This is a genomic window from Lysinibacillus sp. FSL K6-1151 (assembly GCF_038630755.1).
In the GTDB taxonomy this organism is placed as follows: Bacteria; Bacillota; Bacilli; order Bacillales_A; family Planococcaceae; genus Lysinibacillus; species Lysinibacillus fusiformis_D.
In genome coordinates, this window is record NZ_CP152040.1 from 1273430 (window position 1) to 2196175 (window position 922746).

Here is a 922746-nt window from a genome sequence, read left to right on the forward strand (position 1 = left end):
GCTTAGAAGAAGCCGAAGATTTTCTTATTGAACATTTTGGTGACGGCGAATCATTTGACGTTGGTATTAAACACTTATTTGTCAAGGATTTGCCGGTCCTTTGTGCATATATTAGCGGGCTTGTGGACGGAGAAGCTTTAACACAGTTACTCTCTAGCATGCTTCCAAATGAAGACATTGACATTGATGTGGAGGATGAGAAGGAATATTTTGAGTCCTATTTTAATTTCCATGGGCGTTCAGAGGAAACAGAGCGTAAAGCCTATTTATTAGCCATGTTAAGTGGACAAGTCACCTTTATTACTAAAAGTGGCTATTGCTACGTTGCAGAGCTGAGGAATTATCCAGGACGTTCTCCAGAAGAGCCAGATAATGAAAAGGTAATTCGTGGTTCGCGGGATGGCTTTACAGAAGGAATTTCTCAAAATACGGCTTTAATACGTAGGCGAATTCGCAATAGTAATTTACGTTTCGAGCTACATAAAATATCCAAAATCGGCCAAACCGACGTGGCGATCGCGTTTATGAAGGATATTGCCAATGAAGATATGCTCGAAAATTTACGACAGCGCCTTGGACAAATTAATCACGATGGCTTGACGATGGCCGATAAATCATTAGAAGAATGGCTTTTTAAGCAAAAATTCCATCCAGTGCCATTTGTACGCTATACGGAACGACCTGATATTGCAGCAGCGCATCTGCTTGAAGGGCATATAGCGATATTGGTCGATACCTCACCATCCGTGATTTTAGTACCTGTTACTATATTTCATTTATTACAGCATGCGGAGGAATATCGACAGGCACCAACAGTTGGTACGTTTGTGCGATTTATGAGGTATTTTGGTTCTGTCATGGGTTTACTTTTATTACCATTGTGGTATGTGTTTGCTACAAATGAATCCTTACTGCCGGATGCCTTATCCTTTTTAGGCACCGAAGAGAAATCGCATGTACCATTATTATTGCAAATATTGATTGCAGATATAGGTATTGAATTTTTAAGGATGGCCGCCATTCATACTCCGTCACCATTATCGACTGCGATGGGATTGGTTGCGGGGGTAATCATTGGTCAAATTGCTATTGATGTAGGATTATTTTCTGCGGAGGTAGTTCTTTATACAGCAGTAGCAGCTATTCTTATTTTTATCATTCCATCATATGAACTCAGTATCTCGATCAAAATTTTTAGGTTGCTGTTATTAATTATAACGGGTCTCTGGGGTGTCAATGGCTTATTTATTGGCTTATTTTTATTGTTTACGTATTTATGTTCATTACGACCTATGCAGGCACCTTATTTATGGCCGCTTGTTCCATTCTTCCCAACGGCAATGCTTCGTGTCATCATTCGTTTCCCAATGACTTCGGATGCATTAAGACCTTATGTAGTCGCTTCCAAACAGCGAAAAAGATCATAGGAGCCGTTGCACTCGTTTTTTTCATGTGATAAAGTTCACATATAGTATTTTGTGATTTTTGCAAAAATTATTTTCATTCAAGAAAAAGTAGGGTATATACATTTTTCTTTTAATATTTTTATGGAAATAATTACTTGATGGGATGCCACGAAAGTCCCTACAAAGTGTGAAAATAACAAGATGGAACGATGTGAAAAGGGAGAGATGCACATGCATTTATATGGAACACAAGCGATTTCTGAAGATGGTCATTTAACAATTGGACAGGTAGACACACTAGAGCTAGCAAAAGAGTATGGTACACCACTTTTCGTGTATGATACTGCACTTATTCGTAAGCGTGCACGCAGCTTTATCGATACGTTTAAAAAATTAGGCGTAAAAGCAGAAGTAGCTTATGCTTCAAAAGCATTTGCATGTGTAGCGGTGTATCAATTAGCAGCAGAAGAAAATTTATCCTTGGATGTTGTATCTGGTGGGGAGTTATTTACTGCCTTAAAGGCAGGCTTCCCAGCAGAGCGCATTCATTTCCATGGTAATAATAAAAGCATTGCTGAAATAGAGCTAGCTTTTGACTCCAAGATTGGATGTATGGTTGTAGATAATTTCTATGAAATACAGCTTTTAAAAGAAATTTCGGAGCGCCGTCAGCAAAAAATGCGTATTTTATTACGTGTTACACCAGGTGTGGAAGCACATACGCATGATTTCATCACGACAGGTCAAGCAGATTCAAAATTCGGCTTTGACTTAAACAATGGTCAAGCGGATGAAGCATTCCAACAAACATTTAACCATGAATTCCTAGAGCTACTTGGCTTACATTGTCATATTGGCTCACAAATTTTTGATACTGCTGGCTTTGGCTTAGCTGGAGAAAAATTGATTGACAAAATTTCTGATTGGAACAAGACTCACGAATTTACGTGTACTGTGTTAAACTTAGGTGGGGGCTTTGGTATTCGTTATACTGAAGAAGATGCACCGCTGGAACCACAAGTTTATGTAGAGGATATGATAACAGTTGTGAAAAATAAAGCAACTGTGCTTGGACTGAAGATGCCAGAAATTTGGATTGAACCAGGTCGATCACTTGTAGGTGATGCAGGAACATCTCTTTATACAATCGGTTCACAAAAAACAGTGCCAGATGTGCGCAAATATATTGCGGTTGATGGTGGGATGAGTGATAACATCCGCCCAGCATTATACGATGCTAAGTATGAGGCAGTCATTGCAAGTAAAGCGAATGAGCCGAAAAATGAACTCTATACAGTGGCTGGTAAACTATGTGAATCTGGCGATAAATTAATTATTGATGCGAAACTACAAGATGCTGCTTCAGGCGATGTGTTAGCCATATTCTGTACAGGTGCGTATGGTTATTCGATGGCTAGTAACTATAACCGTGTGCCAAGACCTGCTGTTGTATTTGTAGAAAATGGACAGCATCAACTAGCTATTCGCCGCGAAAGTTATGAAGATATTGTGCAAAACGATCTCCCGCTAACTTTAAAAAAGGGTGAGTAAATTTGAGGAAAAATAAGTGGGTATTACTAGCGTCCATTTCAACTTTTATTTTGTTGTGGGGCGTTGTCTATTGGGTGTTGGCGTCTAAAGGTATTCTCGGACCTGGTTCGTAAGACAGAAATTGGCTTGCGGTAAAAGTACAAATCGTGTAGGATAGTCAAAGATTATGTACAGCTAGAAAAAGAGGGAATAGACAAATATGTTAATTCGATATAAGAAAGCTTTAGAGAAAATAGCAATGGGGCTACTTTCATTTATGCCTAATGAAAAAGACGTAAAAAAGCTTACAGAGACCATCCACTCCTATGAAAATGACGATAATTGGGTTTTATATTTATGGAAAAAGAATGATGAATATGTTGGCATTGTTGGGCTTGTCATTGATGAGCATAATACAGCTACCATCCAGCATGTATCGGTGATCCCTTCCTATAGGGGTGAAGGCGTAGCAACGGAAATGCTTCAAGAAGTGGCAGAACTTGGCCAATATGAAAGTGTACGTGCTACCGATGCAACACGGAGCTTGGTTCAAAAATGTATCCATTGTAAAGATGAAAAAGCAGACGATTAACAGCGTCTGCTTTTTCTTTGTTTGCTTTCTTGCCGCTCTGCAAGAATATGTGAGCGATCTCGTAGCATATGTTTATGAAGAAGATAGTTTGAACTACTAGAAGGCAAGAGCTGTATACGTGCAATCGTTAACTCCAGCAAATTGGGAGAGAGAGGGAGCTGGATAGCTTGAAAGGAATTGCCCGTTTTCAACGAAATAAGGGTCGTTGTTACTTGTGTTAGGAGTTGCTGATAATCGATTTCTTGGAAAAAAATATGGCCTTCATTTTCTTGGAAATTATGAAGTGCCTTTTCTAAAATTCGTATAGCGCCAGTATTGTTACCACGTCGCCAATGATAGAAACCTGTTGCAAGCTGCACATAGCCAACAAGCGGATGCATTTTATCACCAGATGCAATTTCCTTCCAATATTCCTCCAGTACTTCATGGCATTCAAAAAAATCTTGATTGCCATTAAAATAAGCACAGTAATCTATAAATAAAGTATGATGCTGTGGATGCATTTTGGACTCCTTTCCACTATACTAAAAGAACATAGAATCTCAGGGTGGTAAAATAATGTCTTATGAAGTAAAATTAGAAGCCTTTTCAGGGCCTCTTGATTTATTATTGCATTTAATTCACAGATTGGAAATTGATATCTATGATATCCCAATGGCTGAAATTACACAACAATATATCGACCATATACATGCAATGCAAGTACTGGAATTAAATGAAGCAAGTGAATATTTAGTAATGGCAGCAACATTGCTGGCAATTAAAAGCCGCATGCTATTGCCGATTCATGAAGGTGAAATGGAAGACGCAGAATTAGAAGTGGACGGCCCTGACCCTCGTGAAGAACTGGTGCAACGCTTAATTGAATATAAAAAATATAAGGAAGCAGCCAGTAATTTGCAAGAGCTTGAAACGGACCGATCACAAGTATTTACAAGGCCTCCAGCTGATTTAACAGGGTTGGCCTCGGATGAACAAATGGCTTTGTTTGATTTAAATGTGAACATCTATGATATGCTTGGAGCATTTCAAAAATTGATGCGTCGCAAAAAATTAAAGAAACCACTAAAAACGACAGTAGCGAGGCAGGAAAGATCAGTAAAAGATCAAATGCGTTCTGTTGTTGATTCTTTACGTTTAACAGGTGGACGTGCATCATTTTTCGAGCTTTTTCCCTATGAAGATAAGCCGACACTTATTCTGACGTTTGTTTCCCTTCTAGAACTGATGAAACGTCAGGTCGTCGTCGTAGAACAAGATGGTAACTTTGAAGAATTAACGGTTACCTTGCAGAAGGAGGAATGGGAAGATGACGAAAACTTTGATGTTACAGAGTAGAATTGAAGCCTTATTATTCGTTGTTGGAGATGATGGCTTAACGATTAAACAGCTATCGCAACTTTTAGGAGAACAGGAAGAGCTGATTGTTCAGGCGATGAGTGCATTGAGAGAAGCCTTTGACGAAGATGTAGCAAGAGGCATTACTGTGAAGGAAATTGCAGGCGTTTATCAGCTCATTACAAAATCTGAGTTTGCTGATACGATTCAAAGATTAGTAGAGAATCCAACGGCACAATCCCTATCCCAAGCCTCCTTGGAGGTGCTGGCGATAGTGGCTTACAAACAGCCCATTACACGTGTAGCAATAGAAGATTTGCGCGGTGTAAAGTGTGAACGACCAATTCAAACATTAGTGTCACGAGGATTAATTAAAGAGGTAGGGCGTTCAGAAGGAACTGGACGTGCCATACTATATGGAACGACAAAAGAATTTTTACATTATTTTGGCTTAAATACTATTGAAGAAATGCCGCCTCTACCTGAAGAGGATCTTGTTGAAACAGAACAAGAAACAGATTTATTTATGACAAAGTTCCAAGAGACATTTAGCAGTGCAAAATAATGATTAGGTATAATGCGTAGCCTTCAACATAAATATGAATCTATATTTTCCTATCACATTAAATAAGGAGTGGCTCGTTGCTTCGGTTATTTCGTTTAACACTGTTCATGCTCATGATATTAATGGTAATGCTTCCTCAAACTAGCTTTGCCAGAGGGGGAAGTGGCTATGCTGTCTTAGATGGTGCTACAGGCCGCGTTTTAATAGGGTCTAATAGCGATGAACGCTTACCTATTGCTAGCCTAACAAAAATTTGGACAGCACTTGTTGCAATCGAAAATAGTGACCTGCAAGATGAAGTTGTGATATCACCGAATGCCGCTATGGCTGAGGGGAGTTCTATTTATTTACAGGCTGGCGAAACAGTAACAGTCGAAACGTTATTGTACGGTTTAATGCTGCGTTCAGGCAATGATGCTGCGACCGCTTTAGCAGAACACGTAGGGGGTTCTGTGGAGGGCTTTGTCAAATTAATGAATGAAAGAGCTGTGATTGCAGGTCTGACTAACACGGTTTTTATGAACCCTTCTGGTCTTCATCATGATGAGCATTTATCGTCAGCAAGAGATACTGCTGAGATGTTAAGACTTGCTTTGCAAAATAAAACATTTGAGAAAATTGCTTCAACGATTCTTTATCGGGCGAATACGGTAAACGGAATGCTTTGGGAAAATAAACACCGATTATTAAGAGAAGGTTCAGGGATGGCTGCACATATAGATGATGAAACGGAGCAGCCTGTTAGTTCTTTAAAATCAGCGACTGGCACTGCGTTCGCTGGAAAAACCGGCTTTACAAAGGTTGCTGGACGTACACTAGCAACAGCCTTTCAAAAGGACGGGCAAATCTGCATTGTTGTCACTTTAAATGAATCCGATGATTGGAATGTACATCGAGGTTTATCGAATAGAGTATGGCAAGACTATAGCCTTGAAACCGTAGTGAAGAAGGGCAAATACAACGTCAACAAAAAGTTAGCTATTCGATTAGAAGAGCCCGTTCGCCTACAATTAAATAAAGAAGAAAAAGAGCAGGTGCGGCAAGTTTTACATGTATCAAGAAAACGTCAAGAAGCTGTCTTGTCGATCTTTATTGGTGAAGAGCGTATTTATGCAACTCCAGTAAAAGTTGAATCAGCAGATCGTTAAAAACGATTTGCTGATTTTTTTAGTATGGAATCTCTGCGAAATGATGGAGGTATATTGCATAAACAGCCAAGTGATTCAGTGCAATATGCTTTTATTTTGAGCCGTTCTTTCGTGCTCCTATAATCTGCATTACTAGACAACTAACTGCTTGGAAGAAAGGTGAGTAAATCAATATAGAAAAAGCTGACGCAACAATACATGCTAAAATTTTTTTGTGCTACAAGATGTTTTAACAATTGAGCAAACACTAACAAAATGATAGCTTTCTTGTCTGTTAAAATAAAGATTTTTAAGTCGATTCGCTTTTTTGCCAAATGAGTATACTGGTTATGAGGAACGTAAAATGTAGGTGCAAATGATAAGAAATTTGTGAATGAGAAATAATTTGGAATACTCAATTAAAAAATGTGAAATTTGTTTTTCTTTAATAATGCTTAAAAGTATGACATAATTTTCACAGATTAGCGGGAAAGATAACCCTATTCATTAGAGCGAAATCGAATGATGACGAAAGTGTCAATGTGAAAGAAAACTAGAGGTGAAAAAATGGAAAGATTACAAAAGGTCATTGCCTATGCAGGAGTTGCTTCAAGGCGCAAGGCAGAGCAATTGATAGTAGAAGGCAAAGTAAAAGTTAATGGTGTAGTTGTTCGTGAGTTAGGAACGAAGGTTTCTAATTCTGATACAATTGAAGTAGAAGGTGTGAAATTGGAAAAGGAAGATAAGGTATATTATTTACTTTACAAACCACGTGGAACAATTTCGGCTGTGACGGATGATAAAGGACGCAAAACTGTCACAGATTTATTTCACCATATTCCGCAACGTATTTTCCCAGTTGGTCGTCTTGATTATGATACATCTGGATTATTGTTATTGACAAATGATGGGGAATTCTCCTATATGTTGACACATCCGAAGTTTAAAATTGATAAAACCTATATCGCGCGTGTCAAAGGTATTCCAACAATTGAAGGGCTTAAAAAACTTCAAAGAGGGATTAAATTAGAGGATGGGAAAACAGCTCCAGCTAAGGTTAGTATGACATCCTTTGACGAAAAAGCAGGCAAAGCAATTTGTGAAATTACGATTCATGAAGGACGCAATCGCCAAGTTCGTCGTATGTTTGAAGCCATTGGGACACCTGTTGTCAAATTAAAACGTGAACGCTTTGCATTCTTAGATTTATTCGGCCTTACACCAGGAGAATACCGTGAATTATCAAAGCATGAAGTCAAGCAATTACGTGTTTTAGCGGAGACTGGAAAGCTTGATTAAAGAACATTTGCCAAAAGAAAGTAGATACCACAATAGGTATTATTTGGGTGTTTACACTTTCTTTATGGTGAATTCGTTCATAAATCATTCATAATTAATAGCTAAGTGTTTTTGTATCATTTTGCTATAATAGGTGAGAATAGTACACCTAGTAACAGTTTGTTCAAAAGAACTGTTACACATACAATCTGGTATTGTTGACGTCAATTTGAAAGAAGTTTTTACATAATTAAAGACGTATATAAAATGAAAAAGTTCATTGGGTCTGCATTAGGTAAAAGCTTCGCGTTTACAAACTTTACGCTAAGCCGTAATTGATAGGGGGTTTATTAACTTGGAGAAAAAGAAAAAGCGTCTCGTACTGCGAACGGTCATCTTAGCACTGCTAGCGTTGGCAATCGGGTACACAGTATATGGAACAGCGACAAAGGAAAAAGTAGAGTTAGTGGCAGTAGGCTCTGAAGCACCTGACTTCACGTTAGTAGATTTAAACGGTGAAAAACATAAATTGTCGGATTATAAAGGACAAGGGGTATTTTTAAACTTCTGGGGAACTTGGTGTAAGCCTTGTGAGAAGGAAATGCCTGCGATGGACAATCAGTATCAAGAATTTAAAGATCAAGGTGTACAAACTTTAGCGGTCAATATCGCTCAAACTGATTTTGAAGTGCAGAATTTTGTTGATCGGTATGGTTTATCATTCCCAGTAGTGATCGACAAAACGAAAAGTGTTATGACTGCTTATAATGTAGGTCAATTACCTGCTACAGTATTAATTGATCCTGAAGGCAAAGTGACTAAGATTATTACAGGTGAAATGACGGAGGAAAATATCGCTTCGTACATGGAATTAGTGAAGCCGGAATAAGGAGTATATGACGATGGAAAAAATCATTTGTGCTTGCGGTCATAGTAACCCATACGGCACGAAGCTTTGTGAGAAATGTGGTCGTCCTTTAACCGAAGAAGAACAGCAAAATAAAGTAGTTGATATGCGCTACGATGGTATGGCCATTCGCTCTAAAACATATAACAAGTCATTTATTGATAAAATATGGAATTTCTTCTCAAGTGTTAAAGTCGGTATATCCTTAATTATTATCACATTAATTGCTGCTTCAATCGGAACATTACTACCACAAGAGTTTTACGTGAAAGCTTCTGATTTGGAGAAGGGAGCTTATTACGCAGACGTTTATGGTACATTCGGTAAAATTTATTATACGTTAGGCCTTTCAGATTTATATAGCTCGTGGTGGTTCCAAATTTTAGTTGGTATGCTTGCTGTATCCATTATTGTGGCAAGTCTTGACCGGGGAATACCACTTTATAAATCATTGAAGAATCAACGTGTGAAAAGACATGAAAGCTTTATGAAGCGTCAGCGCATTGTTGCAGAAGGACAAGTGACAGCAGGCGCAGAGGAAACGCTTGATAAAGTGGCACAAAAAATGTCTGAGATGAGATATTCTGTTCGTCGAGATGGTAGCGCTCTCTTAGCTGAAAAAGGACGCTTTTCTCGTTACGGTCCGTACATAAACCATGTCGGTCTCATTATCTTTTTAGGTGGGGTCATGCTACGTCTGGTGCCAGGTTTCTATGTTGATGAATCAATCTGGGTACGTGAGGGCGAGACACGTGCGATTACTGGCATGGACGGTTATTTCATTGAAAACAATGATTTTGTTTTAGAGACACATGATAATGAACCACAGGGTGAGCAAGTAAAGCAGGGTGTAAATGTTGTTGCGAAAAATTTCCAAACAGATATTACACTATATAAGCAGCCTAAAGATGCTTTGCCAGGTGACACAGATAATCTAGAAAAAGTAAAAGACTATTCCATTCGTGTAAACCATCCTTTAAAGGAAGATGGCTTTGCGCTTTACCAAATGGATTATCGTTTAAATGAATTAAAGCAAATGAATTTCGAATTAATCAATAAAACGACTGAACAATCACTTGGTAAGGTGGAAATTGATTTAACAAACCCAAAAAAGGAATATGATTTAGGTAATGGTTCTTCCGTTCAAATTCTTGTTTATACACCAGATTTTGATGGATTTGAAAATGGGGAGCCACAAACAAAAACATCCATTCCAAATAACCCAGCATTCTTATTTAAAATGACAACACCAGAAACACCTGAAGGCGAAGTGAGCTTTGTTGAAATTATGCAACCTCCTTTAGAGCCGCTTGGTGAAAATAAATACAGAATGAAATTTGCAGCAGCAGAAATGCGTGATATGTCAGGTATTACAGTACGTAAAGATCGTACAATTCCTATCTTATTTGTTGGGGGCGTCATCTTTATGATTGGTGTTGTTATTGGTTCTTACTGGAATCACAGACGTTTATGGATTCAAGTGGAACCAGATGGCCGTGTGTTAATGGCTGCCCATGTTAACAAAAATATGTTCAGCATGAAAAAGGATTTAGATGCTGTTACAACATTTGCTGCATTGCCTCCGTATCAAGATCAGTTAGAGAAAGATGAGGCTGGCGAAGAGTCCACAAATGGTGGCATTAAAGAAAAGGAAGGTGACAACACCTTATGAGTTTGATTGACTTAAGTGGAAACCTATTATTTGTAGCTTTTATTGCTTATCTAGTTGCGACATTATTATTTGGTGGTTCAATTAAGCAAGCAAATGCTACTGGTAAAAATACTGGCAAATGGGGCAAGCTTGCCATTGTGGTAACCATTATTGGTTTCTTATCACAGCTAGGTTATTTTATTACGCGTTGGATCTATACAGGACATGCACCAGTAAGTAATATGTTTGAATTTACGACTGCCTTTGGTATGTTCATTGTTGGCGCGTTTATTTTAATTTATTTTATTTATCGTTTGACTGCACTAGGGCTAGTTGCATTGCCTGTTGCATTATTAATCATCTCATATGCAGCAATGTTCCCGAAAGAAGTAAGTCCGTTAGTACCATCGTTACAAAGTCATTGGCTAACGATTCACGTTATTACAGCAGCATTAGGACAATCTATTTTAGCCATTAGTGCTGTAGCAGGGCTCATTTATTTATTAAAAGTAGTCGATTTAACAAAGCCTTCTAAACAACGTTTTTGGTTAGAAGCCGTGATGTACTGTCTTGTAGTAGTGGTTGGTTTTGTCGCAGTGACATCTACATTCGGTGCTATGGATTATGAGTCTAGCTATAATTATGTGGATAAAGAAGGAACTACTCGTAAAATTATTTACAATTTACCGCCAATTTTCGGTATGAATGAGTATGAAGCAGTTGAAGAACATGGCATGTCACCGCTAGTAGAAATGCCTGCATTAATTAATGCCAAAAAATTAACAACTGTTTTTTGGTCATTATTGGTAGGGTCAATCTTGTATTTATTAATTCGTTTAATCGCTCGTCGTCGAATTAGTGCCATTTTCCAACCACTTGTTAAACGCGTTAATTTGCAATTATTAGATGAAGTTGGTTATCGTTCGGTGCTGATAGGATTCCCTGTATTTACCCTAGGTGCTTTAATTTTTGCGATGATTTGGGCACAAATTGCTTGGAGTCGTTTCTGGGGTTGGGATCCAAAAGAAGTATGGGCTCTTATTACATGGTTATTCTACGCAGCATTCCTACATTTACGTCTATCAAAAGGCTGGGAAGGTCGAAAATCTGCTTGGTTGGCATTAATTGGTTTCGGAATTATTTTATTTAACCTAATTGCTGTTAACTTAATTCTTGCAGGTTTACACTCTTACGCGTAACTTGTAAAATAACAAGCCTTTTCGCTGTGGCGAAGAGGCTTTCTTTTCTTTTCAATATGTGTCACACCATGTACAATAGAAGTTAGAGAAAGATTGGAAGAGAGGGATCGTGAAAGTGTCAGAAAATATTTCAGTATTAGTAGTAGACGATGAGGATCGTATTCGCCGATTATTAAAAATGTACCTAGAGCGAGAAGGATACCTTGTTGACGAGGCAGAAAATGGTGAACAAGCGATCGAAAAATCTTTAGAAAAAGAGTATCACTGTATTTTACTTGATATTATGATGCCTGAAAAAGACGGGCTAGAAGTGTGTGCGGAAATTCGAGAACGCGCAGCAACGCCGATTATTTTATTAACTGCAAAGGGCGAGGAAGCGAATCGTGTACAAGGCTTTGAGCTTGGCGCAGATGACTATATTGTAAAGCCATTTAGTCCTCGTGAGGTTGTGTTACGTGTGAAGGCTATTTTACGTCGTTCACAGGCTTTCTCACCAACGACAAATGCCTCTTCTTCAAAAGATTTAGTAGTGTTCCAGCATTTAATGATCGATCATGATGCACACCGTGTAACGGCAGAGGGCATTGAGGTTAATTTAACACCGAAAGAGTATGAATTACTATACTTCTTAGCAAAATCGCCAGACAAAGTATTTGACCGTGAACAATTACTAAAAGAGGTTTGGCATTATGACTTCTTTGGTGATTTACGTACAGTTGACACACACGTAAAACGTTTACGTGAAAAGCTCAACCGAGTTTCTGAAAACGCTGCTAAAATGATTGTGACGGTTTGGGGCGTTGGATACAAATTTGAGGTTGTCAATGAATAGAATATGGAATAGTGTTGTCGGGAAGCTATGGGTAACCATATTGCTTCTCGTTTCATTTGTATTATTTGTTTTCACGGTATTGATGCTTGAATTTCTTCAAAACTATCATATGCAGCAAGCCGAAATATCTTTACGGCAAACAGCTGCAACAGTAGCAAGTATAGTGGATGACAATGAAACAGCGGAATCTACTTCGGAATTATTAAAAGATATCTTACCTACAGGAACCAATGCATTAATTGCAATCAATCATGTTGAAGTATCCTTTGCCATGCAGGAGGGTGTCAACAAAAAAGAAATACAAGAGACCATTTTAGCCAATAAATCGTTTCGAGAAGTATTTCAATCAGATGAACCTATTACGAAAGAAATGATGATGCCTTCTTCGACAGATCAAGAAAAAATGGAATCTTATGTCGTGCTAGGTTTCCCATTAAATGTTGAAAATGCAGTACACGGAGCTGTCTTCATCTATCAAAGCCCAGATGCACTACATAAAACGTCTAAGGAAACAACGAAAATTGTTTTTTTGGCGGCTTTCATTGCATTTGTGCTGACGACATTCTTCGCGTTTTTCCTTTCCTCACGTATTACGTCACCACTTAGAAAAATGCGAGAGTTGGCTTTTGAAATTGCGAAGGGTAATTTTGAAGCGAAAATGCCAACAACTCAAAATGATGAAATTGGTCAACTTGCTGTTGCCTTCAATCAAATGGGCCGTCAATTAAAGCATAACTTAGAGGTCATCAATCAAGAAAATGAACAACTTTCAAATATTTTGACATCTATGACAGATGCAGTTATTACATTTAACCGTGACCTTACAATATTATTAAGTAATCCACCAGCTGAACGACTTATGCAAAAATGGTTCGTCAATAAAGGCTCACAAAGTGCTAAACCTATTCCTCCAGAGCTGTATCATATGCTTGATCATGTGCTAATGTTTGAGGATAAACTAGAAGAGGAAATTGAAATGGATGGTAACTACTATACATTTACTATTAGCCCTCTTTATAGTGGTGACATGATACGTGGTGCTGTGGCTGTTATTCGTGATATGACTGAGCAACATCGCTTAGAAAAACTACGATCCGATTTTATCGCCAATGTCTCTCATGAGCTACGAACACCAATTGCCATGCTGCAAGGATATTCTGAAGCATTAATGGATGATGATTTTATTCGGGATCAGGAAGAACGTAATGAGATTACTAAAATCATTTATGATGAATCGAAGCGGATGGGGCGTCTTGTAACAGATTTATTAGATTTAGCACGCATGGAATCGGGACATATGACGCTGTATAAAGATGAATTACCGATTAATTCTACATTTGAACGTATTACTCAAAAATTTGCACAGGTTGCAAAGGAAAAACACGTTCGTCTATTGTTTGAAAGTGAATTTAATGACGATGCCATGATTAATATCGATGAGGATCGTATTGAACAAGTGCTCACAAATCTAGTAGATAATGCACTTAGACATACGGATGAAGGAGCAGTCACTGTAAAAGTTGAGCAGGAACCAACATTCGCTAAAATATCTGTTCAAGATACAGGGCACGGCATTCCTCATGACGACTTACCTTATGTCTTTGAACGTTTTTATAAAGCAGATAAGGCACGTACCCGTTCAAAAGGTGGTACGGGTCTCGGCTTAGCCATTGCGAGAAATATTGTGAAGGCACACTCAGGTAATATTATGGTAGACAGTGTGCTGAAAGAAGGTACGACCTTCACGTTTTATTTACCGTTCGATTAATAACATGTATTGCTATTAATTGGCTGTAACTTTCACGAATGTAAGACGACAAATATTATAGAACGGGGGTGGAGTGCTTTGAATGACTCCGTGTTCCATCGACTATACGATGCATATCACCAAGACGTGTTCCAGTTTTTAATATATTTAGTAAAAAACCGTACATTGGCTGAAGATTTAGCACATGAAGTTTATGTACGAGTATTGCGCTCATATGATCAATTTGCAGGTAATAGTAGTGAGAAAACATGGCTTTTTGCTATTGCCAAAAATGTAGCGATTGATCATTTTAGAAAGCAGGCTGTACGCCAGAAGCATTCACTTGATTTCTTTGACTGGGAAACGGAACAGCTCCATTCAACCACACCATCACCGGAAGATATGCTACAGGCCAGTGATGAATTTATGCAAGTAGCGTCAGCACTGGAAAACTGTACAGGCGACCAAAAAATGGTCATTATTATGCGCTATTTTCAGGATTTATCGATTGCAGAAACTGCTCAAATATTAGATTGGACAGAAGCTAAGGTAAAAACGACCCAGCATCGAGCCATAAAATTTTTAAGGCAACAGCTACAGCCGATTAGAGAACAGGAGGCGAAACGGCAATGACGCATAAGCCATTTGATGATGAGCAGCTTGAACATGTATTGAACAATGCCCCTAAGCTTTCTGACCACCGTTCAAAAGAGGACATATTAAATCGGTTAATGGCAGATGCTCGCTTGCAGGATAACAGTTACCTTCAAGAAGCGATACAACAACCAAAAGAGGATGAACAAAAGCAAAGCAATTCCTCCATCCGAGAAGAACGAACAACACGATCTAAGCTTCGTAAAATGCCAATTTTTATGAGCATTGCAGCAGTTTTTGCGTTAACGATACTTGTAGGCTCAATGGTCATGAATAATGATGTTGGACATAAAGATCAAGCTAGTACTGCCGATACGGCTACCTATTCTACTTTACAGGAAGATCTTTCTCCAAAGGAGGCTGCTACGCAAGACGAAGCACTCCAATCTCCTATCGTAGCAGAGCATGAGCGCATGTTATCTTTACGGTCATCTGTCTATGAGGAAGATGTGAAAGATGCTGTCGTTTTCCGTATTGGCTTAGCAGGGCGAGATGCGGAAAGTGTACCAATGACGTATGTGATACCAAATGAGCGAGTAGCAACGGATTTTGGAACAGAAAAACCTTCTACTTTACAGATGTATGAAAAATACGCGCCTCAAATAGATGAGAAAGCTAAAGGATTTACTGATTACCATCCTTACAAAGGTGAGCTGAAGGAGAAGGACGATAAGCTTGTCCATGTGTTGCCAAAGGACAATAGCTATGATGTTGCTTCTGCTACTGTCAATGAGTACAAAGGAACTTTGGAGGATACATTCTCTGATTCTGAATATACAGAAGTTGAGATTCAAAATGAAGATGGAACACCTTATGAGTTTTCTCAAGAAGGTGAGCCAAGTCCACCTATGTCATTAACGAACGCCAAGCATTATAATTATTATATATATCAAGATGGTACAGGTGCAGAATATTTATCACCAGATTTCCGTCAAACATTTGCAAATGTCACAGAGGCGCTCACACTGATGAAAAATAAAAATGATGATGTCTATGTGTCGGTTGTTCCTGAAAACGTATCATATACGGTCACAGAGGAAGCAGAGGGCGTAGTCGTTACATTTGATCTCCCGCTTGATTTAACATCAATGGAACCGATTCGTGCCACACAACTGATTGAGGCCATGATGTTAACGGCTGCTAGCTTTGACCAACAATTACGCCTAAATAATGTTGTCCAAGAAAGCTGGGAGGGCTTTGATTTAAAAATGTTTTTACCAAAGCCTGTAGGGCCAAATAAGCAATATATGCCTTAGTCAAAGAAAATAACAATAAGAAATGGAGCATTCCTGTTCGGTGAGGATGCTCCATTTTTTTTTACAATGCATACAAGTCTAATAGGTTTTTTGAGCAGAACTATTTACTTTTTGTTGATAATTCTTTATAGTAAAACTGTAGTATAAAATAATAGTGATTCATCTTCGGGGCAGGGTGAAAATCCCGACCGGCGGTAATAGAGTGCTAAACCGTTAATGTTTATTCATTAACTCGAATGGTTTAGGCAAAACTCTTTAGCCCGCGACCTGTGCAAATTTATTTGCATGGCTGACTTGGTGAAATTCCAAGGCCGACAGTTACAGTCTGGATGGGAGAAGATGGAGGTACGATCGTCATTCATTGTTATGAAATGAACTATGACCGAGCGCTTTTTTTGTATGGCTTTTAAAATAGTGCTCAAAAAATAGTTTAGATTGACGCTTATTCGTCATGCCTTTCTCCCTTGTGCTTTTTAATGCATAAGGGTTTTTTCATGCTAACAATTGAAAGATCGTCACCTTTCTTCTTGCGAGATTGAATCAGCAAAGAGGAGAGAGTTTTCTATGAAGAAAAATGTTAAACTTCAATCGTTTATTACGATTGGTATGCTGAGCAGTATTTCGTTTTTATTAATGCTTTTTAATTTCCCAATACCGCCGTTCCCAGCATTTTTGGAAGTGGACTTTAGTGATATGCCTGCATTAATAGCGGCCATCACAATGGGACCTGTAGCTGGTATTTTAGTAGAATTATTTAAAAATGTGTTGGATTGGATTTTCTCGGGTACGCCAACAGGTGTGCCAGTAGGGCATATTGCCAACTTTACAACAGGCATTTTATTTATTTTGCCAGTTAGCTTTATTTTTAATCGTTTTAAAACGACTGCTGGTCTTGTTGGAGGTTTAGCGACAGGAACAGTCGTGATGGCAGTAGGAATGAGCGTTTTGAACTATGTTATATTTTTACCGATGTACACATATTTCCTTGGTATGGAACCTGTTGTAGGTGACTCCCTTTATAAAATGATCGTCGCTGGAATTTTACCATTTAATATTGTAAAAGGTATTTTATTAACAGCTATTATGGCGTTTTTATTTACTACAATGCGCAAATGGATCGACCGCCAGCGCTCTATGTATATAGCAAAATAATGGACCATAAACCTCGAGTAGTTAGCTCGAGGTTTTTTTGTGGGAAGAAGTGATGGGACGAATAAAATTAGAAAAAAGTAGTAGAAAATGCTCGTGCTCTAGTGCTTTATTATTATAATCTAGTCGAAGAACACATTTTCATGTAGAATAGAGGGGAGTTTAGAAAGTTTGAGGAGTTTGAAGAGATGAGTGAAAAAAAGGGACAGTGGTCTAGTAAATTAGGATTTATTTTAGCATCAGCGGGTGCTGCGATTGGACTAGGAGCAATTTGGAAGCTACCGTATGTAACGGGGCAAAGTGGTGGAGGTGCATTCTTCCTAATCTTTGTGTTATTTACGTTATTAATAGGGTTGCCAATGCTATTGTCCGAGTATGTTTTAGGGCGTGGTACACAATCGGAGGCGGTAACCGCGTATAAAAAGGTTGCTCCGACAAAACCAGGATGGGCTTGGATTGGCCGAATGGGTGTGCTAGGTTGTTTTTTATTATTAACATTTTATAGTGTTGTTGGAGGTTGGATTTTTATTTACAGCGGGCTAGGCGTCGCTGGTGCTGTGATAGATCCTGCGATTGATCCAGCTGCACTATTTGGAAAAATTATAGGTACACCTTGGATTACGCTAGTAGGTTTAGCTTTGTTTACATTAGCTAACGTACTCGTTATTTCATTAGGTGTACAAAATGGTATTGAAAAGGCGAATAAATGGATGATGCCGTTACTCTTTGTGATGTTCATTGTTCTGGTTGTGCGTGCTGTCACATTAGATGGCGCAATGGAGGGAGTGAAATTCTTCTTATGGCCTGATTTCTCAAATATTACTGGTAGGGCATTATTAGAAGCGTTAGGACAATCATTCTTTGGATTAGCTGTAGGATTTTCTTGTCTTGTTACATATAGTTCCTATCTAAAAAAAGATGTCAGCCTTCCAAATTCAGCAGGTTCTGTTGTGCTCTTAACCGTGCTTGTATCATTTTTAGCGGGTTTAGCAATCTTCCCTGTTGTGTTTGCCTTTGATTTAGAGCCAGCCGCGGGACCGGGCTTGTTGTTCATGGTGCTGCCGACAGCTTTTAGTCAAATGCCGTTTGGAGAATTATTTTTAGCGATGTTTTTATTGCTATTTTTATTTGCTACATTAACGTCATCATTTAGTTTATATGAGATTATCGTAGCGGCATTTATGGAACATAGTCAGAAATCTCGTCCGATGTGGACGCTTTTACTTGGTGTAGTCGTATTGATTGCGGCTATTCCAGCGGCACTTTCTTCTAGTGTTTTATCAGATGTAACCATTTTTGAGAAAAGTATTTTTGATGCCACTGATTTTTTAGTGTCGAATATAATGCTGCCATTAGGAAATTTATTCATTGCTATTTTTATTGCCCACATAGTGGATAAGGAATTTGTAAGGAAAGAACTGTTAATGGGTAGTCACTTAGGGCAGGGCTATTATGCAACATATCGTATGTTAATGTTAGTCGTTGTACCGATCGTTATTCTAGTTGTGTTCATTAATATGCTATTACAATATTAAAATAAAAAAAGTGTATCCATTGTGGAAATGGATACACTTTTTTATGCATCGAAAATCAAGATAAATATATTCTAAAAAAACTATGTTATAAAACCTCACATATCTATTGCGTGAATTTCAATTTTCATGTATTTTAAGAACAGTTATAAAAACGTATGTTAACTAAATTTACATTGGAGTGGTGAAGAGTGAAACATTACACAAAAGAAGATATTATACGCCGAGTAAAAGAAGAAAATGTGAAATTTATTCGCCTACAATTTACGGATATATTAGGAACAATCAAAAATGTGGAAGTCCCTGTCAGTCAGTTAGAAAAAGCATTAGATAATAAAGTCATGTTTGATGGTTCATCCATTGAAGGTTTTGTGCGTATAGAGGAATCTGATATGTATTTAAAGCCTGACTTTGATACATTCGTGATTTTTCCTTGGACTGCTGAGAAAGGCAAGGTGGCTCGTTTTATTTGTGATATTGCCAGACCAGATGGAACGCCGTTTGAAGGAGATCCGCGCTCCAATTTGAAACGCGTTTTAAAGGAAATGGAGGAGTTAGGCTTTACTTCCTTTAATTTAGGGCCAGAGCCAGAGTTCTTCTTATTCAAACTGGATGATAAGGGGCATCCAACACTAGAGTTAAATGATAGTGGAGGCTACTTCGATTTAGCACCGACAGATTTGGGAGAGAATTGTCGTCGTGATATCGTTTTAGAGTTAGAGGGAATGGGCTTTGAAATTGAAGCCTCCCATCATGAAGTCGCACCTGGTCAGCATGAAATTGATTTTAAGTATGCTAGTGCCATTGAGGCATGTGATAACATACAAACGTTTAAGTTAGTCGTAAAAACCATTGCTGCACAGCATGGTCTCCATGCAACATTTATGCCAAAGCCATTATTCGGTGTAAACGGCTCAGGAATGCATTTTAATCTATCATTATTCGAGGGTGATAAAAATGCCTTCTATGATGAACATGCAGACTTACAATTAAGTGCAACGGCACGTAGTTTTATGGCAGGGATTATAAAGCATGTACACGGCTTTACCGCTATTACGAATCCACTTGTTAATTCCTATAAACGACTAGTGCCTGGCTATGAGGCTCCTTGTTATGTAGCGTGGTCTGCTCAAAACCGTTCACCACTAATTCGTATTCCAGCAGCTCGTGGACTATCTACTCGAATTGAATTGCGTTCAGTTGATCCAGCCGCAAATCCATACTTAGCAATGGCTGTTATTTTAGCATCTGGACTTGATGGCATACGGAAAGATTTAACGCCACCTGCAGCAGTAGATCGTAATATTTATAAAATGACAGCAGGAGAGCGAGAGTTGAACGGAATTGATAGCTTACCTTCCTCATTAGAATATGCGTTGATTGAATTAGAGATGGATACCATTGTTCGTAATGCACTAGGCGATCATATTTATGATAAATTTACAGTCGCCAAAGAAATTGAGTGGAATAAATATCGCACACGCGTCCACAACTGGGAACGTGAGGAGTATTTAACGATGTACTAAAAAGCGTTGGAGCTGTTTTGGCTCCAACACTTTTACATTTCCTTTCTTTTCATCTATTATTAGAGAAAAGGAGTGTGGGCAATGACACAAACGACCCAGGTTGTGACCATTCAAAACAATGATATTGTGCAATTTGAACATGACATTAACCGGGCTTTAGTAGATTTAAGAAGCTTTTTAATACTTGATATCAAATACAATACGCTCTATATTGGCGAACAGACAGTCATCCATTCTGCTTTAATTATTTATCAACAAAACGATTAGCAATATGTACTTGAGATGAGTCATGTCATTAAGACGTGACTTTTTTATTGAAATAAAGATAAAAGAAAGGCACGATCTTCTGGAAAAGTTAATGACAATTGGGCCACTTCATTTTTTGATTGCCAAGCAATGTCATAAATTAATTCGTCAGGATCATGAATCATCATTTGTCCGTCAATCATAACTGTTTCAAAGTAATGAACTTCCACAGCTTCATTCTGCTTACAATAAATTTCTTTTAGAATAGCCACTATATAGCCCGTTTCTTCATAAACCTCTCGAATACAGCAAGCCTTAAAATCTTCCGCTGCTTCTTTACCACCTGATGGAACAGCCCACGTTTTTTCTTCTTCCACCGTTCCTTGTAAAACCATTAATAATTGATTGTTATCGTTCAAACAAATAGCAGCAGCACCTTGCCATTTTCCCAAGAGAAAAACCTCCATTTCATTTCTATTTATACTTAATTTACCTATTAAAGAACGTAGTTGTAAATATGTGTAGGGTGGAGGGTGAAAATAAGTAGGGAGAATCGTCGGGAAAATACTTCCCTTTTAACCTGTCCAAAGTTAGCATAAAAAGACAGGTTATACAGCAATATCTATTTTATGATGGAATCAAGGAGTGAAAGCAATGAGTTGGATTGAGTCGATTCAAAAGGCCATTAATTTTATGGAGGATCATTTATTAGAGGACATTACGATTGAACAGATTGCACAGGAGGTTAATTCATCTGTCTTTCATTTTCAACGCACGTTTGCAATTTTGACGGATATGTCCATTGCTGATTATCTGCGACGAAGAAGATTGACATTAGCTGCACAAGAATTAATAGGCACGGAACAAAAAATAATCGATCTCGCCTACAAATATGGCTATGAAACTCCTGAAGCTTTTACAAAAGCGTTTCGTAAGCAGCACCATATAACGCCTAGTGAAGCAAGAAAGAAACAAGGGCCATTACAATCATACAATTGCCTGGTCATCCAGGTAAGCTTGAAGGGAGCAGAACCAATGAAGTATAAAATCGTAGAAAAAGAAAAGTTTCAAATTGTTGGAGTGAAAAGAACGTACAACTGTCAAGACGGGGAGAACACACGAGAAATTCCTCTATTTTGGCAAGAGGTAAATCAAAGTGGCTTCGACCATCAACTATACCAATTAAATAATGGCAATATCAATGGAGTACTAGGTGTTTGTGTACCAAATACAAACCAAGGACAAAAGGGTTTCATTGATTACTGGATTGCTACAGATCATGTAGGGGAAGTAGGAGAAGATCTATTAACAATGGAAGTACCTGCCTCCAAATGGGTTGTCTTTGAAGTACATGGCCCTATGCCAGATGCGATGCAAAATACGTGGAAGCAAATTTATTCAGAGTGGTTCCCGTCCAATCCATACGAACCAGCAGGAACAGCGGAACTTGAGGTTTATCCTGAAGAGGATGCCTATAGTCCTGACTCCTATTCTGAAATTTGGATTCCAATTAAATAACAAGAAAGCCAAGAATGCATGGATTAAGCATTCTTGGCTTTTATTATTCAAAAGAAAATTTATCCTTTTTTTAGGTGTGTTAAAGATGTAAAATATATGTATGTTTAAAATAAACGATTGAGTTAATCGTGATATATTTTCATGAGGGGGTTAAAGTATGATGAGAGGTACGATTCAAAACAAGCGTGTAGAAATTTCACAAGAGGAAGCACAGCATTTCTTAAAAGTAGGGCAAGTAGCACATGTTGCAACGGTTGATGAGGAAGGTTTTCCATACGTTATTCCGTTTGTTTATGTATATGAGGGAGAAGATAAACTATATTTGCATATTGGTAATATTCGAGAAAGCCATTTTTGGTCAAATATTAAACAAAATTCTAAAATCTGTATCGAAGTGAGTGAGATGGGCGATTTACATCCAGGGAAAAAATATGCCTGTCAATCTGCACTTGTGTATCAAAGCGTGGTGTTGTTTGGACAGGTCGTACGCATTGAGGAGGAGTCGAAGAAAGAATGGTTCTTTGATGCACTGCTTGAGAAGTATGGCAATCCTGCATGGACATTTGAAAAGGAAGGCTATCCGATTCTGCCTAAAATTGAGTTGTTTGAAGTACAAATAGAGAAGTTAACAGGGAAAATTAATCACGGCATGTATCACTAAATGAAGAAGCTAAGAATGGTCGAATTCTATCATTCTTAGCTTTTAAATTTGATTTCGCTAAAGCATATAGTTAGCCAGCAAAGTAAAATTTAATTTTTTCCAGCCTCCAAGATTTTCGTGATGTTGGATGCAAAATATGGCTATCTGCGCATCATTCAGTCCCTTTAACTAAATTTATCTATTATTATAAGAGAATAGAAATAACAGGAGGAGGTAGCATGATGAAAGTTATAGAGGCTCATTACCCGATTATTAAACAAACCATTAAAAGAGCCCCGACATTTGTGTATAGTATACTAGATCAATTAATAGAAGGTACGGTCTATACAGACACAGAGAATTTACAAACATTATTATTTCAAACAAAATCAGGAATCTATTTTGTAGCTGGCGATTCAATTCATACGGTACTTGACGATCAGCTTGTCTGTTGTTTTCAACAGTCTATAGAGCAAAAGAAACGTTTTACCTTATTTTCTTATTCAGAACAGTGGAATATTAAAATTGAACAACTGCTACATGATCAACTTCGAAAATTAGAGCGCTATACCTTTACTTTCGATGAAGGTTTGTATGATTCTAGAGAGGAGCGGGAAGTACCCAATTTTGAGGTTATGCCTATTACTCATCATCATATAAAAAATGCACAGGCGTTTACCTATGCTTACTACGATGAATATTGGGATTCAACAGCTAATTTCCTTGAAAATGGTTTTGGCTATTGCTTAGTGCAGCAAGAGCAAATCGTTAGTGAAGCTGTCTCTATTTTTAAATCAAATGATTTTGCAGAAATTGATATTATGACAGATTCGAATTTTAGGGGGCAAGGATTGGCCGGCAGGATTGCCCACATTTTTATCGATCATTGTCTTGCCAACCAGCTAAAGCCTTGCTGGGATTGTGATGTGTCAAATACCGCATCTATTTATCTAGGCACAAAGCTTGGTTTTACGACTCCGCAAAAATATGCTATTTATACAAAGAAGTAGCCCACGCTGTTTGCAAAAACATCGTGAGCGTCATTGTTAAAAAAATCGATGACGTAATTCGAAAACGCGATAAAACAAACGGGCATCTCTAGCCATTTTATGATTTGCATTCATATGGGGGCGGAGGCATTGTTGAAACAATTCATCACAGAACTTTGTGCTACCATGGCGTGCATAGCATTCATCATGCAATTTACAGCAACTATCCACAGCATTCGTAGGCTCACCTGGTCCTGAGCAACCAGGTCCACAGTATCGATAACCAGGATAACAAAAACCGAGCTTGCGATTTCTATTCATCTGTTAAACCTCTCTTTACGATGTTTTTACTATAAAATATGAAACATTTTTTTGAAGAAGCGGATGAAAAACTATAAGACTATTTTTGATTTGTAAGGTTCCTGTAAGCTTTAAAAAAAATAGCTGTAAGGATGGGGAGTTATGCTAGCTATAGCATAAAAGATAAGGAGTTAATTCAACATGAATCCATCTGTTACACAAAAGGAACGTATCGTTTCCTTAGACATTATTCGAGGATTAGCGTTATTCGGTATTTTATTTATTAATGTAGGTGCCTATGTGGTCCTCATGGAGGGAGGACCTATGCCTGATATGAGTGGTATCAATGGCATCATTGATTCACTTATTGATATTTTCATTGAAAAGAAATTCTTCTCTATCTTTTCATTTCTGTTTGGCGTTGGCTTTTATATTTTTGCTTCACGTGCAGAAGCTCGTGGGGATAAACCAAGAAAGCGTTTTGCTAGACGTTTATTGGCCCTATTATTGATTGGCATTATTCATATTTTTCTATTTTGGGGTTCCATCTTAGCCATTTATGCGGTGATTGGATTTTTATTGCTACCATTTTACTCTGTCAAGATTTCAACTATTAGTAAATGGTTATTTACCATCATTTCACTTCATATTCTTGTTATCCTAGGTCAAATGTATATGCCAAATAATGCTGTTTTATCAGCTATTTATGGCTTATTAGGCAATGATGCCGTAGCGATTTTTATCATGTTTTTAAGTGGTTTTTTAGTTGCAAAAGCTGGTTGGGTTGGCCATATTAGTGAGCATGCTCAAAAAATAAAAAGAGTGCTTTATAGTACATGTCCATTCTTTATTGGATTTTCTCTATGGATTTGGTTCGCATCACAAGCAGATGACCAACAAATCCAATCAATTATTGGCTTAGGAGTTGTGCCAACAACCTATTTTTATTTAAGCTGTTTATTTTTACTATTAGAAAATAAACAAATAGCGAAGCTGCTTCAACCAATTGGACGTGTAGGACAAATGGCGTTTACAAACTATTTGGCACAAAGCTTTATTGGGACGGCTATCATTTCGTTAATGGGCTTACAAGTCGTTTCACCATCAGAAATAGTAATCATCGCGAGCATTACTTTTATCATTCAAATTATTTTTAGTGTGATTTGGTTTAAATTCTTTTCAATTGGACCATTCGAAAAGCTATGGCGATTTATGACTTACGGCAAAAAAACTGTGACAAAGCAATCATAAAACTCTGGAAATCCCAAACATGCATACGGTTTGGGATTTTTTTGTTAAAATTAATTGTATGTTTTTGTAAAAGTGAAACCTATCATGATAGACAATCGTAAACTAGAGAACAGAAATAAAGGAGCGTTTATAATATGGCAAAGCAAATGAAAAAATATATGGCTGTGACAACGGCATCTTTTATGGCTGTCCAATTAGCAGCATGTGGCAATAGCGAAACACAGACAGTAGCTTCTTCTACGTCTACCCTAGTAACGGAAGATCAAGGTCAAGGAAACACAAATGAAGAGATAGCAAGTGTTTATAATAGTGAAATGGCAGATGCCTGTGATGAATGGCAAGAAGGGGACGATGGCTCCTATGAATGCCTTGATGAAAATTCTCCTTACTATGCACAGCATTTCTTTAATGGGCTTATGTATGCAACTGCTGGAGCAATGATTGGAAGTGCTATTTATAAAAGTCGTAATTTAAAAAATGGCACAGATCGAAATGAGCAAAATGGTGGCGGTTCTGCAGTACCGCGATCGACACAAAGTGGTAATGCAAATAATAAATCTACAAATGGTATTACGAACAGTTCACAAAATAAGGCTGATACAACTTCAAATGGTTCAAATACTTATTCGAGTGGACAACGCTCTTATTCAACAGACAGTTCATCAAAAAGCACGAACTCCTACACTAATAGCTCCTCCTCCAGCACAGGAAAATCTGGTTTTGGTTCAGGTGGAGCATCCCGTGGCGGCTCGTCCTCCTCATAAAGTGTGGAAAGGGAGCGAATAACATGATGAATCATACACAACAACGGCAAGCGTTCTATTCAAAATTCCCAGACTTTTTTCCTGACTTTGAGGATTTAGAGTATGCGCTATATGATGTCTTAGAATTGCCAAAGCAGCAGATCGATCAACTTCACTACGCAACACAAATACTTTGGCGCATCTTTTTAAAAGTAGGGAAACAATTTAAGCATTTGTCGATTGATCAACTTTTAGCGTTAGGGATTCGCCCTGAAATGATACCGTATATTCAATTAGACTATTTACAACAGCAATCTGTTTTGGCGCGATTTGACTTTGTTTGTACAGAGGAGGGCCACATTAAATGTCTAGAGTTGAATGGAGAAACACCGTTCCTTGTACAAGAAACCTTCGAGATAAATGAGGCACTTTGTCAGCATCTTGGCTATAACAATCCAAATGATATAATAGCTTTACAAAAAACATTGTCAGGTGCGCTTTTTGCTGCCATGCAATATTTACATAATGTTAAAAAGCCAAAGGTTGTCATCACGGGTAAAGCAGCCAAAGAGGATTATGAGGAGTATTGCCAGGTACAGTTTATTAAGCGCTGTATTCCTTTTGATATTGAGTATGTACCTATCCAGGATCTCATCATATTTACTAGTGATACACCACATATAGTACAAGGTCTTTATACACCTGCAATGGAGAAAATCGATATATTATTTCGACCTGCACATCCTGTAGAGTTTTTAATGGATGATGTAGCATCAGATGGTGATCGCATTGGGCTGCATTTGTTAGAACTTGTCAAAAAACGACAGTTAGCTATCATTAATCCGCCTGCTGCTTATGTATTACAATCGAAAATCTTATTGTGGTTAATATGGGAGCGGAGAAACGATCCTTTACTCTTTACCGCTGAGGAACGGGTAGCTATTCAGCAATATATGCTACCAACCTATCTTTCAGCTGAGCCGTTTATTCGTAATAATCTTCCTTATGTGAAGAAGCCTGTTTATTCTCGGGAAGGAAATACAGTAGAAATTTACGCAGCAAGTGGGCAGAAAATAAATGCCTCCACATCCACACATTATGATGATAATTTATTTATTTTCCAACAGTATGTGGAGATGCCTAGCATGACAATTCAATTAAAAGAAGGATATCAGACTAAAAAATGGCTAATAGGTTCATTTGTTGCTGACAATCGAGCATGTGGTTTAAGCTGTCGTGTCGGTAATCAAATAACAGAATGGGATTCACATTGGCTAGCTGTGGGTTATAGGGACTAACAAATCTAGTTTTGTAGAAGGAGGCTGGGACAAAAGAAAAAATGTTAGACCATTTACAAGTTTGGTCTAACATTTTTTTGCGTTATTAGAACACATATACTTTAATAAATTACAAAAATAACATTCATTTTTTGCTTTTTCTCAATAAAATGAGTTATGTCCTAGCCTCATCGTTTAGTCCTTATTCATTCCAGCCTTTACAGACATCAATCCATTCTTTATAGGGGGCATACGTTTCGAGTTCTGAAATCGTTACCTCAATGGCAGAATTGCTGCTACCACATGCAGGAAAAACAGTGGTAAAACGTTTCAGAGATTCATCTAAATAAATGGCTACACCTTCGTTCACACCAAAAGGGCAAACACCTCCGACATCATGACCAATCATCGTCTCCACATCGTCCTTGGATAGCATCTTTGCCTTTGTACCAAACATTGCTTTATATTTTGCATTATCGATTTTAGCATCCCCTGCAGCAACAATTAATACCGCGCCATCATTCACAAGAAAAGATAATGATTTTGCGATGCGTTCGGGCTCACAGCCAAGGGCCTGCGCTGCTAATTCAACAGTCGCTGAGCTTTCTTCCAGCTCTTGTATTTTGTGCTCAACATGCCATTTTGCTAAATGACTACGTACTTTTTCAATCGCCATATGTACACTCCTCCTACTTTTATCAATGACGCCTCGTCATAATGGTGTCCTGATTCATTCGAGCTTGTTCTTCAAAAGCTCCTCTCCCTTTAAAGAGGGACTTTTCTGTTTTTTTGTAAAAACAAAAGAAGTCGTTAAATCAAGATAAATTTAATTTTAGCATAATTTTCAGAATATATAGTTGTGAATGCTCTATCTTTCAAGTATGCTAACTATAGGGAGTGTAAAATTACACTAAAAGGGGGTTCCAATGTTCAAGTTTATACAAATCGTATCTGTGTTGATTGGTTTATCAGTAGTGACATTAATGGTTGCATTGATTATCACACTGAATGGCAGCATTCATTTGATACAGTTAGTTTGGACAGTACCTGTTTGTTTATTTGTCCTGTTTATTTGTAGTGTATTTAAATGGACCAACACCAAAAGACGAAGAGGATGGTTATTTGGAGTAATGGGAATTGCCTTATTAATAGCTTCCATCAAACCAATCCAACATTATTATAAAATGAGTATTCCTACTGTTGATGCGGAAATTGATGTATCTGCCTATCAGCCATTTATGCTGGGCAATAAAGTGATAAAGCCTGACACAAAAGCATCCTTACAATTGACCGAGTCATTACCAAGATTAGATAGTGCAACAGCCATGTATCCTTTGTATGCGGCTTTTGTAGAGGCTACCTATCCCAAAGGTGACTATCAGCCAGATACTAGTAGAGTTCAAGTAAGCCGAACACCTGAAGCCTATCAAAATTTAATAGCAGGAGATGTGGATCTTATCTTTGCAGCAGCACCGTCCACCTCACAAGAGTGGCAAGCAGAAAAGGAAGGTCTTACATTTGACATGACACCAATAGGACGTGAAGCATTTGTCTTCTTCGTGCATCATAAAAACAGTGTGGATAATGTAACGCTTGAGCAGGTGAAGAAAATATACGCTGGTGAAATAACCAATTGGCATGAGGTCGGTGGGGAGAATGAGCCAATCCGTGCTTTCCAACGCCCAGCAGATAGTGGAAGTCAAACAACATTAGAAAAATTGATGGGCAATACGCCAATTATGGCGGCGCCTTCTGAAGATATTGTGTCGGGAATGGGAGGAATCATTCGTGAAGTGTCGCAATATCGAAATTATAAAAACGCAATGGGCTTTACGTTTAGATATTATTCTACAGAGATGGTAGGTAATCAAAAAATCAAATTACTATCCATTGACGGGGTAGCCCCAACAAAAGAAACGATTCAAAATGATACATATCCTTTAGTTGCTGAATTTTATGCCATCACAGCCGGAACAGAAAATCAAAATACGCAGAACCTTATTGAATGGATACTTTCCGAGGAAGGGCAAGCGATAGTTGAAAGGGTCGGCTATGTACCAGTGGAAAATTATTAAAAGGTTTGCTATACTAAGAGCAACAATCGAATGAAAAGTTTTCTAGGGTTCCGTAGCTTTTGCTAGTCTGGTCCGAGAGAAAACCACAAATTAATTTTGTGACACGGAAGGATAAAAGCCTGGGAGATACTGTTTAATGACAGTTTCTTCAGGCTTTTTTGTTTGGCTAAAATCATGTTATTTGGCGAAAGCTGAGGAAGGTGCTTTATCAATCAGTTAATCGACCGTGTCTCATAAAATGGAGGGATTTAGGATGAATAAACAATGGATCAGTGTCATTATAGCGGCTTGCTTTGAAGTAGGCTGGGTCATTGGTTTAAAGCATGCAACGAGTGTGCTGGAATGGATTGGGACAGTTATTGCTATATTTATTAGTTTTTATTTACTCATAAAAGCGGGGGAGCATTTACCTGTTGGTACGGTATACGCTGTCTTTGTTGGATTAGGGACAGCGGGGACTGTTTGTGCGGATAGCTTGTTGTTTGGGGAGCCGTGGAAATTAGCCAAAATAATATGTATTGTTGTTTTACTTGCAGGAGTTGTGGGCTTAAAGCTTGTAACGGGAGAGCCGAAGGAACAAGAGGTGAATGAATAATGGCATGGATGGCATTAGTTATGGCAGGGTTATGTGAGATGATGGGCGTATATATGATTAGTAAATATAATAAAACAAAGACTATAAAAAATTTAGGGCTGCTGATTTTTGCATTTACCTTAAGTTTTGCGGGTCTTGCTTATGCGATGGAAACATTACCAATGGGTACTGCCTATGCTATTTGGACAGGAATTGGAGCAGCTGGGGGAGCACTACTGGGTATGTTATTTTTTAATGAATCAAAGGACTGGAGACGAATGGTTTGCATTGTACTTGTTTTAGGAGCAGCCATTATGTTGAAGCTATTGTCGTAAGAAAAAATGCACTTCCCCTTGTAAAAGTGGAAGTGCATTTTTTATATTATTTTTTTACGTCTTTTGTCCATTCTGCTACTTTATCTGGATTAGCTTCCACCCATTCTTTTGCAGCCTCTTTTGGATCTTTGCCATCCATTACTTCAAGCATGACACTTTCTAAATCCTCTGCAGTCCAGTGGAAGTTATCAAGCACCGAGTATACATCTGGTAAATCTTCTTTTAAGCCTTTACGAGCGAATGTATTAATTGTTTCTTCGCCACCATATACACCTTTTGGATCTTCTAAGTATTTAAGATCATATTTCGCAAATTTCCAGTGTGGTGACCAACCAGTTACAATGATTTCTTCTTTATTTTTTAACGCTTTTGCCAATGAAGTTGTCATGGCACCAGAAGAAGATGTAATAAAGTTCCAATCTGCTAAATTATCATATTCTCCTAAAGCTTTTTCTGTAGCAGCAGTAATACCAGCTCCAGGCTCGATACCTGTAATAGTATGATCAGCTTCATTTGTTAAATCTTCAATAGAATTTACATTCATATAACTTGGGACAACTAAGCCAATTTTTGCACCAGCAAGGTTTTCGCCAAGCTCATCTAAATTAGCTTTATATTTCTCATATTGTGAGGCGTGTGTATGTGGTAACCATGCCGCTACCATTCCATCAGCCTCTCCTTTCGAAACAGCCTCCCACATAATCGCATTATCCAAAGGAGTTAATGCTACATCATAGCCTAAATCTTCGAGTACTTGACCCACGACATTCGTTGAGGCGATTTCTGTATCCCATTCAACATAGGCTAAGTTGACCTCCTTAGAATCACTGTTTTTACCAGAGCTTGACCCTGTGTCGCCTCCACTACATGCAGCAAGCATGAGGCCTAGACCTAGAGCCATTCCTAACTTAGATAGTGTTTTCAGTTTCATCGAATCTCCCTTTCTATTCATCGTTTTGTATCAAACTGCCGACACCCATCGCTTGATGGCTGCAGGCGAGAAAGATTAACTATATTCTATACAGCTTTCTTTTTATTGAAGCTTTGTGTTAAACGGTCAATGATAATCGCAAAAATAACTAAGCCTAAGCCTGCAACGAAGCCATTCCCAACTTGTGTACGCTGTAAGGCTGTTAATACTTCACGTCCTAGACCTGGAGCTCCAATCATAGAGGCGATAACTACCATAGAAAGTGATAGCATAACGGTTTGGTTAATTCCTGCCATAATCGTTGATTTCGCAAGAGGAATTTCTACTTTAAATAGTTTTTGACTAGCCTTACTACCATAAGAGTCTGCGGCTTCTACTAATTCCTTTGGTACCTGACGAATACCTAGGTTTGTCATACGTACAGTTGGGGGTAAAGCAAAAATAACAGAAGCAAAGACACCAGGCACAATCCCGATACCGAAGAAGGCAACTGCTGGGATTAGGTACACAAAGCCAGGCATTGTTTGCATGAAATCGAGTATTGGTTTAATAATGTTTTCAGCTATTGTTGATTTGGACATTAGAATACCAAGTGGAATACCGATGATGATGGATATAATACTTGAAAAGATTACAAGCGTGGTTGTCTCCATAAGGTGAGTCCATAATCCTTGGTTATAGATAAACAGCAAGCCTATTAATGAAAATGCGGCAAGCCCGAATTTTTTACCAGCTACAAAGAAGGCAAATATCACGACAAGTAATATAAGAATAATGGCTGGGATACTAATTAGTAAATCAGTGACCTGATTCATGAGTAGTTTTCCAAATTGTTGAATCGTGTTAAAGAACGCTGAAAAATTACTCGTCAACCAGTCCATAGCTGATTCAACCCACGTAGCTAGTGGAATTGTTGGAATATTATCTAAAAAATTATTCATGTGCTTCGGCCTCCTCATCGCTCGTTGACAGTGCTTGGATGACAACGCCTCTAATCAGAACACCCAGTAAGCGGTCATCTTTGACAACTGCAATAGGAGTAGGTGAATTATAGATCATTCCTAAAATATCCTGTAAAAGCATATCTGGCGGAACAGTTAACACCTCTGATTGCACAATAGAATGGACTGTTTGTTCATGTTTTTTAGCTGCAGCCAGTGCATCATCAGCTGTAATAAAGCCTTTTAAATGTCTATTTTTATCAACAGCCATTAATAAACTGACAGCCTCTTGACGCATACGTTTAAGCGCTACTTTAGGACCGTCAAGGTCTACATTGACATAAACAGGACGCACCATAACGTTTTCTGCTGTTAATACTTTCGAACGGTCCACATCTTCCACGAATGTTTTGACATAGTCATTGGCTGGATTGGTTAATATTTCTTCTCCTGTACCAATCTGAATGATTGAACCATCCTTCATAATGGCGATGCGATCCCCAATACGTAATGCTTCATTTAAATCATGTGTAATGAATAAAATAGTTTTCTTCAATTTTTGTTGTAGATCAAGTAGCTCATCTTGCATTTCTTTACGGATCAATGGATCCAGTGCAGAAAAAGCTTCATCCATTAATAGTATTTCAGGATCGTTGGCAAGGGCACGTGCTAACCCAACACGCTGCTGCATACCACCTGATAATTGACTTGGGTATTGATCTTTGTATGCGAGTAATCCAGCATTTTCGAGAGCCTGTTCCGCTTTTGCTTGGCGTTCTTGCTTTGAAATACCTCGAACTTCAAGGCCATATTCGGTATTTTGAAGTAATGTGCGATGGGGGAATAAACCGAAGTTTTGAAAAACCATACTCATTTTATTTCTTCTGACAGTCCGTAGACTTTCTTTTCCCATAGTAGAAATATTTTCTCCATCGATATATATATTTCCGCTCGTTGGTTCAATAAGGCGGTTTAAGAGCCGTATAAGTGTTGATTTACCACTTCCTGACAGTCCCATGATCACGAAGATTTCTCCTTCGTTGACCGTAAAGCTTGCATCGTATACACCAACAGTCGCACCTGTTTCTTTTAAGATATCAGTTTTACTTTTTTGCTGTTTAACGAGTTCTAGTGCTTGGGGAATATGTTTACCAAACACTTTTGATACGTGTTCTATTTTAATTTTTTCCATAGAAGCACTCCTTTCGTAGATTATTACTATGTGAGGATAATGATACCCAAAAATAAACAAGTAACAACCTTACTGTAACAAAGAGTTGTTACTTTTGTCAAATCGACTAATAAGAAAAAAACCGTTTAAACGCTGTTATATCAGCGTTTAAACGGTTTTTAATTTGGATATAAAAAGCTTTGAACTCTGGCGAAGCTTTCATCATTTCCGACAAAATAAATAATGTCACCTTCCTCAAATGAGACATAAGGACCAGGGGATAGTAATAATTCATTGCCACGTCGGATACCGACAATGGTGCTTGATGTATTTTGCCAAAAATTTAAGGTTTGTACAGTTTGATGAATGCATGGACTATCAGCTGTCATTTCTAATTGATAAGGAATGAATGGATTGACCGAACGGTAATGCTCAGTGCGGCTAATGAGCTGCTTTGCCTTGTCTTGTAAATTAATTAATTCATGATGCTGCTTTTGAATACTCGTCAATAGTTCATTTTGTATTTCGTGAATGGATTGAACATCATGAAACTGTCTGACGAATTGTGCTGCTTTTTCATACGATTTAATAATTACGCCGCTACCTTTAGAAGCCTCAACAATTTCTAAGTCTTGTAACACGGCAATGGCTCTTCTCGCAGTCTCTGCTGAAACATTGTATTGACTTGCAAGAGAGGATCTTGCGTATATTTTATCGCCAATGCGGTATTTTCTTTCTACGATCTTAGAGGCAAGGTCGATGGCTATTTGTTGATATTTTGGCTGCTTTACTTGAACATTTTTTTCTAAGTTCATTTTAAACTTCCTTTCGTCATTACAGTACCACAGCTTATTATAGACTAGCCTGCACAGAAAAAATAGCACCTCCATAAGCTAGTGGTATATGATGAAAAAGTAATGCTAAAATTTTGGTATCTATCATTTATATTAAAAGAATAATAGCTGTTGTTTGACACTTTTTAGTTATTATTATAAACTAAGTTACGTTATGTAAGTGATGTAAAAATACATGTGCTCAGTTGGCGAATTCAGCCAACTGTTTCTATAGAAGGTTGGAGATTAATATGACAATTACGACTAAAGTTATGGACTTAGTGAAGGATAAAATGACAATCGTGAAGCATACAAATACAGAAAATATTTGTCTAGTTGGCCCAGTAAATTTGCCTGTAAAACAAGGCGATTTTTCTGCATCATTTCAATGGTATAACTGGCTAACAGTTGATGCAAATTTAACGAAAGAGGAAATTATTGATGGTTTAGCAAATGCCAATTTAGCATTTTTGCAACAATCATCTGTGCTGGTGTATGGTGATTTTACCCATTCCGAGGATGCTTTAATCCGAATGCATAGTATTTGTCACACTGGTGACATCTTTGGCAGTCAGCGCTGTGATTGTGGCTACCAGTTGCATGAATCCATGAAAATGATCGCAGAGCACGGCTGTGGCGCTATATTTTATTTAGCCGATCATGAAGGTCGTGGCATAGGGTTATTCTCTAAATCTCTTGCTTATTTATTACAAGAGGAAGGGCTAGATACAGTAGAAGCAAATCATGCACTCGGCTTCCCAGATGATACTCGTTCATATGACGAGGCACTTGCGGTATTAGCTACTCTACGCACAAAACCTGTCACACTTATTACAAATAATCCGAAGAAATTGGCTGCTTTACAGGCTCGCGGTATGGCTGCCGAAGGGCATGTTCCATTATGGGGCGGTTTGACAGAGACAAATCGTTTTTATTTAGAAACAAAAGTTGAAAAATCTGGACATATGCGCGAAAAACAATAGGTGGAGGTTGTGATGATGGCAAATGTTGATGAAAAGTATATGCAATTAGCACTCGATTTAGCAGCGAGTGCCAAAGGAAATACGAACCCTAATCCACTTGTTGGGGCTGTGATCGTGAAGAATGGCGTAATTGTAGGCACGGGCTTACACAGAAAAGCAGGTGAACCACATGCTGAAGTGCATGCTTTTCGTATGGCTGGAGAGCATGCACAAGATGCTACATTATATGTAACGTTAGAGCCTTGTTCGCATTATGGGAAGACACCACCTTGTGCGAAGCTAGTGAAGGAATCTGGTGTAAGTCGAGTTGTGGTAGCCATGCAAGATCCAAACCCAGCTGTAGCAGGGCAAGGCATTCAATTGCTACGGGATGCGGGAATAGTAGTTGAGGTGGGAGTTTTGGAGCAACAAGCTCGCCGTGTTAATGAACGTTTCATCCACAATATGCTGACACAACGCCCATTTGTTATTTCCAAATTTGCTATGACTTTAGATGGGAAAATTGCCACACATACAGGGCATTCTAAATGGGTAACTGGCGAGGCTGCACGTGAGGATGTTCACTATATTCGCCATGAAGTAGATGGAATTTTAGTCGGTGTGGGTACAGTCATTGCTGACAATCCTACTTTAACAACAAGATTAAAAGAAGGATACGGAAAAAATCCAACACGTATTATTATGGATAGTTCTCTACGCACACCCGATTATGCAAATGTGTTAAATACGGAGGAAGCACATACGATTCTTGTATGTAGTGAGGACGTAAGCCAAGAAAAAATGAAGCGATTTACAGACAAAGGTGTGACGGTTTTACCAGTACGTAAAAATGAATATGGACTTCAGCTTGATGATATGCTTGAAAAGCTTTATACACATGGCATTACGGATATTTTGCTCGAAGGAGGAAGTAAAATAAATGCTTCTTTTTTACAGCAAGAAGCGATCGACAAATATGTGGTGTATATAGCGCCTAAAGTTCTCGGTGGGAATCTATCATTAACACCGTTTGCTGGTTATAGTCCTTCTCAAATGAATGAGGCATGGAATGTTGAATGGACTTCATTTGATAAGGTAGGCGAGGATTTGCGTATTATTGCTTATCCAAAGCAAGGTGAAGAAAAGTGAACTATCAAGCAGATGTTTGTATAGTAGGGGCAGGACCAGCTGGCGCACTGTTAGCCTACTTACTAGCCAAAAAAGGGCTAACAGTGATCCTACTTGAGCAAAACGCAGCACTTGGTCAGTCATTTCGAGGCGAGCACTTAAATGAAGAGGGCGAGGCTGTTTTAAAAAATCATCATCTTTTTGAGGCAGTTGAGTCACACGGTATATTACGAATGGAGAAGCTGGAGTATTACGCAGATGGTAACGCCTTTAAAACGATTTTTCCTGATGAAGCAGTAGGTCATTTAGGCATACATGTCCCACAAGCTCATTTATTAAAGGGAATTTTACAAAATACACGGCCGTTTCCCAACTTTACATGCTTGCTACATACAAAGGTAACAAAGCTCATCGTAGACACTTCTGGTCATTATAGAGGAGTTATAGCAATAAAAAATGGAAACACTATTAAAATTGATAGCCAATTAATTATTGGTGCAGATGGTCGCTATTCTACCATTCGTAAGGAAGCACATATTGATGTTCAGAAACAGAAACATGGCTTTGATTTACTATGGGCTAAAATTCCTGCACCCCAAAATTGGGAACCTTCGATAAAAATGGCACTAATCGATGATAAGCAGCTGTCATTGTTTACGCAAGTTGGTGGTTATATTCAAATAGGCTGGAATATCGAACAGGGTAGTTTCCCTCAGCTGCGCAAACAAGCTTTTACTCCTTTTATCCAGCAGCTTACAACACAATTTCCACTATTAGCTAATACAGTACAAGAGCATATTCAATCTTGGAAAGATTTTGTGTTATTAGATGTTTTTAGTAGTCACTGTGACTGTTGGGGTACCCAGGGCATTGTATTGTTAGGTGATGCTGTCCATACGATGACACCAACTGGGGCATTTGGATTAAATAGTGCTCTAAAGGATGCCGATTGTTTGGCATCTTTGCTAAATAAAGACACGTTAGCACAATTTAATGTACAAGATTTTCAACAAATGCGTAAGCAAGCCATTGAGGAAGTATTAGCAAAACAAATTGAAAAAGAGCAAACATTTGCTTCTAACTTTATAAATAAGGCTTCTTGAAAGGGCGAACAACTAGATGAAATTTGGCTTTGATATAGATGACACTTTAATTGATTTACGAGCACACGCTTTTTTACTCTATAATAAAAAACTAGGTAAAAATGTTTCCTTTAAAACCTTTCAAGCCTTACAACGTGTAGAAATACATGAGCCTTTTGGTTTAACAGACGAAGAAGGTTATGCAATGTGGAATAGTACAATGGAGGAGATTTATTTTACGGACTGTCCTTCTTTTGAGGGGGCAATAAAAACGCTCCAAGCTCTAGCGGCGCAAGGGCATGATATTTACTATATTACATCTCGTCCCAAACAATACTGTGCACAAACAAGAGCATGGATGGAGGCGCAAGGTTTTCCAATAACGGACGGTCATTTTTTCTGTGGAATGCAGGATGCAGAAAAAGTCAATATTATAAAAGAGCTTGCGTTAGATGTTTATGTAGATGATAAACCAACAGTGCTGGAAACACTTCATGATGTGACAACAAAGGTGATCTTAAAAAATCAATCCTATAACCAGCATGTGAATCTTCCACGTTTATATGATTGGCAAGAGTTTCAAGTGCTGATACAAAAATAAAAGATTGGTACAACGATTATGCGTTCGTTGTACCAATCTTTATTTTTTTAAAATCGATTCAACTTAAAGGTTGATAAATCCTGTTTACTTTTGCCATCTACAATTAATTCCGCTAGTACTTCCCCTACAGCGCTACTAAATTTAAAGCCATGGCCCGAAAAACCTGCAGCAATAATAATATTTTGATGTTTAGGCAAAAAGTCAATTATAAAATCTTCATCAGGAGTCATCGAATACTTGCATGTTTTGCCGTATTTTATTGCACCATGCTTGGGCATAAACTGATGAATGAAATTTTGTAAATCAACAAGATCTGCATCATCAAATGGGCGCAAAGGAGTATTTGGATTGATCACTTCGCCACCATCATGTCGCCCAAGTTTTAATCCTGCTCCATCAATACTAGGAAAGCCGTAGTAGGTTGAATCTGCAAATTCAAAGCAATAGGCTGGGAAATTTTCATCACGATAAAGCTCCTCATCTGCCTCAAACCATGCAAACGTTTTACGTGTTGGGGTAACTGGGATGGTTACGCCCATCGTTTGTAGTAACTCGGTTGCCCATGCACCAGCCGTCACTATTAAGTGCTTTGCTTTGTAAAGGTTATGTACAGTTTGCACCTGTACAATTTCTCCAGCTTGAATAGCAAGTACTTTTTCATTCGTCTGTAAGCTTGCACCAGCCTCTAACGCCAATTTTTGATATGCTCGAATACATGCTTCTACCCGAAGGACGCCTGCTGTCGGCTCAAAGCAAGCCACTAAATCTTCTGGCAAGAATAGCCCTGGCCATTTGTTCATCGCTTCCGCTGCTGAATAATGTTCGAGTGCTAAATCATAGAGTGCTGAGCTTGCCTTGACATTCTGAATAAAGTCACAGGTTGGTTCTCCAATATTGACTACGCCAGTTTGTAAAAATAAGTTCTCATTGGCTAAAGACTCTAGCTCTTGCCAAAGCTCACCAGCTCTTTTTACAAAAGGTACATAGCTAGCCCCTTCACCATAAGCAAAGCGAATGATTCTTGTATCTCCATGATGACTACCTTCTTCATGCGGGGGAGTAAAGGCATCTAGCATAAGAACTTTGTTACCTTTCTTTGCTAAATAATAACCAGCCGCCATCCCCATGGAGCCAGCACCAACTATTATGACATCATATACCATTCTGAATCCCTACTTTTTTGCTCTAGTATAACAGATTAGCAGGGAAGGAAACAGAAATTTTAGAAAATAAATAGGCACAACACCTGCAATCCAAATGGACTAGAGGTGCTATGCATTGTAGATACTTGCTATTTTGAGCTTGGTAGAATTTTATTAAGGAAAATCGCTACTAGCGCAGCGGTTGCGATAGGCGATCCAAATAAATATTGAACGGTTGTAGGTAGTGAATAAAGGAAATCATCAGGCAATAATGTCAGAGCTAACGTTAAAATGACAGGAATCGCAATGACATACATTTCCTTTTCGCCAATATGTTCATTTTTCATCACCTGTAATCCGCTGATGGCAATAATGCCACAGACGATGACAAATACACCACCAATGACTGCTGAAGGAATGGCTGAAATAAGTGCCGCTAATTTACCAGAGAAGCCGAAGATGATAAACCAAATACCTGCTGCTATAAATACTCGACGGCTCGCAATCCCTGTAATTGAGATAACACCTGCATTTGTAGAGTAACCCGTCACAGGTGTAGAGCCTAGTAATGAAGCAATAAAACAGCCAATGCCTTCACCAATAACGCCTCGATTAATTTGTTGATCTGTTAATGGTTTGTCGATGACATTGCTAATGGCAAACCATGTTCCTGTTGTTTCCGCCATTAAGACAATATAAATAATGACCATTGTGATAATGGCTGAAATATTAAAGCTAAAGCCGAAATCTGCAAATGGAATTTGCGGCATACTAAACCATTTTGCTTGTGATACAGGAGATAAATCTAAAACACCCATCCTATTTGCCGCAATACTGCCGCCGATTAAGGCAATGATGACAGATGCAATACGGAATAGACGCCCTTTTTGGTGGAAGACTGTCCCTAACATGACACAAATGATTAATACAATGGCTGAAATCAAAGCTAAATAGATGTTCTGATTAATGGATGCACCTGCTCCATTAAAAATATTATCACTTAAACCGACAGGCATTAAGGAAAGACCGACAACAAAGATAATCGTACCGCCAACAATCGGTGGAATAAATGTTTGAACAATTTTATTGAAAATGCCTGTATAGCCTAAAATAATGACGCAAATAGCACCGATTAAGCTGGCACCTAGCACAGTGCTCCAGCCTAAATCACCACTGCCACTTGCCGCATAGATTCCAACAATAGCCCCTAGTGGAACATAGGAAGGGCCTTGTGCCATCGGTAATTTCATACAAAAATGGGTTTGTACAATAGTCGCAATTCCTGCCGCAATAAAGGTGGATTGAATTAATGCATCTGCCTGCCCTGTTTGTAGACCAATGAGCATGGCAATTAAAAATGGCACAACGTAAACATCCATGGCCATGACATGCTGTAAACCTAGTAGAGCTGATTGGCTGAACGAGATTTTTTCATCTGGTAATACGGTTAATTGTGTTTTTCTTGTTTCGTTTGTTCGTTTACTATGTTGCGTTTTCACGAAGTTGTACACCTCAAAATGATAGATTTTTAATGAATAAGAGAATGACTAGTCTCTCGCATGAACTTTACTTCCTTGCACCCATACCTCACGGATATTTTCTGGGCGTACAAGATACATTATTTTTTGGAATATATCGAGTAAATCTTCCTTTTGATCAAAAATTGGAAGCTTAGCAGTAGGGATTTTTGTATCTATAATTTGTACATCCCATGTATAGTTTTCTTGTAAACGCCCAATTGGAAGGCTTAAGCTTTCACCACCACCAGCAGTGGCTAGATAGAAGGCTTCATTAATGGTAATACGTGAATTTGGCACACCTCGTTTTTCAGCTGCAAGGGTTGTATCGACACCATCCTCTAACATTCTTGATGACATAACAGCTTGTCTTGCATTATCAAAAAGACTTGGAGAAAATCCCCCTGAAACATCTGAGCCTAATCCAATATCAATGCCCATTGCATGGAAGCGGGCGATTGGAATCACACTGTTAGCAAAATAGGCATTAGAGATTGGACAATGACCAATGGCAGTGCCTGTTTCAGCAAATAATTGAGCATCATCATCACTTAAAAAGTTACAATGAGCCATAACCGATTTATCACCTAATAAACCAAAATCATGTAAGGCTACTGCATCATTGCTATTAAATCTCTCTTTGACATAACCATGCTCCCAGTCACTTTCGCTACAGTGAGATTGAATATGAGTATCATATTTCGCTGCTAAATCACCTAAGCCCATTAAGGCATCATCTGTACAACTTGGAATAAAGCGAGGTGTGACCACGGGGTAAACACCTTGTTTAGTTGTTTTCGCTAATTCTTTTACCGCTAAAATAAACTCTTCTGTATCAGCTAATGCGGTTTGTGTGTTTGCATCTCGATAAAAATCGGGATTTTGCTCAGGATCATCCATGACCACTTTTCCGACAAGGCCACGTTGGCCCTTTTCAGCACAGATTTTAGCTAACAGTATGCTAGCTTCTTTATGAACTGTCGCAAAATATAAGGATGTTGTTGTGCCATTGGCAAGCAGCGTGCTCACTAAATCCTTGTAAACCTCTTGTGCAAACGTTAAATCCGAAAATTTTGATTCGATTGGGAACGTATAGGTGTTTAGCCAGTCATAAAGTGGAATGTCTAAGGCTGTACCCGATTGTGCCCATTGTGGTGCATGAACGTGCAAGTCAACAAATCCTGGTAAGAAATATTGACCTTCAGCTAATGGATGGAAATTAGGTTGATGTTGATATGTAGTTAATAGTTGTTGGTAATCAGTACGTTCTGGACCGACTGCTTTATCAATCATGCCGTCAGCATTTATGAAAAACAAATAATCTTTTAAAATTTGAACTTCAGTAGCAGATTTACTAGTAAAAGCTGTCCCTTTGAAAATATACGTATATTCAGTCATAAAAACCACCTTAATGTTCGTTTATCGATAATAACACGGATTATTATAGGCTATACAAACGATGGAGTCTATAAAAAAACGAATATTAATGAGTTTGTGAAAGAAAAAAAGAAGCTGTCCAACTACATTTTTACAGCTTTGACAAGCATTGATGGATGAGAAGAAGGCACATGTTTTAGCGTGCCTTCTTTTTATAGAATGGATTCATTGATGATATGAAGAAAGTTATGAAAGGAGGGGGAATGGTGCTGTTCATTTTTTCGTGTACAAAGATAGATAGGACGTTGAATATCAATATCCTTAATAAAAACACGGGCAACCTGTTGCTGCTGGATAAAGCTAGAAGCTGCTATGGACGGAGCTAGCATTGTTCCGAAACCTGCTGCAATAGCATGGATCGATTCATTAATTCCATCTAGTTGCAGTCCTACTTTCGGTGGGGGAATTTTATGCACTTTACATAAAGCATTTAAATATTCTTTTGTGGAACTCCCGTCTTCCCTTGTCACAAAGGGCTGTTCCATAAGTTCTGCGAGGGAAACCGTTTGACCTGCTAATGGATGACTGTATGGCACGATAAACCAATAATCTAAATTCATCAGAAATTGATAATTAATATCAGGATGATGGCCATCTTCTTTAACGATAAAGGCTAAGTCAGCTTTATAATGCAATAATTCCTCAATGACTTGCTGTGAATTAGCCGTTTTTAAATGGAGATTTGTTGCTGGATAAATTTGTTTAAAATGAGCCAACCATTTGGGCAGTAAAAAATGGGAAGGCACATGCGTCGAGGCAATTTGTAATTCCTCATTGCCTGTATATTTCAGTTGTTCAATTTTATATTCAATATCGATTTCTAAATCAAATAATCGCTGTGCCTGTTTATATAAAAACGTACCATTTGGTGTTAATGCAATGCCTCTTCCTTTGGATTCTATCAGGGTCAAACCTAGCTCTTTTTCTAAATTTCGTATTTGAATGGTGACAGCAGGCTGACTAATCATAAGCGTTTGTGCCGCTTTGGAAACACTATTGTGCTCAGCCACCTTTGTAAATAGCCGTAAAGCGTGTAAATTCATATGCAAGCACCTTTCATTAATTTTTTTTATGATTTTATATACATTATATATTAGATTTATTAATTTACGCTCTGTATCCTTATAATTACAGTAGGAAAAAGGGGAGGGGGATAAAAATGACTCGACAGCATATGGGGGTTGTCTTTGGAGGAATTTTATTACTAGTTGTCGCAATGGGAATTAGTCGATTTGCATTTACACCGATTTTGCCATTTATGCGTCATGATGTAGGATTTTCGTTAGAGGTGGCTGGATTTTTGGCTTCAAGCAATTATATTGGCTATTTCATTGGCGCATTATGGGCAGGATTTATTCATCGTCGACGTAAAAATATTTTATTGGCAAGTGTCGTTTTCAATGTTCTATCGGTGGGATTAATGGGCTTGCTAGAGGTGTATTCTGTATGGCTAGTTCTACGTTTAATCGCAGGCATTACAGGTGGGCTTATTTTTGTTTTAACGTCTAGCATTATGATGGATTATTTGGCGAGACATTCATTATCGCGATGGTCTGGCTATGTATTTAGTGGCATTGGTTTGGGAATTGCTATTTCTGGCTTATGTGTTCCTGCAATAGAAGCGAAATTTGCTTGGGAGGGAACATGGCTAGGTTTAGGTATGCTATCAGCTATCTTTTTACTCATTACCTTTATTCTGTGGAGAAATTTAGAGGTTCAAGACAGCATAAAAGTGATGAAAACGCTCGATACCAAAATGACAAGAGGCTTTATGCCATGGCTGATTCTATCCTATGGTTTAGAGGGATTAGGCTATATTATTACAGGTACTTTTTTGGTTGATATTATTCATAATATCCCTTCTCTCCAAGCTTACTCCTCTTACAGCTGGGTTATTGTGGGACTTGCAGCTATTCCATCAGCACCTGTTTGGACAGTCTTATTGGAGAAGTTTTCAGCGATAAAAATTTTGTTTGTGGCATACATACTTCAAGTGATTGGCATCCTATTACCCGTATTTTCACAAACTGTATGGAGCGTATTGTTAGCATCATTTTTATTTGGTCTGACCTTTGTAGGAATTGTCACGTTAACTACTTCCTATGCACGACAGCTTTTCCCAACACAGAGCGGTTTTGTTGTATCTTTATTAACAACCTTTTATGCTTTTGGACAAATTATCGGACCGATCGTCGCAGGAAAGCTGGTTGAAGTTTATAGTAGCTATAAAGCAGCACTTGTATTTGCTGGTGTCATCGTGTTTCTTGCATTGCTCGTTATGGTAATTGGTAGATGGCTAACTGTAAAAAAAGAAGCTGTTGCAGAACATACAATTTCTATATAGCGCATAAAGGCCAGAAATCCAAATAGGATTTCTGGCCTTTATCATTTACTTAAAGAAGCCGTGCCTCTATCTACATGATATTAAAAAATATAATAAAAGTCTATATATTTTTTTCTTTATATGGAAAAATAGATAAGTGCACAAAGGACGTAACGTTACGATTCTACATTGAAATGGGGACTTTATATGAACACAGAACAAGCTATTCAACGTTGGAATCAATATGCAGAGCGGTATACAGCTACCTACGGTGAGCAGGGTGACAATCATCGTGTAGTACTGTTAAATCCCACCATCTTTTCTTTACTGGAAGGGCTAGATGGAAAGTATGTATTAGATGCAGGATGTGGAGAAGGATATTTAAGTAGGTTACTAGCGAAGAAAGGGGCAAGCGTAACGGCTGTTGATTTTTCACAAAAAATGCTGGATATTGCTATGGAAAGAACACAACAGCAGGAAGCTATTCAATTTTTACACGGGAACTGTGAAAATTTAGCGTTTCTAGCAGATGAGCAATTTGATGGTATTGTGTCAAATATGGTTCTTCAAGATTTAGAGGACTACAAGGCTGCATTGCATGAAATGTATCGTCTTTTGAAACCTAATAGCATTTTTATTTTTTCAATTCTGCATCCATGTTTTGTGACACCAAATAGTGGATGGATAAGACATGAGCAGCTAGATCAACAGTATTGGAAAATCCAGCGTTATTTTTATGAAGGGGTTTACCAACAACTAGATGCTGACCCCTCAATTGTGCTGTATCACCGTACATTAACAAGCTATGTGCAAGCCATTATTCAAAGTGGCTTTACCATTGAAGCTATTGTAGAGCCAAAGCCATCACAAGACATGCTAGAGAAGTATCCTCAATTTGAGGAAGATTTGCATTGTGCAGATTTTATCGTCTTTAAACTTAGAAAATAAAGGAGAGTGAATCCATGCGTTTATTTCATGTCAGTGAGAACCCTACTATTACGATGTTTCATCCTCGACTACCTGAGCGAGCAGATTTAGATGCAACCAAAGGGCTTGTATGGGCCATCAATGAGAGATGCTTGCCAAATTATTTAACGCCGAGAGATTGTCCTCGTGTTTGCTTTCATGCAGGGGTACAAACAACAGAGCAAGATAGAGGGCATTATTTAGCACAAGCTTCTCATGTAGTGGTCATTGAAAACAAATGGTTTGAAGTATTGAAGAATACGAGACTTTACCTATATGAGTTTGATAGTAATGGATTCTCATTACTGGATGATAATGCAGGTTATTATACAAGTGAATTAATACAAATGCCCATTAATGTCTCTGAGGTTAACGATATAGCTAAAGCATTATTGGAACGGAATGTTGAATTGCGAATAGTGGATCGCTTGTGGGATATCCATGACGAAATCCAGTATACAAGCTTAAATTGGTCGATGTGCAGGATGCGCTTTGCACAGCCAAGACACTAAAGAACAAGCCTCGTCATGCTGCTAGTGCATGGACGAGGCTTGTTTGTCTATTAATTAGATAAAGGTATACAGCTAATTACGAGAAGCAGGGTGATATTCATTGAATCCTACCATCTATTCTTTGGTGGAAGAGCCAGATGGAAAGCATGTATTAGATGCAGGATGTGGAGAAAGATATTTAAAGTACTACTCTAACAAATTTTCAATCTCGTCTTCCAGTACGATCAAAATGAGGTAGTTTTAAAGGGTTTAGGTATATCGTTCAAAGTGGTGTTCACTACTGAATGAAAAAGGAAAAGATACTTTTGCAGAATGGTTGATTGAAGTGGAATCAGCACCACTCCTAGGGGATTTAGCGTCACAGATGAGACACTAGAGCGAACCCAGTGAGTGAAGCCGCTCAACGGACGTCCCCCTGGAAAGGATGCTGGCGGAACGGAAATTAACTCCTCGCCTTGCTAAAAGGTCTTTTTCTGCTAGTAACATGATCCTTTTTCAACACACATTCCCTTTATAACTAGACAGCATGATAACGACCAACAGGAACAATTAAAGGTGTTTTAGAAACAGGGTCTTCAATAACCATGCTATCTAAGTCAAATGTATCTTTAATTAACTCACTTGTCACAATATCTTTTGGCGAACCTTCTGCAAGTAAACGACCATTTTTTAATGCGAATAAGTAGTCCGCATAGCGGGCAGAAAGATTAATGTCATGTAATACCATGACAATGGTTGTACCATATTTTTTATTTAAATCTGTTAGTAAATCTAAAATTTCAACTTGATATGTAATATCTAAAAATGTTGTTGGCTCATCTAAAAATAAAATATCAGTTTGTTGCGCTAATGCCATAGCAATCCACACACGTTGACGCTGACCACCTGAAAGTTCATCGATATTGCGGTCAGCAAACTCTGTAATGTTCATCATTTCAAGAGCTTCTGCAACTGCCTCATAATCTTGTTTGGACCAACCTTTAAATAATGTTTGATGAGGAAATCGACCACGGCCAACTAAATCAGCAACTGTAATTCCTTCAGGAACGATAGGGGACTGAGGTAAAAGTCCTAACACACGAGCTAATTGTTTTGGTGGCATTTGATGAATGGATTTGCCATCTAGCATGGCATGACCACCAGTTGGCTTAATCAGGCGTGCCATTGTTTTTAATAATGTAGATTTTCCGCAACCATTCGCACCAATAATAATGCTAATTTTATTACTTGGAATAGCAATGCTGACATTTTCTAAAATCGTCTTTTGCTCGTAACCAGATGTTATATGTTCAGCCTGAAGCGTATGTGTTGGTTTCATCATATATCTCCCTTTCGATTGATTCGAATTAACAAGTAAATTAAGTAAGGTGCACCAATGATTCCTGTAATAACACCTACTGGATATCTAGCTGTAAATGCGAATTGACCAATTAAATCAGCAGCCAATACTAAAATAACACCAATTAGACCAGCTGGAAGTATATTTGAAAACCCGACACCAACTAATTTTTTGGCAATTGGTCCAGCAAGGAATGCAACAAAGGCAATCGGTCCTGTAGTTGCTGTAGCAAGTGCAATGATTAATACAGAACAAAGCATTAAAATGATTCTTGTTTTGTTTGTGTCTACACCTAGAGAGGTGGATGTTTGTTCACCAAGCTCAAGCATTTCTAAATGCTTCCCGAAAAATAACAGTACAGGTGTAAATACAATGACGATCATCATTAATGGATAGAGTGACTCCATTTTCGCACCATTTAAGCTCCCACTCAACCATCTCATGGCACTTGGAATATCATGTGTATTGCCAATTAGCATTAAATAAGAGATGAATGCATTTAGCATTGCTTGAATACCAATCCCGATTAATATTAATTTGCCAATTGAAAAAGAAGAGCCTCTTGATAAAGCATAAATAATTAGGACAGTAGCTAAACCGCCAATAATTGAAGCGATGGATACAACGATATTACTTGCTTGCAGGACAATAATACAAAATACAGCAGCAGCACTTGAACCAGCTGTAATACCAATAACATTTGGATTTGCTAAAGGATTGCGCAACATAGTTTGGAAAATATAACCTCCAACACCAAATGCAAAGCCAGCAAATGTACCAGCTAGCATGCGTGGTAATCGAATTGTGCCTACAGCGAAAGAGGCACCTTGTACATGTTGGCCAAGGAGAACACGGATAACATCTTCAACAGGGTAAATCGTGTTACCAAGCATTAGCATTGTGCAACACAGTATTATGGAAATAACAGTCAGTACAGAAGTTATTATGACAAAGCGTCTTTTTCTTCGTTGTCTGCCTTTCATTATGGATATCAATGTTTCATTCATCATAACGCACGCATTTTCGCTTTCATCGTAATTAAAATCAAGATAGGGGCACCAATAAAGGCTGTTAAAATACCCACCTCTAGCTCACCAGGACTGCCGAGAAGTCGACCACAAACATCTGAAAACGTTAAAATAATTGCTCCTGTTAAGGCAGACATAGGAAGGATAAAGCGTATATCAGGTCCTATAATAAGGCGGACAACATGAGTTGCTAATAAACCGATAAAACCAATAGGTCCTGCTAGAGCGGTAGCAGCCCCACATAAAAGAACGCCACCTAGTGCTGCAAACATACGTAGTGTACCAGTACGAACACCTAAACCAGTTGCCACTTCATCCCCGAGTGCTAAAGCATTTAGTGCTGGAGCAGTGAAGAGGGCAATCAATAGGCCTACAACTAAAAATGGAATAAATAGCTGAATAGCGTCCCAGCTTCCAGCTCCCACACTTCCAACTTGCCAAAATCGAAATTGATCCATTACATTTGTACGCGGAATCATAACCGCAACGACTAATGAAGATAAAATGGCACTTGTAGCAGCCCCTGCAAGTACAAGCTTTAATGGTGTAGCACCACTTGCACCCATAGAGCCTATTCCAAATACAAAAATAGCAGTGATAATGGCACCCGCTATTGCTAACCATATATATTGATTGGCTGAACTAATGTCTAAAAAGGCGATACCACAAACGACAAAAAGTGATGCCCCTGTGTTTACCCCCAAAATACTTGGATCTGCAATTGGATTACGTGTAACGGCTTGCATTAGTGCCCCAGAAACGCCTAATGCCGCACCACACAGTAAACTAAAAATTGTTCGGACGATTCGTTTTCGGACAACAACGGCTTCATGTGACTGAACATCAGGATGGAACAAGCCATCCATTAGTCCAGTCCAGCCAATTGTACGAGAACCGAATAGTAGCGAAGCAATTACGCATAACGCAAGAAAAATGATAAGAAAAAGCAAAACTTTAGCGAAATTTTTAGGGATAAATAACTGCTTCTGTTCGGTAGCTTGTATCTTATTCATATTACTTTATATTTTTTGCTACGTCTGAGATTAATGATAAATAGTCATCAATTGTATAGGCAATTGATAGTGGGCTAGGGGTACCAGCAGCTGCAAGTGGCGTATTATCACCAATAACAACAACATTCCCATTTTGAATAGCAGGTACTTTCCCTAAAATTGGGTCAGCTTGTAATGCTGGTAAAGTTGTTTCATCTCCGTAAGCAATAAAGATTTCTACATCAGCTAAAGCATCTGCATTTTCAGCGCTTAATTCAATATAGAAGCTGCTATCATCCGAAATTTGTTTTGTAACGCTTTCAGGATATTCCATACCTAATTCCATTAAGAATTCACCGCGTGGATCTGCAGGTGTATAAACATAGAATTTTGATAAATCTGTTGGAGTAAACATAGCGAATGCAGCTTTTTTACCTTTAATAGCAGCATGTTCATTCACTTTATCTTGGATCAATTTTTCAGTGTCTTTGATTAATTGTTGACCTTGTGCTTCCATACCCATACCTTGAGCGTTTAATGTAACTTGGTCACGCCAAGAAGTTACCCAAGGAGTTTCTTTATAGGCTACAACAGGTGCGATTTGACTTAATGTCTCATACTCTTCTTGCGTAATACCAGAGTATGCAGCAAGAATGACATCTGGGTTAGAGTCAGCAATGGCTTCGAAGTCTAAACCGTCAGTATCTTGATAAATATTCGGATTTTCTTCACCAAGCTCTTTTAATTTTTCAGCAGTCCAAGGAAGCATACCACTACCATCTTGTACACCATAGTTAGCTGCAGAGAAACCAACTGGTACTACACCAAGTGATAGTGCAACGTCATGGTTAGACCAAGCAATTGTTGCTACACGCTCAGGTTTTTTATCAATAACAGTTTCACCAAAAGCGTGTTTAATTGTAATCGGATACTGCTGTTCATCAGTAGTTTCTGATGTATTGTCTTTTGTTTGTTCTTCTTTTTTAGCAGTGTCTTTATTAGATGAATCAGAACATGCTGCTAAAGCTAAAACCATTAATGATAAAAGCATTACTATGAACATAGAATTTTTAATTTTTGACATTTTTTTAACCTCACTTTATTTTAAAAAATGATAATGATAATCCTTATCATTCAGAGAAAAATATTACGCTAATTTCAGTAAAAGTCAACAAATATTTTTGCATTTTTGATGTTTTTTTGCTTTATCACGATTATACGATATTCGGTATAAAAACTGAGCTAGAAAAAAGCGGAAATGCCCCGCACTTCTTGGTTGAGAATATTTAAACTATTATCCTTATTTACACATCCTTAAATTGGTCGATGTAACGAATCTTTCCTAGAAGAGACATTTAGAAAGCAAGCCCCGTCCTACACTTATTGCATGGACGAGGCTTCCTTGTCTATTAGACTGTAGATGTTTGTTCGATTGGTGTGGAAGAAATATGAACTAATTGTTTGTCTTGATAAGTGAAGATGTAATCATAATTAGTTGCCTCATTGAGCATTGTTGGTAAATAATGTTTTAAATCTGCAATGCCAACATTTTCAGGGTGGAAAATCCAAGTAAGGTCCTTCCAATCAAGAATACCCTCTGCAACTTTTATAGGTGTTATATATGTAAAAGATTCAGGTAGTTCTGCTATAAAAGCATACATACAGCCATAGTTAACAACACCATCTGTCCATGTGATTTTTCCTTTATAAGTAATTTCTTCAACCGTAATACCTGTTTCTTCTTTAATTTCTCGTATAGCACCTGCTAATGGCGTTTCGTCCTGTTCAATTTTACCACCTACACCATTCCAGGCTCCCATCCATGCTGGGTAATTTCTATTCAATAAAAGAATTTGTTCACCCTTCTTTAGAAAACAAATTGTAAATTCAGCCAAAATTGTTTCTCCTTTTCTATTTAGTCGTTACTAAAAATATTGTATCAAAGAAATCATTCTATCACGTCAAAATTGCATCCTGTATGCGTGTTATAGTTAATAAAGATAGTTGAAGGAGTGAGAATCGCTGTGATATTAATAAGTGCTTGTTTAGCAGGGTTAAATGTTCGTTATAATGGCACCAACAGTTTAGATGAAAAAATACAAAGGCTTATGTTAGAAAATAAAGCGATTACTGTTTGCCCAGAGCTGATGGGCGGTTTTTCAACCCCTCGGGAGCCTGCTGAAATTGTGGGAGGCAATGGAGGGGATGTACTTGATGGCAAAGCAACCGTTATTGAAAGGACTGGGCGTGATGTCACAGAGCTGTATTTAAAAGGAGCCTATGCGACTTTACAAAAAGCACTTGAAGTAGACGCCTCTCTGGTCGTTTTAAAGGAGTATAGTCCATCTTGTGGTAGTGCAATGATTTATAATGGGGCGTTCAATGGTACTAAATTATTGGGTGAAGGGGTAACTACAGCATTACTACGAAGGCATGGGATTGAGGTTCTATCAGAAGAGCAATTTTTATGAAAGGTCGGTTTTAACGAGAGAGTAACCTTTGTCAGTTAGAAACGTCTGAACTGGTGGGAGGTGGCTTATATGCCATTAACATTCGCACATCCAGCCGCAATTTTACCTTTTTCAAGACGAAGTAAGTACATCCATTTTTCAGCACTTGTACTAGGAAGTATGGCACCTGATTTTGAGTATTTTTTTAGAGGTAGACCAATAGGTGAGATAGGTCATAGCTTAACGGGATTTTTCATTTTTAATTTACCTCTTATTATTGTGATTTACATCCTTTATTGTAAGTATGTTCGGCAGCATGTAGTTCATCATTTACCAGTATGTTTACAGGAAACAGCTAACCAAACAACTTCCAGGAGTAAACGACTCAATGTCATTGTCTTTGGTTATTCAGCGTTTTTGGGTATGCTCACACATGTCATTTGGGATTCCTTTACACATAAAAATGGATTTATGGTTTCGCATCTATCTATTTTATCAGAAACAATGCCCATTTTCGGTTTTCAATTCCCCCTTTATAAATACTTACAGCATGGCAGTACTTTAGTAGGCATTACGTTGATTATCGGTTATGTCTATGTTAGAGCAGCCCATCAATCAACGAATGCATTGCTCACTATTCATCCTAAACAAAAATTATTTTTCTGGATACAGGTACTTGGATTAGCAATCTTCTATGTATGTTGCTGGTCTATTATAGATGGGGTATCAGTTAGCAATTATGGTGTATGGGTGGTCCGTATGATTGATTCATTTTTCTGTAGCTTGCTAACCATTTGTTTATTGAAAACATATTGGCAAAAATAAATAATAACGAGCATGACAGGACTTCCTTTAAGTGGGAGTCCTTTTGTTCGTTACCTCCTTTTCAGTTTGGATAAAAAGAAAAATACATAGATAACGAAGCTAGCATAAACTAGTATCCAGATGAACTGCCAATAGAACTTACTAGGGATGGATTTTATTTGATCGCCAACAGTCATTATTTCTAAAGAAAGATGGAGTGGTGGTAGAACCAAAATAAGACCTTTCATTTGCGGGATTGAATCTTTTAACGTTGCGACTACCAAGGTTAATAATAAGACGCTAATGACTCCCCACCAAGTGTTTTGTTTATTTTTGACAAGCTCTCTTGTAAAGATAGCAGAGAGAGCAATCCCCAAAATCGCTAAGCTAACATGAGAGAGAAATCCAAGAAATAGGTGTGTAAAGCTCGGTTCCTCGGCAAAAGCATGGATAGCTGTGGGATAAATAACAGAAACCATACTTAAGCTAAAAGCAATCAAAATGGCAATTATAAACAGGCTGAAATGATAAGGTGTCGCACCATTTGCATGTAATATCGTTATCATTTTTTGCCCTTCATCCTCTGAATGAAATAGTGTGACGGTAAACCAGCCCATCAGGAAAAAGAGGATTATAGAGGTAAATGAAAAGCTATCTAATATAGGATTTGGGACGAATGTGTAGTTAACAACAAGACATAAAATAAAAATAGAAAAAGGTGGAATATACTGATAGGTTCTCAAATAATTTTGTAACTGATATCGGCCTAAACTAATCATGTTGTATGAACTTCTCCTTATCATTGATCGGTATGAGTTGTTTAATAGAAGCGTTTTTATCAAGTAGCTGTTGTAAAAGATGGTCAGTACGCTGTGCTTGGATATGGACAATCACTTCATAAAAACCATTCGCTAATGTTGATTGCTGCTGTATTTCCGTTACATGTAATAGATCTTTTATGTATGTAATATTCGAAATTTCAAAAATTAATTGATTGTAGGTTGTAGGAGTAACAGATAAATCCGTTTGCATCACTTCTTTATGGTGAATCATTAGAATCGTATCAACGACATGCTCCAGTAGCTTTGTTTCGTGACAGGATAAGATAATCGTCATCCCTTGTTGTTTGAGCGTCTTCAGTGTTTCTTCCAAATCATTCTGTGTTTGCAAATCTAGCCCTGATAAAGGTTCATCTAATATTAACAAGTCCGTTTCGTTGAGCATAGCCTGCATAATCATTATTTTTTGTTTCATACCTTTAGAAAAATGGGTCATTCTAGTATCCTGTACATCTTCCAGATGAAATAGTATTAATAAATCATTTATTCTCGATAAAAGTTTTTGTTTAGCCATCCCACGGATTCGCCCCATATGCTGAAGATATTCCTTAGGGGTAAATAGAATAGTGGAAGGGGCAACCTCTGGTACATAGCCAATGTTTAAAGCTTGTTTAGAAGACATAAAGGAACCATTGTCTGGCGTAATAAGCCCAGCAATCATTTTTAAGAGCGTGCTTTTGCCAGATCCGTTTTTTCCAACAATAGCTATTATTTGATTGTCGTAGATGGTAAAGGAGACATTTTCTAAAATGGAAGTACCTCTGTATTGCTTAGTGATGTTTCGTGCGTCGAGCAATATGTTCATCAATCTGCACCTACTTATACTGAAATTCATTCATTTCATTGTAAATGATTTGTAGTAGGTATGGCAAAAGAAACCATTTTTATTGAAAAACAGTAAGGAGCTGTTGATGATGAACAGAACCTTACTGTATTTTTTACAGCGACCGATATTTTTTTAAACTAATGATATTTAAGGTAATAAATACTACAGCGAAACAAGCAAGAATACTGAGATTCATTATAATATCATTGAAGGAATAACCTTTATACATAACCCCATTTAATGCGTCCGCTGCGTAGTAAAGTGGCATGATACGTCCAATATTTTGAAGCCATTCCGCCATACTATCAAGCGGAAAAATGCCTGAAAAGAATACTTGTGGAACAATAACAAGCGGAATAAATTGCATCATTTGGAATTCTGAAGCGGCAAAGCTTGAAAGCAGGGCACCTAAGGATAACGATACAAGGGCAATCATCATATTAATGAGTAAGACAAGCCAAATGGAGCCTACATGGACAATATCAAGCACATAGATACCAAACAGTACGATAATAATTGTTTGTAGGAAGGCAAATAAACCATAACCGACCATATAGCCTGCTACAATTTCTGAGCGTTTGATAGGTGTTGCAAGTAAACGTTCCAATGTCCCAGATGTTCGTTCCTTTAACAAGGCAATCCCTGTAATTAAAAAGACAAAGAAAAATACGAAGAAGCCAATGAGCATGGGACTAAATATATCAAAAATGGCCGTATCCTTATCACCATAAACATAGTCTGTTTCTAAACTACCTATGGAGTCTTGAGAAGTCTGTAAAAGTTGAGCAAGTTGCATTGTTAAAGCTTTTGACTGGGAAGGATCATCATTTAATAAAGTTAACTTTAGTTCGTTTTGCTCTATTGCTAGCCATCCATCATACTCTTTGTCCTGTAGCTGTTTTTTCGAAAAATCATCGTCTTCAATAATTGTAAAATCTGTCTCTTTCAATTTGTCAATCAATGGTGTGGGACCATTAGAGACGACAAGTGTGACAGAAGCCTCATTACTATTGAAAATAAAATACATTAATGACAAGACAAGAAGTGGGGCTAAAAATAATAAAGCAAGTGTCCGCTTATCTCGTTTCATTTGTTGTATGATTCTTGTGACGATAGCACCCATTCTCATTGTACGTCACCTCCAGCCTTTAAAAACACTTCATCAAAATCTTTTGCCTGATAATAGGCTTTTAATGCCTGTGGTGTACCTTGTGCAATAATATGCCCGCTTCTGAGCATAGCTAATTGATCACATCTTTCCGCTTCATCCATCGCATGTGTCGTCACTAAAATCGTTTTATGTTCGTGTTCTTTTAAACGAATAAGTTCTTGCCAAATTTCCTTTTTTAAAACAGGATCAATGCCAACCGTTGGCTCATCTAAAATCAATACCTTAGGATTTTGAATAAGGGCAATGGCAAGGGACAGCCGACGTTTCATACCTCCAGAATAATTCATCACTTTAAGCTGTAAGTCATCGGTCAAACGAACAAGGCTTGCGGCATAGGCTACACGCTCCATTTGCTCCGCCTTCGATAATGAATAAAGCTTGGCAAAAAAATGTAGATTCTCTTCACCAGTTAAATCCGTATAAAGTGCATCTGACTGTGCCATATAGCCGATATCATTCAATAATTGCTTATGTGGAACAGCTAAATCTAATACTTCAATAGTGCCATTATCAGGCTTTAGCATGCCCATAATCATTTTAATTAGCGTTGTTTTTCCACAGCCTGACGGACCAAGTAAGCCCATCAATTGTCCCTTGGGAATATCTAAGGTAAGGGGGGCAATAACTTGCTTATGTTGAAATCTTTTTTCAAGGGTTTTAATAGAGATTGCATGGTTTCCCATATGGATCTCACTCCTTCACTGAACACTATGTTGATTTGATAAAAATTTTACGGTAGCATGTGAACAAATACAATCAACAGTTTGCCTGTAAGTGTTAAGTAACTGGAGGGAAGTTTGTGTCTGTACATGAAAAGATGAATTTTGAAACAAAGCAAGCCATTAAAAAGGTTTTTATCCAGCAAGTAGAGGAGGTCGGCTTTGAACGTGTGACCGTCAAAAATTTAGCATTAGCTGCCCAAATCAATCGTGGAACGTTTTATTTACATTATACGGATAAATATGACGTAATGGAGGATTTGCAACAGGAGCTATTAATGGAATTAGAACGCTATGTCAAACATGTTCAACCAGTGGAAGCATTCCAAACATTAAAAATGGGTCAATTCTATCAACCCTTTATTAAAGTGATAACATGTATAAAAGAGCATGCAACAGCCTTTCGTATGTTATTAGGAGAGCAAGGAAGTCCTGCTTTTACACAAAAGATGAAAACTATCTTTGGCAATCATATTTTGGACAGATTATCAGTGATTCGCGAGGAAGTAAAGGATCCAGAATTTCAGCAATACTTACAAGCCTTTATCGCATCTGCCATTCTGGGTGTAATTCAGGAGTGGCTTGACAAAGGCAATGAAAATTTAACGGTAGAAGAAATGGTCGCCCTCCATTTTCGATTATTACGATTTTTAGGAAATGTAGTAGCCAATAGTTAACGGCACTGTAGCGGTTGGGGATGATAATTGTCAATCTCGTTTAACGAAAAAATGACTAGCTAAACTATCGCAAAGTACACCAATTAGAAAATGACTGCCAAGCATCCACCGGTAAGAGCAATCTAGTTGAATATTATCTGAACCGAACAATGTATAGATTGCCCCCTATTATTAAGTGCTTCAATGTGATAAAAGATATTAAAAATCCCAGCACGATAGGCATAGCAAGTTTTAAAGCCTTACTGCTACAACAAAAATAGACCGAAATTTAGCAGCAATAGCCTTGTTATGTTTAGCTCATGAGAAAACAACATTTCGAAGATTGTCACCAAGGTAGTAATAGTAAGGAGTATAAATGGCTAGCGCATTATGCGCATATAAAAAAGAACATGACGATGAGCCTTTTAGCTAGTCTCACGCATGTTCTGCTGATAACCCTTTGTTCAAATTTATTTGTCATAATAATCGTTCAATGCCACTTCCAAACGTTCTTCTAAATGCTGAGAAATATAGCTTAGCACAAATTGCTCTTTATCCATCTCAATTTGAGCTGACTTGAACATTTTAGTGAAAAAACTTACTTTATGCTTCTCTGAAAAAAGCCGTAATGCTTCCGTTCGCAAAGTAGATACAATCTCATTTTCTATATGACGCTCTCTAATCTTCTGCACAATATCCTTCACACTGTTTTCTTGTAGCTCTGAAATTTGCTGTTGGAGATGTTCATTTTCTTGTTTCAGTTCTACTGTTTCTTTTTGAATTTCCTCTACTTGAAGAGCAGAGTCTGCGGATAATCGCTGAATGTTTTGAGCAAGAAAATCCTGATTGATGTTTACTTGTAATGTTCCTTGCTCTTCATCTGGCAAAATCTGAAAGAGGCCAGTTTGGATCATCTGCTGTAGGACGTTTCCAAGCACATCAATTTTATGTGATAAATCATCAGAATCCATAGTCGTTGCGGTAATTTGATGTTTCAGCAACTGACCATTATCATCAATGCCTAGCAATAATTTTATCCCCCTCACACGATACTCATCCTTCAATAATAAAATCATTCTTAGCCTTACTATAGCAGGCAGGTTTAAACGAATATTACCATTCACATTCGGCGATGCATTGTCAAAAATGTATTGTTCAAATGGTTTTAAATAGTAGCGAAGCATAGCGTCTGTAATATCAAACCAGCCCGCGACTTCTGCTATTGTATAGTGTTTGGATTCATCGATGTCTGTTAAATAGGCATCCTGATAAAGATTCTCCTCTAAAGGCGTATGTTGTAGTGCAACAAACAATGGGTCATCTTGCACAATTCCAAGTACCATTTCTTTTGCATCATTTACTTTAAGCATCCTTTCACACCCCACTTTATTTTTCCCATGACTAATTGTTCTCTATATAGGTTTCTATTCGTTTGGCAGCAATTGTATGCCTATTTTATGTAGGAAATAATCATTAGAACAATGGACCTTTTAATCTTTTATGACTCTTGAGGAAAATATTAGTCATAAATGGAGATACATTAAAATAGAGGGGGAGGGGATACTCATTTAATATGTACCACGTTTTGTACCCTGAAATCCAATAAATCATTTCAGTAAAAGTGATGATGTTCGATATGTAGTTGCTAAAGAAAATACAGTGTTTTAATTACTAAGCTATTAAGGTTAGGACCAAGCAAATTATGGATACAAAAATTCCTCTTCACCATTTAGGAAGCAACCACCGATTATTACTATGGGTAACTTTAAATTCATTTGCATCTAATGAACAGGTATCTAAGTGAAATTGCTAATATTGGAAAGTTTCATCAGTATTTCCTTTTAGTACATTTTCGCTGCTTTTGCATCTAATTCATGCATAAATTTATTGTTTTTATATTGTTCTAATCTTTTATAAGCGAAATCCCATTCAACATTGAATAGCTCTTGAATTAGTTGAATGGCTTTATCCTCGCTTTCCGGTAAGGTAATTTTATTCAACATAAATGTTGGTACACATGCTTGTACCATAAAATTATTAGCTTTCCACTCTTGATACTCAATCCACGAGTAGGGCATCTTTTCCTGACTGCCACTATGAAATAAAACATGACACAGTTCATGACAAAAATCTTGCCACAATTGTTTAGGGGACAGATTTTGATCTAAAAAAATATAAGCCTGATCACCTAAAAATAGGACTTGACTGGGATTATCCCAGAAATATACTAGAATGCCTAACTTGTAGGCTATTTCATTTACATCTAGTTGATGTGGTAACAAAATTTCTAATTTAGTATAAAGATTTTCTATAAAATCTTCGGTGTATGTAGTATATGACATAAAACCATCCCCAAATTCCTTGTAATGAAACGTATGTTCTTATTTGATTTATAATAAAAGCCCACTTCTAGGAAGAAGGGCTAAAAAATATTATTTCTTTTCATGTTTGATAATCTCCCAAATGTCTCGTAAACGGCGAACAGTTTCTTCATCTGACTTAGGAAGTTCTTTATAAAAGACCTGCAATTCTGGATCATTAGCAAATGCTTGGAAAGCAGCCTCATCTTTATCAAAAGGTTGTTTTTCATCTGTTTCACATAATATATACGCTACGCTTACATCGTATTTTTCTGCTAACTTTTGAAGGCTTCCTATGGAAATTTCATTGCGGCCTTGTTCATAATACCCGTATGCACTTTCAGAAATATTTAAGAATTTGGCAACATCTGCTTGTGTTAATTTAGCTTCTTTTCTTAACTCTTTAAGCCTTTGCGGTACGTTAGACATGATTACACCTCACTTAAATATGTAACCTAATTATACAACAATTTGTTGGGTTTGTAGTTAAATAAAAATAAAAAACAACAAAAAATCTAGTTTTGGTTTGACAGACAACTTTTTGTTGGGTAATATAAAACCATAAAAAGTTGGGGGTGTGGTTTTGGAAACAACAAATCGTCGGTTAATACTTATTGATGCTAGAAAACAAAAAAATTGGTTGCAAAAAGATGTAGTGGAAAAACTTGATATTGAACTCGGTATCACTATTAGTGAAAGCTATTATGGAATGATTGAACAGGGAGTACGCACACCGTCCTTAGATGTAGCATTAGCAATTTCTGACCTATTTGAAATGGCACCATCAAAAATTTTTTTGAAAAATAAAACAACATTTTGTTGTGTTTGGTAAGAAACTAATCTGGAGGTTCTTATATGAATCGATTGCAAACTTTTAACTTTCATAATCAAAACGTTCGAATTGTTGAATTAAATAACGAGCCTTGGTTTGTAGCCGCGGATGTTTGTAGAGTATTAGCACTAACTAATCCTACTGTAGCAATTAACCGTTTAGAAAATGATGAACGGTCGAAGTTCAACTTAGGGCGTCAGGGTGAAACAAACATTGTCAATGAATCTGGACTTTATGAACTAATATTCGCAAGTCGTAAACCAACGGCAAGAGCATTTAAAAAATGGGTTAAATCAGAAGTTTTACCCTCAGTTAGAAAGGATGGTGGCTATATCACTACTATCGAAAACGATGATGATGCATCAATTATGGCTAAAGCTTTATTAATTGCCAGTAAAAAAATCAAAAATAACGAGAAAAATATGGTTGAGCAGCGATTGTTGATTGATTCACAAAAAACAAAAGTGTTATTTGCAGATGCAATACAAGCTAGTGAAACAAGCATTCTTATTGGAGAGTTCGCCAAAATCTTAAAGCAAAATGGTATAGATGTTGGACAAAAGCGTCTATTCAAATGGCTAAGAGAAAATGGCTATTTAATCAAGCGTAAAGGATCAGCTTACAATTCACCAACACAAAAATCAATGCAACTGGGTTTGTTCGAAATTAAAGAAACACCTATTCATCATAACAGTGGGGAAATCAGTATTAGTAAAACATCTAAAATCACTAGTAAAGGACAGGCTTACTTTATTAATAAGTTTTTGGGCAAGGTAGTGACAATATGATTAGTACAATAGTGAACGAATCGATGGTGATTCGAAATTTTTTCATCATGACTAAAGAAAGAATAGAAGGCAACTCAAATAACTTTACTAGAGTCACTCTTCATCCCAAAGTACGTTTTGTTGATTTAGCACAATTAAAAACAATTGTCCCCTTCGAACCTGATTTCAAATAACTTTTTAAACGATCCACTAGTTAGACAACATCAGTGTCAACCACATAGTAAAAAGAACACATTAGGGGGAGAGAAAATGGCTAAATACAGACATGTACACACAACTTTTTGGGATGACGGCTTTGTATTAGATCTTACACCAGAGGAGAAATATTTCTATCTGTATTTGATGACAAACAATAATACAACACAATGTGGTATTTACGAATTACCTTACAGAGTAATAGAAATGCATACAGGTTATAACCGTGAAACAGTACAGAAACTATTACAAAGGTTCTTTGAATACGGAAAAATTACTTACAACGAATTAACGAAAGAAATCATGCTAATTAACTGGGCAAAATACAACTTTATAAATTCGCCTAAAGTTAAAAAATGTATCGAAAAAGAGCTGTTTGCAGTAAAACATACCCCATTTGTTAAGAGCTATGTTACCTCATTGGAACAGTTAGGATACAGTCTCGATACCGTATCAATACTGTTAGAAGTACAGGATGAGCAGAAAGAACTTAATCCTAGTAATGACAATGGTTCGATACCGTATCAATACCCTATCGATACACCTTCTAAAGTGTGTGGGGAAGAAAAACAAAAAGAAAAACAAAAAGAAAAACAAAAACAAACAGCAGATAGTGAAATAGTCAGTCAGTCGACAGTCACTGAGGAACAATTAATTTTCTTAACTAAATTCTATGATGAAAACATTCAAAGAGCATCTAGTTATATTTGCGAGTGCATAGAACGCATGGCAAGTGAAAATAATCCAGCACTTGTTTATGAAGCCATGAAAATAACGGCACTACATCAACCAAACATACCAATGCAGTATACAGAACAAATTTTAGCAAACTGGAGAAAGTCTTTTATTAAGAATGTTGAGCAATTAAAGGCCAAGGAAGAAAGGGAGAAAAAAAATAGACAGCAATCTAGCCGATATTCTTATCAAAAGTCTAACAGTCGTACAGAGATAGTGCCAGAGTGGTTCGCCAATCGTAATGATAAAGACGAGTCATCAATTCCATCTGCTGAGTCTAATAACAACACGATAGATTTTGAAGCTGAAAGACAAAAGGTTTTAGAAATGCTTGGTAAATAGGAGTGTATGAGCAATGACTAAAAATGAGATTGCATGATCTTATGTTTTGGTGTTCAAGGATGAAAGAGCATTTAAAAAACAAAACGTATATTGAGGGTGTGCGTTTGACATTTATTTAGCACAATGTAAAAACATTTGTTATAACGGCCAGTGGTGGAATGCTAGAGCAGAGAGAATTGAAAAGATACATAGGAGGGCATAACTATGATAAAAGAGAAAATACAACTAAATCGTTACCAACTAGATAAGGCAATTAAAAAGTACAATGACAATATGTGCAAGTACATGAGAATGAAGGATGAACTAGATTCATTAACAGCTGTAGCATCTACAGCAAAGTATGGCTTTGAGGCAGCAATGCCAAAAGCTATTGGAAGAACAAGCGACCCAGTGCATGCTCATGTTCAAATGAGAGCTTTACGCGAGGAGCGCATGAACAAGATTAAAGATGAGCTACTATTAGTTCAAAATTTAGCTGACAAGGTAACTGGCGACCTTGAACAGGAAGTACTTTTCTGGTTACTAGAAGGCATGCCATTCCGCTGGATTGGTGCAAATCTTAATATGAGTCATACTAGCGTACAACGTGTGCGAGAAAGAGTTTTAGATATGATGCTGAAGTAACCAAAGGGTTACTTCAGACTGTAGACAAACTCGATGAATTTTGAGTTTGCCTACAGTCTTTTTTCTTTTACAATGAAATAAAATAAAGCCGTTGATTTCCACTACGGGCGGACGCTTTCCGCGGGCGGGGTCGAGCTGCTTCCCTCGCTTCGCTCAGTCCAGGATCTCGACTTTCCCGCTTTTCCCGCAGGAGTCGCCGCCCTTCGTTCCAATCAACTTCTACATAAAGAATTCCTTATTCATCTATTGATGAAAAGTAAACTTTTGAGGTGATCAACCATGATGACGAAGAATCAAACCAATGAACGTGAACAATTAGAAATGTTAACGATTGATCAATTAGTTCCCAACGATCATTTAGTGAGAAAACTGGAGGCTGCTATTGATTTTTCATTTATCTATCCTTTAGTAGAACATCTCTATTCACCTAATGGGCGTCCAAGTATTGATCCTGTCGTTCTCTTCAAAATGACGTTTATTCAATATGTTTTTGGCATTCGCTCCATGCGTCAAACGATCAAAGAAATTGAAACGAATATGGCGTATCGCTGGTTTTTAGGATTTGGCTTCCATACAGAAGTCCCGCATTTCTCCCCTTCGGTAAAAATTATGTCCGTCGCTTTCAAGACACCGATATATTTGAACAGATATTCTATCGTATATTAAAAGAAATTATGCATCAGGGACTCCTCCATGCAGACCATCTATTTATTGATTCCACGCATGTGAAAGCGAGTGCGAATAAACGGAAGTATGATAAAAAGGTCGTGCGAAAAGAAACACGAGCTTATGAAGAGAAGCTTCAATTAGAGTTAAATATGGATCGTGAAGAACACGGAAAAAAGCCCTTTCCCCCGGAGAAGTTTGAAAAGGAAGAATGGAAAGAAATAAAGGAAAGCACGACAGATCCTGAAAGTGGGTATTACGTGAAGGATGAACGTACGAAGCAGTTTGCGTATTCTTTTCATGCAGCCACAGATGAAAAGGGCTTTGTCTTAGGTGCCATTGTGACTCCGGGAAATGTGCACGATAGCCATGTATTACAGCCACTTGTTGAAAGGGTCATTCAAAATGTTCAAAAACCATTAGCTGTTGCAGCAGATGCAGCCTATAAAACACCAGCGATTACGAACTTTTTGTTAGAGAATCAAATGTTGCCTGTTCTTCCGTATACACGTCCTAAAACGAAAGATGGATTCTTCCGAAAGCACGAGTATACATATGACGAGCACTATAATTGTTATCTTTGCCCACAAGGGCAGATATTGAAGTATGCGACAACGACGAAGGAAGGATATCGCCAATATAAATCGAATCCTTTTATTTGTTCGAAGTGTCCAAGCCTTTCCCAATGTACAGAAAGTAAGCATCATCAAAAACTCATTCAACGCCATATTTGGGAGTCGTATGTGGAGGAAGCTGAACATTTACGCCATTCCTATGACATCAAACAAATTTATGCAAAGCGCAAAGAAACGATTGAGCGTGTCTTTGCCGATGCAAAAGAAAAGCATGGTATGCGATGGACAACCTTAAGAGGTCTAAAAAAATTGTCCATGCAGGCGATGCTTACTTTTGCTGCCATGAATTTAAAGAAACTGGCTACTTGGACGTGGCAAGTAGCTTAAGAGAGCAACTAAGCTCGAAGAGTATGTTGAATTTGGTAGTATATTACCAAATGTTGAAAATAAAATAGGAAGAAAAATGACAAAAGCCATCGAGAGTGAACTTCTCGATGGGCTTTTGTCTACAGTCTGAAGTAACCAAAGGGTTACTTCTTTTTTGTGAACCTTTAAATATTTTACTAGGGGTTTTATTGGGCTAACAGAAATGAAGAGCTATTATTTTGTTATATACTTTTTTCATTTAGACGACAATATAGTATCAGCTATTTTATTCTAGTATTCATTTAAGAGTGATTGATAATATTTCATTTTACTTGCCAAATGTTCCAAGTGTGACAAAAGTTCCAAACGTTCCAAACATATCATTTTAAGTAATAGATAATGTAAACTTGGAAGTAGGACGACGGGTTAAGGATTTCACCTTTTGGAATTTATAAAACAATAAATGACCAAGGCGACAGACCGTCGACCAATCAATGTCCCATAAACTTGTTTGAGGCATAAAAAGGAGTGGTTTTCAGTTGAAAAATTTGTAGGATAGAACTAAATGGGCAAGAGTAGCAGCTATAGCAATCCCATCACTCCAAGAAGCACAAAACGTATTCCAAGCAACCATTTGAAAAGGAGGCTATGTGGAATGGCTAACGTTCAAGTAAAAGTTAAAACGACGCTTTCCTATTCGGTATAAGGAAGGGCGTTTTTTAGTTGGAGATGAATAAAGGATTGACGGTTCAATGTTAGAACGATTTGATGAGCTGAAAAAACTACTTAATGAACTACCAAAACGTTTGAAAGTGAGTGATTCGATGTATTTAATTCTATATTCATATGTTTACTAACTAACTTGTTGAAGGAGGCTTTTGATGGAAATTTATGATATTCAAAACGCTTTATCTAGTAAGCTCCACGAAGCTTTCGGAGCGGAATATAAAAAATATATTGATGAATTACCGCAGGAGTTTAATACGCCTGCTTTTTTAATTCAATTTTTGAGCTTAGAGCATATCCGACAAATAGGTGGTCGATGGAAAGTAACAGCACATTTTAACGTGAAGTATTTCCCTAAAAATGGCATACCTGAGGCGTCTAATATGACTTTAAAGGTTCAACAAGCAATCAAAGAAATAACATTGTTAAATGGTTCACTACTGCTTGGTACCGGAGCAACTAGCGAAGTTATTGAAGGCATTGGTAATAATTTTATTCATTTTAATTTCTTCTTACAAGAAATTGAAGAGAAAGCTTTTATGGGGTCATTAGATCATAATATTAACAAAGAAGAGGTGGTTTCAGTTGGCGAAAGCAATTCAGAAGAAGGTTGAGTCGATGGAAAGCAAAAACGTTGAAAAGGTAATTAGTTCGAATTTACCGAAATTTACAAAAGAGCAACTTTCAAAAAGTCAAAAATATAAAGATCGCCGTGATGCACTCAATGCATTGTTAGAAAAAGAAAAAACTTATTCATTCGCTCAAGTGGATGAAATACTGAAGAAATTCGATAAGGGAGGTAATTAATATGGCGTTAGGTGGAGGAGTATTTTTATCACAAAACAAAGTATTACCAGGGAAATATCACAATTTTATTAGCGCTACTCGTGCATTTGTAAATCTAAGCAATCGCGGTTACGTTGGTTTGCCAATTGCACTTGACTGGGGCGTAGATGGCGAAGTATTTGCTGTAACACAAGAGGATTTACGAAAGAATTCTCGCAAAATTTTTGGTTATGAATATATGGACTCAAAAATGAAAGGTATCCGTGATGTATTAAAAAATGCTATCACGGTTTATTTTTACAAACTTGCTGTGGATGCAGAAGCGGCTACAAATGATTTTGCAACAGCTAAGTACAAAGGTGCACGAGGGAATGATATTACGATTGTCATTCAGGCAAATGTCGATGAGCCATCGAAATTCGATGTTAAAACATTGCTAGCTAATGTGTTAGTAGACGAACAAATGGCGGTAGCTACTGCTACAGAACTAATCGCTAATGATTTTGTTGTGTTTAAAACGAATGCAACTTTAGCTGTTACAGCTGGTACCGCATTAGCTGGAGGTTCCAATGGCTTAGCTATTACTGGTGGGGCACATCAAGAGGCACTAGATGCTTTAGAAGCATATGGTTTCAATACTCTTGGCTGCTTGTCTTCAGAAAGTTCAATTAAATCGTTATATATTGAGTATACAAAGCGTATTCGTGACCAAATCGGTGGTAAATTCCAACTTGTAGGTCATAAACTTGGCAGTACTAACCATGAAGGGATTATTGACGTACAAAACGATACTAATGGACCAGAAGAAGAAGTGTTTGGTGCAGTATATTGGGTATCTGGTGCTCAGGCTGGAGTAGCTGTCAATAAGTCAAATACTAATAAAAAATACGAAGGTGAATTTACAGTTGATATGTCTGAAACAAAGACACAGTCACAACTCACAACGTTATTAAAGGCTGGCAAATATTTATTACATCGTGTTGGGGATGAAATTCGTGTACTTGAAGATGTGAATACCTTTACATCGTTTTCAGATGAGAAAAACGAGGACTTCAGTTTGAATCAAGTCATTCGTGTGCTTGATCAGCTTGCAATTGATACAGCTCAATTGTTTAACACTCATTATTTAGGTCAGGTGCCAAATGATCAAGATGGTCGAATTTCTTTATGGAATGACATTGGTAGTCTTCGAATGGAAATGCAACGTATTAGAGCTATTCAAAATTACAACAAAGATGAACTAACCGTGGCACAAGGTAATTCAAAGAAAGCTGTTGTCGTAAATGAAGTCGTGATTCCTACGGTTGCGATGTCACAACTTTACATCACGACAACAGTAGCATAAGGGGAGGGCAAACAGATGAAATCAAACAAAACATTAATTCCAATGAATCTACAGTATTTTGCGGATGCTACTATGCATGCTCGCAATGCCATTCATGGCGCTCAAGGCCGAGCATACGTGACGGTTGAAGGCAGTCGTTACTTATTTGCTCAATTAATTAATTTAGAAGCCCGTATGGATAAAACTAAAACGCAAGTTCCTATTATGGGGCGTGTAGCTAAGGGTAACAAAGCTACTGGCGCGGAGTATACAGGCAGCGCTACATTCCACTTTAATACTTCAATATTCCGTAAGTTATTAAAGCGTTACAAAGACACTGGGGAGGATATTTATTTTGATATCCAAGTGACTAACGAAGATGGCTCAGCGTCGGTAGGCCGTCAAACAACCATTCTAATTGATTGTAATATGGATGGAGGGATCATCGCTGCATTAGATGCAGATGCGGAGTACTTAGAAGACTCTATAGATTTCACTTTCGAGGATTGGGATATGCCAGAAGAATTTACAACTTTACAAGAAATGCTATAAGACGAGAGCTCATTATATATGGGCTCTTTTAAATATAAATAAAAAGGATATGGTGATTAATTATGTCAAACTTAACTGCATTTTTTGCACACAATAAAAAGCAAAATGAAAACATTAAGCATGCTATTTCAAAGAAATTCGTGGATGAACATGGCGATCCAATTGAATGGGAGTTCGCGCCAATTTCGCCAGAACGGGACGAGGAATTAAAATCTGAATCTACTAAGCGTTCTATGATCATGCAAGGAAAGCGTAAGGGGCAGTATAATACTGATTTTGATCATTTTAAATACCAACGTTTATTAACTGTAGAATCAATTGTATATCCTAATTTAAACGATAAAGAGCTACAGGATTCTTATGGTGTAATGGGGGCAGATGCTTTACTTGGAAAGATGCTGACAATCGGTGAGATTGCAGATGCCTCAGCGGTAGCACAGGAAGTCAATGGGTATCAAGCTGAGCTAGAGGATATGGTTGAAGAAATAAAAAACTAATAGACGACGGTGATGGTGAGGCTAATATAATGCACTGGTGGGTGCACAAAATGCGTCGCCTTCCGTCTGAATATGTGTCACTATCCTTGGCAGATAAAGCTTGTATTATAGCGTCTCTAAGGATCAAAATCGAAGAAGATAAGAAGCAAGAACGAGAGGCAAAACGAGGGTCTAGAAAAGGTAGAAAGCGTTAGGAAGTAGCTTGTTAACCTAAATGGCTATCGTTAAGCTAGCTGTTTTATATGTTTCTTTAAAAGATATGATATAAAAAAGGGACATTTATTTATTTGAATTCTGTCTGTTTTCAATTAAAAGGGTGGAAAGTTACTTTGGAGTCTTGTGAATTTAACCATGCAGGATAATGTAGTTGGAAACAACAGAAAATATATAAATTTACTAAGAAATAGAGAAAGTTAAAGTACAAATTATTAAACAATAGCCATAAAAAGCATCCTTTGAGTAGGATGCTTTTTTAATAAAGAGGTGAGAGTTCATGGCTACAATCCGTACGGCAATTCAAATTGAAGATCGTTTAAGTAAACCAATTAAAGTCATGCATAAAATGGTTTCCAGGATGGTCAATCAGTTGGAAGCTATGCATGCTGCTTCTAGGCAAATGATAGATACCTCTAGTGTTCAACTAGCTCAGAAAGAATTAGCTAGAGCTGCTGAGCAATTTAATAGAGTTGAAAAGGAAATTCGTAATGCTGATCATGCTCAACAAAGTTTTAGCAACAACATTAGGGATGGTACTACAGCAGTTGGTGGATTATTAACTAAAATCAAGGAGATAGCAGGGAAATATTTAGATTTTCAAGTAGTTGGGAGAGTACTCTTGTCCAATGAAAATAACACCACATCTGGGTTAAATGTAATCAACAATGGTTTACAAACAACCGAGCAACCTTTAACACAAGCAATGGGAAGTGGAAACCTTCAAGGCCAGGATTTAAATAACGTATTTCAGTCTACGTCAAATGGTGTCCAAAATACTACGAATTACCTTAATGCTTTCATTGAGAAATTACGAGAAATAGCAAGTAGTGGTGAAATTTCTATGGCCAAGATAAGGAATGCTGTACTTGGTTTGGCTTTTGAGGGAATATTTGATGGGATTGTAAAAAGCGATCTTTTTAAGGAGCTCGTGCAAAATGCAGCTATTGCTATGGAGAAATTATCTTCAATTGCCTCGAGTACATTGAATTTTTTTATACCCGATGGAAGTTTAAAGGATAGTTGGTCGTTTATAGTTCCTATAATAAGTACTGTTGCAGCGGCAATGTTGGTATACGAGTCCGCTTTACTACTAGTAAAAGCAGCCGAAATAGCGAGTACGATTTGGACTGGTTTAAGAACGCTTGCAATTGGACTATTAACAGCAACTACATGGACGAGTGTGTCTGCAACATCAGCCGCAACGGCCGCAGCATGGGGCTTAAATGCAGCGATAGCAGCCAATCCAATATTTATTTTAGTAATAGCCATTGTAATTATTATTGGTCTTTTCTATTTAGCGGTAGCCGCTTTCAATTATTTTGCTGGGACCTCGGTTAGTGCTACAGGAATAATAGCTGGGGCTTTCATGGTGTTAGGATCATGGATTTATAATAGAGTAGCCTATATGTGGAATTTGTGGGCCTCTTTTGTGGAATTCTTTGTAAATGTATGGAAAAATCCGATGTATTCGGTCAAGAAATTATTTTATAATCTAGCAACCAATATGTTAGATTTAATTATTTCAATGATTAGTGGATGGGATGGATTTGCTACAAGCTTTGTTAATGCTATGGTTGACGCAGTTAACTTTGCGATACGAGCTTGGAATTGGTTTGTGAAGCTATTACCAGAGAATATTTCATCTTCTGTAGGTTTAAAAGTGGGCACAGAGTATAGTCACCGAGAGTCCATTACAAGTGATCTAAAAGGTCTTAGAGGAGTTTTGGATAACTGGATTGGCGAAGCTCCTGATGATTATTGGGAAGCCCCGAAAATGGAATTTAAGGATCTTGGTAAGTCTTGGGATAAAGGCTACAATTGGGGAGCCAATCTATTTAAATCGGGTGAAGAAAAAAACGACAGTAATAAAGAAGATAAGATGAAAAATGACATTAATAATGCGCTAGCGTTAGGTGACAAACTCGATAAAGGTAATGAGCTAGGTAAGAAAACAGCAGACAATACCGAAAAAGCAACTGAAGGTATTAAAATAATGAATGAGGATTTAAAGTATCTCCGTGATATAGCTGAACGTGAAGCGATTAATCGTTATACAACGGCAGAAATCAAAGTAGATATGAAAAATGAAAACCGTATCAACAGTGAATTAGATATTGATGGCATTATTGATAGATTTGGTCAACGTGTTGAAGAAGTTTCAGGAATGCTAGCAGAAGGAGGTTCAATTAAAGATGTATAATTTTTTTCTAGATGGTTTACAGTTTCCTATTGCGCCTTCTGAACTAGCTCTAAAGATTAATGGTAGAAACGAAACTATGGTGTTAATGAATGAAGGAGAAGTAAATGTAATAAAGAGAACAGGGCTAACGGATATAGATATTGAGGTATTACTCCCTAACGTCAACTATCCGTTTGCTGTTTATCCGAATGGTTTTCAACCAGCTACATTTTATCTTGATAAACTAGAAAAATTAAAAATCTCTGACAAACCCTTTCAGTTTATCGTTAATCGTATGATGCCGAACGGGAACTTACTATTTGACACAAATATGACAGTATCACTTGAGGATTATGAGATTAAGGAATCAGCCGATAATGGCTTTGATGTTATTGTACGAATCCAGTTAAAACAATACAGGGAGTACGGCAATAAAAAAATCAACTTGAAGCCAGCTACAAAAGCTAATAATGCAGGAAGTACAGCAAAAACCGAATCGAAAGCTGTAGTAGAGCAGAAGCGGCCAACTACAGGCAAAGAAACCCCAAAAACACATACCGTTAAATCAGGTGAAACATTATGGGCTATTGCTAAGAAGTACTTAGGTGATGGCTCTAAATACACTGAGTTAGCAAAAATCAATAATATTAGTAATCCAAACATGATTAAAGCAGGGCAGGTGATAAAGCTTGGCTAAATCAAAACTATATATCATGAGTAAAGGGCAGCTATACGAATGCGTTGCAGAGGAAGGTATAGTGTGGGAAACAAATCGGAAAGGTACTCCAGGAAAGTTGACATTCAATGTAATTAAGGATAATATGCTCAGCTTCCACGAGGGTGATGCAGTCCGTTTCGAATATGACGGACACAAGGTTTTCTATGGTTTTGTTTTTATCAAAAAACGTTCAAATAACAGAATCATTACGGTTACTTGTTACGATCAGCTCCGCTACTTTAAAAATAAAGATACGTATAGGTATGAGAATAAAACAGCTGCTCAAGTACTTCAAATGATTGCAAAGGACTTTAAATTAAAGACAGGCACTATAGACAATACAAAATACGTTATTCCTTCTATGGTTGAGGATAATCAAGAACTGTTCACTGTCATGGATAATGCCTTGGCTGAAACGACTCTTAATACTCAAAGGCTATTTGTGCTCTATGATGACTTTGGAGCTTTGAATTTACGTGAAGCTAAGACACTTCAAACAGATTTACTGATAGATGAAGAATCAGGTGAATCATTTGAGTACACCTCATCCATTGATGAAAACACGTACAATAAAATCAAGTTAGAACGTGAGAATAAAGAGACTGGTGAACGTGATACTTACATTGTCCAAGACGATAGCAGGATAACTGAGTGGGGTGTACTTCAGTTAACAGATAAGTTCGAGGAAGGTGAAAACGGCAAAGCTAAAGCTGCAAGCATGCTCAAGTTCTATAACCGTAAATCACGAAAATTACACATCAATAAGGTGTTTGGTAATCCAATTGTGCGTGGAGGAAGTCAGGTAGCAGTGCTGTTGTATGTTGGTGACGTATCAGTAGCCAATTTCATGATGGTAGAAAGTGTTAAGCATACCTTCAAGGAATCTAATCATCGTATGGATTTAACGTTGATTGGCGGTGATTTCATTGCGTAGTATGGAGGATATTTTAAAAGAAATTCAGAAACTTGTTCTGGGCGTTCTCAATGCACAGAAGCTTGCTACGGTTATTTACGGCAATGTAATAAGTGTAGGTCCTTTAGAGGTTCAAATCGATCAAAAATTGACTTTAAAAGAAAAACAATTGAAGCTCACCCGTGCTGTTATGGATTATGAAGTAGAGATGAGTGTGAATGGTGGAGCAAAGCAGAAAGCTAAAGTCTTTAACGGCTTAATAACAGGTGACAAAGTGACGATGATTCGCGTGCATGGTGGTCAACAATATTTAATTATAGATAAAGAGGTGATTTGATGATTCCACAGGTCATAAATGACGGACTGGCATTCGATTTTGAGGAAGAAATTGAACCTTCTAATACTTTTAAAATAAATCACGAATTAGATCGCTGTTATGGCACCGTTGATGAACTAGAGGCCTTGAAACAAGCGATTTTTTTAATGCTCAATATTGAGCGATACAATCATTTAATTTACAGCTGGAACACAGGCTTTGAAACTAATGATTTAATTGGGCAACCAACTGTCTATGTTGCTAGTGAAGTAAAACGACGCATCCAAGAGGCTTTATTACAGGATGATCGCATTACGGAAGTAGATACTTTTGAAGTAACAACAAATAAAAATAAAGTGCATATTCAATACACAGCACATACCATATTTGGTGAAATCACAGCAGAGAAAGAGGTGGATTATTGATGGCAGTGGCCTTTGATTTAAATACTCCCTATGAGGATTTATTAGTTCAGAAACTATCCAATGTACCAACACAGGATAAACGAGAGACATCGTTAATTTATCAGGCAACAGCAGCCAATACAGCTGAGACAGCTCAAATACTTTTTACATTGCTGAACTACGAAAACGAAATGTTCGCAGATACGGCCTCACGAGAAAATTTAGTAAGGCGTGCAGCTGAACGAGGGCTTAGTCCAACCCCTGCAACGAAAGCTATTCGAAAAGGAGTATTCAATATTGATGTTCCGTTAGGCGCACGATTTTCACAGGAAGAATACAACTACGTAGCCCTTGAAAAAATTGAAAAAGGTGTTTTTAAGATGGAGTGTGAAACAGAAGGTGAAGTTGGAAATTTCGAGATAGGGCAGCTTATACCGATTGATTACATTGCAGGTCTTGAGACGGCACAGTTAACGGACTTGTTGATTCCAGGAGAGAACGAAGAAGATACAGAGGCTTTTAGGGCACGTTACTTCAATAGCTTTGAAAGTATTTCGTTTGGTGGGAATCGCGCCGATTACAAAGAGCGAGTTGGAAACATACCTGGGGTTGGAGGTGCACGCATCTACCGAGCGAAGTATGGAGGCGGCACTGTTGGTGTTACAATCATCGATTCTACTTTTTCGAAGCCATCCACTGAATTAGTTGAGTTAGTACAACATCTAATGGATCCGTTAGATGCGCAAGGTGATGGAATCGGGCTTGCTCCTATTGATCACATGGTTACTATCTCGGCTGTCAATGAAACGATAGTGAATATAGGTACAACAATAACACTTCAATCGGGATGGTCTTTTGAAGATGTAGAGAATGCTATCCAAGAAGTAATCGATGGATACTTTGAGGAGCTTGCGGAATTTTGGGCATCGGCAGTTACTAAACAAGAAGATGAAACAGGGTTGATTATCCGAATAAGTCAAATTGAAACACGTATTCTTGGTATTAATGGAGTCATCGACATAGCCAACACAACATTAAATGGCAAGGCAAGCAACCTTGAACTTGATAGAGAAGCTATACCGAAAAGGGGGACTATAAGTGGCTAGAAAAGTGGATGTTTTAAGCTATTTTCCCCCTATCCTCCATGAAATCAAGGAACTTCAAAAGATTGCATCACTTGAAAATCCATCACTAGAGCGTATATGGGAACTGACTGAATCATTGTTAGGTAATCAATTTATCTTAACCCTAGATGAACGCGGTGCCGATCGTTACGAGAGAATGCTCGGTTTAGTTACTGGTGAATCCGAAACACTCGAAACACGTCGTTTCCGTATTTTATCAAGATATCAAGAACAAGCGCCCTATAGTTTTCCAGTTCTGAAACAGCTACTTGATAGCTTGCTAGGAGAGGGAAAATACGAGCTTACTCGCAGTACATCTGAAAAGTGGGTACGTGTAAAGCTAGAGTTAACGGTGTCTCGTGAATTTGAAATTGTCGAGGTATTACTTGAGCGAGTAACGCCTCAAAACATGTTGGTCTATGTGGAAATCAGATACATCCAACATAGTGCACTGGCGCGCTTTACACATGCTCAACTGGCTGCCTTTACACATAAACAACTGAGAGAGGAAGTGTTATCGTAATGTCTACTGACACTGCTAATTATGGTTTTACAAAGGATAATGAAGATGATTTTTATAATGTAAATGTGGTTAATGCCAATCTTGATAAGATCGATACAGAAATGAAACGTATTGAAGATGCTATTCAGCCTATTAGCCCAACTGATTCAGTCAAATGGCTTGGAACTGTTGCAGGGACAGCGAATGCATTAACTGTTACACATGCAGCGATAACAAGTTATAGTGATGGTTTGGGTGTATCTTTTGCGGCTAATGCTAACAGTACAGTCGCCACAACCTTGGATATTAATGGTTTGGGTGCAATCCCCATCAAAAAAGCAAACGGTACGGCAGTAACGAATTTAAAAGCTGGTGGTGTCTACACGCTACGTTATAGAGGTTCGGCTTTTATCTTACAGGGTGAAGGGGGTGAGTATGGGAATGCCACAGAGATTGACGTTGCGAAGGGTAAGACATTCGGAACTGACGATGGTCTAAAGACAGGTACGGCGACCATAAGCAAGTTACCGCCATTTATCCCCAACATGCAAAAGATTTACACATCTGGGGAGTTGCGATCATGGAACTGGTTATCAACACCAGTATTCGCTAGAAAGGGATTCTTTGGAATTGCCTCAACCAACTCTCCTGATAACGTATATGGCGTTAAGATATTCAAGTTATGGTATGGCTCGTATCTGTCATTGTTCGATTCTGCTACCCAGCCATTCCTGAATGCGACAGCTTTGAGGGAGGGGTGGCATTATGACGATGTTACTCATTATGTCTACACTGGGTCGTCAACTTGGGTTTCATACTACTCACTAACACAAACAGCGATGACATATATAACAAATTACAACATGCCTAAATTGTGTGGTCCAGGATTATCAGGTGTTATGGATAACGGTTATCTTTACACTATAGAAAGGGCATCCGGTGTGACATATCTACACATGATGATGAGTCCAACACAAGGTGGAGGCATCATCCAGACATTCAGTGTAGCCCTAGATGCCTATAACTCATCATATAATCTACCGTATGTGTGGCGTGTACAATTAATAGACGGATATGTCATATTTACTCGATCTGATTACAAAGAATTGCGTATTTATGATCTTACACTAACACTGATAAAGACGATCACATCGGATATGGGGGCTAGTCAAGATGCGTTGCTAATAGGCGCTAACGTTTATGGATTGTTGTCATCCACTATCGTATACGATAAAACCTTAAACCAATTGGCGCTCAAGAATACGGGGCTAGAGAACTACACTGCCAACGTCCACACATACCCCTACAACTGGATAACATCAAACAACTAGGAGGAAAACAAATGACTATCTATTTACGAGTAACAGGAAACCTAGAAGAGACGGTGGGTAATGCCACTACCTACCTCTATGGTGGGGTCGATATGAGCAAGGCGATCGGCAGTTTCGTCGACGACAAGCAAACATCCAATATTGGGTATGTGATCTACAACGGCACACGCGAGTCCCTAGTGGGCACAGAAACGGTCGAAATCACAAAAGAGGAATACCAAGCAGCATACAATGCATATAGCGCTATCGTCAATGAGGAGCAGTCCCACGGTGGACCACTACAAGAACGCATTGCAGAGCTTGAGCGTCTGAATGCAGACTTGAGAGTATCGCAAGCAGATCAAGATGAATTACTTATGCAATTAATGATAGGGGGTAATTAATTTGAGTGCTGTATACAATTTATTTTTACGCAACTGGTGTAACTGCAGAGCAACAGAAGAACAAATTGATTTAGCTGTTACAAAAAAGTTAATAACCGAAGAAGAGGCTATCAAAATAAAAGCCACTGAACAAGATAACGAAAACAAGTAAACGCAGCATAAGCTAGCGTTATTTTTTATGTTTTAAATGCTATGAGAGCAATCGAGATGGGCAAACGATACATTGTACCGAACCTCGATGCTTCTCATGGCTTTTTTTACACTAAAAAAAGGCAAAGGACGTAGATAAATGGAACAATCAATTAAATTTTTACTTAGCACAGTAGGTGGAGTAGTATCGTGGTTCGCAGGTGGATGGGGTTTATTGATGACAGTATTGTTAATATTGAATGTAATTGATTTTTTATCAGGCATGGCAGCAAATTGGGGAATGATTAACAGTAAGAGGGGTTATCAAGGCATCATCAAAAAAGGCATGATGTGGGTTTGGATCGTGGTGGCCAATCTAATTTATTTAGTGCTACAAGATCAAGGGTTTTCAATTGGACAGATTATTCCTGATGCAGTTGTATTATTGTTCATTTTTAACGAACTTGTTAGCTTAGGAGAAAATTCAGCCAAGCTTGGGGTGGACATGCCTGCACCAGTTAAGAAAGCTTTAGAAATCTTCAATACGAAGGAGGAGAAGACAAAATGAGTACAAGTGTAACAACATGTCGTGATTTAAAGGAATTAACAGCAGCCGCACAAATAGCCTGTCGATTACTCTTTCAGGAGTGTTGTAAAGTAGGTATTGATTTTATATTCGTCACAGAAACATATCGCAGCCAAGCGCGCCAAAATTTTCTATATGAACAAGGAAGAACAAGACCAGGCCAAGTAGTTACCTGGACACGTAATAGTAATCATACATCACGTAGAGCATGGGATATCGCTGTAGCACCGCCACGAAATCTATATGATATTTCTACTCTATCGAAGGTGGGGACAATAGCTAAAAAGCTGGATATCACTTGGGGAGGCTCTTGGCCAGCAGGGCAATACGATGCACCTCATTTTGAAATTTCTACAACATGGCAAATGCCTAATGGCTATAAATTAGAAGGACAAGTAGTAGTGCCAACGAGTAGCGCTGGAAAGGTTCAGTTTATTGTAGAGGATACACAAAAACAAAAGGAGGATGATATAATGCGATTTACAAACGAGACAACTAAAGCCGCAGTACGTGACTACATTAAACAAGCAGTAGATAAAAAGCTTATTGAAAAGTCACATCTAGAAAAATTTGATGCCGGTACATTGACTGACGGTGATTTTGCAGGAATAAAAATCATTATTTCACAACGTAGTAACTAAAGTATAAAAGACCAAGATAGCTTAATTGCTTTCTTGGCCATATAACTATTTTTTATATCTGCTATACTTGTGCGACCCTCTTACTATTAGATATTTCATAGTAGAATTTCTTGTAGTAATCATAGAGTGTTGTTTTCTTCTAAGATAATTGTTTTTTTATCATACGTATCCTAGTATCGTACATAATTTTAATTACACTATTTTTTATATCTCCCTCAAAATTAAAGGAGTTATTTGTAAGTCACCAAAATAAATTTAAAAAGGACTTTTCATTGTATACTTCATATTTGAAAAGCCGATTTTACTTAAAAACACTATGTACTATAGTAATATGAAGCTATCTTTTTCAAGTCAGATGCTTGGAAATTAGCTAAATCAATCTTGTCCATATCCGTCTTTTTAATGACCGTGGTTATTGCAGACCCAGTAGTAGGGTTACCATAATCATCTTTGAAGTGATCTTGCCAATTGATGTGGATATTACCCATATCCTCTACATCCTTTAAAATTTTAAGTAATTTAACTGTATTTTGTTGAGCATCATTTAGCTTTTTCTTTTTTGTTATGGAATCATCAATCATCAGCTTTAAATAATAGGTATCTCCCATGCTTTCAACCCTAATATCTCGATCGCGACCATCAGTTGTAGTAGTTCCAAATAAATCAGTAGCTATCTTGGCAATACGTTCCTCTAGGGGGATACTTGTATCATTTGCAGCTTTCATATCAATAACGATGGTATCATTTTTCTCCTTTAATTCCTTTTCAGAAGTTTTCTGATCGTCACCAATCATTGTAGTTCCAATAGCACCAATTACAATGAATGTGATGATTAAAATAAACCACCATTTTTTATAAAAAGGTTTATTCATAAATGTTATCTCCTTACATAATTAGTTATTCTATTAAATTATATCAATAATGGGAGGTATTGTCAGTGGTCACTCCATATAGCTATTTGTCAAAAATTACTCCTCTCAAAGAATGAGTAATTTTTTATATTAACTTACAAATATTTCATACAAAGATGTAACCATTATGGAATCAACCAAATATTGTAAAACCTTAAGAAAAAGTTAAGAATTCTCCTTGCAATTCTTTAAGAAATGCTCTTTATAGTTAGAACCATCAACAATGTAAGCAAAGCGAGGAGAAAACGACATGCAACTCATTACCTTCCTAACTGAATTTATCAAACATCCGAAAACAATTGGAGCAATATCACCTAGCTCCAAAAAGTTGGCTCATAAAATGGTACAACCCATTTGCTTTGAAACGGCTCAATGCATTGTCGAGCTTGGACCAGGGATGGGTTCCTTTACTACAGAGCTTGTGAAAAGAAAGCAGCCAGCTACATTGCTTATTCTCATTGAACATAATGCGATTTTTTGTGAAAAGCTACGTCATCAATTTGCACATGAAGCCAATGTTGTGGTAGTAAATGGCTCAGCAGAAAACTTAAGGCAGTTTATGGACGAACTCCATATAGAAAAAATTGATTATGTCATTTCTGGGCTGCCATTTACCTCTTTAAAGTCTGATGTATCATGTTGTATTTTAAGCAATGTGAAGGATTGTTTACACAATGGAAAATTTATAACATTCCAATATTCACTTGTGAAAAAAGCATTCTTTCAAACATATTTTGAAGATATTTCTCATGAAAAAGTATGGATGAATATGCCGCCAGCATATGTACTAAGCTGTAAACTTGGTCATACGAGGGCTAGTTAATGGAGCTACAGGATCTTTTAGGATTCATTGAACAATATGGCTATTTTGCTTTGTTTTTTAGTTTATGGTTAGGCATTATAGGGATGCCGCTACCAGATGAGATGATTGTGATGAGTGGTGGATTTTTATCTTCGTTAGAAAAAATGGTTGTATGGAAATCCTTTTTACTGACCTATTTAGGTGTTGTTTCGGGGCTTTCACTAGGGTATTTCCTTGGTAAAATCTTTGGACATCGAGTGCTCGACAAACTTATCAAAAAGAACAAGGCAAAATACCTTGTAAAATCAAAGGAATTACTAAATAAATATGGTCGCTTTGCATTAGTTCTGAGCTATTTTATTCCGATTGTTCGACATATCCTGCCGTACTTGGTGGGGATGAATAATATGCCCTTTAAAACGTATGCCTTGTTTTCCTATACAACAGGCTTTGTTTGGACATTGATGTATTTTACACTTGGTTTATTATTTGGCAGTCAAATGGAAGTTATTTCGATGCTGGCTACTAAATATGGTATTTATTTTGGAATTATCAGCGTAATGATCAGCAGTTTTTATTATTTTTATATACGAAAATTAAAAAAATAGTTAAAATGAGGAAACGTTATAATGGACAAATATTTGATTATTGGTGGGGTTAGATGAGTAAAGAAACCATTTTAATTGTAGATGATGAAAAAGAGATACGAAATCTTATCGCTATTTATTTAAAAAATGAAGGCTATCATGTGCTAGAGGCTTGTGATGGGGATGAAGGCTTGCAGTTATTAAAGAAGCATCAGGTACACTTAATTGTACTGGATTTAATGATGCCTAAAGTGGATGGTACTGAAATGTGTATGAAGGTAAGAGAAATTGCGGAAATGCCTATTATTATGCTGACAGCAAAATCTCAGGATATGGACAAGATTGTTGGCTTAACAATAGGTGCTGATGACTATGTGACAAAGCCCTTTAATCCGTTAGAGTTAATTGCCCGCATTAAATCACAGCTTCGTCGCTATCTGAAAATGAATGGCATGAATAGCAGCAATAATGAAGAGCTGGAAATCGGTGATTTACGTATTAATACTGCGACACATGAGGTTTTTGTCAATAATGAAAAAGTCAAGTTAACACCAAGAGAGTTTGCGATTTTAGAATTGCTTGTCCGTAATCCAGGCATCGTGATGAGTGCAGAGCAAATTTATGAAAGGGTTTGGAAAGAGGAGGCTTTTCAATCAGAAAATACAGTGATGGTCCATATACGTAAAATTCGAGAGCGAATTGAAACAAATCCAAGAAATCCTCAATATATCAAAACAGTATGGGGAGTAGGATATAAAGTTGAAAAAGATCTTTAGGTTTTTATGTAAGCTCATAGGGCTCTTCAAACAAATCGGTACGAAGATAAAAAACAATATTCAGCGTAGCATTCGAATTCAACTATTTACAACGTTTATCCTATGTGCGCTGGGCAGCTTTTTGGTGTCACGTGCAGTCCTTCCATTGTTTGAGAATATCAATGAGACCGTGATGGTGGATTATAGTGCCAGTATGCAGATGATGTATTTTCAGGCACAGGATACAGCAGAATTAGCGATCCAAGAAAATAGTGTTAATGTGTTAAAGCAATGGATTGACCAAGAAAATGACAAGGTGGACAGTGACCAGAATGCTTTACAAATTATTGTGACAGATGAGGGCGGGAAGATTTTATATAAAACCAAGCAGGTCAAAGAGCAAGAAATTGATCTGCATGAAGAAATAAGAAATGTCATGGATTTTGCAATCAATCAACCGTTTAACCATACGTATCCAGGTGCGATAGAAACATCACGAGAGGCATTTACCACGTTAGTGCCGCTAACCCTGCAAGATAAAAATTATTATTTCTTCGTGAGTGGGCTTCCACAAGGTGAAGCGATAACTAGTACAAGTGAAGGGCCCATACCTTTTTTCATTGGGGTTATTTTGTTTATCGTATCTTTTTTCTATAGTACCAAGCGTAAAATGAATCAAATTGAGGCATTGGCAGAGGGGGTTATGGTCATCGCAAAAGGAAATTTAGCTTATCGTATTGAGAAAAAAGGACAAGATGAAATTGCATTACTAACCGATAATATTAACCAAATGGCGGAAGAAATTATGACAAGCATCGAAATGGAGCGAAAAATCGAGCAACAAAAAAATGAGCTTATTACAAATGTTTCACATGACCTGAGAACACCTCTTACGTCTATTATGGGTTATTTACGTTTATTAAGCGAAGAGAAGTATGAGACGAAAGAGCAGTATGACGAATATTTGAAAATAGCTTTTTCTAAATCTGAGCAATTGAAAAATTTAATTGATGATTTATTTGAGTATACCAAGCTAACGAATGATAAAAATACAATAGTACGACAACAGGTTTGTGTGAATGAGCTACTCGATCAACTAATGGAGGAATTAGTGCCCTTAGCAGAGGAAAAACAACGTATTTTTATGAAACACTTTTCTGAAGAAAAAATTTTTGCGGCGCTTGATTCGGAAAAAATTGTTCGTGTGTTTGATAATTTACTCATTAATGCTATTAATTATAGCGCTGATGATGGAAAAATTATGGTTTCTCTTGAAGGGCAAGACGATCATGTGCGTATCTGCGTGGCAAATCAAAGTGATGCCTTTACAACGGAGGAGCTTGATAGTTTATTCGAGAGATTTTATAAAAAGGATCAAGCGAGAACAAATGTTACAGAAGGTTCGGGACTTGGATTAGCGATTGCCAAAAGCATCGTAGAGCTTCATGGAGGAACGATTCACGCTAAATATAAAAACGAGACATTGTACTTTATTATTACATTGCCATTAGCAGCTTCATAAGTTCAATTGCAGTGGAAGAATGTAAATAGCATGTTGTCTGTGTTTATGATGACCTAGCATTTCCTGCATGGTTGCTAGGAGAGCTGTGTCCTTGATGAAGAGTTGAATTTCTGTTTGCTTGTATTGTTTTTGAAAGTCAAAAATATAGTCTGTAATGATTTGTAAGTTATAGTGGTTTTGAATCTCTACCTCGACGAAAAACGGCAGTGTTAACTCTGGCAGTTTTGTGCTCCCTCCACGACGAATCCAGACCGCTTCCTGCACATAGTAGCGGATAGGTAATTGTCGATTACTAGCGATAAAAATATCCATAAAAAGCTCCCTTCAGTATGTAATTACAGCCTAAAGGAAATGTATTCAGTCGTCAAAAGAAAACATAAGCTGCTCAGCCAAGGATTATGTGCTGAACAGCTTTTTAGTAGAAGGTGGATAGTAAAGGATAGCGTTACTAAAGTGGTGGATAGCGTTATCAAAGTGATGGATAGCAATACCAAAGTGATAGAAAGCATTTCAAAACTTTTGGCTAGTATTCTCGCAACGTTGGTAAGCATCAAGAGATTCTAAAAAATACTGTAGTATAGGAGACTGTACATCATCCTTACGATAAATAAACCACGTAGGAATTTGTGCTTGCTTGTTCGTGATCGCATGCAGTGCCAATGCTTGTGTGGCACTATATTTTTCCGCGATGGCACGAGGAAGTAAGGTAAAACCTAATCCCGCAGCAACACAGCCTAAGATTCCATCAAGTGTTCCAAACTCCATTCGATTTTGTGGGCGTACACCATCCTCATGTAACCAATGATCTAAAATAGCCCGATAGGAACAGCCATGACGGAATGTAATTACAGTGCTACTCGCTAAATCTCGCAGCTGCTTAATTGGTTTATGCTTGCTAGATGTGACAATAACAAGCTCCTCGTAGACAAACTCCTTTACCAATAGATTTTCTTTATAAACAGGTCCAGTGACAAATGCACCATCTAATTCATAATTTTCTAACCGGTCAATATTATCCTGTGAAGGGCTTGTCAAAATGGTAATATCCACCTGTTCATGAGCTTGATGAAATATGGTTAATAACGCTGGTAAGTGTAGTGCTGCAGTCGTTTCCATTGATCCAATTCGTAATACACCTTTTGGTTCTCCTGTATCCTGAACAATCTCAAAGGATTTTTCATAGAGGTGAAGCATTTTTAAGACTAGCTCGTAAAATTGTTCTCCTTTCGGTGTAAGCTGTATTCCACGATGTCCGCGATAAAAAAATGTTGTGCTATACAGCGTCTCAAGACTTTGAATTTTCATAGAGATGTTGGATTGCGTGTAATTAAGTGCTGTGGCAGCTTTAGAAAAACTACCTGTTTGGACGACTGTCCGAAAGATCGTTAAATCATTAATATTCATAGATCCTCCAACTATCAGTTTTTTTGATACCTATTATAACGAATTGAGTCTATTTGTGATATCTGGATATTTGTTATAGTAAATTGGAAGGAGTGATTCTATGCACAAGCAAACGATTCAATATGTAATTGGTGGGATTTTTACATTGGTAATCGCCATGGGCATCGCTCGTTTCTCCTATACAGTTATTTTACCGTATATGCAAGAAACATTTGAATTTAGCCTTGCAACAGCAGGATATTTAGCCACAAGCAATTATTTAGGCTATCTAGTAGGAGCATTGGTGGCAGGGCGTTTACCTATAGCAAATAAACGCATTCCTTTTTTACAGCTAGCACTCGTTATTAGCATTTTAACTACTGCCTTCATGGGCATTATGAATGCAATCCTTATATGGTACATACTGCGGTTTATCTCAGGTATAATGAGTGCCTTTATTTTTGTCGTCATTGCGAGCCTTGTCCTTGATCAGTTAGCTAGCAGTCGTAACATGCATCTATCAGGACTTTTCTATAGTGGGGTAGGGACAGGTATTGCTTTAAGTGCCATCATTGTTTCACCAATACATGCCATTTTTCAATGGAATGGAACTTGGATTGCTTTAGCTCTGTTTTGTGTCGTATTGTTTGTGCTGATTATAAGATTCATCAAACCGATCCCACCGTATGAACAACACTTAGTAAGTCAAGCCATTGCGCCTCAGAAAGCTCCACCGAAGACGTGGCTAAAATGGTTAATCATAGCCTATAGCCTTGAGGGGCTTGGCTATATTGTCACAGGTACCTTTATTGTGTCGATTGCACAGGAGTCAACAAGCTTTCATGGAGATGCAGCTTTTGTATGGTTTGTAGTGGGCGTTGCGGCGATTCCTTCATGTATTGTATGGTCGAAGCTAGCACAGCATTATGGCTATGTAAGAACATTACTGATCTCTATGCTATTGCAAGCATTTGGTATCGTGTTACCTGCATTTACAACGAATACGCTTACCCTTTATGCCAGTGCCTTTATTTTTGGTGCAACCTTTATGGGCATTACAACAGTTGGCACAACATTAGCAAGACATATTGTACCGATAAACAGTCATCAAATTATAGGCTATTTAACTGCTGGTTATGCATTTGGCCAAATGATTGGCCCATCCATAGCAGGGACAATTGCGAATGTGACGAATAGCTATCAGTATGCATTGATAGGCGCTGCCGCTGTAGTAGTGCTTGGGGCTCTATGTTTAATTGGTGGAGTAAAATATGATAGGATGGCTGCTCCCATAAGTAAATAAAAAAGTAAGTAAGACCTATCTGCGTCTTACTTACTTTTACATTAATGGATATCTCGTTTCTTAAAGTTCCCACCACGAACTTCAGAAACATCAGAAATGACAACAAAAGCACCTTCATCGATATCCTTTATAATTGAAACTAATTTATTTTCTTCCATACGGTTAATGACACAGTTTAAAATTTCCGTTGGTTCGTTAGAGAAACCACCACGTCCATGTGTATAAGTAACACCACGTCCTAGACGAGCTTGGATCGCGTCCCCAATTTCCTCAGATTTTGCACTAACCACACGAACTTCTTTTGATTTCTCTAAACCAACTTGGATAATATCAATAACATTTTTTGCAATATAATATGTTAAAGCTGAGTATAAAGCACTCTCTAAGCCAAAGATAAAGCTTGCCCCTAAGAAAATAAAGGCGTTGATAAATAAGATAATATCGCCGACTGAAAATGGAATTTTACGTGATAATAGTACAGCTAAAACTTCAGAACCATCTAAAGCACCACCGTTACGTAATACAATCCCGATACCCACACCGAGCAGCATACCACCAGATAAGACAATCAGTAAGGGATCATTTGGGCCTAAAATGGTTTTAACATCATGTAAAAGCACCGTAGAAATGGATAATGCTGCGATACCAGCACTACTCATTAATGCAAAGGTTTTTCCAACTTGCTTATAACCGATATAAATGAACGGAATATTTAAGACAAAGAGCAGTATGCCTAACGGGATTCCGAAGAGGTGAGCCCCCATAATACTTAGACCCGTTACACCGCCGTCAATGACAGCATTTGGAATTAATACAGCTTCTAGTCCATAAGCGGCAATCACTGCTCCAATAATAATCATAATTAATTTTCGTATATTTTCTAGTGACTTTCCTTTTTTCATAAATCTTCTCCATTTCTTTACGTCAATAGTACTTAAGGTTTTGGAATAATATTTATCGCAATTGTTTTAGTCTCAGAACCTTTATTTGAGTCGGCCATATTATAGTATTTAGTGAGTAAATTGTTAAGATCATGTTCGAAGCTTACAAATTGATCAGTAGTTAAGGTTAAATCATGTAAAGAAAAAGTAGCTAAGTCGCTTTCACTTTCTTTTTCTTCAAGTGAGGATAAATAATGTTGATATTTAGACAGTAATGTTAATTGATAATAGGACATATACGTTAATTTTTGCTTCTTCGTTAGTTTTCGCCAATCCTCCTCGCTAAATTTTGCCGCATGTTCATTTAAGGCATAAAATTTTTCTGTAACTGAACGGATTTTTCGCTCTCTAACAATTTTGATGATGTTTTCGTCCATAAGGATTTGAATGTGGCGATATAAAGTAGCTTGTGGCACATCCTTAATGATTGTAATCATCTCTAAAGTACTTAAGCCTTCCTTTTTCATATGCAACAGAGCTTGTAAAATCTTCATTCTCACAGGATGTATTAAGACATCTGCTTTGCTGTGCATCAATTCTCCTCCTTCTAAAAATGAGATGGCTTTAAGGAAAGAAAGTAATATTATCAAAATGAGAACGTTATCAAATATAATATATTTTTTTTAAGATGTACAGTCATATGGCAAGTGAATTTGCCTCTTTTATAGAAGGAACAGGAAATAATTCATTGTATCACTCTTTACTAAGATGGTAGATTAAAAACATAGCAACTATCGTCCCCATCATTAATATCTTCAAAGTCATAGCCTAAATAAATACTTGTAAAAAGGGTGCAAAAGGATGAAGTATAAAGTTTTAACTATTTTACTTTGTGTGATGTTTGTATCTGGTTGTATGCCTAAAGTTTTGACTTTTGTAGGAGAAAATGAAAACTGGGAAGTGCAGTTTGAGGTAACTTCCGACAAAATGAAAAGTGATCAGTGTGGTGCAACGAGTGGCACTATTCGATATATTGGTGATCAACCTCTGCCTAAAGAAGTGAACTATACACTTAAACATGGTATAGAAACTTCTGGTTCAGATTCATTGGATAAAAACGGCGTAATTCTAATGGGAGAAGGCTGTTCCAATGCACTACAAGATACAGAGGTAGAGATAACGATCAAATGAATGGGATGGCCAATCAGAAATGATTCCTTTAACAGTAAAATAAACACTATAAACTGTATTTCTGAATGAACTTTTAGAAAAATGTCAAAAAGAGAGAAATCGATGGTGTTCGATTTCTCTCTTTCTTTTCGCCTAGTTACGTCTACTCTCATTAGGAGAATTCATTTCGAAGTAGTTTTATTTAATTAAATCAAAAACACCGCAACTATCGTCGTCGCAACAAGCCCAATGACCACAGGGATTAAGTTTCGTCTTGCTAGCTCAAATGGGCTCACATTACAAATGGCAGCGGCTGGAATTAATGCCCAAGGAATCAATGTTCCGCCACCAACCCAAATAGCTGTGATTTGTCCTAAAGCAGTTAATGTTGCGGTTCCTTCACCAATGGCATTGCCAAATAGACTGCCGACAGAGCCAGCTAGGGAAATTCCGGAAAAGCCTGAGCCATCTAATCCTGTAATAGCGCCTACCACTGCTAAAGTGACCACGGCAATTTCCTTTGTTAAAGGTACTACCGCAGCAAGACCAACACCAAGATCATTGACAATTCCATGTGAGGTAGCGGGTAAATGGTCACCGAGAATTTGTGTAAAGCCAGCATCTCCAAGATAGAAAAAGGCGGCAATAGGGATGACAGGTCCGAACACTTTAAAGCCGAATTGGAATCCTTGAATCAAATAGCTTGTCGTCTTTTCGAGCCCCTCAGCTTTGTGAGTAACAACACTAAGCAAAAGTAAGATGAAAACAGAGGTTCCTCCGATTAAAGCTGTTGCATCGCCACCTTGCAATTTAAAGACAGCCATTGCAATGACATCTAAGACGAAAGCAATGGGAATGAGTACAGCAAAAAATCGTCTTTGCCCGACAGACAGTAAATTTTCCACAATTTCATGTCTATCTTCACCAGCTTCACCAACATTATTCAAAAGTAAGGTTCCTCGTTTCATATCTCGTCGTAAGAAAATATAAGCAACAATTGTCGTCACAATCCCCATTGTAATGACGAGCGGAATACTAGCTGAAACGACATCACCAACAGGAATTCCAGCAGCATCAGCTGTTAGTTTTGGAGCCCCTTGTATGACAAAATCACTTGATAACGCAATACCATGCCCAAATAAGTTCATCGCCATGGCAACGCCAAGTGCTGGGAGGCCAGCCCGAATCGCAACAGGTAATAGCACCGCCCCTAACAGTGCCACTGCAGGAGATGGCCAGAAAAACCATGAGATAAACATCATTAATAGACCAATCGTCCAATAGGCGAGTGCTGGTGTTTTAATAATCTTCGTGAAAGGTGCAACCATAACCTCATTAATCCCAGAAGTCATCATCACTCGACTCATGGCAACAATAATCGAAATAATAAGAATCGTTGATAGCAGCTCTGTAATAGCATAAATAAAGCTGTTAAACACACCACTTATGGACGAAGTGAAATCGCCAGTCGCAACAATCGCTAGCATAAAGATGCCTACTACACAAATGAGGGTGGTATCGCGACGTTTAACCATAAATCCGATGATGAGTACAATAAAAACAACATAAATCCAATGGAGAGCTGTGAATTCAATCCCCATACGTTTCCCCCTCAATATTCTGATTCTATAGAATATGAAGAGAAAAAAAGATGGTGATGATTTTGAAAAATTTTGACCTAGGTGAAATGCTGTGTGAATTGAAAATAGAAATAATTAACTAATAATGATGGGAAATTAAGTTATTAATGAAGTGCTCAAATTGTAAGGAGAACTTTAAGCAATCTAAACTATAGGATTTTCTAGTGTCTTTATCTGCATCTTTGCCAACTATCTCAATGAAATGCCTCTTATTATAAACAAGTAATCAACTTAACAACCACTTTCTTAGCAAATTAAAGGGCCTCTTAAAAGATGCTTGATGTTATACAATAGTGGCCGAAAACTACACCTCAAACAAGATAATTGAAAGAAATGGATTTTTATATTAAAATACTTTTATAGATTATCGATAATCTATAATCCATAATATATAACACCTATAGCTAATCACCCTATACACTAAACTATGTTAAAATAAAGGATATAAATTTAATGGAGTGGTTTGATGGGGTTTGATGAAAGTTCAATTTCAAAAAAAACAATTTCTGAACAAATAGCTGAACGATTATTATTTCGCATATTTTCTGGTTATTATGAACAAGGTCAGCGCTTAATCGAAGCGGAAATTGCAAAAGAGTTACAAGTAAGTCATGCACCTGTCCGTGAGGCTCTTTATCTTTTACAAAAAGATGGTGTAGTCGAAAAAGTACAACATAAAGGTGTAAGAGTTAAGACTATATCGGATCAGGAATTGAAGGATTATTTGGAAGCGCTTTATTACCTATTGGATTCTGCACTTACAAAGTGTGAACCTAAATGGAATGCCGATTTGCAAAATGAACTATTACTTCGTTTTGAAGCGATGAAACAAAGAAAGTCTGCTGAAAATATTTATGAATATGTTGTTTCGTTTGCGCACTTGTTACAATTGTTTTTTGATGTTACAGGAAATATTGCGATGCTACGATTCTTTAAAGAAACCATATTTGTTACAAATGTAGCTGCACAAACAAAATGGAAAATGGATCTAGTTGAATCCTACCATCTGTCCATCAACACGTTTATCAGGTGTATAGAAGTGTCGGATTTTAATCATGCACGAGTGGCTATTAAAGATGTTATTTTATGGTACCAATTTAAATAATTTTATGGGGGTAACATAAATGAAAGCTGCAGTTTGGCATAATGTGAAAGATATTAGAGTCGAAGAGGTTGAATTACGAGCTTTAAGAGAAGAAGAAGTGAAAGTAAAAGTAGCATGGGCTGGTATTTGTGGAAGTGATTTGCATGAATACGAAGAAGGTCCAGTTTTTGTACCAGTTGATGTAAAAGCTGAATTAACAGGTGAAGTTGCCCCGCTTACAATGGGTCATGAATTTGCTGGGATTATCGAAGAAGTTGGCTCTAAGGTTACAGACTTTAAGGCAGGAGACCGAGTTGTCATCAATCCTACATTAACTTATAGAAACAAACATGAAGATGTCGATCGATATGATGGATTTAACTTCATCGGACTACATGGAAACGGTGGATTTGCGGAATATGTCAATGTCCCTGTAACAAATGTACACCGTTTAGCAGATAACTTAACATTAAAAGATGGTGCACTAGTAGAACCAATGGCTGTTGCTGTACAAGCTGTCAAAGATGCTGGGGTTACATTAGGAGATTCTGTAGCCGTATTTGGGGCTGGACCAATTGGATTGTTAACAGTAATCGCTGCAAAAGCATCTGGTGCAAGTAAAGTTATCGTATTAGATTTATCCGATGATCGATTAGAAAAGGCAAAAGAATTAGGTGCAACCCATGCCATTAACTCTGGTAAAGAAAATCCTGTACAAGCCGTTCGATCGATTGTAGCAGGTGGGGTTGATGTATCCTTTGAAGTTGCGGGAGTAGCTCCTACCTTTAAACAAGCAATTGATGTTACAAAACCACGCGGTAACATGATGATCGTTTCGATTTTTGCAAGACCAATCGAATGGAATCCAATGCAGCTTACAAACACAGGTGTTAATGTACTGTCATCAATTGTTTATACACCGTCAATTTTCCAAAGAACAATTGATGCAATGAGCTCTGGTCAACTAAATCCACAGGGTATCATCACAAGTCAAATTGAATTAGATGACATTGTTGACAAAGGATTCAAAACGTTAACAAACGACAAATCACAATCTAAAATTTTAGTCGCGATAAGTGGAGAAAATTAATAACATGGATAGATTAAAATAAATCTATCCTAACAAAGGGAGTATGGCTTATTATAGTCATGCTCTTTTCTTATAGCCTGTTTGATGATTCAAAACTGTTTTTCAAAGGATTTGCTGAACTTCATTGAGGGGAAGAGGGGCGTTGCAGCTTAAGAAAGCGTTTATACTCGATATTTTTGAAATATAATAAGAGAAGAAAAATGACAAAAAGAATCGAGAATGAATTTCACGATTCTTTTTGTCATATAGTTTAATTTCTTTCTCTTGCCCTCTGTGTGTCTCTAATATTTTTTTGAACTGTTATGGAGGCAAATAAACTAAGGACAAATGACATACCATAGAATCCTTTTTCGCTTAAAACAATACTTCCAGCATTATATAAACCAATACCCATTAATAAAATAGATACAATAAGTGCAATCCAACTAATACCATAATAAATAGTAGTAACTGGTATTCCCTCATCTTTATCTCTTACTGATTTTTGTAAAGATACTGCTGAATAGAGCCCGAATACTAAAACAGCTAAGTAATATCCTTTTTCGTTTAGTTGCATCGTTGCGTTAAATAGGCCTATAAGATAAGCAGTAACACCTACGAACAGTGCTGCCCAGGAAGCACCCTTGAAAGCAGCAGTCGGTTCTCCCTCTTTCCTTTCTACTTTTATTTTCGGATCAGGCTGTTTTCCCTTATCTAATGATGTCTCATTTTGATTAGACAATATCTTTCTCCTCCTTCTATCTCTGTATCAAAACATTCTTATTCTACAGGGATGTGATGAGAACAGAAATTTCTCTAAAACTGGCTTTTCAGTAATAAAGCAACCCCCTTTGAAGGAAGCGGCTTTATACTTGACCGTTATTTTGCTGCACTATAGATAGTCAATGTGGCTTCATCAAATTTAAAGGGACGATTATTGTTCCTTGGTAAATTTGCCCTTTACCCCGAGACAATTTTTTCTGTCCTTTGTTGCAATTCCTTTTTAGGGGCAGGAATCTGTTGTACCGATAAGAACTAGGTGTATAACTTTTTTTCATTTTATTCAAATAGACAGCAGAATATGTTAGGTAGATGTGGCTGCCTATTGTTGCTTTGCCCACTGTTATTGACGAACAATGAACGAAATAATTTAAATGGTTGATAATAGCTAAGGCATAAATAAAGCTGCGTAAAACCTGACTTATGGTTGAAATTAAATTGGTCAGTTGCAACAATTGTATTTAAATGCTAATAAAAGGCTTTTAAAGAAAATTTAAAAGCCTAGGCCCATTTGAAAGTGAGTAGCTGGTTTCAAAAAAGTACCCCTCACGTAGAAAGAGATTGTGCCACTGCAACCAACCTTTTTACTCCTTCCCTTAGCTGTTTTTCATTTGCATAAGAATAGCTTAAACGTATCCAGGATGATAGTTGTTTTAATGGATCACAAATTTGACCCGGTACAAAGGATATAGATTGTTCAATACTTTTAGATAGTAATAATTCAGTTGGAACATTATCTGGGAGCTGCACCCATAAATTCAGACCCCCTTTTGGGCTAGTCCATCGCCAACCTGTTACAGCTAGCTCTTCTTCCATGATTTCCTTTCGAATCTGTAGGGCGATCCTAATTTTCTCCAAATGCTGTTGCAATCTTAGGGATGAAAAGTAATGGAGAAAAATTTTTTGATTGAGAAGTGGTGAGCCATTATCAGCCAATGATTTTTCTATTAGGAGTGAGTTCATTAATGATGATTGACAAATCACAGTCGCAATTCTCAAGCCAGGAGAGATATATTTGCAAAAGCTTCGGATATAAATGACTGTTCCAGCACTATCGTACGTGTAAATGGGTGGTGGTGGGGCTTGATCAAAATAGATGTCGTGATAGGCATCGTCTTCAATTAATAGAAATCGATATTGTTCAGCTAGTTCGACTAATTTTTTGCGCTGCTCGACAGAAACAGTATAACCAGTCGGGTTATGGAATGTGGGGTTGAGATAAAATAGGCGCGGCTTGTATTGTTTAATATAGTATTCAACCTGTTCTAAATCGTAGCCCTCTGGATGGATATCAACCGTTACAATCTGTGCTCCTTGTGCTCTAAAAATATCAATCGCAGCACTGTAGCTTGGACGTTCAAATAAAACGACGTCTCTTGGTTTAATAAAAGCTTGAGCGATTAAGTGAATCGCTTGCTGTGAGCCAGAAGTGATTAACAGATCATCTGCACTCAAATGAGTTTTATACTGGTTGATAAAATAGTGAGTGAGTGTTTCACGCAGCTCTAGATCACCTTGTACAGTTGAGTAGGTGGCAAGTACTTTAGGATAAAGGTCAAACACTTCCTTCACATAATCTGAAAAATAATGATTAGGCAAAAGATTTGGATCAATCAACGCCTGAGAAAAATGATAGGAAACAGAGGGTTGATGGATTTCGGATAAATGATTTTTTTTTACGTATGCAGAAACAATGGGATTGTCCTGATTTAGATATTCAAGATTTTTCGTTACAGTTGATTGGACATAATAGCCTGCTTTATCTTTTACATAAACTTTGTCATGCTGTTTTAGTAATTGATAAGCTTTTAATACCGTTAATCGATGAACATTCATTTCAGATGCTAATTGTCGGACGGAGGGAATCTTGTCATGTTCTTTCCATTCTTTACGTTCTATACGGTGCAGTACATAATCGTAAACTTTGTTAAAAAGATAATCTTCATTTTGATTTGCTTTGCCCATATTGATTCCTCCTATTCAAAACGATTGTACCACGAACCTATCTAATCTGTTCTATCCCTTTTAATCTGTTCTATTGTCTTTCTTTTATGATAGAAAAAGAGGAGGAGGTTTATATGGTACTTATTAATTATTTTTTCATGTGTTTGATTTTTGGAACGACTTTTTTAGCGATTAAAATTGGTGTTGATGCAGGAATGCCTCCGTTTTTATCAGCTGGCCTCCGTTTTTTTATTGCCGGTTTATTGCTATTTAGTTTTATGGTTTGGAGAGAAAGAACGACAATACGGGTGTTATTTCGTAAAGAGATGTTTTTTACAGGAGTGGGCTTAACCTTTGGGACGTTTGCCACATTATATTGGGCAGAACAGTATGTGACATCAGGGATTGCAGCTGTCTTATCTGCTACAGGTCCAATGATGATCATTATTATACAGACATTCCTATTGAAGCAAAAAGGAAATCGAAAATCATTTATTGGTTGTGTTGTCGGAGTCATTGGTGTTACGTTCTTGATCTTACCTAGCCTTTCAATTGAGATTAGTCCCTTCTGGATGGTTGGTTGTTTTGCCATAATACTAGGGGAAGTTTTTTATGCATCTGGAACCATTTATACGAAGCATGTCATCCGAAAATTTGAAACGACATCTCCAATTGCTTTAAATGCAGCGCAAATGATGCATGGTGGGATTTTATTAATCGTTTTGTCACTTTTTACTGAGAACATTCAGCTTCATTATCTTTTAAGCCCAGCTTCAATTGGCTCTCTTCTTTATTTAATTATTTTTGGTTCAATGATCGGCCATAGCATTTATTATTGGCTTGTTTCCCGAACGAATCCTGTTTTTCCTTCTACATGGCTGTATATCTCACCAGTCATTGCCGTTACATTAGGTGTGACCCTCTATCATGAATATATTTCTTGGCTAACAGGCATAGGTACTCTGACGATTATTGCTGGAACGGTTCTAGTCAATTTCGAAACATTGAGGGAGTTGCTTTGGCGCAATAGGACTATGCTTCAGGATGTGAAAAATTAATATAGCTTGAATAAGAGAGGTAAGAAATTCTATTATTCTACATTGATTAAATCAAATTTAAAAGGAGAATGAAGCTATGAAAATTTCTAAGGGAGTAGAGATTCTGGCTCTTGAATTTAATGGGAACATCATTCATCCAACACTTTTATGGGATCAGGAAATGGCTGTTTTAATAGACACTGGATTCCCAGGTCAAATGGAAGATTTGCGCGTAGCAATGGATAAGGTAGGCATGTCGTTCGATAACCTAAAGGTTGTGATTTTGACACATCAGGATATAGATCATATAGGCAGCCTCCCGGAAATAGTGCGAAATTGTGGAAGTAATATAAAAGTCTATGCGCACGAACTAGATAAGCCTTATATCCAGGGGGATTTACCACTTTTGAAAGACGCGCACATAGCGAATCCACCCAAGGGGAAAGTGGATGTGGCCTTGAAAGACGGTCAAGAACTACCGTATTGTGGCGGAATTCGAGTGATCCATACTCCAGGGCACACGCCTGGCCATATCAGCTTATATTTAAAGCAAAATAAAACACTTGTTGCTGGAGATTCGATGTATAGTGTAAACGGTACACTGGGAGGAATTCATGTTCCAACTACTTTGGATATAAAGGTCGCTCGTCAATCTTTGAAGAAATATTTAGACTTAGACATTGAATCTGTAGTTTGTTACCACGGAGGATTATGTAACGTAAATATTAAAGAGCAGATTCAAAAATTTTACAAATAATGATCTCTTTTTTTGAGGAACTATTGCTAAGTGTAAATGGAAGTCTGTTTTATTGTTAGCCAGCTCATGTTATAATGAAGAGCTTAAGATGATTAAGACCTTTTTATAACGGATGCCAAGAAAAGCCTCCGCAAAATGAAAAATATGGAGGTGTAAGAGAATGAATAAGCGTTGGACGATTAGTGAAATTCAAAAGTTTGTTGAGAATAATTCGGAAAGTAAGTTGCTAACGACTGAATATCATGGTTTTTCTCAAAAGTTATTATTTAAATGTGCATGTGGAAGTAACTTTGAAAAAACATTTACGAAATTTAAAAATAAACATCAACGAAAATGTGATGTATGCCAACCGCCAAAAGAGTCACGCTAAATGTATTGCCAATTTTTACTAAAGAGAAATAGACTTTTTCTATGTGACTGATAGAAGAAAATGTTGATTAAAATCACTTTACTCTTATAGGTAAGGTGATTTTTTTGCCTAGGATTACTACTGAAAAAGATGGTAAAGTAACATACTTAAGCAAATACAGAATAAAACATCACCAATTTAACCTTCTGTATTAATGAAATATCATGGATAGAAGCCAAACCCTTGATACATCTGGGTTTGGCTTTTTTAATATTTCCAAAATTTTTCTTTTTTCACTGAAAAACTCGGTTTGTAAACCATTATTGCCGAAAAAAAGATTGTAAAATAACAATCAGTGATTTATATTGGAGATTATGATTTTTTTCAAAATCTCAAAATCATAATCGAAATTTAATTTATATACAAGTTTTAAGAGGGAAGTGAATTAGCAAAATGTATCTTTATCCCCTATTAGTCATTATTGCAGCTAGTAGTTTTGGAATCGTTTCAACTATCATAAAACTGGCAATGCGTAGTGGCTTTTCTGTATCAGAGGCAGTGACAAGTCAGTTTTTTGTCGGCTTCTGTATAGCAGTATGTATCAGCTTAGTTACAAACAGGTCAAAATTTAGCTTTAAAGGTGTTAAAATCCTTCTATTTGCAGGTATCTTAACTGGGTTAACAAATATTTTATATGGTCATTCTTTGAACTTTTTGCCAGCTTCCTTGGCAGTAGTACTACTGTTTCAATTTACATGGATCGGTATGTTGATCTCTTGTATTACAAAACGGCAATTTCCAAGCAGAATTGAATTAATCTCTTTAATTATATTGGTAGCTGGAACCATACCAGCTGCTGGAATAATTGATGTTGATTTATCCCAAATACCTTTGCAGGGATGGTTATGGGGATTAGCAGCTGCTCTTTGTTACTCTTTATTTTTATATGTGAACGGTAAGGCAACTGCAAGTATGACAACCTCTAACCGTTTAGTATTGGTTTCTTTCTTTGCTTTTATGATTACGGCGGCTTTTCAGTCTCCAGAAATTATTTGGAATGGTACTTTGTTTAATGAGGGACTTTGGATTTATGGATTGGCATTAGGGTTATTTGGCATGATTATCCCCGTTTTCTTATTCACTATTGCAGTTCCTAAAGTTGGATTAGGTATGTCCTCTATATTGAGTGCTGTTGAATTGCCAATCGCCGTGATGGTATCTGTTATCCTATTAAGCGAAACGGTTACCATTTTGCAAATAGCAGGTATCGTCACGATCGTTGTCGGTATAAGCTTACCAACATTGCTAGATAAAGATGGATTGTTAAGTAGCGTCAAAACTAAGTACAAAAAATCCAGCAAAGAAGTAGCGAAAGGGTCTTCGATTTGAAGATCCTTTTTTCATGACAATCAAGCAATGTGATAACAATTCGGTTTTCTGATACGAATTTAACGTCCTCCTTAGTAGATTCAATTACACCTTTTATGCAACGCTGTAAATTTTTTTGTTCATACTCCGTTCATATTGTTGTCATAAGCAGTACACCTTCGTTGTATAAGCTATCCTTAACGGTTTATGAAAGTAGCCGGAATCCACATAGAGATAACGAAAGGGAGGTGTGGCACGAGAGCAATGGAGAAAACGGTGATCGCTTACCGTTCTATACTATCGTGCAAACATAATGAAAAAAATGATCATCATTTTAAGTAAATTAATAGCTGTTTTTGCTGTAGCCATCATACTTTTTTTAGCGATTGTTTTCCTAGTGAATATTGTCTGCTCTAAAATAGAGCAAGGAAAAATAGAAACTTATGGGCAGTCTGTAGCAGTGGACGGGAAAACGATGAATGTCTTCATTCAAGGAGAAGGCGAAGAAACCGTTGTGCTTTTACCTGGTTATGGAACAGCGGCACCAGCACTTGATTTTAAATTTCTAGTAGATGAATTATCTCCATTTTACAAAGTGGTTGTCATCGAGCCTTTTGGTTATGGGTTAAGTGATCTAATTGAAAAAGAACGTAGCACAGAGAATATTGTTAGTGAAATACATGAAGCTTTACAGCGTCTTCATATTGAACGTTATATTCTGATGGGACACTCCATTTCAGGCCTTTACGGATTGGATTATGTGAACAAATATCCAGAAGAGGTGAGTGCATTTGTCGGGCTTGATAGCAGTGTTCCAACGATAAGCGAGAAAAAGATTGATTCTTCTATAATAAGAACTATAAAACTACTTAAAAAATCGGGTTTAGCGAGATTGCAAGTAAAGCTAGGGGATGACCCATACGCCGTACTACCATATGATGATAAAACAAAAGAACAATTGAGAATTCTTAAACACAAAAACATGTATAACCCAAGCCAGTTAAATGAAGCTGAAATGATGTATGAAAATTTTAAAGCAGCTGAAAATAGATCCTTCCCAAAAAATCTCCCTGTGATTTTCTTTATACAAGAAAATCATCCAGTAACTGACAGATGGATACCAGAGCATAAAAAACAAATAGAAGATTCTATAAATGGGAAAGTGATGACATTTGAAGGGGATCATTATTTATATCGTACCAAAGCAAAAGAAATCGTTGAAGGCTTCAGAGAATTTATGAAGGAAGTACAGTGAAGGTACTGAGAAAGATCCTTTATTTTATCTTATATTAATGGTCAGTAAGCGCCTATCTCGATTGGGGAAATTAGGGTGAGCCAACTAAGTGCCTCCGATCAAGTGTAATATATTTATTGTAGTTAATTATTTTGTGCGTATGAACAGCCAGTATCTATTTTGAAGCCAATTAAATAAAGTTCTTGAAACGAATAACCAGGCGCTCATATGAGTACCTGGCCTTTTTTATGCAGTATTAGAAGTGTTCAAAAAGGTTCTGAAAGGTGTAACGATAACGCTGAAACCATCATCAGGCGGCTCATGGCAAAAATCATGGGGAACAGCTCTGTAATGACATAAATAGCGCTAACCAACTACTTACTTAATAGAGTATGGGTTTACTTTTATACTGTATCTAGTACAACTTGATTATGTTTAGATCTCTGAACGGAAGTTGTTACCTAGCTTGCTTCCCAGACCAAAATAATGCCGAAAATTATAAATAAGTGGGCTCCATTTATTTGGATCAATATGATTTTCTTCAATAATAATTTCCTCATGAGCATGTACATGTATCGTTTGTGTCTCAACAATTGCAAAAGTAGGAGAATAATCTGGGATACGAATATGTTTTACCTTTGCCTCGATTTGAATGGGACACTCCATAATCCGAGTAGGAATGACCGTTGTAGAATTAATAGGTGTGAATCCACAAATATCAAATTTCTCTTTTCTATATGTAAAACCAATTTGTTTCTTAAAATCTGGAACTGGTTTTTTTCCTGTGTAAGGAGCTAACTGCTCCACATTTTCCCATAGAGAGGGGTCAGGAATATTAATGACACATTCAGGATGTCGTTCTAAATTTTCTATTGCTTTTCCACCAAGCCCAATACCTAAGACAATACAGTCTCCTAATGCCCAAGAAGATGACAAAGGGCTAATATTCACTGTTCCATCCTCATTTAATGTACTCAGTAAAATTACAGGAAATCCATAATATAAAATTTTAGGATTTATCATTTTTGTATTTGGTATTTGCTTTATTATTGTCATTTTAAGTTCCTCCTACTAAATATTTTCGCTGTCATAACTCATTGTAAAATATAAAGATTTCGATAAGCATCGAAGTGTTGATTACAAAATAATTACTTCAACAAAAGAATATGGAGGAAAGGTAAAGTTTAAAGTTCTTCATTTCATCTCCTTGATATTTCTAAATTTTTTATGCCAATTTCCTTGACTTCATAAGAAAAATATGGAAATATATAAATAAACCGTTGGTCGGTTTATTTATAGGAGGTTTATGATGGCAAGGACAAATAAAAACTATGAACATAAAAAAAACGACATTTTAATTCGAATTTGGGAGGTTCTTCTGCAATATGGTTATGAAAAAATGACACTTCCGATAATCATAAAGGAATTGGGCATATCAAGAGGAGCCTTTTATCATTATTTTCAGTCAAAAGAAGAATGTGTAGATGAAGCTGTTAAATTGTTTGTTGAAAATGCGGTAGTGGAAATAAAGACGATGGATAATAAGACATTATCCGCAGATGTAAGACTTAAAATGGCAGTTCAAAATAGTATTTCTCTTTTTCATCAAAATAAAGAGCAAGATCGAATGATGAATCAACCTGAAAATGCTGTATTCCATCAAAAACTGATGATAGGTCTAACTAAATATCTTGCTCCGTATTTTGCAGAAATCATTGAACAGGGAGTGGAGGAAAAAATTTTTTACACAAATTATCCCTTAGAAATAGCTGAAATGTTATTGACACTATCAAATTTTTATTTAGATAAAGATTTATTTCATTGGGATCCAGAAACCATTCCATATAAAATAACAGCCTATGAAGAATTGATCAATAAAGGTTTAGGAACAACTGATAATATTGGCTTTTTTACTAACTAAAAAGGAGATTGGTAAATGGAAGCTGTTTTAAAATTACAAAATATAAGCAAAAAATTTAATGATTTTGATACAGTTTTACAAGAAATTAACCTTTCATTTTTTGCCCATACGTTTAATGTGATACTCGGACAAAGTGGTTGTGGGAAATCAACACTCATCAATATCATGTCAGGACTAATGAAGCCAACAAGAGGAAATGTTTATTATAAAGATTTAGATATTTCTCATGCGGAACAAAAAGAGATGATTCAATTCAGACGCTATAATTTCAGTAATATTTTCCAAGACTATTTACTATTGTCGGAATTAACGGTACGGGAGAATATTGAATTAGGGAAAACAGGGAATGCTCAAGATTTAGAATTCCGTGAACTTATAGCAAGGCTAGGGATCGAAACATTAGCAGATCGATTTCCCAATGAATTATCTGGTGGTCAGCAACAACGAGTTTCTATCGCACGTGCAATGATTAAAAATCCTGAAATTTTGTTTTGTGATGAAGCAACAGGAGCATTGGATGAGCATAACAGCAAACAAGTTGTGGACTATTTAAAGGAATTAAATAAAACCTATGGTACACTCATTATTTTTTCTACACATAACCTCAAAATTTCCACAGTTGCAGACCGTATTATTGTCATGAAGGACGGTCTTATTGAGGACGATTATTTAAATACTTCTCCACGGAGATTCTATAATGAGTAGTGTGTTTAAACAAATTTTCAAGAGTTTACTATGTGAAAAAGCGACTATGTCTGTGTTATTTTTTCTGAGCTGTTTAGGCTCATTTATGTACTTTTTTGTTCAAGTATCTATAGATGGGAATCTAAAACATTTGGCTTACAATAAAGCAAATGGGATATTAATTAATAGCTCGCAAAAAGAGCTATTGATTGCATTGCATTCTAATCAAATTTTAGCAGCTACTTTTTTAATCATTTTTTCTGTAATTGCAGCCTTTGCATTTTATATGTTTTTTTTAAAATATTACCGTAATCATCTGAAAGAAATTGGTTGCTATAAGGCTTTCGGATGTTCAAATAAACAAATAATCGCAGTTATGTTTTTCATTAATAGTAGTCTTTCTTTTATTGCCTTTATAGTAGGCTTCATATTGGGATGGATTTGCTCAGATGTATTATTACAATTATATCGTTCATCTTTTGATATTGAATCACTTCAAAAGGGAATTTTCCCTTCAAATTTAGCAATAGGTTTCCTATTTATTGTTGTATTATCGGGAATCATGGCAATAGTGCCATACTATAAGTTTTTAAAATTTGATATTTCCTCATTATTATGTAATTTCCCTGAAGAACACCAAAATAAATGGATAGTTTTCATTAGCAATAAACTATCCAATGCAGTTCCAATCAAATATCGGCGCTCATTTCGCATAGCTTTACGTAAGCCATTAGCAGTGTCTTTACTATTCCTGTCAGTAGGCTGTTTTACAGTTTTATGGATTATGAGCATGTCACTTCATTTCAGCAGTCAATATATTTATGAAACCCAGACACTTGGTAGGTCCTATAAATATGATATTCAGTTTGAAAATTATCAGCCGTATCATCCACTAGAAGAAGATAGTACTTTCTATTTAAGAAGTAATGTGAAGATTTCATGGAAAGGAAATGAAATTAATCAACAAGCAATAGGATTTCATAAAAAACCAAATTTGTTTCAATTTTATACATTAGATCACAAGGAGCTTTTCTTACCTAAAGAAAAAGAGGTGTATATAAATGAAGCTTTATCTGAACTCTATGGAATACGACAAAATGATTATATTGAAGTAAATATTAAACATAAAATCTATAAACTAAAAGTTGCTGCTATTGTGGGAAATGCAGAGAATAAGACTATTTATCTTTCAGAACCGCAATTAGCAAGTATGTTATCCATAAAAGAGTCAAGCTATAACGGAATACTTTCAAACACTGTTCCTAAACAGTATGAGAATAAATCAATAATAACAGAAAAGGAACGTTTAGCTTATTTACAAAAAAATAATGTTTCAAATAAAATAAGTGCAGTGATAAATCAACTATTAGGATGTATGATTGGCTGTTTGCTTCTTTATCTTGTCATACTGCTAAATTTTCAAGATTGCACAAGAAATATTCTTATTTTAAATATGTTAGGGTATTCTGCAAAGTCCATTAACAAAATGTTAATCAGTATTTATAAACCTCTTTTAAATGTGGCATTTATCATTATGGTTTCATTAAGTGTTATAGTTTGTCAGTTCATACAAAAAAGCCTCTCGATAAAAACGGGTGATTATATACCGTTTCAAACGAATTTGTTTATAATTGGCGGTATATGGTTGTTGCTAAATCTACTTTATCATCTTATCCACTGTAGATTTAATAATAAAATTGAAAAAATTCAAAATGCAGAACAGACTAAAAAATACATCCTTTAACACCAACATAAGTAAAATGATGTGACTATTAAGGAGATAGCAAACGAAGATGTTTTGAATGTAAAGAAATGCACCTCAAGGAACAGTGCATGGTAGTTGAAGATGCTGTTTGTTTTATCTTTCGTACGAGGGAAACTAAGGAATACAACATTAATTTTATGAGCAGGGTAAATCATATTACTATATGAATAACTTCTTCTACTGGTAGAAATCTAAAGAGAATTCAATCACCATTTGATTATGAACGGTGGGGATTATTTAATGCTTATACAGTAAGCGATTTCGAAAGAATGGATGACAGAAATGAGCGAACTAACTGTATCATCTTTGTTTAAATGTGAGCATTCACCATATCCTAAGGGGTGCTTGAAAAGATGTATAAAATAGTGGTTGTAAAGTACAATAAGATGGGATACTCATAAGCTAAATTTCATTACGTGAGTTATCTACTATTTTCTTCATTCAATATAATTCTGTCTCTCTAATTTAGAAGGGTTAAATACGATGTTTAAAAATAAAAGGATTACATTAAAAACGAAAATACTAGGGTTAATTAGTTCCCTTATACTTCTCATTATTACGCTGCTTGCAAGTGTCTTTGCTTATTTACAAGCAGTAGATACTAGAAATCAAGTAGAACAATTAGCATTACAAGCGGCAAAATCGATTTCACTTATGCCTGAATTAAGAGATGCAATTGAACAAGAGGACTTAGAAACTCAATTTCGTCCTATCGCTGAGCAAGTGATAGATCAGGTAAACGCAGCAAATATTATCATTGAAAATCGTGATAAGATCATTTATTCTCATGTAGAAAATGATATTGAGGAAAGTGGTTTAGATGATACCAATGATCTAGCACTGCTATTTGGAGGCTCAAATATTTTTGAAGTTGAGCGAAGCAGTGGCTCCGTTATTATTGGGAAAGTGCCAATAATGGCCGACTATGGTGATTTCCAGCGCATAATTGGAGTCGTTTCGGTAGAGTTTTTGGAAACAGACATTTATCGAAATATTATTAGTAGAATTAAGACCATTGTCATTGCCTCTATTGTGATACTAATGCTCGGTATCATAGGTGGTATTTTTCTAACAAAAAGTATTAGAAAGGATACCTTAGGTTTAGAACCACACGAGATTTCATCGCTATACCTAGAAAGAAGCGCAATTCTTTTGTCTATTAAAGAAGGAATTCTTGCGATTGATCAAAATGGATTGTTAACATTAATCAATCATTCGGCTAAGAAAATGATGAATCTTAATGAAGAAAGATTAATTGGTCAGCATATCAATGACGTTCTAAAGAATTCAAAAATTGAAGAGGTTTTGCAAACAGGAAAAATGATGCACAATGTTGAGATTCTCTTGAATGATATCGTTTTTATCTTTAACGTTATTCCTATTATAAAAAACAATCAAATTATGGGGGCTGTATCTAGTTTCCGTGATAAGACTGAATTAAAGAATTTAATCAATACTATATCAGAGGTTAGGGCTTATTCAGAAGGCTTACGAGCGCAAACCCACGAATACACCAATAAATTATATTTAATATCTGGTTTGCTCCAATTAGAACGATATAAGGATGCTTTTGATTTTATTCAAAAGGAGTCAATCACCTATCAACATAGAAATCAAATATTATTTAATCAAATTCATGATGCTAATGTGCAAGCAATTTTGTTAGGGAAACTAGGGAAAGCTTCTGAAAAGAAAATAACATTAGAAATTGATCCTGATAGTCATGTCGATCCTTTGCCAAGCAATATTGAGGTAACAGATATTATTACAATTATCGGAAATCTCATTGATAATGCCTTTGATGCGGTCGCTAATCAACAAAGTAAGAAGGTATTGTTTTCAATTACTGGCTTTGGTAATGACATCATAATAGAAGTAACAGACAACGGAAAAGGGCTGTCTGAGGAACAAATAGATACCATATTCACTTTGGGCTATTCTTCTAAAGGGGAGAATAGGGGGTATGGCTTATTCAATGTTAAACGAATTGTGGAGTCATTAAGGGGCACAATTGAAGTGCATAATGATAAGAGTGGAGGAGCCATTTTTACAGTATACCTGCCAAAAAGGGCTTTCATATGAGGAGAGAAGTAAAGTGATAAAAGTTGTGATTGCAGAGGATGACTTTCGAATTGCACAAATACAAGAGGGATTTTTGAAGAGAGTATCTGATGTAAGCTTGGTTGGGAAGGCGTTAAATGCTAAAGAAACATTGAACCTGCTTGAGCAAGAAGAAGTTGATTTACTTCTATTAGATATTTATATGCCCGATGAGCTTGGAACTGATTTACTTCAGAAAATAAGGGGAGACTATCCAAATGTAGATATTATTATGGTTACGGCAGCAACTGAAAAAGCTATGCTAGAAAAGGCTATGCGTTTTGGCGTTTTCCACTATCTTTTAAAGCCGGTAACAATGGAAAAGTTTATTGAAATCATCGAGGAATATAAAAGGAAAAAAGAGCTCTTTAATAGTAGGGATGAAATCGATCAGTCAATTATTGATAGTTTCTTTGGCACTTCTGTCCAAACTGTGATGAATCAAAAGGACCTTCCTTCAGGGGTGGATCGTTTAACCTTGCAAAAAGTCAAAGAAATAATGTTTGAGCTTAAAGGTGGCGTTTCAATTGAGGAAATGGGGGAAAAGATGGGGGCATCTAGAACAACGGCAAGAAGATACCTAGAGTATTTGGTTTCAATCAACGTCTGTACAGCTAAACATGATTATGGAATTGTCGGAAGACCTGAAAGGAAGTATTACCTAATATGACAAAACACTGTAAATTTATGATAAAGGTCTAACGAATGAAGAAGAAACAACTCATGTTATTCCTACTGTTCATGATAATTCTCTTTACTTGCTCTACAAATGAATTTAAAATCGAGGAACCAATCACAAAAGAGGTAACGATTATTGCACCTAGCTCAATTGGTGGGGGATGGGATGTAACAGCTAGGGCTATGCAAGATATATTGATAAGTGAAAATTTGATGAATCAGAATATTTCTGTTATTAATAAAGTCGGTGTTGGCGGGGAATTAGGCTGGAAATATACAAAGGATCAAACAGATTCAGTAATAGCCATTAATTCAAGTCTACTTATCACTAATTATTTATTGGGTCAAAGTAAATTAACGTATAAAGACTTTACACCAATTGCCACCTTAGCGACTGAATGGGAAGTTACCATTGTTTCAAAAGGTTCGAAAATATCCAGTGCTAAACAGTTAATGGACGATCTCAAGAAAGATCCGCATGCTTATAAAATCGGTGTTTCCCCAAGGCTTGGAAATGATGATCAACTTTCCTTTGTATTAGCTAGTCAACAGGTTGGGCTGAAAACGGAACAGCTCGACTTTTATGTTTATGAAAATAGTGAACAAGTGGTGGAGGCATTATTAAAAAAACAAATCGATGTTGCCACGATGTCTTTATCAGAGGCGAAAAAATATGCTGAATCAAATCAAATAAAATTACTAGTGATTTCTTCTGAAAAAAGATTAAAGGAGTTACCAGAGGTTCCGACATGGGCTGAGCAAGGAATTGATTTAGTTTTTGAACATTGGCGTGGAGTGATGGGGCCTCCGAACATGTCAAATGCTGAAATTGAATTTTGGGATGCAACAATCGAAAAAATGGTGAAGACTGAGAAATGGAAGAAAACGCTTCAAATGTATATGTGGAATGATTTTTATAAAAATAGAAGAGAAACGATTATTTTTCTAGAAAATCAAAGTAGGATGTATGAACAATTAATGGGTATTCATATGGATTCGTAAATAAAGGGGCCGCTACATCTTAAAAGTAGCGGTCCCTTGTACTTAGTACTAGCTTAATGATAAGCCGATAGGAATACACAGTGGTGTTTGATCAACAGGATTTTCAATAATACAGCAATCAAGTCCAAATGCTTCTCTAATCATGCTTTTGGTAAATACTTTTTCAGGCGGCCCCTCTTGAAAAATTTTTCCTTTAACAATGCTAATAAGGTGGTCAGCATATTGTGCTGCCTGATTTAAATCATGTAAAACCATAACAATTGTTCGACCATGAGTTACGTTTAAATTGCGTAACAATTCTAGTATCTCAATTTGATGAGCCAAATCTAAATAGGTTGTTGGTTCATCTAATAATAAAAGATCTGTGTCTTGTGCTAAAGCCATTGAAATCCAAGCCCTTTGCCTTTGCCCTCCAGATAGCTCATCCAATGTACGATCCACAAAATCGGTCATTTTGGTGGCCATTAACGCGCGGTTTACAATCGCATCATCTTCCAGCGTTTGTCTAGACAATAAACCTTTATGTGGATGTCTACCATAATAACAAAGATCTTTAACAGTTATATCTTCCGGAGCTTCTGGACCTTGAGGTAAAATAGCCAATTTCTTTGCAATTTCTTTAGAAGATTGCTGATGAATGGCTTTTCCATCTAAATAGACTATTCCTTCTTGAGGTGTTAATAATCTAGCTAAGGAGCGCAAAATAGTTGATTTGCCGCAACCATTCGACCCAATAATAACACTAATCTTACCTTCAGGAATGACCAAATTTATATCATCAAGGATTTGAGTTGATCCATAGGACAGTGAAAGATGCTCGGCTGATAATGTTGTCATAAATGTTCACCTTTCTTATGCTTTTTTTCGTTCAGCACGTAATAAATATAAAAAATATGGTGCACCAATCACTGCTGTAATGATACCAGCAGGTATTTCTATTGGAGGAAATAGACCTCTACCTAGGCTATCAGCGACTAAGAGAAGGATAGCACCGAAGAGCGCAGAAGCAGGAAGTAAAACATTAAATTTAGATCCTACAATTCTTCTGGCAATATGAGGAGCGATTAAACCAATAAATCCGATAGAACCTACTGTGGCAACACATACGCCAATTAAAATAACGGAAACGCTTAGTAAAATATATCGCAAAAATTTTGAGCGTTCTCCAAGACCTGTAGCTATATCATCACCAAGGCTCAAAATATCTAATTTAGCAGTTAATCCAAATAGTATTGGGATAAGAATGAGGCATGGCAGCAAAAGATACACTTGGTCCCATCCTCTTGCCCAAAGACTTCCAGTCAACCATAGAAGAGTCATGCTTACATCATCTGGAAACTTAATCATTAAATATTCTATCCCTGCTTGACATATTGCTCCTAAAGCTATTCCCACTAAAGCCAACGTATTTGGCTGAGCACCTTTTTTATAAACAAACAGCATTAGAATGGCAGCAATGATAGCTGCTCCAATAAAAGCTGAAAGGGGAAGAAAAATAATAGGTGACGTTGGGAATAGAACAATGATGATAACGGCTGCTAAACCAGCCCCTTTCGTAACGCCGATTACATCTGGAGAGGCTAATGGATTACGGAGAATTCCTTGCAAAATTGCTCCAGCTGTTGCTAGTCCAGCTCCTACGATGATAGCGATTATAATACGGGGAATACGATAATTGTTTAGTATAAATCTTTGACTTTGTGTTCCTTCCCCAATTAAATTGTGAATGATTTCTGATGGTGTAATGTAAATAGCTCCTAAACCTAGACTTACTATTGATAAAATGAAGATGATGATTAAAAGCACAGGGAGAATAAGCTTAGGATGAAAATATTGTTTTTGCCTAAACTGTTGTCTATTATTCATTGTTTAATATGCCTTCCTTTCCTTGCTAAATAAAGGAAGAATGGTGCCCCAATGATTGCTGTAACAATTCCAACTGGCGATTCAAAAGGGTAAGCGATAAATCGAGCGAGAATATCTGCGTAAACTAAAAGTATAGCCCCAAAAAGTGCAGAGAATGGAATGATTCTTTGATAATCTCCTCCTAGCACTCTCCTAACAATATGAGGAACAATTAATCCTACAAAGCCTATTGGACCTGCGACAGCTACAGAAGAGCCAGCCAAAATAATGACCAGTATGCCTGCTAGAATACGGATGCGATTTACTTGTTGTCCGAGACCTTGGGCAGTGCTTTCTCCTAGGACAAGTATAGAAATAGATCGAGAAAGTAATAAGGCAATGAATAGCCCAGAAATAGACCATGGAAGAATGATCATAACATGTGTCCATGATTTTCCATTAATTGACCCCACTAGCCAATACAGAACATCCTTTGCCTGCTCACTAAAAATAATGATTCCTTGAGTTAAAGAGGACAAAAGAAAATGTACGGCCATTCCAGCTAACGCCAGTTTTACATGAGTCATTCCCCCTCCGGAAGCAAAGGAATAGACTGTTATTCCTCCTATTGCTGCCCCGATAAAAGCAGAGAAAACAAGCGATGGGGAAGAGAGAGAAGGAAAGAGGGCGAAAGCAGTGACAATAAACAATGAAGCACCTGCATTCACACCAAATACTTGTGGGGAAGCTAATGAATTTCGAGTAATCGCCTGCATAAGAGCACCTGCTACGGCTAAATTAGCACCAACTAATGCTCCGATGATAGCTCGGGGCAATCGAAGGGTCTGAATAATTAATTGATCTTTTGATGGATTGGTTTCGAAGAAGGACTTCAAAACCATTAATAGATCGACATCTGCTACCCCTACAGAGACACTAATGATAATTCCTAAAATTAATAAAACGATTGCAGTAATTGCTGTACTATATATTTTTACTTTACCTTTAACTATAGATTCCATTAACTACAACACACTTTCTTACAAAAGATAAGACTTACTAGAAAGAGAAGTAAGTAGAATAGCTTACTTACTCCTCTTTTATTTATTTTATTTTTCATTCAGCTTTGTTAATGTGTCTTTAGCAATTGCTTCTGCTGAAATAATGCCTCGGAATCTTGTCCATAAATCTCTATCAACACTATAAATCTGTTCATTTTTTACTGCTTTTAAGTCTTTCCAAAGTGGATTTTCCTTCCATTCATCAGTAAGCAGTTTGCCTTCATTATTAGCTAAAAGTAGTACATCTGGATTGATTTCTACAAGTTGTTCCAGACTCATTTCAACATAAGGTTGTTCGTTCTGAATGGCCACCTTCAGACCTAATTGTTCAAGCAATTCTCCATCATAAGAAGAAGTAGTATGTGCTTGAAATGATGTATCTCGTACAACCGCAGGTAAAACAGTTAGATTCGAATCATGGCTTAGCTTTGAATTAATTTCGTTTATAATTTGTTTATGTTCATTTAATCTCTTTTCAGCAGCTTCCTTTTGATCTAATGTTTCTGCAATTGTTTTAAAAGAGTCCAAATTATCCTGGTATGTCGATTCACGACTTTTTAAGACAATTGTAGGAGCTATTTGCTGCAAATCTTTGTAAATAGCACTGTGTCGTTCAGCATCTGCAATGATTAAATCTGGCTGTAAAGAGCTAATAACCTCTAAGTTAGGCTGTTCACGAGTCCCTACAGATGTATAATCTATGTCACGACCAACAAGCTTGGCAATCATATCCTTTTTATTATCATCCGCAATTCCTGTAGGCTGGATTCCTAAAGTATTTAAAGAATCAACAAAAGATAGCTCTAGAGTAACTATCTTTTGAGGAGTGTTAGTAATAATAGTTTCTCCCATCTCGTGTTTAATTGTTCTACTATTAGATTCTTTTGCTTCCGTAGAAGTTTGTTCCTTTTTCTCTGTTTCTGTATTTTTTTGAGTAGCATTGCATCCAGTTAAAACCATCATGACTGTTAATAGGAGCAATAGCGTTATACCACTCAATTTCCCTAACTTAGTAAATCCTTGCATTAGTCTAATCATTCCTCTCTGGTAATGTAAATGAAAATGATAATCATTAACAGGGATTATAATAGAATGTTCAATGCGGAGGGTCAATATAAAGAAAGTTATGTGACATAAAATTAATAGGAGTAAAAAGTTCATTTTGAACATTTTGTTCATAGCGGGTGACTAAGTTGAATATTCGCTTCGATAACATCGGGAGAGTGAGGGGAATAAACAGATATTTTATTTTCACCACCTACATACTTCCTTTAAATTCATACGAATAGATACGATTTTTTGGGCATACAAAAATCCCCTTTAAGTCTCAACGTATTGTAGTTTTTTTACGTTCTAATGAAAGGGGATAATATCATGTGCTCAAAAAGGTGAAGGTAATTTTCTTATTTTTTAGCTCCTTCATCCTTTATGAAAACATTTATATTAAATTTTTTAATTGAATTTTCAGTAATGGTGTTTAATTCATCTACAGTCCATGATTGGGGCTTAAAACGATAAGCTTTTTCTGAGAAATTGAAGACATCAGAGTTTATTTCCAGCCCTTTATTAAATGTACTTTGAAACTGTGATAAAATAATATTTTTAATATCATTTTCAATTGTTTCTTTGCCAATATTTTTTGGATTTTCTCTGATAGAAGCTTTTATTTCTAAATTAAGTATATATTTAGGAATCGAATTATCCACAATTTCTATATGATAATCTATAGTATCAATAAACATCGAAACAGACTTATCCTTTATTGATAATTTCATGTTTTTAAAATCCTTATTAAACCAATCTAACCCTGATAGTTCTTCTTCCTTTATCCAGCCATTGAATTTTTGATGTGAAAGAAAATAGGCACCACTTATTTTTAATATATCTTTAGATGTATTATCCTCCATCCAATAATCTTCACTAATCTGTATGGAAGGAACCATTATTGATCCAACTGGTTCATAATATCTTTTAATCATGTCTTGTACAGTACTGGTGGAGATGAACGAATTAAAGAATAATTGTTCATTTGGATCATAAGGAAATGTTAAGATAGGTGGTTTATAAAAGAGACCATGTACATTCATTATCTCTTTAATATCATCATCTTCAAATCCATAGGCTAAAGTATTGTAACGTAAATAGTAATCCCTACTAAAAAAATCAAAAAATTCATCTAAATGTCCATCCAATATATTTTTGGAAATAAAGAAAGTTTGTATATGTCCATAATACAAAGGGTTAACCGAATTCTTTTCTATATCATCGATTGCTCCCTGTATTGTTTCACCTTCTCCATGTCCAACAACAATTGGAGCAGGCTCAGATGAAATGCCAGGATCTGAGCCCGCAACATTCGTAAATCCGAAAGCTTGAAAATATAAATGATACACATCATTAGAATAATCTATACCAAGAGCGGTAATATAAACTTCACTTTGTATTTCCTTCGTGCCTAAACAACCGCCTAGCATAAATAATAAAGGAAAAATGAATGTTATTTTGAATATGCAAGTATAGTAATGGGACAATTATAATCTCCCTTCTGCTGAAAAAGCAGTCAGTCTTTTATTTTAATTCTAAATGGCATTTTTAAAAAACCTTTAATAAGATTGGGTATACTTACTTTGTAAAATGTAGAAAGGTAAGGATGCCCGAAACTTTCTAATGATGAGATATATGTTAAGAAAAATAAGACGCTTAAAACAAAGCCATACATTCCAAAAAAGGAGGCAATTACTAATGTAGCAACTCTTATTAAAAATACATTTCCTAGTATATTTTGATTAATTAATGTATAGCTAGATATAACAGTAAGTGCTCCAATTACTAATGTTGATGGTGATGTAAATCCTGCTCTTATGGCAGCATCACCAACTATTAAGCCTCCTAAAACTGCAACAGTTTGACCTACAGCTTTAGGTAAACGTATGCCCGCTTCTCGAAAGAGGTCAAAAAAAACGAGCATAATAAGAATTTCGAACGAAGAAGAGACGGGTAGTCCAATTTTAGATGCAGATATTGAAACTAGTAAGGGAAAGGGTAACTGGTTAAGTTGATGGACAGTTAATGCAATCCAAAACCCAGGTAAAAATATACTTGTTAATAAAGAGGTAATCCTTAAAATTCGTGAAAAACTCACAAATAAAAAATTAGTTTGATCATCTTCCGGGGCTTTCAAAATAAGTAGTAAATTTGCGGGTCCAATTAAACAGCTTGGACTTCCATCTACCAATATGACAAAACGGCCCTTATTGAGAGAACTTACTACAAAATCGGGTCTTCCTGAATAATCAAGGAGAGGGAAGAGGGTCAACTTATCATAAAGTAATTCTTCAATATGATAACTACTTGCAATATTATCTACTTTTATTTTATTTAGTTTGTTTTGTACATTCTTTAAAGTGGTCTGATCAATATTGTTCTCAATGTAGAGCAATAAAACTTTTGTTTTACTTATATCACCAATTGTAAACTGGTCACTTGATAAATTTTTACTTTTTAATCTCATTCTTATTAAAGAAAAATTGGTATCTATATTTTCAATAAACCCGTCTCTGGGTCCTCTTAATGAGACTTCCATATTTGATTCTTCAATGGATCGTTCAGGTAGTTTAGCTAAATTGGTTGAATATAAGCTGTTTGATGGAACATGAAAAAAATATAAAAAACCTGAGAAAATTTTGCTATTTATTTCATCTGTCTTCGTTCTGAACTCTTTTCTCTCCTGTACTTCTAAATAGCGATTTATAATTTCGACATCGTGTAAATGGCCTTGTTCAGCCAAAAATCTAATATTTGGTAATAATGAATTCAAAAAAAGTACACTATCAATTAAACTATGGCAATAGATAAATATAACTTCATGTTTTTCGTTATTAAACATATAGAATTTACTACTTACCGTTATATCTGATTGGTGACTTAATTCTTTATAAAAAAAATCCCTATTTTCAGTCAAGATTATGAACTCCCTTTTGCTTTTTTTCTAATACGTAGAAAACAGTCATAAATAAGAATAAAAATACAAAAATAGAAAGGAGATAAGTGCTTTTTATAAATGATAAAAAATCAGAAACAGACCAAGGAATTAATAATCCTATTGTTAAACATAGATAACAAATAAATAATATTAATTTTCGGTTTTTAAAAAAGGAAGATACAATATACATAAATAAACATATGCGAATAAAAGCCACTGATAATATTTGGAGAACAGATAAAGAATCCAATCTTGTAAAGTACTTACCAAATGATAAAACCCTCCATTGTTCGTTTAGAGGAAAGAGCATTTTCTGGGTTATATAGATGCCGAATTCAGATATAGCAGTCGCAATGGAAATAAAAACCAATAGGGCAAATATAATAGAAAAAACAAGTATTCCTTTTCTTTTCATTCTCTCTTTTACATAACCATTTAAAACAATTAAAATAAAACCCATTTCTAAAATACCAATACACATGTATAATATTCCCCATAAAATGGACGGAGTATTACTTGTATATACTGGTAATAATAGTTCATATTCATTGTTCATTGAGTTCCCTAAGTTGAGGAGTACAAACAAAAAAATGTAGAGTGAACAAATAATTATGGACTGGATAGCTATGGTTTTGATCCCTTTTAAGGAACCATAAAAGCATAATAATATAAATAAAATAACTGTTATAAAATATGGATAATCAGAGTTAAAACTTTCATCTGCCCAAATAATTGTAAATTTGAGTGAGACGAAAGTGGATGAAATAAAATAAACTATATATGAAGTAATGATGAATAAATAGAGTGGTCTGCTAGTCTGGACAGATGTTAATTCAAGAAATGAAGTATTATTTGTTGTAATTCTAGAAATAAACAAGGCAAAAAAGAATATTGGGATTACACTAGCTAATGCACTTATCCATGCTTCACGTTCGACCACTGTGAAAATTGTGGGAATTAAAACGAAATGTGCTAAAAAACTAACTGATAAGAATAACAAACAATATACATGTATTGGTTGTAAAACTTTGTTCATTTTATCTTAAACCCCCTCCTAACAATACTCCCCATGTTTGTTGTCATCTAATCTAAATAGACTTCTTTTTATTATTAACACACATGAACCCCGTTATAGCTCTAGCTCAAAATTTCACTCTCTTCATGGAAGTTAAAATGAGGCATTGCATAAATAATTAATCTAACAATGATGCTACTAATTATCAAAGCAAGTTAAAAAACTATCAAAAGTAGATTTTGATTTATTTTATATAACTGCTAAGATTTAACTAAATTAAAGCCTTTTTTAACAGTGCGAAACTGAGAAAAGGTTTATAAATTATAAAAAAATTACATAGATTATAAAATTTAATGAATATTTTTATGATTTAAATGAAAAGGGGGACTTTTTCAATTTGCTTAAGAAGAATATGATCATTTTAGAAAACAATCTTTATTTGAAAATGGGTTTAGTGAAAATACTGGAAAGTGATTACAATATTTATTCAGACATTGACTTATCTAAAAATCTTTATGATTTAATGAAACATTACAAGCCAGATATTATTGTCATTAATGATCTAAGTAAAAATAACCTAAAACATGTAAAACGGATTCGATCCGAATATCCTAATACATATGTTGTTATTCTTACTTCAATTATTTTAGAGGACGAAATTCATGAGGCTTTGTTAGCTGGCGTCTCAGGTTATGTTTTATATAATATAAAATCAAAAGAATTAAGAAAGGCAATAGATTTAATTTCCAAAGGTGAATACTACTTTAATAGTTCGACAATGACCATTTTTATAAAAAGTTATTTAAAACTTTTTGATTCGAAGGAAATCATATCTCATCTTTTTACAAAGCGTGAATATGTCATTTTGCTCATGCTTGCAGAAGGTAAAAATATACAAGAGATTAGTCAAACACTCAATATCTCGGAAAAATCGATCAATATAAATATTAATAAAATTTATAATAAATTATCAGTGAAGACTCGTATTCAAGCAATAGATAAAGCAGTTAAAAACAGGTGGATTCCTTATAATTTAGCTATATCTAATTTATATGTAAATTATAATAAAAAACGTACATTACTATAATAAAAGAAATCCGAATATTATTTATATTCGGATAATTTTGTTTTATTGGGGAATACTCCCTTTTAAGCAGCTAGCTCATTTTCTTTTAACTGATTTGTATCTACATAAAGCCTTTGACACCAAAATCGTTAATTGCCATAACGAAATTTCTTATATTACAAATACTTCTTTTTTCTTATATCTAATTATCAAATTATGCTTCATTTGAAACAAATGTTGATTTTGAAGACATGTGAATAGATGTTATGGTATTTGTTAATTAGAGATAAAGAGGTACCTAACATAGGTATTTTTGATTATTTCAAATGAATTTAATAGGGATTCTTTGCTCGATAGGTTTTAAAAAAAGTGCAATAAACCATAATGTAGTTACCAGTTCTATATATGCGTATTTTCGGCGTATTGATAGACAAATTAGTAAGAAATAGAGGTGAGAGTATGTACAATTTTTTAGATCGTTTCACTTTACAAAAGGTGCAATTATTAGATCATATCCATAATGAAAAACGTTTTTTTTCTAGTCAGGAGTTGGCTAAAAAAATGGATTTATCTGAAAGAACCATCTTAAAAATAGTAACAGAACTCTCAGGTGATTTACAAAAATTTGATGAAGCTACTTTTTTAAAAGAAATTAAACATAAGCAATTTAAATTAGATTGTAAAGATTATTTTTCGATTAAAGCAATAGAAAGGTATTACTTACAAAATTCTTTAGCATATAAAATCTTTAATGATATTTTCTACAATAAATTAGTCGATTTTAATATGTTTATTATAGAGAATTTTACAAGTCAAGCTTCTATATATCGCCAAATTAATAAGATTAAACCTTTATTAAAAGAATTTCAATTAAAATATACTTCTCAGGATTTCATTACACTTGAAGGATCTGAAAAACAATTCCGCTATTTCTATTATTTGTTCTATTGGAATTCATGTTGGGGAGAAATTTGGCCTTTCACAGGAATATCTAGAGAAGAAATATTAGAAGTAATTAAGGGGTATAATCGAGAACTTCCAATATCTGTTTTATATTTGCTGGCTATTTGTTTAATAAGAGCTAAAATGGGTTTTGTAATAGAAGAAGACGCAGCATATACAAGATACACAGAACATCATTATCAATATGAAAAGTTTTCACAAACATTTAGTTCTTTATTTAAAAAATTCACAGCCCTTAATGATGAAGCAATAGAAAAAGAGATAAAGTTTTCATTTTCATTTCTAGAATCTCAACATCGTTATGAGAAAAATGAAAGTACAATAAGTTTAATGATGAATTTTGCTCAATACCATAATCAAGAATTATTTGTGCAAGCTACTTTGTATTGGATGGAGAAATTCAGGGAGTTTTTTTCTATTACTTTAGATATAGAGGAATATGGCGTATTGTTTGTAAACTTACTTAACCTTCATTATTATACGGTGAATTTTTCTGGTCCTGCATTTCTATTTAAAGAGGATCTTTATAAAAAGAGATTTGATAGTCATGCCACTATACAAATTGAAATTATGAATCAATTTTATGATTATCTCTTAGAGAATGAAGCATTCTATAAGATTTTTGAACGTAGGGAGCTTTTAATTGGTAGATATCATCGATTACTAAAACAATCAATCGACGTACTTAAAAGAAGCACAATAAAGGTAAAAATATACTCTGTGATAAATGATGTTCCTTATTTATTTGATAAGGTCAAACGCGTTTTTTCGCATGTTGATTATTGCACAAAAGATGAAGAAGCCGAATTGATAATCACTGATCGCCTATACTTAAATATTGCTAAAGATAAAGAAGATATTTTTGTGTGGAATTCTATACCTGAAAGGGAGGATTTTTTCAGACTAGGTAAAAGACTTCAAAAAATTTATTTTACTAAAGAACAACAGCCAGACCAACTACTTTTAAAAACATTATTAAGTCAAGTATAGAGTGGGGGAATTTAATTGATCTTGAGAAAAGGATACTGGGATAAAAATTATTGGATTATTTGGAATATTGAATTTAAAAATGATAGAAGGAGAATATAAAACTAAGTTATACATGATGAAAAATATTATTGATATAAATCTATTATCATTGATTTTAAAATACATACTTTTGTTGGGTTTGATGTTTTCTTGAAAATTACTGAAGGAAAGGATACTAGACTCATAGATGATAAAAAGTTAGACAGAGCAGACTATACATCAGAGGTTAGAATGCTACCGTGCTATATAAAATAGTTTGGATAATAGAGACACGAACCAATGATAAAGTAAGACAAACTTATTACCTATTGTTATTAAATGAATAACCAGTAAAACAAACAAATTTTCGTTTACTACATTTTCAAATCAGAGGGGATAATTATGATGTTACGCAATCTTTCCACAATGAAAAAATTATTAATCTTAATGTTAATATCCATATCTACAGTTGGTATTATTCAAGTGGTTGGGTATAACACGATGAAATCTTTAAAAAATAATATAGAGGATATATTTAAGGACCGCTTAGAACCAGGGATTATATTGACTGATTACAGGCTAAATAATCGTATTATTTTAACAGATATGTATAGATCCTTCCTTTATACTGATGAAAAAACGATTGAATTAATCAATAATGAGGTGAACAAAGCTTTTGAAGATAATGAAATGAATCTTCAATTACTTAATGACACCAACTTGAAGTCAGATGAAGCAGAAATTATAAGTGAACTGGTGGAACAATATCCAATTTTTAAAGAGACTATGGAGCAAGTATTCCAACTGAGTCTTGCTAATAAGAATGAGGAAGCGTTAAACCTCTATTATTCTATAGGTGAGCCTGAGTATAATAGCATTTTATCAAAAGGTTTAAAGTTAACAGAACTGAATAGAGATTATGCAAGCTCTTTATATAAAGATAGTGTAGACCAAGTAGATAAAAATACTAGAAATACAATGATCGTTTCAGTGGTATTAAGCATACTGTATGTTGTAATTGGGTTTATTGGTGTTCGAAAATATATAACTGCTCCAATAGAAAAAATAAAAACTGCTGTTCAACGAGCAGAAGCGGGGGAATTGAATTTTAGTGTAGATTATGATTCTAAGGATGAATTTGGGATATTATCTTCCTCACTTAATCGTATGATTGCTCAATTACGAGATTTAATTGGTCAGGTAAAGCAATCGTCTGAACATATGGTAGCGTTTTCTACAGAACTCACAGCAAGTACAGAACAAACAAATTCAGCTAGCGAGCATATTGCGACTGTTACGTTAGATATTGCAAGCGGATCAGAGCATCAAGTTAGAACGATAATAGAAACAGAAGATATTGTTACACAAATGGTACAAGATGTCCAAACAATTGAAAGTAATTCAACTAGCGTATCAGAGGCAGCTATCCACGCAGAACAAATATCAGTGGATGGGAATGAAATCATTAAAAACGCTGTTCAACAAATGGACAAAATCCAAACTTCTATCGATAATCTAAATAATGTGATCTTTGGTTTAGGTGATCGCTCTTCAGAGATTGGACAAATCGTAGAAGTTATTACAAGTATTGCTGAACAGACTAACTTACTAGCATTAAATGCAGCGATTGAAGCGGCAAGAGCAGGGGAAAATGGTAAAGGTTTTGCTGTTGTTTCAGAAGAAGTTCGAAAATTAGCTGAAGAATCTTCTTTATCCGCACAGAGAATTTCTGTGTTAATTGATGGAATTCAAACGGAAACGAATAGAGCAGTAGAATCAATGCAGTTCACAACAAATGAAGTGGTTATAGGTATGAATAGTGTAAACACCGCAGGAGAAGCCTTCAAAAAAATTCAACATGCTACCAAACAAGTATCTGTTCAAGTTCAGGGGATTTCTACTTCGGTAGAACATATGGCTATAGAAATGAATAATATGACTGATTCGATGAAGCAAATCAATGGAATCGCCCAAAGTTCTGCAGAAGGAACACAAAATATTTCTGCAGCTACAGAGGAACAGCTAGCCTCAATGGAAGAAATTACAGCATCTACTTTTACACTTTCTAAAATGGCAGAAGAATTACAAAATAAAACAAATATGTTCAAAGTATGACGTGTATGATTTATTTGAAATTCTTAGGCAAAGATAAAATGGTTTGATAAACAGACATTATGAACTATAAGCCAATAAATTAGTATTAAATGTTACTATAGTATTTCACACGAAATGTATTTACATTTAACTATTTAACGCTCGACCAGGAACTCATATAACAAGTGAGTTTCTGGTCTTTTTTATGTGGAATCATAAGAATTAGACAGATTCCTCATCAATGATATAAATCCATATGTTTAAGATTTTATATGCATATGAAGATGCAAGCGTACCTCTTACAAAAAATATAACAGCTTTAGCACAAGTGTCTTCTAATATATACGGTTATGATTTTGCATTTGATCGACTATCAATCCATTAGTTGCTACAAGGATTTAAGATGGGGTAAACCTTCCATTGCTATTACTATTTACAACTTCGCGGCTTTCTATATTTGGGGGATACAATGAATCCCTCAATTTTTTACTAATTATTGAGGACGTTAAATTATTTACATAACCAAGGAAGTGTTGAAATAGTATTAAAAGTGTATGCATATATTGAACTTTAATCCTCAAATATAGGAGTGGGGCAAGTGAAGGATATAGAGTTGTTTTTAAAGAAATTACATTACTTTGATAATAAATTTAAGTTATTTATTTATCAAAACAAGGATCATCTACTAGTTGATTATTTAGAGTTGTGTGCGTTAATTGATGAGTATTCTTCTTTTATTATAAATCATGACAATGAAACACAATGGAATAATTTAGGGCGGTCAATTGAAATAGTATCATTAGTTCAAAATCTACGAAAGAACTCTTCTGTTTGTGTCCAAATCATGGAAAAATACCGGGCTTTATTATTAAGTCATGAAGAAAAGGAGATGACGGATTACTTTCGTAATATAGGAGACTGTATTGGCAAGGAATTCGGAGGTTTTCAAGTTACTAGTCAATCGAAGGTACTTTTAATAGGATCTGGGTCTTTTCCTATAACATTATTAATGGTTGCGGAACAAACAGGAGCAGACGTTTTTGGAATTGATATTGATGATGAGGCGATTCAGTTGGGGAAACATGTAGTAAATAAATTAGGAAGTCATTTATCCATTCAGATTGACAAGAAGACAGTAAGGGAGCTCGCAGTTATGGAACAGATTAGTCATATTATATTTAGTTCAACTGTAAGCAGTAAATATGACATATTAGACCAATTATATGATGTAACAAATAAAGATGTACTGATTGCTATGCGTTATGGAAATGGGTTAAAGTCTCTTTTTAATTATCCAATGCAGAAGGTAAATAAAAATAAATGGCATATAATAGAAGAAATTATCCATCCTCAACATGTCTTTGATGTTGTTTTATATCAAAAGGTACAATGAATTTAATAGGTGAGGAGAAGACTATGTCTTATTTTAATAAAGTATTACTGTTAGGAACGGGGCCTACAGTAATTCAATTAGCTGTGAATTTCAAAAATTATTGTAATAGTAAAGTAGCTATTGCAGGTCGAGAATCTTTACGCTCCAACATTTTCTTTGATACGATCGTTCAGCAACAACTTGCACTCAAAGTATTTATTCAAAATACACAACATCAGTCTGTTGCGGGAAAATGTACGATTGATGCGTTTTTTAAGGGTTATCATAAAATATCTGGAAATTGGGATACCGTAGTTCTTTGTGTTACTACAGACTCTTATCTTTCAGTATTAGCACAAATTGATACGAAAGTGTTGAAGCAGGCTAGCTGCTATATATTAATGTCACCTACATTTGGTTCTAGTCATTTAATAGCAAATTTCCTAAAGAATCTAACTCCTCAGGCAGAGATCATTAGTTTTTCAACATATTATGGGGATACTAGATGGATAGATGGAATACCATCAAATGAAGTATTGACAACAGGAGTGAAGAAAACAGTTTATGTAGGTTCAACTTACTCAAAATCACATAGACTAGATAAATTATCTGAATTATTTCATCATTTAGGGATTCATTTAAAAAAATTAGCTTCTCCCCTTGAGGCAGAAACAAGAAATATTTCTTTATACGTACATCCACCCTTATTTATGAATGATTTTTCATTAAAGGCAATATTTGATGAGGATAGTATAACAAAGTATGTGTATAAGCTTTATCCTGAGGGTCCTATTACTTATACAATAATTCGGCATCTATTAAATTATTGGAAAGAAATGATGGAAATTGTGAAACACTTCGATATTCAACCTCTCAATCTATTAAAATTTATGGTAGACGATAATTATCCATTGCAGCCAGCAAGTATAGACGGACAAGAAATAGAGAATTTTAATAAACTCGAATCTATACATCAAGAATATCTGCTCTATATTCGTTATGCATCCTTATTAATTGATCCATTTTCTATACCAAATAAAGAAGGAAGATACTTTGATTTTTCTGCCGTTCCTTTTAGAGGTATTTATAAAAATCTTGATGGAGAATGGGATATTCCTAGAATGCCAAAAGAGGACTATTTCCGTATGAAAATCATTCAAGGGATTGCGCATGCCCTGAAATTGAAAAGCCCGACGCTTGATTATTTTGTACAAACCTATGAAGAAAAACTACAACAAGTTGTGGCTTCATCTAAGCATAAAATCTTTTCTGATGCCTTTCAAATAAAATCTTTTTCACAAGAAATAGAGATGATTTGTAAGGAGTTAATTTTGAGTAAGAAAACAAAAGAAGGAGAAGAAGAATATATAAAATGATAAAAAGCTATTAAGTTTACAATAAGGTTTAACAAAAAAGCCACTATAGCGGTGTGCGAAAACTAAGGGCAATTAGCGGACCTTTCAAAATTCTTTAGACATGGCTCAGTTTCCGAGTTTTTCATGCGTAGTGCAAGCCACCAATTAGTAGATGGGTGGTTCTATTTCAAATTGACAATGATAATCATTATCGATAAGGTGGGGATAGACGAAAGTCATCATGCCCACCTTTTCGCATTTCAGGGGCTAAACATGATCAGTAATTTGGCTGAGATGACTCAACCCGCCGATTGATTATGGAATCCTTAAAATCAGTTCTCGATGCCACTGAAACTTACTTTGAGCAGTAGCTTGTTGAGGGGTCCATGCTATTTGTTGTCAAAAGCCATTACTAGTAAACAATTTTGAAACGAGGTATGCAATTTGAAAATCGATGTGAATCAGTTAGCAGAACATTTAGCACATATTCCTTTCCAAGTAGAAGGAATATATCGATATACGAGTTATTTAGGTGTGCCGTACGCTGATTATACAGATTCCTTTCCTGGATTTATTTTTCCACTTACAGGGAAAATACAATTTCAATTTAATGGCACGCCTTATATCTTTTCACCAGGAAAAGTTGTGCATGGTGGTGCAAAAATGAAACTAGATCAAAAAAATTTTGATAATGCGAACTGGGAATATATTCTTGTTTTATACCGAATATGTAACTCAGAAATACAAGAGTCCAGTTTTTCTCATCAGCATTTTGAATTATCGACTGGACAATCTCCTCGTCTTATTGAATTACTTATGCGTCTTTGGCATGTATATAATCAGCGCGGAGGTATTTCAATGTTTCAGACCGAAATGCTGTTTCGCGATGTACTGAATGAAGCCTTATTATGTGTTGCTAATAGGCAAAATAGCTGTGAATCACATACTTTATTCGAACGGGTATCTTCTTATATTCATGAATACTATCATCAAAGCCTTACAATCCCCTTGCTTGCAGAACAATATAACGTGAATCGAAATCGACTTTCTTATGTATTTAGAAAACATGCAGGTATGGGACCAGCAGAATATTTATTAAAATATCGTATCAACATGGCGCAAAAAATGCTTTTTACAAGTGATGCGCCTGTACAATATATTGCGCAAACTGTTGGAATTGCTGATCCCTTTTATTTTAGTAGAGTGTTTAAGAAACAATTTGGTCTTTCTCCTACTGAATATCGAGAGAAGTTCATCAATAATCCATGCTAATTTCAACAAGCATCCATTCAAATCCGAAAATTCCTTTACTATACTAATAGCGTATCAAAGATAATTTGTTGGAGGAATTTCGGATGCACAAGATCAAAGGACTATTATTCTCAACGCTATTATTAGCAGGCATACTAGCAGGTTGCAATGAAACATCAGTTGAAAAGAAAGGCGTAGCTACAGAAGACACTTCTACCTCTGCGGTTAATGCAGATGCAACTCATTGGCCAAGAACCATTAAGGATGCTTTGGGTAAAGAAATTGTTATCGAGAAAAAACCAGAAAAAATAGTTTCCCTATGGTATTTTTATCCTGAAATACTAGTTGCATTAGGTGAGCCGCCTACAGCTTCTACTGACAAAGAGTATCTATCTTCTTTATCTTATTTAAATGGAAAGCTAGATTCAACTGAAGAATTAGGAGATAAATTGTCTCCTAGTATTGAAAAAATTTTATCGACTGAGCCTGATTATATTTTAGCAACGGAACATCATGAAAAATTATATGAGTCACTAGAAAAAGTTGCGCCAGTCATTACGCTGAAATCTAAGGACATCTATGATGACTGGCAATATGGCCTTCGTACAGTAGCCGAGATTATTGGAAAGGAAGACGAAGCGGAAAAAGTAATTGATAAAATGATGCAAGAAATTACAATTGGTCGTGAAGCATTAAAGTCGATTCAAGGAGAGTCAGTAGCACTTGTGTTGTCTTGGGATGGAAAAACTTTTAATGTTCTAGGTGAAGAAAATCCTGTATATATTCTTGCGTTTGATAAAGAAAAGGGATTGGGGCTTACACCAGATATCACATTTAAAGGAAAAAATAATCAGTTTACTGCATTCGAAGGAATTTCAACAATTCAAGCAGACCATATTTTCCTTATAGGTGACATTACAAAAAAGGAAACATTAATGAGTGAATTACAACAAAGTAATGTATGGAATAATATGAACGCCGTAAAAAAAGGGAATATTCATTTAATGGATACTTCCGCTATTACTGGTGGTCCATTAGCTATTGAATACGCTTTGCAAAATATAACAAATGCCCTGCAAAAACAATAAAACGAAGAATTTAATTCGAGAAACAAACAGTGTTAAGAAGGTCAATAGATGATAAGGAGAGATGGTTATGCCCTACCAAGTTATAAATATAAAAGAAAATTTGTCTCAAATAAATGAGCTCTGGTCTCCGAAAGTTGTAGGTGAAATAAACGACTTTCAATTCAAACTAATTAAGATTGATGGAGATTTTATATGGCACGAGCATCAAGGTGCCGATAAGGTATTTATTGTGCTAGAAGGAGAAATGTTCATTGCTTTTCGTGATGGCCAGGTAAAAATTTCTAAGGGAGAGATGTTTATTGTTCCGGGAGGAGCAGAGCAAAAGCCTTTCGCTGAAAAGGAATGCCATATTATGTTGGTTGAGCCTAAAGTTGCTGTAAACACTGGCGGTATTGAGTCTAAATAAACGGCATCAAATGCTACAGAGGATCTAATGTTTGTCATTAGTCCGAATTCAATATTTGAGAAAATGGTTCACGGCTAACTGAATGGGCAGTAAATGGATTAAATTGCTGTATCGCAAATCGTAGAATTAACCTCTAGATAAATAAGTAGGACAAGAGGCAACATACAATGAAGGAGACCGTTCGTGTTAATTAAACGGTCTCCTTTTGTTTTTCTTATATTTATACTTCACTTCATTACATGTGGTCTATCTTCTGGATTCTGATTACCTACCTTTGCTACAGCATATGCAATAGTAAAATGAGATTGTTTATTTGATTTCTTTCTATTGATTTTAATGAGTAGCTAAAATTGAAAAGATTGAAATTCATTCTAGGTAAAATATATTATTTTCATTTAATGCCATTTTTTTAACCTGATTTTAACCTTTCTACATTAATTTAGTGTAAGAGATACATCATTAAAGGAAGGTGTTTTAAATGGATCCATATGTTGGAGAAATTCGAATGTTTGCAGGTAATTATGCTCCAGATGGCTGGGCATTGTGCAATGGGCAACTCATATCCATTGCAGAAAATGAAGTACTTTATTCCTTAATTGGTACAACTTATGGCGGGAATGGACAAACGACATTCGCGTTACCAAATTTTCAAAGTAGAGTAGTTGTCCATCAAGGACAGAATCAAGCAACTGGTACGAACTATGTGATAGGTCAAATAGGAGGGGTGGAAACTGTCACTTTAAACACTTCACAGCTTCCAGCTCATACGCATCAAGTAAATGCTTTCTCACTTGAAGGTACAACACTGAGTCCTGAAAAAGCTGTTTGGGCAAAAAATATACAATATTCAACACAACCAGCAAATAGCACAATGAATGCAACAGTCGTTTCAAGTGTTGGAGGAAATACTCCTCATGACAATGTAATGCCGTTTCTGACAATTAGTTTTATTATCGCTCTTTACGGTATATACCCATCATTTTGATTAGGAGGAATGAAAAGATGAGTGAGCCATATGTAGGTGAAATCAGATTATTTAGCTTTGGAAGGGTCCCAAGAGGATGGGCATTATGCGATGGTCGAGTTTTGCCAATTAATACAAACCAAGCCCTATATTCCATATTGGGAACAACTTATGGTGGCGATGGCAGAACGACATTTGCATTGCCTGATTTAAGGGGGAGAGTTCCCGTTCATGTAGGTAACGGTGTCTCACTAGGACAAAAGGCGGGAGAAGAGACACATGTATTAACTATAAACGAAATGCCAGCTCATACACATGCAGTCAACGGTAGCTTGGACAGTGCTACGGTGAAAGCGGCTGCGGGTAATGTATGGGGGGCATCCACTAATAATATCTATTCTGATAATCAACTGAATACTTATATGAACACACAAGCATTGTCAACATCAGGAAGTTCACTGCCCCATCAAAATATGCAGCCTTACAGTGTGGCAAATTATTGTATGGCTCTAGTTGGAATTTATCCATCAAGAAATTAAGAAAAAAGGAGATGCAGGAAAATGTCAGAAGCCTATATTGGAGAAATCAGAATATTTGGCGGTAATTTCGCACCAAAAGATTGGGCTTTATGTAATGGTCAGCTCTTATCAATTACTTCCAATACAGCGTTATTTGCCATTTTAGGTGCAAATTATGGAGGAGATGGAAGGACCACCTTTGCTTTACCGAATCTAAATGGTAGGGCAGCGCTTCATCAAGGAACAGGAGCTGGATTAACACCGAGGAGTGTTGGAGCATCAGGGGGTGAAGCTACTGTTACGCTATTAACAACTCAAATGCCTAGTCATCATCATATAGCTGCTTGTAACAATGTTCAAACTTCAAATAATGACCCAACTGGAGCAATATGGACAGAGCAACAGGGAAGAGGCTCTGTCCCTGTCTATGCGACACAAGTAAATACACAAATGAGTTTATTGGCAATAGATGTAGTGGGTGGGAATCAACCACATAATAATATGCAACCATATCTTGGGTTGAACTTTATCATTTGCTTAGCTGGAGAATGGCCTCCAAGGAGTTAAGAATGAATGAAATGAAGGATGTGAAACAATTATAAAGGAGTAGTGTAGAGAATGGGGAAAAAGATAATAGCCATAACCTTGTGTTTTATGTTAGTAGTTTATAGTCAATTGACAGTCATATTGTTTGTTGCCCCTTTAAAAGCAGAGGCGGCTAATTGTGGAACGTCTAATTATCCAACTTGTGTTCAAGATTTAACACAAGCAAATTGGCTAAGTGATACAACGAACGGATTTGAAGTGTCTGGCATTGCAGGGAATGATGGTATTCATTTATTCACGTATAGTAATGATGCACAATTTCCAGCTGGCTATTATTTTAATGCAGATGAATATTCAACACCAAAATCGATTAGAATCTCTGCAGGTGAAAGTTTTTCAGGTGGTGTCTTTGATTTAAAAACGTTAAAGATTAATACTATCAATTCACATGCCGAAAATGATGCCTTGTCTCTGACGATTCAAGGGTATGATGAAGCAGGAAATCCAAAAGGGAATCCAGTTGTTTTTAAGACAATTGCAAGGCATGACCCTATTTATGATATACCTATTAATATTGAGGGTATTAACTCTTTTATCATTACTGCAAGTGTGCAATTTATCAATACTGTACAGGCGGGGTTGTGGGATTTAACGTTTACGGAATTTACGATAGATATACCAAATAATAATCCTCCCAATAACCCACCGACATCTAGTAATGGAATCGTAAATGTAAACGAGGGGCAAATGTATACATTTGATAGTACTTCCTTCATTTTTAATGATGCAGATGCTGGAGATACTTTGAAACAGATTCAAATCTCTACAATTCCTAATAGCGGACAACTCTTTCTCGATAACAATAATAATCAGCAATTTGAGGCAGGGGAAGCTATTGCAAATGGTGAGACAATAAGTAAAGCTGACTTAGATGTGGGTAAATTAAAATATATGACGGAAAATGGCTCTTCTGCATCTTTTACATTTAAGGTAAGTGACGGTATTGACTATAGCACTGTCTATACAATGAATCTAGTCGTTAATGCACGTCCTTCCGTGACCATTCCAACAACTATATCTAGCCCAACAAATAGCAATCCAATTTCTATAACGATTGTTTTCAGTGAGCCAGTGGCTGGTTTAGCGGCTGGAGATATAACTGTTACAAATGGAACTATTCTATCTATCACAGGAAGTGGTGCCACATATACTGCCCAAATATCACCAAATGTGGATGGAGCAGTGAAAATTAAAATTCCTGAAAATGTAGTTGCTAATAGCAGTGGCGCATTGAATAAAGCATCTGCGGAATATCAAATAATCTATGATAGTACACCACCTACGAATATTGAACTCAGTAATACTACTATAGAAGAAAAGAAGCCCATTGGTACAACTGTTGGAACAATGACGGCAACAGACTCAGGAAGTGCACAAACTTTTACGTATTCACTGCAATCGGGGGATATAAGCTTCTTTACAATTGATGGAAATGTATTAAAGACAAATGCCCCGTTTGCCTATGATACGAAAAATAGTTATAAGATTACGATAAGAGTAACAGATGCTGCTGGTAATACGTTTGATAAGGAATTTACAATTCAGATTACTAAAAATCATGCCCCAACAGGCACTATTATGATTAATGGTGGAGCAGGCTATACAAATACTACTAATGTTACTTTAACAATGACTGCAAGTGATTTAGAAGGAGAAGCGATAGAAATGCGCTTGTCAAATGATGGTACTACTTGGTCCGGTTGGGAGCCGCGTTTATCTTCAAGAAATTGGACATTGTCACCTGGTGAAGGTAGTAAAACCGTTTATATGCAACTAAGGGATACTGGTGGCAATATATCGAATACATTATCAAATACAATTGTGTTAGATACGACCCCTCCTACCATAACAGGAGTGACAAATAACGGTGTTTATAATACAGACGTAACAATTAGTTTCAGTGAAGGAACAGCGACATTAAATGGTGCTCTCTTTACAAGTGGAAGCATTGTAAGTACATCTGGAAATTATACTTTGGTAGCAACAGATAACGCAGGTAATACAACAACAGTTTCATTTTTGATTGATAAAACGATGCCACAAGCTGTAGAGGTGACGATTAAGTCGAATAATCATGATCCGACAAAGGCCAAGATAGGGGATACTATTACATTAACAATTAAGACAGATAAAAGTATTCAAGCACCTACAGTTAAGATTGCAGGAAAAGCCGCAACTGTCAATGGAGCTGCAACAAACTGGCAAGCAACATATATGGTAACAAATGGAGATATGGAGGGGACAACACCCTTTACCATAAATTTCAAAGATTTACTAGGCACTCCAGCAACAGAGGTCACTGATGTAACTGATGGAAGCTATGTCATAGTTGATAGTAGGAAGCCAACTGTTCAGCAGGTGACAATGGCATCTAATAATGCCAATCCATTAGTCGCGAAGGTAGATGATATTATCACAATAGATTTTGTGACAAGTGAGGATATTCAATCACCCAATGTAACGATTCTCGGACAAACAGCCATCATAACCGATAAAGGTGATGGAGATGCTAAAACTTGGCAAGCAAGCTATACACTGAAATCTGGGGACACAGAGGGACCAATTAGCTTTGCAATTGATTATCGGGATTTAATGGGGCATGAAGGCATACAAGTAACGGAGGTTTCTTCAGGATCAATTGTGATATTTGATAAAAAATCTCCAGAAGTAACAGCTTATTTCCCAATACATCAAGCAATGGATGTACAGTTTACAGAAAATCTCGTATTAACATTTAATGAAAAGGTTTTACCTGTAACGAATAGAAATATTGTCATTCGTAATAGTTCAGACAATCAAGTTGTTGAAACAATTGAAGTTACGCAAGCAAACGTCTCTATCATTAATGAATCCGTGACAATTAATCCTACATTAGAATTAACCCAAAATACAGCTTACAGTATTCAAATTGATGCAGGTGCCTTTACTGATTTAGCGGGTAATGTGTATGAAGGTATTACTGATAATACTACCTGGAATTTTACAACGGGCGCACTGCCAACATATACAGTTACGTATGACGGTAACGGAGCTGAAGGAGGTAAAGTGCCAATTGATTCGAAGCAGTATATTGCTCACGAATTAATTAAAGTTATAGGCAATACAGGTAATTTAATGAAAGTCGGCTATACATTTATAGGATGGAATACAAGGTCTGATGGAAAAGGTGTTACTTACAAAGAGGGGCAAACCATTCAAATGGGGAAAGTGAATTTGATGTTGTATGCTGTATGGACAAAAAACATTGTACCGGGAGATGGAGGATCGTCCACTCCAAGTCCAGCACCTGAACCAGGTCTGCCAAGTAATCAAGTAAAGGTGAATGTTGTAGATCCGAATAAGCCAAACGAGGTTCTTCTTCAAACAGTGTTAACACGTCTATATATCAACGGTGAGATACAAGATACGGTAGCGTTTTCAATTGCCAATGCACAAGAGTTTCTTCGGAAATTAGTGAAGCTGGAAGAAAAACAATCTCGAATTGTCATACCAAATATGGAACCATCTGCAAGTGAAACAAAGGTGATACTTGCTAAAGAGGCAGCTAAACTATTAGTAGAAGGAAAATCTAGCTTTGGGATAGATATGAGGAATGTTAAAATCGAAATTCCATATAATTCAATGTCAGATTTCAACGAGGATATTTATTTCCGAATTGTACCGATTAAGAGTACAATCTCACAGGAAGATATTGAAGAGCGTGAAAGGGCATTGGGATTAACAAAAGGCACGAAAGTGAAAGTTATCAGCCAACCATTAACAATTGAAACGAACTTGCAAAATCGTCAAGTGTCATTGCTACTACCACTGCCAAAGAACCTGACATCCGTGCAAGAAAGAAATATAAGGGTTTATGTAGAACATAGTAATGGTACATCGGAATTATTGTCTGGAAGATTGGTAGAATTCAATAAAGGGCAGACAGGTATCATTTTTGATGTACAGCATTTCTCTACTTTTTCTTTAGTACATTTAGAACAAAAAGAGCTAGAGAGAACATCCGTCCCTTACATCCAAGGCTATGAAGATGGTACTTTCCGTCCGAATGAAAGTGTTACACGTTCACAAATGGCCGCAATGTTGGCAAGAAGTTTGAGTAATAATAATGTACCAGAAGTAACTGGAACTTTTTATAGAGATACAGCTCATTCATGGGCTAAACATGATATTGAGTATATCCGTACACAAGGAATCATGGAGAGACGACAAGATCATTCTTTTGGCCCCAATGATGAAATAACAAGAGCTCAAATGGCAGTTATTGCTATGCGTTGGCTTAATAAGCAATGCTCAGAGGAGACGACTGCTACTCCTTATTGCAATCTAAAGATAGGTGATAAGAAATACCATGATGTAGCTTCTACGCATTGGGCTGCCCAGGCAATAGAGGCTATTAGTGAGATGGAGATCATGGTAGGTTCTGGAAATGGACAATTTAGCCCAGATGAAAAGCTAACACGTGCCCAAGCAGTAAAGGTATTAAATCGAATTTTTAATCGTCCAATACCAACTTTAGATTCAGAACCAATCTTCAAGGATATACCAAAAGAACATTGGGCCTTTTTTGAAATTCAAGCAGCTACAATGAAATAAAAACATAATGAACTTTTTAACGGATTTGGAATTGCATAACTTCCAAATCCGTTTCTTTATTATTGATTTTTTATAACTGATAAAAGACTCCATATTCGATTCATCTAATTCTAGTAACACTGCACGAATTAAAAGCACATTCCTTAATCGAGCTACAGCAGGAGATGACCCGAAAAAACAAGAGATAATCAATTTTAAAATATGTCAATGGAAGTTTTATTTTGAGACACCACTTTTTTCATAAAAATAGAGATTTTTTTCTTATCAATCTGTTTTCATTGCTTCATAGACTTTTTGATTCTTACTTAACTTTTAAAATTGTTTAGGAAAAATAATCTATTTTGTATTAGTATTGACAAATTAATGTATACATAATATCATTCAATTAGTGATAATGATTATCATTATCATAATTAATATGTCGAACACGCAGAATAATAAAAAGGGATATTTTCTAATATCCCTTTTTATATGCATAGTGTTGATAATGATTATCAATTGAAAGGGGGTTTTACTATCAAAAGGTTAATTTCAGTAATGTTAGTCGCATTTTTAACAATTTTCGTTACACCTAATTTAAATGCTTCTGCTGCGCTTGCAGATGGGAAATATACAATCAATTACCAAGTGAATAAACCAGATTCTTCATCTGCTTCGATGGCAAATGATTACTTTTTGAAGCCTGCAACAATTATTGTTCAGAATGGTACTTCAGTTGTACAAATGAAGATGAAAAAAAGTGCGTGGATAACGAAATTTCAATCAAGTACAGGCGGTAATAAAGTCGTCAGCGAAAATAAGGCAGAGGATACACGTATCGTCCAATTTGCATTACCTGCTTATACATCGAAAACTGCTGTTACGATGAAGGTGGACATTGATGACTTAAATTATCATCATGAATATACAGTAGATTTTGTATGGGATGCGGCATCATTGAAAAACGAAGATGGTAGTGCAGTAGCAGCTACAACAGTACAAAATAACTCTAACACGACTAAAAAAACAGATAATACTGGTAAAACAGATATTTCGTCAGTTAAAGAAAAAGAAGTAAATCCACAAACAAGTGATGCTTTTCCAATAGGTATACTTTTATTGTTCTGTGTCAGTGGATTTATCCTATTTAATTTTAAAAAACGCATGAAGGAAGAAATCCATTGAAATATTTCGGAAGCACCCTCATCTACTTCACTCAGGTAGGAGTAGGGTGCTTTTTAAAAGGAGTGAATGGACATGATAAAAGAAACAAAAGTAAATAGTAGAAAGTTACATATGGTGGTGCTATGTATTATTTTTGTCGTTCTTTCAGCATGTACTAATTCAATTAAGGAAAATGAAAATAAGGTAAAAGAAAAAAAGGATGAAAATAAGACAACTGTTCAAGATGAAAATCGAATTATTCCAACGACAGTTGCAGTTGCTCATATTTTAGATGCACTAAATTTAGATGCCGTCGCTATTCCTACGACGATATATGATTTACCTAAACGATATGAGGGTTTACCCGAGGTTGGTAGTCCGATGTCACCTGATATGGAAATTGTAAAATCCTTGAATCCAACAGAGGTTTTCTCAGTGACTACGTTGGAGGCAGATTTGAAAAAGACATTTGATGAAGTTGGTATTAATGCTTCATATGTGAATTTACAGAGTATTGATAGTATGAAAGCTGCTATTTTAGAAATTGGAGAAAAATATAAACGGACAGAAGAGGCCACGAAGCTAGTGACGGAGCTAGAAGGAAAGATTACAGCCATTTCAATGAAGGCAGAATTAAATGAATCACCAAAGGTGCTGATTTTATTAGGCATTCCAGGTAGCTATTTGGTGGCAACAGAAAATTCATATATTGGAGACTTAGTGAGATTGGCTGGAGGTCAAAATGTGATGAGCGGGCAAGAACCGGAATATTTACCGTCTAATACGGAATTTTTACAACAAAGCAATCCAGATATTATTATTCGTCTGGCACATGGTCTGCCTGAACAAGTTGTGGAAATGTTTAATGAGGAATTTACTACGAATGATATTTGGAAGCATTTTGACGCAGTAAAAAATGGACGTGTTTATGATTTAGATGAACCGTTATTTGGCACAACAGCAACGCTTGCAGTACCTCAAGCGCTAGAAGAATTAATTAACATTATGTATCCATAATGAGAAATGTAGAGGACTGAGATGAATAAAAAAATAAGTAGTTTTTTAGTTGTAAGTCTATTACTTTTAGTCGTTATTATATATTCAGCCATTACTGGCTCTATTAAAATGGATACGATGGAGTTTATTAGGGCTCTTTTTGGGGAAGAAAACTCAAATTACACAGTCATTAAAGATTTACGATTTCCACGGATTATTGTTGCTTTATTTGCAGGAGCATCATTATCCATTTCCGGCGTATTATTGCAGGCAGTTATGCGTAATCCATTAGCCGATGCAGGTGTAATTGGCATCTCAGCGGGAGCATCATTTGTACAATTATTAATCATTACATTATTTCCAATGATGTTTTTCTTTACGCCATTATTAGCTTTTTTTGGAGGAGCCTTTGCTTGCTTTTTAGTATTTATGTTGTCCTGGAAATCAGGATTAAATCCTTTGAAAATAATTTTAGTGGGTATTGCGATTAATGCGATGTTTACGGGTCTAACAGAAGCCTTTGTTACGCTATGTAGCTATATGAATGTGATGGTTGGCGGTGTAGGTGGCTCTAATTTATCGATGCGAACTTGGAGTGATGTACGTTTAATTTCATTTTACGGTTTGATTGGTTTACTAGCTGCTCTTCTAATAGCCTCTTGGTGCAATTTATTGGCTTTACAAGATAAAACGGCCAAGAGTCTAGGCTTTAATGTAACACGTGCACGACTATTTATTGCAGCGATAGCGGTATTACTAGCGGCTATTTCAACTGCTACAGCTGGTGTTATTGCATTTGTCGGTTTATTAGTACCGCATATTTCAAGAAGGTTAGTAGGATCAGATCATAAATGGTTAATACCATTCTCGGCATTAGCTGGTGCCCTGCTAATTTTAACTGCCGATACATTAGGTAGAATATTAGTTGCGCCACTGGAAATACCAGCATCCACAATCATGGCGATAATCGGTGGACCATTTTTAATCTTCTTAATTCGAAAAGATAAATAAAGAGAGGTGAGTGTATTGAACGTTTCTCAAATTAAACTATCTTATGATCAGAAGCAAAATCATTTAGATGGGGTTACGACAACTATTGAAAAGGGAAAAATCACGACGATTATTGGCCCGAATGGTTGTGGAAAAACAACATTATTAAGTGTTATTTCACGTAATAATATGCCGCAACAAGGATCAGTAACGTTAGAACAGAAGGATATAATGACATACAAGGCCAAGGAATTTGCGAAAAAACTAGCCATTGTTTATCAGCAAAATTCAGTGCCGCAAGATATCACGATTGAAAAACTAGTTGCTTATGGACGGGTACCCCATCAACAATTAATGAAAAGAAATGTTGAAGAAGATGAGGCGGCAGTCAATTGGGCACTGTCAGCAACAAATTTAACACAGAAACGTACATGTAAATTGGATGCATTATCGGGTGGTGAACGTCAACGTGTTTGGATTGCCATGGCACTTGCTCAAAAATCATCCATTCTTTGTTTAGATGAGCCAACAACATATTTAGATATTTTTTATCAAATAGAATTAATGGAGTTAGTGAAGAAATTGAACAAAGAACATGCTCTAACAATTGTGATGGTGTTGCATGATATTAATCAAGCAATAAAATATAGCGATCATATTATTTTGATGAAAGACGGTAAAATATTATGCGAAGGTGCACCTATAGAAACCGTAACAGCAGAACGGATGAAAGAAGTGTATGGTGTAGAAGTGATTATTCAAACGCATGAAAGTGTTGGTACATATATGATTCCATTAAGCATTTAGGAAAATTATATGAGACAGATTAGCAGCTTCTTAGAGTTAATGAAGGTAAATTTTTAATCCTTTTAAATTTACAGTAAATATTTCAATGACAGTATGTTATTTAGCATTATTTACACAAAATAAAATAACAAAACATATTTTAACTTTCTTGACAATAATAGTTTGTGAGTTATAATTGGTGAGAATGAGAATCATAATCAATTAAAAAGGTAGATTTACTCACTAACATCCATGTAATTAATAGATGTTTTTCTTTTAATTTTAATTGAGAATGGGAATCATTTGGGTTTGTGGTAGTACTAGTTAAATTGTTTATACAAAAGGAGGTAATAACGCTTAGGATAGGTTGAAATAATTAAAAAACTCAGGAGGTTAGAGTATTGAAGAAATTTTTACAATATGTAGCAATGATAGTGTTGATGTTAGGTGCAGTATTACCTGGCTTGGGAATGGAAGTAAAGGCGGAAGAGAATACCGGATCTAGCTGCGTAGTTGACTATTCGGCAAATATCAAAATGCTCAACGAACAGCAAACAGCAGATTCAATGATGAATAGCTATGTTCAAAAAGAAGCTACTGTTCAACAAAAAGATGGTCAATTTACAGTAGACATTACTGTGCCACAAGCATATACAGCGTGGTACCAGGATTTTAAAGTAGAATCTGGCGGAGAATTAAAAAAAGCTATTGAAAAAACAACAGACACTAATGGTAACGATATTTACACATTCGTAGTCGATCAATATGAGCAAACAATAAAGGCATGGGTTGATGTTTATATTCCAATGCTATCGTATGATCATGACTATATAGTGTATTTAAAAATTGCTGATGTTACGGAAGTTAATCGTGTATGTGATGAAGCAACAGAACAACCAGAAGATAACAAAGATGAAATTATTACAAAAAACGTTCCTTTTACATTTTTAACAAATAATAAAACATATGATACGTATTTTAAAAGTTATATTAATTATGCTGATTTAGCGACAATTGGTGAAGAAAAATATGCCTATATTAAACTAACAGGTCACACATATGCATTTACGACACTAAAAGTAGGCAGTGAAAACGGAGAAGACGTAAAAATCGTAAGCTCTGAAGGAGAAGGCAATTCATTAGTACGTGTTATAAAGGTAAAATTAGATGCTGATTTAAAGGCTACAGTGATTATGTCAGGTGACAAGTATCCAGCAACACCGTTTACGTTTGATTTTGCACCGGTAAAAGAACAAATTGTATATTTACCTGAGCATTTCAACTCGAACAATCAAGTAATTGAGTTTGGACTGACACCTGTTAGCTCTGGTGCACCTGCTCATACAATAATCGCATCCCTTTTAGGACAAGCATATGCTACAAAAACAGCAGACAATAAAATTGCTGTAACAATTAATTTAGTTGTAAATGGTACAACGAAGGGCTTTTCTGTAAAACAAGGAAATAAAATGATTGCAGAATGGACAGCAGGGGACACGAAAAATGTCATTAAATTTACAGTAGATTCATTAGAAAATTTAGCATTCACGTCAACAACTGAGCGAAATGGGAATGCATCCACAATGAGTACGACAGTTGAAAAAGTACTATTAACGGGTGAGATTGCTAAGCAAGAGGAGAATAGTTCGGAAGGAAATACCAACGGCAGTGAATCAGGTTCTGGGGAGAACAATAATAATTCAAATACCGGTGGCAATAACAATTCTAACACTGAAAACAATGAACAATCAACTAATGGAACTAATGGGCTGTATACAGTGAACTTTACGTTCTTAAATGAATCAGGTACGGGTAGCTCTATTATGAACACATATGTTGATAATCAAGCATATGTAGTGAAAAATGGCTCTTCCTATCAAGTTCAATTAACACTAAAAAATAGTTCATGGATTACTGGATTTACAGTGAATGGTGCAACACCTAGTACAATTAGCGATACAAATGATGTACGAGTAGTGCAATTTACAGTATCGAATTTAGCTACTCTTCAAAATGCGTGGGTAAAAGTCGATATTGCGGATCTTAACTATCATCATGACTATAATATTCTATTAAAATTTGAAGAAGCGTCACTTTCAAAGATTAATGATAGTACAACATTCCCAAGTACAGGTGGTTCAACTAATAGTGGTTCAACAAATGGTAGTTCAACTAATAGCGGAACAAATACAAGTACTACAGGGAACTTTAGTCAAGAGGGAGTAGTTAAATTTGAATTTGCAAACAATACAAAAGAGATAGCTGTCTTCCTACAAAAAGCAAAAACAGTATTTGAAAATAACAAATATAAAGTTATGCTTTCATTAAATATTGAAAATAACTTACAAAATTTTATTGTCAAACAAAACGGTAAAGAAATTGCAAAATGGTCGAATAAAGTAGCTTCATTAGTACCGATTGCAACTGCAAAAACAACAACACTTTCATTTGAAATTGCTACACTAGATAATCTTGTTTTTGAAGCAATAACGGCGGATAAGACGATTTCCACAAATGTATCAGCAACGACAACAAAGACAAATGAAAAGAATACTCGTCAGTCCATTACGTATAAAATGGTGGCTGATCCAAACGGTAATATGGCTGATTTTATTACAAACTATTTAGCACCATACTTCACGAAAGCTGAATTAGTAACACTTGACGGCAAACGTTATATTGAAATGACACTAATTGGTAAAGCTTATGGTTTTGAAACACTTGCTTATATTGATGAAAATGGTAAGCAACAAAAAATCGAAGTGATAAGTTCTACAGGCGAAAAAATGGATCAAGTACGTGTTGTACGTTTACCATTAATTCAAGATCGCAATGGCGTAACGAAAATATTTGTAGATTCAGGTAGTTTAGGTTATGGGGCGTACACATTATTCTTTACGTTTGATGTGCCAGCTTTAGAGGAAGAAACAACAAACTCTAATAATACAGAGAAAACGGATAATATTAAAAATCCTTTTACAGATATCGATAATATATTCAGCAAAGATGAAATTTTAGCTTTATACGCTGCTGGAATTTCAACAGGTACAACAGCTACAACATTTAGTCCAAATAAAAATATAACTCGTGCACAATTTGCAGTAATGGTCGCTCGAGCTTTAAATATTCAATCTGCTAAAGCAACCGCGTTTAAAGATGTTAAAGGTCAGTGGTTTGAAAATGAAGTACAAGCACTTGCAGAGGTAGGTATTGTAACAGGTGTAAATGCCACAACATTTAACCCAACAGCAAATATTACACGTCAGCAAGCAGCGGCAATGATTTTACGCATGCTTGAATATAAAGGCTATAAAGTAACGGTTGATAAAAATGCCTTATCCTACAAAGATGCTAATCAAGTAGTTGACTACTCAAAGCAAGCCGTATCGGAATTACAGGCACTAGACATTATGACAGGGTCTAATGGCTATTTAAATCCAGAAAGTAATTTAACACGTGCTCAAATGGCGAAGGTTTTAAAACGATCACTAGAATTAGTCAATTTAATTGATTAATAATTAAAGCAAGATACTATTACTATCCCATAAACTCCTCTAACAGTTGGATGAGGTGACTATATCATGTGCTTCTATGAGGTTTTCAGCTTGAGCTATTGCCGAAGGGGGTCGCCTCATCCAATAAAAAAATGCAATTCAAGTAGAAATTGAATTGCATTTTTTAAACATTTATACATCCGATTTTTTTTGTTTGCCTAAAACAAGCGTTTACTTTTCTAGGCTAATCTTATAGTGAAGACATGCGAATGTTAAGGGAAGCGTTCTAAACATAAAATTTGGCCAATATTAACTGCAAAAGTAGAAATACGGTGATTTATTTTGAAAATAGTTCATAAAAACTGTTGTCTTAGAAGAGGGATCCACAATAAATTATTGTGGAGGTTTTATAAAATAATTTAAAAAACGTTCTTAAACGATGCGAGTTTGAAATGCCAGGCTGTAAACTCGATGAAAAACGTCTAAGAACGTATAGTTATTATTCTTGTATTTTTACTGATATGTGTAATGTTAATCTTACAGATGGAAGAGGGAGCTGGCACATCTTTATCCTTTTAAGAAATCCTTGTACAGAAATTGCTGCTACTTTACTAAAGTTGCAGCAATTTCTGAAATAACAACCCGGTTACCCATTATTGGGGAAGACTCATTGTTTTCTTTGTTACCAATTTCTTCACGACGGTGTAAATTTTTAAAGTCATCTGATTCGCGCCATGCTTTGAATTGCTCGACTGTATCCCAGAACATCATAACGTTCATTTCATCGTGATCTTCTGGTTCAGAGCAAACGTTCACTTCAACTTTATTAAACCCTTCCCAGTTCAATAAATTTTTATCAGATATAAATAATGGTGCCATTTTATGAGCAAAACCTTTTTTTACTAAAAAACGGTTAGTTACTGTAATCATCTATTATATTGACCCCTTTATGACGTTTTTAATTGATATTGATTTTCATTATCAATTAAAACATACATTAATTGGCTATGCAATAAAAAATTTTAAAAAATAACATTAAAAACGTTTGTTGACAATTATTTTTATTTCAAATAGAATCATAAACAACTGTATGAGAATGATTATCAATTTCAATTTGGTTTTTTTAAATAAAGAAAGGGTTGGTAGTTACCATGAAGAAGTTTAAATTTCTATTAGTAGGTGCGTTAGCATTAGTATTAACAGCATGTGGAGAGGAAAGTAAACCAGCAGATGTGGGTGCTTCAACAGATAAAATAGAAATGGAACAACAAGTTGAAACAGGGGGGGCGGTAACATTAATAGATGACCTTGGAAATAAGCATGAATTTGAAGCAATACCGAGTTCAGTTGCTACATTAAATCCAGGAATGATGAATATTTTGCTTGCATTAGGTGCAAACGTTACTGGTCGACCAACGATTACATCCGATATGAAGGCAGAAGTAAAAGCTATTCAAGAGATAGGTAACCCACATGAACCATCATTTGAGCAAATTGCTGCATTGAATGCGGAAATACTTATTGTGCCACTTAGCTTCCAGCAGTTCGCTAAAACGGTAGAAGCTACAGGTACGAAAATTGTGTACTCAAATATGAATTCAGTAGATGATATAAAAAAGACGATTACAAAATATGGAGCATTATTTAATAACACAGCAAAAGCGGAGAAGTTAGTTGGACAAATTGATGAGGAAATTGCAAAAGGCTCAACAAAATCAACGTTAGATGCTCTCATTGTTTACGGTGCACCAGGTACATATTTAGCCGCGCTTGATAATTCACTATACGGAGATATTTTAAATAAGGCAGGTGGTAAAAATATAGCAGCTGATTTACCAGCGACAGATAAGTTTCCAACATACGCAACATTAAGTGTTGAGAAAATTGTTGAACGTAACCCAAAAATAATTATGCTAATTACGCACGCCAATCCAGCAACAGTAAAAGAAGGTTTTGAAAAACAATTGAAAGAAAATGCAGCGTGGAAAAACTTAGATGCAGTAAAGAATAATCAGATTATCTTTTTACCAGCAGAATTGTTTGATAATCCTGGTACACAAGTTGTAGAAGCTATTGACTATATGCGCGGGCTTTTAAAGACAGCTGAAAAAGCAGTTAAATAATTTTATTGTGGGGAAATAACGATGATAGCAGAAGCGGAAAAATATGCACACCCACTTGCTAAAAAACGAAAAATAGCGCTAATTGTGTTACCTATACTATTAATCATTGTGAGTATTGGCAGCCTTATGATAGGACAAGTTTCGTTTTCAGTAAGTGAAGTGTTTAATGGAATTTTGAGTTCAGAAGATACTATGGCACGACGAATTGTTTGGGAAATCCGAATGCCCCGTATACTAACGGGTATGATTATTGGTGTTTGCTTGGCTATTGCGGGTTCGATTTTACAAGGAGTCATGCAAAATCCATTAGCCGATCCAGGAGTTATTGGAATTACTTCTGGCGCTGGAATGATGGCTGTAGCGGTTATGGTTGTATTTCCTGGCTATATTATTTACTTACCTATAGCAGCTTTTTTAGGTGCTTTTGTAGCGGCAATGATTGTGTATTCATTATCGGTGAAAAAAGGTGGCACATCCCCAATGCGAATTATTTTAGTTGGGGTAGCCATCAATGCACTTTGTGGTGCAGGAACAAATGCATTAATGATTCTTTATAGCGATCGTGTACAATCTGTATTGCCGTGGTTGTCAGGCGGTTTAACGGGTGTTGGTTGGATGCAATTAGAGATGATTGTCTACTATGTCCTTGTAGCTATTATATTATCAATTTATGCGATTAAACATATTCGTATAATGCGTCTAGGCGATGAAATGGCAAGTCTTTTAGGACACAATGTTGAACGCAGTCGATTCTTTTTAATTGTATTAAGTACGTTACTAGCAGGAATTGCAGTAAGTGTTGCTGGTTTAATTGGTTTTGTAGGTTTGGTAGTACCACATATTTTACGATTAATTATCGGTGGAGATCATAAGTATTTAATACCTACTTCAGCATTGGCTGGTGGCTTACTTGTTGTTTTCGCAGATACAATTGCGAGAACTGTATTTGATCCTATTGAATTTCCTGTTGGCATTTTACTAGCATTTATCGGAGGGCCATATTTCCTGTATTTAATTCATAGAAAGGGGAATTCCATTGCTACGAACTGAGCATATCAATTACCAACATGAGTTCACCAACTTCCAGTTAGATGATATTTCCTTGACAATCAATGAAGGAGAAGTTGTTAGTTTAATAGGACCAAATGGCTCGGGAAAATCAACTTTATTACGTGTAATTTCACGTCTTTTAAAGCCGAATAGTGGGGCAGTATATTTAGATGAGCGGAATATTCATGAAATGAAGTCTAAAGAAGTGGCTAAAACATTAACGATGCTCCCACAAATGAATAATCATCAATTAGATTTAACGGTGCGTGAGTTAGTTGAATTTGGGCGTCATCCGCATAGTGGAGGGAAAACGTCGCTGTCAAAAGAGGATATAAAAATTGTCGATTGGGCAATTGATGTAACTGGATTGAATCACATGCAAAATCGGGTACTACCTTCGATGTCTGGAGGAGAACGCCAACGTGCTTGGATTGCAATGACTGTAGCACAGCATCCCAAAGTTTTGCTATTAGATGAACCAACAACATATCTAGATATTGCTCATCAATTAGAAGTGATGGAGCTTGTAAAAGAGTTAAATCATAAATACAATATGACCGTTATCATGGTGTTGCATGATATTAACCAAGCCGCGCAAAATAGCCAACGTCTAATTGTATTAAAAAATGGGAAAATTCATTATGATGATTCACCCCATTGTGTAATATGTAAAGAAATGTTTCAATCCATTTTTGAAATTGATGCTGAAATTTATATGCAGCATGGAAATCCTGTCTTTACCCCAGTAAAATTGTGTTCAAGTTCTTGTAAATGAACGTATTTTTTCTATGGTCACAAGATGCTTCTGTTAGAAATAGTAATTTGAAATTTATGAAGCATCTGTAGCACATATAAAATTAACTTATTCCATTGAAGTAAAGGAGTTTATAAAAATGATTGGTATAATTTATTACGCTTATGGCGCACCAAAATCTTTAGACGATGTTACACCTTATTTTTCACATATTATGAATGGTAAAACGCCACCACCTCATGTGATTGAAAATATTACAGCGCAATTTAAAAAATTAGGTGGTGTTGATCCGTTAGCAGCCAATACGAGCCGTATTGCTAAAGGGCTGGAACATGCTTTACAGCAACGCTTAGCCCAGCCTGTAAAAGTATATAATGCTTACAAACATACAGAACCTTACATTCCAGATGTTGTTAACACGATGCTTGAAGATGGTATCTCAACTTTTATTACGCTACCTGTAAATCCGATTATGTCTTCAGGTGCTGCTGCGTTTCATGATGAAGTAAGTGCATTGCTAGCTTCTCATGATGTTACTATTATAAGTGGTCAAAATTGGCATTTAAATACAGAATTACTTGCTGTTTATAAAGATCGTGTTCATCGTGCCTATGAATGGATTTCCACTGAAAAACGAACGCACACTCATGTTTTATATACCGTGCATAGTCAGCCAATTAATCCTGAACGTAATGAACTGTATGTACGCCAATTCTCCGAATTAGCAGAGGCCATCTCAAAAGCTGCTCAAATTGATAACTGGCATATTACCTATCGAAGTGGTCATGGCAAAGGTGACTGGCTTGCTCCAGATGTAAAGGAAAAGATTAAAACATTACATGCAGAAGGTGCTCAAGGTTTTATCACATGTGAACTCCTTTCACTTTCTGCGGATATTGAATCCTATTTTGAAATCGGAAGTGAATGTCAAAAAATTTGTGAAGAACTTCAAGTTGATTTTGCCCAAGCGGAATTTCCAGGTGACAGCTACGATACCATTCAAGCATTAGCTACCATTGTTGAATCATTTATTCTGGCACAATAACAAAGGCTCAATCATATACATCATCGAAGCGCTCCCACGGATGTAGTGGTTTAGCCAAGGCGACAACATACCTTAGTTTAATGGAGTTTCTTGTATTATAACGCTAAATTTTATGACTATGATGTAACTGACGATCAACTAAAAGACGCTTTAAATCCACCGTCTGAAGCAGCAAAATATTAGTGAAGATGAAGTTACTCACTGGAGCAAAATTGCTGGTCGTCAAACTGCTTTAAAGGATGAACATTGTGTAATAGTCGTTCGCCCTGTCATTATAAATAAGAAGATATAGCCATCTGATACCGATATTGAATTGGTGTCAGATGGCTTTATTGTTTTAAAATTAGAAAAGCAGCAGATACAGTTTAAGCACACTTCTATTACTGTTCCTTGCTCCGTTTTTAAATAATATTGCTAAAAAATGCGAGATAGTTAGTTGATGATAGAAAATAGCTTTTAAATATTTTTGTGAATAAAGTTTAGGGGACTGGGGCTAATATTCATTTAATCGATTTAGACAAAATAATTTTAGCAATCAACTAATTATTAACCTAGAATTTAACACTGATAGAGCTTTAATTTGGTTCAGCTATTATATTAAGAAAGTAATAAAACAAATGTAAATGAAAAAGAACTGATTACATATAATCCCTTTAAGTAGGTGAACTTTATGCCTATTCTATCTATTTTTCTATATTATAGAAATTTTCTATGAAAAGATTACCTATATAACCAATCTAGTAGTAAAATTACCTTATTTTTAGCGTTTATTTATTGGTAATCTAGTTATATTATTGTCTTGTAAAGCAAATTACAGTTTGATTGGGATATTTAATCTTGGTAAATTTAGAAGTTTGCTTTCCCTATAATTGGTTGTAATTATTATTTGCGAGAACAATTTATACATATTTTAACAATTGAATAGCGCGATAATATTGTTCTCACAGAATAATATAATTTATTAGAATTCTGGAGGAATATACTATGAAGAAACAAAACAAAGGTCGTAAATTTTTCGCAACTACTGCAACAGCAGCACTTGTAGCATCAGCAATCGTACCAGTAGCATCGGCTGCCGAATTTAATGATGCAGATAGCATTTCATCTTGGGCAAAAGAAGCTGTACAATTTTTAACTGACAAAGGCTACATCCAAGGTGATGAAAAAGGGAACTTCAACCCAGCTGGTACGCTTACTCGTGCAGAAGCTGCTGAAATTTTATCAAAAGCTTTAGATTTAAAAGCTACAGGAACAGAAGATTTTTCAGATGTTGATGAAAATGACTGGTTCTATAATGCAGTACTTGCAACTTCACCAGAATTATTTGATGGTATGGGTAATGGCAGATTTGAACCTAAAGCTCAATTAACAAGAGAACAAGCTGCGAAAGTTATCGTACAAGGCTACCAATTAACAGGTAAAGCAGACCTTAGCCAATTCGCAGATGCTTCGAAAGCTTCTAAATGGGCTGTATCTTACTTAGAAACGGCTGTTGACAACGGCGTAATCAATGGTAAAGGTTCATTATTAGCACCACAAGATAAAATCAGCCGTGAAGAATTCGCTACTATGGTAAAACGTACAATTGATGCAACTGTGAAAGAGGTAACACCAGCTGTAGCATCTGTAAAAGGGTTAAATGCAAAAGAGCTTGAAGTAAAATTCAACACAGCTGTTGATGCAAAAGATGCGGCAATCACAACGAAGTATGCTATTGAAGGCGTAGCTATCACAAGTGCAGTAGTGGCTGAAGACGGCATGTCTGTTACTTTAACGACTGATAAGGAGTTAAAATTAACTAACGGAAAAGTGACTGTAAAACCAGTCAAAACAAAAGCAGATGCTAAAGTTTTAACTGAAGAATTTAACAATTTATTAACTTTTGCAGATACAACACCTGTTAGTGTGAATACTGTAGAAGCAAAAGGTACTACAGCAGTGATCACTTTCGATGAGCTTGTACAAAATGAAGGAACAGTAAGCTTAAATGGTACTGAACTGTCAAAAGATCGCTATACTTTATCTGGTAAAAAATTAACAATTACTGGATTGACAGCTGAGCAAACTTATAAAGTAGATATTGTTGGTGCCACTGATTTCGCGAATAATATCGCGAATCCTATCGCTGTGAACTTCACAGTTGCTAAAGCAGATGTAGATAATTCAAAACCAACTGTTTCAACAGCTGTAAACGGTACAGAAATTACGTTTGATTTCTCAGAAGAATTAATGAAACAAAAATTTGTTGTAGATGCTGATGCTTCAGTTGAAGGGTATGCGAAAGTAACTGTAGGATCAACTGTTTTCTACTTAAAAGATGCTGATTTGAAAGATGTAGCTGATAAAACTGTATTCACGATTGATGCGAAAGCAGTGTTAGGTTCATCAACATTTATTAATACAAATATTAAAGTAGAAGGACAAAAAGATGTAGCTGGAAATGCTGGAGACGCATTTGAGTTCAATGCTATTCTAACTAAAGATACAACGCCTGCTACACTTGTCTCTGCTTCTACAAAAATGTTAGTAGCTGATGATGTGAAGGTAACTACAGATGTAGATGCTTTATACCTTACTTTTAGTGAGCCTGTCAAAGTAGATGGTATTTTAACAATTAAAACTCAGAACGGTATTGCTTACACTGCTGGAAAAGAAATAGCGGTAAAAGACGTTAAAGGTACTGGTTACGATGTAGATGGTAATGGCAAAATTGAGGGTGCAGAGAAAAACACAGTTAAAGTTGACATTGATTTAGATAGCAATTCAACATACACATTTGAATTATCTGCTGGAGCAGTGAAAGATTTATCTAAAAACGTGACTGCAGAGACGATTACATTTAATGTTACAACTGGAACGTTCGAAGCTACACCTGAAACGCCTACAGATTCATTAGTATTTGGAGCTACACCAGTTGTTGTAACAAATAACAATGTATTCACTGTTGAATATGCTACAGATGTGACTGCTACAGCAACAAATGCTGCTAACTACACACTTGGCGGAAAAGAGCTACCTGCTGGAACTCAACTTCAATTTGTAGATGGTACTAAAAAAGTCCGATTCACTTTACCTGAAGGTTCTATTACTGCTAATGGTAATTATGTACTTGAAGCTAAAAATGTAGTTGATACAAAAGGAAATACACTTAAAAATGGGAAAGCTACAACTCAAGTAACACTGAAAGAAAATATTGTCCCTGTAGCTTCTCAAGTAACAGTAGTAGATAATAAAACATTTATCGTAGACTTCTCTGAAAGTATTGTAAATGAAGCTACACCAACAGGTTTAACAGTGAAAATTGCTGGCTCTACTGTGAAAATTACTGCTGCTGTTGTAGAAAACGGTAAACTTAAAGTGACAACTAAAGATCAATATGCTTTAACAGATAGCATTGTAGTAGAATTCAAATCAACTAACTTAGCTGATGTGAATAACAATAAAGTAAAAGACGGTTCTATTTCAAAATAATTCAACCTGTCAATTATAAGAAGCCCTGTAGAGATATCTCTACAGGGTTTTTAGTTTTATGATAATCTATGAATTTTATTTATAAGGGAACTTTTGCGGAATAGGCCCAAAAGCAATCCAATGGTATTTGAAAAATCTGCCCATTAACAGCACAATCATCCATGTAATAAATAGAGCAAAGATAAAGCCGCCAGCACTCCATAGGTGATAGAGGACACTATTGCCGCCAGTACTAATTTGTCTGTAAAGGAAAAGGAAAAATGGATGCAATAGATAGACGCCAAATGATACTACTCCTAAGTTTATGAAACCGTTGACCCATGCATGGTTCCATTTATTATAGATCCAATAAGAAAGCTGTAATAAGACGATACAGGCTGTTAAAGATTGGAGCTGAAAAACTAGTTCAAATATGGTGCTGTTCACTAAATAGGTTTGTGACGAAAAAACATAGTAATATAAATAAACATTATAGATAGTAGATAATAGCCCTACACACCATATAAAAAGGAGGGGGATAGGAAAATTTCCTTTTTTTAATTGAAGCCATCCTTTATATTTTTCAAAATAAATACCTAAAAATGCACCAGCTAAAAAATAGCAAATATAAGAGAAAGAAATACTCCCTCTATAGGGATACTGCCAAAACTCTGCATTTAATAGAATAAAGGCCCATTGAAGAACGAAGCCAATCCAAATTAGATGAGGAGATAGGGCTGGCTTTTTCTTTAAAACATATAAGAATAAAGGGAATATAAGATAGAACTGTACAATGATAAAAATATAATATAAATGGGTGTACGCTTTTCCTATTAATAGTTTTTTGAGAAATTCAACACTAAATAAAGCATGCCATGTGGATACTAAATCATGTGTCACATAAAATTGCATGGCTGTATAATAAAAAATAGAAAAAAAGAGATAAGGGATGAGAATTTGTGTCACTCTTTTTTTATAGAAACGAATGATAAGCTCTTTCGTTAGTTCTTTTTGTATATAGTTGTAAAATAAAACGAATCCGCTTAAGAAAATAAAAACAGGAACAGCGAATTTGGGAAAAATATTGAGAAATACATATAGTGGATAAAATTTTGATTCATTAGATAATGCTGTAACTGATGTACTAGTAGAATGGATGAGGAGTACAGCAAGAATGGCTAATGCACGTGTAATATTTAATTCATTGATATGTGCTCGCTTCATATGATCATCTCCAAAAGTTGATTATAGTTTTCAGTTCCCAAAATGCTGCCTACATACTCTATGGGTATGCTTGTTAATGTTAAATTAGACAAACATTATCGTCTGAATTTGTTTAAAGTGAGCAAGTGGGTCGTTCATGAATTACTATAAATGGCCATTATGTCAGGGAGATGTCAGCCAAAAAAAAGCTACCACGCTTTATATGCGTAGTAGCCTTTGTATCATTGATGATGACTATCAATATTTTCTGGGAAATAAAAAGGGGAATGAGATAGTATATCAAACCTTTTTAAATTTAAATCGAATAGCTTATAAAGTAACAAGGATTCTTCCTCTTGCTTGGCCTCTCAGTAAAAGAGGTAAAACATTTGGAAGTTGCTGTAGTGTGACCTCTTGCTGAATGAAATTGCCAAGGTTTACTGGTTTAAAATCTGTCGCAAGGCGCTGCCAGATGTTTAAGCGAATATCCATTGGACAATAAACAGAATCAATTCCAAGTAAATTTACCCCTCTTAAAATGAAGGGGAAGACACTTGTAGGAAGCTGTGTGCCTGCAGTTAAACCACTAATCGCAACAGCACCTCCGTATTGAATTTGACTTAATAAAGAGGCGAGTGGCTCTCCGCCAACAGAATCAACAGCAGCCGCCCATTTTTGTTTACCTAATGCTCTAATCTTCCCATCATAAACTTCTTCCCGAGTAACGATTGAAGTAGCCCCAAGATTATTTAAAAAGTCCTGTTCAGCTTTTTTTCCTGTGCTTGCTTCTACTTGATAACCAAGTGTTGAAAGAATAGAGACCGCAAAACTACCGACACCACCTGTTGCGCCAGTAACAAGAATTTTTCCCTTTTCAGGGTTAATGCCATTGTCCTCTAATTTTTTGATAGACAATGCAGCCGTAAATCCTGCAGTACCAATTACCATTGCTTCCTTGAGCGAAAGCCCTTTTGGAAGAGGCACAATCCATTTAGCAGGGATACGAGCATATTCACTAAAACCACCAAAATGAGAGACCCCTATTCCATAGCTAGTCGCAATGACCTCATCACCTTCGTTAAAGCGAGGGTCTTCAGAGGAAACAACGACTCCAGCTAAATCAATACCAGGAACAAAAGGATAGGAAGTAACGATTTTACCATCAGGAATAGAAGCAAGACTATCTTTATAATTAATGCTTGAATAATGAATCTTAATTAATACCTCACCTTGTGGTAGGTCTGCTAATGTCAATTCGTTTACTTTAACTGTAAATTCTTCCTCTTGATTGACAACTAACGCTTTAAAACTTCCTATTGTCATAGTAAACATCCCCTTATCATTTAATTCCAATAAACAGTAACAAAATTATTCTGACCGGTCAATATAAAATTGGAGTTTACCTATTCTTCCTGTATAATAGCTTTAACTTGATTCAGTATATGTTTTTGTATTGTTATGTACAGAAATCCCTCTCATTTATAATGGGAGATAGCCGTTGAATCCTCATAAAGCCGCCAGCGGATGTCTCAGTTTTTTGAAATGAGCTTTCGAGCAAAATCAAAAAAATCTGGATGCATTGTTTCTTCGCGTACAAGCGAAGCGTCAGCGGCAATTACACTGAGGCGTAATTGATTAAATCACCGGAGGCATCTATGAAAAAGAAAGAGGAAGAACGTAAAAAACAAATTATGAAAGCAGCCTTTAATGCTGTTTCAAAGTTAGGTTATGATAAAGTTACACTACAAGACATAGCCGATCATGCCAATGTTTCAAAAGGGGTAGTTCACTACTACTTTACAAGTAAACAAAATATATTATTGGCATTACTGGAATCCACTACGAGCAAAATCTATAGTGTTGAAATACAAGAAATAGGCAAATATCAAACAGCTATAGAAAAGCTTCAAGCCTACTTAAACGCTGTTTTTGTGTCACCCCAAGATAATAAAAAGTTTTACAGAGTCTATTTAGATTTTTTAGCCAAGGCAAACGGCAATGAGGATTATAAAAGAATCAACTTAAAATTTTATGAGAATTGCTGGGGAATTGGTCAAGAAATTATTGAATTAGGAAAAAGGGAAGGTGTGTTTAGCCCAAACATTGATTCCTTAGCCTCTGCAAAAATGATGAGAGCAATGATTGATGGTTCGTTAATACAATGGTTAACTTGTGATTTAGAAGAACAACATAAATTTTATAAAGAAACCTGTTTGAATAGTATTGTGAAATTATTAAAATAGGGATAATAAAGCCTAATTACTATTGTAGTAAGGCTTTTTTTATGTAGAAAAAAAGGGGTTAATTTGAATAAATTAGAAATTATTTATCAATATATTATCTTTTTTGCTAAAATTACCATCTTAATTTTCAAAAAAACAATGGAAATAGAATATTTTTAATATTCATTTTGGTAATTTATGTAAAACGATAGCTTAAAATAGGAAAAAATTGTTTTAATATTCACTGAAATAGCGTTTATGCAATCGTTTATACAAGCAAATATCTATGTTTTCAATAATTTAAACTGTATAAAAATTTAAAATAATGTCGAGTTGAGTCAGTATATCATTTTCTTTATACTGTGAAAGTAATTATTGGAGAGGAGAAATGATCATGAATAAAGAAGTGACAATTATTGGGGTACCCATGGATTTAGGCCAAACTAGAAGAGGGGTAGACATGGGACCAAGTGCTATTAGATATGCAGGGGTAACGGAACGACTTGAGGGCCTTGGTTATTCCATACATGACGAAGGGGATTTAACCATTGACATCGAACAGGAAGATAAAGAAATAGAAGGAAAGACAAACTTAAAAAATTTAAAAACGGTCACAGAAAGTAATGAAAAACTAGGTCAGAAAGTAGATCATGAAATTTCCTTAAAACGTTTTCCTTTAGTTTTAGGTGGAGATCATAGTATTGCGATTGGCACATTAGCAGGTGTCTCAAAGAATTATGAGAATTTAGGTGTCATTTGGTATGATGCACACGGTGATCTAAACACAGGTGAGACATCTCCTTCAGGAAATATTCACGGTATGTCTTTAGCTGTAAGTTTAGGTCTTGGCCATCCTGCACTAACGAATATCGGAGGCTATGCGCCAAAAGTTAAGCCTGAAAATGTTGTGATTATTGGTGCTCGTGATTTAGATCCAGGTGAAAAAAAGCTTATTAAAGAAATTGGTATTAAAGTGTATACGATGCATGAAATCGATCGTTTAGGGATGACAACTGTAATGTCACAAACAATTGATTATTTAAAGGAGCGTACCGACGGTGTTCATTTATCTTTGGATTTAGATGGACTTGATCCAAACGATGCGCCAGGTGTAGGAACCCCAGTTGCAGGTGGTATTAGTTACCGTGAGAGCCATTTAGCGATGGAAATGCTATCAGAAGCAAATATCATTACTTCTGCAGAGTTTGTTGAGACAAATCCAGTATTAGATCAATATAATAAAACGGCAATTGCTGCTGTAGCTTTAATCAGCTCTCTATTCGGTGATACATTACTGTAAACAAAGGATAGTGACATCATTTCTCTCGTAAAGGAAGAACTTTTCTTAGACTATAAGGTCGCCACAACCAAATATAAGAAAGTAGCTCTCCCTAAATAAAGTTTACTATAGAAAAAGCAAATGCTCTAGCACATCAATAGCCTTTATTTTGTCAGAAAATTGACAGTTTATAAAATATATTAACTTGAACATCTATCAATTATTTAAATTTCAAATAGTTATCTGTCGTGCACGAAAAAAAGAAAGTGCTTACAAGATAATTAGTGTAAGGAGTTTTTTATGGCAGCAGAACAATATGAATTGAAAAGAAGTATGAAAGCTAGACACTTATTTATGATTTCTCTCGGAGGATGTATTGGAACTGGTTTTTTTCTTGGCTCAGGGTACACCATTAATCAAGCGGGGCCAACCGGTGCCATTCTAGCTTATTTAGTAGGCGGAGCAGTAATGTATTTAACAATGCTATGCTTGGGTGAATTATCTGTTGCTATGCCAGTATCTGGTTCATTCCAAACATATACGACGAAGTTTATCGGTCCTGCCACTGGTTTTGCTGTTGGCTGGCTGTACTGGCTAGGCTGGGCAGTAACTGTTGCACTCGAATTTTTAGGTGCTGGACAACTTATGCAAAGGTGGTTTCCTGATTCTCCAGTATGGATGTGGTGCCTAATATTTGCTGCACTGCTCTTTGTCTTGAATGGTTTATCTGCAAAAGCCTTTGGCGAAGCAGAATTTGTCTTCTCAAGCATTAAAATTTTGGCCATCCTGATGTTCCTTGCGGTTGGGGGAGCAGCTATGTTTGGGCTGATCGATATGAAAAATGGAACAGATGCCCCATTTCTTACTCATTTTTATGAGGGTGGTCTTTTTCCAAATGGTTTAACAGCACTGCTCATTACCATGATTACCGTGAATTTTTCATTTCAAGGTACAGAATTAATCGGTATTGCTGCTGGAGAGAGTGAAAATCCCGAAAAAACAATCCCTAAATCTATTAAACAAACCGTGTGGCGTACGCTGTTCTTCTTTGTGTTATCTGTCTTTGTATTGGCAGCTATGATTCCTATGGATAAAGCGGGTGTTGTTGAAAGTCCATTTGTTGTTGTATTAGATAGTATAGGGATTCCGTATGCAGCAGATATTATGAATTTTGTTATTCTAACAGCTTTATTATCGGTCGCTAACTCGGGTTTATATGCTGCAACACGTATGCTGTTTTCTCTTTCCGTTGAAAAGATGGCAAGTCCATTGTTAGGGAAGGTGAATAGAAGAGGAATTCCAATGAATGCATTATTGATTACCCTTGCTGTTGCTGGTTTGTCATTATTGTCAAGCGTATTTGCCGCTAATACCGTATTTGTGTGGCTTTTATCCCTAGCAGGTTTAGGTGCACAAATTGGGTGGATTGCAATTACTGCTTCTCAAATTGCATTTAGACGCTCCTATTTACGCCAAGGAGGAAAAGTGGAGGATTTAAAATTCAAAGCACCATTCTATCCGGTTATTCCTATTTTAGGATTATTGGCAAACTGCATCGTTATGGCAAGCTTGGCTTTTGATCCCGCTCAACGATTAGCCCTTTACTGTGGTGGAGCTTTCTTCATTGGCTGTTATATTGTTTATTATTTAAAAGTGAAAAAAGTTACAAATTTAGTAATAAACCAACAAGAAGTCCAGTTAAAATTAGATCAAAAAATGTATCTTTAAGTAATAAGAGTAGCTGTATTATGTGGCTACTCTTTTCTTTATTAATAAAGAACAACAAAGACGAAACTACCAAAGAATAGTTCCAAAATAAAACGAAAAAATTTATCGTTTTTCGATAAAAAAATATTGAAATAGGATAATTTATCGTTTATTCTTCATACAAGAATAAATTTAGTTTTGAGCTAATCTGAGGTGGATTCATGTTAAAAAATTTTGTTAAAGATTTAGGAATCTTTACGTATCAACAATCGTTATCCTGTATTTTTCCTGTTGTAATATTTATTACACTTGCATTTTCTAGAGCTGTTCCAATACCAGGTGTAGCAAGATACGATTTCATTCTAGTCATCTGTCTATTGACGCAATACTTGATGTATAGATTTGGATTAGAAACAAAGGATGAAATAAAAGTCATCTGTCTGTTTCATATTATTGGACTTGTGCTAGAACTGTATAAAGTAAATTTTAATTCTTGGTCTTATCCTGAAGAGGCGTGGTCAAAAGTGGGAGGTGTGCCATTATATAGTGGATTTATGTATGCTAGTGTGGCGAGTTATATTTGCCAAGCCTGGCGTAGATTCGATTTGAAAATCGTGAGTTGGCCAAAAAGTTATGTAGCCATTCCACTAGGAGCCATGATTTACTTCAATTTCTTCACCCATCATTTTATTTATGATTTTAGATGGCTGTTAATGGCATTACTTTTTGTGGTGTTTTATCGAACAATGGTCAAATTTAAGGTGCGAAATAAAATCTATCAAATGCCCATCGTTGCGTCTTTCTTTTTGATTGGCTTTTTCATTTGGATTGCTGAAAATATCGCTACTTTCTTTGGGGCATGGTCATATCCTAATCAAGAGGTAGCATGGTCGATTGTGCATTTTGGCAAAATAAGCTCTTGGTTTTTACTTGTAGTCATTAGCATTCTGATTGTTGCACAGCTTAAATTATTTTATCGAGATGCAGGTGAATAAATAAAGTGCATAACTAACTTTCATTTCAATATTTGAAAGTTGTACCCATCCCTTTTCATAAAACTGTCCCTTTTTTAGAGGGCAATCCTGCTGTAGACTCCTCTTTAGTAGAGGATAGGGGGATAAAAAGATGAAAACAGACATTCGAATGTTGCAAAGAGCTTGTACAGATGAAAAACAAATTCAACCATTTTTAAAAGACGCACAAACCGCTTTTCTTGGTTTAGTGGATCAACATACACCATATGTTCTGCCACTAAATTATGTCTTCAAAGATGGGAGTTTTTATTTCCACGGTGCCAATGAAGGCAGGAAAATAGACATCCTAACAGCCAACCCAAATGCATGTATTTCTATATGCGAGAATTATGGAACAATGGTAGATCCCATTCCTGCTAACACGGATACAGCTTATATGAGTGTCATCGCAAATGGTTTGGTGGAAATTGTCACAGATTTAGATGAGGCTACTGAGGCAATGCAGGCAATGCTTGATAAATATGTCCCAGGTTATTATCACGCCCCTTTGTCGAAAACACATATCGAAAAGTATCAATCATCACTCGGGAGTAAGACGCTTGTTCTGAAAGTAAGGCCAACCAATTTAACCGTAAAAGAGCATAAATTAAATGAACAAATGCACTATTATTCAGGCAGAGTGGTAACACAGGATTTGAATCGGAAATCTACTACTGTGGCGACCAATTGAACAAATTAAATATCGAATAACGATAAGGCTTGGGATTCAATATGGAAAGTAGAGTTGGAAAGAGGTTTTTTCCATCTCTACTTTTTTATTGCGCTTTAAATAACCTATTCTTATTAATAGATATAGCTATTCGTAAGTGCTATAATGCCTGTGAAAAATCATTGGAAATTGTGTAAGTAGAAGGAGAGGACAATTCATTTGAATATTTTAGTTGTTGACGATGAAAAAGAAATTGCAGATTTAATTGAGTTATATTTAAAAAATGAAAACTACCATGTATTTAAGTACTATACAGCTCAAGAGGCTCTGGCGTGTATTATGCGGGAAAATGTGGATTTAGCTGTTCTCGATATTATGATGCCAGAGATAGATGGCTTTACCATTTTACAAAAAATCCGAGAAACATTTAATTTTCCAGTGATTATGCTTACGGCAAAGGAAGAAGAGATTGATAAAATAAATGGATTTTCTTTAGGAGCAGATGATTATATAACAAAGCCATTTCGTCCATTGGAATTGGTTGCTCGTGTCAAGGCACAAATAAGAAGATTTACATTGTACAACCAAGGTTCGAAGCAAACAGAAGATATCATTGATTTCGCTGGTTTGATGATCAATCAGAACACACGGCAGGTCTTTTTAAATGAAAGACAGGTATCCCTAACCCCTACGGAATTCGCAATTCTATGGTATTTGTGTACAAATCGAGGGAAGGTCATTAGTTCAGAGCAATTATTTCAAGAAATTTGGGGGGACAAGTATTTTAACAGCAATAATACCGTAATGGTTCATATACGACATTTAAGGGAAAAAATGAAAGATTCTGCGGAAAACCCAAAATTTATTAAAACTGTTTGGGGAGTGGGGTATACCATTGAAAAATGAGTTTGGCGGATTGAAGAGGAAGATGATTTTACAAATCGTTTTTATTCTTATTATAGCAATCATAATAGGTTTTATAATCAACTTTGCATTCATTGATGGTGTTTTACAAGCTCCCTTTGCAGATGCTTTTATAGCCTTTTGCGAAAATGTCTTGCAGCTCGATTACTTTGCTGCACAAAATGCCTACAATGTGTTATTTCAACAAAATAAACCTCTTTGGCTTACTATAGGATTTATCCTATTATTGTTGATCATTTTTTATATTGCCCTCTCTCGTTTTACTCGTTATTTTCATCAAATTAGTAACAGTATCATTATGCTTGCAGATGAGTCAGAGAAGGAAATTCATCTTCCGACAGAGCTCGATTTTTTAGAGAAGAAATTAAATGATGTGAAATATAAATTAGAAAAGCGTGCGAGGGATGCACAAGAAGCAGAACAACGTAAAAATGATCTGGTTGTTTATTTAGCCCATGATATTAAAACACCCTTAACATCTATCATTGGTTACTTAAGCCTTTTAGATGAGGCAAGGGATATGCCTGTTGAGCAAAAAGAAAAATATGTAACGATTACATTAGAGAAATCCTATAGACTAGAACAATTAATCAATGAGTTTTTTGAAATCACAAGATTTAATTTACAATCCATCGTTTTAGAGAAAGACCTTATTCCTCTTAACTATATGTTAATGCAAGTAGCCGATGAGTTTTACCCATTGTTAGCACCAAAGGGTCAAAAAGCCATCGTCAATATAGATGGAGAGATGACTATCTATGCAGACAGAAATAAATTAGCAAGGGTATTTAATAATATTTTAAAAAATGCAATTGCCTATAGTGAACCCAATAGTACAATCGAAATTAGTGCACAAAATGAAAACAATCAAACGTTTATTTCATTTAAGAATACAGGGAAGACCATACCGCCTGAAAAATTAAAGATGATATTCGAAAAGTTTTACCGTTTAGATAGTGCAAGGTCTACACAAACGGGTGGTGCTGGACTTGGTTTAGCCATTTCAAATGAAATTGTGCAAGCCCATGGAGGGACGATTACAGCTACTTCTCATCACAATCAAACCGTGTTCATAGTTATGATTCCAACCAATTCTTAAGAAACCTTAAGAATTCACTAATAGTTAATTAAAAATAAGCTCCTTTTTTTATGGTTCAATAAAAGCATAAAGAGAAGGAGTTGTTTTTATGTTCACAAGAAAAGGTATTGTAAGTATATTGTTCCTGTTCATGATCGTATTTGTTTATTTGATATTGAAAGAAACACCTGTAACATTACGTCAGGAGATGGTTGATTCACCAAAAGTAATATCGACGATGAGTAGCGATATGCTCAATATCGATTTATATAGTTCTAATGCCATTTTAGTGAATTTAGATGAAAATCAAGTACTATTAGATAAAAATAGTGAGGAAGTCATTTATCCTGCATCTTTGACGAAAATGATGACTGTTTTAGTCGCGATTGAGCAAATTCCAAGCTTACAAGATGAAATCGTTTTACCTAAAAACATCTTTAATGATTTATACGAGGAAAATGCTTCAGTGGCAGGTTTTCTTCCGAATGAGAGGTTGACGATAGAGGATTTATTGTATGGTTCCATGCTGCCATCAGGTGCAGAGGCATCCATTGGTTTAGCTGAATATGCTGCTGGTTCAGAACGGAAATTTGTAAAGCTTATGAATGATAAGGCGCAGCAACTGGGAATGAAAAATACTCATTTTATGAATACAACAGGACTGCATCATCCAGATCATTATACAACTGTGAAAGATATGTCACTACTCTTACAATATGCCTTAACAAATGATGAGTTTCGAAATGTTTATACAGCAGAAAGATATTCTATTAAGTCAACGAACCTTCATCCGGAGGGTATTACATTTACTAATCGAATGTTTCAGCATATGACATCAAGTGTATTGCCAGGAGGGAAAATCCTAGGTGGCAAGACGGGTTATACAGAGGATGCAGGATTATGTTTAGCAAGTTTAGCAACTGTTAATGGACAAGAATATGTGTTAGTGACAGTAGGAGCTGAAGGAGGTCCTCGGACGGAGCAATATAACATTACGGATGCATTTTCTGTGTATAGTCAATTGTAAAACTGGTGACTATTTTCTATATGTTTTAATTTTCAATCTTTTTGAAAATGCTATATAGTGAATATATTCATCTTGAAGGAGAGGGTACTATGGGAAGATTAGTTCATTTTGAAATCCATGTAAATGATATGGAGCGGGCAAAGCATTTTTACGGGAAAGTATTTGGCTGGTCATTTCAAGACTGGAGTGACTATGCAGGCATACCGTACTTTGGAGCAGTGACAGGTGAGGAAGATGAACTTGGTATTAATGGTGCGTTAATGCAACGACAAGGCCCACCACCAGAAGTCAATCAAGCGTTGAATGGCTTTGCTTGTACCATGGGTGTCGAAAGTTACGATGGAACAGAAGCCAAAATTCTTGAAAATGGTGGCAAAGTAGCTATATCGAAACATGCTTTACCTGGGATGGCATGGCAAGGCTATTATATCGATACAGAAGGCAATATTTTTGGCATTCACCAACCTGATAAAAATGCAAAGTAGCATTCGCTCCATAGTCGAGGGGTAATGCTCAAAAGTGGGGAAGCCGCTTCAGTTGGAGGTTGCGCTGGGAAAGTGAGGAAGTTGCTTAGAAAAGATTGGTCTCGGCTCATTGGAAGAGCGACCTCCTTATAAACATGAAGAAACCACTCCAAAGCTAGAAGACTGCACCTGATCAAAAATAAACTTTTCTCACAACCATCTACAATAGTAAAGACCTATGTTCATTTTTTCTTGAACATAGGTTTTTTTTGATCTCACTATAGAATGGTGATATTTGTAAATATATGATGTTTTGTTTTGTAAAATTTGGTATGGTTAAATTATGGAAATATTAAATATCTACATATGATCAAGGAGTATTTGTGATGAAAAAGAGAAAGTGTTTATTTAGTTTAATCGCATCCATAGGGTTATTAGCATCTTGTAGTAGTGGTGAGGTTGAGCCTGATACGACGAATGAAAAAATGTATATTTCATCTATTCAAAAAAAGGAAGCCTATGAAATTCAACAGCCTGCAAAAAGTAATATTGCGCGAGGCTTAATGGTTAACAATATGAATAATGCGTTAAATATAAATGAAATAGAGAGGGGACTCATGGATTTATCTGTGAATCATTTTGCAACTGAAAAGTATTATTTGCAGGAAGGTCAATATTTGGATGAGCAAATGATTAAGCAATGGTTAGGGAGAAAAACAGAGGAAGGTATTGGCTTGAACCCAGCCATTGAAACTAGAACTGGTGATGTTTTAGAGGATGAGAAAAAGTATCCGCTAATTCTCTCTCATGTAGTAGAACATAATTTTATTCATAAGGAAAGTAACAAGCTAGAGGGAATGTCGATTGCGATATCGTTAAATGAATTTTATGATATACGTGTATCGGATGACAAAGGGTTAATTTACACAGGACAAGTGAAAGTAGATCAAAATGATGATGATAGCAATGATGTGAAAAATTACGGCAAAAAAATAGCTGGCAAGATCATTCAGGATATAAGAAACAATAAAAAGATACCGGAAGTCCCTATTTATTTAACTTTATATCAGGAATCCAATATAAATGATATTATTCCTGGCTTATTTTTAGCTGAAACCTTTATTGCAAAAGGAGAAAATACTATAGCAAAGTGGTCTGAGATTGATAAAAAGTATTACTCATTTCCATCAGAGGCATTATATAGCTTAGATCAAAATATGTATAATAAATTATTAATTTTTAAAGAAGATATTCAAGCAGGGTTTAAGCATTTAAACCCTAAAATTATAGGGAGACTTCGCTATGAAGAGGGCAAATTAACAGATATTAAAATGGAAGTACACGCGCCGCTAATCAATGATGCAGAATTAGTAGGCTTGTTACAACTGATTAGTACAAAATTAAATACGATTTTATTTGAGTATATCCCTATTACCGTTCGGATCATTGATCAGAAGAAGGATGTGGGAATTGTTCTATGGGAACCGACAGAAAAACAAATTTTCGCAAATCCTATCTAACTATCATGTAAAAAGTCGTCGCAACTCAAATGAGAGACTCATGATTTTCCATGGGGCATAGTAAACGAAAAGTAATAAATAGCAATCAAAATAACAGGTCCTTATTCATTAGGTACCTGTCTTTTTTTGTATGTAAAGGATTTGGTTGCAATATTTAAAAAGTAAGCCTATTATGAAAATGATAATCATTTTCAATTAAAGAGAGGAGAATATAACAATGAGAAGACATCTTATTATTGGCATGCATATAGCTGTACATGGTAATCATGGTAAGAAGGGTGCGTTACTTGATGAACATATTGCATTTGCACAGCGTGCTGAGGAAGCTAAATTAGATTTTTTATTTAAGGCTGATTATTTAGTAGCACATCCAGAATTAATGGCTAAAACAAAAGGAACGGTTGGCTTAGATCCTAGCTTTTTAATGGCAACGGTGGCACGAGAAACTAAGCAGATTGGTTTAGTGACTACCATCTCGACATCCTTTATACCACCATATTTGATTGCACGTCAATTGCAATCGTTGAATTGGATTAGTGAGGGACGAGTAGGCTGGAATATCGTCACTTCCATTGATGGGGCCAATAATTTCAGTAATGAACCTATGGCTTCATCAGAGGAGAGGTATGCTAAAGCCTCAGAATGTATAGAGGTCGTGAAACAGCTATGGCATAGTCATCCCTATGAAGTATTAGAAACAAATGGTGATTTAGAGAAAATAAATGAGCTTGTCAAGCCGATTGAGCATGAGGGTGAGTTTTTCCATATTAATGGCCCTTTAAATCTACCTATGCATCCAGCAGGAGATATACCATTCTTCCAAGCAGGTGCATCGGATGTAGGTCGTCAATTTGCGGCTACTGTTTCCAATGCGATTTTTGCAGCGACACCTGCTATGGAGGTGGGTGTTGAAATGCGTAATGACTTGCGTAAACGCGCGGTTGAGGTTGGTCGTTCAGCCGATGATATTCGGTTATTACCAGGGCTCTATTTCTTTATAGGCGATACATATGAGGAAGCACTCGAAATGTACCGTCAAGCACATGCACATTTAACACTTGAGCGTCGCTATAGTGCTCTAGAATCAGTGATAGGCATGGATATTCGTCATTTGGCACTGCAAGATCAGATAACGGCTGATATGCTGCCGCCAAAAGATCAAAAAGTACGTAGTAAAACACATGCCGATTTGGTGCGTCGTTATATTATCGACAATGAACCAACTGTTGAGGTATTGCTTGCACGTCCAGAAGTAATTGGCTCAGCTCACCTTGTGGCAATCGGCACGCCACAGGACATTGTCAATCAAATCATTACTTTTTATGAGGAGGGTGCATTGGATGGCTTTATTGCTGTACCAGGTGGACCTCCGAAATCTTTAGATTTATTCTTTAGTGATGTGATCCCTATGCTAGTAGAGCGGGGGCTATTCCGTGCTGAATATGAAGGGAGCACATTACGTTCCCATTTAGGTCTAGATGTACTATTACCCAATTAATAGATGAAAAAGGTGATGTCAACGGCAGAAACAGTCATTTTGAAAGGCGAGGGGTTGATTTCTGTTCCGCCAGCGTCCTTTCCAGGGGCGTCCGATAAGCCGCTGCTCCAATCCACCATGTGGTAAAAGGATAGACTCTTATTTTCAATGTGGAGAAGTGATGAGTGACAACACCAGTAGTGAATACCTTCACTTTATTTGAAAAACTTTGCTAACAAGAAATATTTTTATAGAGTGGAAGGCTACTTGACTCCCGTGGGATAGCAAGACAGGCGAGCCTCTAAACGGAGCGGCTCGGCGCTCGCCCACAGGAAAGCAAGTAGCCTGCAACGGAAATCCTTTTTCACCTTTCACAAAAATTCTATGGATCGTTTTGTTTTTCAACACTATGAAAGGGCAAAGATATAAACTTTGCCCTTTCATGTTGCTAGAAACTCATTCGAATATTTATGGGGTAAAGATATGGTGATTCAGGCTGTTCAATTGTTACCCAATCATCAATATGAATAACGGGTAGGCTTGCACCCTCATAAGTTGTTTGACCGATTGTACCGATTACCTCAATCCATGTATCCTCTTTGATAGTTGGAACCTCAGGAAATTCTGTCAAAAAGCCTACGATACTTGCATCAGCAACACAATGGGTAATAAGGAATCTGGAAACCACTAGTTGCTTTTCTGTAAAGCTATCTTCTTTCAAAACAAAGCCTTTTAACTGGATTTGCTTCCCTAAATAGTTTGCTAGATGTTGATGCATGTCCTCGTAATAAATCGTATAATCCTCATCTGTCATTTTCAGCATAGTTTGTTGAGATAGCTGTTGCTTTAATTGTTCATATTGCTTTTTTGTCATTTCCTGCTTTTCTTCCATTAGTTTAGGGTCAGGATCATGCTCGTCATAGATATTTTCATCAATCGTTTCATTTGAAGTGAGGTAATCCTCAATTTTGGATGGTTGACTTTGCTGAGTGAGAAAGAAGGCCCCACCCTTTTTATCAGCGATTGCAGCATCTAAAATTTTGGCAGGCACGAAGAAGCCCGTCAAAATCGGTGTCATAATAATAAGATAGGCTAGCCATTTTTTGCGTGTAAAGACTGAATGACCATGGTCATGATGTGAACAGCAAGCATGTCCACTGTCGTCGCAATGATGAGTCGTCTGGGTAAATGATATGACTCTTGTTAGCTGAACAAGAAACAGTATAAAAAATAAAATGGCAGCTGTTTGGCTAAGGCTTTCATATTTGGGGTTAATGAATTTTGTTAGTTCCCCGGTCCAATGCAGGCTCGCAATCATAGCTGAGAAAGCAAGTAGAATAAGGGCTCTTAGCGCTTGCTGAACGTGAAATTTCATGGTTTTCCCCCTTAGAGATACGGTGAAAGAATCCATATACTAATATAGACAATGATAGCCACTAAGGCGGCTAACCAGAAGACAAATTTGAAGCGAAATACGCTCATTAACATAATGGTATTTTTCAAGTCAATCATGGGACCAAAAACAAGAAATGCAAGAATGGATGGGGTTGAGAAAGTAGCACTAAAGGATGCCCCAATAAAGGCATCTGCCTCCGAGCAAAGTGAAAGAATAAAGGCTAAGCCCATCATGACCAAAATAGAGGAGGATACGCCATCTCCAATTTCTACGAGTGTTTTGGTAGATACATAGGTTTGGACAAAAGCAGCTAAAAATGCCCCAATAATTAAGTATTTGCCCATATCAAAAAATTCATCAATGGCATGTTTGAACATATTGAATAGTTTTGTGACAAAGGATATTGGTTGGTTAGCTGTTGCCAATGAATGAGGTTGTAAGGAGCTTTTAAATTGTGAACCTTTAAAAAACAAGCTAATGAGTAATGCTACGACAATAGCGATAACAAAACCTAGCAGCATTCGTAAGCTGGCTATTTTCAAATCATTTCCAAATGCCATATAGGTAGAGAGAATAACGATTGGATTAATGAGTGGGCCAGTTAACATAAAGCCTATAGCTGCATGAATCGGTACACCTTTGGCAATCAATCTTCTCACAATAGGCACGATTCCACATTCGCAGGCTGGAAATAATGCACCTACAAGACAGCTCATGACAACGGCCATTACCGCATTTTGAGGAATCCACCTTTGAATATGTTCCTCTGTGATAAAAATCTGAATAAAGCCCGCAATGATGATACCAATTAACACAAACGGTAATGCCTCAATTAAAATACTTAAAAAAATAGTATGCAGACTGAGTAAAGAGGAACTTAAATCACTTAATGCTGAGATATTGAATAACAGGAATGGTAGCAAGCTTCCTAATAGCATGAAGATGAACCAAAAATTCAATACATATCTTGATAGATGGAGACGTTCCACATGTACCTCCTTAAAGTGTAATGATTACGTTTTAAAATATGCAAGTGGTACTGCAAGTATGACTTTTACTATGTAAAAAGAAAGTAAAAGCTGGTCACGAACATTCTTTTACTTTCTTTATTATTGATGGACATCCTTATTTCTATATTGCTTAGGGGTGATACCTGTAAATTTCTTGAAAACTTTAATAAAATAGCTTTGATCTGTGAAATTAAGTAATGAACCAATGTCTAAAATGGGGTAGCTTGTATAGGTTAATAGCTTTTTTGCCTCTTCAATCCTTTGTTGCTGAATATATTCACTAAAGGAAATCCCTACTTCCTTTTTAAATAAGGAAGAAAGATAATTGGGGCTTAAGTGGCAAATTGCTGAAAGTTGATTGAGTGTTATTTCACTATATAGTTGATTTTCGATCGAATGGATGCAGGTTGTAATGGGTGCTGAATATTTGTTTTGCTTAGCTTGTGACACACGATGTGTAAAATCATAAATGGCTTCCTCCATTAACGAAAGAATGTCGATTAAGCTGCTTTGATCCTCAAGTTTTTGAATGTAAAAATCACTTAATGTAAAGGCTGTTTCTTCATTTAATCCACCTTCAATAGCAGCACGACAAATTAGTGCAATTCCTGTAATCATCAAATATTGTACACTTCTTAAATGATTGTGCTTTGAAAGCACTCCAAGTTGTGCTTGTCCGACAATGGAATAGTTCAAGACTTCGTTTAATTTCTCCATCCGCCCATTTTTCACATTGTCTAACAATATTTTTTCATAGTAAAGATTTGTATGCACACTATCTTTTCTTCTTGCATAGGAAAGTTCAAGCGCAGTATGTCCCTCATGACGAATAAGGGGCTTTAACGCGTGGTTGTGGTGAATCACAGCTGTTTTAGATATTTTTTTTTGGTAGATTGAATAATAAACAAATAAACTGATGGCTAAGCATTGCTGATAATGGAGAGTAGGAAACAAATCAGGCTCATGATAAATAGTTGATTTTATAGTGTCTTCTATTACTGGTGAAAGGGACGGCCCAACTACAAGCGCCCCTAAATATTGATTGTCTACTGTTAAGTTAATATAAAAATAATTGCATTCAGCTATAGAGAAATAAATAGGATAGCTATTTGAAGCCGTATGATATGGGTATGTTTTTAGCTGTTCCTTTAGAGAAATATAGGATGGATTACTGGTATATTCTGCTGATGAATATTCAAAAACTACTTCTCCCGCTACATTAATATAAGAGACAGGGAGATGATGTATTTCAGAAATTAGTTGACTTATATATTGAAGATCGATAGTGGATATTTTCACATTTCTGCACCCCCGTTCGTAATAATACTATCAAAATGAAAGCAGTTTCAATTTTTATTGTATAGACAATGAGAAAGTACTATTTTGTGTAAAATAATACAATAAAAAAGAGAGAAGTAGCAATAAAATAGACAATGACTTCAAAATGTTAGGGAGGAATAGAAGATGGATCTTTTGAATAAAATTGCAGTTGTAACAGGTGCTGGAAGCGGTATTGGAAGAGCCAGCAGTTTGAAGCTTGCTAGCAATGGTGCAAAAGTGGTAGTCGTTGATTTCAACAAAGCAACAGGGGAAGAGACATTAAGCTTGATTAAAAAGCAAGGTGGAGAAGGTATCTTCGTTCAGGCAGATGTTTCGAGAAACGAAGATGTTCAAAAATATGTAAATGTTGCTGTTGATACTTATGGACGCATTGATATATTTTTCAATAATGCAGGAGTTATTCAAAAAATTTCTCCATTAACAGAGATTGAGGATGTAGAGTATGAACGTATTATGGCTATCAATGTGAAAGGTGTATTCCTTGGCTTAAAATATGTTTTAAAGGTAATGGAAGAACAAGGTAGCGGCTCTATTATTAATACGGCTTCAACAGCTGGAATTCGTAGTGAGCATAGTATGGCTGTTTACTCTGCAAGTAAGCATGCAGTAGTAGGTTTAACAAAAGCAGCTTCTTTAGAGTATGTAAAAAAGGGGATTCGAATCAACGGAATTTGTCCAGGAGGCGTAGAGACAGCATTAACAAACAGTGTAACAACTATGTTTGAAACAGGTGGCTATATTCCAGAAGAAATTCCAAATATGAGAATGGGACGCTATGCAAAACCAGAGGAACTGGCTGAAATGGTTGTTTTCCTAGCATCAGACAAAGCAAGCTATATGACAGGCTCAATCGTGGTAGTTGATGGCGGCTTAACTTTATAATAAAAAGAGGAAATCCAGTGAACATTATTCACTGGATTTCATGTTGTTGAAAAAAGGTAATGTCAACGGCATAATAAGCAATTTTGTAAGGCGAGGGGTTGATTTCCGTTCCACCAGCGTCCTTTCCAGGGGGCGTCCGATGAGCCACTTCACTTACTGCGTTCGTTCCAGGGTCTCCTCTGTGACGCTGGATCCACTCCAATCAACCATTCTGCAAAAGTGTCTTTTCCTGAACAAAATAGCCCATTATTTATATTATAAGAGAGGATAGCCTCTCTTACTTTCAATGTGGAGAAGTGATGTGTGACAACACCCCTCCATAAAAGAGTAGTGAATACCTTCACTTTTTTGCTAAAAAGTGAACATTTTTATTTTATGGATTGGAGTGGAAGGCTACTTGACTCCTGTAGGATAGCGAGACAGGCGTGCCCCTGCACGGTAGCAGAGGAAGCGGCTCGGCGCTCGCCCACAGGAAAGCAAGTAGCCTACAACAGAAATCCTTTTTTACCTTTCACATAAATTCTATGGGTGGTTTTGTTTTTCAACACTAAGAAATCCAGTGAACATTCATTCACTGGATTTTGTTTGGCAAAGATATTATAAGGTGAATTTTTTCAGCTCATGCATCAATGTATCTGTCATACCTTGCAGATCGTCAATTTTAGCGCTAATTTTTTGGAAGGCAAGTAACTGATCCTGTGTCGAAGCTGAAATTTCTTCTGTACCTGCTGCTGTTTCTTCTGTAATAGCTGAAATATTTTCTATCGTACTATTCACTTGCTGGCTCATTTCATTCGTTTGAACCATTTCCTTTGTAAGGCTTTGTAAATCATGATGAATGTCTGCGATATGTGTCGCAATGACAGCAAATGATTGTTCCGTTTCTACCATTGAATGGGACTGTTCATTTGAAAGCTGATATCCTCGCTCAGCCGTAGTAAGAATATGTGAGATGCCATCCTGTATATGTGTGACCATAGAAGTAATTAAATTCGTTGCATTCTCCGTTTCAGAAGAAAGCTTTTTCACTTCCTCTGCGACAATGGCAAACCCCTTACCGGCTTCTCCAGCACGGGCAGCCTCAATGGCAGCGTTTAAAGCTAATAGATTTGTTTGGCTAGCAATAGTGTGGACAGCATTGGCCGCTCCTTCAATTTCTGAAGTGAATTGCGAAAATTGCGTAACAGCCTCTTTAATATCAAGTGATGTCGTCGAAATATCTTTTGCAATGGTTGATTGTTTTTCTAATGAATATTGACCATTTTGAACAGCCTCTAATGCCTGTTTACCATTGTTAGCGGATTGCTCACTTGTTTGCATAACCCCCTTAAATTGGTCGGTCATATTATTCATAAGGATGGCCACAGATTGAATATCTTCTGACATCGTATAGCTACCTTTTGCTAATTCGTCAGTAGATGTGGCGATTTGATTACTGCTTTCATGAATATTTCTCATATGGCTTGTCACATCTTGTGTGAATACGTTAACATCCTTACCGATATGATCGATGGATTGTACAGTACTTTTCAAATTATTCATCATCTGTGAAAAGCTTTCCGATAGTTGATCAATCTCGTATCGACTGTTTGGTTGATAGGAGAGTGTAGAGGTATCTATAGTTAAATCTCCTGTAGCTGCCCCCTGTGCACACTCTACAATCTGATTAATCGGTTTGGTAATTCTTTTTGCTGCCACATAGGAATAAATAATCGTTGCCAAAATTAATAGCACACTGCCGATGATTGTAGTGGTTGTAATAAAACCAATTTTTTGCTTTGTCACTTGTATCATCTCTTGATACCATTCGTTCGTTTCTTTTTTGAGCAAATGCATATCGTTTAAAATACCTTTAATTCGGATAGATTGCTTTTTTATTTCAGAGCGGTTGTTTTCTTGAAAGCCGCTTTCTGTAGCTTTTTCTAGGTCATCAAATTTATCAGAAATTTTGTCGATAATCTGTTGATGGTCAGGTATTCTTGTGAGAGCAGCCAATGCTTCTAAATTGCTTTTTGTTTCTTGTAAAATAGCAAGTGCTTCATTTTTATTCGCTTCACTATCTAAATAGGTATAATTATTTAATGATTGGCTGGCCACAACCAAACTTTGCTCCAGCTCTTTCACTGCAAGCAAAAGTTTCGTGTCATCCTGTGCGGTTGTTTGGATATTAAATGTTTGAATGATAATAAAGCCAATCATAGCCATAGCCAGTACGATTGGGATGAGTGTATTCATAAATAATTTTTTACGTAATGTCACTGGCCATTCCCCTTTTCTGCAGTAACTTTTATCTTGCCCGAGATAATGGCTTCTTGTGCCTTTTCAATGGCAGCCTGTTGCTCTGATGTTAGTTGAATGACACGAATATCAGCTAGTCCCACACCTTGATCTGCTAGCCCTAATGCAAACGATTTTTGGGTAATTTTTCCGTCCTCTACTAATGTTTTAGCAAGTTGATAGACAGCAAGATCCACATTTTTTAGCATGGATGTGACAACCGTCTTTTCGGCAACAAAAAATTGATCGATATCAACACCCGCTGCATAAATCCCCATTTCCTCGGCCTTTTTAATGGCGCCGAAACCAGTAAAGCCAGCTGCATGATAAATAAAATCAACGTTATTTTTTATATATTGATCTGCTATTGCTGCACCAGCCTGCGTGTCATCAAAGGTACCCGCATATTCGCTCATAATGTCAATAGTTGGTTGTACATAACGAGCTCCTTCGATAAAGCCATTTTCAAAGTGATGAATAACAGGGGCATCTGCACCACCAATAAAGCCAATTTTCCCTGTCTTGCTTGTCATAGCAGCAACCATACCAACTAAAAAACTGCCTTCTTGTTCTTTAAAGGTAATCGAAATAATGTTGTCAACATCAGATTGCCCATCAATCAATATGAATTGTTGGTCGGGATATTGTTTCGCAGTTTTCTCTAGTGCTTCCTGTACAGAGAAACCAAGACCAATGATGATATCATATTTTTCTGCTACAAGCTCGTTCAGCTTGTCCTCATAATTACCATCAGGAGCCTCTTTGTAATCAAACAAAATGCCAAGCTCATCTCGAGCCTTTTCGAGCCCTTTAAAAGCTGAATCATTAAATGATTCATCGCCTAGTCCCGCGTCTGATAGTAAAACGCCTATCTTATATCCTTCAGTTGATGTCTCTGTCTGTGCGGATGAACAGCCTGTTAGCAATAGACCCATCAAAAGAAAAGTAATCATCAATTTCTTCAAAATGTTTGTACCTCCTGTTGTTTATAGCCTATATATCGGCAAAATGTGAATTTTTTTAGTCTGATGTCAGACTACAATGAAAATAAATTTTTATGTAGAGCAAAAGAATAAATAGTCATTTCTATATACATAATAAGTTAATATTATAAACCTAGATGACTAATTAAGTAATATATTTATGAAGGTTTCTACAGCAAGCTCTGTATGCCTAATCAATAATAAAGCCTAACGCAGATAGCGTTAGGCTTTCATGTTGTTGAAAAAAGGTAATGTCAACGGCATAATAAGCAATTTTGCAAGGCGAGGGGTTGATTTCCGTTCCGCCAGCGTCCTTTCCAGGGGGCGTCCGATGAGCCGCTTCACTCACTGCGTGAACTGACCCCAAAAATTTGAACTTTTAAGAAACTCTTCGAAACTCAACTGGACTTTTTCCGTTGAGTTTTATTTTTATCCGTTCATGATTGTAGTAGTGGATATAGTCTACTAACGCTTTTTTGAATGCTTCGTAGTTCTTAAACGTTGTTGCGTATAGAAATTCTGATTTCATAATGCCAAAAAAGCTTTCTATCACGGCATTATCTAAACAATTCCCTTTCCGTGACATACTTTGCTTGATTTCATAAGTGGCCAATAACGCTTTAAAACGTGGTATTTGATATAACCATCCTTGATCAGAATGGATGATTAAGCCACTCTTTTCTGATAGCTGTGTATACGTAAACGCCATTTTCAAAGACTGTTGGACTAACTCAAAATTAGGTGATTTTGATACCTCATACCCAACGATTTCTCGATTGAATAAATCTAATACAGCGGATATATAGATTTTTTGACCGTTTATTTTAAACTCCGTTACATCGGTTACCCATTTCTGATTGGGTGCAGTGGCTTCAAAATCACGTTGGATGATATTCTCTGCGACATAGCCGACTGTCCCTTTATACGAACGGTATTTTTTAGGGCGTACCGTCCCTTTTAAGCCCAATTCTTGCATCAATCGTTGGACCGTTTTATGGTTGATGAAAAACCCTTCATTTCGGAGGGCTAAACAAATACGACGATAGCCATAACGCCCCTTATGGTAATGAAAAAGCGTCTGAATTCGTTCTTTGATCGCCTGATATTTATCTGGTTTTACCCATTTTTGGAGATGATAATAATACGTACTTTTCTTAAGTTTCGCGACTTTTAATAGAGCTTGAAGAGGAAAATCCAACCTTAGCTCATAGACAGCTCTTACTTTTTCTTGGATTTGAAGGCATCCTTTTCTTGAACTAAGGCTTTCAACTTTTTTAAATAGGCATTTTCCATCCGTAAATACTCAATTTCGGCTTTTAACTCATCCGTTGTTTTTCCATTTAAATCGGACGAAGGTGGTTGTTTTTTTGGCATTGATTGGCGCTCCTTTTCTACTTGATAGAGCACCTCACCAGCCGTTGACATCCATTGTTTTTTCCATCTCCGAACGGTTTCACGGGAAGGAATATTAAACTTCGCAGCAGTCTGAAGGAGCGAATCGCCCGTCTCTATCAGGTGTTGAATTACTTTTATTTTAAAAGAATCTTCGTAATTCGTGAACCCTTGAGGACGAATAATTCCTTCGATGCCATGATAGCGATATAATTCAATCCATAATCGAATGTACTGTCGATCCCTCTGTAATCGATTGGCAATCTGATACGTACTTTCTTTTTCTTCAAAGTAAGCTAGAACTGCGGCTAATTTTTGTTCATCAGAAATCACTACCTGCACCCCCTATAGTAGATTTTTAAGTCCAATATTTTGGGTGCAGCTCACTAAATCCCCTAGGAGTGACGCTGGTTCCACTCCAATCAACCATTCTGCAAAAGTGTCTTTTCCTGAACAAAATAGCCCATTATTTATATTATAAGAGAGGATAGCCTCTTACTTTCAATTTGGAGAAGTGATGTGTGACAACACCCCTCCACAAAAGAGTAGTGAATACCTTCACTTTTTTATGGATTGGAGTGGAAGGCTACTTGACTCCCATGGGATAGCGAGACAGGCGAGCCTCTAAACGGAGTGGTAGCGGTAGAAGCGGCTCGGCGCTCGCCCACAGGAAAGCAAGTAGCCTGCAACGGAAATCCTTTTTCACCTTTCACATAAATTCTATGGATGGTTTTGTTTTTCAACACTATGAAAGCCTAACGCAGATAGCGTTAGGCTTTACTATATGTTCTAAACAGCTCCGAATAATTTTAATAGATTAATAATAATAATGCCGATAACACCGAAATCTGAATCGCCAAAGGTTGTGCCTTCATAGCCGATGTCGCCCATAAAGATTAGGAGTATGGCTGGAATAAAGCTAATTAATAGACCATTAGCAAAGGCCCCAGACATGGCACCGATTCTGCCGCCTGTAGCATTGCCAAAGACGCCAGCTGCAGCTCCCGTGAAGAAATGGGGAACGAGGCCAGGGACAATCACTTTTAAACCAATGAAGGGGAGGATAAACATAGAGACAAGTCCTGCTAAAAAACTAAAGATGAAACCAATGATGACAGCGTTTGGTGCAAAGGGGAAAATAGTTGGGCAATCTAGTGCTGGTTTTGTGTTTGGGACAAGCTTATCAGCAATGCCTTTAAAGGCTGGAATAATTTCAGCAATTAACATACGGACACCCGCCAAAATAATATAGACACCTGCAGCGAATGTGATCGCTTGCATAATAGCGAAAATAATAAAATTAGAGCCAGCTGATAATTGTGCCTCAATATAGGAGGGGCCTGCGAAAAGGGCAACAATGACAAAGAATACGCTCATTGTTAAAGAAATAGCGACAGAGGTATCTCGTAAAAAGCCTAATGATTTTGGAACCTGTATGTCCTCAGTTGATTTCGTTTTATTACCAAAGAGCTTACCAATCTTTGCAGAAACATAGTAGCCAACACTGCCGAAGTGACCTACAGCAAAATCATCACTACCTGTTATTTGCCGAACAGTGGGTTGTAAAATGGCAGGGAACACTACCATACAAAGACCAAGAATGATAGACCCTACGATAATAAGAGGTGTACCACTCATTCCACCAACTGACAATGAAGCCGCGATTAAACAAGCCATAAATAATGTATGATGCCCAGTTAAAAAGATATACTTTAATGGCGTAAATCGCGCAAATAATAGATTCATTATCATACCAAATACCATTATCAATGCTGTAGCTGTACCAAAATTAGTCTGAGCAGCTGCCACGATGGCCTCGTTGTTGGGAATGACTCCCTGTACTTGAAAGGCATGATCAAACATTTTACTAAAATGGTCTAACGAGCCAATCAAGACAGTGGCACCAGCACCAAGAATGACAAAGCCCATAATTGTTTTGAATGTACCTGAAAGAACAGTGGAGCTAGATTTTTTTTGAATGAGTAAACCAATAAAAGCGAATAGGCCGACTAGTATAGCTGGTGTTCCTAAAATGTCATGCATGATAACATCCAACATATCAACACCTCATCCTATCCAAATTTTCCGTACTTAAAGCAAAGGTTCTAGCTTTTCTTTTATTTCCACAATACTCATCATATTGACGATGCTCACAATGGTTCCATTGTCTTTCGCTAATTCATTCACAATGTCTGCTGCCCCTAAATAAATATCTGCTTTCTCTGCCTTTGCAGATGCTAAGTCTGTATGGGTTACCTCAGCATTTTTACCCAATGCCTCTAATGCCTTGTTTACATTCCATTCTAAAATCAAGCTACTACCTAAACCATTTCCACACACGACTAAAATTTTCATCCTGGTGACTCCTTTGTCGTATATTGTTTGATTTTTTCACAAATCATGTCTGCATGCTGACAGGCAATCAGGCCTTCAATATGGTCAGGGTCTTGTAACACTGCTGCCAAATCAGCTAACGCCTGTAGATGTGACGTATTGTCGATGGCAGCTAGCACAATTAGTAAGTAAACAGGCTGATTAGGGCTAAAAAAAACAGGCTGCTGTAACCGGAGCAAACTCATGGCAAGCTCATAAACACCATCAGATGGCCGTGCATGGGGAATGGCCACTTTTGGTGTAATGACGATGTAGGAGCCATATTGCTCAATAGATTGAATCATGGCTTCGACATAGCGTTGCTCAATTTTATTTTGCTGTACTAATGGTCTTGCAGCTAAATGAATCGCTTCTTGCCACGAATGGACAAAGTTTGCAAGCTGTATACAATCCTTTGTCAGAAGCCTAGTTAGCAAGGACAACCCTCCTTTCTTAAAAATATCCTCCCATTTCATGTTATTACGACTACCTGTGGAATTATGTCATAACAGGGGATATTTTTAATTGCTTTGCTACATCGTAAACCGAAGTTTTGACAAATTCATCAAGGGTATGATCTAAACGCGTTTTCGGATAAATCAACTGAATCTTTCTGTGAAGCGTCACATCATCTAAATCCTTCTTCATCAGTACACCCGATGTTAATTCCTCTTCTATTAAGGCAATAGATAGAAAAGCCACGTTTTTTCCAAAGGTCAGCATTTTTTTATGGTGCTCACAGAATCCAGCTCAATCGTATAAGTAGAAGGCTGGAAAGAGTCCATCCACTTCTCAATGAAGTGATTAGTGGAGCTAGAAGAGGTATGCAATAAAAGCTTATTTTTAAGAATATCTTCTTTGGTGCTGTCCTATTTAGTCGCTAGTTTGTGTGAAGGGCTAAATGCCAAAACAAGTGCATCTTCCCCAATTGTTTAATAATGCAGGAAGGGATTTTCCTGTTGGGTCTCTATGATAAGCCCGAAATCGAATTCTTGAAGTGCTCCTTTTTTTTCAATTTCAGGTGCTGTTTTTACGTCTAATGAAATGCGGATATCTGGTAAGCTGTTGAAACTTGATGAATTAAATCTGGCATAAAAATATGAGCAGGTAAGCCACTTGCCCCAAAACATATCGTGATATACGCCTTCTCCTGCCAACGAAAGGTGTTTTGATTTTATTTGTCCCTTCAGTATGAAGACAGCTATATCGAGAAGAGATCTATTTTTATGTTACTATTTTTGAATAGTGAAGAGTGATTTTATGGTAATTAAGAGGAGGATATAATATGGTGCAAACAGTTATTTTAGAAGGATTTGAAAATCGTCAACTTATTACGACACAATCAAAAGTAGAGCCATATAATATGTATATTATGAGTAGAGATATAAGTGAAAGTTGGAGCTATTTAACTGGTTATTATGAAGGTATTGTTCGCTATAATTATCAACTTAATCAAGTTGATCAATTGCTAATTCCGAATGGATTTCAGTTATCAAGTAATTCTTTTTATAATGAATATTTTTATTGCAGCAGATTGATGTGGGAAGGAAAAACTGCAAATTTAATATTAAACCAAATTGATTGCAAAAACCTAATTTTAAAAGATTCAATAACATTAAAAATAGAGGATAATAGTTCCAATCCTGAGAATTCTTCTTTATCTGAAACAGAGCTGTATGGCTTGGGAGAAAGATATTTAGTTGTATGTGTACCACAGATAGAATCGCAAAAATTTACTAGGCACTCAAATTGTATTCTCGTAGATTTTTTAGAAAATAAGTATTACTCAATACCTGAAAAAATAGGACAGGATGATACCTTTTTAAATGTTAATAACATAAAAGTAATTGATAAAAAAAATAAAAAATTCGTTTATTTTACAACTGGCTCATTATCCTACAGTAATAAAAAAAATGCATGGAATCATAGGGAAAAGGAAAATTCAAATTTTACTGAGAGCATTGTAATCATTGACTATAATTTATTTATAGAACAAATAAAAAATGATTTGCCAATTTCAGAGACTTGTATAGTAGATCAATGTGATAATAGTGAAAGCTTTGTATTGGAAAATAATAAAAACGAATGTGTTTATTGGTATAAACATAATCTTAGAGATGAAACATATATTTTGAAAATGTTTAATCCATTCAGTGAAAATTATCTAGAAAGAATTATTGATGGGAAGTATGATGTCATCTATTTCTTTAATGATGATTTATATGGAGTAAAAGAAAGCGAACATACACAAGTATTATATGATGCCAGTAATAATAAGGAGTTATATACAGTAGGAAATTCATGTTATTTCTATTATGGAAACAAAGAATGGATTGTTTTCTTTGAAACGCCAACTAATAGTTTTAATATGAAATGGATTGTTTATGATTTAATTCATAACAAAGAAGTTGCTTCAATTGAAAGCCCTCATCCAACAGTAGATTATATTAAAGAAAATAATACGATTATATTTATAAAATAATTGCCTCTCCTCTTTTTGCTTGGGGTATGGTAGCAGGGAGTACGAAGGGAGCCTATCATACTTTTGTCTCTTACGATACGGTTGATGCGAGTGCTGCCCAAAAATTGATTCTCGAAAATTCGGCAAAGAAAATTGTAAATTGGCATTCAGAAGCATGGTATAAAAATACGTTAGCTCAGGTAGTAGAATATGGATCTGCTAATGCCATAACTTATAAAGAAGCTTTCTAGGGCAAGAAGCGGATATTGAGGTGTGGCAGTACAAAGGAGACATTATGGTGGAGCTTTCTACAAAAGCAGATAATGCCAACCAAGCGGCTGTTATCGAAAAGCAATGGTATGAGCAGCTATTATCTGCAGGCTACTTAAGTATAGATCAGCGTGGAAAAACCGCATTTGTCATGAATAAATAAGTAAGAACATAATAAATTCGCAGCATTTTGAAACAATGAGAAAGATTTTGTATGCTCATTGATAGAAATGAGGCGAATTTTTCTTTTGTGAATTGAGATATTAAAAAAGTAGGTCTATGTTGTTCTAACTTTGATATTTTGGCTTACACTTACTATAGGACGAACTTTGGATGATATGAGGGGGAATTAACATAGCGAAGAAAATGGGCATTGTTACGCTGCTATTATTCGGTGTTTACGTGCTTTGTATGTACTGGTATATATTCCATAGCGGCGGAGGAAAAATACCTAGTGCTTTACAAGGAACGGTGGCAGATCCAGTAATGTTTATGTCTGGTAAGGAGCTTTTTTTAAGTGGTGAATATTCAAAAATACGGAATTTTTTATTCTTTGTAGCGACTCCTTTGGAATGGCTTATTTACTTTTTGATTTTATTATTGGGCATCTCCCGTTATTTTGAAAAAGTGACGACCTCCCAAACGAAGTGGAAGCTATTGCAAAATGCAGGCTACCTATTCCTGCTATCCCTATTGCTCTATATTGTTTTATTCCCGCTTGATTATTATCGCTATTACCTCAGCAAAAGCTATGGCATCAGTACGCAAGCATTTGCGTCTTGGATGAAAGATGGTGTTATTGATTTTTGGGTGAACTTTGGGATGAGCTTCATCATTGTGACGGTTATTTATTGGCTCATTAAAAAGAGCGAGAAACGGTGGTGGCTTTACGCTTGGCTATTAACCATCCCCTTTACAATCTTTGTGATGTTCATCCAGCCAGTTGTCATTGATCCTTTGTACAATGATTTTTATCCGTTAAAAAATAAAGAGCTGGAAACGAAGATACTCTCAATTGCTGAGCAGGCGAATATACCAGCAGAGCATGTTTATGAGGTCAATATGGCACAAAAGACCAACTCCTTAAATGCTTATGTGACAGGGATTGGTAGCAATTCGAGAATTGTACTGTGGGATACCACATTAAATAGACTGACGGACAATGAAATTTTATTTATCATGGCACATGAGATGGGCCATTATGTAGAAAAGCATATTTATTTTGGCATTGCAGGTTATTTATTGCTTACGTTGGTGGGGTTATGGTTTACAGCGAAGGTTATGCGACGTTTGGTTGGACGCTATGGACAGGTACTGAAAATCAATAAAGTTGGCAGCATTAGCTCATATCCATTATTTTTGCTCATTACCTCTATATTGTTATTTGCCTCTAATCCAGTGTCGAACTTCATCTCAAGATATCAGGAGACAAGAGCAGATCAGTATGCAATTAACCTCATGAATGATCGTGAAGCGGCCGTAACAGCTTTTCAAAAACTAACGATTTCAGGATTAAGTGAGGTCAACCCTCCGCTTCTTGTTAAATGGTTCCGCTATACACATCCGCCGATGCTAGAGCGTATTTATAAGGTGGCCGATACAGGTGATCACAAACAGACTGCCCCTTTAAAGGAAGAACAGAAGAAAAAGTAGGAATATAGGTTTTTCATCAGCAGAAATTGGGTAATCTATGAGAAAGATATATCAAAATTTGGTCGTTGATTGATAGGGGATATCATTATGCGTAATGTGATTATAATTACTCTTTCTTCCATTTTAGTGGCCTTTGCCTATAATTATTTATTAATTCCCCATGAAATCTTGAGTGGTGGATTGAGTGGTATCGCCATCATGCTTGGCATTATTACCCCTTGGAATACAGGGGTATTAAATTTACTGCTTAATTTGCCTTTACTGATTTTAGGTGTGATGAAGCTTGGTAAGCGATTTATCAGCTATACGATTCTTTCTGTAGCCGTTTTGTCCGTGAGTTTATATGTTATTCCAATTCACAAGGCAACACAAGATCCTATCCTTGCATCCCTATTTGGAGGAGTTATTGTAGGCTTTGCGATGGGTATGATTTTTCGTGCAGCAGGCTCCTCTGGGGGCTTTGATATTATTGCCATGCTACTAAGTCGTAAACGAGATTTTCCACTCGGTACATTAATTGCTGCTATGAATGGTGTTGTAGTGGCAGCTTCTGGCTTTGTCTTTAGCTGGGACGCGGCATTATTAACGCTTGTTTCCATTTATGCAACAGGAAAAGTGGTAGATACGATTCATACAAGCCATATTAAATTAACGTTGATGATTATTACGAGTAAAGGGGAAGAAGTCAAGCAGCAGCTGTTGCAAAAACTTCATCGTGGTGTAACGATTATCGATGCGAAGGGAGCCTACTCTGGTGAAGGACGAAAAGTGTTAATCACTGTCATTACGCGTTATCAACTCGCGGATGTAAAAAGTACGATTAAGGAAACCGATCCAAAGTCGTTTGTGAATATCCTACAGACAACAGAGGTTATGGGCATGTTTGATCGAAGTACGAACTAAATAAGGCTAGTCCCTACACACGTTTTAGGTTATACTAACCATAATCGAACGTGTGTTTTATTTTGTGTCGAAAGGGGAAGAAATAGATGGAAAAAGAAATGATTCATGCTCATTGTCTACAACTACAGGGAACGATTTATGACTATAAGGAGGAATGGCAAGCAGACCGCTATCATATTGGTGGGAAAATGTATGCCATGATTGGGGGAAATGCTACAGGTAAGCCTGTATTAACGTTAAAATGCGAACCTGCACGAGCAGAGGAATTACGAGAATCCTTTGTCAGTATTATACCTGGCTACTATATGAATAAAACGCATTGGAACTCCATTTATATGGATGCTGAAGATGTCCCAATGGATTTGGTAGAGAATCTTATTAAGCATTCGTATGAGCTTGTTTTCAGTAAATTAACGAAAAAAGTACAGCAAGAAATTCAGTTGTTAGAAGTGACAAAATAAACAAAGAAAGTTAAACTGTCTCAATCCAACTGAAAATGCTATAGGGTGGAGAAAATAGATGAGAAAATTCTTGTTATTAGCAATAGTCACTTTGAGCGCTTTATTATTGTTAGGAGGCTATCGTTTAACTGCATTAAGCGCTGCAAAAGCCAATTTTTTTATGACACCTGAGTATAAGATTGTTGAAAAGATTCAAGAAGGACACGATATTTTTTATTTGTTTAAGCGTGATAAAAAAGAAATCTATCAAACTGTTTTGGTACAAAAAAACGTATTTCTATATAAAAGGGTTTATGCTACAGGTATCTCCTCCACGAATGATTCCTTAGAGACAATAGGAGGCATGAGCTATCGTTTGAATCATGAAGGAACTTTGTTTGTTGTATTATCTCATGATGAAAATGTTTCCTATATAACAATTAACTCAAAGCAAGGAATTATCAAAAAATCCATTGAACATAGTAAACTAGTTTCGTTTTATATACCTTATGCGCAGCAAATTGATTTATTAGAAGCTGTTGCTTATGATAAGAACGATCGCCCAATCTATTATTATGGCTATGATGATGCTGATAATTTAGGATGGAATCGTGTGGATGAATAAAAAATAGCTGAGGGAACTGTTAAATTTTCATTTGCTTGATCCCACAGCTATCTATTGGATAAATCCTAAGAATTATACCCACGCTCACCATAAGGATTTAGCGTGTCGAGCCATTTTTGCTCTAGCTTTTCAAGCTCTTTTTTGGCATCGAAATAGCCATCTTCTTTTTTCTTTAAATATTCAACGATTTTCACCTCAAAAGCATCTTGACCAAATGAATTGTAGTCCGCTTGAAGCTCCTTATTCGTATGTGTATTCGTTTTGAGCATAAACTGAAAACCATTTAAACGTTTTAAATTATTAAAGCTCCCCACAAACACTTTCCCAGTTTCTGTATTAGTCATCGTAAAAACGCCCGCTTCAATTTTCATGTCCTTATACATCTCTTTTAACTCTTTTTTATGATCCATTTCAAAAACCTGCCTTCTTATTTTTTAACCCAGTAAGCGCTACCGTCAGCTTTGCGGTCCAGAAAACCGTATTCAATTAAGTAGCGACGTATATGAACGTAGTCTTCATACATCGGTTTGATGATTTCATTTAATTCTTTTTCTGTATATTGTTTTTCTTTGTCAAAAAGCATTGTAATGGCACGAAGTACTATAATTTTTTGTTTTTCACGCTTAGGAAAACGAACTAGCTCCTTGCCAACACCATGTGGAAATAATTTCGCCAATAATTGCTGTTCTTCTGAGAGAGTGACATTATAGCGATCGTCAACCATTGTAGCTGTTTTATGAATAGACACAAATGGTTCCTCCTTTCGATCTTGTTCCTTCAATAATTCCATCATTACCAACAATGTTTTGGCTTGGCGTTCCTTTTCCTTTAAAGCAAAACGATGATGGCGAATGGTCGTGGCACTACCAATCTCTAATTCCTCTTTTATTTCCTGATCTGATCTACCTTCATAAAATAAGCGTAAAATATGGCTTTGATGTTCTGTTAAGCCTGTCATTTTTTTATTGAGACCGTTTAAATAATGAAAAACAGATTGATGTGTCATTGTCATATGCTGCTGCATCATTTTTTCGGCTTCATACAATAAGCCTTCATAAGGATAAATGATTCCTTTCTCTACTTTTTCACCGCACAGAAGGCAGGTGAAATGTGTTCCCTCATTGGTATAACCCTTTTTGAGGTCATCGATAGGAGCTTGCCAAAATAGTTCATTTACATCCATAGGGGAATCCTCCATAAATACAAACAATATTTATTTTTGTTTATTAATTTATATTTAAAATAACAAATTGTTTGTTTAAATGCAATAAAAAACACATCGTTTCCTAAACGATGTGTAAATCTGTTAGCTAAAATTTATTTATATTTTCTTTTAAATAACATCATAGATGCTAGCGCAAGTATGACGATTGTACAAACGATAATGATGAGGCTAGTCGAAGTGCTGAGTATTTTTCCATGAAGCTCATAGACAATGCCATAATTGATTTTATAGTCTTCCACATAGGAAGCAGGCACACCTTCAAAAACATCGCCAATAGAGCTATCCATAAATGCATTGCGTAACAGTAATGTTGTATGACTAATGGGGAAATACATGATTAAATTTTGAGCAAAGCCTGGTAGAGCACCAAGAGGTACATAGACACCACATAAAAAGCCGAGTACTGTCCCGACGATTGTGCCGAGTGTTGAAAAAGCATTTTGCGTGGACACAAATAATGACAGAAATAAATTAAAGACACTTGCTAGCAGGACAGATAAAAACAAAATGCCGAGTACATGAACAAAATCCCCAAAGCTTAGGAGCTTACCACCTGTTGCTACAAGAAAGATTTCACAGCCGATGAGTGCGATAAAGGAAAAAATACTACCGATGATAAACGCATTGATGACATAGCTTAGCTGAATCGTTGAACGGGAAAGGGGAGCTGTTAAAAAATCTGCTTGTGCTTTTGACTCCTGATCCTTAACGGCAATGCCATATGCACAGAGTGTAGTAGAAACAGCAATCATGGACAGTAATCCTGCTACAAGCCATTCATTGACCATCGTCATTAATTCTGGTGTTGCTTCTGTTAGTCGTTCAATGGCATCTACCTGCATTTTTTGGAGAAAGACAGCGTACAGCACAATGACAATAATGACTGACAGTAGGGAGAAGAATACCTGCGTTTTATCTCTTCTAAATACTTTATTATTCCGCTGAACTAGACTAATTAATGCTTCCACTACGCGATCTCCTCCTCTGCCATAATATGAAGAAAGACATCATCCATCGATCCTTTAATGACCTCAAAGGAAGCAATGAGTTTCTCTGCTTGTTTTAATAGGGTCAGCGCATGTAGAGTAGAGGATAAACGAATAGTATATATCCCTTGTTTCTCTGTATAAGAGAGCGCATTTTCCTCTAGCCACCTTACACCTTTCAATGGATTGTGAAAAACGAGAGCCATTGAATCATAGGCATATTTTGTTTTCAGCGCATCGGGTGTACCCTGCGCGACAATTGTCCCTTGCTTTAAGACAAGGACTTGATGGGCTACTGCTGCTTCCTCCATATAATGAGTTGTTAAAAAAACGGTCATATTAGTTTCCTGTTGAAGCTGCTTGATAGCCTGCCAAACGAATTGTCGTGTTTGTGGATCTAAACCCGTTGTAGGCTCATCTAGAAATAAAACACTAGGGCGATGAATAAGTGCACGAGCGATATCTGCTCGTCTTTTTTGTCCACCAGATAATGTTCCGTATTTTTGCTTTTCAATATCATCTAAATGCAAATAGGTGGAGACAAATTGATAATTTTCTGTGAGCTGTGTTTTTGATAAACCATATGTTTGACCACGATGCAGGATATTTTCGCGCACAGTTAATCGTTCATCTAATATACTTTGCTGGAAAACGACACCGATGGATTTGCGAATATCTCCATTATCATTGCTTGCGTCAAGAGTGAAACCATTAATGGTTACTTGACCGCTTGATTTTTTTAATAATGTACAAAGTATTTCAATGGTAGTAGATTTACCAGCACCATTTGCCCCTAAAAAAGCAAATAGAGTGCCTTGTTCAACTGTAAAAGAAATGCCTTTGACAGCTTGCTGTTCGCCATAGTGTTTACATAAATTCTCAACTTCTATTGCAATGGTCATCTTTGTTAATCCTTTCTTTTTTGAATTTCTCGATTCATTTTTTCAATATCCCTTATTTGAAAAACATATATAATACACCAAACAATGGAATAAATGATGGCTTCCGATAGCAACACATATTTCACACCTGAATGCTCAAACCAATTCCCGAAGTAGCCTGCCGTTAATACACATGCTGTGACAGCTATTAAATGTAAAAGTAGCTGAATCGTAAAAGGTATTGGCTCGATATCAAAAATGGCGGAAAATAGTCCAATCGCAATACCAAGAAGGGTAGCAATGATAATCTCCTCCAGTAATTCTGCTCCTGACATAACCGCATTGTTTGAAAGGACGCTTAATGTGACTAAGATGTAAGAAGAGCTAAGGGAAATGAGTAGTCCAATAATCATCATGCGTAAATACTTCATGCTATAGATCCCTCCCAATACCTAAATGTCGCTTTAATTCTTTTAAGTATTTTCGACTGACATGAATGGCTACTTCATTTTCGAGTAATAGTTGTGTAGTGCCGATTTTGCCCATTTGAATAGAGGCGATTTTATGGATATTGACAAGTGTAGATTTGCTCACGCGTACAAAATCTTTGGCTAGCTGTGCCTCTAGCTCATATAATTTTCGCTTTGACTCAAACTCTTGCTCATCCGTTTGTAAAAATACTTTGGCACCCTCCGCGTAAATGGAATAAATATCAGAAATTTTTAATAGATGAATTTCTTGTTGGAAATACCCGTCTAGCATCGTCGTTTGGGATGCTTGAAGCTGTTTCATCAATCTTTCAATTTGCTCATTATATTCGTTGGCATGAATATGAACCTCTGTTTCTTCAAGTTCATGATTGATGGTTAAATGAATTTTCATAGGAGGCCTCCTTTTAAAACACTGAATCAGGTATTACTAATGTAGCATAGAAAATTTTAACAAGGATAAAATCTACGATAAGAGGTTTTATTTTATAGATAACGGGTTCTTTTTAAGCGATACAGTTCACAAGTCGGCCCGGTAGAAAAAAAGATGCTTAAACGTCATAATAGGCTTATCGAGTTGAAGGGGTTGCTACCATGTTTGTTTTTGATAAGCATATGTTCATCACATTATGCATTGGTTTAATAGGTGCTATGATTTTTCAATTTTTACATATACCGATGCCTTGGTTGCTAGGTGCGATTACAGCGGTGCTCATCGTGCAGCTGTCAACCAACGTACAATTGAAATGGCATCATTCTTTTCGTAATATTGGTTTAATCGTAGCGGGGTACTCCATTGGTTATGCTTTTACACCAGAGGCTGTTCAGGATATTAAGCTTTTTTTAGGGAGCATGGTCATTTTAAATATATTATTTATTTTGCTATTTTTCGCTGTTAGTTTTCTTGTAGCAAAGCGCACCGATTTGGATTTTGCGACTGCCTTGACGTGCTGTGTCCCTGGTGGCATGTCACAGGTTGTGGCATTTGCTGAAGAACAAGAGGAGATGGATATGGTAGTTATTACGTTCTTTCAAATCCTTCGTGTCCTTTTAATCGTCGGCTTTGTTCCTTTAATGGTAGCAGGCGCTGGTAGTAGCAGTTCTATGATTGATGGAATGTATACATTTAATCTTGTTGGTATACTTGTGGTATGTGGTGTAGCAGGGTGGCTAGCTCAAAAGTTAAAAATTCCAACAGGCTATATGCTTGGACCAGTGTTTTTACTAATGGGTATTAATATGGCAGGGGTAGAGGTACCCAAGCTACCATTATCATTACTGCATATTGCTCAACTCATGCTAGGAATTTATATCGGCTTATTGTTGAAAAAAGAGGATCTCCATTTATCGAAGAAGCATATTTTTTATGCATTTGTCTCAGCAGGTATTTTTATCGGAGCAGCTTATGGTCTAACATTTGTGATGACAGTGTTGTACAGTCTCGACTTTAGGACAGGCTTTTTAAGCATTGTACCTGGGGGACTTGATCAAATGGGAATTATCGCCGCTTCTGTACATGCAAACGTGGCAATCGTGACGGCTTTTCAGCTATTCCGTGTACTAGTGGTCTCGATCTTCCTTGTGCCCGTGGTAAAAATGTTTGTGAAAAAAGTGAAAACATGAGGGGATAGTAGTACACTAAACCCTCATGTTTTTCTTTTATTTAATATTTAAATTGATGAATCAAATCCTGTAATGTTTCAGCGTTTCTCGTTAGCTGTGACGCAGCATCATTAATATCATCCATTGATAATAGATTGGTTTCCGCAATCTGAGTAACGACTTTTGATTGCTCACGAGCATCTATGGCAATTTCGGCCATAATTTGTGTGGAAGCATTGGCTTGTTCAATTCTTGCATATAACTCCTCTGCAATTCCTGAAACCTCTTGAATCTTATTCGTTACAAGCGACACTTTGGTTGTAATTTCTTCAAAGGCTTTACTTGTCGTGTGAACCACCTCGGCACTTGTTGTGGCTTCTTGCTTACTTTGCTGCATGTGAACGCGGGCTTCCTTAGAAAGCTGTTGCATAGTATGGATTGTGTCTGTAATTTCTGCTGCAGAAGTTTTGGATTGTTCCGCAAGTTTACGAACCTCTTCTGCAACGACAGCAAAGCCTTTGCCATGTTCACCAGCGCGTGCTGCTTCAATGGATGCATTGAGTGCTAGTAAATTCGTTTGCTCAGCAATCGCATGAATGACTTCCACAATTTCATCAATTTTATTAGCATGTGTGTCAAGGGCTGCAATGGAATTAGCACTTTCTTGAACAGCCTCTGACATCCTGCGCATTTGAAGCTGCATATCTTGTGCCGCTTCTTCTCCATGTTTAGCTGTATCCCAAGCATCGGATGCATAGGAGGATACTTCACCATTTGTTTCCGTAACGAGCTGAATCCCTCCAGCAATATCTTGCATTGCTTCAGCATTCTCATGAGCACTATGCTTTTGTGTACTCGCACCACTCGCTAATTCTTGCATATTAGCTGTTAATTTTTCTGTCGTTGCCGTAGTTGATCCCGCAGTGGCAGACAATTCCAAAGAGGATGCGGATACCTGATTGGCCGTTTCATCTACTTGTTGCATCATGCTTCGTAAGGTGGTAAGCATGGCATTAAAGGATTTTGCGACTTGGCCAATTTCATCTTGCGAGTTCACCACAATTTGCTGAGTTAAATCGCCTTTCCCAGCTGAAATTGTTTCTAGCTGGTGATTTAATTGTTTCAAAGGTTTGACAATACCTCGTACGAAGAGCATGCCCGCAAGCACAGCAATGATAGCAGAAATCACAGCTATAATGCCCGTTTTTAGCAACATTTTTTGAGCTACTACATCAATGTCAGAAGAAGGTACGCCAGCGAAAATCATGCCAATAATTTCACCATTTTTAGTTTTTATGGGTTTATATTTTGTAAAGTAGGGTTTGCCCACAACTTCAGCTGTACCAGAATATATTTTCCCTGTTGTTAAAACTGTGTCCGCTACTTTTGGATCGACAGTTGTGCCAATAGCACGTTGACCGTCAATGACAATATTTGTGTTAATACGTGTTTCTCCAGAAAAAATCGTAATCGCAGCCTGTGATAATTCTCCTAATGTATCAATAAGTGCTGTTTCCTTTGCGATGTTGACGTTTCCTTTGTACAGTTCCCCGTTTTTTATTTGCCAATCACCTGGGTGTGTTTGATCAAGATTATGTATACTTACATCTAAAATTTGATTGAGCCTTGTTTGGTACTCATTTTCTAAAGTTTTTTTCATTTCGCTTGTATTCATGAGACCGATGGCAATTAGCACAAACCCAATGATAACTACAATTAATAAGCTCATTTTACTTTGCATTCCTAGCTTTTTCATTAAATGTCCCTCCACATTTTTAGCTACATCATAAAACATGCATGAAAAACCATTACCAATAACCTAAATATTGAAATTAATTGGTAAATAATTTCTATTTTATATTAGTATATAACTAGAATGTCTATTTGTATATTTATAAAATTTAATGATTAGTGAATTTTTTCCTTTCCAAATAATCTGACTAATGTTATGATACCTATAACTATTATGAACGGAGGTGAAAAGGAATGAATAAAAACGCTACGAAAACATGTGTAAAAGTGGATACAGCTATGTATTTTGCACGTGTGATTACTTTCGATTTTGCGAACAACGGGATAGGTCTGTCCATTTTTAAGCAAAATCAAATAACAAACGTAGCGAATTAACCATTCTTTTTCACACATTTATATGAGAAGAAGACTGCTTGTTAAGGAGCAGTCTTTTTTGTGTTCTAAAGATGTTTTCGCACGTTTCATTGGAGGAAAAAACGATGCAAATGAAAGCTGAACAACTACAAAAAATTATGGGTGGCAATATAGTATTCGAAAATTTACAGCTAGAGGTAAATAGTGGCGAGCATGTGGCGATTGTCGGTGTGAACGGCAGTGGTAAAACGACTCTCCTACAGCTACTTGCAGGTGTAGAAATACCTGAAAAGGGGCGAATTATTAAAAGTAAGGAAGCGACGATTGGCTATTTACATCAAATTCCCCACTATCCACAACATGCTGTGAAAGAAGTGCTGGAGGAGGCATTTTCGGATATTTATGCAATGAAAGCAAGAATGACAGCACTTGAGCAAGAAATGCAGTCAACGGTAACGGATAAAATATTATTGCAATACGGGCAAGTGCAGGAGCAGTTTATGTTGCTAGGGGGCTATGAAGTAGACACCCAGTTAGCCATGATCGCAAATGGACTAGGTATTACGGATATGCTAGAACAGCCATTTCACAGTTTAAGTGGCGGAGAAAAAACAAAGGTAATGCTTGGGCAAATTTTATTGAAAAAGCCTTCTATTTTGTTATTAGATGAACCAACGAACCATCTTGATATGCAGGCAATTGAGTGGCTTGAAAACTATGTACGAAACTTTGAGGGCATTGTCATTGTCGTCTCTCATGACCGGCATTTTATGAATCAAGTAGCGCAAAAGATTATCGAAATTGAGGATGGAGAGGCTTTTACGTATAACGGCGATTATGATGCTTTTATAGCACAAAAAGAAGCAAAGGTTGAACAACAGTTTGCAAATTATGAGGAGCAACAAAAGAAAATTAAAAAAATGCAAGAAACGATTAAACGTTTAAAGCAGTGGGCGAATGAAGCGAACCCGCCAAATGCGTCTATGCATAGACGTGCTAAGAGTATGGAAAAAGCACTGGCACGTATCGAGCGAGTAAAGAAGCCAATCACCAAAAAGAAAATGAATTTAGCGCTAACAATGGCTGAGCGTAGTGGCAAAGAGGTAGTGCTATTAGAAGGGGTTCATCATGGATATGATAAACCTTTATTGAAGGACAGCAACCTCGCTGTTTATTTTGGGGAAAGGTTGGCGATTGTTGGGAACAACGGTAGTGGAAAGTCAACGTTATTAAAAATGTTGCTAGGGGAAATCATTCCGAAGCGTGGAATCTGTTATGTTGGTAGCAATGTGAAATTTGGCTATCTCTCACAGCAATTTGAACATCAAAATCCTTCTATCCGATTAATTGATGCCTTTCGTGAAAATGTTGCAGTGTCAGAGGCTGAAGCCCGGCATATTCTCGCACGATTTTTATTCTATGGCTATGATGTCTTTAAAAAAGTGAAGGACTTAAGTGGTGGAGAAAAAATGCGTCTACGTTTGGCACAACTAATGCATGAGGATATTAATGTACTAATCCTAGATGAACCGACCAACCATTTAGATATTGAAGCAAGAGAAGTTTTGGAAGAGACACTAGAATCCTTTGAAGGCACAATCATCGGTGTGTCCCATGACCGCTATTTCTTACAGAAAATTTTCGCGAAAACAGCATGGATAGATAATCAAACAATTCAGGTTTTTGAGGGAGATTATGAGTGGGCTAAACAAAAAAGACAGGAATTCACAAAGAAAACGATTGAAAAACAACCAGCAAATAAAACACAGCCACCTAAAAAAGAACTACTGATTGAACAACAAATTGAAAAATTAGAGATAAAACTACAACAACCATCGCTTGCTAAAGAACAACGGCAGAAGCTTGAAATACAATTAGAACATTTATATGAAAGATGGTTAGAGGGGGGCGCAGAGCATGTTTAATTTAGAACGCATTATGCAGCTTGATATAGAGTATGTGAAGAGTTTCAGTGAAGTGGAGGTTTCTAAGGAGGGGCCCTTATTTTACAATCAGGCTATCCCAACCTATTATGATGCAAATCATGCACAGATTTGGAGAAAGATTGAACAGCCAGATGCGTTTTTACAAGCTATCAAAGCGTTTTATCAATCAAAATCTCTGATTCCACGGATTTATTTATATAATCTTGAAGAAAATCAGTTATGTATGAAAGCATTAGAATCACATGGCTTTCAATATGAGCATTTTGTCAACGAAATTCAGTACTGGAACGGTGAATATGCGATACTTCCACCTAATCCTGCCATTCAAATTGAGCGTGTAACGGATGCAAATATGGAGGAAGCATTAGCAGTAGAAATGAGCATTGCTGCATTTGGAGAGCCTTCATTAATAAAAAAGGCATTTGAGCAAACCTATCATTCGTCACATTTTACGTATTATCTATTAAGGCTAGATGGGGTGGCGTGCTGCTCGGCAAATATTTTTGTGTCAGGAAATCAAGGAAGGATCGAAAGTGTTGCAACAACTGAAAACTATCGTGGTCGAGGTTTAATCGGTTATATGCTGCAACATATCCAACAGCAGTCAGTGAAACAGGCATTAGAGGATCTTTGGATATTACCGATTAGTGAACAGGTTGCCAACGTCTATGACAAGGCAAATTTTAAATCGGTGGGCTCCATTGCATCAATTCATGCGTTTACTGAGGGGAAGAGCATTCAAGACATTCGCCAACAGGCTTAAATAGATACACATAAAGATTGCCAAATTCCTGTAGTGCTTACAAGGAATTTGGCATTTTTATTTAGAACTGTACTTGCCAATTTTGATTACAAGTTACTTTGATGAAGGGATGCTTTAAAATATAATCAGCCATTATTTCGGTCATATCAATTTGTATTTCTTTTACAATGGGGCAATTTCTTAAAAAGTCAAAATTCCCTGCTCCTGTAGCACGATAGCTGCTCATTACAACATCAAATTCCGCATCCATTTGGATAGCCTTGTCATTGTACAAAAGTTTCGTCACACGTTCACCAATCGGTTTGGATATGTCAAAGATGTATTCAATACCCTCCCACATATCATAATTATAGGGCTGTGCCTTAGGATAAAGAAATGGCTCTGCCACTTTTAATTGTCCTGCCTCGACCGTAAAATAACTAGCAGATTGTTCAAGTGCGAGTAAGATGTCCTGTCCTGATAGACGAAGTACCTTTAATGTATTGGCATAGATGTAGTTTGTAACAATATCACGCATGGTGACAGCTTGCTTTAAGCCACCTCGTTCATCATGGAAAAGAGCCGTACAAGAAATAGAAGTTCCGGATGTCGCCATTTGAATGCGATTGATAAACTCTATATAAGGATGCTCTTGAATGCGTGCTAGAAACGGATCTTTGATTTGTAAATCTCCTTGGATCACACCAATCGTTTCATCTAACCAGGCTTCGGTTTTTTCAAATGTAGGAGAGATAAGCTGACAAACAGCTGCATTAGGTATTGTACTTTCAGCGCTATAAATAAGAGATGGTGTATGAGAAATCGTTTGGATCGTATGCTGGTCATCCATCTCGATTTCGAGTTGAATGCTACCGAGACAAACTCCTTTAGTACTAGGTTGAACAACGGATTTTCCCATAATAGTTGTGCAAATCTCACGATGTTGATGACCAGAAATAATAATGTCGACTTCATCAATTTCTGCGCACATGCGGTATCCTTGATTTTCACCATCCTCTGCTTCAAGCAATTCTCCCGTTTCAAGATTCCGCTCAAATCCCCCGTGATAGCAAAGAATGAGAACATCAATTTGTTCATTAGCACGAATCCATTTTGCCCAGTAGCTAGCACTCGAAAAGGCATCCTCAAAGTGAAGGCCTTGGATATGGAGCGGTTCTTCCCATTTTGTTACAAAATGCGTGGTCACACCTAAAATAGCCAATCGAACACCATCTACTTCTTTTAGTATATAAGGCTTCGTAAATGGCTTGCCATCCTCTGTCACGATATTTGCTCCTAGCCATGGAAAATTGGATTGGCTCCTAATAGATTGTAACGTCTCTTGACCATAATTAAATTCATGATTGCCGAATACCATGGCATCATATTGAAGCTCATTGGCAACTTGAATCAATGGATTCGGTTCTTGTGCTTGGAATTTCTGGTGATAAAAAGTCATGGGACTTCCCTGAATAAAGTCACCATTATCAATTAAGAGGGTAGGCATTTCAAGCCGTTTTTCCTCGATGATGGTTGCTAGCTTTGCTAAGCCAATTGCTTCATTATGATTGTTTCGGAAAGTAGTTGGCATAATATAGCCGTGGATATCGCTAGTTGCAAGTATTTGTATGGTTTTTATCGTCATAACTGATCCTCCGATTAGTAGTATATCCACAGTATATAAAGTAATAGCCAGGAAAATAGCGTATTTACAATATCAAAATACTATTTTACGAATTAGATACATAGATTTACTCTCTTTTAACACTAGGAAAATATTAACTGTATATACTGAGGAAGCATTTCAAAAATGGGGAGGATAACACTTTGAAGAAATTACTACTTTTGACGTTAATGTGCATGCTTTCTGTGTTCTTGATGGCATGTGGAAATGAAGTTACTAGTACATCAAGTGCTGATAAAACTGTAGAGACGTCTACTGAGGCAAGTGGCAATGAATCAGTAGACAAATTAACGATTGGCTTTGTGCCTTCACGTAATCCAGATGAAATTATTACAGCAACAGAACCTTTAAAGGGGTTGCTGAAGGACGAGCTCGCAAAATTAGGCTTTGATGTAGGTGAGATCGATATTACAGTAGGAACAAATTTTGAAGCAGTGGGTGAAGCCTTATCTGCAGGTACGACCGATATTGGCTTAATTCCTGGGGGAACTTATGTGCTCTATGATGATGGCGCAGAAGTCATTTTAACAGCTACACGTGCAGGCTTAAATAATGACTCTGATCATCCAATTGATTGGAATAAAAACAAGCCAACTGCTCCGACAACAACACAGGCCACTTCTTATAGAGCCATTTTGGTGGCAGGGCCATCTGAAAAAGGGAAAGCATTAGCAGCGAAAGTCAATAACGGTGAAAAATTAACGTTTGAAGATTTAAATGATGCTACTTGGAACGTCATGTCCTCTTCTTCACCAGCGGGCTATATTTACCCAACATTATGGTTACATGAGAATTTTGATAAAACAATTCCTGACTTAACGAAGGTTGTTCAGGCGGATTCTTATGGGAGTGCCTTTGCCCGTTTAGCAGCAGGTCAAACGGATGTTTTGGTCACATATGCAGATGCACGTCGCGATTATGAAGAAAGCTGGCAAGGCGAATTTGCCCGCTCTGCTTCCATTTGGGAGGAGACAGATTTGATTGGTGTTATGCCCGCTATTTATAATGACACGATTAGTGTGAGTAAAAACTCAAAGGTTATGACAGCAGAGTTGAAAGAGGCAGTTCAACAGGCATTCATAAATATTGGCAACACTGAAAAAGGGAAAGAAGTGATTGCTATCTATAGCCATGAAGGCTATCAGGCTGCAAAGGATAGTGACTATGACAATGAGCGTAAAGCACAGAAATTAGTGCAAAATCTAGGTTCGAACTAAAGTCAGTCTTGAAGGTGAAGAATCTGTGGCTTGCGGTTATCCCGCAGAAAGCAGATTCTTCTTTCATTCATTCGGTGAGATTCTTTTTTAGAAATGGAGCGGTACAATGATTGAGTTTAAGGAAGTAGAAAAACGTTATCCAAATGGTTATCTTGCCTTACAGCAAATTAATCTTCAAATTGAGCAAGGTGAATTTGTGGCTATCATCGGTTTATCGGGTGCAGGAAAATCAACACTGTTGCGCTGTATTAATAAAATGCATGATATTACGGGGGGAACATTGCATGTTAATGATGTGAATGTGCATCCACTCAAGGGCAAGGGTATTCGCCATCTACGCCGTAATATTGGCATGATTTTTCAATCTTTTAACCTTGTTACTCGTGTATCAGTTTTGCAAAATGTGTTGGTTTCCTTTGTACCGACTATGCCTGCCTGGCGAAAAATTTTAGGCATTTTTACGAAAGAGGAAAAGCGTAAAGCATTAATGGCACTTGATCAGGTTGGTATTTTAGATAAGGCCTATGTACGTGTCGATCAGTTATCGGGTGGACAGCAACAGCGTGTTGCCTTAGCTCGTACGCTTGCTCAAAATCCTCAAATCATTTTAGCTGACGAGCCTGTTGCATCGTTAGACCCTGTAACAGCAAAGCAAGTTATGGAGGATTTTAAACGGATTAACCAAGAGCTAAGCATGACCATTTTGATTAACATTCATCATGTTGATTTGGCATTAGCTTACGCAACACGTGTTATTGGTGTACGTGGCGGTGAAATTGTCTTTGATGGACAAGCCGATGAAATCAACGAGGAAACGCTTGCGTTCATCTATCACAATACGAATCAGGAAAGAGGCGTAACGAACCATGCAATGGAAGCTGCTATCACCGAAAAAAATAGTATTGCCTAATGGCAAAGAAGTGCTGGAAAAACGGTCGTTCATGCCAATCGTGTGGCTTATTCTATTCGTATTAACTGTGCTTGCCATTCGTATTACAGGCTTTAGCTTAGAAATTTTAGTGAACCGAATTCAACAATTTTTTGTCATCCTACAACAGATGATTCCACCGAATTGGGCCTACTTATCAAAGCTATGGCAGCCGCTCTTCGATACGATTAAAATGTCGTTATTTGGCTCTATTGCGGGGGCTATATGTGCCTTACCAATAGCCGTTCTTTCAGCGACCAATATAACCAAGCATAGAGGAATTGCGCTGGTAAGTAAGTTTATTTTAAGCCTACTTCGAACTTTACCGACACTGATTATTGCACTTATTGCGACATTTATTTTTGGGCTTGGAACGATGGCTGGCACAGTAGCCATTTTCCTATTTACCATTGCATATGTTGGAAAGCTATTATATGAGCAAATAGAAAACGCTAATATGGAAGCCTACGAGGCCATGCAGTCGATGGGGCTAACGACCATTCAAGCCTTTCGTTTTGCCATCCTGCCACAAATCCTTCCTAACTACTTGTCGACATCATTGTTTTGCTTTGAAGGGAATGTTCGTTATGCGTCTATTTTAGGATACGTCGGTGCAGGGGGAATCGGCCTGCTGCTCAATGAAAGTTTGGGCTGGAGAAGCTACGAGAATGTGGGCATGATTCTTTTAATGCTTGTTGGTACTGTTTTTATCATTGAAACAACGAGCGAATATTTCCGTAAAAAATTAATGTAGAGGTGATGTTATGAATGCAATCGGAAAACAATTACAGTTACAACCAAATCGACGCATGTCATACATCATGATAATTGTGATCGTTTGTCTTTTATTTATTTGGTCTATAACAACGATTCATTTTGAGAATATATCAGTAAATGGGATAAAAATCGCTAAAAATATATTTGTAGGATTGCTGAATCCCGATTGGTCATTATTAGTCAATACGACAACAGCAGGTGTACCTTATTTATTAATCGAAACGATGGCCATAGCATTTCTTGGAACCATTGTCGGCGCATTGCTAGCCATCCCTTTAGCCTTTTTGTCGGCTTCTAACATTGTGCCAAAGCCTATTGCTTTTGTTGTCCGTTTACTGTTAATAATCATTCGTACGATTCCTGCCATTGTCTATGGTCTTATGTTCATCAGAGTAACAGGACCTGGTCCATTTGCTGGTGTACTGACGATGTCATTAACTTCTATCGGAATGCTGTCAAAGCTCTATGTTGATGTTATTGAGGACTTAGATAAAAGTATTCTAGAGTCAATGGAGGCAATTGGTTGTACGTTGCTGGAAAAAATACGTTACGGTATTTGGCCACAGCTAACAGCATTATTTTTATCCATTGTGATCTATCGTTTTGATATGAATTTACGAGATGCAACCGTACTCGGCTTAGTTGGAGCAGGTGGAATCGGTGCGCCATTAATTTTTGCGATGAACGCATATAAATGGTCTGAGGTAGGGTCCATTTTATTGGGACTTGTCCTGCTTATTTTACTCGTGGAGTATGTTTCGAATCGCATACGTACGAAGCTTGTCAAAGGGTAAGTATGAATTGATGAAAACTAGTAAAATCCTGAATAGTATCGACTATTCAGGGTTTTTCATTTATTGTTAAAAAGAAGGATTTTCAATTATTAAAAGTTTTTTACTTGAAAAAATGTCGTATTCGATTTATTGTCTTTAGAGATACTTGTTTAATGGACTTGGAGGATATAAAATGCACGGAATTTATATACGCTATAATGTCTCAGAAGAAACCCAAGCAGCACAATGGCCCAAAAAAATGGATGCATTTGCGTATGTTCAACGAGGAAAACCACAACAAGACAATGTTAGCTTGCTGTCAAAAGAAGAGCTGAAAAACCATGCCATTCGCTATATTAAAAGCTTAAAAGACAATGCAAGTGTACATTTAGTAGAGCAACGCAACGGCGAAATTGAACATTTTGATCGACGTTATATGGAATCATTAAAGTTAAAAGAAAGCATCGATTCACAACTTATTAATCTAGAAGAAATTCGTTTATTATTACAATTAATGAATGTCTTGAATTTATCGCATGCATTTGGAGAAAATGCTGGAAAGCTATTGCGTCAAATTACCCCTTATGCAAAAGATGTGGAGCATCCAACATTCCAAACAACACGTGTTGAGCGCCATTTCTATTCGGAATTAATTGAACAAATTGAAATGGTCTATGCCCGAATTATGCGTCAACACAACCCATCAACGACTGAAATGCAGCAATCAGAAAAGCTCTGGACAACAGTCTGTGAGCAAGCAATAGAAAAGGTAGAAGCCCGCATTGAACGTTTATCTTCTATCAAATTAAAGCATGAGAAAAATTTACTAGAGTTTAATCACTTAAAACAGCAAAATATCGAGGCGAAGGAACGCTTAGATCTAGCTGTGAATGAACTGGATGAAATTTTAAATGTCCTAGAATCATAAGAAAAGCATGTCTACCGATTGGAGTGCCAGTCGATAGACATGCTTTTTATGCTGTAGACGGATAGAAACGCCAAAGTGACGGATAGAACCTTTGATATGAAGGATAGAAATGAGAAAATGATGGATTAAGCCATAGAAGTGACGGATAGCACCACTCTTGCTTTACTTTTCCTCATTTTGATCGCGTTTGGTTTGGCGTGAAATACGCAGTAAATCAAGTACAAGCAATACGACAATGATATAGAAAAGAGGGCTAGTAAACGATAAACCGATTTGCGACTGGCCACCAAGCAATGTTAAAACAATCCATAAACCAACTGTATACAGCGTCAAACCAATATAGGCTTTTTTGGACAATTTTTTATATCTACCTTTATCGATAGCTAGCTGTATGATAACTAACACGACTAATAGAAGAAGAATGATTTTTTTAGTTAAGACTGTTGCAATCGTTGTGTCAGGGAAAAAATCATTCACGAATAATAATGTGAAAAATACTAGAATTAAAAAATTTAAGATCGTTGAAAGTTTCATGCCATATCTCCTTAGTTGCCAAAATTCTTTTCTATTGTAACATGGTTCAGTTAGAGAGAAATGAAATTATGATATATTGAAGCGAAAATTATGTATGGGGTAGGAAATATTAATTTTTATTGAAAGAATCATGATATCTTTTTAGCATTGTCGCAAATTGCTCACGTGTTAAGAAATTTTGAGGATGAGTGCCATCTGTAATACCTTTATTTCTTAACCACTCCCACGCAGCATTATGCATGTTTGAGGCTTTTCGAGCAGGGACAATAGCTTGCTTTGTTTTTAAAGCCTCCTCAAGCTCTTTTATTTTACTGAGTAATTCTGTATATTGTGACATTGTTAGTTCTCCTTTATTAGCTAAGATAGTATTTTGGACAACTTTAAGAGCTCTTAAAAAATTGTCCATGCAGGCGATTCTTACTTTTACTGCCCTGAATTTAAAGAAACTGGTGACTTGCTCCATTTTTGTTTGAAAAATGCGAAAAATTTCGAAACTTTTCCAGGGGTATATCCGTATAGTAGGTAATATGATGAAAGGGGTGAGCAACTTGACGCTATTTGGCTATTCACTCGAACAAATCTTTTTGGTTGTTTTGATTTTTGCTGGTCTTGCCACAATACTCGTTATGTTTTTTGGTGATGCTGTCGAAGGTATTGGTGAAGGACTGCCCATTTTTAATCCGAGTGTCATTCTATCTTTCATTACGTTGATGTCAGCAGCAGGATTTATTTTAGAAAAACTAGCCTGGTTCTCTAGCGTTTGGAACATTATTGCTGCATGTATCATCGGCGTTATTTTAAGTACTTTGTTTTATTTATTCGTCCTTGTTCCGCTGCGATCAGCTGATGTTTCATTGGCTTATACGGAGGAATCACTAGGGGGGCAATTGGGAAAAGTCATTGTACCAATTCCTGTAAATGGTTTTGGTGAGGTTGTTATCGAAACGACAAGTGGTATGATTTCGAAACGGGCAACAGGCTATGATAATGAAGCCATTGACTATGATGAGACCGTGCTTGTTGTAGATGTGAAGGATGGTACACTTTTTGTCAGAACGTATGAGAAAAAATTTGTATAAAGGAGAGATCTATCTATGTCAACCGATATTTTAATTGTTTTAGGAATTGTAGCGTTTGTATTAATCGCCCTAGTCGGCTTATATGTGACAAAGTATCGTACGGCGGGTCCTGATGAAGCACTGATTGTGACAGGTAGCTATCTCGGCTCAAAAAATGTACATAAAGATGAGTCGGGGAATCGCATTAAAATAATTCGTGGGGGCGGTACATTTGTATTCCCTATTTTCCAGCAAGCACAGCCATTAAGTTTACTATCTAGTAAACTAGAGGTAACAACGCCTGAAGTTTATACAGAACAAGGTGTACCTGTTATGGCTGATGGTACAGCCATTATTAAAATTGGCGGCTCCATTTCTGAAATTGCAACAGCAGCAGAGCAGTTTTTAGGAAAGCAAAAAACGGAGCGTGAAGCGGAAGCACGCGAGGTTTTAGAAGGCCATTTACGTTCAATTTTAGGCTCCATGACGGTGGAGGAGATTTACAAAAACCGTGATAAATTCTCACAGGAAGTTCAACGTGTTGCTTCTCAGGATTTAGCTAAGATGGGTCTTGTGATCGTATCCTTCACGATCAAAGATGTACGAGATAAAAATGGCTATTTAGATTCACTTGGTAAACCAAGAATTGCACAGGTAAAACGAGATGCAGATATTGCGACGGCAGATGCAGAGAAAGAAACGCGTATCAAACGTGCAGAAGCCTCTAAGGAAGCACAAAAGGCAGAGCTAGAACGTGCGACAGAAATTGCGGAAGCGGAAAAGGAAAATCAATTAAAGGTAGCTGAGTTCCGTCGTGAGCAGGATATTGCAAAAGCCCGTGCTGACCAAGCCTATGAGCTTGAAACAGCTCGTGCTAAGCAGGAAGTTACGGAGCAAGAAATGCAAATTCGCATTATTGAGCGTCAAAAGCAAATTGAATTAGAAGAAAAAGAGATTTTACGTCGTGAGAAGCAATATGACTCTGAAGTGAAGAAAAAGGCTGATGCGGATCGTTATGCAGTGGAACAAAATGCCGCTGCCGAAAAAATGCGAGAGCTTGCGCAGGCTGATGCGGAAAAATATCGGATTGAATCGTTAGCGAAAGCAGAGGCGGAGAAAATTCGTTTGGATGGTCTTGCTAAAGCAGATGCCGAAAGAGCGCAAGGTGAGACAGAAGCAGATATTATTCGACTACGAGGTCTTGCAGAAGCTGAGGCTAAACGTAAAATTGCCGAAGCCTTTGAATACTATGGTCAAGCAGCTGTGCTGGATATGGTAGTGCGTATGATGCCAGAATATGCAAAAGAGCTTGCGAGTCCTCTTGGTAATATCGATAAAATTACAGTGGTCGATACTGGTGGTGGCGAAGGCAGTGGAGCAAATAAGGTTACGTCTTATGCAACTAATTTAATGTCTACACTACAAGAAACATTAAAAGAAACTTCTGGTATCGATGTGAAGGAACTGATCGAAAGCTATGCTGGTAAGCACACTTTGCGTCCAGAATTAGAGCAAATTGCCCTAGGTTTGGAAAAAAAGCAAGCACCTGTTGAAGCAGTAGAAACAAAAGAAACTGTAGAACAATCCTAATAAAAATATATTTACCCAAAGAAAAATGGCATTTCCAATTGTGATAGGTTCCCTATTAGGTAGACAGATTAAAAAATAAAATCTGTTTATCTAATGGGGATTTTTTTATGACAAAATATTCTTTCACTGAAGAAACAGCTAGCCATTATATCATTCTAGCAGGAGGAGCATTACACATTAAATGAAGTAGCAAAAAATTTAGATGTACACCAAGATACAAAAAAGATTGGCAAAATAATGATCTTTATTTTGAAGAAGGGGTCTGAGCAATTAAACCAATAGAAACCTACTCTAAAGAAATAACATTGAGACAAATATTTCGTTTTACAACAATGAATGCTACCAAGAAAATTTAATAGAATTTAAGGATCAACACTCATAAAGAATTTTTTATTTTCACTGTCTACTTGACTGGGAGCACCACACCCACATTTTTATGCAAAAAAGCCCAATCCTTTCAAATTGCGCTAATTACGTTTCATATTTAGTTTTACATAGTTGTCACATTATTTTTTTCTGAGGAAACCCGTAATTTTTTTGCCAGTTCGGGATGATTTTCAGCTTTGCCAACTGCTTTTGTTTCGTTTCGGCACTGGTTTTCAAATAACGTCTTGTGGTGTCAATGCTTTTATGTCCTAAAATATCCGCTAAATCCGACAGTGGATTGCCGCAGTCTAAAAAGCTTCGGGCGAAGTAGTGCCGCAGATTATGGGGGAAAACCATTGCTGGATCAACTCCGCATTGCTCTGCTACTTCTTTCATTGCACGTGCAATATAGGAACGGCTAATAGGGCTGCCTTTACTGCCCGTAAAAACAATACCGCTTTTCACATTTTTTTCCTTGCAATATAAGGATAAATGACCTTGTAAATCCTTATGTATGACAATCGTGCGTACAGTTCCTTTATTGTTAATAAGAACCTTACCGCTCTTGATAGCCTCAACGGTGATAAACTGCAGTTCCCCTATGCGTATTCCTGTGTAGGCAAGCGTTAGCATAATCATCGCAGTTTTCGTCTTTTTATTCGTGAAGGCGCTTTCAATCAACTTGTCAAATTCCTTTTGGGTAAGCTCATGTTGAGCGGTGGTCTGTTCTTGAATTCTCAGAGCCTTTAGGGTGAGATCATCCATCTCCATAAATTTTAAAAATTTGTTGACCGCCGCAATGCTGCGGTTGACGCTTGAAGGTTTCAGCCTTATTTCCATTGATTTTTTATACTCTATTAAATATTCCTTTTGCAGTTTCCCATCTTTTCCCTCTAAAAAATCAATCAATTTCAAAATATCTTTTTGATAGCTTCTGATACTATTTTTTGCGTATTCATTGTATGTTAAATGTTTAATGAATTTAGGCAAACCACCCTTTAGCTTGTTTAATAACATAAAAATAATATACTCCTTTTTGACTTTGACAAGAGTATATCAGCAAGTATTACAATTTACAACATAGTTGCGATAAATATAATTATCGCAACTACTAGTTTTATAATAAACTATAATGGGCATAGTAAACCCTACAATTATTTCATTATTTGAACAAATCGTCAAAAAAACTTCAAAGCTTGCAAAGCTCCTTCTTAGAAGGGTTTTGCAAGCTTTTTAAGTTGCGATAATTATATTTATCGCAACTCAAATAAAAAGATATGTAGGCAAAAGAACTGGTGCGGCTGGGGGGAGAAGCATATTAACACATACTTATGCGATCTTTTTGTTAACAGAATACATCACAAAAGTAATACTAATCCAAATTTAAAGTTGTCCAGAAGGAAGTTAGTAACAAATTGGAGGTAATGAAAAAATGAATTATTTTAAAAGAATAACGGGTACTGTAAAAGGAATAGCCAATAAGCGAATGATTTCACTGCTGTTATTTCTGACAATGTTTTTTTCACTCATGCCACAGTTTATGTTGTCGGCAAATGCGGATAGCGAAGTTACCCTGTTTGTATCACCCAGTACAGTTTCCAACGATACTGCTCCTAGAGCGGATGGCGCAACCTATGCCACGCTGCAGGGAGCGATAAATGCAGCCCAGAACAATGATACGATTGCTGTAACAGAAGATATAACGATGTCAACGACAATTTCAATTATGAAAGATATTACGCTAATAGCTAGTGGAGGAAATTACAAAATTACATTGGGTATTAATGCTAGTTTTTGGGTCCAGAATGGCTTTGATTTGACTTTGGGTGGAGGCTCGGATACTGAAGTACTTACGCTTACGGGTTCTCAGAGAACACTTATATCTGTTGCAAATGGCAATATTGTAGTAAACAACGGAGCAAAGCTTTTAGCAACTGGCACTGGGAATATGGTACTGGATTTATACGATCCGAAGGCGTCCGGAAAAATAACTGGCGGACATTTGGAATCTTCCGGATCAATCGCCATTTCGATGACGAATGGTGCTACACTGGAGGAAATCAGTGGCGGAACTATCATTGGTAAAATGCACTCGTTATATATGTATGACGAAGGTACAAAAGTCAATCTAATTTCGGGTGGCACTTTCAAAAATTTGGCTGCTGCTCCAGATAGGTGGGCAAATGTTCAGGTGGACGGTAAGGCACAAATTGGTGAGATTTCCAACGGTGATTTTTTTGCGGAACATGAGATTTCCGCTCTTCGCCTAATTCGAGGTGGAAAAATTGGGGAAATCAGCGGTGGGAGATTTATTTGTGCGTATACTGGACTTACTACTAATAAAGAAGGAAGAGGAGTTGACATTGTAGCATTGGACTATCCGTCAGGTATCGATGAAATATCAGGCGGAACTTTCGATGGAGAGATAGGTGTTCTGCTGATCGAGGCCGGCGCTTATATTAACACGATAAGCGGAGGAACTTTTTCAGGTGGACAATCTGGCCTCCAAAATGATATTGGCGGTACTATTGGTACCATTAACAATGCCGTTATCACTTCAACGAACATTGGTCTTCTGAATGTTGGCACGATTAATGAAATCGGCAGTGGCACAGAAATTACTGGAGATTCTCTTGCCCTTTGGAACTATGCGTCGAATAATCCAAATGCTATTATCAAGCTCATCAGTGGGGGCAAATTTACCACCGTTAGCGCATCTGGGGAAGCTTTTCTAAACGAAACCACAGTAAACTTGATTTCAGGCGGCATTTTCACTGGTGGGTTCTATGCAATCAATTCAACTACATCAAGCAGCACTTCTCCTGCAAAAATCGGCACTATATCGGGAGGCGTTTTTTACGCCCAAACAACAGGTGGTGCAAGCCTTGTAGCTATCAAACTAGCCAATCCGTTAATTTTGGAGCCTGCTTTAATTACTAATAAGGGGGTAGCGCGTTTTTGGGGAAACGGAGGCAGTATTTTTAATGATGAATCCCTTGTAATCTACCCAGCAGGTTATCATATGAGTACTGCTACTGAAGCGGTAAGCAGTATTGCAGGTGTAGAATTTAAATATTTGACAAAGTCACTTTATACGGTAACCTTTAATTCCAACGGTGGTTCTGTAGTGGCAGAAAAAACGGATATACCCCTAGGAAGCCTTATAACCGAGCCAACGTTACCGACCAAAAGTGGCTATACATTCAGCGGTTGGTATAAAGAAGATTCCCTAACCAATGCATGGGACTTTGCTATAGATACTGTTACCGACAACATTACGTTATACGCAAAATGGATAAGTAAAGGTGGTAGTGGTAGCGGTAATGGCAGTGGCGATGGCAGTGGTACACCTACGGCAACATTACTAGTTCAAGGCATAGACAAGCAAACCGAGGAAATTATTTATAGTAAAAGTTCAAGTATTACAGTTGGCAGCACAGAAACTATAAACGCCCCGGCTATTGAGAGTTATCAATTGGATGCAGGCAGTAAAAGGACGGAAACGATAACGATCAAATCAGGTGAAAACAAGGTTGTATTCTACTATAACAAGAACACAGTCGCTATCCCTGAGCTTGAAACCGGTGAGCATATCAAGTATATCAATGGCTACCCTGACGGCAGTGTAAAGCCAGAAAGCTCAATCACAAGAGCGGAAGCAGCAGTAATATTTTTCAGACTGATAAAAGACGAAAATAAGAATACGGCTGTAAGTGGAAAGTTCAGCGATGTCGGTGGCGGCACATGGTATGAACAGTCGGTCAATTACCTTGCAAGTCAAGGTATACTGAAAGGGTATGGGGATGGCACGTTCAAACCTAGACAGACAATCACAAGAGCGGAATTTGCAGCCATAGCCTCAAGATTTGATAACCTGTTAACAAGCGAAAACACTTCGTTCAATGATGTGCCAATCAATCATTGGGCGGCAGAGTATATTGACAGCGCGTATACTAAGGGTTGGATTAATGGCTATCCTGACGGCAGCTTTAGACCGGCAAGTTCAATCACCCGCGCGGAAGTTGTGAAAATTGTAAACACCATGTTAAACCGCAAAATCGAACTTAACGATATTCCATCGGACGCGCCGCAATACAAGGATTTAAATAAAACACATTGGGCATATTGCCACATCATAGAAGCGTCTACAGAGCATACCTACACACGTAAGGAAAACGGCTATGAGCTGTGGAAATAGTAAAGTAATTATTTTCTATTATTTTACTCTGCATGTTTCGATCTATGTGCCGAAAGAAAAAACAAAACCAGCGGAGGAGACCTTAAATTTGATATAATGATCGTTCTTCCGTTGAATTGTTAAAAGCATAGATAAATAAACTGGTGATAGGTATGCAACAAGAGTTCGATTAGGGGAAATTGATCTGGCTGATTCTCATATTCGAAAGTGAACTGCGCCGAATTGTTAGATCTACTCTAACAATTAGAGGTGCAGTTTTTCTATGGATAAATTTACTGCTGAGGAAAAATTGGGAGCCGTTTTACGCTATTTAAACGGCAAAGAAGGTTATAGAGAAATGGGGGAAATTATCATCTGCTGATAATACCCTTATTAAATCGTTTCTTCTACATTAAAATCTGAAACGTTCTATTTAGACAATTGAAAGCGTACTATGACGGCAATCGTCAAACAAACTGTCAAAGACTATATAAATTTTGATAATGATATCCGAATACAAGCGACACTAAACAACCAGTCGCCGATTTAGTACCGACAACTGATTGGATAATGCTTTTTGATCCCTGTCTTATATTGGGGCAGTCTCAAATTGATTCATCAGGACGCTACTATTATTTTTGTTGCTGCCATTCACTTACAAGCATGCCGTATACAACATGATCCACATAATGGTCATAGAGCCATTCTGCTGAGCGAATCGTACCTTCTTTTATTAGGCCAAGTCGTTCGGGTATTGCACGGCTTTTGTGATTGGTTTCAGCAACACGAATTTCCACTTTATGCAGCTGCAATGTTTCAAAGGCATATTGTAAGAGGGCTTTTACCGTTTTTGTCATAATGCCATGCCCCTGAGCACCTTCACTTAGCCAATAGCCGATCGTACCAATGTTATTATTCGGATTAATGGCATTAAAGCCAGCTATGCCGACGATTTCATGGTTAAAAAGAATAACGAGGGAGAGACTACTTTTTGATTCATGTCCTTTAATACAGCCCTCAATATAAGCTTTCGTGTCTGCCACTTCCTTCGTGTAATCCAACCATGGTAGCCATTCTTTTAGATACTCTCTAGAGGCATCTGTTAAGGTAAAAACCTTTTCTGCATCCTCCAAGGTGATTGTACGTAAAGATAGATCTTGGTCAATGGTTATTTGCATCTTGTGGACCTCCCAATTATTTTAATGCATCGTGCATAAAGCCCTTCATTTCGCGGCTTAGTACAGTCAGCTCTTCAATGATTTCGCTAAAATCCTGTACAAGCTGTGCTTGCTCATTCGTTGCATCATTGATTTGTCCCATATTTTGCTTTAAGTTTTCAAGATTTCTATTAATATTACGTAAGGAAGATTCTATATTTTCGGTAGCACTAGATGTCTCAAAGGATAATTTTCGAACTTCCTGTGCCACAATATTAAAGCCAGCACCATGCTGTCCAGCGCGAGCAGCCTCTATGGATGCATTTAAACCAAGTAAATTGGTTTGGCGGGAAATGCTTTTGATTAAATCCGTTACGGCATTGGTTTTTTCTGAATCTTCTAGGGCATGCTGTGCCTGCTTATTTATTTCCTCACTAGTAGCCGCTAATTCCTCTGAATGGGAAGCGATTGTGTGGACTTTATCTTGTAGGCTATTGACGATATTATCCATAGTACTCATATAATCTTCGAGTTTAAGCTCATTATCTATTGGTAGGCCAAATGCTAAGGCACCTACTACTTGACCATTTTCACGAATGGGGAATGAAAAAGCATTGATTGCTACGCCGTAAACATCCTTTGGTATAACCACATCTGCATTTTGTCCGTTAAAGGCAATGTAAACATTTTGGTCATTAGCATTTACTTTTTGTCCATCATGATAGCCTGAATCTACACGTTTCCCCGCTAAATACTTGATGACTGTTTCACTATCCTTTTCAATAACAGCTACAATGGCTTCTTGCTTTAATGCAAGGTGAATATAAGGTGCTGCAAGGGCTAAAGCTTCAATAATTTTCATAAAAATTCCTCCAAGTCTAGTCAATGAAAAATGGTTGTGTCATCTGTATTCATTGTGACAATGGTTCTAGATGATTACCTTTACTGTAGCATAATATTTGCCAAGTCAAAATAGTAAATTCCTTTTTATAAATAGCTTTTAAAAAGAGAGTTGGCGTGTTTTGAATGTCAATTAAAATTTGCTTTTTCCTGGTGAAAATGGTGATGAATTTGTCTATTATTTGACGGAGGGATCGTGTGTTTTACGAAATATTGTATTAGAATAATAGTAGTATGTTGAAGAGCTGAAGGAGAGAGAGTCATGGAATATATACAAAAAGGCACGAGAGCGTTTCATAAAGCAAACTGGGCCTTATTTTTGGCAGGCTTTATTACTTTTGCAAATCTCTATATAACGCAGCCATTACTACCGACATTTGCAGATGTGTTTCACGTCTCGCCAGCTGTAGCAAGTTTATCTCTTTCTGTCACTACCTTTGCCTTAGCAGTGAGTTTAATTATTGTTAGTTCTTTATCTGAGGCATGGGGAAGAAAATCATTGATGACGATTTCTATTTTTGCAGCCTCTGTATTGACAGTGGCACTAGCGTTTTCACCTAACTTTGAAATAATTTTAGGATTGCGTGTGCTACAAGGCATCGTTTTTGCAGGTTTACCGGCAATTGCCATGGCTTATTTGGGGGAGGAAATGGAACCAGCAAGCTTAGGTGTTGCCATGGGCTTATACATTAGTGGTAATTCTGTGGGAGGGCTTAGTGGACGAGTCATTATCGGGACATTAACGGACCATTATAACTGGCATATAGGGATGATGGTGCTAGGAGGAATTAGCCTTTTTGTCAGTGTGTTGTTTGTCTGGATGCTGCCAAGCTCCAAGCATTTTAGCCCACGTCCTTTACAATTAAAAGCATTAACTAAAACGCTGTTGCAACATCTGAAGGACCCTTCTATGTTGTGTCTATATGGTATAGGATTTGTTCTAATGGGAAGCTTTGTCACACTTTATAACTATATTGGCTTTCAATTAATGGCCCCTCCCTATAATTTGAGCGCGACCATTGTAGGCTGGATATTTGTCATATATCTAGTAGGGACATTTAGTTCAGCATGGTTTGGTAGCCTAGCCGATCGTTACGGACGCCAACAAATGTTATTACTAGCCATTGCCATTATGTTGGCAGGAGCCATAGTAACACTTAATGGGCTCCTTACTTTAAAAATTATCGGCATTACGGTGTTTACCTTTGGCTTTTTTGCAGCTCATTCTATCGCGAGTGGCTGGGTGAGTAGACGGGCAACACATGATAAAGCGCAAGCATCATCCCTTTATTTATTTTTTTATTATGTTGGTTCGAGTGTTGGCGGGACAGTAGGTGGTGTTTTTTGGATGAAGTATGGCTGGGTAGGTGTGATCGCCATGATTGCTCTATTTTTACTAATTGCTTGCGTGTTATCTTTCTTATTGAAGGAATTGATTGCTAAGCAACATGCTATAACCACTCTATAGTACTAAATGATGTGAGGTGTCGTTTTGCAGGAATTACTTTTGTACTTTTTTATTATACTAACAGCTTCCATTTTGCAAACAAGTACGGGGTTTGGTTTTTCTATCATGGCCACCCCTTTTTTACTGTTGCTTTTTTCTCCGCAAGAGGCAATGCAAATAAATATCGTACTGTCCCTTGTTATTTCATGTTCTCTCATTTGGAAGGTGAGGCATGATATTGATATCGCTTTGCTGAAGAAGATAATAATTGGTAGTGTTGTGGGCGCTCCTTTTGGCAGTATTTTATTTGCCTTAGTCGATGTCACGACATTTAAACTTATTATCGCCATCCTCTTAATAGGTCTTACGTTTCTCTTGATGAAAAATCTCTCCATTCAACAAACAAGTGGTAGAGATTATGGCGTTGGTTTAATCTCAGGAATGTTTACAACAAGTATTGGTATGGCAGGGCCGCCATTGTTGCTGTATTTTGCGAGCACCCATCGAAATAAGGAAACCATTAGAGCTATTTCACTAGCCTATTATATTTTTATCTATCTTATTAGTTTACTATCTCAAGTCACTGTTGAGGGCACAAGTAAACTGGTTTGGATTTATAGTTTGTATGCCTTGCCTATTGTTTTCATCGGCCTTATTTTAGGACAAATCTTGTTTACTAGGCTCAATCAAAAGCTATTTAAATCATTAATTTATCTTCTTTTAATAGCAGCAGGTATAATTTTATTGATACAAACTATATGGACGATGCTATAAAAAAGAATGGAAGAGAATATTTATCTTCCATTCTCATAGTGTTGAGAAACAAAACCATCCATAGCATTTTTGTGAAAGGTGAAAAAGGATTTCCGTTGGAGGCTACTTGCTTTCCTGTGGGCGAGCGCCGAGCTGTTTCCTCCGCTACCGCTCCGTTTAGAGGCTTGCCTGTCTCGCTATATAGTTAACCCATAATATTGTAGCCAGCATCGATGTAAATTGTTTCACCAGTTACACCACGTGAAAGGTGAGATAGCATAACAATCGTCATATCGGCTACTTCATCTTGTTGAACATTCCGTTTTAATGGAGCTGTTTCTTCAATTTTGTGTAAAATTGTATTAAAAGAAGGTACACCTTTTGCAGCAAGTGTACGAATAGCTCCAGCTGAAATGGCATTGACACGAATATTATCCTGACCAATATCAGCAGCAAGATAGCGCATGGAAGCCTCTAATGCAGCCTTTGCTACACCCATAACATTATAGCCGTCAAGCACACGTTCAGCCCCTAAATAACTCATCGTGACAATAGAGCCACCTTCTGTCATATACGGATGAGCCGCTTTTGCTGTTGAAATAAGTGAATAAGCACTTGTATCTTGTGCAAATGCATAGCCTTCACGAGTTGTTTCAAGGAAGCGGTTGTGTAAGTCTTCGGCGTGGGCAAAAGCTACTGAATGCACAATACCATGAATAACGCCAACCTTTGAGCCGATTTCATCGAAAGCTGCTTTTGTACTGTCATCACTATTTACATCGCATTGCACGATGAGTGAATCAGAATGGCCAATTGTGTCTAATTGCTTTTGTAATTTCTTTAATGAGCGTTCTTGTCGATAGGTGAAAATAACATTTGCACCTACGTCAAATAAGCGTTTCGCAATGCCCCAAGCAATACTACGATCATTTGCTACACCCATAACTACAATGTTTTTATCTTTTAATTGTAATAAATTATCCATCATTATAAAGAACTCCTTTGCGAGATAATATCTGTTATTAGTACCAACTACTAAAATCTTATCATACATAAAATATCGTTGCAATAACAAGATGAAAAGAGAAGTCGTTTCATAAGCAAAAAAAATTCATCTCTTTCTTATGAGAGACGAATTAAAGGTAGTCCTATTTTATTTGTTACCATGCTGTTCATACAGATATACTGCTCGATTAACAGCACTGCTGACGGTGATTCTAAAGCTATTTTGTGAGCGAATGACTTGAGCTAGTATTTTGATTGCTCTTGTTTGATCTCGGTGGAATGTAGCATTGTCTGTTTGAAAATCATCCTCTAAATGAGCGAGAAAATATGGTTTTAGGTGTTGAGGGAGTAATAAATCAGCTTCAGAGCTTTTTTCAAGCGTATTGTACACCCACAGGTCTATTGCATTTGCTAATTGGAAAGCGACAAAATACTGTAAATCATCATTCTCAAATCCCTTTGTTTTTTGAATTATTTGAATCTTTTTGAGCTCGTCTATTAAAAATGTATTGATGGAATAGTTAATTGCTTTAGAAGGATTGAGAATGAGTTCATCGTTGAACTGAGATTTTAAGAAAACCCAGTTATTTAACACGATGGCCCATGAATCTAGTGTATTCAAACATTTAGCACAAACATCTGGAAAAACTGGTTGCCATTTAGCAGCAAGATTTTTAAATAAATTCATATGGTCTTGATTAATAAGAAATAAACTATGTTCAACTTGTAGCTGCTTAAACATTATCATTCCTCCAATAGATTGGTATGTATAGCAATAGACCATATGATTATCTCTTGATGCAAATATTTAATACACATAAGAAGGCACCCAAAGTAGGATGCCTTTTAGGGTATACATTTACTTGAAGACTATTCGAATTTTAATGAATCGCCATCGAAAGTTTCGTCGGCTACTTTGATGGAGTCTGTTGGACAACCTTCAAAAGCATCTTGCATATCTTCTAATAGATCTTCTGGTACTTCAGCAGTTCCCATGTTATCATCTAAAATAACGAAGGCAATCCCTTCATCATCATAATCATAAATGTCTGGCGCTGCGGCTCCACATGCGCCACAGGCGATGCATGTATCTTTATCAACTATTGTGTATTTAGCCATTTTTTTCTCTCCTTTAACGATGTTCCTACAAAGCTTCATACTCATTTTAAAGATGTTTATCTTACATTTCAACTTAAATACTATTAAATTGGAGGAATTTGCGTCAATGTTTCATCAAATTTTATTGCAAATCTTTCAAAAACTCCATAAGGAGCGGACAATTTCGGCAGCCTATCATGTCCTAAGAGGAAAGCGTTCAGGCCAGACAATTCAAGATATTGGTCTTTTTCAGTTGCATCCATATTTTGGTCTGTTGCCGAAACTACCTCGTGCCACATTTGACGAGGCGGTTACCTTATTTATGCAATATAGTTGGTTAAACGTGCAGGAATCCGGTCATTTTTACATGGAAAAGTTAGGATTGCAGCGTGCACAGCAAACACCGACCTTTTTCTTTGATGGTTGGCATTATCGAGGGAATGAGCATGTTTTTTATGCAAGGCTTTCTCTCCTTGTCCAAAGCTTGTCACATCAAACTGCAACAGTTCGTTCTTTTTCACCAATCAGTAGGGATCCAGTAATTCAAGCATGGGTGCGCTCTTTTTTACAGGAGCATCATTACAAGGAGGGTCATTTGCAGCAACAATTAGTGGTAGAATGTACAAATGTACTCCAAACGATCCCTGTTTCAGATGCCAACAAACAGCTTGTTCTTTACCGCCTCAGTGGTTATCGATTACCAGGCTGGACTTGGCAACAGCTTGCATTTGAACGGAAGGAGAACGTGTTAGATAGTCAATTAGCATTTATAGAAACACTACATATATTATTAAATGAAGTGCAACAAAAATTAAATGATTACCCACTGCTTGGTCGAGTGGCTGAAGGGTTAAAAGTGACAATTTTATTAACTGATTCTGCCCAGCAAACAGCACAGTTATATGAGCAAGGCTATTCAATGGAGGAAATTGTACAAAAGCGAAAATTAAAACAAAGTACAATTGAGGATCATTTTGTAGAATTAGCCATGTATGAACCGAACTTTTCTATTGGACCATTCGTCTCATATGAAGAAGCACAAAAAGTTTGGCAGGTATCCAAGCAATATCAAACAAAAAAATTGAAAATATTACATGAAGCATTAGAGGACATGAGTTATTTTCAATTAAGGCTTGTCCTTGCGAAAGGAGAAGTTTAAATGGAACTTGAACAATTATTGCACAAGCATTTTGGTTATTCATCATTTCGACCAGGGCAGAAAGAAGTCATTGAAGCTTTGCTGCAAGAGCAAGACGTTATTGCCTTATTGCCGACAGGAATGGGGAAATCACTCTGCTACCAGCTTCCAGCCTATATATTAGAAAAGCCTGTCTTAATTGTGTCGCCATTACTTTCATTAATGCAGGATCAGGTAGAAGAGCTGAAGCGTTTTGGAGAAAAGAGAGTGATCGCTTTAAATTCTTTTTTATCCCAAACAGAAAAACGCTATGTACTACATTATCTAGAGCAGTATCGGTTTATCTTTACCTCACCAGAAATGTTATTACAGCAGCAGGTACAAGAGAAATTAGCGCAAATGAAGCTTGGCTTAATCGTAGTGGATGAAGCGCACTGTATATCACAATGGGGCTTTGATTTTCGACCGGATTATTTACGAATTGGTGAATGGTTTTCGAGGGGAAATCGCCCGCCAATATTGGCGCTATCTGCCACAGCAACGGATAAGGTCGTTCAAGATATACGTGAGACCCTATCACTCAAGACGCCATTTGAATTTATGTATAATGTTGACCGTGCAAATATTCATTTAGGTCGTATAGTAGTAGAGGATAAGGCTGATAAAGCTAGGTGGCTCATGCAGCATATTAAAGAAACAGCAGGGCCAGGTATTTTGTATGTATCTTCACGCAAACGTGCGCAGCAATATAGTGAAGCCCTTTTACAAGCAGGTATTCGCACCGCAGCATACCATGCAGGCTATGGAGCAGAAGACCGTCAGTTTATTCAGCAGCAGTTTATAGATGGTGAAATGGATTGGATAGTCGCCACGAATGCTTTTGGTATGGGCATCAATAAACTTAATATACGTCAGGTTATACATGAATCGATGCCTGCCAACATAGCGAATTATATGCAGGAAATAGGTCGTGCAGGGCGTGATGGTCAGTCTGCACTTGCCATTTTGCTGTATAGTGAGGGGGATGAAGAGCTAGCGAAATTTGTTGTGACAGGTGATTTGCCGACACCACACCATGTTGATCGCTATCAGGAGCTGCTTTCCCAGCAAATACAGCCAACACAGATGCTGAAAAATGGTGAGCTGAGCGAGACAGCTTTTCGTGTGCTGGATTATTGGGTGCAACAAGAATCTAGTGAACAAGTGAAGGCTCGATTAAATCATTTAGCCCTAGAGAAATACAGTGCGGTGAACGAAATGCTAAAAATCATTCAGACAAAAGACTGTATTCGTGAACATTTAGTCGGGTATTTTGGGCAAAAATTGCAGAAAAAGCCGCAAAACTGTTGTGAAAATTGTGGAATCCATTATGATGAAATCAAGAAAACACGCTTACAAGAAGATAAGAAAATTGAAATGGTTTCGTGGGAAAGTCGATTGCAGCAACTTTTAATGGGTATTTAGACTAAAACTGACGGTCATTTACTTTTTTCGTAAAATTCGTCATAATAGACATGATAGAAAGCGTAGTAAGGTTGGGGGAAAGGCGAATGAATAAAGAAGATTATCGCGATAAAATAGAAGAACATCGTCAATCATTTGAAGATGAACAAAATGAACAGCAATCCTTATCAAGAGTTTCCAGAATGAATAAAAATGGCAATAAAAATAAAAAGCCAAAAAATACAAGACGGAAAACACCGTTAATGACGATTTTGTTTGTTATTTTTATCCTAATTCCATTAACAATTCTTATTTATTTTTGGAAATTTTATGAGCCAGGAAAAACGATTGAACAAGCTGAAAAAGATACAGCAGAACAGGTCGTCGAATTAGATCCTTCCGAGTCATCTGCATCTGATAAAGAGAAAGATAAAGGTAAGGGACAAGACGATCAAGGAGATAAAAAAGCACAGGAGCAATCTCAAAAAGATGCAGACAAATTAGCAGCTGAACAAAAGGCTGCGGAAGAAGCAAAAAAAGCTGAGGAAGCGAAAAAAGCCGAAGAAGCTAGAATAGCACAACAACAGGCAGAGGCAGCAAGAAAAGCAGAAGAGGCGAAAAAAGCCGAAGAAGCGAAACAAAATGCTAAAGCCACTACACATACTGTCAAAGCGAATGAGAACTTATACCGAATCGCATTGAATCATTATGGCGATGGTAGTGAGGCGACATTAGCTAAAATTCGTGCTTTCAATGGTATGTCTTCAAATACGGTCAGGGTTGGGCAAGTAATTAGGCTACCTTAATAAGATTTTTTAATGGTTATATAGTTTTTCTAGTATAAAATAACAGACAAACGTTCACACCAAAACGTACGTCTGATTTAGCGAAAAGGCGATTCTTCTTAAGAAATGAATCGCCTTTTTGCTGTCGTAAGGAGAAGTGAGGAAATGCTATATATAGGGCTATTTCTTTTAGTTGTCATCGCCTTTCTACTTTATATGTGGAAGGTAGCGCATGAAAATAATGTATTACATCACCAGCTTTCATTACACGGTGAACAGGAACAGGTACGATTATTTTTTATTTCAGATGTACATTTACGTAAAATAAATAAAAAAATGATTGCACAATTAGAGGGACATTTTGATGCTGTGATTATTGGTGGTGACTTTGCAGATAGCCGCACACCTATTGAACGGATTCATGAAAATTTGACTTTATTAAAGTCTATCGCACCAATCTATTTTGTGTGGGGCAATAATGACAGAGAAATTGGAGAAGAAAGGCTAAAGGACATTTTACAGGCCTATCAGGTTCAAATCATTGTCAATGATGCTGTGCTACTTCCTGTAAAAAATCGTTTTTGGTTAAGTGCAATTGAAGATACAACAGTGAAAGAATATAGCTTTGAAAAGGCCTTTGAAAAGGTAGGAGAGCAGGATTTAGTTGTTTTCATTGCACATAACCCAGGTGTTTTTGCCAAAGTTCGAGCAAAGTTCCGAGCAGATTTAATGATGGGGGGACATTTACATGGGGGGCAGATTCGATTCGGTCCTTATGGTGTTCATCCCAACGGTTCCTATCGACAGCGTGATGGTGTCATGACCTTAGTAAGTAATGGCTATGGCACGACATTAGTGCCTTTTCGACTTGGCGCAAAACCTCAATGTCATATTATTGACATTGATATTTCGAGTAAATAACCAACCAATTCTTGTGAGAAGGCGTATAATAAAAAGGTATCGTCTATTCTATAATTATGTGAAAGCATGAAGCAGCAACTAATGCTGTTCAAATTCGATTGGAGTGTCAAGAAATGCAGCAAGCAGATGCAATTATTGTTGGAGGTGGCCCATGTGGCTTAGCAGCAGCAATAGCTTTGCAAAATATTGGATTACAACCTATTGTGATCGAAAAGGGCAATATCGTGAATGCCATCTATCACTATCCTACACATCAAACTTTTTTCAGTACAAGTGAACGTTTAGCTATTGGTGACGTACCTTTTATTATTGAAGGCCGTAAACCAAAACGAAACCAAGCACTTGTTTACTATCGAGAGGTTGTCCGCTTGAAAAATATACAAGTAAATCGCTTTGAAAAAGTGCAAAGTGTTGTGAAAAATAACGATGTGTTCACTGTCACATCTGATAAAGATACGTATGAAACGCCGTATGTAGTAATTGCAACGGGCTATTACGATCACCCGAATTATATAAATATTAAGGGTGAACAGTTACCCAAAGTATTCCATTACTTTAAAGAGGGACATGAATTTTTTGATACGGATGTACTTGTTATTGGTGGCAAAAATTCAGCTATAGATGCTGCGTTGGAATTAAATAAAGCAGGCGCTCGTGTAACAGTTGTCTATCGTGGTAGTGAATATTCTTCAAGCATCAAACCGTGGGTCTTACCTGAATTTGAAGGGGTAGTCAAAACGGGAGAAGTTGACATGCGTTTTAATACGAATGTGCTAGAAATTCGTGAGCATGAAGTGGTTTTAGAAGTAGCTGGGCAAGAGCAAGTAGTAAAAAATGATTTCGTTTTTGCTATGACTGGCTACCATCCAGATCACACTTTTGTCAAAGCGATGGGCGTTGAGATTGATGAAGAAACAGGGCGTCCTTTTGTTACGCCAGAAACGATGGAAACTAATGTCGAGGGCTTATTCATTGCGGGAGTTATTGCAGCAGGGAATAATGCCAATGAAATTTTTATCGAAAATGGGCGTTTCCATGGTGAATGTATTGCTCGAATTATTGAGCAAAGAAAAAAATAATGACCGAGGCTGTATAGGCATCTAGCTTATACAGCCTTTTTAGTAAGGAGGAATCACATTGATTGGGTTGTATTGGGCCCTTAGCTATTTAATGGGAAACTTCATGACAGCTTATTTCGTTGGTAAGGTGTATGGTGTCAATTTGCAGGCAGAGCGTAGTAAAAACTTGGGCGCACGTAATGCAGGAAGTGTTATTGGAAAAGCGGCCTTTGTTTGGACTTTTCTTGGTGATGCACTGAAAGGAGTACTAGTCGTTTGGTTAGGGTATTTGTGGCAATTAGAAGAATGGGTCATGATTGGTGGAGCTGCATGGGTAATAGCCGGACACTTATTTCCTATCTGGTTGAAATTTAATGGCGGAAAAGGTGTGGCTACTTTTATCGGTGTTGGAATCGCCTTATCACCGAGCCTATTTTTATGGATGATTATTGGTACTATGCTTTCGCTTGTCTTTATACGAAGTTTGACACTTAGTATGGTTGGAGGCTTTATTTTCTATATAGGGGCTATTATTCAGGCGGGGAAATTAGAGCCATATGGACTGCTCATTATAGCAATCATGTGCATGCTCATCAAGCATATGTCTAATATTCAGGAATCGTTAAAAAGAAGGAAGTGAAGAGATGTATTGGTGTAAAATTGCCCAAACAAATGCCGAGTTTGAGGCTATCGCTCGATTGAATTATGAAACATTTGTTGAAGAGATTCCACAGCATGAAGCGAATTCGACAAGAATAAAAGTTGATCGATTTCATCAGGAGAATACATATGTCGTTGTGTATAAGGAAACAGAATTAATTGGAATGGTCGCGTTTAGAGATCAACGACCGTTCTCGATTGATGAAAAAATTGGCGAGATTGAGGGATATTTACCTAAAGAAAATTGTGTGAAACCTTGCGAAATTCGATTACTTTCAGTGAAAAAGGGTTATCGAACGGGGCGGGTACTATTGAAACTTACACAAGCTTTAACTACCTTTGCCTACGAAAAAGGCTATACAGCAGCAGTAATTTCAGGGACAACAAGAGAAGAAAAGCTGTATAAGCAGATGGGCTTTAAACAATTTGCACCAGCTGTAGGAGCAAAAGATGCAATATTTTTACCGATGGTGCTAACAAGACATGAATTTGAACAATCATTACAACATAGACTAGCGACGGGACAGTTTACATTTTATCCAGGACCTGTGAAGCAATTGGAGATGAGTAATTATTCAGATTTATCGCACCGATCGTTACCATTTTATGCACTTTATGAACGAGTGCAAAAAAAGCTACTGCATTTATCGAATGCCAATTATATTGGTGTAATCGTTGGTACGGGAACATTGGCAAATGAAGTGATGCTGGCCCAATTAAAGGCGCAACAATTAGGGAAAGGGCTTATTTTAACAAATGGTGAATTTGGCGAACGTTTACGGAAGCAAGCTACTCGCTGGTCATTATCGTTTGATGTAGTGGAGAAAGACTGGGGGACAGCGTTTGATGGAGATGAGGTGGCGTCACTGCTTGAAACGGGGGCTTATCAGTGGATGCTAGCAGTGCATGGTGAGACTTCCACAGGGACTTGTAATGATTTAGAGCATTTGAGTGAGCTAGCTAAGCAATACCATGTAAAGCTATGTATAGATAGTATCAGTACGTTTGGTGCCATGCCATTTTCTTTACAAGACTGTTATTTGGCTACAGCAGTGAGTGGCAAAGCCATCGGTGCGTTAAGCGGGCTAGCATTTGTGTTTTCACAATCCCTTGTACCACCAGCTGCTACATTACCTACTTATCTTGATTTAGCAAATTATCAGCAAGGTGCCATACCATTTACACTACCTGCAATGTTATTGGGTAATGTTGAGGTGGCATTACAAGCCTATCCAGCACGCTATGAGCAGCTGCAGCAACGCTTTCAGGCACTGCTGCAGCTTCCCATCATGCAATATCAATACCGAACAGTCCACTATCCAATGCTTGTAACTGTTCGATTGCCAAGTACTTATTCTAACCTACCCATTGATCTAGCATTAAATGGTCTATTGGTTCATGGTGAAAGTCATTATTTACAACAAAGGGGATTCATTCAATTTTCCGTAATACAACCAGATTTCGACGAAGCCTTAGCTCGTCTTCGTGAAATATTGTACTACTATGAACAAGTGATAGCGGCAGAGCAAAGTACCAGCTAAAAATATATTGCCTTTACAGGAAAAAGTCCTTTAAGTTAATAGGCGTGCCTGTAGTGTTTAGACCTATTAACAATTTTAAGCGTGCCTTTTGGCCATTAATACCTGTGGCGAAAATTGCACCTAAGTCTTCCAGCATTTTCCCTCCACCAATGTAGCCATAAACACCCTCTGCAATCCCATTGAAGCAGCGGGATACGAGCACTACTGGAATGTCTCGCTGTAAGAGGCTTTCAATTCCTTTTACTACAGATGGAGGGACATTCCCTTGACCTAGTCCTTCCAGTACGACGCCATCATATTTGCATGCAAGCACGATATCTAGTAAATCTTCCTCCATTCCAGCATACACTTTTAACATCGCCACGCGCTTGGATAAATTGTTAACATCTACATATTGTCGACGAATGGGTGCATGATGGAATAGGATACGTGATTTTGTAATTAATCCAATCGGCCCATACTGTGGAGATTGGAAAGTATTCACTGAGCTCGTGCTTGTTTTAGTTGTGTTAACAGCAAGATGAACCTCATCATTCATGACAACAAGTACCCCTTTATTACGTGCTTCTTCATCGACGGCTACTCGGACTGCTTCCACTAAATTATAAATGCCATCTGCCCCTAGTTCGTTAGAAGAGCGCATGGCACCTGTCAGTACAATGGGGATGTCTAAGTTCGTTGTTAGTTCTAAGAAATAGGCAGTTTCTTCTAAAGTATCCGTACCATGTGTGATGACAACACCATCGATTGGCTGTGCTGTCATTTGCTCCATAATCACGTTGCGCAATTGTAGCATTTCCTTCGGTGTGATATGTGGAGAAGGAAGGTTAAAAGCTTCTATTTCGATGATGCTTGCAAGTGAAGCTAGTTTATTACTTTCCTTCATAAGGGGATTTTCTTCATTCGGCATGACTGCTCCTTCAGCACTCATAGCCATGGAGATTGTGCCGCCAGTATGAATTAATAAAATTGTTTTTTTCATAAAAAATAAAATCTCCTTTTAAAAAGTTTTTTTGTCATTACATGGTATAATAATAGCAGTCTAATTGTTGAAAGGAGCCGGCATCATGATCATTTTATTATCTGCTGCCATTGCTCCCGGTCTAGCGCTTTTTAGTTATTTCTATTTGCGCAATCAGATGGCTACGGAGCCAAGAAGAACTTTACTACAAACGTTTTTATACGGTGCATTCTTAACGTTCCCAATCATGTTTTTACAGTATGTATTAACAGAGGAAGGGGTTTTTCGATATCTTTATCTTCAAGACGTTCTTTTTTCTAGTGTCATTGAAGAGTTTTTTAAATGGTTTGTGCTATTAATTGCAATCTATAATCATGTAGAATTTGATGACCCATACGATGGTATATTATATGGTGCCAGCATATCACTTGGTTTTGCTACGATTGAAAATGTACTCTATTTACTGTCCTTTGGCTTGGACACGGCATTCATGCGAGCCTTATTACCAGTATCGAGCCATGCATTGTTTGGTGTCGTAATGGGCTATTATTATGGACGGGCTAAGTTTTCAAAGCTTGTTAAGACGAAAGAAATGATTGCTATGGCGCTCTGTGCACCAGTTGTACTTCACATTCTATACAATACAATATTATCATTCAAAGGTCACTGGGTTTATTTAATGATACCTTTTATGTTGTTTTTATGGTGGTTTGGCTTGCGCAAAGTAAAACTTGCTCATTACCATCTGGTACAACATCTCCATATGCAAAAGAAAATTTAAAGCGTAGAAATCGTCAAAGATTTCTACGCTTTATTTCTTTTTAAGCATGTATAAATTACTCCTTTTGTTTCAAGCTATAAAAAAAAGGAGTGATAAAAGTGCGTTTAGTAAGCATACTTTTTGCTTTGATATTAGGAATTAGTATAATTGCGATTCCTCAAAATGATGCCAATGCATTTAGCGATCAGCAAATTACTCGTGGTGCCTATGGAGATGATGTTATTGAATTACAGGCTAGGCTACAATACTTAGGTTTTTATAAGAGTAAAATTGATGGCAAATTTGGCTATAACACATACTGGGCTTTGCGTAATTTCCAAGAGAATTATGGTTTGCCAGTAGACGGAATTGCCGGCACTAAGACAAAAAAAGCATTAGCAGGCAATTCTGATTATGATGAAAAATGGGTTAAGGCACAATTGAATGCAGGAAATCAATTTACTTACTATGGTGGTAAGCCACTTGATCAACAAGTGAAAAAAGGCACTGGCGGTGGTAATAGCAGTGGAAGTAGCAATAAGAATGGTACACAGACACAGGTTCCACCAAAATATACGGAACGAGATTTACAATTAATAGCCAATGCCGTTTATGGAGAAGCTAGGGGAGAACCTTATGAGGGGCAAGTAGCAGTAGCGGCCGTTATTTTGAACCGCTTGGAAAGCCCAGATTTCCCGAATACTATTTCAGGTATTATCTTCCAACCGTTAGCGTTTACAGCAGTAGCAGATGGTCAAATTTGGCTAGAACCAAATGAACGTGCAAAAGAAGCTGTTATTGATGCTATGAACGGCTGGGACCCATCTGAAAATGCATTGTATTATTTCAATCCTAAAACAGCAACAAGTAAATGGATTTGGTCACGCCCACAAATTAAACAAATAGGAGAGCATATTTTCTGTTCATAGGAAGGAGGAACATAGATGAAAACTTGGCTCGTGGTCTTAACAATCGCTGTCATTGGATTAGGAGCATATAGTATTAATTTACATGGAGATAAAGAAGATTTACAACGTACCGTGCTCGCACAGTATACAGATAAGTTAACAGATGCTTCTGAAAAACTGTCCCATCTTCAGCGTTCAGTATCGCAATCCCTCTTGTTTCAAGACGAGCAGGCGATTCACAATGAGCTAGACTCAGTTTGGCGTTTAAGCTCAGAAGTTCGTTCTTCTATTGCAAATATTCCTATTGGACAAGAATTATCGAATCAATGGATGAATTACTTAGGGCGACTTGGCGATGAAGCTAAAAGAACAGCCAAAACAGGTGATTATGATGCTTGGCGTGAAAAGATGCCACAGGTGTCAACCAATTTACAGTCTCTTTCTGATGAATGGACAGCTGCAACCGTTGATTTTTATAAGCATGATGGAAAAATGGATATTTGGCTACAGCAAGTAGATAATAAAAATCCAAATACACAATTTGATACTGTGAAAGATACGTTAAAAGGCTATGGTGAAAAGGATTTCCCATTAACTTTATCTGAATCTGATTGGCAGAAAAAAATTGAGTTAAAGGCATTGCAGGATGCCGTTATTACCGAAAAAGAAGCACTAGAAAAAGTGAAATATTTATTCCCAGTCATTAAAGATGCTACATTCACTGTCACAAAAAGTAGTGATACAGCACCATATCCTTTCTATCATATCCAATTCCACCAAGGGATACGTCTAGGGTATGTTGATTTAACAGAAAAGGGTGGCCATTTATTATCCTATTTAGTAGAACGACCTGTTGATGAAGCTAAGCTATCACAAGAAGAAGTTCTTAAAAAGGCACAAGATTATGTTAAGAAATTAGGCATGAAGGATGTAGCCTATGTGGAATCACGTGAAAACCACCAAGCATGGCATGTGACATTTGCCCGTGTAAATCCAGGCGATAATGCGTTAATTTATGCTGACGGTGTGCAATTAAAATTAGCGAAAGATACAGGTGAGCTATTAGGTGCTAATGCGATGGAATATATTCAAGAAGAGAATATCAAACCGCAAACTGCTAAGCCTATTGATTGGAAAACGTTCTTCCAGGACGATATTCAAGTACAAGAAGTAAAAAATATTTATACAGATAATGGACAATTTGAACAACGTCTTTGCTATGAGGTCATTGCATTACGTGACGGAAATACACAAGAAACATTCCGAATCGTTATTGATGCGGAAAATCACAACGTATTAAAAGTAGAATATCTCACTTAGTAATAAGAAAATACTACCAATTTTTATAGCCAAAATAAACATCTCATGAGATAATTAAACTATAATTTTCGTACGGGGAGATGCTCATGGAAATAAAAATTGGTACACAATTACAACTTGAACCTACTTATACCGAGCGTGTGGAGAAATTCCAATGTAAAGTGGTAGAGCAGCAAGACAATATTCTTTATATCGACTATCCAGTTAATACGGCAACGAAGAAAACGGCGTTTTTAATAGATGGCTCAGAATTTAGAGCGACTTTTCGAACCGAAGATAAACATTCCTTTGCTTTTAAAACAGAGGTCATTGGTCGTAAAGCAGGTAATATACCGATGATTATGTTGCATTGTCCAAAGCCGGAGGAATTTATAAAAATTCAACGACGAGAATATGTCCGAGTGGAAACACCAGTGGATGTAGCGGTCCAATTCAAGGATCACAAATATCAACTTGTGTCAGCAGATATTAGCGCAGGAGGCTTGGCAATCATCTTGAAGGGAACAGTAGCTTTCAAAGATGATGATGAGGTAAAATTAACGATCGCATTGCCGTTTACTAATGGAGAAGTCAAATACGTTATTACAGAAGCTACCGTCGTGCGCATTTTTGAAAAAGAGGGTAAACGCATTGCGACAATCCAGCTAACGGATACAGATGACGTCGACCAACAGCATATTGTGCGTTTTTGCTTTGAGCGTCAATTAGTCAATCGTCGTAAGGAATTGAATCCATTTAATGTTTAATGTTCATGATGAATATTTTTATTTAGCCCTCTCCTAGCAGAGGGCTTTTTTTAGGTTATATGGTACAATAAAAAGCGATAGAAAGTAGGGAAGAATATGAAAAAAAACATTCAAATTGCGATAGACGGACCGGCTGGTGCTGGTAAAAGTACAATCGCGAAAATTGTTGCAGAAGCACTTGGATTTACTTATATTGACACAGGTGCAATGTATCGAGCAGTTACGTATAAAGCGATGCAACAAAACATACATTTAAATGATGAAGCAAAATTAGCAGAGATGCTAGCGGCTAGCACAATCGAATTGAAACCATCCCAACAAGGACAGCTAGTCTTTTTAGATGGTCACGATGTGACAGCGGAAATACGCTCAAATGAAGTCACTTCATCCGTTTCTCAAGTTGCTGCCCATGCGAAAGTTCGTGAGCTATTGGTTGCGCAACAGCAAAAGCTGGCAGCTAATGGTGGAGTGGTCATGGATGGTCGTGATATTGCGACACATGTATTAAAACATGCAGAGCTCAAGATTTTTATGTCTGCAACAGTAGAAGAACGTGCTAGACGTCGATTGATTGATAATCAAAAAAGAGGAATTGACTCCTCTCTTGAAAAGCTTCAAGAAGAAATTGCGCTCCGTGATAAAAAAGATAGTGAGCGTGAAGCATCGCCACTGATTCAAGCGGAAGATGCCCTATTTTTAGATACGACAGCATTATCCATTGATGATGCAGCACAAGCTATTTTAAAATTAGCAGAAGAAAAAATGCTATAAATCCTAAAATTTCAGACATTTTTAGAATTTAAAGGATTTATTTTTGTCTTTGTCTTCAATATCGAATAAAATAGTAAGGGAAGATGCGAAGGAGGGTTACATATGTCTGAAGAAATGAACTATGCAGAACAAACGTTTAACGAAGGTGATATCGTCAAAGGTATTGCAGCGCAAGTTGATGAAAAGGCAGTATCTGTGTCAATTCCAGGTGCACCGTTTGATGGAATTGTACCGATTAGTGAATTATCAAGCTTACACATTGAGAAAGCTTCTGATGTCATCTCTGTAGGGGATGAATTAGAGTTGATGATTACAAAGGTTGAAGAAGAGAACTTTGTCTTATCAAAACGTAAAGTTGATGCTTTAAAAGCATGGGATACACTTGAGCAGCAATTTGCCGCAGAGGAAATTTTCGAAGCGGAAGTAAAGGATATTGTTAAAGGTGGTCTTGTCGTAGATTTAGGTGTACGTGGCTTTGTACCAGCATCCCTTGTAGAAGACTACTTTGTTGATGATTTTGAAGGCTATAAAGGCAAAACATTAAGCTTCAAAATTGTTGAGCTGGATAAGGACAAAAATCGCCTTATCTTATCACACCGTGCAGTAGTAGAAGCGGAAAAAGCTTCTCAAAAGAAAAATGTCATCAATCAAATTAAAGCTGGCGAGGTATTAGATGGTAAAGTACAGCGTTTAGCATCATTTGGCGCATTTATCGACCTTGGCGGTATTGATGGCCTTGTACACATTTCACAAGTGTCACATGAGCATGTGAATGATGTGAGCGAGGTTTTAGCTGAAGGACAAGACGTCAAAGTAAAAGTTCTGTCAGTGGACCCAGAAAATGAACGTATTTCATTATCCATCAAAGAAACGATGCCAGGACCTTGGTCAAGTATCGAAGAACGTGCAGCGAAAGGCACTATTTTAGATGGTCGAGTGAAGCGTCTTACTTCATTTGGTGCATTTGTGGAAGTATTCCCAGGTGTGGAAGGCTTAGTGCATATTTCACAAATCGCACATAAGCATATTAACACGCCACATGAAGCGTTAAAAGAGGGACAAGAAGTACAAGTAAAAGTGCTTGATGTCAATGCTGAAGAAGGCCGCTTAGCGCTAAGCATTAAAGAATTACTGGAAAATCCCGAAGCAGAAGAAGTGATCGACTATGAATTACCTGAAGAAAACACAGGTTTCTCATTTGGCGATGTGATTGGCGATCAACTAAAAAACTTTAAATAATAATGTATGGAGCGAGGATGCATAAAGGTATCCTCGCTTTTTTATGTTGACGATGCAGATAGAATTCTCAAATCGAAGACTAGCATATAAAGTGGTGGATAAAAACTTCAGATAGAAGGATAGAACTTATAAAGAGGTGGATAGAATCTTTAAATGGAAGGATAGAACAGAAAAAGCGGTGGATAGAACCCTCGAATCAAAGGCTAGTACATAAAGTGATGGATAGAATTTTCAAATCGAGGGATAGAATTGAAAAAGCAGTGGATAGAATCCTCAAATCGAAGGCTAACTCATAAAGTGGCGGATAAAAACTTCAAATTGAAGGATAGAACAGAAAAAGTGTTGGATAGAATCTTTAAATGGAAGGATAGAACAGAAAAAGCGGTGGATAGAAACCTCGAATCGAAGGCTAGCACATAAAGTGGTGGATAAAAACTTCAGATAGAAGGATAGAACTTATAAAGAGGTGGATAGAATCTTTAAATGGAAGGATAGAACAGAAAAAGCGATGGATAGAACCCTCGAATCGAGGGCTAGCACATAAAGCGATGGATAGAATCCTTAAATCGAAGGATAGAACAGAAAAAGCGTAGGATAGAACCCTCGAATCGAAGGCTAATGCTTAAAGCGTAGGATAGAATCTTCAAATCGAAGGATAAAACTCAAAAATCAGAGGATAGAATCAAATAAAATTAATCAAACGTCTCGTTATTGCCATACATAGCGTTCTACATTATGGATATGATATGATATAATGGCATTTTTCGTGTATAATAGCGAAAGACAAGAAGTTGGAAGGATGAAGTACAGATGACGAAACCAGTAGTAGCCATCGTAGGTCGTCCGAACGTAGGTAAGTCGACGATTTTTAATCGTATCGTTGGAGAGCGTGTTTCGATTGTGGAGGATATCCCAGGCGTAACGCGTGATCGTATTTATAGTTCGGCAGAGTGGTTAACACACGATTTTAATATTATTGATACAGGTGGGATTGAAATTGGAGACGAGCCGTTTTTAGAGCAAATTCGTCAACAAGCTGAAATCGCCATTGATGAAGCGGACGTTATTATTTTTATGACTAATGGTCGTGAAGGGGTAACGGCAGCAGATGAGCAAGTTGCTAAAATTTTATACAAAACAAAAAAACCAGTCGTATTAGCAGTCAATAAAATTGATAATCCTGATATGCGTGAAATGATTTATGATTTTTATGCACTTGGCTTCGGAGAGCCTTGGCCGATTTCTGGTTCGCATGGCTTAGGTTTAGGGGATTTATTAGACGAATGTGCAAAGCATTTCCCGAAAGAAGATGAAGAACAATATGGAGATGATGTGATTAAATTCTCTTTAATTGGTCGTCCGAATGTTGGGAAATCTTCATTAGTAAATGCTTTCTTAGGGCAAGAACGCGTTATCGTTAGTAATATTGCGGGGACAACACGTGATGCTATTGATACGCCATATGAGTATGACGATCAGGAATATGTCATTATTGATACAGCCGGCATGCGTAAAAAAGGGAAAATCTATGAAACCACTGAGAAATACTCGGTTTTACGTGCGCTACGTGCCATTGAACGCTCAGACGTTGTTTTAGTGGTAATGAATGCAGAAGAGGGTATTCAGGAGCAGGATAAAAAAATTGCTGGCTATGCACATGAAGCTGGAAAAGCTGTTGTGATCGTAGTGAATAAATGGGATGCCATTGAAAAAGACGAAAAAACGATGAATGTCTTTACACAGCAAATTCGTGAGCATTTCCTATTTTTAGATTATGCCCCGATTATTTTTGTATCGGCTAATACAAAGCAGCGTGTGCATCAAATTTTACCGATTATTCAACGTGTAAGTGAAAATCATGCGATGCGTATTCAGTCTTCTATCTTAAATGAAGTGATTGAGGATTCCGTGGCACGTAATCCTGCGCCGACGGATAAAGGTCGTCGTTTACGTATTTACTATGCTACTCAGGTTGCGATTAAGCCACCGACATTTGTTGTGTTCGTGAATGAGCCTGAGCTGATGCATTTTTCATACGAACGTTTCTTAGAAAATCGAATTCGTGAAACATTTGACTTTGAAGGAACACCAATTCGTTTAATTACACGTGCTCGTGCTTAAGGTACTAGCTATACACATACAATACGCCAACCCGACATATTTGTTGGGTGGCGTCTTTTTACAAGAACAGAAATTATTATAGACAACCCAACAAAGGGAGGATTTTTTATGGAAAAAGTTTGTGTGTTAGGGGCAGGCTCATGGGGTACTGCACTGGCGATGGTACTAGCGGAAAATGGACATGATACGCTTGTATGGACACATAGAGCTAATCAGGCAGAAGAAATCAACCATCTGCATACGAATAAAAAATATTTACCAGAGACCGTTCTGCCTGCAAATTTACATGCGACGAGTGATATAGCAATGGCAGCTACGCATGCAGAGACTATTGTTGTGGCTGTTCCTACGAAAGCTATTCGAGAAGTTTGTGAGAAATTAACGGCTAAACTAGCTAGAAAAGTGTTATTTGTCCATGTTTCTAAAGGGATTGAGCCAGATTCATTAAAACGAATTTCTGAAATTTTAGCGGAAAGTTTGCCAGCTGAAAATGTGGAAGAAATTGTCGTTCTTTCCGGACCAAGTCATGCCGAGGAAGTTGTGCTGCACCACCCGACAACGGTTACTGCTGCTTGTGCTAACATAGACGCTGCTGAAAAAGTTCAGGATTTATTTATGAATCAATTTTTCCGTGTTTACACAAACGATGATGTGATCGGTGTAGAAATTGGTGGGGCACTGAAAAATGTCATTGCATTAGCTGCAGGTATTACAGATGGCTTGAATTATGGTGATAACGCGAAAGCAGCACTTATTACACGAGGACTTGCGGAGATTACACGTTTAGGTGTAAAAATGGGCGGTAATCCATTTACCTTCTCAGGGCTTACAGGCATGGGAGATTTAATTGTAACCTGTACAAGCGTTCACTCCCGAAACTGGCGAGCTGGGAATATGCTAGGGCAAGGGATGAAGCTACAAGAAGTGTTAGATCAAATGGGCATGGTTGTAGAAGGTGTACGTACCACAAAGGCAGCCTATCAATTAGCAGAAAAGTATGGTGTGGCTATGCCGATTTCCACAGAGCTTTATAGTGTTCTATTTAATGATGTTGAACCGAAAGTGGCGGTTGACGCATTAATGATGCGTATGAAAAAACGAGAAATAGATGATATGAAGCATTAATATTAATTTTTTGATTAAATCTGTCATAAAACGGACATAAATAAGGTGTCTCAACGAATCTGTTGAGACGCCTTATTGTGTGCTATTAGTTGAATAGTGCAAGCACTGTAAAAGAGTTGTCCATTTCTTGATAGTTATGGGACAACTATTTCTTTTTAGCGAAGGCACATAGTATAATATACTTTGATTGTTTCTTGACATTGAACGAAAGGTGGTTATTTGAAATGGGCCCGTTAGCTCATATGCCTGCACTGGATGTAATGTGGGTGTCGTTTTATTGTATAGGCTTTATGATAATATCAGTCGGCTTAATTTATTTAGCTCGGAATAAGATTTCAAATGTATTTTTACGAACAATCGTAAATTTATGTGCATACATACTGTTTGGACTTGGCACATTTTTAATGGTACTAATAGTTGCCACATGGCCAGCATAAAAAATTAATGAGGTGTTCAGTAACATGAAAAAACTAAGTGCTTTTCTGTTGGTATTTGCAACTGCCATACTGTTAGTAGGGTGTGCGTACCCAGAAGACGAAAAAAGGGCAAAGGTCACGCCTGATGTCGACCAGCTAGCTGCAGTTCAACGTGCCGTGAATGAATACCGCGAAGCAACTGGTGGGCTAGTACCAATTAAAAATAGTGAACTTGATACAGACATTTATATCAAATACTTAATCGACTTTGAAAAGCTTATGCCGAAGTATTTGACGACAATTCCTGGTAATGCCTATGAAAAAGGCGGTATATATCAATATATTATTTGGGATCCTGAAGATCAAGCGACGGTCAAATTAGTAGATTTAAATGCGGCTGAGCGTATACGTGAAATAGGTATTCGTAAACTATCTACACAGTATTTGCCAATCAAAGGTTCAATGTCCGATAATGTTTATCAAATTAATTATAAAGATTTGGGCTATAAAACAGATGTGACAGTGAAAAGTCCTTATTCTGGCGTCGAATTACCGCTCTTTATGACAGGTGACGGTGAATTGCATGTGGATTATTCTGTGGATTTAGGACAACTTTTAAAAGAAGACAAGCCTGATGTCAAACCTGGTGATGATATTCGTCAGTTACTTGTCGACAAATATCCTGTAGTGCCTGCTTATTCTGTTCCCTATACAGTGGATGATAATGGTGAGCCAATTTATGATATGGAAACGTATAGTGTAGATGTCCAAAAGGCGAAAGAACGACAAAAACAAGAGGCAGAAGCCGCTGAGAAAAAAGAAGAATAAGAAACAAAGCTCCTTACATTTGTGAGGGGCTTTTTCATATTTGTCTACAAGCTTGCATATAGTGAAAAAGCGTAGATAAAGGAGGCAGAAACCTTGAGTGAAGCAGTATTTAGAGAAATTGCAGAGCGCACAAATGGCGATGTTTATATTGGTGTTGTCGGTCCAGTACGTGTAGGTAAATCAACATTTGTAAAAAAGGTAATGGAATCAGTCGTGTTACCAAATATTGTGGATGAAACAGAAAGAATGCGAGCACAAGATGAGTTGCCACAAAGTTCTCCGGGGCCTGTCATTATGACTGCTGAGCCGAAGTTTGTGCCTGCTCAAGCAACCCGTATTGTGGTCGGCGAAGATGAGATGCCATTCCAAATTCGTTTAGCAGATTGTGTTGGTTATATTATTGATGGGACAAAGGGCTATGAAGATGAAAATGGTCCTAAATATGTTCATACGCCTTGGCATACAGAGCCAATTCCATTTCAGGAAGCCGCTAAAATTGGCACAGATAAGGTGATTCGTGACCATGCGAATATCGGTATTGTTGTTACGACTGATGGTACCGTTAACGGAATCAGTCGCCGTGCCGCAGAGAAGGCAGAAGAGGAAATTGTTGAACAGTTAAAAGAAATCGGCAAGCCTTTTGTCATCCTTCTGAATTGCCAAATGCCAGCGAGAGAGGAAACGGTTCAGCTTCGCAATGAATTGTTTGAACGTTACAATGTGCCTGTTATTGCCATGGCGATTGACCAAATGAGGGAAACGGATATTCAATATATTTTACAAGAGGCGTTATTTGAGTTTCCTATCCGTACAATTGAAGTGGAAAAACCAGATTGGCTGGACGTTTTAGATGCTACACACCCATTAAATGTTGCCTTGATTGATTCCATGGAGGAAGTACTCTCTTCTGTAATGAAAATTCGGGATGTGCAACAGGCGTCAGATGCCTTTAAAGCCATTGATTTTATCGATCAAAGTGAAGTCGTTCATGTAGATGCTGGTGTGGGAACGGCGGTAATTCGTGTATCCCTACAGGGCGAATTGTACAAATCGGTTTGTAATGAATGGCTAGAAGAGCCGATTGAAACGAAAAAGGATTGGCTGCTCTTTATTAAAGAGGCGGCAGAGGCAAAAGAAGCTCAAAAACGCTTCAAAAGTGCGATTCATGATGCTGATACGTCAGGTTATGGTGTGACATTGCCGATGATGCAAGAATTTGAGCCAACAGCACCAGAGCTCATTAAGCAAAATAATTTCTTTGGTGTACGAATGAAAGCAAAGGCGCCATCTTACCATATTATCCGTGTAGATATGGAATCTGAGTTTGCACCGTTAATCGGTTCGGAATTCCATAGTCAGCAACTGCTAAAAGATTTAAATCATGCTTATTTACATGATCGTGATGCATTATGGAATACACAGCTTTTTGGAACGCCACTACACGAAGTATTAAAAGAAGGAATACGCTACAAAATGGATGCAGTTCCATCTACTGCTAAAAAACGTATGCGTCAAACGATTGAACGTATGGTCAACGAAGGTGATCGAGGTTTAGTGACATTTATTTTATAGTGATAAAAATCAAAAAAAAGTACGAAAAATAGGTGAAGGGCTTTTCGTTTTTATGCGAAAAGTCCTTTTATTTTTGTTTTTTGGGTGAAAAACTGATTTTTTGGTTATAATCATGTATGAATACAGTTGCGTAGCGGTTTTCTATGTGTTACTCTTTTTACAGAATTGGTTCATGACCCTTTGAGAGGAGGTGAATGGTGTGAATAAAACAGAATTAGTAAACTCTGTTGCTGAAGCTGCAGGTCTTTCTAAAAAAGACGCTTCTAAAGCAGTTGAAGCTGTATTTGATACAATTCAAGATGCTCTTGCAAAGGGTGACAAAGTACAATTAATTGGTTTTGGTAACTTTGAAGTACGTGAACGTGCGGCTCGTAAAGGTCGTAACCCACAAACTGGTAAAGAAATCGAAATCGCTGCTAGCAAGGTGCCTGCTTTCAAACCAGGTAAAGCGCTTAAAGACGCGGTAAAATAATACACGTCTAGTAGTTACATAGAGCAGTCTTCATGTTAACGAACATGAAGGCTGCTCTTTTTGTTAACGTTAAAATTCATTTTACATAACATTAATACGGGAATTTGCTGAGCTAGAAATGAATTTCTAATGAATCAGGTAAGTCATTTTGCGCTTCCCTTTTGGATATGCTACGATGCATAGGGAAATGTGTAATGTTTTGATACGCAGGAGGTTTTTTCGAATGTCGAATATAGATTTATTGAAAATAGAAGAAGCAGTAAAAATGATATTAGAAGCAGTAGGTGAAGATGTAAACCGCGAAGGTTTATTGGATACACCAAAACGTGTAGCAAAAATGTATGCTGAGATGTTTAGCGGCTTGCATGAGGATGCAAAAGATTATTTTAAAACGGTGTTTCATGAGGATCATGAAGAATTAGTGCTTGTCAAAGATATTCCTTTTTATTCGATGTGTGAGCATCATCTAGTACCTTTCTATGGCAAAGCACATGTCGCATACATACCAAATGACGGCGTTGTAGCTGGCCTTAGTAAACTTGGACGAGCAGTGGAAACGATTGCCCGCAGACCGCAATTGCAAGAGCGTATTACCTCTTCAGTAGCGGAAACAATTATGGAGATGCTTGCACCAAAAGGCGTTTATGTGGTCATTGAGGCTGAGCATATGTGCATGACAATGCGAGGACTAAAAAAACCGGGTTCCAAAACGGTAACATCTGTTGCTCGTGGTATTTACGAAGAAGATGAAGTGAAACGAAGAGAAGTACTGTCATTTATTCAAATGTCTTAAATTGCATGTCTAATTATGTTATGATGTACTAAGAATTTGTCGGATTTAAGGAGTGTACAAAGATGTCACAAGATTATATTGTTATTCAAGCAGAAGAAGATGGTGTCCATGTCATTGGTTTAACTCGTGGAACAGATACAAAATTCCATCATTCAGAAAAGCTAGATGCCGGCGAAGTAATGATTGCTCAGTTTACAGAACACACATCTGCCATGAAAATACGTGGTAAAGCACAAATTCATACAGCACATGGTGTGATCAATAGCGAAGCAAAAAAATAATAAAGAGTTCTTTCGATAGGTTTTGCCCTGTTTTAAGTATGACAGGCACATAGAAAAACAATCATTGTGAAAAACTGAGTAAGAGGTTTCTGGGCAGTTAGTATTCCCGCATCAAATAATGGGAATGCTTTACTGCCTGTCCTATGAAGAAAGCAAATTTTTTTTATTCCACATCGTTGCATATGCTATAATGACTCAGTAAGCAAGCGTTAAGTCTTAGATAGGACTAGCGTATCTGAAAGTGAAATGGAGTAAGGTCTATGAATGCAACATACATTCAAAATTCAATTGCACAGTTAAAAACAGAGATTTTCATGGATGTTCGTCATAGAACTTTGCAAAAATACACAGGAGTTCCTGTGATAGATGAAAATCAATTGTTTTATTTGTTAATCCCTTTTTTGAATGGTGAAGAGTGGCAACAAGAGCAACAAGAGGCTGCAATTACTGTTGGCATTGTATACGCAGCATTAGCGGCTCACGATCATATAAAAGAAATAGATGCAACATCAAAAGAACAGCAGCTTACCGTTTTAGCTGGAGATTTTTATAGTGGTCGTTATTATGAAATATTAGCGATGTCAGGAAATGTCGCATTGATCCGAAATTTGTCACAAGGTATAGTGGCTCGTTGTGAACACCAGATTAAAGTGTATGAAGCAGAGCAACGAACAATCGAGCAATGGTATGCGTCGTTGTGTAATATTGAAGCGGGATTAATTGCTCAATTTTTCGGTCTTTATTCTTTCAGTGACTATATACCGCTTATAGAAAAAAGCTTATTAATCTTGCGTTTAGAAAGAGAATGGGCGGCTTATCAGCGTGGGCAAATGTCTTTAATGGGTAAGGCACTTGAAGCAAGTGTCAGACAAAATGGCGCAACCTTTAATAGCGTCATCCAGGAAAAAATTGTGCATTTAAAAACAGAGCTATCACAGATCATCAATCATTCAACTTTTTTACAAAGTGATATCAAACAAGCTTTACATGCACACGTAGAGGCATCCATTGCTTCTACTAACGGATAAGAGAGGTTTTTCAAAATGGCTAAAACGAAAGAAGAACACGTTCACGAAGTATTTGAGAGTATTTCGGACAACTACGACAAAATGAATGGTGTAATTAGTTTCCAGATGCATGTTGGCTGGCGTAACGATACGATGAAGCATATGGCTGTAAAACCTGGAACAAAAGCGCTGGATGTATGCTGTGGCACGGCAGACTGGACAATCGCTTTGGCAGAAGCAGTAGGTGAAAGTGGAGAAGTTAAAGGTCTCGACTTTAGTCAAAACATGCTGAAAGTTGGCGAACAAAAGGTGCAGTCATACCCGCAAATAGAACTAATTCATGGAAACGCGATGGAGTTACCTTTTCCAGATGATACGTTTGATTATGTGACGATTGGCTTTGGTCTTCGCAATGTACCTGATTATTTACAAGTCTTGAAGGAAATGCATCGTGTCGTAAAACCAGGTGGTATGGTGGTATGTTTAGAAACATCTCAATCTGAAATTCCTGGTTATCGTCAACTGTTCCGTTTTTATTTTAAATATATAATGCCGATATTTGGTAAAATATTTGCGAAAAGCTATAAGGAATATTCTTGGCTTCAGGAATCTGCGAATGATTTCCCAGGTATGAAGAAGTTAGCGGCATTGTTTGAGCAGGCAGGATTAGAAAAAGTAACGTACAAAGCATACAGTGGCGGGGCTGCGGCAATGCATATGGGCTTTAAAAAGGTACGTTAATGGGGGAAGGTTTTCACACGTGGAAAAGATGAAGTTAAAACTACTCTATTCCGATTTGAAATCAGATATCGATATCATTGAACGAGAGTTAGAAAAAGCGGTGGACTCGTCTTCATATTTGATCAACGATGCTTCTCTCCATTTATTACAAGCTGGTGGCAAACGGATACGACCAATTTTTGTGTTACTAGGTGCAAAATTTGGCGATTATGACATTGAGAAGATGAAGGATGTAGCAGTGCCTTTAGAACTCATTCATATGGCATCACTTGTGCATGATGATGTCATTGATGATTCCAATATGCGAAGAGGACGCCCGACTGTCAAATCACAATGGAATAACAGAGTAGCAATGTACACGGGCGATTTTATTTTTGCACGTGCACTAGAATATATTACAAAGCTGGAAGACCCGCTTGTTCATCAAATTTTAGCCCGTACCATGGTAGAGATTTGTAACGGTGAAGTCATTCAAATTGAAGATAAATTTAGATTAGATCAAGGCTTGAAAGATTATTTTAGAAGAATCAAACGCAAAACAGCATTACTTATTTCCTCAAGCTGTGAGCTAGGGGCTGTAGCGGCAGGTGTTGATGCTAAAACAGTGCGACATTTAAAACGCTTCGGCTACTTTGTAGGCATGAGCTTCCAAATTATCGATGATGTGTTAGATATCATGGCAACAGATAAGGAGCTAGGGAAGCCTGCAGGTAGTGATTTATTGCAGGGCAATATTACATTACCGATTCTATTGCTGAAAGATGAGCCAGAGATGCAGCCATACTTAGTCAAAGTATTTGCAGGCACATTAACAGAAACGGAACGTCAAAATATGTTGCAATATGTGCGTAAATCTCATGCAATTGAGCAAGCTAATCGTATGAGTGATAAATATTTGAAAAAGGCCTTACAGGAAATTGATGCTTTACCAAAACATCCCGTAAAGAAAAAACTGCGTGATGTAGCATTGTTCATGGGTAAGCGCAAATTCTAGCTTTTTGTTGTATAAAGGCTCATTTTTTGTTAATATTTATCGGTAGGTGTAAAACCTGTTAGACGAATTTAAGGAGTGTTTTAAACATGGCAATTGAACAAACTTTTTTAATGGTTAAGCCTGACGGCGTTGAACGTCAAGTAATTGGAGACATCGTTGACCGTTTCGAACGTCGCGGTTTTGTAATGAAAGGTGCTAAATTAATGGTAATTCCTAAAGAATTAGCAGAAAAGCACTATGCTGAGCATGCTGAGCGTCCATTCTTTGGTGAATTAGTTGATTTCATCACTTCTGGTCCTGTATTCGCTATGGTATGGGAAGGCGAGAACGTAATCAAGCTTGCTCGTACAATGATGGGTGCAACTAAACCTGAAGAATCTAACCCAGGTACAATCCGTGGTGACTACGCAACAACTGTTTCTCACAACATCATCCACGGTTCTGACTCTCTTGCTTCTGCAGAGCGCGAAATCGCTTTATTCTTCGGTGAAGATTTAGTTTAATTTCGAATCTAAGAAGCGTAGCGAAAATAACTACGGATAGAACTCAATAAAAAAATCATCTATTTTTCCGATGTAACTTTTACCTTCTAACAAAAAATGTTAGGGGGTTTTTTATTTGTCAAAATCATTCAATAAAGTGAACACAAACATTGATTTAAGCTTATTGACTATCAAAACTGAAAAAGAACCAAAGAAAGAAATGGTGACAAAAATCAATAACTCAATAGTTAAAATGGATACGTTTGATGAATTGGACAACAGAAATATAACCATTAAACATGCCATACAAATTTTAAATCAACAATGGCGACTAAATGGATTAAGACCAAGGACAATTGATAGTTACAACTATAATTTTAAGCGATTTGTTGAAGTTACTAAAGTTGAATACCTCCACGAAATCAACAATGAAAAAATTTATCAATATTTATCAAGTTTTAAAAATGCAAAGGACACATCTCTACATGGTCGTTTAAAGCAAATTAAAGCCGTTTTAAGCAAGTGTCACGATAATGGTTGGTATAACTCAAAGTTTTGGACAAACATCAAAATAAAAGTAAATACAAGCGTTAAGGAAGCTACTACGGAAAGAGAACTGGCACTCTTGTTATCACTTTTGGATAAATCAACGTATTCGGGATTACGTGATAGCATAGCGATTTTACTTTTATACAAAACAGGTATTCGGATTAAAACATTGGGAGCTTTAAGAGAACAGAATATTGATTTTGAAAATATGCTTTTGAAGTTACAAGGAGAGATAATGAAATCGCATAGACCATTGATTCTCCCTTTAGATGATGAAATGTGTACTTTATTAAGAGAGCTAATTTCAATAAATGATGATATTAGGAAAGAACATAGAGAAAAGAATGATTATATTTTCCTTTCAAACATAGGCATACCAATTTCAAATACAGTTTCACCGTCCAATTTAATTGCAAAAAATTTATGGGTGTACAGTAAAAAGTGGAATTTAAAGAACGTTAATCCTCATTCAATTAGAAGATTGTACGCTCAAAATTTGGTGAAGCGTGGTGCAGATATAAACTTAGTATCTCATGCCTTAGCACATTCAGATTTATCGACAACAACGAAGTATTTGGGGTTAGATGCAAATACAGTCGCAAAGAATCTACGCGATTTTTTATAGGGAGATAAGCGGATGAAAAAGGGAATTGTAGAAAATAGTAACAGTATGCGTTGAATATCAGCTTAATACAATCCTGAATTTAAATCAGCATCCTTTGAGGAAAATACGGTGCTACAACATGGTAGGCAATTTAATGTAAGCCGAATGACATTTAGAAAAGAAGATGTATAAGCCATGCTTCAATACTTGGATGAATTAGAGAAGTAAGCAACAAAAAAAGAGAGTAACGATTGCAGTCGCTATTCTCCAACGCTTTTTAGCCATACACCAATACAACTAAATATGAGCATTTAACATGCCTTCATTCTACTTCAAAAAAAGTAGAAATGCAAAGGTCTAGTTTCCTATTGTCTTTTTTAGATAGCATGAGGTCATGTTGGCTCGTTGGTGGAAACCTAGTAACACCAATTACAACTAAACTTGACAGGTTATGACGTTCCCATCGCACACAAACGTCTAGGATACCATTACACGCTTCCTTGTTGGCATGGGTATCTGAATGGTGTTAGCGACCATAACGGCTAGGAGTGGCAGGTCTGATTAGCTAAAGCTATGCAGGATACATCACATGTTGTAATTGTTTTAGAGTTCCTCATAAAACATTAGGGCAGGCACTTGCGCTATATGTAAGGCACGTATAAAGGATTAGAGCAACTATTTGGGGCAGAAGGAAGGTAGTAGGTGTATCGAGAGCAATCTCACATTAACAAGGGCATACATATACGGATACCTCAAATGACGGATTCATGTTGCAATGGCTGTCAGTTTATAGTTTCTGATTTCCTAGTTTCTATAATACAGGCAGTCATTCTGCACCAAGCCGTTTTCCTCTATTCTGGCTTCATGTTGCGGGGGAGGCTAGATACATGTCAAGTTATGTTATGCCTTGGTGTAAAAATTTAATTAGAGTAAATCATCATTTGAAATAATGTTATCGGAGCCGAAAAATTTGCATGATATGAGGGTGAGAATTTTAGTAAGGGATGAGACAGTGTCATTTAGTAGTAACAAATCAATATCTAAATTTGGACATTGGAGAAGAAACAATGATTCCTCTTGAGATTTTACTAACTTAGAAAACAAATGTATTAAGTGTAGTCTGTATATCCATAGGGGGGTACTTTACAGTATTTTCGATTAGCAATTATTTTGTCACCGCAGGAACAGACCTAAGGATTAATGTGCGTAAAAAATATTTTTACGATACGAAGGGAATGTATGTAGCTTAGTATTTGGTAGCTTTGTTCAGCACTGACTAAATGTATGCGAATAAGAAAGTTAATTTACTAGGTAATTAAAGGGAGAGATATGTATTGCCATTATGCAAAGTGTGTAAACAGAGAACCGAAATGTATTACAGTGATTTATGCGTTTCTTGTAGAACTGAAGTTCATTTAGCTGAGTTTAAGCGTGTTACAGCACTAAAGGGAAAGTATTTAACAAAAAAAGGATTTGATGAAGAAAGCTCCATAAACAGCATTGCTATTATTAAATCGGTAAAAAGGGATTGGGGACAGTTGCTGCAAGAATATAATTTGGTTGATGCATTGTATGAATACGCAATTATTGAATACGAACATTTAGCTTGTATGAATGGGAAGGCTTCGAGTACACAATTTACTAAGGAACATCCATATCTTAAACAATATGTATTAGCGACAATTTTAGATATTAAAGAAATAAGAAGAAAACTAGGATTTATTAATGAAAATTATGCAGGTATGTATAATGAAACATTATTAAAAAGGAATTATGAAAAAGTCAAAACAATAATAGGTAAAATTCCAACAATTACAGAATTTAATGGGACCTCTAAGATTTTAGCTTCGATTTACTGTGACTATTATGGCATTATGGGGCAACAATGGGATGAAGTGTTGAAGATAATGGTGGAGGACAAAGGGGAACTGAAAAGCTTTATAGAAGAACGTGATTGTTTATATAAAGAAAAATCGCTTAAAGCATTAATGGCTGGTCGAATGCCACCCATACCAGATGAAGATTTAGAAAGAGAATTCCGACGTGTTTTTGATATGTATATTGATAAATATGGTACTCACCCAACAAAACGAATATTTAATGAAGATTCAATTTATAATGATAACACATATAGAAAAAGATATGGTATGACTTGGCGAAATATTGCAATCATTAAGTATGGATACAAACTTAAGGTGAGAAATGTAATCGAAAGAATTTTTTTAGAATCTGTAAAGCAAGTTTTAAAAGCTGATTACGAAAGCCAAAAAACGTTTAAATGGTTGTTAGGTATTAAAGGAGCGCATTTATTTTGTGACGGCTACTTTGAAAAATTTAATCTTATAGTCGAATTCGATGGAAAGCATCATCGTTTACCAGTCGCAAATTTTGGTGGGAAAGAGCGCTTTTTAAAGGACCAAGAAAACGATAAATTAAAAGAACAGCTAGTTAAAGAGCATGATATAAATTTTTTACGTGTTTCTAGCAAAGAAAGATGGCGTGATTTGGATTATTTGAAAATTAAGCTTGAACAAGTCTTAAACGTGAAGCTTTAGAAAGTCTTTGAGTTGCGTTCATAGATTTGATGCTTATTGTTACAACAGTGGTAGTGAAAAACATTGAAGCAGGAAAATCATTCACACAAGGTTGTCTGATTGGAGCAACAGAAATCATGCTTAAGACTACAGAGGTTTTGAGGTGACATAAGAATAGGACTTGTGTTTATGAAATTCAATCATACACACAAGTCCTATTCTTATTAAACTAAAGCACTCAGTTATCCTTCAGCTCTATCGCCTACATTGTATAGCACTTTCTTTATCAGAAATACCCTTTTGTATAGTAACTTTATTTATTTTAACACCGTTTTCTGGAGTATCAGTCAACGTGATATGGATTCTATCAAAGGGAGCGTCACCATGATGTGCACTATAATTTAACGCACTTGCATGAACAATATGTCTCCTTGTATCGCCATTTATTCTTTCAACTTTATCTATTTTTGGACACATGATAAAATCTGAGTAAGTTTCATCGATATAGGAAAAATATCTAGTATATAAAGTTTCTTCAAGCAACTCATCTTTTGGTGCCCCAACACTTTCATATTTCCAGCCAACTAAGAGTCAATCATAAATTTCTACTGATTTCAATCGAATCTTTTTATTATTACTTGTATATATAACCTCACCATCTACAATCGTGCATGTTTTTACTTGGTTTTTTGATACACAATTATATGCAGGTTCAATAACCGCAACGTCCCCATCTTTCATTTTTATTTTCATTATCGAGACTACGGGAGTTTTATTTAACTCAATTACTCCTTCGGAAGGACTTGCCGTATTTATCCAGTTAACAACCTTATTTATAATCACTTCCTCATATCCATCATTTTCTTTAAATAAACGAGTTTCCCCATTTAAACGGTTTACTTGAATAAATGAAACAGCCTCTTTTTCTAATTTTGGTTGAACGCTCGCCTTTACTAATAGCAATTGCATCGAGAAAAATAATTCAAAAATCATCGTGACTAGTATGACTAATTTTCTCAATAATTATCGCCACCTATATTGTGAATTTAGTAGGTATTTTCTCCGTATATTAAAAATAAATACTTAAAGAACAAAGATGTAAATCAATCAGATTCCATATAAAACGGACCGTCATTCAAAAGCCTTTCGTGTTCTACTAAACTGTACCGTTAGTTGAAAAGGGGCAAAGAAATCTTAGAGAATTTTTTTACAAGGAAGCGGTTTCAGATATGTAGCGCATTTTTAAATGTAAGGTGGTTACGTACCAATTGAATTGTCACTATTTTGAATGGACCTTTAGATAAATTGGCTTAAAAGTATGAAAAAAACTAGTTCATGCCAAAAAGCGATAATTTTTCTCCTGCAAATCACTTTAGTAATTACAGCAACAAAAACATGAATGATTCATTAAGTGATTTTGTGCTGAAGTGATTAAAGGAGAGAAATTATAATGAAAATAACAGAAGAGCATGTAGCACAATTTAACAAATTATTTGTACTAACAAGATGGAAGTATATCTATCAATCGCCAGAAACCAAAGGGTGGTATACATTCGACCATTTTATAAACAATAAGAATCGTAAAATGAATGATTCGATGATTAAAAGACACCTAAAGGGAAATGGTGCATATGGTGTTTTTTCTGCAAAGGATTTCACGAAATTTTTGACATTTGATGTGGATGTTAAAGGGGATTTGCAGAGAGCAAAATGGATTACAATAAAATTGGTTGAATCCTTAAAGCAATTTGGAATTGATGATAAGGATATCCATATTTCAATCTCTGGAAATAAGGGCTATCATGTTGATTTATATTTCAATAAACCAATAGGAAATGATATTGCTTATGAATTTTATAAAATGATGTTGGAGCGTTCGGATTGTACGCCTAAAGAGATAGAATTTAGACCTGATATGTTAAAATACGGTGTAAAACTTCCGTTAGGTATCCATCAAGCAACAGGTAATCGTTGCTGGTATGTTTATTATTACAATTATTTCAAGCCAATTAAATCATTTGACCATATATTAACGATTGAGCAAATGGACGTTGACATTATCTTTGACATTATGAATAGGGAACGAGATATATATTACGAGCAGGAAATTGTTGAAATTGAAGAAACTCGACACTTAATTGAAATCCAAATTACCCCTTTAAACAGCTATAAGCAAAATATAGATGAAAAAGTAACAATTGAAGCAATTGAAAAATTACTTCATGAAGGATTGAAAAGCGTTGGTACAAGGCATAATTCATCATTTAAGATAGCTAAATATTTCAGATATCAAGGATTCGACCAAGAGGAAAGCTTGGACATGTTGAATGAGTGGATTAGGCAGCAAGACGAAGCTAATTATACAACCCCGCTAGACTTATGTTACAAAGACAATGAATCAATTGTCGAGTATATATATGATAAGGAAGTAAGCATGACCTTTGAAGCAAAAAAGATTGAAGTATCGTATGAAGAAATGAAACAAATTTTGAAGTTGAAATCACTTAACCAGAAAAAAATTGCATATTGTTTGTTGATACACTCTAAACGCTTTGCTAATCAGCAGGGCGTTTTTTATATGTCATATAATCAAATGTCTAAAGCTAGTGGGTTATCGGATAAAACAGTCAGAACAATAGTGAATCAAATAGAGGAATTTGGAATTTTGAAGATTGTTGCAAGAAATCAAATAATAAAAGATTCAAATGGCGCATACGTGAGTAAGAAACCTAACAAATATCAAATGAATATGGCAGATATAGTATCTGATTCGCTTTACCAAGTTGATGTTGAAGAATTAAATTATAAGGAGTCATTCATACTTGCTATTAATAGCCTTTATGATATGAGTGAATTGAAGAGGAAGTTACCTAGGCGCCAGTATCAACAGCTACAGCTACAAACAATATAGTTATATTAATTATCTATTATAGGTAAATACGTACATTGAAATTAATGATACCATATAAAGTAAGGATAATGACATATACATGTTTTTAATAATTTTCAAGTTGTTAATTGGTAATACACAGTGCCAAGGTTTGGTAAAGGGAGTAGAAAATTAGCTGTGTTCTTAGAGAGAATAAGGTATTAATGGAACCAATGCTCTAATAAAGGTCTGCACAGATATATAATTATCTATTATAGGTAAATACGTACAGGATAATTTAATAACAGCAAGGTGATAAAGACGGGTTTGGATATACAATGTGTCGAATAAATAAATTCCGATTTCATTAACAACTGTAGTTGCTGAAATCGGAATTTTATTTATCATTTTATATTATGATTTGATAGATTTTTCAAATGTTATTCTTGGATTGCGGTTACAATTCCATTCTCAAAGTAAATATATCTATTTCCATAATAAACCCATTGTTCAGTTATACCGTACGCTGTAGTAGTTTTATTAATATTTTTTGGTTTACCCCACTTTGAATTATTTACTTCTTCCATTGTCATTCCGATTTTTGGGTTAGATTTAATGGTTGCTTTATAGTTGTTTTCACTTATAGCCAACGCTTTAGTTTTAACAGCCTCCTTTTTTAAATATTCCCAAGCATCTGTGCCAACAAGACCAACCCTTATTTGAACAAAATCGTTTATTTCTTTAGCGAAAGTTCCATTATAAGTTGGACTAATTTCAATGAGGTAGTCGTAATATTGACTCAAATCGGCGAATGCCTTACTATTTTTGTATTTATTATAAAATATTCTTGCATAAATATAATTCCTAATTGTATCAATGTTTTCATCATCTATCTTGTTTACTATATCTAAAGCTTCATCATATTCTCTAATTGACAACAAACTTATAGATTCACGAAATTGATTTTTCTTTAGTTCTTGTTCATAATCTTCTTGTTTTTCAAGAACAACTTTATGTAGTTTTTCAATGTCATTTTTAAAATCACCATTGTAATTCTTCGCTTTAATCTCTTCTAAAAGCTTTAATGTACTAGTATAATCACCTTCACTAACCTCTGAGTTTATCTTGGCGTTAATATAATTGCTTAGAATCGTTACATCTTTGAAATCATCTGGAAGTTCATCAAGAGTTTGTTTAGCTTCTTGCCATGTATCTTGCTTTATCATTGTAACGGCACTTTGATAATCTTCCTCAGAATTGCACCCTGCTAGTAGTAGCAAAAAAATCATAGTGAATAAGAGTGTTAGAAGTTTTTTCATAATAATATTTCCTCTTTTCTTGTTCTATATAGATAATTTCATAATTGCAAATTTGTACTATAGTCTACAATCTGATTTTATCATAATTTCAATAAGTTTAAATTATTCCCTACTATATGTAGACTATAGTACGTGGTGATTATCCTTTATGGGGATTGTAATTGATTTAAAAGGAGATTTTTTCTCTTGATTGAAATCGATAATATTACAATTGGCAAGGTGCTAAAAGAGTTGAGGGTAGCTAAAAAGTTGTCACAAGAGGAGATATCTGCAAGAAGCAGTCTTGATAGAACATATATCAGTATGTTGGAACGAAATATAAAACAGCCAACAATTACAACAATATTTCTATTAGCAAGCGCATTAGAAATCAAGCCTTCGGAATTTGTAAAGCAGATTGAAGAGGAGTATGCAGGATACACAATTAAAAGAGACACTGTATGAATGCTAAATAAAGTACTATTATAATTTTCTGAATTTTATAAGTAGGGGAATATGTATTATATTTACCAATAATAAAAGCAGCTATAATTTATTAGCTGCTTTTATGTGTATTCATAAAATGTAAAGCCTATGCATATAAGCATTTATTATAAATAAAATGGTAAATTTCATCACCTTCGTTTGTTTCATAGTAATGAGAAAGAAGGGGGTGGAATTCGGATATATGCTTTTCTGGAATGGTAATTAACCCTTTACCATGCTCAATCAGTAGCTTGTTTGCACAAAATATACTAGTCCTTTTATTCCCATCCCAGAATAATTGATTTCTCATACCGTAGAGCATATACATAATTGCTTTGTGGGTTATTGTAGCATCTAATGATAGAATATTATTTATTTCTATCTGCACTTCTTTTTTTACAGGAATAGATGGTTGAAAATTTACACCGTTTATTCCAACATCTCCATACCTTAATTTTCCCCAATCAAGACTTTCGTTAAATGAAACGAGATTATTTACATTACAAGCGAAGTCTAGGCTCATCTTATCATCAAGATGATTAAGTAAGAAGCTCCAAGCATTACATAGGTTCAAAATAATTTGCAAATCGCCTGAGTCTAACTCTGCTATTGATTTTCCTTCAATTATATTTTCTATTTGAGATGGACTTACAATGACATTCTCAAGCCTAGCACTGTTATAAATGCTATTAGCAAGATTTTTTTTAGCTAATAAAGTCATTTCCTCTCTATTAAAATTAAATTTATCCATTGCCACACCGCCATTCATTATTGATATATAGATTAATTTAATAATACAAAACTTAATCGTTTATATTAATTATCAATTGATTAAAAATTTTCTAATTCTACTCTTTATGTAAATGAAATCGAAATTTTATTTACATTTAAGTTGTTAGAAAAATACTTAATCAATATAATCTTTAAATGAGGTGATTATAATTGGAATATATTGAATTTAATAAAAAGAAACAAAGTGTATTTTTATTTGTATTAATTTTTCTTACTTTATTTACATTTATATTTTTATTTGCATTTATTCTTTGTTTTGGTCTACATATAAAATATCAAGGGGAGTATCTAACTAGTATTTTGTGGGCAGTTTTCTTATTCATTACGCCAGCTGTAATATCACTCATCGTTATTATGATAGTTTACATTTACATATTTCGGAGATTTTATATGCCCAAAAATGTTTTTGTTGATTTAAAAGAAGTAGCAAGTTATCTAAGTGTTTTCACACTAATTATAATAAATTCATTAGTTAAGTTCTATGTTCCCAATGATGATGTAAGTGTGAGTAAATCATTAATTATTAATGAAGTAGAAGAATTATTTAAGGTAACTATCGAAGATATAAATTATACATATACAGTACCAATATTTTTCAGTGTAACAACAATTGTTATGTATGTTTTTGAAAAGTGGAAGCATGCAAGTAGTTCTACATACATAAAAAAAGTAAACAAAGCAAAAAGAGATATAAATATTCCAAATCCGAAAATTGAAAAGTTAGAACAAATTTTAGAGGAGATGAGAAAAAATATAAATGAAGCTAAACAAATACTAAATAATATAGAATGATATGGGAAATTTGATGTCTATAAAACCTTCGTTTAGTAGACAAATAAAAGGCGGAGCATAAATTAACGTTTATGCTCTCTTTTTTTATTGAATTTGTCTATAAACTCGTCTATTATAATGAGTATAAAAAACGTATAAGTTTATAGAAATGAGGGTTTAATTTTGAGTAGAATTATTGGTTATTGTCGTGTGAGTACTGAAGAACAGAATTTAGATATGCAGGAACGAGCAATTCAATATTATGCAGACCAAAAAGGATTAGAGCTTGTTTTATATGTAGAGAAGGTATCGAGTCGTAAGAATGAAAGGATAGAATTAATCAATGCAATGAAAGCAGCAACAAAAGGTGACCTATTCGTCGTGTACAAATTAGACCGTCTAGCACGAAGTACAAAGGAGCTGTATGAACTTACAGACCACTTAAAAGAAAAAGAAGTTGATTTTGTTTCTGTACTTGATTCATTCGACACTTCAACACCTACTGGTAAAGCGATGTTTGGAATGCTTGCTGTTTTTGCTGAATTTGAGCGTGATATTATCCAACAACGAACAAAAGCTGGGTTAGAAGCTGCTCGTAAGCGAGGGAGGGTAGGGGGAAGACCAGCGATTGATGATAAGGTAAAAAAGCATGTAATCGCATTGTTTGAAGCGGGGGAAAGTGCTCAAGATATCGCTAAGGAATATGGTATCGGTAGAGCAACTGTTTATAAAATAGTAAATGAACAAAATAAGGGCGAATTAAATTAATTGAACGTCATTTAAGGATAATTGTTCTTCAAACTAAAATAGTAATGATGTATTGTATTGTAAAGTCTATGTTGTTGCTGTAAAATGTTGGGTTACAATGAAGTGTTGAAAATAGAGAAAGTAGCAAATTTAATAGTGTTAAAATTAAAGTATTAAATTTTTTAGTTAACTGAGATATGTGTACAGTATTATTCGGATATTTTATAAAAATTAATTATTTCTAGGGAAATTTGGTTTGGAGAGTGTAAAGAATGATTACTACCAAATACGGTTCATATAACGGTGATAGCTGGGAAGAGTATTGTCAAGCTTTTTTAAAATTTAAATATATAGATTATGGTTATCAAGAGATGATAGCGAATACTCATGGAGATTTAGGGATAGAAGGTTATACAAGAACGGGACTAGTGTTTCAATGTTATTGTCCAGACGAAGATTATGAATCCAGTAAGCTTTATCAAAGTCAAACTAAAAAAATTAATACGGATTTAAAAAAACTTATAGAAAATAAAGAGGAACTAAAAAAACATCTAGCTGGAGTAAAGATTGAAAAATGGATATTTTTAACTCCTAAAATTTCTAATAAAGAACTAAATAAATATTGTGTAAATAAAGCTAAAAAATATAGAGAATTAGATGAAATGCAGGATTTGCTCTCGGACAATTTTGATATTCTAGTACATGATGAAGAATATTATTTAGATAGTATAGGAATCTTAAAAAAAATAAGTGGACAGAAACTAAATGTTAATGTCGAAGAAGTAAAGAAAGAAAAGATTATAGAATGGAAAAAATGCAATACACCTGCAATCGAAATATTAAAAAGAAAAATTAATCATCTTTTTCCTGGGAAGAGTTTGGAATCAATTGAGGATAAAATTGATAAACTGTTAGATGTTTATATAAAAAAATACATAAAGGGACAAGAGTTAGTTTTGACACTTTGTAACAGCTATCCAACTCTTTTTGAAAGGCAACAGAATATAAAAAACCATATAGAAGAAAATTTAGAAATCGAAGTTTTAACAACAGATTTAAGCCCAAAAGCTCTAATTGATAAAACCAAAAAAGATTATAAAACGCACTTATTAGCAGATTCTATAGGTGAAGCTTTAGACAATATAGTAATCGAAGAAATCTGTGATGAAGCTATTTCTTCATGGCTGATAGAATGTCCTTTAGATTTTGGAGGTTGATTATGGAATTACCATTATACAATGTAGAGAAAATGCAGTTTAAAAGAAAACCCAAAAGTATTCCTCCTACTTTAAGACCACTATATGTTGTGAGTCTCCTAGCAATTGTATTAAAAGTTTCATCTAGAGGTGAGAAAGCTTCAATAGCTAAGCTCCAATTATTTTATTGGGTATTACAAGATATTGAAAATAGAGGAGAAATTCTTACGTCTCCCTATAGTAAAAGGGATATTATTAGATTTAGTCCATTTGTCAATAGAGCATTAATTTACGGAGAGGCTATAGGGATTTTCGAAATAGTCACTGATAAATCTCAGTTTGTATTAACTGAGAAGGGAGACCAATGGGTTAATAAAATAATTAATGAGGATACTATATTTTTAAATGAACTTGCTTTTCTAGCCAAGATACGAAAATCATTTTCAGAAAAGAACGTTGACCAAATTCTAAAAGGAGGATTCGAAAATGAGGTTGACTTTACAGATATTAAAGATATCAATTAAAACAAATAAAGGTGATTTTGGTAAAGAAATTGAATTCGATGAAAATCTAAATATTGTAAGAGCTAAAAATTCAAAAGGGAAGAGTACGATTTTAAATAGTATTTTATACGGGCTAGGTGTAGAAGAAATTCTAGGGTATAAAAATTCTAATTCTATGAAATCGGCACTCAATAATAAATTAGAGTATGAAGGTAATTTATTAGAAGTAGAAAATTCTAAAGTAGAGTTACAACTCAAAAATGAATACAATGAAGTAATTACTACTGAACGTTGGATAGTTTCTAAGGATAAAAAAGAAGAACTTGTAAGAGTTTATAAAGGGGGGAAATTAAGTTCTAAAGAGGAACTAGATTATGAGGATTATTATGTACACTTAAATGGAGCAGCGGTTAATTCAAAAGGTTTTCATAATTATTTAGTTAATTTTATTGGTTGGAACTTACCTATGGTTCCAACATTTAAGAATATTGATAGACCTTTATACATACAAACTATCTTTCCAGTATTTTTCATTGAACAGCTTAAAGGATGGCTGGGTTTTTACCCACCTTTAAAGAGTAATTTCCAAATTAGAGATTTACCAAAAAAAGTATTTGAATTTATTTTAAATTTAGATGTATTAGAAAACAATAAAAAAAGAATTAAGTTGCAAGAGGATTTAGTGAAACTGAATTCTGAGTGGAAAGAACTTAGAAAAGAAGTAAAACAAGAACTTTTAGAGATAAACGTTACTAATATTAATCTTCCAACAAAACCAAAATTGGATTTAAAATTAAATATATCGTTTATAAATTCCGATAAAGTTTCAGAAACAATCCCACAAAGAATTTACAGATTAGAAACGGAATTAAAAGAAATTAGAAATTCAGTAAATGTTTCGATTAGAAAAAAAGATGAAGAATTGGAAAAAAAACTTGAAGATAATAAAAAGAAATTATTAGGGTTAGACCTGAAGGTTAAAACAATAGAACAAAAAATAAAACTTGAAGAAAATAATTTATCAGTTTTAGAAAGTAATTTACTTATTTTGAAGGAAGATTTAGATAAGAATAAAGAAATACGAAAACTATATAAATTAGGCTCAGACTTAGAGTTAGTTGATGAACAACACTTATGTCCTATATGTGAAAATCCAATGCACGATACATTGTTAATTACAGATAAAGAATATAAAGGTCTGGATTTAAATCAAAACATTATATTATTAGAGAATCAAATAAGAACAGTAGAATTTGGCATTAATGAATCAAGAAAAATAATTATTATATTTGAAAATGAATTTAAGCAAATTAATCAATTATCGAGAAAAATCCGAAAAGAAAATAGGCTGTTAAATAATGATTTAGTAGGTGAGCCTAATACTTTATCAGAAGCTTCAATAGAAGAATTGATTGAAAAGAAGCTTAATTTAACTAAATTATTAAGGTTTGAAAAGAAATGGTTGCTAATCAAATCATGGTATGAAGAGTATTGTGAAAAATATAAATTATATGAGGATGAGGTTGCAATGCTCCCGAATGAGTATTTCTCGGAATTAGATTATAAAAAAATCGAAGCTTTCGAAAAATACATTAAATCTTTAATGAAAAAGTTTAAACATCTAGAAGATGCAAATTTAAAAGATTTAACTATATCCTTAGATAAATATATTCCAACTATAGAAGGTGTCGATTTAAGTTTCGATGCTTCTGCAAGTGATAATATCCGTTTAATTTGGTCATATTTTGTGGCTTTATTGAAGACAAGTAATCAATACAATGGGAATCATATTAAATTAATTGTATTTGATGAACCTGGACAACATCAGACTAATATAGAGAGTCAAAAGAATTTGTTTAAAGAATTAAAATCGATGAACAATCAATCAATCATAGGTACTTCTCTTGAAAAAGAGACTATTACTATTATAAATAAAGGTATTAATGCAAAAATTATTGAATTAGGTGACGAATATATTATTCAACCTATTTAATAATATATTCCATATTAAGAAGTAAGAAGAATCTAATATAAAATTCTTCTTTTTCTTTTTGATATTTAATAATGTGCAGAGGGTTCTAAAAGATAAGTTCAAAATTAAATAGTGCTAGTTGAGTCACCGGCAAAAGACTTCATTTTCGTACATGACGCCTGTTTGATTCTTGGTTTCTCCTTTTCCACCAGTGTTTAAACGGAAGTTGAATAACCCCTTCTTTCCCACACCATTATCGCTTTTTTAGATGATAAAATAGTGGAGCCTCGATAGGGGAGGTCGGGGGATTCGAATCCCTCCTGGGACGTTTAAAAACAAGGTTATACACACGCTTTAAGTAAAACAGGAGTCGAGGTTTATTATATATCTTAACCCCTGTTTTATTTCTTTGATTTTTTTAAATAGGCTAGAAATAAAATTAATAATTACTTCAAAGTCCAAAATTTTTTAGGCAATAGCATATTTCTTAAAGAAGTTTCAAATTCTAATTTAAGTGTTTCCATTAATCTTTGTGCTTCAATATATTTTTTATTTAAATCAATATAATGTGAAGAAGCTTCAAATTTTTCTTTGATAGAAATACTTTTATCATCTAGAAATTTTGTAAATCTATTGTTAAATATGATTCCTTCGTATTCCTCAACATCGTAATATCCTTCTAATACCTTTTCGACTGGAATTTCCGACCATCTATTATAATCTGTATCATAGCCCTCGGCGACAACATTACCTTCGTCATCAGTAAAGTTTCTCCAATACTTAGGGTGAATTTTACAGTATAAATAAAAATTATCCATTAATAGCGATTGTTTAAGGTTGTTCCTATAAAAATTATATGTAATCGGAATCTCATGGGTAATAGAACCGTTTTTAACGACTAGAAAACTAGAGACCTCATATTGCTCATTTTCGTATTTTATAGTATCGGGGAAGTGCTTTAATATATTGTTTTGAAAATTTTCTTCAGTGTATTTTTTTCTTTGATTAATCTTTTGAATGATATCTGAAAGGTGAGTAATCTTAGTAAGTGTTTTCTCGTCAAATGCATATTTTAAATAAGTCTGTGATACGCTATTCAATTTCTCGTATTTCATCATAGTATTATCTAACATAGGACTTTTTAAGTTGAATTCCATTTCTTCTATTATAGGTATATATGAATCGTAAGCTATGTTAGCTCTTTTATTATAATTAAGTGATTCGTTAGCAATCCAGATTGAAAATATCCCTACTATAACAGTTATGGCAGTTAGTAAAATTGAAAATAAATCTTTAATTGGTATTATAGTATTAAATAACGAAAGTGTTTCAGTTGCTAACGGTAAATTGAGCAATCCAATTAAACTTAAGATTATTAGGCACAACACTAAAATAATATATATTGAAAATGATTTTTCTATTTTATTCATAATTTACCTCCGTGTTTTAGAAAATAGGTGTGTGGAAATTTAATGATAGTAAGTAATCGTCAAATTTACTGAAAGGTATTTTTTGGTAGTTTGTGCGATTGCCAGCAAATTCAACAAGCGAATTATACTCCTCAAAGCGATTTACTAGACTAGTGAATGGATAAGTTAATAAATTCTCTATTTTTACAAATTCCCCAAAATTAACAGGGTTAGATAAAGCGATGTTTCTGCAAATATCTCCATATCTTTGAGAGCTAGGTGAACTCTTAATAGGTATTGCTAAGTTTACAGCTTGAGGGAAAGAGTTACTGTCATTTTTAATTTTTTTTGAAATATAAGCTACTCCTTCTATTTGGATATGGGTTAAATTTTGCATAATAAGATTTGAAATTATGTATTCAGACTTGAAAACTCTATTGTCTTCTTTAATTCTATACGATGTTGAACAAATTAATGGCCATAGCTCAATCATGTGAAATAATTTCTGCACTTCTGAATCGTTCGGGTCAATTGACTCTAGTTGATTGGAGTGACCATTGATTAATTGTTGTGTTAGAGCCAAATTTAGAATCTTTATATTTGGTATCTCAAAAGCTGAAATATTGAGCTCATTGTCTATTGGTTTATCTAATTCTAGCCAACAAACATATGATGTTGTTCCTAGGTAAAGACAAGGAACACCTGGAATACTAAAACGTTGCGTTGCGATTTTCCCACGTGCATCTAGGGGGATGTGTAAAAAATCATTTAACTGAAACTCTAAGTTTCCTTTTCTAGCTCTATATAGATTAGGGCTCATATTGAAGGGCATAATTCCTTTGAAAGCGTAACTAGCGTTAGCATTAGATACAAAAAAAGAGCTATTTTGATAACTTTGGAGTATAGTATTTATCTTTTGGCTTGCTGCAGTAATATCTGCATTGTAGTAATGTTCGACACTATCAAGGAGTAATTTTATATTATTAAAAGTATTTACAACCACAGAGATGGGGAGATTTTTAATAACAGCTACTTCTGTTAAATAATTTTCAAGAGTATGCTTAAGTGAATTATAATATTGATAATCCTGGTCCAAGATGATAGGTAAATCAAAATTACGAAATGAGATGGTGTCTTTAAATAACATAAGAATATCTCTTTCCCTTATACTGTAAATGTTTTAATACGTTAATTGATATTATACATATTTATTTTAGGGGTTGATAGGCATATATGGACTTATTTAGAGGAGTTAAAGTTTGATATGGATTATTCTAAAGAAACGCCAGTTTTTATTATTACAACTAGAGAAGGGCGAAGTTTAGTAGTAGAAGCTGTAGTTAGTAATAACAGTGATAATGACATACAGGAATATGATTAATATCAGGATACATATAAAGAATTAGTTCATAATTTCTTAAGTGCAATTAACATTATTTGCACTTAAGAAATTATGAACTAATTCTGTAAAGGAGAAGAATATGAGTATTCTTCACTCTATAAACTTGCCTCCGTAAGGTAATTTATTAAACCTTGGTCAAAGATTTTTATTAACAATTAAAAACCCTAATAAGCGAAGCTATTACAGCACTTTAAAAAGACGCGGGTTCGACTCCCGCCGTCTCTATACATAAAGTGGCTGTATATCCAATCATATCAATAATTTAAAAACTAGGGATATTGAATGGGAGTTGAACTCTTGTGGAATATCCCTTTACCTAACCCAAGTATTTACGTGAAAAATTGGCTCGCAGACCCTCTAATTCAAAACTGAATGAAAGTAGTATTGAGTAAATTTTATATCAATAAATGGGTTAAAGAAATTAAAGTTCGTTTTTGGAATATTTAGAGACTATGCCATTAAATTGATGTAGGTGTTGATGAAGTGACTTTAAGAGTAAATATGTAACATTGAGAGTATATTTGGACCATTCTGATTTAAACAAGATAAAATATACATTTTGACTTATATAGTAGTATGAATGTTTTAGCAAAGAGATATTCTTAAATTTGAATGTAGTTTATTTCTATTTATTTTAGTTTGTAATTATATTAATAAATTTATTAATTTCTTCGATGATTATTTCGTCAATTACTTCTCTGTTTTTATCCACTCTTGTTGCTCTTTGCGATTTATTCTCCATTGAAAAAAAGAAATCAAAATCAACATTACATTTTTCAGTTTCAAAATAATGTTGGGTATTAATAGAGGAAATGGGTATAGAGCCATATAAATCCTCAAATAAAACACCTTTTACAGTGAATAATTTTATAACGTCCTTTAACCCACCATCATGAGTTAAGAAAAAAGGAATAAAGAATTTACCCTCTCCTCCAACCCTCATGAAGAACTCCATAATACGTGGAGCAGTAAAATCCCATGAAATATTGTTTATTATGTCTAATAGTTTTGAAGTATCCATTTTTTTTTGGATTTGTCTAAAGATTTTTAAGCTACCTGGTTCTTTAAAATACTTATAAGCTACAATAGTTTCTCTTTCGAAATAAATACCAACTTTTTCATTCATGAAATTGAATAATTCTAATATTTTCTTTTGTGCATTTCTTTTACTAGAAAAGTTAATTATAAGCACGCCAATTAAAAATAAGGTCAGTTGCTTTTGCATGAAAGTGATATCTTTAAGAAAATCTCTTCCTAATTCATTACAAAAAAGCATTTTAATAAGTTCTTCTGCATTATTTTCAGCTTCATTTGGAGTAATCGTATATTTTATTTTTCCTTCTTTTTTGAATAACTCACTATCAATACTTTTAAACAATTCTAAGCTAGCTATATTTTGGTATAAATCATTATGCATTTTTTTAAAGTAGTTAATATCAAAATTTTCATCAAAATTAATACTCTTAGAATTTTCTATTAGATAAAAGTGATAATCGTACTGGAAATTTTCACGCAATAGTATAGCAATTGATGTAAAGACCTCATTATTTAAATTACTCATATCATCATTTACAAATTGATGTATATAACTCGCATAGTTTGTATCAAACATCACAGAATAATCAATTGGAATCTTAATATCCCGAGAAGATGATAACATATTTTTTAGAATTTTATTATCAATAAAGAATAGATTTTTTGTTTGGAAATAAGGATAAAAATCATTATCTTCTGAAAAAACAACATTAATAAATTCTTTTGGAAGAAAATCATTTTCATAGTTTTCAAGAGAAATAATAGCTTTGGAAGTATCCTTTGATTCTCTTATCCCCCATGTTATTACAATATCAGATGGACTCTTTGCTTCTGATAAAAAATACAATAGCTCCTCTAATTTCATATATATCCCCTTTAATTTTTGTAATATATTTATAATCGACATAAAATACAATCTATTAATGATTTAAAAGTTTTCACTGTGAGATAGAAGTTATTTGGGCTGTTTGAATTCAAATTTATTTTCTAAGGTGACTCGTTGTTTACTTATTGAATAAATGTATGTATAGTCCATTAAAGGAAGGAAAGCTTAGAAATAAATTATTTCTAAGCAACAAACCACCCCTCTTTTATAGTTTAATTTTATAAATACTTAGTTTGAGGGAATCTAATTTTCCTTGTAAATCCCATGAATGTAAAAAATAATATATAATTCAATTATATTATATTCGGAGTTCGAAAGGTGGAGATTAAGTGTTAAAAGTAAAATTAGGCGAACATGAAAAAATAGAAAATGAGTTAATAATAGATGGTGTTCCTCTTACAAAGGATTTAGGATATATTTCACAGAATGAAAAAACACACCTTTGGGTTGGGATATATGATTATGGCCTTTCTCAGAAAATAACTGAAACTTTCATTGATGAAATTCCAAAGGAAATTTGGAAGTTGGAATTATATTATCCATTAGACTTTACAGAATTTATTAATGAAATTGAGGTTGGGAGGGACTACCGTAATAGCGAAAACATTGAAGTTAATTTTAAACTATATATGGATATAGAGAGATGGAAAAAACCATTTAGTATTGAAGAGTTTTCAAAGACTATGGAGGAAACTGTATTCAAGTATAATGATAAGAAAATTAAATGGGTACAGGAGGATGAGGAGTTTGCAAGTAATGGATGTCATATTAGCTGTCTCGATTTTAACAAAAATGAAACAATAAAGTCAGTATTGGAGAGAAATCTTCCACTTATTAAGGATATTATTGAAAGAGTGGAAATTTTACTTATTGAGAAAACTAGGGAAGGGTCTGTAGTTAGCTTCTTTGATTTTCCTGAACATGTTAGAGTCCCTTGTGAACAGTATCTTGTATACTTCGTAGAGTTTTTGAAAAATATTGGAATTGATGCAACAACAGAAATAAGTCACAAAACAGGAAAAGTTCTTTTTTCTGTTACTCCTGAATCAAAAGAAACAGCATTGGAACAGATAAGGGAAGCCTTAGATATTTATCTTCAACTACCCAATAATTTTACCAATACTAATTTTATGAGTATACAAATGGAGCCTAAAGAACAACAATTAATAGCTAATATTCAACATCTCAATGGACAACTAATGCTTGCAAATGCTTTAGCACAAACTCAAAATGGAATAATTCAAAGTCAAAGAATTACAATTGAACAACAGCAACGATTTGTCGATTCAACAATACTTCAACAGTCGCTTTTAATAAATACAAAAAATGATGATTCAATAGATAAAGAAGAAATTCTAGGAGGTTCTATATCACTAATTAATATTGAAGGGAAAGGATTTCAAATTAATCTGCCAAGTATTTATCGTTGGTTAAGAGATAAAATTAGAAATGAGTAATTTTTTATGGTACTTCATTAGAAACGGCAAGGAGTTTGCTACTTAATGAAGGGAAAAATGGGGAGAACAGTAGTCGTAAGTCCAAGTGCAAAGAAAGTAGACTTCATGATTTACATAGACGATGGTGAGTATAAATTATAAGAGTAGGTTGAGGAGTTAGGGATAATTGCTATTCTTGCTTCAAAGTTTTATCGAATCGTCTTGGAAGGTGAAGCAGTATGGACTCATTAGATAAATAGAAAAGAAGACGTGAATAATCGCTCTTTTATTATCGTTGAAATACTTGCTGAAATTGTGTATAGTTGGGAATTAAGAAGGTAAAAAACTTAGTTCTAGTTTAGTTTTTTTCGTTTATTTCAGAGAACCCATGATATTTGTGATTTCAGAGACAATAGTTAAAGTCTATTTTCTTGGTAGCTTCCCAGGTACAATCCGTGGTGACTACGCAACAACTGTTTCTCACAACATCATCCACGGTTCTGACTCTCTTGCTTCTGCAGAGCGCGAAATCGGCTTATTCTTCGGTGAAGGTTTAGTTTAATTTCGAATAGATTAGGCAGTCTCAATTTACTTGGGATTGCTTTTTTTATTGCCTAAAAAGTAAGGATAGATAGTATGGCAATAGGGGAATTATCTATTTCTAGATAGATATAGAATTGTTAAAAGCTTTGTCCTCCTGTACAATTAAAGATGTAATATTCTGATAATTAAGTTAGGAATAGATTGATAGGCCTGTCAATAAACTGTGAGGGATGACAAGGAAAAGGGGTTATGGATATGAGAGAAGTGGTAATCGTAGCAGCTGTGCGAACTGCTGTAGGGCGTAGTAAGGGAGCATTAAGTCAAGTTCGAGCGGATGATTTAGCGGCAGATGTGTTACAGGAGGCTGTAAGGCGAGCAGGGATTGGCAAGGAACAAGTGGATGATGTCATATTAGGCTGTGTAACGCAAACAGCTGAACAAGGGGGAAATATTGCACGGACAGCTTTATTGATGGCTGGCTTTCCAGATAGTGTGCCAGGGGTAACCATTGATCGTCAATGTGGCTCTAGCCAACAGGCCGTCCATTTTGCAGCACAGGCCATTCTAGCGGGGGATATGGATATTGTCATTGCTGGTGGCGTGGAAAGTATGTCAAGGGTACAGATGGGGTCAAACATGCAAAATGCACATGCTGGCAAACGCTTACAGGAGAATTATGATATTATCCATCAAGGATTATCAGCGGAGAAAATCGCCTCACAATGGTCTTTATCAAAAGAACAGCTCAATAGCTATGCTTATGAAAGCCATCAACGAGCAATCGCAGCCATTGAAGCAGGTCATTTCAAAGATGAAATACTACCTATTCGAGTTCCACAGGAGGATGGATCAGTGACAACATTTACTGTTGATGAAGGTCCTCGTGCAGAAACAACCGTCGATATTTTAAATGGGCTAAAAACTGTTTTTCAAGAGGATGGCGTTATTACTGCTGGCAATGCAAGTCAGATGAGTGATGGGGCATCAGCGGTAGTGGTGATGTCCTTGGATAAAGCCCAGGAGCTTGGTATTCAGCCACTTGCTAAAATTGTGACAAGAGTGGTCGTAGGCTCTGATCCAACATTAATGTTAACAGGGCCAATCGAAGCTACGAGAAAAGCGCTAGAACGATCAGGTCTCAACATAGAGGATATCGACACATATGAGGTAAATGAAGCCTTTGCACCAGTACCGCTCGCATGGCTACAGGACATGGGTGGAGATCCGAAGAAGCTCAATCCTGATGGGGGAGCGATTGCATTAGGGCATCCATTAGGGGCAACTGGTACAAAATTGTTAACGACTATGTTATATCGCATGGAGCGAGAAAATTATCGTTACGGCTTACTGGCAATCTGTGAGGGAATGGGGATGGCAAATGCCACGATCATCGAAAAAATGTAAGGGGGATATGTTTGATGAAACATCATGAAGTGGTAGCGGTAGTAACGGGTGGTGCTTCAGGTTTAGGGGAGGCAACTGTCCGTCACCTTGTTGAACGAGGTGGCAAAGCGGTTGTTTTTGACGTCAATGATGAACGTGGACAAGCTCTAGTAGAGGAATTAGGGCAAAATGTCATCTATGCACGAGTGGATGTTACGAAGGAGGAGGACGTGGCAACAGGTCTTGAGCAGGCCATTGCAGCATTTGGCAAGATTAATGTAGCGGTGAATTGTGCTGGCATTGCTGATGCGAGTAAAGTGATTTCGAAGCGAGGCGTACATGCCCTTGCTTTATTTGAAAAAGTGATCACTGTTAATTTAATTGGTACATTTAATGTCATCCGTCTAGTCGCGGAGAAAATGCAGCACAATGAGTCGAATGAGGATGGGCAGAGAGGTGTTATTATTAATACTGCGTCTGTGGCTGCATTTGATGGTCAAATTGGACAAGCAGCTTATAGTGCGTCAAAGGGTGGAGTGGCAGCGATGACATTGCCAATTGCACGAGAACTTGCGGAGATCGGTGTACGTGTGATGACCATCGCGCCAGGTTTAATTGAAACACCGATGTTTGCTTCGTTACCTGAGCCTGCAAGAACAGCTCTTGCTCAAATGACACCATTCCCTAAGCGGCTTGGCAAACCTTCGGAGTATGCCCTTTTAGTTGAAAGTATTATCCATAATGGTTTGTTAAATGGTGAGGTCATTCGTCTGGATGGTGCGATCCGTATGCAGCCTAAGTAACAACAACAATATTTAATTTTTGAAGTGGTTTGTCGCAGCTAGTAGTCTTGGTCGTTTCAAAATTTGATGTATGAAGGGACGCGGTATAATGCATATGATGGACACACCTTTATTATTAACAAGTTTTTTGAATCGCGCAGAACGATTTTTTCATTCGAAGAAAATTTATTCTAGAACAAGTGCGACAACTATTCATGAGTTTACGTATAAAGAATATGTCAAACGAACGCGCCGATTAGCGGATGCACTTACCAAGCTTGGAATGGAGCGAGGTATGAAGGTAGGCACATTTGCTTGGAATCACCATCGACATTTGGAAGCCTATTTTGCAGTCCCATGTGCAGGAGCAGTACTGCATATGATTAATATTCGGTTAGCACCTGAGCACATTGCTTATGTCATCAATCATGCAGAGGATGAAATATTACTAATTGATGATAATCTAGTACCACTTATTGCACCAATCTTGTCACAGCTGAAAACGGTAAAACATTTTATCATTATGGGAGATGCTGTTGCAGTCGAATCTATCCCCATCCCAAATGCTCTTTCTTATGAGGCTTTGCTCGCTGAGGCCAATGAACATTTCGTATTCCCAGAAGATTTAGATGAAAATACACCTGCTGGCATGTGCTATACAAGTGCAACGACAGGCATGCCCAAGGGAGTTGTTTATACTCATCGTAGCATCGTTCTGCATAGTTTAACGGCTGGCCTTGCTGATAGTATTGCTATTTGTGAATCGGATGTAGTGTTACCAGTTGTCCCAATGTTCCATGCTAATGCATGGGGATTACCTTTTGCCAGTGTCGCATTTGGTGCTACACAGGTCTTACCAGGTCCGATGTTTACACCACAGCTTTTACTTGAGTTATTTGACGTATATAAAGTAACGTTGACGGCAGGAGTACCTACGATATGGCTAGGGGTTTTACAGGAGCAACGTCAAAATCCGCGTGATTTATCATCGATGCGATTAATTGTTTGTGGGGGATCTGCCTCACCAATTGGCCTAATTCGAGGCTTTGAACAAGAACTCAATATCCCTTACATGACAGGCTATGGTATGACCGAGACATCACCGCTCGTAAGTCTCTCCACCTATTTAACCCATATGCAAGACTACACAGCTGATGAGAAAATGCATGTTCGAATTACGCAAGGTATGACCATGCCTCTAATTGAAACACGGGTAGTCAATGAACATGGTGAAGTGCCATGGGATGGCAAAACGATGGGAGAACTAACGATTCGAGGTCCGTGGATTGCTAATGAGTACTATCATGATGAGCGCACAGATGAAGCCTTTAAAGATGGTTGGCTCTATACAGGCGACATCGCGGTGATGACAGCAGATGGCTATATAAAAATTACCGATCGTACAAAGGATCTAATTAAGAGTGGTGGCGAATGGATTTCTTCTGTAGAGCTTGAAAATGCATTGATGTCCCATCCAAAAGTATTTGAGGCTGCTGTTATTGCTATTCCGCATGAAAAATGGTTGGAGCGACCATTAGCCTGTGTGGTAGCGAAGCCTGAATTTAAAGAATCGATTACCAAGGCAGAGCTACTAGAGAGTTTACAGCAGCAATTCCATAAAACGTGGATTCCTGATGATATCGTCTTCATTGAAGAGGTACCGAAAACGTCAGTAGGTAAATTCCTAAAGGCCAAATTACGAGAAGATTTAAAGGCGTATCGCGTACAAGTTTAATAAAATGGTTAGCATGAAGGTAGTGAAAAACTACCTTCATTTTTTGTGCGAAATTTATTATATATCAGTGCATCTGAACAACTACTGACTAATGCAAAAAATATTGTATTGGAAGAAGATAAATTCCTGAAAAATGAAACTATTTTTTCCATTTTGCCGTATAATCTTAGTAACGAAAGGATGTGGATGGATTGTCAATTGCCATTGTAGCGATTATTGGAGGCGTCATTATTTCATTAGCTGGGATTTTTACAGACGCTCGCACAAGACAACAAAAAATTAAACTGAAGGCTGTTGAGAAAGAAGTAGAGTTAGAAAAGCTTAGATTGGAAACGTATACGATAGAAACAGAAAAAATGCGCCTAGAATTAGAACAGTCGAAAGTGTTACTATTAGAAGAAAAACAAAATGCAAGCAAGTAGATTGGCTTACCCAAGAAAGACTATTTCAGGATTGGGACTTTTCCGCTATAATGGAAATACGACGCTAGAGGGGAAGATGACCATATGTCTGATTATGAACAATTTATAGAAGGTATTAAGCGCAAAACAGGAATAGATTTAGCGTTATATAAAGAAGCGCAAATGAAAAGACGATTAACCTCTCTTTATGAGAAAAAGGGCTATCGTAATTTTGTAGACTTTCTAAAGGCACTTGAACAAGATCGTGATTTAATGAATGAATTTTTAGATCGTATGACGATTAATGTTTCTGAATTTTATCGCAATGGAAAGCGTTGGGAAGTATTACAAAAGAAAATCTTGCCGAAGCTATTACAAACAAATAAGCGTTTAAAAATTTGGAGTGCTGCTTGTTCAACAGGAGAAGAGCCATATTCTTTAGTAATGGTATTATCTCAATTGGTGCCTTTATCTCAAATTCAAATTATTGCTACTGATTTAGATGAGAATGTCATACAAAAAGCGAAATTAGGTGTTTATCCTGAACGTTCTTTAGCAGAGGTGCCAAGTGACATTAAAGCAAAGTATTTTGAACAAGAGGGCTCCTACTATCGAGTGAAGGATGAAATTAAGCGTTGTGTAACCTTTAAGAAACATAATTTACTGAATGATTCCTACGACAGCCATTATGATTTAATTGTTTGTCGCAATGTCATGATCTATTTCACAGAAGATGCAAAAGATCAAATTTATAATAATTTTAGTAAAGCCCTGCGCAAAGATGGTATTTTATTTGTTGGCTCAACAGAGCAAATTTTTAATCCAGCACGTTATGAATTTGATGTAGAGGACACGTTCTTCTATCGGAAAAATAGCTAATAATATGGATGAAAAGCTTTGTACAAATGACCAAAATAGTCTTGTACATATAGTAAGCAAGCATTAAACATAGATATTTCATACGCTTTTCGCTTATCATAAGCAAAGGCGTATTTTTTATAAAATTTAGCACTTCACTTTAGTAGTGCAATGAGTACTTTGTCAAATGCATGTTGTATCGAAGGCGAAACGTCAGCGGCAATTATGCTGTAGCGTAATGGATACAATTCAGCACGCCATATTTCAGTAGTACACCGATTTCCTTTATAGACGTCGTTCAGAATATTCGCATTTAGAACGATGGAAATGGGATGTACTGAAAAGACATTTGTAAAAGGACTGTTTTTTTAAAGAATATATGTTATAGTGAAAAATACATACTTTAGCGAGTTGAAGGGAGAAAGTGTTTATGCGTTACTTAACAGCAGGAGAGTCACACGGACCTCAATTAACGACAATTATTGAGGGTTTACCGTCACTCTTACCCATTACAGCAGAAAAAATTAATCATGATTTAAAACGACGCCAAGGAGGTCATGGACGGGGGCGCCGCATGCAAATCGAAACAGATACAGTAGAGATTGTTGCTGGTGTTCGACATGGTCAAACACTTGGCTCTCCTGTCGCACTAGTTGTAACAAATGATGACTGGAAGCACTGGACTAAAATTATGGGTGCTGAGCCATTAGCAAATGATATTAATCCTGAAGATATTAAGCGTCAAATTTCACGACCTCGTCCAGGTCATGCGGATTTAGTTGGGGGCATGAAATATGGTCACCGTGATTTACGCAATGTATTAGAGCGTTCTTCTGCACGTGAAACAACTGTGCGTGTAGCAGTCGGCTCTGTGGCAAAAGCTTTACTCAATGAATTAGGCATTTCCATTGTTGCACATGTGACTGAAATCGTAGGAATTAAGGCAGATACATCTGTACTAGAAGGAAAAACAACAGAAGAAATTCGTGCTATTGTCGAAGCAGATCCTTGTTACTGTGCTGACCCTGTAGCGTCTGCCAAAATGGTAGAGGCTATTGATGAGGCGAAAAAAGCTGGAGATTCTATCGGTGGTGTTGTAGAAGTCATTGTCGAAGGTATGCCAGCAGGTGTCGGCTCTTATGTGCATTATGATCGTAAGCTTGATGCGAAACTAGCAGCAGCCATGCTATCTATCAATGCATTCAAAGGTGTAGAATTTGGTCTAGGTTTTGAAATGGCACGACGTAAAGGCTCAGAAGTGCATGATGAAATTATTTGGTCTGAAGAAGAGGGCTACACACGAGCAACGAATCGACTCGGTGGCTTAGAGGGCGGTATGTCAACAGGAATGCCGATTGTCGTACGTGGTGTCATGAAACCAATTCCTACATTATACAAACCATTACAAAGTGTGGATATCGAAACAAAAGAGCCATTTAAAGCAAGCGTTGAGCGCTCTGATAGCTGTGCAGTACCCGCAGCATCTGTAGTTGCAGAACATGTTATTGCCTGGGAAATAGCGAATGCTATTTTGGAGCAATTTCATAGTGATCAACTACCTCAATTACAAGCTCAAATTGACGAGCATCGTCAATATACAAAGGGGTTCTGATTTATGCGTGTACCAGTTGCAACAAAATCGCATCAGTATGAAGTTGTTCTCGGTCATCAATTTCTAACTGAAGCTGTTCAAGCATTTGCAGATAAACTTCAAAAAGCAGATAAGCTGATCGTATTTACAGATAGCAATGTTTGGGCTGCACAGGGAGATTATTTCAAGGCAAATTTCCCATATGATTTTGAGGTTTTTATTTTACCTGGTGGTGAAGCCTGTAAAACCTTTGAACAATACAATGCTGCTCAAACATTTTTATTGGAACAAAAATGCTCACGGAAATCATTTGTTTTTGCTTTTGGGGGTGGAGCTGTCGGCGATTTAACAGGCTTCGTTGCGGCAACCTATATGCGTGGAATTCCTTTTATTCAAATTCCAACGACCATTTTAGCCCATGATTCTGCAGTTGGTGGTAAAACAGCTATTAATCATCCGTTAGGAAAGAATATGATTGGTGCATTTTATCAGCCTGAAGGTGTTATTTACGATACGGCTCTTACCGAAAGCTTATCCGAACGTGAAGTGCGTTCAGGAACAGCAGAGTTAATTAAACATGCGATGATTTCTGATTCTATTTGGTTAGAGGAATTAATGACAGCTGATTCAGTGATTCATTTTAATCAAAATGAACTGGCCAAGCAGCTGAAAAAAGGAATTGAAGTGAAAGCTCAAATCGTGGCTGAGGATGAAACAGAGCAGTCCGTTCGGAAATTTTTAAACTTAGGCCATACATATGGACATGCCATTGAGGCAGCAGCTGGTTATGGCAAAGTAGCACATGGAGAAGCCGTAATGATGGGGTTGGTCTATAGCCTATTGTTAAGCGAGCGTTATGGAAAGCTGGAGCGAGCTTTCACCAAGTCATTTTTACAGTTCGCAGTGAAAAATGGCTATCCATTTGAGCCTGTGAATGATTATTCATTTGAACAGTTAACTAGTTATTTAATGAAAGATAAAAAAGTGGAATACGGCATTTTACAGTTCGTTCTTTTGGAGGAAATAGGTAAACCTTTTGTGAGAGCCATTGATTTAGAAGAATGCAAAGAAGTAGATGCCGAATATAGACAGTTATTAGCGGAGGTGCTTGTATGATTCGTGGACTTAGAGGAGCAATAACAATTGAATCGGACAGGCCAGAGCTTGTATGGGATGAGACAGCAAGATTAGTGCGTGAGGTTGTGGCAGCAAATCATGTGGAGATCGATGATATTGCATCAATCCTTATTTCTACAACGCCAGATATTACCTCTGCATTTCCTGCCCGTGCAGTACGCTTGATGGACGGCTGGCAATATGTCCCTGTTATGTGTACACATGAAATGGATGTGCCGAACGCTTTACCTTTATGTATTCGTGTATTAATTCATGCGAACGTAGAGGTAGCCCAAAAAGATGTAAAGCACTTGTATCTCAACGATGCAGTGAAATTAAGACCAGATTTGGCGCAGGCTAAATAAGTAGAGGAGATGTTTTAGATGAAGTGGAAACAACAATTGGACGGTATGCAAGCATATAAGCCAGGGAAACCAATTGAAGAAGTACAACGTGAATACGGCTTAAAGGAAGTCATTAAATTGGCATCGAATGAAAATCCGTTTGGGTGCTCACCTAAGGTAACAGCTTATTTACAAAATAATGCAGTGAATCATGCCCTTTATCCAGATGGCTATGCACAAAATTTACGTACAGCTGTTGCGGATCATCTAGGTGTCAAGGAAACACAGCTTCTTTTTGGCAACGGCTCTGATGACATTATTGCTATTATTACGCGTGCACTGTTGTATCCAGGAGTAAATACGATTATGGCGGATCCTTCCTTCTCTCAATACTGGCACAACGCTGAAATTGAAGGTGCTGAGGTACGAAAAATTCCTTGTGTTGAAGGTGCCCACGATTTAGATAGCATGGCAGCTGCAATTGATGACCAAACATCGATTGTTTGGGTATGTAGTCCAAATAATCCTACAGGAGTTGTCATACCTGATACGGCATTACGTGCTTTTCTTGCAAAAGTACCAAGCGATGTCCTTGTCGTGTTGGATGAAGCTTACATTGAATATGTAACACATCCTGGCCATAAGGATACGTTACCAATCATTGATGAATATCCGAATGTACTTCTATTACGTACATTTTCTAAAGCCTATGGACTAGCTTCATTCCGTGTTGGCTATGCGATTGGGCAAGCTGGCGTTATTGCTAAGCTTGATCCTGTTCGCGCACCATTTAATAATACAATCTTAAGTCAAGCTGTGGCAGCTATTGCACTCAGCGATCAAGCTTACATTGAAGCATGTCGTGAAGCCAATGAAAACGGCAAAAAGCAATATGTAGAATTCTGTGAAAAGCATAATTTAAAATACTTCCCATCTGATACGAACTTTATTTTCTTTGATACTCAAGCTGATAGTGATGTTGTCTTCCAAGAGCTGATGAAAAGAGGCTTTATTGTCCGCAGTGGCAATGCTCTAGGATTACAAGGGTTTATCCGTGTCACAATTGGTACAGAGGCACAAAATGCAGCATTACTTAGCCAGCTTGACGAAGTATTAACACAGCAAGGAGTATTTGCATGACACGCAAAGTACTCGTTATTGGGCTAGGCTTAATCGGCGGTTCGATTGCCCTTGCTTTGCAAAAAGCACCCGAAACAAAAATTATTGGCTATGATATGGATACACAAACACGTGAGCATGCAAAAACATTAAATATTGTGCATGAGATTGTTACAGATCCGCAGGCTGTTGCGGCAGATGTCGATATCATTATCTTTGGTACACCTGTTAATGCAACACTTGTGTGGATGGAGCAATTAAAATCATGGCCATTAAAAAATAAAGTCATTATAACAGATACTGGGAGTACAAAAAAATTAATTATGCAAAAGGCCAGCGAATTACGTGAGCTTGGCATTACATTCATTGGTGGACATCCAATGGCAGGTTCTCATAAAAGTGGTGTGTTGGCTGCAAAGGCGCATCTTTTTGAAAATGCGTATTATATGCTGACGCCGCTTGCTGGAGAAGAAATCGTTCATATGGCTAAGCTTGAAAGTTTGCTAAAATTTACACATGCAAAAGTAGTCAGTGTATCTGCGAGTGAACATGACCATATGACAGCTGTGGTGAGTCATTTTCCACATGTTATCGCAGCCTCATTGGTCCATCAATTAGGTGAGGAAAATGGAGAATACCCGATGACACGCTCGCTTGCAGCAGGCGGTTTTCGTGATGTTACACGAATTGCTTCCTCGAACCCCGTTTTATGGCGAGATATTACGCTACAAAATCGTGAGGAGCTACTTACTCAGTTAGAAGGCTGGGAAAAAGAAATGACTCGCATTAAGGAACTGCTGACGGATGGTTCTTCACAGGCTATTGAAGACTATTTTTCTGTTGCCAAAGAGCTGAGAGATGAATTGCCGATTAGTGCAGGGGCCATGTATACGCCATTTGACTTATATGTTGATGTTCCTGACTATCCAGGCGTTATTTCAGAAGTGACGGGCTTGTTAGCGGATGAAGCGATCAGTATTACGAATCTACGAATCGTTGAATCACGTGAAGATGTTTTCGGTATTCTCGTTATTAGCTTCCAAAGCGAAAATGATCGCGAACGTGCTGCGGCATGTATCCAACAACGAGCAAATTTCGAAACGTATATTTCATAGCATAAGAAAGCGTCGGTATTTCGGCGCTTTCTATCTTCATATTGAAGGGAAGAAAGTTTATGAGTGAAAAAATTTTGCAATACAATAAGCCTTTTTTACAGGGCACTTTAACCATTCCAGGCGATAAATCTGTATCCCATCGTTCTGTCATGTTTGGAGCCATTGCTAGCGGGACAACGACAGTAGAGGGCTTTTTACTAGGGGAAGATTGTTTAAGTACAATCGATTGCTTCCAGAAGCTTGGCGTTCAAATTGAGGTCGAAGGAACTAATGTAACGATTCATAGTCCTGGCATGGATGGCTGGCAGGAGCCAACAGACGTGTTGTATACGGGTAACTCTGGCACAACAACACGCTTAATGTTGGGTATTTTAGCTGGTTCTTCGGTTCATTCCGTGATGACGGGGGATGCATCTATCGGCAAACGACCAATGCGACGTGTGATAGACCCACTGCGTCAAATGGGTGCTCATATTACAGGGCGTGCTGACGGGCAGTACACACCCCTTGCTATACAAGGTACAAAACTACAGGCCATCGATTACAAGATGCCTGTAGCAAGTGCACAAGTGAAATCTGCTATTTTACTAGCAGGCTTGCGTGCTGAAGGAACAACGATTGTTAGAGAAATGGAAGTTTCAAGAGATCACACAGAGCGAATGCTGCGACAATTTGGTGCACAGGTAGAAGTAGACAATGGCGTTGTCTCCATTGAAGGCGGACAGTCTCTCAGCGGGACACATGTTGCTGTTCCAGGGGATATTTCCTCGGCAGCCTTCTTCTTAGTGGCAGGAGCCATTTGTGAGCATAGTCACGTAACATTAAATAATGTTGGTATTAACCCAACGCGTGATGGCATTGTCGAGGTACTTGAAAAAATGGGCGCAACAATGACCGTGACACCGAATGAGGATAATCAAGCTGAACCTACAGCAACCATTCAAATGGCCACATCTACTTTAACAGGTACAACAATTGAGGGGGACATTATTCCTCGTTTAATTGATGAAATTCCGATCCTTGCCTTACTCGCTACGCAAGCACATGGTCAAACAATCATTAAAGATGCTGAGGAGCTAAAAGTGAAGGAAACGGATCGCATCACGGCGGTTGTAACTGAATTGAAAAAGCTAGGTGCACAAATAGAAGCAACAGAAGATGGAATGATCATTAATGGACCAACACCATTAAAAGGTGCAAGTCTTCGCACATACGGCGATCATCGAATTGGGATGATGGGGGCTGTTGCAGCTCTAATTTCGGATGGAGCCGTAACATTAGATGATGCACAATGCATTGCTGTATCCTACCCATCGTTCTTTGAACATATTGAGGCAGTGAAATAACAATTCAAGATAGACTCTCCAGCTTTTGGGGAGTTTTTTCTTGTTTCAATGGTAAATGTTTTGTAGCATAAAGGTATCAATGAAAGAATAGGTGAATGACTGTGAACAATGCGATGACTGAAATGATGCAAGCACTTGAACAAGGGGACTTAGCATTAATAGATCAGCTACTAGAATCATTTTTAACGAAGGAGCTACCTGAGGAGATTTATGCACTCGCTGAGATTTTTATGCAGTATGGGTACATGAAAGAAGCTGACCGTGTGCTGGAGCATTTACAATTTTTATTCCCAGAAGAGGCACAGTTAAAAATAGATCGTGCAAATGTATTAATGGAGCTTGGTGATGAAGATGAAGCATTGGATTTACTATTAGAAATCGAAGAAGCATCACCAGAATATCCGCAAGCCTTATTAGTTCTAGCCGATTATTATCAAATGCAGGGGTTATTTGAGGTTGCAGAAAAACGTATAAATGAAGCATTAGCGATTTTACCTGACGAGCCGTTATTACATTTTGCTAAAGCAGAACTTTTATTTGAAACAGGTCGTTTTTTAGAAGCTGCAAGGTTGTACGAAGACTTATATGAGCAGCAAAATGAATTTGCAGGTATTCAACTTGTTGAACGATTGGCAGAGGTGTATCGTGCAGGGGCTGCCTATGAAACGGCTTTTGATTATTATGTCAAGGCCCTTGAGGATGAGGTAAAGCCAGATATTTTATTTGGAGCGGCTTATTCCGCTTTCCAATCACAAAAGTACGAGATGGCTATTAAACAACTAGAGGAATTGAAAGAATTAGATCCGGATTACTTCTCAGCTTATTTATTGCTTGCGGAAAGCTATGCTATGACAGAGGATAATAAAAAAGCTTATGGGGCCATTCAAGAGGGGCTAAAACGCGATGAATATGATAAATCATTGTATTTATTTGCTGGTAAAATGGCGTTGAAAAATGGTTTGCCAGAAGAAGCGGAGCAACATCTGCGAGAAGCTATAGCGTTGGATCCTGAGTACATGGAGGCGGTATTAGCCCTTATTTCTGTGTTGGGACAACAGGAGCGTCATGAGGATGTTATCGAATTATTTGAAACGCTACAGCAAAATGATTTTGAATGGAGCACATTATATCCATTTGCAGCAGAGGCATATGAAAATTTAGAATTGTACGACCGTGCATACGAATTTTACCGTTTGGCATATAATGATTTTAAGGAAGACGCAACATTTTTAGAAAAATATGTTTACTTCTTATTAGAGGAAGGAAAACGTTCAGAGGCAAAAGAGGTTCTTGGACAATTAATCAACATTCAACCGGGTGAACCAGAGTGGCAAGAGAAGTTAGAAGCCTTAGAATTTGAGTAAAGGAGGGAGTGGGTATGACTGCTTCTGTATCAGTTGTTGATAAAAAAGCATTTGTTCGATGGTTTTTAAAAAATTATCAATTGAAACGTCGTGAGTGTGTATGGATTTTAAATTATTTATTAAGCAATGATGACTTACTAAAAAGAATCCGATTTGTGGAAGAAGCTCACTATTGTCCTAGAGCGATGGTGATGTCGACAGTAGACTCAACAGGTGTACCTTTTCGTTTCTACAAAGGCAATGTGATGACAGCAGATGCTGAGAAGTCTTTCCATGATTTACGCTTACATGAACAAGAAGATATGTATATACAATTGAATTTTCCAAATATACCACCAAGTGCACAATACTTAGCAGTTCTCGAAGAAAACCCTTATATGCCAGAAACACTGCTAGTCAGTGAAAAAGATCGTTTACTGGCAGAAGAGCTGCTTTCCAATAGCTTACTCGTATTCCAAGAAGAAAAATTACTCGCACAAATTGATGAAGCCCTCGACCAGGGAGATGAAGAACGCTTTTATGAATTGTCTAATTTGTTACAAGCATTAAAGGAAACGGCTAATTTACGTTAATCATAGGTAAAAATTGAATGTCCTTTATCCACTTCAATATGGTAACATTACTAGTGAATGAATGATTGTTTTCACTTTTAATTGGGTATCCTATTTTAGAGTGGATAAGGGCATTTTTATTTTGCGATAAAAGGAGGTTTGTTGAATGTATTTTAATGCAAACGATGTGACATCGTTTCTGGCACAGAAGGATTTCATTGATACCGCTATTGTTCCACTTGTATCCATCGATCTCTCTTCTGAAAAAATGAAACAGAGTGGTGCCGAAGTAGATTTTGTTATGTCTTTAACTTCGTTTATAGAGCAACAGTTCAAAGGCCGTTTATTAGTTATGCCACCATTTTCTTATATGACAAATTTAAAAAACGATGAATTTCCACAGCAATTAGAAGCACAATTACATAATGCTGGATTTAAGCATGTGTTCTTCATTACTTGTGACCACTATTGGACAAAGAGTGAAGAGAAAGTCAATATAGTTTGGTTACCAGCTATTCCGTTAGAGAGCATGGATGCAAGTGTGAAAAAATCTATTTTAGAAGATCAATTACGCCAGGTGATTCCAATGCTTTCGACTAAATGGGCACAGATTTAACAATTAGTTTCAATAAATGTTCACATTCTCCAGCTTTCCACAGAATGCTATATTGACCAAGCTATGGACTTGATATATCATATATATGTCCTAGTATTACTATTTGTAAAAGTATGTCCGTTGGACTGACCTTTAAGTTAGAGGGGGGAAAATAATGAGTAATAATCGAGTTTCACGTCGTCAATTTCTAAGTTATACTCTTACTGGTGTAGGTGGATTTATGGCGGCAGGTATGTTAATGCCGATGCTTCGCTTTGCAATTGATCCAGTGTTACAAAAGCATGATGGTGGAGATTTTGTAGAAACAGAGCATAAAATCGCTGACCTCACTGAAGAGCCTGTCAAAGTTGACTTTTCATTCGAGCAAGTGGATGCATGGTACAAATCGAATGTTACAAACGTAGCGTGGGTTTATAAAAATGGCGATCAAATCATTGCTCTATCACCTGTTTGTAAGCATTTAGGATGTATGGTTGATTGGAGTGGAGATTCTGGACACCCAGATCAATTCTTCTGCCCATGTCACGCAGGTCGTTACGAGAAAAACGGGAAAAACGTTGCAGGTACACCGCCTCTAGGTCCGTTGGATGAATTTGAAGTACAAGAAAAAGATGGCTATTTAATGATTGGTCCAGCAAAAGCAAATACTCTAGTTAAATAAGTAAGGGGGTACGACAACAGTGCTAAATAAAATTTATGATTGGGTCGATGAACGCCTAGATATTACACCGATTTGGCGTGATATTGCCGACCACGAAGTGCCAGAGCACGTTAACCCTGCACATCATTTTTCAGCATTCGTTTATTGCTTTGGTGGATTAACATTCTTCATCACAGTAATTCAAATTCTATCTGGTATGTTCCTAACAATGTACTATGTACCAGACGTTGTGAATGCCTGGAAATCAGTTTATTATTTACAAAACGAAGTAGCATTTGGTGAAATCGTACGCGGTATGCACCACTGGGGAGCTTCATTAGTTATCGTAATGATGTTCTTACATACACTTCGTGTATTCTTCACAGGTTCTTATAAAAAACCTCGTGAGTTAAACTGGATGGTTGGTGTAGGTATTTTTGGTGTAATGATGGGTCTTGGCTTTACAGGATACTTATTACCATGGGATATGAAAGCATTATTCGCTACTAAAGTAGGTATCGAAATTGCTGCATCTGTACCGTTTATCGGTGGGATGATTAAAATATTATTAGCGGGTGACACTACGATTCTTGGTGCTCAAACGTTAACTCGATTCTTTGCGATTCATGTATTCTTCTTACCTGCAGTATTGTTTGGGTTACTTGCAGCGCACTTTATCATGATTCGTCGTCAAGGAATTTCAGGACCGTTGTAATTGTCTTGACGGTTCGATGATCTTTAAAAGGAGGGGACACTATGCATCGCGGAAAAGGAATGAAATTTGTCGGCGATTCTCGTATTAAAGCGAATCACAGAATGCCGAATGTTCCAAAGGATTATTCCGAATATCCAGGTAAGACGGAAGCTTTCTGGCCGAACTTCTTACTGAAGGAATGGATGGTAGGTGCTGTATTTTTAATTGGATACTTATTATTAACTGTCGCTCACCCGTCACCACTTGAAGGGCCGGCAGATCCAACTAGAGCATATACACCGCTACCGGACTGGTACTTCTTATTTATGTATCAACTTTTAAAATACTCATTTGCTTCTGGTCCATACAATGTAATCGGAGCTATTGTAATTCCAGGTCTTGCATTTGGAGCGCTATTATTAATGCCATTTTTAGACAAGGGTCCAGAACGTCGTCCATCTAAACGTCCATTACCAACAGCGTTCATGTTATTAACTTTAGCTGCTATGTTCTACCTAACTTGGGAGTCAGTTGTTAACCACGACTGGGAAGCTCAAAAAGCTATGGGTGCGATTGTAGAAACAGTTGAGTTCGATAAAGAATCAGAAGGTTATAAAGTTTACGCTGGTTCAGCATGTATTACATGTCACGGTGAAGGTTTAGAAGGTGGAGCTGGAGCGCCTACTCTAATGAACACAGGTTTAACTGCTGATCAAATTAAGGACATTGCTCATAACGGTACTGAGAGCGGTAAAATGCCACCAGGATTATGGACAGGTTCAGATGAAGATCTTCAAAAACTTGCTGAATTCATCGAAAGTTTAAAAGCAGAGTAATAGTAAAAGAGTCAGGGAACTGGCTCTTTTTTTCTACCTTGTTATACTATTGGGACTGAGAGCCAAGTTAAAAGGTTCCCTGGTATAAGAATTTTTAGCGAAAAATGTCGAAAAATATTATTTTGTCTGGATTCAGCAAGTATTAGTTGTATCGAAAGTGAAGCATCAGCGGCAAAATTAATGGGACAAATAAGCGCATTAAATCAACAAACTAACACATATTGATGGTGAGGAACAATTGAAATGTAGAGGGATTGCTCTAGGATTTCAGAACAATACATAACGAATGTTTTTTAAGAACGGAAGGAGTTGACTTCATGCAACTAACAAGAGCAAATATTTGGTATCTTCTGACCCATAAATCATTCTTAATAGCACTGCTCATTATTAATCTATTAGGGACAATTTACGGCTATTATTGGTACGGTTGGCAGCTGGCTATTACCAAGCCGATTTTTTATATTTTTGTTCCTGATAGCCCGACAGCTAGCCTATTCTTCTGTTTTGTGCTGATAGCATGGATTATAGGAAAAAGCTGGCCACTAATGGAGGTGCTCGCTCTCGTTACATTGGTGAAGTATGGTCTTTGGGCAGATGTTATGAATATTTGGACATTGATTGAAACTGGTACCATTGGCTGGCAGGGCTGGATGTTAGTTGGATCGCATTTTGCTATGGCAGTCCAAGCTATACTTTATTTGAAGAAGTATGTCTTCACTTATTGGCATGTAGCTATAGCAGCAGTGTGGACATTGCATAATGATGTCATTGACTATGTGTTTGGTCAAATGCCTATGTATCGAGATTTAGCTCAATACACAAGCTATATTGGTTACTTTACGTTTTGGTTATCCATTGCGTGTATTTTTCTTGCGATTTTCTCAATTAGGCAGCGCAAATATTTGCCGAATTAAGGTATAAATTATAGAATTATAGTATTGAGGTAGAAAGGGGTTAGAAAATTGTCAACTAGCATGTATATTGTTTATTTTGCCATTATTATGCTGCTCCCACTTTATGCACAGATGAAGGTAAAGGGGACGTATAAGAAGTTTGCAAAACAACGTACAATGAAGGGGCAGACTGGTGCAGAGGTAGCGCGTGCGATTTTAGATGCGAACGGCTTATATGATGTACGAGTTGTGCCAACGCAAGGTGTGTTGTCTGATCATTATAATCCGGCAACAAAAACAGTTGCTTTATCAGAAAGTAACTTTTATGAAGCGAGTGTTGCAGGTGCTGCGGTTGCTGCCCATGAGGTAGGTCACGCCATCCAACATAAAGAAGCTTATTCTATGCTTACATTACGTAGTAAGCTCGTTCCCGTAGCAAATATTTCGTCTAATATGTCTTGGATTTTTGTAATGATTGGTATTTTTGCAAGTAGTACGAATTTCTTGCTGTTAGGTATCATATTATTAGCAGCAGGTGTTGTTTTCCAATTAGTGACACTGCCAGTGGAATTCGATGCTTCAAAGCGTGCCTTAGTTCAAATGAATTCATTAGGTATTGTTACAAATGAAGAAGAACGTCCGGCACGAAAAGTGTTAAGTGCAGCAGCGCTAACATATGTAGCGGCGGCAGCAGTAGCCGTACTTGAGTTATTACGTTTAGTGTTAATTTTTACAAATATGCGTAGCGACGACTAAGAAAAAACTTGTTATAGTGGTACACCACTATAGCAAGTTTTTTATCTTCGTATGCTTAATGCAGTGGCTGCTTTTGATCGTCTAAGGTGAAGCCTTCCCCAGCCACATCTCGTACTTCTATAATGGAAACAAAGGCGTGCGGGTCGACTTCATGCACAATTGATTTTAATCGTACAACTTCATTGCGGCCAATGACACAATAGATCACTTCTTTAGGCTGTTTGGTAAAATGACCATGACCTTCTAAGATCGTTATCCCTCGCTCCATTCGTAGCGCGATCGTTTCAGCAATTGCACCAGACTTTTCAGATATAATAAGAGCACCACGTGCAGCGTAGGCACCTTCTTGGACAAAGTCAATAACACGAGCACCTACAAATACAGCAACTAGTGTATACATCATCGATCGAGCATCTAAGAACGTTAGCCACGAAAGGATGATGACAATGGCATCGAAGACAAACATAGTTTTCCCCATACTCCAGCCAAAATATTTATGACCAAGCCGAGCCAAAATATCGACTCCACCTGTAGTGCCGCCAAAGCGAAAAACAATACCAAGTCCAAGTCCGACGAAGACACCAGCAAAAAGTGCCACAAGTAACATGTCATCCTCTAAATGAATGGTAAATTGGTATTTTTGAAAAATCTTTAGAAAAAGAGAGACAGATAAAGTGCCGACAAGTGTATAGACAAATGATTTCTTTCCAAGCAATCGATAACCTATGATAAACATGGGAATATTTAATAATAGGTTCATTAAGGCGGGGTCCCATCCTAATGTAAAGTACAGTATGAGTGTAATCCCACTTAGCCCACCTTCACCCAGCTGATTTTGGATGTTGAAGTGAACAAAGCCGAAGCTAAAAACGGCGGCTCCGAGCATAATTGCGATAATATTACGAATTTTAATCTGTTTTAGCATTTGACCTCCTGTAGTTCCAAACAAATGAAGTAATGTTATCTATTATCTGACATTTTATTGGTTTTGACAACAATGGTGTAAATTTTATAGGATGGTAAATAGGAGCGTGATGATAATGACAGATCAATTAACAATGCAAGCATTGCAACAGCGTGTTGATGATTATATAGGACAATTTAAAGAAGGCTATTTCCCACCATTTGAGCTACTTGCGCGTTTAACAGAAGAATTAGGTGAACTGTCACGTGAGGTTCAGGATGTATATGGCCAAAAAAAGAAAAAAAGCACAGAGGACACAAATAGCATTGAAGAAGAGCTAGGAGATTTTCTCTTTGTACTAGTATGTTTTGCAAATGCACAAGGTATTAAACTAGATGAAGCACTTTTACGCGTCATACATAAATTTGAAACTAGAGATAAGGATCGTTGGACTAGAAAGGATGAAGAATGATGTCGATTCGTGTAGCCATTGCGGGTGCAAGAGGAAAAATGGGGGCTGAGGCTGTACATACGGTCATGAAACATGACAAAATGGAATTAGTAGCTGTACTAGATTATAAGGAAGTAGGAAAAACATTAGCTGATTTAGACATGTTTCCAGCAAGCTATACGGTACCTATATTTACTGAAATGCATGACCTTGTAGAAGTCACTGCACCAGATGTATTAGTAGATTTAACCAACCCACATGCAGTCTATAAGCATACTAAGGAAGCATTGAATTTAAATGTACGACCTGTAATTGGTACAACAGGATTTACAGATACACAACTAGAAGAATTATCAGCCATGGCCAAAGAAAAAGAGTTGGGTTGCATTATTGCACCAAACTTTGCGATTGGCGCTATCCTAATGATGAAATTTGCAAAAGAAGCGGCCAAATACTTACCAGATGTAGAGGTTATTGAAATGCACCATGATCAAAAGCTCGATGCACCATCTGGGACAGCGTTAAAAACAGCACAGCTAATACAAGAGGCCCGTATGCAAAAGACTCAAGGACACCCAGAGGAACAGGAAACCATTAAAGGTGCAAGAGGTGGAGACTTTGATGGCATGCGCATTCACTCCGTTCGTTTACCTGGTTTAGTGGCACACCAGCAAGTATTATTTGGAGGAGATGGGCAGCTACTGACGATTCGCCATGATTCATTAAACCGAAACTCCTTCATGTCAGGCGTTGCATTTTGCATAGAAGAGGTTATGAAAATGGATCAGCTTGTTTATGGTTTAGAAAACATCATCTAAAGATTGGGATGGAAGCTATATGAAAATCGCATTGATTGCACATGATCGTAAAAAAGACAATTTAGTACAGTTTGCTATTGCTTACAAAGATATTTTACTTGAACATACGCTATATGCTACTGGAACAACGGGACAACGTGTCATTGAAGCTACTGGTTTAGAAGTCACACGTTTTCGTTCGGGGCCGCTTGGTGGCGACCAACAAATTGGTGCTATGATTGCCAATAACGATATGGACATGGTTATTTTTTTCCGTGATCCATTAACAGCACAACCACATGAGCCAGATGTTTCTGCACTTATCCGTCTTTGTGATGTTTACCAAGTGCCACTGGCAACAAATATGGGAACAGCAGAAATATTATTAAAAGGCCTACAAGAGGGCTTTGTGGATTGGAGACTGATACAAGAAAGACGTAACTAATAAAAGACGTGATTTAGAAAGGATGATCATCGAATGAAAAAGCTAAAAATCGGCATTACCTGTTATCCTACAGTTGGTGGCTCTGGTGTCATTGCAACAGAATTAGGCAAAATGCTTGCAGAAAGAGGACATGAAATTCATTTCATCACCTCAAGCGTACCATTTCGATTGAATAAAATTTATCCAACCGTCTTTTTCCATGAAGTCGAAGTTAATAATTATTCAGTGTTTCAATATTCTCCATACGATATTGCATTAGCGAGTAAAATGGCAGACGTCATTAAGGATGAAGAGTTGGATGTGTTGCATGTGCATTATGCCATCCCACATGCGGTATGTGCGGTATTAGCACGTGAAATGAGTGGTCGAGATGTTGGCATCGTCACAACCCTTCATGGCACAGATATATCGGTGCTTGGGCAAGATTCTACGTTGTCACAAGCCATTAAGTATGGAATTGATAAATCTGATATTGTGACAACGGTGTCACATGCATTAAAAGAACAAACCTATGAATTGATTGATACAGTAAAACCAATTGAAACGATTTATAACTTTGTGGATGAGCGTGAGTACTATCCTCGTAATTCAGGAAATTTAAAAGAGCAATTTGGTATTCAAGAAGATGAAAAAGTGCTTATTCATGTGTCAAACTTCCGTAAAATTAAGAATCTTCCGGATATTATAGATGCCTTTATGAAAATTCGGGCTAATATGAAGGCGAAACTCTTATTGGTAGGAGATGGTCCAGAAAAGCATCGTGTCATGGATCAAGTAAAGGAAAGTCTGTATATGAAGGATGTTTTATTTTTAGGGAAACAGGAAAATTTAGCAGAATTATATGCGATTAGCGATATGAAACTACTACTTTCACAGCAGGAATCGTTTGGACTGGTTTTATTAGAAGCAATGGCTTGTGGCGTACCTTGTATTGGGTCAAATGTAGGCGGTATACCAGAAGTTATTGAACATGGTGTAGATGGCTATATTGTGGAATTAGGGGACACAGATGCAGTTGCAGCGTATGCGACCCATTTACTGCAGGATGAAGAGCTATTATTGCGTTTCCGGGAAGCGGCCATCCGTGCAGTAGATAACAAATTCCACTCATCTAAAATTGTTGAACAATATGAAAAAATGTATGAGAAGGTTGCGGAAAGAAATCATGCAAAACAATAAAGAATGGCAGGCAGCCTATTCAGTCATTGAACAACTAGAACAGGCTGGCTATGAGGCAGTTATTGTGGGTGGCGCTGTAAGGGATACTTTACTTAATCGCCCAGCTCATGATGTAGATGTTGCTACAAATGCCTTGCCTGAAGAAGTGAAATCGGTATTTCCACGAACTGTAGATATTGGGATTCAGCATGGGACGGTACTTGTTATCGTACCCGCTGGACCTGTTGAAGTGACTACCTATCGGACAGACGGGGAATACACGGATCACCGTCGTCCAGAAAAAGTACAATTTGTACGTTCACTGCAAGAAGATTTACAACGTCGAGACTTTACGATGAATGCCATTGCAATGCGTCTTGATGGCTCTTATGTGGATTATTACGGTGGTTACCAAGATATTGAAAAGCATATGATTCGAGCAGTAGGAGATGCACAACAACGTTTTTCAGAAGACGCTTTACGCATGCTGCGAGCGGTACGCTTTTCAGCACAGCTTGATTTTGCCATAGCAGCAGATACAATGTCTGCGATTCAAACTAGAGCATCTGATATTGCTTTTATCGCAAGGGAACGGATCAAAGCAGAGCTCGATAAGCTATGGGTAGGACAAGCAGTTTTTGGTGGTATTCAAAAATTAGAGGAAAGTGGTTTGGCTGCCTATTTACCAGGTGACTTTCAGGCTGAGTATTGGCGTGGCTTTCATACAGAGGACAAGCTCTTGGGCTGGGCTTATTTTGCCTTACTGCAAGGGACAGATTGGCGAGAGATAGTGAGAGATTACCGCCTATCTAATAAAGAAATGGCGTTTGTCAAATCGGTTTTGAGCGCATATGAAGCGTTAAAAGAGGGATGGACAAATACCCATTATTTTATGTACACAGCACAAGAGTTAGAGGCTGCCCAATATTTTGCACGGCTTCGCCAATTGGACGCAGCGCTACCACAGCTGTCTATTCGAGAATTACAGGCAATGCTGCCCATTCAGCAAAAGCAAGATTTAGTGGTGAATGGGGCGGATTTATTAAAATGGTCTGGAAAAAAGGGTGGACCATGGCTAAAAGATGCATTGGAGGACATGTTGAGCGCTATTATTCATCATGAACTCCAAAATGATCGACAACAGATTAAAAACTGGCTAGAGCAGCACTATTTCTAGGAAAGCGGGGCTGACTTATGGCTAACACAATATACAACAAGCAGCCGTCTCAGAAACATGGGACGGCTTTTATCTTTGGTGGTCATTTAGACTGATTTACAGTATGATAAAGACAAAATAGGTTACATAAAAAATAGCATAGTTGACTAAAGGATTGATGTGAAGATGACAATTTCCATGAAAGACGAAATTTTAAAAAGAATACTGGCTGCTGATGGTGAAGCAGTTTCAGGTCAGGAATTAGCAGATTCTTTGGGTGTCTCTCGGACGGCTGTCTGGAAGCATATGCAGACATTGCAGGAGGAAGGGTATACATTTGAAACCATCAAGAAAAAGGGGTATGTATTGACGGGTGTACCTAATAGCTTGAATCCAACCCAAATTGAGCTCTTTTTAAAGACAGCGCATTTTGGACGTGAAATCCATTATTATGATGTGGTAGATTCTACACAAACGATTGCGCATAAGCTAGCTCAAGAAGGAGCCCCACACGGTACGATCATTATTGGTGAGGAACAAACAGCGGGGCGTGGCCGTATGGCGCGTCCTTGGGAATCTGCACATGGTACTGGGATTTGGATGACCATTATTGTACGACCTGATGTTACCCCCCAACAGGCATCCTCCTATACACTTGTGGTGGCAGTAGCAGTTACAATGGCTATCAAAACATTATATAAGCATGTAGAACCAGCCATTAAATGGCCCAACGATTTATTAATTAATGGCAAAAAATGTACAGGTATTTTAACGGAGATGCAGGCAGAGGCTGATCTTGTGCAAGCTTTACTTGTTGGGATTGGCATAAATGCGAACCAAGCAGCAGCTGATTTTTCACCTGATATAGCAGATATAGCTACTTCATTACGATTAGAGGCTGGAGAAGAAATCAACCGCGCAGCCCTTGTGGCATCTATCTTGCACTATTTAGAACAATTTACAGAGTTATATGTGAAAGAGGGCTTCGCGAGTATCAAAACGCTATGGCAGCAATTATCCTGTACAATTGGTCAACGTATAGAGGTGAAGACATTACGTGAACGTTTTGAAGGGATTGCTAGTGGAATTACAGATGATGGTGTTCTACAGCTTACTCAGGACAATGGGATAATCCGAACGATTTATGCAGGGGATATCAAAATATTATAGAAAAGAAGCTGCAAGGAATTTTTCTTGCAGCTTCTTGAATTCAGCTTTACTTCAGTGATACATCTAAATCACCATGTGATAAGGAAACATGCAGTTGATGGTCACCATTATTTACTTGCGTCACCTTGCCACTTTGTTCTTCACCATCCATCGTAATATCACCGAAACTAGTTTTTAAGTCATAGCCTAAATCACTTTGTTTGTTTTGTAAGTGAAGTGTCATATCACCAAAGCTAGAAGAAATGGTGGATTGACCATTTAATGTACCATCTATAGTGATGTCACCATGCTCACTTTCAATGCTAATGCCGTTACTAGCATATTGTTGGAGCGTCAAATCACCAAAGGACTGTGTAATCTCTGTTTTGTCACCAGTCGTGTTAGTGAAGGTAATATCTCCGTAATCTTGCATGAGTTGAAGCTCCTCATAATGTAATCCACGAACAGCTGTATCACCAAAATCACTGTCTATTACAACTGACTCTACTTTTGTATCTTTCGGGACATAGAGCTTGATAGAGGGAGAAGAAAAGTTATTAAAGCCAAATTGAAAACCATCCCTTTTCTTCGCCTTTGTTTCAATCGTTAAAACACCATTGTCTATATGATAGGTTACGTCTTGCTGCTCAAAGACCTGTGTCTCTAATCTATAGTCATTATCTCTCGCAATAATTTCAATATCTCCATAGTCATTCACTATATTAATACTTATAAACGTATCTAACTCATGTGATTGACTCACTAGATTTGTATGGCTTGGGACGTGAAGACCGTCGGCATCTTTGAAAATAAGCCAGCGACCGCCCGAAAAATAACCAACCAATGCAAGTAAAATACCTAATGCAATCATTGTCATGGCGATAAGGGTATTTTTGGATGTCATTTAGAAGCCCCCTTTCCGTTTTTTCGTTATTTTGTGGAATAGTCTTCCTAATGCTTCAACAGAAACAAGAACCGTTTTCTTAATAAAACGTGTGACAAAAGGAAAGAGTAGGACACCTAAGCCCGTTACAACCAATCCCGCACCCATAAAGAGCAGTGCAGTAGGCCAATGCTCTGTTAAAATCAAGAAGCCTGAAATAAGGGCTACGATGCCACCAGCAAAAATACTAATGACTGTCGCGATAATAGCCAGGATCAAGCTGACGATGACTGCGCCGAATGAAAAAATAAGTGCAATAGCTGTTGCCAGTAATGGCAGTGAAAGTGGCGCAGACAATATGGCTAGAATAATGAGCCAAATGGCTGACATATTCTTTTTCGTTGATTTGGCTGAGGAGGTTTCCAAATCCTTTAGTGCGAAATCAGCTAATATTTGTGAGGCGACATGAGAAGGGGAGCCAAGTTGCGACATGACCTGTTGCTCATTTTCCTCTCCTGCTTCCGCAAAGTATTCTTCATAATAAGTAAGTGCAGCATCTAACTCATGCGCAGGAAGCCGACGTAATTTTCCTCGTAGCTGTTTCAAATAGCTTGCTCTATCCATCTAAATTCCCTCCTAAAAGTACACAATCAACCTTTTCCTTATACACTTGCCATTCTTTTAATAGCTCTAATAATCGTATACGTCCTTGCTCTGTAATTTGATAATAGCGTCTATTTCTACCTTGATAGGGCTGATCGTATGTTGTTAAGTAATGTGCTTTTTGTAAGCGGCGTAATACTGGGTACAGTGTAGACTCCGAAATCTCCATGACCGATTGTACTTGCTGTGTTAAAGAATAGCCATAGGCGTCCTCTTTATCGACGATAGCCAATACACAAGCATCAAGTAAAGCTGAACCAAGCTGAAATGTCATCTCTCCACCTCACATATAGTACCTATACTTCATTTTATATTATATGACGTATAGTATGTGGATAGTATATGACGTATAGCATTAATTGTCAATTCTAATGAAAGATAAATTTTACCAATGTCGTTAAACGATGATATTGTAAAAAAATAATATTTGAAGATTAGTAGGAGAATCTGTTATAGTATGAGCTGAAGGGCAGTATCCATTGTGAACGGCACCTTCAAAAGCGCAAGATCCCATATTAACCAATATCTGCCTTGATCTTTTTAGACAGGGACGGAAGAAAACGATACGTTCAAATAGCTTTCTTTTTGTAAGCTATTGCCTCTTGATGAGGTTTTTTCCAATGAACGAAACACTACCCTTCTGTCCGTTTTCGGCACAGAGGGGTTTTTCTGTTTTCTTCCCTTAAAAAAGGAGGACTACAACATGAAAACGACGACAGATTTTTTAAAGATGAAAGCAGCAGGCGAAAAAATCGTAATGGTGACGGCCTATGATTATCCGGCTGCTACATTCGCTGAAGACGCTGGTGTCGATATGATACTGGTCGGTGATTCACTTGGAATGGTCGTGCTTGGCTATGATTCTACAATGCCAGTGACTGTAGCGGATATGATTCATCATGCTAAAGCGGTTCGACGTGGAGCAAAGGATACGTTTATGGTCGTGGATATGCCATTCGGTTCTTATCATGGCGATGTCAATGAAACATTAACAACAGCCATTGCGATGATGCAACAAACTGGGGCTGATGCCTTAAAGGTAGAGGGAGCGGGTGAGGTTATTGCTGTCATTCGTAAATTAACATCAGCTGGTATTCCTGTTGTTGCTCATTTAGGTTTATTGCCACAGTCAGCAGGGGTGCTAGGCGGTTATAAAGTACAAGGAAAAACGGCTGAACAGGCTGCCACGTTAATTGAAGAAGCAAAACAATGCGAAGAAGCGGGTGCTTGTGCAGTCGTATTAGAATGTATCCCTCACCAGCTGACTGAGGTTGTCTCCGCTAGTTTAATGATTCCGACCATTGGCATTGGTGCAGGAGTAGAAGCTGATGGACAAGTGCTGGTGTATCATGACATGTTAAGCTACGGCTCACATCATGTGCCGAAGTTTGTTCAACAATTTGCCGATATGGGCAAAGAAGCAAGCGCTGGCATGGTTCGCTATGTTGAAGCTGTGAAAGCAGGTACTTTCCCTGCACCAAAGCATTTCTTTACGATGAAAGAAGAAGCATTAGATAAGTTATATGGGGGCGTCCAAGCATGAGAGTCGTAACTACCATACAAGCATTAGCTGAAGAAATAAACGCAGCCAAGCAGGCTCATCAAACCATTGGACTTGTTCCGACGATGGGCTATTTACATGAAGGTCATTTAACATTGGCACAAACAGCTCGTGCTGAAAATGATGTAGTCGTTATGAGTATATTCGTCAACCCAACACAATTTGGACCAAATGAAGATTTTGAAAGCTATCCTCGTGATTTACCTAGAGATACTGCATTGGCACAGTCTGTTGGTGTTGATATTATGTTTGCACCAAGTGTGGAAGAAATGTATCCCCACGATGGTGGCATCCGTATACAGGCTGGTGAGCAAGCAACCATTCTTTGTGGTGCGAGTCGTCCAGGCCACTTTGATGGCGTGTTACAGATTGTCTCGAAATTATTTCACTTAGCACAACCAACTCGGGCTTATTTTGGACAAAAGGATGCACAGCAAGTTGCCATTATTGCAACGATGGTACGTGATTTTAATTTCCCATTAGAAATACGTGTTGTCCCAATTGTCCGTGAGGAAGACGGTTTAGCGAAATCTTCTCGCAATGTCTATTTAAGTGAGACAGAGCGACAGGAGGCCCCAGCCATCTATGAAGCATTACAATTGGCACGTGATAGCTTTCTAGCGAATGGTGATGCTGTGCGTGCACTGGCTAAAGCAAAAGCTCATATTCATGCACGAACGCATGGTCAGATTGACTATATCCAAATATTAGCTTACCCAGATTTAACACCCGTGACTGCTACGACACAGCAAGCTCTGTTGGCAGCAGCTGTCTATATAGGTAAAACACGCTTAATCGATAATTGTATCTTTACTGTGAAAGAAGGACTGTAAATATGTTACGTATGATGATGAATAGTAAAATCCACCGTGCAACAGTGACACAGGCGGATTTAAATTACGTCGGCTCCATAACAATTGATGAAGATATTTTAGATGCAGTAGGTATGCTAGCAAATGAAAAAGTACATGTCGTGAATAATAATAATGGTGCTCGTTTTGAAACATATATCATTGCTGGTGAACGAGGTTCAGGCGTAATTTGTGTGAATGGTGCAGCAGCGCGACTTGTGCAACGTGGCGATATTGTCATCATTATTTCCTATGTCTATGTGGATAATCATGAAGCCAAAGAGCATAAACCAACAGTGGCCATTATGGGAGAGGGCAATACTATTAAAGAAATGATTGCACATGAGCCAGAAGCAACAGTGATGTAGTGAAGTGAGTAGCATTCATTAAGATGGAAGCAGCAATTTATAATTAGATATTAGATAGGAGGATGGCAAAGTATAGCCAATCCTCCTTTTTTCTGTATTCGTATCCATTACAAAAGTTTTGGAAAAATTTTTCTTTTCTTACTATTAAACTAGTTTTAAGATTATAATTTTGTAAAAAAATTCGAATGTTCTAGTATTTTGTGTCATATTTATGTAGAATTTAGTTGTTAGTACATCATTTTACTAGTGGAGGTATCATTTGTAATGGAAAATAAACGTAACAAATTTTTAACAGCAACTGCCGCAGCATTAGCTGTAACAGCGGTAGCAGTAGCACCAGTATCGGCAGCAAGTCCTTTTTCAGATGTAAAAGAAAGTCATGCAGACTTTGATGGCATCGCTACTCTTTATGCAGCGGGGATTATTAGCGGATACCCAGATGGTACATTTAAACCTGATACAAATGTCACACGTGGACAAGCTGCTAAAATGATTGCAGGTGCCTTAAAGCTGGATACGAAAGATGTTGAGAATCCTAACTTTACGGATATTGGTGCATCCAATCCATATTATGGTTCCATTGCAGCGCTTGTAGAGCTAAAAGTTATTTCAGGCTATGGGGACAAAACATTCCGTCCAAACCAAACAATTACACATGGTGATTTAGCAAAAATCTTGTCGTCTATTCCAACATTACCAGAGCTAGAAAGTGTAAAAAACCATGCGGCTAGCGAAAATGTTACACGTGGACAGTTAGCAACTGTGATTGCAGAAGCCCTAACAAAATCAACGCCAGAAGATGGATTTACTTTATCAATTTTACATGTAAATGATACACACGCTCGTGCAAATGAACTACCTAAATTAGCAACAGCTGTAAAGGAGCAACGTGCAGCAAAGGAGAATGTTCTAACATTACACGCTGGTGATGCATTTAGCGGTACACTATACTTTAACGAATTCCATGGACAAGCAGACTTAGCATTATTAAATGAAATCGGCTTTGACGCCATGGTATTTGGTAACCACGAATTTGATTTAGGTTCATCACCTGAAGGCCATCAAGCACTAGTAGACTTTATTAAAGGTGCTAAATTCCCATTTGTGGATGCCAATACAGATTTCTCAGCAGATGACAAATTCACTGGTTTATTTACAGATTTAATTTCAAGTGAGCCTGAAAACGGTAAAATTTATTCAGGTATCGTGAAAGAAATCAATGGAGAAAAAGTAGGTATTTTCGGCTTAACGACAGAAGAAACGAAAGATATTGCTTCTCCAAACAAAGTGAAATTTACAAACTATATCGAGGAAGCGGAAAAAGCAGTGGCTGCCTTTGAAGGAATGGGCGTCAACAAAATTATCGCTTTAACACATATCGGTTATAATGATAACCCTAATGTGGATAATGATATTTTACTAGCACAAAACGTACCAGGCATTGATGTCATTGTTGGTGGTCATGATCATACAAAATTAGAGGAACCATTTGTAGTTGACACAAACACGGTTGGCGAAGCAAAAGATGCTACATTAATTGTACAAGCAAATGAGTATGTAAAATATTTAGGTACACTCGATGTAACATTTGATGGAGATGGTGTTGTCACAAAGTATAAAGGTGAATTAATTGACCTTGGTAAAGTAGCGGAAGATAAGAAATTAGTGAAGCTGCTTGCACCGTATAAAGCAAAAGTAGATGAAGTGAACAACAAAGAAATTGGTGTAACACTGAAAGAAGCATTAGCCAACCCTCGTTCAAGTGAAACTAGTCTTGAAAGTGTGCGTAGCAATGAAACAGCTCTAGGTAATATTATTACTGATGGTATGTTAGCAAAAGCACAAAAATTTACAGATAAAACAGTTGTAATGGCATTGCAAAACGGAGGAGGTATCCGAGAAGCAATTCCAGCAGGTAATATTACTGTTGGTCAGGTTATTACAGTCTTACCATTTGGTAATACATTAGCATTAATGGACGCAACTGGTGCTGAGCTAAAAGCTGCGTTTGAAGTATCATTGAAAAATGTACCGAATGAAAATGGTGGCTTCCTGCACATCGCTGGGGCAAAATTACAATATGATTCATCGAAAGAAGCAGGCTCACGTGTTGTATCTGTGGAGTACTTCGACAAAGCGACAGGTAAGTACGTTCCGTTGCAGGATGATAAACGGTATACAGTAGCAACGAATGCATACACGGCTAAAGGTGGAGATGGCTTTGATATGTTTGCGAAAGCATATGAAGAAGGTCGTGTTACAGATTTAGGCTTGTCTGACTGGGAAAACCTTCAAGAGCAATTACTATCCCTAAAAGAAGTGAAAACAACAACAGAAGGTCGTATTGTTGACCTAGCTAAAAAACAATAAACTTCTGATTGATTAGGTAAACAGGTAATCGTATTTTCTTTTACGCAACCTTAGGGGCTTCCTCTAAGGTTGCGTTTTTTGTATGGCTGAAGTGGCTCATCAAAGGAGGAGAAAGGATGCCGTAAAGACAAATCTATGATAAAATTCAACTTATCTAATGTGAACTGTGAGTTGAGATGTATGATGGAAAGTCAAAAATATGCAATTGTAGATTTGGAGACAACTGGTCATTCACCAGCAAATGGAGACCGGATGATTCAAATCGCGATTGTTATTATGAAAGATTGGGAAATTGAGCGTACCTATACGAAGTTCATTAATCCAGGAAAAACCATTCCATCTTTCATTCAAGATTTAACGCATATCACGGATGAAGATGTTAAGGATGCCTTACCATTTGAGGCACATGCGGATTACATATATGAACTCTTAACTGATTGTGTGTTTGTCGCACATAATGCAGATTTTGACTTATCCTTTTTACAAGCAGAATTTAAACGTGCCGGACTATTGAAGTGGCAGGGTAAAAAAATGGATACGGTGGAGCTAGCTAAAATTTTGTTTCCGATGTCCCTCAGCTTTAAGCTAGGGGATTTAGCAGCAGATTTAAATATCGAGCTAGCCAATGCACATCGAGCAGACGACGATGCTCTTGCTACGGCAGAGCTATTCAAATATTGCTGGAAGGAGCTGTTAAATCTCCCACAGCTAACGCTAGAGCAGATGCACAAGCGTTCATTTCGCATGAAATCAAATATTGCTCAGCTTTTTTTCGAGGCATTACAAATTAAACGTCAGCATCTGACAGGTCATGAAAATGTGCATTATTACCGCAATTTTGCCATTTGTAATGGTCGTAATCAGCATGAGAATGAATCACAAACGATGGACTATCCGCAAACGGTGGATGAAAAAAAGGCATTCATGGCAAAGGCACTCCCAAATTTTGAGGTAAGACCTGCACAATTTGAGATGATGGACACGATTTGGCAGGCATTACATGAACAAAAAGAGTGTGTGATTGAAGCTTCTACAGGTATTGGCAAAACCGCTGGCTATTTACTTCCTGCGATTTTGTATGCACGAGCTGTCCATAAAAAGATAGCCATTAGCACCTATACTTCTCATCTACAGGAACAGCTTGTAGAGGAAGAGCTACCTAAGATTGAAAAAATTCTTGGGACAAAAGTGAATTTATGTGTGCTAAAGGGAATGCAACATTACATTGATCTGGAACGCTTTGAGCAATGTATGGCCCATGCTGATGAATCCTATGATGATACATTTACTATTTTACAAATACTCGTTTGGCTGACAAAAACAGAGACAGGTGTGTTAAGTGAGCTCAATGTTTCTGGTGGCGGCCAACTGTTTTTAGAGAAAATCCGCAAAATACCGAGTGACAAGCCTTCAAAGGGCTTTGATTTCTATGAACGAGCGTTAAAGAATAGCACTGTTGCGGACTGTATTGTGACGAATCATGCCATGGTATTGAGCGATTTAGTGCGTCAAACACCGCTCTTTACACAAATTGATGGCTGGATTATGGATGAGGCACATCAATTTATTCAGGCAGCAATGCAGCAAGATGAGGTTGTCTTCTCCTATACACAATGGAAGTATATTTTCGGCCAAATTGGCACGATGGAGGACAGTGCTTTATTTCAACAGTTTTGCCAGGCAGCAAAGAAAAAACAGCGAGTAGCTATGCAAAATTTACAGCGACTGGATGCACAATTTATCCGTCTACAACGAACATTTGATGAAACAATTCAGCAAGCGATTCAAAAAATGCAACAGCAAGTTAAAGGGAAGCAAACTGGTAGTAAATGTACCTTGTTTTTAGAGGATGTTTCATTGGCGAAAGAGCCATTTGCACTAGTCAGTAAACTGACACAGCAATGGTTGGATCTAGCTAGTGGAATTACGCAGGCTTTCGAAAATAATATCGAGCAATTAGATAAAAATGACCTTTTTGTATTGTCTGAATGGCAGTATTGGATTCGAGAAGTGAAAATAAAAATTGCAGAATGGGAAGATATTTTTCTCTCCCCGCAGGACGGCAATTCTGTTTGGTTAGAATTTGATGTACGAAGTGTTCCAGGCAGTCTCCATGTCTTTAAAAAGCCCGTCAATGTCACACCAATTATTGAACAAGTGTTAGCACCTCTACGTCAGCAAGCAAGTATTGTTTGGACATCAGGTACATTAACGGTACCTGGCAATGAACGTTTTATTACACGTCAGCTAGGCATCTCAAATGAAGTCAAAGTTATGAAACTACAAGCACCACCAGCCTATTATGCGGGCGCTAAGGCATTTATTGTAACTGATATGCCAGATATTCAGCATGTCAGCCAAGAAGAATACATTGAGGCTGTTGCCCATGCTATTACACGGACAGTTCGTATGACAGAGGGGCGTTGCTTTGTGCTCTTTACGGCACAGGATATGCTACGAAAAACGGTCGAGCTTATTCAAGATAGTGAGCTTTTAGATGACTATATGCTTTTTGCACAAGGTGTGACAGGCGGTAGCCGTATGCGCATTTTAAAATCATTCCAAAAATTTAGCCATGCCGTGCTTTTTGGCACAAATAGCTTTTGGGAGGGTGTGGATGTGCCAGGGGATGCCCTTGCCTCTGTCATTGTCGTACGCCTACCATTTTCTTCACCAGAAGAGCCCGTCTTTAAAGCGAGAGCAAAGCATCTAACAGCTCAAGGCCGTAATTCCTTTACAGAGCTTTCCTTACCAGAGGCCATTATGCGCTTTAAGCAAGGCTTTGGTCGATTAATTCGTTCTTCACAAGATAAAGGTGCGTTCATTGTACTAGATCGTCGTATTACTAGTAAGTCCTATGGAAAAGAGTTTATTAAGGCATTACCGCCCATCGACGTAAGGAAATTACAGCTACCCGAATTGTTAAAAGAACTAAATCATTGGCAAAAATAACAGTAACCCCTTTTAGCATAAGCTAGAAGGGGTTTTACTATTGTATTGAGGGGTTTGATAATATTATTTTGCTATCATAATCACTGTTGCTTATTTTTATTTTACACATAAAAAAAGGTTGGCGTTTCGAACAATCTCAGTAATATAGTTCATGACGATTTCCGTTGCTTGTTGAACATCATAGCCATTATTGGGTTTATTACAGTGGTCATTTGGCAACGTGTAACGAAAGAAAAACGACAAGAGATTGCCTTCCAGCGTAAGCATGCAAAGGAACAGGTGCTTACTTAATGTAGTTTGATTTGAAATAACATGAAAAGACGTCAGGACAAAGCGATTGTTTTGGACGTCTTTTTTGTATGCTCCTATTGCGTCCAACAAGACCATAATAGCAAGATTGAGGACGAAATAAGTGGAGAATTCCTGATAATATGAGGTCAATCAAACAGTATGGAGGCTTTCGCTATGTCAAAAATTCAGGAATTCAATGATTTACATTGTGCACAAGAGCTGTTGTTTTTAGGAAATGCTTGGGATGTATTATCGGCATTAGCATTAGAAAAAGCAGGTTTTCAGGCGATTGGCACAACTAGCTGGGGTATAGCGAATTCATTAGGCTATGCTGACGGTGAATGGATAGACTTTCAACACCATCTAAATATTATTCAAGCTATTGCAGAGCAGGTGAACATCCCCGTATCTGCGGATATTGAAGCGGGGTATGGTCATGATGAACAAAGTATTATCGACAATGTGTTAAGAACAGCAGATGTTGGAGTAGCAGGAATTAACATCGAGGATTCCTTTAAAAAGCAAACTGGATTAAGAAATATAACAAAACACTGTCACCTGCTAGCAAATATGAGGGCAAGGCTAGATAATCATGGCTATAAAGATTTCTTTATTAATGCAAGAACAGATACGTATTTGCTGCTAATGCATCCGTTCGAGGAAACCATGATGAGAGCACAAGCTTATAGCGAGAGCGGAGCAAGTGGGGTCTTTATCCCAGGCTTAATAGATGTCAATGAAATAAGTGCTATCACAAGCAATGTGGATGCACCGATCAATCTTCTTTCTTTACCAGGATTAACAAATTGCCAACTATTAAAAGAATTAGGGGTAAGGCGTTTGAGCTTTGGCAATGCACTTTCAGATAAAATCATTGCCTATTTATCACAGCATGCTGCACAATTAGTAAAAGACCAAGATACTTCTTCTTTATATGTGTAATCTATGAAATCGAGGTGGTTCATTCGTGGACAATCCAATCAATTTATCCTTTGAGGAAAAGTGGGAAAAAATCATAGCATGTGATCAAACCTATGATGGGCTATTTTATACGGCAGTTAAAACCACTAAAATATATTGCCGTCCTTCCTGTAAATCAAGAAAACCGAAAAAGGTGAATGTTGAATTTTATGAAGATATTCAAGAAGTAGAAGCAGCCGGGTATCGTGCATGTAAACGTTGTCAGCCTGAAATAGAACATTCACCACATACCCAATTGATTAAAAATATTACAGCATTTATCATCAATGAGTATAAACAAAAGCTGACATTACAGGATATGGCGGCGCATGTCGGCATCAGTCCATTTCATCTTGAACGATTATTTAAACAAGAAACAGAAGAGACTCCCAGAACATATCTAGAAAAAATAAGAATTGATAAAGCTGCCCACTTATTAAAGCATACAGATGCTACAAATTTAGAAATTTGCTATGAAGTAGGATTTCAAAGTCCATCCAATTTTTATAAAGTTTTTCGACGGTTGAAAAATTGTTCACCTACACAATATCGACACCTTTCATAGAAAGGAGACCTATTATGAATTGGATAAATGCCGATTGTTATGTAGTCATCGAACCACCAAAAGAATTCAATTATATGGAATGTTTGCTGTTCTTAAAGCGCTCCAATCAAGAAAATTTGCATCATATAAAAAAGGACACACTCTGCAAATTATTAAAGATAAATGAACGGCTTATTTTATGTACCGTCACCGAGCAAGACAATAAAATAAAAGTATCCTTTCTGATGAATCAGCCAGCTGTCCATGAACGAGCAATCATCGTACAATATATAACAGAGTGGTTTGATTTAAACAGGAACTTGCAGGACTATTACCAGATGGCTGAACAGGATCCCATCTTATGTTCACTTACGAAAAAATATAGTGGATTACGTTTAATCGGAATTCCTGATTTATTTGAAGCACTGGTGTGGGCTATTATTGGACAACAAATCAATTTAACATTCGCTTATACGTTAAAAAAACGATTTGTAGAACATTTTGGAGAGCATGTTCACTTTAAGGGACAAAGCTACTGGCTCTTTCCGACACCAGAAAAAATAGCAGCCATTCAGGTAGAGGACTTGAGAAGCCTTCAATTTACATTGAGGAAATCAGAGTACATTATTGATATTGCGAAAAGTATAGCAAATGGTCAATTGACAAAAGGTTTATTGCGTCAAAAAGACGGCTACGAGGACATGAAACAAAGTTTAATGGCTATTCGAGGCATTGGTGCATGGACAGCCGACTATGTGTTGATGAAATGTTTACAAGAGCCATCTGCTTTCCCTATTGCAGATGTTGGATTGCATAATGCAATAAAAACACAATTAGCATTAGAGCGAAAACCAACGCTTGAGGAAATTCATCACTATGCGAAACATTGGCAAGGCTGGCAAGCTTATGCCACCTTTTATTTATGGAGGTCACTAATATGAAACGGTATAAATTAGATTACAAATCGCCCATTGGAATTATTGAAATCGAAGGTAGTGAAACAGCTATTGATGGGATTAATTTTGCAGAGCGAGGGGAGATTGTCAATATCCCTCAACAAGATACTCCTCAAGTGCTACTAACATGTGCTAAGCAATTGCATGAGTATTTTATTGGTGAACGTCATGCGTTTTCATTTCCTTACACCTTTAAAGGTACTGATTTTCAGCAAGCAGTTTGGCATGCCTTACCTAGTATAGGTTATGGTGAAACAGCTTCTTATAAAGATATTGCAATGGCCATTAACAATGAAAAAGCTGTAAGAGCTGTCGGTAGCGCCAATGGCAAAAATAATATAAGCATTGTTGTTCCTTGCCATCGAATTATTGGCTCCAATGGAACGTTGACAGGGTATGGTGGCGGGATGTGGCGCAAAGAATGGCTACTTCAGCATGAGCAAACCTATAAAAATCCATCCAAGTAATGTTCGTTCATCGTCGTACCTTTCTTTGTGATAATAGCATCACTGCAATTCCATGCTGTATAAAAAAGTAGTTATTGCAAAAAATAAGACCGTCAAAATGGCGGTTTTAATGACTAGTCTTTGTCATTTTATCGCTTCTTATGACATCTCCCTGCTGAAAATTCAGCTTGGAGTAAAGACGATAAAGGAGGTGTACGCATGAGCGTGCTTTATAGAATTGCCTTAGTATTAGTCATTATAGGTGCAATCAACTGGGGACTCATTGGATTCTTTAGATTTGATTTAGTTGCTTATTTGTTTGGTGGACAAACTGCGGTCTTATCTCGATGGATATATGCCCTTGTTGGGCTTGCGGGTCTAATCACCATACCAATTCTTGTGAAGCGATTTGAAGACGAGGATGATGTAGATACATTCACTCGTATGGACAGAAATCCTAGCTATGGCATGGAGGCTGGGGAGGAAGCGGATTTCACTGAAGTAACAAAGACAGAAGTGAAAAAAGTGGAGAAAAAAGAGAACGACTAATTAATCTGCAAAAACTGGTGACCCAATTTGGTTCGTCAGTTTTTTTAATAGAGCAAAAACATTCGCATGGCTCCTTTAAGAAGCAACACGAATGTTTATTTTAGTGATTAGTCTTGATTACTCGGAAAAGCAAAGGATGAGGTTACATCATTTCCTTGTTCCACCCATCTTTCTGATATGGTTTTCGTTTTTGTGAAGAAACGTACTTGGTCAGGGCCAAACATATGCCCTTCACCGAATCTTGAACGTTTCCAGCCACCGAAATTGTGATAGCCTACTGGAATAGGAATGGGCACGTTGACACCTACCATTCCAACTTCAATTTCAGTGGTAAATTTCCGAGCAGCCGCACCATTGTTTGTAAAGATTGTCACACCATTCCCTAATTCATGGGCATTAATAAGAGCAATTGCCTCATCCAATGTAGCTACTCGAACAATATTCCGTGCAGGTCCAAATACTTCTTGCTCATAAATTTCCATCCCAGGCTTTACGTGATCGAGTAGGGTAGGACCCAAGTAGAAACCATTCGATTGCTTGGCGATATTAGGATTTCTTCCATCACAGACAATTGTAGCACCTTCTTCCACGCTACGATCGATAAAACCAATAATGGCATCCTTGGACTGCTGTGTAATAACTGGTCCAAAATCGACTTCGGAGTCTGTATACGGACCCACTTTTAATTTGGCAATTTTATCAGCAAGAATACTGACTAATTTATTGGCTGTATCCTCACCTACAGGAATAATAGTTGAAATCGCCATACAACGCTGAGAGGCAGCTCCAAAGGCAGCACCTAGAAAGGCATTGGCAACGTGCTCTAAGTCAGCATCTGGCATAACCACCATATTATTTTTACCACCACCTAACGCTGTCACACGTTTCCCATGTTTAGAGGCTGTGGCATAAATAGCTTCTGCGACGGGTGTAGAGCCGACAAAGGAAATTGCTTCAATGGCTGGGTTGCATAACAGCTCATTGACAGCCTCTTTATCGCCATTAATGACAGTCCAGACACCATCTGGTAAACCAGCTTCTTTCCATAGCTCTGATAAAAATAGAGCGGAGCAAGGAACACGCTCTGATGGCTTTAAAATCACACAATTTCCTACGGCTATCGCCATGCTTGTAATGGCTAGTGGAACCATGGCAGGGAAATTAAATGGCGAGATAGCCGCCACTACGCCTAATGGTACTTTCATCGAATAGGCATTGATATGACCACCTACATTAACGGAATATTCACCTTTTAGTAGATGTGGGGCATTAATAGCTAAATCTACTGACTCTAAACCTCGTGTAATTTCGCCTTTTGCATTCTCCATTGTTTTGCCACTTTCAGTACAGATCATATCGATTAACTCATCCATATTTTCTGTTAATAGTTGGCGAAACTTTAGGACGATTTCTGCTCGTTTCCCAATAGATAAAGCACGCCAAGCTGGGAAGGCAGCTTTGGCAGCAGTAATCGCTTCCTGCACCTCCGCTGTTGTTGCTAAAGGAACACGAGCGATGACAGTGCCAGTACTTGGGTTGTAAACATCTGATAACTGGCCACTTTTCCCTAAAATCGTTTGTCCATTGATAAAATGACCTAGCTCTTTTATGTCGGTATTCGTTACCATCTAGCTATTCCTCCTACAGTTTAATAGATTGTAATGCCTGCACAAATTTTTCAATAATAAAATCTTTCTCATCTGAGGAGATAATCAGTGGCGGAGATAATGTCAATACATTATTGAAACCTGCAACGGTTACACCATTTTTCCCAATGATTAATCCGAGTTCCTTACATTGCGCAATCACTTTGTTTACAAGCGTAACATCGAGTGGTGTTTTGCTGTCTTTATCTTGAACAAGCTCAACGCCAATCAATAAGCCTTTCCCACGAATATCCCCAACATATGGATGTTCCTTTAATTGCTCCTGTAAGGTAGCCAGAAGTGTTGCTCCTAGCGAAGCGGACTGGGCAAATAAATCTTCCCGCTCCATTATTTCAATATTTTTTAGTGCTACGGCACATGCCGCTGGTGATCCACCGAATGTGTTGACATGGCGGAAAAAGTCATATTCCTCACTCCCTGCAAAAGCCTCATAAATTTCACGGCGAACAGCTGTAGCTGACAGAGGCATATAAGCACTTGTTAAGCCTTTCGCCATTGTCACAATATCAGGCTGGATGCCGTAATTTTGAAATCCAAAAGCTTTGCCAGTACGTCCAAAACCACAAATTACTTCATCGACAATAAGCAATGCACCATGCTTTTCACAAATAGTTTTGACCCCTTGTAAGTAATGGTCATGGGGCATAAGCACGCCACCACCAGTGATGATCGGCTCCATAATGATAGCTGCAATGGAATCGGACATTTCCCATGTCATAAGATGATCAATCGCTTGAACGGATGGTAATGCACAAGGGTCCTTACTTTTAATATGGTCTTCATTTGCACGATACGTGTCAGGCGGTGTGACATGAAGAAAACCAGGTGCCAGTGGCTCATATTTATATTTTCGCTGAGCTTGTCCAGTAGCTGCCAAAGCACCCATTGAGCTCCCATGATAGGCACGATAACGAGAGATAATTTTCGTTCGATTGGCATGACCTTTTTGTTGATGATATTGTCTAGCGATTTTGAAGGCAGCCTCATTTGCTTCAGAGCCACTATTGGAGAAAAAGACGACATAATCATCTTCTAAAAGCTCACTAATTTTTTCGCTTAATTTAATGGCAGGGATATGCCCTACAGATAATGGTGTATACGTATTTTCAAGCAATTGCTCATAGGCAACTTTGGCAATGTCCTCTCGTCCATAGCCAACATTCACACACCATAAACCAGCCATAGCATCTAAATAGCGTTTTCCTTCAATGTCGGTAATCCATGCTCCTTTAGACGATTGGACAATCATCGTTGCATTCGGATTGTATGGCTTCATAGAGTGCCAAACAAATTGTTCATCTTTCACTTGCCAATTTGGGCTTGTTACATTAGTCACGAAGCTTCACTCCCTCTGTATAGGTGGTTGAATAGCATGCATATGTTTGTATCAGATGTGGACAACGAAAATGCACAGTTGACCCCATTTGTACTTTATATGTATGCCTTAAGTGTTTTAGAAGGGGTATTTATCTTGATTGAACTGAAGATTTCCTCCTACACTGAGGGAGATGAGTGTTTGCAATGGGTGTTCAATCAATCGCTGAAAGAAAAGAACACCGTCAAAAAACACCACGTTCTGTGGCAATGACGGTGTGACCAATATCATGTTGCCTCACAATCTCAGGAGGATGTCGCAAATTTTGTAGCCGAGTTTTTTTGAAAAAATAGCAGAAGTAAAAAGATTGAAAAATCGGATAATTAAGTAATCTACTGATGTGTTAAAACATCCTCAATTAAAAAAGCAATATACAGGTTAGTTTTCGTAAAGGGATTACTTAAGTCCATGTCCAATAGCATTTCGATTTTCTTTATTTTATAAAGAACCGTATTACGATGAATAAATTGACGTTCACTAATCCTACTTGTACTGCCATTTTCCTCAACAAATATGCGTAAAAAAGGAACGTAATCTGTGTTGTGCAATTCATCATAGCGATAAAGCTGTCCTAAAATATCCTGACTGAAAGACTTCATCAAGGGCTGATTTTGCACAGCCATAAGTATTTTATAGGCACCAATTTCTTGATATTTGTATAAGTAACGGTTGTTATGAAGCTGTGCTAAATGAATGACAGTTAATGACTCATCATAGCTTTTACGAGCATTTTCTAGCTCTTTATAATAGTTCCCTTTTCCGATAATAATATCTAAGAAACCGTTTTTTAAGGTGATTTTTTCATAGATTTCTTCCACGACTTTTGAGAAGGGTACATTCGGTGTTATGATTTGAGCTTTATCAATTAGAAAAATGAGGTGATTTTTATGCTTTAATTTTAAGAAGCGTTGATAGCGATTTTGAAAAGCGAATTGCATCATCACCTCATAACGGTCAATAGAGGCTTGGGTGCCAATGGTTGTGCAAGTAATGATCGCTAATTCTCTCCCGTGGGGAAATCCTAGCTGTGCTAGTTGATCTTTCATCGTGTTAGCGTTTTGTTTGTAGTGAAATAGTAGATTGAAAAGTACCTTTTCTTCGATGGAGAGCTCTTGATGATGGTTGGCAATAAATTGAAAAGTAGTTTTTAATAGATCGGCAATACGATAATTCCATGGCATTTGAAAAATAGGGAAATCATGTTGATTAGCGAAAGAGATGACGGCTTCAGGAATATCAGGAATGAAAGGCCCTGTATTAATGATAAAGCCAGCTACTTTTTTGGTGTAGGCTTGTTTGACAAGCTGTTCTAAGGAAGCTGCTTGTGCATCTAAATGAATGCCTGTTGTGACGACTAATTCATTAGGTCTACAAAACATGATTAAATCACTGCTCTCCACAACGTTAATACCAGTAACTCTGCGATACGTACCACTATGTCCAGCGACTAATGTGAGCATTGGGAATTGAACACCCTCTACAATTTTACGAATCGTCCCCATATTTACCCCCCTTAATTATGAACATAACTTACCATATATGATGTGCAGTTGCACATATTTTTTTAGTTTACTATCCATATCTCACAAGTTTTATTTATTTTAGAATGTTTAATAACTACTGTGAAAGAGAGGACTTGCATATGTATAAATGTAATAGTAGACGATTGCAAGAGTTAATTGAACAATTTAGTCAATTTGGAGCCACTGACAATGGTGGTGTCACACGTTTGTCTCTTTCGGATGAGGACGTTTTAGCAAGAAACTATTTTTGTAAGTGTTGTGAGGCGTTAGGTATGAACATTCAGGTAGATGATATGGGGAATATTTATGCCACGCTTCCTGGGAAAAAGAATGTGCCGCCCATCGTTATGGGTTCCCATCTAGATTCTGTTGAAAAAGGTGGGAGATTTGATGGCGTGTTAGGCGTACTAACAGCTATCGAGGCCATTCGAACAATAAAGGAAAATGACATTGAAGTGGATATTCCACTCATGATTGTCAATTTCACGAACGAAGAGGGGGCACGTTTTGATCCAGCCATGATGAGTTCAGGGGTCATCACCTCGAAGTTTGATAAAGAAAAAATGCTGCAATCCACAGATAAAAATGGCATTCGCTTTCAAGAAGCATTACAAGCAAGTGGCTATGAAGGAGAGCAGATCAATCGTCTAAAAGAAGCACTGGCTTATATTGAATTGCATATTGAGCAAGGGCCAGTATTAGAGACAAAACAACGTGAGATTGGTGTTGTTGAAGGTGTACTAGGCATGGTCTGCTACGAAATCACCATTACGGGGCAATCGAATCACGCAGGGACAACGCCAATGTCAATGCGCAAAGATCCGATGATTGTTGCATCGACGATCATGACAGAGCTCCATGAGCAATTAGGCAAGGTGGATGAACAGCTTGTGTTTACCTTTGGTCGTATGCATGTTTCTCCAAATATTCATACAGTCATCCCGAATAAGGTGACATTTACCATTGATTCCCGTCACCAAAAGCCAGAGGTCATGCAATTGGTTGAGGATATTCTCCATGCACTTCCAGAGACAGCAGGCGGATGCCATATTCAGCCTGTCAAGCTATGGGGAAGAGATACCGTGCATTTCGATAGCGCCATTTGCAATGAAGTAGAAAGAGCATGTCAAAGCTTTGGTTACTCAGCTCATCGTATGTTTAGCGGCGCTGGTCATGATGCACAGTATATGGCAAGTATGGTTCCTTCCGCGATGATTTTTGTCCCAAGTATCGAAGGCAAGAGTCATTGTGAAGAAGAGGAAACAACCTTTGAGGATTGTGCAAAGGGAGCAGATATTCTACTAGAAACGGTGTTAACGCTACAAACAAAGTTTAGTCTGGGCGAGACATATACACTGCATTAAACATCAAGGATTCTCTAATTTTGTGATGAAGGGTGAGGGGCACAATGAAAAAAATCATTAAAGGTGGACGAGTTGCAACTGCTGCTGACGTATTTGAGGCAGATATTTTAATTGATAACGGTAAAATTGTTCAGATTGGACAAAATTTAACGGATGCTAATGCTGAAATAATTGATGCAACAGGGAAGTACGTATTACCTGGTGGCATTGATCCCCATACGCATTTAGATATGCCATTCAATAATACGGTGACAGATGATGATTGGAAATCAGGTACAATTGCAGCGGCCTATGGTGGGACAACTACTATTTTAGATTTCTGTTTAACAGCTGGGGAAGAAAAATTGTCTACAGCGGTGGAGAAATGGCATGACAAGGCTAAAGGAAAGTCAGCTATTGATTATGGTTTCCACCTAATGATTGGCGACTTAACACCTGAAACGGAAGCTGAATTACCGAAGCTACTGGAGCAAGAGGGCATTACCTCTGTAAAAGTCTTTATGGCGTATGCAAAAGAATTCCAAGCAACAGATCGTACTTTATTTAAAGCCTTTAAAATCGCTAAAGATCTTGGTGCTGTGGTGATGGTACATTGTGAGAATGGCTCTGTTATTGATGAGCTGGTAGAAGAAGCTCGACGTGCTGGTCATAAGGAACCCATTTATCATGCACTGACTCGTCCAGCCGAATTAGAGGGAGAGGCAACAAAGCGTGCCATCGAATTAGCCCATATTGCTGGAGCAAAGCTCTATGTGGTGCATGTGACATGTAAAGAAGCAGTGGATGAAATTATTGCTGCTCGTGAAAAAGGCTATGACGTCTATGGTGAAACTTGTCCGCCATATTTAACACTCGATCAATCAGCCTTAGCACAGCCAGGCTTTGAGGGAGCCAAATATGTATGGTCGCCACCACTTCGTCCGAAGTATCATCAAGAGCATTTATGGCATGCATTAAAGGCGAAACAGCTTCAGACCATTGGCTCAGATCAATGCTCCTTTAGCTTTAAGGGCAAAAAGCAGCTAGGCTTAAATGATTTCTCGAAAATTCCAAATGGCGGGCCATTCATTGAAGATCGATTCAGTATTTTATATTCGGAGGGCGTAGCAAAGGGGAGAATTTCAATCCATGAATTTGTGGATATGATTTCTACTAGTGCGGCAAAAATATTTGGCTTATTCCCGCAAAAAGGAACGATTGCGATTGGTTCTGATGCGGATATCGTTATTTTTGATCCAGAGGCAAAACGCCAAATTTCGGCTAAAACGCATCATATGAATGTTGACTATAACCCATATGAAGGCTGGGAAGTGACAGGGGAGCCTGTTAGTGTCCTAGTCCGAGGGGAATATGTCATTAAAAATAAAGAATTTGTAGGCATACTTGGCAGTGGACAATACATTAAACGTCCATTAAGAACAGTAGTTGCGGAAGCGTTAAATATTTAGCTTCCTTCAGTAGACGACCGATTGTTTTGACTGGAGAACAAAACAATCGGTTTAGTAATTGATTCACGGAAAAAATGCTCACATGAGGGGGATGTGGAAATGGTTCCGATTCAAGAAAACGCGATGACCATACAGATTAGACGTAATTTCATGGAATTAAAAGGAAAGATGACAAAGAATGAGGCTATTGAGGAAGCCAATCGTTGTCTATATTGCTATGACGCTCCATGTATTAAAGCCTGTCCAACAAGTATTCAAATCCCGAATTTCATAAAAAAAATTGCATCTGGTAATATGAAGGGTTCTGCTACGACTATATTAGAAGCAAATCCTATTGGTGCAAGCTGTGCGAGGGTTTGTCCAACAGAAGAACTATGTGAAGGGGCGTGTGTCTTAAATTCTTCAACAAAGCCAATTAAAATTGGTGAGTTACAGCGTTATGCAACGGATTGGGCAATGGAAACAAATGCCCAGCTATTCCAACCAGGCCAGCATAATGGACAGAAAGTAGCCATTATTGGAGCAGGCCCTGCTGGTTTATCGGCAGCACGTGAACTCAGCCGCTTAGGCTATCATGTAACGATTTATGAGGCGGAGGCAAAGGCTGGAGGTTTAGGTAGCTATGGCATTGTAGCGTTCCGTTTACCAAATGAAGTTGTAGATTGGGAAGTGGACCAAATTGAACAGCTCGGTGTGGACATTCAAACCAATACAGCTGTAGGTGTTGATATTACAGCAGCTGAAATTTTGGCGCAATATGACAGTGTGATATTAGCTGTCGGTATGGGGGCTGTGCCGAATCTGGGCATTAAAGGTGAAGAACTAGAAGGTGTACATGATGCCATTGACTTTGTGCGAAAAACAAAAATGGGACCGCTTACAAATGATATTGTAGGAAAACGAGTAGCTGTGATTGGAGCAGGAAATACAGCCATTGATGGTGCTACAAGTGCAGTGCGCTTAGGTGCTGACAATGTGCAAATTCTGTACAGAAGAACGCAAAAAGAAATGACAGCGTACAAATTTGAATATGAATTTGCTAAGCAGGATGGCGTGGAATTTAAATGGCTAACTGCACCGAAGAAAATTATTGGCAATGAAGCGGGCAAGGTGACAGGCATTGAATGTGTGAAAATGAAGCTTGGTGAGGCTGGTGCTGATGGGAGACAACGACCAGAAGAAGTTGAAGGCTCCAATTTTATCATCGAAGTGGATGCGGTGATTAAAGCCATTGGACAAACGCGTTTTGTATCGTTAATTGAAGCCTTTGGTTTAGCCCATACAAATGGGGTTGTCGATATTGATGAAACGACAATGCAAACGTCTCATGACAAAGTATTTGCTTGTGGAGATGTTGTCTTTGGTAATGGACAGGGGGAAGCGATGGTGGTGACCGCTGTACAACAAGGAAAAGATGCAGCATACAAGATTCATGAACGTTTAAGAAAACCAAGTGAGATTGCATAAAGTGAACCTTCAATCCGTGGAGGTTTTTCATCCTCCACGGATTGTTAGTTTCACCAATCGGGTTTTTACAGGCTGTTGATCCTTCATTTGAATACTTTAGCATTACTTTACATTGGGAAGTAGTGGACTTACAGCCTGTTAATACGGGATAAAGTGAACCTTCAATCCGTGGAGGTTTTTCATCCTCCACGGATTGTTAGTTTCACCAATCGGGTTTTTACAGGCTGTTGATTCAGCATTTGAATATTTGGGCATACCTTTACATTCTGAAGTCGGGGTCTTACAGCTTATACCTGATGCTATGCTTTCGGTACAAAATAGCTTGTTAATAAGGGATAGAGGGGGAACTTATATGGCTGACTTACGCATTAATTTAGCGGGTATCAAATCACCTAATCCATTTTGGCTAGCATCCGCACCACCAACGAATTCAGGTTATCAAGTACAGCGTGCATTTGAAGCAGGCTGGGGTGGTGCTGTTTGGAAAACATTGGGGGAACCAATTTTAAATGTGTCCTCTCGTTTTGCAGCAGTTAGTTTTAATGGTCAACGTGTCGCAGGTTTCAACAATATTGAGTTAATTACAGATCGACCATTAGAAGTAAATTTACAAGAAATATATGAGACGAAAAAGAGATTTCCGAATCATGCGATTATTGCCTCGTTAATGGTAGAGCCAAAGCAGGAAAAGTGGCATGAAATTGTGAAACGCGTAGAAGATGTGGGGGTTGATGGTCTTGAGCTTAACTTTGGTTGTCCACATGGGATGGCAGAACGAGGCATGGGTTCTGCCTCTGGTCAAGTCCCTGAGTTGGTGGAAAAACAAACGTACTGGGTAAAGGAAGCAGCGCGTACACCTGTTATTGTGAAGCTAACACCAAACATTACAGATATTACTGTAACGGCGGAGGCAGCGACAAGAGGTGGAGCAGATGCAGTTAGTATGATTAATACGATTAATAGTTTAGCAGGTGTCGATTTAGATTCGTGGAATACAGTGCCTAATGTAGCTGGCAAAGGGGCACATGGTGGCTATTGTGGTCCAGCAGTTAAACCGATTGCCCTCAATATGGTTGCAGAATGTGCCCGTAATCCATTAGTCAATGTACCGATTTCGGGCATTGGTGGTATCTCGAACTGGCAAGATGCAGCAGAGTTTATTTTAATGGGTGCCACAGGCGTCCAAGTATGTACAGCAGCGATGCATCATGGTTTTAGTATTGTGGAGGATATGATTGATGGACTGAATAATTATTTAGATGATAAAGGCCTAGCTTCGGTCATGGATTTAGTAGGTCGCTCTGTGCAAAGATATTCAAGCTGGGGTGATTTGGATTTAAATTATAAAATTGTTGCAGAAATTAATAATGATGTTTGTATCAATTGTAATAAGTGCCATATTGCGTGCGAGGATACTTCCCATCAATGTATTGATCTCTATACAGAGGGTGATCGTCCAATGCTAAAGGTTCGTGAGGAAGACTGTGTCGGCTGTAACCTATGCTCCATTGTTTGTCCTGTCGACGGTGCCATTACAATGGTAGAACGTCCATCAACGATTCCGCCAATGACATGGAATGAACGTCAAGCCCTTCTGAGCAGTCTGTCAAAATAATGGCCTCTTTAGCTCAATACTGAATATAAGATAACAGATGATTAAAATCGAAATTCCACCTTCCTTCAGCATTTGGTGGAGGAAGGCATAACTTCAAGTAGGTTGTCACGGAAATTAGAGAAAAAGGAGAGAAGTAGGATGGAACGTGAAGGGAATTATTTGAAATCCCCAGATTTACTTCCAGTGACACATCAACAAAGAAATATTGGAACATTTGGTTTTGCAGTGATTTGGATTGGCATGGCGATTGTTCTAGCAGCTTTTGCCATTGGTGGCTCAGCCATTATGAACTTATCACTACCAATGGTTATTGTAGCAACATTGGTAGGCTCTTGTTTAATCGGTGTCTTTATGACGTTAATTGGTGATATAGGAATTGAGCATGGGCTATCATTCCCAGTCTATATGCGTGCACCTTTTGGCACATTCGGTACACATATACCTTCCCTTGTACGTGGTGTCACAGCTGCTTGTTGGTTTGGTCTTAATACGTATTTCGGTGCTTTAGCGATAAATGGTATTTTAAATTTAATGTTTGGCTTTAATAATTGGTTTATCTGTTTCCTTGTATTTGCTGCTCTTCAACTTTTTAATACATCCCTAGGTATTAAATCCATTGAGCGCTTTGCTGATTTAGCAGCACCTGTCATTATTTTAATTTCTTGTTGGATGTACTACACATTAGCAGATAGTGCAACGTCACAAGGAAAAAATATTTGGACGTGGGTGGAAACCCCAACAACAGGCATTGCTGCTTTTACCGCTTTTATGGTAGTCGTGATGGCAAATATGGGCTTTTGGGCAACACTCGCAGCCGATATGCCTTCCCTATCTCGTTTCTTTAAGGCACCTAAAAATGAGCGAAATTGGTTTAAGCGTAATAAAACACAGCTTGTTGGCTCATTAATTGTTATGCCAATTACCAATACATTCATTGTCGCAATTGGAGCAGTTTGTTATATGGCTGTTGCATCGGCTGATCCGATCAACGCCCTACAACAAAGTGCAAGCGGCTTTATTTTAGGTATTTTATTGTTGATGATTGTGTTAGCGCAATGGTCGACTAATACCTCTGCCAATGTTGTGCCAGCTGCGACGATTTTCTCTAATATTGGCGGTCCTAAAGTACCGTTTTGGGTAGGGGTTGTCATTGCAGGAATTATTGGTATTATTGCACAGCCTTGGAGCCTATTTGATGTGATGGTCAATGTCCTATTAATAATTGGCGGTATTTTAACGGCCATTGTAGGTATTTTATTTGCTGATTATTACCTAATTCGTAAACGCCGTGTTCATGTTAAAGAGCTTTATGAGTTAGATGGGCAATTTAAATATTATAAGGGCTTTAATATGGCCGGGTTAATTGCCTGGGTCATTGGGGGAGCGGTCGCGAATATTTTTGCAACTTATTCCTCTTTAGTAGGATTTGTTGTTGGAGCGGCTGTATATTATGTATTAGCGAAGTATTGGTGGTTTAAAAAGTATCCACAGGCGGAGCTAGAAGACCCGAGTGATGCCAAATATTTAGGCATTACAGTCGGGCATAATTTGGATGAACTATTTGGGCAACCAGCATCTGCTCCAACGTCGGCCCTAGAGGAGGAAGAACTTGTGGAGCAACCAGATCCTCTGTTAGAAATGAAGGGCGCCGAGTAAGATAGACTACATCAAGACATTTTTAAAAGAAGGTGAGGTGATGACATGTCTGAATTCCAACAAAGCACAGAGGAAATCCAAAAAGTAGATCATTATTTAGATAGTGGCTTTAAAATCAAATATGTCTACGAAAATTTAAGTGGGATGTTTGTAGAATTTGCTCGTCAGGAAGAAGTGACATTGTTGCAAATTCTGACAGCGGATGCACGTAAATACTTCTCTGCAAAATTACAAGAACAAACATTATTACAATAATGACCTACACTCTATTCCTTTCAATGAGATGGGAATAGAGTTTTTTGTATCTTTTGAAACGATGCGAGGGTTCCAAAGAGCTTCTAGCTATAGACAAGAAAAAACCCCCCTTTCGTACAATGAGGTCTGGTCAATCAACTTCGTACGAAAGGGAATCCAAATGGATTATAAAAGTTTAGCACACAACATGGAATTGTAAGTATTAAATCGTCTTTGCTCCCCAGTATAGAAGACAGATTATTTATGGGCAAATCAAAGCAGATATAGGTAAAGTTTTACGCCAGATGGTAAGCATAAGAAAGCTACTCCTGCTAGAAGCAGTAATACTAAAAGCTTATACATTTCATTACTTATTCCTTTGTTGCTTTAAACATATAGCCGCTATAAGATTTGTAGATAATCATCACAATACCCATTAGCATAAAATTTGATATTAGTGAACTTCCACCATAGCTTAAAAATGGCAGTGTCATACCAGTTACTGGTAGAAGTCCAATGGTCATACCAATATTTTGGGTAATTTGGAAGGCCAATAAGCTAGAAATTCCTGCACCCATCAGTGTCATAAATGGGTCTCTTGCTTGTACTGTAATAACAACAATACGGTAAATAACAAAAAATAAAAGTGCAATTATAAATGATCCTCCAATAAAGCCTAGCTCTTCGGCAATATTCGCAAAAATAAAATCAGTATGTTTCTCCACGACATAAACATTATTGTTCATGTATCCTTTCCCAGTAAACTCACCTGTACCAATTGCTAAAAACCCCTGCCTCGTTTGATAAGAAGAATCTGGATATTCATATGGCTGTAACCAACCATGAATTCGAGAAATTTGATGCCCTGATAATTTATTTAAAATTTTATCTGTAAAAAAATCGTGGGATTTTATATATAAAAGTACCACAACACTAATAATTGATAGAGGGACGGCTGTAAAGATGACAAGCAATTTTCTTTGTATACCTGAAAAGAAAATCATTGGTAAAATCATCGACATATAAAGCATGACCATGCCTGTATCAGGTTGCTTGTAAACGGCGAGCATCGGTGGAAGAGATATAATAGCAATTATGAAGAGAAGCCTCATATCCGTGAAAAAGGTAGGACGTTCGTATTTCTCTCGATGTGCGACGATAACCTTGCTGACAACGATTAAAAAGGCGAACTTTAAAAACTCTGACGGCTGAAATGATCCTAGCAAAGGAATTTGGTACCAGCGCTTCGCCTCGTTTATAGTTCTAGCTATACTTTCAGGTGCAATGAATAAGCTAAATGTTAATAACACCATTATCCAATAAAACGGCCAGCCAATTTTTTTAAGCTGTTCAATATCAAGTATGGCTATCCCATACATAGTTAAAAATCCGATTATGTAATAAATAAACTGCTTTATAATAAATGAGCTTGAATACTGTTCGAACACCGTACTACTGGAATGGACAAAGAGACAACTAATCATACCTAGTAGCATCAAGCTAATTACTAAACTTTTATCCAATTTATTGAAATGTAACATTCAAATATCTCCCCTTTGTTAGAAGCAACTATTAACGATAACGATTGGTAACTATGGAAGGTTGCGACATAACGGGGTAATAAATTTGACTTCAGATTATTTTGCTTAACTATTCATCCAATTTCCACAAAAATAGAACAAGTGATTTCTAGCTATATACTTTAATTATTGGTGATATATGGATAACTGTTTTTTTGATACATATGGGAAAGACAAGCTACTTGTACTATCGAATGGATTATTAGGTATTTTTAATGTTGATAATTTAGGGAAAAGTTATACTAGCCTATTAATCAAATTAAGCGTTAAAAGAAGTCTCTACTAACCTAGTGGAGACTTCTCTTAGTGTGGAAAAACAAAACAGTCAATTGAAAGGGAGAAATGGATTTTCGTTGCAGGCTACTTGCTTTCCTGTGGGCGAGCGCCGAGCCGCTCCCTCCGCTACCGCTCCGTTTAGAGGCTCGCCTGTCTCGCTATCCCACGGGAGTCAAGTAGCCTTTCACTCCAGCCCACAAAAGTGTTACCTTTTTAGCGAAATTTTCAAATAAAGTGAAGGTGTTCACTACTTTTTATGAAGAGGTGTTGTCACGCATCACTTCTCCATATTGAAAATAAGAGCTTATTCCCTCTAAAAATAATGGGCTATTTAATCGCTATATTACTATGAAAAAAGTAAAGGCACTTTGCAGAATGGTTGATTGGAGTGGAGCCAGCGTCACTCCAAGGGGATTTAGCGTCACAGATGAGACCCTGGAGCGAGCGTAAGTGAGTGAAGCGGCTCATCGGACGCCCCCTGGAAAGGGCGCTGACGGAACGGAAATCAACCTCTCACCTTGCAAATTTGCTTTTTCTGCCGTTGACATCATCTTTTTTCAACAACATGAGAAGTCTCTACTAACCTAGTGGAGACTCCTTTGCGTTATTTAGTAAAGTTATAAAATGAAAGAACGGTATGAGCTAAATCTATCAAAATATCATTATTTTTTGTTTTTCCTAAAAATACATTTGTCTTTTTTAGAAAAATTGATTATGATTTTAAAGGTATTCAACGTAGAGAGAACATCAGAAAAGAGGCGTTAACGGGTGGCCAATAAGGAATTAAAACGAGGATTAGAAGCACGTCATATCCAAATGATTGCACTTGGCGGTACGATTGGTGTAGGGCTATTTATGGGCTCGGCCAGTGCAATTCAATGGACGGGACCTTCTGTACTCCTTGCCTATGGTATTGCAGGTATTTTTATTTTTTTCATTATGAGAGCAATGGGTGAGATGCTTTATATGGAGCCGAGTACAGGCTCTTTTGCAACGTTTGGCTATAAGTATATCCATCCTTTAGCGGGGTATTTAACAGCGTGGAGTAACTGGTTCCAATGGGTTATTGTTGGGATGTCTGAAATTATAGCAGTCGGAACGTATATGCAATACTGGTATCCAGAATTACCAGCGTGGATACCAGGTCTTATTGCGATGATTATTTTAGGTTTGGCGAACTTTATTTCTGTCAAATCATTTGGGGAATTTGAATTTTGGTTTGCGATGATTAAAATTGTCACGATCATTTTAATGATTGTAGCAGGTGTAGGGCTGATCTTCTTTGGCTTTGGCAATGATGGTATCGCCATTGGTTTATCTAATTTGTGGAGTCACGGTGGCTTCTTTACAGGTGGCTGGACAGGCTTCTTCTTTGCCTTATCTTTAGTTGTTGCTGCATATCAAGGGGTAGAGCTTATCGGGATTACGGCTGGAGAAGCAAAAAATCCACAAAAAACGATTACTAATGCCATTCAAAGTATCATTTGGCGTATTTTAATTTTCTATATCGGTGCAATCTTTGTCATTGTGACGGTGTATCCTTGGGATGAACTTGGGACAATAGGTAGTCCATTTGTGGCGACATTTGCTAAAGTAGGTATTACAGCTGCCGCAGGTATCATTAATTTTGTTGTAATCACAGCAGCTATGTCAGGCTGTAACAGTGGGATTTATAGCGCTGGACGTATGTTATATACTCTTGCGATGAATGGACAAGCACCAAAATTTTTCGCCAAGCTTTCAAGGAATGGCGTACCTTTATTTGGAACAGCAGGTGTGTTAGTCGGGCTATTCATTGGTGTCATCCTAAGCTATATTGCTCCTGAAAATTTATTTGTTTATATATATAGTGCGAGTGTTTTACCAGGAATGATTCCATGGTTTATTATTTTAATCAGTCAAATTCGCTTTAGAAAAGAGAAGGGTGCGCAACTGACTAAGCATCCTTTCAAAATGCCTTTCGCACCCATTACAAACTATGTAACGATTATCTTTTTAATCATGGTATTAGTTGGTATGTGGATTAATGATGATACACGTATATCATTAATTGTCGGTATTATTTTCCTAATCCTCGTAACAATTAGCTACTATGTGTTTGGGATTGGCAAAAACCGCTACAGTAAAGATTCTATAGAATAAGCTAGAGGGATGTATCTCAACGTGAGATGCATCCTTTTTTCTGTCTATTTTTACTAGCACAATTTTTACATAAATGAACGGATAAAAGCCAAACTACTAAAAAATGAATGACAATGACTGGTATTCATCGGAATTAAAGGGGTTGAAAGAAATGAACGAGATACCGGAACAAATTGTAGCTAAATTGACGCAGGAGATCAACGAAATTGATGATGTAAAACTGAAAATGGTGGCGACAGAAGAGGGAGATGTCACGGTCATTTATTTCTCCTCGCTCATTGAAAAAATGACCTTACAAACCATGGTGACGATTCCGTTGGCTAATAATTTAAAACAAATTCATCAAATCGCTCAATATGTGGACCCAAAGGATGTCCAGGGAGCCGTTAAAAAATTGAATGCTGGGCAAACCCTCCTTTTTTTTCATGAAACGAATGCGTTGTTAAGCGTGGATACGTATAGTGCACCGACAAGGGCCATTACAGATACTGAAACGGAGTCCACAGTAATCGGTCCACAGGATGCATTTACAGAATCATTAGAAACAAATATTTCATTGGTGAGAAGACGCATACAAAGCGCTATGCTTAAAAACGAAAACCGTGTTGTCGGGTCTGAAGCCAATATTAAAATTTCGATTATGTATATGGATAATATTGTGAGTCATAAAAATTTAGAGGATTTAAGAAATCGGATAGATCAAGTAGATTATCCATTATTTACGGATATATCTGTGCTGAAGCAATTAATTGAGGATAATCCTTTATCACCCTTTCCGCAATATTATATGACAGTTCGTCCAGATAGTATTTGCCGTTATCTTCTAGATGGTAGAATCGTCGTTTTTATGGATAATAGTCAGTTAGCAATTGTTTGTCCTACGTCTTTTTTTGAAATGTTTGTGTCGATTGAAGATTATTACAACCGATGGACAACGGCAACTTTACTAAGGATGTTACGCTTTTTTGGTTTTTTCCTAACAATTATGATTACCCCCATGTATATATCAGCTCTAACCTTTCATCCAGAAATATTGCCCTATGAATTATTATTAAATCTTCAAGAGTCGAGGAGTAAAGTACCATTTCCACCGCTGATTGAAGTGCTATTTATCGAGCTGATTATTGAAGTGTTACGAGAAGCGGGTTCTCGAATGCCTGCCAAAGTCGGTCAAACAATTGGTATCGTAGGAGGTATTGTCATTGGGACTGCTGCTGTAGAAGCGGGATTACTCAGTAATATTCTCATCGTGCTAGTTGCGACATCTGCCTTATTATCGTTCCTACCGCCGATTTTCTTAATGAGTAATACTAGTCGGTTTGTGCGCTATATTTTTATTTTATCAGCGGGGCTCTTTGGCTTATTTGGCCAGATGCTCGCCTTTGCCTGGTTAATTCATCATTTATTAAGTTTAAAATCGTTAGGGACGCATTATATGACTCCAGGCATTCCAAGAAAGCCAAGCGATTTATTGGATGGTGTCATCCGATTTCCAACTAAATACCTAAAAAGTAAATCAGGTCTTTCAAAAGCACAGAAAAAATAGAACTAGAGGAATGAGGTGGTCAACTTTGAGTACAACGAAAGACAAAGTGTTAAATCGCTATCATGTCATTTTTTTAGCTCAAAGTGTAATGCTTGGTACGGGTATCCTTTCACTACCTCAAAAATTAAGTTCTATGGGATATTCTCAAACATTTATGCCACTTTTATATGGTCTGATAGCAACTCTTACACTGTTTGCAATGGTATGGCTGTGTTCAAAATTTCCTAATGATGATTTATTTAAGATGAACGAAATACTTTTAGGAAAATATATCGGGAAAACCATCAATTTTTTCATCATTATACAATGTATTGTTTTTAGTGCAGGGATTATAAGTAACTATATGCATTTAATACAAAGTACAGCGTTACAGGAACAAACGATTACATTACCTGTACTTTGCTTTTTACTTTTGCTTATTTACATCGTAAACGGCGGTATAAAATCAATTGCAAGATTTTGTATCATGACATTTTTTATTACGATTTGGATGTTCTATTTTACACGGTGGGCGATTGAAAAAGGGAGTGTAAGTCATCTTCTACCTCTCTTTAATTTTACGACTAAAGAGTTTTATGCAGCATTCAAGCAAGGCTATTTTTCATTTCTTGGATATGAATTAATTGTATTTTATTTTCCTTTTATCATTGATAAAAAGAAGGCTTTTCGTCATTCCTTATTAGGCGTTTGGATTAGTGTTTTTTTATGTTTTATCACAACGCTTATTAGTGTGATGTATTATTCGGAATGGCAATTGAAAAATGTAGAGTTTTCGGTGTTGAATTTATTTAAAGCAGGGGAATTTACCTTTATAGAGCGTATTGATATTATTGGCATTACACTTTGGGTATTTCTGATTTTAACTTCTATGACTGCTTATGTATGGTGTGCGAAACAAGGTGCCCATGCATTATTTCCGTTACCTAAAAAAAAGAAGAATTATTACTTATATATGATTACCTGTCTGATTTTTGTCATTATTAAAATGCCTGTTTCGCGAGAGGTTCAGGATAAATTATTTATGGCAAGTAACTATATAGGGTATATCTTAATTATTTGGCCACTATTTTTAATCATGATCTACTTATTTAGGAAAAAGCAGGTGCAAGTATGAAAACACGTCTATGTATACTCAGTTTGATTGTTTTAATTTTACTTGTGGGCTGTTCTCGAAAAGAACTAAAAGTGCCATTAGAGGATATTGGCATGGTTGATTCGATGGCATTTGATTACATTGATGAAAATGAGATGAGGCTTACAGTGGCTATTCCTCAATACTCTCCAGAGGCAGAGCAGGATACGCAAAATTTTTCCATTACGACAGATCTAGTGTCCAGTGGCATAGTCAAAATAGAAAAACAATCAGATAAAAAGATTGTTTTCAATCAATTACGTGTGGTATTAGTCAATGAGGATTTTGCACGAAAAGGAAATGTCAGAAAGATTATTCAGCATTTATATCGCAATGCAGAGGTGGGAAATAAAGTGCTCATCGCTGTTGTAAAAGATAACGCAGAAGCTATTCTAAAGGGAGATTATCCTGATAAACCTAATATTAACTTTTATTTAAATGATCTATTAGAACCTAGTATTAATACAGCCTTTAATCCAAACACCAATATCCATGATTTTATGTATACAATTACGAATCCAGTAATTGATACCATTTTACCTTATATTGAAAAGCGAGGAGATAAATTAGAGGTGGAAGGTGTTGCAATTTTCAAAGGAAATCATATGCATGAACTGATTAAACCAGAGGAAGCACTGGTGATTCAAGCTTTGAATGGACGGAAAAATCTTGCTCCGTTACACTTGGACTTAAACGCAGGGCATGGGGAAGAGAAACTCATGATTGATTTAATTGAGAGCAGTGTAAAAAAAGAGAGTAATCAAAACGTGAATTCACCAAAATTAACGATTTTCTTAACAATCAAGGGTACATTAAGCGAGTATAAGGGTAAAAGAGAATCTCATTTGTTTACAGTTGAAAGCATTAGTAATTTAGAAAAAGATGTGAATAAACAGCTTGAACAGGATATTGGTGATTTTTTAGAGCGATTAAATAAAGCAGAGGTGGACCCAGCTGGCTTAAGTGAGGAATTTAGAATGTACTATCATGGGAAATGGACGACGAAAAAAACGAGGGCGCTTATTAGTAAATTAGACGTTAAAGTCCATGTAGAAACGTCCATTATTAGTACAGGTACATTAAAATAAATGGAGGCCAATTCGTCAAGAATTGGCCTTTGCAATTAGGATGTTTTCCGCATAATAAAGCTTAAATGTCTTCCTGCCTGTTTGTCCTGACGGTAGGAAAAGCCATTTGGGCTAAGGAACGTACAAGTTTCATCAATTTGAATTTTGTCAGCTGGAATACCAGCAAGCTCACATTGTTTTTTTACTGTTTGCTGATTATCAATATGATATTTATTCGTTTCTGCATTGTAGTACATAAAGTCTTCCGCATAACCAAGGCTGTGAAACTTTTCGTAGACATCTGCGTCCACCTCAAACTTTTGCTGACTCAGCGCCATACCAATTTGGACATGAAAATCCTCTGGTCGACATTGTTCTTCATTCATCAGATGCTCAAACAATTTGGGCGTTATTTCTTTGACAGTTCCTTGCCAACCTGAATGAATAACGCCAACTAGTCCGTTCACAGCATTATAAAAAATAACGGGAACGCAATCAGCCGTAAAACTACATAATAATAAATTCGGCTCTATGGTATAAAGGGCATCGGTATTTTTAACTGCTGTATCGATTTGCTCAGCACCTCGCCCTTTATCAGCTAATGTGACTTTATGAAAGTTCGCACTATGTGTTTGCTCGGTGCAAATAAAATGCTGCAAATCACAGTTCAACGTAGCGGCTAAATGCTGCCGATTGTGGATGATAGCTTGAACATTATCACAAATATGCAAAGCCATATTGTTTTGCTCTAGTTCCATATCATCTTTCAAGCTAGTCCCAGCGATAAATTGTTCATTATCCACATAAATTTTTGTTTTCATTCAATCACCTCGTTTTACTATATAGGATTACTTATGGAATGTATAGGTTGCATCTATTTGATATTTAGCTACCCCTTTACCCTTCTATTAAACTTTTAGACATAATGAATCGTTTTCCTCACATATAGTAGGAGGAATGCTATATAGGGGAGAGAGCGAACATTGACTGAACTAAACCTATTATTAATTTGCCAATTAGGAATGGGTCTGTTTTGGATAATTACATACATACTCGTGATTTATAAAGGGTGGCAAGATAAAAAATATGGAATGCCTATGGCCGCTATTTGTGCCAATATTTCATGGGAGTTTATCTTTGCTTTTATTTACCCACAAAATGATCTCCAACGATACATTACACTCATTTGGCTTGTATTGGATATCTTTATTTTAATGCAGTTTTTACGCTATGCGCCAAGTGAATATCGTAGGATACTTACTAAAAAAATATTGTATGGCTCCTTTTTGGTTACGTTACTTTTCAGCATGTTGATGATTTTTGGCATCGTCTATGAGTTTCGGGATTTTGAAGGGAAGTACACAGCATTTTTCCAAAATCTTATGATGTCAGGGTTATTTATCGCTTTATTGTTGCAAAGAGGGAACTTAGCCGGTCAATCAATGGGAATTGCCGTCTGTAAAATGGTAGGTACATTGTTTGCTGCGGTGGGCTTTTATCTCTACTTCCGTACGCCATTGATTACCATTATTTCCATGGCAACGCTCTTTTATGATGGGCTCTATATTCTACTAATTTATCGATTAAAACGTAAACAATTAGCAAAATAGGCTATTTTGAGTCATTTTAAATAGCTGAATGTATTAGTAATGTATGCCAATTACAAAAAGATTGCAACTTGATGACAAAGCATATGATGAAAAATAGCGTAATAAAGGGTTTTGTTCGTTTGTGTTGTGTCGATGTCATACAATTGTAAAAATCCTTCCAAATATTTTGTGATGATTATGGCTCTGAAACTATTTACGATAATAGTAGAGCAAACAGGAAGGATGATGAACATGTTCAAAAAAATAAAAAAAGCAACACTCTCTTCAGTAATCGCAGCTTCATTATTAGTACCAGCAGCGGCAATGGCAGCCGAATCCTATACAGTGACATCTGGTGACACACTTTGGAAAATAGCGTTGAAAACTGAGACAGGCGTACAAGAATTAATAGATGCCAATCCACAGCTTGCCAATCCGAATCAAATTTCCCCTGGGCAAAAAATCAATATCCCTGTAAAGGAACAGGCCACGGTTGAGCAAGAGGTTGTTAAACTTGTTAATGCAGAACGCGCCAAAGCAGGTCTGCCAGCATTACAGGAAAATTGGGAGCTATCCCGAGTAGCCAAATATAAATCTCAAGATATGCATGATAAACAGTACTTTGACCATACAAGCCCAACATATGGTACACCTTTTACCATGATGAAAAACTTTGGTATTACGTACAAAGCTGCTGGTGAAAATATTGCAAAAGGTCAACGCTCAGCTCAAGAAGTTGTAACAGCTTGGATGAACAGTGCAGGACATCGTGCCAATATTCTCAATAAAAGCTATACCCATATCGGTGTAGGCTATGTGCAGGATGGTCATTATTGGACACAAATGTTTATTCAAAAATAAAATAGGACCCTGTTCTGTACTTGAGCTTTTTTACAAGAGTTAAAAATGATAGAGCATCTACTGGCTCATTTGATAGCTAGTAGATGCTCTTTTTTACGTAAACTTTGAACGTCATTTCTGTTGCTTCGCGAGTAATCCTCTTTCTTCACGGGAATTCATCTTGCTTATAGACAATAAGGCGTGCTAATTAGTAGAAATAACTTTTCATGCGATACGGCTGAAAGTTAGTAATTAAAATTCCGATGATTTCTCTATAAATTAGAATGGACGAAGGTTTTCAGTTAAGATTCTATATTAAAAGTTGCACAACAATATATTAACCCTGTTCTAAAATTAGGACAGGGTTAACATTATTTTATTGTCCTTCACCATATAGGTGTTTCTCATTTACATAAAATAATTTGACGTAAAAAAGACTGTTTTTTAGCAATACATCGGTCAACTATCTCGAATCCAGCTTCTTCAATTAAGTCATCAATCGTATCAATTGTGGCAATAATAATTTTATCTGAAATTCGTCGAGCGTGCTTTAGTATCTCACTTTGTTCTTCCCTTGATGCGTGAGTAAATAAGTTATATGGTAAATCAACAATCGCTACATCATAGTGCTCCGTTACCTCTGAAATCGGTCCTAGTGTAATTTTACCTTCTAGTCCGAAATAAGTGATATTACTTCTGGAACCCTGACATACATGATAATTAATGTCTCGACCTTCAATATCAATTCCCATTGAAAGTCCCTCTATTATGACAGTTCCTATTCCACAACAGGGATCGATAGCACGTACATTTTCTATATGTGGAACTGCAATATTAGTAATAGCACGAGCAACTCTTGTGCTCAATGCGGTTGAATAATTTTGTGGCTTCTGTTTATGTTTAAGCCAAATGGGTTCACTTTTTGTATAGTTGCCAAAATACCAACGACCGTCTAACGTAATAATCCCCAAGATAATTTCTGGATTGTCTAAATCTGGTGCTCCGTTAATCGACAATCCAATTTCTCTTTCAATTTTACGACGCTCTGCATGGTTTATCTTATTAGTAGTATTTATGACCATTTTATTTAAACTAATTACTTTGTAAGTGTTTTCTCCTACATTGAAATGCTTAAGACGATCCTTTAATACGTCTAAATCATTCTCTTCATATAATATCTCAAGTCTCTCTTCAATAAATGGGCTACGGCTTGGATCAATTTTAACATCGCTAATTAAATAGTTTGAGTCAGAATCTTTTCCAAAAAATGAGCGCATCTCCATTCTACATAAATCATATTCATCAATATGATGAATATAAGTGTAGATATACTTATCACGTATTTTTAAATCATTAGTCAATTTATTTTTCTTCCTTTAAATTCCAGATTTTATTTGTGGGAAATGTAGTTATAAGTAGTGTTTTAATATAAAACAAAATTTAGTCATTTATTTTAATCTAAAGAATCATTCTACTAAACTTTAGCCTTATATGCCATTTTATTTCTTTGAGAAGTAATGTTTTTAGGCTGTATAAATGATTCATGCGGAATAATCTTATCTAAATTAAGATAGCGAAGAGAAAATAGCTGCACCAAATAGTACTTATAATCCTCTATCGTCTAAAGGTTTATTCAATCATAAAATTTCACAGGTAATGGTGGCCTTCATATAGTGTGTTTTTGCAGTATTGACAAATAAAAATCATCAAAAAACAACACACTATGAGCAATCTACGAATAAGATGTCTCTGTAGTATGAAGATAGAGGTAGGTGTTCATGGTTGAGAAAGAAGTGGCTGGCTATATGCGGCATTATCTGTACGCTTGGGCTAGTAGGATGTCAGGACAAAGCGGCAAACGATAACAAGCTAGAACAAGAAATTCAACAACATGAAGAAGCTCAGCAGTCTGTTACGTATGAACAAGAGCACCCAATTGAGCCTATTGTAGAGCTTATTGATCCCGTAACAGAGCAGATGGTTCAAACAATCTCTCCTAAGGAATTTGGCTTTGACACAGATCCGCAAGCTTATTACCAGCAGCTAGAACAATTAGCAAAGGAATTGGCGAGAGGAACAGACACAATGACTGGCTATGATCAACGAATGGTGCTCGATCGATTGGGAGAAGAAGGGCAAGTAATCAAAGGAAGACCGCAAACTATTTTAAAAGAAAGCGAATTAGTAGAGCGAATTCTAGAGGCTTCAACGACGGGTGGTCAAGTGGAAATGCCGCTCTATGTAACAGAAAGTGGCTATTATTTAGAGGATCTTCCTTTATTAGAGGATGTCGTTGTTGCATCCTATACGACATATTTCAATAGCACAGATAGTGGAAGAAATAAAAACATCGAGCTGTCGGCTAGGGCAATCAATAATGTCATTGTAGGTAGTGGTGATTATTTTTCTTTTAATACGATTGTGGGTCCGAGGGATGAAGCGAATGGCTATCAACCTGCACCGGAAATTATTAATAAGAAGGTAGTCATGGGGATTGGCGGTGGAATCTGTCAAACGTCTTCAACCCTGTTTAATGCTGTCGATCAAATTCCAATTAACTATGTGGAACGTCATCACCATTCCTTAGATGTGGGGTATGTGCCAAAGGGAAGAGATGCTACTGTTTCCTACGGCAGTTTAGACTTTAGGTTCCAAAACACGAATGATGTACCATTTTTAATAAAGGCTACCTATGGCAATGATTTTCTAACAATTGAAATCAGAACGGCAGCGAAATATGTAGAAAAATTGACAAAGTCATAATGGCATGACAAGACACCACTGGACGTTGGTGTCTTTTTTTAAGTGACATGATATAGTTAAATTGAGATATTTTACAAAAGCTTTGGGAGAAGGGGGAAGACAATGCATCCAAAACTACAGGCAGCGATTGATTCGATTGATTTATACCAAGCAACTTATCCAGAGGATGCTTGTGTCATCGTGGCAGATAGAGAGAAAGTTCTTGCCTATAAACCGGGGAAACGTGTTGATTTAAAAGTAGGGATTGGTGAACCAGTACATAAATATCGAGGGACTGCAACGGAAATAGCCTTAAGCTCAGGCCGCTTTGTGAAAGAAGAGCGCGGGGCGGAAGGGTTTGGCATGGCATACATTGCCTCTGCACAGCCTATTTTTGACGGAGGTCAGGTAATTGGTGTAGTAAGTGCCATTATTTCCAATGAAAAAATGGATAGTATGCGCTTGTTGGCAACTGAGCTTTCAAGTGCTGTTGAAGAAATGACGACTACCAATGAAGGATTAGCTACTTCCAGTATGGATGTGTCCAATCGTTTAGAGGAATTATCGAACTTCTCGGAATCGATGGCAAGTGATATTAAGCAGATTAATGACATTGTGAATTTAGTAAAGGATTTGGCTATGAAATCCAAAATTCTCGGCTTGAATGCATCCATTGAAGCAGCACGTTCAGGTGAGCATGGTCGTGGCTTTGCCGTGGTTGCTTCAGAAATACAAAAAATGTCCCAAAGCAGTACAGAAAGTGCTGATAGCATTACAGTGCAACTAGAAAATATTAAACAATCCATCGATCAAGTCAATGCGTCAGCAAATCAAATTTCTGCGTTTACACAGCAATTTGCTGCGAGTATGCATGAATTAACAGATGCCTATAAAGGGGTTAATAGCACGGCAGAAAAGCTCATGCAGATTAGTGAGACGAAAGGATAATAATATAAAAAAAGGATAATAGACAGGTAACATGCTATTATCCTTCCCCATAATTAAATAATCTCTAAAATTTCCTGTGGTGTAGCGACCTTATATTCAGGATTTTCGTTTTGCACGACCTCTATGGCATCATAGCCCCATTCTACCCATACAATCGGGACACCTGCTTTCTTACAAGCCACGATATCCCTTTGTTCATCCCCAATATATAACACGTCAGCTGAGTTGACATTTGAGTCCTTTAAAAACTTTTTCATCACTTTATCCTTGCCAAAAATTCGATTGGAGCAAAGAACATCTGCTACACAGTGAATACCGTTCATTTTAAGAAATGCTAAAATATTTTCCTTAGAATTAGAGGAAATAATAATGATTTTATAGCCTCTCTTATCAATTTCCATCAGGACTTCCTTCATTCCATCAAAAAGATGAACATCATTTAATGATTGACGATACAATTTATAAAATTGCGGTAAAATCATGGGCAATTTATACATTGGGAAATCAAATAATTTACTGCGTTCAGAAATCGATAATTTTTTCAGTGTATCAATTTCCTTTAATTCGATGCCTTTAAATTTATATTTTTGCGCTAATGTATTCCATGCTGATGCAAACACTGCGGTTGAATCTGCCAGTGTTCCATCAAAATCAAAGATAATATGCTTCATTGCCAATTTTCTCCTTTTCCATCTCGTTGTAATTGACGTTTTATCTTAATTCAGCAAGTGTTTTTTGTACCAAAAGTGAAGCAGTACTTTAGAGAAAGAAAAATACTTGTGTTGTTTTCTCCAATGGGTGTTCAAATGCCCGCTAAAAAAGCTGAACTCAGGCTAAGAACGCCACATCTTGTGCCATATCTGAGTAATCATCATCATGTTAACCTGAAGCCTCGGCGGAAGTCACTGATTTTGAAGTTGACCTGCACGATGCAAGTCAGTTAACTGTCACAAGACGTGATGGTCTGAGGTTAACATTCTACTCATCAGCTCGAAAAAACGGGGCGCAAAGTTGATCTGCGCGAAAATGCAGAATCAGCGGCAATTACGTCAAAGGCGTAATTGATGTTTAAAGATATGACATAGGATGGGCGACCTAGTGTAGTGCATCATGAAACAACAACTATTTTGAGCGTACGTAAACATCTTATGGTAAATATTATCAGAAAATACTGCGATTGCAACGGAAATGACATAACAAAAGGAGGTGCCTTAAAATTCCTTCGAGACACCTCCCTTCTATACTAAAATGATTGAGTTTTTTTCAAAAAGAAAGAGAGTATGACATTGATGATTGCCAGAGCAAAACTGATTGCAAAGACAAATGCAGAGCCTGAAGCCGCCGCCTCTTGAGCATTAGTTGTACTGTCAGTTAAGAATTGCTGTTGCTTAGCTGAGAACAAGGAGACCATTACAGCAATGCCTATGGCACCTGATACTTGTTGAGAGGTTTGTGTAATCGCAATACCATCAGGAAAATATTGTCTTGGCAAAGCATTGAGCGTATTCGTTTGGACAGAGGCTAATACCATACCAACCCCAAGCATCATGATGATATGTGTTAACACTAATGCCCAAGTAGCTGTTTCGGTACCATTTAAAGCATAAAGTCCATAGCCAATCACAACAAGTATGGTTCCGGGGGTAATGATTGCACGTGGTCCGTATTTATCGAAGTATTTACCGATGGTTGGTGCTAATAGGCAGTTTAGTAGACTACCAGGGAGCATCATTAAACCTGTTACAAAGGCCGATACCAAAAGTGCCGTTTGCATATACATCGGGAGCACCACTAGCATAGACAGCATATTGAAGAAGGTAATCATATTCATCAGAAGACCCAATACGAACATTGGATACTGGAAAGCTCTCAAATTTAACATAGGATGGTCCATTTTTGATTGACGCAACACAAATAAACATAAGGCAATTACACCTAGTAAAATGGTGCTAAGTACGTTGATGCTTGTCCAACCCAATTCTCCACCGCTACTTACACCATAGACGATGCCACCAAAGCCAATCGTAGATAAGATAATAGACCATATATCTATAGCAAGCTGCTTTCTTTCATTCACATTGGGAATAAAGATAAAACCAAAAATGATCGAGAATAATAAGAAGGGGACAGTAACCCAAAATATCCAGTGCCAGGATAGCGTATCTAAAATCATCCCTGCTAATGTCGGGCCGAAAGCGGGTCCTGCTAAAATGACGAGACCCATCATCCCCATAGCACTACCACGTTTATTAGCTGGAAAAATCGTGAAAATCACATTTTGCGTTAATGGTAATATAATCGCTAAACCTGCAGCTTGAATAACACGTGCTATAAGTAAGACAGCAAAGATTGGTGCAACAGCGGCAAGTATGGTACCAATTATGGAAAAGAGTAAAGAGATTATAAACATTTGGCGAGTGGTAAATTTTTGCATTAAAATGCCTGTAACAGGTACTAAAATGCCTAATGTGAGAAAATAGCCTGTTGCTAGCCATTGGATAGTTGTGGCATCCACGCTGAAAAGTTGGCTAAGTTCCCCTAGTGCAATATTTAATGCTGTCTCACTAAATAGCCCTACAAAGCCGGCTACTAAGAGAGCAGCCATAATTGGACCTGTTTTTATTTCCTTATTCACTGTAAAAACTCCTTCAAAAATGTTCAACTTTCATAGAATATATATAAACAGAATATTCGGAAAAATAAAGTTGCGATGCTTCTACTATTTCATGTTCTGCATTATAAAAAAGTCTATGAAGATATAATCGTGATGTCGATTATCAGCGATCATGATTCCTTTTAGCTAGTACACCTCCGCGATACTAACTGCTCTGTTTTTTACTATAGCAAAAAAAAATTCTCAAATGTAAGTACTAATTTGAGCGATTACTATACGATTTCATCATTTAGACACATTTTTTTGAGATAGCATTCATTTTTTGAAGGAGAGGAGGAGATTTGTCCAGACCTCTCACAAACGAGTGATAGGTCTGAACTCTTTTATGAGAGCTTTTCGGTTTTTTCACGTGTTCGAATTAAGTAATAGGCATTGACGGAGGAGGCGATCGGAATAATCAGTGCAATACCGATGCCAGCACAAAAAATAGTCGTCATTTCAGCACTAAAAACCTTGGAGTTGACGATTTCACCAATCGAATAGGAGAGATCTTTGAACCATATTAATAAGCTTAAATAGCCACCAAAGAAAGCGAAGAATAACGTATTCGTATCGGTTCCTAAAATATCTCTCCCGATATTTAAGCCAGATGTAAATAATTTCTTTCTACTAATCGAAGGGTTACGATAAAAAATCTCATGCATGGAAGTAGCAATGGAAATAGCGACATCCATAATTGCTCCAATCGTACTCATAATAATGACGGAGGCACCAATCTGCACAAAATCAACACCAATATAAAGGGAAAAGATGCTTATTTCTTCTGTTGATTCTTCACCAAATCCTTGAATCATCAACTTTTTCGTTACAAATGTAATAAAAAGAAGTAAGACAACAATCGTCACCATAGTAGAGATAAATGCTGTAATGGTTTTACTGTTTGTTTTATTGATATAGAAAAGGCTAATACAACTAATAATTGTACAGGCAACGAACGTTAAGATGATGGGGCTATTTTTAGGGTTGGTCATTAAAAAGATCGTCACAAAGAGCACACCGAAATTTAGGAATAAAGAAAGAAACGAACGTACACCTTGCTTCCCGCCAATTGCGACCATCAATAGACATAAAATAAAAGCTAATAACACAATTACATTCATTCTTGAACCCTCTTTCGATTAATGAAAAATAGAGCAGTATACTGACTGATCGGAATCGTGAGGACAACCCCAATACCACCTGCTAAGGCGCGAGCTAATTCTAAAGAAAGATTCAAGGACAGCGTGAGTCCTAAAGTAGAAGAATTTTTCAAATAGAGAATAACCATCGGTATGGAGCCGCAAAGGTAGGCAAAGAACAAAATACTCGTAATGGTGCCCATAATATCTTTCCCGATTTCATGCCCTGAAGATTTAAGTGCCTTCACAGAAATAGTAGGGTCTTGTTCATATAAAGCAAAGATTGAAGAAGCCATCGTAATAGAGACATCCATGACAGCCCCAAGTGAGCCAATAAATAAGCCAGCCATAAAGACTGTACGATAGGGGCGTGTTAAAAATTGCATTTCTTCATAGCGAAGACCGTTTTCACCAGTTAACCACATCACGACAGAGCTAATGATGAGTGCCATAACGGTTCCTAAAAGTGTAGACACAATAGCTGCATACGTTTTCGTGTTCAAGCCGCTAATCAGTAACAACGAAATGATCGTAAATAGAAGAGCGCAAATACCACTGATGACTAACAAGCTCAGGTTACCATGTTTCACATATAAATCTAACGCGAATGATAAAATCAATGCATTAACAATTAAACTAATGATGGAAAACAAGCCTTGTCTTTTTCCTATAAGGAGTAAGACAAAAATAAAAATCCACGCAATCATGAGAAGGGTTTGATCTCGTTTTAAATCGAGAATGGTCCCAGTTAGCCCTGACTGTGATGCGTGATTATCTATGGAGACAAAGATTTCATTGCCCACTCGGTATTCTTGATCGAAAGCTCCAGAGGCGGAATAGTCATTCGTCAAATGGATGGATTGCCCTTTATGTGGTCCATTTTGTATCACGGCTGTAATATGCTGTGTAAATAAATAATCATCATTATCATACATATCTGTCATTGGTTCTGATTCTGCTACATCAGCTTTTATCACCTCAGCAATCGGTCGATCATAAAATGATTCATTATGATGAACGAACACAATCGAAAGCACGCAGCAGAGCATTAATAAGGCATAGAAAATACCTTGCTTCAATGGGATGTTTTTAAAAAATAGCAAGTAAATGACCTCCAAAGTGCTGGACTGAATTGTCACTTGTAAAGGAACGTTTTAGTGAAAGGGAAGTTCCATGCACAGTTTAAATGTTATCAGTTTAATGATTTCGTTTACATTTATCAAGTCATTGTTATATTAAGCTGAAGACTCCCTTGCTGACGAGTGATTAAACACCTGATAACACCATCAAAAAACGCCGCCTCCTGTGGCAATAATATTGCATGTTGCCTCAATGCCTCAGGCGGACGTCACAAACGCGAAAAACCTGGATGCATTGTTGATCTGCTATAATTCTTTTTGAAAAATTTTTAAAAAGAAGGATGGATAATAGAATAAAATAGTGTTATCGTAAGATTAGCTAAATAAAAAATCCTTCAGGGTAGGGTGAAATTCCCGATCGGCGGTGATGAAGTAATTCAAAGTCCGTGAGCGCAAGCTGATTTGGTGCAAATCCAAAACCGACAGTTATAGTCTGGATGGGAGAAGGGTAAAAATGCGAGCTTTTTAAATTGATTGTAATTTAGAAGGTTTATTTTCCTATGCATTTATTACACTACTTCCCACAAGCTTGTTGGGAAGTTTTTTTATTTAGTGCCAATCGAATAGAAGATGTTCTTCGGGGTAGGGTGAAATTCCCAATCGGCGGTGATGAAGTAATTCAAAGTCCGTGAGCGCAAGCTGATTTGGTGCAAATCCAAAACCGACAGTTATAGTCTGGATGGGAGAAGAACAAATGAGATGATAGTCTATGGAAAAAATAGTTTTCAATTAGGCTTATTTGTTGATGTCTTATACTCCCAAACCCCTTTGCTGAAAGGGGTTTTTGTTTTTTATCGATAGCTAGAGCTAGAGAAGGAGGAGACGGATAAAACTAGAGAAGTGACGGATAGACCTTCGAAACTGATGGATAAGACTTCAAAAGTGAAGGATAGAAGCCTAAATCAATGAAAAGTAGGTGATGGAATGTTTACAGGGCTTGTAGAGGATATTGGCATTTTAAAAGCCATGCAAAGCGATAGGGACAGTATGAAAATAACAGTTCAATCAGCCAAGATAGCAGAAGATGTCAAGCTTGGAGACAGTATCGCGGTTAATGGTGTTTGTTTAACGGTGACATATTTTACGGAACAGACGCTTACGATGGATGTGATGCCTGAAACAGTCAACGCAACCAATTTACAGCAGCTCGTGGTAGGGGATTCCGTGAATTTAGAGCGTGCCATGCCTGCTAATGGGCGATTTGGCGGTCATTTTGTTGCTGGGCATGTGGATGGGGTCGGTAAAATTTTGCGCAAACGTCCAGTAGCCAACGCAGTCTATATCGATATCGAATTGTCAGAGGAACTAACCAAATTTTGCATTCCAAAGGGTTCTATTACGATTGATGGCACAAGCTTAACCCTTTTCCATGTTGACACGAACAGTGTCACGATTTCACTAATTCCCCATACGTACAAAGAAACCGTATTAGGCATGAAGAAGGCTGGAGCGATTGTGAATATCGAAACAGATTTAGTTGGTAAATATATTTTACAGCACCTGAAAAAAGGGCAAGCAACACCAACCATTACGAGAGATTACTTAGCGCAACATGGTTTTTAACAACTGAACGAGGAGATGACAAAAGTGCTATATGCAATTGAAGAGGCCATTGAGGATTTAAAGCAAGGCAAAATGATTGTAGTGGTTGATGACGAGGATCGGGAAAATGAAGGAGATCTTCTGGCACTCGCTGAATTCATGACACCAGCAACTATAAACTTTATGGCAACCTATGGTAGAGGATTAATTTGTACACCGATTTCACAGCAGCTTGCACAACAGCTAGATTTACATCCGATGGTTCAGCACAATACGGATAATCACCAAACAGCGTTTACCGTAAGTATCGACCATGAGGATACAACGACAGGAATTAGTGCCTATGAACGAGCATTTACGATACAAAAAATGATTGAAAAGCAAGCAAAGCCGATTGAGTTTCGTCGACCTGGTCATGTTTTTCCGCTCATTGCGAAAGATAATGGTGTTTTAGAGCGAAGAGGGCATACGGAGGCGACTGTCGATTTGGCGAAGCTTTGTCATAGCGTGCCAGTGGGTGTTATTTGCGAGATCATGGGCGATGATGGTCATATGCTACGCTTTGAGGAATTGATAAAGTACGCAGCACAGCATGACTTGAAAATGATATCAATAGAGGCACTTGTAGCTTACCGCAGTCAATTGCTGACAACTGAAAATAAAATTTCTATTTAAAAAGGAGAAAGAACAATGGGTCAAACATTTGAAGCACAATTAATTGGAACGGGTTTAAAAATTGCAGTTGTGGTAGGTCGATTTAATGAATTCATCACAAGCAAATTATTGGACGGTGCAATGGACGGCTTAACACGACATGGTGTTGATGAAGCGTCTATTGATGTTGCTTGGGTTCCAGGAGCTTTTGAAGTTCCTTTTATTGCGAAACAACTAGCAGAAACAAAGAACTATGATGCCATTATTGGTTTAGGTACGGTTATTCGCGGCTCCACAACACACTATGATTATGTTTGTAATGAGTCAGCAAAAGGTATTGCCAATGTATCGTTATCAACCAATGTACCTGTTATTTTCGGTATTGTGACGACGGAAAATATTGAGCAGGCGATTGAACGTGCTGGTACAAAATCTGGTAATAAAGGATACGATGCTGCCATGTCTGCCATTGAGATGGCTAATCTAAAGAAAATGATTGGATAATGACCAAATGTTTCTTTGAATATTTTGCACATCCATGGGAAAAATATGCTTAAGTGTATTTATTGAAGGTAATCGTTTTTCATAAATGTACTAATCTGGAGATGGCTCAGTAGGAGATGAGAAGTATTTCATCAATGGAACAAATGATCAATTTGAAAATGTTGAAATCACTATTTCAACGCTCTGCTGATGTGATTTTTCAACAATATAAATTTCAGCAATATACAGTACATTTGATAACTTGTGATGCAATGATCAACGAACAAATACTTCAGACGGTAGTTGTTCAGCGAGTCCAATCCTTATTAAGTGATGTCGCTGATGACATGTTAGAGGAACAAATCGACCAGCATTTACACATTCCCTATTTACAAAAGGTTTTAACGCAAGAGGATGCCATAACAAGAGTCTATAAAGGGCATGTATTATTGTATTTTGAAGAAAATCAATTACTATTTTCTAGTGATATTTCTAAAAAACCGAATCGAGAGCCCGGAGAAACATCGCTAGAATTAGTGGTCAAAGGGCCAAGAGATGACTTTATAGAAGATGTTTTTATTAATATTGCTTTATTAAGAAAGCGTTTGCCCACTAATTCTTTTAGTGTAGAAACATTAGAAATTGGGAGACGTTCCAAAACCACTGTAGCGGTACTCTATATGGATGACATTGTGAATTTAAATATGCTAGAACAAATCCGTCTACAATTACAAAAGATTGATACGGATATTGTTGTCAATGGTGATTTATTGATGGAAGCAATTGAACAAACAGCCAAAGTACTGCCCAGGCATGATTATACCGGGAGACCGGATTTTGCTATGCAGGCATTAATTAGGGGAAGAATACTAATAATGATTGATGGTGTTTCCTACGCATTGATCACACCTACGAATATAATGTTGCTCTTTAAATCGGGTGAGGATAATGATTTTCCTGTCATTGTCAGTTCAATGGAAAGATTGCTTCGTATTGTTGGGATATTAATTAGTATGCTAACACCAGGCTTTTGGCTTGCGCTGACTACGTATCATCAAGAACAACTTCCTTTTCTTCTTCTAGCAACAGTTGTTGAGTCGAGAACGGGATTGCCATTCCCAACGATTCTTGAAATACTAATGATGCTATTTATGTTTGAATTGTTTCGTGAAGCCAACTTACGTCTTCCGAGTGCAATTAGTGGATCAATTAGTGTTGTGGGAGGTTTAATTATCGGAGATGCAGCGATAAAAGCTGGCGTTACGAGCCCTTCAATGATTGTTGTCATTGCAATTTCGAGTATTGCGGCTTTTACATTGGTTAACCAATCATTTGTAACAGCCATGAGTATTTTTCGACTAATCATTATTATAGCCTCTGCCTTTTTTGGATTATTTGGTTTTTTTATTGCAGTATTTTTCATCATCTTATACGCAGCGAATATGCGTGTGCTAGGTGTACCCTATTTAAATTTTAGTGCACATTTGAAGAAGGAAAATCTAAAAAAATCATTATTAAGACTTTCATCAAAGGGCTACAGTAGACGACCTTCCTTTTTAAAGCCACAGGATCGAACACGTACTTCGAATAAAAAATAAACAAATTTCATTGAAGATCAGGTATTGTAGTAGGTACCTGATCTTTTTTGTGACTTTTGCTTTAGGAAGGTATTACATTAGCCTGTAGGATAGGAAATGAGACATAAAATGTTATTAGTTACCTTTTTAGTTTACTTTCTTGTAAAGGATTATTAAACTATTGGTTACGGTGTGTAATTTTAGTAGAGTTCAAGTAAAATGGATTTTCTGTTTTCATTTCTGTAGGATAATCAAGAAATGTTCACTTTACAAACAAAAAATAGAGTTAATTATTATATAATGATATTCCAGAATATTTATAGGTGAGGAAGTCCCGTTTTATATGAAAAATCGAAAAATAAAACTAATATTAATTCTATCAACGCTTTTATTATGTTTGTTTACAAGTTTAAACATCATTACATCCTATGTGAAAATTAAAAAGACCGTTGAAGAGTCAATTGCCAATCAAAGCTTAGAGGCTGCCAATTCCATTGCTTCTTCTATTGATACAGCTGCTTATCAGCAGTTTTTGAAGAATCCACAGAAGAATGATTATTATTGGGAAGTAAGAAGCTATTTAAATGATGCCAGAGTAAAACTAGGTGCATTGTTTGTTTATACGTTGAAGGTGGATAATCCAGAAGTATCAAGTGCGATGATTATGGGGCTGCCAAATGAACTGAAAAAAGGCTTTGATATAGGAGAGGTTTGTACTGTCCCAGCAAAGCAAGTGGCAAAAGCCTACAAAGGTGAAACCTATGTTACAGAGGTGATTCATGATTCTGTACATGGTTCTTATTTATCGGTTGGTACACCTATCAAAGATGAGAATGGTAAAATTATTGGGTATCTAGGCATTGATATCAGCGCAGACACATTAAATGGCATTAAGGGAAAAGTCATTGAAGACAATTTATTTATTTTTATTTTTAATGGTGTATTTATTTTAATTGTCATTGGTTCTTTTTTATTTTTACAACGATGGTATCAAAAAGAGGTAGCGAAAGAAGTCGGCGCTACAGAGGACACATATCAAGCAGAAATTAAAACTTTGATTACTTCGGTATCATCATTACGTCATGATTTCACTAATCATATTCAAGTGTTACATGGTCTTTTACAATTAGAAAAAACAGAGCAAGCAAAACAATATTTGTCTTCACTATCTAAAGAAGTTCAAGCGATTAAGTCTTTAAAATTAAATATTGACCACCCAGGTCTGTCCATCTTATTACAAACGAAAAAATTAACCGCTCAAAATCATAATATTGATATGGACTTTACCATTTCTCAAAATGACTTTAATAAGATTAAAACGACAGATTTAATCAAGATTCTATCCAATTTAATTGATAATGCCATTGATGCTGCGGTTGAATTACCTGAAGGACAACGTAAAATTATGATTTGCTGTACAGCTGATGAAGTACAGTATGAATTTAAAATTACTAATACAGGGCCAAATATTGTGGATGCTGACCACATATTTAAGCAAGGGTTTTCAACGAAAAGGCATGAGCAGGGTCGCATAAGAGGACAAGGGTTATTTATTGTGAAAGAAATTGTCCATAAATACAATGGTCATATTTCAATCGACTCATCGAAACATTTAGAAACAACTGCTATTGTCCATATTCCCATTAAATAACTGAAAATAGCTTCCTACAAATTGTAGGGAGCTTTTTTCTATTTGTTAGACATACATTACAAAATAGAAAGTGTTATGATGAAGGGGATGAAAAAAATGGAAAAGGATCTCCTGACGTTATTGAGAAAGGGTGGGCTTCATTTATATGCAAGGCATGGAACGGCCACAGTTGGTGTAGATCAGGCATATGGCACGTTTCACAGTTGCCGCTATCAAAGAAACCTATCAGAGCATGGTCGTAGGGAGGCTGTTTACTATGGTCAAATGCTGCGTTATTGGCAAATTCCCATCCTTTCGCCCATTACAGCAAGTCCGTTCTGTCGAACAAAGGAAACGGCTCTACTTGCATTTCCAACTAACGGTGTACAAATTGACCCTTTTTTGTTTGAGATCTTCATGTTAGGTGGCAATCTTACCAGTGCTGAGCAAACTAGCATTTTAACGACACTGACATCCAAGCTGGAAATAAAACCATCACAAGGCATGAATAATGTAATGATTGGTCATAGCTTTCCGAGAGACGTGGGCCTTGGCATCCTTTCGAATATGGGGACGGTTGTCATCAAGCCTAAAGGTCCAGGGCGTGGGTATGATATCGTGAAAAAACTAACCTTAGAAGATTTAGCGACATTAGATTCCATTTGAGAAGAGGGAAAATATGAAGGTCAAAACAGTTGAACAATGCACATTAGAGGAAGTATTGAAAGCATGGAACAAAGGCTTCGAAGGCTATTTTGTGGATATCCATATGACGGCCGAAATGTTTTTACATCGACTGGTTGGGGAGGGGCTGTCTCCTAAACATTCCATTGTCATTTTTGACCAAGATGAACCGATTGCGATTGTTATGAACGGTTTCCGTATCATAAATGGCAAGAAAACAGCTTGGAACGGTGGTACAGGTATTTCCCCAGCCTATCGTGGTAAAGGCATCTCACGTTTATTAATGGAGGAAACCTTAGCTATCTATAAACGAGAACATGTAGAAATCGCTACGCTGGAGGCAATTAAAGAAAATCAGGTAGCTATTGCTTTGTATGAAAAATATGGCTATGAGGTTGCTTCTTCATTATTATTTTTAAGTGGCGAATATGGAGCGAACGTAGAGCCTACAGCCGCCATTCACGTTGCAACCATTCGCCCTGAGCAGCTAGCATATCTCTCTTTTTATCAGGAAGATGTTCCTTGGCAGTGTGGCTGGCAGAGTGTGAAGCAGGGGGAAGCCAAGGTTTTCTATAATGACAACAATGAAGCCCTAGGCTATATGCTATACAAAACCGTGTGGAATGACAGCGGTGAGATGGAGCGTATTCTACTCTATCAATTGGTGATCCTAGCAGAAAGTCATATAGATTTAATACCGCAATTTTTAGCCAGCGTCACAACACATAAAGTTCAGATAACGACAGTGAACTTTTTAGCAAGCAATCCAGCAACAAGCTATTTATTAAAGAATGGGCTTAAGGTGACAACAGAGCAGGTACAGATGACAAGGAGATTCTAGGCATGGTTGCCAACCTCCTAAAAATCCAGTATACTAATGCGATAAAGAATGGAAATAAAGGATGAATGAGATGACTTTTGAAGAAGTATTACCACGCTTAAAAGCAGGAGAAAAAGTAATTCGCAATGGCTGGGGTGGTGCTGAGCTATATGTGAAGCTGGTTGGTCAAAGCCAGCATGATGGTGAGACATTGAATCCTTATTTTTTAATTAACGTTCGTGGTGAGGGCTACACAATGTTCACACCTACAGTATGTGATCTATTAGCGGAAGATTGGATAATCGTAGAATCGTAATGAGTGAAGTCATCTCTTCTAGTGAGATGACTTCTTTCTGTAAGGAGACACAATATGAAGTTTGATGAATATAGAGAAAAGACGGTTTTTATTACGGGGGCCGCTTCAGGCATTGGACATGCTCAAGTTATTGCATTTTTAGAAAATGGAGCAACTGTTTTTGGATTGGATATAGAGGAGCAGGGGTTAATACAGTTACAGCAGCAATATCCTGATCGTTTTGCCTATAAGGTTGGCTCTGTAAGTAGCCAACAAGATGTGGAGCAGTCGTACAAAGAAGCTATTTCACTATTTGGGCAAATTGATATTTTATGTAATACTGCTGGGATTTTAGATGGTTTTGCGAAAACTTTGGATACAGACGAAGCGCTGTGGGATAAAATTATGAACACGAATGTGAAGGGAACGTTTTTTGTGACGAACATGATTTTACCACATATGGTAGAACGTGGCACTGGTACAATCGTCAATATGGCGTCGATTGCTGGACTTGTTGCTGGTGGTGGCGGTGCAGCCTACACAGCTTCTAAGCATGCCATTGTCGGTTATACGAAGCAGCTAGACTTAGATTATTGTCGAGCGGGTATTCGTGCGAATGCGATTGCGCCTGGAGCCATTCAAACACCGATGAATAAGGCTGATTTTGAAGGGGACGGGGAAATGGCTGAATGGGTAGCTGAAGAAACGCCAGCAGGTCGATGGGCACAGCCTTATGAGGTGGCGAATTTGACTTTATTTTTAGCAAGCTCGGCTGCCGATTATATTCATGGGGCAGTGATGCCGATTGATGGTGGTTGGCTGACAAAATAGCATTGTTCAATTCGATATTCTTCTGCTATAATACGCAGGTAAGCAAAAACGGCTTGCACTACGGCACTTCAGATAGGGCGTGAAGCTCTCTTCCTTTGGTCGTAGTTATTACTAAAATAGCAACTAGCTATTTTACAAAGGAGAATAAAATTGAATACATCTATTGTAAAAGATTCTAGCCGTGTTTCTGTAAGTGAACTTACAAAAACGGCACTTGTTGCAGCCCTTTACGTCGCTGTAACGGTTTTGTTGTCAGTCATTAGCTTTGGCGCTGTTCAGCTACGTTTGTCAGAAATGTTTAATTATCTGGCACTGTACAATAAGCGCTATGTGGTAGCGGTGACGATTGGCGTCATACTTGCAAACTTCATGTCACCAACATGGATTTTAGATGTGCCAATCGGTGGAATTGCGACCTTTCTTGTCTTATTACTTTGTAGAAGCGTCACAAAACATATGACAAATGACATTGCAAAAATGGTTGTTACTGCTTTGATTTTTGCTGTCTCCATGTTTACGGTGGCTGGTCAATTAACTATCCTTTACGATCTACCATTTTGGGCGACCTGGTTCACAGTGGGCGTTGGGGAATTATTGTCTATGACTGTTGGTGGACTGACTATTTACTTATTAAATAAAAAAATTGATTTATCTAAATAAATTCGATGAATAAAAAAGACATTATCATCGTAAGGGTGAGAGTATCAAGTTTAGAATAACTCTAACACTTCGGCTGAGTTATCCGTTCAAACTACCGCTTTAGCTACTTAATATAGTATTTTTCACTGAATATCAAAAAAGCCTCTTTGCCCGGATTCTGTCTAGCATTTTTCAGAACAAAATCCGGGCTTTTATTTATTTCCTCACGACCTAGCCAGATAGCAACAAGGCATCCCAAATCGCAAACCAATAGCTAACTCCCCATAAGCCGATTTTAGCTCACTTCCAAGCTACTTATGCCAAACAACATATCCAACTGCTAGAGCACAATTACCTTATTTCTATGATCCTTAAGCGGATATGCGCATTTTACATATTATTAAACTGACTTTCACAACGACTTGATTGCTATCGATGCTTGTCAGACCAATCATTTGTGGGAGGGTCTAGAGACAATGTATTGCGCAGCACACAAAAAGAAAGGACTCCCGATGATCCATAAAGGAGCATTGGGAGTCCCTACTATAAAGAAATTCTTTGTCCTATTGATTAATTGGAGTGTCTTGGGACGGCTCAACATTGATATTATCAGGCTTTGCCAGAAGCTGCACCGAATTAATAGACGAGTTTGATAGTATATAATTTCCATTTACCACAGCTAAAACCTTAGCAACGTATTCTGTGGAGGAAGTGAGTGGGTTACCAAATGCATCCAATTCTATGCTTAGATCTTGACTTACATTGGAGAGCCCATTTTGATAAATTCTAGTACTATTATCATTATTCATTGCATTACTTTCTTTGAAACCATCTGCTGCATCTTTAGGTAACATAAACACTCTATACTCCGTTACGTTTTGTCCGTTTTTGACATCGAAGCTAATTTTAATATCGGAATATTTATTTTTGTCCCCTTGAACACTCAGTTTCACATTCTCCACCGCTACAGGTGCTGAATGATCCACTAAAGTAATAGCAGAAGATGCGAACGATAAGTTATACATTGCCTTGGAATTTCCATTACCTATGGACAATATATACACGCGATATTCTTGGCCATTTGTTATAAGTTTTCCATCCGTATCTTTACTACCAGTTCCCAAACTCATACTATATTGGCCTTTATTTATATCTGTATAATCAGTGACTTTAAGAGCTGCGTTCACATCAAAGCCATTTGCTTTTGATGCGGGTACGACAAGAATACGGTAATTACCTATATTGGATTCATCAGAAGGCTTCGAGAATGATATTTGTAAATCTCGACCATCTCCATAATCCCCAATATCGCTTACATTAATATTACTTACCGCCTGAACAGCTTTACTTTTACTAAGTGTAATCACAGGCGAAGCAGAGGATAGGGCATAAGTATTTGGAGTATTTCCATTGGCTACAGTTAGTACATAGACGCGATAGCTAGTTCCTTCCGTAATAAAATTACCGCGCACATCCCTAACTCCATCCAACGTTCTAGTTGCAGCTATATTCCCACCTTTGCCTTCTGTAATGTAATAATTGCTACTATTGGCTTGTGCAAGATTAAAGCTGCTGTAATAAGCTGTAGGTACGATTAGAATTCGATAATGATTGACATTTGCTTCATTAGAGGGCTTCGTGAACGTTACTTGCACATCACGCCCATCTCCATTATCAGCTATATCCGCCACATTCAGATTGGTTACAGCTTGCACATTAAAATTCTTATTTAGCGTAATCGTAGACGTCGGTGCAGATAGTGCATTGCTTCCTATTCCATTCGCTACAGTTAAAACATAGATACGGTAGCTAGTACCTTCTTTGATCGTATTACCGCGCACATCCCGAGTATTTTCAGCTAACGCCTGCTCATATGTGGACTTTCCAGATTTGTAGACAGTCGTGTAATTGTTGCTGGATACATTATTTGCTTCCGTCAGACTGAAGTTATTGTAATAAGCTGTAGGTACAACTAGAATCCGATAGTGACTAATAATTGACTCATCTACGGCCTTATTGAAAGAAACAAAGAGGTCACGCCCGTTGCCATAATCACTTACATCGCTTGCATTGAGATTCGATACTGCACCCGCATTGCTGCTAAATAGCGTAATCGTATTGGAGGCTGAAGACAACACGTTATTCGCTGAGTTATTTGCTACAGCCATAACGAATACACGATAGCTAACTCCATTCTGAATGGGATAACCATCAGTATCTCTTGCCCCTGAAGAGAGCACCTGCGTAATATTGTAGCCTGTCTTGTTCACTTGTGTGTAATAAGTGTTAGATAAACTGTTCGCCTTCGTCAATGTAAAGTTCGAATAGTTGTTAGCTCTTACAACAAAAATTCGGTAAGCGTTGATATTAGATTCATTGGACACATTATTGAAGCTAACTCTCAGGTCTCGACCATCCCCAAAGTCATTGACATCACTCACTTGTGTAATAATCGGAGTAGACATTGTATTTTGACTAAGTGTTACTGATGATGAGGCAGACGACAGTTTATTGCCTACTGAATTCGTATTACTTACAGACAGAACGACCGCTGTATAAGGTACGTTATTTCTAATGAACTCACCAGAGGTATCACGTGCTGAGGAAGACAAAGTTCCTACCAACGTACTGCCGTTACTTCCCGATTTATTCACTGTTGTATAGTAGCTGCTTGATAAATTATTCGCAGTAGTAAGACTAAAATTGCTAGCATCCTTGGTCTTTACGATAAACACACGATAATTGGAAATATTGTTATCATTCTGCGGACGAGTGAAGCTAACTGAGACATCACGTCCATCACCAAAATCGTTAATATCGTTAATCTTTACATTTGTTACCTCTGTAACAGAAGACAAATTGGTTAAGGTCATCTTCGGAGAAGAAGTCGATAAAACGCTAGAATAAGAACCTTTCCCAACAGCAAGTATACGAACCACATAAGGCTGATCATTTCTAATGTAGTCTCCGTCCACATCTCGTGAATTCTGCGATAAATTGATGGTACGGTTCGAACTTGAAGTAGTTACCACTGTATAATTAGAAGGGGAGACTTTCAAGGCAGATGCTAAATTAAAGCTTTTTGAAGCCTTCACAACCATAATGCGATAATGATCGACGTATGATTCTGTAGACGATCTGGAAAAGCTAACCTCCATGTCACGTCCATCTCCCTGATCATTAACATCGCGAACGGATACATGGCTCGCAGGAGCAATACTGATATTGCCTGGAATGTTTGGATTGCTTGGAGTGTCAGATTGAATCGTTACGGTCTGATTTACTGAGTTCCAGTCAACATCCTGACCAAGCGCTTCACTAACGAAGCGGACTGGTACCATTGTTCTGCCTCTTAAAATTTGTGCTGGTACATCAAGCGTAACTGACTTGCCATTAATAGTAGCTACCTTCGATTTCATCTTGAGCACTACTGTTGTATCTTCTTTATACCCTGTTACCGTTTGATTCTTTGAATCCCAATTTACACTGGCACCTAATGCCTCAAAGATTGCTCTAAGTGGCAGCATAACACGCCCTTGAATCATCGCTGGCGGTTGATCGGTCTTCAATTGAACCCCGTCCACAGTAATTGTGATGGCTTTTGCCGCTTGTGCGGTTGCCGGTTGCAGCAATAGCGGTACAATAAGCATTGCTGCGAAAAATAAAGTCCATATTTTTTTCATAAATTCCACCCTTCTTCATGCCATATGACTGACGCAGCATGACAATTAATTTAACGTATCAAAGGGCTAAAAGTTTCATCCTTTTACCTCGTAAAGAAAATTTAACCATTTTAGGCTATATCGATGCTATTTTCTGATTCACTTACCGTAACAAAGATTGAGAATTTTGAGGGGAGGTGCCCAACTATTCGGTGCAGGAGGATCGGTTAATAACGAGGATTATACTTAGAGTCTTTACGAAACAAAGGAAGCAACTCCTTTGCCCATAGTCGTTTCCACTAAAGGTTGTGGATTCTATCATCAGTTTCATTTTGTCAACTGAATCAGAGGTGTTTGACGTGACTATAGATAAAAGAATTGCCGAGAAATATCATATACTATGGCTTGAACTATAGAAGGGTTTACTTTTTAGTTTTTATTCCACTGTCACTGAAAGTTCCTTGACAAGTAGCGAAGAGGAGCCATAGCCTTTTGGCAGGAAGTAAAGCTCAGAGCTAGCTTCTTTGATATCATTTAAGAACTCGAAAAAATTTCCGGCTATTGTCATTTGCTTAACAGGGGAGGCAATTTTTCCATTTTGAATATGAAACCCTTTTGCAGCGACTGAAAAATCACCCGTAACCGTATTCGTACCAGAGTGAAGCCCAGATAATTCAGTAATAAATACTCCGTTACTAACCGAGTGGATTAACTCATCAAGAGATTTCTCGCCAGTTGAAATATATAAAATTTGGGGCGCAATCGTTAACGTTCCTTTGTAAGAATCTTTATGGGCATGCCCTGTTGTTTCACAGTTATCCTTTTTAGCTGTTTTCCTGTTATGCAAAAGTGTTTGGAGTGTACCCTCTAAAATAATTTCCTGCTCTTTTGTTGCAACACCTTCACCATCAAAGTTTGCTCCAGACAATGCGGCAGGATGGAATGGCGTACTCAGCAATGTAACTGCTTCTGATGCCACTTTTTGTCCGACTTTTCCTTTTAATAGAGATTGATCTTTTTGAGCATTTTCAGCTGATAGTATTGGCATAAAAGTGTCTAATAAAGAGGCTGATGCATCAGAGCGGAAAACGATTGGATATTTTCCACCTGGAATCGATTTTTCACCTAAATTGGCAAGGGCTTCCTCAGCTGCTTCTTTTGCAATATCATCAACATGAAGAGAATGGAAATCACGTGTCATTTTCAAATAACGGCCTGTTTTCATTTCTTCACCCTCCTTTACAACTGTGGAGAGGAAAATCACTAAGCCGTTCTCTTTATGTGATAAGTCAAGATTTTTACTATTTACTAATGAACGTTCAGTTGTATATTCTTGCAGTAAACAATAATCAAGAGCAATGATGCGTGAATCGTATGCACGAATCTTTTCTTCGATGGAACGAAGAAGCTCTATTTTTTCTGGAATTCCGATAGTCTCTAATTCTTCATTGTAATATTCATAAGATGGGTATTCAGAGCTACCATCAAAAATAGCTATGCCCTCATCCTCATCAAGTATGTTTGCATTTGCTTTGGCGCTATTGATTAAAAAGGAAATCGAATCATCGTCTAACTTTTCCGTATAGGAATAGCCCACTTTTCCGTTGTAAAGTCCTCGTAAACTTAGACCTCCGTCTTCAGACGTTTCGTAGCTATCAATCTCGCCCTTGTAGAGCGTGCATCCAATAGATTTATTTTGTTCATAATAAACCTCAGCTTCTATAAAGCCGGCTTCTAGCGCCTTGTCTAATAGTCTTTCTTGAAATTTAGCAATGTTCATCAATTATTCCCCCTTCGTTCCACCAACTGTTATTTCACTTACGCGTATCATTGGCTGACCTACATTGACAGGAAGGCTCCCGCTAAGTGAACCACACATACCTGCTCCATGGGCGAGATTATTACCTACTCGATCAACAAGCTGCAATGTTTTTGCGCCATTGCCTATGAGTGTCGCGCCACGTACAGGGCGTTCAATTTTTCCGTCTTTGATGATATAGGCCTCCATTACCGCAAAATTATAATCGCCAGTAGCAGGGGAAACTTGTCCACCTCCCATATATTTTGCATATATACCATACTCTGTCGATGAGATAATATCGGCTGGTGTCGATGTGCCTGGTGCGATATACGTATTTGTCATACGTGATGTAGGATTAAATCGATAGGATTGTCGACGAGAAGAGCCTGTGGGCTGAGCATTCATGCGTCGAGCATTAAATTTATCGATTAAGTAGCCCTTTAAAATACCATTTTCAATTAAAACATTCTTCCTTGTTTTTTCTCCTTCATCATCAATATTTAGAGAGCCCCACTCGTTCGGTAGTGTGCCATCATCGATATATGTAACAATTTCAGGAGCGACTCTTTCACCGATACGATTGGCGAAGACCGAATTGTTTTTGGCAACAGCAGTTGCTTCTAAGCCATGTCCACAAGCCTCATGGAAAATGACACCACCAAATTCATTATCAATAATGACAGGGAATTTACCGCTTGGACATTCATCTGCGTGAAGCATTGTGACAGCGATACGTGCAGCTTCTCCTGCATAATGGTTAAGGTCTAGCTTTTCAATAAATTCAAAGCCTGCATGTGCACCTGGGCCATAGAATCCTGTTTGTACTTCAGTCCCTTCTGTAGCCGTCGCTTGCATACTAAGTCTACTGTGAACTCGCGTATCCTCTACAAATTTACCCTCTGAATTTGCGATCAGGACGTTTTGTTGCTCATCAAGATATCGAACTTTTACTTGGTGAATCCGAGGATCATAATGTCTTGCAATAGCGTCTGCTTGTCGCATGACCGCTGTTTTTCTTGTGTGCTCCACTGTATGAGGCATGTGGAGAATTTGATGAATAGGCGTGATGATTTCTTTGTGAAGAGGGTGAATGGTACCCGATCCACCACCTTTGATGGCTAGGGCTGCACGTTCTGCTGCTGCTAGTAAACCTTCCTCAGAAAAATCATTGGTGTAAGTATAGATGCTTTGAAGTCCTGAAAAAATACGGATGCCGATTCCAAAATCACGCCCAGAAATACTTTGTTCAATCTTGCCACTTTGTAAGACAAAGTCATTTACATATTTATCTTCAATAAAAATTTCAGAAAAATCCCCACCAGTTGCTAGCGCGGCTTCAAGTACATTTTCAATAATGGATTGTTTAATCATATATCTTCCTCCTTTTCTTGATTGTACCAAATAGTTAAAAAATTCTGTATTATATTATTTTCTCAGATTTGAAGTTATGGTCACATAAAATTATGTATAGTACTTAAAAAATTTTTTTATGACATATTTCTCTAACCATTTCACCACACTAACGGAAAGAAAGAGGAAGGTGAAGAAATGCAACAACCATATAATGTCGGTGATATCGTTTATATTTTTTATCGGAATCCTCATATTCAGGATGTAGCGAATATACAGGAAGCCGCAGTAGTTTATCATCCAGAGCAACCAGAGGAGCTGGCTCTATTTTTATTTGAAACATATTATCCAATTTCAAATGATATGTTAATTTTTTCAAGCGAGATGGCGGCTGAGCAAGCCTATCATCAGTATTTTCATTGAGGGAGGGCTACTATGATCAAACCGTTTATCCCTCAGCTTGTCTATTTTGAGCCTGATGCGCTCCAGTATCCATTAGGTCAGGAGCTAAAAGAAAAATTTGAACAAAAGGGGATTGAAATTCGCTATACGACTTCGCACAATCAAGTAAGAAATCTTCCTGGCGACAATGATTTTCAAAAGTATCGAGTAGCGAAATCGACATTAGTAGTAGGTATTCGAAAAACGTTAAAGTTTGATACATCTAAGCCCTCAGCAGAGTATGCGATTCCGTTTGCAACAGGCTGCATGGGGCATTGTCATTATTGTTATTTACAAACAACAATGGGCAGCAAACCTTATATTCGTACGTATGTGAATGTTGATGAAATTTTAGAGCAAGCAGATCTTTATATGGCAGAACGAGCTCCTGATATCACACGCTTTGAGGCATCCTGTACTTCAGATATTGTAGGGATTGATCATTTAACACATACGTTGAAGCGCGCTATTGAACATTTTGGACAAAGTGAGTTAGGCCAATTACGATTTGTGACGAAGTTCCATCATGTGGATCACCTATTGGATGCCAAACATAATGGTAAAACGAGGTTCCGCTTTAGCGTCAATGCCGATTATGTCATTAAACATTTTGAGCCAGGAACATCACCATTAGTGAAGCGTATAGAGGCTGCGGGGAAAGTGGCAAGGGCTGGATATCCGCTTGGATTTATTGTTGCCCCAATCTATCTTCATGAGGGCTGGCAGGAGGGCTACTATGAGATGTTTGAGCGTTTGGATGCGGAATTGCCAAAGGATGTACGTGACGACATCACATTTGAGTTTATTCAACATCGTTTTACAAAGCCTGCCAAACGCGTAATTGAAAAAAATTATCCCATGACGAAGCTAGAACTTGACGAAACAGTGAGAAGGTATAAATGGGGGAAATATGGGATTGGTAAATATATTTATCAAAAAGAAGAAGAGGAAGATATAAAGGAACACTTGTATGGCTATATGCAAAAATTCTTCCCTCAAGCAAAATTAGAATATTTCACATGACAATAAGAGGGAACAATGTGTTCTCTCTAACTTATTATTTGTGTATGTTAAATCATCTGGTAAATCCAATAATGAAAAAATACCACATTGTCTCTGATTCACGGTAATTAATGACTAAATCATCTGTAGTATTCTTGTAAACTAAACGGCAGTTACAGAGTAAAGTTCATCGCCATTAGATAGTAATCAGGTCCAGAAAAAATTAAGATTAACTGTAAATCTGTGCTGGCTAGTCCTGTTTCTTCTGGTCTCTCTCCTTTGTTAAGCTATCCACTAATTCCATCAAGTCACCTGGAAGCCCCAACCACCATTATATCTCTCTTGCCATAACACTACGTTTTCACTATTTAACATGATGATAACGGAACTAAGTAAAAAAGATTGGTTGATGCCCTCTATATTTATTTAGAAAATCCTTCTTATTTATTGTGTTTGTATAATCTAAATGTCAATGGTAACGCTAACAGAGATTGAATAAGAAGGGGAGAGTACTGGATGGATTCATTTCAAGTAAATTGTTGGTCTGAATATGACGAACTGAAGGTTGTGATGCTTTGTGCACCTTCGATAGTAGATGTAACAGATAGCACAATAGCGGAGCAGGTTGGATGGAGTGATACAGTCAACCATAATAAGGCGATGGACAATTTCCTAGCACTCAAAACTATTTTAGAAAACGCTGGAGTAAAGGTTCTAGATTATGCAAATGAGCTAGCCCATGAGCAGCAATTGTTAAGTGAACAGCTTATAAATCGTTATTTTGTGCGTGATCTCGCCTGTGTCATTGGTAATCGACTTTTACCTGGAAGGGCTGGGAGCTCATTAAGGAGACCAGAATATCCTCTAGCCCATGCCCTTTTAGAGAAATGGTTTCCTCAACAATTTACGGCACAGTCGCAAGCACTTCATTCATTTGAGTGTGGTGATCTGTTGATTTTAAACAAGGATGCTGTGCTCATTAATCTCGGAATGAGAACGACATTAGAGGCCATCGACAAGATAAAAGAAAGCATTTTTCAAGAGGGATTTTCGGAAATTGCCGTTATTGATTTACCGAAAAGTAATGACACACTGCATTTAGATATGAATTGTAATGTTGTGAACGTTAATTTGGTCATCGCTAAAAGCTTTGTGCGCCTTTTTCCTGTACAGGTATTGACAGCACAAAGCAGCCGTTTCGACATGATTGAGCCATTTTTAAAGCGTCATGGTTTTGATGTTTACTGGCGTGACACCTATAAGACAATACCAGATATTAATTTCATCAACCTTAATCCAGAAACACTATTGATTAGCAAGCAGGCGACGAAACAGCAATTCTTGGCGCATCCACTTCTAAAGAAAAAGAACGTGCTTGAAGTCGACGTCACAGAGCTTGAAAAGGGTGGCGGTGGCATTCGTTGTATGACATTGCCATTGGTAAGAACGTAACGAAGGACTGATAAACATGACTTCTACTTCAAATAAAGGAAGGTTGTCTTGGTGGCAACTTTCGCTTCTCGGTATCGGTTGTACACTGGGAACAGGCTTTTTTCTTGGGACAAGTATGGCCATCCATAAAAGTGGAACGGCTGTGCTCATTCCTTTTTTGTTAGCAGCTATATGTACGTATATTGTGTATGAGGCACTTGTCAAAATGTCTGTGGAAAACCCTGATAAAGGCTCCTTCCGTACTTATGCCAAGCAGGCTTTTGGGCGATGGGCAGGATTTAGTAATGGCTGGGTGTACTTAATTTCCGAGCTATTAATCATGGGTAGCCAGCTGATGGCACTCGGTATATTTACGAAGTTTTGGTTCCCAGCGTTGCCACTCTGGGTTGCTGCATCGATTTATGCTGTCCTTGGCTTAGTCGTCATTCTTACTGGCATGAAGGGCTTTGAAAACTTTCAAAATATTTTCGGGGCATTAAAAGCCGCTGCGATTGTCATGTTTATTATCGTAGCGATCATCATCATCATAAGAGCTACACAATCAGCTCCAATCGAATCATTACAGTCAAATTATGAAGGATTTTTCTCACAAGGAATCAAAGGAATTTGGCTTGGCCTGCTCTATGCATTTTATGCCTATGGTGGAATTGAGGTGATGGGTTTAATGGTCATCGATTTAAAAAATCCAAAAGAGGCGCCAAAAGCAGGGAGAATTATGCTCATTGTCATTACTATTATTTTTATCATGGCTATTGCGCTTGCGTTGGCACTTGTTTCCTGGAAAGACTTTTCGATAGATGAAAGTCCTTTTATTACAGCGCTTCAAGGTTATCATATCCCTTTTGTGGCAGATATTTTTAACGGTGTTTTAATCATTGCTGGTTTTTCAACCATGGTTGCTTCGCTTTACGCGGTTATAACCATTCTCACTACACTTGCCGAGGATCATGATGCGCCTGCCATCTTAGCAAAAAAGGGGAAGATGAAAATTCCTTTTCCTGCCTTTTTATTTTTAACAAGTGGCTTAGTAATTACGATTGTCATTGGTTTTTTGATGCCCGAAAAAATCTTTGAATATTTGATAACGGCAGCAGGTTTAATGTTGATCTATAATTGGCTCTTTATTTTAATAACATATAGAAAGCTAATGGAGCTATCGAGGTGGGAGCAAATTAAGAACAGTCTTGGCATGTTGCTTATTGCTGTAACCGTGTCTGGTACTTTAGGCGAAAAAACGAGCAGACTCGGTTTTTGCGTGAGCCTGCTCTTTATTGTCCTAATCGGTGTGGCGACCTGGATCGTTGTGAAAAGGCAAAAAAACATTGCGTAATGTCCTATTTTCCTGTGACATCCGTAAAAAAGGGCATTCGGATGGACTATGATTGTCATCACTTAAAAAATATTGCTTCCATTCATAGCTATCCTCTTGACCATACCATTTTAAATCTGGATGCCCTGGAATCTCGTCATATTCTGCGATGCGCTGGCGGATAAGTTTTTTGATTTTTCGTCCAAATGCAGTAGCGTCGTTTATATCGTCAAATATCCAACGTGGCTGAATAGCCATTAGCAAAGTAGAAAAGTGACGACTCTTCCGCAATTGATGAGCTGGTGTTGCACAAGAAATAAAATAGGGTTCTCCATTAAAGCAAAACTCCCATTCATGATGGTCTGGATTTGTCGGTATTGCCTCAGGCCAATCCAACTCATCCATATTGGTTAAATTGTTTAAAATGGACCAAAATAATTGCTGGTAATCCGCCACCTTATAGCTATCAAGCATATCATGAGGGGTATGAAAGAACACCGTGAGCGTTGTATATTTTCCAAAAGATCTTGCTGTGTTCCCATATTCCTTTAAGCATTCAGCTAACATCTGAATCGATTGCTCCTCCCGTGGATCCCCTATAAAGCTATAGCGTAAATGGTTCGATAAAAACCCCATTCTGGCTGGTACACAAGGAAACGTATTCCCTTCATCGGCAATTGTGGCAGCAAAGTCAGTATAGGCTGACTGTTGCCACAACGGCAATGTCTCCAAATGTTCCTCAATCCACTTCCGATCAAACACGACTACTTCCACTGGAAACTCCTCCTTTTACTCACATTTATTCTATTAAAGAAAAAGCAAATGGGTTACGACTCTGTGCAGTGTGCAAGGATGTTCTTTTTAAGGAGATTTTTAAAGATTTAAGGTAAATCATCAATAATCAATTTTTAGTTAAGGGATTGCTTTGATTAAGGAAATAGCTAAAAAACATCGTTTTTTGCAGAGGTTTGGGCTGTTGCGAGCGCTTCGGGCAAAGGAAAGAACGATTTTGAAGCAAAAGAGAGCACTTCGAGCAAAGATATGAGTGGAATTGAGCCAAAAGAGAGCGCCTCGAGTAAAGGGATGAGCGGTGTTGAGTCCAGGGTGAGCGCTTTGAGTCAAAGAATGGGCAGTATGAGCCAAGAGAGCGCTTAAATCAACGTTAAGAGCGACTCTAACCTCAGAAAGAGTGATTCAAGCCGCTAACACACAATCGAGGCTTAGTCTTTTTGTTGAAAGACCTTTTGCTCAAGGATGGTTAGGGCATGCTGGATGTCCTTTAAATCATCCGATGTGGCATGCTGAATAAGCGCTAAAAAGCGTTCCTCAATACAGGCGAATGCCTCTGCCATCATTTTTTCACCTTCGGGTGACAGGCGTACATATTGCTTTCTTCGATCCTCCGTGTCGCTAAATTTTTCAATTAATTGGCGTTCTTGTAGTTTTCGTAATTCACGGCTTGTATTCGGTAAGGACATGTGCTGACATTCACTGATTTCGGTTGGTGTGACAGGTTGGCTTACTTTAATATATTCAAGAATTTTATAGTGAAGCGGTGTGATATTAGCTGTGGTTACATTTTGTGTGAGATCATGTGTCACTTGATGGATTGTGGCTGTGAATGATACAAACTGATGAAATAAAGTGCTTTTATTCAATGGGATCACCTCTACTGACAAGATAACAAATAACTTGTCCTAAAACAATTATCATTTGACAACTAAAAAGGGATGGTTTATTATTTTGTTATCAAATGATAAGTAATTGGAGGGCACATGATGAAAACGTTAATTATTTATACATATCCAAATCATAAAAGTTTAAATTATGCTTTTTTACAGGAAGTATTAAAGGGTTGTCAAGAGAATCCTGCCATCGAAGAAATACAGATACTAGATTTATATGAAGAGGAATTTGATCCACGTTTAATTTTCCATGAGCATAAACGACGTCGTGATATGTATCAGGATCCGAAATTGGAAAAATATCGACAACAGCTTTCCTGGGCGGATCAGCTTGTATTTGTTTATCCGATTTGGTGGGGAAGACCGCCAGCAATGTTGTTAGGTTATATTGATCAATTGTTTGCAGCTAACTTTGCTTATCGGGATACAAAGGGGTTATTTCCAGAGGGACTTTTAAAAGGGAAGTCGGTTGTCTGTGTGTCGACGATGAAGGGACCAACCAATTATCCGTTTTTATGGTTGAATAATGCGCATAAAATTTTAATGAAGAGAGCATTGTTTAAGTTTGTTGGGATGAAAAAAGTAAAGTTTTTTGAGTTTGGAAATATGGAAAGTAAAAAGGGGAAACAGCAGCAAAAATTGGATAAAGTATATCACTATTTTAGAAAAGTTGCTTACTAGTTAAAAATAACTCGTGCAGACCGCTTTTAGTCGTTTGCACGAGCTGATGTACTATCGATGGGCACTGTAACCAAAAAGCTTGTAAATTCAGCGAGCTTGCTCTCCACAGCAATAGTTCCATGGTGCATATCAATAATTTTTTTGACAATGGCTAATCCTAAGCCACTGCCACCATTAGCCGATGTTCGTGATTGATCAGCCTTATAAAACCTTTCAAAAATATGCATTTGTTGTTCTTCTGTTAGACCAATGCCAGAATCTTGAATAATGACAGTGATCGAATCTAATTGCTTCTTCATAGACAATGTGATGGTCCCTTTAGCAGGTGTAAATTTAATGCTATTCGTTAGCAAATTCATCCAGACTTGATTCATTAAATCCTCATCTGCTGTGATGCTTATATTGTCAAGATGGAGGTCAAAGTCAAGCTGTTTGGCTAGCCAATTCGGTTCAAGAGCTAGGACAACAGTGCGTAATTGTTTATCAAGCCGATAATTTTTAGGTTCAAAGGGATGGTGATGTGATTCTAAGGATGTTAGTTTGAGTAAGTTATCGCTGATTTTTGATAAACGATTACTTTCCAATTCAATAATGTCTAAATAATGCTGACGCTTTTCTTCGGGCAAATTAATATTTTTAAGTGCCTTCGCAAAGCCATTAATAGACGTTAAAGGTGACTGAATTTCATGAGAGACGTTTGAAATGAACTCTTGACGCATTCTTTCAAGTTCACCTAATTCAACGGCCATATGATTGATGCCATGGATTAATTGCCCAAATTGGTCTTTTTCATCTGCTTTCAAGTCTAACTGGACATCAAAATCACCTTTTGCCATGCGACTTAATGCATCAACGATTTTATCCCAGTAGTTACGTTGTCGGTTCAGTCCAATTAAAAAGATAATTGCTGCAGAACAGGCAAAGAGTACAAATACACCAATTACCGTGCCTAATTGTAGCCAGAAACCATGGGGCTCTGTCCCCAATCGAGCATACAGCCAAGTGGTTGCGTGATAGGCAATAAAAGCAAATACAGTATTGGCAATAAGGAACAGGCAAAAGACCATTGCCAATCTTACAAGGAATCTTCGTTTTCTCATGACATTAATTCCAAACGATAGCCAAGACCACGAATAGTGCGAATGACAAAGCCACTCAGCTCTTGTGGGAAACGCTCGCGTATTCTTTTAATATGAACATCGACTGTTCGCTCATCTCCCTCATAGTCATAGCCCCATATTTCTTCAATTAATTGTTCTCTTGAAAAGGTTTTACCAACATAGCTGGCTAGGGTAAATAAAAGCTCGAACTCCTTTAAGCGAAGTAGAATAGTCTGTCCATTCATATCTACTTCATGTGTATGGCGATTGAGTTTGACGTTACCTGCTTCGACAACCTGAGAGAGAGAAATGCGATATCTTTTTAAAATCGATTTTACACGCACGATTAGCTCGGCTGGCTCGAATGGTTTCACGAGATAATCATCTGTCCCTAAATGAAAGCCTTTGACCTTTTGAGAAGTTTCGCCCTTCGCTGTCAGCATCAGGATAGGGAGGTCTGTATCAAATGAACGTATTTCCTCACATAATGCCCAGCCATCCATATTGGGCATCATAATATCCATTATGACCATATCCACTTTTTCAGTGGCTAATTGGGACAGTGCATCCACACCGTCCATAGCCTCAATCACCTCTAAGCCTTCATTTTGTAGAAAGACTTTTACTAATTCTCGAATATGTGCATCATCATCCACCACTAATAGTTTTGTCATCTCAACAAACCCCTTTATTCATCCTCTTTAATACGTAATTGTTGCATCGCAAACTCACGGTACATAGCATGTGTTTCAAAGAGCGTTTCGTGTGTACCACATCCTGTAATATGCCCTTTCTCAATAAATAGTATTTGATCGGCATCTACTACTGTTGATAGACGGTGCGCAATAACCAATGTTGTGCGACCTTCCATTAAGTTGTCTAATGCTTTTTGTACATAAATTTCTGACTTACTATCTAAACTCGATGTTGCTTCATCTAACATTAATATTTGTGGATTACGTAAAAGCGCTCTTGCAATAGAGATACGTTGACGCTGTCCTCCTGAAAGCTTAATGCCTCGTTCTCCAACTTCTGTATCAAACTTATCTGGCAGCTCGTTAATAAATTGATCGGCATAGGCCATTTTGGCTACCTTTTCTAGCTCATCATCTTGCACATCTCGCTCAATACCATAGCAAATATTTTCTCGAATCGTTCCTGATAATAGGGCACTTTCCTGCGCCACATAGCCAATTTGACTGCGCCAAGAATGGAGTGAGAATGTTTCTATTGGTATATCTCCTAGCGTAATACTACCGCTCGTCGGCTGATAATATCTTTCTAACAGTGAAAATGTGGTTGTTTTACCACCACCACTTGGCCCGACGATGGCTGTTACTTTGCCTGGTTCAATCGTGAAGTTTATATCAGATAAAATAGGTTCTTCCCCATAAGAGAAATCGACATTTTTAACATAAATGGGTTGATTTACTTTTTCAACTGTTAAGCCTTCTTCAATATGTTCCTCTTCATGTTCAAGCAATGCACTAATACGTTCTGTTGCACCCATTGCTTTTTGCAGTTGAGTAAAGAACATTGTCAATTGCGTCATTGGCATAATGATTTGGATTAAATATAAAATAAATGCCACCATATCGCCAGCCGTCAGCTCCCCAGAGGAAACACGGACACCGCCATAGCCAATAATAGCTACAAGCACAGACATCAGCACAAATGAAATAAGCGGTGAAATCAATGCATGGATTTTTGCTTCTTTTAAGCCAAATGTAAAGAGATTAGAAATACCTTTTTTTCCACGCGCATATTCAATTTGTTCAGCATTGGAAGCCTTGACTAGACGTGTTTCGGGTAAAACTTGATTCAATACAGACGTAAATTTCGCTGTCTCATCTTGCATACCTTTTGAAATGACAAACATGCGTCGACCAAGCAACATTAAAATGACCATTGCCAGTGGTACAGCAATCAGCATCACTAACGTCATTTTCCAATCTAAAAATAACAGAATGATGATCGAACCAATAATCGAAATAACACCAGATAAACAGTTTGCTAAATGCTCTGTAATCAGCTCTTTCACAACAGCTGTGTCATTTGTAACTCGGCTCAAGGTTTCCCCTGTATCATGTTCATCATAATAGGGGATTGGTAAATGTAGTAGTTTTCTCCATAACTGATCGCGTAATTTTGCTACAACATGGTGACCAACTCGATTTAAATAGTAAATGGATAAGCCACTCGCAACAGCTTGTGCGATAAAGGCAATGCCTAGCACAATGATTTGCCAATAATTAAGTGATTCTAAAGAAAAGCCGTCCACTAATTGTTTTGTAAATAATGGAACAATAAAACCTACACCTGTTGTCGCTAAACTCATCACTAAAGCGATGACGAGTAGCCAAATCGGCGGCTCAGCCCGTTTTATTAATTGTATAAAGCGTCGCCAATCTTTTTGTTTTGTCGTATCTTTTGATGTCTCTTGCAAAGAAATAAGCCTCCTTCATTGTTCGAAAACAATGTTTTTCGTTTCTATGGCTTTACTATAGCATGCGATTATGAACTGAATATGAAATGAATCGTCATTAAAAAAGGTGATGTCACCATCATCTTTTGCTATTAGTCTGCGAATTCATCATGGTAGCAAGACTTCCCAAGCAAGCGATAGGTTCTAAGCTTTAGTTGAATTTGTAAAAGTTCCTCATAGCTTTTTAAATCAGTTTATAAAATTTCTTTGATCTATTCGATACGATAAATCAACATTTCCTTGGCGGTTTTGCTAATATTCATATTTATGTAGATGCAATATGAATTGCAAGGGTACCCATTTAATGAAGGCCAACAAACGATTCAAAAATAAAAAGACGACCTACCTTGCTAGGAAGTCGTCTTTTTCATATGGATATGAGGTTGATTCTGATTGCCAATTTTTAGTTGAATCAGGACCATAGCTAGAACGATGATAATCATGCCAATAATCGCAACTGAAAAATTGCCTGTGAAGTCTCGTACTAGACCAACAAAAAATGGACCCAGGGCAGCGAATACGAAACCAACTGATTGTGTCATGGCTGCCAGGAAGCTTGCCTCGCTCATATCCTTGGCCTCATCGATAGGTAATGTTAATCCTAATGAGAATAGCCCACCTGCACCAATGCCAATCAACATACTACTTAACCAAGGATTATAAGAAAACAGTAGCATCAATAACCCAATTAATTCTAATGATGAACTGCTGATTAGCCATACAGCTCGATGCTGAAAACGATTATTTAAGATAGGCACTAAAAACGTGGCAGGCATTTGGGCGACGGTTAATAGTGTCAGCATCATGCCAGCATCGTGTTTGCTGTAGCCCATATTTTCAGCGATTGGTGGTAACCAAGCCATTATGGTATAAAACATGAAGGCCATTAAACCAAAAAAGCCTGTTAAAAGCCAAGCTTTTTGATTCGTTAGCATGTGCTTCACATTTATACCAGTACTAGATGGTTTAGCAGCGTCTGATTTTTGTTCGCCTGGTTTCCACCAAAAGACTAAAGCAATCAGGGCAAGTATAGCCCATGAAGCGGCAGAAGCTTGCCATGAATGAAAGAGATTGCTCAATGGGATGGAAAGCCCTGAACCAAGTCCAGCACCTACAACAAGTGCTAACGAGTAAAGACCGATTACACGAGACGGATTCGAAAACTTCTCCTTAATATAGCCCGATAATAAAGGACCCGCTATAGCAATACCAATGCCTGATAAAAAAGCCGTAACTAGCATCACCCAGGCAGAATAAGCAAAAAATCTTGCAGCTGTTGCAAGTCCAATAAGAATAAGGGAGTAAGCAATGGCTCTCTCAATGCTCCAACGATTGGCTAGTTGTATCGCAAAAGGAGCAAACAAGCCCATACATAGCACAGCTAAAGATGTTAATAAACTTGCAGTAGCTGCACTCATATGTAAAGATTCGCGGATGGTGCCTAACAAAGGTGAGACCGAAGTAATCACAGGACGTAAATTAAATGAAGCTAAAATAATAGCGATAATGGGTATAATTGTTTGCTTTGCATTCATGTTATTTCAACTCCGATACAATTCATAGTAAGTTCAAATTGAAGTCTATACTAACCAAGATGATTGAACAATACTATTATTACTATTACAATAATAGATAAAAACTATGATTGGGTGTGATCGGTGTGGAAATACGTCATTTACACTATTTTATGGCAGTCTGTGAGGAGTTACATTTTACAAAAGCTGCTGAGAAACTTGGCATTTCTCAGCCAACATTAAGTCAGCAAATACGCGTGCTTGAGGACGAGTTAGGTATGCCATTGTTTGATCGGATTGGAAAAAAGATTGTTGTAACAGAGGCTGGCTCTCTATTATTTAGCTATGCTACGGAAATGCTCACAACATTACAAAATGTTAAAGATGCTATCAATGATTTACAGGAGCTGCAAAGAGGACAAATAAGTGTTGGCATTATGCCATCTGATTTAGATTATCGGATTACACAGCTTGTCATTGACTTTCATCAAAAATTTCCGAAAGTAAAACTGAGGATACTGGCTTCTATTGATATTATGCGGCAGGTTCTTGAAAATGAAGTGGATATTGGCATTGGGACGAATGTGGAGCCAGATGATCGTTTGGTAATCATTCCTTTACGTAGAGAGGAGTATGTGCTGACCGTTTCACAGGAGCACCCATTGGCGAATCAAACCGCTATCACCATTGCTGAATTGAAAGGCCTGCCTATGGTGATGTATCCAGAAGGCTTCTTTGGCAGAGAGATTGTAGAGGAGGCTGTAAAAAAACATGGTTTTCAGCTTCATTCTATTCTTGAAACAAGCTCTGTCACGTCGATTATGAATCTTGTCCGTGCCAATATTGGTGCGACAGTGCAACCATACCATCTAATCCAACAAATAAATGATCCTACTTTGTGTAGTATACGTATTTCAGATGGAGCACCTAGCCGTAGCTTGTCTATCATTTACCGAGTAGATCGCTATGTCAGCCAAGCAACAACAGCATTTATTAAACAAATTAAAGAATATTTCAAGGCTTGAAGCAAACGGTTAAGAAGTTAAATTGCCAAATAAAGTTCCTTTTTTTGGTGAGATTACATATACTATTTATAAACCGACAGTCAGTCTAATTTATGTAGGGCAAGATATGAAGCGTGTAAAGTTTCACTTGTGCCTACACTTTTTTTACACAAATAATGACCGACAGTCGGTCTAATAAATTGAAGAGGTGGTCATTAAATGGAAATAACAATAACAGAAAAGGGCTATTCGAAAGATTTTTTTATAATGGTAGTTGGGCAAATTATTTCTATTTTGGGCTCTGCACTTTTAAGATTTGCTTTGTCACTTTTTGTGTTAGATATGACAGGACGCGCAGATCTTTTCGCTTTGCTTTTTGCTATTTCATGCCTACCTATTTTACTTACGCCATTTGGTGGTGCTATAGCAGATCGATTCAATCGACGTAATTTAATGGTCCTATTTGATTTTATCAGTAGTGCTATTGTCTTTATTTTCTTTTTCGTGTTACTGACAGACAATCATTCCGTGTTATCGATAGGGTTTGTTATGGTGCTGTTATCACTTGTCAGTGCAATGTATACACCAGCCGTAATGGCTAGTATCCCTATATTGGTTAGTGAACAGAAACTAGAACAAGCCAATGGCATTGTCAACGGAGTGCAGGCTTTGGCAGGTGTGACTGCACCTGTACTAGGGGGAATTTTATATGGTGTGCTCGGCCTAAAAATGCTGGTCATTGTAAGTGGTTTTTTATTCTTCTTTACAGCTATTGTAGAAATGTTTATGACGATTCCCTTTATAAAGCGAGACTACGATGGGCATTTGGTGCAAATATTAATGAAGGATATGAAAGAAGGCTTTACCTATGTCGTGAAGCAAACATTTATTTTAAAATGCACGCTACTAGCTGCTTTATTGAATTTATTATTGACACCCCTTTTTGTTGTGGGCGTGCCGATTATCCTTCGCGTCACAATGGAAAGTAGTGATGCATTATATGGAATAGGTATGGGTATCATTGATTTGGCAACCATTTTAGGAGCATTAACGATGGGCTATTTTGCACAAAAGCTTCGTATTCACAACCTCTACATTTGGGTGTTGCTGTCGGCATTATTAGTCATTCCTATGGCGATGGCTGTGTTGCCTCGAATGTTACTAGTAGGCTATTATCCTTCATACGGCATCTTTATTGGGTGTGCCGTTGTGATTGCGATGATGATGACGATCATTTCCATTTACGTGATGACCCTTGTCCAAAAGCAAACACCAAATGATAAATTAGGGAAGGTCATGGCAATTATGATGGCAGTATCACAATGTATGGCTCCACTTGGGCAAATAGGGTATGGTATGTTGTTCGAGGTCTTTCAAGGTAGGATTTATATACCTGTTCTCATGATAGCTGTATGTGTACTATTGTTAGCGTTCATAACGAACAGAGTATGGCGATTTGAGACTAAATGATTTGTTATAACAAAGAAAACCACCTTTTTAATGGTAGTTTTCTTTGTAAAGCTTAAAATCTTCTCGCTCTATGACGCCTCTGCCTGTTAGTAGGAGCCTGCGTAGGCAAGAATGGGAAGAGAAGTGGTGGCCTAAACTGTGCATTATTGCCTACATGGACAGCCAGCGATTCCTTTTCACTCGTAGGAGCCGCACTCTCTTCCTCCTGTGCTATGGCGTTTAATAGCGGTGCTGGAGACTCGTTATGATGTGTAGTACTGGTAGTTTCAGTAGGATTTGTTGTAGCAGTCGCTTCTTGATGTTGTGCTGGATGTTCGATGGCAGCATGTGGCTGCTGGACTGCATGGACGTCTTTCATGACGAGGATTGGCCGCATCATATCATGGTCCTCGTGCTCAAGGAAGTGACAATGCCACATATAATGACCAATATGATCTTTCCAATGCATAATAATTTTCGTTACCTTACCTGCATCAGCTTTCACGGTATCCTTCCAGCCTCGCTCATAGTCACGTGGCTCCTCAGGTGGCCCTGTGAATTCTATAATGCCTTCATTTTGATAAAGTTCCAGATTAAAAGGTCTTCGCTCCAAAATTTTAAATTGAATGAGATGTAAGTGAATAGGGTGAAGAAAAGGTGTAGCATTAATAAAATTCCATATTTCCACACTATCTAAAGATGGTTTTTCTGTTGCTGGGTCATGGTACATACGGTCATTTAATAATAACATAGGGCGTCCAAATTCATCAGTTGTAGCTGTCAAGGGCAGTTGTCTTTCAATATGTGCATGGTGTGTATGGAGATCCATCGTAACGGCTAGCCTTTCAGGAATATCACTTGTATCTTCACATTTTAAAGGTACTGTGACTCTAAACTGCATAATGACATTTGTGTGTTCATTACTGAAATCTGTATCCGCATTGATTAAGGTGATTTCCTGTCCCGCGCAGTTTGAAAAATCGATAATCACATCTGTACGTTCTGCTGGCAACAACTCGACAGATTGGATCAGTTGGGGGGCGGATAAGAAGCCGCCATCTGTACCAATTTGAAACATTGGCTGACCATTTGACAGGCTGATAACATAGCCCCTCCGATTGGAACCATTAAGAAAACGAAATCTATATTTACGTGGCTCTACATCTAAGTAAGGCCATAATTTTCCGTTCACTACGATTGTATTACCAACAAAACCAGGTGTAATGGAGGGGTGAACGGGGACTGGGAATGGTGGTTCATCAGGATAAAACAACGAACCATCCTCATTAAAGGATTTATCTTGTATTAAAACCGGATATTCGTAGTCTCCACATGGTAAATTAGCGCGTTCCTCAAGTGCATCTCTCAGTAAATAAAAGCCTGCTAATCCTGCATAGACATTTAAACGTGTTAAGGCCATTGCATGGTCATGATACCACATGGTAGTGCCAGGCTGATGATTTGTATATTCATGTATTTCCTTATTAAATTTTGGCCCAGTATGCCGATAGTCTCTTGTGTACCATGCTTCTGGATGACCATCACTCTCCCAATCCACATTGGCGCCATGTAAGTGAGTGACGGTTCTTACCTCTTGAGAATCGTTGGCGGCATGAAGTGTAAAATCTACGGGCAAAAAGTGCTGTAAGGGTAGCTGATTTTTATATTTCACATAAATGGTTTTGTCTTTAGTAGCTTCAATGGTCGGTCCTGGATAAAGCCCGTTATAGCCCCAAATGTATGTTTTGGGGAAATGCTTATGAAAACGGTGCTCGCCTTCCATCATGACTAATTCGTAATAATCATTTTTTTGTTGCCCTCTACTATATTTGGGTTTAGCTGTCATTGGTTTTGGAAGTTCATCTACAAATTTTGGAATAGTTGCTGGATCAGAAGGGTTAATTTGCATACTCACAACATCACGTCCTTTTTCAATACTTAAAATGGCTAATTATTTCATCATATGGGTAAAAACAATAGGTAACGGGGACAATGATGGAGAAAAGTGTGTGAAGGCATAAAAATTTAACGACAACTATGAATGGAAAGCGATGATTCATTTTGAAGGTGTAGCGCAAGAAAAAGATGGTTGGACCTAGTAAGAGATTTTGAAATGCAGGAAATAGTTGGTTATCTAATGAAAAGGGCGGACGGAGTGAATAAATATACCTTATAATTGAGAAAGCACAAAGTGTATAGGGCTTGGAGAAGTGGTGAAACGGTGAAATTAACATTAGAAGAGTTAAATAAAACGATTATGGAAATGCGCACGAAGGGGTTTTTAACGGAAGCACTAAAACTAGCGGATCAAGGTCTTTTAGTCGCATTAGAGAGCAAAAATTATGCATATGTATTGGATTTGTACTATCAAAAAATACTAGTTCACCATTCTTTAGGTGACACATTAAGCATGGTCAGTCTTATGCATGATTATGAGGCGATTTGTCAAAAATATGGTTCTAGCAAAGATTTAATGCATTATCATTTAATCATGTCTTTAATCTATGACTTGGTAGGCATACGTGAAAAAACAGTAGAGATGACGAAGAAATCGATCGCCTATGCACAAGAGTTGCAGGACGCCATCATGCTTGTTCGGTGTCATAATAATTTATGTTATTTAGAGGTGGAGAAGGGCTGTACGAAGGAAGCACTTCAAGCAGGGCTTTTAGCTAGAACATATAATCAGTCCTTATCTAAGACAATGCCCGATCTTGCAAAATTACATGATATTCGTATTAATAATAATTTAGCAGATGTTTATATTTTAGAAGGGGATTTTAAAACGGGGAAGGCCTTGCTGGACAATACGTTATCCTCTGACATTATTCATCAGCATAAACGCGAAAAAGTAGCTGCGTTGTTTGGCTATGGCTTTTTATATGAAAAGCAGCAAAAGCTTGAAGAAGCCGTCCCCTATTATAAAAAGGCTGTAGAGCTTGCTAAATCCTACGGGGATAAACCGACAACGAAAAAAGTCATGCGTTTACTGTTAGATGTATTGTATCAATTGAATTGGCGGGATGAAATTTTTGATGTACAGCGTGAATATATTGATCTTACAGAAAAAATGAGTGTTGCGAATTTACTACAGCAAGTCATGAATTTGGAATTTAAGCGTCAAAAGGAGAAGCTTGAGAAAAAAGCCCATTATGATCCATTAACGGGCGTGTTAAATCGTCATTTTTTGGATCATGAGCTACATGAATGGTTAAACATAGCCGAAATGACGCAATCATATGTGTGTATTACGGTACTAGATATTGATCATTTTAAATTGTTTAATGATATGCATGGTCATCTGTTTGGGGATATGGCTTTACAGCTTTTAGCCAAGGGCTTGAAGAACTTTTTACATAAGGAAGATGTGAAAATTATTCGGTATGGCGGAGATGAATTTATCCTTTGTATCAAGCATCAACAAAAGGACTATATCAAAACACTTGTCAACAACACGCATGCTTATTTACTCACTTTAAAGCTAGAACAAGAGCATCAAAGCTATCCGTTAAAGGTGAGTATGGGTGCTTGTGTCAACAATCAGCAAAATTATCAGTATAAAGAGTTATTTGAGCGAGCAGATAGCTGTTTGTACGAAGCGAAAGATAATGGCCGTGCCAGCTATGTTCTGTGCGAACTATCATAAATTTACGCATTCCTATTTACTTGGTTGAATAGGAATTTTTCAATGGAATTAAATTTGCTATACCAATCATTTGAAAACGTTATTCTAGCAACGTACAATATATGAAATTAGGAAACACGACAGTACAAAATTGTTGTATAATGTTGTGGTATGAGGAAAGAAAGCAGGTTGACAAAATGGAAAGCAAAATGAATGGTTATACAGTGATAGACATACACAAGCTTCAGCTATGTGTTATGTCAAAACAGCTCAATAGGAAACATAAGGTGAATAGATGAAAAACTGGTTAATTTTCATTTCTGTCTTTATTGTTTCATTGTCACTTGTCATTAGCATTTTAGTACTCTGGAAAGCCGAGGCTCCGTTCCGTTCAATTGAAGAGAAGGCTGAACAGTTGGCACTCGATGCCAAAGCCCTCGCAATTGTCTCGGAGTCCTACACATATAATGGCAAACATTCGTATGTTACTGTGTTCGGGGTAGACGAATACGGTGATAAAAAAGCTGTCTTTGTTCCAACGAATCTAGATGAGGATTCCATTCAGGAAGTGTTATTAGAAGATGGTATTACGGAAAAGCAAGCATTATCGGTTTTTAAAAATGAAGGAAATGTACAAAAAGTCCTCCACATGAAATTAGGTTATGAGGAACCTGGCGCTGTTTGGGAGATTACCTATCTAAACAACCATGATCAGCTCAACTATGTCTATATCATGTTTAAGGATGGCGACTGGTGGAAGCGCATTACGAATTTATAAGAGGAGTAGATCCCAGATGAAAAATTTATTAGCAACACGTGTAAAAACTTTAACACCATCTTCAACATTAGCTATTACTGCGAAAGCAAAAGCATTGAAAGAGCAAGGTATTGATGTTATTGGTCTTGGGGCTGGTGAACCAGACTTTAACACACCTCAAAATATTTTAAATGCAGCCATTGATTCAATGGAAAAAGGATTAACAAAATATACACCTGCTGGCGGACTTCCAGTTTTGAAAAAAGCTATTATTGATAAGCTTCAACGCGATAATAATCTTGCCTATCAATCAAATGAAGTCATTGTCGGCGTAGGGGCAAAGCATATTTTATATACGCTATTCCAAGTTATTTTAAACGAGGGCGATGAGGTTATCATTCCAATTCCTTATTGGGTGTCTTATCCAGAACAAGTGAAATTAGCTGGTGGCGTACCTGTATATGTTGAAGGTACACGTGAACAAAGCTATAAAATTACAGCGGATCAACTAAGAGCAGCTGTGACAGATAAAACGAAAGCTGTTATTATCAATTCACCTAGCAACCCATCAGGCATGATTTATTCTCGTGAGGAGCTAGCAGAGCTTGCAGCTGTTGCAGAAGAAAAAGATATTTTAATCGTGTCAGATGAAATTTATGAAAAGCTTGTATACAATGGTATTGAGCATTTTTCAATTGCACAACTTTCTGATGCAGTGAAAGCACGTACAATCGTTGTAAATGGTGTGGCAAAATCTCACTCTATGACAGGCTGGCGTATTGGGTATGCTGCAGGTGACGCAGACATTGTTAAAGCAATGACTGACCTTGCATCACATTCAACATCAAATGCGACAACAACAGCACAATATGCAACTGTGGAGGCGTATAATGGCCCTCAGGACGCAGTAGAAGAAATGCGTCAAGCATTTGAATCTCGTCTTGAAAAAATTTATCCACAGTTAAGTGCAATTCCTGGCTTCCATGTCTTAAAACCACAGGGTGCATTCTACTTATTACCAGACGTAGCAGAAGCTATGGCCCACACTGGCTATGATTCAGTAGATACATTCGCTGCGGATATTTTAACAGAAGCAAACGTAGCAGTGATTCCAGGCTCTGGCTTTGGTGCACCAACTACAATGCGATTATCCTATGCTACATCTTTAGAATTATTAGAAGAGGCAGTCCGTCGTATTGATGCATTTGTAAAATCAAAATGGCAAGACTAATCCCTCTAGTCGACTTTGGAGGATTTCTATGAAAAAAATTATGATTAAAGATATGCCACAGCATATCGGTGAAACAGTCAAAATTGGCGTTTGGTTAGCTAACAAACGTTCAAGCGGAAAAATCGCGTTCTTACAGCTACGTGATGGTTCTGGCTTTGTACAGGGCGTTGTCGTGAAAGAAGAAGTAGGCGAAGCAATTTTTGCTACGGCAAAAGGAATGACGCAAGAAACGTCTATGTACGTTACGGGCGAAGTGAAAGCTGACGAACGCTCAAGCTTTGGCTGTGAGCTTGCTGTAACAGGTATTGAGGTACTACATGCAGCAACAGATTTCCCAATTACACCAAAAGAACATGGTCCTGAATTTTTAATGGATAACCGTCATTTATGGCTACGCTCTCGTAAACAGCATGCCATAATGAAAATCCGTAACGAAATTATTCGTGCCACATATGAATTTTTCAACAATAATGGTTTTACAAAAATGGACCCACCAATTTTAACAGGATCTGCACCTGAAGGTACTTCAGAGCTATTCCATACAAAATATTTTGATGAAGATGCTTATCTATCTCAATCTGGTCAGCTTTACATGGAAGCGGCTGCAATGGCGTTAGGAAAAGTATTCTCATTCGGTCCAACTTTCCGTGCTGAAAAATCTAAAACACGTCGTCACCTAATCGAGTTTTGGATGATTGAGCCTGAGATGGCATTTGTAGAATTTGAAGAAAACTTAGAAGTACAAGAGCAATATGTAGCGCACATCGTACAATCCGTACTGGCAAACTGCAAATTAGAATTAGAGCGACTTGGCCGTGATACATCGACACTTGAAAACATCAAAGCGCCATTCCCTCGTATTTCGTATGATGATGCGATCAAACTTTTACATGAACAAGGCTTCGACGATATCGAATGGGGCGATGATTTTGGTGCGCCACATGAAACAGCTATTGCGAATTCATTTGACAAACCAGTATTTATTACTTGTTACCCAGTAGGCATTAAACCATTCTATATGCAACCACATCCAGAGCGTGATGATGTTGTCTTATGTGCTGATTTAATCGCACCAGAGGGTTACGGTGAAATTATTGGTGGTTCTGAGCGTATTCATGACTATGAATTATTAAAATCACGTTTGGAAGAGCATAATCTATCATTAGATGCTTATGCATGGTATTTAGAGCTTCGCAAACATGGTTCTGTCCCACATTCAGGCTTTGGTCTTGGATTAGAGCGAACTGTAGCATGGATTTCTGGCACAGAGCATATCCGTGAAACGATTCCATTCCCACGTTTACTGAACCGCTTATATCCATAAGCTAATCAATTTAAAAGTCGCGTAGTGAAATATCTACGCGGCTTTTCTACTTACTAAAGAAGGAGTCTGGAGAAACATGAACGTAAATAATCATCGACTCCGTACATGGACTGAGCAGAGAATGATTCCCATTCCTCAGCTTTTTTTTCAGTTTTATAAGGAGTTAAATATGGAAGATGAAGAGGCACTCATTGTCATGCACTTATTAGCCTTTCATATGGAAGGGAATGATTTCCCAACACCTAATGATCTCAAAAATCGCCTCACAATGTCTGACCATGACATCACATCACGTTTACAACGCTTAATGCAAAAAGGTTTTCTTGAAATTTCACGCGATGTTGATGCGGGAGGCAAGCTATATGAAAAATATTCCGTGTACCCACTATGGGAGCGCATTGTGCAGATGATGGATATGAAAGAGCAGCAAAAAACGGCAGTGACACTTCGACAAGAAGAAGGCGAGCTATTCCGTCTATTTGAAGAGGAAATGGGGCGTCTTTTATCTCCTTTAGAGCTTGAAAAAATAGGATGTTGGCTTGATGAGGACAAGCATAGTCCAGCGCTCATTAAGGAAGCACTAAAGGAGGCTGTCTTTGCTGGGAAACTGAGTATTCGTTATATTGATCGCATTTTATTAGAGTGGAAAAAGAAAAATATTACGACACCACAAGCCGCACAAAAGCAAAGCGAGCAGTTCCGTGAGAAACAGACATTTAACAGAGCACCAGCGCGGACAGCTCAACAAGAAACAACGCAACCAACGAATAAAGTACCATTTTACAATTGGTTAGAGGAAAGAGAATAGAGGGGGCATCTGGTTTGTTAACAAAAAAACAGTGGGAGCATTGTCTGGGAGAGATGGATCGAATGTTTCCCGATGCACATTGTGAGCTCGTGCATGACAATGCCTTTGAGCTGACGATTGCTACATTATTATCCGCACAATGTACAGATGTACTAGTCAATAAAGTAACGAAAACATTATTTCAAAAATATAAAACGCCAGAAGATTATTTAGCGGTATCCTTAGAGGAGTTACAGCAGGATATTCGTTCTATCGGTCTTTATCGTAATAAGGCAAAGAACATTCAGGCATTATGTCAACGATTGCTCACTGAGTATGGTGGTGAAATACCTGCAACACGTGAAGCACTTGTGACATTACCAGGCGTAGGGCGAAAAACAGCCAATGTCGTGCTTTCCGTTGCCTTTGATATTCCAGCACTTGCAGTAGATACGCATGTGGAGCGAGTTTCAAAACGGCTAGGGCTCTGTCGATGGAAAGATTCGGTGCTTGAAGTAGAAGAAACGATTATGAAAAAAACACCTATGGACAAATGGTCGAAAACACATCACCAGTTAATTTTCTTTGGACGTTATCATTGCAAGGCACAAAATCCTGGGTGTCATGCCTGCCCTTTACTCGCTGATTGTCGTGAAGGTCAAAAACGCTTAAAGAAAGGCTTGGTGAAGGAAGCGTGAACAATGAGGCTATCGCAAAAGATAAAGTAGATGCATGGTTTGCTCAATGGTCAACCTTGCAAGCAGCGATCCATACAGCCCACGATGCGAGAAACGGTACAGCTAAAGGGCTAATGGAACAAGCCATCGAGCTATTTGAACAACTTGTACAGGCAGCAGGCGATGAGGTGCTACCGATCAATGGTGTTGAAAGACTTTCCTTTATTAAAGCCAAGCCAGGCCAATACGCATGCTACCGTCAGCTAGATGAATTATTCAAAGAAACCAAAAAGCGCACAGCTCGATTGCGAATTCAAGCTAGCAAAAGCTAGGAGTCGATAGAGCACCAAGATGCGGATAAAGTGCAAGAAGTGGTGGATAGAAAGTCAAAAGTAGCGGATAGAATGAGCAAAGTGATGGATAGAGCGCCAGAATTGATCGATAGAGCACTAACAAAGTGTTAAGAACGAATTTAAAAAGCCGAGAAGCAAATTGCTGCTTCTCGGCTTTGTGTTTATTCTGAGCTTTGGTCTTCTTCTATTGGGTTGGTTGGTTCGGTAGGAGGGGTTGGCTGTTGATTGCCATCATTATTACCACTGTTGCTACCGTTACCGTTATTACCTTGCCCATTGCCATTATTATTGTTGTTATTGCCATTGTCGTCATTCCCGTTGTCATTGTCTTCTTGACCAGGATCTGTTGGTAAATCGATTTCTGGCTCATCTGGGTCTTCTGTTTCTAAATCTTCCTCAGGCGTACTTGTGATTTGGAAGGTAGTTGTGCCAGGTTCACTGCGTGTGCCATCTACAATGGCTACGACAGAGATTGTGTAATTACCATCTTCAAGCGTGTTGCCAACAGTTAAGCCTTTGCTGTCTGTTGTACCAAGCGTTATTGATTCTCCGCCATCACGTTTGGCAGTTACTTCAAATGAAGTTGGTAATGGTTCATCTGTTTTTGGATCTAGGATCGCATCATGTTCCCAAGAGATATTAATAGACTGTGCTCCTAAATCTAGGCTTGCTGATACATTGTAAGGTGTAGATAATTCTGGAGCCTCGTACACACTCGACACCTCTGTTGGTTCAGTACCACGAACGAATAGTTCTGTTTGACGTAGTTCGCTAGGTGTATAATCACTTGCTAATTTAAGTGGTTTAGAGCCGACTTCAATCGTTGCTTCTACAACGGTATTTGGCTTTTTAAAGCTTGTATTTTCAACATTTGATGAAATATCTTGCATAATTGATTTAAATAAATTTTGTGGTAATCGACGTTCTTCCCACGTTGTAATTGGATCAAAGTGTTTTTCATAACCACTCCAGATAGCAATGGAGTAGTTTGTTGTGTAACCCGCAAACCATGAGTCTGGTACACTTGTATTTGGTAAATTATATTTGCTAAAATCTTCTGCTGAGTAGTTGGTTGTACCTGTTTTACCTGCGATATCTAAGCCAGGTACATTGGCAGCAGTACCAGATGCATCTGGTTTATTGCCAACGACATCACGTAGCATATCTGTCACCATATAAGCTGTGTAATCGCTCATAGCCACTTTAGGCTCAGGTGTGTAATTTTTAGATGTTTTACCGTCACGGTAGACGATTTTTGTAATGGCATGTGGATCTGTATAGACCCCGTTATTGCCGAAAGCAGCATAGGAAGCAGCCATTTGGATAGGGGAGATTGTAATGGCACCTCCACCAATCGCATCTGACTCATATAGATTTTCCGTTTCAATTCCTAAACGCCCTACAAATTCTTTTGCTTTGTCAGTACCAACCTCTTGTAATGCTTTGACAGCTGGTACGTTACGTGATGCATATAACGCTTTACGTGCCGTCATGGCCCCCATATATCTGCCATCCCAGTTCGTGATTGTTTGTTTTGAATTTGTATAGTTCATTGGTTCATCGACAAGTGTTTGACCTGTAGACCATTTTAAATATTCAATTGCTGGACCGTAGTCAACTAATGGTTTCATTGTGGAACCAGGTTGATTTTTTGTTAGGTCATCTGCATAGTTGAAACCACGCTCAGCACCGTAATGACGACCACCACCAACGGCTTGAATGGCACCAGTCTTTGTATCGATGACAGCTACACCTGACTGAATTTCTTCAGTAGGGAAATTACTGTCGTCGTTCATTACGTTTTCTACAACTTGTTGGGCATTCGGATCAAGTGTTGTATAAACTTTAATTCCTTCTGCCATCGCTGTTCCATCACCATTATTTTCCAATTCATTAATCACAATATCGAGGAAGGCATCATATTTCGAACCTGCAAATGATTGACGTGTTGCATCATCCGCTAGACCTGATTGGACTTCCATTTGTTTTGCTTCTTCCATCTCAGCTTTTGTAATTTTTCCATGTTGATGCATTAAGCCTAAAACCGTATTACGACGTTTTTTTGCAAGCTCAGGGTTTTTTAATGGATTATAAGCATTTGGTCGTTGGACTAATCCTGCTAATAATGCTTCTTCATCTAATGTTAAATCTTTTAATTCTTTACCATAGAAATATTGTGCTGCTGTTCCGAACCCGTAAATACGACCCGACATGAGCATTTTATTGAAGTACATTTCAAAAATCTCTTCTTTTGAATACTTACGTTCTAGTTGGAAGGCTAGCCAAGCTTCTTGTGCCTTACGCTTTAGTTTTTTCTCGTTTTGTAAAAATGAGTTTTTGACAACTTGCTGTGTCAGGGTAGACGCACCTTGTGCACCAAAGCCATCACGGAAGTTTGCCAAAATAGCACCGCCTAGACGATAAAAGTCCATGCCGTGGTGCTCAAAAAAGCGCACATCTTCCGTTGCGAGAATCGCATTGACCATATCTTCAGGTATATCTTCATACTTTATATATTTACGGTTTTCAGCACCGATTGTAGCAAATAGTTCACCGTTTTTATCGTAGAACTCTGAAGAAACAGGGTCCTTTAATAATTCTTCATCAAGCTCTGGAGCTGTGCTTGCATAGTAGGCAAACAATCCAGCGCCTCCAATGAAGCCCGCCACACCGATTGCTAAGAGTGTTAAGAAAATACGTTTAAACCACGTCTTAGCAGGTGAAGATGATGTTGTTTTTTTCTTACCTTTTTTATTTTTTTCAGCGAGAGCTTTTTGGTGCTCTCCACGTGTTCGACGACGTTCAGTCATTCTTATTTCTCCTCACTTTCAGACCTGAAGCATGTTGCATCGATCCATTGTTGGATAATGGGTAAGTAATCGATACGTGGATAATAACTTGTAGGAATTTCATATGCCTCTTCTTCAATCGTTGAAAAGGGTATCGATTTACGATCGCCATTCTCCATTGCTTGCCAGGCCTTTTGTAAAACTTCGTAGGGCACAATAAAATATCGTTCAAAGGCAGAAAAGCGAACGATAATAAAAGCCATACCATTTTGTTCCGTCACTTGCTGCATATGGATCATTTGATGCTCATGAATATTTTTTAAGGGGAAGCTCGTTTTGGAAGCCGTTTCCTTTGCATCAAAATCTATATAATGCCCATTCCAAACACCATTGTAGTCGGTTGTAGAGGGTGTTCGAAAATATGCTTCACGAATAACAGCAGCACTTCGTGAAGGGTACTCTACTTTGACGATTTGCACAGGAACAGGTTTCTTATGAATGATAGCAAGTCGCCTTTTTATATAATAGTCGTTTGCTTCATTAATTTCATCTTCTAGAGTCTTGCCACGATTACTAAAAGACAAATCTTTGCTATTCCTTTTTTTTTCTGTTTTCTGTACAGACACATTCGGCGTATACAATTTTCCGTTTGGATAACGAATTGTCATTCAACTCACCCTTTATCATACTGCTTTTCTATACACTAGTTTACCATGTTTTAGCGGCTATTCTCTACCTCCATCAGTCATGTTATTGCTAATAGAATCGTAGAGAACAGATGGGAAGTAGAAACAAATTACGTCGAAAAATCACTAGCTTCTATTTTACTCGAATCGTCAAAATAACTGATTAATTTTAGTCATGAATTGGCTGAAAATATGTCCCTTTCAGATCTTTCATAGAAGACGTTTTTTTTAGGTTGAAGGTTCATTTTTAAAAATTTATCGAAAATCTTCTTCTTTCAGCTAACTTACGCTTATTTTGTCACGCTTGAAGGTAATTCTATACATACGAGGAATACTAAAGTAAAGCAAAGGAGGCGTTATATTGAACAAGTTAGAACAATTAGTTGCGCAGTTAGATCTGGTCAATCAATTACTTTTCACGAGAGTGTCCCTGGAAAACAATGCACATAGTTTGCACTTTTTTATGCAGCTTCAAGCGGTTAGCCAGAAAGTAAGCTTAGCAGAAAAGAACTGGCAAGTAAAGAATGCTTGTTCGCCTATTAGTAGTGAAAAATGATAGACTTTGGTACACTTATCTCATAAGCAATTGAACTAACACAATAGCATTAAAATTGATACATTATTTACCGTGAAATAGCGGTGAATAAAGATCAAGAGCGTGATATTTCCATAGTTGCTTTGTTGGACAAAATATACTCACCATGTATATGCAGTGACTACGAAATATATTTGCTTATGCGTAATTGATGAGAGATGAGGTGCAAAATTGTTAGTGATTCAGCAAACATCCCAATTAATAGATGAATGTGAACAATGTGTTTTACGATTCTGGCAAATGCGTGAGGAAGATCGGACACCTGATTTTTTCCAAGAGGTGAAACCACATGCTGATGAAATTCATCAACTATTGAAGGAATGGCAGCAAGAGGCCAATACATGGATTCAAAAAAATAAACCGAAATATATGCATACACAGCAAATTGCTTCAGTGGTAGAATCGATGGAGCAATTTGTTGTGCAATCTTTTTATAAAGAAACTAGTAAAAAACGTTTTTTAGATGCGACCCATTCTACCTCCTATACTTTAAAAACCTTTGAACGATTACTAAAGGAGGAGGAATCGAATGCTATCGAAGAAACGAACGATTAGGGAGCTTTTACAGGAATGGAGATACGATGAAGAATTAAAAGAGCGTATTTTACATTGGCAAACACTAGAAAGTCGACCAGCCAAATATGCACCTTTCCCAGGAAATTTACACCCATCCCTAGTGAAAGCACTACAGGCAAGGGGTATCGAGCAACTATATACACACCAGCGAGAAGCCTTTGATTTGGCGCAGCATGGTACATCTTTTACAGCGGTTACGCCAACTGCTTCGGGTAAATCCTATTGCTATCATCTACCAGTGCTGCAAAAAATAATAGAAGATAAAAATGCGCGGGCCATTTATTTATTTCCAACAAAGGCATTAGCACAGGATCAAAAAAATGATTTAAATGAACTCATTGAGCAAAGTGGCGAGGAAATTTTAAGTTATACGTATGATGGAGATACGGCGCCAGGCATTCGCCAAAAGGTTCGAAAGGCAGGGCATATCGTTATGACGAACCCCGATATGCTGCATTCCGGAATTTTGCCACATCATACTAAATGGGTCTCACTCTTTGAAAATTTGCAGTATATCGTTATTGATGAATTGCATACATATAAAGGGGTATTTGGTTCGCATGTTGCCCACGTTATTCGAAGACTAAAGCGTATTTGTGAGTTTTATGGTAGTAAGCCGGTGTTTATTTGTACATCAGCTACCATTAAAAACCCGAAAGAACTTGCTGAGCTTCTGACGAATGAATCACATGCACTAATTGCTGATTCAGGCGCACCTGTTGGCAAAAAAACCTTCCTTTTTTATAATCCACCAATTATTCATAAAACATTTGGGGTGCGTAGAAGTGCCGTGTTAGAGGTTAGTGATTTAGCCAAAAGGTTGTACATAGCTGGCATTCAATCCATCATTTTTGCCAAAAGTCGAGTACGAGTCGAGATGATTGTCACGTACTTAAAGGAGCTCACTCGCAATAAGCTACTCGATGAATCTGTGCGTGGCTATCGAGGTGGATACTTGCCCTCTGAGCGACGTGTCATCGAAAAAGGCTTGCGTGAGGGTACGATTCAAACAGTGGTTAGCACCAATGCATTAGAACTAGGTGTTGATATCGGTCAATTACAAGCTTGTATTATGACAGGTTACCCGGGAAATATTGCGAGTGCTTGGCAGCAAGCAGGACGTGCGGGAAGACGTCAGGATGAGGCATTGATTATATATGTTGCACAATCTTCTGCATTGGATCAGTATGTGGTCAATCATCCTTTGTTTTTGCTCGGTAGTACGCCTGAGGAAGCGCGTATCTATCCAGAAAATATGTTGATTTTAATGGATCATTTGAAATGTGCTGCCTTCGAGCTACCCTTTTCAACAGGCGATTCGTATGGAGAATATGACATACAGGAATTGTTGGATTACTTGGCGGAGGAAGGGGTTGTCTTTAAGACGAGTGACAAATGGCATTGGATGAGTGATCGTTTTCCTGCGCATGATATTAGCCTGCGCTCTGCGTCACAGGAAAATGTGGTCATAATTGATCTGTCCGTCCCTGCACAGACAAAGGTGATTGGAGAAATGGATCGTCATAGTGCCATGACCCTTTTACATGAAGAAGCCATTTACCTACACCAAGGTATTCAATTTCAAGTGGAGAAGCTCGATTGGGAAGAAAAGAAAGCCTTTGTCCGTGAAGTAGATGTGGATTACTATACAGATGCCAATCTAGCAGTCGAAATGAAGGTGCTAGAGGAGGATCGTAGCCGTCCCTATGGAGGCGGTACGATTAGCTTTGGCGATGTTGGCTTAGTCGCACAAGCAACGATCTTTAAGAAAATCCGCTTCGGCACACATGACAATATCGGTTCAGGGCCTATCCACCTCCCGCCAGATGAAATGCATACAAGTGCTTCGTGGCTTTCGTTCAATAGGGTGTCTCAATGGTCAGAGGCAGAATTAACGGATGCTATGGTAGGAGCTGCTTATGCGATGAATGCTTTTATCCCGATTTTTATCCAGTGTGATAGTAGTGATGTAGCAGTTGTGCCGCAAGTAAAGGCATCACACAATGAGTTACCAACGTTCTTTGTTTATGATAAGTATCCAGGTGGGATCGGTTTAAGTGAGAGAGTATTTGCACTATGGGAAGAACTGTTAAACAAAACGCTACAACATGTATCGAGCTGTCCTTGTGAATCAGGTTGTCCGTCTTGTATTGGGGCGCAAGATAGTTTAGAGCAAGGGAAGAAAAGAGTGATAGATCTTCTTCGAATATTAAATTAAATAAAAAGGGCTTAGGGAATAAGCAAGTTCGTTCCTCAAGCCCTTTTATATTTTATAAATAGTATCATCTTATTTGTTAAAACGAGGGTTACCTACTATGCTTGTGGGAAGGAGGAAGTCGATTTGCTATTCGACCAAATGACACATTTTCTTTTTCATTTTCTTGATATTAAAATTTTATCAAGCAAGACGAAACGGCATTATCAACAAAGACTTGAGAGCCATTGCTTACTGTTTACCACAAAGGGGACTGCTAATTTGACTTTTGGAAATCACCAACACAGGCTGCTTAAAGATAGTGTCTACCTTTGCCCTGCTCAGAGCGAGCTTATCTTAAAGGTGGATTTAGAGAAGTTAACTACCGTTTACCTTATTACCTTTAATGCTCTCCCACAGATGGAGGCGAAGACTGATAGAGGAGAAGAGATAAATCTTGAACAAACAGAAGAAATCATCCGTCTTTGTAACAGTCTAATGGCATTGGTTGAGAGTCCTATCAAAGAGGACATTTTATTAAGCCAAGCACATTTTTACTTGCTTTTACATACCATCACTCAGCATCGTAAAACCTCTAATAGAGACTTGCAACATATGTTAGAAAAAACAAAACAACATATGGAGTATCATTTTCAAGAAGCCATTCAAGTGAAAGATTTAGCCCAAATGATGAATATAAGTGCAAAATATTATATGGAACTATTTCGAAAACAGTTTGGTATTAGTGCCATCCAGTATTTAATGAATATAAGAATGGAAGCGTCTAAATGGCTTTTAATAAAAGGAGGTAAAACCCTTCGAGAAATTGCAAGTGAGGTTGGGTATAAAGACGAGTTTTACTTCAGTCGTCGATTCAAACAACAAATGGGTATGTCTCCCTCTCTATTTATGAAAAGTCGTAGAAAAAACATCGCTGTTTTAGATAGTTCCTTTTTTGGCTTGCTTGCACCACTACATTATATCCCCATTGCAGCACCGCTCCATCCAACATGGCGATTTCATTACTATAAGACTTTTGGCAATCATGTACCTATTCAGCTAGCTGTGGGCAGAACGCCAGCCGTTTTAAATGAAAATATGGCGTTACTTCTACAAGAAAATCTGCAATATGATTATATATTTTGCTTAGATAATGTGACGGATGAGCAGTTGACGATATTACAAAAGAGAGGCCATGTTTATCGACTTGCGTGGAGCAGTTTATCATGGCGTGAACAGTTGCTAGAGGTTGCAAAAATCCTAGATGCAGAGATGGAAGCAAGGAAATGGCTTATAGAATACGAACAAACTGTACAAGAGGCGGTTGCTAGCTTAGCGTACATTTGCCATGAGCGAAGTATGTTATTTTTGTTAGTGAGAGGGGATGAATGCTATCTGTATCAGGATAGAAGTATTCAAGAAGTTTTGCTGGAGGACCTAGGACTAAATGTGATGATCTCTGACACACAAGAACCTATTACAATTGGGCAATTATCTGAAATGAATCCAGATTTCATCATGGTACTTGTTTATGAAGACGAAGAATCGATGATGAAATGGGACGAGCTTCAATCAGATGAGCTGTGGCTTGAATTGAAATCAGTGCGAAATGATTCCGTCTATACACTTACTCATTTTCCATGGCGCGACTATGCTCCGTTGCCACATTTACTGATTGTAAAAGAAGTCATGCAATTGTTAACCGCAGATAGTTCATTATAAAATCCGCCTTTTCTACATGGACGCCAAAAGAACGCTTGTTTACTATTGATAATAGTTTTCATTCTCAATTGAGATTAGCGTAAAAGGAGGCGTTCTTGATGAAGAAAACTATGGTCATTTTAAGCATCATAGTATTAACTTTAACTTTATCTGCATGTACAAAAGATAAGGAAGAATCAACATCATCTGACTTGCAAAAAAAGGAAAGTGAAGAACAGACAACAAAAATTACTTATTTAAATAATCACTACAGCGTTCCAGTAAAACCAGAGAAAATTCTCTTTTTAAATGCCTTTGAATCCATTGAGGATGCTGTGATTTTGGGCATAGAACCCTATGCAGCAAGTGCAATTGGTAGTGATGAGGAGCCATTCCCCAGTTTTTTTGGCGACGTTACGGCGAATACAATTCCTTTATTAACAACGAGTGGGGACAGTTTGGAGTACGTTTTGCAACTTGCACCAGATTTAATTATCAGTACAGATATGGAAGATCCAAAAGTTTTAGAACAGTTAGAGAAAATCGCACCAGTAATTCCAACTTCTCATTATGGACCAGATTGGCAGGAGAATCTTGAAATGCTAGCTGAGATTACTGGAAAGGCTGAAAAAGCAAAAACACTTATTGATCAATACCATCAGGATAAGCAAAATGCTATCCATTATCTCGACTCATTCCAAGACAAGGATATAGTAGCCATACGTATTCGAGGTGGCGAAATGATGATTTACCCTAAAGACGTATTTCTCAATGATGTACTATACGGTGAATTGAATCTCCCTGTGCCAGAAGCTATTAACAAGGTGAATCAGCAAACCGTTATTACTTTGGAGGGCCTCTATCAAGCCAATCCAGATTATATTTTTATTCAGTATGATCTTTATGAAAATGATATGGATGGAAGTATACTTGAGGAGCTTCAACAAAGCCCAGTTTGGAAAGGATTAAAGGCAGTCGAAAGCAATCAAGTTTTTATTAATGCCGTAGATCCATTGGTAATGGGTGGAGGGACATTGAATGGTCGAATTCGTATTTTAGAAGCAACTATGGAAGCATTAAGTAACTAAAATACGTAAAGGTGATAAGGAGCGATTGTGTGAAATTATCAGAGGAACTTGAGCAACTATTTATGTCAAAATTTGAACAAGGGCTTTTCTCAGGCAATATTTTAGTAGCGAAGGAAGGTAAACCTATTTATATAGGTACTTTTGGCTTATCAAATTACCATAGTGGCAAGAAGCTTTCCGAAAATTCCTTATTTGAGTTAGCTTCAGTAACGAAGCCTATGACAGCCATGGGCATTATGATTCTCGAGGAACAAGGGAAACTTAATTATGATGACACTATCAAGAAATGGATTCCCTCATTTCCATACGAAACCATTACTTTACGACATGCATTAACACATACATCTGGATTGCCAGATTATATGGAATTATTCGAAAGCCACTGGGATCATCATTGTATTGCGACGAATAGAGATGTACTACGTTTACTAACGGAACATAGACCACCGCTCTATTTTGACTCAGGTGAAAAGTATCAATATAGTAATACAGGTTATGTTTGCCTGGCAATGATAATTGAAAAAGTATCAGATATGTCCTATGCCATGTTCATGTTACAGCATATATTTAAACCGTCAGCAATGCAACGAACAAGGGTCATGAATCGCAGGTATCATCCTGAAGATGTTGAGGATTTTGCTTTTGGCTATATCCGTGATGAGAATAGTGCATTAATCTCCTTGCCTGACGACCTTCCAGGTTATGAGTTTGTGAACTATTTAGACGGAATCCAAGGAGATGGAATGATTCATTCAACCATAATGGACTTACTTTCGTTGGATAGAGCACTAAAAAGGGGGGATTTGCTTTGTGCATCATCTCTTGAATTGGCTATGTCCTCAATTGTGACAAAGGATGGTCAAAAGACACCATGTGGCTTTGGTTGGTTCATTGATCAATCACCAAAAACAGGGAAAAAGGTATTCCATAGTGGTGGTTGGCCAGGTTATACCACGATGTTATGCTGTTATATAGAGACTGATTACACCATTATTATCCTTAATAATGTAGAATACCATACAGAAGATAACCTGCATGAAAGCGTATCAGATTGGTTACAGCAAATTGAAACATATATATTTCATTGAATGTGATACAGATAGAAACTCAGTGGGACTTTTTCCATTGAGTTTTTTTATCTTAATTTTGTGGATAGTATGCTATAGGTCGTGATAGTTTTAGGTTAACTTCTGCTCGTCAGTGTGAAAAACTAGACGAAATGACTTTGAATGAGTCTAACAATCATGGTAATCTTGCAAGAGAGTCTTATACTATAAGCAGAAAATGAGTGAAATGCATGTCTTACGAAAATAAAATACTACAAATGAAAAAAATGCTTGGTAAAAAACCAACAGCAGCTCAACAAAAGGTAGAAGAACCAGCTTATCAAAAGCCCGCTAAGCCGAGCTATACCGAGCGCTGGGAAAAGGCGGGGCTTACGGTTGTAGAAAATGATTTTGGGATTGTGTTTAAGCGTCATGTGCAGTATCCGTTTTCTTATCAGCATGGTCATTATCAGCTACAGTCATTCTTTGATGCCTTGAAAAAATGGCAGGGTGCCGAGTTTGACCATCCTTATGCACTTGATTTACAGGAGCCTGTATTATTTTTTGATACGGAAACGACGGGCTTAAAAGGTGTTGGTACGCATATTTTTTTGCTTGGGTTTTTAGAGGTAGACGAAGAATGTTTTAAATTGACTCAATATATTCTTGCAGATCCTGCACATGAGGCAGCTTTCTTGTTTGAATCAAAGCTTTGGCAAAAATCAGCGACTGTGATTACCTACAATGGGAAAAGCTTTGATTGGCCGCAACTTGAAACGAGATGGACGCTCCATCAAAAAACATTACCAAAATTACGAGCGCAGCGACAGATTGATTTGTTGCATAGTTCGAAGCGTTTATGGAAAAATGATATGGAGCGCTTAAAATTAAAATCTGTGGAGGAAGAGAAACTTGGTTTTTCTCGTATAGGAGATATTCCAGGCCATCTTGCACCAATTATTTATTTAGATGCTGTGAAAAGTGGCATACCTGACGCTCTTATGAAGGTGCTGCTTCATAATGAGTGGGATTTACTGTCCCTCATCACACTTTATAGTCATTCAACGCAATTATTGTTTGAAGAGGACCATGAGGAATCAGCAAAAACCTTCACCAATATTGGGAAATGGTATGGCGATTTAAAAGAAAGCACACAAAGCGTAAGGGTTTTAGAAAAGGTGACAATGCAATTTGATGCACTAGAAGCGGGGAATGCTCAATATTATTTAGCGTTACAGCATAAAAAGGGAAAACGTTATAATGAAGCTATTGACTCATTTGTAGCCTCTCTCCATTTTGTTGAACCAAGGACAAAGTTACATGCCCTTGAGCAGTTAGCCATACTTTATGAGCATCAAATGAAAGACTATGACCAGGCCCTTTATTATACGCAAGAAGGCATACGTCTTATTCAAAATCATGAGCAATGGAGAATAGAACAAAAACAAAAATGGGAAATTTCGTGGGAAAAGCGATTACACAGATTAGGAAATAAGAAATAATTTCCTGGGGAAGCGCAAGAAACGACAAGTTTAGCCTTACAATTGGTGTTTTCAGACGATATAATGTGATGAAGTATGCTATAATGTATTCGTGTATGTAGTGTGAGGAAGGGCGATGTGAATGGACATTAAATTAACGTCAAAAATGATCCTTGAAAAGGAATTTAAAAAGAACTTTAAAGGCTACAATGTAGAAGAAGTAGATTCTTTTCTTGATGAAATTATTCAAGATTATGAAACGTTTGAAAAAGCGGTGGCCCAACTACGTGAAGAAAATAGACAGTTAAAAGAAGAAATTGATAGTACCCCAAAGAGACAACCAGTTGCATCAGCAGCTGCTGGTACAACTAATTTTGATATTTTAAAACGTCTTTCTAATTTGGAAAAGCATGTATTTGGCAGCAAGCTATACGAATAATTTTTTATTAATTATATTGTATTTAACATAAAACTCTAGTATAATCTTTCGTATCATCATGAAATTCTGGTAATCGCTGCGGCGCTAGACGTCGTAGAGGAAAGTCCATGCTCACACGGTTCTGAGATGTCCGTAGTGTTCGTGCTTACTGAAAAAATAAGGTAAGGCAGCTGTTCAAGCTGACGGCGGAAGGAAAACCTAAGTCCTAGGATATGGTTGACACTTCCTGAAAGTGCCACAGTGACGAAGCTTGCTTGGAAACATGCAAGGTGGAACGAGGTAAACCCCACGAGTGAGAAACCCAAATTATGGTAGGGGCACTCTCTTGAAGGAATTGAACGGATAGAGGGACAGAGTATGCTCTGTAGATAGATGGTTACCACCTGATCGTACGAGGCGCAAGCTGTTTGAGTACTCAGGAACAAAACATGGCTTATGGAATTTTTTGATGCTTATCTACGAAATATCAAACGCTCTCCAATTCGGTGGAGAGCTTTTATTTTGAGTTCATGAGGAAAAAGTAACCTTGTTAATCAAGTCTTGGTATGCGCGATACGTTTGAAAATGGCGAATATATCGCTACCGCTTCTAAGTCATAACATCTGAAAACGGCTATCGCATCCACGTGATGTATTGCTCTTGATGGCATATTTTATCGGGTGTCTAAACACCCGTTGATCAAGATAAAGCCTCTGGCGAATGGCGCAGATTTTAGTAATTTGCAGAACATGTAAGTTCGAAAATATCTGGACACAATTAGCTGAGGCGGAATGGATTACATACCGGTTAACCTGACATAAATGCCCTTTGAGGGGGAGTATAGAGAGATAGGATGGAGCGGAAACATGAACGGAGTAAACAATTGGGAAAGTATGGATAAACTAAAGCTGATTTCTAAATATCCGACTACCTTAATACTTAAAATCTTCGAAAATGTATCTGAAGGTATCATGATTACAGATGAATTCAAAAAGATAGTAATGGTCAATCCTGCCTTTGAATTTGTTACAGGCTATACACGTGATGAGGTGGTTGGAAAAACGCCAGCCGTATTACAATCAGGTGTACATGAGTTGCCATTCTATTTAGAGATGTGGGAACAGATACGACAAGAAGGCATTTGGCAAGGTGAGATATGGAATCGTCGTAAAACTGGAGACGTATATCCTGAATGGTTAACAATTGTTTGTGTAACCAACGATGAGGGTGAGGTTACAAATTACTGTGGTATTTTCACAGATTTGTCTGAAAGAAAAATAGTAGAAAACGAATTAGAAAAGCGTTTGCTTACGGATTCATTAACAGATGTATCCAATCGTTTTGCCTATATTGAAAGAATGGATAATCTCTTAGAATCGACTTCTGCTATTTCTCATTCAGTGCAGCATGCGATCTATTTCTTAGATTTGGATCGATTTAAGCAAATTAATGATACATTAGGCCATGCTGTTGGAGATTTAATTTTGAAAGAAGTAGCAAATCGTCTAAAACAGCTACTAAAAAACAAAGACATTATTGCTAGATATGGTGGCGATGAATTCGTCATTACTTTAACCAATGTGAAAAATGTGAAAGAGGCTGCAAAATTTGCTGATCAAATTATTAGTTGTATCGAACAACCAATGATGATTAACGGTCAGGAAGTTTTTATGTCGACAAGTGTGGGTATTAGTGTTTATCCAGTAGATGGTAAAAATACAGAACAACTCATCAATTGTGCAGATCGAGCAATGACCTATTCCAAAAAGAATGAATTAAACGGCTATTCCTTTTATTTTGATGAACTACAAACAGACGCACAGCGCGTTTTATTGCTAGATTCAGAGCTAAGAAAAGCTATAGAAAACCGTGAATTTGAGCTGCATTTTCAGCCGAAGATTTCGATGGAAGATGAGCAAATTCAAGGCTTAGAGGCACTGGCTCGCTGGAATAGCGAGAGGTTAGGCTTTGTGTCACCTGCGGAGTTTATTTCCTATGCGGAGGATACGGGTTTAATCATTCCGTTAAGTGAGCTTATTATTGAAAAAGCATGTGAGGCAGTTATTCAAATGCAGCAACAGGGTTGGAAAATACCTGTTGCCATTAATATATCGAGTATACACTTTAAACAGCAGAATTTTTTAGAATCGATACAAGCCATATTAGAGCGCTATAATATGCCAGCTAATAATTTTGAAATAGAAGTGACGGAGCGAACGGTGATGAACAGTGCGAACGAGACGGTTAGTAAATTGGTTCGTTTGAAACAATTAGGCTTTAAAATCTCAATCGACGATTTTGGGACAGGCTATTCATCCCTAAGCTATTTAGTTCGCTTTCCATTAGATTGTTTAAAAATTGATCGAAGCTTTATTCAGCATATTGGCTCACTCGATGAAAAACAGGCAGTTGTAGATGCGATTATTCAAATGTCCCATCGCCTAAAAATGAAAGTTGTTGCTGAGGGTGTAGAACAGGCACAACAAGTGGATATACTACGTAAAATGAACTGTGATATTATCCAGGGCTATTATTACAGCAAACCATTACCATTAAACGATCTCATTGAGTTTATGGAGTTTTGGGAAATTGAGCATCAAGGAAGGAAATAAGTTATGGCAAACTATCAATTAGTAGCTACGTCAGCAATGGGCTTAGAGTCTATTGTGGCCCAAGAAGTAAAAGCTCTTGGCTATGAAACAACTGTTGAAAATGGCAAAGTATATTTTGAGGGCGATGAAACGGCTATCGCACGCACCAATTTATGGTTGCGTGTAGCGGATCGTGTCAAGATAGTCGTTGGACAATTCCCAGCAAAATCTTTTGAGCAATTATTCGAAAGTGTCAAAGCATTACCATGGGAAAAATATTTACCTGTGGATGCGGCTTTTCCGGTTTCAGGGAAATCTGTAAAATCGAAATTATTTAGTGTACCAGATTGCCAAGCAATTACCAAAAAAGCAATCGTTGAACGAATGAAACAGCATTATAAACGACTTGGCTTTTTAGATGAATCGGGTGCGACTTACAAAATTGAGGTTTCGATTTTAAAAGATGTGGCGACACTGACTATTGATACATCTGGCGCAGGCTTACATAAGCGTGGCTATCGTCAGGCACAAGGGGAGGCACCGTTAAAGGAAACGTTAGCGGCGGCACTTGTGCAAATTTCGAAGTGGAATCCAAATCGTCCGTTCGTTGACCCATTCTGTGGCTCTGGTACTATTACACTTGAAGCGGCAATGTTTGGACAAAATATTGCACCAGGGTATAACCGTGAATTTATTTCTGAGGATTGGCCTTGGATGAAAGCGGCCATCTGGGATCAAGTCCGTGATGAAGCGGAAAGTTTAGCCAATTATGATCAGCCATTAGAAATTATTGGTTCTGATATTGACCATCGTATGGTCAGCATTGCACAAGAAAACGCAATAGAAGCGGGCTTTGGTGAGTTAATCACGTTTAAGCAAATGCAAGCACGCGATTTTACAACACAGTTAACGGATGGTGTCATGATTGGGAACCCACCATATGGAGAACGTATTGGTGATGTAGAAGTCGTGGAGCAGGTAATCCGTGATGTCGGGAAAGTCATGAAAAACTATCCATCTTGGTCTGTGTATATGCTATCCTCCATGAAAAATTTTGAAGAATTATATGGACGCCAAGCGACGAAGAAACGAAAATTATTTAATGGTTTTATTGAAACAAATTATTATCAGTTCTGGGGTCAAAAGTCTAAAAGAGATTAACGAATAGTAACGGAAGATAAGATCTTTTCTTATCTTCCGTTTCGTCGCGTATAATAGCACCAGATAGTTAGAGGGGGAACATCAATTGCGTAAATCTTTACCATTTGCATTATCAAAGGACCGTTCATTTTTTGAATCATTAGGTGATTGGATGGGCGATGTCCTTTATGATGAATTACCTGAAAAAGGCTTTGAATGCCGTGATGAGCAAATTTTTATGGCTTATCAAATAGAGCAAGCACTGAAAGAAAAAAATATCCTCTTTGCAGAGGCAGGCGTAGGAACTGGGAAAACAATCGCTTATTTATTACCAGCCATCTCTTATGCACGCTACACAGGGAAGCCTGCGCTAATTGCTTGTGCAGATGAAACATTAATCGACCAACTCGTGAAAGAGGGGGGCGATATTTATAAACTCCAAAAAACGTTAGGGCTCGATATAGATGTTCGTCTTGCAAAATCGAGAGACCAATATTTATGCTTAAAACGCTTTGAGGAAGCAGAAAAAGTGGAGACTGATGAATGGATTGATGATATTGCCTTTTCCATCCCTGATGGTGTCTATGCACAAGGCTCTATGATTGCTTTACAGCCATATGGAGAACGTAGTGACTATCCAACGGTTAGTGATGAGGATTGGCAAAAAGTGAATTACAATGCCATTATGCAATGTTCTGTTTGTGAGCTGCGTAATCGCTGTGGGCAAACGTTGCATCGCTCCCATTATCGTAAATCAACAGATCTTGTCATTTGTTCTCAGGATTTTTTAATGGAGCATTTGGCTACAAAGGAATCTCGTGAGCGTGAAGGTCAGCTTGCTTTACTGCCAGAGGTATCGATGATTGTGTTAGATGAAGGGCATTTATTGGAATATGCTGCGCAAAAGGCAATGACATATAAAGTTCAGGCAACTACCATCGTACAATTATTAGAGCGATTGATGGTAGATGGCGTACGCGAGCGTACACTGTATGCGATGGAAAAATTACAGGATGATCATGAGCTATTTTTTGATCAGCTTCGTGATGATATCGTTGCTTCAAATGAGGATCGTAAACGTATAAACAAATCGAAAGCATTACTTGATTATGGGAAGCAGCTAATAAATGATGTGGAAGTTTTGATGGAAGAATTCGTCTTTGAATCAGAAATGTATATGATTCCTGAATATGAGTTAAATATGGCGGAAGAATACTTAGAACAATATGAGGCTTCCTTACGTATTTTCATAGCACAGGGAGATGCGGTGGATTGGTTAGAGGAAACAGATGGCGAGGAAACGCTTGTCATTATGCCTCGTTTAATCACAGAAGTTTTAGCAGAAAAATTATTCTCTAAAAAGCTTCCAATCGTCTTTTCTTCTGCCACATTATCGGTCAATAAAGACTTTTCTTACATTGCCTACAGTTTAGGTATTCGCGATTACCAATCATTTTCTGTGCCTTCTCCATTCGACTATGAAGAAGTGATGAAAATTTATTTACATGAGCTTACGCAACGTGACAAAACAGCGCGTGTTCAGCAATTGCTGCGTGATGGCGAGCAAACATTGATTTTATTTAAATCAAAGCAAGCCATGCTAAACTTTAAGGCAGAATTGCCGATTATGGAGCGTATGTATGTAGCATTTGAAGGAGATCGAGAGCTATCAGCCATTGTTCGAGATTTCCAGCAGGGGACTATTAAAACATTATGCTCCTATCATTTATGGGAAGGCTTAGATTTACCTGAGGAAGCCTTAACACGTGTGATTATTTATGATTTACCATTTCCTCCACAGGATCCATTATTTGATGCGAAACGTACGTTTGCTGAAAATCCATTTGAAGAAGTGGAACTACCTTTCATGCAACTACGCTTGCAGCAAGGGATGGGTCGCTTAATCCGTACATCTAATGACCATGGAGATATTCATATTTTATTAAATGAAGAAGAACAAAAACAACGTGCAGCCTTTGAAAATATAGTAGCGGTTGTACCAGAAATAAAATAGAAAAAAGCGAGTTTGCCATAAAGGTAAGCTCGCTTTTTTAATATATTAAAATAACATTATGGGTATGGATGTAATGTGGTGGTTTAAAAAACTGTTGAATATTTCTCTTTTAAGCTATATAGTTCTTTGTAATGCAACGAAATTTGGTGAAAGAAAATATTTTTTGTATTGAAAATAATTTCACAAAAGGTTTATAATAATGACAAGAATTTTTAAGAATAGTCAAATTGCTTGCTGACTATTCCTTGATAGGGGGCTTAAACCTGTCGAACATTCAATCATTGTGTAGAAAATATACAAATCTATCGGCAACGGATATTGACAAGTTAATAGAAATTGAAGCTACGCTAACGTATTATGCTGAGTTGACTGATTGTTATATGTTCATAGATTGCCTGCTGGAAAATTTACCGCATGCAATTGTTGTGGCAGAGGCATTCCCGAAAAAGGAAATTGGTTTATATGAAAAATCAGTTATCGGAAAATTCGTATTTGAAAGTTTTGAACCAGCTGTATTTGCTGCATTCAAACATCAAGAAAAATCTTCTATTTCCAGAGCGATTACGCAGGAAGGGATTACGGTAGAGCAAAATGTGATGCCTATTTTTAATGAGCAACAGCAAGTGATTGCTGTGTTGATTCAGGAAAAAATGGTGAAGATGCAAACGACACCGAAAGATGATTTTCAAAATATGCCTTTTGCTTTAATTGAGCATATTGTAGAACCGAATCCGCAACCGATACCCGTAGTTTCTGATTTACTTGTAGAGTCCATAATTCTCACCAATCATGAAAATAAAGTGATTTATAGCAATCCTGCTGGCTATCATTTTATTTCTGAGCTATCGGGATTAGAGAACTTTGACAATGTTGCATTGGATAAAATTTTACCTTTTTTACAGGAAGTCTATGATAAAGGCGATGATGTCTTTTTCTTAGAAATTACAATTGATCGTAAATCCTTTATTGTAAAGAAAATTCCGATTCGCAGTCAAAACGAGAAGGTCACTCTACTCATTATTCATGATCTAACAGAGCTTAAGCTGAAAGAAAATGAGCTAATGATGAAAACCTTTGCGATACGAGAAATTCACCACCGCGTGAAAAATAATCTTCAGACAGTGACAAGCTTATTACGCCTGCAAATGCGCAATGATCGGTCTGCTGCGAATGCAAGTGCTTTTCAAGAGGCATTAAATCGAATATATAGTATTTCATCTGTTTATGAGCTTATTTTAGAAAATGAAGATAACGCTGAAGAAAAAGTAGATGTTATCGCGTTAGCTAAAAAAATTGGTCATAAAATGATTGATACGTCCAATACAGCAACTATTCAACTAGCCTTTCAACATGATAATTTGCAGCTATTCTGTCATTCAAAAAAAGCGGTATCTCTCGCACTCATTATTTGCGAGCTCCTGCAAAATGCATTAAAGTATGCTTTTATCGGTCGTGATGAAGGAACCATTGATATTCAATTCATTCAGGAAGAGTCTACTATTTCACTCCATATTTCTGACAACGGCGTTGGAATGCAAGAGGTGAAGGCATCTTTTGGGATGGAGATTATCACAAGGCTTGTAGAGTATGATTTAGCTGGCTCATTTTCAATTATCCCTAGTGAAGAAGGTACACATACTCAAATTCAGTTTCCTGTAAGTGAGGAGGTATTTATCGTAAATGACTAGGAAAGTTATGATTGTCGAAGATGAATCACTGATTGCGATTGATTTGAAGTTTATGTTAGAAGACAATGGCTACGAAGTAGTAGCACAGGCGAGTAATGGGGAAACAGCCATTGAATTAGCCTTTTTACATAAACCGCAATTAATCTTAATGGACATTAAAATGCCTAAACTTGATGGGTTGAAGGCAAGTAAAATTATTGAACAACAGCTTGGTATACCCGTTCTTTTCATCTCGGCATACAGTGAAAAAGAATTGTTGCTATACATGAAGCAAGACAATATATTAGGCTATGTCATGAAACCGTTTTCTGAGAAAAATGTGTTGCCTGTGTTAGAGGTTGCTTTTCATCAAATTGATAAATTTAACCGACTCAATGGCGAGATCTTACATAAGCAAACACAATTGGAAAAACGAAAAATCATTGAACGAGCAAAGGGTTTGCTCATGCAGGCTGAAAACATTAGTGAGGACGAGGCTTACCGTAAGATTCGCAATGAAAGCATGCAAACACAACAGGAAATGGTACACATTGCACAGCAAATTATAAACACCTTACAAGTCAATAGTTGAAGCAAAGGCGCTTTAAAGAGATTTCTTCTTTAAAGTGCCTTTTTTTATATAAATTTAATAATGAAAAAGGGGTGATGAGTAAGATGGCAATGATAGGAACGATTATCGTTTATATTATTATGATTTGTGCTGTTTTAGGGGCAATCGGGGCTATCCGAGATGCTGAGTATGGGATTGGGAAAGAATTTATGAATGGGATTCATACCGTTGGGCATATTTTTGTCCCAGCAGCAGGGATCATGGCAGCTATACCTTACTTAACATGGTTTATTAGTCATTTTATTAGTCCGATTTTTGAGTTAATTGGTGCAGATCCTGCGATTGCAGCGACGACAATTTTAGCTTCAGACATGGGTGGTTACCAATTAGCCAATGCGTTAAAGGAGTCTTATGAGGGATGGGTAATGGCTCTTGTTGTTGGCTTTATGTCAGGTGCTACCATTGTATTCTCAATTCCAATGGGTCTTGCGATGTTAGATAAGCGTGATCATAAATATATGGCGCTAGGTATTATGGCTGGCGTATTAACAATTCCGATTGGTGCATTTATTTCGTCGATCATGATCGTGCTATTTAACACAGAAGTACGTGAAGTTATTAGTACAACAGAGGCACCTACATATGTGTTTGCCATTTCTGTTTTACAAATATTAATTAATTTACTACCGTTATTCATTTTCGTTATTTTAATCGCACTAGGCTTAAAGCTTATTCCGAACGGTATGATTGCAGGCTTCATGATATTCGGACGCGTGATGGATGCGGGGATTAAATTAGTATTAGTGTTCTCGATTGTAGAGATTTTCACAGGTATTTTTACAAAGATATTTGGTGCGTGGGGCTTCGATCCAATCATGGCTGATGAAATCGACCAATTCCGGGCATTAGAAACAGCTGGTTATATTGGAATTATGCTAGCGGGTGCGTTCCCAATGGTGTATTTAATTCGAAAATATGCTTCCAAACCACTTGAAGCGGCTGGTAAAAAATTAGGTTTATCATCTGTAGGAAGTGCGGGAATTTTAGCAACAATTGCTAATATTTTGGCGATGTTTACACTGATTCGCCATATGCCACCGAAGGATAAAGTAATTAACATCGCGTTTGGTGTATGTTCAGCCTTTTTATTAGGCGATCACTTATCATTCACAGCTAACTTCCAGCCAACCATTATTTTACCTGTAATCGCTGGGAAGTTTTTAGCTGGTGTTATTGCGATTATTTTTGCTTATAAGCTTTCTGTACCAACTGCATTAAGGCTGGAAATTGAGGATCGCAAGGCAGGCATTATTAAAGAAGGCGAATATTTAACAGATCAAAAATCTTAATTGATTAAAAAGTGAGGTGATGACGTGTGAGTGAAGAGAAAAAAAGATTTATTCAGGAGTTTGTGCCGGGTAAACAGCTAACATTGAGTCACCTTATAGCCAATCCTGATCCCGATATGTTTCAAAAGCTGGGTATCCAAGAATCGGGCGCACTGGGCATTATGACGTGTACCCCAAGTGAAACGGTGATTATCGCAGGAGATTTAGCGACAAAGGCTGCCAATGTCAGACTAGGATTTTTAGATCGTTTTACAGGTAGTCTCGTTATTGTTGGTAGTGTATCAGAGGTGGAAATGGCGATGTTAGAAATTAATCGTTTTTTATCTGAGGTATTAGGTTATACACCATCAAAAATAACAAAATCATAGGATGTGTCATATGAAAAATCGAGTAATGATAATAGGCGGTGTGCAGGCAGGAAAGTCAACATTGATGAATACGTTGTTGGGTAAAGAAAGCAGTGCCAATAAAACACAAGCACTCGTTTATGATGACTGGATTGTTGATACACCAGGTGAATATGTTGAAAATCCAATGTATTACAGGAATATTATGGCAACTTCATTGGAAGTAACCCATGTCATTTACTTGCAGGATGCCACCTCTGCAAGAAGTGTGTTCCCTCCGCAATTTAGCTTAGGGATTCCTAAAATACAGATTGGTGTTATTACCAAGATAGATGCCCCTAATGCCAATATGGAAAGGGCTATAGCCTTATTAAAAAATGTGATGACACATGGGCCCATCGTGAAAACCTCTTCCTGGCAAAAGTTAGGCATCGAGTTGATTGAACCATTGATTCAACTTACGACACAGGAAGAAATTCGTCAATTCGTCAAGGATCGCGATAGTCCGTATCTCATGTATTGCTCACAGTAGCGAGAGGGAGGTATAGGGTGAAAACTGAAAAAATATTTAGTGCAGGCATTGATATTGGGACAAGTACTACCAAAATGGTGGTCAGTAGTTTTCTGTTAAAGAATGTGGCTGGTGTGACACATGTGCCAAGGATTGAAATTATTGAGAAAACGGTGTTACATCAAAGTCCAATCATTAAAACACCTTTTATCAATCGAGACATCATCGATATGAAAAAAATTGAAGAATTTATTTTTCAGCAATATCAATTAGCACAAATCGCACCAACTGACATTTCAACAGGTGCCATTATTATTACAGGCGAATCGGCCACGAAGGAAAATGCAAGCGAGGTTGTCCATACCATTGCCGATGGTGCAGGTCATTTTTTAGTTGCTACCGCTGGTCCTGATTTAGAGGCCATCATTGCTGCTAAAGGGGCTGGTACCCTACAGCAATCAAAGAATTCAGCTAAGGTGATTGCCAATATTGATATTGGCGGAGGAACTGCCAATATTGCTGTGATGCAGTTTGGAGAAGTTATTGGTACATGTACCTTACATGTTGGTGGTAGATTGATTGAATTTAAGGATGGGAGGGTTCAATCAATTTCTCCGCCACTCATGCGACTAATGGAACAATGGGCTAATCCGCTAGCTGTCGGTGATGCGGCCGATGATGCTCGTGTTTCACAATGTATTGACGAAATGGTTGGAACACTTGCCATGATTCTTAGTGGACAGTGTACCGATGGAGAGCATCCATTATTACTAGGGCATTTACCGAACTGGCATAAACCAGTGGATGCCATCGTCTTTTCTGGTGGTGTAGCTTCCTGTATTTATGAAAATGAATGTACTCAGCGCCAATATGATGATATAGGCGAAAAATTAGCGAAAATGCTTATACAACATGAGCAACTACAATCGTTTTTATGGCTACGACCAGAAGAAACAGCACGTGCAACAGTCACTGGAGCGGGTACACAAACAACTGAAATTAGCGGGGCAACCATTCAGGTAGATGCCGAGGTGTTACCACTAAAAAATGTACCTGTTTTCAACTGCCATATGGAGTCAGCGAAAGATTTTAATACTACGGTGAAGACAGCCGTAGAGCGAGCAGATGATTTATTTTCCATCCAGGATAATCGTTCGCCTTTCGCACTCTATTTTAGCGAATTGCCGTATTTAAGCTTTCAGGATGTACATGCATTGTGCCAGGCTATTTTGCAACATTTGGCGACAAGATGCTCCAAGGACATACCAATTATCATAGTCATTCAATCAGATTACGCAAAGATTATTGGACAGACCATACAAGCCATTCATGCGACAGTACCAATTATTTGCATCGATCAAATTAAAGTGGAGACGGGCGATTATATCGACATTGGAGAGGCTCTGCCATCTGGCGTTGTTCCTGTTGTGGTGAAGACCCTTGCCTTCCACTCAAAGTAAGGAGGATGAATGTGAATCTATCGGTGATATTTGGTGGAGAAAAATATAATTTTAAATCATTAAAAGATGTAATGGCTAAGGCCAATGAAGAAAAATCAGGCGATCGGCTAGCTGGTATTGCAGCTGAGACGGTTCAACAACGAATTGCAGCTAAAGCTGTATTAAGTGAGCTTTTAGTCAAAGATATCCGAGAAAATCCATTAGTGCCGCAGGAAAATGATGAGGTTTCACGCATTATTGAGGGCGATATTAATGAGCAAATCTATGGAGAAATCAAAAACTGGAGCATCGAGCAGCTGCGTGAATATATTTTATCGAATGACACAGGGGATCGTGAATTAAAGCGATTAAGTAAAGGGATGAATTCAGAAATTATTGCTGCTGTCACAAAGCTCATGTCAAATCTAGATCTTGTTCATGCAGCCAATAAAGTAGAAATACTGTCAACGTGTAATATTACCATTGGGCAAAAAGGGACACTGTCCTCTCGCCTACAGCCAAACCATCCAACAGACAATATTGATGGCATCATCGCCTCACTAAAAGAAGGACTGTCTTATGGTATTGGAGATGCTGTTATCGGTATTAATCCTGTAGATGATTCAGTTGAAAGTGTCAAAAAGGTACTTACGGCTACAAAAGAATTTATCAATGATTGGTCCATCCCTACACAAAACTGTGTCCTAGCTCATATCACAACACAGATGAAAGCAATTAAGCAAGGCGCACCAGCAGATATGATTTTCCAAAGTATTGCTGGGACGGAAATTGCCAACCGTTCGTTCGGTATTTCTGCGGATTTAATAAGAGAAGCAGAGGAGCTCATTAAAAAGCAAGGAACGGGTACTGGCCCAAATTTATTCTACTTTGAAACGGGCCAAGGCTCAGAGCTATCGGCAGAGGCTCATATGGACATTGACCAAGTAACACTCGAATCTCGCAATTATGGATTTGCAAGACATTTTAATCCTTACATTGTGAACACAGTAGTGGGCTTTATCGGTCCAGAGTATTTATACAATAATAAACAGGTTATTCGAGCAGGTCTAGAAGATCATTTCATGGGCAAAATGCACGGTATTCCAATGGGTGTAGATATTTGTTATACCAACCATATTAAGGCGGACCAAAATGATGTTGAAGATTTAAGTGTGCTACTAACAGCAGCTGGCGTTAACTTTATTATTGCTGCGCCGATGGGTGATGATGTTATGCTCAACTATCAATCAATGAGCTTCCATGATGTGGCTACATTACTCCAAACATTTGGTAAAAAACCAGCACCAGAATATTTAGCATGGTTAGAGAAAATGGGCATTTATGAAAATGGTCGACTTTCAGCAAGAGCTGGCGATTTATCCATTTTTGAAAGGTAGGTGAGTCCAGTGAATGATCAATTAGTCTCTATGATTACACAGCTTGTTATGGAAAAGATGGAGAAAAGCACCGAGAGCCAAGTGCCTGAAACGGTAGCTACTCCAACAGAACAACCTCTTATTACGTTTTATGATACAGCAGCACATCAGGCAACAGAAACAACAACATCAAGAGCAACATCGCAGGAGCCATTAATTCAGCTGTATCAGCATGGAGCTCCACAGCAGGCGACGGTAGCTCCTACTGCTACTTTCGAACAACCCATCAATGTAGCTGTGTCGATTAAGCCTTTTCAGTTTGAGGCAGATACGTTAACGGATAGTGTACAAGCCGCTAAAAAACATACACCTGCTCGAATTGGCGTTGGAAGAGCGGGGACAAGACCAAAAACAAAAACTTGGTTAAAATTCCGACTCGATCATGCTGCTGCAGTGGATGCCGTGTATGGTGAAGTGTCCGAGGGTCTTTTACAAAAGCTTGATGTCTTTCAGGTCACAACGAAAGTCACGGATAAAGAGGAATACATTACAAGACCTGACTTAGGTCGTCGTCTATCAGACGAATCAAAAGCGTTAATTCAGCAAAAATGTAAGCCGCAACCAAAAGTACAGATTATTATTTCGAATGGCTTAAGTGCTAGTGCGATTGAGGAAAATGTGCAAGATGTGTACTTAGCCCTTCAGCAAAGTCTTAGCAATTTAAATATTGATATCGGCACAACTTTCTATATTGATAAAGGGCGTGTTGCTTTAATGGATGAAATTGGTGAGCTGCTACAGGCAGAAGTGATTGTTTATCTCATTGGTGAACGTCCAGGGCTTGTATCTGCTGAATCGATGAGTGCGTATCTATGCTACAAGCCAAGAATCGGTACAGTGGAAGCGGAGCGTATGGTGATATCAAATATCCATAAAGGTGGTATCCCACCATTAGAAGCAGGTGCTTATCTAGGAACCATTGTAGAAAAAATCTTGCATTATCAGGCAAGTGGTGTAGAGCTTGTCGCAAAAGAAGGTTAGGGGGCTGAACCATGAATCCTCAAAAAATTATGGCGCAAATTTTAGCGATGCAAACCATTCCAAGAGTGAACAGTGAACTAGCAGAGCAGTTAGATTTGAAGCCATATCAACACAGCATTGGACTTGTCACACTGACAATCGACGATGTGGGTTATGTTGCCTTAGACGAGGCAACAAAAAAGGCAGATGTCGATGTTGTCTATGCGAAGAGTTTTTATGCGGGAGCGGCTCATGCATCTGGCCCATTGTCAGGTGAAGTAATTGGCATCATTGCGGGAAGCTCACCTGATGAAATTCGTAGTGGACTTGATGCCATTCAACAAAAAATTGAATTTGATACGTACTTTGAAGCCATTAATCATAATGACAATCACGCCCTGTTTGCCCATACCGTGGCAAGCTGTGGTACGTATCTTGCCGAGCTTGCAGATGTAAAGGTTGGCACACCACTTGCTTATTTAATCGCACCGCCATTAGAGGCAATGATTGGATTAGATGCAGCATTAAAAGCGGCAGATGTGGAGTTAAAGGTTTTCTTTGGCCCTCCGTCTGAAACCAATTTTGGTGGCGGCTTATTAAGTGGTAGTCAATCGTCATGTGAGGCTGCGGCAAATGCTTTCAGAGAAGCTATTGAAAATGTAGCTAGAAATCCAGTGATCTAGAAAGGAGGCGGCTTTATGGCCACATTAGACAAAGACTTATTAGCGATTCAGGAAATGAGAGATGCTGTAAAACATGCTAATACAGCACAGGCTGCCTACATGCAATTTTCACAGCAACAAGTAGACAACATTGTGAAGGCTGTTGCGGATGCTGCCTTTAAGGAAGCAGACCGTTTAGCAAAAATGGCGGTGCAAGAAACAGGGATGGGTATTCCCAACCATAAAAAGATGAAAAATGAAGTGGCTTCAAGAGATGTCTATGAGGATATCAAAGACTTAAAAACGGTTGGCATTGTGGGCTATGACCGCATGAAAAAAGTAGCCGAAATCGCTAGTCCTTTTGGCGTCATCGCAGGTATAGTGCCAACGACGAATCCAACCTCTACAGCCATCTTTAAAACACTTATTTCTTTAAAAACAAGAAATGGCTTAGTACTTAGTCCACATCCATATGCCGTGAAATGTACGAAAGAGGCTTTAGATATTTGTCGAGTAGCTGCTGAAAAAGCAGGTGCACCAGAAGGTTTACTACAATGTTTAACGATGTCTTCTATGGAGGCAACACAGCAGCTAATGAAGCATCCTGACATTCATTTAATTTTAGCGACTGGTGGCGGTGCATTGGTGAAGGCAGCGTATAGCTCTGGCAAACCTGCTTATGGTGTAGGGCCAGGGAATGTACCAGCTTACATCGAAAAATCGGCTAATCTTCAAAAATCTGTACGTCAATTAGTGCAAAGCAAATCGTTCGATAATGGCACAATCTGTGCAACAGAGCAAGCCATTATTGTGGATAAGGCAATTGCAGAGCAAGTGCAGACAGAATTAAAGAAAAATGGTGCTTATTTATTAAATGCTGAAGAAAAGGCCAAAATGGAGAAATTGATTTCGCCTGTTCCTGGAAAAGTAAATCCACAGATTGTTGGCAAATCAGCTACTTGCTTAGCAGATTCTGTTGGCATTACGGTACCAGACGATACAAAAGTACTCGTTGGATTGGAAACGATGATCGGTAAAAATATTCCGTTTTCTCTTGAAAAATTGTCACCAATCTTTGCCCTTTATGTAGTAGAAAACAGTACAGAAGCAAAGCAAGTCATGATTGACCTGTTAAATATTGGTGGACGCGGACACACATGCTCTATTCACACAGAAAATGCAGCATTAGCAGAGCAATTCTCCGTTGAATTACCAGTATCACGCATTGTGGTCAATACATTATCATCTATCGGTGCAGTAGGTGGCACAACGGGGCTAGCCCCATCCTTTACATTAGGCTGCGGTACATTTGGCGGCAATATTACGTCAGATAATATAACAGCAAGACATCTATTAAATATTAAACGTATGGCGTACGGTATTAAAGATGTTGAAGTGCCAAAACCAGAATTTGAAGTACTGTCCGTTGTCGAGTCGGTTGTAGCACAAGAACCTTCTTTAGATACGACAATGGTTCAGCAAATTGTCGATCAAGTATTAAAACAAATCACATTACAAAATAAATAATTTGGAGGAATGACAAATGAGTACAGCATTAGGAATGGTAGAAACAAAAGGTTTAGTAGGAGCAATTGAAGCAGCGGACGCAATGGTAAAGGCAGCAAGTGTTAATTTAGTAGGCAAAGTACATGTTGGTGGCGGTATCGTGACAGTTCTTGTACGCGGAGATGTGGGTGCGGTGAAAGCAGCAACAGATGCAGGTGCAGCAGCAGCACAACGTGTAGGAGAACTATTATCTGTGCATGTAATCCCACGTCCACACCACGAATTAGAAATGATTTTACCAAAAGCAGAAGCATAATTTATCTTCTTTCAGTAGGAGACGCTTATTGCTATAGATGGTGTGAGATAAATGCCAATATAGCTTCCATTTACAAAACACGTACTGGATAAGAAGCCATTATGCCAAGACGTAATGGATCAGCATGAGAGCTGACCTAACCGTAGGAAAGCTCTTATCTTGTCCAAGTCAAAACAATTTATGAAATATAGAGGTGGCTAACGTGATAACAGCGACAAAAACATTTCCAGTGGCCATTTCGGCTCGTCATATCCATCTTAGTGAAGCGGATTTACAAGCACTTTTTGGTCCAAATGCAACGTTAACAAAGGATTTTGACTTATCACAGCCAGGGCAATTTGCTGCCAAGGAGCGTGTCTCAATCGAAGGGCCAAAGGGCATTATTCATAATGTCCGTGTCCTTGGACCTGTAAGACCAGCAACCCAAGTGGAAGTCAGCCGCACAGATGCGATGAAGCTTGGGGTTACCCCTCCTTTAAGGCAATCAGGAAATATTGAAAACTCGGCAGGCATTAAAATATTTTATCAAGACAAAGTGTTGGAGATACAGCAGGGGGTCATTATTGCACAGGCACACATCCATATGACAGAACAAGATGCCAAAGAATTGGAAGTACACAATAATGAATTGGTTTCAGTGGAAGTCATCAGTGATCGACCTGTCACTTTCCGTGGTGTCGTTGTACGTGTTTCAAATGACTTTAGTTTAGAGATGCACATTGATACAGATGAAGCAAATGCAGGCTTTATCGAACAACAAGCACAAGGTAGATTAGTAAAAGTATCATCGTAAGGAGGAGGCAAGATGCAAGAAAATTTAGTGCAAAAAATTGTGGAAGAAGTTCTGCAACAAGTTTTAAAAAATCAATCTTCCTCTCCACATGACGGTAAAATTCCCGTTGGCGTATCCGCTCGCCATGTCCATCTTGCACAAGCAGAGGTGGAGCAACTTTTTGGTGAGAATTATGAGCTTACACCAAAGTTTGAGCTTTCACAGCCAGGACAATTTGCTGCGGAGGAAACCGTTGTCATCGCTGGTCCCAAAGGATCGATTGAGCGAGTTCGTATTCTGGGCCCAGCTCGCTCCTTGTCTCAAGTGGAAGTAAGCTGGACAGATGCAATGAAAATAGGATTGAAGCCCCCGTTAAGAGTTTCGGGTGATATTCAAGGCTCTAGCCCTGTTACATTGATTGGTCCAAAGGGGAGTGTTGTGTTAAATGAAGGACTCATTGTAGCACAGGCACATATCCATATGTCCCCTGCGGATAGTGCGAGATTCAATGTAGTAGATGGACAGTCTGTACAAATCAAGGTAGGGGGTATTCGCCCCATTATTTTATCGAATGTGATCGTCCGCGTATCAGAGCGTTATCGATTAGAAATGCATATTGATACAGATGAAGCAAATGCAGGGTTCATTCAACAAGGAACGTTTGCTGAAATGGTCCATCATCAAGTAAGCGAGCCAGCTATACCTGAGAAAGAACAGTCTCCAGCTATACAGAAAGTAGCGCAACCATCCGTCTATCATTATGACAAAAAGCTACTTTCACAAATAGAAGTGCTAGATATCGATGCACAAGAAATTGTGGTCCCAAAGAAAACGATTGTGACAGCACTGGCTTATGATAAATTACGAGAGTTAAATAAAACATTAACAATTCGTTCGGAGTAATAAGAAAATCTGTGTCGCATAAAGAGGGTGAAGTTCATGCAAATGGGAAGAGTGATAGGCAGTGTATGGGCAACACGCAAGGAGGAAGGGTTGAATGGTTTAAAGCTACTCATCATTCAACCAATTGACTCCAATCAACAGCCGATTCGCACAGAAATGGTGGCAGCTGATCGTATTGGTGCGGGTATTGGTGATGATGTACTCATTACAAGCGGTGGGTCATCACGCTATATTATGAAAGAAAATCCGTTACCAATCGATGCAGTGGTCATTGGTATTATTGATTCTACTGAAGTGATGAGAGGTGAGGACAATGAGTAGTGCAATTGGTATGATTGAGACCAAAGGATTAGTTGGTTCATATGAAGCGGCTGATGCGATGATTAAAGCGTCAGATGTGACAATCGTTAAACAAGAATTCGTCGATGGTGGTATTGTGACGATAGTCGTAAAGGGCGACGTAGGTTCTGTACAAGCAGCAGTGGAAGCTGGTAAGGCTGCTGCCATGCGTGTTGGTGAATTATTAGGTGCTCACGTCATTCCGAGACCTGATGAAGAAGTATTCCAAATGATTAAAGGACCAGAGGCATCAAAGAAAAAGCCTGCCACTACAACAGCATCAACACGTGCTAAAAAAACAGCAGACACAACATCACCGACAGATAATAGAGGTGACGCATAATGGCATTTCGTAAAAATAAAATTGCTGTGATTGGTGCAGGTCATACAGGTGCTACATTAAGTTTATTTTTAGCACAGAAAGAATTAGGCGATGTGGTGCTAGTAGATATTCCAGAAGCGGAGAACCCGACAAAAGGGAAAGCATTGGATTTACTACAAACAGGCCCTATCGAAAAATTCAATGTGTCGATTAAAGGGACAAGTCATTACGAAGATATTGCTGGTGCTGATATTGTGGTCATTACAGCAGGTATCCCTCGTAAACCAGGGATGAGCCGCGATGATTTAGTCACAACAAATGCAAAAATCATTCAACAAGTGTCAAGACAGATTAAACACTATGCACCCAACAGTATTGTCCTTGTGTTAAGTAATCCGGTTGATGCCATGACCTATGTGTGTCATAAGGAAACAGGCTTTGCCAAAAATCGGATTATCGGTCAGTCTGGTGTATTAGATACAGCCCGTTTCAATACATTTGTTGCACAAGAGCTACAAATTGCTCCAGAGGATGTATCAGGCTTTGTGTTAGGTGGACATGGTGATGAAATGGTGCCATTAATTCGCTATTCCTATGCAGGAGGCATTCCATTAGAAAAGCTAATTCCCCAGGATCGACTACAACAAATCGTTGAACGTACACGTAAGGGCGGCGGTGAGATTGTCGGATTGCTAGGCAATGGTAGTGCCTACTATGCACCAGCAGCAGCGTGTGCACAAATGGTAGAAATTATTATGAAAGATCAACGGAAAATTATCCCCTCTATTGCCCTATTAGAAGGAGAGTATGGCTACAACGATCTGTTTTTAGGTGTACCAACTATTTTAGGTGGCAATGGGATTGAATCTGTGATTGAATTGCACCTAACAACTGAAGAACAAGCAGCTCTCCAGCATTCAGCTGAGGCTGTGAAGCAAGTGATTGCTATTTGCCAAAACATTGAATAGGGTAAACAGACTCTGTTCTTTGATAGAAAGAAAGTATCCCCAACTTTCTTTCTTATTGCTCTTAATTAATGTTTGATTGGAAACCGAACATGACTTGAAAGCTAGTTAAAATCCCCCTAATAATATATAAAGCTCTTATTTGTAAGAGGATAAACTGTAGCAAGCTCAAAAGTTTGCTACAGTTTTTTTATTGCACATTCACAACTTATATCATAAAAACAATGATGCCTTCTACTATAATCAAAGTAGGAGGGATGTGGATGAACAACATCGTACAGGAGATGATTGATTGCATTGAAGGTCATCTCTTAGAAGGGTTTTCGTTAGAGCAATTAGGGAAGGAGATGGGCTATTCTCCTTATTATTGTTCTTTCAAATTTCATCAGATGACGGGGATGACGATTAAAAAATATATGTCATTACGAAAAATCTATCTTGCATCCTTGGTATTAAAAGAGACAGAGGAGAAAATTATTGATATTGCTTTCTGCTATGGTTTTTCATCTCAGGAATCCTTTTCAAGAGCATTTAAAAGGGTCTTTGGCATAAGCCCGTATGATTATAGGAGGTCTCCTCAGCCTATGCAAACATTTGTGAAGTTAAATTTAAATGATGAAAGAGGCTGGTTTATAATGGACATTTCTCAAAAATTGAAAATTAAGGAATTACAAGAAAAGATTTTTGAGCAATTTGATCAAGAGACTTTGAATGTATTAAATGGTCAGATGATGTATGAAGAATTTGCAAAACATCAATTAATGGGAAATAGTGATTATGTACCTTTCAATGAAGCCATGTGTACGAATCCGACTGCTAGCCCGATTTTCAGCGAGGAATTCAATCAAATCCGAGCGGCTGGGCATCAAGTGTCATTACAGGCATACGAGCAAATGACATTGAATCCTTTGAAGCCTCTATGGACAAAAGGCTATCAATGCATTGTGTTATGGTTTGGGGATGATATGTTTTGTCAGATGAATTTATTGACCATGCTTGCTTTTCTCGAACAACAAGGATATCAAGGCAAGGTCTATTTCCATATGGTCAAGGAAACGACCTATGATGTGGAGGAAACAGAGCTGGAGTTAGGAGGCTATCTAGAGGTCTATCAAGAAGTTTTCATGCACCATCGTTTTCCGAAGGCTACACTTTTACCCGTCATGTATCAGGGCATTCAATTATATTTTAACTATTTACAGGAAGAAAATGATATTACGACGTATATAAAAAAGCATCTTGAGCAGCCGCTAGGGGATTTAATGAAGCAATTATTTTCTCTCTTCCCTCACTATGGGTTAGGAGATAGTCAATATTTAAAAATAATAGAGAAAGTAAAAGACGAATATTCTGAATAAAAATACTAAAAAGTCCACAATATACAAAATTTTCGAAAATATGATAAACTTATAATGTAAAAGGAGGATGAATGCATGACAGTTCAACAATTTACAGACTATGTGAAGAAAATGCAGCATTATGAGGAAGCACTCAATGTCGTTTATTGGGATATGCGTACGGGTGCACCGAAAAAAGGTTTAGCACAACGTTCAGAGGTAATCGGTACATTATCTGCTTCTTTATTTGATATGCAAACAAGTGAAGAATTGGGGGAGCTTTTAGTAGCTTTAGAGTCACAAAAAGCTAATCTTGACTATGTAACATTACGTTTAGTGGAAGAAGTAAGAAAGAATTATGATCAAAACAAAAAAATTCCAGCTGACGAGTATAAAAAATACGTCATTCTTCAATCGAAGTCTGAAACTGCTTGGGAAGAAGCGAAGGCAAGTAATAATTTTGCATTATTCCTTCCATATTTAGAGGAAATCATTCAATGGCAGAAAAAATTCATTCACTATTGGGGAATTAAAAATGGATCTCCTTACAATACATTACTCGATTTATATGAACCAGATATGACGACTGATGTTTTAGATCAAGTATTTGGTGACCTACGTACATCCATTGTGGAACTTGTCCAAAAAATTGCCAATTCATCGAATAAACCAGATACAAGCATGTTATTTAAGCATTTCCCACGTGAAGCACAGCGTGAATTATCGTTAGAATTGCTTGCTCAGCTTGGTTATGATTTTGATGCAGGGCGCTTGGATGAAAGTGTGCACCCATTCATGATTGGCTTAAACTATGGAGATGCTCGGATTACCACTAAATATGATGAAAATGACTTCCGTTCTGCTATTTTTGGCACAATTCATGAGTGTGGTCATGCGATGTATGAGCAAAACATTGATGAAAAGCTTGCAGGTCTGCCATTGGCTACTGGTACTTCAATGGGTATTCATGAATCTCAATCATTATTTTATGAAAACTTTGTCGGCAGAAATGAAAAGTTCTGGGAGCATAACTACGAGCGTCTTCAGCATTTCTCACCAGCACAGTTCGGGGATGTGGCATTAGCTGATTTCCTACGTGCCATCAATATGGTAGAGCCATCATTCATTCGTATTGAAGCAGATGAACTAACGTATCCTTTACATATCATGATTCGCTATGAAATTGAACGTGATCTGTTCAATGGTGATTTACAGGCGAAAGATCTGCCACAAGTTTGGAATGATAAATATGAGGAATATTTAGGCATTCGTCCTGAGACAGATGCACAGGGAGTATTACAAGATATGCACTGGTCAGGGGGCATGTTTGGCTATTTCCCATCCTATGCTTTAGGTATGGTTTATGCAGCACAGTGGAAGCATGCGATGGATAAGGATATTCCAAACTTTGATGCGCTACTAGAAAAGGGAGAGCTACTACCAATTCGAGAGTGGCTAACTGAGAAAGTTCATCAATATGGAGCATTGAAAAAGCCATTCGAATTGCTAAAAGAAGCGACAGGGGAAGGCTTAAATGCTAAATACTTAGCAGACTATTTACAAGATAAATATAGGAAGCTCTATCAACTATAATATAAAAAAAGCGATTTCTCGTTTCTGAGAAATCGCTTTTTATGTCTAAATGCTTACCACAATTGATAGCCTTTGGAGCCAGCCGGTGAGTTCGAAATAATATCGATAATTGGCACTGTGTAAGCGAATAAAATTAACGCTACTAAAATAACAAGCCATACTTTGAAGTTTTCTAAAATAGCTGGTGTTGGGCCGCTAAGCTCATGTACATCACCAATAGGGAATTCTTCTTCACCTTTAGGTGCAAACCAAGCTAATTTCACGACGATATACATAATGACTAGAATCGCGATAAAGAGAATCGTTCCGCCTACAGCTTGTGCGATTTGATAAGGAATCCAATCATAGGCCTGTGAAGCACCACCATATTCTGAGTAATCTGAGCGACGAGGTGCACCGATAAGACCAGCAATATGCATCGCAGAAGACATAATCGTCATACCAGTAGCCCATAAGATACCAGCGAAATTACTAAGATTATTTAATGATTTCGTCAATGTACGACCTGTTAAATGTGGAATTAACCAGAAGGCCGCACCGAAGTAAGTTAAAACAACAGCTGTAGCAATTGTTAAATGGAAATGCCCTGTAACCCAAATGGTATTATGGATTAATTGGTTCATTTGATAGGAGGCATTGACAATACCACCTGCACCACCAGGAATAAATGCCACCATACCGATAAATGGAACGAAGAAACGAGCATCTTTCCATGGTAATTTTTTAAACCATCCGAACAGCCCTTTACCACCTAATTCACGACCACGTAACTCGAACATGGCAAACATCGAGAAGGCTGTCATAAGAGATGGGACAATTACAGCGAACGTTAATACAACTTGAATGAACTTCCATGTACCATCAATACCAGGCTCTGTTAACTGATGGTGAATCCCAACAGGAATAGAGAAGAGTAAGAACAGCATGAACGAAAGTCTTGCTAAAGAATCGGAGAAAATTTTTCCGCCAATTACTTTTGGAATAATCACGTACCAAACCATGTAGGCAGGTAATAGCCAGAAGTATACAAGTGCATGCCCGAAATACCAGAAGAGGGTACGGGATAATGCAACATCGACACGTTCAATTAAACCTAATGACCATGGTAACAGTTGAATTAATACAGAAGCTGCTACACCAAGTGTTGCCACGAACCACATTAAATTATTGACAACTACCATAAACGATAATAATGGACTGCGTTGTCCGCTACCTTTATTTTCTTTGCGCCACTGTACATAACGTAAAATTTGACCTGCGCCGCCAACCCAAGAACCAACCACGACTAATGTAAGGCCTAAATAGAAAATCCAGTGTGCCTTTAGGGGTGCATAGAATGTATAAAGTACAGTTGCTTTATTCAATAAAACCATGGTTGCTGAAGCAGCTGTACCAATTGTCATTAACCAAAAACCGATCCAGCCAAGTCTACGTTGACTAGCAGTGAATGTACCAGATGTACGACTTACACTAGCAATTTGGAAGCCGTAAATAAAGAATGTAGTTAAAATAAGACCAAGTAATACACCGTGTACTGTTAAAACTTGATAATAGCCAATGCCTGCTGGTAATGTAAATTGACCAGAACGCACAAATACTTGTAATAAACCTGCAAGACCACCTAATAGCAATGAGATGAATGCCACATAAATATGTGCCATTGCTAGCTTTGCATCGCGACGATCTACTTTTGTCATCGAATTAGTGTGACCCATTTGAATCCACCACCTTTAGCATAGAGTGCATCATCGTATGTCCTGTACCACAATACTCATTACATACGATTAAAAACTCGCCTACTTTGTTAACTTCTGTTACGTATTCCGAAATATAACCAGGCTCAAGCATCATGTTGATATTCGTACCTGCCACCTCAAAACCGTGCATAACATCTTCGCTTGTTGCGATGAATTTCACCTTTGCACCAAGTGGTACCTCAATTTGTGGAGGATTATAATTGAATGCAGAAGCTACTACTACCACTTCATAATCCCAATCTTTTCCCTCGACCTTATGAACTCCTGGATTATCAAAAGGTGCTGTCTCTTTCACTTTCTCGTAATCTAGTGTTTTTTTACCATTGTTCGGATGGGAGCCTTGATGAAATGCCCCGATACCGAGAATGATCAGGAATGCAACTAAAGTAGCAACTCCGAACACAAGCCAATACTTCTCATACTTATGTATGTGCATATGTTTCTGTCCCTTCTTTATATATTAAAATCTTCCAATGAACAAATCGAAGCAGTACACCCAAAGTAAAATGATGATAATACCAACTCCAAAAACTGCATAGAGTGAACCTTTTAAATTTTCATCTGACTTCTTTTTGTTGTTTGCCATTTTTGCCCCTCCTACGCTTTTTATTGTTGTGTTTCTTACTGTCATCATATAAAAATCCATATCATTTTGATGTGAAAAAAATCACACTTCTACACGTATTATGTGAAGAAAGTGTGAAGAATTAAAAAAAGAAAAAAACAAGCCATCTCAAAAGTCATTGAGAGAGCTTGTTATCTTATTATATTTTGCTTAATTTTAATAAAAACAATAGATGGAGAAAGACTTGCACATTCCTTCCCGTTTTTTCTACCTATACATGAAGGCTGTAGGCTTTTGCATACAATGATCCATTCTAGTTTTTTATCCTTCTTCCTCGATGGTTAATAGAACTGTTAATGCACCAATGCTTGGAACCGAAACTGGGAGAACAAATGCTTTTTCAAAGCCGTATAACTTTGTATTGCCCACCATCACGGTTGGAGGAGTGATATCAATTTCTAAGCTTTCTTGCCCAACAGTTGTACATAAATTTCCTGCAATCATGTTACCAAATTCTCCAGTAAAGGATTCTAGCATTTCTCCCTCCAGTGGCATACCGAACATGGTACTCCCAATCCCGCTAAACACATCGGGGGATGAATCAATGATAACGCGACCCTTTACATCTCCAATTAAACCAATTAATACGCCCATTTGCTGCTGTTGAAAGGGTTCAGAAATAATACTAGGCGACTTTACTTCTATATCCATAGGAAGAATGGATTTTAAAGCGTGAATAGTCCCGTTTAAAATAGTTTGAAAGTACTTCGAATTACTCATCATTACCGCATCCTTTTTCCGACTTTTCTACATCTTACCATGTAAAAAGGGTAAGATGAAAGTATGTCTTGACGAATTAACGTGAAATTTATAATATAATAATGAGAATGATTTTCAAATTCAATGAGATGGTCTGAAAGCCTAATAAAAAAATACATAATTTATATGAAAAGGAGCGGTTAGCAATGACATTCGTATTGATTGGAGCAGCTGTAGTGATCTATATTGGTGTTGGGAAATACGTCATGAAACAGGCGACTGCACATTTGAAATAATTACAGCCAAAAGAGTATGGAGCATCAGCGCTTCATACTCTTTTTACTTGCCCAAATGAAGAGAAATATTTATTTTTTCAGAAAATTGTTGTAAAATAAAGCCAATCCTTTAGGGTTATACATAAAGAAATCAGGTGACTAACATGACAAAACTATTAGTAACGGGGTTTGAGCCATTCCTTCATTATAAAATAAATCCAACGATGCAAATTGTCGAAAATTTAGATGGAGAAACAATAGGAGACTATCGCATTGTTGGACGAATTCTTTCTGTAGATTTTCAGCAATCGGCGGAACAATTAAAGCAGTATATAGAGGAAGTAAAGCCACAAATTATTATTTCTTTAGGATTAGCAGGAGGGCGTTTTAAAATAACGCCAGAGCGCATTGCCATTAATGTGAAAGATGGTGAGCCTGATAATAATGGCTACACGCCGGTCGATGAAAGCATTGATAAGGATGGAGCGGATGCTTATTTAACGAATTTACCGATTCGCAATATGGTGAATCGCTTACAGGCAGCGGGGTATCCAGCAGAAATTTCAAATACTGCAGGTACGTACTTATGCAATAATATTATGTATGAAGGACTTGTTTATGCACAGCAACACGAAGGGGTTCGTGCTGGCTTTATTCATATTCCAGCATCATTTGACCTGGCCATCCAACATGGCAAAATTCCTGGCTGGCATATCCGAGATTTAATAGCTGCGGTAAAGCTTTGTATTGAGGAGAGCATACGTGCAACCAATCATTGAATTTCCTCATGCGATGTGGATTAGCCAACATACTATTCGCTTTGCATTCAAGGAGGAAATCTCCCACGCCAACTTTCAGGCAGTCCAAGCATTTAATCGGTTTCTGAAACAGCAGTTACAGCATAATCTCGTCGAAAGTGTTGCAAGCTATCATACTGTTACAGCCTATGTCAAACAGCCTCTAGATGTTGGTTCATTGAGAGGGGATTGGCTAGAGATGCAAACTCTCACAGCAATGGCAGAAGGAACGAAGAAAATTTTAAGAATACCCATTTGCTATGATGAGGAATTTGCCTTAGATAAGCAGCGAGCCATGAACTATACAGGTTTATCATTTGAAGACTTTAAAACATTACACTTATCGAAAAGCTATTATGTTTATGTTATGGGCTTTTTACCAGGTTTTCCTTATTTAGGTGAATTAGATACTAAGTTGTGTGTACCACGCTTAAAGAAGCCACGAGCTACTGTTTCAGCTAGTTCTGTTGGTATAGGCGGTAGGCAAACAGGCATCTACCCTGTTGAGTCACCAGGTGGCTGGAATATTATCGGGAAAACTCCTCTAGATTTATTTAATGTTGATCGCCAAGAGCCATTTTTATTGGCTCTTGGCGATGAAGTTCAATTTTATGAAATAACTAAACAACAGTTTTGGGAAATGAAAAGCAAAGGAGTGTAGCGATTGAAGCCACTTCTGCTCGTCACTAAACAAGGTGTCTATGGTAGCCTACAGGACCAAGGTAGATTTGGCTATCGGGCATTTGGTATTCCGTTATCTGGACCGATGGACAAAGTATCGTTTCAAGCAGCACAGCTAATCTTAGAAAATCCTCATGACCAAACATCCTTTGAAATGTTTGTGGGTGGCTTTGAATTTGAGGCATTGGCAGATGGAGTCTATGTATTAACAGGTGGACATTGTACATGCTTGGTCAATAATACACCGATAGAGATGTGGAAAACATTCCACTTAATGAATGGCGATCAGTTGGTGATTAAACATGTGAATCAAGGCGCGATTGTTTATTTGACACCTCTTGGCGGGTTTACTTCACAAGTTAAGCTTGGTAGTCGCTCAAACCTGTCACTTGGTCAACTAGGAATAAACATCACAAAAGGTAGCATTTTGTATGGGCAAGACTCAGCGCCATTCCGTTATAATCGAGGTCTTTATGCGCCATATCGTCCAACTTTTGATCGTGCTATTTCAGTTAGAGTACTGAAAGGCCCTCATTTTCATTTATTTACGGAAGAGAGTCAACACCATTTTTTACAAAATGCTTTTCAATTTATTGGTGGTAATCGCATGGGCTATTACGTAAAGGAAACTGTTTTACAGCTGCAAGAAATGCAAGATATTTTGTCAGAGGCGACCCAGTTCGGCACCATTCAAGTGCCGCCAAGCGGTCATCCTATCATTTTAATGGCCGATGCCCAAACGGTAGGGGGTTATCCTATTATTGCGACGGTACATGAAGACGATTTACATAAAGTAGCTCAAATGCGTATGTTTAACACGATACAATTTGCACTGGAGGTAAGAGGATGCCAATAGATATTAACTGTGATTTAGCTGAATATGATGATGCTTTTCTAACAGGAAAAGAGGAAGAAATATTGGACTATGTCACATCCATTAATATAGCATGCGGCTATCATGCAGGGCATCATACGTTGATGCATCAAACTGTTCGCAGTGCCATTCGTAAAAATGTTCATATTGGTGCACATCCAGGCTATCCTGATCGAGAGGGCTTTGGTCGTCGAAACATGGCATTTAGCGCAGCAGAAATTTATGATATGATGGTCTATCAGATTGGCGCATTACAAGCCTTCGTTCAAATTGAAAAAGGCATGCTCCATCATATTAAGCCACATGGCGCACTCTATAATCAATGCGTAAATGATCGGGAAAAAGCGTCAGCTGTCGTCGATGCAGTCTATGATCTTAATCCACAGCTTATTTTATATTGTTTATCTGGTAGCCAAATCGTAGAGATTGCAAGAGGCAAGGGGCTTCAAGTATATGAGGAAGTTTTTTCGGATCGACGTTATAACGATGATGGCACTTTAGTGGATAGACAGGAGCCTAATGCCTTAATACAAACAGAGCAAGAAATGCTGATACATGTAAAAGGTATTTTAACGGCCAATGAAGTCTTGTCTGTGCAATCTAAAAAAATAAAAGTCGCTGCTCAAACTCTATGTATTCATGGAGATGGCCCCCGTGCGCTAGACTATGCAAAAAAAATTGCCGCGCTCAGACAGCAACTATAATAGTAAAATGGATGCCCTAAGGAGAGTGTAGGGCATCCATATTATTTAGATAGTTTGCAGCTTCAAACACAATAATTGCAGCGAGGTTTTTTTACGCAATGATGGTTGGGGCATATAAAAGTTCACATCCATTGCGAACTTTTTAAATCTAAAAACCTCTTACTTTGTATATATTTTCTTGCGTAGCAAGGTAGATTCAAAAAGACGACCTAGTAACATAACTATGTAAGTTACCCCTAATCCAATACATGCGCCTGCTAACACATCTAGAAAGTAGTGCACACCGATAAAAATTCTTGAAATGGCCATTAAGCAGGCCAGCAGGATGAGTACAGTGCCCATTTTTCTTCGTTTCCAAAACAAAGCGAATGCCAGGGCAAATGAACCAGCAGCATGATTACTTGGAAATGAAGGGTCCAGATTTGATTTTTCGAGTAATAATGTTACGCTATGATTGACAAATGGGCGAGGTCGAAAATACGCCATTTCTATAATTTTATCTATACCAAGTGTAAGAATAACAATCGTTAATGCATATAATACTATTTTTCTATTTTCCTGCTGATTTTGGGATTTTGAAAACCATAGCCATATAAATACCAGTCCAAATAGAATGGGCCCATATTTTGAAAACAAGAGGACAAGTTGATCTAAAATCGGATATTTTCCTGCAAACTGGTTTAGTAGTTTGAAAAGTTGATAATCTATATTCATATTCTCTCTAAGATGAAACTCCTTCTAATTTAGTCACTTGTACATTGTCCTCTGATGATAAAAACTCTTCTAATGCACTTTTGTTCTTTTCCAAATCAATATCTAGCACTGCGCCTACATTTACATGTTTGTTGTCAAAAGAACTGGCGACAGGAATTCGTAAAGTATCCACACCATTAGATTTCCCATCTATTAAACCTTTCCCAATTGCAAGAATGGTTTTATTGTCAATATTAGTATCAATATATGCCTCAGCAACACCAAGTATTTTGGGTAAATTTATTAAACTTTGAAAGCTAATTTGTTCTTTGACCTTTGTCATAACTTCCTGCTGGCGTTCAACTCGCCCGAAATCACTTAAACGATCGTGGCGGAATCGTACATAAGCTAATAACTGGTCACCGTGTAAAGTTTGTTCTCCAGGAAATAATGTCATACCAATTCCATATGACATTTCATAAGGGATATCAACTTCAATCCCATTTGGTGCTAGAAGATCCACAATTTTGGGGAATCCTTCAAAATCAACGATAGCGTAGTAATTGACATCAATATCAAAATTCTGCTTAATTGATTTCCTTACAAGTTCTGGGCCTCCAAAAGCAAATGCAGCGTTTATTTTATTCATCCCGTAATCTGGGATGTCAACATACGTATCTCTCATAATCGAAACGATTTTTACATTATTCGTAGTTTGATTATAGTGTGCAATCATTAAAGCATCAGATCTACCTTCGTCTCCTCTAGAGTCACTGCCTATCAATAGCACATTAATCTCACCAAATTGCGGGTCTACACCTTTGAATGGCTCAAAAGTCTCTTCATCTTCTTTATTGATATCGTCTTCTGCCATAGCCAATCCACTATTGTACTGATATATCCAATAAACAATCCCTATTGAGATGATCAATGCAAATGCTAAAAACGAATTTCTTAGCCATCTACGGCTCGTTTTACTATGTTTCATAAATTAATTAATCCACCTATCAGTTATTTTTTAACAAACCTTTTGCAGTAAGTTGTACAGCTATCGCATCGTCCAAATAACCAATAGGAAATAGATAATCCGGAATGACATCCACTGGAATAATAAAATACAATAATGTACTTCCAATTATTGTTAATTCAAATAGTGTACCCTTATTTGTTGTAAATTTTTCATATAACTCTTTCAACTTGCTAATAAATGGTCCAACGCTACCTACACTCTGAATCTTTTCGTTAAAACTCTTATGAATTGTATTTTTTCCTTCTTCTGTTTGAGCAAATAATCCATAATCGTCTAATTTTTTTTCAACATCTTGCACTGAAAATTGATTGTCATAAACATTAGAAGCCTTAAGAAAAGTCTGTATTGCATCAACAGAGGTATGAATATCTGATTGAGACTCTTCATATCTCTGTTCGATAGGATACCCTGCAGCTTCAACAAGATTAATGAAAGGAATACCAAGACATTCAGCGAATTTTTCTAAATGTTGAGGTGTTGCCTTTCGTTTATTATTGATAATCCGTGAAATCGTAGCTGTATCGACCCCTGTAAGTTCACTAAACTTCCGCATGGATAATGAGCGTTCTTTTAGTAATTCTTTCAACAATAAACCTAGAGTAGTACTTTCTCTATTTTCTGCCATATTCGATTCTCCCTTCTGTTAGTTCCTTAATGATTGTCTAATGGAAAATTACCGTTGTACAGAAGTGTAATATTGTGTTGACAAAATGTCAACACAATATTAATAAAATGCTGCAAAAGCAAGCAGTAACATCAACAAACCACTAATTACTGTGCCAAATTGCCCTATAGTAAATGAACTAACCTGAACATCAGCGACCTTACTTCCTAATTTGACTCCTGCCCAAATAGTAATAAAGCTCCCGATTGCAGCTGTTAACGAAATGACAACAGGTGAAAGTCCGAGTAGGCCAGCGCCCACACCATTTGTAAGTGCATTTGCTGATAATGCAATACCAAGAAGTATAGATTCTCCCCAGCCGATTTCATCAGACTTATTAAAATCAGCTTCCTCAGGGTTTTTAAAAATACTTTGCCCATTTTTGGGCTGTAACGCCTCTTTTGAAGGTTCATTTTTACGTGGTTTAGCTAAAAGAATGATGCGAATCCCGATGATAAATAACAATAAGGCTCCAAAGATTACAGGAAGCATACCTGGAAGAATAGTCGAGAGCCAAACCCCAAACGTAATGCCTCCCATACTCATAACAAAGCATATAATTGCTATTAATAAATTTTTCCCAAAACTAACATGTATCTTTCGAATCCCGTAAGAGAGCCCTACGCCTAAATTATCTATACTTGATGAAAGCGTAAAAGCTAAAATGATTAACCAAGTCACAGCTTACACCCCTTATTTTTTTATATCATATTATTTATGTTGACAATTGGTGCCTGTTTTCCTAAAATTTTTGACAAAAAAGCAACGGTTATGCCACTTAAAAAAACTCGTCCATTATTGAGCACCATTGTTTTGTTTCATGTACTTACAATGTATTAATTAAGTGTCCTTTGATTTTGGAATAAAAAAAAGACCCAATCTAAGCCTAATTAACAAAGAATCGGAGCTTTCGGTTTTCATTATTTTTTTACTTATTTTAACAGGGGAATCCAAACTACCACCTTGTACAATTTTCCGAACAGTTTTCATTTTTGTTAGAAGTATTGGTTCGAAGTCTATTGCCTGTAAATTTTTTCTTCAAGTGACTTAGATTTCTGTGAATCAATGGACAGAGCAGAAGTACCTGTTACATTAACATGACTATTGATAATGGAAAGTACCACCGATTTACGCCCTTTAGGGTCTTTATTTCATGGTGAAGCCTGTCTGTGCAATCTAAAAAATAAAAGTGGCTGCTTAAACTCTATGTATTCATAGAAATAGGCGTCATGCGCTAGACTATTGTAAGCGTTCAGAGAGCTACTACAATTGTAAAATAGATGCCCTAAGAGAGTTTAGGGCATCTATTTTAGTTAGGTTAGGTAGTTGTGACTAATTCAACTGCTTCAAGCACAATTGGTGTACCAGCAGAAAGTGATGCTGTAACAGTGTTGAATGTAACTTCAGTTGCAGAAACTGTATAAGCATCACCCTCCTGTAGAACGCCATTGATATATAAATTATAGTAGCCGTTTGTAACTACTGGAAATGCAGTTGCCGCTGTACCGCTATCATCTAAAAACGTTGTAGCAGCGACTGTAGTACCATCTGTAATGGCAAGAGGTGCAGCTAAAACGTTAAAAAATCGTGTAGATGTACCTGTGACATTGACATGAATATTAATAATGGAAAGTGCCATATGATTCACCTCCTTTCTTGGATATTAACTTGTCATAAAGCCAAGCGATTCAATGATAATGGGTGTGCCTCTATACAAAGTGGCATTGTAGGGTACGATTGTTAAGGCGGCTGGTGTTATGGTGTAAATGCCACCTTCTTGCATCACCGCATTAATATAAAGATTGACGTAACCGTTTGGCGAGAAGAGGGTAAACTCTGTAATATTGTCAGCATTATCATTCCAGAAGAGAGTCGCTGGCAGCGTGACCCCATTTGTTAGATCAAGATCAGCTGTGACGATATAAAAATAGCGGTGGATAATCGGCAAAATAGTGCCCTCTGGAACGATAGGAGGAGGGACGATGGGCGTGCCGTTTGTTGCTTTGATACGGGGCCAGAAAAATCGATCCTCACAGTGACACGGACAACTTTTTTCTATGATTCGATGAGACTTAGGATTCAGCATGTGCGATCACACTCCATTCTTAAAAAATAACCTTTGCCCCGAATACATTTACTATAAAATATGAAGAAAATAGCAAGAGAACTAGTTGACCATCTATCATTTGAGGAAGATTATTTCGGATCATCAACATTTTATGATGGGACTTATTAGGATAGAAACGTTGGCATACATGCTTTTTACCGTAAATTAGTGTTATACTTTGCTAGTTGAATAAGGTAGAATACTAATTATGAATAATTAACGAAAAAGGGGTAACTGGTTTCATGAAAGATTTTGAACAACAATTGGAGGAGCTATTAAAGCAAGCTTCTTTGCAATACATAATCTATCAGCATAATGGTGATACAGAACGCATGGATAAAACCTCTCTTTTTGCTCGAAAAATTCAGCAAAAAGAGTATGTGATTGGCTTTGCGGGTCATTTCTCTGCTGGGAAGTCGAGTATGATTAATGCGCTGTCTGGTGAAAACTTACTGGCATCTAGTCCAATTCCAACAAGTGCGAATATCGTAAAAGTGCATAAATCAGAGGAAGATTTTGCAATTGTCTATATGCACAATGAAAAGCCTGTGAAATTTGAGGCAGGCTATGATTTTAAAACAGTAAAAGAGCTTAGTAAGAATGGGGATTTAGTGTCACAAATTGAAATTGGGCACAGTGCCTCTACACTACCACTAGGCGTTACTGTCATGGATACGCCAGGAGTAGACTCCACAGATGATGCACACCGTATGTCAACGGAATCGGCGCTCCATATTGCAGATATCGTATTTTATACAATGGATTATAACCATGTGCAGTCGGAACTGAATTTCCAATTTACAAAGCAATTAATGAAATACAATCCAAACGTTTATTTAATTGTCAATATGATTGATAAGCATAAAGATAATGAATTGAGCTTTGAAGACTTTAAAGCAACGGTTCATCAATCCTTTGCCGCATGGGGCGTTGTGCCGAAGGGTGTATTTTTCACATCATTGAGAGAGCCTGAACATCCACATAATGATTTTGAGGTCGTAAAGAACATCGTGATGGACAGTATGAATGATTGGCAGGAGCAGCTTGTACAAACGGCAACGAATACATTGCGTTTACTGCAAAGTGAGCATGACCATTATTTAATGGAAGAAAGACAGGATCGTTTAACTATTGATGAAGAAATTTTAAGTGCGGACGACTGGGCACACCATCAAGATATTTTAGAGCAATACAATAAATTAAATCGTCAAGTTGAATTATTCTCAGTAGAGGCATGGAACGAAACATTTGAGGAGCAACGGAAGGAACTACTAGCCAATGCAGCCATCATGCCAGCTGATGTACGTGATCGCCTCCGCCTTTATTTAGAAAGTGTGCAGGAGGGCTTTAAAGTAGGGGGACTCTTTACAGCGAAGAAAAAAACAGAGGAAGAACGTAACCGTCGTAAAGAGGATGCATATAGTGCCTATCAGAACGTCGTTCATGCACAAATTACTGGGCATTTAAAAGGACTTATGAAAAAAGCATTAAAAGATGTAGGTGCATTAAATGAAGAGCGTGCTTCCGCCATTGATGCCTATGTATTTGACTTACCTTTTTCATTGATTGAGCAGCAAGTTCAAACTGGTGCCCTGTTAACAGGTGATGCTGTGTTAAACTTCGCCAACCGTGTCGCGGAGGCAACGAAGCGCTACTTTATTCAGGAAACAGATAGCTGGAAAAATGCGCAAGCAACAACGCTTGAAGCTGTGGCAACAGAAACGGCTGCACCATCAAAATTAAAAATGGCGGGTATGCAAGACAAAGTGGATGCAATTAAGGCAGTGCTTGAAATCGAAGGCTATCAGCAATATAGTGCAAGCATTATGCATCAAGCGAGCAATGAAATCCGTAAAGTTGCGAATCAGCAGCTAGCCAATTGGGCACAGTCATTTAAGCAAGATTTAGCCGATATTCGTTTGTTTGATGAGTCCATGCTGAAGCCAAAAGAGCAGGTCATCGAACAAGAGGAAACGCAGCAAGCCATCAGTGCAACGACTCTTCCAATCGATGGTGTGATTAATCGCGCACTGCATACAGCCAATGCAGTCAAAGAGGTTCAAGGCTTTGCAGAAGTTGCCCATTACCTTGAAAATAAAGTGGAACGTTTACAGAAAAAAGATTTTACGATTGCTTTGTTTGGCGCATTTAGTGCAGGGAAATCATCCTTCTCCAATGCCTTAATGGGTGCAAAGGTGTTACCTGTATCACCGAACCCAACAACAGCAGCCATCAATAAAATTCGTCCAGTAACACCAGAGCATCCACATGAAACGGCCGATGTACAGCTTAAAACAGCCGAGCAAATGCTAGAGGATATTCAAGGCTCGTATGCGGCAATTGGCTTGTCTGTAGCTTCGTTGGAGGAAGCCTATAATCGTGCTGATGAAGGGCTTGCCGTTCAGTTAACGGATGAACGTTTAAATGTTCATAAGTCATTTATTCGTGCTTATAAGGAAGGCTATCCAACATTTAAATCTGAGCTTGGTACGATCATTCGTGTAGGCCGTGAAGAATTTGAAAAATTTGTGGCGCAAGAAAACAAATCATGCTTTGTTGATAATATTGATTTCTATTACGATAGCCCATTGACACGCATGGGTGTGACACTTGTTGACACACCAGGAGCGGACTCGATTAATGCTCGTCATACAGGTGTAGCCTTTGAATATATTCGCAATGCTGATGCCATCCTATTTATTACGTACTATAACCATGCCTTTGCTAAAGCTGACCGTGAGTTTTTAATTCAGCTTGGTCGTGTCAAGGATGCATTTGAGCTTGATAAAATGTTCTTTATTGTAAATGCCATTGATTTAGCAACAACAGAAGAAGAACAGGAAGACGTAAAAGGCTATGTTCGTTCAGAGTTACAACGTTTTGGCATTCGTTTCCCACGACTGTATGGGGTATCGAGTCTTTTAGCATTAAAAGAAAAAGTAGAAGGTGCCGATTTAACATCTGGCATGCCACCATTCGAAAGCGACTTCCATACATTCTTAAATGATGAATTAAGTGCCTTAGCAGTACAGGCTCTTGCAGAAGAAGTCGATAAAACAGAGCAACGTTTAGCCGATTTAATCGCACAAACGGAGGAAAACTTAAAACGTAAAGATGAGCGTTTAGAGGAATTAACAACACTTGAACAACATATCCAATCGAAGTTCAGCGTGCTCAATACAAGCATGCTAGAGAGTGAAACAAAGCAAGAGCTTGATGAGCTCCTGTATTATGTTCTCCAACGTGTCTATTATCGTTATCCTGAGTTCTTTAAGGAAGGTTATAATCCTTCGACATTTGCTGCGATGCCAGCACAGCAAGCATTGGAGCATGCACTGAAGGAAGTGATGCAAAGCTTGCGTTTTGATTTTACACAAGAAATGCGTGTCACAAACTTCCGTTTATCACAGTTCATAAGCAAGAAAATGCAGCAACGCTTCAAAGATGAGGTGCGTGAGCTGAAAGAGTTGAATAGAAGCTTCTCGTTCCTAAACTTTGAATCTTCAGAGCCAAATTTACTGGATTTTGAAGGGCCATTCACAGATATTTCAAAATATACTAGCGTAAAATCTCACTTCCGCAATCAAAAAGCTTTCTTTGAGAAGAATGAAAAAATAAAGTTGAGCGAGGCGCTGGAAGCTGTAACAAAACCAGATGCACAAGATTATTTAGATGCACAGAAAGTTTTTCTTATGACATGGGCCATTACGTTTATTGCAGAGGAAGCCGAAAAATTACGTTTATATATTTATCATCAAGCGCTTGAACAAATTGAGACAGAAAGACTTGCCTTACAAGAAGAGAGCCGTTTAGCTTCTTGGAAAGCAATTTACGCACAATTACAATACGCATGAGGTGATTTATATGGGAAAAGTATTCAAATCAGTGGATGAAATACAGTTTGATGGCGTCCGTTTTATCGATGCTCGCTTCGATCTTCTGGACAAAGAAGCTGGAAAAAAAGCATTTGAAGAAGGACATGCAACTGGTGCTATTTATATTGATTTAGAACAACAGTTATCCGATATGGACAGTAAGGACGGCCGTCACCCGATGCCGAGCAAAGAAAAGTTGACTTCCGTATTTCAAGAATTAGGTTTACGCTATGAAGATCAAATTGTTGTCTACGACCAGGGAGCAGCCCCGTTCGCTCCGCGCGCCTGGTGGATGCTGACATACGCTGGTTTCCCAAATGTAGTGATTGTCAATGGCGGTGCCCCTGCGCTAGAGGCAAAAATTCCGTTCACCAAGGATATTATAAAATATCCCCCAACGATCATAGAATTTGATTGGAAGGATGAACTATATGCGCCACGCCAAGCGGTAAAGGCAATAGTAGACGGCGAAGTACAAGCAACCTTGCTCGATGCACGTGCAGCTGAACGTTATCGTGGCGAAATGGAACCACTGGATAAGGTAGCAGGCCATATTCCAACCGCAAAAAACTTTGACTGGGAGCAATTAAAGACAGACGGCCAATTAAAAGCGAACGACGCATTACGCCAAAAAGTTACGCCTGATGAGCAGATTGTCGTCTACTGTGGTAGCGGCGTGACAGCCTCACCGTTATATGCAGTGCTAGCAGATGAAGGCTATGAAAACATCCAATTATATGTAGGCAGCTTCAGTGATTGGATTACCGCGTATGATGTGGAAAAAGGCACAAATGAATAATTAAATTGAAACGCTCACTTCGGTGGGCGTTTTTTTAGCGCTTAGAGAAGTGGATAGAATGCATAAATTGATGGATAGAACAGAAAAAGAGGTGGATAGAAAGCTTAAAGTAAAGGATAGGCTCCATCGAGGTGGATAGAATGTGCAAAGTGAAGGATAGAACAGAAAAAGAGGTGGATAGAAAGCTCAAAGTGAAGGATAGGCTCCATCGAAGTGGATAGAAAGCATAAATTGAAGGATAGAACAGAAAAAGAGGTGGATAGAAAGCTCAAAGTGAAGGATAGGCTCCATCGAAGTGGATAGAATGTGCAAAGTGATGGATAGAACAGAAAAAGTAGTGGATAGAAAGCTCAAAGTGAAGGATAGGCTCCATCGAGGTGGATAGAATGTGCAAAGTGATGGATAGAACAGAAAAAGAGGTGGATAGAAAGCTTAAAGTAAAGGATAGGCTCCATCGAGGTGGATAGAATGTGCAAAGTGATGGATAGAACAGAAAAAGAGGTGGATAGAAAGCTTAAAGTGAAGGATAGGCTCCATCGAGGTGGATAGAATGTGCAAAGTGATGGATAGAACAGAAAAAGAGGTGGATAGAATGTACAAAGTAATGGATAGAACAGAAAAAGTAGTGGATAGAACGTGCAAAGTGATGGATAAAACAGAAAAAGAGGTGGATAGACTGCTCGAAGTATCAGATAGCACGATTAAAATAGAAAAACGTACCTAGAGAATTAAAAATGAACACTGTTTACTTTTTAAATTTAAGATGATAAAATATTCTTAAAATTTAGAAAAGGAGTGTGTGTATTGGTGCATGTTGGAGAAAAAACATATAGTTTTCGAGAATTTATTGACAAAAGAGATGCTATGAATGATTTAGATAATCCTTTTTTATTACAAGTTTTGCAACAGTTTTGTCATGAAACATGGGATGAGATGCTGCCGAGACTGGAGCCTTTTGTGGAAAAAGGATCATCGGACTGGCGTGCAATAGCTGCTGAAAGTGCACGTCCGGAAAATCAGCCTAAAATAAGACATTACAATGCATATAATGAGCGCATTGATCGCATTATTCGTTCAAACCAGATGCAACAAATGGAGAAAGACATATTTGGACAGGGTCTATTTTCTAAGGAACAGTTGAAAAATGAAGGGATCATTAAGCGCTTTTTTTTACATGGTAATGGAGAAGCTGGTATTACTTGTCCACTAGCATGTACAGACGGACTGGTTGCTTTAATCGATCATTTCAAGGAGGAGGTTCCTGATGAAGTAAAGCGTATATATGAGCATGTGACAGAAGGCTATGAGGGACATTTTGGCATCGGTGCACAGTATATGTCAGAGATTCAAGGGGGATCAAACATTCCAGCGAATGTACTAATGGCTAAGCCTGAGGGTGATCATTATCGGTTATTTGGCAATAAATTTTTCTGCTCAGCGGTGCATGCCGATTATGCTGTAGTGACTGCGCGCATCGAGCACACTGATGATATTGCGGTGTTTATTGTACCTACTTGGCTTCAAGGGAATAAGGAAAAAGAGAAAAGAAATCATCACGTGATCAATCGTTTGAAATGGAAAATTGGTACTGCAGAGTTACCATCAGCAGAAATCGATTATCAAGGAGCTATTGCTTATCGCGTAGGCCCACAAAATAGAGGTGTTGCTCTTGCTGTTAGTATTGTTTTAACCCGCTCAAGGTTGGATATTGGATTTGCTAGTGGTGCTTTTTTAATGAGAGCAGCACAAGAAGCTAAGCTATACGCAAGCTTTAGATCAGTATTTGATCGGCGCATTGATGAATTTCCAATGGCTGCAGCACAGCTTGAGGATTTAGAATATGCCGCTAAACGTATTGTAGGCTCAGCCTTTCATATTTACCAAGCGTTTCTTCAAACACAACAAGAACCTAATACTCTTGAAGCGTTCGTTGTGCGTGAATTAATTTTATTGCAAAAAATTTATGCTTCTAAAGAAGCTGTAGATAAGCTAAGGTTGGCTATTTCTATTTTTGGTGGACATGGGGCGATTGAAGATTTTTCAGTCATTCCAAGATTGTTTAGAGATAGTCTAGTGAATGAATTATGGGAGGGGCCAAGAAATGTTTTATTATCTCAGATATATAGAGATCTTGTGAAGATGAGACCGCAAATTTCTATTTATGATTTAATTGCTAGTATTCTTGTAGATAGCTCGGAGAAGGAAGTAAAGCGGTTTGCAGAGCAAATCGAACAATTAATGCAGGTGAATTTAACCGCGTTACCAAACTTTGAAAATCGACAAGCAGCAAGGAAATGGGAACAAATCTGGGAAGAGATATTTACCTTATTCCAGGAGCAAACGATAAAGGATATAAAGGATTTACCAATTGCACTAGATTAATATGTGGACAAAAATTGTTTAGGGGTGACAATTATGAACATTAATATTGGTAAGTTATTACAGGATCGTGCAGTTTTAATGGGGGAGAAGGAGGCTTTTATTCACAAAGACAAGCGGTGGACATTTCAACAAATGAATGCGAGGGCCAATGGCTTTGCTCATTTTTTAAAGAAGCAAGGTTTTGCTAAAGGGGATCGTCTAGCGATTTTATCCAAAAACAATGAGGATTTCATTGCAGTGTTAATGGGAGCAGCGAAAATTGGTGTCATCACCGTTGTTTTAAATTGGCGTCTACAAGTGCCGGAGCTTCAATATATTGTGGAGAATAGTAAAGTAAAACTCATTGTTTATGATGTTGATTTTGCGTCAATGATGCAAGCATTACAAGTACAAGGTGTCAATACTGACATTCTATCACATGCAACTGTCCCTTCCTTGCAAGCTATTTTTGAAGAGAACAGTCAAGAACCTGTTTATGATGCAAGTAATGATGACGTAGCGCTTATTATGTATACATCGGGTACAACAGGTAAGCCAAAGGGAGCGATGATTTCCCATAATAATTTATTGGCTGCTGGGATGGGGTTATCGCAAACCATCGATTGGTGGGAGGATGATCGTTTTTTAATGGTGGCACCATTTTTTCACATAGGTGGCATCGCTCCGCTCATCACAAATATTCTGTGTGGTTGTACAATGGTACTCATGGAAGCGTTTGAACCTATGGCAGCTTGGAAAATTGTCGAACAAGAAAAGATTACGACCATGATGACAGTACCAACAATGTTAGCATACTTATTAAAAACGTATGAGGTTGCTAACGCTGACTCATCTTCTATTCGTAACATTACCTGTGGTGCTTCATCTGTGCCTGTGCCACTTATTTTAGGATTTCGTCAACTAGGTATTCCGATTCAGCAGGTATATGGTATTACGGAATACACAGGGGCAGTGACAATGTGGAAGGAGCAGATGAATAAAGATAAGTATGATTCTATGGGCAAATCGATGATGCATGGTGAAATAGCCGTAGTTGATGTGAAATCAGGCGAAGTGTTACCTACAGGTGAGGTAGGAGAAATCCGCTTACGTGGCCCACAAGTGTTTGTTGGCTATTTCGAAAATAGGGAAGCGACAAAGCAAGTATTAAAGAATGGTTGGTACCATACTGGAGATGTTGGTTATATAGATCGTGATGGCTACTTATATGTTGTTGATCGAATAAAAGATATGATTATTAGTGGCGGAGAAAATATTTATTCTGCAGAATTAGAATTAACTCTTGCCAACCATCCAGCTGTTGCTGATGTAGCGGTGATTGGCATGCCGGATGAAAAGTGGGGCGAGATTCCAAAAGCTTATATAGTAGTAAAACCAAACATATCGATAACAGAAGCGGACATAATGGCGTTTTGTAAAGAAAATTTAGCTTCTTATAAAGCAGTGAAAGAAGTAGAGTTTGTTGAACAGCTTCCTCGCAATGCTGTTGGAAAATTACTCAAGCATCAGTTAAAGCAGGTAGTCAAACAACCATAAAAAATAAAAAGGCAGGTATTATTTTTCCTGCCTTTTTATTGTATGGACCAAAAGATTTGTTAGTTGCTTAATATGTTGCAAATTGGAGTCTGATGAACGACCAGGTAAATTTTTATAGGTAATTAATAGGCCATTTAACGATGCGAAAAAAAGTTGAACAGTATGTTTAAGATGGTCATCAGGGAGATGTTGTCTTAAAGCTTCTCTGAAAAGTGAAAATAACTCATCGATTATGTCATGTAGCTCTTGTGAGACATTGCCATGTTGTTCGTTTTCTAGCATGAAATAGGTCATCATATGATATAAATTATCGTGCATATACATGTATTCTATATATTTTGTTGCCAGTAATTCGAGTTGATGATCTTGTCCCTCGACGGTTTGGTGCAATACGTTTAAAAGGCTAGAGCTTTCAATTTTAAATGCCGTCATAAATAAATGTTGTTGGTCATCAAAATATTGATAGATTAGACCTGGAGAAACGTTTGCATGTTTAGCGATAGCCCGCATGCTCACCTCAGCAAATGACTTTGAACTAAATAATTCGATAGCGGCATTAATAATATTTTCTCTATTGATCGTTTTCTTCTGTTGTCGTTTGGATACATGCTGAACCTCTTTTGTCTCCATAAGTATTGCTCCTTTACACTTTATATAAATAAGATTCTATAAAAAACATCAGATATTGACAATCAAATTACGTGATACTCAGTGTAATAAAATTGTATTTTTTAAGATAAATGGATTTCTTGTGTTAACTGGGAGGTAAGCAAGTCCAGTTAACACGCAACTGTAAGAGCGTTAAAAACTTTTCATCATTGTTAGTTAGAAATTTTTACAAATGACTGGCAGGTAGTCATACATTGCTTTTGCTGACTGTCAATATATGTTTATTTCTTTATGTGTTAGCATTTCAGAAAATATGTAAAGAAAAATTCCGTTGTTGTTATCTATTCGCAAAAATGACTCGCCATTCATTATATGCTACACTTTTTTGTACAAGGGGCAAAGGGGGAAGAGGATGTTTACACGTGAGAAAAGTATAGAGATTGAACAGCATCATGATGTACGATGTGCACATGGTAAAGTAGCAGTTCAGGGGATTGGCATGAGTGTGTACAGTTTTTTTGTGGATGGGTTACTGATTGATACAGGCTCCTATTCGCTGTCGCAGGAATTCCAATCCTTTTTTAATGAAATACCAATAGAGCAATTGGCCTTAACGCATTCTCATGAGGATCATGTAGGCAATGCTGCATGGATTCAACACCATCATAAAAATGTACCTATCTATATACACCGAGATTCAGTCAGCATTTGTGCAGTGGATGGAGATTATCCGCTTTATCGTCAGGCACTGTGGGGGGAACGATCGGCGTTTGTTGCCCAAGCAATTGGCGATACTATTCAAACGAAATCAGCTACATGGGATGTCATTGAAACACCTGGGCATACAACAGATCATTTGTCGTTTTACAATCGGGAAACAGGTGCTATGTTTACAGGAGATTTGTTTATCCAGCCAAAGACGAAGGTTGTGCTTGATGAAGAAAACATCGTACATACCTTGGCGTCTTTGAGGAAAATAGTCAACTACGATTTCGATGTCGTCTATTGCTGTCATGCGGGCTTTATAGCAGATGGGCGAACAAAAATACAGGAAAAAATTGCTTATTTAGAAGACATGGAGGGAAAAGTAAAGCAATTGTTTATGCAAGGTTATACGATTGAAGAAATGACCAAAACAATTTTTCCTCGTGATTATCCGATTACGAAAGTATCTGGGGAACAATGGTCTTCCAAGCATATTATCACGGCTTTTATCCATCACTTTACGCAGGAGTCCTTAACATAAGGGCTCTTTTTTTGTTGGTTAGCTGTGACTTACATAAATACTTTGAGATACATAATAAAAAACTTTGTGAAAAAATGTGAATAAATTGTGACAAACTCAATTAAGACAATGGATGCGCTTACATAAGTTTGTGAAAAAATTCTCATTTACATAAGAAAAATACTATGTGAAAAGATGAACAGGTGAAAAGGCTACAGTTGTACATTTTATGCGACGTAATATAGAACATTAATTATCTCAAAATAATTGATTGTGAAATGTTTAATTTGACAGAAAAATATATTTAAAGTCATTAAATACTGTATTTTTGAAGGATAAAATAAATTGACAGAAAATTTATTGACTATGTTTTCACAAAGTATTATGATTCTGAAATATAATGAAAAACAAAGGGAAAAGGATGGGATGGAATGGACGTAATGAAAAAAGCATTAGAAATGCATGCACACTATAGCGGAAAATTAGAGGTTATTTCGAAGGTGCCAGTACAGGATTCTTATGATCTTAGTTTGGCTTATTCACCTGGAGTAGCAGCTCCATGTGTGGAGATTGAGAAAAACCCATCACTTGTCTATGACTATACGATGAAAGGCAATATGGTAGCTGTTGTTTCGGATGGCACGGCAGTTTTAGGCTTAGGGGATATTGGACCTAAAGCGGCATTACCAGTAATGGAAGGGAAGGCGATTTTACTAAAGCGTTTTGCCAATGTTGATGCTTTTCCAATCTGTTTAGATACGAAAAATACGGATGAAATCGTCAGTATTGTGAAGGCGCTTGCCCCGACATTTGGTGCTGTGAACTTAGAGGATATTTCAGCGCCTAGATGCTTTGAAATTGAAGATCGCCTACGTCAGGAATGTGATATTCCAGTATTTCATGACGATCAGCATGGAACAGCGATTGTTGTAGGAGCAGCCATGATTAATGCCAACCGTATTGTGAAGAAGGATGTTGCAACGATGAAGGTTGTGATAAATGGTGCTGGTGCTGCGGGGATTGCGATTTTACGAATTCTTGTACAAATGGGCTACAAAAATATTTATATGTGCGATACAAAAGGCATTATTTATGAGGGACGTACAGAAGGGATGAATCCGATTAAAGAAGCAGTAGCTCATTTAACTAATCCAGAAAAACTGCATGGCACACTGGAAGATGCGCTAACAGGTGCGGATGTCTTTATTGGGGTTTCTGTCGCAAATTTATTAACAGAGGCACACATTGCATCCATGAATGAAAATCCAGTCGTCTTTGCCCTAGCCAATCCAAATCCTGAAATTACCTATGAAAATGCTAAAGCTTGGGGTGTGCGTATTATGGGCACGGGTCGTTCAGATTATCCAAATCAAATTAATAATGTTCTAGCATTCCCTGGTATTTTCCGTGGGGCCTTAGATGTGCGAGCAACGGATATTAATGAGACGATGAAATTAGCGGCAGTTGAAGCCATTGCTTCTCTTGTAAGTGACGCCGAATTAACAGAGGAATATATTGTACCGAAATCTTTAGATGAGCGTGTTGTGGCAATCGTTTCACGAGCTGTAAGTGGCGCTGCTGTTGAATCGGGCGTATCGGAACTATTCCAACAAAGTACAGCTCTATCTGTCTAGTGAATAACCGCTTTCTAAAGATAGATAAAGAAAAGTGATAAACTTTTCTTTATCTATTTTTTTGTGATTTAATGGCGAATATGCTCGAAAAATGTTGTTGTTTGATTTTTTATGTAATAAAATGAATATGAATAATGTAATAATTTACATTTTCTGTTTTAGAGGAATAACTGCTTAATTTTTCAACTTAATTGTGAAAATTAGGTCTAAAGTACATATAAAATGAAAGAGGTGTTGGCCGTATGAAGTCATTATTTCAATTTCGATCCATTAAGGCGAAGCTGATTGCTTTCTCTTTGCTGCTTTTATTGATTCCCCTTATTATTCTTGGCTTTTCAAGTTATCAACAAAGTAAAGCAAATTTAGAGACTGTAGGAAAAGAGAATTTACGAAACAGTGTAGAAATGACCATTGCCATGATTGAGCAATTCAATCAACAGGTAGAGGCAGGCAATCTATCCTTAGAGGAAGCGCAAGAAAAAGTAAAGATTGCGATTTTAGGTGAGAAGGATAGCGAAGGAAAACGACCGATTAATAAAGAGATTAAGCTAGGCGATAACGGCTATATATTCGTCGTAGACCAAAAAGGGAACTCCATCGCACACCCTAATATAGAGGGCTCTAATGTCTGGGATGAGCAGGATGATAGTGGCTTTAAATATATGCAAGAAATCATTGCCGTTGGGAATGATGGTGGTGGCTTTGTAAGCTATGAATGGGCATTACCAAATACAGATCAATTGGAAGAAAAGGGTGTTTATACAGAAACAGACCCTTATTGGGGATGGGTTATTGGTGCGAGTACTTATTTAATGGATTTCAATAAACCAGCAGAAAGTATTTTAAAATTAACAATCATTGTGATTGCTATTGCGGTTATTGTGGGCATATTTGTGATTTGGCAATATGCAAGTAGTATGGCAAAACCGATTAACCGAGTGGCTCAAGCTATGGAACAGTTTGCGCAGGGTGATTTATCTCAAGACAGCATATCTATTCGATCAAAGGATGAAATAGGCAAGCTGGCAAATGCAATGAATCAAATGCAACAGAAATTGAAGGATATGATTCATAATATCGCGCAAGCTTCTGATTTGATTAATACTTCTAGTAAAGAACTGACACAATCAGCAAATGAAGTGAATATGGGAGCGGAGCAAGTGGCGATTACGATGCATGAATTAGCATCAGGTGCAGAAGGACAAGCTCATCATTCGAATGAATTAACATCCTTGATGGAACGCTTCACGGCGGATTTACAGGAAACGAATCAGCATGGTGCTCATATTCATCAATCCTCTGTGGAAGTATTAGCATTAACAAATGAAGGAAGTCAGCTAATGACATCCTCCAATTCTCAAATGGTGAAGATTGATAGCATTGTGCAAAATGCGGTAGAGAAAGTGAAAAATTTAGATGCCCAAGCTCAGGAAATTTCAAAGCTGGTCGTTGTTATTAAAGATATAGCAGATCAAACGAACCTGCTAGCTTTGAATGCTGCCATTGAAGCGGCTAGAGCTGGTGAGCAGGGCAAAGGATTTGCAGTGGTGGCAGATGAAGTACGCAAGCTGGCAGAACAAGTAGCGTTTTCAGTTAACGACATTACATCAATTGTCACGAACATTCAGCAGGATTTTGATGTTGTCACAACCTCTTTAGAGGATGGTTATCAAGAGGTTAAAGAAGGAACGAATCAAATAAAAGCTACTAGCGAAACGTTTAATACAATTAGTTATTCCATCAATGATGTAGTAGAAAGTGTTAAACTAATTTCAACGAATTTATCGAAGGTTACAGAAGACGGTCGTAAAATGAACAACTCGATTCAGGAGATTGCTGCGGTAGCAGAGGAATCTGCTGCAGGTGTTGAGCAGACAACGGCTACAACGGAAGAGACAAGTAGCTCTATGGATGATATGGCAGGGAAATCTGCCCAATTATCAGAGTTAGCCTTACAATTGAAAGCGTTGATTGCCCAATTCAAACTATAGCCAAAAATCTCCCGCTCTCTTCAGAGAGGGGAGATTTTTTTAAATCATACCAACACCGATAATGCCAATGAGAATGATAAAGAAAAGAACAAACAATACAACGAAAAGAATGATTCCTGGAATAAAAATAGTGAAGAAGGCCATCCAGTTAGAGATTTGATGTGCTTCGGCAACAACACCTACTGAAATAACAAAAGACCAGATACTAACAACGATGGTTACTAAAATAGTTGGCCAAAAAATCCACGGCAATGAACCGATAAAGTTTGGGTCTAATAAAGAATCTGGGGAAGTTATTAACCAAATTAAATAAAGTGGGATTAGTACAATAAATGGAATGGCTGTAAGGCTCAATCCTTTAAATAAGTCCGAATAAGTACCAGTGCCTTTGAATAATTTACCAAATAGCCATGAAATGAGGGCGGAAAAAGCCGTACCAATAATCCCAGCGATTGGCGCAAAAATAACACATAATAAGGCTAAAATCCATGGTGAGAGATTAGGGAATAATTCCGAATCAATCAGCCCTGACATAAGAGAGCCGATATAACCAATAGACAAAACCAAAATGGCAAAGCCAATCGATTTTTCATTAATCATATAACGAGCTGCTTGTTTTGGATGCATCCAAACTGCTAAAAACGGATTTAGTTTAGGCCTCTCTTCTTTCGGTGTCTCCGTATAGTTTTCCATTAAACTACCTCCAAAATTATAGAATAATTGCTTATTACAATAGTTAATATACGAGTGGTGGAAGGAAAAGTTTCGTCAAAAATAAAAAAAGAGCCGCAGCCGACTCTTTTTCATAATTGCTTCTATTATTCAGCTAACATCATTTTTTCAAGCTCTAACGGTTCAATATATTCTTCGCCTTTGTAAGCACGCATATTACCGCCAGAAATTTCATCAATTAATAAAATATCATTTGTTTTAGCGTCACGACCGAATTCTAATTTAATGTCATACAGTGTTAAGCCTTTTTTAGCAAGCTCTGCCGCCACAAATTTTGAAATTTCAATTGTACGTTGTTTTAAAATGGCGTATTCTTCGTGAGTTAACAGGTTTAACATCGCTAAAGCATCTTCAGAAATAGGGGGGTCTAAACGATCATCATCTTTAATCGTTACTTCCACAAAAGAGTCCAGCTCCTGTCCTTCCTTTACATAAGCACCATAACGGCGTAGGAATGAACCGACTGCCTTGAAGCGGCAAATGACCTCTAAACCTTTCCCAAAAACAGTTGCTGGTTTCACGGTCATAGTGGCATCCTCAAAGTTTGCGTCAACATAGTGCGTAGGTACACCTTGTTGATTTAATTTCGAATAGAAATAAGAAGTTAAGCGCAAACCAGCTAAGCCCGCACCGTCAATCGTTAAACCAACAGTATTAGCACCTGGGTCAAACACACCATTTTCTCCTGTAACATCATCTTTAAATTTTAATAAATAATGGCCGTCTTCTAATTTGAACACATTTTTTGTTTTACCTGTATACAATAATTCCACAAAAAAACCTCCAATATTTCATAGTACTCCAAAATTATAACACGAATATTTCAAATGTTTAATAACAAAACGTTCGTTTAAAACGTTTATTTATATGTTTTATAACGAAATTTCTAATAAAAAATAAGATGATAACGAATGTTCGTTACCATCTTGCATGAAATTAAGAATATTCCCAATTCAAATGTTAGGAAACTGTTAAAAAAAAATGTTATTAATAGATACCTTCAGTAAGCATGCCATCTGCTACTTTGATAAAGCCAGCGATGTTTGCACCAACTACTAAGTTCCCTGGGAAGCCATATTTTTCAGCTGCTGCTTTACTATCTGTATAAATATTTTTCATAATTTGGTGAAGTTTCGCATCTATTTCTTCAAATGACCAAAATACGCGACTTGAATCTTGTGCCATTTCAAGAGCAGATACAGCAACTCCACCAGCATTCGCCGCTTTTGCAGGACCAAATAAAACCCCTGCATTTAGGAATTCATTGATGGCTTCAAGGTCTGATGGCATATTTGCACCTTCACCAATTGCTTTAACACCATTTGAAATTAATGTACGAGCTGACTCTCCGTTAATTTCATTTTGCGTAGCACATGGTAGGGCAATGTCACAAGGAATTGTCCAAATACCTGTACAACCTTCTGTAAAAGTAGCATTTGGTCGGTAATTAACGTAAGTTGAAATACGGTCACCTTTAACTTCTTTGATTTCTTTAATAGCTTCTAGATCTAAGCCCTCTGGGTCAAAGATATAGCCTGAAGAATCCGAACAAGCAACCACTTTTGCACCATATTGTTGTGCTTTTTCAATCGCATAAGTAGAAACGTTACCAGAACCAGAAACAACTACTGTTTTTCCTTGGAATGAATCGTTCGCATCTTTTAGCATTTCATTAACAAAATAAACCGTGCCGTAACCTGTTGCTTCTTTACGTGCTAAAGAGCCACCATAGCCAGGCGTTTTACCCGTTAATACACCAGATTCATTTGCTTTTGTTAAACGTTTATATTGGCCCCATAAATAACCTACTTCACGAGCACCAACACCAATATCACCAGCAGGAACATCGACATCTGGACCAATATGACGGTATAATTCAGTCATGAATGCTTGACAGAAACGCATAATTTCTGAGTCTGATTTGCCTTTCGGATCGAAGTTTGAACCGCCTTTACCACCACCGATTGGTTGCCCTGTTAAAGCATTTTTAAAGATTTGCTCAAAGCCTAGGAACTTAATGATGGATTCATTCACGGAAGGGTGGAAACGAAGACCGCCTTTGTAAGGTCCCATTACATTGCTGTATTGAACGCGATAACCACGATTTACCTGTACTTGGTTGTGATCATCTTGCCATGCTACACGGAAAGAAATAATGCGATCTGGCTCCACGATACGAGATAAAATATTGGCCTTGATATATTCAGGATGCTGTGTGAATACAGGTACTAATGAGATGAAAATTTCTTCAGCTGCTTGTAAAAATTCCGCTTGATGACTGTTCTGTTGTTTAAGTTGCTCAAATACGCCATCTACGTATTCTTTTGCTAATTGCTCGTTGCTAACAGTTGTCATTGTCATAGTTAAAACCCCCATTTAGTTGATAGGTGTATCGTATATCTATTTTTCAAACTATTCAATAAAATACTTTTTAAGTTTGTGAAAAATTGAGCAAGAGAGGTTGCGAAAATAATATATTAAAATAATTTTATTTAAAGTGATTTATCTAATTATGAGAAAGGAATGATGCTTTATTGTGAAGGTTCTAATTGACGCAGATGCTTGTCCAGTCGTGGATTTGGCGCTATCTATATCATCTGAATTTGAGATTGAAACTATCTTGTTTTGCGATACATCCCATCGGGTGGAACGTGATAATGTAATAACAATTATTGTACCCAAAGGTCCAGATTCAGTTGATTTTACGCTAGTGAACGCGCTTTCAAAACACGATATTGTTATAACACAGGATTACGGATTAGCTGCAATGGTTTTAGCAAGAGGAGGCTATCCAATTGATCAAAATGGACGAGAAATGTCTGATGAAAATATCGAACGTTTGCTCGATATGCGTCATGTTGGTCAAAAAATTAGACGGGCAGGAGGAAGAACAAAGGGACCTAAAAAAAGGACACAAGAAAACAATATTTCTTTTGAAATGAAATTTCGACAAATTTGTGAACGAGCAATTTTAGCTCATAAAATGGAGGAATCTACAGGTGAAAAATGAACGTAAATGCGAACTATTTCAGCAATATCCACAGCTAAAGGAAATAGCAAATAAGGGCACTGTATTGTGGGAAAATACAAATTGGATGAAAAAACCAGAAACAAGACTCTTTACTATGGCCGAAGTCGAGGATGCGGAAAACACACTACAACGATTTTCTTCTTATTTAAAAGTGGCATTTCCTGAGCTCGTAGAAAGTGATGGCCTAATTGAATCCACGATTCAGGAGATTCCAGCGATGAAAAAGGCACTTGAACAAAAATACGGTGTGTCTATACCAGGTCACCTGCTATTAAAATGCGATCATGCGCTACCCATCTCAGGCTCAATCAAAGCACGAGGTGGGATTTATGAAGTATTAAAACATGCAGAAAGGCTAGCGATGGCAAGTGGAAGGCTCAAAGTAGAGGATGATTATGCACTTTTAGCAACAGAGGCATTCCAGTCGTTTTTCCAGCAATACACGATTGCAGTAGGCTCCACAGGTAATTTAGGTTTAAGTATCGGCATTATGGGCAAGAAGCTCGGCTTTAATGTCGTTGTACATATGTCGAGTGATGCTAAGGAATGGAAAAAAGCCTTGCTCCGAGAGAAGGGAGCTACTGTAATTGAATATGAGGCTGATTACAGTGTAGCCGTAGAACAGGGTCGACAAGAAGCTGAGCAAGATCCAATGTGTCATTTTATTGATGATGAAAATTCAAAGGATTTATTTGCAGGCTATGCAGTAGCCGCAAAACGATTAAAAGACCAGTTAGAAAAGACGAATATTACAGTCCATGAAGAGCATCCATTGTTCGTCTATTTACCATGTGGTGTCGGTGGAGGACCAGGGGGGGTGGCCTATGGATTACGGGAAATATTCGGCGAGCATGTGCATATCTTCTTTGCTGAGCCAGTCGCCTCTCCTTGTATGACGATTGGTCTAATGACTGGTTTACATGATGCCATTAGTGTGGAGGATATTGGCCTTGACAATAAAACAGAAGCAGATGGTCTAGCTGTTGGTCGTGCATCTAAGTTTGTTGGCAAAGTGATGGAAACCTATATAAGTGGCTGCTATACAGTGTCAGATCAAGAATTATTTACATCATTAGGGTTAGCTATGGACAGCGAAGCATTGTTTTTAGAACCATCGGCAAATGCCGGAATGTTTGGCGCTATCCGCTTACTCCAAAAAGATTCGTCCTATTTCGAAAAGCACAACCTCGTCAGCCACCTATCGCAAGCCACACATCTTGTGTGGGCAACAGGTGGCAGTATGGTCCCTGCCACAATGCGTGCCGCTTATTTGGCGAAGAGCAGGGAGTTGGATTAAAGGCAGTGCTTTGTTTTGATTGGGGGGATGATGGTAGTAGATTCGCTCCATTTTGATGGAGGAAGTGGGAATGCCTGTAAAATGTACTGGACCCGCTCAAGAGGAGAGTCAAGTGCTCAAGAAGTATACTGAACCGCTCAAAAAGAAGGTCACAATGCTCGCCAAGATGTTACCTCACTCAAAAAAGGAAAAGCCCTCACCAAGTATAACTAGAACACCGCTCACTGCAATTTCAAAATAATGTTGAACCTAACCAAAAAACAGGTGGAGAAATTTTTCTCCACCTGTTGGTTGTTTTAACGTTGCAATGCTTTGTGTTGTGCTGCTAGAAATACTTCGTGTGCAGCAAGGACGCCTGCCCCTGGCTCAAAATCGTAGGAGAAGTCTTGGAGGGCAGCTTCCATTAGGGAAACGGCTTGTAAAATGTCACTTGGGAAGCAGTAGCCCATATGACCGAATCTGAAAATTTTCCCTTGTAGATGACCAAGCCCGCCAGCAAAATCTAGATGATAGTGCTGTTTCAGATGGGCTAAAAATTCGCCAAGATCGATTCCTTGAGGGGCCTTGATTGCTGTAATGGTTGGTGACGCGTATTGGTCCTCTGTTAATAGCTCAATGTGTAAGGCTTTCATAGCGCTACGTACCATATTTTTCATAAGTTCATGACGAGCTGCAGTTTGCGCAAAGCCGCCTTCCTGCTCAATCAGTTGACATACCTCGTGCAATCCATAGATCAGTGTGATGGCTGGGGTATTTGGCGTCATGCCCTTTTCGGCCCAGCTTCGATAGCTTAATAAGTTTAAATAGTAAGCGGGTGTTTGATTGTCCTCGATGACTTTCCAAGCTCTTTCGCTGACGCTGATAAGGGAAAGTCCTGGAGGTAGCATCATAGCCTTTTGAGAGCCTGTCACCAAAATGTCGATGCCCCAAGCATCCATTTCAGCAGGGGCACCACCAATACAGCTTACGCCATCTACAATAACAAGGGCATCTGTTTCGTCGCGGATTACCTGCGCTAAGTCAGCAACGGGGTTTATAATGCCTGTAGATGTTTCATTGTACGTAACAAAAACGGCTTTAACGTTGTGCAATGGCTGTAAAAATGCTCGTAGTTCCTCGGCTGTGCAAGCTTGTCCCCATTCTTTTTCAAGCTTATGTACATGGAAGCCATATTGCTCACAAATGGACACGAAATAGTCACCAAATGCTCCAACGGTAATGACCACAACTTCATCACCCGCAGTGACGGTATTGACTGCCGCAGCCTCCAAGGCAGCTGTTCCACCTGATGGCAAAAGTAAGATGTCCTGTGTCGTACCAAAAACAGGTTTTACTAATTCGATTGTTTCTCGGTATAACGTTACAAATTCTTGACTCCGATGACTAAAAATATCCCGATTCATCGCCAACTGAACCCTTTTTGGTATCGGCGTTGGCCCTGGGTGTCTTAAAATATTTTCATACACATTCATCAATCCCTTTCGTTGTGAATTCTAAATTTTCTAACTATAATAATATCATATTTAGGATGATAGCTAGCTGCTATTTTGAAAAATATTGGAAGATATTAATATTAAGATACAATAAAAAGGGGACTGTACAGATGGAAACAATCATGCACTATCCATATATTTATTTTTTGTACAAACCAAATCAGGTATTGGTATATAAAATTCAAACATTTGAATATATCTCGCTTGCAGATGTGATGGAAAAGGGTGAATGGTCGAGCTATGCACTACAGCCATCTGAATCATTTACAGCTTTTCACCATGAACAACGTCAGCCACAGGAGGGTTGGACCTTTTGGATGGAGCAGGAACAGCTTTATTTTTTGGTAGAAATGATTAATGACTATATTCAGCAGGTCATGATCACAACTACTGCACAAGCGGTACATATTGTTTGCTCTGAAGCTGTAGCTGGCTCTTTACGAGGGGCCCTTGCTCCACCGAAATATGTTATCGGGTTTCCAGAGGATTTGTCGATCGGCCCTCTCTGGAAACTCGATGAAGAAAGAGGACAGGCATTTCGTCATGAATGGTTAAGGGAAAATATAAATGATGGGTTGGACGATTTTGTCAATGACAATCATTTTAAGAATGCGATAAGAGAAATACAGGATATGCCAAGTCATCTACCCATCTATATTTGGTATGGACATAATGCAGAAGAACAATGTGGCCTTCGTTTTTTCCTTTGTTTATTGCGCGATAAAAGCAATGACATCATGCTCATTAACACGGGTGAACAGAATGTGATTAATCGTCAATGGGACATAGCGCTATATGACAACAAGCCATTGACTACTAAAGAACACCTGATGTTTCAACAGCAATGGCAAGATTTGGCCCAAACAAAGGATGTATGCCGTTTATGGCGGCATCAGCGAATACAAGGAGTGTCAGAGAATCACTATGATTCCGTCATTATTTCGATGCTAGGACAACTTCATCATGAACAAGGAAGTATCGATTTTATACAAACAGGCGTATTCCTTTCAGAGCTACTTGTAAGAATGGAAGAACCACCAAATATCTTCTTTTTAGAGTATAGAATTCGAACTTTAGTCTATAGTGGGGAGTTTGAATTAAAGGGGATTCCTAAATCCATGCGACATTATCAGGTGAGATTACGTCAAAAAACCTCTTTAGCCTGAAGGCATAAAGAGGTTTAACAAGTTGTATTAAGCGGCAACGAATGGTTTGTTCATACGCATTAAACCATAAATGGCAAAGAATAATCCGCCCGTAATAACCGTTAAAATTGTGTATAGTACAGCCTTACCTGTTTCGCCACACCAGCGATAGAATAGACGATACATGAAATAAATTGAAAAGCCTACCATACCTAGAGAAGCGAGTATGCCGAGAAATGGAATAAACGAAACGATGAACATGCCCGCATAAATAAGCGTATTTTTTAACGCTGTGGCACGTACCGTTTCCCGATTATCCCCACCAGCAGTCAGTAGGAAAAGACTGTATACATTAATAATAGGAATCCAAGCGATATAGGCTACATCTCCAAAACCATTTGTTTTAGACGTCATAAAATAAATGAGTGCACTAATAATGTAGGCGATTAAACCAAGAACAAGAGCTGCTAAAATAAGTATTATAAACAGACCACCCATAGCTGCATCCCAATCATTAGAGTAATAAGAACTATCGTAATTATACATCAGTGAAACCTCCCTTCATTTGAAAATACCAACTAATCATAACAAGCCTAGCCTGTTTAAGCTACAACGAATTTAATGTAATATTTAGTAGAAATCGCACGAATGTACTAGAATATAATTTATTTTTAAGTCTTTGATGATGATTTTTTGAGTAATAAATACAAAAAAAGCAAAAAATATCCTTGTGAAAATTATTGTGCTAGTTTTGGAGAACCATTTTTAGTGTTTTTCATTTGCTTTATACAAAACATTACTATCCTATGATGATAGAAGGTCAGAACATGCCATTGAATTCTAAAAAAAGCCATCCTACTAAAATATAGGGTGGCATTTTTGCTTGGATTAAATGAATTTAGCGATATGCTCTAGCTCAATACGAGAAGAATTATATGCAGGAGCTGCTGCTTTACCAATCGCAATTAAAATGACGGGTACGATATGGTCTTCTAATGCAAAGTGTTGAGCGAAGGCTTCTTTATTAAATCCGCCCATTGGGACTGTATCATAGCCCATGTCTTTTGCTAAAAGCATAATTTGCATAGAAATTAGACCAGCATCAAATGTAACGATATTCTTTAACACTTCTTGTGGAAGCTGAGAATATAAGTTTATCGAGTTATTGATCATTAAATCTTTGGTTGCTTCATCAATATAACCAAGATCAAAGTTTTTCGTATAAACAGCCTCGGCATTTTCGTACATTTTTGTATCGCCTAAAACGGCAATGATCGCTGAGGATGTTTCGATTTGTTCTTGATTGTTTGCAATGGCACGTAATTCTTTTTTGATTGCCTCGTCTTGAATTACTAAAAAGCGCCAAGGTTGTAGGTTGCTAGATGATGGAGCAGAAGTCGCTTCTACAAGTAATTGTTCTAATTGCTCTTGTGGAATTTTATAGTTTTCGTCGTATTTACGAACAGATTTACGTTCATGCATAATTTTATTTAAAGAACTTTTTGTCACTGTCATAATTTTTTGTCTCCTTCATTATATGATGCGTTTTTTACTATACGATAAACGCATTCATTTTCCAAGTAAATTGCTCGAATTAAAGAGTCTTGAAAACAGGATTTATTATCTGCCTATCATTTAAAAAGTTACAAAAAAAATATATTTTTATAGAGGTAATCCATTTATACTAGAAGGTAAATAGAGCAAAAATAACAGGTATGGAGTGACAGACAGATGAAAAAACTATTGGGAAATTTAAAGCTTATGGCAAAAATAGGGATACTTATTCCTATTATTATTGTTTTTCTAGGTGGTATGTCCTTCCTTAATTATTTGAGTGCATCACATGAACTTGAAAGCTCTATTGAAAATGAAATGTCTTTACTGGCAGATGATGTAACGGGCTCTGTTGAGAGCAAATTACATGCGCATATTCAGTTGATTTATAGTGCAAAGACAACGATAGAATCAGCTGACAGTATGATGACGAGAGAGCAATTTATTCGCTATGTACAGCAGCTATTGCCATACAATAAGGAAACTTATGGTATGGGGTTATGGCTAGAGGAGGATGTGGCAAAGGGGGAAATTTTTGGCCCGTATGCCTATAAAGAAGGAGAAAAAATTGTCTCTACGGATACGTATGAAGATCCTGCCTATCATTTTCATGAGCAGGAATGGTACCGCAACAGCATCCACTCGAATAGCATTGTCCATACAACACCTTATTTTGATGAGGCTTTAGGAGAAATGTTTATTTCATTTGGCACACAAATTGTGAAAGATTCTAAGCCAGTGGGGGTTATTACAGGGGATTATGTGTTAGATTCTATCCAATCCATTGTCTCTGATGTGCAAATTCGACAGAGTGGCTATGCCTTTTTAATAGATGATAGTGGGAATTTTTTAACGCATCCTGATGTAGATAAAGTAAATAAAGAGACGATTCAGCAATTTTTAAATATTCCTGTTGAGCAGCTAGCTGAGCAGAAAAAGCTAATACAGACAACGATTGATGGGAATGACTTTACGCTACAATATCAGCAAATTCAGAACATGCCGTGGAAATTGGTTTTACTTGTTCCTACAGATGAGCTTTACAGTGAGGTACAGGCGATGCTTCAGCAGCAAATCGTGATTAGTGTGGTGCTTATTGCCCTGATCACCATCATTATTTATTTCCTTGCTCGCTATATACGTACGGAAGTGAAAACGATGAATACATATTTAGGCTACCTTGCTACGGGTGATTTAACGAAACAAATGGCCATTCATACAAAGGATGAATTTGGTGAAATGGCACAGTACTATAATGAGTCTGTGGAAGGGTTAGGGTCTATGATACAGCGCATTGTTGCTGAAACGGAGACAGTTGCCTCCACTGCCGAAGAATTAACAGCCAGTGTACAAGAGGTCAATAAAACCGTCACGGAAGTAGCTGTTTCTATGCAAAATGTGGCTGAAAATACGAGTTCACAGCAGCAGGTGAGTAGTCAATTAACAGGTGTCACAACACAATTAGGTGATGACATGAAGACTGCCATGGACGATTTACAAGAGGCAGTGCAACAGTCGGTAACAACCTCTCATCTAGCTACAGGGGGCTCGCAAAAAATACGGGCTTTTGTGGATGACATTGTCCAGCTTCATGCACAGGTAGACAGCAGTGCTAATCTGGTGAGTAGCCTGAAGGTGCAATCCGCTCAAATTGAGCAAATGAGTCAGCTTATTTCTGCTATTACTGACCAAACCAATTTATTATCTCTCAATGCGGCTATAGAGGCGGCACGAGCAGGCGAGGCAGGAAAAGGTTTTGCCGTTGTAGCTGGTGAGGTTAAAGCACTTGCTGAACAGACAAGTAGAGCCTCTTTAGACATTGCGAAGGTCGTGCTGACGATTCAGGACCAAATGAATGAGGCGGTGGACATGATGGAGCAAAGTCGAAAAATTGCTCACCAAGGTATTGGTTCTGTCCAGCAAGCAGGTACTACCTTTGATACGATTGCTAGTGCCATTGAAGGGCTCCAGATGACGATACGAGAAACGAGTAATACAACAGCAGATGCTTTTAAAAACTTGCAGGAAGTGACAGCACAAGTGCAGATGATTAACCAACAGGCGATGGCAACAAATGATTATACATTAAATGTTTCGGCCATCACTGAGGAACAAGCCTCCACCATGAATGAAATGGCTGTAGCCTCTGAGCAGTTAGCACAGCTTGCTCAAAATTTGCAGGAAGAAACAGCTGAATTTACTGTCTAATAGTAGGGCGTACATCGATAGGAAGATGTACGCCTTTTTAGGATCTAAATGAAAAAGCTTCCCACTCCACGCTTTTTGTAGGCAGAGCCGATTTGAATTGTTTAATCATTTTTGGGGGTCCACAAATAAAAACACTTGTTTCAGCAGATAGTGACAGCTGATGGAAGGATAGCTTTTCTTCATGAGCTGTATTAATAAAGGTGACAGTGAAATGATCGTTCATTCGAGCATAGCTCTGTAGAAAATCTTTGTAGATGGCATTGTCTTGACCATGGAAGGAATAATACAAGTCAATTTTCTTATCAGGCTTTGTTTGTAAATAGGCAAGAAAAGGTGTAATGCCCATGCCACCAGCAATCCAAATTTGCTGATTGGCCACTCGATCAAAGTCAAAATGACCATATGGCCCAGCTATGGCAACTGGTGTATTGAATTGAAGATCGTTGTAGAGCTGTTTCGTATAATCTCCAATGGCTTTGATTGTTACCGTGATTTGTTCGCCATTACCACCAGTAATAGAGAAGGGGTGTGGCGCTTTTTCGATACCCTCTTGAAAAATTTTTAAAAAGAGAAATTGTCCTGGTCGATAGTCGAGTTTTTTTATGAGTGTCAGCTCAACTTCAATCACATGGGCGTTCAGCCTTTGAATGGCTGAAACATGACCTGTATATGGAAAGAACATATCTTGATACATTGTCAACATATACAGAGCAGACATAAAACCAATCGTTGTTGTCAGTGCTGTGAAAATGCCTAAAGGAGAAGGTTGTAATAAATCATATTGGCTAGAAAAATAAGCATGATAAATACCGAAAGTATAAGGTACAAGTAGTAAACGATGTAGCCAGCGCCAATGCTCATACTTTAAAAACTTTGCAATGAACGCTAGGACAATCAGGGCAATAAAGCCATATTGGGCAAGCTCACCAAGGTCTTTAGCGAAGTCTTTTAGTGAGGTTTCTTGTATGACTGCCTCATCAGTAATCATTTTTTGCAACTGACCATGCAAGAGGATGAATCCAAGTGAAAGGATTGCGAGTAATTTATGATAAAAATAAACATGCTCAAGACTAGAAAACCAACGCTCTAACAGTTTCATTCTGGTAGCCAATAAGAACACAAGAAATAAACTAGTCATGGCTAAGCCTCCAATGAGATGGCTTAGTATGTTCAATGGATGGATGGGCTCCATAGGTGTAGCGACATACCAAAGAAAAGCACTAGTGCCCATTATGCAAAAGATAAAAAGTAGTCCTTTATAAGCTCTCATATATAACCTCCATCCCTATTTTTATCCATATTCTATATCGCTATACAAATAATGAGTTGAAAAATATTTTCGAGCGTATGTTCGGAATGTACGTTCCCTTTCGGGCGGAATTATGGTACAGTAAGAAGGAAAAAATAGAGAGAGAAGGAGTGGAAGTAATTTATGCAAGGGAACACCCATATTGTTGGGGGCATCACAGCAAGTCTCGCCTTTGCACAGTTTTCAAATGATAACCCACTTGTCTTAGTAGGGGCAGGTGTTATCGGTGCATTACTTCCAGATATATGTCATAGAGGTAGTAAAATCGGTCGAACATTTCCCATCCTAGCGAAGCTGGTTAATACAGTGTTTGGACATCGTTCCTTTACACATAGTTTGCTTTTCCTATTGTTCGTTATGGTGGCGTTACATACTTTAGTTCCTTACAAAGCAATTTCCATTGGGATTATTATAGGGATGGCTAGTCATATCCTGCTTGATATGTGTACAAAAAAGGGCGTTAAACTATTTTTCCCAGCGACTGTATCCATTCGTTTTCCACTTACAACGAAAACGGGTAGCAAGGTGGAAGGGATCGTACTTATGTTGCTTTCGATGCTGTCCATCTATTTGAGCTATGAATTGATTGTCAAATTTATAGATTCGATATAAATTAAGAAGAGCCCCAGTATTGGTTTACTGGGGCTTTTGATGTTAGTCAGCTTGTACCTCTTCCACAGTTTGCTCTACTTCGGCGCGCGTCATTTTTTCTCGACCTTCTTGCATCGCCTTCAACGTTTTGTGGGCTAAGGCAAGTGGTAGGCGGCAAAACAGCAGAATGGTACGTTTATTAATATCTTTCATATAGAGGTCTGCTTTGGCTAAATTTTCTTCAGCATAGACAAACAAATCTTCGCGTGTCCAGCCATCAGGCACGAAGTTGACACCACGTTCATCTAAATCCTCATGCTGATTACGTAAGATGTTGACAGCCTGGAGTCCACGACCATAGCCTATTGCTAGCTCACGATCAGTTTGAACGTTGGCACCCCACGCCCAAAGCTCAGACAGCATCGTCCCTACAAGCCCTGCCACGTAGTATGTATAATCATCCAAATCCTCGCGTGTATGCACCTGCCAATTGGCCTTTGCCCATTTGGCCATACCAAAAGCCATTTCGCTTGTGGAAGCCTGAACAATTTTTCGCGATTCCTCAGGACAAAATGTTAGCCAATCTGCTAATCGAAGGGATACTTCTGGCAGTTGATCGGCATAAGGTGCTAATAATGCTTGATAAGCTTCTTTATTAAATGTGTCCTTTAATAATTCACTTGTTGCGGACAATAAATTAAATTTCACATCATTCGAAAGCTGTTCATGATCTTCAATTTCATCAATGGCACGCATGGCTAAATAGGCAGCAGCCACCGATATCTTTAAATCATTTTTTAAAAAAGTAATAGGTATATAAAACGTGCGGCTTGTATCTTTTAAAACCTGCATCGCTTCTTTGTAAAGTCTTTTTTGTTCGTTCACTTGTATTCCTCCGTTCAAATGGTTCCATATCTATAGTATATCGTATCGTAAAAAAAGGGAAAGATAAAACAGATTGTTCATATTTAGAGAGATATTCTTTGAAAACGATTACTACAAATGATATAGTTTAATAATAAACTATTTAAATCTATACTTTTATGGTGGTCAATAAGAGTGGATTTATACTAGTATAGCTACATCAATTTCAAATGAGAGGAAGTTTAATGAAATGGGACGTTTAAATAATAAAATTGCTATGATTACAGGCGGCGCTTCTGGTATGGGTGCAGCGATGGCTAAACTGTTTGCACAAGAAGGTGCTACAGTAATTGCAGCTGATATTAATGAAGAAAACTTAGCAAAAATTTCTGAGCTAGAAAATGTAGAGGGAATGAAATTAGATGTTTCCTCTGACGAAAACTGGGCAGATGTAACAAAAGCAATTGTTGAAAAATATGGTCGCATTGATATTTTAATTAACAATGCGGGTATTTCATCAGAAAAAGGACCCGATCAAATTACACAGGCAGACTGGTCAATTATGCATAATATCAATGCATTTGGACCATTTCTTGGCATTAAACATGCTGCGCACTATATGAAAGAAGCAGGCAAAGGCTCCATTGTTAATACATCGTCTTACACAGCGATTATTGGGGCAGGCTTTAATGCCTATACAGCCTCTAAAGGTTCTTTACGTGCGATTGCTCGTGCAGCAGCTTCAGAGCTTGGTGCTTTCAATGTCCGTGTGAACACGGTATTCCCTGGTGTCATCGAAACACCAATGACAGCCAAATTATCAGAAGCAAAAGAGGCAATGGATATGTTAGTAAGAGCTACACCAATGGGGCGTCTTGGTCAACCAGAGGAAGTAGCAAATGCTATTTTATTTTTAGCATCAGACGAGGCTTCTTACATTACGGGTGCCGAGCTTGTCATTGATGGTGGCTATTCAGCACGCTAGTTAAATATAGTAATTGAAAAGTGGAAATGCCTGTTCAAGCAGTGCATTTTCACTTTTTTTGTTTTTTTAGTAGAATGATGATAAAGCTTTAGAAATTCGTCAAAAAACAGCTATTGATTAGATAAATTTTGATATTTTTCGTGATTTTTTCAAGAAAGTGTACGAAGTTATTGCACAATCATTTCAACAGCGTTAAAGTTTAGAAAGGGCAAAATGTCATTACACGATTTGGGGGACTGTACTGAGCGTTTAGCTTTTGTACGAACAAAATCAGGAGTCAGGATTTTGGCATACATAACTCCTTGCAAAATCCTGGATACCAAAGAGGGCATGAATTTGATGAATTGCCTGAATCATAGCGTAAACCGTCATCATAGTATGAGAAAATTACGTAATAAAAACAAAGGAGAATTGTATGCCAAAGGCTATAGGTATTGATGCAGGCGGCACATTGACAAAGGTTGCTTATTTAGATCAAGACAATGAACTTGTGTTAACAACCTTTCCGTCGAATGATTTGCAATCTGTCACAAAATGGATTATTGATCATCCAGATATTGAGGATATTGGTGTTACGGGGGGACGTACAGAGCAATTACTTGATGTCATTAAAACAATGAAATCGATTCATTATATAGTAGAATTTGAAGCTACATTAAAGGGTGTCCGATTTTTGCTTAATAAAGAAGGCTACTTTTTTGAGCGCAGTATGATTACCAATATTGGGACAGGTACGTCCATTCATTATATGGAAGGTAATACACATATTCGCGTTGGTGGGACAGGCGTTGGTGGTGGGACACTAATTGGTTTGTCAGCGCTTACAACGGGCATTACAGATTACAATGAAATCCGTGAAATGGCTGCCAATGGCAATCGTGAAGGAATCGATTTATTGGTCAAGGATATTTATCAAGGCATGGATACACCGATTGACGGTCATTTAACGGCTAGTAATTTTGGGAAAGTAGGCATTACAAAGTCGATAAAGCATCCTGCTGAGGATATTATTGCGACCGTTCAAGGACTAGTAGGCGAAGTCATTACAACACTCAGCATTCAATATGCGGAGGAAAAAAATGCACAGCATATCGTTTATATTGGCTCCACATTAAGCAATAATGATCATCTTACCCGAGTGATTGCAAATTATACACGCACGAAAAAGCATACACCTGTCTTTATTAATGACCATGGCTTTTCTGGTGCTGTCGGAGCATTACTTAATATTACAGAATATACAATTGTCTAACGATTTAAGGACATAACATATTGTATGACAACTAGTTATGTCCTTTGTTATTCAACTACAATAAGAAGTTATTTAAACACTTTATCTATTTTGTCTTTATCATAATCTAATATCCAGTCATTGTATGTATAATAAATGTCTCGTATAGATTCAGGTGAGGTAGCAAGTAAATCACAGCCTCTATCATCGTAAACGTGAAAAATGGTTTTCTTTTTGATATTTAAAAAATATATCCTATGAAAAATACTTGGTTGGATTCCTAAATCTTGATTACATACTGCTTTTAATAATGGAATGTACTTCAAATCAGATGTTTTACATGCAAGTGTAAACCTATGTGTTTTATATTTTCCGTCCTCATCATCTTCGGGGAAAATAGAAGACATTTCTGTATGCTTCAATTTATATAAGACTGATTTATCATAGATATATGGAGAAAAAATTCTCGCTTTGTGCTGATAGGTTTTTCTACCTCCAAAATCATTGACATCTACTACCATAAAAATTTCCTCGTCTTGTAAATGTAGTGCTTCAAACAGCGTGACAGCCCTTTTATAAACCTCCTGTATATAAAGACGATCTTCATAATCGCAATCTCTAGCTCGCTCTACCCCTAGTTCGAACCGTATGCCAATTTCCCAGTTATAAAACAAAGGTGGTCTAAGAAGTAAGGAAGGAAAATTTTCATTCATATAGTCATTTAAAAGCATATTTGCACCTCAACTTTATTTTTAAAATTTTACCTTTAACAAACCGCCAGAATAATAGTCAAAGAAGAAAATGACTCTACCCATTAATTTAGAAATTATATTTCCCTTTCGTTACTGCATTGGGGTAGATGATCAATTTGCCAGTTAGCATCTACAAATCCAATATTACTAATATAAGCATTTATCAATTTTGTTTTACCTGAACCTATTCTACCATTTAAAAATTGAGCTAGGAAAGTATTGATAACGCCTCCGTAAGCTACTATTAACAGCTTCCATGCTACTAACGATTTTTACATAATCCATTAAGAACACCATCATTTAATCCAAACGCTTGTAAATACATAACCATGAGAAATCTCACCATTGGGATTTTTAAGATAATCAATTGGTGTCGAAGAATTAATTGGTATTATATACCATTCGTCATAACTCATTCCTGTTGTAGTTTTAAACCTTACTTCTCCTTTTGTTCTCCTGTATTATACATAATATTCCGATTATTCGATATATATTTAACATCAAATTGATCATGTTCATTTTTTTTACAAATAGCGAAGAAACTTACCTACATGAAAACATCTCGAACTGAACAAATTAGGTAGTAGGAGGTGAAGCTACGTGGGAAAGCGTAATAATCGAAACAACAGTAAAACCATGAATATGAGAACACATAATCCTTTTGGCACTTACAAAAGCAAAGACCTCGATCGAAGTAATAGCAATAATAACAACCCAAATGATAACTTGAATGAAGAGTTCGCGGCAGAATTTGATGCAAAGGCTAAAAATAAAAACAATAAAACGAATCATGATAAAAACCAACAGTCGAATAAAACAAAATAGTGGAGGTACAAATCATGGCAAAAAAGAATAAGACAAGCTTTAAAAAGAAAAAGAAGGAAGATACACACAAAAAGAATGATCGTGAGGAATATTCAGCAGAATTTAATCAGGTCATTCATAATAATCCCCAACAGCCAAAGCAATAAACACAAGCTGCTCCAAAGTCTTTTGGAGCTCTTATTTTTTACTGTTTGTGCTGCTTTATACAGTCAAAAAGGGAGTGATTCAAGTGAGAAAATTTTATTTACTTGGGCTTCTTTTTGTTTCTCTAGCTATGTTTATACAAATACCAGTGGTTGCCAATGCACAACAAGAAACACCAGCTTATGCAAAATGGGGACAGCTGGCTATCAAAGAGGTAAAGGCGAAATATCCTACGGCTAAAATTGTGGATTATTTGCATGAGGGCAAGGAAGTACAGGGGGCATCAACCATTGAGAAATTTAAGCTTTGGCTCAAGCAGCCTGACAAGGAATTTGGTGTTCATGTCAGAATCAGCTACCAAACGACAACGCAGGAAGTAGAAAAAATTGAATTTCAAGAAAGTACTTCATAAAACAAGGATGCCCTATTTTAGGCATCCTTGTTCTTTAACCCTCTAGCTTTTGAATAAATGCACGCATTAAGCCTGGTAAATCAGGCCATGCATGCCCACTTATTAAATTACCATCTGTGTGAAGGTTGGCATCAATGTAAGTTGCTCCTGCCACCTGCACCTCAGGCTTGCAGGCAATATAGGCTGTTAGCTCACGCCCTTTTAGCACTTCAGGAATGGTCGCGAAAATTTGCGCTGCATGACAAACGGCTGCAATTGGTTTATTCGTTTCAAAGAAGTGGCTTACTAGTGCTGGGACATGCTCATTCAAACGAATGTATTCAGGTGCACGTCCACCAGGAATAATGAGCCCATCGAATTGTGTTGGATCAATAGCAGCAAAAGCAGCGTGGGCCTCTAATCCATAAGCAGGACGCTCGATATATGTATCGACACCCTCTACAAAGTCGTGTAATACGGTTTGTAATTTCTTAGCGGATGGTGCTGCAATTGTGACATCATACCCTGCTTCAAGACAACGATAATAAGGATAAAAAATCTCTAAAGCCTCTACTGCATCTCCTGCGAGTATTAAAACCTTTTTCCCCATGCTTCCATCTCCTTTACATTGTAAATCTACTAAGTTTTATTCGACACTTGCAAAAAATTTCCTGCTTACAGTAGGGCTACCTTTCCAAATTCCTTGCTTTACAAAGGAAAAAATGAAGCGTATAGTATTTATTTAACTAGGTAAATAAATTCGCAGGAGGTAAACAATATGAATCCAATATTTCATGCTTTATTCCAAAAAAGTCGGTATTTAACGAACTGCTTAAATGAAGTATTAAAGCAACATCATTTATATAGCTCCCAATGGGCCATTTTATATTGCTTACATAAAAACGGGCCAATGACCTTAACACAAATTTGGAAATATTTAAATGTGGAAGCGCCCAGTATTACAAGAGCTATTACACGACTAGAAACATTGGGCTGGGTCCAACGATTAGATGGAGAGGATAAGCGAGAAAAAATTGTGACTCTTTCCGCTCTAGGGGAGGAGCGCTTACCAGCGATCACCGTAACCATATTAGCATTTGAGGAAGAAATGGTGGGCTCTTTAACTGTTGAGGAGCAGCAGCAATTTCTGAAGTTATTGGAAAAAATGAAAGGTTGATGGACATGCAGCAAGAAGAAAATACACAAATATGGACGAAGCGTTTCATTAGCCTCTTTTTAACGAATATCTCTGTATTTTTTGTTTTTTATGGACTTGTAACGACTTTACCACTCTATGCGATTGGTGAACTACATCAGACAGATAAGGAAGCGGGCCTATTATTGTCAGGCTTTTTATTGTCAGCTATTATTGTACGCCCGTTTTCAGGTAAGTTATTAGATGTTTTTGGCAAGAAAAAACTGTTAGTCCTATCTATAGTGGGCTATTTTATCTGTACCGTTTTATATTTATTTATTCATCCGTTTGGACTTTTACTTGGTCTTCGCTTTATTCAAGGGATTTTCTTTAGTATTATCACAACAGCTGCAGGATCTTTAGCGGCTGATATCGTTCCTGCTAAACGAAAAGGGGCAGGGCTAGGCTACTTTACGATGTCTACGAATCTAGCTGTCGTCATTGGACCATTTATCGGCTTATTATTAATTCAATATAGTACCTTTAATGTCTTATTCATAGTCATGAGTATATGTATTCTAGCAGGAGGAATTTTAGCATTAACGGTCAATACAGATGATTTACCGAAGCCAGTGCATGAAGGAAAACTAACTTTTAAATTGAATGATTTATTTGAGCGTAAGGCGCTTCCTGTTGCAGCAATTGCCAGCCTCGTCGCTTTTTCGTATGCCAGTGTGCTATCCTTTTTATCGGTCTATGCACAGCAAAAGGATTTAATGGCTGTAGCTAGTCTCTTTTATGCAGTATTTGCAGCGGCAATGCTCATTACACGTCCATATACAGGAAAACTTTACGATACGAAGGGACCGCAATTTGTCATTATTCCTGGCATTATTTCCTTTGCCATCGGTCTAGTCATGCTAGCATTTGTTGAAGGACCAATGTTATTTTTAAGTGCTGCTATTTTTATAGGCTTTGGCTATGGAGCTGTAACGACTAGCTTGCAAGCATTAGCAGTTCAATCCACTGCCATTCAACGAAGCGGCTATGCAACAGCAACCTATTTTACGATGTTTGACCTGGGTATCGCACTAGGTTCGTATATTTTAGGAATGGTAGCTGTACAGGCAGGCTATGCTTCTGTCTATTTATCGGGGGCAGGCTTACTGGGGGTTGTCTTTATTATTTATCTATTACGCCTTGCAAAGATGAAACCGAAAAAAGTAGTGCATATATAGTCAAACAGTTGGGGTTGTGCCCAACTGTTTTTATAATTGTCCCAGCCTCATCAAAATAAATTTTGTTCATTTATAAGAAAGATACGATTTATAAAAAGTTTTAATGAGCTCTTTTTCAAAATGAGTATTACTTTTGTCCTTTTTAAATCTAACGAAAACTACTTTTTGTTTACTTATCTTTAATAATGTTGACAATTGTCGGAAATTCTAATCGATTTCTTAAAACGCAGTACTGGTATTGGATTCATGATAAAAATTATATAATAGACGATTAAAGGAGAGCCACCCAAGCATGCTCTCCATTTTTATATTCTTATTTCTTTATCCTAGTCCAACATTAAAGCCTGCAGCTTAACTAAATTTTTCATTTCAAGCTTTTGTATTTAGCATAAAGAATGCATAGAGAAAAACACTAAGAAAATCTTAAGAATTGATGTCGGAGTTTGTTAAGATTTAATTAGTATTATATCCTTATACGAATCCTATAGGGGTGATGACATGAACCTAAAGCGGTGGAGGAGTGAATGTAGTTGAACATTTTGATTTGTGATGATGATAAAGAAATTGTTAGGGCGATTAGCATTTATTTAGAAAATGAGGGCTATCATGTATTCAAAGCTTACAATGGTATAGAGGCAATCGATCTTATTCGGGATCACGTTATTCATCTTATTATTATGGATATTATGATGCCAAAAATGGATGGGATTACGGCGACGATGAAGATTAGGCAAGATAATATGATTCCGTTAATAATGCTTTCTGCTAAATCGGAGGATTATGACAAAATACTCGGATTAAATATTGGAGCAGATGATTATATGGCTAAGCCGTTTAATCCATTAGAACTTGTGGCTAGAGTGAAATCACAGCTAAGAAGGTATACGACATTTGGGAGCCTCGAGATGAGCAGTTCTGTATTTCAAACGGGCGGGCTTGTGATTGATGATGAACAAAAAGTCATTACTGTTGATAAACAAGAGGTTCATTTAACACCAGTGCAATATAAAATCTTAAAGCTTCTGACAGCCAATGCTGGTAGGGTGTTCACGATTGAAGAGATTTATGAAAAGGTATGGAATGTCAGGGCTATTAATCCTGAAAATACGGTTTCGGTTCATATTCGAAAGATTCGAGAAAAAATTGAAATTAATCCAAAAGAGCCAAAGTATTTAAAAGTTGTATGGGGAGTTGGGTATAAGGTTGAGAAAGTTGAGAAGTATTAGTCATGCACTTATAACGAAAATAGTTGTGTTTCTAATTGCCATCGCTTGTTTAATTGGTATAGCGAGGGTAATGATCAACATGGAATTTAATGGAATTCATCTTAGTAGTTTAAATCAAGATAATTATTTTGAAAGCCGAGCATTCGCTGATGAAAGTTACAGCATTATGGCTCCTTTAGCGCAATTAATCGGGAAATATAAAAGTGAAGAATATATTTTAAGTGGTAAAACACTAACAGAAGAGGATAATAGAAGAATCGAAGAGGAATTATATTATGATTTTCGTAATTCTTACAGATATAATTCGAATTTGAGTGAAGAGGAAAATAAGCATATCTATCAAGAAAAATATGCAAATGACATTGCTAGAACAAAAGATGAAAGCATAAATGAACAGGTAAGAAATTTTTATCAGTTACGTAGTACGTTAGAAGCTTATGAAGGAATTGTGTTTTATGCGAGTGACGGTGAACATGAATTTTCCAATAGTGATCTCAAGAAGAAAGAGCAATTTAAATCCTTTGATGCATATATGCTATTTGAGGATTACCAACAAAAGCTTTATCCAAATGAAATGAAAGAAAGTCAATACTTGGGTTACATTACACACGAAGTTGACACGTTGAACCCACAGACAGATGTTATGTATGTGGCGTTTAAAGATTCTTTCTTACAACAAAAAATGGCGGAATGGGAAAAAGATAAAGAGAATGCCCAAAGTTTTCTGAATGAATTCATGGTATTTTTAGCAGGGTTTATTTTATCTTTTGTTTATTTAATCATAGTTATTGGAAGAAGGTCATTTAAAGATAAAGAAATTCATTTCCATGTCATAGATAAACTCTATAATGATTTCAATATTGTGCTAGTTGGTTGCTTAACAGCGATGTGGATCACCATGATTGTTGAAGTGTTCCATGATATGTACATGTTCTTCACCGTGCCTATTTTTATCATTGCCTTACTATTGATTTTATCGCTCGTAAAGCATATTAAAAATAGATCGTTATTTCAGCATACACTGCTCTATCAAGTTTTCAAAAAGCTATTTATTTGGGTGAAACATGTTTTTGACAGTGGTAGTACAGGCGTGAAAATTGTGCTACTAGTCATTGGCTATCCATTAGTTGTAGCGGCAACATTTTTTATATTTCCCATTACGATAGGTGTAGCTGCCTGGTTGGCGATGCGAAAGGTGAAGTCATTTAATCGCATTAAAGAGGGCGTAGAGCAAATTAAGAATGGGGATCTTCATCATCGAATTGAAGTCGATGGAAAAGGGGAGTTTAGTCAACTTGCAGAAAATATTAATCGTATTACAGATGGGTTAAAAAAGGCAGTGGATAGTGAAATCAAGAGTGAGCGTTTAAAAACAGAGCTTATTACGAATGTTTCGCATGATATCAGAACGCCTTTAACATCAATTATTACGTATGTCGATTTATTAAAATTAGAAAACGATCCTGAAATGATTGCTGAATATGTAGACGTGTTAGATCAAAAGTCGAAAAGACTCCAGCACTTAACGGATGATTTATTTGAAGCGGCTAAAGCATCAAGTGGTAGTATACCTGTCCAGTTAGAGCGGATTGATATCGTATCATTACTAACACAAGGAATCGGAGAAATGGATGAAAAAATTGAAGCCTCGTCATTAGATTTTAAGTTAGCCCATCCAACAGAAAAGGTGTATGTGAAGGCTGATGGTAAACTTCTATGGCGTTCCATCGAAAACTTATTCTCGAATATTTTTAAATACGCACAGCCTACATCAAGGGTATATATTAGTGTTGAAGATTTAGGGAATGAAATACTTGTGACATTTAAAAATATTTCAGCATACGAATTAAATATCACAGTCGATGAGCTAATGGAACGTTTTAAACGAGGAGATGAATCGAGATCAAGTCAAGGTAGCGGATTAGGGTTATCGATTGCTGAAAGCCTTATTCACATCCAGAACGGCAAGTTCTTAGTTCAAGTAGATGGCGATTTATTTAAGGTCATGATTTATCTACCGAAATTTCCAAATGAATAATGTCCTATTCCTTTATGACTGTAGACAAACTCAACGAATTTTGAGTTTGCTTACAGTCTTTTTTCTTTTACAATGAAATAAAGTAAAGCCGTTGATTTCCACTACGGGCGGGGTCGAGCTGCTTCCCTCGCTTCGTTACTGTCGCTTCGCTTTCGTACAGAAAACATCCGCTCAGTCCATTTTCTATCGTATATTAAAAGAGATTATGCATCAGAGACTCCTCCTGCAGACCATCTATTTATGGATTCTACGCATGTGAAAGCGAGTGCGAATAAACGGAAGTATGATAAAAAGGTTGTGCGAAAAGAAACACAGGCTTATGAAGAGAAGCTTCAATTAGAGTTAAATATGGATCGTGAAGAACACGGAAAAAAGCCCTTTCCCCCAGAGAAGTTTGAAAAGGAAGAATAGAAAGAAATAAAGGAAAGCACGACAGATTCTGAAAGTGGCTATTACGTGAAGGATGAACGAACGAAACACCTCCTTGAAACCGAATAAGAGAGCAACATTTCAAATGATGTTCCTTGATATAATTCTCTATGTAATATAACTATGTTTGAACAAGGAGATGGAAGCATGAGTAAGTTAACAGGCAAAATCGCTTTAGTTACAGGATCAAGTCGAGGAATTGGCCGCAGTATTGCACTGCGTCTGGCACAAGAGGGAGCCTTTGTCGTCGTCCATTACGGGAAAAGACGTAATGAGGCAGAAGCAGTTGTTCACCAGATCAAACAAAGTGGAGGAAATGCTTGCGTGATTGGTGCTGACCTTAGTACCTTAGATGGTATTCAAGATTTATTTACTACTTTGGATGATACTATTCGGGAATATATGGGCGGTGGCGGATTCGATATTCTTGTCAACAATGCTGGAATTGGTCAAATTATTAGTTTAGAAGAGACGACGGAAGAATCATTTGATGAGGTAATGAAGATTAATGTTAAAGCACCACTTTTTGTTACTCAGCAAGCTTTGCCACGTTTAAAAGATGGAGGACGTATTATTAATATTTCATCTTTTGTGACTCGTGCAGCCTCGCCAAGTGTCTTCACGTACAGTATATCCAAAGGTGCTATCGACACATTTACGCGACTTCTAGCCAAACAACTAGGGAGCCGTAATATTACGGTAAATGCCATCCAGCCTGGAATTATTAACACAGAGATGAATGCTGAGACATTGGAAAATCTTGATGGACAAAAATATGCTGCTGGTCTTTCCATTTTCAACAGATGGGGTGAACCCGAGGATGTGGCAGATATTGCCGCCTTTCTTGCTTCCTCAGACAGCCGTTGGGTAACAGGTCAGCTGCTTGATGCAAGTGGAGGATCTCATCTATAACAAATTTATAAGGAACTTCAAATGAAGTGACCCCAAAAAGTTAGACACATATTTTAAACAGTTATTGAGGAATGAACTCTGTATTGGGCAGGTCTCATTCCTTTTTGCGATAAATTTCTCAACACGTATTGTTTCTGTGCTTGCATTGTTATTTACTTTTGCACAAGAAAGTAAATAACAATGCCTCGCCAGCATGTAAGATGGTTTACTTTCATCACTTGGCAAATCGCCTTTGAAGCAATTCGTATTTACTTATATACATGGATAAACGTTTTTTTAAATATTGTAAATTTAATAACTCTGGATAGAAACAACGAGTAAAAGAGTTCAGCTATTGAAGAAGTATATTCAAAAATGCTTATTAGTTATATGAAAGAGGAGCCCTCATTGAAATCTAAGAACATTGTCAATATAACAATTCTTTTTCAACAGCTTAATTACAAAGCTTTCAATATCCCCTTTGATTACGTTACTTATCTTTAATACCACCGAACTTATTATATTTTTTCTAATCAAGATTGTTTAATTTTAAAAATTATGAAAGCATAGTAGTAATTTAAATAATGGGAAGAACCCGCTTCAAAAATCACTATTTGTCGTAACTATTTTGTTATGGCTACTTGATGGTGTTTTGAAGCGGGTTCTTTCATTTTATTAAAATCTTTTTCAGGAATGAGGGGACTAACTAATGACCTTCGAGAGTTTGATAGATCCTCTAAAAATAGTAAAATTAGAGTATACAAGAATCTAATTCATTTGGAGGGAATAAATATGAAACGTGGTACTTTTAGAAAGAGCTCAAACAAATTATTACTTGCGACTTTAGCTCTAGCTGTGGCGACTCCGGTGTACGCTATACCTGCTACATATACTGTTGCAGAAGCGGCAACGAAAACGACATTTAAAGATGTCCCTAAATCGCATTGGGCATATGAGTCAATTAAACAAGTAGCAGAAAAAGGGCTTGTGGCAGGTTACAGTGACGGTACATACAAACCATCTGCACAGGTAACACGAGCAGAGTTTGCAACATTCCTATCACGCGTATACGACGGAAACGACCGTACACCATCTAAATTTTCAGATGTTGGAGCTTCACATTGGGCAAATGACGCTATTCAAGAAGGACTAGCAGTTGGATTCATTAAAGCTAGTGATTTCTCAAATAACAAATTTGAACCAAACAAAGCAATGACTCGCGGTGAAATGTCTCGTTGGTTAGCAAATGGTTTAGCACATGCGAACGCTGATTATGGTAAAGCGATTGAAGAAATGGCAAATTCAAGCCTTACAATTATTCCGATTCCAGAATTTTATGGTGGAGGGGTAAATAAGAAGGATCTACCGTATATCGGGGTAGCACTTGGTACTGGATTGCTGTCAGGTTATGAAGATTTCTCATTCAAACCAAATGGCAATACAACACGTGCCGAGGTAGCAACCATCCTTATCCGCTTCATGGATGCTATGAAGAAAGCTCCATCTGATTTCACAGGGTTAAAAGAACTTCGTGAAGTTGCTAGCACAGGAACGAACATCTTAACTATTTCTAACTTTAAAAAATCAGAATACGGTGGATATGAAGATGTTCTGGGTAAACCACATACGTATTTAAATAACACAGGTGTCGCTACAATTGAACATGCCATTTTTGTGGATACGACAGGCACTAAACCAAAAGGTATTTTTAAAGATATGTTTGTTAATGAAAAAGGTGAAGATAAAATTCTACTGAATAAAGGGATTTATGCAATCTACTATGAATACACATTCAAGCCAAGTAGAGACGTAAGTGTTCAAAGTGTTAAGAATGGCTCTGATATGAACTTTGCTTCAAACTTATTAGTTGATAAAAGTAAAATTGCAAGTTTTCATTTATCCTCTCCGAAAAGTACATCAACTATTGAATTTAAGAAGGGTGAGGAATATCGCTACTGGGCTTTCAATGGGGTGAAGGTTAAACCTGGTGAAAAGTTAAGTGGCAGAACAGATGATGGAAGCATGTTCATTTATGAAGTACCGAAATAGGAGTTGATAATTCAATTGAAACTATTAAAAAAAGGTACGATTGTGATCGTATCTTTCTATTGGCCTTTGCATGGCAGTAGGGAAATATAGGGATTTTAAAAAACTTAAGGAGTTTATAAACAATTTATTTCGAAGCATACATAAGTAAGAAAAATAAAAAGTAGAGCGACAGAAACACGCTCTACTAAAGATTCTTCTGTAAAAATGCCTTGGTGCGGTCGTTTTGTGGGTTTGTAAAAAAGTTGTCTGGATGATTAGATTCAATGATCTGACCATCATCCATAAAGACGACTTTGTTCGCTACCTCACGCGCAAAGCCCATTTCATGTGTGACGACAATCATCGTCATGTGGTCTTCAGCTAAGCTTTTCATGACCTTTAAGACTTCTCCTGTCAGTTCAGGGTCTAGGGCAGAGGTTGGTTCGTCAAATAATAAAATTTGAGGATTCATCATCAAGGCACGGGCAATGGCTACACGCTGCTTTTGACCCCCAGATAGATTGGCAGGATAGGCCTTTGCTTTGTCGGCAAGTCCAATTTTCTGCAGTAAATCCTGACAGCGGCTCGTAATAGCCTCCGCTGATTCTGTTTTTAATAAGCTCGGCGCCATTTCGAGGTTTTGCTGGACTGTTAAGTGGGGAAACAGATTGAAGTGTTGAAAGACCATCCCCATTTTAGCTGTTATCGCTTTGATGTGCTGTGGCTTAGCATATTGACCGTTTTGAACAAGAAAATCGCCATCAATCACTATACTGCCACCTTCAATTTCTTCTAAATGTATTAAGCTGCGAAGCATGGTACTTTTCCCAGATCCAGACGGGCCGATGACAGCAATGACATCGTTTTTCTCCACTGTAAATGTAATTTGTTTCAGCACTTCCACCTGATCAAAAGATTTCTTTAAGTTTGTTACTTGCATCAATGCCATATGTGTCACCTCTATTCAAATGTAAAACGTTTTTCAAGCCATTTAAAGAACATCGTCAAGACAAGCGTCATAACTAAATAAATAGCACCCGCGATAAAGAACGGCGTAATCGTGAAGTCACGATTTACGGCTGTTTGCGCAAAATGGAGTAATTCAGGCACAGCTACTGCATAGAGTAGGGCTGTATCCTTAATAAGTGTAACGGATTCATTTGATAATGCGGGTAATGCGACGCGGAACATTTGTGGCAAAATTACACGCGTCGTCGTTTGCCACTTGGATAAGCCAAGTACCTGAGCTGCCTCATATTGTCCTTTATCAATGGCAAGAAGACCGCCACGGAATATTTCTGCAAAGTAGGCAGCATAATTTAAAATAAAGCCAAGGCAAGCGGCCACAAAACGATCAAGTACTAAGTATTCACCGATTACTGGCAGCATAGGTAAACCAAAGCAAATTAATAATAATTGTAGTAATAGTGGTGTACCACGCATGATATAAATATACGTATGTGCAAGCCAAGAGATTGGTTGAATGCGACTTTTTACTGCGAGTGTTAGTAAAAAGCCTAATGGAATCGAAACCAGAATAGCGATGAAAAACAGTAACACTGTCGTTTTCGCACCTTCTAGCATCGGCCATATCATAGTTTGCCAGTAATCCGCCATAAAGATGTCCCTCCAAAAAGAGTAAGAGTTTCACAAAGGAAACTCTTACAAATGATGTGTCCTGTCATTACTTTAATACTTTGTCTTCACCGAACCATTTGGTAGAAATTTCAGCAGCTGTACCATCTTCGTTCATTTTGTCTAATGCGGCTTGTAATTTTTCCAGTAGGGCTTCATTGCCTGGTTTCACGCCAATTCCATACTGTTCTGGTGCAAGTGATTCCTCTAATAATTTAAATGTATCAGGCTCCTGTGTCATATAATATTCTGCAACAACCGCATCGATAACAACGGCATCAACACGACCTGTTTTTAAGTCGGATAAAGCTAAAACATTATCCGCAAACTCTGTAATTTTTTTCACTTCTTTGTGAATTGGATGCCCGTTTAGTGCATCTGCCGCAGAAGAAAGAGATTGAATACCTACTTCTTGTCCAGCTAAATCACTTAGTTTCGAAATCTTTGAATCTGCTTTTGTCATGACAACTTGAGCGTTTTCAAGATAAGGCTTTGTAAATAGTACTTTTTCTTTACGCTCCTCTGTAATGGTATAACCGTTCCAAATTAAATCAATTCGCCCACTTAGTAATTCTGCCTCTTTTGTTTTCCAATCGATTGGTTGAAATTCTGCTTCGACGCCCATATGCTCAGCTGCCGCACGGGCTAAATCGATATCGAACCCAACGATGTTGTTCTTGTCATCACGGAAGCCCATTGGCGCAAATTTATCGTCAATGCCAATAATCATTTTTTCTACAACAGCAGCTTTGTCATCTTTCTTTGCTGCATTTTCTTTCGATGTACCACACGCTGCTAAAACGATCACAGCTGTCAGCATCATGAATAAAGTCAATACTCGTTTCATTTTGTTTCCCCCTATAATCTATCGCTTTCGTTTGCTAAACTACTAATGTGTTAAAGGATATCATCGTGATCTAACAATGTCAATATCGTTTTGGATTAATCAGAAAATTAGCTGCATTTCCTAGCATTTTTTGAATGAAGCTTATTTTCATAAAAAGTTTGAATAGGGGGAATAGTAAACAACGGAAGAAAAGGGGAAAAGAAAACGAGACTGTACATGACGGACAGTCCCGTGAAATAGGATTAAGTATTTTTACTTTGAATTGCTTTTCGAGCCAAAGCATCGGCAGCTTTATTTTGTGAGTCGGGCACCCATTTAATAAAGAATAAATCAAAGCTAGTGGCTAGCGCTAAAGCTTTTTCAAGATAAGGTTTAAATGCCTCGTTTTTAACATATTCTTTTTCCATAGAAGCGACAACGATTTTAGAATCCGAGCGTACGGATACTAGTGTTGAGCCTAGCTTTTGTGCTTCTTCAAGACCGCGAACTAATGCAGTGAATTCAGCGATATGATTATTTGTTTCGCCAATATACTCACTAATTTGGATATGATGGCCTTCACCTTTAATAAATAGCCCGATCCCACTTGGACCAGGATTTCCTGCACTGGCAGCGTCTATATAAACTTCTAACATACCATCCCTACTTTGCAATGTGACTTCTCTATAATTGTACAACAAGGATCAGAATCATAGTCTGTAAAAAATGGAACAAACAAAATAGTTGCTTGTTCAAATTGAACGCTTCATAATAATAAGAAGTGAATTTTGGACGTGAAAGGAGCGGGGGCTCAACATGGATAAAGTGACGGTTATGAGGGATATTGACGAACTGCATGATACGTATTGTGCGGATTGCTTGGTGATTAAGCAATTACGTAAAGAACGTGGTAAACCAGGAGCTCACCGTTTCTGTATTGAGGCGTGTTCAGTTGGAGAAAAGTTACAGTTTTTGGGAGAAGAGCTTTTGAAAGTGTATAGTAAATAAAATACGAACCTCATGAGAAAAAGCTACATTGATTAGCAATCCGCTGGTCAATGTAGCTTCTTTCATTATTACTTTTATTTTGTTTCAGCATAACTGCTTAGGTCTTGATAATATTTTGTCAGAGACGAAGCAGAAATATCAAAAGTTGCAGCAATTTCCTTTACGGTCATGGATAGGGACTCGAATAGCTCTTTTTCCTGACCATAACGAATCGCACCAGCTGCAATAGCCGCTTCTTTGCGAGCAGTCGGTTGTCCTTCGATTAAATAGTCCTCTAAAAGTTCAAGCATCGGAGCTGATTCACGCTCATTTTGCTCTAAGAAATCTTTTACTTGTGTCAGGACATTGCTTTCGAAGTTTGAAAACTCCTCACCTTTATAGCCATTCGATACTAATAGTTCCCAGAATGTTAGATGCTCTTCTTTTAAGAATGAGCTTACCTTCTTCTCGGATGCCTCATAGTTTTTCTTAAATTCTTCAAATACTTTTGCATGATCCTCAGGGAAGAAAATTAGGGTAGACACAGCTAAATAATGTGTCGATTTCTTCGTTCCATCTGGTAAGATAAAGGCAAATACATGCATACCTTCAGGAATCGGTTTATTATTTTCACGACGAATAGAAAGCTCTTCATTCGTAAGTAAATGATTAGCCTTGAAATATTTTTCCTCAACAACAGACACCGTACCAATAAATAAAGCCGGCTGAGACCAGTCTTCAAGTACCTTGACAGTAGATGGTCTTACTGCCTTTTTCTTCGTTTTCTTTAAATAACTTTTCCAAATAGATGGTTCTTGATGGAAGAAAAAGTCGTCTAAAGCGATTGCTTCAATGAGCTCACGCTGTAGCACACTCTCTAATTTAGGCTGCCATGTGCCGACATGCTCAATATATGCACGAACATCTTTACGTTCGGGATATTCTAAGTAAAAAGTTTGTAGCACACGCTCTAATTCTTCGATTTGTACTGTTTCCACTGTTACTTGCTGTTTGCCTTCACAACATTTTTTATATTTTTTGCCGCTACCGCATGGGCATGGATCATTACGTTTTACCATAATTAGAACACTTCCTTTAATAATTGTTAATCGTATATTGCTAAATAATTTGCGTACTCTTAATAATAACGGTACTTTTGTATGAAGAAAAATGATTGTCTATTTTGAAATATCTAAAAAATGTAGAGGGACGCCCTGATTCTATTATATGTACGTATTTTTCCACTTAGAACTAAAAAAAGAAAACGATCTGCACCTTTAGCATGCAGGACCGTTTTCTTGCTAGATTATTGCTGAACCGCTTCAATTTCCAAAGTTAGGCGTTCAAGCTCATCAATCAAATGACCGATATAGGCAATCGTATCACGAAGCGGTTGGTCTGTTGTAATATCGACACCAGCCATTTGTGCTAACTCTACTGGTGATTTTGTGCCACCAGCCTGTAAGACAGCTAACCATTCTTCAACAGCTGTGTCACCCTCTTTTAAAATACGTTGAGACACTTGTGTAGAGATAGTTAACCCAGCACTATATGTGTATGGGTAAAGACCCATATAATAGTGAGGTTGACGCATCCATGTAAGTTCTGCACCTTCAGAAATGTCGACTGTATCACCCCAGAAATCTTCTAGCACAGAGCGTTTTAATTGATTTAAAATTGTTGCATTAACAGCTTCACCAGCATCAATTAATTCATACACTTTACGTTGATAGGCTGCTTCTAGTAAATGAGTGACAAAGTTATGATAATACGTTTTCGACACAATATTTGAAATCACCCAACGTTTAAACCGTAAATCATCGTTATGTGTTAGTAAATAATTCGCTAACAGCATTTCATTCATTGTTGATGGTGCTTCAATAAAGTATAGAGAAGGTCGGCTATTAAGATAAGATTGATGTTCATGCGTATTCGCAAAATGCCCTGCATGACCAAGCTCATGAATAAGAGTAAAGACTTCATTCATGCGTTCGTTCCATGACATTAAAATATAAGGATGGCTACCATACGGACTTGAGCAAAATGCCCCTGTAGATTTTCCTTTGTTTGGTGCATAGTCAATCCAACGTTCATTGAAGGCTCTATCCATTAAATGATTATAGTCTTCCCCCATAACAGCTAATGCTTTTTCAACATATTCTTTCGCCTCAGCCATCGATAATTTTGGATCATAATCAGAATCAAGCGCTATTTTTAAATCTGCAAATGTCATTTTATCGATATCGTTCGCTTTTTGAATTAAAGCTGCATAACGACGCATATGTGGGGCAAGCTCTGTCGTAATTAAATCAATTTGACGATTATAGAGCGAACGATCGACGTCCTGATCAAAGAGTAAATAATCAATGACCGAGTTAAAGCCTCGTAGGTCTGCCATTGTTTTTTCCTGCTGAATATGCGTGTTATACACTTGTGCTGTTGTATGCTGGTAATCGCGTAGCTTGCTTGAAAAGGCTTTAAAGGCAGCGCGGCGTATTTCTGTATTCGCTTCAAACTCCCAGTCATTTTCGTAAAGGACGAAGCTAAGTGGATGCTTTTCACCATTGGCTTCAAATTGACCAAAGTTCATGTCTACTAATTTCGTCGTATTGTATATTTCATATGGTGCATCGAATGTAGCACTAAATGCGGCCAATGCTTTTTCGACTTCAGGATGTAGCTGGTGAGGCTTTTGCTTTAACAGTTCCTCTAGATAACGTTTGTAAAGAGGGCTTGATGCTGCCGCTTCTTGTAAAATAGCTTCATCCAACGCTAGTAACTCACTGCGCACGAAGGAGAGAGCACTGCTTACCTTTCCAATAGCTGTAGCAAATTTTGCAGCCCGCATTTGCGCTCCATCATTTGTACGATCTGTTTCAAGGTTTAAGCTGGCATACGTGCCAATCGGAACAAACCTTTTTTGTAGCTCTTCAAAGGCAGATAGCACGTCAATAACTTTTTGTGCATCTGTAATCGTTCCTTGGTATTGCTGCTCGAAGCTAAGTGCGTCTTCCACCAATTGTGCTAAAGTAGGTTCAAAATCAGCATCATGGCTCAATAAATCTGTTAAATCCCAAGTTTCTTCTACTGCTACATCTTTTCGTAATGGTAAAACTTCCATTCATAGACACCCCTTTACATGTAAGTGATTTCATTATAACGAAACTATTTCGGAAAGTGAAATAATTTCATAGAATAGTTGCAATATTCTTAATGTAGATCGTTTGTCGAAGACATGTTTGAAATATTGTCGGGCGGGAACAATAGATGTATAGCCGACATCATTTGTTACACATATTAAAGGCTAGAACAAGACATATTGGAGGAGAAAGTGATTATGACACAAAACTTAAACAAACAATTAAATAAGCTAGTGGCTACATGGTCTGTACTTTATACAAAGCTGCACAATTATCATTGGTATGTGACAGGACACTCATTCTTTACACTGCATGCAAAATTTGAAGAGTTGTATAATGAAACAACCTTGAATTTAGATGAAATTGCAGAGCGTATTCTTTCAAAGGATGGCAAGCCAGTCGCAACATTAAAAGAACATCTAGAGCTTTCCTATGTAGAGGAGGCGGCAGGAAATGAGACGACAGAGGAAATGGTCGCTACGATAATTTCGGATTTCCAAAAGCTCATGAAAGCATTAAATGCCACAATGGAGCTAGCAGCAGAAGAAGGGGACGATCGTACAGAGGATCTACTTAACGCCATGTACCAATCTCTTGAAAAGCATACATGGATGTTAAAAGCCTTTCTTGACAAGTAAAAACGACAGTTACAGCATGTTGGAGATATTAAGTACTCTGGCATGCTTTTTTTCTGCAATTAATGCTTGATGTCAAAGCCATAACATGTATTAAGGGTTCATAACAATTATGACAGTTTGGTAAAAAGCGTTTGCTTGTGTACAGCAAGGGTAATTATCTAGTAAGCCATATAAATTAGGAGGAATTGAACATGATGAATGAACAAAACCCACAAATTGAGGTGGCCCATACGAGGGATGAAATGCTTCACATTTTAGAAAGTATGCGGTTAGAAGGTTATCAACAAGATGATATTCATATTATTGCGAAAGATTCCGAACAGTTTGAGGATGTAAAATGGGATGCTGATGTCCAAACACATGAGGCTGGTAATTGGGTGGACCAATTTAAGTCTTGGTTTACAGGTGACTCGGCTGTGACAGAGGGCTTAAAACGATTTAATCTATCAGAGGGACAAATCGCTTATTATGCACATCTTGTGGAGCAAGGTAGTATCGTCTTATATGCGGAACGTGAGGATGATGTAGATCCGCTACAAGCACATTCTGAGACAGTTGCCGAGCAAGAGGCACGTTTAAAACAGCAAGAGCGTATGATAGAGGCAGAGCAATATAGAAGGTTTTTATAATGATCAAACCAGTGAGATATGGCTCTGGCTTGCTGGTTAAAATATAGACAAAGTCGTTTTATTCGACTTTGTCTATTATTTTATTTAATATTGTTGTCCTTTAAATCCCATATCTATATTTAGCAATGTTATCCTTCGCATTTAAAATCGAAAGTATCGGGTCACTTGTAGGCTTTTCAAATGGCTGCTTAAACAGGTTATGAGGCATAGTATGTAAATGGCTAGCTTCTTTATTGTCATGGCTTTGTTTAGTTTCCATCAGGAGTACTCTTTGTCCATTTGGTTTAACAAGATATTGACGCACATAGCCATTTTCGTGTCTGATTTCAATTTTCGATTTGTTCTTTTTGGCGTCTTCCTCTTCACTGCCATCCACATATTTGAGTAAATCCAATAGGTTTTCTGTTTTAATAGGTTGATTGACCTTAGCTGGTAAATAGTATGATGCATTTCGGGGTTGAATTTGCATAGATGACTCTCCTCCAATTAGTTTCTGTAAAAAATAGACTGTATAGTAAACTATTTTACATGTAGTGATGCTATAAATTCAATACATAGTAGAAAAGGAAGCTTGAGATATAACTCTCAGCTTCCTTTTTCATTCGTAAATGAAGTGACATGACACACTATTTTATTGTATGACTTTTTCCTGTGCTTCTTTTTTAATAAAACGTAACGCATGAAAGTGCTCTAATTGAGCCACTAAATTACCAATAAGGATAAAGCTACCGCCAATCACTAATTTCACTGTTAAACTTTCACCAATAAACATCATGGCAAACATGGCTGCAAAAATTGGTTCTAATGAAAAAATAAGTCCTGTATGTGTAGCAGAAGTATACTGTTGTGCAACAGTTTGCCCAACAAAGCAAAATGCACTACAAATGATACCGAGCCCTAAAATAGCCAGCCAGGATGACATTGAATTTGGCAATGTCGGTGTTTCAAATATAAATGTTAAGACAAGGGCATAGATACCAGCAAAGCCGAGCTGATAAATTCCGTATGAAATGGATTCAACATTTCGTGTAAATGAGCTATTCAGTAGTAAATAAATGGAATAGCATAGTGCTGCAATGGCTACTAATAAATCCCCTTTATGGAAGGTGAATGAGCCATGTGCTGTTAAGACTGTAATACCAATCATCGTGCAAATGACCGCAAAGCTAACGGCTCTCGATGGTAATTTTTTTTCAATGAAACTGCTGAAAATCGGCACTAATACTACGGTGAGGCTTAAAATAAAGCCTGCATTTGAGGCAGAAGTAGACTGTAAACCAAATAAACTTAACGCGAACACAATGAATAATAAAAATCCTTGAATAGCCGCATATTTTAATGTTTTACCATTTACTTTGATCATCCGTTTATAAAAAATAAGTCCTGCTACGAAAAATGCAATGATACAACGCAATGCCACCACATTATAAACTGCCAATGTTTCAAGCCCCATGACCATAAAGGTATAAGATAGTCCCCAAAACATTGTGACAATAACCATCAATACATTTGCTTTTCCTTGGATACTCATTATGTTCACCTACCATCTGTGTACTAAAACAGTTTTTATACTAAAATTTACTATATATCTTGTATTGTGATTAGTAAAACGAATGTTTATAATGAATAGGATTAAAAAAATTCATGTATATAGAGGGATGACGGATGAGCTTAGTTAAATATGAGATTTTAACAAAGGTGGCAGAGGTAGCAAGCTTTACAAAAGCAGCGGATGCACTAGGACTAACGCAGTCTGCTGTGAGCCATGCCGTGTCTAGTTTAGAAAAAGAATTTGGCTTTGCTCTCATTCATCGAAGTCGTGCAGGTGTAACACTGACGAGTGAGGGGCAGACCATGCTAAGGGCGATGCGTCAGGTTCTGGATGCCCAGGAATTATTGCAGCAGGAAGCGGCCCATATACTGGGTGTAACACGCGGGAAAGTTCGAATTGGCGTTATTTCAAGTATTTCCTCGAATTGGATGCCAGAAATTGTTCGTATTATGGATCATCAATTTCCAGGGATACAAGTAGAGTTACGAGAGGGAGATTATTACGAAATTGAACAATGGCTGCTAAGTGGGGAAGTCGAAGTAGGATTCTTGAATGGTCAAAAATCAGAGCAATATCAATTTATGGAATTACAACAAGACCCTTTATTATGTATTGTTTCAGATAAAAGCCCTTTATTTCATAAGACAGAAATTGATATTGTTGACCTAGAAGATATGCCTTTTATCATGACTTCCTATAAAGGGACAAATGATGTAAAGGTACTGTTGGAGCAATATCATGTAAAGCCCCATATTCGCTTTGAGCTTTCTGAGGAGGTAGGGATTCTTTCAATGATTTCCCATCATTTGGGCATTAGTATTTTGCCTCAATTGGTCATTCAACATTTACCATCAACGTTAAAAGCAATCCCGCTAAAGCAAGGAGGCTACCGTACCATTGGAATTGCGATGAAGCACCATGCTTCCCCTGTTACCAAGAAATTTGCGGAAATATTAAGTGCTTGGTTAAAAGAGCAAAATAGTACGCTATGATTGTGGCTATTGAAGCACATCCTTACATTACGTTAAAATAGTATTTGTATATATTGTAGAAAATAGGTGAGTGTATGGGGACATTACAAGGCAAAACCGTACTCATTACAAGTGGGGGAACACTTGAAAAATGGGATCGTGTACGAGGGCACACGAATTTATCAAAAGGGACAATGGGCTGTTATTTAGCAGAGGCCGCATTGGCTAAGGGTGCGAATGTAATATATATGCATGGCTACTTTGCACAGCTTCCAGCAAACCACGACAAAATGACATTGGTAAAATTTGAAGGTATTGAGGATTTAGGAGAAAAGGTACGTCATGCGGTTCAGCTACAACAAGTCGATATTGTCATTATGGCTGCTGCTGGCTCCGATTGGGTTATTGACAAGGTCTATGATCAATCCGGTAATTTAATGGAGGAAGCGGGGAAAATGCCTTCTGACGAACCACCTATTATCCATTTTAAAAAGGCACCAAAAGTATTAGGGCAAATCAAGGGCTGGCAACCGAATGTAACGCTAGTAGGCTTTAAGCTAGAAGCTACAAATGATGAGGATTTTTTACTCGCTCGTGCAAGACTGCGTATGGAAGCCGCGCATGCTCAATTTATGGTTGCAAATAGCTCGCAGTCTTTATATGGCGGGGATGAGCCTCATTGGATCGTGCCTGCTGAGGGACAACCAATTAAGGTGATGGGCAAGCAACAGACAGCGCAAACTTTAATGGAATGTTTACATGGGGAATAACGTGATGAACTGTGGAGAAGGTCATACTTCTACACAGTTTTTTTCTTTGCCATTGTGGTTAGATAGACTGACATAGCATACAATACGATAGGATTATGAGTGAATTGTAACAGTGAGGATGCTATTACAAAGTATTCAACTAGGTTTTCTAATATTTTATATTGACATTCGGATAACAGAATTATAGAATTATTTTCAAGAAACGCAGTACTCTTATCAAGAGAGGTGGAGGGACTTGGCCCCATGAAGCCTCGGCAACCGAGAAGATAGGTGCCAAATCCAACAGATGGTGTCTGAGAGATAGGAGGGGCTATCAATCGGTTTGATGCGTTGGCCTCTTTTGTACAACTAGGAGAATAAAGAGGGGGTGTATCGTATGGCTCAATCGGCAAAGGTAGATGATAAAAAATTAGAGGCAATTGCTAAGGCAATTCAAAATCTTGAATTTGGTGAAGTGAATATTACGATTCAAGATGGTGTGATTGTGCAAATTAATAGGCTTGAAAAGCAGAGATTTCCACAGAAGAAATAATGCTCATTTCAGTTGAACGATGTGAAAAGGCCACCAATAAGCATGGTTTCCATTGCTTACAAGTGGCTCTTTTTTATGGAAATTAGCTATAAAAGCTTTTTGGAATTGGACCGATATGACGACGATGATAGAGAAGGGGTTCTTTTTGAGAATTTGTAATGTCTAGCACTTGCCCAATAAAAATAGTATGATCGCCTGCATCTATTTGCTGAAATGATTTACATTGTAAAATAGCTGCTGTATCATGTAAAATCGGTAGCCCAAAAGTAGAAGTAGACCATTTAGCTTGAGCAAAGCGATCCGGGACTTTACTTGCAAATAATGTACATAAATGCTCTTGATTACTCGCTAAAATATTGACAGCGAATTTTTCCGCACCCATAAAGTAAGAATGGAGCTGAGATTTTTTATCAAGTGACCATAAAATAAGTAGTGGGTCAATGGAAACAGATGCAAAAGAATTGACTGTTAAGCCAATTGGATTCGTTTCATGACATGCTGTCACAACCGTTACACCTGTAGGATAGTTACCTAATGCCAATTTAAAAGCAGCTACTTGATCTGTCATTCAAATCACCTCTTTATAGTTAGTCATAAATTAGTTAACGGAGTTAGTAGGTAAATTGCACTTTTTTTCATACCATATAGTAACTCCTTTTCTTAAGTAAATTTTAAATCAATTAAACATCCAGGTAAAGCTAATGGGGGAAAGAAAGGGGAATTGCCATGACTTTATATTTTGATCATCTGGTACATCAAGTAGAATCACCAGAAAATATAAAGGTTTTCTTCAATAAACGAAATGTCCGTACAGTGAACGGTGGTCAACACACGATGTGGGGGACTTATAATACGCTAAGCTATTTTGGCTTAAGCTATATTGAACAAATCGCTATTTATGATCGTGATTTATTTGAGCAAGCGGCTCTGTACCCTTATTCCCTACATTATACGTTTAAACGTGATCGTGAGCGCCAAGGATTTTCACGAATTGCCTTGCGCACCAAAAATATTGAAGACGAGGGTCAACGATTGCGTGCATTGGGCTTTGAAGTATATGGTCCCGATGCTTGTAGCCGAACAATACCAGATGGCACGACACTAGAATGGAAGCTATTGCATTTTGGCATGCCCAACCTTTCATTGGATTTTCCATTCTTAATTGAATGGGCAGATGAAGATGAGGAACGTTTGGCACAATTAAAAGCTAGTGGTGCAATCGATGAAAACCAAGCCATCACAATGGAATCTATTCAGTTTTTTGTCAAGGATGTGGAGGAGACGGTTCAGCTTTGGCAAAAGGTATTACAGCTACCCGATTCCGAGCAGCATGAGCAATTTGTGTCACTACAGCTACCAAATATGCGCTTGGATTTTTATGAGGAGACGGCAGCATCTGCCATGACGTTAGGGCATTTAAAAGAAGGACCCATCGGTGTAACATTGAAAGATCCACACCGAACAAAGGAAACATTAGTTTGTCCAGGTGCTTTTTATTGGATTAATAGATAAATTAAAAATCCACTTCAATTGTTGAAGTGGATTTTTATGTGCAAACATGTCAAAAAGCGGATTGAGCACTATTCATCTACCTCATCCACTTTCAATTTTGGAGCTTATAATTTTACAACATTTGATGCCTGGGGTCCTCGATTGCCTTCCACAACATCAAATGACACCTTCTGACCTTCTTCAAGTGTACGGAAGCCTTCCTCCTGGATGCCCGTAAAATGTACAAATACATCTTCTCCATCATCACATTCAATAAAGCCATAACCCTTTTCATTATTGAACCACTTTACGATCCCCTGTTGCATAAGCATTCGCCTCCAATGCGCTTGAATGTAAAATAAAGTTAACTAAGTTGTGCTATCATTGAGAAAATGTGAAAAATTGCATTTTCTCTTAGAACATACATGAATTGAACAAAGATGTCAATTGATTGTCGAAATGCTTGTGTATCTGGCTTTCTTTTTTTTCACAATTAAGACTATAATGGAAATGAACAACATAGAAAGTAGGATGCCAAATGACAACGAAAAATCAACCATTATCAGATTTAGAAATCGCTAGTCAAGCAGTAATCAAACCGATTACGGAAATTGCCAATGCTGCGGGTATTCCAGAGGATGCTCTTGAGCAGTATGGACGCTACAAAGCAAAAATTGATCCTTTAAAAATTACAGCGCAGGGTGAGGACGCAAAGGTTGTGCTAGTTTCAGCTATTAGTCCAACACCAGCAGGTGAAGGGAAGTCGACGGTTACTGTAGGACTAGCAGATGCTCTTCATCAATTAAATAAGAAAGTAATGGTCGCTTTACGGGAACCGTCATTGGGTCCAGTTATGGGCGTAAAAGGCGGGGCAACTGGCGGCGGCTACGCACAGGTTGTACCAATGGAGGATATTAATTTACATTTCACTGGTGACCTTCATGCGATTACAACAGCCAACAACGCTTTATCCGCATTCATTGATAATCATATCCATCAAGGAAATGCATTAAACATTGATCCACGACGCATTATTTGGAAGCGTGTGATGGACTTAAATGATCGTGCCCTTCGTAAAGTGGTTGTGGGATTAGGTGGCCCTGTTCAGGGCATGCCGCGCGAGGACGGCTTTGATATTACAGTGGCCTCCGAAATTATGGCGGTGTTCTGTTTAGCGACAAGTATTGAGGATTTACGTGAACGCATAGCTAGCATTGTGGTTGGCTATACATTTGAGCGTGAGCCTGTCTTTGTACGTGATTTACAAGTAGAAGGTGCCTTAACATTATTATTGAAAGATGCCTTCAAGCCAAACTTAGTTCAAACATTAGAAGGAACACCAGCTATTATACATGGTGGTCCATTTGCTAATATTGCCCACGGCTGTAATTCCATTATGGCGACACAAACTGCTCGCAAGCTAGCGGACATTGTCGTAACAGAAGCGGGCTTTGGCTCCGATTTAGGTGCTGAAAAATTTATGAATATTAAAGCACGTAAAGCGGGCTTTAAACCAAGTGCAGTCGTTATCGTAGCAACGATTCGTGCCTTAAAAATGCATGGTGGTGTACCGAAAACGGCACTTGTTGACGAAAATGTGAATGCCCTGCTACAAGGAATTGAAAACTTAGCTAAGCATGTTGATACGGTACGTACATTTGGTGTTGAACCGATTATTGCGTTAAATCGTTTTATTACAGACTCAGAGGCGGAGCTAGAGGCTGTTCTGAACTGGTGTCAGGAAAATCAAGTTCGTATTTCCCGTACAAATGTCTGGGAAGAGGGCGGGAAAGGCGGATTAGCGCTAGCTGAACAAGTATTAGCTGTGCTTGAAGAAGAAAACAACTTCTCTCCTTTATATGATGTAACGGAGTCCATTGAAGAAAAAGTGCGTACGATTGTGCAAAAGGTATATGGCGGAAAAGATGTACAATTTACAGATCAAGCCAAAAAACAAATTGCTCAAATCGAAAAATTCGGCTGGGACTCTCTGCCAGTTTGTATGGCGAAAACACAGTATTCTTTATCCGACCAACCAAGTTTACTCGGTCGACCAGAAGGCTTTACGATCACAATTCGTGAAGTTATTCCAAAGCTTGGTGCAGGCTTCCTAGTTTGTCTGACAGGCGATATTATGACCATGCCAGGACTACCTAAAACTCCAGCTGCCCTTCGCATGAATGTCGATAATGAAGGCCATGCGGTAGGATTATTCTAATATCTTCTTTAAAGCTGCCCAACTTAAATGGGCAGCTTTTTTTAATGGATAAAGGGGAAAACTTGGTTCCTAGATGATCTCTGCATAATTTGGAAGAGAACTACTATTTATTTTCCGCACGACTCATCGTCTATCTATAATTCAGGCATGGCATAAATGTGAAATTTTAGTTGATTTCTTCATCCGCTGCATGATTGAAAATTCATAAAAGTTAATTTTTTAAAAAAATTTTAAGATTCTAGTGAAAACTAGGATCTTTTTTATGTTCCAAAAAATCATGAGAACTTTCCTTATATAAATGTGTTTGGTATTTTTTATCAATAGTTCTCTGATTTTGGAAAGATAGAGCGGATTTTTACAACGCAGATTAATTGTCAAATGAATTTTTATTTAAAAAATACATTGAATTTTCTTTTTCTTTTAAATATAATTTACTTAATTCTAATTCGGAACACTGTTCCGATAATAGGAACATGGAGGGATGCAGTCTTGAAAATCGCAACAGATATTGGCGGTACTTTTACCGACTTAGTTTTCACAGATGAAAAAGGAAATCTTCATTTTGATAAGGGACATACAACACCTGGTCACTTTGAGGATGGCATATTAAATGTATTAGGACGACATGTTACAGAAGAATCTCTGATTGAATCATTTATTCATGGTTCAACGGTTATTATCAATACATTAACGGAAAGAAAAGGGGGCGTAGTTGGGTTAATTACAACTAAAGGCTTCCGTGACGTCATAGAAATTGCACGTGGGAATCGACCGGACTTATATAACTTTAAATATAAAAAGCCACAACCATTTGTAGAACGTTACTTACGACAGGAAATGGATGAACGCATCGATTTTAAAGGAAATATTATGAAAGCGCTTAACACCGAAGAAGTCGATGAAATCGTTCGTAAATTTAAAAAATTGGGTGTTGAGGCGATTGCCATTTCATTCATTCACGGCTATAAAAACCCTATTCATGAACAACAGCTAAAAGAGGAAATTTTAAAAATTTGGCCTGAGGTGTATATCACACTTTCAAGTGAAACCATTAAAGAATATCGTGAGTATGAAAGAACGAATACAACGGTGTTGAATTCTTATGTAAAGCCGATTGCCCATGCCTATTTAAAAAGCTTAAAAGAAAAATTAAGTACGATCGGTATTACAGACCATTTAAAAATTATGCAATCAAATGGTGGGACGACAAGCTTTGATAAAGCAATGGAGCTACCGATCAATTTAGTGGAATCTGGTCCTGTTGCGGGGATGTTTGGGGCAGCCAAATTAGGGCAGCTACTCAATGAATCGAATATTATTGCGTTCGATGTTGGTGGGACGACGGCAAAATGCTCCCTTATTACAGATGGCAAAGTAAATGTGACAACAGATTACTATATCGAAAGAAATGAAAAATTTGCGGGTTATCCAATTAAAACGCCTGTAGTGGATATTGTTGAAATCGGTAATGGCGGTGGCTCCATCGCACGTGTAGATCCATTTGGCTCGTTAAAGGTTGGTCCAGATTCTGCTGGTGCAAACCCAGGGCCAGTGGCATATGGCTTAGGCAATACACAGCCGACGATTACCGATGCAAATGTGTATTTAGGAAGATTATCATTAGAAAACTTTGATAATCCAGTATCCATTGACAAAGTAGAGGAGGCTCTTGTGGAAGCCATTGCGAAACCGTTTAATGTAACGGCAGAAGAAGCGGCTCAAGGTATTTTAGATATTGCGAACTCTAATATGTTAAATGCACTGAAGTTGATTTCGATTCGTAAAGGCTATGATCCAGAAGACTTCACAATGGTAGCATTCGGTGGTGGTGGCCCACTACATGCGATTAACCTAGCAGAAGAATTAGGTATGAAAAAAGTGATTATTCCATATGGTTCTTCCGTCTTTTCAGCATTAGGTATGATGATGACAGAATACCGACAAGATTATATTCAAACAAGTTTAATGGGCTTTGATGCCAACCATCTTGCGGCAATTCAAGAAAATATTGATCAGGCGATTGCCAATGCCTATGCGGATGCCCCTTTATCAAAGGATCATTATTATTTTGAGATTAATTATGATTTACGATACAAAGGACAAGAGCATGCAGTGAAATTGAACGCATCGACTAGCACGATTACAGAAGAGGGGCTACGCGAATTAGCGGAGGCTTTCCATGTTAAACATAAACAAGAGTTTTCATTTGATTTACCAGCTACGCCCATTGAGTTAGTCAATTTACATCTTACAATCTACGGAAAAGATGAGGCAGTTCAGTTTAAGGAACTAGACTTCTCACAGGTCGACGCTTCCACATGTATCAAAGCACAGCGTAATTTATATGTGAAGGGAACAGGTTGGGTAGAGGTCAATGTCTACGATCAACAAAAGCTCGTACCAGGTTATGTCATTGCAGGTCCTGCTATTGTGGAAAATCCAACATCTACGGTCGTAATCAATGACAAGCAATCCATTGAAATTGATAAATATGGCAATTTGATTGTAGAGATGGAGGGGAAATAAAACATGAAAAAAGACGTTTTTGCAGTAGAAATTATTCAAGATTCATTGCTAGCCATAGGGGACGAAATGTTTGTGGCTCTAGCACGTTCATCCATGAGCCCAGTTATTTATGAAGTATTAGACTACGCTTGTGGTTTAACGGATGCCAAAGGTAATTTAATTAGCCAAGGGAATGGTGTCACAAGCTTTATTGGGATGCTAAGTCCAATGGTGCAACGTGTTATTGAAAAATTCGATAATGGAAAGTTGCATGAAGGCGATGTCATTATTATTAACGACCCATATGTTGGGGGTGGATCGCATTTATCGGATGTGGGCTTAGTATTACCGATTTTTTATAAAGGTGAAATTATTGCTTACTCTGCCAATAAAGCACACTGGACAGAGGTAGGGGGGATGGACCCAGGTTCGTTTACAAGTAATTCTAATGAAATCTATCAGGAAGGTTTACAGCTACCGGGTGTCAAACTTTATCATAAAGGGGAGTTGAACGAGGCGGTCTATGAAATTATAGCAACGAACGTTCGTTTACCAGAGCTTTCAATTGGCGATATGTTTGCACAAGTGGCAGCCTTAAAAACAGGTGAAAAACGCATTGCAGAGCTTTGTCAGAAGTTTGGTGCTGAATCGGTGAAATTGTCCATTCAAAGATTATTGGACAAGGGGGAGAAAATTGTAGAGCTTGAGCTTCAACATTTACCAAAAGGTGGATTTTATGCGGAAGACTTTATTGAAGGGGATCCATTAAAGGGCGGACCCTATCCAATTAAAGTGAAAGTAACGATTAGTGATGAAGAATTTATTTGTGATTTTAGAGGCTCGCATCCTGCGGTCAATGTGCCAGTGAACTGTTCACAATTTGGTTTAATGGCAAGTGTGCGCGTTATGTTCTTAGCTTTACTTGGCGATATTGATGTAATTAACGAGGGTGTCTTTAAACGCTTAACGATTATCACAGATGAAAATTCGATTGTTTCCGCTAAACGTCCACATCCTGTATCCATGAACTTTGAGGCGCGTATTGGGGCTGCGGATTTAATTTGGAAAGCTCTTGCACCGCATTTGCCAGAAAGATTATCGGCAGGGCATTTACAGTCCGTTTGTACATTTATCTTAACAGGTAAAAACCCTGAAAATGATGAGTCGTTCCTAATTGTTGAACCATCTGTTGGTGGTTGGGGAGCAGCAAATGATGAGGATGGTCAAAGTGGGCAATACTGCATGGGAGATGGTGAAACCTATAACCTTCCTGTGGAAATTGCAGAAACAAAATACGGTATTCAAATTGACGAATATAGTTTAAACTGCGATGGTGCTGGTGTCGGTCAATTTAGGGGTGGCTTAGGTGTACGTCGTGTCTATACAGTCAATCATGATGGTCAAAAGGTTTCTGTGAACCTAGGCAGACATCAATTTGCGCCATTCGGTTTAAATGGTGGTGGGGAAGGCTCTCACAACTATTTAATCGTTCATAAAAAGGATGGAACGAAGGTTGGACCAGTAGGTGTACTTGCCAATTATGAATTGCAAAAAGGAGACCGTATTGAGCTTGTTACAGCAACTGGCGGTGGTTACGGCAATCCATTAGAAAGAAGCACGGAAGCCATTGAACGTGATTTATTAAATGAATATATTTCTGAAGAAGTGGCGAGAAAGCAATACGCTTATCAAAACGCTTAAGGGAGAAATAAATGACTGTCAAGACATTAAAAAACTCATTGGATATACTAGAATGCTTTGCTACGACAGAAAACGCATTAGGTGTTCGTGAAATTTCACGCATGATGAAGTTGCCGACAAGTGTTGTGCAAAGAACCATTAATACATTTACAGAAGCGGGTTATTTAATACAGGATGAATACACTAAAAAATATAAATTAGGTTACAAAATGTACCTTTTTTATGATGTGCTATCGAATTCAAAAGACCCACACTCGACCATTTATGAATTAATGCAAAATCTTGCTAGTGAAATGAATGAATCAGTATTTCTTACTTATATGGACAATGAATATGGTGTCACAACAAAAATAGCCGAAAGCAATAAAAATGTAAAGTATGCGGTGTCTTTAGGAACGAAGACACCCCTTTACATCGGTGCCTCCTGTAAGGTGATGTTTGCCTATTTAGAGGAGAACAGACAGCTCGAATTAATAGCCTTCTTTCAAGAGGAACAATCGAAAGAAGAACATAAGTCCTACCTTGAATCATTAAAGGGAGAGCTGCAGCAAATCCGTCGCAACAACTGGTGTGGAACGGTTGGGGAGTATAATGAACATGCATTTGGCATTAGTGTACCATTATTTAACTATAAAAAAGAAATCATCGCATCTCTTACAATTTCTGGTTTGGTATATGATTTAAATGATCAAAGGGAGAAATATATGCTTGAACAGTTAGTGAAAGTAGCTCAGCAAATACAATCACACATTTCAAAACTATAACAACAATAGGGGAGCTGTCACTATGAATAATAAAGTATTACATCCTAGGGCTTTAGAGCCTGTAACGTTACTAATGATTGTCTTAACATCTGTCGTTGGGGCTATTATTGGGATTCAACTGATTACAACTTTAGGGATTTCTGCTAATACATCGATCGTTGGGGCAATATTTGCGATGATTCTCGGAAGAATACCAATAGGAAAGCTCATTGCATTCAAATCCGTGCACAGACAAAATATTATTCAAACGGCGATTTCATCTGCTACATTTAGTGCAGCAAGTAGCTTAATGCTGCCAATCGGTATTCCATACGTTTTAGGTTATGAAAATTTAGTTTTACCATTATTTATCGGTGTTATTTTAGCGATGTTTGTTGATGCTTTATTATTATATAAATTTTTTGATACAAAGATTTTCCCGGCAGCAGGTACTTGGCCACCAGGGATTGCAACTGCTGAAGCTATTAAAGCTGGCGATAAAGGCGGTAAAAATGCAAAGGTATTAGTTGGTGGTGTATTAATCGGTATCGTGGGAGCTGTTCTTAAAATTCCAATGTCAGCTTTTGGGGTGGCGTTCATCGGCAATATTTGGGCGCTGACGATGTTTGGAATTGGTCTTTTACTAAGAGGCTATTCTGTTCAATTATTTAATGTTGATTTAAATGCCTATTATATTCCACATGGTATTATGATTGGTGCCGGAATTGTGGCTCTTTTCCAAGTAGCATTTACATTAATGAATAAACGCTCTGCTAAAAAGTCAGAAGAATTAAGCTATTCAAAAGATGCTAAAGAAATTCGCCAAGGTTTTGGTGTAGGTTTTATTGCTTATTTAGTCATTGCATTATTAATCGCCCTTTTAGGCGGAATAATTACACATATGTCATTCGGTATGTTAATAGGCTTCATCATTTTCGCAACAATTGCAGCATTTGTCCATGAGCTAATCGTTGGTATTGCAGCGATGCATGCAGGTTGGTTCCCAGCATTTGCAGTGGCATTTATTACACTAATTGTTGGTATTTTAATAGGTTTCCCAGCACCAGCACTTGCTTTATTAGCAGGCTATAGTGCCGCTACGGGGGTAGCATTTGCCGATATGGGCTATGATTTGAAAACAGGTTTCATTTTACGTGGAAATGGTAGTGACCCAGCTTTAGAAAAAGAAGGACGCAAGCAGCAAATGATTGCGGGTATGTTAGCCTTCTCGATTTCAGCAGTAGTTGTTCTACTTTCCTATAAATCTTATTTTGCACAAGGTTTAGTAGCACCTGTGAATCATGTCTATGCAGCGACAATTCAATCAGGTGTTACAGGCGATGTAGCGAAACAATTAATGATTTGGGCGATTCCTGGTGCATTGATTCAATTAATAGGTGGTTCAAAACGACAAATGGGTATCCTGTTTGCTACTGGTTTATTACTGATTAACCCGATTGCTGGTTGGGCTGTATTAGTGGGTATCTTGCTTCGTGTTATTTTCACGTATATGACGAAAGGCAAGAGAGAATCTGAAATGACGGTCTTTGCAGCGGGTGTCATTGCTGGAGATGCGTTGTATAGCTTCTTCTCTTCTATTCTAAAAATAGGGAAATAGAAAGGAGTAAGGAAATGGTAAAAGTATTATCATATGAGGATGGGATTGCTGCAGTTTATGGAGGAGCAATCCTTGGTGGTGGCGGAGGTGGTCTCCTAGAGGAAGGGCTCAAGCTAGTGGAGGAAATCTTTGCTGCTGGGACACCTCAATTAATGGATATCTCTGAATTAAATCATGAGGACTTAGTGGCATGTGTAGCAATGGTCGGCGCACCATCAGCAGCCGATCAATACATTTCTAGCGAGCAGCTTTGTTGGAGCTACCATAGTATGAATCACTATTGCGATCAACGTCTGAAGGGCATCATTACGAATGAAAATGGTGCCAATACGACGATTAATGGCTGGTTACAGTCGGTCCTATTAAATGTCCCAGTCGTTGACGCTCCTTGTAATGGACGAGCACATCCGACAGGTATTATGGGTTCTTTAAATCTACATGAACAATCAAATTATCAATCCGTACAATTTTACGCAGGAGGAAAAGCTCATTTTGCAGTTCAAGGTTTTGTGGAAGGAACTTTACACAATACGGCAAAAACAGCACGCCAAGCCTCTATTTTAGCGGGTGGGCTTGTAGGCGTAACAAGAAATCCAGTGACGATTGACTATCTACAGAAGCATGGTGCACCAAATGCCATCACAATGGCCATTGAGCTTGGCTATGGCTTTTTAAAGGGACAAACTTTTGAAGAAAAATTAGCTCATGTTTTACAGCAATTGAATGGGGTACACATCGTTTCAGGTACAGTAAAGAGATATTCATTAACGAAGGAAAATGGCTTTGATGTTGGGAAATTAGCAGTTGGTGATTATCACCTAACTTTCTGGAATGAATATATGACGTTATCGAAGGAAGGACAGGTGCAATCGAAATTTCCAGATCTCATTATGACATTCGATATCGAAAAAATGATTCCTGTGCCAAGCGCAAGTATTCAAGAGGGGATGCATGTAGCAGTTATCCACGTAGACCAAGCTAATTTGAAATTAAGTTCAACGATGCAAAATGAAGCCCTTTTACAGGAGATTGATGCAATCATTCAAGACGTACTGTAAAGAAAAAAGACAAAACAGTAAAAGCTGCCATCATCTACTTGATTGTAAGATGGGCAGCTTTTATTTGTCCTTCAGCGGGAGGGTCATACTTTTTATCAAAATTGTTCCTACTTCCTTTATCGCTTCATACATTTATGGCTTACATGTTTTTCATTCTAATGAGCACAACTCATTGAACATGGTGTTCACAAGCTGTAAACAAGGATCGTGCACGATTTTCATTAATGGGAGGAGCTACGTTCATACATACTCAAATAATTGACTAGAAGAAGGTAACAACCATTAATAAAAAACAATTCACTTTTGCTACATCTAGTGAAATCCTTTTGGTCATGCATCAAACTAACTTGTTGTTCATATTTTTTGGCATGTACATATGGCTATGCGGGTTAAACAAAGAATTTCTAAGGGAAAGTGTTCACTTTTATTTGTTTAGATGATTGGTTTTCAATACGCACGTCATCTTTAAAACAGGTTATTCAATTGTAAGCCCGCTGAAGTTGATGTTCCATTTGTCAAACACATAGCTGTTGTACACGACTAAAAAAATATGAGATACAGAACAAATAGATTGTTCTGTACGTTTATCATATAATATTCAGAAAAATTTGTCAATTGAAATGGTGTTGTTTTTTTATTTTACTACATTACCTTTTACTCGAAAAAGTACAGTATAATCTTATAGGAAAGGAATGAGAGTACATGATGGATCATTTAATGAATAAAGTACGTGAAGTATATGCACAATTTGATGCTAGTCATGATTTTCAACATATTGAACGCGTTTATCAAAACGCATTAGCTATCTTACATACCGAGCCTACAGCAGATGTTGAGGTGGTCAAAATAGCGGTGCTTTTGCATGATGTTAGTGACAAAAAGTATACTGATAGCAAGGAACAGGAAGAACAGCTTATTGCAGAGTTACCTGTTAGCGAGGAAAAAAAGCGGCATATTCGAGACTGTATCGCACAAGTGTCGTTTAATGGTGGAAATGAGCTAGAAGCAACCTCATTGGAAGCAAAAATTGTTCGAGATGCTGATCGTTTAGATGCGATTGGGGCTATTGGCATCGCTAGAACATTTGCTTACGGTGGAGCAAAAGGTCGCAAGCTATATGATAAGGACGAAGACGCACGTACAAATATGTCTGAGTCAGAATATCGTCAAAAAAATACTGCATCTGTTACGCATTTTTATGAGAAATTACTACTACTAAAAGATTTAATGGTGACAGAAAAGGGCAAGCAAATGGCCTTAGAGCGTCATCAATTTATGGAAAGCTTTTTAAAGCAATTACAGCACGAAATCGGTCAATAGCACAAAGAACCGCCTTTCATTAGAAGGGCGGTTCTTGTTCATTCGGGTATTTCTTTCGTAACACCAAAATTGTGAAGAATGCGTTCAGTATGACAAAATAAAAGACTTCTATCGCAAATAGCATTTTCGTTTTCACATCGATGGCCGTATCATTTTCTGTGACAGCATCGAATTGGCTAATAGCAAAAGCAAATTGCAGCAAGAATATACCACAAGCTAATGATAGAAAATTGAGTAAGGTAAATATAATTTTCCCCTTCAGTACACTGCTTTTTTTTACATTTTTTTCTAAAATAAACACAGTGTTGGCAATATATAAAACTAAATTTATGACGACTGCAAGCTCCATAAAAAATTCCCCTTAAAAAATAGGATAGTTGTTGTTGACATAACCCTTTTATTGTAATGAATTATTTGCAATTTTCTTAATAAAATCGGCCGTACTTGATAGACAATGTATTTTTGATCCGATGGGAAACCAGAAATAAAACCTTTATTTTTTATGATTATATCCATGGCATATTTGTCTTTTATAAAGATTCTCACTTGTCGATCATCATTTTCACTAAAAATATATAAAAAAAGCACCTACCATCAAAGTAGGTAGAACGACAACGAGTCGGGAAATTTTCATCATGTTACTCTTCTAAAAATGGATTGGAATATTATGTTACACTAATGTTTTTGTTATCTCAAACGGTAATTTTTACCATTGTAGTACATCAGCATAAAAATGCAATAAGTGGCTATAAAGGGCCTTATACATTTTAGCGTGATAGATTAGAGGAATCCATGGAAAATAGATGATCTTACTAGCGTAAATGCTTCTCAAATAATAATCAGGTCTTCTGGGGAAGTGCGCCAATTGCTGAAAGCCGAAAGTATGTAGGAAAGCTCTAATATGAAAATCAGTTATTCCTATTCTAAACCACAGGACATAGAACAAGGAATCATCAAGCTTTGTTAACTTACACACCCATATTTACAGGACAATCACCCAATGTAAGTACGGGTTGTTGTTCTTTGTTTACCTGTCAAATGATGTTATGATGAATAATGGATATCAATAATCGTCTACATAAAAATCGTGTGGGCATGAACAATACCTAACATGAAAGAGATGGAATAGTGGAATGAGTCATTTAATCGTACAAAATCTAACCAAAACGGTGGGCGATAAAACGCTTTTTCAAAATATTGAATTTACCATTTATGAAGGAGAGCGAGCAGGCTTAATCGGTATTAATGGAACGGGCAAATCAACCCTGTTATCCATTTTAGCTGGAGATATAGAAGCAGATATGATGACAGTCGATCGTCCGAATAAATACCGTGTTGCCTATTTGCCACAGGAGCCGACATTTAATGCTGGAGAAACGGTTTTACAGGCTGTCTTTGCAGGCGATTCACCGATTTTACAACTCAATCGCCAATATGAAGATACAGTAGCTGCACTAGCTGTCAACCCAACATCCGAAAGCTTACAAAAGACATTGTTTAGTCTGCAACAGCGCATGGATGAAGAGCAGGCATGGGATGTTAATGCCCTTGCGAAAACGGCATTAACGAAGCTAGGTATCGAAACATTCGATAAAGAGGTGTTAACGCTATCAGGTGGTCAGCAAAAACGAGTTGCCTTAGCCAAAGTGTTAATTGAGCCTGCAGATCTTTATTTATTGGATGAGCCTACCAACCATTTAGATGTGGAGTCAACGGAGTGGCTTCAAGAAATGGTGCTACGTCTAAAGGGTGCAGTCATTTTCATCACCCATGATCGTTATTTCCTCGATGAATTATCGACACATATTTACGAGCTTGCAGATCAAACGTTGTATCGTCATACAGGAAATTATGGTGATTATTTAGAGTCACGTGCTATTCGTGAGGAAATGAAGGCTGCCTCTGCCCAAAAGGATCGCAATCGTTATCGTTCAGAGTTGAAATGGATTCGTCGTGGTGCGAAGGCACGTTCAACTAAGCAAAAAGCGCGTATTCAACGCTTTGAAAAGCTGGAGGATAACCTAGAGCGCAAATCAGAGGATGTTTCATTGGAATTGGGCCTTGCAACTACACGCCTTGGTCGAAAAGTACTGGAGGCTGAAAATATTTCGAAAGCCTTCGGACAGCAAAAAATTCTTGAACACTTTTCATTTTTACTACAGCAGGGGGACCGAATCGGTATTATTGGTGCGAATGGTGTAGGAAAATCAACTTTATTGAACATGCTGGCAGGGGAGCTAACACCCGATCAAGGTGAAATTCTTGTAGGGTCAACAGTGAAGCTGGCACATTTCAAGCAAACATTGCCGAAAATGAATGAAAATGAGCGTATGATTGAATATATACGTGAGGCTTCTAATGATATTACCGATGCAGAGGGCGTTCGCTATTCAGCGGCTCAAATGTTAGAGCGCTTTTTATTCCCGCTGCACGCACATGGTACACCAATTGGAAAATTATCTGGTGGTGAGCGCAAACGTCTTCATTTATTACGTTTATTAATGGAGCAACCAAATGTTTTATTACTTGATGAGCCAACCAATGACCTGGATATTGAAACATTGGGTGTGTTAGAGGATTTCATTGAGCATTTCCCTGGCGTTGTCATCACGATTTCCCATGACCGTTTCTTCCTAGACCGAATTGCGAAAAAGTTATGGATATTGGATGGACAAGGACAGGTAGAGGAAACGCTGGATCTATACAGTGAGTATTTAGAGAAGCGCGAGCAGGCAGCTACTGTCAAAGCAGAGGCGCCAAAAGTCGAAAAGGCAAAGACCGAAAAGCCAAAATCAGACAAGAAAAAGCTATCGTTTAAAGAGCAAAAGGAATGGGAAACGATTGCAGATGACATTGAAAAGACGGAAACAGCCATTATGGAGACCGAAGACGGAATCGCGAATGCGGGCTCAGATTTTACGAAATTACAGGAATTAACAGCTAAGTTGGATGAGCTAAATGCTCACTATGAGCATCTGATTGAAAGATGGTCTTATTTAGATGAAATTGTCAACGGATAAGGAGCGATAGACATGAAGATTATTACAATTGAACCGACGCCAAGTCCCAATTCGATGAAGATTGTCGTTGATACAGAGCTACCGTTCGGGAAAAGCTATAATTTTACAAAGGATAATAAAGACGAGGCAACTGGCGAGGCTGCAGCCATTTTAGCTATTGAAGGGGTAAAGGGCGTTTACCACGTAGCCGATTTCTTTGCTGTTGAGCGTAATGCCAAATATGCATGGGAAGGTATTCTCGCAAGCATTCGTCAAGTGTTAGGGGAAGATGTTCAAACACAGGATGAAACCGTTGTAGCCAATGAATTTTATGGTGAGGTTTATGTGCATGTACAGTTTTACAAGCAGGTGCCACTACAAGTAAAAGCTTTTGATAATCAGCGCGAACATCGTGTTAGCTGTGGCGACCGCTTTGTTGATGCCTTTAATCAAATTATTGAGTCGGCAGTAGATGAAAACTATATTTTCCAACGCAAATGGATTGATTATGGTGTACGCTATGGCGAGCTTGAGGATATAGCAGAAACAGTCAAGCAGGAGATCGATGTCACGTATTCTGCGGAGCGTTTAGCAGAAATTGTCACAGCTATTAATAATGATGATGAAAAAGCAGCTATTAAAACAGCTAAAATAAAAGTGACAGTGGAGCAGTTCAATCAACCAGAATGGGAGAAACGCTTCCAGTTGCTCGACCAAATGGCTGATCCAGAGCTAGATGATTTACCATTACTTGATTTAGCCTTACAGGATGAACAGATGTCCATTCGTCGACTAGCGACTGTCTACTTAGGCATGATTGAAGATGTGGCTGTTGTGCCTTATTTAGAAAGAGCCTTACAGGATAAAAGTGCAGCAGTACGTCGAACAGCAGGCGACTGTATGAGTGATCTTGGCCTTGTAGAATTTGAAGAAGCCATGCAGCAAGCCTTGCAAGATAAAAACAAATTGGTTCGCTGGCGTGCAGCGATGTATTTATATGAGGTCGGCACGGAGCAATCTTTACCAGCACTAAAAGCGGCTGAGGATGATAAAGAATTCGAAGTGAAATTACAAGTGAAAATGGCTATTGCTCGTATCGAACAAGGTGAGGAAGCAAAAGGCTCGGTCTGGAAGCAAATGACCGAATCCCGTCAACAATAAACAGGAAAAAACCAGCAGCTGCTGGTTTTTTTCGTTTTAGGAGGGGATAGGGTGGTTGTTCGCTCTCAAATAAAAGAAAAGGTCGCTCATAAGTAGCGTGAGGCTCAGCTCTAAAAGGAGAACAAGTCTTTCAAAAGTAGGATGCACCGACTCACTCACTATAAAATCAAGCACCCCAAAATTGAACCATAAACTCTTCTTTATTCAAAAAATCTATCAAAAATTCACGTAAAACAGAATAATTTGTCATTTTCTAGCGTTTTATTGCTAAACAAAAAGTTAAGGTCATTCTAGGAATCATTAACATATTGTCTAGTTTCATAGAGAAAGGACAATGATAAAATAACATAAATTCAGAATATTCTATAAAAATAGGGGGGCCTTTGCATGACAGTAACTAGTTTGAAAGCAACGAAATCGTATGTGCGTGATCGTGAGGCGGTCATTGCATTAACACAGAAGCTTGTGCGAATTGAAAGCGTTTACCGTGAGAACGATCCGAAGGGTAATGAGCAAGAGGTGGCAACTTTTGTAGCCTCTTATTTACGAGATATTGGCATCGAAACGCATGTAGAGGAAGTTGTGCCAGGGCGACCGAATGTAATTGGCATTATTGATTCGGGCAAGCCTGGGAAAACATTACTTTTCGAAGGACATACAGATGTCGTGACAGAGGGCAATCGAGAGGCTTGGGCTTATGATCCATTTGGAGCAGAGATTGTGGATGGGCGTATGTATGGCAGGGGAACGAATGATACAAAGGGGAATCTGGCTTGTATGATTACGGCTTGCCAGTCATTGCTGCTAGATCGAGAGGAGTTTACTGGCAAGATTATTTTATGTATTCCTTGTGATGAAGAGGGGCTAATGCTTGGCATTAAGCATTTTATTAAAAATGGCTGGGCTGATGGAGTGGATGGCGCGATTATCTGTGAGCCACAGGAAAATAATGTATGTATTGCACAGCGTGGGGCCATACGTTTACAAGTAGATATTTTCGGTAAAATGGCGCATGGTGCTATTTCGTGGAGCGGTATAAATCCAAACTGGCGCATGGCGCGTTTTATCGTAGAACTTGAAAAATTGGAAAAAGAGGAGCAAGCACGATTAGGGCGTGATCCAATGCTGAATTGGCCATCTATCACACCAACGATTTTACGTGCGCCGGTTAAAGGTGATGCACAAATCAATGTCATTCCAGATCATTGTATGACGACGCTCGACATCCGCACGGTGCCTGCTCAGGATCATGGTGAGCTATTAGGCAAAATCGAGACCATTATTAAACGGTTACAAGCAGATGACCCTGATTTTAAAGTCGAACTAACGGTGCTTGATAATCGGCCGGCTACTGCAACGGCTAAGGAAGATCCTGTGGTACAGGCTATTTATGAGGCAGTGGCAGAGGTGACGGAGAAAGAACCGAAATATAATGGTGTTCCGGGTGCGACAGATGGTACGTTTCTTCATGTTCATGGCATCCCGATTGTGACGGTCGGTGCTGGAGATCGCGAAATCCCTCATCAAATCAATGAATATGTAGAGCTTGAAGAATTAGCAGAAACAACGGCTATTTACCGTTTAGCAGCATTAAAATTTTTGGCGGGTGATGAACAATGACGTCAATAAAAATGGCCGTCATACCAGGGGATGGCATAGGAAAAGAGGTAATGCAGGAAGCATTAAAGGTGCTGACATGTTTGCAGGAACAGGACAGTTCCTTACACATTGAAACGACCATTTTTCCTTGGAGCTCTGATTATTATGTGCAGCACGGCTGTATGATGCCCGAGAATGCATTGGAAACACTTCAAACATATGATGCGATTTTATTTGGTGCAATTGGCGATGCTCGTGTGCCAGATGATGTCACGGTTTGGCAATTAATTATGCCTATTCGGAAACATTTCCAGCAGTATGTGAATTTCCGTCCTATTAAATCGTTGCCAGGGATAGCATCTCCCTTAACGAATGGTAAAGACATTGACTTTGTCATCTTCCGTGAAAATGCGGAGGGCGAATATTCGGATAGTGGTGGTCGACTGTATCAGCAGCAGCCACAGGAAATGACCATTCAAAATACCATTATGACGCGGATTGGCATTGAAAAAATTGTCCGAGCTGCCTGTAATTATGCCAAGCAACATGGTAAAACCAATATCACCAGTGCGACAAAATCGAATGCCATTATTCATTCGATGAAATTTTGGGATGAACAGACAAAAAAAACGGTGGCACAAAGCTCATCAGACCTACAGTTGAAATCCATTTATATTGATGCTTTGGTAGCCTATTTTGTCGAACGTCCACAGGATTTCGAGGTGGTTGTGGCGTCCAATTTATTCGGCGATATTTTATCCGATTTAGGCTCAGCTATTGTCGGGGGACTTGGTCTGTCTCCATCGGCAAACCTGAATCCAGAAAAGGATTTTCCATCGATGTTTGAGCCTGTTCATGGGTCTGCACCAGATATTGCAGGTAAGGGCATTGCTAACCCCATTGCACAAATTTGGTCGCTTGCCTTACTTCTTGGACATCAAGGTAGAAGCGATTTAGAACAGCTCATTGTTAAGGCGATTACAACAGTGCTACAGGAAGGTATCGTAAAGACAGCAGATATTGGTGGACAAGCGACAACGGCACAAATGGGCGATGCAATTTGTCAGGAAATCATTAATAGGACTTTAACAGCAGGAGGTGTTTAGGATGGCAATCGAGCAAAAGGTGGTCGTAGTTACAGGTGCAGGAGGCGGTATGGGAAAAGCGATTATTCAAGAGCAGCTAAAGCAGGGTAATCAGGTTGTAGGGCTTGATTTATCAATAGATGCACTATCAGATATCGCCCATGATTCATTACAATGTGTTGAAGTCAATGTATTGCAGGAGGAACGTGTTCAAAGCATTTGCCAACAGGTTTTTGACAAGTATGGCAGAATAGATGGCCTTGTCAATGCACTAGGAATTGCCCAGTCAGCGACACCGATTGAGCAGGTCACGATGGATGAGTGGAACCGTTTAATGGATGTCAATGTAAAAAGCTTGTTTATCACGACAAAAGCAGTTGTTCCTTTTATGAAAAAACAGCAAGGGGGCTCCATTATTACAATAGCCTCTATTTCTGCCGTGCGTCCTAGACCAGGCTTACAGGCTTATATTGCCTCAAAGGGGGCGGCAGAAAGCTTTACAAGAGGGCTTGCAATTGAACTTGCATCAAGCCAAATTCGCGTTAATACGATTCATCCAGGCCCAGCTGACACACAAATGCTTGGTCAATTTGCTGCACAGGATGCTGATATAGAGCAAACGAAGCAAAATGTGTTTGTGCAGTCTGTCCCACTTGGGCGCTTAGTACAGCCAGCGGATATAGCAGGGGCAGTCAGCTATTTATTGTCTGATGCGGCAAGTATGGTCACTGGAACGACATTGCATGTAGATGGTGGTCGTGGATTATAGGAGGGGTACGATGAGAAAAATTCCTATGTTAATTAATGGGGAGTGGGTTCATGGTGAAGAAGAGACACACCTAGAAGTTAAAAATCCCTCGACAGGGGAAGTGATTGCACAAATTAGCAATGCAAGTAAAGCGCATGTGGAACAAGCAGTACATTCAGCCCGTCTAGCGTTTGAAGGACAAGACTGGCGTCAATGGAAGGCCTATGAACGGGGGCAGTTATTAATTGAATTTGCCCATTATATTCGACAGCATGCAGAGGAATGGAGTTTACTAGAATGTCGAGACGTAGGAAAGCCCTTATCACAGGCAAGAGCAGATATTGAAGCAGCGGCTCGCTATTTTGAATTTTATGGTGGTGCAGCGGATAAGGTGATGGGGGATACCATTCCGATTGAGGATGGACTATTAAATGCGGTAGTGCTAGAGCCAGTTGGCATTACGGTACATATTGTGCCATGGAATTATCCGATTCAAATTACGGCAAGAAGTGTCGCAGCGGCTATAGCAACTGGTAATGCTGTGATTGTGAAAAGTGCAGAGGATACACCCCTGACAACACATGCCATCGCTGAATGGTTTGCCAATAAAGTGCCGAAAGGGATTTTCCAGCATATTACAGGATTGGGGCGAGAGGTTGGGCTCTATTTAACGTCACATCCCGATATTAATCATATTACGTTTACGGGTTCTGTGCCGACAGGGATAGCGGTGATGAAGGCAGCAGCAGAAAATGTTGTGCCTGTGACATTAGAGCTTGGAGGAAAATCGCCTAATATTGTGTTTGCAGATGCCGATATGGAGCAAGCATTAGAGGGGGTTGTACGTGCCATTATTCAAAATGCCGGTCAAACTTGCTCTGCAGGGGCACGTTTACTCATTGAAGAAAGTATTAAAGATACATTCATTGCACAACTAGCGCAAAAATTCCAAGCGATACAAGTTGGACCTGGGGAAGCGGATATGGATATGGGACCGCTATTAAATGAACGCCAATATACGAAAATCACGGCATTATTACAACAAGCAAAGACAGATGGCTATGTGATTACGGGTGGCGAACCAGTGACGATAAAAGGCTATGAAAAGGGCTTTTATGTACAGCCAACTATACTGGATGGCGTTGATCCAAATGATCCATTAGCGCAGGAAGAAATTTTCGGCCCTGTCTTAACCGTCCTGCCATTTTCCAGCGCAGACGAGGCTATTGCATTAGCCAATAGCACTGACTATGGCTTAGTTGCTGGTGTTTGGTCACAGCATATTGATACGGCTCATTATGTGGCAAGTCGTGTGCAGGCTGGCCAAGTATTTGTCAATAATTATGGGGCTGCTGGAGGTATTCAAATGCCATTTGGCGGCTATAAAAAAAGCGGAATTGGTCGAGAGAAGGGCTTTGTTGCACTGCGAAACTATACGCAAATGAAAAACATCGCTATACGCTATGCACCACCTAATCAACAGTGAGATGGAGGGACGCATATGGAACAGCCAAAAGAAAAAGAAGTGCTTTTAGAGGTCAATCAATTATCCATCCAATTCCAGTTAAAAAATGGCAAAGAGGCGAAGGTTGTTGAAGATGTAAACTTTACTATTCATAAAGGAGAAACCGTTGCACTGGTAGGTGAATCAGGAAGCGGCAAAAGTATCACATCCTTAGCGATTATGCGTTTACTGCCCATACCACCAGGTGAAATTACAGCAGGTTCCATTGCCTTAAACGGTAAAAATCTACTCGCCTATAAACAGAAAGAGATGAGCCGTATTCGTGGTAATGAAATTAGTATGATTTTTCAAGAGCCTATGACCTCTTTAGATCCCGTCTTTACGATTGGCAATCAAATGATTGAGGGCATTCGCAGACATCAAAAGGTATCGAGAAAAGAGGCATGGAAGAAAGCATTACTACTTTTACAGGAGGTAGGGATTGCCAATGCAGAAAAGGTGATTGCTGAATATCCTCATCAACTATCAGGGGGAATGCGGCAACGTGTCATGATTGCTATTGCGATGTCTAATAATCCGCAGCTATTGATTGCAGATGAACCAACCACAGCACTGGATGTGACGGTACAGGCACAAATTTTAAAGCTGATGCTGAAAATGAAGAAAGACCATCAGTCGGCCATCTTATTTATTACACATGATATGAGTGTTGTTGCAGAAACAGCCGATCGTGTCATGGTGATGTATGCAGGGCAAATTGTCGAGGAAGCTCCAGTGAGAGAGCTCTTTTTAAATCCGCAGCATCCTTATACAACTGCTCTCTTAAAAACGATGCCTAGCCTTGATTCAGATGTCAAAAGGCTGCCGTCGATCCCTGGCACCGTACCACCAGCGTATGCATTGCCTGATGGCTGTCGCTTTGCCCCACGCTGTCCACATGCGATGGCACATTGTCATGTGGAGCAACCGGCTATCCATTACATTCAAGAGGCACATAAAGTACGCTGTCATTTATTCACAGAGAAAGGGGAGCTGGCTCATGATGGAGAAAGAAGTTTTGCTGGAAATTAATCATTTAAAAGCCTACTTTCCTGTGAAACGCAAATCGATGAAGGAAGAAAAAAAGGTCATCAAGGCGGTTGACGATATTTCAATAGAGATTTTTAGAGGAGAAACATTGGGCATTGTAGGAGAATCAGGCTCAGGCAAATCAACCTTTGGGCGAACGATTTTAAAGCTCGTTGAACCAACAGCAGGGGAAGTATTGTATAAAGGGCAGCCAATCCAGCATTTAAAGGGCAGTAAGCTACAAAGTTATCGCAATCAAATGCAAATGATTTTTCAAGATCCCTTTTCCTCCCTTAATCCTCGGATGCGGGTCGGCTCTATTATCGAGGAACCGATGAAACTGCAATTAACATTGACGAAGGAACAACGAAAAGAGCGTGTGAAGGAGCTCTTACAAAAGGTAGGGCTACCTGAGGATGCCATGCATAAGTTTCCGCATGAATTTTCTGGTGGGCAGCGACAACGAATTGGTATTGCCCGAGCATTAGCGATACATCCAGAATTCATTATTGCTGATGAGCCGGTATCTGCTCTGGATGTGTCGGTGCAATCGCAAGTTCTTAATCTCATGATGGATTTACAAGATGAATTTCAATTAACCTATTTATTTATTTCACATGACTTAAGTGTTGTGAAGCATATTAGTGACCGTGTGGCAGTGCTGTATTTAGGAAGAGTTGTGGAGATTGGGACAAAGAAGGAGCTCTACGCCAATCCATTACATCCCTACACACAAGCATTGCTATCTGCTATACCAGTCGTTAATTTTGATGAGCCGAAACAAGAAATACTTTTACAAGGTGAATTACCAAGTCCAATGAATCCACCTGTTGGCTGTGTCTTTCATACCCGTTGTCCATTTGTGATGGAAAGATGTCATCAGGAAAGACCGATGCTTCAACATGAAAATAATCATCAACGAGTGGCTTGCTTTTTATATGATAAATAATCAGAAAATTAAATTTGTTTTAGAGTGGAGGTGTTGCAGATGTTTGGCAATATAACGGATGTGCCAGGTGTCAAAGTCGGACATCGTGAAAATAAGGAAGGGATTACGGGCTGCACGGTGCTATTAGTAGAAAGTGGGGCGGTGTGTGGAGTGGATGTTCGAGGCTCTGCACCAGGCACTCGTGAAACAGATGCATTAGACCCTATTAATGAAATTGATCGAGTCCACGCCATCTGTTTAGCTGGGGGCAGCGCCTTCGGATTAGATGCTGCCACAGGTGTCATGCAATTTTTAGCCGAGCAAGGAATTGGTGTCGATGCAGGTGTGGCAAAAATACCGATTGTGCCGAGTGCTGTTCTCTTTGACTTATTTATCGGTGATCCTCATGCTCGACCTACTGCGCAAATGGGCTATGAAGCGGCACAAGCAGCACAAGTTGGCCCATTTACCAATGGCAATATAGGTGCTGGCTATGGCGCAACTATTGGCAAACTAGCAGGACCTAATTTTGCGATGAAGGGTGGGCTTGGTAGTGCTTCCTATGCGGGGAAAGATGGTCTCGTAGCAGGAGCCATCGTGGCAGTGAATGCCGTGGGAGATGTCAAGGACCCTGCTACACGGCAAATTTTAGCAGGAGCCAGAGATGCGCATTCTGGTCAGTGGGTGGATTGCTGTGCCTATTTAGAGCAGCATGCACAATCAGAGGCATTAGCTGGCACTAATACAACGATCGGTGTGGTAGCAGTGAATGCCAAGTTAACGAAGGCAGAGGCTAAAAAAATTGCACAGCTTACGCAAAATGCTTTAGCACGAACGATTTATCCCGTTCATACCATGCTGGATGGCGATACGATTTTTGTGCTAGGGACAGGCGATCAACCTTATGCACTTGATTATCTAGGACATTTAGCAACAAAGGTAATGGAGGAAGCTATTCTCGCTGGCATTAAAGGCGCTGATAAATTGGCAGATGTTGAAAGCTATACAAGCATTCAAAGATAGGCATATGGGAAAAGGGGGAACGACTATGCAATGGAAAAAAAGAGGACTGATGCTCGTGACATTGTTATTAGCAATTATCATGACAGCATGTTCAGGTGATGGAAAGAAAAATACGACAGGTTCAAGTTCTACAGATGGTCAAACAGTAGCCGATGTTCCACAGGAAATCGTTGTACGTGTCAATGACGATCCAGATTTTTTAGATCCACATAAGGCTACAGCGTCTATTTCCTATCAAATGATACTTAATCTGTTTGAAGGGCTTATGGCACCTGAAACGGATGGTTCCTTGAAAGAGGGGCTTGCAGAGAGCTACGACATCTCGGAGGATGGTTTAACGTATACGTTTAAAATACGCCAAGGTGTGAAGTTTCATAATGGTGATGATTTAACGATGGAGGATATCCAATATTCCTTTGACCGTTTAATGGGGAAAAATGGTGGGGAGAAAATGTCTAATAACTTTGATAATGTAGCATCTACAGAGGCACCTGATGCGACTACATTTATTATCAAGTTAAAAGAGCCGAACTCTAATTTCTTGTATTCATTAACAGCAAGACAATCAGCTATTATTCCTAAAAGTAATGATGGTAAGCATAATGAAAACCCAATTGGGACAGGACCATTTGCCTTTGTAAAATACGCACCTGGCACCAATTTAGAGCTCAAGAAAAATGAGCAGTATTGGCAGGAAGGATTGCCTTATTTGAATAAAGTAACCTTTGCCTTCCAATCAGATGATCAGGCAGCCATTATGAGCTTGATGGCGAATGAGGTAGATTTAACGAGTGTTCCTTGGCATCGTGTTGGTGAGGTAGAGGGTAGCTATAATTTATCCCATCAAAATAATAACTCATCATTAATCGTTACTTTTAACGAAACAAAGGCACCTTTTGATAATGTGAAGGTTCGTCAAGCGATCAATTACGCCATTAGTAAATCCGATATTATTGATTCTGTATTTGCGGGCTATGCTGTTCCTCTTGGATCTAATATGAGTCCAGCAATGGGAGACTTCCAAAAGAAGGGCTTAGAAAGCATGTATGAGCGAGATGTGGAAAAAGCGAAAGCCTTATTAGCGGAAGCGGGTTATCCTGATGGCTTTAAAACAAAAATAACGGTGTCTTCACATAATGATATTTACTCAAATATTGCCCAAATTGTAGTGGCTAATTTGCAGGAAATTGGCATTGATGTAGAAATTGAAGTAGTTGAATGGGGTATCTGGCTAGATCGTGTGTACTTTGGTCGCGACTATGAGATGACAACGATTGATTTAACAGGTCGTGCATCTGCCTTTGAAATTTTGAATGACTATATCTCCACAAATGATAGTGAAAACTTCTTCCTGTTTAAAAACGAAGAATACGACAAAATTATGGCTGATGTCTTGAAGGAAACTGATCAAGCTAAACAAATCGACTACTACCATCGTGCACAGGAAATTTTAGCAGAGCAAGCTACTGCGGTTTACATTGCTGATTATCAAATCGTGTGGGGTACTGACAAACAAGTGACGGGGCTTAAGAGTTATCCATTCTGGTTCCATGATATGTCTGAGGTTAAGTTTTCAAACTAGAAAGGGATGAATGCTTATGATGTATATCCTACGTCGAATCATCCTGTTAATAATCACCATCCTTCTAGTATCCATCATTACATTTGGCGTTTTTCAAATATTACCTGGTGATCCGGTTCGCACGATGTTAGGGACGGAGGCGGATCCCACACAAATTGAAAATTTACGATCTGAGCTCGGCTTGGATCGTCCTCTTTATGAACAATATGTAGATTGGATGAAGGGCTTATTGACAGGGCAATTAGGGAATTCCATTCGATTTTCCATGCCAGTAAAAGAATTATTATTTGATCGACTTCCTGTCACCATGTCATTAGCAGGGCTTACCCTTATTATGGTCTTAATCATTTCCTTACCTTTAGGGATGTTTGCTGCAAGAAGACAAAATAAATTAAGTGATGTGTCATTATCCACTATGACGCAAATTGGGATGGCAGTACCATCCTTTTGGCTAGGGATGATGCTTATTCTTTACATTGGCTTACAGTTTAGCTTCTTTAAAATTAGTGGCTATATTCCTTGGACCCAAAGTATAGCAGGAGCACTTAGCACGCTTATTCTTCCAGCTTTAACGATTGCCATTCCACAAATTGCGGTGAATTTCCGTTATGTCCGTACAGCTATTCTAGAACAAGTCCAACTCGATTATGTCCGTACAATTCGCAGTAAAGGGATGTCTGAACAAAATGTAATGTATAAGCATGTATTAAAAAATTCGATGATCCCGATTTTAACGGTTTTTGGTTTGATCATGGCAGAGGTAGTAGCAGGAACGATTATTGTGGAGCAGGTGTTTTCCTTGCCAGGTATCGGTCAGCTACTAATTACGGCTATTAGTAATCGTGATTTTCCACTTGTGCAGGGGATTGTCATGTATATTACAGTAGCTGTCGTCATGATTAATTTTATCGTTGATGTTTTATATTCTGTGTTGGACCCTAGAATTCGATTACGTTAAGAGGTGGCTACCATGAAACAACTACAGCGCTATACTAAAAAAATCAATTTAGTCATTGGTCTCCTCGTTATTGTCGGCTTTTTGCTCGTCATGCTTGTTAGTTTCTTTTATACACCACATGATGTCAATGCGATGAATATACCTGAAAAATTGCGTGGACCTGGTGGTGCCTATATGTTTGGAACAGATGAATTCGGGCGTGATATTTTTAGCCGCATTATGAAGGGGACACAAACAGCCTTTGCTGTGGGTCTATTAACCGTGGCAATTGGAACGGTGTTTGGCATTCTTATCGGTGGTATTGCGGGCTATATTGGTGGCTGGATCGATGAAATCTTTATGCGGACGATGGACGCTTTAATGGCTTTTCCAGGCATTATTTTAGCCTTAATGCTTGTAGCAGTATTCGGTCCAGGGATTACAAATACCGCTATAGCGCTTGGCATTATCGCTATTCCAGCTATTGCAAGGATTGCACGTAGTGGCTTTGTGCAGCAACGTGACTCGGAATATGTACTGGCAGCGAAATTAATCGGGGTCAAGCCTTATAGCATTATGTTCCGCCATATTTTACCGAACATTTCGTCGCAAATTATTGTGGCTGCAACCGTGACATTTGCGACGGCGATGTTAGCCGAGGCAGCACTAAGCTATTTAGGGCTTGGAGTACAACCACCAAACCCTAGCTGGGGCAGAATGTTAAAAGATTCACAAGCCTATTTAATCGGTGCCCCTTGGTATACGTATGCGCCAGGAGGAGCCATTACCATCCTTGTGCTTGGTTTATATATGCTCAGTAATGCTTTACGAGATTTTATGGACCCACGTTCAAAATCGTAACACATCAGGTGCTGTTTTTTGTAAGAGTTCATATGCCTTAACAGCCATTTCAATATTGAGGCGATGGGGAGCTTGTAAAAAATCAGCACCTAATATACTTTCTAGCCGTTCAATTCGTTTATAGAGTGTTTGACGGACGATAAACAGCTGTTCTGCTGTATCATTTTTAGCCCCGTTACAGGCCAAATAAACAGCTAATGTTTGAAATAAATCAAGGCTACTTTTTTGATCTAATAACAATATCTCTTGTAAATAATCTTTCACAAATTGTAGGAGAGCTGTCTGATCCTGCTGTAATAATAATCGATAGACACCTAGATCCTTATAATAGATGGAGCTAGCCAATTGCTGATGTTGCATTTGAATGGCCGATTTCGCCTCTTTATAGCCAAGATGAACACTTTCAATCGACTGATAGACATTGCTAATGCCACAGCTAAGGATAAGCTGTTCAAAAAACTGTGCAGCTTTTCTCGCTATGATCTGTGAAATAGCTTGATCGAAGGAATCACGATTGTCTTTCATATAATCTGCGGCAATAAAAAAGGCTAAAATAATAATCTCATGCTGTCGTACCGAAACAGTAGGGAAAAATCCGAGCTTTTTTAAAATTGAGCGAATATACATGGCATTTTGGAGCTGTATTTCCTGCCACTCTTCTTCAGACACTGTATTAGCTTTATCATGAAGATTGAATACGACGACTCGGTAAAATAAATTACGACTCTCGATTGGCAAATAGCTTTGATAGTATGGTATATCAACGGGCTGTCCTTGAATTAAGGCAAGGATAAATTCATCCTCACGGCTTTGCTGTCGCTCCTGCAGCATGCGATTACGCATTAAAATATGGGCTATTGACATCGTAGCCCGTTCTAGATTCAACAAGGTGTAATCACTCGGCTTTGGCAGTCCAGAATGCATACATAAATAGCCCCAAACTTGTCCAAGTCCATTCACAGGGATGATGACAAAATGATCCTTATCAATGGATAAAAGGTGTAGAGGCTCTTGTATTTCTAACTGCTGACAATGCTCCTCCATAACACGCAAGTATTTTTTAGCCTCCACAGGATAATAAAAGCTTTTTGTATCTTCTGAGACAAATAAAAAGGGCGCATCCGTATCTTGGTGGAGAACTTGTAATATTTTTAAAATTCCATTTGGCATTAACGATAATTCCATAAATGTTTTGGAGAGTGTATCTAGCTGTGTTAGTGCCTGCTGGTGTTGATTAATTATGTACGTGTGTAAATCTTGCGTAATATCGATAAATCGTACAATGTCTTCAAAAATAATAATTGGGAAATGATGGGCGTTCGCCATAGCAATCAATTCTACAGGGACATGATCGAAATAGTCTCCAATTTCTATACAAAGACCAGCAGCTTCATTGCGAATAAGGTTTTGTAAGTAGGCGATTTGTGTTTCACGTTCGAGCTGTAAACCAACACCAGTAGTTAAAATCAATTCACCACCATTAATTAATGTATCAAAATCTTTGATTTCTAATATATGTGTCCATAAAACTTGGCGATCAAGACCATGCTGCCCAGCGATAAGCTTCGCTGATTCAAAATGCTTGCGCTTGAGGACATCACGTACGAGTAGAGGATGTTTCGCCATCAATTAGCACCTGCCCTTCGAATGTACAATGTCTATTTCATTATGTTAGAGAAATCAGAAAATTTCAATATTAACTAGTTTAATAGGGAAAATGGTGATAGATAAAAAGACATCGATGATCACGATTGGAGGTCATGATATGGAGCAGAACGATCAATTCACACATGATTTACAGCAAAAAGACCATGAAAATGTTTGGCATCATATGTCTATGTACAATGACAATGCGCCCCCTATTATTGAACAGGGAGAAGGAGCATGGATTACCGATAGTTTAGGCAACCGCTTTTTAGATGGCATGTCAGGCTTATGGGCAGTGAACGTAGGCTATGGCCGTGAGCGTCTTGCTAAAGTTGCGTATGAGCAACTGAAAAAGCTATGCTATGCCCCTTTAACCCAAAGTCATGAACCGGCCATCAGACTCGCTGAAAAAATGAACAGCTTACTAGAAGATGACTATATGATGTTTTATTCCAATAGCAGTTCGGACGCGAATGAAGTAGCCTTTAAGCTAATACGTCAATACCATCAACAAAATGGGGAAGGAACTCGTTATAAAATCATTGCTCGTTATCGAGGTTATCATGGCAGTTCACTGGGGGCATTGGCAGCCACAGGACAGGCCTTACGTAAATATAAATATGAACCCTTAACACCAGGCTTTTTGCATGTTGCCCCACCTGATCATTATCGTCGACCAAAAGGGCAGCCCGTGGAGGCGTATAGTTTAGCATGTGCTCGTGAAATCGAGGAAAAGATCATTTGGGAGCAAAAAGAAACAATAGCGGCCGTTATTATGGAGCCACTGATTACTGGTGGTGGCGTTCTTATTCCACACCCTACTTATGTTAAGGAAGTCGAGCGCATTTGTAGACGACATGGGGTATTACTTATCATTGATGAAGTCATATGTGGCTTTGGACGAACAGGGATGCTATTTGGTCATCAGCATTTTGACATTCGACCAGATGTCATTACTATGGGAAAGGGGTTAACAAGTGCCTACCTACCGTTATCCATCACGGCTGTACGCAAAGACATTTATGAAAAATTTAAAGAGATGGACGGCTATAGTCATTTTCGGCATATTAATACGTTTGGTGGTAATCCAGCAGCCTGTGCAGTGGCTTTAGAAAATATAAAAATCATAGAAGAAGAAGGGCTCGTACAGCGCGCAAGAGATTTGGGTATACAATTGCTACATGATTTGCAAGACTTATTGGAGCTACCCTTTGTTGGAGATATACGAGGGCTTGGGTTGCTCATAGGCATCGAGCTTGTCGAAGATAAACCATCACAAGCACCCGCAAAGCCAGAGCGAATAGCGAAAATTATAGCTGATTGTCAAGCAAACGGGTTAATTGTTGGGAGAAATGGCGAAACAGTAGAGGGCTATCATCATATCATTATATTAAGTCCGCCACTTTGCTGTACTGATGAAGATCTTGATTTTATGGTAGCCGTGTTAAAAAGAGTATTGGCAGCCAATGTTTAGTACGTGGCGATTCCAAACATGTGGAAATACAAGGAATCGCCTTTAATAGTGTCGTTTATGCCCCTTTTTTACATCCTCCCAGTCAATCTCGATGTTATGCAAAACACGCGTTAGTAGATTGTGGATGCTGTCAATCTCTCCAGTGGAAAAACCTGCAAGTGCACGAGCATTGGAATATTCGCCCTCTCGTTTCAAGAAAGGATAAATCTCTAAGCTTTTTGCTGTTGGGAAGAGCAATTTATTTTTTTTATTTCCTTGTTCAATACGCTTTTCAATAAAGCCCTTGGTCTCTAATTTTTGAATAGCCCGCGAAGCAGTCGTACGATCCACCTTTAATAGCTCTGCAACCTTTTCTTGAATGATACCAGGATTTTCACAAATTCGGATGACATATAAATATTGTCCCTTTGTTAAATCCAACTCCTTAAATTCAATATTACTAATTGAGTCTAATGCCCGTGCAATAGCACCTATTTCACGTAAAATTTCTTTCATGGTCGATCCTCCTGAAATTTTTATTGTATTTGCAATAAAAATTATTCTATACTAATAGTATCATCTTCGAAGTGAAATTGCACCTAGTGAAGATGGTCAATAGGAGAAACTAGGAGGAATATTCATGAGCATAAAAAAAGTGACAACTGAAGAAGAATTACAAACAGCGTTCGATTTTCGTCGACATGTTTTTATTGAAGAACAACAAGTACCTGAGGTAGAAGAGTACGATGAATTTGATTCGCTCGATGCACCATGTGATCATATTCTTGTGTATTACAAGGAGCAACCTGTTGGAACAGGCAGGCTTCGCATTGTGGAGGGCTATGGCAAACTAGAACGTATTTGTATATTGGAACAATACCGTAAATTTGGCCTGGGGAAAGAAATCATTATGGGCTTAGAGCAAATCGCACGAGACAAAGGTTTAACAAAAGTAAAGCTGAATGCCCAGTCCTATGCAGAAGGTTTTTATGAAAAATTAGGCTACCAGCGTGAAGGCGAAGAATTCATGGATTGTGGCATCCCACATATTTTAATGAAAAAATATTGGTAGTGGACGAAATCGTCTTTTCAATAACCTTCTCATTAGTGCTAGATTTTGTCACTTAGTATTCGTTTGCAGAGAGAAGGCGGAAGATCTGTTTTCGATAAAGTATACAATTCAATGGCACTACTTATGTTTAGCTGCCATTAGAAAAGGCTCCTCCTTAGCTAAGGGGAGCCATTTTTTTGCACGACGGATTCTAGTTTCAATTAAAAACTACCTTCATAAAGAAAGTTGGGCAGCTTTCAATTATTTTTCTTTGACAATCGTACCTGCGAAATTGTCATGAGGTAGACGTTGTCCATGCTGTTGCTCAAAGGTCTGGCGATTTTTTAGATAATCAAACGTACTGAGGGTGTCTCGATAAGCCATTCGTTTAATTATTTGACCGTCTGATAGTGGATGGCCATCTTCATTTTCGAGTGCCAGTTTCATTGCTTTGTAGCCAATGGTTTGTCCATTTTGACGGAGCTGTGCATATTCTAGTGCCCATAGCACGGCTGTTGGCGTAACGAGCGCATGAACGACTTCGTTTTTCACTTTTTTTCGTAGGAAATATTCAACACCCAACGTGACTGCGGTTGATATCGCTGTATCGATTAAAAATGCTGCTGTTCGTCTTTTTGTGATCGGCTCCATGTATGTCCTCCTTTATTACTCTGTCACTAGTACATACGAAAAATAAGGACAAGAAGTTTCGCGTTAATCTTGATTTATTTCCAATGGCAATACGGGATAAGAGGGAATGGCCCCATGCTTCGTTGTCGAAATCCCTGCATAACGGTTTGCAAAAGTGAGCAGGGACATCGCATGCTGTTCGCAATAGGTTTCAACATCAGCTACTGCTAGTTGATGTTGAAGGAATTTACTTAAAACTGCCCCAATAAATGCATCTCCAGCCCCTGTCGTATCGACAGTTTGTACCTCCTTAGCAGGAGCCTTTACATGAAGCTTTTTCGTATATAAAGTAGCCCCAGCAGCGCCATGTGTAATGATGATGACGGCTACATGCCCCTGAAATAATGCTTGGACGGCCGCCTGTTCCTCCTCTACTGCTGTTAAAAACAATAGCTCCTCCTCTGAAAGCTTCACAATATGTGCTTTAGGTAGAAAGGCGAGGATGGTTGCCCGACACGCAGTCTCATCCTGCCATAAAGGTAAGCGCACATTCGGATCAAAGGAAACAAGACTACCTGCTTGATGTGCCTGTTCAATAAAAGCAAGATGTGCTTGCTTCATAGGGCTTTCCACAAGATTAACAGAGCAAAAATGAACGATATCTTGTGCAGTGAGTAATTGTAAGGGGAGATAGTCTTGCTTGTACAATAAGTCCGCAGCATGTCGGCGATAAAATTGAAAATCACGCTCACCGTGACCATTTAATGAGACAAAAGCAAGACTTGTTTCTCCATCAGCTGTTTGGCGAATGTACTGCGTGTCTACACCTGTTTGCTGTAACGTTTTTATTAGGAAATCGCCAAAGGCATCCTGACCGACCTGTGTTAGAAGAGCTGCCTGCTGACCCAGCTTTGCACAGACCGCTGCTACATTTGCAGGTGCACCACCCGCATGTTTAGTAAAGTGCTCGATATCGGCAAGGGAGCCATGCTGCTCTGTTGGCGTAAAATCAATTAGTAATTCCCCTATAGTAAAGAGCTTGCTCATGAGGATGCCTCCTGTGGCAGCCGCTTTTTCTTCGGAATGTAAACTGTATAGAAAATACCTCCGAAAATAAGCAGGATACCTAACGTTTGCATAATGCTTGGCATAAAATCAAGCAACAGCATATCCAGTAAAATCGCGACAACAGGGTCAACGAACACTAATACGGATACAAGAATGGTTGTAAGGTTGCGAATACTATCAAAAAATAAATAGTAAACAAATCCTGTATGAATAAAGCCTGTGCCCAAAATATAAAACCAATTGGAAGTGGTTAATCCCTCAAACAAGGAGAAGTCGATGAAAGGCAGTAGTATGACGATACCAACCGTTGTTTGAATATAGGTTAACGCATAGGAGCTAAGCTTCGTAATGGTTTTGCTTGTTAGCATGGTGAGGGCATAAAAGACCGCTGACAGTAATGCCCACACAAAACCAGATTGCATAAACTCTGAGAAAGACACAAAATTATGGAGACCAATGATGAAAATACTACCGATAAAGCAAGTGATGGTTGCTACAAGTGCTTGAATGGTCATTTTTTCCTTTAAAAAGATAGCGCCTAAAATTAAGACAAAAATAGGGGCTAAATTATAGATGGAAATGGCAATCGAAATCGACATTTCTTCAAAGGCTTTAAATAAAAATACCCAGTTTAAAACGATAAAGACGCCACAAATAATTGTTTGGAGAATTTCCTTCTTATCCCAAACCTCTGATTTATGCCCCCCTGTAATAAGCCACATTCCTCCTAGAAAGAGGGTGGCACAAATGCATCGAACAAAGACAAGCTCTGTAGCAGGAACACCAGTATGAACCGTAAAAAAGCCTATGGAACCAAACAGTGCCATGGAGACGGTTAGTTTAATCATTGCGGAGATGTTCATATGACACCTTCTTTCTATTTTTTGTAAAATTATTAAAGCAAATAAGTAACGGGCGGCTTCCTTTTATTCACGAATTTGGCCGTTGCCATATATGAAATATTTAGTTGAGGTTAACGCTGGCAAGCCCATTGGCCCACGAGCATGTAGTTTTTGCGTACTAATGCCAATTTCTGCACCATAGCCAAATTCAAAGCCATCCGTGAAGCGGGTAGAGGCATTATGATAAACAGCCGCTGCATCGACATTATTTAAAAATGTTTCTGCGACCAATTGATCTTCTGTAATGATCGCTTCAGAATGATGTGTGCCAAAGCGATGAATATGCTCAATTGCTTCATAGACATTTTCCACCAATTTAACACTTATTGTTAAATTAAGATATTCCATCGCATAGTCTTCCTCCGTAGCTGGAAGAGCAGCCTCAAATAGCTGACATACTTGTTCATCACCGATGATGGTCACACCTGCGTCATGTAGTGCTGTTAACAGTTGCATACCATGAGACTTAAACCAAATAGGATGAATGAGTAAGCTTTCTGCTGCATTGCAAACAGAAGGGCGCTGCGTTTTAGCATTCAGGCAAATTTTTTCTGCTTTTATGTAATCCGCCATTTGATCCACGTAAATGTGACAGTTGCCCGCACCTGTTTCAAGTACAGGGACAGTTGCTTCCTTCACAACTAAATCAATAAGCGCTTTGCCGCCACGAGGAATTAATACATCTAAGTACTCTTTTAAATGAAATAATTCTTTCACCGTTTCACGACTTGTATCCTCAATTAATTGCACAGCTTCTATAGGAATAGATGTTTTAGCAAGTGCACGGTGGATACTTGCCACTAGGGCGGTATTTGAAAATTTAGCTGAGGAGCTGCCACGTAAAATGACGGCATTGCCCGTTTTCAGAGAGAGAGTCGCTGCATCTACTGTGACATTTGGGCGTGCCTCATAAATCATACCAATGACCCCAAGCGGTACAATCCGCTTTTCGATGTGTAAGCCATTCTCTTTATCAATCTGCTCAATAACTGTGCCTACTGGATCTTGTAGGGAGACAAGTAAATGAATGGCATCGGCCATTGCCACTATTCGTTCTTCATTGAGCATCATTCGATCTAGTGTAGAAGCAGGCAAGCTCTGTTTCTCACCCAGTGCTAGATCTTTGGCATTTTCAGCCATAATAGTATGCTGGTCAATGATTAACTGTTCTGCAATTTTTGTTAGCGCCTCATTCTTTTCGCAGGTCGTTTTAATATTTAATATGTAGCTGGCAGCCTTTGCCCGTTGTCCTTTTCCTTGAATTTCACTTGTCATTCGTCATTCCTCCCTCATTCGTTTGAATTTTCAGCCATTTATCTCTGTGTATCACCTCAATAGGGCATTTCGACAATGTATCCGTCCGTTTTCCCATTGCTACAGTTAGCTCTAGGGAAGAGTACAGTACTTCGCCACGTCCTAATAAACCTTGTTCACTATAAACTTCTACAACATCCCCATTGTCAAAATCACCTTCTACACGATATACGCCAGCGGGTAATAAGCTTTTGCCATTGTCCATTAACGCCTTTTCAGCACCACTATCTATAAAAATTTTACCAGAAACTTCCGTAAGTGCAATCCACTGTTTATGATTTGTTAAAATCGCAAGTTCATCATGCTCGACATAGGTGCCATCCCCATGGCCTGCTAAAATAGCAAGTAGTTTATGTGCACCTTGACCTGTTCCGATAAATACTTTCACACCTGCACGTAGCGCTGTTCGGGCTGCCAATAGCTTAGATGCCATGCCACCCGTGCCAACCTTTGAACCTGTACCATCAGCAAAGCTTAACATGTCATCGGTAATAGCTGTTAACCGATCAATACGTTCCGCCTGCGGATTTTTAGCAGGATTGGCATTATATAAGCCATTGATGTCTGTTAAAATGATGAGCTGATCTGCATGGACAAGACCACTTACAAGTGCGGACAGCATATCATTATCCCCAAATGTCAATTCACTAATAGATACTGTATCGTTTTCATTAATAATTGGTAGCATGGAACGTTCTAATAATTCCTCGAAAGTAGCATAGGCATTTTTATAGCATTCTTTTTTAGAAAAATCTGTGCGTGTCAGTAAAATTTGAGCAGGCGTTATATCGTAAATGCTAAATAAGGCACTGTATGTTTGGATCAGTAAGCTCTGTCCAACAGCTGCCGCGGCCTGTTTTCCTTTTACCGTTACAGGACGAGCAGGGTAGCCAAGTTGTTTAAAACCAGCGGCTACTGCACCCGATGATACAAGCAAAACTTCATGACCCTGCCTCTTTAATTCGGCGATTGCCTGCACATGATCCATTAAACGAACTTTATCGATTTCGCCTTTTGCATTTGTTAAAGAGCTACTGCCAATCTTCACAACAATCCTTTTTCTCTCCATCACACTACCTCCAATTGTCTTATGTTCGTCATTGCTTTGTTAAATAGAGCAATGACGTTTCATCTTTGACACCAAAATTTTGCTGAATCAAGATAAAAAAAGCCTTTTCATCCTAAAAATTAGGACGAAAAGACTTGCCTTCCGTGGTACCACCTACATTGAACATCATGCGACATTCCACTTTTCTCATAACGCTAGAGACTGCGCCTAGTTTGGCCAGGACGTTTTACGAAGTAGGTTCATCAGTCTTCCTTGTACAATGCCTTACAGCCGATGGGCATTGCTCTCTTTTCAAGCAGTGGCTAACTACTAGTCTCCGTTCGTTTTCTCATCATGGAGTTGGTAACTATTGACTAAAGAATGCACTACTTCCTAAAGTCTGTCAAGCTGAATAGTGAAATTACTTGAAAGTTTTGATAAATTAAGAAGGAGAGATTCAAAAATGCTAAAGAGGCAACCTATTCGATTATTTAAACCACCAAATGGCAATGAACAGGGGAAGCATAGCTAAAACAATGACAAAAAAACTCCAAATAACTTGTTTACCTGTTGACATATTTCTTGGTTTAATACTCATTTGTTCATAAAGCTGGTTAATGGCACGTTGCTCTTTCGAATAAAGCATTGCTTGAAATTCTTCGTAATCTTGAATATAGCTGGAGGGGGGACGTGGACTAAAGCGTAAATTTCGAATGGAGTCCGTAATCTCTTGATCGCCCATCCAATAGGTGATCACTGGAGCGAGACCTGCGTTTTGTGCGGCCTTGACGTCAATGTCATGTGATTTCATTTTATAGTAAATCTGTCCATGCTCATCCTCATACTGCGTAACAATATCACTTACTGCCATTAACAATCACCTCTTATGGAAGTTATCTATTTTTTCATGAGTTTCTACTATTATAATGGATTAGGGGAGAAAAGTATCGCATGAACGAGCAGAATTTGTGAAATGAAAATTTGTGAAAAGTTTTTGATAAAGTCATAAACTTACAGCTAATGAGTACAACGTCATGTAGTATAATGTAAATAGTTTTTTAAAAGAAGTTGAAAGAAGGGAAAGTTTTGGAAATTTCAACGTTATTCGCGTTTTTAGGGGCTGCTATTATTTTAACCATTATGCCAGGGCCAGATAATTTATTTGTACTTGCCCAAAGCATTACACAAGATAAAAAGGCTGGTATTGCTACATCCCTTGGTCTATGTACAGGGCTCCTTGTCCATATTAGTGCAGCAGTACTTGGTATATCTGCGATTATTTATCAATCCACAATCATTTTTTCAATTGTCAAATTTGCTGGAGCAGCCTATCTATTATATTTAGCTTGGCAATCATTTCGAGCCAAGGGAGATCCATTTACCTTACAGCAGCAAAATACACAAGCTTATATTACATTATATAAAAAAGGAATTTTAATGAATATTTTAAATCCAAAAGTATCATTATTTTTCTTAGCGTTATTACCACAGTTTGTGAATCCCGCACAGGGACATGTTGCGTTTCAAATGCTTATTTTGGGTATAGTATTTTTAGTGCAAGCACTCGTATTATTTTCGTTATTTAGTATATTTGCAGGGAAAGTCAGAAAACTCATTATTGGTCAACCTGCAATTGCCAAGCGATTAAATATGATTCAAGGTATCCTCTTCACATTTATCGGGATACAAATTGCCATCAGCAAACAGTAGGAGGAATGGTCATGGCTATTTTACATATTACCTTTAGCTTAGCAACGCAGGGCTCCCTGAAGTTTGCAATTCGTCAGCATCATTTGCAGCGTAATGAAACGGTTTTAAGTGTCCATGATGATTTCTCAATTGGACCACTTCAACATTTAGAAGAACGTAAAACTTGGTTAAACACTCATATTTTTAAGGATAATGAAGATCAGCAATTGTATGATGATATGTATGAGAACTGGATGAAAAAAATCGCAAGTTTACCTTGTGATTTGGATGTATGGATTTGGTATAGTCAAAACACACACGAACAAATTGGCCTGCGCTGTGTGATGAGTGAGTTGATTCATAAATGTAGTATGGTTTATGGAATTGATACAACTGAGGGTTTGAAACGATTGCAGCCTAATATGAGTATTCGTCATACAGGGGAGCTTTCCTCCAATATGCTCATGAAGCTTCGTCCTGAGGCCAAACGATTTTCTGTCCAAGCATGCCAACAACTCGCGAAGGAATGGGAAGATATCAAAAAACAGCCAAGTACGTTGCGATTGTGGAAAAATGAGCTAGTGCATGTAGAGGAAGATGCGCTGGATGCACTCATTATGGCTAGTGCAAAAGAGTTGCAGATCCAGTACAAGGAAGAATGGCTGATGCCTACACATATTTTGGCTCAAACATTTGGGGCAATTGATCATTATGTCGGGGATGAATTTGTAGAGTATCGCTTAAGGACCCTCGTCGAGCAAGGATTGTTTGAGATTCAAGGTGATATAACGGACATCTTTTCATATCAGGTTAAAGTACGTTAGGATATGGAAAATAACAACACAACTAAATGAACGAGCAATAAAAAAGATCAGGAGCGCAAAGCCTGATCTTTTCTATTGCTTCAAATTCATGAAGCAGTTGTTCTATGCATAACAGGATATTTAAGTCTCTATCTAGTTATACGAAGTGCTTTCATGTTGATAGCACGTTACATATTCATCTTTCATTAACAAACTTTTACAAGCCAAACCATTTTCGTGATAAATCTCTTTATCCACATTTAATTCTATACTTCTATTTGAATTTGTATACTTAGACTCATGATTAACAATAGATAATTTAACCTCGTCTAGCCATTCCATTGAAAATTGACTTTTTGCAGCTGCATAATAGATGGTTTTGATTGTATGATTCTCGTTATTTGAAATTTCTACCCATACATTGACACCACTACTTGGACCTGCACCACCATAGGGTTCATAATAAGCGTTCGCTGTGTATTTTCCAGAAGGGGATGATACAGATTCGGGTCCTTTTTGTATCAGTTTTTTATCTATAGTTCTAAATGTAAAAAAGTATTGGATAGATATAAATAGGCCAAAAAACAGGACTAAACCCGCCACAAATGCTGTTAATGTTTTTTTAGGGAAATGATTCCGCTTAAAAAAGAAAATGATTAATTTGCTAACAAAAATGAAAAATAATAGCAATGTAAATTAAAATACAAAGAAGCCAATCGTGTTAAGGTATAAATTCAAATTATTACCTCCTTAGTATGATGAACAGGTTAATAGACTGTATAGTGGTAATTAGAAATTTAACATGTTTTTCTACAGTTATCGTTAAAAACCTTTATGTTCAAACTAAAAATCAAAATAAAGCGAGTAACATTGACACCGAGGTGATGTTGTTACTCGCTCTTTTTCTATTTTTTTTCATAAAAATCGAAGACAAACTGTTTAAATTGGCGTGCAGAGGGGGGAAGATAGCGATTGTCAATCCAAGCCATGCCGATAATTCGTTCACATACCATATCCTCAACATGGATTTTAACGATTTTCTTCGGATTTAAATCCTCATCATCTGGAAGTAAGGAAACGCCCAGCCCCGCACCTACAAAACCAGCAATGGTCGATACTTCGTCCCCTTCATAAGAAATTTTAGGCTTTATGCCAGCAGCATTTAACAATCGATCAGCAGAGCGGCGCAGTGCATAGCCCTTTTTCATGAGCACAAAGTTTTCATGCTCCAGCTCTTTCATTTTAATGCTTTTACGATGGGCAAGCGGATGATCAATGGGTACCATAATAAAAAGCTCATCTCGCCATAATTCCTTCCAACATACTGGCGGCTCTGTATCAATGGCTGCCAATAAGCAAAGGTCTAATTCACCAGCCAACAATTGTTTTAATTGTGAGTGAGAGTAGTTTTGCGTGAAATGAAAACGGATATGGGGGTGTTTCTGACGAAAAGCACGAATCAAGTCCGGTACGATACTCGTTCCAAGCGTATGTAAAAAACCGAGAGATACATCGCCGAGCTCTGGATTATTAAGCTCTTGTAATTCTAAAACAGCCTTTTCATATTCTTTGCGCATTCGCAGTACACGATATAAAAACAGTTCACCATATCGGTTAAGCATAATTGAGCGCCCTTGTCTGTCGAAAAGCGGTACACCTAATTCTTCTTCCAGCTTTGAAATAGAACGACTAAGTGCTGGTTGTGAAATCGCTAATGCTTCAGCAGCTCGTGTCATATGCTCTAACTTTGCCACGGTTACAAAATATTCTAATTGTTGCCACTCCATTTTTTCACCTCTTTTCTCGTTATTTTTAAGTTATCTGCATTATAACGGGAAACAGAGTGGAAGTATAGGTTGCAAATTATTTTTAAAAGGACGTTGCATTTTATTAGCAGAATGGAAAAGTTAAGTAGCAAAAGTGTGATAGCACAGCGGTTAAGTTGACATCATTCATGCATGGTACACATTGATTTGATAAAAACTATAAATTATACATTATGAATAAAGGGTGGTAAGATAGACACATAAAATACACAATTATAAATTTCCGTGAAGGGGATATCATAAAATGAAGTTAACTAAGCCACAACCTCTAACTATTGAGGGAGGCAAAAAAGCCGTACTATTACTGCATGGATTCACAGGTAGCACAAAAGATGTGAAAAAACTAGGAGAATTTTTATCTCAACGAGGTTATACCGTTCATGCACCAATTTATAGTGGGCATGGTGTAGAACCAGAAGCATTATTAGAAACAAAACCAGAGGACTGGTGGAACGATGTAGTGGAAGGTTATAACTTCCTCCAAGAGAATGGCTATGAAGAAATCGCTGTTGTTGGGATTTCACTTGGTGGCGTCTTCTCATTAAAAGTAGCAGAGACGTTTCCAGTGAAAGCGTGTGTAGCGATGTGTGCACCAATTACACGTGATAATTCAAAAGGCTTATTTACACGTTTGTACCATTATGCTCGTTTATATAAACACTTTGAAAATAAATCAAAAGATCAAATTATTTCAGAATTACATGAATTACGCATTACACCAAAGGATTCTTTGGATGGCGTAACACGTTTAACAACTGAAACTCGTGAGGAATTATCAACGATCAAAGCACCAACACTTGTGTTACAAGGTTCACTAGATGATGACCTATACCAAGAAAGCGCACCTTTCATTTTAAATACAGTAGAAACAGACGACAAAGAAATCATTTGGTATGAAAATTCTGGCCACATTATTACATTAGATAAAGAACGTGATAAAGTGTATGAAGATGTTTATAAATTTTTAGATCATATTGAATGGTCAGTTGCAAACTAAGGAGGGGCTGTCAGCAGGCAGCTCTTTTTTTGTTCAATCAACTGAACTTTGTAGCATTCATCTAGATAAACGAAAAAACTATTGTAATTATAATAAATGCTTGATAACATGATGAAATTATAGTGAAAAATCATTCGATTAAAATAATTTGCTATGGTCTAAAACTTCTAAGGAGCACATCAATTATGCAACAAAAAATACCTTTTTCAACCTATGCAGTCATCGGAACAATGTTATTTGGACTGTATTTTGGAGCAGGGAACCTCATTTTTCCTATTCAAATGGGCCAATTTGCTGGAACTAATTTTTGGTTTGGGTTAATCGGATTTTTAGTTACTGCCATCGGGCTACCATTCCTCGGAATTTTAGCGATTGGTTTATCAGGTAGTAATGGTTTACGTGATTTAGCGAACCGTGTTCATCCTATATTTGGCATTGTTTTTTCATTGGCACTGTATTTAACAATCGGTCCGTTTTTTGCCATTCCACGTACAGCAACCGTACCATTTGTTGTAGGCTTTGAGCCATACATTCAACCACAACATGCAACGCTGCTACTAGCAGTATTTAGCTTTGTATTTTTTGCCGTTGTCTATTATTTCTCTTTAAATCCAGCAAAAATTATGGATTACATCGGTAAATATTTAACGCCTGCTTTTTTAGTCGTCTTATTTATTATAATTATCACAAGCATCATCAAACCAATGGGTGATTTCCAGCAGCCAGTCGGTGATTATTTGGATGCTGCTTTTATGACGGGCTTTAAAGAGGGCTATAATACGATGGATGCCCTAGCATCGCTGGCATTCGGGATTGTTGTTATCAATGCTATTAAAAGTGCAGGAATTACAGATCGCAAGGAAATAGCCAAGGCTACATGGACATCGGGTATTTTTGCGATGGCTTTAATGACACTTATTTACGGCTTAATTACGTATATGGGAGCTTCTAGTATTGATGCTGTTGGTACTTTTGACAATGGTGGTTTAATTTTTGCCGCAGTAGCAGATCACTATTTTGGCTCTTTTGGGGCCATTTTATTGGCGCTTATTATTGTCCTCGCTTGTTTAAAGACAAGTATAGGGTTAATTACGTCCTGTAGTGAATTTTTCCACGAAGTGTTTCCAAAAATCAGCTATAAATGGTTTGTGTTTTTACTTTGTCTTGTGTCCTTTACGATTGCAAACTTTGGCTTAAACAATATCATCCAATTTGCGATCCCTGTTTTAATGTTCTTATATCCACTAGCCATTGTCTTAATCTTGCTTGCTCTTTGCTCATCTTTCTTTAAGAATAAGCAAACAGTTTATGCCATTGCGATGATTTTTACATTTTTCATTAGTTTAATTGATGGCTATAAAGCCTTGGTGGAAAGTGTGCCAGGAGCGAACTTAGGCGTTTTGGATGCGGTGGAGAAGCTGTATTCAACGATCCTTCCTTTTTATGACATCGGATTAGGTTGGATACTACCAGCTCTTGTAGGAGCAGTGATTGGGAGCTTGTTCCCGTCTAGAAAAGTCATATAAATGAATAACCACGCACAGACATAATTCACTGTGCGTGGTTTTTTTATGGATTAATAAGCTGTCCAGCCACCATCCACCGCAATCACTTGTCCATTCACAAAGCTTGCTTCGTCTGAACCAAGAAAAATAGCTAATTGTGCGATTTCTTCTGGTTGACCAGCACGAGGATTAATCGATAGTCCAAGTGATTGGCGTGCAGCACCCGCTTCACTCATACTAGTCATAGAAGAGGCGATATTAGTCATAACTGCTCCTGGTGCAATCCCATTACAACGAATATTTTTATCAGCATACATAAACGCTGTATTTTTTGTTAAACCGACAACGGCATGCTTCGAAGCTGTATAGGCTGCCCCTGCGCGTGCCCCGTATAAGCCACCAGCAGAAATATTATTCACAAAGACACCGTGCCCTTGCGCAAGGAAAATTTCTGTAGCCATACGCATAGAGCGCATAACGGCTGTAGTATTCACGGCAAATACTCGATCCCAACGTTCATCAGAAATTTCACCAACTGGCTCCATCCCATCCATAATGCCCGCATTGTTCACTAAAATATCTAATTGACCATAGTTCGTGTTCGTTTCGTCAAATAAACGTTGTAAGTCTTCTGTTGATGCGACATTTGTTTGAATGGCAAATGCTGTACCCCCAGCTGCTTGAATACCGTCCACAACTGCTTGGGCACCCTCTAAATTTAAGTCTGAAACGACAACCTTAGCGCCCTCTTTTGCATATCCTTCAGCAATGGCTTTCCCCATGCCTGAAGCTGCACCTGTCACAATGGCTACTTTACCTTCTAATCTCATCTCAAAGACCTCCTCATGTATGTCGATAGTTATTGAACATCTGTTCATTAAAATCATATAATAAATATGAAAGCGATTTCAATATGCAAATTATCATGATGTGTTGAGTATTCAACACTTTTGGAAAAACTGTTGAATAAGGAGCTGAAAAAATTGCGTACAACCGATTTACGGATTATTAAAACGAAACAAGCCCTGCACAACGCCTTATTGACCTTGCTCAGTCAAAAGCCATTGGAGCAAATATCGATTGCAGAAATTTGTAGAGAGGCGAAGATTAATCGAGGAACATTCTATTTACATTACGAGCAAAAAGAGGGGCTCTTTGAAGAATACTTTCAGGAAATTATGGAGGATTTATATCAATCCTATGAAGAACCCTACCGTGCCGTCCCAACCTTGGACACCCATCAACTCGATCCAACAACCATTCGGATTTTTCATCATATTGAACGCTTTAAAATGTTTTATCGTATCGTATTTTCTAAAAATGTCCCGTTGACCTACTATTACATGCTATTTGATGGGATTTATTCACTGTTAAAGCGAGACATTACTACACACCATGAGCATCAAATAGCGGACCATATTTCGATCGACTATTATAGTGCCTATCAAGCAAACGCCATCATCGGACTCATCATCCAATGGTATCGCGGAGATTTTAGCGACAGTGTAACAGTTCTAAACCAGCAACTAGCTTCGATTTTAAAAAATGTCCGGAGTGAAGGGTAGGGAGAAGCGGTGGATAAAACGCGTGAAGTGAGGGATAGAGAGAGAAGTGAAGGATAGAACCCGAAAAGCGGTGGATAGCCTGTTGAAAGTGGAGGATAGGAAAGGAAAAGCGGTGGATAGAATGCTAGAAGTGAAGGATAGGGAGAGAAGCGAAGGATAGAACCCGAAAAGAGATGGATAGCCTGTTGAAAGTGGAGGATAGGAAAGGAAAAGCGGTGGATAGAACGCTCGAAGTGAAGGATAGGGAGAAAAGCGAAGGATAGCCTGCTGAAAGTGTAGGATAGGAAAAGAAAAGCGGTGGATAGAACGCTAAAAGCGAAGGATAGCCTGTTAAAAGTGGTGGATAGAATGCTAAAAATGAAGGATAGAGAGAGAAGTGTAGGATGACCGGAAAAGCAGAGGATACTCCGCTCAAAACGAAGGATAGCTTATCTCTTTCAAAGTGATAAAGCGATGGGCTACTAGCAACGTAGCCCATCGCTTATTTGAATTATGGAATTGGAGCAGGTTTCAGAGCGACAACGATTGTCACAAGGATGATGAGCTGTATAGCCCTTTTCACTTATCAATTGTAGAGCAGCTTCGATAATTCGTTGTGCAGTTCCTTTCGTGCAAGTAATTACTTACATGCTAACGAAGTATATTTTTATTTGCAACATAATGGAAGAGCATTGACAACTATATCGACTGCTGATATATTTTAATTATATCGACTGACGATATATTGATGGGCGATATAAGGGGGGATTTAGATGACACAGGAACATCCGCCATTAACAGAGGGCGTTTATTATATTTTATTAGCATTATACGAGGCTAGGCATGGCTATGGCATTATGCAATTAGTGGAGGAAATGAGCAATGGGCGAGTGCGTTTAGGCGCAGGTACCATTTATGGTGCGATTAAAACATTGCTAGAACGAGGCTGGATAGAGGCGCTTGATGAAGATGGGCGAAAGAAAGAATATATCATTACCGCTACTGGAAAAACGGTCATTGAATATGAAATTTTGAGATTAAGGGAACTTTTTGACAATGGTATCCGTATAACGAAAGGAGTTGAATAATATGCATAAATATCGCTTGATGATTAATCCCTATGCAATAGAGAAGTGGGTTAATGACATGGCTTGTCAGGGTTGGCATTTAAAAAAATTCACATGGATTCGGTTTACGTTTGAACGAGGAGAACCAGGTCGCTATATTTATCGCCACGATGAATTGGAGCGATTTGGCAGTCACTATGAAGAGGACTACCTGGAATTTCTTCAATCCTCTGGCATTGAACAGGTTGATCGCTCTGGCAATTTTGTGTTTTTTAGAAAAGTAGCACAGGAAGGTCCATTTGAGCTCTATACAGATAAAAAAACCAAAATTGGCAACTTGTCAAAAAAGATGACACTGTTATTTTCCCTTATTCTACTAAATTTGTTCATTGGTATCATCGGTTTAATGGGCGATTTTTCGGAGCAAACGACTGACTGGGTTGGTTTCACATTGAATACGTTGAATCTAGTTGTTGTCGTATTATTCTCTCTCCCACTCTATAAGCTTATGCGTGTACGTAATCGATTAAAGAGAGAATTAAATGTATTTTCAGATTAACAAGCGAGCATTATTTTCCGGGAAATCAGAAAATAATGAAAATTTAAGCATGACTTCATAGTAGAGGTGATATTAGATGAAAAAAAGGATGTATCGTTTTTTTATGGATTACGAAAAGGAAGAACGATGGGTCAATGATATGGCGGATCGGGGGTGGAATTTAAAAAAAGCAGTGGCAGGTTACTTTGTATTTGAAAAAGGCACACCAGAACTATATATTTATCGAAATGAATTTGTGAATAGAAAATCAAAGGATTATTTTGAGTTTCTAGACGCGATGAATATTGAGTGTGTGTCCAAATTTGGTGGATGGGCCTATTATCGAAAACTAAAATCAGAGGGACCCTTTGAAATATTTACAGATACCACTTCCAAATTTAACTATATAAAATCAATGAATCGCTTTTTTATACTCGTGTTACTGTTAAATTTAATGACTGGTATTTATAATATAGCGCTAGGTTTATGGGAATCTGCTGCAGGACTAGTGAATACTAGTGTAGGATGCATGAGCTTGATCGTAGCCTTACTGCTGGTCATTCCTATTGTGAAAAATGAAAACCGCAAAAAGGGCTTAAAACAAGACTTACATATATTTGAAGGATAAGGAGGATGACAACATGACATTACAGTTACAGCGTGTTACAAAGAAGTACAAGGATTTTACAGCTGTGGATGATTTGAATTTTACCATTGAAAAAGGTGAAATTTTTGGTCTGATTGGACAAAACGGTGCAGGGAAGACAACGACATTCCGAATGATTTTAGATTTACAGGAAACGACGGCGGGTACAATTACTTGGAGTGGTCAGCCAGTCAATGCCATTAACCGAGATATCCTTGGCTATTTACCCGAGGAGCGGGGTATTTTCCCAACGATGAAGGTAGAGGAGCAGTTGTACTTTTTTGGTGAGCTACGTGGTATGAAAAAAGCAGCGCTAAAAAAAGAAATAGATTTTTGGATTCAACGCTTTGAACTGGAAGAAAAACGTAAAGATAAGGCAGAAACATTATCAAAGGGGAACCAGCAAAAGGTTCAGCTCATTGCAAGCTTTATTCATAAACCAGCGTTTTTAATTTTAGATGAACCATTTAGTGGACTAGATCCCGTTAATAAAGATTTACTGAAGGATGCGATTTTACTATTAAAAGAGCAGGGTACGACCATTTTATTCTCCAGTCACCAAATGGATAATGTCGAGGAGCTTTGTGATCATTTGTGCTTATTAAAACGAGGTGTCTCTTTATTTTCTGGAAGCTTACTAGATTTAAAGAAACAATATGGTAAAACAAAGCTTGCAGTTCGTACGGATTGGTCGACAACACAGCTATTGGCACTAGAAGGCGTAAAGGATGTGCGTGTAGAGAAGGAGCAAACGGTTCTTACATTAGCAGACGAAAGCTTTGCCCAAAGTATTTTTGAGCAGCTGTCCAATGGGAAATATATTGAAAAATTCAGCTTGGATTATTTATCGTTAGATGAAATCTTTAAAGACAAGGTAGGTGGCCATGTTGTCGAAGTTTAGTTTACTAATGAAGCAATTATATAAATCTAAAATCAAGTCCAAATCGTTTATCTTAATGACCTGTTTATATGTCCTTGTCATGTCTGTAGCTGTATTCTGGTCAGAAATTAAAGAGCTATTTACGGGTGATGATGAAGCACAGCAAATCGCCATTATTAATGAAACTTCTGCAGATTTAAGTGGAATCTTTGTCTCCAATGGGGATATGGCCTTTATTCAGGATGAACAGGATGTTTCAAAACTTGAAAAAAAAGTAAAGGATGGCAAGCTTGATGCGATTGTGACGATTAACGATCAAGATGGTCAGCTACAAGCAGAAATAGCGACGTTCACACCATTGAAATTGAACGATCAATCCACATTGTCATCCTTATTGCAGTATGCTGGTCAGCATTATGCCGTACAGCAATTATCGTTATCACCTGAGCAAGCAGCACAAATTATGGCAGCTCAAACAACGATTTCAACGAAAAACTTAAATGAGGAATCAGCAGGTGGGAAAAGTGAGGAAGAAAAGCAATCAGGGTTAGTTGTTTCCTATGCTGTCGGCATTTTAATCTATTTCTTCATTTCTACATTCCTATCGATGATTACGACTGAAATTGCCTCTGAAAAAGGCTCACGAGCAATGGAAATGCTCCTAGTAAGTGTCAAACCAGCGACACATTTTAAAGCGAAAATTGCTGGTGTATTATTGCTGGCTTTAACACAGATGGGTATTATTGCAGCAGTTTTCCTCATCTATGCGAAATTTATTAAAGGTGGCATGGTATGGGATGCGGCTGCTAGCATTATCAAGGAGTTATCTATTGGCTATGTAATCTATGCTATCGTATTCCTGTTGTTAACGGTCATTCTGTATTTAATCATTGGTGCATTATTTGGTTCATTGGTATCAAAGGTAGAAGAAGCGGGTCAAGTTTTAATGCCAGCGATGATTATTACGATCATTGGCTTCTATGTCATGCTTACAGGCATGGGGAATCCGGATACATTAATCATTAAAATTTTTTCTTATATCCCGTTAACTTCTGGTATGATCATGCCAATGCGAATTGGTGCTACAGATATCGGAGGTATTGTTCCACTATTATCCTTAGGTATTTTAATCGCAACGATTGTTGTCGTGTACCTATTTAGTTTATCGTTCTATAAACGCAGTGTATTGACATATAGCTCTGGTGGTGTCATTCAAAAAATTAAAACGGTATTAAAGGTAACAACATAACACAAGACCAAAAGCAGCTACATGGATGATGTAGCTGTTTTTTTGGTCAGTAGATGCCATTGCTAGCAAACAATGCAAAGGAATTTACGGAATCAGTCGAATTTTGTATAGAAAGAAGCTATAATTTAAAAAAGGGGTGAGACTATGTTAACTAAATCAGAGGTGGACGCGCTTCTTGCCCTAAAGCCAAAGTGTCGTTTAACAACACCTGAGGAAAAAGCTCAGTTCTTTCAAAAACTTCAACAGCGATGTCCCATCAATAAAGAAATGGAAGACATTCTCCTTCATCGTGCCCAGATAGAGGTTTTTATTCATAATGCTCACCCTAACCAATATAGCTTACAATATAGCCTTCACCAGAATGACTATAATGTAACAAACTCGTATTTTTTCATACTGTAGGAAATGAAACTTTTTTACATGGTAATCGTAAGTAATTAGTAGAGATAAATTGCAGGGGGTAAAACGTATGTCTGAATTCAACAATGATCTTTTAAAATCCAAGGACCCATTCGCTTCAGAAAATCCTTTATTACAGCCAAATCCACTAGTTCAACAGGCATCTGAGCAAAAGCCGGTACTTGTGTCAGAGCAGGAGTTATCGCAAATTGCACAAAATCAGCTGGTGTTAAAGCAAGATCCTGAGGTTCATGCACTGGCACAAAAAATTGATGTGAAAGATCAAATTGCTATGCTTGAGCTTGGTAAAGAAACAGCAAGTGGCATTTCTACCTTTTCAGATAAAATGCTCGCAACGATGAAAGCCAGTAAGCTGGAAGAGTCGAGTGTGCTATTAAATAATCTTAATAAAATTATGGATAAGTTCGATCCACAAGATTTTGCGGAAGAGAAAAAGGGCGGTTTCATCTCCAAGCTCTTTAATAAAGGGAAAGAGCAATTGGAAAGGTTCTTATCTAAATATGACAGCATGAACAAAGAAGTAGATGTTATTTTTCGTGAAATTCAAAAGTATGAAGGTGAAATGAAGCGTAATACCATCGACCTTGAAAATCTGTATGACCAAAATTTAAACTACTTCCAGTCATTAAGTAAATTTGTTGCAGCGATTGAAGTAAAAACAGAAGAGGTTCGCGCATCATTACCTGCACTTGAGCAAAAGGCACAAACAGGTGATCAACTGGCAGCAATGGAATATGAAACAATGCTACGCGCTGTAGAATTATTAGAGCAACGTCGCTATGATTTAGAAATGGCACAGCAAGTATCATTCCAATCAGCACCTCAAATTCGCTTAATGCAGCAGGGGAATAACCATTTAATTGGTAAGATTAACTCTGCCTTTGTGACGACGATTCCCATCTTTAAACAAGGGTTAATTCATGCAGTCACATTGAAACGCCAAAAGCTAATTTCCGATTCGATGGTTGAACTGGACCGTCGTACAAACGAAATGCTTGTTCGCAATGCTGAAAATATTAGTAAAAACAGTGTGAATATCGCACGTCAAGCTGGTAGCCCAAGCATTAAAATCGAAACGATTGAAACAACATGGCAAACGATTATGGCTGGTATTCAAGAAACGAAGCAAATACAAGCAGAAACAGCTAGAAACCGTGAAGAAGGTCGTAAACGAATTGAACGTTTGCAATTGGAATATGAAAAACTGAAAAAAATGTAAGTCTAAAGCTTCCTGCAATCATTTGGCAGGAAGCTTTTTCTATGCCATGTATGACGTGACTCTGTCTCAAATGGAAGTATTACGCCAAGTGAAAATTGTTTTTTGACAAAAAGCAAAATACTGATTATGATAAAATTAAATGAGAATGATTATCAAATGAAAAAGGAAGCGGATAAATGTTACTTCAAGCAATAGGATTACATGAATTGATTCGTGGAGGAGTGAAAAACGAATGCCAAATAAACTAAAGCCCTCTACATTGTCGTATGAGCCTTTTAAAGATGGCACGATTGCTCTATATACGACAGATAGCTTAATGATCGTTCCACAAAGCCGCTATTTAGAACTGTTGCATATGGAAGAACTGTACAATACTATGCATACAGATTTAGATAACAAGCAAACAAGTTTAGAACGAGAACGAAAAATGCTAAAAAAACAAAATGCTCAGCTTACAGAGGATTTGCAAAAGGTCAAGCAGCAAAATATGGTGCTACAGAAAAAGGTAACCGAATACAATTGTGTGATAGAGGAGATGAAGGTGCTCCGCCAACAAAATACGGAGCTACTGATTGAATTAAGTAAATATACAGCTATGTCTAGAGAGTCACTGACGGGTCCTTTGAAGTCGATGATTCGAGATATGCGTGAACAAGGGGTTGGAATTAAAGAAATCCATATTCGCATCAAACGCCAGATCAATCCAGATATTAGCTATAGCACCGTGCGAAGATACATTTCCGAGCTAGAATCTGAGCCAAAAGGCTAACAGCTATTGTCAGGCACTTGAAATTTGGCATTTACAGTTGCCGCACAAAGTCCTATAATGGGTCTATTCTTTAACTAGTTTAAGAGTATGTGAAGTCGTTCACCGATTTCAATAAGAGTAGGAGCGTTATTGGCCATGTCAAATGAGAAAAAAGGGGTTTTGGCTGCTATTTTAGCCTATGCCTTTTGGGGAGCATTCCCTTTATATTGGAAACTACTTGAACATGTACCAAGTATGGAAATTTTATTATCCCGTGTCATTTGGTCTTTTGTCTTTACGGTACTGGCTGTCATCGTCTTTCGAATGCGGAAGGATCTTGTTGCAGATTTAAAATATTTATGGTCTCATCAAAAGCATTTTTGGCAGCTTGCGGGTGCATCCTTTGTTATTTCAATGAACTGGTATTTGTATATTTGGGCAGTCACACATAACCATTTAATTGAAACGAGCTTAGGTTATTATATTAATCCGCTCTTGTCTGTTATTTTTGGGGTGATTTTCTTTAAAGAATCGCTAAGTCGTGCACAATGGGTAGCGACGGGAATTGCTTTTATTGCGGTAATTATTTTAACGATTAATTATGGCTCTGTGCCATGGGTAGCATTGTTGATCGCGCTATCTTTCGCTATTTACGGTGTACTGAAAAAGAAAATTACACTGGACCCTACAAGGGGATTAGCGATTGAAACATTATTGATTTTACCGTTTGCATTAGGCTATTACATTTATCTGTTTACAAACCATCAAGCCTCATTTTTACATGTCGATGTCAAAACAGACATTTTGATGATCTTCAGTGGGTTAGTCACAGCTGTGCCGCTTATTTTATTTGCGAAGGGCGCACAAAATATTCCTTTATATTTACTAGGCTTTATTCAATATGTGGCGCCAACCATTGTCTTGATTTTAGGCATCGTGCTATACAAAGAGCCGTTTAGTCAAGTAGAGTTCCTCGCATTCAGCATTATTTGGGCGGCTTTACTACTATTCTCAGGGTCTAAAATCATAGAAACAAGGAAGGCCCATCATAAATCCGTTTCGTAAAAGACTTGTAGAGTTTCTACAGGTCTTTTTTTGTGATGGAATTATGACGTCCACGATAACAATAATGGAGAAGTAGAAAAAGAGGTGTTTTAAATTGGAGGAACTTTTCCTTTTCAACCTTTACTTCCATGCTAGCATATAGTAAAATGTCAATAATTAGATAACAATGATAATTTAATGCGAGGTGCATGTTTGTGAGTGCGGTAGGTTCTAACTAGGTAAAAATTGAATGAAATAAAGGCTATGACGACAGGGGATATATGTCATGAACACACCCCTTAATTTGTCATGGATTTATTTCAAAAACCTATGTAGATACCTACAATACTTTATGAAGCGTGGCACACATGCTTGGAACTTCAATTAGATGAGGTTTTATTTGTGATGCTAAAAAACTCGCCTTTTAAAGATGAAGCTGTGGGGAATCCTCACAGCTTTTTTATGTTGCTGTACCCATATGCTTTTGTGCCGAAAGTGAAGCGTCCATTACTTAGAGACGCAATTGCTATGTTCAAAAACCATCATTGCTATCTAATATTGGGTAGGTATCTTCATGTATGATAAAACATCACAATGAGGAGCATAAACAAATGAATAGTATGACTCTTGATAAATTACAATATGATGAATTAAAAGATATCGTTAAATCCTACTGTGTTAGCGGATTAGGAAAACAACTTTTAGATAAATTAATGCCCAGCTCAAGCTTAAAGGTAGTCAAAACGCGCTTGAATGAAACAACAGAGGCTCGTGCGATTTTAGATGCAGAGGGTCATGTACCCTTTTTAGGGGTATCGAATATAGAGCATTTGATGACGAAGCTTGAAAAGGGCATGATTTTAGATCCAAGTGAGCTAGTCAGTATGTCAGACTTTTTACGAGGCTGTCGTAACATCAAAAAATTCATGCTGGATAAGGAATTTTTTGCACCAGTTCTTTCATCTTATGCCCATTCCATGGCTGAATTTAAAAGCGTTGAAGAAGAAATTAATTTTGCAATCAAAGCCAATCGTGTGGATTCGGCTGCTAGTCGCGAATTAAAGCGTATTCGCCATCATATGGAGACGACAGAGGAAAAAATGAAAGAACGCTTAACGAAATTTTTGAATAACAGTGCCAATAAAACATACATTCAGGAGTTTTTTATTAGTCAAAAAGATGATCGTTATACGATTCCGATAAAGGCTTCTTATAAAAACCATGTACAGGGGACAGTAGTGGAAATTTCCTCAAAAGGGGCAACCGTTTTTATGGAGCCGAGTGTAGTGGCTAAATTAAATGTGGAATTGGCGACCTTAAAAGCCGAGGAAGCGATAGAGGAGTATCAAATTTTAGCAACTTTATCTGGGCTTTTAATGGAACATCTACAAGCCATCCATATTAACATGGAGTTAATTAGCCAGTATGATATGGTCTTTGCCAAGGCAAAGTTCAGTAGACAAATTGGTGGTATGGAGCCACGTATTAATGATTATGGCTTTATCCAATTAATCAATGGCAAGCATCCTTTACTACCAGGAAATGCAGTACCTCTACAGTTTTCTATCGCGAGGGACTACCGTAGCTTAATTATCACAGGACCAAATGCTGGAGGGAAAACGGTCGTGTTGAAAACAATTGGTCTCTTAACATTAGCTACGATGTCAGGCTTTCATATCGTGGCGGATAAAGGAACTGAAATGGCGATATTTGATCATATCTTTGTTGATATTGGCGACAATCAAAGTATAGAAAATGCCTTAAGTACGTTTTCGTCCCATATGAAAAATCTGTCCGACATTATGAGCGCAGCAAATAATCATACACTTTTACTGTTCGATGAAATAGGCAGTGGAACAGAACCAAATGAAGGAGCTGCACTGGCAATTGCAATGCTAGAGGAATTTTACCAGATGGGCTGTATCACCGTAGCGACAACACATTATGGCGAAATTAAACGATTTTCAGAGATGCATCCTGATTTTATGAATGCGGCAATGCGCTTTAATAGTGAAACACTAGAGCCTTTGTATCAATTACTAATTGGCACGTCTGGAGAGAGTAATGCCCTATGGATTTCTAAAAAAATGAATGTCCGTGAAACGGTTTTACAAAGGGCAAAGGATTATTTGAATAATAAGGATTATCAGCTAACGCTTGTTCAAGACAGCAAAATTCGTAAGCCACAAGCAGAGAAAACGAGCATGGGGGCGACGTATGCCTTTGCCAAAGGCGACCGTGTAAAATTATTGGATTATGATGATGTAGGCATTGTCTACGAAGAAATGAATCCATACAATAATGTCAGCGTATTCTATAAGAGGCAAATGCTAGAGGTGCATGTCAAACGACTTACCTTGGAATTACCAGCAGAGGAGCTATATCCTGAGGGGTATGATCTCGAGACATTATTTGTAGACTATCATGAACGCAAGCTTCAGCATGATATCCAACGAGGCTCCAAAAAGGCGTTGCGTAAAATCCATAAACAAATGAAGAACGATCGTCAGTAGTAAAAATAAGGGATTGCACGAGGCTGTGCAATCCCTTTATTTTAGGATATGGAATCAATTTGTGCCTTAATCGTCCGATAGACTTCCTCAATTTTGTGTTTATAGGGTAAATCAACTAATTCCAGTGAATCCGTGTAGGCCATTTTCGCAATGTCATAGGCTGTTGTCAGCTCCCCAAAATGGGCATAGCAAAGGGCTTTATAGGAAAAGCACTCATTTAAAGCTAGGATGTCATACGGATGGCTAATAAAGATCGGTTTTTTTGTAAAGTGTTCAAATGCGGCCTTCGCTTCCTCATAATGACCAAGTAAATAGCAGGACTTTCCTTTTTCAGCATAATAATAGTTTGCATCCAAAATTTCAAAATCTTCATGTATGAGCTCATTAAAACGCTCTATTTCTATCAGAGCCTGCTCATAATTAAGTTTGTAATTATTATAATAATGTGCTCGTAAAATAAAAATTAAAGCATCTACTTGAACACGTTCGGCAAATGCCCGATACTGTTCCAACTTCATAAACATATGCTCCGCTTGTTCAAAGTCATGGTCAATCATGGCACAATACGCACCAATACGATACATATCATCAATTTTATAGAACAGTTGGTTTTTATGTGCGTTGGCAATTGTCTCGTTTATTAACTTTTTCCCTTCCTCATGCTCCCCAATGGCAAGCTGTAAAACGCTTGAATAATAAGTCATTAACAGGGCATCCCGTGAATCAAGCTGATAGTCCTCTTGTTCAATGATTTCTTTTGCCTGTAAAATACAGCTATAAGCCAATTTATATTGCCGTTTTTCAGCGAAAATGGTCATTTGTAGAACGAAGGTTTTAAACCAATGGCTCAGTAAATTAATTTCTTTAAAGATGATACGTGCTTGTTGAAGTGGGGATTCCCATGTCGTTAATCCCGCTTCATACTGTGCATCAGTGTAAATATACAATAAACGGCCTGCTTCATAACTAAGCGGAAGCCCCTCTATAGACGGCCTAATCAAATCTACAATTTTTTGATGATGGTCTGCATCACCACGTTTTACTTCTGTAAATAAAATTTCAACCTGCTCTAAAAGCTGGCGAATGGAGGATGAGGTTACTTCTTCCAGTAACTCACTAGCCTTTACACCTAAACGCTCAGCAATATAGTCAAGGCTTTCCATTGAAGGCTTGGCCTTATCATTTTCTATTTGACTTAGCATTCCTTTTGTTAGACGATCACCAGCAAGTGCTTCTAATGTTAATTTTTGTTCTTTCCTTAATTTGCGAATGCGTGTGCCTAAAGAGTCCATTGCCTCGCCTCCTTTTGTTTAATTATATTAAACTTTTTATTGCGTGAAAAGGGGAAGCTGTGGTATATTTTGTTTAATATAATTAAACTTTTTAATTTAGTTAAAAAACGGAGGGATTTATGGATGAATGAAGCGGATAAATTAAAGAAGGCGACCTACCATTTATGGACATTCACGGCAAGCAAAATGATTGCCATGCTAGGAGCGAATGTCATGGCGTTTGGCTTCAGCTTGTATATTTTAGCGATGACAGGATCGGCGATGAGCTTTGCAACGAATATGATTTGTTCTGTACTACCACGTGCACTTGTAGCCCCTTTAGCAGGCTATGTTGCGGATAACTTTTCGAAAAAACGAACGATTTTAATCGCACAGGCAGGGACTATTTTGACCGTAGGGGGTTTGCTGCTCTATACAGAAACAGTAGGAATGTCTGTTTATGCCATTTACATAGCTACTGTTTTTAATACGATTTGCTCAGCATTTTCTGGTGTAACGTTCTCATCTGCCATTGCAACGCTAGTCAATCCAGAGCGTTTACAGCGTGCGATGTCCTTTAATCAATTGTCGATGTCTGTGGCTGCGATTGGGGGACCAGTCATCGGTGGTATGATGTATGGATTTTTTAACATGGATGTATTTTTAATGGTCAATATGGTGGCCTATACGATTGCCTTTTGTTTAGAGGCTACGATGGATTTTAATCTTTATAGTACAAGAGGGGCAGATGTGATAAAAGAAAAGATGTGGGATGGACTGAAAAATGGGTTTCATTACATCAAGCAACGTACAGTTATTAAAACCATTATGTGGGTGGCATTATGGATTAATTTGTTCTTTTCTGCTATCGCTGTAGGGGGAACATACATTATTATTGAATTGCTAAAAGTAAAATCCATGCATTTTGGTTTTATTGAGGCTTCAGGAGCAGCGGGTATGCTTGTGGCATCCCTTTATTTCGCAACAAGACCAGAAGTGAAGGTGCCGTTACGCTTTTCGAAAATGAGCTTATTGCTATTGGCTGGAAGTGTTGCCTTAGCAATTATCCCATTACTCACAAGCTTTTCCTATATAGCCATCATCATCTTTTATTTAATCATCTACTTTATTTTCGCAATTTTCGAAATGGGCATTAATATGCCGATTGGGGTGTATATGCAAAAAATTATTGCAGAGGAGTATCGCGGGCGTGTCTTTGGCTTAATGGAGACAATGGCGATGTCCATGATGCCAATTGGTATGGTGGTCTATGGAATGTTATATGATACATTACCAGCAACTATTATTTTACCAGTAACAAGCATCATTATTATTATCCTTTCGCTAGCACTGCTACGTCCATCTATCTTGAAGGAAGCACATCCAGAGTATTATGAAAAAGAAAACTCAAGTGAAAACGTTCCAAATACAACAACATAGCTCGAGGAATTGAAAAACCAAACGATCAAAAACACTTCAGCGTTTTGTAGATCGTTTGGGTTTTTTGATGAAGCCATTTCAACGATCCTCAATAACCAAATAAGTAGCTTGAATAGGGCCATGTACACCAACGATGAGAATCATTTCAATATCTGCTGAGTTGCTGGGACCTGTTATAAAGTTAATGCAGGAAGGAATGTTGTCACCACGACGGATTTTTTCGCTAATCCAACGTGCTGCTTGTGTCATACGAGGGACAATCGTACTTTTTGGGATTAAAATAATCGATTTTTCTGGTAAAAAGCTAACGCTTCTCCCTCGATTCTTACTACTAAAAAGCACAGCAGTTCCTGATTCCGCCAAAGTCATTTCACTTATCGTAATGCCAATATTTGCTTTTTCTGCTTGCCTAATATTTTCCTCAGGTTGCTGTGCATTCCATTCATAGAGTTCGATATTGGCTTGTGGCCATTGTTCGGTCATTAGTGGAGATAGTCCATAATCTTTCAATCTTTCGTCCTTCCATGTAATGACGGACTGACCACCATAATGGTCAACAATAGCTTGTAAATCCTGGGGAAGTGTGGACGTACTAGATATTTTAATATCCGTATGAATGTTAGCACATTGCTTGATTAAAACCTCTACTAATTCATCCTGTGTCGACTCCTTGAGCACACGATCTTGTGGCTGATACTGCCAAGTTGGGCGTGGAAGTTCTGTTTTAGGAGAACGGCCAAGCTGTTTAGCAATGTTAGCTAAAAAGCTCTCTCGGTGTTGAATCATACTTGTCATTCATGCTTGCCTCCTTTTGTACGCTGCTGCATCCAATCTCGGAAACTATCTTTATTTGGTGCTGGGAAATCCCTTGCTTCAGTCCAAGCCTTTAATGGGCCTGGCCCCTTTGAAATGGTATGGTCCTTCGTAAAAGGGGACATAGCTGGAGCAGCTATTTTTGTTGCCATTTTATAGAGAGTAGGGGAGGAAGCCCCTAAACCGAAAGCCTTCATTAAAAGCTTTTCAGACACGGGTGCTTTGCCTTCATTCTCTACAATAACTTGACGATGTCGATGAATGAGCTGATGTAAAGGAATTTTAACAGGGCATGCATCCGTGCAAGCACCACACAATGTAGAAGCGTATGGCAGTTCTTTAAAATCATCATAGCCTCCTAATAACGGAGACAGGACAACCCCAACAGGACCAGAATAGATAGAGCCATACGTATGCCCGCCAACATGTCGATAGACTGGACAAGCATTGACACAGGCAGCACAGCGAATGCATTGTAAAATAGGTTGAAATTCGCCACCTAAAATCGCAGAGCGCCCATTATCAACTATGACTAAATGGAATTCCTCAGGTCCATCCGTTTCGCCCTCGCCTTTAATCCCTGTTAGTGTGGTAATATAGCTTGTTAGCTTTTGACCAACCGCACTTCTAGTTAGTAAGCTAACAAGGACCTCCATATCTTCAAATGTAGGAACAATTCTTTCCATCCCCATGACTGTGATTTGCGTTTTCGGCAGCGCTGTTACTAAATCCGCGTTGCCCTCATTTGTGACGAGTGTAATCGAACCACTTTCTGCGATAGCAAAGTTGCAGCCTGTAATACCGATATCTGCGGTTAAATATTCCTGTCTTAATTTTTCCCGCACATAGAGAGCAAGCTCCTCAGGCTTCTCGGTTTGACGATAGCCTTGTTTTTCTTTAAAAACATCGCGAATTTGTTCCTTATTTTTATGCAAGGCTGGCGCCACAATATGGGATGGCGGCTCGTGATCTGCGACCTGCAAAATATATTCGCCTAAGTCTGTCTCAATCACTTCACAACCAAGCGCCTCTAAAGCCGTGTTTAAGTTAATTTCTTCTGTCACCATGGATTTTGACTTCACAATTTTTGTCGCATTCTTTTGTTTCGCAATACTTTGAATGTACGCTGTTGCTTCTTGTGCGGTTTGGGCAAAGAAAACATGTCCACCTCTTTTAGCAACATTTTCACTTAATTGATAGAGGTAATAATCTAAATTAGCTAAAACATGCTTGCGAATTTCCTCACCATGCGAGCGCCATTCTTCCCAATGTCCCAATTCTCTTGTTTGTTGAAGGCGGCGTGTTTGGAAACGTTCTTGGGCACTCGAAACAGCATGACGCATAAATTGATTTTCCAGCTCTTTCGTTACACGTTGATGAAAGCGATCATCACTTGTTTTCATAGCCATTCTAATTTCCCCCTCTTAACGGCAGTTTAAGACTTCTGCAATATGCATCACTTTAATCGGCTTGCCTTGACGGTGAATGCGGCCACCAATATTCATTAAACAGCCAGCATCTGCCCCAATTAAAATATTTGCCCCTGTTTCTTCCACATTGTGTACTTTTTCATTGACCATTTCTCCAGAAATATTGCCCATTTTGACTGAGAATGTACCACCAAACCCACAGCATCGATCTTTGCCAGGGAGGTCCACATAGTGTAAGCCCTTGACATTTTTTAATAATTGAAAAGGTGCATCTGTTACACCAAGCAATCGTGTCATATGACAGGATGTGTGATAAGTAGCTTTGCCTTCTAAATGAGCTCCGACATCGTTTATCTTTAAAACGTTGACAATAAACTCTGTAAATTCATAGGTTTTATCTGCTAATGCTTGTGCCTTTGTTGCCCAGATCGGGTCTTCTTTAAAAACCTCAGGATATTCTTTTAACATATAAGCACAAGAACCTGAGGGGGAGACGACGTATTCAGCATGCTCAAAGGCTGTAATCATTTTTTTCATCGCATTTTTCGATTCCTTCACATAGCCGCTATTGTAGGCAGGCTGACCACAGCAAATTTGATCCTCTGGAAAATCAATCTCACAGCCAAGTCTCTCTAACACCTCAACAACGGCTTTCCCTACATCCCCTTGAAACAAATCCACTAGGCAAGTGGCAAATAGTGTGACTTTCATCTTTATCGCTCCTTTTTAAAAAACAACTGGTCATCTGATGACTTATCGGTGATTTTATCATACAACAAATTTTACAGAGAATAAAACTATTTTTCATGAATTTTCGGAAAATAAAAAAACTACCTAGTGGGTGCTAGGCAGTTTACTATGATTGAGACTCAGTTGTTTCAAAATATTGTAAGAGCACTTTTTCAACATTGCTTAAATGAGACGCCATGGCATGTTTGGCTAGCTCCTCATTTTGTTGTTTAATTGCGAGGAAGATTTGCATATGTTCGTCATATAATTGTTCACTCGTTGTTTTCTGGGAGTACAACCATATTCGTCGCGTTTCTTTCATCGTGTCTATCATTAGGCCAGAAATTTGATCTAAGATTGTAGCGAGTAGAGGGTTTTGTGAGGCAGTGGAAATAGCTGCATGGAATTGATAATCTACTTTTTCACCGAGTTCACCATCCCCATGTGCTTGCTTCATGTTCTCTAAAATTTGTAACATCGCTTGTACATCCTGTTCTGAACGATGGATTGCTGCACTTGCTGCTGCTCCTACTTCAATTATTTTACGCACCTCTAATAAATGCGCAATATCCTGTTTATTTGTTAACATGGCAGTGGATAAAGGAAAATCAAGTTGCTTGGCTGGTACACTTTTGACAAAAGTTCCAGAGCCTTGCTTGATTTCAATTAACCCCATAGCTTTTAATGCAGAAAGCGCTTCTCGAACGGCGGATCGACTCACTTGTAATTGTTCGGCAAGCTGTTCTACAGAGTCCAGTCGATCGCCTGGTTTTAGGATACCAGCCCTGATTTTTTCATGCAGGATTTCGGATACTTCTTCATAAATCTTTTTTGGTTTAATTTTTCTTAATTTCAAGGGCTACACCTCTTTTTTTCGATCCATTGCACATCGGTTATCAATATTATACATGAAAAGTAGTCATATACTCATGGTTAACATGAACACTTTGTGGAGTAGGGGATACTTGTCGAAATGTAAGATAATAATATTGTTAATGTTACCTTATAATATGGTCATCTGATGACTTGGTGTTATGATGAATCTGTTCGTCTGAATAGTTTCTTACAATAATTATGAGGGTTTCACTACTAAAGCCTCTTTCAACAATAACGGCAAGCAATCGACAATGTCAAGGCTAGAGGAAAGGAGTGAGCGATAACCTCTATAATAGGGTAGAAGAATGGCGGATTATGTTGACAGAAAATCAAGAGGAGGGCATAATGCAGAAGGAGCTTGATGGAACTTCTTAAAAACCTCATTATTTTGCCATGAAACGTTCACAAACAGAAAGGACGCTTTTTAGCCTTTTTTTTGGTACGATGAATGCAGTAACTGTAAGGAGCGATTAAAAAATATGGGATCTGATATTAACGTATTTTTAGCTTTTGGTGCAGGGTTTTTAAGTTTTATTTCACCATGTACTCTTCCACTATATCCAGCATTTTTATCGTACATAACGGGTATGACACTAGATGAGCTAAAATCAGAAAAAGGCATGCTTCAAAAACGTGCCATTTTCCACACATTATTCTTTTTACTAGGATTTTCAATTATCTTTATCATTATTGGACTAAGCGCTTCATTTGCGGCGGAGTTTTTCCTAAATTATCAAACTTTATTACGACAGGTTGGCGCTATTTTAATTGTAGTATTCGGTTTAATGATTGTCGGATTATTGCAAGTAGACTTCTTAATGAAGGATCGAAAGTTCCAATTTAAAAATAGACCGTCTGGCTATTTTGGATCTGTCTTAATTGGTATTGCCTTTGCGGCAGGTTGGACACCATGTACGGGACCAATCCTTGCGTCTATTATTATGTTAGCTAGTACAAATCCTGGTGCGGGCTTTAGCTATATGCTTGCGTATTATTTAGGATTTGCGATTCCATTCTTCGTGCTATCTTTCTTTATTTCACGTATGACATGGATTCGTACACACAGCCAAAAAATTGTGAAAATCGGTGGTTATGTCATGATTGCCGTGGGGATTTTATTATTCTTTGACGGCTTAACGTATATTACCCGCGTTTTACAGCCTATTTTCGGTGGATTTACAGGCTTTTAATTTGTTAAACTAAAAGGCATACCGAACTTTAACGCGGAGGGAGATGAACATGTGCCTACAGTTTTAGTAGTGGATGATACGCTATTCATGCGTGTTGCAATCAGTAATATGTTTTCAGAATGGGGTTATGAGGTAGTCGGTAAAGCAGCAAATGGCAAAGAAGCTGTGGCGATGTATCGTGATTTACAACCAGATTTAGTCACAATGGATGTAACGATGCCCGTTATGACCGGTATTGCGGCAGTAAAAAAAATCGTCCCAGAATTTCCAAATGCAAAAATTATTATGGTGACAGCATTAGGTCAGCAAAAATTAATCGTAGAAGCGATTGAAAGCGGCGCCAAGGATTTTATCACAAAACCTTTCGAGCCAGAAAGATTAAAGGCTGTCGCCGATCAATTACTTGGACAAAATTGCTAATTAGACATTAGAGGAGGATTTTTATGTTGAGCAGTATCCCTTCTCACTATTATGTTATAGGGTCAACTATCATGGCCATTCTTATGGGCGGCTTTGTGATGATCATACGAATGAGAGCTTCCAAAAAGCCGACAAATGAGAAGAAAATTATTATCCCACCAATTGCCATGTCTTCTGGTGCACTCATGTTTTTATTTGAGCAATTCCGCGTGCCAGCCATGCAAATTTTAGAAGCAGCCGCGGTGGGCATGTTGTTCTCGACAATCTTAATTGCTACTTCAAAATTTGAAGTAAAGGGACGAGACATCTATTTAAAACGTTCCAAAGCCTTCGTTTTTATTTTATTCGGTCTGTTAATATTCCGAGTCGTAGCGAAAATGATTTTAAGTAGTTCCATCGATGTCGGTGAATTAGCAGGTATGTTCTGGATACTAGCCTTCGCCATGCTATTACCTTGGCGAATCGCTATGCTGATCCAGTTTAAAAGAGTCAAAAAAACAATCCCAAAACTACACTAGTGCAGAAGCTAGTGTAGTTTTTTTGTGCTTGAACAGCAAAAGTGTGGATAGAAGCTTAAAAGTAGAGGATAGAATTTTGAAGCGTGGATAGAAGCTCAGAAGTGGTGGATAAAACAGCAAAAGTAGCGGATAGAATGAGGAAAGCGAAGGATAGCTTTGCGAAAGAAGAGGATAGAATTTTGAAGCGTGGATAGAAGCTCAGAAGTGGTGGATAAAATAGCAAAAGTAGCGGATAGGATGAGGAAAGCGAAGGATAGCTTTGCGAAAGAAGAGGATAGAACCAGAAAAGCAGCGGATAGCCACGAACACCCACATTATAAATAAGAAAAAACGCTGCACATAGCTTCGTGCAGCGTTTTTTTAATCAAATAAATGTTCGTAGGGGGCGATGTCAATGTGCATTTGTTCTAATTTTTTGCGTAAAAATTTGTGATCGCGTTTTGGTGTGGCCTGGATATATCCACGAATAATAAGGTCATTATTGATGGCAGCAGCTTTTTCTTCTAATGCGAGCTCGCCAATTTTTCCTGCAATTTTTTCCTTTGCTACTTGTCTAAAGAGCTCAGGTACAGGGCTTACTAGCTCATAGAGTAAGTCTTTTTCAGCTTGTCCCCATAAGTGAATCGTTCTATCTAAATAATATTCTTGCCAATCTAAATCTGATTTTCCATCTTGTTTAGGGAGTGCCTTTAAAAATTTTCGGAACATGAAGAATCCGCCAATAGCCATCAATGAAATGAGGACGACAACCCAAAATAAAATAAACCATAAAAACCAACCTTGTAACAAATCGTTCACCTCTTTGCCTTCTCTCATTCTATTATAAGAGCTTCCGAAAAAAAATTCATCCTATAATGTCCCTTTTTTAGCAATTCGCCATTATATAGTGTGCAGAAGGGAGGTGAGACTCGATGGTAGACGTTCACTTTTTAAATGCAACACTGCGTCTTAAGTATGTGACGGGCTATGATGAACAAAATGAACCAATATTCATCACAAAATCATATCGAAATATTAGCCCCTCGCATAATGAGGGCGACTTAGTAGCGGTTGCACATGTCATTGCTAGTCTTTCATCACAGACATTGGCTAGTATTGTCAAGCAAGAAACAAACGAGTTATCTTAAGGAGGAATCAAACATGACACAAGTTTTAGAGTTACTCTTTGCAACGACTGATGGGAAAACGACAACACTTACAATTGATGCACCAAAGCCGCATATCACAGCGGCTGAAATACAGCAGGCTATGACATCGATCATAGGTAAAAATGTCTTTGCTGGACAGACTGGTGCTTTATCTTCCATCAAGGGTGCACGCATGGTAGATCGCCAAGTAACAGAATTTGATGTAGCAACAGAATAATTCAAAACTGGTCTTTGCAATGAAACCGCAAAGACCTGTTTTACTGTAGGAGAGAGGGGGAGACAAATGGAACCGTGGCTGAACATGATATCCGATATCGGTTTTCCGATTTTAGTGTCATTTTATTTATTGCACCGTGTGGAAGTAAAGCTCGATGCGATTCATGCGGCGCTCGTTTCGTTAAAATGAAATTTATTTCACAAAGATGTACGAAAGCTGTCACGTAGAAGTTCTTGTCAACGTTTACAACCTACGGTAGGATGAGGGTAGTGTAGGTTAGGGAGAGTGTTGACATGAAACGTAAGTTAATAGGGCTAGTTCTACTTTTAGCCTGTGCATCTGTGCTTGGCGCATGTGGAAATTCAAAATTTAAAGCAGACTACAGCCTCGAAATACCCGATTTTGAACATATTAATCAACGTGGTGAAACCGTTTCGCTCGAAAGTTTAAAAGGTAAGCCTTGGATCGGTATGTATATTTTCACGAACTGTATATCGATTTGCCCGCCGATGTCATTGAACATGGCACAAGTGCAGGAAAAGCTCCAGAAAAAAGGAGTAGAGGATTATCACATCGTTGCCTTTTCAGTAGATCCAGACGTTGATAAACCAGAAGTGTTAGCTAATTATATCAGTAAATACAATGTGCCAGATGAATCTAAGTGGAATCTTCTGACAGGCTATTCACAAAAATATATTGAACAGTTTGCAGTGAAAAATACAAAGATATTAGTGAAAAACGACCCTAACAGTGACCAAGTCATTCATGGCAATCAATTTTTCTTAGTGGACAAAGATGGTGTAATGGTCAAAATGTATAATGGCTTTGCTGAAAATATTGAAGATGTACCAATTGATACGATAGCTTCCGATATCGAAACATATATTGATGAAAATTTATAAAGAAGCAATAAACCGTCTCGAATTTTAGAGGCGGTTTTTTTATGTCATTTTAAGCTGGAAAAATAATCTTTTTCTGGTTGGGAATCGTTTATAGTGTGGAAGGAGGGAAATTACATGTCAAATAACGAAAAATTAGAGCAGCTAATGGCTATACACACGGAGCTATTGAATGGGAGGTACTTTTCCATGGATAAGCATACAATGCAGGCGTTACAAGATGTTTCAGCACATAAAGAAGCAATCATACATAAGGTTCGCCAACAAATTCAGCAAGAGCCTTATCCGTCCAAACCAAAGTGGACGTATCGTGCAGTTACCATCATGATGACATGCTCTATTTTATTTTTCATTGCCTGGCAAGCAGCCAAACCGTCTAATCAACTGACGACACAGGTAATGAATGAAGAAGAAAAACCTCCTTTTACGGATTTGTTTCAAACAGAAGTGGAAGGAACAGATACAACATACAGTCAGTTTTTCCCGCTAGCCAATTTTTTAAGTCAGGCAAAAAATATCAAATATTATGCACCACTTCAGGGTTTCGTGGCTATGCAATCAGTAGCAACCTCACTGGGCAATGTCGTTCATCTTACTACACCGGAAGAGTTGCCATTTCAACCAAATATTCAGGAGGTCTATGCGGTATCATCCAAAATGGATGATGGCAGTCAACAAACGCAATTTCAATTTAGCTATAAAGAAAAATCCTCCACTGGCAGGGATCTACAATACATTAATTTCTCAGTGACAAATGTAGATCGTAATCCCTTATCAACATATATTAAATCGAAAGATATTGAGGAAACTTTAGAGATTAAAGTTTCAAATGTAGGTTTAAATTTTATGAATCCTTTATATTATCGGGAGATGACACCAGATCGAGGTTTTGTTTACATTTACTATAATTACGATGAAACAGATAAGCGGATCTTTCAAATGACTACAAATGCCAATGAATTTTATACGTACTATAACGGCTATGTCTATCATATTGGTTATCAATTAGATGGCGACCCACAAGAAGTCCAAGAAAAAATGGCGACCATTGTAAGAGCGTTTATTCTTGGCGATTAGTAAAGCACAGATGAGACAATCCCTTTGAACTATTATAGAATGATAGAAAAGAGGGGATGGGTACAATCATGACAATCGCACACACTTATTTACAAGTTGTTCAAAAAAGATTTAACAATGTGAAAGAGCAAGGGGATAAGGCGCTTGCCCAATTAGAAGAGGCACAGTTACATTGGGCGTATAATGAGGAATCCAATAGTATCGCAGTTATTGTGAAGCATGTTAGTGGCAATATGATTTCACGCTGGACAGATTTTTTAACGACGGATGGTGAGAAGTCTACGCGTAATCGAGATGATGAGTTTATGGATAGTCTTCACACGAAAGAGGCCATGCTCGTAGCTTGGGAAAAGGGTTGGCAAGTGTTTTTAGACGCCTTAGCGAGTTTAACAGAATCTGATTTGCAGCGATATGTCACAATTAGAGGAGAGCAGCTAGCAGTCATTGATGCCATTGAAAGACAGATGGCGCATTATGCACAGCATGTCGGTCAAATTATTTATATTGCGAAACAAGTTAAGGGCTCTGCTTGGCAAACGCTTAGTATTCCAAAAGGACAGTCACAGGCTTTTACAGAATCCATGCTAGATAAACAGCAACGTTAACTAAAGAAAGATCGTAGCCAATAACATGTGCTACGATCTTTTTATGTTAAATATAGCTTGTACATGGTCGTTTCTGCATCAATAGCTTGGGCGAGTTCGAATGCTTCCTGCTGATTTCTTTGATTCGTGATGATCTCATAGAAAAAGCGAATAAGAAACATGAGATTTGCGTTACCTTCTATATAATCATCGGGTGCTAAATAGGAGTGACAGCCACTTTCTAAAAAGGCTGTCGCTAGCTGTTGCCAGCCTAATGTACAGCCAGCTGCTATCACCTTGACATCCTGTAGCTGACAATAGGATAGGACATCCTGTCGTTCAAAGTAGATACTTTTAGGTTCATTGTCTTCATATACATCTTCGCCTAACTCGGGTAAACAAAAGCGTCCCTCATTACCGTGGAAGTTTAAAATAAGATAGTCCATTTTGCTTGGCAGATCCTCTCCAGACAAGACATCAATCAAATCATTTGGTCTTCCGATTAAATGAATTGTCACCCGTGCATCAAAGGATTCTAGTGCCGCTCTGATGGCCATGGATTCGAAATCACAATCAGGTCCAATGACTAAATGTACGTATAATGCTGGTTTACTCATATTTGCTTCACCTCTATTATTAGTATAGATGAAACTTATTGGGAGTGTAAACCGTATATTACAATAATTACTATATATAAAAGTCTGTAAAGGAGGCGTAGGGATGCACAAGGGAGGCCATATTTATACACTGTTACTAGGCATTATTCTTAGTATAAGTACACTTCTACTTTTCAGTTACAATGAAAGGCAGCGAGAGGAGCTAGTATCCCTGCATCATAGTGAATTTCAAACAATTCAAGAGGCTTGGTATTTGTCTGGAAGTGATAGCAAGGAGCAATATTTGTATCCATTAAAGCAAGTGTTCTACATCAACCGTTATGAGGTGAAAGACAAGGAACATCTCCAACAAGCATTACAGTCCCCAAAAAATCCGGTTAGTCGACCAGCTAATGCTACTACGGTAAGCGACTTATATATACGTCTTTATAATGGCAAGGAAATGGCCGTGAAGGTGATTAGCAAGGATGAACGATTATTCCTAATGGATCAGAAAACGATGCAGTATTATGAACTAAAGGCACAAGATATGGTGGATTATTTTCATTTGTTGAATGAAGAAAGTAGAATGCCGTTTCTATTATTTATTGTGTATACAATTATATTTTTCAGTCTAGCCTTTATGCTAGCAAAGAAACTTACAGGGGCTAAATCGATAGAAAAAGAAACGGCTCCTCCCATATATTTAAACAAAGCGAAGAGCAAGAGACCGTTAGCAGATTTTATTTTTCCAGCCGCCTTGCCATTCGTTATTACATTTTCTTTGCAGATCTATGGGGCTCAGCATAGCTTATTGTTACTAAGTGCTATTATGCTTACTTCAGGTATTCGAGAATATGTTGAAAAAAGAGGGCTTTTTCTTAAAATAGTTCTGTTGCTCCCTCTCTTTTGGGTTTACCTCTACGGTTTCCAAATGCTTTCTACCTATTTAAACTAGCGATATAGTGGATATTATTGTCAATAGATTGAGCGTGGAGTTCTTATTTTTGTTAAATTTTAGTGATAATTTATGAGGATAGATACATATTATATAGGTTAATAGGTTTAGGTAGGCTATACTCAATATGATTATAGTAGAATTGAGGGAATCATATGAGACTAACTGTGGAACGAAAACTACAAATTGCTTTTGGCATTGTACTCGTCTTCCTACTGCTTATTTCAGGTATTGCATTATACTACTTGAATCATAATAATCAGACTCTAGCAGAAATTGAAGACAAGACAGAATTTATTCATTTATATCAAGATATCTCGTTCCAAACAGTTCGAGCAAATGCAGCTATTCGTGGGTATATATTATATGGCAAGGAAGAAATGCTTAACAACCACCATGAAATCCGCGAGACCTTACATATGTCGATTAATCGTCTCCAAGAAAAAGGCGATAGCAATGAAGAGTTTGAGCAGTTTTTACAGCAACTAGCCGATTGGGAAAAGGCGATAGATGGGCAGATAGTGCCACTTTATCAACGAGGAGATCATCAACAAGCCCAACAGCAAGCATTGCCAATTTTAGGTGAAGGTTCTCTGAAGTTAGTTGTCTTTGGCAAGACGATGGCAACGGCTCAACAGGAAGAGATGCAAGCTCATATTGAAGCAACCAAGCAAGAAGGGGAAAGAAGCGGGGTAGAAATTACAATACTAGCCGTTATTTCTTTGATTGTTAGTATCATCATTGCCACAGTATTTGGGAGACGAATCGCTAAAAACATTCAGCAAACAGTAATAGAAATGGATAAATTCTCTGAAGGGAATTTGCACACGCATTTACAATTTAAAACCAAGGATGAATTCGCCCATTTGGCCGAGTCCTTTAATAGTATGTCACAAAAGCTTCGACTGATGATGAAACAAGTAGGCAACTCCTCCGAACAAGTTGCAGCCACATCAGAACAACTGACGGCTAGTAGCATGGAGGTTACACAGGCGACAGAAGTGGTGACGGAATCTATTCACGATATTGCACAAGGAATTGACCAGCAGGACACTTTAACAAGCGATGTACGGAATTTATCAGCTCATATTTTAAAGAAAATGAATGATATTTCTACAAGTATCCATAACGTGAATCATGCAACCGTCGAAACGAAAAATATGGCGAGTATAGGGCGTTCTTCTGTGCATGATGTGACGGAACAAATGAATGAAATTTCTGCCAATACAAGCGAGTTAAATACCCGTGTGCAAGATTTAGATGACAATACAGCGGCGATTGTAAAAGCCGTGAATGTCATTAAAAGTATTGCGACACAAACCAATTTACTGGCAATCAATGCCTCGATTGAAGCGGCAAGAAGCGGCGAACATGGCAAAGGCTTTGCGGTTGTTGCAGAGGAAGTACGTAAGCTAGCAGATGAGTCCAATCTTGCAGCAGGGGACATTGAAAAAGTAGTGGCACAAATTACCGATAGCACGAGAGTCATTGAAGAGGATATGGTCAATAGCAATGATTCGGTCCATGTAGGACGTGAAAAGGTCAATGTGGCAAGAGATAATTTTATACAGATTGATGATGCCATTAATGATGTACAAGCACAAACTGAGATAGTGACAACAGCCATTCGGACTATTCATCAGGATGTAGAAAAGTTAGTCAAAGAAATTGATTATATTAGTGAAGTCTCAATGAAATCGAGTCGCCATGTACAAAGTGTTGCAGCCTCTTCAGAAGAACAAAATGCAGCAATGGAGGAGGTAGCAGCCTCCTCTACACATCTAGCGAAAATGGCGATAGATTTGCAAGAGTCTATACAGTCATTTAAATACTAAGGAAACACTACCTCTGTATATTTACAGGGGTTTTCTAGTTGTCTGCAAAGCCTGAATAATAAGAAATTCAAAAATATGTTTGAAAAATAATATTTCATCCGATAAAAGCTTTGGGAGAAATGTGAAGCAGATAAAGAGAGGGAAATACTGTGGAAAATAGCTTGCTATTTTTTCACGACAAGAATCAAAAGGAGATTGATATATGAAGAAACTATTTAGCAGTTTTAAGGGCAAGCTTTATACTTTATTTGCGCTAGTATTACTAATTCCTGTCATTTCTGTTGGGAGTTTATCTTATTTATCTGCAAAAGACTCAATAGAAGAAGAAATATTATTTAGTGCCAATGAAAGTGTGGGCATTTTAAATAAGCTTATTGATAAAACCATTAGCGAAAAAATGGATGATATCAATGTATTTAGCAGTGAATTAGATGCAGGAAAATATCAGCAATCCCAAGCCTCTATTGAGACGAATTTGCATCAGTATGTAGAGCTAAATCCAGATGTGCTAAGTATTTATATTGGCATGAACGATGGCTCCTTTACACAAGAGCCAAAATTAAATGATGCAGACTATAATCCACTAGATCGAGATTGGTATAAAGAGGCAACAGCCCTCAAAGGAGAAACGTTAATCACAAATCCTTATAAAGATGCAGGAACTGGCGATATGGTTGTGACGGTTGCCAAACAGATTAAGGATCATGCTGGGGTTGTGGCTATTGATATTAAACTGACAGACCTTCAAAAAATTGCAGATTCCATTCGAATCGGGAAAAATGGTTATCCTTCTATTTTTGGTGAAGAAAATATGGTTATCTCACACCCTACGCTTGAAGCTGGAGGAAAACTAAAAGAAAGCTTCCTCGATCAAATGTACGAAAATCCTTCTGGTACCTATAAATATGTCTTTGACGGTGATAACCGAATCCTGTTCTATACAACAAATGAACTGACTGATTGGAAAATCACAGGGACCATTTTTGCCAAAGAAATTGATGAATCGGCATCTAAAATTTTATACCATACGATTTTAGTGCTGATTGCGGCTATTGTTATTAGTACGATTGTCTTTTATTTTGTTATGAGGGCTGTGTTAAAGCCAATTAAAGCTTTAAAGGATAGTGCTGTGACGATCAGTAAAGGCGATTTGACAGAAACGGTGACGGTTACGTCGAAGGATGAGATTGGTCAATTAGGACAAGCCTTTAATGATATGCAAGAAAGCTTACGGACACTTATTCAAAAAATTGAGCAAAATGCAGAGGAAGTGGCTTCGTCAGCAGAGGAGCTAACAGCCAACGCGAATCAAACAAGCATTGCAACGGAAAAAGTGGCGATTTCTATTCAGGATGTTGCCTCAAGTGCTGATTCGCAAACGATCAGTGCCAATAAAAATGCAGAATCACTGCATGAGCTTTCAACAGCTATTTTGCATATTGCCGAAATATCCTCTGCTGTGACAGACCTTTCGCAGCATGCAACATCACAAGCAGATGAGGGTGGACAAGCTGTGCAGAATACGAAGGATCAAATGCAATCCATTCATTTATCTGTAGCAGATTCCAATGCGAAAATCCAAACCTTGCATGAACGATCTCAGCAAATTACGTCCATCTTAGATGTCATTACGAGCATTGCCGATCAAACGAACTTACTTGCATTAAATGCAGCTATTGAGGCGGCAAGAGCAGGTGAGCATGGGAAAGGCTTTGCCGTTGTGGCAGATGAGGTTCGCAAGCTAGCAGAACAATCACAAGAATCGGCCAAACAAATATTTGAGCTTATTCGAGGTATTCAGCAAGAGACGGAGCAATCTGTCAGTATTATGGCGAAGGTAACGGAGGATGTGCAAAGTGGTCTGCATATTTCGGATGAAGCCATTGCAAAATTCCAAGTCATCATGGCAAGCATGAATGAAATTACACCTAAAATGGAGGAAGTCTCTTCAGCCTCTGAGCAAATGTCAGCAGGTGTTCAAGAGGTGGCAGCCGTAACAGAAGATTTGGCATTCTCTGCAAAAGGCAATGCTTCTGCATCCGAGGATGTAGCGGCATCAACAGAGGAACAATTAGCCTCAATGGAAGAAATCAATGCCTCGGCACAAGCACTCGCACATATGGCGGATGAATTAAAGCAACTGATTAGTCAATTTAAATATTAAAGCACAAACGCCACTCCTATCAAAAGGAGTGGCGTTTCATGTTGTTGAAAAAAGGTAATGTCAACGGCATAATAAGCAATTTTGTAAGGCGAGGGGTTGATTTCCGTTCCGCCAGCGTCCTTTCCAGGGGGCGTCCGATGAGCCGCTTCACTCACTGCGTTCGCTCCAGGGTCTCCTCTGTGACGCTAAATCCCCTAGGAGTGACACTGGCTCCACTCCAATCAACCATTCTGCCAAAGTGTCTTTTCCTGAACAAAATAGCCCATTATTTATAGTATAAGAGAGGATAGCTTCTTACTTTCAATGTGGAGAAGTGATGTGTGACAACACTCCTCCATAAAAGAGTAGTGAGTATGTTCACTTTTTTGCTAAAAAGTGAACATTTTTATTTTATGGATTGGAGTGGAAGGCTACTTGACTCCCGTGGGAATAGCGAGACAGGCGAGCCCCTGCACGGAGCGGTAGCGGAGGAAGCGGCTCGGCGCTCGCCCACAGGAAAGCAAGTAGCCTGCAACGGAAATCCTTTTTCACCTTTCACATAAATTCTATGGATGGTTTTGTTTTTCAACACTATGAAACGCCACTCCTATCAAAAGGAGTGGCGTTAGCTGTTTATCGATCTTCTTCCCAACAGTCTGTATTTTTTAAGGTTGGAATTGATTTTGCATAAAAGACAGGATTTTTACCAGCTTTACGTTGCTGTGTAAAGTCGTCTAATACAAGGAAGGCAATTTTACCGAGAATAATAATAATGGCTATATTGATGAGCGCCATTAGACCCATAAATAGGTCAGCTAAATTCCATACAAGCTGTACCTGAGCTACAGAGCCAAACATGACCATAGCTAACACTAATATACGATAGCTAAACATCCAACCTTTATGCGCATCCATAAACTCAATATTGGATTCACCATAATAATAGTTTCCAATGATCGAACTGAAGGCAAAGAAGATGATGGCGATAGCAATAAAGTAAGGAGCCCAGTCCCCAACTTGGACAGCTAAAGAATTTTGCGTCAAGATAATGCCGTCACTTTCGCCTTTATCATATAAGCCAGCTAAAATAATGATAAAGGCAGTCGCTGTACAAATCATGATCGTATCAAAAAAGACACCTAAGCTTTGTACCAGCCCTTGTTTGGCAGGGTGTGAGGTATTGGCAGTTGCCGCCGCATTAGGTACACTCCCCATACCAGCCTCGTTGGAAAATAAACCACGACGGACACCTTGCATAATAGCCGCCCCAATTGCACCACCAGCAGCTTCCTGTAGGCCAAATGCATGCGTGAAAATTAAGTTAAAAACATGCGGGATTTCCGAGAAATTTGTCACTACAACGAAAAGGGCTACAAGTAAATAGAAAATCGCCATGACAGGTACAAGAATTTGCGTCACCTTCACAATTCTATGAACACCGCCAAAAATAATTAAGGCTGTTAAGGCGACAAGTATTATCCCAATGATCGCTGGTTTGATATCAAATGCTTCTCCAACTGACGTGGCAATTGTATTGGACTGTACAGCATTAAAAATAAACCCAAAGCTAAATGTTAATAAAATACTAAAAATAATTCCTAGCTTTCGTTGACCTAACGCTTTTTCCATGTAGTAGGCAGGTCCACCCCGGAATGTATTACCATCCTTCACTTTATAAACCTGTGCTAAGGTACTTTCAATAAAGGCAGTAGCCATCCCTAAAATAGCGATGATCCACATCCAAAAAACAGCACCTGGTCCTCCTACACCAATGGCTAAGGCAACACCTGTAATATTCCCTGTGCCGACACGTGAAGCAGCACTAATAGTAAAAGCTTGGAACGGTGATACACCTGATTCGCCCTCTCTTTTTTCTACAATTAAACGAAACATTTCAGGAAACAGACGAATTTGTACAAACTTCGTACCAAATGAAAAATATAGTCCTGCTACGATCAGTAAGATAATTAGGATATATGTCCATAAAACATTATTTCCACTATTTACAATACTTGAAATCCATTCCATAAGTTGTCCTCCTTTCACAATACGCTTTAGTCTACACTGTTTTTTTATAATAAATCAACATTTCTAAAATAATGGAAATAATCATAATATTTTGTGGTTTTAAAATATTTAAATGGATAGAGTTGCTTTAAATACTATTTTTCTGTCATATTCGATAGGGAGATAAAGCATTGAATTTGGAAAATTCTCTTATTTTATTGCGAGTTATGCGTATAATAATAGAAAAGGAGTGTGATGTTGATGAAAACAATCGGCTTAATTGGTGGGATGAGCTGGGAATCCTCCGCTGCCTATTACAGGCTCATGAATGAGCAGGTCAAACAGCGACTAGGAGGCTTACATTCTGCCAAATGTATTTTATATAGTGTGGATTTCCAACAAATTGAGCATTTTCAAGCGAAAGGAGAGTGGGACAAAGCGGGGAATGTTCTGGCACAAGCAGCGCAATCACTTGAGCGTGCAGGTGCAGATTTCGTTATTATTTGTACGAATACGATGCATAAGGTCATTGATATTATAGAGGCAGCGATTACCATCCCGATTTTACATATTGCGGATGCAACAGCTAGACAAATTAAAGAAGCAGGTCTACAGAAAATAGCCCTTCTTGGCACGAAGTATACGATGGAGCAGGCGTTTTATAAAGCAAGAGTGGAGGGTTTCGGTATTGAGGTTATTGTGCCAGACAGCCACGAACGAATGGAAGTAAATCGCATTATTTATGAAGAACTGTGTTTAGGTATCATTAAGCAAGACGCCAAAACGTACTATATCCAAGTTGTTGAGGAGCTTGTGCAAGCGGGGGCACAAGGAGTGATTTTAGGCTGTACGGAGATTGGTTTATTGATTCAGCAGGAGGATATTAGTGTGCCAGTGTTTGATACAGCAGCCATTCATGCACACACTGCGGTGTCCATGGCGATTCAGGAGGAGTTGTAATATGCCAGGCAAGGTACGACAAATGGGCATCAAGATTGGCAAGTTACCAGTTGGACCAAAAAACTGTATGACCGATGTAGCGGGAGTTCAGGTGGGACATGTCACATTGGATGAGCCATTAGATCAGGACGGTGCTTATGCGTGTACAGGAGTCACAGCCATTTTACCGCATGGTGGTAATTTATTTCAGCAAAAGGTAACGGCGGCAAGCTATGTGTTAAATGGTTTCGGAAAAACAACGGGACTTGTGCAAGTCAATGAGCTTGGTGTGATCGAATCACCTATTATGTTAACGAATACCTTTGGCGTGCCAGCCGTTACACAAGGAACACTAAGCTATATGTTGGACTTGAATGAAGATATTGGGCTCATAACAGGAACGATTAATCTTGTTGTAGGCGAATGTAATGATAGTTATTTAAATTCGATTCGAGCGTGTCCCGTGACACCAGAACATGCAATAGTAGCCATTCGTCAAGCCTCTACGGATATAGTACAGGAAGGAGCCGTTGGAGCAGGGAAAGGTATGATGTGTTTTGGCTATAAAGGGGGGATTGGTTCGTCTTCTCGCCTTGTTAAAGTTGAACAACAGGAAATTAGCTATACAGTAGGTTGTCTAGTTCTCAGTAATTTTGGTCAAAGCACTGATTTTTTAGCCGAGCGTTACAACGCTTCCAATAGGCAAAGCCAATCAACATTATCTCCTACAGATGGTTCAATACTTATTATTCTTGCAACGGATGCCCCGTTGAGTAGCCGCCAATTGCTGCGTGTCATTAAACGCTGTGGTATCGGTCTCGGTCGGACAGGTAGTCACTTTTCACATGGTAGTGGAGACGTAGTCATTGGTTTTACAACGGCACACAGTATTCCTCATACGACAGATCAGCTGATGGAAACAAGAACACAGCTACGTGAGGATCATCCCGTCATGAATCAGTTGTTTGTCGCCGCAGCTGAAGCGACAGAGGAAGCGATACTTAATTCATTATCTCAGGCCCAGACTACAACGGGACGCAATGGCCATACAGTGGAAGCTTACGCTTTTCATAAGGCATAACGATTAAAGCTATTGAGACATCATCCATGTTTCGATAGCTTTTTTTGTACTTCGTTAGCATGAGCGAGCAATGTGATGAATAAAATCCTTAACTAGAGGACAAAAGTGATTTTTCGACAGTGTTTTGCTGGAATATGAATCATTATAGGAGAAAAACTATTATATTGTAATTATTCCTTTTTTATCTAGTCAATGCTAGAGAGATATGATAACATTCATTTTAAAAAACTGAATTATCTAAAAATTAAGGAGGTGTGCCAATATCATCAACCTATTTCAACCAATAGCGGCAGCTGTAAATAGGAATCCACCTCTATCTCCGTTTGTTCGTGAAAACGGTGAGCCGCTTATCCGGGTCACAGCTACACATCCGAGACTATTCATGGAGCCTATCTACTATCAGCAACAGATTCCTGATAGTTTGCAAGTTATTTATGTGCGAGAAGGGGTCTATAAGCGTTTGCAGCAGGCGTTAACGTTATTACCACAGGAATATAGTCTCTTACTTTATGATGGGTATCGTCCGTTTCAAGTACAGCAATATTTGTTTACCCATTTTTCAAAGCAATTAGCGCAACAAATGCCACAGGCAACACCACAGGAGCTTGTGCAGGCTACGAAAAAATATGTAGCTTTGCCAAGTGAAGAATCCGCCCATTTAGCCCCACATTTAACAGGTGGTGCAATTGATGTCACGCTGGCTGATGTCCACGGTAAAGCGTTGGATCTTGGTACAGCTTTTGACGAAATGCATGAAAAATCTGCGACACGTTATTTTGAACAGCACTTGAAGGAAAATCCGCTAGCCTGTCAGCATCGGCGTCTGCTGTACAACTGCTTGTCACTTGCTGGATTCACGAATTATGCAGAGGAATGGTGGCATTACGATTATCACAATGTGGCATGGGCAAGACGTGTGCAAGCACAGGTAGCCCATTATGGAGCAGTACACGCAACAATACAAAATCATAATGTAAAGGAGTTGCGATTTCTATGAAGGTTTATATTAGCGCAGATATTGAAGGGATTACAGGTACAACATCATGGAGTGAGACCGAGTTAAACGCACCGGACTATCTGTTTTTCCAAAGACAAATGACACGAGAAGTAGAAGCAGCCATTGAAGGAGCGATAGCAGGAGGCGCCACAGAAATTTTATTAAAGGATGCCCACGATTCTGCTCGCAATCTCGACATTTCCAATTTACCAATCAATTGTAAAGTCATCCGTGGCTGGACATACGATCCAATGTGTATGGTGGCAGGTCTCGATCAAAGCTTTGACCGTGCCATTTTTATTGGCTATCACAGTAAAGGAGGAAGTGAGCGCAACCCACTTGCCCATACACTTTGCACATATGCCGACGTCAAAATTAATGGTCATTATGCAAGCGAATTTTTAATCAATACGTATGCGGCGGCTTTACATGATGTTCCTGTATCCTTCGTTAGTGGGGATGTGGGGCTAACAGAGGAAATACAGGCCTTGAATGAACATATGATTACATTTGCCACAAAGGAAGGCATCGGAAATGCAACGATTAGTGTCAGCCCACAGCTAACCATTATGGAAACCAAACGTCTGGTAGAGTCTGCAATGAAAGTGCCACGTGCTGATTTGCAGGTAGCGTTACCAGAACGCTTTGTGGTGGAGATTATTTATCGAGACCATACACGAGCTTATCGCAATTCTTTCTATCCAAATGCCACATTCAAACCACATAATACCGTAGAGTTTATCACCGATGATTTTTATGAGGTGCTTCGTATTTTACAATTTTTAACATAATGCTACTGAGCTTGCTTTATCAATGAATGATCAATAGTGATAGCTTCGTTCCAAAATAGGAATAGAGTGCTCATCCAGGAAAAGCCTTACAAAGCGCTCATCGAAGCGATGAGCTCGCTCAGAAAGAGGAGAGGCGCTCACCCGAGTGAAAAATTTGCTCAGTAAAGCGCTTGCCCCGATCACAACAAGGCAAAATCGCTCATTCCAGCGAAGCCACCACTCAAAGATGTAGTCAAAAAGCAGTGGGACACGCTGTCCAATATGTTTGATTTGATAGAACCTACAAATTTATCTCATTACCGTGACAACGAGCATGGAATCGTTGTGCATTTCATCGATAGTGGGTCGATTTAGAAGGACCTAGCTTATGTTTGAAAGATCCTATTGAAGGTGCATCCGTCCTTGCAATAGGATTTTCATTATAAAAAGATGATTAGGGGGATGCTTGTGAGAAAGTCTTGGTTGCTGTTCATATGTCTGGTCGTATTGTTTTGTGTAGCCTGCAATGATGAATCATCGAGTGAAAAGGCATCGGAATATCGTGTTGTGTATTCGGGAGAAATTAAAACGTTAAATTATTTAAAGACGTCTGAAACAAATGAATTTGCGGTGGCCGCAAATATGGTGGATGGACTCATAGAATACGATCAATATGGAGTCGTTCAGCCAGGATTGGCGAAGGAATGGTCTGCTAATGAGGATGCTACTGTTTGGACGTTCAAGCTACGTGATGATGCTAAATGGGTCACACATGAGGGGAAGGACTATGCAGATGTTGTGGCACAAGACTTTGTGGATGGCTTACATTATGTGCTTGATGCTAAAAATGAATCATCGACGTCTTGGATTGCGACGGTCGTAAAAAATGGGGAGGCCTTCTATAACGGCGAGTTGGCTGATTTCAAGGAGGTTGGCATAAAGGCGCTAGATGAACATACAGTAGAATATACTTTAGAAGCCCCGACACCCTATTTCCTTTCTATGTTGAACTATGTTTGTTTCTTCCCGGTGAATGGCAAGTTCATTGCCGAGAAAGGGAAGGATTTTGGTACGACGCGTGAAAATTTCCTTTATAATGGCGCTTATCTTTTAGATAAATTTGAACCGCAAAATGAGCGTGTTCTTGTGAAAAATGAGTCGTATTGGGATAAAGACAAGGTGTTGATTGATCGCATTCGCTATAAATACAATAAAGAAGCGGCAACAGTGGCACCAGAGCTGTTTTTACGTGGAGAAATTGATTCTGCTAGTATTCCAACCTCTATTATTGATGAATGGTTTAAAGACGAGAAGAAAAAATCCCAGGTTCGTCAAACACAAAATAACTTCTATACCTACTTCTATGCACTTAACTTTAATCCACAATTTGACGCCCAATATGAGCCAGATAACTGGAAGGTTGCAGTCAATAATAAAGATTTCCGTAAATCCTTATTCCATGCACTGGATCGGGTGTCCGCAATGCTGACGGTTGAGCCTTATAATCCAGCAGATTTGCTGAGCAATACTATTACACCGAAAAACTTTGTCGATGTGGAAGGGGTGGATTATACCCAATTAGCGCCACTTACGACCATTTCCAATGAAGATTCCTTCAATAAAGAGCTCGCTCTAGAGTACAAAGAAAAAGCGAAAACAGCATTAGCAGGTAAAGCCACGTTCCCTGTAAAAGTATTAATGCCCTATAATGCAGGCAGTCCAGATTGGGCCAATCGTTCTCAAGTAGTGGAACAGCAGATTGAAAAATTACTAGGGACAGATTATGTCGACATAATTGTAGAGGCTGGTCCATCGACAGGCTTCTTATCAGAGGTGCGTCGTCCTGGCAAGTTTGCGCTTTTAGAAGCGAACTGGGGTCCTGACTTTGCAGATCCCTCTACGTATACAGATCCATTCACAGTGGACGGTACTTACAATAAACCAGAATTAGCAGAAGGCTATAAAGAGGCAAATGGCAAAACGACGTACCAAAACCTTGTGGATCAAGCGAAAGAAACGATTGATGCCGCAAAACGCTATGAGCTATTTGCAAAGGCAGAGGCCTTTTTAATTGATGAAGCCTTTGTGATCCCTTATTCAGTAGGGGGGAGTGGCTATGTGGCGTCTAAATTAAATCCATTTGAGGCGCAATATTCGCCATTCGGTGTAACGGCAGAGAAATTTAAAGGACAGCAAGTGCTGGAGAAGCCAATGAGTAATGAAGAATTTAAAAAGGCGCTCGCGCAGTGGGAGCAAGAACGTGCGGAAGCGTTAGCGAATGCTGAAAAGTAGTATGGCTTCGTAGAGGAAAAGGAGATACCGAAAGAATAGTCGGCATCTCCTTTAGTCTTTTGGATAAAGGAGGATAGCGCCATGTTGCAGTATATAGGAAAACGTCTCTTACAATCCGTGTTCACCCTTTTTATTATCATCACGATCGTCTTTTCATTATTACGATTAATGCCGGAGGAAGGATATTTAGGAGCGGCAGCCGATAAAATGTCACCGGCTCAGCAAGAAGTTTATTTAACAAATCTTGGCTTACGTGATCCATTGCTTGTTCAGCTAGGAAATTTTTATAAAAATTTGTTGCAAGGGGATTTAGGCAAATCGGTCACTTATCGTACGGATGTACCGGTTGTGACGATTATTGCGGATAAAATTATGTATTCTCTGCTCTTTGGTTTGGGGGCAGTAGCTTTATCGCTACTCATTGGTGTGCCGTTAGGGATTTTGATGGCCTATCGTAAGGGGCGTTGGCTAGATCGGCTAGGGACAGGCTATATCGTCTTTGTCGTTGCTGTCCCTGCAGCAGTCTACTACTTAGTCATTCAAATGTATATTACGGAACTCTTTCAATTACCGATGCTGTTTGATGCGTACAGGCCGATTACTTGGATTTTGCCACTTACCTCCATGGCGTTGGCGCCGACAGCCTCCTATGCGATGTGGATGCGACGATATATGGTAGATGAACTGAACAAGGACTATATTAAGCTAGCAAGGGCGAAGGGTGTGAAGGAGCGGACATTGATGTTCCAGCATGTACTGCGAAATGCCTTTATTCCAATGGCACAATACTTACCTGCCACCATTCTATTTACGATTACAGGCTCTATTTATATCGAATCGCTCTATTCCATTCCAGGGATGGGGGGCTTACTCGTGGATGCCATTCAGCGTCAGGATAATACGATTGTGCAAGGCTTAGTGCTAGTATTCTCTTCTCTTGGCATCATCGGACTTATTTTAGGGGACATTGCCATGGCACTTGTCGATCCACGCATTAAATTAGGCAAGGGAGGGGGTGTGCGCTAATGGGTATGTATACAGATGAAATCAATAATATTTCGAATAAGTCCCGTCAAACATTGTTTGAATTTGCTGAAGTTGACGCAAGACAGGCAGAGGAAACTGGCTATTCCAATTACTCTTATTGGCGGTCTACATGGCAATCCTTTTTAAAAAATAGACTAGCCGTTTTTTTATTAGTGGGAGTGTTTATTATTGTCAGCTTCACCATTCTCCAGCCTTATTTACCAGCGCAAAAATCACCAACTGAAATTTACTTGGATGAACAAACAGGGATGCAGGCACGCAATATTACCCCCAATGCAGAGTTTTGGTTTGGCACGAATTCCATTGGTCAGGATTTATGGTCTCGTATTTGGGCGGGCACAAGAACATCTCTCTTTATTGGCTGTGTCGTAGCCTTGGTAGAGGCAGTAGTCGGTATTACAATCGGTACACTGTGGGGCTTTTCACGAAAATTAGAAGCATCGATAACGCAGCTATATAATGTTGTCGATAATATCCCCACAACCATTGTGCTCATTTTAATGTCTTATATTTTACGCCCAAGTATTTCGACGATCATTATAGCTATGTGTATAACGGGATGGGTGGAAATGGCGAGATTTATTCGCAATCAAATTGTTATTTTACGTGACCGTGAATACAACCTAGCCTCAAAATGTTTAGGCACTCCTGATTATCGTATTATCTTAAAAAATTTATTACCTTATTTAATTTCAGTGATTATGTTGCGTATGAGCCTCGCTATTCCCTTTGCGATAGGAGCCGAAGTATTTCTAACATATATCGGTTTAGGGCTACCAATCAGCGAGCCGTCCTTAGGAAATTTAATTAATGAAGGGCGTGTACTCATGATGTCACCAGATTTACGTTATCAGCTGATTTTCCCAAGTATTGTGTTAAGTGTCATCACGATAGCATTCTATATTATTGGTAATTCTTTTGCAGATGCAGCAGATCCGAAAAACCATGTGTAAGGAGAGGAAATAAGTGACATTGAAAAAATCGCGCATATTAGTCATACAAAATTTAGTCATTCAGTTTACGCTACGGGGTCGTGTCTTAACAGCTATCCGCGATATTTCACTCGACCTTTACAAGGGAGAAAGCTTAGCCATTGTTGGTGAATCAGGTTCGGGAAAATCGGTGCTGATGAAATCCATTATGGGCTTGCTAGATAAAAATGGCAGCATTCAGCAAGGACGAATCATTTACAATGCACAGGATGTAACTCAGTTTACGACAGAGCAAGAATGGTTGCGTATTCGAGGTAAGGAAATTGCGATGGTAACGCAGGACCCAATGACATCGTTGAATCCGCTCAAAACCATTGGGAAGCAAATTGAGGAATGTGTCGTCATGCATCAAGGCTTAAGAGGCAAGGAAGCCTATGAAGAAACATTAAAGTTGCTAACAGATGTAGGTATTACAGATGTGAAAAAACGCTATAAGCAATACCCACATGAATTTTCGGGAGGCATGCGCCAACGTATTGTCATCGCTATTGCGATTGCCTGTAAACCGAATATTTTAATTTGTGATGAACCAACAACCGCTTTAGATGTGACCATTCAAGCTCAGATATTACAACTATTAAAGAATCTTCAGCAGAAATATGGCTTATCCATTGTCTATATTACGCATGATTTAGGCGTTGTCGCAAAGGTGGCTGATCGTATTGCCGTGATGTATGCGGGTGATGTCATTGAGGTCGGGGAAACGCATGAAATTTTCTTTAATAGTAAGCATCCTTATACGTGGGCACTCATTTCCTCCTTACCTCAGCTTGGCTCAAAGGGGGAACAATTATATTCAATTAAGGGCACGCCACCGAATCTTTTTCAGGAAATAAAGGGTGATGCCTTTGCACCACGCAATCCATATGCATTAAAAATTGACTTTGTAGAGCGTCCACCTTTTTTTCAGGTCAGTGACACCCACTATGCGCGCACATGGTTATTAGATCCACTTGCACCAAAAGTAGAGCCGCCAGCCGCTTTACAAGCATTTTTTGTAGAAGGGAGGCAGTATGCTAATGACCGATAAAGAAGTGCTAGTAGAAGTGCAAAATGTATCCGTCGTATTTGGTAAAGGGAAACATAAATTTACAGCGATTGATGATGTCAGCTTTCATATTTTTAAAGGTGAAACATTTGGCATTGTAGGTGAATCAGGATCTGGGAAAACAACGATTGGTCGGGCTATTATGCGCATTAATGAGGTGACAGAAGGACAAATTTTGTATCATGGCAAAAGTATACAGGGCAAAATTTCGAAAGAGTGGGATAGAGAAATTACGCAGAAAATCCAAATGATTTTTCAGGACCCGATGGCCTCCCTCAATGAGCGAGCAAAAGTAGATTATATTATTTCCGAAGGATTATACTCTTCAAAGAAATATAAGGATGAGGCAGACCGTCAGCAAAAGGTTCGCAATGCTTTATTAAATGTAGGCATGCTGCCAGAGTTCTCTAGCCGCTTTCCTCATGAGTTTTCAGGAGGACAACGGCAGCGTATTGGCATTGCTCGTGCTTTAGTGATGGACCCCGAGTTTATTATTGCAGATGAGCCTATCTCTGCCCTAGATGTGTCCATCCGAGCACAAGTATTGAATTTATTAGCTAGTCTGCAACAGCGTAATCATTTAACGTATTTATTTATTGCCCATGATTTATCAATTGTCCGTTTTATTACCGATCGGACAGCGGTCATTTATAAAGGGAAAATGGTTGAGCTGGCAGACACAGAAAAGCTATTTACTCATCCGCTGCATCCTTATACAAAGGCACTGTTATCTGCAGTACCAGAGCCGAATCCCTATAAGGAACGAGGGAAAATCGTTGAAGTGTATGATCCGTCACAGCATCGTTATGAGGAAAATCCTCCTTCATTTGTTGAAGTAGAGGAAGGTCATTTTATTTTGGCCAATGAAGAGGAACTAACGCATTATCGTACTTCACTGAAAATGGAGGGAAAAACATGATTCGTCCAAAGGCATTGAAAAAAGGTGACACTATTGGTCTTATTAGTGCTTCTGGGGCAACACCACCAGAAAAGCTGCAGCCTGCTATTGCGAGTATTGAGAAGCTAGGGCTCAAGGTGGTCGTTGGGGAGACCTGTCACGCAAGGCATGGTTATTTAGCAGGTGCTGATGATGTGCGGGCGGCAGATGTCCATCGCATGTTTGGTGATCCGACCATTGACGGCATTTTTTGTATACGTGGAGGCTATGGGGCGACGAAGATTTTAGCACAATTAGATTTTGAGCTGATTCGAGCAAATCCTAAAGTATTTGCAGGCTATAGTGATGTGACTGCCTTACATATAGCCTTTCAACAGCTATGTGGCTTTGTTACGTATCATACCCCGATGCCATCCACGGAATTTATTAGACAGGAAATGGACGACTACACATGGCAATCCTTCAGGCAGCAGATTATGGACAATGACAAAACGTCGTTCTACTTAGAAAATCCCTCTAACCAACCCATGTCAACACTTGTCAGCGGGAATGCTACAGGTCAGCTAATTGGTGGTAATTTAACATTGATTACAGCGTCACTTGGCACACCCTATGAAATTGATACAAGAGGTAAAATTCTGTTTTTAGAAGATGTCGATGAAACGCAACAACGGGTCGATCGTATGTTGACACAATTAAAACTGGCGGGGAAGTTCGATGACGCGGCAGGTATTTTGTTAGGAGCATGGACTAATTGTGGGCCTGAAAATCTGCAAAGGCCAGAGCATAGCTTATCACTACACATGATTTTCCAAGAAATACTAGTGCCTCTAGGTAAGCCAATTATAGCCGAAATGGCATGTGGTCATTGCTTACCAACGATGTCGCTGCCTTTAGGAAGAACGATCTCAATGGATGCGGACAACCAGCGAATCCATGTGATTGAGTAGGTATTATATGGAGCAGATTATTGAAAAAATGGTTCAGGAATCCCCTTACAACGTACATCTATTTGTTCATAATCTCACAACCAATCAATTGCTTACGAGTCATCAGCTAGAGACTGCATTTTCTAGTGCCAGTGTCATAAAAGTTCCAATTCTAATAGCCTTGCTCTCATATATAGAGCATAACAAATTATCACTTGATACTACGCTGCCGATTTCACCAGACGATTGGGTGGGTTTTAGCGTGATAAGTGAGCAACGGCTTACCCAAAGCACTTTATATGACCTTCTTGTATGGATGGTTATTACGAGTGATAATACAGCTACGAATGTCTTAATTGATGAAGTAGGGATGAGCTTTTTGAATGACTATTTTCGGCATATTGGGTTACAGGACACGGTGTTACAGCGAAAAATGATGGATGTAGAACGGCTAGCTCAGGGCATAGACAATCGCACGTCAGCACGGGATATGGCGCATCTTTTTACGCGTATCTATCGGCAAGAGCTACTAACAGCCCCTTACAGTCAACTGGTCATTGATATCTTAAGCCGTCAGCGTGTGCACGACTCCTTAAAGCGTTATCTTGTGGAGGATGTGAAGCTGGCACATAAAACAGGCGGGCTTGATACGGTCGATCATGATGTCGGGATTGTTTATAGTAGCACAATCGATTATAGTATCGGTGTTTTTATGACAAACGTGATGGATAATGAGCAGGCTCGCCAACTAATCGGTCGTCTATCAAAGGTTGTTTATGCGCAGTTGGTGGAGGGAAAGGAGGGACACAGATGAAGGCTATCGTGACAGCAATGGTTGCCAATTTACAGGCCAAGCCAGATGCAGCTTCTGAATTAGTCGATGAGGTACTTTATGGGATGACAGTAGATATTGTCAAAGAGGTGAATGAAGCTTGGGTATATGTCCAAACAGCCTATCGCTATGAAGGCTATTGTCAGAAGACAGATTTACTGTTAGATGCAGCAATCGCCTCCACGTGGCAACGGGAAGCACAGCATGTCATTCGTCAAAGCTTTGCAGATGTTTTGCAGCAACCACGTATCCAAAGTACCAAACGACTCACGCTTGTAAAGGGCTCGTTCGTCAAAGTCATGTCTTTAAAGGATGTACCAGAAGAATGGTCGGCCATTCAACTCGTATCGGGACAAACAGGGTATGTTCGGACAAAATGGCTGCAGCCGAAAATTTCAGTTCAGGCATTATCGGAGGCACAGTTTCGAGAAAACGTTGTGGAAACGGCACTTAGCTATTTAACAGCACCCTATCGATGGGGTGGTAAATCGCCTTTAGGGATTGATTGCTCTGGCTTATGTTCAATGGCCTATCTGTTCAATGGCGTTTATATTTTTCGAGATGCCAAAATAGTAGAGGGCTTTCCGATTGTCAAAATAGACCAAGACCAGATGCAAAAGGGTGATTTAATCTATTTCCCTGGTCATATTGCTTTATATATGGGCGATCAGCTTTATATCCACTCATCACTAGGAGGCAATGAAGTGACCATTAATAGTCTAGATGAAAAACATCCGCTCTTTCGACAGGATTTAGCTACGACGATAGTAGCAGTAGGTACTTTTTTTCAGGAGAAGCCAAATATTTAGGCTTCTCTTTGAGTTTTTATAAGAGAAAAATCCATGACATGTCTGTCCAATCAACAGTGAGATTTAATTCGATCCAGTTTTTTTAAGGACATCCCAATTTTGGTGATAACTAATGTACTAACATTCACAAGCAGTAACGCTACTAGCTGCCACACACCGATAAAAAAAGTAATCATACATAAATCAAAGGCTGCTTCACCTGGGGGCATGTCTGGATAGGGCTCTAATTGCCAATAATGCAACACAAAATAACAGGCTAAAGCTGTTCCTTGACCGACATAGATAAAGATCCAATGGATAGAGGATGCTATTTTGAGTCGACAACACCAAAGCGCTAAATTTAGCAAAAGGATAAGTAGCGGAAACAGCAACAGTTGAAACATACTTTCAGCTATGGTCGTAATGAAAAATAGGTTATAGCTTAGCTGAATGACTGGCAAAAGGATTAAGTTGACGGTGATAACACTGAGCAGTTGTATGCGCGTCATGATATGTCTACCCTTTCCGTATTTTTACATAAAGACGTTTTGACAAAAGAAAGGGTTTCGTCCACTATAAGAAACCCTCCATACGCTTGTTTGTTGGCTGAGTACGGAGGGTTTTGGATTAATAATGATAGATATTAAGTTGTTGGCCTGCTTCAAGGCGATCTGATCGCAGCTGATTCCATTGTTTAATTGATGTCACCTTTACATTATAGACCTCTGCAATCTTCATAAGTGAATCCCCATCAGCCACCGTAATCGTTTTCTTATCTTTCACAGGGGTGTCATATTGTTGTAGATCATATTTTGCAATTAGTGCATTTAATTTTTCACTGTATGATGAATCAGTAGCATAGGAGCCTGTTAAAAACGCCGTCGCATCTGTATAGACTTTTGTGTTGCTTTTGAAAACGCCCGCGTAAAAATCCTTGTTCCATGAAACGCCATTACGCATTAACTTTACATAATCTTGCATGGATGCCTCATAGGAAGGGTATTTGCGGAAGGCAGCCATGATTGTGGAAAGATTACCAGAACCATCATCCTCTGATGTTTCGAGTGTTACGGAATCATTTTGGTAGCTGCCTTTCATGCCAAATAAATTATAATTGGGTGCAGAACCTAGTCCACTTTGACCATGCTCACTTTCTAGAATCGCTTGGGCAATCATGACGGATGCGTATAGGTCATTATCAGCACCAAGGTCCCGAGCAGTTTCGGCGATTTCACCAATAAACTCCTCCACACTTGGGCCATTATCAATGACGACAGGCTCTTCTCTGTCAGTCGTATTCAATAACTGTGTTACCATATAAAACGAAATACAAATAACAACAATGGTAATCATAAGTCCTTTAAAAAAGTTTAGCACGTATTTCATTGTAGCTGGATGTTGGTCGTGACCACATCTCCCTCCCTTCTATTAAAAGTTTAGCTATCTCTCATTATTACAGAGAGTTTAAAAGAAATAAAGAGCAGTCTAAATAAATAGATTTCATCATTAATAGAACGCTACCAGTGCTAATTAGTTCCTCGTTATTGCTCACTTATACTTTAAAATTTTGGGACATAAATTGTTTGAATCTCTCAAAATATTGCTCGGAGGCTTCCCATTGTCTAGTGTTCAAATAAGATAGCTCTTGAAGACCATAATAATGAGGAGGCTGATAATAACGGGAAACATAGGATTGATTTTCAAGTGTATAAAAATAATACGCTTCGTCAGGCGTCTGAATTTCAATGCGAGCATGTATCCTATCACCATCCTCATCCAGATAGGCTTGACGGAAACTATAGCATTTGGAACCATCCCAGAAACCATCATGGTCTTCTTCTAATTCTTGGATTGCTGACTGCTGGAAAATTTGTCGTACATATTGTATCTCGATAGTATGCAAGTAAAGCTCTGCTACATTGATGCACGTTAAAAGCATGAGCCAGTGATCGTGAATATCCACTAAATGCGCCTGCGATGATTCTGTAATATCCCACCATTCAGCTTCTTCCTCTAGTGTTTTTCTCAAGAGGGAGACGGATTGATCCTCATTAAGCCAAATAAAATAGTGATACTGAGAAGTCTTCATATAAACACTATCATTGTGTTTGTCTCCATCAGCATTGGTATGTGCGCGCTGGATCATGAAATAAACATCCTGTTCCGTCAAATCAAAAGAAGGCTTGTCTGGTGTCATCAAAATACATGTAGTCAGTTTCAGTATGTTTTCCGCATTAATCGAATGGTGCGTGAAATAAACAGAAGATGCTATCGTCCTTTGAGGAACGCTTGTAAAATGAGTGAGTGCGGAACGTCCTTCTTTAAAAATTTGCACCAGTGAAGCGAATGAAAAGCCGACCTCATCCTCATCTTCATCCTCGTCTAAAAATACTTCATCGATTAATATGTCCTGAATACGAATGGGGAGTTCTTGAAAAATACCGTCTCCGTGCCAAATATTTACGATACACTGAAGCGACCTCTGGCCATTTACATTGATGCGATACTCGTCATCCTGAACGAATGTTGCTGCTTGAAGATTGCCGTTAACAATAGCTTCTCCATGATTGTATGAGCCACATAAAATATTCTCGACCGTCAGATTTCCATGTACATAGATTTCCTGACCACCGACCGCTATATTTTTAGCCATTAAATTGCCCATCACCATCAGCCCAATTGCACCATCTGTTTCTAAATTGTATAGGTTGTCAACGGTTAAATGGCCATTGATGAAAATAAGAATGGTCTTATCTTGCTGTGGAAAAGGCATACCCCAATCCAAATCAAGAGAGGGAAGTGTCAAATCGCCCTCATAGTACGCTACTAGATCATCCTCACTAAAATCCTTGTAAAACTTTGCCCACCAAGAGTCTGCTGGAAATCTTTCAGCTAGTTGGGAAATCGCCATGAATTGATAGACATTGTGCATACGTCACGACCTCTCTATTGCTATTTTTTTTATCTTCTCACAGCGAGTAATTGGCAGTCAATTTCATAGATTGGTAGAGACAAGCACAATTTAATAGAAAATGGTATTATGAACCTTTAAAATGATTAGTTGAAAGGAAGTTTTGATTGAATACGATTTTTAGTGTTACACAAAAACAACTATACGATTTTCTACTGAATGTAGCGACGATACGACCTGTCTTTATTTGGGGAGCGCCTGGCATAGGGAAATCAGCGATTGTTGAAAATTTTGCTAGCGAATTAGGCTTGCCCTGTGTTTCGTTATTGGGCAGTCAGCTAGCACCCGAGGATATCATTGGCGTTCCGCAAATTAAGGATGGCTACAGTGTTTTTTGTCCACCCAAAATGATTGCGCGAAATGAGCCTTATTGCCTTTTTTTAGATGAATTAAATGCTTGCTCACAGGAAGTACAAAAAGCTTTTTATAGTCTCATTCATGAACGCAGAATTGGAGAGTTTACGTTGCCAGAGGGCACGATTGTCATTGGCGCAGGCAATCGTGCTCAGGATAATGCGATTGTTAAACCGATGTCCTCAGCATTAATCAATCGTATGGTCCATGTTCAGCTAAGGGCATCGCACAAAGATTGGCTTGAATGGGCCTATGCACATGAAATACATCCCTATGTGATTGAGTATATTCAAATGCGTCCCGACCATTTATGGAGCGAACCGCCGAAAACAGAGGAACCATTCTCTACACCACGTTCATGGCATATGCTAAGTGATTGCTTGTATGCATACGGCAATAGCTTGCCAGAACAAACAATCGATCTATTAGCAAGCAGCTGCCTATCTGCACATATTGCCAGTCAATTTAAAGCCTTTATCAAACAAGTGCAAAGTAAATATGATCTAGCCAAAATTATCAATGGTGAATTGCGTTGGCCAGATCGACCGGAAGAAAGAGATTTGCTTTATTTCATGGCGCAATCCTTCCGTGCGCAGTTACTGAAGGAGCTTCCAAACGAGCATACGACATTGAAGGGGAATCAACGACAATTAGCCTTTCGTGCCAAAGATTTGATCAAGGACTTAGCGTCCATTAGCTTAGAAATTGCACAGATGGTTGTGTCAGAGCAAAAGGGTGAAGCTTTACCCGCTTGGTTTATGCTGGAGGTTATTCGGGATTTACCACGTTTAGTAGCTAAAAAGGACGGTTAACATATGGCCAAAAAAAAGAAAGCATCACAGCAGGAGCAGAAAAATGAGAAAGCGATCGCGCGTGGGCATGAGATTGTTTGTACACATCCCTTGTTCGAGGCGTTATGTCATGCTGTGTACATGCAATATGAAAGTATGCCACAAAAGGATTGGGCTTACGTCACAAGCGCGGGTGTCATCTGTGTTAATCAAGATAAAAAAGGACAGCCCAACGAATGGGCCTATGTCATAGCGCATTGTTTGCTACACCTTGGCTTACATCATCAACCAAAAGAGCAGCAGGAACTGTGGAATATCGCCTGTGACTGCTATATTACAAAGTTTTTAGCAGAGCTAAAATTTGGTCAAGCACCTAAAGAAATGAGTAATCCGCTTTTTGAAGCTTTTAGCTCGGAGGAAAAATTGTATGACAGATTTTTACGCGAAGGTGTGCCAGACGATTTGAAAGGCTATAGTACAATGCCAGGACAAGTGGACTTTATTATTTCACAAAATAAAACGAATGTTCTTTATAGAGGCGTTAGCAATTACGCTGCGTTATTTGCAGAAGGTTTATCGAAAGCAGTGCAAAGCGCCATTCGTGTAGCAGGTGGGGTAGAAACCACATTTGGAGGAACAACGAGGGTAACACAAGCACAACGCGCAAAGGCTTGGTTTATGAGCTCATATCCCTTATTTGGTGCTTTAGCTGCGGATTTTACCATAATTGAAGACCCACTTGTTTGTACAAGAATGGATATCTCGGTTGCCGCCATCGCAGTGGAAACGAAGGAGATTTATTTGAATACGGCTGTAGGCATGACCGATGAGGAAATGCGCTTTTTAATGGCACACGAACTGCTGCATGCGGGATTAAGCCATGCTACGCGCAGACAAGGACGTGATCCCTATCTATGGAATGTTGCTTGTGATTATGTCATCAATGGCTGGCTCATCGATATGAAAATTGGCGAGATGCCAGCATTTGGCGGGCTATATGATCCAGCCTTAAAAGGGCTCTCGGCAGAATCTATTTATGATCGCATTGTTACGGATATCAGGATGTATCGCAAATTAAGAACCTTTCGAGGGCAAGGCACAGTAGATATGATTGAAACGAATCCACCAGACTTTTGGGAAGGTAAGGCAGGTGTGGATTTGGATGCTTTTTATAGAAGAGCATTGAGTCAAGGATTAAGCTATCATATGGCACAGGAGAGAGGATACTTACCACAAGGACTCATTGAGGAAATTCGTAGTCTAGCACAGCCACCTATTGCTTGGGATGTGGCCTTAGCCAAATGGTTTGATCGCATGTTTCAGCCGATAGAGAAAGTGAGAACATATGCCCGTCCAAGTAGAAGGCAAGCATCGACACCTGATATAGCTAGACCAAGATGGGTTCATCAAAGCGGAGAGGAAGATGGGCGTACTTTCGCAGTCCTTATTGATACCTCAGGCTCTATGGATCGTCTCTTACTAGGAAAAGCACTCGGCACAATCGCGAGCTATAGTATTGCCAGAGATGTTCCCCTTGTACGAGTGATATTTTGTGATGCCGTTGCCTATGATGCAGGCTATCTAGCACCTGAAGAGCTATTGTCTAAAGTGAAAGTAAGAGGCAGAGGAGGCACCGTGCTACAGCCTGGTGTCCGTTTACTAGAAGAAGCGCAGGATTTTCCAAAGGATGGTCCTATCCTTATTATTACGGATGGTCAATGTGATCGTTTAACCATAAAAAGAGAGCACGCCTTCGTATTGCCAAAAGGGGCCAAGCTACCGTTTGTGCCAAAAGGCGAAGTATTTAGAATGAAATAGCCAAACCTACCTGCACATGTTTGAAAGAACTGTTGTTGGTGAAATATAGAAGTGAACTTATTCTCATTTCATTCGCAAATTTAAAAGGAGATGACAGATGATTACATTTGACAATGTCTCAAAAAAATATGATAACGATTATACAGCTGTCAAAGCTCTAAATGTCGAAATTAAAAAGGGTGAATTTTTTGTCATTATCGGCCCTAGTGGATGTGGCAAAACTACTTTATTGAAGATGATTAATCGATTAATTCCATTAACAGAAGGAACGATTTGGATCAATGGTAAAAGAATCAGTGACTATAATATCCATGAGTTACGTTGGAGTATCGGTTATGTATTACAGCAGATCGCCCTGTTTCCACATATGACGATTGAAGAAAATATTGCGATTGTGCCAGAATTGAAACATTGGCATAAAACAAAAATTCAAAAGCGTGTGGAGGAACTGCTGGAGATGGTTGGGCTTGAACCAGAAAAATATCGCCAGCGTAAGCCACAGGAGTTATCAGGTGGCGAACAACAAAGAGTGGGCGTTATTCGTGCCTTAGCGGCTGACCCATCGATTATCTTAATGGATGAGCCGTTCAGTGCCTTAGACCCCATCAGTCGTACAAAACTCCAGGATGATTTACTGGAGATGCAACGTACGATAAGGAAAACCATTGTATTTGTCTCACATGATATGCAGGAGGCACTGAAGTTAGGGGATCGCCTCTGTATTATGAAAGATGGCGAAATTGTCCAAATAGGTACGCCACAAGAATTGATACAAAATCCTGCCAATGACTTTGTACAACAGTTTATTGGTAGCAAGCATCAGGTAGAGCATGCGTTTACTATCCATGCCATCATGCAACCAATCATGACAACAAGCGAGTTCCAGGATACGATACTTGTGGATGCTTCGCTTGCGACAATTTTTGACAAGCTAGCCCAGCATGACTTATTAGGTGTCGAGGAGGATGGCAAGCTCATCGGTATGGTGACAAGAGCCTCTATGCTGCACTATTTAGCAAAGGATTCAAAGGAAAGAGGTCTTGCGCATGACTAATGTGATGGAGATGTTTCAAGAACGGAAGGCACAACTGCTAGCGGCATTGCTAGAACATATCCAACTATCCTTCATCGCTTTATTTTTTGCTGTTCTCATTGCCATTCCTCTAGGTATCTATTTAACCAATAAAAAGAAAATAGCTGAAAGTATCATCGGCATCAGTGCCGTTTTGCAAACGATTCCTTCTTTAGCTTTACTGGGCTTATTAATACCTCTATTTGGTATTGGGAAAGTTCCCGCCATTATTGCGTTAGTCGTCTATGCGCTATTGCCTATTTTGCGAAACACCTATACGGGCATTAATGAAGTCGATCCATCATTAAAGGAAGCGGCATTAGCCATGGGGATGAATAGACCGAAGCGTTTATTGAAAGTAGAATTACCACTGGCCATGCCTGTCATGATGGCAGGTATTCGAACAGCGATGGTGTTAATTGTGGGGACCGCCACATTAGCTGCTTTAATTGGAGCTGGGGGATTAGGAGACATCATTTTACTTGGAATTGACCGTAATAATACAGCCCTCATTTTAATAGGAGCTATACCGGCAGCCATGTTAGCATTGATTTTTGATGTGTTGCTCAAAAAATTAGAATCCCTGTCCTTTAAAAAAACATTGACTACATTGAGTCTCGTTAGTTTGACGGCATTCATCATTATTTTCTTCCCGCTATTTAGTAATAAACCACAAGATGAAATCGTGATAGCAGGAAAGCTAGGCTCTGAACCTGAGATACTCATCAATATGTATAAATTATTGATTGAACAGGAAACGGACTTAACTGTGCAGCTAAAGCCAGGGCTTGGTAAAACCTCGTTTGTATTCAATGCGTTAAAATCGGGGAGTATTGATATTTACCCTGAATTTACGGGCACAGCTATTACGGAATTTTTAAAAGAGGAAGCGATCAATCATAACCAAGCCGATGTCTACCATCAGGCAAAAGATGGCATGCTGGCGCAATTTGATATGGTCATGCTAAGCCCCATGAACTATAACAATACGTATGCATTGGCCGTATCACAGGATTTGGCGGAGACGTATCAATTGCAAAAAATTTCTGATCTGCAAGCGATAGAGCAGAAGGTGAAGGCAGGCTTTACATTAGAATTTAATGACCGTGAAGATGGCTATGTTGGCATTCAAAAACGTTATGGGATTGTGTTTCCAACACTTGCAACGATGGAGCCAAAGCTTCGCTATCAGGCGATACAATCGGGCGATATCAATTTACTGGATGCCTATTCAACGGATAGTGAAATTCGTCAATACAAGCTACATGTATTGGAGGACGATCAAGCATTGTTTCCACCCTATCAAGGAGCACCATTACTAAGAAAAGAAACGCTAACAAACTATCCAGAGATTGAAAAGGCATTAAATCAACTAGCAAACCACATTACAGACGATGAAATGCGAGAAATGAATTATCAAGTAAATGTGGAAGGAAAGCTCGCAGCAGACGTAGCAAAAGCATTTTTAGTAGAGACAGGATTATTAAAATAAAAGCCAGGCCCTCTAGCATTAGAGGGTTTTATTTTTATCGATAATTATTGATAGGGATAAAAAAGGAAGGAAAGGGGATGCTGATTTTTGGCTTGACGATGCTTGCGATTCTTTTGGTAGGAACAATGAAGGTATCAGAACAATTAGTAGCCAAGGGGAGTATGGCGGCTTCTATTCATTTTAAAGGGTTGGAAATGCTGTTGTCCGATTAGGTAGGCAAGGATATGCATTATGCAAAAAAGATGTCATGACCCTTTTATTTACTGCTACAATATACATAGCTATTGTCTTATTGATTATTGTCTAATTTACAAAAGGTATCCTATTTTCGTTAGCTAATAGTAAAAAAATAGCAAGAATTAGATACTGTGTGATCGTGTTGAGCTTGATAGCTAATGCATTCCATACCTATTTTGCCTAACAGCTTAGGAAGTGAGAACATGACCATAATGATTCGCTTAGATTGTATGCAAGCGGATCGTAAAATGCAGCTAGGTGATGGTCAATCTCTCTAATTTAAAAACGGGTAAGGTAATACGATTGGTAAAGCGCAATCTATTGGAGTATGTTGAGGAAGAAGATGACAGATAGAAGTGAACTAGAAAGGATTTTCAAGAATGATGGTTTTTAGTTTTTTATTGATCGCCATTGTAGCAGAGGTTTTTGCAAGCTCCATGCTAAAGAGCACAGAAGGTTTCACGCGCATTTGGCCATCTGTTGGTGTGGTGGTTGGCTACGCAGCGGCATTTTATTGTTTAGCCTTGACATTACAGGTTATCCCTATCGGCACAGCCTATGCCATATGGGCAGGTTTAGGGACAGCGTTAACGGCTATTGTCGGGGTTGTCCTTTATAAGGAACAATTTAATCGCAAGAAGGTCATAGGGATACTATGTATTATTTTGGGTGTCGTAGTACTCAATCTTGCAGGTGGACATTAGGAGGCTGAACAGCATGAAGGGCTATTTATTTTTAACATTATCGATTATAAGTGAGGTTTTTGCGACAACTATGCTCAAGCTTTCTGAAGGCTTCACCGTGCTGGGTCCCTCTTTAGCGGTGGCACTTGGCTATGGCATTTCATTTTATAGCTTATCCTTATGCCTAAAAACATTGCCATTAAGCCTAGCCTACGCTATTTGGTCAGGTGTTGGGACAGCTTTAACCGTTCTCGTAGGTATGATTATTTGGCACGACATGTTTAATCTCTACTCGGCACTTGGCATAGCCCTCATCATTGGCGGCGTGATTTTGTTAAATCAAGGGGATAAACGTGACAAGGTGATGGATAGTTTGCAGGAGTAGGTGGATAGAGTTATAAAAGTACTGGATAGCAGGAAAAGAAGGATAGAGTTGCAAAAAAGGTGGATAGAAACACAAAAGTAATGGATAGAACAGCAAAAGAGGTGGATAGAAACACAAAAGTAATGGATAGGGTTGCGAAAGTGATGGATTGTAGAAAAAGAAGGATAGAGTTGCAAAAAAGGTGGATAGAACAGTGAAAGCGGTGGATAGAAATGCAAAAGTAATGGATAGAACAGCAAAAGAGGTGGATAGAAACACAAAAGTAATGGATAGGGTTGCGAAAGTGATGGATTGTAGGAAAAGAAGGATAGAGTTGCAAAAAAAGGTGGATAGAACAGCGAAAGCGGTGGATAGAAATGCAAAAGTAATGGATAGAACAACAAAAGTGATGGATAGAGTTATAAAAGTACCAGATTGAAGGAAAAGAAGGATAGAACAGCAAAAGCGGTGGATAGAAATACAAAAGCAACGGATAGAACAACAAAAGTGATGGATAGAGTTATCAAAGTACTGGATAGCAGGAAAAGAAGGATAGAGTTGCAAAAAAGGTGGATAGAACAGTGAAAGCGGTGGATAGAAATGCAAAAGTAATGGATAGAACAACAAAAGTGATGGATAGAAACGCAAAAGCAACGGATAGAACAACAAAAGCGGTGGATAGAAATGCAAAAGCAACGGATAGAACAGCGAAAGCGGTGGATAGAAATGCAAAAGCAACGGATAGAACAACAAAAGCAACGGATAGAACAGTAAAAGCAGAGGATAACATGCTGTATAGAAGTACGATAGCGTTGGATTAGTTCAAAGGGGGAAAGTAGGATGTTGAAAGCGATTGTTTTTGATTTTGATGGTACGATTATTGATACAGAAACGGCGTGGTATACCGTTTTCAAGGAGGCCTATGCTCATTATGGTGTTGCGTTATCCTTAGAAATGTATGCAAAATGCCTTGGTACAAATCTTCAAGCCTTTAATCCTTATACATATCTTGTTACACATCATCACATCAAATTAGATGTGGAGGCATTTCGAGCATCTATTCAACAAAGTCATGCACAATTAATGGAAAAGGAAACGCTCAGACCGGGTATATTAACACTGCTGCAGCAAGCAAAGGAAGCGAGTTTACAAATTGGTCTTGCTAGTAGCTCGAGTCGTCAATGGATTGATCAGTATGTTGATAAGCTTGGCATTCAAGATTTTTTTGATTGCTATTGTACCGCGGACACCGTGACAAATGTTAAGCCTGATCCAGAGCTATACTTGCAGGCGCTTAAACAATTAGGTGTAAAGGGCAAGGAAGCGATAGCGATTGAGGATTCACCGAATGGCGCACAAGCAGCTGTGGCGGCGGGCCTTTATACAGTGGTTATCCCAAATGCTATTACGAAGCAATTACCATTCGGCACAGGGCATCATACAATGGATACATTAGAACCGAATAATGTACAAGAACTGCTGACATGTTTCTCTCAATGATCTCATGAAGAAAGCCTCTCCATTCTATGGTAGAGGTTTTTTTAGTTTCTGTGTGAAAAAGTCGTCATATTTTTTGTCGCTACATATTATAACGAGAGGGCAACTTACATGGACCAACAGACATATTCAAACTAGAGAGGGGGCTACAATTTGAACAGTGAGAAGAAAAGAAATCACTTTTTATGCGAAGCTTTAAGTGATTTGAAGGATCTTCAGGATATTATGATGAATTTTCATTCTAAATATTTCGGTCAGCTACTTGTCAAAATAGTCGGTAGTGATACGATTCCATTTTTTTTAATTACACATAGTGGCGCTCATTTAAGGTTAATGGATACAGTGAAACAATTTGAAACGGAGTATTTCCGTATCGAGGCGATTGATAAAGAGCGTTGCCGTGGCACAGTGTCGTTGTTGCGCGCTTTTGATTATGAAGGAAATGATACTAATTCGATTGCTGACGTGGTGAGGTTAGAAAAAACAAGTACGCACAAATCGATTGAACTTAGTGGGATATCGGCGATTCAGCTCTTAAAGCCAGACATGTTGAAGGGGAAATTTATCATTGAGCCTAAATGGTAGCGCCATATTAAACTACTAAAGCTAGAGCATCTGTCTATATGTGAGGGATACAAAGTGAATGTAATAGAGAGAGAATCTAATGAAAGGAAGTTTAACTATGACGATTATTGGTATGCTGCATCATCGACTTGATCCAACTACAGTTCTCAAGTCATATGCCTATGCAGCAGTTGCGAAAGCAGAAGGGGCACAGTTTTTTTACTTCACCCCTAAAAGTGTTGACTTTGCCAAACGCTCCATTCAAGCAAAGATCTATGAGAATGGCGAGTGGCAGGAAAAAACGATGCCCTTTCCTGATGTGATCTATAATGCGGGGAGCCCAGAGAAATTATCTGTTTCTAAAGATATTATCGATCGTTTAAAAGAAGAGATTCCATTTACGACCCATTCGATAGGGAATAAATGGAATGTCATGAAGCGATTGAAGGAAGCAAAGGAATTTGAACAGTATTTGATTCCATCGGAAATTGTAAAGGATGTCGATTTATTTCACAAGTTCATTAATTATTATAAACGGGTTGTCTTCAAGCCGATTGATGGACGTAAGGGGAAGGGCATTTATTTTATTACGAAGGCGGGAACTAAGCATTTCGAGGTTCGAAAGGATAGCACCAATACGGTTTATTCAAAGCCTCAATTAGATGCATTGATAAAGGAGCAGCTTGCGTCTGGTACGTTTATTATGCAGCCCTATATTCAATCGGTCACAAAGTCGGGTCAGGTTTATGATTTCCGTTTGCATGTTCAGAAAAATGGAGAAGGCAAATGGGTAGTGACGACAGTGTACCCACGAATTGCACCAAATGGTTCCATCATACCGAATATTAATAATGGGGGCTATACGAATTATTTAGATCCATTTTTAGAACAGGAATTTAAGGAAGAGGCTTATAATATTCGGCGAATGCTGGAGCATTTCTCCTTAGCGCTAGCTCATCACCTGGATGAAATTCAAATGGTGAAGTTTGGGGAAGTGATTGATGAAATTGGGATTGATGTTGGCCTAGATCAGCAGCAAAAAATTTGGATGTATGAGGTCAATTGGCGACCAGGCTGTCCTCCTGCCTTTTACTTGGAGCTAGATGTGGTCATTCATTCCATCCGCTATGCGATGTATCTTGCGAAAAATCAAAAACCTCTAAAAAAGAAAATTGTCCAACAAAAAAGTAAGCAACAGGCTGACAAGAAAAACTTGCCGATTATTGCCATTACGGGAAGTGCAGGCAAAACAACAACAAAGGCATTTGTCGGCTCGATTTTATCGAAAAAGTGGAATGTTTTTGAGTCGAAGGATTATTGGAATACGACTGAGCATACGAAAAAGCATAAGGAAGAAATCAATGATACACATCAGGCTGTCGTATTAGAGTATGGTATGGCCTACCCAGGTATTATTACCAACCACTGTAGTATAATTCAGCCGAATATTAGTATTGTAACGAATATTGGCTTAGCGCATGTGGGGAACTTTGATGGGGATGTAAGAGGCGTTGCCAAGGCGAAATCCGAATTGATTCATGGTATGGATCAGCAGGGCTTACTCATTGTCAATCAAGATGATGACAATTCCAGATACTTAGAGACAGAGCAATTTAAAGGGAAAATCTTGACGGTGGGTATTAAAAAAGAAGCCGATTATCGTGCCTATGATTTGCAGTATAAGGATATTGGCATGTCCTTTAAAATGAAGCTACATGGGGAAGAAATCGAAATGTATATTCCAATTTTAGGGGAACATCATGTTTACAATGCGCTCAATGCAGTGGCAGTGGCAGATCTTTTAGGGTTCACGCCCTTTGAAATTCAGGCGGGGCTCAACTTTAAAAAACCACCAAGACGTTTAACGATCTATAACTTGCGTGATGATATTACGGTCATTGATGATACGGTTCACTCTCATCCACAAGGGGTTCGAGCTGCGATTGATGTACTAACGAATATCGCGAAGGAACGGAAAGTAGCGATTATTGGACAAATGCGAGAGCTCGGCGTCTTGAGGGAGGAAGAATATAAAAAGGTTGGGGAGTACATTTACGAGGTAGGCATTGATGAATTCATTACCTATGGCTTTAGGACGGAAGAAATGAGCAATGCCGCCATTGCGAAGGGCATGGACCCATCCAAGGTACATCATTTTATCAATAAAGACGAATTGCATGTCCTACTAGAAACATTGGTAGAGCCTCATGATACCATTCTTGTAAAAGGTGCTAGTAAAACGAATATGTTTGAAACTGTGAAATTTTTAGACGAAACGTTTAAGGAAGAATGAAGTATGCTCTGATGTAATTGCGGCTGACGCTTCGCTTCCGTGCAGATACAATAATGCGTCCAACTTCATATTGAATAATGAACAGACCTGCATCGTGCAGGTCTCTCTTTCATGATATCTGTCAAATCAAGATAAAAAAGCCCGAGTAACTGTCCACTGGCAAGCGGCAATTATTCGGGATATTTTTTTCAAACTCTCAAAATAAATTTAATTTCTTTTGCTGCATTTGTTGCATGATTTCTAGCTTCCCTCAATGTTGACCCTTCTGCAATTACATAAGCATAACGATGTCCCATCGATAAAGGTGGCATTAGCAGTGTCCCTTTTCTCGGTTTGACATACACTTCTACGACACCTGTTGATCTTGTCGCTCTTGCCTTGCCAATCACCTTCTCTAAAATGCCTTTACTTTCCACAATAACATATTTTGTATAAACAAATTTTTTATGTCTTGGCTCGAGATTAGGCTGTTCACCAAGTAATAGTTTCAATGTTTCTTCCACTAAACTAAATCCTAGTGCTGCCTGTAGCATATTGTTCATGGCACCACCAGAAATCCGTGGATTGATTTCGATAAGCTTCCATCCATTTTGCGTTAATCGAAGCTCTAAATGGAGTGCTCCATTTTCGATATCAAAGGCCTTCACAATGGAATGGAGTACCTCTTCGATTCCTGATTGGATGTCTTGCGGAGCTTTCACTAAAACACCGTAGCCTGTAATAATAAATCGTTTTCCTTGCGTAATTTCCTGTTCAATAATGCCAATGACATGTGGTTGTTGTTGGTACACAACCGCTTCTACTAAATATTGTGGACCATCCAAATATTCTTCAATCATGATGGATTCGTAGGGATTTTTACTGCGTAATGCTTTGAGGTGATGATTAAGTTGCTCTGCATCTGTTGCTAATAATACATCTTTTGAACCTGTTGATTTTGGTGATTTTACGATTAATGGGAAGGTCAAATTTTTAGCAATAGGTTCCTGGGGCTTCAGAAGTGAAAACTTTGGTGAGTATGGTTGGTCTTTTAAAAAATTTCTTGTTTTCTCTTTATCCTCCATCATTTCAATAGCAGTGGAGGATGCATAGTTATGACAAAATTCATCACATAGCATAGAAGCAACATGGACAAATGGATCAACAAAACTAACGATACTTTTAATCTCTAATCCGGTTTTCCCTAGTTTATCAATTTCCTCTTTCATTCTCTCTATATTCAAAGTATCAATGAGTATCATTTTGTGGATGTCGGGGTAGGCACGTCGCTGCTGAAGTTGTTTTTCATTATTTGTGAAAAGTACTGTGAAGTAGCCTAGTTTTTCTGCTGCTCTTGTTGCTTCACGACTAGACCCGGATTTGTTTGTACCGATAAATACAATGGCTTTCAGGTATATCACTCCTTCTATTGGTACTTAGATACTTAATCACCTTTATATATATGCAGTGAAATAGTTTTCTTCTAGTTATGTATCTTGTCTACATCCAAGCAACTTTTAAGAGGTTACATATACTAGAAAAGAAAGGAGGGAGAAAAGATATGAAGCCTCTTTCGGTGAAAAATTTAGCAATGATTACGGCAGGCTATCTAGTGCAAGGGTCAGAGGATGTACTGATTCAGCATGGGGCTTATCGATTAAAACAAGTGAAAAAGTCCAATACGGCACTATTTACAAGTAAACGTATTGTGAATTGGAAAAGTCTTGAGCCGCTTTCTCCTCTAGTGCTAGTGACCGATAGAGCTTATCGGCCAAATGACATTCCAAACCAAGTCATTATGATACAGGTAGCGAATGCAGAAGAGGCCTATTGGAAATTTGTTCATTTTTATCGCAATCAGTTTCATATTCCGATTGTAGCGATTACAGGTACTTCAGGTAAAACAACGACAAAAGAGATGATTAAACATCTTCTTTCTGCTGATCGGAAAGTGACAGCAACGACATTAAGCAGTAATTCTAGAACCGCTTCATTGCAATATTTATTGGGCATTGAGGAAGAAACAGAGGCAGCCGTCTTTGAAACAGCAGTTGGCTCGCCAGGAGATGTCACGAATGCGGGAAAATATTTTAAACCGACCATAGGGATTATTACTAATATCGGAGCTCACCACTTAAACTATTGCAAAACATTAGAAGGCTATATACAAGCAAAGGGAGAAATGCTAGATATCATTCACCCCAAAGGTACATTAATTATTAATGCGGAAGATAGCAATACGCAGAAGCTAGATATTTCTAGATTCCGTGGTCGTTTGCTTAAAGTAGGGAAGCATGAGTCCTGTGATTTTCGAGCAAGTCATATCCACTACTATCAAAAAGGGATGAAATTCGTTCTTCAGCACAATAAAAAAAACTATGACATTCTTGTGCCAGGATTTGGAGAACACCAGGTCTATAATGCGCTTGCTGCCATCGCAGCCGTCTATGACATGGGAATGCCCATTCCAGTCGCAGCCAAACTACTCCAATCATTCCGTCAATTGAAAAAACAATTACAACTTTTTGAGGGCATCAATCATTCCATGCTATTGGATGATACCTGGAGTATTACAACCACTTCCTTGGAGGCAGCCTTAAAAGTGTTGAATGAGCTAGGAGATGGCAAGAAAAAGATTGCTGTCATTGGTACGATTACCGACTTAGGTTCATGGGGTTATATTATTCACGAGCAAGCGGGGGAATTAATAGAACGCATTGGCGTGGATGTCTTGATTACCATAGGGGAGCATGCAAGGATTATGGCTGATCATGCAGTCAAGTTAGGATTTAGCGAGTCTGTCTATACATTTAAAAATAGTACACTCGTCTATCCGTTATTGCAGAAGATTGTCGATGACAATACGATTGTGCTCATAAAGGGAGATATGTATAGCAAACAGATTTCTAAACTAGCAGCGGAGCTAAAGCTGAAACCTACCCCACCTGCTGATTAGTCAGCTTCTTTCTATATAGGATATTGACTGTGCCACATAGAAGAACATTCTAATAAGGTATAGTAATTGATCAGAATATAACACGCTGAATCAAGAGAAGGAGTAAGTCATGTACAAGATTGATAAAGAGAGGAGGCGCAGTACACTTGCAACCCATTAGTGTGCAAAAACTTAGAACCGTTCTACAAGGAAAGCTCATTCATGGATCAGAACAATGGTCTGTGCAGCAGGCCATTTACTATAATCGGCATGACCTAACAAAAAGTCATTCCCTCATGTTTGTTAGTCGAAACGATAAAATCAACTGGCAAGAGGTTGATCGGAAGGGACCGTCTTTAATCATCTCCGATAAATCGTCTACAGAATTGAAAAGCGCTTTAGCTAATACAACCGTTTTACAAGTGAAAAGTGTTGCACAGGCCTACTGGACATTTATCGAGTATTATCGTGGTCTTTTTCAAATTCCTGTTGTGGCTTTAACAGGAACTTGTGGTAAAACAACGACAAAAGAGATGCTAAAACATATCGCTAGTAAGCATTGGCAAGTGCAGGCATCCGTTAGCAGTAAAAACGAGCCAAGGCAATCATTGCCTTATTTAACGGGTATTGAAGAAAAAACACAAGCCGCTATCTTTGAATTAGGTTTAGGCAACACAGGGAATATTAAACATCAGTGTATGATCTATCAACCGACTATTGGTATTATTACAAATATTGGTGTGCATCATTTAGATGGCTGTCTCAACCTAGAAGGCTATATAAAGGCCAAGGCAGAAATTGTGGAAGGCATTAAGGAAGATGGTACGTTAATTATTAATGCCGATGATACCAACATCAAAAAAATTTCGCTAAAAAAGTTTAAGGGGAAAATTATTAAGTTTGGTTTACATGAGACGGCAGATTTTAAAGCGTCGAATGTAGAGTTTGCCAATACGGGCATGAAGTTTACTTTAGAAGTAGATGCTATCACGTACAATGTATTTGTCCCTGGCTACGGTGAGCATCAAGTCTATAATGCATTAGCCGCGATTGCAGCTTGTCGTGAAATGGGGCTGACAATTCGTCAGGCTATAGCTGGGTTACGAACGTTTAAACAGATGGCAAGACATTTAGAATTTACGACAGGGCTTGGTGACAGTACGATTATTGATGATACGTGGACAAATAACCCGACATCTGTAGAGGCAGCTCTAAAAGTGCTAGATACGGTAGGAAAAGAGAAGAAAGTCATTCTCGTTCTAGGGGATATTAAACGATTAGGTAATTTTGAAGAAAAATACCATCGCGAAATTGGCTCCATGGTAGCAGAAAGAAAGATTGATACATTAATTACCATCGGCAAAAGGGCGGAAAAGATTGCCGATCAAGCTCAAAAAGATGGAACCAGCGCAGAGGTTCATACGTTTAAAGAGGTAACAGGCGTTTTAGAATTATTGAAACCAAAGCTCGATGCAGACACAATTGTCCTAATAAAAGGACCGATGTCGAGTAGATCAATGATTGAATTTGCCAATACGCTTAAAAACTCATCCTAGCAAAAAAGGGTGTCTCAACCTCATTGAGACACCCAACCATTCTTATTTTAAAACACGTCGAGCTGTTACAAAATTCTTTTGTGCCCAAGTGGAAGAAATGTTTTGTTTCACAATACCATTAGTAGTCATACTAATATATTGATTATTTCCTAAATAAATACCAGTTTGCGTGATATCTTGTCTACCATTATTCGTTGAGAAGAACAGTAAATCACCTTTTTGAAGCTGTGATTTTTGGATACGTGTCCCTACTAAAGCTTGCTTACTTGCTAGCTTATCCTTTAAATCAATACCATGCTTTTTAAAGACATAGTACGTAAAACCAGCACTTGTAAAAGTCAGTGCACTTTCGTTGTACGTATAGCCGAATTTTGCTTTGCTTGTTAACCCGGTAGCTGTTGCAATAATTTGATTGGCTGAAATACTAGCTGAAGGTGCACTTACACTGGGAGATGAGTTGGAATCAGAGAAAACGCGCTTCGCTGTAATATAATGTTCAGTATAATAATCTACAAATAACACTCTTGTCATCACACCGTCTGAATTAGGAATGATGATTCGATGATCGCCCGCATAAATCCCTACAAGCGAAGGTGTCTTAGAGCCTTTAACACTATTAAAGAAGACTAAATCGCCCTTTCTCAAATTAGCACGAGCCACTGTTGATCCTTGGTTCATTAAATTGCTTAACGTAGTAGCGCCGAGTGTCACGCCACTTTTACGATAGATGAAATCAACAAATGCTGGAGCTGTGAAGCGTAGGCTTGACTCGCTTGTTGAAGTGCCAATCGTTACTTTGTTTTTATACGTCAGGGCATTCTCTACAATTTTATCGCCTTTTGTTGCAGGATTGGCTGATAGTAGGGTAGGCAATACTCTACGTGCAGATACATAGTTTTCTGTATAATACGGCTTACTGTTTAAATCAGAAATGACAATATTTTGTTTGGAATCAGCCATGTGGATGATTTTATTGTCACCGATATACATGCCGACATGATCGGGGTCAGTCCCTGTTTTTTTACTTTTAAAGAACACTAAATCGCCTTTTTGTAATTGGTTCCTTGCTACATATGTCCCTTGCTGAATCATATAATTTTCATTATATGTCCCAAGGTCTACACCATTTTTCTCAAAGATGTACATTAAAAATGAAGCACAAGAAAATTTATATGGATATGTAGACTTGTAAACCGAATTGCTATATGTCGCTTGACCCATTAAGCTTTTCCCTGTCTGAATGAGTTGATCTGCTTTCGCTGCAACAGCCTGTGCGTTGTTTTGAGCATTTGTTGTAGCAGCCTCGACCTGTATCGGCTGGATGGCTGTGTGCACCATTCCGAATGAACTGAAGCCAATTGTTAAGGCAAGTGTTGTAGATAAAAATCGTTTATTCATGTTGTTATAACCTCCTGAAGCATCTAGTAGAATTTCTCCTGTATAGCTTTGCCATGGAAATAATCGTAGCATGAAAATAGAGGGCTTCCGGGAGGTAAATGTTACCAGGGTAACTAGAGGGAGGGCTTCAACACTTGCTATAAAAGGCTTTATCAAGGGAATTTACAGTTTTATTACAAATGTTTCAGCAAGATGTAATATGGAACAGTTCCATGAAAAAACTGCCCTAATAGCGGGGCAGTTTATCTTAATTTTTGAATCATTTCGACGCGATTACCAAACGGATCTCGAAATTCAAATCGCTCATAATGAGGGATTGGCACAGAATCCAGTATGTCTATTTGATGTTCTGCTAGTTTCCTCTTCCAGTACTCAATATCTTCTACTTGATACGCAATATGCGCCTTTGTTGTCAAGCGATCAAAGCCATCTTCCGTGCCCACATGAACCTCCTGCTGACCAAGCTGTAACCAGAATCCGCCTCGTCCCTTCAGCGACTCAGGCTTCTCCAATTCCTGCAAACCTAAAACCTGACAATAAAAAGCTTTCCCCTGCTCCTCTGATCCTTGTGGAATGGTAATTTGCACATGATGTAAACCGATAATCATCTCATAATGCCCCCTTTTTCTTTAAGTATAGTTTAATTTTTGAATATTTAAAATGTTGGCGGATAGCAATGGGAAAGTGATGGATAGCTTTTCAAAAGAGGAGGATAACCCTCAAACAGGTGGATAGAACCTTCTAAGTGCAGGATAATCCATCAAAAGAAGTGGATAAAACCTGCAAAGAGAAGGATAACCTTCAAACTGGTGGATAGAATCTTCTAAGTGCAGGATAACCTATCAAAAGAGGTGGATAAAACCTGGAAAGAGAGGGATAACCCATCAAAAGAGGAGGATAGAACCCCTGAAGAAAAGGATAACCCTCAAAGAGGTGGATAGCACCTTCGAAGAGAAGGAGAACCTATCAAAAGAAGTGGATAAAGCCTGCAAAGAGAAGGATAACCCTCAAACAGGGGGATAGAACCTTCTAAGTGCAGGATAATCCATCAAAAGAAGTGGATAAAACCTGCAAAGAGAAGGATAACCCTCAAACAGGTGGATAGAACCTTCTAAGTGCAGGATAATCCATCAAAAGAAGTGGATAAAACCTGCAAAGAGAAGGATAACCTTCAAACTGGTGGATAGAATCTTCTAAGTGCAGGATAACCTATCAAAAGAGATGGATAAAACCTGGAAAGAGAGGGATAACCCATCAAAAGAGGAGGATAGAACCCCTGAAGAAAAGGAGAACCCTCAAACAGGAGGATAGAATCTTCGAAGAGAAGGATAACCTATCAAAAGAAGTGGATAAAACCTGCAAAGAGAGGGATAACCCATCAAAAGAGGAGGATAGAACCCCTGAAGAAAAGGATAACCCTCAAACAGGAGGATAGCACCTTCGAAGAGAAGGATAATCCATTAAAAGAAGTGGATAGAGCCTGCAAAGAGAAGGATAACCCTCAAAGTATGGATAGAACTCAAAAAAGGGGGATAGAGCCCCCAAAAAGCAAAGGATAGTCACTCATACAACACCTACATATTCGCTTATTCTTCAGCTCCAAAAAGATTCAAATTATACTTTTCTGAAAGGGATATGATAGTATTCCATGATTTATTTAGTTCCTGTAAAGATTGCTCATACTCTTCTTTAGCATTTACTCTATCAATTTGGTATGTTGCATCGACTAATCTAATAGTTGGAAAATCATGAGAGCTTTTTTTTTCTTTAAAATCAATTATCGCATTATAGAGTTCTTTTTCTTCTGGGGAGCTTGTTTTAGGTTTGAAATCTATTTTATTATGTGAATAGTCTATCGCATCTTCATAATATGCTTGCTGTTGTGAGAGTGCTTTTTTTATTCCATCGCTGGAATGGGCCATTGAATATGTTTGTGATTCATATAAATTATTCAAGTTATTTATATTATTTTCTTCTATGTTTTTATATTTCGCTTCTACTTGAATATAGTCTTTTAAATCAGCGATAAATTGATCATCGAAGCCTGTCTCATTTTCTTTACTACAGCCAGATAAAAGTAAGATAAAGAGTAAACTTTTCAATAGTAGTATTGCGGTTTTATTGCGTTTCATATGTATTCCTCCTGAAATCTATGTTTCTTTATATGGTAACATAGTAATAAAATAGAAGAAAGTTAAGTGTAAATGGAAGTGCCGATCAAGTCATTACATCTATCACAGTATTTTATGAAGATCGGGTCTGTGCACACAAATCTTTATGGTATAATAATAAAAACGGAATAATAGGATAGAGGTACAAATCAGATTTTAGGATTTGTTTAAAAGGGAAGATCGGTGTAATTCCGACGCTGTCCCGCAACTGTAAATGGGAGCACTTTTCAAAAGGCCACTGTTACGTGTCGTAATGGGAAGGTGAAAGGTGTGATGAACATAAGCCAGGAGACCTGCCTTTATCTAGTACAGCCAAAAAACCTACGCGGATAGGGGGTGTTGAGTGTGACTAGAGAAATTCTCCTGCATGCTCATAGTACGATGACTGCTAAAAAGGTAGCTTCTATGCTGAATAGAAAGCTTATTTCCAACTGGCAATCACCGTATTATGTCATGTATTTGTCATAGTAGACATCTTTCTAATAAGAGAAAGATGTCTTTTTTATGTAAAACATTAAAGGAGCGGTCCACATGAATCCACAAGTTGTTGAGTATTATGAGAGCCTATTAAAAATTGAAATTATGCAAGAGCCTTATGCTGCAAAGCCTCTAAAGGAGCTTGTTGAACAATATGTTGGGCATGATGCTGCACATGAGCAATCCATTTTAGCAGCGTATACCAATGTTTTAAAAGAATTACTTGGATAGAATGGTTTTGGCTACTTCGTTTTTCGAAGTAGCCATTTTTAATAAGCGCATACTTTGACAATTAGTACGAGGAGGCGTAAAATTTCGTTGAACAATTGTTTTGAACGTTTGTTCAAAAAAGAGGTGAGTACAGTCGATCAGAAAGAGAACGTATCAAAAGAAAAAAATAAAGAGGTAAAGGATCAAATTTTACAGGCCGCGAAATCGTTGTTTTCGTCCAGAGGCTATGATGGGACGACGGTGAGACAAATTTGTGATGAGGCAAATGTGTCACTTGCGCTTGTTTCCTATCATTTTGGTGGCAAAGAAAATGTATTTAATGCATTGTTTGAACCGCTACGCCACACCTTTATGAATGCCCATTATGATATCCATGATTCACTTGGTGCACTTCGTAGCTTTTGCCGAAACTTTGTGCTTTATCGCATTCATGAGCATGAATTAATTGATATTTTACAGCAAGAGATTGTTATGAATAGTCCTAGGTTAGAGATGCTTAAAGATGTTTTTTTACCTTCCTGGGAGCAACTTCGGAAGATTTTATTAGCTTGTCAGGAGCAGCAGACCATTCGCTTTGAGTCGCTTGACGTTGCGCTGAACTTTATTATGGGGACGTTAATGTACTCCTTGAACAATCCATTTTTAAATCGTTCTTCCTTACAATCAACACCTGAACAAATTGCAGAACATGCAGTCAACTTTGTGTTATACGGTCTTCAAACTAAATCATAAAAAGAAGGTAATTCTAATGAAAGCAGCAAAATATTACGGTATTCAAGATATTCGAGTAGAGGAAGCACAATTGCCAGCACTAGAACCAGGCATGGTAAAAGTAAAAGTCGCATTTGCAGGAATTTGTGGTAGTGATTTACATGAATATGTAGGGGGTGCCTATGCATTTCGTACACAACCTGTATTAGGTCATGAATTTGCAGGTGTTGTTGTAGAGGTCGCAGCAGGTGTTACTCAAATAAAAATAGGGGATCGTGTTGCAGTGGAGCCACCGATTCCTTGTGGAAAATGTAATAATTGTCGACGTGGGTATACTAACTTATGTAAACGTGGACAATCCTACGGTTATACGATTTCAGGTGGATTTGCTGAATATGCTATTGTGCAGGAAGAAAATATTCACCACCTTCCGGATGACATGAGCCTAGAGCTAGGCGCACTTGTTGAACCTACAGCAGTAGCCGTTCATGCAGTGCGTCAAAGTCAATTAAAGCTGGGCGATACAGCAGCTATTTTTGGCGCAGGTCCTATTGGTTTATTAGTCTTACAGGCTGTGAAGGCAGCGGGGGCAAGTGAAATTTTTGTCGTGGAGGTTTCTGATGAACGACGCCAAAAAGCACTTGAATTAGGCGCAACCTATGTCATCAATCCAATTGACACAGATGCTGTCGCGTTTATTCGTGAAAAAACAAATGGTGGGGTGGATGTTGCGTATGATGCAGCAGGTGTGCAGGCAACGTTTACAAGTGGTGTCAGTGCGGTACATCCAGGCGGCGAATTTAAAATCGTTAGCGTCTGGGAAAGACCAGTAGAATTTAATCCAAATGCGGTCGTTTCTCCAGAAGTGAAAATTAGTGGCTCATTTGCTTATGTTAATATTTTCCCCGAAGTAATTCGTCTACTCGCTCGTGGGGTCATTGATGGTCAAGCTGTTATTACAAGCCAAATCGCTTTAGAGGATATTGTGGAAAAAGGTTTTGAAGCATTAACGAAAGACCGTAGTCAATGTAAAATTCTTGTCAATATGAATCTATAAATCTTACTGAAAATCGTAGCCAAACTTGCGTTAAAACAGGTTTGGCTACCATTATTTTTGGTCTATTAAATAGCATAATACCAATTGGATTACATTTATTTGTCATAAAACTGTCTTTAGGACTTCATTCATATTTCACTTTTACTTTATATAATAAATTTGCTATTTATAAATAGAATGGAGATCAAATATGAAAAATCTGCTTTATTCAAGGTTTTGGCGATTGCATTTTTTCGCAGCACTTTTTATTACACCATTACTGCTATCTCTCACATTAAGCGGGATTGGCTATTTATTTTTCACAGATGTAGAAAATCGATTATATGATGATTACTTCTTTGGCGAAAGCCATAAAGAAGAGGTTTTAACGATTGATGAAGCCGTGGAAAAAGCGGAAGCGGCATTTGCAGGCTACTCCACTACGAAAGTTATTATGCTGGAAGAGCCTTATAATACGCGTTTAACTTTATCAAATGGCAAAGAACAGAAGTACGTATTTTTAGATGATCACAATCAAATGGTTGGTAGTCAGGATGCGAATTATACATTTTCTAATATTATGAGAAATACACACAGCTCCCTATTTATTGGCGGTACTTTTGTCAATTATTTAGTGGAACTAGCGGCATGCTGGACAATCTTTTTATTATTGTCAGGACTTTATATGACATTTAAAGGAAATCTTTTGAAGAAGCCAAAGGCAGAGAATAAACGACAAAAAAGTAAGAGATTGCATGCACTCGTTGGGACAATCATTACAATTCCAATGGTGCTGTTTATTTCTACAGGGCTATTATGGTCTGCTTTTCAAGGGTCGATTCTTGTGAATATAGCTTCAGAAAGTCCAACTTTTGGTTACCCATTATTACAGCAAAAGCCACCAACATCGGATGTCTCTGAAATTCCTTGGGCCACTCGACAATTAGAGGCGCCTATATCAGAAGGTGAACATGCGCAGCATCATGGAGGCGGAGCTGTCCGTTATACAAATGACAGCCAAATTTCGATTGCTGATCTTGAAAAAGAAATCAATGTCATGAATATCACAAAACCTTATTCGATTATTTACCCGTCAAATGAGGAGGGCGTATATACAGTGGCGAAGGCGAGTAATTCAGGTGTAACAGGTCTGGATGTGAAGCCTTCAGCAGAAGCAACGATGTATTTCGATCAATATAGTGGGAAGTTTATCGATCAAGTAAATTATGCTGATTATGGCATGTTGGCTAAATTCTTTACATGGGGCATTCCTTTACATGAAGGTCACTTATTTGGCTGGCCTAATAAGATTCTAAACTTAGTGGTTTGTCTAGCCTTTTTAGCCGTCATTATGTGGGGCATTCGCACATGGATTTTACGTAGAAAAAAAGGGGAGCTTTCTGCACCACCGCAAATTTCTCATAAAATGTCCATGCCGTTTATCATTTTCCTTGTTATTTTAGGCATTATAATGCCGTTATTTGGCGCCTCCTTGATCGCTGTCGTATTGATGGAGCTCATCATTATAGGCTGGCAAACAAAGAAGAAGTTAAGAGCAGAAGAAACTAAATAATGCGAATGGATACGGTACAACAGGATTGTGCCGTATCTTTTTTGTTTATTTCGTTTATATGAACGCAATACTATACTGAAGCTGCAAAAATGTTTATAGATTTTTCAGCCCAATTTTATAAAGTTTTAAGATTTGTATGGTACATTGCTAGTAGTTTCAGCTTATTGGGGGAGTGTAGATGTCAATTAAAACGAGGTTTTTGCTATCTTATGTGGGTGTTATTATCATTGCTATCACGCTTTTACTTGCAGCCGTTTTTCTTTTTTCCTTTGCGATTACGGGTGATATCAAAGCAATAGAGCATTTTTATAAAAAATCCTATGTACAAAAGCCTTTGACGACGGTAGAAGAAAACGCTTTTCTAGATTTAAAATTACTAGCTAAAAATAATCCCCAGCAGCTTTTAGATCTCGAACAGCTAGAAAAAATCAATGCACCTTCGATTGAGATTGTGGTACGAAAAGATCATCAAATTGTTTATTCAACGCAGAAAGAGCATGAACAATTATTACTTCAAAGCTTACCTGGCTTTGAAGCGACCAATATTAATTCACGTGATACCATCATGATTAATCAAGCCTTTTATACGTATGTAAAATTTGATTTTTATTTTCCAGATAAAACCGAGGGAAGTATTTTCGTTTTAAGAGAGGTTAGTTCTCATGCGGAAGTAACGCGTGAACTGTTGCCCATTCTTTTAGGAATCTTATTTGTACTATTTATGATGATTATTGGCTTATTAAATTATTTAGTTTCAAGAAGTATTATTAATCCAATCTCAGCTTTAAAGGATGGGGCTGAACGCATTAAATCGGGCGACTTAGATTTTGAAATTACGTCTCATTCCAATGATGAAATTGGTCAGTTGAATCGATCGTTTGAGGAAATGAGAGTTAAGCTAAAAGAATCAATCCAGCTTCAGCTTCAATATGAGGAAAATCGGAAAGAGCTATTATCGAATATTTCCCATGATTTAAAAACGCCTATGACTTCCATTATCGGCTATGTAGAGGGCATTAAAGATGGCGTGGCGAATACAGAGGAGAAGATGGATAAATATTTAACAACCATCTATACAAAAGCAAAGGATATGGATGTATTAATTGATGAGCTGTTCTTATTTTCTAAATTGGATTTAAAAAAGGTTCCATTCCAAATGGAAAGCGTCAATCTCCAGCAATATATGCATGATTATGTAGAGGATGCGAGCTTTGATTTTATTGCACGAGACATTCATTTACAATATATATCAGCAGGTTCTCCTCTTTTGGCCATGGCTGATCGTGATAAATTAAGACGTGTCCTGTCAAATTTACTAAGCAATAGTGAGAAATATATGGATAAATCCTATAAGCAAATTATTATTTCGTTGCACGAGCGAACTGAGGATGCGATTATTCAGGTAACAGATAATGGTACGGGCATTGATCCTGCTGCGTTACCTCATATTTTTGATCGTTTTTACCGTGCAGAGCCTTCCCGTAATTCGCAAACAGGAGGTAGTGGCTTAGGGTTAGCGATTGCGAAACAAATCGTCCTTGAAATGGGCGGCGACATTTGGGCGAAGAGTGAATTAACGAAGGGAACGAGCATATTCATTTCATTGAAAAAGGCTGAGGAGAAGGGGAGTCATCATGAAAAAAATTCTGTTAATTGAAGATGAAGTGAGCATAGCAGAGCTCCAACGAGATTATTTAGAGATTAATGATTTTTCAGTAGATATCCAGCATAACGGAGACGATGGCCTGAAGCAGGCACTAAAAGGTGATTATGCTTTAATCATTTTGGATATTATGCTGCCTGGGATGAATGGCTTTGATATTTGTAAACAAGTTCGAGCAGTGCACAATATGCCCATTTTATTTGTTTCAGCCAAAAAAGAGGATATTGATAAAATTCGTGGCCTTGGTCTAGGGGCAGATGATTATATTACGAAGCCCTTTAGTCCAAGTGAGCTAGTAGCAAGAGTCAAGGCACATTTAGCCAGGTATGAGCGCCTCGCTACGAATCAGCAAACAAATCATACGATGTCCATTCATGGCATTACGATCGATACATCTGCTAGAAAGGTTTTTGTCAATGGGGATGAAATTGCCTTTACAACAAAGGAATTTGATTTACTCGTTTTTTTTGTTAAACACCCAAATCAAGTATTAAGTAAAGAGCAGTTATATGAGCGAAACTGGGGCTATGAATCAGCTGCAGATGTTTCGACCGTTACCGTTCATATTCGCAAGCTACGTGAAAAAATTGAACGTGATCCAGCACAGCCAAAGTTTTTGGAAACGGTATGGGGAGCAGGCTATCGTTTCAATGTTTAAGAGCAAAATATCTCGTCCATGTGGCGAGGTATTTTTTTGGCCAATTTTTAGACTTTTTTAAGAAATGGTTAATGGAATATTTAGCATTACCACTTACACTAAAATAAGGAAGACAGCAATAAATAAGAGAGTGTGGTGCAAGGGGTGAAAAAAATACAAACGGTTATGATCGCATTATCATTTTTGCTTCAAGGATGTACCTCCAACGAATCAGAGGCAATACAGCTTGATAAAGGGGAGAGTGAAGTGGTGAAATCAAATTGGAAGAGTGAACTATTTAAAGCAGCCGAAATGGGAGATATGGAAGCGTTACAACGTGCTTTGGATCAAAAAGTTGATATCAATGTCCAAGATTCAAATAGCAGAACAGCTTTGATGATTGCAACCTATAATCAGAATGTCGAGGCAGCACAATTATTAATAAATGCTGGGGCCGATGTCAATATACAGGACAATAGGCAAAATACGCCCTTTCTTTATGCTGGAGCAGAAGGCTATCTGGATATATTAAAGATGACGATTCAGGCTGGTGCTGATCCTACTATTTTGAACCGATATGGAGGAACCGCATTAATCCCAGCTGCAGAGCATGGTTATGTGGAGGTCATCGAGGAGTTGTTGCGTAACAGCGACATCGACGTCAATCATGTGAATCATTTAGGATGGACAGCGCTGATGGAGGCGATTGTGTTAAATAACGGCAATCCAACACAGCAAACGGTAATTCAGTTATTGATTGAGCATGGTGCTGATGTGAATATTCCGGATCAAAATAATGTGACACCATTACAACATGCGAGACAGCGAGGATTTAACGAGATTGAACAAATCCTGATTGCAGCGGGAGCGAAGTAATGCAAACTGTAGGGATTTTTTTGAAAGCCCATTACAAATTTTGTAGTGGGCTTGGAAACATTAATTCAGTATACGTATTACCAATTGGAGTTGCAGTTTCGGTACGTCTTTTTTTACACCAACACGGCTATATTTATTAGGATACAGCGATAACGAAGATTTTAAAAAAGGTGGCATAAGAGTGGTGAAAAACAGGCGGATTTTTTGTGCTTTACTTGGACTATTGTTTACGCAAACGGCTTGTAGCAACGGTGTGAGAGTTGATTATGAAGAGGAATTTGTAATTTCGGAAACCGCGCAATTAGAAAATGTAAGAGTACTAGAACTGGACACTAATGACGAAGATAATCAAAAGGTACTTAACGTATTTAGAGGAGACTTAAAAGATGGCGTTTATGCTTATGACGAGAATAAGCATAAAACCTATATCTTGATAAATGCCAATACTAGGAATTATGCTGATTATTCGTTTAAATTAGATAAGGAAAATAAAATTCTAACACTTTTCTATACAACTACAGAAGGAAGTGTTACAAATAAAAAAACGCTATTCCTTATAGAAAGTAAAAACAAGCATCCACTTGAGGAAATAAAATTGATTAACAACGGTAATGATGATGGTTTTATAGGAGTGTATACTAATTAAAGAAGGTCTGACATCATTTATAATTATCCATTGATTGTGTGGCTAAAAATAGCCCCACTTCAAATCAACAATTGCGTGAAGTGGGTAAACTATTAATAATCAAGCGAAGTATCTTATTTTAAAATGGTGAAAATCTCGTCACGGCTGTGGCGAGATTTTTTGTTATAGCCAGCCTTTGTCACTTGCTATCTGAGCAGCCTGCTGTCTTGATTCCACTTGCAGCTTTTGAATAGAGGTAGATAAATAATTGCGAATGGTACCCTTTGTTAAAAACAATTGCTTGCTGATTTCATTTGTGGTCAAACCCTCTTTGACAAGCTGTAGTACTGCAATTTCTCGTTCGTTTAAAGGGTTTTGCTCCTTCATAAACAAGGTAGCGGCTAGATCCTTACTAACCACCTTTTCTCCCTGCATGATTTTTCGAATGGTAGCGATTAAATAATCGATCGGTTCATCTTTCAATAGATAGCCGTGTACCTCGCAATCCATAGCCTTTTGTAAATAGCCAGGACGAGCAAAAGTTGTGACAATCATCACTTTACACGGTAGGTTAGCCTGTTTAATTTTTTCAGCTAGCTCTAGCCCAGACAGATGGGGCATTTCAATATCTACGAGGCAAACATCTGGTAGCTCCTGTTGGATGTAGTCCCATGCTTTTAGCCCATCTGCGACCTCGGCTATGACTTCAATATCTGGTTCAAACGATAAGAGTGATGTTAAGGCACCACGTAGCATTTGTTGGTCCTCCGCTAGTAATACACGTATCATGATGTGGGCTCCTTTCCGTCTTGAATTGGTAGCGTAAGAGTTACGCTCGTGCCTGTAGGTGTATGGCTGTTAATCGTGGCATAACCTTGTAGGATATGCATTCTTTCCTTCATCGAATGGATGCCATTGCCAAATCCTTTTTGCTGTAAGCCTATGCCATCATCTTTCATGATTAGCGTGTATTGTCCCGTGTGATATTGAATGATGATGTGGCATTTTTTTGCCTGACTGTGCTTGAGTATATTGGTCGTAGCCTCTCTTACACATAATGCGAGCATCGTTTCCTCCACACTAGAAAGAACAATTTGAGGGCATTGATTGTGAAGGCTTGTTGTGATATTTGCACTTTGTAAAAGCTGTTTGCAATGCACTAGCTCCGTCTGTAACGAAATGAAATTCATATCAGATACTAGCTCACGCACTTGTTTTAAGGCTGTACGTGTAGTGGCTAATATATCATCCAATTCTTGCTTCACCTTTGAAGGATCTCGGTCAATTAGTTTTGTCGTTAGTTCCGTTCTAATCTTAATCATTGTGAGTGTATGACCAATTGTATCGTGAAGGTCTCTAGCAATACGCTGTCGTTCTTCCTGCTGAACAAGCTGCATATTGACGTCTGCCAATTCAGCTTGCAGATTTTTCGACTTTTCCACAAAGTAAATAAGAATTGGCAATACTAGCTGAAACATCATGATAGGTACTAACACCTGTGATTCCTTCTGTAAAAAGGAGTTTGTCGCCAGATACATGACCGTCAAAAACATGATCGCGATGGCTAATATTCCACAGCCAATATGCCATTTTGATTTCGCCCGTCCAAGTAAATCGGCAAAGGTAAAGCCAAAAATAAGCATAAAGGGCTCTATATAAATGCTTAGTATAGTGATGACGATGAAGCCTACTAATGATGCGACAAGGAGTCTCCCATTTTTATGCCATAAAGCATTATAGAAAGCTCCTAAGTATAAAAGGAGCAATGTTATTTTCATAGCTAGAGGAAGTGATCCAGACCATAGTACTATTGTGATGAGAAAAATCACAGAAGCTACATCGATGATTAAATAATGCTTTATTTGTTCTCTAGGATATATTTTTATTGCCTACACCTTCCTTTGTTGCAAATTGTTGCGTCATTGCTCGAATGGATTTTTGACGAATCCATTCCATAGGACCCAATTGAAAATGCTGTAACCAAATAGACGCTATGACCAGTTGTAGGAATGACAAAGTTAGCCAAATGCAAATGACGATCACGCTATTGACATGCCCTCCTAAGCCAAGGCCCCAACCATAAAAAATAAATGATGCAAGTATGTTTTGAAGGACATAACAGCTTAAAGACATTTTACCGACTTGTGCAAAACGTTGCCAAAGCCAATTGAACCTCTTATATTCTACCAGTTTCCCTAAAATTCCAATATAGCCAATCGATAGAATAGGGGCACATAAATAGCGAACAGGAAAATCAAAAAGTCCCCCTGGTATAAAGATAAGTAAATTGAGGGGAATGCCAATGTATATACCAATCGTAAACAGCTTTTGGCGTATTTGCCGTCCTCTATCTGTTTGTGAAAATACATCGTTGCGCATAAGCTTCACACCAAGTAAAAATAAAAAGATATTCATAGGGATAATGAAAATAGCTTCTGATCGATAGAATAAAAAATTTATCAGACGATGCTGTACTTGTGCTAGCCATGAGCCGTTTTCATACAATGTGGCAACGCTCTCCATTCCATTTAAGGAAACACCAACACCTTGTAATGTACTGATAAAAATAAAGAGGATCAGTAGGACATGAAAGCTGCCAAAAAGATAGAAAGCCCAGGTCATGGCTTTGTTACCTAATCGGATGAGAAAGGCAACGATGAAGGCTGTAGCAGCATAGCTCATTAAAATATCGTATTCCATGACAAGGGTATAATGAAGCAGTCCCTCTAGCCCTAAGAAGACGATTGTCCAAAGGTAGACCCCAGGCCAAGCATTGCTTCTGCGTAAGGCTTGCTGATATTTTAATTGTAAACCTACCCCAAACATAATCGTTAACAAGCCCAGTAGCTTACCGTTGACGAAAAATAAGACTACCATTCGTAAAAAATCCTGGAAGGACCACCAACCAGAGTAGTTGCTTGTTGTGATATACGATAAATCACCTAAATAAGCAAAAATCCAAATATTGGTGCCGAGCGTTCCTAAAACGGCGAAGCCTCTTAACATATCGATAAAGGGAAGCCTTTGTTGCATTTGCATATGTTCAATCACTCTTTCTGTATTTTCTTACCTTCAGGATAAGAAAATACGAAGAAAAAACCTATTCACACCAGTCAAAGGAATTTTATGACAGGTGTCATAAAGTGATTGGGACCACATAAAAAACCAGCAACGCTTTGGGTGCTGGTTCGTTTATTTCGTACAAGTATAGATGCGATAGTCTAAAAATGGCTGGTATTTTTCGTTCATGGCAAGATGCTGATCCATGACCTCATAAAACTTGGATTCAATCGCTGCGGAAACATCAAATTCAGGCTTGGAGGAGATGGATTGATTTTTTTGTATGCGAATATCGTGAAAACCAGCCTGTTGCAGTAGCTTTACCCAATCCTTTTTCATTAGGAGGGACTTGAATCCGTAAAATTGTTGGATGTCGTCTGCTAGCTCAGGGGGGAGAGTTGTAGGTTTGGTGAATTCAATAGCAATGAAGCGTCCACTTTTCTTCAATAAACGATAAATTTCTTGCAAAGCCTGTTGCTGATTTACAAAGGCTAGTACTGATTCAGCTAGAATCAAGTCAAATGATTCATTTGGTAACGAAGTTTTTTCAATTGAGCCTTGCAATAGACGGACGGGTAAACGCGCTTTTTGCATTCGTTTCTGCGCCTTTTTGATCATGACGGGGTGAATATCGATGCCTGTGACACTAGCTTGATAGGCAGTCGCCAAATAAGCAGCCGTTTGTCCTGTACCACACCCTACATCTAAAATATCGGCGCCTGGCGTAATATTCTCTGTTGAAAAGAGAGCCTTTGATAGATTAATTCCTCCTGGATGCGCCCCTCCAATGCCGAATTGAGCTAAAAAGGTAAGATAATGTGAGCCTTGAATGCGTATCACCTTCTTTTTTCTTATAGTATGACAGGGAAACTAGTCTTGTTCCCTCAAACATCTTGAGTGGGCAAGAGAATATTTTTACAGCCTTCTTCAAAAGTCTATTTCACTACTAAAATTCCCACATATACTAGTTAGAAGCTTTCAGACAGGAGGTGTATAAATGCCATATTTTCAGCCGAATGCTAGAAGAGGTCCCTATCCGCCAAGCAATAGACAATATTTTGGCCCACCTTTTCGAGGTAGAATGGTGCAACCTTACTATTCTCCCTATCAACAACAACAAGGATCCAGATTAGGCAGTTTGCCAGATCATTTAAATACGATTATGGGGCATGCTGGGACGATTACAAATGGAGTCAATATGTTGAGGCAGATGGGATCGTTACTAAGTTTATTTAGATAAAGCTAGAAACCCTCTTAAGAAAATATCTTAAGAGGGTTCATGTTCGTGCTTAATCGGCTTGGACAAGTTGTTTTTCAATAATCGAGCGATTCTTTTCTTTAAATAGCTCATTATGAGACGATACCATGCCATGACGATAGGCTGTTGGCTCCAAATACGTTTTAATGGAGTTGACCGCATTGGCTGCATCTTGGAATGTTCCTAGTAGCAAGTGGATTTTTCCTTCAAATGATAAAATATCACCAGCCGCAAAAATACCTGGCTGTGCCGTTTCACCTGTTGCTTTTCCTTCAAAATAATAATCATCCTTTTTGGGAATAGCAATGGCTTCATCAAATGCGAGAGATGCCTCACGGTTATAGCCATGACTAACGATCACCTCATCGATTTGACGGGTATAACTTTGCTGCGTTTTCGTATTTTCACATGTTACTAATTGAATAGCCGTTTTATCAGCATTCGCTGACAGCTTTGTAATCGTCGTATTGCACTCTATATTTACTCCCGCATCAAGTGCTTCCTGTACCGTTGCTTCATGCGCTGATAAATTCTCTTTACGGTAAACGAGGGTCACGCTTTTAGCAATTGGGCTTAACTCAACAGCCCAATCGATGGCTGCATTACCACCACCAGAAATCATAATATCTTTGTCGACAAAACGTTTATAGGATTGAACGGTATAATGTAAATTTGACATTTCATATTTTTCAGCGCCCTCAAGCGTCAGTTTTTGAGGGTTAATAATACCACCACCTACAGCTAGCAGCACCGTTTTAGAATAATGCTTTTCACCAGCTGCTGTATGGATAATAAAAACATCATTCTGGCGTTCAATCAAATCTACTTTTGTATCTGTCAAAATGGTAGGATCGAATGTTTTGGCTTGCTCGATTAATTGTTTGACAAATTGCTCGCCTAAAACAGGAGGATGTCCGCCAATATCCCAAATCAGCTTTTCAGGATAAAGTAATACTTTTCCACCAAGCTGTGATTGACTCTCAATCAATTTTGTTTTTAATCCACGCAGACCGCTGTAGAAGGCACTATATAAGCCAGCAGGGCCGCCACCAATAATTGTCACATCATATACATGTTGCATTTTTATTGCCACATCCTTAAAAAATAGTAAAAAGTAATTGACAAATTCTTATCAGAAACTAGACTAAATCTAGTGATAATGATTATCATTTTAAGCTGTGAATAGCATAGCATGGAAAGATGTAAAAAGAAAGAGAGGCTCCGATTTGCAGGATGCGCTAGTGACTGCTGCTGTCTCTATAACAGATGGTGTAGCCTTTGGTTCGCGCTACTAATATTGCCACTTTTCAGTGGAGCAAGCTTGCTGATATGGTTATGTCGGCACACTTCTTGTATTTATTGAATGACTAGAAAAGTGTTAGCAAACGTGAGTTGCTGCTCGAAAGAACAGACTTTTGATCTAATAAAAACTGTGAAAAATTAATTTTACAACATCGACCTTTCAAGTTTTTGAGAACCTCATTTGTTGTGGTTCTTTTTTTATATAATCAGGGCAGGAGGTGAATACATGATTCTATTAGCACGGCAACCATCAGATTCGCAGAAAATACTGGAGGCGATGCTACAAAGATTGCCTCAGACACACAAGGAATACGCGTATGTACGAGAGCGTTTAGGACGTGTCAAAGCAGGGCTCGCTGGTGAACAGCGTGTCGATGCAGAATGGCTTGAGCTGGACTTACCAACCCCACATTATTTTCTCCATGATTTTCAAACAATGAATGACTTCGGTTCAACACATCAAATGGACACCATCTTTCTCTGTCCCCATTTTTTACTGATCCTAGAAATCAAAAATATAACAGGCATTCTCTCATATGATGCTTCATACGCTCAACTAACACGCACGACCATAGAGGGTACGGTCGAAGGGATGGCTGATCCATTTCTTCAACTGGAGCGGCATGTGGTCTGGATGAATAAATTATTACAGCGTGAACGTTTTCATTTACCAATTGTGCATGCGGTGGTACTGGCAACGAGAAATGGAATTTTAACAAAGGGGTTTGAGGGGCAGCCTATATTTCATGTGACGGGGCTGCGTTCTTGTATCCAAAGATGGACAGAGATGTATCAACCCGTAAAGGCAGAAACCCTCTTACCCTTTGCGACACGTTTATTGTCGATGCACACAAGGTTAAAAAAAGAGATGACGGTGCCTTTTAAGGAAATGATGAAAGGCGTAGTATGTCCTCATTGTGGGAATGGACAGCGATTACAGTATCACTATAGAAAATGGACTTGCCCTCGCTGTGGATTGGTGGATCACAATGCATTAAATCGAACATTGGAGGACTACCGATTACTAGTCGGACCACAGCTGACCAATCGAAGCTTTCGTGAATTCTTCGCCATTGAATCCCCAAACCTAGCGTACAAATTGTTGCAGCAACTACCTTTGAAAGCGGAGGGTGAAAAAAAGCATAGGAAGTACTGGATTATAGATTAAGGATTTAAAAGCCCAGCAACCATTCAAGCGGTCTGACTGTGTTGCTTTGTGGATAGAACGCGCGAAGTGATGGATAGAGTGGAGAAAGAGGAGGATACGCGTGAAATTGGTGGATAGGAAAAGAAAAGTGTTGGATAAATTTGAGAAAGTAGTGGATAGAACGCGCAGAGTGGTGGATAGAGCGGAGAAAGTAGAGGATACGCATGAGGATGGTGGATAGGAAAAGAAAAGTGTTGGATAAATTAGAGAAAGTAGCGGATAGAACGCACGAAGTGATGGATAGAGTGGAGAAAGAGGAGGATATGCGTGAAGTTTTTGCATAGAACAAAGAAGCGTATACGCTTGCTTCAATTGGACAGGATAGAACTCACAAAAAGAGCGCTATAACCTGTCTTGCTGAGCAAGGGTTCGCTTATTTCCTACTAGACAAATGGATTTTTTAAGTATATAGTTAGCTAGGCTAACTAATTTAAAAGGAAGTGATAGTGTGACAATTGAACAGGAATTTTTTAATCAGTACCGCTTAATGTATAGGCCATTTATTAATCAGCTGAATGTGCAGCTTGAACCTTATCAGTTATATAGCTCGCAGTGGGCAGTGCTTCGTTTCTTGAAGGATAAGGGTCCACATTCTTTTGTAGATATCGCTAACTTCATGTCTATAGAGAAGCCAAGTGTCACGAAGCTTGTACATAAATTGGTGGAGCTAGGCTATGTGGAAACGATGACGGGCAAGGATAAGCGTGAAAAACTGGTACATCTATCAAAGCATGGGGAAGAGCTTGTGCTGGAAATAAAGTCGCATCTAAATCCGTTTTTTGTGCAGGCATTGGCAGGTGTGCCGAAGCAAGATATTGACATTGCGACACAGGTTTTAGCAAGAATTTGTATGAATATCAATTAGTAGGAGAGAGTAACGTGGAAGCAACTAGAAAGAAACTATGGACAAAGGATTTTTTAATTGTCTCACTTATTAATTTTACCATTACGTTAATCTTTTATTTATTAATGGTGACCATCGCGGCTTATGCTGTGGAGCATTTTAATGCTTCTACAAGTACAGCGGGGCTGGTATCGAGTATTTTTATTATTGGAACATTGTTAGGGCGGCTTGGTACAGGGCGTATTATTGGTGATTGGGGTAGCAAAAAAACATTGTTTTGTGGCTTGCTGTTATTTATGTTATCCACGATGTCTTATTTTGTAGCAGGCAATTTACCGCTGCTTATGGTTAATCGTTTAATACAAGGGATTGCTCTTGGGATAGCTAGTACAGCAACGGGAACCATTATTGCACAAATTCTACCGCCGGAACGACGTGGCGAAGGGATTGGTTATTATAGCTTAAGTGCGATTTTAGCGACAGCTATTGGTCCATTCATTGGCATTTTATTAACACAATTATTTGAGGATTATCGCATGATCTTTGCAGTCGATTCGGTTTTAGCTATTATTTGCTTTTTTATGTACTTCATAGTGACCGTACCAGATGCACCGAAAAAAGCGACGGATACAGCTGTGAAGGCAGGCTTTAAGGTGACAAACTTTATTGAAATGCGTGCGGTGCCGATTGCCTTTGTGGCACTTGTTATTGGCTTTGCCTACTCAGGTGTTATGTCCTTTATGACGTTTTATGCAAAAGAGCTACATTTAGTATCAGCAGGAAGCTATTTCTTTATTATTTATGCCATTGTCATTTTGGCTACCCGCCCATTTACAGGGAAATTATTAGATACGCGAGGGGCTAATATTATTATTTATCCTTGCTTAGTGCTTTTTGCGATTGGCATGTATGCCTTTAGTTCAGCGACAACAACGATCGCCTTTTTAATCGCTGCTGCCTGTATCGGGGTTGGCTATGGAAACTTCAACTCCGTTGCGCAGGCGATCGCTATTAAAGTGACACCGAATGAGCGTTTAGGACTTGCGACATCCACGTATTTTATATTTTATGATTTAGGTTTAGGTGTTGGGCCTTATTTCTTAGGGCTATTTGTTCCTTCTATGGGCTACAGTGCGATCTTCTTTGCTATGGTCTTTGTCATTTTTGTATCGATTGTGCTTTATTATTTCTTACATGGAAAACATGAAAATTTGAAACAAGCAAAAATCTTGTAGATTAGAATCATTATATTGTAGAAAAAACGTTATTTTTCTAGTTGTGTATACAGATCAACTGAAAAATGACGTTTTTTTCTATTTCAAAAAATAGTTGTTGCAATAGATGATGATAATCATTATCATCACAAATATAAAACTAATTCGGAAGTAGGTACTAAGTATGAAAAACAGATCATTTTTGTCGGTATTAGTAGCAGGGGGCATTTTAATGGCTGGCTGTGGCAATACAGAAGAAGCTAAAAAAGAGGACAAGCCGGCAACAGAACAGGCAGAGCAAGCGACACAAGAGGTGGATTTATCTGCTGAACTATCAGCCTATCAGCAATTTGCTTTAGAGCAAATGGATCAATTTTTACTGGACACAGAAAAATTCGTGAATTTATTCAAGGCGGGCGATATTGAAGGCGCTAAAGCAGCGTATGCGCCAGCACGTATGTATTTTGAGCGCTCAGAGCCAATCGCAGAAAGCTTTGGTGATCTTGACCCTCGCATTGATGGACGTTTAGCGGATATTCAAGAAGAAGGAAAAGGCGAGGAAGAATGGTCAGGCTATCATAAGCTTGAGTATGCACTATGGGAAGAAAATACAACTAAAGGTTATGAGGCTGTAGCAGATCAACTGCTTGCGGATGCGAAGGAATTACATGCACTAGTGCAAACGGTGGAAGTGACACCTGATTTAATGATTACTGGTGCGGTAGATTTATTAAATGAAGTTTCAACATCTAAAATTACAGGTGAGGAAGAAATTTACTCACATACAGACCTGTATGATTTTAAAGCGAATATTGAAGGCGCAGAAAAAATCTTTGAAATTTTACGTTCAAAATTAGAAGCGAAAGATTCAACACTAGTGTCAACACTTGATGAAAAATTTAAAGCGGTGGACGATTTATTAGCGCAGCATGCAACGGTTGATGGTGGTTATGTATCCTATGAGGAATTAACGGAAGACAATACGAAAGCACTTGCGGCAGCGGTGAATCAGCTTGGTGAACCATTAAGTCAAATGGGGATCATTTTGGAGTGAAAAAAATGACAACGTCCAATGAAGAAAAATTGATTAATAAAAAAATTTCTAGACGTGATATGTTGAAGCTGACAAGCATCGGTGTGGCAGGTGTTGCCATCGGTGCCTCCGGTTTGGGTGGTGTCATGAAAGCGATGGGCTATGATGTTTTTGAGACAGCAGCAGATAGCACGACGGCTAGCAATAAGATTAATTTCTATGGAGAGCACCAGTCGGGTATCGTGACACCTGTTCAAACGAATATTTATTTTGCTTCTTTAGATGTGTTAGTGACATCGAAGAAGGAACTACAAGAGTTGTTCCAGCAATGGACACCTCTTGTTGTGCGTTTAATGAATGGTGAATTAATGGTCGATGTTTCGACGAATACGAGAGTACCAACAGGTGATACAGGAGAGGCAGAGGGCTTAGATGCAGCCAATTTATCAATTACTATCGGTGTAGGTCCTTCACTATTCGATAAACTGGGAATGCAGCATGTAAAACCAGCGGAGCTAAAGGATTTACCACATTTCCCTAAAGATCAGCTACAGAAGGAATATACAGGTGGTGATCTGTGTATTCAAGCCTGTGCAGATGATCCACAGGTGGCATTCCATGCAGTGCGCAATTTAGTACGAGCTGCTTCTGGTAAAGTAGAGATTAAATGGTCACAGGCTGGCTTTAACTCGTTTCCAGCTGGTGGAGGGACACCTCGAAATCTCTTTGCCTTCAAGGATGGTACGGTGAATCCAGCCATTACGGATGAAAAAGACTTAAATAAGATTGTGTGGGTGGATAAAGGCTGGCTAAAGGGCGGCTCTTATTTAATCGCACGAAAAGTTCAAATGCATCTTGAAACATGGGATCGCACATCATTGAAAGATCAAGAGGCTACATTTGGTCGTTATCGTGACAGTGGTGCACCATTCGGCAAAACAAAGGAATTTGATGATTTTGATGTAGAGGCAAAGGATGACAAGGGCAATTATATTATGCCTGATACGTCACATGTTCATTTAGCACGTAAATCGGGTGCACGTGTTTTACGACGTTCTTACTCGTATGCATCGGGTGTCATGTCGAATACAGGAACCCATGATGCAGGGCTAATCTTTATTTCTTTTCAAAAAGACCCAGCCCAATTTACAACAATCCAAAATAGCTTAGGGCGTATGGATAAAATGAATGAGTACATTACCCATCGAGGCAGTGCCGTGTTTGCTTGCTTCCCTGGTGTACAAAAGGGGAGTTATTTAGGTGAAGCACTTTTTAACGCGCTGTAGTATCATCATTGCCTTAATCCTAACTTTAGCTCTACCTGTGCAGGCAGCGCAATCTTATAGTCATTTATATATTGCGATTAGTGATGCACTGATGAATACGAAGCAGGATAAAGAGACGGAGGCCAAGCAGGCGCTCGAACAATTTGCTGCGGACTGGGCTAAAGTTTCTTCAGAGCAGAAAGATGCCAAAGCAAAGGTCGATGAAATGCTTGCCCAGGCTACGGAAGCAACATCCAAAGACGAGCGTTTAGAGGCGTTGTCGGCACTGTCGAATGCATTACGTGCCCTAGAAAAGCTTGAAAATCCAGTGGACGAAGCGGCACAGCGAGCAGAGTTTGGGCAAAAGTTTAAGCCGATCATGGCAGACTTCGAAAAAGCTTTAGCCAGTGGGGACATTCAGGCTATTGATGAAGCCTACAAAGATTTTAATAGCAAATGGAATAAAAATGAGCGCCCTGTGCGTGAGCAAAGCATTGCGATGTATGGGCAAATCGAAACACAAATGGCGTTTCTACGTATCGCCATTTCGGCAGAGGAGCCAGATATAGCCCTTATGCAATCTCAATTTGAGGATTTGCAGCAAACGATTGAGGATTTTGTGGCTGGTAACGAAACAGCAGAAGTGGTTGAAGGGGACTATTCGTTAGCGACATTGATTGCTTATATCGATGAGGCAAAGGACTTTGTTGATGCTGGTGATTATCAGGCGGCTTCTGATAAAATACGTGAATTTATTACCATTTGGCCAAGTGTAGAGATTGAAATTTCCACACGTAATGGCAGTCTTTATACGAAAATCGAAAGTGATATGCCGATTATCGCAAGTGATTTATTAAAATCCAACGTCGATCAGCAAGCAATCACAAAAAAATTAGATACTTTCCGTACTGAAATCGAACTGATTCAAGGGGATTCAGATTATACAATTTGGGATGCTGCATTAATTTTGCTGCGTGAGGGACTAGAGGCGCTACTGATTATTTTAGCCTTAGTATCATTCCTCAATAAATCAGGACAGAATAAGATGCGCAAATGGATTTATGTTGGAGCGTTTGTCGGCGTTCTATTATCAGCCATTGCTGCCATCCTCATGTCCACGATTTTGAATTCAGCAACAATTGATACGAATCGAGAATTAATGGAAGGTTATGTTGGGCTAGTTGCAGCAGCGATGATGATCGGTGTTGGTATTTGGCTGCATAGTAAATCAAGTGTAGTCAGTTGGAATCGCTATATTTCGAAACAAATGGGCAATGCCATTTCTAGTGGTTCTATTTTTGCGATGGCTGCCATTAGTTTCTTATCGGTCTTCCGTGAAGGAGCCGAAACACTAGTCTTTTACGCGGGTATTGCACCGAAAATGGAGACTTCGCAATTTATTCTTGGGATTGTTGTAGCACTGCTTATACTTACTGTACTGGCTATTGTATTATTTAAAGCAAGTGGCAAAATCTCCATCCATAAATTTTTTGCTGTCGCAACGGTGCTTATTTATGTATTAGCCTTTAAAATTATTGGTGTCAGTCTGCATACATTGCAGCTCACGGATAATCTGTCCACGACGATTGTTGATGGCTTACCTGTCATTAGCCTGATTGGCTTCTATCCAACAGCGGAAACCATCATTGGGCAGGCAATCTTACTTGTGTTAGTAGCAGCTACTATAATCTATAAAAAGAAACGAGCCTAACGATAAAAGGTAGATGAGCGTACGTAAACCGCCATCTACCTTTTTGATTGCCAATGGGCAGGTCGTTTCAGATAGGAAGGCAATTTAGTAGAGCGGTCACCTTGTGCGACGTTCATTTGCATTTGTGTTAAAAACAGACTTGTCGAAAGGTCAGCTCCACGTAAATCAGCCCCGATGAAGTCTACTGCTTGTAAATTAGCATCTTGAAGATTGGCTGCGATTAAATAGCTACCCCTTAGATCAGTCGCTCGTAAATCCTTGCCTTTTAAATTTTTGCCCATCCAATCCGCTCCACGCTGATTCAAATGTCGCGTGATTTTGCCTTTCAGCCTCTGTTGACGAATTTGTTCGCTTGTTTGTAGTAATAGCGCATTGACAGGCATACGAATAGCCATCATATCGAGTGCTAATAAGGCATCGGCATCAAGTGATTTTGCTTGTTGTAGCTGCTCCAATTGCGTTAGAAGCTGCTCATCAAGCGGCTGTTCACCTGATAGGATAAGGCCTCAGCTACATAAGCAAGCATTTCGTAAAGCTGTTCCATGATTGGGAAAACCCGAAACAACTTGTCAGCATGCTCACGGGATTGTCGCCAATCTTGTCCATGAAACGTGACCTGTGACACTTGCTGCCCAGCACCCAAGCAATCAAAAACCGTACAGCCTTTAAAGCCTGTGTCTTGTAGCTTGCTATGGATATGACAGCTATAGTCATCCTGTAAATTAGGGCATGGGGAGCCAGCTGGTTTATTGATGGCAAAGTCACTGGAAGCAACGATATTTAAAGCGGTACAGCATAAGTCGAAACAGCTTTGGCAATCCGCCTGTAAGCTTTCACGGATTTTTTGCCAACAGAGGTAGCTCTTTTTGTCTGATGTGACATCCTCATTGTCCTCTCTTACCTCATTCATATAGTTAATAGTTTATTATTAAAGACAGACTAGCAGTTAAAATAAGGATAAAACTGTATTTTGAAAGATCGTAGGGGATATGGTATTCTTCTTCAAAAGAGTTGTGAAGAAAAGTGGTGGTGAAGCATGGGGTAACGGTCAATGAATTATTACAATTGCCATCCTTTCGGGGGGCAGAGGTGCTAACAGGTCGAAATAATTTACATCGTACGGTATCTTCCTTATCTGTATTAGAGGTATCCAATGTTGATTTTTATTCTAAAATTATTAATCGTGTGCAAGAGGAATGGTATGCAGAAGAGATTGTCATTAGCTCTTTTTACTCCATAAGAGATAGTGTGGAGCAGCAATGCGAAACGATTCAGCATTTACATGATTTAGGAGAGCTTGGTCTTATTTTATATTATGTCGGTATTGTCTTGCCCCTTATTCCAAAGGAAGTGCTTGACTTAGCGGAGGCGCAAGGATTTATTATCATTTGTATGCCAAGAAATGATTATTCACTGCGTTATAACGAGGTAATTTATGAGGTAATGGAGGCAATTGTTAGCAATCAAGGTGTGAATGATCATTTTGTGAAAGAAACGTTGGAAAAGGTATCCTTACTGCCAGAGCATTTAAGAAGTGTTGAAATTACGCTGAAAATGCTCTCAGATCGTTTGAAAGCCAATATTGTGCTCACAAATAATCATTTTGATATTGTGAATCAAGTGATGTGGCCACGAAATTCATCATTAGATGTAGCGAACGTTATTGAAGAATGCTCGCAGGCCAACTTCCAGCACGAAACAGGAAAGCTAGAGCTAGAAAGAAGTGATGTCTCCTGTGTCGTTGACTATAAAAGAGTGCATCAGAAAAATGGCGAGCCCCTCTTTTTATTCTTAATTAAAGAAAATACAAAACTGCCTGCCAAAACGATTGAAAAAGTAAGTGAGGTTGTGCAAGTAGCCATTAATTTATGGGGGGACAAGCATGATGAGGTAAGTGAGTATGCCTTAGTGAAAGCCATTATTAATGATGAAAGTGAAAAAATGAGAAGATTAGCGAATCTCCTTCATATAGATGTTTCCGCCATTCAAATGATGTGGCTCGTCTACATGCATGATTTAGCGGACGAAAAAAGAATTCGCGATGAATTAGAAGAGCAGCTGTCCAAGTATTACCAAACAAGAGTGATACAATGCATTGATCATTGTATAATTGTGTTACTAGGGAATTGTTTGTATAAACATCATGAATTTGAAATTGCCACTGAATTTAACGATACTACAAGCTATACTGCTCAAATAGCGGAAATTGTTTATGCGCCTAAAATGAGAAATACAAAGTCTGTTCGTCAAATGTATCAATTGGTCAATCAGGTGGGGGACAAGGCCCATACCATTTATCCAATGCAAAAGCTGTTTACGGCAGCGGAAGTACGCTCCATGAAAAGGGCGATGGATGTCAGTATACAGGGAGAAGAAATGATTGAAGAGTATTTGTCTGTCATTGAACCTATCTTGCGCGATCATGATTCCTTACAGACCTTAATTACCTTTTTATTAGACGCAAATGCTAGTGTGGAGCGCTGTGCAGAGCTACTTTATATTCATAAAAATACAGTGAAATATCGCATTAAAAAAATTAGTGAGTTGATTGGCACAGATGTCACAGTATACGCAGAATTTTACGATGTGTATATGGCTTGTATGCTGTATCGATTAATTAATGATTGATTAGAATAATCTGAAATTTTGTCATTTTGAACAAAATTTCAGATTATTTTTTTCATTTACGCAAAAGACGTGAAACCACCCTTTCTTTTATAATGAAGAACATTAACCAATCAAGCAATAACAAGGAGGGAGTCATATGCAAAACGAAAACAAAGGTCAATCATGGTATAGCTTAGGCATTATTTGGGCGGGTGCCATGATTTGTATTCCCAGTTTATTAGTAGGTAACGCACTCATAACAAATATGAGTCTATCAAAGGCACTTGCTGTCGCTTTTGTAGGCTACGCGATTGTCGTATTCATTATGATTTTACAAGGAATGCAAAGCAGTGATTTAGGAAAACCAACTGTTCATGTGGCAGGGCAAGTGTTTGGTAAAAAAGGCTCTCGTACTATTTTGTCCATTATTTTAGCCATTGCTTGCTTAGGCTGGTTTGGTATTCAGGCCAATGTTTGTGGCGTTGCCTTAGCGAATTTACTAGCAATCTATCATTTGAATATACCTATTCCGCTTGCTTCATTGATAAGTGGTATGGTGATGGTCGTATCCGCTCTTTATGGAATGAAAGTGTTACGTGTATTAAGCTATATCGCCGTACCATTACTTGTCATCATTTGCCTTTACGGTTTAGGGCAAACATTAACGGGCGATCAGCTACAGCTTATTCGAGACTATCAGCCACAGGGGAATATGAACTTTATGGATGGTTTAGCTGTAACGATTGGATCTTTTGCTTTAGGGGCTGTCATAGCGGGAGATTATTCGCAATTTTCCAAAAAACGTTCAGATGTAGTCAAGGCCGCTGCATTGGGCATTATTCCAGCTGGTGTACTAATGATTGCAGTAGGAGCCATCTTAACGATTGCCTATCAGACAAGTGATATTACAGCTGTCTTTCTGCATATCGCAACACCGTTTATTGGCGGGGTTGGCTTGATTTTAGCGACATGGAAAACGAATTTGGTCAATGCCATTTCTGGCGGTATCGCTTTAATTAATGTGTTCGATGTTGCCAAAAACAAAGAGCGCTTAGCGATTGGGGTTGCAGGAACAATTGGCACAATTTTAGCGGTAGTTGGGATATTAAATTATTTTACACCTATTATGTCGATCTTATCGGCCATGATTCCACCTGTTGCAGGGGTGATGATTGCCTCCTATTGGGTGATTCATAAAGGCAAAGCAGATAGCTGGCATGAGGTGGAAGGGGTCAATCGATTAGGCGTATTTTCTTGGTTAGTAGGGGCTATGATTGCCTGTATGCCAGTGGTATTCTCTTTATTCCCTGAGTTGCCATCACTGCCAAATCAACCGATGATTGGCATTATTATTTCATTCGTTATTTATTATATTGGGTATCGTCTATCCATACAAAAAACGGTCATACTGGAGGAACATAGATGAGATATTTAGATCAAGCAGCTATTGAACATATTGCCATTGGTGCAGCATTTCTAGGAACAGGTGGAGGCGGAGATCCATACATTGGGAAACTTATGGCGCTTTCTGCCATCGAAAAAAATGGGCCTGTGAAGTTGTATTCGGTGGATGAAATTGGGGATGATGACTTTTTCATTCCAGCAGCGATGATGGGTGCACCTTCCGTGTTAGTAGAAAAATTTCCACGTGGGGATGAATTTGTCAAGGTATTCCAAAAGCTTGCTCAATATTTAGGAAAAGAAAAAATTGCAGGCACTTATCCAATGGAAGCGGGCGGCGTCAATTCGATGATTCCGATTGTAGTAGCTGCACAGCTTGGATTACCGCTGATTGATTGCGACGGGATGGGTCGTGCATTCCCGGAATTACAAATGGTGACCTTTAACCTAGATGGAATTTCGGCAACCCCAATGGCCATCACAGATGAAAAAGGGAATATTGGTATTTTTGAAACGATTGATAATAAATGGACGGAGCGTCTCGCCCGAACTGCAACGGTAGAGATGGGCGCTAGTTCTCTAGTGAGCCTGTATCCTACGACCGGTGCACAAATTAAGAAAAGTGGTGTTCATCATATTGTGACGCTTTCTGAAAAAATCGGTGAAATTATTGCCTCTAAAGATCAAGAGGTGAACGATAAGCTAGAAAATCTTTTAACGCTTGTAGAGGGCTATGAGCTATTCCAAGGAAAAATAGTAGATGTTATTCGTGAAACAAAAGGTGGGTTTAATCTAGGTAAAATGAATCTTGAAGGGATTGATTCCTATAAAAACGATCAAATGAAGGTTCATTTCCAAAATGAAAACTTATTAGCAGAGAAAAACGAGCAGGTTGTTGCGATGACGCCAGACTTAATTTGTTTGGTGGATTATGAAACATTATTGCCTGTTACAACAGAAAGCTTAAAATATGGTAAACGTGTGCGTGTGATTGGCTTACCAGCACATGAAAAGTGGCGTACAGCAAAAGGCATTGAAACAGCAGGACCAAGATACTTTGGCTATGATTATGATTACATGCCAATTGAGGAAATGGTGAAAAAGGAGGTAACAAAACATGTATAAAATTGGAATTGATGTGGGCGGAACAAATACGGATGCCATCCTTTTAGACCATAATAGTCAACTTATTTACAGTGTGAAATCACCAACAAGCTTAGATATTAAAACGGGTATTGAAAAGTCCTTGCAACAATTACTCAAGGGTGCAAATATTGATAAAACAAAAATAACACATGCAATGTTAGGGACAACCCAATGTACAAATGCCATTGTTGAACGTAAAAAGCTAGCAAAAGTCGGTGTTGTTCGGTTAGGCTATCCAGCAACGGCATCAGTACTTCCTTATACAGCTTGGCCAGCGGATATGATCGATCAATTGTCGGGTCATTATGCGATTGCACATGGTGGCTATGAATACGATGGTCAATTATTAAGTGCTCTTAATCAAGAAGAAATTAAAAAACTATTAGAGGAATGGCACGACCAAGTAGAATCGATTGCAATTGTTGGTGTCTTTTCTTCTATTAAAAATGATCAAGAATTACAGGTTCGTGAATGGATTCAAGAGGTCTATGGCGAGGAATTTCCTATTTCCTGCTCCTCATTAATTGGTTCTGTCGGGCTAATTGAACGTGAAAATGCAACGATTCTCAATGCGGCATTATGTAAGGTCATTGAGACAACAACACAGGGCTTTGTCCAGGCGCTTCAAACGGAAGGTATTTTTAATGTAGACGTTTATTTATGTCAGAATGACGGTACGTTAATGTCCATCGATTATGCAAAACAATTCCCAATTTTAACGATTGCCTGTGGGCCAACAAACAGTATTCGTGGAGCGTCGTATTTATCCCAAATTCAAAATACAATGGTGCTGGACGTTGGGGGAACGACTTCAGATATAGGCGTATTACAGGATGGATTCCCACGAGAATCTTCAGTTGCTGTGGAAGTAGGAGACATTCGGACAAACTTTAGGATGCCAGATATTATTTCAGTTGGTCTTGGCGGTGGTAGTATTGTTCGTGTGAACGGTGACAAAATTACAGTTGGACCAGATAGTGTAGGCTATCAAATTAGTGAGGAGGCACTTGTCTTTGGTGGCTCGACTTTAACAACAACGGATATCGCTGTCCGTCTAGGCTTAGCAGAAGTAGGCGACCCCACTTTAGTCGCACATATAGATGAAGCATTTGCCAAAGCCGTTCAAGAAGAAATTTCTTCCTTACTGGAACAGGCCATTGATAAGATGAAAACCTCCTCAGAGGATGTGTCACTGGTCTTAGTAGGCGGTGGGGGGATTATCGTGCCAGAGCAGATTCGAGGCGTTTCCACTATTGTGAAAAATGAATATGGTGGTGTGGCGAATGCCATCGGTGCCTCTATTGCGCAAATTAGTGGTCAATATGAGCAAATTTATATTTATGCCAAGGAACCTCGCGAGGAATCATTAAAGGATGCCCAAAGTAAAGCGGTGAAACAAGCAGTATTAGCAGGAGCCATTAAAGAGACGATTGAGCTGGTAGAAGTAGAAGAAACACCACTAGCCTATCATCCAGAAAATGCAACAAGATTAAAGGTAAAAGTAGTAGGGAAAATGGTCTAACACATAAAGGAAGAGTCCTAGTCAAACAGGGCTCTTCCTTTTGCTAATGGATCAAACGAATGAATCTCTGCATAGGGTCTGATGTCAGTATCATTTTTGCGCCTATATGGATTGAACCATATACCCTTGATCTTTGCATGCTGACAGCCGCCGATATCCTTTTCTAAGTCATCTCCAACGATTAATGCATCTTCTGGTTGCACTTGAAGCTTGTTTAAGGCAAGTTCAAAAATGCGCTTGTCAAGCTTGCTGTAGCCCACTTCCTCAGAAATAATGAGGAGATCGAAACAGCTAGTTAAATGAGTGTGCATGATTTTTGCTTTTTGTCTCTGAGCCGACCCGTTTGTGATAATGCCAACTTGTACATGCTTTTTGATAGAATGGATAATATTCAACGTATTTTGATTGATAGAAAAACAACAAGGAAACTGTCGATTCCAAAAGTCTTCGATTCAGTAATGTATCGTCTAAATCAAATAGCATCGCTTTCAACTAGCTGTGAATTTGTAAAAATTTATTAAAAATCATTTCAGCTTCGTAGATTTCTGAAAGTGAAATAGTTTTTTGAAGTTGCTATAAAGATTGTGAAGGAAGATATTGAAACGAACCAAAGCAGATTTGCTGAATAAGGTTACACAAAAGTTTTTAAACTTTCCCTCTAAAATTTTCAAGATATTGTTAGGCAGTAAATAAATGTCTCAAGTTGTAACCTCCAAAATATAATATTGTAAAAAATATGGAATAATGGTATATTCAAATAGTAATGGGTTTTTTATGCAGATAAGAGGTGAATATATTTCCTTTATAATGAGGAAAATTCCATTACATTAAGATATTTAATTTACTATTTTCTCAAAAGTTTTATCCTTTACTCATTCTAGAGATTGAAAATTTACCGAGTTATAGTTGAATTAAGTGGAAAAACTACTAGTTGGAGGGAGAAGTTAAGATGAAAAAAAATAGCAAAGTAATAGCGGGAGTACTTTCCTTGGGTCTTTTAACAACTGGCGTGTTAAACGTACAAGCTCTAACAGAGCCCCGTAACATCAATGCGTCTGTTCCTGGTTTAAATCAATCATCAGCTGATGGATATCAACAGAAATCTATCTCAGATAAGGATGGATATTTATTTATTGATTCTATCTCTAACGAGAGTAAACTAGATGCAAGAGCAGAGACGGCAAAACTTACAAATACGGGTCCTTGGGTACGTTTATCTCATGTTAATAAGGGCTATCTATTAGAAAATTCAATTAAAAAAGATAAATATATACAAGCAAGATTCAGTTCTGATGTAACATCATTTTTACCTATCACCGTTACTGGAACATTCCAAGGTAACTAATTCACGGATTTTGTCAACCTGTTTAAACAGATTTAAAGACCATGAGGATTTTAAATCCACATGGTCTTTGTTAATAAGTAAACTTTATTTTTTATTTTACTCCTTTCATTAATTACTATTTAATCTATCTTTTTTAGAGTTGATACTATTAATTAGGGAAACTAGAATTTTGTAAAGTTACCGTTATTTTAGATGTTTGTTATTTTAAGTCGAAGAATAGGAGAGAGAGATGTTAAAACAACAAATAGGGGTTGAATTTAAGCAAATACTTACGTTTAATAGAGTTCTAACTTGGTTTCTTATTATTATTTTACCCGTATGGATACAATATTTAATAATCCATGAAGGCTATTCCTTCACTGACAATATTGATCTCTATGGGCGTTTGCTCAATGGTATTGGAGCAATGATTTTTCCAATTTTAGTATTATTCGTTTTTGCAGATACAATCATTCATGAGAGAAATAATAATTATTTAACATATACCAAAATAAGAATAGATTTTAATATCTATTTGAACGCTAAAATCATAGTAAATGCACTTCTTTCATTTGGGGTTTCATTTTTGTATGCGTTTTTACCATTCCTCTTTGCTCAATATATAAACCCCCAATTTGCATTCATCACTAATATTGGAGATAGTGGGAATATGCCTGGTACGGTAACATTCGATCAACTCTTAGTTTACGGACCTTTTATGTATGGATTTATATACTCCCTCTGGGTAGGTATCAATGGAGTTTTATATGCTACTTTACCTTTAATTTTATGCTTGATCTTAGATAATTCCTTTGTTGCTTTATCGATACCATTTGTATGGTATCAAGCAATGAGCTTTGTTTCTGCTGTGTTAGGTATTTCGAAGTTTGCACCATTATATACAGTTTTTCCGTACTCTATAATGCAACAAGACTTATGGACTGTATTTGTACCATTTATGTTTTTATTAATAATTGTGATTGTGAGTTATGTATATCTTAAGAGAAGGAATTCGACAGAATGGTTATTTTGAGAAGTCTTATCAATGAGTTGCTGCAGTTAAGGTGGAATGTGTTGGGTTTCGTTATTTTTATTTATTGTTTTGGAATAAGAAGAACAATTATTGAAAGTTATGCACCTGTTAATGCTTGGGATCTACTAATAATATTACTAAGTGATGTTAACTTAATTATTTATTTCGTTTTACCATTCCTCTTATATTTCTATGTAACTTTTTTAGTAAAAGGCTTTGAATATCAAATATTGATCAGATTAGGCTCATATAAAAAGTGGGTACTCATCGCTTCTAAGAAAATTTTATTGTATTTAACTTTGACGATTATAGTTTGGCTATTAGTGGCATTCATCATGAGTATAGGGCTTCCCTTTGCAAGTGAATGGAGTTCTGGAAGTAAATTATTCGAACCTACTGCCATTATGAGACAGTATTTTGATCTCCCTCTTCTTGCTCTTTTATATCAAATAGTTATGTTCGTTATTACGACATTTATTATTTTAATGTCGGTTACTACTATATATGTCTTTCTTCAGTCATGGAGATGGATAAGCTTTGTTGTTACGGTTCTATATATATTTTCTTTTGTATCCTGGAAACTTTTCCCTGAGTATTTAGCGAAATTGTCTTTATCAAACTATGTTGTTATGTTCCAAACATTAAATCTTTGGAATAACACATTAACTCTCCCTTTAATAGCAATTGTTTCTCTTGGATTAATCTATTTAGCCGTGCAATTTAAAGATGGAAAACAAATAGTCAGCTTTACTTCTTTTCAGACGGGCATAGTAGTATACCTTTTTGTATTAGTATTAGGAACTTACTTTATGGCAGATACCCGAAGTAATACTGTAATTGATCTATTTCTCCTTAATTTTTTCGGTACATCATCTGAGGGTTATACTTTTTTGTCGTATTTGTATTACATAGTAATTTTCTTCGGCTTTTTATATTTGGCACAAATCTATTTAGCAAGTGAGTTTTCTGAGTTGAGCTACTACAAAATTATTCGCTACAACTCTATGTTTAAATGGATGGGCGAATGGTTGCGTAATATTTTATTAATGGCAATATTGTATTTGTTTTTTATATTTATATTGACTTTAACAGTGGCATATTTTAAGGGTATTGAATTTTCCTTTCGAGTGACAGTAGTGGAAGATATGAAATTTACTTCTTTGCTATATCACTTTTTTATCAATGGCTTTCTACAAATAAGCATTTACATTCTGCTGTCGATTACATTACAAATAGTTTCAAAGAGCAGTTCAACCAATTTGGTTACTATAGGCATCTTTATCGCATTATTATTCCCTGGTTATAAATACATTCCAGTGGGTTTAAATGGGTACAGCCATTTGATATATGGCACATCACCAATGATCGTATCATTGTATTTGATCCTTATAGTATTAGTTGAAGGGGTATGTATATTTTATTTACTTAACAAAAAATATATATTTGAGGGAGTATGACTATATATGAGCCTTATTGAAGTAAGAAATGTCAAAAAGTCCTATAAGGGCTTAACTATATTTCAAGATATAGATTTAACTATTGAAAAGGGGAAAATATATGGAATTGTAGGTCCTAACGGTTCTGGGAAATCTGTATTATTTAAGTTGATTTGTGGATTTGTTAGACCCGATCATGGTGAAATAGTAATCAGGGGAGAATATTTACATAAGGATATAACTTTTCCTAAGAACTTTGGAGTCATAATTGATAGGCCAGGATATTTAGGAAATAAAACGGGTTTTGAAAATCTAAAATCTCTGGCTATGATACAGAATAAAATTGATGATGAGCAAATCATTAAAACAATGGAATTAGTTGGACTTCAGCCCACAGCTGAACAGAAAGTACGGAAGTATTCACTAGGCATGAAGCAAAAGCTAGCTTTAGCACAAGCATTTATGGAAAATCAAGAAGTATTAATATTAGATGAACCATTTAATGCTTTAGATTTTGAAAGTGTAGAAAACTTACGTAGCCTCTTACTTAATTATAAAAAGGAAGGGAAAACAATTATTATGACCAGTCATAATCAAGAGGATATCGATCTTCTTTGTGATGAAGTTTATAGAATAAATAAATTTAAGTTAGAGAAGTTATAAAAGTAATATTATTAACAATTTAACTCAGAAGCTATAATTAGAAGGATCAACTTCTAAAAGCTATAAGTGAATAGAGGACCTTTCTCAAATAGCAATTGATTATAAGTGTCCAAAACATGATGAAGATTTTTACAGACTATGGTATTTTAATAGATTGAAGAAGCATTAGAAGTTCATTTAATTGATTAAATATTCTTATAAAAATTCCATACTTAGTTAGAAAGATTAACTCCATTTTGATCATTTTTTTCAAAATGGAGTTTTTGCATTTGCTGATAAATAAAGGATGAAGGAAATTTTTAAATCAAAAGCAATACTAGCTCCATATCCTTTCTTATTACTCATTAAGAGTGCTTCGCTTATGCTTTTCAGTAATAATTTTCTTATTGAGGATTTGCACCTTATCTACCATAAGCAAGCGCATATCTTCCACAATATACTTTGCTAGCTCTTCGTCCGATATATCATCTCCATTAAGATCAAGACGGAATTCCTGCCCTTGTATGCCACCTCCATTTGTAAACTCAATTTCAAAGTCAAAGACAACTCTTTTCTCCATTCATATACCACCTTATCTCTTAGAATGCTATCAATATATTCTGTTTTTCACATGCGAATACCTTCTTTCGAGAAGCAGCGTTTTGAAAAGAAGTGTTTCTGCATGCACAAATGAGCCCCGTTCATTCAATCAAATATTCATTCATATTGCAAAAGAATAAAGGAATGGAAGGCTTTTTAAAAGGACAGACCTAAAGAAAAAGTTTTTTCCTTTTTCTTGTATTTGCCACTTGAAAATTAAAAAGTCATAGTGTACTATTTGACTAGTACACTATGACATGAGGTGTTGAGGTTGAAAAGTTTTGCAGGGCTTTTAAAAAAAGAATGGGTACTTTACCGATCATGGTTTCTAGTGGGGATATTTATTGGTCTCATGTTATCTTGGATCGTTCCCTATGTATTACATCAATATGTTGATCTCTTTGCGCATGAGAATCAACTAGCATTTGCCTTTACGATGCTCGTCCTTGCTCTAGGCGGATTTTATTCTGTCTTACAATTTTTAGCGACGTTGCGTTTGGATATTAAAGCAAAGGAGAGCTGGTTACATTCAACAAGCTCTATCACGAAGCTTATCGGTGCAAAGTTGGTTTGCTCGTTAATAGGCTATGTCCTCTTCAATACACTTTTTACGAGTATAGCCATCTACAATATTAAAGATGAACTGATTGTAAGTACTGGACAAATTTTATTGACTTTGGTATTAGTTGTTATTGTGTTAATGATTTTCCAATTAATGCTATTTATCCTTCTTTTATTCTTTTTAGCTTTTTATTTGCAGTTGAAGCGCGTAATAGGACGTTTTTCGATTGTGCTGACAATGGCTGCATTTTATTTAACGACAGCTGGTTGGGTGCGAATGACGGAAAGTGAGCTGTACCAAACGATCTTCCTCCGTGGAGAAGTTTCGCTTCGCCATATCGAACAGTACTTACCAAAAGGGAAAGAGATGACAATGGAATGGATGCTAGGCTCGTTTTATGTTGTCGAAGAAGTGGCAATGACATTATTCATGCTACTGCTCTTTTTAGCAGCATCCAAATGGCTTGAAAAGGTGGTATTACGATGACAATGGATTTTTCACGTGATAAACCGATTTATAGCCAGCTTGTCGATCGAATTTGTGGGGACATATTGAAGGGAAAGTTACGGCTGGGAGATCGACTGCCGTCCGTTCGAGAATATGCAGTTGAAACAGGTGTGAATGTCAATACGGTGCAACGTGTCTATAAGGAGTTAGAGGCGATGAAGATAACGGAAACCAAACGAGGTCAGGGTACATTTATTACAAGCAATGAGGAACGCATTGAATTATTACGAGAAGAAATGAAAAATCAGCTAGCTGAAAACTTTTTAACATCGATTGAGGCACTAGGCTTTTCAAAGGAAGAAATGCTTGATGTTTTGAAAAATAAAGCGTGAGGTGAAGGGTATGTTAGAGCTATCAAATGTGTCTTTTCAATATAAGAAACAGCCGATTTTACAGGATATATCCTTTTCCTTCCCGATTGGACAAATCATTGGGCTTGTAGGGGAAAATGGAAGTGGTAAATCTACGCTAATGAAAGTATTAGCGGGTTTATTACGACCTTCTGCCGGTAAAGTCACACTGAATGGCAAGCCTGTCACACGTAGAAGTGCGGACCAAATTGCTTATTTACCCGATACTGATTTGTTTTTTGAGTATTATACGGGCGAACAGCTATTCCAGTATTATGCCTCTCAATTTGAAGATTTTTCCTATGATAAGGCCTGTATCGTCGCACAATTTTTACAGGTGGATAAAAATACGAAGCTACGTCAATTATCAAAGGGTAATCGTGGTCGGATGAAAATGGCTGCTACGCTTGGTCGAGAGGTTCCTTTTTATGTCATGGATGAGCCATTTGCTGGGCTTGATCCCATTGTGAGAGAACAGCTGATTAAGGGCTTAATTCAATTTACAGATATCGAAAATCAAACGATTTTGCTATCAACACATGAATTATATGAGGTAGAACCTATTTTAGATCAAATTATTTTATTGCAGGCGGGGTCCATCACGGCTTATGAAGAAGTTGAAACCTTACGCGATGTGGCGAATAAGGACGCAGTCGAGTGGATGAAGGGATTTTATCGTCTTTGAGTACAAGATACCGACCTCTCAAAGTGAAGAAAGGATCGTCAGTAAGCATTTTTAGCAGTGTTGCTTCAATAGCATCCACTGATTGAGGATATAGTCGCTGGCAGATGTCATAGATTTTGATCGTGGAAGAAGTACCATCAAAATCTGGACGCCATTATGCCAAGGCGAAATGGATAAGAAAGGGTGAAAAAATATGACAGAACCAATTGTACAATTGCAAAATTTATCGAAAACAATTCGAGGCAAGCAATTAATTCAACAGTTAAACATTGATTTATATCCAGGGCAGATTACAGGATTTTTAGGACCGAATGGAGCGGGGAAAACAACAACCATACGAATGATGACCGGGCTGATGCATCCAACAGAGGGCAATGTCATTATTGATGGACTTTCCCTACAAGAGCATTATGAGGAAGCCATTAGTAAGGTTGGCGTAATTGTCGAAAATCCAGAGATGTATAAATTTATGTCAGGCTATAAAAATTTACTCCATTTTGCACGTATGCATAAAAATGTGACGAAAGAACGAATTCAAGAGGTCGTTCAACAGGTGGGTCTTGAAAACCGTATACATGAAAAGGTTTCTACGTATTCACTAGGGATGCGCCAACGACTAGGATTAGCGCAGGCGCTGCTACATCGACCGAAGTTTTTAATTTTAGATGAACCAACAAATGGCTTAGACCCTGCTGGTATTCGTGAGTTCCGTATGTACCTGCGCAGGATTGCTTCGGAAGATGGCGTATCCGTTTTTGTATCGAGTCATTTATTATCTGAAATTGAGTTAATGTGTGATCGCGTGGCAGTGATTCAAAATGGGCAACTCATTGACCTCCGTGATATTCATAATGAAAGCTCATCCTTTTATTATGTGGAGGCACAGCCAAAAGAACAGCTGTCTGCTCATTTTGAACAGCATGATTACCATTTCGTTGCTGAAAATGATGGCTATGTAGTGGAAATGAAGAAAGAGGATGTTCCTGCATTGACGACTCAATTAGTGCAAGCGGGTATGCAACTATTTGCTGTACAGCCACATCAAAAAACATTAGAGGATCAATTCTTAGAAATGACTGGAGGCGGACAAATTGCTGAAGCTAATTCAAAATGAGTGGATGAAATTATGGCATAAAAAGGGAACCTGGGCAATGGTGGCGATGCTCATTCTTGTTATTCTTGTTCCTGGTGCTATCATGAAATATTATGAAGTAAAATCAACAGATGAAGGCTCCTGGCAGGAGATCGAGCAGCAAGCAATCCAAGCGAACAAGGAGATGCTTGCAAGTGATGATTTAATGGAGGAAGATAAGGCCCGTTATGAAGAGCAAATCGCTATTTCTGAATATCGTTTAGCCAATGATGCGCCTAGTCAAAAGGATAATAGTTTTGCGAGCTTTATGTCCTTTACAAGTGGTATGCTTACACTTGTTACGTTATTTACGGTCATTACAGCGGCTAGTATTGTGTCGAGCGAATTTTCAACGGGTACGATTAAAATGCTGTTAACACGTCCGATGTCTCGTGCGAAAGTGTTAACGTCCAAACTACTGTCAACCTTCCTATTTGGTTTATTCTTATATGCTGTGAATGTGGTGGTAAGTGCTCTTGTGGGCTTGATCTTGTTTGGTATGGGAACAGGTGTCGAATTAGAAATCGTCAATGGTCAAGTAGTTGAAAAGGCTGTATGGGGGGATTTAGCGTATCATTATCTACTTTCTAGTGGTGATTTTGTTATGTCTACATTATTTGCCTTTTTAGTAGGTTCGGTGTTCCGTTCAAGCTCATTAGCGATTGGTTTAACGATGTTCCTCTCCTTTACAGGTGGCATGATTGTTATGTTCTTGAGTAGATACGACATTGTCAAATACATTTGGCTCACGCATTCAGATTTAACACAGTATGAACATGGTGGTGGCTCCATGATTGCGGATGTTACGATGCCTTTCTCTTTAACTGTGCTTGCTGTTTATGCATTCTTGTTCCTTGTGATTAGTTATACAACCTTTATGAAACGTGATATAACTGCATAATCTAAAATAAGAACTGTGCCCTAATTGAATTAGGGTGCGGTTTTTTTATTGGGCAACACGAAATATTAAAAAAGTATTTATTTTTTTTTGAATTGCGCCTATAATAATAGCAACTTAGTGAAAACGCTTTTTTTTTACTAAAGTGGTCTAGACAACTATACCAAAGGGGGATAAATAATGTTTGCTTTCTTACAAAAAATCGGTAAGTCTCTCATGTTTCCAATCGCTACATTACCAGCAGCAGCATTACTATTGCGTTTAGGTTCAGGGGATATGCTTGGAGCCGTACCGAATGAAGCAATCCAGTACATTGCTAGTATTATGGCCGCTTCGGGCAATGCTATACTTGGCAATTTACCAATCATTTTTGCGATTGGGATTGCGATGGGATTTGCACATGATAGCAGTGGGGGCGCAGCACTTGCAGGTGCAATTGCTCATCTTGTATTAGTGGCCGTTTTAGGAACTGTTAATGAAGAATTAAATATGGGTGTGTTTGGTGGTATTATTGCCGGTATTACGGCAGGCTTATTATATAACAAATATTATAATGTGAAATTTCCAGAATGGTTATCATTCTTTGGCGGACGGCGCTTTGTACCGATTATTACGTCCATTACCATGGCGATTTTAGCTAGTATTTTAGCGATTGTGTGGGGACCAATTCAAGGTGGTATTGATTCTGTCGGCAATTGGATGATTGGCGCAGGATCACTTGGTGTTGGAATGTATGGTTTCTTCAACCGTCTATTAATTCCAGTTGGTTTACACCATGTCATTAACACGGTCATTTGGTTTGATTTTGGTGAATTTACGAATGCTGCGGGCGAAGTGGTGAAAGGGGACATCCACCGTTTCTTAGCGGGAGACCCATCAGCTGGACATTTCCAAGCTGGTTTCTTCCCAATCATGATGTTTGGTTTACCAGCAGCATGTTTGGCGATGTACTTTGCAGCGAAAAAAGAAAAACGTCCTGTCGTTGGTGGGATGTTCTTTTCCATCGCTTTGACAGCTTTTTTAACAGGTGTTACAGAACCGATTGAGTTTTCATTTATGTTCTTATCACCAGTTCTATATGGTATTCATGCTGTACTAACAGGTATAGCACTCGCTGTGGCCTATATCGTTGGATTCCGTGATGGTTTTGGATTCTCGGCAGGTTTAATTGACTATTTGTTAAACTTAGGTCTAGCAGATAAACCATTGCTCTTACTGCCTTTAGGCTTAGGCTTTGGTGCGATTTACTTTGTTGTATTCTATTTCTTAATCAAAAAATTAGACTTAAAAACACCTGGACGTGAAGACGACGAGGAAGAGGATGGAGAAGCAAATGCTGCCATTTCTGACGATGTTGATTTACGTGCCTACTATACAATTGAAGCATTAGGTGGAAAAGAAAATATTCAGCAAGTGGATTACTGTACAACTCGCTTACGACTGTCTGTACAGGATGCCAATGTTGTAGATGAAAAAACATTGAAGCAAACAGGTGCACGAGGGGTAATGCGCATTAGTAAAACGAATGTTCAAGTGATTATTGGTACATCTGTTGAGTTTTTAGCAGAGGCTATCAAAGATCGTTTGAAAAAAGGCAATCCAGCACCTACAAATACACAAGTGCCAACAGCACAGCCTGTAGTGCAAGAAGCAGTCAAAAATGAAACAACGAACTTCCATGATTTTGAAATGCCCATGACAGGTGATTTATTGCCATTATCAGAAGTGCCAGATGAGGCATTTTCGGCAGGGTTGATGGGTCCTGGGTTTGGTATTCGTCCAATGGATGGCACAGTTTATGCACCGTTTGATGGGGAAGTGGTGATGATTTTCCCAACGAAGCATGCGATTGGCTTGAAATCAGATGCAGGTCTGGAAGTATTAATTCATGTTGGTTTAGATACAGTCAAACTTGATGGTAAAGGCTTTGACCTGTTCGTCACGGATGGTCAAAAAATTCAGCGTGGAGATATGCTTTTAAAGGCTGATATCAATCAGATTAAAGACCAAGTACCTTCTGTGATCACACCAGTTGTTTTCACAAGTTTAATGGGTCAAGAGATTACACTCGGAAAATCTGGCTATCAACGAGCGGGCTCTACCAATATTATTGCAATGAAAAAGTAACAACAAATAGGGCTGTTTGCAAAAGCTACACATAGGCAATAGGAAATGGCAAATGGACACCTTTTCAACAGCCCTTGTTCAAGAAGAGGAGATGTTTTTCTTGAGTTTAATAATTCGGAACATCACAGTGGTCAACGCAAATGGTCGAGATGAGCAAGTGGATGTGTGGATGAAGGATGGCAAAATTGCACAAATTGCTACACAGCTCAATGTCAATCATGTGGAACAGCTAGATGGTTCAGGGAAATTTTTATTGCCTGGATTTATTGATATGCATATTCATGGGTCCGCTCAAATGGATACAATGGATGCCTCAGATGAGGGACTTCATATAATGGCACAATCGTTACTCAAAGAAGGTACGACAAGCTTTTTAGCAACAACTATGACACAAAGCTATGACAAAATTGAGCGGGCCATTGCCAATGTGGCACAGTTCCAGCCACAGTCAGATGAGGCGGAAATATTGGGGCTTCATATTGAAGGACCATTTGTTTCAAAAGAGCGGGCGGGAGCACAACCTCTTGACTATATTGTCCCGCTTGATATGGCTATATGGACAAAATGGCAGGAATTAAGTGGCCATAAAATTAAGCAAATTACGCTAGCACCAGAGGAAATGAATGGCATGGCAGCAGTGCAAAGCATTTCTGCAAGCGGTGTCATCGTATCGATTGGTCATTCAGATGCAACATTTGAGCAAATGCAAGAAGCGGTTCAATTAGGTGCTTCACAGGGGACACATTTATACAATCAAATGCGTCCATTCCATCATCGTGACCCAGGTGTCGTTGGTGGCGTCTTGTTGCTAGATGCCATCAAGGCTGAGCTCATTGTTGATTTTATTCATATGCATGAAGGGGCAGTGGAAATGGCCTATCGGTTAAAGGGAGCAGACGGTCTTATATTAATTACTGATGCGATGCGCGCAAAGGGTATGCCATATGGAGCGTATGATTTAGGCGGCCAAATGGTTCATGTGACTGAAGCGGGCGCTCATTTATCAAACGGTGCTTTAGCGGGTAGTATTTTAAAAATGGATCAAGCTATACGAAATATGCGTCATATTACGAAATGTACAATGGAGGAGCTTGTGAAAATGTCAAGCTTCAATGCTGCTCAGCAATTGAAATTAACCAATAAAGGGCAGCTTGTGCAAGGCTATGATGCAGATGCTGTGATTATGGATGAACATTTAAAGCTTTATCAAACAATTAAGGCAGGCAAGGTCTTATATGATGCCATGCAATAGGCGATGACCGTTAACGTCAGAAGGCATGCAAACATCTAGCATGGAACGATCGAAATGAAAAGGTGATAGAACATGAATACCTATTTTCAACAAGTCAATCGATATTTAACAATGGTGGCACAGCAGGAAAGTGAACAAATTAGACATGTTGCCCAGCAAAGTGTTGAACGTCTCACAAAGGGAGGCATTATCCAGCTGTTCGGCTCTGGTCATTCCATGTTATTAGCACAGGAATGTTATTACAGAGCGGGTGGCTTAGTGCCTGTTAAACCGATACACATTGAATCGTTAATGCTGCATCAGGGTGCACGGCAATCCTCGCAAAATGAAAAAAAACAGGCATTTTTAGCCTCATATAAGGATCAGCTACAGTTTGATGACCACGATGTTTGTATCATCATTTCGACATCTGCCAATAATCCAGCACCAATTGATATGGCTATCTACGCTAAGGAAGCGGGTGCTTTAACCATATCCCTGCAATCACTGGAGTATCAGCAACAGCCATCACGACATCCATCAGGCAAGCGTTTAGAGCATGTGGTCGATGAAGTATTGAATACGCATGTTCCATTAGGGGATGGTGTGTTAACTGTTAATAAGTTGCAATATGCACCTGTGTCCACCGTCTTAGGTGCGACATTATTAAATGCTTTATTCGCACAAATTATTGAGCTAATGCATGAACAGGGTGCAAATATACCAGTGTTTGGTAGCAATAATCTAGGTAAAAATAATAACGATGCGCTCATTGATCAATATGGTCAGCGTATTCATTTTTAAGGCACGAATGAAGGAGGATGAACGGTGAGATTAAAAAGATTTTCCTCAATTGATGATTTATATGCACAAGCCGTGACAACAATCGTTGAAGCTAAAAATAATGGGGCGACAACTTTTGGATTGGCTACTGGTGGAACAATGGAACCGTTATATGCTAAAATCTGCAAAACAGATCTCGATTTTTCACATTGCATTAGCTTTAATTTAGATGAATATGTGGGGCTTGAGGCAACTCACGAGCAAAGCTATGCCTATTATATGAACAAACATTTATTTCAGCAAAAACCATTTCGAGCATCCTATTTGCCAAATGGTCTAGCAGCAGATCCTTTAGTGGAGGTAGCTCGCTATGAAGCCTTACTGCAACAGTATCCCTTAGACTTCCAATTGCTTGGGATTGGTCAAAATGGTCATATCGGCTTTAATGAACCAGGCACGTCATTTGCTTCCTTGACGCATCTTGTCACATTGGAAGAATCTACTCGTCAAGCCAATGCTCGTTTCTTTTCATCCATTGATGAGGTGCCGACACAGGCATACACGATGGGGATTCAATCAATTATGCGTGCAAAGTGCATTTTGTTAATCGCAGTGGGAGAAACTAAGCGTGAGGTTTTAGAGCGCATGCTGGCATCTGATTATACAGAAGATGTTCCAGCAAGTGTGTTGTCCAAACACCCAAACGTTATCATTTTGACAGACTTACAAGAAGAGGAGAATATATAATGAAAACACAACAATTTACAGTAGTCGATCCTTTAGGAATTCATGCACGTCCAGCAAGCCAACTTGTGGCAAAGGCAACACCATTTACTTCATCAATTGAAGTGCGTACAGAAGAAAAAGCAGCTAATTTAAAATCCATTTTAGGTGTGATGGGATTAGCCTTGAAGCAAGGCTCACAATTTACACTTGTTGTAGATGGGGAAGATGAAGAGCAAGCATTAACAGCTTTAACGACACTCATAACAGAAATGGGGCTTGCACAATGACACAACTCACTGGTATTGCCGCTTCAGACGGCATTGCCATTGCCAAAGCATATCGTTTTGTCCAACCAGATTTAACATTCACGAAAACAACGGTTCAAGATATCGAGGCTGAGCAACAACGTTTAGCAGCCGCTCTTGCCAAAGCAGAGCAAGAGCTGGTGGTCATTCAACAGCAAACATTGAAAAAATTTAGTGCTGAAGAGGCTGCGATTTTTGAGGCGCATTTATTAGTGGTGAATGATCCAGAATTAATTGGGCCGATCAATCAAAAAATTGCAGATGAGGCGGTTAACGCAGAGTATGCCTTACATGAAGTATCGTCTATGTTTGTGGCATTATTTGAAGGTATGGACAACGAATACATGAGTGAGCGTGCATCCGATATTAAAGATGTGACAAACCGCATATTAGCACATTTGCTCGATGTACATATTCCGAATCCAAGCAGTATTAACGAACAGGTGATTATTGTTGCGAATGATTTGACCCCTTCAGAGACAGCCCAATTAGACCGTAATTATGTCCTTGGTTTTATTACGGATATCGGTGGTCGTACATCCCATTCAGCCATCATGGCACGCTCGTTAGAAATTCCAGCAGTCGTAGGGGCAGGGATGGCAACGACAACGATTCAAGATGGCGATTGGTTAATCGTCGATGGTTTATCTGGTCAAGTGCTTGTAAATCCAACAGCAGATGTCATTGCTAATTATCAAGAAAAGGCACAACATTATCGTACACAGCAGGCGGAGTGGTCTACATTAGTAAACGAACAAACTGTGTCCAAGGATGGCGTACATGTTGAACTAGCTGCGAATATTGGATCACCAAGTGATTTGGACGGTGTGCTGCGTCATGGTGCTGAAGGAATTGGCCTGTATCGTACAGAGTTTTTATATATGGGTCGAGAAAACTTGCCATCAGAGGACGAACAATTCACCGCATACAAAACAGTCATTGAAGGAATGAAGGGTAAGCCAGTAGTTATTCGAACACTGGATATCGGTGGTGACAAACACTTACCATATTTGCCATTGCAAGAAGAAATGAACCCATTTCTTGGTCATCGTGCTATTCGTCTATGCTTAGAGCAACAAGAGCTATTCCGTACACAATTACGCGCTTTATTACGGGCTTCTGTATATGGTAACTTAAAAATTATGTTCCCAATGATTGCGACCATCCAAGAATTTCGGGAAGCAAAAGCCATTTTGCTGGAAGAAAAAGAAAAGCTTGTAGCGGCATGTATTGCTGTAAGCTCAGACATGGAAATCGGAATGATGGTTGAAATTCCAGCCACAGCAGTAATGGCAGACATCTTTGCGAAAGAAGTGGATTTCTTCTCCATTGGTACCAATGATTTAATTCAATATACAATGGCTGCGGATCGTATGAATGAAAAGGTTTCTTATTTATATCAACCGTATAACCCAGCCATTTTACGCTTAATTCAAATGGTTATCGAAGCTGCCCATAAAGAACAAAAATGGGTAGGGATGTGCGGTGAAATGGCAGGCGATGAGTTTGCTGTTCCACTATTGCTAGGATTAGGCTTAGATGAATTCTCCATGAGTGCTGCATCTATTTTAAAAACACGCTCCTTGCTGAAGCAATTATCTGCCACAGAAATGCAAGCTTTAGCAGCACAAGCCCTCCAATTAGCAACAGCCGAGGAAGTGCTGGAAAAAGTAAAGCAGGCTGTGAAATAAGATAGACCAAAACCCATCTACCTATACACAATTATGGTAGATGGGTTTATGTTGTTAAAAAATAACATTAAAAAACATTATAGCAAGGCTAGGGGTCGATTTCCGTTCCACCAGGGTCCTTTCCAGTGAGCACGTAGAAGTTATATTGCACTCTAATCAACCATGCTACCAAAATAATCGAGAAAGGATTAGACATAACATCAATAAAATAAGTAGTTTTTTACCTTTCACAATAGTTCTATTCTAAATAGAATTTAAATAAAAAGTAGCTGAAGATAAGCTTCAACTACTTTTTTAGTGAATTATGCATGTTTTGAAATGATTTGCTGAAGCTTAGCTTGCAGTGTCGGTAGGTCATGCATCGTAATCGTTGTTCTGACATAGCGTTCATCCATATCTAATGCCTCTGCAAAAAAGCTACCAATGCCTCTTACCTTGCGATCAATTTGCATTAAAATTTCCGCTGAATGATTAGACTGGGAGAGGAAAACGATTTCCAGCTCATCTAAATGCCCTCTATATTGTCCAGTTGGTACAAATTCAAATTCCTGTACAAATGGATAGTAGCCACGGAAGCGGGAAGGGGCTTGCTCGCATTCAGCTTCCCGTAAACGGAAACCTAGGCCTTGAATTGTATCCAGTATATGGCTTGCAAGCGTTGTTGGCTCCACACGAATATAATCCTTATCACTTGGATCGACAGCATTTTTAATATCAAGGCCCGTTTGAATCCAAACCTGTGTTTTACCAGCACTAATCGGTGTTTCAAATGGCAGTGTTATCGAAATAGGAAAGGCCTTTTCTTCACCAGCCGCCAGTGTGAAAGGCTCTGTTACTTTGACTTTTTGTAGAGCAGCAACCTCTGTATGTTTATGATCATTGGACTCGCGAATATAGGTCGTATTAACTGACAGATAAATAGCATCAACTTGTTGGTCAATTTGACCGCCACGCACGATGATTTCCCCCTGCATAACCTCTCCAGCGCGATAAGTATCCTTTGCCAATCTTGTATCCACTGTTGCTGCACCTATTCCAAAACTTGCTAATGCTTTATGAAAAAAAGACATCTTTCATTCCTCCTACTGACATGGTTAGCTATACATACGCTCGTGTTGAAAAAAGGTTTCAAGACTGGCAAATTTTTCGCTATACTAGTTGGAAAATGAAATTTTTAAATGCGTGTTGTTTTTGTAAGAATACTAAGGTAAGTAATGGTTTCTGCACCGATTATTCATATTTAGCCTTTATACTAAATGAATGTAGGTCTTCCTAATGATGAAAGATAGAGGGTGATTAAATGTATAGTGTGATGTCCACCATTAGTCAGTTTATTAGTGAGCCAATTACGCAATTATTACATGGCTATGAGCATTCTGCATGGATGATGGCCGTTCTGCTTGGCTTGATAGGTGCACTTGCTCCATGTCAAATAACAGGGAATATGAGTGCCATTACGTTTTATGGCAGTCGAACGCTTCATAGGAGCAGCATTTGGCAGGAGATTATGTTTTTTATGATGGGCAAAGTGGTTGTTTTTAATGGGCTTGGACTGCTAGCTTGGCTGTTGGGTCAATCGTTTGAAACGAAGATGACGCTATATTTTCCAATCTTTCGTCAGGCGATCGGACCAATGCTGCTATTAACAGGATTCGTGCTAATCGGTTTAGTGAAATTCACCTTTCTGCAACGCTTGTCATCGAAATTACCACCTATAGTAAAAGAAGGGAATTTGGGTGCTTTTTTGATGGGGGCTAGTTTTTCGATTGCCTTTTGTCCGACCATGTTTGTCTTGTTCTTTGTGTGGCTCATGCCCATTGTAGCAAGCACTCCCTATGGCTTCATCCTACCAAGTATTTTTGGCGTGGCAACGGCTGTACCGCTTATAATCATGCTCCCCTTGCTATATGTTTTTAATGCCAAACGTCTTATTGTACGGACAAGCATGAAGATGGGGAGAAGTATGCAAATGATTGCTGGTTTATTATTACTATTAGTCGGCATGATAGACACGATTACATATTGGGGATTATAAGGATAAAGAGAACATAGCCGAGTGTTTTTGCTTGGAAACAATAAGGTAAATCGTCTGTGCCAAAGTGACATGTTAAATATACTCGATTTTTGCAGAGCTAGATTTTCGATTAAACATATACCCAATTTGGCAACGAAATTTAGTTTTTCACCATATCACGTCATCATCTTTGCGTATGCAGATGCTGGCAATATACCGATTAGTCTCTTCATGGTAATTACTAATAAGATGGTTGAGTGAAAGGGAGATGAATGGTTATGGTATATCCTGCAAAAGTAAACAAGGTTCCGGTTATATTGAGCTTCTTAATGGTCTGGCTCATGGCGGCTATGGCACTGTGGCTCTTCGCAACATCTTTAATGGTCATGATTATGTCTGTGTGTTTTATTCTTTCAGCAAGCGTCGTCTGGTGGTACGCCACATCTATTCAGTTTGTTTTTGATGAAGAATATCTATTAGTGAAAAGTGGTCCATTTAAAAGTAAAATCCCATACCAAGGCATCACAAAGATTGCTCCTACAACTGCCGAATTTACGGGTTATCAGATTTCTACAGCTGATAAGGGATTAGAACTTTTCTATCAAACGCCAGCTCAAGGGAGTGTAAAGATGTTGCCACAGGATAAATGGGCATTTCTTAGTGAGCTAACAAAGCGATGTCCCCATGTACAGATTCCACAAGCCCAACATTTCAAGTAATGCTAGATAAGTTAAAAAAGGTAGCTGATGTGTTGATCAGCTACCTTTTGTTATTGATCAAGCTTTGTTAACGTTTTGCCGCTCCAACCAAAAATAATCGTTAGAATGGGACCTAGTAAGCAGAAGAAGGTGAAGGGTAGATAATCCAGTGTGGAGATACCGAGGACACTTGTGATGAAAATACCACAAACACTCCAAGGGACTAGCGGATTGACGACCGTACCAGCATCCTCCATGACACGAGAAAGGTTTTTCGGCGCAAGACCTACCTTGGCAAATTGCGCTTTAAAGGCTTCACCAGTTAACAGAATGGATAAATACTGCTCACCGATTAATGTATTGACACCAATGCCCGTAATCGCAGCACCTGTTATAACGGAGCCAGCACTTTTAAATAAGCTTTCAACTTTCCCTAAAATACTTTGAATAATGCCGAGTGTAAATAATAATCCACCCATTGTTAAAGCAAGTAAGACAAGCGCGATTGTAAAGAGCATACTATTCATGCCACCACGCGTTAGCAAGGCATCTACTTCCTCATTACCAGTTTGAGAGACATAGCCATCAAAGAGAATTTTGAAAACATCTGCAGCTGGTAACGGGTCAAGCATATAGGAAAGACCTACACCGATAATGGATACGACTGCCAAAGTAATGACAGCAGGTGCTTTATAAAAGGTCATGATTACAAGGACAACAATTGGCAATAATGTATACCAATGAATCAATCCTGTCGACAGTAGTCCTTCTTTAAATAGCTCCACGGTCTCAAACGATGTTGAAGCACCAGATGGCGATAAAATAGCGTACAGCACAAAGGAAATGATGAAAGCAGGAATAGTGGTCCAGCCCATATTTTTAATATGCTCAAAAAGATCTACCCCAACCGTACCTGAAGCAAGATTGGTTGTATCCGATAAAGGAGACATTTTATCACCAAAGAAGGCACCAGAAACAATCGCTCCAGCCGTGATCGTTAATGAAATGTCCATCGCACCAGCAATGCCCATAAATGCCACACCAACTGTTGCCACCGTTGTTAACGAGCTCCCAACAGAGATGCCGACGACGCTACATATAAGGAAAACAATCGCAAAGAAAAAGTTCGGTGAAACGGTTAAAAAACCATAGTAGATGAGCGTTGGGATCGTTCCACCCATAATCCAGCTCGAAATTAAAATACCAATGAAGAAGAAAATAAAAACGGCACCAAGTCCAGCACTAGCACCAGCAATCATACCGCCTTCCAGGTCACGAAAAGATACTTTCTTCCATAACCCATAAGCCAGCAAAATGGCAATCACTAAAAAAATCGGGATGTGGGGTGCTGCTTTTAAATAGCCAATACTATAAGCCATTGTGATAATAATTAACAGTATAATAAAGAATGCCTCTATAAATCGAGGGTTACTCTTTGCTTCTATTCGAAACATGTGAATCCTCCTAATACGAATAAATACTTCTGCGCTTCAATGCGGTGAAGCCCAAAAGTATTATAGCACGCTAATATTTTTTGTCAATTGACTGAAAACAGAAGGCCCACATGTTTTCATGCATTTATTGTATAAGCAACTCTAAGGACGAGCATAACAAGAAGGAATACGTTTGCGCGTACGATAAAATACAAAAAATAACAATGAAATTCCAGCATTTTCATGTAAATTTCGTTTACAATTCCTTAACATTTCACATCATAAACAAATAAGCGAAAAAAAGTTTATTTCAAGTATTTTTATAAAAATAACAGAAAAAACGGTTATATTTAAAGAAAAAACGGTGATTTTTAATATTTGATTTCCAACGTTTGCAACTTGAAAAACAGCTTAAAAATAAATGTGGCAAAATTTATATTACATTTTTGTAAAATCAACATCTGCATGTTTAAAATTTTGTTGAATTGTGTAAATGTTTTGTTATGATGATTCAGAAATCGACAATATTTATTTCACAGGAGGAACAGGATGTTCAACTCAAATAAGCAAGATCCATTTTTTCAGTCATTATTAAAAATCGCAAAAAACGTGAATGAAGGTATTTATTATGCACATAATGCCCGCATTCAAGATATAGATGCGTTAAAAGAAATTGCCGATACAATGAAGCAATATGAAACAAGTGGCGATAAACTAATTCATGAACTTATTGTGATGCTAAATAAATCTTTTATGACGCCTATCGAGCGTGAGGATATTTTAGCATTAGCGAATAAGCTAGATGATGTGATTGACGGAATGGAGGGCTGTATTGCTCACTTCAATATGTACAACTTAACGGAAGTGACTGAGCCAATGTGCCAATTCCTCACATATATTGCAAAAAGCACAGATGAAATGGTACAAGCCATGGAACTGTTAAATAGTAAAAAGCTTGTAGAAATGCGTAAACATGCTATTCAAATTAAAGATAATGAACGTGAATGTGATGAAATTTTCCGTTCTTCCATGAAACAGTTATTTATCCAAGAAAAAGATCCAATGCGTCTGATTGTTTTCAAGGATATTTATGAGCAATTTGAAGATATTGCCGATAGCTGTCAAACAGTAGCTAATACAATTGAAACAATAATTATGCGTAATGCGTAAGATGGAGTGTACGAAATGGATACGATATTATTAATCACCATACTAGTCGTTATTTTCGCACTTGTGTTCGATTTTATTAACGGCTTCCATGATACAGCAAATGCCATTGCCACTTCTGTATCAACCCGTGCCTTAAAGCCACGTACTGCGGTTTACATGGCAGCGGTAATGAACTTCGTCGGAGCCATTACCTTCGTTGGGGTAGCGAAAGCATTAACAAAGGATATTGTGGACCCGTTTACTTTAAATGCCTATGACGGCGATATTACAGGTTCTGTAGTGATTTTAGCAGCTTTATTATCTGCCATCACATGGAACTTGTTAACATGGTACTTTGGGATTCCATCCAGTTCTTCTCATACATTAATTGGTTCTGTTGCAGGCGCAGCCATTGCCGCTGCAGGATTTGATATTTTGAACTATGCTGGGTTTATTAAAATTCTTCAAGCACTTATTTTTTCACCATTGCTAGCATTCGCAGCTGGTTTCCTAATGATGACAATATTGAAGATTATCTTCAAAGATATGAATTTATATCGCACAAATAAAGGCTTCCGTACCATGCAAATTGGGACAGCTGCCTTACAGTCTTTTACACACGGAACAAATGATGCTCAAAAAGCGATGGGGATTATTACACTAGCTCTAATCGCGGGCGGCCTACACCATGGGGACGATATCCCATTCTGGGTACGTTTTGCAGCAGCAACAGCGATGGGTCTTGGTACATCGGTAGGTGGCTATAAAATCATCAAAACAGTTGGTGGTAAGATTATGAAAATCCGCCCAGTAAATGGAGTAGCGGCAGATTTAGCTTCTGCTTCTATCATCTTTGGTGCGACGTTGATCCACTTACCAGTATCTACAACACATGTTATTTCTTCATCCATCATGGGTGTAGGAACAGCGCACCGCGTCAAAGGCGTTAAATGGGGCATGGCACGCAAAATCGTCACAACTTGGGTCATCACAATGCCAATCTCAGCCGTTATGGCAGCCTTGATTTACTATTTTTTAAGTTTATTTTTCTAGTACGATAAGAGGAATGCACAGCAATTGTGCATTCTTTTTTTATTTGCGTAGATAAGTGAAGGATAGCGAGAGCAAGAAACAGGATAAAGGAGAGGAAGAGGATAGGAAGAGCAAAGTGGAGGATAGAACGAGAAAAGCGGTGGATACAACGTTTAAAGTGGGGGATAGCGAGAGAAGAAAGCAGGATAGAGAAGAGGAGGTGGATAGGAAGAGCAAAGTGGAGGATAGAACGCTTAAAGTGGTGGATAGAACGAGAAAAGCGGTGGATACAACGCTTAAAGTGGAGGATAGTGAGAGAAGAAAGCAGGATAGAGAAGAGGAAGTGGATAGGAAGAGCAAAGTGGAGGATAGAACGAGAAAAGCGGTGGATACAACGCTTAAAGTGGAGGATAGCGAGAGAAGAAAGCAGGATAAAGGAGAGGAAGTGGATAGGAAGAACAAAGTGGAGGATAGAACGCTCAAAGTGAAGGATAGCGAGAGAAGAAAGCAGGATAAAGGAGAGGAAGTGGATAGGAAGAGCAAAGTGGTGGATAGAACGCTCAAAGTAGAGGATAGCCTGAACATAGCGGTGGATACAACGCGCAAAGTAAAGGTTACACCTAGTAGAATGCTGGGAACATTCCTACTTGTGCGAGGAGCGGATTCCCTCTAAGGTTAATTATAAAGAAAGTATAAACTTCGGAGAAAATCACTTTTTCCATAGTAAGGTGGAAACAGGAGGAGAACGAATGAAGGAAAAGTTACTACTGATTGAGGATGATGTCGCTATTGGTCGGATTGTCAAAGAGACGCTAGAGCAGGAGGGGTACGGTGTGGCGTGGGCGACTACGGGCCTTGAAGGGTTAGCAGATTTTCAGGCGGATTCCTTCGATTTAGTGTTGGTGGATTGGATGCTGCCAGAGATGGATGGGCTTGCGGTTTGTCAGAATATACGCTGGGAAAGTGATGTGCCGATCATCATGATGAGTGCTCGTAAGGAAGAGGCGGATAAGGTGGAGGGCTTGCAGGGGGCAGATGATTATATTGCAAAGCCGTTTAGTTTAGAGGAGTTGAAGGCACGTGTGGCTTCCCATCTTAGGCGCTGGAAACGTTATAACAGGCTAGAGGAAGTAGAAGATCGGACTTCCTATGCCTTTGGATTAATGATTGATTGGCAACGAGCGATAGTGAGTGTTAATCAGCAAGAGCTAGCGTTAACCCAAAAAGAATTTGCTCTTTTCAGGCTACTTGCTAAAAATCCGAATCAAACCTTCACAAAGGAGGAACTGTATCAGCATATTTGGCAGCAGGCGAGTATAGAGGACACACATACGGTCACAGTACATATCAAGGCATTGCGTGAAAAGCTCAATGATTCTGTGAAAAGCCCTCATTTTATTCAAACTGTATGGGGCAAGGGATACCGTTTTATAGGTGAACCATTATGAAAATTAAAACATGGTTACTCCTTACTTTTTTTCTTGTCATGGTGTTACCGATTGCAGGGGCATACAGCCTTTATGTATGGATAAATGCTTATTATCAAGATAAAAATGTTGCGGAATACTTTGATAAGTGGACTGAGCTGAATCAAATAAAAGCAACCATTGACAATCCAGCGCTCTATCAAAAAAACGCGGATTTACAAGAGTTAGAAGAGCTGACAAATGAGCAGCTAGGAATTACCCTTTATACAAAATCTGGCTTTATTTTATATTCCTCCAATCCTTTGTTATCAGGCTATGTTGGAAAAGAGCGCATGTTTAAAGGATTATTTGATTTACAACAAACATACAACGCCTTTACCTATAAGGAGCCTGTCTATCAACAGGGCGATTTATTAGGTGTCTATGAAATTCAATTAGTTAGGGTAGATTGGGTAAAGGGTGTTGAAAATCGTTCATGGCTTGTTATAACAGGTTCCATTCTACTATTCCTTGCCATCTATTTAGCTGTCCTGTTCGTGCTTAATCGTAGACTAAATCGACCATTAAAAGAGCTGATGCAGCAAATGCGCATTTTTGCAAAAGGTGGTCATGTGGAAACAAATCTTAGCGCAAGGAAAGATGAAATTGGAGAATTAGCTCAATCATTTGTGGCCATGCAGAATGAAATTGAGAAGACAAGAGCTTCCTTAAAAGAGGAGCAGCTACAAAAAGAGTTGATGATTGCAAGTATTTCTCATGATTTAAAAACGCCCCTGACTGCCATTCAAGCCTATGCAGAATCTTTACAAAGTAGGGGGCTTACAGAACAGCAACAAGAGGAATATCAGCAGGTCATCGTAACGAAGGCTGATCGGATGAAGCATATGCTAGAGGATTTACTCATGTATACATTGCTCCAATCAACGAATTATGAATTAGAGCTGGTTGCTGTTGATGCTGCAGAATTTTTTGAGATGGCATTGTCTGACTATGAACCATTATGTGAGGAACAAGGATTTACTTTAAACGTTTTCTGCGATGTAGATGGGCTATATGCGGTTCACCCGAAACAATTACAGCGTGTGATTGATAATTTAATGAGCAATGCTTGGCGCTATGGTGAAATCGGTACATCTATTGGCTTAGCGGCCGTCAATGCTGGGAGTTATCCAGTATGGAGTTTTGATTTCCTGAAGTCAACCTTGAACAAGCAAGAAGGTGTATATATCATTGTACAAAATAGTGGTCAAGGCATTTTGCAGGAGGACATCACAAAATTATTCGAGCCCATGTATCAAGCAGATCGTGCAAGAACGAAGGCTGGAGAACGAGGGACAGGTCTAGGTTTAAATATTACAAAACAAATTATCGAAAAACATGGTGGTACAGTAGAGCTGTTTTCGCAGGAGAATATCGGAACAGCTGTAGTATGCTGGCTACCACCATTTAAAGGAGCAAATCAAAAATGAAATGGAAAAAAACATGCCGAGCAGCGGGCTTAATCGCTGTGATGACATTTAGCTTAGTGGGCTGTAATACGGAGGCATCGTATTCACCACAGGAAATTATTGAGCAAGCACTACAAGAATCCAAAGAACCACTAACTTATTATGGCGAATACACGTTAGATATGGGAGAGCTTGGTGGCAAAGCCCAAGTGAAAGAGTGGGTCAAGGATGGCAATAGACGTATGGAGATGACAGGTGACAATGATGAACACGTCATCTCAGTCATGACTGATTCACAAGTGATAAGCTATGATGTTGCTGAAAATACAGCCTATAAAATGGCCTTTCCACAAGGTGGACTAGATGGACTTCAATCACCTAGAGATCAAGTACAGCTTATTTTTAAGTTAATCAAGGATACACATGAGATTAAGATCGCAGGTGAGGAAAAGGTAGCTGGTAGAGACACGTATAAAATTGTAGCCAAAACGAAAAAAAGCGAATCGTTATTTGGGGATATCGAAGTATGGATTGACAAGAAAACATGGCTGACATTAAAAACGAAGACAGATAATGCAGGAAATCAAATGATCACGGAATTTACAAAGTTGGAGGAGGGTAAAAAAATAGATGACCAACAATTTACACTAGATCTACCAAAGGATGTAACGATTGAAGAAATTAGTGGAGAGGATACTTCAGAATCTGTTTCGTTAGAAAGTGCCAAAGAAAAACTAGGAGCTTTTTTAGTAGTCCCACAAGAAAATGATCTAACGCTAGACAAGATTTCCATGGCTAAAGGATTAGAAGATCGACCTGAATATTCGTTTGACTATGGATTAGATGGGCAGCCAGCATTTTTTGTTACTATTTTCAAGGCAGATCCGAGTTTGGCAGAAATTGAGCCAATATTAAATGAAAAAGAGATGGTTATTCGAGGGCAAAAAGGAACTGTTATGGATGATGAAAATTTCCGTTCCATTTCTTGGCAGGAAAATGGCTATCAATACAATATCGTTGGGGAAAATCCAGCGTTAACGCTTGAGGATCTTTTAAGCTATGTGCAACAAATGACATTTGTTCAATGAGGTGATGCTATGAAAAGAGCAGAAGGGCTGAAATGTCTTGCATTGTTTTTATTTACCACTATTTTCTTATATGGAGTAGGGGAAACCTATGGAGTATCTTGGCTACAATTTCACTTTTTAGGTCAGTATGATGATGCAGGTTTTTATTTTAGTTTTACATCCCTGATTCCCATCGTGATTGGCCTATTTATGGTAGGGCTTTATGAATCCATCTTAAAACGTTTCATCTAAATAGAACAGTGGTAGGATCACAGATGGATGATCCTGCCTTTTTATGGTTTAATTTAAAAAAAGGAGGTTTTTGACGATGTCTACATTTATAGTTGGCGTACTCCAACAATTGACCTCACCCCTGTTGATGGTTGTATGCTTTTATTTTACATTAACTTATTTTCATCATCTAAAGATAGGTGATGATAGGGGCATCAAGAACACAAAATGGGCAGCGGTGCTGTGCTTAGCGCTTGCTTTGATATTACCGTTTATTTACAACTTTCTTATCTTCATCATGAGGGGATAAAGTGATCCGTACATAGTAAATGTAGCAGGTTTATGATTTATAAATAGATGATCTATTAGTTTAAAAACAACCACTCTATACGGTCACCGAACCATGTAGAGTGGTTGTTTTTTTGTAATACTTACGTAATTTGCTGTAAATGTGTTTTCTGAAAGGCTTCCTCATATTTTAAACCGTAGCCAAGTGCGCGATCTAAGAAAATATGTGCGAGCCAAATTAAAGCAACCATCAGAGATATAGAGCTAGACATCATAAAGTCTATTACTAGAAGGAGGGCAGGCAATACAAAGCTATGCCCAATATTATAGAAAACAGCGCCTATTTTCGGATTGAGGAGATAGCCGATCATAGTGATGTCAGGGAGTAATAAAAACACCATAAAATACAGCCATGAAAAATCCAAGTGCCCATAGAAAAAGACGGTGATAATCAAGGCAATCACATATTCTAAAGAGATGATTTTACGTAATTTCATCATAAGCCACGACCTTCCAATAAATTTTGATACATCCCCTCAATGAGAGAGGCAATTTTTTCTTGATTTTTTTCATATTGTCCGTCAGCCATTAATGTTTTAGTCAATTGTAATGATTGCAGTGCGTGCTGATAAAAACGTAGTTGTTGCTCGATTTGTGCTATTTTGACTGAAAATAGCTGTACGGTTTCTTCATTACAAGCTGTGGAGATAGGCTTTTGTTCCAATGTCAGTAAATGTTTAATTTCTTGTAAGGTAAAGCCGAGTTGACGTAAGACGATGATGAATTTCATTGTCTGCTCACATGCGGGATCATACACACGATAGCCATTGTCCTGTTTTCGGGGATGTAAAAGACCCTCTTTTTCGTAGTAACGGACTGTATCAGTTGTGAAGTGAAATTTTTCGGCGAATTGTTTAATTTTCATACGAGCACCTCCTAAATTAATCCTAACATTGGAGTATGCTCCAAGGTCAAGGTTCTTTTTGAATAATAGTAAAAAAAATGAAACGGTTATTTAGTGGCAGTCGTTTATAGTGTAAGAAGGGGAGGTGGACGGCATACTTGAAGAAATAATCGATGAACATGCAGAACATTTATTACGTCTCGCCTATTTTTACGTGAAAAACCGGCAAACAGCCGAGGATATTGTGCAAGAGGTCTTTATTAAATTTTCTCAGCGTGGCTATGAGGAGCGAGGGCAGCTACGTGCATACTTATCCACGTTAACGATTAATCAAAGCAAAGATTATTTAAAAAGCTGGCATTATAGAAAATTACTATTCCAAGAAAAACTATTTCCGCTACAGGGGCATAAACAGCGGGATGAGCTCGTTGCAGCAGAGGAACGATCTCAGATTGGGGCAGCCATTTTAAAATTGTCCTTAGCCTATCGTGAGCCCGTCATTCTTTATTATTTTGAAGAAATGAGGATTCGTGATATTGCTCAGCTACTAGGAATTGCAGAAAATACGGTGAAAACAAGGCTGAAACGGGCAAGAGAAGCATTAAAGCCCCATCTAAAGCAGGAGGAATGGGAGGTGCTAGGGCATGAATGATATACAGAAGGAATTAGTCAATGTAGCAGGGGATGTGACAGTGAGCAAAGAAAGAGTCAAAAAACATGTGTTACAACAGCCGACTAACAGAAAAAAATCTGTACGATTCACGCTATTAACGGTTGTGCTCACTCTTTGTGTTGTGGGTTTTATAATGATGCAGCTTTTAACGAATGAAACAAAGCAGACGACCGCCCTATTCCATGAAAGGCAACTGGAGCACTTTGAGCGTATTAGCCATATGATACGGTCAGGGCAAGAGCAGGCATATTATAAAGAGGAGGCGTATTTTTCATATGAAAAACTTGTTGCCTCCTACTATTTTGCGAAATCATTAGGGGTTACCTATTCTAAGAAAGAGTTAGAGGCAGAAAGAAAGAAACAGGTTGAGCAATTGGAAATGCTACAGCAATCGCCTGAATCTAAAGCTTTTTTTCTCGGACTAGAGCCGAAACAATATGTGAAAACATACCTTGAACCCCTTCTACCAATGTATACCGCTAGGACGAAGCTGTATGCGATATATCAAGAAAAATATCCAACCTTTTATGCTTATCAAGAGGTAGCCAATATTGATGCCAAACGGTATTTCCAAGCGCATTTTGCTGAGCAGGCAAGAACCTTTCAAAAGGAGCATAACATCGAAATACGTACCAGTGCACATGGCTCTTCAATGGTCGGCACAGTTGCGAAGGTCGAATCGAATGTTTTCTTATTTATAGAAGGAGTGATTCCTGAGGATCTTAATCATATGACGGAGGGACAGCTTGCTGAAAAATATGAACAAGCCGATTGGTATCCTGTGCTGGATGAATTTCCTGTCGAGCAGGGGGATTATATTACTTTCACTTCAATGGGAACAGGGAGCATTGAGGAAAACGGAGTCATAAGAAAATATGGTTTATTAACTAAATTGGAAAAACTAGAGCCAACCATTACAAAGGTGCTTGAGCTGGAAAATGAACAAGAAGTCGCTCAGTTTTTGCAGGATGTCCCATGGCAGCCAGCCAATAAGATAGCAAGACCTCCCGAGTATTCTTTTCAGGTTGATGGCGTGCGTATCGAAATGTGGAAGGGCTATGGTGGATCTCTTTATCTTCAAAAGGTAGGGAGTGGAGAAATCCAGCTGAATGCTAAAAGAGCAATGCAGTTAAAAGCGCTAATAGGTTTACAGGAATCTTAGCAAGTCTCTTTGAAAGAGGCTTGTTTTTTGTTGAGGAGAAAATTATAGTGAAAGTACCATGTTAAAATAACTTTTCATTACATCTAGGATAAAATACATAGAGATATTTGTTGTTAGGAATAATTGCTTAATGATGGGAAATTAAATGAGTCCAAAGAATTGTAATATTTTGTGTGCAAAGGTAGTATTAAAGAAGTAAGGGTGAAAATAAGGGGGAGCGGTATGAACACACAAGAATTTGAAGAATTATGGATTACGCTCAATGAATTATATAATGCTGATCGCTTTTTAGAATATATAGAAATAAGTAGTGCCGCAATCGAGAGTGCCATTGAGCTTGGAATGTATGATAAGGCTATCCTGCTATTGCGCTATAGTTGTGCTAGTTATTTTCAAACGGGTGATCTACAGCTTTCCATCAGTGTCCTTGAACAATATCGTGAGCTAACCTTTCAACATGGCAATGATATCGATTTAATTCAATACTACAATTTAGCCGCTATTTATTGGGGAACATTTGGTCATTTAAAGAAATCAGAAGAGTTAATGCTGAAGGGCTTAAAAATAGCTGAAACGATTCATCATGTGGAGAGTATGGGGAAAATTTACAATAACCTAAGTGATTTAGAAATTTCGATGGGCAACTATCGCACAGCCAAGGAATTTGCCCTAAAAAGTCTTTACTATTCGAATGCATTTGAAGTGAAGCATAAAGAGCCCTATACAGGGGTTATGTATCCTAAAACGAACCTAGCTGTTGCACTTATCTGGCTGGAAGAATTTGATGAAGCGAACGAACTCTTACTAGAATTGCTGGCAACGATTCAAGATCCGCCTTATTCGAAAGTACAACTAGAGGTATTCAATGCGTACGCCTTCCTATGTGAAAAACAAGGGCGTATCAGTGAAGCCATTGACTTATATCAAAAGACGAAACATTATGCCCTGCAAAACAATGACCTGTCCTTGCTGCAAATCATTTATAATTCTTTAGTGAAATTAATTGAGGCACAGGGCAATAAAATTGTGTTATGTGCTATACAAAAAGAATTTATAAATATTTTATTAGAAATTCAACGTGAAAACTATTCACATGTATTGTTTGAAATGGAATATAACGATCATAAGAAGCAATTTGAAAAAAATGCCTATATGGATCCGCTGACAAATATCTACAATCGACGCTATTTTGATGAACAGGCGAAAAAGATGGTTGAAAAAGCGGCCGAAAGTAATCAGCAACTAGCTTTAATGATGGTGGATTTAGACCATTTTAAAGAAATCAATGATATGAATGGACATTTAATTGGCGATGATGCGTTGACGAGTACAGCCAAAGCATTAAAGGACTATTTTGAACCGTTTGAGTCCATTGTTGCTCGTTTTGGTGGGGATGAATTTATTGTGCTAAGTCAGGTTAAGGAAGGGGAATCGGTGCAAATATTGGCTGATAATCTTTATCACGCATTAACGGCATTGTCTCTGGTAGTGAATAATGAAAAGGTTCATTTGGAATTTAGCATTGGAGTAAGTACCAATCAGCAAGGCAGCATTGTAAAAGTGGAAGAATTAATCCAACATGCAGATGAAGCGCTCTATAAGTCCAAGCGCAATGGTCGCAACCAAATTACGCACTATAATCATTATTCCGATGTGGGAAATGGTATATAAACGAGGGAGAGGCATATCTGCATAGGAAGTGCCTCTTTTGTGTAAGTTGTCAACTAATGGTTTGGATTGATTAAGCCATAATAAACAATATCTTCGAAAGCACCATTTTTATACACATGCTGTTTTAGGGTCCCCTCATAATGCATCCCGCATTTCTCCATGATTTTGCCGGATGCAGGATTGGATTGAAAATACTGAGCATAGACACGATGATACTTTTTCTCTTGAAACGCAAAGGCGATGATTGCTTGGGTTGCTTCTGTCCCATAGCCATTTCCCCAATAGTGCTCCCCAATCCAATAGGCGATTTCGCCCCTTTGATGTGGCTGCTGATTGGACAACCCTATCGCCCCATATAATTGCCCACTAAGTTTGTCTGTTATAGCCCATTCATAGAGGCGATTCTCCTCAAAGTTTTGTTGATGAGTGGCTATCCATGACAATGCACAATCTATTGTATAGGGATAAGGTACGTTCAGTGTGCTTTTGTAAATGGCATAATTGTTACATAAAACACTTACCTCAGGTGCATCTGCTTCTGTAAAAGGGCGGAGTAATAAACGCTCAGTCTCCATTGTTTTTTCTGCTGCTCGGTAAATCATCGAATTCCTCCTTTGTCTTCAGTGCTATTTTTTAAAGCTTGAGAAGATGAATCGATTATAGCACAATAAAAGGGAAAATAAACCAAATAACAGTTAAAAATACATCTTGAATCAGAATAAATATTTATTGAAAAACGATAAAAATTATGATAAATTGTACAGGAGAATAAATAAAAGAGGTGCGTCAGATGAAACGAGAAACGCTCTTTTTAAAGATAGCTGTTTTTCTAATGGGAATACCGGTTCTTGCCTTATGTCTATTGGTAGTTCCTCGTGTAGCGATAGGGGCAGCACAGCATTTTCCGAAAACAACCATTTTTGCTTTACTAGGTGTTTATGCAACGGCCATCGCCTATTTTGTTGCTCTGTATACGACGATTAAACTACTAAGCTATATCGATCAAAATATTGCGTTTTCAGAACGATCTGTGAAAGCTTTAATCAATATTAAATATTGTGCAATTATCATTAGTGGTGTATACGTGGTAGGTATGCCACTGATATACTATGTGGCGGAAGTAGATGATGCCCCTGGTCTTATTATTATCGGAATGGTTATTATTTTTGCTTCCTTTGTCGTGGCAGTCTTTGCTGCTGTGCTGCAAAAGCTTCTAAAAAATGCCATCGATATCAAATCAGAAAACGATTTAACGGTTTGAGGTGAATACTATGGCAATGATCATCAATATTGATGTAATGCTGGCAAAACGAAAAATGAGCGTAACAGAGCTTTCAGAAAAAGTGGGCATCACGATGGCAAACCTTTCTATTTTAAAAAACGGCAAGGCCAAAGCCATCCGTTTTTCAACATTAGAGGCCATTTGTGAGGCATTGAATTGTCAGCCTGGCGATATTTTGGAATATCGAAAGAACGAGGACACGCAAAAATAAGAGTCTGCTTCATGCAGATTCTTTTTTTTGTAGGAATTATTGCCAGTAATAGCCGTCCTATGATACGATAAAGGAAAGATATATCGACAGGCAGTCGGTCAAATGTAAGGGGTTGTGATTATGAGGGAAATGAAGAAGGCGGAAGAGCGTCGCAATGAAATATTAGATGCAGCAGACGAATTATTTACACAGAAGGGGTTTGACGGTACTAGCACCAGCAATATTCTTGAAAAAGTGGGCATTGCACGGGGCACGCTTTATTATCACTTTAAGTCTAAGGAAGATATTATGGATGCCCTCATTGAGCGTTATACAAGTACGATGCTTGCAAAGGCAAGAGCGATTGCAGAAGACAAAAGCATTGCTGTGAATGAGCGCATTCTACGTGTTGTGATGGCATTAAACATACAGCATGAAAATGGTGGTCAGGAGATTATGGAGCATGTGCATAAGCCACAAAATGCATTAATGCATCGAAAAATACAGCAGGTGGTGATGAATCAAGTGCCACCAATCCTTACGGCCATTATTCGTGATGGTATTGAACAGGGCGTTTATCATACTCCCTATCCATATGAGTGTATGGAAATGATTATCGCCTATACCAATGCTGTATTCGATGATGATTTAGTGCTGATGACAGATGAAGAACGAGCGGCACGCATTCCAGCATTTATCTTTAATGTCGAACGAATGCTTGGAGTGGAAAATGGTAGTTTGCTCTATATGATGCAAATGTTTGGCAAGGATGGCGAAGGTAGTACGACATAAATACGAATGAGGGTCTTATTGGGTTTGACGGTAGTTAAAAACTTCCAAAGAGGTGACCTATGTATTGGAAATTTGTGCGAAATGATGTGGCAAAGAGCAAGCTTATAGCAGGTATCACGATACTGTTTGTGGCAGCTGCTGCTATGCTTGTCACGCTCTCGGCAATGCTCATTGTCCATTTAACAAGTGCGATGGAAACGATGATGGAGCAAGCAGAAACGTCTCATTTTCTACAGATGCATGCAGGCAAAATTGATCAAGCACGACTCACTGAGTTTGCGGAACGTGATGAACGTGTAGACGAATTTCAGGTCAATGAATTTCTCAATGTAGATGGGGCCAAGATCCATATTGCTGGCACCACACTAGCGCATAGTGTACAGGACAATGGCTTTAGTACGCAAAGTGAGAAATTCGATTATTTACTGGACCTGGATGGTCATGTAATTGAAGTGGCGAATGGCGATATTTATGTGCCAATAGGCTATTGGAAGGATGGGACAGCCAAACTGGGTGACACCGTGATTGTTCAAGATAAGCACTTGACGATTGCAGGATTTTTACGAGATTCACAAATGAATGCTATGCTGGCCTCTTCAAAACGCTTTCTTGTCAGTGAACAGGACTATGCAGCCATCCAGGGAGCGGGCACGGTTGAATATTTGATTGAATTTCGGTTAAACGATTTGGCTGAATTAAAAGATTTTGAAGAAGCCTACACACGTGCAGGGTTAGAAGCGAATGGACCATCCATTACGTTGCCGCTCTTCAAAATGCTAAATGCACTATCGGATGGGCTAATGATTGCTGTCATTTTATTAATCAGCCTTCTTGTAGTATTCATTGCTTTTATGTGTATTCGTTTTACATTACTCACGAAGATGGAAGAGGATTATCGCGAAATTGGTGTCATGAAAGCGATTGGCATTCGAGTTGCGGATATTCAAAAGATGTATTTTGCCAAATATGCTGTGATCACGGTAATAGGCTGTATGCTAGGGTTTGCTAGCTCTTTCTTGCTTCGAAATAGGCTACTTGAAAATATCCGTTTGTTCATGGGGGAAACGGGCAATACCTCACTGATTTGGCTGTTCACCTTCATCGGGCTATTGCTCGTATTTATCGTGATAATGGGCTATGTACAATCTGTTCTGAAACAATTTCGCAAGCTATCAGCCACTCAGGCGTTGCGTTTTGGTACAACACAAGGAAAAACACAGCATACAAAATGGTTGAACCTCAGCTCAAATAAAAGACTTCCCATTAATCTCTTTCTTGGGGTGAAGGATGTCCTGTCACGGAAAAGGCTGTATGCCACTATGCTGGCCGTCTTACTCCTGGCAACATTTATCATCATCGTACCTCATAATTTACACAATACGATTGCCGCCAAAAGCTTTATGACGTATATGGGCATTGGCAATAGTGATATTCGAATAGATGTCCCACAAAGCAAGCAAACTGCCCAGCAGGTGGCAGCTGTCATTAAGACATTAGAACAAGACAAAGCAATCGAGCATTATAGTGTGTTGACGACAAAAAAGTTCGCGACAATGGCCGATGATGGCTCGGAAGCAAGCTTAAAAATAGAGCTGGGTGATCATACAATCTTCCCAGTAGAATATGCACATGGCAGGGCACCAATTGCCCACAATGAAATCGCGCTTTCTGTGCTAAATGCTGAAGAGCTTCACAAAAAGGTTGGCGATGCTATGTCATTGATCATTCATGGTGAAGTGAAGGATTTGATTGTTAGCGGCATTTATTCTGATATTACGAATGGTGGCAAGACAGCAAAGGCAGCTTTCTTTGACCATTCTACAGAAAGTATGTGGAGTGTCATCTATGGAACGATGTCTAAGCCATCGCAGGTCGAGGAGAAGCGAAAGGAATATGCAGAAACATTTTCTTTTGCAAAGGTCTCAGGCATTGATGATTATATCAACCAAACCTTTAGCACGACCATCCATGCCATTGAAAAAGCATCTCGTGCAGCACTTGCCATAGCCCTCTTGCTGTGTTTGCTCGTCACGCTGTTATTTATGAACATGCTAATGGCGAAGGATCAAACATCTATCGCTATTATGAAGGCATTAGGCTTTACCAACAGAGATATCGCTACACAATATGCGGCTCGAGCCGTGTTTGTTTTACTTTTGGCTATAACAATGGGGACGTTCCTCGCCAACACGCTGGGTGAGCTTGTGACAAGTACGGTTATCGCATCATTTGGTGCGGCTTCATTTAAGTTTACGATTCAACCTCTAGCGGCCTATGTTTTTTGCCCATTAGCGCTCACAAGCGTTGTTCTGCTAGCTACACTCATAGGTACGTCCAGGGTGGGGCATGTCAAAATGATGGACCATATAAAGGAGTAGAACCTTATGAAACTAGTGAGTGGTAAGCAAATAGCAAAGTCATTTCAGGTCGGCGATGAACAGTATAATGTGTTAATGAATATATCCGTTACAATAAATAAAGGGGAGTTCGTTGCCATTATGGGGCCCTCTGGCTGTGGGAAATCGACACTCTTGTATGCACTTAGTGGGATGGACACTATCGATCATGGGCAAGTGATCTTTGATGGCATGGATTTAGCCTCACTTCGTGACAATGAGCTTGCGGATTTGCGCAGAACAAGAATGGGCTTTGTGTTTCAGCAGCCGACCTTTCTAAAAAACTTAAATATCCTTGATAATATTTTGTTACCTGCGATGCGTGATCAACGAAAAAATGTGAGCATCTTAACAGACAAAGCGCTGTCCATCATGGAAAAAATGGGAATTGCGGACTTAGCAAAGCGAGATTTGACACAAGTTTCTGGCGGACAATTGCAACGAGCAGGCATCTGTCGTGCATTGATTAGCGATCCTCTAATGATTTTTGGAGATGAACCAACAGGTGCTCTAAATTCAACGTCTGCACAGGAAATCATGGATTTATTCACGGTCATCAATAGCGAGGGCACAACAATCATGCTCGTGACACATGACCCAAAAATTGCTGCCAGAACGGAGCGTATTCTCTTTATGTGTGATGGAGCCATCGTAAATGAGCTACGATTGCCCACCTTTACAGGCATAGATTTAGACGGTAGAATGGCCAAAGTAGTGGCTACTATGCGAGAAATAGGTATTTAAATAGATGAGAATCCGTAATGATTAAAAAATTACGGATTTTTTTTGTGAAAATTGAATCGTAATGGCAGTGGCGTCCGTCAGTAGTGTAGAAAGAAGGTGAGAGCAATGATGGATATTGAACAGATAATCGAGGAGCATGGTGATTACTTGCTAAAGGTCGCCTATCTATATGTGAAAAATAAGACGACAGCAGAAGACATTGTGCAGGATGTGTTCATCGCCTTTTATCAAAAGCAGGAACAGTTTCGCCAGGAAGCATCATTGCGTACATATTTAGTGAAAATGACGGTTAATCGAAGTCATGATTATTTACGGAGTTGGAAAAGCAAACGGCTGACACTGTTTGAAAAGATTACAGGGCGCACGACAACGGTTACACCTGAAAAGGAGATGCTAGAGAAATCCGTCAAAAAAGAGCTAATGGAGGCATTGTTTACGTTATCAGTCGCCTATCGAGAGGTCTTGATTTTGTATTATTTTGAGGAGATGACGACTGTGGAAATTGCCCAGCTCGTGCGTTGTCCAGAAGCAACAATTCGTACAAGACTACAGCGAGCCCGTAAACAGCTGGCAGCAGCAATGGGTGACTTTGATTGGGAGGGGCTACGTCATGAATCAATTTAAAGAGGATTTGCTTAAGGAGCTACAGGATGTCAAGCTCTCACAACAGCGCAAGCAATTAATCGCTGACAAAGCGCGACGACAAGGGCAACGTAAAACAGGAGGGGAATGGACATATCGTCTCGTGCTGGCAACCTTTACTGTTTTCGTCATTGGTTTTAGCTATATTTTGACACAGCAAAAGGAACAGCGTACCACAGGACAGCAAGCAGCTAGTACATCATCAGATACATGGCACTGGTGGTCCCTTTTTGACTCCGATTATGTAAGAGGCATGTTATTGCTTGGTATATTTATCGGAGCAACTTTTATTGTCAAGCGTTTGTTAGTGAAAAAAGGATATGGCCTACCTGTTTGTATTGAATGTGGGGAGAGCTGGTCTGAGAAAGATGCACGTAAGTTGTATCGCAAAAATGGTGAAATTGTGTGCCCTCATTGTGGACAAAAACAATATCGCACAAAAAAATCCATTCAAATCAGTGGTGTGATGACGATGCCAGTGCCGTTATTGATTATGCTGCAGCATGTTTTCCAACATTTTGTTATCGGACTTATTTTCTTTTTAGTGGGCATGTTCTTTTATCATCATCAAATTGCGCCATATGTGTTTAAGCTGCAAGAAAAAGATCCAATGAATGAACCTTTATGGTAATCATTTTGAAAGGAAATTACTATTGTAATCTAGCAATTTCCTTTTTTATTCGAAAATAGATTGACAACGGTTTTTATTTGCTTTATCTTTGTGTTAACTTATTTTAATTATTGGTTAACGCACAAGGGGAGGCTTTTTACATTGAAAAAAGGAAGTACATATCAATACGTGTTAGCAGCATTTGGAGCTGCGATTATCGCCGTTCTAGCACAAGTAACGATTCCACTACCACTTATTCCGATTACAGGACAAACTTTAGCGGTTGGAATTGTCGTAACCATTTTAGGGACAAGATTAGGGACGATATCTGTCCTGCTTTATATACTATTAGGCGCAGTAGGTTTACCTGTATTTAGCGGGATGTCAGGCGGACTCGGGATTTTAGTTGGTCCAACAGGCGGATATATCGTCGGTTTCCTTGTCACAGCGATTATTATGGGCTTATACTTAGATCAATTTGGTATTACATTTGTTCACGCTATTATTGCGAATATTATTGGCATGATCATCACATTAGCGTTCGGAACAGTGTGGTTAAAAATTATAGCAGAATACACGTGGACAGCTGCCTTTATGGGTGGTGTTGCACCATTTATCGTAGTGGGGATCGTCAAAGCGGTACTTGCAGCGTGGATTGGTGTCATTGTCCGTCGTCGCTTAGAGAGCGCACATTTAATTGAAGCAACAGCATAGGACATGGGAGGAATTGTTTTGGCAACATTATGGACAGGTGGCAAGATTTACACGATGGCTCAGGTTGGTGAAACAGTGGAAGCAGTCCTTGTAGAAGATGGAAAAATTGTGGCGACAGGCTCAGTGGAGAGCTTGTCGCCACTAGCTGCTTCTATCCAACATTTACAAGGACATGTAATGTATCCAGGCTTTGTCGATAGTCACTTACATATTATTGGTTACGGTGAAAAGCTCAAGCATATTGATGGCTCCACAATTACAAGTAAAGAGGCATTACTGAAGAAGCTTCAAGAGCGAATGTCCAAGGCTACGGCACAGGAATGGGTCATTGCAATCGGGCTAAATGAAAACCAATTTGATGAACCGATTTTGCCGACATTAGCGGAGCTGGATGCACTTGGAGAAGCCTATTTAATCATTAAACGGAGCTGTCATCATTTAATTTTAGCGAATTCCAAGGCACTTGCCTTTGCTGGCATTACCAATGATACCCCTTCACCAGAGGGCGGTGTCATTGACAAAGTCGACGGTCAGCTCACAGGTGTACTAAAGGACGCAGCATTGTATTTAATTGTCAACCATATGCCGCATATTACACCTGCGTATATCGAGGATGCTTTGGCAAAAGCGGTGGCCTCGCTCCAATCCTATGGTTTAGTAGGAGGGCATTCTGAGGACTTAAGCTATTACGGACCACCAAGCCAACCGATTCTGGCTTATCGTAAAATCGTGGAGGCACAGCAATCCTTTAAAGTTCATTTATTACAGCATCATACGGTCTTTGAAGAGGTCGCAAAAATGGATTTAGCCTCATCACCATTTTTAGAGTTTGGCGCTATGAAAATTTTTATTGACGGAGCCTTTGGCGGTCGCACGGCGGCGCTACGTCAACCGTATAGTGATGACCCTAACAATGCTGGGATGCTCATTCATACAACAGAGCAATTAACAACCTATGTTCAGCTTGCTCGTCAGTACGGACAAACTGTGGCCGTGCATACGATTGGAGATTTAGCAATAGCAACGATTTTAGACGTTTTTGCGGCCTATCCGCCGCAGGATGGTCAGTTTGATCGCGTGATTCACTGTAGCTTAGTTGATGATGAACTATTAGCCAGACTAGCTACTTTACCTGTTGCGGTAGATATGCAGCCGCAATTTGTACAGGGAGAATATCAAGCAGAGTTATCGAGACTTGGAGAGGCGCGCGCTCAAGGCTTACATCCTTTAAAATCACTTCTTGACCGAGGGCTGATTGTGGCAGGGGGCAGTGACGCCCCGATTGAGGTTCCCAATCCGCTACAAGGCATTTACGCTGCTGTCACAAGAAGAAATATTGGCGAAAGCCATGAGGGCTATAATCCGCAGGAGAAAATTTCACGGTTTGAGGCCGTCCATCTGTATACCGTAGGAGCAGCCGAAATAATCGGTCAGTCACATAAGCGTGGCAAAATTGCAGCAGGCTATGCAGCCGATTTTACGGTTTTACAGGAGGATCTTTTTACTGTAGATATTGAACAACTACCACATATACAAGTAGCTTGTACGGTGGTGGATGGGAAGATGGTATATGAAAATCGCTGTGAAGGATAACCTTTGCAGCGATTTTTTCTCGGTCTATTGTTTGTCAGCCAAATTTTTTACTTGCTGCTCTAAGCTCGATACACGTTTTGTTAAGTCCTCTACTTGCTGTTGCATGGTTGGTGGAGGAGGCACAGGGACGGTTGACTTCATTTTTTTAATCATATGAATCATCACGAAAAAGATAGCTAGAAACATACATAAAAGAACAGTTGTACTAATGATATCGCCAAGAGTGAATTTCATGTTTGCGCTCCTTTCTCTAGTGGGTATCTAGTTATATACTGGATAGCAACATGAAAAGTTTCAAAAAAATGGAGAAAGTCACGATAAATACACAAATCTTCTCTTACTTTGATGCATAGGATACTTGAACAAATTGCTATTTTAGCGGCTTTCAGTACTGTGCTATAGCTATTTGAACATACGTTAGAAGAGAGCTATTCTAACAGCATGACAGGGGTGAGTACGTGCACAAGGCAGGACAAGTAATGCGACAGGCTGTCCACAATATTTATGCGTATCGGTTAGATTATGTACAAGTTTTCGCATTGATTAGAATTTTTCAGTTTTTATTGATAATCCCTGTAACCTCGATCGTCTTGAAGCTCATGCTCCGAGTAACAGGGTATACACATATTACTGAGCAAAATTGGCAAAGCTTTGTGGCGCATCCCTTTGTCATCATGATGATTTGTCTATTAATTTTGCTGTTTTTATTATTTGTTTATTATGAAATGGGCTTTCTCTTTCTCATGGCCTTTCATCAGCAAAGGGGGATGCGCTATCGCTTTCTTCCTTTATGGCAGCAATTGAATCGAAAAGTTATTTATTTTTTTAGTGTCCAAGTCTTATTTTTAATTGTCTATCTTGCCCTATTAATGCCATTAGCTTCCTTTATGCTACCACTCACCTTAACGCAATCCGTTTCTCTGCCACATTTTTTAACAGACGAAATAATGAGCAGTCGAGCTGGTAGGCTAGCATATGCTGCGGTGGCAAGTATCGTGGTGATGATCGGCATTCGTAGTATTTTAACGTTACCAATTTTTACAATCCAGCCCAACATCTCGATTCTACGTTCCTTTAAGCAAAGCTGGCATTTTTCTAAACGAGGTTTATTTGAACTGTTAGTATTATTAGCGATGCTTTTAACAGGTCATTTGCTAATGATGCTAGGAATAACGGTCATCAGTACGTTTCCGCTCTATTTAATAGAGCGCATAATGCCGAGCGCAGCATTGGTCACAGCGGGGCTTACACTTGCCTTGTTAGAAATGGTCTTTGTAGTGCTATTTAGTTTATTACAGGCTATGTTTTCACAAGTCATGGTTGCCATTACGTATAACACGCCAGTGCTAGGCAAAGTCAGAGTGGCTACCAAGAGACAGCGACGCTATAAGCCATTACTATTGATCAGTTTCATCGTTTTTATCGTATTAAGTATGATGAACATCAATTCTTTAGAGAAAAGTGTTTATGCCCCAGATACTAAAATTATTGCCCATCGAGGCTATGTCGCAGGCAATGTAGAAAATACGATTAGCGGGTTAGTAAATGCAGCGAATGCGGGGGCAGATTTAATTGAAATCGATATTCAGCAAACCGTAGATGGTGAATTTGTTGTCTTTCATGATCGAACATTAAGACGGCTAGCCGGTAAAAACGGTGTCATTGCGAATATGACCCTAAGTGAACTAAAGTCATTAACCATTCACCAAAATGGCTACAGCGATAAAATTGCATCTTTAGAGGATTGTATCGAAATTGCCAAAGCGTTAGATGTGGCGTTATTAATCGAATTAAAGGTGCACGGCCAAGAAACGGAAGATGTTTTACCTAAATTAGTCGAGAAGCTACGTCAATACAAGGTGCTGGATTCCTACTATGTGCAATCCGCTGATGTACAGAAAATGGCGCAATTAAAAAAATTGTTGCCCAATTTGCGAGTGGGCATTGTCTATGCACTCAACATCGGACCAATGGAGGAAAATGTTGATTTTATCGCATTAGAGGAATCCTGGGTAACCGAGCAGCTGATTGAGGAATTAAAGCAGCACCCAACTGACCTATTTGTTTGGACACTCAATGACGACCGTTCCTTGCAAACCTTTATTGAAAAAAACGTCAGCGGCGTCATCACCGACCACCCCGACGTCGCCCGCGAGCTAAGAGCACAACAAAGCGAACATCAATACTTCTTACAGCGCATCCTCAATCGACTGCGATTTATCTTTTGAGGAAGCGAAGTGAATACTTGCAGAGGAAGTGAGAATACTCGCGGAAGGAGAGTGAATACTCGCGGAAGGAGAGTGAATACTCGCGGAAGGAGAGTGAATACTCGCGGAAGGAGAGTGAATACTCGCGGAAGGAGAGTGAATACTCGCGGAAGGCAAGTGAATACTCGCGGAAGGAAGGCGAATACTCGCGGAAGGAGAGTGAATACTCGCGGAAGGAAGGTGAATACTCGCGGAAGGCAAGTGAATACTCGCGGAAGGAGAGTGAATACTCGCGGAAGGAGAGTGAATACTCGCGGAAGGAAGGTGAATACTCGCGGAAGGCAAGCGAGTACTCGCGGAAGGCAAGCGACAACCCGCGAAAGTAAAGCGAACACCCAGATGCCCTCAAATCAAAGCGAACAACATAAGCGCTTCATCATACGCAACCGTTCGATAGCAGTTTGACTTCGCTGAAAATAAAAAAATCGGTCAGATTGTAACCTTTTTCATGCAGAGGCGACTACTTCTATGAATTCGAGATATGAAGGAGATGCTTTTTTATGAAAATGACGAAAGTCGTACCATTTGCTATGTCAGCATTATTATTAGGGGGCGCGATTGGAGCTCCAACTGCATCAGCTAACGAAGGTGAGGCTGTGGTGACGAACGCAGAAACTACGGAGCAACAAGTGCAGCCGACTTTTATTAAAGTAACGGGTACCGTGGAAAATGTAGATGTTCGTGAAAACGGAACGTCCTATACAGTAATGGACGGTGACAATACGAACATTGTCATCGCTAATAAAGAGTCATTCATTTTCGATAATACAGGAAAAGAAGTCAAGCTTCAAAAAGGGGATAAGGTGTCGGCTTACTCTTATGCGAAAAAACCTATGCTTGCAATTTATCCACCGCAGTATAACCCAGAAGTAATTATTGTTGAAACAGAAGCAATGGGTAGCGTGGAAGTTGATTTCTTCGATAAAAATTTAATCGATACAGACAACAACTTAAAATTAAATGTTGGAGAAGATACTAAATTAGTAAGTGCTTCTGGTAAAGATGTAAAATTGGATGATTTAAAAGAGCAGCATTTAGCCGTGTTCTACACAATTGCTACGATGAGTATTCCTGCTCAAACACCACCTTCTAAAGTCATCGTGTTGGACACGATCGAGAAGGAAGAACCAATTGAAGTAGATCCAGAGCCAACTCCTGAACCAGCACCATCGAATCCAGCTGTTCAAGAAATCATCAAGAAAGACTTTTATGAAGTAGAAGGGACGAAAATGGTGCCACTACGATTAATCGCAGAAGAACTTGGCTTTAAAGTAGAAGTTACGCCAAAAGGTGCTATTGTTTCGAAAGGTGCCGTTTCCTATACCATTACTCGTGGTCAAAAGGAATATGGCTACAATAAAGCGCTTCGCCAATTTAAAGTTGCGCCCGCTTTATTAGAAGCTGGCAAAACATATGTACCAGTTGAATTAGCAGAAGAACTAATGAAATAATGACATTGAAGTATCTGGCAATTCGCTAGGTACTTCTTTTTTTATTTCCTTCTAATGGAAAATTCAGTACAATGAAAAAGAAAAGTCGAAGCATAAAGGAGAACGTTATGAAGCAAGCACTCATTATTATTGATATCCAAGAGGCTTTCTTTTTGGATAGCCAACAAAATCTATGGAATGATGAAACGATTATTAAAAATATCAATATGGTAATCACATGGGCACGTCATAACGAAGTCCCAATTATTTTTATTCAACATACAGAGGCGGATGATGTTGATTTTGCAATGGGTCAGCCAGGGTGGGAGCTGTATCATGGACTGCTTAGACAGGCACAAGATAAAGTGATTCAAAAAACAACTTGGGATGCTTTTTATCAAACGGATCTTGCACAATATTTGAACGAACAGCACATTGATCAGTTGATTTTCGCAGGTGCTCAAACAGAGTTTTGTCTTGATACGACGATTCGCAGCGCTTTTAGTCATGGCTACCATCATAATATTTTAATCGAAGATGCACATAGCACCTTAAATAGTCAAGTACTCGCAGCACCTCAGATCATTCAGCATCACGAATCCGTATGGCGTAATCGCTTTGTAAAAATTCAGCCAGTTGAGGAGTTCCCAAATGCTCATTGACCAAAAAGCGTTTCATATAAAAGAGCTAGACTATATTATTCGCTGTGCACAACTTGAGGATGCTCAAGCTTTATCGGATTTGCGCCTACAATTGGACGGTGAAACAGAAAACTTCGACCGAGAGCAGGGGGAGGCATTCATCGATCAAGCGGGCTTCGAGCAGCTTATTCAGCAGGATACAGCAAGTCCGAAAAATCTGTGTTTAGTAGCGGTTGTAGGTGATCAAATCGTTGGGTACTCCAGATGTGAGGGCTCTCCATTAAAGAGACTTGCCCATAAAGTAACATTTGGCGTCGGTGTTAGGAAGGCTTTTTGGGGCTATGGCATTGGAAAAGCTCTACTACAAGTATCTATTGATTGGGCAGATGCCAATGGTGTACGGAAAATGGCATTAGAAGTGCTAGAAACGAATGAAAAAGCTATACAGCTCTATGAAAAATGGGGCTTTACAGTAGAAGGTATTTTGAAAAATGATAAATGCCTTGCAGATGGTAAGTACTATCACACAATCATAATGGGTAGATGGCAACCCTAGTTAAGAAGGAACAGATATGACCAATTTTATGTATATTTTTTGTTTAATTGTCTGGGGACTTAATTTTATTGCAGTAAAGATTCAAGGAACCCCAGTCAGTCTAGAATTATCTTTAACCTATCGTTTAGTTATAACTGCTTTTTTATTTGGCCTACTTGCTTGGTTGATGAAACCACAGGGGAAGCCGCAGCAGCACGATTTTCCATTTATTATCGTCTTTGGTATTTGTAATTTTGCCTTCAGTTATTTAGCTCTATACTATGCGACGATGTTGAGCTCCGCTGCGATTGTCACTTTAATTTTTTCATTAAAAGTAATTTTAACGCCCATTGCTCTTCGAATATTTCTTAAAGAACCATTACATCGTCGCGTTTTAATCGGTGGTACTTTAGGGGTAATCGGTGTTGGGGTATTAATCTATCCCACTTTACATAGTTTTTCAGGTTTGGCTGATTTAAAAGGGGTCCTAATTGCTTTACTCGGTACTGTCCTAACAGCAATCGGGGATGCAAGCTCTGCAAGAAATGCAAAGCGCCAGATTGACCCCATTTATGCCAATGCCATTGGTTTTACAGTCGGCAGTGTAGTCATGTGTGGTATTGTCTGGATACAAGGACAAAAAATCGTCTTGCCTACATCCATTACCTATTTATCAGCCCTACTGTATTTAACGATCATCGCATCATTTCTTGCCTGGCTATTTTATTTAAAGCTAGTAGAAAAAATTGGCGGGGCGAAGAGTGGCTACATGGTTGCGTTGTTCCCTGTGATTGGCGGGATTGCTTCTGTTGTCATAGGGGAATCTACGCTTAATCTGTATTTAATCATAGGCTGCCTCTCTAGCTGTATAGGAGCTGCAATTGCCTTAGGCTTTCAATTTAAGCCTTTTTTACGAGGAACGAAAACCTCCTCCCCTTCATAAAATAGAGAAGAACGCTTGAAAAGGGTGAGGACAAAATGTCATTCGTTCAATCGAGTACAATGGCAAGTAGCAGAGAAAAAGAAGAGGATCATTGGGACATTGACCGTTGGGAAAATGATGGTGGCAGAAGTTTGCAGACGTAAGGGGGGACGAAAATTTGTCTCCCTTATAAAATGTTGAAACCTTTTTTCGTGTTGCTCGTATGATTAAGTAGACAAGTTTTAATAGCAGATTTGAAAAAAGGGAGAAATATTTTTTGAACCATTGAACAAAACGATTATTATTCATTATTTATTTGATTGTCATTGCGGATGCATATTACACAACACTGTATATTGAACAAAAAACACCACCGCAATATCAAACCATCAAAGCATCAGCCTTTACAGTTAACATGGTACGGTAGCAAGCCTCACAAAAAGAAGCGGACAACCCGTCGCTTGAAGCCTATGTCCTTCAAGCCATTGCTTCAGAGAGTGACCTATGGCATGGTGACACAGGTAAGGAATTTAGAACATCGTACACAAAAGCACATCTTTTTACGATACCAACAGCTACGTTGCTGACACCCTGTACATTTACAGGGTGTTTTTGATAAGGAGAATGAATGAAATGAGCATGGTAACCTACATAGGATTAAATTTCCAGGCTGCAATAAATGACGACGATATGGAAGATGAAGTTGAAATAACAGATTTGTTCCTTAGTAGCGAAGAGCGTCAAATGCTTCAGCATCAACATTTTACAACGCCATACCTATATGAGCTTGAAGCAAAAGGGAGTCCCATTTGGCAAATGCATAACGACAATAAAGTGCATTCGCCACATAACTACGAAAAATCCAAAAGCACATTACTTCTTGTTTGTAACTTCCTGAAAAAACTTCTGCCAAAAGGTGATTATTGCGAAATCTACATTTGCTGGAAGGGGGAAGAAGGGGAGGATAGCGAAAAGAAATTCGAGCTCCTGTTAGACCAACTCTCAATAGACCAGCTCGAAATGAATGAAAAATACTTGATTACAATAAAAAATCAATTCTAATAAAGATTGAAGCGAAAAGCCTCACCCTTTATTAGAATTGTTTATTGGAAGTCGATCGGAATAAAATCGTCCCCGAAGAATGCTATGATATTGCAAAGATACTCAAAGACATTCGTGAAACTCGTTTCTCAGATGGCTTGTCTTGTCTACATTGTGTTAGTATATCGGTATAGTTAGTTGCAAAAAGTTTATTTGTTTCGTATTATGAAACAATCTCACATTTCAAGGTGTTTCGATTTACTGTGATATATTCCCCAGTTGATTTATTCATTACTTGTGACACTTTCTTGGTATGCGTTATCTCGCACCAATCATTTTGTACATCCACCAATATTTTTATTTCCACATCACTTTCTCCATATTTTAAACCACTATAAGATAATTTCGTCATGATCATCCTTCCTTTCTTAATCTTTAATATATTGTCAAATATGATATTTCAATCTACCTGTTTCTATTATACTGCACATTTATTGATTTATAAAAAAGCAACAATCTTTACGAAACCAGCCTAAAATAAAACGAGTATAGATATTATTAAACTGCCAGGGCAGTTTGGTTTAATAATCGTGCAATTGTTAGAATTTGGTATAATTATTTTGGAGGTGAACGTTTCATATATGATAGTATTTGTGTTCATTAGTATTTATTTAATGCCGATTTTAGCAATTATATTTTGTCTAAACCTTGTAGAAATAATAAAGAAAGTAAAAAAAGAACAACCAACTACTGCTAACACAGTTTGGTTAACAATCTCTTTTGCATTAATTGTATGGAGCATTGCTGTTACATCTTTTGGTGAATAATAGAAACGCTTTAGCCAAAGCAATCAACAGCTCTCCCTTAAAAATAAAATTTAACAACCAGCCACGATTCTGCTAAAAGAATTGTGCCTTTTCTTTGGGGGAAGGGACAGATTGCTAAACGGATAGTAGTTTAAGGCGAGGGGAAAATAAATTTCAGTTAATCGTTCAAGTTGCATACAAATATAAAGTGTGATGAATATTAGTAACTCATTAGCTATAATTATTCCAGAAAAAAGCGCTATTTGTGAGTTGAAAAAAATCCCAATTTCTCAATTTGAACACTAGGAAATTGGGATTTTATTTGATATAACAGTCAGATTTGCTTTTAAATCGCTTTGTTGTATGCAATAGTCAAGCAATTTTAAGCATCGTTTATAAATAGGAGCGTTTAGCTGGCCATGAACCTTGTAGTTTACGAAGTTGTACAATTTGTCCTGTATGATAAGCATCGTGCAAAAGGATATTTAGATATTGTTGCCAAACTGGAAGAGAAGGACTAGGTTGATCCAATTCTGCTTCTTGAAGGGATGCTAATGAAGATTGTAAGGCATCATGTACGTGAAGTGTTCGCTTCACAGTTTCTTGCCAAGCATCCTCATCATTCGCTCCACCTTGGACAAACGTTTCATCATTATTTTGTGGAGCAACAAATGAGTGATCTTTATGTAAGCGAGAAAGTAAGCGCTCTTTAAAGGCTAGTAGATGGTTAGTATTTTCCCAAATCGTATTAGCGGCCTTTCCTTCTGGTTGCCAACATGCTTGTGCAGCAGTGAGATTCTTTAATGCTTCTGATAGTGGTGGATACCATTCTTCTTCGAAAAAAACTTGATTGACTCCATTTTGTAAGAGTTCCTTTTTACTCATTGAGATAGCCCCCTCTTTTGTAACCTTCTAAACAGTACTTACTATTAATTTATCAAATTTTCCGAAAAGAGTATATAGGAGTGAAAATATACTAACAGGGACGTTAACTAAAGAGCATTGAGTTGCTTAGGCTCAGTGCAGGTTAGAAGAACAAGAAAGGCTATTGAATGACGTTCTGTTTTGTATCGGGATCTGATGGATTTGCTTAAATATTTATTTATAATATAAGGGAAAAATACTTACAAAATTTACATTAGAGGTGGCGATAATTCTTGAGAAGGTTGGTCATACTAGTCATGGTGATTTTTGGATTATTTTTCCCGATACAATTGCTATTAGTAAAGGCGAGTATTCAACCAAAATTGGAAAAAGTAGATGTTTCCTTATTCAAGTAAATCGTTTAAATGGGGAAACTCGTTTATTTAAGGAAAATGATGGATATGAGGAAGTGATTATCGATAAGATTGTTAACTGGATAAATACATCAAGCCCTTCCGAAGAAGCAAATGAGTTAGAGTTAAATCAAACTTCCATCATCTCGATAATGAAAATAAAACTAAAAAACGGAGACGTTGCAGTTATTGAACCAGCTTATAATTGTGTATCCCAAAACCAAGTAAAAACATGTACGATTGCAGATGGTGAGGTTATCTATACAAGTAATAATAAAAAGCTTCGATTGAAATCAGTAGAACTTTATGATTGGCTCTTAGTTGGCTGGAAATATGAAAGTGTTGGAGCACCAAAAGATGAGTTGCTTGAAGAAACTTTATATAGCAAATATTTTTCCTATCTCGATGAAACTTACGCAGATTTTATCATGTGTCCAAAAATCGATAAAGTTGAAACAATAGATGGCAATACAAGGAGACATATTGTTCAGGCAAGTGCGTTAAATTATAGTGCACATCATGGTGATGTTCCCTTTGATAGAATCCATATAATGTTGACTGATACGCCAGAAAATGGAGTGAAAATAAATAAAGTGACAATACAAAAGGGGATTATTGAAAAAGAAAGCGCTATACAATGTAGGCGAGCGAGCTAAAGGATGACAGTGTGAATGGATGGAACAATTGATAAAGGAAATAATGTCTCAGAGTAGCCAATATAAAGTTCAAATTATTAAACGTAAGGATGGTTTCTATACTATAGAAGTGTTTATGTGGCAAGAAGAGTATGAATATGAGTATTGGCGTCCAATAAAAAAAGATTTGACTTTGGTTGAAACGAAGGAAGGTGCAATAGCATTAGCCATTGAACATTTAAGCGTGTACTCTGGAGAACAATGCTTTTATTAATGTGCCCAATTTTGGATTGATGTTTTAGAATGCACTTGCTTCGGCAGGTGTTTTTTTCATTATCAATGCTCAAGAATAACATGTTTAATAATACAAAAATGGTTAAATATTGTATAATGAAGTTAGGATATTTTGATATTAGTAGCTTGTAGAAAAGAGAAAGTGGTTGAGAAAATGAAGAATAAAAAAGGCATAGTTATTGCTAGTATTATATTATTATACTGTGTGATTTCAGTTATCTATACGCTTTTACTGGATGGAAAAATCAATTGGTCTCTATTATTTTTAGCAATATGTATGATTTATATTATAGAAGTTGCTATATCTAATAATAAATTACTTAAAAAGAAATTGACTAAGTAGGACCAATACCAAAAGCTTAACAGGTTAAATCAGTTTTTACAGTTAAGTTACATCTGTTGGTAGGGCATCCACTCACATTCCAATGGTTTTATTATTCTCCATTTGCATTTAATACCTCATATTATCAGGTGAATAAGAAGGTGGGTATGCTATTGTTTAAAGAAGTTTCAAAGCTACAATTGGTACTATCTTTTTTGATGGCTTTTATTGGCTTCTCACAAGCATTTAACAACTGGGGAGAAAAGAGAATGTTATCTTTATTCTTTTTGATTGCTAGTATGTTCGTTTTAATTGTTGCGAGTTTAGCTCTGATTTTTTATAGAAAACGGCAAATCATTAAAGAGTAATGATGGGCTTCAAAAAGAAAAAGATTGAAGCTTTTTAGCTCCAATCTTTTTTCTTGTGCAATCATACCGTATTTTCTAGCCGAGGCTCAAAATAGGGGACATGATCTAAAACATTGATATATCAACTTGCATTTATTTTATTTGACGTTTGGATAAATCATCGTTGCTGGGTCGACATATTCATCGAATTGCTCTTCTGTTAGTAAACCACTTGCGATAGCTGCTGCTTTTAAAGTAGTGCCTTCTTTGTGCGCTTTTTTCGCGATTTTTGCTGCGTTTTCATAACCAATGTATGGATTTAATGCCGTTACAAGCATTAATGAATTTTGTAAATTATGATCTAGTACTTCTGTGTTAGGCTCGATTCCTACAGCACAATGGTCGTTAAATGATTTCATTGTATCGGCTAATAGGCGAGTCGATTGTAAGAAGTTGTAAATAATAACGGGTTTAAAGACGTTTAGTTCAAAGTTCCCTTGAGAAGCGGCGAAGGCAATTGTCGCGTCATTGCCGACTACTTGTGTGACAACCATAGTCATAGCCTCACTTTGGGTAGGGTTTACTTTACCTGGCATAATCGATGAGCCTGGCTCGTTTTCAGGGATTGTGATTTCGCCAATACCAGAACGAGGGCCACTCGCAAGCCAGCGAACGTCATTAGCAATTTTCATTAAATCAGCTGCTAATGCTTTTAATGCACCATGAGCAACAACAGCTTCATCATGGCTTGTTAAGGCATGGAATTTATTCGCAGCCGATGTGAACTGTTTGCTTGTTAGTTCACTAATTTCTGCTGCTACACGATCACCAAATTCAGGATGAGCGTTGATACCAGTACCAACCGCTGTGCCACCAATCGCAAGCTCTTTCATATAGTCAATATTTTGGAGTATCATATGCTCGGATTTTGCTAGCATGGCTGCCCAGCCGCTAATTTCCTGACCCAATGTAAGAGGTGTCGCGTCCTGTAAATGCGTACGGCCAATTTTAATAATATCTTTAAATTGAGCTGCTTTGTCTTCTAACGTTGATTTTAATAGACGAAGTCGTGGTAATAAGTAATCTTCCACTTTTAACACAGCTGCAATATGCAATGCTGTTGGGAATGTATCATTTGAGCTTTGTGATTTATTGACATCATCATTTGGATGAACAATATCAGCTTCGCCAGCGTCCTTTAATAATTGGTTTGCACGGTGTGCAATGACCTCATTCACGTTCATGTTGGATTGTGTACCGCTACCTGTTTGCCAAACAACAAGTGGGAATTGATCGTCCCATTGACCATTTAAAATTTCATCTGCAGCCTGTACGATGGCATTCGTTTTAATATCAGAAAGTTTGCCTAGTTTGTTGTTCGCAATCGCAGCACTTTTCTTTAAAATAGCCATGGCTTGCACAAGCTCAATCGGCATTTGCTCTGTACCAATTTGGAAATTCTCTTTACTGCGCTGTGTTTGCGCACCCCAAATTTTATCAGCAGGTACTTTAATTTCACCCATTGTGTCTTTTTCAATACGATAATCCATGTTCAAACAGCTCCTTTATTATGTAAAACTCTCCTAATATACAGATAAAAACGGATACTCTTAGTCTGATGTAAGAATATCCGTTTGATACATGCTTATTCAAAAAAGAGGGGGATTCTGAATTAAGCAATTTGGAGAAAAGAAATAATCTACTGATAATGATAATTGTTATCAATTAAAAAGTCAACGGTTTTTCTTGAAGAAATTAATGATGAGAATAATTCGCAATCGTTATCTTTGGTTTTCCCGAATTTCTAAGAAATAAACGGCGCTGTGAGGCGTTATCTCTTTTTCTTTCCGATTTCTTTCAACGGTTGTTTTTTAGGGATTTTTTCAAATAAAACCTTTACCTGAAAATTATGGTCATCCATTTGAAGTACCTCTATCACCTTGGCTTTACGCCCTTTAATTCGAATATCCTCTTCCACTGTAGGCAGTTTAACGAGCAATTGGCTTAAAACAGACGTCTTGTTTTCATAAAAATGAGTCACAAACATCGCTCTTCTCCTTCTAACATTTGATGTTACTCAATTTATGAGTGGGGCATAGTAGATAGAACTTTGGGTGAAGTGGTTGATTAGATTGGAGCTTCTTCAAGCGTTCATCAATTGAAGGGACTCGCTCATCGAGATTTCCAAATTGCTCATAAAGCATTCCCCATAAGTAATCTCCCAAAATGTCTGCGCAATAAAATCATTGAAATGAGCCAATTGCTAGGAAAACCAATGATTGTTGCGGAGAAAGCGTGGTTCATTCTGAAATACTTCACCAACAAAAGGTTTTATTTTATTTGAAAATCAAAAATATGACATAATTCTACGTATGAGAATTGCAACTTTCGACATATCCTTTATTTATTTCTCGGGAAATATCTCATAGGATTATGAGGGAATAGTAAGGATTTCGTAAGCTATTTCAGACAATGATTTGATTAGGGATTCAGATGGGTTCTTTTAGAGAAATATAATGTGTTTATGATTTGATTGACTATTCTTATTTTTCGTTTGACTCATGAGATAGGTGTATTATGTTTCAGCTAGGGCGATGTTCGTTATAATAAGAGAAAGGAGGAAACGAGATGTATTTAAAATCATGTAAGGTATTACAGGACACGATTCCGAATAAACAAATGTATCCTTTTAATATCCCAAGCTTGCAGGATTTATATGAGCTGGAGTTTCCGACAAATGTAACGTTCTTTGTTGGAGAAAATGGGTCGGGGAAATCAACATTACTTGAAGCAATTGCAGATCGCTGCGATTTTAATACAGCGGGTGGTGGTCGCCAGAATTTATATGACGTACATAAGGCAGAGTCTTCACTGGGTGAATATATCCGCTTGTCGTGGATGCCGAAAATCTCGAATGGCTTTTTTCTACGATCAGAAACATTTTATCAATTTGCCAGTCATATTGATTTGTTAGAAGATCCAAGGAAATATAACGCTTTTGGTGGGAAGTCGTTGCACCACCAATCTCATGGTGAATCTTTTCTTGCATTATTTATGAATCGTTTTAATGGCAAAGCTATCTATTTATTGGATGAGCCTGAGGCAGCATTGTCTCCAACGAGGCAGCTAAGCCTGCTGAAAATTATCAAGGATCTAGAGCATGAAGCCCAATTTATTATTGCCACACACTCGCCCATTTTACTGGGCTATCCCAATGCTACAATATATAGTTTTGATGAAGGAGAGATTGAATCGATTCGCTATGAGGATACCATTCATTACATCGTCACTAAACGTTTTTTAGATGCACCGCAATCCATTTTACGTGAGTTATTTGATGAGGAGAGGGAATTATGAATCAACGAAAAGGCTTAGTCATGCGAGAAATTCGATTAGACGAAATGGCACAGTCCATTGATTTACTGAATTATGTATTTCAGATGTCTATGTCCATTCACAAGGATCGCCGTTTTGTAAATGCCAAGAGCAGGCAGTTTAATGAAGGGCATGCCATTGGTTGGTTTGATGGCAAACAGCTTGTATCCCAAATTTTAAGTCTACCTTTTGAGGTTAATGTACATGGCAAAATTTATGAAATGGGCGGCATCACAGCAGTTGGCACATACCCTGAGTATTCTGGGCATGGCTTAATGGAGAGCTTGATTATTGAAAGCCTGCAAAGTATGCGAAATGAAGGACAATGTATTTCCTATTTATTTCCATATTCTATCCCTTATTATCGCAAAAAGGGATGGGAAATTATGAGCGATATTGTAGAGTTTCAGGTGAAGGATACACAGCTTCCGCATTATGCGGGACTCAATGGTAAAATTCGTCGTGTTGATCCCAAACATGAGGATGTTGTAGATATTTACGCACGTTACGCACAGAAAACGCACGGGGTAATGGTGCGCAATAGTATTGCGTGGAATGAAAAATTTCAGGAGGATTTCTGGGAGGAGAAATTCATTGATAGCGATGTCCAACTACAGGCAGCGGTCTATTATGATGAAGATGATGTAGCGCAGGGCTATATGTTCTACCGTATAATGGAGGAAAATTATTATATTGATGAAATCGTTTATTTACAGGAAGAGGCCCGTAAAGGCTTATGGAACTTTGTCTCGGCACATAGCTCGATGGTTTATAATGTTTACGGGAAAACAACGGGAAATGAAGCTGTGGCCTTTTTATTAGAGGATAGCGAGATTATTCAAAAGGTCTCTCCTTATTTCATGGCGAGAATTGTCGATGTCAAAGAGTTTTTACTACGCTATCCTTTTGTCGGTCAGGATTTTGAGCTTCAGCTTGCTGTCAGTGATCGCGTTGTGGCGTGGAATAATGGTACATTCATCATCAAAATGAAAGATGGAAACCTGTCTGTGCAAAAGGTAAGTGAGACGTTAAACGAGAATGCTGTTCATTTAACTGTGCAAACATTGGCTACGATGCTGTTAGGCTATAAACGCCCAAATTATTTAGAAAAAATTGAACGGCTACAGGGTCGTGCTGAGGAAATTGCGTTGCTTGAAGCTGTCCTACCAGTGGGTATCCCAACATTTATTGATTATTTTTAAGCTTTTTAGTGCGCGAGGGGGAGAGCCATAACGTTGACAGTTATGGCTGCCACGCCTCTTTTAGCCGTTCGACACCCAGTTTGATTTCTTCCATTGTTAACTTACTAAATCCTAATTGTAGCAATGGGTCCTCACTTGTTTGATTAATAAAAAACGGGCTTGTCGGATAAACCTTCACACCATAAGTCTCGGCTCGCTGGATGAGCTGTTGTTCTGAAAGGGGAGACTTGACCTTCACTACTATATAAAGCCCCGATTGCTCGCCCAATATAGCTATTTGTGGACCAAATTGTCGTTGCAGCTCCTGAACAAGGTGCTGCATTTTTTGTTTATACGTCAAGCGCATTCGTTTAATATGACGTGTCCATTCCCCTTGTGCCATGAATTGGGCCATTGTCCGTTGATGAAGGGACGAGGCATTTTGTTCAAAATGAGCAAAGCGCTCTTTAAATGGCTGTACTAGCGTATTCGGCAAGACCATATAGCTTAATCGTACACCAGGTAAAAACGATTTTGAGAAGGTGCCGAGATAGATTACCTTTGAAGGGTCGATCGAGGCAAGGGCAGGAAATGGTTGTTGTGTATAGCGAAATTCGCCATCATAATCATCCTCAAGAATATAGCCATTGACTTGCTGCGCCCATTGAATTAAGGTTTGTCGCTGCTGAATGGTCATGGACACACCGTATGGGAAATGATGTGAAGGGGTGACATACAATAAGCGTGATTGACAATGTTTAAGTATATCAAGTTGTGCCCCAGTCTCCATTACTGGCAATGTTTCTATGACAAAACGATGTAACTGAAAGGCCTCACGCGCCCCATTATAGCCAGGGTCTTCTAAAAGAACACTTGGAAAATGATCTTTTAATAAAAAGCCCACATACAGTAGCATTTGCTGTGTGCTACTGCCGATCATGATATTTTCGCTCGTTGTCGATACGCCTCTTGCTTGTAGTAAATACGGGACAAGCTGCTCCTTGAGCAAGGGATCTCCAAATAGCTCTCCATATTGATAGCATGATGGTTCCTGTAATACTTGATTGGCTAATTGACGCCATGTTTTCATAGGAAAATATGTCTGGTCAACAGCCCCAGCACGAAAATCTACAAGCAATGATGTTGTGTTGCTGGTTGGCTGTGATAGAACTGGCTGTTCCTGTTCCTGCAAGAAAACTGGCTCTAATGCATTGACGAAATAGCCTTTGCGTCCTTCTCCACGTATATATCCCTCAGCTACAAGCTGTTCGTAAGCAGTTAACGTTGTATTACGGCTAACCTGTAACGTTTCTGCTAATTTTCGAATGGAGGGCAGAGAATCGTTTGTTTGAAGTGTTCCTTGTGTAATGAGTATTTTCATTTGCTGATACACTTGTTTATATTTAGCCTCTTTTTCTGTTAATAGAAAGATAAAGTCATCCATATGATACCACCTTGACATGTTGAAATATTTGAAATTGTTTCTTTTGGAATGTCAGATTATTTACTACCATCATATAAGAAGGACAATGAAAAAGAAATGGGGAATCGAAACATGAAAATTTGTACAGTGACACAGGCGACCATTGAGGATGTTGTGCCTTTATTTAATGCCTATCGGGAATTTTATGGGCAATTGTCTGATATACAGAAAGCGGAGCAATTTATACGTGATCGAATAGAACGGGCAGAGTCCATTATTTTTCTTGCGTATCAGGAGGATGAGGCAGTAGGGTTCGCTCAATTATTTCCTCTCTTTTCATCCGTAGCCATGAAAAAAGCGTTTATCTTAAACGATTTATTTGTCGCCAAACAAGCCAGACAACAAGGGGTGGCACAGGCTTTAATGGAACAATGCTACGTCTACTGTAAGCAGGAAAATGCTCGTTACATGATGCTTGAAACTGCAACGGATAACATCAATGCACAGAAGCTCTATGAAAAGATGGGCATGACGATTGATAACAATGTCTATTATTATAGTATTTATTGGTAATTAAGCTGTATGGTTGCTTAAGCGTGGAGCTCGATTGGTTGGTGATGGGATTGCTCATAAAAGGACGAAAGTGCTAGACCTCGCCATGTCTAATTAGACATAGCGGGGCCTTGTGTTAGGCATGACTCATCCAGCCTGCGAAAAGACCAGAGGTGAAAAAGCGGGTAATGTTTTTGAATCCAGCTTCACTTAATAATTGTTGGATTTCTTGATCGGAAATGAAAGAGATATTCATGATGACTTTACCCATATTTTCTACTTTCTCTTTTGTGTAGCCAGCGTCTAAAAAGCCACTTTGCCAGATTTTGATACGATCTTGTAGTTCGTCACTTTCTCGGTCTCCATAGGCACAAGCAAGGACGAATGGTTTTCCGGGCTTTAATTGATCGTGAATGTTTTGTAGTAGATGTAGTTTTTCCTGACGATCTACAATGAAATGAAGGACGAGGATACAGCTGGCCGCATCGAATTTTGGCGTGGTTTGTGGCAAGCTCTCAATAGTTCCTTGTAGCAGTCGAACTCGGCTTTCTAATTCGAGTTGTACGGCCTTGTGTTGAGCGATTTGGAGCATTTCCTCAGCTGGGTCAATGCCTGTGAATGTCCACAGAGGGTTCGTTGGTCCCCATGCGGAAAGTTCATTGCCACCGCCAGCCCCCACAACTAGCAGGGATGCCTCTTGTTCACCTAAATGAGAACGGAAATAGGCTTGAGCCACGGCAAATAATGTGTCATAGGCAGGCACCGAAATACGAGTACTTTGCTCATATGTACGTGCCTTTTCTAATAAATGTGTTGATAGTTTATCCATCGATATAGCCTCCATTGCTTTATTATATATATTACAGACCCTTATTATCTGTAATTGAGTATAAATGAAAATGATTGAAAGGACAAAGAAATCGCTTTTTATAAAAGAGATTGGCGAAGCCTTTTGGTTTTCAAATGAGCAATTTCATGCAGGGCATCGTGTTTGGCTGAGCTATGTTGTGGGGACACTTTCCGTTCATGTGACCTTGTTAGCCGTGCTTATGACGGCATTTGCGGGCTATGTCATATGATAGATGAATGAACGGATGACAGGAGGCTTCATAGTATCGCGATTTTGGTAGCAGCAGGTTTTTCTATGTTTCCAATGCTATCATGATGACATTTTGACTTATTTGCATTTCTTGGCGGACGCTTGCATAATAGGGCAGAGAAGATTTTTTCGTGAAGGGACGTGCAAGCATGACAGAATGGCCTAAGGGAGTAGCAAAACCAGCAATTCGTGCATTACAGGCAGCGGGTTATACAGAATTGAAGCAGCTGGAAAAAGTGGACCTTACGACACTAGCTCATTTACATGGGATGGGACCAAAAGCGTTAGCGGCGATTGAAGCGGCTCTAAAGGAAGGTAGTGAGCCTCGTGAATAAGCTAACATTGTTTTTACTAGCTATGGTTGTCTACTATATTATCGTTGTATTCCTTATTAGCAAGCTGTTTATTATTCCAATCATGAAAGTGATGGCCTTGATCTTTTTTATAGGGGCAGGCTATATTTTTTCTCGTAAAATGCGTAGAAAATTACAGTAGGAGGCAATATGAAAATTGTAAATCTAACATTCTTTTATGGAGCGGTTATTATCTTAGCGATTACGCTGTCATTAGCAGGTGTTCGACTATCCATCTCACTCGGGATATTTGCGTTATTCGCAATAGGGGTAATTTATCGTCATATACATATTTTATATCGCACCAACAATATGGAGCAGGTGGATAAATGGGTGAAAAAACATAGAAAAGAACCCATCTTTGCTGCACTTTATGCCAATGCTTATGAGACGAAGGAAGAACAGATTCGTGCAGTTGATGCTATCATCGACTATTACAAGCAACCTGCCGTAAAGTATAATTATCAATTTATTAAAGCAATCATGGAAGAGAACTTAGGTGACGCGAAAGTAGCGGCAACAAAAATTGGCAAAGAACCTTTAGCTAGCTATGCACATTGTTATATCGCTGCTCTCGAAGGCAGAACAGCTGACATGACAAGTGATAAACTAACACAACCGTGGATGCAACCCGCAATCGAAGCAGTCTATGCCTATACAGTAAAGGATCAAGCAAAGTTTCGCCAATTTGCAGATGCGAGCATCGAACACGCTCGTGGCATACAGAAATATGGTCTTATACATAATTTCAAGCAACTAGAAGAAGATTTGGTCATTCAATAATAGTTGGGCTACTTGGTAACCAGTACATACGGTATCAAGTAGCCTGTTTTCGTGTAGCTTACAATAAATGAAAAAATGATTTTATGAGGTGACAATGATTGTCTAAAATTGATCATATGATGCAGATTCTATGGATGCTGCATGCAGGCAGGAAAATTACCGCGAAAGAAATAGCTGAAAAATTAGAGATGAATATAAGGACAGTATACCGATATATTGACGCACTTTCTGCCAGTGGTGTACCGATTATAGCAGAAGCAGGTCATAACGGAGGGTATACCCTGTTGAATAATTTTATTAAAAGTCCTCTTCTATTTGATATTGATGAGAAAGCGGCATTACTTCATGCTGCTATTTTTGCAAAAGAAGCTGGTTATTTTTTAGATGAGGCATTAAATAGTGCAACATCAAAGCTAACAAAATTTTCAAATCAAGAGCAAGATGAAATGATTAAGCAACATTTAGAAGGATTCGAAATTGTAAGTCCTAATGCTCAATCATCTATGGAGCCGATATTGAAAAAAATAGAGGAAAGTATAGTAAACGAAACATCTGTTGAAATGGAGTACCGTACAAATAATGAAGAACAACCTAAACATAGGTTGATTAACCCGTATGGCTTAGTTTATTGGAATAATAGCTGGTATGTCATTGCCTATTGTCATTTAAGGAAGGAGATCCGTAATTTTAAAGTAAGCCGCATTATCAATATGAACCAAACAGCCATTACCTTCCAGCGACCACAACCTTTCTCGGCAAGTGATTTTTTTATGAAAAGCATTCTACCACAAGTAGAAGATAAACGGGAGCTTACGCCTTTCATCATTTGTGGTAAGACGGATGCGGTAGATGACATAAGTCAGCATTGGTTTTTAAGGCATCACCTCAAAGAACGGACCTCAAAGAAAGCGATATTTCTAGTAGAGGAAGAAGCGTTACATAAATATGTTCCCTATTTGCTATTACCATATGGAAAATCAATACAAATAGTAGAACCAATAAGCTTAAAGCAAAAAATGATTGACGTACTTTATGAGCTAATTAATTTTTATCAAGTTGAAAACTTTACTGACGGAGAATGTCAGTGAAGTTTTTTTATAATAAGCGTAATTCATTTAAAAGGAGTGGTTATTATGCATACAAGAAGAGTGTATCTTTATGTATTTAATACGATGTCAGACTGGGAAATAGGCTATTTAATTGCTGAACTGAATTCAGGAAGGTATTTTAAAAAAGGATTAGCGGCTTTTGAGGTAATTACGGTAGGTATTGATAGAAGCCCTGTTACTACGATGGGAGGAATTACAATACTTCCTACTATTTCCATTGATGAATGTCAATTGAATAGTACGGATGTCTTAATTCTTCCAGGAGGCAATACATGGCTTGAGTCTATACATGATCCTCTATTGAAGAAAGTATCCATAGCGTTGAACGAAGAAATTATCATAGCTGCAATATGTGGCGCAACTATGGGTCTCGCAAAGATTGGTTTGCTAGATTCAAGAAAACATACAAGCAACGATTTAGAATACTTGAAAATGTTTTGTCCACATTATATAGGGGATAAACATTTTGAGGAAGGCCCTGCTACAACGGATGGAAATTTAGTTACGGCATCAGGTACAGCCCCACTGGAATTTGCTGTTCATGTTTTGAGGCTACTTGACGTGTTTAGACTAGAAACATTACAGGCGTGGTTGAATCTTTATCAAACGCATGAAAAAAAATACTATTTTGAATTAATGTCTTCTATTGAATAATTAAGGTCTCAGTGGAGCATGTGTAACAACATGCTCCTAAATTTATTCTTATATAAAGAGGTACACTATCGCATTTTCTTTTCCAACAAAATGCCTCGTACGATGCCACCAATAAAGAGGATGCCTAACACGAAAAGAAATAGGTAGGCATGCCACTGCTGTAAAATACGCTCGTGACCTAGTGCCACTGTCAGGTCATTGAAAAGGGAATAAGTAAAATATAATAATATACTATTTTTTATGAGACAAAACGTCATAATGCCATTTTGTCGCTGTCTATGGGACAGGGGTGCTTTATTTTTGCGCATGACAGGGTAGGCAGCTTTCATTTCTAAATAATGTAAAAGTAAAAATAGCATAAGTGCGATAAAGGGTAAATAAAAGATCGCAATTTTCGGTCCAAACTGGGCTTGCTCATTCGTAAAGCTTTGTAAGACAGGAATCATTGCAGGGAGCTTTGAATATTGGATTAGAGTGGCGGTGATGCCAGCTCCAAAAATAGTGGCCGCTATAACAGTCAGCTGGTGACAAAAGCGCGGTGTGGGTGTTTTTTGTTGTGTATGCATCCTTGCCCCTCATTTCTCATCATTCAAAATGTTAATCTGTTATACTGTAACATAGAATGATTGCTTTTTGTGTTAGAGAAAGAAGGATACTATGGAATACTTGTTGTTTTTACTAATTGGCATCATTGGGAATGTCGTGGGCACATTAGTGGGTGGTGGCGGCTTAATTACCTTGCCTACCATGATGCTTATGGGCGTGCCCGTCCATTCGGCTATTGGCGCGAATAAAGTGTCCAATATGGTGAGTGCCTTTTCCAGTTTTTATACGATTTATAAACGAAAAGAATTAGCCTGGACAGAAATGCGTGCTGTCCTACTTGTATCCTTGATTGGAGGCACACTTGGTGGACTTTTCGCTTCGTTCATGAGCAGTCAAACATTGACGTTCATTGCCATTATGTTACTAGGCTTTGCACTCATCATGTCCTTTATGGGTGGAGCTGATTTTGGTGACAATGAATGCTTTACAATGAATCGAAAAAACGGTCCAATCCTTCTTGGGGTTGGTTTTTATGATGGTATGTTTGGCCCTGGCAGTAGCACATTAGCTCTCTATACATATGCACATGAGAAGATTTCCTATATCAAAGCAGTAGGGCTCTCACGGGTGGGGGTATTTGCCATGTGCTCAGGAGCGGCGATTACGTATATTGCGACGGGAAAAATTGAATGGCCATTAACACTTATTTTGATGATTGGCTCAACGATTGGTGCACAAATTGGGCTCGTGCTTGCGAGAAAAGTGAAAGCGAACCAAGTGAAGCTATTATTGCGGATCGTAACGATTGTGCTGATTGTACAGCTTCTTTATGATTTTATCCATCAGCTTTAGGAGGCGATTGTCCTGTTTGAAATAACACCATACCCAACCTTTTCGTGGTCACTCTCGCGTCATAAAACATTGACAAGCTGCGCTCGCAAATATGGCTATGAATATTATTTTTCACATAACGGCTGGCTCAGCTATAATGTAGAGCCTTACCATCAACAGGTGTATCGCTTAAAAAAGCTACAATCGATGCCTATTTTATTTGGGCAAATTGTCCACCGATATATTGAACAGGCCATTAATGATTATCTACAGACAGGGAAAGCTTCTACACTGGAGGAGCTGATGCAAGGGGCACGTGGACAGCTTAATGCAGCCTTTATTGATTCTACACGCCATGTGGAGTTTTGGAGGCAAAAGCCGAATAAATACTATATGATGCAGGAAATTTATTATTACGGCACACTTTCTTCTGAGCTTGTGCAGGACTATAAAGAACGTTTACAGCTTGTGTTTGACCATTTTTTGATGAGCGAAACATTCCAGCAAATCACGGCACAAAAGGGCGCTCTCCGTATTGGGGAACCAGAGCAATTCCGCTCGATGAAAATAGACGGCATCCAAGTATTCGTCGTCATGGACTTTCATTATTATGATGAACGAGCAGATAAATGGATTATTGTTGACTGGAAAACGGGCGGGGAGTCTGATGATGACCGCCAGCAATTAGCGCTCTACGCCTACTATGTTCAGCAAAAATACCGTGTATCCTTGGAGCAAATCGAGGTCTATAACGAATATTTATTAACGGGAAAACGGAAGAAATATAGGTTTACTGCCTACGATATGGAGAATATTTTGCATACATTTCAACGCAGTGTCTTAGCAATGAAAAAATACCAAGCCGATATTTTTTCTAACGAGCCTGTGGACTTGGAAGATTTCGAACAAACACAAGAAAAATGGCATTGTCGAGGTTGTAATTTTAGAGAGTTGTGTGGGACAAGGTGAGAAAGTAAAAGAAGCGAGTGCTAAAATAGCCACTCGCTTCTTTATTATGTCATTTAGGGATGACAATCCAGTACTTCTTCAAGAGACCTTTGTAGTGGTTTTCCTAATAAAATAGAGAAAAATGAGCTGAATGAGCATAACAACTAGAAACACGATGCCCAAAATAATGAATGACACCATTTTAATGGCAGGAGTTTGCACCATCCCAGCAGCATCAACATTTCTTACCCCAATAAATACTGCGAGGGCAGAAAAAATCAATAACCATACAATATTTATAGCCCACCATATAATTTTCGTAAACAAAATGAACATCCTCTTCCTATTTATAATTTCCTTTTATGGTTTTATTATATTGTTTTTGTTTGTTTTTGGAAACACACTTTAGACGGTGTTATCTCTCCGCCTTGAGACGGATTGACTTATTACTCTTCGGTTGGTGTGTAGAAGGTAAAACAATTTTGCCATTTGTCTAGAGCTAAAAAGGCTTTATTCCTTATTTAGGGTATATATGGTAAATTCGGTATATGTAAATATTTAGGTATAAAAGGGGGAGAGAGTATGTTACATAAGAAATCATCTAACCATCACTTAATGGGTATAGCACTGGTAACAAGTGAGGAGACTTCGCAATGCCCACACAATTTCAAAACACTTTCTGGAGAGGGGGGAGAAAATGATTAATAATAAAAGGGCGCTTATTCGTTCAATCGTAATTTTAGGTATATGTATGTGTCTTTTTTTTCCATATCCTTCTAATGAAGTGATGCATGCCCAATCTTCCTTTATGTCGTTTCCTATACAAACACAAGATGGCTATGTGTTGCTCGGCATCATTGGCTCGATTTTATTTATATTTGCGATGACTTTACTAGCTAGGAGCATAAACAAATATCACCTTACAACAATTGTTTCCGTAGTGTTACTCTATTCATTTTTACCCCATTTTCTCATAATGGCGTATCAAGAAACCTTAGCTACTGGTATTATGGCCATTTCATACAAAGGGGATGGCAACTGTGATTTTGAGATGGTGAGCAAAGATTTAATGAATGGGGATTGTACCCTTATCTTACATAATCGAAGCAATGAAGCTGTGTCATTTGATTTAGTATTTTTAGATAGCCATTTCTCGAAAGAAGATGTGCGTATATCATCACTTATGAATATAGCAGGTCCATATCATGTGACAATCGAGGCCAATCGTGAAAAATTGATTCATCTGAAGAAATTACTCGATTTATCAAAAGTTCCCCATCCTATTTATGGTGGAGGTTCGTCCAATGTGCAGGTTAAATTATTGGATGGAAACAATGAAAGAACTTTATAAATAGTCAAGGAGGGGGAAAAGTATGAGTAAATTATCATGGCTTTACTATGCTACCAGCCTAATCATAACGGCTATCATTTTTAGTCTTATACATGTTTTCACTGAACCAATTGTGATAGGAAGCTCCAATGGTATAAGTAATGGTAATCCAGGACTCTTTCCCTTAGTATTTTTCACACCGTTCTTCATTGTTTCCATTATGGGTACATATAAACTTGCCAATAGACTGGCTCTAAAAACGATGAAGACGATGCCATTTTACAGCATGATAGTGCTATCCTTTCTGTTTCCAAGTATTGTCTATTCATTGACTTTGAAAAAAGCACAAGAGCTAAGAGTGTTCGTGTTTGAACATAATCAGTTAGTTACGGAAATAGCTGAAATTCCATTGTTGAACACTTATTCCAATTCTATCTTTTTTACTGGATGGACCTTCCTTGCGCTACATTTTACAGTCATTTGGATCGCTTATCTATTAGCATTTCTAAAGCATAAAGGTTAAACAGTTAGCCACTCCAAACAGTTGCAACCTTAGCTGAACCAGATAGGGTGGATTGTGGATATTAATGCTTCTACATTACAGTTTACTCGTTATCATCACTACTCTAGCACTCTGTGTGGGAACACAATTTTCTAGTATAAAATTGATTCGTTCAACATATACAAATAGTAGAGAACGTATTCCTTTTGACATAATAGAGGAGGATGTAGATGAGTAAACAAATGTCTATGTTTGAGCTTTTGGGAACACCAAAGACCGTAGATGAAGCTATCAAAAGTGTGGAAAAGAAAAATGTAGTCGTACCTCGTAAGGTGGGCTATATTGTGCAACGATAAAACATGCCATGTAACAATAAATAAAAACGCTGTATTTGCTTTTATGAGTTACTTGTATTAAATTATAATAAGCTATTCATAGATTTTTAGAGAGGAGGCAAAATGTGATGGAAACTGTTTTCAGAAGAACTGCCGTTGAAGTAAAGACATTTTTACAATTAGATGATTACTGTTCAAAGGGACCAGTCTGTGATTTTTTAGAAAAACACCATATAGAACTCAGTAACCGGAAGCTTTTTGCCTTTGTATGTCATTCGTGAAAAACGTATTTTAAAAACGATACAAAGTAATGCCTAGACGCCGGTTTTATGGCGTCTTTTTTGTTGTGATTAAACTTAGAGAGGGTGAGCTAATTGCTGAAAAAATTAAGGCAATTAAGGGATGTTTCAGTGTTCCAAGCGCTTCTAATTTAGCAAAACAATTAGAAGCGAGGAATTTTAACTATGAAAAAACAACCCATTTTTACTACATCATTTCTTTTTCTATTTATAAGTAATTTTTTCATTTTTATAGGATTTGAAATGTTACTGCCTATCTTACCAGCCTATTTATTAAGTATAAACGCCACTCCTATGCAAGTAGGTTTGGTAACGACGGTATTTACACTAGGCGCCATTATAATAAGACCTTTTATAGGTTATTATTTAATCGATCATAAGCGAAAACATCTAGCTATTGGGGCAGGCATCATGTTGCTGATGATTACAATGTTATATCCTTTTCTTAGCACGATTTGGATTTTCCTATTGTTACGGTTTTTCCATGGAACAGCGTGGGGGATTTCTACTACAGCCAATAGTACAATGGCTGTAGATATCATTCCTAAAGCTAGATTAGGAGAAGGAATGGGTTATTTCTCGGTTTCAACAACAGTCGGAGCTATTGTTGCACCAAGTTTAGGTATCCTTATGTATAATTCCTTTTCCTTCCATACGCTGATTTGGTCATCTGCATTACTCTGTTTATTTGCGGTCATAATGCTTCCATTTATTCATTCAGCTACACCTAAACAATTTGACAAGCAGCCATTTCGATTTATGGAAGCGATTTTTGAAAAAGATGTATGGTTTCAGTCTTTATTGACTGTAGTGACGACGCTTGGTTTTGGAGCCGTCATTACATTCTTAGTCCTTTTCGGAGAGCAAAAGGGATTAGATCAGATTTTTCTATTCTTTTTTATCAACGCAATTGTTTCCACTTTATTACGTCCATTTACAGGAAAATGGTTTGATAAAAATGGACCATGGTCTATTATCATTGTGTCAGCAACACTTGGTTTCTTATCACTAATTGTGTTGTCCTATACAACAAATAATCACACTCTTATTTTGGCAGCCATTTTATTCGGTGCAGGTTATGGGACCGTTATGCCATGTTTACAAACATGGACTGTTCAAAAAGTAAGTGAAGCCAAAAGCGGTGCAGCCAATGCTACTTTTCTTTCAAGCTTTGATGTTGGTGTTGGCGTTAGTGCATTTTTCTTAGGGATTTTAGCAGAATGGATGAGTATAGCAATGATTTTCCGTCTTGTTAGCTTAAGCTTTCTTATTGTTGTCCTGTTAGTATACTACGATTACATTACCAATAAGAAAATGAACCAGTAATATAATAATAGGGACCAGTCTCAAATGTCTGGTCCTTTTACTATGAATGATAAAAATAAAGGAAGAAAGCAGGGAATCCTGTTTAAAAAACAGAAACTAGCTAAATGCCATAATTTATAAGAAACGGTGAAGGAGGCGTGTGTTATGCAAATGGCGAACGGGATAGCAATGCTGGAACTCCATTATCAGGGCTTTGTGATTCATCCTACATTGGTGTGGGACCAGGACATGGCGGTGTTGATTGACACCGGTTTTCCTGGGCAAATGGAAGAGCTGCATGAGGTGATAGTACAGGTGGGTGTGTCGTTAAATCAGCTCAAAGCGATTATCTTAACGCATCAGGATGTGGATCATATCGGCTGTCTACCTGATTTATTACAAGTGTGTGGGCCACATGTTCAAGTATATGCACATGCTCTCGACAAGCCCTATATTCAAGGAGAGCTGCCGCTAGTAAAAGATGGACATTTAGAGAACCCTCCGAAGGGTAAGGTGGATGTGGTGCTGAGTGATGGTGAAGAACTACCATTTTGTGGCGGGATTCGTGTTATTCATACACCAGGGCATACACCAGGTCATATTAGCCTGTATTTAACACAGAGTAAAACATTGGTGGCGGGTGACGCGATGTATAGTGTAGACGGTCATATTGAGGGCGTTCATGAACCAACTGCATTGGACGTAGAAGAAGCTCGTCAGTCTTTACAGAAATGCCTAGATATCGACCTTGAAGCGGTGATTTGTTATCACGGAGGCATCAGTAGGGGAGCAGTCCTTGAACAAATGAAAAAAATATTGTCATGATAAAAAGACCACGCCAAGAGGTAGTGACCCCTTAAAGTTAGAGTTTTTATTATGCAGCTAATTGGCGGGCTAGAGTTCGGTATTTTACTGGACTCATGCCAGCCAATTTTTGTTTAATACGTTCATTGTTATAGTAGTCGATATATCGTTCGATTTTTTCCTTCAATTCTTCAAACGGGATTAATACTTCACCGTAATACATCTCTTGTTTAAGTATGCCAAAGAAGTTTTCCATCGCCGCATTATCTGCACATGTCGCTTTGCGAGACATGCTTTGGAAAACCTTGTTTTGCCGTAATGTTTTCACCCATGAATTATGTTGATAATGCCAGCCTTGATCCGAATGAATTGTTGCACGATATGTAGCTTGGTTCTGAATAATTGGTAGAACTTGATGTAGCGATTCTAATACGAAATCCAATGTTGGGCGTTTAGACATACTAAACCCAATAATTTCGCCATTATAGAGATCCATAATTGGACTTAAATAAAGTTTTTCATCTTCTGTACACTTGAATTCTGTTACGTCTGTCACCAGTTTTTGTAAAGTGTTTGGCGTATTGAAACGGCGGTTTAATCGATTATTTGCGACTTTACCCACCTTGCCCTTGTACGATTTATAACGAGATTTACGAACGAATTTTACACACTTTAAGTCCAATTCCTTCATGATTCGCTGTACTTTTTTGTGATTGATGACGTATCCTTGCGCTTTTAATTCTGCATGGATTCGGCGATAACCATATCTACCTTCATGCTTCTCAAATAGCGCTGAAATCAACGTTTTCCATTCTTGATTGGGATCTTCATTTTTTAACTGTTGAATATGGTAATGATACGTTGCTTCTGGGATCTCAATGATTTTCAATACATCTTTCAATCGGAACCCTTCTTCTTTGAGTTCGAATGCCAACGCTGCTTGTGCTTTTCGAGGAAGGCATCCAGATTCGCCTCGAAAGCGTCTAACTTTTTTAAGTACGCAATCTCTAATCGGAGAAGCTCATTTTCACGTTCTAGCTGTTCTTCACGAGACAATGTGTTTGGTTGTTTGACAGGTTTATTTTTAGGATTAGTAGACATAGGTGGCCGTCCCTTCGCTTTTTCTTGCAGGCCTTCTATACCTTCCTTCAAAAATTTACTGTTCCAGTTCGCTATTAAGCCTGGATTATTCATGTTAAATTCAATCGCTGTATCTTGATAAGAAGCACCTGTTTGTTTCATAAAGTGTAATACATCGAGCTTGAATTGAACAGAATAAGCCTTTTTTGTTACTTTTCTACGTAATCCAACTTCTCCAAATTCTTTGAAGGCACGTACCCACCGCTTTATTTGCGAATGATTTGGTATGTCATGTTTTTTCGCTAATAATTTATAACCTAAAGGGCCTTTCATGTATTTATTAACCACATGTATTTTGAATTCTTCGCTGTATTTCGCCATATAAAAACACCCCTAAAGTTTAGATTTTTGACTCTAACTTTAGGGGTGCAGGACCAGAAGGGTGGTCTCTTCCATTATTCGGCGATGGTCTCTTCAAATGTTTTACGGCCAGGGCTTACTTTATTAATATGAATATCGATTTTACGGATGGAATCCTTCGTTAATGGAATTTTGCCATCCTTTTCTAGTTTCTTCCATGCCTTTACATTATCGCGGTAGAGGTATTCTGATAAGCGAAAGACATCCGCATCCATTTTCAAGCCTTCCTCGAAGGTAGCCATAATTTCATCTTTGACTGCTTTTTCTACTTTTTTTCTTACTTGATCGGGTGTCAGCTTCCCTTTAAAGCCATTTAAAATTGTGTTGAATTTTAAATACACCTCAAATTGGACTTGATTGTTTTGGACGATAGGTTTGACATCGACATCTAACTTTTGAATATCGACAGTTAAGAAATCACTTTTCTCGTTATTTTCCAATTTAACAGTGATTTCCCCTTGCTTTGTTTCATCGTTCATCCATTCAATACCGCGAGCGGCTTTACCTTTAATATAGCCTTTAAAACTATCCTTTGAGAGGATACCGACACCTGTAAAAACGGTTTCTGTTTTGGTACCATCTATGGTTTCCCAGTTTTCATTGACAGTTACGTAAGGGATTTTCATTTCATGGTTTGGCTCATTTAAGCCAATCACTAGCTGTCGCAAATTAACAGGCTCTACAAAGGACTCCTGCTTAGCCGTATTTTTAGGATTACTTAATTTCGCGGCAGTCGGTGACTTCTCTAATAAAGGGGAAACTAATAAAACATCCTCGATTGGGTCTTGTGTACAGTAGACCCAAATATGATATCTAGTTTCACGAAAGCGTAAAAAAGTATCGATTACAGCAATGGCATGCTCATCCTTCATCGCATTCTCTGAGAAAAGAAGATAGGTCATATGCCCCCAAAATACTTCTTGGTCCATGGAACGATATAATTTGTAAATCGCTTCTTCTATTGTTTTTCCCTTCGCTTGACCAATTTCTGTAGGTGAGGCTTGAGGGTTAGATTGTTCTGTTTTCGCTACGTTGGCAAAGTTGATAATTTGTAAGTACACAGTATATTCATTATCCTTATAATCAACCCCAACACCTTGCACATAATACATTCGTTGAGGCTCTGTAACATCCCAGCAGCCTGACATGAGTAGTGTAGTCGTAAGCATTAAAATAACAATCGCAATATTTTTTTGACTCATATGTCTCCCTACTTTTTCTAGTTCATGTATAGTAGTTTGGACAAGAACACATGGTATTATAAGTACAGATTATGTAGGAATGACAAAAGAAAGTGCTATCCCCAGTCAATGTGACATGGTGACAGCACTTGTTGTTTTAGTGGAAATATTTTTCGACACGTTGAATGACGTCATTTGCTGACAAGCCATCTGCATCAATGACAGGGCCTGCCATGACAGGATCACTAATGCCCATCACGTCTCTGTCCTGACCTGTAATGATACAAGCATCACATTTTTTGGCATCCTCTTCATTGCGAAGCTGGATGACCTCATAGCCTTTTGCTTTTAAAGCATCCTCGATATTAGATAATGATTGTTCCACACCAATAATTCTAGACATTTTTTTGTCCACCTCCTATAAATAATGTGCCATTTCAGCTTGTTCATTATTCATATTATTTTTTAGGGGAGATGGATAATGTCTATGCATTTGTCCGTAATAGTGGTTGTGTACTACATCTAAAAGAACCACCAAAGCTTCGGGAGATGTTAAAATCAACGTATTCTACAGTGAGACCTCTTTGTACTAATTGCTCGCCAATCCATGTAAATTCTTTATCTGTAATGTAAACCTCTTCATTGATAGGGAGACCGTTTGTTGCAAGTCGTGAGGCATCTTCTAGGGAAACATGAATTTTATCCCAATCCTTCAGCTGTTCGGGGATTCCCTCTAAGAAAGCATCCTCGCAGACAATCATCAGACCATCCCTTACCAAACTAAGTGCACAGTCTAGATGGAGAATCGTTGGATGAAGTGGAACCTCGACCACTGTAAAATCAAAATGACTGGCTAAATTACGCAGCCACTGCACGCCATTTTTATTGGAGGCTAGCCCTGAATTTCCTACGAAAATCGTTTTATCTAGCACTAACACATCGCCACCCTCTAAAAATGGGCCAGCCTCAGAATCCAGCCCGTCTGCGATATCAGGCTTTGGAATGGACACATAGAAACATTGGTTATCGTTTGCTTCCTGAGCTAAAAGATTACGCACTGGCAAGATTTCGTTCCGTCTATGAGGAAATCGAAGGGAGCCTTCAATTAAAAAATGACCGATAGTGAAAAAGGGATCACGAACAAAGAAATTGCTATAGCCATCCTCTTGTCCTAGCTCTTTTTCATAATCTGTTAAAAGTCGTGGCACCTGTACTTCCACACCATATTTTTCAAGTACTTTTTTTAAATTTGCTCGTTCTAATTCCCATTGCTGCTGTCTTTCTGGAAAGACCTCTTTGAAGTTTTTACCGAGCGTATCAACGCCCGCATAAATGGCTAGCGTTTCTTCTGTTAAAAATTCGTCATCTGTTGGATTGCCTGTAGCGGGAAAAGCAAACTCTGATTGAGCCATAACAACTCTTTTTAACGGAGCAAACTCACTTTTTACAAAAATATTCGTCATAGTACGACCTCCTGTTATATCATTTAGAGAAAATAGTGAAATTTTTTCCTGCGTTGTTCCATATCGTAAGGGATATAGTTACTACATAGTCAAGAAAGGTTGTAGGGTGGTGAAAAGATGGGCATTGCAGAAGTGTTGACCATTGTCTTTGTCGTTTTAAAGCTAACAGATGTGATTGCTTGGTCGTGGTGGGTCGTTTTATTACCAGCCATACTCTCATTCAGTTTGTATGTCATTGTGGTAGTAATAAAGCTTATGACGGTCCTTATTGCGGTAATCGCTGTTAAAAGGCGGGAAAAAAGGGTGGATCAATAAAACAAGGAGAAAATCGAACAAATTCGAAGATCACCTTATTCGTTGAAGTAGCTTGATTTCATAGTCAAAAATTATTGTACAGCGTTCCTCTGGATTCGCTAAAGAAAAAATGATAGAAGCATCTGTATGAGGGAATGAACTTCTTTTTCATTACGAGCTTATCTAATATCGAGATCAGTTACGCTGTTTCCGCTGGATCAGTATAATACGATTTTTCCCTCGTATCTGAAATTAATACAGTATTGACTTCAGATATAGCATCATACTAGTGGTCTACGATAAAATGATAGTAAATAGTAATCGGAAAATAACCAAGTCCATCTTCTTTTAAGAATCGCGGTCGCCTCCCAGTTCTTGCGCCAATATAAATTAATTTTGGAAGTGGGGGAATGATGTTGTCAAAAACTTCAAAGTGGTAAGATCAGCCCGCCTAGGGCCAACCTTACCACTTCACTATTTGCTTAATTCATAGGTTTTCACAGCCGGAGCAACAAAGCTTTCACATTTATCTAAAAGCGTTGCAGTGTCTTCAGCGACAATTAATGCTTCACGATTTTGAGCTTTTAAAAATTGTTCATTTTGCATATGGTCAAAAAATGAGATTAATAAATCAAAATAGCCTTCCATATTGAAAATCGCACAAGGCTTTTGAAGCAGCCCTATTTGATTCCAAGTAAACACTTCGAAAAATTCCTCTAAAGTACCAGGACCACCAGGAAGGGCAATAAAGCCATCAGCTAGCTCCATCATTTTACTTTTCCGTTCATGCATCGTGTTCACAACAATCAGCTCGGTTAAGTGCTGATGCGCAATTTCACGTTCTTCTAATAATGTAGGAATGACCCCTATAACCTTGCCACCTTCTTGTAGCACGGTATTCGCTACTGTAGCCATGATGCCAACTGAAGCACCACCATAAATAAGGGTAATTTGTCTTTTAGCTAATTCTTTTCCTAGTAGAATCGCACCTTCACGATAAGCATCAGAAGCGCCAAGACTTGATCCGCAAAATACAGCAACACTGTTCATAGTAGATTTCCTCCATAACTGATTAAATTCTTCTTGTACCGAAAGCAGTGTAAACGCCCGTTGAACTTAGGGAATAGCGTAAAAACGCCACGCCTTTAGTAATGACAGTCTCATGCTGTTCCCAAAGCCTCCCATGGGTAGCATAGATTTTAACAAGGGCTTTGGCTAAGGCACAAATAATAGTATAATTTATTTTGAAGAGGAAGGAAATGGAGGAAAAGGAATTGGAACTAAATGAATTTCAACGTTGGGTAAAGGATTATTATGAAGCACGAGGCTGGTCAGAGCTCAATATTTTTACACGTATTGGCTTCTTGGCAGAAGAAACTGGTGAGGTAGCGAGAGCCATTCGAGCGATCGAGATTGGTAGAGATCGACCAGATGAAAAAACACAATCCTATGAGGAACATAAACAAGAGCTTATTGAAGAGCTAGGGGATGTACTAGGCAATCTTATTGTCATTGCCAATCAATATGATATTCCATTAGAAGAAATATTTGCGGCTCATCAGGACAAGCTAGTAAAACGCTATCAGGACTAGGAGGAACTCGATGGAATATCAAGTTGAGGTTTTACATAAACAGCATGAAGCGTTTACGAATTTTTTAAGTGAAAAAATTCGCGCCTATAATAATGAACATTCCTCTTATCATCGTGCAAGTAGACAGCAGGGGGCAATCCAACCATTGCAATTGATAGTCACAGATTTACAGCAGCAATGGGTAGGTGGTATAACGGCTGAAGTCTACTGGGGATGGGTGGAAATACATAAGTTTTGGTTTAGTGAAGAGTATCGTGGAAAAGGAATTGGCACAAAGCTCCTAGCCAAGGCAGAGTTAGTAGCAAAGGAAATGGGTGCTACAAAAGCTCTGCTGACAACCTAGGAGTTTCAAGCTCGCACATTTTATGAGGCACAAGGCTATCAAGTGGTAGGAGAAATTAAAGATTATCCACCAGGTAGTAGTTATTATACGATGGTGAAAAATCTAGTGTAAGAGCGGTCAATGAGGATAGAAGCCGGCTTTAATTGACATCTCCTAAATAAATCGCTGTTTGTTGTCCTTGGATAAAGTGCTGTAGAGGGCGGATGAATGCTTTAGGATAAAATCTATAAGTGTGTAGCTCTTCTATAGGTATCCACTGTGTGCCGATTTGATGTTGATCTGGATTGGTTGGCTGACAAACTTGCCCATTGAATTGACATTGAAAATAATATTCTACCTGGTGGACATTTGCGTCAAAGGCGGCATGCTCATGATTTTTTCCAATATATTCTCGGATAAAAAGAAGCTCTCCAATCTGAACAGAGGAGCCGATTTCTTCGAGGCATTCTCTTTGCAGTGTTTTAGGGAATGTCTCACCATGCTCTTGTCCACCACCTGGGCAAAGATAAAAATAGCCCTCGTCATCTTGATTTTTTATTAGCAATATATTGCCATCAACGATAATGATGGCTTTTACAGAATTTCTAATCATAGGTATCTCCTTTGGATAGTTATTTTTCGTGGTCATGACTAAAATGCTTCATGAATGTCTACCTTAGTAAAAAGGGGAGATCAAGCGTGTATTCAATGTCCAATTTTAAACTACTTGTCGAAAAACAGGCTGAAATCGATACAATTTATCAGCGTTGTGATGATTTAATTGAGAAGACTGTTACACCGCAATTAGATGAAAAAGTAGAGCAGTTTTTAAAGATGGTCGAACAACATTTAACAAAGCAGGGCTTTAAGGTTACGAATACATCCACAGGTGTAATTGCCAATTATCAAGAAGCCGTCATTAATGTAGATAAACATTCCAAGCATTTGGAAGAATGCTTTTTTATCAATTTAAATAGCTATGCTGAGGATCAAGTATCCATTGTTTTGAACATCTCACCCACGATGCTACCGAAAATATCTAATCAACTCGATGGCTACACGGATATTATCGAGCAAATGACCGATAAGCTAAAGCAAGCCAAAAGTCTAGAAAAAGCCTGTACGAATCCAACATTTCTTTATAAAACGCAAAGCAATAAGGTTTTTCATTCGGCACAGGAAGTATTGGATTATTATTTTCAATAATGTCGTCAATAGGAGAAGCCACCTTAATTATTTAAGGTGGCTCATTTTTATGCTGACGATAAGATGCCCGCTTTCATCGATTATCGTATAAATTTTCTCCCACAAAGCCACATCGTCAGGGATAGACCTAAGAAATAGAGTGGCATTGTTAATAAAGAACCGTTGTGTAGCAAACTCATACCCGTTGTGATGGCACTGACTAATAGGTAATAGCCGAGACTAAAAATCGCGCCTGCTGTCCCAATAACATCCTGAAAGTCTACTAGTGCAAGACTTAGGCAATTAGGAAGTGCCATGCCAGAGCCGAGCAGTAGGACGAAAACGGTCAGCAAGATGCCGATTTCTACGAGTAATGCATGCAGTGGCATCAAACAAACGATAGTCAACAGCACAGCACCCAAAAGCATCACCAGACAGCCGAGGTGAATGATTTTTTGCGGTGGATGGTTGATGACCAGTCGTTTTGAAATCATGGCCCCTATGATAGAAGCCAATGCCACAATGATACCAAGAAAACCGTATAGGCCTGGTGACATTTGAAAATGACCAATGAAGATAAAGGGTGCTTCGGCATAGTAGCTAAATAGTACACCATTGATGCCCCCAATCAGTAGTCCATAGACAAGAACGGTTGGCGAAGCAACAATGCGTTTGACGACAGGCCAAATCGCTATTCGTTGTCTTGCGGCTGGATCTGTTGTTTCAGGAAGTCTGTAATAAGCATACATGAACAACAAGATACTCATCACCACAAGGACAAAAAACACGGCTCGAAAGCCAAGTGCTTGATCGACCCAGCCACCAATCAACGGCCCTACCGCAGGGGTAAAGGCAATGACAGCTGAAATTTGTGCGAACATAGCATGTCGCTGGCTACCTGCTACGCTTTCACGCAAAATGGTCTGTGTAATAATGGAGCCAGTGGCAGCCCCAAACGCTTGAATAAATCGACTTGCAATTAGAAAAGGAATCGTCTCTGCGTAAACACAGAGCAAGCTCCCTATACCGTAAAAAAGGAGACCGGCTAACATGGCAGGTCGACGGCCAATGAAATCAGAAATCCATCCCCAGCAAAAAACACCTAATGCAAAGCCAATAAAATAGATGCTTAAAGTTAATTGGACAGCGCTATTGGATACACCAAGTGCAGCTGCAATATCCGGTAGAGATGGTGTGTATATCGTTTCACTAATTTGTGGAAATGCCACAAGAACAATCATTAATAATAAAGATGGTACTGCCTGTTTTTTCAACATATTGCCCTCCTACAAGCAAAATCTACTTTGTTCGTTACAAGTAGATAGCGTAGCTAGGGAAACGGCGGGACCATTATAAGTATACGTTCATAGGATGTCATGTTGAAAATCACCTTTATCTATACTCAGCAAAAATGGTATACCGAAAAATACGGAAGCTGAGCTGTAATGGATATGCATGTAGTAGGAGTGCATAGTCTGATTACTATTATAAGCTATTTTATAATACCTTTATAGTAATAATTGCTAATCTTATCAATTTTTAAGAGATAGAGCTAGTGTCAAAAAGGATTTTGAAAGTGGATTAGAGAAATGGTAATGGGTGGTAGAGGAGGAGAAGGGAATGTTTCCAGTTTTAGAAACGGCAAGACTTAGGTTAAGAGAGCTAACTTTAGAGGATGTACCAGCCATTTTCCGCTGCTTTTCGAATGAGGCTGTAACACGCTATTATGGGCAGGAACCCTTTGTCGATACACAGCAGGCTAAACAGGCTATTAAGCAGTTTGCTAAAAACTTTGAACAAAAAAGAGGGATTCGTTGGGGCATTGAACGCAAAGATTCGAATGAAGTCATTGGTACGATTGGCTTCCATTTATGGTCGGCTGCGCATCATCGAGCAGAAATTGGCTATGAAATTCATCCCGATTACTGGCGACAAGGTTATATAAAAGAAGCCGTGCAAAAAGTGATAGCCTATGGCTTTCAGGACATGAACCTGAATCGCATTGGAGCTGTTGTCTTTTTAGAAAATGAAGCTTCCAGTCAACTATTGATGAAGCTAGGGTTCCAACAAGAAGGCATCCTAAGAGACTATATGTATCAAAATGGGCAAGCCTATGATACATTCATTTATTCTTTATTAAAAAAGGAAGAATAATGCCACTTTTTTATTTTAAAAGAATAATATTTAGTGAAAAAAGGATGATAAATAATGATTTAGGCTGGGTTTCGATGCTGTTTTTTTCGGCTATAGTACTAATATGAACAACAATTCATTTGTTCGTGTAAAAAGTATCTGACGAGGGGCTGGGTGTTATGGAGCAATATAGCACAGCTTATTTTCAAAAGCTAGATTTACTAGCAAGCTTATACGCAGGGCATGCCGCTTTAAAGGATTCAATATCAACAGAGAAAGTCAACCAAATGGAGCGCTATCAACAAATCGAAGCGGCAATTGCCAAGCTAAATAATGAAATAAGACTGATTGAACGGACTATTTTAAAGTCCTCAAGAAATCGTTAATAGCAGCTCAACCCATGCGTGTACATGCATGGGTTTTTATCTGTAGAGGGGAGAAAACATTGCAACATGCATCGATGAATAGAAGATCTTATTGTTGTATAGTTAGAGATCATTTCTAAGATAGACAGAAAATTCATGGAAGGAAGCATTAACAACCCATATTCCTTTTCAACATGTGGCACAGGTGGTTGATATCTGCTGTGGAGGCGGCATCTATACCAAGTCACTTATCAATACGAGGGTATCCTCTGTAACAGGAGGAGATTTTTCACAAGCCATGATAGAGGGGCAAAAGAAAATTGCCGAGCTTATCCACAATTTGTCCAAGGGGATACTTTAGCAGCAGGCCCTGCAGAAAATACTTATGTTGTTGTGCTTAAACGGGTATTGATACATTATCTAAAAGATCTCAACGCATTCTTTCAAGTGGCTTATCGTCTCATTCAAAAGGAAGTGGTGCGTCGACATAGCAGTCAGGTAGTAATAGAAAGCTTAAAAGAAGTGGGTTTTCATGAAATTAAGGAAATCACACTCTGGGAACAAGACAGGTTCATACCAATAAGGAGCATTTGTAAGGAAGAACGAGACATAGTCTTTTGCATGAATTAAATGACGTATAATTATCGGCCCTTCTTGAGGATATAAAGAAGGCCATTACCATAGAAGGCTCTATCTTTGAAAAGGATCGTTGGACAATTTGGATTGCTAGAAAAAAGAAATAAGATCCATTTACTACTATAAATAGTGAAGAAATGTAGAAATTTAAGAGAAAGGAGAATAATGATAGTACGCTTAAGATGTAAAAGTCTACTTATAAGAAAAAATGTGGAAAATAGACGAAAAATATATATAATTTTTAACAGATAGTATAGTAAATGGAAATGCTGTGAATTGTAATCGCTATTATTATAACTATAGGGGGTGAGGATGATGTAACCACTATTCTTCTAGTTGTTGTATTAATTTCCTTAGTCAGTGACAAACCTAAATTAAAGGAGAGGGCAAAATTATGTCAAAATTTAAACATGTATTAATGGTAAGTGCTTTATCACTAGGTTTTTTAGGAGCAATGAATGGAGAAGCGTTAGCAAAGGATCCACAAACATTTACAAATTTCACAGTTACATATTCTGGGGCTGAGAAGTTTGCTCCTTACTCAGTAAGACATTCTGATACTGACGCAATTGTTAATCTAGCAAACGACTCGGGTACTGCATGGATTACTGCGACAATGAAAAATTCTAATGATGTTTATCGAGGAGGAACGACTCTTCAACGAGGCGAAAGAAAAACGTTTGCAGCTGTAAACGCAGCAGTTAACCATCAGTACAAGTTAGGACTTCGAAAAACAAACGACACTGGTGGCGGTTCAGTGACAATTAGTGGTTCATGGGCGGCAAGTAACTAAGCCAGATTTAAATATCGTCCAACTAGAGATAACCTAGTTGGACGATATTTTATCTATTTATGTAATGGAGACAGGAGGTTGTTTTATGCCTAGTTTAAAAGTTAAAAGCAGATACATATTACTGAATGTCCTTTTTCTTGTTGGAGGACTAGCCTTATCGTGGGGCTTTGCCAGTCATTTTTTTGAGATTCTAACAATGGACTATAATGCGGAAGATTTAGTTGGTACAAAAGAAGAAATTAGACGTAATTTTATTTCCCAAATTTCAACGTGGGAAATATTTGTAGACTCTTCTATGTTTTATTTGATTAATTTTATTCCTGCCTTATTTATTTTAACGACTTTAGGTTTGTTTTCGGAGAAAAGGAGCTTATATGTTTTTGGAAGGAATCGCTATAAATCTTTAAAAAAGGCGATTTACAAAGATGTAATTCAATATGTGTTACTCTCAACAAGCATCGTTGTAGGCTCATTTCTTATTTTTTATTCAATTGGAGCCATATTTGTCTATCGAAGTATTGAGAATATAGGTGGTTTTGCATCAATGCTTCCTAAAGACTTTTATAGTAATCATCCCTATTTATTTTTTATTTTCATGACTTGCACCATATACTTGGCACTAGCATTTGTATTTAGCTTATTATCTTGTGCTTTAATACTATTAACAGATCGTGAATATAAAGTTATTTTATTAGTAGTAGTTATTTATTTTGTATATGGGAGAATTGGAAGTTATACAGGAAGTGTATGGTTTGATATTTTTGCAAGTTTCACGGCATTTAATACTTTATACACGACAGTGGAAGTTTTTCTGCCACTGATTCTATTATTCATTATTTCTTTATGTTTACTTGTAGTTGGTGTCAATAAAACTGTACGCAATATGGAATATTAGGAAGTGAGTTAGATGGAGGCAAAAGGAAAGCTAATCAAATATGGCGTGATTATTCTTTCTGCACTTACATTGGGGTATATCAATTTTAAACAAGGGTTTCAAAAGATCATTATCTACATGGATGACTATGATGTAATTTTACCGAAAGAGGCGGTATTTGATAGAATTTTTATCAATATCAATTTCTCAATGTACGAATATATGGAAGGGAATAGCCCGTTTCACTATATAGGACCATTTATGTTTTATTTATTGGCTATATTTTGGGGGGCATATCACTTTTTATTGTTAAAAAAAGGCTATTATCAATTCGTTTTCCTTCGAGCCCATACAAAAAAAGAAGCATTTAGATTTATTAAAGGATCGTATATAAAAAATAGTATCGTATTTATTTTTGTTTACTATGTTTCAATTTTCGGTTTTATTTATACAATAAATAGCTTGGAATTTCTAGATGTGCAAACACTCCTGTTAAAAATGATCTTTTTAGCCCTAACGAGTGTTCTATTAGTGATTGGCCTAACACAATTAATGTTTTGTATTTATTTAAAATTTAATGAGGTTATCGCATTATTTGTAATGTTTATAGGTATTCTTTGTCTATTTGCAATAAATCTAAATATCAATGGACTAAGTCTTGTTTTTATAGGAGAAGATCCTTTCTTTAAAAGTGGTATTACTTTAGGGGTGCTTATCATTGTTGTTTCAAAAATTATGCTAAGGAACGCAAAATATGAAATAGGGTAGGGAGTCAGCGTCATGATTGAAATAAAAAAAGTTTCTAAAAGTATAAAAGAACAAACGATTTTAAAGAATATTACCATTACAGTTAAAGATGGTAATTGTATAGGTTTGGTTGGTCATAATGGTTCGGGCAAAACAATGCTGTTAAAGGCAGTTAGTGGTTTTACAAAAATTGATTCAGGAGAAATTTGGGTTGACGGTAAACAAATTGTTTTTGGTAAAGAATATATCAAAAATACAGGTATTATCCTTGAACAACCTCCGTTTATTACATATTTAACAGGCTTAGAAAATTTATTAATTTTAGCAAATATCCAAAAAAAGATTACGAAAGAGGACGTCATACAAACCTTAAAAAAAGTCGGATTAAGCGAAGCTCAAAATAAAAAGGTACGAAATTATTCATTAGGCATGAAACAACGATTAAGAATTGCACAAGCCATTATGGAAAATCCACAAATTCTGATTTTAGATGAACCGTTTAACGGGTTGGATAAGGAATCGGTAAAAGAAATTCAAGAGCTTTTGATTGAATATAAAAATAAAGGAACCACAATTTTATTAACAAGTCACGATGAACGTCATATTGATTACCTATGTGATCAAGTATACGAATTAGAACGAGGTGAACTAGTTGAATAAATTAAAGTATTGTCTTGTAGTTGGAACATTGTTATTAACCGCATGTGCACCGTATGGGGTGAAGGGAAATCCTCATAATACGTCAACAACTGAACAGACTTCTGATGATCAGACAGATGAATCACTTGCCAATCTGAAGACTTTCCCCATGACAATAGGGGAATTTGAACGTCATGTACAAAAATATGATGTTTCTAAGTTTCTGAGCGAAACAGAGACGGGTTATGAAACTGGTAAACAAATTATGATAATTGAATATAAAAACAATCACAGTAAAGAGAATGATAAATTAGGAAACATTAATATTTTGATTAACCAACCTGGAAAAAAACTAAGTGAGATAGAGGACGATGTACTGCGTTTATTTGAAGTACTATTTACATCGCTGAATGTTTCATATGAACCAGAACAGTTAATCACGAATATAAAAGCAAATCAAATCAAACTTTTAAGTTCCGAAGAAATTGAATTGGAGTTAACAAATTATGTTGATGATATCCAAGTAATTATTGAACCCAAGTAAATAAGCAGCTGTAGGGCAAAAAATTTATAAGCTGACCTAAGTGAAGCTTAAAAGTAATATTCAAAGTGGGTGAATGAATCACTAAGTACAATTATGCTATCGACAATTTAGAGTTAGATTAATATGGGGTGATTGATTGCAGTTCTTTGCCTATGAAGAAAAGCTGTTAAATAAATTTATAACAGATTCGATGGATTCGAAAGAGCAAGTAAAGTTGAAATTCGGATTTTATATCGTAGCAGATATTATTAAAAAAGGCTTAGTTGTTTATATTTTAGCGGCTTTACTAGGAGTATTTTTGAAAGTGTTAATTGTCCATTTTAGTTTTTTATTCCTCCGACAGGTGACTTACGGATGGCACAGTCGTACAAATAAAGGGTGCATTTTGGGAAGTGTGTTTGTATTTGTAATTTTCCCTTACTTTTTAAATCTTGTTGATTTGTCAGCAACTATGGTTTATGGAAGTAGCTTAATTGTCATTGCTTCAATTTATTTAATAGGACCTCTTGGAACACTGATAAATCCAATTCAAGATGAAAAAAAAAACTTTTACAAAATAAGCTTCTAATACGATTATTTTTATTATTGATTCTCATGGTTGTCATTCCTCTAGGAGTGTTTCAGTACATTCTTATTGGTATAACTATTCAATTGACAACATTACTTATTCAAACTTTAAAAAATGGAGGTGTTACGTATGGCTAAATTTTTTATCAGAACTTTACGTAGTTTATTTTTATATTTAGGAGCTTTAGGAGCCTCTCAGATGTGTTTTGGTTATCTTCATGAAGTATCAGTACCAGAAGATTTAAAAGAAGATAGAATATTATGAAAATTGATCTAACCCCTTTTATACTTTATTATGTATAAAAGGGGGATTTTTCAAAATGTTGCACGAATGGACCATCAACCTTATTAATTTACCTATACAGTATGCTTTATTAATGGCCTCTTTTTATTACTTAGTAAATGAACGGCCATCATGGAAAAGAGTTTTATTCAGTTCACTAGTTATCTTTCTTCCATCAGTATTTCTATATCAAATGATATTTTGGAGCGGAATACTTTATCTACTAGTTGGAATGACTATCTTCTTTTTATGGGGGAATCCAAAAACAAAATGTCTGTTTTATTGGGGGATTGTTATTATTGTCGCTATAATTTCTGATCATTTGGCTACAATTATTATTTTCAATCTGTCATTTAAGGATGAATTATTTCAATTTTTTTTAAGAACAGTTGTATTTATCTGTATACATATTTTCATCATTTACCTATTGTCCTTACTAATTAAAAAGATATACTTCAAAATGCCGAAAAAAGAAATTTGGCTGATTAATGTGGCTATAGTATGTACTATTGGTGTTTTTTATTTTAATATTTTTCGTGTATTTAAGTATTCGAAAATTGAAGTATTAAGGTTTAATACAATTTTGTTAACAGTATATTTTATATTATTAATAGTCTTAATTGGGATTATCATTAGTATTTATCTAAAAAAATATGAGTTAACGGTTAAGGAAAAGGAACTTTCAAACTTTAGCGTTTATATTCAATCTTTAGAGCAAGTGAATAAAGATATGCAAAAGTTTCGACACGATTATTTAAACATTTTACTTAGTTTGAAAGGCTATATAGCGGATAAAGATTGGGAAGGTTTAGAAACCTACTTTGAACAGGGAATTTTAAAGTTTGAACAAAAAACATTGGAGAGTAATAAAATTCTAGCCCATTTAAACAATATCCAAAACCTTGCATTAAAAGGTTTAATTTTCAATAAGGTAAGTAGTGCTATTGAACAAAATTTGAAAGTATCACTAGAGGTTCCCAATCCGTTAAAGTTAGAGGAAGATTTGATTGATTTAACTCGAATTTTAGGTATTCTACTGGATAATGCAATCGAGAATTGTGTAGAAGATCGTCAAGAATTTATTCAACTGGCTGTAATAGAACAAAAGGATTCTACGCTTTTTGTTATTCGAAATAAAATGAATAAGAAAGTTATTGATATAAATAAACTTTTTTGGGAGGGGTATACCACTAAAGAGCAAGGTCATGGCTTAGGATTGAGTACCGTGAAAAAAATAGTAGATTCCTCGTCAGATATGTTACTAAATATAAGCGTAGAGGATAATTGGTTTAATGTAGAGTTGTTGATCTTGCGTCAGCAGAAGACTTCCTCCTTTAAAGGGAGGAGATGAATACTTGTTTTGCTTTTTCAGTGGGTCTTCAAGCCAAACACTAGCTGAAATAGGAGTACCGTTAAAAAGCGCATAATTTGAGGTAATGATGGGTGTTACCCACATCATCTCAGTAAACCATCATTATTAGCTCTATAAAATGTGCGTAGCTACCTTACTAACCTACGTAATGGATAAAAGGAGAGAAATTATGAAAGTGGCAATCTGCGAAGATAATGTAGTATTTGCAAAGCAAGTAGAATCCTATATTAATAATTATACGTTTATTGAGGAAAACGGTATTAAAGTAGTATTAAATACGGCATCTCCAGAAGAGTTAGCAAAGTTTATTCAAAAAGAACAGGTGGATTGTTTCTTTTTAGATATTGATTTCGGCACAGCTATAAACGGACTAGAATTAGCGAAGATCATTCGGGCAGCTCTACCTTTAGCAAGTATAATTTTCATTACTACACATAATGAAATGCTGCACTTAACATTTAAGTACCAAGTAGAAGCCCTTGATTTTATTATAAAAGACGAGGAAGAAGACTTACAGCATAGTATTATCAGCGCTCTAAATTCTGCTTTTACAAAATATCGAAATATAGGTGAACGACTTGACACCCACTATTTTCAAATTAAGGTAGGTGAATATGTAAAAAATATAAATTTAGATGATATTTTATATTTTAAAGCTGCAGATGTCCCTCATAAATTGACTTTATCGACAAAGCAAGGGTTTTATGAGTTCTACGCAAAATTGAATGAGATAGAAGAGAAGGAGGGTTTTGATGAAATATTTTTTCGCTGCCATCGTAGCTACTTGATTCAATTGAATAATGTCCTCGAAATAAATTGGAAGTCAAAGATGATTATTATGCTAAATGGCGACAAGTGTCCTATTTCATTCCGAAAAGTTAAACTTTTAAAGGAAAAATTAACAGCATTTAAGTCATGATAAATCTTTCTCAAAGAGCCGTTTCTCATTTCTAGTCAAAACGTAAGGCGGAACATGCATTTTCTTTATTAACCATTTGGATAATTATAAAAAATATCTATGAGACCGTCTGTATCTGTATGTTTCGTCACCGCCCTTCGTTACACAAAAAACCCTCATAGACTAGCTATAAGGGCATATATCCTTTATTCTTGAACAAGCGTCAGTAAAAATTGATCGCGTTCTGCTTCCTCTTGCATTTTACTATCAATAAGCATTGCACCAGATTGGACACTTGTGATGGCATTGTCTACAAGAAATTGCACATTGACCTTGGCTATTTCATTGTCAACGGGGCAATCCCCCTTGAACTCTACGACGTCCTGTCCCTTTTGTGTTTCAAAATAAACCCAATATGGATTTTCACAGGCAGCGGCAAAGGCACTTTCTAAAGTTTTTGTACTATTTTCATACGTATAGTTTTGTACATATGTAATATATTCATTGTTTGTAATATCCTTTTGTGGGCCATAAAAGTACCAAAATACCCCTAAAATACCGATAGGCACAATCCATAATATATTCCTTTTACTTAATTTCCCCATGCTTTGCTTCCCCCTTTATGTGAATATTTTAACATCTTCTTTTGCATTTTTGCTAGCTTACGATAATATTTTCTATAGAAGGCCGTGATTCTGTTCATAACGTGAGCTTTGAATTCAAGTGGCAGTTATGATAACGTTAGTTGATAGATTTGTTTCGAAGTCGCCATTTTGTTTGGTGAAGGAGGTTTTTGCATGTATAAAAGAAGACGTGGTTTGCTCCTAGTTCTCGTGCTGATATTACTGGGTTTGTTCTTTTTTCTCGGCACAAAAATGCGGCCGGCCACACAAACGACAAGAAATTCTGAGCCATCCCCAGTCCAAGAGGAAGTATCTGAACAAGAGGGGGTGTCAGAAAATGTGGAGGTCATCCTACAGGACATAGCCAGTTTAGCACTAGAAGGAAGAGTCCCTTATGTGCCGTTTGCAGCAGGTGAGGCGGATCAACAAGTGGTTCATCAGCAATGGGGGGAGCCTCAGCAAGTAACGGAGTCAGTGAATGGACGATATGAAGCTTATCAGGATGTGACGATTGGCTTTCAAGGTTCACATGCTTTTGATATTCGTTCATTTAAAGAGGATATCAAGAAAATTCATTTAGCCGATATTAAAAATAAGCTAGGTGAACCCGATGAGGTTCGTTATTATCAGGATACAACGACCAATCAAATCATTCTTGTCTACCAAGTGAATGCCGACTATCAATTAAAATGGATTTTACCAAAACCGACTGACAGTGATCCTAATCCTGTCGTTCATCATATTTCGGTCTATACTGAATTAAAGCAACAAGCAGCTGATACGGTCAAGCAGATGACATTGGACGAAAAAATTGGTCAAATGATGTTTGCAGGTGTGTCAGGTACGACGCTTCAGCAGGACACAACAAGCCTCATTCAAGATGACAAAGTGGGTGGTTTGATTCTTTATGGTAATAATCTTGAAACCCCTCAGCAAACAGTCACATTGATGAATGACTTAATGGCTGCCAATACCAATAATCAGGTGCCCCTTTTCATAGGAACCGACCAAGAAGGTGGGAAGGTGGTTAGATTACCAGGGCCTTTAAAAAACTTCCCAACGAATAAAAGCATTGGGGATATCAATCAATCCCAATTGTCATTTAAAGTAGGTCAATTGCTAGGGGAACAATTAAAGGCATTTGGCTTTAACCTTGATTTTGCCCCTGTACTAGACGTCAATAGCAATCCGAATAATCCGATTATAGGAGATCGCTCGTTTTCGAATCATCCCGATATTGTCAGCAAATTAGGCATTCAGACAATGAAAGGGCTAGAGTCCAAGCAAGTAATTCCAGTAATCAAGCATTTCCCTGGGCACGGTGATACTTCCGTGGATTCCCATTTAGAATTGCCAAAGGTGACGAAAAGTTTGGCCGATTTAAAGCAACTGGAGCTTGTCCCCTTTAAAGATGCCATTGATAACGGTGCCGATGTGGTCATGGTTGCTCATATTTTATTACCAAAGATTGACCCACAATACCCTTCATCGATGTCGAAGGAAATTATCACAGGTATGTTAAGGGAGCAGCTAGGCTTCGATGGGGTTGTTATGACAGACGATATGACGATGAAAGCTATCACGAATCATTTTGCTATCGGTCAAGCGGCTGTAGATTCAATCAAGGCTGGCAGTGATATTATATTAATTGCCCATGAGTACACGAATGTCGCATCAGCCATAAAAGCTGTGAAGGCAGCCGTCCATGATGGAGACATAACAGAGGAGCGCATTAATGAGAGTGTCCGTCGAATCATGCAGCTAAAACAAAAGTATCAGCTTGTCAATCAACCCGTGACAGCAGTTGATATCAACAAGCTCAATACAGACATCGAAAACGTATTCAATATGTATAAATAAAGATGGAGAGGGACATACAGCAAGTAATGTATGTTCCTTTTTGTGAATGATGGATAAGGGTGAGAACGTGGATAAGGAATTCAAATTAGCTAGTCGATTATTAACGCTGTTAGATGCTGAACAAAGATGGTTTACTTTAGCGGAGGTTGAAAAAAGTTTACATGTTTCAGATAAAACCATCCGTAAGCTAGTAGAAGAAATCAATAGGCAATTGCCAGCAGCGATGACTATTGAAGTGTCTAGAGGAAAGGGAATCTTTCTACAACGCGATGGGCGAAGTACAACAGTTAGTGAAGTGGTTTCAAGCATGCTTAGACAAACAATCTTCTATCGACTAATGCATTTATTGTTTACAAATGGGCATCAATCCACCATGGAGGAGCTTGCAGAAGCTATGTTTATGAGTACCTCATCTTTGAAGAAACTGATTATGCAATTAAATAATCACGATTTGAAGCCATATAAGCTACGGATTACATACTCGACGCCAGCCGTAAAGGGAAATGAATTGAATATCCGCTATTTTTACTGGAAGTTATATGGTGATGCTTATGAGTTTACAGGATGGCCATTTACGAATAGTGACTTTGATTTTATCAATCAATCCATTACGAATATAGAGAATGAGAAGAACATTGTTTATTTTATCAATTCCAAACGGAAATTATCGTTTTTAATAGCGATTGTACTTGAAAGAGTGAGAAAAGGGAACTATGTCAAAATTGCTGAGGGTGATTATCTTTGGGAAAGTGGGATTTTCTATTTGCCAGTAAAAGACTTTGCGCTGGCACTGGAAGAAAGATTCTCTATAGAATTACCAAAAAGTGAATTGTTTTTCATGCAATCCCTATTTAGCCTAAGCCAATATCATTATTATGAAGGGTCTGACATGACGCCGGAGAAAGAAATTGAATTGTACAAGAATAAAGAAGTCGATCAAATGGCGCAGCAGTTGTTAACAATATTGGCCAAGGCTTACCCCAATCTAGATAGGCAAGAGCGTTTTATCTTGGAAGTATATGAGTTTCTTGACAAGCTTTTAATCGATAACGCCATTCCTGAATGGTTGACGATTGCAAAAAGTAATTTAACAAACTATGTTCAAATCGAGTGTCATCAGATTTATCAAGATATGCAGAACTGCATGCAAAAGTGGCAAAAAACATACCCTTCTGTCCTGTATAATGACTTTCATTTAACCAAACTCACCTTACTTGTTCGTTCAGGACTACGCTATAAAAGTAAACGAGCCTTCTTGGTCATTGGTGAGGAGTTTTCTATCCGTCATTATATAGCTAATTTGATAAAAAACGAAATTGGAGACCAGCTCATTATTAATACTTCTATTATGAAGGGGCTAACCGATGAAATGGTGGAGCAGCATCACATTGATTTTGTCATAAGTAATTTTCCTGTTGCCTTAACGACAGTGCCAGTTGTTATTATTTCAACGATTCCTTCAAAAAGGGATTTAGATAATATTCGCCAAGAATTGCTTCAGTAATTTGGTCAATTATTTCCTGTACACTACGTAACAATCTGGTCTAGTTTGTTATGATAAAAAAATCTTATACTCATAGTAGTTTCTGAACCGATTTCTTTTAAGAGAAATTGGTTTGGAAACAGCTATGGGTTTTTTTGATGGCAAATGAAAACGTTTACCTTATGGAATTTGAGATAAATAGTTGGAGGGATAAAGATGAGTAGGCATTTAGGTGCAAAAAAGGGAGAAATAGCAGAGCGTGTGCTGCTTCCTGGAGATCCTCTGCGTGCAAGATTTGTAGCAGAGCATTTTCTAGAGAAGGCTTATTGCTATAACGAAGTAAGAGGGATGTATGGTTACACAGGAATGTACAAAGGTGTGCCGATTTCAGTTCAAGGTACTGGGATGGGCAATCCATCGATGAGTATATATGGTACGGAATTGGTCAACGATTATGGCGTTAAGAAACTGGTTCGTATCGGAACATGTGGTGCGATGCAAAAGGATATTAATATCCGTGATATTATATTAGCCCAAGCAGTGTCCTCAGATAGCAATTTGACGGAGAAAATATTCTACGGTAATAATTACGCACCAACAGCAGATTTTTCTTTATTAATGAAGGCGTATCAACAAGCACAAGACAAAAAAGTAAATGTCTTTGTTGGCAATATTTATAATTCTGATGAATTCTATCGTGAAACACTAGACAGGCTTCATAAGTTTATGGAATTCGGTGTGTTAGGTGTAGAAATGGAAAGTACATCCCTCTATACTTTAGCTGCTAAATACGGGGTAAAAGCATTATCTATTTTGACGGTAGGTAGTCAATTATTAACAAATGAAAGCTTATCTCACGAGGAAAGTGAAAAGTCCTTTTATGAAATGGTGGACATTGCACTTCAGACAATCATCGATGAGTAATGCAATAGTAATCGTAAGAAAAGGGGAAGACCGTAATGAAGGCAATATTGTCTGGATTACAGTGGATGGTATTTATGCTCGCTGGTGCTATCGCAGCGCCGATTGCTATCGCAGATGTATATAATCTAACACCTATTGAGACGTCTGGGCTAATCCAAAGTACGATTATTACTTTAGGGATAGCTGGTTTTTTACAAGGGCTGATTGGTCATAAATTACCAATCCATGAAGGGCCAGCTGGTTTATGGTGGAGCATTTTTACCATTTATGCGAGCTTGGTAGGGGTATTATATTCTTCTCACATGGCTGCCTTACAAGCTTTATGTGGAGGAATGATTATAAGTGGTATTTTATTTATCCTACTTTCAGCACTTAAGCTAATGGATAAAATTGCTTGTTTATTTACACCGACCATCACTTTTATCTATTTGCTTTTATTAATCTTTCAATTAAGTGGCTCCTTTATGAAAGGAATGATGGGTATTTCGTCAAGCCACGCAACAGTAGATATTAAAGTATTTCTACTTAGTACGATGGTCATTTGTATCACCTTTTGGTTAGGCAACAATCGCTATACTATTCTGCGGCAATTTTCAATCATTATTAGTATATTGATAGGTTGGTTATTATTTGCGATTTTTGGTCAGACATCTGGGATTTCACAGGTAAATACACTAGTTAAGCTCCCTGAATTCTTCCCATTTGGAAGGCCGAGATTTGACAGTGGAACCATCACTACAGCATTCTTGTTAGCATTGCTATTAATAGTTAATGCGATTGCATCAATCCGTTTGATGGTGACAGTCATGAAACAAAAACAATCAAGGGATGATCGCCGTTATTTGCGTGCTGGATTTATGTCAGGGATTACACAACTAATTTGTGGAGGCCTGGGTGCGATCGGCTCAGTGCCAATTTCGGGGGCAGCAGGATATGTTGAACAAACAGGTATGAAGGAACGCAGGTCGTTTTTAATTGGGTGTTGCTGCGTTATCTGTATCTCCTTGCTGCCACCCTTTATGAATATATTAGCGGGTATTCCAGCACCAATAGGCTATGCTGTAACATTCGTTATTTTTGTCAAAATGGTCGGAATCTCCTTGAAGGAATTGAAAACGGTTACGCACGAGGAACGAACGTATATCGTGAGTGGCGTGTCTCTTTTAGTTGGTGTTGGTTTAATGTTTATTCCTTCATCTGCGACAAGCCAATTATCTCCTATCGTGATTGCTATTTTAAACAATGGGTTAATTTGTGGAAGTTTTTTAGCGATTATTTTAGAACAAGGATTAATCTGGAAGGAAAAACATTCGAGTAAGTCTATATCTTAAACAGAGTAAAACACGGAGGGGACAAGATGCATTATTTAATTTCTATAGTAGGACTCATGCTAGTTCTATTATTAGCATGGGTTGCAAGTAATAATAAGAAAAAGATTAAATATCGCCCCATCATGGTGATGATTGCTATCCAACTTATTTTAGGCTTTCTTTTACTTAAAACGGGTATCGGGGAATTTCTAATTAAAGGTTTTGCTGATAGTTTTGCAAAATTACTTGAATACGCCAATGAAGGTACTAATTTTGTATTCGGTGGGATGGCCAATGAAGGTGCACATACATTTTTCCTTTATGTATTAATGCCAATTGTATTTATGTCAGCAATAATTGGAATATTGCAACATTATAAAATCCTCCCATTTATTATTAAGTATATTGGTTTAGTATTAAGTAAAATAAATGGGATGGGTAAACTAGAATCATATAATGCAGTTGCAGCAGCTATAGTAGGACAAAATGAAGTATTTATTTCCGTGAAAAATCAAATTGGATTTTTACCGAAACATCGTCTGTATACATTATGTGCTTCTGCGATGTCAACGGTATCTATGTCGATTGTCGGCTCCTATATGACGATGTTAGAGCCTAAGTATGTAGTGGCAGCATTAATATTAAACTTATTTGGCGGCTTTATCATAGCCTCCATCATTAACCCGTATGACGTAAAAGCCGAAGAGGATATAATTGAAGTACAAGAAGGTGAAAAGCAAACCTTCTTTGAAATGCTAGGCGAATATATTATGGATGGGTTTAAGGTAGCCATCATCGTTGGGGTCATGTTAGTAGGTTTTGTTGGGGTGATTGCCTTGATTAATGGTGTATTTAGCGGTATATTCGGCATCTCGTTCCAAGACATCTTAGGCTATATCTTTGCTCCAATTGCCTTTGTCATGGGTGTACCTTGGCATGAAGCTGTCAATGCCGGAAGTATCATGGCGACAAAGCTTGTGGCAAATGAATTCGTTGCCATGCTGGATTTTGTTAAAATACAAGATAGTTTCAGTGAGCGCACAACAGCCATCGTATCTGTTTTCCTTATATCCTTCGCGAACTTTGGGTCCATTGGTACCATCGTGGGTGCGGTGAAAGGGTTAAATGAAAAGCAAGGGAATGTGGTTGCGCGCTTTGGATTAAAATTGCTATATGGTGCTTCACTTGTAAGTGTTCTATCAGCTATCATTATCGGCATTGTATTTTAAATAGGCTCATAAGATTTGAATGACTTAAGAGTATCTACACCATTTCCTATCACCTAAAATTGCTCAGTTACTTGGAAAAAGGGAGGGTAGATCTCTATAAATAGCTATAATTTTTAACCCTTTCGTTGATAAGAAAGGGTTTTTGCATATTATGTAAAAGGCTAGGAACATTCATAACATATAGACCTTTCACATATGGCAAAATTCTTTTTATCTCCTTGTAATATTTCTCCCTCTCAAAGTACCATATATTAATAACCTCTTAATATCCTCCAAGAAAAGGCAACAGCTTCTACACTTTTACCTATTTCGATGGTTTAAATTGCCATATAGGTCTTTAGACAGTTGAGTCATTTCTGTCTTTCTTATAATATGTAATTATTGTTGAAAATGATAATCATTATCAACGTTTGTCAACAATTCAATTGTTTCCATTTACTTCTTATCATCTCATCAGTCTTTTTAATTTGGAAGACTCATTTTTTTAACAGTGAATGATAATAATTATCATTTGATAGGGAGAAGGCTCTGTGAAAGGATGGTTAATGAATGCAACAGATGGCTAAACAGATTGCAGAAAATGCAACGTTTCAAGCGTTTATGAATTGTTATATACGAGAGGTGAGTAGCGGACACTGGGTCAGAAAGGAGGAATGGATAAAAGAACAGCGACTATCTATCCTGATGACAGAGGAATATATATTAGAAATCGAGTTGCCATTACAAAACACACGTTTTGCATTTGGCATGGAATACAAATCTCTTGTTGGAAGACATAAATTTGGTGACTCGTTGAAGTATTGTACGAAACAAAACCAATGGCTTGTCGAAGATAAATTAACAATACTCATCACATTTATTCAGGAACTCCATTTTATGGCAAAGAAGGATGGATGTCATGAACTTTCCTCCCATTTTGATGAACTCATTCTTCGCATAATTGAGAGCTATCAAACGATGACAAATTATATTGAAAAGCGTCTGGAAAATAAGAAACAAAATGGAGCTAACGGTACGTTTATTGAAGCTGAGCAATCACTCTTACTTGGACATTGGCTCCATCCGACACCTAAAAGCAGACAAGGGATGTCAGATTGGCAGCAAACGAGTTTTGCTCCAGAGTTACAAGGTTCTTTTCAGCTTCACTATTTTCGTGTTGACCGTAAAAATGTAAAAGAGTCCTCTGTATTAGAAAAAAGTGCAAGTGAACTCATTTCTCAGTCTTTAACAACATCACAACCTGATTTTGTGATGTCAGAGAAGGATTGTCTCATTCCGATGCATCCGCTTCAAGCACAATGGCTTTTGCAGCAACCGCATGTAAAAAAAGCGCTTGCTGAAGGATGGATAAAATACGAAGGTGCACTTGGGGCACTTTATACAGCAACCTCCTCGATAAGAACGGTATATAGCACAAATGAAGAAATGATGTATAAGTTTTCAATTCCAGTCAAAATAACGAATTCATTGCGGGTGACTAGAACGCATGAATTAAAAGCTGGGATTGTTATGGCTCGGTTAATGAATAAGATTGATTTCTTACAGAACCATCCATCTTTTCGGATGATTGATGATCCAGCCTATATGACTGTAGAGTTCCCAAATCAGGCGGAATCAGGGTTTGAGGTTATTTTTCGCTCAAATGTATTTCCTGAAGGACAGGATGAAGGAATCTGCATGATCGCTACGCTTTTGCAAGAGCCCCTACCAAAAGAAAAATCAAAATTATGTCAGCTCATCATGAAAATTGCTCAATCAGAATTCCGATCATTAGAGAGTGTAAGCTTAGATTGGTTTAAGGCTTATTGGAAATGTTCGATTGAATCGTTATTAAGATTATACGATGAGAATGGAATAGCTCTCGAAGCACACCAGCAAAATAGTTTGTTAAACATTTCTTCCAGTTATCCAACTACTTATTATTATCGTGATAACCAAGGTTATTACTTATCAAAAACATATAAAGAAGTACTTCTTTCAATAGAGCCTTCTTTACATGAAACAGAAGAGCTATTTTACGAAGATGCCCTTATTCATGATAGATTTACATATTATTTATTTATGAATCAATTGTTTCCCGTTATTTCTCGATTTGGAGCCGATCAGCTAATCGATGAAAAAATTCTTTTGAAGTGGTCTATCGATCAACTGCACTTATTAGAAAAAGAATTTACAGGTTTCGGGAAGGCATTTATTCGTAACATTCTAAAGCAAGAGGAGCTTGCGTTCAAAGCAAATTTATTAACAAGATTTCATGATGTAGATGAACTAGAAGCCGAGCTTGAACAAGCGGTATATACGAAAGTGCCAAATCCGTTCGTTGTTCAGTATGAGGAGGCAGAATATGAAGCAGCTACAGCCTTTAGTTACTAAACAAGAAGAGCTACGTGTAAGGCGGCAGCTTGTAGAAGCAATGATGTTTGAAGGACTAATCAAATATGAAGAAACGCCTCTAGATAAATGGTCTTCCATTTTTACTCTTGTTGGACAGAAATGTACCTATCGTTGTGAAGGGCGAAGAATGGCCTTTGATCGTATCCGAATAAAGGGCGATAGTATTTTTCTAGTAGGAAAAGATGAGACGTTACTAGAAGCTACGCTTGAGGATCTAGTAGATGAATTACTATCTACTCGTAAAGACAAAGTTCGTTTACTGGAAGAACTTCATTTAACGAGTAAGCTTTGTCAATGGAATGAGCGTCATCTCCAAATGCCCATGTCGAGAAGAAATTCGAGCTATGAAGAATTAGAATCAGAAATCATGGAAGGGCATCCCTATCATCCTTGTTTCAAATCTAGAACCGGTTTTACAATTGACGACCATAAAAACTATGGCCCTGAGGCAAAGCAATCATTTACCCTTCAATGGGTTGCGGTGAGAAGAAGCTACGTACGAATCACCGTTCTTGAGGAAGAGAGCTTTTGGAAAAGAGAGCTAGGACATTTTCTGTGGGAAGACCTTCTAGCAAAGCTTGCGATTTTCGGTGGAACATTTGACGACTATACGTTCCTCCCTGTTCATCCTTGGCAATGGCATAACCTGAAAATGGAACTAGCTGGATTAATTGAGCAAAAAGATTTAATCCCTCTAAATGTGAAAGGAGATTACTATAGGGCAACCCAATCAGTACGAACATTATGGAATGTTTCACATCCTGAAAAGGCGCAATTAAAATGTGCAATGAATATGGTGAATACTTCTTCCTTGCGAAAGTTACATTCTCATGCTGTTTGTGCCGCTCCTCCTATTTCATCATGGCTTAAACAGGTGATTCAATTAGATGCCTATTTACAAAAGGAAGCATCGCTTATTGTACTGGAGGAATATGCAGGTATTATTTTTGAACCGAATGCCAAAAAGCATAGTAGCAAACTAGAAGGTCAGCTTGGTACCATATGGCGAGAAAGTGTGCGCTTGTATATGAAGGATGAAGAGGAAGCGGTTCCTTTTACAGTACTAATGATGATGGAGAGAGATGGGCGTCCATTTATTGATGATTGGCTTTCCCGATATGGAGCAGAGGAGTGGGTAAAACGCTTGATCGAAGTGAGTGTTATTCCTGTGTGGCACTTGCTGGTCGCCCATGGTATTGCGCTGGAGGCACATGCACAAAACATGATTTTATTGCATCAAAATGGGTGGCCCACTCGGGTTGTACTGAGGGATTTCCATGACAGTATCGAATATATGGAAGAATTCATTGCAGACAGAAGCCTCGTTCCAGACTTTGCAACGATACACGAACGTTTTAAAGATGCACCTGTCGATCAGTATTATTGGATGTCTTCTCTAGAGGCTTTACGAGAATTAATTATGGATACACTATTCGTATTTCATTTAAGTGAACTATCGTATTTGCTAGAGGAGCAGTATGACTTTGCAGAAACACATTTTTGGTGTCAAGTTAAGGACAGCTTACAGAAGCACTTGGAACGCTTTCCATCGTTATGTGCAAGACATGAACAGCTTCAGCATACTAGCACACAAATTTATGTTGAATCTTTGCTAACTAAGAAAGTTCAAAATCAAGAGGAAGGTAATTTTCGACATATCGTCAACAATACGTTGGCGCAAGCGGATAAAAAGGAGAAATGATGATGTTTTATGTCAATGATCAATTTTATGCAGTAGAAGATATTGAGAAGCAATTTGAAATATATGAAAGCTTACCTCATTTAAGGGAGTGTAACAATCGCAGACTAGCTATTTGTACGGATGATACTTTCCAATATATAGCTCTTTGTTTATACATTCGCGAAAAAGGGGGATCAGTTGTCCCCATCCATTCAGCAACGCCGAAAGAGGGAGCTGTGCGGCTTGCTTCTTCAGCAGGTAGTCATCTGCTGTTGTTCCAATCGATTGATACTTTCATTGAACTATCAAATCATTGCAATAACCAAGAGGGCGTATTAGTTCAAATGAGCTCAGGCACAACAGGCGCTCCGAAATGTATTGAACGAACGTGGGGCTCTGTGGAAAAAGAGATTGAAAGTTATGTGACGATGTTACCTGTCGATTCCTTGACAAATTCGGTTGTTGCTTGTCCAGTAACTCATTCCTATGGCTTCATTTGTGGTGTTTTGGCTTGCCTAAGAAGGGGAGCAAAGCCAGTTATTATTACAAATAATAACCCTAAATATATTTTGAAAAAGCTAAAAGAATATCCTCAACACATACTCTATGGGGCCCCAGCGTTACTTTATACATTAAGTCGATTATTACCGATGGGTGAACAATTTGATCGTGTTATGACGTCAGGAACTTTGATGCCGCATAGCTGGCTGACAACATTAAGAGAGAAATCTCGCCAAGTACTCCAGCAGTATGGCTGCTCTGAAGCAGGCTGTGTTGCGATTCACCCTAATGTGGAAGATCCGAAAGAAATGGGCTACCCACTTCCTCATGTAAAGGTAACAGCCGGTGATAAACAAACACCGAGCGAAATTATTATTGAATTGTCGACACAAACGATTTATACGAAAGATCTTGGCTATATAGAAGATAATGTTCTGTCTTTTCTAGCAAGAATAGATGACACGATTAATGTAGCAGGCTTGAATGTGTATCCGCAAGAAGTGGAAACCGTGTTAATGGATGACCCAAGAATAGTCGAAGCAGTTGTATATAAGAAACAAGATAACCTGTCAGGAGAGCGGGTATGTGCACTATATGTGTCTACTGAACCAATCGATAATATGGAGCTTCGAGAATGGTGCCGAAAATTTCTAGCTCCACATCAAGTTCCAATAGAGTTTTTGCCTGTTCAAGAAATTGAAAAGCTGCCTAATGGAAAAATAAGTAGAAAAAAACTTGGAGGCATACCAGTATGACGCGACAACAATTGATTCAGAGCATCTATGATATTATGGAAAATTCATTAGAGTTGCCGACACTGTCTTCTTTCAATGAAGATGCCCGATTAAATGAGGATTTGTATATGGATTCCATTATGGTCCTTCAACTGATTCTTCATATAGAGCTGGATCTTGGCATTGCCATCCCCGATGAGGTTCTCGTTCCTAAAGATTTCAAAACAGTAGGAACATTAGCAAGCTTTTTAGAAAAACAGCAAAAGGTAGAATAATCGGAGGCCAAAAATGATAAAAGTTCATTGTTTTGTAAGCTGTGTTTGTGAGGTTATTAAGAAAACGAAAGGTGTCGATCATAGGCCCTACTATTTTGGGGTATGGGACGCTGATTTTGATGTGCTTGATAATGGTGTGCTAACATACCATTCTGATCAAATCGATCATGATTTCTTTCAAACATGGTATGAAATGCTCTATGGCATCAAGCTTTACAAATGGTATGACGAAAAGCAGTCTAAACAAGAAAATATAAACAAATTGCTAGGGCTAGTAGAGAATAAATCGCCACATCAGCATGTGATGGTGATGCTGGATTTATCGATGCTGCCAGAGCGAGAGAATAAATTTCATCAACGTCCATTCCCTCATTATGTGATGCTAGAATCGACCGAAAATGAAGAAGAGTGGTTTATGTATGACCCTGATTTTCGCTGGGAAGGAATTTTACCGAAGGAGCGAATTTTAGCTGCAATCCAAGAGCCAACTGTCAAAGGTGGCTATTACTTTGATTCTGAGACGATTATTGCTCCTACTACAGAGACGGTTGAAGCCTATTTTAATACATGCATCAAGCTTGATTGTAATCCGTTGACAGATGCCGTTACCGAAATTATGAAAAAGTCTATCGCAGGAAAAGAACGTCTGTCAAAACTACCGACGGCCTTAAAGCAATTGCCAGTTATCGCGATTAGAAAGTATGCATATGAGCATGCATTTGCATTTTTTTGGGAAGCACTTGGGCGAGAAGAGGAAGGCTTTGACACATGGTGTGATGAAATTGAGCGTCTAGTGACTGGCTATACAACGATTCAGTATCGAGCGATGAAGCTGGCGATGACGCAAGATTTGTTATTGGTGGAAAATATTTTTGTGAAGTTAGAAGAACAAAATCAGCTTGAGTTCAAAATCAAGCAAGGATTACAAGAATGTTTTCAAGCATGGTTAACATTACAGCACAAGAAAGAGGTCATGTTATGAAACTATCAATTTGTACAATCTCATTTCGGCACCATCTCCACTCGATGGAGCAATTAGCTCAATTTGCTAAAACACAAGGCTTTCAAGGAATCGAGCTCTGGGGCATTCATGCAAAGAACTTGGCAGATGAACCTCATTATGGAGCAGATTGGCTAAGCTCCTACGGTTTGGAAACGAGCATGCTTAGTGATTATTTGCCATTAGATGCACCCGTTTCGGAGATGATGGCTGAAACAGAAAGATTATCTGCACTTGCCAAGCGCTGGGGAACAAATAAAATTCGTACATTTGTAGGAAAGCAAGGCAGCTCAGACACGAGTAAGAAAGAAAGGGTAGAACTTATTGTCAGACTTACAATGCTCTGTGATTATCTTGAGTCACAAGGACAAAACTTGCTGGTAGAAACTCATCCAAATACATTAACAGATAATCTACCTTCAACCATGCAGTTACTTGAAGAAACGAATCACTCAAGCCTACGAGTGAACTTTGACGTTTTACATATATGGGAATCAGGAATGAACCCGATTGTCGCCATGAAGCAACTACGTCCTTATATCTCACATTTTCATTTTAAAAATATTGCCTCACGTGCTCAACTAGATGTTTTTTCACCAAACAATGTGTATGCGGCAGCAGGGTCTAGGGAAGGAATGGTTCCTTTGTTTGAAGGTGCTATTGATTATGGTGAATTCCTAGCAGAAGCAGTTTCAACGATGGAGGTAGATGCATCATTGGAATGGTTTGGATCGAATGTGATGAGCGTATTAGCAAAAGATAGTCAAGAGGTTAAGAAGGCGTTGCAGTTGGTGCAAATATAGTGTAAGGCTGTTTATACCCAGCAATGATGATGGGGTATATGGCTGCTGAGTTGGTTAAATCACAGCAGCCTGATTCCTCGATTTGAAGGGTCATTTTAGTTCATAGATTTTAATAAGTGATATTTTTAATTGTTTAAAGTAAAATAGTAGTAAGGTATTCACCATCAACTCAACTAATCTGATTAGTTGAGTTTTATGTTTTTATAGAAAAGCTACGAAACTATTTTAAAGAAGATGTGATGATCAATGGGGAAAATCGCCATTTTGGCAGAGAAGCCATCTCAAGCAAGGGCTTATGCAGATGCATTTAAAATAAAGAAAAAAGAGAAAACATTTATTGAACTGGAACCTTGTTCAACTTTTCCTAATGGTGCAGTCATTACCTGGGCAGTGGGTCATCTTGTTGAATTAAAGGAACCAAAAGAATATCAGAAGGAATGGGAGAAATGGTCACTGGGATCATTACCGATCATTCCACAAAAATTTGAAGATAAAGTTGTCTCTAAAATGTATACACAATTTCATGCAGTCAAAAAAATCTTTAATGATCCGCAAGTAACCATGATTTATAATGGCTGCGATAGTGAACGTGAGGGTTCAAATATCTTCTACTCCCTTTTAAAAATGACGAAAGTCAACAAGCCTGTTAAACGATTATGGATCAATTCATTAGAGGTTGAGGAAATTCGAAAAGGTTTTAATCATATGCAAAGTAATGAGCGTGATTTGCTCATGTACCAAGAAGCAAAAACACGTCAAATTAGCGATTGGTTAGTAGGTATGAACTGTAGTCGCCTCTATACGCTACTTTTACAAAAAAAGGGCTTTAGGGGTAGTATCTCCATCGGACGTGTGCAATCACCAACCGTCTATTTAATTTATAAAAGACAGCAGGAAATCGAACATTTCAAGCCTGAAAAATTTTATGAAATTGAAGGGGTTTTTACAGCACAAAATGGTGTATATAAAGGGAAGGCAAATTTAAAAACAAAAGAGCGTGCAGAGGCTGTGCAATTATTGCAACAGCATGGGATTGAACCGCTGGATACGGGTCTAATTACAAGTGTAACGAACAAAATGAAGCGGATCGCACCACCTAAACTACATGCGTTATCAACATTACAAGCTGCTGCCAATAAACGTTGGAAATACAGTCCATCGCATGTGTTGAAACTTACGCAATCACTTTATGAGAAAAAGCTCGTTTCTTACCCGCGTACCGATTCACAGCTCATTACACATCATGAGTTTGCCTATTTAAATGACTCATTGGCCAACTATCAGCAGCTCGTGGGAAAGTCATTTCATGCAATCAACCGTGGGAATAACAAACGCTACGTCGATAGTGCCAACGTTGGGGAGCACTATGCTATTATCCCAACGAAAAAAGTGCCGACAGAAAAAGCGTTACAATCCATGAATGCGGATGAACGAAATATTTATTTTGAAATCGTCAATACGACACTCGCTATGTTTCACCAAGATTATCAATACGACGAAAAAACGATCATAACGAATGTCAAAAACGTTGCGTTTAAAACGGTAGGGAAAACAGAGCTCGTAAAAGGTTGGAAAGAATTGTTTTCAAGTGAGAAAGAGTTGCAGGAGCGTGAAGAGTCGTTACCTGTTGTTTTCCAAGATGAGATGGTACAAAGTATGGTTTCTATTTTAGAAGGCACGACAACGGCTCCTAAGCCTTATACAGAAGGTCAACTCATTACGATGATGAAAACATGTGGTAAATCGGTTGAGGATGAAGAGGAAATCGAGGTGCTGAAGTCGATTGAAGGTATTGGGACGGAAGCAACTCGTAGTGGCATTATCGAGACGATTAAAAAGCATGGATTTATTGAAGTACGAAAAAATATCGTGAGTATTACGCCTAAGGGTGCGCTTTTATGTCGAGCAATTGAAGGAACATTACTGTCAAGTCCATCGATGACGGCAAAATGGGAAATTTATTTACATAAAATTGGTCATGGAGAAGGGTCAGCCAAACATTTTATTGAAAGCATAGGCAAGTTTATTAATCAATTAATAGCGGAAGTGCCTAAACAGTTAGAGTCACTTACAATTGAAGCGGAGCAGTTTAAACCAGCTGTTGTGAAAGATATTGTGATGTGTCCGACATGTAAAGTAGGAAAAATAGGTTTGCGTAAAAGTTTTTACGGTTGTTCGAATTATAAAAATGGTTGTAAGCAAACGTTTCCAGGAAGGCTATTAGGAAAAAAACTAACGGAGAAGAATATTCATGATTTATGTAAGATTGGTAAAACAGCTGTGATGAAAGGGTTTAAATCAAAGAGTGGCAAACAATTTAATGCGTCACTCCGTTTGGTAGAAGGGAAAATTGAATTTGAGTTTAATGAAAAGTAAAGCGGGGGAGCTTTATGATCTATGGTGCAAAAAAACTGATCAATTGAATTCATTTTATAGCTTTTGCTAACGGTCTTATGTGGATCGAGCAATATAGACAGAAAACCCGAGCTAGTCAAATCATATAGTTCGGGATTTTTTATGGGCTAATGTGAGGTTAATTTTTGATAGTGATGAAGGAGATTCTCTACTTGGTCTTGGATTATTTGTTGTAATGCTTTGGGCTTCACGGAGATAATATGCTGACCATACCTCATAAAATAATTGCCGATAAATGTTTCTTCTCCTGGGTTGTAAAAGCCCTTAATTACAGTTTTATCATCCATTTCTAGTGTCATAGAAGGGTAATGTTCTTTATAAAAAATATCCTTTGCCTGTGCTGAAATTTCTACCTCAAATGCAATACGTTTCTTTGGTTGATCCATTTCTAATGACCGATTGATTAGTGCGTCTAGAGAAAAGTGCATGCTACTATCTATTATTTCAATGGACGTTATTTTATCACATCTGAAAACCTTCACTTTCTTCGTATCCACTTCTATGCCAGTTACATACCATTGCCCAAATTTAGCAGATATTTCGAAAAATTGAACATAGTAATCTTTTTGCTCATTATTTTTTTGATATTGAAATTGACAGCCATATTCATGAAGAATACTCATTAAAATCTTATCTAAAAAAAGACTAATATGATGATGTTGGTTAGCTTCAAATTGCAGGACTTTTTTCATTTGATGCATCTGTTCTACTTGATGTTTAGACAGACAGCTTTCAAATTTTTCATTTAATTGATTAACACTTAGATGAAAAGGTGTTGATTGGTAAGATTCTAATGTTAGCATAGCAAAGTACAAAGCATACACCTCATCCAATGTAAAAACAATAGGGGATAATAGCCTGTTTTTTAAGATGCCATACCGTCCATGTCTTCCATGCTCGGCAAAAATCGGCATGCCTAATTGCTCTAAAGAATGAACATCACGTAGCGCTGTACTTTTAGAAATGCTGTAGGTAGTCATTAAATCCGTTAAATTAAAAAATTCCCGACCATTTAAGTATCTAATCATATCATTAAGTCGTTCTGATTTTTTCATGGCTATCTCCTTAAAAGGTGTCATGTTTTGATACCTTTATATTCTAAAATAAGGGTTAGGTAATATCAATGGAGTTATTATCTAACTATTTTACTAAGGGAGATTGATACGATGAGTGCCACACTTGAAGTCGCTATTTTTTTATCCATGAACGGAAAGGCAAAAGAAGCTGTCCAATTTTACAAAGAACATTTGAATGCGGAGGAACTGTTGCTTGTGACATATGAGGATATGGCAAAACGTGACAAGACAATGCGTCTTACAGAAGAAAATAAACAGTATATAGCACATGCTGTTTTATTAATTGGCAAAACAAAGCTAATGCTAGCAGAAGCTACAATGGATGTTACGGAACACTATGTAGTAGGAAATCATTCCTCATTATGTATACAGAGCGCAGACCTAGAAGAAATGGAGCATTTTTATAAGAGCTTAACGTCAGATGAAAGAGTAAGAATCATTGTTCCGTTATCCAGTAATGTTTTTAGTAAAGCTTATGGCATTATCGAAGACCCGTTCGGCATTCAAATACAATTAATGTTTGATGAAAGATTACTAAATGGCGCATAGGTAAGTCCTTTGGGTATGGGCTTAACCTATACCCAAATCTTCTTTACTTTTCAAAGGGGTTGTCAATATAAGGCCCTTTAATGGTAATACGCATGAGCTGGGTCGCCATAAATTTTGGTGTATACGGCATATCATGTTCCAACCACCAAACAATCACTTCAAGAAAGGCAGCGGCATAAAACCGTACAGCCATCTCACGGGGCACTGTTAGCTTTTGATCGTTAGGCTCCATAATTTGAATGCCACTTGAGACGAAATTGATAATAATGTTTTTCAAACCATCAGAGAAATAAGGGATATTCTTTTCCGTGAGATAAACCTTATAAAGCTTACTATTCAGCGCTATTTGTTCAAATAAATGCATAAATGTCTCGTGAGGCTGGTCATAATTTGGTAATAAATCAAAATCCTTTTTCTCCTCAAAGTTTGGACGAATACTACTGACAAGCTCATGCAAAGTTTCTTCTGAGCTTTGATAGAGAAGGTCCAGCTTATCACGGTAGTGTAAATAAAAAGTGGCACGATTTAATGTGGCTCGTTGTGTAATATCTTGAACTGTAATCTTCTCATAGCCTTGTTCATCAATTAATTCCACCAGTGCATCTCTTAATAATTGGCGTGTTCGGATGACGCGGGGGTCCATTTTTTTCGACATTTTTATGCTCCTTGTATCAAATTTTCTATTTAAACAACAGATTTATTGTGAATGTTGTGTAAGCATCATAACAGGTTTTTGTGTTGTTTGCCCTTTTTAAATAGCGAGTTATAATTATATTAACGACACAGTGTCGATAATACAACTAGTTGTTAACGTGTTCACGAATTGTTCATTTATATAGAAGGAAGGAAGTTTTTATTATGGGTCGTTTAAATGGGAAAGTAGCAATTATTACAGGAGCAGCAATGGGGATGGGTGCATCCGAAGCAAAATTATTCGCACAAGAAGGCGCAAAGGTAATTGCAACAGATGTGCAAATCGAGCCATTGCATAACTTAGTTAAAGAAATTAAAGAAAATGGTGGAGAAATTATGGGGCTTTCACATAATGTCACTTCAGAAGACGAGTGGAAAGCAGTAATTGCGGAGGCTGTAAAGGCTTACGGCAAAGTCGATATTCTTGTCAACAATGCAGGCGTTTCATCACCAAAAACGATGGCTGACATGGAAATGGCTGAATGGAATAAAATTATGGATATCAACCTGAATGGCTGTGTTATTGGTATGAAATACGTGATTCCTGAAATGCAAAAAGCGGGCGGCGGTTCAATCATTAATATTTCTTCCATTGGTGGAATCGTTGGGATGGCTGGTACAAGCCCCTATACAGCAGCAAAAGGTGCGCTGCGTGTACTTTCTAAATCAGCTGCTATCGAATACGGCAAAGATAAAATTCGCGTGAATTCTGTGCACCCAGGCATTATCGTCACACCGATGACAGCACCGACAATGGTAGAGGGGGGCGCACTGCCATTCTATCAAACTTACACACAACTACCATACTTCGGTGAACCGGAAGATGTAGCCTATGGTGTAGTCTTCCTAGCATCTGACGAATCTCGTTTCATGACAGGCGCAGAGCTAGTGATCGATGGTGGCTGGACAGCCATGTAATCCAATAGCACAAGTAAAACTAGGCATCACATAACGTGAGCCTAGTTTTTTTATGTAGAGGAAGGCAGCTGCTCATGAAAGATTGTTGCATCCAAGCAATTGAGCGAGAACTTCAATGATTAATAGAATACTCGCGGAAGGAGGAGGAATACTCGCGGAAGGAGGAGGAATACTCGCGGAGGGAAGAGGAATACTCGCGGAGGGAAGAGGAATACTCGCGGAGGGAAGAGGAATACTCGCGGAAGGAAGAGAAATACTCGCGGAGGGAAGAGGAATCCTCGTGGAAGGGCAAGAAACTCTGTGAATGAGATAACGCCCTTGAAATCAAGCGTTAGAACTCTGCTCAAGTCGTCTTTTTTACATATAAAATAGCACAAACATAGTGGCTGTTTGTGCATATCATAGTTGGAGTAAGCGTTTTCTTCATTATATAGAAGAAAGTCAAAATGGAAAATTTCACGAATATGTGAATGTCACGAAAAAAAATTCATAAAAACCTTAACTATTTCATGCGAAATCCGTATAATAAATCAAACAGTACGAAAATTGTCCATATTTCTCGATAAATTGCGTGAATTTTTTAAATTGTATTGACGTAGGAAACGATAATTTGTACACTGTGTACATTCAATTGTTTTTTGGAGGAATACAATTAATTTGAAAAGTTAGGATTTGATAGATATGATCGTGTGTAAATTTGGTGGAACATCTGTAGCAAGTGCAGAACAAATTCAAAAAGTGGCAAACATTGTGAAATCTAATCCGGCACGTAAGATTGTTGCCGTTTCAGCACCAGGGAAACGTTCTGATGACGATATAAAAGTAACAGACCTATTAATACAATTAGCAAATGCAGCGTTACAACATGAGAATACGGAAGAAAAATTGCAAACTGTTGTGAATCGTTTTCGAGCGATTGCAGATGGTTTGGGATTAGACCATGCCATTTGTGACGTAATTGCGGAAGATTTACGTGAACGTGTACAAGGTGACAAAACGAACGTGGAATTATTCATCGATAGTATTAAAGCAGCAGGTGAAGATAATAATGCCAAGCTGATAGCAGCTTACTTTAATGCCATTGGTATGCCCGCACGTTACATTAGTCCAAAAGAAGGTTTAGTGGTCAATGATTTGCCTGAACGCACATTTGCTTTACCCGAAGCGTATGCTAATTTAGCCCCTTTAAAAGATACAAAAGAAATTATTGTGTTCCCAGGGTTCTTCGGTTACACTAAAGCGGGCGTATTGCGAACATTTGACCGCGGTGGCTCTGATATTACAGGTTCCATTTTAGCAGCAGCCGTTGAAGCGGAGCTGTACGAAAACTTTACGGATGTGGATTGTGTGTTCTCTGCGAATCCGAAAGTTGTCAATGATCCAGTGGAAATTAAAGAAATTACGTATCGCGAAATGCGCGAATTATCATATGCAGGCTTTTCAGTGTTCCATGATGAAGCGTTAATGCCTGTCTACAAGATTGGGGTGCCCGTTAACATAAAAAATACAAATAATCCATTAGCCCCAGGTACTCGTATCGTACCAAGCCGTCCTGCAACAGGTCGTCCCGTTACAGGAATCTCGGCAGACAGTGGCTTTTCAACTTTATATGTTTCTAAATATTTGATGAATCGTGAAGTAGGCTTTGGACGAAAGCTGCTCCAAATTTTAGAAGATGAGAATATTTCTTATGAACACACACCGTCTGGCTTAGACGATATTTCTGTCATCATGCGTTCAAATCAACTAACTCCAGAAAATGAAGCACGTATTATTAGTCGTGTGAAAGAAGAGCTACATGCTGAGTATGTAGAAATGCGTCACGGTTTTTCGATGATCGTGATTGTTGGCGAAGGGATGCGTCATAATACAGGTTTAGCTGCCCGTGCTGCCACAGCGATTTCAGAAACTGGCGCAAATATTGAAATGATCAATCAAGGTTCTTCTGAAGTCAGCCTCGTATTTGGGGTCCTTCAGGAATATGAAAACCGTATTTTACAAGCATTATATGAAGAGTTTTTTGCTCATGCGAAAGCAAAATGACACAATCATCACTAATCCAAGTGTTTCTTGCTTGGATTAGTGTTTTCTTTTTGCTTAGAATACGGTAAAATCGAGGGCGTACATAAGTTGGGAGGGTTTTTCGTGAAGAATTTAACAATTGGGATGCTTTTCTCCATCCTTGGGATACTTTTTGTCTGTTTAACGATTATGGATATTTTACCGTCATCGACCAAAACAATGAAAATTGTTTACATTGGCATTGGCTGGGTCTTTATTATTATAGGCTCTGTGATCCGCTTTAAAAATCTCAAACAAAAGCAACAATAACGCTTTGAAATTGGAATTGTGACAATAGCCAAAGTTATGATACAATTTCAAAGAAAATAAATAATTTGAGTATTATGAAGTTGTTATTCTGTACATACGTTCAGAAGGTTCAAATTTGAATAAAGAATCGACAGTACAAATTCTTCTTTGTAAGAATTTGTTTTTTTATGTTCCGTAACTATCTCGTGCGAGGAGGCGATGAAATGCCTATACTGACGAAAGACCATATTCAACTATTTGATCATTATGTTGCTCTTCAAACAGCTTCACCTATGAAGGTCGTATCCTCCGCCATGCATAATCCAGGCTTTGGACATTATACGCATCTCATGAATCGAACAGTACCCATTACTTATGATGAACGGCAACCCCATCAGGAATTACAGCAATTTTTGCAGGTACAGGGCTTTCCGCTCCACAACACTGTAGCCATGATGACGGCCGTTCAGGCCCAATTTGCGACCATTCGCGACTTTACATTTGAAGGCATCCAACTTGTCATTATGATTACTGCGGGGCTAGGTAATGCGGTCGATATTACACGTGCTTTTCATCGGGAGGAGCAGTACCATGCAGGGACGATTAATACATGGGTGCTCATCAACGGAAAGCTATCGGATGAAGCACTATTTCAGGCAATGATTTCAACAACAGAAGCCAAGGTGAAGGCGTTAGTGGATGAAGCTATTACAGACCCAACAACAGGTACGCAAGCTACAGGTACTTCTACCGATAGCTTGCTAATTGCCTCCACAGAAGAGGGGGACTACCATCAGTATGCAGGCCCCATTACGATGCTCGGCAAGGTCATTGGCTATGGCGTCTATGAAACGATGCGTGAGGCTGTAAGGAAATACAAAAAAGATAAGGAGGAGAGAGCTTGATGATTGCTATCGTAATTGCCTGTATCATAGGGCTTGTTTTCGATTTAGTAGTAGGAGACCCTCCAAAGCTTCCCCATCCTGTACGCTGGATTGGACATTTGATTCAATCGCAAACAGCTCTATGGAATAAGGGCAAATGGCGAAAGCTGCGTGGGATGGTGATGGCACTTGCTGTTGTTGGGACGACCATGTTTATAGTGACATTGATTCTGCTCCTTAGTTATCAGGTAAGTATCATTTTTGGCATTCTAGTAGAAGGGCTTCTCATTGGGATTGGATTGGCACAGCGTAGCTTGAAGGAGGCGGCAATGGCTGTCTATGAGCCGCTTGTCAAAGGTGATTTTGCGGAAGCGCGTGTCAAGCTGTCGTGGATTGTTGGACGTGATACCGAAAAACTGGATGAAGATGAAATTGTGCGTGGTGTGGTAGAAACGGTTTCTGAGAATACAAGCGATGGCGTGACAGCACCGCTCTTTTATGCCTTTTTATTTGGGGCAATAGGGTTATGGGGCTATAAGGCTGTCAATACATTAGATTCGATGGTCGGCTATAAAAATGAAAAATACAAAGACTTTGGCATGTTCTCTGCCAAGCTGGATGATGTGCTGAATTTTATTCCAAGTCGTATTACAGGCTTGCTAATTGTGCTTGGCACAAAAAATGAAACAAATTATTCGCTTGGCAAGCGTTTAAAGCGATGGGCACAGGATGCGAAAAAGCATCCAAGTCCAAACAGTGGCTATTTAGAGGCAGCGACGGCTGTGCAGCTCGGTGTACAGCTCGGTGGAAAAAATACGTATAAGGGTGTTGTCTCTCATCGAGCAATTATGGGAGAAAAATTAGTTCCTTTAACAAAGGAGCATATTGCTACATCTATTCTTCATATGCGCGTTGCCACAGTTCTCTTTACGCTTGTCATGTTAGCAGTGGAGGTGTTCATTTATGCTATTACCTAATCACGGAGCAAATCCGCATAATGTGTATCAGCAATTAGGCTTAACTATGCCTGAAGTAGTGTATGATTTTAGTGAAAATGTGAATGCCGCGGGACCGCCATCCTTTGTGGAGGCACGGTGGCGTACATTTTATCCGCTAATTCAACGTTATCCAGATCCTGATGGAGAGCCCTTTTTAACGAAGGTTGCAGCTTTTCATCAAGTGGCAAAGGATACGATTCTATTAGGTAACGGGGCATCAGAGCTTTTTAGTGTGCTAGCAAGACGCTATGCGAAAAAGCGTGTCATCATTGTGCATCCGACTTTTTCTGAATATGAGCGAACATTGCGTGCAGTGGGTGCTGATATTGTGCCCGTTTTGGTGACAGACTTCATCGAGTACACATTACCTATGGAGCAGCTACAGCATGAAATGATGAAGGCAGACGCAGTTTATCTTTGTACACCTAATAATCCGACGGGCGTCCTGCCGAAAAAAGAAGATTTACTTGCCTTAATAGAGCATGGAGCTGCCGTTAACTGTGAGCTTGTCATTGATGAAGCCTTTATGGATTGGGTAGATGAGGCGTATTCGCTAATTCATAATAGTACACAACAACCGCATGTCATTGTCGTACGTTCGATGACTAAAATGTATGCGATTCCAGGTTTACGTCTAGGTTATTTAGTTGCACATGCTTCCATTGTGAGCACTTTAAAGGACATGCTGCCTCATTGGAATTTAAATGCCTTTGCGCTTGTTATTGGTGCGAGCTGTTTAGATGAACAGCATTATTGTCAGCAAGCCATTAGCTATGCGACAGCGCAAAGAGAATGGCTGCATCGTTATTTACAAGAAAATGGCTGTCAAGTAACCAATAGCATTACCAATTATGTGTGCTTCTCACTACCAAAAACACAGCAGGCAGATACCTTTTTCACCTATTGTCTAGCACAAGGTATTGTCCTGCGTCATACGAAAAATTTTCAAGGTTTACAGGGTGAATGGTTCCGTATTGGAATAAAAGATATTGCGGCCATGACTTCTTTACATAATTGTCTGCAAGCTTGGTTTAGCGCAAATAAGGGGAGAGAAAAGTGACAACTTTTTATCTAGTAAGACATGGGGAAACACAATGGAATCAAGAGCAACGACTACAGGGGTGGCTGGATTCACCATTAACAGAAAACGGTAGAGCAGCGGCTGAACGGCTACACAAGCAACTGCAACAGATCCCTTTTGCTGCTGCTTATTGTAGCTCAAGTGGTCGTGCGAGGGAGACGATGGCTATTCTCACAGCTAATCGCCAGCTGCCTATTGTCTATGAAGATGATTTACGAGAAATCTATTTAGGGGAATGGCAAGGTCATACCATTGAGGAGATAATGGCGACGAATAAGCTGGATTATGAGCTATATACAAACTATCCAGCACAGTTTGTTGCTACTCATACCGAAAGCTTCGGCGCTGTGACAGAAAGAGCGATGTTTACACTCAAAAAAATAGCAGCCCAATATCGGGATGAATCAATCCTCATTGTCTCTCATGCCGTCACCATTAAATGTATTATCAACGCCATTTTACAGCGTAGCATTAGTGAGCTGTGGGCAGCGCCATATATTCATGGGACGAGTGTGACAGTGATTGAACGACAAGCTCAACAATGGCTTGTCCAAGATATCGGTAATTTGCATCATTTACAATAGGAGGTGCCTGAAAATGCCACTCATTTTTATTACAGGTGGTGTGCGTAGTGGTAAATCTCATTTTGCTGAGCAAGTAGCGATGCAGCAATATCAAACGCAGTTTAGTACTGCAAAACGTTTGATATATTTGGCTTCTGGTCTTGCTGTAGATCGTGAAATGGAGAAGCGGATTCATCGTCATCAGGCAGATCGACAGGCACAGCCTATCCAATGGCTGACGGTGGAGGCCCCATATGCGATAGCAGAGGTGTTTGAGACACTTCAAGATGGGGATGTGGTGCTGTGGGATTGCGTCACAACTTGGCTCACCAATGCTTTTTATGAAGGCTATGACAGTGGGACACCGTGTGTACAACGGCCTGGGTGTTTAGAAAATAAGCTACAGGTTGTTAAACAGGCTATTCAGTCACTACTAAAGAAGAACATGACTTTTTTTGTTGTCTCCAATGAACTGTTTGATGAGCCACCTTATAATAGTGATGAAGTAGAATTATACCGACGAACACTCGGACAATTCCATCAATGGTTCGTTGCAATGGCACGGGAGGCCTATGAGATGAATGACGGTATTGTGAAGAGGTGGAAATAAATCGAGAAAGAGGGCAAGACGATGAAAAATTTTTGGCATAGCCTGCTATTGGCATTTCAATTTTTTACGGTTTTGCCAGTACATAAAGAGTTGCCATTAACGAGGTTCACCATCACAGGCATGTTCGCTTGCTTACCGTGGATAGGGGCTTTGATGGGGACGACGGTGGCAGCCGTGCTGTATAGTCTCACGCAGTGGACCGCAAGCAGTGAAGTGATGCTAGCTTTTATTGTCATAGGGCTATTTGCTTTATGGACAGGTGGTTTACATTTAGATGGCTTTATCGATATGGGCGATGCCTATTTTTCTTATCGAGATCGAGAGAAACGATTGGAGATTTTAGATGATCCTCGTGTAGGGGCATTCGGGGTATTGTCTGTCGTGTTTTTATTAATGGGTAAATTTGTCATTCTACATGAGCTATTTGTACAGCAGCAATTCGCTTTATGGATGGTGTTATTTGTGCCATTTCTAACGAGGGTGGGTATGAGCTTTTATTTTATGTCACTCCACTGCTCCAAGGAAAAAGGCCTTGCCTATTTTTTTAAGTCTCATATTAATGCCAAGCTATTGCAAATATGGTTGCTGTTATCGCTCCTCTTAGCTATAACGGCTGTATTTGTCTTTACTGAGTTCTCTCTGCTACCCATTATATTAGTGATCGTTTTAGCCATTGCGCTTTTTATTTTTCGCCAATTTACGTTGCGTAATTTTGGTGGCGTATCAGGTGATTTACTAGGTGCATCGATTGAAGGGATGGAGGTTGTGCTATGGGTGACATTGTTACTGTGTGCTTAATGAGGCATGCACCAACGAAAGAAAATTTAGAAAAGCGCTATCTTGGTTGGACGGACGCACCATTAGCAGCGACAACCGAGCTTGCTGTTGTAGATGCGAATGTCGATAAGGTTTATGGCAGTGATTTACTACGCTGCCGAGAAACAGCGGCTCATTATTTTCCGAATGCAAGCTACCAGACAGAGCCACGCTTTCGTGAGACAAACTTTGGTGCGTTTGAAGGGCAAACTTATGAGGAATTAAAAATGAATGCCCATTATTGTGCATGGCTTGACGATCCGATTCACACGCCCCCACCACAAGGCGAAGCGTTTGATGATTTTGTAACGCGTGTTATAGACGGCTTCAACCATTTACCAAAGGATGAGGATCATTATTATTTAGTTGTTCATGGCGGGGTCATTCGTGCGTTACTCGTTGCTTTTGCCCCAACAGAGCAGCCTTTTTGGTCCTATCAAGTGCCACATGACAAACAATTTGTTTTAACGTTTTCAAGAAAGGCTTGGGAGGAGGGAGCAAGATGCATGTCTTTATCGGAGGCGCCTATAACGGCAAAACCGACTATGTGAAGGGTTTGTATGAACAGCATCAGATGGTAATGCTTGATGGCGAATTACCAGAGGTGGCACCAGCCTGTGATGTCCTCGTCATAAAAAATTTAGAAAGATGGCTCGTGACACAAAATTTGGAGGAAGATGAACAAGTGGTTCAAACGGTGCTAGCAACAGTACAGACATTGGAACAACAATGTAGATTAGTGCTCATTGTCACGGATATGGGGCGTGGTGTTGTGCCGATGGAAAAGCAAGCACGTCTACTAAGAGATACATGTGGTCGTTTATACCAAGCTTTGTTCAAGGAAGCAGAGCAAGTTGTACGAATTTGGTATGGATTGGCTGAACAGCTGAAATAAGGTAAGCACTCAATAGAAAAGAGGAAAAGGCATGGAACGACAAAGATTAAGGAAATGGATATTGACGGCAATGGTAGCGGCCATTTGTGCTGTAGGGGCAATGATTAAAGTGCCAACATTTATTTCAACGGCGGCTCTAGACTCGGCTCCAGCCTTTTTAGGGGTTGTCTTTTTATCACCGCTACTAGCAGGTGTCGCTGGGCTGATCGGTCATTTTATTACAGCGCTCACGGCTGGATTTCCACTAGGTCCTCTACATTTACTAATTGCCGTAGAAATGTTGATGGTTGTCTGGATCTTTGGTGTGATGCATAAAAAAGGCATGCATTTTTGGAAATGGCCCGTTGCCCTAGTATTAAACGGCATTGTGGCGCCACTTCCGTTTTATTTTATTATTAGCCCAGCATTTTTCTGGGGAGCGTTAGGGAGTATTCTGATGGCAACGGTAATCAATTTAGTGATTGTCGCTGTAGTTATGCCCGTTTTGTCAAAGGTTTTTGTGCGTAAGGAAGGTCGTGTACAGTGAGAAATGCGATGAAAGTAGGCTCGTTGGTTGCGACAATGGATAATGCGGCAACCATTGGGGAAAAACCTCAGGATATTGTGTCTGCATCCGATCAATTGACAGCCTATATGACGGCACGTGTATCGTTTTTAGAGCAGCTTGCCGCGCAGGCATTGCCCATCCAAATACTACTTGCTAATTTTTCTGGTGATGCCGCATGGTCACGCTATGAGAAAGGCATTCAGCAAGTGTTTGAAGAGGCGGGTCTTACATGTCCAGCCATTGCAGGTAGTACAGAATCCAATATGCCCACACTGCAGTCAGGTTTAGCTATTACGATGCTAGGGGAGAGCCAACAGCGCTGTGCATTTGACCATGAACAGCTTAGCTGGTACACCTATGGCTTGCCACTTGTGGGCGAGGAAGTGTTGGCGCAGCCTGAAGATGTTGCACAGTTGCAGCCAATTTTTCAGGCATGGCGAGCGGAAATGGTTCAGCAAGTATGGCCCGTTGGATCAAAGGGGCTGCAAGGAGAATTCGCCCGTCTATTTAGGGGGCAGCGTGTTGAAAGTTCTGTTGATTGTACAAAATCCGCAGGGCCCTGCACGGTCACTTTGCTAGGCATTGATCCTAATAAAGAGCAACAGGCACAAAAGCTTTTCCTGCGAAACTTCGAAAAACTACGCATCATTACACTGTAACAGAGCTTGCTTCGAGCAATGGTCATCCTAAGTAAAATGCAAGGAGCATGGCCAGGAAAACGCAGCTTTATTGGCATAACAATGGGAACGTCCACATCCGGGCGTTCCCTTGTTTTTTACAAAGCTTTTATTTTCAAGGTTTATGTCCTGCGCATATAAGCACGTATTGTGAGAGGGGCCAAGATTGCCACCATCACTACACACCGTAAATGCTTCCAGCACGAACGTTCAGATCGACACCATCAACAGCACGATTATTTCCAAAAAGCTTAACCAAACGATTGGCTTCAATTGCCCACTCGACATTCGTTGCTAGTGATGCTCCCATGGAATTTCCCCCTATATCTACAAACAGATCATACATGACATCAATAAACTGAATATTAACTGGCTAAAAATATACTAGATAGCGATAGGGTTGTAAATATTACGAGACCCGAAAAATTATTGCCAAATGGGAATGATTTTCAGTTATAATGAGGAACGAATGGGATTTAAATAGAACGGAGACGAATGTATGCAGGTAGTTAAACAGTTAGGGCAGTATTTGGGGCCTTATAAATTTTTCACTTTGATTGCGCCGTTATTGATGGTGCTAGAGGTGACGATGGATTTAATTCAGCCAACCATCATGCAGCATATGATTGATACAGGGATTGTCAATGGGGATAATCGTTATGTATTGACTATGTTTGTCTGGATGCTTGGTAGCGCAGTGCTGGGGCTTATTGGTGGAGTCGGTTGCTCGTACTACAGCTCGAAGGCTGCGATTCATTTTGCATCGGATGTTCGACAGGCTCTTTATGAGAAGATGATGACGTATTCAGCCAAGGAGCGGGATGCGTTTACGACAGGGAAGCTGATTACGATTTTAACAAGTGATGTGGAAAGTATTCAGCGCGCATTTATGATGACGCTACGTATTTTTGTGCGTGGGCCTTTGCTTTTTATCGGAGCAGTGATTATCGTGTTTGTGACAGCGCGTGAGCTTTTTTCCATCCTTCTCATTATCGTGCCATTGTTGATGATCGCCATGTATTTTTTTACGAAGTATTCTGGTGTGCTGTATCGTCGTGTTCAGGAGGCGATTGATGGGGTCAATACGAAGCTACAGGAAAATTTGGCGGGTATTCGTGTGGTCAAAGCGTTTCGTCGTGAGACACAGCAGGTGGCACAATTTGGAGAATTAAATGAGGCGCTGACAAAGCGTTTCATCACTGCAGAGCAAATCGTAGGGGTACTTGTGCCCTTTACGATGTTTATTGTCAATCTGGGCATTGTAGCTGCACTTTGGCTTGGGGCCATTAAGGTAGAGGCGGGTACTTTGAAAGTTGGGGTCATTCTGGCGTTTATCAACTATTTAACGATTATTTTAAATGGCTTAATGTCTTCTAGTATGGTGCTAATGCAAATTGCACGAGCATTGCCTTCAGGCGAACGGATTGTGGATATTTTAAATAAAGACATAGCGGTGAAGGAATCGGAACAGGCGATTTCTGCATCCATACAAGGTGCGATTGACTTCGATCAGGTGAGCTATCGATACTATGATACAGCAGAGGATGTCCTCAAAAAAATTTCGTTTTCTGTAAAGCCTGGGCAAACGGTAGGCATCATTGGAAAAACAGGTAGTGGCAAATCAACGCTAGTAAAGCTGCTTCCTCGCTTATTTGATCCAACAGATGGTGAAATTCGCCTAGATGGCAGACCACTCAAATCGTATGCCCTCGCAACATTACGTACGCATATCGGCTTTACCTCCCAAAAAGCGTTATTGTTTTCTGGAACGATTGAAGAAAATATTCGACTCGGCAAGGATGAAGCGACAGCCGAGGAAATACAACAGGCAATAGAGGCAGCCTGTGCGAGTGAATTTGTGGAGCGACTTGATAAAGGCTTAGCCCATGAATTGTCACAGGGAGCTACAAATTTATCGGGCGGGCAAAAGCAGCGCCTTGCTTTAGGCCGTGCATTTATTCGTAAGCCTGCCATTCTAGTGCTAGATGATACTACCTCCGCGCTCGATAGTGCGTCGGAGCAGCATGTGCAGCAGGCTATTGCCACACAGTATCAAGACACAACGACAATGATCGTAGCGTCGAAAATTGCCTCGATACAGCAGGCTGATATGATTTTGGTCTTAGAGGATGGCGATATTGTTGGGCAAGGAACCCATCAGCAGTTACTACAAGCCAATACGCATTATCAAGCCATTTATGCGTCGCAGCAAAAGGCTGGTGAACAAAAATGAGTCAAAATCAACCAAAGCAAATGAATTTTGGACGTGGCCCACGTATCGGAGGGCCATCTGAGAAGGCGAAAAATCAAAGAGCAACATTGTTCCGAATATGGCATTATGTCAAACAGCAAAAAATAGGGATGTTTTTAGCCATCTTTTTTGTCGTTGCTTCTACCTTTTTAAGTCTAGCAGGGCCCTATTTGATTGGGCATATTATTGATGATTATATTATGAAAAAGGATATCGACGGCACGATCCGTTTAGGTATCGTCTTAGCTGTTATTTTTACAGTAGCATCTATTCTGACATGGCTGCAAACCTATGTCATGATTCATGTGGCGATGAAAACAATTCGGACATTGCGGCTGGAACTGTTTCATAAGCTTCAAACGCTCACATTACGATTTTTTGATCAGCGTGCACTTGGTGATTTAATGAGCCGTGTCACAAATGATATTGATAATTTAAATACTGCTCTTGCACAAAGTGTGACGCAAATCGTGTCATCTATTTTAACTGTCATTGGTGTCAGTATTGCGATGTTCACATTGAGCTGGCAGTTAGCCATTGTGACATTGATTATTATTCCGCTTATTGTGTTCACGACCAAGCAAATTATTAAGCGCAGTAGTAAAAATTATGCAGCAAGGCAACGGGATCTTGGCAGGCTGAACGGCTATATTGAGGAAATGATTACGGGTGCGGAGGTCCTCACGCTTTTTGGGAAGGAGCAGCAAACGATTGATACGTTTCATCAGCAAAACGAAAATCTGCGAAACTCCGCCCAACGTGCAGAAATTACCTCTGGCTTATTAGGACCGATTAATAACTTTATGAATAACTTGGGCTTAGCCGTCGTTATCGGAACGGGTGCCTTTTTAGCCGTGAAGAGCATCATTACAGTTGGGATCATTGCCGCCTTCGTGACGTATACACGGCAATTTTTCCGTCCGCTTAATCAGTTATCGAATCTGTTAAATACCTTTCAGTCGGCCATTGCTGGTGCAGAGCGTGTGTTTGAGATTCTAGATGAACCATCCGAGGTAGTAGATCAGCCTCATGCCATCGAGGCAGCATCGCTCAAAGGGGATGTTATTTTCCAGCAAGTATCTTTTAGCTATGAGCCAAATAAGCCTGTGTTAAAAAATATTCACTTCCATGCCAAGGCAGGAGAGACCATCGCTCTTGTTGGTCCAACAGGCTCAGGGAAAACGACGATTATTAATTTACTGACGCGTTTCTATGACGTGGATCAAGGGGAAATTTTGATTGATGGGCACAATATCGAACACTATCAAATGGCGACCATTCGCCAAAGAGTAGGCGTAGTTTTACAGGACACGTATTTGTTCTCTGGCACCATTCGTGAAAACATTCGCTTTGGGAAGCTAGATGCCACAGATGAAGAGGTCGTGGAAGCGGCGAAAATTGCGAATGCCCATCACTTTATTAAATATTTACCAGCCCAATACGATACACCTGTGCAGGCAGGTGGCGCTAATTTAAGTCAGGGACAACGCCAGCTCATCGCCATTGCTCGTGCTATTTTAGAGAATGCTGATATTTTAATTTTGGACGAAGCGACATCGAGTGTGGATACGCAAACAGAGGTCGATATTCAAAAAGGCTTACAGCATTTGATGCAGGGACGCACAAGCTTTGTCATAGCCCATCGTTTAAAAACAATCGAGAATGCCGATCAAATTCTCGTCATTCAACAGGGGGAAATTGTCGAGCAAGGTAATCACCAAACGTTAATGCAGCAGCAGGGCATTTATCGTCATCTCCAGCAAAAATTATTGTTAGAGCAGGTAGAATAGGGAATAATAAAGGTACATCTTCCAGAAAGTGAGGGATAGACATGTATGAATTAAAAATGAAAGAAACAGATGCAAGTGTCATTGAATTTATTGAAAATGTGGACCATCCACAAAAACGAGAAGACGCCTTTCGGTTATTGGACATTTTTACAGAGGTCACAGGCTATGAAGCCAAAATGTGGGGACCGAGTATTATCGGCTTTGGTAGCTATCATTACAAATACAAAACAGGCCATGAAGGGGATGCACCCCGTGTTGGCTATTCCCCACGCAAAGCAAAAATTAGCCTGTATTTTGCCCCAGGTGATGAGCGAGAGCAGCTATTACAGCACTTTGGCAAGCACACAACGGGGAAAGCCTGCGTGTATATTAATAAGCTTGCGGATGTGGATGAAGACATCCTAAAAGCCCTTATACAACAAACCATCGACTTTGTACAAAAAAACTATCCAGATGCTTAATACTAAGAAAGCTGCCTATCTCAATGTAGGCAGTTTTTTTGATGGAATCACTGCAACGTATATATACAGGAGACGTCTAAAAATACTAACAAAAAAGAGGGTGTAACATTATTGCGGCCTTCATTGTATTTAAATAAAAGGAAGTGGTAAGAGCAGTAATACTAGATATTACAGAGAAGTTAAAAAAAGTAAACAGATGATATTTAGAGATAGCTAGTCCAAATGCTTTAACAGTGTCCTATTATACTACTAATGATTTTACTATTGGAATAAAATGAATCGTTCAAAGCTATTTAGCCATCTGGTGTCGATATTCAATCGGGGTCAGATGGCTGAGTCATTTTAGGAAGTGTGCAACTATAATTTTTCTCCAAAAATTAATTAGAAATTTATTTTTAATGTGTATCCTTGCAAGTATGAACGGAGAGGAGCTACGTATGAAGAAATTAAAGAAATTATTGGTATACATAGGAGCATTAATCATGCTTGGAATGGTGGTTGTTTGGATCTACCATTATCATTTAGTACAGAAGGAATCTGCTATTTTACAAAATAATGGCACACTAGTAGACGTCGATGGTCATCAAATTAATGTCTATCAGGAGGGAGTTGGCGAGGACACGTATGTATTTATGGCAGGCTCAGGTATTGCAGCCCCAGTGTATGAGTTAAAGGGGCTGTACCGTAAGTTTTCACAGCACCATCAAATAGCCGTAGTGGATCGAGCTGGCTATGGTTATAGTGATGTAGCCCATGATGCAAGAGACATTGAGACAATCCTAGCGCAAACACGAGAGGCTCTGCTACAAAGTGGTCTTCGGCCTCCTTATATACTCGTACCACATTCCATTTCAGGGCTAGAAGCCATTTACTGGGCACAAAAATACCCCGAAGAAGTAAAGGGAATCATCGCGCTGGACATTGGTTTACCTAGTCAATATGTAAAGCATCCAATGGGAACCGTCGATAGATGGATGGTGAAGGGGATGAGTCTAGCAACTAGAATGGGTTTACACCGACTTCTGCCATCACAGGTCTATAATCCGCAAGTATTGAAAATGTCCTTTTTAACAGCAGAGGAAAAGAAAATGTATCAGGCATTGTCCTTTAGACAGTTTTTTAATGAGGATATGAAAAATGAGCTGTTACAGGTCTATGAAAATAGTTTACAATCAGAACAGCTTCCAAAGCCGCAAAACACGCCAATCTTGCTGATTGATGCCATTGCAGAAGACAATAAAGATTCGCAATATACGAAGCAGAAAAGGCAGGATTATGCAGACTTTGCACAGCAATTCACCTATGCACAGGTGGAAGAGGTCAGTGGCACACATAGTATTTATCTTTATCAACCCGATGAAATCTATCAACTAGCCATGATATTTATGAAAACGAATGCTGATAAGAAAGGTCGATAATATGAAAGGATTTACCATTTTAATTGTAGAAGACGATCAAATGATTGGGGATTTGCTACAAAAAATACTACAGCGAGAAGGCTATGAAGCGATTTGGAAAACAGATGGTCGAGACATTATGTCACTCATTCAGCAAGTGGATTTAGTCATTATGGATATTATGCTGCCAGGAGAGGATGGCTATCAATTAAGCAAAAATATTAAACGATTAGGCTTAAATATCCCCATTATTTTTCTATCGGCACGAAATGATATTGATAGTAAGCTAGAGGGCTTAACGGTCGGGGAGGATTATTTGACAAAGCCATTTGACCCGCGTGAGCTTTTGCTTAGGATGCAAAAAATGTTGAGCCAGCAATATGGTATATTGACGCAAATCCAGCATTTATTTATTGATGGGGAGCGGCGTAAAGTGTTTAATCAAAATCTTCATGATGAAATTGCATTGACAGCGATAGAGCGGAAAATGTTCTTTTATTTATTTGACAATCGAGACAGAGTGTTAACAAAGGATCATTTTTTCGACTATCTTTGGCCACTGGATGAACGCAATCATAATATTCTCAATGTCCATATTAAAAAGATTCGAGCAAAGCTACATGATCCAGCAGGCAGCATTGTGCAAAATATTTATGGAGAAGGGTATCGTTTGAATACCTACATCAAAAAATGACCTTAAAAACGAAATACCGTACTTTATTATTTTTGGCGATTGCTAGTGTACCAATTGTGTTATTAAGCATTAGTGTGGCTATAGCTGTTGTTTATGACAAGGTCTTTAAATTGAAAAATGAAGGCATTCCGTTTCATGAATCCTTTGCCTATCCTATTATGCTCGTAGCGTTTGTGCTGTCATTAGGACTGTTAGCATTATTATTCTCAACAACTATCCATTCTTTATTGTCAAAAATCACGATGCTCAATAAAACGATACGGGAATTAGCTAGTAATGAGCGGATACCAAATACGTTAACAGTTAGTAGTGAGGATGAAATAGGACAGCTTATGCAGTCTGTCAATCTCTTAATTGAGCGGACGACTTACCGAGAATTAGAGTTAGCGCAGCAGCAGGAGCTCCAAAAAGAGCTGCTGCAAAAGTTACGACATGACATCCATACGCCCTTGACGGCCATACGTTTACAGTTATTTTTTCTAGAAGATCAATTACAAGGGCAGCCGAAATTGGTGGAATCCTTAAATGCACAAATCCACTATATAACGAATTTAACAAATGCATTTCAGTTACAAGCCTTTGATACAAGTGAAAATTCCTTTGTTGTCCAGGAGGAAATCCAGCTTGTACAGCTACTAGAAACGATGATGAAGAAGTGGCGTTATTTATATCGCATGCAAAACATAGCCCTGCATTTTCACCATGATGACCCACATGCTATTTGGATTAGCAATGAATTATGGCTACAACGTTTATTTGATAATGTCTTCCAAAATACATTAAAGCATGCCCAAGCAACGCAGCTAGAGGTTTCAATAAACAATGGTCAAGTGTTCATGTGTGATGATGGAGTTGGCTTCAAGCCTGATGCCGATTATGCAGGACTTGGGCTCAAAATTATACAGGACATTGCCAAAACATTGAACATCGACGTTTCATTACAATCAAACGACACGGGGACTTCCTTTGGCTTTGCCCAAAAGTCCCTGCAATAAAAAAACAACGGCAGCCTTTGCCGTTGTTTTGTCTTAATGAGATTTTCGTTGTTGCAGTAAAAAGAGCGCAAGTCCTAGTAAAATGACGATAATGCCGATCCCTTGTTGAACAGAAATCATCTCATCTAAAATAAAATAAGCTAATATACATGTACCGATCGTTTCACCTAAAATACTCATCGAGATAACGGTTGTACTTAACCATTTCAATAGCCAATTAAAAATGGTTTGCCCAAAAATCGTTGCAATAACGGCTAATCCTACAAGAGACCACCAAGTGGATGCTGAATAGTCGAAGAACGATTCCTGCATAAAGAGGGCGTATACCGCTAAGAAGATGGAGCTGCTTCCATAGCCAATGATCGAATAAGGAACAAGTGATAAATCCTTGCGAACAGATTGTCCGATAAAAAAGTAGGCCGTAATAATACCTGCCGCTATAAAGGCAAGGATATCGCCATAAAGAGCTTGTCCACTAATCTGGAAATCCTGCCAGCCGATGATGAAACAACCGATAATGGCTACGCAACAGCCAACAATTGCTCCTTTAGAAAAACGTTCTTTAAATAAAAAATAGCTTCCTACTAAAGAGAATAAAGGTTGTAGTGTTACAATGACTGTTGAACTAGCCACCGATGTGTAGTTTAATGATTCAAACCATAAGACATAGTGACAGGCTAAAAATAATCCTGATAAAATGCCCAGTCCCCACTGTTTTTTGGAGAGGCTCGTCATTTCCTGTCGCAATCCCTTTTGCGCTAATAAAAAGGGGAGTAGCACTAGCAGCGCAAAAAATAATCGATAAAAGGCCGTAATGGCTGGTGGCGCATCGGCAAGCTTGACAAAAATAGCTGAAGTCGATAATGCAAAGACAGCAAAAAATAAAGAGATGTAATAAAACATGATGAACTCCTATGTATTTGTTTATAATAATAAACAAGATTAATAATATTGCCTAACCTATTATAGTGTAGTCTTCCTCAATAAAATAGGGTTTTTAGAATATCAGCACAAAACTAGAAAAATACACATTATGATAAAAAGGAGTCGTTCCATGCAGTATCATCAATTAGGACAAACCGTACTAAGTTATCGGAAGAAAAATGGTATGACCATTAGAGAGTTTGCAGATTACGCAGGCATTAGTACTTCTTTAATTAGTCAAATCGAACGTGGACAAGCGAATCCATCGTTAAGTGTGCTGGAGTTAATTGCAAAGGCTTTACATGTACCATTGTTTACACTTTTTATTCATGATATCGATACAAGTACACTTATTTCACGCAAGCACAACCGCAAAAAAATATATCGAGAAAACAAGGATCATATTGTCTATGATGTATTAACACCTGACTTTATGAAAGCTCGAATTGACATGCTCATGATGGAATTAAATCCACACGCAGTGACCACGGAAAGTCATTATTGTCACAATGATAAAGAAGAGATAGCAGTGATGATGAGGGGGCAAGGCTATGTAGAGCTAGAAGGAGAAGAGTATGAGCTATTGGAAGGGGATGTTGTGCGGATTCCGCCGAATGTTCGACATCGTTTCCTCAATAAAAGCAATGACAGCATCCACGTATTATTCGTTCTAACACCTTCATTAATATAGAATAAGCAAGGACTAGCGAAGCCTTGCTGTATTCGATACTATTCCGTTTCAAGCAAGGACTCTATTACCTGCTTTAATTGCATAATAGAGGAATGCTTGCTGTCGTTTTCATGATAAATAAAGACCGTTTCAATTACTTTATTGAGATCATCCATGTCATAAAAGTGCAGGTCAGGGCAATGATAAAGTGCCAATAATTTCGTATTTAAGACTGCAATCGTATGCTCAATTTCTAAAAAATCAAGAATACTACTAACGGATTTAATTTCTTTCATTGTGAAAGGAACTTGCTTCATTGTTAGCCATTGTGCCAATGCATGTGTATACATACAGCCTTTACTTAAGACGAGTAGTGTTACTGGCGTTCGTTGCTCAAAATCGATGACATGAGAAGGGCTTGAAATGACCTCAAATGTTTCTGACGCAATTAAATCATAGTTTAAATCGGCATACTGTTTAGTTGGATTACTAGTCAGTGCACAATCCAGCTCAGCATTATGTACTTTGTGATTTAAAGATGTACTTGATTCGACAGTGAAATCGACATCAATTGGACTATGACTCGTTTGGAGTTCGTTCATAATGGATGCACCATAAATTTTAATGGTTGTATGAGAAGTTCCAAAATGGAGGCTCGTTTGAGCAGGTCCGATCATTTGTAAAAATTTTTCATAGTTTTGGGCAACCTGTTTTAAAAATTGTAAATAATGGCTACCTACCTCCGTCAGCTTTAAACCTTGTGGTGTTCGTTTAAAGATCTCCTGTCCAATTTCACTTTCTATTTTTTTTACCTTCGAAGTTAAGGCAGATTGTGTATAATTGGTGATTTCAGCGGATTTACTTAAGTTTTGCCTTTCTAAAAGCTCTATTTTTAAGGCAATGTCTTCAATGTTCATGTTGTTCGTCACACACCTATTAAATTTTTTGATAGCTGCTATCATTTTCCTCCATTTTACGTATGCTATCAGTCAACGTAAACTCTAGGTAGCGACAAGGTATACTGCATAAATAAAGCGGTATCAACCTGATGGAGGGTTAACATGCATACATATTATCAATGGGTTATTTTACTAGTGGCTACACTGTCACAGACAGCTTCAACCTTTGTCACCTATGGGATGGGGCCAGTTGCCTCTTTTTATCAAATGGAATGGCACTTAACGTCCTTTCAAACTGGACTGATTGTTTCAGCCGTCAATATAGGGCCGATTTTCTCCATGCTGTTATTTGGCTACCTTATGGATAAAAAAGGAGAAAAGCGGATTATTGGATGGGGCTCCGTTATACTGGGCCTGTCAGCCTTCCTGTTAATACCTGTGAACCATTATACGACATTGCTACTCGTATTAATAGTTGTTGGTATCTGGTATGGTAGTGCACAAACTGGCGGCAGTACCGCTATTGTGAAGTGGTTTCCAGATAAGCATCGTGGGCTTGCTATTGGTATTCGCCAGACAGGTATCCCCATTGGTGGGGCACTTTCTTCTATTGTACTAACGTATTTATATCAACAGCACCATCTGTCCACTGTGCATTTGGTACAGGGTTTAGTGGCGATAAGTGGGGGACTTTTATTTTTACTGCTGTATCATGAACCAAAACAGCACGTAACCGTTGCCGCAAATCCTATTTCCTTTAAAGAAAAGATGATGGCTATTCAACATAATCGAGCGCTCTATCCTCTATTTTTTGTCGGCATTGTCATGATGTCCTTACAAATGGTCATCATTGCTCATTTTATGAGCTATTTACATCAAGAGGGCGGCTATACATTAACAGAGGCAGGGAGCTATTTAAGTTTGATTTTGCTGGGAGGCATGCTAGGGAGAATTGTGCTTGCTTGGCTGGGTGACCGATATTTCGCTCATAAACGTGCGTCATTGTTAGTGCTTGTCATGGTTGCCACATTTATGATGATTGGCTGTTTGCCCTTTGTCATACATGGGAAGAGCTTGATGATTATTTTTTGTGGTGTGTTTGGTTTTTTAGCACTCGGCTGGTATTCCTTATATATTACCTGTGTCACCGAGCATTCTGATCCTCAAGCTGTGGGACTTACCGTGAGTGCAGCTTTAACGATTAATCAATTTTTTATTGTCTTAGCACCAACGTTGTATGGTTTTTTAGTTGCTGTTTTCTCAAGTCATCAAATAGCCTTGGATTTCATGGCCATGTTCATCATCATTGGGGCATTTCATTTATACCGAACATCCCAAAGTAGTCTATCGCTTGAAAATTCGGTAAAATAATGGAAAACAGAAAAAGGTGGTAATGGTGAATGACCAGTTCGATTTGGATTGATGCGAAAATAGATAGCGTGTGGCAAGCGATTACAGAGGAACAACTCCTCTCGCAATGGTATGCACCAGGCTCCACCTGGGATATCCCTCAACTAGCAGATGGTGAAAAGATAACGTTTACGTTAATGCCTAATGCGCATAATCAGCTATCTGAAAAGCTACCTATGCAGCTCACGATTCAGCACGTAAAAAAACATGAGGAGTTTTCCTTTTACTTAGAGGTGCCGGAAACGTTGATTGCCATTACGCTAGTACAACAGCACGAGGGGACAACTGTAAGCTTTAACTCACCAGGCTATGAGGCTTCGCTGGCTAATTTAAAGGCATTGCTGGAAGGGGGAGATATCCCTTATCAGTAGCGAACCCTACGTCTTAGGTCTTAGATAAATTTCGAGCGCAGGGTCGTATTTTAAAAGGTTGACTCCTATATAATGAAATTATTGGTAGATTATATGGTGGGAGGAAATCATGTTGAAAAAATTAGTTGGTTTAGGTGTCATAATGGGTACATCTGTATTGGTCTTATCGGGGTGTTTCTCCTTTATTCCAAACAACAAGATGCGAGAGGAAGCCATCTTGGTAGAAAAGGATAAAGTGAAAGCATTAGAGGTAGACATTGATCTAGGTGTTGGTGAACTGACAGTATCGAGCGGTGCGAAGGAATGGGTAGAGGGCAAGGCCGACTATAATATTAAAAAGCTAGCCCCACAGGTAGACTATGATGTCCACGGCGATACGGGAGAAGTGGATATTCAGCATAAAGGCTCTACAAAGCTAGGAATCTCAAATATTAAAAACACTTGGGCAATCCAACTGAATGACAGTATCCCGATGGATTTGACAGTTGAAACAGGCGCATCCCTTGCAAACCTAGATTTACAGGGGCTCCAGCTGGAAAAGCTTGATATTGATGCAGGTGTCGGTGATGTAACGGTTAATTTAGGTGGCGATTGGAAAAAGAGCTTTAAGACATCGATTGAAACGGGCGTCGGTCAAACAACCGTTATTTTACCATCAAAGGTTGGTGTCAAATTAACGACAGAGAAGGGCATCGGATCTTCAAATATAGAGGGTCTTGTATCCAAAGGCCAGGGTGTCTATGTCAACGAAGCCTATGATAAGGCAGATGTTGTGCTAGAGGTTCATTCGGAATTGGGTGTCGGAGATATTACCTTTAAATTAGATCAATAAAGGAAAATGTAGTAGGCTACTTAAAATACAGTAGTCTACTTTTTGTATGGCCAAAAAAATAAATAAAAGTGAAACCTTTTGCTTGGATAAAAGACTCTAAGTATGGAAGGAGGGGAAACAAGTATGGAACATGATTTATCTATCGTTAAACAAGCGATTGCGGGGCAGAAGGAAGCCTTTGAACAGCTACTTGTGCTAGAGGAAGAAAAACTATATTACACGGCGCTATCGTATGTTGGTCAAAAAGAGGATGCGCTAGATGCTATTCAAGAAGCGGCATGTAAAGCCTATTTAACCGTTCATCAACTAAAAAATCCAGCATTTTTCTCGACATGGCTGTTCCGCATTTTAATTCATGAATGCTATCGTTTGCTGAAAAAGGGCAAGAAAATGATTCCCTATGAGGAGAGGGAATTATTAGATCGGTTACATGAACAGGAGCAAGTCATCGGGAATCCTATTGATTTAGCAGAAGCTATCCAACAATTAAACCATCCTCAGCAAATGGCGCTCATTTTATTTTATTATCGCGATTTGCCGATTAAAGAAATTTCAGACATGATGGAAAAGCCTGAGAACACCATCAAAACCTATTTGCATCGTGGTAAAAAACAGCTAAAGCGACAATTAGAAAGGAGTGCAATGTTCAATGAAAAAGTCAGTGACCCTACCTGAATTTCCACGTGATGAGGTACGAGCAGCGATTGCACAAGGTATTCAACAAGCACAAGGTAAACCAATTCAAATGAAAAGAAGAAGCAAGCGTAAACCATTCGTATTTATTGCCAGTACTGTTGCCATTTTTAGTTTAACCATTGGCACAGCCTATGTATTACCAACATTTGCGAGCACATTGTCCAAGCTACCAATTATCGGTTCCGTATTCAATGACTCAGGCTTGCCTGGGCTAAAACAAGCCAGTGAACAGGGGCTAACCAAAGCTGTTGGCGAAACACAAACCATCAATGGGATTTCGGTCACAGTAGATGAGGTGCTTTATGATGATTCTCGTATAACGGTTGGGGTAACGATGCAATCTGAGCAGGAATTGAGTAAACTATATTTTGGAGCAGGCTTGGAATTTACCATTAATGGCGCCCAACCAACTGTCAGCTCAGGTAGCTATTCTGAACATAGGTTAAGTCCTACGGTTCGGACAGGTATTGCGACGTTTGATGTCAAACAGGTTGAGGAAATGCCAGATTTCTTTCAATTGGGCTTAATATTAGCAGGGGAAAAGGGAGAAAAATGGATGTTTTCGACCCCGATTGAAAAGATTACAGAGATTGTCCATGTTCCTGTGAATCATCGACAGCAGGTTGAAGGCATTGAGCTTGATATATCCAACATCTCCTTCAGTCCATCAGGGATCTCCCTTGACTATGAAGCAACGATGAACGGAATCCTCGATAACTCACCAGCATCTATAGAATTTTTCATAACAGATGGGCAAGGCAGAGAGATTGCCTCTCATTCGGGCGGAGGAAAAGCACAATTTGATGATGGGTTGTGGAAATTAAGCAGCACGAAAGCCTTTGATCCAATAGCACAACATGTTGAAAAATTAATCATTACGCCTTATGTTTCCATTCCATCAGGAGGTGGGAGCGTTCAAATAGACGCTGATGGCAAAGAAACACATATCCCATTCAATCCATCAGCCTATAAAGAAGTGAAGTTCCAACCATTTACAGTAGAAGTACCCAAACAATAATAGGAGCGTCAAATACATCCTTTGTATTTGGCGCTTATTTTATGGTAGCTTTAAGAAAGTTATTGTTTTGAAGGAGCGAAAGTCGTGAAAATTTATACATACAAGCAACCAGCAGCTATCGAGTCAACAGAGGCCATCCAAATTATCAATGAAGCAGGGGAGGTATCGTCCACTGTTCAACGTGTTTATTCCAATGCTCTAAAAAAAGCATTTGACCGCACGATGGACTATCGTTATTTTGTTCGCTTTGATGTCAATGATCGCAACGGTCGACCACTTTTTACGTGTAAAAAAGTATCCCGTCGTGGGCGCGTACATTTCAGAGGCAAGGATTTGGTGTCAGGCAAAGACTATATGATTGCCTATGATGGCTGGCAAATCATGATTCCTGATTTACTGATTACAAATGGTGAACAGCAAATCAAGCTCAACAAAGAAATGGAGGGCTGGTCTGTATTTACAGTGAATGAGCAGCCTATCGCACGTTGGCAAGCTACTTTCTGTGAGACGCATTTTGATATTACGCTAGAAATTGAAGACAGTAGTCCCATCCAGGAGGAAGCCTTTTTTATTGCGATAGGACAGGCAGTATTGTTTGTGGGGGCATAAACGAATTCGAGAAAGGGCTTGATTGTGTGCTGAAGATACTACCAGCGAAAGAAATTTATTTACAGGGAAATGAGCATGCCGTATTACTTTTACATTCTTTTACAAGTCATACAAGAGATATGAAGAAAGTAGCCACTTCATTACATGCACAAGGCTACACTTGCTATGCACCATTATACCGAGGACACGGTCATACCCCAGAACAGCTATTACACTATCAGGTAGACGACTGGTGGCAGGATGTAGTCGATGCCCACCAATTTTTATTGAATGAAGGCTATCAGAAGATTTCGGTCATTGGCTTATCCATCGGTGGCATTTTTACTTTAAAGCTTGCCCAATTCGAAAAGCTATTACAAATCATTGTCTTATCAGTACCAATTGATAAGGAGCCAGCGCAATTAAAACAAAGAATAATTGATTATGCCTACAATTATAAAACGATAGAGGGCAAATCAGCGTCTCAAATTTCACAGGAAATGGAGCCATTTCAACACATGGCGTTAGATGCTATGAGCGCATTTCAACAGTTTATCCAAGCAACGATGCAGCAGCTTGATAGAATTACCGTTCCTATCGCTATCTACTACGGTGAACGCGACGATGCATCATATGCACAAAGCGCTGAAACGATTTATCAACATGTTCACTCTTCCACTAAGCAGAAGAGGGGCTTTGAAAACGCTAAACATTTGATGACATTAGGCCGGGATCAAGATGAAATCATACAGGAGATAATAGATTTTTTGGAATAAATGCTAATGGAGGAATGTTGCAGGACATACCAAAATGCCTTTTTGCCAAGCATCCTGAATATTTTTGAAAAATAATTCTATATTAAGGGGTTTTCAATAGAATACATAATTATTTTAAAAACATGTAATAGCTTTTGATAAAATTTGAAGGAAACCTAATTTTTGCGGGTTTCCTATTCTTATTAAGTAACAAATTTTACAATGTAACCACATTATTTTTAGACAGGATTAAATAGCAGTTATTTGATTCCCGCTTATAGTGTCCTACATGAAATTCATTCAGGTTTATTAAATCCTTGAAGTATTTTGGGACAGGGCAATTCCAATTGATATTTTCTATTTTTAGTGGAAAATTGTCTTCATTAGGATTGGGCGTATGAATATAGACTGAATCCAAACCACAATCTTCATCTACTAACTCAATCCACAATTGATATGGTTTTCCGAGTGTTTCAAGCTTTTCTAATAAACTGTTATGTAAGGCTATATAGGCTTTTATATGCGTTCTTCGTATTTTCAAACTGGTATTCCCCAATCCATAAAAATCAAGATGGGTGTGCCACAAATCAAACCAACCTTCTTTGCCAAAGTCTAAATCATATTGCTCTGCTACTGTTTCTTGCCATAAGTTACGGAAATAACGCTTTTTCCCACGAAACTTTTTCAAAATGATTGTTCCCCCATTTAAACATGTTTTTAACTTTTTGAACCCCTCTACACGAATGCTTGTTCTTGTGTTGATTATAGCAAGGATTCGAGCGTGCATCCAATATCAAAATTTTCCTTGAACAGAGCATTTTGAAAACCTGATGTGCAATTCATAACAATGAACAGAAACGATTCTGTCTGCTATGGTGACGATATTGTAATTGGTTCTGGTGATAGAGGTTTTATCAAAAAATTGCAAGACTGGGGAGACGAGCTGATTCAAAAAATGAAGTTTTAAATTATCATTATTTTTTCACTAGGCATTTTTAAAAATTGAAAAAACGGTTTCATGCTATTTCATCGTATTGACGGGACTTCGTATTGGGCCAAAACGTAATAGTTGTAGAATGGATTCATGTTCAGTTAATGGTGCACGCTAGTTGAAGAAATGGTAACTATAGTGTGTTCGATGTTTAGTTTATATAACAGAGTTTTGCGAAAATTATCGTTGTATGCTACATTCAAAATGCTCATATAACTTGTGCTGGTATCTTTAATAGTTAAAAACAGAGTAATGTTGCATAGTGCCTTCAATCATATTGGGGGCATTTAGGCGACACAGTTCCAAAAGGTTCCTATCAATTACTCGGCTACACAAATGTAGCTCTGCTCGTCATTCCAGAGGAAAATGTAGTAGCAGTAAGAATGTTCAACCGTTATGGTTCATCTGAAGGATACGATTATCTAAACGACATTCGGTCTTTTGGAGATACTGTTTATAAATGTTCCTTAAAGACAAGTACAACCCAATAATGGTAGGTGTTTCAGATTCGACGACAGCTCCCAAAAAAGGTTGGAAATTAATATTAGACTTTGGTAAATTAGAGCTTTTTTATTATTTTACTAAAGGGGGCATTAATTAAATAACAAGAAAGAGGTATCCATCTCATATGAGGTGATCTTTTTTATTTAAACGGTGTCAAGATGCAAGAGTTGTGGAACGGATTCTTATTCAACTAACGAAGCAGTTTAGTTGAATATGTAACTTTTGGTAGACAATTGGTGTCTATATAAAAGAGGTGGGTGGATTGAAAATAAAAAAATTATTCTATGGTTTGATCGCATTAGCTTTATTCATGATTACAGGATGCAATATTCAAGGAGGAACTACAACAGTATCAATTGACAGTATAGATGCCGAAGAAGTTTTAACATTAGATTCTGATGCTGATATTTTCCAGTATGATGGAGTTATCTACAAAACTAATATTGATTGGGTTGAAGAATTGTCTTTAACAAAAGATGTTCAAATCAGTGAAATAAAAACAAAAAATGATGCTAATACAGATTTTAGAGATGAGATGTCGAATAAACTTCCTGTTGGTACAAAGATTTTTTCTACCAAAGAACGAGGAGATATTTTAATTGTTGAATCTGAAGGACAAATCAAAAAATATCTTGCAATTGTTGAAGGGTAAGCAAAGTATCTTGTTCAACAAGCGTGGTGCGCTAATTGAATAGCTAGAATGATGTATCCATCTCATACGAAGTGGTCTTTTTTATTTATACATGGTCAAAACGTAAGAGTTGTGGCAACGGATTCTTGTTCAGCTAACGACTCGGGTTGTGTTAGAAGGAAAATTAATGACAATCATAGAAACTTACTTATAACACCTAATTGGGAGGGGCATGTATGACAAAGGAAATTTATGTTGTGAGACATTGTGAAGCAAGGGGACAAGCTGCTGAAGCACAGCTAACAGAACAAGGAGAAAAACAAGCAGAATTATTAGTGAGGTTTTTTTCCAATAAAAAAATTGACCAAATAATTTCAAGCCCATTTTTACGTGCTATTCAATCAGTTGAGCCTATAAGCCAGAAAAAAAACTTACAAATAGAAATAGATGAGCGTTTGTCAGAACGTATCCTTTCTACAACAGATTTACCTGATTGGTATGAAAAGCTGAAAGAAACATTTAATGATGCAGAGTTAAAATTTGAAGGAGGAGAATCAAGTCAAGAAGCAATGAATCGAATAGTAAATGTAGTAGATGACGTTTGTAAAAGTGAAATTGAAAACACATTGATAGTTACGCACGGTAATATCATGTCGTTATTGCTAAAAAATTTTAATAATGACTTTGACTTTGAATGTTGGAAAAATCTTCGTAATCCAGATGTTTTTCAATTATGCTTAACAGAAAATGAAGTAAATATAGAACGAATATGGCAAGGTTAAACGACAATAAAATAGTAGGTTTTATTTCGCTAATGGGGCCTTTAACTGAATAGCTAGAAAGATGTCCCTATCTCATAATTAGAATTTTCACCTTTTCATCCAATGTCATTCTCAATTGTTAGGATAAAACCAATAGATGCACCCAATCGTTAGGGAAAATCTAATGACTGAGGTGCATGTTTCTTTCTAAATTAAAGGATCTTTTGTTTTTGTTTCTCCAGTTGGATTCTTTCGTATTCCACCTCTAATTCTCTGTGTTTAATCAAATACTCTTTTTTTATTTGATACACCTTAATCACACTGAAAATCGCAATAATAAAGGCAAATACAAGCATTAATAATTGTATATTTGAGAAATACAAAAAAACACCTCACTTTCTTTATATATTATACATTTATCTGGATATTATGTATAATGAAGTTAATATTACATTATCCATTAATGTAATATTTTAACATAAATAAATAAAACAAGGAGGTTTGCTGTGATGAAGAAGCTTCAATTTTTTATTTGTGGTTTGATTGTTACGTTGATTGCTGCTACAATTTTTCCGAATTTTGCGAATGCTAATGAATTTGGACGTAAAGAAAGTGCTTTAGCCGAATCCATCTACTATAACTTGGCTACACAAACATTAGAGTTTGATGAAGAAGCTGCCCAGGAATTATATCATTTCTCAGATGAAGAATTAAATTATTACGAATCTCTCGAATCACTATCTCCTAATGAGGTTCATCATAAACTTTTAACCTTTGGGCTAGACATGGAAAATTACGATGGTACAATCCTTTATAAAGAGAATGAAGATGGAGAAGTAACACCATATGCTGTTATCGCATGGCTTGCCGGAATTGGTTTGGTTTCTTTCATAGGCTATTTCTTCTGGGACCGATACTTGACACATAAAGAAAAAATGAATTACATGAATAAATGCTTTGCACAGGGTGGCAACCCCATCATTGACTCAAGAGATGATGCTGGTTTAAATGGACAAACCAATGCGACGGAGGCTAGAAAAATCGGTGGTTATAATTTTGCTTGCCAAAAACCATAACCTTCAATGGAATGGGCAACTCGTCGAAAAAATGACGAAACGAATGTGAGAGCCCTTCAAAATCTGAATTTTGAACAGTAAAGACAACAGCCTTTCTGAATAGAAGGGCTGTTGTCATAGTGTTGAAAATCAAAACCATCAATAGCATTTTTGTGAAAGGTGAGAGGTGAAAAAGGATTTCCGTTGCAGGCTACTTGCTTTCTTGTGGGCGAGCGCCGAGCCGCTTCGTGCAGGGCATCGCCTGTCTCACTATCCCACGGGAGTCAAGTAGCCTTCCACTTCAACCCACAAAAATGGTACCTTTTTAGCAAAGGTTTTCAACTAAAGTGAAAGTATTCATTACTCTTTATGGAAGGGTGTTGTCACTCATCACTTCTCCACATGAAAAATAAGAGCCTATCCTTTCTCTCATCATACAAATAATGGGCTATTTTGTTTACTACGGCTCGTATGAAAGATAAGGACAAGACACTTTTGCCACATGGTGATTGGAGTGGAGCCAGCGTCACTCCTAGGGGATTTAGCGTCACAGATGAGACCCTGGAGCGAAACGCAGTGAGTGAAGCGGCTCATCGGACGCCCCCTGGAAAGGACGCTGGCGGAGCGGAAATCACCCGCTCACCTTGCCAAAGGTTCTTTTTCTGCTATTGACATCACCTTTTTTCAACAACAATAACAACAGCCCTTCTGATATAGAAGGGCTGTTGTTATTTAGATTTCCACGATTTCATTCGCTAATTTTTGTCGGCTAATCCAATAGCCTTGGAGCGTAAAGACAATAAGTGTTGCTATTAAGAAGGCGCTGCTTGTGATGCCTAATGTTAAGTAGTCATAGGACATCGGAGAGCTTTCATCAATGAATCCCAGCATTCTTGTTAAAATAAGTCCAATAAACGTGCCGACAGTGAGGCCATATAGCACAAACGATAGGACTTGCGTCAAAATAAGTTTTATTAAACCATTTGGTGATAGGCCTATCAATCGCTGAATGACATAGTCACTACGTTTGGTATAAATGGTATGCAGTAATGTTTGCAGTACACCAAGGACAGTAGCGACAATTAATAGTACAAAGACGCCGACAAATAGGCTCCAACGTTGGAAGAACATTTCACGGGATTGCTCCATCATGGTCACTTTATCCGTAAATTTCAAGGCTGGCCAGCGCTCTTCTAAGAATGACAGGTCAGACAATGCTTGCTCAGGGTTAGTCGTTTCGACCATAATGTCTTCAATGATTGTGTGGTCCTGAGAAGTGAGGAAGGATGACCAATCCACGATTAATTCTGCGTAGTGAAGAGGTGCATCAATAATTCCTATAATTTGTAATTCACCTGTTGGCCGATCCTGCTGTGCAGCAACATCATAGGAGCCTATTGTAATACGATCACCAACCGATAAATGATGACGATTCGCCAAGCTTTTTGTCACTAACAGTCCATCCTGTAAAGGGCCCTCGATTTTTGGCAACTTCCCTAATTGTCCAAATTTCTCGATATCAATGGTTGTATAGTTCTCTGGTAGCCATTCATCGCCGAGTTGCAGGGCAATGTACGCATTATTACTTTGTGCATAAGCATACTGCACGCTTGGCAAGGCCTCCATTTCCTTAATAACTGCGGGTGTAAGGGTTGGATCATTTAATTCATTATTGATTTTTACAGCGGTTTCGTATTGTGATTCGGTGAAGGCTAGGTCATTATGCTGTAACGTTTTCATTAACGAGCTACCAAAGGTTAAAATGACCATTAACCCAATAATGCTGAGCACAATCGGCCTATTTTTGCGTACTTGTGGCATGACTTGCTGGCACGCTAAATAGGCTTCCTTGCCAAACACTGCACGAATCGGCTTTAATGCAACCTGAAGGAGGGCTGTAAACAGATAGGGGATGAATAACAGTAAAATCCCACAAATCAAGATCGTTCCGATTAAAATCAAGAGTGCTCCTTGATTGCTTCCTGTTCCTGTCAGTTGTGCTTGCAACAAAAACAAAACAGCGATAATTCCTCCAATGCCGACCATGATCGTTTTCCATTTGGTCCAACGAAGACGTAAATTTTCATTGTTTGTTGCGATTTGTAATGGCAATAATCTGGCACTTTTTGCTACTTGCCATTGTGTCATTACCTGAAGAATCAAGAAGCTCGAAAGCGCGATGACAATCACAAAAGGAAGAGGAAGCTCTGTTCTAGCATTTGGTAAATGTAAGAGGCTAATCAATTGTGGTAGCCAGACTTTTATGACCAGTAAGCTCATCGTTGTTCCGAGTATAACCCCAAAGCAAATAATAAGTGATAATTGTAGTTTGACAATGCGCCTAACTTGCTGCACTGATGCACCGAGAGCACGTAAAATCATCAGCTGTTCTTTAATTTTATAAAATAATAGCTGGAAAGTGGACAGTAATAAAACACTTGCAATGAGTAAAATAAAGACAGCTAGGACAATCATAAAAATCATTAAGCTTTGTAAATTTATTTTAAACAAATCATAATCACTCATGACATCTACACGAAAAGTTTCATCAAGTTGCTTGATCTCTGTGCCAACTGCCTTAGCAAGGCCATCCTCTGTTTTAATAAGTGCAAACATACCAGCAGTTTGTGGCTGACTATTATTCATCCATGTTTTCACAATGGTATTTGGCAACAATATGATATTAGGGCTATCCGTACCTTTCATCGTTGGTAAAATTTCTCGCACAATAAAATTCTTCGTTTGAATATGAATGGTGTCTCCGACGTTCTTCTTGAAAATACGTGCCACATTTTCTGAAATAATGGCATCGTTCGGACCAAGATTCATCTCGAAATGATAGCGGCTTTTCACAAGGTCATCATTTTCTACGCCAACGGTATAAAAGGTTGTGCTTTTTTCTTGCTCAACCTTTGTGTGAGCTAAAGATACATTAGACACTTGGGTGACACCTGCTAGGCTGGAAAGTAACTCTATTTGTTGTGTCGTTAACAGCTGATGTTGATCTGGATTATAGCCGACCATTATATCCATTTCTCCGTACAAGGCTTGGATGTCAGCCTTCATTTGATTATGGGCGTTTAAAGCGTAGACACTCATCGTCATCACAAGGCAAATGGAGATGGTTATAATGCTAATACTCGTTAGGACATTTGCCCAAGCGGCACGAAAAAGTTTTAGGGCAACGGCACGCATTGTAAACATTATCGCTCCCCCCTCGTAGCCTGCTTAAATTTCATTAAAATACAATCCAAATCCTCTTCATTTCGCTGATTCTGATAAGAGTCTACAATCGCACCATCATGGAAGAACAACACCCGATTGGCATAGGTAGCAACATAAGGGTCATGAGTGACAAGTAAAATCGTTTGTTGACTCTTTTTTTGAAGCTCAACAAGCAACTCCAATATCTCATCCGTCGTATTGACGTCCAGCGCTCCTGTTGGCTCATCAGCTAGCAAAATAGGCGGATTTGCGATAATGGCACGAGCAATAGCAACCCGTTGCTTTTGTCCTCCTGATAGCTCATGTGGTCGATGCTTTGCCCAAGCGCCGATTTTCAGTTTTTCCATCATGTGCTGCACGCGCACTTTAATGTCCTTACTAGAAACATCATTTAAAATAAGGGGGAGTGCAATATTATCTTCCACGGATAAATCTTTTAACAGATGAAAGGATTGGAAGATAAAGCCGATATTTTCTTTACGAAATTGCGATGCTTTGGGCTCTTGATATATATCCTGAGCCTCCTGACCAAATAAAAATAATGCCCCTTCTGTTGGTTCATCAATCGCACTAATCATATTCAGTAGGGTACTTTTACCAGAGCCGCTTGTCCCCATAATGGCCACCATCTCTCCTTGATAAATGGTGCAATGGATATTTTTTAAGGCGTTCACGGTGTGATGCTTTTGCTGATAAATTTTGGACATCCCTTCAACACGTAACACTTCCGTTAAACGTCCTTCAGGGATGGGTATTGCATTAATGACTTCTTTCAACGGATTGAACCCACTCATCAAGATATGCCCCCTTTAATTGTTGTCGTAATGCTTGCAAGCCACGGCGAATATGTGTTTTGACGGTGCCTTCAGGGCATTGTAAAATCGCTGCAATATCCTTGACGGAGTAGTCCTGATAAAATCGTAGCAATAACACCGTTTTATACTTTTCCTCAAGCTGGCAAAGAGCCTGCCATAAATCCAGCTCTTCCTCGATATATGTAGGAGATGTACTTTTTAAATCCTCTAAGGTTTGTGGTTCGACAAGCTGAACCTTCTTTTTCTTGGCTATATAGGTTTTACAGCAATTGATCATAATGCGGGTTAGCCAAGTGGTAAAATAGTGCGGCTCCTTTAATTGTGCTAAGCCCTCAAAGGCTCGAATAATCGTTTGCTGAAAAACTTCTACGGCGTCGTTTTCATTTTGTACATAGACATAGGCCATACGATAAAGCTTATGCTGCTCCAGCTCAATTAGCTGATAAAACGCTTGCTCATCGCCATGTTGGGCTAAGGCTACAAGAGATTGTTGCGTGGTTGTAATGAAAATCGCCTCCTTTTCAACTATTAGACTCGGCAAGTCGTCATTTCGATTCAAGTTTTTTATTTTTTATGAAGAAACTTAATAAGCATACCCATTTAATAGAAGGTTATCAATTTACTGCTATAATGATAGTGGTTTAATCGAAAAAAGGAGTGAGTTTATGAGCAAAAAACCTATTTATGTTGAGATAGACATCCAGGCTCCTATAGAAAAAGCATGGGATTATACACAAAAACCTCAGCTGCATGAGCAATGGGATTTACGTTTTACATCCATTACATATATACCGAAAAGAGCACCTGAGGAGTCACAGCGTTTTACCTATGAAACGAAGGTCATACCAGGTTTACAGGTTAGTGGCTGAGGAGAAAGCAAGGGGGAGCATCATAAAGAAAATGGCATCATTGACCGCTTCGCATCGGATGACGATATGGGGGATTCCTTTTTTACAAATTGATTATCATATTGAAAGAAATAAGGTAGATTGGCAGGAAATGACTAGTTCAAACGAGAAGGTCCTTATAGAGTCAACTAAAAAGGAGTGATGGTTTGCGTTTAACAAAAGGAATTACTGGTTTTGATGCCGAGCATTTAATCGAGCAGGATATGCGTACGTTTCAGTCGATGGTGTACCATTTAGTGACAAGTGAACAGCGAGCAAAAGTAAGACAATTTATCGATGAACCTCCCTTTGTCTACATGCAGGCAATGGTGGACTTAGATGGGGAGAAGCTGACAATTCTTCATCATCGATATATGCCCTATATTGCGTTTGCCAAGCAGGATGAGGAGCTTCCCTTTACATTTTTATCAAAGCCTCGGCTACACAAATATTTTCCCATGCGTAAATGCTTAGAAGCGACTACTCTTACGACATTACTATCAAAGGATCAGGCTTTACATAGCTTATCAGTGACGGAATGGCAGTACATCGCTTATTTCAATAGCCAAACGATTGGCGACGTTATGTTTAATGCTTGGGATTGATTGTAGTCCAATATACTCAAGACGAAAGATGCTATAAAAAACACTATATTGACCAAGTTATTTCTGGAAATCTAGTAAAAATTCCTAAAGCCACCAATCCTTCTTGTTAAATGGTAGATTACTATTTATGGAATAGATATGGAAAATAAGGAGTTTTTGCAGATGAAGTTCAAAACAATCAGTCGACGCATTGTTTTTTCTTTTAGTATTGTCATCGCCATCATGATAGGCTACATTGCGTACAATTATTATGCCATCACACAAAGCAACAATGCGACAGAACAAATTGTTCAGCAAGAATTACAATTATTAATTGCAGATTTTGAGCAAGCACAAACAATCGATTTAAGAATAGCGGCAGTTAGAGGCTATGTACTGTCTGGTAATGAAAAATATAAAGAGATTTTCCAAGATAATGTGGCGAAGGCAGCCGACAACGAGGAAAAACGATCAGCACTCACAACCTCAGGTGAATTCGGGAAATATGCGCAAATGGCAAAGGAATGGAATCGTTATATTGAACAACAAGTATTTGCAGTATATGACAAGGGTCAAACCGAGCTTGCTATCCAAAATTTAACGAAAATGGATGACACGGCAACCGCGATTCGTGAGGGCTATGAAGGGTTAGCGGCGCAACGAAAGCAAGCCATTAATGAGGTAGGCACGGACATGATTGCTGCTGGTGAAAATAAACAGCTAATTGCGATTGTCGTAGGTATTTTCATTGTCCTGCTAGCCGTGATGATTGAACTACTAAGTGCCCGTGGTATTTCAAGACCCATTATTACATTAACAGAGCGTATGCAACGAATGACGAAGGGGGATTTAAGCGAGCCCCCTTTACCTATTCAATCAACGGATGAAGTGGGCCAGTTGATGGAAGCGACCAACACAATGGCAGATATTTTAAATCAACTCTTGAAACATATTCAAACAGTGTCGGATGAGGTAGCGGCTCACAGTGAGGAGCTTTTGCAGTCAACCACGGAGGTAAAAGCAGGTACAGAACAAGTTGCCCATACTGTTACAGAAATCGCCAGCGGTACAGAACGACAGGCAAACCATGCAGCAGATGTCGCTTCCTCCATAAACGACTTTGCTGTCAAAGTAACGACTGTTCATGACGGCAGTAAAGACGTTCAACAATATTCGCAGGAAGTCAAAGCTTTAACAGAAGAAGGTAGAGATGCCATGACCTCTTCCACAAAGCAAATGGAAGCGATTCAGCAGATGGTAAAGAACGCGGTGGATCAGGTAACTGGTTTCAGTAAACAAACACAAGAAATTTCTAAGCTTGTAGCGGTCATTCAAAATATTGCGGCACAGACAAATTTATTAGCACTGAACGCAGCGATTGAAGCAGCCCGAGCTGGGGAACAAGGAAAGGGCTTTGCAGTAGTAGCCGACGAGGTTCGCGCATTAGCCGAGCAGGTGGCCTTCTCCGTTGATGATATTACAGCTATCGTAAGAGCTATTCAGGATGATTCAAGTACAGTGACCTCCTCATTAGAGCAAGGCTATGGGGAAGTAGAAAAAGGCACAGCGCAAATTGCCACGACCAATACAACATTCTATCGTATTGCAGATGCGATCGATGCCATTGCAGCAAGCATTGATGGGATGTCATCAGATTTGCACGGGGTTGTTCACAATACTGTCACGATTCACCAATCTGTCGATGATATTGCGGCTGTCTCTGAACAGTCAGCGGCAGGTATTCAGGAAACATCGGCGACCATTGAACAGGCTGCAAGCTCTATGGAGGAAATGAAACATAGTGCCGAGCATTTAGCAGAAATGGCCGAACAATTAAATGGCCTCATTCGTCGCTTCAAACTATAGAAAATTGCGCTTGATTTCAAACTTCCAACACATTTACGCTGTATACTATTGCATTGGAAGGTGGAATCATTTTGAGAAAATATTTACTTTTATTATTAATGAGTACTTTATTCATGGCACCAGTTGCCTATGCCCATACGATGGATAAAAGTACACTATTCACAGATGTCCCTGAAACAGCCTCCAATATTCAGGACATTATGGTATTACACAGTATTGGGCTTCTTGGGTACAATGGCAAAGATATGGCCTTAAACCCAACAGACAACTTATCACGCAAGGATTTTGCAGGCTGGGTAGGTGGCTTCTTTGGCCTAGCAGGATCGACTGTAGATGAGCTAGCACAAGCAGCACAAAAAGAGGATTACGTTTCTTCCTTAGAGGGGGACCTTACGTACAAAGAAATTAATACTGCCCTTTTTCATCATAAACTAGAACTAGCGAATCCAGATGCAACCATGACAAAAGAGGAGTACATTGCGTTCTTAACAGAGAACCTAACATTTGATATGGGTGGTCATACGCTTATTCAAATGGGCGGCTTTGCAGAAGGACCAACAGGTACTATTGAAGATGTCGTAACAGGTGACGAAACAGGGCTCATCATTGGTGGTAAAACATACATGCTGTCAGGACACCCGCGCATCTTTGCTGATTCAACAGATGCCAAAAGCTGGGTAGGTCAACAACTGGAACGCTCTATTTTCACAACAGCAGGAGATCATCATCATGGTCATGACGGTGGTCAAGAAGAAAGTCACGGGGATCATGCCGAAGGGCACGGCGACAGCCATGAACACGAAGCAGCAGCCTCGAATGAAGCTACTCTACAATATGTGCAAATTAGCTCCGCACAAGTAGCAAAAGAGGACGCCAAAGAAGTGCAGTCAGCGAATGCCACGCCAAAAGAACAACAAACAGCCGCAGCAGATGACACAACATCCAACTCAAATACAGTATGGATGATTGCCATCCTAGTCGTGCTAGCAGCTATTTTCGCCTTTGTTTTTGTGAAACGAAAAAAATAAAGCAAATTTTAAGAACCAGCAATGATCGAGGAAATTCGGTTATTGTTGGTTTTTTTTACAGGGAATTTTATTTATACAATAAATTTTAAGGATTTAAAAAATTTTAAGGATTTAAATTCCGCTTAGGTAATAAAAAATGTCGTCAGTTGGACAATATCTTCCTATCCTATTCTGATTTAAAACCCACTTAGTTAATGAAAAACTGTGATTCAAATATTTAAAGAAAAGACTCGTTTCTTTATTTAAAATCCACTTAGTTAATGAAAAACGAAGCTCGTACTATAGCACTTCGCACAATATCCATATTTAAAATCCACTTAGTTAATGAAAAACCTTTTTGCCATGCCCTGTTATCATTTTCAAATCCTTGATTTAAATTCCACTTAGTTAATGAAAAACTTTCCGTTTAGCAGGTTATTCATCTGGGACAGCCTAATTTAAAATCCACTTAGTTAATGAAAAACCGGTTATCATCAATGCTAATCTAAAACATTCTCATATTTAAATTCCACTTAGTTAATGAAAAACGCTACAACTAACATCGGTGACAATCGCGGTTTTTACATCTTTAAATTCCACTTAGTTAATGAAAAACTTTTTAGTGTTTAACATTAACACAACAAATTTTTCTCTTTAAATTCCACTTAGTTAATGAAAAACCGATGGTAAAAGTGCGTATCCAGAAGCAAGTCATGAACTTTAAATTCCACTTAGTTAATGAAAAACTGATGTTGAAACGCAGCGTTTAGCTTGGCAAAGTATCTTTAAATTCCACTTAGTTAATGAAAAACACTTTTCATCAGTCAATTAACGTGTTGCGCTGTCGTCTTTAAATTCCACTTAGTTAATGAAAAACGGCAAAATACGATTACTATCCACGTTCTAAAGAGGACTTTAAATTCCACTTAGTTAATGAAAAACAAAGACTTCCATATTTCTATATCTGCTTTTGTTTCCTTTAAATTCCACTTAGTTAATGAAAAACCTATGTTCGTAGTTAAAGAAAAACAGAAGTACCAAACTTTAAATTCCACTTAGTTAATGAAAAACTCTAACTGTGTTGCTTCACTTTCAGAATACTGTTTTCTTTAAATTCCACTTAGTTAATGAAAAACGTTGAGCGATAGCATTAACGGGCACTGTGGATATTGATTTAAATTCCACTTAGTTAATGAAAAACAAGATTTAGTAGTTCTAACTGAAGGTATGCTAGCTGATTTAAATTCCACTTAGTTAATGAAAAACGCATTGCAACGCCTAAATAATAAACGCTTTAATTACTATTTAAATTCCACTTAGTTAATGAAAAACTATAAAGATGTTGATGAAATAAATCAGGATGGAAATGATTTAAATTCCACTTAGTTAATGAAAAACCTTTGTAAGATAACCGTGGAGTCTAGAAAGTTCAAAATTTAAATTCCACTTAGTTAATGAAAAACCGGTCACTCATGGACTTTCTATTCGACTGTTTCAAGATTTAAATTCCACTTAGTTAATGAAAAACGATGATGATGATGTTGACATGAAATATTATTAAAAAATATTTAAATTCCACTTAGTTAATGAAAAACATGAAATACCAGGAGTGCTCCAGCTGATGAAATACCATTTAAATTCCACTTAGTTAATGAAAAACAGGCGACTCATATGGTGAAGCGAAAGACTTCATCAATTTAAATTCCACTTAGTTAATGAAAAACGGATGTTCCCTTGGATGAACGTTCTCTGACTATTACATTTAAATTCCACTTAGTTAATGAAAAACTTACGACACAGCGTCATAAAGAAATGTTATGCAGAATTTAAATTCCACTTAGTTAATGAAAAACGAAGCTAAAGTATCTATCGATTATGAAGACGTAAACAATTTAAATTCCACTTAGTTAATGAAAAACGATTTCGCATTGGATACCAATGATCACGAATGGATCAATTTAAATTCCACTTAGTTAATGAAAAACGCCTCAGTATCAAATGCATGAACAGATGCGATGACATTTAAATTCCACTTAGTTAATGAAAACCCGCTTCTTTAGATATTATGCAGTCCAGTGAATCAATATTTAAATTCCACTTAGTTAATGAAAACCCCTGCTGCTAATCCTGCAACGACACCTGATAATTCTATTTAAATTCCACTTAGTTAATGAAAAACGAAACAGAGTTCCAAGCATCTTTCGAAGAATTACTGATTTAAATTCCACTTAGTTAATGAAAAACTAATGCAGCATCTTCAATGAATCAAATTGAGCAAGATTTAAATTCCACTTAGTTAATGAAAAACGGGGAACGGGATTAGACGTAAACCGCAAACGTGTTAATTTAAATTCCACTTAGTTAATGAAAAACGATATTGCTCGTCAATTACGCCTTTTTGCTTCATTAATTTAAATTCCACTTAGTTAATGAAAAACATGATGGTCGCTGGCAACAATATGAAGCCGTTCTTAATTTAAATTCCACTTAGTTAATGAAAAACGTAGCACTCCTAAGCTACTTGCAACTCGTCCCATCAATTTAAATTCCACTTAGTTAATGAAAAACAAGGACTCGAAAGGATAAAAAAGCCCTGGTATCCTCTATTTAAATTCCACTTAGTTAATGAAAAACATAATTCGCCAATGTATTACCACCTGCCATATCAATATTTAAATTCCACTTAGTTAATGAAAAACCTTAAAACTGTAGTATGTACCACCCCAATATGTATTATTTAAATTCCACTTAGTTAATGAAAAACGGTTTGTACATCGTCCTCAGCACTCACTTTCTTTAATTTAAATTCCACTTAGTTAATGAAAAACTTATTACGTTGATGTGAAAGGAAATGTTTATTCTCGTATTTAAATTCCACTTAGTTAATGAAAAACCAAAAATTTGTAGATGAAGTAACTGTGTTGTTAGAAAATTTAAATTCCACTTAGTTAATGAAAAACTTACTGTGGTGGTGCTGATAAATTCAATGTTGTTTTATTTAAATTCCACTTAGTTAATGAAAAACTTGAGAATCATTTCTTAGACCAAATACCTGAATAGGATTTAAATTCCACTTAGTTAATGAAAAACGTGGGAGCATACGGAGCTACGCCCAGACAACTTTGATTTAAATTCCACTTAGTTAATGAAAAACTGAAATACCAGGAGTGCTCCAGCTGATGAAATACCATTTAAATTCCACTTAGTTAATGAAAAACTGAGTTCGATACGTTTGTACATAAGTCTTGTACAGATTTAAATTCCACTTAGTTAATGAAAAACGAAATACCCGGAGTGCTCCAGCTGATGAAATACCATTTAAATTCCACTTAGTTAATGAAAAACCCCACCTTAATCATAATCAAAAAAACCTTATTTTTCAACGCTTTATCGGGTTGTATGTTGCGACCAATATCATTTTTTGCAGTCAATCGGTAGTCCAGAAATTTTCCTTTGTCATTCAAGTGCCTCAACGCTAGGCATGGTAAGCTTTGAAGGGATTTAATGTTGTAAAATGATTCACTGCAATTTTATATAAAGAGGGGAGAATCCGTTCCATTCAAGTAATAGTTCATGACGAGCACATGCTCATAGGGAGTTTTGTATCTACGTTAAATATTTTCATGCTTTATAAATTTGCCTTACTCGTGTTACCTCCCCATCATGAGAAATCGGCGTATACTTAGTGCTTTTACCCTTCAATGTGAATTTCATATTTGGGGAGGGATATAGGCTCTTGGTTGCTACTAGTTACTGTGAGTTTTTTATTAGATGTAGTTGAAGAGGGAACAGGAAGTTAAATGAAGTTTAGTTAGAATCACTAATCTTAATCAGCTAAGTAAAAAACCTACTCGAATTAGTCTCAAGTAGGCTCTTTTGCGGTCTTTTTAAAAGAAAGTTAAGATTTGAGGTAAGTGAATTTTCACCTAGTCAATATAAAATGATATAGTTTCAAACAAATTAAATAATATTTGAAACTATATATTTGCATTCTACTTAGTTAAATAAGATTTTTCTACCTTATCAAAAGTAGCCAAGGAAATAAATAGACATAAACTCAAAAGATAAACATTAGCCCTATTTAATTGTCAAAAATTGTTGATAAGTAGCGAAAAATAGATTAGTATAAAAATAAGTTTATTTTTGGATAAACCACCTAAAATTTACGGTATCTAGTATTGAGCTGCGAAAAAAAGGGAGGTGAACAAAATGAGATTGCAAATCATTGTTGAAGCGGAGAAAATACCTAAGCATTATCACTTTTTAGCAGGAAGTATAGTTAAAGCTGGACTATCTTCGTTCAATCCAGAATTAAAGGAAAGTTTGTATAGCTTTGAGGAACATCAAGCTAACAAGGCGATGCGTCCTTTCACAGGAGCGATTTATTTAAATGGTTATACGCTAGAAGGTGATGAATTTATCATCCATCAAGACATTCGTATGACCATTTCTTCTTCTGATATAAATTTTATGATAACACTTTATAATGGCTTACTTGAGCATCAGCAAATGCAATATAAGTCATACACCGTACACATTAAGCATGTTAAATTTTTATCTGAAAAATTGCCTACAAAATCTCAAGCTCTATTTAAAACAAACAGCACCATCATTATTAAAGATAAAAACAATCAATATTTAAATATTGATGATCCTAATTACGAGAAGGAATTGAATTATGCGGCGAATGAATGCCTAAAATCTGTTGCTGGGCGAACATTACATCAGCCACTTGTTTTTACACCAGTCATGATGCATAAAAAAGTTGTGCAGTTAAAGCATGACAAGTTTAAAAATTTAAATGAAAAAGGAATTCTTTATTTGAATGGTTTTGAGGGAAGTTTTGTACTAGGAGGACATCCAGAAGATTTAGCTTTATTAACGCAGACGGGTATTGGTTTTAGAAGATCACAAATGCTAGGCTGTATTGAAATGGTGAATGAATAGGAGGTGAAGTGAATGATTGAACTACAGTTAGATGAAACAATTTACAATGCAAGTATTTTGGGACTTTGCCGTGTATTTGACTATGCAAAACTAGAGTATAGTAAGAGCGATCATCAGACTATTAGTTTTCCAGAAAGCAATTTAGCGAACTTTGAAGAACATTATTTTGCCTATTTATCTGCTCAATATGGACATGAAACAAATTACTATAAAATGACTAATCCTAATATTGTTGAATTTTTATTAAGAGCGAAAACTGACATTGGAGATGAAAAAAAATTAGAACGGCTCAATGCCCATATTGAAAAAGTGAAGTACTGGTTGTCATCGAATAGTTATAAGAATGTCTATCCATTTCTGTCTGCGATTCCATTTGATTTTTTAGAGGCTGCGAAAAGTTTAAAAAAGGTAACACAGAGGAAAAAAGAAACCTTGGAACAAATACAGCCGCAAATTGTAGATGCTGTGGACGCATTACTACAAATTGTCGAGCATTTAAAGCATAAGGATGCAAAGCGATTTATCATCCCACGTGTCCTTACATATCAAGTTATTCAAAGTTTTTGGTCCAATGTTTCCTTTCTAAATAGCAATGCGAGTAAAAAGGATCTCTATGATGAATATTTTAATTACTTCATCAAACCTGCTCAAGATTTTCTAACGTCAAAGAAAGATGAAAAAAAGTACGAAAAAAATAAATTAGCATGTGCGTGCTGTGACAATAAAATGAAGTCTATCTCAGAGGCATTTGATCTTACTTGGGTACAAAATTTAGGGGTTGATGGGGCAAGAAAGTCCTCACATTATTGGAATCATCAGCGCAATTTATTTATTTGTCCAATCTGTAATATTGTGTATAGTTGTCTACCATTAGGTTTCACATTGAAAAATGGGATAGGTCTCTTTATCAATAGCAATCAATCCATTGTCGAGTTATTAGCTTACAATAAAATCCAGTTGCGCAATGATAGAGGAGAAGAATACACACGCGATAAGCTGGAGGAAATGGCCTATTCAAAAATTATCAATGAAATGTATCAACACGCAGAAAACAAGAAGAATGTAGAAATTGATAATATCCAGATTGTTAAATATGACAAAAATAATGAATCCAGACCTTATACATTCAATATGTTATCCTGTGACAAAGCACAGCAGCTATATGATAGCCGGAATGACTTCCATTACTTGACGGGGAAATTTGTTAAGGAAAAAGGAGACTATATAAGCCTCTATCAAGAAGTTATTCGACGTTTTTATAATGGACAGCGTTTTAGTGATTTACTCTATCGTTTAATACGTTTAGTAATCGATGATAAATATGCGGATACTTTTTCTATCTACAAAATTCTGAAAATTTCAAATCATGGGTTAAAGGGAGGTTCACATTATATGACAGATAAAGAGTTAAGAAGTATTCGGATTAGCGGCTACGAATTAAGAAAAGTATATCGAGGTCAAGAAACAAAATTAAATGCTATTTCGCACCGTTTGTTAAATGCGTTAAAAGTAAAAAATCCTAATAAATTTATGGAAACAATTGTACAGGCGTATAGCTACAAACGCCATGAAAAATTAGGTATACCCATATTTTTCACAACAACACTAAGTGATATTGAAAAATTCCAAACAATTGGCTACGCATTTTTAATAGGATTAAATGGAAAAGATTTCGAAAAAGAGGATATGGCAAAGGAGGAGCAAGTAAATGAATAAAAAAGGATTAACAGTCAGTATGATAGTTGAAGCAGAAAGTGCCAACTATGGTGAGGGTGTTGGGAACGTTGCTTCTTTGAAAAAAATTTCCCGCGGAGATCATGAAGTGTATACGTATATTTCACGTCAAGCATTGCGTTATAACATTGTCGATCAAATGGATATCAATCATACGCCATTGGGTATGGATGGCTCCGTTATTCAATTTCACCCAGAGGCAACAATCGCAGATTATCCTGAAATTGATTTGTTCGGCTATATGAAAACGGTAAAGCCAACGAAAACTCGTGCTGCCGTGGTACGCTTATCCAATGCTGTCGCATTGGAAAGTTATAATACAGATTTAGAATTTTTAACGAATAAAGGGTTGTTTGACCGCCATAAAAGTGCAACGGCTAATGAGGAATTAAGAGGTGGAAATATTGCACAAAGTGAAATTCATAAATCCTTTTATGCTTACACACTGACGGTGGATTTAGATAAGATTGGGATTGATACAAACGATCAAATCGAAATTCCATTAGAGAAACGTGCTGAGCGTGTTATTTCTTTATTACGTACATTAAAATTTTTATATCGCGATATAAAAGGGCGTCGAGAGAATTTAGCGCCAATTTTTGCGATCGGTGGTGTCTATGATTTAAAAAATCCATTTTTCGAAAATCGGTTAAAGCTTCAAAATAATAAGCTTGCCGTTGCAACGGTTGAGGGAATTTTAGCATTGGATTCACATATTCAACAACATACACATGTTGGCTTAGTCAAAGGATTATTAGCTAACGACGAGGAAATTGAGCAAAGTTTACAAGCCAAACCAATGGCAGACTTCTTCGCGCAGTTAGAGCAGGCTGTATCAGACTATTATAAGTAAGCAGGTGAACATATGAAGGGGATTCGGATTGAGGCTTATCAGAACCTAGTGAACTACAAAAAGCCTACGAGTTTTCAATTAAAGGAATCATATCCACTGCCCCCGTACTCGACTGTTATTGGCATGGTGCATGCGGCATGTGGCTTTACAAGTTATGTGCCAATGCAGGTGAGTATTCAGGGGAAATATCATGCAAAGGTCAATGATTTATGGACGCGCTATGAGTTTGCTGGTAGTTCGTATGAGCAAGGCCGCCATCAGTTGAAAGTGGAGTTATCAGATGGAAAAGCACATGGGATTATACGGGGTGTTTCCACAACAGAGCTATTAGTAGATGTCGAACTAGTATTGCATATTGTACCAGAGGACAAGCAATACATTCCAATCATTATCGACGCACTAAAATCACCTGCTGAATATTTATCACTTGGTAGACGCGAGGATTTATTACAGATTAATGTGGTGAAGGAAGTAGAAATAGAGATTCAAGAAATGGAAGAAGACAAGGAAGTTAATTTTGATATTTTTATTCCGCAATCGATGACCAAGAGTGATATTTATGGAAAAGTCGGTACATCCTATCGTTTAAATAAAACTTATAAATTATTAGAAATTGCTAAAGGAAAGCACATTCGTCAGTGGGAAAAAGTGGTTGTTTCCCATGTACCAGCTTCTTCGACTAACTATCTTGCTGCATATGAAAAAGTGCTTTTCGATAAAGATGGCTATACCGTATTTTTAGTATAAGAGTGGGGAATGTTCTCCATTCTTTTTTTTATAAGGAGGTTAGTAGATGTTTGAAAAGCTACTAGCAAAATCTGCAACAAAAACATCCGCCGCACAAACGATTATTGAGCATACGAACCATTTAATTAATAGATGGGAAACATTTCGTGAAATTTATCCAAATGCCTTGTCAAAGAAAGATTGGGACATTTTATTACAAGCGGTGAAGTACCACGATTTAGGGAAGGCAAATACCAAATTTCAGAATAAAGTACGCACAATGGAAGAGCATATAGTTGATTTATTTCCTGAAATAGATGAAATTCCTCACAATTACTTAAGTTGTGCATTTATGCCGATTAAAAATCTAATCACCCAATATGGTAAAGAGGATGCTAAGATATTAATTTTAGCTGTTTATTATCACCACGAACGGGCAGAGCAAAATATGTACGAGAGTGGTGATGAGATTAAAAAGGATTTACAAAAATATGTGCCACTATTAAATGGTGATTTTAATATTCGTGAGGAACCTAAATTTGATTATCGAAAATTTACCGATCGAAAATTTCTTAGAAACCGTGAGCATCTTTATCGATTCGTCCGAATAAAGGGCTTATTAAATAAGTTGGATTATGCAGCAAGTGGAAATTATGAAGTTGAAATTCCTCCTGATGATTTGCCACAAAAGATGGAAAGATATTTTAGTGATAAAAATCGCGCTCGGAATAAGTTACAAGACTATCTATATGCTCGACAACAAGATAATCATGTAGTCATTGCGTCAACAGGTATTGGGAAAACAGAAGCTGCACTTTGGTGGCTGGGTGATGACAAAGGCATTTTTACATTGCCATTAAAAGTGTCCATCAATGCGATTTATGACCGATTAATTAATGAAATTGGCTGCAACAAGCAGAATACAGGATTACTTCATAGTGATATGCATGCTGAATATGTCAAACGTGTGGATGAGCAAGACCTTGATTTAATAACGATCACACATGCGAAAAATCTATCTATGCCGCTTACAGTAACAACGATCGATCAAATTATTGATTTTGTCGGGTTATATCCAGGCTTTGAAATGAAACTTGCCACATTAGCCTATAGCAAAATTATCATTGATGAAATTCAAATGTACAGCGCAAGATTAGCTGCCTTTATCGTATTAGGGTTGAAGCATATTACGGATATAGGCGGTAAGTTTTTAATTATGACTGCCACATTACCACCACTTTTCATAGAAGCGTTAAAACGATTGGAAGTGCCGTTTGAAAAACGAGAAGACCCATTTTTAAAATTCAATGGCAATAATCAGCCGATTCAGCGTCATTTTATGCAAATCGTTGAAAAGGATTTAACGCTAGAAGAAATTTTAAAGCATCCACTGGAACAAAAGGTATTAATCATTGTAAATACGGTGACGAAAGCACAGCAATTATATAAAGAATTTGAAGAAACAGGGATTAAGGCTTCTCTTTTGCACAGCCGTTTTATTAGCAAGCACCGTCAAGAAAAGGAAGATGCGATTTTAGCATTAGGAAACAAAGATTGCCTAAAAACGGGAATATGGATTACAACACAGTTAGTAGAGGCAAGCGTTGATATTGATTTTGATATTTTATTTACTGAGCTTTCGGAGGCATCAGGTTTATTTCAACGGATGGGGCGTATTTATCGAACGCGAGATTATGTAAAAAACATACCGAATATTTACGTTTTTACAGGCGATCCATTGCCATCAGGTATTGCAAACAACAAAAAATCTGTTGTTGATTTTACAATTTTTTCTAAATCCAAGGAAGTGCTACTGCAATATAACAATCAGCTAATGGATGAGAAAATTAAAATGGAGATTGTGGAGCAAGTGTATAGTAGAGAAGCTTTAGGAGCAGAGTGCGAATATATTCAAACATTCGATGAAACATTAGCTTGGTATGAGGATTTATTACCTTATCAAAAGGAGAATAAGCCAACTTTAAGAGATATTCAAAATCAATTGGTGATACCATATGGCATTTATAGGGAAAATGAATTCGAAATAGAGAATATAAAGAATGAATTATCTAAAAGATTAGCATGGCAGACGAAGATTAATTTGTTAATTGAATTGCAAAAATTTACAGTGCCTATCGCAACTTGGGCATATGATAATGCAAGAAAACGAAAAAATGGAGAGGTTACTTCAACAATTAGAGTTGATCGCTATACAGAATATCCAGTTGTGACCTATCAATATACAGAGGAATTCGGCTTAATTTTTGCAAATGATGTAGATGCCTTCTTTCATTAATTATGGAAAATACCATACAAGGGGTGAAAGCATATGCAATGGGACGATTTAAAGGCAACCGGTTTGCAAGTCCAATATTTGAAAGTATGCGAGCGCAAGCTATGGTTACATTCACATCAACTTGGCTTTGAGGATGAGGACGATAACGTACAACAAGGGAAAGTATTGCACGATACGTCCTATCAACGCCAAAAGTCAAAAGAAGTTTTGATAGAAAATTTAATTCGCATTGATATGATGGACAAGCATTATGTAGGAGAAGTGAAATCTAGTAGTAAAATGGGACAGGGTGATAAGGCGCAGATTCTATATTATTTATTCGTACTTGAGCAAATGGGGATATATCGAAAAGGCAAAATACATTATCCAAAAGAAAAACGTGTTGATGAAATTGAATTAACGGAAGAGGATAGAGAGGCCATCCCTAAATGGTTAGCCCAAATCCAACAAATTATTCAGCTAGACAAGCCTCCTAAGAAGAAAAAATTAAGATATTGTACAAAATGTGCTTACTATTCATTTTGCTGGGTAGGTGAAGAGGAATGAGAAATGTATATTTATTTAATAACGGAAGGATCCAAAGAAAAGATTCTACTATTTATTTAGTATTCGAAGATGGTACGAAAAAAACATTACCAATAGAAAATACAGAAAATCTACATGTATTTGCGGAAATGGACTTTAACACCTCTTTTTTTAATTTGATGAATCAAAAAGATGTGAATATCCATTTTTATAATTACTACGGCTACTATTCAGGTAGTTACACACCTAGACGAAAAAAAGTGGCGGGCTTTGTTGATGTCCAGCAAGCAGCTCATGTACTTGATTTGAATAAAAGGTTGTATATTGCACAACAATTTGTCTATAGTGCTATTCATCATATGTTACGCAATATTCGTCGCTACAAAGATGAGGTAGAGCCATTCATCGATGAAATAACGCAACTAAAGAAACAAGTTGCAGATGCTACGGATATACGAACCTTAATGGGCATTGAGGGGAAAATTCGCTTTACTTACTATCAATGCTTTAATGCAATTATTAAAAATCCTGATTTTCAATTTTCAAAGAGGGAAAAGCGTCCGCCTACAAATCCAATTAATGCACTTATTTCATTTGGCAATAGTTTAATGTATACAGCTGTATTATCTGAAATGTACAAAACGCAATTAAACCCAACAATTAGTTATTTACATGAACCAGGCTCACGAAGATTTTCCCTATCACTGGATTATTGCAGAAATCTTCAAGCCGTTGTTAATGGATAATTTAATTTTTATGTTAATTAACAAAAAGATGATTCGTGCGGAACATTTTGAATATATCGAAGAACATATTTGCTTATTAAACGAAACAGGACGTAAAATTTTTATTGCTGAGTTCGAAAAACGAATGAGCACAACCATTAAACATCGAAAATTAAACAGACAAACCTCTTACCGATTTTTAATTCGTCTAGAATGTTATAAATTAATTAAACATCTGATTGGTGATGAAGATTATAAAGCATTGAAAGCGTGGTGGTAACATGTATGTGCTGATTGCGTATGATGTGGATGTAAAACGAGTAGGGAAAGTCCATAAAGTATTGAAAAAATATTTAACGTGGACACAAAACTCCTTATTTGAAGGAGAAATTACAGAAGGACTTTTAAAACAATGCCTAGCTGAATTAGCAACAAAGGCTAATCCGAATATTGATTCGATTTATGTTTACCGAATTGCCAATCCAAAAAACATGAAAAAAACTGTGTATGGGGTCGAGAAAGATTTTGAGAGCATGTTTCTATAGTCAACTATTATATTATCAAATGATTGGTCAAATAAAGAGAGAATCGATTGCATTCAAGGTGCTTCATCCAATTTCAATACAACAAATTCTCTCTTTTTTGTAGATTGCAGTGAACCATTTTACAACATAATATCCCTTCCAAGCATATCATATCTAGCTTTAAGGCACTTTGATTGCAAAGACAAATTTTTGAATTACAGATTGACTGCAAATATACCATATTGATCACAACGCACAACCTGTTAAAGCGTTGAAAAATAAGGCTTTTTTGAGTATGATAAAGGAGGGTTTTACATTAACTAAGTGGAATATAAATTTAAAATCGTTAATATGACAAGGTGGAGTAAAAAGGTTTTACATTAACTAAGTGGAATATAAATATGTTGGAAAATGACGTGTTTATTGTCACACAAGGAGTTTTACATTAACTAAGTGGAATATAAATAGCTAATCTCGATGTCTGGTAAATCGTAAGTACGACGTTTTACATTAACTAAGTGGAATATAAATCTACTCCTAGAGTGTGGTATCAGCTTCAAGGACATTGTTTTACATTAACTAAGTGGAATATAAATCGATGTCAAAAATGAGCACCCGACATTAGGATTACCGTTTTACATTAACTAAGTGGAATATAAATTTAGCTAAAATCTCCTTGATAATGCTGTTGTACTGGTTTTACATTAACTAAGTGGAATATAAATTAGGACGTAGTATGGATGAGACTACCTTGCAAGATAGTTTTACATTAACTAAGTGGAATATAAATTTTTTTGCTGTGTAACATTGTGGCATTTTTTTCACGTTTTACATTAACTAAGTGGAATATAAATTTGCTCTCCTGGTAGCCTGTTGGTGCTGCCGCCCGTTTTACATTAACTAAGTGGAATATAAATGATTATGTTCCTAAGTCAGTTGAACGAGAAGGGAAGTTTTACATTAACTAAGTGGAATATAAATAAAGAAAAAACGAAATAAATATGGCTTTGAGAAAGGTTTTACATTAACTAAGTGGAATATAAATGTTGTTGTAGGATCACTAACTACACCAAACAAAACTGTTTTACATTAACTAAGTGGAATATAAATAACAACTATCTGATTTGCAAAATTTCTTTATGTTTGTTTTACATTAACTAAGTGGAATATAAATTTAATTTCAAAAGCACAGCAAATCGCTAATTCGATGTTTTACATTAACTAAGTGGAATATAAATGTTCAAGACTACACGTTAGATCTACCGATTGTTGGTCGTTTTACATTAACTAAGTGGAATATAAATCCTGTATTTGTACTAGATTCGTGGTTTGATGTGCCCGTTTTACATTAACTAAGTGGAATATAAATCACGAATTTGCTCGGTGTAGCCGTTTGCCTGTAAACGTTTTACACTAACTAAGTGGAATAAAATTGAAGGTCTATAGAAGTTGATTAGTTATTAAAACTAAAATATCCTTACCCTATAAAAATGAACAGCGCCTACAATCGCTGTTCATTTTTTATTCCCCAAAACCGTACACATTCATTAAAATGTCAAACCTTTCATGTGAATGCATGCATATTGCAGCAATTTTGCACAAAATTGAATAACCCTAAGCATGTTCGGTATATAAATAGGGTACGATCATTTTTTAGGCTAAGGAGTGTGCAAATGGCTGTACTTGTGGTGAAGAGGAGTATTATGCATCGGTATCAAAGTATCGGGCAGGCAATTGAAGAGGCAATGCCTGGCGATATGATTGAGATTCGGGATGGGATTTATGAGGAGAGCTTGGATATTTCCAAGCGGCTGACGTTGTATGGGGTTGGGAATGTGACCATCAAGGGTGGCGTTTTTATTCGCTATCAAACCCATGTGGATATGCGGAATTTACGGTTTCGGCAAGGGCAGGGGCTATATATCAAAGGGGATTTACAGTTAGAAAACTGTATTATTGAGGAGCAATTGATTCGGACACAGATGATGGTGAGCTATGGTAGTTTGCTGATGAAAAATTGTGCTGTGCTGGCGACATCGCTAAATCATTTTGGGCTACGGGTGGCAAATGGTTCAAGTGTGATCCTCGTTGACACGACATTTGAGCATCATGTGAAGGCCCAAATCATTGCCCAAAATTGTGAGCTGACGTTGACGAATTGTCTGCTGCTGGAGGGGAAAAAGCATGGTATTTTTGCCATTCGTCATGTGAAGCTGGTGCTGGAGGACTGTGAGATTCATGGGCATGCCAAGGCACAAATTATTGCAGCAGCGAGTGAAATGGCTATGACGAATTGTCTGGTTCATCAGGGGCAAGGGGTAGGAATTCAGCTATTTGATGGCACGACTTTGCGGATGGATGGCTGTGAAATAAAAGAGCATCTCGATACGAATATGGTTGTCCACCGCAGTGAGCTAATGATCGCCGATTCAATCTTTTCAGATGGGCAAGGTCACGGTCTTTACCTTGGTGAAAAAACGGAAGCGAAGTTATATGATTGTCAATTTTATCGACATGTGAAGGCACAGATTCTGATTGAAAATAGCCAGGTAGAATTTCGTAAATGCCACATCCGAAATGGCATGGCTGTGGGTGTAGCGATTGTCGACGAAGCAGATGTTTCGTTGACGGAATGTCAAATTCAAAATCATCAGCAATTCCATATCATTGTGGATGCCAGTGGACTTCAGCTTCGTCAATCTACCATTCAATTTGGACAATCGGGTGGTATTTATGGCAATGATCATGCCAAGATTATGATGCAACATACAATGATTCGAGAGCTGCAAAGCCATCACATCTATATAAACAATGCCCGTTTGTTTACACAGTATTGTACCTTTGAACAAATGCAAGGAAATGGCATTACTTGTATTGATGCCATTTTTGAAGTAGCCCATAGCTATTTTAAAGACGGTCAAGAAAGTCCTTATGCCATGATTTGGTCAGATCAATCAATGGGACGTATTGAACATTGTACGGTGGATGAGGCAGCCCGACCATTTTTAGCATTGTCCAATAAATCATTAATGGAGATACGTCATACGGATATTCATGCAGTAAAGGCTCCAGCTGTGGTCCAGGAAAATAGTCAATTATTTGTGCAAGGGCAAGTTCATACAGGGACATGGCAAAAGGATGCAGCGTCCAAGGTTTCCTCAATTGAGGGTATGCAGGTGATGAAAGACCATAAGATAGAAATCCCGAAACATGATATTAAAAAAATAATATAAAAGCCGATTATACAAATAAGATAAGTAGTTTCAATTTTGAAATTACTTTTTTTATGGAATGGAGAAAATAGGTTTTATTCATGTGAAAAGTGGGTAAAGGAATATGTTTGCACAGTTGAAAAACCTTGAGTTTGTGCAAAAGAACACGATAATTCGACAAAATGCATGATTATTTTTATAATAGAATAGATGTCATCCTGCGATTTCTGTAATATTTTGAATATTTTAATGGAAAAGCTATACAATTCCTTGTAAAAGTTATGATAAAAATAATAAAGTATAAATAAAATGTAAAAAAATTATTAAGTAATAATCGATAAGAGATTGATTATTTACGATGTTTTATCCTATAATTAGTAAAAATGGTTCATGTGATAAGATAATTATACGTTATTTGAGAAATGTGTGTAATGATTTTACAATAATAAAATGACAGAGATATTGGGGTGATATGTGTATGTTTGGGCTGACAAAAGAAGAAATTATGTTGCTGCTAGAGGGGGTTGAGTTAGCAGAAAAGCAAAAGAATGTGATTGCTGATATCTTACATTTAAACAATATGCGAATCGAACAACAACTCGCATTAATGATCCATTTAATCATAGATGAGCGCGAACGAAATATTTCCAACAATACATATCTAAACTAAAAAGTATCGAAAAATCACAGGTGAGCTACACAAAGCACCTGTGATTTTTTTGTCAGCCATTTTTATAATTTTTTTGTGAAGCAGATAATGCGATTGGCTTCTGTAAAACCGAGTTGTAGATGGACGCGTAAACTTTCTTCATTATGCCATTCACAGTCACTAGCAAACTCTTGACAGCCTTTGTTCTTTGCCCATTGCTCACAGTGCGCTACAAGCTGTCTTGCATAGCCTTGCTGTCGATAATCTGCCATGACGAAAAGACCTTCTAAATAACCTACAGGGCTAGAGTTAGTACCTTCTACATAATCCGTTCGCAATTGGCATTGAGCAAATCCAATGGCTTTAGCCTGGTCATAGGCTAGAAAAATAGCGGCGTTGTCTTCCTTTAAGAGCTGAGCCATCTGTTCGGCAAATGCCTCTAGTGAATGATTGGGCCAAAGCAGTAAGGCTAATGTGGCTGTTGCTAGAGCATCCGGTTGTGTTGCTTGCTTGATCATACAATCCCCCCCTGGAAAAAAATGAAACGAAACGATTTTTAGCACGTACAAACTAGTAAGAGCTTCCACTAATGTTACATTTTCTATTTTAACACCAGTACTGAAAAAGGGGGAATCTACTGAATGTCACTCTTACAAACGTTAATTGAACAAGCGAAAAAACCTAATGGCTGGATTGGCTCATGGATGCTACGGATAATGAATATTGCCCATCGAGGTATGTATGCATGGCTCATTCGGCAAGGCGCCATCAATGATGGGGATTGTGTGTTAGACATTGGATGCGGGGGCGGAAAAACGCTTCAAAATCTATCCAATTTGAATCCAAATGGTATAATCTATGGTATAGATATTTCTGAGCAGGCAGTGAAGGAATCCATCAAGCTGAATGAAGCACATGTCGCCAGTGGCAAAGTAGTGGTTAAAGAGGCGAGTGTGACAAGCATCCCTTACGAGGATCAATTTTTTGATGCCATTACAGCCTTTCAAACACATTATTTTTGGCCATCATTAGAACAAGATGTCAAGGAAGTATGGCGGGTGCTGAAAAACGGAGGAAAATTTATTATTATAGCAGAGCTATATAAAATGAATTACCATATGGAAGCTTATCAAACACCAGCTGCTATGAAGCAATTATTAGAACGTACAGGTTTTCAAACAGTCTATGTTACGGAAAAGTCGAGTAAAGGGTGGCTCTGTATGACAGCCATTAAGTAAGAGATACATAAAATGGAGGGAATAAAATGAAAAGATGTGATTGGGTCAAGTTAGATGAGCCTTTGTATGTGGCATACCATGACAAGGAGTGGGGAGTGCCAGTCTATGATGATCAGCATTTATTTGAAATGCTTTGTCTAGAGGGAGCACAGGCAGGGCTAAGCTGGTGGACGATTTTACAAAAGCGTGAAGGCTACCGTGAGGCATTTGATCAATTCGATGTGGAAAAAATTATACATTATACAGAGGACAAGCTACAGGCATTACAGCAAGACACACGAATCGTGCGCAATAAATTAAAAATTGCTAGTGTGGTGACAAATGCTAAAGCCTATCTACAAATCAAGGAAAAATACGGTTCATTCTCTGACTATATTTGGGGATTTGTTGATCACCAGCCATTGATGAATGAATGGGCATCTATAAAAGATGTACCTGTGACGACAGAAATTAGTGATCGTATGAGCAAGCAATTAAAGAAGGACGGCTTTAAATTTATCGGTAGCACGATTTGCTATTCCTTTATGCAGGCAGTTGGCATGGTGAATGATCATACAACGGACTGCTGCTGTCGCCAGAAGGAGCTAGCGCATGACAATTGAATATATTCGTGCGCAACTAGCAAAGCAGGCCACGATTTTTCAAACAGGTGGTATTCGACCGACACATGATTTATTGGAAAGCTGGATTGGCTATGTCGGCTGGTCTTTACCAGAGGAGGAACAACCACCATCTGGCTATCAGCCGCTTGCTACCTTCTTTTTAAAAGATCTACCCTATGTACCAGCAGCGCTAAAGCCTTTTCAATTAGTCACACTGTTTGTCGATGAACGTCTTTTGGATCATCTAATGGAGGATGATCTTAGTCCTTATTTTCATATTAGAACATACACGACATTGGAAGGTTTAGTAAAGCGTGAATGGCAGCATGATGGCATTCGTGCATTTCCTCTCCAACCAAAGCTTATTACGAATGACTATCCAGTATGGGATGGGGGAGGTATACCGCTTCAAATAGAAGAAGATATTTTGACCTTGGAGCGTGAAGAGGAGCTAGAATATTTTGAGGATATCGTAGAAGACCTTTATCCGCTTCATAAAATCGGTGGCTACCCAAGCTTCTGTCAGAGTGGCTATGATTTTGGAGAGGATACACCATTTGTCCTCCAAATTGCCTCGGATGCGAAGGCACGATTGAACATTGTGGATCATGGCAATTTTTATTTTTTCTACAATCCAACAACGCAGACTTGGCGCGTCTATTGCGATTTCTACTGAAGGGAAGAGGGCTTGCCTTTTTCACGAACGGTCCAATCGATGATTCGGTTAATCAAGTATAAGCCGAGATACGCTCCTGTCAATAGAAAAAGAGGGTTTAAGAAAACCGCATGAATCGTTGTCATAAAAACCGCATCCTCAAGAATAATGTGCGTTATAGAAGTAGCAGCAATCGTGCTGAAAAGTATGGCAGCGATGATTCCTACTATGTTGAACAGCAGGCGAAAGATCGCCCATTTGAGCTGTAGATAAACCATAAGGCTCGGGATCACAATGGTGGTAGCCAGCATGAAAATGGTCATAACATCACATCCTTTCTTTCAGGATGCCCTTGTTCGCTTATGCATAAACATCATTGACGATAGGAGGAAAACATGTTGCGCTGGCAAGATGGAGAGGTGAAAAGAACAAAGAAGGTGAAAAGAGTAGAGCATAAAACGGTCGTAAAAAATGGCATTGGCTTTGGTTCAGTTTTAGCGATAACGATTTCATGGAGTGTCCATCATTCGATTATTTGGGCAATCATCCATGGCTGTTTTAGCTGGTTGTATGTTGTATACTATGCCATTACGCGCTAAGCTTGTCTGTCAAACTATCAACGAAGAGGTTGTTTGAATAAAAATAACTGAGGGTACATAAAAACAAATGTTCATAATTTTTGATTTGCCCGCATAAATAACAAAGTGCTCTTTTTCCAAGGCCAATTAAACTGTATGAACGTAGAAGAAAGGTTGATAGTATGACACATCAAGTAACGGCTTTAAGTAATGTTAATGGAAATGCTACGGGAGTGGAAGGTATTTTACAAAATGTAGCATTTATTTTATCAACGTTTACGATCCCTTGTCCGCTTCGAGAATATGCGATCAAGTGTGGAACTCGTAAACCCTTCCAACGTATAAAGAAGCTGAACACAACTCGCCTCATAGAATGTATTCAACGTTTTGAGCCACGAGCTGTCGTAGTAGATGTTGATTATCTTGGCGATGTCAATAGAGGAAAACTAGAGCCCATTGTCAAAGTGATTGTGAATGCATAATAGAAAAAAATGTATTCTGCCAGGTTTGAGTCAAATAACCTGGCAGAAGATCAAATTTGCTAGTAGTGGTAGGATTTATAGTATATGAATTGGTATCCAATAGGGCGTTCGAACATTTACGCCAGATTGGCGCTTCTAATGGCGATAATTTGTTGGCAATCAATGATGAGTGGTGACGCGGCTGCACCGGCTACCTCAAAGAATGTTGCACAGCAAGTTTTAGGATCTAAGCTGATAAAATAAATACCCGCGAAGCTACCGCCACCTGCTAAAATAACATCTACGAAAGCACCAGTAGACAGGCATTTTAATTGATGACAAATACAGCCTTTACAGTGGTGATCTTTAGCATGTTCCGCCTCGTAGTAATAATCTTCTTCATCACAGTATTTTTCCTCTTTTTTGCAATGGCAGTGCTTATGCTTTTGTTCCCGCTGACATGGCTCATTTTTTTGCCAACACTTGCATCCATTCTGTTTATGTTCCCATTTATATTGGTCATATTTATGCTTGCACTTGCATTCTTCTACTTTGTGCTCACATTTCTTCTGTAAATGACAATTACATTTTACATACTGTTCACAGCACTTTTCTTTTTTCTTATTCCAATTCATATAATGGCTAAATCTACTATCTTGCATCTTTTAATCTCCCTTTTTGTTAGTTTTTTAGTAATGGTAGCGCTAACCTTTACACTTATAATCTATGAAAGGATGAACGATACTTCTTGGTAATTGCCCCCTGCGACAGCTTAAAATTATTTTTTGAAAAATTAAGAGAGAGATAGCCATAGATAATTGTGATAACCCTAACAGTTTTCAGGAGAAAAGATTGCTAGACTTCCGCCTGTTAATTTCATGAAGAAATGGAGTGAATGTATGAAGAGAATACTGCAAATCTTCTTTCTTTTCATGTGCTTAATAGTAGTGATCTCATTGCTAATTGTACAAAGGCAGCCTTTAACCACAGCGACCAGTACGAATAGTCCAACTCCCTATGCAGAGGAGCTTGGCCAAAAATTACAGACTACAGATTTTACGAAAAAGGTGTTGCAGGAGATACGAGAGGTAGGCTACGCCCCTGATAGTACTGTTGGCTATTTAATAGACTCGCCAGAACATCAGGTCATCACGATTCAATTACACAATGGCGAAGAAATTGATGTAAGTACAGAAAGTGAGATTCAATCCATCATCGACGAGCTGGCCAGAAAAAACAATATCCCTCTATTTATGGTTAATGTCCAGCTACTAGAGGCTAAATGAGCTGAGAGGGAGGCACATTGGATAGTGTCTCCTTTTACATATAAAGGGAAATTAAAGCATGCTATAATAAGAAAAGAGGTGAGATCAATGAAAATCTTAGTATTAGGGGCGAGTGGACGTGTAGGTAGCCATCTGGTTGAGCTGGCATTAAAGGATCAGCAAGAGGTCACTATATTGGTCCGTGACCCTAATAAAATACAGCAACATCATCAACAGCTGCGTGTTATTCAAGGAAATGTTTTAAATAGGCAGGATGTTGAGCAGGCAATGGTTAATGTGGACGTGGTGGTCAGTGCATTAAATACAGATAGTCGCGATACATTATCGGCGAGTTTACCGTTGATACTTGGGGCGATGACACAACAACAGGTGAAAAGAATCATTACAATCGGAACAGCAGGGATTTTACAAAGTCGTGTTACACCGACGATTCTCCGCTATCAATCGACTGAATCTAAACAAAAATCCACGTTTGCCGCACAGGAGCACCAACGTGTATTCGAACAATTACAGCAGTCTGATAGGGACTGGACGATTGTCTGTCCTACTTATCTACCTGATGGGGCTTTGACAGGGAGCTACCGAATCGAACGTGATTTCTTACCAGAGGGTGGCACTCAAATTTCAGTAGCAGATACTGCAGACTTTGCCTATCAACAAATCTTTAGCGAGGAATTTTTGAAGACACGGGTAGGTATTGCGTATTAAAAAGGGGAATGAGAGATGAAAATTATTCATGCCATCATTGGTATGGTTATCATTGTCGTGGGATTTACATTCCTCAGTACAACGATTGAAGAGGCGCCTGTTAGAAATGTGACGCTGAAAATCTATGGAAATATTCTAGTTTTTATGGGTACATTCTATCTCAAAAAAATTGCGAAATTTGGTAAGCAAATAGTCTAAATGAACTTATTGCTTTAACTTCTTTTCATACCAGCAGTCAATCCAATATTCAAAATGAGTGAAAAAATATACTGATATTTTCCTTTTTATAGAAGGTTTGCTATACTTTATGTCGAATATATCATTGAAGAGGTGATTGTATGGACAAAGAAATATCAAATAACTGTCAATATCCTCAACACCTAACAGGCCATGATGGAATCGAAACGACAGAATTATATGTCATCAAGATCACAAAGGAACAAGTCGATAGGTTGATTGAGGATATCGATCAAACATTAAAGGCGTCTACATGACGTCTTTTTTAATGGCAAAAAGGCCACCTTCAGGGGAAAGTGACCTCAAAACAGGAGAGCTTTGGAAAGGCTAGATTTGCTTTACACTACTATACATATGAAAAAGTAATTTTGTTCGCTAGCCATTTGCCCGAGAAATAGATTAGAATTTCTAGCATACCACTGCCTGCATTATGTACAACCTCAGTCCTTTCGACATGAAAAGGAATAATTCAATGCCAAATAATCTCGTACGATTTTTGGCTGGCCTCCATTTTCAAGACATAGCTTACTAGCAATCTTAATTTCCTGCTGATTATAGTGAGATTGTGCCCCAATCAAAAATATGCCTGACAGTATCAATAAAGTACCGATTCCCAAAACATATTTTATAATCCTTTTCAATCAACTGACCTCCATTTCCACCTGCCTATTTTCTAGCATATGTCTGACTAGCAAAGCAATATGTTAATTGACATTTCGTATACAAATGTATACAATTAGTTTAAATAAATGTATACATTTGTATACAAAAGGAGGATTTTTATTAATGAGAGGTTCTGGATTTAGAGAACATATGCGAGAAGGACATCACCGTGGAGGACGTCATAGAGGCATGGATGGTACAGCACAGCGAGGAGCGAAAACATTCCGACGAGGCAAGGCCATTTCATTTTTAGAAATGCTACATGTTAAGCGAGCAACGATTAAACAGCAATTAGAGCAGCCTGAGTTTCAATCGATTCAGCAAATTTTGATAGGGGAATTAAAAGCGATTGACATGGTCATCCAAGAATTTAGCCAGTTATTTGACATTCAGGAAGGTGAAACAACGGAAGCAGCTGACAGTCCACAGGAGGAAAATGTGCATGAAACAAATGAATAACTATATTGATACGCTATTTTATCAGCAGGATACGCTGTTAGAGAATGTTATTTCCTCCATTGCAGAAAAAGGCATGCCTGCCATTTCCGTGTCACCATCTTCAGGGAAACTGCTGACGATGCTTGTATCGATTACAGGGGCTAAGGCTTTATTAGAAATCGGTGCGCTCGGTGGGTATAGTGGCATCTGTTTGGCAAGAGGATTGGATGCAGAAGGTTCATTGACTTCATTAGAGTTAGATGAAAGCTATGCACAGCTTGCTGCTAAAAATCTTGCCAAGGCAGGCTTTGAGAAGCAGGTTACCTATTTGACGGGCCCTGCATTAAACAGTCTGGAAAAGCTAGTAGCAGATGGACGACGTTTTGATTTGTTCTTTATTGATGCCGATAAGGATAATTATGAAAATTATGTAACGGCGTGCATCAAGCTGGCAAACCCTGGTGCATTAATTGTGACAGACAATGTCCTTGCAGGGGGCAGTGTAGTAGACCCTGAGGCTACACCAAAGCGTTATACAGCCATCATGAAAAAATTCAATGTGACGATCGCTAATCATCCACAGCTTGAGTCCATCCTTCTCCCAATTGGGGATGGCATAACCGTTTCCAAGGTTAAAAAATAGTATAACGAACTGACTATTAATGGTAAAATATTGTTAGCAAACAATAAGGGAGAGATGCTTTTGAAGCAAGCACTAGTGGTGATTGATGCACAGCAAGAACTAATCGAGGGTAATCAGGATGAACAAGCCGTCTATCAGAAAAACGAATTACTGGAGACAATCAATGCCGTCATCCAGAAGGCCGCGGAAGCCCAGGCACATATTATTTTTGTTCGTGACCAAGATGTGGCAGGTGGCGAAGGGGAAGGCTTTCAAGTACATCCAGCGATCCAAGTTCCAACGACAGCTGTCTTCTTTGATAAACTGGCAACGAATGCTTTTTACAAAACAGGCTTACTGGACTATTTACAGACCCATGACATTAAACATTTAGTGATGATGGGCTGTAAAACCGAGCATTGTGTGGATACAGCAGTAAAAACAGCAACCGTTCATGGCTTTGATGTCACATTAGTGGCAGAAGGTCATTCCACTAACGGCTCCGACTGTTTATCACCAGAAGCTATTATTGCACATCATAACGACATTTTACATGGCCATTACAATGTGGATCATTTCTCACTTGTGCGCAACGCCGATGAAGCACTATTTAAACCAACACATAATAATTATCGCTAACAAAAAATGACCAAGAATCTAGGTTCTTGGTCATTTCATATTAGGATTGAAAATCATCCTACTACAGTACATACGATGCTAAAACGTATCAAACATAGCCCCTGAATATTCAAAGACCCCCTTAAATAAAGCGCATAGTATGCTTGAAAAAGGATCGCTTGGCTATATTTAATAATAGTAGTAAATGGCATATACAGAAAATTTAAAAATTACATTGCATCATGAATTCTTCTATTTATAAGGGTGTTTTACAAATATTAACATGTAAGCTATTGCTGGTTACAATGGATAGGGCCACCGTGCGAGCAGTGACCCTAAGTATCAAGTCAGGAGGTGTAAGGCTAAAAAATTAGCTTTACACTATTATATATATGAGAAAATAGCTTCGAAAGTTAGTTATTTGCCTGTTCGATAGATTATTTTTTGAAAGGCGACTAAATGGTGCATCAATTGTCGGATGTCGTATTGTTATGCCTGTTAAGGTAGTGATAAGGAAGGTGATGGATATGGATTCTTTAACAAGATTAAATGAGGCAGTGGCGTATATTGAAGCTCATCTAACAGAAGAAATAGACTTAAAAGAGGCTGCAAGAATAGCTTATTGCTCGGACTATCATTTTAAACGAATGTTTTCCTTTCTAGCAGGGGTATCGTTGTCCGAGTATATTCGTCGTAGGCGGTTGACACTTGCCGCTCTAGAACTGTCGCATTCCTCTAAGAGAATCCTTGATATTGCCATTTGTTATGGCTATCGCTCCGCAGATGCTTTTACAAGAGCCTTTCAGCAAATGCACGGCATCACACCATCCGAGGCGAGACAAAGTGGTCAAATCTTAAAAGCCTTCCCCCGGATGACCTTCCAACTTACTATTAAAGGAGGTAGTGAAATGAATTACCGACTCGAGCAAAAAGAAGCATTTCACATTATCGGGCTCATGAAAAGAGTACCAATTGTTTTTCAAGGAGAAAATCAAGCAATAACAGAGCTGGCTCGCTCTTTGACAATGACGGACATTGAGCAACTGAAAAAGCTGTCCAATATCGAACCAAAGGGGATAATCCAAGCCTCCACCAACTTTTCAGAAGGGAGAATGGACGAAAAGGGGGAACTCGACCATTATATTGGAGTAGCCACAACAGAAAAAGGTACCCACCACTTTACTGAGTTGGATGTACCTGCGTGTACGTGGGCCGTATTTGAAGCGGTCGGACCATTCCCGCAAACACTACAGGAAATGTGGGGCCGCATCTATGCCGAATGGTTCCCATCATCTGGCTATGAGCAAGTAGCTGGCCCTGAAATCGTACGCCATGCAAGCACCGATTTCTCCTCCCCAACATTTACAAGTGAAATATGGATCCCCATTTATAAAAAGGAGCCTTTTGCGTAATGCAAAGGCTCTTTACTGTATTTTTGTGCCATTTGGTACCTGCTGATCAGGTGTTAACAGGATCACATCGCCCTCTACAGGCACTCCACCAATAACTAATACCTCAGACTTAAAACCAGCCACACGGCGGGGAGGAAAATTAACAATTGCCACTACTTGCTTCCCAATCATTTGCGCCGGTGTATAACGCTTGGTAATTTGTGCAGAAGACTGTTTAATGCCAAGCTCTTCACCAAAATCAATGGTCATTTTAATCGCAGGAACACGCGCTTTTGGCAATTCCTCTGCCTCTATAACCGTGCCAATTCGTATATCAAGTGCTATAAAATCTTCAATGGTAGCCATAATCATACTCCTTCTTCTTTTATGACAATGCTATCATTGAATAGAAAAATATTCAAAAAAAGAAGAGCACGTGCAGCGCTCTTCTCTCATTAACGACGATGCTCTACCAGGTCAATAGCTCCTAACACAATGTGTGCTAGCCCAAAACCAAAGAGGGTATTGGCCACCATTTTGTTAGAGCCATGCTTTTGCTTCATGGCATATCCAGCAGCCGTAACAGCTGACCCTAGGATAGTAGGGATTAAACCTTCACGAATTCCATTCATAAATTGATCCCTCCGTCGTATGATTCGGTGTGAATTTCACACCATACTTACTATGAACGTTTGGCGAGCATACTATACTAAGCATCAATCAAATAGCGTATCTTTGTACTAAAGGAAGAAAGCCTCCTGCAAAAAAACGTAATAGAATGGCCACTCTCATTTACATAATGTATGTAATTTTTGAAATTATTGAAACAAATAGGAGACATTAGCCGTATAATAAAATAAGGGGGGCTGAAAATGAAGTATGTAGGCATTGGCACGATATTATCGATTCTAGGTGTTGTATGTTCCATCTTCATATGGGGTACCGAGCAAGCGCATTTGCTCTCAGGGATACTAGGCGGAGTGTTCATCTTTGTCTCGATAGTAATGTCAGGAGCAATAGCGAGCGGAGATAGAATACGAGCCAATCTCGCTACAGAAACAAAAGAAGCTAGAAACGAACGCAATCGCATGATGACTAACGCGTCACTATTAGCCTTACCCAACATTATTGTAGCCATCTTCGCCTATTATCTCTGAAGCATCCATCAATCTGAACAAACACTCCATTCAAAGTAGTTCTATCGCTCAAAATAGTGGTTCGATTCACTTAGAGTAGTTCTATCAATCAAAAAAAAGCGTTTTATCGATCAGTTTATGCATTTTATCCACTACATTTTAAGTTCTATCCACCACATTTTGAATTCTATCCATCAGTTTGGATGAACGCCCCACTGAGAGTAGTTCTATCGTTCAAAAAAAGGTTTCTATCGATTGATTTATGTGTTCTATCCACCACATGTTGAATTCTATCCATCAAACTAGATGAACAATCCAATCATAGAAGTTTTATCAATCAAAAAAAGGTTTCTATCGATCAATATATGCGTTTTATCCACCACATGTTAAATTCTATCCATCAATTTTAGATGAACAATCCAACCAGAGCAGTTCTATCGCTCGAAAAAAGCGTTTTATCAATCAAAACAAGTATTCTATCGCTCAATATATGCGTTTTATCCACCACATGTTAAATTCTATCCATCAATTTTAGATGAACAATCCAACCAGAGCAGTTCTATCAATCGAAAAAAGAGTTTTATCAATCAAAATAAGTATTCTATCGATTAATATATGCGTTTTATCCACCACATTTAGAATTCTATCCATCAATCTAGATGAACGCTCCAACCAGAGTAGTTCTATCGCTCGAAAAAAGAGTTCTATCCATCAAAATAAGAATCTATTCACCTCTAATAGAAAGGATGTCGCGTGCTATGGATGAAGAAAAAGATTATTACCCAGAAGCTTCTAGATACACACTTGCTGTTGTTCTTTTGACACTAATTATTTGGGGTATTTATGATTGGCGCAATGCACATGCAAATGGTTTTCAATTCCTGTTAATTAATGAAATTGTAATCACACTTGGGATCACGCGCTATATGTTGAAGAAGCGAGATCAAAGAAGGAAGCGCTCTCAATAATCGGTACATATAAAATTCATAAAACGTGTCACATCTACCCTAGGTGTGGCTTTTTTTATTGCATTTAATAGTGGATGAGTACATTTGTAATAGAGAGGTGGTACTATGCAATTAACAGATGGTACACGGACATTTGACACGGACATCATTGATGAGGCTGCCAGAAAGAAAGAGCGTGATGAGCAGGAGCGGGAGATGCTCAATGCCTTTGCACGTTATGCTTATCTTCGCTACAAGCAAATACGAGATAAAGTAAATCCACGTAAATGTAAATATATGTATATTCATCAAGTTCGCCAGCAAATAACATCACCTGCTAGGCTTCAACGTGTTTGTAAGCTTCTGACGATGACAGAGGAGGAAGTTCTGTACATTGTGGAATTTGTGCGAAAGTATTTGAAATATGTGAAGTAAACCTCATCGATTGATGGGGTTTTTTTACATAATTTCTAGGGAGAATTATTTCTCAACGACCTGCTCCATATAGTATGATGAACGTGAGTAAAGGAGTGAGAATTTGAGATTCATTAAATTTCTAGTAGTGATGATTATTTTCCTTGGCGTAGCTGGGTATGGTGTGTTACATTTCGGCACAAAATTTGCCTCTGAAAAAATCGTAGATACGTTGTCAACGGAATTAGAAAACAGCGGACAAAAGGAAGAAATCAAAAATACCATTGAAAATGACCCTCAGTTGAAAGCCTATATGGAGGAAGCAAAAACGGTTGACAGCAGTACATTGCCGTTTACGACAAAAGAAGAGGCGACTAAAGTATTAATTCAAAAAGTGGGGATCACGGAGCTGAACGACATTCGTGTGAAATTGCAAGATGGCTCGATGACACAAGAGGAAGCACTGCAAATGGTTGAAGGAAAATTGTCGGATGAAGAGCTTGCTGCGTTAAAAGTAATCGTTTATCAAGAGCTTTATCAATAAAATTCGGACATGCTGTTGTGGCATGTTCTTTTTTTATGTCCCTTTTTCGAAAAATTCCCTTTATATAATAAGAAAGGGAATTTGACAGAAAGAGGGGATCATAATGATTTATAGAGTAGCCAAAAAGGAGAATTTCGTTGTCTTGGACAAGGGATTTTTAAATGATGATCAATTAAGCTGGAAGGCGAAGGGGCTGCTTGCTTATATGCTGTCCTTACCAGATGATTGGTCTTTTAGTCTTGCCGATTTAGCAACCCGCAGTAAATGTGGACGAGAAGCGACTGCACGAATTGTAGACGAACTGATACAGACGGGTTATCTTCAAAAAATTCAAGAGAGAACAAAAGATGGTAAGTTTCGTAAGGTGGAGTTTCTCGTATATGAAGCTCCAGCACTTGCTGCCATGCCGTCAACGGGAAATGCGTCAACGGTAGCACCACAAACGGAAAAGCCCACACTACTAAATAATGAATTACTAAATAATAAATTACTAAAAAATATAGATGATGATAAACAATCTGCACCCTCTGTCTATCACTTTTACGAGCAACAAGGCTTTGGTGCACAAACTGCCCATATTGGTGAGAGAATTCATCATTGGCTCACTATTTTTACGGAGGAAATGGTTATACATGCGATGAAGCTAGCAGTGGAACACAATGTATTACGTTGGCGGTATGTAGAAAAGATTTTGCAAAATTGGTATAGCAAAAAAATAAAAAGCATGGAAGATATAGCCATCGAGCAGCAGCGATTTCAAGCACGTAAGCAACAGATGGCACGACAGCAAGTTAACAGACGTCAAGAAATCATTCCGAAGTGGTTTCATCAGCGTCATGAAGAGGAAGTACTATGTGATCAACAGCCAACAATGGATTTTGCAGCGGAACGTCAAAAAATATTAGCATTATTAGAGAGCATATAATCGTCCGAATACCATAAAGGTTTGGTTGATGAAAAGTCATCATGATCCTGTAATATCAAGTGAATTCTTGCTAACGCATCGTCAAAAGAACGTGGGTCATATTGGCGTGTCCAAACAATGGTGGAAAAGACCGTCATTGCCACATATAAGGCATAAAGCTGCCAAAATGTATCGTCTGGAGTAGCCGAAAAATAGCCATTGATTTGCCCGATGCAGTAGGGGATGCTGTGACGTCTACTAAATAAGGCAAGATTATAAAAGTCATGAGAAGGGTCACAGGTCGATGTTTTAGCAGTGGCAGATGCGCCTCAATAAAGCTTCATCATTTTGCTTCCTGTGGTATGTGATAGGAACCTTGCTGGTATGCCTTCCAATAAGCAGAGAATTTCTTGCGCTGTGTCGCCTCCCAATTGAGCATTGGCGGAGCACTCACTTGATGGATTTTTCTCAATTGTTGCCCAGCAGCAAGACCGAGATGGAATTGCTCAAAGTCAGTGAATTGCTGGATGACATCATCCGCGGGTATTCCTTCTAAAAAACGAACGACCGTTGCGGTTAAATGGGCTTCTTGCAGCACCTTATAGTCAATCGCTTTATGTGTTTTTACACCCTGTTTTTCTAATTCCTGTAGCAACATAAATTCATTTTTGCGTTTTTCACGATGCGCTACATCTGCTAATCGTACAAAAAAGCGCGTTTCTCCCACAGTTACGAGATACTTAGTATCAGGAGAATAGCCTTTGAGGACTTTGGTTATTTGCGTAAAACCATCTAAGCTTGGCAATTGCTGAAATATATCTACTATATGCACATGTCATCCCCTCACTTTCAATATTTTAGAAGATACAAAATACTATAGGAAGCAATCTTTGTCAATGTCTTGGATAGTAGGAAGGGGTAAAAAAATCATATATAAAAAATAGTAAAAGAGCACAATTAACTAGAAATCACTGGTATGGGAGCATTTATTAACTATAAGTGAATGTCTTTGTATCATTCACACTCAGAAAGAGAGGTGAAATGATAGCAATAGTCGTATGCAAGAAAAGAACCTGTTAAGCCCCGTAAGGAATACCTCTGATTAATTATCGTTTTTCCCTGAACATCACAAATAGTAGAAATGGATAACATAGCTGTCATTCACGAAAAAATGATAGGAAAGGGTGGTGTAGTATGAGTTATGTTATTGAAAAACAGATCATGTCAGGGTTACCGAATCAAGCGCTCACGGCTATAAAATATGTGGTGGCGCATGAATCAGGTAATAGCAGCAATACTGGTCCAAACGCATTGGAAAACGAGATTGCCTATATGAATAGAAATAAAGCGAATGCTTTTGTATCCCACTGGGTAGGCGGTGGTGGACGAATCGTACAAGTAGCCCCCGTGAATCGTGTGCAATATGGCTGTGGTCCAAAAGGAAATCCATATAGCTATGCCCAGGTGGAGCTGGCACGGACAGCTAATAAGGAACAGTTTAAAAAGGATTATGCAGCGTATATTTGGCTGTTACGTAAGCTTGCCATAGAGGCAGGAGTCCCAACTGTTTTAGATGGCAATGGTAACGGCATTAAGTCACATCGATGGATTACGGAAAATCTAGGAGGTACCACACACAAAGATCCTTTTGCCTATTTAAAAAGTATGGGGATTTCAGAAGCACAGTTCCAGCTAGATATTAAAAATGGACTTGAGGAGGGATTAACAGTGTCACAATATAATGAGCTGAAACAAGAAATTGCGATGTTAAAAAGCTTATTAGCTGAAAAAGCTAGCCTACAAGCAAGCAGGGAAGTAGGAGCATCTCATAAAGAGGCATGGGAATGGGCCGTTAACGAAGGAATTATCCGAGGCGATGGCAGTCAGAACATGAATCCAGCAGGCGCTCTCACGAGGGAACAAATGGCGACAATGCTTAAACGTTATTACGATAAATTTATAGCGAATTAACTGGGGAGGATAGAGCTTGCATGCAAAAGCGAGCTTTATCCTTTTTCATTAAATAAAGGTTTTTTCAAAGTTTTGTCGAATGTAGTAGAAGAGAGGAGGGGTTTTGATGTTAACGAAAATAAAAAAAGTGAAATTCGAGCAAGAAAGAAAAAAACCATTGTACAAGGTGATAATGGAATGTCCAGAGGGGAAACAATTATATGTGAAGTTTGATTATACTTATAAAACGGAAAATTTCTGGCCTTTAGAAGTGAATTATAATAAAAAGAACTATGGTGCGAAACTAGCATGGTATACAAATGAAGTCGAGAATATGACAGTGGCATCATTTTTAGAAACCATTGCTGGGAAAATTAATAAGAAGTACGACTTTGACTTTAAGCAACAATAAAAAACAGCATCCTGAGGAATGCTGCTGTAAAGCCTATCCATTAATTGGTCGAGATATAAACAATCAATGCTGCCTCATCAAATGTTACATTTGCACCAAGTGCTTGACTAACAAATCTTAGAGGGACCATCGTTGTTCCTTGATAAATTTCAGCTGGATGGCTGAGGGCGATAGTGGATGTAGTACCATTTGCATCAACATAAGCCATTTTATTCCCCACACCAAGCACAATTTTTTTACTGCCCTTTGTTGCCGTTACTTTTTTCGTTGCACTTTCATAAGCAACTGTTGCTCCAAGTGATTCAAAAATGGCCTTCATCGGCACTAATGTTGTGCCATTTTTCATATAAGCGCCAGGCGTGTAATGTTGCTTTACATTATTTAAATAGACAGCAACTTTTGTCAACACTGGGGCTGTAGTTGCTTTTGGTGTCGGTGTAGATTGGCTTTGACCACCTGAGGAGGACCCTCCATTATGATAATGGTAGCCTGAACATAGCCCTTTCGCTTTGGACTTGTCCGAGCAATTATGCCCACCATTGCCATCTAAACGCCCAGGATGCGCTTCCGCAATAGAGGCTGTAGCGAGAAATAATGTAAACATCGCCATTAATAAAACCAATTTCTTCATAAATATCCTCCTATTATTGAAATATGTAATTATTATACTGTTAAAAAGTAAATTTTGATATGTTTTTATAGTAAAATAGTTGTAAAAGTTGGAGGAAACTAGAGCAATAGGCTTGTGGCGTATAAAATGAAGCCCTTTACGAAGAACTTTCGAAACAGCGGAAGTAGTAGCTACGTGTATAGGCGATAAATTGGCACTAACAATTAAAAGTTGTTAGTGCCAATTTATTTTGCTTCAGCGGGTGTTGAAACCCAATAAAACCATTTCTTATGGCAAATCAATATCCTGTGCCTCTGACGGATGGCAATGGTTTTCGAGCAACTCGAAAAAATGTAGATGCAGCGTAAGCGATTATGCCGAATCGTAATGGATTAGACCGTTAATTCATTTTCGTATTGTAGCTCAACGGTTATTTGTAATAGTTGATGCAGAATAGCTGCAAACATCGCAATGCTGCTTGAGGTAAAGATGCAAATGAGTGCCAGCATCATAATGCCAGTTATGTCTTCCTTGTCAGTAAACATGATGATAGATGCTGCAATGCCCAGTGCAAGAAAGAGAACAATCGTGAATGTACACAATATTTGATAGTTCTCAAAGCCTTTACAGACGATGCCGAGAACGCTTTATGCTGGTTGATGTTGATTAAGAGACGATAAGCTTGATATAACGCACTGTAGTAGGGAACACATAGAGCAGACACAAAAGATAGGACAAATAAGCAGATTCGAGATGTGCTACTGCGTCTCGATTAGCCATGTCAGGTAACCAAAATAGCCCTAAAGCTAAAGTAGAAATACCTAGCAGAATAGTGACAATTTTTAAGAAAATGGTTGCCCTTTGTTTCTGTTTCATTCAATCATTGGTTACCTTGATTTTAAAATTCATTGTTTTCTATCTAAAAAAGACATCCATCCTTGTGGGAGGGATGTCTTATTAGACACGATGTTTAACATCTTACATATTTTCGTTTAAAACCAAGTCTGCCTCGCTCTACTTCCTTTTGAATCGTTTCATAAGCATTTAGCGTAGTGTTTTTTTTGTTGTCTCTTTTCATTTCCACTGGACCAATCGCCTGTGCCGTTTCAATGGCTTGCTCATGAAGTGGCACATAGGAAATGGCCACTGTGTATAGAAAATTATTCATCCCAGATTTCGTGCGTGCTGGTGCATCATGAATTGTATTTTTTACCACTTCTAGCATGTCGGCTAATTTGCTCATAGAAAATTCGCTATCCTTGCGATTTCCTAAAAGCCAGCAATAGCAGCTCCAGCCCGCTGACATTCTTAGCTCCTCACCGCTGGCAATCCATGCATCCGCCACCTCCTGTGCAATAGGGGCTTCCGCTAACGTGACCGCTACAACATAATCAGACAGCATATAAAAATAAGCCGCATCCATCCAACGATCAAAATCTTCCACAGTCATTGCTTTGGGATCAGCAATAACGCCTGCAAAATACATCGCATCATAGTTACCTGTAGCATAAAGTTCTTCTGCTAGAGCCTGATTGATTTTGATTTTCTTCGCAATAGGCTTCATGGCTCCCGTTGCCACACCAAAAAGTGGCTCCTGTGCACCATTTGACAGATACATTTTTTTCGTCCGTTCCTTGCCTAGAGCCTCTAGCTCCTGCATCACCATTTCTGCATTCATCCAGTAGCACTTCCTTTACCTTTAATAGACACAAGCCCATTATCCTATAACAAACGCTCATTTGTCATGGAGGATACAGATAAAATCGCCTAACAATAATGATTTTATGTTAGATGAATGCCTTTTGGGAGATTTAGCTTGGTTGAAGAGGTTAGAGCCTATTCCATATAAACATAAATTGAGCTGCATCGGATTCCAGCGCAATTCGATGATCGTCCGTCGATTGATCTTCAGTCAGCAGGCGACCTTTTTGCACGTTTAAAATGGCATGTTTAATAGTGTCAGGGTGTTCTATTTCGTAGTGAGAGTTTTTCAGGAGGGTTAAGGCAGATTGGCATTTATATTTATCAATGCGCTCATTTTTACCTTTGAAATACAGCTTAATCAAGTAGGGGATATCGTCGATGATTAAACCAAGTTCAGGATTGGAACGCACCGTTAATGCATCACTATACCAATTAGCCTTACCTGGTGCAAACCACTGAACATTTTTGTTTTTTAAAAATTTTAAATAGGCTTTTACGACATCCTGATAATTTTTCTGACGTGCAGGGAGGGCATTATCAATCATATCGAGTAAATAATTGTCAGGCAAACCCTGTTCATGGTATTTTTTTAAACCATCGCGTAATGCCTTCCAATAATCTTTAATTGGATGATAATCTCCCTGATATTTAATATCTTTCACAAACTTCGTCTTGGCTGTACTTCCCTTCATCGTGAAGTCTGTAAATTGGGTTAAGCCAATGGATGGCTTTGTGATAATCGTCATCATTCCATCGCCCTTCTTTCCTTATCAATGACATGTTATAGATTATATTGGAAAGGGGGACTGTATATGATTTTCTGGCGTGTTAAAAGTTATCAATGAAAAGAATTCTACTAGGCATCGCTTTCTCGTACAATTGATATCTTTACAATGAAAAAACAACATTCTATAAAAGAAATGTACCGCCAAGAACACCTTCTATCGATGCTCATTGAAGAACATGAAAGGAATAGTCAATTTGAGCAAACCGCATGGATTCTTAATTGTGCTATACCAAGCAGCATAGCCTTGCGACCTACCATAAATTATATGAGCAACTGTATGACCATCTTTTGAACCAGCAGACAGTGAAATTAGTTTAGCTAGAAATAATCATTTCATACTGTACTGGGAATAGATCAAACCAAATAGGGCAATGTAAGACTACTTGGAGGTGATCATTTTGTCGAAGGGCAAGCAATATAAACGTCAGTCAGAGTTGGCAGAATTAGCGACAGATTTAAGTCCAGATGATTTAGATGTGCGTGAAGAAAATGCTTTAACACAAGAGCAAAAGAAAAATTCGAACGAAGGTACTCGCTCGAAAAAATCTGCAATACGTAAATCGCAATCATAATACTGACACCACAATCATCGTGATTGTGGTGTTATGTTATCCTTCATTTCACGGCCATTAGACCAATGCCAAAGAGAATCGATACCATCATTACATACAATACATAAGATCGATACCTTTCTACAAAACACATTAGCAATAAAGGAAATTCAGAAACAATTCATAGTACACTGTAAACAATAACAATAAATGGTATAATTTATAAAATGGTTGAGAGGAGTTGATATAAATGATTTTATTTATCTTGTTTGTTGGGATCATCGTTGTCGTCGGTATAGTCAGTATGCTCAATCAACCGTACAATAAATCGAGCGAACAGTCACACCATAGTCACCCAACAAACGATTTTCTAACAAATGATGCACAGATTTCCTCACAGGAAAGCCATCATTGTGCTGATTATAGCGCATCCACTAGCGATTCATCATGTGGCTCATCAGGGGAATGAACGAATGGTTTAGGTAATTTGCTATATTTCCTTGTAATTCCGCTCAAAGACAAAATCACAAGGATACGCAGCCAAAAGCGTGTTATAAAATAACCGAATTGTCAGGAAGCGTCTCAAAATCGGAGCATAAGCATCCACCACAAAAAAGCTGGAAACCGGTAGTAAACTGGTCTCCAGCTTTATTCATATGTAAGGTTATCTTAAATGTCTTGTTTCTGCATCAATCATCTAGTTAGCCAAATTGACACTCGGAGCGATAGTACTAAAGGAGTACTTGATGTTTACACAGGACGCGGTATGAATGATAGAGGAGCCAGTAAATAGTCAATATTCGGAGCATTTGTTTCTACAATCTCTATTAATTGTGCAGAATCATCGGTGAATGCTGATAAAATGACGATTCATTTGGGACGAACAAAGGGACATCACAATGAGAAGCATCACCCTATCATAAGAACAAACAAATGGCGAAGATGGGGCAATATGGCGTAAGATAGAGTAATAGATAGAGAGAATTTTGGAGGGACTCAATATGATACGATTCGAAAATGATTATGCAGAAGGCGCACATCCACAGATTTTGCAACGATTAGTGACGACAAATGAGGAGCAAACACCTGGCTATGGTATGGATAAGCATTCGGAAACAGCTAGAGCTTATATTAAAAAAGCGATTGCAGCAGAACAAGCAGATATTCACTTTTTAGTCGGTGGTACGCAAACGAATACAATTGTTATCTCGTCTATTTTGCGTCCTCATCAGGGAGTCATTGCCGCGCATACGGGACATATTGCGGTGCATGAAACAGGTGCAATTGAAGCCACTGGTCATAAAGTGCTGACATTGCCGAGCGAGGATGGCAAAATAACGGCGGCACAGGTGAAAGCATGCTATGAGGCTCATTGGCAGGATAGCACGCATGAGCATATGGTGCAGCCGGGCTTAGTGTACATATCTCATCCTACAGAAAATGGCACGACGTATAGCAAGGCGGAATTAACGGCTTTAAGTGAGGTTTGTCGAGAATGTGGCTTACCGCTATTTTTAGATGGGGCGCGACTAGGATACGGGCTTGTAGCGCAAGATAGCGATTTATCCTTAGCAGAGATTGCGAAGCTTTGTGATGTTTTTTATATTGGTGGCACGAAAATGGGCGCATTATTTGGCGAAGCGGTCGTAATAGTGAATCCTGCGTACCAAAGGGATTTTCGCTACATGATGAAGCAAAGAGGAGGGCTGCTTGCTAAGGGACGTTTATTAGGCATTCAGTTTGAAACCCTATTTGAAGAAGACCTTTATATGGCTATTTCTCATCATGCTGTAGACATGGCGATGCTAATTCGACAGGCGTTTATCGACAAAGGCTTTGCATTGCGCTATGATTCGAAAACCAATCAGCAGTTTCCGATTTTACCAAACGACATGCTGACGGCATTGGCTGATAAATATTCCTTCTCTACTTGGGAAACCTTTGATGACAACCATACCGTTGTGCGCTTTTGCACAAGCTGGGCCACAAAAAAGGAACAAGTAGATCGCTTGATAGAGGACATTCACCAATTAGCCTAATCAGTGAACTGCACCTGGAATAAAAGGGTGTAGTTTTTTCCTATTATTCCCTAGAGGTTGCTATACTAGAGGATGAAAGGAAAGGTGAAATGGCATGACGAAATATATAGCATTTTTAAGAGGCATTAATGTAGGTGGACACAATAAATTGAAAATGGCTGAATTAAGAGAAGCGCTTATACCGCTGGGATTACAAAATATTCGGACATATATTCAAAGCGGCAATATCCTGTTTGAATCAAGTGAGTCTGAGGTATACCTACAACAGCAAATACAAGCAACCATTCAAACAGTTTTCCATATCACAAGTATCGTGATAATCAGAACAGCCGAAGAACTGCAATCAATCGTCCATAATTGTCCGTTTTCAGAGCAAGATATGGCTGAGGCAAGTACCACAGCTACAGGGGAAAGTCTCCATGTCGCCATGCTACCAGTTGCACCCACTGAAGTGAATGGTGCGAAGTTATTAGCCTACGAAAGTGAAAAAGAGCGTTGTCTCATCAAGGGCAGAGACGTTTATCTGTTATTTTACGAGAGCATCCGCAATGCCAAGCTGGGTCAACAGCTACACAAGCTGGAGATACCTGCAACGGTGCGCAATTGGAAAACGATGAACAAGCTTGTGACGATGATTGACCAGTAAGAAGACGGATAATAGAGGTGTAAGATTGAGACGAGACCAAATAAGTTATTTTATCTATCCTTGTGCTTATTTCATTGTGAGAACGATCAATCAATGGAGAAAACAAGAATCGATTACATGGGGAGAAAATGTCATGACGATGATCGGCCTAATGTTCTTCATCTATCTGTTGATTCTCATGTGGAATTGGTCAAATAAGCCCTATCAATGGGGGAAAAAAGATAAAGAAACATAAAACAAGAGAGCCCTTTCATTTTCTTTTAAATGATTGCTCTCTTTTTTTCAACTCGTCAACATATAAAAAAACCTGCAGCGAAGTTAATCGCTACAGTTCAGAATTGGTTGATACCCTTTGAGTATTCTCATGTATTATAGCATAACTCTTTATTTCCTGTATAGAAATGTTTAAGTCTAAATCAATTTATGCAATTACTGCTTCATCATCACTTGAACGTTTTATAAAAATAGGACTCGATGTGCAGTAATTTCCTCCAAGCAATGCGACCAAAGATGTTATGGTTTGCTGAAGCGATTAGCATAGGATGTTTTTTTGCTATGTGCCCAAAATAAAAGCAATATAAAGTACCGCATAAAGAGGCAAAGCAATTGAAAGCATGATATACATGGTCCATTCACCAATTGTTAGTGTTCCTTGCCATTTCGTTAATTTTAGCTGTCGACGATATACCATACTGGCAATTAATATGACTAACAAAGCGAGATCCTTTAAGTTATCGAAAAAGGTAATCACAGTATCAGCTCCTTTAGGCTTTTGCAATATATGAGCCTACAATTGTCAACATGACTAGCCAAGATAGTGTCCAGATGTCAACATAAAAAGTGCTTCCCTATATAAAATAGAAACGCACGTCCATTTATTCATCTCGAATGACGATAAAAACACCACTCAATATGAACAGGGAGCCTAGCCAAAAGGACAGTCCTATCGTCTCTCCTAATAAGAGCCAGCCTAAAAATGTGCCAACAATGGGCTGGAAGAAAAAAAATAAGCCGCCACTTGACGCATTCATTAATTGAAGCCCTTTATTCCACAATAAAAAGCCACCCGCTGTAGAAACAATGCCTAAGTAAAGCAAGCCCCCTGAAATCGTTGGCTGCAAAATAGTTGTTAGCGCCAAATCCTTTAATCTTGGCAGGATAAAAGGTGTCAACAAAATCACAGCTACTATAGATGAGTAGGTTGTCACGACAATTTGTGAGTAATGGCTAGGCACTTTTTTTACTAATGCCGACATGAATGCCCACGTTAAAGCAGCGACTAGTAAGTAGAATCCACCTAATTGCTGTGTAATATCGATTTGGCCGTTGCCCACAATGATCCCAACGCCAATGGTCGCGAGGACGATGGACAAGCATTTTTTAATCGTAATGTTTTCCTGCAAAATGAAACGAGCGAAGACAACCATAAAAGCAGGGGTTGTAGCAGTAATCATCGCCCCCATTTGAGCAGTGGAGAGCATTGTCCCCATTTCTTGCGTGACAATCGAAATCGTATTCCCGATGAGACCAACAAGAAAAATAATCAACCAATCTTTTTTAGCGATTGTCCAAGATTGCTTCATCACGATGCCGATAATACCGAGTGCAATCACCGCAATCAAATAACGAATCCAAACAAGCTCCAATGGTGGCACAACCTCCACCACTACTTTAACTACTACATACATGGCGCCCCAAATACTCGCAGCAAGCGATAAAAAGATGGCGCCGATACTTTTATTTCTCATGTTTTTTCCTCCGTTTTCATAGATACCTATGCCCTTAACGGAGAAAAAGCGCTTCTACCGTTAAGGAAGAAGGATTGCTGGTACGTCCTGTTCAAATAATGGAGCAAACATCATATTTATTACACCATCCTCTTGTCATTTTTTATAAGTATAAGGAAATCGTCATTATTTTCATAGTGGCGATTATGATTATTAAAAAAAGTAACGCATAATTCAAGCCATTCTAGACAACTTTACAACACTACAAAAAAAGCCAATCATTCCACCAATCAAGAACATATAGGCAACTAGCATGGACATCGCTACTAAGTTATTTGTAAAGATTCTGTAGGCTCCTAATGTCCATAATGCCAAAGCACTAACCGAGCTAAGTATTACTTTATTCTTATCAGTCAAAAAATCACCTCCATTGTCTTTACCTGCTTCCTATTTTTCCATTTTACGAATATAAGCGATATGATGGCCCACCATTCAGCCTGCACTGGATAGCCATTGACAATTGACAGTAGCTGCTCCTCCTGCCAGTGGAGTAATATGTTTAACATAATGCCAAGAGAGTGTCCTCATCTCTAACTAGAAAAGTATCCGCATTACCATTGATGGGTACACTGGCATGAACTTGATTTTCCTTATACCTTTCATTCCAATAAATGAGATGTTGGACAATTTCAGCAATGCTATGGCTAGTAGCATCTGGCTTCCAAAATGCTTCTTTTTCAGATAGTCCATCCACTGCTTCAGAGAATGAGAGATACCACCTACGATCATTGGTATTCGCTAGTAATTGATCTAACAAGATGGTCTTAGCTTCCATCATCTCCTTTATATTCCCTTTTATTGAATAGTATAGCATGTTGGTCATATGCTTATAGATTGTTTTCAGAAAAGTAGAACAGCAATCTGTCATGTTATACTGATGGAAGGTTTCTTCCCGTAGAGGAAGACGGATCATCAATTAGGAGGAGTAAGCAGTGAGTATGACGAGGGAACAGCTAGAAAACCATCAAATTTGGATTTATGTTTTTTCTTTAATGATCGGTGGGCTATTAGGTTTCACAAATGAAGAATTCGGAGCTGCTTTAGACTGGATGATCTCACCATTAATAGCGATTTTAATGTACGGCATGTTTGCTCAAATTCCATTTTTAAAGCTACGTGAAGCTATTGCAAATCTTAAATTTATGGGTGCTTTATTAGTTGGGAATTTCATTGCAGTCCCAATGATTGTTTGGATCTTAACAGCATTGTTTCCACAATCAGCCCCTGTTTTATTAGGCGTTTGTTTGGTTTTATTGACACCGTGTATTGATTATGTCATCGTCTTTACGCAATTAGGGAAGGGCAATGAGAAATTAATGTTAGCTGCCACGCCAATATTGTTTGTCGTACAAATGATGTTGCTTCCTTTGTATCTATGGTTATTTATAGGGGAAGAGATGGTAGGAATCGTTCAAGTAGACCCCTTTTTAGAAGCATTTCTATTATTAATCGTGCTACCGTTGATTATTGCCGTTATTACACAGTTATGGGCTAAAAAGAACGAACGAGGTGAAAAAGTTTTAGAGAGTACAGCATGGTTGCCAGTACCGTTTATGGCACTTGTATTAATTGTGGTCGTTGCGTCCCAAATTGGCAAGGTCTACAGTGATTTCGATGTCATTGTACGTGTCATGCCCATCTATATTTTATTTTTAATTATCATGCCCGTGGTTTCCCGATTGATCGGATTGACATTCAAATTGGATACAGGAGCAGGGAGAGCACTTATCTTTAGTATGGGAACAAGGAACTCTCTTGTTGTTCTTCCTTTAGCACTAGCTTTACCAGCATCATGGGCAACTATCGCCGCAGCAGTAATCGTGACACAAACGATGGTGGAGTTAGTTGGAGAATTAATCTATATGAAGGCAGTGCCTCATTTGATATGGAGAAACAGAGAATAGTAGGCAGTAAAACACCGTCTATACAACCGTGTCTCTCTAGAAATGGTAAGGATAAAAAAGGTTTATCAATCTGTAGAGTGGAAGAAACATAATGAACAATTCTTCAAATAAAGTATTTAATGCAAGTACATATCAAGTTTTCGCTGTAGTAGAAGGAAAAACAGTGGGCTTTGCCAGATGGAGTATTGAATGCCGCAAAAGCTGTAGTGTTGTGACACGCTACAGCTTGGGGTTTTGCAACTTTAATGGAAGCTACTTCTCCACGATCCTTACAAAAGCGAAAAATAAATGGGGATCCTGCCAAATAGGGTCCAATAGGTTTAACTAGCATCACCAACTTGACCGGTTGTAAAAGAATCATCACCACAAGCCTTACAAACCAATTTGTCGTTTTCCATAAAAAAGAACAGCTGAAAAATTATTTGACAGCTTTAAAAAGAGCTTTTCCCTTGTTGTATAGAAATCTTTCCCACCTAGCTAACAACCCATTTCCATTCTCGCCAATTTCTATTGTTAATGCGTGATTTTTATGGAAATCTTTGACCCGTTTATTATGTTCTTTTTGCCATTGATGCAAAGAATTATGTTTCATTTTCTAACCTCCTTTTAGTTACTTAAGTATATGGCTGAGTCGAATAAATTAAAAGTAATCTATATCATTTCTTCCTAGGTGTTATCCTCTATGGATTATCAATAAAGCATCATGTTAAATCAATTTCTAAAAGTTATTGAGAAACGATCATGACAATCATTCAACTTGGATTCAAAGTAGATGCATTTTTTCAACGAAAGGGCACATTTCTGGAGTAGAAAATCTATGAACACTTTATTTATAAAGCTTTACTGTTCCTTCCAAAAAGTTTACATATTTCGCAATAAAACTCTTTGGCTTTATAATCTTCACTTTATGACCAAATCCGGCTAAAAATTGATAGGCATATTGATTTTCAGGCAATTCAATTGTTGCAAGGTAACTTCTTGCAGTTTCTTTTATAACAGCATTCTAAAAGTGCAGGATAAATCTAAAAAAGTAGCGGATAGAACGCTCAAAGTGTGGGATAGCCCTCAAATAGAAGGAAAGAATTCTAAAAGTGCAGGATAAAACTAAAGAAGTAGCGGATAGAACGCTCAAAGTGGAGGATAGCCCTCAAATAGGAGGAAAGAATTCTAAAAGTGCAGGATAGAACTGGAAAAGTAGCGGATAGAACGCTCAAAGTGAGGGATAGCCCTCAAATAGAAGGAAAGAATTCTAAAAGTGCAGGATAGAACTAAAAAAATAGCGGATAAAACGTTCAAAGTGGAGGATAGCCCTAAATAGAAGGATAGAATTCCGAAAGTGCAGGATAGAATTAAAAAAGTAGCGGATAAAACTAAAAAAGTAACGGATAGAATACTCAAAGTGGAGGATAGCCCTCAAATAGAAGGAAAGAATGCTAAAAGTGCAGGATAAAACTAAAAAAGTAGCGGATAAAACTAAAAAAGTAACGGATAGAACGCTCAAAGTGGGGGATAGCCCCGCAAATTAGGCGGATAGCCTGTAAAGGGAAGGAAAGAATGCTAAAAGACGATAAAATAGAAGCTTTACAAATTGCAAAAATGAGCGCTATCCATAAAAAAGGATAAGCGCTTTATTTTTTTCTTAAACTTTTAAGCCCTCAAACTAGTATTTAACCTTCAATCCTAGTAATGAAGCAAAGCCTATCGCTTGTTCAGAAGATACTTCACAGCCATTTAAACTTTCAGGCGTTACTTGCAGTCTTTTAAATTTACATGTACTGATGTCTATCCCTTTTAAGGAAGTTTGAGAAAAATCAACATCATTTAAATCACTTTCATGAAACGCTACTTTATTTAGTAAACAATCATAATAATTTGCACCCTGTAGGGAGGTGTTATCAAATAATACTTGTTTGAAACGCACTTCAGGGAAATTGCATAAGTTTGCAATACAATTTTCAAATGAAACATTGCCAAGATTAGCTTCAGTAAAATTCAACCCTAATAATTTACAGTTTTTAAAAGCCACTCTATGAATGATGCCTTCACTTAAGTTTGAGTTAGACAAATCACAGTTTTCAAAAATGACATCCGTTAGATCAATTTTTTTAAAGGTACAATTGATGAATGTGACATTTTTAAACATAACTTTAGATACAATGAATCGTTCAACTTCTTCGTGATCAATGACCGTATCAGCAATCATGCCATTTGTTAAATACGGTTCTTCATCATAAAAAATATCCTGAAAATTTACCTTTTTAAGATTAGTAGGTATTTTTGGTGATGTAATTTGGAAATGGAATGACATATCAGCACACCCTTCAAATGTAAAATAAAAAGATTTTCCTATTTAGTATAAATGTAAATCTAAAATAAAAACACCGTCTATACAACGGAGCTTTTTGTCACCAACTTACTAAAAACAGAAGCTAGCACCTGTTGAAAGAGCATACCGAACACAACAGGCATAGCGACTTTACCTGGAAAGTATGTTGTGGCAACAATGACCCCGACAGCTATATTTCTCATACCGCCCGTAAAGACAAAGGTCGCCATTTGAGGAGCGTCTTTTAAAAGCGTCCGACCAATTAGATAAGCAAAAGCATAGCCTGACACAGCAAGCAAGAACACTAAAAGTATGACGAAAAATAGTTGTAAGTTTATATTTTTTAAATAGGGTGAGATTGCACTACTGTTAATCATGATGACCGCAAATAAACATAGCTTTGAAAAAGGAGCCAGCTTCTTGCCATACTTTTTAGGTATTTCGCCCTTGGAAAGCTCATTCACCAATATGCCTAAAATCGTAGGTAACACAATCATCAGCAATAAATTCACAATCAGTGAGGCTACATCCAATTCAATTTTTTCACCCGACACGATATAGAGTATGAAGGGAAGAATGAATGGAGCGAGTAATGTATCAATTAAAATAATCGATAAGCCTAACGGTAAATTGCCTCTACAAATATTAATCCAAATCACACTGGTTACACCTGTTGGGAGGGCGACAGCTAAGACAAAGCCAACCGTCAACAAATGGTCATCGAAAATAACGGTGGCTAAAAAATAAGCCCATAAAGGCATCAAGAGATGAAGAAAAATGATGGAGAATAAAATGAGTGTAGGATGCTTGGTAAAAATCTTTACATCTTTAAATTTCATGGATAAGCTTCCTGAGAATGTCATGAATGCAAATAGCCATGACACAAGGAATAATAAATGATGTCCAACACTTTCTAAGAACACACCTACAATTAAACTTAATGGTGTCAGGAGCGCTATGTATTTTTGGAGAAATCTATTTAATTTTTCTAACATACAAAGACCTTCTTTTTTTATCTGATTTTATCACATTATTATAATAGTAATCATGGAATAGTAGGAGTATTTGTAGCAAAAAAAGCAGAAGGAATACTGCCGATGACTAACGTTTATGGGGTAGGGGCGGCCCTGTCCATCAATTGGGGATTCACTGACAATAGAAAAGCCATTTCTTAAATAACAAATCTTTGCCTTTTTGACATCAAAATGTGGATGTGTTGATGAATTGGTTTGCCATGAAAAGTTGAAAAGCGAAGAGAAGAAGTATTGTGAACCGCATTTGGATAGCAAGGTAGGGGAAATATGAAGGGATTTCTTTTGCTATCTTTAGTAAATCTTCTAATTTGATAAAATCATTTGTTGCTTTTCTCTTTTGTTTTTTATCACACGCGTTCCCTAGCCCGATTTTATGATCCTCACGATGAAGCTCCAAGATATATAAACCACCATATGTTTTCCTTATTTCAATTCAATAAAGCAGGGATATCATTTTGCTCCATCTGATCTTATTGCCATTTAAGTATAGTAAAAAACACTGCAATCTTTTACACCTAAGTAGGAAATTATACATTTAAAGAAATAGTTTCCAATATTAATAAATAAATGTATAATACAAAATGTCAAAGGGATATGTAATAAATAGAAGGAGCTGATGTATACTTGCATTCACTTTATACATCAAGCTTAACTGGTAAGAAAGTTAGCAAGACAAAAAGCTTTATCATACATAATTTAGTCATCGTTGCCGTTATTGGCGGTCTACTTGCCATTACGATCGTTGGGTTCATAAATGCCAAAGCACTCAAACTAGAGAAGCATTACATCAGACTACTGATAGTAATCAGTATAATTCTCAATACAGCTACTATCATCTGCTATGCTTGCCTTCCTTTGTCCGCAGAAATGGATGTACTTATCAATCGATTACTTGCTGGGGTAAGTTATTTTATCTTTTTCATTATTCTAAAAAGGCCTTATAAAGAACATTTAGTATTTGTGGGGGGAACACAATCCTTGTACTGGTCAGGGATTATCTATTGTTTACTTTCCATCTTTATAGATGGTTTTCTTAGAGAAGGTGTCCTAGCTTATGAAGGAAGGAATTAATGTGCATGAACAGTGAAAAAGAAAATATACCTATGGCTCTTATTGAACATTATTTTGCGATTGGAAAGTACACAAATGTTATTCCCTTAGTGAAGCAGAGAATGGCTGAAGATATGGAAAATAAGGAATTATGGTATAAACTAGCTGTCAGTCATTATGCCATAGGTCAATATGAAGAGGCGTTAGAGCCATTTCATAGAGCATTTCAGTTTGGATATGATAAGGGCGTCATTTACTATTTTTTAGGCCGTATCTATATGGCAACGGAACAGTGGCAAAAAGCAGAAGAATCTTTTTTGGAAGCAGTACATAATAATCCAAATGATGCGGATGTTTATTCAGCGTATGCTATTTTGATGAAAATGACGGGTCATAGAAAAAAAGGCAGTTTATTATTAGAAAAAGCTCTAGCATTAGATCCTAACAGCACAGTCGTTTTACAGCTCTATTCACTTACCGAAATGACTGCAAAAAAGGAAAAGCACAATAATGCACTAGCACTTTATATGAATTCGACAGATAGTGAGTTCGCAAAGTTAATTCATCTTGGCTGGAGTGCTGACTTTCATAATCGATTTAAGGAAGCTAGAGAATATTATCGCCAAGCCTTTGTAATAAAACCTGAGGATAAAAGAATTTTATCGAACTTAGAGGAATTGGAAATTAACACGCACCCACTTTTGCTTCCCAATCGTATAGTAGAGCGATTAGGCGGCATTGGCTTTGTATTAATGATATGGATTATACTATGTATCCTTCTTGACAAGCTTATTTCCAATGATAACTTTGTCAATCACCTACTTCGCTTTTCTATTTTTTTCACACTTTATTATTTTATATCTATTCCCATTGTAAAAGGCTTAAGAAAATGGAAGAGCCTTAAATAAGGAAGGAAAAAATTGAAAAGGAGACAACTAAGGAATAATGGAACATATTTATCAACCTAGTATACTAAACGAAAATGAGGAACGAACACGAAGTTATGTTGTAAACAATTTATTTTTCGTCGCTTTTTTTGGTGGAATTTTTGCCATTGTAGTATTAGGTATGCAAAATGCTAAGTGGTTAAAGCTTGAAAAAAAATATATCCGTATATTAACGATTCTTAGTGGTTTACTAATTATAGGAAAACTAATCATGGTTTATGCCATTGGACAAGGAATCCTAGCGATTGATGAAAACCACATTAAGATTTTTGGACGAATTATTGCAGTGGCGGGCTATTTTATTTTTTTCGCCTTTTTAAATAAGCCCTATAAAGATCATCTAGCTGTTGGTGGACAAACTGAGTCCTTATGGAAGCCTGGCTTTCTAGCATGTATGATTGCTGGGTTTATAGAATACCTCGCTATGGCATTCTTATTAGCACTTTAAAAAGGAGCTTTATTACAGAATGGTTAACTATGAAGATACTGAAGTAAATGAAAATTATGAAGAGTCATCATTTGAAGTAATAGAATATTATTTTAAAATAGAGAAGTATGCACAAACCATTGAACTTGTCCAGGAGAAGTTGGATGAACATATTGAAAACAGTCGATTATGGTATATACTGGGTTTAAGTCATTTGGCTATGAAAGAATATGATCAATCTGAAGAGCAATTGAAGGAAGCCCTGCGTTTAGGGTATAGTGAAGAATCTGTTTACTTTGGTCTTGGACATGTTTATTTGGAAACAAAGCGTTGGAAAAAGGCTGAGGAAGCTTTTCTCGAATCATTACGATTTAATCCAAACAATGAAGGAGTCCTGGCTGATTATGCGATTCTAATGAAAATAATGGGTCATCGAATAAAAGCAAGACGATTAATTAATAAAGCACGAGAACTAGCTCCTGAAGATGGTTATGTAGTACGTAAACATTTTATTATAGAGGGGGTGACTAGCCCTAAAAAACAGCAAGTCCTCGCATTGGAACAATATATGAACTCAAATGATAGTGAATTAAATAAACTAGTAATTTTAGGTAATCACGCATTCCTTCATATTAAAGAAAAGGAAGCACAAGAATACTTTAGACAGGCCTTTTTGCTTAATCCTGAGAATAAAAGTACATTATCTTTTTTAGAGTTTTTTGAATTAGGGGGTTTTGAATTGGGACACCCACTCTTAGCACCTAATCGCCTCATTGAACGTGTGGGCGGCCTTGCTGTTGCCTGGCTGATTGGAATTGTCATTTACTTTTCATTAATAGTTCTAGAATTTAATAGCGCAGCAATTCTATTTATACAATGCTTCTTTGTATTCGTACTATATACATGGATTTCACTTCCTCTTGTAAAATTAATAAAAATATGGAGAAACAAAAATGGATAAAATAAAATGGTTACAACAAATGGTAGATCAAAATGCTAATGATCCACAAGGGTATTTATGGCTTGGCAAAGAACTAGCTGATCAGCATCGTTGGCTTGAAGCGGTTCAAACTTATTCATTGGGTCTTTCTTTTTGCTCAGACGATGAGCTACGAAATGACATCATTCAGGAATTAACAAAGGCTAGTTTACAAATTCAACACTCTCCGAAGGATGCTAGCCCAGCTGGAATTGACGATGAAGACAAGGCTGAATTAGCTATCGTAGATAAGTGTCTAGACACAGTAACAGAGGTGGAACTGGATAATCAAGATAACATTCCTGACATACAGTTAGAAGATAGAAAAGTAAAAAACCTTGAACCGAAGTTTAGGGTGATTGATGGAGATGCACCTAAAAAGGCTATAAAAAAAATCGATGAAACAGTGACCTTTGCGGATGTTGCTGGTCTTGAGGATTTAAAAAAAACGATTAACTTACGTATTATTAGTCCATTTTATAACAAGGGATTGTTTGCAAAGTTCCGTAAAAAAGTCGGGGGTGGCGTTCTTCTTTATGGACCACCTGGCTGTGGGAAAACCTATATCGCTAAAGCGACAGCGGGAGAATGTAAGGCTAATTTTTATCCCGTTCATATTACCGATATCTTAGATCCCTATATAGGTGTAAGTGAACAGAATTTAAAAGCTATATTTGATAAAGCTCGTTTCCAAAAGCCCAGCATTCTGTTTTTTGATGAAGTAGATACCATTGGCATGAGTCGTTCACAAACGTCCTCCCATGTTCGTGGCATAATCGATACGTTTCTAACCGAGATGGAAGGTGTGGATACAAACAATGATGAGGTTCTGGTGATGGCTGCTACCAATACACCATGGGATGTTGATAGCGCTCTAAAAAGACCTGGTAGATTTGATCGGCTCATCTTTGTAGCGCCACCAGATGAAAAAGCAAGAGAGCAAATTTTTAATTTGAAATTAAAGGGAAGATTAGTTGAAAATGTTGATACAGCCGTATTAGCAGCCAAAACGCCATTTTTCTCAGGTGCTGATATAGCTAATGTAGTGGAATTAGCTACTGAATATGTGCTAGAAGAAATATTACTTTCAGGTAATGAAAGGCCGATTACTACCGATGATTTAGTAATGGCACTACAAGAACTTCAGCCTTCTACATTAGATTGGCTGCGTACAGCAAAAAATTATGTCAAATACGCAAACCAATCAGGGTTGTACAATGACGTGGAAAAATATCTCCGAGCCCATGCACGTTATATATAAGTGGGCACTCGCTCATTTTTGAGACCATTTCACTAAACATAAATCCTCTTAACATAAGCCTTCTAAACATTCATTGTTTGACAAAATGTATGTTTAGAAGGTTTATTTACACATGAAAATATAATTTTCTGTCATGGATAAATCTTTAAAGCCATACGTTACAGATGAAATAATTAATTTAATTATTATGAGGAACGTAAGCTTTATTGATATGTCTTATCCATAGATAATAAGGATGGTCTTTTAAGTTTACTGGCAAAAACAAGCAGAGAGGAACTTATCTATTAATAAAGATTGCTCAGTTGCTGCTATTTGATAGTAAACCAAAAGGGTTTGTGTTAAAGGTTTAATTTAAATCAACGTAGAGTTTCGTTGAATGAAAGAATTCGGGGTGGAGTTGTGAGCGGGATAGATAAACGAAATAGGCTGAACGAAGAACCATTTACTTATCAAATCACAAAAAAAGGGACTATTGTTATTTATTATAAAGGTAAACAAATTAAAATTGTGAAGGAGAACGAGGCTGAGCATCTTCTAGCAAAAATTCATAAAGTGGAGGGTCAAACAAAGGAAATCCAGTTATTGTTAGCTAAAATTACGGGTAATTTTAAGCGTGGTAACGAAAAATCGGGGTAAAATAAAAGAACATTTTGAATGGGGGAATAACTTTTTAATATAAGAATTATGCAAATCTAGTATGAACATTTTTAAGGAAGAAGGTATGGGAGTTAATTCGAAGTTAATAAATGCATATAGTTCGACTCGCCATTTGAATCCAATTCCTAGACCTTGCTAATGTAATATTCATAATAAAAACATATTGATAGGATAGATTAATGGGAAGAGGAGAGGCAAATGAGGTTATGGCATGTAGATTTAATCGAGTATTTACCGAAAGGGCAGCTACTTTCACAGTGGAGAGAGCTAAATAGCATATTTGCTAAAGAAGACCAGCATATTTTGATTAATTATGTCTACGAATACCCTAAAGAGGACCTGTATGTGTATACCGAAAAAGTCATGGAAGAAATGAAGAAGCGCGGTTATCAAATTAGAACATATGAAAAAATGAATCGTTACTTTGATGGCTTGGGGCCAGTAAAGGATAGGAAACCGTTTCAACAGCATCATGATAAGGAATATCTTGAAATTTGTTTTTATAATTTAAAAGAGAAATATATTCGTGGTCAGAAGGATTATGCAGAGGAACTATATCAGCAATTATGCATGTATGTAAATAACGTGCTTTAACTAGGAGGAACACTCATGTTGAGAGCCATTATTTTTGATGTAGACGGAACGATTTTGGATACTGAGCAAGCGATTTTACAGTCATTGCAAAAAACGTTACGGCAAGAAACACAAAAAGAGTATTCATTTGAGGCACTACGATTTGCTTTAGGTATCCCAGGGAAAGATGCCTTACAGAGGCTCAAGGTCGATAACATAGAGGCTGTTCATCAGAAATGGTCTGCGGCGGTTCTTGATTTTTCACACGAGGTGGCCGTTTTTGAAAATCTAGAGGCAGTCATCCAGCAGTTAGCAAGAACATCGCTACAAATGGGCATTGTGACTTCTAAAACAGCTCAAGAGGTTGCAGATGAGTTTAATCCGTTTGGGTTAAGTGATTATTTCCAACATATTGTTAGTGCTAGTGATACGGAAAAGCACAAACCACATCCAGAGCCCCTTTTAAAATGTCTGGACACATTGCAGGTAGCTCCAGAAGAGGCTATCTATATTGGCGACTCTATCTATGATTTCCAATGTGCAAAGCAAGCCGGATCCAAATTTGCCCTTGCCCTCTGGGGAGCCAAAACCACTACTGGATTTAAGAATGCAGATTACGTGCTACAGGAGCCAAAGGATATTTTGACACTCATTAGCTAAGAAAAAAACACCCGAATTATGACAAAACACTTAAGGTATGGAGTGTTTTGTCATAATTCGGGATTTTCATTGCTTACAATTCTTTTGTTCCCGTCCCTTCGATTGCTTATGTAAAAATAGGAGAAACCTTTCTTGCGCTTGCTTATTCTTCATCATTCGCTTGACCCGAACATTACTTTGAAGGTATTTTCTGACATGGCGATTCGCAAAAAATAGGCTGCGGTATTGATAATGATGGTAAATGTCGTGAGACCAATCGCAGTGCTGTAGCCTTGCTATATTTTGATCAATTTTTCTTGTATGTAAAGTTGGTTGACCGACATAGGTATTTGATAAGAAATTGATAATAAATTCTAACATAAATCCACATCCCATAATGACGAATAAATTCTATCGTAATGGATGTCGTTGAAGTGTGCAATAGCAAAAAAATAGAAGGGACACTCGATAGAAGTGCCCCTTAGTAACAAATCGGGAGGTGCCATGTTAAACGAATTCGCTTAACACTACTATTTATATGATAAGATTACTTGGTTTTATAGACCATCATCCTGAGTAAGCTAAAATTTACACTTCGTATCGAAGAATGGCTGTTATCCAGTCTTTTACTAAACGTTCCCGCTGTAGCAGTGAGCTATCTAAAGGAAGAGAAAGACTTTGCAACTCTTTGGGGAGCAAGTGTATTTTGTGACGAATCATTTCATTGTCAGGTGATTCTGTATCGATAAATAAAAGATAGCGTCCGATTAAATCTTCCTTGTACATAGATGGAAAATCAAGAGCTTTTAATACACGTGTAGAAAATTCTACACCATTTAGGTTCACTTCAAAATGTCCCCGCACATTAAATTCACAGCGAATATGTGTACCAGGCAATCGATGTAGCGCTTGGACAAAAGCAGCTAATGTGTTTTCCCTGATGAAATAGGTTTCAAAATAGTATTGATTCTCTGTATGAAGATTTGAATTAGCATCATATGTATCATATCTTATTTCTAGTGTGTCTTCTGCTGCGTCAGGTTTTTCCGTAGTGAGGTAATGCCGAACAATTTTTTTAATGGTGTGATGATCTAAGTCACATCCATAGCTGAGAATAGTTACTTGTCTACGTTGTGCTTTGGCGAATAACCACATTTCCAAATGTGCATCATCATTTAAATCCCAGCCATAGCGTGGGTTGTAATGGATACATTTACTTTTGCTCATGGAGTCCTCCTTTTTGCCTTGTCTAATAATAGTATAAATAATTTTGTCTAATTTTCCTTATTTTTCTTTTTAAAATGAAACTTTTGGATTTTAAGTCTCGTATAAACTGGAAAATACTTTTTAGGAGGTAAACATGGCACAATCCTTCTATGTACTTTGCTATTAACAGCCTGTACAGCGGAAACCGTTCAACCTAAAGAGCAAATACAAGAAAAAAACGATGAAAATATTGTGGTGACAAAGGATGGTAAAATAACTTTTGAGATTAAGAATGATATCAACGTTCCAAAAGAAAAAGTAGCTATCTTAAAAGATGAAATCCTTACGGCGTATGATAACATTCAGCAATCCATACATACTTCCTATGTGCCATCTGACAAGATAACTATTTATCTTAAAGAAGACGATCAATCATGGGGCTTAGCATCAAAAATCAAGTTAACTGGCGTTAAAGAAGATATATATCCACTTGTCCATGAAATGACACATTCTTTACTTGGTTATGGCAATAATTTTGGATCTGACCATGGCTATTTTACGCAAGAGGGTTTTGCGAGTTATATGGAGGATCAATATGGAAAAAATAAATTATATTTGAAAAATACATGAAGCATTATATGGATTCAGACAAGTTAATTCCTATTAGTAAGTTAATTGATCCAAATCAAGATGATGCCTATTTTCGCCCAAAACTTTCAAATATAAAAGAGAATCAAATCCTTATGGAGCTGAGCTACACACATGCGGCTTCATTTACAAAATATTTAATTGATACCTACGGACTAGAAAAGTTTGAACAGATCTACAATGAGAAAGATTTAGCAAAAAAAGTAGAGGAAGTTTACGGAAAGAATAGCGGTGAGTTAGAAAAGGAGTGGTTAGCATTTATTCAAAATCAAAAAGGATTTACTCATGAGGAAAAATTTAAGTCGGGAAATTTTTATGATATGAATACAACTCTTATTCAATTAGATCTAAAATATTTTGAGAAGGAATAATTTTTTCTAAATCATCAAGCATACCCAAGTGCTCTTTATTTTGAGTTCCTGGGTTTTCTTTTGTATGCATGCGGATGAAATTGTCTATGTAATAAATGAACGCCCTGTAAAATGGACAGGACACCAATGATTCTTAATAATATATTTTTGAGCCATACCGTATCGTCAACCGTAATGGCAATCAACATAGGACCAACCATAATCAATGCGATTCCTAGTAATGCTTTTATTACTCTCAACATGTAGGGTTCACCTCAATTTGCCATTTCAGTTAGGTGGGATATTGTTACAAAGCTAATTCTTCTTCATTATCGCACGTCTGTCTGAAATATAAAAGGGTCACTAGGCTGGTAAAGCGACCCTTATATAATGGTTAAAATGACTTTACACGGCTTTAGCAGCGTGTAAAAGGGTGTTCTAGGTGCTAGTTGGGATGATTAATACATGAAAGAAGCGCCAACGATAACTAATAAAATGAATAACACGACGATTAATACGAATGTTGATCCGTAATAGCCGCCACCGCCAGAGTCGCCGCCATAATAGCAGCTGTTGTTGATATTACCTACGTTTCCACTGTATCCCACTGAAAATCCCCCCTTTCTACAACATATAATATGTATCGATGCAGAAAGGGGAAATGGTATTTACCCTATGATTGCTTTTTTTCTTTTGATTCGCGAGAGATTCATATGCCAATATAAAACATAAATAGAGGAAAAAACCTTTGTTTGTCGAATGACTAATCATTGAAAGAGGGAGAATATGCAACGAAAAAAGTTAACACAACGAATCATCTGGCTGTATCATTTATTTGAAAGAGCTAGTAAATGCCCGTCGAATTTATGATGGAGAAATACTGGAGGTCATTATGCTGGTCATTACAAATGGCCCTGAAAGCTTAACAGCTCCACAATGGGATGTCTTATTAGAAAAAACTTTATTACCCGATTATTATGCAGAGTGTGAACGATGTAAGGAACCCATACTTTGGGCCGATATGTACCGAGCAATTTTTATAACAAAAGACCATTGTTGCTCTTTTTGTAGCTTTCTAGAAAATAAAGAAGATGTAAGGCTATTAGAATAGAAGGGAAGGTATAACAATAATGAAATGGTTCATGACGATAGCTGAATGGTTATTCTTTTTTTGTGTGCTGATTTGTCTATTGATTTTCAACATGATTCACTTTGGTAACCTTCTCTATGTGGATATGCCGTGGGAAGAGCCGATGACTGTGACATCCTCCTTTACTCAGACATCACTGTTGATCATAGGGATCGGTGTTGTTTGTTTCTTGTATATGAGATATTTAAGAGGCGACAACGTTTATAAAAGGACGAAAGCGGCAATCTGGGGAGGTTTATTTGCTTGTAATGCGTTGGGAGGTGGTTTTTTTATGTTTATACGACATGGACTGCCATTTAATCAGCTCGAAACTATGGAACTTTTATTATCGACTTTGATTAGTTTCATTCTAACCTTTCAGGCTGTTATGAAATATTACGCGTGTAATATGACCGAAAACTGATTGTGTAAAAAGTGAAAGAAAGTGATTAATGGTATTGAAATCGGCTACTGTTTAATTAACACCTCTGTTCTTCTTAAACTTATGGAGCAGAATACTTGAACTAGCAAGTAGCTTTGAAACGTATGTGGTAGTAAGAAACGATAAACCAAGATATAAATGAAGGGAATAGGAATGGATTTAATCATTGGAATAGCTATTGTACTAATTGTATTTTTCTCTTCAAGCATAATTGAAAAAAGGTTAAAATCGATTGAAAAACAAAACAATCGTGTAATAGAAATACTAGAAGAAATAAGAGATAGAAAATAAATTGATATTCCACTAATGGGGTGCGTTAGTTAAAGTATCATGAGGTTGCCATAGGTAATGCTAATTTCTTTTTCAAACAACGCAACCGTTTTAAGGAGGAAGTGAATGACAATATCTATTCACGATGGTGTGATAGTTGGATACTCAGTAAATTTTCTAGAAAATGAATTGCTAGTACATATCGAAACAATGGCAGATGAAATTGTAACTGTTACATTCGGGAATTATTTAGCGCATGATTTCGACCATGTAATGGCAGGAAGTATTTTATTCTATATTGATGAAATGGATTTGAATACATTTTTCGTAGAGAACAGAGAGCAGTTTGAATCACATAAGTTATACGCTTGGCCGATTGGTTACGAAGATACGAATGAACTTGAACAATACTTACAAAAAAATAATTATAAATGCTATGTTATTAGTGCGTCACTAGGATTATCAGGTTATGTATTAGCTAAAACGCAGAAAACCAAAAGAAATTAAGTTGCGTGAGAAAAGCTAGAGCTTGTGAAGTATTCTGCTTAAACGGATGCTATTGTTAAAGAAAAAACTTTGATACAGTTTTACATATATACTTTTAGTAAGTCACATTCTACTGAGGATGTGGCCTTTTTTGAAGTCGACAAACTATGAAGTAATAAAATGCTAGATGTGTTTTCTTCCCTTTTTACTGTTGCAGTAAGGAGTTGAATCTTGTTGATAATAATAAGTGTGCTTATTATCATTGATAAGTGCACTTGCTAATTTGATGTATGGATTATGACTAAGGCAACACCAGAGTCAAATTGAGCGTTATATAGTAATGAAAAGGCGGGTTTGTACAGTTTTATAAGAAGGTATTTTTCCATTAAAAGGATATTTGTTAATAAATTATTCGCCAAAGACTAAGTTAAATGACCCAAAGGACAGTACGGATTTTTTATTATGGCAAGTGACACATTACAAAAGAACTCAACAAGGGCGGTTTGACATATGCACAGTTTATACTATTAGCTACATGTGATTACCTCCAAACGCACGGAGAGCTCATAAATTAAAAAACATGCTGAATTCACAAAGTTAAACATCATGATGATTTCAGATATTGCTAGGACGCTTGAAACTAAAGGCTTTAAACGTAGAAATAAGAATCCTTTAGATAAGCGTGAAATCTTACTTTCACCCACTGAGGAAGGAGCGAGTCTCATTAAACACCAAAGTTGATGACTAAAATTATTGGATGAAGCGTTGCTCACGGTGATGGCAAATGGTTGAGGCATTACATACAATTTTGATACCTTTCAGGAAGCATGTTATTTGGATATGTTATGATTAAATTTGTGAAGAGATGTAGCATAGTTAAATGAAACAGGAGGACAGAAGATGGATAACCAATATTTCGCAGGTTAGGGCACATTGGCGTTGATAAATGCTGGGCTTGCACAAGGGAAGAATAGATCGGGGTTAAATTGGTTTTTACTTTCTCTTGTATTAGGTCCATTGGCAACACTCATTTTGTTGTTTGTTGAAAAGAGGCAGTAATACAGTAAAAGCACTATTCTTATGCGAAATAGTGCCTTTTTTTGAATCCCTCTATTCTGTTTTCAAAGCCAATGCTATTCAATTTTACTAAAGATATTACATTTTTATTTAAAATGGTGTCGAAACTGAGTATGCAATTAGAAAATGTTAAACATAGTATTGACAATCGAGTTAGAGTTGTAAAGTATGTTAGAATTAGATGCGGGATTTGATGGGAGGACTTAATTTGGCTGCAGAAAAAAAGTTAAAAGTTTGTGAAAAAGGACATACCTTTTACAAAAGCACGGATTGTCCAAGTTGCCCTACATGTGATCAAGAAAATAAACCAACTAGTGGCTTCCTTTCAAAACTCAGTGCACCTGCAAGAAACGCTTTAGTACATGAAGGCATTGATACGTTGGAAAAGCTATCTACGTATACGGAAAAGGACATATTAAAAATACATGGTATTGGACCAGCCTCCTTACCCATTATGAAATCTTCATTGGAAGAAGAAGGCTTGTCATTTAAATAAGCGAGGGGGAAGACGAAGATGACAACGAAGGTATTATCACAAGAGCAACGCGAGGAACTAATCCATACTTTGCAAGTTCGTTTTGAGAAAAATACGCCTCGTCATGAAGGGCTTGACTGGGCTAATGTACAGGCTAAGCTAGAGACTAATATGGAAAAACTAGGGTCGCTCCATGAAATGGAAGCAACGGGCGGTGAACCAGATGTAGTTGGCTATGATGCAAATACAGACGAGTTCATTTTTTATGATTGTTCTGCGGAAAGCCCTAAAGGTCGTAGAAGTTTATGTTACGACCGTGAAGCATGGGAAGCCAGAAAAAATCACAAGCCAGAAAATACGGCGATGGATGTAGCCAAGGATATGGGCATTGAGCTTCTAACAGAAGAGCAATATCGACATCTACAAGAGCTTGGCAAATTCGATTTAAAAACATCGAGCTGGGTACAAACACCCGACAACATTCGAAAACTCGGCGGCGCCATCTTCTGCGACCGTCGCTATGACACGATCTTTATGTATCACAATGGAGCAGAATCCTACTACGCAGCAAGGGGCTTCCGTGGCTCATTACGAGTTTAAGAAATAAAGGCATGCGTTCGATATACGGTAGAGCACATGCCTTTTTCTATGGGAAAGGGGGTTCACGTCAGCATCTAATGCTGAAAACATAAGGAAACAATATTACATAAGAAGCCTCTCGAACGTCTAGTTATCTTACATTGTATGATAAACTAAAAAAGGGGGTGGAAAGTAATGTTAAATTGTTTGAAAATTATTTTCTCAATCATTGGTATTTCTCTCGCTGCTTATGGACTAATCACCCGTGATTTCGAACTGAATTACCTCATGATATTGTTCTTAGGTTTATTCTTGTTCACTTTAGGCATTCAAGAATGTCAAAAACAGAGAACCGTTTATGGGTGGTTGCTAATCGGGCTATTTTTATTTTCAATTTATGTGTCCATTCAAAGCTTTGTCTTGATTTAACGGAAGAAGTAAGGTTGTTCCAAGAATCAATTAGTTCGATTAAAGTAGGAATCACTTCTTCATTCAAATAATACATATCGTATAAATAAAACCTTCCTTAATCAAATCCTTCCAGTTTATATAATGGTTCTTCATCTGTATGAAGTTCTATTAAAATGTTGGCGTTTTGCAAGGCATTTTTAATTCGATGTTCACAGCATGTCGTATTTCTTGTCTATTCCCTTCACTATTTGCCCCTTTGTCCCGTCACCATTCATCAGGAAATGCAAACATTGTTACTCTGTTTTCATATTACACCCTACAAGTAATAACAAACTGAATAATAAGAACGTTTTGGTCCTTTTCCATTTGATTATATACATAATGTTGAAATTTTGAATGGACTGACACGATCCTCAGCGTTAGCTAGAGCGTGTAACGAGATGGAGTGATTTATGTTATAATTTACATTAATTACATAAAGAGGTGAGATAATGGGAAATGAAAAGTTAGTTTGCAAGGTTTGCGGTCGAGATACCTTTACAACTGGGCAGGTTGGGGGTACGACGAGTCAAGGTAATATAAGGCCTATAGGAGCAATAATGGCAGTAGGGTCACCACTTTTGATGACTTTCTGTAAAAACTGTGGGGAAGTAGCTTCCTTTAAAGTGGTAAAACCAGAAAAATTTTAAATAATTGGTGAAAGGACCACTGAATGGAAAGTGACTCTTTTTATATAGTGAAAGTTTCAGATTACCAGATATAATCAGAGAGTCTCAATAAATTTTACTTTCACTAATGGGAGGGAGCAGGCTTAATGATTGAAATAATTTATGATACGAATTTACTCGAAGGTTCATGTTATATCGAGATTTTGCCAGATCAATACAGGGGCGAATGCTGGAATAGTTCTTCTATTTACTTTACCGAAGACAACTTCGGATACATTTTGCCTGCGATCGACAAGCATTACAAGAAATTCGATTATTTTGCTTTCAATGAAATCGAGATGGGTATATGGGATTTAATCAATCAGGAATTGGAAAGAATGAAACAATTTTTAAATAGTAAGCCCAATCCTAATTCATTAAAAGAGGGTATAGGATTTTTATACGGCTATTCAGAGCAGGAGTTCATAGAAAACTATGATACTAATGTCCAACAGCTAATTACCATGATAACGGAATTTCAATCTTGGATCATGCAAAAAAGGTCAACAACCCAGTTCATTTCTGTTTTGGGGATCTAATCTATAAGACAGGTGTGAAACGACACCAATTCAAGGATTCCACTGTTCATTTTTCCTGAAACCCGCACACATGAGATGGAGTAATTAATTAATCGAGTCATATGTAGGCTATTCAAAGAGGGTTTGAAAATTAGAAATTCCACTTTGTAAATTTAAAAACACCCTCTAATTATTTGGAGGGTGTTTGAATGCTAATTAGATTGAATTTCGATAAGCGTTTAATGTTGAATTGTGCTTAGTGTTTGATAAAATTTTTTGGAGATTGTATTTCCCCCATGGTCCTAATGTTTTAGCACTAGAGCCTAACAAACCATCCTTAGCAGCACTTTTAAGTGTTTCAATCTGTTTAGCAGAGAGTCTAGAGGTTTTGCTTTCTTCAATAATTTTACTCACACTGTTAATTCTCTCTTGACCCTTTGTAGAGGTGTTATTAGCTTCATTGCCAGTCTGTTTTGTTAACCCATAATACTTAGATGAAGACCGACGTGCCATTAAATATTGCATGTTTGAAAATTGAGAAGAGATCATAATTGAATTTACTCCTTTCTATTAAATAATTTATGAATCCATTTTGTTATCGAACAAAATCTGGAATAATTTAGTGTCTGTACATATTTTATAGACAAATATGTACATTTATTGAATTGATTTGAGCCTGGGCGTTTTTGTTTTAATGAAAAAGTAATATCGATTGTATAAATTCCATTTTTAGGTGTATGACGACCTTAGATAAAATAACCATCCGTTACACAAAAAAATTCGCATTTCTCTCTAAAACTCATGGAATTGAATAATAAGTATGTCTTTGTGCATTCGTAAAATCTTGCTAAAATATGCTTTGCGAATACATATGAAAGAGGGTAAAAGCATGAATGCTTATGATGAATATAAGCGTTCATGCTTTTTTGTTCATTGGTATATCAACGTTTGTAGAGGTTAAATTAGTATGGTTTTTGAAAAAAGTCACGAAAAGTAAACGGAAATATATATATTGTCCTTCTAAAATAACTCAGAGTAAACGCTTAGGGAAATATATTATTATTTGGATCCAATGTAATTTTAGTAGAATGATATTGGTAAATTAAGTATAATATTAATGGGTAATGAGTAATGAGTAATGAGTAATGAGTAATTATGGGAGGTATGACAAATGGTATATGTTGATAAAATTTATGAAGCCGATAAAAAAGCAATAAATCATCAATTCGCAACCAAAATATTGTATTTAATGGATGATTTGAGACTTAATGCTAACGAAAAAAATTCGAGGCGTTGGATATGGGAACTCCTTCAAAATGCAAAAGACGTATCGTACGAAAACAATAAAGTATCTGTTAGGATAAATTTAGATAAAACTAAAAAAATATTAGAATTTAGTCATAATGGTAAACCGTTTACGTCAGAAAATATTACATTTTTACTTAAGCAAGTTTCTACAAAAGAAAGAACGAAAAATGGAGAAAGCAAAGAAACTGGTAAATTTGGAACCGGTTTTCTTACTACTCATTTATTATCTGAAATTGTAGTTATCAATGGGATTTTAAAAGAACCAGATGAACCATATAAACAAGTAGAAATTAAACTCGACCGAAGTGGGAGGGATATTGATACTATAATTAAATCAGTTGAAACTTCATTTAGTCAGCTAAAAAAAATTGACACCTCCCCCAGCGTAGAGGATTTTAACCCAAATAAATTAAATACTGTATTTACATATGACCTTGATGAAAGAGGTATTGAAATTGCTGAACAAGGTTTAGAGGATTTACTTAATAATATTATATTTACTTTAACTTTATTACCAGAAATCAAAAGCATATATATTGAAAATTTAAATACTAAATTTGAGTTAGAAAGGGAAGTTATTAAATTAAGTGAAAATATAGCTATTAATACTGTAATAGAACAAACTGGTGATAAAAGAAATGAATACAAGATTCTAACAATAGCTAAACATAATGTAACCCTGGCTCTCCAAATTGAAGAAATACAAAACAAAATTTTTATTAAAGAAATTAAAAATACTATTCCTAAATTATTTTGTCATTTCCCATTAATTGGTACTGAAAGTTTCCCGTTCCCTTTTATAATTAATAGTCCTTATTTTAATCCAACTGATCCTAGGAATGGGGTTTATTTAAAAGATAGTAATGAGGAAAAAATTATTGAGAATGTTACTATTATGTCTATTGCTTTAGAGTTATATTGTGATTTATTAAACTATGCTTCAAAGCATAATTGGGGGAAAATGTATTTATTTGCATCAAGTATAAACTCTTCAATACATGAGGACTGGCTTTCAAATGAGTGGTTAAAAAAAAATATCACGGATCCAATAAAAAATAAACTATTGAATACCCCGATTGTTGATACCCTTAAAGGAGATAGAATCTCTATACTTGATGAAATAGGAAAAACTAAGGTATGGTTCCCTTCACATAATAACTTAAAAATAAGAAGTAAGATATGGGAAATAAGTAGTTGTTGGATACCAGAAAAACTCCCTGTACAAGAGGAAATAGATAATTGGTATCAGGTAATGTGGAGTGATAAATATAATTTAACATTAAAAGTTTTAACTTCTAGTTTGCAAGAAAGAAAAAATATAGATTATCTGGCTTCCGAATTAATTGATATAGCAGCTTTTGACTGGATTAATCTTTACTTTGAAATATTAAATGAGGAAGGTAAATTTATTAATGAAATTATTGGAGATAAATTTGCTGTAATACCTAATCAAAAAGGTCATTTTAAAAAAAGAACGGAACTTAATTATGATGAAGAAATTGATGAGGAATTAAAAAATGTACTGGATATTTTAGGAGAAGATTATAGAGAAAGATTATTAAACAGAAAAATTCATGTAGGAGACCAAATTTTATTATCTTCAAAAAATCAAAAAGATGCTATTAATAAAATAAATGAAATAATTTCCTATGACATTAACTTAGAAGCATGTTTTTATACAGTTTCACTTTTCAACTTTGAAGACGAGTTTCCAAAGATAAGAAATGATATTTATGATTTCTCCAAGGATATCTTTAAAGATAAAATACATGATAAAAGTGAAATATTAAACTGGTCATTAGATATTTGGGAAAATATTGATAAAATTGTAATTGAGTATTTAGTAAATGAAATATCTAATTATAAGAACATCGAAACATTATCTGAGGTTTTGAATACAGACCAAATTAGTACATTAAAATGGCTTAATAATTTTGTTTCATTTCTAAATGAAAATCAATACGATTATCATGTTAATAATGGTGATAAACCAATACTACCAAATCAAAATGGTGTTTTCCATATTAAAGACAATTTGTTTCTAGATGATGGTACAACTGAAGATTTTTTAAAAGATATATTAAGAGAATTGGGATTGGATATTAGAGAAAATTTATTAAGTAAAGAAATATTTTTAAAATTACCTGAAAATAGAACGAAAAATCAAACAAATATTGCTGAAGATATAACAAAATTAATAATTGAGCTGAATCGTGATGCATCAGAAGATGAGGACATAAAACAGGTTCACAAAAAAATATTAATATGGTTTAAGGATAATCAAGATTTAGCTAAAGAACTTTTCCCAGAACTATATAAAAATAAACATAAATTATATGATGATACCGAAATAGCTGAAAGTATGGAAAAAGCGATAAAATATGATGAGATAATGGATAAGTATGATATTCAGGACTTTAATAGTTTAGAAAGGATACTTGAAGTAAAATTATCTCAAATAGAAGAAAATCAAGAATATAAACAAAATTTAACTGAAGAAATCTTAATACAATTAGGTATTTTTTCACAAACAGAATTAGATGCAGCTTTTAGTAATAAGTTGTTTTCAGATAATTTTATTCATTTATCAGAAAAAGATCGAATCAAATTTGAGTTTGTTCAGAAAATTATTAATCGCTCAATTAAAAAAGTATTTGAACATTTAGAAACTAAATCAGAATACGATGTAAGTGATCCTGAAGAAATTTCTAAAACAATTTTTTCGGTTACTAAAAATGGAGAAGATATTTATCTTATAATAAGACCTGCTGATTATGATCAAGTAATAATTTATTATGATTCTGAAAAGGATATACTTGATTATGAAAAAGATTGTGAGTTATGGATTGCTGATGAGAAATCTCCACCTCAAAAAATCACATTTGGGAAAATGTTGAAAATCACGGGGCTGAATAGAATTCCACTAAAAAAAATAATATAAGGGGATATATATTTAAACATGCATGATGAGCTTTTAGACCTTATTCAAAAAAGAAATTTTGATTCAATAATATGTAATCCTGTACTAATACCTTCTAAAAGAATGGCTGCAATAATTAGTGGGCTCTCAAATACAGAAGGTGGATATATAGTTTTAGGTGCAATTCGGGAAAGTAATAGATTTGAAATTGTTGGTTTAAGTGATGATTTTAATACAGAATCAATTATTAGTAATACACTAAATTTATTAAGTCCAAAACCAGATATACAAATCCAAAAAATGTTTATGGAAAATAAGAATATCTATGCTATTAAAGTTAAGAGATTAAATGAACCAATATTGTTTAATGATAATAAGTACATTTATGAGCAAAGCGAATTAGTCAAGTGCAAAGGGGATGTTGTTTTGGATAAATCAAAAGTATTTATCGTTCACGGTCATGATATTTTGGCTAAAGAAGAAACAGCTAGATTTGTAGAAAGTCTAGGATTAAAAGCGATAATATTACATGAGCAAGCAAGCAGTGGCAACACTATTATAGAGAAAATTGAAAAGCATTCTAATGTAGGATTTGCAATAGTTTTATATACACCATGTGACTTAGGTAAAGCAAAAAATGATCATGAATTGAATCCAAGAGCTCGTCAAAATGTTATATTTGAGCATGGCTATCTTATGGGGAAAATAGGTCGTAACAATGTTTGTGCATTGGTAAAATCACAAGTTGAAAAACCAAATGATATTTCTGGTGTAGTTTATGTTGAAATGGATACAAACGGGGCATGGAAGAATTCACTGATAAAAGAAATGATAAGTTCTGGATATGTAATTGATGCCAATAGACTGTTTTCATAAATAGAACTAGAAATATAACAAATGTAAAAAGCCAGAAAACTATTCTGGCTTTTACGATTTTTAAAATTACACAATTAAATCTTGCATTAAATACTATATTTAAGACTCAATAAATTATAGTTTAGTTTTGAAGATTAGTTCTTCAATAATTCTGTAAACTTATCATACATTTTCTCAGTAGCAACTGCTCGCATCCCAGAAGTAACATGCAAATAAATCTTAGTGGTAGTATCAGAGTTTTTATGGCCAACACGATTCATAATGAAATTTAAGTCGACACCAGCCTCTGCCAATAAACTTATATGAGTATGACGGAGGATGTAGGTACGGAATTGTTTTTTGATGTCGGTGTTGGCACCAAGCCGTCGGACGGTTTGGTTTAGCATCTTGACAGTAGGAGGGATGCCTTCCTTGTCACCGAATATAAAATCTGATTTTATCCATTCACGATCTTTATGCCATTGGTAGAGCTGTTTTAATTTTTCTACCACAATATAATCAATATCCACAGAGCGGATACTACCAAATGTTTTTGGGGGAGTAAGCTCGAAGTCACCTCGTACGCTTTTTTTCGCATAGACGGTTTTGTTGATATGAATAACCTTCTTCTCTAAATCGACATCTTCATATTTTAGAGCAACAGCTTCTCCTGGGCGCATTCCTGTAAAAGCGATACTGTAAATCAAAGTGCGATACATGTTATTACGGTGCTTGTCCACATAATTTAAAAATTCCTTCAGTTCATCCGTCTCTAAATATAACTTTGCTGTTTCCTCAGTAGTAATTTCCTCTAAAGTCATTTTCTTTTTCGGTACAAAAGCAGCTTCTGCAGGATTCATCTCAATCAAACCCGTTTCTTTAGCATAGGCAAAAATCATTTTTGCTGCATTATGAGTGCCACGTAGCGTATTAAAAGCTGTGCCGTTTTCAAATAGACGATTGAATACTCCTTGTAATTCAATTGTTGAGATGGCAGTCATTTTCTTTTTCGCTATGTAACGATTGAATAGGGAAATGCAGTAGGCACGATGTTCATTAGTCGTTTCCTTATTACCTTTCATCCGATAGAGCTTCAACCAATCTTGGCTGAATTCATCAAATGTAATCTTTGCATCAAAGGTATATGCTTTCTTTAACTCAACAATAGCTTTTCTACTCTTTCCCGAGCTTCGCCTTTACTTTTACCACGACGTGTAATTTGTGAAAGTTTACCAGTTGAAGAGTTGCTGGGGCCCTCACCAGTACAACGCCATGTAGTCTTATTAATTTGAACGAAATGTACTAGTTGTCACCACCTTCATGAATTACATCCCAGATTATTTTTAGTTTTTCAACATCTTGCTCATTGCAATAGAGAAGAGACTTATACCATTGCTGTAATGTGGGATTGTGAGCAAAAGGTTCTTTTAATGCTGGATTATAAAAAGGGTTATCCGAGAAACCTACCACTTCTATTAACTTATAATAATCATATTTATAGGCGTTAGCGATTTGTTGCAAAGTTTCTGGTGTAGTTTGGGAAGATTACCAGTGCGACGATCTTTTCCTCTTTCAAGCATAGCTAAGTAGGAATACGTAATGTCCATACGTTTTGCTGCATCACGTAAACCCTCATCACCAAGGAGTTCCTTTAATAACTTACCTAAGCTCAATTTATTCACCTACATTTCAATAATTTTGAATGCCTATATCTTTTTATTTCCAACTATAAAATAAAGTCAGATTGACTGCCCATTCCAATTCAGAATAAGTACCATTTACTTAGATACTGTTCTAACCGCTTGCGGGCAAAATCACATTCCACATTAAATTGCTCCTGTATATATTCGACAGTGAGATTATTTGGCTCTATTTCGTCCAGCATGAAAGAGGGGACACAGGCATGATACATAAAATGGTTTGCTTTGTTCTCCTGGTATTCTCGAAAAAGGGGAGACATACGTCCTTGATGACCAGTATGTAAAAGTACATGTGCGAAAATTCTTACCATTGTTGTTTAGATAGTCGTTCATTAATAAAGATATATGCATTTTCTTTTAAAAAGAGCGTTTGGCTTTTATCAGTCCAATAAAATAAATGGATTCCAAGTTTAAAAGCATCTTTTGATAATCTAGTTGTTGGGATGTTAATATGCCCATACAACTATAAAATTTCAGGATAAAATCCTCTGTGTGTAGAGTAATCCATTAAATCAACTCCAATCAAAATAAGAACGTTTGTTCTTTACTGTAATAAAATATTATTTGCTTTTTGTTAATCGTAATTATAGAACAAATGTTCTTTTTGTGATAAAATAGAAAAAATAATTGTAATTTATATTATTGAATCAAACAAAGTAGTTGTTTAATATTAGATAAGGAGGAGGGAGGAGAATGAAGAAAATTATTTTAATATTGGCATGGATTACAACGGTCGTATTAATGATAATAAACATAAAAATTAATCCGTCTTCTTATTTTGCTAATGGAACTATAATTTTAGGTTGGTTATTATTTGCATTACAATTATCATGGAATAAATCCGAATGGTTTTATTTAACTTGTAAGAATCTTTGGTATAAGTTCACTAATCCTGAATGTATTTGGAATATGTCTATTGAATATTATGGTACTTTTAATGAACAAGTATTTGAAAAATTAGATCAGATTTTTCTAAATAAAGAAAGTAGTAAGGTTCTTCAAGTAAGTAATGTTCGCAGGATTTATAAAGTAGGGACTTTATCTTTCGAAGTAGTAATTGACCGAGAAAGTATTAGGATAGAGCTTAGTGATCTAGAGGTATCGTATAGAAGATCAACACATATTATTAAAACCGAACTAGGAAATATTTTGGAGGATATACCCAGTAAATTAAAAAACGATCGTTGTGAATACTATTTAGATATATATTTTAAAGGGGAAAATCCTTATTATGGATTATATTTAAGAAGGCTTGATATTAGGGATATTGAAACTTTTAAAATTCAATTTAATATACAAAACGAAAAAATAGTAGTTAATAAAGAACGAATAAGTATAAATACAAATAGCTTACAAAGTTTAAGAAATTTCTCAGAGGAATATTTAACAATATCCCCACGCTAAATTTGAACTGCTCCCCAATTGTTAGACACATCTAACAATTGGAGGAGCAGTTTTTATATGGCTAAATATACATCAGGAGAAAAATTACAAGCAGCCCTATGCTACATAGAAGGTAAAGAAAGTTCACATGAAATTGCTAGATTAATTGGAACAGATCACAAAGCGATTCTTAATTGGGTGAAACAATATGAGTATAGCGGCGTAGAAGCGTTTATAAAACGATATACAAATTATTCGGCACAGTTTAAACTAGACGTACTAAACTATATGATTGAAAACGGTACGTCCTTACTTGAAACGACAGCTATCTTTCATATAGCTACTCCTTCTACACTTCGTTTTTGGAAAAAACAATTTGAAACAAAAGGATTCGATGCCCTTCAATCAAAGAAAAAGGGGCGTCCATCCATGAAAAAAGAAATAAATAAACAACCAAAACAAGCACCAGTAGAAGGCTCACCAGAAGCACTTCAAGCAGAAATCAATCGTCTACGTATGGAAAACGAGTATTTAAAAAAGTTAAACGCCTTAGTTCAAGCCAAGGAAAAATCACCAAAGAAGACAAAGTAAAAGTTATCTATGAATTAAGGCATAAATACTCGGTGAAGGCGCTTGTAGCGTTCGCAGAAATTCCACGTAGCACGTACTATGATTTAGTAAAGAAGATGAATCGTCCCGATCCAGATGCCGAGTTAAAGGCCGAAATTCAAGAAATCTATAAGGAACATGAAGGCCGTTATGGCTATCGTCGTATTCGTGATGAGCTAGCGAATCGTGGGCAAAAAGTGAATCATAAGAAAGTGCAACGCCTGATGAAAGCGCATCGTTCGTATGAAAAAATATAAGTCATATAAAGGGACAGTTGGTAAAATTGCGCCTAACATTTTAGATCGCAATTTTACAGCAAAAGCGCCTAATGAGAAATGGGTAACAGATATTACGGAGTTTAAGTTAATTGGTGAAAAGCTTTATTTATCTCCTGTTTTAGACTTATTTAATGGCGAAATTATTACGTATACAATTGGCTCTAGACCTACATATTCGTTAGTTTCAGAGATGGTAGAAAAGGCTTTAGAGCGGTTGCCAGAAGAACACCAGCTCCTCATGCATTCCGATCAAGGCTGGCATTTTCAAATGAAACAATATCGCCACGCCCTTCAATCAAGAGGGATTGTGCAAAGTATGTCGCGTAAAGGCAACTGTTACGACAATTCTGTCATGGAGAATTTCTTTGGCATCATGAAGTCGGAATTTCTCTATTTAAAGGAATTTAAAAGTGTCGAGCATTTTAAAAAGGAACTCGAAAACTATATAAACTATTACAACACGAAACGTATGAAGGCAAAATTAAAAATGAGTCCGGTGCAGTACCGAACTCATTTTACCCAAGCTGCCTAAACGAAATAACCGTGTCTAACTTTTTGGGGTCACTTCAATTGCGTGGGGTTTAATTAGTTTTTGAAATAGATCATTAACTAAGTCAAGTTCCTCTTCTATTGTTTTAAAATTATTAAATAATGTAATAGAACCTTTTTTTGAAATAGTTATTGAATATTCAATATGCTCTTTACTAACCCATTTAATTGTCATCGATGAAACTTTTCCTGTTTTAATGGCATCTTTATATTCATCACTCATGTGTACATTAGGACCAAAGAAGCCTGCTGTTTTTAGGTGTTTTCCTTTTAATTCTGCAATCCATGCTCCAGAAATTTCAGGAACCAATTTAATTATTCTCTCAAAACTAATGTCATGAGGTTCAAGTTTATACTCTTTTGTTGAATTAATTTCTGTAATAAATTCAAGTGCGGCATCAGTTTTAACTTGAACAAGCGCAAGATTATTTTCTCTATGAAAGTATGTTGAAAAATCCATAGGTTCAAAATATCTAGTAAAAGGTTTATCGAAGACTTTTCCAACTTTATTATGCACATAATCATAATGACATTGAAATAAAGAAAAACCTTCGTGAAAGTTTTCCTCAATAAGTTTTAAATTTACTTCAGGTGTCCCTTCATCTTCTAATAATTTTATTTGAGAAGGAACAAAATAGTCATCTTCTTTAAATCTTATTGAATTGCATATTAAAAATGATTTTGCAGCCAAAAAAATACCTCCATCAAATGTATAATTATAATTGCAGTATGTCCTTTTCAATCTAGTTTTTATATTTCCTCAGTTGTAAAAGTAGCTGATGACCATTGTATATAAAGACATTTTTATGAATTAGCTTCTTACTACCGTCCTCACATGTACTGGATCATTTTTTCGAGATAGAAGTGTTAGGAAATCATCTTCATAGATAATTTGAAGGTCAAAACCTTTATCGATTAGCTCTTGAGCTTTAATTTCTTTTGTACTTTTTCCCTTACTACCAACTAATTTTTTGTCTTGTTGTCCTAAAATAAGAAAATCAATTTTGCTACTAACGCCACTTTTTAATATTGCACCACAGTTGACTGCTAATTGCGCTGCTTTTGTTCTATCAAATGCTTTTAACTCGCCTGAAAAGACCAGCTTTTTGTCAAAGAGTGGGTGAGTGGTATCGAAAGCGTTGGTTGTTGGTTGTATGTCTGTAATTTTCGTTGAACGGAACTTACTTTTCCCAAATTCATTTGGTGCATTAATGACAGAAAAGGCTTTGATAGGAATATCACGATAGACACGAAGGTATTCTTCGACAGTTGGAGTACTTGTCGCTTTTAAACTGTGTAAAACCAACTCAGCACAAACACGAGCATCATCTAATGCATGATGATGATTTTCCAAGGGAATACTGAAATATTCTGCACGAGTCTTTAAAGAACGGTCAAAATCCCCTCCATATACCCGATTTGTGAAGGGTATTGTGCAAAAATAATCGAATTCATTAGCTTCAATATTAAAGAAGTCGAGGCAGCTCTTTAACACACCTAAATCGAATTGAGCATTATGAGCAACAATATAATAGTCCCCATTGAAATAGTGAGAAATTTGAGGCCAAATTTTATGAAATTTTGGTTTAAACATGACATCAATTAATGCAAGTCCATGAATAGCTTTATTAGTTGGATGCATTTCGAAAACGGCTGGACACATTAAAAAATAATGTTCATTTATAATTTTATTATCTTCTACAACTACTAGTCCCAATGAACAGGCACTATGACTTTTTGGTGAAGCCGTTTCAAAATCAATTGCTACGAACCCTTTCATTTCAATTGCTCCTTTTATGTGTATATTTTGTCATGCGTAAATATATCTATTAATATGTCAAAAAAATAGTCGAGAAATGATAGTGATTAAAATCACTGTACTTCCACCTATTGCATCAAATTAATTAAGTTCTTTAGTATAGTGATTTCATCTCATTCTCCATTGGTTGCTAGTTAGATAAATATGCATAAGTATAGTTTTACTTTTATATGGTGCTGCTGCATCAATTAGTTTTTTATTAATCAAAAATTAACGTGTGATTTACACTGATTATTCGGGAAAAGATTAGTATATAATCCAATTTTTCAAAGTATATTTAGGAAGGAGAACTTCTACTAGTCGCGAATTCAACTAAATCTTCGTAGGGTATTCTATCCTTGTCAACAGCATGACTTATTAAAGCAGATACATCTAATTTAGAAGCATCTTCAGGTACATAAATACCTAAACTATAATTCTATTTATCATTATGTTGGTTGTTCATAATAGATTCTAATCCATTATTCTTTGCTTTAACAACGGCGACTACTTTTGTAATAGCCTCAATTTGATGTGTGGAAATAGATTTTGTTTGGTAATTTTTAATTTTAAATAATGAATAGTTCATACAAACTCTCACCTTCAATAAACACTATTGTGAATAAGTTAACCATTAATGTTTTATATTTACATAAATGAATAGTAATAAAGGACATACTAGATAAAGCATGTCCTTATTTCATATTGACGAAGCTCGAATAACAGCTCCTTCATCTTCATGTAAATGAGTAGCTGTCTGTTAGCATGCGCAATATCAGTAGTATCTTCGAAAAATCAGTTTTAATGTAACGATTGTTTTTGAATTGTTTTTTTCCATACACATTACTTTTAAAAGGGTACTTATCATATCTTACCCCTCGATAACATTATAGTTTAACTAATCATTAAACGGAATAGTTTAAATAAAAAGAAATTCTAATTTAACTAAAAGTGAAAAATCTATTTTGACGTAACTTTTGAAAACTGGTATTAATTTTTAATACTAATTTAAACGAGATATTAAAATGACTTTTATTATGTACAATCCATATTTATAGTTGCTTCTACATTATCTAATCCCTCATATCATGTATTTCCTGCAAATGGCTAAGCAATTATGCAGCCTTCAATTCCAAATAATATTGTAAAGGATGATGATAAAATGCAATTTACGAATGAAACAATTAAAGCTGCAGTGCGTGATTTAATTAAACAAGCCACAGACGAAAAATTAATTGATAAGTCATGGTTAGATAAATTTGACGCTAGAGTGTTGACAGGTGTCGATTTTGAAGATCTTAAAATTATCATGGCACAACGTAGCGTTTAATATCAAAGACCGTTCACTTAATTGGTGAGGGGCTTTTTATTTTGAGTATCTGAAACGCATTTTACTGTCAATAGATATTTAAGTACAAATTATTAATTTATGATTACAAAATGAATAGATACTACAATGTGTTTAAAGTCAAGGGGTATCTTTTAAAAACGCTGGAAATGAAACATTAGTATTACCAAATTAAATAGGAAGCGCCAAAAAATGGCGTTCTTGATGGCGTTATGTGGCGGTCATTGTAAATTTAATGTAAAATTAACGCCAAAAAGTGGCGTGATTCAACAATGGAAATTGAAGGGTTTTGAATGATAGGATGTTAGTAACTCGAGGGTATGTTTACTATAGTAATCAATTTGTTAAGAGAATATTAAATTCGTTAATTTGGAGGGTAAATATATTGAAAAAGTTTATTATTAGTCTAATATCTACATTTATGTTGTGTGCAATGATTCTACCAAGCATAGCTTTTGCACAAGAAACTGAAATACCTGGTAATGGATGTGATGAATTTCCTGAAGAACTAAATTCTAACACTCTGATTGATAATATTGGGAATGATGAGACAGTACAACAATTTTGGGTAGGTCCTATATTTAGAGTCGTTTTACAAGCTGGAAAATATATTTCAACAATGAATAGAACAGGTAAGGTAATAAAAACTGCTAGAAATGTTGTAGCTACAGAAGCTCATATTTTTTCAAAAAAGCATCTTGATGGGGGTATACTGAGATTAGGAAAGGATAGACAGCAAATTGTAGACAGAGGGATTGATATAATTTCAAAAAATGACGACAACGGAAAATTGAAACAAGGGCATAATCAAATTTGGACAAATATTAATAATCAACCTGCCGAAGTAAGATGCTTTGTTAATAAAGATGGTCAAATAGAGAGTTTTGATATGTTCTTTCGTGCGGTAAGTCAGCCTAAACCAGGGGCAAATTTGATTATCGACTAAAAAAATGAGGATGAAAATTTCATGAAAAAATTGCATTTGAACGGACATTCACTTTCACAAAATGAAAATATATTATCTTTCGCAAGTTTTTCTGAAGATGAGAATAAAACTTACTATTATCAATATAATGGTGAAGATATAAAAGAAATATCAAGAGAATCGTATGCGAAAATTAAATTTGATAATAGATGGGGTATTATATCTAGTCAATTGGAAGTATCAAACTATTCATATCTAGAAAGTATAGCAAAATGTTGGATAAGTGAAGGAGGAAAAAGAAAGTTAATTAGTCTTAGTGAATACTATAATAACACGTATGGTGAGGATTGGGGAGATAACTATGATTTTGATATAATACCAAATAATATTTTTTCTGATGTTACTAATTTTATGACATGTGCTATACGAAATGAAACGATTTGTCTTCTCTGGCCTCATAATATCATATTGCACTTTAATGAGCATGATCAGCTTGTGCAATATATTTTGTTGGAAACCTCTGACTATTATGATACATTACATAATATTTGTTCAGATGGACAAGCAGTCTGGAGTGTATCCCCGACTATGAATTCTGTTGTAAAATATAGATTTCCGAGTTTTGAAATAGAAAAAATCTACCGTTATACTACTGATGTAGAACTTGCACGAAATCCAGAAGCTATAAATGATGATCTCCATGTAATTTATTGTGAAAATGAGCTTATAGGTTTACAATACCCAGAATATATTTCTTATATTAATGAAGGATTTTATATTTGTGATATGGAAAATAAACGCATTGCAACTTTAAATCCTAACAGTGGGAAAATTGATCCTTATATTGCTCTGAATTCTAAACCATTTGAATTTTTAAAATATAAAAATCAATTTGTTATTCAAACAGATACAGGAATATATCTATTGAATGAGAATGAAAAGAATGATTTTTTTGATTAAAAACTCATTAATTTGAGCTGATCCCCTTTTTGTAGACAATGTTACAATACTTACAGTCCGCTGTAGATAACATTTTCCTTAAAGGGGGTTTTTTCTATCTTGAAAAAAGATACGCATTCAAATGAGTTGGAGAAGTAGTACAGGCTTATTTGGCGGGAGAAGAAAGGTATGCAAAAGATAGTATAAAAATACAATATTTGTAATGTTTTGCAAGTAAAGGTATGGTGATGATTGGTAGCCATTCATAAAGGTAATTGCCACTATAATCCTGCATGGAATCCTTCTTCTCACATTTTAAAAGCGAGTGTTTGTAACTTTCACAAGATCAATCTAAAGACGAAATGATCCGAGCTGTTGAGCAGTATATCTACGTTTATAACTATAAAGCTCCCAATAACGACTCAACCACCTGACACCGATAGAATATCGACATCAGATGGCCACTTAATCTTTTTAAAACTGTCTACTTGACGGGGAACTGTTCAGAGTACAAGCTTGGGCTTTTTTATTTCCATGAAGATTGTGGAAATTCATTTTTTAGGTAAGTAACGACTTTAAATAAATTCCTTCTCTGTTACAAAAAAGTCACACTTCCCCAAAAATCAAACAAAAAGCATGTCTTTGTACATTCACACGAAACCTTGCTATAATAAGCTTTGCGAATACATAGGAAAGAGGGGAAAAGCATGAACGCTTATGATGAATATATGAAGCAGGTTGTGAAGCCGATGCGTGAGGAGCTAGTGGAGGCTGGATTTACGGAGCTGACAACGGCTGATGCAGTGAATGAGTTTATGGCAGAGACGAAGGGGACTTCGTTAGTGGTCATTAACTCGGTATGTGGTTGTGCGGCAGGACTTGCTCGTCCAGCAGCGCGCGAGGCAATTGCTGCGGTGAAGCCTGACCATCTTGTGACGGTGTTTGCAGGGCAGGATCCAGAGGCGACTGCAGCAATGCGCGGTTATTTTGAAGAGGTGCCACCGAGCTCACCGTCTATGGCGATTTTAAAGGACGGGGAACTGGCTTACTTTATTCCACGTGAACAAATCGAGGGATTCCCTGTGGAGCAAATTGTCTCTCATTTAACTGGCGTGTTAGAGCAAACATGCGAGAACTAAAAACGATTGTGACGACAGCGGGCAGACCAGACGAAGTATCGATGGCGCTCGCTGCTTTTGCGTGTCAAACATTAGGTGCTACATTTGAGCCACGGAAAAAGCGCTCTGTTCGTAAGATTTCACAGGAGTTGCAGGCACATGTGATGGTGGCGGGGAAGAATCGCTATGAATATTATGCCTATGGGGCACAGGAGCCCTTTTTCTTTCATCCGAATTCTGCAGCGTTTCGACTAAAGCGTGTTGCTCGTGGTGAGGCAGAGCCCTTTTTGGAAGCGGCACAGCTTCAACAGGGTGATTCGGTGTTGGATTGTACATTAGGTCTTGCGGCAGATGCTATGTTAGCGGCTTATATCGTGGGTGAGACAGGCCATGTAGTAGGGCTGGAAGCAAATCCAAATGTAGCGTTTATTGTCAGTCGGGGGACGCAAACCTATGATACGTCCGAGTTACCATTAACCGCCTGTATGCGACGAATCGAGGTAGTTCAAGCTGAAGCGATTGCTTATTTAAAAACCTTGCCAGACAAGGCTTTTGATGTGGTCTATATGGACCCGATGTTTGGAGAGGTCATCGAAGAGGCGAATAATTTTCAGGCGTTACGGCTCGCGGGTGAGCATGTTACATTAACGGATGAATGGGTCTATGAGGCCAAGCGTGTAGCGAAAAAGCGGGTGGTATTAAAGGCACATTTTCGTTCAGAGTGGTTTGCACAGTACGGTTTCCAGCAATTGACGAGAGTAACCGCGAAGTTTCATTATGGTGTGCTAGAAGTCTGACCGAGCTCCAATAGATATAGAATATATGACAAAAGATGTCCAACCGTTCGAAATGTCTGACTTGGGCATCTTTTGTCATTTTAATTTTTGCGGAAGTGAAGTAGTAGAGGACATTATAATGCATCAGAATATCTGAAATGTGTGAGTGCTACTGAATATTGCTCTCCATGATCCTCGGATAGAGCAAGCCTTTCAACAATTTTAGCTTGCGCAAATTTTTCATTAAGTTTTTTTGTTGAGATGGTTATTTATGAAGACTTAAAAAAGTTTATAATAGAATTTATAAAAGCTTATGGAGGGATTGTTATGGAATTGAAGACATGTCCAAATTGTAATAGTCAGAACATTCATAAGGGTATTATTCGAGCTGTTCATGCTCCGCTCCACATGTTTCCAGAAGAATCATTTAACAAAAACGTACCACTTAATTCTCATCTAGGAAATTCCTCTAAAATAACCTCATACTATTGTCAAGATTGCGGTTATATTTTAGGTGCATTTGTAGATGAACCGAACAAACTTATTAAATAAGTTAAGGTTAAGAATGAAACTTTTTATGAAAATCTTAGCTATAAAGAAAACGCCACTATTCGGGGCTTTTTGTTCATTTCACAAAAAATTTCATTATACTAAAATATACGAAATGAAGAACGGGAGAAATTAGCATTTCGTAATACTAGTTCACTAACTGACATTAGGCTTGATAATATGGGCAGTTCATTTGGGGTATTTTTGGAAACAAACAGTGATGGTATCGCCATTCGTGGATTTACAAAATCATTGACTGTTGGCAATTCTCGTCTTTGCCCTCAATATTTTTGGCTATTATTTAGTCGGCTGGCTGATTGGTGCAGGGTTTTATCGCTATGGCGGCTTGTTTGGTCTAGCTTTTATAATCATGGCTTTAGTTATTGTTTTGGTACAGGCTGTTTTAGTAAGGGCTGTACTTGGTTTGCCATTAAACTCAGCGATTGTATCGTTTGATGTGCCTGCTGTGATTGCAGCCATAGGGATTTTAACAGTCATCAGCCTCGATCCGTCAACTAACAAAAGGGTTGTCATTAAAATGTAGAGTGGAAATGGAGTATGCAATAATAAAATCAGTATGCTAGGTGACATGTCCTACCATACTGATTTTTTGTCATATATCATGATGTGTATGTTGTATATAAATTTCCAATGTTTATCTACTTATAAACTGGCTTTTTTACAGAAATCACAGGTATTTGAGATTGTTCGATTTACTGAACAGGCACTGTTTGTTGAAGTAGAACTTTCATTTCCTGTGCATAGGATTCTTGATGGAAGTTTTCAGCGTGAATGTACAATTGTTCAGAGGCTCTTGTGATACCTACATACATAGTTTTTCGATATTTTAATGCTTCTTCTTTTACAGAAGTAGAGATAAATCGATCTGTATCCAATAAAAATACGATCGGAGCTTCTAATCCTTTTGCTGATTGATAAGTTGTCACAATAATTTTATGCTCAGTGGATGCTTTTTTATTTAATGATTCCGCTTTTGCTTGTAACACCTTTGGAAGTGTTTGGATGAAAGTGTTAGCTCTCTGCCAGTCTTTACAGAGTACCATTATTTCATTTGGATTATAGCCAGCTTTATAAATCAATTCCTCAATTTTTATGGCTACCTCTTCAAGTTCTCCTTCAATCATCTCGATGCCATTTTCAACCGAATTTTCATACTCAATTTCCTTCATAGGGCAATAAAATTTTTCTACCTCGGCTTTTAATTTTTCATCTACACTTAAAAATTGTAGAGCTAAATCAATATGCTCATTGGCTGAACGATAGGCTTTTTTTAGTAATTTACTTCTGCCGCGCATGTCTAAAATAGGGTCAATTTCTGTCCAAGGTGTATCTGTTGAACGGTAGAGACCTTGTAAGCGATCGCCAGCTAAAAATAAATTAATGCTGTTTTTTTCTTCTTTTTTACTATCAATAGTTTTAAAAGTCTTACAGCTTTGAATGGCTAAACGAATCCAATCGTCTAAAAAATCTTGGTATTCATCAATTAAAATTGCATCATACATCGGTTTAGCTTTTTGTAGAGACAAACTTGGCAAATCATAGTCCCACCATTTTTGCTGTTCATCACCAGATAGTTTTGGGATAGAGACATGTGCTATATCTAATGCAAACTTGTGGAAGGTACTGATTTCAATATTTTCAATATGTATATCTAAAAATGATAAATTTTCTGCTAAGCTTTTTACTTTTTGTTCTAGTTTTGTAGCTAAACTTCTATTGTATGTTAAAACGCGTATTTTCCAATCTGGGTTTTCTCTGATCAAATGAATTGCTCTTGCTAAAAGCATAACTGTTTTTCCACTGCCAGGTACTCCCGTCACCATATAATGACCGTATGAAATATTTTTAGCAAATCGTTCTTGCTCAGCATCTAATGCAGCAATTAGTTCCTGCGTGTGGTTTTCACTTGTAGAGAGAATTTGAATCTCTGGGAAGATAATTGCTCTGAGCATCTTTAAATACATAGGGCTCAAAGGCTTAATTTCTGAAAATAAGTCTGATATTTCTAAACCGTTAAAATCCTCCGATAATAGATAGTGTGCAGGTTTCTGATTAAAAACATCTGCTAAGCGATTTTCTTCAAAGGCAGCTCTTTTTAAATGAGGCAAAATAGCAAAGGAAGAGAGCTTCACATCTAGTTCACCTTGCGTGTTGTATAATCTATCATCCATTGAAAATAAGCCTTCCAGAGATTTATAATATTGACCAGCTTTAAATACTGGATTATCTAGTTTTTCGCCATTGATATTTTTAATTTCTAGACGAGTCCAAGAGGCAAGGTAGTCAATACTCCAGTCCTTCACTTCTAAAATACTTACTCCTCTTAAACAATCAATTAGAATAAAATCTGGAATAAGATTTTTAATCTTGGGTTGAATATAGAGGTAGGCATCACTTTGTTGTGCTTTATATAAATTTTTAATCTTATTGAGCACACTGCGCTCGCCCTTAGTTAATGTAGGAAGATCATTTGGTATGATATGTAGCAAAATATATTAACCTCCAAATATTAGTGTGTTATACAATATTTATAATACACTATATATTGTAAAAAACAACAACTTTAGTCTTGTGGTAAAAAAGCATTATTATAAGCTAAAACATTGGTTATTTAAAATAAGATCCTTTCTAAAGAGGAATTTTTATGAGTCTTTAGGTATATGAATTAGAAAGAGTAAAGAGTGAAAAAAGAGTGTGAAATTGTATTTTGTATAAAATATTTTACTTATTTAATTCACTGTGCTATAATAAGAGACGTGCTATTTTAGGTAGCATATTTCTGTAATCTGGCATTCTGCTTTTTGTTTTTGTAGATACTTATTCACACTGGCGCATGCTTTGGGGCTGCAAGGACGCAAAAGATGGTAGGGTTTGCGTTGCTTAAGTTAGAAGGCACACAGTGGAATTTTACCGCGGTGATGAAACGAATCTGGTTTCAAGATAATATTCCCCAGACGATTGGGTTGAGACTTTTACAATTTACGAGAATGTTACCTATAAATACTAAAGGGGTAGTTTCGCAATAGCGAGGCTGCCCCTTGTCTAATTTTCCCAGCCTGTCGTCCCTAGCTACGACAGGCTTTTTTGGTATACATTACCGTTTACTCTATACCTTAAATAAGTGATAATAAAAGCATGAATTTTAGTAAGAATCTAAATTCCGACATAAAAAAACTGAAAAATCAAAAAGGTGAGGGATATTTATGGAAACAATGAGCACACAATCCACGAATGTGTTTACACAAATAACAGAAATGGCTGCAGCACGGCAAGAAAATAGGGAACAGCTAGTATCACTTTATTGTCAAGAAAGGCTCCTTTATCGTTTATCTGTCTCATCATATAACGATCAATTTTACTTAGCAGGGGATTTATTATTATTTGCATTAACAGAGGGATTGGTGAAGCCCACAAAAGAAATCACACTGCTAGCGAAGCCGAGTGCTCGTCAACAGGAAATAGTGAAACAAGCATTGAAAGAAATTTGTTCGATTGCAGTACCAGAGGATGGCATTGAGTGGAACGCAGAAAAAATAGAGAGTGCTTTAACAGAAGACGGTATTCATTTCACAATACCAGCTACACTAGGCCAAACAACAACATACATAGAAGTAAGAATAACCTATAAAGAAAGTGTGCCAGTGACACCGAAAACCATTATGTTTCCAACCTTACTAGCCAGCGAGGTGGCTGTGCTTTATACATATCCAACGGAATTCGTGATAGCACAAAAATTTATCGAAATGTATCAATATCCAGCCTTAGAGAAAACATCAAAAGCAATGTTGGAAGTTAATCAACTGTTGCAAACCCAAAACATAGAAGGACGTATCTTACAGGCGTATATAGAAGCATTATTTGAGCGCCATCATTTTACAATTGAGCTAAACACTACACTCGAATTAACAGGCGTACTAAAACAATTTTTCAGCCCAATTCATGAAGTGCTATTGGCTGAGCATGAATTTTTCCAGCAGTGGCACTTTGACAATCAGGCTTGGCAATAACGATAGAAACCCGCGGACATTATGTTGTTCGCGGGTTTCTACGTAGTATAAGTAGTTATATGGGAATAGAATAAACATTTTTAGTGATTATCTAACGCATCAATGCATTAAGAAGTAGACATTATAAACTAAAAAAGGAGAGCGGATTTATCTATTATGACTGATGAATTTTCTCTTCTAGAATCACAATGGAATTAGGTGAAGAATAGGATAAAGCTGGCTAGCTTATGTGTTCAAGAGATTGTTCAAACAGGCGAATTGCTGTGCAGCCGACAAAAAATATGTCTGAGGCGGGGAAAACTTTGCAAGAGGTATAGTTAGATAAAGTATTTTTGCTTGCCTTGACATCCTCAAATAGTATTTGTTATGTTGTAAATCTGAATGAGAATGATAATCATTGAAGCTGTATGATCTATGGGAAGGAGCAATCTAATGGACAGGATCAATAATGTTCATTTCGTGGCAATATTATGAATATAAGCGAAGAAATTCAACTGTGGAATCAAGTCGTCATTCGTGTACTGGACATTCGGGTAAAACGACTTGGGCGTGGTGACGAAATTCGTAATTATGTAACACCAGCAAGCACGTTTATGTTTGTGGCAAATGGACGGGCTGAGCTGTGGGTAAACGATGAAGTATGGCTATCCGAACGGTTTCATTTAATACATATCGGCAAGGGGCAGCGGATAACGGTTCAATCTACTGACTTTCTTGACATCTACATGATTTTATACAATGCTTCTTTGCCAGCTTCAGCATTGCGGGAGTTTCATATGATGATGCAAACAGACAATCCATTTATGAAAAGTTGGGCAGTGTCGCCATCCGAACCGCTCGTTATGTTGGAGAGGCTAGAAACAATGTTGAGCGATTGGCAACAAATAGATAATGGGCAGATAGACAAAGAGAAAGACATGAAGGATGTCCATGAATTAAGAAGATTGAAGGCTAAGGGGGAGTTCATCCGTTTCGTCCATGCAGCGTTACAGGAGCGGATGGAGCTTGCACACGCCCCAACGTTGGCTGAACAAGTTGTCCGCTATATCGCAAGGAATTATCGTGGAATGATTTCCATGGAGCAGTTGGCCCATCAAATGAATTACACCCCACAGTATGTTTCAAGGAAATTTAAAGAGCAGATGGGATGCAGCCCACTTGATTATACGATTCGATTACGCATAGACTTGGCACGAAATTTGCTGTGTGATACCGAAGCGACACTACAAGAAATAGCTGCTTATGTTGGTTATCCAGACACAGTCTATTTTAACCGTATGTTTAAGAAACAAACAGGTATAACTCCAGGGGAATATCGCAGGCAATACCAGTTTGTAGGTTCGAAAGATACTATGAATTGGACAGATTTGTCCATTGTTGCTCCACATCCAGCCATGTATCATTTAAACGGTAATGATATTCATTATCAATTAATGTTAGATGGAGGAAATGATATGGCAATGAGTAAAAAAAATATGTTAGCGATGACACTATTGTGTCTAACAATGGTTACATCGGCATGCGGGACATCATCAGAAGGGACAAAGGGAACTAGTGGCGCAGCCAAATCTGATCAATTGAATGCAGAAGCACCTGCCAATATCGAAATGCGAACAATTAAGACCGCTCTCGGAGATGTGGAAGTGCCTGCGCATCCACAACGTGTAGCAGCATCGGCATTTTTAGGTACCGTGTTGGCACTAGACGTCCAACCAGTGGCATCTGATTTTTTATTGATGGAAAGTCCGTATTTAGAAGGGATGCTTGACGGTGTCACTAATGTGGGAGATTCGCTTGAAGCACTGGTTGATTTGAAACCAGATTTAATCATTACAAATATTAATAAAGAAGAAACAGTGGACAAATATTCGCTCATCGCGCCAACAGTGGCTATGCCTTATAATAGCTTTGAAAGTATTCAGGAGGAAATGCGATATTTCGGTGATTTATTAGACAAAAAGGATGTCGCTGAACAATGGATTACCGATTTTGAGAGTCGCACAAGTAAGTTACATGATGAAGTTCAAGCTGTACTTGATGAGGGAGAGACTGTCTCCATCATGCAGGAGTATGATGGAAAGGTATTCTTATTCGGGCCGAAGTCTGGACGAGGTGGGCGAATCATGTATGAAATATTGGGCGCGAATCCACCTGCTACGATTCCCGAACATATGCTAGCTGAATCATTTTATGAATTTTCACTGGAATTGCTTCCTGAATATACTGGAGATTATTTGGTTTTAACAACAGAATCGACATTGGAGGAACTACAGGCTGATCCGATTTGGGGTAACCTGCCTGCGATTCGCGATGGAAAAGTATTCTTGTGGACTGAAAGCCAGTCATGGTTTAGAGACCCAATTGCTGTAGAAGGGCAAATAGACAATTTAGCTAATTGGATTTTGGAAGCTGCCAAAACAAAATAGATATTGTAGCGTAAGAACTGACTTACTTAGGCTAAGTAGCTGAAAAATATTGTCTTCTTCATCATCTCGTTTTTCCTCTATTATTTAAAATGAATTTAATCTCTTTACAGATTCCTAACAAGGCTCTAGAAAGTAACCGATTAAAAGTTGCTTTCTAGAGCCTTCCCTTGTCGCAATTTCCTATGTATAGATAACTCGTCTGCTTTTTGCAAATTTCTTACTAATGTATGATGATAGGTAAAAATTAATAAATTGTGACAATTGATACTACCATCAATCATTTTATTGCATCCTTCTGCCCTAAATACAAAATAAACAATATATTTAGGAAAAGAAACGATTAAAAAACGATGAAAAACAATCCATATGTCTTTATAAAAGATAGTTTAAACCCTTTTTTGTGAAAATTAGTGACATTTAATATGATATGTACATTAGATAATCTATGAACGCCCCTAGCCAAAAGATCAAAAGTGTACACACTCATGGGTGATGGCGCGTTGTATGGATACGGTTAACGTTCATAAATGGGATAGTATAATCAGAAGTTCTATAGTATAGGAGGTCAAATGAAAAATGAATATTAACAACGTAAAAGGAATGATGAATTACAATAATGTATTACATGGTACAAATAATAAGTCTAAGTTCAATAGTATCTCGAATCAATTTAATCATTTCAAAGATGCAGTAGAACTCTCTAGTACAGGAAAAACAGTGATGGAAACACTTGATAAGGGCACAGCAATCAAAACGACACTTTATGTAGATTCCTATACCTATAACCAAATTTTAAACTACACTACCAATAATCCTGAATGTCAATGGAGTGAAATGGGCTTTGATGGTGAAAAACGTTGGGTTGTTGTGAATGGACAACGTTTCGAGTGTCCATTAAGCGAAAAAGAAAAAGCAGCTAGAAAAAGGGCGCAATTTACACTTTTAGATTACATGGAGGAACATCGATTACAGAAGGAGAAGACTAGGCTAAAACATAAAAAATATGAGCAAATAGACATTGATTTTACCGGCACATCTAATGCTAGTATCCTTGGAATTGATCCTAAAATCGATCATTTATTGAGCAATGAAAAAGCAATAAACATGCTTAAAGATATTTCTAAATATACAAATGGAAAGATCTCTTTATCGTCTAATATATAATTACTTTTTTAGACCGAATTGTAATTTAGGTAATCGTTGATAACTAAATACAGTTTTCTGTGGATGTCAATCAGAGCTAGTATACTTTAAAGCTTTTACAGTTTGGAACGCCTCTTTTAAAGGCGTGTCTATTCGTTTTTAACAATATAAAATGAACTAGTAACTATATGCATGAATCAATCAATGTAACAACTAGCTACTAATTTAGCTATAAGGTTCTTAAATACGCAGCATAAAATTTTCGATTCTATCCCATTCTTTGTGTATCAAAATAGTACTTAGAAAGGAAAGGAGATAAACGTGAATATAAATTCCCTTTCTATCGAAAATCTACTTCTCACACAAAAACTCCTTCAAGAATTGCCTGAAAATAAAACATTAAATTTATCAGAAAAACAAAAAGCTTCTTTCAAACAAATATTAACAGAAGCCCTTCTTAAGAGTTCAGATACAAAAAATTTATCTGATTTACAAAACCAACTGTTTTTAAAAAATCCTACATTATTTAATATGATCAATTTAAATACTCAGAGTGGTTTTCTAAATCTACTCGAAGCTCAATTAGATGAGGATTATTATCTATCCAAAGTGCAAAAACAACTATTAAAAAGTACTGATTTAACGAGAGAAGGATTTATCTCACCTTCTTCAAATATTGTTATTAACACGTTAGTAAATTCTAGATTAAAACCAAATAAAATGGCGGCTAAGTCTCATGTAGACAAGCATAATACAGCTAAAGCAAAAACATCATATCCACAACAAATCCCAATAATTTTAAGTACAAATATGGGTGAAATGTTCTCAAGAATTCAACAAATTACATCTAGTTTTTGGTTTAGAAATCCATTTTCTCTTTGAAGAAACTGAGGTTTAAATATCTTCTGTCGGTTGAAGAGGCGGTACACCACCGCCTTTTTCGAAGGTATTGGTTTTAACCTTTCTTAGCTTAGTAAGAGACGTTTAAGTTGAACAAAATAGACTTTAAAATTTGAATAATTGTTGTATGATAATAATCTGCTGATTCCAAAATAGCAACAAGTATTCGTCCTATTATCGATTGAATCGCTATTATATACCTCGTAAACTTATTCGATTTTTCACAATTAAGCTTTATTAGAGAATTTCCCTATATGAATCTCTTTTTTGAGAATCCTGCATCTTACTTCCCACTTAGCTACATTACTTCCTGCTACTGCACTCATTTTTTACCTCCTCTAACCACTATACCTTCGTTTGTTATACAAGATATACGTCCCAACCAACCCGCAACATATTTTTACTTTTATTCTTGGAAAATAATAAATTAATCCTTATCGTTCAAGTTGAATTCATTTTTTTGACATTTTAATATTTAAACGAATGGACTGATAAGAATTATGCGTATTTAGCTTCTATTTGTGCTGCGTTTATACAGAATAATAAGCGATTTTTTTAATTTCAGAGAAAAATCAAATCAATAAATTATGACAATTTATGCTAATTTTTATTGTTTTTTATATCCTTCTGCCATAAATACAAAATAAACAATATATTTAGGGATAGAAACTATTAAAAAAATAGTAAAATCAATCCATATGTCTTTATAAAAGATAGTTTTAACCCTTTTTTGAGAAAAATTGTGACATTCGATATTATATTTATATTAAATAATCTATTAATATTAGATATTTAATAAAAAAATATTAGGAGGGTTTCACAATGAAAAATAAAATAATACTGTATGGTGTAGTAACAAGTACTTTATTGGCAGGCGGTCCCTTTTCTAATAATGCAAGTGCTTCTGAAAATCAAGGACTGACGGGGAATAATATTGGAGTTGTTTCAAGCAACATAAAAGCGGCTGAACAAAGTCAAAATAAAAATAGTGCCTATCAAGATATTGATGAAAGAGTGAAAAAGATGTTGATCAGTGCTGCTTTTGATGGTACAGAATATAGATACCACCATATAAAAGATACCGAATTAAACGGTAATATTATAGAAGGGTCTATGATTGAAAACGCTCAAATTTTGACAATTGGAGAAAATATTTTAGAAAATAATCTAGGGCATGAGGTAACGTTATTTACTAGTGGATATGAGCATGAATTTAAGGAAATGACTAGTACAACCAATACTTCAGGTTGGACATTTGGATATAACTACAATGCAACCCTATCTGTAATGATGGTCTCAGCTTCGCAAAGTTTTAGTGTTGATTATAATATGTCCACTTCAAACACTACAGAGAAATCACAAGTTAGAAAGTTCACTGTGCCTCCACAAGGATTTCCTGTTCCAGCAGGGAAAAAATATAAAGTTGAGTATGTATTTGAAAAAATAACAATATCGGGCAGAAACAGACTGAATGCAGATTTATATGGGGACGCTACTTATTATTACAATAATTTACCGATGAGCCCTCAACTTTTATATTCTGCCATGAACTTTGCTTCAGATACTCAAGGATTTGAACGCGTAATTAGAGATAATGCAGAAGGAAATGATCGATTTGGAATTAGAGCGACGGGCGAAGGACGATTTAGCACAGAATTCGGTACACGTTTATATGCTAAAATAACAGATATTACAGATTCGAAAAAGCCCGTAACAATAGAAACAAAAAAAATTCCTGTTAATTTTGAAACCCTTTCTGTGGCTACTAAAATAATTGAATAAGAATAGGAGCATGCAATACCCTTAGCGTATTAAAAGTAAGGGTATTGCATTTTTATATTGCCTCTAAAAATTGGATAACATTTTACATTATCAAAATTTTTATAGCTATAGGTAAGTTACAATGAATGGCAATCGAAACGATAGATTATCAATCAACTTTGTGAACAAAACGCTCTTGGAAAACACTAAATCAATCCTTATCGTTCAGGTTGACTTCATTTTTTGTGAAATTTACCCTGGGAGAAATACTTCGATATTCTTGCCTAAAGCATATGAATTATTTTTTGTGACATTTTAATATTTAAACGAATGGACCGATAAGAATTATGCGTATTTATCTTCTAATTGCGCTACATTTATACAGTGAATGAACCAATATAGAATAATAAACGATGTTATTTTTAGTATTTTTGTTTAATTTAATGAAGATTCGCAATTGAAAATAATAATCTGTATGATTGTAACAAAGGAAAAGCAACAGGATTTCCAAGAAAGGAGGAACCACATGAGAAATTTTTTCGAAGATCAATATATAAATAGTGGTGAGCAACAAATAATAAACTTAGTTAGTGAAATTAGTGAATATAAAGGAAAGTTGACCGCTTATCAAGAGCAAAGACCTGATATGTTCACTAGGCTTGCAAAAGCGATGCCACTACAATATATAAAAAACTATGTTTCGGTATATGAAGATATAAAAGTTTCTAATAAGCGCTTAAAAGAACTTATTTTAGAAGATATGATACCCCAATCGATCTCAGAAGATGCGATATTTTGTTATTATGAAACGCTGACACTTGTACATGAAAAATCTAGTGCTTTCTCTATTAGTCCAGATACTATACAAGAATTGCATTTTCAATTAGTTCATTTTATTACCTCTGACGGTGCAAAATGGCGTCAAAAGCCATTCTCTATCCCGGGAATTCCGGAGAAAGGGATGCACACGATTGTTTATCGTCCTCTTCCTCCTGAAAATATCCCAATGGCTGTAGAACAATTATGCAACCAGTACAATGTATTAAACCGTAAAAAAGAGTTACCTACACTTATATTGATAGCTCGTTTTATATTCAATCTTTATTGTATAATCCCATTTAGTCAAGGTAATGGTAGATTAATGCTTATGTTAATGCAATTATTACTAGTAAAAAGCGGACATACATTTGTTAAATATGTTTGTTTAGATGAATATATCAAGAAAAGAGAGGCAGAATACTATGAAGCCGTCTATCAATCATCGGTAAATTGGTATTGTAATGGGCATAATATGAGCTTCTGGTTAAAAACATTCTTATCTATTATTTTAGAGGCTTATAAAAATCTACATAACAGAATACGGGATTCTATATGCAGACATACTAAGATAGAGCGAATTCAGAATTTTATTCTTAATCAAGAACAACCCTTTACAAAAGAATACATTCGAAGTATTTATCCTGATATAGCCGAAAGTACAATTAGTAAAGCTTTAACTGATTTACAAGTAGGTGGTGAAATTAAACTGATTTCAAAAGGGAGAAATGCGTGCTGGATGAAAGTCAAATCTTGAAGTCGGAGAGCTACTAAGTCAGAAAAAATAGTAGTAATGCGAAAAGGAATATTGGAATTACACTGGCCAAGTCACTTATCCATGCTTCATGTTCAACCACTGTGCAAATGGTAGGAATGAAAACGAAATGTGCTAAAAACTAACTGAGAAAAATAACAAATCGTATTGGTTGTAAAACGTTGGTCATTTTATGTTATACCACCTCCTAATGATACTCCTCTTGTTTGATGCCATCTAATCTAAGTGGACACGTTTTAGTTTCTATTGACTCACATAAACTCCCTTCTATCTCTAGATACAAATTCCACGTTCTCCATATTGACGCCAAATAGGTCGAATTTAGTTGGACGATCAAGGTGATATGAAAATAAATTTTTTCAAACGTGCATTCAGTATTAGCAGAATCCACTCATATCTAGCAGGGGGCAACATCTCCTTTTCTTTAATGATTATACGAAGATGAAAGAGTTCCATTTTATAAAAATTCCATGTCATGATGAAGAATACATTCCTCCAAAAAAATCAGCAGATTCAAGATTAAGCCTGTGGATATTTGGGGGAATTTTATTCTATGATGGAACTTATTTTTATGAAATCTAAGTATGACTATAATCGTAGGGTTCATTTATATTTTTTTAGAAAAAACGAGGTATCTTCACATAAACTACAGATTGCGTGGTTATAATGGCTAACTAGGGGGAGATCTTAATGAACTACAAGATTCTTGTAATAGAAGATGATTTAGAAATTCAAGAATTAATTAAGCAGTTTTTGAAGACACAAAATTATACTTTAGCGGTAGCGTCAGATGGAGTAGAGGGAATAAAGAAATTAAATACTCAACCCTTTGATTTAATTCTTCTTGATGTGATGATGCCAAATCTAAATGGATTTGAAGTAGCCAAAATGATTCGTAGTCAATCTAATATACCGATTATTTTCCTAACGGCATTAGAAGAAGAACAAGATCAAATGAAGGGCTTTGATCTTGGTATTGACGATTATATAACGAAGCCATTCTCATTTCATGTGTTGATTAGACGTGTACAAGCCATTCTCAGAAGAAGCAATTATAAAAATCGGGGTAACGATTTACATTTTAATGAACTTAATGTTGATTGTGACGGATACAAAGCTTATGTAAATAAAGAGGAAATATCTTTAACGACAAAGGAATTCGAGATTTTACAACTATTACTTCATAACGAAAAAAAAGTACTTACTAGAGAAATCATTGTAGAAAAAGTTTGGGGATATGATTATTCAGGAGAAACACGGATGATTGATACACATATAAAAAATTTAAGAAAAAAATTAAATATACCCTATATTAAAACAGTCAAGGGTATTGGATATAAAATTGATGAGTAGGATTGTAGACATCATGAAGATGAAAAAAATAACCTATAAACTTTTTATGATTACTTCTCTTATATTGCTATCTTTTGCAGTATTAATTTATTTAACATTATACTTCTTCCTTCCAACATTTTACGAACAATATAAAACAAACCAACTCCAATCAGGTATGGTCGACATCATTAAAAAATCGGAAAAAATAAAATTAGAACATGCAAAAAATCTTTTGGACGAGTACTCCAAAGAAAATAATGCCATCATTTACCTACAAGAAAAGGATGGAAATATTATCTACTCACCTTCGTTCATGATTCAGGGAAATTCGCCGCCACCAATTATTACTGGAAAAACAACACCATTACAAAATGAAGAAACAGTAAATGCATTTCATAAATCTTTCCCCATTCAATTTCTAGATAAAGGTAATTTAATCGTGAATGTATTTGCTACATTTCAACCTATCGATGAAGCTTCACAGGTCTTAGTACGTTTTCTCCCTTATATTAGCATCATAGTAGTGGGTATTGGATTGGGCAGTGCCTATCTATATTCAAGATTTATTACAAAACCACTCCTTTATATAAATGAGCGTGCGCAAAAGATGGCAAACCTTGATTTTTCCGAAAATATAGTAGTTCGTTCCAATGATGAGTTAGAGGAATTATCTAATAGCTTAAATGAAATGTCGAATAACTTGCAAAAGACAATGAATGATTTACAAATAGCAAATGAGCAATTAAAAGATGATATTGAAAGAGAAAGAAAAATCGAAACAAAACGTAGGGAGTTTTTCACTACAGTTGCACATGAATTAAAAACGCCACTCACTGTCATGAAAGGTTATATAGAAGGGATGATTTATAATATCGGACCTTATCAAAATCGTGACTACTATTTAGAAAAAAACCGTAAAATTATTGAAAGAACAGAACAACTCGTCCGTGAAATTTTAAGTATGTCCAAACTAGAACAAGATACATTTAAAATCCAAGCAAGAGAAATAAATCTCCTAGATTTAATTGAGACTATTACGAAGGACCTCGCTTTTTTTGCATCTCAGAAAAATATTAGAATCATTAACAAAATCCCACCAGATAATTACGTATTTACAGACAGTGATTTATTAGAAAAAGCATTAAAAAATATTATCCATAATGCAATTATGTATTCACCACAGGGAGAAACTGTATATTTAGCATTGACGGAGGATTCAAAACAAAACCAGATTCAAATCCAAATCATTAATACAGGTATACAAATAAAAGCAGACGAACTACAACAATTGTTTCAGCCTTTTTATAGAATCGAAAAATCAAGAAATAGGAACACTGGTGGAAGTGGCTTAGGCTTATATATTGTCAAACAAATATTTCAATCACTCTCTATTAATTATTCAGTGGATAATATGGAGAATGGTATTCAATTTTTAGTGACATTTCCTGAAAGGTAAATAATTGTTACGAAGGGCAGCTCAAATTTTAGAACCGAATGAAACAGGAATCTTGATTCACTTGAAGATAGGAGATAGATAGATAATGAAGATCAGGGCAAAGTTAATTGTGATTACATTAAGCCTCTTATTCATTCCAAGCTTAATTATCGGCGTAAGCAGTTATTATTCTGCTAAAGAGCACTTGGATGATATGGGAGAAAAAATGCTGAAAAATAATGTTGAAATGGCACTTCAGTTAATTGATGCAATGAATTATGCCGTTCAAACGGGAGAAATATCGTTAGAGGATGCTCAAGAAAAAGTAAAACAACATTTAATTGGCGATTTACATAGTGATGGTACCCGTAAAATAACTACTCATGTTGATTTAGGTGAGGACGGCTATTTTGCTATTTACGGATTAGATGGTCAAAGAATAGCCCATCCTTTCTCAGAAGGGAAAAATGCTTGGGAGAGCGTTGATAGTAACGGAATTTATATGATACAAGATATGATAAAAGCAGCAGAAAAGGGTGGGGGTTTTACATATTACGCTAGAGCATTACCGAACCAACCTGATACAGAAGAAGACAAAATAGCCTATAGCGCTTTAGATCCGAACTGGGGTTGGGTGGTAAGTGCTAGTAGCTTCATGGCATCATTTAATCATGGCGTTCAGTTAATTCAACATACGATTATGATTACACTTGCTAGTAGTGTTGTTATAGGTTTAATCGTTATATTTTTATTTTCAAGACATTTAGCAATTCCAGTTCAGATGGTCACTGATAGTGTTCAAAAGATTGCTAATCAAGATTTAACCTTTAAGCATCTAAAAGTTCAAAATAAAGATGAGTTAGGTCATTTAGCGACAGGAATTAATACGATGACTACAAATTTAAGAGGTATGATTGAATCCGTTTCAAGTTCAGCCGAACATGTGGCAGCTACATCTGAACAACTCACTGCGAGTAGTGAACAAACAAGCATGGCCTCAGATGAAATTACTAAGGCTATTCAAGAAATTTCTACAGGGCAAGAAAAGCAACTGGCTGGTATGGAGGAAGCAAATCATTCAGTTTTACAGATATCATCAAGCATCACAGAAATTACGAAAAATATTAAAGAATTAAGCGATCTATCCATTGAAACTTCTAAGGTTTCTCTTTATGGTAATGAAGTCATTACACAGACAGTGGAACAAATGAATCAAATTAATAGCCAGAACATCGTGACGACTGAAGCAATGCAATTGCTTGAAAGTAAATCACAAGAGATTGGTGAGATTATTAATGTCATTACTAGCATTGCAGCTCAAACCAATTTACTAGCTTTAAACGCAGCAATTGAAGCAGCACGAGCAGGAGAACAAGGGAAAGGATTTGCTGTTGTTGCAGATGAAGTGAGGAAATTAGCAGAGGAATCAAGCAATGCAGCTAACAACATCTCTGCTTTAATAGGTGATATTCAAATGAATACACAAAATACAGTACAAACTGTCAATGAAGGAAAAATGGTAGTGGAAAAGGGGATAGATCATGTTGCGAATGCAGGGAAAACATTTGAAGAAATCGCATTTGATGTAGACCTGATTAACAATAAACTAGCATCTGTCTCTACTGAAATTCAAGATATTAGTGCGAATACAGACATTCTTGTAAATGAAATATGGAAAGTAAAAGATGTTAGCAATCAGTCATCAAGCTATACACAACAAGTCGTAGCAGCAGCGGAAGAGCAATCTGCTACGATGATTGAGATGACATTTGCATCCCGTTCTTTAGCAGAGATGTCGCAGGAGCTTCAAAATTTAGTATCGAACTTTAAAACGGATGAATAAATAACGGTTGTAAAGGCAGCCATTTAAACTAAATATAGTGAGCTAGCAAATTTCTTGAAGTGGTGATTTGTTAGCTCTTTTTTTGTGCAAGTAAAAGAGCTGAATTATCCACTTTTAACCAGTTATTAGTGCTCCACATAAACTTCACATTCAATACACGCCAACTACAGATTCACTTTATAAAATATATTATATGTATAGTAATTTTTTGATAATAATTGGAGGAATTAGGATGGAGACTGGGATAACAAAATTTGAATCAAATCGTAAGTTTGTATTGACGAGTATTGAAAATAAAAAATCTTTCGCATTAGTATATATTACAATCATAAGTTGGCATAATGTAGATACTTTTAATTGTATAGATGAGGTTAAGAGAGAATTAGCAATGTATCAAACAGAGGTTGAATGTTACAGAGTATTTGATAAGGAATATATAGTAGTCTGTAATGTTCAGTCGCAGGCTCTTTCCATTATTAATGATTTATCACATATTGATTATGTAAGGACACACTATCTATATGTACAAGATAGAAGGCTTCCAGCGTTAAATTACGTTAGACAAGTCTATTCGCAAAATAAGGATAGTTATGCTGTAAAAGCACCCATTTCACAGGAATGTTTACTATCGAAAGAGTTTGAAATCGTTTTCCAACCCATATTGCACAATGATAGGCAATTATCCTTTGAAGCACTAAGCAGGTGGAAATGCGAAGAACTAGGTTCCATATCACCAGGTGTTTTTATTCCGATGTTAGATAATGAGAGTTTGATAAAGTTAACTAAGAATATTATTAATAAAGCTGTTGATTTGTTGAAAAGATATAATGAAATAGTTTATGTCTCGATTAATTTAACCGCTTCATTAATCAATGATATCACTTGGCTAATGGAGCATTTGGATGACATTAATTTTACGAACAATAAACGAATTGCTTTTGAATTAACGGAGGAAACCCTAATGGGAATTGAGGCGAGAGAAAATTTAAAAATTATTCGTGAACGTGGTCATATTTTATTAATTGATGATTTTGGTTCTGGCTATTCCAATTTTCAATATATTTCGCTGTTTCCTCTAGATGGGGTGAAATTAGATAGATTGTTTATTGAGGGCAACTCAAATAAAAAGGTAGTTGCATTGCTTACAAAATTTATCAAAACACTAGATTTAAAAGTGATTATAGAAGGAGTAGAAAGCGTTGAGCAGCTTAATTCCATATCAGAGGCCGAATATGATTCAATACAGGGCTATTACGTATCTAAACCCCTCACTATAAATGAATTGATGCTATTTATGAATGCCACTAGATAGACAAACTATGAAGCAAAAAGGGAACTCCAGACAATCTCCAGTGTAGCTGCACATATAGGATTAACTTGTAAGACAAAATACACCTTAAAAGGAAATGAAATATTATAAAAAGAACATGAGATTGGTTGCTACAACTTTTGATACTATATTTTCTGCATTTGCAGCAAAGTCCCCAACTCAAATTATTGGAAGTAGTGAATTTGTGGTAGATCAAGTGAGTAACCAGCTAACGCTAATGAGATTTCAAAAGAGAAGGTACAAGTCATTTTTAACAAAGCAGAAGCAGAGACATTAACGAAAGAGGAAGCGATAAAACAACTAGGGCGCTTTTCTGAAATAAGAAAACTCCTTTCTCAAATAACGTAAACATTTCTAATATTTTTGTGTATTTATGATGAGAAAAGCGTAAGTTAATAAAATAACCTTTTTATTTATGAGGTTATTTTAAGGGATTTATCAAAATCTATATGGATTGTTAGCTTATCATTCAAATAAGTGACTGATCTAAAATTAATAAGAAACATCCATCAATTCCAATAAGAATTGATAAATTTTATGAAATATGAAATTAGATCCCTTGACGAAGTAATTATAATGAACTGCCATTCAAAGCGTAATCATTACTAATTATGAAGTGTTAGAAATGAGAGTCAATATTACTTTAGCATGTACAGAAACAGGTGATAAAAATTGTATTACGACTAAAAATAAACGAAATAACCCAGAACGATTAGAATTAAAAAAGTATTCTCCCCGACTAAAACGTGTACGTTTCGCCGAGAAACTAAATAATAAAGTAAAAACGCTTTTAGAAAGATTCGTCAGTAATTTTCGAGTCTTCTAAAAGTGTTTTTAATTTTAAAAAATACTTGCAATATGATTAGAAATATGATTAACTAAAATATGTTTCAAATCGTAATGATTACTATTTATTAGTTTTAACATGGATAAAATCACAGTTACATCATTAAGTGGTTATTTAGGGGCTGGTAAAACAACAATACTTAATAATTTGTTATCGAATACAAAAGATTTAAAAATGGCAGTCATTGTAAATGATATGAGTGAAATTAACATTGATGCCGATTACTTTTAGATAGCATTCATCTTACTTTTATATCCCTCATATCATTAAGCTTTGGAATCGTGTGAGATCCATGTAGAATCCTCTGTTATTAAGACTATGAACTGCTTCCCATTGTAAAATACCCATTTTAAAATAGAGTAATTTTTCTATATTTACATTTAGCTTAATAGTGAAATAACAGTCTAAGAGAGGTACATAAAAAGATTATGAAATAGAAATAAAATAAAGTTCCCAGTAGTATTGCGAGAAATGTTATGAAGGAATTTGGCCTAAAGGTAATACTTATTGAAAAGAGGCAGTCAAATCATGAATAGAAGATACTAATTGAAATGTCTAATGGGCCTATTTGTTTGTTTTTTGGAAGATTAATAAATGAAATACAGAAACATAAAGACTTTGGGTGTTTGGAGTAGAATGAAAATAAATAAAAAAATATTGATAATAGTAATCATTACTATTTATAATGGTGGAGCGACCTGTTCAAAGCGTAATCATTACTTTTTGTGAATTTGAAGGAGGGAGGAATAAATAACATTATTTATAAAAAGAAATCAGATTAGAAATTACTTCTTTTTGTGTGGATTGATTTTAGCATCAATTAAATGGAATAACTATGAATTTAAGGAGACTAAACATGTTAAAGAGAAAATATTTTTTATTTATCCCATTATTTGTTTTACTTTTTTTAGTAGCTTGTAGCGATGATACAGCACCCAATGCTGGTGAAGAAAGTAGTGTTAATAAAAATACATTGAAAATGTCTTGGCCGTCAGATATAGGAGAGGCGAACCCTCATTTATATTCACCAAACGAAATGTTTGCACAGGCGCTGCTATATGATCCATTAGTTGCTTATGGAAATGATGGGACAATATCTCCAGGATTAGCTGAGAATTGGGATATTTCTGAGGATGGTAAGGAATATACATTTCATTTGCGAGAAGGAGTAGTATATTCTGATGGTTCTATGTTAACAGCAGATAACGTTAAACGTAATTTTGAGACAGTTATCGGAAATAGTTTAGCGCATAGTTGGTTAGAGGTAGTAACAGTTATTGATGAAGTTGAAGTAATTGATGAGTTAACAATAAAGGTCTCATTAAAAGAATCATATTATCCGTTTTTACAGGAGTTGGCTTTAATTCGTCCATTACGTATGTTAGGTGACGCTGGATTTCCAGACAGTGGCAATACAGCAGATGGAATCAAGAAACCAATTGGTACAGGGCCATGGATTTTAAATGAAGCAGATGAAAATCATGCTGTATTTACGAGAAATGAAAATTATTGGGGAGAAAAACCCTCGATTGAAAAAGTAGAAGTGAAATATATTGCTGATTCACAGATGCGTATGATGGCTTTAGAAAATGGTGAAATTGATTTAATTTTCGGAAGTTCCCAACTTACTCCAATTGAGTTTACCACATTGAGACAGAATGACGAGTATTTGACTGAAGTTTCAGACCCTCTATCAACTCGTATATTATCTCTTAATACCACTTTTGGTGTAACTAAATATAAAGAGGTACGATTGGCGCTTCAACATGCACTAGATCGACAAACTATTATTGATCATATTTTAAGTGGTATGGAGCAAGAGGCACACTCTTTATTTTCACCAGGATTCCCATATAGTGATATTGAAATTGAAGAATATAATTTTGATGTAGAAAAATCTAAAAAAATTCTAGATAAAGCTGGCTGGATAGTTGATGGAAAAACTGGGATTCGTTCAAAGAATGGTGAAAAGCTTGAATTACTAATGGCTTACAATTCAAGCGACCAAATTCATAAAGCAATATACGAGTATTTACAAGGAGCTTGGAAAGAAGTTGGTGCGGATGTGAAATTGGTAGCCGAGGATAATCAAGTGTATTATGCGCGAACAAAAGCAGGTGAATACAACATAGTAATGAATGATACTTGGGGCGCACCTTATGATCCTCATATGTATATACGTACTATGACAGGAGAGCAACAAATTGGTAACTATTCCATTATGGGAACAGATTCGAGTGACAAACTTATAGAGGAAATTACACGTGTTATTAGATCTACAGATGTAACTGAGCGGGCTTCATTATATGAAAGTATAATCCAAACAATTCAGCAAGAGGCTATCTTTATACCAATTTCATATAAGCAAAATTATCTTGTGGCAAATGATGTATTCAAAAAAATCAAATTCTCTCCTCAACAATTTGAGGTACCAATTAATTTATATGAGATGAAGTGATAATAATGGCAAAGTACTTTTTAAACCGCTTTTTTAGTATGACTATAGCAATGATTGGTTTAACGTTAATTGCATTTTCACTCATGCGTATTATGCCTGGTGATCCGATAGAGTCATATTATATGGCAAACCATATTCCAGTAACAGATGAAATACTAGAGCAAGCAAGAGAGGAGCAAGGGTTGGATAAGCCCTTGCTCACACAATATGTAACATGGCTTGGTGGAGTATTAAAATTCGACTTTGGAACTTCATATATGAATGGAAACGCAGTTAGTGAGGAATTATTGTCCTATTTTGGTGTTACAACTCAGTTGGCGCTCGTAGCTTTTCTATTAATATTAGTTATTTCTATTCCACTTGGGATTTTTAGTGCAGTAAAAAAGGGCTCTGCTTTTGATAATCTAACAAGAATGACTATATTTTTCATTGCCTCGATGCCTAGTTTTTGGCTAGGTTTCGTTCTGATTTATGTTGTAGCTTTTAAGCTTAATCTTCTTCCACTTATGGGATGGGGAAATTTAGATGCAATCATTTTACCAGCATTAACTTTAGCTTTGGCCAATGTACCATTTTACATTCGTATGATTCGTACAAATATGATTGAGCAAATGGATAAGCCTTTTATAACGTTTGCACGTGCTAGAGGTATAAGTGAGTCAGTCATTATTCGTAAGCATATTTTTAAAGCTACATTGACACCATTTATAACTTCACTTGCGATGACATTAGGGGTACTTATTGGTGGGGCTGCAATAGTTGAAATTATTTTTTCTATACCCGGCATAGGCCGTTATATTGTTACTGCAATAACAGCGAGAGATTATAACGTAATGCAAGGTTTCATTATGATTATTGGTTTCTTCTACATTATCATTAATTTTTTAGCGGATATAATATGTGCGTTTATTGATCCGAGAATTCGATTAAAGGAGGAATTGTGATGAGAAAAAAATGGGCATTTTACTGTAGTACGTTTCTTGTAAGCATCCTATTTTTTGTTGCGATATTTGGACCATTGCTTATGCCAAATGATCCTCATTTACCGAATATGGCCATGAAGCTACAAGGTTTTTCAATACAATATCCTCTTGGGACAGATCATTTAGGACGTTGCGTTTTATCAAGGTTAATCGAAGGTGCGAGAGTGTCGTTATTTGTTGCACTCATTGTACTACTAGTCACGCTACTAATTAGTATGGTCGTTGGTATAACTGCAGGCTATGTTGGAGGTTGGATTGATTTAGTCTTAATGCGTCTATGCGATATTTTGCTCGCAATTCCAAATTTTATTTTTGCGCTTATTATTGTTGGTGCACTTGGAGCAGGGATGGGAAATCTAGTAATTGCAATTGTCATTGTAATTTGGGTCGGCTTTGCACGAGTTATACGGAATATGGTTGTGAGTTTAAAAGAAACGAATTATGTGGTTTATGCCAAAATTTGCGGTGTCCCGACTTTGAAAATTATGTGGCGTCATATCGTACCGTTTGTATTTCCGCAAATGCTTCTACTAAAGCTAATCGGTTTAGGTTCAACGATATTAATGATTTCAGAGTTGTCTTTTTTAGGACTTGGGATAACGCCTCCAACAGCTGAATGGGGCATGATGATTAGTGAGAGTAAAACATACTTAATGATAAAACCTGAGTTAATGATCATTCCAGGTGTAATGCTTTCAATAACTGTATTAACTTTTAATGCATTTGGTGATTCGTTAAGAGATTTACTTAATCCAAAATCAGTGTGAGAAGAGGTGAAATAATATGTTAGAGATTAGAAATTTAACTGTATTTATCCATAATAAACAGGTGCTAAATCAAGTGAGCTTATCAGTTCTGAAAGGCAAGGTTGTTGGAATTATTGGGGAGAGTGGTAGCGGAAAATCTGTATTATGTTCGACGATTTTAAATCTTTACCGTAAAGAGCGATCTGCAAAGGGAAGTATTGAATTTGATGGAAAGAGTTTGCTTTCGATAGAGGAGAGAAAAATGCGTGAGGTGCGAGGAAAGGAAATTGGGCTCATTATGCAAAATCCAATGTCCATGTTTAATCCAATTGTGTCGATTGGTGGACATTTCATTGAAACGCTTCAAGCACATACAAAAATGTCTAAAAAGGAAGCAATTGAGAAAGCAAAGGAGCAGCTCGCACTTTTTCAATTAGGTAATGTAGAGATCTTAAACAAATATCCAAATGAACTAAGCGGAGGAATGCTTCAGCGTATCATGATTGCCATTGCAGCAAGCCTTGAGCCAAAGCTATTACTTGCTGATGAACCTACCACAGCACTAGATACTATGACACAACTTGAAATATTAAAGGAATTAAAAAAACTTCATGAGAAAACGGCAATGTCGATGTTGATTGTATCGCACGATTTAGGTGTTATTGCAAATTTAGCAGAAGAAATAGTTGTAATGAGAAGAGGGATTGTAGTTGAGCAAGGTCCCACTTCCCATATTTTATTGCACCCGATTCATCCTTACACTCAAACGCTTGTTGCAGCACGAGATGAGCATAGTAAGTTAGAAGAGCTTGCTGATAAGTATGAAGGTTCAGTATCAGGAGAGCTTGTCTTATATGATCAGAACCACTGGGTGAGAATGGAGGGGACAAACAGATGATCCAAGTACAGCAAGTATCTAAAAGCTATAGTCAATCACGATTTTTTAGGAAGAAAAATTCGATGGTAAAGGCAGTAGAAAATGTGTCGCTTAATATAAAAGAAGGCAGTTGCTTTACGTTGCTAGGACAAAGCGGTTCTGGAAAAAGTACGCTTGGTAAAATGATACTTGGAATTGAAAAGCCAGATGATGGTGTGATTTTATTTAATGGGATAAATGTACATAAAACAACTATAAATGAACGAAAACGATTGCAACAATCGTTACAAGTGGTATTTCAAGATTGTCATAGTGCAGTAAATCCTAAGCTTAAAATCAGAGACATTATTGTGGAACCAATACTAGTATATGAAAAGCTAGATATAAATCAAATAGAGGATCGTGTAGGAAAGTTACTAAAAATGGTTGGTCTGTCAGAAGAGGATATGATGAAATATCCTCAGCAATTCAGTGGCGGACAATTACAGCGAATTACAATTGCACGTGCGATTTCCACACAACCTCGATTGATTGTTTTAGATGAATCAGTAAATAGTTTGGATGTCTTGGTGCAAATTAGTATTTTAAAACTACTCAAACGATTACAGCACGAGTTAAAACTAACTTACTTTTTTATCACCCATGACATACATGTAGCTCGACTTTTGGCAGATGAAATCGCGATTATGCATAAAGGAAGAATTGTGGAACAACTACTGATAGATGAGTTAGAGAATGCAAAACATGTGGCCACAAAAGTATTATTGGATTCACAACTTAAAATCGATTCTATTCACCACCAATTGGACCTAAAAGAGGAGTTGGAATTATGAAAGTAAGTCCATTATCTTTTAGCATGCTACAAAACTACGGCTTGGCAATTTTTTATTTTACGGCTAATTCTGTATTAACTGTCATATTCCCTTTGCAGGCAGCTAATCACGGAATGAAAGAGGCAGAAATCGGTCTGATGATGGGAATCTATATGTTTGTTTGTATGGTGTTACGTCCATGGGCTGGTCAAATGGTATCAAAATACAGTGTCCATACAGTAATGAAATATTTATTACTAGGGCATGTAGCAGCACTCCTTTTGTATGTATCGCTTGGTGTTGAAAGTCTTTATGTTGTGCGCATTTTGCAAGGAATCGTGACGGCATTTTTCTCCATGTCGATGCAAATGGGTATCACGGAGACTTTACGAGATGAAGATAGAGGACAAGGTATGGCAATGTATTCTTTATCAAGTGTCATGCCAGGGTTATATGGACCAGCATTAGCAATGGTTATCTGGGTTCAAGGAGATGTATCTTGGCTATTAATTTTTATTACCTGCTTAGCTTTTGCACCTCTTATGTTTTTCATTAGATCACCATTACCGAAAGTAAAAAAAGAAAATGTATCGTTCACCTTGGAGGATATGAGAAAAGGAATGAAATTAGCTCGTGCGCATAAAGGGTTAATCGTTTCTTCGGGGGTAATGCTTATAGGTGCAAGTATATTTGGGGCAATCTCGACATTTTTACCTCTGTACTTTTTAACTACAAATACAGGGAATGTTGGGCTTTATTTATTTCTGCAGGCTCTAGTTGTTGTAGGGAGTAGATTTATTTTTAGAAAATATATTCCATCTGATGGAAAGTGGCATCCAGGTTTCATAACCCTTATATTGAGTAGCTCTATTATTGGGACAACGATGCTAGCGGCACTTCCTCTTATCGGATCGTTTGTCTATATTAGTGTTTTATTTAATGGAATAGCAGCAGCGATGTTATATCCTACATTAACCACATACATTTCTTTTGCAATTCCGGAGTCACATAAACATGTATTATTAGGGTTATTTTTAGCATCGTATGACTTAGGTTTTTCTTTAGGTGGGATGGTAATGGGTATTATCGTACAATTTGGTTCATATCCAATGATGTTTTCTGCATGTTCAGTAATTGGTTTATTGGCAATTATATATAATTTAACTGCTAGTGGAGAATATACTAACTTAGAACATTGTGATGCCCTTCAAAGGTCCAAGTAAAGAAGTCAATGAGAATGTCCAAAATACCTTCATTTTTAGCGTGACTTCGCTTCAACATCATTATATTTAATTTAAGATTGATTAGGAACTGATATTTTTTAGGATGGTTGAAAGAATGAATGATCAGATGGGTGCTATTTAAGGGCCATACCTAGTAAAGAAAAATGAAAAACCCCAAAAGACTGCATATAACAGGCTTTTGAGGGCTTTGTAGGGTACATATTACAAAATAAAAAAATTAGTCCGTGAAGCATAAAGATGATAAGTAACCTAACATTAATAAAAGACCAATACCCATTACGATGCTCATGATTTGTACCTCCTTTAAAAAACCGACACATTATTCATAAATATTGTACAATGAATTATAGAAATATGAAACCTTTTAATGGCGAGAACGTATATAATAATAGGAGAATTACCAATTTGTACATAAAGAGTAGGTGACAAAAAATGAAAACGTGGGTTAAAAAAAGTATAGTTATCATGGTTGCGTTTTTAACATTTGGTTTAATAACGCCTACACATGAAATTTGGGAAGCATTTGATCACAATCCTTCGAACCGTGCATCCATCGGCCCTGAACCGAGGACAAGCACTGCTGTTGCTGCTGAGCATGATGATTATCAAGACGAACAGATACAAATTCAAGAAGAAGAGATCGATTATAATGCCTTACTCCTAGATGCAGCAAGAGAGCAATCGTACATAAAATTTGGCACAAAAGTCGGTCCGAAAATTAGCAATGAATTCGACAGCATCATCTTCCCAAAAATGGAGGAAGCAATTGCGATGACAGTGGCTAATCTTGGCGATCAAAGCGCTGCATCATTAACAATCTCTGAAAAGCCAAGTGGTCATTATGGTGAAAAAATTTTCAATGTCATTAACAATGAAACCGGAGCAGATGTAATCCGTTTCCATGTGCGTACAGAAAAAAGACCACAGGAAGGCTACTACTATAACTTCCACTATCACAGTGCCGAGGACGAATTCATGGTACACCACAACCTTGGCGATATCTATTGGGAAAAAAACACACCACCGAAGTGGTTGTCATAAAAGATGTGAAACACTCGTTTACAATGCGAGTGTTTTTTTTATTTGGAAACATTGATATATCAACGTTTGTAGTAAATGTTTTTGTCATAGTCTTTTAGAGATATACAGAGTGGGGGAGGTAATGAAATATATGTACCCTAAAATCATCATTTTTTGATTTCCTTAGATTTAAATGAAATCTAAAGTGATGATTTCATCGTTAAAATAATGCCTTTTGAAATCCATTAATGCGGGCGATAAGCGAGATTTGTCCAACATGATATGCTTCATGCGTATACACATGATTAAACAGCCAATTTAGTGTAGGTACTGAAGGTGGCATCCATCCATCTGAAAATTTAGGAATTTCGACTAATTTATTGAGTTGCAAATCTCCTAATATATGTAATATGTCATCAGTATGTCTCTAATTTGAATATAGCTATCTAATATATCTTTAGGTGAACAAGCATCGTTAAGATTTAAAATACAACTTTTTTTAAGTCCAATTTCATTCACCCAATAGTCTTCACTACTTGATATATGAGAAATTAACCAAGCTAGATTATTTGGATAGAAATCTGGTTTCTTAAACCAAAATTCCTCATCAAGATTGTTTAGGTAAGGTATCAAAATTTTTCTAAGATCATTACGATATGGAAGCAGCAAATAAATACATCCTTTCACTTATTAATATGTTTATTATAAATGAATTGATAAGAAGGCTTTTTAGAAATTATAAAAATACTTTATTTCATAGTTCAAGAAGTATATGGCTGGAGAATTAAATATTTGGAATGATCAATCGAAAGAAAATGTGACATAGTGAGGTGTAAATAATTGGACGAAAGATTGACTGAGAAATCAGTAGGTAATTTTAAATACGACTGAAAAACTCTAAACATAAATCGAATGAATTCAATGATTATAATACTTTCTTTGCTTATTGCAAAGCTGTTAAAAGGTTGGGAGAATTAGAAGGTGCAAATGAGTCAAAACTAATTAAAGAATGGTGCAAAGATGATGGAGGTGTCTCTGGTGGAGTTTCCCTATAGTAGAACCACCGTATGGTAGAACACCTTTAGACAGCGACGTCTCTAATTAAGTTACGCATTCTAGGAGAATTGTGTTGCCAATAGGAGTAAATGAATTTGAATAGTTTAATGTCGCACTTTGAGGATGAAGGATAGCAAATGGAACATTATTATAAAAACCAGCACTCTGTTTTATTGGCACTATTTAGAACTCTATATAAAAAAATCCCCACTAATACGTTTTAAACGTCCTTAGAAGGGATTTTACATTTATTAAATTATTAGTGGATTAGACATACCATAACATGAGAACCTAAACAACTAGCACAAGCAACAGCACCTACAACATTTCCACCAAATATTACTGACGCACATGCAGCACTACATATTTGTTTTGTTAGTTCAGGAGCATCATACCAATAGTTTTTTTAGCATTCCCATGAATCACTCCAATAACCTGCTTTAGCACTATTAGTTGATAAAAGGGAAACTTCTGAATTTTCATCGAAATAAACATGTTTATCAATTACCTTATTTGTACTTGCTTCAAGAGTCATACCAAGCATGTCTTCGTTATTTAATGTTGCATAAGTAACATTGATTTCATCATTCTCTACATCTAGAGTTGATTTCATTATGATAAATTCACCGACTTCACCAGTTGTTTTATCATAAGTAGTCAGTAATCGTATATCAAAACTTTCATTGTTCTTTTTATAAGGAATCATCAAACCATCTTTATTCTTACCGTAATCCATATATTCAGTATTTTGCCAATCAAAGTCTTCTCTACTGTATTCACTATGTGTGAACTTCTCTGCAATATCTAAATCCTCTTTTACTTCATTTACGACTACTGAGTTATTAAGAAAACCATTCTTTTCAATTTGCAAAGGTGCTTGTTGTGAACAACTTACAATCATTATGTTCATTTGTTTCTTTAGCCAAAGCACCTAAATTTACAGATAGGGGTTGAAATGCTAAAAGCATAAGCATTTCAAAAAGGATTAATTTTTTCTTCATTTACTAATCCTTCTAACTTTAAATTTACTTTTTGAAAAATTTGTACCACGGCGTACCTATAAAGAAAACAGCAAACAATAGGATGAGAAAATCATAGGTTTGTATCCCATCTGAAAAAAAGATTAGTAATACGGCTATCAATGCCAATATTCTAAGTAGGACTGATTTTTTCATTTAAGACCCCCATTCTTTTCTGATATTGCGGGAACAGTTTATACACATAAACCATTCATAGAAAATTTTAACATTAAAATGAATGTTTTCTATATAAATTCCAAATGTTTTTCTTTTATATTATGAAGTTTATTCTCTTCTATTAAATATGTGTAACATAAAGTTTCTGTTTTACATAAGCAGGTAGTAAAATTAAAAGTAGACAAGAAGAGTCAAAGTCTAGTTTTTTGAGAAAAGGAGTGTTTTTATTAGAATTTAAGATTTAATAGAGTGATAGATGTCAAAGGATTATTAAAATAAAGTAGCTTGTTTCTACATGTGTAAACATCTCTGAAAAAAGTAGAAAAAAGAGCATACATACCAATTTGAAAAATTAAAGCAGTTGACTTTTCAGAGTATGTTTATGCTCAGAAAGGACAAAAATTAGCGGTTAATAATGAATCTACAGGTCAATTTAACTTTATTACTCAATTGGTAGATTCTAATAATAATAATATAGGAGATGAAGTATATTTCACTGATACTCAATATAGGACTGTACCAAGTTCTGGTAATTACAGGGTGAAAGTATATTGTAGTGATACATCAATTAAGGAAAGATGTACTGGAAGAGGTTCAGTCTCCCAATAAATATAAAGAGTAAGGATCTAAGTTCGAGTGTTAGTGAACTTAGATCCTTTTTCAATTATATTTTGTAATACAGCTAAATAATTCATACTTTTATTGAAATACTAAATATCGAAGGGAGGTTTATTGAAAACAGTTCAGAGATTGATGCTTTATTTTATTGATTGGGGTGTAGCAAAATGGTTAAAATAGTTTGTAATATTTTATTTATAATTAGTTGCATTTTTATTTTTACCTTTAGTGTTAATGTTTATGCAAATACTCAATCGTCCTCTTTAGTGGATAAATATTCTGAAGGAGGATATAAATCCCTTGACAGTGCTGTTCATGCGTTTGAAAAATACTACAAAACTGAAGTAAAGTTACCAACAATTCCTTCTACCATTTCATTTACACACAAATTCGGTAAATTTTATGTAGATTCTGAATATAATCTGAATACCACTTTAAACTTAGTTTTTGTAAATGAACATATAAAAGAGAATATATTTAAAATTGATATTCGGTCTTTAAAACATAAATTGGACTTTGAAGGTGAAAGTTATCCACTCAAAGATGGTAGTAAAGGAGTTTATTTTGAACATCAAATATATAAGTTCTTTGTCTTTGAAAAAAATAATTTGCAGTATATGTTTGGCATTCATAAAAAAGGTACCGATTCCATCAAACCAGAGTTACTTGTTGAAATGGCAAATTCAATTTAGCTTTAAATAAAAACCAGGGACTACTTGTGTACCTGGTTTTTTGAGGAATATCTACATCGTTTATTATCGAACATAACATTACTTCATTTGGTTATTTTTGGTATAAAACTATTCGTTTTAAGTAGAATCAAAAGGCTCAATCATTACAACTTTGTAAAATGGCGATAACTCTTCTACTAGCGGCTTAAAATCAAGTGCTGGTGTTCCTGTCCCAAAACCTGGTAGTAGCACGACTGTTTCTGTGCCTTGTCCTTGAATCAAAACATTCATATTTTTTCCATCCACTAATTTTTCTATCTTTTGAAAATTAATTCTTGATAGTCCTCCAAATGTTCAGTAATGGATAATGGATTAAACTACTATATGAATTTTGAGCGTCTAATTTGTAATAACAGTATACTTAGTCTTCATCTGGTTTGAGAATTAGTGTAAACGGAGGGGGAGGGAGGTTTACTTTAAATGCTGCATCATACCTAATGTTTAAATTCGGTTGAAGCTGCCTCTGTTGGAATTGCTAATGCTTAAGGTTTGCTAGCTGAATTTCAGGTTTGGCTACTTTAAATCAAGACACTTCACCACAATTTTTGCAAAACAACAAAATAAGTCGGGAGCCCGAAGCAATTAAAGATCTTATAGGTCTAACATTTCTATCGCAAGATAATTTTCATGACCAAGCTAACCAGTTGCAAAAGAGTTACTACTACAAGCTCTACAGATTTTCCATAATATCACCTCATTGGGTATAACGTGAAAAAAGCTATAGCTTTTGCAAAGGCTACAGCTTGAAGTCTTACAAACTCATCGCATTCTCCTAACTTTCAAAACTACCTAAAACCATAAAATCTACAATAACGCCACTTACTGGATTTTCTGAACCTAATACACTAATTCCTAATACTGTGACACCACTAATATTTGTAATATTAGCAGAGACATATTTTCCAGTACTATTCTTTTCTCTCATTTGTACTCTTGGTCTTGCATTTATCGATGAATTTGTAGAATATACACTTGCCACGGCATAGTCAATCGTTGATAATAGTGGATTGCCATTAGCTAATGCATTGTCTGTAAAATAAAACGTAGCTATACCATTTGCGTCTGATGTAGCTTGCCCATAAACAATGCGCCTTTCTTTTTTGGGATTCGACTCTCCCGCTTTAAACACATGCAATAATGTTGGTGCTAGTGTGATGAATTCAATACTCATAGTCTTACCCCTTGTTATATTTTGGCATTATTACTATACTATGAATTTTTTATTCGTTTATTACTTCTTCACTGTCCTTGATGATTCTTGTTTAGAGAGGAAGTTGAAAGAAATGATTGAGTGAACTACTTTGAACAGAATGTGCATTTAAAAATATTTAGTATTACAGGTGGTGAGCCAATGATGAGTAAAAAATCTGTCTAAAATTAAAAAGCTGTAGCGTTGTTACACGCTACAGCTCAAATCGGTTAATGCTCTTTGTTGGTTTAGTCATATAACATTATAACATACTGGAGAGCAAAATGGTGTTAAAAGGATAACAGGTAGCTACTACAGATCATTTATGGGTGATAATAGTAGCTATATTCATGCAAAGATAGCCATGTACGAAATCAAGAGGGATGCAAGTAATCAAGTGTTAATTACAGCAGCTTATTTAGTGGTCAAAATTATAAAATGAAGGCATACGAGCAAGCGATTGCAGAGTACAACAGATGCATCCATGATTCCACTTGCTTAACTCATACTGTTGGAGTCAGTGCCTTGATTTCTCAAATTGTCTCCTAGTAGCATTCATGTTAGAGCTTATGCTAGATTTTGAGAAATTTTGTTTTACTAGTATAATTGGAATATATTCGTTATTGTGTTTTGAGATGGGAGAAATGTATGAAAGATCGTAAGCAAGTGGTCATCGAAGCAACATTGCAATTATTTACTGAAAAAGGGTATCAGCACACATCGGTTCAAGATATTTTAGATAAAGCCAATATTTCAAAGGGGACATTTTATAACTATTTTTCATCCAAAAATGAATGTCTTTCAGCTGTGCTCGAACAAAATCGTCTAGAAAGAAATGTTTTAAAAGAGGAAATTCTAGTCGGCAAGAAAATAGATGATATAGAAGTTTTAGTTGAACAATTAATCGCTTCCTTAAGGATTAAAGAAAAATATAACTTAATGCCTTTATTTCGAGAAATCTCTTTTTTGCATGATGAAGAGTTGCAAAAAATTCTTGCTGAACACCGTTTTTATGAAATCACATGGCTAAAAAATAGATTTTATGATATTTATGGGGAGGATGGAAAGCCCTATTATTATGAGTGTGCAATCATATTTTTTGGTACGTTCCAGTATATATCCTTTTATTGGAATTTAGCAACTAAGACAACAATTGATATAAAAAAGGTAGTCTACAGATCGATAAAGTATGTAGAAAGTTTTCTTCCAGAAATGATTGAGAGTGGAGAAATATTATTAGAGCCAAATGATATGTATTTGCTTGAAATGGATTCAGCGTACAAGCCGATCACAAACGATCAAATTCAAAAGAAACTAGAACTGTTTTATAAAAAAATATCGACGGTTGAGCTTCAGCAAAAATCAACGGAACTAACGACGTTGCTTTTGGATGAAATGAGTAGAGAAAAGCCGCGCATAAGCGTTTTAGAACTCATTATCCAACCATTTCGTAGTTCTTTTTCTGACACAATTTATAAATATGAAGCGGAAGAAATCGCTAATCTTTGCTGGCTTTATATGAAAAGTCCAAACAAAGCATAATGACCAGACCAGCTTTTTCTCATAAAGTTGGTCTTTTTCGTCTATCCATGGCCAAATTAATAGGGCGTTGCAATTACTAATTCAGGAAATATTATTTGCATTTTACATTACAGCTTTATGTAGAAAGGTCGTGATGAAAGTAAGGGGATTATGGTTAACCACAATAAAAGTATTGTTAGAATTAATAAGAATTGTTTTGATTTTTCTCATTTTTGGATGCTTGCTGTGGGGAGGCGTAAGGCTTATTTATACTACTTTACGAATAAATGTCGATGGTACTTACGGAGGCTGGCTAGGAGGAATCGCCATATATTTTTTATTGTTTGTCCTCTATCGTAATAAACTACAATTTTCAGGTTTTTATGATGGCCCAAAGCAACAAAAACTACCTAGAAAAATAACTTACATTTTAGTTACTGGCTCTATTTTTCTATTAATACTTCCGCTGTTGCTCTCGATTAAATAGCGTCTTGATTTTATGCATTGCCCCACTTTTACGTGGTATATAATGGATATGACTAAAAGTAAAGGAGTTAGGACGATGCCAGAATTTAAGAAGAGGGCAGAAGTATCTTTTATCACGAATATATCCCGATTTGATTACCTGAAAGAACAACTACAAGAAGTAGCTGGAAAATTTAATTTCAATCATCTTCAGCTTTCCAAAATAGTTGATTTACCGATAAATGAGCTGGAAAGTTTGCTAAATGGTAAGGGGAATATTACGACTGACCAGCAGGAAATAATAGAGCATAAATTAGCCAAGTTATGTTTTGGTTTTCAAGGTTTTGATGCAAAAGAAAGAGCAACATTGCTCTTGAATGATCTCGTTAAGGATTACATGTTTTCAACAGCAAGTATCGCAAAAATAATTCATGTAGAAGAAAAGGAACTCAACGATTTTAGACAAGCACAAGTAATGGATAGAGAGGCAGAATTGAAAATATGTGTGAATGTGATTCTGCTATATTTTGTTTTACATAACTAATAAGCCCACATCGCCTTTACACGGGAATTGCCAGAAGAGATATAGAAGGATATTATTATCCATTTCATTATGACGAAATGCAAAATGGTGTATTGACAGACAAACTTTGTATACAGATTAGCGGATGATATTTATATATCGAAATCCTACCCGTTAGTCTCGCGATGACAACCACTCCTTGAAGAGTGGTTTTTTGTTGTTTCCGACATAATAGTTATAGGCGCTTTCTGTATATTGAATGTAGACATAAGTTTTTGTATAAAAATATCGTTTAACTCTCAAAATAAAAGAAAATTTGATTGATCGTGGGGTACTCTAATGGAGAATATGATGATGGAACTGAGCTCTAAGTTTGCAGATCATGATGATTTTTTCGTGGAGGAGGAGCTAATAGATCAAACAACCATCTATCTTATGGGATTTAAAACATTGATTGATTTTGCCAAGTCCAATCTATACATTCGGCAAATGGCTGCTTCATCTGCCTCAGTAGGGGAGCTTTTTACAAACCTTAGTGATCAACTTGATATGGATATTGAACAAATTGTCAATGCTGTTTTGGAGGGGAAATTGATCGTCTTATCTCAAGGAGGACGCCAAAATGCGATAGTTGATCCTATTTCCATCAATTTAACAAGAAGTATTGAAGAACCGAAAAATGAAAGCCCTATTCAAGCTTCTATGGATGCATTTGTTGAAGATATTCATGTAAATGTTGGACTTATTCGAAAAAGGCTGAAAACGGCAAGGCTCTCTCATTGTACCTTTCAAGTGGGCGAGCTAGAAAAACGTAATTTGTCCATGTTATATATCAATGGAAGAGCATCAAGTGATCTTATTGAAAAAGTCAATCAGCAGTTAAAAGAAATTGACACGGATATTGAATCCATTGATGATTTGAACAAGTATTTTGGTGTTCGGAGAGGGAGTCCTGTTAGTCATTTTTTCCCGACAGAAGTGCCGATACAAGCCATTCATGCATTAAAAAAGAATAGAATTGTCCTTTTCTTAGACAATTACCCTTTCGCCCTAGTTTTTCCACATCTATTGCCAGATATGTTTAGTATTGTGAATGATCGAAACTTCCCGTATGTGCTATCAGTTATGCTTCGCGTTCTTCGGGTCGTAGGCGCTATACTGACACTCATTCTGCCAGCATTGTATGTCGCGTTAGTATCTGTCAATCCTGAGATATTCAAATTTGATCTTGCATTATTTGTGGCAAAAAGCAGAGAAGGGATTCCTGTTCCTGCTTTGCTTGAAACGATCATCATGGTCGTATTAATTGATTTAATATTAGAAGCGATTGTAAGACTGCCGAAAAGTATTGGACCGACCATTTCAATGGTAGGAGGCGTTATATTAGGCCAAGCAATGGTTGAAGCGAAATTAGTCAGTACCTTATTAGTAATTGTCATTACAGCCATTGTTATTTCAAGCTCGGTCGTAGCAGGTATTCAAAATTCGTTATACATTCGTTTATTAAAATATCCTATTTTAATTTTAGCATCTATTTTCGGCATTCTTGGTATATTTACTGGTTTAGCACTTACTGGCATTTATTTGGCGAGTTTAACTTCATTTCATATTCCGTATACGACATTTCGCTTGAAAAGAGAAGGAGATACTAAGTGACCCATAGGTTTCAAATTGGTATAGTTTTTTTTATTATCCATTTAAGCTTTGGTTTTCTGCTTTACCCTGATCTCATCTATTCGTTGACAGATGCGGGGCATTGGTTAGTCATTTTGTGTCAGGGTGTATTGCAATTAATGTTAATTTCACTCTACATTAAAGGTTTGAATTTTTTTCCTAATCAAGATATTATTGATATTTATTTAAAAATGGGACGGTTGGTTGCATTCATCATCCTGCTACCATTTGTCCTGAATTTAACGGTACTTGTTGCGCTTAATATCCGTACCTATACAGAGGTAATTAATTCTTTATTTTTATTACGAACACCGCATTGGCCAATAGCCTTATTGCTTTATTTTATATCGGCTTATACGGCAACAAAAGGCTTAGGGACAATATTGCGATCTTCCGTATTTATTTTTTTTATGATTACTCCTTTCATACTGTTTATCATTGTCTCTTCCATAGTAAATTTTGATTTTCATAATGGATTCCCAATACGAAATTCATCGTTTGAGTTCTTACTAGATATCCATTTTTACTATCTCATTGGATTTTCAGCATTTTTATTTTTAGGATTTATGGTTTCTAAAAAACCATTGGTATTTCGAGATATTTTTATAGCCTGGTTTTCTGTCATCATGGTTTACTTAGCCTTTGTTTATATACCACTTTTTATTTTTGGACAAGAAACAGTTGTTACCATGTCCTTACCCTTTGTAGTAGCGGTGGACTCAGTTGATATTCGTTGGCTAGCTTTTAACCGCCAAACGATGTTCTTTGGTATTTCTTCAATTGGCTTTATGTTAATTTTTAATGCTGTGATGCTTTGGATGATTAGTCAAATTATGCAGAAATTATTCAGCAGGCTTCACGTAAAATCAGCATGGTGGATTATGATCTTTTCACTTATTGGATATACTGCAGGATTATTTATTCCGAATCAAGTTTGGACAAATACATTGATTTTGTTGAATAGAGGGGCTCAAGTTTATTTTATGCTTATGATCCCTGTAACGGTATATATCTATGGCATTGTGATAAAGAGAAAGGTGACGAACGATGAAAGAAAATCATCCTTGTAGCATGCTCATTATATGTATGTTTTTGCTATTACCTTTTCTTGGCGGATGCTGGGATGTGAAAGATATCGATAAAAGATTATTACCTTTGGTTATAGGTATTGCTAAGGAGAATGAGGACTATCATGTGACGCTGCAAATCCCCATTACACAAAAGGAAAATGAAGTATCAAGAATTGTAACAGGCAAAGCAGATACGGTTTTAAAGGTGCTAGGGGAAGTTCGTACAAACTCTGAAGAAGCAGTGGATTACTCCCATATAGAATTAATTGTCATTCAAAGCAACTTGGCGGCCGATCAAGCGGAATTAAGGGAGCTCATAAAATTTTTAATGGATTCGGAAGAAATCCCTTCGAGAGCATTGTTAACCATAACTGATGATAAAATCGACAAAGTCCTTTCCAACATTAACGATAAATTAGGGGTGAATGCGACTTCCATTTACAATTACTTTAACAAAGGGGCAGGGTGGGCACCTGAGATAACAAGCATTCATATTTGGGAAGTATACCGAAGTCTATTTTCTTATACAAAAGATATTACAGTTCCAGTTGTTCGTGCTGGAAATGATACAGTGTTAGTCTATGAAGGCTCTATGGTGTTGAAAAATGGTGAATTAATGGCAAGAATTAATTCAGATGAAAGCCAGCTAAGTAAGCTATTTCAAAACGCGAATGCAAAGGGGAAAATCGAAAGCCTTGATTTAGCGAGTATTATGGTGGTCAACAGTTCCCTTAAAAATAAAGCCTCTTTGAAGAACAATAAACCCGTTGTGGCAAGTCATTTAAAATTAAAAATCGATATTTTAGAGAGAAAAAAAGATGTGTCAAATGACCAAATTATGAAAGAGCTAACAAAGCTTATGGAAAAACGGTTTTATGATATGTTTGAACAAGCCCAAGCAAATGGGGTGGAGATTTTCGGATTTGGACAACTCTTTCGTGATCAGCTCTCCTATCAAGAACTAAGGAACTGGAGAGAAGGCTTTTATCCTTACTTGAAGGTGGATTTTCAGGTGAATGTGAGTGTAGACTCATAGCTATCTTGTGGCATAAGGAAGGGCAGAAATGTTGCTGGCACAACACTTCTGCCCTTAATCAATCGCTATTTTTTCGTAATGCGCTCAAAAAATTCGACGGTTTTATTCATATCTGTAACATGTTCATTGCACGTCTTACTATCCGCACAAATGTAATTGCTATGGGAGGTAAATGTGCCAACGACCTGTCCTTTGATCGAGGTAGTAAACAAGCCAACATCTGCATGGCGATTACAGATGGCGCAAATGCCGCGTACAGTGCTGTTGGCAAATGTGCCTTTAATACCTGCTAACTGTCCATTTTGATCAAGGACAACGTATTTTCGATGTGTGCCAGGGTCATCCCATGCAAGATAACAAATTCGCTGGAAATCGAGTGCTTCTAGATTTGGTAGCTTTAGCTTTTTCTCCTTTTTAAATAAGGTTTTAAGCGTACTGGCTGTCACTGGCTTGAACGGGATGACATATGGCTTTAATTGTTCTAAAAAGGCATCCCCTTGCGCCCGATCTGTTATAGCAAAAAGTTGTTCAATCAGCTTTGTTTCCGTTGCTGATAACTCTAGTTTTGTCGTTACCTCTGTATCCACAAGGCCCCGAACGGCTAGGATGACGTTTTTATCGTTCGTTGTCGTAAGAGCATGTAAAATTTTATTTAATTGCTGTTCTAGTAAATGATAATTAGCGACCGTTAAAAACGGCTGAATTGTTTGTTGTTCCATTTGAAATCTCTCCTGTTTAGTAGGCTATTTTATAAACTTTTGGCCTAAAGAGATCATTCAATTTTAGGTTATTTGTATAACTTAATCTAGACCTCTTTGACCTAAAGAAGACGTTCTAGAGCAAGCATTACAAGTGAATGCGTTCATGTCGATTCCTCCTTGAAAGAAAACTACGATTATTATAACATCTTTTGACATTTTGATAAATGCTAAAGCTCTACTTATTTTCTGAATTGTTTGATAGGTAGAAAATTGGTATAATGGTCTAAATTGGTTGACAGAGGGGGACTTTTTATGAAACAGATGACTGCATGGAAAACAACGCTTACTTGGAGAATTTATCAATTGTAGGAGGCATTATGATACTCAATAAACAAGGCTTTGATTTATGGGCGGACGGGTATGATCAAACCGTGCAACTAAGTGAAGAAAATAATCAATATCCATTTGCAGGCTATAAAGTGATTTTAAATAAAATTTTTAATGAAGTAATGGAGGTTCCTGCTTCCACGGTTTTAGATATTGGCTTTGGGACAGGTGTATTAACAGCGAAGCTTTATGAACATGGGCACGCCATCAATGGCCTCGATTTCTCATCCAATATGATCGCCATTGCGAAGGAAAAAATGCCACAGGCCAACTTAATCGAGTGGGACTTAACGAAAGGCTTGCCACCAGCGCTATTACAGCAATCATACGATGCCATTGTTAGTACGTATGCGCTTCATCATTTTACAGATGAGCAGAAGATTACGTATATCACACAATTACTACGGCAGCTAACGCCAACTGGTAAAATATTAATTGGCGATGTTGCCTTTGAAACAAGAGCGCAGCTGGAACAATGCCGTCAAGACAGCAAAGGTTACTGGGATGATGATGAATTTTATTTTGTCCATGAGGAGCTAAAAGCCTCGTTACAGGATATTTGTCAGCTTAGATTTTATCCGCTATCGCATTGTGGTGGGGTTTTTGTGATAAAAGCTATTACGAGATAAAATGACAGTTCTTCTCCACATAAAAGGAGCTATCGAATGGATAGCTCCTTTTATCTGTTAAGCAAACATCGACAAAATATATTTGCCAGATAGCATAGACAGCGGGGGCGCTCATGACAGAAAATGCTTGGTTTAAACCAGCTTGTTAAGAGAAAGGCTAGCATAGTAAATAACAGCATACCCACCGCTCCAAAAACGGTGTTTTGTAAGATGATATGAAAGGTATCTTCCTTCCTATTTTTCATTTGCATGCCCATATTAATAAGCATGAGAATGGGCAAGGCTGTAATGATGCCTGACAAAATCAAAACTTAGATTGGCTTAGTAGTAGCGCTAACACCATAATGGTGACACCTACTAAAGAATAGAATCAGAAGAAAGTAATGATACTGTGGAAAATGCTTGTGTACAATTACCTCTTCATCCTATTTAGCAAAATATGCAGAAAGATAGGTGGGGACAAAAAATAGAGAGACTATTTCTGAGAAGGCGTGTCTCACTCAATCTATTCAAAAGAAATATCTGAAAATATAAACTTTAATAAGCTATCTTTTAATATATCGCTTTATACGATATAATCGTATAAAGCGATATATCAAAGGAGTTAGCATGATGATTAAAGAGATAAATGACTATTTTACAACGATATTCTATCATCTACATACAACACATGAGGATGTTATTTCCCATCAAAGCGTACGTATTTTACAGATGATTCAAAAGGAAGAGGAAGTCACGGTGCGTGATATTGCAGGATTATTAAATATTTCTCATAATACAGCATCAGAGCATGTGAAAAAGCTAGAGCGGCATGGCTGGGTGACGAAAGAACGAGGGCGTGACGACCAGCGTAAAGTGATACTTCATTTAACAGCAGAAGGTCTACAGGTGCTGAAGAAAAACTCGGAGTTAGATGATGCTAAGCTACAGCAAGCCCTTCATCAGCTAACTGAACAAGAACAGCAAGCCATCCTCCAGGCATTTCGACGTCTAAGTGAGGTGGCAAAATAATGTATACATTTTTTAAAATCCTGAGCTCAGCAGCCATCATTGGTATTGTGACAGAGGTGGCACGAAGGTTTCCTACCTATGGCGGAATTATTGCCGCATTACCATTGGTCAGTATTTTAAGTATTATTTGGCTAACGGTGCAAAGTGAGCCAAGTGAGCATATTCAGCGTTTTACAGTGGGTGTCATCGTTGGTTTACCAGCAACGATGTGTATGCTTTTTGTTATTTATATGGCGATGAAATCCTCGATGCATATTGTACTCGCGATTGGTCTCGGTGTGCTGTCATGGGCTGTGTTCCTAAGCATACAAAAGGCCATTGCAGGTGTTTTTCATATTTCAATGTAAAAGGGGGAATTTTATATGACAATTATGGCGATTCATCAAGTGCCAAAACAAGAGGTAAACCAATTTTTTCAGGAGCATTGGGGTTCGACCGAGATGGTCATTTCCAGTGGTATCTATAACTGTAGTGAATTAGACGGCTTTGTTTTTGTAAATGAGCAACAAGCAATGATTGGTTTGATCACCTACATTATACGAGAAAGGGACTGTGAAATCATTTCATTAGATAGTACAGTCGAGGGCAAAGGCATTGGGACAGCTCTTGTGAAAGCCGTCGAACAGACAGCGGTGGAACAAAACTGTGCAAGCATTTCTTTAATTACCACAAATGATAATTTGCATGCCTTAAAGTTCTATCAAAAACGAGGGTATTGTTTAATAGAAATACTGCGTAATGCAGTTGAAAAAGCGAGGGTCTATAAGCCTTTTATCCCATTACTCGGCGATGACGGCATTCCGATACGAGATGAAATACGTTTACAAAAACAACTTGACTTCCAATAAGTCAGGTTGTTTTTTGTTATACTGTGGATGAGGAAAGAGAGGGAAAGCATGAAAAAAATACTATTTATTTTAGTACTGAGTGTGCTTGTGGTCGGAGCTGTTTTTATGATTTATCTCAAAAGTAATCCACCGCTCGCCATCGAAAGCTATACAAGTAAACAGGGGAATGAGGCAGTCAAAATCATTGCACTTGAGAATAAGGGCTTGCGTGATATCAAGCTAACACAGCTACTTGTCAATGACCGGCTTCCTGAGAGTACAGAGCTTGTCATTAGTAAGTCAGAACCATTCGAGGCGGAAACTAAGCTAGAGGGAAATGAGCATCTATCCTTTCATAAGTTATCACAGCGTACGATTTTACCTCGGCAATACATAGATCCACAAGCCATTGGCAAGGAGCCTCAGCATTATGCGGTTCAAGTCCAAGCTCCTGATATCAGGAAAATAACGATTCAATATGAATATTTAAAAATACCCTTTACGCTAACTGCCGAGCTACAAGCAAACAAATAACCAATTGCAGAGCAAATTTTGTCTTATCCTTTATGCCTGTGTCAATTCCTAAGATTGTTTGATGAAAAGCACCTATCCCTCCTAAATCATGGTAATCTTATAGTAACAGCAATTGTGATACTAGGAGGGACCTAATGGCATTTATCATTTGTGGTATAGTACTATTTATCTGTGTTATCACTGTGGTTTTAGTGTTTAGGAAAAAGTTTTCAAAAAATGATATTATGCTTGACGTGACAGCCACCTGTGAAGGGAGAAATGAAGACAAACAAGCAATTATGAAAATATATTTTACGTATTCCATTGGCCGTCTTGTCACAAGGAAACGAGATATCATAGGTAGTATTGAGTGGTCTGAAGGGTGGATGCCTGTCAGCTATAACTTAAAAGAGCATGGTGTTTATCGTGAGGAAAAACTTCTCTATGCAACGAACGAGCAGTCTTATTCTACCTTTGAAATCAATGCGACGAATGCTATTGATGAACAAGGTCGAGGAGAGGGCTATGTTGTCCTTGTACTGGAAAAGCCGAATCCTTCTCATATGTCCAGAGCAGGTGTTGTACTAGCTGTCACTGCCAATATGGTTACCTATCAATTAGCAGACTCAACCAGCTGGCACAATGATGTGGTGGTCCATTAGCTATCCAATTTATTGGATAGCTTTTTTGGTGCTTAAAAGTAAATTTAGGCCGTTTATGGAACCAAATGGTGGGAATATCGTATAGAAAGAGGAAGGACTTGTAGGGTGAAGGAGGATATGGATGTCCAAATGTTCAAGCAATAGCTATGACTTAAAGCTAGTCGCAATCGATGAGCAAATATGTGCACTTTTACAGCAACGTAAAGAGGTATGCGGTCATACCCTAGGTTTTCCCTCAGATGAAATCATTTCGGAATGGGCACAGCAATATGGTTTCGATCACACTTTTTTAGCTATATTCTTTCACTTAATGAGAAGAGAAAAATACTATAATCCAAAAGTAGAACCAACAGGCTTCCGTCACTATATCCCTGTGTTACAAACGGTAGAAAAGGGAGGGCGATTGTATACGCTTTCTTCTATTCGTCAATATGAAAATGCCAGTATTGTGCAGTTATTAGTTGATTGGGATGAGCAGCAAGAACCAGAGCAAACGATTCAACAAAAATTAGAGCGAAAACATCTTGGTCTATTCATTGATGAGTCCTATGAATGCCAAATTAGAGGTACAAGAGGCTCGAATGGACATGAAAGCAGTACATTTATAGTGACGCCACCCTTGCCAGAAGATATCCAAGGATTTGATTTTGTTTTTACACAATACGAAGATGTTTTTGAAGAAAAACCTACAGGATGGGCTGTCACCATACATGGTTAGGAGGAATGTTCAATGAAAAAATGGCTTTTTCCATTGGTCATCGTAGTCATTCTAGTAGCGGCCTGTCAAAGCCCTGAGCAAGAGGTGCACTATATTGCCAAAAGTGAGCATTGGAAAGCAATCTATCACAGTAATGGTGATGAGGGCTTACGCTTATTTTATCTAGGGAATCATGATGATCTAGGACCTTTAGAAATCACGATTGAGGGGACAAAAGAATCCCAAAGTTTAAGCGATGTTCAGTTAAATAAAGATGGCTATTATTCCTTCACAAAGAAAGAAAGTGAGAAAATTTTTAAACGAGAGACAAAGCCAATGGTTCATGTGCAATGGCAATCTGATAGCGAGACTTTAGAAGTGAAAAATCATTAGGAGATAATAAAAATATGCGAATTGAACAACGCGAGGATGTAGTCATCATAAATGGATTGGAGATTGGTGGATCTATTCAAAAAATGCACCACATGTCAAACTCAGATTATTTATGATGACACGTTCGATAGTTATTTTTGTGCAAGCTGTAATGAGTGGCTTGAGGAGGCATGTGAAGATCCGCATTGCACCTACTGCGTCCAACGACCAAACTCCCCATTGTCAGACAATCGCTAAATTTTTTTTATTTTCATGTTTGACAAAAAATCCACGATTCGTTATAGTAATTAACAATTTCATACAAAAATGAAATAAGCAATGATAAGGACAAGAGATTCGATTAACCATTTTCAGAGAGGGAAGCACTGGCTGCAAGCTTCCTAATGTTGTGATCCCATCTTACTACCTTGGAGCTGTGCTTGGAAACTTGCACCGTCTTTTGCTACGTTATAGCAAAGTCAATGAGCCACTAGCACATAAACTAGTGGGAATTTGGGTGGAACCACGGGTAATCAACACATACTCGTCCCTTCTTAGGGGCGGTTATGTGTTTTTTTATTTTGATTCAGCAAATATTTTTTGTATCGAAAGCATAGCGGCAGATATAGAAGGCCCTTTCCGAAGGGGAACGGAATCAAGATAAAAAGCCTCTGGCGGATGTCCTAGATTTTGAAGAGTAGCTTTTCGAGCTTGCTTGAAAAAAATCAGGACACAATTACCCCGAGGCGTAAATGATTTTATAACAAAAAAGGAGTAGAGAACATGTCAAATCAAGATATTCACATTCAATTTCCAGATGGTCAACAGCAAACTTTTACAAAAGGCGTGACACTAACCGATATTGCGCAAGCTATTCGTCCTGAGCTTCGCAAAAAGGCAGTAGCAGGAAGTGTTAATGGAACCATCGTTGATTTGACGCACCCGATTACAGCAGATGCTCAAATTTCATTGTACGATGCAAGCTCGAAGGAAGGAATCGAGGTTATTCGCCATTCAACAGCTCATCTATTAGCTCAGGCGATTAAACGACTTTACCCCCATGCCCAATTTGGGGTAGGACCAGTGATTGAAAATGGTTTTTATTATGATATAGAGATTGCAGATACGCTAACACCGAGTGATTTGCAGCGAATTGAGAAAAAGATGAAACAAATTGTGCAGGAAAATGTCCCGATTCACAGGCGCGAAGTGTCACGACAAGAAGCCAAACAATTATTTGTGCATGATGCGTTAAAGCTAGAACTGTTAGAGGCAATACCTGCGAATGAGACAGTAACGATTTATGAGCAAGGAGAGTTTTACGATTTATGTCGCGGCCCTCATATTCCATCCACAGGTAAGTTGCAGCACTTTAAATTAATGCAAGTGTCAGGTGCGTATTGGCGTGGCGATAGCAACAATCAAATGCTCCAGCGTATTTATGGAGTAGCTTTTGCCACAAAAGAAGAATTGCACAATCATTTTGTATTTTTGGAGGAAGCGGAAAAACGGAATCATCGCAAGCTAGGCAAAGAACTATCGTTATTTATGTTTTCAGAGGAAGCACCTGGCATGCCTTTTTATTTAGCAAACGGTCAAATTTTACGCAATGAGCTGGAATCGTATTTGCGCAATCTACAAGCGAAGTATGACTATAGAGAAGTACGGACTCCACTGATGATGAACCAACGTCTATGGGAGCAGTCGGGACATTGGGACCACTATAAGGATAATATGTATTTTACACAGGTCGATGATCAGAGCTTTGCCTTAAAGCCTATGAACTGCCCTGGTCATATGCTGATTTTTAAAAATTCCTTACACTCTTATAGAGATTTACCCATTCGTATGGCGGAATTTGGGCAAGTGCACCGACATGAATTTAGTGGAGCCTTGAATGGTCTATTACGTGTACGTTCATTTTGTCAGGATGATGCCCATATTTTCGTAACACCACAGCAAATTGAAGATGAAATTGCCTTGGCATTAAACATTATTGATGAAGTGTACAACGTCTTTGGCTTCGAGTATACGATTGAATTATCGACACGACCAGATGATTATATGGGTGATTTGGCTTTGTGGGATCAAGCGGAGGGGGCACTGGAAAATGTCCTCAAGAATTTAGGTATTGCCTATACGATTAATGAGGGCGATGGGGCATTCTATGGACCGAAGATTGACATCCATATTAAGGATGCCATTCAGCGCAGTCATCAGTGTGCAACGGTTCAGCTCGATTTCCAGCTACCGGAGAAATTTGATTTAACGTATATTAATGAAAATAATGAAAAAGTAAGACCTGTTGTTATTCATCGGGCAGTGTTTGGCTCGATTGACCGCTTCTTAGGTATTTTAATTGAACATTTCAGTGGGGCATTTCCGACTTGGCTTGCACCACAGCAAGTACTAGTGATGGGTGTAGCAGACGCCCATCAAGCTTATGCTAAGCAAGTAGTAGAAGCTTTACAACAGGAACAAATTCGTGTGCAATTAGATGATCGTCAAGAAAAGCTCGGTAAAAAGATACGCGAAGCCCAATTGCAAAAAATACCGTATATTATTGTTATTGGTGATCGAGAGGTTGCCAATCAAAGTGTAGCTGTACGTAGACATGGTCAGCAAGATTCCACTGACAAAACACTACAGCAGTTACGAGATGAAATAAAGACAGCCATCCAACAAAAAAGTTTATCTTAATAGTCAGCTATAGAAAAGAAAGCTTGCTTTGAATGAAGAACATTCGAAGCAAGCTTTTCAATTATTAAAATTATTTATTTCTATTTTTTGAAATGACTACTAGAATCTACATGATGTGCATACAATGAATTAAAGGTGCTTGGTACTTTCTTGAAAATGCGAATGTCCCAGTAAAATTTCCTGGGTTTCAGCGTCGATGACAAGAAATTTGCGATAGGTCTCATCGGTATTGTGCTGAAAGGATGCTAAAAAATAAACTTGTCGATTGGGATGAATAAAAGTATGTTGAGAGAGGTCTATTGTTTCCTGTTTACCATCTGTTTGTAAATAAAAGCTCTGTGTCGCATTTGCTACATCTTTAAAAGCCATCTTTTGACGAATATTCAATGAAGCATTGGTATATTCCTCATAAATTGCACGATTAAGCTGCTGATAAAATTCGTCCTCATCACGAAACGATTGAAATTGGTTGTTTGGATATTGATATAGTGTGTTTATTTCAGTTGGTGTGCAAAGTGTGGGTGTTGTATGGTCTACTGAATGTTGAGGTGGCAATATTATTTTGGAAACAACCATAAAAGTTAAGAAAAATACGTGCATCGTTCAACCTCCAAATGTTTTCTTATCAAAAACATCGCCTAGTTTTTCTTACTCTATACATAAAAACGCTGGCTAGAGGGAATGCATGTATCATCCTGGATAAAACCAGCCAAAGAAAGTTGGTCTGGCTTTATCACTATCTATTCTTTCTTCTATATATATGCCTCGTTATGATTAGGAAGCTTGTGCTTGTTTTAAATATCTATTAAGTAGGACATCCAATTCTTGACTGTAATCTACTACGGTAGGGTGGGTGAAACCAAGATCCTTTGCTTTTTTATACATAATTCTACGTTTGATCTCAATTTCCGCCTTCAAGAATTGTTTAAGTAATAAGTTTACCAAGATATTTTCCTCCTAATTTTTTTATCCATATTCTTGAAATACATTTTTTATGACCTCGATTCAACTTTCTCATTGTATATCACTTATATTAAAAAAAATGTCATATTGTGTATCATTTCTCAAATTCGTAATTTAGTCATAGATAAGAACCTTCATCCTATTTGATTTTAAAGAAAAAATTTATCTATAATAGATAAAATATACTAATAATTCCTCCCTTTATTGAATTGAATATGAGACTTAAAACCCTATCGGCGGAAAATGGTGGGGTTTTTAGCTTGCTGTAATTTAGAAAGTATTAAGAGAAAAAATGAGAAACTTTAAACCTTTTATACTATGCAAAAAGTTGCTGTTAGAGATCGAATTTTCCGATAATTCAGCGTGTTATTCATATCTTGTCACATTTTAGCAAATTCCCTTTGATGTTGTTTAGAAATGTGGACATTTCATTTTGTATGGTGAAATGTTGAGAATTTTTGAAATTAATGGAATAATAAATGAGAGGCTTGAGGTGATGAGGAGTATGGTGAAAAACACGTTTATATCGTATTTTTTCAAGTTTACTAGCCGTATGTAAAAGAGAGTTGCCTTCACAGGAACCGATCATTGTGTATGGCATTCAGAAGATATAGCTGTGTAGCGGATGTATCCTTGGACAATAGGGAGCGCTATGATGCGTTTCTAAATGATGGGAGAGTAAACCTTTTCACCAGAGGAAATATTGCTAATAATGTTCGAGTTTGTGGAAGAACCTCGTGTTGGTAACTTCCCCACTACTACGTTTTGCACTCATCGGCACAATGCCTTCTTCATGAATACTTACATAGTAGCAGGTAGCGTTTAGAGAATGGTAGATGTTTATGCTAAAATATGTCATAGATTACGAGAGAGAGGGATTACCATGCGTACCACTTATTTTAAAAACTTATTACAGCACTTACCTGAAGAAGAACAACAACAATTGCAACAGGCAAATGGTGCAACTGATGCACATATTGAATCATTGCTAGAGATATTTCCACTTTGCCCGCAATCATTGCTGGAGCTATTACGGGATGTCAATGGTACTTATTATTGTCGACATGGCCAAGAAACAATCTGTGCCCTTGTGCTTGGCTCTGATTTAGGGGATTATCCGTATTATTTAAAGTCAGTGGAGCAAATCGTGGCAGACTATCATGACAAGCGTGAAACGATTTATGAACGTTATCAAGATTTTTTAGATTATGTCGAAGTGAATGACAAGATTAATATGCATGTGCCGATAAATGAACGTTTATGCTTTGCTGATTGCATGAATAATGGTGGAACCTCTAGCCTGTATATTGATTTTTCACCAAAGGAAGGCGGACAAGTTGGGCAAGTGGTCCGTTATGTGCATGATCCTGATAGTTTTGAGGTAATTGCCGCTTCCTTTGAAGATTATTTACAGCAACTTGTAGAGGGAGGTTATGAATTCACTGCTATTTACGAGGAGGAATTCGAATGACCATGCTGCTCATGTTCCATGAGGACAAAGCACAAACTTTAGTAGAACAATACACCCTAACAGAAGAACAGCTACGTTATACAAATTCCCCAAAAGATAGCATTGAACTTGCGAAGCAGGATAATAGTCGACATGCCATTTTAGCGCTGGTCAGTAACAAGCTAGTCACTTTTTTTGTCTTACATGAAAAAGAAGGAGTGAAGCCTTATTCCTCCAATGAACAGGCGTTGTTAATTCGCTCCTTTTCTACGGATTATTATGAGCAGGGCAAAGGCTATGCTAAGATGGCACTCCAATTATTACCTGATTTTGTTCGCAAGCATTTTCCACATATCAATGAGCTAGTACTAGGTGTAAATGTGCCAAATATAGCAGCTCAGAAACTTTATAAGAGGTGCGGTTTTGTGGATGAAGGCAGACAGGCAAAGGGGATTCGAGAGGAGCTAAAAGTAATGAGCTATTATATGAAGGAGACTCAAAATTGAGCCATATAAAAGAGGCAAGAATGGAGCATTTACAAGTACTTTGCACAATCGATCAAAAAGTGATTGGAGATGCATCCAGAACGGAAGAAATTCAGCAAGCAATCGAAGAGAAACGCTGTCTGCTATACCAATCCACCGATAATATTGCGGGGTTTCTGCTATTCACCAATGACTTTTTTGGCTATAGCTTTATTTCCTTAGTCATTGTTAAGCCGTCAGAGCGTAGAAAAGGCGTCGCGTCTGCCTTAATGAAGGCTTATATGCAAATGGCTAAAACGTCAAAAGTTTTCTCCTCTACAAATCAGTCCAATAAGCGGATGCAACAACTTTTTCACAATTTAGGCTTTGTCAAAAGTGGTGTTATCGACAACTTGGATGAGGGAGACCCAGAAATTATTTATATGAAACAAGCCTCACCACAAGCATAGGGTGAGGCTTTTGTTTATTTTTTGACTTTAATAAATAAAAAGGATGGTCTGCGTAGCTCCTTTTCAATAGAAGGAAGCTGTTGAATGGCCTCTTTGCTTGGGATAGGTTCAACGATTTTGTCAATGGATAACCCGTGCGTAATTAAGGTATTCATCATCGTTGCTATCGTGCGATGATATTTGACAACGCCATCCACCAACCATGTTTGCTGACGTAAGCCCTCTTCATGGTAATGATCCACTGCGTAATGCAAACGGTTATGGCTTTCGTCATAAATCCAATTATCTACCAATGTGTGACGAGCCGTAGCAATAGGATGCTCCACAGAGAAAATAAATACCCCATTTGGCCGAAGCATTTGCGCAATTTGACTAATTACCTTATCGAAATCTTGGACATAATGAAGAGAAAGAGAGCTGGTTATACAATCAAAGCTATTTGAAGGCGCTTCATAATCCTCTATGGCTTGCAGCTGATAGTCAATGTGTGGATGAGCATGCTTCTGTTTGGCAATAGCTAACATATTGCTCGAAACGTCTAAGGCGGTCACATGCTTAGCGTGATGGTCCAGACAATATTGTGCGAATTCACCCATACCACAGCCAATATCAAGTATTTGTAAATTCGTTAATGGTGGTAGTAAGGACTTCATTGTGGGTTGCTCCAAAAGACCATTATAGTTATACGTTTTTTCTCGTAAAGCCTTGTATTGGTTGAAAAAAATCTGATTATCATAGATATTTTGTTTCATTAATAACCTCCATTTTGTGAAACATAACGTTATGTCAAGTGTGCGCATTACAATTGTCTCATGTGGCAATAAAAAGATATAGACTTTTATTACAATTTTTTGTAAGATGTAGATAGAGGCATGTCATTTTTTGATAATAGTTAATTCCCACCTATTTACAAATTAGATGGTTTATTTTTTTTAGAGAGCACTAATGAAAATTAATTGATGTCCAGCCTAACTAAGTCGAGCAGTTTCTCCAAGTTTCCTACATCGTTTTTTTCTTCACTATCACTATTCTTTGCAGCAACTGAGTCACTACTTCTGTTTATAGTATCTACCAATGTCCATTTGCGAATGGGAGTGAAGTCCAGCATATGACAGGCTGATTTCATACCTTCTATGGATAGATTTGTTTTCCCTTAATGTCATAAAAATGTAATAATTCAAAAAAATAAATTGATTTAAAGGGAAAAGATGACACTTCTTGCAATCTATAACGTTCTTAATAGTTGGAAGCAAATTCCGAAATAGAGACGTTGGAGGGATTCGATTGAATCAAGAAAGCTTATTATCCATTAGTAGCAATGCTTTATTTATTGCCTTTATTCTCTTGCTTATAGCAATTGTGCCATTAGGGCTTGCTGTCAAATCAAAGAGGAAAATGTTCGGCAGGCTAGGTCTGCTTCTCACTTCTGTAGCCTTTGCCTTACAGCTTGTGTACTTTGTTGTGAGGTGGGTGGCGGTGGACCACGCACCCGTGAGTAATATGTATGAATTTATGACATTCTTTGGCATTATGCTCACAGGAAGTTATTTGATTATCCATTTTTTATATAAGCAGCTCGTCGTCGGCTTATTTACCATTCCTGTGTCATTAATCATCCTTGGTTATGGAAGCGTTTTCGCAAAGGAGGTATCACCGCTTGTGCCATCCCTACAAAGTCACTGGTTAACGATTCATGTGATGACGGTAGCTTTTTCCAGTGCCATTTTATCGGTCTCCTTTGCCACAGGTTTGATTTATTTACTAAGAACGTTGGATGTTTCTAAAAAATCCATCAGTACATATAGTTTAGAATTTGTCTTGTATTGTTTAGTTGTCGTAATTGGCTTTATTGGTGTATCAACGGTTTTCAGCGTTGCCGCAGAAGAGGTGCAAGTTCAATTTGACAATTCACAAGGACAGCAAGAAAAAGCCACCTACTCCATGATGCCCTTGATTGTTAACAAGGGTGCGGTCACAAAAAATGGTGAAGGAATAGGCATAGTAGAAATAACGAATAAAATAGATGCCAAGAAATTAAATTCAATTGTCTGGGCATTTATCGTCGGCACGATTTTATATGGTGTGATTCGATTGATTACAAGAAAATCGATCAGTGCCGTATTAAAACCATGGACAAGCCGTGTCCAGCCACAATTAATGGACGAAATATCCTATCGCGCTGTCGTCATCGGCTTCCCATTATTTGCATTAGGTGGTCTTTTATTCGCCATGATCTGGGCCCAAATTGCCTGGAGTCGCTATTGGGGCTGGGACCCTAAAGAGGTTTGGGCATTGATTACATTTTTGTTCTACGCAGCCTTTCTTCATTTCCGCCTATCCAAAGGCTGGGAAGGGGAGAAAACGGCTTGGTTAGCCATTATCGGCTTCGGCATTATTGTGTTCAACCAAGTGTTTGTCAATTTAGTGATTGCCGGCTTACATTCTTATGCGTAGGCAGGGGTGAGCTGAGCCTTTCATGTGATTTTATGGAGGGGTTTTGGGTGACATGATTCTCGTTGTGGGAATGAAATGATCCTAGTTATGAGGGAATCGCTCTAAAGAGTGTGTCAAGTACTCAAAGCCACTCCAAAGTGTATGAAAAGCGCTTAGAAGAACTGCTCCAAAAGTATAGACTAATGAGGGAACCGTGTCCTATTTTCTAAAATTGAATATGGTTAGTTATATATGTCATGTCCGCTGTTTTTTATTGCCGTGGAGTTGACAGTTCCATTAGATCGGCTGCTCAAGAGGCATAGTGGATAATTTCTTGCTTGTTGTTCAGTGAATGGCACTTTTGGTGGAACAGTGCTTATTTTATAAACTGGTGGTTTCATCGTTGGGCATTGTCGTTTTGTTTAGGGCACTGCCGTAGATACGGTGCTGTTTGCTAGGCAGTTTCCAATTGCCCATCAGGGAGAAATGTCTGTACCTGTGCAATCATAAGACAAACAAAAAAGAGACATCCGAAAATGGATGTCTCTTTTTATACGCACGTCTATGTTAAGTGAAGATTATAGTTTCACTACATTCGTTGCTTGAGGTCCGCGGCTGCCTTCTTCTACTCCGAATTCAACTTTTTGGCCCTCTTCTAAAGTTTTGAAGCCATCTGTTTGAATCGCTGAGAAATGTACGAATACATCATTGCCACCTTCAACTGCGATGAAGCCAAAACCTTTTTCTGCGTTAAACCATTTTACTGTACCTTGTGTCATGTAAACACCCTCCCAAAAAAATTCAACAATCAATTGCTTCCATCACATATAAAAACGTTTTCAAAAGCTCTTATACCAGTTGAATCTGCGTTTTTAATCATCGCAATGAAGTAATGTAATTATTAACTATATTATAGTACAGAATTGTTTGTATATCCAGTAAATTCCGTTTTTAGTAAGAAAAAATTTACATTTGTCATCTATTAGTAATATAACGATAGCGTCTCACTAATCTATCCATGCTTTTTCTTTGGCAACAATCACAGCCTCTGCGCGTGATTCTACACTTAGTTTCACAAATAGCTTTGATAAATAATTTTCTACAGTGCGCTGGGTGACACCGATAGCAGAGGCGATGGCTTTATTCGTACAGCCTTGGGCAACGAGCTGTAAAATTTCCTGTTCTTTGTCGCTCAGTAATACCTCCTGTTGAACATTAGGTAGGTTGGCTCGTTGCTGGACAAAGTCTAAGAAATCAGCTGCCAGTAATATTTCGCCTCTTAGCGCTGCCTGAATCGTTTGGATGACCTGCTCTTTTGTCGCCAATTTTGATAATAGACCATCAATCTTTTTTTCAATTAACAGCTCATAGTAATCAGAAAGCTCGTAGCCTGTATAAAGAATAATAAGTGCCTCAGGTTGCTTTTTCCTAATCATTTCTGATAGTTGAATGCCATTAATAGGCTTCATGTTAATATCGATAAGAAATAATTGAAAACTTTCCGTCTCCATTCTTGGTAAAACGGCGGCACTATCCTGCTCCGTTTTGATTTGAACATTGGCTAAATCCTGTAGCAATGTTTTCGTACCATCTAAAACGACAGGATGGTCATCTATAATAAGTATGTTCATCATATGAATCACCGTCCTCTTGTATTTGTATAAAAATATGCATGCCTTCCTTGTGGCTCGATTGGATGGTGATGTCACCATTAAAAGCACGGACACGTTCACGAATGCCATTAATGCCCATTGAAGCAGAGGACTGAATTAAATCGTCAATGTCACAGCCAATTCCATTATCATCATATTGAAGGATAAAGCCCTGAGGCATCGCCTGTAATTTTAGTGAAACCTCGGTTGCCTCGGCATGCTTGATTGCATTATTGAAAAGCTCCTGAACGAGGCGATAAACCACAAGGTGGAGCGTGACATCCTGGAAGTGCACCCGGTCAATTTGAGCGTCTAATAAAAAGTCAGCACGTATTTTTACCTTTTGAATCAGTTTTTTTAATGCCATTTGTAAGCCAAAGGTATCCAGGAGTGGGGGACTTAAGTTCTCGCAATATTCCCGTAAGTCCTTTGTTGCATTTAATAGCTGTTCCCGAATAGCTAGTACGGTCTCCTTTTGAATAGTAGGAGAGCTAGCAAGAACATCGAGTTCTCTAGCTAAATGCAGTTGCTCCTGCAAAATGGTATCGTGTAATTCTTGTGCTAAAATACTCTTTTCCTTCTCAATAATATTCCATAGCAATTTATCGAGCCAAGGAAGCGGCGTATCACTGGTGTTTTTCATATGCTGAATTTCGCGTACTAAATCTTCAATTTGCTGTAAATTATTAATAAACATTGATACATACAGTGCCAGCAATTCTAACCAAAGAAGCTCTTCCTTTTGAAGGGCATGCCGTATTTCTAGTAAAATTTTTTCATCCCCAGCATCGTGCAACAACAATTGGGTATAGTTGCTACCAAACTTTGGAGAAGGGGTTTCTTCTGTTATCGTACAGATATGGAAGGCAGTTGTGCCTAGCTTCTCGGTAATTTCATATTTAAAACGATCCAATAACTCTTGTTGGTTTTTGGCTTTGCCCATACGTTGCACTGCTGCATATAGATTATGTACATAATTTCCAGTAGAAGAAAAGATAATTTTTCTATACTTAAAATCGATGCGTTCTTTAATATAGAAGCTAGCAATGATCACCATGAAAATTAGTAAAAATATACTTGTGACATGGACGATGGATAATTGACCTAAGAATAAGAGGGCAATCCCCGCAGTCGATAACAAAGCGCTGAAAAAGGCCAGTGTGGAATAATAGCGCAAACGTGATAATTGGTATTCAATATCAAATAATCGTTCGTTTACCTGAATGAACAGAAACGAGAACGGTATAAATAATAGAAATAACGCAGCAATTTCGGCATGTAGTAATGGCCTATGCCCTAAAATTTCAGGTGTGACGAAAAATAATAAAAAGGGTAAAAATGGTACAATAAAAGCAATGGCAATCAAGCGAATTTTCGCCAATTTCGTGCGTAAATAACTCGTTAATAAAATATAAATAGCATAAAGCACAAGAACCGCAAATAAGCTTAAGTTCAAGATAGGCATTATTTCACGTAAAGCTGGCACGTAGCTTTCAATAAGAGAACAGCCAGGAATGATAAACGGTAGAACATAAAGCCATTTGCTGTGAGGATAGGTCCATCTGATTTGTAAGTAACGGAAAAAATGCTGTAAAAAATGGATGAAGAGCACTAAACATAGCACAATACTAATGCCAATGGTAATCATTCCAATCAGATTGCCTCTTGCCGAAGCGCCAGTGCTTATATAGCCCATGGAGCAGGTTAATAAAAATAAGACCAATAAAAATGTCGGGATGTTATCTTGATTGCGTCGCCAGACATAAAGTGCAACGCTGAAAGCTAAAAGAAAATAAAAGATCGGAAAGAGAATTTGCAAATATAATTCTTCTGGCATATCACTGTGCTTCACAGCAATGCTTTCAATGGTCCCATCAGACTTTTGAATCGTTAAGGTATTGGCACTTCGAATGATGGCATATAACTGAACAAAGCGATTCTCCATGGCTGGTTGTCCATCAATGGCCACAACGATATCGCCTTTTTCAATATTTTTTTGCGCAGCCCAGTGAGGATAGTAGCTATCTATAATGACTGGTTGACCGTTTGTCGTATCGAGAGTGAGGCTAATAAAGGGTGTTTTGATAGTAACGCCTAATACATAAATGCCAAGTATTAAATATGTAAGAAAAATAAAATATGTCCATTTTTTCATTGGGAAACCTCAAATTTGTGTATGATAATAATCTCCTATATATTATCGCTAATTATTGATAAATTTGGAATACCGAAATAACGTGTTTCGGAAAACCACTATTGCCTTTTCGGAATAACGAAATAGTGTTTTCGGACATGGCTATGATACGGTGAATTTAATTATTGTGACGAACAGGGGGTCTATTGCGTGAAAAAAGGCATTTGTACATTTATTCTTTTTTTCCTCATCGCTATGATTACCATTCCATTGACCACGAAGGCCAAAATGGTGAATCAAGATAAAGTCGAGGTAGAAATCGGTCTCATTGGTAGTGATCATCATTTTGTCTATAAGATTCCGAAGCATTTACATAAGGATATGCCCTATACAGACATGAAAAACGGTATTCAAGCTTCCTTAGCTAGTCATTGGAACATTGAAGAGGCCCGTTACGAAGCCAATAAGTCGGATGTTGCCTATACCTTTTATATTCAGGATTTATTTCAAGAAAAGCGAGATGGCCAGCTAAAAGTAGCAATCCCATATCGTAATTTAGTAGGCATGTTTGGGGAGCAAGATCCCATTCAATTGCGTATTTTAGCGAGTAAATTATCGAGTTGGACTGTCAATACAAAGGACTGGACAGCGTTTGGCTTTATGGAGCCTTTTACTGTTTTAAGTGAGCGTGAATATGTTTATGAGGGAGCAGTTAATGATTTATTAAACCAGAGGGTTGGTCATTTTGATGGCACGATACAAAAAAGTCAATTGCTATTATACAGCATCATTTATTTTTGCTTTATGGCAGTCCAACTGCTTGCTTGCATGATTTTGTCTAGGCGTTTAAAAAGAAAAATCATCGAAAATCCAGACAATATGCACCAGTTCCGTAAACTTAATTATCTGTATCAATTGTTACCGATTTTGATTATAGTTGCCCAAATCGTATTCCTCGTGTTATCGGGCTTGATTACAGCATTCGGGCTTTACTTTAGCCCTGGCATTGATTTATTAGTCATCGTTGGACCGATTTTATTGAATATTATCTTACTGCCCACTTTTTTCGTCACAACCGAGAGTGAAATTTCACGGGAGCTCAATAACAATTCCTATCATTCGGGCTGATGACAGCTTTATTCAACATTTGACATACGAAAATCCGCCATGTAATGGTATAATGGTCAACAGCAAAAGTGAGGAGTTGTTGAACAAAAATGATGCATCCAGAAATGGCGTACTTAAATTTACTACAACATATATTAGAAAATGGCACGAAAAAAGAAGATCGGACAGGGACAGGTACATACAGTGTCTTTGGTTATCAAATGCGCTTTGATTTAAGCAAAGGTTTCCCACTTTTAACGACAAAGCGTGTCCCTTTTAAGCTGGTAGCGAGTGAATTATTGTGGTTCATTAAAGGGGATACGAATATCCGTTATTTATTGCAACATAATAATCATATATGGGATGAATGGGCATTTAAAAAATGGGTGGAATCAGATGCCTATACAGGACCTGATATGACCGATTTTGGCCGCCGCTGTTTAGTGGATGAGTCGTTTAATGCCTTGTATCAAAAAGAGCTGGCTTCATTTTGTGAGCGTGTCTTAACGGATGACGACTTTGCGCAGCAATACGGCGATCTCGGTAATGTCTATGGCAAGCAATGGCGTCATTGGACTACATCTGATGGCCAGAGCCTTGACCAGCTACAGGATGTTATTGATCAAATTAAGCATAATCCTGACTCACGACGTATGATTGTCAATGCGTGGAATCCTGAGGATGTTATCAATGCGGGGGCAAAGGGCAGTAAAGCGGCATTACCGCCATGTCATGTGATGTTCCAGTTCTATGTGGCGAATGGTAAATTAAGCTGTCAATTAATGCAACGAAGCTTAGATACATTATTAGGCTGTCCGTTCAATATTGCTTCTTACGCTTTATTAACGCATTTAATTGCACATGAGTGTGGACTAGAGGTTGGCGAATTTATTCACAGCATTGGGGATGCTCATATTTATGCGAACCATGTGGAGCAAGTGAAAGAACAGCTATCACGGGAGCCAAAGGACCTACCGACATTGCACATCAATCCAACTAAAACATCGATCTTTGATATAGAGCTTGAGGATTTATCCATTGAAGGATATGATCCGCATCCAGCTATTAAAGCACCGATTGCCGTATAATCCTAGCAGCAGCCGTCTTGGTTGCTGTTTTTTTCGAACGAAGCACTAGGTCTAACGATTTGTTTTACTAAATAGGTAAGCAGTTGGATGACTGGACGAATAGTAGTTGATTATAGTAATTATGGGATTACTAGCATTATTTGGAGCGAGTCAGTCCATTATCGTGTAGAGGTGAAAGTTGTGAAAAATACAATAGTACTTCAAGCAGATGAATGTGAGCGGCAGCCGAGTCATCAACGGCAAAAACAGGGTGCTACACAACAGGTGTGTTCTTGTAACACGACGAAATTATCACAGCAGCAAATTCACGAAATGATGCAAATCATCGAAGAAATTCGTTTGAAAGGCTATAAAGAAACACTATAAATGTAAGCGCCTTCTAAGCTATAATGGCTATGGAGGTGTTTTTTTATGAATGTAATTTTTGTCGATTCATTTTCTGGAGAAGAGTTATTACATACGGTGTCACATGATGTGGCAGGTATATTGGCTGCAACTCAGGGAGAAAGTGTGACATTTCCAGTCGGTCATTTCAAATATGAATTTCATAACTTAGATTTTTATGATGACAATGGACAAATACGTCAGGAATTAGTGATATATGTGAAGAAAATATAAACGGCGTATTTGATGTAACAAAACGGAGAAAATAAATACAGGTGACAAAAAGGGCTTGCTTTTTTTTGCACCTGTAACTATAATGGTTACAACAGGTGGTGATACATATGGTGAACAGTCGATTTTCGGTGGCGATCCATATTCTTTCTCTCATTGCTACAACATCTGATAAAAGCTTACTCACGTCCGACTATATGGCTGGGAGCGTGAATACTAATCCCGTTGTTGTAAGACGTATGATTGGCGTTCTAAAAAAGGCTGGCTTACTGTCATCACATTCTGGCATGGCTGGCTATGAGCTATTAGTCGAGCCAAAGGATTTAACACTTTTAGCTATTTATCAGGCGATGAATGGGCCAGAGCAGCTTTTTGCGATTCATGATGAGCCAAACCCAGCGTGTGCAGTAGGGCGGAAAATCCAACATACATTGGAAGGTGTCTATACATCTGTTTGGCAGGCAATGGAGGAGCAATTACAAGCACAGACGCTACAGGATGTGCTGGATCAACTTCGTGCTTAGACGGAGATGGTCTTTTTGTATCTAACCTGTAACTGAAATAGTTACAACTAAATTTGAGGAGGAATAAATAATGAAAATTGCCGTAATTGGTGCAACAGGGAAAGCAGGACAAAAAATAGTAGAGGAAGCGTTACAACGAGGTCATGACGTAACAGCTATCGTTCGTTCAGCAGCTAAAGTGACAGCCGCTATTCCAGTGCTTGAAAAAGATGTCTTGGATGTAACAGCAGAAGATGTGAAGGGCTTTGATGTCGTTGTGAATGCATTCGGTGCGCCAGCAGGACAAGAACAGTTACATGTAAAAGTGGGCCGTCATTTGATTTCGATTTTCAAAGGGATTGCTACAAAATTAGTTGTTGTAGGTGGTGCAGGTAGTTTATTTGTGGATCCAGAGAAAAAAGTGCGTGTGATGGAAACACCAGATTTTCCGGCAATGTACTTAGCAACAGCACAAAATCAAGGACAAAATCTAGAGGATTTACAACAATCATCTATTACGTGGACATTTATCAGTCCATCAGCATTTTTTGATCCGGAAGGACCACGTACAGGTCACTACACAGCAGGTGTTGACCATTTATTAGTCAATGACGCGGGTGAAAGCTATGTCAGCTATGCTGATTATGCGGTTGCTGTCGTAGATGAATTAGAAAATCCACAGCATGTAAATAGCCGTTTTACAGTGACATCGAATAAATAATAAAGGCAACCGAGCGTAGGAAATGCGCTCGGTTTTTAGCGATTTCTTTGCTTTTTTGAAGGATTTTTTTCGTTTACAGAAAAATGACTGTTTACAATACGACTTTTATTAGCTACTATCAAGTGTGAGTATTACATAAAAGGAGACGACAATGATGTCAACACAACGTATAGAAAAAGATTTTTTAGGTGAGCGCGTATTACCAGCAGAGGCTTATTACGGAATTCAAACATTACGTGCAACGGAAAACTTCCCAATTACAGGCTACACAATTCACTCTTCACTTATTAAGGCGATGGGGATTGTGAAGAAAGCAGCGGCTTTAAGTAATATGGAAGTACACCTATTATCAAAAGAAATTGGTGAGGCAATTGTCGAAGCAGCACAAGAAGTAATTGATGGCAAATGGGATGCAGAATTTCTTGTAGACCCAATCCAAGGTGGAGCAGGTACATCCATCAATATGAATGCTAATGAAGTCATCGCCAACCGTGCCCTAGAAATTTTAGGGAAAGAAAAAGGTGACTATCACACAGTAAGCCCAAACAGTCATGTTAATATGTCCCAATCAACAAATGATGCGTTCCCAACAGCTATTCATATCGCTGTTTTAAATTTAATAGATGAATTATTAGTAACGATGGATTATATGCAATCGGTTTTCCATCAAAAAGCAGAGCAATTTGCACATGTCATTAAAATGGGTCGTACGCATTTACAGGATGCCGTGCCAATTCGCTTAGGACAAGAGTTTGAAGCTTATTGCCGCGTGATTAACCGTGATATCGTACGCATTCGTCAAACACGTCCAAATTTATATGACGTGAACATGGGTGCAACGGCTGTTGGAACAGGTTTAAATGCCTTCCCAGATTACATTAAATCCGTTGATGAGCATCTTGCTGAAATTTCTGGTTTACCATTAAAAGGTGCGACACATTTAGTGGATGCAACACAAAATACAGATGCTTATACAGAAGTATCAGGCGCTTTAAAAATCTGTATGATTAATATGTCTAAAATCGCTAATGACTTACGTTTAATGGCTTCAGGTCCTCGTGCAGGCTTAGGAGAAATCCTTTTACCAGCTCGTCAACCAGGATCTTCGATTATGCCAGGTAAAGTCAACCCAGTTATGCCAGAGGTACTGAACCAAGTTGCCTTCCAAGTGATTGGTAATGACCATACGATTTCACTAGCATCTGAAGCTGGACAATTAGAATTAAACGTAATGGAGCCTGTTTTAGTGTTTAACTTAATTCAGTCCATTAGCATTATGAATAATGTTTTCCGTGCGTTTACGGAAAATTGCTTAAAAGACATCGAAGCAAATGAAGAACGCATGAAAGAATACGTAGAGAAAAGTGTAGGGGTACTAACAGCTGTTAACCCACATATTGGCTATGAAGTAGCAGCACGTCTTGCACGTGAAGCAATTCTAACAGGTCGTTCTATTCGTGAGCTTTGCATTGAAGAAGGTGTCTTAACAAACGAACAATTAGACTTAATATTAGATCCATATGAAATGACACACCCAGGTATTGCTGGCTCTAGTATCATGAATTTAAAATAATTCCAACATCAAGACTGTAGACATGCTTTACGAGCTGTCTATAGTCTTTTTTTATGCAGTCATCAATAGGCTTGTGTCTTTGTTCTTATAAAAGAGAGCGTATCCTTATGATTTTTAGGATTTTTCAACTATAATAATGGTATGGAAGACATATTTTAGTTGGGGGAATTTGGAATGAGTTTACGAAAAAAGAGTTTACTTGGCTTTGCAGTTTTAAATGTCTTAATGATTATTATTCTCTTTATTGATTTAGCCAATGTAACGACATTAGAATGGCTTTCGACTGTATTAACCATCGTAGGAATAGCCATTACATTAGCTTACACCGTATATGTTCATTACAAAGTGATACAGCCTATCAAACAATTAACAGAGGCTGCACAGGGTATTACGGCAGGCCAATTAGATACAGTTGTCATCGAGGTTCGTGACAAGAGTGAGATTTCTCAGCTAGCGCAATCCTTTTTAGAGATGCAGGAACAATTACGCACAATGACACAAAAAATTGCGCACAGCTCTACAGATTTATCAGCAAGCATCGAAGAATTATCCGCAAGTACGAATGAAATTACGGTAGCTGTGGAAGAAGTCGATCAACAAATGGAGAAAACGTCAGAGGGCTTGAAGCAAGCGGCACAATCTGCCAATGATAGTGCTAATGCTATGCAAGAAACTGTCGATGGAATCGGACGAATTACGGAAGCCACTCAGGATGTGTTTGATCATGCAAAAGATGCCAATGAGATTGCAGGAAATGGAGCGAATATTTTACATGTGGCGAAGGAACAAATGAAATTTATTTCTTCTTCAACCGAAAAAACGAGCGGACTCATGCAGCAATTATCCAATAAAATGACAGATATTAAATCGATGACTGAGATGATTACAGCTATTACGGACCAAACGAATTTATTGGCATTGAATGCCGCCATTGAAGCAGCTCGAGCTGGAGAACATGGGAAAGGCTTTGCAGTTGTGGCAGAGGAAGTGCGTCAATTAGCAGAGCAATCCAAGCATTCTGCTGCACAAATCGTGGACTTAGTAGTGGGCATTGAAACTGACACGAAACAGGTAGCATCCTCAGTGGAGGAGGATTTAAAAAATGTTCAGCAGGGTGTCTATGTCATTGATGAAGCAACAAAATCCTTTGGCACGATTTCACAGCATGTTAGTCAAATGACGAGCCAGCTTGAGGATATTTCAACAACAGCTGAACAGCTTTCTAGCAGTGCCAATGAAGTAGCTTCCTCTGTGACAACGATTGCTAATGGTATGGGTAAGCTATCGCATTATACAGAGGCTGTTTTACATTCAATGGATGAGCAAACAGCCTCAATGCAAGCTGTCAATCATGTGACACAGGATTTAAGCGTACAAGCTGATAATTTACAAAAGCTAACAAATCAATTTCAGGTTTAAGCAAGAAAAACATATTTTCAAGGTTTTTTAGCCCTGAATAGTTATCTAAGAACAAGATGATTTTGCCTCCACAGATAGCTATGCACAAAGGTGGTTTCAGGCGATAGATAAGTAATTTGAAATGCACTTCCTGTCATTAGAATGGGAAGTGTTTTTTATTGGCGGACCAACGTAATTAATTTCTTAGTGAAATCCTTAGAGATCACGTAGATTGTATGCGTAACCTTAACCTACATTCAGCTACTGATTTGTCCTTTTTCACCTTACCAAAGGTGATAGCCATATTTGTTTCTAGCCGTATCCTCTATTTACACCATATTGACAACACCTTCATTTTGGCAGCTGTTGCCATCGCTTCTTGGAATAATTTGAGTGATTCTTCATTCCCATCCTCTTTAAAAAAATCGCTATTTACCTTACCAAAAGAGATGCTAACCTTAATCAGCTTCCTCTCTTCATCACAGCCTAAACAAATGCTAGTAGAGAGCCTATGATTACGTGCAATGCTTCGCCTCTATAGACTCAATAAAACCATTATTTCCTGTCGTAGCGTTATCTTCTTTGTAATACATTAAATAAATGACAATGAAAGGGGCCAGGAGATGGGCTTATTTGATGGATTAATCGGCAATGCGAGCGAGGTGAATTTAGAAAAATTACAGGAGGAGGTCCGTGATTTATTGATTCCAAACGAAACAATCAAAAATGCCTATAAAATTATAAGAGACACGTTTATTTTTACGAATAAACGATTAATCCTTATCGATAAGCAAGGGGTGACTGGCAAGAAAACCGAATATCATTCCATCCCCTATAAAAATATCGTTCATTTTTCAGTAGAAACAGCCGGGACATTTGATTTAGATGCAGAGCTCAAAATATGGGTGTCAGGCAGTTCGTTACCGATTCAAAAAAACTTCAACAAGGCGACGAATATTTACAAAGTGCAAAGTGTTTTAGCGCAGTATGTTTTGGGGACGTAATGTATGGTACTAAAAGCCCGCATTTATGCGAGGCTTTTTTGTTGTGCAAAGAAAGGATGATAAAGATGAGGAAATACCTTGTGAAGGGTGTAAGGGATTCCAGTTCCGATTACGAAAAAAAGAATTACAGGACATTTAAAAATCAACAAAGAGGTGCGGGCATATATATTTTCTATGATGTAGAGAAAGTGTTAAGCGATAATAAGGTTGTTTAACTAAGAAGGACACATATATGGTAATATTTATTTAAAAAAGATGGAGTGAATTATGAGTAATTCTATTAATTATAAAATATGGAATGTGTGTATGATTCAAAGTGAAGAGAAGGTTTTACTTCTGGATAGACAGCACGACCATTTCAAAGGTTTTATTCCACCGGGTGGTAAAGTTGAATTTCCTGAAAGTATTGTAGAAAGTGCTATCAGAGAAGTAAAAGAAGAAACGGGGTTAGAAGTTAGAAACCTTATTTATAAAGGGCTTTATGAATATGTTAATCCAGTCGCAAAAGATAGATATATGATATTTAATTGCATAACAAAGGATTTCGAGGGTGAACTCTTGAAAGATGCTCCAGAGGGGAAAGCGGTTTGGGTAGATATAGAGAGCGCATATAAACTTCCTATGCAGCCATCGATACGGAGAAGATTTCCTTTATTTTTTCAAGATGGAACATTTGAGATTCAAGTTGAATGGAACCACGAAGAAAATAAAGAAGGGAAAGTTACTATACGTCACACCTAAAACTTGTTATTGGACTGACAGGGGGCAATCGTTCAATAGAGCAGTCGCTTTTCAATAACATCGAGGTCAGTTCAATACATATATATGTGAAGAATAAATAATGGGGCTTAAATTTACCCACTTTGTTAAATAGTTTAACTTTCAATATCTAAATGGTAGAGAGGGATTAAGAATAGCTAGAGAAAATTCTAAAATAAAAGGTGCTTGACCGTCCTTTTGTTTATTTAACGAACGGTGCATATTGTTGAAGAAGAAATTTTATAATAGTGATTTATTAAAGAATAGGGAAGTGGCAGTAACCATGAACTACATAATCAGATTAGCGAATGAAAACGACTTATCGGGTTTATGATAGTAGAAATAATAAAGATCTATTCACGAATTATTTAAAGCAATTTGCAAAAAAGGAATAATATCAAGACGCACTTATATTAGGTTTTGGAGTTCTTAAATTAAAAGGTACTTTGCTTCCTAAATTAAGTGACCTATATGTAAAAGAGGATTATCGTGGTAATGGTATAGGTTCAGACTTAATGAGGTATAGAGAAAATATTGCAAAGAGTTTAGGACATTCTGAAATATTTGTGAGTGTTGACTCGATAGAAAATCCCAACATGATAAAGTTAATTAGCAAACACGGTTACGAACCTATCTCTTACCTATAATAAAACTACACAAGAATTGATTTCAGGAAGTTGTTGAACTAACGGGGGCTAGTTGAACAAGATTTAAACAACTTTAATGAGCCTTCTTATAATATAATTTTTGTATTTTTTGATTAGAAATAACTTTATTATCATTTTACAGAAAGCAATTAAAGCGATGCTCAGTGTGACATGAGGAAAACCTAGTATTCTATGCATCCATTTACATGGAATTATTTTGAAATAATTAGTATTTTTTAGCATAAATTGACTTTGGACATACAATACTTTACAATGATTAGCTAAGGAATAGAGAATTTTCGTAAATTTCCTTACCAACTGAATAGCGTGTAGTAATAGGTGTAAATTGCGTGCAATTTGCTTAAAAGGGAAGTCGGTGCGAATCCGACACTGTCCCGCAACTGTAAATGTGAGCGACTTTTCAGCAACCACTGTCAAATGATGGGAAGGAGAAAAGTGGCGATGACCATGAGTCAGGATACCTGCCTATTACGAGTACACACCAGTAACCTACGAGGAATAGGAGGTGGCATGTTGACAAAACAGAATGCTCTGTTCGTCACGGTACGTCAAACGCCCAAAGTAAATGAAGGGGTTCGCAATCGGGCTCATTTACACATACTTAGGGTTTGTTTGGCATTGGGTGATGAACGAAGATAAGCGAAGGATTTCCTCAAAAATGGTAGGAAATCCTTTTTGTTTTGACATTATGTACGTAAAGGGGATGCATGTATGACTTCTTTAGATATGACCATTTGTAAGCAGCCACGCACAGAAGTTGCCAAGAAAGCGAAAACAAGAATGGCGGTCGAATCATTGATTGACCAATTATTAGCAACGAAGCTGATCCGCAATGATCGCTTCTTTGAGCAAATTTTATATAATAAAGAAATTATTTGGATACAAAATGGGGATGTGGACGGGCATCTTTTCGCGAAGGCAGCGGTAACCGATCAACTGAAAACGAAGACCAATAGCTTTATGATGTATATGCCGACTAACCCGATTGTCTATGAGGTTAACGGGGAGCCATACCATTTAATTACACGCATTGATTCCACTCGTGCCAAGCCCAACCTTGACCGTCTGTCACTGAAGCCAAAGCCTGTTTTAAGTGCAGCGCGTGTCAATGATGTATTATGCTCGATCGTGATGCGTTTTTATGAAACATATATCCATGATTTAGCGCCTCAACATGATAAGTTAATAGCCTTTGTGCAGCAGGAATACGCCCAATTTATTGAAGCGGTTCAGGCATTAAATGATTACCATTTCAACTGGCATCCACGCGGCAACGGTCACGAGCTATTGCTGCAATTAATTGATCAACTGCAAATTTTAAAAAGTTATCCTGGTAAAGTGCTAGTTGATTTCACAAACACGCATGACTACGTGATTGTCGAGCCTGCATACCTTGTGCACAGTTCTACAAAGAAAGCAGTAGGCGCATTATAAACTCAAGCCCTCCATCAAACGGAGGGCTTGTTTTTATTTATTTGAAGGGTAGGGGGTAAATACTCTTGTTCGAGCAGCGAATACTCGCGGAAGCAGATGAAATACTCTCGCTCAAGCAGCGAATACTCGCGGAAGGAGATGAAATACTCTCGTTCGAGCGGGGAATACTCGCGGAAGCAGATGAAATACTCTCGCTCCAGCAAGGAATACTCGCGCAAACAGGGTAAATATTCTCGCTCAAAGCAAGTAAACACCCGCGCAAGCAAACGGCTTCGCGCGGGCAGGATTACCTACTTACAGACAATGCATGGCTGCTTGTGCCTCGTGCCAAGGAACAGAATATCCTTTGCCCTTCGCACAAAAGATGCTGGAGGAGCTGTATTCTGGGTCGGCATTTTTATCGTAGCCAATGTGCGAAATAATTTCCTCGGCATTATGACACACATCATAGCCATCAAATTGGAGTGTGAGTGCGCCCTTACCATTGGTATAGGCCGCAAAGGTTGTGCTATAGCTCATTAGGGTGGCGACGGGCGCTCGTCCCGTTAGCACAACATCTGTTTCGGATAAGATGGGGTCATCGAATGTGCCAGCAGCTTGCTGTATGTCGCTCATCATGCGGCCGATAAAGTCGTTCGAAGCCTTCATTTTAAAGCGATAATAAGGTTCAAGCAGGATGTTCTGTGCTTGCTCAAGTCCTTGACGTAGCGCACGGAAACTAGCTTCTCGGAAATCGCCGCCCGATGTATGTTCATTATGTCCGCGACCTGTTAGCAGTGTAAAATGAATATCTGTCAGAGGGAAGCCTGTGAGTAAGCCATGGTGATCACGCTCAAACAGGTGCTTTTCAACAAGGCGTTGGTTGCCTACCGATAAATGATCCGCATGGCAGGCATTGCTAAATGTATTACCTACTCCTCGCGGATTGGGCTCCATTAGTAAATGAACTTCTGCATAATGCTTGAGGGGCTCAAAATGACCATAGCCTGTCACCGTCGTCGCAATGGTTTCCATATATAAAATTTGGGGCTCGCCAAAGGAGACCGTTAATGAAAAACGCTTCATTAACACTTCTATCAGTACCTCCAACTGAATAACGCCCATAATGTGCACATGGATTTCCTGGAACTTTTCCTGCCAAACCACACGTAAGGAAGGCTCTTCTGCTTCTAGTAAACGGAAAATTTGTAACACTTCCTTGATATGCTGATGGCCCTCATATTGAACCTTTGCCTGTAGCGTTGGGACAAGCTCATAGGGCTGTGACAGCATAGTAGTGCCGATGCGGTCTCCAATATTGGCCTGACTAAGTCCTTTAACAGCAAAAATCTCTCCCGCTTCAACCTGTTGGACGGTATCAAAGCGACTGCCATTATAGAGGCGAATTTCAGTCACTTTTTCTGTCACTTCTTCAAACGAAAATTCATCCCGAACATGTAAAACGCCCTTGACAGCCTTCATAAATGTTAAACGCTGGTGGCCGTCATGACGAATTTTAAAAACCTCCCCCTCAAACGGTGCATTCACTTCAAAATGGGTGTCTGTTAATAGAGGGAGCTGGGCAAGCAATTCCTTGATGCCCTCATCCTTTAGGGCAGACCCTGTAAAGCAGGGGAAGGCACATTCCTTTTGAATCATGGTCTGTAGCTGAGTAAGACATTGCTCATGCTCCAATGACTCATTCAAAAAGGCATTGAGCAGCTCTTCATTACGCTCAGCCAACCATTCCATGATGCCGCTTGAAACATAATCAGTACGAAGCGGTTCATCGACGAACAGCACCTGCTGGGAACAATCCTTGCGGAGCTGTGTCATAACGGCCTCCACATTGGCTCCTTCGCGATCAATTTTATTGATAAAGAAGAATGTTGGGACATGGTATTTGCGTAAAAGCTGCCACACGGTTTCCGTATGACCCTGTACGCCCTCGACCGCACTAATGATAACAATGGCATAATCCATCACACGAATGGCGCGCTCCATCTCAGGGGAGAAGTCGACATGCCCTGGTGTATCAATCAACGTGTATGTATCGTCGCCTATGTTCATGCGACCTTGCTCGGCAAAAATGGTAATACCACGCTTGCGCTCTAGCTCATGATGATCGAGAAAGGTATCCTGATGATCCACTCGACCACGAGCTTGAATGCTTTGTGTATGAAAAAGTACTTGCTCAGAGAAGGTTGTTTTACCTGCATCCACATGCGCAAGTACACCAATTGTTTTGTACATAACATATCCTCGTTTCTATCTATAGCTATCTTTTCATTGTAACAGAATACTAGCCTATATATTTCTTGTAAAATAGTTCGTATTTTTGTCGAAATAGTGCTAATATAATGATGATTATATATTTAGCAACATACTACTGATTGAGCTACAAATTTTCTTCTGCTAGTCTATCAATAGTATTAACCATTATAGAACGTATTGGTGCAAATGGCATTTGTCATTTGCTTAAAAGGGAAATCGGTGCAATTCCGATGCTGTCCCGCAACTGTAAATGGGGAGTCTGTACAGCATGCCACTGTAGTTTAACTATGGGAAGGCGTATAGATGATGAACCTAAGCCAGGATACCTGCCAGTATGTGTTTTTTGACTAAGAACCACGAGGATGGGGATAGTGATAAAGGTAATGTACCGTTTTTTCACTATGCTACTCTCTTGGCGACAAGAGGGTTTTTTTATGCCCTTCCCACGAATCCTGGTAGCAAAGAAGTCTTTGATTTCTTTCTATAGATGAACAACAAAGGAGAAAAGGACATGAAGAAATGGAAAAGTTTATGGCTGGTGATGGTCATTGCCTTGGTCGCTGTTTTAGGGGCTTGTAATGCAAAGGACAAATCTGAATCAGCAGCGCAAGATGAGAAGGTTGAGCCATCTGAGGCAGCAACGGAAGTAACCATTGACAATAATGAAACAACTCAAACATATAAGGAAGCACCTACAAAAGCGATTAGTTTAAATCAGCATGTGACAGAGATTATGCTAGCGCTAGGCTTAGAGGATTCCATGGTAGGCACAGCTTACTTAGATGATAAAATCTACGAGCCCCTACAAGAAGCATACGATAAAGTGCCTGTGCTTTCTGATCAATACCCAACGAAGGAGCAAGTAATTGATGCCGAGGCTGATTTCTTATATGCAGGCTGGAAGAGTGGCTTTGGTGAAAAGGGTGTTGGAACACCGGAAGAGCTTGAGGAGTTAGGCATTCATACGTATTTACATACGGCTTCCAATATGACAAAGCCAACACTAGAGGATATTTTCACTGATATTCGTAATATCGCAAAAATTTTCCGTATTGAGGATCGTGGAGAAGCCTTAATTGAGCAAATGACGCAAGATGTGGAGGCAATTCAAGCTAAATTACCAAAAGATAGTGAGAAATTACGTGTTCTCGTATTTGATAGCGGTGAAAAGGATGTCTTTACAGCTGGTCAAAACTTTATGAATGAACTAGTATCAATCGCTGGTGGTCAAAATATTTTTGGTGATGTGGAATCAGGCTGGACAACCGTGTCGAAGGAAGATGCGGTAGACCGTAATCCCGAGGTAGTTGTCGTGATCGATTATGGTGAAACAACGGCCGAACAAAAGATTCAATTCTTAAAAAATGATCCAGCATTAAAGGAGATGGAAGCTGTTAAAAATGATCGCTTTGTCATCCTGCCACTGTCAGCTGCGTCTGAAGGCGTTCGTGCGGCAGAGGCTATTGAAATTTTAGCGAAGGGCTTCTATCCTGATAACTTTTAAAATTCCGAGCTAGCATTGTGCTAGCTCCTTTTTCATAAGGAGCGATATCAATGAATGCATTTCAGAAAAACGTACCAGATCAAACATTTGAAACACTTAATCGTCATGGCGAATTTACACGCTTAGCTGTCAGCCCAGGTATTATTAATAAGCATTATACGCCTGCACAATTTCAAAAAATAGCAGAGGTTGCTGGCGAAAAGGGGGCGATTAAGTATTCGGCCTCCTATAGTATTTTAGTGTCCATTCCAACGAGTGCCGTGACAGAGGCTATGCAAGCCTTACGAGAAGTGGGTCTTTATGTTGCACCATCAGGACCCATCATCGCGATGAAGGCCTGTGATTTTTGTGATGGTGAAAAGATGGAGGCTGCTCCGATAACCGAACAGCTTTATCATGCTTTAGAGGGGATCGAGGTACCTGCAAGAGTACGTGTTAACATCAATGGCTGTGCGTCAGCCTGCTACAATGCAGTCTATGATGATATTGGACTCGTTTATCAGCAGGAGAGCTTTGATGTTTATTTAGGCGCTGTACCGATGGGGGCAAAGGCGCAGGCGGGCATGTTATTTGCGAAAAAGGTAGGTGTCGAGCACATTGAAGATTTTTTGCTACAAATGATGAACCTTTATAAGGAACATGCTCGTCCGAATGAACCCTTTTTTAAATTTTATCGCAGAACAAAATCAACCGAATATTGGGAATTAGTAAAAAAATCAATTAACTAGCAGGAATATTACTTAGGGTGTCGAAGTATTGTAGTAGAGTACAGAAAATGACAATACAAAGGAGCAAGAACATGACATCGAAACAAGGGATTCAACCAGAAGATCTTTACCACTTGAAATCAGTAGCCGATCCACAGCTCTCACCTGACGGGACTGAGGTAGTTTATGTTGAGACACGTATTGATGAGAAGAAAAAAGATTATGTCTCGAATTTGTTTTACATAAACCTGAAGAACAAAACACCACAGCAATGGACATTTGGGGAGGATAGAATAAGTTCTCCTATATGGTCACCTGATGGTAGTCAAGTTGCGTTTTTATCCACTAGAACAGGCAAGTCGCAAATTTATGTTCTTTCAAAAGCAGGCGGAGAGGCAAAGCAGGTGACATATTGTAAAAATGGTGTGACATCACCTGTGTGGTCACCATGCGGCAAGAAAATGGCCTTTTCTATCAAGCTAGGTAAAGATGAAACGATTTTGGATAAGGTAACGGATGAAAAGAAAGAAGAAAAAGAACTAAAGCCTCTAGAAATAGACAAGATGAAACATAAATCGGATGCTGCAGGTTTTTTGGATATGGAGCAGTTTAGTCAAATTGCGATCGTCCATTTAGAATCGGGCGAGTTAGAGCAAGTGACGAAAGGAAACAATCATGTCCATCTTGGTACATGGTCACCTGATGGTCAATATATGACGTACTTAGCTGATGTCGCAGAGGATACAGATTTTTCATTTAAGAGCGATATCTATTTATTAGATGTAGAAACAAAGCAAGCGCGTCCGTTAACAGAGGGAACAGGTATGTATTACCAAACGTCATGGTCTCCAAACAGTCGCTTCATCTCTTTCATAGGTAGTGAAAGAGAATTTGAAAATGCTACACAAGCAAAGCTATGGCTCTATGATTTGCAACAAAATCTGCTGACATGTGTAACAAGTGAATTTGACGCCCCTATTGGGGATTTTGCAATCGGCGATTTTCTTCAAGGTGTGGTGTCACCACGTGTTCAATGGTTGAATGATAATCATAGCTTCTACTTCCAAGTAACAGATCACGGTAATGCTGCGATTTATTTCGGAAATATAGATGGTGAAATCTATCCAGCTATTCACGATGATCAATATGTCTATGGTTTTTCACTTGATGCACAACATGATCAAGCAGTCGTAGCCATTAGTACAACGACGAATCCTGGCGATTTATTTTTCGTCAACCTAAAAACGGGTGAAAAAGAACAGCTGACGTCCATCAATGAAGAATTTTTAAAGACGAGAGCATTAGCTGTTCCAGAAGCCATTGAATTTGAGGGAGCAGAGGGCTGGAAGGTAAATGGTTGGATCATGAAGCCAGTTGGTTATGAGGAAGGGAAAAAATATCCTCTAGTGCTTGAAATTCATGGCGGGCCACATGCGATGTATGCCAATACTTATTTTAATGAGTTCCAAATTCTAGCTGCACAAGGATTTGCGGTGCTATATACGAACCCACGTGGCAGTCATGGCTATGGTCAAACGTTTGTTGATGCAGTGCGTGGTGATTATGGTGGCAATGATTATGAGGATCTAATGGCGGCTGTGGACTATGTGCTGGAGCACTATGATTTTATTGATGCAGACCGTCTTGGAGTGACAGGTGGGAGCTATGGCGGCTTTATGACCAACTGGATTGTTGGCCAGACGAATCGCTTTAAAGCAGCTGTGACGCAGCGCTCTATTTCGAACTGGATTAGCTTTTACGGTGTCAGTGATATTGGGTATTACTTTACAGATTGGCAAATTCTTGCGGGACTTGACGATATCGAAAAGCTTTGGCATCATTCACCGCTGAAATATGTCAATAATATCGAAACACCATTGCTCATTTTACACGCTGAAAAAGACTATCGCTGTCCAATTGAGCAGGCGGAGCAATTATTTATCGCCTTAAAGCATCGTAAAAAAGAAACAAAATTCGTGCGCTTCCCTGAGTCCAATCATGAACTGTCAAGGAGCGGAAAACCAACTTTAAGAATCAATCGACTTGAATATATTCGCGATTGGTTTGTGAACTATCTATAAGTAGTATTCAGAGGTGACTTAAGAAATGAATTTCTTAGGTCACTTTTTTATATAAAAAGACAGAATCATAAAGAAATGATTCTGTCTTGAATTCCTGTTAGTCCATTTTTTGAATAAAGACGACCTTCAAATAATTAAATTCAGGGTATTCACGTGAAACACGGAAATCCTTTGGTAAACCGTATTCCTCTACAATTTTATAGCGTGTACGGGTTTCTTTAAATGCTTGGTCAATAAAGCCTTTGAACTTTTTCATCCCAAAGCTAGCATTATTTGTGGAAGCGACAATGATGCCATTTTTAGCGGTAATAGCAATGGCATCCTTCAGTAATTTAGGGTAGTCCTTTGCTGTTGAAAATGTCATTTGCCTCGTACGGGCAAAGCTAGGTGGGTCTAATACAACAAGATCAAATTGTAAGGCGTGACGCTGCGCATATTTAAAATAATGGAAAACGTCCATTACTTTAATATCCTGTGCTTCATAATCAATTTGATTCACACTGAATTGCTCAATGGTTTTGGCAAGACTGCGTTTAGCTACATCCACACTTGTTGTTTTCATGGCGCCTCCTAGAGCAGCTGCCACTGAAAATGCTCCTGTATAGGAGAATGTATTAAGCATGTTTGTATGGTTTGCATAACGCTCACGAATAGCCAAACGTACCTCGCGTTGATCTAGGAAAATCCCCGTCATCGCTCCGTCGTTTAAATGAACTGCGTATGTCATACCATTTTCCTTCACCATGATTGGAAATTCACCAGGCGTGCCCGTCACAAAATCATCCTGTTCAATATACTGCCCTTTGCTATCAAAGCGTTTTTTCTCATAAATAGCTTGGTAGTTCACCGTCTCAGCAAGCGCCTCATATACGACATCTTTCAAGGAGTAAATGCCCTCACTATACCAGCTCACCATGTAGTAGCCATTAAAAAAGTCAATCGTGAGACCGCCGATGCCATCTCCTTCACCATTAAATACACGAAAGGCTGTTGTGTTTTCATTGTTGAAAAATGCTGCACGATTGTCGATGGCTTTTTTGAATTTTTTCATGAAAAAAGTCTTATCGATGGTTTCGTTCACATCAGTTGTTAGCACCCAGCCAATCCCTTTATTTTGAATACCGTAGTATCCTGTACCAATAAAACGATTATGGTGATCCATGAGCTTGAGAAGCGTACCTTGCTCAGAAGGTAGGCGTCTTGCATCGACCGCATCCTTTGAAATAAGTGGATAGCCTTTTTTTAATTGCTCAGAATAGGGCAGTTGTATTTGTAATGTCATTGTTTGTGTCATCATGTCATCCTTTAAAAAACGTTTTGCTCTATTATCGCACTGTTTGAGCTGGATAGCCAAACTTATTTCAAGAATTCCACAATTTTTGCCACCGTTTCGTTTGTGGCATCTTCAAAATAATTCATTTTACTGAAATAACTATGAATTAGACCTGGCATTGTGACATGTTCTACTGCAACGCCACCAGCTTTTAGTTTTTCTGCATAGCTTAGTCCTTCATCATAGAGAACATCAGCCTCAGCAGCTATGATGATTGTTTTAGGCATGTTACGAACATTCTCTAGCTGAAGAGGGGACACGAGCGGGTTTGTAAAGTTTGCTTCATCTGTATAATGCTGAGAGAACCACTGCATGCCCTGTGCATCTAAGCCGTAGTTTTCACCAAAAAGCTGATAGGATTCCGTTGTAAAGTCGACATTTGTCACGGGATAGATTAGTGCTTGAGCTTGTAACGCTGGACCACCCAATGTAGTAGTTAAGTAAGCAACAACGGTAGCTAAATTTCCACCTGCACTGTCCCCAGCAACAGTTAAGCGATTGACATCTCCACCAAAGGCTTTGATATGCTCAGACACCCATACTAAGCTATCGTAGGCATCATATAAGGGAGTTGGGAAGGGGTATTCTGGTGCTAAACGATAGTCTACTGATACGACAATCGCCTGTGCTTGGTCTGCTAATAGCTGACAGCCTGCATCGACAGACTCTAAATTGCCGTAAACCCAGCCACCACCATGGTAATAAACAATGACAGGTAATGTTTTGTCAAGGACAGGCGTATAGAGACGAAGTGTAATGGCAGCTCCATCTCGCACCGTAATATTGTAATCTTTGATGGATGCTAGCTTTGGTCTGTGTGGTGATTGCCAAAGCGTAGCTGTGCGCATTGCTCTTGCTTCCTGTGGGGTAACTTGGTAATAAGGTATGCCCGTATGCTGGGCTTCAATATAATGAACAGCTTCTTTTCTTAAAGTAGTCATCTTCATCATTCCTTTATCGTGACGTTGGATATCTCTATTATAAACTATTCATATAATTTTACTAGGATTTAATTTTATAAAAAGAAAATTCATTCATAAATGAGGTGAAATACGCTCATTATGTTTATAATAAAAAAGATGAAAGTATTTGGAGGGACAGTATGATTTCTTTAATTGTGGCACATGATGACAACCATGTCATTGGTTATAACAACGGGATGCCTTGGCATTTACCAGGAGATTTGCAGTATTTTAAAGAGAAAACAATGGGTAAGCCGATGATAATGGGACGTAAAACATTCGAATCCATTGGTCGTCCACTTCCAGGGCGTCGCAACATTGTCATTACGCGCGATGAGAACTACCAAGCGGATGGTATTGAAATCGTGACAAGCTTAGAGGAAGCATTAGCACAAGCTGGAGATGTACCTGAAATCATGATTATTGGTGGTGAGCAAATTTTCCGTTTAGTAATGGAGAAGGCAGATCGTTTATATATTACAAAAATTAATCATGCCTTCCAAGGAGATACCTATTTCCCAAGCTATGAGCAGGATTTTATTGAAATATCATCAGAAAAGCCTGAAACAGCACCAGAAGGCTATACATTCCAATATCAAATTTTTGAACGTAAATAGTGGTGAGACAAGCGCGGTTTTAGTAGACCGTGCTTATTCTGCGTTTAGGGGAGATTCGATGGGAAAAATAACATTATTGAGTGGAGAAATGGCTCATGTTGATTGTTTGAGCTGTGCAATCACAAGTGGACAAATCGAACCCAATGGAGGTGTTGTCGTTGAAACGGATTATTTTCACGCTCACCAGGATGTAGCGTACCCCATAAAGGGATTAGTCATTTTAGCTTCAAAACGTCATATTCATGGCTTTGATGAATTAAAAGAACATGAAAAAATGGACTATATTAACCTCTTAACAACAATCAGAAAGGCTCAAAGGGAAGTATTAGGTATAGAATATGTTTATTACTTTTACAATGAAGATACGACACACCACTTTCATACTTGGATGGTGCCTCGCTATGAGTGGATGAATGGATTTGGGCGTTCTGTTGAATCCCTGAGGCCAATTTTACTGCATGCTAGGCATAAATTGAATGATGAAGAGAATGACAAAGAGGTAAAGGAAGCCATTGCGCTTTTACGAGAATCCATAAAAAAACGCTCCTTATGAAGGGAGCCTTTTTTTATAAATAGAAATAGACACAAGCATACATAGAAGCACAGCCCGCCAGTACAAAAAGGTGCCAAATCGCATGGTTGTAGGGTAGGGAGCGCCATGCATAAAACATTGCTCCAATGGTATAGAATAGCCCACCTGCTAGCAGCAAAGCAAAGCCATAAAAACCTAAGTAGAGATAAACGGGCTTAATGGCGAAAATAATTAACCAGCCCATACCAATATAAAAAATCAAGGAAAGTACTTCGAAACGATTAATAAAGAAACATTTAAACAGTACACCGAGTACAGCGAGTGACCAAATAATACATAATAATGTCAAGCCTAGTGTGCCACCAACAGCAATTAATAAAAACGGCGTATAGGTGCCGGCAATTAAAATATAAATGGACGAGTGGTCCAAAATAGCAAAAAAGTGTTTATATTTTCCTGGCATACTGTGTAGCAATGTAGACATTAAAAACAAAATGATGACAGACGCACCAAAAATGCTAAAGGTTGTAATATGTAGTGCATTTCCTGTTTGGACGGCTGCTAACAATAAGACAACCAGTGCCGGAATACTAACAACGAAACCAATACCGTGTGTAATGGCATTCCATAGCTCTTCTTTCCATGATTTATAGTCAAATGAATCCACCATTTGAAACACTCCTTTCGTTCATGTATTTACTATACCCCAATAATTTATTCTTGAACATTTACATTTGTCATATATTTCATATCAAAAATGTCATAAGGCTGTCATATTCTTTGAGGGGCATTGATAGACAAGAGGTGGGCGAAAACGCTATAGTATCCAAGGTAGCGTTTACATGCAAGTTAGGACAGGGCATTACCTAATGACAAATGTCATGTTTACATAATGATTCATTAGTCTATATAATAAATTTTAATGAAGTAAAAGGATGTGTCGAAGTGGGACGAATTCATATAATAACGGACTCAACTTGTGATTTAACAAAAGAAGAAGTAGCACAACATGGCATACATATCGTGCCTTTAACGATTCAAATTGATGGTCAAACATATACAGATGGTGTGGATTTAGAGCCGCAGTCTTTTTTAGGCTTAATGAAAAATGCGAAAAATTTACCGAAAAGTTCACAGCCAGCTCCAGGGAAATTTAAAGAATTATATGATGAGCTTGGGAAAGATGGGGATCGAATTATCTCCATCCATATGACAGGTGGTATGAGCGGAACAGTGGAATCGGCACGCCAAGCGGCACAAATGACAGACGCTGATGTAACGGTCATCGACTCACGCTTTATAGCGATTGGTCTCGCTATTCAACTACGTGAAGCCATCCGCATGCGTGATGAGGGCGCAACCGTAGAGGAGATTGTGGCACGTTTGGACAAAGTACGTGACAATACCTACCTATATGTTATTGTAGATACGCTTGAAAACCTAATTAAAGGTGGTCGAATTGGTAAAGGAAAGGGCTTTATCGGTTCACTTCTAAACATCAAAGTCATTGCCAACCTTGAAGGCGGCGTTTACAACCCTGTATCAAAAGTACGTAGCCATAAGCAGGTAGTCAATTACTTATTTAAACAATTTCAAGAAGACACAGCTGGAAAAACAGTCAAGGCAGTGGGCATTTCCCATGCAGATGGCCTATTAACGATGGGCAATCCATTAAAAGCCTTAATCGAAGAGACGGGTTTTAACGATGTAGAAATTGCATTCACATCCCCAATCATCTCGACACACACAGGCCCAGGAGCCATCGGTTTTATTTATTTTGCAGAATAATAGTGAGGAGCTACTACATAAGTAATTGTAGTGGCTTTTTTTCATGCTTAGATCATATTGGACACATTCGAGAGATGGGCGTTTTGTACGACTGCATTCTAAATAAGAGCGCTTTACCGCTAAAGAAGAGTAGCTTCGCATTTGCCTCAAGGCTGAGCGGCTTCGAATGAGGCATGAGCGCATTTGCCTCAAGGCTGAACGACTTGGAATCAGATGAGAGTACTGCCATCAAAGGTGAGCGACTTTACTCGAAATAAAAACACTTCACCACCAATCATGAACAAACACTAGCTATTCCTATTATAAAGCCACATTACCCAGTGAAGAAACTTGGCAGGAGCACAAAATTATGGAGAACTAAGGGTTAGTCACTTTTCATTGCGGCATGAACTATTCTATAATAGAAGTAATAGAAAGGGATGGAAGGTGGTCAAATGGACATTTGGCGATTTATGTTGTCGTGTTTGACCGTCTTAGTACTAAGTGGTTGTGCAATATCAATCGATGAACCGAATCCGCAAGCAGAACCTGACGGTGAGCAAGCAGGGACGGAGCAAGATATGACGCAGGATGAGCAACAAACAGAGGATGAGGAAAAACCCTCTAAGAATATGTTGACACAAATATTTGAACATTTTTTTGAGCCATCAGCAGAGGATTTATCGCAAATTGATGAAGAACAAGCAAAGCAACTACATTACTTGGCACTTGGAGATTCGTTAACAGATGGTGTCGGTGATGAGTATAGTCAAGACGGTTATGTTGGAAGATTAGCAGATTCATTGCTCGCATGGCCCTCGATTTCAGATGTAGATGTAGATAATCGAGGCAAACGAGGTAGACGCAGTGATCAACTACTAAAATTAGTGAAAAAAGGGCATTATGATGAAGAGTTGCAAGAAGCACAGCTTATTTCCTTAACAATGGGTGGCAATGATGTCATGAAGGTCGTCAAGCAGGATTTATTTAACTTGAAGCGGGACGCTTTTGATAAGGAGCTGCGAGCATATAAAGAACGTTACAGCAAAATCGTAGAAGGCATTCGTGCAAAAAATCCGACAGTGCCCATACTACTCATTGGTTTTTATAATCCATTTTCAATTGTAACCAATGAGGCGAATGAATTTGATACAATTATCACAGAATGGAATAATGTGATTGAAGAAGTAGCAAGCAAGGATTCCAATGCTTGCTATGTATCAGTAGAAGATTTATTTGATTCAAATGAAGAGCTCGTCTATCATACAGATTTTTTCCACCCGAACGCAAAGGGATATGAAAAAATGACAGAGCGTATATTAGCAGCAATGGAGCAGTGTGGTATGGAAAAAAAGATTAACAAGGCAATAGGCTTCGAGGAGTGACAAAATGAATAAATGGAAAGTCGCGTTTTTCGCCTTAGCAGGCACAGTGCTTTTTGCAATCCTCCTCGTCGTTTTTTTAGCAACTAGACCAGTGGATGGCGTCAACGTTGCGAAGAGTTCAGCAGGTGAAAGTGAAAGCAAAGGGAATGTACTCGTTGTGCAAACAACAACAAAGGAATTAGAATCGATATCGAAAAAGTATTTAAAGGATGCAGCGAAGGGCTCACCTTTACCGCTTGATTTTACAATTGGTAATGATATTCAATTACGAAGCACCCTAACGGCATTTTATACGGAAGTTCCGATTTCCATGAATTTTGAACCGATTGTAGATGACAAAGGCAATATTATTTTAAAGCAGACGAGAATGAATGTTGGACTACTGAAAATTCCACCAGAAACGACTATGAAAATTATGCGCGATTCGGTGGAATTTCCTTCATGGATTACGGTGCATCCGAATGAAGCGGAAATTTATATCGATTTATCCCGCATCAACATCGCTTCAGGATCACGTGTCCGTGCCAAAGAATTAGACTTACCAAATGATAAAATTCTATTGGAAATTATTGTTCCTGGTGAATAAGGAGTGAAAACAATGGCAAAGCAATACGCAACCTTTGCAGGGGGCTGTTTTTGGTGCATGGTCAAGCCCTTTGACGAAACACCTGGCATTGTCTCAGTGCTATCAGGCTATACAGGTGGACATGTTGTCAATCCTACCTATGAACAGGTATGCTCTGAAACGACAGGTCATGTAGAAGCTGTACAAATCGTTTTTGATGATGAATTATATAGCTACGAGCAATTACTAGCGATTTTTTGGACATTGATTGATCCTACTGATGCAGGGGGTCAATTTTTTGACCGTGGAGAGTCTTACACAACGGCCATTTTCTATCATGATGAGGAACAACGTGAGTTAGCAGAACGCTCGAAGGCAGATTTAGCAGCGTCTGGGAAATTTGATAAACCAATCATGGTAAAAATCCTGCCAGCCAGCACCTTTTATACGGCGGAGGATTATCACCAGCATTATTATAAGAAAAATCCAATGCACTATGAGCGCTATTCGATTGGATCCGGTCGCAGAGCGTTCCAGGAGCATCACTGGGGGAATAAACATGAGTAAAGAACAACGTTTAAAAGAATTAACAGATATGCAATATTACGTCACACAGGAAAATGGCACTGAGCCCCCATTCCGCAATGAATACGATGATCATTTTGCAGAAGGCATCTATGTAGATATTGTCTCAGGGAAACCATTATTCAGCTCACTCGATAAATACAACTCAGGCTGTGGGTGGCCAGCTTTCACCAAGCCGATTGAAAAAGAGCAAGTAACCGAGCTTTTCGATACATCCCACGGCATGCGTCGTGTGGAGGTGCGCAGTAAAGAAGCGGATTCCCATCTAGGACATGTCTTCCCAGACGGTCCAAGTGAGCAAGGAGGCTTGCGCTACTGCATTAACTCAGCAGCGCTCCGATTCGTCCCCAAAGAAGATTTAGAAAAAGAAGGCTATGGCGAGTATCAATCGTTATTTAAATAATCCAATCCTAGCAAGGTAGCTCTTGCTAGGATTTTTTTGTTTTGTAACCTTAAGGTGATGAATTTACTGATGAGAAGGAACTTGCAAAGTGGAAGGGAGACTTTGCAGATTGAAGGATAGAACTCATAGATCGATGGATAGAAGCAATAAAGTGGAGGAAAGCCCAGCAAAATGAGAGGAGAGTCAGCAGAGTGGAGGAGAAAACGCTTAGATTGGTGGATAGAACCAGCAAAGTAGAGGATAGAACTCATAGATCGATGGATAGAGGCAATAAAGTGGAGGATAGCTCAGCAAAATGAGAGGAGAGTCAGCAGAGTGAAGGATAAAACTCACAGAGTGATGGATAGAACCAGCAGATTGAAGGATAAAACGCTCAGATCGGTGGATAGAACCAGCAAAGTAGAGGATAGAACTCTCAAATCGATGGATAGAACCAATAAAGTGAAGGATAGCCCAGCAAAATGAAGAGAGACTCAGTAGATTGAAGGATAAAACGCTCAGATTGATGGATAGAACCAGCAAAGTAGAGGATAAAACTCATAGATCGATGGATAGAAGCAAAACGAAGGATAGCCCACCATTTCAACAGAGAATCCTTTATTTGAATGATCGAATCTTCAAATTGAAAGGATAGCCCCTCAAAATGCAGGAGGAACCAGCAAAATGCTGGATCCTCCTTCGAGTGGCTTATACTTTAAATTCGCTCACTAGGTTACGTAAGCTATCTGCTTGTTGGGCGAGCTCGGTGGCTGCTGCGTTGATTTCCTGCATGGATGCGGAGCCCTGTGTTGCGGCTGCCGCTGAGGTTACCGTGTTGGCTGCTGATTGCTCGGCATAGGCATTGACATGCACGAAGTCACTTGCTACGGCATTGCTAGAGTCAAGTGTAGTCGCAATTTTATCTACCATAGCTGCGATAATCGTCGTTGTTTCCTCTGTATGCGTTAAAATATTGGCTAAGGATTGGTTCGTTTCATTTGTTACTTCCACGCCTCGGATAACAGTTGTCACTCCTTCATGATTTTGGGCAATGATTGACGTAACTTCCTGCTGGATGGACGTCACAATCGTTGTTACTTCCTTCGCTGCGCTTTGTGATTGCTCTGCAAGCTTGCGAACTTCATCTGCTACAACTGCGAAGCCTCGTCCATGTTCGCCAGCGCGTGCCGCTTCAATGGCCGCGTTTAATGCGAGAAGATTTGTTTGCTCAGAAATGGCTGTGATGGTGCCGATAATCGATGTGATGTCGGCAGATTTACGACCTAATGCTTCGACCGTGGACGTTGTGGAAGCCATCGTTTCTTCAATGGATTGCATAACAAGCGAGGATTGTTCCACAGAGCGGCTGCCTTCATCGGCTGCTTGCTGCATAGCGACAGAGGCACGATGGACGGCACTTGCTTGTTCATTTAATTGATGCACGGCATGCTCTAAGTCGCTCATCTTTTGCTGGGCACTATTCATACTTGAAATCGTATTGTCACTATCACTGGCAATATCAGCTGTGGCATCCGCAATATCCTGAATCGTTCGTGCATTTTCATCAGCTAACGACATCAGCTCCTGGCTACTGCTTGATACATGATCCGCTAATTCACTGACACGGCGAATTAAATTAGAAATTGACTCGATTAATGTATTCGTCGAGGCCGCAATGATTGAAAATTCATCACGATTACGTACTTTTACACGTCTTGTCAAATCGCCTCCTGCCTGTGCAATATCAAGGATGGAGTCATTAATAGCCTGTGTATTTCGTTTAAGTGATTTAAAGAGCATATAACCAAAAATGATGATTGCTAAAAAGCCAACAATTGACACGATAAAGAACGTAGTAATGGAAAGATTGACCTGTTGATTAAGCTTGTCTAATTTGGTTTTATTCGACTCGTCCATGACCACATTAATAGATTCAATATTGTTATCGATATGCGTTTTCATCGTTTCCCCAGTAGCACCCATCATGAGCTTACGGGCTTGTTCAAGTCCGAGTTCGTCGCGCATCGTCATGACTTTGTCTGAATAATCTAGGTAATTTTTATAATATTGCTCGATGGCCTGCATATGACTTAGCTCTACTTGTCGTTCTTGAAATTGTTCTTTTAAGGCAGACAGCTTTTTGTTAATAGTATCAATTTTCATATGATAAGAAGTAGAATAAATACCATTACCTGTAATTAAATAGGATTGTTCTAAATTTGTTAGTCGAGCAATTTCATACGCAAGCTGATTGACAGTTAACTGCTCTTGGACGTTTTTCTTCGTAAAGTCTTCCATTTGCTGCTGCAAATTTTGTATATTGACATAAGACAATATACCCATGATACCGTTAATCACAATAAGCAGTGCAAACATAATAAGCATTTTGCCCCGAATTAAATGGTAAAAACGTTGTCGTTTTACTTTAATAGGAGGGGGATTGTTCCCGGGTTCTTCTTTTGTAGCAGCTTGCCTTTTCCTCAAAAAGCTAAGCATAAAGAGAGACGGGCGTTTTTTCGCTGTATTACGAGTTTTTTGAGTTTTTTTCATCGCCATCACCTTCCTATTTTTTTCAATAATCGATTTCAATTTTATCTTATTTTACTAGATATTTCTATTATTATTTCTAAAAATTTAAATTTTTCAGATAAAATACACCGTGACTAAAGTCAGTATTGTCCGAGAAAATAGTTCTAAAAGCATGAATAGGTAAAATATCTTAGTGGTGGGAATTATGACGAAAGCTATTTTTTTTGATACACTAGCGAAAAGCCAATGTTTTAAAAAGGGGAAATTGTTTCATGAAAAAAAGTTTTTATTTGTATGTATTAACATTCCGAGGAGGTGATTGGTCAGACCCTAAAGTCCGCTTTGCAGAGGAAATGTTTCAGGAGCATAATTTTCCAAAACAGAGCACAGACTTTCATGAGCTGTCCGACTATATTGAATCCTACGCTACGGAAAACTTAACAATCGAAACATTCGATACTTTATGGGCGCTTTATGAGGAATAAGCTTGCTTGTATGAAAAGATCGATGATGCTTCGGCGAATTGGCGTCCAGATTTTTCGGGCAAAAGAGTAGAAGTTAACCTAAGCGCTTTATGTTCTGAACTGCGTTGCTGAATCAAGATAAATATTTTTAGTTGCTAGACGTCTAGCATTGCGTAAATGACAGAAACACAGTATTATTTATAGTGATAACTGACAGAAAAGAGGGATTGTAGTATGAGTATTCATATTAATGCAAAAAAAGGTGAAATCGCTGACACAATTTTACTTCCAGGAGATCCATTGCGTGCAAAATACATTGCAGAAACATTTTTAGAAGATGTAATTTGCTACAATGAAGTACGTAATATGTTTGGTTATACAGGTACGTATAAAGGTAAACGTATTTCTGTACAAGGAACAGGTATGGGTGTGCCATCTATTTCTATCTATGCAACAGAATTAATGCAAGAATATGATGTGCAAAAATTAATTCGTGTAGGTACTTGTGGTGCAATTCAAAAGGATGTTAAAGTGCGTGACGTCATTTTAGCGCAAGGCGCAACATCAGACACACGTATGAACCAAATCATTTGGGGTGGTGCTATCGACTTCGCACCAATCGCTGACTTTGACTTATTATTAAAAGCTTACAACGCAGGTAAAGAGGCTGGTCTTAACTTACAAGTAGGGAATATCTTCACAGCAGATTTATTCTACTCAGACGAGCACCAAAACGAAAAACTAGCACAATATGGTGTGCTAGCTGTAGAAATGGAATCAGCAGCCCTTTACACATTAGCTGCCAAATTCGGCCGTAAAGCACTTGCAGTTCTAACAGTAAGTGATCATATTATCACAGGCGAAGTAACAACTTCTGAAGAACGTCAAACAACGTTCAATGACATGATCGTGGTAGCGTTAGACGCAGCGATTCAAGACTAAGCTTACCAAGGGTTTATTGAATTGGACTAAATTTCAAAGGACTAACCTTTAAAGACTTATATGAATGGCCTATTAGGTGACTGAGTAAATCAGAGCCTAATGGGCTTTTTAAATCGAAGTGATTTGAGGAAGCATTACATAAGGACTTGTCTGTAACGACTGCTATTTTAATTTTTGGATAGGTTGAAAGTCACTTCTGATTACACTTTCATTTTTATCGCTTTACTAATTAGTAAAATTCCTAAAATACATAAACTCCCAGATAAAGCATGAAGGATTATATTCCATCCTTCACTGACATTCTGGAAATATTTGATAGATAAAGCTACACCATATAAGCATAATAATATACCCCAAATTCCTCTAAATAATTTCATATAATTCCTTCATCCTTCTTTAATTTTTAATAATGGCTATTACTTTAATTACTCTTATTTTGATTCGTACTAAAAATACTGATAAACGATACTACGCACAGCAGGAACAGTAAAAATAATCTTAACCAATCCATGGAATGCCAAAATTCTCCACCACTAACAATAGAAGGACTTGTACCATACTCATCAACATAAATACCTAAATTCCAAAATAATTTAAGCGAAATAAGTAATGAGAAAAAACTTAGTAAAAATACAGCGATTGATAAAATCGGTTTCTTCATTTTAAATCCCCTTTTGAATAAAATTATTAACTAAATACCACCTAATTTTACCATAAATAACCGTTGTATCAATAAGCTGGTGTGCTTCTTCTTTTTCAAGTGCCACAGAACAGCATTGAGCGAATCGAGATACATTAAGATGGATAATTAGTTACGTAATTTGCTCTCTGCTGTTACATTAAAACCTTGCATTAATGGCTTTATTGGATTGACACAGCAAGCGGTTTATGGACTGATATGTGAGAGAGCCTGTGCGAGCATAACAAAAGGACTTGCCATTAGCAAGTCCTGTTTAAATAATAGAAAACTCATTATTGTAGACCAAATTCTTCTTTCATGCCTAATGTACCGTTATAAAAAATTAATTGAGCAGAACCGCCACTAACTCCTTCATACCAATAGGTCTCTGTTGTAGCATTGGGTGTAGTCATATCTCCTCCAAATTCACCTATACCTAAAATGGATTCTACTTCCTCGAGAGACATTCCCTTCACAGTTGCCTTAACTGCGTTCACGATAAGATTTTGTGCTATTTCCACCCAAAATTGATTTGCTTCATCCAGTGCAGACTCTAAATAAAACTCGGATTCAAGTTCAGCAACAGCAACTTCTTCTTTATTAACAGCCTCTATTTTTTTTAAAAACCTATCAAAGAACCCCATTAATTGCACACCCTCTAATTTTATTGATAAATGATTTTAGTCATTCTGCTTATTTGCTAAATAAACATTTTGTCTATTATAGATGGTAACATAGAGGAACATAAAATAGTATATAAATGGTAAAAACGAATGAGACTTACTACTATTCCAAAACTAGATGAGCATTCAACGTTTTAGCATTCGCTCATTACATCATGATATAGGCAACCAACTCTAGACGACCATTTGATTAAGATGGTCGTCTAGAGTTGGTTGCTTTTTCTTTAATTTGACTTGCTACTTCTTGTTCGCCAAGGGTGTCAAAAGCTAGTTGCAGATGGTGCCCGTTTTTATACCAGTAGGACCGTTAAATCCAGGGATTGTAGCAATGACCATATTGGTCGCTATATCGATAACAGACACTGTATTGTCCACTTGGTTCGTGACATAGGCAAATGTTCCATCAGGCAAAATCGTCACTTGGTCAGGAGATGATCCTACAGGAATTGTAGCAATCACCGTATTAGTAGCTATATTGATAACCGAAACCGTATTGCTACCTTTATTGACAACGTAAATAAGTGTTCCATCTGGTGTAATGGCTGTTCCTACAGGTCCTGTGCCCACAGGGATTGTAGCAACTACTGTATTGGTTACAGCATTAATGACGGATACGGTGTTGCTATTTTCATTTGTCACGTAAGCAAACTGTCCACTCAATGTGAAAACAATGGATCTTGGGCGAATGCCGACAGGGATTGTAGCGACCACCGTATTAGTAGCTGTATTGATAACAGATACTGAATTTGAATTTTCGTTTGCAATATAAGCAAACGCGCCATTTGGAGTAAAAGCAATGCCTTGAGGCTGGAGCCCTACTGGGATAGTTGCGGTTACAGTATTAGTGGCTGTATTGATAACAGATACCGTGTTAGATCCATGATTGGATACATAAGCAAGTGTTCCATTCGGTGAAATGGCGACACCTAAAGGATTAACCCCTACTGGAATGGTAGCGATTGGTGTGTTTGTGGCAGTACTAAAGACCGTAACATTATCCGAGAAGAGCGCTGGAACATAACCAAATGCTCCGTTTGGTGTAATCGCTACTTCGAGAGGAGCAGATCCTACGGGTATGTTTGCGACTATCGTATTTGTCGCCGTATCAATCACAGATACTCTATTATCAGGCAATACTAGCTGACCAGCGTCTGTCACATATACGAGATAGTTACAACTTGGTGGTATCGGTAAAAATGGTGGTTTACATTTACAACGACAACAAGGACAGCAACAACGACAATGACAATTTGGATTTGATTTTAGCTTGAATTTTTTTAAAGATTGATGTTTTTTCTCCACACGAACACCCTTCCTAACATATAGTGATACTATATGCGTACAGAATTGGGCTTATTGTACGTTCACCTAATTCAAATACTTCTGAAAAATGTGGTGGTTGTATAGGATGGTTTGATGAAAGTGATAAAGATAAACTTCCAAAATCAGCATTTTGCCTATTAGGTGAAGGAATTTCTTTCAGTATATTGGGCTTGTATTTCCTTCTAACAGTATGCCCATCAATGCTTTCACCTTATTATTAATAACGGGTTTTGTTGAAAAATTCCAAATATCGAGAATATACCATATATAAGCAAAGCTGATTGATTTTAAAAGCCTTTTGGATTTTTTATGGTAGATTATAGTTTAGTTGTTTTAAAATAATATTCAACACTATATATGACAGGGGAGGGTCTAGGAAAATGCTAACATATGAGCTTCTGGATTTAAGACTTCTAGCGGACGAGGGAACACTGAGTCCCGCTACGCTGACAGGGTTATTTCCAATGATTATCATTCCTACACAACCGATAGTTATTCGAACAGGGCAACGTACTTGTCGTATAGGGAAAGGGCAATTCGTCTTGCTTTTGTACCCGGAGAAGGACAGCCATATCGTCCCGAGCACTAGCGAAGGATTTATGCCTGTTTACAGCATCTCGTTTAATAGTTATCGATTGGCTAAACGTGAGAAAGAAGCGTTATTATATGTGATTGATACAGCCCATTTGCCTGCGCATGGGCAGGTCATGGAATTTCCTCGATATGCGGAAGGGCTGCTGAAAAATTTGATAGGGCAGTTTTCTCAAACGCAGAAACTAAATGCTGCCCCTAAGCTCCATTTGCTTCTGCACGAGTTCCTCGATACGATTTTTGAAAGAAAGAGTATTGATAACAGTTTTGTGACGAACGATCAAGCTATTCAGCAGGCTGTTACATATATCAAACAACATTTTGAAGCACCGCTAACACGTTCTTTTATGGCTAACATGACAGGCTTTAACGAAAGCTATTTCTCCTCGCTGTTTAAGAAGGAAACAGGGTGGAGCTTTGCTGAGTATGTGAATCAAATTCGGATTGACCAAGCGAAGCTTATGCTACTTGGAACAAATGACAAATTGCAGGATATTGCGTTGAAAACAGGATTTGCAGACGGCTCGTATTTGGGAAAAACGTTCACCAAGTATGTTCATCTTTCACCTAGTAGCTTTCGCAAGAGGAAGCAGAGCAACCGTATCGTTAGTATACAATTTCTTGGGGCATTACTCGCATTGGGAATTCAGCCCCTCGCTACAACACGAGAGCTGCTTCAATCATCCCAGCTATTGCACAGACGATTGCCGAACATAGTAGAGATAGAATCTTTTGACCAAATAGAAGTGATACATCAACTAGCCCCGGAGTTAATCGTGGCACCAACTTATTTTTATAACTATCCTGAAGTAATGAAAGCACTCGAACAAATTGCTCCTGTTCTGACAATTCCATGGGGACAGTTAGACAAGCTTGAAGAGGTGCGACTGCTTGGGACACTCCTTGGGCGAACACAAGAGGCTGAAGATTGGATTGCGCAGCTACAGCAGTCCGCCATAGAGGCAAGAAAAGTCATCACACCATTTCTTCAGTCAGGCTCAACAGCAGGTATCTTTGAATTAAGTCACGATAACTTATGGCTGATCCCTTATCTATCGGTGCGCTCCGCCTACACTTTATACCAGCTATTAGGACTACGAGCTCCTCAGGCCATTCAGCAGGAGGTACTTCAACCTGGTAAACATCTGAAAGTTAAAGAGCAGGATTTGCCCCTGTATGCGGCCAATCATATGTTTTTGATCGTACCAACTGATGATACAGAATCTTTCCGCACCAAACTGATGCAGCGTTCCGTGTGGCAGCAGTTAGTGTATGAACAAGGCTGCCAATTACACTTACTTAAGCTAAATGAATTTTGGTTTGATGATGGCCTGTCTTTGGAGATTCAACTTGATGTAATGGTAAAATTGTTCACTAATCAAAGTTAAATCCAACAATTTTCCCTATGCAACATCCAATTTATAGGCGTTGTCCTTGTATAAGACTGCCTCTATAATGAATATATCATCGCGAATGATAATCATTATCAAACAAGGAGGTACAATCTTGTACTTACATAAGGTGTTAAAATCAATAGTATTTCTTGCTTTACTCGCTATACTGACGGCTTGTGGCAATGCCAATGACAGCGCCGATTCCAATACTAATAAGGACATTTCCAAAACAGCTGAAACAACAGAAGCAGCTACAAAAATAATCAAAACACAACGTGGTGATATTGAAATACCACGTCAAGCAAAGCGGATTGTAACAGACGGCTATTTACCAGAATTACTTGTGTTAGGTATCAAGCCAATCGGCTCTACCCAATGGGATTTGGAGAACAAAGTAATTCAAGATCAGATTGATGGCATTGAAACAACTGGGGAAAGATCATTGGAGACAATCGTTCAGCTGAAACCGGATTTAATCATCACTTGGGTGGGTGATGAAAAGATTCTTCAGCAGTATGAGAAAATCGCACCTACGCTTGCGCTCCCTTATAGCTCTTCAGGTGATATTTATGAAATAATGCGTCTTTTGGGCGATGCTTTGGACAAAAAAGATGAAGCCGAGCAATGGATTAAGCATTTAGATAAGACCGCAGAGGAAGCACGAGCACAGCTTGCGAACATTATTAAACCCGACGATACTTTTGCACTTATGGGCGTTTTTGTAGTAGATAAAGGATTTTATATTTATGGTGACGGAGGCTATAGGGGTGGTGAAGCCATCTACAAACATCTTCAATTAAAGCCACCAGCGAAACAACAGAAGGAAATGATTGGGAAAGAGTCCTATCGACAAGTTTCGTACGAAGTCATTCCTGAATATGCTGGCGATTATATTTTCATCGATCAGGGAGATTTAATCTCAGAAGTATGGGGTGAGAGTGAGGGACTTTGGAAGTCACTAGACGCCGTGAAGAATGACCGAGTGTTCAAGCTGGACCCAGATTTATTCTGGGGCAATGATCCAATATCATTAGAGCTGCAAATCAAAGAAGTAGTAAAAATGTTAACTAATAAACAATGAGAATGACATACATCATTAAAGGCCGCTCGTGATGAGTGGTCTTTATTGTTGTTAGATAAAAAATAAATATACATTTATTTGTAAAAAAAATGAAGCTTTACGGTACAATGAAAAGAGGCTTACTAATAGCAACTCTTTTGGCAGTAAGTGCAATCTTTATTTATTGTAATAAATTATTTTATCCTCCTTTGCCAATCGACTCCCTCACATCAAAGGAAGCCATACAAAAATTAAATACATTTCCCTTTGATTTAGTGGCGCTCTTCGATGATAAGAATGTAACTTGGTACATCCCAGCAAAAATAAGAATGACAAACAATAGGTCCATCATACACCTTCTTTCTATTTTTACGATCATTGTAACAGGAATTTAGTAGTTAGATGGAGGTGCTTTTAATGGAGAGAGACGGTTGGTCAGGAGCTGAATTCATTAGATAAACAACGGTTTCGTATAGATAAAATAGATGACTATTAAAATGGTAGAACATGATAGTAATTGACACATTATTCAATGACTACTGATAGGAATAGAGAGGTAGCGTTTTATGAAACAAATTCAATCAAGCAATATCCAACCCGAAGTGAAAGTACTATTATCCTACGCCACTTCAGACAAGAAAGTAGCTAGAGAGTACCAATTATATATGGAAAGTCCAGAAAGAGAGTTATATGGCTATAGCATCGAGCAAGACATGGTGGGGTGTATCGGAATCGCAAAGAGGGATGGAAATCACTGTGAAATTAAACATCTTGCCGTATCACCAACGAATCGTGGAGAAGGGATTGGACGTGAGATGATTCGATATTTGAAAGAACACTATTCATTTTCTACGATTTATGCAGAAACGGACGAAGAAGCTGTTCATTTTTATAAAAATATTGGGTTTCGCATTACAAGCTTAGGTGAAAAATACCCAGGTGTGGAGCGTTTTTCCTGCCTTTACAACTGCACTACTAATAGTCTGTAACGGCTATTTTTATGTCAGAGCGTAGTCAATTGCAATGTTAGGTTTCAAAAGAAAGGAGCTACAGAATGAGAAAAAAATGGTGGTTTATTGTAAGTGGCTTGGCGATAATGATAGCGGGCTATTCGGTCGTTCAATATATCGTATTCCATGCACAACAGGCTGGGTTTGTTCAATTAAAGCTCATGCTTAGCGCTACATTGAATTCCTTTTGGTATAGTATGCTTTACATTCATATCATTTTTGGTGTGTTAGCCCTCGTAATCGGCCCTTTTACATTGTCCTCCACCTTAAGAGAGAAAAATGTGAAACGTCATAAACGATTAGGTAGCATCTACATGGTTAGTATTTTGTTCGGTGGTGTGGCAGGACTTTATTTAGCATTTCACGCAACTGGGGGATGGGTAGCACAGCTAGGCTTCGCTTTATTATCTATAGGCTGGCTCATCACGATGTTTCAAGCACTGGCTAACATTAAACAAAGAAACATCCAAGGACATCAAAAATGGATGCTAAGAAATTATGCTTTAACCTTTGCGGCAGTGACATTGCGAATCTACCTCCCCTTATTTACTGTATTATTTGGCTTTGAAAATTTCCAGTATAGTTATGCCGTCATCGCGTGGTTATGTTGGGTGCCAAATTTATTCGTGATGGAATGGTATATTCAGCGCAAGCTTCATGTCTTTATAGACAATCGACATGTAACAAAGACGACTTGATTTGCAATAGATTAAAGAGAATGTAAAGCATAATGAATTCAATAATCACTAGTAATAATTTCTGTGCTTGTAAAGATAGGATACCAGCAATTGACCCTTTAACCATTCCTCAGTATGCACAGCCTTCTCCTCATAATTATGCGAATATTCTCGACAAGGTAACAGTAGTAGAGTATTGTTTTAGTAAGAGAAGTTATTATTTAGTTACTTTGGATAAATAAGGGGAATGACTATGCATACAAAATTGCAAAATGTTATAGTGGACATACAACAGAATCTTGATTTTTCGGGAACAATTCTAGTGGAAAATCAAGAGAAGGCTGCCTTAGTCAATCAAAGCTTTGGCTATGCAAATCGCTCGGAGCAAATTGAAAATAACACAAAAACGCGTTTTGGTATTGCATCTGGCTGTAAACTTTTTACTGCAATTGCTATTTGTCAGCTTATCGAAAAAGGAAAGCTTTCTTTGGATAGTAAACTAAGTGACTGTTTAAACCATCATTTTAAGCATTTGGATGAGCAGATTACTATTGAACATCTGCTAACGCATACTTCAGGAATTGCAGATTATTTTGATGAGGAAGAAATGGAGAATTTTGAAGAATTATGGGTTGAAAATCCAATGTATCAACTTCGAACATTGCGTGATTTCTTACCTTTATTTCAGGATCGGCCGATGAAATATAGGGTAGGGGAGAGATTTCATTACAACAATGCCGGGTATATTTTATTAGGCTTAGTTATTGAGCATATTTCTGGTATGAACTTTTCTGACTACATTCAAAAAAATGTATTTGATCCAGCGAATATGAAGGAATCGGGCTATTTCTCGTTAGATTCTCTACCATCTAATACCGCAATAGGATACATAGATAACCCGGATGGTACATGGAAAACAAATATCTACTCCCTACCTGTAAAAGGAGGTTCGGATGGAGGAGCATTTGTAACGGCGAAGGATATGTCAAGGCTGTGGCACGCGCTGATGAACTTTGACCTTTTAAGTGAAGCTGTCACAACACAACTGCTAACACCTCATGTTGAGATGAATGAAAGTGATAGTTACGGGTATGGTGTATGGATTAAGAAAAACAGTGACCAATCTATTTTAAAATATCATGTGATGGGATATGATCCAGGTGTGTGCTTCCATTCAGCTTATTATCCTGACTGCTCAACCAAAGTAGTTGTTTGTTCAAATAAATCGAGTGGAGCTATGAACATCATGAAGGGCATAGAAGCAGCATTATTATCAGCTCAACCCTTATAAAATAAATAGAGCCTATGTGGAAACGGCTCTAATGTTTAATAGCATTGGTCGAATATCGCCCTTGTGTGTATGTGCCTTTTTTTCTCATTACCTATGAAGCTATTGACTGCTTGCGAGTGTATAACTAATACTCCAAACAATTAATATAAAGGTTATTATGACAATCCTCGATTCAGTCGTTGTCGTGTATTGTCCCTTACTGAATTTTTTGAGTAGCTTAATAAGGTAATAGCTAAACAAAAAAGCGTAGAGGGGCATTAAATAAAAATTACTAAAGAAAAAGAACATTTCCATAGCTGAACAACCTTTCTTATCTTTATTAAAAATTACAGGATTATTGTGCAAACTGATTAAAAAGGAGCTACTTTAATAAGTAGCCCCAAATTTGTTAATATTAGTATATTATTTTGTCTCTATTCCTGCAATCGCTACATTCTTATGGATCGCTATGTTTCTGTTTTTGGAATTTCTTTTGTTTGTAGGTAATATAAGATGTTTTCAATGAAGCGTAACTACCAATGGCTGCGTAGCCATAAAACCAGCCCATGAAAAGCCCAGCAAGAAGGTTGTGGCGATGGCTGATGAAAATGGAAATGAATAAGCCGACGATTAATGCAATGCTCGGAACCCAAAAAGGTTTGATATGACCCAATTTCTTAATTAGTTGCGTAACAATCATCACGACAGGGACTGCAATGACGGCATCCCAAAAATTTGTATGTATTAGCGGAAAATGCTCCATACCTCTCACCTCAAGTAGACTGACTTAGAACTTATTGTGGACATGAAGTAAGATTTTATGCAAAAGGAGATGAGGAGCGCTTGTAGGAATAGGCAAGCAAAAGAACATGATAATTAGCTTTGTCCTTTTAAGTGTCATCAAATGGAAATAGAGATTGAAATAGTTCGTCGAAAAAAATTTGTTTAACAAATCCATGATTAAAGAGGTATGCTATGTTTCCTATATTACAAACTGAACGATTAGTATTAAGAGAATTAGGGAGTCCTGATGCACAAGCTCTTCTTGATTGCTTTTCGAATCCTGAAGTTTTGCGCCATTATGGGCAACAACCCTTAACGAGCTTAGTACAAGTGCAACAAATCATTAAAAATTTTGCAAACAATTTTACCGAAAAACGTGGTATTAAATGGGGTATTGCATTAAAAGAACAAGAAGGGATTATTGGTACACTTGGCTTTCAAGAGTGGTCAATGGAGCATCGAAGAGCAGAAATCAGCTACGCACTATTTCCTGACTATTGGGGAAAGGGCTATGCTCAGGAAGCTGTGAAAAGAGCCATTTCCTATGGTTTTGAAGAGATGGATTTAGTACGTATTGGTGCTATTGTTTTTACAGAAAATGAAGCTTCTCAGCTACTATTGCAAAAAATAGGTTTCGAACAAGAAGGATTATTAAAAAAATATATGCATCAAAACAATATGCCACATGATACATATATGTATTCACTCATAAAATAAAAAATTTTTTAAGACCAGATTCCCTAAGTTAGGGCTTCCGGTCTTTTTTTATAGTTTCTGTGAATGTTTTGCGACCTGGATTGATTTTAGCTACTTCCACATGAATTTTACTGATAGAATCCTCTGTTAATGGAATTTTTCCATCCTTTTCTAACCTTTTCCATGCTTTGACGTTGTCCCGATAAAGAGACTCTGATAATCGATAGATATCAACATCTAATTTTAAGCCTTCATTGAAGGTTTCATGGATTTCCTTTTTCACCTGTGTGATTATATGTTTTTCCAGCTCTTTTTCCGTTGTTTTTCCTTTAAAGCCATTAATGGTCGCATTGATTTTTAATTCGACTTCAAATGAAACATCTTCCTTTTTGACATGTGGTTTCACATCGACATGAATTTTTTCAATACTCACGGTTAATTCTTCCTGACCATTTGTTTTTAATTGGAAGGTAATCTCACCGCGATTTGTATAGTTATGCATCCATTGATTGCCTCTTGCTGCATTGTCTTGCAAAAATCCTTTAAAGCCATCTTTTGATAGGACACCAACCCCTGAAAAATAAGTTTCTTCTGTTCGATCCTCATCTGTTTGCCAATCTTCTTTAATGGACACATATGGGATGGTCACTTCATGGCTTGGTTCATTTAAACCAATGACGATATCTCTTATATTTTTGGGTTCAACAAAGGTTTCTTGTTCAGTTGGGTTAATCGGGTTACTTAATTTTGATGAGGACAAAGAATTTCTTAGGATGGGTGTGACAAGCAGCACTTCATCTACCGGATTTTTTGTACAGTACACCCAAATCTGGTACCTTGTATCGCGAAAACGTATCAATGTATCAATGACTGGAATAAAATGTTCATTTTCCATGGCCCGCTCTGAAAAGAGAAGAAACCTCATATGACCCCAAAATATTTCCTGATCGGAGGAGCGATACAATTTGTAAATCGCTTCTTCTACTGTTTTGCCAGTGGCACGACCCACCTCCGCAGGAGCCACATCTGCACTGGGCTGAATCGATTTCGCAACATCGGCAAAATTAATCACCTGTAAATAGACAACATATTCATCGTTTTCATAGTCTACACCTACTGCATTAATATAGTACATTCTCTGTGGTTCAGTAATATCCCAGCATCCAGCGAGTAAGGTCGTCAATCCAATAATCATTAAAATTTTGAAATATGGTTTCATCGTTTCTCCACTCAAAAGCTCTACCATTGTATTTTATAATGTTAGCTTAGACAAAAGGTGGTTATTTTATAAAATGATTATTTGTTTGAGTGTGTCTATTCAGCACTTGCTTGTTTGCGTTATGATGAGAGAAGAGGTGAATAAGATGACGACTATTTCCTATTCTATAATAAATACCTTTACAACAGAGCTATATAAAGGGAATCCGGCAGCAATATGTCTTGTAGATGCAGATGTTTCTGAAGAGACGATGCAAAAAATTGCACAGGAGGTACCTGTCCCGACAACGGTCTTTATTGAAAACAAACAGCTTGATTTTTCGATAAGATGGTTTACCCCAGAGACAGAAATCCCGATTTGTGGTCATGGCACCCTTGCTAGTGCTTTTTTGCTTTGGCAGCAGGGGATCGTGCCTAAGCATCAGACCATCACATTTCAATCAACAAATGGCCCTTTGCAGGCAAGATGGCAACAGGAGCGAGTGGAAATTGCCATCAAAACGTATCCAATTGATGAAATAGTGTGTCCTCCAGCATTGGAAGACTGGTTAGGAAGTAAACCGATCTATGTAGGGAGTACCGAATTGGATTATATCGTGGAACTAAGCAATGAAGACCTTATTGCACATTTCGAGCCAGATTTTTCTGCGATGGAACAATTTCCTGTTAGGGGGATATGTGTGACCAGTAAGTCGAGGGAAGAGGGCATTGATATAGTATCCCGCTTTTTTTCTCCAGCACAAGGAATTGACGAAGATCATGTTAATGGGTCTAGTCATGGTGCACTTGGGCCATACTGGTGTGAAAAATTATTGAAAAACCAGCTAGTAAGCAAGCAGCTTTCCAAACGGGGCGGTATTTTATACGTAACACCCCAACGCGAAACAGTAGCGATAGCGGGTTCAGCCGTTCTCGTGTTGAATGGAAGATTAAGCATTTAAAAGCCGCTTAGATAAGAGAGATGAATGAAAGTTTACAAAAGGATTGTTATTTGCATCCTATTCATAAATACCAACGCCTTTTTGGTGTTTGTCAATTTTTATCAACTGACGATGGTTTGCACTATTTGCAGGAAAGAACTAAAAAAATTTTAAATTGGTTGTAACTTTTCGCAATGCTATACGACTACTCTATTAGTAGAATACAAAAAACTAAAGCAAAATAGTAACATTCACTTTTCACAAAATGACCAGGGCTCAATTTCTGAGTGCCTGGTTATTTTGTTGGATACAAAAAGGACATGCATTTTTTGCATGTCCCGTGTCATTTATTCGCTAAGCATCGCTTTTAATGTTCGCTTTTGCCAGCCTAGCTTGAAGTAGGCATATTGCATAATGAAATGGACGCAGAAGGTAATTGGATAGGCTAACCAAACACCGTTTAATGCGAGTGACGTATGGTGGGACAAGAAGTACGCTAATGGCACTTGCACGACCCAAATCGTTATGACTAAGAAGATGGTCGGCCATAGTACGACACCAGTGGCACGCATCGTAGCGGAAACGGTTTGCGTATGTCCAAATATTAAATAGCTCCAAAAGGCGATATATAAATAATTTTTGGCAATGAGCACAGTACCATGTGAATCGATAAAGAAAGCCAAAATTGGCTCTGCAAATAGATACATGATGAGAATGATTGCGCCACCTAAAAGATAGTTAATACGCACACCCATTTGACGAATTTTTTTAATCATTTCTGTAGAATTCGCTCCTAAAGCCTGTGCTACGAAAACGGATGTAGCAATAGCAATACTCATCGCAGGCACTTGTGCATAGCTAGCTACCTGATTGACAACGCCATAAGCAGCAGTGGCATCAGATCCATAGGCATTGACAAAACCAATAACGGCAATTTCTGCAACTGAGATGGCAACCATACTAATACTTGATGGAATCGCTAGTTTTAATAATGATGTTAAAATATCCTTCTTTAATTTAAAATGCTGTAAGATGGATTTATCAAAACGTAGTAAATGCTTTGTTTTATGCAAATAAGCTAATAATAAAATCATGGTCACTAAGTTTGATAACACAGAAGCATAGGCAGCACCATTTAAACCAAACGCGGGTAATCCGAACCAGCCGAATACCAGCGGTGGGAGGAAGGCAATATTTAACACCACACTAATCACTAAAAAGAGAAAGGGTGTTTTCGAATCACCGACGCCGCGCATAAAGGTTGTATACACTAAATACCAAAACATAATGGGTAATGTGAAAAATAAAATTTGTGCATAGCTAATACTCATGTCTAAAATATTTGCTGGTGTTTGCATAAAGCGTAAAATCCATTCAATGAAAAAGCCGCCAAAGAGCGCCACGATAATCGATAAAATCGTAGTAAAGGCAAGGGTTACCCCAACTACCTCTTTCATCTTTTCATGATGACCAGCCCCAAACGTTTGCCCAACTAAAATAGAGCTTCCCGAACCTATGCCAATCGCGAAGGCCATTAAAAAGAAGAAAAACGGGAAAAATGCGGAAATGGCAGCGAGTGCATCGACACCTAAATTGCGCCCGACGATAAACATCGCAAATACTTGGCCAACAGATTGCAGTACATTCGCTAGCATCACCGGGATTAAGAAATTAAAAAAGGCCTTTCGTAGTTTTTTATCATCCTGTAACATTTGTTCATTCATCGTTAAAATCCTCTTGAGTTTTAATAACCCATTTCTTTTAAGATTCGTGATAGTGAGCGAAGGCGTTCACCGATTAGCTCACCATCATTATTTAATGCTTGCTGAAAAAGCTGAATATCCTCTTTAATTTGTTCATTTTCTGTGCATACTTCCACAGTCATAGCATCACCTTGTAAGCCTACTCGATTAATAACAGGGTTTGCTTCATCATATAAGTGCTCGTAGCGGTATGCATCCTTAAAATAAAGTTGTGTCTCACATACTAGAATAGCGAGGTCAAGCACACGATGGAGGGGTAGTTCTTCCGACTGACGTGACCATTTGCCACCTGTATGTCGCCAAACCTTCGCAGAAATATCAACCTTTCCTCGATCATTCCATTGTGCCAACCCAAGTGAAAGTCCTTGTGTATCAGTTTGATAAGCTGTACGCCCATCGATATTGGCATAGTTTTCAGCAACGATTACAGGTTTATGTTTTAAATGTGTTGGAATTTTCATTGTTAAGCACTCCTTGTTATTTGAATTTAGTAATTTAGTAAATTACTACTTTAGTAAATTTAGCATTCACCTAAACAGAAGTCAATAGAAATGGCAGTGTAACTTTTTCTGCTAGGCTAAGTCTAATATGTAAGATGATGGAAAGGGTGATGTGATGAAGGGCTATCTGCGGATGTTTTTGTTTTGTATAGTATGTCTCGTAATAATACCTGTGAACACTGTCGCAACAACTTGGGTCTATCCTTTCGTAGTTTGGGATGGTTATATATATGAGGTAACGGAGGAGAAAGTGCACACAGTTGAGAATGAAATAGGAAAGGTAACGAAGTATTCAGATATGGAGCAACATGGAGGCAATTTTTCAAATGCATATCCAAAAGGAACCAAGTACTTTGCGATAAAGGGAACCGATACAAAGGTCGCCATCGCGGTACAAGTTGACAAAGGAGCATACCTTAAAGCGGTGAATGATGGAGAATATACGTATCAACGTAAAGCAAACATTGCCTTATATCTTTATAAAGCATTAGGAATCCTCGCCCTGT

Annotated in this window: 906 protein-coding genes, 1 other RNA gene, 16 pseudogenes, 2 CRISPR repeat arrays and 8 riboswitches (2 of these 933 only partly in view); of the genes and pseudogenes, 666 read left to right on the forward strand and 257 right to left on the reverse strand. The window is 37.9% G+C overall.

What is annotated here, in order from left to right; genetic code table 11:
* From MHI04_RS06000 to MHI04_RS06010, 3 genes are all read left to right on the forward strand, one after another.
* Nucleotides 1-1427: the 3' portion of a spore germination protein gene (locus MHI04_RS06000; protein WP_036127928.1), read on the forward strand. It extends 22 nt beyond the left edge of the window; the window shows 1427 of its 1449 coding nt (coding positions 23-1449); its start codon lies off the left edge, out of view; it ends in the stop codon at nt 1425-1427.
* A gap of 210 nt (nt 1428-1637) precedes the next feature.
* Entirely contained in the window at nt 1638-2957 is a 1320-nt protein-coding gene (gene lysA / locus MHI04_RS06005) for a diaminopimelate decarboxylase (protein WP_330493480.1), read from the forward strand.
* 199 nt (nt 2958-3156) lie between these two features.
* A complete protein-coding gene (locus MHI04_RS06010) occupies nt 3157-3528 on the forward strand; it encodes a GNAT family N-acetyltransferase (RefSeq protein ID WP_036127920.1) in 372 nt (123 codons plus the stop codon).
* On the opposite strand, the gene MHI04_RS06015 is transcribed toward MHI04_RS06010, so the two are convergent.
* The gene (locus MHI04_RS06015) at nt 3525-4031 is read right to left on the reverse strand and encodes a DUF309 domain-containing protein (protein ID WP_342535405.1); all 507 of its coding nucleotides are present in this window, start codon (nt 4029-4031) and stop codon (nt 3525-3527) included. The two genes, MHI04_RS06010 and MHI04_RS06015, sit on opposite strands and share 4 nt — an antisense overlap.
* A gap of 55 nt (nt 4032-4086) precedes the next feature.
* Here MHI04_RS06015 and MHI04_RS06020 point away from each other — a divergent pair, with 55 nt between their 5' ends.
* From MHI04_RS06020 to MHI04_RS06090, 15 genes are all read left to right on the forward strand, one after another.
* Nucleotides 4087-4866: a segregation/condensation protein A gene (locus MHI04_RS06020; RefSeq protein WP_058843273.1), complete on the forward strand. Its 780-nt coding sequence runs from the start codon at nt 4087-4089 to the stop codon at nt 4864-4866.
* Nucleotides 4838-5431, forward strand: a complete 594-nt coding sequence (gene scpB / locus MHI04_RS06025) for an SMC-Scp complex subunit ScpB (protein WP_036127911.1) — start codon at nt 4838-4840, stop codon at nt 5429-5431. Before MHI04_RS06020 ends, scpB begins: the two co-directional genes overlap by 29 nt.
* Nucleotides 5432-5508: 77 nt before the next feature.
* Complete coding sequence (locus MHI04_RS06030; protein WP_058843274.1) at nt 5509-6579, forward strand: serine hydrolase; 1071 nt, start codon at nt 5509-5511, stop codon at nt 6577-6579.
* 546 nt (nt 6580-7125) lie between these two features.
* Nucleotides 7126-7857 carry a pseudouridine synthase gene (locus MHI04_RS06035; RefSeq protein WP_036127908.1) on the forward strand — a complete coding sequence of 244 codons (732 nt, stop codon included), beginning with the start codon at nt 7126-7128 and terminating at the stop codon, nt 7855-7857.
* Between the two features lie 334 nt (nt 7858-8191).
* Nucleotides 8192-8725, forward strand: coding sequence for a thiol-disulfide oxidoreductase ResA (gene resA / locus MHI04_RS06040; protein WP_036127905.1), 534 nt, complete (start codon nt 8192-8194; stop codon nt 8723-8725).
* 13 nt (nt 8726-8738) lie between these two features.
* Nucleotides 8739-10415 carry a cytochrome c biogenesis protein ResB gene (locus MHI04_RS06045; protein ID WP_036127902.1) on the forward strand — a complete coding sequence of 559 codons (1677 nt, stop codon included), beginning with the start codon at nt 8739-8741 and terminating at the stop codon, nt 10413-10415.
* Nucleotides 10412-11593 carry a c-type cytochrome biogenesis protein CcsB gene (gene ccsB, locus MHI04_RS06050; RefSeq protein ID WP_340833828.1) on the forward strand — a complete coding sequence of 394 codons (1182 nt, stop codon included), beginning with the start codon at nt 10412-10414 and terminating at the stop codon, nt 11591-11593. Before MHI04_RS06045 ends, ccsB (MHI04_RS06050) begins: the two co-directional genes overlap by 4 nt.
* 115 nt (nt 11594-11708) lie before the next feature.
* Entirely contained in the window at nt 11709-12425 is a 717-nt protein-coding gene (locus MHI04_RS06055) for a response regulator transcription factor (protein ID WP_004232215.1), read from the forward strand.
* A complete protein-coding gene (locus MHI04_RS06060; RefSeq protein ID WP_036127897.1) occupies nt 12418-14193 on the forward strand; it encodes an ATP-binding protein in 1776 nt (591 codons plus the stop codon). Before MHI04_RS06055 ends, MHI04_RS06060 begins: the two co-directional genes overlap by 8 nt.
* 57 nt (nt 14194-14250) lie before the next feature.
* The gene (sigX, locus tag MHI04_RS06065) at nt 14251-14805 is read left to right on the forward strand and encodes an RNA polymerase sigma factor SigX (RefSeq protein WP_080717168.1); all 555 of its coding nucleotides are present in this window, start codon (nt 14251-14253) and stop codon (nt 14803-14805) included.
* Nucleotides 14802-16082 (forward strand): RNA polymerase subunit sigma, encoded by a 1281-nt coding sequence (locus MHI04_RS06070; RefSeq protein WP_340812666.1) that lies wholly within the window; start codon nt 14802-14804, stop codon nt 16080-16082. The genes sigX and MHI04_RS06070 overlap by 4 nt, the downstream gene beginning before the upstream one ends.
* 157 nt (nt 16083-16239) lie before the next feature.
* Nucleotides 16240-16427, forward strand: a riboswitch (FMN riboswitch).
* Between the two features lie 219 nt (nt 16428-16646).
* Entirely contained in the window at nt 16647-17234 is a 588-nt protein-coding gene (locus MHI04_RS06075; RefSeq protein WP_036127840.1) for an ECF transporter S component, read from the forward strand.
* 185 nt (nt 17235-17419) lie between these two features.
* Nucleotides 17420-18766, forward strand: coding sequence for a sodium-dependent transporter (locus MHI04_RS06080; RefSeq protein WP_036127836.1), 1347 nt, complete (start codon nt 17420-17422; stop codon nt 18764-18766).
* A gap of 188 nt (nt 18767-18954) precedes the next feature.
* Nucleotides 18955-20289, forward strand: coding sequence for a type I glutamate--ammonia ligase (gene glnA / locus MHI04_RS06085; protein WP_036127833.1), 1335 nt, complete (start codon nt 18955-18957; stop codon nt 20287-20289).
* 81 nt (nt 20290-20370) lie between these two features.
* Complete coding sequence (locus MHI04_RS06090) at nt 20371-20556, forward strand: sporulation protein Cse60 (protein ID WP_036127831.1); 186 nt, start codon at nt 20371-20373, stop codon at nt 20554-20556.
* A gap of 44 nt (nt 20557-20600) precedes the next feature.
* On the opposite strand, the gene MHI04_RS06095 is transcribed toward MHI04_RS06090, so the two are convergent.
* On the reverse strand, nt 20601-20987 hold the full coding sequence (locus MHI04_RS06095; protein WP_230593962.1) for an NUDIX hydrolase: 387 nt from the start codon (nt 20985-20987) through the stop codon (nt 20601-20603).
* A gap of 202 nt (nt 20988-21189) precedes the next feature.
* Between MHI04_RS06095 and MHI04_RS06100 the strand changes: the two genes are divergently transcribed.
* The 3 genes from MHI04_RS06100 to MHI04_RS06110 all read left to right on the forward strand — a co-directional run bounded on the left by MHI04_RS06100 (nt 21190) and on the right by MHI04_RS06110 (nt 23703).
* Nucleotides 21190-22053, forward strand: coding sequence for an AraC family transcriptional regulator (locus MHI04_RS06100; protein ID WP_036127825.1), 864 nt, complete (start codon nt 21190-21192; stop codon nt 22051-22053).
* A 157-nt stretch (nt 22054-22210) separates the two neighbouring features.
* On the forward strand, nt 22211-22714 hold the full coding sequence (locus tag MHI04_RS06105) for a pyridoxamine 5'-phosphate oxidase family protein (protein ID WP_342535406.1): 504 nt from the start codon (nt 22211-22213) through the stop codon (nt 22712-22714).
* 218 nt (nt 22715-22932) lie between these two features.
* Nucleotides 22933-23703 (forward strand): GNAT family N-acetyltransferase, encoded by a 771-nt coding sequence (locus MHI04_RS06110; RefSeq protein ID WP_342535407.1) that lies wholly within the window; start codon nt 22933-22935, stop codon nt 23701-23703.
* A gap of 36 nt (nt 23704-23739) precedes the next feature.
* On the opposite strand, the gene MHI04_RS06115 is transcribed toward MHI04_RS06110, so the two are convergent.
* Nucleotides 23740-24003 (reverse strand): Parvovirus coat protein VP1-like protein, encoded by a 264-nt coding sequence (locus tag MHI04_RS06115; protein ID WP_082673680.1) that lies wholly within the window; start codon nt 24001-24003, stop codon nt 23740-23742.
* A gap of 180 nt (nt 24004-24183) precedes the next feature.
* Between MHI04_RS06115 and MHI04_RS06120 the strand changes: the two genes are divergently transcribed.
* The 3 genes from MHI04_RS06120 (at nt 24184) to MHI04_RS06130 (ending at nt 27274) form a co-directional block, all read left to right on the forward strand.
* Nucleotides 24184-25233 carry a DUF418 domain-containing protein gene (locus MHI04_RS06120; protein ID WP_089932082.1) on the forward strand — a complete coding sequence of 350 codons (1050 nt, stop codon included), beginning with the start codon at nt 24184-24186 and terminating at the stop codon, nt 25231-25233.
* Nucleotides 25234-25367: 134 nt separating this feature from the next.
* The gene (locus tag MHI04_RS06125) at nt 25368-25997 is read left to right on the forward strand and encodes a hypothetical protein (RefSeq protein ID WP_058843282.1); all 630 of its coding nucleotides are present in this window, start codon (nt 25368-25370) and stop codon (nt 25995-25997) included.
* A 23-nt stretch (nt 25998-26020) separates the two neighbouring features.
* Nucleotides 26021-27274: a glutathionylspermidine synthase family protein gene (locus MHI04_RS06130; protein ID WP_342535408.1), complete on the forward strand. Its 1254-nt coding sequence runs from the start codon at nt 26021-26023 to the stop codon at nt 27272-27274.
* A 181-nt stretch (nt 27275-27455) separates the two neighbouring features.
* Here the strand turns inward: MHI04_RS06130 and MHI04_RS06135 are convergent, their stop codons facing one another.
* Complete coding sequence (locus MHI04_RS06135) at nt 27456-27929, reverse strand: YbaK/EbsC family protein (RefSeq protein ID WP_058843284.1); 474 nt, start codon at nt 27927-27929, stop codon at nt 27456-27458.
* A gap of 250 nt (nt 27930-28179) precedes the next feature.
* Between MHI04_RS06135 and MHI04_RS06140 the strand changes: the two genes are divergently transcribed.
* From MHI04_RS06140 to MHI04_RS06150, 3 genes are all read left to right on the forward strand, one after another.
* Nucleotides 28180-29328 carry a substrate-binding domain-containing protein gene (locus tag MHI04_RS06140; protein WP_058843285.1) on the forward strand — a complete coding sequence of 383 codons (1149 nt, stop codon included), beginning with the start codon at nt 28180-28182 and terminating at the stop codon, nt 29326-29328.
* A gap of 31 nt (nt 29329-29359) precedes the next feature.
* Nucleotides 29360-29456, forward strand: a riboswitch (guanidine-I (ykkC/yxkD leader).
* Nucleotides 29457-29581: 125 nt separating this feature from the next.
* Nucleotides 29582-29923 carry a multidrug efflux SMR transporter gene (locus MHI04_RS06145; protein WP_036127755.1) on the forward strand — a complete coding sequence of 114 codons (342 nt, stop codon included), beginning with the start codon at nt 29582-29584 and terminating at the stop codon, nt 29921-29923.
* Entirely contained in the window at nt 29923-30237 is a 315-nt protein-coding gene (locus MHI04_RS06150; RefSeq protein ID WP_036127751.1) for a multidrug efflux SMR transporter, read from the forward strand. The genes MHI04_RS06145 and MHI04_RS06150 overlap by 1 nt, the downstream gene beginning before the upstream one ends.
* A 46-nt stretch (nt 30238-30283) precedes the next feature.
* Here MHI04_RS06150 and MHI04_RS06155 read toward each other — a convergent pair whose 3' ends face one another.
* The 4 genes from MHI04_RS06155 to MHI04_RS06170 form a co-directional block, all read right to left on the reverse strand.
* Nucleotides 30284-31168: a glycine betaine ABC transporter substrate-binding protein gene (locus tag MHI04_RS06155; protein WP_036127748.1), complete on the reverse strand. Its 885-nt coding sequence runs from the start codon at nt 31166-31168 to the stop codon at nt 30284-30286.
* A gap of 86 nt (nt 31169-31254) precedes the next feature.
* On the reverse strand, nt 31255-32109 hold the full coding sequence (locus tag MHI04_RS06160; protein ID WP_141903573.1) for a proline/glycine betaine ABC transporter permease: 855 nt from the start codon (nt 32107-32109) through the stop codon (nt 31255-31257).
* Nucleotides 32102-33301 carry a glycine betaine/L-proline ABC transporter ATP-binding protein gene (locus MHI04_RS06165; RefSeq protein ID WP_036127743.1) on the reverse strand — a complete coding sequence of 400 codons (1200 nt, stop codon included), beginning with the start codon at nt 33299-33301 and terminating at the stop codon, nt 32102-32104. Before MHI04_RS06165 ends, MHI04_RS06160 begins: the two co-directional genes overlap by 8 nt.
* Before the next feature lie 158 nt (nt 33302-33459).
* A complete protein-coding gene (locus MHI04_RS06170) occupies nt 33460-34095 on the reverse strand; it encodes a TrkA C-terminal domain-containing protein (protein ID WP_036127739.1) in 636 nt (211 codons plus the stop codon).
* A gap of 269 nt (nt 34096-34364) precedes the next feature.
* Here MHI04_RS06170 and MHI04_RS06175 point away from each other — a divergent pair, with 269 nt between their 5' ends.
* Genes MHI04_RS06175 through MHI04_RS06190 form a run of 4 tightly spaced genes read left to right on the forward strand, consistent with a single transcriptional unit; the run spans nt 34365 to nt 37886 of the window.
* Nucleotides 34365-35096, forward strand: coding sequence for a GTP cyclohydrolase II (locus MHI04_RS06175; protein WP_089932088.1), 732 nt, complete (start codon nt 34365-34367; stop codon nt 35094-35096).
* Between the two features lie 15 nt (nt 35097-35111).
* Nucleotides 35112-36224, forward strand: coding sequence for a bifunctional diaminohydroxyphosphoribosylaminopyrimidine deaminase/5-amino-6-(5-phosphoribosylamino)uracil reductase RibD (ribD, locus tag MHI04_RS06180; protein WP_271913547.1), 1113 nt, complete (start codon nt 35112-35114; stop codon nt 36222-36224).
* Nucleotides 36221-37306, forward strand: a complete 1086-nt coding sequence (locus MHI04_RS06185; protein ID WP_271912618.1) for an FAD-dependent oxidoreductase — start codon at nt 36221-36223, stop codon at nt 37304-37306. The genes ribD and MHI04_RS06185 overlap by 4 nt, the downstream gene beginning before the upstream one ends.
* Before the next feature lie 16 nt (nt 37307-37322).
* Nucleotides 37323-37886, forward strand: coding sequence for a hypothetical protein (locus tag MHI04_RS06190; RefSeq protein ID WP_271912620.1), 564 nt, complete (start codon nt 37323-37325; stop codon nt 37884-37886).
* A 47-nt stretch (nt 37887-37933) separates the two neighbouring features.
* Here MHI04_RS06190 and solA read toward each other — a convergent pair whose 3' ends face one another.
* The 4 genes from solA to MHI04_RS06210 form a co-directional block, all read right to left on the reverse strand.
* Nucleotides 37934-39049, reverse strand: coding sequence for an N-methyl-L-tryptophan oxidase (gene solA, locus MHI04_RS06195; protein WP_036127723.1), 1116 nt, complete (start codon nt 39047-39049; stop codon nt 37934-37936).
* Between the two features lie 128 nt (nt 39050-39177).
* Nucleotides 39178-40527 (reverse strand): solute carrier family 23 protein, encoded by a 1350-nt coding sequence (locus tag MHI04_RS06200; RefSeq protein WP_330493498.1) that lies wholly within the window; start codon nt 40525-40527, stop codon nt 39178-39180.
* A gap of 48 nt (nt 40528-40575) precedes the next feature.
* Complete coding sequence (gene guaD, locus MHI04_RS06205) at nt 40576-41943, reverse strand: guanine deaminase (protein ID WP_342535409.1); 1368 nt, start codon at nt 41941-41943, stop codon at nt 40576-40578.
* Nucleotides 41944-42134: 191 nt separating this feature from the next.
* Complete coding sequence (locus tag MHI04_RS06210) at nt 42135-43025, reverse strand: LysR family transcriptional regulator (RefSeq protein ID WP_271912623.1); 891 nt, start codon at nt 43023-43025, stop codon at nt 42135-42137.
* A 116-nt stretch (nt 43026-43141) separates the two neighbouring features.
* On the opposite strand from MHI04_RS06210, the gene MHI04_RS06215 reads away from it, so the two are divergent.
* The 3 genes from MHI04_RS06215 (at nt 43142) to MHI04_RS06225 (ending at nt 45783) form a co-directional block, all read left to right on the forward strand.
* A complete protein-coding gene (locus tag MHI04_RS06215) occupies nt 43142-44326 on the forward strand; it encodes a YbfB/YjiJ family MFS transporter (RefSeq protein ID WP_342535410.1) in 1185 nt (394 codons plus the stop codon).
* Between the two features lie 186 nt (nt 44327-44512).
* Nucleotides 44513-45253 (forward strand): class I SAM-dependent methyltransferase, encoded by a 741-nt coding sequence (locus tag MHI04_RS06220; protein ID WP_342535411.1) that lies wholly within the window; start codon nt 44513-44515, stop codon nt 45251-45253.
* 14 nt (nt 45254-45267) lie between these two features.
* Complete coding sequence (locus tag MHI04_RS06225; protein WP_089932095.1) at nt 45268-45783, forward strand: DUF6886 family protein; 516 nt, start codon at nt 45268-45270, stop codon at nt 45781-45783.
* Nucleotides 45784-46300: 517 nt separating this feature from the next.
* On the opposite strand, the gene MHI04_RS06230 is transcribed toward MHI04_RS06225, so the two are convergent.
* The 5 genes from MHI04_RS06230 to MHI04_RS06250 all read right to left on the reverse strand — a co-directional run bounded on the left by MHI04_RS06230 (nt 46301) and on the right by MHI04_RS06250 (nt 51037).
* Nucleotides 46301-47101 carry an ABC transporter ATP-binding protein gene (locus MHI04_RS06230; RefSeq protein WP_036127699.1) on the reverse strand — a complete coding sequence of 267 codons (801 nt, stop codon included), beginning with the start codon at nt 47099-47101 and terminating at the stop codon, nt 46301-46303.
* A complete protein-coding gene (locus tag MHI04_RS06235; RefSeq protein WP_058843291.1) occupies nt 47101-48132 on the reverse strand; it encodes an iron chelate uptake ABC transporter family permease subunit in 1032 nt (343 codons plus the stop codon). Before MHI04_RS06235 ends, MHI04_RS06230 begins: the two co-directional genes overlap by 1 nt.
* Nucleotides 48129-49163, reverse strand: coding sequence for an iron ABC transporter permease (locus MHI04_RS06240; protein ID WP_186436259.1), 1035 nt, complete (start codon nt 49161-49163; stop codon nt 48129-48131). Before MHI04_RS06240 ends, MHI04_RS06235 begins: the two co-directional genes overlap by 4 nt.
* 1 nt (nt 49164) lies before the next feature.
* Complete coding sequence (locus MHI04_RS06245; protein WP_340810127.1) at nt 49165-50226, reverse strand: iron-siderophore ABC transporter substrate-binding protein; 1062 nt, start codon at nt 50224-50226, stop codon at nt 49165-49167.
* 325 nt (nt 50227-50551) lie between these two features.
* Nucleotides 50552-51037 (reverse strand): 8-oxo-dGTP diphosphatase, encoded by a 486-nt coding sequence (locus MHI04_RS06250; RefSeq protein WP_036127689.1) that lies wholly within the window; start codon nt 51035-51037, stop codon nt 50552-50554.
* A 129-nt stretch (nt 51038-51166) separates the two neighbouring features.
* Between MHI04_RS06250 and MHI04_RS06255 the strand changes: the two genes are divergently transcribed.
* Both MHI04_RS06255 and MHI04_RS06260 read left to right on the forward strand, forming a co-directional pair.
* On the forward strand, nt 51167-51613 hold the full coding sequence (locus MHI04_RS06255; protein ID WP_058843293.1) for a DUF523 domain-containing protein: 447 nt from the start codon (nt 51167-51169) through the stop codon (nt 51611-51613).
* A 69-nt stretch (nt 51614-51682) separates the two neighbouring features.
* A complete protein-coding gene (locus MHI04_RS06260; RefSeq protein WP_342535412.1) occupies nt 51683-52417 on the forward strand; it encodes a DUF4184 family protein in 735 nt (244 codons plus the stop codon).
* Between the two features lie 50 nt (nt 52418-52467).
* Here the strand turns inward: MHI04_RS06260 and MHI04_RS06265 are convergent, their stop codons facing one another.
* The 4 genes from MHI04_RS06265 to MHI04_RS06280 all read right to left on the reverse strand — a co-directional run bounded on the left by MHI04_RS06265 (nt 52468) and on the right by MHI04_RS06280 (nt 55915).
* On the reverse strand, nt 52468-53175 hold the full coding sequence (locus MHI04_RS06265; protein ID WP_342535413.1) for an ABC transporter permease: 708 nt from the start codon (nt 53173-53175) through the stop codon (nt 52468-52470).
* The gene (locus MHI04_RS06270) at nt 53168-54040 is read right to left on the reverse strand and encodes an ABC transporter ATP-binding protein (protein WP_342535414.1); all 873 of its coding nucleotides are present in this window, start codon (nt 54038-54040) and stop codon (nt 53168-53170) included. Before MHI04_RS06270 ends, MHI04_RS06265 begins: the two co-directional genes overlap by 8 nt.
* A gap of 133 nt (nt 54041-54173) precedes the next feature.
* On the reverse strand, nt 54174-55190 hold the full coding sequence (locus MHI04_RS06275; protein ID WP_342535415.1) for an ABC transporter permease: 1017 nt from the start codon (nt 55188-55190) through the stop codon (nt 54174-54176).
* On the reverse strand, nt 55187-55915 hold the full coding sequence (locus tag MHI04_RS06280) for an ABC transporter ATP-binding protein (RefSeq protein ID WP_342535416.1): 729 nt from the start codon (nt 55913-55915) through the stop codon (nt 55187-55189). The genes MHI04_RS06275 and MHI04_RS06280 overlap by 4 nt, the downstream gene beginning before the upstream one ends.
* Nucleotides 55916-56031: 116 nt before the next feature.
* Between MHI04_RS06280 and MHI04_RS06285 the strand changes: the two genes are divergently transcribed.
* On the forward strand, nt 56032-56628 hold the full coding sequence (locus MHI04_RS06285) for a TetR/AcrR family transcriptional regulator C-terminal domain-containing protein (protein ID WP_036127669.1): 597 nt from the start codon (nt 56032-56034) through the stop codon (nt 56626-56628).
* A 449-nt stretch (nt 56629-57077) separates the two neighbouring features.
* Here MHI04_RS06285 and MHI04_RS06290 read toward each other — a convergent pair whose 3' ends face one another.
* From MHI04_RS06290 to MHI04_RS06300, 3 genes are all read right to left on the reverse strand, one after another.
* Entirely contained in the window at nt 57078-57977 is a 900-nt protein-coding gene (locus tag MHI04_RS06290; protein WP_089932100.1) for a hypothetical protein, read from the reverse strand.
* A 471-nt stretch (nt 57978-58448) separates the two neighbouring features.
* Nucleotides 58449-58949 (reverse strand): ImmA/IrrE family metallo-endopeptidase, encoded by a 501-nt coding sequence (locus tag MHI04_RS06295; protein ID WP_036127663.1) that lies wholly within the window; start codon nt 58947-58949, stop codon nt 58449-58451.
* Nucleotides 58950-59039: 90 nt separating this feature from the next.
* A complete protein-coding gene (locus MHI04_RS06300; protein WP_036127660.1) occupies nt 59040-59396 on the reverse strand; it encodes a helix-turn-helix transcriptional regulator in 357 nt (118 codons plus the stop codon).
* A 154-nt stretch (nt 59397-59550) separates the two neighbouring features.
* On the opposite strand from MHI04_RS06300, the gene MHI04_RS06305 reads away from it, so the two are divergent.
* From MHI04_RS06305 to MHI04_RS06410, 22 genes and pseudogenes are all read left to right on the forward strand, one after another.
* Nucleotides 59551-59799: a helix-turn-helix transcriptional regulator gene (locus MHI04_RS06305; RefSeq protein WP_101966368.1), complete on the forward strand. Its 249-nt coding sequence runs from the start codon at nt 59551-59553 to the stop codon at nt 59797-59799.
* A 23-nt stretch (nt 59800-59822) separates the two neighbouring features.
* Complete coding sequence (locus MHI04_RS06310; protein WP_036127657.1) at nt 59823-60587, forward strand: phage antirepressor; 765 nt, start codon at nt 59823-59825, stop codon at nt 60585-60587.
* Between the two features lie 249 nt (nt 60588-60836).
* Nucleotides 60837-61859 (forward strand): DnaD domain protein, encoded by a 1023-nt coding sequence (locus MHI04_RS06315; protein WP_051891756.1) that lies wholly within the window; start codon nt 60837-60839, stop codon nt 61857-61859.
* 204 nt (nt 61860-62063) lie between these two features.
* Complete coding sequence (locus MHI04_RS06320; RefSeq protein WP_231744966.1) at nt 62064-62483, forward strand: hypothetical protein; 420 nt, start codon at nt 62064-62066, stop codon at nt 62481-62483.
* A gap of 279 nt (nt 62484-62762) precedes the next feature.
* Nucleotides 62763-64111 (forward strand): annotated as a pseudogene (locus tag MHI04_RS06325) (IS1182-like element ISBsp5 family transposase).
* Nucleotides 64112-64971: 860 nt separating this feature from the next.
* Complete coding sequence (locus MHI04_RS06330; RefSeq protein WP_141905587.1) at nt 64972-65430, forward strand: DUF6838 family protein; 459 nt, start codon at nt 64972-64974, stop codon at nt 65428-65430.
* Nucleotides 65402-65623, forward strand: coding sequence for a hypothetical protein (locus MHI04_RS06335; protein ID WP_080717164.1), 222 nt, complete (start codon nt 65402-65404; stop codon nt 65621-65623). Before MHI04_RS06330 ends, MHI04_RS06335 begins: the two co-directional genes overlap by 29 nt.
* 1 nt (nt 65624) lies before the next feature.
* Entirely contained in the window at nt 65625-66947 is a 1323-nt protein-coding gene (locus MHI04_RS06340; RefSeq protein ID WP_342535417.1) for a phage tail sheath family protein, read from the forward strand.
* A gap of 15 nt (nt 66948-66962) precedes the next feature.
* Nucleotides 66963-67478 (forward strand): phage tail tube protein, encoded by a 516-nt coding sequence (locus MHI04_RS06345; protein ID WP_080717163.1) that lies wholly within the window; start codon nt 66963-66965, stop codon nt 67476-67478.
* A gap of 62 nt (nt 67479-67540) precedes the next feature.
* A complete protein-coding gene (locus MHI04_RS06350) occupies nt 67541-67975 on the forward strand; it encodes a hypothetical protein (protein ID WP_036127646.1) in 435 nt (144 codons plus the stop codon).
* A 493-nt stretch (nt 67976-68468) separates the two neighbouring features.
* On the forward strand, nt 68469-70391 hold the full coding sequence (locus MHI04_RS06355; protein ID WP_342535418.1) for a phage tail tape measure protein: 1923 nt from the start codon (nt 68469-68471) through the stop codon (nt 70389-70391).
* Nucleotides 70384-71067 (forward strand): LysM domain-containing protein, encoded by a 684-nt coding sequence (locus tag MHI04_RS06360; RefSeq protein WP_089932105.1) that lies wholly within the window; start codon nt 70384-70386, stop codon nt 71065-71067. Before MHI04_RS06355 ends, MHI04_RS06360 begins: the two co-directional genes overlap by 8 nt.
* Entirely contained in the window at nt 71060-72022 is a 963-nt protein-coding gene (locus MHI04_RS06365) for a hydrolase (RefSeq protein WP_244504803.1), read from the forward strand. Before MHI04_RS06360 ends, MHI04_RS06365 begins: the two co-directional genes overlap by 8 nt.
* Before the next feature lies 1 nt (nt 72023).
* Nucleotides 72024-72338 carry a DUF2577 domain-containing protein gene (locus MHI04_RS06370; RefSeq protein WP_036127387.1) on the forward strand — a complete coding sequence of 105 codons (315 nt, stop codon included), beginning with the start codon at nt 72024-72026 and terminating at the stop codon, nt 72336-72338.
* On the forward strand, nt 72338-72742 hold the full coding sequence (locus MHI04_RS06375) for a DUF2634 domain-containing protein (RefSeq protein WP_340810138.1): 405 nt from the start codon (nt 72338-72340) through the stop codon (nt 72740-72742). The genes MHI04_RS06370 and MHI04_RS06375 overlap by 1 nt, the downstream gene beginning before the upstream one ends.
* Nucleotides 72742-73827, forward strand: coding sequence for a baseplate J/gp47 family protein (locus MHI04_RS06380; protein WP_340810140.1), 1086 nt, complete (start codon nt 72742-72744; stop codon nt 73825-73827). Before MHI04_RS06375 ends, MHI04_RS06380 begins: the two co-directional genes overlap by 1 nt.
* Entirely contained in the window at nt 73820-74368 is a 549-nt protein-coding gene (locus MHI04_RS06385) for a putative phage tail protein (protein ID WP_340810142.1), read from the forward strand. The genes MHI04_RS06380 and MHI04_RS06385 overlap by 8 nt, the downstream gene beginning before the upstream one ends.
* Nucleotides 74368-75678, forward strand: coding sequence for a hypothetical protein (locus tag MHI04_RS06390; protein ID WP_342535419.1), 1311 nt, complete (start codon nt 74368-74370; stop codon nt 75676-75678). The genes MHI04_RS06385 and MHI04_RS06390 overlap by 1 nt, the downstream gene beginning before the upstream one ends.
* A gap of 92 nt (nt 75679-75770) precedes the next feature.
* Nucleotides 75771-76061: a hypothetical protein gene (locus tag MHI04_RS06395; protein WP_342535420.1), complete on the forward strand. Its 291-nt coding sequence runs from the start codon at nt 75771-75773 to the stop codon at nt 76059-76061.
* Between the two features lies 1 nt (nt 76062).
* On the forward strand, nt 76063-76212 hold the full coding sequence (locus MHI04_RS06400; protein ID WP_342535421.1) for a hypothetical protein: 150 nt from the start codon (nt 76063-76065) through the stop codon (nt 76210-76212).
* Between the two features lie 138 nt (nt 76213-76350).
* Nucleotides 76351-76758, forward strand: a complete 408-nt coding sequence (locus tag MHI04_RS06405; protein ID WP_342535422.1) for a phage holin family protein — start codon at nt 76351-76353, stop codon at nt 76756-76758.
* Nucleotides 76755-77417, forward strand: coding sequence for a M15 family metallopeptidase (locus MHI04_RS06410; RefSeq protein ID WP_342535423.1), 663 nt, complete (start codon nt 76755-76757; stop codon nt 77415-77417). Before MHI04_RS06405 ends, MHI04_RS06410 begins: the two co-directional genes overlap by 4 nt.
* Nucleotides 77418-77731: 314 nt before the next feature.
* Here the strand turns inward: MHI04_RS06410 and MHI04_RS06415 are convergent, their stop codons facing one another.
* Nucleotides 77732-78289 carry a hypothetical protein gene (locus MHI04_RS06415; protein ID WP_342535424.1) on the reverse strand — a complete coding sequence of 186 codons (558 nt, stop codon included), beginning with the start codon at nt 78287-78289 and terminating at the stop codon, nt 77732-77734.
* Nucleotides 78290-78578: 289 nt separating this feature from the next.
* On the opposite strand from MHI04_RS06415, the gene MHI04_RS06420 reads away from it, so the two are divergent.
* The 4 genes from MHI04_RS06420 to MHI04_RS06435 are packed head-to-tail and all read left to right on the forward strand — an operon-like array spanning nt 78579 to nt 81994.
* Nucleotides 78579-79151, forward strand: coding sequence for an rRNA adenine N-6-methyltransferase family protein (locus tag MHI04_RS06420; protein WP_089932113.1), 573 nt, complete (start codon nt 78579-78581; stop codon nt 79149-79151).
* Nucleotides 79151-79738 carry a DedA family protein gene (locus MHI04_RS06425; protein ID WP_342535425.1) on the forward strand — a complete coding sequence of 196 codons (588 nt, stop codon included), beginning with the start codon at nt 79151-79153 and terminating at the stop codon, nt 79736-79738. The genes MHI04_RS06420 and MHI04_RS06425 overlap by 1 nt, the downstream gene beginning before the upstream one ends.
* 53 nt (nt 79739-79791) lie before the next feature.
* The gene (locus tag MHI04_RS06430) at nt 79792-80493 is read left to right on the forward strand and encodes a response regulator transcription factor (RefSeq protein ID WP_036127280.1); all 702 of its coding nucleotides are present in this window, start codon (nt 79792-79794) and stop codon (nt 80491-80493) included.
* The gene (locus MHI04_RS06435) at nt 80486-81994 is read left to right on the forward strand and encodes a HAMP domain-containing sensor histidine kinase (protein WP_342535759.1); all 1509 of its coding nucleotides are present in this window, start codon (nt 80486-80488) and stop codon (nt 81992-81994) included. The genes MHI04_RS06430 and MHI04_RS06435 overlap by 8 nt, the downstream gene beginning before the upstream one ends.
* On the opposite strand, the gene MHI04_RS06440 is transcribed toward MHI04_RS06435, so the two are convergent.
* Together MHI04_RS06440 and MHI04_RS06445 are read right to left on the reverse strand one after the other, a co-directional pair.
* Complete coding sequence (locus MHI04_RS06440) at nt 81989-82306, reverse strand: hypothetical protein (protein WP_036127276.1); 318 nt, start codon at nt 82304-82306, stop codon at nt 81989-81991. The two genes, MHI04_RS06435 and MHI04_RS06440, sit on opposite strands and share 6 nt — an antisense overlap.
* Nucleotides 82307-82504: 198 nt before the next feature.
* Complete coding sequence (locus MHI04_RS06445) at nt 82505-83398, reverse strand: LysR family transcriptional regulator (protein ID WP_058843311.1); 894 nt, start codon at nt 83396-83398, stop codon at nt 82505-82507.
* A gap of 100 nt (nt 83399-83498) precedes the next feature.
* On the opposite strand from MHI04_RS06445, the gene MHI04_RS06450 reads away from it, so the two are divergent.
* Nucleotides 83499-84680, forward strand: a complete 1182-nt coding sequence (locus MHI04_RS06450) for a YbfB/YjiJ family MFS transporter (RefSeq protein WP_036127273.1) — start codon at nt 83499-83501, stop codon at nt 84678-84680.
* Nucleotides 84681-84721: 41 nt separating this feature from the next.
* On the opposite strand, the gene MHI04_RS06455 is transcribed toward MHI04_RS06450, so the two are convergent.
* Nucleotides 84722-85582 (reverse strand): YitT family protein, encoded by an 861-nt coding sequence (locus MHI04_RS06455; protein WP_036127272.1) that lies wholly within the window; start codon nt 85580-85582, stop codon nt 84722-84724.
* A gap of 32 nt (nt 85583-85614) precedes the next feature.
* A complete protein-coding gene (locus MHI04_RS06460) occupies nt 85615-86154 on the reverse strand; it encodes a helix-turn-helix domain-containing protein (protein WP_036127271.1) in 540 nt (179 codons plus the stop codon).
* A 268-nt stretch (nt 86155-86422) separates the two neighbouring features.
* Between MHI04_RS06460 and MHI04_RS06465 the strand changes: the two genes are divergently transcribed.
* Nucleotides 86423-86752 carry a hypothetical protein gene (locus MHI04_RS06465; protein WP_342535426.1) on the forward strand — a complete coding sequence of 110 codons (330 nt, stop codon included), beginning with the start codon at nt 86423-86425 and terminating at the stop codon, nt 86750-86752.
* Between the two features lie 185 nt (nt 86753-86937).
* On the opposite strand, the gene MHI04_RS06470 is transcribed toward MHI04_RS06465, so the two are convergent.
* Nucleotides 86938-88332, reverse strand: a complete 1395-nt coding sequence (locus tag MHI04_RS06470) for a hypothetical protein (protein WP_141905571.1) — start codon at nt 88330-88332, stop codon at nt 86938-86940.
* Nucleotides 88333-88837: 505 nt separating this feature from the next.
* Here MHI04_RS06470 and MHI04_RS06475 point away from each other — a divergent pair.
* Together MHI04_RS06475 and MHI04_RS06480 are read left to right on the forward strand one after the other, a co-directional pair.
* On the forward strand, nt 88838-89476 hold the full coding sequence (locus MHI04_RS06475; protein WP_036127231.1) for a GntR family transcriptional regulator: 639 nt from the start codon (nt 88838-88840) through the stop codon (nt 89474-89476).
* Nucleotides 89477-89495: 19 nt separating this feature from the next.
* A complete protein-coding gene (locus MHI04_RS06480) occupies nt 89496-90545 on the forward strand; it encodes a 2,3-butanediol dehydrogenase (protein ID WP_058843317.1) in 1050 nt (349 codons plus the stop codon).
* 250 nt (nt 90546-90795) lie between these two features.
* Here MHI04_RS06480 and yiaA read toward each other — a convergent pair whose 3' ends face one another.
* Both yiaA and MHI04_RS06490 read right to left on the reverse strand, forming a co-directional pair.
* Nucleotides 90796-91266 carry an inner membrane protein YiaA gene (yiaA, locus tag MHI04_RS06485; RefSeq protein ID WP_036127227.1) on the reverse strand — a complete coding sequence of 157 codons (471 nt, stop codon included), beginning with the start codon at nt 91264-91266 and terminating at the stop codon, nt 90796-90798.
* 584 nt (nt 91267-91850) lie between these two features.
* Nucleotides 91851-93269, reverse strand: a complete 1419-nt coding sequence (locus tag MHI04_RS06490) for a PLP-dependent aminotransferase family protein (RefSeq protein ID WP_340812674.1) — start codon at nt 93267-93269, stop codon at nt 91851-91853.
* Between the two features lie 113 nt (nt 93270-93382).
* On the opposite strand from MHI04_RS06490, the gene MHI04_RS06495 reads away from it, so the two are divergent.
* The 5 genes from MHI04_RS06495 (at nt 93383) to MHI04_RS06515 (ending at nt 98014) form a co-directional block, all read left to right on the forward strand.
* Entirely contained in the window at nt 93383-94306 is a 924-nt protein-coding gene (locus tag MHI04_RS06495) for an EamA family transporter (RefSeq protein WP_089932122.1), read from the forward strand.
* A gap of 76 nt (nt 94307-94382) precedes the next feature.
* Nucleotides 94383-95042, forward strand: a complete 660-nt coding sequence (locus tag MHI04_RS06500) for an MBL fold metallo-hydrolase (protein WP_101966356.1) — start codon at nt 94383-94385, stop codon at nt 95040-95042.
* A 160-nt stretch (nt 95043-95202) separates the two neighbouring features.
* Nucleotides 95203-95412 (forward strand): hypothetical protein, encoded by a 210-nt coding sequence (locus MHI04_RS06505; RefSeq protein ID WP_058843320.1) that lies wholly within the window; start codon nt 95203-95205, stop codon nt 95410-95412.
* Between the two features lie 432 nt (nt 95413-95844).
* The gene (locus MHI04_RS06510) at nt 95845-96780 is read left to right on the forward strand and encodes a DMT family transporter (RefSeq protein WP_058843321.1); all 936 of its coding nucleotides are present in this window, start codon (nt 95845-95847) and stop codon (nt 96778-96780) included.
* Nucleotides 96781-97072: 292 nt separating this feature from the next.
* Nucleotides 97073-98014, forward strand: coding sequence for an alpha/beta hydrolase (locus tag MHI04_RS06515; protein ID WP_197412987.1), 942 nt, complete (start codon nt 97073-97075; stop codon nt 98012-98014).
* A gap of 414 nt (nt 98015-98428) precedes the next feature.
* Here the strand turns inward: MHI04_RS06515 and MHI04_RS06520 are convergent, their stop codons facing one another.
* Nucleotides 98429-99049 (reverse strand): flavin reductase family protein, encoded by a 621-nt coding sequence (locus MHI04_RS06520; RefSeq protein WP_058843323.1) that lies wholly within the window; start codon nt 99047-99049, stop codon nt 98429-98431.
* Between the two features lie 250 nt (nt 99050-99299).
* On the opposite strand from MHI04_RS06520, the gene MHI04_RS06525 reads away from it, so the two are divergent.
* The 6 genes from MHI04_RS06525 (at nt 99300) to MHI04_RS06550 (ending at nt 106143) form a co-directional block, all read left to right on the forward strand.
* Complete coding sequence (locus MHI04_RS06525) at nt 99300-99914, forward strand: TetR/AcrR family transcriptional regulator (RefSeq protein ID WP_257982862.1); 615 nt, start codon at nt 99300-99302, stop codon at nt 99912-99914.
* 15 nt (nt 99915-99929) lie between these two features.
* Nucleotides 99930-100619, forward strand: coding sequence for an ABC transporter ATP-binding protein (locus tag MHI04_RS06530; RefSeq protein WP_058843325.1), 690 nt, complete (start codon nt 99930-99932; stop codon nt 100617-100619).
* Nucleotides 100612-102342, forward strand: a complete 1731-nt coding sequence (locus MHI04_RS06535; RefSeq protein ID WP_058843326.1) for an ABC transporter permease — start codon at nt 100612-100614, stop codon at nt 102340-102342. The genes MHI04_RS06530 and MHI04_RS06535 overlap by 8 nt, the downstream gene beginning before the upstream one ends.
* Before the next feature lie 504 nt (nt 102343-102846).
* Nucleotides 102847-104445 (forward strand): sensor histidine kinase, encoded by a 1599-nt coding sequence (locus MHI04_RS06540; protein ID WP_036124914.1) that lies wholly within the window; start codon nt 102847-102849, stop codon nt 104443-104445.
* 13 nt (nt 104446-104458) lie between these two features.
* Nucleotides 104459-105133, forward strand: a complete 675-nt coding sequence (locus MHI04_RS06545; RefSeq protein WP_058843327.1) for a response regulator — start codon at nt 104459-104461, stop codon at nt 105131-105133.
* Nucleotides 105134-105168: 35 nt separating this feature from the next.
* Nucleotides 105169-106143: a tripartite tricarboxylate transporter substrate-binding protein gene (locus tag MHI04_RS06550; protein ID WP_036124911.1), complete on the forward strand. Its 975-nt coding sequence runs from the start codon at nt 105169-105171 to the stop codon at nt 106141-106143.
* Nucleotides 106144-106191: 48 nt separating this feature from the next.
* Here MHI04_RS06550 and MHI04_RS06555 read toward each other — a convergent pair whose 3' ends face one another.
* The 7 genes from MHI04_RS06555 to MHI04_RS06585 form a co-directional block, all read right to left on the reverse strand.
* Nucleotides 106192-106980 carry an ABC transporter ATP-binding protein gene (locus MHI04_RS06555; protein WP_036124909.1) on the reverse strand — a complete coding sequence of 263 codons (789 nt, stop codon included), beginning with the start codon at nt 106978-106980 and terminating at the stop codon, nt 106192-106194.
* 15 nt (nt 106981-106995) lie between these two features.
* On the reverse strand, nt 106996-108009 hold the full coding sequence (locus MHI04_RS06560; protein WP_058843329.1) for an iron ABC transporter permease: 1014 nt from the start codon (nt 108007-108009) through the stop codon (nt 106996-106998).
* The gene (locus MHI04_RS06565) at nt 108006-109010 is read right to left on the reverse strand and encodes an iron ABC transporter permease (RefSeq protein ID WP_342535427.1); all 1005 of its coding nucleotides are present in this window, start codon (nt 109008-109010) and stop codon (nt 108006-108008) included. Before MHI04_RS06565 ends, MHI04_RS06560 begins: the two co-directional genes overlap by 4 nt.
* Before the next feature lie 87 nt (nt 109011-109097).
* Complete coding sequence (locus MHI04_RS06570; protein ID WP_342535760.1) at nt 109098-110075, reverse strand: Fe(3+) dicitrate ABC transporter substrate-binding protein; 978 nt, start codon at nt 110073-110075, stop codon at nt 109098-109100.
* Nucleotides 110076-110452: 377 nt separating this feature from the next.
* On the reverse strand, nt 110453-111580 hold the full coding sequence (locus MHI04_RS06575; RefSeq protein ID WP_342535428.1) for a Ger(x)C family spore germination protein: 1128 nt from the start codon (nt 111578-111580) through the stop codon (nt 110453-110455).
* Nucleotides 111581-111609: 29 nt separating this feature from the next.
* Nucleotides 111610-113010, reverse strand: coding sequence for a spore germination protein (locus MHI04_RS06580; RefSeq protein WP_089932134.1), 1401 nt, complete (start codon nt 113008-113010; stop codon nt 111610-111612).
* Nucleotides 113003-114067: a GerAB/ArcD/ProY family transporter gene (locus MHI04_RS06585; protein WP_342535429.1), complete on the reverse strand. Its 1065-nt coding sequence runs from the start codon at nt 114065-114067 to the stop codon at nt 113003-113005. Before MHI04_RS06585 ends, MHI04_RS06580 begins: the two co-directional genes overlap by 8 nt.
* Nucleotides 114068-114443: 376 nt before the next feature.
* Between MHI04_RS06585 and MHI04_RS06590 the strand changes: the two genes are divergently transcribed.
* From MHI04_RS06590 to MHI04_RS06670, 17 genes are all read left to right on the forward strand, one after another.
* Nucleotides 114444-115133, forward strand: a complete 690-nt coding sequence (locus MHI04_RS06590) for a response regulator transcription factor (protein WP_271912668.1) — start codon at nt 114444-114446, stop codon at nt 115131-115133.
* A 438-nt stretch (nt 115134-115571) separates the two neighbouring features.
* Nucleotides 115572-117065 carry a helix-turn-helix domain-containing protein gene (locus tag MHI04_RS06595; RefSeq protein ID WP_036127189.1) on the forward strand — a complete coding sequence of 498 codons (1494 nt, stop codon included), beginning with the start codon at nt 115572-115574 and terminating at the stop codon, nt 117063-117065.
* Between the two features lie 420 nt (nt 117066-117485).
* Nucleotides 117486-119198, forward strand: coding sequence for a methyl-accepting chemotaxis protein (locus tag MHI04_RS06600; RefSeq protein ID WP_089932140.1), 1713 nt, complete (start codon nt 117486-117488; stop codon nt 119196-119198).
* Nucleotides 119199-119775: 577 nt separating this feature from the next.
* Nucleotides 119776-120570, forward strand: a complete 795-nt coding sequence (locus tag MHI04_RS06605; protein ID WP_330493511.1) for a nicotianamine synthase family protein — start codon at nt 119776-119778, stop codon at nt 120568-120570.
* Between the two features lie 23 nt (nt 120571-120593).
* Nucleotides 120594-121925, forward strand: a complete 1332-nt coding sequence (locus MHI04_RS06610; RefSeq protein WP_170829789.1) for an opine metallophore biosynthesis dehydrogenase — start codon at nt 120594-120596, stop codon at nt 121923-121925.
* A gap of 423 nt (nt 121926-122348) precedes the next feature.
* Complete coding sequence (locus tag MHI04_RS06615) at nt 122349-123176, forward strand: AraC family transcriptional regulator (RefSeq protein ID WP_036127185.1); 828 nt, start codon at nt 122349-122351, stop codon at nt 123174-123176.
* Between the two features lie 83 nt (nt 123177-123259).
* Entirely contained in the window at nt 123260-124243 is a 984-nt protein-coding gene (locus tag MHI04_RS06620) for an iron-siderophore ABC transporter substrate-binding protein (RefSeq protein ID WP_036127182.1), read from the forward strand.
* Between the two features lie 67 nt (nt 124244-124310).
* A complete protein-coding gene (locus MHI04_RS06625) occupies nt 124311-124649 on the forward strand; it encodes a cupin domain-containing protein (protein ID WP_036127180.1) in 339 nt (112 codons plus the stop codon).
* A gap of 478 nt (nt 124650-125127) precedes the next feature.
* Nucleotides 125128-125634 (forward strand): tail fiber protein, encoded by a 507-nt coding sequence (locus MHI04_RS06630; RefSeq protein WP_036127178.1) that lies wholly within the window; start codon nt 125128-125130, stop codon nt 125632-125634.
* Nucleotides 125635-125651: 17 nt separating this feature from the next.
* Entirely contained in the window at nt 125652-126152 is a 501-nt protein-coding gene (locus tag MHI04_RS06635) for a tail fiber protein (RefSeq protein ID WP_271912676.1), read from the forward strand.
* Nucleotides 126153-126173: 21 nt separating this feature from the next.
* Entirely contained in the window at nt 126174-126698 is a 525-nt protein-coding gene (locus MHI04_RS06640; RefSeq protein ID WP_036127114.1) for a tail fiber protein, read from the forward strand.
* 51 nt (nt 126699-126749) lie between these two features.
* A complete protein-coding gene (locus MHI04_RS06645) occupies nt 126750-131330 on the forward strand; it encodes an S-layer homology domain-containing protein (RefSeq protein WP_342535430.1) in 4581 nt (1526 codons plus the stop codon).
* Between the two features lie 471 nt (nt 131331-131801).
* Entirely contained in the window at nt 131802-132494 is a 693-nt protein-coding gene (isdC, locus tag MHI04_RS06650; RefSeq protein ID WP_082673684.1) for a heme uptake protein IsdC, read from the forward strand.
* A gap of 72 nt (nt 132495-132566) precedes the next feature.
* Entirely contained in the window at nt 132567-133490 is a 924-nt protein-coding gene (gene isdE, locus MHI04_RS06655) for a heme ABC transporter substrate-binding protein IsdE (RefSeq protein WP_330493514.1), read from the forward strand.
* Between the two features lie 21 nt (nt 133491-133511).
* Nucleotides 133512-134480 carry an iron ABC transporter permease gene (locus MHI04_RS06660; protein ID WP_036127110.1) on the forward strand — a complete coding sequence of 323 codons (969 nt, stop codon included), beginning with the start codon at nt 133512-133514 and terminating at the stop codon, nt 134478-134480.
* Nucleotides 134481-134495: 15 nt separating this feature from the next.
* On the forward strand, nt 134496-135266 hold the full coding sequence (locus MHI04_RS06665; protein ID WP_058843346.1) for an ABC transporter ATP-binding protein: 771 nt from the start codon (nt 134496-134498) through the stop codon (nt 135264-135266).
* A gap of 380 nt (nt 135267-135646) precedes the next feature.
* The gene (locus MHI04_RS06670; RefSeq protein WP_342535431.1) at nt 135647-138760 is read left to right on the forward strand and encodes an NEAT domain-containing protein; all 3114 of its coding nucleotides are present in this window, start codon (nt 135647-135649) and stop codon (nt 138758-138760) included.
* A gap of 582 nt (nt 138761-139342) precedes the next feature.
* Here the strand turns inward: MHI04_RS06670 and MHI04_RS06675 are convergent.
* On the reverse strand, nt 139343-139669 hold the full coding sequence (locus tag MHI04_RS06675) for an antibiotic biosynthesis monooxygenase (protein ID WP_036127104.1): 327 nt from the start codon (nt 139667-139669) through the stop codon (nt 139343-139345).
* Between the two features lie 221 nt (nt 139670-139890).
* Between MHI04_RS06675 and MHI04_RS06680 the strand changes: the two genes are divergently transcribed.
* The 5 genes from MHI04_RS06680 to MHI04_RS06700 all read left to right on the forward strand — a co-directional run bounded on the left by MHI04_RS06680 (nt 139891) and on the right by MHI04_RS06700 (nt 147182).
* A complete protein-coding gene (locus MHI04_RS06680; RefSeq protein WP_342535432.1) occupies nt 139891-140862 on the forward strand; it encodes an ABC transporter substrate-binding protein in 972 nt (323 codons plus the stop codon).
* Between the two features lie 21 nt (nt 140863-140883).
* Nucleotides 140884-141912, forward strand: coding sequence for an iron ABC transporter permease (locus tag MHI04_RS06685; RefSeq protein ID WP_058843349.1), 1029 nt, complete (start codon nt 140884-140886; stop codon nt 141910-141912).
* A gap of 4 nt (nt 141913-141916) precedes the next feature.
* A complete protein-coding gene (locus MHI04_RS06690) occupies nt 141917-142687 on the forward strand; it encodes an ABC transporter ATP-binding protein (protein WP_271913550.1) in 771 nt (256 codons plus the stop codon).
* A gap of 118 nt (nt 142688-142805) precedes the next feature.
* Entirely contained in the window at nt 142806-143711 is a 906-nt protein-coding gene (locus tag MHI04_RS06695) for a ferrochelatase (protein WP_036127096.1), read from the forward strand.
* A gap of 984 nt (nt 143712-144695) precedes the next feature.
* Nucleotides 144696-147182 (forward strand): S-layer homology domain-containing protein, encoded by a 2487-nt coding sequence (locus tag MHI04_RS06700; RefSeq protein WP_036127095.1) that lies wholly within the window; start codon nt 144696-144698, stop codon nt 147180-147182.
* 75 nt (nt 147183-147257) lie between these two features.
* Here MHI04_RS06700 and MHI04_RS06705 read toward each other — a convergent pair whose 3' ends face one another.
* Together MHI04_RS06705 and MHI04_RS06710 are read right to left on the reverse strand one after the other, a co-directional pair.
* Nucleotides 147258-148385 carry an acyltransferase gene (locus MHI04_RS06705; protein ID WP_342535433.1) on the reverse strand — a complete coding sequence of 376 codons (1128 nt, stop codon included), beginning with the start codon at nt 148383-148385 and terminating at the stop codon, nt 147258-147260.
* 309 nt (nt 148386-148694) lie between these two features.
* A complete protein-coding gene (locus tag MHI04_RS06710; protein WP_342535434.1) occupies nt 148695-149687 on the reverse strand; it encodes an acryloyl-CoA reductase in 993 nt (330 codons plus the stop codon).
* 332 nt (nt 149688-150019) lie between these two features.
* Here MHI04_RS06710 and MHI04_RS06715 point away from each other — a divergent pair, with 332 nt between their 5' ends.
* The 11 genes from MHI04_RS06715 (at nt 150020) to MHI04_RS06765 (ending at nt 161766) form a co-directional block, all read left to right on the forward strand.
* Complete coding sequence (locus MHI04_RS06715; protein ID WP_036127086.1) at nt 150020-150607, forward strand: TetR/AcrR family transcriptional regulator; 588 nt, start codon at nt 150020-150022, stop codon at nt 150605-150607.
* A 373-nt stretch (nt 150608-150980) separates the two neighbouring features.
* Nucleotides 150981-151886: an arginase gene (gene rocF, locus MHI04_RS06720; RefSeq protein ID WP_271912690.1), complete on the forward strand. Its 906-nt coding sequence runs from the start codon at nt 150981-150983 to the stop codon at nt 151884-151886.
* A 279-nt stretch (nt 151887-152165) separates the two neighbouring features.
* Nucleotides 152166-153593, forward strand: a complete 1428-nt coding sequence (locus MHI04_RS06725; RefSeq protein ID WP_271912692.1) for an amino acid permease — start codon at nt 152166-152168, stop codon at nt 153591-153593.
* A 200-nt stretch (nt 153594-153793) separates the two neighbouring features.
* Complete coding sequence (locus MHI04_RS06730; RefSeq protein ID WP_058843355.1) at nt 153794-154567, forward strand: DUF817 domain-containing protein; 774 nt, start codon at nt 153794-153796, stop codon at nt 154565-154567.
* A 130-nt stretch (nt 154568-154697) separates the two neighbouring features.
* Nucleotides 154698-155276, forward strand: coding sequence for a pyridoxamine 5'-phosphate oxidase family protein (locus MHI04_RS06735; RefSeq protein WP_342535435.1), 579 nt, complete (start codon nt 154698-154700; stop codon nt 155274-155276).
* 192 nt (nt 155277-155468) lie between these two features.
* Nucleotides 155469-156161: a VanR-ABDEGLN family response regulator transcription factor gene (vanR, locus tag MHI04_RS06740; protein ID WP_197412989.1), complete on the forward strand. Its 693-nt coding sequence runs from the start codon at nt 155469-155471 to the stop codon at nt 156159-156161.
* A gap of 22 nt (nt 156162-156183) precedes the next feature.
* Nucleotides 156184-157278 (forward strand): HAMP domain-containing sensor histidine kinase, encoded by a 1095-nt coding sequence (locus tag MHI04_RS06745; RefSeq protein ID WP_342535761.1) that lies wholly within the window; start codon nt 156184-156186, stop codon nt 157276-157278.
* 88 nt (nt 157279-157366) lie between these two features.
* A complete protein-coding gene (locus MHI04_RS06750; RefSeq protein ID WP_058843359.1) occupies nt 157367-158284 on the forward strand; it encodes a serine hydrolase in 918 nt (305 codons plus the stop codon).
* Between the two features lie 89 nt (nt 158285-158373).
* The gene (locus MHI04_RS06755; protein WP_342535436.1) at nt 158374-158769 is read left to right on the forward strand and encodes a VOC family protein; all 396 of its coding nucleotides are present in this window, start codon (nt 158374-158376) and stop codon (nt 158767-158769) included.
* 365 nt (nt 158770-159134) lie between these two features.
* Nucleotides 159135-160268, forward strand: a complete 1134-nt coding sequence (locus MHI04_RS06760) for a CamS family sex pheromone protein (RefSeq protein ID WP_342535437.1) — start codon at nt 159135-159137, stop codon at nt 160266-160268.
* A 241-nt stretch (nt 160269-160509) separates the two neighbouring features.
* On the forward strand, nt 160510-161766 hold the full coding sequence (locus MHI04_RS06765; RefSeq protein WP_231744974.1) for an NtaA/DmoA family FMN-dependent monooxygenase: 1257 nt from the start codon (nt 160510-160512) through the stop codon (nt 161764-161766).
* Between the two features lie 427 nt (nt 161767-162193).
* Here the strand turns inward: MHI04_RS06765 and MHI04_RS06770 are convergent, their stop codons facing one another.
* The 3 genes from MHI04_RS06770 to MHI04_RS06780 form a co-directional block, all read right to left on the reverse strand.
* Nucleotides 162194-163120 carry a TIGR03943 family protein gene (locus tag MHI04_RS06770; RefSeq protein WP_036127048.1) on the reverse strand — a complete coding sequence of 309 codons (927 nt, stop codon included), beginning with the start codon at nt 163118-163120 and terminating at the stop codon, nt 162194-162196.
* Nucleotides 163121-163131: 11 nt separating this feature from the next.
* Nucleotides 163132-164130, reverse strand: coding sequence for a permease (locus MHI04_RS06775; RefSeq protein ID WP_342535438.1), 999 nt, complete (start codon nt 164128-164130; stop codon nt 163132-163134).
* 120 nt (nt 164131-164250) lie between these two features.
* Nucleotides 164251-165450, reverse strand: a complete 1200-nt coding sequence (locus tag MHI04_RS06780; protein ID WP_342535439.1) for a helix-turn-helix domain-containing protein — start codon at nt 165448-165450, stop codon at nt 164251-164253.
* Nucleotides 165451-165615: 165 nt separating this feature from the next.
* Here MHI04_RS06780 and MHI04_RS06785 point away from each other — a divergent pair, with 165 nt between their 5' ends.
* Nucleotides 165616-166374, forward strand: coding sequence for a glucose 1-dehydrogenase (locus MHI04_RS06785; RefSeq protein WP_036127043.1), 759 nt, complete (start codon nt 165616-165618; stop codon nt 166372-166374).
* 597 nt (nt 166375-166971) lie between these two features.
* Here the strand turns inward: MHI04_RS06785 and MHI04_RS06790 are convergent.
* From MHI04_RS06790 to MHI04_RS06825, 8 genes are all read right to left on the reverse strand, one after another.
* Complete coding sequence (locus tag MHI04_RS06790) at nt 166972-168633, reverse strand: methyl-accepting chemotaxis protein (RefSeq protein ID WP_036117349.1); 1662 nt, start codon at nt 168631-168633, stop codon at nt 166972-166974.
* A complete protein-coding gene (locus MHI04_RS06795; RefSeq protein WP_141903991.1) occupies nt 168630-169616 on the reverse strand; it encodes a BMP family ABC transporter substrate-binding protein in 987 nt (328 codons plus the stop codon). The genes MHI04_RS06790 and MHI04_RS06795 overlap by 4 nt, the downstream gene beginning before the upstream one ends.
* A gap of 397 nt (nt 169617-170013) precedes the next feature.
* The gene (locus MHI04_RS06800; RefSeq protein WP_342535762.1) at nt 170014-170868 is read right to left on the reverse strand and encodes an IS3 family transposase; all 855 of its coding nucleotides are present in this window, start codon (nt 170866-170868) and stop codon (nt 170014-170016) included.
* On the reverse strand, nt 170853-171359 hold the full coding sequence (locus MHI04_RS06805) for a helix-turn-helix domain-containing protein (RefSeq protein WP_180957783.1): 507 nt from the start codon (nt 171357-171359) through the stop codon (nt 170853-170855). Before MHI04_RS06805 ends, MHI04_RS06800 begins: the two co-directional genes overlap by 16 nt.
* A 456-nt stretch (nt 171360-171815) precedes the next feature.
* Complete coding sequence (locus tag MHI04_RS06810; protein WP_036127027.1) at nt 171816-173084, reverse strand: PTS ascorbate transporter subunit IIC; 1269 nt, start codon at nt 173082-173084, stop codon at nt 171816-171818.
* A 33-nt stretch (nt 173085-173117) separates the two neighbouring features.
* Nucleotides 173118-173381 (reverse strand): PTS sugar transporter subunit IIB, encoded by a 264-nt coding sequence (locus MHI04_RS06815; protein ID WP_058844267.1) that lies wholly within the window; start codon nt 173379-173381, stop codon nt 173118-173120.
* Complete coding sequence (locus MHI04_RS06820) at nt 173378-173836, reverse strand: PTS sugar transporter subunit IIA (RefSeq protein ID WP_058844268.1); 459 nt, start codon at nt 173834-173836, stop codon at nt 173378-173380. Before MHI04_RS06820 ends, MHI04_RS06815 begins: the two co-directional genes overlap by 4 nt.
* A gap of 61 nt (nt 173837-173897) precedes the next feature.
* Entirely contained in the window at nt 173898-174122 is a 225-nt protein-coding gene (locus MHI04_RS06825; RefSeq protein WP_244504847.1) for a hypothetical protein, read from the reverse strand.
* Between the two features lie 562 nt (nt 174123-174684).
* Between MHI04_RS06825 and MHI04_RS06830 the strand changes: the two genes are divergently transcribed.
* The 6 genes from MHI04_RS06830 to MHI04_RS06855 all read left to right on the forward strand — a co-directional run bounded on the left by MHI04_RS06830 (nt 174685) and on the right by MHI04_RS06855 (nt 179751).
* Nucleotides 174685-175881 carry a hypothetical protein gene (locus MHI04_RS06830; protein WP_058844269.1) on the forward strand — a complete coding sequence of 399 codons (1197 nt, stop codon included), beginning with the start codon at nt 174685-174687 and terminating at the stop codon, nt 175879-175881.
* A 250-nt stretch (nt 175882-176131) separates the two neighbouring features.
* Nucleotides 176132-176293, forward strand: coding sequence for a hypothetical protein (locus MHI04_RS06835; RefSeq protein WP_249649171.1), 162 nt, complete (start codon nt 176132-176134; stop codon nt 176291-176293).
* Between the two features lie 191 nt (nt 176294-176484).
* Nucleotides 176485-177783, forward strand: a complete 1299-nt coding sequence (locus MHI04_RS06840) for a M48 family metallopeptidase (RefSeq protein WP_308302772.1) — start codon at nt 176485-176487, stop codon at nt 177781-177783.
* 87 nt (nt 177784-177870) lie between these two features.
* Nucleotides 177871-178686: a YitT family protein gene (locus tag MHI04_RS06845; RefSeq protein WP_036127018.1), complete on the forward strand. Its 816-nt coding sequence runs from the start codon at nt 177871-177873 to the stop codon at nt 178684-178686.
* Between the two features lie 86 nt (nt 178687-178772).
* Nucleotides 178773-179147: an MmcQ/YjbR family DNA-binding protein gene (locus MHI04_RS06850; protein ID WP_036127016.1), complete on the forward strand. Its 375-nt coding sequence runs from the start codon at nt 178773-178775 to the stop codon at nt 179145-179147.
* Nucleotides 179148-179205: 58 nt separating this feature from the next.
* Nucleotides 179206-179751 (forward strand): hypothetical protein, encoded by a 546-nt coding sequence (locus MHI04_RS06855; protein WP_342535440.1) that lies wholly within the window; start codon nt 179206-179208, stop codon nt 179749-179751.
* 65 nt (nt 179752-179816) lie between these two features.
* Here MHI04_RS06855 and MHI04_RS06860 read toward each other — a convergent pair whose 3' ends face one another.
* From MHI04_RS06860 to MHI04_RS06885, 6 genes are all read right to left on the reverse strand, one after another.
* Nucleotides 179817-180161, reverse strand: a complete 345-nt coding sequence (locus MHI04_RS06860) for a GIY-YIG nuclease family protein (protein ID WP_058844272.1) — start codon at nt 180159-180161, stop codon at nt 179817-179819.
* A gap of 17 nt (nt 180162-180178) precedes the next feature.
* On the reverse strand, nt 180179-180934 hold the full coding sequence (locus MHI04_RS06865; RefSeq protein WP_036127011.1) for a DUF2087 domain-containing protein: 756 nt from the start codon (nt 180932-180934) through the stop codon (nt 180179-180181).
* A 134-nt stretch (nt 180935-181068) separates the two neighbouring features.
* On the reverse strand, nt 181069-181944 hold the full coding sequence (locus MHI04_RS06870; protein ID WP_058844273.1) for an ABC transporter permease: 876 nt from the start codon (nt 181942-181944) through the stop codon (nt 181069-181071).
* On the reverse strand, nt 181944-182864 hold the full coding sequence (locus MHI04_RS06875) for an ABC transporter ATP-binding protein (RefSeq protein WP_036127007.1): 921 nt from the start codon (nt 182862-182864) through the stop codon (nt 181944-181946). The genes MHI04_RS06870 and MHI04_RS06875 overlap by 1 nt, the downstream gene beginning before the upstream one ends.
* A gap of 5 nt (nt 182865-182869) precedes the next feature.
* The gene (locus MHI04_RS06880) at nt 182870-183274 is read right to left on the reverse strand and encodes a DUF3021 domain-containing protein (RefSeq protein ID WP_036127006.1); all 405 of its coding nucleotides are present in this window, start codon (nt 183272-183274) and stop codon (nt 182870-182872) included.
* Nucleotide 183275: 1 nt separating this feature from the next.
* Nucleotides 183276-183725 (reverse strand): LytTR family DNA-binding domain-containing protein, encoded by a 450-nt coding sequence (locus MHI04_RS06885; RefSeq protein WP_058844274.1) that lies wholly within the window; start codon nt 183723-183725, stop codon nt 183276-183278.
* 200 nt (nt 183726-183925) lie between these two features.
* On the opposite strand from MHI04_RS06885, the gene MHI04_RS06890 reads away from it, so the two are divergent.
* Nucleotides 183926-184954 (forward strand): AbrB family transcriptional regulator, encoded by a 1029-nt coding sequence (locus MHI04_RS06890; RefSeq protein WP_342535441.1) that lies wholly within the window; start codon nt 183926-183928, stop codon nt 184952-184954.
* 40 nt (nt 184955-184994) lie between these two features.
* Here MHI04_RS06890 and MHI04_RS06895 read toward each other — a convergent pair whose 3' ends face one another.
* Nucleotides 184995-186689 carry a methyl-accepting chemotaxis protein gene (locus tag MHI04_RS06895; RefSeq protein ID WP_058844276.1) on the reverse strand — a complete coding sequence of 565 codons (1695 nt, stop codon included), beginning with the start codon at nt 186687-186689 and terminating at the stop codon, nt 184995-184997.
* 230 nt (nt 186690-186919) lie between these two features.
* On the opposite strand from MHI04_RS06895, the gene MHI04_RS06900 reads away from it, so the two are divergent.
* The 3 genes from MHI04_RS06900 (at nt 186920) to MHI04_RS06910 (ending at nt 189748) form a co-directional block, all read left to right on the forward strand.
* Nucleotides 186920-187060 (forward strand): RAxF-45 family protein, encoded by a 141-nt coding sequence (locus MHI04_RS06900; protein ID WP_004232534.1) that lies wholly within the window; start codon nt 186920-186922, stop codon nt 187058-187060.
* A 104-nt stretch (nt 187061-187164) separates the two neighbouring features.
* The gene (abc-f, locus tag MHI04_RS06905) at nt 187165-188964 is read left to right on the forward strand and encodes an ABC-F type ribosomal protection protein (protein ID WP_342535442.1); all 1800 of its coding nucleotides are present in this window, start codon (nt 187165-187167) and stop codon (nt 188962-188964) included.
* A complete protein-coding gene (locus MHI04_RS06910) occupies nt 188957-189748 on the forward strand; it encodes a GNAT family N-acetyltransferase (protein ID WP_340810305.1) in 792 nt (263 codons plus the stop codon). The genes abc-f and MHI04_RS06910 overlap by 8 nt, the downstream gene beginning before the upstream one ends.
* A gap of 61 nt (nt 189749-189809) precedes the next feature.
* Here MHI04_RS06910 and MHI04_RS06915 read toward each other — a convergent pair whose 3' ends face one another.
* A complete protein-coding gene (locus MHI04_RS06915) occupies nt 189810-191372 on the reverse strand; it encodes a bifunctional UDP-sugar hydrolase/5'-nucleotidase (RefSeq protein WP_342535443.1) in 1563 nt (520 codons plus the stop codon).
* Between the two features lie 182 nt (nt 191373-191554).
* On the opposite strand from MHI04_RS06915, the gene MHI04_RS06920 reads away from it, so the two are divergent.
* The 5 genes from MHI04_RS06920 to MHI04_RS06940 all read left to right on the forward strand — a co-directional run bounded on the left by MHI04_RS06920 (nt 191555) and on the right by MHI04_RS06940 (nt 196034).
* Nucleotides 191555-192628: a PhnD/SsuA/transferrin family substrate-binding protein gene (locus MHI04_RS06920; protein WP_271912722.1), complete on the forward strand. Its 1074-nt coding sequence runs from the start codon at nt 191555-191557 to the stop codon at nt 192626-192628.
* Between the two features lie 106 nt (nt 192629-192734).
* A complete protein-coding gene (phnC, locus tag MHI04_RS06925; RefSeq protein ID WP_342535444.1) occupies nt 192735-193538 on the forward strand; it encodes a phosphonate ABC transporter ATP-binding protein in 804 nt (267 codons plus the stop codon).
* Nucleotides 193495-194310, forward strand: coding sequence for a phosphonate ABC transporter, permease protein PhnE (gene phnE, locus MHI04_RS06930; RefSeq protein ID WP_342535445.1), 816 nt, complete (start codon nt 193495-193497; stop codon nt 194308-194310). The genes phnC and phnE (MHI04_RS06930) overlap by 44 nt, the downstream gene beginning before the upstream one ends.
* A gap of 10 nt (nt 194311-194320) precedes the next feature.
* Nucleotides 194321-195127, forward strand: coding sequence for a phosphonate ABC transporter, permease protein PhnE (gene phnE / locus MHI04_RS06935; RefSeq protein ID WP_101966341.1), 807 nt, complete (start codon nt 194321-194323; stop codon nt 195125-195127).
* A 172-nt stretch (nt 195128-195299) separates the two neighbouring features.
* Nucleotides 195300-196034: a hypothetical protein gene (locus MHI04_RS06940; protein WP_036126981.1), complete on the forward strand. Its 735-nt coding sequence runs from the start codon at nt 195300-195302 to the stop codon at nt 196032-196034.
* A gap of 162 nt (nt 196035-196196) precedes the next feature.
* On the opposite strand, the gene MHI04_RS06945 is transcribed toward MHI04_RS06940, so the two are convergent.
* Together MHI04_RS06945 and MHI04_RS06950 are read right to left on the reverse strand one after the other, a co-directional pair.
* The gene (locus MHI04_RS06945) at nt 196197-196568 is read right to left on the reverse strand and encodes a hypothetical protein (protein WP_330493520.1); all 372 of its coding nucleotides are present in this window, start codon (nt 196566-196568) and stop codon (nt 196197-196199) included.
* Between the two features lie 109 nt (nt 196569-196677).
* Nucleotides 196678-196905: a hypothetical protein gene (locus tag MHI04_RS06950; RefSeq protein WP_058844283.1), complete on the reverse strand. Its 228-nt coding sequence runs from the start codon at nt 196903-196905 to the stop codon at nt 196678-196680.
* A 211-nt stretch (nt 196906-197116) separates the two neighbouring features.
* Here MHI04_RS06950 and MHI04_RS06955 point away from each other — a divergent pair, with 211 nt between their 5' ends.
* Complete coding sequence (locus tag MHI04_RS06955) at nt 197117-197647, forward strand: hypothetical protein (protein WP_082673732.1); 531 nt, start codon at nt 197117-197119, stop codon at nt 197645-197647.
* Between the two features lie 15 nt (nt 197648-197662).
* The gene (locus MHI04_RS06960) at nt 197663-199216 is read left to right on the forward strand and encodes a flotillin family protein (RefSeq protein ID WP_058844285.1); all 1554 of its coding nucleotides are present in this window, start codon (nt 197663-197665) and stop codon (nt 199214-199216) included.
* Between the two features lie 501 nt (nt 199217-199717).
* Here the strand turns inward: MHI04_RS06960 and MHI04_RS06965 are convergent.
* Nucleotides 199718-200599, reverse strand: a complete 882-nt coding sequence (locus MHI04_RS06965) for a tyrosine-type recombinase/integrase (protein ID WP_271912728.1) — start codon at nt 200597-200599, stop codon at nt 199718-199720.
* A 415-nt stretch (nt 200600-201014) separates the two neighbouring features.
* On the opposite strand from MHI04_RS06965, the gene MHI04_RS06970 reads away from it, so the two are divergent.
* Together MHI04_RS06970 and MHI04_RS06975 are read left to right on the forward strand one after the other, a co-directional pair.
* The gene (locus tag MHI04_RS06970) at nt 201015-203780 is read left to right on the forward strand and encodes an S-layer homology domain-containing protein (RefSeq protein WP_342535446.1); all 2766 of its coding nucleotides are present in this window, start codon (nt 201015-201017) and stop codon (nt 203778-203780) included.
* 344 nt (nt 203781-204124) lie between these two features.
* Nucleotides 204125-204309: pseudogene (locus MHI04_RS06975) on the forward strand (IS3 family transposase); the annotation flags it as partial.
* 82 nt (nt 204310-204391) lie between these two features.
* Here the strand turns inward: MHI04_RS06975 and MHI04_RS06980 are convergent.
* Together MHI04_RS06980 and MHI04_RS06985 are read right to left on the reverse strand one after the other, a co-directional pair.
* On the reverse strand, nt 204392-204937 hold the full coding sequence (locus tag MHI04_RS06980; protein WP_330493522.1) for a GNAT family protein: 546 nt from the start codon (nt 204935-204937) through the stop codon (nt 204392-204394).
* Nucleotides 204938-204953: 16 nt separating this feature from the next.
* The gene (locus MHI04_RS06985; protein ID WP_036126881.1) at nt 204954-205778 is read right to left on the reverse strand and encodes a methyl-accepting chemotaxis protein; all 825 of its coding nucleotides are present in this window, start codon (nt 205776-205778) and stop codon (nt 204954-204956) included.
* A gap of 300 nt (nt 205779-206078) precedes the next feature.
* Here MHI04_RS06985 and MHI04_RS06990 point away from each other — a divergent pair, with 300 nt between their 5' ends.
* Together MHI04_RS06990 and MHI04_RS06995 are read left to right on the forward strand one after the other, a co-directional pair.
* A complete protein-coding gene (locus MHI04_RS06990; protein WP_058844232.1) occupies nt 206079-207284 on the forward strand; it encodes an MFS transporter in 1206 nt (401 codons plus the stop codon).
* A gap of 24 nt (nt 207285-207308) precedes the next feature.
* A complete protein-coding gene (locus tag MHI04_RS06995) occupies nt 207309-208037 on the forward strand; it encodes a sulfite exporter TauE/SafE family protein (protein ID WP_342535447.1) in 729 nt (242 codons plus the stop codon).
* 184 nt (nt 208038-208221) lie between these two features.
* On the opposite strand, the gene MHI04_RS07000 is transcribed toward MHI04_RS06995, so the two are convergent.
* From MHI04_RS07000 to MHI04_RS07010, 3 genes are all read right to left on the reverse strand, one after another.
* Nucleotides 208222-209004, reverse strand: a complete 783-nt coding sequence (locus MHI04_RS07000) for an SDR family oxidoreductase (RefSeq protein WP_080717138.1) — start codon at nt 209002-209004, stop codon at nt 208222-208224.
* 165 nt (nt 209005-209169) lie between these two features.
* Nucleotides 209170-209763 carry a hypothetical protein gene (locus MHI04_RS07005; RefSeq protein ID WP_058844234.1) on the reverse strand — a complete coding sequence of 198 codons (594 nt, stop codon included), beginning with the start codon at nt 209761-209763 and terminating at the stop codon, nt 209170-209172.
* 128 nt (nt 209764-209891) lie between these two features.
* The gene (locus MHI04_RS07010) at nt 209892-210140 is read right to left on the reverse strand and encodes a ferredoxin (protein WP_004232564.1); all 249 of its coding nucleotides are present in this window, start codon (nt 210138-210140) and stop codon (nt 209892-209894) included.
* 106 nt (nt 210141-210246) lie between these two features.
* Here MHI04_RS07010 and MHI04_RS07015 point away from each other — a divergent pair, with 106 nt between their 5' ends.
* The 7 genes from MHI04_RS07015 (at nt 210247) to MHI04_RS07045 (ending at nt 217665) form a co-directional block, all read left to right on the forward strand.
* Complete coding sequence (locus MHI04_RS07015; RefSeq protein WP_342535448.1) at nt 210247-211278, forward strand: helix-turn-helix domain-containing protein; 1032 nt, start codon at nt 210247-210249, stop codon at nt 211276-211278.
* Nucleotides 211279-212721, forward strand: coding sequence for an ATP-dependent DNA helicase RecQ (locus MHI04_RS07020; protein ID WP_342535449.1), 1443 nt, complete (start codon nt 211279-211281; stop codon nt 212719-212721).
* A gap of 86 nt (nt 212722-212807) precedes the next feature.
* Complete coding sequence (locus MHI04_RS07025) at nt 212808-213506, forward strand: LysM peptidoglycan-binding domain-containing protein (RefSeq protein ID WP_342535450.1); 699 nt, start codon at nt 212808-212810, stop codon at nt 213504-213506.
* A 144-nt stretch (nt 213507-213650) separates the two neighbouring features.
* Nucleotides 213651-214406, forward strand: a complete 756-nt coding sequence (locus MHI04_RS07030; RefSeq protein ID WP_036126801.1) for a metallophosphoesterase — start codon at nt 213651-213653, stop codon at nt 214404-214406.
* Nucleotides 214407-214519: 113 nt separating this feature from the next.
* Nucleotides 214520-215485: a YpdA family putative bacillithiol disulfide reductase gene (locus MHI04_RS07035; RefSeq protein ID WP_036126799.1), complete on the forward strand. Its 966-nt coding sequence runs from the start codon at nt 214520-214522 to the stop codon at nt 215483-215485.
* 58 nt (nt 215486-215543) lie between these two features.
* On the forward strand, nt 215544-216104 hold the full coding sequence (locus MHI04_RS07040; RefSeq protein WP_330493529.1) for a glycerol-3-phosphate acyltransferase: 561 nt from the start codon (nt 215544-215546) through the stop codon (nt 216102-216104).
* A 4-nt stretch (nt 216105-216108) separates the two neighbouring features.
* Nucleotides 216109-217665 (forward strand): aminotransferase class V-fold PLP-dependent enzyme, encoded by a 1557-nt coding sequence (locus tag MHI04_RS07045; RefSeq protein WP_342535451.1) that lies wholly within the window; start codon nt 216109-216111, stop codon nt 217663-217665.
* 13 nt (nt 217666-217678) lie between these two features.
* Here the strand turns inward: MHI04_RS07045 and MHI04_RS07050 are convergent, their stop codons facing one another.
* On the reverse strand, nt 217679-218647 hold the full coding sequence (locus MHI04_RS07050) for an asparaginase (protein WP_036126794.1): 969 nt from the start codon (nt 218645-218647) through the stop codon (nt 217679-217681).
* Nucleotides 218648-218732: 85 nt separating this feature from the next.
* On the opposite strand from MHI04_RS07050, the gene prsW reads away from it, so the two are divergent.
* The 20 genes from prsW to MHI04_RS07150 all read left to right on the forward strand — a co-directional run bounded on the left by prsW (nt 218733) and on the right by MHI04_RS07150 (nt 238910).
* Nucleotides 218733-219407 (forward strand): glutamic-type intramembrane protease PrsW, encoded by a 675-nt coding sequence (gene prsW, locus MHI04_RS07055; RefSeq protein ID WP_036126792.1) that lies wholly within the window; start codon nt 218733-218735, stop codon nt 219405-219407.
* A gap of 98 nt (nt 219408-219505) precedes the next feature.
* The gene (gene sleB / locus MHI04_RS07060; RefSeq protein WP_036126789.1) at nt 219506-220315 is read left to right on the forward strand and encodes a spore cortex-lytic enzyme; all 810 of its coding nucleotides are present in this window, start codon (nt 219506-219508) and stop codon (nt 220313-220315) included.
* A gap of 15 nt (nt 220316-220330) precedes the next feature.
* On the forward strand, nt 220331-221614 hold the full coding sequence (locus tag MHI04_RS07065) for a PepSY1/2 domain-containing protein (RefSeq protein ID WP_036126787.1): 1284 nt from the start codon (nt 220331-220333) through the stop codon (nt 221612-221614).
* Between the two features lie 86 nt (nt 221615-221700).
* Nucleotides 221701-222360, forward strand: a complete 660-nt coding sequence (locus MHI04_RS07070; RefSeq protein WP_058844239.1) for a flagellar brake domain-containing protein — start codon at nt 221701-221703, stop codon at nt 222358-222360.
* Nucleotides 222361-222456: 96 nt separating this feature from the next.
* Entirely contained in the window at nt 222457-223131 is a 675-nt protein-coding gene (gene cmk, locus MHI04_RS07075) for a (d)CMP kinase (RefSeq protein ID WP_036126782.1), read from the forward strand.
* 102 nt (nt 223132-223233) lie between these two features.
* Nucleotides 223234-224370 carry a 30S ribosomal protein S1 gene (rpsA, locus tag MHI04_RS07080; protein WP_058844241.1) on the forward strand — a complete coding sequence of 379 codons (1137 nt, stop codon included), beginning with the start codon at nt 223234-223236 and terminating at the stop codon, nt 224368-224370.
* 810 nt (nt 224371-225180) lie between these two features.
* Nucleotides 225181-226491, forward strand: coding sequence for a ribosome biogenesis GTPase Der (der, locus tag MHI04_RS07085; protein WP_036126778.1), 1311 nt, complete (start codon nt 225181-225183; stop codon nt 226489-226491).
* A 108-nt stretch (nt 226492-226599) separates the two neighbouring features.
* Nucleotides 226600-227616: an NAD(P)H-dependent glycerol-3-phosphate dehydrogenase gene (locus MHI04_RS07090; RefSeq protein WP_058844243.1), complete on the forward strand. Its 1017-nt coding sequence runs from the start codon at nt 226600-226602 to the stop codon at nt 227614-227616.
* Nucleotides 227617-227840: 224 nt separating this feature from the next.
* A complete protein-coding gene (locus MHI04_RS07095; RefSeq protein ID WP_008180416.1) occupies nt 227841-228053 on the forward strand; it encodes a DUF2768 domain-containing protein in 213 nt (70 codons plus the stop codon).
* 24 nt (nt 228054-228077) lie between these two features.
* A complete protein-coding gene (locus MHI04_RS07100) occupies nt 228078-228860 on the forward strand; it encodes a hypothetical protein (RefSeq protein ID WP_058844244.1) in 783 nt (260 codons plus the stop codon).
* A gap of 93 nt (nt 228861-228953) precedes the next feature.
* The gene (spoIVA, locus tag MHI04_RS07105; protein WP_036126772.1) at nt 228954-230432 is read left to right on the forward strand and encodes a stage IV sporulation protein A; all 1479 of its coding nucleotides are present in this window, start codon (nt 228954-228956) and stop codon (nt 230430-230432) included.
* 199 nt (nt 230433-230631) lie between these two features.
* A complete protein-coding gene (locus MHI04_RS07110; protein ID WP_004232618.1) occupies nt 230632-230904 on the forward strand; it encodes an HU family DNA-binding protein in 273 nt (90 codons plus the stop codon).
* A 223-nt stretch (nt 230905-231127) separates the two neighbouring features.
* Nucleotides 231128-231697, forward strand: coding sequence for a GTP cyclohydrolase I FolE (folE, locus tag MHI04_RS07115; RefSeq protein ID WP_036126769.1), 570 nt, complete (start codon nt 231128-231130; stop codon nt 231695-231697).
* 62 nt (nt 231698-231759) lie between these two features.
* On the forward strand, nt 231760-231978 hold the full coding sequence (mtrB, locus tag MHI04_RS07120; protein WP_004232621.1) for a trp RNA-binding attenuation protein MtrB: 219 nt from the start codon (nt 231760-231762) through the stop codon (nt 231976-231978).
* Between the two features lie 260 nt (nt 231979-232238).
* The gene (locus MHI04_RS07125) at nt 232239-233006 is read left to right on the forward strand and encodes a heptaprenyl diphosphate synthase component 1 (RefSeq protein ID WP_036126766.1); all 768 of its coding nucleotides are present in this window, start codon (nt 232239-232241) and stop codon (nt 233004-233006) included.
* 15 nt (nt 233007-233021) lie between these two features.
* Nucleotides 233022-233726 (forward strand): demethylmenaquinone methyltransferase, encoded by a 705-nt coding sequence (locus tag MHI04_RS07130; RefSeq protein ID WP_036126763.1) that lies wholly within the window; start codon nt 233022-233024, stop codon nt 233724-233726.
* Nucleotides 233727-233745: 19 nt separating this feature from the next.
* Nucleotides 233746-234720, forward strand: a complete 975-nt coding sequence (hepT, locus tag MHI04_RS07135) for a heptaprenyl diphosphate synthase component II (RefSeq protein WP_058844245.1) — start codon at nt 233746-233748, stop codon at nt 234718-234720.
* An 86-nt stretch (nt 234721-234806) separates the two neighbouring features.
* Nucleotides 234807-235223 (forward strand): nucleoside-diphosphate kinase, encoded by a 417-nt coding sequence (gene ndk / locus MHI04_RS07140; protein ID WP_141904065.1) that lies wholly within the window; start codon nt 234807-234809, stop codon nt 235221-235223.
* Between the two features lie 115 nt (nt 235224-235338).
* A complete protein-coding gene (locus MHI04_RS07145) occupies nt 235339-236376 on the forward strand; it encodes a site-specific integrase (RefSeq protein ID WP_342535452.1) in 1038 nt (345 codons plus the stop codon).
* Between the two features lie 1349 nt (nt 236377-237725).
* The gene (locus MHI04_RS07150; RefSeq protein WP_342535453.1) at nt 237726-238910 is read left to right on the forward strand and encodes a hypothetical protein; all 1185 of its coding nucleotides are present in this window, start codon (nt 237726-237728) and stop codon (nt 238908-238910) included.
* Between the two features lie 570 nt (nt 238911-239480).
* On the opposite strand, the gene MHI04_RS07155 is transcribed toward MHI04_RS07150, so the two are convergent.
* Nucleotides 239481-239909 (reverse strand): hypothetical protein, encoded by a 429-nt coding sequence (locus MHI04_RS07155; protein ID WP_342535454.1) that lies wholly within the window; start codon nt 239907-239909, stop codon nt 239481-239483.
* Between the two features lie 430 nt (nt 239910-240339).
* On the opposite strand from MHI04_RS07155, the gene MHI04_RS07160 reads away from it, so the two are divergent.
* Nucleotides 240340-241800 (forward strand): hypothetical protein, encoded by a 1461-nt coding sequence (locus MHI04_RS07160; protein WP_342535455.1) that lies wholly within the window; start codon nt 240340-240342, stop codon nt 241798-241800.
* 398 nt (nt 241801-242198) lie between these two features.
* Here the strand turns inward: MHI04_RS07160 and MHI04_RS07165 are convergent, their stop codons facing one another.
* Nucleotides 242199-243077, reverse strand: coding sequence for a hypothetical protein (locus MHI04_RS07165; RefSeq protein ID WP_342535456.1), 879 nt, complete (start codon nt 243075-243077; stop codon nt 242199-242201).
* A gap of 186 nt (nt 243078-243263) precedes the next feature.
* Here MHI04_RS07165 and MHI04_RS07170 point away from each other — a divergent pair, with 186 nt between their 5' ends.
* Nucleotides 243264-243521 carry a helix-turn-helix domain-containing protein gene (locus MHI04_RS07170; protein ID WP_342535457.1) on the forward strand — a complete coding sequence of 86 codons (258 nt, stop codon included), beginning with the start codon at nt 243264-243266 and terminating at the stop codon, nt 243519-243521.
* A gap of 127 nt (nt 243522-243648) precedes the next feature.
* Here the strand turns inward: MHI04_RS07170 and MHI04_RS07175 are convergent, their stop codons facing one another.
* Nucleotides 243649-244293, reverse strand: coding sequence for a Fic family protein (locus MHI04_RS07175; RefSeq protein ID WP_342535458.1), 645 nt, complete (start codon nt 244291-244293; stop codon nt 243649-243651).
* Between the two features lie 191 nt (nt 244294-244484).
* Between MHI04_RS07175 and MHI04_RS07180 the strand changes: the two genes are divergently transcribed.
* The 5 genes from MHI04_RS07180 (at nt 244485) to MHI04_RS07200 (ending at nt 249544) form a co-directional block, all read left to right on the forward strand.
* Nucleotides 244485-245126, forward strand: a complete 642-nt coding sequence (locus MHI04_RS07180) for a hypothetical protein (RefSeq protein WP_342535459.1) — start codon at nt 244485-244487, stop codon at nt 245124-245126.
* A gap of 162 nt (nt 245127-245288) precedes the next feature.
* The gene (locus tag MHI04_RS07185; RefSeq protein ID WP_342535460.1) at nt 245289-245873 is read left to right on the forward strand and encodes a recombinase family protein; all 585 of its coding nucleotides are present in this window, start codon (nt 245289-245291) and stop codon (nt 245871-245873) included.
* A 251-nt stretch (nt 245874-246124) separates the two neighbouring features.
* Nucleotides 246125-247069, forward strand: coding sequence for a hypothetical protein (locus MHI04_RS07190; protein WP_342535461.1), 945 nt, complete (start codon nt 246125-246127; stop codon nt 247067-247069).
* Nucleotides 247070-247071: 2 nt separating this feature from the next.
* Nucleotides 247072-247572, forward strand: a complete 501-nt coding sequence (locus tag MHI04_RS07195; protein ID WP_342535462.1) for a hypothetical protein — start codon at nt 247072-247074, stop codon at nt 247570-247572.
* Complete coding sequence (locus MHI04_RS07200) at nt 247535-249544, forward strand: AAA family ATPase (protein WP_342535463.1); 2010 nt, start codon at nt 247535-247537, stop codon at nt 249542-249544. The genes MHI04_RS07195 and MHI04_RS07200 overlap by 38 nt, the downstream gene beginning before the upstream one ends.
* A gap of 425 nt (nt 249545-249969) precedes the next feature.
* On the opposite strand, the gene MHI04_RS07205 is transcribed toward MHI04_RS07200, so the two are convergent.
* From MHI04_RS07205 to MHI04_RS07215, 3 genes are all read right to left on the reverse strand, one after another.
* Nucleotides 249970-250953: a hypothetical protein gene (locus MHI04_RS07205; protein ID WP_342535464.1), complete on the reverse strand. Its 984-nt coding sequence runs from the start codon at nt 250951-250953 to the stop codon at nt 249970-249972.
* Between the two features lie 16 nt (nt 250954-250969).
* A complete protein-coding gene (locus MHI04_RS07210) occupies nt 250970-252079 on the reverse strand; it encodes a hypothetical protein (RefSeq protein WP_342535465.1) in 1110 nt (369 codons plus the stop codon).
* An 889-nt stretch (nt 252080-252968) separates the two neighbouring features.
* A complete protein-coding gene (locus MHI04_RS07215; RefSeq protein WP_342535466.1) occupies nt 252969-254234 on the reverse strand; it encodes a hypothetical protein in 1266 nt (421 codons plus the stop codon).
* 350 nt (nt 254235-254584) lie between these two features.
* On the opposite strand from MHI04_RS07215, the gene MHI04_RS07220 reads away from it, so the two are divergent.
* From MHI04_RS07220 to MHI04_RS07320, 21 genes and pseudogenes are all read left to right on the forward strand, one after another.
* Nucleotides 254585-255712, forward strand: coding sequence for a hypothetical protein (locus MHI04_RS07220; RefSeq protein WP_342535467.1), 1128 nt, complete (start codon nt 254585-254587; stop codon nt 255710-255712).
* Nucleotides 255713-256061: 349 nt separating this feature from the next.
* Nucleotides 256062-256253, forward strand: a pseudogene (locus MHI04_RS07225) (nucleoside-diphosphate kinase); the annotation flags it as partial.
* A gap of 236 nt (nt 256254-256489) precedes the next feature.
* Nucleotides 256490-257638 (forward strand): thiolase family protein, encoded by a 1149-nt coding sequence (locus tag MHI04_RS07230; RefSeq protein WP_342535468.1) that lies wholly within the window; start codon nt 256490-256492, stop codon nt 257636-257638.
* A 14-nt stretch (nt 257639-257652) separates the two neighbouring features.
* Nucleotides 257653-258420, forward strand: a complete 768-nt coding sequence (locus MHI04_RS07235) for a 3-hydroxyacyl-CoA dehydrogenase (RefSeq protein ID WP_036123227.1) — start codon at nt 257653-257655, stop codon at nt 258418-258420.
* Between the two features lie 88 nt (nt 258421-258508).
* Complete coding sequence (locus MHI04_RS07240) at nt 258509-260134, forward strand: long-chain fatty acid--CoA ligase (RefSeq protein WP_036123224.1); 1626 nt, start codon at nt 258509-258511, stop codon at nt 260132-260134.
* Between the two features lie 191 nt (nt 260135-260325).
* A complete protein-coding gene (locus MHI04_RS07245; RefSeq protein WP_016994411.1) occupies nt 260326-260556 on the forward strand; it encodes a hypothetical protein in 231 nt (76 codons plus the stop codon).
* 84 nt (nt 260557-260640) lie between these two features.
* On the forward strand, nt 260641-261414 hold the full coding sequence (locus MHI04_RS07250; RefSeq protein ID WP_036123217.1) for a protein-glutamate O-methyltransferase CheR: 774 nt from the start codon (nt 260641-260643) through the stop codon (nt 261412-261414).
* Nucleotides 261415-261823: 409 nt separating this feature from the next.
* Nucleotides 261824-263005 (forward strand): chorismate synthase, encoded by a 1182-nt coding sequence (gene aroC, locus MHI04_RS07255; RefSeq protein ID WP_340810780.1) that lies wholly within the window; start codon nt 261824-261826, stop codon nt 263003-263005.
* A 3-nt stretch (nt 263006-263008) separates the two neighbouring features.
* Nucleotides 263009-264100, forward strand: a complete 1092-nt coding sequence (gene aroB, locus MHI04_RS07260) for a 3-dehydroquinate synthase (RefSeq protein ID WP_342535469.1) — start codon at nt 263009-263011, stop codon at nt 264098-264100.
* A complete protein-coding gene (gene aroH / locus MHI04_RS07265; RefSeq protein ID WP_036123206.1) occupies nt 264097-264465 on the forward strand; it encodes a chorismate mutase in 369 nt (122 codons plus the stop codon). Before aroB ends, aroH begins: the two co-directional genes overlap by 4 nt.
* An 18-nt stretch (nt 264466-264483) precedes the next feature.
* Nucleotides 264484-265584 carry a histidinol-phosphate transaminase gene (gene hisC / locus MHI04_RS07270; RefSeq protein ID WP_058844252.1) on the forward strand — a complete coding sequence of 367 codons (1101 nt, stop codon included), beginning with the start codon at nt 264484-264486 and terminating at the stop codon, nt 265582-265584.
* Complete coding sequence (locus tag MHI04_RS07275) at nt 265581-266678, forward strand: prephenate dehydrogenase (protein ID WP_342535470.1); 1098 nt, start codon at nt 265581-265583, stop codon at nt 266676-266678. The genes hisC and MHI04_RS07275 overlap by 4 nt, the downstream gene beginning before the upstream one ends.
* 59 nt (nt 266679-266737) lie before the next feature.
* Complete coding sequence (gene aroA / locus MHI04_RS07280; RefSeq protein ID WP_342535471.1) at nt 266738-268024, forward strand: 3-phosphoshikimate 1-carboxyvinyltransferase; 1287 nt, start codon at nt 266738-266740, stop codon at nt 268022-268024.
* 95 nt (nt 268025-268119) lie between these two features.
* Entirely contained in the window at nt 268120-269388 is a 1269-nt protein-coding gene (locus tag MHI04_RS07285; RefSeq protein WP_080717083.1) for a tetratricopeptide repeat protein, read from the forward strand.
* Between the two features lie 14 nt (nt 269389-269402).
* A complete protein-coding gene (locus MHI04_RS07290) occupies nt 269403-269960 on the forward strand; it encodes a ReoY family proteolytic degradation factor (RefSeq protein ID WP_036123193.1) in 558 nt (185 codons plus the stop codon).
* Nucleotides 269961-270105: 145 nt separating this feature from the next.
* Entirely contained in the window at nt 270106-270555 is a 450-nt protein-coding gene (locus MHI04_RS07295) for a YpiF family protein (RefSeq protein ID WP_036123190.1), read from the forward strand.
* 154 nt (nt 270556-270709) lie between these two features.
* Nucleotides 270710-271216, forward strand: a complete 507-nt coding sequence (locus tag MHI04_RS07300; RefSeq protein ID WP_036123187.1) for a ubiquinol-cytochrome c reductase iron-sulfur subunit — start codon at nt 270710-270712, stop codon at nt 271214-271216.
* Between the two features lie 19 nt (nt 271217-271235).
* On the forward strand, nt 271236-271910 hold the full coding sequence (locus tag MHI04_RS07305) for a cytochrome b6 (protein ID WP_036123184.1): 675 nt from the start codon (nt 271236-271238) through the stop codon (nt 271908-271910).
* Nucleotides 271911-271951: 41 nt separating this feature from the next.
* Nucleotides 271952-272725: a menaquinol-cytochrome c reductase cytochrome b/c subunit gene (locus tag MHI04_RS07310; protein WP_036123182.1), complete on the forward strand. Its 774-nt coding sequence runs from the start codon at nt 271952-271954 to the stop codon at nt 272723-272725.
* Between the two features lie 317 nt (nt 272726-273042).
* Nucleotides 273043-273639 (forward strand): DUF1405 domain-containing protein, encoded by a 597-nt coding sequence (locus tag MHI04_RS07315; protein WP_058844255.1) that lies wholly within the window; start codon nt 273043-273045, stop codon nt 273637-273639.
* A 60-nt stretch (nt 273640-273699) separates the two neighbouring features.
* On the forward strand, nt 273700-274374 hold the full coding sequence (locus tag MHI04_RS07320) for a zinc metallopeptidase (protein WP_058844265.1): 675 nt from the start codon (nt 273700-273702) through the stop codon (nt 274372-274374).
* 55 nt (nt 274375-274429) lie between these two features.
* On the opposite strand, the gene MHI04_RS07325 is transcribed toward MHI04_RS07320, so the two are convergent.
* Entirely contained in the window at nt 274430-275299 is an 870-nt protein-coding gene (locus MHI04_RS07325; protein WP_004232676.1) for a YitT family protein, read from the reverse strand.
* 115 nt (nt 275300-275414) lie between these two features.
* Here MHI04_RS07325 and MHI04_RS07330 point away from each other — a divergent pair, with 115 nt between their 5' ends.
* From MHI04_RS07330 to MHI04_RS07355, 6 genes are all read left to right on the forward strand, one after another.
* The gene (locus tag MHI04_RS07330; RefSeq protein WP_036124534.1) at nt 275415-275750 is read left to right on the forward strand and encodes a nucleotide pyrophosphohydrolase; all 336 of its coding nucleotides are present in this window, start codon (nt 275415-275417) and stop codon (nt 275748-275750) included.
* Nucleotides 275750-276547, forward strand: a complete 798-nt coding sequence (dapB, locus tag MHI04_RS07335; protein ID WP_036124532.1) for a 4-hydroxy-tetrahydrodipicolinate reductase — start codon at nt 275750-275752, stop codon at nt 276545-276547. The genes MHI04_RS07330 and dapB overlap by 1 nt, the downstream gene beginning before the upstream one ends.
* Before the next feature lie 19 nt (nt 276548-276566).
* Entirely contained in the window at nt 276567-276971 is a 405-nt protein-coding gene (gene mgsA / locus MHI04_RS07340; protein WP_036124530.1) for a methylglyoxal synthase, read from the forward strand.
* 33 nt (nt 276972-277004) lie between these two features.
* A complete protein-coding gene (gene bshA / locus MHI04_RS07345) occupies nt 277005-278150 on the forward strand; it encodes an N-acetyl-alpha-D-glucosaminyl L-malate synthase BshA (protein ID WP_101966333.1) in 1146 nt (381 codons plus the stop codon).
* Nucleotides 278137-279306 (forward strand): CCA tRNA nucleotidyltransferase, encoded by a 1170-nt coding sequence (locus tag MHI04_RS07350; RefSeq protein WP_036124526.1) that lies wholly within the window; start codon nt 278137-278139, stop codon nt 279304-279306. The genes bshA and MHI04_RS07350 overlap by 14 nt, the downstream gene beginning before the upstream one ends.
* A 165-nt stretch (nt 279307-279471) precedes the next feature.
* Complete coding sequence (locus MHI04_RS07355) at nt 279472-280455, forward strand: biotin--[acetyl-CoA-carboxylase] ligase (protein ID WP_036124524.1); 984 nt, start codon at nt 279472-279474, stop codon at nt 280453-280455.
* Between the two features lie 46 nt (nt 280456-280501).
* On the opposite strand, the gene MHI04_RS07360 is transcribed toward MHI04_RS07355, so the two are convergent.
* Genes MHI04_RS07360 through MHI04_RS07370 form a run of 3 tightly spaced genes read right to left on the reverse strand, consistent with a single transcriptional unit; the run spans nt 280502 to nt 282254 of the window.
* The gene (locus MHI04_RS07360; RefSeq protein ID WP_058844260.1) at nt 280502-281338 is read right to left on the reverse strand and encodes a DUF4097 family beta strand repeat-containing protein; all 837 of its coding nucleotides are present in this window, start codon (nt 281336-281338) and stop codon (nt 280502-280504) included.
* On the reverse strand, nt 281339-281941 hold the full coding sequence (locus tag MHI04_RS07365) for a DUF1700 domain-containing protein (RefSeq protein WP_036124520.1): 603 nt from the start codon (nt 281939-281941) through the stop codon (nt 281339-281341).
* Nucleotides 281934-282254, reverse strand: a complete 321-nt coding sequence (locus MHI04_RS07370; RefSeq protein WP_036124518.1) for a PadR family transcriptional regulator — start codon at nt 282252-282254, stop codon at nt 281934-281936. Before MHI04_RS07370 ends, MHI04_RS07365 begins: the two co-directional genes overlap by 8 nt.
* Nucleotides 282255-282683: 429 nt before the next feature.
* Here MHI04_RS07370 and panB point away from each other — a divergent pair, with 429 nt between their 5' ends.
* From panB to MHI04_RS07425, 11 genes are all read left to right on the forward strand, one after another.
* Nucleotides 282684-283523, forward strand: a complete 840-nt coding sequence (gene panB, locus MHI04_RS07375; protein ID WP_271912793.1) for a 3-methyl-2-oxobutanoate hydroxymethyltransferase — start codon at nt 282684-282686, stop codon at nt 283521-283523.
* Complete coding sequence (panC, locus tag MHI04_RS07380) at nt 283520-284374, forward strand: pantoate--beta-alanine ligase (RefSeq protein ID WP_036124514.1); 855 nt, start codon at nt 283520-283522, stop codon at nt 284372-284374. The genes panB and panC overlap by 4 nt, the downstream gene beginning before the upstream one ends.
* Before the next feature lie 2 nt (nt 284375-284376).
* Nucleotides 284377-284760, forward strand: a complete 384-nt coding sequence (panD, locus tag MHI04_RS07385; protein WP_036124512.1) for an aspartate 1-decarboxylase — start codon at nt 284377-284379, stop codon at nt 284758-284760.
* 264 nt (nt 284761-285024) lie between these two features.
* Complete coding sequence (locus tag MHI04_RS07390) at nt 285025-287130, forward strand: 5'-nucleotidase C-terminal domain-containing protein (RefSeq protein WP_036124509.1); 2106 nt, start codon at nt 285025-285027, stop codon at nt 287128-287130.
* Between the two features lie 180 nt (nt 287131-287310).
* Nucleotides 287311-290082, forward strand: a complete 2772-nt coding sequence (gene dinG, locus MHI04_RS07395; RefSeq protein ID WP_271912797.1) for an ATP-dependent DNA helicase DinG — start codon at nt 287311-287313, stop codon at nt 290080-290082.
* A 168-nt stretch (nt 290083-290250) separates the two neighbouring features.
* Nucleotides 290251-290373, forward strand: coding sequence for a hypothetical protein (locus MHI04_RS07400; protein ID WP_255358821.1), 123 nt, complete (start codon nt 290251-290253; stop codon nt 290371-290373).
* 174 nt (nt 290374-290547) lie between these two features.
* The gene (locus MHI04_RS07405; protein ID WP_036125184.1) at nt 290548-291315 is read left to right on the forward strand and encodes an isocitrate lyase/phosphoenolpyruvate mutase family protein; all 768 of its coding nucleotides are present in this window, start codon (nt 290548-290550) and stop codon (nt 291313-291315) included.
* Nucleotides 291316-291340: 25 nt separating this feature from the next.
* Complete coding sequence (locus tag MHI04_RS07410) at nt 291341-291898, forward strand: bifunctional transcriptional activator/DNA repair enzyme AdaA (RefSeq protein ID WP_036125187.1); 558 nt, start codon at nt 291341-291343, stop codon at nt 291896-291898.
* Between the two features lie 14 nt (nt 291899-291912).
* Entirely contained in the window at nt 291913-292818 is a 906-nt protein-coding gene (locus MHI04_RS07415; RefSeq protein ID WP_342535472.1) for a DNA-3-methyladenine glycosylase, read from the forward strand.
* The gene (locus MHI04_RS07420) at nt 292815-293300 is read left to right on the forward strand and encodes a methylated-DNA--[protein]-cysteine S-methyltransferase (protein WP_089933272.1); all 486 of its coding nucleotides are present in this window, start codon (nt 292815-292817) and stop codon (nt 293298-293300) included. The genes MHI04_RS07415 and MHI04_RS07420 overlap by 4 nt, the downstream gene beginning before the upstream one ends.
* Before the next feature lie 198 nt (nt 293301-293498).
* Nucleotides 293499-293828: a DUF378 domain-containing protein gene (locus MHI04_RS07425; protein WP_036125191.1), complete on the forward strand. Its 330-nt coding sequence runs from the start codon at nt 293499-293501 to the stop codon at nt 293826-293828.
* 107 nt (nt 293829-293935) lie between these two features.
* Here the strand turns inward: MHI04_RS07425 and MHI04_RS07430 are convergent, their stop codons facing one another.
* Nucleotides 293936-295456, reverse strand: coding sequence for a CoA-acylating methylmalonate-semialdehyde dehydrogenase (locus MHI04_RS07430; RefSeq protein WP_342535473.1), 1521 nt, complete (start codon nt 295454-295456; stop codon nt 293936-293938).
* Nucleotides 295457-295469: 13 nt separating this feature from the next.
* Nucleotides 295470-296831 (reverse strand): aspartate aminotransferase family protein, encoded by a 1362-nt coding sequence (locus MHI04_RS07435; protein WP_271912810.1) that lies wholly within the window; start codon nt 296829-296831, stop codon nt 295470-295472.
* Between the two features lie 36 nt (nt 296832-296867).
* On the opposite strand from MHI04_RS07435, the gene MHI04_RS07440 reads away from it, so the two are divergent.
* Entirely contained in the window at nt 296868-297083 is a 216-nt protein-coding gene (locus tag MHI04_RS07440) for a hypothetical protein (RefSeq protein ID WP_036118696.1), read from the forward strand.
* Nucleotides 297084-297202: 119 nt separating this feature from the next.
* Here MHI04_RS07440 and MHI04_RS07445 read toward each other — a convergent pair whose 3' ends face one another.
* Nucleotides 297203-298372, reverse strand: coding sequence for a PucR family transcriptional regulator (locus MHI04_RS07445; RefSeq protein ID WP_036118693.1), 1170 nt, complete (start codon nt 298370-298372; stop codon nt 297203-297205).
* A gap of 140 nt (nt 298373-298512) precedes the next feature.
* On the opposite strand from MHI04_RS07445, the gene MHI04_RS07450 reads away from it, so the two are divergent.
* The 7 genes and pseudogenes from MHI04_RS07450 to MHI04_RS07480 form a co-directional block, all read left to right on the forward strand.
* A complete protein-coding gene (locus MHI04_RS07450; RefSeq protein ID WP_342535474.1) occupies nt 298513-299757 on the forward strand; it encodes a Zn-dependent hydrolase in 1245 nt (414 codons plus the stop codon).
* 44 nt (nt 299758-299801) lie between these two features.
* The gene (hydA, locus tag MHI04_RS07455) at nt 299802-301205 is read left to right on the forward strand and encodes a dihydropyrimidinase (RefSeq protein ID WP_058844631.1); all 1404 of its coding nucleotides are present in this window, start codon (nt 299802-299804) and stop codon (nt 301203-301205) included.
* A 99-nt stretch (nt 301206-301304) separates the two neighbouring features.
* Nucleotides 301305-302672: an NAD(P)-dependent oxidoreductase gene (locus tag MHI04_RS07460; RefSeq protein WP_342535475.1), complete on the forward strand. Its 1368-nt coding sequence runs from the start codon at nt 301305-301307 to the stop codon at nt 302670-302672.
* 352 nt (nt 302673-303024) lie between these two features.
* A complete protein-coding gene (gene preA / locus MHI04_RS07465; protein WP_036118683.1) occupies nt 303025-304287 on the forward strand; it encodes an NAD-dependent dihydropyrimidine dehydrogenase subunit PreA in 1263 nt (420 codons plus the stop codon).
* A gap of 138 nt (nt 304288-304425) precedes the next feature.
* Complete coding sequence (locus MHI04_RS07470; protein WP_036118680.1) at nt 304426-305943, forward strand: NCS1 family transporter; 1518 nt, start codon at nt 304426-304428, stop codon at nt 305941-305943.
* A gap of 45 nt (nt 305944-305988) precedes the next feature.
* Nucleotides 305989-306198 carry a hypothetical protein gene (locus tag MHI04_RS07475; RefSeq protein WP_016995612.1) on the forward strand — a complete coding sequence of 70 codons (210 nt, stop codon included), beginning with the start codon at nt 305989-305991 and terminating at the stop codon, nt 306196-306198.
* A gap of 206 nt (nt 306199-306404) precedes the next feature.
* Nucleotides 306405-306518: pseudogene (locus MHI04_RS07480) on the forward strand (IS200/IS605 family transposase); the annotation flags it as partial.
* A 30-nt stretch (nt 306519-306548) separates the two neighbouring features.
* Here the strand turns inward: MHI04_RS07480 and MHI04_RS07485 are convergent.
* Nucleotides 306549-307718: an FtsW/RodA/SpoVE family cell cycle protein gene (locus tag MHI04_RS07485; RefSeq protein ID WP_271912815.1), complete on the reverse strand. Its 1170-nt coding sequence runs from the start codon at nt 307716-307718 to the stop codon at nt 306549-306551.
* 1083 nt (nt 307719-308801) lie between these two features.
* On the opposite strand from MHI04_RS07485, the gene MHI04_RS07490 reads away from it, so the two are divergent.
* From MHI04_RS07490 to MHI04_RS07505, 4 genes are all read left to right on the forward strand, one after another.
* Nucleotides 308802-310175, forward strand: a complete 1374-nt coding sequence (locus MHI04_RS07490; RefSeq protein ID WP_342535476.1) for an amino acid permease — start codon at nt 308802-308804, stop codon at nt 310173-310175.
* A 151-nt stretch (nt 310176-310326) separates the two neighbouring features.
* On the forward strand, nt 310327-311721 hold the full coding sequence (locus tag MHI04_RS07495; protein WP_340810298.1) for a spore germination protein: 1395 nt from the start codon (nt 310327-310329) through the stop codon (nt 311719-311721).
* 25 nt (nt 311722-311746) lie between these two features.
* Complete coding sequence (locus tag MHI04_RS07500) at nt 311747-312835, forward strand: GerAB/ArcD/ProY family transporter (protein ID WP_058844603.1); 1089 nt, start codon at nt 311747-311749, stop codon at nt 312833-312835.
* Nucleotides 312832-313941 (forward strand): Ger(x)C family spore germination protein, encoded by a 1110-nt coding sequence (locus MHI04_RS07505; protein WP_036118653.1) that lies wholly within the window; start codon nt 312832-312834, stop codon nt 313939-313941. Before MHI04_RS07500 ends, MHI04_RS07505 begins: the two co-directional genes overlap by 4 nt.
* A gap of 35 nt (nt 313942-313976) precedes the next feature.
* Here MHI04_RS07505 and pgeF read toward each other — a convergent pair whose 3' ends face one another.
* On the reverse strand, nt 313977-314741 hold the full coding sequence (gene pgeF, locus MHI04_RS07510; RefSeq protein WP_342535477.1) for a peptidoglycan editing factor PgeF: 765 nt from the start codon (nt 314739-314741) through the stop codon (nt 313977-313979).
* A 162-nt stretch (nt 314742-314903) separates the two neighbouring features.
* Between pgeF and MHI04_RS07515 the strand changes: the two genes are divergently transcribed.
* Nucleotides 314904-315530, forward strand: coding sequence for a hypothetical protein (locus MHI04_RS07515; protein WP_342535478.1), 627 nt, complete (start codon nt 314904-314906; stop codon nt 315528-315530).
* A 231-nt stretch (nt 315531-315761) separates the two neighbouring features.
* Nucleotides 315762-316370: a SafA/ExsA family spore coat assembly protein gene (gene safA / locus MHI04_RS07520; RefSeq protein ID WP_342535479.1), complete on the forward strand. Its 609-nt coding sequence runs from the start codon at nt 315762-315764 to the stop codon at nt 316368-316370.
* Nucleotides 316371-316753: 383 nt separating this feature from the next.
* Here the strand turns inward: safA and MHI04_RS07525 are convergent, their stop codons facing one another.
* Nucleotides 316754-317632, reverse strand: a complete 879-nt coding sequence (locus MHI04_RS07525) for an RNA methyltransferase (RefSeq protein WP_342535763.1) — start codon at nt 317630-317632, stop codon at nt 316754-316756.
* A 499-nt stretch (nt 317633-318131) separates the two neighbouring features.
* On the opposite strand from MHI04_RS07525, the gene MHI04_RS07530 reads away from it, so the two are divergent.
* Both MHI04_RS07530 and MHI04_RS07535 read left to right on the forward strand, forming a co-directional pair.
* Nucleotides 318132-319112 (forward strand): VanW family protein, encoded by a 981-nt coding sequence (locus tag MHI04_RS07530; RefSeq protein WP_340808738.1) that lies wholly within the window; start codon nt 318132-318134, stop codon nt 319110-319112.
* A gap of 102 nt (nt 319113-319214) precedes the next feature.
* Entirely contained in the window at nt 319215-320039 is an 825-nt protein-coding gene (locus MHI04_RS07535) for a methyl-accepting chemotaxis protein (protein ID WP_342535480.1), read from the forward strand.
* 53 nt (nt 320040-320092) lie between these two features.
* Here the strand turns inward: MHI04_RS07535 and MHI04_RS07540 are convergent, their stop codons facing one another.
* From MHI04_RS07540 to MHI04_RS07555, 4 genes are all read right to left on the reverse strand, one after another.
* Nucleotides 320093-320710, reverse strand: coding sequence for an HAD-IA family hydrolase (locus tag MHI04_RS07540; RefSeq protein WP_058844609.1), 618 nt, complete (start codon nt 320708-320710; stop codon nt 320093-320095).
* A gap of 572 nt (nt 320711-321282) precedes the next feature.
* Nucleotides 321283-322674, reverse strand: coding sequence for a DHA2 family efflux MFS transporter permease subunit (locus MHI04_RS07545; RefSeq protein WP_342535481.1), 1392 nt, complete (start codon nt 322672-322674; stop codon nt 321283-321285).
* 362 nt (nt 322675-323036) lie between these two features.
* Nucleotides 323037-323813: a YibE/F family protein gene (locus MHI04_RS07550; RefSeq protein WP_089933242.1), complete on the reverse strand. Its 777-nt coding sequence runs from the start codon at nt 323811-323813 to the stop codon at nt 323037-323039.
* Nucleotides 323810-324934: a YibE/F family protein gene (locus MHI04_RS07555; RefSeq protein ID WP_051891584.1), complete on the reverse strand. Its 1125-nt coding sequence runs from the start codon at nt 324932-324934 to the stop codon at nt 323810-323812. Before MHI04_RS07555 ends, MHI04_RS07550 begins: the two co-directional genes overlap by 4 nt.
* Before the next feature lie 363 nt (nt 324935-325297).
* A riboswitch (FMN riboswitch) is annotated at nt 325298-325423 on the forward strand.
* A gap of 116 nt (nt 325424-325539) precedes the next feature.
* Nucleotides 325540-325665: riboswitch (FMN riboswitch) on the forward strand.
* A gap of 229 nt (nt 325666-325894) precedes the next feature.
* Between MHI04_RS07555 and ribE (MHI04_RS07560) the strand changes: the two genes are divergently transcribed.
* The 10 genes and pseudogenes from ribE (MHI04_RS07560) (at nt 325895) to MHI04_RS07605 (ending at nt 334146) form a co-directional block, all read left to right on the forward strand.
* Nucleotides 325895-326533, forward strand: a complete 639-nt coding sequence (gene ribE, locus MHI04_RS07560) for a riboflavin synthase (protein ID WP_036118553.1) — start codon at nt 325895-325897, stop codon at nt 326531-326533.
* Between the two features lie 24 nt (nt 326534-326557).
* Nucleotides 326558-327148 (forward strand): annotated as a pseudogene (gene ribB / locus MHI04_RS07565) (3,4-dihydroxy-2-butanone-4-phosphate synthase); the annotation flags it as partial.
* Between the two features lie 54 nt (nt 327149-327202).
* The gene (ribE, locus tag MHI04_RS07570; protein ID WP_036118550.1) at nt 327203-327670 is read left to right on the forward strand and encodes a 6,7-dimethyl-8-ribityllumazine synthase; all 468 of its coding nucleotides are present in this window, start codon (nt 327203-327205) and stop codon (nt 327668-327670) included.
* Between the two features lie 134 nt (nt 327671-327804).
* Nucleotides 327805-329247 carry a spore germination protein gene (locus tag MHI04_RS07575; protein WP_080717029.1) on the forward strand — a complete coding sequence of 481 codons (1443 nt, stop codon included), beginning with the start codon at nt 327805-327807 and terminating at the stop codon, nt 329245-329247.
* A gap of 322 nt (nt 329248-329569) precedes the next feature.
* Nucleotides 329570-330877 carry an ATP-binding protein gene (locus tag MHI04_RS07580; protein ID WP_036118547.1) on the forward strand — a complete coding sequence of 436 codons (1308 nt, stop codon included), beginning with the start codon at nt 329570-329572 and terminating at the stop codon, nt 330875-330877.
* 96 nt (nt 330878-330973) lie between these two features.
* Complete coding sequence (locus MHI04_RS07585; RefSeq protein ID WP_058845066.1) at nt 330974-331522, forward strand: histidine phosphatase family protein; 549 nt, start codon at nt 330974-330976, stop codon at nt 331520-331522.
* A 13-nt stretch (nt 331523-331535) separates the two neighbouring features.
* A complete protein-coding gene (locus tag MHI04_RS07590) occupies nt 331536-332381 on the forward strand; it encodes a GNAT family N-acetyltransferase (RefSeq protein WP_089933231.1) in 846 nt (281 codons plus the stop codon).
* A 70-nt stretch (nt 332382-332451) separates the two neighbouring features.
* Nucleotides 332452-332676, forward strand: coding sequence for a DUF2829 domain-containing protein (locus tag MHI04_RS07595; protein ID WP_036118538.1), 225 nt, complete (start codon nt 332452-332454; stop codon nt 332674-332676).
* 54 nt (nt 332677-332730) lie between these two features.
* Nucleotides 332731-333486 (forward strand): 3-oxoacyl-ACP reductase, encoded by a 756-nt coding sequence (locus MHI04_RS07600; protein WP_342535482.1) that lies wholly within the window; start codon nt 332731-332733, stop codon nt 333484-333486.
* A gap of 150 nt (nt 333487-333636) precedes the next feature.
* A complete protein-coding gene (locus MHI04_RS07605) occupies nt 333637-334146 on the forward strand; it encodes a QueT transporter family protein (protein ID WP_058845069.1) in 510 nt (169 codons plus the stop codon).
* A 542-nt stretch (nt 334147-334688) separates the two neighbouring features.
* Here MHI04_RS07605 and MHI04_RS07610 read toward each other — a convergent pair.
* The 3 genes from MHI04_RS07610 to MHI04_RS07620 form a co-directional block, all read right to left on the reverse strand.
* Complete coding sequence (locus MHI04_RS07610) at nt 334689-337694, reverse strand: copper amine oxidase N-terminal domain-containing protein (protein ID WP_342535483.1); 3006 nt, start codon at nt 337692-337694, stop codon at nt 334689-334691.
* A 529-nt stretch (nt 337695-338223) separates the two neighbouring features.
* On the reverse strand, nt 338224-339567 hold the full coding sequence (locus MHI04_RS07615; RefSeq protein ID WP_342535484.1) for a TldD/PmbA family protein: 1344 nt from the start codon (nt 339565-339567) through the stop codon (nt 338224-338226).
* A gap of 3 nt (nt 339568-339570) precedes the next feature.
* Nucleotides 339571-340959: a TldD/PmbA family protein gene (locus MHI04_RS07620; RefSeq protein ID WP_249646046.1), complete on the reverse strand. Its 1389-nt coding sequence runs from the start codon at nt 340957-340959 to the stop codon at nt 339571-339573.
* Nucleotides 340960-341136: 177 nt separating this feature from the next.
* Here MHI04_RS07620 and MHI04_RS07625 point away from each other — a divergent pair, with 177 nt between their 5' ends.
* From MHI04_RS07625 to MHI04_RS07640, 4 genes are all read left to right on the forward strand, one after another.
* Nucleotides 341137-341361, forward strand: coding sequence for a transcriptional regulator SplA domain-containing protein (locus MHI04_RS07625; RefSeq protein WP_036118524.1), 225 nt, complete (start codon nt 341137-341139; stop codon nt 341359-341361).
* Between the two features lie 12 nt (nt 341362-341373).
* Complete coding sequence (gene splB / locus MHI04_RS07630) at nt 341374-342402, forward strand: spore photoproduct lyase (protein WP_271912833.1); 1029 nt, start codon at nt 341374-341376, stop codon at nt 342400-342402.
* A 495-nt stretch (nt 342403-342897) separates the two neighbouring features.
* Complete coding sequence (locus tag MHI04_RS07635) at nt 342898-343833, forward strand: arginine deiminase family protein (protein ID WP_036118518.1); 936 nt, start codon at nt 342898-342900, stop codon at nt 343831-343833.
* Nucleotides 343834-343849: 16 nt separating this feature from the next.
* Nucleotides 343850-345163 (forward strand): amino acid permease, encoded by a 1314-nt coding sequence (locus MHI04_RS07640; RefSeq protein WP_342535485.1) that lies wholly within the window; start codon nt 343850-343852, stop codon nt 345161-345163.
* On the opposite strand, the gene MHI04_RS07645 is transcribed toward MHI04_RS07640, so the two are convergent.
* Together MHI04_RS07645 and MHI04_RS07650 are read right to left on the reverse strand one after the other, a co-directional pair.
* On the reverse strand, nt 345110-345916 hold the full coding sequence (locus MHI04_RS07645) for a YqcI/YcgG family protein (protein ID WP_089933212.1): 807 nt from the start codon (nt 345914-345916) through the stop codon (nt 345110-345112). The two genes, MHI04_RS07640 and MHI04_RS07645, sit on opposite strands and share 54 nt — an antisense overlap.
* A 446-nt stretch (nt 345917-346362) precedes the next feature.
* The gene (locus MHI04_RS07650; protein WP_036118507.1) at nt 346363-346800 is read right to left on the reverse strand and encodes a MarR family transcriptional regulator; all 438 of its coding nucleotides are present in this window, start codon (nt 346798-346800) and stop codon (nt 346363-346365) included.
* A gap of 120 nt (nt 346801-346920) precedes the next feature.
* Between MHI04_RS07650 and MHI04_RS07655 the strand changes: the two genes are divergently transcribed.
* On the forward strand, nt 346921-347508 hold the full coding sequence (locus MHI04_RS07655) for an NAD(P)H-dependent oxidoreductase (protein WP_036118504.1): 588 nt from the start codon (nt 346921-346923) through the stop codon (nt 347506-347508).
* Nucleotides 347509-347534: 26 nt separating this feature from the next.
* On the opposite strand, the gene MHI04_RS07660 is transcribed toward MHI04_RS07655, so the two are convergent.
* The 4 genes from MHI04_RS07660 to MHI04_RS07675 form a co-directional block, all read right to left on the reverse strand.
* The gene (locus MHI04_RS07660) at nt 347535-348608 is read right to left on the reverse strand and encodes a HAMP domain-containing sensor histidine kinase (protein WP_089933204.1); all 1074 of its coding nucleotides are present in this window, start codon (nt 348606-348608) and stop codon (nt 347535-347537) included.
* On the reverse strand, nt 348605-349282 hold the full coding sequence (locus tag MHI04_RS07665; RefSeq protein ID WP_036118499.1) for a response regulator transcription factor: 678 nt from the start codon (nt 349280-349282) through the stop codon (nt 348605-348607). Before MHI04_RS07665 ends, MHI04_RS07660 begins: the two co-directional genes overlap by 4 nt.
* A 14-nt stretch (nt 349283-349296) precedes the next feature.
* Nucleotides 349297-351054: an ABC transporter ATP-binding protein gene (locus tag MHI04_RS07670; RefSeq protein ID WP_058845078.1), complete on the reverse strand. Its 1758-nt coding sequence runs from the start codon at nt 351052-351054 to the stop codon at nt 349297-349299.
* Nucleotides 351055-351443: 389 nt separating this feature from the next.
* Nucleotides 351444-352628 carry an MFS transporter gene (locus tag MHI04_RS07675; RefSeq protein WP_342535486.1) on the reverse strand — a complete coding sequence of 395 codons (1185 nt, stop codon included), beginning with the start codon at nt 352626-352628 and terminating at the stop codon, nt 351444-351446.
* Between the two features lie 125 nt (nt 352629-352753).
* Between MHI04_RS07675 and MHI04_RS07680 the strand changes: the two genes are divergently transcribed.
* Together MHI04_RS07680 and MHI04_RS07685 are read left to right on the forward strand one after the other, a co-directional pair.
* Nucleotides 352754-353632 carry a LysR substrate-binding domain-containing protein gene (locus MHI04_RS07680; RefSeq protein WP_036118490.1) on the forward strand — a complete coding sequence of 293 codons (879 nt, stop codon included), beginning with the start codon at nt 352754-352756 and terminating at the stop codon, nt 353630-353632.
* 198 nt (nt 353633-353830) lie between these two features.
* On the forward strand, nt 353831-355081 hold the full coding sequence (locus MHI04_RS07685; RefSeq protein ID WP_101966311.1) for an MFS transporter: 1251 nt from the start codon (nt 353831-353833) through the stop codon (nt 355079-355081).
* 52 nt (nt 355082-355133) lie between these two features.
* On the opposite strand, the gene MHI04_RS07690 is transcribed toward MHI04_RS07685, so the two are convergent.
* Nucleotides 355134-356969, reverse strand: a complete 1836-nt coding sequence (locus MHI04_RS07690; RefSeq protein WP_058845114.1) for a multicopper oxidase — start codon at nt 356967-356969, stop codon at nt 355134-355136.
* 312 nt (nt 356970-357281) lie between these two features.
* Between MHI04_RS07690 and MHI04_RS07695 the strand changes: the two genes are divergently transcribed.
* From MHI04_RS07695 to MHI04_RS07725, 7 genes are all read left to right on the forward strand, one after another.
* Nucleotides 357282-358706: a tetratricopeptide repeat-containing diguanylate cyclase gene (locus MHI04_RS07695; protein WP_058845082.1), complete on the forward strand. Its 1425-nt coding sequence runs from the start codon at nt 357282-357284 to the stop codon at nt 358704-358706.
* Between the two features lie 274 nt (nt 358707-358980).
* Entirely contained in the window at nt 358981-359463 is a 483-nt protein-coding gene (locus MHI04_RS07700) for a DUF5590 domain-containing protein (protein WP_036118471.1), read from the forward strand.
* 16 nt (nt 359464-359479) lie between these two features.
* Nucleotides 359480-360673 carry a pyridoxal phosphate-dependent aminotransferase gene (locus MHI04_RS07705; protein WP_036118468.1) on the forward strand — a complete coding sequence of 398 codons (1194 nt, stop codon included), beginning with the start codon at nt 359480-359482 and terminating at the stop codon, nt 360671-360673.
* A 28-nt stretch (nt 360674-360701) separates the two neighbouring features.
* Nucleotides 360702-361997: an asparagine--tRNA ligase gene (gene asnS / locus MHI04_RS07710; RefSeq protein ID WP_036118465.1), complete on the forward strand. Its 1296-nt coding sequence runs from the start codon at nt 360702-360704 to the stop codon at nt 361995-361997.
* 76 nt (nt 361998-362073) lie between these two features.
* Complete coding sequence (locus MHI04_RS07715; RefSeq protein ID WP_036118461.1) at nt 362074-362805, forward strand: DnaD domain-containing protein; 732 nt, start codon at nt 362074-362076, stop codon at nt 362803-362805.
* A 14-nt stretch (nt 362806-362819) separates the two neighbouring features.
* Complete coding sequence (gene nth / locus MHI04_RS07720) at nt 362820-363482, forward strand: endonuclease III (protein ID WP_342535487.1); 663 nt, start codon at nt 362820-362822, stop codon at nt 363480-363482.
* Nucleotides 363479-363793, forward strand: coding sequence for a YpoC family protein (locus MHI04_RS07725; RefSeq protein ID WP_036118455.1), 315 nt, complete (start codon nt 363479-363481; stop codon nt 363791-363793). The genes nth and MHI04_RS07725 overlap by 4 nt, the downstream gene beginning before the upstream one ends.
* A gap of 182 nt (nt 363794-363975) precedes the next feature.
* Here the strand turns inward: MHI04_RS07725 and MHI04_RS07730 are convergent, their stop codons facing one another.
* Together MHI04_RS07730 and recU are read right to left on the reverse strand one after the other, a co-directional pair.
* The gene (locus MHI04_RS07730) at nt 363976-366624 is read right to left on the reverse strand and encodes a penicillin-binding protein 1A (RefSeq protein ID WP_089933188.1); all 2649 of its coding nucleotides are present in this window, start codon (nt 366622-366624) and stop codon (nt 363976-363978) included.
* A 2-nt stretch (nt 366625-366626) separates the two neighbouring features.
* Nucleotides 366627-367271, reverse strand: a complete 645-nt coding sequence (gene recU, locus MHI04_RS07735; protein ID WP_058845086.1) for a Holliday junction resolvase RecU — start codon at nt 367269-367271, stop codon at nt 366627-366629.
* A gap of 379 nt (nt 367272-367650) precedes the next feature.
* Here recU and MHI04_RS07740 point away from each other — a divergent pair, with 379 nt between their 5' ends.
* The 30 genes from MHI04_RS07740 (at nt 367651) to MHI04_RS07885 (ending at nt 399128) form a co-directional block, all read left to right on the forward strand.
* On the forward strand, nt 367651-367845 hold the full coding sequence (locus tag MHI04_RS07740) for a hypothetical protein (protein WP_036118439.1): 195 nt from the start codon (nt 367651-367653) through the stop codon (nt 367843-367845).
* 216 nt (nt 367846-368061) lie between these two features.
* Entirely contained in the window at nt 368062-368439 is a 378-nt protein-coding gene (locus MHI04_RS07745; RefSeq protein ID WP_230593757.1) for a YppE family protein, read from the forward strand.
* A complete protein-coding gene (locus MHI04_RS07750; protein ID WP_249646051.1) occupies nt 368414-370678 on the forward strand; it encodes a DEAD/DEAH box helicase in 2265 nt (754 codons plus the stop codon). Before MHI04_RS07745 ends, MHI04_RS07750 begins: the two co-directional genes overlap by 26 nt.
* Nucleotides 370679-370801: 123 nt before the next feature.
* The gene (locus tag MHI04_RS07755; protein ID WP_342535488.1) at nt 370802-372376 is read left to right on the forward strand and encodes a helix-turn-helix domain-containing protein; all 1575 of its coding nucleotides are present in this window, start codon (nt 370802-370804) and stop codon (nt 372374-372376) included.
* A gap of 98 nt (nt 372377-372474) precedes the next feature.
* On the forward strand, nt 372475-373443 hold the full coding sequence (locus tag MHI04_RS07760; RefSeq protein WP_330493851.1) for an ABC transporter substrate-binding protein: 969 nt from the start codon (nt 372475-372477) through the stop codon (nt 373441-373443).
* 29 nt (nt 373444-373472) lie between these two features.
* Complete coding sequence (locus MHI04_RS07765) at nt 373473-374531, forward strand: serine hydrolase domain-containing protein (RefSeq protein WP_342535489.1); 1059 nt, start codon at nt 373473-373475, stop codon at nt 374529-374531.
* Nucleotides 374532-374740: 209 nt separating this feature from the next.
* Entirely contained in the window at nt 374741-375991 is a 1251-nt protein-coding gene (locus MHI04_RS07770; RefSeq protein ID WP_342535490.1) for a ribonuclease H-like domain-containing protein, read from the forward strand.
* Between the two features lie 121 nt (nt 375992-376112).
* Entirely contained in the window at nt 376113-376409 is a 297-nt protein-coding gene (gene gpsB, locus MHI04_RS07775) for a cell division regulator GpsB (RefSeq protein WP_036118417.1), read from the forward strand.
* Nucleotides 376410-376470: 61 nt separating this feature from the next.
* An RNA gene (gene rnpB / locus MHI04_RS07780) (RNase P RNA component class B) lies at nt 376471-376850 on the forward strand.
* Between the two features lie 404 nt (nt 376851-377254).
* Nucleotides 377255-379000, forward strand: coding sequence for a GGDEF domain-containing phosphodiesterase (locus MHI04_RS07785; RefSeq protein ID WP_036118414.1), 1746 nt, complete (start codon nt 377255-377257; stop codon nt 378998-379000).
* A 3-nt stretch (nt 379001-379003) separates the two neighbouring features.
* Nucleotides 379004-380140 carry a class I SAM-dependent RNA methyltransferase gene (locus MHI04_RS07790; RefSeq protein ID WP_036118413.1) on the forward strand — a complete coding sequence of 379 codons (1137 nt, stop codon included), beginning with the start codon at nt 379004-379006 and terminating at the stop codon, nt 380138-380140.
* 85 nt (nt 380141-380225) lie between these two features.
* On the forward strand, nt 380226-382133 hold the full coding sequence (locus MHI04_RS07795) for an ATP-dependent DNA helicase (protein WP_089933170.1): 1908 nt from the start codon (nt 380226-380228) through the stop codon (nt 382131-382133).
* Between the two features lie 227 nt (nt 382134-382360).
* Complete coding sequence (locus MHI04_RS07800) at nt 382361-383821, forward strand: histidine kinase N-terminal domain-containing protein (RefSeq protein ID WP_051891581.1); 1461 nt, start codon at nt 382361-382363, stop codon at nt 383819-383821.
* Nucleotides 383814-384392, forward strand: a complete 579-nt coding sequence (locus tag MHI04_RS07805) for a response regulator (RefSeq protein ID WP_036118407.1) — start codon at nt 383814-383816, stop codon at nt 384390-384392. Before MHI04_RS07800 ends, MHI04_RS07805 begins: the two co-directional genes overlap by 8 nt.
* A gap of 83 nt (nt 384393-384475) precedes the next feature.
* Nucleotides 384476-385720 carry an ethanolamine utilization protein EutH gene (gene eutH, locus MHI04_RS07810; RefSeq protein ID WP_036118404.1) on the forward strand — a complete coding sequence of 415 codons (1245 nt, stop codon included), beginning with the start codon at nt 384476-384478 and terminating at the stop codon, nt 385718-385720.
* Nucleotides 385721-385746: 26 nt separating this feature from the next.
* Nucleotides 385747-386088 (forward strand): BMC domain-containing protein, encoded by a 342-nt coding sequence (locus MHI04_RS07815; protein ID WP_036118401.1) that lies wholly within the window; start codon nt 385747-385749, stop codon nt 386086-386088.
* Between the two features lie 10 nt (nt 386089-386098).
* Nucleotides 386099-386599: a EutP/PduV family microcompartment system protein gene (locus MHI04_RS07820; RefSeq protein ID WP_036118397.1), complete on the forward strand. Its 501-nt coding sequence runs from the start codon at nt 386099-386101 to the stop codon at nt 386597-386599.
* A gap of 17 nt (nt 386600-386616) precedes the next feature.
* A complete protein-coding gene (locus tag MHI04_RS07825; RefSeq protein ID WP_036118394.1) occupies nt 386617-388038 on the forward strand; it encodes an ethanolamine ammonia-lyase reactivating factor EutA in 1422 nt (473 codons plus the stop codon).
* Nucleotides 388039-388043: 5 nt separating this feature from the next.
* Nucleotides 388044-389414 (forward strand): ethanolamine ammonia-lyase subunit EutB, encoded by a 1371-nt coding sequence (locus tag MHI04_RS07830; RefSeq protein ID WP_051891580.1) that lies wholly within the window; start codon nt 388044-388046, stop codon nt 389412-389414.
* A gap of 9 nt (nt 389415-389423) precedes the next feature.
* On the forward strand, nt 389424-390434 hold the full coding sequence (gene eutC / locus MHI04_RS07835; RefSeq protein ID WP_330493849.1) for an ethanolamine ammonia-lyase subunit EutC: 1011 nt from the start codon (nt 389424-389426) through the stop codon (nt 390432-390434).
* 11 nt (nt 390435-390445) lie between these two features.
* Nucleotides 390446-391096 (forward strand): ethanolamine utilization microcompartment protein EutL, encoded by a 651-nt coding sequence (gene eutL, locus MHI04_RS07840; protein WP_036118375.1) that lies wholly within the window; start codon nt 390446-390448, stop codon nt 391094-391096.
* Nucleotides 391097-391111: 15 nt separating this feature from the next.
* On the forward strand, nt 391112-392602 hold the full coding sequence (locus MHI04_RS07845; RefSeq protein ID WP_051891579.1) for an aldehyde dehydrogenase family protein: 1491 nt from the start codon (nt 391112-391114) through the stop codon (nt 392600-392602).
* A gap of 16 nt (nt 392603-392618) precedes the next feature.
* Entirely contained in the window at nt 392619-392897 is a 279-nt protein-coding gene (locus MHI04_RS07850; RefSeq protein ID WP_004269321.1) for a BMC domain-containing protein, read from the forward strand.
* Between the two features lie 202 nt (nt 392898-393099).
* The gene (locus MHI04_RS07855) at nt 393100-393690 is read left to right on the forward strand and encodes a phosphate propanoyltransferase (protein WP_058845096.1); all 591 of its coding nucleotides are present in this window, start codon (nt 393100-393102) and stop codon (nt 393688-393690) included.
* A gap of 12 nt (nt 393691-393702) precedes the next feature.
* On the forward strand, nt 393703-394572 hold the full coding sequence (locus tag MHI04_RS07860; protein WP_036118369.1) for a phosphate propanoyltransferase: 870 nt from the start codon (nt 393703-393705) through the stop codon (nt 394570-394572).
* A 36-nt stretch (nt 394573-394608) separates the two neighbouring features.
* The gene (locus tag MHI04_RS07865; RefSeq protein WP_036118365.1) at nt 394609-394893 is read left to right on the forward strand and encodes a EutN/CcmL family microcompartment protein; all 285 of its coding nucleotides are present in this window, start codon (nt 394609-394611) and stop codon (nt 394891-394893) included.
* On the forward strand, nt 394886-395254 hold the full coding sequence (locus MHI04_RS07870) for a BMC domain-containing protein (protein ID WP_036118362.1): 369 nt from the start codon (nt 394886-394888) through the stop codon (nt 395252-395254). The genes MHI04_RS07865 and MHI04_RS07870 overlap by 8 nt, the downstream gene beginning before the upstream one ends.
* Nucleotides 395254-396201, forward strand: a complete 948-nt coding sequence (gene mdh, locus MHI04_RS07875; protein ID WP_058845099.1) for a malate dehydrogenase — start codon at nt 395254-395256, stop codon at nt 396199-396201. Before MHI04_RS07870 ends, mdh begins: the two co-directional genes overlap by 1 nt.
* 260 nt (nt 396202-396461) lie before the next feature.
* On the forward strand, nt 396462-397556 hold the full coding sequence (locus MHI04_RS07880) for an AraC family transcriptional regulator (protein ID WP_271912863.1): 1095 nt from the start codon (nt 396462-396464) through the stop codon (nt 397554-397556).
* A gap of 75 nt (nt 397557-397631) precedes the next feature.
* Nucleotides 397632-399128 (forward strand): carboxypeptidase M32, encoded by a 1497-nt coding sequence (locus tag MHI04_RS07885; RefSeq protein ID WP_342535491.1) that lies wholly within the window; start codon nt 397632-397634, stop codon nt 399126-399128.
* A 53-nt stretch (nt 399129-399181) separates the two neighbouring features.
* Here MHI04_RS07885 and MHI04_RS07890 read toward each other — a convergent pair whose 3' ends face one another.
* The 4 genes from MHI04_RS07890 to MHI04_RS07905 all read right to left on the reverse strand — a co-directional run bounded on the left by MHI04_RS07890 (nt 399182) and on the right by MHI04_RS07905 (nt 402230).
* On the reverse strand, nt 399182-400843 hold the full coding sequence (locus MHI04_RS07890; RefSeq protein ID WP_342535492.1) for a b(o/a)3-type cytochrome-c oxidase subunit 1: 1662 nt from the start codon (nt 400841-400843) through the stop codon (nt 399182-399184).
* Complete coding sequence (locus MHI04_RS07895) at nt 400830-401321, reverse strand: cytochrome B5 (protein ID WP_342535493.1); 492 nt, start codon at nt 401319-401321, stop codon at nt 400830-400832. Before MHI04_RS07895 ends, MHI04_RS07890 begins: the two co-directional genes overlap by 14 nt.
* Before the next feature lie 24 nt (nt 401322-401345).
* Nucleotides 401346-401471 (reverse strand): hypothetical protein, encoded by a 126-nt coding sequence (locus tag MHI04_RS07900; protein WP_255358839.1) that lies wholly within the window; start codon nt 401469-401471, stop codon nt 401346-401348.
* 300 nt (nt 401472-401771) lie between these two features.
* Nucleotides 401772-402230, reverse strand: coding sequence for a chemotaxis protein CheX (locus tag MHI04_RS07905; protein ID WP_036118321.1), 459 nt, complete (start codon nt 402228-402230; stop codon nt 401772-401774).
* Between the two features lie 418 nt (nt 402231-402648).
* Here MHI04_RS07905 and pcp point away from each other — a divergent pair, with 418 nt between their 5' ends.
* Genes pcp through MHI04_RS07925 form a run of 4 tightly spaced genes read left to right on the forward strand, consistent with a single transcriptional unit; the run spans nt 402649 to nt 405540 of the window.
* Nucleotides 402649-403263 carry a pyroglutamyl-peptidase I gene (gene pcp, locus MHI04_RS07910; protein WP_058845108.1) on the forward strand — a complete coding sequence of 205 codons (615 nt, stop codon included), beginning with the start codon at nt 402649-402651 and terminating at the stop codon, nt 403261-403263.
* Nucleotides 403247-403942 carry a 5-oxoprolinase subunit PxpB gene (gene pxpB / locus MHI04_RS07915; RefSeq protein ID WP_342535494.1) on the forward strand — a complete coding sequence of 232 codons (696 nt, stop codon included), beginning with the start codon at nt 403247-403249 and terminating at the stop codon, nt 403940-403942. The genes pcp and pxpB overlap by 17 nt, the downstream gene beginning before the upstream one ends.
* Before the next feature lie 3 nt (nt 403943-403945).
* Entirely contained in the window at nt 403946-404818 is an 873-nt protein-coding gene (locus MHI04_RS07920; protein ID WP_342535495.1) for a biotin-dependent carboxyltransferase family protein, read from the forward strand.
* Nucleotides 404809-405540, forward strand: coding sequence for a 5-oxoprolinase subunit PxpA (locus MHI04_RS07925; RefSeq protein ID WP_036118299.1), 732 nt, complete (start codon nt 404809-404811; stop codon nt 405538-405540). The genes MHI04_RS07920 and MHI04_RS07925 overlap by 10 nt, the downstream gene beginning before the upstream one ends.
* A gap of 159 nt (nt 405541-405699) precedes the next feature.
* Here the strand turns inward: MHI04_RS07925 and MHI04_RS07930 are convergent, their stop codons facing one another.
* The 6 genes from MHI04_RS07930 to MHI04_RS07955 all read right to left on the reverse strand — a co-directional run bounded on the left by MHI04_RS07930 (nt 405700) and on the right by MHI04_RS07955 (nt 409875).
* Nucleotides 405700-406254: a phosphatase PAP2 family protein gene (locus MHI04_RS07930; RefSeq protein WP_342535496.1), complete on the reverse strand. Its 555-nt coding sequence runs from the start codon at nt 406252-406254 to the stop codon at nt 405700-405702.
* Nucleotides 406255-406261: 7 nt separating this feature from the next.
* Nucleotides 406262-407221, reverse strand: coding sequence for an LCP family protein (locus MHI04_RS07935; protein ID WP_036118294.1), 960 nt, complete (start codon nt 407219-407221; stop codon nt 406262-406264).
* A 19-nt stretch (nt 407222-407240) separates the two neighbouring features.
* Nucleotides 407241-407888, reverse strand: coding sequence for a helix-turn-helix domain-containing protein (locus MHI04_RS07940; RefSeq protein WP_342535497.1), 648 nt, complete (start codon nt 407886-407888; stop codon nt 407241-407243).
* A 99-nt stretch (nt 407889-407987) separates the two neighbouring features.
* On the reverse strand, nt 407988-408608 hold the full coding sequence (gene ytaF, locus MHI04_RS07945) for a sporulation membrane protein YtaF (protein WP_342535498.1): 621 nt from the start codon (nt 408606-408608) through the stop codon (nt 407988-407990).
* 637 nt (nt 408609-409245) lie between these two features.
* Nucleotides 409246-409566 carry a DUF4183 domain-containing protein gene (locus MHI04_RS07950; RefSeq protein WP_036118284.1) on the reverse strand — a complete coding sequence of 107 codons (321 nt, stop codon included), beginning with the start codon at nt 409564-409566 and terminating at the stop codon, nt 409246-409248.
* 24 nt (nt 409567-409590) lie between these two features.
* Nucleotides 409591-409875, reverse strand: coding sequence for a DUF4183 domain-containing protein (locus MHI04_RS07955; protein WP_342535499.1), 285 nt, complete (start codon nt 409873-409875; stop codon nt 409591-409593).
* Between the two features lie 401 nt (nt 409876-410276).
* Between MHI04_RS07955 and MHI04_RS07960 the strand changes: the two genes are divergently transcribed.
* The 5 genes from MHI04_RS07960 (at nt 410277) to menE (ending at nt 418626) form a co-directional block, all read left to right on the forward strand.
* The gene (locus MHI04_RS07960; protein ID WP_271912875.1) at nt 410277-413888 is read left to right on the forward strand and encodes a dynamin family protein; all 3612 of its coding nucleotides are present in this window, start codon (nt 410277-410279) and stop codon (nt 413886-413888) included.
* 10 nt (nt 413889-413898) lie between these two features.
* Complete coding sequence (locus MHI04_RS07965; protein ID WP_342535500.1) at nt 413899-414708, forward strand: sulfurtransferase; 810 nt, start codon at nt 413899-413901, stop codon at nt 414706-414708.
* 592 nt (nt 414709-415300) lie between these two features.
* Entirely contained in the window at nt 415301-415432 is a 132-nt protein-coding gene (locus MHI04_RS07970; RefSeq protein ID WP_342535501.1) for a hypothetical protein, read from the forward strand.
* Between the two features lie 83 nt (nt 415433-415515).
* The gene (locus tag MHI04_RS07975) at nt 415516-417090 is read left to right on the forward strand and encodes an acyl-CoA dehydrogenase family protein (RefSeq protein ID WP_342535764.1); all 1575 of its coding nucleotides are present in this window, start codon (nt 415516-415518) and stop codon (nt 417088-417090) included.
* Nucleotides 417091-417123: 33 nt separating this feature from the next.
* On the forward strand, nt 417124-418626 hold the full coding sequence (gene menE, locus MHI04_RS07980; protein WP_342535502.1) for an o-succinylbenzoate--CoA ligase: 1503 nt from the start codon (nt 417124-417126) through the stop codon (nt 418624-418626).
* 18 nt (nt 418627-418644) lie between these two features.
* On the opposite strand, the gene MHI04_RS07985 is transcribed toward menE, so the two are convergent.
* Nucleotides 418645-419256, reverse strand: coding sequence for a TetR/AcrR family transcriptional regulator (locus MHI04_RS07985; RefSeq protein ID WP_058844658.1), 612 nt, complete (start codon nt 419254-419256; stop codon nt 418645-418647).
* Nucleotides 419257-419647: 391 nt separating this feature from the next.
* Here MHI04_RS07985 and MHI04_RS07990 point away from each other — a divergent pair, with 391 nt between their 5' ends.
* The 3 genes from MHI04_RS07990 to MHI04_RS08000 all read left to right on the forward strand — a co-directional run bounded on the left by MHI04_RS07990 (nt 419648) and on the right by MHI04_RS08000 (nt 424085).
* A complete protein-coding gene (locus MHI04_RS07990) occupies nt 419648-420481 on the forward strand; it encodes an MBL fold metallo-hydrolase (RefSeq protein WP_342535503.1) in 834 nt (277 codons plus the stop codon).
* A 410-nt stretch (nt 420482-420891) separates the two neighbouring features.
* Nucleotides 420892-422094 carry a malic enzyme-like NAD(P)-binding protein gene (locus tag MHI04_RS07995; protein WP_036118266.1) on the forward strand — a complete coding sequence of 401 codons (1203 nt, stop codon included), beginning with the start codon at nt 420892-420894 and terminating at the stop codon, nt 422092-422094.
* Between the two features lie 242 nt (nt 422095-422336).
* Nucleotides 422337-424085, forward strand: a complete 1749-nt coding sequence (locus tag MHI04_RS08000) for a methyl-accepting chemotaxis protein (RefSeq protein WP_036118264.1) — start codon at nt 422337-422339, stop codon at nt 424083-424085.
* Between the two features lie 39 nt (nt 424086-424124).
* Here MHI04_RS08000 and MHI04_RS08005 read toward each other — a convergent pair whose 3' ends face one another.
* From MHI04_RS08005 to gdhA, 3 genes are all read right to left on the reverse strand, one after another.
* On the reverse strand, nt 424125-424778 hold the full coding sequence (locus MHI04_RS08005; RefSeq protein WP_036118261.1) for a Yip1 family protein: 654 nt from the start codon (nt 424776-424778) through the stop codon (nt 424125-424127).
* Between the two features lie 125 nt (nt 424779-424903).
* Nucleotides 424904-425590 carry a phosphoribosylaminoimidazolesuccinocarboxamide synthase gene (locus tag MHI04_RS08010; RefSeq protein WP_058844661.1) on the reverse strand — a complete coding sequence of 229 codons (687 nt, stop codon included), beginning with the start codon at nt 425588-425590 and terminating at the stop codon, nt 424904-424906.
* Between the two features lie 214 nt (nt 425591-425804).
* Nucleotides 425805-427178, reverse strand: coding sequence for an NADP-specific glutamate dehydrogenase (gene gdhA, locus MHI04_RS08015; RefSeq protein WP_342535504.1), 1374 nt, complete (start codon nt 427176-427178; stop codon nt 425805-425807).
* 175 nt (nt 427179-427353) lie between these two features.
* On the opposite strand from gdhA, the gene MHI04_RS08020 reads away from it, so the two are divergent.
* The gene (locus tag MHI04_RS08020) at nt 427354-427827 is read left to right on the forward strand and encodes a YaiI/YqxD family protein (protein WP_089935008.1); all 474 of its coding nucleotides are present in this window, start codon (nt 427354-427356) and stop codon (nt 427825-427827) included.
* Nucleotides 427817-429145: a D-serine ammonia-lyase gene (locus MHI04_RS08025; protein ID WP_342535505.1), complete on the forward strand. Its 1329-nt coding sequence runs from the start codon at nt 427817-427819 to the stop codon at nt 429143-429145. Before MHI04_RS08020 ends, MHI04_RS08025 begins: the two co-directional genes overlap by 11 nt.
* Nucleotides 429146-429441: 296 nt before the next feature.
* Here MHI04_RS08025 and MHI04_RS08030 read toward each other — a convergent pair whose 3' ends face one another.
* Nucleotides 429442-430611, reverse strand: coding sequence for an alanine--glyoxylate aminotransferase family protein (locus tag MHI04_RS08030; protein ID WP_089932556.1), 1170 nt, complete (start codon nt 430609-430611; stop codon nt 429442-429444).
* Nucleotides 430612-430748: 137 nt separating this feature from the next.
* Between MHI04_RS08030 and MHI04_RS08035 the strand changes: the two genes are divergently transcribed.
* Nucleotides 430749-431804: a DUF1835 domain-containing protein gene (locus tag MHI04_RS08035; protein WP_101966843.1), complete on the forward strand. Its 1056-nt coding sequence runs from the start codon at nt 430749-430751 to the stop codon at nt 431802-431804.
* 27 nt (nt 431805-431831) lie between these two features.
* Here the strand turns inward: MHI04_RS08035 and MHI04_RS08040 are convergent, their stop codons facing one another.
* A complete protein-coding gene (locus MHI04_RS08040) occupies nt 431832-432329 on the reverse strand; it encodes a hypothetical protein (RefSeq protein WP_230593752.1) in 498 nt (165 codons plus the stop codon).
* A 342-nt stretch (nt 432330-432671) separates the two neighbouring features.
* Entirely contained in the window at nt 432672-433298 is a 627-nt protein-coding gene (locus MHI04_RS08045) for a nitroreductase family protein (RefSeq protein WP_036118238.1), read from the reverse strand.
* A 216-nt stretch (nt 433299-433514) separates the two neighbouring features.
* Here MHI04_RS08045 and MHI04_RS08050 point away from each other — a divergent pair, with 216 nt between their 5' ends.
* Nucleotides 433515-435545 carry a methyl-accepting chemotaxis protein gene (locus tag MHI04_RS08050; protein ID WP_340810833.1) on the forward strand — a complete coding sequence of 677 codons (2031 nt, stop codon included), beginning with the start codon at nt 433515-433517 and terminating at the stop codon, nt 435543-435545.
* Nucleotides 435546-435582: 37 nt separating this feature from the next.
* Here the strand turns inward: MHI04_RS08050 and MHI04_RS08055 are convergent, their stop codons facing one another.
* Nucleotides 435583-436683, reverse strand: a complete 1101-nt coding sequence (locus MHI04_RS08055) for a ferric reductase-like transmembrane domain-containing protein (protein WP_340810835.1) — start codon at nt 436681-436683, stop codon at nt 435583-435585.
* Between the two features lie 294 nt (nt 436684-436977).
* On the opposite strand from MHI04_RS08055, the gene MHI04_RS08060 reads away from it, so the two are divergent.
* Nucleotides 436978-437466, forward strand: coding sequence for a metal-dependent hydrolase (locus MHI04_RS08060; protein ID WP_101966840.1), 489 nt, complete (start codon nt 436978-436980; stop codon nt 437464-437466).
* A gap of 42 nt (nt 437467-437508) precedes the next feature.
* Here MHI04_RS08060 and MHI04_RS08065 read toward each other — a convergent pair whose 3' ends face one another.
* The gene (locus tag MHI04_RS08065) at nt 437509-438330 is read right to left on the reverse strand and encodes a squalene/phytoene synthase family protein (protein ID WP_089932545.1); all 822 of its coding nucleotides are present in this window, start codon (nt 438328-438330) and stop codon (nt 437509-437511) included.
* Nucleotides 438331-438559: 229 nt separating this feature from the next.
* On the opposite strand from MHI04_RS08065, the gene MHI04_RS08070 reads away from it, so the two are divergent.
* Complete coding sequence (locus MHI04_RS08070) at nt 438560-439294, forward strand: SDR family oxidoreductase (RefSeq protein ID WP_036118224.1); 735 nt, start codon at nt 438560-438562, stop codon at nt 439292-439294.
* Nucleotides 439295-439709: 415 nt separating this feature from the next.
* Nucleotides 439710-440546, forward strand: a complete 837-nt coding sequence (gene coaW, locus MHI04_RS08075) for a type II pantothenate kinase (RefSeq protein WP_036118221.1) — start codon at nt 439710-439712, stop codon at nt 440544-440546.
* A gap of 68 nt (nt 440547-440614) precedes the next feature.
* On the opposite strand, the gene MHI04_RS08080 is transcribed toward coaW, so the two are convergent.
* Nucleotides 440615-441256: a DUF3885 domain-containing protein gene (locus MHI04_RS08080; protein ID WP_036118218.1), complete on the reverse strand. Its 642-nt coding sequence runs from the start codon at nt 441254-441256 to the stop codon at nt 440615-440617.
* A 621-nt stretch (nt 441257-441877) separates the two neighbouring features.
* Here MHI04_RS08080 and MHI04_RS08085 point away from each other — a divergent pair.
* The 3 genes from MHI04_RS08085 to MHI04_RS08095 all read left to right on the forward strand — a co-directional run bounded on the left by MHI04_RS08085 (nt 441878) and on the right by MHI04_RS08095 (nt 442658).
* Nucleotides 441878-442102, forward strand: a complete 225-nt coding sequence (locus MHI04_RS08085; RefSeq protein WP_004269369.1) for a hypothetical protein — start codon at nt 441878-441880, stop codon at nt 442100-442102.
* 14 nt (nt 442103-442116) lie between these two features.
* A complete protein-coding gene (locus MHI04_RS08090; RefSeq protein WP_255358822.1) occupies nt 442117-442248 on the forward strand; it encodes a hypothetical protein in 132 nt (43 codons plus the stop codon).
* 83 nt (nt 442249-442331) lie between these two features.
* Nucleotides 442332-442658 carry a DUF3889 domain-containing protein gene (locus MHI04_RS08095; protein ID WP_036118210.1) on the forward strand — a complete coding sequence of 109 codons (327 nt, stop codon included), beginning with the start codon at nt 442332-442334 and terminating at the stop codon, nt 442656-442658.
* Between the two features lie 34 nt (nt 442659-442692).
* Here MHI04_RS08095 and MHI04_RS08100 read toward each other — a convergent pair whose 3' ends face one another.
* Nucleotides 442693-443247: a DJ-1/PfpI family protein gene (locus tag MHI04_RS08100; protein ID WP_036118205.1), complete on the reverse strand. Its 555-nt coding sequence runs from the start codon at nt 443245-443247 to the stop codon at nt 442693-442695.
* Nucleotides 443248-443415: 168 nt separating this feature from the next.
* Here MHI04_RS08100 and MHI04_RS08105 point away from each other — a divergent pair, with 168 nt between their 5' ends.
* The 7 genes and pseudogenes from MHI04_RS08105 to MHI04_RS08135 all read left to right on the forward strand — a co-directional run bounded on the left by MHI04_RS08105 (nt 443416) and on the right by MHI04_RS08135 (nt 451643).
* A complete protein-coding gene (locus tag MHI04_RS08105) occupies nt 443416-443814 on the forward strand; it encodes a MarR family transcriptional regulator (protein ID WP_036118202.1) in 399 nt (132 codons plus the stop codon).
* Nucleotides 443814-445010 (forward strand): MFS transporter, encoded by a 1197-nt coding sequence (locus MHI04_RS08110; RefSeq protein WP_089932579.1) that lies wholly within the window; start codon nt 443814-443816, stop codon nt 445008-445010. The genes MHI04_RS08105 and MHI04_RS08110 overlap by 1 nt, the downstream gene beginning before the upstream one ends.
* Nucleotides 445011-445540: 530 nt before the next feature.
* Nucleotides 445541-446236, forward strand: a complete 696-nt coding sequence (locus MHI04_RS08115) for a response regulator transcription factor (RefSeq protein WP_036118196.1) — start codon at nt 445541-445543, stop codon at nt 446234-446236.
* Entirely contained in the window at nt 446214-448274 is a 2061-nt protein-coding gene (locus MHI04_RS08120; RefSeq protein WP_342535506.1) for a HAMP domain-containing sensor histidine kinase, read from the forward strand. Before MHI04_RS08115 ends, MHI04_RS08120 begins: the two co-directional genes overlap by 23 nt.
* 178 nt (nt 448275-448452) lie before the next feature.
* A pseudogene (locus tag MHI04_RS08125) lies at nt 448453-448751 on the forward strand (IS5/IS1182 family transposase); the annotation flags it as partial.
* A 99-nt stretch (nt 448752-448850) separates the two neighbouring features.
* A complete protein-coding gene (locus tag MHI04_RS08130; protein WP_342535507.1) occupies nt 448851-449615 on the forward strand; it encodes an SDR family oxidoreductase in 765 nt (254 codons plus the stop codon).
* Between the two features lie 771 nt (nt 449616-450386).
* A complete protein-coding gene (locus tag MHI04_RS08135) occupies nt 450387-451643 on the forward strand; it encodes an S-layer homology domain-containing protein (RefSeq protein ID WP_342535508.1) in 1257 nt (418 codons plus the stop codon).
* 184 nt (nt 451644-451827) lie between these two features.
* Here MHI04_RS08135 and MHI04_RS08140 read toward each other — a convergent pair whose 3' ends face one another.
* From MHI04_RS08140 to MHI04_RS08155, 4 genes are all read right to left on the reverse strand, one after another.
* The gene (locus tag MHI04_RS08140; RefSeq protein WP_036127795.1) at nt 451828-452571 is read right to left on the reverse strand and encodes an amino acid ABC transporter ATP-binding protein; all 744 of its coding nucleotides are present in this window, start codon (nt 452569-452571) and stop codon (nt 451828-451830) included.
* An 11-nt stretch (nt 452572-452582) separates the two neighbouring features.
* Nucleotides 452583-453239, reverse strand: coding sequence for an amino acid ABC transporter permease (locus tag MHI04_RS08145; protein WP_036127793.1), 657 nt, complete (start codon nt 453237-453239; stop codon nt 452583-452585).
* 67 nt (nt 453240-453306) lie between these two features.
* The gene (locus tag MHI04_RS08150; RefSeq protein ID WP_342535509.1) at nt 453307-454104 is read right to left on the reverse strand and encodes an amino acid ABC transporter substrate-binding protein; all 798 of its coding nucleotides are present in this window, start codon (nt 454102-454104) and stop codon (nt 453307-453309) included.
* Between the two features lie 242 nt (nt 454105-454346).
* Complete coding sequence (locus tag MHI04_RS08155) at nt 454347-454739, reverse strand: ribonuclease HI family protein (protein WP_271912905.1); 393 nt, start codon at nt 454737-454739, stop codon at nt 454347-454349.
* A gap of 160 nt (nt 454740-454899) precedes the next feature.
* Here MHI04_RS08155 and MHI04_RS08160 point away from each other — a divergent pair, with 160 nt between their 5' ends.
* Complete coding sequence (locus MHI04_RS08160; RefSeq protein ID WP_036127782.1) at nt 454900-455091, forward strand: zinc-finger domain-containing protein; 192 nt, start codon at nt 454900-454902, stop codon at nt 455089-455091.
* A gap of 74 nt (nt 455092-455165) precedes the next feature.
* Here the strand turns inward: MHI04_RS08160 and MHI04_RS08165 are convergent, their stop codons facing one another.
* Both MHI04_RS08165 and pepF read right to left on the reverse strand, forming a co-directional pair.
* On the reverse strand, nt 455166-456149 hold the full coding sequence (locus tag MHI04_RS08165; protein WP_058844684.1) for an SEC-C domain-containing protein: 984 nt from the start codon (nt 456147-456149) through the stop codon (nt 455166-455168).
* Between the two features lie 227 nt (nt 456150-456376).
* Nucleotides 456377-458191 carry an oligoendopeptidase F gene (gene pepF, locus MHI04_RS08170; RefSeq protein WP_340808767.1) on the reverse strand — a complete coding sequence of 605 codons (1815 nt, stop codon included), beginning with the start codon at nt 458189-458191 and terminating at the stop codon, nt 456377-456379.
* A gap of 216 nt (nt 458192-458407) precedes the next feature.
* Here pepF and MHI04_RS08175 point away from each other — a divergent pair, with 216 nt between their 5' ends.
* Together MHI04_RS08175 and MHI04_RS08180 are read left to right on the forward strand one after the other, a co-directional pair.
* Nucleotides 458408-458848 (forward strand): DNA starvation/stationary phase protection protein, encoded by a 441-nt coding sequence (locus MHI04_RS08175; protein ID WP_036122990.1) that lies wholly within the window; start codon nt 458408-458410, stop codon nt 458846-458848.
* A 191-nt stretch (nt 458849-459039) separates the two neighbouring features.
* Nucleotides 459040-459477: a general stress protein gene (locus MHI04_RS08180; RefSeq protein ID WP_101966836.1), complete on the forward strand. Its 438-nt coding sequence runs from the start codon at nt 459040-459042 to the stop codon at nt 459475-459477.
* Between the two features lie 100 nt (nt 459478-459577).
* On the opposite strand, the gene MHI04_RS08185 is transcribed toward MHI04_RS08180, so the two are convergent.
* Both MHI04_RS08185 and MHI04_RS08190 read right to left on the reverse strand, forming a co-directional pair.
* A complete protein-coding gene (locus MHI04_RS08185) occupies nt 459578-459946 on the reverse strand; it encodes a hypothetical protein (protein WP_036122996.1) in 369 nt (122 codons plus the stop codon).
* Between the two features lie 162 nt (nt 459947-460108).
* A complete protein-coding gene (locus tag MHI04_RS08190) occupies nt 460109-461008 on the reverse strand; it encodes a DMT family transporter (RefSeq protein WP_036122999.1) in 900 nt (299 codons plus the stop codon).
* A gap of 134 nt (nt 461009-461142) precedes the next feature.
* On the opposite strand from MHI04_RS08190, the gene MHI04_RS08195 reads away from it, so the two are divergent.
* The 3 genes from MHI04_RS08195 (at nt 461143) to MHI04_RS08205 (ending at nt 463302) form a co-directional block, all read left to right on the forward strand.
* Complete coding sequence (locus MHI04_RS08195; RefSeq protein WP_036123002.1) at nt 461143-462021, forward strand: LysR family transcriptional regulator; 879 nt, start codon at nt 461143-461145, stop codon at nt 462019-462021.
* 74 nt (nt 462022-462095) lie between these two features.
* Nucleotides 462096-462770 carry a phosphopantothenoylcysteine decarboxylase gene (locus MHI04_RS08200; RefSeq protein ID WP_141903010.1) on the forward strand — a complete coding sequence of 225 codons (675 nt, stop codon included), beginning with the start codon at nt 462096-462098 and terminating at the stop codon, nt 462768-462770.
* 210 nt (nt 462771-462980) lie between these two features.
* Nucleotides 462981-463077, forward strand: a riboswitch (SAM riboswitch).
* A gap of 69 nt (nt 463078-463146) precedes the next feature.
* Nucleotides 463147-463302 (forward strand): YezD family protein, encoded by a 156-nt coding sequence (locus MHI04_RS08205; RefSeq protein WP_080717081.1) that lies wholly within the window; start codon nt 463147-463149, stop codon nt 463300-463302.
* A gap of 82 nt (nt 463303-463384) precedes the next feature.
* On the opposite strand, the gene MHI04_RS08210 is transcribed toward MHI04_RS08205, so the two are convergent.
* Nucleotides 463385-463870, reverse strand: coding sequence for a flavin reductase family protein (locus MHI04_RS08210; protein WP_036123007.1), 486 nt, complete (start codon nt 463868-463870; stop codon nt 463385-463387).
* Between the two features lie 158 nt (nt 463871-464028).
* Between MHI04_RS08210 and MHI04_RS08215 the strand changes: the two genes are divergently transcribed.
* On the forward strand, nt 464029-464814 hold the full coding sequence (locus tag MHI04_RS08215; RefSeq protein ID WP_342535510.1) for a VOC family protein: 786 nt from the start codon (nt 464029-464031) through the stop codon (nt 464812-464814).
* Nucleotides 464815-464918: 104 nt separating this feature from the next.
* On the opposite strand, the gene MHI04_RS08220 is transcribed toward MHI04_RS08215, so the two are convergent.
* Nucleotides 464919-465119: a cold-shock protein gene (locus tag MHI04_RS08220; RefSeq protein ID WP_004269397.1), complete on the reverse strand. Its 201-nt coding sequence runs from the start codon at nt 465117-465119 to the stop codon at nt 464919-464921.
* A gap of 212 nt (nt 465120-465331) precedes the next feature.
* On the opposite strand from MHI04_RS08220, the gene MHI04_RS08225 reads away from it, so the two are divergent.
* The 7 genes from MHI04_RS08225 (at nt 465332) to MHI04_RS08255 (ending at nt 475956) form a co-directional block, all read left to right on the forward strand.
* A complete protein-coding gene (locus MHI04_RS08225) occupies nt 465332-467011 on the forward strand; it encodes a formate--tetrahydrofolate ligase (RefSeq protein ID WP_101966834.1) in 1680 nt (559 codons plus the stop codon).
* Between the two features lie 489 nt (nt 467012-467500).
* Nucleotides 467501-469537 carry a hydantoinase/oxoprolinase family protein gene (locus tag MHI04_RS08230; RefSeq protein WP_089932528.1) on the forward strand — a complete coding sequence of 679 codons (2037 nt, stop codon included), beginning with the start codon at nt 467501-467503 and terminating at the stop codon, nt 469535-469537.
* A gap of 3 nt (nt 469538-469540) precedes the next feature.
* Nucleotides 469541-471217, forward strand: a complete 1677-nt coding sequence (locus tag MHI04_RS08235) for a hydantoinase B/oxoprolinase family protein (RefSeq protein WP_101966833.1) — start codon at nt 469541-469543, stop codon at nt 471215-471217.
* A gap of 11 nt (nt 471218-471228) precedes the next feature.
* Nucleotides 471229-471981: an IclR family transcriptional regulator gene (locus MHI04_RS08240; protein WP_036123024.1), complete on the forward strand. Its 753-nt coding sequence runs from the start codon at nt 471229-471231 to the stop codon at nt 471979-471981.
* 22 nt (nt 471982-472003) lie between these two features.
* On the forward strand, nt 472004-473578 hold the full coding sequence (locus MHI04_RS08245; RefSeq protein WP_036123027.1) for an OPT/YSL family transporter: 1575 nt from the start codon (nt 472004-472006) through the stop codon (nt 473576-473578).
* A 14-nt stretch (nt 473579-473592) separates the two neighbouring features.
* Nucleotides 473593-474636, forward strand: a complete 1044-nt coding sequence (locus tag MHI04_RS08250; RefSeq protein WP_340808768.1) for a DUF917 family protein — start codon at nt 473593-473595, stop codon at nt 474634-474636.
* Nucleotides 474637-475341: 705 nt separating this feature from the next.
* Nucleotides 475342-475956 (forward strand): HD domain-containing protein, encoded by a 615-nt coding sequence (locus MHI04_RS08255; protein WP_036121558.1) that lies wholly within the window; start codon nt 475342-475344, stop codon nt 475954-475956.
* 19 nt (nt 475957-475975) lie between these two features.
* Here the strand turns inward: MHI04_RS08255 and MHI04_RS08260 are convergent, their stop codons facing one another.
* Complete coding sequence (locus MHI04_RS08260) at nt 475976-476305, reverse strand: hypothetical protein (RefSeq protein ID WP_249646005.1); 330 nt, start codon at nt 476303-476305, stop codon at nt 475976-475978.
* Between the two features lie 784 nt (nt 476306-477089).
* Between MHI04_RS08260 and MHI04_RS08265 the strand changes: the two genes are divergently transcribed.
* From MHI04_RS08265 to MHI04_RS08320, 12 genes are all read left to right on the forward strand, one after another.
* The gene (locus tag MHI04_RS08265) at nt 477090-478976 is read left to right on the forward strand and encodes an ABC-F family ATP-binding cassette domain-containing protein (protein WP_249646006.1); all 1887 of its coding nucleotides are present in this window, start codon (nt 477090-477092) and stop codon (nt 478974-478976) included.
* Nucleotides 478977-478988: 12 nt separating this feature from the next.
* Nucleotides 478989-480116, forward strand: a complete 1128-nt coding sequence (locus tag MHI04_RS08270; protein WP_330493837.1) for a virulence factor — start codon at nt 478989-478991, stop codon at nt 480114-480116.
* A gap of 387 nt (nt 480117-480503) precedes the next feature.
* Complete coding sequence (locus tag MHI04_RS08275) at nt 480504-481736, forward strand: M20 family metallopeptidase (RefSeq protein WP_036121552.1); 1233 nt, start codon at nt 480504-480506, stop codon at nt 481734-481736.
* Nucleotides 481733-482821, forward strand: coding sequence for a tartrate dehydrogenase (locus MHI04_RS08280; RefSeq protein ID WP_058844696.1), 1089 nt, complete (start codon nt 481733-481735; stop codon nt 482819-482821). Before MHI04_RS08275 ends, MHI04_RS08280 begins: the two co-directional genes overlap by 4 nt.
* Nucleotide 482822: 1 nt before the next feature.
* Nucleotides 482823-483569, forward strand: coding sequence for a glucose 1-dehydrogenase (locus tag MHI04_RS08285; protein ID WP_036127354.1), 747 nt, complete (start codon nt 482823-482825; stop codon nt 483567-483569).
* A 10-nt stretch (nt 483570-483579) separates the two neighbouring features.
* A complete protein-coding gene (locus MHI04_RS08290; protein WP_058844697.1) occupies nt 483580-485034 on the forward strand; it encodes an aldehyde dehydrogenase family protein in 1455 nt (484 codons plus the stop codon).
* 15 nt (nt 485035-485049) lie between these two features.
* Complete coding sequence (locus MHI04_RS08295) at nt 485050-486084, forward strand: ABC transporter ATP-binding protein (RefSeq protein WP_271912931.1); 1035 nt, start codon at nt 485050-485052, stop codon at nt 486082-486084.
* The gene (locus tag MHI04_RS08300) at nt 486053-487030 is read left to right on the forward strand and encodes a dipeptide ABC transporter ATP-binding protein (RefSeq protein WP_036123042.1); all 978 of its coding nucleotides are present in this window, start codon (nt 486053-486055) and stop codon (nt 487028-487030) included. Before MHI04_RS08295 ends, MHI04_RS08300 begins: the two co-directional genes overlap by 32 nt.
* Nucleotides 487031-487069: 39 nt before the next feature.
* Complete coding sequence (locus MHI04_RS08305) at nt 487070-488032, forward strand: P1 family peptidase (RefSeq protein ID WP_089932512.1); 963 nt, start codon at nt 487070-487072, stop codon at nt 488030-488032.
* A gap of 25 nt (nt 488033-488057) precedes the next feature.
* Nucleotides 488058-489614, forward strand: coding sequence for an ABC transporter substrate-binding protein (locus tag MHI04_RS08310; RefSeq protein WP_089932510.1), 1557 nt, complete (start codon nt 488058-488060; stop codon nt 489612-489614).
* Between the two features lie 16 nt (nt 489615-489630).
* Nucleotides 489631-490572, forward strand: coding sequence for an ABC transporter permease (locus MHI04_RS08315; RefSeq protein WP_036123050.1), 942 nt, complete (start codon nt 489631-489633; stop codon nt 490570-490572).
* A gap of 12 nt (nt 490573-490584) precedes the next feature.
* On the forward strand, nt 490585-491412 hold the full coding sequence (locus MHI04_RS08320; RefSeq protein ID WP_249646014.1) for an ABC transporter permease: 828 nt from the start codon (nt 490585-490587) through the stop codon (nt 491410-491412).
* On the opposite strand, the gene MHI04_RS08325 is transcribed toward MHI04_RS08320, so the two are convergent.
* Nucleotides 491401-493038: a PucR family transcriptional regulator ligand-binding domain-containing protein gene (locus MHI04_RS08325; protein WP_058844699.1), complete on the reverse strand. Its 1638-nt coding sequence runs from the start codon at nt 493036-493038 to the stop codon at nt 491401-491403. The two genes, MHI04_RS08320 and MHI04_RS08325, sit on opposite strands and share 12 nt — an antisense overlap.
* Nucleotides 493039-493177: 139 nt before the next feature.
* Here MHI04_RS08325 and MHI04_RS08330 point away from each other — a divergent pair, with 139 nt between their 5' ends.
* Nucleotides 493178-494533, forward strand: a complete 1356-nt coding sequence (locus MHI04_RS08330; protein ID WP_249646016.1) for an aspartate aminotransferase family protein — start codon at nt 493178-493180, stop codon at nt 494531-494533.
* A 42-nt stretch (nt 494534-494575) separates the two neighbouring features.
* Here MHI04_RS08330 and MHI04_RS08335 read toward each other — a convergent pair whose 3' ends face one another.
* Nucleotides 494576-495028, reverse strand: coding sequence for a MarR family transcriptional regulator (locus MHI04_RS08335; protein ID WP_271912938.1), 453 nt, complete (start codon nt 495026-495028; stop codon nt 494576-494578).
* Nucleotides 495029-495152: 124 nt separating this feature from the next.
* On the opposite strand from MHI04_RS08335, the gene MHI04_RS08340 reads away from it, so the two are divergent.
* Entirely contained in the window at nt 495153-495584 is a 432-nt protein-coding gene (locus tag MHI04_RS08340) for a GNAT family N-acetyltransferase (RefSeq protein ID WP_058844702.1), read from the forward strand.
* 240 nt (nt 495585-495824) lie between these two features.
* Here MHI04_RS08340 and MHI04_RS08345 read toward each other — a convergent pair whose 3' ends face one another.
* From MHI04_RS08345 to MHI04_RS08370, 6 genes are all read right to left on the reverse strand, one after another.
* Nucleotides 495825-496214: an RDD family protein gene (locus MHI04_RS08345; RefSeq protein WP_089932503.1), complete on the reverse strand. Its 390-nt coding sequence runs from the start codon at nt 496212-496214 to the stop codon at nt 495825-495827.
* A gap of 63 nt (nt 496215-496277) precedes the next feature.
* Entirely contained in the window at nt 496278-497240 is a 963-nt protein-coding gene (locus MHI04_RS08350) for a carbohydrate kinase (RefSeq protein WP_036126588.1), read from the reverse strand.
* Nucleotides 497237-498124, reverse strand: coding sequence for a DMT family transporter (locus tag MHI04_RS08355; protein ID WP_058844704.1), 888 nt, complete (start codon nt 498122-498124; stop codon nt 497237-497239). Before MHI04_RS08355 ends, MHI04_RS08350 begins: the two co-directional genes overlap by 4 nt.
* A gap of 63 nt (nt 498125-498187) precedes the next feature.
* Nucleotides 498188-499438: a glutamate-5-semialdehyde dehydrogenase gene (locus MHI04_RS08360; protein WP_058844705.1), complete on the reverse strand. Its 1251-nt coding sequence runs from the start codon at nt 499436-499438 to the stop codon at nt 498188-498190.
* Complete coding sequence (gene proB / locus MHI04_RS08365; RefSeq protein WP_340833954.1) at nt 499428-500546, reverse strand: glutamate 5-kinase; 1119 nt, start codon at nt 500544-500546, stop codon at nt 499428-499430. The genes MHI04_RS08360 and proB overlap by 11 nt, the downstream gene beginning before the upstream one ends.
* Nucleotides 500547-501012: 466 nt before the next feature.
* On the reverse strand, nt 501013-501396 hold the full coding sequence (locus tag MHI04_RS08370; protein ID WP_036126554.1) for a hypothetical protein: 384 nt from the start codon (nt 501394-501396) through the stop codon (nt 501013-501015).
* 215 nt (nt 501397-501611) lie between these two features.
* On the opposite strand from MHI04_RS08370, the gene MHI04_RS08375 reads away from it, so the two are divergent.
* Both MHI04_RS08375 and MHI04_RS08380 read left to right on the forward strand, forming a co-directional pair.
* A complete protein-coding gene (locus tag MHI04_RS08375) occupies nt 501612-502235 on the forward strand; it encodes a LysE family translocator (RefSeq protein WP_249646018.1) in 624 nt (207 codons plus the stop codon).
* An 11-nt stretch (nt 502236-502246) separates the two neighbouring features.
* Nucleotides 502247-503038 carry a DUF1835 domain-containing protein gene (locus tag MHI04_RS08380; RefSeq protein WP_058844708.1) on the forward strand — a complete coding sequence of 264 codons (792 nt, stop codon included), beginning with the start codon at nt 502247-502249 and terminating at the stop codon, nt 503036-503038.
* A 132-nt stretch (nt 503039-503170) separates the two neighbouring features.
* Here the strand turns inward: MHI04_RS08380 and MHI04_RS08385 are convergent, their stop codons facing one another.
* On the reverse strand, nt 503171-503707 hold the full coding sequence (locus MHI04_RS08385; RefSeq protein WP_342535511.1) for a DUF5412 family protein: 537 nt from the start codon (nt 503705-503707) through the stop codon (nt 503171-503173).
* Nucleotides 503708-503922: 215 nt separating this feature from the next.
* The gene (locus MHI04_RS08390; RefSeq protein ID WP_089932495.1) at nt 503923-504804 is read right to left on the reverse strand and encodes a LysR family transcriptional regulator; all 882 of its coding nucleotides are present in this window, start codon (nt 504802-504804) and stop codon (nt 503923-503925) included.
* A 283-nt stretch (nt 504805-505087) separates the two neighbouring features.
* Between MHI04_RS08390 and MHI04_RS08395 the strand changes: the two genes are divergently transcribed.
* Nucleotides 505088-505840, forward strand: a complete 753-nt coding sequence (locus tag MHI04_RS08395; protein WP_036129148.1) for an alpha/beta fold hydrolase — start codon at nt 505088-505090, stop codon at nt 505838-505840.
* Nucleotides 505841-506025: 185 nt separating this feature from the next.
* On the forward strand, nt 506026-507366 hold the full coding sequence (gene brnQ / locus MHI04_RS08400; protein ID WP_058844710.1) for a branched-chain amino acid transport system II carrier protein: 1341 nt from the start codon (nt 506026-506028) through the stop codon (nt 507364-507366).
* Nucleotides 507367-507416: 50 nt separating this feature from the next.
* Here brnQ and MHI04_RS08405 read toward each other — a convergent pair whose 3' ends face one another.
* Complete coding sequence (locus tag MHI04_RS08405; RefSeq protein ID WP_058844711.1) at nt 507417-508175, reverse strand: SDR family oxidoreductase; 759 nt, start codon at nt 508173-508175, stop codon at nt 507417-507419.
* A gap of 153 nt (nt 508176-508328) precedes the next feature.
* Here MHI04_RS08405 and MHI04_RS08410 point away from each other — a divergent pair, with 153 nt between their 5' ends.
* The 10 genes from MHI04_RS08410 (at nt 508329) to MHI04_RS08455 (ending at nt 519213) form a co-directional block, all read left to right on the forward strand.
* Nucleotides 508329-508910 (forward strand): TetR/AcrR family transcriptional regulator, encoded by a 582-nt coding sequence (locus MHI04_RS08410; RefSeq protein ID WP_036129161.1) that lies wholly within the window; start codon nt 508329-508331, stop codon nt 508908-508910.
* Nucleotides 508911-509662: 752 nt separating this feature from the next.
* Nucleotides 509663-509977, forward strand: a complete 315-nt coding sequence (locus MHI04_RS08415) for a helix-turn-helix transcriptional regulator (RefSeq protein ID WP_036129164.1) — start codon at nt 509663-509665, stop codon at nt 509975-509977.
* A gap of 1 nt (nt 509978) precedes the next feature.
* A complete protein-coding gene (locus MHI04_RS08420; protein WP_058844712.1) occupies nt 509979-510515 on the forward strand; it encodes a DUF2812 domain-containing protein in 537 nt (178 codons plus the stop codon).
* 76 nt (nt 510516-510591) lie between these two features.
* Nucleotides 510592-511122: a DUF2812 domain-containing protein gene (locus MHI04_RS08425; RefSeq protein ID WP_342535512.1), complete on the forward strand. Its 531-nt coding sequence runs from the start codon at nt 510592-510594 to the stop codon at nt 511120-511122.
* 13 nt (nt 511123-511135) lie between these two features.
* Nucleotides 511136-512041 carry an ABC transporter ATP-binding protein gene (locus tag MHI04_RS08430; RefSeq protein ID WP_141903045.1) on the forward strand — a complete coding sequence of 302 codons (906 nt, stop codon included), beginning with the start codon at nt 511136-511138 and terminating at the stop codon, nt 512039-512041.
* Nucleotides 512025-513269 (forward strand): ABC transporter permease, encoded by a 1245-nt coding sequence (locus tag MHI04_RS08435; protein WP_080717166.1) that lies wholly within the window; start codon nt 512025-512027, stop codon nt 513267-513269. The genes MHI04_RS08430 and MHI04_RS08435 overlap by 17 nt, the downstream gene beginning before the upstream one ends.
* Before the next feature lie 469 nt (nt 513270-513738).
* A complete protein-coding gene (locus MHI04_RS08440; RefSeq protein ID WP_036129184.1) occupies nt 513739-514908 on the forward strand; it encodes a toxic anion resistance protein in 1170 nt (389 codons plus the stop codon).
* A gap of 232 nt (nt 514909-515140) precedes the next feature.
* Nucleotides 515141-515677 carry a hypothetical protein gene (locus MHI04_RS08445; RefSeq protein ID WP_036129188.1) on the forward strand — a complete coding sequence of 179 codons (537 nt, stop codon included), beginning with the start codon at nt 515141-515143 and terminating at the stop codon, nt 515675-515677.
* Between the two features lie 135 nt (nt 515678-515812).
* A complete protein-coding gene (gene rarD / locus MHI04_RS08450) occupies nt 515813-516721 on the forward strand; it encodes an EamA family transporter RarD (protein WP_342535513.1) in 909 nt (302 codons plus the stop codon).
* A gap of 590 nt (nt 516722-517311) precedes the next feature.
* Complete coding sequence (locus MHI04_RS08455) at nt 517312-519213, forward strand: endonuclease MutS2 (protein ID WP_342535514.1); 1902 nt, start codon at nt 517312-517314, stop codon at nt 519211-519213.
* A gap of 41 nt (nt 519214-519254) precedes the next feature.
* Here the strand turns inward: MHI04_RS08455 and MHI04_RS08460 are convergent, their stop codons facing one another.
* Nucleotides 519255-520505: a helix-turn-helix transcriptional regulator gene (locus MHI04_RS08460; RefSeq protein ID WP_271912961.1), complete on the reverse strand. Its 1251-nt coding sequence runs from the start codon at nt 520503-520505 to the stop codon at nt 519255-519257.
* Between the two features lie 123 nt (nt 520506-520628).
* Here MHI04_RS08460 and MHI04_RS08465 point away from each other — a divergent pair, with 123 nt between their 5' ends.
* Nucleotides 520629-521924, forward strand: a complete 1296-nt coding sequence (locus MHI04_RS08465; protein ID WP_036129204.1) for an MFS transporter — start codon at nt 520629-520631, stop codon at nt 521922-521924.
* 78 nt (nt 521925-522002) lie between these two features.
* Here the strand turns inward: MHI04_RS08465 and MHI04_RS08470 are convergent, their stop codons facing one another.
* The 4 genes from MHI04_RS08470 to MHI04_RS08485 form a co-directional block, all read right to left on the reverse strand.
* Nucleotides 522003-522719: a lactate utilization protein C gene (locus MHI04_RS08470; RefSeq protein WP_036129206.1), complete on the reverse strand. Its 717-nt coding sequence runs from the start codon at nt 522717-522719 to the stop codon at nt 522003-522005.
* Nucleotides 522716-524146 (reverse strand): LutB/LldF family L-lactate oxidation iron-sulfur protein, encoded by a 1431-nt coding sequence (locus MHI04_RS08475; protein ID WP_342535515.1) that lies wholly within the window; start codon nt 524144-524146, stop codon nt 522716-522718. The genes MHI04_RS08470 and MHI04_RS08475 overlap by 4 nt, the downstream gene beginning before the upstream one ends.
* A gap of 15 nt (nt 524147-524161) precedes the next feature.
* Nucleotides 524162-524878: a (Fe-S)-binding protein gene (locus MHI04_RS08480; RefSeq protein WP_058844720.1), complete on the reverse strand. Its 717-nt coding sequence runs from the start codon at nt 524876-524878 to the stop codon at nt 524162-524164.
* 145 nt (nt 524879-525023) lie between these two features.
* The gene (locus MHI04_RS08485) at nt 525024-525752 is read right to left on the reverse strand and encodes a FadR/GntR family transcriptional regulator (protein ID WP_342535516.1); all 729 of its coding nucleotides are present in this window, start codon (nt 525750-525752) and stop codon (nt 525024-525026) included.
* Between the two features lie 499 nt (nt 525753-526251).
* On the opposite strand from MHI04_RS08485, the gene MHI04_RS08490 reads away from it, so the two are divergent.
* From MHI04_RS08490 to MHI04_RS08500, 3 genes are read left to right on the forward strand one after another with little or no spacing between them, the layout of a single operon-like run.
* Nucleotides 526252-526962 carry a cytochrome c biogenesis protein CcdA gene (locus tag MHI04_RS08490; RefSeq protein WP_058844721.1) on the forward strand — a complete coding sequence of 237 codons (711 nt, stop codon included), beginning with the start codon at nt 526252-526254 and terminating at the stop codon, nt 526960-526962.
* Between the two features lie 51 nt (nt 526963-527013).
* Nucleotides 527014-527382 (forward strand): response regulator, encoded by a 369-nt coding sequence (locus tag MHI04_RS08495; RefSeq protein WP_036129242.1) that lies wholly within the window; start codon nt 527014-527016, stop codon nt 527380-527382.
* A 23-nt stretch (nt 527383-527405) separates the two neighbouring features.
* Nucleotides 527406-527900 (forward strand): cytochrome c biogenesis protein CcdC, encoded by a 495-nt coding sequence (locus tag MHI04_RS08500; RefSeq protein WP_036129247.1) that lies wholly within the window; start codon nt 527406-527408, stop codon nt 527898-527900.
* 360 nt (nt 527901-528260) lie between these two features.
* Here the strand turns inward: MHI04_RS08500 and MHI04_RS08505 are convergent, their stop codons facing one another.
* Nucleotides 528261-528689 carry a DUF2621 domain-containing protein gene (locus MHI04_RS08505; protein WP_141903346.1) on the reverse strand — a complete coding sequence of 143 codons (429 nt, stop codon included), beginning with the start codon at nt 528687-528689 and terminating at the stop codon, nt 528261-528263.
* A gap of 122 nt (nt 528690-528811) precedes the next feature.
* Between MHI04_RS08505 and MHI04_RS08510 the strand changes: the two genes are divergently transcribed.
* The 6 genes from MHI04_RS08510 to MHI04_RS08535 all read left to right on the forward strand — a co-directional run bounded on the left by MHI04_RS08510 (nt 528812) and on the right by MHI04_RS08535 (nt 531846).
* Nucleotides 528812-529027 (forward strand): DUF1659 domain-containing protein, encoded by a 216-nt coding sequence (locus tag MHI04_RS08510; RefSeq protein WP_058844042.1) that lies wholly within the window; start codon nt 528812-528814, stop codon nt 529025-529027.
* A gap of 13 nt (nt 529028-529040) precedes the next feature.
* Entirely contained in the window at nt 529041-529265 is a 225-nt protein-coding gene (locus MHI04_RS08515; protein WP_141903056.1) for a DUF2922 domain-containing protein, read from the forward strand.
* A gap of 66 nt (nt 529266-529331) precedes the next feature.
* Nucleotides 529332-529454, forward strand: a complete 123-nt coding sequence (locus MHI04_RS08520; RefSeq protein WP_080717186.1) for a YvrJ family protein — start codon at nt 529332-529334, stop codon at nt 529452-529454.
* Nucleotides 529455-529558: 104 nt separating this feature from the next.
* A complete protein-coding gene (locus tag MHI04_RS08525) occupies nt 529559-530167 on the forward strand; it encodes an SCO family protein (protein WP_036129262.1) in 609 nt (202 codons plus the stop codon).
* 114 nt (nt 530168-530281) lie between these two features.
* On the forward strand, nt 530282-531241 hold the full coding sequence (locus MHI04_RS08530) for a hypothetical protein (protein ID WP_342535517.1): 960 nt from the start codon (nt 530282-530284) through the stop codon (nt 531239-531241).
* Nucleotides 531242-531309: 68 nt separating this feature from the next.
* Entirely contained in the window at nt 531310-531846 is a 537-nt protein-coding gene (locus tag MHI04_RS08535) for a DUF1572 family protein (protein WP_036129271.1), read from the forward strand.
* A 41-nt stretch (nt 531847-531887) separates the two neighbouring features.
* On the opposite strand, the gene MHI04_RS08540 is transcribed toward MHI04_RS08535, so the two are convergent.
* Nucleotides 531888-532442 (reverse strand): hypothetical protein, encoded by a 555-nt coding sequence (locus MHI04_RS08540; RefSeq protein ID WP_036129275.1) that lies wholly within the window; start codon nt 532440-532442, stop codon nt 531888-531890.
* 103 nt (nt 532443-532545) lie between these two features.
* On the opposite strand from MHI04_RS08540, the gene MHI04_RS08545 reads away from it, so the two are divergent.
* The 3 genes from MHI04_RS08545 to MHI04_RS08555 all read left to right on the forward strand — a co-directional run bounded on the left by MHI04_RS08545 (nt 532546) and on the right by MHI04_RS08555 (nt 537378).
* Entirely contained in the window at nt 532546-533379 is an 834-nt protein-coding gene (locus tag MHI04_RS08545) for a hypothetical protein (protein WP_342535518.1), read from the forward strand.
* Nucleotides 533380-533534: 155 nt separating this feature from the next.
* Nucleotides 533535-535214, forward strand: coding sequence for a methyl-accepting chemotaxis protein (locus MHI04_RS08550; protein WP_342535519.1), 1680 nt, complete (start codon nt 533535-533537; stop codon nt 535212-535214).
* 202 nt (nt 535215-535416) lie between these two features.
* Nucleotides 535417-537378 (forward strand): methyl-accepting chemotaxis protein, encoded by a 1962-nt coding sequence (locus MHI04_RS08555; protein WP_036129282.1) that lies wholly within the window; start codon nt 535417-535419, stop codon nt 537376-537378.
* 612 nt (nt 537379-537990) lie between these two features.
* Here the strand turns inward: MHI04_RS08555 and MHI04_RS08560 are convergent.
* Nucleotides 537991-539385 carry an alanine/glycine:cation symporter family protein gene (locus tag MHI04_RS08560; RefSeq protein WP_058844956.1) on the reverse strand — a complete coding sequence of 465 codons (1395 nt, stop codon included), beginning with the start codon at nt 539383-539385 and terminating at the stop codon, nt 537991-537993.
* A 240-nt stretch (nt 539386-539625) separates the two neighbouring features.
* Between MHI04_RS08560 and MHI04_RS08565 the strand changes: the two genes are divergently transcribed.
* The 12 genes from MHI04_RS08565 to MHI04_RS08620 all read left to right on the forward strand — a co-directional run bounded on the left by MHI04_RS08565 (nt 539626) and on the right by MHI04_RS08620 (nt 551998).
* A complete protein-coding gene (locus MHI04_RS08565) occupies nt 539626-540324 on the forward strand; it encodes an aspartate/glutamate racemase family protein (RefSeq protein WP_342535520.1) in 699 nt (232 codons plus the stop codon).
* A gap of 1 nt (nt 540325) precedes the next feature.
* On the forward strand, nt 540326-541384 hold the full coding sequence (locus MHI04_RS08570; protein WP_342535521.1) for a P1 family peptidase: 1059 nt from the start codon (nt 540326-540328) through the stop codon (nt 541382-541384).
* 382 nt (nt 541385-541766) lie between these two features.
* Complete coding sequence (locus tag MHI04_RS08575) at nt 541767-542381, forward strand: M15 family metallopeptidase (RefSeq protein WP_080717149.1); 615 nt, start codon at nt 541767-541769, stop codon at nt 542379-542381.
* On the forward strand, nt 542378-543172 hold the full coding sequence (locus MHI04_RS08580; protein WP_058844953.1) for a M55 family metallopeptidase: 795 nt from the start codon (nt 542378-542380) through the stop codon (nt 543170-543172). The genes MHI04_RS08575 and MHI04_RS08580 overlap by 4 nt, the downstream gene beginning before the upstream one ends.
* 447 nt (nt 543173-543619) lie before the next feature.
* Entirely contained in the window at nt 543620-545443 is a 1824-nt protein-coding gene (locus tag MHI04_RS08585) for a peptide ABC transporter substrate-binding protein (protein WP_101966813.1), read from the forward strand.
* A gap of 81 nt (nt 545444-545524) precedes the next feature.
* Nucleotides 545525-546469, forward strand: a complete 945-nt coding sequence (locus MHI04_RS08590) for an ABC transporter permease (protein ID WP_089932476.1) — start codon at nt 545525-545527, stop codon at nt 546467-546469.
* A complete protein-coding gene (locus tag MHI04_RS08595) occupies nt 546469-547443 on the forward strand; it encodes an ABC transporter permease (RefSeq protein WP_089932473.1) in 975 nt (324 codons plus the stop codon). Before MHI04_RS08590 ends, MHI04_RS08595 begins: the two co-directional genes overlap by 1 nt.
* A 13-nt stretch (nt 547444-547456) precedes the next feature.
* Entirely contained in the window at nt 547457-548512 is a 1056-nt protein-coding gene (locus MHI04_RS08600; protein WP_141903065.1) for an ABC transporter ATP-binding protein, read from the forward strand.
* Nucleotides 548502-549449, forward strand: a complete 948-nt coding sequence (locus MHI04_RS08605; protein ID WP_342535522.1) for an ATP-binding cassette domain-containing protein — start codon at nt 548502-548504, stop codon at nt 549447-549449. Before MHI04_RS08600 ends, MHI04_RS08605 begins: the two co-directional genes overlap by 11 nt.
* Nucleotides 549446-550378 carry an LD-carboxypeptidase gene (locus tag MHI04_RS08610; RefSeq protein ID WP_330494048.1) on the forward strand — a complete coding sequence of 311 codons (933 nt, stop codon included), beginning with the start codon at nt 549446-549448 and terminating at the stop codon, nt 550376-550378. Before MHI04_RS08605 ends, MHI04_RS08610 begins: the two co-directional genes overlap by 4 nt.
* Before the next feature lie 7 nt (nt 550379-550385).
* Entirely contained in the window at nt 550386-551171 is a 786-nt protein-coding gene (locus MHI04_RS08615; RefSeq protein ID WP_342535523.1) for a serine hydrolase, read from the forward strand.
* Nucleotides 551168-551998 carry an SH3 domain-containing C40 family peptidase gene (locus tag MHI04_RS08620; RefSeq protein ID WP_058844947.1) on the forward strand — a complete coding sequence of 277 codons (831 nt, stop codon included), beginning with the start codon at nt 551168-551170 and terminating at the stop codon, nt 551996-551998. The genes MHI04_RS08615 and MHI04_RS08620 overlap by 4 nt, the downstream gene beginning before the upstream one ends.
* Before the next feature lie 50 nt (nt 551999-552048).
* Here MHI04_RS08620 and MHI04_RS08625 read toward each other — a convergent pair whose 3' ends face one another.
* From MHI04_RS08625 to MHI04_RS08635, 3 genes are all read right to left on the reverse strand, one after another.
* Nucleotides 552049-552486 carry a hypothetical protein gene (locus MHI04_RS08625; RefSeq protein WP_342535524.1) on the reverse strand — a complete coding sequence of 146 codons (438 nt, stop codon included), beginning with the start codon at nt 552484-552486 and terminating at the stop codon, nt 552049-552051.
* Between the two features lie 118 nt (nt 552487-552604).
* A complete protein-coding gene (locus MHI04_RS08630) occupies nt 552605-553330 on the reverse strand; it encodes a glucosaminidase domain-containing protein (protein ID WP_230593731.1) in 726 nt (241 codons plus the stop codon).
* Between the two features lie 199 nt (nt 553331-553529).
* Nucleotides 553530-554909 (reverse strand): hypothetical protein, encoded by a 1380-nt coding sequence (locus MHI04_RS08635; RefSeq protein WP_342535525.1) that lies wholly within the window; start codon nt 554907-554909, stop codon nt 553530-553532.
* A 146-nt stretch (nt 554910-555055) separates the two neighbouring features.
* On the opposite strand from MHI04_RS08635, the gene MHI04_RS08640 reads away from it, so the two are divergent.
* From MHI04_RS08640 to MHI04_RS08695, 12 genes are all read left to right on the forward strand, one after another.
* Nucleotides 555056-556114: a MoxR family ATPase gene (locus MHI04_RS08640; RefSeq protein WP_036116864.1), complete on the forward strand. Its 1059-nt coding sequence runs from the start codon at nt 555056-555058 to the stop codon at nt 556112-556114.
* 3 nt (nt 556115-556117) lie between these two features.
* Nucleotides 556118-557911, forward strand: a complete 1794-nt coding sequence (locus MHI04_RS08645) for a peptidase (RefSeq protein ID WP_342535526.1) — start codon at nt 556118-556120, stop codon at nt 557909-557911.
* A gap of 97 nt (nt 557912-558008) precedes the next feature.
* Complete coding sequence (locus MHI04_RS08650) at nt 558009-558965, forward strand: ABC transporter ATP-binding protein (RefSeq protein WP_342535527.1); 957 nt, start codon at nt 558009-558011, stop codon at nt 558963-558965.
* A complete protein-coding gene (gene opuFB, locus MHI04_RS08655) occupies nt 558958-560475 on the forward strand; it encodes an osmoprotectant update ABC transporter permease/substrate-binding subunit OpuFB (RefSeq protein ID WP_058844943.1) in 1518 nt (505 codons plus the stop codon). Before MHI04_RS08650 ends, opuFB begins: the two co-directional genes overlap by 8 nt.
* A gap of 77 nt (nt 560476-560552) precedes the next feature.
* Nucleotides 560553-560687 carry a hypothetical protein gene (locus MHI04_RS08660; protein ID WP_340810873.1) on the forward strand — a complete coding sequence of 45 codons (135 nt, stop codon included), beginning with the start codon at nt 560553-560555 and terminating at the stop codon, nt 560685-560687.
* Between the two features lie 405 nt (nt 560688-561092).
* Entirely contained in the window at nt 561093-561416 is a 324-nt protein-coding gene (locus MHI04_RS08665; protein WP_342535528.1) for a multidrug efflux SMR transporter, read from the forward strand.
* A gap of 13 nt (nt 561417-561429) precedes the next feature.
* The gene (locus MHI04_RS08670) at nt 561430-561780 is read left to right on the forward strand and encodes a multidrug efflux SMR transporter (RefSeq protein WP_036116874.1); all 351 of its coding nucleotides are present in this window, start codon (nt 561430-561432) and stop codon (nt 561778-561780) included.
* Between the two features lie 193 nt (nt 561781-561973).
* Nucleotides 561974-562198 carry a hypothetical protein gene (locus tag MHI04_RS08675; protein ID WP_342535529.1) on the forward strand — a complete coding sequence of 75 codons (225 nt, stop codon included), beginning with the start codon at nt 561974-561976 and terminating at the stop codon, nt 562196-562198.
* Nucleotides 562199-562340: 142 nt separating this feature from the next.
* Nucleotides 562341-562580, forward strand: coding sequence for a hypothetical protein (locus tag MHI04_RS08680; RefSeq protein WP_244504808.1), 240 nt, complete (start codon nt 562341-562343; stop codon nt 562578-562580).
* A 19-nt stretch (nt 562581-562599) separates the two neighbouring features.
* Entirely contained in the window at nt 562600-563259 is a 660-nt protein-coding gene (locus tag MHI04_RS08685) for an HAD family hydrolase (protein WP_089932467.1), read from the forward strand.
* Nucleotides 563260-563409: 150 nt separating this feature from the next.
* Complete coding sequence (locus MHI04_RS08690; protein ID WP_036116879.1) at nt 563410-563841, forward strand: hypothetical protein; 432 nt, start codon at nt 563410-563412, stop codon at nt 563839-563841.
* 97 nt (nt 563842-563938) lie between these two features.
* The gene (locus tag MHI04_RS08695) at nt 563939-566113 is read left to right on the forward strand and encodes a YheC/YheD family protein (RefSeq protein WP_170829810.1); all 2175 of its coding nucleotides are present in this window, start codon (nt 563939-563941) and stop codon (nt 566111-566113) included.
* A 188-nt stretch (nt 566114-566301) separates the two neighbouring features.
* Here the strand turns inward: MHI04_RS08695 and MHI04_RS08700 are convergent, their stop codons facing one another.
* Nucleotides 566302-567513, reverse strand: coding sequence for an ATP-grasp domain-containing protein (locus MHI04_RS08700; RefSeq protein WP_036116881.1), 1212 nt, complete (start codon nt 567511-567513; stop codon nt 566302-566304).
* Nucleotides 567514-567653: 140 nt separating this feature from the next.
* Here MHI04_RS08700 and murF (MHI04_RS08705) point away from each other — a divergent pair, with 140 nt between their 5' ends.
* Together murF (MHI04_RS08705) and murF (MHI04_RS08710) are read left to right on the forward strand one after the other, a co-directional pair.
* Nucleotides 567654-569048 (forward strand): UDP-N-acetylmuramoyl-tripeptide--D-alanyl-D-alanine ligase, encoded by a 1395-nt coding sequence (murF, locus tag MHI04_RS08705; RefSeq protein ID WP_342535530.1) that lies wholly within the window; start codon nt 567654-567656, stop codon nt 569046-569048.
* A gap of 146 nt (nt 569049-569194) precedes the next feature.
* Nucleotides 569195-570583: a UDP-N-acetylmuramoyl-tripeptide--D-alanyl-D-alanine ligase gene (gene murF, locus MHI04_RS08710; RefSeq protein WP_342535531.1), complete on the forward strand. Its 1389-nt coding sequence runs from the start codon at nt 569195-569197 to the stop codon at nt 570581-570583.
* 42 nt (nt 570584-570625) lie between these two features.
* Here murF (MHI04_RS08710) and MHI04_RS08715 read toward each other — a convergent pair whose 3' ends face one another.
* The 3 genes from MHI04_RS08715 to MHI04_RS08725 form a co-directional block, all read right to left on the reverse strand.
* Complete coding sequence (locus MHI04_RS08715; protein WP_342535532.1) at nt 570626-571981, reverse strand: NlpC/P60 family protein; 1356 nt, start codon at nt 571979-571981, stop codon at nt 570626-570628.
* A gap of 242 nt (nt 571982-572223) precedes the next feature.
* Entirely contained in the window at nt 572224-572589 is a 366-nt protein-coding gene (locus MHI04_RS08720) for a VOC family protein (protein WP_036117818.1), read from the reverse strand.
* Nucleotides 572590-573567: 978 nt separating this feature from the next.
* Complete coding sequence (locus MHI04_RS08725; RefSeq protein ID WP_036117815.1) at nt 573568-574113, reverse strand: hypothetical protein; 546 nt, start codon at nt 574111-574113, stop codon at nt 573568-573570.
* Nucleotides 574114-574275: 162 nt separating this feature from the next.
* Nucleotides 574276-574468, forward strand: a riboswitch (cobalamin riboswitch).
* Nucleotides 574469-574497: 29 nt separating this feature from the next.
* Here MHI04_RS08725 and MHI04_RS08730 point away from each other — a divergent pair.
* From MHI04_RS08730 to MHI04_RS08770, 9 genes are all read left to right on the forward strand, one after another.
* On the forward strand, nt 574498-574620 hold the full coding sequence (locus MHI04_RS08730; protein WP_256375523.1) for a hypothetical protein: 123 nt from the start codon (nt 574498-574500) through the stop codon (nt 574618-574620).
* A 63-nt stretch (nt 574621-574683) separates the two neighbouring features.
* Nucleotides 574684-574860 carry a hypothetical protein gene (locus MHI04_RS08735; RefSeq protein WP_170829809.1) on the forward strand — a complete coding sequence of 59 codons (177 nt, stop codon included), beginning with the start codon at nt 574684-574686 and terminating at the stop codon, nt 574858-574860.
* 87 nt (nt 574861-574947) lie between these two features.
* Complete coding sequence (locus MHI04_RS08740) at nt 574948-575592, forward strand: TetR/AcrR family transcriptional regulator (RefSeq protein ID WP_230593747.1); 645 nt, start codon at nt 574948-574950, stop codon at nt 575590-575592.
* Between the two features lie 16 nt (nt 575593-575608).
* A complete protein-coding gene (locus MHI04_RS08745; protein ID WP_342535533.1) occupies nt 575609-576628 on the forward strand; it encodes a 2,3-butanediol dehydrogenase in 1020 nt (339 codons plus the stop codon).
* Between the two features lie 190 nt (nt 576629-576818).
* Nucleotides 576819-578180, forward strand: a complete 1362-nt coding sequence (locus MHI04_RS08750; protein WP_058845271.1) for a PepSY domain-containing protein — start codon at nt 576819-576821, stop codon at nt 578178-578180.
* 178 nt (nt 578181-578358) lie between these two features.
* Complete coding sequence (locus tag MHI04_RS08755) at nt 578359-579837, forward strand: HAMP domain-containing sensor histidine kinase (protein WP_036117805.1); 1479 nt, start codon at nt 578359-578361, stop codon at nt 579835-579837.
* Complete coding sequence (locus MHI04_RS08760) at nt 579815-580501, forward strand: response regulator transcription factor (protein ID WP_342535534.1); 687 nt, start codon at nt 579815-579817, stop codon at nt 580499-580501. Before MHI04_RS08755 ends, MHI04_RS08760 begins: the two co-directional genes overlap by 23 nt.
* Before the next feature lie 144 nt (nt 580502-580645).
* The gene (locus MHI04_RS08765; RefSeq protein WP_342535535.1) at nt 580646-581356 is read left to right on the forward strand and encodes an ankyrin repeat domain-containing protein; all 711 of its coding nucleotides are present in this window, start codon (nt 580646-580648) and stop codon (nt 581354-581356) included.
* Between the two features lie 181 nt (nt 581357-581537).
* Nucleotides 581538-582002 carry a hypothetical protein gene (locus MHI04_RS08770; protein ID WP_342535536.1) on the forward strand — a complete coding sequence of 155 codons (465 nt, stop codon included), beginning with the start codon at nt 581538-581540 and terminating at the stop codon, nt 582000-582002.
* Nucleotides 582003-582164: 162 nt separating this feature from the next.
* On the opposite strand, the gene MHI04_RS08775 is transcribed toward MHI04_RS08770, so the two are convergent.
* The 4 genes from MHI04_RS08775 to MHI04_RS08790 form a co-directional block, all read right to left on the reverse strand.
* Nucleotides 582165-582770, reverse strand: a complete 606-nt coding sequence (locus MHI04_RS08775) for a response regulator transcription factor (RefSeq protein ID WP_058845269.1) — start codon at nt 582768-582770, stop codon at nt 582165-582167.
* The gene (locus tag MHI04_RS08780) at nt 582767-583759 is read right to left on the reverse strand and encodes a sensor histidine kinase (protein WP_257982913.1); all 993 of its coding nucleotides are present in this window, start codon (nt 583757-583759) and stop codon (nt 582767-582769) included. The genes MHI04_RS08775 and MHI04_RS08780 overlap by 4 nt, the downstream gene beginning before the upstream one ends.
* 91 nt (nt 583760-583850) lie before the next feature.
* On the reverse strand, nt 583851-585020 hold the full coding sequence (locus MHI04_RS08785; RefSeq protein WP_342535537.1) for a DUF418 domain-containing protein: 1170 nt from the start codon (nt 585018-585020) through the stop codon (nt 583851-583853).
* Nucleotides 585021-585173: 153 nt separating this feature from the next.
* Nucleotides 585174-585881 (reverse strand): class I SAM-dependent methyltransferase, encoded by a 708-nt coding sequence (locus MHI04_RS08790; RefSeq protein WP_180957815.1) that lies wholly within the window; start codon nt 585879-585881, stop codon nt 585174-585176.
* 157 nt (nt 585882-586038) lie between these two features.
* Here MHI04_RS08790 and MHI04_RS08795 point away from each other — a divergent pair, with 157 nt between their 5' ends.
* Nucleotides 586039-586281 carry a hypothetical protein gene (locus MHI04_RS08795; protein ID WP_036117161.1) on the forward strand — a complete coding sequence of 81 codons (243 nt, stop codon included), beginning with the start codon at nt 586039-586041 and terminating at the stop codon, nt 586279-586281.
* A gap of 49 nt (nt 586282-586330) precedes the next feature.
* On the opposite strand, the gene MHI04_RS08800 is transcribed toward MHI04_RS08795, so the two are convergent.
* Nucleotides 586331-587380, reverse strand: a complete 1050-nt coding sequence (locus MHI04_RS08800) for an NAD(P)/FAD-dependent oxidoreductase (protein WP_330494060.1) — start codon at nt 587378-587380, stop codon at nt 586331-586333.
* Nucleotides 587381-587827: 447 nt separating this feature from the next.
* Here MHI04_RS08800 and MHI04_RS08805 point away from each other — a divergent pair, with 447 nt between their 5' ends.
* The 6 genes from MHI04_RS08805 to MHI04_RS08830 all read left to right on the forward strand — a co-directional run bounded on the left by MHI04_RS08805 (nt 587828) and on the right by MHI04_RS08830 (nt 594875).
* On the forward strand, nt 587828-588769 hold the full coding sequence (locus MHI04_RS08805) for an NERD domain-containing protein (protein ID WP_342535539.1): 942 nt from the start codon (nt 587828-587830) through the stop codon (nt 588767-588769).
* 487 nt (nt 588770-589256) lie between these two features.
* Nucleotides 589257-589673, forward strand: coding sequence for a MarR family transcriptional regulator (locus MHI04_RS08810; protein WP_036117167.1), 417 nt, complete (start codon nt 589257-589259; stop codon nt 589671-589673).
* A 14-nt stretch (nt 589674-589687) separates the two neighbouring features.
* The gene (locus tag MHI04_RS08815; RefSeq protein WP_089932451.1) at nt 589688-590887 is read left to right on the forward strand and encodes an MFS transporter; all 1200 of its coding nucleotides are present in this window, start codon (nt 589688-589690) and stop codon (nt 590885-590887) included.
* 163 nt (nt 590888-591050) lie between these two features.
* Nucleotides 591051-591920, forward strand: coding sequence for an iron uptake system protein EfeO (gene efeO / locus MHI04_RS08820; protein WP_342503929.1), 870 nt, complete (start codon nt 591051-591053; stop codon nt 591918-591920).
* Nucleotides 591921-591925: 5 nt separating this feature from the next.
* Nucleotides 591926-593185 (forward strand): iron uptake transporter deferrochelatase/peroxidase subunit, encoded by a 1260-nt coding sequence (gene efeB / locus MHI04_RS08825; protein ID WP_036117173.1) that lies wholly within the window; start codon nt 591926-591928, stop codon nt 593183-593185.
* Complete coding sequence (locus MHI04_RS08830; RefSeq protein ID WP_342503928.1) at nt 593160-594875, forward strand: FTR1 family protein; 1716 nt, start codon at nt 593160-593162, stop codon at nt 594873-594875. The genes efeB and MHI04_RS08830 overlap by 26 nt, the downstream gene beginning before the upstream one ends.
* 35 nt (nt 594876-594910) lie before the next feature.
* Here the strand turns inward: MHI04_RS08830 and MHI04_RS08835 are convergent.
* Nucleotides 594911-595716 (reverse strand): annotated as a pseudogene (locus MHI04_RS08835) (pentapeptide repeat-containing protein).
* Nucleotides 595717-595898: 182 nt separating this feature from the next.
* Here MHI04_RS08835 and MHI04_RS08840 point away from each other — a divergent pair.
* From MHI04_RS08840 to MHI04_RS08855, 4 genes are all read left to right on the forward strand, one after another.
* Nucleotides 595899-597503 (forward strand): PucR family transcriptional regulator ligand-binding domain-containing protein, encoded by a 1605-nt coding sequence (locus tag MHI04_RS08840; RefSeq protein ID WP_340808798.1) that lies wholly within the window; start codon nt 595899-595901, stop codon nt 597501-597503.
* 136 nt (nt 597504-597639) lie between these two features.
* A complete protein-coding gene (locus MHI04_RS08845) occupies nt 597640-598908 on the forward strand; it encodes a cytosine permease (RefSeq protein WP_058843740.1) in 1269 nt (422 codons plus the stop codon).
* A complete protein-coding gene (locus MHI04_RS08850; protein ID WP_342535540.1) occupies nt 598905-600008 on the forward strand; it encodes a DUF917 domain-containing protein in 1104 nt (367 codons plus the stop codon). The genes MHI04_RS08845 and MHI04_RS08850 overlap by 4 nt, the downstream gene beginning before the upstream one ends.
* Nucleotides 600001-601551 (forward strand): hydantoinase/oxoprolinase family protein, encoded by a 1551-nt coding sequence (locus MHI04_RS08855; protein WP_342535541.1) that lies wholly within the window; start codon nt 600001-600003, stop codon nt 601549-601551. The genes MHI04_RS08850 and MHI04_RS08855 overlap by 8 nt, the downstream gene beginning before the upstream one ends.
* Nucleotides 601552-601568: 17 nt before the next feature.
* Here MHI04_RS08855 and MHI04_RS08860 read toward each other — a convergent pair.
* A pseudogene (locus MHI04_RS08860) lies at nt 601569-602003 on the reverse strand (HAD-IA family hydrolase); the annotation flags it as partial.
* A gap of 497 nt (nt 602004-602500) precedes the next feature.
* Here MHI04_RS08860 and MHI04_RS08865 point away from each other — a divergent pair.
* From MHI04_RS08865 to MHI04_RS08880, 4 genes are all read left to right on the forward strand, one after another.
* Nucleotides 602501-602896, forward strand: coding sequence for a hypothetical protein (locus MHI04_RS08865; protein ID WP_051891561.1), 396 nt, complete (start codon nt 602501-602503; stop codon nt 602894-602896).
* 229 nt (nt 602897-603125) lie between these two features.
* Nucleotides 603126-603908: a hypothetical protein gene (locus MHI04_RS08870; RefSeq protein ID WP_036117185.1), complete on the forward strand. Its 783-nt coding sequence runs from the start codon at nt 603126-603128 to the stop codon at nt 603906-603908.
* Nucleotides 603909-603949: 41 nt separating this feature from the next.
* On the forward strand, nt 603950-605365 hold the full coding sequence (locus MHI04_RS08875; protein WP_139149508.1) for a hypothetical protein: 1416 nt from the start codon (nt 603950-603952) through the stop codon (nt 605363-605365).
* Nucleotides 605366-605371: 6 nt separating this feature from the next.
* Nucleotides 605372-606007, forward strand: coding sequence for an ATP-binding cassette domain-containing protein (locus tag MHI04_RS08880; protein WP_089932440.1), 636 nt, complete (start codon nt 605372-605374; stop codon nt 606005-606007).
* A 337-nt stretch (nt 606008-606344) separates the two neighbouring features.
* Here the strand turns inward: MHI04_RS08880 and MHI04_RS08885 are convergent, their stop codons facing one another.
* Nucleotides 606345-606566 (reverse strand): hypothetical protein, encoded by a 222-nt coding sequence (locus MHI04_RS08885; RefSeq protein WP_036117191.1) that lies wholly within the window; start codon nt 606564-606566, stop codon nt 606345-606347.
* Nucleotides 606567-606848: 282 nt separating this feature from the next.
* On the opposite strand from MHI04_RS08885, the gene MHI04_RS08890 reads away from it, so the two are divergent.
* From MHI04_RS08890 to ptsP, 11 genes are all read left to right on the forward strand, one after another.
* On the forward strand, nt 606849-607634 hold the full coding sequence (locus MHI04_RS08890; protein ID WP_244504810.1) for a hypothetical protein: 786 nt from the start codon (nt 606849-606851) through the stop codon (nt 607632-607634).
* Nucleotides 607631-607987, forward strand: a complete 357-nt coding sequence (locus MHI04_RS08895; protein ID WP_036117195.1) for a GntR family transcriptional regulator — start codon at nt 607631-607633, stop codon at nt 607985-607987. The genes MHI04_RS08890 and MHI04_RS08895 overlap by 4 nt, the downstream gene beginning before the upstream one ends.
* Nucleotides 607988-607997: 10 nt before the next feature.
* Nucleotides 607998-608690, forward strand: coding sequence for an ABC transporter ATP-binding protein (locus tag MHI04_RS08900; protein ID WP_036117197.1), 693 nt, complete (start codon nt 607998-608000; stop codon nt 608688-608690).
* A gap of 193 nt (nt 608691-608883) precedes the next feature.
* Entirely contained in the window at nt 608884-609804 is a 921-nt protein-coding gene (locus MHI04_RS08905; protein WP_342535542.1) for an ABC transporter ATP-binding protein, read from the forward strand.
* The gene (locus tag MHI04_RS08910) at nt 609782-610723 is read left to right on the forward strand and encodes an ABC transporter permease (protein WP_036117201.1); all 942 of its coding nucleotides are present in this window, start codon (nt 609782-609784) and stop codon (nt 610721-610723) included. The genes MHI04_RS08905 and MHI04_RS08910 overlap by 23 nt, the downstream gene beginning before the upstream one ends.
* Before the next feature lie 177 nt (nt 610724-610900).
* Nucleotides 610901-612847 carry an N-acetylglucosamine-specific PTS transporter subunit IIBC gene (gene nagE, locus MHI04_RS08915; protein ID WP_058843734.1) on the forward strand — a complete coding sequence of 649 codons (1947 nt, stop codon included), beginning with the start codon at nt 610901-610903 and terminating at the stop codon, nt 612845-612847.
* Nucleotides 612848-612947: 100 nt separating this feature from the next.
* Nucleotides 612948-614099: an N-acetylglucosamine-6-phosphate deacetylase gene (gene nagA, locus MHI04_RS08920; protein WP_058843746.1), complete on the forward strand. Its 1152-nt coding sequence runs from the start codon at nt 612948-612950 to the stop codon at nt 614097-614099.
* A 72-nt stretch (nt 614100-614171) separates the two neighbouring features.
* Entirely contained in the window at nt 614172-614882 is a 711-nt protein-coding gene (locus MHI04_RS08925; protein ID WP_342535544.1) for an SIS domain-containing protein, read from the forward strand.
* A gap of 24 nt (nt 614883-614906) precedes the next feature.
* Nucleotides 614907-615608, forward strand: a complete 702-nt coding sequence (locus tag MHI04_RS08930; RefSeq protein ID WP_342503918.1) for a glucosamine-6-phosphate deaminase — start codon at nt 614907-614909, stop codon at nt 615606-615608.
* Complete coding sequence (locus tag MHI04_RS08935; RefSeq protein WP_036117208.1) at nt 615608-615874, forward strand: HPr family phosphocarrier protein; 267 nt, start codon at nt 615608-615610, stop codon at nt 615872-615874. The genes MHI04_RS08930 and MHI04_RS08935 overlap by 1 nt, the downstream gene beginning before the upstream one ends.
* Nucleotides 615871-617583 carry a phosphoenolpyruvate--protein phosphotransferase gene (ptsP, locus tag MHI04_RS08940; protein ID WP_342535545.1) on the forward strand — a complete coding sequence of 571 codons (1713 nt, stop codon included), beginning with the start codon at nt 615871-615873 and terminating at the stop codon, nt 617581-617583. Before MHI04_RS08935 ends, ptsP begins: the two co-directional genes overlap by 4 nt.
* Before the next feature lie 302 nt (nt 617584-617885).
* Here ptsP and MHI04_RS08945 read toward each other — a convergent pair whose 3' ends face one another.
* Complete coding sequence (locus MHI04_RS08945) at nt 617886-618653, reverse strand: sporulation protein (RefSeq protein WP_271913031.1); 768 nt, start codon at nt 618651-618653, stop codon at nt 617886-617888.
* Between the two features lie 230 nt (nt 618654-618883).
* On the opposite strand from MHI04_RS08945, the gene MHI04_RS08950 reads away from it, so the two are divergent.
* Nucleotides 618884-619618, forward strand: a complete 735-nt coding sequence (locus MHI04_RS08950; protein WP_342535546.1) for a sulfite exporter TauE/SafE family protein — start codon at nt 618884-618886, stop codon at nt 619616-619618.
* Nucleotides 619619-619875: 257 nt separating this feature from the next.
* A complete protein-coding gene (locus MHI04_RS08955; RefSeq protein WP_089932432.1) occupies nt 619876-620316 on the forward strand; it encodes a PH domain-containing protein in 441 nt (146 codons plus the stop codon).
* Nucleotides 620317-620366: 50 nt separating this feature from the next.
* Here MHI04_RS08955 and nhaC read toward each other — a convergent pair whose 3' ends face one another.
* Nucleotides 620367-621749, reverse strand: coding sequence for a Na+/H+ antiporter NhaC (nhaC, locus tag MHI04_RS08960; RefSeq protein WP_058843728.1), 1383 nt, complete (start codon nt 621747-621749; stop codon nt 620367-620369).
* 528 nt (nt 621750-622277) lie between these two features.
* Between nhaC and MHI04_RS08965 the strand changes: the two genes are divergently transcribed.
* From MHI04_RS08965 to MHI04_RS08995, 7 genes are all read left to right on the forward strand, one after another.
* On the forward strand, nt 622278-622898 hold the full coding sequence (locus MHI04_RS08965) for a DUF47 family protein (RefSeq protein ID WP_342535547.1): 621 nt from the start codon (nt 622278-622280) through the stop codon (nt 622896-622898).
* A 15-nt stretch (nt 622899-622913) separates the two neighbouring features.
* Entirely contained in the window at nt 622914-623930 is a 1017-nt protein-coding gene (locus MHI04_RS08970; RefSeq protein ID WP_058843727.1) for an inorganic phosphate transporter, read from the forward strand.
* 115 nt (nt 623931-624045) lie between these two features.
* Nucleotides 624046-624582 carry a hypothetical protein gene (locus MHI04_RS08975; RefSeq protein ID WP_342535548.1) on the forward strand — a complete coding sequence of 179 codons (537 nt, stop codon included), beginning with the start codon at nt 624046-624048 and terminating at the stop codon, nt 624580-624582.
* 76 nt (nt 624583-624658) lie between these two features.
* Nucleotides 624659-625357: a response regulator transcription factor gene (locus MHI04_RS08980; protein ID WP_342535549.1), complete on the forward strand. Its 699-nt coding sequence runs from the start codon at nt 624659-624661 to the stop codon at nt 625355-625357.
* Complete coding sequence (locus MHI04_RS08985) at nt 625354-626805, forward strand: HAMP domain-containing sensor histidine kinase (protein WP_249645800.1); 1452 nt, start codon at nt 625354-625356, stop codon at nt 626803-626805. Before MHI04_RS08980 ends, MHI04_RS08985 begins: the two co-directional genes overlap by 4 nt.
* Nucleotides 626802-627872 carry an outer membrane lipoprotein-sorting protein gene (locus tag MHI04_RS08990; RefSeq protein WP_342535550.1) on the forward strand — a complete coding sequence of 357 codons (1071 nt, stop codon included), beginning with the start codon at nt 626802-626804 and terminating at the stop codon, nt 627870-627872. Before MHI04_RS08985 ends, MHI04_RS08990 begins: the two co-directional genes overlap by 4 nt.
* A gap of 9 nt (nt 627873-627881) precedes the next feature.
* A complete protein-coding gene (locus tag MHI04_RS08995; RefSeq protein WP_036117260.1) occupies nt 627882-628103 on the forward strand; it encodes a hypothetical protein in 222 nt (73 codons plus the stop codon).
* 410 nt (nt 628104-628513) lie between these two features.
* On the opposite strand, the gene MHI04_RS09000 is transcribed toward MHI04_RS08995, so the two are convergent.
* Both MHI04_RS09000 and MHI04_RS09005 read right to left on the reverse strand, forming a co-directional pair.
* Nucleotides 628514-628870: a DUF4260 domain-containing protein gene (locus tag MHI04_RS09000; RefSeq protein WP_342503911.1), complete on the reverse strand. Its 357-nt coding sequence runs from the start codon at nt 628868-628870 to the stop codon at nt 628514-628516.
* The gene (locus MHI04_RS09005) at nt 628867-629295 is read right to left on the reverse strand and encodes a MerR family transcriptional regulator (protein WP_340810912.1); all 429 of its coding nucleotides are present in this window, start codon (nt 629293-629295) and stop codon (nt 628867-628869) included. The genes MHI04_RS09000 and MHI04_RS09005 overlap by 4 nt, the downstream gene beginning before the upstream one ends.
* 124 nt (nt 629296-629419) lie before the next feature.
* Between MHI04_RS09005 and MHI04_RS09010 the strand changes: the two genes are divergently transcribed.
* The 3 genes from MHI04_RS09010 (at nt 629420) to MHI04_RS09020 (ending at nt 632780) form a co-directional block, all read left to right on the forward strand.
* A complete protein-coding gene (locus MHI04_RS09010; RefSeq protein WP_342535551.1) occupies nt 629420-629926 on the forward strand; it encodes a sigma-70 family RNA polymerase sigma factor in 507 nt (168 codons plus the stop codon).
* Nucleotides 629919-631109, forward strand: coding sequence for a hypothetical protein (locus MHI04_RS09015; RefSeq protein WP_342535552.1), 1191 nt, complete (start codon nt 629919-629921; stop codon nt 631107-631109). Before MHI04_RS09010 ends, MHI04_RS09015 begins: the two co-directional genes overlap by 8 nt.
* A gap of 222 nt (nt 631110-631331) precedes the next feature.
* Nucleotides 631332-632780 (forward strand): GGDEF domain-containing protein, encoded by a 1449-nt coding sequence (locus tag MHI04_RS09020; protein WP_058843721.1) that lies wholly within the window; start codon nt 631332-631334, stop codon nt 632778-632780.
* A 53-nt stretch (nt 632781-632833) separates the two neighbouring features.
* On the opposite strand, the gene MHI04_RS09025 is transcribed toward MHI04_RS09020, so the two are convergent.
* Nucleotides 632834-633382 (reverse strand): GNAT family N-acetyltransferase, encoded by a 549-nt coding sequence (locus MHI04_RS09025; RefSeq protein ID WP_058843720.1) that lies wholly within the window; start codon nt 633380-633382, stop codon nt 632834-632836.
* Nucleotides 633383-633570: 188 nt separating this feature from the next.
* Here MHI04_RS09025 and MHI04_RS09030 point away from each other — a divergent pair, with 188 nt between their 5' ends.
* The 9 genes from MHI04_RS09030 to MHI04_RS09070 all read left to right on the forward strand — a co-directional run bounded on the left by MHI04_RS09030 (nt 633571) and on the right by MHI04_RS09070 (nt 641743).
* On the forward strand, nt 633571-634041 hold the full coding sequence (locus tag MHI04_RS09030) for a DUF2975 domain-containing protein (RefSeq protein ID WP_036117275.1): 471 nt from the start codon (nt 633571-633573) through the stop codon (nt 634039-634041).
* A gap of 10 nt (nt 634042-634051) precedes the next feature.
* Nucleotides 634052-634273 (forward strand): helix-turn-helix transcriptional regulator, encoded by a 222-nt coding sequence (locus tag MHI04_RS09035; RefSeq protein WP_036117277.1) that lies wholly within the window; start codon nt 634052-634054, stop codon nt 634271-634273.
* A gap of 120 nt (nt 634274-634393) precedes the next feature.
* Nucleotides 634394-635044 (forward strand): TetR/AcrR family transcriptional regulator, encoded by a 651-nt coding sequence (locus MHI04_RS09040; protein ID WP_058843719.1) that lies wholly within the window; start codon nt 634394-634396, stop codon nt 635042-635044.
* Nucleotides 635045-635103: 59 nt separating this feature from the next.
* A complete protein-coding gene (locus tag MHI04_RS09045) occupies nt 635104-637422 on the forward strand; it encodes an ABC transporter permease (RefSeq protein WP_342535553.1) in 2319 nt (772 codons plus the stop codon).
* A gap of 6 nt (nt 637423-637428) precedes the next feature.
* Complete coding sequence (locus tag MHI04_RS09050) at nt 637429-638184, forward strand: ABC transporter ATP-binding protein (RefSeq protein ID WP_342535554.1); 756 nt, start codon at nt 637429-637431, stop codon at nt 638182-638184.
* 105 nt (nt 638185-638289) lie between these two features.
* Nucleotides 638290-638808, forward strand: a complete 519-nt coding sequence (locus MHI04_RS09055; RefSeq protein WP_342535555.1) for a sigma-70 family RNA polymerase sigma factor — start codon at nt 638290-638292, stop codon at nt 638806-638808.
* Nucleotides 638795-639457, forward strand: a complete 663-nt coding sequence (locus MHI04_RS09060; RefSeq protein WP_036117294.1) for a TIGR04104 family putative zinc finger protein — start codon at nt 638795-638797, stop codon at nt 639455-639457. The genes MHI04_RS09055 and MHI04_RS09060 overlap by 14 nt, the downstream gene beginning before the upstream one ends.
* 141 nt (nt 639458-639598) lie before the next feature.
* On the forward strand, nt 639599-640150 hold the full coding sequence (locus MHI04_RS09065; protein WP_342535556.1) for a biotin transporter BioY: 552 nt from the start codon (nt 639599-639601) through the stop codon (nt 640148-640150).
* Between the two features lie 18 nt (nt 640151-640168).
* Nucleotides 640169-641743, forward strand: coding sequence for an amidohydrolase (locus MHI04_RS09070; RefSeq protein ID WP_342535557.1), 1575 nt, complete (start codon nt 640169-640171; stop codon nt 641741-641743).
* Nucleotides 641744-641767: 24 nt separating this feature from the next.
* Here MHI04_RS09070 and MHI04_RS09075 read toward each other — a convergent pair whose 3' ends face one another.
* Nucleotides 641768-641977 carry a hypothetical protein gene (locus tag MHI04_RS09075; protein ID WP_036117306.1) on the reverse strand — a complete coding sequence of 70 codons (210 nt, stop codon included), beginning with the start codon at nt 641975-641977 and terminating at the stop codon, nt 641768-641770.
* Between the two features lie 224 nt (nt 641978-642201).
* Between MHI04_RS09075 and MHI04_RS09080 the strand changes: the two genes are divergently transcribed.
* The 7 genes and pseudogenes from MHI04_RS09080 to MHI04_RS09110 all read left to right on the forward strand — a co-directional run.
* Nucleotides 642202-643971, forward strand: a complete 1770-nt coding sequence (locus tag MHI04_RS09080; RefSeq protein ID WP_342535558.1) for a glycerophosphodiester phosphodiesterase — start codon at nt 642202-642204, stop codon at nt 643969-643971.
* Nucleotides 643972-644510: 539 nt separating this feature from the next.
* Nucleotides 644511-645461, forward strand: a complete 951-nt coding sequence (locus tag MHI04_RS09085) for a stalk domain-containing protein (protein WP_340808819.1) — start codon at nt 644511-644513, stop codon at nt 645459-645461.
* A 107-nt stretch (nt 645462-645568) separates the two neighbouring features.
* A complete protein-coding gene (locus MHI04_RS09090; protein ID WP_089932401.1) occupies nt 645569-646102 on the forward strand; it encodes a cysteine hydrolase family protein in 534 nt (177 codons plus the stop codon).
* A complete protein-coding gene (locus tag MHI04_RS09095) occupies nt 646092-646637 on the forward strand; it encodes a GNAT family N-acetyltransferase (protein ID WP_342535559.1) in 546 nt (181 codons plus the stop codon). Before MHI04_RS09090 ends, MHI04_RS09095 begins: the two co-directional genes overlap by 11 nt.
* 16 nt (nt 646638-646653) lie before the next feature.
* Nucleotides 646654-647559 (forward strand): DMT family transporter, encoded by a 906-nt coding sequence (locus MHI04_RS09100; protein WP_342535560.1) that lies wholly within the window; start codon nt 646654-646656, stop codon nt 647557-647559.
* A gap of 612 nt (nt 647560-648171) precedes the next feature.
* Entirely contained in the window at nt 648172-648600 is a 429-nt protein-coding gene (locus tag MHI04_RS09105) for a hypothetical protein (RefSeq protein ID WP_271913066.1), read from the forward strand.
* Nucleotides 648601-648665: 65 nt separating this feature from the next.
* Nucleotides 648666-648770, forward strand: a pseudogene (locus MHI04_RS09110) (IS1595 family transposase); the annotation flags it as partial.
* 32 nt (nt 648771-648802) lie between these two features.
* Here the strand turns inward: MHI04_RS09110 and MHI04_RS09115 are convergent.
* From MHI04_RS09115 to MHI04_RS09125, 3 genes are all read right to left on the reverse strand, one after another.
* Nucleotides 648803-648991, reverse strand: coding sequence for a hypothetical protein (locus MHI04_RS09115; RefSeq protein WP_342535561.1), 189 nt, complete (start codon nt 648989-648991; stop codon nt 648803-648805).
* A gap of 255 nt (nt 648992-649246) precedes the next feature.
* Entirely contained in the window at nt 649247-649429 is a 183-nt protein-coding gene (locus tag MHI04_RS09120) for a hypothetical protein (RefSeq protein WP_058844964.1), read from the reverse strand.
* Nucleotides 649430-649778: 349 nt separating this feature from the next.
* Nucleotides 649779-650270: a DinB family protein gene (locus tag MHI04_RS09125; RefSeq protein WP_058844965.1), complete on the reverse strand. Its 492-nt coding sequence runs from the start codon at nt 650268-650270 to the stop codon at nt 649779-649781.
* 259 nt (nt 650271-650529) lie between these two features.
* On the opposite strand from MHI04_RS09125, the gene MHI04_RS09130 reads away from it, so the two are divergent.
* The 3 genes from MHI04_RS09130 to MHI04_RS09140 all read left to right on the forward strand — a co-directional run bounded on the left by MHI04_RS09130 (nt 650530) and on the right by MHI04_RS09140 (nt 652281).
* Nucleotides 650530-651318 carry a hypothetical protein gene (locus MHI04_RS09130; RefSeq protein WP_342535562.1) on the forward strand — a complete coding sequence of 263 codons (789 nt, stop codon included), beginning with the start codon at nt 650530-650532 and terminating at the stop codon, nt 651316-651318.
* A 19-nt stretch (nt 651319-651337) separates the two neighbouring features.
* Nucleotides 651338-651571 (forward strand): hypothetical protein, encoded by a 234-nt coding sequence (locus tag MHI04_RS09135; RefSeq protein WP_342535563.1) that lies wholly within the window; start codon nt 651338-651340, stop codon nt 651569-651571.
* 515 nt (nt 651572-652086) lie between these two features.
* On the forward strand, nt 652087-652281 hold the full coding sequence (locus MHI04_RS09140) for a hypothetical protein (protein WP_036127597.1): 195 nt from the start codon (nt 652087-652089) through the stop codon (nt 652279-652281).
* 137 nt (nt 652282-652418) lie between these two features.
* On the opposite strand, the gene fumC is transcribed toward MHI04_RS09140, so the two are convergent.
* Together fumC and MHI04_RS09150 are read right to left on the reverse strand one after the other, a co-directional pair.
* Nucleotides 652419-653810 carry a class II fumarate hydratase gene (gene fumC / locus MHI04_RS09145; protein WP_058844968.1) on the reverse strand — a complete coding sequence of 464 codons (1392 nt, stop codon included), beginning with the start codon at nt 653808-653810 and terminating at the stop codon, nt 652419-652421.
* Between the two features lie 281 nt (nt 653811-654091).
* On the reverse strand, nt 654092-654307 hold the full coding sequence (locus MHI04_RS09150; protein ID WP_089932385.1) for a hypothetical protein: 216 nt from the start codon (nt 654305-654307) through the stop codon (nt 654092-654094).
* A gap of 581 nt (nt 654308-654888) precedes the next feature.
* Between MHI04_RS09150 and MHI04_RS09155 the strand changes: the two genes are divergently transcribed.
* Both MHI04_RS09155 and MHI04_RS09160 read left to right on the forward strand, forming a co-directional pair.
* On the forward strand, nt 654889-655617 hold the full coding sequence (locus MHI04_RS09155; RefSeq protein WP_036127582.1) for an AAA family ATPase: 729 nt from the start codon (nt 654889-654891) through the stop codon (nt 655615-655617).
* Nucleotides 655614-656837 (forward strand): GNAT family N-acetyltransferase, encoded by a 1224-nt coding sequence (locus MHI04_RS09160; protein ID WP_342535566.1) that lies wholly within the window; start codon nt 655614-655616, stop codon nt 656835-656837. Before MHI04_RS09155 ends, MHI04_RS09160 begins: the two co-directional genes overlap by 4 nt.
* A gap of 40 nt (nt 656838-656877) precedes the next feature.
* On the opposite strand, the gene MHI04_RS09165 is transcribed toward MHI04_RS09160, so the two are convergent.
* Nucleotides 656878-658260, reverse strand: coding sequence for a PLP-dependent aminotransferase family protein (locus MHI04_RS09165; protein WP_342535567.1), 1383 nt, complete (start codon nt 658258-658260; stop codon nt 656878-656880).
* A 111-nt stretch (nt 658261-658371) separates the two neighbouring features.
* Between MHI04_RS09165 and MHI04_RS09170 the strand changes: the two genes are divergently transcribed.
* Complete coding sequence (locus MHI04_RS09170; protein ID WP_340809792.1) at nt 658372-658812, forward strand: GNAT family N-acetyltransferase; 441 nt, start codon at nt 658372-658374, stop codon at nt 658810-658812.
* Between the two features lie 115 nt (nt 658813-658927).
* On the opposite strand, the gene MHI04_RS09175 is transcribed toward MHI04_RS09170, so the two are convergent.
* Nucleotides 658928-659620 (reverse strand): class I SAM-dependent methyltransferase, encoded by a 693-nt coding sequence (locus tag MHI04_RS09175; RefSeq protein WP_342535568.1) that lies wholly within the window; start codon nt 659618-659620, stop codon nt 658928-658930.
* A gap of 70 nt (nt 659621-659690) precedes the next feature.
* Between MHI04_RS09175 and MHI04_RS09180 the strand changes: the two genes are divergently transcribed.
* The 6 genes from MHI04_RS09180 (at nt 659691) to MHI04_RS09205 (ending at nt 662789) form a co-directional block, all read left to right on the forward strand.
* Nucleotides 659691-659870 (forward strand): hypothetical protein, encoded by a 180-nt coding sequence (locus MHI04_RS09180; protein WP_271913075.1) that lies wholly within the window; start codon nt 659691-659693, stop codon nt 659868-659870.
* A gap of 169 nt (nt 659871-660039) precedes the next feature.
* Complete coding sequence (locus tag MHI04_RS09185; RefSeq protein WP_036127572.1) at nt 660040-660225, forward strand: hypothetical protein; 186 nt, start codon at nt 660040-660042, stop codon at nt 660223-660225.
* The gene (locus MHI04_RS09190; RefSeq protein WP_170829807.1) at nt 660218-660385 is read left to right on the forward strand and encodes a hypothetical protein; all 168 of its coding nucleotides are present in this window, start codon (nt 660218-660220) and stop codon (nt 660383-660385) included. The genes MHI04_RS09185 and MHI04_RS09190 overlap by 8 nt, the downstream gene beginning before the upstream one ends.
* A gap of 8 nt (nt 660386-660393) precedes the next feature.
* Nucleotides 660394-661026, forward strand: a complete 633-nt coding sequence (locus MHI04_RS09195; RefSeq protein ID WP_058844974.1) for a hypothetical protein — start codon at nt 660394-660396, stop codon at nt 661024-661026.
* 98 nt (nt 661027-661124) lie between these two features.
* The gene (locus MHI04_RS09200; RefSeq protein ID WP_342535569.1) at nt 661125-662114 is read left to right on the forward strand and encodes a YafY family protein; all 990 of its coding nucleotides are present in this window, start codon (nt 661125-661127) and stop codon (nt 662112-662114) included.
* 45 nt (nt 662115-662159) lie between these two features.
* Nucleotides 662160-662789 carry a type 1 glutamine amidotransferase family protein gene (locus MHI04_RS09205; RefSeq protein WP_271913077.1) on the forward strand — a complete coding sequence of 210 codons (630 nt, stop codon included), beginning with the start codon at nt 662160-662162 and terminating at the stop codon, nt 662787-662789.
* A gap of 65 nt (nt 662790-662854) precedes the next feature.
* Here MHI04_RS09205 and MHI04_RS09210 read toward each other — a convergent pair whose 3' ends face one another.
* A complete protein-coding gene (locus tag MHI04_RS09210; RefSeq protein WP_271913078.1) occupies nt 662855-663355 on the reverse strand; it encodes a DUF1648 domain-containing protein in 501 nt (166 codons plus the stop codon).
* A gap of 91 nt (nt 663356-663446) precedes the next feature.
* On the opposite strand from MHI04_RS09210, the gene MHI04_RS09215 reads away from it, so the two are divergent.
* A complete protein-coding gene (locus MHI04_RS09215) occupies nt 663447-664187 on the forward strand; it encodes a sulfite exporter TauE/SafE family protein (RefSeq protein ID WP_058844977.1) in 741 nt (246 codons plus the stop codon).
* A 21-nt stretch (nt 664188-664208) separates the two neighbouring features.
* Nucleotides 664209-665135 (forward strand): PD-(D/E)XK nuclease family protein, encoded by a 927-nt coding sequence (locus MHI04_RS09220; RefSeq protein WP_342535765.1) that lies wholly within the window; start codon nt 664209-664211, stop codon nt 665133-665135.
* 78 nt (nt 665136-665213) lie between these two features.
* Here the strand turns inward: MHI04_RS09220 and MHI04_RS09225 are convergent, their stop codons facing one another.
* On the reverse strand, nt 665214-665441 hold the full coding sequence (locus MHI04_RS09225) for a DUF3923 family protein (RefSeq protein WP_089932368.1): 228 nt from the start codon (nt 665439-665441) through the stop codon (nt 665214-665216).
* Between the two features lie 370 nt (nt 665442-665811).
* Between MHI04_RS09225 and MHI04_RS09230 the strand changes: the two genes are divergently transcribed.
* From MHI04_RS09230 to MHI04_RS09250, 5 genes are all read left to right on the forward strand, one after another.
* Nucleotides 665812-666465 (forward strand): hypothetical protein, encoded by a 654-nt coding sequence (locus MHI04_RS09230; protein WP_342535570.1) that lies wholly within the window; start codon nt 665812-665814, stop codon nt 666463-666465.
* A gap of 22 nt (nt 666466-666487) precedes the next feature.
* A complete protein-coding gene (locus tag MHI04_RS09235; protein ID WP_342535571.1) occupies nt 666488-666967 on the forward strand; it encodes a hypothetical protein in 480 nt (159 codons plus the stop codon).
* 209 nt (nt 666968-667176) lie between these two features.
* A complete protein-coding gene (locus MHI04_RS09240; RefSeq protein ID WP_255358833.1) occupies nt 667177-667302 on the forward strand; it encodes a hypothetical protein in 126 nt (41 codons plus the stop codon).
* A gap of 443 nt (nt 667303-667745) precedes the next feature.
* Complete coding sequence (locus MHI04_RS09245; RefSeq protein WP_342535572.1) at nt 667746-668906, forward strand: MFS transporter; 1161 nt, start codon at nt 667746-667748, stop codon at nt 668904-668906.
* A 144-nt stretch (nt 668907-669050) separates the two neighbouring features.
* Nucleotides 669051-669710, forward strand: a complete 660-nt coding sequence (locus tag MHI04_RS09250) for an MBL fold metallo-hydrolase (protein WP_342535573.1) — start codon at nt 669051-669053, stop codon at nt 669708-669710.
* 49 nt (nt 669711-669759) lie between these two features.
* Here MHI04_RS09250 and MHI04_RS09255 read toward each other — a convergent pair whose 3' ends face one another.
* The 5 genes from MHI04_RS09255 to MHI04_RS09275 form a co-directional block, all read right to left on the reverse strand.
* Nucleotides 669760-670701 carry an IS3 family transposase gene (locus MHI04_RS09255; RefSeq protein ID WP_342535766.1) on the reverse strand — a complete coding sequence of 314 codons (942 nt, stop codon included), beginning with the start codon at nt 670699-670701 and terminating at the stop codon, nt 669760-669762.
* Entirely contained in the window at nt 670587-671150 is a 564-nt protein-coding gene (locus MHI04_RS09260; RefSeq protein ID WP_342535574.1) for a helix-turn-helix domain-containing protein, read from the reverse strand. The genes MHI04_RS09255 and MHI04_RS09260 overlap by 115 nt, the downstream gene beginning before the upstream one ends.
* 74 nt (nt 671151-671224) lie before the next feature.
* On the reverse strand, nt 671225-672391 hold the full coding sequence (locus MHI04_RS09265) for a Ger(x)C family spore germination protein (protein WP_342535575.1): 1167 nt from the start codon (nt 672389-672391) through the stop codon (nt 671225-671227).
* Between the two features lie 136 nt (nt 672392-672527).
* Nucleotides 672528-672773: a YkuS family protein gene (locus MHI04_RS09270; RefSeq protein WP_036127519.1), complete on the reverse strand. Its 246-nt coding sequence runs from the start codon at nt 672771-672773 to the stop codon at nt 672528-672530.
* Between the two features lie 82 nt (nt 672774-672855).
* On the reverse strand, nt 672856-673833 hold the full coding sequence (locus MHI04_RS09275; RefSeq protein ID WP_342535576.1) for an arginine deiminase family protein: 978 nt from the start codon (nt 673831-673833) through the stop codon (nt 672856-672858).
* A gap of 117 nt (nt 673834-673950) precedes the next feature.
* Between MHI04_RS09275 and MHI04_RS09280 the strand changes: the two genes are divergently transcribed.
* Entirely contained in the window at nt 673951-674148 is a 198-nt protein-coding gene (locus MHI04_RS09280; protein ID WP_036127503.1) for a Fragile-X-F protein, read from the forward strand.
* 453 nt (nt 674149-674601) lie between these two features.
* On the opposite strand, the gene MHI04_RS09285 is transcribed toward MHI04_RS09280, so the two are convergent.
* A complete protein-coding gene (locus MHI04_RS09285; protein WP_271913091.1) occupies nt 674602-675177 on the reverse strand; it encodes a TIGR00730 family Rossman fold protein in 576 nt (191 codons plus the stop codon).
* A gap of 224 nt (nt 675178-675401) precedes the next feature.
* Between MHI04_RS09285 and MHI04_RS09290 the strand changes: the two genes are divergently transcribed.
* Nucleotides 675402-675719 (forward strand): MazG-like family protein, encoded by a 318-nt coding sequence (locus MHI04_RS09290; RefSeq protein ID WP_036127510.1) that lies wholly within the window; start codon nt 675402-675404, stop codon nt 675717-675719.
* Between the two features lie 10 nt (nt 675720-675729).
* On the forward strand, nt 675730-676062 hold the full coding sequence (locus MHI04_RS09295; protein ID WP_342535577.1) for a GNAT family N-acetyltransferase: 333 nt from the start codon (nt 675730-675732) through the stop codon (nt 676060-676062).
* A gap of 139 nt (nt 676063-676201) precedes the next feature.
* Here the strand turns inward: MHI04_RS09295 and MHI04_RS09300 are convergent, their stop codons facing one another.
* Nucleotides 676202-676654 (reverse strand): NUDIX domain-containing protein, encoded by a 453-nt coding sequence (locus tag MHI04_RS09300; RefSeq protein WP_036127498.1) that lies wholly within the window; start codon nt 676652-676654, stop codon nt 676202-676204.
* 95 nt (nt 676655-676749) lie between these two features.
* On the opposite strand from MHI04_RS09300, the gene MHI04_RS09305 reads away from it, so the two are divergent.
* Nucleotides 676750-677247 (forward strand): hypothetical protein, encoded by a 498-nt coding sequence (locus MHI04_RS09305; RefSeq protein ID WP_230593953.1) that lies wholly within the window; start codon nt 676750-676752, stop codon nt 677245-677247.
* An 80-nt stretch (nt 677248-677327) separates the two neighbouring features.
* On the opposite strand, the gene MHI04_RS09310 is transcribed toward MHI04_RS09305, so the two are convergent.
* Nucleotides 677328-678500, reverse strand: coding sequence for a multidrug effflux MFS transporter (locus tag MHI04_RS09310; RefSeq protein ID WP_340812690.1), 1173 nt, complete (start codon nt 678498-678500; stop codon nt 677328-677330).
* Nucleotides 678501-678846: 346 nt separating this feature from the next.
* On the opposite strand from MHI04_RS09310, the gene MHI04_RS09315 reads away from it, so the two are divergent.
* The 11 genes from MHI04_RS09315 to MHI04_RS09365 all read left to right on the forward strand — a co-directional run bounded on the left by MHI04_RS09315 (nt 678847) and on the right by MHI04_RS09365 (nt 687098).
* Complete coding sequence (locus tag MHI04_RS09315) at nt 678847-679380, forward strand: GNAT family N-acetyltransferase (protein WP_340810935.1); 534 nt, start codon at nt 678847-678849, stop codon at nt 679378-679380.
* 158 nt (nt 679381-679538) lie between these two features.
* Entirely contained in the window at nt 679539-679745 is a 207-nt protein-coding gene (locus tag MHI04_RS09320) for a hypothetical protein (protein ID WP_271913097.1), read from the forward strand.
* A gap of 1009 nt (nt 679746-680754) precedes the next feature.
* Nucleotides 680755-681153 carry a hypothetical protein gene (locus MHI04_RS09325; RefSeq protein WP_036127472.1) on the forward strand — a complete coding sequence of 133 codons (399 nt, stop codon included), beginning with the start codon at nt 680755-680757 and terminating at the stop codon, nt 681151-681153.
* Nucleotides 681154-681238: 85 nt separating this feature from the next.
* On the forward strand, nt 681239-682048 hold the full coding sequence (locus MHI04_RS09330; protein ID WP_036127469.1) for a hypothetical protein: 810 nt from the start codon (nt 681239-681241) through the stop codon (nt 682046-682048).
* Nucleotides 682049-682060: 12 nt separating this feature from the next.
* Nucleotides 682061-682795, forward strand: a complete 735-nt coding sequence (locus tag MHI04_RS09335) for a hypothetical protein (RefSeq protein ID WP_036127466.1) — start codon at nt 682061-682063, stop codon at nt 682793-682795.
* Nucleotides 682796-682807: 12 nt separating this feature from the next.
* Entirely contained in the window at nt 682808-683434 is a 627-nt protein-coding gene (locus MHI04_RS09340; protein ID WP_036127463.1) for an ATP-binding cassette domain-containing protein, read from the forward strand.
* Entirely contained in the window at nt 683427-683957 is a 531-nt protein-coding gene (locus MHI04_RS09345; RefSeq protein WP_036127458.1) for a hypothetical protein, read from the forward strand. Before MHI04_RS09340 ends, MHI04_RS09345 begins: the two co-directional genes overlap by 8 nt.
* A gap of 136 nt (nt 683958-684093) precedes the next feature.
* Nucleotides 684094-684525 (forward strand): accessory gene regulator B family protein, encoded by a 432-nt coding sequence (locus tag MHI04_RS09350; RefSeq protein ID WP_036127456.1) that lies wholly within the window; start codon nt 684094-684096, stop codon nt 684523-684525.
* A gap of 129 nt (nt 684526-684654) precedes the next feature.
* Nucleotides 684655-684789, forward strand: coding sequence for a cyclic lactone autoinducer peptide (locus tag MHI04_RS09355; protein WP_196243770.1), 135 nt, complete (start codon nt 684655-684657; stop codon nt 684787-684789).
* 55 nt (nt 684790-684844) lie between these two features.
* On the forward strand, nt 684845-686158 hold the full coding sequence (locus MHI04_RS09360; RefSeq protein WP_342535580.1) for a GHKL domain-containing protein: 1314 nt from the start codon (nt 684845-684847) through the stop codon (nt 686156-686158).
* A gap of 190 nt (nt 686159-686348) precedes the next feature.
* The gene (locus tag MHI04_RS09365) at nt 686349-687098 is read left to right on the forward strand and encodes a LytTR family DNA-binding domain-containing protein (RefSeq protein WP_036127449.1); all 750 of its coding nucleotides are present in this window, start codon (nt 686349-686351) and stop codon (nt 687096-687098) included.
* Between the two features lie 185 nt (nt 687099-687283).
* Here the strand turns inward: MHI04_RS09365 and MHI04_RS09370 are convergent, their stop codons facing one another.
* Nucleotides 687284-687682 carry a hypothetical protein gene (locus tag MHI04_RS09370; protein WP_058844985.1) on the reverse strand — a complete coding sequence of 133 codons (399 nt, stop codon included), beginning with the start codon at nt 687680-687682 and terminating at the stop codon, nt 687284-687286.
* A 192-nt stretch (nt 687683-687874) separates the two neighbouring features.
* On the opposite strand from MHI04_RS09370, the gene nagZ reads away from it, so the two are divergent.
* From nagZ to topB, 12 genes are all read left to right on the forward strand, one after another.
* Nucleotides 687875-689560 carry a beta-N-acetylhexosaminidase gene (nagZ, locus tag MHI04_RS09375; protein WP_342535581.1) on the forward strand — a complete coding sequence of 562 codons (1686 nt, stop codon included), beginning with the start codon at nt 687875-687877 and terminating at the stop codon, nt 689558-689560.
* Between the two features lie 67 nt (nt 689561-689627).
* Nucleotides 689628-691064 carry a helix-turn-helix domain-containing protein gene (locus tag MHI04_RS09380; protein WP_342535582.1) on the forward strand — a complete coding sequence of 479 codons (1437 nt, stop codon included), beginning with the start codon at nt 689628-689630 and terminating at the stop codon, nt 691062-691064.
* 195 nt (nt 691065-691259) lie between these two features.
* On the forward strand, nt 691260-691967 hold the full coding sequence (gene deoD / locus MHI04_RS09385; protein ID WP_036127436.1) for a purine-nucleoside phosphorylase: 708 nt from the start codon (nt 691260-691262) through the stop codon (nt 691965-691967).
* A 35-nt stretch (nt 691968-692002) separates the two neighbouring features.
* Entirely contained in the window at nt 692003-693298 is a 1296-nt protein-coding gene (locus tag MHI04_RS09390) for a purine/pyrimidine permease (RefSeq protein WP_342535583.1), read from the forward strand.
* Nucleotides 693299-693324: 26 nt separating this feature from the next.
* The gene (locus MHI04_RS09395; protein ID WP_342535584.1) at nt 693325-694506 is read left to right on the forward strand and encodes a NupC/NupG family nucleoside CNT transporter; all 1182 of its coding nucleotides are present in this window, start codon (nt 693325-693327) and stop codon (nt 694504-694506) included.
* A 549-nt stretch (nt 694507-695055) separates the two neighbouring features.
* Complete coding sequence (locus MHI04_RS09400; RefSeq protein ID WP_249645792.1) at nt 695056-696879, forward strand: IucA/IucC family protein; 1824 nt, start codon at nt 695056-695058, stop codon at nt 696877-696879.
* Complete coding sequence (locus tag MHI04_RS09405) at nt 696851-698602, forward strand: IucA/IucC family protein (RefSeq protein ID WP_342535585.1); 1752 nt, start codon at nt 696851-696853, stop codon at nt 698600-698602. The genes MHI04_RS09400 and MHI04_RS09405 overlap by 29 nt, the downstream gene beginning before the upstream one ends.
* Complete coding sequence (locus tag MHI04_RS09410) at nt 698599-699837, forward strand: AMP-binding protein (protein ID WP_249663923.1); 1239 nt, start codon at nt 698599-698601, stop codon at nt 699835-699837. The genes MHI04_RS09405 and MHI04_RS09410 overlap by 4 nt, the downstream gene beginning before the upstream one ends.
* Nucleotides 699834-700091 (forward strand): petrobactin biosynthesis protein AsbD, encoded by a 258-nt coding sequence (gene asbD, locus MHI04_RS09415; RefSeq protein WP_036127419.1) that lies wholly within the window; start codon nt 699834-699836, stop codon nt 700089-700091. The genes MHI04_RS09410 and asbD overlap by 4 nt, the downstream gene beginning before the upstream one ends.
* Before the next feature lie 13 nt (nt 700092-700104).
* Nucleotides 700105-701073, forward strand: a complete 969-nt coding sequence (locus MHI04_RS09420; RefSeq protein WP_089932327.1) for a DUF6005 family protein — start codon at nt 700105-700107, stop codon at nt 701071-701073.
* Nucleotides 701070-701894, forward strand: a complete 825-nt coding sequence (locus MHI04_RS09425) for a sugar phosphate isomerase/epimerase (protein WP_058844991.1) — start codon at nt 701070-701072, stop codon at nt 701892-701894. The genes MHI04_RS09420 and MHI04_RS09425 overlap by 4 nt, the downstream gene beginning before the upstream one ends.
* 246 nt (nt 701895-702140) lie before the next feature.
* Entirely contained in the window at nt 702141-704270 is a 2130-nt protein-coding gene (gene topB / locus MHI04_RS09430; protein WP_342535587.1) for a DNA topoisomerase III, read from the forward strand.
* A gap of 146 nt (nt 704271-704416) precedes the next feature.
* Here topB and MHI04_RS09435 read toward each other — a convergent pair whose 3' ends face one another.
* Nucleotides 704417-705364 (reverse strand): WYL domain-containing protein, encoded by a 948-nt coding sequence (locus tag MHI04_RS09435; RefSeq protein ID WP_342503878.1) that lies wholly within the window; start codon nt 705362-705364, stop codon nt 704417-704419.
* 111 nt (nt 705365-705475) lie between these two features.
* Here MHI04_RS09435 and MHI04_RS09440 point away from each other — a divergent pair, with 111 nt between their 5' ends.
* Nucleotides 705476-705934, forward strand: a complete 459-nt coding sequence (locus tag MHI04_RS09440; RefSeq protein ID WP_089932319.1) for a VOC family protein — start codon at nt 705476-705478, stop codon at nt 705932-705934.
* 43 nt (nt 705935-705977) lie between these two features.
* On the opposite strand, the gene MHI04_RS09445 is transcribed toward MHI04_RS09440, so the two are convergent.
* Nucleotides 705978-706589 (reverse strand): TetR/AcrR family transcriptional regulator, encoded by a 612-nt coding sequence (locus MHI04_RS09445; protein WP_036117321.1) that lies wholly within the window; start codon nt 706587-706589, stop codon nt 705978-705980.
* A gap of 203 nt (nt 706590-706792) precedes the next feature.
* Here MHI04_RS09445 and MHI04_RS09450 point away from each other — a divergent pair, with 203 nt between their 5' ends.
* The 14 genes from MHI04_RS09450 (at nt 706793) to MHI04_RS09515 (ending at nt 716908) form a co-directional block, all read left to right on the forward strand.
* Nucleotides 706793-707545, forward strand: coding sequence for a glucose 1-dehydrogenase (locus MHI04_RS09450; protein ID WP_036117323.1), 753 nt, complete (start codon nt 706793-706795; stop codon nt 707543-707545).
* Between the two features lie 115 nt (nt 707546-707660).
* On the forward strand, nt 707661-707849 hold the full coding sequence (locus MHI04_RS09455) for a hypothetical protein (RefSeq protein WP_342535588.1): 189 nt from the start codon (nt 707661-707663) through the stop codon (nt 707847-707849).
* A gap of 377 nt (nt 707850-708226) precedes the next feature.
* Nucleotides 708227-709588, forward strand: a complete 1362-nt coding sequence (locus MHI04_RS09460; RefSeq protein ID WP_036117325.1) for an aspartate kinase — start codon at nt 708227-708229, stop codon at nt 709586-709588.
* Nucleotides 709589-709690: 102 nt separating this feature from the next.
* Nucleotides 709691-709876, forward strand: a complete 186-nt coding sequence (locus tag MHI04_RS09465; protein WP_036117327.1) for a hypothetical protein — start codon at nt 709691-709693, stop codon at nt 709874-709876.
* 203 nt (nt 709877-710079) lie between these two features.
* Complete coding sequence (locus tag MHI04_RS09470; RefSeq protein ID WP_342535589.1) at nt 710080-710760, forward strand: adenosylcobinamide amidohydrolase; 681 nt, start codon at nt 710080-710082, stop codon at nt 710758-710760.
* Nucleotides 710760-711716, forward strand: a complete 957-nt coding sequence (gene cbiB, locus MHI04_RS09475; protein ID WP_342535590.1) for an adenosylcobinamide-phosphate synthase CbiB — start codon at nt 710760-710762, stop codon at nt 711714-711716. The genes MHI04_RS09470 and cbiB overlap by 1 nt, the downstream gene beginning before the upstream one ends.
* The gene (locus MHI04_RS09480; RefSeq protein WP_342535591.1) at nt 711703-712797 is read left to right on the forward strand and encodes a threonine-phosphate decarboxylase; all 1095 of its coding nucleotides are present in this window, start codon (nt 711703-711705) and stop codon (nt 712795-712797) included. Before cbiB ends, MHI04_RS09480 begins: the two co-directional genes overlap by 14 nt.
* Entirely contained in the window at nt 712794-713402 is a 609-nt protein-coding gene (locus MHI04_RS09485; protein WP_342535592.1) for a histidine phosphatase family protein, read from the forward strand. Before MHI04_RS09480 ends, MHI04_RS09485 begins: the two co-directional genes overlap by 4 nt.
* 13 nt (nt 713403-713415) lie before the next feature.
* Nucleotides 713416-713991, forward strand: coding sequence for a bifunctional adenosylcobinamide kinase/adenosylcobinamide-phosphate guanylyltransferase (locus MHI04_RS09490; protein ID WP_342535593.1), 576 nt, complete (start codon nt 713416-713418; stop codon nt 713989-713991).
* Between the two features lie 21 nt (nt 713992-714012).
* Entirely contained in the window at nt 714013-714789 is a 777-nt protein-coding gene (cobS, locus tag MHI04_RS09495; RefSeq protein WP_036129034.1) for an adenosylcobinamide-GDP ribazoletransferase, read from the forward strand.
* Nucleotides 714762-715358 (forward strand): histidine phosphatase family protein, encoded by a 597-nt coding sequence (locus tag MHI04_RS09500; RefSeq protein ID WP_249645782.1) that lies wholly within the window; start codon nt 714762-714764, stop codon nt 715356-715358. The genes cobS and MHI04_RS09500 overlap by 28 nt, the downstream gene beginning before the upstream one ends.
* Nucleotides 715310-715702, forward strand: coding sequence for a bifunctional adenosylcobinamide kinase/adenosylcobinamide-phosphate guanylyltransferase (locus tag MHI04_RS09505; protein WP_342535594.1), 393 nt, complete (start codon nt 715310-715312; stop codon nt 715700-715702). The genes MHI04_RS09500 and MHI04_RS09505 overlap by 49 nt, the downstream gene beginning before the upstream one ends.
* 31 nt (nt 715703-715733) lie before the next feature.
* Complete coding sequence (locus tag MHI04_RS09510) at nt 715734-716228, forward strand: ECF transporter S component (RefSeq protein ID WP_058845017.1); 495 nt, start codon at nt 715734-715736, stop codon at nt 716226-716228.
* Nucleotides 716225-716908 carry a hypothetical protein gene (locus MHI04_RS09515; protein WP_249645781.1) on the forward strand — a complete coding sequence of 228 codons (684 nt, stop codon included), beginning with the start codon at nt 716225-716227 and terminating at the stop codon, nt 716906-716908. The genes MHI04_RS09510 and MHI04_RS09515 overlap by 4 nt, the downstream gene beginning before the upstream one ends.
* A gap of 199 nt (nt 716909-717107) precedes the next feature.
* Here the strand turns inward: MHI04_RS09515 and MHI04_RS09520 are convergent.
* Nucleotides 717108-717236, reverse strand: a pseudogene (locus tag MHI04_RS09520) (daunorubicin/doxorubicin resistance ABC transporter ATP-binding protein DrrA); the annotation flags it as partial.
* A gap of 189 nt (nt 717237-717425) precedes the next feature.
* Here MHI04_RS09520 and MHI04_RS09525 point away from each other — a divergent pair.
* From MHI04_RS09525 to MHI04_RS09550, 6 genes are all read left to right on the forward strand, one after another.
* A complete protein-coding gene (locus tag MHI04_RS09525; protein ID WP_342535595.1) occupies nt 717426-719159 on the forward strand; it encodes an ABC transporter ATP-binding protein in 1734 nt (577 codons plus the stop codon).
* Nucleotides 719156-720967, forward strand: a complete 1812-nt coding sequence (locus tag MHI04_RS09530; RefSeq protein WP_342535596.1) for an ABC transporter ATP-binding protein — start codon at nt 719156-719158, stop codon at nt 720965-720967. The genes MHI04_RS09525 and MHI04_RS09530 overlap by 4 nt, the downstream gene beginning before the upstream one ends.
* A 41-nt stretch (nt 720968-721008) precedes the next feature.
* On the forward strand, nt 721009-721428 hold the full coding sequence (locus MHI04_RS09535; RefSeq protein WP_036129019.1) for a DUF1801 domain-containing protein: 420 nt from the start codon (nt 721009-721011) through the stop codon (nt 721426-721428).
* A gap of 437 nt (nt 721429-721865) precedes the next feature.
* Complete coding sequence (locus MHI04_RS09540) at nt 721866-722846, forward strand: alpha/beta hydrolase (protein WP_340810963.1); 981 nt, start codon at nt 721866-721868, stop codon at nt 722844-722846.
* A gap of 1 nt (nt 722847) precedes the next feature.
* Nucleotides 722848-723519: a response regulator transcription factor gene (locus MHI04_RS09545; protein WP_342535597.1), complete on the forward strand. Its 672-nt coding sequence runs from the start codon at nt 722848-722850 to the stop codon at nt 723517-723519.
* Nucleotides 723516-724514 carry a HAMP domain-containing sensor histidine kinase gene (locus tag MHI04_RS09550; protein WP_342535598.1) on the forward strand — a complete coding sequence of 333 codons (999 nt, stop codon included), beginning with the start codon at nt 723516-723518 and terminating at the stop codon, nt 724512-724514. Before MHI04_RS09545 ends, MHI04_RS09550 begins: the two co-directional genes overlap by 4 nt.
* Before the next feature lie 33 nt (nt 724515-724547).
* Here the strand turns inward: MHI04_RS09550 and MHI04_RS09555 are convergent, their stop codons facing one another.
* Nucleotides 724548-725417, reverse strand: coding sequence for a DMT family transporter (locus MHI04_RS09555; RefSeq protein ID WP_058845023.1), 870 nt, complete (start codon nt 725415-725417; stop codon nt 724548-724550).
* 151 nt (nt 725418-725568) lie between these two features.
* Between MHI04_RS09555 and MHI04_RS09560 the strand changes: the two genes are divergently transcribed.
* On the forward strand, nt 725569-726129 hold the full coding sequence (locus MHI04_RS09560) for an XRE family transcriptional regulator (RefSeq protein ID WP_036128998.1): 561 nt from the start codon (nt 725569-725571) through the stop codon (nt 726127-726129).
* A gap of 38 nt (nt 726130-726167) precedes the next feature.
* On the opposite strand, the gene MHI04_RS09565 is transcribed toward MHI04_RS09560, so the two are convergent.
* Nucleotides 726168-727025, reverse strand: coding sequence for a LysR family transcriptional regulator (locus MHI04_RS09565; protein WP_036129007.1), 858 nt, complete (start codon nt 727023-727025; stop codon nt 726168-726170).
* A gap of 144 nt (nt 727026-727169) precedes the next feature.
* Between MHI04_RS09565 and MHI04_RS09570 the strand changes: the two genes are divergently transcribed.
* The 7 genes from MHI04_RS09570 to MHI04_RS09600 all read left to right on the forward strand — a co-directional run bounded on the left by MHI04_RS09570 (nt 727170) and on the right by MHI04_RS09600 (nt 732698).
* The gene (locus MHI04_RS09570) at nt 727170-728378 is read left to right on the forward strand and encodes an MFS transporter (protein WP_342535599.1); all 1209 of its coding nucleotides are present in this window, start codon (nt 727170-727172) and stop codon (nt 728376-728378) included.
* A 29-nt stretch (nt 728379-728407) separates the two neighbouring features.
* A complete protein-coding gene (locus MHI04_RS09575; RefSeq protein ID WP_342535601.1) occupies nt 728408-728788 on the forward strand; it encodes an SRPBCC domain-containing protein in 381 nt (126 codons plus the stop codon).
* A 109-nt stretch (nt 728789-728897) separates the two neighbouring features.
* Nucleotides 728898-729620, forward strand: a complete 723-nt coding sequence (locus tag MHI04_RS09580) for a toast rack family protein (protein WP_230594005.1) — start codon at nt 728898-728900, stop codon at nt 729618-729620.
* A 123-nt stretch (nt 729621-729743) separates the two neighbouring features.
* Nucleotides 729744-730295, forward strand: a complete 552-nt coding sequence (locus tag MHI04_RS09585; protein ID WP_141903213.1) for a sigma-70 family RNA polymerase sigma factor — start codon at nt 729744-729746, stop codon at nt 730293-730295.
* Nucleotides 730270-731334 (forward strand): DUF4179 domain-containing protein, encoded by a 1065-nt coding sequence (locus tag MHI04_RS09590; protein WP_342535602.1) that lies wholly within the window; start codon nt 730270-730272, stop codon nt 731332-731334. The genes MHI04_RS09585 and MHI04_RS09590 overlap by 26 nt, the downstream gene beginning before the upstream one ends.
* 84 nt (nt 731335-731418) lie before the next feature.
* Complete coding sequence (locus tag MHI04_RS09595; protein WP_036128993.1) at nt 731419-731943, forward strand: hypothetical protein; 525 nt, start codon at nt 731419-731421, stop codon at nt 731941-731943.
* 26 nt (nt 731944-731969) lie between these two features.
* Nucleotides 731970-732698: an alpha/beta fold hydrolase gene (locus MHI04_RS09600; RefSeq protein ID WP_244504814.1), complete on the forward strand. Its 729-nt coding sequence runs from the start codon at nt 731970-731972 to the stop codon at nt 732696-732698.
* Between the two features lie 196 nt (nt 732699-732894).
* On the opposite strand, the gene MHI04_RS09605 is transcribed toward MHI04_RS09600, so the two are convergent.
* Nucleotides 732895-733365: a hypothetical protein gene (locus MHI04_RS09605; protein ID WP_036129003.1), complete on the reverse strand. Its 471-nt coding sequence runs from the start codon at nt 733363-733365 to the stop codon at nt 732895-732897.
* Nucleotides 733366-734425: 1060 nt separating this feature from the next.
* Between MHI04_RS09605 and MHI04_RS09610 the strand changes: the two genes are divergently transcribed.
* From MHI04_RS09610 to MHI04_RS09620, 3 genes are all read left to right on the forward strand, one after another.
* On the forward strand, nt 734426-734824 hold the full coding sequence (locus MHI04_RS09610) for a hypothetical protein (protein ID WP_230594003.1): 399 nt from the start codon (nt 734426-734428) through the stop codon (nt 734822-734824).
* 215 nt (nt 734825-735039) lie between these two features.
* Entirely contained in the window at nt 735040-735585 is a 546-nt protein-coding gene (locus tag MHI04_RS09615) for a histidine phosphatase family protein (protein WP_342535603.1), read from the forward strand.
* A 488-nt stretch (nt 735586-736073) separates the two neighbouring features.
* On the forward strand, nt 736074-736640 hold the full coding sequence (locus MHI04_RS09620) for a hypothetical protein (protein ID WP_089932289.1): 567 nt from the start codon (nt 736074-736076) through the stop codon (nt 736638-736640).
* A gap of 711 nt (nt 736641-737351) precedes the next feature.
* Here MHI04_RS09620 and MHI04_RS09625 read toward each other — a convergent pair.
* Genes MHI04_RS09625 through MHI04_RS09635 form a run of 3 tightly spaced genes read right to left on the reverse strand, consistent with a single transcriptional unit; the run spans nt 737352 to nt 741218 of the window.
* The gene (locus MHI04_RS09625; RefSeq protein ID WP_342535604.1) at nt 737352-739823 is read right to left on the reverse strand and encodes an ABC transporter permease; all 2472 of its coding nucleotides are present in this window, start codon (nt 739821-739823) and stop codon (nt 737352-737354) included.
* Nucleotides 739823-740638: an ABC transporter ATP-binding protein gene (locus tag MHI04_RS09630; protein WP_342535605.1), complete on the reverse strand. Its 816-nt coding sequence runs from the start codon at nt 740636-740638 to the stop codon at nt 739823-739825. Before MHI04_RS09630 ends, MHI04_RS09625 begins: the two co-directional genes overlap by 1 nt.
* Nucleotides 740604-741218: a sigma-70 family RNA polymerase sigma factor gene (locus MHI04_RS09635; RefSeq protein WP_283778132.1), complete on the reverse strand. Its 615-nt coding sequence runs from the start codon at nt 741216-741218 to the stop codon at nt 740604-740606. The genes MHI04_RS09630 and MHI04_RS09635 overlap by 35 nt, the downstream gene beginning before the upstream one ends.
* A gap of 106 nt (nt 741219-741324) precedes the next feature.
* Here MHI04_RS09635 and MHI04_RS09640 point away from each other — a divergent pair.
* From MHI04_RS09640 to MHI04_RS09710, 15 genes and pseudogenes are all read left to right on the forward strand, one after another.
* A pseudogene (locus MHI04_RS09640) lies at nt 741325-741525 on the forward strand (hypothetical protein); the annotation flags it as partial.
* Nucleotides 741526-741713: 188 nt separating this feature from the next.
* A complete protein-coding gene (locus MHI04_RS09645; RefSeq protein ID WP_338653949.1) occupies nt 741714-742151 on the forward strand; it encodes a hypothetical protein in 438 nt (145 codons plus the stop codon).
* 162 nt (nt 742152-742313) lie between these two features.
* Nucleotides 742314-743996: a methyl-accepting chemotaxis protein gene (locus tag MHI04_RS09650; protein ID WP_342535607.1), complete on the forward strand. Its 1683-nt coding sequence runs from the start codon at nt 742314-742316 to the stop codon at nt 743994-743996.
* Between the two features lie 71 nt (nt 743997-744067).
* Nucleotides 744068-745024: a hypothetical protein gene (locus MHI04_RS09655; protein WP_342535608.1), complete on the forward strand. Its 957-nt coding sequence runs from the start codon at nt 744068-744070 to the stop codon at nt 745022-745024.
* Between the two features lie 109 nt (nt 745025-745133).
* A CRISPR array of direct repeats spans nt 745134-748348; the repeat unit is 28 nt; unit sequence TTTAAATTCCACTTAGTTAATGAAAAAC.
* An 864-nt stretch (nt 748349-749212) separates the two neighbouring features.
* Entirely contained in the window at nt 749213-749950 is a 738-nt protein-coding gene (gene cas6 / locus MHI04_RS09660; protein WP_342535609.1) for a CRISPR-associated endoribonuclease Cas6, read from the forward strand.
* Between the two features lie 12 nt (nt 749951-749962).
* A complete protein-coding gene (locus MHI04_RS09665; RefSeq protein ID WP_342535610.1) occupies nt 749963-751666 on the forward strand; it encodes a Cas8a1 family CRISPR/Cas system-associated protein in 1704 nt (567 codons plus the stop codon).
* Entirely contained in the window at nt 751659-752537 is an 879-nt protein-coding gene (gene cas7i, locus MHI04_RS09670) for a type I-B CRISPR-associated protein Cas7/Cst2/DevR (RefSeq protein WP_036128961.1), read from the forward strand. The genes MHI04_RS09665 and cas7i overlap by 8 nt, the downstream gene beginning before the upstream one ends.
* A gap of 12 nt (nt 752538-752549) precedes the next feature.
* The gene (gene cas5b / locus MHI04_RS09675) at nt 752550-753284 is read left to right on the forward strand and encodes a type I-B CRISPR-associated protein Cas5b (RefSeq protein ID WP_342535611.1); all 735 of its coding nucleotides are present in this window, start codon (nt 752550-752552) and stop codon (nt 753282-753284) included.
* A 46-nt stretch (nt 753285-753330) separates the two neighbouring features.
* On the forward strand, nt 753331-755559 hold the full coding sequence (cas3, locus tag MHI04_RS09680) for a CRISPR-associated helicase Cas3' (RefSeq protein WP_342535613.1): 2229 nt from the start codon (nt 753331-753333) through the stop codon (nt 755557-755559).
* Between the two features lie 33 nt (nt 755560-755592).
* The gene (gene cas4 / locus MHI04_RS09685; RefSeq protein WP_342535614.1) at nt 755593-756105 is read left to right on the forward strand and encodes a CRISPR-associated protein Cas4; all 513 of its coding nucleotides are present in this window, start codon (nt 755593-755595) and stop codon (nt 756103-756105) included.
* A complete protein-coding gene (cas1, locus tag MHI04_RS09690) occupies nt 756102-756830 on the forward strand; it encodes a CRISPR-associated endonuclease Cas1 (RefSeq protein WP_342535615.1) in 729 nt (242 codons plus the stop codon). Before cas4 ends, cas1 begins: the two co-directional genes overlap by 4 nt.
* Before the next feature lie 10 nt (nt 756831-756840).
* Nucleotides 756841-757089 carry a CRISPR-associated endonuclease Cas1 gene (locus MHI04_RS09695; RefSeq protein ID WP_342535616.1) on the forward strand — a complete coding sequence of 83 codons (249 nt, stop codon included), beginning with the start codon at nt 756841-756843 and terminating at the stop codon, nt 757087-757089.
* Between the two features lies 1 nt (nt 757090).
* Nucleotides 757091-757354, forward strand: a complete 264-nt coding sequence (gene cas2, locus MHI04_RS09700; RefSeq protein ID WP_009371077.1) for a CRISPR-associated endonuclease Cas2 — start codon at nt 757091-757093, stop codon at nt 757352-757354.
* Nucleotides 757355-757641: 287 nt separating this feature from the next.
* Nucleotides 757642-758767: a CRISPR direct-repeat array (repeat unit 29 nt; unit sequence GTTTTACATTAACTAAGTGGAATATAAAT).
* A gap of 269 nt (nt 758768-759036) precedes the next feature.
* Nucleotides 759037-760566, forward strand: a complete 1530-nt coding sequence (locus MHI04_RS09705) for a right-handed parallel beta-helix repeat-containing protein (RefSeq protein ID WP_271913150.1) — start codon at nt 759037-759039, stop codon at nt 760564-760566.
* Between the two features lie 457 nt (nt 760567-761023).
* Nucleotides 761024-761215: a hypothetical protein gene (locus MHI04_RS09710; RefSeq protein ID WP_271913153.1), complete on the forward strand. Its 192-nt coding sequence runs from the start codon at nt 761024-761026 to the stop codon at nt 761213-761215.
* Between the two features lie 62 nt (nt 761216-761277).
* Here MHI04_RS09710 and aac(6') read toward each other — a convergent pair whose 3' ends face one another.
* Nucleotides 761278-761712 (reverse strand): aminoglycoside 6'-N-acetyltransferase, encoded by a 435-nt coding sequence (gene aac(6'), locus MHI04_RS09715; protein WP_342535618.1) that lies wholly within the window; start codon nt 761710-761712, stop codon nt 761278-761280.
* Between the two features lie 123 nt (nt 761713-761835).
* Between aac(6') and MHI04_RS09720 the strand changes: the two genes are divergently transcribed.
* Genes MHI04_RS09720 through MHI04_RS09730 form a run of 3 tightly spaced genes read left to right on the forward strand, consistent with a single transcriptional unit; the run spans nt 761836 to nt 763710 of the window.
* Nucleotides 761836-762432 (forward strand): class I SAM-dependent methyltransferase, encoded by a 597-nt coding sequence (locus MHI04_RS09720; RefSeq protein ID WP_340808873.1) that lies wholly within the window; start codon nt 761836-761838, stop codon nt 762430-762432.
* A 26-nt stretch (nt 762433-762458) separates the two neighbouring features.
* A complete protein-coding gene (locus MHI04_RS09725; protein WP_036128944.1) occupies nt 762459-763034 on the forward strand; it encodes a DNA-3-methyladenine glycosylase I in 576 nt (191 codons plus the stop codon).
* Nucleotides 763024-763710, forward strand: coding sequence for a DUF1963 domain-containing protein (locus MHI04_RS09730; RefSeq protein ID WP_036128942.1), 687 nt, complete (start codon nt 763024-763026; stop codon nt 763708-763710). Before MHI04_RS09725 ends, MHI04_RS09730 begins: the two co-directional genes overlap by 11 nt.
* Here the strand turns inward: MHI04_RS09730 and MHI04_RS09735 are convergent.
* On the reverse strand, nt 763704-764012 hold the full coding sequence (locus MHI04_RS09735) for a hypothetical protein (protein ID WP_036128940.1): 309 nt from the start codon (nt 764010-764012) through the stop codon (nt 763704-763706). The two genes, MHI04_RS09730 and MHI04_RS09735, sit on opposite strands and share 7 nt — an antisense overlap.
* Before the next feature lie 72 nt (nt 764013-764084).
* Between MHI04_RS09735 and MHI04_RS09740 the strand changes: the two genes are divergently transcribed.
* Together MHI04_RS09740 and MHI04_RS09745 are read left to right on the forward strand one after the other, a co-directional pair.
* Nucleotides 764085-764288: a hypothetical protein gene (locus MHI04_RS09740; protein WP_170829805.1), complete on the forward strand. Its 204-nt coding sequence runs from the start codon at nt 764085-764087 to the stop codon at nt 764286-764288.
* 161 nt (nt 764289-764449) lie between these two features.
* Complete coding sequence (locus MHI04_RS09745) at nt 764450-764749, forward strand: hypothetical protein (protein ID WP_342535619.1); 300 nt, start codon at nt 764450-764452, stop codon at nt 764747-764749.
* Nucleotides 764750-764865: 116 nt separating this feature from the next.
* Here MHI04_RS09745 and MHI04_RS09750 read toward each other — a convergent pair whose 3' ends face one another.
* Nucleotides 764866-765390: a hypothetical protein gene (locus MHI04_RS09750; protein ID WP_342535620.1), complete on the reverse strand. Its 525-nt coding sequence runs from the start codon at nt 765388-765390 to the stop codon at nt 764866-764868.
* Between the two features lie 237 nt (nt 765391-765627).
* Here MHI04_RS09750 and MHI04_RS09755 point away from each other — a divergent pair, with 237 nt between their 5' ends.
* The 4 genes from MHI04_RS09755 (at nt 765628) to MHI04_RS09770 (ending at nt 767216) form a co-directional block, all read left to right on the forward strand.
* A complete protein-coding gene (locus tag MHI04_RS09755; RefSeq protein WP_342535621.1) occupies nt 765628-766014 on the forward strand; it encodes a hypothetical protein in 387 nt (128 codons plus the stop codon).
* A 66-nt stretch (nt 766015-766080) separates the two neighbouring features.
* Entirely contained in the window at nt 766081-766722 is a 642-nt protein-coding gene (locus MHI04_RS09760) for an SDR family oxidoreductase (RefSeq protein ID WP_342535767.1), read from the forward strand.
* A 15-nt stretch (nt 766723-766737) separates the two neighbouring features.
* Nucleotides 766738-766920, forward strand: a complete 183-nt coding sequence (locus tag MHI04_RS09765) for a hypothetical protein (RefSeq protein WP_342535622.1) — start codon at nt 766738-766740, stop codon at nt 766918-766920.
* 140 nt (nt 766921-767060) lie between these two features.
* Nucleotides 767061-767216 (forward strand): hypothetical protein, encoded by a 156-nt coding sequence (locus MHI04_RS09770; protein ID WP_170829804.1) that lies wholly within the window; start codon nt 767061-767063, stop codon nt 767214-767216.
* Between the two features lie 183 nt (nt 767217-767399).
* On the opposite strand, the gene MHI04_RS09775 is transcribed toward MHI04_RS09770, so the two are convergent.
* Nucleotides 767400-767600, reverse strand: coding sequence for a hypothetical protein (locus MHI04_RS09775; protein WP_036128927.1), 201 nt, complete (start codon nt 767598-767600; stop codon nt 767400-767402).
* A gap of 145 nt (nt 767601-767745) precedes the next feature.
* Here MHI04_RS09775 and MHI04_RS09780 point away from each other — a divergent pair, with 145 nt between their 5' ends.
* From MHI04_RS09780 to MHI04_RS09795, 4 genes are all read left to right on the forward strand, one after another.
* Complete coding sequence (locus MHI04_RS09780) at nt 767746-768081, forward strand: hypothetical protein (RefSeq protein ID WP_342535624.1); 336 nt, start codon at nt 767746-767748, stop codon at nt 768079-768081.
* A complete protein-coding gene (locus MHI04_RS09785; RefSeq protein WP_271913167.1) occupies nt 768065-768703 on the forward strand; it encodes an O-methyltransferase in 639 nt (212 codons plus the stop codon). Before MHI04_RS09780 ends, MHI04_RS09785 begins: the two co-directional genes overlap by 17 nt.
* Nucleotides 768704-768763: 60 nt before the next feature.
* Nucleotides 768764-769321: an isochorismatase family protein gene (locus tag MHI04_RS09790; RefSeq protein ID WP_271913169.1), complete on the forward strand. Its 558-nt coding sequence runs from the start codon at nt 768764-768766 to the stop codon at nt 769319-769321.
* 506 nt (nt 769322-769827) lie between these two features.
* Complete coding sequence (locus MHI04_RS09795; RefSeq protein ID WP_342535625.1) at nt 769828-770712, forward strand: AraC family transcriptional regulator; 885 nt, start codon at nt 769828-769830, stop codon at nt 770710-770712.
* Between the two features lie 12 nt (nt 770713-770724).
* Here MHI04_RS09795 and csaA read toward each other — a convergent pair whose 3' ends face one another.
* A complete protein-coding gene (gene csaA, locus MHI04_RS09800) occupies nt 770725-771057 on the reverse strand; it encodes a chaperone CsaA (protein ID WP_271913174.1) in 333 nt (110 codons plus the stop codon).
* Between the two features lie 89 nt (nt 771058-771146).
* Nucleotides 771147-771323: a hypothetical protein gene (locus MHI04_RS09805; RefSeq protein WP_036128914.1), complete on the reverse strand. Its 177-nt coding sequence runs from the start codon at nt 771321-771323 to the stop codon at nt 771147-771149.
* Nucleotides 771324-771563: 240 nt separating this feature from the next.
* Here MHI04_RS09805 and MHI04_RS09810 point away from each other — a divergent pair, with 240 nt between their 5' ends.
* From MHI04_RS09810 to MHI04_RS09830, 5 genes are all read left to right on the forward strand, one after another.
* Nucleotides 771564-771848, forward strand: a complete 285-nt coding sequence (locus MHI04_RS09810; protein ID WP_271913176.1) for a DUF5316 domain-containing protein — start codon at nt 771564-771566, stop codon at nt 771846-771848.
* 737 nt (nt 771849-772585) lie between these two features.
* Nucleotides 772586-772795: a hypothetical protein gene (locus tag MHI04_RS09815; RefSeq protein WP_230593831.1), complete on the forward strand. Its 210-nt coding sequence runs from the start codon at nt 772586-772588 to the stop codon at nt 772793-772795.
* A gap of 105 nt (nt 772796-772900) precedes the next feature.
* On the forward strand, nt 772901-773209 hold the full coding sequence (locus MHI04_RS09820) for a hypothetical protein (protein WP_036122729.1): 309 nt from the start codon (nt 772901-772903) through the stop codon (nt 773207-773209).
* Nucleotides 773210-773312: 103 nt separating this feature from the next.
* A complete protein-coding gene (locus MHI04_RS09825; protein WP_342535626.1) occupies nt 773313-773732 on the forward strand; it encodes a hypothetical protein in 420 nt (139 codons plus the stop codon).
* 103 nt (nt 773733-773835) lie between these two features.
* The gene (locus MHI04_RS09830; RefSeq protein WP_036122725.1) at nt 773836-774657 is read left to right on the forward strand and encodes a DnaD domain protein; all 822 of its coding nucleotides are present in this window, start codon (nt 773836-773838) and stop codon (nt 774655-774657) included.
* Nucleotides 774658-774979: 322 nt separating this feature from the next.
* Here the strand turns inward: MHI04_RS09830 and MHI04_RS09835 are convergent, their stop codons facing one another.
* On the reverse strand, nt 774980-775468 hold the full coding sequence (locus tag MHI04_RS09835; RefSeq protein ID WP_342535627.1) for an aminoglycoside phosphotransferase family protein: 489 nt from the start codon (nt 775466-775468) through the stop codon (nt 774980-774982).
* A 362-nt stretch (nt 775469-775830) separates the two neighbouring features.
* Between MHI04_RS09835 and MHI04_RS09840 the strand changes: the two genes are divergently transcribed.
* Both MHI04_RS09840 and MHI04_RS09845 read left to right on the forward strand, forming a co-directional pair.
* Nucleotides 775831-776607 carry an N-acetylmuramoyl-L-alanine amidase gene (locus MHI04_RS09840; RefSeq protein ID WP_036122718.1) on the forward strand — a complete coding sequence of 259 codons (777 nt, stop codon included), beginning with the start codon at nt 775831-775833 and terminating at the stop codon, nt 776605-776607.
* Nucleotides 776608-776713: 106 nt separating this feature from the next.
* The gene (locus MHI04_RS09845) at nt 776714-776998 is read left to right on the forward strand and encodes a hypothetical protein (RefSeq protein ID WP_036122715.1); all 285 of its coding nucleotides are present in this window, start codon (nt 776714-776716) and stop codon (nt 776996-776998) included.
* A 40-nt stretch (nt 776999-777038) separates the two neighbouring features.
* On the opposite strand, the gene MHI04_RS09850 is transcribed toward MHI04_RS09845, so the two are convergent.
* The 6 genes from MHI04_RS09850 to MHI04_RS09875 all read right to left on the reverse strand — a co-directional run bounded on the left by MHI04_RS09850 (nt 777039) and on the right by MHI04_RS09875 (nt 780058).
* Nucleotides 777039-777629, reverse strand: a complete 591-nt coding sequence (locus MHI04_RS09850; RefSeq protein WP_058843076.1) for a copper amine oxidase N-terminal domain-containing protein — start codon at nt 777627-777629, stop codon at nt 777039-777041.
* 371 nt (nt 777630-778000) lie between these two features.
* Nucleotides 778001-778210, reverse strand: coding sequence for a DUF2975 domain-containing protein (locus MHI04_RS09855; RefSeq protein ID WP_342535628.1), 210 nt, complete (start codon nt 778208-778210; stop codon nt 778001-778003).
* A complete protein-coding gene (locus tag MHI04_RS09860; protein WP_342535629.1) occupies nt 778129-778332 on the reverse strand; it encodes a DUF2975 domain-containing protein in 204 nt (67 codons plus the stop codon). Before MHI04_RS09860 ends, MHI04_RS09855 begins: the two co-directional genes overlap by 82 nt.
* Entirely contained in the window at nt 778275-778484 is a 210-nt protein-coding gene (locus MHI04_RS09865; protein ID WP_342535788.1) for a hypothetical protein, read from the reverse strand. Before MHI04_RS09865 ends, MHI04_RS09860 begins: the two co-directional genes overlap by 58 nt.
* Nucleotides 778485-778578: 94 nt before the next feature.
* A complete protein-coding gene (locus tag MHI04_RS09870; RefSeq protein WP_342535630.1) occupies nt 778579-779286 on the reverse strand; it encodes a DNA alkylation repair protein in 708 nt (235 codons plus the stop codon).
* Nucleotides 779287-779437: 151 nt separating this feature from the next.
* Nucleotides 779438-780058 carry a hypothetical protein gene (locus MHI04_RS09875; RefSeq protein WP_271913563.1) on the reverse strand — a complete coding sequence of 207 codons (621 nt, stop codon included), beginning with the start codon at nt 780056-780058 and terminating at the stop codon, nt 779438-779440.
* A 430-nt stretch (nt 780059-780488) separates the two neighbouring features.
* Here MHI04_RS09875 and MHI04_RS09880 point away from each other — a divergent pair, with 430 nt between their 5' ends.
* From MHI04_RS09880 to MHI04_RS09900, 5 genes are all read left to right on the forward strand, one after another.
* A complete protein-coding gene (locus MHI04_RS09880) occupies nt 780489-780671 on the forward strand; it encodes a hypothetical protein (protein ID WP_342535768.1) in 183 nt (60 codons plus the stop codon).
* A gap of 229 nt (nt 780672-780900) precedes the next feature.
* A complete protein-coding gene (locus MHI04_RS09885; protein ID WP_342535631.1) occupies nt 780901-781119 on the forward strand; it encodes a hypothetical protein in 219 nt (72 codons plus the stop codon).
* Between the two features lie 532 nt (nt 781120-781651).
* Entirely contained in the window at nt 781652-782689 is a 1038-nt protein-coding gene (locus tag MHI04_RS09890) for a low specificity L-threonine aldolase (protein ID WP_342535632.1), read from the forward strand.
* Nucleotides 782690-782783: 94 nt separating this feature from the next.
* The gene (locus tag MHI04_RS09895) at nt 782784-783335 is read left to right on the forward strand and encodes a DUF1697 domain-containing protein (RefSeq protein ID WP_036122698.1); all 552 of its coding nucleotides are present in this window, start codon (nt 782784-782786) and stop codon (nt 783333-783335) included.
* A gap of 25 nt (nt 783336-783360) precedes the next feature.
* On the forward strand, nt 783361-783570 hold the full coding sequence (locus tag MHI04_RS09900; protein ID WP_342535634.1) for a hypothetical protein: 210 nt from the start codon (nt 783361-783363) through the stop codon (nt 783568-783570).
* A 318-nt stretch (nt 783571-783888) separates the two neighbouring features.
* Here MHI04_RS09900 and MHI04_RS09905 read toward each other — a convergent pair whose 3' ends face one another.
* From MHI04_RS09905 to MHI04_RS09920, 4 genes are all read right to left on the reverse strand, one after another.
* On the reverse strand, nt 783889-784113 hold the full coding sequence (locus tag MHI04_RS09905; protein ID WP_101966608.1) for a hypothetical protein: 225 nt from the start codon (nt 784111-784113) through the stop codon (nt 783889-783891).
* A gap of 97 nt (nt 784114-784210) precedes the next feature.
* Nucleotides 784211-785083 carry a DMT family transporter gene (locus MHI04_RS09910; RefSeq protein WP_342503861.1) on the reverse strand — a complete coding sequence of 291 codons (873 nt, stop codon included), beginning with the start codon at nt 785081-785083 and terminating at the stop codon, nt 784211-784213.
* Between the two features lie 213 nt (nt 785084-785296).
* Complete coding sequence (locus MHI04_RS09915; protein ID WP_036122686.1) at nt 785297-785479, reverse strand: hypothetical protein; 183 nt, start codon at nt 785477-785479, stop codon at nt 785297-785299.
* Nucleotides 785480-785621: 142 nt separating this feature from the next.
* Nucleotides 785622-785900, reverse strand: a complete 279-nt coding sequence (locus MHI04_RS09920) for a DinB family protein (protein WP_080717072.1) — start codon at nt 785898-785900, stop codon at nt 785622-785624.
* Between the two features lie 154 nt (nt 785901-786054).
* Between MHI04_RS09920 and MHI04_RS09925 the strand changes: the two genes are divergently transcribed.
* Entirely contained in the window at nt 786055-787026 is a 972-nt protein-coding gene (locus tag MHI04_RS09925) for an arsenic resistance protein (protein ID WP_082673665.1), read from the forward strand.
* A 418-nt stretch (nt 787027-787444) separates the two neighbouring features.
* On the opposite strand, the gene MHI04_RS09930 is transcribed toward MHI04_RS09925, so the two are convergent.
* The 3 genes from MHI04_RS09930 to MHI04_RS09940 all read right to left on the reverse strand — a co-directional run bounded on the left by MHI04_RS09930 (nt 787445) and on the right by MHI04_RS09940 (nt 790347).
* The gene (locus tag MHI04_RS09930) at nt 787445-787618 is read right to left on the reverse strand and encodes a hypothetical protein (RefSeq protein ID WP_186436082.1); all 174 of its coding nucleotides are present in this window, start codon (nt 787616-787618) and stop codon (nt 787445-787447) included.
* A gap of 1068 nt (nt 787619-788686) precedes the next feature.
* Nucleotides 788687-789334, reverse strand: coding sequence for a pentapeptide repeat-containing protein (locus MHI04_RS09935; RefSeq protein WP_342535637.1), 648 nt, complete (start codon nt 789332-789334; stop codon nt 788687-788689).
* A 77-nt stretch (nt 789335-789411) separates the two neighbouring features.
* Nucleotides 789412-790347: a bile acid:sodium symporter family protein gene (locus tag MHI04_RS09940; protein ID WP_342535638.1), complete on the reverse strand. Its 936-nt coding sequence runs from the start codon at nt 790345-790347 to the stop codon at nt 789412-789414.
* Between the two features lie 663 nt (nt 790348-791010).
* On the opposite strand from MHI04_RS09940, the gene MHI04_RS09945 reads away from it, so the two are divergent.
* The 8 genes from MHI04_RS09945 to MHI04_RS09980 all read left to right on the forward strand — a co-directional run bounded on the left by MHI04_RS09945 (nt 791011) and on the right by MHI04_RS09980 (nt 796940).
* The gene (locus MHI04_RS09945; protein ID WP_342535639.1) at nt 791011-791457 is read left to right on the forward strand and encodes a hypothetical protein; all 447 of its coding nucleotides are present in this window, start codon (nt 791011-791013) and stop codon (nt 791455-791457) included.
* Between the two features lie 5 nt (nt 791458-791462).
* A complete protein-coding gene (locus MHI04_RS09950) occupies nt 791463-792344 on the forward strand; it encodes a bacterial transcriptional activator domain-containing protein (protein ID WP_101966610.1) in 882 nt (293 codons plus the stop codon).
* A 37-nt stretch (nt 792345-792381) separates the two neighbouring features.
* Complete coding sequence (locus tag MHI04_RS09955) at nt 792382-792831, forward strand: hypothetical protein (protein ID WP_101966611.1); 450 nt, start codon at nt 792382-792384, stop codon at nt 792829-792831.
* A gap of 19 nt (nt 792832-792850) precedes the next feature.
* Complete coding sequence (locus MHI04_RS09960; RefSeq protein WP_101966612.1) at nt 792851-793771, forward strand: tetratricopeptide repeat protein; 921 nt, start codon at nt 792851-792853, stop codon at nt 793769-793771.
* Nucleotides 793764-795050 carry an ATP-binding protein gene (locus MHI04_RS09965; protein ID WP_342535640.1) on the forward strand — a complete coding sequence of 429 codons (1287 nt, stop codon included), beginning with the start codon at nt 793764-793766 and terminating at the stop codon, nt 795048-795050. The genes MHI04_RS09960 and MHI04_RS09965 overlap by 8 nt, the downstream gene beginning before the upstream one ends.
* Before the next feature lie 399 nt (nt 795051-795449).
* Nucleotides 795450-795686, forward strand: coding sequence for a hypothetical protein (locus tag MHI04_RS09970; protein WP_342535641.1), 237 nt, complete (start codon nt 795450-795452; stop codon nt 795684-795686).
* A gap of 219 nt (nt 795687-795905) precedes the next feature.
* Entirely contained in the window at nt 795906-796301 is a 396-nt protein-coding gene (locus MHI04_RS09975) for a pyrimidine dimer DNA glycosylase/endonuclease V (RefSeq protein ID WP_342503856.1), read from the forward strand.
* 15 nt (nt 796302-796316) lie between these two features.
* A complete protein-coding gene (locus tag MHI04_RS09980) occupies nt 796317-796940 on the forward strand; it encodes an HAD family hydrolase (RefSeq protein ID WP_342535642.1) in 624 nt (207 codons plus the stop codon).
* A 567-nt stretch (nt 796941-797507) separates the two neighbouring features.
* On the opposite strand, the gene MHI04_RS09985 is transcribed toward MHI04_RS09980, so the two are convergent.
* Nucleotides 797508-798146 carry a hypothetical protein gene (locus tag MHI04_RS09985; protein WP_342535643.1) on the reverse strand — a complete coding sequence of 213 codons (639 nt, stop codon included), beginning with the start codon at nt 798144-798146 and terminating at the stop codon, nt 797508-797510.
* Between the two features lie 231 nt (nt 798147-798377).
* Here MHI04_RS09985 and MHI04_RS09990 point away from each other — a divergent pair, with 231 nt between their 5' ends.
* Together MHI04_RS09990 and MHI04_RS09995 are read left to right on the forward strand one after the other, a co-directional pair.
* Nucleotides 798378-798755 carry a hypothetical protein gene (locus tag MHI04_RS09990; RefSeq protein ID WP_342535644.1) on the forward strand — a complete coding sequence of 126 codons (378 nt, stop codon included), beginning with the start codon at nt 798378-798380 and terminating at the stop codon, nt 798753-798755.
* A gap of 8 nt (nt 798756-798763) precedes the next feature.
* A complete protein-coding gene (locus tag MHI04_RS09995; protein WP_230593824.1) occupies nt 798764-799144 on the forward strand; it encodes a hypothetical protein in 381 nt (126 codons plus the stop codon).
* Between the two features lie 35 nt (nt 799145-799179).
* Here MHI04_RS09995 and MHI04_RS10000 read toward each other — a convergent pair whose 3' ends face one another.
* Together MHI04_RS10000 and MHI04_RS10005 are read right to left on the reverse strand one after the other, a co-directional pair.
* Complete coding sequence (locus tag MHI04_RS10000) at nt 799180-799386, reverse strand: hypothetical protein (protein ID WP_271913223.1); 207 nt, start codon at nt 799384-799386, stop codon at nt 799180-799182.
* A gap of 195 nt (nt 799387-799581) precedes the next feature.
* Complete coding sequence (locus tag MHI04_RS10005) at nt 799582-799704, reverse strand: YjcZ family sporulation protein (protein ID WP_139149510.1); 123 nt, start codon at nt 799702-799704, stop codon at nt 799582-799584.
* Nucleotides 799705-799958: 254 nt separating this feature from the next.
* On the opposite strand from MHI04_RS10005, the gene MHI04_RS10010 reads away from it, so the two are divergent.
* The 8 genes from MHI04_RS10010 (at nt 799959) to MHI04_RS10045 (ending at nt 805238) form a co-directional block, all read left to right on the forward strand.
* Nucleotides 799959-800234: a hypothetical protein gene (locus tag MHI04_RS10010; protein WP_230593823.1), complete on the forward strand. Its 276-nt coding sequence runs from the start codon at nt 799959-799961 to the stop codon at nt 800232-800234.
* A 613-nt stretch (nt 800235-800847) separates the two neighbouring features.
* The gene (locus MHI04_RS10015) at nt 800848-800985 is read left to right on the forward strand and encodes a hypothetical protein (RefSeq protein ID WP_010861357.1); all 138 of its coding nucleotides are present in this window, start codon (nt 800848-800850) and stop codon (nt 800983-800985) included.
* Nucleotides 800986-801090: 105 nt separating this feature from the next.
* On the forward strand, nt 801091-801471 hold the full coding sequence (locus tag MHI04_RS10020) for a hypothetical protein (protein ID WP_342535646.1): 381 nt from the start codon (nt 801091-801093) through the stop codon (nt 801469-801471).
* 1264 nt (nt 801472-802735) lie between these two features.
* Nucleotides 802736-803023: an RNA polymerase alpha subunit C-terminal domain-containing protein gene (locus MHI04_RS10025; protein ID WP_058843090.1), complete on the forward strand. Its 288-nt coding sequence runs from the start codon at nt 802736-802738 to the stop codon at nt 803021-803023.
* A gap of 18 nt (nt 803024-803041) precedes the next feature.
* Nucleotides 803042-803602 carry a DUF4256 domain-containing protein gene (locus tag MHI04_RS10030; RefSeq protein ID WP_249645778.1) on the forward strand — a complete coding sequence of 187 codons (561 nt, stop codon included), beginning with the start codon at nt 803042-803044 and terminating at the stop codon, nt 803600-803602.
* A 174-nt stretch (nt 803603-803776) separates the two neighbouring features.
* Nucleotides 803777-804010 (forward strand): DUF3953 domain-containing protein, encoded by a 234-nt coding sequence (locus MHI04_RS10035; protein WP_249645777.1) that lies wholly within the window; start codon nt 803777-803779, stop codon nt 804008-804010.
* 473 nt (nt 804011-804483) lie between these two features.
* On the forward strand, nt 804484-804681 hold the full coding sequence (locus MHI04_RS10040; RefSeq protein ID WP_036122627.1) for a hypothetical protein: 198 nt from the start codon (nt 804484-804486) through the stop codon (nt 804679-804681).
* A 125-nt stretch (nt 804682-804806) separates the two neighbouring features.
* Nucleotides 804807-805238, forward strand: a complete 432-nt coding sequence (locus MHI04_RS10045; protein ID WP_271913226.1) for a hypothetical protein — start codon at nt 804807-804809, stop codon at nt 805236-805238.
* Nucleotides 805239-805433: 195 nt separating this feature from the next.
* Here the strand turns inward: MHI04_RS10045 and MHI04_RS10050 are convergent, their stop codons facing one another.
* Nucleotides 805434-805766, reverse strand: coding sequence for a hypothetical protein (locus MHI04_RS10050; protein WP_141903270.1), 333 nt, complete (start codon nt 805764-805766; stop codon nt 805434-805436).
* A gap of 622 nt (nt 805767-806388) precedes the next feature.
* Here MHI04_RS10050 and MHI04_RS10055 point away from each other — a divergent pair.
* Together MHI04_RS10055 and MHI04_RS10060 are read left to right on the forward strand one after the other, a co-directional pair.
* On the forward strand, nt 806389-809466 hold the full coding sequence (locus MHI04_RS10055) for a hypothetical protein (RefSeq protein WP_342535647.1): 3078 nt from the start codon (nt 806389-806391) through the stop codon (nt 809464-809466).
* Between the two features lie 18 nt (nt 809467-809484).
* Nucleotides 809485-810321, forward strand: coding sequence for a TIR domain-containing protein (locus tag MHI04_RS10060; RefSeq protein ID WP_089936255.1), 837 nt, complete (start codon nt 809485-809487; stop codon nt 810319-810321).
* 134 nt (nt 810322-810455) lie between these two features.
* Here the strand turns inward: MHI04_RS10060 and MHI04_RS10065 are convergent, their stop codons facing one another.
* The 3 genes from MHI04_RS10065 to MHI04_RS10075 form a co-directional block, all read right to left on the reverse strand.
* On the reverse strand, nt 810456-811382 hold the full coding sequence (locus tag MHI04_RS10065; RefSeq protein ID WP_342535650.1) for a site-specific integrase: 927 nt from the start codon (nt 811380-811382) through the stop codon (nt 810456-810458).
* 393 nt (nt 811383-811775) lie between these two features.
* A complete protein-coding gene (locus MHI04_RS10070; RefSeq protein WP_089932252.1) occupies nt 811776-811973 on the reverse strand; it encodes a hypothetical protein in 198 nt (65 codons plus the stop codon).
* A gap of 89 nt (nt 811974-812062) precedes the next feature.
* Nucleotides 812063-812311 carry an ImmA/IrrE family metallo-endopeptidase gene (locus MHI04_RS10075; protein ID WP_089932250.1) on the reverse strand — a complete coding sequence of 83 codons (249 nt, stop codon included), beginning with the start codon at nt 812309-812311 and terminating at the stop codon, nt 812063-812065.
* Nucleotides 812312-812693: 382 nt separating this feature from the next.
* Between MHI04_RS10075 and MHI04_RS10080 the strand changes: the two genes are divergently transcribed.
* Nucleotides 812694-813404, forward strand: coding sequence for a hypothetical protein (locus MHI04_RS10080; protein ID WP_089932249.1), 711 nt, complete (start codon nt 812694-812696; stop codon nt 813402-813404).
* Nucleotides 813405-813461: 57 nt separating this feature from the next.
* Nucleotides 813462-814802: pseudogene (locus MHI04_RS10085) on the forward strand (IS3 family transposase).
* A gap of 15 nt (nt 814803-814817) precedes the next feature.
* On the opposite strand, the gene MHI04_RS10090 reads toward MHI04_RS10085, so the two are convergent.
* The 3 genes from MHI04_RS10090 to MHI04_RS10100 all read right to left on the reverse strand — a co-directional run bounded on the left by MHI04_RS10090 (nt 814818) and on the right by MHI04_RS10100 (nt 817206).
* Nucleotides 814818-815510: a hypothetical protein gene (locus tag MHI04_RS10090; protein WP_089932247.1), complete on the reverse strand. Its 693-nt coding sequence runs from the start codon at nt 815508-815510 to the stop codon at nt 814818-814820.
* A 120-nt stretch (nt 815511-815630) separates the two neighbouring features.
* Nucleotides 815631-816599 (reverse strand): exonuclease domain-containing protein, encoded by a 969-nt coding sequence (locus MHI04_RS10095; RefSeq protein WP_089932245.1) that lies wholly within the window; start codon nt 816597-816599, stop codon nt 815631-815633.
* Between the two features lie 457 nt (nt 816600-817056).
* Nucleotides 817057-817206: a hypothetical protein gene (locus tag MHI04_RS10100; protein ID WP_170829800.1), complete on the reverse strand. Its 150-nt coding sequence runs from the start codon at nt 817204-817206 to the stop codon at nt 817057-817059.
* A gap of 573 nt (nt 817207-817779) precedes the next feature.
* Here MHI04_RS10100 and MHI04_RS10105 point away from each other — a divergent pair.
* From MHI04_RS10105 to MHI04_RS10130, 6 genes are all read left to right on the forward strand, one after another.
* Entirely contained in the window at nt 817780-817947 is a 168-nt protein-coding gene (locus MHI04_RS10105; protein WP_342535651.1) for a hypothetical protein, read from the forward strand.
* A 403-nt stretch (nt 817948-818350) separates the two neighbouring features.
* Nucleotides 818351-818911 (forward strand): hypothetical protein, encoded by a 561-nt coding sequence (locus MHI04_RS10110; protein WP_089932241.1) that lies wholly within the window; start codon nt 818351-818353, stop codon nt 818909-818911.
* Nucleotides 818912-818932: 21 nt separating this feature from the next.
* A complete protein-coding gene (locus tag MHI04_RS10115) occupies nt 818933-819850 on the forward strand; it encodes a hypothetical protein (RefSeq protein ID WP_342535652.1) in 918 nt (305 codons plus the stop codon).
* 686 nt (nt 819851-820536) lie between these two features.
* The gene (locus tag MHI04_RS10120) at nt 820537-820968 is read left to right on the forward strand and encodes a BrxA/BrxB family bacilliredoxin (RefSeq protein ID WP_036122610.1); all 432 of its coding nucleotides are present in this window, start codon (nt 820537-820539) and stop codon (nt 820966-820968) included.
* Nucleotides 820956-821744 (forward strand): class I SAM-dependent methyltransferase, encoded by a 789-nt coding sequence (locus tag MHI04_RS10125; protein WP_342535653.1) that lies wholly within the window; start codon nt 820956-820958, stop codon nt 821742-821744. Before MHI04_RS10120 ends, MHI04_RS10125 begins: the two co-directional genes overlap by 13 nt.
* A gap of 787 nt (nt 821745-822531) precedes the next feature.
* The gene (locus tag MHI04_RS10130) at nt 822532-822816 is read left to right on the forward strand and encodes a hypothetical protein (protein WP_342535655.1); all 285 of its coding nucleotides are present in this window, start codon (nt 822532-822534) and stop codon (nt 822814-822816) included.
* Nucleotides 822817-822985: 169 nt separating this feature from the next.
* Here MHI04_RS10130 and MHI04_RS10135 read toward each other — a convergent pair whose 3' ends face one another.
* The gene (locus MHI04_RS10135; RefSeq protein WP_342535656.1) at nt 822986-824782 is read right to left on the reverse strand and encodes a UvrD-helicase domain-containing protein; all 1797 of its coding nucleotides are present in this window, start codon (nt 824780-824782) and stop codon (nt 822986-822988) included.
* Nucleotides 824783-825496: 714 nt separating this feature from the next.
* On the opposite strand from MHI04_RS10135, the gene MHI04_RS10140 reads away from it, so the two are divergent.
* The 19 genes and pseudogenes from MHI04_RS10140 to MHI04_RS10230 all read left to right on the forward strand — a co-directional run bounded on the left by MHI04_RS10140 (nt 825497) and on the right by MHI04_RS10230 (nt 849072).
* Nucleotides 825497-826300: a nucleotidyl transferase AbiEii/AbiGii toxin family protein gene (locus MHI04_RS10140; protein WP_058843099.1), complete on the forward strand. Its 804-nt coding sequence runs from the start codon at nt 825497-825499 to the stop codon at nt 826298-826300.
* 470 nt (nt 826301-826770) lie between these two features.
* Nucleotides 826771-828726: an AraC family transcriptional regulator gene (locus tag MHI04_RS10145; protein ID WP_271913246.1), complete on the forward strand. Its 1956-nt coding sequence runs from the start codon at nt 826771-826773 to the stop codon at nt 828724-828726.
* 576 nt (nt 828727-829302) lie between these two features.
* On the forward strand, nt 829303-829890 hold the full coding sequence (locus tag MHI04_RS10150) for a hypothetical protein (protein WP_342503844.1): 588 nt from the start codon (nt 829303-829305) through the stop codon (nt 829888-829890).
* Between the two features lie 300 nt (nt 829891-830190).
* Nucleotides 830191-830751, forward strand: coding sequence for a hypothetical protein (locus tag MHI04_RS10155; protein WP_342535657.1), 561 nt, complete (start codon nt 830191-830193; stop codon nt 830749-830751).
* 840 nt (nt 830752-831591) lie between these two features.
* Nucleotides 831592-832551 (forward strand): ETX/MTX2 family pore-forming toxin, encoded by a 960-nt coding sequence (locus MHI04_RS10160; RefSeq protein WP_082673669.1) that lies wholly within the window; start codon nt 831592-831594, stop codon nt 832549-832551.
* A gap of 505 nt (nt 832552-833056) precedes the next feature.
* A complete protein-coding gene (locus tag MHI04_RS10165; protein ID WP_036122580.1) occupies nt 833057-834103 on the forward strand; it encodes a Fic family protein in 1047 nt (348 codons plus the stop codon).
* A gap of 708 nt (nt 834104-834811) precedes the next feature.
* Nucleotides 834812-835474 (forward strand): response regulator transcription factor, encoded by a 663-nt coding sequence (locus MHI04_RS10170; protein ID WP_058843104.1) that lies wholly within the window; start codon nt 834812-834814, stop codon nt 835472-835474.
* Entirely contained in the window at nt 835467-836912 is a 1446-nt protein-coding gene (locus tag MHI04_RS10175; RefSeq protein ID WP_342535659.1) for a HAMP domain-containing sensor histidine kinase, read from the forward strand. Before MHI04_RS10170 ends, MHI04_RS10175 begins: the two co-directional genes overlap by 8 nt.
* An 85-nt stretch (nt 836913-836997) precedes the next feature.
* Nucleotides 836998-838734, forward strand: coding sequence for a methyl-accepting chemotaxis protein (locus MHI04_RS10180; RefSeq protein ID WP_342535660.1), 1737 nt, complete (start codon nt 836998-837000; stop codon nt 838732-838734).
* A 232-nt stretch (nt 838735-838966) separates the two neighbouring features.
* Nucleotides 838967-840046, forward strand: coding sequence for an EAL domain-containing protein (locus tag MHI04_RS10185; RefSeq protein WP_249645773.1), 1080 nt, complete (start codon nt 838967-838969; stop codon nt 840044-840046).
* 643 nt (nt 840047-840689) lie between these two features.
* Nucleotides 840690-840812: pseudogene (rpmG, locus tag MHI04_RS10190) on the forward strand (50S ribosomal protein L33); the annotation flags it as partial.
* Nucleotides 840813-840989: 177 nt separating this feature from the next.
* A pseudogene (locus MHI04_RS10195) lies at nt 840990-841133 on the forward strand (GTP-binding protein); the annotation flags it as partial.
* A 634-nt stretch (nt 841134-841767) separates the two neighbouring features.
* Complete coding sequence (gene nikA, locus MHI04_RS10200) at nt 841768-843369, forward strand: nickel ABC transporter substrate-binding protein (RefSeq protein ID WP_101966619.1); 1602 nt, start codon at nt 841768-841770, stop codon at nt 843367-843369.
* 5 nt (nt 843370-843374) lie between these two features.
* Complete coding sequence (nikB, locus tag MHI04_RS10205) at nt 843375-844313, forward strand: nickel ABC transporter permease (RefSeq protein ID WP_101966620.1); 939 nt, start codon at nt 843375-843377, stop codon at nt 844311-844313.
* Entirely contained in the window at nt 844313-845119 is an 807-nt protein-coding gene (locus MHI04_RS10210) for an ABC transporter permease subunit (protein WP_036122528.1), read from the forward strand. Before nikB ends, MHI04_RS10210 begins: the two co-directional genes overlap by 1 nt.
* A gap of 16 nt (nt 845120-845135) precedes the next feature.
* Nucleotides 845136-845996, forward strand: a complete 861-nt coding sequence (locus MHI04_RS10215) for an ABC transporter ATP-binding protein (RefSeq protein ID WP_058843109.1) — start codon at nt 845136-845138, stop codon at nt 845994-845996.
* A complete protein-coding gene (locus MHI04_RS10220) occupies nt 845993-846808 on the forward strand; it encodes an ATP-binding cassette domain-containing protein (protein WP_051891653.1) in 816 nt (271 codons plus the stop codon). The genes MHI04_RS10215 and MHI04_RS10220 overlap by 4 nt, the downstream gene beginning before the upstream one ends.
* A complete protein-coding gene (locus MHI04_RS10225; RefSeq protein WP_051891652.1) occupies nt 846805-848010 on the forward strand; it encodes an MFS transporter in 1206 nt (401 codons plus the stop codon). The genes MHI04_RS10220 and MHI04_RS10225 overlap by 4 nt, the downstream gene beginning before the upstream one ends.
* Nucleotides 848011-848463: 453 nt before the next feature.
* Nucleotides 848464-849072, forward strand: a complete 609-nt coding sequence (locus MHI04_RS10230; RefSeq protein ID WP_036122522.1) for a YpjP family protein — start codon at nt 848464-848466, stop codon at nt 849070-849072.
* A 375-nt stretch (nt 849073-849447) separates the two neighbouring features.
* Here the strand turns inward: MHI04_RS10230 and MHI04_RS10235 are convergent, their stop codons facing one another.
* From MHI04_RS10235 to MHI04_RS10245, 3 genes are all read right to left on the reverse strand, one after another.
* Nucleotides 849448-849738 (reverse strand): DinB family protein, encoded by a 291-nt coding sequence (locus MHI04_RS10235; protein WP_249645746.1) that lies wholly within the window; start codon nt 849736-849738, stop codon nt 849448-849450.
* 775 nt (nt 849739-850513) lie between these two features.
* The gene (locus tag MHI04_RS10240; protein WP_342535661.1) at nt 850514-851017 is read right to left on the reverse strand and encodes a hypothetical protein; all 504 of its coding nucleotides are present in this window, start codon (nt 851015-851017) and stop codon (nt 850514-850516) included.
* Nucleotides 850968-851108, reverse strand: a complete 141-nt coding sequence (locus tag MHI04_RS10245; RefSeq protein ID WP_342535662.1) for a hypothetical protein — start codon at nt 851106-851108, stop codon at nt 850968-850970. The genes MHI04_RS10240 and MHI04_RS10245 overlap by 50 nt, the downstream gene beginning before the upstream one ends.
* Nucleotides 851109-852088: 980 nt before the next feature.
* Between MHI04_RS10245 and MHI04_RS10250 the strand changes: the two genes are divergently transcribed.
* Nucleotides 852089-852613: a carbon monoxide dehydrogenase gene (locus MHI04_RS10250; RefSeq protein WP_342535664.1), complete on the forward strand. Its 525-nt coding sequence runs from the start codon at nt 852089-852091 to the stop codon at nt 852611-852613.
* A 129-nt stretch (nt 852614-852742) separates the two neighbouring features.
* On the opposite strand, the pseudogene MHI04_RS10255 reads toward MHI04_RS10250, so the two are convergent.
* Nucleotides 852743-852898 (reverse strand): annotated as a pseudogene (locus tag MHI04_RS10255) (alpha/beta hydrolase); the annotation flags it as partial.
* 526 nt (nt 852899-853424) lie between these two features.
* Complete coding sequence (locus MHI04_RS10260; protein ID WP_036122512.1) at nt 853425-853823, reverse strand: hypothetical protein; 399 nt, start codon at nt 853821-853823, stop codon at nt 853425-853427.
* Between the two features lie 666 nt (nt 853824-854489).
* On the opposite strand from MHI04_RS10260, the gene MHI04_RS10265 reads away from it, so the two are divergent.
* The 5 genes from MHI04_RS10265 to MHI04_RS10285 all read left to right on the forward strand — a co-directional run bounded on the left by MHI04_RS10265 (nt 854490) and on the right by MHI04_RS10285 (nt 860130).
* On the forward strand, nt 854490-855383 hold the full coding sequence (locus MHI04_RS10265; protein WP_089932218.1) for a TetR/AcrR family transcriptional regulator: 894 nt from the start codon (nt 854490-854492) through the stop codon (nt 855381-855383).
* A gap of 541 nt (nt 855384-855924) precedes the next feature.
* Entirely contained in the window at nt 855925-856371 is a 447-nt protein-coding gene (locus MHI04_RS10270; protein ID WP_058843116.1) for an HTH domain-containing protein, read from the forward strand.
* Between the two features lie 318 nt (nt 856372-856689).
* Nucleotides 856690-858006 carry a spore germination protein gene (locus tag MHI04_RS10275; RefSeq protein ID WP_342503835.1) on the forward strand — a complete coding sequence of 439 codons (1317 nt, stop codon included), beginning with the start codon at nt 856690-856692 and terminating at the stop codon, nt 858004-858006.
* Nucleotides 858003-859094 (forward strand): GerAB/ArcD/ProY family transporter, encoded by a 1092-nt coding sequence (locus tag MHI04_RS10280; protein ID WP_058843117.1) that lies wholly within the window; start codon nt 858003-858005, stop codon nt 859092-859094. Before MHI04_RS10275 ends, MHI04_RS10280 begins: the two co-directional genes overlap by 4 nt.
* Nucleotides 859072-860130: a Ger(x)C family spore germination protein gene (locus MHI04_RS10285; RefSeq protein WP_089932215.1), complete on the forward strand. Its 1059-nt coding sequence runs from the start codon at nt 859072-859074 to the stop codon at nt 860128-860130. The genes MHI04_RS10280 and MHI04_RS10285 overlap by 23 nt, the downstream gene beginning before the upstream one ends.
* Nucleotides 860131-860195: 65 nt before the next feature.
* On the opposite strand, the gene MHI04_RS10290 is transcribed toward MHI04_RS10285, so the two are convergent.
* The gene (locus MHI04_RS10290; protein ID WP_036122498.1) at nt 860196-860849 is read right to left on the reverse strand and encodes an elongation factor G-binding protein; all 654 of its coding nucleotides are present in this window, start codon (nt 860847-860849) and stop codon (nt 860196-860198) included.
* Nucleotides 860850-861208: 359 nt separating this feature from the next.
* On the opposite strand from MHI04_RS10290, the gene MHI04_RS10295 reads away from it, so the two are divergent.
* From MHI04_RS10295 to thrS, 9 genes are all read left to right on the forward strand, one after another.
* Entirely contained in the window at nt 861209-861847 is a 639-nt protein-coding gene (locus MHI04_RS10295) for a class I SAM-dependent methyltransferase (protein ID WP_058843208.1), read from the forward strand.
* Nucleotides 861848-862459: 612 nt separating this feature from the next.
* On the forward strand, nt 862460-862858 hold the full coding sequence (locus tag MHI04_RS10300; protein WP_271913280.1) for a MarR family transcriptional regulator: 399 nt from the start codon (nt 862460-862462) through the stop codon (nt 862856-862858).
* The gene (locus MHI04_RS10305; protein ID WP_036122492.1) at nt 862858-863205 is read left to right on the forward strand and encodes a DUF3147 family protein; all 348 of its coding nucleotides are present in this window, start codon (nt 862858-862860) and stop codon (nt 863203-863205) included. The genes MHI04_RS10300 and MHI04_RS10305 overlap by 1 nt, the downstream gene beginning before the upstream one ends.
* A 15-nt stretch (nt 863206-863220) precedes the next feature.
* On the forward strand, nt 863221-863706 hold the full coding sequence (locus tag MHI04_RS10310; RefSeq protein ID WP_342535666.1) for a GNAT family N-acetyltransferase: 486 nt from the start codon (nt 863221-863223) through the stop codon (nt 863704-863706).
* A gap of 48 nt (nt 863707-863754) precedes the next feature.
* The gene (locus MHI04_RS10315; protein WP_058843179.1) at nt 863755-864219 is read left to right on the forward strand and encodes a hypothetical protein; all 465 of its coding nucleotides are present in this window, start codon (nt 863755-863757) and stop codon (nt 864217-864219) included.
* A 134-nt stretch (nt 864220-864353) separates the two neighbouring features.
* The gene (locus MHI04_RS10320) at nt 864354-864860 is read left to right on the forward strand and encodes a hypothetical protein (RefSeq protein ID WP_089932209.1); all 507 of its coding nucleotides are present in this window, start codon (nt 864354-864356) and stop codon (nt 864858-864860) included.
* 121 nt (nt 864861-864981) lie between these two features.
* Nucleotides 864982-865578 carry a hypothetical protein gene (locus tag MHI04_RS10325; RefSeq protein ID WP_342535668.1) on the forward strand — a complete coding sequence of 199 codons (597 nt, stop codon included), beginning with the start codon at nt 864982-864984 and terminating at the stop codon, nt 865576-865578.
* A gap of 12 nt (nt 865579-865590) precedes the next feature.
* Nucleotides 865591-865950 (forward strand): hypothetical protein, encoded by a 360-nt coding sequence (locus MHI04_RS10330; RefSeq protein ID WP_058843181.1) that lies wholly within the window; start codon nt 865591-865593, stop codon nt 865948-865950.
* A gap of 762 nt (nt 865951-866712) precedes the next feature.
* A complete protein-coding gene (thrS, locus tag MHI04_RS10335; protein WP_342535669.1) occupies nt 866713-868629 on the forward strand; it encodes a threonine--tRNA ligase in 1917 nt (638 codons plus the stop codon).
* A gap of 129 nt (nt 868630-868758) precedes the next feature.
* On the opposite strand, the gene MHI04_RS10340 is transcribed toward thrS, so the two are convergent.
* Complete coding sequence (locus MHI04_RS10340) at nt 868759-869229, reverse strand: hypothetical protein (RefSeq protein WP_058843184.1); 471 nt, start codon at nt 869227-869229, stop codon at nt 868759-868761.
* A 174-nt stretch (nt 869230-869403) separates the two neighbouring features.
* Nucleotides 869404-869574 carry an aspartyl-phosphate phosphatase Spo0E family protein gene (locus tag MHI04_RS10345; protein ID WP_036122469.1) on the reverse strand — a complete coding sequence of 57 codons (171 nt, stop codon included), beginning with the start codon at nt 869572-869574 and terminating at the stop codon, nt 869404-869406.
* Nucleotides 869575-870475: 901 nt separating this feature from the next.
* Here MHI04_RS10345 and MHI04_RS10350 point away from each other — a divergent pair.
* Genes MHI04_RS10350 through MHI04_RS10360 form a run of 3 tightly spaced genes read left to right on the forward strand, consistent with a single transcriptional unit; the run spans nt 870476 to nt 871976 of the window.
* Nucleotides 870476-871063: an SMI1/KNR4 family protein gene (locus MHI04_RS10350; RefSeq protein ID WP_036122466.1), complete on the forward strand. Its 588-nt coding sequence runs from the start codon at nt 870476-870478 to the stop codon at nt 871061-871063.
* Nucleotides 871060-871548: a GNAT family N-acetyltransferase gene (locus MHI04_RS10355; RefSeq protein WP_058843186.1), complete on the forward strand. Its 489-nt coding sequence runs from the start codon at nt 871060-871062 to the stop codon at nt 871546-871548. Before MHI04_RS10350 ends, MHI04_RS10355 begins: the two co-directional genes overlap by 4 nt.
* Nucleotides 871545-871976, forward strand: coding sequence for a GNAT family N-acetyltransferase (locus tag MHI04_RS10360; protein WP_342535670.1), 432 nt, complete (start codon nt 871545-871547; stop codon nt 871974-871976). The genes MHI04_RS10355 and MHI04_RS10360 overlap by 4 nt, the downstream gene beginning before the upstream one ends.
* Before the next feature lie 14 nt (nt 871977-871990).
* Here MHI04_RS10360 and MHI04_RS10365 read toward each other — a convergent pair whose 3' ends face one another.
* Nucleotides 871991-872728 (reverse strand): class I SAM-dependent methyltransferase, encoded by a 738-nt coding sequence (locus tag MHI04_RS10365; RefSeq protein WP_058843188.1) that lies wholly within the window; start codon nt 872726-872728, stop codon nt 871991-871993.
* A 532-nt stretch (nt 872729-873260) separates the two neighbouring features.
* On the opposite strand from MHI04_RS10365, the gene ccsB (MHI04_RS10370) reads away from it, so the two are divergent.
* Nucleotides 873261-874430 (forward strand): c-type cytochrome biogenesis protein CcsB, encoded by a 1170-nt coding sequence (gene ccsB, locus MHI04_RS10370; protein WP_058843189.1) that lies wholly within the window; start codon nt 873261-873263, stop codon nt 874428-874430.
* Nucleotides 874431-874987: 557 nt separating this feature from the next.
* Here ccsB (MHI04_RS10370) and MHI04_RS10375 read toward each other — a convergent pair.
* The 3 genes from MHI04_RS10375 to MHI04_RS10385 form a co-directional block, all read right to left on the reverse strand.
* Nucleotides 874988-875188, reverse strand: coding sequence for a cold-shock protein (locus MHI04_RS10375; RefSeq protein ID WP_036122451.1), 201 nt, complete (start codon nt 875186-875188; stop codon nt 874988-874990).
* 228 nt (nt 875189-875416) lie between these two features.
* On the reverse strand, nt 875417-876043 hold the full coding sequence (locus MHI04_RS10380) for a response regulator transcription factor (RefSeq protein ID WP_036122449.1): 627 nt from the start codon (nt 876041-876043) through the stop codon (nt 875417-875419).
* Entirely contained in the window at nt 876018-878216 is a 2199-nt protein-coding gene (locus MHI04_RS10385; RefSeq protein WP_089932200.1) for an ATP-binding protein, read from the reverse strand. The genes MHI04_RS10380 and MHI04_RS10385 overlap by 26 nt, the downstream gene beginning before the upstream one ends.
* Before the next feature lie 189 nt (nt 878217-878405).
* Here MHI04_RS10385 and MHI04_RS10390 point away from each other — a divergent pair, with 189 nt between their 5' ends.
* From MHI04_RS10390 to MHI04_RS10450, 13 genes are all read left to right on the forward strand, one after another.
* Nucleotides 878406-879323, forward strand: a complete 918-nt coding sequence (locus MHI04_RS10390; protein ID WP_101966626.1) for a hypothetical protein — start codon at nt 878406-878408, stop codon at nt 879321-879323.
* Nucleotides 879324-879412: 89 nt separating this feature from the next.
* Nucleotides 879413-880390 carry a thymidylate synthase gene (locus MHI04_RS10395; protein ID WP_036122437.1) on the forward strand — a complete coding sequence of 326 codons (978 nt, stop codon included), beginning with the start codon at nt 879413-879415 and terminating at the stop codon, nt 880388-880390.
* Between the two features lie 87 nt (nt 880391-880477).
* Nucleotides 880478-880756 (forward strand): hypothetical protein, encoded by a 279-nt coding sequence (locus MHI04_RS10400; RefSeq protein WP_244504823.1) that lies wholly within the window; start codon nt 880478-880480, stop codon nt 880754-880756.
* A 45-nt stretch (nt 880757-880801) separates the two neighbouring features.
* The gene (locus MHI04_RS10405; RefSeq protein ID WP_036122432.1) at nt 880802-881008 is read left to right on the forward strand and encodes a hypothetical protein; all 207 of its coding nucleotides are present in this window, start codon (nt 880802-880804) and stop codon (nt 881006-881008) included.
* Nucleotides 881009-881115: 107 nt separating this feature from the next.
* Nucleotides 881116-881529, forward strand: a complete 414-nt coding sequence (locus MHI04_RS10410) for an Rrf2 family transcriptional regulator (RefSeq protein ID WP_101966627.1) — start codon at nt 881116-881118, stop codon at nt 881527-881529.
* A gap of 70 nt (nt 881530-881599) precedes the next feature.
* Nucleotides 881600-882229: an NAD(P)-dependent oxidoreductase gene (locus MHI04_RS10415; RefSeq protein WP_338654148.1), complete on the forward strand. Its 630-nt coding sequence runs from the start codon at nt 881600-881602 to the stop codon at nt 882227-882229.
* 154 nt (nt 882230-882383) lie between these two features.
* The gene (aspA, locus tag MHI04_RS10420) at nt 882384-883802 is read left to right on the forward strand and encodes an aspartate ammonia-lyase (protein ID WP_036122404.1); all 1419 of its coding nucleotides are present in this window, start codon (nt 882384-882386) and stop codon (nt 883800-883802) included.
* A gap of 174 nt (nt 883803-883976) precedes the next feature.
* Nucleotides 883977-885221 (forward strand): HAMP domain-containing methyl-accepting chemotaxis protein, encoded by a 1245-nt coding sequence (locus MHI04_RS10425; RefSeq protein ID WP_036122401.1) that lies wholly within the window; start codon nt 883977-883979, stop codon nt 885219-885221.
* A gap of 602 nt (nt 885222-885823) precedes the next feature.
* Nucleotides 885824-886204: a PH domain-containing protein gene (locus tag MHI04_RS10430; protein WP_036122398.1), complete on the forward strand. Its 381-nt coding sequence runs from the start codon at nt 885824-885826 to the stop codon at nt 886202-886204.
* 267 nt (nt 886205-886471) lie between these two features.
* Entirely contained in the window at nt 886472-886945 is a 474-nt protein-coding gene (locus MHI04_RS10435) for an 8-oxo-dGTP diphosphatase (RefSeq protein ID WP_342535671.1), read from the forward strand.
* Between the two features lie 464 nt (nt 886946-887409).
* Nucleotides 887410-887610, forward strand: a complete 201-nt coding sequence (locus tag MHI04_RS10440) for a GNAT family N-acetyltransferase (RefSeq protein ID WP_342503824.1) — start codon at nt 887410-887412, stop codon at nt 887608-887610.
* 320 nt (nt 887611-887930) lie between these two features.
* A riboswitch (cobalamin riboswitch) is annotated at nt 887931-888115 on the forward strand.
* Between the two features lie 227 nt (nt 888116-888342).
* Nucleotides 888343-889065, forward strand: coding sequence for a hypothetical protein (locus tag MHI04_RS10445; RefSeq protein ID WP_340834161.1), 723 nt, complete (start codon nt 888343-888345; stop codon nt 889063-889065).
* 65 nt (nt 889066-889130) lie between these two features.
* Complete coding sequence (locus MHI04_RS10450) at nt 889131-889292, forward strand: hypothetical protein (protein WP_342535672.1); 162 nt, start codon at nt 889131-889133, stop codon at nt 889290-889292.
* Between the two features lie 67 nt (nt 889293-889359).
* Here MHI04_RS10450 and MHI04_RS10455 read toward each other — a convergent pair whose 3' ends face one another.
* Entirely contained in the window at nt 889360-891297 is a 1938-nt protein-coding gene (locus tag MHI04_RS10455; RefSeq protein WP_342535673.1) for a translation factor GTPase family protein, read from the reverse strand.
* 182 nt (nt 891298-891479) lie between these two features.
* Nucleotides 891480-891667: riboswitch (cobalamin riboswitch) on the forward strand.
* Nucleotides 891668-891829: 162 nt separating this feature from the next.
* On the opposite strand from MHI04_RS10455, the gene MHI04_RS10460 reads away from it, so the two are divergent.
* From MHI04_RS10460 to MHI04_RS10470, 3 genes are all read left to right on the forward strand, one after another.
* A complete protein-coding gene (locus MHI04_RS10460) occupies nt 891830-892822 on the forward strand; it encodes an ABC transporter substrate-binding protein (RefSeq protein WP_089932185.1) in 993 nt (330 codons plus the stop codon).
* A gap of 50 nt (nt 892823-892872) precedes the next feature.
* The gene (locus tag MHI04_RS10465) at nt 892873-893550 is read left to right on the forward strand and encodes a precorrin-3B methylase (protein WP_089932183.1); all 678 of its coding nucleotides are present in this window, start codon (nt 892873-892875) and stop codon (nt 893548-893550) included.
* A 71-nt stretch (nt 893551-893621) separates the two neighbouring features.
* The gene (locus MHI04_RS10470; protein ID WP_089932181.1) at nt 893622-895610 is read left to right on the forward strand and encodes a S9 family peptidase; all 1989 of its coding nucleotides are present in this window, start codon (nt 893622-893624) and stop codon (nt 895608-895610) included.
* Between the two features lie 97 nt (nt 895611-895707).
* Here MHI04_RS10470 and MHI04_RS10475 read toward each other — a convergent pair whose 3' ends face one another.
* Together MHI04_RS10475 and MHI04_RS10480 are read right to left on the reverse strand one after the other, a co-directional pair.
* Nucleotides 895708-896904: a class I SAM-dependent rRNA methyltransferase gene (locus MHI04_RS10475; RefSeq protein ID WP_089932180.1), complete on the reverse strand. Its 1197-nt coding sequence runs from the start codon at nt 896902-896904 to the stop codon at nt 895708-895710.
* Nucleotides 896905-896966: 62 nt separating this feature from the next.
* Nucleotides 896967-897884, reverse strand: coding sequence for an alpha/beta hydrolase (locus MHI04_RS10480; RefSeq protein ID WP_089932178.1), 918 nt, complete (start codon nt 897882-897884; stop codon nt 896967-896969).
* 161 nt (nt 897885-898045) lie between these two features.
* Here MHI04_RS10480 and MHI04_RS10485 point away from each other — a divergent pair, with 161 nt between their 5' ends.
* Together MHI04_RS10485 and MHI04_RS10490 are read left to right on the forward strand one after the other, a co-directional pair.
* Entirely contained in the window at nt 898046-898522 is a 477-nt protein-coding gene (locus MHI04_RS10485) for a dihydrofolate reductase (RefSeq protein ID WP_036126163.1), read from the forward strand.
* A 58-nt stretch (nt 898523-898580) separates the two neighbouring features.
* On the forward strand, nt 898581-899075 hold the full coding sequence (locus MHI04_RS10490) for a hypothetical protein (protein WP_058843199.1): 495 nt from the start codon (nt 898581-898583) through the stop codon (nt 899073-899075).
* Between the two features lie 13 nt (nt 899076-899088).
* On the opposite strand, the gene MHI04_RS10495 is transcribed toward MHI04_RS10490, so the two are convergent.
* Nucleotides 899089-899724, reverse strand: a complete 636-nt coding sequence (locus MHI04_RS10495; RefSeq protein ID WP_036126159.1) for a hemolysin III family protein — start codon at nt 899722-899724, stop codon at nt 899089-899091.
* 275 nt (nt 899725-899999) lie between these two features.
* Here MHI04_RS10495 and MHI04_RS10500 point away from each other — a divergent pair, with 275 nt between their 5' ends.
* The 5 genes from MHI04_RS10500 to msrB all read left to right on the forward strand — a co-directional run bounded on the left by MHI04_RS10500 (nt 900000) and on the right by msrB (nt 903759).
* Nucleotides 900000-900842, forward strand: coding sequence for a DegV family protein (locus MHI04_RS10500; RefSeq protein ID WP_036126157.1), 843 nt, complete (start codon nt 900000-900002; stop codon nt 900840-900842).
* 434 nt (nt 900843-901276) lie between these two features.
* On the forward strand, nt 901277-902206 hold the full coding sequence (locus MHI04_RS10505; RefSeq protein WP_230593921.1) for a GDSL-type esterase/lipase family protein: 930 nt from the start codon (nt 901277-901279) through the stop codon (nt 902204-902206).
* A 4-nt stretch (nt 902207-902210) separates the two neighbouring features.
* Entirely contained in the window at nt 902211-902792 is a 582-nt protein-coding gene (locus tag MHI04_RS10510; RefSeq protein ID WP_036126152.1) for a YpmS family protein, read from the forward strand.
* 12 nt (nt 902793-902804) lie between these two features.
* Complete coding sequence (msrA, locus tag MHI04_RS10515; RefSeq protein ID WP_036126149.1) at nt 902805-903338, forward strand: peptide-methionine (S)-S-oxide reductase MsrA; 534 nt, start codon at nt 902805-902807, stop codon at nt 903336-903338.
* The gene (msrB, locus tag MHI04_RS10520; RefSeq protein ID WP_036126147.1) at nt 903331-903759 is read left to right on the forward strand and encodes a peptide-methionine (R)-S-oxide reductase MsrB; all 429 of its coding nucleotides are present in this window, start codon (nt 903331-903333) and stop codon (nt 903757-903759) included. The genes msrA and msrB overlap by 8 nt, the downstream gene beginning before the upstream one ends.
* 687 nt (nt 903760-904446) lie before the next feature.
* Here the strand turns inward: msrB and MHI04_RS10525 are convergent.
* A complete protein-coding gene (locus MHI04_RS10525; RefSeq protein WP_342535674.1) occupies nt 904447-906288 on the reverse strand; it encodes a methyl-accepting chemotaxis protein in 1842 nt (613 codons plus the stop codon).
* A 251-nt stretch (nt 906289-906539) separates the two neighbouring features.
* On the opposite strand from MHI04_RS10525, the gene MHI04_RS10530 reads away from it, so the two are divergent.
* Nucleotides 906540-906752 (forward strand): YozE family protein, encoded by a 213-nt coding sequence (locus MHI04_RS10530; RefSeq protein WP_036126142.1) that lies wholly within the window; start codon nt 906540-906542, stop codon nt 906750-906752.
* A gap of 213 nt (nt 906753-906965) precedes the next feature.
* Nucleotides 906966-907673, forward strand: coding sequence for a purine-nucleoside phosphorylase (deoD, locus tag MHI04_RS10535; RefSeq protein ID WP_036126140.1), 708 nt, complete (start codon nt 906966-906968; stop codon nt 907671-907673).
* A 421-nt stretch (nt 907674-908094) separates the two neighbouring features.
* On the opposite strand, the gene MHI04_RS10540 is transcribed toward deoD (MHI04_RS10535), so the two are convergent.
* The 3 genes and pseudogenes from MHI04_RS10540 to MHI04_RS10550 form a co-directional block, all read right to left on the reverse strand.
* Nucleotides 908095-908334 (reverse strand): hypothetical protein, encoded by a 240-nt coding sequence (locus MHI04_RS10540; protein WP_036126137.1) that lies wholly within the window; start codon nt 908332-908334, stop codon nt 908095-908097.
* 311 nt (nt 908335-908645) lie between these two features.
* Nucleotides 908646-908996 carry a hypothetical protein gene (locus MHI04_RS10545; protein ID WP_342535675.1) on the reverse strand — a complete coding sequence of 117 codons (351 nt, stop codon included), beginning with the start codon at nt 908994-908996 and terminating at the stop codon, nt 908646-908648.
* 306 nt (nt 908997-909302) lie between these two features.
* Nucleotides 909303-910217: pseudogene (locus tag MHI04_RS10550) on the reverse strand (beta-propeller fold lactonase family protein); the annotation flags it as partial.
* A gap of 521 nt (nt 910218-910738) precedes the next feature.
* Here MHI04_RS10550 and MHI04_RS10555 point away from each other — a divergent pair.
* From MHI04_RS10555 to MHI04_RS10575, 5 genes are all read left to right on the forward strand, one after another.
* Nucleotides 910739-912337, forward strand: a complete 1599-nt coding sequence (locus MHI04_RS10555) for an AraC family transcriptional regulator (RefSeq protein ID WP_342535676.1) — start codon at nt 910739-910741, stop codon at nt 912335-912337.
* 118 nt (nt 912338-912455) lie between these two features.
* The gene (locus MHI04_RS10560; protein WP_342535677.1) at nt 912456-913424 is read left to right on the forward strand and encodes an ABC transporter substrate-binding protein; all 969 of its coding nucleotides are present in this window, start codon (nt 912456-912458) and stop codon (nt 913422-913424) included.
* 545 nt (nt 913425-913969) lie between these two features.
* Complete coding sequence (locus MHI04_RS10565; RefSeq protein WP_342535678.1) at nt 913970-914392, forward strand: GNAT family N-acetyltransferase; 423 nt, start codon at nt 913970-913972, stop codon at nt 914390-914392.
* A 65-nt stretch (nt 914393-914457) separates the two neighbouring features.
* Nucleotides 914458-915111 carry a DUF2306 domain-containing protein gene (locus MHI04_RS10570; RefSeq protein ID WP_058844460.1) on the forward strand — a complete coding sequence of 218 codons (654 nt, stop codon included), beginning with the start codon at nt 914458-914460 and terminating at the stop codon, nt 915109-915111.
* A 232-nt stretch (nt 915112-915343) separates the two neighbouring features.
* Nucleotides 915344-916381, forward strand: coding sequence for a serine hydrolase (locus tag MHI04_RS10575; protein WP_342535679.1), 1038 nt, complete (start codon nt 915344-915346; stop codon nt 916379-916381).
* 436 nt (nt 916382-916817) lie between these two features.
* On the opposite strand, the gene MHI04_RS10580 is transcribed toward MHI04_RS10575, so the two are convergent.
* Nucleotides 916818-917123 carry a hypothetical protein gene (locus MHI04_RS10580; protein ID WP_342535680.1) on the reverse strand — a complete coding sequence of 102 codons (306 nt, stop codon included), beginning with the start codon at nt 917121-917123 and terminating at the stop codon, nt 916818-916820.
* Nucleotides 917124-917335: 212 nt separating this feature from the next.
* Here MHI04_RS10580 and MHI04_RS10585 point away from each other — a divergent pair, with 212 nt between their 5' ends.
* Nucleotides 917336-917860: a GNAT family N-acetyltransferase gene (locus MHI04_RS10585; RefSeq protein WP_036126121.1), complete on the forward strand. Its 525-nt coding sequence runs from the start codon at nt 917336-917338 to the stop codon at nt 917858-917860.
* 28 nt (nt 917861-917888) lie between these two features.
* On the opposite strand, the gene MHI04_RS10590 is transcribed toward MHI04_RS10585, so the two are convergent.
* Nucleotides 917889-919058, reverse strand: coding sequence for a Ger(x)C family spore germination protein (locus MHI04_RS10590; protein ID WP_058844456.1), 1170 nt, complete (start codon nt 919056-919058; stop codon nt 917889-917891).
* Between the two features lie 145 nt (nt 919059-919203).
* On the opposite strand from MHI04_RS10590, the gene MHI04_RS10595 reads away from it, so the two are divergent.
* Nucleotides 919204-919998, forward strand: a complete 795-nt coding sequence (locus tag MHI04_RS10595; protein WP_036126117.1) for a PhzF family phenazine biosynthesis protein — start codon at nt 919204-919206, stop codon at nt 919996-919998.
* A gap of 326 nt (nt 919999-920324) precedes the next feature.
* Here MHI04_RS10595 and MHI04_RS10600 read toward each other — a convergent pair whose 3' ends face one another.
* Both MHI04_RS10600 and MHI04_RS10605 read right to left on the reverse strand, forming a co-directional pair.
* The gene (locus tag MHI04_RS10600; protein WP_342535681.1) at nt 920325-921701 is read right to left on the reverse strand and encodes an MATE family efflux transporter; all 1377 of its coding nucleotides are present in this window, start codon (nt 921699-921701) and stop codon (nt 920325-920327) included.
* A 20-nt stretch (nt 921702-921721) separates the two neighbouring features.
* On the reverse strand, nt 921722-922201 hold the full coding sequence (locus tag MHI04_RS10605) for a DUF6530 family protein (protein WP_036126112.1): 480 nt from the start codon (nt 922199-922201) through the stop codon (nt 921722-921724).
* A gap of 289 nt (nt 922202-922490) precedes the next feature.
* Between MHI04_RS10605 and MHI04_RS10610 the strand changes: the two genes are divergently transcribed.
* On the forward strand, nt 922491-922746 hold the 5' portion of the coding sequence (locus MHI04_RS10610; protein WP_342535682.1) for a hypothetical protein. It continues 47 nt past the right edge of the window; only the first 256 of its 303 coding nucleotides appear in the window; it begins with the start codon at nt 922491-922493; the stop codon falls past the right edge of the window.

Coding starts and splice junctions, on each gene's coding strand:
- MHI04_RS08845 (WP_058843740.1), top strand. CDS start 597,640: ATGCAAAACGAAAACAAAGGTCAATCATGGTATAGCTTAGGCATTATT.
- MHI04_RS10350 (WP_036122466.1), top strand. CDS start 870,476: ATGCGTACCACTTATTTTAAAAACTTATTACAGCACTTACCTGAAGAA.
- MHI04_RS09440 (WP_089932319.1), top strand. CDS start 705,476: ATGAGTGCCACACTTGAAGTCGCTATTTTTTTATCCATGAACGGAAAG.
- MHI04_RS08055 (WP_340810835.1), bottom strand. CDS start 436,683: ATGACTAGTTTATTTCTTGTGTTCTTATTGGCTACCAGAATGAAACTG.
- MHI04_RS08000 (WP_036118264.1), top strand. CDS start 422,337: ATGAAGTCATTATTTCAATTTCGATCCATTAAGGCGAAGCTGATTGCT.
- MHI04_RS08195 (WP_036123002.1), top strand. CDS start 461,143: ATGAGCTTAGTTAAATATGAGATTTTAACAAAGGTGGCAGAGGTAGCA.
- MHI04_RS10600 (WP_342535681.1), bottom strand. CDS start 921,701: ATGAATGAACAAATGTTACAGGATGATAAAAAACTACGAAAGGCCTTT.
- panC (WP_036124514.1), top strand. CDS start 283,520: ATGAGAGTCGTAACTACCATACAAGCATTAGCTGAAGAAATAAACGCA.
- coaW (WP_036118221.1), top strand. CDS start 439,710: ATGCCAAAGGCTATAGGTATTGATGCAGGCGGCACATTGACAAAGGTT.
- MHI04_RS10305 (WP_036122492.1), top strand. CDS start 862,858: ATGTATACATTTTTTAAAATCCTGAGCTCAGCAGCCATCATTGGTATT.
- MHI04_RS09410 (WP_249663923.1), top strand. CDS start 698,599: ATGATGATGTTTTATGTCAATGATCAATTTTATGCAGTAGAAGATATT.
- MHI04_RS08780 (WP_257982913.1), bottom strand. CDS start 583,759: ATGAAAATAACATTGCTCCTTTTATACTTAGGAGCTTTCTATAATGCT.
- MHI04_RS10150 (WP_342503844.1), top strand. CDS start 829,303: ATGAATATTAACAACGTAAAAGGAATGATGAATTACAATAATGTATTA.
- scpB (WP_036127911.1), top strand. CDS start 4,838: ATGACGAAAACTTTGATGTTACAGAGTAGAATTGAAGCCTTATTATTC.
- MHI04_RS09710 (WP_271913153.1), top strand. CDS start 761,024: ATGTTTGGGCTGACAAAAGAAGAAATTATGTTGCTGCTAGAGGGGGTT.
- MHI04_RS08380 (WP_058844708.1), top strand. CDS start 502,247: ATGGCTATTTTACATATTACCTTTAGCTTAGCAACGCAGGGCTCCCTG.
- MHI04_RS06190 (WP_271912620.1), top strand. CDS start 37,323: ATGAAATTTGGCTTTGATATAGATGACACTTTAATTGATTTACGAGCA.
- MHI04_RS10435 (WP_342535671.1), top strand. CDS start 886,472: ATGAGTAATTCTATTAATTATAAAATATGGAATGTGTGTATGATTCAA.
- MHI04_RS06170 (WP_036127739.1), bottom strand. CDS start 34,095: ATGAACTTAGAAAAAAATGTTCAAGTAAAGCAGCCAAAATATCAACAA.
- opuFB (WP_058844943.1), top strand. CDS start 558,958: ATGACTAATGTGATGGAGATGTTTCAAGAACGGAAGGCACAACTGCTA.
- MHI04_RS09530 (WP_342535596.1), top strand. CDS start 719,156: ATGAGTCAAAATCAACCAAAGCAAATGAATTTTGGACGTGGCCCACGT.
- MHI04_RS08660 (WP_340810873.1), top strand. CDS start 560,553: ATGCTGATTTTTGGCTTGACGATGCTTGCGATTCTTTTGGTAGGAACA.
- MHI04_RS08235 (WP_101966833.1), top strand. CDS start 469,541: ATGAAAAAAGACGTTTTTGCAGTAGAAATTATTCAAGATTCATTGCTA.
- MHI04_RS08310 (WP_089932510.1), top strand. CDS start 488,058: ATGCAATGGAAAAAAAGAGGACTGATGCTCGTGACATTGTTATTAGCA.
- MHI04_RS06070 (WP_340812666.1), top strand. CDS start 14,802: ATGACGCATAAGCCATTTGATGATGAGCAGCTTGAACATGTATTGAAC.
- MHI04_RS10575 (WP_342535679.1), top strand. CDS start 915,344: ATGCATACAAAATTGCAAAATGTTATAGTGGACATACAACAGAATCTT.
- preA (WP_036118683.1), top strand. CDS start 303,025: ATGGCTGACTTACGCATTAATTTAGCGGGTATCAAATCACCTAATCCA.
- MHI04_RS06910 (WP_340810305.1), top strand. CDS start 188,957: ATGTTTAATTTAGAACGCATTATGCAGCTTGATATAGAGTATGTGAAG.
- MHI04_RS06475 (WP_036127231.1), top strand. CDS start 88,838: ATGGGGTTTGATGAAAGTTCAATTTCAAAAAAAACAATTTCTGAACAA.
- MHI04_RS09705 (WP_271913150.1), top strand. CDS start 759,037: ATGCATCGGTATCAAAGTATCGGGCAGGCAATTGAAGAGGCAATGCCT.
- rocF (WP_271912690.1), top strand. CDS start 150,981: ATGAATAAAGAAGTGACAATTATTGGGGTACCCATGGATTTAGGCCAA.
- MHI04_RS08425 (WP_342535512.1), top strand. CDS start 510,592: ATGAAAAAAAGGATGTATCGTTTTTTTATGGATTACGAAAAGGAAGAA.
- MHI04_RS10395 (WP_036122437.1), top strand. CDS start 879,413: ATGATGCATCCAGAAATGGCGTACTTAAATTTACTACAACATATATTA.
- MHI04_RS07505 (WP_036118653.1), top strand. CDS start 312,832: ATGAAAACACGTCTATGTATACTCAGTTTGATTGTTTTAATTTTACTT.
- MHI04_RS07165 (WP_342535456.1), bottom strand. CDS start 243,077: ATGAAAAAACTTCTAACACTCTTATTCACTATGATTTTTTTGCTACTA.
- MHI04_RS06010 (WP_036127920.1), top strand. CDS start 3,157: ATGTTAATTCGATATAAGAAAGCTTTAGAGAAAATAGCAATGGGGCTA.
- MHI04_RS09815 (WP_230593831.1), top strand. CDS start 772,586: ATGGATGAAGAAAAAGATTATTACCCAGAAGCTTCTAGATACACACTT.
- MHI04_RS06980 (WP_330493522.1), bottom strand. CDS start 204,937: ATGCAAATAACCATTGACCAAGATCTATCTTTACGTACAATCACCTTG.
- MHI04_RS07125 (WP_036126766.1), top strand. CDS start 232,239: ATGAATGCAACATACATTCAAAATTCAATTGCACAGTTAAAAACAGAG.
- asbD (WP_036127419.1), top strand. CDS start 699,834: ATGACGCGACAACAATTGATTCAGAGCATCTATGATATTATGGAAAAT.
- MHI04_RS10445 (WP_340834161.1), top strand. CDS start 888,343: ATGACTTCTTTAGATATGACCATTTGTAAGCAGCCACGCACAGAAGTT.
- MHI04_RS10510 (WP_036126152.1), top strand. CDS start 902,211: ATGAATAAATGGAAAGTCGCGTTTTTCGCCTTAGCAGGCACAGTGCTT.
- MHI04_RS07665 (WP_036118499.1), bottom strand. CDS start 349,282: ATGACAAAACTATTAGTGGTGGATGATGATGCACATATTCGAGAATTA.
- MHI04_RS07390 (WP_036124509.1), top strand. CDS start 285,025: ATGGAAAATAAACGTAACAAATTTTTAACAGCAACTGCCGCAGCATTA.
- MHI04_RS07935 (WP_036118294.1), bottom strand. CDS start 407,221: ATGAAACATAGTAAAACGAGCCGTAGATGGCTAAGAAATTCGTTTTTA.
- MHI04_RS07090 (WP_058844243.1), top strand. CDS start 226,600: ATGGAAAAAGTTTGTGTGTTAGGGGCAGGCTCATGGGGTACTGCACTG.
- MHI04_RS09830 (WP_036122725.1), top strand. CDS start 773,836: ATGATTTATAGAGTAGCCAAAAAGGAGAATTTCGTTGTCTTGGACAAG.
- MHI04_RS06745 (WP_342535761.1), top strand. CDS start 156,184: ATGATTTTACAAATCGTTTTTATTCTTATTATAGCAATCATAATAGGT.
- MHI04_RS08160 (WP_036127782.1), top strand. CDS start 454,900: ATGGATAAAGTGACGGTTATGAGGGATATTGACGAACTGCATGATACG.
- MHI04_RS06495 (WP_089932122.1), top strand. CDS start 93,383: ATGGTACTTATTAATTATTTTTTCATGTGTTTGATTTTTGGAACGACT.
- MHI04_RS08925 (WP_342535544.1), top strand. CDS start 614,172: ATGAATACCTATTTTCAACAAGTCAATCGATATTTAACAATGGTGGCA.
- nikB (WP_101966620.1), top strand. CDS start 843,375: ATGGCAAAGTACTTTTTAAACCGCTTTTTTAGTATGACTATAGCAATG.
- MHI04_RS08805 (WP_342535539.1), top strand. CDS start 587,828: ATGATTCTATTAGCACGGCAACCATCAGATTCGCAGAAAATACTGGAG.
- MHI04_RS08155 (WP_271912905.1), bottom strand. CDS start 454,739: ATGTTAGAAGTTTATATAGACGCTGCCAGTGCAGGAAATCCTGGTCCA.
- MHI04_RS09250 (WP_342535573.1), top strand. CDS start 669,051: ATGCAAATGGCGAACGGGATAGCAATGCTGGAACTCCATTATCAGGGC.
- MHI04_RS10455 (WP_342535673.1), bottom strand. CDS start 891,297: ATGTACAAAACAATTGGTGTACTTGCGCATGTGGATGCAGGTAAAACA.
- MHI04_RS09960 (WP_101966612.1), top strand. CDS start 792,851: ATGGTTAACTATGAAGATACTGAAGTAAATGAAAATTATGAAGAGTCA.
- MHI04_RS09730 (WP_036128942.1), top strand. CDS start 763,024: ATGACAATTGAATATATTCGTGCGCAACTAGCAAAGCAGGCCACGATT.
- MHI04_RS10270 (WP_058843116.1), top strand. CDS start 855,925: ATGCCAGAATTTAAGAAGAGGGCAGAAGTATCTTTTATCACGAATATA.
- MHI04_RS07195 (WP_342535462.1), top strand. CDS start 247,072: ATGGAATTACCATTATACAATGTAGAGAAAATGCAGTTTAAAAGAAAA.
- MHI04_RS07010 (WP_004232564.1), bottom strand. CDS start 210,140: ATGGCTAAATACACAATAGTTGATAAAGATACATGCATCGCCTGTGGC.
- MHI04_RS09590 (WP_342535602.1), top strand. CDS start 730,270: ATGAAAAAGTCAGTGACCCTACCTGAATTTCCACGTGATGAGGTACGA.
- MHI04_RS09980 (WP_342535642.1), top strand. CDS start 796,317: ATGTTGAGAGCCATTATTTTTGATGTAGACGGAACGATTTTGGATACT.
- MHI04_RS10250 (WP_342535664.1), top strand. CDS start 852,089: ATGGTTAAAATAGTTTGTAATATTTTATTTATAATTAGTTGCATTTTT.
- MHI04_RS10465 (WP_089932183.1), top strand. CDS start 892,873: ATGAATGCATTTCAGAAAAACGTACCAGATCAAACATTTGAAACACTT.
- MHI04_RS09085 (WP_340808819.1), top strand. CDS start 644,511: ATGAAAATGACGAAAGTCGTACCATTTGCTATGTCAGCATTATTATTA.
- MHI04_RS08545 (WP_342535518.1), top strand. CDS start 532,546: ATGCACAAGGGAGGCCATATTTATACACTGTTACTAGGCATTATTCTT.
- MHI04_RS06360 (WP_089932105.1), top strand. CDS start 70,384: ATGTATAATTTTTTTCTAGATGGTTTACAGTTTCCTATTGCGCCTTCT.
- MHI04_RS08200 (WP_141903010.1), top strand. CDS start 462,096: ATGGGGACATTACAAGGCAAAACCGTACTCATTACAAGTGGGGGAACA.
- MHI04_RS07210 (WP_342535465.1), bottom strand. CDS start 252,079: ATGTTATTTAAAGACACCATCTCATTTCGTAATTTTGATTTACCTATC.
- MHI04_RS09780 (WP_342535624.1), top strand. CDS start 767,746: ATGAGAGGTTCTGGATTTAGAGAACATATGCGAGAAGGACATCACCGT.
- MHI04_RS09985 (WP_342535643.1), bottom strand. CDS start 798,146: ATGAGCAAAAGTAAATGTATCCATTACAACCCACGCTATGGCTGGGAT.
- MHI04_RS10180 (WP_342535660.1), top strand. CDS start 836,998: ATGAAGATCAGGGCAAAGTTAATTGTGATTACATTAAGCCTCTTATTC.
- MHI04_RS07425 (WP_036125191.1), top strand. CDS start 293,499: ATGAGCGTGCTTTATAGAATTGCCTTAGTATTAGTCATTATAGGTGCA.
- MHI04_RS06880 (WP_036127006.1), bottom strand. CDS start 183,274: ATGAAGTATTTACGCATGATGATTATTGGACTACTCATTTCCCTTAGC.
- MHI04_RS09270 (WP_036127519.1), bottom strand. CDS start 672,773: ATGTCTAGAATTATTGGTGTGGAACAATCATTATCTAATATCGAGGAT.
- MHI04_RS06695 (WP_036127096.1), top strand. CDS start 142,806: ATGATTGGTATAATTTATTACGCTTATGGCGCACCAAAATCTTTAGAC.
- MHI04_RS08040 (WP_230593752.1), bottom strand. CDS start 432,329: ATGTATAATTACGATAGTTCTTATTACTCTAATGATTGGGATGCAGCT.
- MHI04_RS08755 (WP_036117805.1), top strand. CDS start 578,359: ATGTCAATTAAAACGAGGTTTTTGCTATCTTATGTGGGTGTTATTATC.
- MHI04_RS06235 (WP_058843291.1), bottom strand. CDS start 48,132: ATGATGAATGAAACATTGATATCCATAATGAAAGGCAGACAACGAAGA.
- MHI04_RS07625 (WP_036118524.1), top strand. CDS start 341,137: ATGCAACAACCATATAATGTCGGTGATATCGTTTATATTTTTTATCGG.
- MHI04_RS07805 (WP_036118407.1), top strand. CDS start 383,814: ATGACTAGGAAAGTTATGATTGTCGAAGATGAATCACTGATTGCGATT.
- MHI04_RS06265 (WP_342535413.1), bottom strand. CDS start 53,175: ATGATTAGTTTAGGCCGATATCAGTTACAAAATTATTTGAGAACCTAT.
- MHI04_RS06960 (WP_058844285.1), top strand. CDS start 197,663: ATGTCAACCGATATTTTAATTGTTTTAGGAATTGTAGCGTTTGTATTA.
- panB (WP_271912793.1), top strand. CDS start 282,684: ATGAAAACGACGACAGATTTTTTAAAGATGAAAGCAGCAGGCGAAAAA.
- MHI04_RS06420 (WP_089932113.1), top strand. CDS start 78,579: ATGCAACTCATTACCTTCCTAACTGAATTTATCAAACATCCGAAAACA.
- MHI04_RS07330 (WP_036124534.1), top strand. CDS start 275,415: ATGACAGATCAATTAACAATGCAAGCATTGCAACAGCGTGTTGATGAT.
- MHI04_RS09585 (WP_141903213.1), top strand. CDS start 729,744: ATGGAACATGATTTATCTATCGTTAAACAAGCGATTGCGGGGCAGAAG.
- MHI04_RS08255 (WP_036121558.1), top strand. CDS start 475,342: ATGGATCATTTAATGAATAAAGTACGTGAAGTATATGCACAATTTGAT.
- MHI04_RS08350 (WP_036126588.1), bottom strand. CDS start 497,240: ATGAGCAAGCTCTTTACTATAGGGGAATTACTAATTGATTTTACGCCA.
- MHI04_RS09280 (WP_036127503.1), top strand. CDS start 673,951: ATGGGCATTGCAGAAGTGTTGACCATTGTCTTTGTCGTTTTAAAGCTA.
- MHI04_RS08965 (WP_342535547.1), top strand. CDS start 622,278: ATGTTCAACTCAAATAAGCAAGATCCATTTTTTCAGTCATTATTAAAA.
- MHI04_RS07030 (WP_036126801.1), top strand. CDS start 213,651: ATGCTATATATAGGGCTATTTCTTTTAGTTGTCATCGCCTTTCTACTT.
- MHI04_RS07865 (WP_036118365.1), top strand. CDS start 394,609: ATGCAAATGGGAAGAGTGATAGGCAGTGTATGGGCAACACGCAAGGAG.
- MHI04_RS09995 (WP_230593824.1), top strand. CDS start 798,764: ATGGATTCAGACAAGTTAATTCCTATTAGTAAGTTAATTGATCCAAAT.
- MHI04_RS08185 (WP_036122996.1), bottom strand. CDS start 459,946: ATGCAAATTCAACCCCGAAATGCATCATACTATTTACCAGCTAAGGTC.
- MHI04_RS09450 (WP_036117323.1), top strand. CDS start 706,793: ATGGGTCGTTTAAATGGGAAAGTAGCAATTATTACAGGAGCAGCAATG.
- MHI04_RS06450 (WP_036127273.1), top strand. CDS start 83,499: ATGCACAAGCAAACGATTCAATATGTAATTGGTGGGATTTTTACATTG.
- MHI04_RS06850 (WP_036127016.1), top strand. CDS start 178,773: ATGGAAAAAGAAATGATTCATGCTCATTGTCTACAACTACAGGGAACG.
- MHI04_RS09035 (WP_036117277.1), top strand. CDS start 634,052: ATGGCAATGATCATCAATATTGATGTAATGCTGGCAAAACGAAAAATG.
- MHI04_RS07845 (WP_051891579.1), top strand. CDS start 391,112: ATGGCCACATTAGACAAAGACTTATTAGCGATTCAGGAAATGAGAGAT.
- MHI04_RS09935 (WP_342535637.1), bottom strand. CDS start 789,334: ATGTCATTCCATTTCCAAATTACATCACCAAAAATACCTACTAATCTT.
- MHI04_RS10185 (WP_249645773.1), top strand. CDS start 838,967: ATGGAGACTGGGATAACAAAATTTGAATCAAATCGTAAGTTTGTATTG.
- MHI04_RS08695 (WP_170829810.1), top strand. CDS start 563,939: ATGACGATTATTGGTATGCTGCATCATCGACTTGATCCAACTACAGTT.
- MHI04_RS07200 (WP_342535463.1), top strand. CDS start 247,535: ATGAGGTTGACTTTACAGATATTAAAGATATCAATTAAAACAAATAAA.
- MHI04_RS09170 (WP_340809792.1), top strand. CDS start 658,372: ATGAAAATTTGTACAGTGACACAGGCGACCATTGAGGATGTTGTGCCT.
- MHI04_RS10315 (WP_058843179.1), top strand. CDS start 863,755: ATGAAAAAAATACTATTTATTTTAGTACTGAGTGTGCTTGTGGTCGGA.
- MHI04_RS07540 (WP_058844609.1), bottom strand. CDS start 320,710: ATGAAGCATATTATCTTTGATTTTGATGGAACACTGGCAGATTCAACC.
- MHI04_RS09395 (WP_342535584.1), top strand. CDS start 693,325: ATGCATTATTTAATTTCTATAGTAGGACTCATGCTAGTTCTATTATTA.
- MHI04_RS08270 (WP_330493837.1), top strand. CDS start 478,989: ATGAAGATTATTACAATTGAACCGACGCCAAGTCCCAATTCGATGAAG.
- MHI04_RS07420 (WP_089933272.1), top strand. CDS start 292,815: ATGAAACGGTATAAATTAGATTACAAATCGCCCATTGGAATTATTGAA.
- MHI04_RS10540 (WP_036126137.1), bottom strand. CDS start 908,334: ATGAAGAAACCGATTTTATCAATCGCTGTATTTTTACTAAGTTTTTTC.
- MHI04_RS09125 (WP_058844965.1), bottom strand. CDS start 650,270: ATGAGTAAAAAGGAACTCTTACAAAATGGAGTCAATCAAGTTTTTTTC.
- MHI04_RS08315 (WP_036123050.1), top strand. CDS start 489,631: ATGATGTATATCCTACGTCGAATCATCCTGTTAATAATCACCATCCTT.
- MHI04_RS08105 (WP_036118202.1), top strand. CDS start 443,416: ATGAATCCAATATTTCATGCTTTATTCCAAAAAAGTCGGTATTTAACG.
- MHI04_RS06225 (WP_089932095.1), top strand. CDS start 45,268: ATGCGTTTATTTCATGTCAGTGAGAACCCTACTATTACGATGTTTCAT.
- hydA (WP_058844631.1), top strand. CDS start 299,802: ATGAAAAAAATCATTAAAGGTGGACGAGTTGCAACTGCTGCTGACGTA.
- MHI04_RS08090 (WP_255358822.1), top strand. CDS start 442,117: ATGGCAAAAAAGAATAAGACAAGCTTTAAAAAGAAAAAGAAGGAAGAT.
- MHI04_RS09095 (WP_342535559.1), top strand. CDS start 646,092: ATGCTCATTGACCAAAAAGCGTTTCATATAAAAGAGCTAGACTATATT.
- MHI04_RS08795 (WP_036117161.1), top strand. CDS start 586,039: ATGCCATATTTTCAGCCGAATGCTAGAAGAGGTCCCTATCCGCCAAGC.
- MHI04_RS09400 (WP_249645792.1), top strand. CDS start 695,056: ATGCAACAGATGGCTAAACAGATTGCAGAAAATGCAACGTTTCAAGCG.
- MHI04_RS06020 (WP_058843273.1), top strand. CDS start 4,087: ATGTCTTATGAAGTAAAATTAGAAGCCTTTTCAGGGCCTCTTGATTTA.
- MHI04_RS08355 (WP_058844704.1), bottom strand. CDS start 498,124: ATGAACATCTCCGCAATGATTAAACTAACCGTCTCCATGGCACTGTTT.
- MHI04_RS10140 (WP_058843099.1), top strand. CDS start 825,497: ATGGAAACAATGAGCACACAATCCACGAATGTGTTTACACAAATAACA.
- MHI04_RS09445 (WP_036117321.1), bottom strand. CDS start 706,589: ATGTCGAAAAAAATGGACCCCCGCGTCATCCGAACACGCCAATTATTA.
- nagZ (WP_342535581.1), top strand. CDS start 687,875: ATGTATAAAAGAAGACGTGGTTTGCTCCTAGTTCTCGTGCTGATATTA.
- MHI04_RS06240 (WP_186436259.1), bottom strand. CDS start 49,163: ATGAATAAGATACAAGCTACCGAACAGAAGCAGTTATTTATCCCTAAA.
- MHI04_RS06210 (WP_271912623.1), bottom strand. CDS start 43,025: ATGAATTTACACGCTTTACGGCTATTTACAAAGGTGGCTGAGCACAAT.
- MHI04_RS08735 (WP_170829809.1), top strand. CDS start 574,684: ATGAATCCACAAGTTGTTGAGTATTATGAGAGCCTATTAAAAATTGAA.
- MHI04_RS09115 (WP_342535561.1), bottom strand. CDS start 648,991: ATGACGAAATTATCTTATAGTGGTTTAAAATATGGAGAAAGTGATGTG.
- MHI04_RS08950 (WP_342535546.1), top strand. CDS start 618,884: ATGTATAGTGTGATGTCCACCATTAGTCAGTTTATTAGTGAGCCAATT.
- MHI04_RS09160 (WP_342535566.1), top strand. CDS start 655,614: ATGAATCAACGAAAAGGCTTAGTCATGCGAGAAATTCGATTAGACGAA.
- MHI04_RS06645 (WP_342535430.1), top strand. CDS start 126,750: ATGGGGAAAAAGATAATAGCCATAACCTTGTGTTTTATGTTAGTAGTT.
- MHI04_RS06245 (WP_340810127.1), bottom strand. CDS start 50,226: ATGTCAAAAATTAAAAATTCTATGTTCATAGTAATGCTTTTATCATTA.
- MHI04_RS08850 (WP_342535540.1), top strand. CDS start 598,905: ATGAGATATTTAGATCAAGCAGCTATTGAACATATTGCCATTGGTGCA.
- MHI04_RS06035 (WP_036127908.1), top strand. CDS start 7,126: ATGGAAAGATTACAAAAGGTCATTGCCTATGCAGGAGTTGCTTCAAGG.
- panD (WP_036124512.1), top strand. CDS start 284,377: ATGTTACGTATGATGATGAATAGTAAAATCCACCGTGCAACAGTGACA.
- MHI04_RS07050 (WP_036126794.1), bottom strand. CDS start 218,647: ATGAAAAAAACAATTTTATTAATTCATACTGGCGGCACAATCTCCATG.
- MHI04_RS07415 (WP_342535472.1), top strand. CDS start 291,913: ATGAATTGGATAAATGCCGATTGTTATGTAGTCATCGAACCACCAAAA.
- MHI04_RS06875 (WP_036127007.1), bottom strand. CDS start 182,864: ATGACCATTGCAATAGAAGTTGAGAATTTATGTAAACACTATGGCGAA.
- MHI04_RS10590 (WP_058844456.1), bottom strand. CDS start 919,058: ATGAAACCATATTTCAAAATTTTAATGATTATTGGATTGACGACCTTA.
- MHI04_RS09850 (WP_058843076.1), bottom strand. CDS start 777,629: ATGAAGAAATTGGTTTTATTAATGGCGATGTTTACATTATTTCTCGCT.
- MHI04_RS10570 (WP_058844460.1), top strand. CDS start 914,458: ATGAGAAAAAAATGGTGGTTTATTGTAAGTGGCTTGGCGATAATGATA.
- MHI04_RS10100 (WP_170829800.1), bottom strand. CDS start 817,206: ATGAACTATTCATTATTTAAAATTAAAAATTACCAAACAAAATCTATT.
- MHI04_RS06340 (WP_342535417.1), top strand. CDS start 65,625: ATGGCGTTAGGTGGAGGAGTATTTTTATCACAAAACAAAGTATTACCA.
- MHI04_RS07045 (WP_342535451.1), top strand. CDS start 216,109: ATGTATTGGTGTAAAATTGCCCAAACAAATGCCGAGTTTGAGGCTATC.
- MHI04_RS10035 (WP_249645777.1), top strand. CDS start 803,777: ATGTTAAATTGTTTGAAAATTATTTTCTCAATCATTGGTATTTCTCTC.
- ribE (WP_036118550.1), top strand. CDS start 327,203: ATGGGTCAAACATTTGAAGCACAATTAATTGGAACGGGTTTAAAAATT.
- MHI04_RS09405 (WP_342535585.1), top strand. CDS start 696,851: ATGAAGCAGCTACAGCCTTTAGTTACTAAACAAGAAGAGCTACGTGTA.
- MHI04_RS07450 (WP_342535474.1), top strand. CDS start 298,513: ATGTATAAATGTAATAGTAGACGATTGCAAGAGTTAATTGAACAATTT.
- MHI04_RS06320 (WP_231744966.1), top strand. CDS start 62,064: ATGATAAAAGAGAAAATACAACTAAATCGTTACCAACTAGATAAGGCA.
- MHI04_RS09420 (WP_089932327.1), top strand. CDS start 700,105: ATGATAAAAGTTCATTGTTTTGTAAGCTGTGTTTGTGAGGTTATTAAG.
- MHI04_RS06660 (WP_036127110.1), top strand. CDS start 133,512: ATGAATAAAAAAATAAGTAGTTTTTTAGTTGTAAGTCTATTACTTTTA.
- MHI04_RS09155 (WP_036127582.1), top strand. CDS start 654,889: ATGTATTTAAAATCATGTAAGGTATTACAGGACACGATTCCGAATAAA.
- MHI04_RS09725 (WP_036128944.1), top strand. CDS start 762,459: ATGAAAAGATGTGATTGGGTCAAGTTAGATGAGCCTTTGTATGTGGCA.
- MHI04_RS09060 (WP_036117294.1), top strand. CDS start 638,795: ATGAATCAATTTAAAGAGGATTTGCTTAAGGAGCTACAGGATGTCAAG.
- MHI04_RS09810 (WP_271913176.1), top strand. CDS start 771,564: ATGAAGTATGTAGGCATTGGCACGATATTATCGATTCTAGGTGTTGTA.
- MHI04_RS08110 (WP_089932579.1), top strand. CDS start 443,814: ATGGACATGCAGCAAGAAGAAAATACACAAATATGGACGAAGCGTTTC.
- MHI04_RS09005 (WP_340810912.1), bottom strand. CDS start 629,295: ATGAAAATTAAACAATTCGCCGAAAAATTTCACTTCACAACTGATACA.
- cas7i (WP_036128961.1), top strand. CDS start 751,659: ATGAATAAAAAAGGATTAACAGTCAGTATGATAGTTGAAGCAGAAAGT.
- MHI04_RS06295 (WP_036127663.1), bottom strand. CDS start 58,949: ATGTCATATACTACATACACCGAAGATTTTATAGAAAATCTTTATACT.
- MHI04_RS07880 (WP_271912863.1), top strand. CDS start 396,462: ATGAACAACATCGTACAGGAGATGATTGATTGCATTGAAGGTCATCTC.
- MHI04_RS09025 (WP_058843720.1), bottom strand. CDS start 633,382: ATGATTTACCGAGCAGCAGAAAAAACAATGGAGACTGAGCGTTTATTA.
- eutH (WP_036118404.1), top strand. CDS start 384,476: ATGGCAATGATAGGAACGATTATCGTTTATATTATTATGATTTGTGCT.
- MHI04_RS08480 (WP_058844720.1), bottom strand. CDS start 524,878: ATGAAAGTCACACTATTTGCCACTTGCCTAGTGGATTTGTTTCAAGGG.
- MHI04_RS10000 (WP_271913223.1), bottom strand. CDS start 799,386: ATGTTGAGAGTAATAAAAGCATTACTAGGAATCGCATTGATTATGGTT.
- MHI04_RS07870 (WP_036118362.1), top strand. CDS start 394,886: ATGAGTAGTGCAATTGGTATGATTGAGACCAAAGGATTAGTTGGTTCA.
- MHI04_RS06220 (WP_342535411.1), top strand. CDS start 44,513: ATGAACACAGAACAAGCTATTCAACGTTGGAATCAATATGCAGAGCGG.
- MHI04_RS09695 (WP_342535616.1), top strand. CDS start 756,841: ATGTTAATTAACAAAAAGATGATTCGTGCGGAACATTTTGAATATATC.
- MHI04_RS07940 (WP_342535497.1), bottom strand. CDS start 407,888: ATGGCAGAAAATAGAGAAAGTACTACTCTAGGTTTATTGTTGAAAGAA.
- MHI04_RS08980 (WP_342535549.1), top strand. CDS start 624,659: ATGAAGGAAAAGTTACTACTGATTGAGGATGATGTCGCTATTGGTCGG.
- MHI04_RS06080 (WP_036127836.1), top strand. CDS start 17,420: ATGAGTGAAAAAAAGGGACAGTGGTCTAGTAAATTAGGATTTATTTTA.
- MHI04_RS10125 (WP_342535653.1), top strand. CDS start 820,956: ATGCGAGAACTAAAAACGATTGTGACGACAGCGGGCAGACCAGACGAA.
- MHI04_RS08880 (WP_089932440.1), top strand. CDS start 605,372: ATGAGCCTTATTGAAGTAAGAAATGTCAAAAAGTCCTATAAGGGCTTA.
- aspA (WP_036122404.1), top strand. CDS start 882,384: ATGTCAACACAACGTATAGAAAAAGATTTTTTAGGTGAGCGCGTATTA.
- MHI04_RS06505 (WP_058843320.1), top strand. CDS start 95,203: ATGAATAAGCGTTGGACGATTAGTGAAATTCAAAAGTTTGTTGAGAAT.
- MHI04_RS09020 (WP_058843721.1), top strand. CDS start 631,332: ATGAACACACAAGAATTTGAAGAATTATGGATTACGCTCAATGAATTA.
- MHI04_RS07700 (WP_036118471.1), top strand. CDS start 358,981: ATGAAAAACTGGTTAATTTTCATTTCTGTCTTTATTGTTTCATTGTCA.
- MHI04_RS06680 (WP_342535432.1), top strand. CDS start 139,891: ATGAAGAAGTTTAAATTTCTATTAGTAGGTGCGTTAGCATTAGTATTA.
- MHI04_RS07230 (WP_342535468.1), top strand. CDS start 256,490: ATGAGAGAAGTGGTAATCGTAGCAGCTGTGCGAACTGCTGTAGGGCGT.
- MHI04_RS10480 (WP_089932178.1), bottom strand. CDS start 897,884: ATGACTACTTTAAGAAAAGAAGCTGTTCATTATATTGAAGCCCAGCAT.
- isdC (WP_082673684.1), top strand. CDS start 131,802: ATGCATAGTGTTGATAATGATTATCAATTGAAAGGGGGTTTTACTATC.
- MHI04_RS06610 (WP_170829789.1), top strand. CDS start 120,594: ATGTCTTATTTTAATAAAGTATTACTGTTAGGAACGGGGCCTACAGTA.
- menE (WP_342535502.1), top strand. CDS start 417,124: ATGAACATTAATATTGGTAAGTTATTACAGGATCGTGCAGTTTTAATG.
- MHI04_RS06490 (WP_340812674.1), bottom strand. CDS start 93,269: ATGGGCAAAGCAAATCAAAATGAAGATTATCTTTTTAACAAAGTTTAC.
- MHI04_RS06735 (WP_342535435.1), top strand. CDS start 154,698: ATGAAAACAGACATTCGAATGTTGCAAAGAGCTTGTACAGATGAAAAA.
- MHI04_RS10020 (WP_342535646.1), top strand. CDS start 801,091: ATGACAATATCTATTCACGATGGTGTGATAGTTGGATACTCAGTAAAT.
- MHI04_RS09575 (WP_342535601.1), top strand. CDS start 728,408: ATGACCAGTTCGATTTGGATTGATGCGAAAATAGATAGCGTGTGGCAA.
- MHI04_RS08575 (WP_080717149.1), top strand. CDS start 541,767: ATGGAGCCTATCTACTATCAGCAACAGATTCCTGATAGTTTGCAAGTT.
- MHI04_RS07005 (WP_058844234.1), bottom strand. CDS start 209,763: ATGTTTAAGCAGCTACAAGTTGAACATAGTTTATTTCTTATTAATCAA.
- MHI04_RS06640 (WP_036127114.1), top strand. CDS start 126,174: ATGTCAGAAGCCTATATTGGAGAAATCAGAATATTTGGCGGTAATTTC.
- MHI04_RS06915 (WP_342535443.1), bottom strand. CDS start 191,372: ATGACGATAAAAACCATACAAATACTTGCAACTAGCGATATCCACGGC.
- MHI04_RS08325 (WP_058844699.1), bottom strand. CDS start 493,038: ATGGCGAAACATCCTCTACTCGTACGTGATGTCCTCAAGCGCAAGCAT.
- MHI04_RS10075 (WP_089932250.1), bottom strand. CDS start 812,311: ATGGTAAGAATTTTCGCACATGTACTTTTACATACTGGTCATCAAGGA.
- MHI04_RS09480 (WP_342535591.1), top strand. CDS start 711,703: ATGCTATTACCTAATCACGGAGCAAATCCGCATAATGTGTATCAGCAA.
- MHI04_RS09015 (WP_342535552.1), top strand. CDS start 629,919: ATGAATGATATACAGAAGGAATTAGTCAATGTAGCAGGGGATGTGACA.
- MHI04_RS08970 (WP_058843727.1), top strand. CDS start 622,914: ATGGATACGATATTATTAATCACCATACTAGTCGTTATTTTCGCACTT.
- MHI04_RS10295 (WP_058843208.1), top strand. CDS start 861,209: ATGATACTCAATAAACAAGGCTTTGATTTATGGGCGGACGGGTATGAT.
- MHI04_RS07620 (WP_249646046.1), bottom strand. CDS start 340,959: ATGATTAAACAATCCATTATTGAAAATGTACTTGAAGCCGCGCTAGCA.
- splB (WP_271912833.1), top strand. CDS start 341,374: ATGATCAAACCGTTTATCCCTCAGCTTGTCTATTTTGAGCCTGATGCG.
- thrS (WP_342535669.1), top strand. CDS start 866,713: ATGTCAAATCAAGATATTCACATTCAATTTCCAGATGGTCAACAGCAA.
- gpsB (WP_036118417.1), top strand. CDS start 376,113: ATGGACATTAAATTAACGTCAAAAATGATCCTTGAAAAGGAATTTAAA.
- MHI04_RS08005 (WP_036118261.1), bottom strand. CDS start 424,778: ATGGAAAACTATACGGAGACACCGAAAGAAGAGAGGCCTAAACTAAAT.
- MHI04_RS09845 (WP_036122715.1), top strand. CDS start 776,714: ATGTTAACGAAAATAAAAAAAGTGAAATTCGAGCAAGAAAGAAAAAAA.
- MHI04_RS06620 (WP_036127182.1), top strand. CDS start 123,260: ATGCACAAGATCAAAGGACTATTATTCTCAACGCTATTATTAGCAGGC.
- efeB (WP_036117173.1), top strand. CDS start 591,926: ATGACAACGTCCAATGAAGAAAAATTGATTAATAAAAAAATTTCTAGA.
- dapB (WP_036124532.1), top strand. CDS start 275,750: ATGTCGATTCGTGTAGCCATTGCGGGTGCAAGAGGAAAAATGGGGGCT.
- MHI04_RS07000 (WP_080717138.1), bottom strand. CDS start 209,004: ATGATGGATAATTTATTACAATTAAAAGATAAAAACATTGTAGTTATG.
- cas1 (WP_342535615.1), top strand. CDS start 756,102: ATGAGAAATGTATATTTATTTAATAACGGAAGGATCCAAAGAAAAGAT.
- MHI04_RS08050 (WP_340810833.1), top strand. CDS start 433,515: ATGAAAAAACTATTGGGAAATTTAAAGCTTATGGCAAAAATAGGGATA.
- cas2 (WP_009371077.1), top strand. CDS start 757,091: ATGTATGTGCTGATTGCGTATGATGTGGATGTAAAACGAGTAGGGAAA.
- recU (WP_058845086.1), bottom strand. CDS start 367,271: ATGACAATTCGTTATCCAAACGGAAAATTGTATACGCCGAATGTGTCT.
- MHI04_RS07235 (WP_036123227.1), top strand. CDS start 257,653: ATGAAACATCATGAAGTGGTAGCGGTAGTAACGGGTGGTGCTTCAGGT.
- MHI04_RS06785 (WP_036127043.1), top strand. CDS start 165,616: ATGGATCTTTTGAATAAAATTGCAGTTGTAACAGGTGCTGGAAGCGGT.
- MHI04_RS08515 (WP_141903056.1), top strand. CDS start 529,041: ATGACACAAGTTTTAGAGTTACTCTTTGCAACGACTGATGGGAAAACG.
- nagE (WP_058843734.1), top strand. CDS start 610,901: ATGTTTGCTTTCTTACAAAAAATCGGTAAGTCTCTCATGTTTCCAATC.
- MHI04_RS08265 (WP_249646006.1), top strand. CDS start 477,090: ATGAGTCATTTAATCGTACAAAATCTAACCAAAACGGTGGGCGATAAA.
- MHI04_RS09540 (WP_340810963.1), top strand. CDS start 721,866: ATGAAGAAATTAAAGAAATTATTGGTATACATAGGAGCATTAATCATG.
- MHI04_RS09870 (WP_342535630.1), bottom strand. CDS start 779,286: ATGAATGCAGAAATGGTGATGCAGGAGCTAGAGGCTCTAGGCAAGGAA.
- MHI04_RS08295 (WP_271912931.1), top strand. CDS start 485,050: ATGGAACAGCCAAAAGAAAAAGAAGTGCTTTTAGAGGTCAATCAATTA.
- MHI04_RS09275 (WP_342535576.1), bottom strand. CDS start 673,833: ATGACGAATATTTTTGTAAAAAGTGAGTTTGCTCCGTTAAAAAGAGTT.
- MHI04_RS06710 (WP_342535434.1), bottom strand. CDS start 149,687: ATGACAATAGGAAGTTTTAAAGCGTTAGTTGTCAATCAAGAGGAAGAA.
- MHI04_RS09805 (WP_036128914.1), bottom strand. CDS start 771,323: ATGAATGGAATTCGTGAAGGTTTAATCCCTACTATCCTAGGGTCAGCT.
- MHI04_RS07360 (WP_058844260.1), bottom strand. CDS start 281,338: ATGACATCCAAAAATACCCTTATCGCCATGACAATGATTGCATTAGGT.
- dinG (WP_271912797.1), top strand. CDS start 287,311: ATGATGGAAAGTCAAAAATATGCAATTGTAGATTTGGAGACAACTGGT.
- MHI04_RS08260 (WP_249646005.1), bottom strand. CDS start 476,305: ATGGAGCTTGCAGTCGTCATAAATTTAGTTTTATATATTGCCAACACT.
- MHI04_RS08470 (WP_036129206.1), bottom strand. CDS start 522,719: ATGACAAGTATGATTCAACACCGAGAGAGCTTTTTAGCTAACATTGCT.
- MHI04_RS10595 (WP_036126117.1), top strand. CDS start 919,204: ATGACGACTATTTCCTATTCTATAATAAATACCTTTACAACAGAGCTA.
- csaA (WP_271913174.1), bottom strand. CDS start 771,057: ATGGCTACCATTGAAGATTTTATAGCACTTGATATACGAATTGGCACG.
- proB (WP_340833954.1), bottom strand. CDS start 500,546: ATGGAGAGAAAAAGGATTGTTGTGAAGATTGGCAGTAGCTCTTTAACA.
- MHI04_RS08250 (WP_340808768.1), top strand. CDS start 473,593: ATGGTAAAAGTATTATCATATGAGGATGGGATTGCTGCAGTTTATGGA.
- MHI04_RS10380 (WP_036122449.1), bottom strand. CDS start 876,043: ATGATGAACATACTTATTATAGATGACCATCCTGTCGTTTTAGATGGT.
- MHI04_RS07640 (WP_342535485.1), top strand. CDS start 343,850: ATGACTTCTACTTCAAATAAAGGAAGGTTGTCTTGGTGGCAACTTTCG.
- MHI04_RS08530 (WP_342535517.1), top strand. CDS start 530,282: ATGTCAAATAACGAAAAATTAGAGCAGCTAATGGCTATACACACGGAG.
- MHI04_RS09765 (WP_342535622.1), top strand. CDS start 766,738: ATGAAAATTATTCATGCCATCATTGGTATGGTTATCATTGTCGTGGGA.
- MHI04_RS08630 (WP_230593731.1), bottom strand. CDS start 553,330: ATGATTACCATTGTTGTTATTTGTATTTCGTTTTATATGGTAACACAG.
- safA (WP_342535479.1), top strand. CDS start 315,762: ATGTTCAAAAAAATAAAAAAAGCAACACTCTCTTCAGTAATCGCAGCT.
- MHI04_RS08685 (WP_089932467.1), top strand. CDS start 562,600: ATGTTGAAAGCGATTGTTTTTGATTTTGATGGTACGATTATTGATACA.
- MHI04_RS08335 (WP_271912938.1), bottom strand. CDS start 495,028: ATGAAAGAAATTTTACGTGAAATAGGTGCTATTGCACGGGCATTAGAC.
- MHI04_RS09105 (WP_271913066.1), top strand. CDS start 648,172: ATGAGCATGGTAACCTACATAGGATTAAATTTCCAGGCTGCAATAAAT.
- MHI04_RS08305 (WP_089932512.1), top strand. CDS start 487,070: ATGTTTGGCAATATAACGGATGTGCCAGGTGTCAAAGTCGGACATCGT.
- MHI04_RS06730 (WP_058843355.1), top strand. CDS start 153,794: ATGTTAAAAAATTTTGTTAAAGATTTAGGAATCTTTACGTATCAACAA.
- MHI04_RS07660 (WP_089933204.1), bottom strand. CDS start 348,608: ATGAGAAAACGAAGATTCCTTGTAAGATTGGCAATGGTCTTTTGCCTG.
- MHI04_RS09975 (WP_342503856.1), top strand. CDS start 795,906: ATGAGGTTATGGCATGTAGATTTAATCGAGTATTTACCGAAAGGGCAG.
- MHI04_RS08535 (WP_036129271.1), top strand. CDS start 531,310: ATGACAATCGCACACACTTATTTACAAGTTGTTCAAAAAAGATTTAAC.
- MHI04_RS07310 (WP_036123182.1), top strand. CDS start 271,952: ATGCATCGCGGAAAAGGAATGAAATTTGTCGGCGATTCTCGTATTAAA.
- MHI04_RS06345 (WP_080717163.1), top strand. CDS start 66,963: ATGAAATCAAACAAAACATTAATTCCAATGAATCTACAGTATTTTGCG.
- MHI04_RS09460 (WP_036117325.1), top strand. CDS start 708,227: ATGATCGTGTGTAAATTTGGTGGAACATCTGTAGCAAGTGCAGAACAA.
- MHI04_RS09000 (WP_342503911.1), bottom strand. CDS start 628,870: ATGATGAAATTACGTAAAATCATCTCTTTAGAATATGTGATTGCCTTG.
- MHI04_RS10285 (WP_089932215.1), top strand. CDS start 859,072: ATGAAAGAAAATCATCCTTGTAGCATGCTCATTATATGTATGTTTTTG.
- MHI04_RS06115 (WP_082673680.1), bottom strand. CDS start 24,003: ATGAATAGAAATCGCAAGCTCGGTTTTTGTTATCCTGGTTATCGATAC.
- MHI04_RS09340 (WP_036127463.1), top strand. CDS start 682,808: ATGATTGAAATAAAAAAAGTTTCTAAAAGTATAAAAGAACAAACGATT.
- MHI04_RS10120 (WP_036122610.1), top strand. CDS start 820,537: ATGAACGCTTATGATGAATATATGAAGCAGGTTGTGAAGCCGATGCGT.
- MHI04_RS06540 (WP_036124914.1), top strand. CDS start 102,847: ATGTTTAAAAATAAAAGGATTACATTAAAAACGAAAATACTAGGGTTA.
- MHI04_RS08905 (WP_342535542.1), top strand. CDS start 608,884: ATGACAGAACCAATTGTACAATTGCAAAATTTATCGAAAACAATTCGA.
- aroB (WP_342535469.1), top strand. CDS start 263,009: ATGCGTGTACCAGTTGCAACAAAATCGCATCAGTATGAAGTTGTTCTC.
- MHI04_RS07300 (WP_036123187.1), top strand. CDS start 270,710: ATGAGTAATAATCGAGTTTCACGTCGTCAATTTCTAAGTTATACTCTT.
- MHI04_RS09550 (WP_342535598.1), top strand. CDS start 723,516: ATGACCTTAAAAACGAAATACCGTACTTTATTATTTTTGGCGATTGCT.
- MHI04_RS07550 (WP_089933242.1), bottom strand. CDS start 323,813: ATGAATGTAATTGTGTTATTAGCTTTTATTTTATGTCTATTGATGGTC.
- MHI04_RS09180 (WP_271913075.1), top strand. CDS start 659,691: ATGATTGAAAGGACAAAGAAATCGCTTTTTATAAAAGAGATTGGCGAA.
- MHI04_RS07730 (WP_089933188.1), bottom strand. CDS start 366,624: ATGACTGAACGTCGTCGAACACGTGGAGAGCACCAAAAAGCTCTCGCT.
- MHI04_RS08760 (WP_342535534.1), top strand. CDS start 579,815: ATGAAAAAAATTCTGTTAATTGAAGATGAAGTGAGCATAGCAGAGCTC.
- MHI04_RS06260 (WP_342535412.1), top strand. CDS start 51,683: ATGCCATTAACATTCGCACATCCAGCCGCAATTTTACCTTTTTCAAGA.
- MHI04_RS07495 (WP_340810298.1), top strand. CDS start 310,327: ATGAACGAGATACCGGAACAAATTGTAGCTAAATTGACGCAGGAGATC.
- MHI04_RS06855 (WP_342535440.1), top strand. CDS start 179,206: ATGAGAAAATTCTTGTTATTAGCAATAGTCACTTTGAGCGCTTTATTA.
- MHI04_RS07065 (WP_036126787.1), top strand. CDS start 220,331: ATGAAAACTTGGCTCGTGGTCTTAACAATCGCTGTCATTGGATTAGGA.
- MHI04_RS07960 (WP_271912875.1), top strand. CDS start 410,277: ATGAAAGATTTTGAACAACAATTGGAGGAGCTATTAAAGCAAGCTTCT.
- MHI04_RS10545 (WP_342535675.1), bottom strand. CDS start 908,996: ATGGGGTTCTTTGATAGGTTTTTAAAAAAAATAGAGGCTGTTAATAAA.
- MHI04_RS06145 (WP_036127755.1), top strand. CDS start 29,582: ATGAATAAACAATGGATCAGTGTCATTATAGCGGCTTGCTTTGAAGTA.
- MHI04_RS07590 (WP_089933231.1), top strand. CDS start 331,536: ATGAAGGTCAAAACAGTTGAACAATGCACATTAGAGGAAGTATTGAAA.
- MHI04_RS10275 (WP_342503835.1), top strand. CDS start 856,690: ATGGAGAATATGATGATGGAACTGAGCTCTAAGTTTGCAGATCATGAT.
- MHI04_RS08985 (WP_249645800.1), top strand. CDS start 625,354: ATGAAAATTAAAACATGGTTACTCCTTACTTTTTTTCTTGTCATGGTG.
- MHI04_RS07790 (WP_036118413.1), top strand. CDS start 379,004: ATGGCAAACTATCAATTAGTAGCTACGTCAGCAATGGGCTTAGAGTCT.
- MHI04_RS07750 (WP_249646051.1), top strand. CDS start 368,414: ATGCTATCGAAGAAACGAACGATTAGGGAGCTTTTACAGGAATGGAGA.
- MHI04_RS06415 (WP_342535424.1), bottom strand. CDS start 78,289: ATGAATAAACCTTTTTATAAAAAATGGTGGTTTATTTTAATCATCACA.
- MHI04_RS06290 (WP_089932100.1), bottom strand. CDS start 57,977: ATGCTTAAAGTAAATGATGCAAAAGAAATGGTACTTGGAATTGTGCAA.
- MHI04_RS10490 (WP_058843199.1), top strand. CDS start 898,581: ATGGGAAAAATAACATTATTGAGTGGAGAAATGGCTCATGTTGATTGT.
- MHI04_RS06445 (WP_058843311.1), bottom strand. CDS start 83,398: ATGAATATTAATGATTTAACGATCTTTCGGACAGTCGTCCAAACAGGT.
- guaD (WP_342535409.1), bottom strand. CDS start 41,943: ATGACTGAATATACGTATATTTTCAAAGGGACAGCTTTTACTAGTAAA.
- eutL (WP_036118375.1), top strand. CDS start 390,446: ATGAATCCTCAAAAAATTATGGCGCAAATTTTAGCGATGCAAACCATT.
- MHI04_RS07070 (WP_058844239.1), top strand. CDS start 221,701: ATGGAAATAAAAATTGGTACACAATTACAACTTGAACCTACTTATACC.
- MHI04_RS10060 (WP_089936255.1), top strand. CDS start 809,485: ATGCATGATGAGCTTTTAGACCTTATTCAAAAAAGAAATTTTGATTCA.
- MHI04_RS10165 (WP_036122580.1), top strand. CDS start 833,057: ATGAGAAATTTTTTCGAAGATCAATATATAAATAGTGGTGAGCAACAA.
- MHI04_RS10325 (WP_342535668.1), top strand. CDS start 864,982: ATGTCCAAATGTTCAAGCAATAGCTATGACTTAAAGCTAGTCGCAATC.
- MHI04_RS08220 (WP_004269397.1), bottom strand. CDS start 465,119: ATGCAACAGGGGATCGTAAAGTGGTTCAATAATGAAAAGGGTTATGGC.
- MHI04_RS09205 (WP_271913077.1), top strand. CDS start 662,160: ATGCATACAAGAAGAGTGTATCTTTATGTATTTAATACGATGTCAGAC.
- MHI04_RS08240 (WP_036123024.1), top strand. CDS start 471,229: ATGACTGTCAAGACATTAAAAAACTCATTGGATATACTAGAATGCTTT.
- MHI04_RS08955 (WP_089932432.1), top strand. CDS start 619,876: ATGGTATATCCTGCAAAAGTAAACAAGGTTCCGGTTATATTGAGCTTC.
- MHI04_RS06520 (WP_058843323.1), bottom strand. CDS start 99,049: ATGACAATAATAAAGCAAATACCAAATACAAAAATGATAAATCCTAAA.
- MHI04_RS10400 (WP_244504823.1), top strand. CDS start 880,478: ATGACTGGACGAATAGTAGTTGATTATAGTAATTATGGGATTACTAGC.
- MHI04_RS08855 (WP_342535541.1), top strand. CDS start 600,001: ATGTATAAAATTGGAATTGATGTGGGCGGAACAAATACGGATGCCATC.
- MHI04_RS09535 (WP_036129019.1), top strand. CDS start 721,009: ATGTATGAATTAAAAATGAAAGAAACAGATGCAAGTGTCATTGAATTT.
- efeO (WP_342503929.1), top strand. CDS start 591,051: ATGAAAAACAGATCATTTTTGTCGGTATTAGTAGCAGGGGGCATTTTA.
- rarD (WP_342535513.1), top strand. CDS start 515,813: ATGTCAAATGAGAAAAAAGGGGTTTTGGCTGCTATTTTAGCCTATGCC.
- MHI04_RS10580 (WP_342535680.1), bottom strand. CDS start 917,123: ATGGAGCATTTTCCGCTAATACATACAAATTTTTGGGATGCCGTCATT.
- MHI04_RS08285 (WP_036127354.1), top strand. CDS start 482,823: ATGGCAATCGAGCAAAAGGTGGTCGTAGTTACAGGTGCAGGAGGCGGT.
- ribE (WP_036118553.1), top strand. CDS start 325,895: ATGTTTACAGGGCTTGTAGAGGATATTGGCATTTTAAAAGCCATGCAA.
- MHI04_RS09865 (WP_342535788.1), bottom strand. CDS start 778,484: ATGAAACAGAAACAAAGGGCAACCATTTTCTTAAAAATTGTCACTATT.
- MHI04_RS10605 (WP_036126112.1), bottom strand. CDS start 922,201: ATGAAAATTCCAACACATTTAAAACATAAACCTGTAATCGTTGCTGAA.
- MHI04_RS06755 (WP_342535436.1), top strand. CDS start 158,374: ATGGGAAGATTAGTTCATTTTGAAATCCATGTAAATGATATGGAGCGG.
- MHI04_RS06750 (WP_058843359.1), top strand. CDS start 157,367: ATGTTCACAAGAAAAGGTATTGTAAGTATATTGTTCCTGTTCATGATC.
- MHI04_RS07885 (WP_342535491.1), top strand. CDS start 397,632: ATGACAGTTCAACAATTTACAGACTATGTGAAGAAAATGCAGCATTAT.
- MHI04_RS07580 (WP_036118547.1), top strand. CDS start 329,570: ATGAAAAATCGAAAAATAAAACTAATATTAATTCTATCAACGCTTTTA.
- aroC (WP_340810780.1), top strand. CDS start 261,824: ATGCGTTACTTAACAGCAGGAGAGTCACACGGACCTCAATTAACGACA.
- ndk (WP_141904065.1), top strand. CDS start 234,807: ATGGCAATTGAACAAACTTTTTTAATGGTTAAGCCTGACGGCGTTGAA.
- MHI04_RS07995 (WP_036118266.1), top strand. CDS start 420,892: ATGGACGTAATGAAAAAAGCATTAGAAATGCATGCACACTATAGCGGA.
- MHI04_RS09175 (WP_342535568.1), bottom strand. CDS start 659,620: ATGGATAAACTATCAACACATTTATTAGAAAAGGCACGTACATATGAG.
- cas3 (WP_342535613.1), top strand. CDS start 753,331: ATGTTTGAAAAGCTACTAGCAAAATCTGCAACAAAAACATCCGCCGCA.
- MHI04_RS09335 (WP_036127466.1), top strand. CDS start 682,061: ATGGAGGCAAAAGGAAAGCTAATCAAATATGGCGTGATTATTCTTTCT.
- MHI04_RS09365 (WP_036127449.1), top strand. CDS start 686,349: ATGAAAGTGGCAATCTGCGAAGATAATGTAGTATTTGCAAAGCAAGTA.
- MHI04_RS07430 (WP_342535473.1), bottom strand. CDS start 295,456: ATGGTAACGAATACCGACATAAAAGAGCTAGGTCATTTTATCAATGGA.
- MHI04_RS08455 (WP_342535514.1), top strand. CDS start 517,312: ATGAATAGTATGACTCTTGATAAATTACAATATGATGAATTAAAAGAT.
- MHI04_RS07175 (WP_342535458.1), bottom strand. CDS start 244,293: ATGGATAAATTTAATTTTAATAGAGAGGAAATGACTTTATTAGCTAAA.
- MHI04_RS06135 (WP_058843284.1), bottom strand. CDS start 27,929: ATGGCGATTGAAAAAGTACGTAGTCATTTAGCAAAATGGCATGTTGAG.
- MHI04_RS09425 (WP_058844991.1), top strand. CDS start 701,070: ATGAAACTATCAATTTGTACAATCTCATTTCGGCACCATCTCCACTCG.
- MHI04_RS07760 (WP_330493851.1), top strand. CDS start 372,475: ATGAAGAAAACTATGGTCATTTTAAGCATCATAGTATTAACTTTAACT.
- MHI04_RS09325 (WP_036127472.1), top strand. CDS start 680,755: ATGTCAAAATTTAAACATGTATTAATGGTAAGTGCTTTATCACTAGGT.
- MHI04_RS07585 (WP_058845066.1), top strand. CDS start 330,974: ATGGAAAAGGATCTCCTGACGTTATTGAGAAAGGGTGGGCTTCATTTA.
- MHI04_RS08550 (WP_342535519.1), top strand. CDS start 533,535: ATGAGACTAACTGTGGAACGAAAACTACAAATTGCTTTTGGCATTGTA.
- MHI04_RS07355 (WP_036124524.1), top strand. CDS start 279,472: ATGACAATTTCCATGAAAGACGAAATTTTAAAAAGAATACTGGCTGCT.
- MHI04_RS06455 (WP_036127272.1), bottom strand. CDS start 85,582: ATGAAAAAAGGAAAGTCACTAGAAAATATACGAAAATTAATTATGATT.
- MHI04_RS07290 (WP_036123193.1), top strand. CDS start 269,403: ATGACTGCTTCTGTATCAGTTGTTGATAAAAAAGCATTTGTTCGATGG.
- MHI04_RS08290 (WP_058844697.1), top strand. CDS start 483,580: ATGAGAAAAATTCCTATGTTAATTAATGGGGAGTGGGTTCATGGTGAA.
- MHI04_RS10230 (WP_036122522.1), top strand. CDS start 848,464: ATGAAAACGTGGGTTAAAAAAAGTATAGTTATCATGGTTGCGTTTTTA.
- MHI04_RS09390 (WP_342535583.1), top strand. CDS start 692,003: ATGAAGGCAATATTGTCTGGATTACAGTGGATGGTATTTATGCTCGCT.
- MHI04_RS06725 (WP_271912692.1), top strand. CDS start 152,166: ATGGCAGCAGAACAATATGAATTGAAAAGAAGTATGAAAGCTAGACAC.
- MHI04_RS08475 (WP_342535515.1), bottom strand. CDS start 524,146: ATGGCTATGAAAACAAGTGATGATCGCTTTCATCAACGTGTAACGAAA.
- MHI04_RS07615 (WP_342535484.1), bottom strand. CDS start 339,567: ATGAACATTGCTAAATTTCAAGAAAGACTATTAGACAAGGCGCTAGAA.
- MHI04_RS10115 (WP_342535652.1), top strand. CDS start 818,933: ATGAAAAAATTGCATTTGAACGGACATTCACTTTCACAAAATGAAAAT.
- MHI04_RS07485 (WP_271912815.1), bottom strand. CDS start 307,718: ATGTTACATTTCAATAAATTGGATAAAAGTTTAGTAATTAGCTTGATG.
- MHI04_RS08665 (WP_342535528.1), top strand. CDS start 561,093: ATGATGGTTTTTAGTTTTTTATTGATCGCCATTGTAGCAGAGGTTTTT.
- MHI04_RS08620 (WP_058844947.1), top strand. CDS start 551,168: ATGAAGGCTATCGTGACAGCAATGGTTGCCAATTTACAGGCCAAGCCA.
- MHI04_RS06175 (WP_089932088.1), top strand. CDS start 34,365: ATGACAATTACGACTAAAGTTATGGACTTAGTGAAGGATAAAATGACA.
- lysA (WP_330493480.1), top strand. CDS start 1,638: ATGCATTTATATGGAACACAAGCGATTTCTGAAGATGGTCATTTAACA.
- MHI04_RS09215 (WP_058844977.1), top strand. CDS start 663,447: ATGGAATACTTGTTGTTTTTACTAATTGGCATCATTGGGAATGTCGTG.
- MHI04_RS08525 (WP_036129262.1), top strand. CDS start 529,559: ATGAAACGTAAGTTAATAGGGCTAGTTCTACTTTTAGCCTGTGCATCT.
- MHI04_RS10495 (WP_036126159.1), bottom strand. CDS start 899,724: ATGGTGGATTCATTTGACTATAAATCATGGAAAGAAGAGCTATGGAAT.
- msrB (WP_036126147.1), top strand. CDS start 903,331: ATGAGTAAAGAACAACGTTTAAAAGAATTAACAGATATGCAATATTAC.
- MHI04_RS07025 (WP_342535450.1), top strand. CDS start 212,808: ATGAATAAAGAAGATTATCGCGATAAAATAGAAGAACATCGTCAATCA.
- folE (WP_036126769.1), top strand. CDS start 231,128: ATGTCGAATATAGATTTATTGAAAATAGAAGAAGCAGTAAAAATGATA.
- MHI04_RS09185 (WP_036127572.1), top strand. CDS start 660,040: ATGACAGAATGGCCTAAGGGAGTAGCAAAACCAGCAATTCGTGCATTA.
- MHI04_RS08320 (WP_249646014.1), top strand. CDS start 490,585: ATGAAACAACTACAGCGCTATACTAAAAAAATCAATTTAGTCATTGGT.
- MHI04_RS10525 (WP_342535674.1), bottom strand. CDS start 906,288: ATGAAAAAAACTCAAAAAACTCGTAATACAGCGAAAAAACGCCCGTCT.
- MHI04_RS09785 (WP_271913167.1), top strand. CDS start 768,065: ATGAAACAAATGAATAACTATATTGATACGCTATTTTATCAGCAGGAT.
- MHI04_RS10330 (WP_058843181.1), top strand. CDS start 865,591: ATGAAAAAATGGCTTTTTCCATTGGTCATCGTAGTCATTCTAGTAGCG.
- MHI04_RS07635 (WP_036118518.1), top strand. CDS start 342,898: ATGGATTCATTTCAAGTAAATTGTTGGTCTGAATATGACGAACTGAAG.
- MHI04_RS07655 (WP_036118504.1), top strand. CDS start 346,921: ATGAAAACGTTAATTATTTATACATATCCAAATCATAAAAGTTTAAAT.
- MHI04_RS07820 (WP_036118397.1), top strand. CDS start 386,099: ATGAAAAATCGAGTAATGATAATAGGCGGTGTGCAGGCAGGAAAGTCA.
- MHI04_RS06410 (WP_342535423.1), top strand. CDS start 76,755: ATGAGTACAAGTGTAACAACATGTCGTGATTTAAAGGAATTAACAGCA.
- MHI04_RS09355 (WP_196243770.1), top strand. CDS start 684,655: ATGGCTAAATTTTTTATCAGAACTTTACGTAGTTTATTTTTATATTTA.
- MHI04_RS08785 (WP_342535537.1), bottom strand. CDS start 585,020: ATGCAAATGCAACAAAGGCTTCCCTTTATCGATATGTTAAGAGGCTTC.
- MHI04_RS09100 (WP_342535560.1), top strand. CDS start 646,654: ATGACCAATTTTATGTATATTTTTTGTTTAATTGTCTGGGGACTTAAT.
- MHI04_RS06760 (WP_342535437.1), top strand. CDS start 159,135: ATGAAAAAGAGAAAGTGTTTATTTAGTTTAATCGCATCCATAGGGTTA.
- MHI04_RS09245 (WP_342535572.1), top strand. CDS start 667,746: ATGAAAAAACAACCCATTTTTACTACATCATTTCTTTTTCTATTTATA.
- MHI04_RS07905 (WP_036118321.1), bottom strand. CDS start 402,230: ATGAGTAATTCGAAGTACTTTCAAACTATTTTAAACGGGACTATTCAC.
- MHI04_RS09315 (WP_340810935.1), top strand. CDS start 678,847: ATGTTTCCAGTTTTAGAAACGGCAAGACTTAGGTTAAGAGAGCTAACT.
- MHI04_RS06895 (WP_058844276.1), bottom strand. CDS start 186,689: ATGAAAAAGCTAGGAATGCAAAGTAAAATGAGCTTATTAATTGTAGTT.
- MHI04_RS07595 (WP_036118538.1), top strand. CDS start 332,452: ATGACTTTTGAAGAAGTATTACCACGCTTAAAAGCAGGAGAAAAAGTA.
- MHI04_RS08245 (WP_036123027.1), top strand. CDS start 472,004: ATGAATAATAAAGTATTACATCCTAGGGCTTTAGAGCCTGTAACGTTA.
- MHI04_RS08165 (WP_058844684.1), bottom strand. CDS start 456,149: ATGGTAAAACGTAATGATCCATGCCCATGCGGTAGCGGCAAAAAATAT.
- MHI04_RS06425 (WP_342535425.1), top strand. CDS start 79,151: ATGGAGCTACAGGATCTTTTAGGATTCATTGAACAATATGGCTATTTT.
- MHI04_RS08595 (WP_089932473.1), top strand. CDS start 546,469: ATGGGTATGTATACAGATGAAATCAATAATATTTCGAATAAGTCCCGT.
- mdh (WP_058845099.1), top strand. CDS start 395,254: ATGGCATTTCGTAAAAATAAAATTGCTGTGATTGGTGCAGGTCATACA.
- MHI04_RS09940 (WP_342535638.1), bottom strand. CDS start 790,347: ATGTTAGAAAAATTAAATAGATTTCTCCAAAAATACATAGCGCTCCTG.
- MHI04_RS06525 (WP_257982862.1), top strand. CDS start 99,300: ATGATGGCAAGGACAAATAAAAACTATGAACATAAAAAAAACGACATT.
- MHI04_RS06585 (WP_342535429.1), bottom strand. CDS start 114,067: ATGAACAAAGTTTTACAACCAATACATGTATATTGTTTGTTATTCTTA.
- MHI04_RS06350 (WP_036127646.1), top strand. CDS start 67,541: ATGTCAAACTTAACTGCATTTTTTGCACACAATAAAAAGCAAAATGAA.
- MHI04_RS07250 (WP_036123217.1), top strand. CDS start 260,641: ATGTCTGATTATGAACAATTTATAGAAGGTATTAAGCGCAAAACAGGA.
- MHI04_RS10030 (WP_249645778.1), top strand. CDS start 803,042: ATGACAACGAAGGTATTATCACAAGAGCAACGCGAGGAACTAATCCAT.
- MHI04_RS10300 (WP_271913280.1), top strand. CDS start 862,460: ATGATTAAAGAGATAAATGACTATTTTACAACGATATTCTATCATCTA.
- MHI04_RS09840 (WP_036122718.1), top strand. CDS start 775,831: ATGAGTTATGTTATTGAAAAACAGATCATGTCAGGGTTACCGAATCAA.
- MHI04_RS08430 (WP_141903045.1), top strand. CDS start 511,136: ATGACATTACAGTTACAGCGTGTTACAAAGAAGTACAAGGATTTTACA.
- MHI04_RS08500 (WP_036129247.1), top strand. CDS start 527,406: ATGTTGAGCAGTATCCCTTCTCACTATTATGTTATAGGGTCAACTATC.
- MHI04_RS08035 (WP_101966843.1), top strand. CDS start 430,749: ATGGAAACAATCATGCACTATCCATATATTTATTTTTTGTACAAACCA.
- MHI04_RS08990 (WP_342535550.1), top strand. CDS start 626,802: ATGAAATGGAAAAAAACATGCCGAGCAGCGGGCTTAATCGCTGTGATG.
- MHI04_RS08440 (WP_036129184.1), top strand. CDS start 513,739: ATGTCTGAATTCAACAATGATCTTTTAAAATCCAAGGACCCATTCGCT.
- MHI04_RS07130 (WP_036126763.1), top strand. CDS start 233,022: ATGGCTAAAACGAAAGAAGAACACGTTCACGAAGTATTTGAGAGTATT.
- MHI04_RS09755 (WP_342535621.1), top strand. CDS start 765,628: ATGAAGAGAATACTGCAAATCTTCTTTCTTTTCATGTGCTTAATAGTA.
- MHI04_RS10320 (WP_089932209.1), top strand. CDS start 864,354: ATGGCATTTATCATTTGTGGTATAGTACTATTTATCTGTGTTATCACT.
- MHI04_RS09235 (WP_342535571.1), top strand. CDS start 666,488: ATGAGTAAATTATCATGGCTTTACTATGCTACCAGCCTAATCATAACG.
- MHI04_RS06215 (WP_342535410.1), top strand. CDS start 43,142: ATGACTCGACAGCATATGGGGGTTGTCTTTGGAGGAATTTTATTACTA.
- MHI04_RS08635 (WP_342535525.1), bottom strand. CDS start 554,909: ATGCACAATGTCTATCAATTCATGGCGATTTCCCAACTAGCTGAAAGA.
- MHI04_RS06165 (WP_036127743.1), bottom strand. CDS start 33,301: ATGGAAAAAATTAAAATAGAACACGTATCAAAAGTGTTTGGTAAACAT.
- MHI04_RS07770 (WP_342535490.1), top strand. CDS start 374,741: ATGTCTTACGAAAATAAAATACTACAAATGAAAAAAATGCTTGGTAAA.
- cbiB (WP_342535590.1), top strand. CDS start 710,760: ATGATTGCTATCGTAATTGCCTGTATCATAGGGCTTGTTTTCGATTTA.
- MHI04_RS09770 (WP_170829804.1), top strand. CDS start 767,061: ATGGACAAAGAAATATCAAATAACTGTCAATATCCTCAACACCTAACA.
- MHI04_RS06945 (WP_330493520.1), bottom strand. CDS start 196,568: ATGAAACTTTCAACGATCTTAAATTTTTTAATTCTAGTATTTTTCACA.
- MHI04_RS07675 (WP_342535486.1), bottom strand. CDS start 352,628: ATGAATGCAAAGCAAACAATTATACCCATTATCGCTATTATTTTAGCT.
- MHI04_RS09135 (WP_342535563.1), top strand. CDS start 651,338: ATGGAACAATTGATAAAGGAAATAATGTCTCAGAGTAGCCAATATAAA.
- MHI04_RS08205 (WP_080717081.1), top strand. CDS start 463,147: ATGGCTCAATCGGCAAAGGTAGATGATAAAAAATTAGAGGCAATTGCT.
- MHI04_RS07020 (WP_342535449.1), top strand. CDS start 211,279: ATGGAACTTGAACAATTATTGCACAAGCATTTTGGTTATTCATCATTT.
- MHI04_RS09505 (WP_342535594.1), top strand. CDS start 715,310: ATGCATGTCTTTATCGGAGGCGCCTATAACGGCAAAACCGACTATGTG.
- MHI04_RS06500 (WP_101966356.1), top strand. CDS start 94,383: ATGAAAATTTCTAAGGGAGTAGAGATTCTGGCTCTTGAATTTAATGGG.
- cas4 (WP_342535614.1), top strand. CDS start 755,593: ATGCAATGGGACGATTTAAAGGCAACCGGTTTGCAAGTCCAATATTTG.
- MHI04_RS09330 (WP_036127469.1), top strand. CDS start 681,239: ATGCCTAGTTTAAAAGTTAAAAGCAGATACATATTACTGAATGTCCTT.
- MHI04_RS07930 (WP_342535496.1), bottom strand. CDS start 406,254: ATGAATATAGATTATCAACTTTTCAAACTACTAAACCAGTTTGCAGGA.
- MHI04_RS08420 (WP_058844712.1), top strand. CDS start 509,979: ATGCATAAATATCGCTTGATGATTAATCCCTATGCAATAGAGAAGTGG.
- MHI04_RS10470 (WP_089932181.1), top strand. CDS start 893,622: ATGACATCGAAACAAGGGATTCAACCAGAAGATCTTTACCACTTGAAA.
- brnQ (WP_058844710.1), top strand. CDS start 506,026: ATGCAACAAAAAATACCTTTTTCAACCTATGCAGTCATCGGAACAATG.
- MHI04_RS09735 (WP_036128940.1), bottom strand. CDS start 764,012: ATGACCATTTTCATGCTGGCTACCACCATTGTGATCCCGAGCCTTATG.
- MHI04_RS10145 (WP_271913246.1), top strand. CDS start 826,771: ATGAATATAAGCGAAGAAATTCAACTGTGGAATCAAGTCGTCATTCGT.
- MHI04_RS06440 (WP_036127276.1), bottom strand. CDS start 82,306: ATGGATATTTTTATCGCTAGTAATCGACAATTACCTATCCGCTACTAT.
- MHI04_RS10555 (WP_342535676.1), top strand. CDS start 910,739: ATGCTAACATATGAGCTTCTGGATTTAAGACTTCTAGCGGACGAGGGA.
- MHI04_RS06405 (WP_342535422.1), top strand. CDS start 76,351: ATGGAACAATCAATTAAATTTTTACTTAGCACAGTAGGTGGAGTAGTA.
- ccsB (WP_340833828.1), top strand. CDS start 10,412: ATGAGTTTGATTGACTTAAGTGGAAACCTATTATTTGTAGCTTTTATT.
- MHI04_RS09150 (WP_089932385.1), bottom strand. CDS start 654,307: ATGTTTGTGACTCATTTTTATGAAAACAAGACGTCTGTTTTAAGCCAA.
- MHI04_RS08445 (WP_036129188.1), top strand. CDS start 515,141: ATGCCAAATAAACTAAAGCCCTCTACATTGTCGTATGAGCCTTTTAAA.
- MHI04_RS07900 (WP_255358839.1), bottom strand. CDS start 401,471: ATGGCAAACAACAAAAAGAAGTCAGATGAAAATTTAAAAGGTTCACTC.
- MHI04_RS08415 (WP_036129164.1), top strand. CDS start 509,663: ATGACACAGGAACATCCGCCATTAACAGAGGGCGTTTATTATATTTTA.
- MHI04_RS06105 (WP_342535406.1), top strand. CDS start 22,211: ATGATGAGAGGTACGATTCAAAACAAGCGTGTAGAAATTTCACAAGAG.
- MHI04_RS08645 (WP_342535526.1), top strand. CDS start 556,118: ATGGCCAAAAAAAAGAAAGCATCACAGCAGGAGCAGAAAAATGAGAAA.
- MHI04_RS09320 (WP_271913097.1), top strand. CDS start 679,539: ATGGAGCAATATAGCACAGCTTATTTTCAAAAGCTAGATTTACTAGCA.
- MHI04_RS06770 (WP_036127048.1), bottom strand. CDS start 163,120: ATGAAATTTCACGTTCAGCAAGCGCTAAGAGCCCTTATTCTACTTGCT.
- MHI04_RS09490 (WP_342535593.1), top strand. CDS start 713,416: ATGCCACTCATTTTTATTACAGGTGGTGTGCGTAGTGGTAAATCTCAT.
- MHI04_RS09910 (WP_342503861.1), bottom strand. CDS start 785,083: ATGAGAAATAAAAGTATCGGCGCCATCTTTTTATCGCTTGCTGCGAGT.
- MHI04_RS06965 (WP_271912728.1), bottom strand. CDS start 200,599: ATGTTATTAAACAAGCTAAAGGGTGGTTTGCCTAAATTCATTAAACAT.
- MHI04_RS07690 (WP_058845114.1), bottom strand. CDS start 356,969: ATGCAAATTAACCCTTCTGATCCAGCAACTATTCCAAAATTTGTAGAT.
- fumC (WP_058844968.1), bottom strand. CDS start 653,810: ATGGATTATCGTATTGAAAAAGACACAATGGGTGAAATTAAAGTACCT.
- MHI04_RS10430 (WP_036122398.1), top strand. CDS start 885,824: ATGGGCTTATTTGATGGATTAATCGGCAATGCGAGCGAGGTGAATTTA.
- MHI04_RS07190 (WP_342535461.1), top strand. CDS start 246,125: ATGATTACTACCAAATACGGTTCATATAACGGTGATAGCTGGGAAGAG.
- phnE (WP_101966341.1), top strand. CDS start 194,321: ATGAATGCAATCGGAAAACAATTACAGTTACAACCAAATCGACGCATG.
- isdE (WP_330493514.1), top strand. CDS start 132,567: ATGATAAAAGAAACAAAAGTAAATAGTAGAAAGTTACATATGGTGGTG.
- MHI04_RS06765 (WP_231744974.1), top strand. CDS start 160,510: ATGCATATAGCTGTACATGGTAATCATGGTAAGAAGGGTGCGTTACTT.
- MHI04_RS08885 (WP_036117191.1), bottom strand. CDS start 606,566: ATGGAGAAAAGAGTTGTCTTTGACTTTGAAATTGAGTTTACAAATGGA.
- pcp (WP_058845108.1), top strand. CDS start 402,649: ATGACAAAACTATTAGTAACGGGGTTTGAGCCATTCCTTCATTATAAA.
- MHI04_RS08140 (WP_036127795.1), bottom strand. CDS start 452,571: ATGGCATTGATGCAAGTAACAAACTTAAAGAAATCTTTTGATCAGGTG.
- MHI04_RS06060 (WP_036127897.1), top strand. CDS start 12,418: ATGAATAGAATATGGAATAGTGTTGTCGGGAAGCTATGGGTAACCATA.
- MHI04_RS09615 (WP_342535603.1), top strand. CDS start 735,040: ATGACAAAGGAAATTTATGTTGTGAGACATTGTGAAGCAAGGGGACAA.
- MHI04_RS10385 (WP_089932200.1), bottom strand. CDS start 878,216: ATGAAAAAATGGACATATTTTATTTTTCTTACATATTTAATACTTGGC.
- MHI04_RS06530 (WP_058843325.1), top strand. CDS start 99,930: ATGGAAGCTGTTTTAAAATTACAAAATATAAGCAAAAAATTTAATGAT.
- MHI04_RS08900 (WP_036117197.1), top strand. CDS start 607,998: ATGTTAGAGCTATCAAATGTGTCTTTTCAATATAAGAAACAGCCGATT.
- MHI04_RS06470 (WP_141905571.1), bottom strand. CDS start 88,332: ATGGGGATTGAATTCACAGCTCTCCATTGGATTTATGTTGTTTTTATT.
- MHI04_RS07460 (WP_342535475.1), top strand. CDS start 301,305: ATGGTTCCGATTCAAGAAAACGCGATGACCATACAGATTAGACGTAAT.
- MHI04_RS10045 (WP_271913226.1), top strand. CDS start 804,807: ATGATTGAAATAATTTATGATACGAATTTACTCGAAGGTTCATGTTAT.
- MHI04_RS08215 (WP_342535510.1), top strand. CDS start 464,029: ATGACTTTATATTTTGATCATCTGGTACATCAAGTAGAATCACCAGAA.
- MHI04_RS09265 (WP_342535575.1), bottom strand. CDS start 672,391: ATGAGTCAAAAAAATATTGCGATTGTTATTTTAATGCTTACGACTACA.
- asnS (WP_036118465.1), top strand. CDS start 360,702: ATGAAAAAAATTATGATTAAAGATATGCCACAGCATATCGGTGAAACA.
- MHI04_RS06595 (WP_036127189.1), top strand. CDS start 115,572: ATGTACAATTTTTTAGATCGTTTCACTTTACAAAAGGTGCAATTATTA.
- MHI04_RS06465 (WP_342535426.1), top strand. CDS start 86,423: ATGAAGTATAAAGTTTTAACTATTTTACTTTGTGTGATGTTTGTATCT.
- MHI04_RS10050 (WP_141903270.1), bottom strand. CDS start 805,766: ATGATCTCTTCTCAATTTTCAAACATGCAATATTTAATGGCACGTCGG.
- MHI04_RS08275 (WP_036121552.1), top strand. CDS start 480,504: ATGACAGTAACTAGTTTGAAAGCAACGAAATCGTATGTGCGTGATCGT.
- MHI04_RS09665 (WP_342535610.1), top strand. CDS start 749,963: ATGATTGAACTACAGTTAGATGAAACAATTTACAATGCAAGTATTTTG.
- MHI04_RS09195 (WP_058844974.1), top strand. CDS start 660,394: ATGAAAATTGTAAATCTAACATTCTTTTATGGAGCGGTTATTATCTTA.
- MHI04_RS08570 (WP_342535521.1), top strand. CDS start 540,326: ATGCCAGGCAAGGTACGACAAATGGGCATCAAGATTGGCAAGTTACCA.
- MHI04_RS08135 (WP_342535508.1), top strand. CDS start 450,387: ATGAAACGTGGTACTTTTAGAAAGAGCTCAAACAAATTATTACTTGCG.
- MHI04_RS08895 (WP_036117195.1), top strand. CDS start 607,631: ATGACAATGGATTTTTCACGTGATAAACCGATTTATAGCCAGCTTGTC.
- MHI04_RS07830 (WP_051891580.1), top strand. CDS start 388,044: ATGAATGTGAATCTATCGGTGATATTTGGTGGAGAAAAATATAATTTT.
- MHI04_RS06510 (WP_058843321.1), top strand. CDS start 95,845: ATGTATCTTTATCCCCTATTAGTCATTATTGCAGCTAGTAGTTTTGGA.
- MHI04_RS09895 (WP_036122698.1), top strand. CDS start 782,784: ATGACGAAATATATAGCATTTTTAAGAGGCATTAATGTAGGTGGACAC.
- bshA (WP_101966333.1), top strand. CDS start 277,005: ATGAAAAAGCTAAAAATCGGCATTACCTGTTATCCTACAGTTGGTGGC.
- MHI04_RS09210 (WP_271913078.1), bottom strand. CDS start 663,355: ATGCATACACAACAAAAAACACCCACACCGCGCTTTTGTCACCAGCTG.
- MHI04_RS09090 (WP_089932401.1), top strand. CDS start 645,569: ATGAAGCAAGCACTCATTATTATTGATATCCAAGAGGCTTTCTTTTTG.
- MHI04_RS10485 (WP_036126163.1), top strand. CDS start 898,046: ATGATTTCTTTAATTGTGGCACATGATGACAACCATGTCATTGGTTAT.
- MHI04_RS06395 (WP_342535420.1), top strand. CDS start 75,771: ATGAGCAAGGCGATCGGCAGTTTCGTCGACGACAAGCAAACATCCAAT.
- msrA (WP_036126149.1), top strand. CDS start 902,805: ATGGCAAAGCAATACGCAACCTTTGCAGGGGGCTGTTTTTGGTGCATG.
- MHI04_RS07890 (WP_342535492.1), bottom strand. CDS start 400,843: ATGGGTCACACTAATTCGATGACAAAAGTAGATCGTCGCGATGCAAAG.
- MHI04_RS10530 (WP_036126142.1), top strand. CDS start 906,540: ATGAAAAAAAGTTTTTATTTGTATGTATTAACATTCCGAGGAGGTGAT.
- MHI04_RS06705 (WP_342535433.1), bottom strand. CDS start 148,385: ATGAAGCGAGCACATATCAATGAATTAAATATTACACGTGCATTAGCC.
- MHI04_RS07150 (WP_342535453.1), top strand. CDS start 237,726: ATGTATTACAGTGATTTATGCGTTTCTTGTAGAACTGAAGTTCATTTA.
- MHI04_RS06140 (WP_058843285.1), top strand. CDS start 28,180: ATGTTCAAGTTTATACAAATCGTATCTGTGTTGATTGGTTTATCAGTA.
- MHI04_RS09435 (WP_342503878.1), bottom strand. CDS start 705,364: ATGAAAAAATCAGAACGACTTAATGATATGATTAGATACTTAAATGGT.
- MHI04_RS10225 (WP_051891652.1), top strand. CDS start 846,805: ATGAAAGTAAGTCCATTATCTTTTAGCATGCTACAAAACTACGGCTTG.
- MHI04_RS06550 (WP_036124911.1), top strand. CDS start 105,169: ATGAAGAAGAAACAACTCATGTTATTCCTACTGTTCATGATAATTCTC.
- MHI04_RS07095 (WP_008180416.1), top strand. CDS start 227,841: ATGGGCCCGTTAGCTCATATGCCTGCACTGGATGTAATGTGGGTGTCG.
- MHI04_RS09885 (WP_342535631.1), top strand. CDS start 780,901: ATGATTTTATTTATCTTGTTTGTTGGGATCATCGTTGTCGTCGGTATA.
- MHI04_RS07160 (WP_342535455.1), top strand. CDS start 240,340: ATGAAAATAACAGAAGAGCATGTAGCACAATTTAACAAATTATTTGTA.
- MHI04_RS07475 (WP_016995612.1), top strand. CDS start 305,989: ATGTCTGAATTCCAACAAAGCACAGAGGAAATCCAAAAAGTAGATCAT.
- MHI04_RS08175 (WP_036122990.1), top strand. CDS start 458,408: ATGACACAAAACTTAAACAAACAATTAAATAAGCTAGTGGCTACATGG.
- MHI04_RS06330 (WP_141905587.1), top strand. CDS start 64,972: ATGGAAATTTATGATATTCAAAACGCTTTATCTAGTAAGCTCCACGAA.
- MHI04_RS09295 (WP_342535577.1), top strand. CDS start 675,730: ATGGAATATCAAGTTGAGGTTTTACATAAACAGCATGAAGCGTTTACG.
- MHI04_RS09875 (WP_271913563.1), bottom strand. CDS start 780,058: ATGACGATTATCACAAAGCCATCCATTGGCTTAACCCAATTTACAGAC.
- MHI04_RS09955 (WP_101966611.1), top strand. CDS start 792,382: ATGGAACATATTTATCAACCTAGTATACTAAACGAAAATGAGGAACGA.
- MHI04_RS06845 (WP_036127018.1), top strand. CDS start 177,871: ATGCGTAATGTGATTATAATTACTCTTTCTTCCATTTTAGTGGCCTTT.
- MHI04_RS06090 (WP_036127831.1), top strand. CDS start 20,371: ATGACACAAACGACCCAGGTTGTGACCATTCAAAACAATGATATTGTG.
- MHI04_RS08610 (WP_330494048.1), top strand. CDS start 549,446: ATGATTCGTCCAAAGGCATTGAAAAAAGGTGACACTATTGGTCTTATT.
- MHI04_RS09040 (WP_058843719.1), top strand. CDS start 634,394: ATGAGGGAAATGAAGAAGGCGGAAGAGCGTCGCAATGAAATATTAGAT.
- MHI04_RS08540 (WP_036129275.1), bottom strand. CDS start 532,442: ATGAGTAAACCAGCATTATACGTACATTTAGTCATTGGACCTGATTGT.
- MHI04_RS07985 (WP_058844658.1), bottom strand. CDS start 419,256: ATGGAGACAAAAGAGGTTCAGCATGTATCCAAACGACAACAGAAGAAA.
- cobS (WP_036129034.1), top strand. CDS start 714,013: ATGAAAAATTTTTGGCATAGCCTGCTATTGGCATTTCAATTTTTTACG.
- der (WP_036126778.1), top strand. CDS start 225,181: ATGACGAAACCAGTAGTAGCCATCGTAGGTCGTCCGAACGTAGGTAAG.
- MHI04_RS09240 (WP_255358833.1), top strand. CDS start 667,177: ATGAGTAAACAAATGTCTATGTTTGAGCTTTTGGGAACACCAAAGACC.
- MHI04_RS08935 (WP_036117208.1), top strand. CDS start 615,608: ATGAAAACACAACAATTTACAGTAGTCGATCCTTTAGGAATTCATGCA.
- MHI04_RS06125 (WP_058843282.1), top strand. CDS start 25,368: ATGGCAAAGCAAATGAAAAAATATATGGCTGTGACAACGGCATCTTTT.
- prsW (WP_036126792.1), top strand. CDS start 218,733: ATGATCATTTTATTATCTGCTGCCATTGCTCCCGGTCTAGCGCTTTTT.
- MHI04_RS08145 (WP_036127793.1), bottom strand. CDS start 453,239: ATGGCGGATTACTGGCAAACTATGATATGGCCGATGCTAGAAGGTGCG.
- MHI04_RS08670 (WP_036116874.1), top strand. CDS start 561,430: ATGAAGGGCTATTTATTTTTAACATTATCGATTATAAGTGAGGTTTTT.
- MHI04_RS09740 (WP_170829805.1), top strand. CDS start 764,085: ATGTTGCGCTGGCAAGATGGAGAGGTGAAAAGAACAAAGAAGGTGAAA.
- MHI04_RS09560 (WP_036128998.1), top strand. CDS start 725,569: ATGCAGTATCATCAATTAGGACAAACCGTACTAAGTTATCGGAAGAAA.
- MHI04_RS06015 (WP_342535405.1), bottom strand. CDS start 4,031: ATGCATCCACAGCATCATACTTTATTTATAGATTACTGTGCTTATTTT.
- MHI04_RS06860 (WP_058844272.1), bottom strand. CDS start 180,161: ATGGATCATAAAAAAGAGTTAAAAGAGATGTATAAGGACATGAAAATT.
- MHI04_RS06100 (WP_036127825.1), top strand. CDS start 21,190: ATGAGTTGGATTGAGTCGATTCAAAAGGCCATTAATTTTATGGAGGAT.
- MHI04_RS10365 (WP_058843188.1), bottom strand. CDS start 872,728: ATGAAACAAAATATCTATGATAATCAGATTTTTTTCAACCAATACAAG.
- MHI04_RS06600 (WP_089932140.1), top strand. CDS start 117,486: ATGATGTTACGCAATCTTTCCACAATGAAAAAATTATTAATCTTAATG.
- MHI04_RS06900 (WP_004232534.1), top strand. CDS start 186,920: ATGAATAAAAACGCTACGAAAACATGTGTAAAAGTGGATACAGCTATG.
- MHI04_RS07785 (WP_036118414.1), top strand. CDS start 377,255: ATGAACGGAGTAAACAATTGGGAAAGTATGGATAAACTAAAGCTGATT.
- solA (WP_036127723.1), bottom strand. CDS start 39,049: ATGGTATATGATGTCATAATAGTTGGTGCTGGCTCCATGGGGATGGCG.
- aroH (WP_036123206.1), top strand. CDS start 264,097: ATGATTCGTGGACTTAGAGGAGCAATAACAATTGAATCGGACAGGCCA.
- MHI04_RS10310 (WP_342535666.1), top strand. CDS start 863,221: ATGACAATTATGGCGATTCATCAAGTGCCAAAACAAGAGGTAAACCAA.
- MHI04_RS06685 (WP_058843349.1), top strand. CDS start 140,884: ATGATAGCAGAAGCGGAAAAATATGCACACCCACTTGCTAAAAAACGA.
- MHI04_RS08490 (WP_058844721.1), top strand. CDS start 526,252: ATGGGATCTGATATTAACGTATTTTTAGCTTTTGGTGCAGGGTTTTTA.
- MHI04_RS09795 (WP_342535625.1), top strand. CDS start 769,828: ATGGATTCTTTAACAAGATTAAATGAGGCAGTGGCGTATATTGAAGCT.
- MHI04_RS10475 (WP_089932180.1), bottom strand. CDS start 896,904: ATGACACAAACAATGACATTACAAATACAACTGCCCTATTCTGAGCAA.
- MHI04_RS08560 (WP_058844956.1), bottom strand. CDS start 539,385: ATGGAATGGATTTCAAGTATTGTAAATAGTGGAAATAATGTTTTATGG.
- MHI04_RS07860 (WP_036118369.1), top strand. CDS start 393,703: ATGCAAGAAAATTTAGTGCAAAAAATTGTGGAAGAAGTTCTGCAACAA.
- MHI04_RS09470 (WP_342535589.1), top strand. CDS start 710,080: ATGCCTATACTGACGAAAGACCATATTCAACTATTTGATCATTATGTT.
- pepF (WP_340808767.1), bottom strand. CDS start 458,191: ATGGAAGTTTTACCATTACGAAAAGATGTAGCAGTAGAAGAAACTTGG.
- MHI04_RS08080 (WP_036118218.1), bottom strand. CDS start 441,256: ATGCTTTTAAATGACTATATGAATGAAAATTTTCCTTCCTTACTTCTT.
- MHI04_RS10375 (WP_036122451.1), bottom strand. CDS start 875,188: ATGACACAAGGTACAGTAAAATGGTTTAACGCAGAAAAAGGTTTTGGC.
- MHI04_RS10405 (WP_036122432.1), top strand. CDS start 880,802: ATGAATGTAATTTTTGTCGATTCATTTTCTGGAGAAGAGTTATTACAT.
- MHI04_RS10080 (WP_089932249.1), top strand. CDS start 812,694: ATGAAGAAAATTATTTTAATATTGGCATGGATTACAACGGTCGTATTA.
- MHI04_RS06355 (WP_342535418.1), top strand. CDS start 68,469: ATGGCTACAATCCGTACGGCAATTCAAATTGAAGATCGTTTAAGTAAA.
- MHI04_RS08590 (WP_089932476.1), top strand. CDS start 545,525: ATGTTGCAGTATATAGGAAAACGTCTCTTACAATCCGTGTTCACCCTT.
- MHI04_RS06480 (WP_058843317.1), top strand. CDS start 89,496: ATGAAAGCTGCAGTTTGGCATAATGTGAAAGATATTAGAGTCGAAGAG.
- nhaC (WP_058843728.1), bottom strand. CDS start 621,749: ATGTTTCGAATAGAAGCAAAGAGTAACCCTCGATTTATAGAGGCATTC.
- MHI04_RS08625 (WP_342535524.1), bottom strand. CDS start 552,486: ATGACGCGCATACAACTGCTCAGTGTTATCACCGTCAACTTAATCCTT.
- MHI04_RS06280 (WP_342535416.1), bottom strand. CDS start 55,915: ATGGGAAACCATGCAATCTCTATTAAAACCCTTGAAAAAAGATTTCAA.
- MHI04_RS06390 (WP_342535419.1), top strand. CDS start 74,368: ATGTCTACTGACACTGCTAATTATGGTTTTACAAAGGATAATGAAGAT.
- MHI04_RS09500 (WP_249645782.1), top strand. CDS start 714,762: ATGGGTGACATTGTTACTGTGTGCTTAATGAGGCATGCACCAACGAAA.
- gdhA (WP_342535504.1), bottom strand. CDS start 427,178: ATGACAATGACAACTGTTAGCAACGAGCAATTAGCAAAAGAATACGTA.
- MHI04_RS08210 (WP_036123007.1), bottom strand. CDS start 463,870: ATGACAGATCAAGTAGCTGCTTTTAAATTGGCATTAGGTAACTATCCT.
- MHI04_RS08045 (WP_036118238.1), bottom strand. CDS start 433,298: ATGACAGTGACAAAAAGTTCTTTAAATAAAATTATGCATGAACGTAAA.
- mgsA (WP_036124530.1), top strand. CDS start 276,567: ATGAAAATCGCATTGATTGCACATGATCGTAAAAAAGACAATTTAGTA.
- MHI04_RS07965 (WP_342535500.1), top strand. CDS start 413,899: ATGGGAAAAGTATTCAAATCAGTGGATGAAATACAGTTTGATGGCGTC.
- MHI04_RS08750 (WP_058845271.1), top strand. CDS start 576,819: ATGAAAAATCTGCTTTATTCAAGGTTTTGGCGATTGCATTTTTTCGCA.
- MHI04_RS06815 (WP_058844267.1), bottom strand. CDS start 173,381: ATGAAAATTTTAGTCGTGTGTGGAAATGGTTTAGGTAGTAGCTTGATT.
- MHI04_RS09370 (WP_058844985.1), bottom strand. CDS start 687,682: ATGGGGAAATTAAGTAAAAGGAATATATTATGGATTGTGCCTATCGGT.
- MHI04_RS08520 (WP_080717186.1), top strand. CDS start 529,332: ATGGAACCGTGGCTGAACATGATATCCGATATCGGTTTTCCGATTTTA.
- MHI04_RS08280 (WP_058844696.1), top strand. CDS start 481,733: ATGACGTCAATAAAAATGGCCGTCATACCAGGGGATGGCATAGGAAAA.
- MHI04_RS07990 (WP_342535503.1), top strand. CDS start 419,648: ATGTTTACACGTGAGAAAAGTATAGAGATTGAACAGCATCATGATGTA.
- MHI04_RS06110 (WP_342535407.1), top strand. CDS start 22,933: ATGATGAAAGTTATAGAGGCTCATTACCCGATTATTAAACAAACCATT.
- MHI04_RS09455 (WP_342535588.1), top strand. CDS start 707,661: ATGATTAATAGAATACTCGCGGAAGGAGGAGGAATACTCGCGGAAGGA.
- MHI04_RS06830 (WP_058844269.1), top strand. CDS start 174,685: ATGGTGCAAACAGTTATTTTAGAAGGATTTGAAAATCGTCAACTTATT.
- MHI04_RS06130 (WP_342535408.1), top strand. CDS start 26,021: ATGATGAATCATACACAACAACGGCAAGCGTTCTATTCAAAATTCCCA.
- MHI04_RS10160 (WP_082673669.1), top strand. CDS start 831,592: ATGAAAAATAAAATAATACTGTATGGTGTAGTAACAAGTACTTTATTG.
- MHI04_RS08060 (WP_101966840.1), top strand. CDS start 436,978: ATGCAAGGGAACACCCATATTGTTGGGGGCATCACAGCAAGTCTCGCC.
- MHI04_RS07850 (WP_004269321.1), top strand. CDS start 392,619: ATGAGTACAGCATTAGGAATGGTAGAAACAAAAGGTTTAGTAGGAGCA.
- MHI04_RS10585 (WP_036126121.1), top strand. CDS start 917,336: ATGTTTCCTATATTACAAACTGAACGATTAGTATTAAGAGAATTAGGG.
- MHI04_RS10355 (WP_058843186.1), top strand. CDS start 871,060: ATGACCATGCTGCTCATGTTCCATGAGGACAAAGCACAAACTTTAGTA.
- MHI04_RS08865 (WP_051891561.1), top strand. CDS start 602,501: ATGAAAAAAAATAGCAAAGTAATAGCGGGAGTACTTTCCTTGGGTCTT.
- MHI04_RS07925 (WP_036118299.1), top strand. CDS start 404,809: ATGCCAATAGATATTAACTGTGATTTAGCTGAATATGATGATGCTTTT.
- MHI04_RS09165 (WP_342535567.1), bottom strand. CDS start 658,260: ATGGATGACTTTATCTTTCTATTAACAGAAAAAGAGGCTAAATATAAA.
- MHI04_RS10040 (WP_036122627.1), top strand. CDS start 804,484: ATGGGAAATGAAAAGTTAGTTTGCAAGGTTTGCGGTCGAGATACCTTT.
- MHI04_RS09930 (WP_186436082.1), bottom strand. CDS start 787,618: ATGAAACATAATTCTTTGCATCAATGGCAAAAAGAACATAATAAACGG.
- MHI04_RS10015 (WP_010861357.1), top strand. CDS start 800,848: ATGGATTTAATCATTGGAATAGCTATTGTACTAATTGTATTTTTCTCT.
- MHI04_RS10290 (WP_036122498.1), bottom strand. CDS start 860,849: ATGGAACAACAAACAATTCAGCCGTTTTTAACGGTCGCTAATTATCAT.
- MHI04_RS09510 (WP_058845017.1), top strand. CDS start 715,734: ATGGAACGACAAAGATTAAGGAAATGGATATTGACGGCAATGGTAGCG.
- MHI04_RS08510 (WP_058844042.1), top strand. CDS start 528,812: ATGGTAGACGTTCACTTTTTAAATGCAACACTGCGTCTTAAGTATGTG.
- MHI04_RS06625 (WP_036127180.1), top strand. CDS start 124,311: ATGCCCTACCAAGTTATAAATATAAAAGAAAATTTGTCTCAAATAAAT.
- MHI04_RS10240 (WP_342535661.1), bottom strand. CDS start 851,017: ATGAACATAATGATTGTAAGTTGTTCACAACAAGCACCTTTGCAAATT.
- MHI04_RS07100 (WP_058844244.1), top strand. CDS start 228,078: ATGAAAAAACTAAGTGCTTTTCTGTTGGTATTTGCAACTGCCATACTG.
- MHI04_RS09570 (WP_342535599.1), top strand. CDS start 727,170: ATGCATACATATTATCAATGGGTTATTTTACTAGTGGCTACACTGTCA.
- MHI04_RS06160 (WP_141903573.1), bottom strand. CDS start 32,109: ATGAATAATTTTTTAGATAATATTCCAACAATTCCACTAGCTACGTGG.
- ptsP (WP_342535545.1), top strand. CDS start 615,871: ATGACACAACTCACTGGTATTGCCGCTTCAGACGGCATTGCCATTGCC.
- MHI04_RS08150 (WP_342535509.1), bottom strand. CDS start 454,104: ATGAAACGAGTATTGACTTTATTCATGATGCTGACAGCTGTGATCGTT.
- MHI04_RS07215 (WP_342535466.1), bottom strand. CDS start 254,234: ATGAAATTAGAGGAGCTATTGTATTTTTTATCAGAAGCAAAGAGTCCA.
- MHI04_RS06380 (WP_340810140.1), top strand. CDS start 72,742: ATGGCAGTGGCCTTTGATTTAAATACTCCCTATGAGGATTTATTAGTT.
- MHI04_RS07370 (WP_036124518.1), bottom strand. CDS start 282,254: ATGACATTTCAGCTTGGTTCAGCTTTACTTGATGCTTGTGTATTGGCT.
- MHI04_RS07365 (WP_036124520.1), bottom strand. CDS start 281,941: ATGGATAGAGCAAGCTATTTGAAACAGCTACGAGGAAAATTACGTCGG.
- MHI04_RS08650 (WP_342535527.1), top strand. CDS start 558,009: ATGATTACATTTGACAATGTCTCAAAAAAATATGATAACGATTATACA.
- MHI04_RS08330 (WP_249646016.1), top strand. CDS start 493,178: ATGGAGCAGAACGATCAATTCACACATGATTTACAGCAAAAAGACCAT.
- MHI04_RS10410 (WP_101966627.1), top strand. CDS start 881,116: ATGGTGAACAGTCGATTTTCGGTGGCGATCCATATTCTTTCTCTCATT.
- MHI04_RS10175 (WP_342535659.1), top strand. CDS start 835,467: ATGAGTAGGATTGTAGACATCATGAAGATGAAAAAAATAACCTATAAA.
- MHI04_RS09300 (WP_036127498.1), bottom strand. CDS start 676,654: ATGATTAGAAATTCTGTAAAAGCCATCATTATCGTTGATGGCAATATA.
- MHI04_RS06810 (WP_036127027.1), bottom strand. CDS start 173,084: ATGTTGGATGTTATCATGCATGACATTTTAGGAACACCAGCTATACTA.
- MHI04_RS08945 (WP_271913031.1), bottom strand. CDS start 618,653: ATGTCTTTTTTTCATAAAGCATTAGCAAGTTTTGGAATAGGTGCAGCA.
- rpsA (WP_058844241.1), top strand. CDS start 223,234: ATGTCTGAAGAAATGAACTATGCAGAACAAACGTTTAACGAAGGTGAT.
- cas5b (WP_342535611.1), top strand. CDS start 752,550: ATGAAGGGGATTCGGATTGAGGCTTATCAGAACCTAGTGAACTACAAA.
- hisC (WP_058844252.1), top strand. CDS start 264,484: ATGAAGTGGAAACAACAATTGGACGGTATGCAAGCATATAAGCCAGGG.
- MHI04_RS08100 (WP_036118205.1), bottom strand. CDS start 443,247: ATGGGGAAAAAGGTTTTAATACTCGCAGGAGATGCAGTAGAGGCTTTA.
- MHI04_RS09230 (WP_342535570.1), top strand. CDS start 665,812: ATGATTAATAATAAAAGGGCGCTTATTCGTTCAATCGTAATTTTAGGT.
- MHI04_RS06990 (WP_058844232.1), top strand. CDS start 206,079: ATGGAATATATACAAAAAGGCACGAGAGCGTTTCATAAAGCAAACTGG.
- MHI04_RS09890 (WP_342535632.1), top strand. CDS start 781,652: ATGATACGATTCGAAAATGATTATGCAGAAGGCGCACATCCACAGATT.
- aroA (WP_342535471.1), top strand. CDS start 266,738: ATGAGTGAAAAAATTTTGCAATACAATAAGCCTTTTTTACAGGGCACT.
- MHI04_RS09260 (WP_342535574.1), bottom strand. CDS start 671,150: ATGGCGAAATACAGCGAAGAATTCAAAATACATGTGGTTAATAAATAC.
- MHI04_RS06075 (WP_036127840.1), top strand. CDS start 16,647: ATGAAGAAAAATGTTAAACTTCAATCGTTTATTACGATTGGTATGCTG.
- MHI04_RS06155 (WP_036127748.1), bottom strand. CDS start 31,168: ATGAAACTGAAAACACTATCTAAGTTAGGAATGGCTCTAGGTCTAGGC.
- MHI04_RS09055 (WP_342535555.1), top strand. CDS start 638,290: ATGATGGATATTGAACAGATAATCGAGGAGCATGGTGATTACTTGCTA.
- MHI04_RS09030 (WP_036117275.1), top strand. CDS start 633,571: ATGAAACGAGAAACGCTCTTTTTAAAGATAGCTGTTTTTCTAATGGGA.
- MHI04_RS10460 (WP_089932185.1), top strand. CDS start 891,830: ATGAAGAAATGGAAAAGTTTATGGCTGGTGATGGTCATTGCCTTGGTC.
- MHI04_RS10505 (WP_230593921.1), top strand. CDS start 901,277: ATGGACATTTGGCGATTTATGTTGTCGTGTTTGACCGTCTTAGTACTA.
- MHI04_RS06430 (WP_036127280.1), top strand. CDS start 79,792: ATGAGTAAAGAAACCATTTTAATTGTAGATGATGAAAAAGAGATACGA.
- MHI04_RS09750 (WP_342535620.1), bottom strand. CDS start 765,390: ATGCAAGATAGTAGATTTAGCCATTATATGAATTGGAATAAGAAAAAA.
- MHI04_RS06950 (WP_058844283.1), bottom strand. CDS start 196,905: ATGTCACAATATACAGAATTACTCAGTAAAATAAAAGAGCTTGAGGAG.
- MHI04_RS08870 (WP_036117185.1), top strand. CDS start 603,126: ATGTTAAAACAACAAATAGGGGTTGAATTTAAGCAAATACTTACGTTT.
- MHI04_RS10055 (WP_342535647.1), top strand. CDS start 806,389: ATGGTATATGTTGATAAAATTTATGAAGCCGATAAAAAAGCAATAAAT.
- MHI04_RS07600 (WP_342535482.1), top strand. CDS start 332,731: ATGAAGTTTGATGAATATAGAGAAAAGACGGTTTTTATTACGGGGGCC.
- MHI04_RS07035 (WP_036126799.1), top strand. CDS start 214,520: ATGCAGCAAGCAGATGCAATTATTGTTGGAGGTGGCCCATGTGGCTTA.
- MHI04_RS07295 (WP_036123190.1), top strand. CDS start 270,106: ATGTATTTTAATGCAAACGATGTGACATCGTTTCTGGCACAGAAGGAT.
- MHI04_RS07970 (WP_342535501.1), top strand. CDS start 415,301: ATGTACAAAGTAATGGATAGAACAGAAAAAGTAGTGGATAGAACGTGC.
- MHI04_RS09545 (WP_342535597.1), top strand. CDS start 722,848: ATGAAAGGATTTACCATTTTAATTGTAGAAGACGATCAAATGATTGGG.
- mtrB (WP_004232621.1), top strand. CDS start 231,760: ATGTCACAAGATTATATTGTTATTCAAGCAGAAGAAGATGGTGTCCAT.
- MHI04_RS06635 (WP_271912676.1), top strand. CDS start 125,652: ATGAGTGAGCCATATGTAGGTGAAATCAGATTATTTAGCTTTGGAAGG.
- MHI04_RS06885 (WP_058844274.1), bottom strand. CDS start 183,725: ATGAAAATTCATTTAACCATCAATCATGAACTTGAAGAAACAGAGGTT.
- MHI04_RS06570 (WP_342535760.1), bottom strand. CDS start 110,075: ATGCAAGGATTTACTAAGTTAGGGAAATTGAGTGGTATAACGCTATTG.
- MHI04_RS06300 (WP_036127660.1), bottom strand. CDS start 59,396: ATGTCTAACGTACCGCAAAGGCTTAAAGAGTTAAGAAAAGAAGCTAAA.
- MHI04_RS08180 (WP_101966836.1), top strand. CDS start 459,040: ATGATGAATGAACAAAACCCACAAATTGAGGTGGCCCATACGAGGGAT.
- MHI04_RS08300 (WP_036123042.1), top strand. CDS start 486,053: ATGATGGAGAAAGAAGTTTTGCTGGAAATTAATCATTTAAAAGCCTAC.
- phnE (WP_342535445.1), top strand. CDS start 193,495: ATGCAATGGAAGCTGCTATCACCGAAAAAAATAGTATTGCCTAATGGC.
- MHI04_RS06515 (WP_197412987.1), top strand. CDS start 97,073: ATGAAAAAAATGATCATCATTTTAAGTAAATTAATAGCTGTTTTTGCT.
- MHI04_RS09525 (WP_342535595.1), top strand. CDS start 717,426: ATGCAGGTAGTTAAACAGTTAGGGCAGTATTTGGGGCCTTATAAATTT.
- MHI04_RS08715 (WP_342535532.1), bottom strand. CDS start 571,981: ATGAATAAACGATTTTTATCTACAACACTTGCCTTAACAATTGGCTTC.
- MHI04_RS06675 (WP_036127104.1), bottom strand. CDS start 139,669: ATGATTACAGTAACTAACCGTTTTTTAGTAAAAAAAGGTTTTGCTCAT.
- MHI04_RS06700 (WP_036127095.1), top strand. CDS start 144,696: ATGAAGAAACAAAACAAAGGTCGTAAATTTTTCGCAACTACTGCAACA.
- MHI04_RS10095 (WP_089932245.1), bottom strand. CDS start 816,599: ATGAAAGGGTTCGTAGCAATTGATTTTGAAACGGCTTCACCAAAAAGT.
- MHI04_RS07535 (WP_342535480.1), top strand. CDS start 319,215: ATGCATCCAAAACTACAGGCAGCGATTGATTCGATTGATTTATACCAA.
- MHI04_RS08565 (WP_342535520.1), top strand. CDS start 539,626: ATGAAAACAATCGGCTTAATTGGTGGGATGAGCTGGGAATCCTCCGCT.
- MHI04_RS09720 (WP_340808873.1), top strand. CDS start 761,836: ATGTCACTCTTACAAACGTTAATTGAACAAGCGAAAAAACCTAATGGC.
- MHI04_RS10245 (WP_342535662.1), bottom strand. CDS start 851,108: ATGAAGAAAAAATTAATCCTTTTTGAAATGCTTATGCTTTTAGCATTT.
- MHI04_RS09650 (WP_342535607.1), top strand. CDS start 742,314: ATGAAGTTCAAAACAATCAGTCGACGCATTGTTTTTTCTTTTAGTATT.
- MHI04_RS07405 (WP_036125184.1), top strand. CDS start 290,548: ATGTCAAAAATTCAGGAATTCAATGATTTACATTGTGCACAAGAGCTG.
- MHI04_RS08435 (WP_080717166.1), top strand. CDS start 512,025: ATGTTGTCGAAGTTTAGTTTACTAATGAAGCAATTATATAAATCTAAA.
- MHI04_RS08395 (WP_036129148.1), top strand. CDS start 505,088: ATGAAGTTAACTAAGCCACAACCTCTAACTATTGAGGGAGGCAAAAAA.
- MHI04_RS07470 (WP_036118680.1), top strand. CDS start 304,426: ATGGAACGTGAAGGGAATTATTTGAAATCCCCAGATTTACTTCCAGTG.
- MHI04_RS06825 (WP_244504847.1), bottom strand. CDS start 174,122: ATGCTGACCTTTGGAAAAAACGTGGCTTTTCTATCTATTGCCTTAATA.
- MHI04_RS07715 (WP_036118461.1), top strand. CDS start 362,074: ATGAACGTAAATAATCATCGACTCCGTACATGGACTGAGCAGAGAATG.
- MHI04_RS10220 (WP_051891653.1), top strand. CDS start 845,993: ATGATCCAAGTACAGCAAGTATCTAAAAGCTATAGTCAATCACGATTT.
- MHI04_RS06630 (WP_036127178.1), top strand. CDS start 125,128: ATGGATCCATATGTTGGAGAAATTCGAATGTTTGCAGGTAATTATGCT.
- MHI04_RS07205 (WP_342535464.1), bottom strand. CDS start 250,953: ATGAATAAAATAGAAAAATCATTTTCAATATATATTATTTTAGTGTTG.
- MHI04_RS08390 (WP_089932495.1), bottom strand. CDS start 504,804: ATGGAGTGGCAACAATTAGAATATTTTGTAACCGTGGCAAAGTTAGAG.
- MHI04_RS06560 (WP_058843329.1), bottom strand. CDS start 108,009: ATGAATAATAGACAACAGTTTAGGCAAAAACAATATTTTCATCCTAAG.
- MHI04_RS08225 (WP_101966834.1), top strand. CDS start 465,332: ATGACAACGAAAAATCAACCATTATCAGATTTAGAAATCGCTAGTCAA.
- MHI04_RS10415 (WP_338654148.1), top strand. CDS start 881,600: ATGAAAATTGCCGTAATTGGTGCAACAGGGAAAGCAGGACAAAAAATA.
- MHI04_RS10105 (WP_342535651.1), top strand. CDS start 817,780: ATGCAATTTACGAATGAAACAATTAAAGCTGCAGTGCGTGATTTAATT.
- MHI04_RS09360 (WP_342535580.1), top strand. CDS start 684,845: ATGTTGCACGAATGGACCATCAACCTTATTAATTTACCTATACAGTAT.
- MHI04_RS08800 (WP_330494060.1), bottom strand. CDS start 587,380: ATGCAACATGTATATGATGTGACAATTATTGGTGGCGGCCCTGCTGGC.
- MHI04_RS06270 (WP_342535414.1), bottom strand. CDS start 54,040: ATGAACATATTGCTCGACGCACGAAACATCACTAAGCAATACAGAGGT.
- MHI04_RS07525 (WP_342535763.1), bottom strand. CDS start 317,632: ATGGAGATGCGCTCATTTTTTGGAAAAGATTCTGACTCAAACTATTTA.
- MHI04_RS06970 (WP_342535446.1), top strand. CDS start 201,015: ATGAATTATTTTAAAAGAATAACGGGTACTGTAAAAGGAATAGCCAAT.
- MHI04_RS07895 (WP_342535493.1), bottom strand. CDS start 401,321: ATGCACATACATAAGTATGAGAAGTATTGGCTTGTGTTCGGAGTTGCT.
- MHI04_RS08465 (WP_036129204.1), top strand. CDS start 520,629: ATGAATGAAGCGGATAAATTAAAGAAGGCGACCTACCATTTATGGACA.
- pgeF (WP_342535477.1), bottom strand. CDS start 314,741: ATGAAAACAAAAATTTATGTGGATAATGAACAATTTATCGCTGGGACT.
- MHI04_RS07015 (WP_342535448.1), top strand. CDS start 210,247: ATGTTTCATCAAATTTTATTGCAAATCTTTCAAAAACTCCATAAGGAG.
- MHI04_RS08995 (WP_036117260.1), top strand. CDS start 627,882: ATGAAAAGAGCAGAAGGGCTGAAATGTCTTGCATTGTTTTTATTTACC.
- MHI04_RS08615 (WP_342535523.1), top strand. CDS start 550,386: ATGGAGCAGATTATTGAAAAAATGGTTCAGGAATCCCCTTACAACGTA.
- MHI04_RS09565 (WP_036129007.1), bottom strand. CDS start 727,025: ATGAACATTGAAGACATTGCCTTAAAAATAGAGCTTTTAGAAAGGCAA.
- abc-f (WP_342535442.1), top strand. CDS start 187,165: ATGCAAATGAAAGCTGAACAACTACAAAAAATTATGGGTGGCAATATA.
- MHI04_RS07705 (WP_036118468.1), top strand. CDS start 359,480: ATGAAAAATTTATTAGCAACACGTGTAAAAACTTTAACACCATCTTCA.
- MHI04_RS08460 (WP_271912961.1), bottom strand. CDS start 520,505: ATGGACTCTTTAGGCACACGCATTCGCAAATTAAGGAAAGAACAAAAA.
- MHI04_RS07440 (WP_036118696.1), top strand. CDS start 296,868: ATGCATATGTTTGTATCAGATGTGGACAACGAAAATGCACAGTTGACC.
- deoD (WP_036127436.1), top strand. CDS start 691,260: ATGAGTAGGCATTTAGGTGCAAAAAAGGGAGAAATAGCAGAGCGTGTG.
- MHI04_RS07350 (WP_036124526.1), top strand. CDS start 278,137: ATGCAAAACAATAAAGAATGGCAGGCAGCCTATTCAGTCATTGAACAA.
- MHI04_RS09285 (WP_271913091.1), bottom strand. CDS start 675,177: ATGAACAGTGTTGCTGTATTTTGCGGATCAAGTCTTGGCGCTTCTGAT.
- MHI04_RS07285 (WP_080717083.1), top strand. CDS start 268,120: ATGACTGTGAACAATGCGATGACTGAAATGATGCAAGCACTTGAACAA.
- MHI04_RS06120 (WP_089932082.1), top strand. CDS start 24,184: ATGAATCCATCTGTTACACAAAAGGAACGTATCGTTTCCTTAGACATT.
- MHI04_RS09045 (WP_342535553.1), top strand. CDS start 635,104: ATGTATTGGAAATTTGTGCGAAATGATGTGGCAAAGAGCAAGCTTATA.
- MHI04_RS07275 (WP_342535470.1), top strand. CDS start 265,581: ATGACACGCAAAGTACTCGTTATTGGGCTAGGCTTAATCGGCGGTTCG.
- MHI04_RS10425 (WP_036122401.1), top strand. CDS start 883,977: ATGAGTTTACGAAAAAAGAGTTTACTTGGCTTTGCAGTTTTAAATGTC.
- phnC (WP_342535444.1), top strand. CDS start 192,735: ATGATTGAGTTTAAGGAAGTAGAAAAACGTTATCCAAATGGTTATCTT.
- MHI04_RS06865 (WP_036127011.1), bottom strand. CDS start 180,934: ATGGATGTAAATGAACTATTTTGGCAAGCTCCTATCGATGACCTCAAA.
- MHI04_RS07575 (WP_080717029.1), top strand. CDS start 327,805: ATGGAACAAATGATCAATTTGAAAATGTTGAAATCACTATTTCAACGC.
- cas6 (WP_342535609.1), top strand. CDS start 749,213: ATGAGATTGCAAATCATTGTTGAAGCGGAGAAAATACCTAAGCATTAT.
- MHI04_RS06985 (WP_036126881.1), bottom strand. CDS start 205,778: ATGAAAATTATTGAAGCTTTAGCCCTTGCAGCACCTTATATTCACCTT.
- MHI04_RS09075 (WP_036117306.1), bottom strand. CDS start 641,977: ATGAAATTCACTCTTGGCGATATCATTAGTACAACTGTTCTTTTATGT.
- MHI04_RS07325 (WP_004232676.1), bottom strand. CDS start 275,299: ATGCTAAAACAGATTAAAATTCGTAATATTATCGCAATTATGCTCGGA.
- MHI04_RS10565 (WP_342535678.1), top strand. CDS start 913,970: ATGAAACAAATTCAATCAAGCAATATCCAACCCGAAGTGAAAGTACTA.
- MHI04_RS06460 (WP_036127271.1), bottom strand. CDS start 86,154: ATGCACAGCAAAGCAGATGTCTTAATACATCCTGTGAGAATGAAGATT.
- MHI04_RS09950 (WP_101966610.1), top strand. CDS start 791,463: ATGAACAGTGAAAAAGAAAATATACCTATGGCTCTTATTGAACATTAT.
- deoD (WP_036126140.1), top strand. CDS start 906,966: ATGAGTATTCATATTAATGCAAAAAAAGGTGAAATCGCTGACACAATT.
- MHI04_RS06045 (WP_036127902.1), top strand. CDS start 8,739: ATGGAAAAAATCATTTGTGCTTGCGGTCATAGTAACCCATACGGCACG.
- MHI04_RS08370 (WP_036126554.1), bottom strand. CDS start 501,396: ATGGCAGTAAGTGATATTGTTACGCAGTATGAGGATGAGCATGGACAG.
- MHI04_RS06375 (WP_340810138.1), top strand. CDS start 72,338: ATGATTCCACAGGTCATAAATGACGGACTGGCATTCGATTTTGAGGAA.
- MHI04_RS06315 (WP_051891756.1), top strand. CDS start 60,837: ATGGCTAAATACAGACATGTACACACAACTTTTTGGGATGACGGCTTT.
- topB (WP_342535587.1), top strand. CDS start 702,141: ATGGGGAAAATCGCCATTTTGGCAGAGAAGCCATCTCAAGCAAGGGCT.
- MHI04_RS06150 (WP_036127751.1), top strand. CDS start 29,923: ATGGCATGGATGGCATTAGTTATGGCAGGGTTATGTGAGATGATGGGC.
- MHI04_RS08405 (WP_058844711.1), bottom strand. CDS start 508,175: ATGAGATTAGAAGGTAAAGTAGCCATTGTGACAGGTGCAGCTTCAGGC.
- MHI04_RS06715 (WP_036127086.1), top strand. CDS start 150,020: ATGAAAAAGAAAGAGGAAGAACGTAAAAAACAAATTATGAAAGCAGCC.
- MHI04_RS10260 (WP_036122512.1), bottom strand. CDS start 853,823: ATGAGTATTGAATTCATCACACTAGCACCAACATTATTGCATGTGTTT.
- MHI04_RS06890 (WP_342535441.1), top strand. CDS start 183,926: ATGTTTGTTTTTGATAAGCATATGTTCATCACATTATGCATTGGTTTA.
- MHI04_RS07445 (WP_036118693.1), bottom strand. CDS start 298,372: ATGGGGACGATTCGTAAAATTGTAGAGGGTGTTCAATTCCCAATGCTC.
- MHI04_RS08775 (WP_058845269.1), bottom strand. CDS start 582,770: ATGATACGTGTATTACTAGCGGAGGACCAACAAATGCTACGTGGTGCC.
- MHI04_RS10215 (WP_058843109.1), top strand. CDS start 845,136: ATGTTAGAGATTAGAAATTTAACTGTATTTATCCATAATAAACAGGTG.
- murF (WP_342535530.1), top strand. CDS start 567,654: ATGAAGCCTCTTTCGGTGAAAAATTTAGCAATGATTACGGCAGGCTAT.
- MHI04_RS06565 (WP_342535427.1), bottom strand. CDS start 109,010: ATGGAATCTATAGTTAAAGGTAAAGTAAAAATATATAGTACAGCAATT.
- MHI04_RS08360 (WP_058844705.1), bottom strand. CDS start 499,438: ATGACAAGTGAAATTCAAGGAAAAGGACAACGGGCAAAGGCTGCCAGC.
- MHI04_RS09050 (WP_342535554.1), top strand. CDS start 637,429: ATGAAACTAGTGAGTGGTAAGCAAATAGCAAAGTCATTTCAGGTCGGC.
- MHI04_RS09820 (WP_036122729.1), top strand. CDS start 772,901: ATGCAATTAACAGATGGTACACGGACATTTGACACGGACATCATTGAT.
- nikA (WP_101966619.1), top strand. CDS start 841,768: ATGTTAAAGAGAAAATATTTTTTATTTATCCCATTATTTGTTTTACTT.
- MHI04_RS09625 (WP_342535604.1), bottom strand. CDS start 739,823: ATGTTTACAATGCGTGCCGTTGCCCTAAAACTTTTTCGTGCCGCTTGG.
- MHI04_RS06310 (WP_036127657.1), top strand. CDS start 59,823: ATGAATCGATTGCAAACTTTTAACTTTCATAATCAAAACGTTCGAATT.
- MHI04_RS08605 (WP_342535522.1), top strand. CDS start 548,502: ATGACCGATAAAGAAGTGCTAGTAGAAGTGCAAAATGTATCCGTCGTA.
- MHI04_RS07240 (WP_036123224.1), top strand. CDS start 258,509: ATGCATATGATGGACACACCTTTATTATTAACAAGTTTTTTGAATCGC.
- MHI04_RS06230 (WP_036127699.1), bottom strand. CDS start 47,101: ATGAAACCAACACATACGCTTCAGGCTGAACATATAACATCTGGTTAC.
- MHI04_RS06940 (WP_036126981.1), top strand. CDS start 195,300: ATGCACGGAATTTATATACGCTATAATGTCTCAGAAGAAACCCAAGCA.
- MHI04_RS08555 (WP_036129282.1), top strand. CDS start 535,417: ATGAAGAAACTATTTAGCAGTTTTAAGGGCAAGCTTTATACTTTATTT.
- MHI04_RS08345 (WP_089932503.1), bottom strand. CDS start 496,214: ATGGAGCCGATCACAAAAAGACGAACAGCAGCATTTTTAATCGATACA.
- MHI04_RS08340 (WP_058844702.1), top strand. CDS start 495,153: ATGAGCATAAAAAAAGTGACAACTGAAGAAGAATTACAAACAGCGTTC.
- MHI04_RS07320 (WP_058844265.1), top strand. CDS start 273,700: ATGTATATTGTTTATTTTGCCATTATTATGCTGCTCCCACTTTATGCA.
- cmk (WP_036126782.1), top strand. CDS start 222,457: ATGAAAAAAAACATTCAAATTGCGATAGACGGACCGGCTGGTGCTGGT.
- MHI04_RS09745 (WP_342535619.1), top strand. CDS start 764,450: ATGACACATCAAGTAACGGCTTTAAGTAATGTTAATGGAAATGCTACG.
- MHI04_RS09620 (WP_089932289.1), top strand. CDS start 736,074: ATGAAGAAGCTTCAATTTTTTATTTGTGGTTTGATTGTTACGTTGATT.
- MHI04_RS08745 (WP_342535533.1), top strand. CDS start 575,609: ATGAAAGCAGCAAAATATTACGGTATTCAAGATATTCGAGTAGAGGAA.
- MHI04_RS08070 (WP_036118224.1), top strand. CDS start 438,560: ATGGGACGTTTAAATAATAAAATTGCTATGATTACAGGCGGCGCTTCT.
- MHI04_RS06555 (WP_036124909.1), bottom strand. CDS start 106,980: ATGACAACATTATCAGCCGAGCATCTTTCACTGTCCTATGGATCAACT.
- MHI04_RS10340 (WP_058843184.1), bottom strand. CDS start 869,229: ATGCACGTATTTTTCTTAACTTTTATGGTTGTTTCCAAAATAATATTG.
- MHI04_RS09555 (WP_058845023.1), bottom strand. CDS start 725,417: ATGTTTTATTACATCTCTTTATTTTTTGCTGTCTTTGCATTATCGACT.
- MHI04_RS08130 (WP_342535507.1), top strand. CDS start 448,851: ATGAGTAAGTTAACAGGCAAAATCGCTTTAGTTACAGGATCAAGTCGA.
- MHI04_RS10170 (WP_058843104.1), top strand. CDS start 834,812: ATGAACTACAAGATTCTTGTAATAGAAGATGATTTAGAAATTCAAGAA.
- ribD (WP_271913547.1), top strand. CDS start 35,112: ATGGCAAATGTTGATGAAAAGTATATGCAATTAGCACTCGATTTAGCA.
- MHI04_RS08720 (WP_036117818.1), bottom strand. CDS start 572,589: ATGATTATCGGTTTACATCATGTGCAAATTACCATTCCACAAGGATCA.
- MHI04_RS09630 (WP_342535605.1), bottom strand. CDS start 740,638: ATGAGTGGGTTCAATCCGTTGAAAGAAGTCATTAATGCAATACCCATC.
- MHI04_RS10065 (WP_342535650.1), bottom strand. CDS start 811,382: ATGAAAGGTAATAAGGAAACGACTAATGAACATCGTGCCTACTGCATT.
- MHI04_RS10210 (WP_036122528.1), top strand. CDS start 844,313: ATGAGAAAAAAATGGGCATTTTACTGTAGTACGTTTCTTGTAAGCATC.
- MHI04_RS09305 (WP_230593953.1), top strand. CDS start 676,750: ATGTCCAATTTTAAACTACTTGTCGAAAAACAGGCTGAAATCGATACA.
- MHI04_RS10265 (WP_089932218.1), top strand. CDS start 854,490: ATGAAAGATCGTAAGCAAGTGGTCATCGAAGCAACATTGCAATTATTT.
- MHI04_RS07950 (WP_036118284.1), bottom strand. CDS start 409,566: ATGGCACTTTCCATTATTAATATTCATGTCAATGTCACAGGTACATCT.
- MHI04_RS08580 (WP_058844953.1), top strand. CDS start 542,378: ATGAAGGTTTATATTAGCGCAGATATTGAAGGGATTACAGGTACAACA.
- MHI04_RS06370 (WP_036127387.1), top strand. CDS start 72,024: ATGGAGGATATTTTAAAAGAAATTCAGAAACTTGTTCTGGGCGTTCTC.
- MHI04_RS09965 (WP_342535640.1), top strand. CDS start 793,764: ATGGATAAAATAAAATGGTTACAACAAATGGTAGATCAAAATGCTAAT.
- MHI04_RS08725 (WP_036117815.1), bottom strand. CDS start 574,113: ATGAAACGCAATAAAACCGCAATACTACTATTGAAAAGTTTACTCTTT.
- MHI04_RS09920 (WP_080717072.1), bottom strand. CDS start 785,900: ATGATGGAAGCTAAGACCATCTTGTTAGATCAATTACTAGCGAATACC.
- MHI04_RS06275 (WP_342535415.1), bottom strand. CDS start 55,190: ATGAGAATGGGTGCTATCGTCACAAGAATCATACAACAAATGAAACGA.
- MHI04_RS08190 (WP_036122999.1), bottom strand. CDS start 461,008: ATGAGTATCCAAGGAAAAGCAAATGTATTGATGGTTATTGTCACAATG.
- MHI04_RS06535 (WP_058843326.1), top strand. CDS start 100,612: ATGAGTAGTGTGTTTAAACAAATTTTCAAGAGTTTACTATGTGAAAAA.
- MHI04_RS07315 (WP_058844255.1), top strand. CDS start 273,043: ATGCAACTAACAAGAGCAAATATTTGGTATCTTCTGACCCATAAATCA.
- MHI04_RS09580 (WP_230594005.1), top strand. CDS start 728,898: ATGTTGAAAAAATTAGTTGGTTTAGGTGTCATAATGGGTACATCTGTA.
- MHI04_RS07685 (WP_101966311.1), top strand. CDS start 353,831: ATGGAAATAACAATAACAGAAAAGGGCTATTCGAAAGATTTTTTTATA.